This is a genomic window from Sphingorhabdus sp. Alg231-15 (genome assembly GCF_900149705.1).
GTDB lineage: Bacteria > Pseudomonadota > Alphaproteobacteria > Sphingomonadales > Sphingomonadaceae > Parasphingorhabdus.
The window spans coordinates 1,376,847-2,299,592 of sequence record NZ_LT703001.1 but is presented as its reverse complement, the minus strand read 5'-3'; the positions used below and the strand labels follow the sequence as shown (position 1 = coordinate 2,299,592).

894 protein-coding genes, 8 tRNA genes, 1 pseudogene and 2 riboswitches (2 of these 905 running past the window's edge) are annotated in these 922,746 nt (G+C 53.9%); of the genes and pseudogenes, 475 read left to right on the top strand and 428 right to left on the bottom strand.

Features of this window, described 5'->3' with window-relative positions; translation table 11 throughout:
• Positions 1-911, bottom strand: the 5' portion of a protein-coding gene (locus DG177_RS11295) for an NAD+ synthase (RefSeq protein ID WP_108811573.1). It extends 745 nt beyond the left edge of the window; only the first 911 of its 1,656 coding nucleotides appear in the window; its start codon is at positions 909-911; its stop codon lies beyond the left edge, outside the window.
• Positions 912-965: 54 nt separating this feature from the next.
• On the bottom strand, positions 966-1,538 hold the full coding sequence (locus tag DG177_RS11290; protein WP_108811572.1) for a DUF2306 domain-containing protein: 573 nt from the start codon (positions 1,536-1,538) through the stop codon (positions 966-968).
• 173 nt (positions 1,539-1,711) lie between these two features.
• On the opposite strand from DG177_RS11290, the gene DG177_RS11285 reads away from it, so the two are divergent.
• The 10 genes from DG177_RS11285 to DG177_RS11240 all read left to right on the top strand — a co-directional run bounded on the left by DG177_RS11285 (position 1,712) and on the right by DG177_RS11240 (position 11,677).
• Positions 1,712-2,518 carry a LytTR family DNA-binding domain-containing protein gene (locus DG177_RS11285; protein WP_337658750.1) on the top strand — a complete coding sequence of 269 codons (807 nt, stop codon included), beginning with the start codon at positions 1,712-1,714 and terminating at the stop codon, positions 2,516-2,518.
• A 111-nt stretch (positions 2,519-2,629) separates the two neighbouring features.
• Positions 2,630-3,565, top strand: coding sequence for a ribose-phosphate diphosphokinase (locus tag DG177_RS11280; protein ID WP_108811570.1), 936 nt, complete (start codon positions 2,630-2,632; stop codon positions 3,563-3,565).
• 66 nt (positions 3,566-3,631) lie between these two features.
• Complete coding sequence (locus DG177_RS11275) at positions 3,632-4,012, top strand: hypothetical protein (protein ID WP_108811569.1); 381 nt, start codon at positions 3,632-3,634, stop codon at positions 4,010-4,012.
• A 64-nt stretch (positions 4,013-4,076) separates the two neighbouring features.
• Positions 4,077-4,856, top strand: a complete 780-nt coding sequence (hisN, locus tag DG177_RS11270) for a histidinol-phosphatase (protein ID WP_108811568.1) — start codon at positions 4,077-4,079, stop codon at positions 4,854-4,856.
• Positions 4,844-5,752, top strand: coding sequence for a helix-turn-helix domain-containing protein (locus tag DG177_RS11265; protein WP_108811567.1), 909 nt, complete (start codon positions 4,844-4,846; stop codon positions 5,750-5,752). Before hisN ends, DG177_RS11265 begins: the two co-directional genes overlap by 13 nt.
• 146 nt (positions 5,753-5,898) lie before the next feature.
• Positions 5,899-6,099, top strand: coding sequence for a 50S ribosomal protein L35 (gene rpmI, locus DG177_RS11260; RefSeq protein ID WP_108811566.1), 201 nt, complete (start codon positions 5,899-5,901; stop codon positions 6,097-6,099).
• Between the two features lie 47 nt (positions 6,100-6,146).
• A complete protein-coding gene (rplT, locus tag DG177_RS11255; protein WP_108811565.1) occupies positions 6,147-6,509 on the top strand; it encodes a 50S ribosomal protein L20 in 363 nt (120 codons plus the stop codon).
• Positions 6,510-6,620: 111 nt separating this feature from the next.
• Positions 6,621-7,736 carry a phenylalanine--tRNA ligase subunit alpha gene (gene pheS / locus DG177_RS11250; protein WP_108811564.1) on the top strand — a complete coding sequence of 372 codons (1,116 nt, stop codon included), beginning with the start codon at positions 6,621-6,623 and terminating at the stop codon, positions 7,734-7,736.
• Entirely contained in the window at positions 7,733-10,105 is a 2,373-nt protein-coding gene (pheT, locus tag DG177_RS11245; protein ID WP_108811563.1) for a phenylalanine--tRNA ligase subunit beta, read from the top strand. Before pheS ends, pheT begins: the two co-directional genes overlap by 4 nt.
• A gap of 3 nt (positions 10,106-10,108) precedes the next feature.
• Entirely contained in the window at positions 10,109-11,677 is a 1,569-nt protein-coding gene (locus tag DG177_RS11240) for a peptide chain release factor 3 (protein WP_108811562.1), read from the top strand.
• An 18-nt stretch (positions 11,678-11,695) separates the two neighbouring features.
• Here DG177_RS11240 and DG177_RS11235 read toward each other — a convergent pair whose 3' ends face one another.
• From DG177_RS11235 to metX, 4 genes are all read right to left on the bottom strand, one after another.
• Positions 11,696-12,325: a peroxiredoxin gene (locus DG177_RS11235; protein WP_108811561.1), complete on the bottom strand. Its 630-nt coding sequence runs from the start codon at positions 12,323-12,325 to the stop codon at positions 11,696-11,698.
• Positions 12,326-12,446: 121 nt separating this feature from the next.
• On the bottom strand, positions 12,447-14,240 hold the full coding sequence (locus DG177_RS11230; RefSeq protein ID WP_108811560.1) for an SLC13 family permease: 1,794 nt from the start codon (positions 14,238-14,240) through the stop codon (positions 12,447-12,449).
• A gap of 27 nt (positions 14,241-14,267) precedes the next feature.
• A complete protein-coding gene (gene metW / locus DG177_RS11225; RefSeq protein ID WP_108811559.1) occupies positions 14,268-14,858 on the bottom strand; it encodes a methionine biosynthesis protein MetW in 591 nt (196 codons plus the stop codon).
• Positions 14,855-15,979 (bottom strand): homoserine O-acetyltransferase MetX, encoded by a 1,125-nt coding sequence (gene metX / locus DG177_RS11220; protein ID WP_108811558.1) that lies wholly within the window; start codon positions 15,977-15,979, stop codon positions 14,855-14,857. The genes metW and metX overlap by 4 nt, the downstream gene beginning before the upstream one ends.
• Positions 15,980-16,090: 111 nt before the next feature.
• Here metX and hisC point away from each other — a divergent pair, with 111 nt between their 5' ends.
• From hisC to pgmG, 5 genes are all read left to right on the top strand, one after another.
• Complete coding sequence (gene hisC, locus DG177_RS11215) at positions 16,091-17,188, top strand: histidinol-phosphate transaminase (protein ID WP_108811557.1); 1,098 nt, start codon at positions 16,091-16,093, stop codon at positions 17,186-17,188.
• A complete protein-coding gene (locus tag DG177_RS11210) occupies positions 17,188-18,096 on the top strand; it encodes a prephenate/arogenate dehydrogenase family protein (RefSeq protein ID WP_108811556.1) in 909 nt (302 codons plus the stop codon). Before hisC ends, DG177_RS11210 begins: the two co-directional genes overlap by 1 nt.
• 223 nt (positions 18,097-18,319) lie before the next feature.
• Complete coding sequence (locus DG177_RS11205; RefSeq protein ID WP_108811555.1) at positions 18,320-19,132, top strand: division plane positioning ATPase MipZ; 813 nt, start codon at positions 18,320-18,322, stop codon at positions 19,130-19,132.
• 3 nt (positions 19,133-19,135) lie between these two features.
• Positions 19,136-19,570: a DnaJ domain-containing protein gene (locus DG177_RS11200; RefSeq protein ID WP_108811554.1), complete on the top strand. Its 435-nt coding sequence runs from the start codon at positions 19,136-19,138 to the stop codon at positions 19,568-19,570.
• A 120-nt stretch (positions 19,571-19,690) separates the two neighbouring features.
• On the top strand, positions 19,691-21,100 hold the full coding sequence (gene pgmG / locus DG177_RS11195; RefSeq protein WP_108811553.1) for a phosphoglucomutase/phosphomannomutase PgmG: 1,410 nt from the start codon (positions 19,691-19,693) through the stop codon (positions 21,098-21,100).
• Between the two features lie 79 nt (positions 21,101-21,179).
• Here the strand turns inward: pgmG and DG177_RS11190 are convergent, their stop codons facing one another.
• Positions 21,180-22,328, bottom strand: a complete 1,149-nt coding sequence (locus tag DG177_RS11190) for a sterol desaturase family protein (RefSeq protein WP_108811552.1) — start codon at positions 22,326-22,328, stop codon at positions 21,180-21,182.
• Positions 22,329-22,450: 122 nt separating this feature from the next.
• Positions 22,451-23,062: a WHG domain-containing protein gene (locus DG177_RS11185; protein WP_108811551.1), complete on the bottom strand. Its 612-nt coding sequence runs from the start codon at positions 23,060-23,062 to the stop codon at positions 22,451-22,453.
• A gap of 219 nt (positions 23,063-23,281) precedes the next feature.
• Between DG177_RS11185 and DG177_RS11180 the strand changes: the two genes are divergently transcribed.
• Positions 23,282-24,337 (top strand): VOC family protein, encoded by a 1,056-nt coding sequence (locus tag DG177_RS11180; protein WP_108811550.1) that lies wholly within the window; start codon positions 23,282-23,284, stop codon positions 24,335-24,337.
• Between the two features lie 99 nt (positions 24,338-24,436).
• A complete protein-coding gene (locus tag DG177_RS11175) occupies positions 24,437-24,844 on the top strand; it encodes a DUF1801 domain-containing protein (RefSeq protein ID WP_108811549.1) in 408 nt (135 codons plus the stop codon).
• On the opposite strand, the gene DG177_RS11170 is transcribed toward DG177_RS11175, so the two are convergent.
• Positions 24,807-25,928 (bottom strand): AI-2E family transporter, encoded by a 1,122-nt coding sequence (locus tag DG177_RS11170; RefSeq protein ID WP_108811548.1) that lies wholly within the window; start codon positions 25,926-25,928, stop codon positions 24,807-24,809. The genes DG177_RS11175 and DG177_RS11170 overlap by 38 nt on opposite strands.
• Before the next feature lie 134 nt (positions 25,929-26,062).
• On the opposite strand from DG177_RS11170, the gene DG177_RS11165 reads away from it, so the two are divergent.
• From DG177_RS11165 to DG177_RS11150, 4 genes are read left to right on the top strand one after another with little or no spacing between them, the layout of a single operon-like run.
• Positions 26,063-27,010, top strand: coding sequence for an MBL fold metallo-hydrolase (locus DG177_RS11165; RefSeq protein WP_108811547.1), 948 nt, complete (start codon positions 26,063-26,065; stop codon positions 27,008-27,010).
• A gap of 14 nt (positions 27,011-27,024) precedes the next feature.
• Positions 27,025-29,460, top strand: coding sequence for a ligase-associated DNA damage response DEXH box helicase (locus DG177_RS11160; protein WP_108811546.1), 2,436 nt, complete (start codon positions 27,025-27,027; stop codon positions 29,458-29,460).
• A gap of 60 nt (positions 29,461-29,520) precedes the next feature.
• Positions 29,521-30,504 (top strand): aspartyl protease family protein, encoded by a 984-nt coding sequence (locus tag DG177_RS11155; protein WP_108811545.1) that lies wholly within the window; start codon positions 29,521-29,523, stop codon positions 30,502-30,504.
• A gap of 58 nt (positions 30,505-30,562) precedes the next feature.
• Positions 30,563-31,540, top strand: coding sequence for an aspartyl protease family protein (locus tag DG177_RS11150; RefSeq protein WP_108811544.1), 978 nt, complete (start codon positions 30,563-30,565; stop codon positions 31,538-31,540).
• 2 nt (positions 31,541-31,542) lie between these two features.
• Here DG177_RS11150 and DG177_RS11145 read toward each other — a convergent pair whose 3' ends face one another.
• From DG177_RS11145 to trhO, 3 genes are read right to left on the bottom strand one after another with little or no spacing between them, the layout of a single operon-like run.
• Positions 31,543-31,788, bottom strand: coding sequence for a hypothetical protein (locus tag DG177_RS11145; RefSeq protein WP_108811543.1), 246 nt, complete (start codon positions 31,786-31,788; stop codon positions 31,543-31,545).
• Positions 31,789-31,804: 16 nt separating this feature from the next.
• Positions 31,805-32,443 (bottom strand): glutathione S-transferase N-terminal domain-containing protein, encoded by a 639-nt coding sequence (locus DG177_RS11140; protein WP_108811542.1) that lies wholly within the window; start codon positions 32,441-32,443, stop codon positions 31,805-31,807.
• On the bottom strand, positions 32,440-33,450 hold the full coding sequence (gene trhO / locus DG177_RS11135; protein ID WP_337658748.1) for an oxygen-dependent tRNA uridine(34) hydroxylase TrhO: 1,011 nt from the start codon (positions 33,448-33,450) through the stop codon (positions 32,440-32,442). The genes DG177_RS11140 and trhO overlap by 4 nt, the downstream gene beginning before the upstream one ends.
• A gap of 9 nt (positions 33,451-33,459) precedes the next feature.
• On the opposite strand from trhO, the gene pdeM reads away from it, so the two are divergent.
• Both pdeM and DG177_RS11125 read left to right on the top strand, forming a co-directional pair.
• The gene (pdeM, locus tag DG177_RS11130; RefSeq protein WP_108811541.1) at positions 33,460-34,194 is read left to right on the top strand and encodes a ligase-associated DNA damage response endonuclease PdeM; all 735 of its coding nucleotides are present in this window, start codon (positions 33,460-33,462) and stop codon (positions 34,192-34,194) included.
• A gap of 81 nt (positions 34,195-34,275) precedes the next feature.
• A complete protein-coding gene (locus tag DG177_RS11125; RefSeq protein ID WP_108811540.1) occupies positions 34,276-36,138 on the top strand; it encodes a cation:proton antiporter domain-containing protein in 1,863 nt (620 codons plus the stop codon).
• Positions 36,139-36,140: 2 nt separating this feature from the next.
• Here DG177_RS11125 and DG177_RS11120 read toward each other — a convergent pair whose 3' ends face one another.
• Complete coding sequence (locus DG177_RS11120; RefSeq protein WP_108811539.1) at positions 36,141-36,803, bottom strand: YggS family pyridoxal phosphate-dependent enzyme; 663 nt, start codon at positions 36,801-36,803, stop codon at positions 36,141-36,143.
• Between the two features lie 64 nt (positions 36,804-36,867).
• Here DG177_RS11120 and DG177_RS11115 point away from each other — a divergent pair, with 64 nt between their 5' ends.
• Positions 36,868-37,437, top strand: coding sequence for a thiamine phosphate synthase (locus DG177_RS11115; RefSeq protein WP_337658747.1), 570 nt, complete (start codon positions 36,868-36,870; stop codon positions 37,435-37,437).
• A 4-nt stretch (positions 37,438-37,441) separates the two neighbouring features.
• Here the strand turns inward: DG177_RS11115 and DG177_RS11110 are convergent, their stop codons facing one another.
• Positions 37,442-38,185 carry a hypothetical protein gene (locus DG177_RS11110; RefSeq protein WP_108811537.1) on the bottom strand — a complete coding sequence of 248 codons (744 nt, stop codon included), beginning with the start codon at positions 38,183-38,185 and terminating at the stop codon, positions 37,442-37,444.
• A 428-nt stretch (positions 38,186-38,613) separates the two neighbouring features.
• Between DG177_RS11110 and DG177_RS11105 the strand changes: the two genes are divergently transcribed.
• From DG177_RS11105 to holA, 4 genes are all read left to right on the top strand, one after another.
• On the top strand, positions 38,614-39,030 hold the full coding sequence (locus tag DG177_RS11105; protein ID WP_337659031.1) for a DUF3576 domain-containing protein: 417 nt from the start codon (positions 38,614-38,616) through the stop codon (positions 39,028-39,030).
• A 64-nt stretch (positions 39,031-39,094) separates the two neighbouring features.
• Positions 39,095-41,653 carry a leucine--tRNA ligase gene (gene leuS, locus DG177_RS11100; protein ID WP_108811536.1) on the top strand — a complete coding sequence of 853 codons (2,559 nt, stop codon included), beginning with the start codon at positions 39,095-39,097 and terminating at the stop codon, positions 41,651-41,653.
• Positions 41,650-42,162 (top strand): LPS assembly lipoprotein LptE, encoded by a 513-nt coding sequence (gene lptE / locus DG177_RS11095; protein WP_108811535.1) that lies wholly within the window; start codon positions 41,650-41,652, stop codon positions 42,160-42,162. The genes leuS and lptE overlap by 4 nt, the downstream gene beginning before the upstream one ends.
• Before the next feature lie 38 nt (positions 42,163-42,200).
• A complete protein-coding gene (gene holA, locus DG177_RS11090) occupies positions 42,201-43,229 on the top strand; it encodes a DNA polymerase III subunit delta (protein WP_108811534.1) in 1,029 nt (342 codons plus the stop codon).
• A 5-nt stretch (positions 43,230-43,234) separates the two neighbouring features.
• On the opposite strand, the gene DG177_RS11085 is transcribed toward holA, so the two are convergent.
• Positions 43,235-43,720, bottom strand: coding sequence for a DUF4402 domain-containing protein (locus DG177_RS11085; RefSeq protein WP_337658746.1), 486 nt, complete (start codon positions 43,718-43,720; stop codon positions 43,235-43,237).
• A 235-nt stretch (positions 43,721-43,955) separates the two neighbouring features.
• Between DG177_RS11085 and msrB the strand changes: the two genes are divergently transcribed.
• Both msrB and DG177_RS11075 read left to right on the top strand, forming a co-directional pair.
• On the top strand, positions 43,956-44,354 hold the full coding sequence (msrB, locus tag DG177_RS11080; RefSeq protein ID WP_108811532.1) for a peptide-methionine (R)-S-oxide reductase MsrB: 399 nt from the start codon (positions 43,956-43,958) through the stop codon (positions 44,352-44,354).
• Between the two features lie 111 nt (positions 44,355-44,465).
• Complete coding sequence (locus DG177_RS11075) at positions 44,466-46,568, top strand: PBP1A family penicillin-binding protein (RefSeq protein WP_108811531.1); 2,103 nt, start codon at positions 44,466-44,468, stop codon at positions 46,566-46,568.
• 14 nt (positions 46,569-46,582) lie between these two features.
• On the opposite strand, the gene DG177_RS11070 is transcribed toward DG177_RS11075, so the two are convergent.
• From DG177_RS11070 to DG177_RS11060, 3 genes are read right to left on the bottom strand one after another with little or no spacing between them, the layout of a single operon-like run.
• Positions 46,583-47,344: a M48 family metallopeptidase gene (locus DG177_RS11070; protein ID WP_337658745.1), complete on the bottom strand. Its 762-nt coding sequence runs from the start codon at positions 47,342-47,344 to the stop codon at positions 46,583-46,585.
• Positions 47,313-47,738 carry a YcgN family cysteine cluster protein gene (locus DG177_RS11065; RefSeq protein ID WP_108812934.1) on the bottom strand — a complete coding sequence of 142 codons (426 nt, stop codon included), beginning with the start codon at positions 47,736-47,738 and terminating at the stop codon, positions 47,313-47,315. The genes DG177_RS11070 and DG177_RS11065 overlap by 32 nt, the downstream gene beginning before the upstream one ends.
• Before the next feature lie 8 nt (positions 47,739-47,746).
• Positions 47,747-48,349 (bottom strand): SCO family protein, encoded by a 603-nt coding sequence (locus DG177_RS11060; RefSeq protein ID WP_443216438.1) that lies wholly within the window; start codon positions 48,347-48,349, stop codon positions 47,747-47,749.
• 107 nt (positions 48,350-48,456) lie between these two features.
• On the opposite strand from DG177_RS11060, the gene DG177_RS11055 reads away from it, so the two are divergent.
• Entirely contained in the window at positions 48,457-49,113 is a 657-nt protein-coding gene (locus tag DG177_RS11055; RefSeq protein ID WP_108811528.1) for an ankyrin repeat domain-containing protein, read from the top strand.
• Positions 49,114-49,129: 16 nt separating this feature from the next.
• On the opposite strand, the gene DG177_RS11050 is transcribed toward DG177_RS11055, so the two are convergent.
• From DG177_RS11050 to DG177_RS11000, 11 genes are all read right to left on the bottom strand, one after another.
• Positions 49,130-49,669, bottom strand: coding sequence for an MmcB family DNA repair protein (locus DG177_RS11050; RefSeq protein ID WP_108812933.1), 540 nt, complete (start codon positions 49,667-49,669; stop codon positions 49,130-49,132).
• Between the two features lie 235 nt (positions 49,670-49,904).
• Positions 49,905-50,600 carry a cell wall hydrolase gene (locus DG177_RS11045; RefSeq protein ID WP_108811527.1) on the bottom strand — a complete coding sequence of 232 codons (696 nt, stop codon included), beginning with the start codon at positions 50,598-50,600 and terminating at the stop codon, positions 49,905-49,907.
• 191 nt (positions 50,601-50,791) lie between these two features.
• Positions 50,792-51,127 carry a DUF1491 family protein gene (locus DG177_RS11040; protein ID WP_108811526.1) on the bottom strand — a complete coding sequence of 112 codons (336 nt, stop codon included), beginning with the start codon at positions 51,125-51,127 and terminating at the stop codon, positions 50,792-50,794.
• Between the two features lie 2 nt (positions 51,128-51,129).
• On the bottom strand, positions 51,130-51,603 hold the full coding sequence (locus DG177_RS11035) for a hotdog fold thioesterase (RefSeq protein ID WP_108811525.1): 474 nt from the start codon (positions 51,601-51,603) through the stop codon (positions 51,130-51,132).
• 2 nt (positions 51,604-51,605) lie between these two features.
• Entirely contained in the window at positions 51,606-52,073 is a 468-nt protein-coding gene (locus DG177_RS11030; protein ID WP_108811524.1) for a PTS sugar transporter subunit IIA, read from the bottom strand.
• A 143-nt stretch (positions 52,074-52,216) separates the two neighbouring features.
• The gene (gene hpf / locus DG177_RS11025; protein ID WP_108811523.1) at positions 52,217-52,789 is read right to left on the bottom strand and encodes a ribosome hibernation-promoting factor, HPF/YfiA family; all 573 of its coding nucleotides are present in this window, start codon (positions 52,787-52,789) and stop codon (positions 52,217-52,219) included.
• A gap of 66 nt (positions 52,790-52,855) precedes the next feature.
• Positions 52,856-53,554, bottom strand: coding sequence for a DNA polymerase III subunit epsilon (gene dnaQ, locus DG177_RS11020; RefSeq protein WP_108811522.1), 699 nt, complete (start codon positions 53,552-53,554; stop codon positions 52,856-52,858).
• A gap of 27 nt (positions 53,555-53,581) precedes the next feature.
• Entirely contained in the window at positions 53,582-54,181 is a 600-nt protein-coding gene (gene coaE, locus DG177_RS11015) for a dephospho-CoA kinase (protein WP_108811521.1), read from the bottom strand.
• A complete protein-coding gene (gene aroE, locus DG177_RS11010; RefSeq protein ID WP_108811520.1) occupies positions 54,178-54,996 on the bottom strand; it encodes a shikimate dehydrogenase in 819 nt (272 codons plus the stop codon). Before aroE ends, coaE begins: the two co-directional genes overlap by 4 nt.
• Positions 54,993-55,610 (bottom strand): Maf family protein, encoded by a 618-nt coding sequence (locus DG177_RS11005; RefSeq protein ID WP_108811519.1) that lies wholly within the window; start codon positions 55,608-55,610, stop codon positions 54,993-54,995. The genes aroE and DG177_RS11005 overlap by 4 nt, the downstream gene beginning before the upstream one ends.
• Positions 55,603-56,436, bottom strand: a complete 834-nt coding sequence (locus tag DG177_RS11000; RefSeq protein WP_108811518.1) for a pyruvate, phosphate dikinase/phosphoenolpyruvate synthase regulator — start codon at positions 56,434-56,436, stop codon at positions 55,603-55,605. The genes DG177_RS11005 and DG177_RS11000 overlap by 8 nt, the downstream gene beginning before the upstream one ends.
• A 302-nt stretch (positions 56,437-56,738) precedes the next feature.
• Between DG177_RS11000 and hemE the strand changes: the two genes are divergently transcribed.
• The 5 genes from hemE (at position 56,739) to DG177_RS10975 (ending at position 60,675) form a co-directional block, all read left to right on the top strand.
• Complete coding sequence (gene hemE / locus DG177_RS10995; RefSeq protein WP_108811517.1) at positions 56,739-57,773, top strand: uroporphyrinogen decarboxylase; 1,035 nt, start codon at positions 56,739-56,741, stop codon at positions 57,771-57,773.
• Positions 57,770-58,213 carry a CopD family protein gene (locus DG177_RS10990; protein WP_108811516.1) on the top strand — a complete coding sequence of 148 codons (444 nt, stop codon included), beginning with the start codon at positions 57,770-57,772 and terminating at the stop codon, positions 58,211-58,213. The genes hemE and DG177_RS10990 overlap by 4 nt, the downstream gene beginning before the upstream one ends.
• Before the next feature lie 165 nt (positions 58,214-58,378).
• Complete coding sequence (gene rho, locus DG177_RS10985) at positions 58,379-59,635, top strand: transcription termination factor Rho (RefSeq protein ID WP_108811515.1); 1,257 nt, start codon at positions 58,379-58,381, stop codon at positions 59,633-59,635.
• A gap of 18 nt (positions 59,636-59,653) precedes the next feature.
• Entirely contained in the window at positions 59,654-59,950 is a 297-nt protein-coding gene (locus tag DG177_RS10980) for an antibiotic biosynthesis monooxygenase (protein ID WP_108811514.1), read from the top strand.
• Positions 59,947-60,675 carry a YjbE family putative metal transport protein gene (locus tag DG177_RS10975; protein WP_108811513.1) on the top strand — a complete coding sequence of 243 codons (729 nt, stop codon included), beginning with the start codon at positions 59,947-59,949 and terminating at the stop codon, positions 60,673-60,675. The genes DG177_RS10980 and DG177_RS10975 overlap by 4 nt, the downstream gene beginning before the upstream one ends.
• 18 nt (positions 60,676-60,693) lie before the next feature.
• Here the strand turns inward: DG177_RS10975 and DG177_RS10970 are convergent, their stop codons facing one another.
• Both DG177_RS10970 and DG177_RS10965 read right to left on the bottom strand, forming a co-directional pair.
• The gene (locus DG177_RS10970; RefSeq protein ID WP_108811512.1) at positions 60,694-61,101 is read right to left on the bottom strand and encodes a nuclear transport factor 2 family protein; all 408 of its coding nucleotides are present in this window, start codon (positions 61,099-61,101) and stop codon (positions 60,694-60,696) included.
• Positions 61,098-61,796 carry a dienelactone hydrolase family protein gene (locus DG177_RS10965; RefSeq protein ID WP_108811511.1) on the bottom strand — a complete coding sequence of 233 codons (699 nt, stop codon included), beginning with the start codon at positions 61,794-61,796 and terminating at the stop codon, positions 61,098-61,100. Before DG177_RS10965 ends, DG177_RS10970 begins: the two co-directional genes overlap by 4 nt.
• 136 nt (positions 61,797-61,932) lie before the next feature.
• On the opposite strand from DG177_RS10965, the gene DG177_RS10960 reads away from it, so the two are divergent.
• The 10 genes from DG177_RS10960 to DG177_RS10915 all read left to right on the top strand — a co-directional run bounded on the left by DG177_RS10960 (position 61,933) and on the right by DG177_RS10915 (position 73,502).
• Positions 61,933-62,202 carry a DUF6489 family protein gene (locus DG177_RS10960; RefSeq protein ID WP_108811510.1) on the top strand — a complete coding sequence of 90 codons (270 nt, stop codon included), beginning with the start codon at positions 61,933-61,935 and terminating at the stop codon, positions 62,200-62,202.
• A gap of 19 nt (positions 62,203-62,221) precedes the next feature.
• A complete protein-coding gene (gene mnmE, locus DG177_RS10955) occupies positions 62,222-63,517 on the top strand; it encodes a tRNA uridine-5-carboxymethylaminomethyl(34) synthesis GTPase MnmE (protein WP_108811509.1) in 1,296 nt (431 codons plus the stop codon).
• A gap of 86 nt (positions 63,518-63,603) precedes the next feature.
• Entirely contained in the window at positions 63,604-65,469 is a 1,866-nt protein-coding gene (gene mnmG / locus DG177_RS10950) for a tRNA uridine-5-carboxymethylaminomethyl(34) synthesis enzyme MnmG (RefSeq protein WP_108812932.1), read from the top strand.
• Positions 65,470-65,476: 7 nt separating this feature from the next.
• A complete protein-coding gene (gene rsmG, locus DG177_RS10945) occupies positions 65,477-66,094 on the top strand; it encodes a 16S rRNA (guanine(527)-N(7))-methyltransferase RsmG (protein WP_108811508.1) in 618 nt (205 codons plus the stop codon).
• 42 nt (positions 66,095-66,136) lie between these two features.
• On the top strand, positions 66,137-66,919 hold the full coding sequence (locus DG177_RS10940; RefSeq protein WP_108811507.1) for an AAA family ATPase: 783 nt from the start codon (positions 66,137-66,139) through the stop codon (positions 66,917-66,919).
• On the top strand, positions 66,919-67,878 hold the full coding sequence (locus DG177_RS10935; protein WP_108811506.1) for a ParB/RepB/Spo0J family partition protein: 960 nt from the start codon (positions 66,919-66,921) through the stop codon (positions 67,876-67,878). The genes DG177_RS10940 and DG177_RS10935 overlap by 1 nt, the downstream gene beginning before the upstream one ends.
• A 263-nt stretch (positions 67,879-68,141) precedes the next feature.
• Positions 68,142-68,642, top strand: coding sequence for a DUF4402 domain-containing protein (locus DG177_RS10930; protein ID WP_108811505.1), 501 nt, complete (start codon positions 68,142-68,144; stop codon positions 68,640-68,642).
• 236 nt (positions 68,643-68,878) lie between these two features.
• On the top strand, positions 68,879-69,721 hold the full coding sequence (locus tag DG177_RS10925; protein WP_337658742.1) for a molecular chaperone: 843 nt from the start codon (positions 68,879-68,881) through the stop codon (positions 69,719-69,721).
• Between the two features lie 54 nt (positions 69,722-69,775).
• Positions 69,776-72,535, top strand: coding sequence for a carboxypeptidase-like regulatory domain-containing protein (locus DG177_RS10920; RefSeq protein ID WP_108811504.1), 2,760 nt, complete (start codon positions 69,776-69,778; stop codon positions 72,533-72,535).
• Between the two features lie 76 nt (positions 72,536-72,611).
• Positions 72,612-73,502 carry an alpha/beta fold hydrolase gene (locus tag DG177_RS10915; RefSeq protein ID WP_108811503.1) on the top strand — a complete coding sequence of 297 codons (891 nt, stop codon included), beginning with the start codon at positions 72,612-72,614 and terminating at the stop codon, positions 73,500-73,502.
• A gap of 19 nt (positions 73,503-73,521) precedes the next feature.
• Here DG177_RS10915 and DG177_RS10910 read toward each other — a convergent pair whose 3' ends face one another.
• The gene (locus tag DG177_RS10910) at positions 73,522-74,430 is read right to left on the bottom strand and encodes a diacylglycerol kinase family protein (protein ID WP_108811502.1); all 909 of its coding nucleotides are present in this window, start codon (positions 74,428-74,430) and stop codon (positions 73,522-73,524) included.
• A 92-nt stretch (positions 74,431-74,522) separates the two neighbouring features.
• Here DG177_RS10910 and DG177_RS10905 point away from each other — a divergent pair, with 92 nt between their 5' ends.
• Entirely contained in the window at positions 74,523-75,614 is a 1,092-nt protein-coding gene (locus tag DG177_RS10905) for an NAD(P)/FAD-dependent oxidoreductase (RefSeq protein ID WP_337658741.1), read from the top strand.
• Here the strand turns inward: DG177_RS10905 and DG177_RS10900 are convergent.
• From DG177_RS10900 to DG177_RS10865, 8 genes are all read right to left on the bottom strand, one after another.
• Positions 75,611-77,251, bottom strand: coding sequence for an acyl-CoA synthetase (locus tag DG177_RS10900; RefSeq protein WP_337658740.1), 1,641 nt, complete (start codon positions 77,249-77,251; stop codon positions 75,611-75,613). The genes DG177_RS10905 and DG177_RS10900 overlap by 4 nt on opposite strands.
• Positions 77,252-77,323: 72 nt before the next feature.
• Positions 77,324-78,142: a TIGR03084 family metal-binding protein gene (locus tag DG177_RS10895; RefSeq protein WP_337658739.1), complete on the bottom strand. Its 819-nt coding sequence runs from the start codon at positions 78,140-78,142 to the stop codon at positions 77,324-77,326.
• Positions 78,139-79,296, bottom strand: coding sequence for a CoA transferase (locus tag DG177_RS10890; protein WP_108811499.1), 1,158 nt, complete (start codon positions 79,294-79,296; stop codon positions 78,139-78,141). The genes DG177_RS10895 and DG177_RS10890 overlap by 4 nt, the downstream gene beginning before the upstream one ends.
• Positions 79,297-79,310: 14 nt before the next feature.
• Entirely contained in the window at positions 79,311-80,453 is a 1,143-nt protein-coding gene (locus DG177_RS10885; RefSeq protein WP_108811498.1) for a nitronate monooxygenase, read from the bottom strand.
• Entirely contained in the window at positions 80,453-82,465 is a 2,013-nt protein-coding gene (locus DG177_RS10880; protein ID WP_108811497.1) for an ATP-binding protein, read from the bottom strand. Before DG177_RS10880 ends, DG177_RS10885 begins: the two co-directional genes overlap by 1 nt.
• Positions 82,466-82,475: 10 nt before the next feature.
• A complete protein-coding gene (locus DG177_RS10875; protein WP_337658738.1) occupies positions 82,476-83,297 on the bottom strand; it encodes an enoyl-CoA hydratase/isomerase family protein in 822 nt (273 codons plus the stop codon).
• The gene (locus DG177_RS10870; RefSeq protein ID WP_108811496.1) at positions 83,297-84,919 is read right to left on the bottom strand and encodes a carboxyl transferase domain-containing protein; all 1,623 of its coding nucleotides are present in this window, start codon (positions 84,917-84,919) and stop codon (positions 83,297-83,299) included. The genes DG177_RS10875 and DG177_RS10870 overlap by 1 nt, the downstream gene beginning before the upstream one ends.
• A 2-nt stretch (positions 84,920-84,921) precedes the next feature.
• Positions 84,922-86,754, bottom strand: coding sequence for an acyclic terpene utilization AtuA family protein (locus tag DG177_RS10865; RefSeq protein WP_108811495.1), 1,833 nt, complete (start codon positions 86,752-86,754; stop codon positions 84,922-84,924).
• A gap of 68 nt (positions 86,755-86,822) precedes the next feature.
• Between DG177_RS10865 and DG177_RS10860 the strand changes: the two genes are divergently transcribed.
• Positions 86,823-87,554: a TetR/AcrR family transcriptional regulator gene (locus DG177_RS10860; RefSeq protein WP_337658737.1), complete on the top strand. Its 732-nt coding sequence runs from the start codon at positions 86,823-86,825 to the stop codon at positions 87,552-87,554.
• Between the two features lie 51 nt (positions 87,555-87,605).
• Here the strand turns inward: DG177_RS10860 and DG177_RS10855 are convergent, their stop codons facing one another.
• The 3 genes from DG177_RS10855 to DG177_RS10845 all read right to left on the bottom strand — a co-directional run bounded on the left by DG177_RS10855 (position 87,606) and on the right by DG177_RS10845 (position 92,417).
• The gene (locus DG177_RS10855; RefSeq protein WP_108811493.1) at positions 87,606-89,795 is read right to left on the bottom strand and encodes a 3-hydroxyacyl-CoA dehydrogenase NAD-binding domain-containing protein; all 2,190 of its coding nucleotides are present in this window, start codon (positions 89,793-89,795) and stop codon (positions 87,606-87,608) included.
• A 54-nt stretch (positions 89,796-89,849) separates the two neighbouring features.
• The gene (locus DG177_RS10850; RefSeq protein ID WP_108811492.1) at positions 89,850-91,064 is read right to left on the bottom strand and encodes an acetyl-CoA C-acetyltransferase; all 1,215 of its coding nucleotides are present in this window, start codon (positions 91,062-91,064) and stop codon (positions 89,850-89,852) included.
• A gap of 192 nt (positions 91,065-91,256) precedes the next feature.
• Complete coding sequence (locus DG177_RS10845) at positions 91,257-92,417, bottom strand: acyl-CoA dehydrogenase family protein (protein WP_108811491.1); 1,161 nt, start codon at positions 92,415-92,417, stop codon at positions 91,257-91,259.
• A gap of 197 nt (positions 92,418-92,614) precedes the next feature.
• Between DG177_RS10845 and DG177_RS10840 the strand changes: the two genes are divergently transcribed.
• Complete coding sequence (locus DG177_RS10840; RefSeq protein ID WP_108811490.1) at positions 92,615-93,190, top strand: NAD(P)H-dependent oxidoreductase; 576 nt, start codon at positions 92,615-92,617, stop codon at positions 93,188-93,190.
• An 8-nt stretch (positions 93,191-93,198) separates the two neighbouring features.
• Here the strand turns inward: DG177_RS10840 and DG177_RS10835 are convergent, their stop codons facing one another.
• The 3 genes from DG177_RS10835 to DG177_RS10825 all read right to left on the bottom strand — a co-directional run bounded on the left by DG177_RS10835 (position 93,199) and on the right by DG177_RS10825 (position 95,946).
• Positions 93,199-94,215, bottom strand: a complete 1,017-nt coding sequence (locus tag DG177_RS10835) for an NAD-dependent epimerase/dehydratase family protein (protein ID WP_443216418.1) — start codon at positions 94,213-94,215, stop codon at positions 93,199-93,201.
• Positions 94,216-94,297: 82 nt separating this feature from the next.
• Positions 94,298-95,341, bottom strand: coding sequence for an adenosine deaminase (locus DG177_RS10830; RefSeq protein ID WP_108811489.1), 1,044 nt, complete (start codon positions 95,339-95,341; stop codon positions 94,298-94,300).
• A gap of 2 nt (positions 95,342-95,343) precedes the next feature.
• The gene (locus tag DG177_RS10825) at positions 95,344-95,946 is read right to left on the bottom strand and encodes a phosphoribosyltransferase family protein (protein WP_108811488.1); all 603 of its coding nucleotides are present in this window, start codon (positions 95,944-95,946) and stop codon (positions 95,344-95,346) included.
• Between the two features lie 137 nt (positions 95,947-96,083).
• On the opposite strand from DG177_RS10825, the gene DG177_RS10820 reads away from it, so the two are divergent.
• On the top strand, positions 96,084-96,716 hold the full coding sequence (locus tag DG177_RS10820; RefSeq protein ID WP_108811487.1) for a glutathione S-transferase N-terminal domain-containing protein: 633 nt from the start codon (positions 96,084-96,086) through the stop codon (positions 96,714-96,716).
• Positions 96,717-96,829: 113 nt separating this feature from the next.
• Here the strand turns inward: DG177_RS10820 and DG177_RS10815 are convergent, their stop codons facing one another.
• Entirely contained in the window at positions 96,830-97,642 is an 813-nt protein-coding gene (locus DG177_RS10815) for an amidohydrolase family protein (protein WP_108811486.1), read from the bottom strand.
• A gap of 79 nt (positions 97,643-97,721) precedes the next feature.
• Here DG177_RS10815 and DG177_RS10810 point away from each other — a divergent pair, with 79 nt between their 5' ends.
• The 7 genes from DG177_RS10810 (at position 97,722) to DG177_RS10780 (ending at position 102,219) form a co-directional block, all read left to right on the top strand.
• Complete coding sequence (locus DG177_RS10810; protein ID WP_108811485.1) at positions 97,722-98,150, top strand: MarR family transcriptional regulator; 429 nt, start codon at positions 97,722-97,724, stop codon at positions 98,148-98,150.
• Positions 98,151-98,181: 31 nt separating this feature from the next.
• Complete coding sequence (locus DG177_RS10805) at positions 98,182-98,562, top strand: nuclear transport factor 2 family protein (RefSeq protein WP_108811484.1); 381 nt, start codon at positions 98,182-98,184, stop codon at positions 98,560-98,562.
• Positions 98,563-98,645: 83 nt separating this feature from the next.
• On the top strand, positions 98,646-99,419 hold the full coding sequence (locus DG177_RS10800) for an SDR family NAD(P)-dependent oxidoreductase (RefSeq protein ID WP_108811483.1): 774 nt from the start codon (positions 98,646-98,648) through the stop codon (positions 99,417-99,419).
• A gap of 83 nt (positions 99,420-99,502) precedes the next feature.
• A complete protein-coding gene (locus tag DG177_RS10795) occupies positions 99,503-100,435 on the top strand; it encodes an NmrA family NAD(P)-binding protein (protein WP_108811482.1) in 933 nt (310 codons plus the stop codon).
• A 5-nt stretch (positions 100,436-100,440) separates the two neighbouring features.
• On the top strand, positions 100,441-101,208 hold the full coding sequence (locus DG177_RS10790) for a glucose 1-dehydrogenase (protein ID WP_108811481.1): 768 nt from the start codon (positions 100,441-100,443) through the stop codon (positions 101,206-101,208).
• A 69-nt stretch (positions 101,209-101,277) separates the two neighbouring features.
• Positions 101,278-101,832 (top strand): sigma-70 family RNA polymerase sigma factor, encoded by a 555-nt coding sequence (locus DG177_RS10785; RefSeq protein ID WP_108811480.1) that lies wholly within the window; start codon positions 101,278-101,280, stop codon positions 101,830-101,832.
• Positions 101,833-101,841: 9 nt separating this feature from the next.
• Positions 101,842-102,219: a DUF6768 family protein gene (locus tag DG177_RS10780; RefSeq protein ID WP_108811479.1), complete on the top strand. Its 378-nt coding sequence runs from the start codon at positions 101,842-101,844 to the stop codon at positions 102,217-102,219.
• Positions 102,220-102,225: 6 nt separating this feature from the next.
• Here DG177_RS10780 and DG177_RS10775 read toward each other — a convergent pair whose 3' ends face one another.
• The 4 genes from DG177_RS10775 to DG177_RS10760 all read right to left on the bottom strand — a co-directional run bounded on the left by DG177_RS10775 (position 102,226) and on the right by DG177_RS10760 (position 107,128).
• Positions 102,226-103,236, bottom strand: a complete 1,011-nt coding sequence (locus DG177_RS10775) for a HupE/UreJ family protein (protein WP_108811478.1) — start codon at positions 103,234-103,236, stop codon at positions 102,226-102,228.
• A 1-nt stretch (position 103,237) separates the two neighbouring features.
• On the bottom strand, positions 103,238-104,059 hold the full coding sequence (locus DG177_RS10770) for a peptidyl-prolyl cis-trans isomerase (protein WP_108811477.1): 822 nt from the start codon (positions 104,057-104,059) through the stop codon (positions 103,238-103,240).
• Between the two features lie 48 nt (positions 104,060-104,107).
• On the bottom strand, positions 104,108-106,009 hold the full coding sequence (locus DG177_RS10765; protein WP_108811476.1) for a DUF3604 domain-containing protein: 1,902 nt from the start codon (positions 106,007-106,009) through the stop codon (positions 104,108-104,110).
• A 132-nt stretch (positions 106,010-106,141) separates the two neighbouring features.
• Positions 106,142-107,128 (bottom strand): TauD/TfdA dioxygenase family protein, encoded by a 987-nt coding sequence (locus DG177_RS10760; protein WP_337658736.1) that lies wholly within the window; start codon positions 107,126-107,128, stop codon positions 106,142-106,144.
• 25 nt (positions 107,129-107,153) lie between these two features.
• Between DG177_RS10760 and acs the strand changes: the two genes are divergently transcribed.
• The 12 genes from acs (at position 107,154) to DG177_RS10700 (ending at position 118,813) form a co-directional block, all read left to right on the top strand.
• A complete protein-coding gene (gene acs, locus DG177_RS10755; protein WP_108811475.1) occupies positions 107,154-109,091 on the top strand; it encodes an acetate--CoA ligase in 1,938 nt (645 codons plus the stop codon).
• Between the two features lie 89 nt (positions 109,092-109,180).
• On the top strand, positions 109,181-111,016 hold the full coding sequence (locus tag DG177_RS10750; protein WP_108811474.1) for a DUF885 family protein: 1,836 nt from the start codon (positions 109,181-109,183) through the stop codon (positions 111,014-111,016).
• Between the two features lie 269 nt (positions 111,017-111,285).
• Complete coding sequence (locus tag DG177_RS10745) at positions 111,286-112,128, top strand: DUF6597 domain-containing transcriptional factor (RefSeq protein ID WP_108811473.1); 843 nt, start codon at positions 111,286-111,288, stop codon at positions 112,126-112,128.
• An 80-nt stretch (positions 112,129-112,208) separates the two neighbouring features.
• Positions 112,209-112,667 carry an SUF system Fe-S cluster assembly regulator gene (locus DG177_RS10740; RefSeq protein ID WP_108811472.1) on the top strand — a complete coding sequence of 153 codons (459 nt, stop codon included), beginning with the start codon at positions 112,209-112,211 and terminating at the stop codon, positions 112,665-112,667.
• A gap of 47 nt (positions 112,668-112,714) precedes the next feature.
• Entirely contained in the window at positions 112,715-114,175 is a 1,461-nt protein-coding gene (gene sufB, locus DG177_RS10735) for a Fe-S cluster assembly protein SufB (protein ID WP_108812926.1), read from the top strand.
• 176 nt (positions 114,176-114,351) lie between these two features.
• Entirely contained in the window at positions 114,352-115,095 is a 744-nt protein-coding gene (sufC, locus tag DG177_RS10730) for a Fe-S cluster assembly ATPase SufC (protein WP_108811471.1), read from the top strand.
• The gene (locus DG177_RS10725; RefSeq protein ID WP_108811470.1) at positions 115,092-115,430 is read left to right on the top strand and encodes a hypothetical protein; all 339 of its coding nucleotides are present in this window, start codon (positions 115,092-115,094) and stop codon (positions 115,428-115,430) included. Before sufC ends, DG177_RS10725 begins: the two co-directional genes overlap by 4 nt.
• Positions 115,430-116,188 (top strand): SufD family Fe-S cluster assembly protein, encoded by a 759-nt coding sequence (locus tag DG177_RS10720; RefSeq protein WP_108811469.1) that lies wholly within the window; start codon positions 115,430-115,432, stop codon positions 116,186-116,188. Before DG177_RS10725 ends, DG177_RS10720 begins: the two co-directional genes overlap by 1 nt.
• On the top strand, positions 116,185-117,396 hold the full coding sequence (locus DG177_RS10715) for a SufS family cysteine desulfurase (RefSeq protein WP_443216417.1): 1,212 nt from the start codon (positions 116,185-116,187) through the stop codon (positions 117,394-117,396). The genes DG177_RS10720 and DG177_RS10715 overlap by 4 nt, the downstream gene beginning before the upstream one ends.
• A 9-nt stretch (positions 117,397-117,405) precedes the next feature.
• Complete coding sequence (locus DG177_RS10710; protein WP_108811468.1) at positions 117,406-117,939, top strand: SUF system Fe-S cluster assembly protein; 534 nt, start codon at positions 117,406-117,408, stop codon at positions 117,937-117,939.
• On the top strand, positions 117,936-118,448 hold the full coding sequence (locus DG177_RS10705) for a GNAT family N-acetyltransferase (protein ID WP_108811467.1): 513 nt from the start codon (positions 117,936-117,938) through the stop codon (positions 118,446-118,448). Before DG177_RS10710 ends, DG177_RS10705 begins: the two co-directional genes overlap by 4 nt.
• A gap of 2 nt (positions 118,449-118,450) precedes the next feature.
• Complete coding sequence (locus tag DG177_RS10700; protein ID WP_108811466.1) at positions 118,451-118,813, top strand: iron-sulfur cluster assembly accessory protein; 363 nt, start codon at positions 118,451-118,453, stop codon at positions 118,811-118,813.
• A 46-nt stretch (positions 118,814-118,859) separates the two neighbouring features.
• On the opposite strand, the gene DG177_RS10695 is transcribed toward DG177_RS10700, so the two are convergent.
• The 7 genes from DG177_RS10695 to sucC form a co-directional block, all read right to left on the bottom strand.
• Complete coding sequence (locus tag DG177_RS10695) at positions 118,860-120,014, bottom strand: slipin family protein (RefSeq protein WP_337659030.1); 1,155 nt, start codon at positions 120,012-120,014, stop codon at positions 118,860-118,862.
• 457 nt (positions 120,015-120,471) lie between these two features.
• Positions 120,472-120,545: transfer RNA gene (locus DG177_RS10680), tRNA-Leu, on the bottom strand.
• A gap of 289 nt (positions 120,546-120,834) precedes the next feature.
• The gene (locus tag DG177_RS10675) at positions 120,835-121,848 is read right to left on the bottom strand and encodes a cupin-like domain-containing protein (RefSeq protein WP_108811464.1); all 1,014 of its coding nucleotides are present in this window, start codon (positions 121,846-121,848) and stop codon (positions 120,835-120,837) included.
• 96 nt (positions 121,849-121,944) lie between these two features.
• Complete coding sequence (locus DG177_RS10670; RefSeq protein ID WP_108811463.1) at positions 121,945-122,967, bottom strand: energy transducer TonB; 1,023 nt, start codon at positions 122,965-122,967, stop codon at positions 121,945-121,947.
• Positions 122,968-122,989: 22 nt separating this feature from the next.
• A complete protein-coding gene (locus DG177_RS10665) occupies positions 122,990-123,919 on the bottom strand; it encodes an FAD-binding protein (protein WP_108811462.1) in 930 nt (309 codons plus the stop codon).
• The gene (locus DG177_RS10660) at positions 123,919-124,665 is read right to left on the bottom strand and encodes an electron transfer flavoprotein subunit beta/FixA family protein (protein WP_108811461.1); all 747 of its coding nucleotides are present in this window, start codon (positions 124,663-124,665) and stop codon (positions 123,919-123,921) included. Before DG177_RS10660 ends, DG177_RS10665 begins: the two co-directional genes overlap by 1 nt.
• Before the next feature lie 132 nt (positions 124,666-124,797).
• Positions 124,798-125,997: an ADP-forming succinate--CoA ligase subunit beta gene (gene sucC, locus DG177_RS10655; RefSeq protein ID WP_108811460.1), complete on the bottom strand. Its 1,200-nt coding sequence runs from the start codon at positions 125,995-125,997 to the stop codon at positions 124,798-124,800.
• A 173-nt stretch (positions 125,998-126,170) separates the two neighbouring features.
• On the opposite strand from sucC, the gene DG177_RS10650 reads away from it, so the two are divergent.
• A complete protein-coding gene (locus tag DG177_RS10650) occupies positions 126,171-127,295 on the top strand; it encodes a serine hydrolase (protein ID WP_108811459.1) in 1,125 nt (374 codons plus the stop codon).
• A gap of 15 nt (positions 127,296-127,310) precedes the next feature.
• Here the strand turns inward: DG177_RS10650 and DG177_RS10645 are convergent, their stop codons facing one another.
• Genes DG177_RS10645 through DG177_RS10635 form a run of 3 tightly spaced genes read right to left on the bottom strand, consistent with a single transcriptional unit; the run spans position 127,311 to position 130,155 of the window.
• Positions 127,311-127,628 (bottom strand): hypothetical protein, encoded by a 318-nt coding sequence (locus tag DG177_RS10645; protein WP_108811458.1) that lies wholly within the window; start codon positions 127,626-127,628, stop codon positions 127,311-127,313.
• Entirely contained in the window at positions 127,625-128,158 is a 534-nt protein-coding gene (ppa, locus tag DG177_RS10640) for an inorganic diphosphatase (protein ID WP_108811457.1), read from the bottom strand. Before ppa ends, DG177_RS10645 begins: the two co-directional genes overlap by 4 nt.
• Before the next feature lie 14 nt (positions 128,159-128,172).
• Positions 128,173-130,155, bottom strand: a complete 1,983-nt coding sequence (locus tag DG177_RS10635) for a M61 family metallopeptidase (RefSeq protein WP_108811456.1) — start codon at positions 130,153-130,155, stop codon at positions 128,173-128,175.
• A gap of 164 nt (positions 130,156-130,319) precedes the next feature.
• On the opposite strand from DG177_RS10635, the gene hisS reads away from it, so the two are divergent.
• From hisS to DG177_RS10615, 4 genes are all read left to right on the top strand, one after another.
• Positions 130,320-131,651 carry a histidine--tRNA ligase gene (gene hisS, locus DG177_RS10630; protein WP_108811455.1) on the top strand — a complete coding sequence of 444 codons (1,332 nt, stop codon included), beginning with the start codon at positions 130,320-130,322 and terminating at the stop codon, positions 131,649-131,651.
• Complete coding sequence (prfA, locus tag DG177_RS10625) at positions 131,648-132,724, top strand: peptide chain release factor 1 (RefSeq protein WP_108811454.1); 1,077 nt, start codon at positions 131,648-131,650, stop codon at positions 132,722-132,724. Before hisS ends, prfA begins: the two co-directional genes overlap by 4 nt.
• A gap of 1 nt (position 132,725) precedes the next feature.
• The gene (gene prmC, locus DG177_RS10620; RefSeq protein WP_337658735.1) at positions 132,726-133,565 is read left to right on the top strand and encodes a peptide chain release factor N(5)-glutamine methyltransferase; all 840 of its coding nucleotides are present in this window, start codon (positions 132,726-132,728) and stop codon (positions 133,563-133,565) included.
• A 239-nt stretch (positions 133,566-133,804) separates the two neighbouring features.
• A complete protein-coding gene (locus tag DG177_RS10615) occupies positions 133,805-134,491 on the top strand; it encodes a DUF4167 domain-containing protein (protein WP_443216437.1) in 687 nt (228 codons plus the stop codon).
• A 1-nt stretch (position 134,492) separates the two neighbouring features.
• Here the strand turns inward: DG177_RS10615 and ygfZ are convergent, their stop codons facing one another.
• Positions 134,493-135,242, bottom strand: coding sequence for a CAF17-like 4Fe-4S cluster assembly/insertion protein YgfZ (gene ygfZ, locus DG177_RS10610; RefSeq protein WP_108811451.1), 750 nt, complete (start codon positions 135,240-135,242; stop codon positions 134,493-134,495).
• A 44-nt stretch (positions 135,243-135,286) separates the two neighbouring features.
• Between ygfZ and pyrC the strand changes: the two genes are divergently transcribed.
• Entirely contained in the window at positions 135,287-136,333 is a 1,047-nt protein-coding gene (gene pyrC / locus DG177_RS10605) for a dihydroorotase (protein WP_108811450.1), read from the top strand.
• 6 nt (positions 136,334-136,339) lie between these two features.
• Here the strand turns inward: pyrC and rarD are convergent, their stop codons facing one another.
• Together rarD and DG177_RS10595 are read right to left on the bottom strand one after the other, a co-directional pair.
• Positions 136,340-137,257 carry an EamA family transporter RarD gene (gene rarD, locus DG177_RS10600; protein WP_108811449.1) on the bottom strand — a complete coding sequence of 306 codons (918 nt, stop codon included), beginning with the start codon at positions 137,255-137,257 and terminating at the stop codon, positions 136,340-136,342.
• Positions 137,258-137,488: 231 nt separating this feature from the next.
• Positions 137,489-137,710 carry a hypothetical protein gene (locus DG177_RS10595; protein ID WP_108811448.1) on the bottom strand — a complete coding sequence of 74 codons (222 nt, stop codon included), beginning with the start codon at positions 137,708-137,710 and terminating at the stop codon, positions 137,489-137,491.
• A gap of 89 nt (positions 137,711-137,799) precedes the next feature.
• Here DG177_RS10595 and DG177_RS10590 point away from each other — a divergent pair, with 89 nt between their 5' ends.
• The 3 genes from DG177_RS10590 to DG177_RS10580 all read left to right on the top strand — a co-directional run bounded on the left by DG177_RS10590 (position 137,800) and on the right by DG177_RS10580 (position 139,686).
• Positions 137,800-138,351 carry a GNAT family N-acetyltransferase gene (locus DG177_RS10590; RefSeq protein ID WP_108811447.1) on the top strand — a complete coding sequence of 184 codons (552 nt, stop codon included), beginning with the start codon at positions 137,800-137,802 and terminating at the stop codon, positions 138,349-138,351.
• Between the two features lie 25 nt (positions 138,352-138,376).
• Positions 138,377-138,814 (top strand): DUF1330 domain-containing protein, encoded by a 438-nt coding sequence (locus DG177_RS10585; RefSeq protein WP_108811446.1) that lies wholly within the window; start codon positions 138,377-138,379, stop codon positions 138,812-138,814.
• Positions 138,815-138,927: 113 nt separating this feature from the next.
• The gene (locus DG177_RS10580) at positions 138,928-139,686 is read left to right on the top strand and encodes a hypothetical protein (RefSeq protein WP_108811445.1); all 759 of its coding nucleotides are present in this window, start codon (positions 138,928-138,930) and stop codon (positions 139,684-139,686) included.
• 93 nt (positions 139,687-139,779) lie between these two features.
• Here DG177_RS10580 and DG177_RS10575 read toward each other — a convergent pair whose 3' ends face one another.
• The 6 genes from DG177_RS10575 to DG177_RS10550 form a co-directional block, all read right to left on the bottom strand.
• Entirely contained in the window at positions 139,780-140,550 is a 771-nt protein-coding gene (locus DG177_RS10575) for an SDR family oxidoreductase (RefSeq protein ID WP_108811444.1), read from the bottom strand.
• Between the two features lie 22 nt (positions 140,551-140,572).
• Entirely contained in the window at positions 140,573-141,820 is a 1,248-nt protein-coding gene (locus tag DG177_RS10570) for a cytochrome P450 (protein WP_108811443.1), read from the bottom strand.
• Positions 141,821-141,841: 21 nt separating this feature from the next.
• The gene (locus DG177_RS10565; protein ID WP_108811442.1) at positions 141,842-142,183 is read right to left on the bottom strand and encodes an antibiotic biosynthesis monooxygenase; all 342 of its coding nucleotides are present in this window, start codon (positions 142,181-142,183) and stop codon (positions 141,842-141,844) included.
• 14 nt (positions 142,184-142,197) lie between these two features.
• A complete protein-coding gene (locus DG177_RS10560; protein ID WP_108811441.1) occupies positions 142,198-142,608 on the bottom strand; it encodes a nuclear transport factor 2 family protein in 411 nt (136 codons plus the stop codon).
• A gap of 86 nt (positions 142,609-142,694) precedes the next feature.
• Positions 142,695-143,978, bottom strand: a complete 1,284-nt coding sequence (gene murA / locus DG177_RS10555) for a UDP-N-acetylglucosamine 1-carboxyvinyltransferase (protein WP_108811440.1) — start codon at positions 143,976-143,978, stop codon at positions 142,695-142,697.
• Positions 143,979-144,055: 77 nt separating this feature from the next.
• A complete protein-coding gene (locus tag DG177_RS10550) occupies positions 144,056-144,898 on the bottom strand; it encodes a class II aldolase/adducin family protein (RefSeq protein WP_108811439.1) in 843 nt (280 codons plus the stop codon).
• 175 nt (positions 144,899-145,073) lie between these two features.
• Here DG177_RS10550 and DG177_RS10545 point away from each other — a divergent pair, with 175 nt between their 5' ends.
• Positions 145,074-145,688, top strand: coding sequence for a GNAT family N-acetyltransferase (locus DG177_RS10545; RefSeq protein ID WP_108811438.1), 615 nt, complete (start codon positions 145,074-145,076; stop codon positions 145,686-145,688).
• 115 nt (positions 145,689-145,803) lie between these two features.
• Complete coding sequence (locus DG177_RS10540) at positions 145,804-147,408, top strand: AbgT family transporter (RefSeq protein ID WP_108811437.1); 1,605 nt, start codon at positions 145,804-145,806, stop codon at positions 147,406-147,408.
• On the opposite strand, the gene DG177_RS10535 is transcribed toward DG177_RS10540, so the two are convergent.
• Positions 147,394-149,508, bottom strand: coding sequence for a prolyl oligopeptidase family serine peptidase (locus DG177_RS10535; protein ID WP_108811436.1), 2,115 nt, complete (start codon positions 149,506-149,508; stop codon positions 147,394-147,396). The two genes, DG177_RS10540 and DG177_RS10535, sit on opposite strands and share 15 nt — an antisense overlap.
• Positions 149,509-149,656: 148 nt before the next feature.
• Between DG177_RS10535 and DG177_RS10530 the strand changes: the two genes are divergently transcribed.
• Entirely contained in the window at positions 149,657-150,160 is a 504-nt protein-coding gene (locus DG177_RS10530; protein ID WP_108811435.1) for an AsnC family transcriptional regulator, read from the top strand.
• Positions 150,161-150,174: 14 nt separating this feature from the next.
• Here DG177_RS10530 and trpS read toward each other — a convergent pair whose 3' ends face one another.
• The 3 genes from trpS to secB all read right to left on the bottom strand — a co-directional run bounded on the left by trpS (position 150,175) and on the right by secB (position 153,339).
• Positions 150,175-151,170, bottom strand: a complete 996-nt coding sequence (gene trpS, locus DG177_RS10525) for a tryptophan--tRNA ligase (RefSeq protein ID WP_108811434.1) — start codon at positions 151,168-151,170, stop codon at positions 150,175-150,177.
• A 3-nt stretch (positions 151,171-151,173) separates the two neighbouring features.
• A complete protein-coding gene (murJ, locus tag DG177_RS10520) occupies positions 151,174-152,763 on the bottom strand; it encodes a murein biosynthesis integral membrane protein MurJ (RefSeq protein ID WP_108811433.1) in 1,590 nt (529 codons plus the stop codon).
• Between the two features lie 63 nt (positions 152,764-152,826).
• Positions 152,827-153,339, bottom strand: a complete 513-nt coding sequence (gene secB, locus DG177_RS10515; RefSeq protein ID WP_108811432.1) for a protein-export chaperone SecB — start codon at positions 153,337-153,339, stop codon at positions 152,827-152,829.
• Positions 153,340-153,636: 297 nt separating this feature from the next.
• Between secB and DG177_RS10510 the strand changes: the two genes are divergently transcribed.
• From DG177_RS10510 to DG177_RS10500, 3 genes are read left to right on the top strand one after another with little or no spacing between them, the layout of a single operon-like run.
• The gene (locus tag DG177_RS10510) at positions 153,637-154,326 is read left to right on the top strand and encodes a Tim44/TimA family putative adaptor protein (protein WP_337658734.1); all 690 of its coding nucleotides are present in this window, start codon (positions 153,637-153,639) and stop codon (positions 154,324-154,326) included.
• Positions 154,327-154,345: 19 nt separating this feature from the next.
• Positions 154,346-155,659, top strand: a complete 1,314-nt coding sequence (gene mltA, locus DG177_RS10505; protein ID WP_443216436.1) for a murein transglycosylase A — start codon at positions 154,346-154,348, stop codon at positions 155,657-155,659.
• Between the two features lie 5 nt (positions 155,660-155,664).
• Positions 155,665-156,225: a Smr/MutS family protein gene (locus DG177_RS10500; RefSeq protein WP_108811430.1), complete on the top strand. Its 561-nt coding sequence runs from the start codon at positions 155,665-155,667 to the stop codon at positions 156,223-156,225.
• Positions 156,226-156,262: 37 nt separating this feature from the next.
• On the opposite strand, the gene dapE is transcribed toward DG177_RS10500, so the two are convergent.
• The 9 genes from dapE to DG177_RS10455 form a co-directional block, all read right to left on the bottom strand.
• On the bottom strand, positions 156,263-157,405 hold the full coding sequence (gene dapE / locus DG177_RS10495; protein ID WP_108811429.1) for a succinyl-diaminopimelate desuccinylase: 1,143 nt from the start codon (positions 157,403-157,405) through the stop codon (positions 156,263-156,265).
• An 8-nt stretch (positions 157,406-157,413) separates the two neighbouring features.
• A complete protein-coding gene (locus DG177_RS10490; protein WP_108811428.1) occupies positions 157,414-158,085 on the bottom strand; it encodes a glutathione S-transferase N-terminal domain-containing protein in 672 nt (223 codons plus the stop codon).
• Between the two features lie 118 nt (positions 158,086-158,203).
• Entirely contained in the window at positions 158,204-158,827 is a 624-nt protein-coding gene (yihA, locus tag DG177_RS10485) for a ribosome biogenesis GTP-binding protein YihA/YsxC (protein WP_108811427.1), read from the bottom strand.
• 112 nt (positions 158,828-158,939) lie between these two features.
• On the bottom strand, positions 158,940-160,775 hold the full coding sequence (gene yidC / locus DG177_RS10480) for a membrane protein insertase YidC (RefSeq protein WP_108811426.1): 1,836 nt from the start codon (positions 160,773-160,775) through the stop codon (positions 158,940-158,942).
• Between the two features lie 91 nt (positions 160,776-160,866).
• Positions 160,867-161,079: a membrane protein insertion efficiency factor YidD gene (yidD, locus tag DG177_RS10475; protein ID WP_108811425.1), complete on the bottom strand. Its 213-nt coding sequence runs from the start codon at positions 161,077-161,079 to the stop codon at positions 160,867-160,869.
• A gap of 6 nt (positions 161,080-161,085) precedes the next feature.
• Positions 161,086-161,487, bottom strand: coding sequence for a ribonuclease P protein component (rnpA, locus tag DG177_RS10470; protein WP_337658732.1), 402 nt, complete (start codon positions 161,485-161,487; stop codon positions 161,086-161,088).
• Positions 161,488-161,529: 42 nt separating this feature from the next.
• Positions 161,530-161,664, bottom strand: a complete 135-nt coding sequence (rpmH, locus tag DG177_RS10465) for a 50S ribosomal protein L34 (protein ID WP_082788408.1) — start codon at positions 161,662-161,664, stop codon at positions 161,530-161,532.
• A gap of 141 nt (positions 161,665-161,805) precedes the next feature.
• Complete coding sequence (locus tag DG177_RS10460; protein ID WP_337658731.1) at positions 161,806-162,165, bottom strand: hypothetical protein; 360 nt, start codon at positions 162,163-162,165, stop codon at positions 161,806-161,808.
• Between the two features lie 129 nt (positions 162,166-162,294).
• Complete coding sequence (locus DG177_RS10455) at positions 162,295-163,035, bottom strand: hypothetical protein (protein WP_108811423.1); 741 nt, start codon at positions 163,033-163,035, stop codon at positions 162,295-162,297.
• Between the two features lie 207 nt (positions 163,036-163,242).
• On the opposite strand from DG177_RS10455, the gene DG177_RS10450 reads away from it, so the two are divergent.
• Entirely contained in the window at positions 163,243-164,751 is a 1,509-nt protein-coding gene (locus tag DG177_RS10450) for a YifB family Mg chelatase-like AAA ATPase (protein WP_108811422.1), read from the top strand.
• A 48-nt stretch (positions 164,752-164,799) separates the two neighbouring features.
• Here the strand turns inward: DG177_RS10450 and DG177_RS10445 are convergent, their stop codons facing one another.
• On the bottom strand, positions 164,800-165,222 hold the full coding sequence (locus tag DG177_RS10445) for a bactofilin family protein (RefSeq protein WP_337658730.1): 423 nt from the start codon (positions 165,220-165,222) through the stop codon (positions 164,800-164,802).
• The gene (locus DG177_RS10440) at positions 165,215-166,408 is read right to left on the bottom strand and encodes a peptidoglycan DD-metalloendopeptidase family protein (protein ID WP_108811420.1); all 1,194 of its coding nucleotides are present in this window, start codon (positions 166,406-166,408) and stop codon (positions 165,215-165,217) included. Before DG177_RS10440 ends, DG177_RS10445 begins: the two co-directional genes overlap by 8 nt.
• Before the next feature lie 254 nt (positions 166,409-166,662).
• Between DG177_RS10440 and DG177_RS10435 the strand changes: the two genes are divergently transcribed.
• The 10 genes from DG177_RS10435 (at position 166,663) to DG177_RS10390 (ending at position 174,294) form a co-directional block, all read left to right on the top strand.
• Complete coding sequence (locus DG177_RS10435) at positions 166,663-167,916, top strand: glutamate-5-semialdehyde dehydrogenase (RefSeq protein ID WP_108811419.1); 1,254 nt, start codon at positions 166,663-166,665, stop codon at positions 167,914-167,916.
• A complete protein-coding gene (locus tag DG177_RS10430) occupies positions 167,916-168,359 on the top strand; it encodes a hypothetical protein (protein ID WP_108811418.1) in 444 nt (147 codons plus the stop codon). The genes DG177_RS10435 and DG177_RS10430 overlap by 1 nt, the downstream gene beginning before the upstream one ends.
• Entirely contained in the window at positions 168,356-168,988 is a 633-nt protein-coding gene (locus tag DG177_RS10425; protein ID WP_108811417.1) for a nicotinate-nucleotide adenylyltransferase, read from the top strand. The genes DG177_RS10430 and DG177_RS10425 overlap by 4 nt, the downstream gene beginning before the upstream one ends.
• A 104-nt stretch (positions 168,989-169,092) precedes the next feature.
• Entirely contained in the window at positions 169,093-169,419 is a 327-nt protein-coding gene (gene rsfS, locus DG177_RS10420) for a ribosome silencing factor (protein ID WP_108812921.1), read from the top strand.
• A 20-nt stretch (positions 169,420-169,439) separates the two neighbouring features.
• The gene (locus tag DG177_RS10415) at positions 169,440-169,862 is read left to right on the top strand and encodes a 23S rRNA (pseudouridine(1915)-N(3))-methyltransferase RlmH (protein WP_108811416.1); all 423 of its coding nucleotides are present in this window, start codon (positions 169,440-169,442) and stop codon (positions 169,860-169,862) included.
• Positions 169,863-169,865: 3 nt separating this feature from the next.
• Positions 169,866-171,062: a peptidoglycan DD-metalloendopeptidase family protein gene (locus DG177_RS10410; RefSeq protein WP_108811415.1), complete on the top strand. Its 1,197-nt coding sequence runs from the start codon at positions 169,866-169,868 to the stop codon at positions 171,060-171,062.
• A gap of 132 nt (positions 171,063-171,194) precedes the next feature.
• The gene (locus DG177_RS10405; RefSeq protein ID WP_108811414.1) at positions 171,195-172,559 is read left to right on the top strand and encodes a S41 family peptidase; all 1,365 of its coding nucleotides are present in this window, start codon (positions 171,195-171,197) and stop codon (positions 172,557-172,559) included.
• A 10-nt stretch (positions 172,560-172,569) separates the two neighbouring features.
• A complete protein-coding gene (locus DG177_RS10400; protein WP_108811413.1) occupies positions 172,570-173,055 on the top strand; it encodes a disulfide bond formation protein B in 486 nt (161 codons plus the stop codon).
• Positions 173,048-173,587, top strand: coding sequence for a demethoxyubiquinone hydroxylase family protein (locus DG177_RS10395; protein WP_337658729.1), 540 nt, complete (start codon positions 173,048-173,050; stop codon positions 173,585-173,587). Before DG177_RS10400 ends, DG177_RS10395 begins: the two co-directional genes overlap by 8 nt.
• Before the next feature lie 53 nt (positions 173,588-173,640).
• Positions 173,641-174,294 carry a hypothetical protein gene (locus DG177_RS10390; protein ID WP_337658728.1) on the top strand — a complete coding sequence of 218 codons (654 nt, stop codon included), beginning with the start codon at positions 173,641-173,643 and terminating at the stop codon, positions 174,292-174,294.
• A gap of 11 nt (positions 174,295-174,305) precedes the next feature.
• Here the strand turns inward: DG177_RS10390 and DG177_RS10385 are convergent, their stop codons facing one another.
• From DG177_RS10385 to DG177_RS10360, 6 genes are all read right to left on the bottom strand, one after another.
• The gene (locus DG177_RS10385) at positions 174,306-174,773 is read right to left on the bottom strand and encodes a hypothetical protein (protein ID WP_108811412.1); all 468 of its coding nucleotides are present in this window, start codon (positions 174,771-174,773) and stop codon (positions 174,306-174,308) included.
• 1 nt (position 174,774) lies between these two features.
• Complete coding sequence (locus tag DG177_RS10380; RefSeq protein WP_108811411.1) at positions 174,775-176,568, bottom strand: DUF885 family protein; 1,794 nt, start codon at positions 176,566-176,568, stop codon at positions 174,775-174,777.
• Between the two features lie 81 nt (positions 176,569-176,649).
• The gene (locus tag DG177_RS10375) at positions 176,650-178,176 is read right to left on the bottom strand and encodes a PH domain-containing protein (protein WP_108811410.1); all 1,527 of its coding nucleotides are present in this window, start codon (positions 178,174-178,176) and stop codon (positions 176,650-176,652) included.
• Complete coding sequence (locus DG177_RS10370) at positions 178,173-178,709, bottom strand: PH domain-containing protein (RefSeq protein WP_337658727.1); 537 nt, start codon at positions 178,707-178,709, stop codon at positions 178,173-178,175. The genes DG177_RS10375 and DG177_RS10370 overlap by 4 nt, the downstream gene beginning before the upstream one ends.
• A gap of 117 nt (positions 178,710-178,826) precedes the next feature.
• Entirely contained in the window at positions 178,827-179,831 is a 1,005-nt protein-coding gene (locus tag DG177_RS10365; RefSeq protein WP_108811409.1) for a nitronate monooxygenase, read from the bottom strand.
• Between the two features lie 3 nt (positions 179,832-179,834).
• A complete protein-coding gene (locus tag DG177_RS10360) occupies positions 179,835-181,100 on the bottom strand; it encodes an aspartate kinase (protein WP_108811408.1) in 1,266 nt (421 codons plus the stop codon).
• Between the two features lie 71 nt (positions 181,101-181,171).
• Between DG177_RS10360 and ubiG the strand changes: the two genes are divergently transcribed.
• The 3 genes from ubiG to DG177_RS10345 are packed head-to-tail and all read left to right on the top strand — an operon-like array spanning position 181,172 to position 182,992.
• Positions 181,172-181,933: a bifunctional 2-polyprenyl-6-hydroxyphenol methylase/3-demethylubiquinol 3-O-methyltransferase UbiG gene (gene ubiG, locus DG177_RS10355; RefSeq protein ID WP_108811407.1), complete on the top strand. Its 762-nt coding sequence runs from the start codon at positions 181,172-181,174 to the stop codon at positions 181,931-181,933.
• On the top strand, positions 181,930-182,394 hold the full coding sequence (locus DG177_RS10350) for a GNAT family N-acetyltransferase (RefSeq protein ID WP_337658726.1): 465 nt from the start codon (positions 181,930-181,932) through the stop codon (positions 182,392-182,394). The genes ubiG and DG177_RS10350 overlap by 4 nt, the downstream gene beginning before the upstream one ends.
• A 1-nt stretch (position 182,395) precedes the next feature.
• A complete protein-coding gene (locus DG177_RS10345; RefSeq protein WP_108811405.1) occupies positions 182,396-182,992 on the top strand; it encodes a YdeI/OmpD-associated family protein in 597 nt (198 codons plus the stop codon).
• 16 nt (positions 182,993-183,008) lie between these two features.
• Here the strand turns inward: DG177_RS10345 and DG177_RS10340 are convergent, their stop codons facing one another.
• The 8 genes from DG177_RS10340 to DG177_RS10305 form a co-directional block, all read right to left on the bottom strand.
• On the bottom strand, positions 183,009-183,395 hold the full coding sequence (locus DG177_RS10340) for a DUF3224 domain-containing protein (RefSeq protein ID WP_108812918.1): 387 nt from the start codon (positions 183,393-183,395) through the stop codon (positions 183,009-183,011).
• 77 nt (positions 183,396-183,472) lie between these two features.
• Positions 183,473-184,144, bottom strand: a complete 672-nt coding sequence (locus tag DG177_RS10335; RefSeq protein WP_108811404.1) for a glutathione S-transferase N-terminal domain-containing protein — start codon at positions 184,142-184,144, stop codon at positions 183,473-183,475.
• Positions 184,145-184,244: 100 nt separating this feature from the next.
• Positions 184,245-184,682, bottom strand: a complete 438-nt coding sequence (locus DG177_RS10330) for a hypothetical protein (RefSeq protein WP_108811403.1) — start codon at positions 184,680-184,682, stop codon at positions 184,245-184,247.
• Positions 184,683-184,808: 126 nt separating this feature from the next.
• Positions 184,809-185,144 (bottom strand): VOC family protein, encoded by a 336-nt coding sequence (locus tag DG177_RS10325; RefSeq protein ID WP_108811402.1) that lies wholly within the window; start codon positions 185,142-185,144, stop codon positions 184,809-184,811.
• A gap of 171 nt (positions 185,145-185,315) precedes the next feature.
• Positions 185,316-185,840 (bottom strand): GNAT family N-acetyltransferase, encoded by a 525-nt coding sequence (locus DG177_RS10320; RefSeq protein WP_337658725.1) that lies wholly within the window; start codon positions 185,838-185,840, stop codon positions 185,316-185,318.
• 10 nt (positions 185,841-185,850) lie between these two features.
• On the bottom strand, positions 185,851-190,374 hold the full coding sequence (gene gltB / locus DG177_RS10315; protein WP_108811401.1) for a glutamate synthase large subunit: 4,524 nt from the start codon (positions 190,372-190,374) through the stop codon (positions 185,851-185,853).
• Positions 190,375-190,421: 47 nt separating this feature from the next.
• Positions 190,422-191,309 carry a DUF2059 domain-containing protein gene (locus DG177_RS10310; protein WP_108811400.1) on the bottom strand — a complete coding sequence of 296 codons (888 nt, stop codon included), beginning with the start codon at positions 191,307-191,309 and terminating at the stop codon, positions 190,422-190,424.
• A 34-nt stretch (positions 191,310-191,343) separates the two neighbouring features.
• On the bottom strand, positions 191,344-192,771 hold the full coding sequence (locus tag DG177_RS10305) for an FAD-dependent oxidoreductase (protein ID WP_108812916.1): 1,428 nt from the start codon (positions 192,769-192,771) through the stop codon (positions 191,344-191,346).
• 301 nt (positions 192,772-193,072) lie between these two features.
• On the opposite strand from DG177_RS10305, the gene DG177_RS10300 reads away from it, so the two are divergent.
• A complete protein-coding gene (locus tag DG177_RS10300; RefSeq protein ID WP_108811399.1) occupies positions 193,073-193,867 on the top strand; it encodes an undecaprenyl-diphosphate phosphatase in 795 nt (264 codons plus the stop codon).
• Between the two features lie 12 nt (positions 193,868-193,879).
• Here DG177_RS10300 and DG177_RS10295 read toward each other — a convergent pair whose 3' ends face one another.
• Positions 193,880-194,827, bottom strand: coding sequence for an NAD-dependent epimerase/dehydratase family protein (locus DG177_RS10295; protein WP_108811398.1), 948 nt, complete (start codon positions 194,825-194,827; stop codon positions 193,880-193,882).
• Between the two features lie 423 nt (positions 194,828-195,250).
• Here DG177_RS10295 and DG177_RS10290 point away from each other — a divergent pair, with 423 nt between their 5' ends.
• The 8 genes from DG177_RS10290 (at position 195,251) to DG177_RS10255 (ending at position 218,874) form a co-directional block, all read left to right on the top strand.
• Positions 195,251-209,695 carry an Ig-like domain-containing protein gene (locus DG177_RS10290; RefSeq protein ID WP_108811397.1) on the top strand — a complete coding sequence of 4,815 codons (14,445 nt, stop codon included), beginning with the start codon at positions 195,251-195,253 and terminating at the stop codon, positions 209,693-209,695.
• Positions 209,696-209,730: 35 nt separating this feature from the next.
• Positions 209,731-211,218: a TolC family protein gene (locus tag DG177_RS10285; protein ID WP_337658724.1), complete on the top strand. Its 1,488-nt coding sequence runs from the start codon at positions 209,731-209,733 to the stop codon at positions 211,216-211,218.
• Positions 211,219-211,241: 23 nt separating this feature from the next.
• Entirely contained in the window at positions 211,242-212,216 is a 975-nt protein-coding gene (locus DG177_RS10280; protein ID WP_108811395.1) for an efflux RND transporter periplasmic adaptor subunit, read from the top strand.
• Entirely contained in the window at positions 212,197-213,591 is a 1,395-nt protein-coding gene (locus DG177_RS10275; protein ID WP_108811394.1) for an HlyD family efflux transporter periplasmic adaptor subunit, read from the top strand. Before DG177_RS10280 ends, DG177_RS10275 begins: the two co-directional genes overlap by 20 nt.
• Positions 213,588-215,738, top strand: coding sequence for an HlyD family efflux transporter periplasmic adaptor subunit (locus tag DG177_RS10270; protein ID WP_108811393.1), 2,151 nt, complete (start codon positions 213,588-213,590; stop codon positions 215,736-215,738). The genes DG177_RS10275 and DG177_RS10270 overlap by 4 nt, the downstream gene beginning before the upstream one ends.
• Positions 215,739-215,834: 96 nt before the next feature.
• Positions 215,835-217,370 carry a WS/DGAT/MGAT family O-acyltransferase gene (locus DG177_RS10265; protein ID WP_337658723.1) on the top strand — a complete coding sequence of 512 codons (1,536 nt, stop codon included), beginning with the start codon at positions 215,835-215,837 and terminating at the stop codon, positions 217,368-217,370.
• Positions 217,371-217,475: 105 nt separating this feature from the next.
• Positions 217,476-218,390, top strand: a complete 915-nt coding sequence (locus DG177_RS10260; RefSeq protein ID WP_108811391.1) for an SDR family NAD(P)-dependent oxidoreductase — start codon at positions 217,476-217,478, stop codon at positions 218,388-218,390.
• Between the two features lie 25 nt (positions 218,391-218,415).
• Entirely contained in the window at positions 218,416-218,874 is a 459-nt protein-coding gene (locus DG177_RS10255; RefSeq protein ID WP_108811390.1) for a MaoC/PaaZ C-terminal domain-containing protein, read from the top strand.
• Positions 218,875-218,939: 65 nt separating this feature from the next.
• On the opposite strand, the gene DG177_RS10250 is transcribed toward DG177_RS10255, so the two are convergent.
• Together DG177_RS10250 and DG177_RS10245 are read right to left on the bottom strand one after the other, a co-directional pair.
• A complete protein-coding gene (locus tag DG177_RS10250; RefSeq protein WP_108811389.1) occupies positions 218,940-219,395 on the bottom strand; it encodes a hypothetical protein in 456 nt (151 codons plus the stop codon).
• Positions 219,392-219,730, bottom strand: coding sequence for a helix-turn-helix domain-containing protein (locus DG177_RS10245; RefSeq protein WP_108811388.1), 339 nt, complete (start codon positions 219,728-219,730; stop codon positions 219,392-219,394). The genes DG177_RS10250 and DG177_RS10245 overlap by 4 nt, the downstream gene beginning before the upstream one ends.
• 133 nt (positions 219,731-219,863) lie before the next feature.
• Between DG177_RS10245 and DG177_RS10240 the strand changes: the two genes are divergently transcribed.
• From DG177_RS10240 to DG177_RS10225, 4 genes are all read left to right on the top strand, one after another.
• Positions 219,864-220,658, top strand: a complete 795-nt coding sequence (locus DG177_RS10240) for a hypothetical protein (RefSeq protein ID WP_108811387.1) — start codon at positions 219,864-219,866, stop codon at positions 220,656-220,658.
• Positions 220,659-220,688: 30 nt separating this feature from the next.
• Positions 220,689-220,931, top strand: coding sequence for a hypothetical protein (locus DG177_RS10235; RefSeq protein ID WP_108811386.1), 243 nt, complete (start codon positions 220,689-220,691; stop codon positions 220,929-220,931).
• Positions 220,932-221,047: 116 nt separating this feature from the next.
• Positions 221,048-221,932, top strand: a complete 885-nt coding sequence (locus tag DG177_RS10230) for an alpha/beta fold hydrolase (RefSeq protein ID WP_108811385.1) — start codon at positions 221,048-221,050, stop codon at positions 221,930-221,932.
• Entirely contained in the window at positions 221,929-222,759 is an 831-nt protein-coding gene (locus DG177_RS10225) for an NTP transferase domain-containing protein (RefSeq protein WP_108811384.1), read from the top strand. The genes DG177_RS10230 and DG177_RS10225 overlap by 4 nt, the downstream gene beginning before the upstream one ends.
• Here DG177_RS10225 and DG177_RS10220 read toward each other — a convergent pair.
• A complete protein-coding gene (locus DG177_RS10220; RefSeq protein ID WP_337658722.1) occupies positions 222,756-224,087 on the bottom strand; it encodes a lipopolysaccharide biosynthesis protein in 1,332 nt (443 codons plus the stop codon). The two genes, DG177_RS10225 and DG177_RS10220, sit on opposite strands and share 4 nt — an antisense overlap.
• A 119-nt stretch (positions 224,088-224,206) precedes the next feature.
• Between DG177_RS10220 and DG177_RS10215 the strand changes: the two genes are divergently transcribed.
• A complete protein-coding gene (locus tag DG177_RS10215) occupies positions 224,207-224,953 on the top strand; it encodes a sugar phosphate nucleotidyltransferase (protein ID WP_108811382.1) in 747 nt (248 codons plus the stop codon).
• Here the strand turns inward: DG177_RS10215 and DG177_RS10210 are convergent.
• Together DG177_RS10210 and DG177_RS10205 are read right to left on the bottom strand one after the other, a co-directional pair.
• Positions 224,950-225,381, bottom strand: coding sequence for an HIT domain-containing protein (locus DG177_RS10210; protein WP_108812915.1), 432 nt, complete (start codon positions 225,379-225,381; stop codon positions 224,950-224,952). The two genes, DG177_RS10215 and DG177_RS10210, sit on opposite strands and share 4 nt — an antisense overlap.
• 7 nt (positions 225,382-225,388) lie before the next feature.
• Positions 225,389-226,486 (bottom strand): CDP-alcohol phosphatidyltransferase family protein, encoded by a 1,098-nt coding sequence (locus DG177_RS10205; protein WP_108811381.1) that lies wholly within the window; start codon positions 226,484-226,486, stop codon positions 225,389-225,391.
• A gap of 302 nt (positions 226,487-226,788) precedes the next feature.
• Here DG177_RS10205 and DG177_RS10200 point away from each other — a divergent pair, with 302 nt between their 5' ends.
• From DG177_RS10200 to zapE, 3 genes are read left to right on the top strand one after another with little or no spacing between them, the layout of a single operon-like run.
• Positions 226,789-227,571, top strand: coding sequence for a succinate dehydrogenase iron-sulfur subunit (locus DG177_RS10200; protein ID WP_108811380.1), 783 nt, complete (start codon positions 226,789-226,791; stop codon positions 227,569-227,571).
• 21 nt (positions 227,572-227,592) lie between these two features.
• Positions 227,593-228,120: a hotdog domain-containing protein gene (locus tag DG177_RS10195; protein ID WP_108812914.1), complete on the top strand. Its 528-nt coding sequence runs from the start codon at positions 227,593-227,595 to the stop codon at positions 228,118-228,120.
• Positions 228,117-229,238, top strand: coding sequence for a cell division protein ZapE (zapE, locus tag DG177_RS10190; protein ID WP_108811379.1), 1,122 nt, complete (start codon positions 228,117-228,119; stop codon positions 229,236-229,238). Before DG177_RS10195 ends, zapE begins: the two co-directional genes overlap by 4 nt.
• Before the next feature lies 1 nt (position 229,239).
• Here the strand turns inward: zapE and DG177_RS10185 are convergent, their stop codons facing one another.
• Together DG177_RS10185 and DG177_RS10180 are read right to left on the bottom strand one after the other, a co-directional pair.
• Positions 229,240-230,292, bottom strand: coding sequence for a phosphotransferase (locus DG177_RS10185; protein WP_108811378.1), 1,053 nt, complete (start codon positions 230,290-230,292; stop codon positions 229,240-229,242).
• A complete protein-coding gene (locus tag DG177_RS10180; protein WP_108811377.1) occupies positions 230,289-231,401 on the bottom strand; it encodes a hypothetical protein in 1,113 nt (370 codons plus the stop codon). Before DG177_RS10180 ends, DG177_RS10185 begins: the two co-directional genes overlap by 4 nt.
• Before the next feature lie 608 nt (positions 231,402-232,009).
• On the opposite strand from DG177_RS10180, the gene mdh reads away from it, so the two are divergent.
• The 9 genes from mdh to DG177_RS10135 all read left to right on the top strand — a co-directional run bounded on the left by mdh (position 232,010) and on the right by DG177_RS10135 (position 242,688).
• Complete coding sequence (gene mdh, locus DG177_RS10175) at positions 232,010-232,972, top strand: malate dehydrogenase (RefSeq protein WP_108811376.1); 963 nt, start codon at positions 232,010-232,012, stop codon at positions 232,970-232,972.
• A 5-nt stretch (positions 232,973-232,977) separates the two neighbouring features.
• On the top strand, positions 232,978-233,484 hold the full coding sequence (locus tag DG177_RS10170) for a hypothetical protein (RefSeq protein ID WP_337658721.1): 507 nt from the start codon (positions 232,978-232,980) through the stop codon (positions 233,482-233,484).
• On the top strand, positions 233,481-234,371 hold the full coding sequence (sucD, locus tag DG177_RS10165; protein WP_108811375.1) for a succinate--CoA ligase subunit alpha: 891 nt from the start codon (positions 233,481-233,483) through the stop codon (positions 234,369-234,371). The genes DG177_RS10170 and sucD overlap by 4 nt, the downstream gene beginning before the upstream one ends.
• A 54-nt stretch (positions 234,372-234,425) precedes the next feature.
• Positions 234,426-237,215 carry a 2-oxoglutarate dehydrogenase E1 component gene (locus DG177_RS10160; protein ID WP_108811374.1) on the top strand — a complete coding sequence of 930 codons (2,790 nt, stop codon included), beginning with the start codon at positions 234,426-234,428 and terminating at the stop codon, positions 237,213-237,215.
• Positions 237,216-237,257: 42 nt separating this feature from the next.
• Positions 237,258-238,490 carry a 2-oxoglutarate dehydrogenase complex dihydrolipoyllysine-residue succinyltransferase gene (odhB, locus tag DG177_RS10155; RefSeq protein ID WP_108811373.1) on the top strand — a complete coding sequence of 411 codons (1,233 nt, stop codon included), beginning with the start codon at positions 237,258-237,260 and terminating at the stop codon, positions 238,488-238,490.
• A gap of 93 nt (positions 238,491-238,583) precedes the next feature.
• On the top strand, positions 238,584-239,993 hold the full coding sequence (gene lpdA / locus DG177_RS10150; protein WP_108811372.1) for a dihydrolipoyl dehydrogenase: 1,410 nt from the start codon (positions 238,584-238,586) through the stop codon (positions 239,991-239,993).
• A gap of 50 nt (positions 239,994-240,043) precedes the next feature.
• Positions 240,044-241,378, top strand: coding sequence for an amidase family protein (locus DG177_RS10145; RefSeq protein ID WP_108811371.1), 1,335 nt, complete (start codon positions 240,044-240,046; stop codon positions 241,376-241,378).
• Positions 241,379-241,381: 3 nt separating this feature from the next.
• A complete protein-coding gene (locus DG177_RS10140) occupies positions 241,382-242,059 on the top strand; it encodes a PepSY domain-containing protein (RefSeq protein WP_108811370.1) in 678 nt (225 codons plus the stop codon).
• Positions 242,056-242,688: a TRIC cation channel family protein gene (locus DG177_RS10135; protein WP_108811369.1), complete on the top strand. Its 633-nt coding sequence runs from the start codon at positions 242,056-242,058 to the stop codon at positions 242,686-242,688. Before DG177_RS10140 ends, DG177_RS10135 begins: the two co-directional genes overlap by 4 nt.
• On the opposite strand, the gene sppA is transcribed toward DG177_RS10135, so the two are convergent.
• From sppA to DG177_RS10100, 7 genes are all read right to left on the bottom strand, one after another.
• Entirely contained in the window at positions 242,661-244,562 is a 1,902-nt protein-coding gene (gene sppA, locus DG177_RS10130) for a signal peptide peptidase SppA (protein WP_337658720.1), read from the bottom strand. The two genes, DG177_RS10135 and sppA, sit on opposite strands and share 28 nt — an antisense overlap.
• Positions 244,563-244,628: 66 nt before the next feature.
• A complete protein-coding gene (locus tag DG177_RS10125; RefSeq protein WP_108811367.1) occupies positions 244,629-245,270 on the bottom strand; it encodes an NrsF family protein in 642 nt (213 codons plus the stop codon).
• Position 245,271: 1 nt separating this feature from the next.
• On the bottom strand, positions 245,272-245,796 hold the full coding sequence (locus DG177_RS10120; protein ID WP_108811366.1) for a sigma-70 family RNA polymerase sigma factor: 525 nt from the start codon (positions 245,794-245,796) through the stop codon (positions 245,272-245,274).
• 21 nt (positions 245,797-245,817) lie between these two features.
• A complete protein-coding gene (locus tag DG177_RS10115) occupies positions 245,818-246,258 on the bottom strand; it encodes a DoxX family membrane protein (protein WP_108811365.1) in 441 nt (146 codons plus the stop codon).
• 13 nt (positions 246,259-246,271) lie between these two features.
• A complete protein-coding gene (locus DG177_RS10110) occupies positions 246,272-246,994 on the bottom strand; it encodes an HvfC/BufC family peptide modification chaperone (protein WP_337658719.1) in 723 nt (240 codons plus the stop codon).
• Complete coding sequence (gene bufB / locus DG177_RS10105; protein WP_337658718.1) at positions 246,978-247,850, bottom strand: MNIO family bufferin maturase; 873 nt, start codon at positions 247,848-247,850, stop codon at positions 246,978-246,980. The genes DG177_RS10110 and bufB overlap by 17 nt, the downstream gene beginning before the upstream one ends.
• A 104-nt stretch (positions 247,851-247,954) precedes the next feature.
• The gene (locus DG177_RS10100) at positions 247,955-248,251 is read right to left on the bottom strand and encodes a BufA1 family periplasmic bufferin-type metallophore (RefSeq protein WP_108811362.1); all 297 of its coding nucleotides are present in this window, start codon (positions 248,249-248,251) and stop codon (positions 247,955-247,957) included.
• A 340-nt stretch (positions 248,252-248,591) separates the two neighbouring features.
• On the opposite strand from DG177_RS10100, the gene groES reads away from it, so the two are divergent.
• The 6 genes from groES to DG177_RS10070 all read left to right on the top strand — a co-directional run bounded on the left by groES (position 248,592) and on the right by DG177_RS10070 (position 256,152).
• Positions 248,592-248,879 (top strand): co-chaperone GroES, encoded by a 288-nt coding sequence (gene groES, locus DG177_RS10095; protein WP_108812913.1) that lies wholly within the window; start codon positions 248,592-248,594, stop codon positions 248,877-248,879.
• 50 nt (positions 248,880-248,929) lie between these two features.
• Positions 248,930-250,585: a chaperonin GroEL gene (groL, locus tag DG177_RS10090; RefSeq protein ID WP_108811361.1), complete on the top strand. Its 1,656-nt coding sequence runs from the start codon at positions 248,930-248,932 to the stop codon at positions 250,583-250,585.
• A 163-nt stretch (positions 250,586-250,748) separates the two neighbouring features.
• Positions 250,749-252,614, top strand: coding sequence for a DUF885 family protein (locus tag DG177_RS10085; RefSeq protein WP_108811360.1), 1,866 nt, complete (start codon positions 250,749-250,751; stop codon positions 252,612-252,614).
• Positions 252,615-252,620: 6 nt separating this feature from the next.
• Positions 252,621-253,997: an L-serine ammonia-lyase gene (locus DG177_RS10080; RefSeq protein ID WP_108811359.1), complete on the top strand. Its 1,377-nt coding sequence runs from the start codon at positions 252,621-252,623 to the stop codon at positions 253,995-253,997.
• A gap of 27 nt (positions 253,998-254,024) precedes the next feature.
• The gene (locus DG177_RS10075; RefSeq protein ID WP_108811358.1) at positions 254,025-255,119 is read left to right on the top strand and encodes an MBL fold metallo-hydrolase; all 1,095 of its coding nucleotides are present in this window, start codon (positions 254,025-254,027) and stop codon (positions 255,117-255,119) included.
• 28 nt (positions 255,120-255,147) lie between these two features.
• Positions 255,148-256,152: a zinc-binding dehydrogenase gene (locus tag DG177_RS10070; RefSeq protein WP_108811357.1), complete on the top strand. Its 1,005-nt coding sequence runs from the start codon at positions 255,148-255,150 to the stop codon at positions 256,150-256,152.
• On the opposite strand, the gene DG177_RS10065 is transcribed toward DG177_RS10070, so the two are convergent.
• The 6 genes from DG177_RS10065 to DG177_RS10040 all read right to left on the bottom strand — a co-directional run bounded on the left by DG177_RS10065 (position 256,142) and on the right by DG177_RS10040 (position 262,547).
• A complete protein-coding gene (locus DG177_RS10065; protein ID WP_108811356.1) occupies positions 256,142-257,287 on the bottom strand; it encodes an MFS transporter in 1,146 nt (381 codons plus the stop codon). The two genes, DG177_RS10070 and DG177_RS10065, sit on opposite strands and share 11 nt — an antisense overlap.
• 153 nt (positions 257,288-257,440) lie before the next feature.
• Positions 257,441-258,136, bottom strand: coding sequence for a DJ-1/PfpI family protein (locus DG177_RS10060; RefSeq protein ID WP_108811355.1), 696 nt, complete (start codon positions 258,134-258,136; stop codon positions 257,441-257,443).
• Positions 258,137-258,156: 20 nt separating this feature from the next.
• Positions 258,157-258,253: riboswitch (ZMP/ZTP riboswitch) on the bottom strand.
• Between the two features lie 37 nt (positions 258,254-258,290).
• Positions 258,291-259,544, bottom strand: a complete 1,254-nt coding sequence (locus DG177_RS10055; RefSeq protein ID WP_108811354.1) for an ABC transporter permease — start codon at positions 259,542-259,544, stop codon at positions 258,291-258,293.
• The gene (locus tag DG177_RS10050) at positions 259,541-260,245 is read right to left on the bottom strand and encodes an ATP-binding cassette domain-containing protein (protein ID WP_108811353.1); all 705 of its coding nucleotides are present in this window, start codon (positions 260,243-260,245) and stop codon (positions 259,541-259,543) included. Before DG177_RS10050 ends, DG177_RS10055 begins: the two co-directional genes overlap by 4 nt.
• 3 nt (positions 260,246-260,248) lie before the next feature.
• Positions 260,249-261,538, bottom strand: a complete 1,290-nt coding sequence (locus DG177_RS10045; RefSeq protein ID WP_108811352.1) for an efflux RND transporter periplasmic adaptor subunit — start codon at positions 261,536-261,538, stop codon at positions 260,249-260,251.
• Positions 261,539-261,614: 76 nt separating this feature from the next.
• Positions 261,615-262,547, bottom strand: a complete 933-nt coding sequence (locus DG177_RS10040) for a Gfo/Idh/MocA family oxidoreductase (RefSeq protein WP_108811351.1) — start codon at positions 262,545-262,547, stop codon at positions 261,615-261,617.
• Between the two features lie 112 nt (positions 262,548-262,659).
• On the opposite strand from DG177_RS10040, the gene DG177_RS10035 reads away from it, so the two are divergent.
• The 4 genes from DG177_RS10035 to DG177_RS10020 all read left to right on the top strand — a co-directional run bounded on the left by DG177_RS10035 (position 262,660) and on the right by DG177_RS10020 (position 267,088).
• On the top strand, positions 262,660-264,483 hold the full coding sequence (locus DG177_RS10035; protein WP_337658717.1) for an IlvD/Edd family dehydratase: 1,824 nt from the start codon (positions 262,660-262,662) through the stop codon (positions 264,481-264,483).
• A 4-nt stretch (positions 264,484-264,487) separates the two neighbouring features.
• A complete protein-coding gene (locus DG177_RS10030) occupies positions 264,488-265,390 on the top strand; it encodes a 2-dehydro-3-deoxygalactonokinase (protein ID WP_337658716.1) in 903 nt (300 codons plus the stop codon).
• A complete protein-coding gene (locus DG177_RS10025; protein ID WP_108811349.1) occupies positions 265,387-266,280 on the top strand; it encodes an SMP-30/gluconolactonase/LRE family protein in 894 nt (297 codons plus the stop codon). The genes DG177_RS10030 and DG177_RS10025 overlap by 4 nt, the downstream gene beginning before the upstream one ends.
• A 115-nt stretch (positions 266,281-266,395) precedes the next feature.
• Positions 266,396-267,088 carry a FadR/GntR family transcriptional regulator gene (locus tag DG177_RS10020; RefSeq protein ID WP_337658715.1) on the top strand — a complete coding sequence of 231 codons (693 nt, stop codon included), beginning with the start codon at positions 266,396-266,398 and terminating at the stop codon, positions 267,086-267,088.
• On the opposite strand, the gene DG177_RS10015 is transcribed toward DG177_RS10020, so the two are convergent.
• The gene (locus DG177_RS10015; protein WP_108811347.1) at positions 267,089-267,718 is read right to left on the bottom strand and encodes a 2-dehydro-3-deoxy-6-phosphogalactonate aldolase; all 630 of its coding nucleotides are present in this window, start codon (positions 267,716-267,718) and stop codon (positions 267,089-267,091) included.
• 28 nt (positions 267,719-267,746) lie between these two features.
• Complete coding sequence (locus DG177_RS10010; protein WP_108811346.1) at positions 267,747-269,270, bottom strand: sodium:solute symporter family transporter; 1,524 nt, start codon at positions 269,268-269,270, stop codon at positions 267,747-267,749.
• Between the two features lie 114 nt (positions 269,271-269,384).
• Here DG177_RS10010 and DG177_RS10005 point away from each other — a divergent pair, with 114 nt between their 5' ends.
• Positions 269,385-271,535, top strand: a complete 2,151-nt coding sequence (locus tag DG177_RS10005; RefSeq protein WP_337658714.1) for an alpha-galactosidase — start codon at positions 269,385-269,387, stop codon at positions 271,533-271,535.
• Between the two features lie 118 nt (positions 271,536-271,653).
• Here the strand turns inward: DG177_RS10005 and DG177_RS10000 are convergent, their stop codons facing one another.
• The 4 genes from DG177_RS10000 to DG177_RS09985 all read right to left on the bottom strand — a co-directional run bounded on the left by DG177_RS10000 (position 271,654) and on the right by DG177_RS09985 (position 277,113).
• A complete protein-coding gene (locus DG177_RS10000) occupies positions 271,654-274,671 on the bottom strand; it encodes a TonB-dependent receptor domain-containing protein (RefSeq protein WP_108811344.1) in 3,018 nt (1,005 codons plus the stop codon).
• A 473-nt stretch (positions 274,672-275,144) separates the two neighbouring features.
• A complete protein-coding gene (locus DG177_RS09995; protein WP_108811343.1) occupies positions 275,145-275,549 on the bottom strand; it encodes a MucR family transcriptional regulator in 405 nt (134 codons plus the stop codon).
• Positions 275,550-275,770: 221 nt separating this feature from the next.
• Positions 275,771-276,406 (bottom strand): 3-oxoacid CoA-transferase subunit B, encoded by a 636-nt coding sequence (locus DG177_RS09990; protein WP_108811342.1) that lies wholly within the window; start codon positions 276,404-276,406, stop codon positions 275,771-275,773.
• The gene (locus tag DG177_RS09985; protein ID WP_108811341.1) at positions 276,403-277,113 is read right to left on the bottom strand and encodes a 3-oxoacid CoA-transferase subunit A; all 711 of its coding nucleotides are present in this window, start codon (positions 277,111-277,113) and stop codon (positions 276,403-276,405) included. The genes DG177_RS09990 and DG177_RS09985 overlap by 4 nt, the downstream gene beginning before the upstream one ends.
• A 102-nt stretch (positions 277,114-277,215) precedes the next feature.
• Here DG177_RS09985 and DG177_RS09980 point away from each other — a divergent pair, with 102 nt between their 5' ends.
• Entirely contained in the window at positions 277,216-278,313 is a 1,098-nt protein-coding gene (locus DG177_RS09980; protein ID WP_337658713.1) for an esterase-like activity of phytase family protein, read from the top strand.
• Between the two features lie 18 nt (positions 278,314-278,331).
• On the opposite strand, the gene rpmB is transcribed toward DG177_RS09980, so the two are convergent.
• The gene (gene rpmB, locus DG177_RS09975) at positions 278,332-278,619 is read right to left on the bottom strand and encodes a 50S ribosomal protein L28 (RefSeq protein WP_108811339.1); all 288 of its coding nucleotides are present in this window, start codon (positions 278,617-278,619) and stop codon (positions 278,332-278,334) included.
• Between the two features lie 54 nt (positions 278,620-278,673).
• Entirely contained in the window at positions 278,674-278,808 is a 135-nt protein-coding gene (locus DG177_RS17725) for a hypothetical protein (protein ID WP_337658711.1), read from the bottom strand.
• Between DG177_RS17725 and tadA the strand changes: the two genes are divergently transcribed.
• Complete coding sequence (gene tadA, locus DG177_RS09970; RefSeq protein WP_108811338.1) at positions 278,809-279,267, top strand: tRNA adenosine(34) deaminase TadA; 459 nt, start codon at positions 278,809-278,811, stop codon at positions 279,265-279,267.
• A 12-nt stretch (positions 279,268-279,279) separates the two neighbouring features.
• Here the strand turns inward: tadA and DG177_RS09965 are convergent, their stop codons facing one another.
• Positions 279,280-280,080: a LytTR family transcriptional regulator DNA-binding domain-containing protein gene (locus DG177_RS09965; RefSeq protein WP_108811337.1), complete on the bottom strand. Its 801-nt coding sequence runs from the start codon at positions 280,078-280,080 to the stop codon at positions 279,280-279,282.
• Positions 280,077-281,306 (bottom strand): histidine kinase, encoded by a 1,230-nt coding sequence (locus tag DG177_RS09960; RefSeq protein WP_108811336.1) that lies wholly within the window; start codon positions 281,304-281,306, stop codon positions 280,077-280,079. Before DG177_RS09960 ends, DG177_RS09965 begins: the two co-directional genes overlap by 4 nt.
• A 97-nt stretch (positions 281,307-281,403) precedes the next feature.
• Here DG177_RS09960 and DG177_RS09955 point away from each other — a divergent pair, with 97 nt between their 5' ends.
• Positions 281,404-281,985: an HD domain-containing protein gene (locus DG177_RS09955; protein WP_108811335.1), complete on the top strand. Its 582-nt coding sequence runs from the start codon at positions 281,404-281,406 to the stop codon at positions 281,983-281,985.
• Between the two features lie 41 nt (positions 281,986-282,026).
• Here DG177_RS09955 and DG177_RS09950 read toward each other — a convergent pair whose 3' ends face one another.
• Positions 282,027-282,575 carry a winged helix-turn-helix transcriptional regulator gene (locus DG177_RS09950; protein WP_108811334.1) on the bottom strand — a complete coding sequence of 183 codons (549 nt, stop codon included), beginning with the start codon at positions 282,573-282,575 and terminating at the stop codon, positions 282,027-282,029.
• Between the two features lie 183 nt (positions 282,576-282,758).
• On the opposite strand from DG177_RS09950, the gene DG177_RS09945 reads away from it, so the two are divergent.
• The 4 genes from DG177_RS09945 (at position 282,759) to rplL (ending at position 286,694) form a co-directional block, all read left to right on the top strand.
• The gene (locus DG177_RS09945; protein WP_337658710.1) at positions 282,759-283,127 is read left to right on the top strand and encodes a CC_3452 family protein; all 369 of its coding nucleotides are present in this window, start codon (positions 282,759-282,761) and stop codon (positions 283,125-283,127) included.
• Positions 283,128-283,286: 159 nt separating this feature from the next.
• Positions 283,287-285,377, top strand: coding sequence for a RelA/SpoT family protein (locus DG177_RS09940; RefSeq protein WP_108811332.1), 2,091 nt, complete (start codon positions 283,287-283,289; stop codon positions 285,375-285,377).
• A 386-nt stretch (positions 285,378-285,763) separates the two neighbouring features.
• Complete coding sequence (rplJ, locus tag DG177_RS09935; protein ID WP_108811331.1) at positions 285,764-286,276, top strand: 50S ribosomal protein L10; 513 nt, start codon at positions 285,764-285,766, stop codon at positions 286,274-286,276.
• Between the two features lie 43 nt (positions 286,277-286,319).
• Positions 286,320-286,694, top strand: coding sequence for a 50S ribosomal protein L7/L12 (gene rplL / locus DG177_RS09930; RefSeq protein WP_108811330.1), 375 nt, complete (start codon positions 286,320-286,322; stop codon positions 286,692-286,694).
• Positions 286,695-286,733: 39 nt separating this feature from the next.
• On the opposite strand, the gene DG177_RS09925 is transcribed toward rplL, so the two are convergent.
• From DG177_RS09925 to DG177_RS09915, 3 genes are read right to left on the bottom strand one after another with little or no spacing between them, the layout of a single operon-like run.
• On the bottom strand, positions 286,734-287,702 hold the full coding sequence (locus tag DG177_RS09925; RefSeq protein WP_108811329.1) for a S41 family peptidase: 969 nt from the start codon (positions 287,700-287,702) through the stop codon (positions 286,734-286,736).
• Positions 287,699-288,196, bottom strand: coding sequence for a MarR family transcriptional regulator (locus DG177_RS09920; RefSeq protein WP_108811328.1), 498 nt, complete (start codon positions 288,194-288,196; stop codon positions 287,699-287,701). The genes DG177_RS09925 and DG177_RS09920 overlap by 4 nt, the downstream gene beginning before the upstream one ends.
• A gap of 31 nt (positions 288,197-288,227) precedes the next feature.
• Positions 288,228-288,767 (bottom strand): acyloxyacyl hydrolase, encoded by a 540-nt coding sequence (locus DG177_RS09915; protein WP_337658709.1) that lies wholly within the window; start codon positions 288,765-288,767, stop codon positions 288,228-288,230.
• A gap of 347 nt (positions 288,768-289,114) precedes the next feature.
• Here DG177_RS09915 and DG177_RS09910 point away from each other — a divergent pair, with 347 nt between their 5' ends.
• The 3 genes from DG177_RS09910 (at position 289,115) to DG177_RS09900 (ending at position 292,669) form a co-directional block, all read left to right on the top strand.
• Positions 289,115-291,523: an EAL domain-containing protein gene (locus DG177_RS09910; protein WP_108811326.1), complete on the top strand. Its 2,409-nt coding sequence runs from the start codon at positions 289,115-289,117 to the stop codon at positions 291,521-291,523.
• A 73-nt stretch (positions 291,524-291,596) separates the two neighbouring features.
• The gene (locus DG177_RS09905) at positions 291,597-291,812 is read left to right on the top strand and encodes a hypothetical protein (protein WP_108811325.1); all 216 of its coding nucleotides are present in this window, start codon (positions 291,597-291,599) and stop codon (positions 291,810-291,812) included.
• A complete protein-coding gene (locus DG177_RS09900; RefSeq protein WP_337658708.1) occupies positions 291,809-292,669 on the top strand; it encodes a fatty acid desaturase in 861 nt (286 codons plus the stop codon). Before DG177_RS09905 ends, DG177_RS09900 begins: the two co-directional genes overlap by 4 nt.
• A 10-nt stretch (positions 292,670-292,679) precedes the next feature.
• Here the strand turns inward: DG177_RS09900 and DG177_RS09895 are convergent, their stop codons facing one another.
• Complete coding sequence (locus tag DG177_RS09895) at positions 292,680-293,396, bottom strand: SDR family NAD(P)-dependent oxidoreductase (RefSeq protein WP_108811323.1); 717 nt, start codon at positions 293,394-293,396, stop codon at positions 292,680-292,682.
• Between the two features lie 69 nt (positions 293,397-293,465).
• Positions 293,466-293,987: a hypothetical protein gene (locus DG177_RS09890; RefSeq protein ID WP_108811322.1), complete on the bottom strand. Its 522-nt coding sequence runs from the start codon at positions 293,985-293,987 to the stop codon at positions 293,466-293,468.
• Positions 293,988-294,149: 162 nt separating this feature from the next.
• Between DG177_RS09890 and DG177_RS09885 the strand changes: the two genes are divergently transcribed.
• Positions 294,150-294,584: a GFA family protein gene (locus tag DG177_RS09885; protein ID WP_108811321.1), complete on the top strand. Its 435-nt coding sequence runs from the start codon at positions 294,150-294,152 to the stop codon at positions 294,582-294,584.
• Between the two features lie 3 nt (positions 294,585-294,587).
• Here the strand turns inward: DG177_RS09885 and DG177_RS09880 are convergent, their stop codons facing one another.
• Positions 294,588-296,030, bottom strand: a complete 1,443-nt coding sequence (locus tag DG177_RS09880; RefSeq protein WP_108811320.1) for an 8'-apo-carotenoid 13,14-cleaving dioxygenase — start codon at positions 296,028-296,030, stop codon at positions 294,588-294,590.
• A 13-nt stretch (positions 296,031-296,043) separates the two neighbouring features.
• Entirely contained in the window at positions 296,044-296,412 is a 369-nt protein-coding gene (locus tag DG177_RS09875; protein WP_108811319.1) for a hypothetical protein, read from the bottom strand.
• Between the two features lie 50 nt (positions 296,413-296,462).
• Between DG177_RS09875 and DG177_RS09870 the strand changes: the two genes are divergently transcribed.
• On the top strand, positions 296,463-297,092 hold the full coding sequence (locus DG177_RS09870; RefSeq protein ID WP_108812911.1) for a WHG domain-containing protein: 630 nt from the start codon (positions 296,463-296,465) through the stop codon (positions 297,090-297,092).
• Positions 297,093-297,095: 3 nt separating this feature from the next.
• On the opposite strand, the gene DG177_RS09865 is transcribed toward DG177_RS09870, so the two are convergent.
• From DG177_RS09865 to DG177_RS09855, 3 genes are read right to left on the bottom strand one after another with little or no spacing between them, the layout of a single operon-like run.
• Positions 297,096-297,809, bottom strand: coding sequence for a DUF4386 family protein (locus DG177_RS09865; protein WP_108811318.1), 714 nt, complete (start codon positions 297,807-297,809; stop codon positions 297,096-297,098).
• Between the two features lie 33 nt (positions 297,810-297,842).
• On the bottom strand, positions 297,843-298,064 hold the full coding sequence (locus DG177_RS09860; RefSeq protein WP_108811317.1) for a helix-turn-helix domain-containing protein: 222 nt from the start codon (positions 298,062-298,064) through the stop codon (positions 297,843-297,845).
• Positions 298,064-298,630: a DUF2975 domain-containing protein gene (locus tag DG177_RS09855; RefSeq protein WP_108811316.1), complete on the bottom strand. Its 567-nt coding sequence runs from the start codon at positions 298,628-298,630 to the stop codon at positions 298,064-298,066. Before DG177_RS09855 ends, DG177_RS09860 begins: the two co-directional genes overlap by 1 nt.
• Before the next feature lie 149 nt (positions 298,631-298,779).
• Here DG177_RS09855 and DG177_RS09850 point away from each other — a divergent pair, with 149 nt between their 5' ends.
• The 4 genes from DG177_RS09850 (at position 298,780) to DG177_RS09835 (ending at position 309,507) form a co-directional block, all read left to right on the top strand.
• The gene (locus DG177_RS09850; RefSeq protein ID WP_108811315.1) at positions 298,780-299,481 is read left to right on the top strand and encodes a DUF2306 domain-containing protein; all 702 of its coding nucleotides are present in this window, start codon (positions 298,780-298,782) and stop codon (positions 299,479-299,481) included.
• Between the two features lie 255 nt (positions 299,482-299,736).
• On the top strand, positions 299,737-304,131 hold the full coding sequence (gene rpoB, locus DG177_RS09845) for a DNA-directed RNA polymerase subunit beta (protein ID WP_108811314.1): 4,395 nt from the start codon (positions 299,737-299,739) through the stop codon (positions 304,129-304,131).
• Between the two features lie 65 nt (positions 304,132-304,196).
• Positions 304,197-308,489 carry a DNA-directed RNA polymerase subunit beta' gene (rpoC, locus tag DG177_RS09840; RefSeq protein WP_108811313.1) on the top strand — a complete coding sequence of 1,431 codons (4,293 nt, stop codon included), beginning with the start codon at positions 304,197-304,199 and terminating at the stop codon, positions 308,487-308,489.
• 214 nt (positions 308,490-308,703) lie between these two features.
• Entirely contained in the window at positions 308,704-309,507 is an 804-nt protein-coding gene (locus DG177_RS09835) for a PEPxxWA-CTERM sorting domain-containing protein (RefSeq protein ID WP_108811312.1), read from the top strand.
• Between the two features lie 68 nt (positions 309,508-309,575).
• Here the strand turns inward: DG177_RS09835 and wrbA are convergent, their stop codons facing one another.
• The gene (gene wrbA, locus DG177_RS09830; RefSeq protein WP_108811311.1) at positions 309,576-310,175 is read right to left on the bottom strand and encodes an NAD(P)H:quinone oxidoreductase; all 600 of its coding nucleotides are present in this window, start codon (positions 310,173-310,175) and stop codon (positions 309,576-309,578) included.
• 77 nt (positions 310,176-310,252) lie between these two features.
• Positions 310,253-310,969 (bottom strand): pirin family protein, encoded by a 717-nt coding sequence (locus tag DG177_RS09825; RefSeq protein WP_108811310.1) that lies wholly within the window; start codon positions 310,967-310,969, stop codon positions 310,253-310,255.
• Between the two features lie 146 nt (positions 310,970-311,115).
• On the opposite strand from DG177_RS09825, the gene DG177_RS09820 reads away from it, so the two are divergent.
• The 3 genes from DG177_RS09820 (at position 311,116) to DG177_RS09810 (ending at position 313,919) form a co-directional block, all read left to right on the top strand.
• A complete protein-coding gene (locus DG177_RS09820; RefSeq protein WP_108811309.1) occupies positions 311,116-312,006 on the top strand; it encodes a LysR substrate-binding domain-containing protein in 891 nt (296 codons plus the stop codon).
• Between the two features lie 191 nt (positions 312,007-312,197).
• Positions 312,198-312,878, top strand: a complete 681-nt coding sequence (locus tag DG177_RS09815) for a LysE family transporter (RefSeq protein ID WP_108811308.1) — start codon at positions 312,198-312,200, stop codon at positions 312,876-312,878.
• A gap of 9 nt (positions 312,879-312,887) precedes the next feature.
• Complete coding sequence (locus DG177_RS09810; RefSeq protein WP_337658707.1) at positions 312,888-313,919, top strand: M48 family metallopeptidase; 1,032 nt, start codon at positions 312,888-312,890, stop codon at positions 313,917-313,919.
• Between the two features lie 13 nt (positions 313,920-313,932).
• Here the strand turns inward: DG177_RS09810 and DG177_RS09805 are convergent, their stop codons facing one another.
• The 7 genes from DG177_RS09805 to DG177_RS09775 all read right to left on the bottom strand — a co-directional run bounded on the left by DG177_RS09805 (position 313,933) and on the right by DG177_RS09775 (position 321,822).
• Complete coding sequence (locus DG177_RS09805) at positions 313,933-314,202, bottom strand: DUF6726 family protein (RefSeq protein WP_108811306.1); 270 nt, start codon at positions 314,200-314,202, stop codon at positions 313,933-313,935.
• Between the two features lie 76 nt (positions 314,203-314,278).
• Entirely contained in the window at positions 314,279-315,154 is an 876-nt protein-coding gene (locus DG177_RS09800) for a UTP--glucose-1-phosphate uridylyltransferase (RefSeq protein WP_337659029.1), read from the bottom strand.
• 4 nt (positions 315,155-315,158) lie between these two features.
• Positions 315,159-315,686: a peptide-methionine (S)-S-oxide reductase MsrA gene (gene msrA / locus DG177_RS09795; RefSeq protein WP_108811304.1), complete on the bottom strand. Its 528-nt coding sequence runs from the start codon at positions 315,684-315,686 to the stop codon at positions 315,159-315,161.
• Between the two features lie 15 nt (positions 315,687-315,701).
• The gene (locus DG177_RS09790; protein ID WP_108811303.1) at positions 315,702-318,785 is read right to left on the bottom strand and encodes an efflux RND transporter permease subunit; all 3,084 of its coding nucleotides are present in this window, start codon (positions 318,783-318,785) and stop codon (positions 315,702-315,704) included.
• Positions 318,786-318,820: 35 nt separating this feature from the next.
• On the bottom strand, positions 318,821-319,888 hold the full coding sequence (locus tag DG177_RS09785) for an efflux RND transporter periplasmic adaptor subunit (RefSeq protein ID WP_108811302.1): 1,068 nt from the start codon (positions 319,886-319,888) through the stop codon (positions 318,821-318,823).
• A gap of 141 nt (positions 319,889-320,029) precedes the next feature.
• Positions 320,030-320,752 carry an aquaporin Z gene (aqpZ, locus tag DG177_RS09780; RefSeq protein ID WP_108811301.1) on the bottom strand — a complete coding sequence of 241 codons (723 nt, stop codon included), beginning with the start codon at positions 320,750-320,752 and terminating at the stop codon, positions 320,030-320,032.
• Positions 320,753-320,862: 110 nt separating this feature from the next.
• On the bottom strand, positions 320,863-321,822 hold the full coding sequence (locus tag DG177_RS09775) for an L-threonylcarbamoyladenylate synthase (RefSeq protein WP_108811300.1): 960 nt from the start codon (positions 321,820-321,822) through the stop codon (positions 320,863-320,865).
• Positions 321,823-321,874: 52 nt separating this feature from the next.
• Here DG177_RS09775 and DG177_RS09770 point away from each other — a divergent pair, with 52 nt between their 5' ends.
• A complete protein-coding gene (locus DG177_RS09770; RefSeq protein ID WP_108811299.1) occupies positions 321,875-323,626 on the top strand; it encodes an acyl-CoA dehydrogenase family protein in 1,752 nt (583 codons plus the stop codon).
• A 1-nt stretch (position 323,627) separates the two neighbouring features.
• A complete protein-coding gene (locus tag DG177_RS09765) occupies positions 323,628-324,470 on the top strand; it encodes an ATP-binding protein (RefSeq protein ID WP_337658706.1) in 843 nt (280 codons plus the stop codon).
• Position 324,471: 1 nt separating this feature from the next.
• On the opposite strand, the gene DG177_RS09760 is transcribed toward DG177_RS09765, so the two are convergent.
• Together DG177_RS09760 and DG177_RS17875 are read right to left on the bottom strand one after the other, a co-directional pair.
• A complete protein-coding gene (locus DG177_RS09760; RefSeq protein ID WP_108812909.1) occupies positions 324,472-325,827 on the bottom strand; it encodes a DUF7133 domain-containing protein in 1,356 nt (451 codons plus the stop codon).
• Positions 325,828-325,899: 72 nt separating this feature from the next.
• A complete protein-coding gene (locus tag DG177_RS17875) occupies positions 325,900-326,217 on the bottom strand; it encodes a hypothetical protein (protein ID WP_443216416.1) in 318 nt (105 codons plus the stop codon).
• A 73-nt stretch (positions 326,218-326,290) separates the two neighbouring features.
• On the opposite strand from DG177_RS17875, the gene DG177_RS09750 reads away from it, so the two are divergent.
• On the top strand, positions 326,291-326,500 hold the full coding sequence (locus DG177_RS09750) for a hypothetical protein (RefSeq protein WP_108811297.1): 210 nt from the start codon (positions 326,291-326,293) through the stop codon (positions 326,498-326,500).
• 22 nt (positions 326,501-326,522) lie between these two features.
• On the opposite strand, the gene DG177_RS09745 is transcribed toward DG177_RS09750, so the two are convergent.
• The 5 genes from DG177_RS09745 to DG177_RS09725 all read right to left on the bottom strand — a co-directional run bounded on the left by DG177_RS09745 (position 326,523) and on the right by DG177_RS09725 (position 331,710).
• Positions 326,523-327,230, bottom strand: a complete 708-nt coding sequence (locus DG177_RS09745) for a GIN domain-containing protein (RefSeq protein WP_337658705.1) — start codon at positions 327,228-327,230, stop codon at positions 326,523-326,525.
• On the bottom strand, positions 327,227-327,850 hold the full coding sequence (locus DG177_RS09740) for a methyltransferase domain-containing protein (RefSeq protein WP_108811295.1): 624 nt from the start codon (positions 327,848-327,850) through the stop codon (positions 327,227-327,229). The genes DG177_RS09745 and DG177_RS09740 overlap by 4 nt, the downstream gene beginning before the upstream one ends.
• Positions 327,851-328,169: 319 nt before the next feature.
• On the bottom strand, positions 328,170-328,907 hold the full coding sequence (locus DG177_RS09735; protein ID WP_108811294.1) for a GIN domain-containing protein: 738 nt from the start codon (positions 328,905-328,907) through the stop codon (positions 328,170-328,172).
• Between the two features lie 108 nt (positions 328,908-329,015).
• Positions 329,016-329,849, bottom strand: coding sequence for a universal stress protein (locus tag DG177_RS09730; RefSeq protein WP_108811293.1), 834 nt, complete (start codon positions 329,847-329,849; stop codon positions 329,016-329,018).
• Between the two features lie 136 nt (positions 329,850-329,985).
• Positions 329,986-331,710, bottom strand: a complete 1,725-nt coding sequence (locus DG177_RS09725; protein ID WP_108811292.1) for a cation:proton antiporter domain-containing protein — start codon at positions 331,708-331,710, stop codon at positions 329,986-329,988.
• 216 nt (positions 331,711-331,926) lie between these two features.
• Between DG177_RS09725 and DG177_RS09720 the strand changes: the two genes are divergently transcribed.
• Together DG177_RS09720 and DG177_RS09715 are read left to right on the top strand one after the other, a co-directional pair.
• A complete protein-coding gene (locus DG177_RS09720; protein ID WP_108811291.1) occupies positions 331,927-332,697 on the top strand; it encodes a VOC family protein in 771 nt (256 codons plus the stop codon).
• A 109-nt stretch (positions 332,698-332,806) separates the two neighbouring features.
• Entirely contained in the window at positions 332,807-333,502 is a 696-nt protein-coding gene (locus tag DG177_RS09715) for an endonuclease/exonuclease/phosphatase family protein (protein ID WP_108811290.1), read from the top strand.
• Positions 333,503-333,534: 32 nt separating this feature from the next.
• On the opposite strand, the gene DG177_RS09710 is transcribed toward DG177_RS09715, so the two are convergent.
• Positions 333,535-334,176 (bottom strand): TetR/AcrR family transcriptional regulator, encoded by a 642-nt coding sequence (locus DG177_RS09710; protein ID WP_337658704.1) that lies wholly within the window; start codon positions 334,174-334,176, stop codon positions 333,535-333,537.
• 120 nt (positions 334,177-334,296) lie between these two features.
• On the opposite strand from DG177_RS09710, the gene DG177_RS09705 reads away from it, so the two are divergent.
• The 3 genes from DG177_RS09705 to DG177_RS09695 are packed head-to-tail and all read left to right on the top strand — an operon-like array spanning position 334,297 to position 340,432.
• On the top strand, positions 334,297-335,811 hold the full coding sequence (locus DG177_RS09705; RefSeq protein WP_443216415.1) for an efflux transporter outer membrane subunit: 1,515 nt from the start codon (positions 334,297-334,299) through the stop codon (positions 335,809-335,811).
• The gene (locus DG177_RS09700; RefSeq protein ID WP_108811288.1) at positions 335,811-337,190 is read left to right on the top strand and encodes an HlyD family efflux transporter periplasmic adaptor subunit; all 1,380 of its coding nucleotides are present in this window, start codon (positions 335,811-335,813) and stop codon (positions 337,188-337,190) included. The genes DG177_RS09705 and DG177_RS09700 overlap by 1 nt, the downstream gene beginning before the upstream one ends.
• The gene (locus DG177_RS09695; RefSeq protein WP_108811287.1) at positions 337,187-340,432 is read left to right on the top strand and encodes an efflux RND transporter permease subunit; all 3,246 of its coding nucleotides are present in this window, start codon (positions 337,187-337,189) and stop codon (positions 340,430-340,432) included. The genes DG177_RS09700 and DG177_RS09695 overlap by 4 nt, the downstream gene beginning before the upstream one ends.
• Before the next feature lie 22 nt (positions 340,433-340,454).
• On the opposite strand, the gene DG177_RS09690 is transcribed toward DG177_RS09695, so the two are convergent.
• Positions 340,455-341,252, bottom strand: coding sequence for a thioesterase family protein (locus DG177_RS09690; protein WP_337658702.1), 798 nt, complete (start codon positions 341,250-341,252; stop codon positions 340,455-340,457).
• A gap of 136 nt (positions 341,253-341,388) precedes the next feature.
• On the opposite strand from DG177_RS09690, the gene DG177_RS09685 reads away from it, so the two are divergent.
• Together DG177_RS09685 and DG177_RS09680 are read left to right on the top strand one after the other, a co-directional pair.
• Positions 341,389-341,688: an integration host factor subunit alpha gene (locus DG177_RS09685; RefSeq protein ID WP_108811285.1), complete on the top strand. Its 300-nt coding sequence runs from the start codon at positions 341,389-341,391 to the stop codon at positions 341,686-341,688.
• A 21-nt stretch (positions 341,689-341,709) separates the two neighbouring features.
• A complete protein-coding gene (locus DG177_RS09680) occupies positions 341,710-342,093 on the top strand; it encodes a MerR family transcriptional regulator (RefSeq protein WP_108811284.1) in 384 nt (127 codons plus the stop codon).
• A 43-nt stretch (positions 342,094-342,136) separates the two neighbouring features.
• On the opposite strand, the gene DG177_RS09675 is transcribed toward DG177_RS09680, so the two are convergent.
• The 8 genes from DG177_RS09675 to DG177_RS09640 form a co-directional block, all read right to left on the bottom strand.
• Complete coding sequence (locus DG177_RS09675) at positions 342,137-343,276, bottom strand: kynureninase/PvdN C-terminal domain-containing protein (RefSeq protein WP_337658701.1); 1,140 nt, start codon at positions 343,274-343,276, stop codon at positions 342,137-342,139.
• Complete coding sequence (locus tag DG177_RS09670; protein WP_108811282.1) at positions 343,273-344,070, bottom strand: tryptophan 2,3-dioxygenase family protein; 798 nt, start codon at positions 344,068-344,070, stop codon at positions 343,273-343,275. Before DG177_RS09670 ends, DG177_RS09675 begins: the two co-directional genes overlap by 4 nt.
• Positions 344,071-344,224: 154 nt before the next feature.
• Positions 344,225-344,719, bottom strand: a complete 495-nt coding sequence (locus DG177_RS09665) for a hypothetical protein (protein WP_108811281.1) — start codon at positions 344,717-344,719, stop codon at positions 344,225-344,227.
• 141 nt (positions 344,720-344,860) lie between these two features.
• Complete coding sequence (locus DG177_RS09660; protein ID WP_108811280.1) at positions 344,861-345,316, bottom strand: GNAT family N-acetyltransferase; 456 nt, start codon at positions 345,314-345,316, stop codon at positions 344,861-344,863.
• 67 nt (positions 345,317-345,383) lie between these two features.
• Entirely contained in the window at positions 345,384-345,926 is a 543-nt protein-coding gene (locus tag DG177_RS09655) for a histidine phosphatase family protein (RefSeq protein WP_108811279.1), read from the bottom strand.
• Positions 345,923-348,706: a helicase C-terminal domain-containing protein gene (locus DG177_RS09650; protein ID WP_108811278.1), complete on the bottom strand. Its 2,784-nt coding sequence runs from the start codon at positions 348,704-348,706 to the stop codon at positions 345,923-345,925. The genes DG177_RS09655 and DG177_RS09650 overlap by 4 nt, the downstream gene beginning before the upstream one ends.
• Positions 348,703-349,863, bottom strand: coding sequence for a hypothetical protein (locus DG177_RS09645; RefSeq protein ID WP_108811277.1), 1,161 nt, complete (start codon positions 349,861-349,863; stop codon positions 348,703-348,705). The genes DG177_RS09650 and DG177_RS09645 overlap by 4 nt, the downstream gene beginning before the upstream one ends.
• Positions 349,864-349,878: 15 nt before the next feature.
• Positions 349,879-350,445 (bottom strand): NnrU family protein, encoded by a 567-nt coding sequence (locus DG177_RS09640; protein ID WP_108811276.1) that lies wholly within the window; start codon positions 350,443-350,445, stop codon positions 349,879-349,881.
• 112 nt (positions 350,446-350,557) lie between these two features.
• On the opposite strand from DG177_RS09640, the gene DG177_RS09635 reads away from it, so the two are divergent.
• Genes DG177_RS09635 through DG177_RS09625 form a run of 3 tightly spaced genes read left to right on the top strand, consistent with a single transcriptional unit; the run spans position 350,558 to position 353,117 of the window.
• Positions 350,558-352,141, top strand: coding sequence for a lysine--tRNA ligase (locus DG177_RS09635; RefSeq protein WP_108812907.1), 1,584 nt, complete (start codon positions 350,558-350,560; stop codon positions 352,139-352,141).
• Positions 352,138-352,638, top strand: a complete 501-nt coding sequence (locus DG177_RS09630) for a DUF3291 domain-containing protein (protein WP_108811275.1) — start codon at positions 352,138-352,140, stop codon at positions 352,636-352,638. The genes DG177_RS09635 and DG177_RS09630 overlap by 4 nt, the downstream gene beginning before the upstream one ends.
• On the top strand, positions 352,638-353,117 hold the full coding sequence (locus DG177_RS09625; RefSeq protein WP_108812906.1) for an asparaginase domain-containing protein: 480 nt from the start codon (positions 352,638-352,640) through the stop codon (positions 353,115-353,117). Before DG177_RS09630 ends, DG177_RS09625 begins: the two co-directional genes overlap by 1 nt.
• Here the strand turns inward: DG177_RS09625 and DG177_RS09620 are convergent.
• Positions 353,104-354,060 (bottom strand): YeeE/YedE thiosulfate transporter family protein, encoded by a 957-nt coding sequence (locus DG177_RS09620; RefSeq protein WP_108811274.1) that lies wholly within the window; start codon positions 354,058-354,060, stop codon positions 353,104-353,106. The two genes, DG177_RS09625 and DG177_RS09620, sit on opposite strands and share 14 nt — an antisense overlap.
• Positions 354,061-354,615, bottom strand: coding sequence for a TetR family transcriptional regulator (locus DG177_RS09615; protein ID WP_108811273.1), 555 nt, complete (start codon positions 354,613-354,615; stop codon positions 354,061-354,063).
• A 95-nt stretch (positions 354,616-354,710) separates the two neighbouring features.
• Here DG177_RS09615 and DG177_RS09610 point away from each other — a divergent pair, with 95 nt between their 5' ends.
• Positions 354,711-355,331: a glutathione S-transferase N-terminal domain-containing protein gene (locus DG177_RS09610; RefSeq protein WP_108811272.1), complete on the top strand. Its 621-nt coding sequence runs from the start codon at positions 354,711-354,713 to the stop codon at positions 355,329-355,331.
• Between the two features lie 14 nt (positions 355,332-355,345).
• Positions 355,346-356,026 carry a cupin domain-containing protein gene (locus DG177_RS09605; protein WP_108811271.1) on the top strand — a complete coding sequence of 227 codons (681 nt, stop codon included), beginning with the start codon at positions 355,346-355,348 and terminating at the stop codon, positions 356,024-356,026.
• On the opposite strand, the gene DG177_RS09600 is transcribed toward DG177_RS09605, so the two are convergent.
• The 3 genes from DG177_RS09600 to argE all read right to left on the bottom strand — a co-directional run bounded on the left by DG177_RS09600 (position 356,023) and on the right by argE (position 359,219).
• Positions 356,023-357,084 (bottom strand): fatty acid desaturase, encoded by a 1,062-nt coding sequence (locus tag DG177_RS09600; RefSeq protein ID WP_108811270.1) that lies wholly within the window; start codon positions 357,082-357,084, stop codon positions 356,023-356,025. The genes DG177_RS09605 and DG177_RS09600 overlap by 4 nt on opposite strands.
• 160 nt (positions 357,085-357,244) lie before the next feature.
• Positions 357,245-358,051 (bottom strand): SDR family NAD(P)-dependent oxidoreductase, encoded by an 807-nt coding sequence (locus DG177_RS09595; RefSeq protein WP_108811269.1) that lies wholly within the window; start codon positions 358,049-358,051, stop codon positions 357,245-357,247.
• Positions 358,052-358,055: 4 nt separating this feature from the next.
• Positions 358,056-359,219, bottom strand: coding sequence for an acetylornithine deacetylase (gene argE / locus DG177_RS09590; RefSeq protein WP_108811268.1), 1,164 nt, complete (start codon positions 359,217-359,219; stop codon positions 358,056-358,058).
• A gap of 197 nt (positions 359,220-359,416) precedes the next feature.
• On the opposite strand from argE, the gene DG177_RS09585 reads away from it, so the two are divergent.
• Positions 359,417-359,809, top strand: a complete 393-nt coding sequence (locus tag DG177_RS09585; RefSeq protein WP_337658700.1) for a GAF domain-containing protein — start codon at positions 359,417-359,419, stop codon at positions 359,807-359,809.
• A gap of 60 nt (positions 359,810-359,869) precedes the next feature.
• On the opposite strand, the gene DG177_RS09580 is transcribed toward DG177_RS09585, so the two are convergent.
• The gene (locus tag DG177_RS09580; protein ID WP_108811266.1) at positions 359,870-360,163 is read right to left on the bottom strand and encodes a hypothetical protein; all 294 of its coding nucleotides are present in this window, start codon (positions 360,161-360,163) and stop codon (positions 359,870-359,872) included.
• Positions 360,164-360,545: 382 nt separating this feature from the next.
• Between DG177_RS09580 and DG177_RS09575 the strand changes: the two genes are divergently transcribed.
• Both DG177_RS09575 and DG177_RS09570 read left to right on the top strand, forming a co-directional pair.
• Complete coding sequence (locus tag DG177_RS09575; protein ID WP_337658699.1) at positions 360,546-361,709, top strand: Acg family FMN-binding oxidoreductase; 1,164 nt, start codon at positions 360,546-360,548, stop codon at positions 361,707-361,709.
• An 8-nt stretch (positions 361,710-361,717) separates the two neighbouring features.
• Positions 361,718-362,191 carry a MarR family winged helix-turn-helix transcriptional regulator gene (locus tag DG177_RS09570; protein ID WP_337658698.1) on the top strand — a complete coding sequence of 158 codons (474 nt, stop codon included), beginning with the start codon at positions 361,718-361,720 and terminating at the stop codon, positions 362,189-362,191.
• A gap of 12 nt (positions 362,192-362,203) precedes the next feature.
• On the opposite strand, the gene DG177_RS09565 is transcribed toward DG177_RS09570, so the two are convergent.
• Together DG177_RS09565 and DG177_RS09560 are read right to left on the bottom strand one after the other, a co-directional pair.
• Entirely contained in the window at positions 362,204-363,718 is a 1,515-nt protein-coding gene (locus DG177_RS09565; RefSeq protein ID WP_108811263.1) for a hypothetical protein, read from the bottom strand.
• A gap of 101 nt (positions 363,719-363,819) precedes the next feature.
• Positions 363,820-364,725, bottom strand: a complete 906-nt coding sequence (locus tag DG177_RS09560) for a LysR substrate-binding domain-containing protein (protein ID WP_108811262.1) — start codon at positions 364,723-364,725, stop codon at positions 363,820-363,822.
• A gap of 137 nt (positions 364,726-364,862) precedes the next feature.
• Here DG177_RS09560 and DG177_RS09555 point away from each other — a divergent pair, with 137 nt between their 5' ends.
• Positions 364,863-365,534 (top strand): hydrolase, encoded by a 672-nt coding sequence (locus tag DG177_RS09555; RefSeq protein WP_337658697.1) that lies wholly within the window; start codon positions 364,863-364,865, stop codon positions 365,532-365,534.
• 88 nt (positions 365,535-365,622) lie between these two features.
• Here DG177_RS09555 and DG177_RS09550 read toward each other — a convergent pair whose 3' ends face one another.
• From DG177_RS09550 to aroQ, 7 genes are all read right to left on the bottom strand, one after another.
• Complete coding sequence (locus DG177_RS09550; protein ID WP_337658696.1) at positions 365,623-367,470, bottom strand: DUF885 domain-containing protein; 1,848 nt, start codon at positions 367,468-367,470, stop codon at positions 365,623-365,625.
• 150 nt (positions 367,471-367,620) lie between these two features.
• Positions 367,621-368,325 (bottom strand): 2OG-Fe(II) oxygenase, encoded by a 705-nt coding sequence (locus tag DG177_RS09545; protein ID WP_108811259.1) that lies wholly within the window; start codon positions 368,323-368,325, stop codon positions 367,621-367,623.
• A gap of 5 nt (positions 368,326-368,330) precedes the next feature.
• Positions 368,331-369,626 carry an amidohydrolase family protein gene (locus DG177_RS09540; protein WP_108811258.1) on the bottom strand — a complete coding sequence of 432 codons (1,296 nt, stop codon included), beginning with the start codon at positions 369,624-369,626 and terminating at the stop codon, positions 368,331-368,333.
• A gap of 131 nt (positions 369,627-369,757) precedes the next feature.
• Complete coding sequence (locus tag DG177_RS09535) at positions 369,758-370,951, bottom strand: RcnB family protein (RefSeq protein ID WP_108811257.1); 1,194 nt, start codon at positions 370,949-370,951, stop codon at positions 369,758-369,760.
• A gap of 146 nt (positions 370,952-371,097) precedes the next feature.
• A complete protein-coding gene (accC, locus tag DG177_RS09530; RefSeq protein WP_108811256.1) occupies positions 371,098-372,450 on the bottom strand; it encodes an acetyl-CoA carboxylase biotin carboxylase subunit in 1,353 nt (450 codons plus the stop codon).
• A 14-nt stretch (positions 372,451-372,464) separates the two neighbouring features.
• On the bottom strand, positions 372,465-372,953 hold the full coding sequence (accB, locus tag DG177_RS09525; protein WP_337658695.1) for an acetyl-CoA carboxylase biotin carboxyl carrier protein: 489 nt from the start codon (positions 372,951-372,953) through the stop codon (positions 372,465-372,467).
• 33 nt (positions 372,954-372,986) lie between these two features.
• Positions 372,987-373,439, bottom strand: coding sequence for a type II 3-dehydroquinate dehydratase (gene aroQ / locus DG177_RS09520; RefSeq protein ID WP_108811255.1), 453 nt, complete (start codon positions 373,437-373,439; stop codon positions 372,987-372,989).
• Between the two features lie 112 nt (positions 373,440-373,551).
• On the opposite strand from aroQ, the gene thiS reads away from it, so the two are divergent.
• A complete protein-coding gene (gene thiS / locus DG177_RS09515) occupies positions 373,552-374,550 on the top strand; it encodes a sulfur carrier protein ThiS (protein ID WP_337658694.1) in 999 nt (332 codons plus the stop codon).
• A 378-nt stretch (positions 374,551-374,928) separates the two neighbouring features.
• Entirely contained in the window at positions 374,929-375,285 is a 357-nt protein-coding gene (locus DG177_RS09510; protein WP_108811253.1) for a UrcA family protein, read from the top strand.
• 173 nt (positions 375,286-375,458) lie between these two features.
• On the opposite strand, the gene DG177_RS09505 is transcribed toward DG177_RS09510, so the two are convergent.
• Positions 375,459-376,238, bottom strand: a complete 780-nt coding sequence (locus DG177_RS09505; RefSeq protein WP_108811252.1) for a response regulator — start codon at positions 376,236-376,238, stop codon at positions 375,459-375,461.
• A 2-nt stretch (positions 376,239-376,240) separates the two neighbouring features.
• Complete coding sequence (locus DG177_RS09500; protein WP_108811251.1) at positions 376,241-377,368, bottom strand: histidine kinase; 1,128 nt, start codon at positions 377,366-377,368, stop codon at positions 376,241-376,243.
• Between the two features lie 251 nt (positions 377,369-377,619).
• Between DG177_RS09500 and DG177_RS09495 the strand changes: the two genes are divergently transcribed.
• Complete coding sequence (locus DG177_RS09495) at positions 377,620-378,171, top strand: hypothetical protein (RefSeq protein WP_108811250.1); 552 nt, start codon at positions 377,620-377,622, stop codon at positions 378,169-378,171.
• Positions 378,172-378,313: 142 nt separating this feature from the next.
• Positions 378,314-379,279 (top strand): hypothetical protein, encoded by a 966-nt coding sequence (locus tag DG177_RS09490; RefSeq protein WP_108811249.1) that lies wholly within the window; start codon positions 378,314-378,316, stop codon positions 379,277-379,279.
• On the opposite strand, the gene DG177_RS09485 is transcribed toward DG177_RS09490, so the two are convergent.
• Complete coding sequence (locus tag DG177_RS09485; RefSeq protein WP_337659027.1) at positions 379,276-380,190, bottom strand: metal-dependent hydrolase; 915 nt, start codon at positions 380,188-380,190, stop codon at positions 379,276-379,278. The two genes, DG177_RS09490 and DG177_RS09485, sit on opposite strands and share 4 nt — an antisense overlap.
• 116 nt (positions 380,191-380,306) lie before the next feature.
• Here DG177_RS09485 and DG177_RS09480 point away from each other — a divergent pair, with 116 nt between their 5' ends.
• Positions 380,307-380,858, top strand: a complete 552-nt coding sequence (locus tag DG177_RS09480) for a TetR/AcrR family transcriptional regulator (RefSeq protein WP_443216414.1) — start codon at positions 380,307-380,309, stop codon at positions 380,856-380,858.
• Positions 380,859-380,913: 55 nt separating this feature from the next.
• On the opposite strand, the gene DG177_RS09475 is transcribed toward DG177_RS09480, so the two are convergent.
• Positions 380,914-381,336: a VOC family protein gene (locus DG177_RS09475; RefSeq protein ID WP_108812904.1), complete on the bottom strand. Its 423-nt coding sequence runs from the start codon at positions 381,334-381,336 to the stop codon at positions 380,914-380,916.
• Complete coding sequence (locus DG177_RS09470; protein WP_337658692.1) at positions 381,332-382,036, bottom strand: hypothetical protein; 705 nt, start codon at positions 382,034-382,036, stop codon at positions 381,332-381,334. The genes DG177_RS09475 and DG177_RS09470 overlap by 5 nt, the downstream gene beginning before the upstream one ends.
• Before the next feature lie 224 nt (positions 382,037-382,260).
• On the opposite strand from DG177_RS09470, the gene lnt reads away from it, so the two are divergent.
• The 4 genes from lnt to DG177_RS09450 all read left to right on the top strand — a co-directional run bounded on the left by lnt (position 382,261) and on the right by DG177_RS09450 (position 387,045).
• Complete coding sequence (gene lnt / locus DG177_RS09465; RefSeq protein ID WP_108811245.1) at positions 382,261-383,889, top strand: apolipoprotein N-acyltransferase; 1,629 nt, start codon at positions 382,261-382,263, stop codon at positions 383,887-383,889.
• Between the two features lie 68 nt (positions 383,890-383,957).
• The gene (metK, locus tag DG177_RS09460; RefSeq protein ID WP_108811244.1) at positions 383,958-385,169 is read left to right on the top strand and encodes a methionine adenosyltransferase; all 1,212 of its coding nucleotides are present in this window, start codon (positions 383,958-383,960) and stop codon (positions 385,167-385,169) included.
• A 28-nt stretch (positions 385,170-385,197) separates the two neighbouring features.
• On the top strand, positions 385,198-385,893 hold the full coding sequence (locus tag DG177_RS09455) for a tRNA (guanine(46)-N(7))-methyltransferase TrmB (RefSeq protein ID WP_108811243.1): 696 nt from the start codon (positions 385,198-385,200) through the stop codon (positions 385,891-385,893).
• Between the two features lie 189 nt (positions 385,894-386,082).
• Positions 386,083-387,045 (top strand): metal-dependent hydrolase, encoded by a 963-nt coding sequence (locus DG177_RS09450; RefSeq protein ID WP_108811242.1) that lies wholly within the window; start codon positions 386,083-386,085, stop codon positions 387,043-387,045.
• 5 nt (positions 387,046-387,050) lie between these two features.
• Here the strand turns inward: DG177_RS09450 and DG177_RS09445 are convergent, their stop codons facing one another.
• From DG177_RS09445 to rplU, 3 genes are all read right to left on the bottom strand, one after another.
• Complete coding sequence (locus tag DG177_RS09445) at positions 387,051-387,602, bottom strand: GNAT family N-acetyltransferase (protein ID WP_108811241.1); 552 nt, start codon at positions 387,600-387,602, stop codon at positions 387,051-387,053.
• Between the two features lie 219 nt (positions 387,603-387,821).
• Positions 387,822-388,091, bottom strand: a complete 270-nt coding sequence (gene rpmA / locus DG177_RS09440) for a 50S ribosomal protein L27 (protein ID WP_108811240.1) — start codon at positions 388,089-388,091, stop codon at positions 387,822-387,824.
• A 3-nt stretch (positions 388,092-388,094) separates the two neighbouring features.
• Positions 388,095-388,628: a 50S ribosomal protein L21 gene (gene rplU, locus DG177_RS09435; RefSeq protein ID WP_108811239.1), complete on the bottom strand. Its 534-nt coding sequence runs from the start codon at positions 388,626-388,628 to the stop codon at positions 388,095-388,097.
• Positions 388,629-388,821: 193 nt separating this feature from the next.
• On the opposite strand from rplU, the gene DG177_RS09430 reads away from it, so the two are divergent.
• A complete protein-coding gene (locus DG177_RS09430; RefSeq protein ID WP_337658691.1) occupies positions 388,822-389,376 on the top strand; it encodes a hypothetical protein in 555 nt (184 codons plus the stop codon).
• Positions 389,377-389,382: 6 nt separating this feature from the next.
• Here the strand turns inward: DG177_RS09430 and DG177_RS09425 are convergent, their stop codons facing one another.
• From DG177_RS09425 to hemB, 4 genes are read right to left on the bottom strand one after another with little or no spacing between them, the layout of a single operon-like run.
• A complete protein-coding gene (locus tag DG177_RS09425) occupies positions 389,383-389,940 on the bottom strand; it encodes a gamma carbonic anhydrase family protein (protein WP_108811237.1) in 558 nt (185 codons plus the stop codon).
• A complete protein-coding gene (locus tag DG177_RS09420) occupies positions 389,937-390,482 on the bottom strand; it encodes a GNAT family N-acetyltransferase (protein WP_108811236.1) in 546 nt (181 codons plus the stop codon). Before DG177_RS09420 ends, DG177_RS09425 begins: the two co-directional genes overlap by 4 nt.
• A gap of 15 nt (positions 390,483-390,497) precedes the next feature.
• A complete protein-coding gene (locus DG177_RS09415) occupies positions 390,498-391,055 on the bottom strand; it encodes a GNAT family N-acetyltransferase (protein ID WP_108811235.1) in 558 nt (185 codons plus the stop codon).
• The gene (hemB, locus tag DG177_RS09410; RefSeq protein ID WP_108811234.1) at positions 391,048-392,049 is read right to left on the bottom strand and encodes a porphobilinogen synthase; all 1,002 of its coding nucleotides are present in this window, start codon (positions 392,047-392,049) and stop codon (positions 391,048-391,050) included. Before hemB ends, DG177_RS09415 begins: the two co-directional genes overlap by 8 nt.
• Before the next feature lie 201 nt (positions 392,050-392,250).
• Between hemB and DG177_RS09400 the strand changes: the two genes are divergently transcribed.
• The gene (locus tag DG177_RS09400) at positions 392,251-392,568 is read left to right on the top strand and encodes a hypothetical protein (RefSeq protein ID WP_108811232.1); all 318 of its coding nucleotides are present in this window, start codon (positions 392,251-392,253) and stop codon (positions 392,566-392,568) included.
• A gap of 11 nt (positions 392,569-392,579) precedes the next feature.
• Here the strand turns inward: DG177_RS09400 and DG177_RS09395 are convergent, their stop codons facing one another.
• On the bottom strand, positions 392,580-394,154 hold the full coding sequence (locus tag DG177_RS09395; protein ID WP_443216435.1) for a M23 family metallopeptidase: 1,575 nt from the start codon (positions 394,152-394,154) through the stop codon (positions 392,580-392,582).
• Positions 394,155-394,380: 226 nt separating this feature from the next.
• On the opposite strand from DG177_RS09395, the gene DG177_RS09390 reads away from it, so the two are divergent.
• The 13 genes from DG177_RS09390 to DG177_RS09330 all read left to right on the top strand — a co-directional run bounded on the left by DG177_RS09390 (position 394,381) and on the right by DG177_RS09330 (position 411,240).
• The gene (locus tag DG177_RS09390; RefSeq protein ID WP_108811230.1) at positions 394,381-397,137 is read left to right on the top strand and encodes a helicase-related protein; all 2,757 of its coding nucleotides are present in this window, start codon (positions 394,381-394,383) and stop codon (positions 397,135-397,137) included.
• Between the two features lie 9 nt (positions 397,138-397,146).
• Positions 397,147-397,449, top strand: a complete 303-nt coding sequence (locus DG177_RS09385) for an RNA-binding S4 domain-containing protein (RefSeq protein WP_337658689.1) — start codon at positions 397,147-397,149, stop codon at positions 397,447-397,449.
• A gap of 101 nt (positions 397,450-397,550) precedes the next feature.
• Positions 397,551-397,889, top strand: coding sequence for a ferredoxin FdxA (gene fdxA, locus DG177_RS09380; RefSeq protein ID WP_108811229.1), 339 nt, complete (start codon positions 397,551-397,553; stop codon positions 397,887-397,889).
• A gap of 422 nt (positions 397,890-398,311) precedes the next feature.
• Entirely contained in the window at positions 398,312-398,842 is a 531-nt protein-coding gene (locus DG177_RS09375; protein ID WP_108811228.1) for a CarD family transcriptional regulator, read from the top strand.
• Positions 398,843-399,022: 180 nt separating this feature from the next.
• A riboswitch (cobalamin riboswitch) is annotated at positions 399,023-399,222 on the top strand.
• A gap of 134 nt (positions 399,223-399,356) precedes the next feature.
• Positions 399,357-401,261 carry a TonB-dependent receptor plug domain-containing protein gene (locus DG177_RS09370; protein WP_337658688.1) on the top strand — a complete coding sequence of 635 codons (1,905 nt, stop codon included), beginning with the start codon at positions 399,357-399,359 and terminating at the stop codon, positions 401,259-401,261.
• The gene (locus DG177_RS09365) at positions 401,194-402,183 is read left to right on the top strand and encodes an ABC transporter substrate-binding protein (protein ID WP_337658687.1); all 990 of its coding nucleotides are present in this window, start codon (positions 401,194-401,196) and stop codon (positions 402,181-402,183) included. The genes DG177_RS09370 and DG177_RS09365 overlap by 68 nt, the downstream gene beginning before the upstream one ends.
• Positions 402,180-403,148, top strand: coding sequence for an iron chelate uptake ABC transporter family permease subunit (locus DG177_RS09360; protein WP_108811227.1), 969 nt, complete (start codon positions 402,180-402,182; stop codon positions 403,146-403,148). Before DG177_RS09365 ends, DG177_RS09360 begins: the two co-directional genes overlap by 4 nt.
• Positions 403,148-403,921 carry an ABC transporter ATP-binding protein gene (locus DG177_RS09355; RefSeq protein ID WP_337658686.1) on the top strand — a complete coding sequence of 258 codons (774 nt, stop codon included), beginning with the start codon at positions 403,148-403,150 and terminating at the stop codon, positions 403,919-403,921. The genes DG177_RS09360 and DG177_RS09355 overlap by 1 nt, the downstream gene beginning before the upstream one ends.
• Positions 403,922-404,174: 253 nt before the next feature.
• Positions 404,175-406,427, top strand: coding sequence for a TonB-dependent hemoglobin/transferrin/lactoferrin family receptor (locus DG177_RS09350; RefSeq protein WP_108811225.1), 2,253 nt, complete (start codon positions 404,175-404,177; stop codon positions 406,425-406,427).
• Between the two features lie 42 nt (positions 406,428-406,469).
• On the top strand, positions 406,470-407,468 hold the full coding sequence (locus tag DG177_RS09345; protein ID WP_108811224.1) for a DUF6607 family protein: 999 nt from the start codon (positions 406,470-406,472) through the stop codon (positions 407,466-407,468).
• 63 nt (positions 407,469-407,531) lie between these two features.
• Positions 407,532-408,578 (top strand): extracellular solute-binding protein, encoded by a 1,047-nt coding sequence (locus tag DG177_RS09340; RefSeq protein WP_108811223.1) that lies wholly within the window; start codon positions 407,532-407,534, stop codon positions 408,576-408,578.
• Positions 408,569-410,206: an ABC transporter permease subunit gene (locus DG177_RS09335; protein ID WP_108811222.1), complete on the top strand. Its 1,638-nt coding sequence runs from the start codon at positions 408,569-408,571 to the stop codon at positions 410,204-410,206. The genes DG177_RS09340 and DG177_RS09335 overlap by 10 nt, the downstream gene beginning before the upstream one ends.
• Complete coding sequence (locus tag DG177_RS09330) at positions 410,203-411,240, top strand: ATP-binding cassette domain-containing protein (protein ID WP_108811221.1); 1,038 nt, start codon at positions 410,203-410,205, stop codon at positions 411,238-411,240. The genes DG177_RS09335 and DG177_RS09330 overlap by 4 nt, the downstream gene beginning before the upstream one ends.
• Positions 411,241-411,269: 29 nt before the next feature.
• On the opposite strand, the gene DG177_RS09325 is transcribed toward DG177_RS09330, so the two are convergent.
• The 7 genes from DG177_RS09325 to dapB form a co-directional block, all read right to left on the bottom strand.
• Positions 411,270-414,572: an error-prone DNA polymerase gene (locus DG177_RS09325; protein ID WP_108811220.1), complete on the bottom strand. Its 3,303-nt coding sequence runs from the start codon at positions 414,570-414,572 to the stop codon at positions 411,270-411,272.
• Positions 414,572-416,044: a Y-family DNA polymerase gene (locus DG177_RS09320; protein ID WP_337658685.1), complete on the bottom strand. Its 1,473-nt coding sequence runs from the start codon at positions 416,042-416,044 to the stop codon at positions 414,572-414,574. The genes DG177_RS09325 and DG177_RS09320 overlap by 1 nt, the downstream gene beginning before the upstream one ends.
• Complete coding sequence (locus DG177_RS09315) at positions 416,010-416,636, bottom strand: ImuA family protein (RefSeq protein WP_337658684.1); 627 nt, start codon at positions 416,634-416,636, stop codon at positions 416,010-416,012. Before DG177_RS09315 ends, DG177_RS09320 begins: the two co-directional genes overlap by 35 nt.
• 275 nt (positions 416,637-416,911) lie before the next feature.
• Positions 416,912-416,988: transfer RNA gene (locus tag DG177_RS09310), tRNA-Arg, on the bottom strand.
• An 80-nt stretch (positions 416,989-417,068) separates the two neighbouring features.
• Positions 417,069-417,485, bottom strand: a complete 417-nt coding sequence (locus DG177_RS09305; RefSeq protein ID WP_108811218.1) for a hypothetical protein — start codon at positions 417,483-417,485, stop codon at positions 417,069-417,071.
• A 109-nt stretch (positions 417,486-417,594) separates the two neighbouring features.
• The gene (nth, locus tag DG177_RS09300; RefSeq protein WP_108811217.1) at positions 417,595-418,233 is read right to left on the bottom strand and encodes an endonuclease III; all 639 of its coding nucleotides are present in this window, start codon (positions 418,231-418,233) and stop codon (positions 417,595-417,597) included.
• Positions 418,234-418,243: 10 nt separating this feature from the next.
• Positions 418,244-418,978, bottom strand: coding sequence for a 4-hydroxy-tetrahydrodipicolinate reductase (dapB, locus tag DG177_RS09295; protein WP_108811216.1), 735 nt, complete (start codon positions 418,976-418,978; stop codon positions 418,244-418,246).
• Between the two features lie 53 nt (positions 418,979-419,031).
• Here dapB and DG177_RS09290 point away from each other — a divergent pair, with 53 nt between their 5' ends.
• Both DG177_RS09290 and DG177_RS09285 read left to right on the top strand, forming a co-directional pair.
• Entirely contained in the window at positions 419,032-419,736 is a 705-nt protein-coding gene (locus DG177_RS09290) for a Sir2 family NAD-dependent protein deacetylase (protein WP_108811215.1), read from the top strand.
• A complete protein-coding gene (locus DG177_RS09285; RefSeq protein ID WP_108811214.1) occupies positions 419,729-420,076 on the top strand; it encodes a GFA family protein in 348 nt (115 codons plus the stop codon). The genes DG177_RS09290 and DG177_RS09285 overlap by 8 nt, the downstream gene beginning before the upstream one ends.
• 9 nt (positions 420,077-420,085) lie before the next feature.
• Here DG177_RS09285 and DG177_RS09280 read toward each other — a convergent pair whose 3' ends face one another.
• The 7 genes from DG177_RS09280 to DG177_RS09250 form a co-directional block, all read right to left on the bottom strand.
• The gene (locus tag DG177_RS09280; protein WP_108811213.1) at positions 420,086-420,496 is read right to left on the bottom strand and encodes an MAPEG family protein; all 411 of its coding nucleotides are present in this window, start codon (positions 420,494-420,496) and stop codon (positions 420,086-420,088) included.
• 69 nt (positions 420,497-420,565) lie between these two features.
• Complete coding sequence (locus DG177_RS09275) at positions 420,566-421,348, bottom strand: molybdopterin-synthase adenylyltransferase MoeB (protein WP_108811212.1); 783 nt, start codon at positions 421,346-421,348, stop codon at positions 420,566-420,568.
• Positions 421,345-421,749: a hypothetical protein gene (locus DG177_RS09270; protein ID WP_108811211.1), complete on the bottom strand. Its 405-nt coding sequence runs from the start codon at positions 421,747-421,749 to the stop codon at positions 421,345-421,347. The genes DG177_RS09275 and DG177_RS09270 overlap by 4 nt, the downstream gene beginning before the upstream one ends.
• Positions 421,750-421,784: 35 nt before the next feature.
• Entirely contained in the window at positions 421,785-422,231 is a 447-nt protein-coding gene (dut, locus tag DG177_RS09265) for a dUTP diphosphatase (RefSeq protein WP_108811210.1), read from the bottom strand.
• Between the two features lie 7 nt (positions 422,232-422,238).
• Entirely contained in the window at positions 422,239-423,510 is a 1,272-nt protein-coding gene (locus DG177_RS09260; RefSeq protein WP_108811209.1) for a phosphopantothenoylcysteine decarboxylase domain-containing protein, read from the bottom strand.
• Entirely contained in the window at positions 423,507-425,072 is a 1,566-nt protein-coding gene (ubiB, locus tag DG177_RS09255; protein ID WP_108811208.1) for a 2-polyprenylphenol 6-hydroxylase, read from the bottom strand. The genes DG177_RS09260 and ubiB overlap by 4 nt, the downstream gene beginning before the upstream one ends.
• A 13-nt stretch (positions 425,073-425,085) precedes the next feature.
• Entirely contained in the window at positions 425,086-425,823 is a 738-nt protein-coding gene (locus DG177_RS09250; protein WP_108812899.1) for a ubiquinone/menaquinone biosynthesis methyltransferase, read from the bottom strand.
• Positions 425,824-425,971: 148 nt separating this feature from the next.
• Here DG177_RS09250 and mutM point away from each other — a divergent pair, with 148 nt between their 5' ends.
• A complete protein-coding gene (gene mutM, locus DG177_RS09245; protein WP_108812898.1) occupies positions 425,972-426,784 on the top strand; it encodes a bifunctional DNA-formamidopyrimidine glycosylase/DNA-(apurinic or apyrimidinic site) lyase in 813 nt (270 codons plus the stop codon).
• 127 nt (positions 426,785-426,911) lie between these two features.
• Positions 426,912-427,175 carry a 30S ribosomal protein S20 gene (gene rpsT / locus DG177_RS09240; protein WP_108811207.1) on the top strand — a complete coding sequence of 88 codons (264 nt, stop codon included), beginning with the start codon at positions 426,912-426,914 and terminating at the stop codon, positions 427,173-427,175.
• Between the two features lie 77 nt (positions 427,176-427,252).
• On the opposite strand, the gene DG177_RS09235 is transcribed toward rpsT, so the two are convergent.
• A complete protein-coding gene (locus DG177_RS09235; protein WP_108811206.1) occupies positions 427,253-428,254 on the bottom strand; it encodes a hypothetical protein in 1,002 nt (333 codons plus the stop codon).
• Positions 428,255-428,525: 271 nt separating this feature from the next.
• On the opposite strand from DG177_RS09235, the gene DG177_RS09230 reads away from it, so the two are divergent.
• On the top strand, positions 428,526-429,221 hold the full coding sequence (locus DG177_RS09230) for a DUF4136 domain-containing protein (protein WP_337658683.1): 696 nt from the start codon (positions 428,526-428,528) through the stop codon (positions 429,219-429,221).
• Between the two features lie 49 nt (positions 429,222-429,270).
• On the opposite strand, the gene dnaA is transcribed toward DG177_RS09230, so the two are convergent.
• The gene (dnaA, locus tag DG177_RS09225; RefSeq protein WP_337658682.1) at positions 429,271-430,770 is read right to left on the bottom strand and encodes a chromosomal replication initiator protein DnaA; all 1,500 of its coding nucleotides are present in this window, start codon (positions 430,768-430,770) and stop codon (positions 429,271-429,273) included.
• A 476-nt stretch (positions 430,771-431,246) separates the two neighbouring features.
• On the opposite strand from dnaA, the gene DG177_RS09220 reads away from it, so the two are divergent.
• Positions 431,247-431,322, top strand: a tRNA-Val gene (locus tag DG177_RS09220).
• Between the two features lie 294 nt (positions 431,323-431,616).
• On the opposite strand, the gene DG177_RS09215 is transcribed toward DG177_RS09220, so the two are convergent.
• Positions 431,617-432,225 carry a TlpA family protein disulfide reductase gene (locus DG177_RS09215; protein WP_337658681.1) on the bottom strand — a complete coding sequence of 203 codons (609 nt, stop codon included), beginning with the start codon at positions 432,223-432,225 and terminating at the stop codon, positions 431,617-431,619.
• A gap of 31 nt (positions 432,226-432,256) precedes the next feature.
• On the opposite strand from DG177_RS09215, the gene argH reads away from it, so the two are divergent.
• The 7 genes from argH to DG177_RS09180 all read left to right on the top strand — a co-directional run bounded on the left by argH (position 432,257) and on the right by DG177_RS09180 (position 438,732).
• Positions 432,257-433,627, top strand: a complete 1,371-nt coding sequence (gene argH, locus DG177_RS09210) for an argininosuccinate lyase (RefSeq protein WP_108811205.1) — start codon at positions 432,257-432,259, stop codon at positions 433,625-433,627.
• A complete protein-coding gene (lptM, locus tag DG177_RS09205; protein WP_108811204.1) occupies positions 433,624-433,872 on the top strand; it encodes an LPS translocon maturation chaperone LptM in 249 nt (82 codons plus the stop codon). Before argH ends, lptM begins: the two co-directional genes overlap by 4 nt.
• Positions 433,873-433,914: 42 nt before the next feature.
• Positions 433,915-435,174 carry a diaminopimelate decarboxylase gene (gene lysA, locus DG177_RS09200; protein ID WP_108811203.1) on the top strand — a complete coding sequence of 420 codons (1,260 nt, stop codon included), beginning with the start codon at positions 433,915-433,917 and terminating at the stop codon, positions 435,172-435,174.
• A gap of 3 nt (positions 435,175-435,177) precedes the next feature.
• Positions 435,178-435,948, top strand: a complete 771-nt coding sequence (locus DG177_RS09195) for an NAD(P)-dependent oxidoreductase (protein WP_108811202.1) — start codon at positions 435,178-435,180, stop codon at positions 435,946-435,948.
• Positions 435,949-436,014: 66 nt separating this feature from the next.
• On the top strand, positions 436,015-436,497 hold the full coding sequence (locus DG177_RS09190; protein ID WP_108811201.1) for a DUF2721 domain-containing protein: 483 nt from the start codon (positions 436,015-436,017) through the stop codon (positions 436,495-436,497).
• 84 nt (positions 436,498-436,581) lie between these two features.
• A complete protein-coding gene (locus DG177_RS09185; protein WP_108811200.1) occupies positions 436,582-437,754 on the top strand; it encodes an acetyl-CoA C-acyltransferase in 1,173 nt (390 codons plus the stop codon).
• Between the two features lie 48 nt (positions 437,755-437,802).
• The gene (locus tag DG177_RS09180) at positions 437,803-438,732 is read left to right on the top strand and encodes an acyl-CoA thioesterase (protein WP_337658680.1); all 930 of its coding nucleotides are present in this window, start codon (positions 437,803-437,805) and stop codon (positions 438,730-438,732) included.
• Between the two features lie 3 nt (positions 438,733-438,735).
• Here the strand turns inward: DG177_RS09180 and DG177_RS09175 are convergent, their stop codons facing one another.
• The gene (locus tag DG177_RS09175; RefSeq protein WP_443216413.1) at positions 438,736-440,478 is read right to left on the bottom strand and encodes a class I adenylate-forming enzyme family protein; all 1,743 of its coding nucleotides are present in this window, start codon (positions 440,476-440,478) and stop codon (positions 438,736-438,738) included.
• A 29-nt stretch (positions 440,479-440,507) separates the two neighbouring features.
• Positions 440,508-442,544 carry a 3-hydroxyacyl-CoA dehydrogenase NAD-binding domain-containing protein gene (locus DG177_RS09170; protein ID WP_108811199.1) on the bottom strand — a complete coding sequence of 679 codons (2,037 nt, stop codon included), beginning with the start codon at positions 442,542-442,544 and terminating at the stop codon, positions 440,508-440,510.
• A 380-nt stretch (positions 442,545-442,924) separates the two neighbouring features.
• Here DG177_RS09170 and DG177_RS09165 point away from each other — a divergent pair, with 380 nt between their 5' ends.
• The 3 genes from DG177_RS09165 (at position 442,925) to DG177_RS09155 (ending at position 447,788) form a co-directional block, all read left to right on the top strand.
• Positions 442,925-443,653: a hypothetical protein gene (locus DG177_RS09165; protein ID WP_108811198.1), complete on the top strand. Its 729-nt coding sequence runs from the start codon at positions 442,925-442,927 to the stop codon at positions 443,651-443,653.
• Positions 443,654-443,914: 261 nt separating this feature from the next.
• Complete coding sequence (locus DG177_RS09160) at positions 443,915-446,485, top strand: DUF3857 domain-containing transglutaminase family protein (RefSeq protein ID WP_337658679.1); 2,571 nt, start codon at positions 443,915-443,917, stop codon at positions 446,483-446,485.
• Positions 446,486-446,633: 148 nt separating this feature from the next.
• On the top strand, positions 446,634-447,788 hold the full coding sequence (locus tag DG177_RS09155) for a GGDEF domain-containing protein (protein ID WP_337658678.1): 1,155 nt from the start codon (positions 446,634-446,636) through the stop codon (positions 447,786-447,788).
• Between the two features lie 94 nt (positions 447,789-447,882).
• Here DG177_RS09155 and DG177_RS09150 read toward each other — a convergent pair whose 3' ends face one another.
• Genes DG177_RS09150 through DG177_RS09130 form a run of 5 tightly spaced genes read right to left on the bottom strand, consistent with a single transcriptional unit; the run spans position 447,883 to position 451,674 of the window.
• On the bottom strand, positions 447,883-448,578 hold the full coding sequence (locus tag DG177_RS09150; protein WP_108811195.1) for an amino acid racemase: 696 nt from the start codon (positions 448,576-448,578) through the stop codon (positions 447,883-447,885).
• Between the two features lie 48 nt (positions 448,579-448,626).
• Positions 448,627-450,048 carry an NAD(P)(+) transhydrogenase (Re/Si-specific) subunit beta gene (locus DG177_RS09145; RefSeq protein WP_108812892.1) on the bottom strand — a complete coding sequence of 474 codons (1,422 nt, stop codon included), beginning with the start codon at positions 450,046-450,048 and terminating at the stop codon, positions 448,627-448,629.
• Positions 450,049-450,098: 50 nt separating this feature from the next.
• Positions 450,099-450,395: an NAD(P) transhydrogenase subunit alpha gene (locus DG177_RS09140; RefSeq protein ID WP_066743604.1), complete on the bottom strand. Its 297-nt coding sequence runs from the start codon at positions 450,393-450,395 to the stop codon at positions 450,099-450,101.
• Positions 450,396-450,405: 10 nt separating this feature from the next.
• Positions 450,406-451,536: a Re/Si-specific NAD(P)(+) transhydrogenase subunit alpha gene (locus DG177_RS09135; RefSeq protein WP_108811194.1), complete on the bottom strand. Its 1,131-nt coding sequence runs from the start codon at positions 451,534-451,536 to the stop codon at positions 450,406-450,408.
• 12 nt (positions 451,537-451,548) lie between these two features.
• Positions 451,549-451,674 carry an aa3-type cytochrome c oxidase subunit IV gene (locus tag DG177_RS09130; protein WP_108811193.1) on the bottom strand — a complete coding sequence of 42 codons (126 nt, stop codon included), beginning with the start codon at positions 451,672-451,674 and terminating at the stop codon, positions 451,549-451,551.
• A 179-nt stretch (positions 451,675-451,853) separates the two neighbouring features.
• Here DG177_RS09130 and DG177_RS09125 point away from each other — a divergent pair, with 179 nt between their 5' ends.
• Together DG177_RS09125 and DG177_RS09120 are read left to right on the top strand one after the other, a co-directional pair.
• A complete protein-coding gene (locus DG177_RS09125) occupies positions 451,854-453,281 on the top strand; it encodes a sigma 54-interacting transcriptional regulator (protein ID WP_108811192.1) in 1,428 nt (475 codons plus the stop codon).
• A 46-nt stretch (positions 453,282-453,327) separates the two neighbouring features.
• Entirely contained in the window at positions 453,328-453,933 is a 606-nt protein-coding gene (locus tag DG177_RS09120) for a hypothetical protein (protein ID WP_337658677.1), read from the top strand.
• Positions 453,934-453,971: 38 nt separating this feature from the next.
• Here the strand turns inward: DG177_RS09120 and DG177_RS09115 are convergent, their stop codons facing one another.
• Positions 453,972-455,327 (bottom strand): DEAD/DEAH box helicase, encoded by a 1,356-nt coding sequence (locus DG177_RS09115; RefSeq protein WP_108811190.1) that lies wholly within the window; start codon positions 455,325-455,327, stop codon positions 453,972-453,974.
• A gap of 128 nt (positions 455,328-455,455) precedes the next feature.
• On the bottom strand, positions 455,456-455,950 hold the full coding sequence (locus DG177_RS09110) for a hypothetical protein (protein WP_108811189.1): 495 nt from the start codon (positions 455,948-455,950) through the stop codon (positions 455,456-455,458).
• A gap of 148 nt (positions 455,951-456,098) precedes the next feature.
• Between DG177_RS09110 and DG177_RS09105 the strand changes: the two genes are divergently transcribed.
• Both DG177_RS09105 and DG177_RS09100 read left to right on the top strand, forming a co-directional pair.
• Positions 456,099-457,550, top strand: a complete 1,452-nt coding sequence (locus DG177_RS09105) for an FAD-binding oxidoreductase (protein ID WP_337658676.1) — start codon at positions 456,099-456,101, stop codon at positions 457,548-457,550.
• A gap of 48 nt (positions 457,551-457,598) precedes the next feature.
• The gene (locus DG177_RS09100) at positions 457,599-458,378 is read left to right on the top strand and encodes a SapC family protein (protein WP_108811187.1); all 780 of its coding nucleotides are present in this window, start codon (positions 457,599-457,601) and stop codon (positions 458,376-458,378) included.
• A 369-nt stretch (positions 458,379-458,747) separates the two neighbouring features.
• On the opposite strand, the gene DG177_RS09095 is transcribed toward DG177_RS09100, so the two are convergent.
• On the bottom strand, positions 458,748-459,641 hold the full coding sequence (locus tag DG177_RS09095; RefSeq protein ID WP_108811186.1) for an N-formylglutamate amidohydrolase: 894 nt from the start codon (positions 459,639-459,641) through the stop codon (positions 458,748-458,750).
• Between the two features lie 142 nt (positions 459,642-459,783).
• Here DG177_RS09095 and DG177_RS09090 point away from each other — a divergent pair, with 142 nt between their 5' ends.
• Together DG177_RS09090 and DG177_RS09085 are read left to right on the top strand one after the other, a co-directional pair.
• A complete protein-coding gene (locus DG177_RS09090; protein ID WP_108811185.1) occupies positions 459,784-460,161 on the top strand; it encodes a response regulator in 378 nt (125 codons plus the stop codon).
• Positions 460,162-460,204: 43 nt separating this feature from the next.
• Positions 460,205-460,279 (top strand) — tRNA-Val (locus DG177_RS09085).
• A 35-nt stretch (positions 460,280-460,314) separates the two neighbouring features.
• Here the strand turns inward: DG177_RS09085 and DG177_RS09080 are convergent.
• The 4 genes from DG177_RS09080 to rpmF all read right to left on the bottom strand — a co-directional run bounded on the left by DG177_RS09080 (position 460,315) and on the right by rpmF (position 463,767).
• A complete protein-coding gene (locus DG177_RS09080) occupies positions 460,315-461,355 on the bottom strand; it encodes a helix-turn-helix domain-containing protein (RefSeq protein WP_108811184.1) in 1,041 nt (346 codons plus the stop codon).
• 153 nt (positions 461,356-461,508) lie between these two features.
• On the bottom strand, positions 461,509-462,480 hold the full coding sequence (locus DG177_RS09075) for a beta-ketoacyl-ACP synthase 3 (protein ID WP_108811183.1): 972 nt from the start codon (positions 462,478-462,480) through the stop codon (positions 461,509-461,511).
• Positions 462,477-463,520, bottom strand: a complete 1,044-nt coding sequence (gene plsX, locus DG177_RS09070) for a phosphate acyltransferase PlsX (RefSeq protein WP_108811182.1) — start codon at positions 463,518-463,520, stop codon at positions 462,477-462,479. The genes DG177_RS09075 and plsX overlap by 4 nt, the downstream gene beginning before the upstream one ends.
• Positions 463,521-463,587: 67 nt before the next feature.
• Positions 463,588-463,767, bottom strand: a complete 180-nt coding sequence (rpmF, locus tag DG177_RS09065; RefSeq protein WP_108811181.1) for a 50S ribosomal protein L32 — start codon at positions 463,765-463,767, stop codon at positions 463,588-463,590.
• A 216-nt stretch (positions 463,768-463,983) separates the two neighbouring features.
• Here rpmF and DG177_RS09060 point away from each other — a divergent pair, with 216 nt between their 5' ends.
• On the top strand, positions 463,984-464,415 hold the full coding sequence (locus DG177_RS09060; RefSeq protein WP_108811180.1) for an MAPEG family protein: 432 nt from the start codon (positions 463,984-463,986) through the stop codon (positions 464,413-464,415).
• Positions 464,416-464,427: 12 nt separating this feature from the next.
• Here the strand turns inward: DG177_RS09060 and DG177_RS09055 are convergent, their stop codons facing one another.
• Positions 464,428-464,880 carry a hypothetical protein gene (locus DG177_RS09055; RefSeq protein WP_108811179.1) on the bottom strand — a complete coding sequence of 151 codons (453 nt, stop codon included), beginning with the start codon at positions 464,878-464,880 and terminating at the stop codon, positions 464,428-464,430.
• Positions 464,881-465,001: 121 nt separating this feature from the next.
• Here DG177_RS09055 and DG177_RS09050 point away from each other — a divergent pair, with 121 nt between their 5' ends.
• Positions 465,002-466,204 (top strand): PQQ-dependent sugar dehydrogenase, encoded by a 1,203-nt coding sequence (locus DG177_RS09050; protein ID WP_337658675.1) that lies wholly within the window; start codon positions 465,002-465,004, stop codon positions 466,202-466,204.
• Here the strand turns inward: DG177_RS09050 and DG177_RS09045 are convergent.
• Positions 466,201-466,863, bottom strand: a complete 663-nt coding sequence (locus tag DG177_RS09045; RefSeq protein ID WP_108811178.1) for an MBL fold metallo-hydrolase — start codon at positions 466,861-466,863, stop codon at positions 466,201-466,203. The two genes, DG177_RS09050 and DG177_RS09045, sit on opposite strands and share 4 nt — an antisense overlap.
• A 70-nt stretch (positions 466,864-466,933) precedes the next feature.
• Positions 466,934-467,611: a S24 family peptidase gene (locus DG177_RS09040; RefSeq protein ID WP_337658674.1), complete on the bottom strand. Its 678-nt coding sequence runs from the start codon at positions 467,609-467,611 to the stop codon at positions 466,934-466,936.
• 330 nt (positions 467,612-467,941) lie between these two features.
• Between DG177_RS09040 and DG177_RS09030 the strand changes: the two genes are divergently transcribed.
• Positions 467,942-468,298 (top strand): hypothetical protein, encoded by a 357-nt coding sequence (locus DG177_RS09030; protein WP_108811176.1) that lies wholly within the window; start codon positions 467,942-467,944, stop codon positions 468,296-468,298.
• A gap of 21 nt (positions 468,299-468,319) precedes the next feature.
• Here DG177_RS09030 and DG177_RS09025 read toward each other — a convergent pair whose 3' ends face one another.
• Positions 468,320-469,390, bottom strand: coding sequence for a hypothetical protein (locus tag DG177_RS09025; protein ID WP_108811175.1), 1,071 nt, complete (start codon positions 469,388-469,390; stop codon positions 468,320-468,322).
• Complete coding sequence (locus DG177_RS09020) at positions 469,374-470,606, bottom strand: TIGR04063 family PEP-CTERM/XrtA system glycosyltransferase (protein ID WP_108811174.1); 1,233 nt, start codon at positions 470,604-470,606, stop codon at positions 469,374-469,376. Before DG177_RS09020 ends, DG177_RS09025 begins: the two co-directional genes overlap by 17 nt.
• A gap of 109 nt (positions 470,607-470,715) precedes the next feature.
• Between DG177_RS09020 and DG177_RS17715 the strand changes: the two genes are divergently transcribed.
• The 5 genes from DG177_RS17715 to DG177_RS08995 all read left to right on the top strand — a co-directional run bounded on the left by DG177_RS17715 (position 470,716) and on the right by DG177_RS08995 (position 475,712).
• Positions 470,716-470,886, top strand: coding sequence for a hypothetical protein (locus tag DG177_RS17715; RefSeq protein WP_337658673.1), 171 nt, complete (start codon positions 470,716-470,718; stop codon positions 470,884-470,886).
• Positions 470,879-472,273: a putative O-glycosylation ligase, exosortase A system-associated gene (locus tag DG177_RS09010; RefSeq protein ID WP_108811172.1), complete on the top strand. Its 1,395-nt coding sequence runs from the start codon at positions 470,879-470,881 to the stop codon at positions 472,271-472,273. Before DG177_RS17715 ends, DG177_RS09010 begins: the two co-directional genes overlap by 8 nt.
• 67 nt (positions 472,274-472,340) lie before the next feature.
• On the top strand, positions 472,341-473,324 hold the full coding sequence (gene dgcA / locus DG177_RS09005; RefSeq protein WP_108811171.1) for an N-acetyl-D-Glu racemase DgcA: 984 nt from the start codon (positions 472,341-472,343) through the stop codon (positions 473,322-473,324).
• Between the two features lie 184 nt (positions 473,325-473,508).
• Positions 473,509-474,699, top strand: coding sequence for a parallel beta-helix domain-containing protein (locus DG177_RS09000; RefSeq protein WP_108811170.1), 1,191 nt, complete (start codon positions 473,509-473,511; stop codon positions 474,697-474,699).
• Positions 474,699-475,712 (top strand): SO2930 family diheme c-type cytochrome, encoded by a 1,014-nt coding sequence (locus DG177_RS08995; RefSeq protein WP_108811169.1) that lies wholly within the window; start codon positions 474,699-474,701, stop codon positions 475,710-475,712. The genes DG177_RS09000 and DG177_RS08995 overlap by 1 nt, the downstream gene beginning before the upstream one ends.
• Positions 475,713-475,721: 9 nt before the next feature.
• Here the strand turns inward: DG177_RS08995 and DG177_RS08990 are convergent, their stop codons facing one another.
• The gene (locus tag DG177_RS08990; RefSeq protein ID WP_108811168.1) at positions 475,722-476,141 is read right to left on the bottom strand and encodes a DUF2147 domain-containing protein; all 420 of its coding nucleotides are present in this window, start codon (positions 476,139-476,141) and stop codon (positions 475,722-475,724) included.
• A 24-nt stretch (positions 476,142-476,165) separates the two neighbouring features.
• The gene (locus DG177_RS08985) at positions 476,166-477,455 is read right to left on the bottom strand and encodes a Bcr/CflA family efflux MFS transporter (RefSeq protein ID WP_108811167.1); all 1,290 of its coding nucleotides are present in this window, start codon (positions 477,453-477,455) and stop codon (positions 476,166-476,168) included.
• 63 nt (positions 477,456-477,518) lie between these two features.
• Here DG177_RS08985 and DG177_RS08980 point away from each other — a divergent pair, with 63 nt between their 5' ends.
• Both DG177_RS08980 and dinB read left to right on the top strand, forming a co-directional pair.
• Entirely contained in the window at positions 477,519-479,102 is a 1,584-nt protein-coding gene (locus DG177_RS08980) for a hypothetical protein (RefSeq protein ID WP_337658672.1), read from the top strand.
• Positions 479,099-480,208, top strand: a complete 1,110-nt coding sequence (gene dinB / locus DG177_RS08975) for a DNA polymerase IV (RefSeq protein WP_108811165.1) — start codon at positions 479,099-479,101, stop codon at positions 480,206-480,208. Before DG177_RS08980 ends, dinB begins: the two co-directional genes overlap by 4 nt.
• Here dinB and DG177_RS08970 read toward each other — a convergent pair whose 3' ends face one another.
• The 4 genes from DG177_RS08970 to DG177_RS08955 all read right to left on the bottom strand — a co-directional run bounded on the left by DG177_RS08970 (position 480,209) and on the right by DG177_RS08955 (position 486,572).
• Positions 480,209-482,554, bottom strand: a complete 2,346-nt coding sequence (locus DG177_RS08970; protein WP_108811164.1) for a TonB-dependent receptor domain-containing protein — start codon at positions 482,552-482,554, stop codon at positions 480,209-480,211.
• A 192-nt stretch (positions 482,555-482,746) separates the two neighbouring features.
• Positions 482,747-484,120 (bottom strand): glutamate--cysteine ligase, encoded by a 1,374-nt coding sequence (locus tag DG177_RS08965; protein WP_108811163.1) that lies wholly within the window; start codon positions 484,118-484,120, stop codon positions 482,747-482,749.
• A 75-nt stretch (positions 484,121-484,195) separates the two neighbouring features.
• Positions 484,196-484,777 (bottom strand): VTT domain-containing protein, encoded by a 582-nt coding sequence (locus DG177_RS08960; protein WP_108811162.1) that lies wholly within the window; start codon positions 484,775-484,777, stop codon positions 484,196-484,198.
• 223 nt (positions 484,778-485,000) lie between these two features.
• Entirely contained in the window at positions 485,001-486,572 is a 1,572-nt protein-coding gene (locus DG177_RS08955; protein ID WP_108811161.1) for an amino acid carrier protein, read from the bottom strand.
• Between the two features lie 186 nt (positions 486,573-486,758).
• Between DG177_RS08955 and DG177_RS08950 the strand changes: the two genes are divergently transcribed.
• The 3 genes from DG177_RS08950 to DG177_RS08940 all read left to right on the top strand — a co-directional run bounded on the left by DG177_RS08950 (position 486,759) and on the right by DG177_RS08940 (position 490,406).
• Positions 486,759-487,838, top strand: a complete 1,080-nt coding sequence (locus tag DG177_RS08950) for a DUF2855 family protein (RefSeq protein ID WP_108812889.1) — start codon at positions 486,759-486,761, stop codon at positions 487,836-487,838.
• Between the two features lie 76 nt (positions 487,839-487,914).
• The gene (locus DG177_RS08945; RefSeq protein ID WP_108811160.1) at positions 487,915-489,702 is read left to right on the top strand and encodes a patatin-like phospholipase family protein; all 1,788 of its coding nucleotides are present in this window, start codon (positions 487,915-487,917) and stop codon (positions 489,700-489,702) included.
• Between the two features lie 38 nt (positions 489,703-489,740).
• Positions 489,741-490,406 carry a DUF6151 family protein gene (locus tag DG177_RS08940; RefSeq protein WP_337658671.1) on the top strand — a complete coding sequence of 222 codons (666 nt, stop codon included), beginning with the start codon at positions 489,741-489,743 and terminating at the stop codon, positions 490,404-490,406.
• 148 nt (positions 490,407-490,554) lie between these two features.
• Here DG177_RS08940 and DG177_RS08935 read toward each other — a convergent pair whose 3' ends face one another.
• Positions 490,555-492,027 (bottom strand): alpha/beta fold hydrolase, encoded by a 1,473-nt coding sequence (locus tag DG177_RS08935; protein WP_108811158.1) that lies wholly within the window; start codon positions 492,025-492,027, stop codon positions 490,555-490,557.
• A 331-nt stretch (positions 492,028-492,358) separates the two neighbouring features.
• On the opposite strand from DG177_RS08935, the gene DG177_RS08930 reads away from it, so the two are divergent.
• The 20 genes from DG177_RS08930 to DG177_RS08835 all read left to right on the top strand — a co-directional run bounded on the left by DG177_RS08930 (position 492,359) and on the right by DG177_RS08835 (position 508,842).
• Positions 492,359-492,904: a hypothetical protein gene (locus DG177_RS08930; protein ID WP_108811157.1), complete on the top strand. Its 546-nt coding sequence runs from the start codon at positions 492,359-492,361 to the stop codon at positions 492,902-492,904.
• Complete coding sequence (locus DG177_RS08925; protein ID WP_108811156.1) at positions 492,894-494,360, top strand: phage terminase large subunit family protein; 1,467 nt, start codon at positions 492,894-492,896, stop codon at positions 494,358-494,360. Before DG177_RS08930 ends, DG177_RS08925 begins: the two co-directional genes overlap by 11 nt.
• 84 nt (positions 494,361-494,444) lie before the next feature.
• Positions 494,445-495,584, top strand: a complete 1,140-nt coding sequence (locus tag DG177_RS08920; RefSeq protein ID WP_108811155.1) for a phage portal protein — start codon at positions 494,445-494,447, stop codon at positions 495,582-495,584.
• Between the two features lie 299 nt (positions 495,585-495,883).
• Complete coding sequence (locus DG177_RS08915; RefSeq protein WP_108811154.1) at positions 495,884-496,192, top strand: DUF6127 family protein; 309 nt, start codon at positions 495,884-495,886, stop codon at positions 496,190-496,192.
• Positions 496,189-496,590 (top strand): HK97 family phage prohead protease, encoded by a 402-nt coding sequence (locus DG177_RS08910; protein ID WP_337658670.1) that lies wholly within the window; start codon positions 496,189-496,191, stop codon positions 496,588-496,590. Before DG177_RS08915 ends, DG177_RS08910 begins: the two co-directional genes overlap by 4 nt.
• 34 nt (positions 496,591-496,624) lie before the next feature.
• Positions 496,625-497,833: a phage major capsid protein gene (locus DG177_RS08905; RefSeq protein WP_108811152.1), complete on the top strand. Its 1,209-nt coding sequence runs from the start codon at positions 496,625-496,627 to the stop codon at positions 497,831-497,833.
• A gap of 107 nt (positions 497,834-497,940) precedes the next feature.
• Positions 497,941-498,486 carry a head-tail connector protein gene (locus DG177_RS08900; protein ID WP_337658669.1) on the top strand — a complete coding sequence of 182 codons (546 nt, stop codon included), beginning with the start codon at positions 497,941-497,943 and terminating at the stop codon, positions 498,484-498,486.
• Positions 498,483-498,830, top strand: coding sequence for a phage head completion protein (locus tag DG177_RS08895; protein ID WP_108811150.1), 348 nt, complete (start codon positions 498,483-498,485; stop codon positions 498,828-498,830). The genes DG177_RS08900 and DG177_RS08895 overlap by 4 nt, the downstream gene beginning before the upstream one ends.
• On the top strand, positions 498,827-499,045 hold the full coding sequence (locus DG177_RS08890; protein WP_108811149.1) for a hypothetical protein: 219 nt from the start codon (positions 498,827-498,829) through the stop codon (positions 499,043-499,045). Before DG177_RS08895 ends, DG177_RS08890 begins: the two co-directional genes overlap by 4 nt.
• A complete protein-coding gene (locus tag DG177_RS08885) occupies positions 499,042-499,449 on the top strand; it encodes a DUF3168 domain-containing protein (RefSeq protein WP_337658668.1) in 408 nt (135 codons plus the stop codon). Before DG177_RS08890 ends, DG177_RS08885 begins: the two co-directional genes overlap by 4 nt.
• A 261-nt stretch (positions 499,450-499,710) precedes the next feature.
• Positions 499,711-500,118: a phage tail tube protein gene (locus DG177_RS08880; RefSeq protein ID WP_108811148.1), complete on the top strand. Its 408-nt coding sequence runs from the start codon at positions 499,711-499,713 to the stop codon at positions 500,116-500,118.
• The gene (locus DG177_RS08875; protein WP_108811147.1) at positions 500,111-500,425 is read left to right on the top strand and encodes a GTA-gp10 family protein; all 315 of its coding nucleotides are present in this window, start codon (positions 500,111-500,113) and stop codon (positions 500,423-500,425) included. Before DG177_RS08880 ends, DG177_RS08875 begins: the two co-directional genes overlap by 8 nt.
• 7 nt (positions 500,426-500,432) lie before the next feature.
• A complete protein-coding gene (locus tag DG177_RS08870; protein ID WP_108811146.1) occupies positions 500,433-500,645 on the top strand; it encodes a phage tail assembly chaperone in 213 nt (70 codons plus the stop codon).
• Positions 500,638-501,228, top strand: a complete 591-nt coding sequence (locus tag DG177_RS08865) for a tail tape measure protein (protein WP_108811145.1) — start codon at positions 500,638-500,640, stop codon at positions 501,226-501,228. Before DG177_RS08870 ends, DG177_RS08865 begins: the two co-directional genes overlap by 8 nt.
• Before the next feature lie 3 nt (positions 501,229-501,231).
• Entirely contained in the window at positions 501,232-503,595 is a 2,364-nt protein-coding gene (locus DG177_RS08860) for a phage distal tail protein, Rcc01695 family (protein WP_108811144.1), read from the top strand.
• Positions 503,592-504,410, top strand: coding sequence for a baseplate hub domain-containing protein (locus DG177_RS08855; protein ID WP_108811143.1), 819 nt, complete (start codon positions 503,592-503,594; stop codon positions 504,408-504,410). The genes DG177_RS08860 and DG177_RS08855 overlap by 4 nt, the downstream gene beginning before the upstream one ends.
• Entirely contained in the window at positions 504,410-504,844 is a 435-nt protein-coding gene (locus DG177_RS08850; RefSeq protein ID WP_337658666.1) for a peptidoglycan endopeptidase, read from the top strand. The genes DG177_RS08855 and DG177_RS08850 overlap by 1 nt, the downstream gene beginning before the upstream one ends.
• A complete protein-coding gene (locus DG177_RS08845) occupies positions 504,845-507,043 on the top strand; it encodes a GTA baseplate fiber-binding domain-containing protein (RefSeq protein WP_108811142.1) in 2,199 nt (732 codons plus the stop codon). It begins immediately after the preceding gene.
• Between the two features lie 57 nt (positions 507,044-507,100).
• Positions 507,101-507,553, top strand: a complete 453-nt coding sequence (locus tag DG177_RS08840; protein WP_108811141.1) for a DUF2793 domain-containing protein — start codon at positions 507,101-507,103, stop codon at positions 507,551-507,553.
• 182 nt (positions 507,554-507,735) lie between these two features.
• Positions 507,736-508,842 carry an OmpA family protein gene (locus tag DG177_RS08835; RefSeq protein WP_108811140.1) on the top strand — a complete coding sequence of 369 codons (1,107 nt, stop codon included), beginning with the start codon at positions 507,736-507,738 and terminating at the stop codon, positions 508,840-508,842.
• A gap of 320 nt (positions 508,843-509,162) precedes the next feature.
• Here the strand turns inward: DG177_RS08835 and purQ are convergent, their stop codons facing one another.
• The 6 genes from purQ to DG177_RS08805 all read right to left on the bottom strand — a co-directional run bounded on the left by purQ (position 509,163) and on the right by DG177_RS08805 (position 514,866).
• A complete protein-coding gene (purQ, locus tag DG177_RS08830; protein WP_108811139.1) occupies positions 509,163-509,819 on the bottom strand; it encodes a phosphoribosylformylglycinamidine synthase subunit PurQ in 657 nt (218 codons plus the stop codon).
• 2 nt (positions 509,820-509,821) lie between these two features.
• The gene (purS, locus tag DG177_RS08825) at positions 509,822-510,076 is read right to left on the bottom strand and encodes a phosphoribosylformylglycinamidine synthase subunit PurS (protein ID WP_108811138.1); all 255 of its coding nucleotides are present in this window, start codon (positions 510,074-510,076) and stop codon (positions 509,822-509,824) included.
• Between the two features lie 117 nt (positions 510,077-510,193).
• Complete coding sequence (locus DG177_RS08820) at positions 510,194-511,633, bottom strand: surface lipoprotein assembly modifier (RefSeq protein ID WP_108811137.1); 1,440 nt, start codon at positions 511,631-511,633, stop codon at positions 510,194-510,196.
• Between the two features lie 9 nt (positions 511,634-511,642).
• A complete protein-coding gene (locus DG177_RS08815) occupies positions 511,643-512,884 on the bottom strand; it encodes a hypothetical protein (protein ID WP_108811136.1) in 1,242 nt (413 codons plus the stop codon).
• Positions 512,885-513,038: 154 nt separating this feature from the next.
• Positions 513,039-513,818 (bottom strand): phosphoribosylaminoimidazolesuccinocarboxamide synthase, encoded by a 780-nt coding sequence (purC, locus tag DG177_RS08810; protein ID WP_108811135.1) that lies wholly within the window; start codon positions 513,816-513,818, stop codon positions 513,039-513,041.
• 121 nt (positions 513,819-513,939) lie between these two features.
• Positions 513,940-514,866 carry a DUF4349 domain-containing protein gene (locus DG177_RS08805; protein WP_108811134.1) on the bottom strand — a complete coding sequence of 309 codons (927 nt, stop codon included), beginning with the start codon at positions 514,864-514,866 and terminating at the stop codon, positions 513,940-513,942.
• 103 nt (positions 514,867-514,969) lie between these two features.
• Here DG177_RS08805 and DG177_RS08800 point away from each other — a divergent pair, with 103 nt between their 5' ends.
• The 3 genes from DG177_RS08800 to DG177_RS08790 all read left to right on the top strand — a co-directional run bounded on the left by DG177_RS08800 (position 514,970) and on the right by DG177_RS08790 (position 518,722).
• On the top strand, positions 514,970-515,434 hold the full coding sequence (locus DG177_RS08800) for a hypothetical protein (RefSeq protein ID WP_108811133.1): 465 nt from the start codon (positions 514,970-514,972) through the stop codon (positions 515,432-515,434).
• Between the two features lie 81 nt (positions 515,435-515,515).
• Entirely contained in the window at positions 515,516-517,789 is a 2,274-nt protein-coding gene (gene parC / locus DG177_RS08795; RefSeq protein WP_108811132.1) for a DNA topoisomerase IV subunit A, read from the top strand.
• 219 nt (positions 517,790-518,008) lie between these two features.
• Positions 518,009-518,722: a PEPxxWA-CTERM sorting domain-containing protein gene (locus DG177_RS08790; RefSeq protein ID WP_337658665.1), complete on the top strand. Its 714-nt coding sequence runs from the start codon at positions 518,009-518,011 to the stop codon at positions 518,720-518,722.
• A gap of 114 nt (positions 518,723-518,836) precedes the next feature.
• Here the strand turns inward: DG177_RS08790 and DG177_RS08785 are convergent, their stop codons facing one another.
• From DG177_RS08785 to DG177_RS08765, 5 genes are all read right to left on the bottom strand, one after another.
• Complete coding sequence (locus tag DG177_RS08785; RefSeq protein ID WP_337658664.1) at positions 518,837-519,676, bottom strand: SDR family NAD(P)-dependent oxidoreductase; 840 nt, start codon at positions 519,674-519,676, stop codon at positions 518,837-518,839.
• Positions 519,677-519,766: 90 nt separating this feature from the next.
• Positions 519,767-520,981 (bottom strand): CCA tRNA nucleotidyltransferase, encoded by a 1,215-nt coding sequence (locus DG177_RS08780; protein ID WP_108811129.1) that lies wholly within the window; start codon positions 520,979-520,981, stop codon positions 519,767-519,769.
• The gene (locus DG177_RS08775; protein ID WP_108811128.1) at positions 520,978-521,589 is read right to left on the bottom strand and encodes a CoA pyrophosphatase; all 612 of its coding nucleotides are present in this window, start codon (positions 521,587-521,589) and stop codon (positions 520,978-520,980) included. Before DG177_RS08775 ends, DG177_RS08780 begins: the two co-directional genes overlap by 4 nt.
• Positions 521,586-522,152, bottom strand: coding sequence for a DUF1285 domain-containing protein (locus DG177_RS08770; protein WP_108811127.1), 567 nt, complete (start codon positions 522,150-522,152; stop codon positions 521,586-521,588). The genes DG177_RS08775 and DG177_RS08770 overlap by 4 nt, the downstream gene beginning before the upstream one ends.
• 40 nt (positions 522,153-522,192) lie before the next feature.
• On the bottom strand, positions 522,193-522,717 hold the full coding sequence (locus DG177_RS08765) for a GNAT family N-acetyltransferase (RefSeq protein WP_108811126.1): 525 nt from the start codon (positions 522,715-522,717) through the stop codon (positions 522,193-522,195).
• A 157-nt stretch (positions 522,718-522,874) separates the two neighbouring features.
• Here DG177_RS08765 and DG177_RS08760 point away from each other — a divergent pair, with 157 nt between their 5' ends.
• A complete protein-coding gene (locus tag DG177_RS08760) occupies positions 522,875-523,741 on the top strand; it encodes a DUF1499 domain-containing protein (RefSeq protein WP_337658663.1) in 867 nt (288 codons plus the stop codon).
• A 7-nt stretch (positions 523,742-523,748) separates the two neighbouring features.
• Here DG177_RS08760 and DG177_RS08755 read toward each other — a convergent pair whose 3' ends face one another.
• Positions 523,749-524,936, bottom strand: a complete 1,188-nt coding sequence (locus DG177_RS08755; RefSeq protein WP_108811124.1) for a PQQ-dependent sugar dehydrogenase — start codon at positions 524,934-524,936, stop codon at positions 523,749-523,751.
• 156 nt (positions 524,937-525,092) lie between these two features.
• Between DG177_RS08755 and DG177_RS08750 the strand changes: the two genes are divergently transcribed.
• The 5 genes from DG177_RS08750 to DG177_RS08730 all read left to right on the top strand — a co-directional run bounded on the left by DG177_RS08750 (position 525,093) and on the right by DG177_RS08730 (position 530,965).
• On the top strand, positions 525,093-526,427 hold the full coding sequence (locus tag DG177_RS08750) for an isoprenylcysteine carboxylmethyltransferase family protein (RefSeq protein ID WP_108811123.1): 1,335 nt from the start codon (positions 525,093-525,095) through the stop codon (positions 526,425-526,427).
• A gap of 50 nt (positions 526,428-526,477) precedes the next feature.
• Positions 526,478-527,053, top strand: coding sequence for a DNA-3-methyladenine glycosylase I (locus tag DG177_RS08745; protein WP_108811122.1), 576 nt, complete (start codon positions 526,478-526,480; stop codon positions 527,051-527,053).
• Between the two features lie 72 nt (positions 527,054-527,125).
• On the top strand, positions 527,126-528,340 hold the full coding sequence (locus DG177_RS08740) for an FAD-binding domain-containing protein (protein WP_108811121.1): 1,215 nt from the start codon (positions 527,126-527,128) through the stop codon (positions 528,338-528,340).
• Positions 528,340-528,519 carry a hypothetical protein gene (locus tag DG177_RS08735; protein ID WP_108811120.1) on the top strand — a complete coding sequence of 60 codons (180 nt, stop codon included), beginning with the start codon at positions 528,340-528,342 and terminating at the stop codon, positions 528,517-528,519. The genes DG177_RS08740 and DG177_RS08735 overlap by 1 nt, the downstream gene beginning before the upstream one ends.
• Before the next feature lie 94 nt (positions 528,520-528,613).
• Complete coding sequence (locus DG177_RS08730; RefSeq protein ID WP_108811119.1) at positions 528,614-530,965, top strand: EAL domain-containing protein; 2,352 nt, start codon at positions 528,614-528,616, stop codon at positions 530,963-530,965.
• Between the two features lie 2 nt (positions 530,966-530,967).
• Here DG177_RS08730 and DG177_RS08725 read toward each other — a convergent pair whose 3' ends face one another.
• Positions 530,968-531,711 (bottom strand): helix-turn-helix transcriptional regulator, encoded by a 744-nt coding sequence (locus DG177_RS08725; RefSeq protein ID WP_337658662.1) that lies wholly within the window; start codon positions 531,709-531,711, stop codon positions 530,968-530,970.
• 189 nt (positions 531,712-531,900) lie between these two features.
• Here DG177_RS08725 and DG177_RS08720 point away from each other — a divergent pair, with 189 nt between their 5' ends.
• The 5 genes from DG177_RS08720 to DG177_RS08700 all read left to right on the top strand — a co-directional run bounded on the left by DG177_RS08720 (position 531,901) and on the right by DG177_RS08700 (position 536,445).
• Entirely contained in the window at positions 531,901-532,410 is a 510-nt protein-coding gene (locus DG177_RS08720) for a helix-turn-helix domain-containing protein (protein ID WP_108811117.1), read from the top strand.
• Positions 532,411-532,548: 138 nt separating this feature from the next.
• Positions 532,549-533,550 carry a beta-eliminating lyase-related protein gene (locus tag DG177_RS08715; RefSeq protein WP_108811116.1) on the top strand — a complete coding sequence of 334 codons (1,002 nt, stop codon included), beginning with the start codon at positions 532,549-532,551 and terminating at the stop codon, positions 533,548-533,550.
• Positions 533,547-534,485: an EamA family transporter gene (locus DG177_RS08710; protein WP_108811115.1), complete on the top strand. Its 939-nt coding sequence runs from the start codon at positions 533,547-533,549 to the stop codon at positions 534,483-534,485. Before DG177_RS08715 ends, DG177_RS08710 begins: the two co-directional genes overlap by 4 nt.
• A gap of 190 nt (positions 534,486-534,675) precedes the next feature.
• Positions 534,676-535,458, top strand: coding sequence for an enoyl-CoA hydratase-related protein (locus DG177_RS08705; RefSeq protein WP_108811114.1), 783 nt, complete (start codon positions 534,676-534,678; stop codon positions 535,456-535,458).
• Positions 535,459-535,539: 81 nt separating this feature from the next.
• The gene (locus DG177_RS08700; RefSeq protein ID WP_108811113.1) at positions 535,540-536,445 is read left to right on the top strand and encodes an alpha/beta hydrolase fold domain-containing protein; all 906 of its coding nucleotides are present in this window, start codon (positions 535,540-535,542) and stop codon (positions 536,443-536,445) included.
• A gap of 156 nt (positions 536,446-536,601) precedes the next feature.
• Here DG177_RS08700 and DG177_RS08695 read toward each other — a convergent pair whose 3' ends face one another.
• A complete protein-coding gene (locus DG177_RS08695; protein WP_108811112.1) occupies positions 536,602-537,276 on the bottom strand; it encodes an NAD(P)H-dependent oxidoreductase in 675 nt (224 codons plus the stop codon).
• A gap of 190 nt (positions 537,277-537,466) precedes the next feature.
• On the opposite strand from DG177_RS08695, the gene DG177_RS08690 reads away from it, so the two are divergent.
• A complete protein-coding gene (locus DG177_RS08690) occupies positions 537,467-538,348 on the top strand; it encodes a LysR substrate-binding domain-containing protein (RefSeq protein WP_108811111.1) in 882 nt (293 codons plus the stop codon).
• Between the two features lie 264 nt (positions 538,349-538,612).
• On the opposite strand, the gene DG177_RS08685 is transcribed toward DG177_RS08690, so the two are convergent.
• Entirely contained in the window at positions 538,613-540,124 is a 1,512-nt protein-coding gene (locus DG177_RS08685) for a LytTR family transcriptional regulator DNA-binding domain-containing protein (RefSeq protein ID WP_108811110.1), read from the bottom strand.
• A gap of 138 nt (positions 540,125-540,262) precedes the next feature.
• Between DG177_RS08685 and DG177_RS08680 the strand changes: the two genes are divergently transcribed.
• Entirely contained in the window at positions 540,263-541,741 is a 1,479-nt protein-coding gene (locus tag DG177_RS08680) for an alpha/beta fold hydrolase (protein WP_108811109.1), read from the top strand.
• 143 nt (positions 541,742-541,884) lie between these two features.
• On the opposite strand, the gene DG177_RS08675 is transcribed toward DG177_RS08680, so the two are convergent.
• The 4 genes from DG177_RS08675 to DG177_RS08660 form a co-directional block, all read right to left on the bottom strand.
• Positions 541,885-542,181, bottom strand: a complete 297-nt coding sequence (locus DG177_RS08675; RefSeq protein WP_108811108.1) for a hypothetical protein — start codon at positions 542,179-542,181, stop codon at positions 541,885-541,887.
• Positions 542,182-542,270: 89 nt separating this feature from the next.
• A complete protein-coding gene (locus DG177_RS08670) occupies positions 542,271-542,846 on the bottom strand; it encodes a hypothetical protein (protein WP_108811107.1) in 576 nt (191 codons plus the stop codon).
• A gap of 98 nt (positions 542,847-542,944) precedes the next feature.
• On the bottom strand, positions 542,945-544,045 hold the full coding sequence (locus DG177_RS08665) for a hypothetical protein (RefSeq protein ID WP_108811106.1): 1,101 nt from the start codon (positions 544,043-544,045) through the stop codon (positions 542,945-542,947).
• Positions 544,042-544,632 (bottom strand): sigma-70 family RNA polymerase sigma factor, encoded by a 591-nt coding sequence (locus tag DG177_RS08660; protein ID WP_337658661.1) that lies wholly within the window; start codon positions 544,630-544,632, stop codon positions 544,042-544,044. Before DG177_RS08660 ends, DG177_RS08665 begins: the two co-directional genes overlap by 4 nt.
• A 138-nt stretch (positions 544,633-544,770) precedes the next feature.
• Between DG177_RS08660 and DG177_RS08655 the strand changes: the two genes are divergently transcribed.
• Positions 544,771-545,637: an autotransporter domain-containing protein gene (locus tag DG177_RS08655; protein ID WP_337658660.1), complete on the top strand. Its 867-nt coding sequence runs from the start codon at positions 544,771-544,773 to the stop codon at positions 545,635-545,637.
• Positions 545,638-545,706: 69 nt separating this feature from the next.
• On the opposite strand, the gene DG177_RS08650 is transcribed toward DG177_RS08655, so the two are convergent.
• The 3 genes from DG177_RS08650 to DG177_RS08640 all read right to left on the bottom strand — a co-directional run bounded on the left by DG177_RS08650 (position 545,707) and on the right by DG177_RS08640 (position 548,748).
• Positions 545,707-546,489 carry a DUF2189 domain-containing protein gene (locus DG177_RS08650; RefSeq protein ID WP_108811103.1) on the bottom strand — a complete coding sequence of 261 codons (783 nt, stop codon included), beginning with the start codon at positions 546,487-546,489 and terminating at the stop codon, positions 545,707-545,709.
• A 153-nt stretch (positions 546,490-546,642) separates the two neighbouring features.
• A complete protein-coding gene (locus tag DG177_RS08645; protein ID WP_108811102.1) occupies positions 546,643-547,437 on the bottom strand; it encodes an SDR family oxidoreductase in 795 nt (264 codons plus the stop codon).
• A gap of 3 nt (positions 547,438-547,440) precedes the next feature.
• Positions 547,441-548,748 (bottom strand): M48 family metallopeptidase, encoded by a 1,308-nt coding sequence (locus DG177_RS08640; protein ID WP_337658659.1) that lies wholly within the window; start codon positions 548,746-548,748, stop codon positions 547,441-547,443.
• Between the two features lie 107 nt (positions 548,749-548,855).
• On the opposite strand from DG177_RS08640, the gene pepN reads away from it, so the two are divergent.
• From pepN to DG177_RS08620, 4 genes are read left to right on the top strand one after another with little or no spacing between them, the layout of a single operon-like run.
• Entirely contained in the window at positions 548,856-551,468 is a 2,613-nt protein-coding gene (pepN, locus tag DG177_RS08635) for an aminopeptidase N (protein WP_108811101.1), read from the top strand.
• Complete coding sequence (pgeF, locus tag DG177_RS08630) at positions 551,461-552,243, top strand: peptidoglycan editing factor PgeF (RefSeq protein WP_443216411.1); 783 nt, start codon at positions 551,461-551,463, stop codon at positions 552,241-552,243. Before pepN ends, pgeF begins: the two co-directional genes overlap by 8 nt.
• A gap of 40 nt (positions 552,244-552,283) precedes the next feature.
• The gene (locus tag DG177_RS08625; RefSeq protein ID WP_108811099.1) at positions 552,284-553,690 is read left to right on the top strand and encodes a DASS family sodium-coupled anion symporter; all 1,407 of its coding nucleotides are present in this window, start codon (positions 552,284-552,286) and stop codon (positions 553,688-553,690) included.
• Positions 553,691-553,739: 49 nt separating this feature from the next.
• Positions 553,740-555,062, top strand: a complete 1,323-nt coding sequence (locus DG177_RS08620; RefSeq protein ID WP_108811098.1) for a cystathionine gamma-synthase family protein — start codon at positions 553,740-553,742, stop codon at positions 555,060-555,062.
• A 33-nt stretch (positions 555,063-555,095) separates the two neighbouring features.
• On the opposite strand, the gene DG177_RS08615 is transcribed toward DG177_RS08620, so the two are convergent.
• Positions 555,096-555,767, bottom strand: a complete 672-nt coding sequence (locus tag DG177_RS08615; protein ID WP_337658658.1) for an HAD family hydrolase — start codon at positions 555,765-555,767, stop codon at positions 555,096-555,098.
• Between the two features lie 115 nt (positions 555,768-555,882).
• Here DG177_RS08615 and DG177_RS08610 point away from each other — a divergent pair, with 115 nt between their 5' ends.
• From DG177_RS08610 to DG177_RS08595, 4 genes are all read left to right on the top strand, one after another.
• Complete coding sequence (locus tag DG177_RS08610) at positions 555,883-556,995, top strand: MlaE family lipid ABC transporter permease subunit (protein ID WP_108812884.1); 1,113 nt, start codon at positions 555,883-555,885, stop codon at positions 556,993-556,995.
• On the top strand, positions 556,977-557,780 hold the full coding sequence (locus DG177_RS08605; RefSeq protein ID WP_108811097.1) for an ATP-binding cassette domain-containing protein: 804 nt from the start codon (positions 556,977-556,979) through the stop codon (positions 557,778-557,780). Before DG177_RS08610 ends, DG177_RS08605 begins: the two co-directional genes overlap by 19 nt.
• Before the next feature lie 64 nt (positions 557,781-557,844).
• A complete protein-coding gene (locus DG177_RS08600; RefSeq protein ID WP_108811096.1) occupies positions 557,845-558,792 on the top strand; it encodes an MlaD family protein in 948 nt (315 codons plus the stop codon).
• A 12-nt stretch (positions 558,793-558,804) separates the two neighbouring features.
• The gene (locus tag DG177_RS08595; protein ID WP_337658657.1) at positions 558,805-559,419 is read left to right on the top strand and encodes an ABC-type transport auxiliary lipoprotein family protein; all 615 of its coding nucleotides are present in this window, start codon (positions 558,805-558,807) and stop codon (positions 559,417-559,419) included.
• A gap of 18 nt (positions 559,420-559,437) precedes the next feature.
• On the opposite strand, the gene DG177_RS08590 is transcribed toward DG177_RS08595, so the two are convergent.
• Both DG177_RS08590 and lgt read right to left on the bottom strand, forming a co-directional pair.
• Complete coding sequence (locus DG177_RS08590) at positions 559,438-560,502, bottom strand: class I SAM-dependent methyltransferase (RefSeq protein WP_337658656.1); 1,065 nt, start codon at positions 560,500-560,502, stop codon at positions 559,438-559,440.
• Complete coding sequence (lgt, locus tag DG177_RS08585; RefSeq protein WP_337658655.1) at positions 560,495-561,397, bottom strand: prolipoprotein diacylglyceryl transferase; 903 nt, start codon at positions 561,395-561,397, stop codon at positions 560,495-560,497. Before lgt ends, DG177_RS08590 begins: the two co-directional genes overlap by 8 nt.
• A gap of 63 nt (positions 561,398-561,460) precedes the next feature.
• Here lgt and DG177_RS08580 point away from each other — a divergent pair, with 63 nt between their 5' ends.
• Entirely contained in the window at positions 561,461-563,167 is a 1,707-nt protein-coding gene (locus tag DG177_RS08580; RefSeq protein ID WP_108811095.1) for an AMP-binding protein, read from the top strand.
• Positions 563,164-565,947, top strand: a complete 2,784-nt coding sequence (locus DG177_RS08575; RefSeq protein ID WP_108811094.1) for a [protein-PII] uridylyltransferase — start codon at positions 563,164-563,166, stop codon at positions 565,945-565,947. The genes DG177_RS08580 and DG177_RS08575 overlap by 4 nt, the downstream gene beginning before the upstream one ends.
• Here DG177_RS08575 and DG177_RS08570 read toward each other — a convergent pair.
• On the bottom strand, positions 565,944-566,486 hold the full coding sequence (locus tag DG177_RS08570) for a YceD family protein (RefSeq protein ID WP_108811093.1): 543 nt from the start codon (positions 566,484-566,486) through the stop codon (positions 565,944-565,946). The genes DG177_RS08575 and DG177_RS08570 overlap by 4 nt on opposite strands.
• Positions 566,483-567,010 (bottom strand): ubiquinol-cytochrome C chaperone family protein, encoded by a 528-nt coding sequence (locus DG177_RS08565; RefSeq protein WP_108811092.1) that lies wholly within the window; start codon positions 567,008-567,010, stop codon positions 566,483-566,485. Before DG177_RS08565 ends, DG177_RS08570 begins: the two co-directional genes overlap by 4 nt.
• A 198-nt stretch (positions 567,011-567,208) precedes the next feature.
• Between DG177_RS08565 and DG177_RS08560 the strand changes: the two genes are divergently transcribed.
• A complete protein-coding gene (locus tag DG177_RS08560) occupies positions 567,209-567,691 on the top strand; it encodes an outer membrane protein assembly factor BamE (RefSeq protein ID WP_337658654.1) in 483 nt (160 codons plus the stop codon).
• A 16-nt stretch (positions 567,692-567,707) separates the two neighbouring features.
• Here the strand turns inward: DG177_RS08560 and DG177_RS08555 are convergent, their stop codons facing one another.
• The gene (locus DG177_RS08555; RefSeq protein ID WP_108811091.1) at positions 567,708-569,978 is read right to left on the bottom strand and encodes a phosphate acyltransferase; all 2,271 of its coding nucleotides are present in this window, start codon (positions 569,976-569,978) and stop codon (positions 567,708-567,710) included.
• A 278-nt stretch (positions 569,979-570,256) separates the two neighbouring features.
• Between DG177_RS08555 and mutS the strand changes: the two genes are divergently transcribed.
• The 7 genes from mutS to DG177_RS08520 all read left to right on the top strand — a co-directional run bounded on the left by mutS (position 570,257) and on the right by DG177_RS08520 (position 577,039).
• Positions 570,257-572,839 (top strand): DNA mismatch repair protein MutS, encoded by a 2,583-nt coding sequence (gene mutS / locus DG177_RS08550; RefSeq protein ID WP_108812879.1) that lies wholly within the window; start codon positions 570,257-570,259, stop codon positions 572,837-572,839.
• Position 572,840: 1 nt separating this feature from the next.
• Positions 572,841-573,419 (top strand): redoxin domain-containing protein, encoded by a 579-nt coding sequence (locus DG177_RS08545; RefSeq protein WP_108811090.1) that lies wholly within the window; start codon positions 572,841-572,843, stop codon positions 573,417-573,419.
• A gap of 42 nt (positions 573,420-573,461) precedes the next feature.
• Positions 573,462-574,391, top strand: a complete 930-nt coding sequence (gene argB / locus DG177_RS08540; RefSeq protein WP_108811089.1) for an acetylglutamate kinase — start codon at positions 573,462-573,464, stop codon at positions 574,389-574,391.
• Positions 574,392-574,500: 109 nt separating this feature from the next.
• On the top strand, positions 574,501-574,803 hold the full coding sequence (locus tag DG177_RS08535; RefSeq protein ID WP_108811088.1) for a YggT family protein: 303 nt from the start codon (positions 574,501-574,503) through the stop codon (positions 574,801-574,803).
• Positions 574,800-575,702: a bifunctional methylenetetrahydrofolate dehydrogenase/methenyltetrahydrofolate cyclohydrolase FolD gene (gene folD, locus DG177_RS08530; RefSeq protein ID WP_108811087.1), complete on the top strand. Its 903-nt coding sequence runs from the start codon at positions 574,800-574,802 to the stop codon at positions 575,700-575,702. The genes DG177_RS08535 and folD overlap by 4 nt, the downstream gene beginning before the upstream one ends.
• A gap of 3 nt (positions 575,703-575,705) precedes the next feature.
• Positions 575,706-576,425: a hypothetical protein gene (locus DG177_RS08525; protein ID WP_108811086.1), complete on the top strand. Its 720-nt coding sequence runs from the start codon at positions 575,706-575,708 to the stop codon at positions 576,423-576,425.
• Positions 576,422-577,039: a MarC family protein gene (locus DG177_RS08520; RefSeq protein ID WP_108811085.1), complete on the top strand. Its 618-nt coding sequence runs from the start codon at positions 576,422-576,424 to the stop codon at positions 577,037-577,039. Before DG177_RS08525 ends, DG177_RS08520 begins: the two co-directional genes overlap by 4 nt.
• Positions 577,040-577,042: 3 nt before the next feature.
• Here the strand turns inward: DG177_RS08520 and DG177_RS08515 are convergent, their stop codons facing one another.
• The 3 genes from DG177_RS08515 to DG177_RS08505 are packed head-to-tail and all read right to left on the bottom strand — an operon-like array spanning position 577,043 to position 578,759.
• On the bottom strand, positions 577,043-577,228 hold the full coding sequence (locus tag DG177_RS08515; RefSeq protein WP_108811084.1) for a Trm112 family protein: 186 nt from the start codon (positions 577,226-577,228) through the stop codon (positions 577,043-577,045).
• Positions 577,225-577,845, bottom strand: coding sequence for an LON peptidase substrate-binding domain-containing protein (locus DG177_RS08510; protein WP_108811083.1), 621 nt, complete (start codon positions 577,843-577,845; stop codon positions 577,225-577,227). The genes DG177_RS08515 and DG177_RS08510 overlap by 4 nt, the downstream gene beginning before the upstream one ends.
• Before the next feature lie 2 nt (positions 577,846-577,847).
• On the bottom strand, positions 577,848-578,759 hold the full coding sequence (locus DG177_RS08505) for a tetratricopeptide repeat protein (protein WP_108811082.1): 912 nt from the start codon (positions 578,757-578,759) through the stop codon (positions 577,848-577,850).
• 244 nt (positions 578,760-579,003) lie between these two features.
• On the opposite strand from DG177_RS08505, the gene DG177_RS08500 reads away from it, so the two are divergent.
• Together DG177_RS08500 and DG177_RS08495 are read left to right on the top strand one after the other, a co-directional pair.
• Positions 579,004-579,078: transfer RNA gene (locus tag DG177_RS08500), tRNA-Gly, on the top strand.
• Positions 579,079-579,237: 159 nt separating this feature from the next.
• The gene (locus DG177_RS08495; protein ID WP_108811081.1) at positions 579,238-579,918 is read left to right on the top strand and encodes a crotonase/enoyl-CoA hydratase family protein; all 681 of its coding nucleotides are present in this window, start codon (positions 579,238-579,240) and stop codon (positions 579,916-579,918) included.
• 17 nt (positions 579,919-579,935) lie between these two features.
• Here the strand turns inward: DG177_RS08495 and DG177_RS08490 are convergent, their stop codons facing one another.
• From DG177_RS08490 to DG177_RS08475, 4 genes are all read right to left on the bottom strand, one after another.
• Complete coding sequence (locus tag DG177_RS08490) at positions 579,936-580,310, bottom strand: VOC family protein (protein ID WP_108811080.1); 375 nt, start codon at positions 580,308-580,310, stop codon at positions 579,936-579,938.
• 30 nt (positions 580,311-580,340) lie between these two features.
• Entirely contained in the window at positions 580,341-580,871 is a 531-nt protein-coding gene (locus tag DG177_RS08485) for a DUF4199 family protein (RefSeq protein ID WP_108811079.1), read from the bottom strand.
• A 120-nt stretch (positions 580,872-580,991) separates the two neighbouring features.
• Complete coding sequence (locus DG177_RS08480; protein WP_108811078.1) at positions 580,992-581,417, bottom strand: LuxR C-terminal-related transcriptional regulator; 426 nt, start codon at positions 581,415-581,417, stop codon at positions 580,992-580,994.
• A gap of 33 nt (positions 581,418-581,450) precedes the next feature.
• Positions 581,451-582,491 carry an alcohol dehydrogenase catalytic domain-containing protein gene (locus DG177_RS08475; protein ID WP_108811077.1) on the bottom strand — a complete coding sequence of 347 codons (1,041 nt, stop codon included), beginning with the start codon at positions 582,489-582,491 and terminating at the stop codon, positions 581,451-581,453.
• A gap of 111 nt (positions 582,492-582,602) precedes the next feature.
• Here DG177_RS08475 and DG177_RS08470 point away from each other — a divergent pair, with 111 nt between their 5' ends.
• Positions 582,603-583,481 carry a LysR substrate-binding domain-containing protein gene (locus DG177_RS08470; RefSeq protein ID WP_108811076.1) on the top strand — a complete coding sequence of 293 codons (879 nt, stop codon included), beginning with the start codon at positions 582,603-582,605 and terminating at the stop codon, positions 583,479-583,481.
• Here DG177_RS08470 and DG177_RS08465 read toward each other — a convergent pair.
• Positions 583,478-586,135, bottom strand: a complete 2,658-nt coding sequence (locus DG177_RS08465; protein WP_108811075.1) for a DUF2339 domain-containing protein — start codon at positions 586,133-586,135, stop codon at positions 583,478-583,480. The genes DG177_RS08470 and DG177_RS08465 overlap by 4 nt on opposite strands.
• Positions 586,136-586,139: 4 nt before the next feature.
• Positions 586,140-588,092 (bottom strand): S9 family peptidase, encoded by a 1,953-nt coding sequence (locus DG177_RS08460; RefSeq protein WP_337658653.1) that lies wholly within the window; start codon positions 588,090-588,092, stop codon positions 586,140-586,142.
• Between the two features lie 72 nt (positions 588,093-588,164).
• Here DG177_RS08460 and pabB point away from each other — a divergent pair, with 72 nt between their 5' ends.
• The 6 genes from pabB to msrA (DG177_RS08435) all read left to right on the top strand — a co-directional run bounded on the left by pabB (position 588,165) and on the right by msrA (DG177_RS08435) (position 594,417).
• Positions 588,165-589,955 (top strand): aminodeoxychorismate synthase component I, encoded by a 1,791-nt coding sequence (pabB, locus tag DG177_RS08455; protein WP_337658652.1) that lies wholly within the window; start codon positions 588,165-588,167, stop codon positions 589,953-589,955.
• 34 nt (positions 589,956-589,989) lie between these two features.
• Positions 589,990-591,264, top strand: a complete 1,275-nt coding sequence (locus tag DG177_RS08450; RefSeq protein WP_108811074.1) for an O-acetylhomoserine aminocarboxypropyltransferase — start codon at positions 589,990-589,992, stop codon at positions 591,262-591,264.
• Positions 591,264-591,566: a PhnA domain-containing protein gene (locus DG177_RS08445; protein WP_108811073.1), complete on the top strand. Its 303-nt coding sequence runs from the start codon at positions 591,264-591,266 to the stop codon at positions 591,564-591,566. The genes DG177_RS08450 and DG177_RS08445 overlap by 1 nt, the downstream gene beginning before the upstream one ends.
• Before the next feature lie 288 nt (positions 591,567-591,854).
• Positions 591,855-593,057 carry an aminotransferase class I/II-fold pyridoxal phosphate-dependent enzyme gene (locus tag DG177_RS08440; protein ID WP_108811072.1) on the top strand — a complete coding sequence of 401 codons (1,203 nt, stop codon included), beginning with the start codon at positions 591,855-591,857 and terminating at the stop codon, positions 593,055-593,057.
• A gap of 436 nt (positions 593,058-593,493) precedes the next feature.
• A complete protein-coding gene (locus tag DG177_RS17710; RefSeq protein ID WP_337658651.1) occupies positions 593,494-593,649 on the top strand; it encodes a hypothetical protein in 156 nt (51 codons plus the stop codon).
• Between the two features lie 27 nt (positions 593,650-593,676).
• Positions 593,677-594,417 carry a peptide-methionine (S)-S-oxide reductase MsrA gene (gene msrA, locus DG177_RS08435; protein WP_108811071.1) on the top strand — a complete coding sequence of 247 codons (741 nt, stop codon included), beginning with the start codon at positions 593,677-593,679 and terminating at the stop codon, positions 594,415-594,417.
• Between the two features lie 211 nt (positions 594,418-594,628).
• On the opposite strand, the gene infC is transcribed toward msrA (DG177_RS08435), so the two are convergent.
• From infC to thrS, 3 genes are all read right to left on the bottom strand, one after another.
• Positions 594,629-595,168: a translation initiation factor IF-3 gene (infC, locus tag DG177_RS08430; RefSeq protein WP_108811070.1), complete on the bottom strand. Its 540-nt coding sequence runs from the start codon at positions 595,166-595,168 to the stop codon at positions 594,629-594,631.
• Positions 595,169-595,277: 109 nt separating this feature from the next.
• A complete protein-coding gene (gene copM / locus DG177_RS08425) occupies positions 595,278-595,754 on the bottom strand; it encodes a CopM family metallochaperone (protein WP_108811069.1) in 477 nt (158 codons plus the stop codon).
• Positions 595,751-597,757, bottom strand: coding sequence for a threonine--tRNA ligase (gene thrS, locus DG177_RS08420; RefSeq protein WP_108811068.1), 2,007 nt, complete (start codon positions 597,755-597,757; stop codon positions 595,751-595,753). Before thrS ends, copM begins: the two co-directional genes overlap by 4 nt.
• 206 nt (positions 597,758-597,963) lie before the next feature.
• Here thrS and DG177_RS08415 point away from each other — a divergent pair, with 206 nt between their 5' ends.
• The 8 genes from DG177_RS08415 (at position 597,964) to DG177_RS08380 (ending at position 602,889) form a co-directional block, all read left to right on the top strand.
• Positions 597,964-598,512: a hypothetical protein gene (locus DG177_RS08415; RefSeq protein WP_337658650.1), complete on the top strand. Its 549-nt coding sequence runs from the start codon at positions 597,964-597,966 to the stop codon at positions 598,510-598,512.
• Positions 598,509-598,949, top strand: a complete 441-nt coding sequence (locus DG177_RS08410) for a hypothetical protein (protein WP_108811066.1) — start codon at positions 598,509-598,511, stop codon at positions 598,947-598,949. Before DG177_RS08415 ends, DG177_RS08410 begins: the two co-directional genes overlap by 4 nt.
• A 94-nt stretch (positions 598,950-599,043) precedes the next feature.
• Positions 599,044-599,235 carry a helix-turn-helix domain-containing protein gene (locus tag DG177_RS08405; protein WP_108811065.1) on the top strand — a complete coding sequence of 64 codons (192 nt, stop codon included), beginning with the start codon at positions 599,044-599,046 and terminating at the stop codon, positions 599,233-599,235.
• Between the two features lie 22 nt (positions 599,236-599,257).
• On the top strand, positions 599,258-600,214 hold the full coding sequence (locus DG177_RS08400; RefSeq protein ID WP_337658649.1) for an alpha/beta fold hydrolase: 957 nt from the start codon (positions 599,258-599,260) through the stop codon (positions 600,212-600,214).
• A gap of 38 nt (positions 600,215-600,252) precedes the next feature.
• Positions 600,253-600,606: a hypothetical protein gene (locus tag DG177_RS08395; protein ID WP_108811064.1), complete on the top strand. Its 354-nt coding sequence runs from the start codon at positions 600,253-600,255 to the stop codon at positions 600,604-600,606.
• Positions 600,607-600,665: 59 nt separating this feature from the next.
• Complete coding sequence (locus tag DG177_RS08390) at positions 600,666-601,412, top strand: alpha/beta hydrolase (protein WP_443216410.1); 747 nt, start codon at positions 600,666-600,668, stop codon at positions 601,410-601,412.
• A 195-nt stretch (positions 601,413-601,607) separates the two neighbouring features.
• The gene (locus DG177_RS08385) at positions 601,608-602,303 is read left to right on the top strand and encodes a tetratricopeptide repeat protein (protein WP_337658648.1); all 696 of its coding nucleotides are present in this window, start codon (positions 601,608-601,610) and stop codon (positions 602,301-602,303) included.
• 79 nt (positions 602,304-602,382) lie between these two features.
• Positions 602,383-602,889 (top strand): DUF3617 family protein, encoded by a 507-nt coding sequence (locus DG177_RS08380; RefSeq protein WP_108811062.1) that lies wholly within the window; start codon positions 602,383-602,385, stop codon positions 602,887-602,889.
• An 8-nt stretch (positions 602,890-602,897) separates the two neighbouring features.
• On the opposite strand, the gene DG177_RS08375 is transcribed toward DG177_RS08380, so the two are convergent.
• The 4 genes from DG177_RS08375 to DG177_RS08360 all read right to left on the bottom strand — a co-directional run bounded on the left by DG177_RS08375 (position 602,898) and on the right by DG177_RS08360 (position 607,472).
• Positions 602,898-604,526 (bottom strand): DUF4166 domain-containing protein, encoded by a 1,629-nt coding sequence (locus DG177_RS08375; RefSeq protein ID WP_337658647.1) that lies wholly within the window; start codon positions 604,524-604,526, stop codon positions 602,898-602,900.
• Positions 604,523-604,951 carry a DCC1-like thiol-disulfide oxidoreductase family protein gene (locus DG177_RS08370; protein WP_108812873.1) on the bottom strand — a complete coding sequence of 143 codons (429 nt, stop codon included), beginning with the start codon at positions 604,949-604,951 and terminating at the stop codon, positions 604,523-604,525. Before DG177_RS08370 ends, DG177_RS08375 begins: the two co-directional genes overlap by 4 nt.
• A 38-nt stretch (positions 604,952-604,989) precedes the next feature.
• Positions 604,990-606,516, bottom strand: a complete 1,527-nt coding sequence (locus DG177_RS08365) for a hypothetical protein (RefSeq protein WP_108811061.1) — start codon at positions 606,514-606,516, stop codon at positions 604,990-604,992.
• A 182-nt stretch (positions 606,517-606,698) separates the two neighbouring features.
• Positions 606,699-607,472 (bottom strand): hypothetical protein, encoded by a 774-nt coding sequence (locus DG177_RS08360; RefSeq protein ID WP_108811060.1) that lies wholly within the window; start codon positions 607,470-607,472, stop codon positions 606,699-606,701.
• Between the two features lie 109 nt (positions 607,473-607,581).
• On the opposite strand from DG177_RS08360, the gene DG177_RS08355 reads away from it, so the two are divergent.
• The 3 genes from DG177_RS08355 to DG177_RS08345 all read left to right on the top strand — a co-directional run bounded on the left by DG177_RS08355 (position 607,582) and on the right by DG177_RS08345 (position 610,747).
• Entirely contained in the window at positions 607,582-608,469 is an 888-nt protein-coding gene (locus DG177_RS08355) for a LysR substrate-binding domain-containing protein (RefSeq protein WP_108811059.1), read from the top strand.
• A 288-nt stretch (positions 608,470-608,757) separates the two neighbouring features.
• The gene (locus DG177_RS08350; protein WP_337658645.1) at positions 608,758-609,852 is read left to right on the top strand and encodes an acyltransferase family protein; all 1,095 of its coding nucleotides are present in this window, start codon (positions 608,758-608,760) and stop codon (positions 609,850-609,852) included.
• A 94-nt stretch (positions 609,853-609,946) separates the two neighbouring features.
• Positions 609,947-610,747 (top strand): SGNH/GDSL hydrolase family protein, encoded by an 801-nt coding sequence (locus DG177_RS08345; protein WP_337658644.1) that lies wholly within the window; start codon positions 609,947-609,949, stop codon positions 610,745-610,747.
• 473 nt (positions 610,748-611,220) lie between these two features.
• Here DG177_RS08345 and DG177_RS08340 read toward each other — a convergent pair whose 3' ends face one another.
• Entirely contained in the window at positions 611,221-611,808 is a 588-nt protein-coding gene (locus DG177_RS08340) for a hypothetical protein (protein ID WP_337658643.1), read from the bottom strand.
• Positions 611,809-611,833: 25 nt separating this feature from the next.
• Between DG177_RS08340 and DG177_RS08335 the strand changes: the two genes are divergently transcribed.
• The 6 genes from DG177_RS08335 (at position 611,834) to DG177_RS08310 (ending at position 616,526) form a co-directional block, all read left to right on the top strand.
• The gene (locus tag DG177_RS08335) at positions 611,834-612,634 is read left to right on the top strand and encodes a TlyA family rRNA (cytidine-2'-O)-methyltransferase (protein ID WP_108811055.1); all 801 of its coding nucleotides are present in this window, start codon (positions 611,834-611,836) and stop codon (positions 612,632-612,634) included.
• Positions 612,635-612,695: 61 nt separating this feature from the next.
• Positions 612,696-613,862, top strand: coding sequence for a mechanosensitive ion channel domain-containing protein (locus DG177_RS08330; protein WP_108811054.1), 1,167 nt, complete (start codon positions 612,696-612,698; stop codon positions 613,860-613,862).
• Positions 613,863-613,973: 111 nt separating this feature from the next.
• Positions 613,974-615,152 carry an acetyl-CoA C-acyltransferase gene (locus DG177_RS08325; RefSeq protein ID WP_108811053.1) on the top strand — a complete coding sequence of 393 codons (1,179 nt, stop codon included), beginning with the start codon at positions 613,974-613,976 and terminating at the stop codon, positions 615,150-615,152.
• 142 nt (positions 615,153-615,294) lie between these two features.
• The gene (locus DG177_RS08320; protein WP_108811052.1) at positions 615,295-615,654 is read left to right on the top strand and encodes a DCC1-like thiol-disulfide oxidoreductase family protein; all 360 of its coding nucleotides are present in this window, start codon (positions 615,295-615,297) and stop codon (positions 615,652-615,654) included.
• Positions 615,655-615,656: 2 nt separating this feature from the next.
• A complete protein-coding gene (locus DG177_RS08315) occupies positions 615,657-616,145 on the top strand; it encodes a DUF427 domain-containing protein (RefSeq protein WP_443216434.1) in 489 nt (162 codons plus the stop codon).
• A gap of 87 nt (positions 616,146-616,232) precedes the next feature.
• The gene (locus DG177_RS08310) at positions 616,233-616,526 is read left to right on the top strand and encodes an antibiotic biosynthesis monooxygenase (RefSeq protein WP_108811050.1); all 294 of its coding nucleotides are present in this window, start codon (positions 616,233-616,235) and stop codon (positions 616,524-616,526) included.
• A 169-nt stretch (positions 616,527-616,695) separates the two neighbouring features.
• On the opposite strand, the gene DG177_RS08305 is transcribed toward DG177_RS08310, so the two are convergent.
• Positions 616,696-617,430 (bottom strand): SIMPL domain-containing protein, encoded by a 735-nt coding sequence (locus DG177_RS08305; protein WP_108811049.1) that lies wholly within the window; start codon positions 617,428-617,430, stop codon positions 616,696-616,698.
• A 111-nt stretch (positions 617,431-617,541) separates the two neighbouring features.
• On the opposite strand from DG177_RS08305, the gene DG177_RS08300 reads away from it, so the two are divergent.
• A complete protein-coding gene (locus tag DG177_RS08300) occupies positions 617,542-617,982 on the top strand; it encodes a VOC family protein (protein WP_108811048.1) in 441 nt (146 codons plus the stop codon).
• Between the two features lie 13 nt (positions 617,983-617,995).
• On the opposite strand, the gene DG177_RS08295 is transcribed toward DG177_RS08300, so the two are convergent.
• Positions 617,996-619,738 (bottom strand): diguanylate cyclase, encoded by a 1,743-nt coding sequence (locus tag DG177_RS08295; RefSeq protein ID WP_108811047.1) that lies wholly within the window; start codon positions 619,736-619,738, stop codon positions 617,996-617,998.
• A gap of 112 nt (positions 619,739-619,850) precedes the next feature.
• Here DG177_RS08295 and gloB point away from each other — a divergent pair, with 112 nt between their 5' ends.
• Both gloB and DG177_RS08285 read left to right on the top strand, forming a co-directional pair.
• Positions 619,851-620,573: a hydroxyacylglutathione hydrolase gene (gene gloB, locus DG177_RS08290; protein ID WP_108811046.1), complete on the top strand. Its 723-nt coding sequence runs from the start codon at positions 619,851-619,853 to the stop codon at positions 620,571-620,573.
• Between the two features lie 73 nt (positions 620,574-620,646).
• The gene (locus DG177_RS08285) at positions 620,647-621,063 is read left to right on the top strand and encodes a hypothetical protein (protein WP_108811045.1); all 417 of its coding nucleotides are present in this window, start codon (positions 620,647-620,649) and stop codon (positions 621,061-621,063) included.
• Between the two features lie 22 nt (positions 621,064-621,085).
• On the opposite strand, the gene DG177_RS08280 is transcribed toward DG177_RS08285, so the two are convergent.
• The 3 genes from DG177_RS08280 to DG177_RS08270 all read right to left on the bottom strand — a co-directional run bounded on the left by DG177_RS08280 (position 621,086) and on the right by DG177_RS08270 (position 625,814).
• Positions 621,086-622,843 carry an AMP-binding protein gene (locus tag DG177_RS08280; RefSeq protein ID WP_108812872.1) on the bottom strand — a complete coding sequence of 586 codons (1,758 nt, stop codon included), beginning with the start codon at positions 622,841-622,843 and terminating at the stop codon, positions 621,086-621,088.
• 182 nt (positions 622,844-623,025) lie between these two features.
• Positions 623,026-624,774 carry a gamma-glutamyltransferase gene (ggt, locus tag DG177_RS08275; protein ID WP_337658642.1) on the bottom strand — a complete coding sequence of 583 codons (1,749 nt, stop codon included), beginning with the start codon at positions 624,772-624,774 and terminating at the stop codon, positions 623,026-623,028.
• Positions 624,771-625,814 carry a quinone-dependent dihydroorotate dehydrogenase gene (locus DG177_RS08270; protein WP_108812870.1) on the bottom strand — a complete coding sequence of 348 codons (1,044 nt, stop codon included), beginning with the start codon at positions 625,812-625,814 and terminating at the stop codon, positions 624,771-624,773. The genes ggt and DG177_RS08270 overlap by 4 nt, the downstream gene beginning before the upstream one ends.
• A 134-nt stretch (positions 625,815-625,948) precedes the next feature.
• Here DG177_RS08270 and DG177_RS08265 point away from each other — a divergent pair, with 134 nt between their 5' ends.
• The 6 genes from DG177_RS08265 (at position 625,949) to DG177_RS08240 (ending at position 632,029) form a co-directional block, all read left to right on the top strand.
• Positions 625,949-627,112 (top strand): acyl-CoA dehydrogenase family protein, encoded by a 1,164-nt coding sequence (locus tag DG177_RS08265; protein WP_108812869.1) that lies wholly within the window; start codon positions 625,949-625,951, stop codon positions 627,110-627,112.
• The gene (locus DG177_RS08260; RefSeq protein ID WP_108811044.1) at positions 627,112-628,074 is read left to right on the top strand and encodes an NAD-dependent epimerase/dehydratase family protein; all 963 of its coding nucleotides are present in this window, start codon (positions 627,112-627,114) and stop codon (positions 628,072-628,074) included. The genes DG177_RS08265 and DG177_RS08260 overlap by 1 nt, the downstream gene beginning before the upstream one ends.
• The gene (locus DG177_RS08255) at positions 628,071-628,757 is read left to right on the top strand and encodes a glutathione S-transferase N-terminal domain-containing protein (RefSeq protein WP_108811043.1); all 687 of its coding nucleotides are present in this window, start codon (positions 628,071-628,073) and stop codon (positions 628,755-628,757) included. The genes DG177_RS08260 and DG177_RS08255 overlap by 4 nt, the downstream gene beginning before the upstream one ends.
• A 123-nt stretch (positions 628,758-628,880) precedes the next feature.
• On the top strand, positions 628,881-630,368 hold the full coding sequence (locus tag DG177_RS08250; RefSeq protein ID WP_108811042.1) for a SulP family inorganic anion transporter: 1,488 nt from the start codon (positions 628,881-628,883) through the stop codon (positions 630,366-630,368).
• A gap of 126 nt (positions 630,369-630,494) precedes the next feature.
• A complete protein-coding gene (locus tag DG177_RS08245) occupies positions 630,495-631,127 on the top strand; it encodes a glutathione S-transferase N-terminal domain-containing protein (protein WP_108811041.1) in 633 nt (210 codons plus the stop codon).
• Positions 631,127-632,029, top strand: coding sequence for an EamA family transporter (locus tag DG177_RS08240; RefSeq protein WP_108811040.1), 903 nt, complete (start codon positions 631,127-631,129; stop codon positions 632,027-632,029). The genes DG177_RS08245 and DG177_RS08240 overlap by 1 nt, the downstream gene beginning before the upstream one ends.
• Here DG177_RS08240 and DG177_RS08235 read toward each other — a convergent pair.
• Positions 632,004-632,525 (bottom strand): sterol desaturase family protein, encoded by a 522-nt coding sequence (locus DG177_RS08235; protein ID WP_337658641.1) that lies wholly within the window; start codon positions 632,523-632,525, stop codon positions 632,004-632,006. The genes DG177_RS08240 and DG177_RS08235 overlap by 26 nt on opposite strands.
• A gap of 112 nt (positions 632,526-632,637) precedes the next feature.
• Here DG177_RS08235 and leuC point away from each other — a divergent pair, with 112 nt between their 5' ends.
• The 17 genes from leuC to DG177_RS08145 all read left to right on the top strand — a co-directional run bounded on the left by leuC (position 632,638) and on the right by DG177_RS08145 (position 646,661).
• The gene (leuC, locus tag DG177_RS08230; RefSeq protein ID WP_108812867.1) at positions 632,638-634,068 is read left to right on the top strand and encodes a 3-isopropylmalate dehydratase large subunit; all 1,431 of its coding nucleotides are present in this window, start codon (positions 632,638-632,640) and stop codon (positions 634,066-634,068) included.
• A 9-nt stretch (positions 634,069-634,077) separates the two neighbouring features.
• Positions 634,078-634,311 carry a hypothetical protein gene (locus DG177_RS08225; RefSeq protein WP_108811039.1) on the top strand — a complete coding sequence of 78 codons (234 nt, stop codon included), beginning with the start codon at positions 634,078-634,080 and terminating at the stop codon, positions 634,309-634,311.
• Positions 634,308-634,901 carry a 3-isopropylmalate dehydratase small subunit gene (gene leuD, locus DG177_RS08220; RefSeq protein ID WP_108811038.1) on the top strand — a complete coding sequence of 198 codons (594 nt, stop codon included), beginning with the start codon at positions 634,308-634,310 and terminating at the stop codon, positions 634,899-634,901. Before DG177_RS08225 ends, leuD begins: the two co-directional genes overlap by 4 nt.
• 37 nt (positions 634,902-634,938) lie before the next feature.
• Positions 634,939-635,940 carry a zinc-binding dehydrogenase gene (locus DG177_RS08215; RefSeq protein WP_108811037.1) on the top strand — a complete coding sequence of 334 codons (1,002 nt, stop codon included), beginning with the start codon at positions 634,939-634,941 and terminating at the stop codon, positions 635,938-635,940.
• 89 nt (positions 635,941-636,029) lie between these two features.
• On the top strand, positions 636,030-636,356 hold the full coding sequence (locus DG177_RS08210) for an ATPase inhibitor subunit zeta (RefSeq protein WP_108811036.1): 327 nt from the start codon (positions 636,030-636,032) through the stop codon (positions 636,354-636,356).
• Between the two features lie 11 nt (positions 636,357-636,367).
• Positions 636,368-636,601 (top strand): BolA/IbaG family iron-sulfur metabolism protein, encoded by a 234-nt coding sequence (locus tag DG177_RS08205; protein ID WP_108811035.1) that lies wholly within the window; start codon positions 636,368-636,370, stop codon positions 636,599-636,601.
• Positions 636,602-636,639: 38 nt separating this feature from the next.
• Positions 636,640-636,975, top strand: a complete 336-nt coding sequence (gene grxD / locus DG177_RS08200; RefSeq protein ID WP_108811034.1) for a Grx4 family monothiol glutaredoxin — start codon at positions 636,640-636,642, stop codon at positions 636,973-636,975.
• Between the two features lie 444 nt (positions 636,976-637,419).
• Positions 637,420-637,788, top strand: a complete 369-nt coding sequence (locus DG177_RS08195; RefSeq protein WP_108811033.1) for a BlaI/MecI/CopY family transcriptional regulator — start codon at positions 637,420-637,422, stop codon at positions 637,786-637,788.
• The gene (locus tag DG177_RS08190; RefSeq protein WP_108811032.1) at positions 637,785-639,944 is read left to right on the top strand and encodes a M56 family metallopeptidase; all 2,160 of its coding nucleotides are present in this window, start codon (positions 637,785-637,787) and stop codon (positions 639,942-639,944) included. Before DG177_RS08195 ends, DG177_RS08190 begins: the two co-directional genes overlap by 4 nt.
• Positions 639,945-640,058: 114 nt before the next feature.
• On the top strand, positions 640,059-640,937 hold the full coding sequence (locus DG177_RS08185) for an MBL fold metallo-hydrolase (protein ID WP_108811031.1): 879 nt from the start codon (positions 640,059-640,061) through the stop codon (positions 640,935-640,937).
• On the top strand, positions 640,934-641,635 hold the full coding sequence (locus tag DG177_RS08180; protein WP_337658640.1) for a DUF4230 domain-containing protein: 702 nt from the start codon (positions 640,934-640,936) through the stop codon (positions 641,633-641,635). Before DG177_RS08185 ends, DG177_RS08180 begins: the two co-directional genes overlap by 4 nt.
• Positions 641,635-642,723 (top strand): kelch repeat-containing protein, encoded by a 1,089-nt coding sequence (locus DG177_RS08175; RefSeq protein WP_108811030.1) that lies wholly within the window; start codon positions 641,635-641,637, stop codon positions 642,721-642,723. The genes DG177_RS08180 and DG177_RS08175 overlap by 1 nt, the downstream gene beginning before the upstream one ends.
• 54 nt (positions 642,724-642,777) lie before the next feature.
• The gene (gene nadA, locus DG177_RS08170; RefSeq protein WP_108811029.1) at positions 642,778-643,791 is read left to right on the top strand and encodes a quinolinate synthase NadA; all 1,014 of its coding nucleotides are present in this window, start codon (positions 642,778-642,780) and stop codon (positions 643,789-643,791) included.
• Between the two features lie 335 nt (positions 643,792-644,126).
• Positions 644,127-644,975: a carboxylating nicotinate-nucleotide diphosphorylase gene (gene nadC, locus DG177_RS08160; RefSeq protein ID WP_108811027.1), complete on the top strand. Its 849-nt coding sequence runs from the start codon at positions 644,127-644,129 to the stop codon at positions 644,973-644,975.
• 35 nt (positions 644,976-645,010) lie between these two features.
• The gene (locus DG177_RS08155) at positions 645,011-645,436 is read left to right on the top strand and encodes a hypothetical protein (RefSeq protein WP_108811026.1); all 426 of its coding nucleotides are present in this window, start codon (positions 645,011-645,013) and stop codon (positions 645,434-645,436) included.
• Between the two features lie 33 nt (positions 645,437-645,469).
• Positions 645,470-645,931: a hypothetical protein gene (locus tag DG177_RS08150; protein ID WP_108811025.1), complete on the top strand. Its 462-nt coding sequence runs from the start codon at positions 645,470-645,472 to the stop codon at positions 645,929-645,931.
• 37 nt (positions 645,932-645,968) lie between these two features.
• Entirely contained in the window at positions 645,969-646,661 is a 693-nt protein-coding gene (locus DG177_RS08145; protein WP_108811024.1) for a ribonuclease T2 family protein, read from the top strand.
• Positions 646,662-646,663: 2 nt separating this feature from the next.
• Here DG177_RS08145 and DG177_RS08140 read toward each other — a convergent pair whose 3' ends face one another.
• Positions 646,664-646,993 carry a winged helix-turn-helix transcriptional regulator gene (locus DG177_RS08140; RefSeq protein ID WP_108811023.1) on the bottom strand — a complete coding sequence of 110 codons (330 nt, stop codon included), beginning with the start codon at positions 646,991-646,993 and terminating at the stop codon, positions 646,664-646,666.
• A gap of 73 nt (positions 646,994-647,066) precedes the next feature.
• Here DG177_RS08140 and DG177_RS08135 point away from each other — a divergent pair, with 73 nt between their 5' ends.
• Entirely contained in the window at positions 647,067-647,615 is a 549-nt protein-coding gene (locus tag DG177_RS08135) for a carboxymuconolactone decarboxylase family protein (RefSeq protein WP_108811022.1), read from the top strand.
• Here the strand turns inward: DG177_RS08135 and DG177_RS08130 are convergent.
• Genes DG177_RS08130 through DG177_RS08120 form a run of 3 tightly spaced genes read right to left on the bottom strand, consistent with a single transcriptional unit; the run spans position 647,612 to position 651,125 of the window.
• Positions 647,612-648,034, bottom strand: a complete 423-nt coding sequence (locus DG177_RS08130; RefSeq protein WP_108811021.1) for a DUF4112 domain-containing protein — start codon at positions 648,032-648,034, stop codon at positions 647,612-647,614. The genes DG177_RS08135 and DG177_RS08130 overlap by 4 nt on opposite strands.
• A gap of 32 nt (positions 648,035-648,066) precedes the next feature.
• Positions 648,067-649,584, bottom strand: a complete 1,518-nt coding sequence (locus DG177_RS08125; protein WP_108811020.1) for an ABC transporter substrate-binding protein — start codon at positions 649,582-649,584, stop codon at positions 648,067-648,069.
• Entirely contained in the window at positions 649,581-651,125 is a 1,545-nt protein-coding gene (locus DG177_RS08120) for an ABC transporter substrate-binding protein (RefSeq protein ID WP_108811019.1), read from the bottom strand. The genes DG177_RS08125 and DG177_RS08120 overlap by 4 nt, the downstream gene beginning before the upstream one ends.
• Before the next feature lie 93 nt (positions 651,126-651,218).
• Here DG177_RS08120 and DG177_RS08115 point away from each other — a divergent pair, with 93 nt between their 5' ends.
• A complete protein-coding gene (locus DG177_RS08115; protein ID WP_108811018.1) occupies positions 651,219-652,403 on the top strand; it encodes an acyl-CoA dehydrogenase family protein in 1,185 nt (394 codons plus the stop codon).
• Positions 652,404-652,534: 131 nt separating this feature from the next.
• On the opposite strand, the gene DG177_RS08110 is transcribed toward DG177_RS08115, so the two are convergent.
• The 6 genes from DG177_RS08110 to aroA all read right to left on the bottom strand — a co-directional run bounded on the left by DG177_RS08110 (position 652,535) and on the right by aroA (position 657,495).
• A tRNA-Leu gene (locus DG177_RS08110) sits at positions 652,535-652,621 on the bottom strand.
• 140 nt (positions 652,622-652,761) lie between these two features.
• Positions 652,762-653,043 carry an integration host factor subunit beta gene (locus DG177_RS08105; RefSeq protein ID WP_108811017.1) on the bottom strand — a complete coding sequence of 94 codons (282 nt, stop codon included), beginning with the start codon at positions 653,041-653,043 and terminating at the stop codon, positions 652,762-652,764.
• 273 nt (positions 653,044-653,316) lie between these two features.
• Positions 653,317-655,020 carry a 30S ribosomal protein S1 gene (rpsA, locus tag DG177_RS08100; protein ID WP_108811016.1) on the bottom strand — a complete coding sequence of 568 codons (1,704 nt, stop codon included), beginning with the start codon at positions 655,018-655,020 and terminating at the stop codon, positions 653,317-653,319.
• Between the two features lie 206 nt (positions 655,021-655,226).
• Positions 655,227-655,871: a (d)CMP kinase gene (gene cmk, locus DG177_RS08090; protein ID WP_108811014.1), complete on the bottom strand. Its 645-nt coding sequence runs from the start codon at positions 655,869-655,871 to the stop codon at positions 655,227-655,229.
• Positions 655,868-656,128 (bottom strand): CBU_0592 family membrane protein, encoded by a 261-nt coding sequence (locus DG177_RS08085; RefSeq protein ID WP_108811013.1) that lies wholly within the window; start codon positions 656,126-656,128, stop codon positions 655,868-655,870. Before DG177_RS08085 ends, cmk begins: the two co-directional genes overlap by 4 nt.
• A complete protein-coding gene (gene aroA / locus DG177_RS08080) occupies positions 656,128-657,495 on the bottom strand; it encodes a 3-phosphoshikimate 1-carboxyvinyltransferase (RefSeq protein ID WP_108811012.1) in 1,368 nt (455 codons plus the stop codon). Before aroA ends, DG177_RS08085 begins: the two co-directional genes overlap by 1 nt.
• A 181-nt stretch (positions 657,496-657,676) precedes the next feature.
• Between aroA and DG177_RS08075 the strand changes: the two genes are divergently transcribed.
• The 6 genes from DG177_RS08075 to DG177_RS08050 all read left to right on the top strand — a co-directional run bounded on the left by DG177_RS08075 (position 657,677) and on the right by DG177_RS08050 (position 662,287).
• Entirely contained in the window at positions 657,677-658,003 is a 327-nt protein-coding gene (locus DG177_RS08075; protein WP_108812865.1) for a TIGR02300 family protein, read from the top strand.
• Between the two features lie 69 nt (positions 658,004-658,072).
• Positions 658,073-658,148, top strand: a tRNA-Ala gene (locus tag DG177_RS08070).
• A gap of 126 nt (positions 658,149-658,274) precedes the next feature.
• A complete protein-coding gene (locus DG177_RS08065) occupies positions 658,275-658,517 on the top strand; it encodes a GIY-YIG nuclease family protein (RefSeq protein ID WP_108811011.1) in 243 nt (80 codons plus the stop codon).
• Between the two features lie 3 nt (positions 658,518-658,520).
• Positions 658,521-659,705 carry an aminoacetone oxidase family FAD-binding enzyme gene (locus tag DG177_RS08060; RefSeq protein WP_108811010.1) on the top strand — a complete coding sequence of 395 codons (1,185 nt, stop codon included), beginning with the start codon at positions 658,521-658,523 and terminating at the stop codon, positions 659,703-659,705.
• Positions 659,706-659,783: 78 nt separating this feature from the next.
• Positions 659,784-661,811 (top strand): DEAD/DEAH box helicase, encoded by a 2,028-nt coding sequence (locus DG177_RS08055; RefSeq protein WP_108811009.1) that lies wholly within the window; start codon positions 659,784-659,786, stop codon positions 661,809-661,811.
• 20 nt (positions 661,812-661,831) lie between these two features.
• Positions 661,832-662,287: a YaiI/YqxD family protein gene (locus tag DG177_RS08050; RefSeq protein ID WP_108812864.1), complete on the top strand. Its 456-nt coding sequence runs from the start codon at positions 661,832-661,834 to the stop codon at positions 662,285-662,287.
• Here DG177_RS08050 and DG177_RS08045 read toward each other — a convergent pair.
• Positions 662,284-664,362 carry a DUF11 domain-containing protein gene (locus DG177_RS08045; protein WP_337658639.1) on the bottom strand — a complete coding sequence of 693 codons (2,079 nt, stop codon included), beginning with the start codon at positions 664,360-664,362 and terminating at the stop codon, positions 662,284-662,286. The two genes, DG177_RS08050 and DG177_RS08045, sit on opposite strands and share 4 nt — an antisense overlap.
• A 194-nt stretch (positions 664,363-664,556) precedes the next feature.
• Positions 664,557-665,315: a 16S rRNA (uracil(1498)-N(3))-methyltransferase gene (locus DG177_RS08040; RefSeq protein ID WP_108811007.1), complete on the bottom strand. Its 759-nt coding sequence runs from the start codon at positions 665,313-665,315 to the stop codon at positions 664,557-664,559.
• A gap of 109 nt (positions 665,316-665,424) precedes the next feature.
• Here DG177_RS08040 and ubiA point away from each other — a divergent pair, with 109 nt between their 5' ends.
• From ubiA to DG177_RS08020, 4 genes are all read left to right on the top strand, one after another.
• The gene (gene ubiA, locus DG177_RS08035; RefSeq protein ID WP_108811006.1) at positions 665,425-666,342 is read left to right on the top strand and encodes a 4-hydroxybenzoate octaprenyltransferase; all 918 of its coding nucleotides are present in this window, start codon (positions 665,425-665,427) and stop codon (positions 666,340-666,342) included.
• A gap of 104 nt (positions 666,343-666,446) precedes the next feature.
• The gene (locus tag DG177_RS08030; RefSeq protein WP_108811005.1) at positions 666,447-667,466 is read left to right on the top strand and encodes an aldo/keto reductase; all 1,020 of its coding nucleotides are present in this window, start codon (positions 666,447-666,449) and stop codon (positions 667,464-667,466) included.
• A 32-nt stretch (positions 667,467-667,498) separates the two neighbouring features.
• Positions 667,499-668,434: a nitronate monooxygenase gene (locus DG177_RS08025; protein ID WP_108811004.1), complete on the top strand. Its 936-nt coding sequence runs from the start codon at positions 667,499-667,501 to the stop codon at positions 668,432-668,434.
• Positions 668,435-668,465: 31 nt separating this feature from the next.
• Positions 668,466-669,596, top strand: coding sequence for an NADH oxidase (locus DG177_RS08020; RefSeq protein ID WP_108811003.1), 1,131 nt, complete (start codon positions 668,466-668,468; stop codon positions 669,594-669,596).
• Between the two features lie 57 nt (positions 669,597-669,653).
• On the opposite strand, the gene DG177_RS08015 is transcribed toward DG177_RS08020, so the two are convergent.
• The 3 genes from DG177_RS08015 to DG177_RS08005 all read right to left on the bottom strand — a co-directional run bounded on the left by DG177_RS08015 (position 669,654) and on the right by DG177_RS08005 (position 671,126).
• Positions 669,654-670,268 carry a pyridoxamine 5'-phosphate oxidase family protein gene (locus DG177_RS08015; protein WP_108811002.1) on the bottom strand — a complete coding sequence of 205 codons (615 nt, stop codon included), beginning with the start codon at positions 670,266-670,268 and terminating at the stop codon, positions 669,654-669,656.
• Positions 670,269-670,347: 79 nt separating this feature from the next.
• Positions 670,348-670,728 carry a VOC family protein gene (locus DG177_RS08010; protein WP_108811001.1) on the bottom strand — a complete coding sequence of 127 codons (381 nt, stop codon included), beginning with the start codon at positions 670,726-670,728 and terminating at the stop codon, positions 670,348-670,350.
• A complete protein-coding gene (locus tag DG177_RS08005; RefSeq protein ID WP_108812863.1) occupies positions 670,725-671,126 on the bottom strand; it encodes a VOC family protein in 402 nt (133 codons plus the stop codon). Before DG177_RS08005 ends, DG177_RS08010 begins: the two co-directional genes overlap by 4 nt.
• A 116-nt stretch (positions 671,127-671,242) precedes the next feature.
• Here DG177_RS08005 and soxR point away from each other — a divergent pair, with 116 nt between their 5' ends.
• Both soxR and DG177_RS07995 read left to right on the top strand, forming a co-directional pair.
• Complete coding sequence (soxR, locus tag DG177_RS08000; protein ID WP_108812862.1) at positions 671,243-671,686, top strand: redox-sensitive transcriptional activator SoxR; 444 nt, start codon at positions 671,243-671,245, stop codon at positions 671,684-671,686.
• Between the two features lie 254 nt (positions 671,687-671,940).
• A complete protein-coding gene (locus tag DG177_RS07995) occupies positions 671,941-673,236 on the top strand; it encodes a serine hydrolase (RefSeq protein ID WP_108811000.1) in 1,296 nt (431 codons plus the stop codon).
• Positions 673,237-673,273: 37 nt separating this feature from the next.
• Here DG177_RS07995 and smc read toward each other — a convergent pair whose 3' ends face one another.
• The 4 genes from smc to DG177_RS07975 all read right to left on the bottom strand — a co-directional run bounded on the left by smc (position 673,274) and on the right by DG177_RS07975 (position 678,934).
• Entirely contained in the window at positions 673,274-676,711 is a 3,438-nt protein-coding gene (gene smc / locus DG177_RS07990; RefSeq protein WP_108810999.1) for a chromosome segregation protein SMC, read from the bottom strand.
• A 68-nt stretch (positions 676,712-676,779) separates the two neighbouring features.
• Positions 676,780-677,523, bottom strand: coding sequence for a thioredoxin domain-containing protein (locus tag DG177_RS07985; RefSeq protein WP_108810998.1), 744 nt, complete (start codon positions 677,521-677,523; stop codon positions 676,780-676,782).
• A gap of 35 nt (positions 677,524-677,558) precedes the next feature.
• Positions 677,559-678,266, bottom strand: coding sequence for a thioredoxin domain-containing protein (locus DG177_RS07980; RefSeq protein ID WP_108810997.1), 708 nt, complete (start codon positions 678,264-678,266; stop codon positions 677,559-677,561).
• Positions 678,263-678,934, bottom strand: a complete 672-nt coding sequence (locus tag DG177_RS07975) for a DciA family protein (protein ID WP_108810996.1) — start codon at positions 678,932-678,934, stop codon at positions 678,263-678,265. The genes DG177_RS07980 and DG177_RS07975 overlap by 4 nt, the downstream gene beginning before the upstream one ends.
• A 27-nt stretch (positions 678,935-678,961) precedes the next feature.
• Between DG177_RS07975 and DG177_RS07970 the strand changes: the two genes are divergently transcribed.
• From DG177_RS07970 to DG177_RS07945, 6 genes are all read left to right on the top strand, one after another.
• Positions 678,962-680,062, top strand: a complete 1,101-nt coding sequence (locus tag DG177_RS07970) for an NUDIX domain-containing protein (protein WP_108810995.1) — start codon at positions 678,962-678,964, stop codon at positions 680,060-680,062.
• Between the two features lie 10 nt (positions 680,063-680,072).
• A complete protein-coding gene (locus DG177_RS07965) occupies positions 680,073-681,413 on the top strand; it encodes a serine hydrolase (protein WP_108810994.1) in 1,341 nt (446 codons plus the stop codon).
• The gene (gene nudC, locus DG177_RS07960) at positions 681,410-682,342 is read left to right on the top strand and encodes an NAD(+) diphosphatase (RefSeq protein ID WP_337658638.1); all 933 of its coding nucleotides are present in this window, start codon (positions 681,410-681,412) and stop codon (positions 682,340-682,342) included. The genes DG177_RS07965 and nudC overlap by 4 nt, the downstream gene beginning before the upstream one ends.
• 188 nt (positions 682,343-682,530) lie before the next feature.
• Positions 682,531-683,502: a DJ-1/PfpI family protein gene (locus DG177_RS07955; RefSeq protein ID WP_108810993.1), complete on the top strand. Its 972-nt coding sequence runs from the start codon at positions 682,531-682,533 to the stop codon at positions 683,500-683,502.
• Positions 683,499-684,593, top strand: a complete 1,095-nt coding sequence (locus tag DG177_RS07950) for a hypothetical protein (protein WP_337658637.1) — start codon at positions 683,499-683,501, stop codon at positions 684,591-684,593. Before DG177_RS07955 ends, DG177_RS07950 begins: the two co-directional genes overlap by 4 nt.
• A 186-nt stretch (positions 684,594-684,779) precedes the next feature.
• Positions 684,780-685,376, top strand: a complete 597-nt coding sequence (locus tag DG177_RS07945) for a hypothetical protein (RefSeq protein WP_108810991.1) — start codon at positions 684,780-684,782, stop codon at positions 685,374-685,376.
• A gap of 163 nt (positions 685,377-685,539) precedes the next feature.
• On the opposite strand, the gene DG177_RS07940 is transcribed toward DG177_RS07945, so the two are convergent.
• Both DG177_RS07940 and DG177_RS07935 read right to left on the bottom strand, forming a co-directional pair.
• Positions 685,540-687,651: a bromoperoxidase gene (locus tag DG177_RS07940; RefSeq protein ID WP_108810990.1), complete on the bottom strand. Its 2,112-nt coding sequence runs from the start codon at positions 687,649-687,651 to the stop codon at positions 685,540-685,542.
• A gap of 285 nt (positions 687,652-687,936) precedes the next feature.
• Entirely contained in the window at positions 687,937-688,350 is a 414-nt protein-coding gene (locus DG177_RS07935) for a DUF1489 family protein (protein ID WP_108810989.1), read from the bottom strand.
• Positions 688,351-688,515: 165 nt separating this feature from the next.
• Between DG177_RS07935 and DG177_RS07930 the strand changes: the two genes are divergently transcribed.
• Positions 688,516-688,956 (top strand): hypothetical protein, encoded by a 441-nt coding sequence (locus tag DG177_RS07930; RefSeq protein WP_108810988.1) that lies wholly within the window; start codon positions 688,516-688,518, stop codon positions 688,954-688,956.
• 4 nt (positions 688,957-688,960) lie between these two features.
• On the opposite strand, the gene DG177_RS07925 is transcribed toward DG177_RS07930, so the two are convergent.
• Together DG177_RS07925 and mgtE are read right to left on the bottom strand one after the other, a co-directional pair.
• Positions 688,961-689,473: a GNAT family N-acetyltransferase gene (locus tag DG177_RS07925; RefSeq protein ID WP_108810987.1), complete on the bottom strand. Its 513-nt coding sequence runs from the start codon at positions 689,471-689,473 to the stop codon at positions 688,961-688,963.
• Positions 689,474-689,482: 9 nt separating this feature from the next.
• A complete protein-coding gene (gene mgtE, locus DG177_RS07920; RefSeq protein WP_108810986.1) occupies positions 689,483-690,892 on the bottom strand; it encodes a magnesium transporter in 1,410 nt (469 codons plus the stop codon).
• Positions 690,893-691,070: 178 nt separating this feature from the next.
• On the opposite strand from mgtE, the gene DG177_RS07915 reads away from it, so the two are divergent.
• From DG177_RS07915 to DG177_RS07900, 4 genes are read left to right on the top strand one after another with little or no spacing between them, the layout of a single operon-like run.
• On the top strand, positions 691,071-691,520 hold the full coding sequence (locus DG177_RS07915) for a peptidylprolyl isomerase (RefSeq protein ID WP_108810985.1): 450 nt from the start codon (positions 691,071-691,073) through the stop codon (positions 691,518-691,520).
• 18 nt (positions 691,521-691,538) lie between these two features.
• Positions 691,539-691,970, top strand: coding sequence for a hypothetical protein (locus DG177_RS07910; protein WP_108810984.1), 432 nt, complete (start codon positions 691,539-691,541; stop codon positions 691,968-691,970).
• A gap of 22 nt (positions 691,971-691,992) precedes the next feature.
• Entirely contained in the window at positions 691,993-692,889 is an 897-nt protein-coding gene (gene yghU, locus DG177_RS07905; protein ID WP_108812860.1) for a glutathione-dependent disulfide-bond oxidoreductase, read from the top strand.
• Positions 692,889-693,452, top strand: coding sequence for a carboxymuconolactone decarboxylase family protein (locus DG177_RS07900; protein WP_108810983.1), 564 nt, complete (start codon positions 692,889-692,891; stop codon positions 693,450-693,452). The genes yghU and DG177_RS07900 overlap by 1 nt, the downstream gene beginning before the upstream one ends.
• 5 nt (positions 693,453-693,457) lie before the next feature.
• On the opposite strand, the gene DG177_RS07895 is transcribed toward DG177_RS07900, so the two are convergent.
• A complete protein-coding gene (locus tag DG177_RS07895) occupies positions 693,458-694,291 on the bottom strand; it encodes an LD-carboxypeptidase (RefSeq protein WP_337658636.1) in 834 nt (277 codons plus the stop codon).
• Positions 694,292-694,347: 56 nt separating this feature from the next.
• Between DG177_RS07895 and DG177_RS07890 the strand changes: the two genes are divergently transcribed.
• Positions 694,348-695,742, top strand: coding sequence for a glutamate ligase domain-containing protein (locus DG177_RS07890; RefSeq protein WP_108810981.1), 1,395 nt, complete (start codon positions 694,348-694,350; stop codon positions 695,740-695,742).
• A 92-nt stretch (positions 695,743-695,834) separates the two neighbouring features.
• Here the strand turns inward: DG177_RS07890 and DG177_RS07885 are convergent, their stop codons facing one another.
• Together DG177_RS07885 and DG177_RS07880 are read right to left on the bottom strand one after the other, a co-directional pair.
• A complete protein-coding gene (locus tag DG177_RS07885) occupies positions 695,835-696,092 on the bottom strand; it encodes a hypothetical protein (protein WP_108810980.1) in 258 nt (85 codons plus the stop codon).
• 176 nt (positions 696,093-696,268) lie between these two features.
• Positions 696,269-697,147 (bottom strand): LysR substrate-binding domain-containing protein, encoded by an 879-nt coding sequence (locus DG177_RS07880; RefSeq protein WP_108812859.1) that lies wholly within the window; start codon positions 697,145-697,147, stop codon positions 696,269-696,271.
• Between the two features lie 353 nt (positions 697,148-697,500).
• On the opposite strand from DG177_RS07880, the gene DG177_RS07875 reads away from it, so the two are divergent.
• Positions 697,501-699,837 carry a CDC48 family AAA ATPase gene (locus DG177_RS07875; protein WP_108810979.1) on the top strand — a complete coding sequence of 779 codons (2,337 nt, stop codon included), beginning with the start codon at positions 697,501-697,503 and terminating at the stop codon, positions 699,835-699,837.
• 13 nt (positions 699,838-699,850) lie between these two features.
• Here the strand turns inward: DG177_RS07875 and DG177_RS07870 are convergent, their stop codons facing one another.
• Positions 699,851-701,209, bottom strand: coding sequence for an MFS transporter (locus DG177_RS07870; protein ID WP_337658635.1), 1,359 nt, complete (start codon positions 701,207-701,209; stop codon positions 699,851-699,853).
• 6 nt (positions 701,210-701,215) lie between these two features.
• On the bottom strand, positions 701,216-701,581 hold the full coding sequence (locus tag DG177_RS07865) for an antibiotic biosynthesis monooxygenase (RefSeq protein WP_108810978.1): 366 nt from the start codon (positions 701,579-701,581) through the stop codon (positions 701,216-701,218).
• 104 nt (positions 701,582-701,685) lie between these two features.
• Between DG177_RS07865 and DG177_RS07860 the strand changes: the two genes are divergently transcribed.
• The 3 genes from DG177_RS07860 (at position 701,686) to DG177_RS07850 (ending at position 705,706) form a co-directional block, all read left to right on the top strand.
• On the top strand, positions 701,686-702,312 hold the full coding sequence (locus DG177_RS07860) for a methyltransferase domain-containing protein (protein WP_108810977.1): 627 nt from the start codon (positions 701,686-701,688) through the stop codon (positions 702,310-702,312).
• A 143-nt stretch (positions 702,313-702,455) separates the two neighbouring features.
• Positions 702,456-705,371 (top strand): insulinase family protein, encoded by a 2,916-nt coding sequence (locus DG177_RS07855; protein WP_108810976.1) that lies wholly within the window; start codon positions 702,456-702,458, stop codon positions 705,369-705,371.
• A gap of 38 nt (positions 705,372-705,409) precedes the next feature.
• Positions 705,410-705,706: a hypothetical protein gene (locus tag DG177_RS07850; protein WP_108810975.1), complete on the top strand. Its 297-nt coding sequence runs from the start codon at positions 705,410-705,412 to the stop codon at positions 705,704-705,706.
• 73 nt (positions 705,707-705,779) lie between these two features.
• On the opposite strand, the gene pal is transcribed toward DG177_RS07850, so the two are convergent.
• From pal to DG177_RS07775, 15 genes are all read right to left on the bottom strand, one after another.
• Positions 705,780-706,289, bottom strand: a complete 510-nt coding sequence (gene pal / locus DG177_RS07845; RefSeq protein ID WP_108810974.1) for a peptidoglycan-associated lipoprotein Pal — start codon at positions 706,287-706,289, stop codon at positions 705,780-705,782.
• Positions 706,290-706,380: 91 nt separating this feature from the next.
• On the bottom strand, positions 706,381-707,721 hold the full coding sequence (gene tolB, locus DG177_RS07840; protein ID WP_108810973.1) for a Tol-Pal system beta propeller repeat protein TolB: 1,341 nt from the start codon (positions 707,719-707,721) through the stop codon (positions 706,381-706,383).
• 22 nt (positions 707,722-707,743) lie between these two features.
• Positions 707,744-708,490 (bottom strand): cell envelope biogenesis protein TolA, encoded by a 747-nt coding sequence (locus tag DG177_RS07835; RefSeq protein ID WP_108810972.1) that lies wholly within the window; start codon positions 708,488-708,490, stop codon positions 707,744-707,746.
• 21 nt (positions 708,491-708,511) lie between these two features.
• On the bottom strand, positions 708,512-708,952 hold the full coding sequence (gene tolR, locus DG177_RS07830; RefSeq protein WP_108810971.1) for a protein TolR: 441 nt from the start codon (positions 708,950-708,952) through the stop codon (positions 708,512-708,514).
• Between the two features lie 3 nt (positions 708,953-708,955).
• Positions 708,956-709,654 (bottom strand): protein TolQ, encoded by a 699-nt coding sequence (gene tolQ, locus DG177_RS07825; protein ID WP_108810970.1) that lies wholly within the window; start codon positions 709,652-709,654, stop codon positions 708,956-708,958.
• A 12-nt stretch (positions 709,655-709,666) separates the two neighbouring features.
• A complete protein-coding gene (locus tag DG177_RS07820; protein ID WP_108810969.1) occupies positions 709,667-710,155 on the bottom strand; it encodes a YbgC/FadM family acyl-CoA thioesterase in 489 nt (162 codons plus the stop codon).
• Between the two features lie 94 nt (positions 710,156-710,249).
• The gene (locus DG177_RS07815) at positions 710,250-710,750 is read right to left on the bottom strand and encodes an SRPBCC domain-containing protein (RefSeq protein ID WP_108810968.1); all 501 of its coding nucleotides are present in this window, start codon (positions 710,748-710,750) and stop codon (positions 710,250-710,252) included.
• Complete coding sequence (locus tag DG177_RS07810) at positions 710,743-711,081, bottom strand: helix-turn-helix domain-containing protein (RefSeq protein ID WP_108810967.1); 339 nt, start codon at positions 711,079-711,081, stop codon at positions 710,743-710,745. The genes DG177_RS07815 and DG177_RS07810 overlap by 8 nt, the downstream gene beginning before the upstream one ends.
• Before the next feature lie 292 nt (positions 711,082-711,373).
• Positions 711,374-711,967, bottom strand: coding sequence for a hypothetical protein (locus DG177_RS07805; protein WP_108810966.1), 594 nt, complete (start codon positions 711,965-711,967; stop codon positions 711,374-711,376).
• Positions 711,964-712,311 carry a TraR/DksA C4-type zinc finger protein gene (locus DG177_RS07800; protein ID WP_108810965.1) on the bottom strand — a complete coding sequence of 116 codons (348 nt, stop codon included), beginning with the start codon at positions 712,309-712,311 and terminating at the stop codon, positions 711,964-711,966. The genes DG177_RS07805 and DG177_RS07800 overlap by 4 nt, the downstream gene beginning before the upstream one ends.
• Before the next feature lie 5 nt (positions 712,312-712,316).
• On the bottom strand, positions 712,317-713,654 hold the full coding sequence (locus DG177_RS07795) for an amidohydrolase (protein WP_337658634.1): 1,338 nt from the start codon (positions 713,652-713,654) through the stop codon (positions 712,317-712,319).
• A gap of 28 nt (positions 713,655-713,682) precedes the next feature.
• Positions 713,683-714,075 (bottom strand): VOC family protein, encoded by a 393-nt coding sequence (locus DG177_RS07790; protein ID WP_108810963.1) that lies wholly within the window; start codon positions 714,073-714,075, stop codon positions 713,683-713,685.
• 4 nt (positions 714,076-714,079) lie between these two features.
• Positions 714,080-714,463 carry a VOC family protein gene (locus DG177_RS07785; RefSeq protein ID WP_108810962.1) on the bottom strand — a complete coding sequence of 128 codons (384 nt, stop codon included), beginning with the start codon at positions 714,461-714,463 and terminating at the stop codon, positions 714,080-714,082.
• Positions 714,464-714,526: 63 nt separating this feature from the next.
• Positions 714,527-715,648, bottom strand: a complete 1,122-nt coding sequence (locus tag DG177_RS07780) for a serine hydrolase (RefSeq protein WP_108810961.1) — start codon at positions 715,646-715,648, stop codon at positions 714,527-714,529.
• Between the two features lie 67 nt (positions 715,649-715,715).
• Positions 715,716-716,255: a DUF3617 domain-containing protein gene (locus DG177_RS07775; protein WP_337658633.1), complete on the bottom strand. Its 540-nt coding sequence runs from the start codon at positions 716,253-716,255 to the stop codon at positions 715,716-715,718.
• A gap of 152 nt (positions 716,256-716,407) precedes the next feature.
• Here DG177_RS07775 and uvrB point away from each other — a divergent pair, with 152 nt between their 5' ends.
• The 3 genes from uvrB (at position 716,408) to DG177_RS07760 (ending at position 720,247) form a co-directional block, all read left to right on the top strand.
• Positions 716,408-718,585: an excinuclease ABC subunit UvrB gene (gene uvrB / locus DG177_RS07770; protein WP_108810959.1), complete on the top strand. Its 2,178-nt coding sequence runs from the start codon at positions 716,408-716,410 to the stop codon at positions 718,583-718,585.
• A 141-nt stretch (positions 718,586-718,726) separates the two neighbouring features.
• Complete coding sequence (locus tag DG177_RS07765; protein WP_108810958.1) at positions 718,727-719,527, top strand: class I SAM-dependent methyltransferase; 801 nt, start codon at positions 718,727-718,729, stop codon at positions 719,525-719,527.
• Between the two features lie 327 nt (positions 719,528-719,854).
• Entirely contained in the window at positions 719,855-720,247 is a 393-nt protein-coding gene (locus DG177_RS07760; RefSeq protein WP_337658632.1) for a hypothetical protein, read from the top strand.
• 254 nt (positions 720,248-720,501) lie between these two features.
• Here the strand turns inward: DG177_RS07760 and DG177_RS07755 are convergent, their stop codons facing one another.
• Both DG177_RS07755 and DG177_RS07750 read right to left on the bottom strand, forming a co-directional pair.
• Entirely contained in the window at positions 720,502-721,122 is a 621-nt protein-coding gene (locus DG177_RS07755; protein WP_337658631.1) for a redoxin domain-containing protein, read from the bottom strand.
• A 16-nt stretch (positions 721,123-721,138) separates the two neighbouring features.
• Positions 721,139-723,310, bottom strand: a complete 2,172-nt coding sequence (locus DG177_RS07750; RefSeq protein ID WP_108810956.1) for a protein-disulfide reductase DsbD domain-containing protein — start codon at positions 723,308-723,310, stop codon at positions 721,139-721,141.
• Positions 723,311-723,388: 78 nt separating this feature from the next.
• Here DG177_RS07750 and DG177_RS07745 point away from each other — a divergent pair, with 78 nt between their 5' ends.
• Positions 723,389-725,089 carry an alkaline phosphatase family protein gene (locus DG177_RS07745; RefSeq protein WP_337658630.1) on the top strand — a complete coding sequence of 567 codons (1,701 nt, stop codon included), beginning with the start codon at positions 723,389-723,391 and terminating at the stop codon, positions 725,087-725,089.
• A 7-nt stretch (positions 725,090-725,096) separates the two neighbouring features.
• On the opposite strand, the gene DG177_RS07740 is transcribed toward DG177_RS07745, so the two are convergent.
• The gene (locus tag DG177_RS07740) at positions 725,097-726,041 is read right to left on the bottom strand and encodes a right-handed parallel beta-helix repeat-containing protein (protein WP_108812855.1); all 945 of its coding nucleotides are present in this window, start codon (positions 726,039-726,041) and stop codon (positions 725,097-725,099) included.
• A 275-nt stretch (positions 726,042-726,316) separates the two neighbouring features.
• On the opposite strand from DG177_RS07740, the gene DG177_RS07735 reads away from it, so the two are divergent.
• On the top strand, positions 726,317-726,952 hold the full coding sequence (locus DG177_RS07735) for a PEPxxWA-CTERM sorting domain-containing protein (RefSeq protein WP_337658629.1): 636 nt from the start codon (positions 726,317-726,319) through the stop codon (positions 726,950-726,952).
• A gap of 48 nt (positions 726,953-727,000) precedes the next feature.
• Here DG177_RS07735 and metH read toward each other — a convergent pair whose 3' ends face one another.
• Genes metH through DG177_RS07715 form a run of 4 tightly spaced genes read right to left on the bottom strand, consistent with a single transcriptional unit; the run spans position 727,001 to position 732,692 of the window.
• Entirely contained in the window at positions 727,001-729,631 is a 2,631-nt protein-coding gene (gene metH / locus DG177_RS07730; protein WP_108810955.1) for a methionine synthase, read from the bottom strand.
• A 36-nt stretch (positions 729,632-729,667) separates the two neighbouring features.
• Positions 729,668-730,714, bottom strand: a complete 1,047-nt coding sequence (locus DG177_RS07725) for a homocysteine S-methyltransferase family protein (protein ID WP_108812853.1) — start codon at positions 730,712-730,714, stop codon at positions 729,668-729,670.
• Entirely contained in the window at positions 730,714-731,670 is a 957-nt protein-coding gene (gene metF, locus DG177_RS07720) for a methylenetetrahydrofolate reductase (protein ID WP_108810954.1), read from the bottom strand. Before metF ends, DG177_RS07725 begins: the two co-directional genes overlap by 1 nt.
• A complete protein-coding gene (locus DG177_RS07715; RefSeq protein ID WP_108810953.1) occupies positions 731,667-732,692 on the bottom strand; it encodes a metalloregulator ArsR/SmtB family transcription factor in 1,026 nt (341 codons plus the stop codon). The genes metF and DG177_RS07715 overlap by 4 nt, the downstream gene beginning before the upstream one ends.
• Before the next feature lie 233 nt (positions 732,693-732,925).
• On the opposite strand from DG177_RS07715, the gene DG177_RS07710 reads away from it, so the two are divergent.
• Complete coding sequence (locus DG177_RS07710) at positions 732,926-733,297, top strand: hypothetical protein (RefSeq protein ID WP_108810952.1); 372 nt, start codon at positions 732,926-732,928, stop codon at positions 733,295-733,297.
• A gap of 112 nt (positions 733,298-733,409) precedes the next feature.
• Entirely contained in the window at positions 733,410-733,601 is a 192-nt protein-coding gene (locus tag DG177_RS07705) for a hypothetical protein (protein WP_108810951.1), read from the top strand.
• A gap of 8 nt (positions 733,602-733,609) precedes the next feature.
• Here DG177_RS07705 and bla read toward each other — a convergent pair whose 3' ends face one another.
• On the bottom strand, positions 733,610-734,713 hold the full coding sequence (gene bla, locus DG177_RS07700; protein WP_108810950.1) for a class A beta-lactamase: 1,104 nt from the start codon (positions 734,711-734,713) through the stop codon (positions 733,610-733,612).
• Between the two features lie 157 nt (positions 734,714-734,870).
• Positions 734,871-736,097, bottom strand: a complete 1,227-nt coding sequence (locus DG177_RS07695; protein WP_108810949.1) for a phospholipase D-like domain-containing protein — start codon at positions 736,095-736,097, stop codon at positions 734,871-734,873.
• Between the two features lie 145 nt (positions 736,098-736,242).
• On the opposite strand from DG177_RS07695, the gene rpoZ reads away from it, so the two are divergent.
• Positions 736,243-736,590, top strand: a complete 348-nt coding sequence (gene rpoZ, locus DG177_RS07690; RefSeq protein ID WP_108810948.1) for a DNA-directed RNA polymerase subunit omega — start codon at positions 736,243-736,245, stop codon at positions 736,588-736,590.
• A gap of 12 nt (positions 736,591-736,602) precedes the next feature.
• Here rpoZ and DG177_RS07685 read toward each other — a convergent pair whose 3' ends face one another.
• The 9 genes from DG177_RS07685 to DG177_RS07645 all read right to left on the bottom strand — a co-directional run bounded on the left by DG177_RS07685 (position 736,603) and on the right by DG177_RS07645 (position 746,925).
• A complete protein-coding gene (locus DG177_RS07685; RefSeq protein WP_108810947.1) occupies positions 736,603-737,469 on the bottom strand; it encodes a sterol desaturase family protein in 867 nt (288 codons plus the stop codon).
• Positions 737,470-737,596: 127 nt separating this feature from the next.
• Positions 737,597-737,968 (bottom strand): hypothetical protein, encoded by a 372-nt coding sequence (locus DG177_RS07680; protein ID WP_337658628.1) that lies wholly within the window; start codon positions 737,966-737,968, stop codon positions 737,597-737,599.
• 89 nt (positions 737,969-738,057) lie between these two features.
• Positions 738,058-740,010, bottom strand: a complete 1,953-nt coding sequence (gene ftsH, locus DG177_RS07675; protein WP_108810945.1) for an ATP-dependent zinc metalloprotease FtsH — start codon at positions 740,008-740,010, stop codon at positions 738,058-738,060.
• A 157-nt stretch (positions 740,011-740,167) separates the two neighbouring features.
• Positions 740,168-741,115: a tRNA lysidine(34) synthetase TilS gene (gene tilS, locus DG177_RS07670; RefSeq protein WP_108810944.1), complete on the bottom strand. Its 948-nt coding sequence runs from the start codon at positions 741,113-741,115 to the stop codon at positions 740,168-740,170.
• Between the two features lie 25 nt (positions 741,116-741,140).
• Positions 741,141-742,031, bottom strand: coding sequence for a hypothetical protein (locus tag DG177_RS07665; protein WP_108810943.1), 891 nt, complete (start codon positions 742,029-742,031; stop codon positions 741,141-741,143).
• Positions 742,032-742,133: 102 nt separating this feature from the next.
• Positions 742,134-743,012 carry a RodZ domain-containing protein gene (locus DG177_RS07660; protein WP_108810942.1) on the bottom strand — a complete coding sequence of 293 codons (879 nt, stop codon included), beginning with the start codon at positions 743,010-743,012 and terminating at the stop codon, positions 742,134-742,136.
• 187 nt (positions 743,013-743,199) lie between these two features.
• Positions 743,200-745,482 carry a phosphoenolpyruvate--protein phosphotransferase gene (ptsP, locus tag DG177_RS07655; protein WP_108810941.1) on the bottom strand — a complete coding sequence of 761 codons (2,283 nt, stop codon included), beginning with the start codon at positions 745,480-745,482 and terminating at the stop codon, positions 743,200-743,202.
• Positions 745,483-745,585: 103 nt separating this feature from the next.
• Positions 745,586-746,605 (bottom strand): zinc-binding dehydrogenase, encoded by a 1,020-nt coding sequence (locus tag DG177_RS07650; protein ID WP_108810940.1) that lies wholly within the window; start codon positions 746,603-746,605, stop codon positions 745,586-745,588.
• Positions 746,606-746,766: 161 nt separating this feature from the next.
• Positions 746,767-746,925 (bottom strand): DUF465 domain-containing protein, encoded by a 159-nt coding sequence (locus DG177_RS07645; RefSeq protein WP_108810939.1) that lies wholly within the window; start codon positions 746,923-746,925, stop codon positions 746,767-746,769.
• Between the two features lie 189 nt (positions 746,926-747,114).
• On the opposite strand from DG177_RS07645, the gene DG177_RS07640 reads away from it, so the two are divergent.
• Together DG177_RS07640 and DG177_RS07635 are read left to right on the top strand one after the other, a co-directional pair.
• The gene (locus tag DG177_RS07640) at positions 747,115-747,318 is read left to right on the top strand and encodes a YdcH family protein (RefSeq protein ID WP_443216409.1); all 204 of its coding nucleotides are present in this window, start codon (positions 747,115-747,117) and stop codon (positions 747,316-747,318) included.
• 158 nt (positions 747,319-747,476) lie between these two features.
• Positions 747,477-747,932 (top strand): DUF1465 family protein, encoded by a 456-nt coding sequence (locus DG177_RS07635; RefSeq protein ID WP_108810938.1) that lies wholly within the window; start codon positions 747,477-747,479, stop codon positions 747,930-747,932.
• 18 nt (positions 747,933-747,950) lie between these two features.
• Here the strand turns inward: DG177_RS07635 and DG177_RS07630 are convergent, their stop codons facing one another.
• Positions 747,951-749,048, bottom strand: coding sequence for an oxidoreductase (locus DG177_RS07630; RefSeq protein ID WP_108810937.1), 1,098 nt, complete (start codon positions 749,046-749,048; stop codon positions 747,951-747,953).
• Between the two features lie 140 nt (positions 749,049-749,188).
• Here DG177_RS07630 and DG177_RS07625 point away from each other — a divergent pair, with 140 nt between their 5' ends.
• The 14 genes from DG177_RS07625 (at position 749,189) to DG177_RS07560 (ending at position 761,672) form a co-directional block, all read left to right on the top strand.
• On the top strand, positions 749,189-749,866 hold the full coding sequence (locus DG177_RS07625) for a COQ9 family protein (RefSeq protein ID WP_108810936.1): 678 nt from the start codon (positions 749,189-749,191) through the stop codon (positions 749,864-749,866).
• Between the two features lie 126 nt (positions 749,867-749,992).
• On the top strand, positions 749,993-750,259 hold the full coding sequence (locus DG177_RS07620; RefSeq protein ID WP_337658627.1) for a FeoA family protein: 267 nt from the start codon (positions 749,993-749,995) through the stop codon (positions 750,257-750,259).
• Between the two features lie 3 nt (positions 750,260-750,262).
• Positions 750,263-752,122, top strand: a complete 1,860-nt coding sequence (gene feoB / locus DG177_RS07615; protein WP_108810935.1) for a FeoB small GTPase domain-containing protein — start codon at positions 750,263-750,265, stop codon at positions 752,120-752,122.
• A gap of 50 nt (positions 752,123-752,172) precedes the next feature.
• Positions 752,173-752,700 carry a single-stranded DNA-binding protein gene (gene ssb, locus DG177_RS07610; RefSeq protein ID WP_108810934.1) on the top strand — a complete coding sequence of 176 codons (528 nt, stop codon included), beginning with the start codon at positions 752,173-752,175 and terminating at the stop codon, positions 752,698-752,700.
• 117 nt (positions 752,701-752,817) lie between these two features.
• A complete protein-coding gene (locus DG177_RS07605; RefSeq protein ID WP_337658626.1) occupies positions 752,818-753,525 on the top strand; it encodes a Crp/Fnr family transcriptional regulator in 708 nt (235 codons plus the stop codon).
• Positions 753,526-753,683: 158 nt separating this feature from the next.
• The gene (ccoN, locus tag DG177_RS07600; protein WP_108810933.1) at positions 753,684-755,354 is read left to right on the top strand and encodes a cytochrome-c oxidase, cbb3-type subunit I; all 1,671 of its coding nucleotides are present in this window, start codon (positions 753,684-753,686) and stop codon (positions 755,352-755,354) included.
• Positions 755,355-755,367: 13 nt separating this feature from the next.
• On the top strand, positions 755,368-756,102 hold the full coding sequence (gene ccoO / locus DG177_RS07595; protein ID WP_108810932.1) for a cytochrome-c oxidase, cbb3-type subunit II: 735 nt from the start codon (positions 755,368-755,370) through the stop codon (positions 756,100-756,102).
• The gene (locus DG177_RS07590) at positions 756,099-756,260 is read left to right on the top strand and encodes a CcoQ/FixQ family Cbb3-type cytochrome c oxidase assembly chaperone (protein WP_108810931.1); all 162 of its coding nucleotides are present in this window, start codon (positions 756,099-756,101) and stop codon (positions 756,258-756,260) included. Before ccoO ends, DG177_RS07590 begins: the two co-directional genes overlap by 4 nt.
• The gene (gene ccoP, locus DG177_RS07585) at positions 756,253-757,194 is read left to right on the top strand and encodes a cytochrome-c oxidase, cbb3-type subunit III (RefSeq protein WP_108810930.1); all 942 of its coding nucleotides are present in this window, start codon (positions 756,253-756,255) and stop codon (positions 757,192-757,194) included. Before DG177_RS07590 ends, ccoP begins: the two co-directional genes overlap by 8 nt.
• Positions 757,181-758,638, top strand: a complete 1,458-nt coding sequence (ccoG, locus tag DG177_RS07580; protein ID WP_108810929.1) for a cytochrome c oxidase accessory protein CcoG — start codon at positions 757,181-757,183, stop codon at positions 758,636-758,638. Before ccoP ends, ccoG begins: the two co-directional genes overlap by 14 nt.
• Positions 758,635-759,111: a FixH family protein gene (locus DG177_RS07575; RefSeq protein WP_108810928.1), complete on the top strand. Its 477-nt coding sequence runs from the start codon at positions 758,635-758,637 to the stop codon at positions 759,109-759,111. Before ccoG ends, DG177_RS07575 begins: the two co-directional genes overlap by 4 nt.
• The gene (locus tag DG177_RS07570; RefSeq protein WP_108810927.1) at positions 759,108-761,240 is read left to right on the top strand and encodes a copper-translocating P-type ATPase; all 2,133 of its coding nucleotides are present in this window, start codon (positions 759,108-759,110) and stop codon (positions 761,238-761,240) included. Before DG177_RS07575 ends, DG177_RS07570 begins: the two co-directional genes overlap by 4 nt.
• Positions 761,237-761,437: a cbb3-type cytochrome oxidase assembly protein CcoS gene (gene ccoS / locus DG177_RS07565; protein WP_108810926.1), complete on the top strand. Its 201-nt coding sequence runs from the start codon at positions 761,237-761,239 to the stop codon at positions 761,435-761,437. The genes DG177_RS07570 and ccoS overlap by 4 nt, the downstream gene beginning before the upstream one ends.
• Positions 761,421-761,672 (top strand): hypothetical protein, encoded by a 252-nt coding sequence (locus DG177_RS07560; protein ID WP_337658625.1) that lies wholly within the window; start codon positions 761,421-761,423, stop codon positions 761,670-761,672. Before ccoS ends, DG177_RS07560 begins: the two co-directional genes overlap by 17 nt.
• A 107-nt stretch (positions 761,673-761,779) precedes the next feature.
• On the opposite strand, the gene DG177_RS07555 is transcribed toward DG177_RS07560, so the two are convergent.
• The 6 genes from DG177_RS07555 to DG177_RS07530 all read right to left on the bottom strand — a co-directional run bounded on the left by DG177_RS07555 (position 761,780) and on the right by DG177_RS07530 (position 768,383).
• On the bottom strand, positions 761,780-762,592 hold the full coding sequence (locus DG177_RS07555) for a universal stress protein (RefSeq protein ID WP_108810924.1): 813 nt from the start codon (positions 762,590-762,592) through the stop codon (positions 761,780-761,782).
• 122 nt (positions 762,593-762,714) lie between these two features.
• Entirely contained in the window at positions 762,715-763,221 is a 507-nt protein-coding gene (locus DG177_RS07550; RefSeq protein ID WP_108810923.1) for a L,D-transpeptidase family protein, read from the bottom strand.
• Positions 763,218-764,294, bottom strand: coding sequence for a GTP cyclohydrolase II (gene ribA / locus DG177_RS07545; RefSeq protein WP_108810922.1), 1,077 nt, complete (start codon positions 764,292-764,294; stop codon positions 763,218-763,220). The genes DG177_RS07550 and ribA overlap by 4 nt, the downstream gene beginning before the upstream one ends.
• A complete protein-coding gene (gene xth, locus DG177_RS07540) occupies positions 764,295-765,089 on the bottom strand; it encodes an exodeoxyribonuclease III (protein ID WP_108810921.1) in 795 nt (264 codons plus the stop codon). It abuts the gene before it with no gap.
• A gap of 289 nt (positions 765,090-765,378) precedes the next feature.
• Entirely contained in the window at positions 765,379-766,008 is a 630-nt protein-coding gene (locus tag DG177_RS07535) for an outer-membrane lipoprotein carrier protein LolA (protein ID WP_108810920.1), read from the bottom strand.
• 71 nt (positions 766,009-766,079) lie between these two features.
• Positions 766,080-768,383, bottom strand: coding sequence for a DNA translocase FtsK 4TM domain-containing protein (locus tag DG177_RS07530; protein WP_108810919.1), 2,304 nt, complete (start codon positions 768,381-768,383; stop codon positions 766,080-766,082).
• Between the two features lie 197 nt (positions 768,384-768,580).
• On the opposite strand from DG177_RS07530, the gene DG177_RS07525 reads away from it, so the two are divergent.
• Complete coding sequence (locus DG177_RS07525; protein WP_108812849.1) at positions 768,581-769,813, top strand: FAD-dependent oxidoreductase; 1,233 nt, start codon at positions 768,581-768,583, stop codon at positions 769,811-769,813.
• 5 nt (positions 769,814-769,818) lie between these two features.
• On the opposite strand, the gene DG177_RS07520 is transcribed toward DG177_RS07525, so the two are convergent.
• Together DG177_RS07520 and DG177_RS07515 are read right to left on the bottom strand one after the other, a co-directional pair.
• Complete coding sequence (locus DG177_RS07520; RefSeq protein ID WP_108810918.1) at positions 769,819-770,586, bottom strand: SDR family oxidoreductase; 768 nt, start codon at positions 770,584-770,586, stop codon at positions 769,819-769,821.
• A 78-nt stretch (positions 770,587-770,664) separates the two neighbouring features.
• On the bottom strand, positions 770,665-771,339 hold the full coding sequence (locus DG177_RS07515) for an OmpA family protein (protein WP_108810917.1): 675 nt from the start codon (positions 771,337-771,339) through the stop codon (positions 770,665-770,667).
• Positions 771,340-771,521: 182 nt separating this feature from the next.
• On the opposite strand from DG177_RS07515, the gene DG177_RS07510 reads away from it, so the two are divergent.
• Together DG177_RS07510 and DG177_RS07505 are read left to right on the top strand one after the other, a co-directional pair.
• Positions 771,522-772,829 carry a CNNM domain-containing protein gene (locus tag DG177_RS07510; RefSeq protein WP_108810916.1) on the top strand — a complete coding sequence of 436 codons (1,308 nt, stop codon included), beginning with the start codon at positions 771,522-771,524 and terminating at the stop codon, positions 772,827-772,829.
• 139 nt (positions 772,830-772,968) lie between these two features.
• The gene (locus DG177_RS07505; RefSeq protein ID WP_108810915.1) at positions 772,969-774,306 is read left to right on the top strand and encodes an alpha/beta hydrolase; all 1,338 of its coding nucleotides are present in this window, start codon (positions 772,969-772,971) and stop codon (positions 774,304-774,306) included.
• Positions 774,307-774,379: 73 nt separating this feature from the next.
• Here the strand turns inward: DG177_RS07505 and DG177_RS17705 are convergent, their stop codons facing one another.
• From DG177_RS17705 to purD, 6 genes are all read right to left on the bottom strand, one after another.
• Positions 774,380-775,045 (bottom strand): hypothetical protein, encoded by a 666-nt coding sequence (locus tag DG177_RS17705; RefSeq protein WP_337658624.1) that lies wholly within the window; start codon positions 775,043-775,045, stop codon positions 774,380-774,382.
• A gap of 191 nt (positions 775,046-775,236) precedes the next feature.
• Entirely contained in the window at positions 775,237-776,004 is a 768-nt protein-coding gene (locus tag DG177_RS07490) for an OmpA family protein (protein ID WP_108810913.1), read from the bottom strand.
• Positions 776,005-776,214: 210 nt separating this feature from the next.
• Entirely contained in the window at positions 776,215-778,002 is a 1,788-nt protein-coding gene (locus DG177_RS07485) for a vWA domain-containing protein (protein ID WP_337658623.1), read from the bottom strand.
• A 122-nt stretch (positions 778,003-778,124) separates the two neighbouring features.
• A complete protein-coding gene (locus DG177_RS07480; RefSeq protein WP_337658622.1) occupies positions 778,125-778,901 on the bottom strand; it encodes a M48 family metalloprotease in 777 nt (258 codons plus the stop codon).
• A 155-nt stretch (positions 778,902-779,056) separates the two neighbouring features.
• Positions 779,057-779,887 (bottom strand): SDR family oxidoreductase, encoded by an 831-nt coding sequence (locus DG177_RS07475; RefSeq protein WP_337658621.1) that lies wholly within the window; start codon positions 779,885-779,887, stop codon positions 779,057-779,059.
• Positions 779,888-779,955: 68 nt separating this feature from the next.
• Positions 779,956-781,236: a phosphoribosylamine--glycine ligase gene (gene purD, locus DG177_RS07470; protein ID WP_108810912.1), complete on the bottom strand. Its 1,281-nt coding sequence runs from the start codon at positions 781,234-781,236 to the stop codon at positions 779,956-779,958.
• Here purD and xseA point away from each other — a divergent pair.
• The 3 genes from xseA to DG177_RS07455 all read left to right on the top strand — a co-directional run bounded on the left by xseA (position 781,235) and on the right by DG177_RS07455 (position 783,925).
• The gene (gene xseA / locus DG177_RS07465) at positions 781,235-782,725 is read left to right on the top strand and encodes an exodeoxyribonuclease VII large subunit (RefSeq protein WP_108810911.1); all 1,491 of its coding nucleotides are present in this window, start codon (positions 781,235-781,237) and stop codon (positions 782,723-782,725) included. The two genes, purD and xseA, sit on opposite strands and share 2 nt — an antisense overlap.
• A 91-nt stretch (positions 782,726-782,816) precedes the next feature.
• Positions 782,817-783,026, top strand: a complete 210-nt coding sequence (locus tag DG177_RS07460; protein ID WP_108810910.1) for a DUF2093 domain-containing protein — start codon at positions 782,817-782,819, stop codon at positions 783,024-783,026.
• Between the two features lie 68 nt (positions 783,027-783,094).
• On the top strand, positions 783,095-783,925 hold the full coding sequence (locus DG177_RS07455; protein ID WP_443216433.1) for a M23 family metallopeptidase: 831 nt from the start codon (positions 783,095-783,097) through the stop codon (positions 783,923-783,925).
• Between the two features lie 23 nt (positions 783,926-783,948).
• Here DG177_RS07455 and DG177_RS07450 read toward each other — a convergent pair whose 3' ends face one another.
• Positions 783,949-784,512 (bottom strand): hypothetical protein, encoded by a 564-nt coding sequence (locus DG177_RS07450; RefSeq protein WP_108810909.1) that lies wholly within the window; start codon positions 784,510-784,512, stop codon positions 783,949-783,951.
• Between the two features lie 399 nt (positions 784,513-784,911).
• Between DG177_RS07450 and DG177_RS07445 the strand changes: the two genes are divergently transcribed.
• The 3 genes from DG177_RS07445 to DG177_RS07435 all read left to right on the top strand — a co-directional run bounded on the left by DG177_RS07445 (position 784,912) and on the right by DG177_RS07435 (position 788,796).
• Positions 784,912-787,929 carry a TonB-dependent receptor domain-containing protein gene (locus DG177_RS07445; protein WP_108810908.1) on the top strand — a complete coding sequence of 1,006 codons (3,018 nt, stop codon included), beginning with the start codon at positions 784,912-784,914 and terminating at the stop codon, positions 787,927-787,929.
• A 130-nt stretch (positions 787,930-788,059) separates the two neighbouring features.
• Positions 788,060-788,437 (top strand): hypothetical protein, encoded by a 378-nt coding sequence (locus tag DG177_RS07440; protein WP_337658619.1) that lies wholly within the window; start codon positions 788,060-788,062, stop codon positions 788,435-788,437.
• A 47-nt stretch (positions 788,438-788,484) separates the two neighbouring features.
• Positions 788,485-788,796 carry a hypothetical protein gene (locus DG177_RS07435; protein ID WP_108810906.1) on the top strand — a complete coding sequence of 104 codons (312 nt, stop codon included), beginning with the start codon at positions 788,485-788,487 and terminating at the stop codon, positions 788,794-788,796.
• A 10-nt stretch (positions 788,797-788,806) separates the two neighbouring features.
• Here the strand turns inward: DG177_RS07435 and DG177_RS07430 are convergent, their stop codons facing one another.
• The 3 genes from DG177_RS07430 to DG177_RS07420 all read right to left on the bottom strand — a co-directional run bounded on the left by DG177_RS07430 (position 788,807) and on the right by DG177_RS07420 (position 794,158).
• Entirely contained in the window at positions 788,807-789,820 is a 1,014-nt protein-coding gene (locus DG177_RS07430) for a hypothetical protein (protein WP_337658618.1), read from the bottom strand.
• A gap of 67 nt (positions 789,821-789,887) precedes the next feature.
• Entirely contained in the window at positions 789,888-792,485 is a 2,598-nt protein-coding gene (gene clpB, locus DG177_RS07425) for an ATP-dependent chaperone ClpB (protein WP_108810904.1), read from the bottom strand.
• An 89-nt stretch (positions 792,486-792,574) separates the two neighbouring features.
• Positions 792,575-794,158, bottom strand: a complete 1,584-nt coding sequence (locus DG177_RS07420) for a leucyl aminopeptidase (RefSeq protein ID WP_108810903.1) — start codon at positions 794,156-794,158, stop codon at positions 792,575-792,577.
• Positions 794,159-794,272: 114 nt separating this feature from the next.
• On the opposite strand from DG177_RS07420, the gene DG177_RS07415 reads away from it, so the two are divergent.
• The 3 genes from DG177_RS07415 (at position 794,273) to DG177_RS07405 (ending at position 798,829) form a co-directional block, all read left to right on the top strand.
• Positions 794,273-796,453 carry an acylase gene (locus DG177_RS07415; protein WP_337658617.1) on the top strand — a complete coding sequence of 727 codons (2,181 nt, stop codon included), beginning with the start codon at positions 794,273-794,275 and terminating at the stop codon, positions 796,451-796,453.
• A 266-nt stretch (positions 796,454-796,719) separates the two neighbouring features.
• Positions 796,720-797,799 carry a Gfo/Idh/MocA family oxidoreductase gene (locus tag DG177_RS07410; protein ID WP_108810902.1) on the top strand — a complete coding sequence of 360 codons (1,080 nt, stop codon included), beginning with the start codon at positions 796,720-796,722 and terminating at the stop codon, positions 797,797-797,799.
• A gap of 100 nt (positions 797,800-797,899) precedes the next feature.
• The gene (locus tag DG177_RS07405) at positions 797,900-798,829 is read left to right on the top strand and encodes a TauD/TfdA family dioxygenase (protein WP_337658616.1); all 930 of its coding nucleotides are present in this window, start codon (positions 797,900-797,902) and stop codon (positions 798,827-798,829) included.
• On the opposite strand, the gene DG177_RS07400 is transcribed toward DG177_RS07405, so the two are convergent.
• From DG177_RS07400 to DG177_RS07390, 3 genes are all read right to left on the bottom strand, one after another.
• The gene (locus DG177_RS07400; RefSeq protein ID WP_337658615.1) at positions 798,822-800,546 is read right to left on the bottom strand and encodes a solute:sodium symporter family transporter; all 1,725 of its coding nucleotides are present in this window, start codon (positions 800,544-800,546) and stop codon (positions 798,822-798,824) included. The genes DG177_RS07405 and DG177_RS07400 overlap by 8 nt on opposite strands.
• A gap of 64 nt (positions 800,547-800,610) precedes the next feature.
• Complete coding sequence (gene nadB / locus DG177_RS07395) at positions 800,611-802,227, bottom strand: L-aspartate oxidase (RefSeq protein WP_108810900.1); 1,617 nt, start codon at positions 802,225-802,227, stop codon at positions 800,611-800,613.
• A complete protein-coding gene (locus DG177_RS07390) occupies positions 802,224-803,159 on the bottom strand; it encodes an ATP-binding cassette domain-containing protein (RefSeq protein ID WP_108810899.1) in 936 nt (311 codons plus the stop codon). The genes nadB and DG177_RS07390 overlap by 4 nt, the downstream gene beginning before the upstream one ends.
• Positions 803,160-803,295: 136 nt before the next feature.
• On the opposite strand from DG177_RS07390, the gene DG177_RS07385 reads away from it, so the two are divergent.
• The 18 genes from DG177_RS07385 (at position 803,296) to DG177_RS17700 (ending at position 819,234) form a co-directional block, all read left to right on the top strand.
• Positions 803,296-803,844, top strand: coding sequence for a DUF4402 domain-containing protein (locus tag DG177_RS07385; RefSeq protein ID WP_337658614.1), 549 nt, complete (start codon positions 803,296-803,298; stop codon positions 803,842-803,844).
• 80 nt (positions 803,845-803,924) lie between these two features.
• Positions 803,925-804,473 (top strand): DUF4402 domain-containing protein, encoded by a 549-nt coding sequence (locus DG177_RS07380; protein WP_108810897.1) that lies wholly within the window; start codon positions 803,925-803,927, stop codon positions 804,471-804,473.
• A 79-nt stretch (positions 804,474-804,552) separates the two neighbouring features.
• A complete protein-coding gene (locus tag DG177_RS07375) occupies positions 804,553-804,765 on the top strand; it encodes a zinc-finger domain-containing protein (RefSeq protein ID WP_108810896.1) in 213 nt (70 codons plus the stop codon).
• A gap of 49 nt (positions 804,766-804,814) precedes the next feature.
• Positions 804,815-806,245: a metalloprotease TldD gene (gene tldD / locus DG177_RS07370; RefSeq protein ID WP_108810895.1), complete on the top strand. Its 1,431-nt coding sequence runs from the start codon at positions 804,815-804,817 to the stop codon at positions 806,243-806,245.
• Positions 806,245-806,790, top strand: a complete 546-nt coding sequence (locus DG177_RS07365; RefSeq protein ID WP_108810894.1) for a DUF924 family protein — start codon at positions 806,245-806,247, stop codon at positions 806,788-806,790. Before tldD ends, DG177_RS07365 begins: the two co-directional genes overlap by 1 nt.
• Positions 806,791-806,826: 36 nt before the next feature.
• Complete coding sequence (locus DG177_RS07360) at positions 806,827-807,297, top strand: CPBP family glutamic-type intramembrane protease (protein ID WP_337658613.1); 471 nt, start codon at positions 806,827-806,829, stop codon at positions 807,295-807,297.
• A gap of 15 nt (positions 807,298-807,312) precedes the next feature.
• A complete protein-coding gene (locus tag DG177_RS07355; RefSeq protein ID WP_108810892.1) occupies positions 807,313-807,873 on the top strand; it encodes a pyridoxamine 5'-phosphate oxidase family protein in 561 nt (186 codons plus the stop codon).
• A gap of 2 nt (positions 807,874-807,875) precedes the next feature.
• Positions 807,876-808,088: a putative signal transducing protein gene (locus DG177_RS07350; RefSeq protein ID WP_108810891.1), complete on the top strand. Its 213-nt coding sequence runs from the start codon at positions 807,876-807,878 to the stop codon at positions 808,086-808,088.
• Positions 808,085-808,903, top strand: a complete 819-nt coding sequence (locus DG177_RS07345) for a patatin-like phospholipase family protein (RefSeq protein ID WP_108810890.1) — start codon at positions 808,085-808,087, stop codon at positions 808,901-808,903. The genes DG177_RS07350 and DG177_RS07345 overlap by 4 nt, the downstream gene beginning before the upstream one ends.
• A gap of 141 nt (positions 808,904-809,044) precedes the next feature.
• Positions 809,045-809,383 carry a P-II family nitrogen regulator gene (locus DG177_RS07340; protein WP_108810889.1) on the top strand — a complete coding sequence of 113 codons (339 nt, stop codon included), beginning with the start codon at positions 809,045-809,047 and terminating at the stop codon, positions 809,381-809,383.
• Positions 809,384-809,399: 16 nt separating this feature from the next.
• Entirely contained in the window at positions 809,400-810,734 is a 1,335-nt protein-coding gene (locus tag DG177_RS07335) for an ammonium transporter (protein WP_108810888.1), read from the top strand.
• A gap of 363 nt (positions 810,735-811,097) precedes the next feature.
• Positions 811,098-813,431, top strand: a complete 2,334-nt coding sequence (locus DG177_RS07330; protein WP_108812842.1) for a TonB-dependent receptor domain-containing protein — start codon at positions 811,098-811,100, stop codon at positions 813,429-813,431.
• 161 nt (positions 813,432-813,592) lie between these two features.
• Complete coding sequence (locus DG177_RS07325; protein WP_108810887.1) at positions 813,593-814,600, top strand: AraC family transcriptional regulator ligand-binding domain-containing protein; 1,008 nt, start codon at positions 813,593-813,595, stop codon at positions 814,598-814,600.
• Between the two features lie 102 nt (positions 814,601-814,702).
• Complete coding sequence (locus tag DG177_RS07320) at positions 814,703-815,548, top strand: NAD(P)H-binding protein (protein ID WP_108810886.1); 846 nt, start codon at positions 814,703-814,705, stop codon at positions 815,546-815,548.
• A gap of 87 nt (positions 815,549-815,635) precedes the next feature.
• Entirely contained in the window at positions 815,636-816,139 is a 504-nt protein-coding gene (locus DG177_RS07315; protein ID WP_337658611.1) for an anthrone oxygenase family protein, read from the top strand.
• A gap of 44 nt (positions 816,140-816,183) precedes the next feature.
• The gene (locus tag DG177_RS07310) at positions 816,184-817,473 is read left to right on the top strand and encodes a serine hydrolase (protein ID WP_108810884.1); all 1,290 of its coding nucleotides are present in this window, start codon (positions 816,184-816,186) and stop codon (positions 817,471-817,473) included.
• A gap of 444 nt (positions 817,474-817,917) precedes the next feature.
• Positions 817,918-818,463 (top strand): hypothetical protein, encoded by a 546-nt coding sequence (locus DG177_RS07305; protein WP_108810883.1) that lies wholly within the window; start codon positions 817,918-817,920, stop codon positions 818,461-818,463.
• A 111-nt stretch (positions 818,464-818,574) separates the two neighbouring features.
• Entirely contained in the window at positions 818,575-819,234 is a 660-nt protein-coding gene (locus DG177_RS17700; RefSeq protein WP_337658610.1) for a hypothetical protein, read from the top strand.
• 3 nt (positions 819,235-819,237) lie between these two features.
• Here the strand turns inward: DG177_RS17700 and DG177_RS07295 are convergent, their stop codons facing one another.
• The 6 genes from DG177_RS07295 to DG177_RS07270 all read right to left on the bottom strand — a co-directional run bounded on the left by DG177_RS07295 (position 819,238) and on the right by DG177_RS07270 (position 825,917).
• Entirely contained in the window at positions 819,238-820,032 is a 795-nt protein-coding gene (locus tag DG177_RS07295; RefSeq protein ID WP_108810882.1) for an SDR family oxidoreductase, read from the bottom strand.
• Positions 820,033-820,056: 24 nt separating this feature from the next.
• Positions 820,057-821,118: a phosphotransferase family protein gene (locus tag DG177_RS07290; RefSeq protein ID WP_337658609.1), complete on the bottom strand. Its 1,062-nt coding sequence runs from the start codon at positions 821,116-821,118 to the stop codon at positions 820,057-820,059.
• 19 nt (positions 821,119-821,137) lie between these two features.
• Positions 821,138-822,223, bottom strand: coding sequence for a zinc-binding dehydrogenase (locus DG177_RS07285; RefSeq protein ID WP_108810881.1), 1,086 nt, complete (start codon positions 822,221-822,223; stop codon positions 821,138-821,140).
• A 15-nt stretch (positions 822,224-822,238) separates the two neighbouring features.
• Positions 822,239-823,540: an acyl-CoA dehydrogenase family protein gene (locus DG177_RS07280; protein WP_108810880.1), complete on the bottom strand. Its 1,302-nt coding sequence runs from the start codon at positions 823,538-823,540 to the stop codon at positions 822,239-822,241.
• A 113-nt stretch (positions 823,541-823,653) separates the two neighbouring features.
• A complete protein-coding gene (locus DG177_RS07275; protein WP_337658608.1) occupies positions 823,654-825,084 on the bottom strand; it encodes an MFS transporter in 1,431 nt (476 codons plus the stop codon).
• The gene (locus DG177_RS07270) at positions 825,081-825,917 is read right to left on the bottom strand and encodes a glucose 1-dehydrogenase (protein WP_108812840.1); all 837 of its coding nucleotides are present in this window, start codon (positions 825,915-825,917) and stop codon (positions 825,081-825,083) included. Before DG177_RS07270 ends, DG177_RS07275 begins: the two co-directional genes overlap by 4 nt.
• 220 nt (positions 825,918-826,137) lie before the next feature.
• Here DG177_RS07270 and DG177_RS07265 point away from each other — a divergent pair, with 220 nt between their 5' ends.
• From DG177_RS07265 to DG177_RS17695, 6 genes are all read left to right on the top strand, one after another.
• Positions 826,138-827,331 (top strand): acyl-CoA dehydrogenase family protein, encoded by a 1,194-nt coding sequence (locus DG177_RS07265; protein ID WP_108810878.1) that lies wholly within the window; start codon positions 826,138-826,140, stop codon positions 827,329-827,331.
• Between the two features lie 42 nt (positions 827,332-827,373).
• Positions 827,374-828,510, top strand: coding sequence for an acyl-CoA dehydrogenase family protein (locus tag DG177_RS07260; RefSeq protein WP_108810877.1), 1,137 nt, complete (start codon positions 827,374-827,376; stop codon positions 828,508-828,510).
• A 13-nt stretch (positions 828,511-828,523) separates the two neighbouring features.
• Entirely contained in the window at positions 828,524-829,315 is a 792-nt protein-coding gene (locus DG177_RS07255; protein ID WP_108812839.1) for an SDR family oxidoreductase, read from the top strand.
• A gap of 80 nt (positions 829,316-829,395) precedes the next feature.
• Entirely contained in the window at positions 829,396-829,929 is a 534-nt protein-coding gene (locus DG177_RS07250) for a hypothetical protein (RefSeq protein ID WP_108810876.1), read from the top strand.
• A gap of 115 nt (positions 829,930-830,044) precedes the next feature.
• Positions 830,045-830,731 (top strand): DUF4197 domain-containing protein, encoded by a 687-nt coding sequence (locus tag DG177_RS07245; RefSeq protein WP_337658607.1) that lies wholly within the window; start codon positions 830,045-830,047, stop codon positions 830,729-830,731.
• 445 nt (positions 830,732-831,176) lie between these two features.
• The gene (locus DG177_RS17695; RefSeq protein WP_337658606.1) at positions 831,177-831,458 is read left to right on the top strand and encodes a hypothetical protein; all 282 of its coding nucleotides are present in this window, start codon (positions 831,177-831,179) and stop codon (positions 831,456-831,458) included.
• 133 nt (positions 831,459-831,591) lie between these two features.
• Here DG177_RS17695 and DG177_RS17690 read toward each other — a convergent pair whose 3' ends face one another.
• Positions 831,592-831,744 (bottom strand): hypothetical protein, encoded by a 153-nt coding sequence (locus DG177_RS17690; protein ID WP_337658605.1) that lies wholly within the window; start codon positions 831,742-831,744, stop codon positions 831,592-831,594.
• Between the two features lie 48 nt (positions 831,745-831,792).
• On the opposite strand from DG177_RS17690, the gene DG177_RS07235 reads away from it, so the two are divergent.
• Positions 831,793-832,728: an SDR family oxidoreductase gene (locus tag DG177_RS07235; RefSeq protein WP_337658604.1), complete on the top strand. Its 936-nt coding sequence runs from the start codon at positions 831,793-831,795 to the stop codon at positions 832,726-832,728.
• A gap of 21 nt (positions 832,729-832,749) precedes the next feature.
• Here DG177_RS07235 and DG177_RS07230 read toward each other — a convergent pair whose 3' ends face one another.
• From DG177_RS07230 to DG177_RS07215, 5 genes are all read right to left on the bottom strand, one after another.
• Positions 832,750-833,340, bottom strand: coding sequence for a DUF1353 domain-containing protein (locus DG177_RS07230; RefSeq protein WP_108810874.1), 591 nt, complete (start codon positions 833,338-833,340; stop codon positions 832,750-832,752).
• Positions 833,341-833,895: 555 nt separating this feature from the next.
• Positions 833,896-834,036 (bottom strand): hypothetical protein, encoded by a 141-nt coding sequence (locus DG177_RS17685; RefSeq protein ID WP_337658603.1) that lies wholly within the window; start codon positions 834,034-834,036, stop codon positions 833,896-833,898.
• 272 nt (positions 834,037-834,308) lie between these two features.
• On the bottom strand, positions 834,309-834,689 hold the full coding sequence (locus DG177_RS07225; RefSeq protein WP_108810873.1) for a DUF1304 family protein: 381 nt from the start codon (positions 834,687-834,689) through the stop codon (positions 834,309-834,311).
• Between the two features lie 216 nt (positions 834,690-834,905).
• Complete coding sequence (locus tag DG177_RS07220) at positions 834,906-835,523, bottom strand: DUF1826 domain-containing protein (RefSeq protein WP_108810872.1); 618 nt, start codon at positions 835,521-835,523, stop codon at positions 834,906-834,908.
• Entirely contained in the window at positions 835,520-836,755 is a 1,236-nt protein-coding gene (locus DG177_RS07215; RefSeq protein WP_337658602.1) for a GTP-binding protein, read from the bottom strand. Before DG177_RS07215 ends, DG177_RS07220 begins: the two co-directional genes overlap by 4 nt.
• On the opposite strand from DG177_RS07215, the gene DG177_RS07210 reads away from it, so the two are divergent.
• From DG177_RS07210 to DG177_RS07180, 6 genes are all read left to right on the top strand, one after another.
• Positions 836,736-837,233 (top strand): MerC domain-containing protein, encoded by a 498-nt coding sequence (locus tag DG177_RS07210; protein WP_337658601.1) that lies wholly within the window; start codon positions 836,736-836,738, stop codon positions 837,231-837,233. The genes DG177_RS07215 and DG177_RS07210 overlap by 20 nt on opposite strands.
• A gap of 456 nt (positions 837,234-837,689) precedes the next feature.
• Positions 837,690-838,031, top strand: a complete 342-nt coding sequence (locus DG177_RS07200; protein WP_108810868.1) for a hypothetical protein — start codon at positions 837,690-837,692, stop codon at positions 838,029-838,031.
• Positions 838,032-838,035: 4 nt separating this feature from the next.
• Positions 838,036-838,689, top strand: a complete 654-nt coding sequence (locus DG177_RS07195; protein WP_108810867.1) for an ATP-binding cassette domain-containing protein — start codon at positions 838,036-838,038, stop codon at positions 838,687-838,689.
• Positions 838,690-838,692: 3 nt separating this feature from the next.
• Positions 838,693-839,958, top strand: a complete 1,266-nt coding sequence (locus tag DG177_RS07190) for an ABC transporter permease (protein WP_108810866.1) — start codon at positions 838,693-838,695, stop codon at positions 839,956-839,958.
• An 8-nt stretch (positions 839,959-839,966) separates the two neighbouring features.
• Positions 839,967-840,470, top strand: a complete 504-nt coding sequence (locus tag DG177_RS07185; RefSeq protein WP_337658600.1) for a DUF3299 domain-containing protein — start codon at positions 839,967-839,969, stop codon at positions 840,468-840,470.
• Between the two features lie 348 nt (positions 840,471-840,818).
• Positions 840,819-841,691, top strand: coding sequence for an S-methyl-5'-thioadenosine phosphorylase (locus DG177_RS07180; protein WP_108810865.1), 873 nt, complete (start codon positions 840,819-840,821; stop codon positions 841,689-841,691).
• On the opposite strand, the gene DG177_RS07175 is transcribed toward DG177_RS07180, so the two are convergent.
• The 6 genes from DG177_RS07175 to DG177_RS07150 form a co-directional block, all read right to left on the bottom strand.
• Positions 841,688-842,647: a radical SAM protein gene (locus DG177_RS07175; RefSeq protein WP_337658599.1), complete on the bottom strand. Its 960-nt coding sequence runs from the start codon at positions 842,645-842,647 to the stop codon at positions 841,688-841,690. The genes DG177_RS07180 and DG177_RS07175 overlap by 4 nt on opposite strands.
• Positions 842,648-842,739: 92 nt before the next feature.
• Complete coding sequence (locus DG177_RS07170) at positions 842,740-843,468, bottom strand: glycosyltransferase (protein WP_108810863.1); 729 nt, start codon at positions 843,466-843,468, stop codon at positions 842,740-842,742.
• Positions 843,465-844,049 carry a TIGR04282 family arsenosugar biosynthesis glycosyltransferase gene (locus DG177_RS07165; protein WP_108810862.1) on the bottom strand — a complete coding sequence of 195 codons (585 nt, stop codon included), beginning with the start codon at positions 844,047-844,049 and terminating at the stop codon, positions 843,465-843,467. Before DG177_RS07165 ends, DG177_RS07170 begins: the two co-directional genes overlap by 4 nt.
• A 146-nt stretch (positions 844,050-844,195) precedes the next feature.
• On the bottom strand, positions 844,196-845,470 hold the full coding sequence (locus tag DG177_RS07160; RefSeq protein WP_108810861.1) for an MFS transporter: 1,275 nt from the start codon (positions 845,468-845,470) through the stop codon (positions 844,196-844,198).
• The gene (locus tag DG177_RS07155) at positions 845,471-846,376 is read right to left on the bottom strand and encodes an alpha/beta fold hydrolase (RefSeq protein WP_337658598.1); all 906 of its coding nucleotides are present in this window, start codon (positions 846,374-846,376) and stop codon (positions 845,471-845,473) included.
• 11 nt (positions 846,377-846,387) lie between these two features.
• Positions 846,388-848,727: a TonB-dependent receptor domain-containing protein gene (locus tag DG177_RS07150; RefSeq protein ID WP_108810860.1), complete on the bottom strand. Its 2,340-nt coding sequence runs from the start codon at positions 848,725-848,727 to the stop codon at positions 846,388-846,390.
• Between the two features lie 126 nt (positions 848,728-848,853).
• Here DG177_RS07150 and DG177_RS07145 point away from each other — a divergent pair, with 126 nt between their 5' ends.
• Positions 848,854-849,480: a TetR family transcriptional regulator gene (locus tag DG177_RS07145; RefSeq protein ID WP_108810859.1), complete on the top strand. Its 627-nt coding sequence runs from the start codon at positions 848,854-848,856 to the stop codon at positions 849,478-849,480.
• A 38-nt stretch (positions 849,481-849,518) separates the two neighbouring features.
• On the opposite strand, the gene DG177_RS07140 is transcribed toward DG177_RS07145, so the two are convergent.
• Entirely contained in the window at positions 849,519-850,910 is a 1,392-nt protein-coding gene (locus DG177_RS07140; RefSeq protein WP_337658597.1) for an alpha/beta fold hydrolase, read from the bottom strand.
• Between the two features lie 216 nt (positions 850,911-851,126).
• On the opposite strand from DG177_RS07140, the gene DG177_RS07135 reads away from it, so the two are divergent.
• A complete protein-coding gene (locus DG177_RS07135; RefSeq protein WP_108810858.1) occupies positions 851,127-851,501 on the top strand; it encodes a UrcA family protein in 375 nt (124 codons plus the stop codon).
• Between the two features lie 160 nt (positions 851,502-851,661).
• Positions 851,662-851,919, top strand: coding sequence for a LuxR C-terminal-related transcriptional regulator (locus DG177_RS07130; protein WP_108810857.1), 258 nt, complete (start codon positions 851,662-851,664; stop codon positions 851,917-851,919).
• A 31-nt stretch (positions 851,920-851,950) separates the two neighbouring features.
• Here the strand turns inward: DG177_RS07130 and DG177_RS07125 are convergent, their stop codons facing one another.
• The 4 genes from DG177_RS07125 to DG177_RS07110 all read right to left on the bottom strand — a co-directional run bounded on the left by DG177_RS07125 (position 851,951) and on the right by DG177_RS07110 (position 856,594).
• The gene (locus tag DG177_RS07125) at positions 851,951-852,817 is read right to left on the bottom strand and encodes a DUF1295 domain-containing protein (protein ID WP_337658596.1); all 867 of its coding nucleotides are present in this window, start codon (positions 852,815-852,817) and stop codon (positions 851,951-851,953) included.
• A gap of 2 nt (positions 852,818-852,819) precedes the next feature.
• The gene (locus tag DG177_RS07120; protein ID WP_108810856.1) at positions 852,820-854,049 is read right to left on the bottom strand and encodes an acetyl-CoA acetyltransferase; all 1,230 of its coding nucleotides are present in this window, start codon (positions 854,047-854,049) and stop codon (positions 852,820-852,822) included.
• A gap of 11 nt (positions 854,050-854,060) precedes the next feature.
• Positions 854,061-855,557: a carotenoid oxygenase family protein gene (locus tag DG177_RS07115; protein WP_337658595.1), complete on the bottom strand. Its 1,497-nt coding sequence runs from the start codon at positions 855,555-855,557 to the stop codon at positions 854,061-854,063.
• Positions 855,558-855,640: 83 nt separating this feature from the next.
• Positions 855,641-856,594 carry a winged helix-turn-helix transcriptional regulator gene (locus DG177_RS07110; RefSeq protein WP_108810855.1) on the bottom strand — a complete coding sequence of 318 codons (954 nt, stop codon included), beginning with the start codon at positions 856,592-856,594 and terminating at the stop codon, positions 855,641-855,643.
• 107 nt (positions 856,595-856,701) lie between these two features.
• On the opposite strand from DG177_RS07110, the gene DG177_RS07105 reads away from it, so the two are divergent.
• Both DG177_RS07105 and DG177_RS07100 read left to right on the top strand, forming a co-directional pair.
• On the top strand, positions 856,702-857,883 hold the full coding sequence (locus tag DG177_RS07105; protein WP_108810854.1) for an FAD-dependent monooxygenase: 1,182 nt from the start codon (positions 856,702-856,704) through the stop codon (positions 857,881-857,883).
• 81 nt (positions 857,884-857,964) lie between these two features.
• Positions 857,965-858,375: a hypothetical protein gene (locus tag DG177_RS07100; protein WP_337658594.1), complete on the top strand. Its 411-nt coding sequence runs from the start codon at positions 857,965-857,967 to the stop codon at positions 858,373-858,375.
• A gap of 54 nt (positions 858,376-858,429) precedes the next feature.
• On the opposite strand, the gene DG177_RS07095 is transcribed toward DG177_RS07100, so the two are convergent.
• From DG177_RS07095 to DG177_RS07080, 4 genes are read right to left on the bottom strand one after another with little or no spacing between them, the layout of a single operon-like run.
• A complete protein-coding gene (locus DG177_RS07095) occupies positions 858,430-859,854 on the bottom strand; it encodes a TolC family protein (protein ID WP_337658593.1) in 1,425 nt (474 codons plus the stop codon).
• The gene (locus DG177_RS07090; RefSeq protein ID WP_337658592.1) at positions 859,851-860,879 is read right to left on the bottom strand and encodes an efflux RND transporter periplasmic adaptor subunit; all 1,029 of its coding nucleotides are present in this window, start codon (positions 860,877-860,879) and stop codon (positions 859,851-859,853) included. Before DG177_RS07090 ends, DG177_RS07095 begins: the two co-directional genes overlap by 4 nt.
• Positions 860,880-860,915: 36 nt before the next feature.
• The gene (locus DG177_RS07085; protein ID WP_108810852.1) at positions 860,916-861,623 is read right to left on the bottom strand and encodes an ATP-binding cassette domain-containing protein; all 708 of its coding nucleotides are present in this window, start codon (positions 861,621-861,623) and stop codon (positions 860,916-860,918) included.
• Positions 861,620-862,759, bottom strand: a complete 1,140-nt coding sequence (locus tag DG177_RS07080) for an FtsX-like permease family protein (RefSeq protein WP_108810851.1) — start codon at positions 862,757-862,759, stop codon at positions 861,620-861,622. Before DG177_RS07080 ends, DG177_RS07085 begins: the two co-directional genes overlap by 4 nt.
• Before the next feature lie 90 nt (positions 862,760-862,849).
• Between DG177_RS07080 and DG177_RS07075 the strand changes: the two genes are divergently transcribed.
• From DG177_RS07075 to DG177_RS07055, 5 genes are all read left to right on the top strand, one after another.
• Positions 862,850-863,518, top strand: a complete 669-nt coding sequence (locus DG177_RS07075; RefSeq protein WP_108810850.1) for a TetR/AcrR family transcriptional regulator C-terminal domain-containing protein — start codon at positions 862,850-862,852, stop codon at positions 863,516-863,518.
• Between the two features lie 93 nt (positions 863,519-863,611).
• The gene (locus DG177_RS07070; protein ID WP_108810849.1) at positions 863,612-865,315 is read left to right on the top strand and encodes an AMP-binding protein; all 1,704 of its coding nucleotides are present in this window, start codon (positions 863,612-863,614) and stop codon (positions 865,313-865,315) included.
• 77 nt (positions 865,316-865,392) lie between these two features.
• Positions 865,393-866,034, top strand: coding sequence for a glutathione S-transferase N-terminal domain-containing protein (locus DG177_RS07065; protein ID WP_108810848.1), 642 nt, complete (start codon positions 865,393-865,395; stop codon positions 866,032-866,034).
• 189 nt (positions 866,035-866,223) lie between these two features.
• Positions 866,224-866,835, top strand: coding sequence for a DUF6445 family protein (locus tag DG177_RS07060; RefSeq protein WP_108810847.1), 612 nt, complete (start codon positions 866,224-866,226; stop codon positions 866,833-866,835).
• Positions 866,836-866,868: 33 nt separating this feature from the next.
• Positions 866,869-867,819: an MBL fold metallo-hydrolase gene (locus tag DG177_RS07055; protein ID WP_108810846.1), complete on the top strand. Its 951-nt coding sequence runs from the start codon at positions 866,869-866,871 to the stop codon at positions 867,817-867,819.
• Between the two features lie 8 nt (positions 867,820-867,827).
• Here DG177_RS07055 and DG177_RS07050 read toward each other — a convergent pair whose 3' ends face one another.
• Positions 867,828-870,182 carry a patatin-like protein gene (locus tag DG177_RS07050; protein ID WP_108810845.1) on the bottom strand — a complete coding sequence of 785 codons (2,355 nt, stop codon included), beginning with the start codon at positions 870,180-870,182 and terminating at the stop codon, positions 867,828-867,830.
• A 104-nt stretch (positions 870,183-870,286) separates the two neighbouring features.
• Between DG177_RS07050 and radA the strand changes: the two genes are divergently transcribed.
• From radA to DG177_RS07030, 4 genes are read left to right on the top strand one after another with little or no spacing between them, the layout of a single operon-like run.
• Positions 870,287-871,651 carry a DNA repair protein RadA gene (gene radA, locus DG177_RS07045; RefSeq protein WP_108810844.1) on the top strand — a complete coding sequence of 455 codons (1,365 nt, stop codon included), beginning with the start codon at positions 870,287-870,289 and terminating at the stop codon, positions 871,649-871,651.
• 9 nt (positions 871,652-871,660) lie between these two features.
• The gene (locus DG177_RS07040; RefSeq protein ID WP_108810843.1) at positions 871,661-872,173 is read left to right on the top strand and encodes a CvpA family protein; all 513 of its coding nucleotides are present in this window, start codon (positions 871,661-871,663) and stop codon (positions 872,171-872,173) included.
• Entirely contained in the window at positions 872,170-872,610 is a 441-nt protein-coding gene (locus DG177_RS07035; protein ID WP_108810842.1) for an iron-sulfur cluster assembly scaffold protein, read from the top strand. Before DG177_RS07040 ends, DG177_RS07035 begins: the two co-directional genes overlap by 4 nt.
• A gap of 24 nt (positions 872,611-872,634) precedes the next feature.
• Positions 872,635-874,386 carry a monovalent cation:proton antiporter-2 (CPA2) family protein gene (locus DG177_RS07030; protein WP_337658591.1) on the top strand — a complete coding sequence of 584 codons (1,752 nt, stop codon included), beginning with the start codon at positions 872,635-872,637 and terminating at the stop codon, positions 874,384-874,386.
• 9 nt (positions 874,387-874,395) lie between these two features.
• Here DG177_RS07030 and aroB read toward each other — a convergent pair whose 3' ends face one another.
• The gene (aroB, locus tag DG177_RS07025) at positions 874,396-875,496 is read right to left on the bottom strand and encodes a 3-dehydroquinate synthase (RefSeq protein ID WP_108810840.1); all 1,101 of its coding nucleotides are present in this window, start codon (positions 875,494-875,496) and stop codon (positions 874,396-874,398) included.
• Entirely contained in the window at positions 875,493-876,056 is a 564-nt protein-coding gene (locus DG177_RS07020) for a shikimate kinase (RefSeq protein ID WP_337658590.1), read from the bottom strand. The genes aroB and DG177_RS07020 overlap by 4 nt, the downstream gene beginning before the upstream one ends.
• Positions 876,057-876,299: 243 nt before the next feature.
• Here DG177_RS07020 and DG177_RS07015 point away from each other — a divergent pair, with 243 nt between their 5' ends.
• The 4 genes from DG177_RS07015 to DG177_RS07000 all read left to right on the top strand — a co-directional run bounded on the left by DG177_RS07015 (position 876,300) and on the right by DG177_RS07000 (position 881,733).
• Positions 876,300-878,162, top strand: coding sequence for a hypothetical protein (locus DG177_RS07015; protein ID WP_108810838.1), 1,863 nt, complete (start codon positions 876,300-876,302; stop codon positions 878,160-878,162).
• A 59-nt stretch (positions 878,163-878,221) separates the two neighbouring features.
• Positions 878,222-879,118 carry a tyrosine recombinase gene (locus DG177_RS07010; protein WP_108810837.1) on the top strand — a complete coding sequence of 299 codons (897 nt, stop codon included), beginning with the start codon at positions 878,222-878,224 and terminating at the stop codon, positions 879,116-879,118.
• A 31-nt stretch (positions 879,119-879,149) separates the two neighbouring features.
• Complete coding sequence (locus DG177_RS07005) at positions 879,150-880,097, top strand: acetyl-CoA carboxylase carboxyltransferase subunit alpha (RefSeq protein WP_108810836.1); 948 nt, start codon at positions 879,150-879,152, stop codon at positions 880,095-880,097.
• A gap of 124 nt (positions 880,098-880,221) precedes the next feature.
• The gene (locus tag DG177_RS07000) at positions 880,222-881,733 is read left to right on the top strand and encodes a M48 family metalloprotease (protein ID WP_337658589.1); all 1,512 of its coding nucleotides are present in this window, start codon (positions 880,222-880,224) and stop codon (positions 881,731-881,733) included.
• Positions 881,734-881,813: 80 nt separating this feature from the next.
• Here DG177_RS07000 and DG177_RS06995 read toward each other — a convergent pair whose 3' ends face one another.
• Positions 881,814-881,978, bottom strand: coding sequence for a Flp family type IVb pilin (locus tag DG177_RS06995; protein ID WP_108810835.1), 165 nt, complete (start codon positions 881,976-881,978; stop codon positions 881,814-881,816).
• 114 nt (positions 881,979-882,092) lie between these two features.
• The gene (locus tag DG177_RS06990) at positions 882,093-882,263 is read right to left on the bottom strand and encodes a Flp family type IVb pilin (protein WP_108810834.1); all 171 of its coding nucleotides are present in this window, start codon (positions 882,261-882,263) and stop codon (positions 882,093-882,095) included.
• Positions 882,264-882,358: 95 nt separating this feature from the next.
• Between DG177_RS06990 and DG177_RS06985 the strand changes: the two genes are divergently transcribed.
• Positions 882,359-882,769 (top strand): (deoxy)nucleoside triphosphate pyrophosphohydrolase, encoded by a 411-nt coding sequence (locus DG177_RS06985; RefSeq protein WP_337658588.1) that lies wholly within the window; start codon positions 882,359-882,361, stop codon positions 882,767-882,769.
• 6 nt (positions 882,770-882,775) lie between these two features.
• Here DG177_RS06985 and DG177_RS06980 read toward each other — a convergent pair whose 3' ends face one another.
• Entirely contained in the window at positions 882,776-883,642 is an 867-nt protein-coding gene (locus tag DG177_RS06980) for a methyltransferase domain-containing protein (protein ID WP_108810833.1), read from the bottom strand.
• A gap of 40 nt (positions 883,643-883,682) precedes the next feature.
• Here DG177_RS06980 and DG177_RS17680 point away from each other — a divergent pair.
• The 6 genes and pseudogenes from DG177_RS17680 to DG177_RS06955 all read left to right on the top strand — a co-directional run.
• A pseudogene (locus DG177_RS17680) lies at positions 883,683-883,880 on the top strand (double zinc ribbon domain-containing protein); the annotation flags it as partial.
• Between the two features lie 45 nt (positions 883,881-883,925).
• Positions 883,926-884,423 (top strand): ComF family protein, encoded by a 498-nt coding sequence (locus tag DG177_RS06975; RefSeq protein ID WP_337659046.1) that lies wholly within the window; start codon positions 883,926-883,928, stop codon positions 884,421-884,423.
• A 56-nt stretch (positions 884,424-884,479) separates the two neighbouring features.
• Positions 884,480-884,737: a glutaredoxin 3 gene (gene grxC, locus DG177_RS06970; protein WP_108810831.1), complete on the top strand. Its 258-nt coding sequence runs from the start codon at positions 884,480-884,482 to the stop codon at positions 884,735-884,737.
• Positions 884,738-885,574: a carbon-nitrogen hydrolase family protein gene (locus DG177_RS06965; protein ID WP_337658587.1), complete on the top strand. Its 837-nt coding sequence runs from the start codon at positions 884,738-884,740 to the stop codon at positions 885,572-885,574.
• A 16-nt stretch (positions 885,575-885,590) separates the two neighbouring features.
• Positions 885,591-886,097 (top strand): DUF1178 family protein, encoded by a 507-nt coding sequence (locus DG177_RS06960; protein WP_108810830.1) that lies wholly within the window; start codon positions 885,591-885,593, stop codon positions 886,095-886,097.
• Between the two features lie 38 nt (positions 886,098-886,135).
• Positions 886,136-886,212 (top strand) — tRNA-Arg (locus tag DG177_RS06955).
• A 20-nt stretch (positions 886,213-886,232) separates the two neighbouring features.
• Here the strand turns inward: DG177_RS06955 and DG177_RS06950 are convergent.
• The 4 genes from DG177_RS06950 to DG177_RS06935 all read right to left on the bottom strand — a co-directional run bounded on the left by DG177_RS06950 (position 886,233) and on the right by DG177_RS06935 (position 888,450).
• Positions 886,233-886,859 (bottom strand): DUF6969 family protein, encoded by a 627-nt coding sequence (locus DG177_RS06950; protein ID WP_337658586.1) that lies wholly within the window; start codon positions 886,857-886,859, stop codon positions 886,233-886,235.
• Positions 886,856-887,134: a hypothetical protein gene (locus DG177_RS06945; RefSeq protein ID WP_337658585.1), complete on the bottom strand. Its 279-nt coding sequence runs from the start codon at positions 887,132-887,134 to the stop codon at positions 886,856-886,858. Before DG177_RS06945 ends, DG177_RS06950 begins: the two co-directional genes overlap by 4 nt.
• Before the next feature lie 219 nt (positions 887,135-887,353).
• Positions 887,354-887,767: a 3TM-type holin gene (locus tag DG177_RS06940; protein WP_108810828.1), complete on the bottom strand. Its 414-nt coding sequence runs from the start codon at positions 887,765-887,767 to the stop codon at positions 887,354-887,356.
• Positions 887,768-887,910: 143 nt separating this feature from the next.
• Positions 887,911-888,450, bottom strand: a complete 540-nt coding sequence (locus tag DG177_RS06935; protein WP_108812825.1) for a glycosyl hydrolase 108 family protein — start codon at positions 888,448-888,450, stop codon at positions 887,911-887,913.
• A gap of 203 nt (positions 888,451-888,653) precedes the next feature.
• On the opposite strand from DG177_RS06935, the gene DG177_RS06930 reads away from it, so the two are divergent.
• Together DG177_RS06930 and DG177_RS06925 are read left to right on the top strand one after the other, a co-directional pair.
• Positions 888,654-889,772, top strand: coding sequence for an acyl-CoA dehydrogenase family protein (locus tag DG177_RS06930; RefSeq protein WP_108810827.1), 1,119 nt, complete (start codon positions 888,654-888,656; stop codon positions 889,770-889,772).
• A 28-nt stretch (positions 889,773-889,800) separates the two neighbouring features.
• Positions 889,801-890,994: an acyl-CoA dehydrogenase family protein gene (locus DG177_RS06925; RefSeq protein WP_108810826.1), complete on the top strand. Its 1,194-nt coding sequence runs from the start codon at positions 889,801-889,803 to the stop codon at positions 890,992-890,994.
• On the opposite strand, the gene DG177_RS06920 is transcribed toward DG177_RS06925, so the two are convergent.
• Genes DG177_RS06920 through DG177_RS06900 form a run of 5 tightly spaced genes read right to left on the bottom strand, consistent with a single transcriptional unit; the run spans position 890,991 to position 895,638 of the window.
• Positions 890,991-891,992 carry an MsnO8 family LLM class oxidoreductase gene (locus DG177_RS06920; RefSeq protein ID WP_108810825.1) on the bottom strand — a complete coding sequence of 334 codons (1,002 nt, stop codon included), beginning with the start codon at positions 891,990-891,992 and terminating at the stop codon, positions 890,991-890,993. The genes DG177_RS06925 and DG177_RS06920 overlap by 4 nt on opposite strands.
• Positions 891,993-891,995: 3 nt before the next feature.
• Positions 891,996-892,733: a type II secretion system protein N gene (gene gspN, locus DG177_RS06915; RefSeq protein WP_108810824.1), complete on the bottom strand. Its 738-nt coding sequence runs from the start codon at positions 892,731-892,733 to the stop codon at positions 891,996-891,998.
• A gap of 17 nt (positions 892,734-892,750) precedes the next feature.
• Entirely contained in the window at positions 892,751-893,242 is a 492-nt protein-coding gene (locus DG177_RS06910) for a thioredoxin family protein (RefSeq protein ID WP_108810823.1), read from the bottom strand.
• Position 893,243: 1 nt separating this feature from the next.
• A complete protein-coding gene (locus DG177_RS06905) occupies positions 893,244-894,653 on the bottom strand; it encodes an NAD(P)-binding protein (protein WP_108810822.1) in 1,410 nt (469 codons plus the stop codon).
• Positions 894,654-894,711: 58 nt separating this feature from the next.
• On the bottom strand, positions 894,712-895,638 hold the full coding sequence (locus tag DG177_RS06900) for a hypothetical protein (RefSeq protein ID WP_108810821.1): 927 nt from the start codon (positions 895,636-895,638) through the stop codon (positions 894,712-894,714).
• A gap of 135 nt (positions 895,639-895,773) precedes the next feature.
• On the opposite strand from DG177_RS06900, the gene DG177_RS06895 reads away from it, so the two are divergent.
• A complete protein-coding gene (locus DG177_RS06895) occupies positions 895,774-896,283 on the top strand; it encodes an RrF2 family transcriptional regulator (RefSeq protein ID WP_337658584.1) in 510 nt (169 codons plus the stop codon).
• A 4-nt stretch (positions 896,284-896,287) separates the two neighbouring features.
• Here the strand turns inward: DG177_RS06895 and DG177_RS06890 are convergent, their stop codons facing one another.
• The gene (locus tag DG177_RS06890; RefSeq protein WP_108810820.1) at positions 896,288-896,581 is read right to left on the bottom strand and encodes an antibiotic biosynthesis monooxygenase; all 294 of its coding nucleotides are present in this window, start codon (positions 896,579-896,581) and stop codon (positions 896,288-896,290) included.
• Positions 896,582-896,722: 141 nt separating this feature from the next.
• On the opposite strand from DG177_RS06890, the gene DG177_RS06885 reads away from it, so the two are divergent.
• The gene (locus tag DG177_RS06885; protein WP_108810819.1) at positions 896,723-897,475 is read left to right on the top strand and encodes a methyltransferase domain-containing protein; all 753 of its coding nucleotides are present in this window, start codon (positions 896,723-896,725) and stop codon (positions 897,473-897,475) included.
• Positions 897,476-897,500: 25 nt separating this feature from the next.
• Here DG177_RS06885 and ispG read toward each other — a convergent pair whose 3' ends face one another.
• Positions 897,501-898,637 carry a flavodoxin-dependent (E)-4-hydroxy-3-methylbut-2-enyl-diphosphate synthase gene (gene ispG, locus DG177_RS06880; RefSeq protein WP_108810818.1) on the bottom strand — a complete coding sequence of 379 codons (1,137 nt, stop codon included), beginning with the start codon at positions 898,635-898,637 and terminating at the stop codon, positions 897,501-897,503.
• 116 nt (positions 898,638-898,753) lie between these two features.
• Here ispG and DG177_RS06875 point away from each other — a divergent pair, with 116 nt between their 5' ends.
• Both DG177_RS06875 and DG177_RS06870 read left to right on the top strand, forming a co-directional pair.
• Positions 898,754-899,419: an SDR family NAD(P)-dependent oxidoreductase gene (locus DG177_RS06875; protein ID WP_108810817.1), complete on the top strand. Its 666-nt coding sequence runs from the start codon at positions 898,754-898,756 to the stop codon at positions 899,417-899,419.
• 80 nt (positions 899,420-899,499) lie between these two features.
• Positions 899,500-900,603 (top strand): isoaspartyl peptidase/L-asparaginase, encoded by a 1,104-nt coding sequence (locus DG177_RS06870; RefSeq protein ID WP_108810816.1) that lies wholly within the window; start codon positions 899,500-899,502, stop codon positions 900,601-900,603.
• Positions 900,604-900,618: 15 nt separating this feature from the next.
• Here DG177_RS06870 and DG177_RS06865 read toward each other — a convergent pair whose 3' ends face one another.
• Positions 900,619-901,854: a hypothetical protein gene (locus DG177_RS06865; protein WP_108810815.1), complete on the bottom strand. Its 1,236-nt coding sequence runs from the start codon at positions 901,852-901,854 to the stop codon at positions 900,619-900,621.
• Positions 901,855-901,978: 124 nt separating this feature from the next.
• Between DG177_RS06865 and DG177_RS06860 the strand changes: the two genes are divergently transcribed.
• Positions 901,979-903,502, top strand: a complete 1,524-nt coding sequence (locus DG177_RS06860; protein WP_108810814.1) for a carboxyl transferase domain-containing protein — start codon at positions 901,979-901,981, stop codon at positions 903,500-903,502.
• Positions 903,503-903,511: 9 nt separating this feature from the next.
• On the opposite strand, the gene DG177_RS06855 is transcribed toward DG177_RS06860, so the two are convergent.
• The 3 genes from DG177_RS06855 to DG177_RS06845 all read right to left on the bottom strand — a co-directional run bounded on the left by DG177_RS06855 (position 903,512) and on the right by DG177_RS06845 (position 907,949).
• Positions 903,512-905,320: an ABC transporter transmembrane domain-containing protein gene (locus DG177_RS06855; RefSeq protein ID WP_108810813.1), complete on the bottom strand. Its 1,809-nt coding sequence runs from the start codon at positions 905,318-905,320 to the stop codon at positions 903,512-903,514.
• Positions 905,321-905,373: 53 nt separating this feature from the next.
• Positions 905,374-907,470, bottom strand: coding sequence for a TonB-dependent receptor plug domain-containing protein (locus DG177_RS06850; protein WP_337658583.1), 2,097 nt, complete (start codon positions 907,468-907,470; stop codon positions 905,374-905,376).
• A gap of 170 nt (positions 907,471-907,640) precedes the next feature.
• Positions 907,641-907,949: a hypothetical protein gene (locus DG177_RS06845; RefSeq protein ID WP_108810811.1), complete on the bottom strand. Its 309-nt coding sequence runs from the start codon at positions 907,947-907,949 to the stop codon at positions 907,641-907,643.
• 62 nt (positions 907,950-908,011) lie between these two features.
• On the opposite strand from DG177_RS06845, the gene DG177_RS06840 reads away from it, so the two are divergent.
• Together DG177_RS06840 and DG177_RS06835 are read left to right on the top strand one after the other, a co-directional pair.
• Positions 908,012-908,824 (top strand): SDR family NAD(P)-dependent oxidoreductase, encoded by an 813-nt coding sequence (locus DG177_RS06840; RefSeq protein ID WP_108810810.1) that lies wholly within the window; start codon positions 908,012-908,014, stop codon positions 908,822-908,824.
• Positions 908,824-909,423 (top strand): GNAT family N-acetyltransferase, encoded by a 600-nt coding sequence (locus tag DG177_RS06835; protein WP_108810809.1) that lies wholly within the window; start codon positions 908,824-908,826, stop codon positions 909,421-909,423. Before DG177_RS06840 ends, DG177_RS06835 begins: the two co-directional genes overlap by 1 nt.
• Before the next feature lie 33 nt (positions 909,424-909,456).
• Here DG177_RS06835 and DG177_RS06830 read toward each other — a convergent pair whose 3' ends face one another.
• The 4 genes from DG177_RS06830 to DG177_RS06815 form a co-directional block, all read right to left on the bottom strand.
• On the bottom strand, positions 909,457-910,374 hold the full coding sequence (locus DG177_RS06830; RefSeq protein ID WP_443216408.1) for a DMT family transporter: 918 nt from the start codon (positions 910,372-910,374) through the stop codon (positions 909,457-909,459).
• Entirely contained in the window at positions 910,371-910,862 is a 492-nt protein-coding gene (locus DG177_RS06825) for a hypothetical protein (RefSeq protein WP_108810807.1), read from the bottom strand. Before DG177_RS06825 ends, DG177_RS06830 begins: the two co-directional genes overlap by 4 nt.
• 13 nt (positions 910,863-910,875) lie before the next feature.
• Positions 910,876-912,399, bottom strand: a complete 1,524-nt coding sequence (locus tag DG177_RS06820) for a FumA C-terminus/TtdB family hydratase beta subunit (protein WP_108810806.1) — start codon at positions 912,397-912,399, stop codon at positions 910,876-910,878.
• A gap of 103 nt (positions 912,400-912,502) precedes the next feature.
• Complete coding sequence (locus DG177_RS06815) at positions 912,503-913,537, bottom strand: rod shape-determining protein MreB (RefSeq protein ID WP_108810805.1); 1,035 nt, start codon at positions 913,535-913,537, stop codon at positions 912,503-912,505.
• Positions 913,538-913,735: 198 nt separating this feature from the next.
• Between DG177_RS06815 and DG177_RS06810 the strand changes: the two genes are divergently transcribed.
• The 3 genes from DG177_RS06810 (at position 913,736) to DG177_RS06800 (ending at position 918,565) form a co-directional block, all read left to right on the top strand.
• Positions 913,736-914,692, top strand: coding sequence for an NAD-dependent epimerase/dehydratase family protein (locus DG177_RS06810; RefSeq protein WP_108810804.1), 957 nt, complete (start codon positions 913,736-913,738; stop codon positions 914,690-914,692).
• A gap of 580 nt (positions 914,693-915,272) precedes the next feature.
• Positions 915,273-917,336 carry a ribonucleoside-diphosphate reductase subunit alpha gene (locus DG177_RS06805; protein WP_337658582.1) on the top strand — a complete coding sequence of 688 codons (2,064 nt, stop codon included), beginning with the start codon at positions 915,273-915,275 and terminating at the stop codon, positions 917,334-917,336.
• A 170-nt stretch (positions 917,337-917,506) separates the two neighbouring features.
• Positions 917,507-918,565 (top strand): ribonucleotide-diphosphate reductase subunit beta, encoded by a 1,059-nt coding sequence (locus tag DG177_RS06800; protein ID WP_108810802.1) that lies wholly within the window; start codon positions 917,507-917,509, stop codon positions 918,563-918,565.
• Positions 918,566-918,571: 6 nt separating this feature from the next.
• On the opposite strand, the gene DG177_RS06795 is transcribed toward DG177_RS06800, so the two are convergent.
• From DG177_RS06795 to DG177_RS06780, 4 genes are all read right to left on the bottom strand, one after another.
• A complete protein-coding gene (locus DG177_RS06795; protein ID WP_108810801.1) occupies positions 918,572-919,267 on the bottom strand; it encodes a hypothetical protein in 696 nt (231 codons plus the stop codon).
• A gap of 128 nt (positions 919,268-919,395) precedes the next feature.
• A complete protein-coding gene (locus DG177_RS06790) occupies positions 919,396-919,854 on the bottom strand; it encodes a hypothetical protein (protein ID WP_108810800.1) in 459 nt (152 codons plus the stop codon).
• Positions 919,855-919,979: 125 nt separating this feature from the next.
• A complete protein-coding gene (locus DG177_RS06785; protein WP_108810799.1) occupies positions 919,980-920,816 on the bottom strand; it encodes a hypothetical protein in 837 nt (278 codons plus the stop codon).
• Between the two features lie 204 nt (positions 920,817-921,020).
• Positions 921,021-921,611 carry a PEPxxWA-CTERM sorting domain-containing protein gene (locus DG177_RS06780; RefSeq protein ID WP_108810798.1) on the bottom strand — a complete coding sequence of 197 codons (591 nt, stop codon included), beginning with the start codon at positions 921,609-921,611 and terminating at the stop codon, positions 921,021-921,023.
• Between the two features lie 226 nt (positions 921,612-921,837).
• Between DG177_RS06780 and DG177_RS06775 the strand changes: the two genes are divergently transcribed.
• Positions 921,838-922,365, top strand: coding sequence for a hypothetical protein (locus DG177_RS06775; RefSeq protein WP_108810797.1), 528 nt, complete (start codon positions 921,838-921,840; stop codon positions 922,363-922,365).
• A protein-coding gene (locus tag DG177_RS06770) for a hypothetical protein (protein WP_337658581.1) crosses the window boundary here: on the top strand, positions 922,362-922,746 show its 5' portion. It continues 23 nt past the right edge of the window; the window shows 385 of its 408 coding nt (coding positions 1-385); its start codon is at positions 922,362-922,364; its stop codon lies off the right edge, out of view. The genes DG177_RS06775 and DG177_RS06770 overlap by 4 nt, the downstream gene beginning before the upstream one ends.

Here is a 922,746-nt window from a genome sequence, read left to right as displayed (position 1 = left end):
GCCACCGCTGCCGACAGCGCACTGTCAATGCCTCCAGACAGACCCAAAATGACGCCAGGAAAGTGGTTGGCATTAACATAGTCGCGTAAGCCAACTATCATTGCGTTGTAGATATCGGCCGGATGATCATCGAGCTGGTGAACTTCGCCTGGTGCACAAGTCCAGCTTTCCCCGTCGTTTGACCAGTGGGTATCAACGATCGCCTCATCCCAATCGGGAAGCTGATGCATCACACTGGCGTCACCATTGAGGACAAAGCTCGCTCCGTCAAAGACAACTTCATCCTGGCCGCCAATCCGGTTCAAGAATAGCAACGGTAGCCGTGTCTCGCGCACTCGCTGCGTCGCTACTTGGCCTAGCCGCCGGTCGTCTTTCTCAATTTCATAGGGGCTGCCATGAACGGAAATCAGCATTTCCGTGCCCTGTGATTTCAGATGTTCACAGACTGTCGGAAACCAGACATCCTCACAAATAGGCAGGCCAATTTTACAACCGCGAAAGTCTATCGGTTCGGGCAGTGGCCCAGATGTGAATAGACGCTTCTCGTCAAATGTCCCGTAGTTGGGAAGCTCTACCTTATAGCGCACGTCTTTTATCTGGCCACCTTCAAGCAGAGCGATACCGTTATAGAGATTGCCATTTTTTCGAAAAATTGAACCCACCAGCATTGCTGCCGTGCTGTCGTTCGTTGCCTCTGCCAAGCGCTGTAATTCGGTTTCCGCACGCTCCACCACGGCGGGCTTCAATACCAGATCTTCAGGTGGATAACCAATGAGTTGCAGCTCCGGAAAGACAATCAGATCGCTATCCGGCTTCGACTGATAGACGGATATCATCGCGTCGGCATTGCCACGCAAATCGCCAACCGCCTGGTTCATCTGGGCTAGGGTAATAGTAAGCTTCACTGTCATGCCGCTCTGATAGAAACCCGCGCTGCATGGAGCAAATGAATTGTTACAAATGATTTATCCGAAAACAAGCGATCCCATGACACGCCCCGGAATGAATGCAAACAGACCCGCGATCAGCAGACCGATATATGGTCCCTGCATCGCGCGGTAATGCTCTTGAACATTGCCACGCCGGATCTGCCAGATACCATAGGGAATGGAAAACAGGGTCACGACCGAAAAAATATGGATGAAGCTAAATCCACTTCCCCCGATCCCATGGCCGGGCCGGCCAATCCAAAAGCTCGCAATGGCAGTAGTAACCATGAGCAAACCCCAGATGCGACCAAGGTGTTTGTGAAGCTGATCGCCCTTTTGGCGCCACAGAACATAAGCGCCCAGAGGAAGGGCCGGAATCACCGTCGACAAATGGATGATGACCGGCAAGCTTATTGAACGGCCGCTTTGTGCCGGCTGTGAGGATCCAGAAACAAAGCCGCCGGACAAGGATGACAAAGCCATTGCCACCAAGGTCGCCAATATAGTCGCACCAACCATCAGAATGATATTCTGCGGTGTAAGGCCCTGCTGCTTCACAGTTTGGGCCGTAGTTTTCTTTGATTTTTCTGTTGTCTTGGGATTTGTCATGATCTCGTCCTTGCTCGTTCGCTTTGTTGCGAGCGAAACTGGCGAAGCTTGTTTTTATTTCCAGCTTGCTTACGCCGGTGGTTGTCCCTTATTCGTGAAAGGCTCTAAAAACGTGCGATCTGCCCATTCACGAAGCGTCAATGGGCCGGTGGAATGGTGGTTTGGGAACTAATATGAGCGGCAATATCAGAAAAATCTCGATGAAATGGATTGCCGTTGAATTGCTGGTCATAGCGCTCATCGGTCTGGTCTTCGGTTTCCTTGGTCCTTTTGGCACATATGCCATGCCGGCGGCGCTGCGCCTTGCTTATTGGGTTGGCTTTATCGTCATCGGCTACGCTATTTTCCGGCCGATTTCGATCAGTGCTGGATGGCTAAGGGAAAGAATTGTCATGCCGTTTTGGGCGGCGGAATTAATGGCCACCGCAATTGCCGCCCTACCTCTTACCTTCCTGATTGGATTTGCCATCTCAGGCATGCGTTATGATCCGTCATTTTTGGGCGATCGCTTTCTGATCCTCTACCTGCAATGCGCGGTGATCGGTTTCGGCATCTTCTTGTTCATGCGATTGCTCTTTGGGCCAGACGGAACGGAAAAGGAAAGCGAGCCGCTTCCGGATAGGAAGCCATCCACAATTAAGCCTGAATCTGTCAAGATTGAACCGGTACAGACCAAATTGCATGACCGCTTGCCCCCAGGCTTCTCTGAAGCAATTATCGCTCTGGGAGTGGAAGATCATTATGTCCGCGTCCACAGCGCCGAACGCGCGGAAATGCTGTTGATGCGTCTGAGCGATGCTATTGGTGAAATGGAGCCGCTGGAAGGCATGCAAATCCATCGGAGTTGGTGGGTGGCACGTGATGCGATTACAGGGACAAAGCGCGAAGGACGGAATCTCCGATTAACGCTATTCGGCGGCCTGGAAGTTCCTGTTTCGCGTGCCTATGTCACCAAACTGAAACATTCTGGCTGGATTTAACCGAAAGGCACTTTCGATTTGCGACGCACCTGTTAAACGGGGCCTCGAAACATTCACATAGGGTCCGCGATTCCGATGCAATGGCTGGCCTGCTCGAGGGGAAGCCAATCAATGAAACTCATGTCCGGCAACAGCAATTTGTCGCTCGCCCAATCCGTAGCTGACTATCTGGATATCAAGCTGACAGATGCCAGTGTGAAGCGCTTTGCTGATGACGAGATTTTTGTCGAAATCCATGAAAACGTGCGCGGTGAAGACGTGTTTATCATGCAATCGACCAGCTTCCCGGCCAACGATAATCTGATGGAGTTGCTGATTGGCATAGATGCGCTGCGTCGGGCCTCTGCCAAGCGCATCACCGCAGTCATCCCCTATTTCGGCTATGCCCGCCAAGACCGAAAGCCGGGCCCAAGGACGCCAATATCGGCCAAGCTGGTTGCCAACCTGATCACCGAGGCTGGCGCTGACCGCGTGCTTTCGGTTGATCTGCACGCCGGCCAAATTCAGGGCTTTTTCGATATTCCAACCGATAATCTTTACGGTGCACCGGTAATGTCCGCCGATATTCAGGCGCGTTTTGCCGGTCACGAGCTAATGGTTGTGTCACCCGATGTTGGCGGCGTGGTTCGCGCCCGCGCGCTTGCCAAACGGCTGGACAACGCGCCGCTGGCGATTGTCGATAAACGCCGCGAACGGGCTGGTGAATCGGAAGTCATGAACATCATCGGCGATGTGTCCGGGCGTTTTTGTATATTGATCGATGATATTGTCGATTCAGGCGGAACCCTTTGCAATGCCGCCCAAGCGCTGAAAGACAAAGGGGCCACCGAGGTTGTGGCTTATTGTACGCACGGGGTTCTTTCCGGTGGAGCTGTGGCACGGGTCAATGACAGTGCGCTAAAGGAGTTGGTGATCACCGATTCCATTGGCGCAACCGAAGCGGTCAAAGAATCAGATCGTGTACGCCACCTGACGATTGCACCTCTGTTAGGTGAAGCAATCAAGCGTATTGCCGATGAAAGCTCAGTTTCCAGCCTGTGGGACTGATCTGAATTCCGGTTTCAAGAATCTTCTGGAGGAGGGAGAGTCGGTGTGCCAAGTCTAGAAACATTGATGAAGTATCGCGTCCATATTGCGATTCTCGCGATCGTGATTTCGGTCGTCGCCTGGATCACCGAGTTGGCAGGCTGGGTTTATATCTGCCCATATTGCCGGGCGCAAAGAACCGTAATCGGACTATTGGGGCTCCTTCTTTTGGCTAACCCACAACATTGGCTAAATCGCTGGATATCGTCGGTACTTGCTGTCTTGGGGCTGGTCGTTGCAGCCATGCAGCATTTCAATGGCTGGAAAAAGATCATGGCGGGTGAGTTTTCCTGGGGCGAATATTGGTATGCAAATTCCTGGGTACTGTCCGGCTGCGCCCTGTTTATCATCACCGGTTTGATCCTTTTCCTGTGGGCGTGGCGACCTGCTGAGCCGGATTCATCGTGATCCGCCTTATATATTTCAAGGAGCGGCGCTGGCCAAAGGGCCTTTTTGCTGTCAATTAAGGAATATGACGCCGAAAGATATCACACTCGCCGAAAAACTTGCCAATGCCGCCGGGGAAGCCATTCGCCCGCTATTTAGGGCCAAATTTGATCAAGAATCGAAAAGCGATTCCACACCGGTAACCGAAGCAGACCGCGCTGCTGAAGCTGCGATGCGCAAGATTATTGAAACCGAATGCCCGGAAGATGGTATTATCGGTGAAGAATATGGCACGATCAATGAAGGCGCGTCTCGCCAATGGGTTCTCGATCCGATTGACGGCACCACCAGTTTCATCGCGGGACGGCCAATTTTCGGAACGCTGATCGCGCTGATGCAGGATGGCTGGCCGGTTATCGGCATCATTGATCAACCAATCGCGCGGGAGCGCTGGGTTGGTGTAGTGGGCCGACCGACCACCTTCAATGGAGCTGTCGCCAAATCGGCCCGTTGTCGTGAATTGAAAGACGCAGTGCTCGCCACCACGACGCCGCATCAATTTGACGAGCATGATTCGGAGCATTTCATGAGCCTCGCCAGTAAAGTCGCGCCGCGTAAGATTATCTATGGCGGCGATTGTTATAATTACGGACTAGTGGCGAGCGGGCATGTTGATGTTGTTTGTGAAGCAGGTCTAATGTTGCACGATTTTGCCGCACTGGCCCCAATCATTGATGGTGCTGGCGGGATGATGTGCGACTGGAGCGGCGAACCGCTGCATGCAGAGACAGACGGTCGTGTTCTGGCAATTGGCGACCAGGCTCGGGTCGATGATGTTCTGGAGGCCATTGCATGCAACCATTAGAACCGGTCAGCAAGACGCGGTTCGTTCTGCCGCCGCCGCCGCTACAGCGCTATCTGACCACCTATTATTTTACGGATATAGAGAGCCCGGATGGTTCGGAGATATCTGATTTGATGCTGCCGCAATGGGCGAGCATTCGTTATATCTATCGCGGCAGTGTGAAAATGACGATTCCAGATCAGAAGCCACAGGATTCGCCTCTGGCGGCAATGACCGGCCCGACTAGCTTGGCAGCACCCATCTCAGCAAAAAAGGCCAATATAGCGGCATTCGGCCTATTGCCGCTGGGTTGGTATAAATTTGTCAGCCAGCCCGCATCGCGTTGGGCCAATAAAGTGGTAGATGTCAAAACCGCTCACAAATTCGAACTTTTTGAGCAAATCTGGGATGCTATCCGAAATTTGGATAGCGAAGCGGAAATGGTTGATGCCTCCAATCATATACTGCTCGAAGCCCTGCAACCAGTAGATCCGGAAGAAGAACGGATTGAAGCAGCGCATTTGGCGTTAACCGACCCTGCTATTGATAGTGTGGCAGCGCTGAGTGAGCGTCTGGACATGGACACAAAACAACTCAGTCGTTTTTCGAATCGGGTTTTCGGCTTTCTTCCCAAACTGCTGCTGAGGCGACAAAGGTTTGTGCGCACATTGGGTCAGGCCTTGATGAATCCCACCCAAAGCTGGAGCGAGTGCGTGGATCTGAACTATTATGACCAGGCCCATTTCAATCGCGATTTCAAACGGTTTATGGGGCTAACCCCCCGACAATATATGGCACAGCCACACCCGATTCTGGGGATTGGCGCAATGGAACGGACCAAGGCATTGGGCCGACCATTGCAAGCCATGGACAGGCCCCTCGACCCCAATGGTTCTGACAACAGCAACGCCGCATAGGTCCAGGCGGCAAAAAGCCATGCCCATTTTGCATTATTTCTTGCATTTCGGGCGAATCTAGCTATTGCCGCCCTTCCGATGTGACGCACTGGCCAGTGTTGGGCTGCCACATGTGTCCGTAACGGTAACTTCTAGAGGAGACCAAAATGCCCAAGTTGAAGACCAAAAGTGGTGTGAAGAAACGCTTCAAAATCACCGCAACGGGTAAGGTAAAGCACGGCGTAGCCGGCAAACGCCACCGTTTGATGAGCCATAACAGCAAATATATCCGTCAGCAGCGCGGCACCAAGAAATTGTGTGATGCCGATGCTCGGACAGTCAAGAAATGGGCACCTTACGGGCTTTAAGAGCACCGAAGTTTCCATCGCTTCATAAGAATTCAAGGATATAGAAAATGGCACGTGTAAAACGGGGTACGACCACTCGTACAAAACATAAAAGATTACTGGATCAGGCAAAAGGCTATTATGGCCGCCGCAAAAACACCATCCGCGTTGCGCGGCAGGCTGTCGAGAAGGCGGGCCAATATGCCTATCGCGATCGTAAAGTTAAGAAACGCGCTTTCCGTGCGATCTGGATTCAGCGTATCAACGCTGCGGTCCGTGCAGAAGGCATGACTTACGGCACATTCATTCACGGCACCAAGCTGGCCGGCATTGAACTTGACCGTAAAGTTATGGCTGATCTTGCGATGAATGAGCCTGCAGTGTTTAGCGGCCTCATCAAACAGGCGCAGGATGCTCTAGCGAAAGCTTAAGCAATTCCATAAATTTCAAAAAGCGCCGGGGAGCAATCTCGCGGCGCTTTTTTATTGGGTTTTTCACCGCAGCCTGCTTTAGACGGTCAGCAGGGAAAATAGGGTAAAGTCATGAGTGACATCGAAGCAGTTAAAGAGAATTATCTCGGACAGATAGAAGCGGCCAACGATGGTGATGCTTTGGAAGCCATCCGCGTTGCAGCGCTTGGCAAAAAGGGCGAGATTTCGCTGCTGCTGAAAACGCTTGGGAAGATGACCCCGGAAGAACGTCAGAGCGAAGGCCCAAAAATCAACGGTGCCCGTCAGGCCGTGGCCAATGCGATTGCCGCGCGCAAGGACAGCATCGAAACCGAAGCGTTGAACGCACGGCTCGCCACCGAAAAACTCGACATGACATTGCCGCCACCAAGCGTGCCAAAGGGCAGCATTCATCCGGTTTCGCAAGTCATGGACGAACTGGCCGAGATATTCGCCGATCTTGGTTTCTCTGTCGCTACCGGACCTGAAATCGAAGATGACTGGCATAATTTCACCGCGCTCAACATCCCGGAAACTCATCCGGCGCGCGCAATGCATGATACATTCTATTTCCCGCAAACGGATGACAGCGGTATGCCGAAATTGCTGCGCACCCATACCTCACCTGTACAAATCCGGACGATGATGGATGTGGCGAAGCAGACCGATGGCGCTGGCGAACCGATTTACATTATCGCACCGGGCCGCACCTATCGCTCCGACAGTGATGCCACCCACACACCGATGTTCCATCAGGTTGAAGGCCTGGTGATTGATAAAGGCATCCATATGGGGCATCTCAAATGGACGCTGGAAACCTTTGTTCGTGCGTTTTTCGAACGCGATGATATCGAACTGCGCCTGCGCCCAAGCTATTTCCCATTCACCGAACCTTCCGCGGAAGTCGATGTCGGCTTCTCAGTTGAAAAAGGCCGGCGGATTATCGGCGGTGACGCGCGCAGCAATGAAGGTGGCTGGATGGAAATCCTAGGCTCCGGCATGGTACATCCCAATGTCATACGCAATTGCGGACTCGACCCCGATGTCTGGCAGGGCTTTGCCTTTGGCTGCGGCATCGACCGGCTCGCCATGCTCAAATATGGCATGGACGATTTGCGGGCATTTTTCGATGGCGACCTGCGCTGGATGGAACATTATGGATTTGACGCGCTCGACGTTCCGACATTGAGTGGAGGAGTGGGCGCATGAAATTCTCGCTAAGCTGGCTCAAAGCCCATCTCGATACCGATGCAAGCCTCACTGAAATAACGGAAAAACTGACGGCCGTCGGCCTGGAAGTCGAGGGTTTGGAAAATCCTGCCGATGCCCTGCGCCCGTTCCGCGTAGCGAAGGTTGTAGAAGCCGGGCCGCATCCCAATGCGGACAAACTGCAGCTGCTCAAGGTCGATGATGGCTCAGATGAGCCATGGCAGGTCGTTTGCGGCGCGCCCAATGCCCGCAAAGACATGGTTGGCGTATTCGGCCCTCCCGGTACCTATATTCCCGGCAGTGATTTCACGCTGAAGCCTGCGAAAATCCGCGATGTCGAAAGTTTCGGCATGATGTGCAGCGCCCGGGAACTAGAGCTGGGCGAGGATCATGATGGTATCATCGAACTGCCTGCTGATGCAGCTTCAGCGGTCGGCACCAGCTATGCTGACTATGCCGAGCTGGATGACCCGGTCATTGATGCTGCGGTTCTACCCAACCGGCAGGATTGCATGGGCGTGCGCGGCATTGCACGCGATCTGGCGGCGGCGGGCCTCGGTACGCTGAAGCCCCTGACCATCGATACGATCACACGAAACGGCGCTGGTCCTGATGTACGCACGGATGACCCAGAGGGCTGTCCGGCTTTCTATGGTTGCACCGTGACCGGACTTGCCAATGGCACATCTCCGGAATGGATGCAGGCGCGCCTGAAATCCGCAGGCCAAAAGCCAATAAACGCGCTGGTTGATATTACCAACTATGTGATGCTCGATCACGGCCGGCCGCTGCACGTTTATGACGCCGCGAAGCTCAACGGCGGGCTTGTCGCCCGTAAAGCCAGGGCAGGTGAAAAACTTACCGCGCTGAACGACAAGGAATATGTACTCGACGAGAGCATGACGGTCATCGCCGACGACAATGGTGCGCATGATATTGGCGGCATCATGGGCGGCTCGGATACTGGGTCGGAAGAAACAACCACGGAAGTCTTGATCGAATGCGCCTATTTCGACCCAGCCTCCATTGCGAAAACCGGTCAGAAACTGATGCTAACCAGCGATGCGCGACAGCGTTTTGAACGCGGCGTCGATCCGGCCTTTCTGGATGACGGTATTGATATCGCAACCGCCCTGGTGCTCCATCTTTGCGGCGGTAGCGCGAGCGAAGTGACGCGGGCCGGTACGCCGCCGACCGATATGTCTACGATCAGCTATGATCCTGCAAAGAGTGCTCTATTGGGTGGCATCGATGTTGCGCCAGAAAAGCAGAAATCCATATTGGAAGCCTTAGGATTCACTGTGGATGAAAGTTGGCATGTGACGCCCCCAACTTGGCGTCGTGACGTCGCAGGTTGGCAGGACCTGGTTGAAGAAGTGGTGCGGATTGAGGGACTGGACAATGTTCCTTCCACGCCGCTGCCGCGCAAGGCAGGCGTTGCCAAACCCACGGCATCGCCGGAGCAGCTGGCCGAACGCAAGGCGCGACGGGCTGCAGCAGCTCGCGGACTCAACGAAACCGTGACCTGGAGCTTTATTTCCGACAAAGAAGCGGCACCCTTTGGCGGCGGCACCTGGTCCCTTGCCAATCCGATTAGCGAAGAGCTGAAGGTGATGCGGCCCTCGCTACTGCCTGGTTTGATCGCCGCGGCCCAGCGCAATGCTGATCGCGGTGCGTCGTCTATTCGCTTGTTCGAAGTGGGTCGCCGCTATCTCGAATCCACCGAGCATCAGACCATTGGTCTCGTGCTAGCTGGCGAAAATCGAGTGCGGAGCTGGCAATCCGGTGGCGCAACAAAATATGATGCCTTCGATGCCAAGGCCGAAGTGCTTGCGATTTTAGAAGCTGCTGGCGCTCCTACGAGCAAGCTGATGGATTTCGCCGAAGCAGGCGATCACTATCATCCGGGGCAATCCGGCACGCTGCGACTGGGGCCCAAGAAGATATTGGCCGCCTATGGTGTTCTGCACCCGTCGGTGACGAAGGCCATGGGTCTGAAAGGCACTGCCGTGGCCGCAGAGATTTTCCTCGATGCCATCCCAGTGAAGAAAGCCAAAGACCACATGCGCGAGGCCTTTGCACCACCAGCACTGCAGGCGGTGACCCGTGATTTCGCTTTCATCGTTGACGCGGACCTGCCTGCGAGCGATCTGGTTCGAGCCATCAAAGGCGCGGACAAAAAACTGATCACTGGCGCACGATTGTTCGATTTGTTCGAAGGCGCAAGCTTGGGTGAAGGCAAGAAATCGCTGGCCGTGGAGATCACTCTGCAGCCTATCGAAGCGACGCTGACCGAAGAGGATTTGAAATCCGTTTCGGACAAGGTGGTCGCGGCTGCCGCGAAATTGGGTGCGGAATTGAGGGGTTAGAATATGACCCAAACTAACCCACGCCGCACATTCGCGATAATCTCTCACCCCGATGCGGGTAAGACAACGCTGACCGAGAAGCTGCTGCTGAAAGGCGGCGCGATTCACTTGGCGGGCGAGGTCAAGGCGCGCGGGGATAACCGGCGGGCGCGGTCCGACTGGATGAAGATCGAGCAACAGCGCGGGATTTCCGTGACCAGCTCGGTGATGACCTTTGAGCGGAACGGCATCACCTTCAACCTGCTCGACACACCGGGCCATGAGGATTTTTCGGAAGATACCTATCGTACGCTCACTGCAGTCGATAGCGCGATCATGGTGATTGACGCAGCCAGCGGTATCGAGGCGCAGACGCTGAAACTGTTCGAAGTCTGCCGCCTGCGCAGTGTGCCGATTATCACCTTCGTCAACAAGGTCGACCGGGAGGGTCGTGATCCGTTCGAGCTGCTCGACGAAGTGGCTGACAAGCTCGCGCTGGACGTTTGCCCGATGAGCTGGCCGACCGGTATGGGCGGACAGTTTGAGGGTATTTATGACCTTAATCGCAACCAGCTGCACCAACCGGATGGCGACAGCAAAAATTATGATGGCCAGGTTCAGCAGTTTGATGGATTGGACGATCCCAAACTCGCCGATGTACTGAGCGACGAAGCGCTGGAGCGGCTGACCAGTGAGGGCGAACTGGCGCAAGGCGGCTATAGCAGCTTTGACCTTGAAGCTTATCAAAATGGCGATCTCACACCGGTTTTCTTCGGCTCTGCGCTGAAACAATTTGGCGTCGAAGAACTAATCGAAGCGATTGCCGATTATGCGCCTAGCCCCCGGCCACAGCCAGCTGAACCAGCACCGATCACGCCCGACAGCAAGGACGTCACCGGCTTTATTTTCAAGATTCAGGCAAATATGGATCCGCAGCACCGCGATCGCATTGCCTTCATGCGGCTGTGCTCCGGTGAGTTCAAGCGTGGAATGAAACTGACGCCCAGCGCCTTAGGCAAACCCATTGCCATCCACAGCCCGATCTTATTCTTCGCGCAGGACCGCGAAATTGCCGACACCGCACAGCCCGGCGATATTATCGGCATCCCCAACCACGGGACACTGCGTGTGGGCGACACATTGTCCGAGAAAAATCAGGTGCGGATTACTGGGCTGCCAAACTTTGCGCCGGAAATCTTGCGCCGTGTGATCCTGAAAGATCCGACGCAGACCAAGAAATTGCGCAAAGCACTGGATGATTTGTCGGAAGAAGGCGTCGTACAGGTTTTCTATCCAGAAATTGGCGCTAACTGGATTATCGGCGTGGTCGGGCAATTACAGCTCGAAGTGTTGGTGAGCCGCCTGTCCGCAGAATATAAGGTCGAGGCCGGCCTCGAACCGGCGCCATTTGAAACCGCGCGCTGGATTAGCGGCGCGGACGAAGTGTTGAGCGCTTTCGCCAATATCAACCAGACCAGCCTCGCCAAAGACCGCGACGATAATCTGGTGTTCCTCGCCAAATCAGGCTGGGATGTGAATTATCAAGAAGAGCGCAACCCGGAAATCAAGTTCAGCGCGACGCGGGAGCGGTAAGGCAGCCTCAAAAGACAGTCACGAGACTTCGGTCAACCGCAGATAGGGACGCTGTTCGTCCCACCCTTGGGGAAACATTTTCTCCGCTTCGTCTTTGTCGATCGACGGCGGAATAATGACCTTGTCGCCCGAGCGCCAGTCAGCCGGTGTCGCGATGTTCTTCTTATCCGATAGCTGCAGCGCATCGATTACCCGCAAAATCTCGTCAAAATTGCGCCCGATGGTCATGGGATAGGTCATGATTAGGCGGATTTTCTTTTCCGGATCAATGATGAACACGGATCGCACGGCTTCTGTGTGGCTCTCACCCGGATGAATCATATCGTAGAGCTTGGATATTTTGCAATCCGGATCGGCAAGGATCGGGAATCGGACATTGGTATGCTGCGTGGCATTCACATCGTGGATCCAGTCCCAATGCTCTTCAACAATATCCGTTGAAAGGCCCAACGGCTTGACATTACGCGCCGCAAAATCGTCAGCGAGCTGAGCAGTTCTACCCATCTCGGTTGTACAAACTGGTGTGAAATCAGCCGGATGGCTGAAGAAAAACACCCAATCATCTTCTGCCCATTTGTGCAGATCAATTTCGCCAACTGTACTATCGGCTATAAAATTAGGCGCGATATCGCCTATGTGGAGTGACATGATCATTTCCTTTGCTTGGACGCGTGCAAGACGGATCCGTGTTTCAGGAACGGAAAATGAGTATGACGGTGCATAGTCGCAATCAGGGATAGTACATAACGACACCCAAGGATGCCGAAATTCAGAAAATATAGTAGATTGCGAAACAGGCCGCCAAACCTACGCCGATATTGAGCGGCAAGCCAATTCGGACAAAATCTGAAAAGCGGTAATTGCCCGCCGTATACACCAAAGTGTTCGTCTGATAGCCGACCGGCGTGGCAAAGCTGGCGGAAGCACCGAACATCACCGCAACCAGTAGACTGCGAACATCCACCCCCGTTTGCTCGGCTATGCCAATAACCAGCGGCGTCATTATGACCGCAACCGCATTATTCGTCGCGGTTTCGGTGAGCAGGGAGGTCAGCGAATATATCGCGATAATCAGCCATAGCGGTGAAATCATGTTGAGCAGCGGCAGCAGCGTGTCGACAATCAACTGCACCGTGCCGGCATTTTCCAATCCCTTGCCCACCGCCAGCATGGCAAAGATCAAAACTAACACATTGCCATCAATCGCGCCCCATGCCTCTTCACTGTCAATACATTTGGTCAGCAAAACCACGGCTACACCTAGCATCGCCAGCGCAGCAATGGGCATCACGCCCAAGGCCGCCGCGATTATGATGATCGCGAGGGTGAGGATAGCAACTGGCGCCCGTCGTCGCCGATAGGAACGTGCCTCCGGTTCCTGTAAGTGCACCAGATCGGCATTTTCCTGTAACGTACTGATGGAGATATCATCGGTCTGCACAAGCAAGCTATCGCCATGCCGGATACGCGCATCAGACAGTGTTGGCCCGGCTATATGGCGCGGCCGCGAAAGACCGAGCACGCGAGCAGGAACCCGCGACAAAAAAGGCAGGCTGGGCAAGGATTTGCCGACAGACCGATGGGACGGTCCGATGACCAGTTCAACCAAGCGTGTATGTTCGTCTCCCAGCGGTGTGACCGGCTGCTTGACGCCAGCATAGCCCAATGAAATCCCTTCAATTTCGGCGAGAGACAGCAATTCTTCCTGAGTCACTGCGGCAACCAGTGTCTCTCCACCTTCCAAAATATGGTCGGAAAATTCGAACCGATCGATATCGCGCCCGATACGGCGCCCAATAATGTCTACCCCGGAATGGGTGAACGCACTGATGCTGGAAATTTGCTTGCCGACAAAATCGCTGCTGTCCCTGATCCGGATGTCGGTCAGATAATAGGATTCTGGCATCTGGTCTGACAGGCTTTCACTGTCCCGCTTCGGCAGGAACAGCGGCCCCAATATGGCGATCATGACAATGCCTGTCGCTGCGGCAATCAAGCCGACCTGGGTTATTTCAAACAAGCCAAAGGCCGCTTGCCCGTTTTCCTGTGCAACACCGTCCACAAGCAGATTGGTCGACGTGCCGAGCAAGGTCAGGCTACCGCCCAAGATGGATATGTAAGACAGTGGAATAAGAAGCTTGCTTGCCGCAATGCCGGAGACCTTGGCGATCTTGCGCATTATCGGGATCAAGATAATGACCACCGGTGTATTGTTGACGAAAGCGGAAGAGGCAAAGGTACCGCCAAGGAATCCGCCGATCGCCATGAAGGGCCGGTTTTCGGCTTTACGGGCAGCAAAGCCGGCCAGCGCCTCAATCACCCCAGTGCGAACCAGCGCGCCGGACAGAATGAACATCGCGCCAATGGTCAATGGCGCGGGATTTGAAAATACCGAAAGCATATCATTACTGCTGAGCAGGCCGAGCACCATCATCAGGGCAGCAGCTACAACGGCTGTCACTGCAGGCGGACGGCGTTCACCAACAAAAGCGGTAAATAGAGCAAATAATATTGCCAATCCGACATAGGGCTTTGCGATATCCCAGTAAGTGACCCAATCCAAATTTCGCTCCTAACTATGGGTTGCTGCTTAACGCTTTAACAAAAACACTGCATGTTCCGCGAGCAGATTGGCCATGCCGCGAGTGGTTTGTTTATCGCCGCTGAGAAACCATTGCCCCTCTTGCACGAGCCTACCATCGCGCACCAGCGCCCGAAAATCATCAATAGTGACATGGTGGATATTGGGCGTATCAAACCAGGTTTGCGGCAATAGGCGCGTCACCGGCATACGGCCGCCGAACAACAGCGACATCCGTACGCGCCAGTGGGCGAAATTGGGGAAGCTGACAAAGGCCTGCTTACCTATGCGCAGCAATTCATCAACGATCTGATCAGGTCGGTGGGTAGTCTGCAGCGTTTGGCTGAGGATCGCATAGTCGAAACTGCCATCCGGATAGGCAGACAGATCGGTGTCGGCATCCCCTTGCACAACCGACAGGCCTTTACTCACCGCGCTCGCGACATTGGCCGGATCAATCTCCAAACCGCGTGCATCGACCTGCTTTTGATCGCGTAAGGCCGCCATCAATGCGCCGTCGCCGCATCCAATGTCGAGAATGCGCGCGTTGGCGCTGACATTGTCAGCGATAATCTGCAAATCGGGGCGGAGTTTGGTCATAGATCTTCCCCCGCCTTCAAAAAGCCGTCGACAATCCGGTTCATTTCAGGGTTTTCGAGCAGGAAGCTGTCATGACCAAAGGCACTGGACAGTTCGACAAAGCTTGCTGCTGCACCGGCCGCATTCAAGGCATGAACTATGGTCCGGGATTCACTGGTCGGATAGAGCCAATCGGTATCAAAGCTGATCAAACAAAAGCGTGTTTGGGATCCCTTGAACGCCTGGGCCAATGTTCCGCCATGAGCTTCGGCCAGATCAAAATAATCCATCGCCCGAGTGATATAAAGATAGCTGTTGGCGTCAAAACGATCGACAAAGCTGATTCCCTGATGGCGCAAATAGCTTTCCACCTGAAAATCCGCATCAAAGCCGAATGTCTTGCTGTCCCGATCTTGTAGCCTGCGGCCAAATTTTTCGGTCAGACCTGCTTCCGACAGATAAGTGATGTGCGCAGCCATACGTGCCACTGCAAGGCCGCTGCTCGGCGGATCATCATCGGCATAATAGGCCCCTCCGCGCCAGCGCGGGTCAGCCATGATCGCTTGTCGGCCGACCTCGTGAAAGGCAATATTCTGAGCGCTATGGCGGGCCGCAGAAGCGATAATCACCGCCGATCTGACTCGCTCAGGGTAGAGCGCAGTCCAGCTTATCGCCTGCATTCCGCCCATTGAACCGCCGATGACGGCATGAAGGCGCTCTATGCCCAGATGGTCGAGAAGCAATGCCTGCGCACGCACCATGTCCGCGATGGTCAGCACTGGAAAGTCCATCCCCCAGGGCTTTTCGGTTGCCGGATTTATTGTTGCAGGCCCAGACGAACCCATGCAGCTGCCAATCACATTAGCGCAAACAACAAAATGCCGGTCAGTGTCGACTGGCTTGCCCGGTCCAACCATGCGGGTCCACCAGCCACCCTTGCCGGTGACCGGATGGGTCGAAGCGACATATTGATCGCCGGTCAGCGCATGGCAGATCAGGATCGCATTGCTCGCAGCGGCATTGAGCGTGCCATAGGTTTCATAAGCAAGATCCACAGGCGCAAGCTGGGCTCCGCTGTCCAATGGCAGCGGCCCCAGCAGGCGAACATTCCTGTTCAGGCCGAACCGATCATCCTCATTCATTGGCGTAGCATTATCAGGCAGGCGCAGACTAGCAAGCGTTTATAGGTGCTTAGCATAGCAGTTATGAACACTGTTGTTGATCGTTCTGGATAGCGCGGGTAAGGCCGGACCATGACCAAACCAGAGCCCAAATCATACATATCGGCGATTCACGCCTACACACCCGGCAAGGCCAAAGCCGATGATGGGCGCGTCCTCGTCAAGCTTTCCGCCAATGAAAATCCTCTTGGCTGTAGCGCGGATGCCAGTGCAGCGTTAGCAGCACAGGCGGGCAATGTTGCACGCTATCCCGATCCGGCCAGTCATGCCCTGCGGAATACGCTAGCGGACACCTATGGGGTGGAAGCGGACCGGATCGTCTGCGGAACCGGGTCTGATGAACTTTTGAATCTGGTTGCTGCCGGTTATGCTGGCGTCGGTGACGAGATTATCCATGTCAACTACGGGTTCATGGTTTACGAGATTGCCACGCGCAAGGTTGGCGCAGAAGTGGTGATGGCACCCGACAATGATTACGGCACTGACGTGGACGGGTTGCTGGCGCTGGTGACGGATAAAACGCGCGTTATCTATCTGGCCAATCCCAACAACCCGACCGGCACTCTCACGTCTGACAGTGAGATCAAACGCCTCCACGCAGGCCTACCGGAAGATGTCGTGCTGGTGCTGGATCAGGCTTATGGAGAATATCTCGATAATGACGGTTCCGCCAGTTTCGAACTGGCGCGCCAGCATTGCAATGTCTTGATCACACGGACTTTCTCGAAAATCTATGGGCTCGCCGCTGAACGTATTGGCTGGGCCTATGGTCAGCCGCATCTTATCGACACGCTTAATCGGATCCGCGGACCTTTTAATGTGACAAGCGCTGGCCAGGCTGCGGCCATCGCAGCTTTGGCCGATCAGAATTTCGTTATCCAAAGCCGGGAGCATAATGCCAAAGAGCGCGAATGGATGGTCGGCGAGATAGCCGCCTTATCCAATCACGGACTGCGCGCCATTCCATCCGCCGCCAATTTCATATTGGTGCTGTTTGATGGAACGGTGAGCGCAGAAATAGCGGACCGGAAATTGGTGGATGCTGGCTACGTCGTTCGCAGATTGCCGGCTCAGGGACTCGGCCATGCGCTGCGGATCACCATTGGAACGGAAGACGAAAATCGCGGGTTTATGGACGCACTAAGGTCAATATTGGAAACCAGCGCCTGATGCTGCCTTTCGCGAATATCACGATTATTGGCCTGGGACTGATCGGCTCTTCCATCGCCCATGGCGTGAAAGCCAGCATGCCGTCCGCGCGGGTCACCGGTTTTGACGCCGACGCCGCCGTTCGCGCCCGGGTGCAGGAGCTCGGCTTTTGCGATGATGTTGCGGACAGCGCCGGTGCAGCTGTGATCGATGCCGATCTTGTACTGCTTTGCGTGCCGGTTGGGGCCATGGCGTCAATTGCTTCAGAAATGGCAGAAGACCTGCCCAAAGAAGCGGTCATCAGCGATGTTGGATCGTCCAAAGGCAATGTTATTGCTTCACTGCAAGCTGCCTTGCCGGATGCGCGGATCATCCCGGCTCATCCGGTCGCGGGCACTGAACATAGCGGGCCAGATGCCGGTTTTGCCACCCTGTTCCACGACCGTTGGTGTATATTGACGCCGCCAGAAGATGCCGAGAAAGGCGATATCGAACGCGTGCGTGCCTTCTGGGAAAAACTGGGTGCAAATATCGAGATTATGGATGCAAAGCATCATGACCTTGTGCTTGCCGTGACCAGCCATTTACCGCATCTGATCGCCTATACGATAGTTGGCACTGCATCGGATCTGGAAGATGTCACGCGCAGCGAAGTGATCAAATATTCAGCTGGTGGCTTTCGTGACTTCACTCGCATCGCGGCCTCCGATCCCACCATGTGGCGTGATGTGTTCATGTCGAACAAGGACGCTGTGCTGGAAATGCTACAACGCTTTTCTGAAGATCTCACCGCTCTGCAACGCGCCATCCGCTGGGACAAGGGCGACGAGCTATTTGACCTATTCACAAAAACCCGGGCCATCCGCCGCCGGATTATTGAAGAAGGTCAGGATGATGCCGCACCCGATTTCGGCCGGAGTCATGAATAGTATGCAGCAGATATTTTTCATGGTTTGGAAGCGGTTATCAAACGCCATGATATAACCGACAAACCTTCTGTTTCTTCTCAATGCTATTCGTAAGTTTTTGTCACGGGTCCTTTTATTCAAAGGCCGTTTAGGGTAGCAAACTTTCAGGGGCAGCGATGTTTGGAGCACTATCCTGCGCCGAGAATTTGGTTTCTCTGACCAGAATAGGGGTATATTCAACCAAGTGACCGACAGCAAAGCGCATCATATAGTTTTTGCCAATGAAAAAGGCGGAACCGGCAAGTCCACCACCGCCGTTCATGTGGCTGTTGCGCTTGCTTATCAGGGGCATAAGGTCGCGGTCATCGATCTCGATCCGCGCCAGCGCACCCTATATCGCTATCTAGAAAACCGCAAAGCGACGATGGACAGGCTGGATATTGAAATTCCGCAGCCCTATTTTGAAGTATTCGAACATGACAATCTTGCCCGGCTTGAACAGCTGGTTGAGCGGATGAGTCACGGCGTTGACTATCTGCTATATGATACTCCCGGCCGGGATGATAAATTTGCTCGCTTTGTCGCGACCCGCGCCAATACCTTGGTGACCCCAATTAATGACAGCTTCGTCGATTTTGATCTGATCGGACAAGTGGATCCCGAGACTTTCAAGGTCCGTAAACTCAGCTTTTATGCCGAACTTATCTGGGAGGCTCGTAAAGCCCGGGCCAAGGCGGACGGCACAACGATTGACTGGGTGGTGCTGCGCAATCGCACCCAACATGTCGAAGCGCATAATATGCAACGGGTTATCTCTGCTTTGACGGAGCTATCCCAGCGCGTGGGTTTTCGCGTGATCCCAGGACTAAGCGAACGGGTTATTTATCGTGAGCTCTTTCCCGCAGGCCTGACAATGCTCGACAAGCAACATCTTGGACGACTTGCCACCAGCCATATTGCTGCACGACAGGAATTGCGTGAGTTGATCAAACATCTGGCGCTGCCCCAACCAGAGGGCGAACGGCCAAGCTTTGGCAAACCCCAACTGGTCGCCTGATCCATGACGTTCATGCTGGTCCTCAGCGCTTCGGTCATCGCGGCCCTGATCCTGTCCGGCCGAGCAAAGACTATGAACACCAATGACTGGTTGGCCGTGGTGGTTGCTTTGCTGGGTGTCAATTTGTTTCGCGGCGGTAACTGGATCATGGGCAGCGGGCTCGTTATTGCGGCAGCAGCATGGAGCGGGTCCAAGCTTTTAGCCGATCTAAAGACTGACAAGTCTGAGCAACGCAAACCCCGTGATTTCGAACTGGACCGGGCAAGATCACTTTTGGGTGTGCCTGACGAGGCCGATCAGGCAACGATCAACAACGCCTGGCGTGCATGCCTTAGCGAACATCATCCCGACCGCGGTGGTGACGAGCAAATAGCCCGTCAAATCAACAGGGCGCGGGACATATTGCTCGAGGAACTGCAAACCATCAATCACCGTTAAGCCGACCCGCTGGCGCGATGCGAAAACCATATGGGGCTAGCTTTTGCACCAAGGTCTTTATATTATTGCATACGCAAGGCTTCCCTTCAAAACCCACCCTCCATTAAGGAAAAATCATTCATGACCGCACGCACTTCCCATCAGTTTGATCCGTCCAGTTTGCGGGAATATGATATTCGCGGGATCATCGGTGAAACACTGGGCAATGATGATGCCTACGCGATCGGCCGGGGCTTTGGTACATTGATCGCACGGGCCGGGGGCACGGCAGTCGTTACCGGCTATGATGGCCGGACCAGTTCTCCAACGCTCGAAGATGCGCTTATCGAAGGGCTAAATGATGCTGGTGTCAATGCCGTTTCGATTGGCATGGGGCCAACACCAATGCTATATTATGCGGAATGCGTGCTGGAACAGGTGCAGGGCGGAATCGAGATCACCGGTAGCCATAATCCCGCCAACTATAATGGCTTTAAAATGGTATTTCAGGGACGCCCGTTTTTCGGTGCGGATATTCAAAAACTCGGCGCGATGGCAGCGAACGGCGACTGGGACAAGCCCGCCGATGATGCAGTGGGTAGTATTGAGCGCATCGACATTATCGATGAATATGTGGCGCGACTGACCCAGAACTTCACCGGAGACGCGATGAAAATTGGCTGGGATGCAGGCAATGGCGCTGCGGGTCCGGTGATCGAAAAACTCACTGCAAACCTGCCGGGCGAGCATCATCTGCTATACACCGATGTCGATGGCAGTTTTCCCAATCACCATCCTGATCCTACCGAAGAGAAAAATCTGGCCGACCTGAAAAAACTTGTCGCGGAGAAAAAGCTCGATTTCGGCGTGGCCTTTGACGGCGATGGTGATCGTATCGGCGCGATTGATGGGGAAGGGCGCGTAATATGGGGCGATCAGCTGCTACAAATCTATGCCGAAGACGTGCTGAGGTCGGAGCCCGGTGCGACGATTATTGCGGATGTAAAGGCTTCGCAGGCGCTTTATGACAGGATCGCAGCTTTGGGCGGCGAGCCACTCATGTGGAAAACCGGACACAGCTTGATCAAGTCGAAAATGAAGGAAGTATCGTCACCGCTTGCGGGCGAAATGAGCGGTCATGTCTTTTTCAAACATGACTATTACGGTTTTGATGATGCGCCTTATGCGGCCGTTCGTCTGATTCAGGCAGCGGCCAATATTGGCAAAAGTGTTACCCAGCTGCGTAGCGATATGGTTGAAATGATAAATACGCCGGAAATGCGCTTTCAGGTCGATGAAAGTCGCAAGTTTACTGTGATTGAAGAAATTTTGGAACGGCTTGCGGCCGATGGCGCTGACGTCAACAATACCGATGGTGCGCGAGTGAACACTGAAGACGGCTGGTGGCTGCTGAGGGCATCCAATACCCAGGATGTGCTGGTTGCGCGCGCTGAGGCGAAGTCGGAAGAAGGACTTGTGCGGCTAATGGCGCAGATCGATGCGCAACTGGCATTGTCCGGTTTGGAACGGGGCGAGACTGTCGGGCATTAGCGGCCGCAATAGCTGCTTCATCCCAAAGCGGACATATTGCCGAACCAGCGCGTCATTCATTGGTCCAGATTGGGTCCTTCTATTTTTCATTATCCTGCTCTTGGATGTTTTGCGGACCAAATATTTTTTGATCCGACACGAATGGCGCGATCAGCAGTCCGGCCATGGTCATGGGATAGTTGGGGGATGTGCCAATTCCGATCTTATCATGTGGGCGTTCGCCCTTCACCTTGTGAAAGGTGCCGAACAGGATATCCCACACGATAAATTCACCGCCATAATTGGAATCGCCAACGGCTTTATCGGGATAGTGATGATAGCGGTGATTATCGCCGATCGAGAAAATATATTCCCAAAAACCAAGCTTCAGATCGATATTGCTATGCTGGAAAATCCCGATGCTGAGCTGCATCAGTATTGCAACCATTATGATCTCTGCAGAAGGCTGCAGGAGCGCATAGGGGATTGCAAAGAGCAGGGCCTGGCCGACAACCTCAATGGGGTGGCTGCGAATACCGTTGAGCCAGTATAAGCGCTTGACCGAATGATGGGCAGCATGAAACCGCCACAGAAAGGGAACTTCATGCAGTGCGCGATGTAGCCAGTAACGGAAGAAGTCTTTGATCAATATGAACAGGAAGACTTGGACAACGCCCGGCAAGTTTGTCGGCCACAGATTATGTCCGTAGGGTTCCAACAGTTCGACAAGGCTTACCAGAAACAGAACCTGAATTAGATATTTGGCAAAGCCGTTCCAGAAAGCGCCGGAAATGAACATCATGATATCGACCGATGTATCATTGCCACCTTCCAGCCAGTTTCGACTGAAGGGCATCAAACGCTCCAGCGGTGCGAAAATGCTGCCGATGATCACCGGAATAAGTGCCAACGTTAAAAGCGAGTCAAATGTCACTCCGTTTTTTGCAAACTCAAAGCCTATGATGAGCGATATGATCAGGGTCGCGGGAAAGATCGTGTGCGACAAGACACGCCGTAAAAATGTTCCTTCGAGTTTGTAAGAAGCGGCATCAAGATGCTTCAGTGCCCAATTCATAGGTCTGGCAATGATATAGGAACCAGCTGATTCGATAATGTTCAGCGGCATCCCCGCCCATTTCTCAATCAAACGTGCAAAGGGTGCGCGCGCAGGCAGTTCCTTGTTTTTAAACGGTTTCTCTTCTGAAAATCGATTGGTTTGGTCTTGAGGAAAAGGTTTGGTGGCCGACATTTTGTCTCTCGCACGTTCGGATTTACAGGGACGTATCTATAAAGTGAACATGTTCATTATATCCCTTCGAGTCACGTGTCAATGTGGCCAGACATCAAGAACGCACAGTCAGAAAATCGGATTCACTCATTTTTGTCGATCAGCGCCATGATCGATTTGATCATTGCATCGGCAATCTGCTCGGGTGGATCAAAGGCAATACGTTCAATATTGATCGGCAAGGCGAGTGCGCCATGCAAAGCGGCCCATAGCAGTTGGGCAAGCATCTTCGGATCACCGTCAATAATAGCACCGGTTTCCTGGCCTTCGGCAATTGCAGACGTAAGAAACTGGAAATATGGCTCCTCTTCCAATGCTGTCTGATCCGGTATCGGCCGGGAATCGGGGCGTACATAAAGAAATGCTCCTCGAAAGACACGATGCTTCTCTCGGGCAAATTCTACATAGGCGCAAAGCAACGCATGGATTCTGGCGGTGGGGTCATCAATCGACTCAGCAATGTCTGACATTTGCGCACGCAATTCGTTGACCGGTTCCTCCCAGAGGGAGCGCCCGAGATCCGAGATGTCTTCAAAATATTTATAGATGGTGCCAACGGATACTTCGGCCTGCTTTGCAACCGCCCGGATAGTGATTTTTTCAGGATTACCTTGTCGCACCAACATGGCCGCAGCAGACCTGATGCGCTCGCGCGTTTCGCGCCGCTGTTCGGGAGTAATAACCGGCCTTGGCATCAAGCATCCTCTATATATCTGATATCACCAGCTGATTCTGGTTCCTGCGGCCACATAGCATATCGAATGGTCAGATGATCTCAAAATGCGGTTGACATTAGTGGCTTCACATAAATAATATGAACACGTTCACTTTATATGTTCCACGCGGCGTCATCAACCCGTTATGACGCAGATTCATAACCCGCAATTAATATTCTATTTTCGGAGAAGTCCCCGATGCGCTTTCTTCTTTTTCCTCTACTCTTCCTATTGGGCGGCTGTTCGTTTCTGGTCTTTGGCGAAGCATCGGAAAGACCTGAAGACGCTGTCATTCGAGGGATCAACTATGTCAGCGTGACGGTCAATGACCTTGATCAGGCTACGAAACTATATGGAAATACCGTGAAGCTGAAAATGGTCGATGAGCGCGAGATGGATCAGATCCCTGGATCTGCATCTTTATTGGGAAGAGAGAATTTTATTGCAAAATCGCGATTGATGCGAAGCAACAATGCACAGCTTCGCTTTGTTCAATTTGAGAATGCCGATGCTTCCCGCGAAACATATCCGAAGGTTGAAGTATATGGGCCAGGCATTGCTCATGTCGCATTTCAGGTAAACAAGGAAACGAAAGCCTATTCACGGTTTCTGAAAGCTGGTGCCAAACCGGTCAATGGAACTCCAAATATGACGACCCTCAACCCGGAAAATCCTGTCGAATATGCTTATGCCCGCGACGCCAATCGGACAATGTACGAATTTGAACATGTGGATATCAGCAAGCTGGATCGCGCAGAGCCTCCCAAATATGATTATCGTATTCGGCATGTTGCACTCGCAACTCCTGATTTTGACCGCATTGTGAAATTTTACTCGATATTGCTGGAACAAGAGGAGCCGCGCCGGCTGGGCCGGTTTATCAATCTTCAGGGTGAAAATTTTGACAGCGTATCCGGGCTGCCAAACACCAAGCTCAAAATGGCGTTTTTTCAAGTGAGAAATATGGAACTCGAAATCGCGCAATATACAAGTCATCCGACCACCTTGCCCAAAAAGCCGAGGCCATTGGATGCACCGGGTTTTGCCATGATCGTATTCGATGTTGAGGATCTTGCAGCCGCGAGAGAAAAACTGATTACCGCCGGCGGATCGATCGTTAGCGAAGCGCTGCCAATGGATGGAGGGCAGATGTTGATCGCCCGGGATGTTGATGGAAACTTATTGGGCTTTCAGAAGGTGGATTCATCGTCGGTGTTCTCCTCTCAGAACTTTGATGGAGATGGCACCTCTTAACGCAGTCTCGGCATTCTTCTGGCATTGGCTAAAGTCATAACTTTGCGATATCAGGAGATCGCTGGATGTAACTCGAGGCTGGCCCCACAGGATGACGCCATGAACGCTAAACTGCCGTCACAGACCCAATCTGTTTTGGATGACCATCCAAAAGCCATGGCTGATCGACTGGTGCGGTTACGGGCGTTGATACTCGAAACTGCCGCCGGAAATCGCGCCGTCGGCCCGCTGGAAGAAACACTGAAATGGGGTCAGCCAGCCTTTCTAACCTCCACCACAAAGTCCGGCACGACCATCCGCATCAACCGCCACAAGAATTCAGACGATCACTATGCACTATACGTCCATTGTCAGACCGATCTGGTCGAGCGATACAAGCAGCTATATGGCAACATTTTGAAATTTGAAGGCACGCGAGCGGTTGTTTTTGATGTTGGTCAAGAGATCCCGACTAAGGCCGTGAAACATATTATTGCGATGGCTTTGACTTATCATTTGCGACCCTGACCTTGGCCAGACGTTCTCTCTCGGCTTTATTCATCTCGGCAAAAATTCGCCAGACTGCAATGAACAACGCAGCAAGAAGCGGGCCGATAACAATACCGTTGAAACCAAATAGCTGCAGTCCGCCCAGGGTCGAAATCAGTACGACGTAATCCGGCATCCGTGTGTCGCGACCGACCAATATGGGCCGGACAATATTATCGATCAGGCTGATGATGAATATGCCCGACAGAATTAGAACGACACCTTGCCAGATCGATCCTGTGACGAGCAGATAAATGGCGACCGGTACCCAGACAAAACCAGTGCCGATTGCGGGGATAAGCGACAATATCGCCATCGATACAGCCCAGAGCAAAGCCCCGCGGATATCTAGCGCCCAGAATATCAGGCCGCCAATTGTTCCCTGAAGCAACGCCACAACAAAACTGCCCTTTATCGTTGCAAGAATTACGACAAAAAACTTGTCGATCAGAATGGCGCTTTTGCTTTCCGATAACGGTACAATATTCTCAATTTGCGCTGCCAGGCCGCGCCCGTCACGTAACAGGAAGAAAGTCAGATAGAGCATCACGCCCAGTGCGAGCAGAAATCGAAATGCGCCCTGACCAAAGCTCAAGGCCTGCGCAATCAGAAATTCGAGGCTGCTGCCAATGGCTTCTTCAATCTGCGGCCGCACCGTTGCCAGATCGCCATAGCCATACGCAGCAAGCTGGTTTTGCGCCCAGACTGGCAAACTATTCTGAAAAGCAACAAAGGCACCACCAAAATCAATTTCGCCCGCCTGGATGCTGGCGTAAGCGCTCGTCGCCTCTTGCACCAAGGCCATGCCGAGCAGAATGGCAGGTACGATAACCAACATTATGACGAGAATCACGGTCAGGAAGGCTGCGAGATTAGCCCGCGGAAAAAGCCAGCTCGCAATTTTTTGATAGACCGGCTGAAACAAGACTGCGACCACAACGCCCCAGACAATAGCACCGAAAAACGGTTCTATCAGCATCGCAAACGCAAGTGAAATAATCACCAGTAGCGCCAGCACGAAAAGCCGTTCTATTCCAAAATGAGGGCGCTCTGATTCATCCATATTTTTCGGCTAGATCAATATAATAATTTGAGTTTTTATACAATAAGGCCTGAAGCCAGTTCTCAATTCAGTCCTCTATTCAAATCGTCTGAAAGCTGTCAGAACAAAATAATAGCAGCAAAGCGAGAGGTAACATGGACAATATTCCCTTCCAGAAAGGTCTGTATGAAACCGGTAACGGTATTTTTGCCTATTTGCAGCCGGATGGCGGATGGGGCTGGTCCAATGCCGGTTTGATTACCGATGGCGATCAATCCTTGCTGGTCGACACATTGTTCGATGCCAGCCTAACCCGCGATATGCTGGCGACCATGGCCGATGCGGCAGGCGTTGGCGCTGATGATATTGGTACCATAGTTAACACCCACGCAAACGGGGATCACACGCATGGCAATGGTTGCTGCCAGCATGCCGAAGTCATTGCCTCAGAAGCCAGCGCCAAGGAGATGGACGAACTGCCGGCCCCCGCTTTGGCCGCAATCATGGCGCAAGCAAAGGATATGGGCCCGACTGGGCAGTATCTGGTTGATATTTTCGGCAGCTTTGACTTCACCGATGTCGCCGAAAAGCACCCGACCAAAACGTTCAGCGGCGAATATAGCGTGATGGTTGGCAACAAGCAGGTTGATCTGGTTGAAGTTGGCCCCGCCCATACAGCCGGAGATGTCTTGGTCCATGTGCCCGATGACAAAACGGTTTTTACCGGTGACATTCTCTTTATCGAAGGCACACCGATTATGTGGGCCGGCCCTGTTTCGAACTGGATCGCCGCATGCGATTATATTATTGACCTCAAACCCGACACGATTGTTCCAGGCCACGGTCCTATCACCGATGAAGCCGGTGTTCGACGCGTGCAGGACTATTTGCATTATATCGATGATGAGGCGCGCAAACGTTATGAGGCCGGTTTGTCGGTGCGCGATGCCGCGCATGATATAAAACTGGGTGATTTTTCAAGCTGGGGAGATAGTGAACGGATCGCGGTCAATGTTTCGACGCTTTACCGTGAATATGCTGGCGATACGACACCGCCCGATGTCACGCAATTATTCGGGTTGATGGCGGAACTGAGAAAATAGCCTACAGTGCCCCGGTGAAACAGCCGAAACTTCCCCAACCGCTTCAAGACTGGTTCGCCTCTCGCGGATGGACCGTGCGGCGTCACCAGATCGAGATGCTGCATGCCGCGAGGGCGGGACAACATGCCTTGCTCACCGCGCCAACCGGAGCGGGCAAAACTCTAGCAGGCTTTTTGCCCAGCCTGGTCGATTTGATTGACCAACCTGATTTTGACGGACTGCATACGCTCTATATCTCTCCGCTCAAGGCGCTGGCCGTCGATGTCCAGCGCAACCTGTTGACACCCATTGACGAAATGGGCTTGCCTATCAAAGTCGAAACGCGCAGCGGTGATACGCCAGCCAATCGCAAAGCACGCCAGCGGGTGAAGCCGCCGCAAATATTGCTGACCACGCCGGAATCGCTCAATCTACTCTTGAGTCAAGAGGACAGCTTTGCACTTTTTGCCAAGCTGAAGCACGTCATCGTCGATGAAGTGCATGCCTTTGCGTCCGGCAAGCGCGGGGACTTGCTTTCGCTATCCTTAGCCAGACTGCAAAGGATTGCTCCGGACATGCGCCGCGCCGCCTTATCGGCGACTGTGGCTGATCCCGACGATTTTCGCGCATGGCTGGCGCCCTATGGCGATATCAATGCGGTCACTCATGTGTTGGGCGAAGAGGGTGCGCCTGCTGATATCGCAATCATGATCCCCGAAACGCCACAGGGCGAGAAGATCCGTGTGCCATGGGCGGGCCATGCCGGTGTCTATGCCGTCCCGCAGGTGATGGAACAGATCAAAGCCAACCGAATGACACTGGTCTTCACCAATACGCGTTTTCTGGCCGAGTTTATATTCCAGAAATTATGGGAGATAAACGAGGACACACTGCCAATCGGAGTACATCACGGCAGCCTCTCCAAAGAAGCCCGGCGCAAAGTCGAAAATGCTATGGCGTCGGGAAAGATGCGCGCGCTGGTCTGTACAGCCTCCCTGGACCTTGGTGTCGATTGGGGCGACATTGATTGCGTCATCCAAATGGGTGCGCCCAAGGGTAGTTCACGATTGCTTCAGCGCATTGGCCGCGCCAATCACCGGCTGGATGTCTCGTCCAAGGCGTTGCTGGTACCCGGCAACCGCTTTGAATATCTCGAAGCGCAGGCTGCGCTGGATGCGGTCAACGAAGGAAAGCGTGACGGTGAGCCGTTCCGCCCCGGCGGGCTCGATGTCCTCGCGCAGCATGTCATGACCTGTGCCTGCGCAGCCCCGTTTCAGGAAGACGATCTGCTCGATGAACTACAATCGTCCCTGCCTTTCAGCACGCTCGACAAGGAGACATTTGACCGCGTGCTCGGCTTTACGCGAGACGGCGGCTATGCGCTTAAAGCCTATGACAAGTTCAAGCGGTTGCGGCGCGATGCCAAAGGCATCTGGCATCTTGTTCACCCGCGCTTTGCCACTCAACACCGGATGAATGCAGGAATCATTGTTGATGCCGCAATGATGACCGTTCGGTTCAAAAATGGCCGCAATCTCGGCAAGGTGGAAGAGAGTTTCGCGGCGATTCTCAGCACCGGCGACACGTTTTTCTTTGCCGGCATGAGTCTCGAACTGATCAAATTGGACAGCTCGGATGTCATTGTCCGTGCAACCAAAAAAGCGGCCATGATCCCGAGTTATATGGGCCTGCGGCTACCCCTCACCACACATTTGTCCGACCGGGTGAGGGGGTTCCTAACGGATCGGGCGGGGTGGGCGCGTTTCCCCGATGATGTACGCGAATGGCTGGAGATGCAGGACCATCGCTCGCAATTGCCCGAACCAGGGCAGCTTTTGGTCGAGACATTCCCGCATAAAGGCCTGCATTATATGACGGCCTATAGTTTCGAGGGGTGGAATGCGCATCAGTCGCTGGGCATGCTGCTCACACGGCGGATGGAAACAAGGGGACTGAAACCCATTGGCTTTGTTGCCAATGACTATGCATTGGCCTGCTGGAGCGTCGAACCGGTGACCGATCCCGCGGCGCTGTTTAGCGCCGACATTTTGGAAGACGAGTTTTTCGACTGGATCGAAGGCAGTTATCTGCTCAAACGCGCCTTTCGGGAGGTGGCGGTGATCAGTGGGCTCGTCGACCGCCAACATCCCGGTAAGCGCAAAACCGGGAAGCAGGTGACTTTTTCCACTGATCTAATTTTTGACGTGTTGCGCAAGTACGAGCCAGATCATTTGCTGATGCAGGCCGCCTGGGCCGATGCCCGTGCAAGGATGACAGACGTTGCGCGATTGGGAGACCTTTTGGACAGGGCGGCGGGCTCAATGGTCCATGTCGAACTCGATCGAGTCAGTCCATTAGCGGTACCTGTGTTGGTCATGATCGGCCGCGAACATGTCGCACAAGGTGCGACCGATGACGCACTGCTCATCGAAGCGGAAAGTCTGATTCAAGAGGCGATGCGCGGCGATTGAACTGACCCATCGTGCCCGTAAAATTTGTCGCAGGGTGGAAATTGGAGTATCTACACAAATATGAGTATATTTTCCTCCATAAGTGCAGCCTTGCCTCTGATGTTCTCGTTGCAAGTCGCTGAACCCGGAACCGCCTTGCCGGAAGCAGCGGCCGCCATTCCCGAAATCATAGAGCCGGAAGCAATATTAGCCGACCGTTTGCCCGATCAGTTCATCAAACCTGATGCCGAGCAAATCGCGATTGCCGAAGATCGGATGGCGCGCATGACCGTTCCGGTCAGTATCGAAGGAAGCGGTCCATTCAAGTTCATTATCGATACCGCGGCACAACGCACAATATTATCCAAAGAAGTGGCGGGCAGCCTAACCCTGGAACTGGAAGACGAGGTCAACATCATTGCTTTGGCGGGAAGCACGGTGGTGCAAACCGTCTATGTGCCGGAGCTGACATTGGGCAGCCGCAGCTATGGCGGCCTGGTCGCGCCAACATTCCGATCAACCAATATTGGCGCCGACGGTGTTTTGGGTCTCGATAGTCTGCAGGGACAGCGCATACTCTTTGACTTTATCACCAGCGCCATTTCTGTTGAGGACACATCGATAAAACGCAAAGCGCGTTCGCGCCGCGAAATTGTTGTTACCGCGCGGCGACGTTCAGGCCAGCTGATTTTCACCAATGCCGAAATCTCTGGAATCAAGGTCAGCGTGATTATTGATACAGGCGGTGAGCTCTCCATCGGGAATAAGGCATTGCAACGCCGCTTGCGAATGAAGCGTTCGGCTCTGCAACAGATCAATCTGCTGGACGTGACCGGCCGGTCCGTCGCCGCTGACTATGGTGTAGCCAGTGAGCTACATATCGGTCGTGCGCGTTTCGGGGTCATTCCAATCGCCTTTGCCGATATCGCGCCCTTTGCGGCGCTTAACCTTGATAAAAAACCCGCGATGTTCTTGGGCATGGACGCGCTGCGCAAATTTGATCGGATGGCAATCGACTTCGCCAACCGCAAAATATACTTCCTGCTCCCCAAAGACGCGACGTGAACGGATTTTCCGCAAAACCATCAAAGGGCAGGATAGAATAATATTATAGTAGGAGAGTATGATGCCTCTTTTTTCCACTGGCCTAATACCCGCCATAGCTGCGTCTGCGCTGGCTTTGGCCTATCCTGTTCCGATGGGGCAATCGGTCGAGCCCGGCAGCCTGACAAAGCCGGACAATGAAATTATCGCCATCGATGAAGACCGTGCGCAGCGGATGACCGTTCCCGTCAGTATCGAAGGCCGCGGGCCGTTTTCCTTTGTGATTGATACCGGAGCAGAACGCACCGTTCTCTCTCGCAAGATTGCCACCAGGCTCGCCCTAGATGCCGAAGAACCAGCTGAATTGATCAGCATCGCCGGCAGCAGCATGGTTGATATGGTCTATGTGCCTGAACTCACCTTGGGCAAGAAAAGCTATGACAGCCTGATTGCGCCGGTCCTGCTTGCCCGCCATATTGGCGCAGATGGCATATTGGGTCTCGATGGCCTGCAAGATCAGCGGATATTGTTCGACTTCATCAACAATCAAATCTCCATCGAAGACGCGGCTGAACCCCGGCCGATGACCTCGCGCCGGGAAATTATCGTCACTGCACGGCGCAAATCGGGACAGCTAATCTTCACCGAAGCCACGATTTCCGGGCTCAAAGTCAATGTGATCGTTGATACCGGCGCGCAGGTTTCGATTGCCAATATGGTCTTGAAAAAGCGGCTGATAAAGCGTGCGAAAGAGTTGGGCGAAGAAAATAGCCTGATTGCTGTGACCGGTCAGACATTGGGTGTGGAGTTTGGCAAAGCTAGGGATTTTCGTATTGGCCGTGCGAAATTCGCCAGCTTGCCAGTGGCTTTCGCCGATGCACCGCCGTTTGAGCGACTGGGAATGGATAAGAAACCAGCGCTATTGCTAGGAATGGACGTGCTGCGGAAATTTGATCAGGTCGCAATTGATTTCAAAAAGCGGAAGATCCATTTTCTGTTGCCGAAAGGTACAAAACGCTATTTCGAGCGACCAAAAGACAGCCGCATCAGCTCGTAAAGCTATTCGCCGCTCGCATCTTCGCTGTTTTCAGCCTCCGCGCTACTTTCCAGTGCGCGCTGCTCTGCTTCCAGTTCTTCGAGCGCAGCATCCGCCTCTTCTTCCGTCAGTGAATCACTAATCTCGGGCTGTGGCGGCATTTCCGCTTCAATAGGCACCTCTTCATCAAGTACGGGTGCATCAGCTTCGTCACTGCAAGCCGACATCAGGCACAAGATGGGGGCGGTTACGACTAGAGCGGTTTTCATTGCAGCGTCCTCAGTTCTATCCCGCAAACACAGGTTCGATATCGCCCGTTTTCCACTGCGGATATTTTTTCATCGCGTTGGCAAACAGATCCGAACCCAAATGCGCGGCGAGCCATGTTTGTAAACCGGGCAATGATTGCGCGTCAAACCAGTTGCGGTCATTATTGGCAAATTGACGGATGAACGGAAAAATCGCAAAATCCGCTAGCCGGGGCTGCTTTCCCAGCAACTGACCCTCAGCGGCAAGCGGTTTTTCCAGCTTCTCGAGAAAGGTCAGACCGGCGGATCGATGCGCTATTGGGTCGACATTATCATAGCGTGTGGGATATTTATATCGGTCGAGATTATCTTTAAAATCGCTGTCCGCTTCGGCGATCAAATCGGCACCGGCATCCGCATCTTCCAGCCAGCCTGCCGGATCGCTCCTGTCCAATGCCCAATGCATGATTGCCAGACTTTCATCGATGATCGTCCCGTCATCCTGGACTAGCACTGGCACCGTCGCCTTGGGCGAGGCTGCAATCATTTCATCCGGCTTGTCGCGCAGTACCACTTCTCTTAGGCGTACCGGAGTCAAGCTGGTCATCAGCGCCATACGCGCGCGCATCGCATAAGGGCAACGCCGGAAGCTGTAGAGGATCGGCTTGTCAGTCATGCTGTTCCCAGATGCTGACGGCCTTCTTGTGCCGCTTTTTCCACCTGCCGCTGCCGTTCACGATAGCGTTCCCGTTGCTCATCGGTGCGATTGTCATAACAATGGGGACAGGCTTCCCCCGGGACATATTTCTCTGAGTCACGTTCCTCAGCGTTTAACGGCATCCGGCACGCATGGCATTGATCATAGTCGCTTTCTTTCAGACCATGGCCAACGGCCACGCGTTGATCAAACAGGAAGCAATCGCCATTCCACTGGCTGGTTTCTTCCGGCACATTCTCAAGATATTTGAGTATTCCACCTTTCAGATGATGGACATCATCAAAGCCCTGTGCCTTCACATAGGCAGTGGCTTTTTCACACCGTATTCCGCCGGTGCAGAACATCGCAATCTTTGGCTGCTTTTCGGACTTTTCCTGCAGTTGCTTGGAAAATTCATCAAACCACGCCGGAAAATCGCGAAATGTCTCTGTATCGGGGTTTATCGCGCCTTCAAAACTGCCAATCGCCACTTCATAGGCGTTGCGCGTGTCGATCACGACCGTATCAGGATCTGCAATCATGCTATTCCAGTCCAATGGGTCGACATAGTCGCCTTTTGCCCGTGCAGCATCAATGCCATCCACACCCATGGTTACGATTTCTTTCTTCAGCCGCACTTTCATGCGCAGAAACGGCATGGCCTCGGCGTTGGAATATTTGACCTCCAGTCCGGCAAATTGCGGCAGGTCTCGTAGAAAAGCAATTGCCGTCTCAATGCCGTCAGTTGCGCCCGCGATGGTTCCGTTAATCCCCTCTGGCGCGAGCAGGATCGTGCCTTTCAGCCCATTGGCTTCACATGCCGCCAGGATTTCCGGCTTCAGCGCCGCCGGATCATCTACAACTGCAAAATGATAGAGTGCCGCTACTTTGTATGAAAAATTTGATTCCGTCATGGCGCGCATATAGTCGCGCGCTGCGGGAATTTCCAACCCTTCCCGCTTGCACGCAGGTTCAGATAATCGCATAGCATAAAAATGGTTCCCCTTTCGTTCGCCAATCACCTGTTTCATGTGGTCGCCCCGGCGGCGCTCTACTGGCCAGCAGAAAAGGCTTTGCTGGTGGCGGATTTACATCTTGAAAAAGCTAGTTTTTATGCACGCCAGGGACAGATGCTGCCGCCCTATGACAGCCGCGCAACCCTGGATGAACTGGCCGGCTTGATCGCCGAAACAGCAGCGGAAAAAATCTTTTGCCTCGGCGATAATTACCATGACGATGAAGGTGAGGCGCGGTTGGAAAGCGATGCTGCAGAGTTGCTCACTAAACTCACTCAACGCACCCAATGGATATGGATCAGCGGCAATCATGACCGCGATGTCAGCGGCCTGTGGGGTGGCGAAGTGATGACCGAATGGACCGGCAACGGCCTTGCGCTGCGCCACGAAGCAGCAGCTGAGACCAGCTTGCCCGAAATTTCTGGCCATTTTCATCCCAAATTGCGGGTGCCCGTCCGCGGACGGCATGTGTCTCGGCGTTGTTTCGTTCGCAGCGAGAAACATTTGATCATGCCGGCCTTTGGAGCGCTCACAGGAGGATTGGCCGCGCATCATCCCGAAATTGAAAAAGCGGTGGCCGGACCAGCGGAGGCACTCATCGCGCTAAAAGAAAAACTGGTGCGGTTCGATCTTGGATTCCCGCCGACACCATGCAAGTCACAGCCTGAGCCAATTTCGAAAAAGCAACTCATCTTGCCGCTGTCTACTGAATGATCGACAGGCTATTGCGTCTAGAGCTCAGCCTGCAGCATATGACTTTTTGCATAAACCTTAAAGAAACGGCATAGATTACAAATGATTATTGTTGATTCGCTAATGGTGAAAATTGCGCTGATTGGCCTTTTGGGTATCGGCGCACAATGGGTGGCCTGGCGCACCGGCCGGCCAGCCATCGCCCTGATGCTGATTGTTGGCATCATCGCTGGCCCAATATTGGGGATTATTGATCCCGAACGGGACTTTGGTGCACTGCAGGAACCGATAATCAAGCTGGCCGTCGCGGTCATTCTGTTTGAGGGCGGATTAAGTCTGAATTTCCGAGAGCTTCGCCAGGCCGGCGGTGCTGTGACCATGATGGTGTTGATCGCTGGTCCAATAGCATGGGTGCTGGGAACCGCAGCCGCTCATTATGGTGCTGGTCTATCCTGGGAGATTTCGGCGCTGCTAGGTGGTATCATGATCGTCACCGGACCGACAGTGATTGGTCCAATGCTGCGCACTTTGCGCGTACCATCGCGCGTGCGCAACGTGCTGAAATGGGAAGGTATCGTCAATGATCCGATCGGCGCGCTGCTCGCAGTCGGGATCTATGCCTATATCACCTATGAAGGGCCCAACGCGAATATCGCATCGATCAGTATGGATGTGCTGGCGGCCAGTTTTCTCGCTGGCCTGATCGGTACAGCATTGGGATTTGCGATTACCTGGCTGTTCCCTAGAGGACATGTTCCGGAATATCTGAAAGCCCCGTTTTTGCTGATCACGGTCATCGGCGGCTTCGTCGTTGCCGACCTTATCATGCACGAAACCGGCCTGATCACGGTGACGGTCATGGGCGTGGTGCTGGCTAACCGTCATATTTATTCAAGTCAGGCACTCCACCGGTTTAAGGAAGATCTTGCGGTGCTGCTCATTTCCGGTGTCTTCATCATCCTGTCTGCAACACTTGACTATGAAACCGTCATGCAATTCCGCCCGCAATTTATTATCTTCCTGATCCTGTTGTTGTTCGTTGTGCGCCCGGTTTCGGTTCTTGTCGCGTTAATGTTCAGTTCGTTGCCGTGGCGCGAACGGCTGTTTATTGCCTGGATTGCACCGCGCGGTATTGTTGCCGTTGCGATTACCGGTCTGTTCGCGATCCGTTTGGTCGACTATGGTTTCCCTGGCGCAGAAGCCCTCGTACCGCTTAGCTTTGCGGTCGTCATTGCGACCATATTTGCACATGGTTTTTCCGCGGGCTGGGTTGCCGAGCGTCTGGGGATCAATGAAGGCAAGGGTGAAGGCATATTGATCGTTGGTGCAACCCGTTGGGCCGTCGCACTTGGCAAAATCCTCAAATCTCTGAATATTGAAGTTCTTATGGCGGATACCAGCCCCTTCGCTCTGCGCCGCGCCCGACATGAAGACCTTAACACCCATCAGGGCGATATATTGGACGAGGCTCATAATGATCATATCGAGCTGGGTGAGTTTCAACATATGATCGTAGCGACCGACAATGATAGTCATAATCAGCTGATCACTGCAGACCTCGGGCCTGAAATGGGCTTTGATCAGATTAGCCGACTTTCCAATGACAGCCGCGACAAGTCAAAGAGCAAAGTTGGCCACGGCAGAATTTTGTTTGAATCGGGTGCCGACTTCAATAGCCTGCTTGACCGTGAGCGCGACGGTTGGCGGTTCAGCAAAACCAACATTACCGAAATTTTTTCTGCCGAAGAATATCGCAAGAATCTTGATCCGGGTGAAGAGCCGTTAGCGGTGTTGAAAGAGGACCGACGCCTGCTATTCTTTGCAACCGATGCGCGGCCCATCATTGAAGAAGGTGATGTGGTGATCAGCTTTGTCGCCCCGGATACACCTGAAGAGCGCAAAGCAGATCGTGCTGCAAAAGAGGCTGAAAAAAATGGTGAGGTCAAAAGTAAAGCCCCGCAATAGGTTCAGACCCTCTTCCCGAAAAGGGCAGTGCCCACGCGGACATGCGTTGCACCAAGCTTGATTGCAGTTTCAAAGTCTCCGGACATACCCATGCTGAGACCATCCAAACCATGGTCCTTGGCAAGCTTTGCCAGTAGAGCGAAATGGGGCGCCGGGTTCACCACCGATGGCGGTACACACATCAAGCCCGCTACTTCTATACCCGCAGCCTGTGCAGATTCGAGTAAATCAGAAACATCGCCAATCGCACAGCCGCCTTTCTGCGGTTCTTCTCCGATATTCACCTGAAGAAAACATGGAATCCGGCGATCCTGTTTGTTCATCGCCTTTGCCAGCGCCTTCACCAAAGAGGGTCGATCAAGCGAATGGATCACATCAAAAAGCTGCACAGCCTCGTCTGCCTTATTGGATTGCAGCTGACCGACCAGATGGACTTTCACCCCATCAAAAGCCTCGCGAAGTTCGGGCCATTTCGCTGCGGCCTCTTGCACCCGGTTTTCACCGAAGAGCCGGTGGCCCGCCTCTAGCAGAGGCCGTATCTCATCCGCAGACCGAGTTTTTGATATCGCGATCAGGTCGATATCATCTTCCTCACGTTGAGCCAGACCGGCAGCCTTGGCTATTTTTTCCTGAATTGCTCTCAGGCTCTCACTGCTATCCGTCATGGTGCGATTTTCCGCCTCAAAATTCCCAATTGGTTCTTGGCCGCCTATATGGCAGGTGATGAGCATGCACCAGCCCTGGTTTTCTGATATCTATCCACAAATCTGGCCACAAATCTGGTTGATGACCGACACACGCAATGACCCCGTGCTGGAACGGTCTATTGCCGCATTGCCGCGTGGTAGCGGAATTGTCTTTCGCCACTATCATCTTGATCCCGGCGACCGGTATCAGCGATTTCAATCGATAAAGTCCATCGCTAAACGGCACGAACACTTGTTATTGCTTGCTGGTTCACCGGCATTGGCACGACAATGGGGCGCGGACGGCGTACATGGTCGGCAGTGGAAGCGGCATGAAACAATGGGCCTATTGCACAGCGCGCCAATTCACAATGCCAGAGAAATAGCGACTGCCAATCATCATGGCGCAGACCTGCTGTTTCTCTCGCCCACTTTTGCAACGCGATCCCATCCCGGGCAAAAACCATTGAATCGCCTGCAATTGCGGCGACTGATTAAATTGTGCAAAAAACCGGTGATCCTGATGGGTGGAATGAATGCGCAAAGGTTTCAACAACAAGCAGCAATGGGAGCCCATGGCTGGGCCGCCATTGATGGGTTAAGCAGAAGCTAGAATATCAGAAGCGGAACTGCGTTCCTACATAGACAGCTTGGCTGTCTTGACGGGAATCGGTTAGCGGCGCCATCCGATCGCGTTCATTTTTCAAGCGAACACCAGCTGTCACATCAAGATTGCGCGTCACCGAATAGCTTCCGCCCAGATCAAGAGAGTAATCTTTCTCGCTTGCCCGCAGAGCGCCTGGTGACGCACCGATAGGAGTTTTCGCATCTATAGATAGACGTGGATTGAAGCGGCTTTTCTTGCCGGTATTATCATCATCGCTATCAACGCCCGCACCAATCTCGGACAGATCCGGCAGGTTATCACCCAGCTTTTTGACCGGAATCGCAAAGCTCTTCAGGCCCTTGGCCGTGCCTAGGCTAAATGATGTTGGTGTGATCTTCGTGGGCGTAAGCACTCCCGCGCCGGGCGCGGCGGCTACAATATTCTCACGAATCGAAATGGCATTGCTCGAAGCATCTTGTCGCACCACAACGGTCACAGCGCGATCACCGCTCGTATTGCCTCCCGCTGGGGTAAATTTAAACTGGGTCTTGCCACCCAAGACACTGCGTTTGAAGCTTGCTGCCAGCTCTGGATCAGCACCAGCCGTCGTAAACGCACTGACCGTGCTCAATGAACGCAACGATACTGCGTTAGTCTGTTCCGACAATACACGCGCCAGTGCAGGAGTCATGGCAAGACCAGAAGCTGCGAGTCCCGCAGCTAACCAACCAAAAAGATTGCCATTTTTCTTCATGACGACGGTATTTTCCCCTTGTTGACTCAAATCTATACCAAATAATTTGGCAATAGACGAGTCAACTTGCTGATTTTGTCCGATTTTCTTGAACTAGACATTTTCTGTTGCAGATCGGTTACGGTTTCACATTCATCTGGTCAGCGTTTAGCGGCGCCAAGCTGAACCGAAGATTATCGAAACCTTCATCACAACCCAACTGTCGTCGACTAAGCCAAGGCTCATTCAACTGCTATTCACCCACAGCTTCGCATGAGCGAAATGTTGCGCTTTGGCTTGCCCCTTGCGGCAAAGCAATTATAGAGAGCGTTGAAATCAGATTTACCGGTACGCGGCGCATTTTTAAACAGGAGCGCGTCAAACTGCCAATGAGGAGCTTGTTCATGTCCCGCCTTTCTTTATCCACCGCTAAAATGCGTCCTCTGGTAATGGGCTTTTCGGCCGTGGCTTTGATAACCGGCCTCTCCGCCTGCGCCAGCAATGACCGGCCAAGAGCCGATCTCGCGGCATCGCAAGTGACAACCATTGGCGTGAACAGCTATTTGTGGCGCGCCACGCTCGATAGCCTATCGTTCATGCCGCTGACCCAGACCGACAGCAATGGCGGCGTGATCCTGACGGATTGGTATGTGAATCCGCAAAATCCATCGGAGCGGATGAAACTGAACATCTCGATCCTCGATCAGGATCTGCGCGCAGATGCATTGCGTGTTGGGGCATCACGACAGGTACGCAATGGCGGCACCTGGGTTGACGCACCAGTAAAAGCGGCGACCACGCAGAAGCTGGAACAGATTATCCTGACCAAAGCGCGCGATTTGCGGCGCGGGGCCCTGACCAATTGATCGGGACCACCCACTAATCTAATGATGAGCCTGATCAAGCGGGCTGAATATTTGTAGGACCAGCATGACCGATCAGCGTTTTAACCCTTTATCGGCGGACAAACGCTGGCAAACCCGTTGGGCCGAGACCGGCGTTTTCGAAGCCGATAACAGCTCACCAAAACCGCGCAGCTTCGTGCTGGAAATGTTTCCCTATCCATCTGGCCGCATTCACATGGGCCATGTCCGCAATTATACAATGGGCGACGTGCTGGCCCGTTTCCGGCGGATGCAGGGCTTTGAGGTGCTCCATCCCATGGGCTGGGATGCCTTTGGTATGCCGGCCGAAAATGCTGCGATGGAAAAGAAAGTCCATCCCGGCGAATGGACTCGCGCCAATATCGCGGCGATGCGCGACCAGATAAAGCGGCTCGGCTTTGCACTCGACTGGAGCCGGGAGCTGGCCACCTGCGAACCTGATTATTACGGGCAGGAACAAGCGCTGTTTATCGACATGTTCGAAGGTGGGCTCGTCTATCGCAAAGAGTCTGCTGTGAACTGGGATCCGGTTGATATGACCGTACTTGCAAACGAGCAAGTGATTGACGGAAAGGGTTGGCGTTCCGGTGCTCCAGTAGAAAAACGCAAGCTCAGCCAATGGTTTTTGAAAATCACCGATTTTGCGGAAGAACTGCTCAGCGGTCTGGATGATCTGAAAGGCTGGCCGGAGAAAGTCCGCACGATGCAGGAAAACTGGATCGGCAAATCGCAAGGCCTGCAATTCCATTTCACACTGGCCGAGAAGCAGCAGGACATTGAAACCATTGAGGTTTTCTCGACTCGTCCGGACACGATTTTCGGCGCGAGCTTTGTTGCTCTGTCTGCCGATCATCCGCTTGCCCAGCAACTGGCGCAAGATAGTGAAGCGCTCGCGGCCTTTTGCGAAGAGTGCAAGAAAAGCGGGACGACAGCGGCCGAGCTCGAAACGATGGAGAAAAAGGGCTTTGATACCGGCCTGAAAGTCACTCACCCGCTCGATCCGTCATGGGAATTGCCCGTTTTTGTCGCGAATTTCGTTCTGATGGATTATGGTACTGGCGCCGTTTTCGGCGTGCCGGCCCATGATCAACGCGACCTTGATTTCGCGCGCAAATACGCGCTGCCCGTCACACGCGTAGTAGCTGCCGAAGGCGACGAAGACGCGCCCATCCATGATGAATCCTATACTGGCCCCGGCAAGTTGGTGAACAGCCGGATGCTTGACGGTATGGATATTGAAACCGCGCAGAAAGCGGTCATCGACAGAGCCGAATCCGAAGGTTGGGGGAAAGCTCAGACAACATGGAGGCTGCGCGACTGGGGCGTTTCACGCCAGCGTTACTGGGGCACACCGATACCGATCATCCACTGTGAAGATTGCGGCGCGGTTCCTGTTCCGAAGGATCAGTTGCCGGTCACATTACCTGATGATGTCAACTTTGATATTCCCGGCAATCCGCTGGAGCGCCACGCAACTTGGAAACATGTCGAATGTCCACAATGCGGCAAGGCGGCGCGACGTGAGACCGATACGCTTGATACATTTACCAACTCCAGCTGGTACTTCCTGCGTTTTGCCAGCCAGCCGGATGACCAGCCTTTTGACGCCGAGACGGTCAAAAAATGGATGCCGGTGTCACAATATATTGGCGGCATCGAACATGCGATCCTGCACCTTCTCTATGCGCGTTTCTGGACCCGGGCACTCGCCTCCATCGGCAAGCTTGATTTTGCTGAGCCGTTTGAAAGCCTCTTCACACAGGGCATGGTGACACACGAAACCTATTTCGAAACGGTTCAGAACGAAGATACGGGTGCAGATCAGATTGTTTATTACAGCCCCGATGAAGTCGATCATCGCGAGGGCGGCGTGTTTAAATCATCTGGCGGTGCCCCGATCCAGATCGGTCGCATTGAAAAAATGTCCAAGTCGAAGAAAAACGTCGTCGATCCTGATCCGATTATCGATCAATATGGCGCGGATGCAGTGCGTTTCTTCATGTTGTCCGACAGCCCGCCCGAGCGTGATTTACCGTGGTCTGAAGCGGGAATCGAAGGCAGTTGGCGATTCGTTCAGCGGCTTTGGCGGCTGTTTGTTGCGGTCGCTGATCAGCCCGATCCTGTTGGCAACGAAGACAAGGCGCTTAAACGCAAGCTGCATCAGACCATTGCCGGAGTCGCTGAAGATGTTGACGCTTTGTCCTTCAACAAGGCGGTCGCAAAAGTCTTTGAGCTGGTCAATATGATCGAAAAAGCGACGCCTTCAAAGGATCGCCATGACGCCATAAAATCGCTCGCCCGGATCGTAGCACCAATGGTGCCGCATATCGCTGAAGAGGCTTGGGCGCTGTTCGGGGAAAGCGATCTGGTCGCCAATGCGCCATGGCCAAAAGTTGACGAAAGCCTGTTGGTCGAGGACGAAGTCACAATCGCTATCCAAGTGCGCGGCAAGCTACGCGACACGATTACCGCGGCCAAGGGTTGCGAGAAGTCAGCGCTGGAGGAGCTTGCGCTTGGCTCTGAGAAAGTGCAGCGTACGATTGATGGAGCAGAAATTAAAAAGGTGATCGTCGTGCCAGACCGACTGGTCAATATCGTTATATGACGCGGATGCAGTCCATCTCTGTGCTTATCGCAGCAAGTGCAATGTTGGCGTCTTGTGGACTACAACCGCTATATTCCGGAGGGTCCAACGGAGTGGTGGCAACGCAGTTGGGCGATGTCGAAATCGAACCGATTAAGGGCAAAGCCGGCTGGTTGATGCGTAATGCGCTGAACGATCAACTATCCACTTTTGAAGGCAGTGAGGCCAGATATCGGCTGATTGTCGAGCTCGACGACAAAATTGCCGGATTCGGTGTACGCAGTAATGACCGCATTACGCGTGAACGCCGCACTCTAAGAGCGCGTTATCAATTGGTGCGTCTATCCGATAGCAAAGTTGTACTGGACGCCACTGCAGGCTCCGATGCCGGTATCGATGTCGTGTCCTCAGAATATGCCACGATCGCTGCCGAGGAAACCGCGTTGGAAAATCTGTCGACCCGCGTTGCCGACCAGATTGTCAAACGGCTCTCGCTCTTTGCTCGCGAACAGCAAAGCAGCAGCAACTGATGAGAGCGGCATGAAGGCAAAGCTGTGAAAGCAAGATCGTGAAAGTCAAAGACAAGGATATTGTGCAACGCTTTCACGCGGCCCCCGATACGATACGATTGGCCGTCTTATGCGGCCCTAATGCAACCCGCTGCCAGGCGCTAGCCAATGAACTGGCAGCACCGCTCGCAAAGTCGGCGGAGAGAGTAGATCTGACGATTGCCGACCTGACCGAAAGTCCGGCCCGGCTGAATGACGAGGCCACATCAGCATCGCTGTTCGGAGATAAAAGATTCATCATGGTCCGCCTCAACAGCGGCGAAGCGGTTCGCGCCACCGCGGCAATAGAGACTTTCTTGGAGAGCGATACCAAGGGAGACCCAGTTTTCATCGTCGCTGCAGGCATGGCGGATAAGACTGCCTTGGCCAAAAAAATTACCGCCGCGCCTGACGCCCTGATTGCCACCTGCTATGAAACCACACAGGGCGACGCTGTGGCCGCCATCACCAGCATGGCACGAGACGAGGGGGTCAGAATGTCCCGTGACATGGCCGCCGCCATTGCCGCGCTGACCAGCAACGATCTTGTTCTGGCCAAGCTGGAAGTCGAGAAAATTGCGCTTTATCTCGATGCGACACCGGACAACCCGCGGGAAACCGACGCGGACCTGTTGGCGCTGCTCGGCGCAGAAAATGACGAGGAAGATCTCGGTTTGCTGATCAATGCGGCGGTTGGCGGTGATACCCGAAAACTGACCCAGGAATTGGCTGCCGTGAGCCCCACCGGATTCAGCGAGGTTGGCCTGATTCGGCTGATGTTGCACCATCTGACCAAGCTCGCCGAGTTACGCACCAAGGTTGATCAGGGATCCAATATCGGCAAACTGGTAAATCATCCCAGTGTATTCTGGAAGGATCGCGACAATTATGCGCGGCAACTGAACATTTGGTCATCTGCTCATATTGCGCGGCTGATTGAACGTATTTTGGCGCTTGAAATTGCGCTCAAGAGCAGCGGCCAGCCGGAACAGGTGCTGGTAGAACAGGAATTGCTGACCATCGCCAGAAAAGCAGCGCGTTTGCGCTAATAATGCTATTCGTAATCTGCGGTGATGGCGATCCGGCCGCGAAATTGGCCGCTGGCATTGCCAGTAACCCGCAATCGGCCGCCAAAGGAAAAGGTCAACCGCCCATCACGGTCGAGTCGCGCCTGCGCCGGTAAGTCTGTATCCAGCTTGACGAGTTCTGCAGTAGATCCGTTAGGCGCGCTGAGAACAATTCGCTCCGGCAGTCCCACTCGAACCAGTCGGCCAGGTTCACCGGTTAAACGGCCCTGCCCGTGAAGCGATAGTCCGCCAAGATCGGTTATAGCACCACTAACCCTGCGCTGTCCGGATTGCGGATCGAGCTCCACTTCTCCACCTGCGCGATTGAGCAAGGCCAATCGCGAGAAATCAAGATTTGCGATGATCTGGATGTTAAGCGGTGTTTCGGTTCCTGTGTTGCCAGCTGCTGCAGATTCCGTCGGCTCGGCTGCGCATAAGCGGCACTGAGCCATTGCGCTATGTGGCTGAAACATAATCCAACCCAGCATAAGCACCGGAATCCAGAAAACTGGTTTCAATTTCGCATCTATCATCACCACAACTGTATTTTGGAGCAAAGGCCTGAAAAAATGGTTAATTTTCTATGATCGCTAGCAGTGTTTCAGCGGTAACAGCCTTTCTCACCTCCCTTTCTTAGCCGCCATAAACATTGTGGCCTTCGCCTAGGGATAGCTTGACGCCAGTCCTTTTCCTCCCCATTTTGAAAATATGGAAAAAATAACACTGAGCGCTCAGGAATGGCGCGATAAACTCTCCCCGGAACAATATCATGTCCTGCGCGAAGCCGGAACCGAGCGAGCCTTCACCGGCAAACTCAATGCTGAAAAGCGCGATGGTGAGTTTTTTTGCGCGGGATGTGGCAGCAAATTATTCGATGCGACAACCAAATTTGACAGCGGTTGCGGCTGGCCGAGCTTTACCGAGCCGACAGAATCTGAAGCGGTTACCGAAATCGAAGATCTCAGCCACGGCATGCGCCGCATTGAAGTCCGCTGCACCAGCTGTGACGGGCATTTAGGCCATGTTTTTCCTGATGGTCCGGCAGAAAACGGACTGCGCTATTGCATGAACAGCGCAGCGCTCGATTTTGAGCCAAAAGAGGCTTAAAGCGCCGTTCGCAGACTTTTCACAGATTTTACTGTCGGTCATCGTTCAGCATGCAGTAAGACGGTAACACGCTAAGAACGCACATAGTGAGCGTATAGTGAATGGGATAATATGGCGCGGGGCAAAAAACGCAAAAAACAATCGGGACCATTTCGCAAATGGTTCTCGCGGGTCGTAAAAACCGGGCTCGTTGTCGGCCTGCTCGGCTTCATCGCCTTGGTGGTCGCCGTCATGGTTATTCGATCCTCTTTGCCAGGATTTGAAGACCTGAAATCGTCGCCCAATGGCCAGATGATCCGCGTCCTTGATGTCAACGGACGGGAACTTTTCTCCATGGGACCCAGCTATGGGCAATGGCTCGATTATGATGAGATTCCGCAAGTCATGATCGACGCGATGGTTGCCGTAGAGGACCGGCGTTACGAGAGTCATCTGGGTGTTGATCCGATTGGTATTGCCCGATCTGTGAAGGTCCGTCTGGAACGCGGGCGCTGGGCGCAGGGCGGTTCAACCATCACGCAGCAGCTGGCCCGTAATATTTTCCTTAACAACAGCCGCACATTCGGGCGGAAGGGGCGCGAGATCCTGTTGGCGCTCGCTATGGAACGGAAGTTTTCGAAGGAACAGATACTCGAACTCTATCTCAACAAGGTGTATTATGGCGGCGGAGCTTACGGAATTGACGCGGCCTCCCGGCGGTTCTTTGCCCATAGTGCCGCCGATCTGAACCTGGCTGAAGCGGCAATTATCGCTGGATTGGTTAAGGCTCCGTCGCGCTATTCACCGACCGCTGACGCACAAGCCGCGATCGACCGGGCAACCGTTGTGCTGCGTGTCATGCAGGATGCCGGCGCGATAACGGCTGCGCAAGCCGCCGAGACCAAACCGACAGCCGTCGAGCTGGCGCCAGAACCCCGCCAAAACAGTGTGCGCTATTTTACCGATTGGGCTCTGCCGCAACTGGACCTGTTGATCGATGAAACGATTGAACCGATTGAAGTCTGGACAACCCTGGATCTCGGTATGCAGCGCGCGGCGACCAATGCGATCCAAACCGGCTCGCCTGCTGGAACACAAGGTGCTTTGGTGGCAATCGACCGCGATGGTGCCGTTCGGGCCATGGTCGGTGGGACCGACTATGTGACTTCCAACTATAACCGCGCAACCCAGGCCGTGCGCCAGCCGGGATCTGCCTGGAAGCTGTTTGTCTATCTGGCCGCCCTAGAGGCCGGTTATACTCCCAATGATATTGTCACCGATGAACCGATTAAAATCGGCAACTGGACCCCACGCAATAGCGGTGGTCGCTATGCCGGTGACATCAGTGTGCGTTCAGCATTCGCCTATTCGAAGAATACGGTCGCAGCCGCCATTGGCAATGATATTGGAACTTCTACGATCGCCAACATGGCCCGCCGATTCGGAGTTACGACACCCATTGATACCAACCCATCGATGGTGCTCGGCACGTCGGATGTTCGGTTGCTCGATATGACCCGGGCCTTTGCATCGGTAAATGCAAAAGGGATCGCGATCACGCCCTATGCGATCACCAAAGTCAGCACGATGAAAGGCGATGTGCTTTATCAGAGCAAATTTGATGGTAGCCGCGTGCTTGTGGACCCGTGGGTTGCTGCCGGTATTACCGATCTGATGCAGACTGCTGTCAATGCCGGTACTGGCCGCGCCGCGCAAATCGGACGCCCTGTCGCTGGTAAAACCGGGACGACCAGCAGCAACAAAGATGGTTGGTTTCTGGGCTTTTCTAGCGGCCTGACCACCGGTGTCTGGATGGGACGGGATGATGCCAAGCCAGTGCGCGGTCTGCAAGGCGGGCGGGCACCAGCAGCAGCTTTTGCGGCGTTTATGAAAGTGGCAGTCGCTAAGCGGAAGGTCGAGAAATTCGATACTGAACTGATCTTGCCAGACTGGCAATTGGAGCCAGATGAAGAAGAGCTATATGGCGCACCCGAAGACGGCATATATGTCGACGAAAATGGTATGCCCATAGAGACTGGTCAGGGGCTCGAATATGATTTGGAAGGTGGTCAGGCCGAGGATGGTCCACCACAGCTGGATCAGGATTGGATCGACTCCGTTCTGGGTCGCGGCGAAGACGAGACCGAACAGGCTGAACAGAGAGAAGACGACGACCCGCCGGCTGACCGGCCTAATGATCCGGTTTCGATCTTACCTGAACCAGCAGAAGAATAGCGACGATCCGCTTGTTATCGAACAGGCGCTCCGATCAAGTGCAAGGCCGATCCATGCTGTTTGAGCCAGCGGTCAGCTTCTCGGCGTTCACCGTCAAAAATCTGATCGAGTAAAGCGTAAAATGCCGGACTGTGATCCATGTGACGCAAATGGGCAACTTCATGGGCAACAACCGACCGGCGCACTATCGGAGGTGCCATAACCAGCCGCCAGCTCAACCGAATCGCTTTGCGTCCGGAACAGCTTCCCCAGCGTCGCCGGGCGTCACCCACCGACAGAGTCGGCAATTCGGTTTCGGCCCGCTCACAATAAAAGGCCAGATCATCGGCATAAATATCGCGAACCTGATCTTTCATCCAACTGATGATCCGTGCTTCAATCCTGTTTTCAGGACCGCCAACGCGGATTTCGCCACCTATTCTCTTTGGCTTGCGATTGAATTCGGTTGACCATCTTATGACATGGCTCTCGCCAGCAAAGGCAATTTCAGCACCATCGACAATCGGTACCGGTGGCAAAGCGTCTGCAAAACGGGCGGCCAACCAGTCTGATTTGGATTGCGCAAACCGCAAAGCCTGCGCGGTACTTGCATAGCGCGGCATCGTCAGACGAACCTCGCCTTTGACTGTATCGGCAGAAACCGCAATCGAACGCGCCTGCGTCAACTTGCGAACGCGCAAAGGATAAAACCGTCCCTCCAGCTCAATCTCCAATGCGTCCTGCTCAGCAGGAACCGGATGGGATTTAGAGCGGTTTATCGAGAATATGCTGTTCAATCGGCCCAGCTTCCACCTCCGTAATAACCTTGCCGCGAATAGAGTTTCCGGTTTCGTGAATTGTCTCGCGATCTCCCGAAACCAGATAGTGCCATTCCGGCAGAGATTGGCCCCTTGCACGCATCTTGTACGCGCAACTATCAGGAAGCCAGGTAAATTGATCGAGCTTGCTACGCGTCAGCCTGACACAATCGGGTACAAAATAGCGGCGGCGGCGATAATCGCTGCAACGAGCGCTTTGGGTATCAAGCAGCTTGCACGCAATATTGGTCATATAAATTTGACCGTCATCTTCATCTTCAGCCTTCAGTAAGCAGCATTTACCGCAACCGTCACACAAGGCCTCCCATTGTGCGCGATCCAAGCTATCGAGCGGCTTATCCCAAAATGGAATATCCTTATCTATCGCATCCACCGCTGAATTTCATCTGCGATTTGCTGCGGCGTGCCATCATAAGGCAGCAAAGCTACCGGCTCGCCATCAGGACCGAAAAAATAGCCTTGGCGGCTATGGTCAATGAGATACTCGCTTGATCCCGGCACATCCCGCTTATCATAGATGATAAGATATTTTTTTGCGACATCAGCAATTTCTTCAGCGGTTCCGGTAAGGCCTATCAGACGGGGGTGAAAGGCGGCGACATATTGTTTTAGCTGCTCGGGTCCATCCCGTTCGGGGTCAATCGAAATGAAAACTGGCTGGATCTTTTCGGCTAGGCTTGGGTCGTTTTTCTCCGCCAGGGCCAGGCCCTGCATTAATGCCATCAGATCCACAGGGCAGACATCAGGGCAATAAGTGAAGCCAAAGTAGATGATTCGATATTTGCCGGCAAAGTCGCTGTCCGACACTTTCTCCCCATCCTGATTGGTCAGCGTAAAGCTGCCACCAATATCAGCACCAGTAAGCGGCGCTTCGGTTTCAACATTGCTTTGAGAAGCCGGGTTGCAGGCGGCAAGAACCGACATTAGAAGCGTAGCGGAAAAAACAGATAGAAATTTGTTCATCATGCGGCCAGACATGGTCTGCTAATGATCAATATTCAACCGGTAATTGATGGATTCTATAGCGACACGCCAATAGAGGCCATAAAATGTAAATAGGGCACAATATTATGCTTTGGGGCAGGCTTCCAATTCCACGGGTCAATAGAAAGAGCAGCGTCATCCGTTTTTTTGCGGCGCTTCTGGCGGTTTTTTCGCTAAGCATTCCAGGCATAGCCAGCGCCCAGTTTTCCAGCAGCTATAATTTCCTGAAAGCAGTGAAAGACCGTGATGGAACAGAGGCGACCAAGTTCCTCAATCAGCCTGGCACCGTGATCGTCAATACCAGAGACGTGACCAGCGGCGAGACCGCTTTGCATATCGTTGTTGCCCGGCGCGATGCGACCTGGACAAATTTTTTGTTGCAAAAGGGTGCGAATCCCAATCTGCGCGACAAGCAAGGCACAACGCCGCTAATGCTTGCTACACAATTGCGGTTTGTCGAAGGTGCCAGGATATTGCTGGCTAAGAAAGCGAATGTAAACCAGACTAATAATCGCGGCGAAACCGCCCTGATCAGGGCAGTGCAGTTGCGTGACTCCGAAATGACTCGCTTGTTGCTGAAAAATGGTGCGAATCCGGACCGGGCCGATACGCTGGCGGGGCTTTCCGCTCGCGACTATGCGACTCGTGATCGTCGGGCCGCTTCCATTCTGAGTGAAATTGAAAAAGCGGATAGCCAGAAAAAACCCGAATCCAGCGGCCGCTTTTTTGGTCCCGAGGGTTAAGGCCTACCGGCGCTATTCAGTAATATTCCCGGGCCTCCGGATCGATCCAGCCATGAACCACCGATAGCCGTTGCATCGAGCGACGCGCCAGCCGCATTGTTTCAGTTTTTCGCCGTGCAGGAGCCAGTGCATGAGTGGCGGCAGAGCGGACCATTTCCGCGTCATAAGCATCCGCAACGATCAATCCGGCGCGTTCAGGCATGAAGTCTGGCCGGTCAAGCGGCGATGCATCAAAATCATTCGGTAAGGCCCAGTAGAAGCGGTCGCAATAATCAAGATATTCGGTCCACTTGTTATCACCCAGCAAATCACCGCGTGCGACCTTGATTTCGACAATCACAATCTGTCCTTTGGCATCGACACCCATCAGATCTGCGCGCCGTTTATTGGGCAGGCTAACCTCGGAAAGGACCATGATATCGTGGCGCGAAAATAAGCGTGCAACGCCGCGCGCGACCGCTGCTGCTCCGGTCAGGGGGGGCTGATGGTCCTCGATCGAATCCGGTTTGGGAGCCAGGGGGACAGCGGATAAGGGCGAATCGCTATGTTCTATCATCATTACAAATGCCTAGAACATAAATAGAACAAAATAAAGATACTTATCTTTTTCGGCCAGATTTGCGAGTGCTCCGGTATCTTAGTAACAGGCTTTTGGCGAAGGTCGCTTAGGGCTATGAACCAGGCACTCCGAAAGTTTGCCCAGATCTTACAACTGACAGCAGCAGAAAAATAAAGGCCCCCAGAAGGGAGCCTTTATCACATCAAAATTAGTCCATCTCAGCGGATCGGAATCAGCGATAGAAAATGTGATTGTCTATCGTCGCCATCCGCTTCAACCGCCAGCCGGGCGAAACGTAGCGCGCATGGAAGAACAAGGCACCTTCTACAGGGCTTTTCCAACCGTCATTTACCGCGATTTTTGCAATCGCTACCGCGTTGCGCCAATGGCGATGACCTTTATCGATGCGCGGCATTTTTCCGTTGCGAATGAAGGAAAATTGTTTGCGCTGATAAACAACACCACAAAGGCTGTCGGGGAAACGCGATGAGGCCGCACGGGCCATGACAACACGCGCAACCGCCAATTGACCAGGAAGAGTTTCACCCTTGGATTCAAAATAGACGGTTCCGGCAAGACATTGCATTTCCTTGCTCAATGAACCTTCAATCGACTGCTGGTCGACCAGCTGGCGCAGCGAACTGGCATTTACATTGTTATATTCGGCAGCCGCAGCTTGCTGTTCGTTAGCAAGCCGGTCTGCTTCGATAACGTCCTCGGGAATTGTCGAAACAACTTCCTGCTGTTCGCCAAAAATTACGGGAGCCGATTCATCGGCGGATTCCAGCATATCCGGATCAACAACGATCTCGGTTTCTGGTGTATCATCGGTCGCTTCCAATGCGAATGATACATCGGTCACTGCAAGTGCGGCGGCCGTAGAAAATGCAAGCGAAAGCACGCTTGCAGCTTTAAATATTTTGCTCATAAACCTGTTATTTTATGCGGCGAGTCCAGTACGGATCAAATCCATGAAAATAAGCCTAAAAACCAACCAACGGCTTATCCCTGTTCCCTCCGTCTGCATGTTTATTCCGCGCCCAAATGGACAATCCCTCGGAACAACCTTTGCTTCAAAGTTGGTCGCGAAATAGTGTGCAGTGCAACAAAGTCAAGAATTCAGGTTATTTCAGCGATGAGCCGTTCCGCATCCGGGATGTCCAGTTCAATTAACCATAGATCGGGATCAAAACTGCTCCGGCGCTTCAGATATCCATCTAATTCTTGTTTATTTTCAGTACTTTGTGGCCATATAACCTGCCAGGTCGATGGCCCATCAAGACTTGGCATTTTCTCCAGAAGCCGCGGATCTTTACCCTTTTCGATACATAAAATCAGGATCGCACCGGAGATCCGGTCTCCTTTTTGCAGGACGGCTCCAAAACCGCCATTCTGATTCACTTTGCGCAGCAATGACTGCACGGTCATTTCCGCAGACAGGCGCGGTTCGATCATATCTACTGCTTATATCCGGGTAACGAAGCTAACGGGATGTGCGATCGCATGAATGTGCCGGTTCCCCGGGCAATTTCCTCGCCCTCTTGGTCGATAAGCCGCGAATCCGCGACAAAAACCCGTCTTTTTCCGCTCACCCATCGCCCTTCGGCCGTTACCGTGCTGGATTTTAGTGGTCGGGTGAACAGTACATTAAACGCTGTGGTCAACAAGAAACGGTCGGAAACCAGACTATTGGCTGCATAAAATGCGGCATCATCGAGCATTTTGAAGTAACTGGTTCCATGCACGGCACCCGCCGCATGATAATGCCGTTCATCTACATCAAAGGTGATGCGGGCAATTCCGCGCTCGGTTATCTCGAGATCGGACTTGAACAGCTGATTGATCGGCGCTGCCTTATAAAGCCGTTCCAAGGCCTGAAAATGTTCATGGGATCCATTCGGTTCCGGCGCTGAATCATTCCCCCCAGCCATTATCAAGCCGCTCGCTGGTCCTGCTGTCCGGTGAGCAACACAAAAAGTGCATCCTCTGAAGCGGCACCGCGCAATTTGGTCAAAGTAGCCTCATCGCGCAAGAAGCGTGAGATTTCAGCCAGTGCTTTCAAATGATCTGCACTGCCCTGGTCGGGTGACAGCAGACCAAAGACCAGATCAACGTCCTGGCCATCATGTGCATCAAAACTGATCGGCTGTGCCAGACGGATGAAAAGTCCAACACACTCGTCCAGCTCCTTGATTCTGGCATGCGGAATCGCAACGGATCCGCCAAAGCCCGTAGATCCAAGTGATTCACGGTCCTGAAGACGCTGAAGCACTACATCACCATCCAGCCCGTAAGACTGGGCTGCCTTTTTTGCTAAAGTCGCAAAAACTTCTTGCTTGGACATCGCGGTCGCACTGGCTGCTACGGCTGCGGAGTCAATATGAACTGACAAATATTCCATTTTATCCTCAAAGGCCTATGGGCCTGCACTGTTACTACGCAAAGCATCTTAGCGGGCTCATCGCCTTCAACAGATGCTGCTGATCACAATCATTTTGCCGCCAAAAATCTGACGATTCGGGGGATTCAAAAGCGAAAAAGGCGCTATTTCTGCGGTTCGACCCAGCCGATAGTGCCATCCGAGCGGCGGTAAACCATATTATGCGATCCAGTTCCAGCATTTTTAAATAATAGCGCGCTGGTATTACGCAAATCCATCATCATCACCGCATCCGAGACGCTTGCTTCCGGAATATCGGTGCTGGTTTCAGCGATAATGGCCGGGGCTTCGGAATTTGTTTCCACCTCAATCTCGTCATCACCCGCGTCGAAAACACGATAAGCGGCTTCTTCTTGTTTTGCAGCATATTGCGCCTGAACATGATGATCGTTCAACCGACGCATATAGCGGCGCAACTGTTTTTCGATCTTGTCAGCCGCTTGTTCAAAGGCCTGGTGGGCATCACCCGCCCGCGCTTCAGATTTCAGCATCAGACCCGTCATAATGTGCGATACAATGTCGCATTGAAAGTGATTATGAGGCGCTTTGCCAAAGGTTGCCTGCGCGGAAATCGCCTTTGGGAAATATTTGTCGGCTATCGCATTCATTCGATCGTCAACATGGCCTTGGAGCGCATCGCCGGTGTCCACCTGATGTCCTGAAACACGAATTTCCATATTCTTTCTCCATTATGGTTGCGCAATATTCTTATAGTTATTCTGCTGGACCTTTGAATTGGTCCGTCAAGTATCAGCCCAGAGCGGGTCTTTTATCCCTTCCATAAAGGCCGCGTGCCTTGCCAATTCTTCCGCGCTGGCACTGTGCGGGCGCGGCGCAATAAATTGCCGGCGTAGTGCAGCTTCCTTTTGGCCCGGTTGCCGGACTGCCGTTTCAGACGATGGCTTATCATCAGCCAAACTGAGACCGATCTGCCGGCCCCCAGTCAACTCGATATATAGCTGTGTCAGCAATTCCGCATCAAGCAAGGCACCATGTTTGACGCGGTGACTGCGATCAATGCCGTAACGGCTGCAAAGAGCATCAAGCGAAAGTTTTGCCCCGGGATGCTTAACCTTTGCAATGGCCAAAGTATCGACCATACGAAATTGCGAGATCGGTTTTTTGCCACATAGCACCAGTTCAGCATTAAGGAAGTTAAAGTCAAACTGCGCATTATGCGCGACGAGCTTGGCTTCACCGAGAAACTCCAGAAGTTCTTCGGCACCATCGGCAAAGAGCTTTTTATCAGACAGAAATATGTCGGAAAGACCGTGGACTTCTTCTGCCGCCTTCGGCATCGAGCGCTGCGGATTATAATAGCAGTGAAAACTCTCGCCGGTTTCGACCCGGTCGATCATTTCAATACAGCCTATTTCAACCATCCGGTCGCCACTTTGCGGGTCGAATCCGGTGGTTTCTGTGTCGAAAATTATTTCCCGCATATGACCAATATCGGACTCAAATTCCGGTTACGCAAGTGATGCTTTCAATTTTTCTATAGTATTTCGTACCTGTACCCGCGTTTCGTCCAATGGCTGAGATGTATTGATCACAAAATCGGCGCGTTTGCGCTTTTCTTCATCCGGCATTTGCAAGGACTTAATCTTCTCAAACTTGTCCGGTGTCATGCCGGGACGGCGTAAAACCCGATTGCGCTGATCCTCTTCGGTTGCCGATACGACGATCACCTGATCCACCCCGTCAGCACCGGATTTTTCGAATAGAAGCGGAATGTCGAAGAGAATCATCGGCACATTCTCATTCTGTGCGAGAAATTCCATTCGCATCGCGCCGACCGCAGGGTGAATCAACTCTTCGAGCTGTTTTAACGCATCAGGATCACCAAGCACAGCGGAACCAAGTTTCTGCCGATCGACCCCTTTCTCGTTGGTCGTACCGGGAAACAGAACTTCAATTTCTCCAACCAGCGCACCGCCAGGACCCTGCAAAATATGGACGGCCGCATCAGCATCAAAAACCGGAACACCGTCATCCACAAACATCTGCGCAACCGTCGATTTGCCCATGCCAATGGATCCGGTCAGCCCGATGATCATCGGACCCGTCATGCGAGGAGCAGCTTTCTCAATTCGTCGTCATGCTCGAGCGGAGGCGACTGGCCGAAGAATATCTCAAAGGCGACTGCGGCTTGGCCGATCAACATCGCCAATCCGTCAATCGTTTCGAGATTGCGCGCTGAAGCTGCCTGTAACAATTTCGTTTTGATAGGCGCATAAACCAGATCATAGACGATCACATCATCGGGCAGGTGATCCAGATTGACCACAAGTTCATCCTGGCCTTTCATACCCAGCGCACTGGCATTTACGAACAATCGCGCCGGCGGAAAGGCAGATCCATGCTCCAGCGCTTGTCCTTTAAGCCCAAAACGAGCGAGCAGAGCAGAAGCCTTGAGGACATTGCGATTGATAATGGTAACCGAACCTACCTCAATGCGTGACAATGCAAATAAAACCGCCTGCGCAGCTCCACCGGCGCCGACGACAACAACGTCCTGACCGGCAAGCGGGACATCGGCAATGGGGGCAAAAAAACCGCCAGCATCCGTATTGGTACCAAAAAGATCGCCGTTCTCAGCACGAGCGACCGTGTTCATCGCCCCAATTGACGCGCGCACCCCGCCTGGGTCGGATACATGGTCCATCACCGCCAGTTTATGAGGAATGGTGACATTGCAGCCCTGCCAATCAGGATCCTTCCGGCGCGCAGCAATATAATCTGCCAGTTCGTCCGGTTTCACGTGGAACAGTCGATAATCCGCTTTGATACCAAGCTTTTCGAGCCAGAATTTATGGATTATCGGCGATTTGCTTTGCGCAATCGGGTCACCAATCACTTCAGCATAAGGGAGATTGTCGGTCATGACGGCATAACACCTCTGACCCGCAAATAGTCAAGCAAATGCAGCAATGGCAGCCCCATGATCGTAAACTGGCTTCCTTTGATATCAGAGAAAAGCTGTGCTCCCCGACCTTCAATCTCATAACAACCGACACAATGGCGTATATTGTCCCATTCGGCATCGACATAGGTATCGATAAAGGCTTCGCTCAATGATCGCATGGTCAAAGTCGCTATGTCGATATGGCGCCAGACCGGTGATCCCTGATCTGCAATCACAGCGGCGCTGAACAATTTATGTTTCTTGCCGGAGAGCAGCCGCAAATGGGCTTTGGCTTCTTGCCGATTAGTTGGCTTGTCGAGCATCGCGCCATCTTCGAGAGCTAGTATCTGGTCCCCGCCAAGAACCAGAGCCGGACCAATGCGGCGAGACAAGCGAACCGCCTTGGCTTCCGCCAACGCATCGGCAAGGTTGCGCGCCGTTACGCCATCAGCCCGCAAGCCCTCTTTCAACGCTTCTTCATCGACATTGGGCGCGAGAGATTCGATATTCACACCCGCTGCCTCCAGCATGGCGCGGCGGGCTTTGCTCTTGGATGCCAATATTAGTACCGGTTCAACCAGAGCATCACTCATCTGCAGCGTCCTGTTTTTCAGTGTGGTGCTCATTGTAAAAGTTGATGATTGCTGCTGCGGATTCCTCGATCGAACGCCGCGTCACGTCGATTGTCGGCCACCCATTATCGGCGAACATCCGGCGTGCATATTGGGTTTCGGCTTTCACCTTTTCCTCATCCACATAGTCGGTTTCTGGCGCCTGATTGAGAGACAAAAGCCGATTGCGGCGCACTTGCACCAACCGGCTTGCTCCAGCGACTAGCCCTACGACCAGCGGGTTTTTCAAATGGAAAAGCGCATCAGGCGGCGGCGATTCCGGAACAATCGGAATATTCGCCGTCTTGTAACCACGATTGGCGAGATAGATGGATGTCGGCGTTTTGGAGGTGCGGGAAACACCGGCCAGAATAATATCCGCCTCTTCCCAGTTTTCCCATCCGATACCGTCATCATGGGCGATAGTGAACTGGATCGCCTCGACCCGGGCAAAATAGGCGGCATCCAGTATATGTTGGCGACCTGGCCGCGCTTTGGCTTCCTGACCCAGCATGTTGGAAAGTGCGTCGGTGACCGTATCAAGCGCAGGCACGACCGGCAGGCCCAAATGGCGGCATTCGCGCTCCAGTCGCCCGCGAATATCGCTGTTCACCAGGGTAAAAATGACCAAACCCGGATTGTTGGCCACCTCAACCAGAATCCGGTTCAAATGGGTTTCCGACCGCACCATTGGCCAGAAATGCTTGATGATTTCCACGCCATCAAATTGTGCCAGCGCCGCTTTTGCGATATTCTCGAGCGTCTCTCCGGTGGAGTCGGATAGCATGTGCAAATGGAGTCTGTTCATGCCCGCAACCCTGTGATTTCATTGTGGATAAAGCAAGGGATGAATGCGGGATTTTTAGCCTTCCGGATTTCATCCCCATCATCCTGATTTCTATCCACAAGCGATCAAGTTTTGCAATTTTCGTCCACAGATTGTGGATAACGGGAATGAAATTCGGGAATCGGTAAAAATTTCGTTAACAGCTGACTGTCAATCTGTTTGTAATCTCGGTAGAGCAACGTTACCGCCTCTTTCCACGCTCTATCATCATCAACAAGATTCTATAAATATACTATATTATTATATGGGATGACCCTTTTCTTATGTCTCACGGCACCGACTCTCCGAAAACGCTCCTCAACACTCTGCATGGCAGGAAACAGACTCAGACTCCGGTCTGGCTGATGCGCCAGGCAGGACGCTATTTGCCCGAATATCGTGCATTACGCGCGCAAAAGGGCGGTTTTCTTGAACTTTGTTATGATGCCGAGGCTGCCGCTGAAGTCACGATACAGCCAATCAAGCGTTTTGGCTTTGACGGTGCAATCCTGTTTTCCGACATATTGATCGTGCCTCATGCCATGGGTCAGAAACTCTGGTTTGAGACAGGTGAAGGACCCCGGCTGGCACCTAGGTTGGTCGACGCGGCTTTATCGTCTCTTGAGGCCGCTCCGGAGCATTTTGAGGCTATTTATGCCACCGTGCGAAGCGTGGCAAAGCAGCTGGACGATAAAACGACCTTCATGGGCTTTGCCGGCAGCCCCTGGACCGTGGCAACCTATATGGTGAATGGGCAAGGCAGCAAGGATCAGGCTGTTGCCCGGCGCTATGCTTATCAGGACGAGGCGGCTTTTTCAGAGCTGATCGATGCAATTATCGAAAATACCGTCGCATATCTGCTCGGTCAGGTGGCCGCGGGTGTTGATGCGGTGCAGCTATTCGATAGCTGGGCCGGATCGCTATCTCCTGCGCAGTTTGAAAAATGGGTGATCGCGCCCAATGCCCAAATCATATCGCGGTTAAAGGCCGTTCATCCTGACCTGCCCATTATCGGTTTTCCGAAAGGCGCCGGGGCCAAACTTGCTGCTTATGCCAATGAAACCGGCGCCAATGCGATTGGTCTGGATGAAACTGTCGACCCTGTCTGGGCGCATGAAATCCTGCCAGCTGATTTACCATTGCAAGGTAATCTCGACCCTCTCGCCCTGATTGCGGGCGGTGAAGCGCTGGAAAAATCGGTGAAACATATCCTTCAAGTCTTTGAAGACCGCCCGCATATTTTCAACCTGGGTCACGGCATTTTGCCCGACACACCCATTGAACATGTTGAAAAGCTGCTTACACTCGTTCGGCAATGAATGAATATCTGACCATGCTCTATCTCTGGTTAAAATCCGCTCATATCATTTTTGTCATCTTCTGGATGGCTGGCTTGTTCATGATGCCACGCTTTTTTGTCTATCATCAGGAATCTGCGGTGGGATCCGAAGAGGATTCCAAATGGATCGAGCGTGAAGGCAAATTACGCAAAATCATCCTCAATCCATCCCTGATCATCACCTGGGTTCTGGGCCTGTTGCTCGCTTATAATATCGATGCATTTGGCCAGGGCTGGTTCCACGGGAAATTACTTATTGTCCTGCTGCTCTCCGGCTATCATGGGTGGATGATGGGTTATGCAAAGAAACTGGCGCGTGGCGAACGGACCATGACGGATAAAAAGCTGCGGTTGGTGAACGAAGTGCCTGGCATTACCGCTGCAGTGATTGTGATTTTGGTGATTGTAAAACCGTTCTGATCCGGTCTGACCGTTTTGGTCCCAGCTTTTGTTGACAGCCACAGGGCAAAGGCGTAATTGACGCCCAAAGCCCGTCCGGGCGACCTTTCATGTGAAAATTTGACGGCGCACACGCTGCACACATGCAAATATAAATAACTTCCTATTTTATCTGGATAAACTTCCATGCACTTAAAAGAATTAAAAGAAAAATCGCCTGCTGGTCTCGTCTCAATGGCGGAAGAACTGGGCGTTGAAAGCGCATCCACATTGCGCAAACAGGACCTGATGTTCGCGATATTGAAAGAACTCGCGGATCAGGACGAACTGATCATGGGGCTAGGCACGATTGAAGTGCTGCCCGACGGATTTGGCTTTTTGCGTTCACCGGACGCCAATTATCTCGCCGGTCCTGACGATATTTATGTCTCACCCAATCAGGTTCGCAAGTTCGGACTGCGGACGGGTGATACGGTTGAAGGCGAAATCCGAGCACCGCGCGACGGTGAGCGTTATTTTGCGCTGACCAAGTTGACAGCAATCAACTTTGATGAACCCGATGCGGTCCGTCACCGCGTCAATTTTGACAATCTCACGCCGCTTTATCCGGATGAGAAGCTGACGCTCGACAGTCTTGATCCCACGGTCAAAGACAAATCCGCTCGCGTCATCGACATTATCTCGCCGCAAGGTAAAGGCCAGCGCGCCCTGATCGTGGCGCCGCCGCGGACCGGTAAAACCGTCCTGCTGCAGAATATCGCCAAGGCGATTACCGACAATCATCCGGAAGTCTATCTGCTCGTTCTGCTGATTGACGAACGGCCGGAAGAAGTCACCGACATGCAGCGCTCGGTGAAGGGCGAAGTGATCAGCTCCACTTTTGATGAACCCGCGACACGCCACGTGCAAGTTGCTGAAATGGTTATTGAAAAGGCTAAACGTCTGGTCGAGCACAAGCATGATGTTGTCATTCTGCTCGACTCAATTACGCGTCTTGGCCGTGCCTATAATACGGTCGTGCCAAGCTCCGGTAAGGTGCTCACAGGTGGTGTCGACGCCAATGCGCTGCAGCGTCCGAAACGCTTTTTTGGCGCCGCGCGTAATATTGAGGAAGGCGGCTCGCTTTCCATCATCGCAACCGCGCTGATCGATACCGGCAGCCGGATGGACGAGGTCATCTTTGAAGAATTTAAAGGCACCGGTAACTCCGAAATCGTGCTGGATCGCAAAGTTGCCGATAAGCGGATCTTCCCAGCACTGGATGTTGGCAAATCCGGTACACGTAAGGAAGAATTGCTGGTCGAAGATGACAAGCTCAAGAAAATGTGGGTGCTGCGCCGCATCCTCATGCAAATGGGTACGATCGACGCGATGGAATTCCTGCTCGACAAGATGAAGGATTCAAAAGCGAACGACGATTTCTTCGACAGCATGAATCAGTAAGTTTGCGGGGATACCGCAATGATTATCGAACAGGCTTTGCTGCAGGTCAAAGCGGGTCAATCCGACCAGTTTGTTGCAGCAATGCGAAAAGCAAAATCGCTCATCTCGGTGCAATCAGGCTTTCAATCGATTGAAGTTCGTCCTTCTGTGGACAGTCTAGATCTATATCTGTTGCTAGTTAAATGGGACAATGTTGAATCCCATCGTGATGGATTCCGCCAATCACCGGAATATAAGGAATGGCGCGCCTTGCTTCATGATTTCTATGATCCTATGCCCAGTGTAACATATTTCGGGGAAACAATTTTTTCATGATCGATCTGCTGACGATTTTGGCTGTGGCTGCACCTGGTGGTCTAGGATCACCTGCAGAAATCTGGGCTGCGATTGTCCATGATTTTTCCAACATGGGGTCACCAGAAGCAATGGCCGCCTTTGGCCAGGTCATTCTTATCGATCTTGTTTTTGCCGCCGATAATGCGATTGTTGTCGGTGCACTGGCGGGCGGATTGCCTGCAGATCAGCGCCGCAAAGTCATCATGCTGGGTATCGGGGCAGCTTTGGTTCTGCGCATTATTTTTGCGCTGATCGTCGTGCAATTATTGCAAATTGTCGGGCTGGTCTTTGCTGGCGGATTGCTTCTGCTCTGGGTTGCCTGGAATTTTTATCGCGAGATTTTCCATGAAGGAGAATCGCCGGGTTCGCCAGAGATAGCCGGTGATGAACATAGCGGCGTAAAGGCTCGAAGAAGCTTTTGGGCTGCGGCTTGGGCGGTAATGGCCGCCGACGTATCAATGAGCCTCGATAATGTCCTCGGCGTCGCCGGGGCCGCGCGCGAACATCCCGGTATCTTGGTTGTCGGCTTGCTCTTGTCGGTCGCGCTGATGGGGCTCGCGGCGAACGTCATCGCCAAATATATCGAGCGCTATAAATGGATAGCCTATCTCGGCCTGGCGGTTATCGTCTATGTCGCTGGAAAAATGATCTATTCCGGTCTGGTTGGTGATGAACAAACGATCGGAATTTTGACTCTTTTCTGATTTGGAAAATTGCGGAAATCAGGCTGATTTCTTCATTTTTTCCAGCATTTTACCCATTTCATCCCAGACTTTATTGATCGCCTGCAAGGGTCGGACCATGACCTTGAAATCCTGAATCTTGCCGTCGTCATTCCAGCTGATAATGTCGACGCCATTGACCTGAATATCATCCAGTTCGAGCTGAAATTCCAGCATGGCCATATTGGCACCATCATCGACTATCTCTCGCACATAGCGGAAACTGTCATTGCCAAGAACATTATCAGCCGCCAGCAAATAGGCCATGACAATCGGCTTTCCAGCCTGCGGCGTGTGCACAACAGGGGAGTGGAATACCGCATCGTCAGCAAGCTGCGCGCCAAGCGCGGCCTCGCTCTTGTCGGCCATACGCGCATGCCATGCTTTCAGGTTATCCCGTGTGCTCATCCCAAATACTCCTTGAAAAATTCTGCGGTCCGGCTGTCTGCCAATGTTGCCGCTGTTTCATCGCGACGTGCACCAAACTCAGCAGCAAAGCCGTGATCCAGCCCCGCATAGTCATGCAAGGTGACTCGGGGATGATCATTCAGTCCTTCGTGCATCGCAGCTTGGGCATCGGCAGGCACAAAACCATCGGCTGTCGGGATATGCAGCATCACCTCATGCGCAATCGCGTTCTTCTCGCCAAGCAGTCCATCAATACCGACGCCATAATAACCAACAGAGGCATTAATATCGGTTCGCGCTGCGGTCATGAAGGCCAATCTACCACCAAGACAATAACCAACGCAGCCGACTTTTCCGCCAATTACAGCGTCGCGAGCGAAGTGAATCGCGGCTTCGATGTCTCTGATGCCCTGATCCTGATCAAATTTACCCATCAGATCGAGGGCGACTTGAAATTCTTCCTCAACATCGGCGTCCAGATTGGTAGCTTCGTTGACTCGCCAGAACAGGTCTGGCGCAATGGCCATATAACCGGCCTTGGCCCAGCTATCGCATTTCGCCTTGATACCCTTATTCACGCCGAAAATTTCCTGAATCACAATGATCGCAGCGGTTGCGATTCCTTCCGGAGCAGCAACATAACAAGGAAATTCTCCATCTCCGCTCAACGTCTTAATCGGCTTCATCTCACCCATTTTTTGCGCTCCTTTGCATCATGACTTGATTAATGGTGCACAATATCCCCATATCCTGTTGTGGCAAGGTGGAAGATCATCTGTTGCGGTGAGGGAGGGAACTTCGCTTCAACCACAAGGATAAGAGGAAGCATTTATGAAAGTAACCGTAGAACTGGATTGTACACCGGAAGAAGCGCGGAAACTGATGGGTTTGCCGGATGTTGGCAAACTCAACGAAACCTACGTGAAAGAATTGTCCAAATTCCTCCAGGGCGCGAGCTCGGTTGAGCAGCTTCAGAATTTCACCAAGATCATTACCCCGATGGGTGAGGCTGGCATCAAGATGTTTTCCTCCTTTCTCGGTGGCGCTATGGGGGCCGGATCTAGTGGCGGAAAATCATCTTCTAGCAAGAAAAAAGATTAGATATCAAATAGATAGATAAATGTCAGCGGTTGACACCATCTTTGCTCTGTCCAGTGGGCAACCGCCGGCAGCCATCGGTATCATCCGGATCAGCGGTGAAAAGGCTGCGGATGCCTTGCGCATTTTAAGCGGCTCCGTGCCGGATGAACGCCGCGCCAGCCTGGCCAAGTTAACTGATCCGGCAAGCGGAGATTTGCTCGATACGGCTTTGATATTGTGGTTTCCAGGGCCCAATAGTGCGAGCGGCGAAGATCTTGCCGAAATTCATTGCCATGGCGGCCGGGCGGTTGTTCGCGCTCTGGAAGCTGTGCTTGAAAAAATGGACGGTTTGCGCCGAGCGGAACCCGGTGAATTTACCCGCCGGGCCTTCACCCATGGTCGAATGGATCTGGCGGAAGCAGAAGGATTGTCCGATCTGCTCTTTGCCGAAACGGAGTTGCAACGGCGCTCGGCGATCCAGGCAGCAGGTGGGGCGCTTTCCAGAAAGGTGGAGGCGTGGCAGAATAGCATCTTGCGCCTTTCTGCAATGGTCGAAGCAGAGCTCGACTTTTCCGACGAGGACGATGTGACGCCCGCGCAGCTGGACGTGGTGCAGTCCGCATCGCGGGATTTGGCTCAAGAGATGCGCGCTATGCTGGATCGCCCGCGCGCGGAGAAATTGCGCGAAGGGGTGAGGGTCGTTTTGGGCGGCCCGCCAAATAGCGGCAAATCAACTTTGCTCAATGCGCTTGTCGAAAGAGAGGCTGCGATTGTCTCTCCCATTGCTGGAACAACGCGCGACGTGATCGAGGTGCCGATAGCGATTAAAGGCATACCGTTTCTGTTCATTGATACAGCCGGCGTTCGTGACGAAGGGGCGGAAGAAATCGAACGGATAGGGATTGACCGGGCCCATCGGCAATTTGATGTGGCGGATTTGATATTATGGCTTGGTCCGGAAGGGGAGGGCCCGAAAGCATCCAACCTGGTCGAAATAGCATCGCGCCAGGATCATCCCGAATATCAGGCGAAATCTCCAGAAGTCTTGTGCGTGTCTCCGAAGACCGGTGCGGGCATGGATGATCTTGTGAAGCTGCTGGTGGATCGCGCGAAAGACATTGTTCCGCATGGCGATGAGATCAGCGTCAACAAACGGCAGGCCGATCATCTTTCGGAAGCGCGGATGAATCTCGACCAGATATCCGATGTGCAGGATTATTTGATCATCGCGGAGCAACTCCGGCTGGCCCGCGCCGCGCTCGATGCGCTGACTGGACGGGCGAGCACAGAGGATATGCTCGACAGCCTTTTTGGTAAATTCTGCATCGGAAAATAGACTGTTTCACGTGGAACATGTTCTGGCCTCACTCCGGTGAGCGAGATCATTTTGACCTGAAACCCGCCTTCCGCTATGGGCGCAGCATGAATCGAAATTTTGAACTGATCGTCGTAGGAGGCGGGCATGCAGGCTGTGAAGCAGCCGCCGTGGCCGCGCGCATGGGCGTGCGTACGGCATTGGTCAGTTTTACCAAGGACAGCATCGGCGCGATGTCCTGCAATCCGGCCATTGGTGGCCTGGGCAAAGGCCATCTCGTGCGGGAAGTGGATGCTTTTGACGGGTTGATCGGACGCGCCGCCGATGCCGCGGCAATCCACTATCGTATGTTGAACCTGTCCAAGGGTGCAGCGGTGCAGGGCCCTCGGGTCCAAGCAGATCGCAAGCTCTATAAAGCCGCCATCCACCGGATGCTGGATGCGCAGGACAATCTGTCGATAGTGGAAGGCGAGGTAGCGTCGCTGATCTTTGACGGTCAGACGGTCAGCGGGATCTGTTTGGCAGATCAAAGCGAGATCAGGGCATCGGCTGTCATATTGGCGACTGGGACCTTTCTGAACGGCAAGCTGTTCCGCGGCGAAGAAACCGTTGCTGGCGGACGGACGGGCGAGGCGAGCGCGGTTTCACTGGGCCAGCAGATTCGCGATGCCGGCCTTCCTATTGCAAGACTGAAAACCGGAACTCCGCCGCGTTTGGATGGCAGAACGATTGATTGGGCCGCATTGCCCGAGCAGCCATCGGATGATGATGGTTGGTCCATGTCCCCGCTTTCGTCGCGAAGAGACGTGCCGCAAATATTCTGCGCGGTCAGTCGGACGAGTGTCGCAACGCATGACATAATCCGCGATAATCTTGACCGTTCACCGCTATTCAGCGGCGCCATTGATGCGCAGGGGCCACGCTATTGCCCATCGATTGAAGACAAGATCCACCGCTTTGCTGACCGGGATTCCCATCAGGTATTCCTGGAGCCGGAAGGTCTGGATACAAATCTGGTCTATCCCAATGGTATCAGCACTTCTCTACCTGCTGATGTTCAGGAAGCCTTTGTCCGCACCATGGATGGCCTTCCGAACGCCGAAATATTGGTGCCCGGCTATGCGGTGGAATATGATCATATTGATCCGCGCGCCTTGGATCGATCCTTAAAGGTTCGCGAGCTTGAAGGACTTTATTGTGCCGGACAGATCAATGGCACCACCGGATATGAAGAAGCCGCAGCGCAAGGGCTGATCGCCGGTATCGGGGCGGCCTGTGCGATTCAGGATAAGGATGCGCCGCAACTGGATCGCGGAACCAGCTACATGGCCGTGATGATCGATGACCTCGTACTGCAAGGCGTTACTGAACCCTATCGCATGCTTACTGCACGGGCAGAATATCGGCTGCGTTTGCGGGCCGATAATGCAACGACACGTTTAAGCCCAGTTGCCGAAGCTATTGGTTGCCTTGGTGCTGAACGGCAAAGCTGGTTCAATGCACGGCAATCACAACGCACCGCGATAATGGCGGAACTGGGTGCGGTGCATGGATGCGAAGCCATCGCAGATCAGGGCCTTGAAGTGCGCCGTGACGGAACAAAGCAGTCCTTGTTTGAATGGCTGCGTTTTCCCAACATCTCCATCGATGCACTCGGCGGCCTGGGAATATCCATTGATCAAGCCGACCCCGTGCTGTTGGCCGAGGTGGAAGAAGATGCGCGCTATGCGCCCTATCTGCAGCGCCAGGAATCGGAACTGAAAGACTTGCGAGCCAATGAGCAGATTTCTCTGGGTGATGATCTCGACTATGCAGAGATAGCGGGCTTATCGAATGAGATGGTTGAGAGGCTGAACGGAGCCAGGCCTGAGACACTGGCGGCCGCTTCGCGGGTTCGCGGCATCACACCGGCTGCGCTGGCAGCAATTCTTGTGCATGCGCGTCGCCGGGATGCGAAGAATCTAGCGGCATGATGATCATATGACGGAGCAAGAAGCGCAGGATTGGTTGCGCGCAAATTTCGATGTTTCACGTGAAACATGGGAAAGGCTGGAGGGGTTTCTGGCTTTGCTGGCCGACGAAATGCAGCGGCAGAATCTGATTTCGAAATCCAGTGCCGACCATGTCTGGGACCGACATGTCGTCGACAGCGCGCAACTGCTTTTGCATGCGCCGCGAGGAGAGGGTGAAAAGATCTGGATGGACCTCGGCACTGGTGCCGGCTTTCCCGGGATCATCATAGCGATATTGGGTGACTATAATGTCCAGATGGTTGAGTCGCGATCTCGACGGATCGCGTTTCTGGAATCTGTCGTGACAGAGCTGGGCCTTACCGAAAAAGCCTTGGTTTTTGGAGACCGTTTAGAGAATGTCGAGAGCCATCCTGTCGATGTTATCAGCGCAAGAGCATTTGCACCGTTGCAAAAACTATTGTCACTTTCTCACCGGTTTTCCACAGAAAAGACGGTTTGGCTCTTACCTAAAGGCAAAAATGCGGTAAGGGAGTTAAAAGGCCTGTCGCCAAAACGGCAAAAAATGTTCCACGTGGAACAAAGTTTGACGGACCCGGAAGCGGGAATATTGGTGGGATTGGGCTGAAAACGTTATTTTATATCAGCTTAGCGAAGGGTTCTGCGTAAAATGGTCCGGATAGCGATAGCAAATCAAAAAGGCGGCGTCGGCAAAACGACCACAGCTATAAATATGGCTACCGCTCTTGCTGCGAGTGGATGGAAAGTGTTGTTGATCGATCTTGATCCGCAAGGCAATGCCTCGACGGGGCTTGGGTTAAACCAGGCAGAGCGCACGCACAGCAGCTATGACCTGCTGATCTCGGACACACCATTGGCAGATTGCGTGATCAATACGCCGGTTCCCGGGCTTGATATTGTCCCGGCAGTCGTGGATCTTTCTGGTGCAGAAGTCGAACTGGTTGAGTTTGAAGAGCGCACCCATCGCTTGAAAAAGGCGCTGGACGCCGGTGATGATGGCCAATGGGATATCTGTCTGATTGACTGCCCACCTTCATTGGGTCTGTTGACGCTTAACGCCATGGTTGCGGTAGAATCTCTACTGGTGCCGTTGCAATGCGAGTTTTTTGCCCTCGAAGGGCTGAGCCAGCTCTTGCAGACGGTCGAGCGTATCAGGGCGCGATTCAATCGCGCCTTATCGGTCATGGGTGTGGTGCTCACCATGTATGATCGCCGCAACAAACTGACAGAGCAGGTGTCTGACGACGTACGGGCCTGTCTTGGTAATGTCGTTTTTGACACCGTAATTCCCAGAAATGTAAGGCTTTCAGAGGCACCAAGCCATGGTCTTCCAGCGTTGATCTACGATCATCGTTGCAGTGGGTCGGAGGCCTATATCAATCTGGCGCGGGAATTGATTTCCCGGCTGCCAGAACGGAAGGTGGCAGCGTGATGGCGAAAGAAGAGGAAACTCCATTGCCCAAAAAAGCAGCGATCAAGAAGGCCACTGGCTTGGGCAGGGGGCTAAACTCGCTATTCGGCGAAATTCAACGAGAAGAACCGCTCATCCAGGCACCGGAAGCCGAGATAGATGATGAGACACCGGAGGCTCGTACCGATGGGCTGCGCTCCATAGCTATTTCCGATGTCCGTCCGAATCCGGATCAGCCGCGGCAGACTTTTGATAATGAAGCGCTAGATGAGCTGTCAGACAGCATGAAGCTCCGCGGTGTGATTCAGCCGATTGTGGTTCGCCCTCACGGCAAGAATTTTCAGATTGTTGCCGGTGAACGCCGCTGGCGCGCGGCGCAACGGGCACGATTGCACCGTATTCCGGCGATTGTTCGCAGCTTGAATGATGCAGAAACGCTTGAGATCGCTATTGTTGAGAATGTTCAGCGCCGTGACTTGAATGCAGTTGAAGAAGCCGAAGCCTATGTGAGGCTGAAAGATGATTTCGGGCATAGCCAAGCGAAACTGGCGGAACTTGTCGGCAAATCGCGGAGTCATATCGCGAATCTTATGCGCCTTCTGGAGCTACCCGAATCGGTTCGAGCGCTTGTGGGCGAAGAAAAGCTGACAATGGGTCATGCTCGAGCGCTTATTAATGCGCCTGAATCAGCTGAGTTGGCCAAACAGGTGGTCAAACAAGGACTTTCTGTTCGCGATACGGAGAAGCTAGTGCGCAAAGCATTAGGAGGGCCGCGCCGCAAGAGCAGGCTGCCGATAGCGGGTGAGAGCGAAAGCGACGCCGATATTCGCGCGGTTGAAAGCCATTTGGGTGATTTGCTCGGCCTGAAGGTTAAGATTCAATCGAAGGGCCAAACCGGTTCTGGTTCGATGACAATTGACTATAGCAATCTGGATCAGCTGGACTTGATTTGCCAGCGTCTTACCGGAGAACATATATAAATTGTCCGGGATTCTGGCTCAATTCATCTTCGGATGGCCGGATTCGAAATATTTCATTTTGTAACAACTCTGCATAAAACCCATATTTTACAGCAGTTTAAAGCGTTCACAATGCTTTAACCATGACTGGCAGCAAAGATTTATCCTTTGTGGTCGATAAGCAATCTCGAATGTTGGCGTATAGCGACATCTAACCAGTGGGTTTGGTCAGATGCACCGTAGGCGCCCTTTCGTATAGTAGTGAAATATAGGGACCAGAAAATATGTCTAAGTTTATCAAAGCCGCTGTGGCTTCTTCCGTACTTGCCGCTTCAGTAATGGGCGCAAACGCTGCTCACGCTGCAACCGCAACTGCTGACGCACGTGCAAATATCCTCGAAGAACTGACCGTTACCAAAGATGCCGGCACGGATCTTGATTTCGGTACGATCGTTACAACCGGAACCGCTGAAACCGTTACCGTTGGTACTGATGGTGTTCGTGCCGCTTGTACCGCTGTTGTTTGTTCAGGTGCTTCCGATGCAGCTGACTTCTCAGTAACCGGTTCTGCTTCTGAAGCTGTTACACTGACCGTACCTGGCTCAGTTACCTTGACCGGACCTGGCGGCGCAATCATGAACGCTAACCTGAACTCATCCGCGCTTACCGCGTTGGACGCTTCGGGTAACGGTGCTTTCTCTGTAGGTGGTGCGCTTGACGTTGCTGCTACTCAGGCTGATGGCGCTTATGTCGGTACCTTCACGGTAACCGTTGACTATCCTTGATTTTTTCACCGTCCTGTTCGCAGGGCAATGATTAATGAGATATCAGAAGCCCGTCCGCGACCTTGGTTGCGGGCGGGTTCTTTTTTGGGTCGACCACCTTCCAGGCGAGAACCCTCCATGCGTATATAATTGATGTGGTTAGCGCTTTGGTAACCCTCTTTCGGCATAGTGATGGGTGTGGGGATATGCGCGGGAAACCGTCTGTCCGGACGACCAGTATTTAACCGGAGAAAAAGATGACAATCAGGGGTCTGAGACGACTGAGTAAAACATGTGTTGGTTTGGGATTGGCTGCTGCTGCGCTTATCCTCCCGCAAATGCCAGCACAGGCTGCAGGAGATCTTCTGGTTGCTCCCACGCGAATCATCCTCGATGGTCAACGTGGTACAGAGATTATTCTGAATAATATAGGCGCAGAAACAGCCACTTATCGGATTTCCATGGAGCTTCGCCGGATGACGGCAGAAGGCCGTTTAACGGATGTCAGCCCTGAAGAAGCTAATGAGCTTGAGCGCGCTGCAAAAGAGATGATCCGCTATGCACCGCGCCGCGTGACTTTGCCACCGAATCAGCCGCAAGCGATTCGTCTTGGCGTTAGGGCGCCTAAAGACCTGCCAGATGGCGAATATCGCGTACATCTTCTGTTCCGGGCCGTTCCCAAAGCGATATCGGTTGTCGATCAAGTGCAGCAGGAAGATGGCTTCTCCATAGCACTGACTCCCATCTATGGTGTAACCATTCCGGTTATTATTCGCCAAGGTGAATTGAAGGCTACTGCCGCTATTGCCAATGCGCGTATCGAACAAGGCGAAGAAGGTCCGGCGTTTGTCTTTGATCTGAGCCGCACCGGAAATCGTTCCACATATGGTGAGATCCGGGTGAAGAAGCAGGGCCAGAATGAACCGTTGTTGTTGGTCCGCGGTGTCGCCGTCTATCCGGAGATAAGTCAACGGAAAGTATCCCTACAGGTACCAGCCGAAGTGGTTGCCCAGTTGAAGGGGCCGCTTTCCATAGAATATTACGAACCGAGAAATATCGGCGGTGGATTAATCACCAAGACCGATTTGGTTCTCAGATAGTATAGGTATTACAACAATTTAGGCTGACGTCAGACCGCTATGCAGCCGAAATAAATGATGAAACAGCAACTCTCCATATACTATCAGCGGTTAAAGTCGCTGGTATCAGCCGCAGGGGTCACCATGATCCCGGCGGCTTTGCTGTTTCTTCTGACACCGTTCATGGCATCGGCCGCCCATGCCCAGAGCAGCTGGACGGCCAATGATGATGACGCGCTGCTTTTCGATTTGCGGTCGGGTAAATATCGCCTGGGCGATGGTGTAAGGGGTTATCAGACCGACAAGGGCATTTGCGCCGACTTCGCCGATGTGATCATGGCCTTTGATGTACCTATTAGGTTGGACAAAAAGTCGCGCCGCGCAACTGGCTGGGTATTTGCAGAACGCGAAACACTAATCGTTGAGCGTGACAGTGACACGGTACAAAAGGTGAACAGCACCAAAAAACTGTCGCCTGGCGAGATTTACGATACGCCGGAAGGCTGGTGTGTCGATGTCAAAACGCTTTCAAATTGGTTTGATATCGAATTACGGCCTGATTTGTCCAACGCGCTGCTAATCGTTGAAACAGAACGGAAATTGCCATTTCAAAAGGCTTTGGAACGTAAGGAACGGGCCGCAAAAATTCGGCCTCGGCGGAATTTTGACCTTTCGAGCCTGCCACAATCGACCGAGCCCTATAAATTCTGGCGAACACCATCGGTTGATGCGGTGGTTTCAGCTGGCGGCCTGCGCGATAAGCGGTCCGGGCAGGAACTGGACGTGCGCTACGAGCTATTTGCCTCTGGTGAGGTGGGTAAGGCGTCTTTCGATGCCCGTTTATCGTCTGATGACAAGGGTGTGCCCGAAAGTCTGCGGCTCAGAGCCTATCGCACCGATCCCAAAGGGGAACTTCTGGGCCCGCTAAAGGCGACTCATGTCGCTGTTGGCGATGTCTCGACCTTTTCTACTCCGCTCGTGTCGCAAAGTGCGGCCGGACGGGGTGCGATCATCACCAATCGGCCAGTGGATCGGCCCGATAATTTTGACCGGACAAGCTTTCGTGGTGAATTGCCAGCTGGCTGGGACGCCGAACTGTATCGCAATGGCCAATTGCTGGCTTTTGCAGAAAACCGGTCCGATGGCCGCTATGAATTTATCGACGTTCCGCTGCTCTATGGTCAGAATCGCTTTGAAGTTGTGCTTTATGGCCCGCAAGGCCAGATCCGCCGAGACAGCAAGTCCGTTCCGGTGGGGCTGGATTCGATCCCGCCACGCAAAACCTATTATTGGGCCGGTGGACAAGAGGCTGGAAAAGACCTGATCAGCTTCAACGCCCTGGAAAACCTTCAGCAGGCCGGTTGGCGCGGCGGATTTGGCGTGGAACGCGGGCTCAATGCCAAAACATCGGTGGCCGCTTCCCTGTTCAGCCTGCAGCTGGACGGACAGCGGCGCAACTATATCGAAGGATCGGTCCGCCGCGCTGTCGGACCGACCTTGGTCGAGCTTTCGGCCTCGTCCGCCTTTGATCAAGGTACGGCATTCCGCGCCCAATTGCTTGGCGAACTGGGCAATAGCTTCATCACCGCCGAAACCATATGGGCACAGGGTGGTTTCCGGTCAGACCGCATCGAACAAAACGTGAACGGAAAGCACAGCCTCTCGGTGGATCACAACTTCAAGCTAGGCAGTAAGATCCTACCTTTTCATATCGATGCGCAATATGAAACGCGCACGGATGGCCGGTCTTCGCTGGATGTTACCAGCAGAGCATCGTTGAATTTGCGACGATTTTCGCTGACCGGCGAGTTGAAATGGGAAAAACAGTTTACCGATATCGGAAGCATCCCTGATCGGATCGAAGCGCGATTGCTCGCCAACGGGCGGATTGCCGGCGTGCGGCTGCGCGGCGAAGCGACCTATCGGCTTGCTCCGGAAAAACGTTTCGAAAGGGTTAATTTCACCGGCGAATGGCGCGCTGGCGATCGTGCGGATTGGCGCGCGGAGCTTGGCTATGATGTTGGTCTGGATCGCGGCCGTGCCGCCCTCGGGATCATCCGCCGGTTTGATAAATTCTCGCTGACGGCCAGCGCGGAGGCAGCAACTGATGGCTCAGTGGCGGCGGGATTGAATCTCGCATTCAGTTTCGGCCCGGATCCGCGTAACGGAAAATTCCGCTTCTCGAACAACAAGCTTGCCAATAGCGGTCAGGCGCTGGCCATTGTTTATCGCGACAAAAACCGAGATGGAAAGCGACAACCCGATGAAGAGCTGGTCGAAAATGTCGAACTGACCGCCGGGCAGTCGACTGCGCTGACGCCGACGGATGCCGGAGGGCGGTCGATTATCGATAATCTGCAACCGTTCCGGCCTGTTCTGATTGGTATTGATGCCGGAAGCTTGCCAGACCCGTATGTCCAGCCTGCAATTCCCGGCGTTGTCATAACGCCTCGACCCGGCATTGCCGCCACGGTTGAACTGCCGCTGGTCAGCGCCGGCGAAGTGGAAGGCACTTTGATGCGCGAAGGTGGTGCAATCCTGGCCGGGGTCGGGCTGGAACTATTGGATGTTGAAGGGCGCGTCACCCATAGTACACAAAGCGAATTTGATGGCTTCTTCCTGTTTGAAGGTGTGCCTTACGGTGCCTATCAGCTCCGGATTCAGGCGCTGTCCGCACAGGCCATCGAGGTTACGCCGGTTCTCAACATTCGCGCAATGGTGGATGATGATAATCAGGTCGCCAAGCTTGGTGCGGTTGTCGCGCAGTCTGGTGCGGTGATGGCAAATCTGGGCGGTGTTCCAACCGGCGCACCCGGCGGCGCGCCTGAACCCTGATCCTGTCTTGTGCGTTTGGGCGGTTCTGCTAAGCTTTCGGGCTATTTGAACATATCACATAAATCAGGATCAAAGCATGCAAGTCACCGCCAACGGTATCAATATTGAAGTGGAAGATCATGGCAATGCTGGTGATCCGGCGATCCTTCTCATCATGGGATATGGGACGCAGCTCATTGCCTGGCCAATGGATTTCGTGAATGGATTGGTGGAATCGGGTTTCCGGGTTGTCGCTTTTGACAATCGTGACGTTGGCCTCTCCTACAAATGCGATGGCGTATCGGCACCTGGCCCGATTCGGCAGATGTTCACCAAACGGTTTTTCCCCAGCCAGAATCTGGCACCCTATAATCTCAGCGATATGGCCAAAGATGCCATTGGCGTATTGGATGCGCTTGAAATTGAAAAAGCGCATATTGTCGGCGCATCAATGGGCGGCATGATCGGACAATTGGTGGCTGCGGATCACGAAGACCGCGTTATGTCCCTGACCCCGATTATGTCTTCAACCAACGCACCTGGACTGCCCGGAGCTGATCCATTGGTCCGCAAGGGATTGATTCAATCTGCCCGCGCCAAAGCCTCGACCCTGGAGGAAGCCCTAACTGTGGGCATGGCCTTTTCCTCCATCATTGCATCGGAAGAGGGGCGAGCGAGAGAAGAAGAACGCCGCGCGCTCATGAAAATTGCGCTGGAACGCAGCTTTTATCCCGCTGGCCGGCAGCGACAAATGGCGGCGATTATTGAGACCGGTAATTTGCGGCCCAAAGCGCAAGCGATATCGGTTCCGACCATGGTTATTCATGGAACGGCCGACCCACTTATCCCCCATCCTTGCGGCGAAGATATTGCCGCCAATGTCAATAATGCCCGGCTTGAGCTGGTAGACGGCATGGGTCACGATCTGCCTCCGAGCAAATTGCCGATCATGGTCGAAATGATTGCGGAGCATTGCAGCGCCGCGTGACCATTTATAACCCGCGGCTCTAGTCGTCTAGCGGCAGGCAATATTCCATCTCATGATCCGTCATCATGATCTGATGCGGAGCAACCTCCATACTATCTCCATCCTCTTGAAAAAATTGATTATTTATCAACTGCGCTGCAGCCTGGATGGTCAGGGATCGAGCGCGAAGGGGCCGAGCAAAGGAAAGGTTTTCGGGATCTCTACCGCGCGCGATGGAGAGCATGAAACGGATGAAATGCCAACGGCTGGCTCGCGACAATGCAATGAGATGAAAATGATCATCACCCATGCCGGCTTCCGGTGTCAGGGTCCAAGGTCCGGCAAAATATCGCCCCTTGGCTATGTAAAAGGCTTCGCATGTCAGATTATGTTCTGATCCGTCCACTGTCGTAACATCCAGCGTAAATTGTTGGCGCGGCCAGCGCATAAAGAGTTTGGCAAAGGACCACGCATAGGCGGTACGACCAATTTTCTTCTTGAGTTCGGGGGAATGATTGGCAACCGCGACCCCATCGGGTCCGGCGCTGAGGCAGGCGGCGAAAGGTCCGTGATTGCTGCGTGCGACCGGTTCCTTTAACCGCGCCTCCGATCCCGCGAGATAGCCACGCATCACTTCACTGGCAAATTGCTCCGGCTCTGAGGCATAGCCAATTTCGCGCGCCACCAAATTCACGGTGCCAGCGGGGAAAATACAAATCGGTGTTTTCAATCCGCTATTCTGCATGGCGGCGATTACCAGGCGTAGTGTACCATCACCACCGGAGACGCAGATAAGGTCGCTATCCCTGGCCAGCTCCATACTGCCATCAATTTCCGTGATACCCTTGACCACCTTGGCACCACAGGCTTCAAAGGCCTGCGCAAGCACGCCGAGGCGCAATTCATGATGGGTGCCAGATGCTGGATTGTGGATTAGTTGAACATGCATTGATCGGACATGGCGATATATTTCCTGCGGCGTCAATGGTGAAGCGGGAATAGTCTTGTCTATCGCCGGAAAACCAATCTATGAATCACGCCATGACCAAAAAAATCACAATCATTGGTGGCGGTTACGCCGGAACGATGTTGGCCAGGGAGCTGGATCAGCATGCGGATATCAGCTTGATCGAACCGCGCGAAAAATGGGTGCATAATGTCGCGATGATCCGGGCGATGGCACGGCCGGAGTTGCTCGACGAAATCGTAATCTCCTATGAAGGCCTGCTGAAAAAGGGTAAAATTGTCCGTGGCCGCGTGGCTTCGATTGATGGCAATGATGCGATACTGGAAGATGGAACGGCAATTTCCGGAGACATGATCATCATCGCCACGGGGTCGACTTATGCGGCGCCATTTAAAATGCAGGGCGATGATGAAGCGAGCTTTCTGGCTAAAGCGAAGCGGGTGATCACGCAAATCGACAAGGCCAAAAATATCGCGATCGTTGGCGCTGGTGCAGTGGGCAGCGAGCTTGCTGGCGAACTGGCATTTGCGCGGCCAGAGAAAAATATCACACTGATTGCGGCCGATGATAGTCTGTTCCCCGGCTATCCAATCAAGCTCGGCCGATCGATGCAGCGCCAATTGGGCGAACTCGGTGTGAAGGTTCGCTTGGGCGAGCGGATCAAGAAATTGAAACAGACGGATGGGCCGTTTGTTCCAACCAAAAACAAGATAAAATTATCCGATGGTTTCCCGATTGATGCCGATCTGGTGATTCCGGTCATTGGTGCAAGGCCGGTGGCGGACCTATTGCAGAAACTGGCAGATGTGACCTTTGATGATCAGGGCCGCGCAAAGGTGGACGGCTGGCTCCGGCCCACAGCCAATCCCGATCTGTTTGTCGTAGGCGATATTGCCAGCACCGGTGATACGATGACGATTGTCGGGTTGACGCGTCAGGTGGGTTGGCTGAAAAAAGCCATTAAGGCACATCTGCGCGGTAAACCGATTGCGGATATGAAGCCTTATAAACCGTGGCCCAAGCCATTGATATTATTGCCCTTGGGACCAGATAAAGGCGCCAGCGCGCTGCCTTTTGGCGTGACCGGTCCGTTTCTAACCTCTGCGATCAAAGGCAAAAAACTGTTTATCCCGCGCTATCATCGGGAATTTGACTGGCAGCCCTAAGCGGCGACCAGATCGAGCATTTCCAGTGCCAGATTTTTGGCGTCCTTGTAGCCGGGTTTGCCATTGGCCGCCCGCGGCACATCATCGACGACAAGAAACGCGCGCGGCGTTTTATAGTCGGCGAGTATGCCATGAACATGATCATAAAGGGCCGTCTCATCCAGGGCTTGCCCATTGGCCAGTGAGAGCACCGCCGTCACTTTCTCGCCAAAGCGATCATCTGGCACGCCAACGACCAGACAGTCATAAACACTGTCATGGGTCTTGAGCGCTTCCTCCACCTCTTCAGGGAAGATCTTCTCGCCGCCGCTATTGATGCAGACCGAACCACGGCCCAGCAAGGTGACACTGCCATCGGCTTCAACCGTCGCGAAATCACCGGGGATCGAATAGCGCACGCCGTCAAAGGTCTTGAACGTTTCGGCGCTCTTTTTCTCATCTTTATAATAGCCGATCGGAACCATCCCGCCATTGCAGATCATGCCGATCTCGCCGGAACCCGGCTGAATCTCTTTTCCGTCTTCGGTCAGGATCTTGGTCGTGTCGGCCATATCAAAGCTTGCGGTTTTGACAATCTGGCTGTTCTCGCGAGTCATGACAGATGCCCCCATGCTGCCTTCGGTCGAACCCATGCTGTCGACAATTACCATTTCAATATGGTCGAGCAGGCCTTGTTTGACTTCGGAAGACCACATCACGCCGGATGATCCCATCATCTGCACCGATTCCAGGTCATAGGGATTGCCGGCTTCCTTTGCTTCGTTAAGCGCGGCCAGCATCGGTTTGGCAAATACGTCACCAACAATCGTAAGGTCGGTGACTTTCTCATCATCCGCCAGTTTCCAAAGGCCATGCGGATCAAAATTCCTGTTGTTGAACAGGATGACGCAGCCGCCCAAGGCGTGTGGGATCATCGCGCCAATCCACATGCCGGTGCCGTGCATGATCGGGCAAGCGGGGATGGCGCGGCTGGTAGCGCCAGCTGCATGGAGCGCCTGAACCAATGGGCCAAATCCTGCGGCGCCTTCGGGCAGAGCCATTTCCCGCATCTCAAAGCCCTTGGTGAACAAGGCGCTGGAAAATGTCTGATGGTCATACATCACGCCTTTCGGCATGCCGGTGGTCCCGCCTGTATAGAGCATATAAAGATCCTCGCCGGAGCGCGGGATGATCGGCATCGGATCAGCAGCGTTCAAGGCGGTTTCATAATCGACAGCGCCGTCGAGATGCTCGCCGGAACCATCGTCAATTTCCAGGAAAAGCTTCACATGTTCCAGTTGATCTTTGATGGCCGCGACACGAGGGGCGAATTGGGCGTGATATACCAAGGCTTCGCTATCACTGTTGTTGATGACATGAGTCAGCTCTGCTTCGAGATATCGATAATTGACATTCACTGGACAAATACGCGCTTTGAAGGCGGCAAATTGCGCTTCCATATATTCGGCACAATTATAGGCGTAGATGGAGAGTTTCGCGCCGGGCTTCAGGCCGTGATCGGTGTAGACCTGAGCGAGCCGCGCTGCGCGCTGTTCATATTCTGACCAGTTATAGCGCTTGGCGCCTTCCACAATTGCAGGTTTATCAGGAATTGCCTGGGCAATATTTTCCCAGATATCGGCCATTTGCCAGCTCATCGAATCTCTCCTTTTTCTTTTGAACATAGCCGGAAAAGGGCCCAATTCAATAGATAGACCCGATAGATATATTCACCCTGTCTTGATAGAACGGGCTCCTGGCGCTGGCGGGGTTTCCGCACCACCAGCAAAACATTGGGCAATGGCCATCCACCGGGTTGCGTTTGGACCGGTCACTTTTAAGCCCGTGTCAGCAATATTGCGAGACTGAGTGACTACTTGGCAAAACTCCTCAGCCAAACCCTCGATGCGCTCGTCTTTGCTTTCATCGCCATAGTCCCAAGTCGCACCGGATGGAGCGGTCAGTTTCAGATAAGGTACTGGCTGCGGGGCTTCTTCGCTATTCACTTTGAACGTCCAGCCATAGGTGTTGAGGCCGATCATCACGATATTGCGGATGCGGTCTGCATTTTCGCGTTTGAGGCCGAGCACATCATAAATGGCCTGCGCATGCGACCAGTTTTCCATCAAGCGCGCAGTAATTGACGAGCGTACGCTCATGGACGGGCCCGCCCACTCCACCCGCATCGCTGGATCAGCAGCGCCAAATTCGGGCGCCATTTTCTGATAGAAGTCGCGCCAGGTTTTGACGAGATCCGCGCCGGATAGATTATCGAGATAGTCTGCCTCAAAAAAGCGCATCGACGTCTGGCCCTTTTTTGCGTTCTCTTTCATCGCGGCCATCGCCTCTTTGAAAAAGGCGTGGAATTTTTCCGGTTCTGCCAGCGACCAATAAGCGGCCATGTTCCAGATATGCAGATGGCGGAGGATCGCATTAATTGTCCAGTTCTTGAAGCCGGTTTCCTGCTCCATCTCTTCGTCGGAAAGATTTTGGACGAGCGCATATATCGCTTCACTTTCGTCCAGAAAATCCTGTGCCTGATCCATCATGATTTCATTCCCATTTCCTGCAATATCTGTTCGCTATGTTCGCCAAGCGCTGGGCTTGGCCCTGTGGCTGGCAGTTTCTGGCCATTTATATGTACTGGTGAAGCGGCATTGTGGATCGTGCCAAGCAGCGGATGGTCTTGTTCCTCAAACGCTTCTATTGCCAAAATCTGAGCATGCGATTTCACATGATCAAGCGTCAGACAGGGCGCGGCCGGTACATCGCCCTTCGTCAGACCAGCGATCATTGTTTCGGTATCATGGCGCGGCGGCTCGCTAGAAACAATCTGCGCGAGCTCGGCCATATGCATGCTGCGATTTTCAAGGCCCTGATATTTTTCTTCAGACTTTAAATCTTCGCGGCCGACCATTTCGAACACGACTTGCCAATGCGCGTCGCTCATCGCGGCATAGGCAATCGCGCCATCGGTGGTGCGCAGTGGCATCTGATAATAGTCCGCAAAGGGTGCGGCATGGATCGCATCTTCATCCATCAAAGTCAGATGCATACCGCCGTCGGGCCAGAGAAAGGCAATGCAGCTGGCGAGCATGGACAGATCAATATGCTGTCCCTCGCCAGTCCGCTCGCGGGCAAATAATGCCGCGGTGATGGCCTGCGCGGCGGTATAGGCGGTAAGCTTGTCGCAGAGCAAAGTCTTCACATAGGCAAAACCATCAGGATGGCCCTGCGTCCCCATGAAACCCGCCATGGCCTGCATGACATGATCATAGGCGGGACGCTCCGCCATCGGACCCTCGCGGCCAAAGCCGGTAATGGCGCAATAGATTAAAGCCGGTTTTTCGGCGCGCAGACTTTCGCTGTCGAGGCCAAGGCGCTGCATCACGCCGGGGCGATAATTGTGGATCACAATATCGGCATCGAGACAAAGCTTGCGAGCGGTGGCAACGCCCTCTTTGCTTTTCAGGTCCAGCGTGATCGAGCGCTTGGCGCGATTGCAATTGTTGAACAGACCGGAGATGCTGTCTTTCCGACTGCCGAGCCAGCGCATCGGATCACCAATGCCGGGGGGCTCCACCTTGATGACGTCTGCCCCTTGCTGCGCAAACATCATAGTGGCGAGGGACGCGGTGATCATCGTTGAAAATTCAACGACCTTAATCCCGGCCAGCGGCTGCCGTGCTGTCACCTCTACCATATTGTCTCCCGGGTTTATTCTTCCAGATTGGCGGCGAGCCTTTCATAGGCGGCGATAAAATCTTCCTTGAAACCCTGCACAACCTGCGCTGTCGACATCGGTTGGTTCATTAGTCCCACGCCCTGTCCGACCCAATAGGTGGCGAGATCTTTCGCGCCCTGATTGTCGCCTTGGCTCAGTTTGTCGATAGACCGGAGCGGTGGTTCTGCAACTAATGATTGTAACGGCATAGCTAGCGGCGTGGGTGCATCTTCTGCTTCCCAAGCATCGGTCCATGGAGAGCGCAATTGCCGCGACGGCTTGCCGGTACGAGACCGAGCCCGAACCGTATCACGCGACGTCGCGCTGAGCATTTTTTCCTTCACGACGGGATTGGTTTCAGCCTCTGCCGTGGTCAGCCAGACTGATCCGCACCATACGCCGCTTGCGCCCATGGCCATGGCGGCGGCCATTTGGGATCCAGTGGCGATACCGCCCGCTGCCAGCACAGGTGTATCATCGCCCATATCGCGCAAGGCATTACAGACTTCGGGGATCAATACCATGGTGGCGACATCTCCAGTATGGCCGCCTGCTTCGCCGCCTACCGCGATCAGGATATCGACACCCACAGCGACCTGGCTCATCGCATGTTCTTTGGTGCCAATCAGGGCTGCGACCGGCACGCCATGCTGGCGGCCCATATCGGTCATAACCTGTGGTGGGATGCCCAACGCATTGGCAATCAGCTTGATCGGATGGCGAAAAGCAACTTCCAACAGCGCTCCCGCATTACCACCACGCAGATTGTCAGCGCCCACGGCATGTTCCCGGCGCAGCTCTTCCAGGTCGCCGGGATCGACGCCATGACGCGCCATTATGTCTTTGGAAAATTGCTTATGTTCGTCCGGAACCATCGCCAGCGTGGTGTCGACATCGATTTGCTCGCCTTTGCCCTCGACCTTATTCGGGACAATGATGTCGAGGCCGTAAGGCTTGCCATCGACATGGGCGTCGATCCAGCTCAGCTCCTCTTCCAGCGTTTCGGGTGTGCAGTTGACGCCGCCGAAAACCCCCATGCCGCCTGCTCTCGAAACGGCAGCAACAACGTCCCGGCAATGGCTGAAAGCGACCAGCGGAAATTCGATTCCCAGCATGTCGCAAATCGGATTTTTCATTATGCGTCGTCCTCTTCATCGGCCTCATCGGCGGCAATTTCCATGATCAGATCATCGGCCGCAATCTGATTCCCTGCTGCAGCCGCAACCGTTTCAACCGTGCCGTCAATCTCTGCCAATATCTCATGCTGCATCTTCATCGCCTCGAGCACCGCCAGCTTGTCGCCTTTTGCCACAGCCGCGCCCTGCTCGACGAGTATCTCAAGTAATAGTCCGTGCATCGGTGCAACGACAGTGCCGCCGCCTGCCATATCTTCCATGGCGCTGAGCCCGGTCATGTCGGTGACCGACAGCGAGCGGTTCGGTAAAGCAAGATGCAGGTGGCGGCCATCGGCATGGAAAATCGCCTCGACCGTTCGGCCATCGACGCGCAGTTTCGCAGTTTCTCCCGTGATCGAGAGCAGTTCCGCCTGCGCTTCCTGTCCTGCGCCTTCCACATGATAATGGCCGGGCTGGCGGACATGGACGTGGATGATACCGTCCGTCTCGGTTGCCTCAGCCAGTTTTGCATATTGGGTAACGGTCGTCAGGTCCGCCGTGCTTGACCAATCCAGCATTTCCGGATTGACGTTGAGCGCCAGTTTATGGGCCGCAGTTTGGCGCAATTTATGTTGCAGTACCGCAGCAATCGCAAAAGTGGTGAAGTCATGCGCACCGAGATCAACACCTTCTTCGCCATAATTTTCGGCGATGAAAGCGGTGGTCGCCTGGCCATCGATAAAAGCCTGCCTGCCGAGCGCGTCAATCAGGAAGTCACGATTGGTTTTCGGACCGAAAAGGGCGGTTTCGGCTAGTGCTCCGACCATCTGCCGTCGGGCATCTTCGCGGGTCGCTCCATAGGTGATGATCTTCGCGACCATGCTGTCGTAAAAAGGCGAAACCTCGCCGCCCGTGGCAATGCCGCTATCAACACGGGCATGGGCGGAAGGATACCATAGATCGATATGGCCGGTGCTGGGCAGGAAATCATCAGATGGGTCTTCCGCGTAGAGCCGGACTTCCATTGCGTGGCCAGTCAACGTGATATCCTCTTGGCTGAGCCCCAGTTTGTCGCCTTGCGCGACTTTGAGTTGCAGTGCGACGAGATCAAGTCCGGTAATTTCTTCGGTCACGGGATGCTCGACTTGCAGGCGCGTATTCATCTCGAGGAAATAGAAGCTACCGGACTGATCGAGGAGAAATTCGACCGTACCGGCGCCGCGATAATCAACCGCACGGGCAGCTTCTACCGCTGCTGCGCCCATTTCGACGCGCAGCTCTTCAGTCATCACCGGGCAGGGCGCTTCTTCGATTACCTTCTGATGGCGCCGCTGAACCGAGCAATCGCGCTCGCCGAGATGGATCGTGGTGCCATGGCTATCGGCAAAAACCTGAATCTCGACATGACGCGGTTTGATGATCGCTTTTTCAAGGATCAGTTCTCCGTTTCCGAATGCATTTTCCGCCTCTGATCGCGCGAGTTTAATCGCATTGGGAACTTCACTTTGATCATGGACCAGGCGCATGCCACGGCCACCGCCACCCGCGGCGGCCTTGACCATCAAGGGCACACCGATTTTTTCGGCTTCTGCAATCAGGGTCGTGTCGGATTGATCGTCATCCTGATAGCCCGGGACGCAAGGGACGCCGGCCTCAATCATCGCGCGCTTCGAACGCGCCTTGTCACCCATCACATCGATGGCTTTTTCCGGTGGCCCGACAAAGATGATATCGGCATCAGCGCAGGCTTGCGAGAAAGCAGCATTTTCAGACAAGAATCCATAGCCGGGATGCACGGCATCGGCGCCGCTATCTTTCGCGGCTTCAATGATCTTGTCGATCAGCAGATAAGATTCGTTGACCGGCGCGGGCCCGATACGCACCGCGTCATCCGCCATGCGGACATGGGGGGCATCGGCATCGGCATCAGAATAGACGGCAACGGTTCTGATCCCCTGGGCTTTCGCCGTGCGCATGACCCGGCAAGCAATTTCGCCGCGATTGGCAACAAGGAGGGTGGATATTTGTGTCATCTCTGGTTCCTTATTCCGGCTTCACGACCCAATTGGGTTTGCGCTTTTCAAAGAAGGAGGCGACGCCCTCTTTGGCTTCGTCGCTCACCATGCGGTCGGCAAAATTCTCTGCGGCCAGGCGGATTACCTCGTCGCGAGGTTTGCTAGCAATCTGGCCAAGCAATTCTTTGGTCGCTGCGACCGCTCCTGGCGCGGCACCGAGCACCTGTTTTCTCAACTGCATTTCAATCGCTTCCAGACCCGGCACATCATCGGCGATAAAATCGGCAAAGCCCAGTTCATGCGCTTGTGTTCCGTCAAAACGCGCAGCGGTCAGCATCAACCGGCGACCGGTAGCATATCCGAGCTTTTGAATAACAAAGGGCGATATTTGTGCCGGGGTCACCCCGATGGCAGTTTCGGTCATCGCAAAGCGCGCACCGGATTCGCAAATCACGACATCGGCACAACAGGATAGACCGAAGCCGCCAGCCATGGCCGCGCCTTCGATCAGCACGATGACCACTTGCGGTGCGGTGTTGACCAGGTCGAATATTTCGGCCGCCCCCATCGACATAGTTATGGTGGCGTTGCGGTCGCCACTGGCTTGAAAATTCTCTTTAAAATTTTTGAGATCAGCTCCAGCGCAAAAGACACCTCCGCGCCCGCGCAAGGTTATGCCCCTCACGGTCCGGTCTTCACGAACGCCTTTTAAAACAGAGGCTAACTCTGCCACCAAGGCGTCGCTCAGGGCATTGCGATTATCCGGCTGGTTAAACCAGATGGTCAGCCAGCCCTGTTTGAGGTCGAGCTCCAGTGTTTCGGTTTCGGGAAGATTGGTCATATGTGTCATCAGATTCTGGCCACTCCGAAAGCATTGGGGTGCAGCGTGCGGCTCTTGGCCTCGAAAATCGTTTCCAGAGCAAAGCCGAGCACCTTGCGCGTGTCCCGTGGATCGATCACGCCGTTGTCGAGCACACGACCAGAGGTGAAGAAAGCGCTTTCCTGCGCTTCGAAAATATCCCTGATGCGCTGGTTCTGTTTGGCAATGGCTTCTTCGTCGGGTTCCACGCCTTTGCGCTGTGCCTGCACTTTTGCGACATGACTCATTGTATTGGCTGCGGAAGCGCCGGCCATCACACCGGTTTTTGCATTGGGCCACGAGAATAGAAAATCCGGTTCAAAGGCGACGCCGCTCATTCCATAATTGCCCGCACCAAAGCTGGCACCGATATAGAGGGATAGTTTTGGCACGCGCACGTTGGAAACGGCCTGGATCATCTTGCTGCCCAGCTTGATCATGCCCTTATGTTCGGATTCCGTTCCAACAATATAGCCGGTTGTGTTGTTCAAGAAGATGATCGGCAGTTCGGACTGGTCACAAAGCTGGAAGAAGTGGGTTGCCTTTGCTGCAGCTTCGGGATCGAAAGGACCATTATTGCCGATCAGCCCGACTGCATGGCCCATGATGCTCGCCTGCATACAGACGGTGCCGGGGCCATAGCGGCTTTTAAATTCCTCAAAGTCGGATCCATCAACAATCCGCGCCGCGACTTCGCGGACGTCATAGGGAATGGTGTAATCGGTCGGTACGATGCCAGCGATCTCATCAATGTCGTAAACCGGCTCTGCATAGTCATTTTGCCGGATTGGCGCGGTATTCTTGTTCCAGTCAATTCGCCCCATCGTGTCGCGGGCAATCTCGATACCATGAGCATCATCATCCGCGAGATATTCAACGGTGCCGGTGGTACTGGCATGCATTTCCGTGCCGCCGAGTTCGCGATCATCGGCTACTTCGCCGGTGGCCGCATGGACCAAAGCCGCGCCCCCCAATGCTGCCATGCCATTGTCGCGCACGCCGATGACATAGTCGGACATGCCCGGCATATAGGCGCCACCTGCGGTTGACGGGCCGTGCAGTACGACCATGGTCGGGATTCCTGCGGCGCTCAGCCAGGCAAGATTGCGGAACAACATTCCGCCATGCGCCCACAGCTCGACCTTATATTCCATCAAGTTTGCGCCAGCGCTTTCCACCAGATGGATGAAGGGCAACTTCAATTCCTGCGCCATTTTCTGGGCGCCCTTGCTGGCGTCCCAACCGCCGGTCGTCGCGGCACCGGCGCGAATGCCGCTATCATCAACCCAGATCATGCAGCGCACGCCTTTGACAAAGCCAATGCCGAGAATGACGCTGCCGCCAGGAATACTGGTGTCGGGATTGCCATCTTCGACGAGATAATTGGCCATATTATAGAGCCGCAAAAACGGCATGCCGGGATCGAGCAATCGCGTCAGCCGTTCATGTGGCGTGAGCTGACCGCGTTTCTCAAATGTCGGCCGGCGTTTCTCGGATGCCGCCACGGCACGCTGCTCCAGGGTGCGCAAATGATCGATCAGCGCCAGCATATCCTTGCGGTTTTCGGCAAAGCTTTCGGAGCTGGTGGAAATTTTCGATTTAAACTGGGGCATGGTCAAAGCGCCTTAGCCAAAGAGGATTGGAGAGATTGCGGTATGGAGATGGGCGTTGCGAGCAGGATCTGGGCATAGCTCTTACCCTGCGGATCATTGCGCATCGATGCAACCCCGCCGCCGCCAAGAATGTCATGAAGCAGGAAGTTGATCGCGCCAGTGCCGGGCATATAGAAACGCTCGACGCTGTCCGGTGCTTCGGGTTTCGCAAGGAAATGAGCAAAGCGTTCGCGCACCCTATCTTCGCTGAGCGCGGCCCAGATATAAGGTGCATAGCTCTTATTGCGCGGCATGATGCCGATATTGGATTTGTCACCCTTGTCCCCGGAGCGGCCCCAAGCCAGGTCAATCAGTGGCACCTCTATCATTGGCGCAACATTGTCAGCCAGTGCAGGAGGGGCAGGGCGTTGGACGGTCGCTGGGTCAAAAGCTGTTCCACCGGCATTGCCAAATTCTTGCGAGTCATCGTCTATCTTTACCGAAATCGAAATTTCGGACTTCGGTACCAGTAGTGAAAATAACCGCACCACCGGAGTGGGCTTGGGCCGCCCGCCTGCAAATAAAGCCAGTCCCGGCGGTGTCGCGAGACCCATGCCGGTTGCTTCCTTGAGGATGAGCATCGCCGCTTTCGGATCACGATGTTTGACACCGATTTTCAGAACCACTTCTCGGGCTTCGGCGGCCTGCTCGAAAGCCCCAAAATGGCTGTCATCGCCTAATGTCTCAATCAGCACCTCATCAAAATCGCCGGCATTGGAGGCACGCAATTTGGCACGTGTCCGTTTTAGTGCATTGTCCGCGAAACTTTCCGCTTTTCTTTTGGCATCCATGCCGATGAAGAAAAATGGCGCGACCATCTTCCAACCATCAGAATAAGTGGCGCAGGTCTTGTAAGTGTCGGGCGCAGCATGGCCAATGGCACCGGAAACCGATACGCGATCATCACCAAGCTGCTCCAAAGTCACCGCGCTGAAATCACAGACGACGTCCGGCAGCATATAGGCTTGTGGATCGCCAATTTCATAGAGCATCTGCTCGCCGACCGTGCCGAGATTGACGATTCCGCCAGTGCCTTCCGGCTTGGTCGCGATGAAGCGGCCGTCTCCCGCAATTTCCGCAATCGGATAGCCGGCATTGTCCATGCTGTCCGCCACGCTTTCCCAATCGGTGAAATTGCCGCCGGTTGCTTGCGGTCCGCATTCCAAAATATGGCCGGCCAGACTGGCCCCGGCCAGTTGGTCCAGATCATCCGCACCCCAGCCAAATTCATGGATGCAGGCGCCGAGCGTCACGGCGCTATCAACGCAGCGGCCGGTGATCACGATATCTGCGCCCTGATCGAGAGCAGCGGCAATGGGGAACGCGCCAAGATAAGCATTGATGCTGGCGATATTTTCTGGGTCAGGAAACTGCTCGCCTGTAAACATTTCACGGCCGTCTGCAAATTCGGCCGCACGGGATGTGAGGTCATCGCCGGTGACAACGGCCACTTTCAGATCAAGCCCGGCCTCTGCAATCACCGCGCGTACCGCTGCCGCACAGGCCAGCGGATTGGTCCCACCGGCATTAGAGATCAGCTTGACGCCCTGTCTGGCAACAGCGCCAATATGGGGTTTGATCACGGCAGAGACGAAATCGGTCGCATAGCCCATATCCGGATTTTTCGCCCGCGCCCGCGCCATGATCGACATGGTAATTTCCGCGAGATAGTCGAAGACAATATAGTCAAGACCGCGGCCACTCTCCGCCGCTTCCAAAAGCTGCGGCACCGCCATGTCGGACTCGCCCCAAAAACCGCTGGCTCCGCCAATCCGGATGATCTTGTCATTTGACACATCGAGTCTCCTATGGTTATTTGAATAGCATTCGGTATTTTCGAGTCAAGCTCAATAAGGACAGAATTTTGGCAACCAAAGCGGTCAATTTGGAAACCCAGCGCGCGAAGCTGGAGCGCAAGGAAAGGGCGATTTTAGATGCCGCCCGCGCTGTTTTCATTGAGCATGGCTTTGATGGTGCGCGCGTATCGGAGATTGCCCGCCGTGCCAGTATCGGCGAAGGCACGATCTACAGCTATTATGAATCCAAGGCGGAATTGATGCTGGCGGTACTGCAACAATTCTGGGATGGCCTGACTTTGGAGGCAGAAGCGGTCATGGCGTCAACCAAGGCGGAAGGTTTTTTTGATCGTTTACAATCGCTTGCGCAATATCATCTGAACACGGTGATAGTGAATGCGGACTTCATCAACCTTACCTTTGCCCTCCGCCGTAACAATAGCGAAGTGAGTGTGTCACGGGATCATCTGCGCCATTACGTGGCGGTTTTTGATAGCCTGTTCCGGCGCGGCCAAGATCGCGGTGAGCTTCGGCAGGATGCGGTGCTGTGGCAGGCGCGTGATGTGTTTTATGGTACGCTGGAATATAGCGCGCGGTCGATAGAGATGACGATGGAAAGTGATCGCAATGTGAGGCATCAAAAGCCCGTAGTCGATCAGATGATAGCATTATTCCGTTCGCATTATGGTGTGCAGCATCAGGCGGACGAACTTGATCATTCAACTATGGACCATCTGTCATCGAAGCTGGATCGGCTGTCCGAAAAATTTGATGGCCTCGATAAACGGCTTTCGCGATAGGCAAAAAAAGAGCCCCCGAAGGAGCTCTTTCTTTTCTTATTTCGATTTGGCTTAAGCCGCTTTGTAAAAGCTCTCACCCGCATCCGCCTTTTCACGGAAACTCATCGGCGGCTTGAACCGTTCGCCATATTTCTGGGCGAGCATGTCAGCGGTGCGAACGAAATTATCGACGCCGATCGTGTCGATATGGCTCATCGGCCCGCCGGTCCATGGTGCAAAGCCCCAGCCAAAGATCGCACCGAGATCAGCAGACTGCGGATCGGATACAACGCCTTCGTCGAAACATTGCGCGGTGGCAATCAGCTGAATGTACATCAAACGCTGTTTGACTTCCTCAACCGTTGGCTGGTTTTCAGCGAGCGGGAAATGCTCTTTCAGGCCAGGCCACAGTTTCTTGGATCCATCATCGGAATATTCATAGAAACCGCCACCAAAGCGACGTCCGCGACGGTCAATCTTCTTGACCATCAGTTCCATCAAATCCTCTGTCCCGCTAGGAACGTAGGCATCGCCCATTTCTTCCTTGGTTGACGTCATGATGTCGTAGCCCAGTTGCAGGGTGGTTTCATCGACAATCGCCAGCGGACCAATCGGCATGCCCATGGATATCGCGGCATTTTCGATCAGCGCCGGGTTGACGCCTTCCGCTACCATCATGGTAGCTTCATTGGCATAAGGTGGGAAGACGCGGTTGGTATAGAAACCGCGGACATCTTTCACGACAATCGGTGTTTTGCGAATGCGCGCGTTATAGTCGAGCGCGACAGCCAGAGCCTTGTCGCCGGTTTCTTCACCCGGGATGATTTCGAGCAGTGGCATTTTCTCAACCGGTGAGAAAAAGTGCATGCCGATAAACTGATCTGGCCGCTCGCTGTTTTTGGCAAGACCCGTGATCGGAAGCGTCGAGGTGTTGGATGCAAAGACCACATCCTTACCGATTACCGCTTCTGTCTTCTTGATCACATCGGCTTTCACGTCAGGGCGTTCAAACACCGCTTCGATGATCAGGTCGACATCTTTCAGATCATCATAATTATCGGTCGGTGTGATGCGTGCCATGAATGCATCAGCTTTTTCCTGAGTCATCTTGCCGCGCTTCACGCCTTTGTCGACAATCTTCTGACTGTAGTCGATTGCCTTTTGCGCTTCTTCCATATTGCGGTCGAGGACGATGACATTCATTCCGCCTTTGGCCGTCACATGGGTAATACCGGAGCCCATCAGGCCGGCGCCGAGGACGCCGACAGTCTTGAGTTCGGTTGCTGGCACGCCTTCGGGACGCATGGCGCCTTTATCCGCAGCCTGTTTGTTCACGAACAAGGTTCGGATCATGTTCTTGGCTTGCGGGCCGGCGAGCAGCTTGGTGAAATATTTGCTTTCCACTTTCAACGCGGTGTCGATCGGCAGCATAGAACCTTCATAAAGACAGGACAGGATCGCCTTGACCGCTTCATAATTGCCCTTGCTCTGTTTCAGCGCCATCGCGGACGAGCCGAGGTAAAGCGGCACAGCGCGTGGGTCCATGGAACCGGCGCCACCAGGGAATTTCCAACCCTTCTTGTCCCAAGGTGCAGAAGCTTTCGGATTGGCTTTGACCCACTCTTTGGCTTTGGCGACAACGTCTTCCGCAGGGACAACTTCATCGACAATTTTCTGCGCGAGCGCGGCTTGCGGGTTCATTGGCTGACCCATCATGATCGCCATGCCAGCGGCTTGCAGACCAGCCAGACGGGGCAGACGCTGGGTTCCGCCGCCACCGGGCAGCAAGCCAACTTGTACTTCGGGAAGGCCGAGTTGTAGTTTCGGATGATCGGCACACACACGGTAATGGCAGGCCAGCGCCAGTTCCAGACCACCGCCGAGAGCAAGGCCGTTAAGTGCGCAAGCAACTGGTTTGGCGTGAGCCTTGCCTTTCAGCAAGTCCTTGGCGCTGTTGCCGCCGGTTTCCATCTTGCGCAGGATGGCATTCAATCCCCAGGCTTGCTCAAACGCTTCTTTCATCGTTTCGGCTTTGGAAGAGCCGAGCATGTTAAGATCGGCACCGGCGAGGAAGCCGGATTTCTTGCCAGAGGTGATCACGGCACCTTTGATGTCGTCATTGGCAATCAGCTCTTCGACGAATTTCGGGAAGTCAGCCATCAGGCCTTCGTTCCAAACGTTCATCGATTGGCCGGGAAGATCGATGGTGACGAGGGCAATGCCATCGCTGTCAATATCGACGGTGAGTGTTTCGTAAGTCATGAATTTTGTCCTGCTAAATATGGGATTGGAGTGGTTGGAGTCGCCTTCGGCGCTTTAGTTCACTCGCTCAATGATGGTGGCAATGCCCATGCCGCCGCCGATGCACAGCGTCGACAAAGCGGTCTGCTTGTTGGAGCGTTCCAGCTCGTCCAGGACCGTGCCGAGGATCATCGCGCCCGTTGCGCCCAAAGGATGGCCCATGGCAATCGCGCCGCCGTTCACGTTCATGTCGCTATGATCAACATTCATCGCATCCATGAAGCGAAGAACTACCGCAGCAAAAGCTTCGTTCAGTTCCCACACATCAATGTCGCTGGCATCCATGCCTGCGCGCTTCAGTGCTTTTTGAGCAGCGAATTCAGGGCCGGTGAGCATGATCGTTGGCTCTGATCCAATCGCGGCCATGGACACAATCCGTGCTCGTGGTTTCAGGCCGTATTTCGTACCTGCCTCTTCATTACCGATCAGCACCGCAGCGGCACCATCGACGATACCGGAGCTGTTGCCGGCATGGTGGACGTGGTTCATCTTCTCAACATCGGGATGCTTGAGGATCGCGACATCGTTAAAGCCGGGCATCTGCTCACCCATCATCTGGAAAGCGGGATTGAGCGAACCCAAAGATTGCATGTCTGTTTCCGGACGCATCAGTTCGTCATGGTCGAGCACAGTTTCGCCAATCACATCCTTGATGGCGAGGATGGATTTGTCGAAACGTTTCTCTTCCCAGCTTTTCGCTGCGCGTTTTTGGCTTTCTACGGCATAGGCGTCGACATCATCGCGGCTATAGCCATATTTGGTGGCGATCAGATCGGCAGAAATACCCTGCGGTACAAAATATTCCTGAAAGACCAGCGTCGGGTCAGCCATTCCGCCCAGTCCGTCGCTGCCCATCGGAATGCGGGACATGGACTCAACGCCGCCGCCAACGGCCAGATCGGCTTCGCCGGATTTAATCTTGCCGGCTGCGATGTTCACTGCTTCTAGGCCAGAACCGCAGAAACGGTTGACCTGAATCGCGGATGTAGTGTCAGCATAACCGGCTTTAAGTGCGGCCATACGGCTGATCACGGCGCCTTGCTCACCCACGGGAGAGACACAGCCATAAGCAATATCTTCCACTTCATGGCCGTCCAGCTCGTTGCGGTCGTTCACCGAAGCGAGCACCTGAGATGCAAGATCAAGAGCAGTGATTTCGTGCAAGCTGCCGTCGCTGCGGCCTTTGCCACGCGGGCTGCGCACTGAGTCATAAATATAGGCTTCGGTCATGCGATCTTCCTTATTTTGATAGATTCTGGGCTATTTAAGTGCATAGTTAATGTTGCGCTGCAGCACAGTCAAGCAGTTTACGTAAACGTCAATCGAGAAATGGGGGCGACTCGCCTTGCTTTTCTTCTGCTGTCAGTCAGTCTAACCGGGCCTATAGCCGATTCAAGCCAGAACCTTATTCAAGCCCGAATCCTACTCAAGAATGCTTTGATACTTCTGACTGAACACATCGCGTCCAACAATATAGCGCATGATCTCGCTGCTTCCGGCATAGATCCGGCTCATCCGCGCATCGGTGAAAATGCGGCTGATCTCATATTCCTTCATATAACCCGCGCCGCCATGCAGTTGCAGCCCCAGGTCAGCCATTTCCCATTCGATCTCGCTGCCCAGCATTTTGCCTTTGGCCGCGATATTGGCATTAAGACCGCCTTGATTGTGCACCTCTACACAGTGGTCGATATAGACCTGCAGCATATCGATCTTGGCATCCATTTCGGCCATCTTGAACTGGGTGTTCTGCATGTCGCTCAGCTTCTTGCCAAATACGTCGCGCTCCATCACAAACTCACGCGTAACATCAAAGGCCCGGCGCGCTGATGCGCCATAGCCGACCATGCCGATCAACCGCTCTTCTGCCAGGCCCTCCATCAGATGGATAAAGCCCTTGCCCGGTGTTCCGAGTTGGTTCTCTTTTGGAATTTTGACATTGTTGAAGAACAGCTCCGCCGTATCCTGCGCATGCAGTCCAATTTTCTCCAGATTCTGGCCGCGCTCAAAACCTTCCATGCCGCGCTCGACGATTAGCAATACCATCGCATGCTTGTCGTCGACGCCCGCGATTTTAGCCGCGACAATGACCACATCCGCGTTGATACCGTTGGAGATGTAGGTCTTGGAGCCGTTCAGCACCCAATGATCGCCATTATCCGTTGCGGTTGTCTTCATTCCCGAGAGATCACTGCCAGCGCCGGGTTCAGTCATCGCCACCGCCAATATGGTCTCACCGCTGACGCATTTGGGCAGGAATCGCTCGCGCTGTTCTTCGTTGCCGATATTCTTGAAATAGGGCCCGACCAAGCGGCTATGCAGAGTGTTATACCATTCGGCGCAGCCCGCCCGTGTGGTTTCTTCAATGATAATCTGCTCATAGCGGAAATCATCATCGCCCATGCCGCCATATTTCTCATCCGGCCAGATCATCAGGAAGCCCTGATCACCTGCTTTCTTGAATATGTCTCGGTCTACAATGCCGGCTTCGCGGAATTCATCCATCCGTGGCGCAACCTCATCGGCCAGAAAGCGGCGATAGGCATCACGAAACATATGCTGTTCTTCGGTAAACTTACGCATGGGAGAAAACCTTCGAAATTATCTGACAAGTGCGAATATGATCGGCGCCAATATAGTAGTTATGCGCGATATCGAATCACCTTTAACCGGTCAATTAAAACATGGCTTGTGCCAGCGCTACAACCTGTTCTTTTGACCATGATCTCCCGCCATAGTTGACCGTTGCAATTATTTGAAAAGACTTGTTAAGAGTGTCCATGGCGAAAAATGAAGACAAACCCTTTATCCTGGGCCTCGGTGGAACGACCAATCCGCACAGCTCAACAGAACAGGCATTGGCGATTGCACTCAAGACGGCGTCGGATGCCGGTGCCGAAACGAAGCTCTTCGGATCAGCCAAGCTTTGTGCCTTGCCACATTATCGCTCTGATCCGGCGGGATTGAACGAGACCGGAGAGGCGCTTGTTGAAGCCGTCCGACGCGCCGACGGGATCATATTGGCTAGCCCTGGTTATCATGGCACCATATCTGGCCTGGTCAAAAATGCTGTCGACTATATTGAGGAAACGGCCGGAGATGCGCGGGTCTATCTGGATGGCTTGCCGGTTGGACTAATCGTCACTGCTTATGGTTGGCAAGCAACCGGTTCAACTCTGGCGGCGATGCGATCAATAGTGCACGCGCTGCGCGGTTGGCCCACGCCATTGGGTGTGGGGATCAACGCATCGGGCGGGATTTTCAAGGACGGTGTCTGTGCAGATGAAGCGGTAAATGAGCAACTCCGTCTCGTCGCGCAACAGGTCATGCGAGGTTCTCACCGGCGGCAATATTGACCCACTGATTATTCCGGCGGTAGATTACCATAAAAGTCGCGATACCAGCTGACAAATCGTTTTAGTCCGTCTTCCAGCATGACCTCTGGTTCGTAACCGGTCAGCGCATGCAGTTTCGACACATCGGCATAGGTCGCGGTAACGTCTCCGGGCTGCATCGGGCGCATGATTTTCTCCGCTTTCATGCCCAGCGCCTGTTCCAGCGCTTCGATCATGTCCATAAGACCAATCGGCCGGCTGTCTCCGATGTTCAATACCCGGTGTTCACCAGCGGCCGGGGGATTGTCCAACGCCCCCAATATGCCGTCAACAATGTCATCAATATAAGTGAAGTCCCGGGCCATTTTACCCTCGCCATAAACTTCAATAGGCTCGCCCGCGAGAATCTTTTTGGTGAAACCGAAATAGGCCATATCCGGCCGACCCCATGGCCCGTAAACGGTGAAAAACCGCAACCCGGTTTGCGGAAAGCCATATAGCTTTGCATAGGATGCGCTCATCAATTCGCAGGAGCGTTTGGTTGCAGCATAAAGCGACACCGGATCAACAGCGGGCGCTTCCTCGACAAAACCTTCGCCGCCCATCGGCTTGTCACCATAGACAGAACTAGATGATGCATAGACCAAATGCTCAAAATCCGGTGCATGACGGCTGGCTTCCAGCAAGCTCAAATGCCCTTCCAGATTTGATTTTTGATAAGCAAACGGATTGTCGATGCTATAGCGCACGCCAGCCTGCGCCGCGAGATGGATGATACGCTTTACGCCATTGTCTCGTACCAATGTGCTGACGCCTTCCGCATCTGAGACATCGAGTTCCGCAAACGCAAACCGTTCCAATGTCTGCAAATTAGCCAGGCGCGCGGCTTTCAGCCCGGGATCATAATAGTCATTCAGATTATCGATGCCAATCACGCTCTCGCCGCGGTCGATCAGCCTGTGGGAAACCGCATGGCCAATGAAGCCCGCAGCGCCAGTAACCAATATGGTGTCAGATCGAGGCGATTGATCATCCATTTGGTTCATAATATCATTCCTCGGTCACGTGAGAGCATTATCTGGCGCAGTAACAGCAAAAAGCCAAGATTTCCAATGGACTGGCTTCGGTTCAACCCGTTTTTCGGTCAAATGCCAATACATAATCGTCAATGCGCTGGAGCGATTGTGCGACGGTATTCTCACTAAGAAATGATCCACGAAAGCTATTTTTCGCCAATGTGATGATATCATCCTTATCAAGATCCAAAGCTACAGCCGTGGCTTCGTAATTATCATTGAGATAGCCGCCAAAATAGGAAGGATCATCCGAATTCATGGTTGCGCAGAGGCCAAGATCGAGCATTTTTTTCAGCGGATGATCTTCCAGCTTGTCAACCACGCACAGAGAGAGGTTGGACAGGGGGCAGACCGTCAAGGCCATCTGACTGTCACGCAGCTTTGCGATCAACCCATCATCCTCCAACGACCGGTTGCCATGATCCATTCGATCTATCTTCAGCAGGTCGAGCGCCTCCCAGATATATTCCGGTGGCCCTTCTTCTCCCGCATGAGCGACGGTTTTGAGGTCCAGCATCTTCGCTTTGGCAAAAACTTTCGAAAATTTGGATGGCGGGTGACCCAATTCCGAAGAATCAAGGCCAACCCCGGCTATTCGGTCGAGATAGGGTGTTGCCTCTTCAAGCGTTGCAAAGGCATCATCTTCGCTCAGATGGCGAAGGAAGCACATGATCAGCTTCGATGTAATGCCCAGATGCGCCTCAGCATCACTCAATGCCCGCAATATTCCGTCAATCGCGGTTGAAAAAGCTATCCCGCGCTCGGTATGTCCCTGCGGATCAAAAAATATCTCGGCGTGAATAGCATTGTCGGCGTGGATTCGCTTGAAATAGGCCATGGTCAGGTCGTAGAAATCCTGCTCGGTGCGCAGGACATTCATCCCCTGATAATAGATATCCAGAAAATCTTGCAGATTGGAAAAAGCATAAGCTTTTCTAACCTCTTCGGCCGAGGCAAAGGGAATATCAATATCGTTACGCTGGGCCAGCGCAAACATCATTTCGGGTTCAAGCGAGCCTTCGATATGTAAGTGCAATTCGGCCTTGGGAATATCTGCTATAAAAGCCTGGCGCTGTTCCGGAGATGTAAAAGACATATCTAGCTCTTTATGATGATGGGATTGGGGATGTCTTCCTCATCAAAAATGATCGAAGCATCAGATTTGTTGGCGCAAATTTCTTCTTTGGTCAGCCCGTCCAGTTCATGGGGGAAAATCAGCCAATCTTCAGTTTCATGAATGAAGAAATCGGGTTGCAAGGCGGTCTTGTTGCGCGACGGCTTGCTATAGACAGTGGCAACCCGAACGTCCTTGGGCATATTATGGCGGCATCTTTCGCTGAGTTCCTTGAGGAAAGCTTCGATGCTTCGGCCGCTGTCAAACACATCGTCCACAATGAGCAGATTATCTTCGGGATTGAGCGTATCCACCAGATAGCCGAGCGCAAAAACCCGAACGGACCGTTCCTGTTTATCAATCCCGGAATAAGAGGAAGTTCTAATCGCGATATGGTCGGTCGAGACACCGTGAAATTCCAATATTTCTTGCACCGCAATGCCAACCGGCGCGCCGCCCCGCCAGATTCCAACTATATGAGTCGGAGAAAAATCGCTCTTCAATATCTGCATGCCCAATCGAAAGCTGTCCGACAATAAGGCGTCTGCGGTGATGTAGGTTTTTGCGATAGGTGTTTCTAGCGTCATATTGATCACATTCTCCGGCAGCCTTGGACAACGCCACCGCGAATAAATCCTAGGATATTATCGCATTAGCATTATGCAGGGAGATAAGTAGCCGCTGTTTCAAACATGTTAAACCCATATTTCCCGGAGAGCCAAAAATGACATTGATCGTCCACCATCTCAACAATAGCCGGTCGCAGCGGATATTATGGCTGCTTGAAGAAATTGGCCGCCCCTATGAAATTCGCCATCATCAACGCGATGCTGTTACCAATCAGGCACCGCCGAGTCTGACCGCGCTGCACCCTCTCGGCAAGTCGCCGATGATTGAGGATGACGGACGGATGATCATCGAATCCGGCGCCATTGTTGAGCATATCTGCGCGCATCATGGAGGCGACCAATATGTACCGGAGCGCGGGACGGACGATTACATCCGCCATCTTGAGCTTATACATTTTGCCGAGGGATCGGCGATGACACCGATTTTGCTGAACCTCTATGTCGGCCGGTTGGAAGAAGCTGGCGCGCCGCTGATGCCGCGGATCAATGAACAGCTGACCAGCCATTTCGACTTTATGGAAAATGAACTCAGTCCGTCCGGCCATTTCCTCGGTGATAAACTGAGTGCCGCTGATTTCATGCTGAGCTTTCCCGCCGAGGTAGCGATTGCTCAAGGTCGTGCAAAAACGCATCCCAAGCTGGCCGCATTTGTTAAGTGGCTGCAAGCCCGCCCGGCCTATCAGCGAGGCCTTGAAAAAGGCGGAGAATATAGTTTTGTCGCGGGCTGAGATTTCCGCTCTCGCTGTGCAGTAGAAGATGGTGCCATAGACACAACGTCGGATACGGACAGCATTCGCAAGTCTTTGAATCTCTAGTCCGCAGCTATCGCAGAACTTAGCGGCTAGAGATTGAAGGCCCGGCTGGCATTGCCAAACAGAAAGGCGTCCTCCTGTTCTGGTGTAAGGTCTAGCTGATCCAAGTGATGCAGACATTGCTGTGGAGACAACATCGGCCAGTTTGTTCCAAACATCACCCGCTTGGATCCGATTCCCTTCATGTAGTTCACAAAGTCGGTCGGAAGACGGTGAACGGCATATGCTGATGTGTCGACATGGAAATTGGGAAACTTGATGGTTAGGGAAATCAGTTCGTCAATCCACGGAAACCCGACATGGCCGGCTACAACGACCAGTTCTGGAAAGTCCAGCAGGACATCTTCGAGATAAGGGATGGGACGACCTGTTTCTGAGCGCAGCAGAGGTCCGGTGTGCCCGATTTGCGTGCAAAACGGGACGCCAAGATCGACACAGGCGGCATAAACCGGATAGTATCGGCGATCATTGGGCGGAAGATCCCAGAGCCAGGGAACCACACGTACGCCGACAAATTTTTCTCCATCCACCCATTTGCGAATTTCCCGGACCGCCTGCATCGGATTGCTGAGGTCAACTGTTGCAAGCCCGCGGAATCGATCTGGCGCGCTATCGATTTGATCATTCACTTCTTCATTGCTGATCAGTGACCCTTGCGGACCATGCCATGCCGACAACAGGGAAATATCTACCGCCACCGCATCCATCGCCTGCAAAGTTGATTGCGTGGTGGGTGTCAAGGGATCGCCTGCCTGACCTGTCCATCTCAACAAGGTTTCCAGCCAGGGGGCTTTGGCCATGCGCTCGGTTGTCATCTGCGACCAGACATCTATCGCGCCCATTTCAATCTCCTCTTGTAATAATACTACACATATGTAGTAATTGCATATCAATAGGATTGTCAATATCGAAGGACCTTGCATGTCGGCGTCGGAACATCGTCTCTATTTCATGCTGCAGCGCGTTGCGCATCGCTTGAAAAAAAGTACAGACGCTGCGCTCAAGCAAACGGCGGGACTGACGACGGCGCAAGCAGCTGCGTTATCCATCATTGCCAAGAACGGACCCGTGACCCAGCGCTTTGTGGCGGACAAGCTTTCTCAACGGGAAAGTGCAGTCATGACTATGGCAAACCGTCTATTGGCTGCTGACTATATTAGCAGAAAGCGATCAGCCTCCGACGGCAGGGCTTGGGAACTGGCGGTTACGCCAAAAGGATCGACTGCGCTTAGCGATATCAGCGCTCCATTTGGCGAGATTAATGCGCTTATCGATGAAAGTCTCTCGACCGACGAGATTAAAAAATTGGCAGGGAGCCTCGGAAAGATACTGGCCGCTCTCGATGAATAGCGAAAATTTGGAATGAGAGGAGAGAAATGCAATGCCCAGCCGCAAGCGTGTTGAACAATTTGTAGATGCCGTTGTCCATGGTGACCACGCCAAGGCAATTGAAGATTTTTATCATGCCGACGCCTCTATGCAGGAAAATCTGGCGCCACCGCGCCGTAGCCGAGAAAATCTCGTCGCGCATGAGAAGCGAGCGCTTGCCAATCTTCAGGAGATGAAGACTCATCCCCCGGAAACGATACTGGTCGATGGCGATAATGTGGTGATCGTCTGGACGTTCGATGCCACCGATAAAAATGGTGTGACGCGCCGGCTACATGAAATCACACACCAGATCTGGTCTGCCGACCACATCTTGCAAGAGCGCTTCGTCTATGACAGCGCAACCGCCTGGCAGATTGTCGAAAAGGATTGATCACAAAAGATAATCACAGCCTGTCTATTTGAGAAACCTTCGCCTAACGTCCTTCAAAATAGATTGAACAGGACATTATATTCATGAATCTCAAAGACAAAATCATCGTGATCACGGGTGCTGCGAGCGGCATTGGCGCAGCGATGGCGCGGCGCTTCTCAGAAGTGGGCGCGAAGCATGTCATATGTGCAGACCGGGATCTGGCCGGTGCACAGACAGTAGCAGCGGACATTGGCGGAACGGCAATACAGACCGATGTCTCTTCCGAGGCCGACATTGCGTCCCTGATCGAGACCGTGGAGAATGACATCGGCCCCATCGACCTTTTTGTCTCCAACGCTGGCATCATCATGGAAGGCGGTGTCGAAGTCGCTGACGACGGCTGGCAGAAAATATGGGATATTAACGTCCTCGCGCACATACGTGCTGCCCGCATTTTGGTTCCAAAAATGTTGGCGCGTGGTGGTGGGTACATCTTGAGCACGGCCTCTGCGGCTGGGCTTCTGGCCCAAATCGGTTCTGCTCCCTATTCGGTTACCAAACATGCGGCCGTCAGTTTTGCTGAGTGGCTGGCAATAACCCATGGCGACGATGGACTGAAGGTCTCGGTACTGTGTCCGCAAGGCGTAGCAACTGCGATGACGGCGGATATTGACACCTCGACCGTGGCGAAAGACGGCATGCTGTCCGCCGAAGCGGTGGCGCAGATCACGCTGGAAGCCATTGAAGAAGAACGCTTCTTGATAATGCCGCACCCGCAAGTGGCTGACTATATCAAGCAAAAGGGCAGCGATCCGGAGCGTTGGATTACCGGTATGCAGCGCTGGCAGAAGATGCTGAACGAGCAAGCCTCCTAACAAAAATGCCCTGATAAAATGGAGCATTGGGCACTAGTGCCTGTGCGATTAGCCTCCTTTCCAAATATAAAGGAGGATTCGAGATGGCATTGGTATCAGTGGTCGGCGCAACCGGGCGTCAAGGTTTGGCACAAATCAGGCAGTTGGGCGCAACGGGCCACAAGGTGCGGGCATTGTCCCGCAGCGAAACCCCTGATCTGGGCGGCAGCAATGTTGCCGATGAAGCGCGGATTTTCGATCTTTATGATGAGGATACCTGGGTACCGGCTTTTGAAGGTTCTGACGCGGTATTCTATACCCATCCGCTGCAAGCGAGGGAAGATCGGGCAACGCTGACCGGGCGGGTTGCTGAAGCGGTTCAAAAAGCGGGCGGAAAGCGCTTTATCTGGAACACTTCGAGCTGGATCCCGGAGCGCCCGGGCGATCCATTTACATATGGCAATAACACAATCGCGGTAAACTCGATCTTCCGCTCGGGTGTGCCGGCGACGGTATTCGGATCAGTCCTTTTCATGGACAATCTCCTGACCAACTGGGCGCGGCCGTTCATCGTCGACGAAAGCCGATATGTCTATCCGCATGAGGCGCATCTGGAAGCCAACTGGATCAGTCTGGATGATGTCGGCAAATGTATGGTCGCCGCTATGGACCGCCCTGACTTTGAAGGATCATGGCTGAACATCGGCGGACCGCAACGCATCAAACCGCCGCAGGTGGCCGAGATATTGTCGAAAGTTTTCGGCCGTGAGATCAAATATGATCCTTGCACACCGACAGAATTTGGTGACCTGCTAGTCGGCGCATTCGGTGACGACGTTCCGGAAGAAAATCGTGAAACCATGTCTGCCGGCATTGCTGCCTTCTACGAATATAACAACAAGGCAGAGACCAAGCCATTCTGGGTCAATACCGATTTCGTGCAACAACGCCTGCCCGAGGTAGAGTTTGAAACGCTCGAACAATGGGCCGCGCGGCAGGACTGGTCGGATAGCGCCCACAGACCGCCAGCAGGCTGAAGTAAATGACCAAACGATTGGAAGGCAAGGTAGCGCTGGTCACAGGCGGCGCGTCTCGGCCGGGCATTGGTGCTGCCATCGCGGAGCGGCTGGCCGAAGAAGATGCGATCATTGTGCTCAGCGATGTCGATCATCCCGGCGTTGAAGAAACCGCATCGTTGATCCGCGAAAAAGGAGGCATTGTAACGGCAGTCAAGCAGGATGTTACATCGCAGCAGGATTGGGAAAAAGTGACGGCGGCTGTACTGGCCGAGCATGGACGACTGGATGTGCTGGTCAATAATGCCGGTATCCTGGATGTTGCTGCCATTCACAGTGACAATGCCATACCCGCGCTTCGTCGGCAGTTTGAAGTGAATGTCGAAGGCAGCTTCATGGGAACGCAAGCGGCTGTTGCGGCAATGCGTCAATCCGGTGGAGGATCGATTATCAATCTGTCTTCGGTTGCCGGACTGGTCGGTTTTCGCGGCAGCGCCAGCTATGCTGCATCAAAAGGTGCCGTGAAGCTGTTCAGCAAATCGGTGGCGCTGGAAGTGGCGGCAGAGAATATTCGGGTCAATACCGTTCACCCGGGCATCATCCGCACCAATATGCAAAGCGCTGGTGCAGATACAAATTCGGATAATTACCAAGCGATAGAGGCAGCGATCCCGGCGGGCAGGTTGGGCGAGCCGAGAGACATTGCGAATTGCGTATTATTTCTAGCATCGGATGAATCGACCTATGTAACCGGTGCCGAATTTGTTGTCGACGGTGGTTATACAGCGCAATAGCGCAAAAAATTTTCGCTCAGTTGAACCTTTTGGCGCTTTGCTCCGACTATAGGAGTAAAGGCCATTGGGATGTCTATGCGCTACAGCGATACCGATCGAATTTATGACGAGTTGTTGCTGACCCGGATTCAGGCCGGAGATCGGCGTGCGGGCGAGCGATTGGCAGCGCGATGGCATCCCCGTTTGATGCGGACAGCCTATCGGCTATTGCGCGATGAAGAACAGGCGCGGGTCGCCGTGCAGGAAGCATGGAGCGGTATTTGCAGAGGCTGGATCGGCCTTCGTGATCCATCACGGTTTCCCGCCTGGGCCTATAAGATATTACATCGCAAATGCGCTGACCGGATTCGTAAGGTTCAGAAGTATCGAGGCACTTACGATAGCGATGTCACTGATGCCGAGATATCGCTGCCACCGTCTGCTGAGAACAGGGTTTCAATCGATCAGGCCTTTGGCCGACTTAGTGACGATCATCGGTTTGTTGCAACGCTCTATTTCAGTGAAGGTTTGACCTTGGCGGAAATCGCGACAGCGACCGGAACGGCTTTGGGCACAGCAAAATCACGCCTTTTCCATGCCCGCCGCCATCTCAAGATGGCATTGAGCGAAGATAGTGACGAATAAGGAGAATATATGATGACAAAATTTGATGACGATCTGGGCGCCAGCCTTAGCGCCGATGACAAGGCCTTTTTGCAAGACCTGGAAAATGGTCGCGGCCTTTTCGACCAGTTGGGCGCAACTTTTCAGGGACCGATGCGTTTCTGGACCTATCTGGCGGGTGTGTACGCCTTTGCCTTCTTCTTGTTGGCTGTTTTCTGTGGGTGGCAGGCCATCGAGGCGCAGGCGTTGCGTGATACTGTCTTGTGGTCGGCTGGCTGCGTGATTGCATTTATTGCGCTTGGTTTGCTGAAAATGTGGTTGTTCGATCGAATGAGCACATTGAGCCTGCTGGGTGAAATGAAGAAAATTCAGTTGCGTTTGGCACAATTGGAGATTGATCGCCGCTAAACTGTATCAAGCGACCATGCGTTCGATGAACCAATAGGTGGCGATGATGCCAATGGCATAAGAGGTTGCTGTCTTGACCGGCTGTAACCATGACCGCTGAAAGTGGCGGATTAATCGGAGGAGCGCAAAGGCGATTGCGACGATGATCAACTGACCAATTTCGACACCCAGATTGAAAGTCAGCAATGCCATCGGGACATCATCCTGTGGCAGTCCGATTTCGGCCAGGGCTCCTGCAAACCCGAACCCGTGCAGCAGCCCGAACAGAAAAGCGACGATCCACGGGAAACGTTCTGACAGGCGGGGTCCGTGGATATCATGATTGCGTTGTGCTTTGACAATCTCGACCGCCAGAAAAACAATCGACAAGGCAATGATCGCTTCAACTGGCTGCGAGGGCAGGGACAGGTAGCCGAGCGTGGAGCCGATTAGGGTTATGCTGTGCGCGATGGTGAAGGCGGTAACTGTTTTTGCAACGAGCCATCCGCCTTTCAGTAAAAGGACAAGTGCCAGGACGAACAGAAGATGGTCAAAGCCGAGTACGATATGCTCGATACCGATGATGGTATAGGTCCACGCGACATTAGCAATTTCATCTTTTTGTGCGATTGTTGCGACGGGGGCCTTGGGTGTTAGTCGAAGGGTTTGTGTTTCCTCGCCAATCGGTGCGATCCTCACCAGAGCATCGGTGGTGCTGAGTTCCAGGCCTTTTAATCCAACAGTCTCACCGGCTATCGACCCCGTGCATTTGAGGGATAGGGTGGTGATGACATTGGTTGCCGCAAATCTCTTTTCCGTTTCACCGATTTGAGCGCAATTGCCGGGCAAAATTATCTCGCCCGATCGGCCCAGCCGCGATCGCTCAGATGCTTTCCACAACAGATGCCAATCGTTTTCAGATTGCTGGGTCAGTTCGACATAGGCTGGACGCAGTTCATCAGCGCTGGCCGGCGAAACAGAGACTAGTGTGCAGATTACAAGCGCCAGAGCAGAGAGACAAAACTTCATGGGCGACATGTCATCGGCGCCCGACAACCGTCACATCATATTGCTCTTGATATCTGTTCAATCTGGCCTTTTCCTGGGTCTCAGTTTGCGCCGCACGCCAGTCATTGGTGACGCGTTGGCGAACATCTTCAAGGCTGGCTGCTTTACCTGGCTTCTTGTCAGTGATCTTGACCAGGTGCAGGCCGAATCCCGATAGGACAGGTCCTTGCCAGCTATCGGTTTCCAGACCGGTCAGGGAACTTGCGAATTTCTCACCAAACTGACGGGATATATCTGCAGTGTCGGCTCCGCGCAGTTGACCGGGTAGCGAAATCGGTCGCCCAGCATCGTCAGGTTGAACTATGCCTTGGTTCAAATCGTCTACCAGCTGGGCGATACGTGCATCATCGCGCATGCCAGGTTGCCCAAGATAAATTTGTTCCAGATCGTAGAGCGAAGACTGCGCATATTTTTTCGGATGTTCATCCAGCCATTTCTGCAAAACCGCATCGGTTGGCTCCGTGGTCAGCATCTCCTCATTGTCGAGGAACCGCATTTTTGTGAACAAGCGGCGACGGATAACGGGATCATTGCGATCAAGTCCAAGTCGCAAGGCCTCGCGATAATAGATTTCTTCCCTGATTTCCCGATCGATCAACCCATCCAGTTCAGACTGAGTGGGTGCGCGCCGGAAATTTTGCACCCAGCCCGCTTTTATCCGCTTGATATCGGTCTCACTGATGGTGATCTCATAATCGGCCGGATCGCGATTCGATCCCGTGGCCCAGAAAAATGCAAAAACCAGCAATGCCCCGCCCAGAAAATGGACCAGAGGCTCTTTCAGCAATTTCATCTCTGCATGATACTCCTGATTTGCCGCGCAGGTCGCGCAACCATATTGTCAACTTGTTGAAGCGCTAGGTGTGTACCAGATCGGCGACGAATAGGCCCGTTCCTGCTGGATTTTTATGACATCGTCCGGCAGTGTGAGGCCGAATTTTAACGCATCATAAACCGGCCATGTTGGCGTTGGTATCTCGAGCACACGCACATAGTAAAATGCATTTTGCTGCGCATCGAAATCGGGATCTTGCCACCATGTGATGAGCTCCGGTGCGCCGATACTATTTTCCCAGGTGCCCTTGGTCAGATCCACAGTATTGCCGACCGTGGTCAGCTTTCCGTCTGCGCCCACCGTGCGGTCATCAGGGCTGCTCCAGCTGACATTGTAGATTTTCTCCTGGGATTCCCCGCTGGCGTCGATCCATCCTTTGACCACCTGAATCCGGTCAAGATTGGCGCTTTCAGGGTCCATCAGAGCAGAAATGAGGAAGCTGGGGACCTTCCCGTCTCCACCCGTGAGATCGCCTCCCATCGGGACGCCCTTGGCATAGCCGGTTTTGACCAGATCACCGGTGTCGCCTTCGGCAAAGTCAAAACCGCCAAAGAAACGCACCTGCATACGCGGACCAGTTGTTGCATAAACTTCGCGGCGCATCATCGCATCAAAAATCGCTTCACGCGTGTTACTGGTTGCCCAGACCGCTGCATAGCCACTCGACAGATAGTGCCAGCCAAACCGGCCTCTGCGTGTGCCCAGATTTTGCGGCGCCATTGCGCGGTCTTTATTGTTGATCTCGTTGCCGCTGTGCTTGCCGTAAAAATTATCCTCGTCGGCTGTGGCCAGCGAGGTATGGCTGTCGGTTGAACCGATCATGCCAAACTTGAATGGATTAGCGCCCATTTTCTGTGTGAATTCCAGGCCGCGCTTCAAGGCTTCACGAGCATAGCTGCCGCCGTAGCTTTCCGGAGGCATATCCTTGCCGCAGCTCAGATTGCATTTGTCCCAGCCGGCATCGCCATAATTGGCAAATTCATCATTGGGAGAGAGGAATGGATGGCTTTCACTGTCGCCCTTAATCTGGGTGACCTCGACAATTGGCTCGCGCAGAGCGCGCGTTTTAATATAGGCTTCATCGATTGGACTGCCGTCCAGCTTGTTCATCGCAAACATGCGGCCGTTCGACACATTGCTGTTATGCGGGATCGCGAGGACTTTTCCGCCCGTGCTTTTTTCATAGGCCGCCATATAGGCCCAAAGCTGTTCCGGATCGCCGGCGTCAAAGCTGGCGAAGGGAAGCATGGTGCTAGTCTTGTCGGCACCGTCACGGAACATAACCACGCGATGCAGATTATCTCCGCCGGGCATGGGCGTATATTCAAAGCCATGAAAAGCGGTAAACTTGCCGGGCTCGTTATACTCATCCAGCGTCTCGCCATGTTCTGTCCACAACGATGTGATCCGATCCGCGGATTCTTCCGGGTCGAAAAGACCTTCGGGCAAGGTTCCAGCAGCTGCGCCGTCGATGAGTTCAGCCGTGACCGCCAGTGAACCTTCGTCGCTTTCGTGCATCATATCATACCAGCGGAGCAAGAAATCATTGCCTAAAAGTGCAATGCGCGGCGCTTCATAAAGCGCCTTGGTCGCACCCACGGCATCGCTATGGTCCGCGATAACCAGAAAGTCGAGAGGGCGGGAGAGCTTGGCCTTTTCGCCCTTGGTTGCAGTCACCTCCTCGCCTTTGGCGAAGCGCAACGCTGCCTCGGCATCGAGCCGGTTGCCAAATCCAAATGCGTCAATACTGTTGTCGGTGTGGAGATGGGTGTCGCCCCAGAATACCTGTTCGGGATATTCGGTGTTGGTGACGTCGGCATCCGAGCCACCGGATCCACCGTCTTGGCTGCATCCTGAAATGGCCAATGCTGCTGAGCAGACCGCGAGTAAAAGTGCTTTGCGCATCATAGTTTCCCTCATCCTGTGGTGGGAAAACTATCGGTCATGGGGTCATCGCGCAAGGGTTACGTGACTAGCCATTTTATCAGACCGATTCCGTAGCGTCATCGCAACGGCACGCCAGGGCAGGCCGGTTTGTCGCTAGTGATCAGCAGAAAAATAAGGCCGATCGCCGGCGATTGTGGCGCGCTCCATGACGCGGCGGGCCGGGAAATAATCGGATGCAGCAAAATGCTGCGACGCGCGGTTGTCCCAAAATGCGATGGCGCCTTTGGTCCATTTGAATCGGCACTGAATCTCGGGATTGGCGGCTGTCGCATAGAGTTTTTTTAGCAGTTCTTGGCTGTCATCTGCATCCATGCCTACAATATGGCTGGTAAAGGCACTGTTGACATAAAGACTTCGCAATCCGGTTTCCGGATGGGTGCGCACCACGGGATGTTCCTGTGGTGGATATTGATCATGCAGCTCTTCCGGTTTTTTGTTGAGGCGCTTGGCGAACACTCTGGCAATATCATGCACCGCCGTCATGCCGGTAATATGTTCGCGGACATCTTGCGGTAGTTTTTCATAAGCGAGGTTCATATTGGCGAATAGCGTATCCCCGCCAACTGGCGGTATTTCGAGAGCGCTCAATACCGATCCCAGCGATGGTTTGGTACGCCAGGTGACATCACTGTGCCACATATTTTCCTGGCCCTTGCTTTTTGCGCCATGTTCAATGCGCAAAATTTCCGGATTGGGTTGATCCTTTGGTGTGGCGGGATGGATTTCCAGGGCCCCAAAACTTTTAGCAAAATGCAGCAGCTGTTCCCGATTGAGATTCTGGTCACGAAAGAAAATGACCTTATTGTCGAGAAGAGTTTGCCGGATGTCAGCGATAATTTCGGCTGACAGGGGTTCAGACAGATTAATGCCGGAGAGTTCTGCACCGATAGCCGGGGTCAACGGATGGATTTCAAAAGCGCTATCAATACCGGATGTTTGTGCTGCGCTTGCCATGCCAACTCCTCCACAGTGCGTTTCATTGTTGGTCTTTGCTAGCATGATTGGCTGTGCAATCGCTACCATTAGATCATATTGCTCAAAATAGCTTTCAAGGGCTTCAGATATCTTGCTAGTGATCACAAAACATTCCGCAGGAGAGCAGATAATGAGCGATATGATTCAGCCTGATCACAAGGCGACCAGCAACACCAATGCGAGCTCGTCTGACTATGAGGCTCTCTACTCTGAAAGCCTGTCGGACCCTGATGGATTTTGGTCCAAGCAGGCGGAGCGTCTGGAATGGACGCAGGTGCCAAGCACGATTTCGAACTGGTCTTACGATCCTGTATCGATCAAGTGGTTTGAAGATGGTGTGCTGAACATTTGTCACAATGCAGTGGATCGGCATGTCGCAGCGGGCCGAGGGGATGTCACGGCGTTGATCTTTGAGCCTGACGATCCTGCTGGCAATAGCCGGAAGCTGACCTATGCCGAACTGCTGGCGGAAGTGGTCAAGATGGCCGGCGCCCTGAAGAAGCTGGGCGTACAGAAAGGCGACCGGGTGACCATTTACATGCCGATGATTGTCGAGGGTGCGGTGGCGATGCTGGCTTGCGCCCGCATTGGTGCGATCCACTCGGTCGTGTTTGGCGGTTTTTCTCCCGAAGCGTTGGCTGGACGCATTGAAGATTGCGAGAGTAAGTTTGTGGTGTGCGCTGATGCGGGGCTGCGTGGAGGCAAGGCTGTGCCCCTGAAGAGCAATGTCGATGCGGCGCTCGAGAAGGATGGCACGGACGTTGATGCGGTGTTGGTGATAAACCATACAGGCAGTGATATCGTGATGAAAGAAGGGCGCGATCACTGGTATCATGAAGTTGCAGCGGATGTGCCCACAACATGTCCGTGCGAACCCATGAATGCGGAAGACCCTCTGTTCATTCTCTATACTTCGGGCTCAACTGGCAAGCCCAAGGGCGTGCTCCATACCACTGGTGGCTATGCAGTCTGGGTGGCCACGACCTTCCACTATGTTTTTGACTATAAGCCGGGTGAGGTCTTCTGGTGTTCAGCCGATATTGGCTGGGTAACCGGACATAGCTACATAGTATATGGTCCACTTATAAATGGCGCGACCGAGGTGATGTTCGAAGGCGTACCCAACTATCCCGATCATGGCCGTTTTTGGCAAGTGGTCGCCAAGCACAAGGTCAATATCTTCTATACTGCGCCAACGGCAATCCGTGCCTTGATGCGCGAAGGCGACGAGCCGGTCAAAGCGCATGACCGTTCTTCCATTCGCTTGCTGGGCACGGTGGGCGAACCGATAAACCCGGAAGCCTGGCGCTGGTATTATGATGTTGTGGGCGAAGCCAAGTCGCCGATTATCGATACCTGGTGGCAGACCGAGACCGGTGGCGTAATGATCACGACATTGCCCGGTGCCCACGGCATGAAGCCGGGCAGTGCCGGCAAGCCGTTCTTTGGTATCCAGCCGCAGTTGGTTGATGGTGAAGGCGCAGTGCTGGATGGGGCGACCGTCGGCAATCTGTGCATCACAGCGAGCTGGCCAGGCCAGGCACGTAGTGTTTACGGAGACCATGATCGCTTCATCCAGACCTATTTTTCGACCTACAAGGGCAAATATTTTACGGGTGATGGCTGTCGGCGAGACGATGATGACTATTACTGGATTACCGGCCGAGTCGATGATGTGATTAATGTCTCCGGCCATCGCATGGGTACGGCAGAAGTGGAAAGTGCGCTGGTCTCGCACCCCAAGGTCGCCGAGGCGGCTGTGGTTGGTTATCCGCACGACATAAAGGGCCAGGGCATATATTGTTATGTGACGCTTAATGTTGGTGAAGAATCCAGCGATGCGTTTGCCGCGGAACTCAGGAACCATGTTCGTACCGAGATTGGTCCCATTGCCACCCCTGACCATCTCCACTTTACGCCCGGCCTTCCTAAAACCCGCTCCGGCAAAATCATGCGGCGCATCTTGCGCAAAATTGCCGAAAATGACTTTGCCAATTTGGGAGATACTTCCACGCTCGCAGATCCGACGGTCGTCGATACGCTTGTTGACGGAAGGATGAACAAATAGGCCTTCGGGACTTTGTAATAAAATTACGTGGATTGTTTACGGCGCGAAAACGACCTGATACCAGTGCGATAACCATAAAGGGAATCGCAATGACCAAATATGTCCTCCTCGCTACCACTGTCATGCTAGCGGCCTGTTCATCGCAAAGTGATACCGTTGCTAGCGCGAGTGCCACTCCTCCGGAAACGCAGGCCCAACAGGTTGATGTTGATAGTGATGTCAATGCGCGCCTGTCTGCTTTTTTCGACGACTATGACCAGATTGAGCTAGCCAACTCGCCAATCTCGAAATCCTTCCGCGGCATCAAGGATGCGGATTATAGCAAGTTGGATGATCCAAGTGATGTCGCCGAGGTTGAGCAATATGAGCGCGGCCAGGAAGCGTTGGTCGTGATGGAAGCGGAATTTGACGAGAGTCGGCTCAACGACGCCAGCAAACTCAGTTATCGGTTGTTTCAAGCCCGAGCCGCGCGCTCGAAAGAAGCATTTCCGTTTCGCCGGAACAGCTATATTTTCGATCAGATGAACGGAGCGCAGAGCCAGATTCCCGCGTTCATGATCAATATACACCGCGTTACCAACAAGGCGGACGCTGAAGCTTATGTGGGCCGGCTAAATGCGTCGGGACCTTTTTTTGAATCGCTGGTCACACAATCGGCAGAGCGCGCAAATGACGGCGTTATCGTTCCGGACTGGGTTTTCCCCTATGTGATCAATGATGCCAAAAATGTCATCAGCGGCGCGCCGTTTGAATCGGGTGAGGATTCCCCCATTTACGCTGATTTGAAAAAGAAAGTGAATGCGCTTTCCATTCCAGATGCCGAGAAAGCAGATCTGATTACAAGAGGCCGTCAGGCGCTGACGGGCAGCCTTGCTCCGGCCTATCAGAAACTCATCGCCGAGATGGAGCGTCAACAGAAAATGGCGGTTGATGGTGATGGTGTCTGGCGGTTCAAGGATGGAAAGGCTTATTATGCCGAGCGTCTGAAAAACTATACGACAACTGATTTGACGGCTGATGAGATTCATCAAATCGGCCTCGACAATGTTGCGCGTATCCACGGCGAAATGCGCAAGATCATGGCTAAGGTTGGTTTTGAAGGGAGTTTGCAGGACTTTTTCACGCATCTCAGAACCAGCGATCAATATTTCCACACCAGCCGGGAAGATTATCTCGCGGAGGCCAATGCCAAGTTGGCGGAGATGGAAAAAGAGTTGCCGAAATTCTTCAATACATTGCCGAAGGCCCCTTTCGTCATCAAACCTGTGGAGGCTTTTCGTGAAAAATCCGCTGGCAAGGCCTTTTATCAGCGACCTGCGCCGGACGGATCACGGCCGGGCACTTATTATGTCAATCTCTATGATTTGAAAGGCATGTCGAAGACCGAGCTGGAGGCGCTGGCTTATCATGAGGCGCTGCCGGGCCACCATTTGCAATTGGCGATTCAGACCGAATTGGGTGATCTCCCTGCATTCCGCAAATTTGGCGGTGTCACAGCTTATTCGGAAGGTTGGGGCCTTTATACCGAGGAGCTCGGCAAGGATATGGGCTTTTACACGGACCCTTATTCCGACTTTGGCCGTCTTGGCATGGAGCTATGGCGCGCTTGTCGTCTGGTGGTTGATACCGGCATCCATGACAAACGCTGGAGCCGCGAAAAAGCGATCAAATATTTGACCGATAACACCCCCAATCCCGAAAGTGATATTCGCAAAGCGATAGAGCGGTATATTGTCTATCCTGGTCAAGCGACGGCCTATATGATCGGCAAGCTCAAAATCATGGAATTGCGCGCCAAATCGCAGAAAGAGCTGGGCGATAAATTTACCATGGGTGATTTCCATGACGTAATTTTGCGCAGCGGCCCGGTTCCCCTGAATATCATGGAAGAGCGGGTCAATAACTGGATTGCCGCATCACGCTGACACATAAATTACTGCGTTATTGGCCGTAACTGTCAACAATCACAAAAAAAATGTCGATTTTGTCCAATCTCGGCAGAGGGTTTTGTGTGCATGGAAATCAAGCGACCCTAAGAATTCTGACTGCGGTGATTCCGCAGAAAGGGCTTCTTTTCCTTAATGGCCTGGCTATTTTATTAGCCAGGCCAGTTTTTTTTCCTATTTTTTTTGGTTATAAGCGTGCAACCAATGGAATGCCGGTTTGCCCCCGAGCCGGTTAAAAGGGGTTCGCTTTGGTCAGTTTGAGATATTTCGCTCCTGCAGAAGATGTTCGGGACCTGGTCTCGGTCTACTATCTTTTTGAAGTTGAGCATCCGAGATTTTCGGACAATGAACGTGCCGCCATTGCACAGTTGCGTTTCCTATTGGAAGGCACAGCCGATCTTGGTTTTGCCAACGGAAAAACCTATCCGGCTAAGGATAGCATGTTGGTCGGCCCATCCACTGGTGCCATGCATTTTGATGTGAAAGGGCCTTTTCGGATGTTTGGCGTCGGCCTTTTGCCCGCGGGCTGGGCAGCGCTGACCAAGAAATCTGCGGCAGATTTCGCTGATAAAGCGGTGCCGGCAGGGAAAATTTTCACCAATGAAATTGACAAAAGCCTGGAACTGTTGCGCGGCTGTGATGATGCGGACGGGATGACCGCCTGGGCCGACCGGATTTTTCGGGATCTGCGGCACCGCGTCAAACCGGAGGTACAGCAATTTACCCATATGGTTGATGATTGGTTGTCATCCGAACCATCTCCTCCGGTCAGCGCGCTGATGGAGCGATCGGATCAGAGCTCCCGACAAGTATTGCGGACAGTCAACAAGCTCTATGGCATGGCACCCAAATATCTTGCGCGTAAGTATCGCGCCTTGCGCGCTGCACGGGCCTATGCCGAACAAAATGAAGATGAACTGCTGGCCCTCGAGGACGCATTTTACGATCAGTCTCACATGATTCGCGAGATAAAGTTTTTTGCGGGCACCACGCCGACCAAGTTGCGGGTGGCCGAAGGGGAAACCGCCAAGCTGATCGACCAGCGCGGCCTGTTAAAAGGGCATATTCCCCCTCTCACTTCTGATACCTAATGCTCGGCAGGAGTTGCATTCCATCATAAATACGACTAAATAAGTCGTATTTAGAGAATCACAGGATTTTGAGACGTTTCATGCGGCTTTCCAGCCTTGCCGACTATGCTGTTGTCATAATGTCCGCTGCCTCGCGGCACTGCGGTGCTGCGCTGTTGGCAGAGGGCAAGATGAACGCATCGACCTTGTCACAGGAAACCGGTGTTCCGTTGCCAACAACGCAAAAACTTGTCAGCCGCCTGTCGGCCGCCGGATTGATCGAATCGACCCGCGGCATCGGCGGTGGGATCAGGCTGGCGCGGCCTCCGGCATCGATCAGCCTTGCCGATATTGTTGAGGCCGTTGAAGGGCCGCTGGCCATTACCTGCTGCACCATTGAAGGCAATCATGACTGCGCGCTGGAAGATAATTGTACGGTTAAGCCGCATTGGGGCGTAGTGAACCAGGCGATCCGCAAAGCACTGGATGATGTGAGCCTGGCAAGCCTTTCGGAATTCCCCGCCACACAGAAAATAAAATCTATGGAACAAGCGTTATGAGCGAAGAAGTGAAAACGGATCTCCAGGAGCAGGACGAGCGCGCGGCAATGAACGCCGAAGCCCAAGCGGCTGTGGACAATGCCAGCAATTATGAATTTGGTTGGTCGTCCGACATCGAGCAGGATTTTGCTCCCAAGGGCCTGAACGAAGATACGGTGCGCTTCATTTCCGACAAGAAAGGCGAGCCGCAATGGATGCTGGACTGGCGCCTCAAGGCTTTTCGCATGTGGGAAACCATGGAAAGTCCGGATTGGGCGAAGCTCGACATCCCGATGATCGATTATCAGGATGCTTATTACTATGCCGAGCCCAAGGCGAAGCCGAAGCTGAACAGCCTCGATGAGGTCGATCCCGAAATCCTGCGCGTGTACGAGAAACTCGGCATTCCAATTGAAGAGCAGAAAGTCCTCGCCGGCGTCGAAGGCGCACGCAAGGTCGCTGTGGATGCCGTATTTGACAGTGTATCGGTGGCGACCACTTTCCGTGAAGAGCTGGAAGAAGCGGGTGTGATCTTCCGTTCCATTTCCGAAGCAATCAAGGAATATCCCGATCTGGTCCGCAAATATCTCGGCAAGGTCGTGCCGATGAAGGATAATTACTTCGCGACGCTCAATTGCGCCGTGTTTAGCGATGGGACCTTTGTTTATATTCCCAAGGGCGTTCGCTGCCCGATGGAGCTTTCCACCTATTTCCGGATCAATGCGGAAAATACCGGCCAGTTTGAGCGCACATTGATCGTCGCCGATGAAGGCAGCTATGTATCATATCTCGAAGGCTGTACCGCGCCGATGCGTGATGAAAACCAGCTGCATGCCGCGGTCGTCGAGCTTGTCGCGATGGATGATGCAGAGATTAAATATAGTACTGTGCAAAACTGGTATCCCGGCGATGAAGACGGCAAGGGCGGGATTTACAATTTTGTGACCAAGCGTGGTCTGTGCCAGGGCAAGAACAGTAAAATCTCCTGGACCCAGGTCGAGACCGGCAGCGCGGTGACCTGGAAATATCCCAGCTGCGTCTTGAACGGTGAAAATAGTGTGGGCGAATTTTACTCGGTCGCTTTGACCAATAACTATCAGCAGGCCGATACCGGCACCAAGATGATCCACAATGGCAAGAACAGCCGTTCAACGATTATCTCGAAGGGTATCAGCGCCGGTAAGTCCGACAACACCTATCGCGGTCTGGTCCGCGTCGGCGCGAATGCAGAAAATGTCCGCAATTTCACGCAATGTGACTCGCTGCTGCTCGGCGACACCTGTGGCGCACATACCGTGCCCTATATCGAGGTAAAAAACCCGACCGCGCAGATAGAGCATGAGGCCACAACCTCCAAGATTAGCGATGACCAGATGTTCTACGCCCAGCAACGCGGGCTGGACGAGGAAGAAGCGGTATCGCTGATCGTCAATGGCTTTGCCAAGGATGTGCTGAAACAATTGCCGATGGAATTTGCGGTGGAAGCGCAGAAGCTGCTGGCGATTTCGCTTGAGGGGTCGGTTGGATAGTGATGACCGAACCTAGCACCAGCGTATATGGTGAAACGCACTCAACCCCCTCGTCCAAAGGTGAAGGACTTATGAAAGCGTGTGTACAATGAGTTGGCCACATATTTTGATTGCTGGATTGGTGCCGATGGTGATCGGATTGACAGCTATGTACCTGAGGAAAAGAAACGGAAAAAATGCTAAAAATTGAAAACCTCCACGCCAATGCAGGCGATACAGAAATCCTCAAAGGGCTTTCGCTCGAACTCAATGCGGGTGAAATCCATGCGATCATGGGCCCCAATGGCGCGGGTAAGTCGACGCTGTCTTATGCGCTGGGAGGACGGCCCGGTTATGAGATCACCTCTGGAAGTGTGAACTTTGACGGACAGGACTTGCTGGAACTCGATCCGCATGAACGTGCTGCAGCGGGCATTTTCCTCGGCTTCCAATATCCGGTTGAAATTCCTGGTGTGTCCAACCTGCAGTTCCTCCGCGAAAGCCTCAACAGCCAGCGCAAGTCGCGCGGTGAGGAACCGCTTTCCGGTGCGGAATTCATCAAGCTGGCCAAGGAAAAGGCCGGCCTGCTGAAAATGGACATGGATATGCTCAAGCGTGCGGTCAATGTCGGCTTTTCCGGAGGCGAAAAGAAGCGCAACGAGATGGTGCAGATGGGGATTATTGATCCCAAGCTCGCGATTCTCGACGAGACGGATAGCGGCCTCGACATTGATGCGCTGCGCGTCGTCGGGTCCGGCATTAACGCGATTATGCGCAAGCCGGACAAGGCGGTCTTGCTGATCACGCACTATCAACGCCTGCTCGATTTGGTGAAGCCGGATTATGTCCATGTGCTTGCAGGTGGCCGGATCGTCAAAACCGGTGGGCCGGAGCTTGCATTGCAGCTCGAAGAAGAAGGCTATGAGGCGGTGGCCGCATGATTTTGACTATTCTCTTGCTGGCAGCAGTGCAACCGGTTGCGCCTTCGGTCGAGGATGAGGCGGCCGAGAATGGGGCGGTCGAGGATGAGATTGTCGTCATTGGACGGCGATTGAACAGTATATCGGCGATGGTTGGCAAAGACCAAAAAGGGCGTTTCACCTGCTCGCTCGACAAGTCTTCCGGCAATGTCAATTTGGATAAACGGCTTTGCAAAACAACTGTGCGCTGCATCCGCGATGGTGCGACGGGCGACAGCGGCATCAAGGCCTGTGTTGAGGCAGAAAAACCCAAGCTAATGGCCAAGCTGCGCCGCGAATTGGAAGGTTCCCGATAATGTCAGCAACACTTCCTCTCCCCACCAAGCGTGATGAAGCCTGGCGCTATGCCGATCTGAAGGCGCTGGAACCGGTCTGGCCAAAGCTGGACGGGCCCGAAAAGGTGACAGTTGCGGATGGCGAAACGGCTTCCCGCCAAATTACCACGCTACCGATTATCGATGATGTCGGAATAGTTGATCTCGACATCAGCATTGGTGACAATGCAACCTTCGCCTTGCATGTGCTGGCCAGTGCCGCCGATTATGGCCGGATTCAGGTCAAAGTCACATTAGGCAAGGGCGCGCATTTTGAATTGGGCGGTGCGATATTGGGCAGCGGAACGCAGACGCTGGAAATTGTCACGGAGACCATTCACGCGGAGCCCAATGCAACCTCCAATCAGGTCGTGCGCTCGGTGCTGGCAGGCAAAGCTACTGGCAGTTTTCTCGGTCGGATCAATGTTGTGCGCGATGCCCAAAAAACGGACGCGGCTCAGTCGGTCAAAGCCATGTTGCTCGACCGCACCGCGACCGCCAATGCCAAGCCAGAGCTGGAGATCTTTGCCGACGATGTGAAATGTGCCCATGGCGCAACCGTTGGTGAACTCGACAAGCAGGCGCTTTTCTATATGGCGTCGCGCGGATTGCCGCCGGAACTGGCCCAGAAATTAATGCTGCAGGCGTTTATCGCCGATGCCTTTGTAAGCATGGAAGACGATGCAGCCCGCGAGGCGATTGAGAGCAAGGCGCTTGAAGCGCTGGAGCGGTTGTCATGAACGAAATGTCTGCCATCAAGACAAGGTATCGCGCCGACTTTCCCGGGATCGCCGGTGATTGGCATTATCTCGACACGGCTGCCACGGCGCAAAAACCGAAGGCGGTGCTTGATGCGATCGCGCGCGCCTATGGTCCGGACTACGCAACCGTCCATCGCGGCGTGTATGAACGCTCGGCCAATATGACGCTTGCTTATGAAGCGGCACGCAAACGGTTGGCCGGTTTCCTGAATGCGGCCAGTGAGAATGAAATTGTCTTCACCAGCGGCGCGACCGACAGCATCAATCTGGTCGCTGAAAGCTGGGGCAATGCGAATGTCGGCAAAGATGACCGGATCATGCTGTCGCAGCTGGAGCATCACAGCAATATCGTGCCGTGGCAATTGCTCGCAGAGCGAGTCGGAGCGCATATCGATGTCGCTCCGCTCACCGACGATGGCCAGGTTGATCTCGATTGGATCGAAGTCAATCTGACCGAGCAGCATAAGCTGGTCGCCTTGGCTCATGTGTCCAATGTATTGGGATCATTGCTCGACGCCAAAAGGGCGGCGGTCATCGCTCATAAAGTCGGCGCAAAACTGTTGCTTGACGGCTGTCAGGCGGCACCGCGATTGCCCGTTGATGTGCAAGATATGGGTTGTGATTTTTATGTCTTTTCCGGGCATAAAATCTATGGCCCAACCGGCATCGGAGCGCTCTGGGCGCCCTATGAGATTCTTGACGCCATGCTCCCATGGAAGGGTGGCGGCTCGATGATTGACCGGGTGAGCTTTGACGGCACCAGCTATGCGTCGCCGCCGGGTCGCTTCGAAGCGGGCACCCCACATATTGCAGGCGTTGTCGGTCTTGATACCGCAATCCAATATGTTGAAGCCATTGGACTGGATGTTATCTCCGCCCACGAAAACGCAACGCTTGCCAGTGCGCGTGAAGCATTGTCGGGAATCAACAGCGTGCGCGTTTTTGGCCCTGAAAAGAGCATGGGCATATTGAGTTTCGCCATAGGAGACGTGCATCCGCATGACGTCGCCACCATATTGGATGAGGGAGGTGTTGCGATTCGTGCGGGTCATCATTGTGCACAGCCGCTGATGGACTATCTCGGTGTGCCGGCAACGGCGCGAGCCAGCTTTGGAATTTACAGCGATGCAGAAGATGTCGCAGCCCTAGTCAAGGGTATCGAACGGGTGAGAAAGATTTTCGGGTAGGGAAAGACAATGAACGAAGAACGCAAAATATTGGTCGAAGAAGTCGACAGCGTCGAAAAGCCGCCTTTGGCAAAGGTCGAAGATGCGGTTGAAGATGCCCCCGCAGAAAAGCCTGCACCGGTTATGGCGCCGTCGCCCTATGAAGCGGAAAGCGATGCCAGCAAACTGAATCGCAAACGCGACTATCTCGAGGGCTTTCTGGCGCAGCAGCCGACCGGCACACCGGCTGGTGAAGCGGGCGGCGATCTCTATGAAGCGGTGGTCGATACCTTGAAGTCGATTTATGACCCTGAGATTCCGGTGAACATCTATGATCTTGGCTTGATCTATGGTGTCGAGATTACCCCAGACAATCACGCCATTGTCACCATGACCCTGACCACGCCGCATTGCCCGGTGGCTGAATCCATGCCCGGTGAAATCGAAATGCAAGTCGGCAGCGTGCCTGGCGTCGGCCATAGCGAAGTGAACCTCGTCTGGGACCCGCCATGGGACCCCCAGAAGATGAGCGACGAAGCGAAGCTCGAACTGGGAATGCTATGACGGCAACGGCAACTCTTTCCAACGCATCAGCGGCCACCGTCATTCGCGCGGACTATGCCGATGCAGATCACGCGGCAGATATTGTCGCGATGCTGCGTGTCTATGCGATGGATCCGATGGGCGGCGGTGCAGATCTGTCCCCGGAAGTGCAGGAAAATCTAGTGCCCGGACTAGCCGCGACACCAGCGGCCTCTTCCTTGCTCGCCTATGTTGGTGGCGAGGTCGCGGGGCTTGCCAATCTGATGACGACATTTTCATCCTTTGGCGCAAAGCCATTGATTAACATTCATGATATAGTGGTGACCAAAGAGCATCGCGGCAGCGGCGTCGGGCGCGCGCTGTTCGCGGAAATTGAAACCATCGCCCAAGAAGCCGGCGCCTGCAAAGTCACTCTGGAAGTGCTGGAAGGCAACGCACCGGCAAAGGCGCTCTACGCGTCATTGGGCTATGGCGACTATGTGCTCGATCCTGAAATGGGCAGAGCATTGTTTTGGCAGAAAAGGCTTTAGATATGACCGATACACAAACCAAAACCAGAGAAATTCCGGCGGCAATCATCCTGACGCCTGCCGCAGAGCAACGCGTCGCCGACCTGATGGCGAAAGCACCGGATGACGTCATCGGCGTGAAACTATCTACTCCGCGCAGAGGTTGTTCAGGCCTCGCTTACTCGGTCGACTATGTTACCGAGGAAGTGAAATTTGACGAGAAGATCGTTACTCCCGGCGGCGTGTTCTATGTCGATGGCCCAAGCGTATTATATCTCGTCGGCTCGACCATGGACTGGCAGGAAGATGATTTCACCGCCGGCTTCGTGTTTAACAACCCCAATAGCAAAGGCGATTGCGGGTGCGGGGAATCGTTCACCGTATAAACGAAAAGGGCGCGATATTGCTACCGCGCCCTTCCTTGGTGGCTGACTAACCGTCCGTCAATTTGACGATATCGTTCATCAAACCGCTGGTGCCGTTGTTGACCGTCAACCGGTCCACTTTTCCGGCAATGCTTTCCAGAGCTTCGAGCTCTTTCAGCCGCAGCATGACCGGGTTATCGGCCATCACCTTTGCGGTGTTCAAAAGCGACCGCGTTGCGTTCGTTTCTTCCCGCCGCTTGATGACGTTAGCTTCTGCCGCTTTCTGCGCAGAAACAACCTGGTTCAAAAGCTCCCGCATTTCACCCGGCAGGATCACGTCCTTCAGGATGATCTCGGATACTTCCAGACCAATGGCCGCCATATCGCTCCGGACTTTCTGAGCCGCTTCGGCGTCAACCGTCACCTGCTTTTCGAGGATCTGGTCGAGCGTCATCGCGCCCAGCGTTTTCCGGAACGCATATTGCAGCGCCCGGTAAAGCGCATCGACAAAGTCCTTGACCTCAGTCACGGCCTTGACCGGATCAACCACCCGGTATTCCGCCGAGATGTTGATCCGCAAAGTGACGCGATCCTTGGTCAATAGCTCCTGACCGGTTACGTCGAGCGGCTGCCGCGTCAGATTAACGATCTTCACGACCACCTTTTGACCAACCATCCAGTAGCCATAGATACCAGGCGTCAATTCACCGGCAATCTGACCATCGACAGTGAGCAAGCCAATCTGGCCTTTGTCCACCTCGATGATCCGGACATTGGAAAGCAGGCTTGCCACGCCGGCTTTCATCAGCCGCTGCAGCAAAGCCGGTGCGATCACTGGATTGGTTTCCAGCGGAACGACCTCTGCTTTCCACGGACCGGCATCGGTCCAGACCGTGAGCTTGCTATCCGGTGAGAGGACGGAATGTACCCGTCCGTCGCATTCTATGACAGCAATCTCGTGCGTTCCGGTCCGGTACTGGGTCAGATGCGCATCCGCCTGATCCGGTGCTTTTTCGAAAAGCGCCTTTTCATAGGCCGAAACAAAAGCGGCACTGTTCAGCGCCATGCGCTCGATGCGCAATTGCTTCCGCCAGTTTGGCAGGACATGCTCGCCCGCTCCCAATATACCGCGTACCTCGCCTTTATAAAGCCAGATCGCCCGTTCGTTTTCATTGATGGTTACCCGTGTGCGGCCCATCAGCTTGTCAATCAAATACAACATAATACTCACTCAAATATCAGCTCACGCCAATCTCCTTCTTCATTTGCCATGGCCGGAATTGGCCATAGACTTGGTCCCGATCAAACAGGCCCCGGATAAGATCCAGGGACCGGTGGCATGCCGCGCGGCGGGCCAAGGCGGAGCGGATATTGCAGCGCGCGGGGCGGATGAGGAGGCGTTCGAAAACATCTCCTATCGACCCCGGCACAGCGCCATCATCACGCATTAGCCGAACCGTTTGGCATGGTGGCAGGCACTTTGACCTTGGCGTTTGGAAATCCGAAGATTCCCGCCCGCCGCAGACGCCGCGCCATTCACATGCCGGTCCCCGAACCCGGTATATTCTCAAACAGCATTATGAGTGCTGGGGTCTTTTTAAGACCAAGAGTGGAACAGGATTCGAACCTGTAACACCGGAATTACAATTTCCGTGCTCTCCCATTGAGCTATCCAAAGGTGCGATGAGACGAGAATCGAACTCGCTCTCCTAGCGCCTGAAGCTAGTGCTCTAACCGTATGAGCTACTCATGCAACCAATCGAGACAAAGCAGCATCCGTACATGCGGGTATCAGAGATACTCCATGCGGGCGGGCTTCATGAAACCCTGACCGTTGACGTCCGCCCCATCCACTGATCGGGGAGCGGGCCGTTAGGACGAGGTCTGAGATTTGACAATGATTTTTTCGGCCAAGAGGTGTTTTTAGCGATGAACAGAAAGATTGGCGCGATAAGTCGTATCAATTGAAACCAATTGCTTCAATCGGAACTCATTGAAATTGGGCGGAGAATCGAACAGCGGTCGTTCTCGCGACGCTATATTTAAAACTCCACCTCACTCGGATAGTCGGTATAGAAATCATTATCCACCGGGAAGTTTGTGAACGACATACCGATCGTGTGGTCGAGCGCTTCGACATGGTGCCACCAACCGACGGGCAGGAAGATCGCTTCGCCCGGGCCGATATCGCATTGCCATAGCTTTGGCGCGGCATCGCCCAGCGCGCGGATTTCTTCCGGCGCGGTCCATTCGCTGAAGCAATGCAGATGGTTGCGCATATGGGCTGTGTCATAGGCGGCGACCATGGTGACACGCTTGCGCCCGGAAATTTGCAAGAGCAGATTATTGGTCAGGTCATGGTGAAACGGCGTGATCGTACCCTTTGGCCCCATCCAGAAAAATCCGTCATTGCCGCCGCTGGCGTTGAGCAGCGAGATATCGCCAACATCCTCCCATAACGGCGCCAGCGCCTGTTTGTTGACCGTGTCATTATAGGCAGTGATGTAGAAATCATTGCTGCTTTCGGTCTGGCGCAGCAGGCCGGTAAATTCGGAAAATTTCACATGGCGCTTGTGGCGGTCCTTGGCCATTTCATAGTCATCACCAGCCAGGCGCTGGCCCTGCAGTTCAACCACCGTATCACCGATTTTGTCGGCCAGATAGTCCAGCGTCCAGCGCTGCATCGCTGGCCAGTGATCGACCAGTCCGGTCAGTTTTACCGGCAGATTGCGATGATGATAGTCGCGGAAGAACTGGTCAGGGTCGATTGTCTGGACGGTGGGAATCTCCGCCCCATCTCCCGCATCAACCCGATGCAGACGGCGATAATTGTCCATTGTCCAATGGCTTTTCTGAAGCCGGTTGCTGACCCGTTTGCCAGCATTGAAAAGCGGATCCTTCATCGCCCGTTCGGCCTCATAAGCGGCGGCTTTTTCGCTATAGCCTGCGGAGACAAAACGCTCCGCAAGCTGCGTCAAAGGCGTTCCATCGAGCAAGGCTTGCGCCAGGACTTCGCGTTTGTCGATTTTGGTTTTGGAGGAATTGGTGGCTGTCATGAAACTGCCATATCAGCGGCAGGTTTCAGAAAAAAGACGGTGGAATTCGCAATAAGCCGTTGAGCCATAGAGGTGACGCCGGGCATGGCCGGAAGATTATCTCGGAATCTGAAATTGCACTGTGCTTTGCCAGTAAGACGCAATCGGGTTCCCCTCTGCATCGAGGGCAGGAAGAAATTGCGCACGCTTCATCAAAGACTTGCATACGGCATCGTCGAAGTCTTTTGGCCGTGTGGTTTTTTGGATATGGCATCCGTTAATTTCTCCAGCGGGACCAATATCAACTCTGAATTGGACTACAGCAGGCTGCCCCCGGCTGAGCATATCCGTTGGATAATCATTAGGGATCACCCAACGGCCGGGATCACTGGCCGGCTGTGCTGTTCTGCTAAGGGTTTTGTGTTTTTCAACGTCTATGCCCCAATTGGTCATCAATTCATCAATGCAAGTGGAAAGGGCAGCAAAGGGTTTGGCCATGGAGCCCAATTCCAATTGCACGGATTGCTTAAGCGGGCGCCCGACTGTGAGATATTTTACGGCTGCTTGTCGTTCTGCGCTAACCGGTTCGACCAGGGGTTCGTAATATCGGCTACCTTGCCTAATCCTCTGTGTTGGAGCTTTGTTGGGCGCTGCGATACCTAATAACCCTTGAAAAACCAGCGCGGGCCTGTCTTCGCCTAAGCTACCAATGAAAAAATGGACATCCTGCTCTTTCTCGGACGGACCAAATTGCAGTTTTGCTGCTCGTTTATCGCTCCGCAATTTGACCGGCTTACCACCCAGGGTGAGGCGGAATCCATCACCTGGACCGAATCTGCTAAAAATTGCCAGCACATTCTTGTCTTCGGAGCCAAATTGACGGAGCAGTCGACAGCTATCATCGTCGTAACTCGCAATCCATTGAGAAGTTGGCTTGAGTATCAGGGGCTGTTTTTGCGCGACCACGGGCTGACTAAATAAAATAATAGCCGTGAAAGCGAAAACAATGAAGTATAATAATCTCGTCATGGTGAGACAATATTCGATGACCGACTTATTGCAATAATTGGTTGATTCATGGGCCAATAAAAAAACCCCAGCGCTTTCACGCCGGGGTCTTAAATTTTCAACCTCGATCAAAGTACCACTTTTATCGAAACGCTTATACCTTCTCCGTCAACTCCGGAACGGCGTTAAACAGATCCGCAACCAGGCCGATATCGGCAATCTGGAAAATCGGTGCGTCTTCGTCTTTGTTGATCGCGACGATTGTTTTGGAATCTTTCATGCCCGCGAGATGCTGGATCGCGCCGGAAATGCCGATGGCGATATAGACCTCTGGTGCGACGATCTTGCCGGTTTGGCCGACCTGATAATCGTTCGGGACATAGCCCGCATCGACCGCAGCACGTGAAGCACCGATGCCGGCACCGAGCTTGTCGGCCAATGGTGTGATCACTTCTTCGAATTTCTCCGAAGAGCCTAGGGCGCGGCCACCGGATACGATGATCTTCGCGCTGGTCAGTTCCGGACGTTCGGACTTGGCAATTTCTTCACTAACGAAGCTGGACAGGCCGGATTCGCCTGCGCCGGTTACGCCCTCAATTGCAGCGGAGCCACCTTCAGCAGCCGCCTTGTCAAAAGCCGTACCGCGCACGGTGATGACTTTCTTCGCGTCGGAAGATTTGACTGTTGCGATGGCGTTGCCCGCGTAAATCGGACGCGTGAACGTGTCTTCGCTTTCGACCGAAAGAATGTCAGAAATCTGCATCACATCGAGCAAAGCAGCGACGCGCGGTGCAATGTTTTTACCGGTCGTGGTGGCGGGCGCGAGGAAAGCATCATGGCTTTCCATCAGGCTAGCGACCAATGGCGCAACATTTTCAGCGAGCTGGTTGGCAAGCGCGGCATCGTCGGCGACATGCACGGTGCTGACACCAGCAACCTTGGCGGCTTGCTCACCAACACTGGCACAGCCGGAGCCGGCAACTAAAGCATGGACTTCGCCCAGTTGCGATGCGGCGGTGACAACAGCCAGCGTCGCGTCTTTCATGTCTGTGTTGTCATGTTCTACGAGTACAAGAGTCTTCATCAGATGGCTCCTACAGCTTTAAGTTTGGCGACCAGCGCATCCACATCTTCAACCTTCTCACCAGCCTGTCGGACAGGGGGTTCGGAGACATTGGTGGTGGTAAGGCGCGGAGAAATATCGACGCCATAATCGGCAGGCGTTTTCTCATCGAGTGGCTTTTTCTTGGCCTTCATGATGTTTGGCAGCGACGCATAGCGTGGCTCATTGAGGCGCAGATCGGTGGTGACCACGGCAGGCAAGCTGAGCTTGACCGTCTGTAGGCCGCCGTCAATTTCACGTTTCACTTCAACGCTGTCGCCATCGACATCCACGGTGTTAGCGAATGTACCTTGGCCCCAACCGAGCAATGCTGCGAGCATTTGTCCGGTCTGGTTGCTGTCATCGTCAATTGCCTGTTTGCCGGTAATCACCAGCTTCGGTGCTTCTTCTTCAACGATCTTGGCGAGGATTTTGGCAACGCCCAATGGCTCGACTTCGTCGTCGGTCATTACCAGGATCGCGCGGTCTGCACCCATGGCGAGAGCCGTGCGTAAGGTTTCCTGCGCTTTTTGCGGGCCAACCGAAACCGCGACGATTTCTTCTGCTTTGCCTGCTTCTTTGAGGCGAATCGCTTCTTCGACAGAAATTTCGTCAAATGGGTTCATCGACATTTTGACATTGGCGAGATCAACGCCGCTGCCGTCGGATTTAACCCGTGGTTTCACATTATAGTCTATCACCCGTTTGACGGGCACCAGGATTTTCATTGCTGTTTCCTTCTTTATAATTCTGAGAACGCTTTAGCTTACGTTCACGTAAACGTCAAATATCTATGTTGCGGCGCAGCATCACCGTTTTCATGGGCCACGACTAGCTGTACTTTGTGCCTAAGCTGCGGTTCAGGCCGCGTCTTTCACTTGCGCAACAATTTTCTTAGCCGCATCGCCCAGGTCGTCAGCGGATACGATCGGCAGACCGCTATTCGCCAGGATTTCCTTACCCTTGGCGACATTGGTGCCTTCCAACCGGACGACCAGGGGAACCGATAGATCGACTTCCTTCGCTGCGGTGACAATGCCTTCAGCGATAATATCGCATTTCATGATGCCGCCGAAAATATTGACCAAAATCCCTTCCACAGCCGGGTCGGCCAGAATGATCTTGAACGCTGCGGTCACTTTTTCTGTGGTCGCGCCGCCGCCGACATCGAGGAAGTTGGCCGGGAACGCGCCGTTGAGCTTGATGATATCCATGGTCGCCATCGCGAGGCCAGCGCCATTGACCATGCAGCCGATATTGCCGTCGAGCTTGATGTAAGCGAGGTCATATTTGGACGCTTCGACTTCTGCCGGATCTTCTTCCGTGACATCGCGCAGTTCCATGAGGTTCGGGTGACGCATCAGAGCGTTGCCGTCAAAGCTCATCTTGGTGTCGAGCACGAGCAGCTGTGCATCGTTGGTTTCCACGAGCGGGTTAATTTCCAGCATCTCGCAGTCCATGTCGGTGAAAGCGGTGTAAAGCTGCTTGCCGAGTTTCTGGGCTTGCTTGTTGAGGTCACCAGACAGGCCGAGAGCAAAAGCCATCGACCGGCCATGATGCGGCATGAAGCCTTGCGCTGGATCAATCGTAATCGTCTTGATCTTTTCGGGCGTGTTATGCGCGACATCTTCAATGTCCATGCCGCCTTCGGTTGAGACAATCATCGCGATGCGGCCGGTTGCACGGTCGACCAGCATGGAAAGATAATATTCTTCCGCGATATCGACGCCGTCGGTGACATAGAGCCGGTTGACCTGTTTGCCTTCGTCGCCCGTCTGAATCGTAACCAGCGTGTTGCCGAGCATTTCAGTGGCGTTATCGCGCACTGCATCGACCGACTTGGAAAGGCGTACGCCGCCGCTTGCATCCGGACCGAGTTCCTTGAACTTGCCCTTGCCGCGTCCGCCCGCGTGAATTTGCGCCTTCACGACATAAAGCGGTCCGGGCAATTTCTCTGCGGCCGCGACGGCTTCGTCAACGGTCAGTGCCGCGTGGCCCGCAGGGATGCCGATGCCATATTTGGCAAGTTGTTCTTTGGCCTGATATTCATGGATGTTCATGGGACGGTGCAGCGCCTTTCTGTATCTTCTGTTAGCGAGTCTTGCGGAGGGCTAAAGCACAGTCAGGGGCCGATTTCTACCCCGATTTATGATATTTGTTGCATCTCTGAACAGCTCTGCAAATATGGGCTAACCGTGATTTTCATTCCCCCCTTGGTGAAAGAGGATATCCCATGACTTGCAAAGGCCTGTTTGGCGGCGTTTTATTGTCACTGTCCATGATCATACTGCCTCTCGGTAATATGGCATTGGCTTCGGAGAAAAACGATATGGATAGCTATGAGGAATTTGGTCCCTTCCTTTCTGATTTTCGCAAGTCGCAATCCATTCGGGCACTGACCGCAGTGATTGTCAAAGATGGTGAGATTGTGTGGGAACAGGCACTGGGAACATCGGATGATGAGCGTGAAGTTCCGACCACTATGGACACTGTTTTTGGTATAGCTTCAGTGACCAAACCCATTGCCGCAACCGCCATATTGGCAGAGGCTGATGCTGGCGGATTATCGCTTGATCTGCCGCTGTCCAATGACCCGCGCTGGCCGGATTTTTGCGAATGGTTTTCGACATCGGGCATTCCGTTTGGTGGAGGCGGCGAAGATAGTGACGGAACGCCTATCGCACCCGTAGACTGCACTCGCAGATTGTCGCTAGCGGACAGTCTCAATATGCGAGTCAATGGGCCCGTCGGATCCGACTTTGTCTATAACCCTATGACCTATGCGCGCATAGATCGGGCCATTGAAGGGGCGGGGGGCAGACCGCTGCGCGCCATTGTGCGGGATCATGTTCTAACTAAGGCGGATATGCAAAATGTCGCTCTAGGCTGGCATGATCCGGACGGTGGTTCCGCGCTTCGCCTCCTGGCGCCGCCTTTTACGGTTCAGGATAATGGCCGCGATATTAAAGCCAGCCACTCGGACGATGATTTTCGGGCGGCAGCGGGAATCAGGGCCAGCGCAAGGCATGTGGCCCAGTTTGATATGGCGCTGGATGCAGGGAAATTGCTTTCACCTGCATGGATGGCGCGCATATTTTCCGCTGAGAAATTGCCGCCGCGCGGAGATTATCGCTGGGGGTGGTTTGCGCAGGACTGGGAGGGCAAACGGCTCTATTGGCATTCCGGTTGGGAACCGGATCGCTATTCCGCCATTTACCTGAAGATTCCTGAGGAAAAGCTCAGTCTTATCGTGCTGGCGAACAACGAAAATCTCTGGTGGGCTAATGCCTTATCAGCCGCAGAAATTCATAGAAGCCCAGTAGTTGCCAAATTCCTGTTAGAGTTTGTCGCTCGATAAACCACTGAAACAGTCTTATTTCACAGCGCAGACCAGGCCAGATGATGTCACCACACCCAGAATTTCGGGATCTTGTAACGCCTTAGTCCGCTTCACAAATTCATTGACGCTGATATCGCTTGGATCACGCTTGCGCAGCTTGTCGAGGCGGCTGAGCTTGTCAATTTGCGCGTAAGACAGGCGGTCCACCATGCGGTCGGCCATACAGCTTGCGATCGGTTTGGACAGTCCGGCGCTCATCAAGCCATTGCGGACCCGGGTTTCCGGGGTCGCGCAAGCGGCCAGACTGGCGATCAGAGCCAATCCAACCGCTAGATGCGTCGTCCGTTTCATTTCTTTGTTTTGGCCAGTTCGATGGCGTCCAGCACTACCTTGCGTGCGTCTTCAGCGTCGCCCCATTTGCCAACCCGGACCCATTTCTCCGGCTCTAGGTCTTTGTAATGGGTGAAGAAATGCTCGATCTGCTGCATGACGATCTCAGGCAGATCGCCGCCTTCGCCAATCGCCCGATAATAAGGGAAAGTGGCATCAATCGGGACGCAGAGCAGCTTTTCGTCGCCGCCATGTTCATCTTCCAGATTGAGAACCGCGATCGGCCGGCATCTGACAACACAGCCCGGCATGAAGGGCGAACGTGCCACCACCAGCGCGTCCAATGGATCGCCATCGGGTGACAAAGTATGCGGAATAAACCCGTAATTGGCGGGGTAGCGCATCGGCGTATGCAGGATACGGTCGACAAACAGTGCGCCGGATGCCTTGTCAAATTCATATTTGACGGGTTCACCGCCAACAGGAACTTCAATGATGACGTTGAGGCTTTCCGGCGGGTTATCGCCGATAGGAATTTGGGTGATGTCCATAGGCTATGGTCCTATTATCTGGTTTTTGGCTTCAAAAGCCGGTCAATGCCCCCTTCAGTCTGGTCACCCTCTCCGGCGGTTTCGTCCGCCGTTATTTTATCGAGGTGCGGATAGCGAAGCCCGCCTGAATAATCGACCAAAAAATTGCTATACTGATCGTCATTCTTTGCAAATATCTCGATTTTATTCATTTGCCCGCGATTTTCCTCAATCGCTTGCGTCAACATTTCGGCGCTATAGGCCTTGCCATTAATCGCGGTGATGGTGAGGCCGGTTTTCAGACCTGCCTTGAATGCCGGGCCATCCCACATTACCGATTTGACCACGCCTTTGTCGCTCATCACCAGGCCGATCGAATGGCTGAGATCAAGTTGTTTGCGGCGTTTGTCATTTGCGCGGATAAAGTCGCTCGGCGTCGCATTGTAGACCAGCTTATAGCCGCCGAGAGTCAACCCGTCCTTCGGCGCTTCTGTTGTTGGCCGATTGACCCGCTCGTCAATGAGGCTGGCCCAGTCATAGGGCTGTACGTTATTCAGCGCCTCGATGACGTCGGTCAGCTGATAGGTGACAACGCCATAGTCGCCATTTTTGCCTTTGAAGAAGGTACGGGCAAAATTTTCGAGCGATCTTTTTCCGCCTGATTCGCGGCGGATTATCCCGTCGACCTCCAGCCAGATGAGCAGGCCTTCATTATAATAATCTTCCTGCCGCTGCCAGCTGCTCCAAGGTTTGGGGCGCCTTGCCGAGATGATTGGATCATGGGTGGTGTCGATCAAAGGGCGCCATTCTCGTCCAACGCGCCGATCCATGCCAGCGGCAATTGCAGCGAAGGCATCAAGCGTGTCCTGCTTCGAAAAAAGTCCCGACCGGGCGCCCAATACATAGCCCCAAAATTGCGTCTGCCCTTCATAGACCCAAAGCAGGTTATCGCGCATGGGCTCGCGAAAATCCGGTGTCCACATTCCTACCGGGCGGCGGTATTTGCCGTTCCAGCTATGGACAATTTCATGCGGCAACAAATTGCGACGGCCTGGGCCATCATTCCATTTGGTGAAATATTCGCGGTTCACCCCGTTCTCAGAGGATCGATGATGCTCAATCCCGATGCTGCCCATTTCCTTGGTCAGCGCGAGCAAGAAATCGTAGCGGTCATAAGGCTGACTGCCAAACAGGGCCTCGGCCTCTCGCACCAATTTGCTGTGCTTGGCGATATGGCTTTTCGCAGGTTTGAGATATTTTCCATCATCGGCAACAATGTTGAGATGCGCGCGGCGACTAAGCCTGTGCGTCTGGAAATGTTTCCCGGCAAAGACGGGGCTGTCGACCAGCGTATCATAGTCGGTTTTCTGATAGGTTACGCGGTTTAGATTGTCGGTTTTCTCCTGCCTCGGCTTGGGCCGCATGGCGCTGGCTGCCCGCCAACCTGCCGGATAAATGGCGGTAGCCTCAACCGGTATCTGACGGACATAATGGCCGGCCGGATAGAGTGATACCTGATGCCAGCGCAGGTTCAGCATGGATGGCGCCATGACGATACGACCCTGATTGCTGGTGGTGGCAGAGGTGAATTGGAACAGGGCTTCAATTTCTGTCACGCCAGGCGGAATATCCACGTGAAATGCATAAACGTCGACATTGTCACGTATCCAGGGCAGCTCTGTTTTACCCGCCAATATGCGCAGCCCGGTCAGCTTTTCAATCTCGCCGCGTGGCGCATGATTCCCGGGCAGCCACTCCGGATATAGCAGAGTGAGACGGGAGGGGCCGGAGACAGGAATAAACTGTTGTACCCTGAACACGCCCTGTTTGTTGTCACGCGCATCAACAATCAGCCGCATGGTGCCAGGGAAGGGAGTATCCTGCGCTTTCGGGATTGTGTCTTCCGGTGCAGTATAGGCCGGCTTGCTCAGCTTATCTGGCATGGCGGCGGAAACGGCGGTGGCAGGCGAGACGAAAGAAAGGGCCAAAACCAGGCCCAAAAATGCAACCAGACGCATACTCACTTTATCCCCTGTCTAATGTCTTGAACTCTGAATGGCGGTTTTTAGCGGCTGCGTCCAGAGGGAGGGGAAGAAAAGCACTGATATTTACAATAGAAAATAAGCCATCTTTCGCTTTTGCGCAGCACCGGCTAAAGCGCGCTCAAGATAAAAGGGCAAATATGGCAAAGATTCAGACGCCGCAACCGGTACGCGGCACCCAGGATATATTTGGCGAAGACCAGGAGCGGTTCCAGCATGTGGTGGAAACGTTTGAGTTTGTGCGGCGACTTTATGGGTTCAAGGGCGTGCAAATGCCGGTGTTCGAACCGACTGCAGTTTTTGCCCGTTCGCTCGGCGAAACTACCGATGTCGTGTCCAAGGAAATGTACAGTTTCGAGGATCGCGGCGGCGATAGCCTGACGCTGCGCCCCGAATTTACCGCCGGTATTTCGCGGGCCTTTCTGACCAATGGTTGGCAGCAACATGCGCCAATGAAGCTTTCCACACACGGCCCCCTGTTCCGTTATGAGCGCCCGCAAAAGGGTCGCTATCGCCAGTTTCACCAGCTGGATGCCGAGATCATCGGTGCAGGCGAAGCGGCGGCAGATGTCGAATTGCTGTGTTTTGCGGACCAGCTTTTGAACGAACTGGGCATATCCGATGGCGTGACCTTACAGCTTAACACTCTGGGCGATGCCGAAAGCCGTGATGCCTGGCGTGACGCTCTGGTCGATCATTTTCGAGCCCATAAGGCGGACTTGTCCAAGGACAGTCAGGACCGTCTGGAACGCAATCCGCTGCGCATCCTCGACAGCAAGGAGCGGCAGGATCGCCCTATTGCCGACAGCGCGCCGGAAATTGACGCGTATCTGTCTGACGAGGCGCAAGAATTTTTCGCGCAGGTGACTGAGGGGCTGGATGCGTGTGGGGTGGCGTGGACCCGCAATAGCCGTCTGGTGCGCGGCCTGGACTATTATCGCCACACCGCATTTGAGTTTGTCACCGACCGACTGGGCGCACAGGGCACAGTGCTGGCTGGCGGCCGTTATGACGGGCTGATTGAATCGCTGGGCGGTCCCGCGACGCCGGCTGTCGGTTGGGCAGCTGGTATTGAGCGGTTGGGTATGTTGCTTGATGATGTTGCGCCTGAACCATTGGAGCTCGCTGTTGTTCCGATGGGAGACGCAGCCACAACCAAAGCTCTGTCGGTAGCAAACGAGCTGCGAAATTTTGATTTTTCGAGTGAGATTTTCGGTAGCGGCAAGTTTAAGAAGCGGATGGCGCGAAGCAATCAGGCTGGAGCGCTGGCTGCCATCATCATTGGTGAAGATGAGCTGGCATCAGGCAAAGTGCAGTTCAAAAATCTGGCCACCGGTGAACAATCCGAATTAACAATGGATGAAGTCATTGAACAAGCCAGGGAGCTCCAATTGGCAAAAGTTTTTGATGACGCAGACTCTAATAGCGAGAGGCTTGATTCGGCGATTGAAGCGTTGGGAGATCTTGATTGACCACCATCACGCCCCAACGGATCGCCCAGATCGAAGCGCGCTTTGCCGAGCTGCAGGCAATGATGGCTTCTGGTAATCTCGACGGTGACAAATTTGTCGAGGTGTCCAAGGAATATGCCGAGATTGAACCGGTGGCTGAAGCTGCGGCCGAGGTCCAGCACCTGCGTGATGAGCAGACGGGTCTCGAAGAAATGCTCGCCGGCGATGATGCCGAGATGAAGGCGATGGCCGCTGATGAGTTCGACGACGTCAAGAAAGCGCTCGAAAAAGCAGAACATGCCTTGGCGCTGAAATTATTACCGCGGGACAGCGCTGATGATCGCCCTGCGATGCTTGAGATTCGTGCTGGCACCGGCGGTGATGAAGCGGCGCTTTTTGCCGGTGATCTCTACCGCATGTATAGCCGCTTTGCCGACGAGCAGGGCTGGAAGGTCGAGCTGATCTCGGCCAACGCGTCTGAAGTGGGCGGGTTCAAGGAAGTGGTCGCCAATATCAATGGCAAGGGCGTGTTTGCGAAACTGAAGTTCGAATCCGGTGTCCATCGGGTGCAGCGCGTGCCCGAAACGGAAAGCGGCGGGCGTATTCACACCTCTGCCGCCACGGTGGCTATTCTGCCGGAACCGGAAGAAGTCGATATCGATATCCGCACCGAAGACCTGCGCATCGATACCTATCGGGCAAGCGGCGCAGGTGGTCAGCACGTTAACAAGACCGACAGCGCGATTCGTATCACCCATCTCCCCACGGGCTTGGTGGTTCAGTGTCAGGATGGCAAATCACAGCATAAGAACAAGGCGCAAGCCATGAAGGTGTTGGCGGCGCGGCTCTACGAGCAGGAACGCGATGCTGTCCAAAGCGAGGAAGCGGAAGCGCGCAAGTCGATGGTCGGCTCTGGCGATCGCTCCGAACGCATCCGCACCTACAACTATCCGCAGGGCCGAGTGACCGATCACCGGATCAACCTGACGCTGCATAAATTGCCCGAAATTGTCGAAGGCGGCGGCCTCGGTGAGATGGTTGATGCCTTGATTGCCGAGGATGAAGCCAGCCGGCTTGCGAATCTGGATGGGTGATATGGCCAAGGCGTTGCGGGAAGCGGCGCAGGCGCTGGAACCGGTTGGTGAAACACCGCGTCTGGATGCGGAATTGCTGATGGCGCATGCGCTTGAAACAGATCGTCAGGACATGTTGCTCAACTTGCCCAAACTCACTGTGCCTAAAAATTTTCAGGCCTTGCTAGAACGCCGTAAGGCGCATGAGCCGGTGGCGCATATCATTGGCGAGCGGGAATTTTGGAGTCTGCCGTTTAAAGTCAGCTCCGACGTGCTGATCCCGCGGCCGGATAGCGAAATTTTAATCGAAACAGCCGTGCAAGTGGGTGCGTCGTATCTGCCCAAAAAAATTCTCGACCTGGGCACTGGCAGCGGCGCATTATTGCTTGCGGCTTTGTCGGAGTTTCCCGAAGCGCAGGGTGTGGGGATGGATGTCAGTGCCGCAGCCCTGGCCGTTGCCCACAATAATGCCGATATTCTTAAGCTCGCAGATAAGGCTAGATTCTTGTTGCTCGACTGGGCGACACCCGGGTGGCAGGAAAGTCTCGGTGGACCTTTTGACCTGATCCTCGCGAATCCGCCATATGTGTCGACCAAGGCTGAATTGTCTCGCGAGGTCGCTGATTTTGAGCCCCATCAAGCACTGTTCGCCGGTGAAGCTGGCATGGATGATTACGAAACCATCATTCCCGCGCTGGACGGGCTATTGTCCGGAAATGGTACAGCGCTGCTGGAGATCGGCTTCGATCAGGCCATTCCTGTCACAAAACTGGCTGAGAAATATGGCTATCGCGTTGAATGCAAAAGGGATTTAGGTGGAAATGACCGGTTGGCCGTCTTGCGGAGGGGAGCCGGCCAATAGAATTTGCTTGGTTTTGGTGTATGAAGGCGCTAAGGATGTTTCAGGCCCAGATGATTTCTGGCAATTTCCCTAAAATCGCTGGCCTACCCCGATATTGATAATATTGCTGATGTCCGGCAAATTTTTATCTTTTTGGGTTGCGGTGGATCATTTTTTCCGCCGCACGGTTACTGCCCTTGTGGCAGTTAAATAACAGGAAAGACCGAGTTTATTAACGGTATAAGGACACCCAGAATTTGATGAATAATCGTCAGGCCGGCGGCCGTCGCCGTGGCCGGAACAACAATAGTAATCGCAATCAGGGCAACCGCGGTGGTGGCGGTGTTGACCGGGACAACCGGATTGACAATCGCGCGCGTGGCAATGCGGCCCAGATGCTCGATAAATACAAAAAAATGGCGCAGGATGCCCAGGTGAATGGCGATCGCGTCAATGCCGAATATTATCATCAATTTGCCGACCATTATTTCCGCGTGAATGCGGATAGCCAGGCGCGCCGTGAAGAGCAGCGACTGGCCCGCGAAGAACAACGCAACCAAAATGCAGATCGCGATGACAGGCCTGATCAGGACGATGGCGACCGTCAGGATCGCAATCCACGTGGCCGCCAACAACGCGACCGGGGTGCGAAACCGGATAATGCGCAGGATACAGCTGCTCCGGCCGGCCAAGAAGATGGGCAGACTGACGCTCCAGCGGAGAAAAAACCGGTCCGTGCGCGCCGCCCGCGTAAGCCGGCCGCTGAAGTCGCCGAAACCAACGGCGAATCAAACGGCCTGGACGCTAGCGCGCTGCCGCCTGCCATCTCGATAAAATCCGATGATGGTGCGGATGGTGAAGCGGAGAAGAAGCCTGTTCGCAAACGGCGTACGGTCAAAGCCAAGGCGGCAGAAACCGAAACCGCACAAGAAGGCGACGCAGCCTAACTCAGTCCGGTTTATCTGCCAAGGCAGCCTTTAACCAGTCCGGCAGTGCAAAGCCCGTGATGTCGTCGACCCGGCGATGCTCGACGGACAGGCCTAGATCCGGATAGGCCACACGCTGGCGTTTTTCGTCCGCCTGATCCAGTGGAGCGACGACCAGCCTGCGATTGACCTTTTGCCGATAATTCATCCGTGCGGTGTTTTCCTGTCCGACATAACAGCCCTTGGAAAAGCTGACACCGTTCAGTTCGGTGGCGTTGCATTCCAACCATAATATTTTGTCGCTGCCCAATTCTGCTAGGCCTTCAGTCACGCCCAGCGAGAGGCGATGGGATTTATAGGTACCATCGGCACTTTCGCCACTCTGGCTTTCTTCTAACCAGCGATAACCGATGGCAGAAAGTCGAGGGTCAGCTGGTTTTCCGCTGGCATCGCCGGACCAGTGCACCGTCAGATCATCGATAATCTCAATGGCGATCTTCCGGCGCAGGCGATAGAGTTTCAGACGTTTGGTCAGGGCTTCGGCCTGTTCCTGTTCGCAATCGATCAAGATGTCCTCGCCATCCGCCCACAGGAAAAAGTCGAACAGCACTTTGCCTTGTGCTGTCAGCAAGGCGGCCCATTGCGGCGTGGTGGGCTGGACAGCTTGCATATCCTGCGTGATCAGTCCTTGGAGAAATTCACGGCAGTCTTCCTTGTCATCGGAAGCGGATATGCGGATCAGTCCGCGCTGATTAAGTCTGGTTTCGGTCATGCAGATTAGGTAGGGACGCTCAGCGTCAAAAGAAAGCCCGAACCATGAATCAATCTCCCGACCAGATCACGATCAGACAGCCAGATGACTGGCATGTCCATCTGCGTGATGGTGATATGCTGCGTTCGGTGGCGAGCTATACGGCGCGGCAATTTGCCCGCGCCATCGTTATGCCCAACCTTTCGCCGCCGGTCACCAATATGGCTGCTGCGCAAGCCTATCGGGAACGCATATTGGCAGCAGTCCAAGAGAGTTCTGGCTTTACACCGCTTATGACCTGCTATCTGACCGACACTGCGGATGCTCAGGATATGGCGCAGGGATTCGAAAATGGCGTCTTCACCGCTGCTAAACTCTATCCTGCCAACGCAACTACAAATAGCGCTCATGGGGTGACCGATGTTGCCAATATCATGCCAGTGCTCGAGCGGATGCAGGATATTGGCATGCCGCTGTTGATTCACGGCGAAGTCACTGATGCGGATGTCGATGTGTTTGACCGGGAGGCGGTTTTTATCGAACGCACGATGTCGAAAATTGTCGATCACTTTCCGGGACTGAAAATAGTGTTTGAGCATATCACCACCGCTGACGCCGTTGATTTTGTAAATAGCGCCGGTCCCAATGTCGGTGCTACAGTTACACCGCAACATCTTCATATCAACCGCAATGCCATGTTTGAGGGTGGTATCCGGCCGCATGCCTATTGCTTGCCGGTGGCCAAGCGCGAACAACACCGGCTGGCCTTGCGCAAAGCGGCGACATCAGGATCTCCCAAATATTTTCTGGGCACGGACAGTGCGCCGCATGAAATCGATGCTAAGGAATCGGCTTGTGGATGCGCTGGTATCTTCAATGCCCCCTACGCGCTGGAAAGCTATGCCACAGTTTTTGAGGAAGAAGGCGCGCTCGACAAACTTGAAGGCTTTGCATCCACTCATGGCCCGCAATTTTACGGTCTACCGCTCAATGAAGGCACTGTTACGTTGCGACGATCTGCGGTGACGGTGCCAGACACTATCGAAGCAGGTGGGACGACGATCGTGCCCTTTCACGCCGGACAAGAGCTGCGCTGGCAAATTACCGGATAGCAGCAGTCAGGTCGCGGCCGCTTTCTTGCTCGCACTGCCGAAAATTGCGTCGACGGAGAATATCGCAAGGCTGGTCCAGATCAAAATGAAGCAGATGATATGCGATGTTGTGAGTGTCTCGCGATAGAGCAAGGTCCCGATGAGAAATTGCAGCGTCGGGGCGATATACTGCGTCAGTCCGATCGTACTGAGCTTCATCTTCTTAACCGCTGCGGCAAAGAGCAGCAGCGGCGTCGCTGTGACCATCGCGCCGCCGAGTAGCATTATATCGATGGTCAGCCTGTCACCGAAATGCGTGGTCGTTGTCGGCGCGGTAGTGCCAAAAGTGATCCACGCTATAAACAGCAGGAACGGCAGAAACAGATAGCTTGTTTCCATGGTCAGCCCTACAATCGGACCAACATCGGCGATTTTGCGGACCAGGCCATAGAGCCCCCATGACCCCGCCAGCGCGAGACTGATCCACAGGGTTTGCCAAGCTTCCATCGCAAGAACGGATACGCCAATGGCAGCGATGCCGACGGCGATCCATTGATTGCGGCTCAGCGTTTCCTTGAGGAAGATTTTGCCGAGGAAAACGCTGATCAAAGGGCTGATAAAATAGCCAAGGCTGGCGGCGAGAATATGGTCCGATTGTACCGCCCAGACGTAGACGAGCCAGTTGACGGAAATGAGCAGCGCGGTGCCGAGTAATGGCCCGCGTATTTTCGGTTGTGCCCAAGCGGTACGCAAACCGGGCAGATTTTTACGGAAATAGAGAATGATCAAAAGCAACGGCACCGACCAGATAATACGGTGGGCAACGACTTCGAGCGGAGCAACACTCTCTAAAATTTTGAAGTAAATCGGCATCACACCCCAGATGCAGCACGCGAGAAGTGCCTGTAAGAGCCCCAGTCGGCTAGTGGATGCTTGGCTTGTCATAGCTTCGCGCCTAGGCCCGGGCTGATGGGGTGGCAATATAAATTAGTTTGGGGCGCCGATAATTATGCTGTTCTACAAGATGCCGCTTAGACCATTTTCGGGCCTATGGATCGGAAGGAATCTTTTTGGATGGTTTGGGGTAGGGCTTATTTTATCGTTCAAAAACAATAGGTTAAACGGAATTTGACTCAAATTTCGCGCAAAATTTGTCGCGTTTCGCAGATGTTGGAGTCAGATAATTCCTCCTCCAATCCATAAGCGGAATGCGCAAATGCACATGACGATCAAGCAAAAATACATACCGCTGCTGCGCGAGGAAAGCAGCCCGAACAGCGCGCCAACGCCAGCAATGGGCAAGATTAGCCAATTGGTCCAGCCAAGAAGCGGGACCAGTCCGACAAAAGCCAATATGAGCGCGATACCGCCGATGAGAATAGAAATTAGATTAGCCATAACTGTATTATAGGTATAGTGCACCGGTTTTGCAAGGGTTTGTCTCTCGATAAGCCTATGATAATAGGGGCGCTTGAGGGAGGAAGACCATGGATATCAAAGACATCAGGATTGAAACCGAGCGCCTGATCTTGCGCCCGCCCAATGCCGATGATTTTGCCGCTTGGGCTGCGTTTCAGGCAAATGAAGCGACGATGACTTATCTAGGCGGTGTCAAAAGCCAGGCGGAAAGCTGGCGGGATCTCTGCGCTATGGTCGGTGCTTGGCATGTGCGCGGCTATGCGATGTTCTCGCTGATCCTCAAAGATAGCAATTTATGGATTGGCCGGATTGGCCCCTGGTATCCCGATGGCTGGCCGGGAACGGAAGTCGGCTGGGGCGTGGCACCAGAATATGCTGGCAAAGGCTATGCTCTGGAAGCGGCAGTAGCGAGCATGAACTATGCGGTTGAAACGCTCGGTTGGAGCGATATCTGCCATACCATTGATCCGGAAAATCTGGCGTCGATTAAACTGGCCGAACGGGTTGGCTCGACTAATCGCGGACCGACGAAGCTGCCCGCGCCTTATCAGGATGCGCGGGTTGACGACTGGGGCCAATCACGCGAACAATGGTTAGAGAATAGAAAGCAATTTCAATAAGCCGCGACTTGAGGAGAGGGTGAAAATGGCCGAGGAACGATATCTGGACCCAACGCGGGAGCATTTTGACGCGTTTAAGGCGTTGCCCCGTGATGTGCCGATCAACATGCTCAACTTGCTGCAATTTCACGGAACAGCACAATATCCTGAAGGCCATCCCAATGCTGCGCATGGCTGGAGCGGCGCGCGGGCCTATGAGGAATATGGCAAAACCAGCGGGCCGATTTTCAAACGGGTTGGCGGTACAATCATCTGGCGCGGCAAGATGGAAGCGATGGTTATCGGGCCCGATGACAAGCAATGGGATAGCTCGTTCATCGCACGCTACCCCAATAGTGGAGCGTTTCTGGAGATGGTGACGGATCCCGAATATCAGAAAGCGGTGGTTAACCGGCAGGCGGCTGTCTTGACTTCCAGACTCATCCGATTCGGTGAAATTGATGGTCCAGACGGCTTTGCGTGAAAATCCCGATTTGGGACAGGTGGTTAACGAGAGATTGCCGGTTTAACCACGTTTCCTAACAGAAAATTAACGCTTTTTGGTGCAATTGTCCGTGATATTCAGGAGCTTATTGCATGACAAATATTTCCCGTTCCTTCTTGCTGGCAGCCACGGCATTCACCTTGCCGTTGACCTTGGCAGCCTGTGGTAGCAACGAAGGCAATGAAGCGGAGCTGGCGGAACTGGATGATAACCTGACTGCCGACCCGGCTATGAACGATGCTTTGGAAGACCAGATTCTGGTTGATCCCAACTTGACCGATCAAGCCAACGCCAATGCGATCCGCGGCGCAAATGGCGCAGTTGACGGTAAAGTGCCTCCTGAAGGCGGCAAGGCTTATGCAACGGCTCAATTTGAAGGCAAGATGCTCAGTGCGCCCAAACCGCGTAACATGACGTCGGATGATGAATGTACCAGCTGCGGCGGATCGGAAGGCGTGACATTGGGTGCGAAAGCCGAAGCGCAAAGCGCACAGCGCGGCAAAGGCACCTGTGACCAGAAGCTTAGCTATGACATGGGCTGGGCCAACCGGATGCCACCTGAGTTTCCGGTTTATCCCAAAGCCAATGTTAAGGAAGCAGCCGGCGTTGATGGTGGCCTTTGCGATATTCGCGTGGTGAGTTTCTCGACCGCCAGCCCGATTAAAAATGTCGTGGACTATTATTACACCCAGGCCAAACGCGGCGGCTATAGTGCGGAATATTTGCTGCGCGGTAACGAACATGTTTTGGGCGGAACCCGCGGCAATGATGATGGCGCTTTTGTGATTACGCTCAACAAGCGATCCGGCGGCGGGACGGTGGTTGATATCGTCGCCAATAACGGACGTTAGTCTAGACAGAAAATACCGAAGCCGGATTTTCGCATTTCACATATCCGGCATAGGAAGGGGCGGCTTCGGCGGCCCCTTTTTCATTGGTACAGACTACTCGCGATAGCTACCGCCGCCATCCACGGTAACATCGTTCGCGGTGGTAAAGCTGGCTCCGGAACTGGACAGCCAGATCATCGCATTGGCCACTTCTTCGGCCTGGCCCACACGGTTGATCGGATGATTGGAATTAAAGGCCACGACTGCCTCTTCGTGGGTGCCAGGAAAAGCAGCCAGATATCGCTGGTACATAGGTGTGTCGATGGCGCCCGGGTGGACCGTATTTACCCGCACTTTATTCCCCTGTGCCGCGCAATGCAGCGCCAATGATTTGCTAAGGGCTGTGACGGCACCTTTGCTCGCAGAATAGGCGGCCATGCCTGACCCGGGGCGCATGGCCAGCATCGAACCGACATTGACAATCGAGCCGTCTTCGTCGCTCTCGACTATGGCGGGCAAGGCCGCCCGGCATCCGTAAAAGGTGCCGTTCAGATTAATGTCGATGGTTCTGCTCCAACTGTCCAGATCCACATCATCTACCGCACCGGGCTCTGATATGCCGGCAATATTGAACAGGGTTGTTATCTTGCCGAATTTGTCTTGCGTTGCCTTAACCGCGGCTTGCCATTGATCAAGATCGCGCACGTCCAGTTGGATCGCGTCGGCGCGTTCACCCAAAGCAGCTGCATGGGCTTGCGCTTTTTCGATCTGGATATCGCCGAGCATGACAGAGCCGCCTTCTTCGACAAAACGCCTGGCCGCTGTCCCGCCAATACCTTCCGCACCGCCGGAGATCAGCGCGACTTTTCCGTCCATCATACCCATAGTTTTGGCCCTTTATCTGTTATCAGCGTTTGTCAAAAGTGAGCGGCAGGTTGGTGAGGCCGCGCAGCATCATATTGGGCGGATAGGTAAGTTCCGCACCTTCCTGTATCTGGATATTGTCAATCCGCTCGGCAAATTGCTGGAACGATACGGTCATCTCTTTGCGTGACAGCATGTTGCCAACGCACATGTGGATGCCCTTGCCAAAGGCGAGATGGGTGCGCGCATTTTTGCGGTCGACCTGAAAGCTGTTGGGGTTTTCAAACTGCTTGGGATCGCGATTGGCGGCGTGATAACGCATCATCACCATCGCGCCCTTGGGCAGCATGACCCCGCCCAGTTCCGCATCCCGGTGCATCACTCGCCAGATACCGGAAGACCCGCTCGACATCCGCAATACTTCTTCGACGGCATTGGGGATCAGCGACGGGTCATCCTGAATCTTTTTATACTGATCCGGGTTGGTCGCAAACAGACGCAACCCTTCACCCAATGCAGCCGTTGTGGTTTCATTGCCCGCGACCATCAGCTGCTGAACGATGGAGAGGGATTCTGCATCATCCAGAGGGCGCTCGCCATCTACCTGTGCATTGACTAGATCGGAGAGGATATCGTCTTTCGCCTCTTTGCGACGCGCGTCCATATTGGCTTTCAGCGCATGTTGATATTCGACCACTTCACGTTCGGTCTCCAATTGTCGCTCGCGGGTCATCATGCCTGACAAGCGATCAACAAAGGCATTGGTCCAGCGTTTGATCGTACCGGCATCGGCAACATCCAGCCCCAGCTGCACAGCGATAGTGCGCACCGGCATCGGAATGGCATATTCCTCCATGAATTCGCATTCGCCCTTGTCGACAAATGTATCGATCAACTCATTGGACATGGCCCTTATGCTGTCTTCCAGCTTGTTTACCTTGGGCATGGAGAAGGCGAGATTGACGAGCTTGCGAAACCGTGTGTGTACCGGTTGATCGGCGGTCAGCAGAGTATTGACCTGCGGCCATCCTTCCGCCTGAATCGCTTGGATTTCTTGGTCATTTGCCAGTTCTTCGTCAGATTTTCCGCCTGAAAGAAGGGCCGTAAAATTATTGGAAAAATCATCGAGCCGACCAACCGCTTCAGATATCAGATCATAGTCCAGGACAATATAAGCACCGCTGGCTTCATCCAGAAAGACGGGGCTTTTGGCGCGCTGTTCTTCGTAAAAGTCGAAGGGATCAACCAATATATCTGGCTGGAATAGTGATTTTGAGGCCAGTTCGTTCATGTTCTCATTCCTGTTAGGGGTTCAATCAAAGGCGGGAGTTGGAACGCCTTCTGCGTTATAAACCGGGCCCTCTGCATCCACGCGATATTTGGCACTGACCGCGTTGGTCAGACCGAATTTGCCGATATGGGCCAGCATGCTGGCATAATGGACATCCTGGAAATGTTGCGCGAGGGCCTCTTCGTTTGTCCACTCCTCAAACACTTCGATACGGGCAGGATTATGCATGTCAGCGCACCAACTATAGCATAAACAGCCTTCCTGACTGAGTGCGCCGTCAATATAGGGTTGCGCCTTTTTCAGGCATTCTTCGCGTGTCGCCGGTTCCACATCGATATGCGCTGCGATCAGTATTTTAGCCATGTTTCAAATTTCCCTTAAAGCTTTTGTCCGCCCAGTTGAGCGACGACATTGAATATGCGTTTTTTGTAGAACCACTGGCCATCAATCTTGACGAACTCGTCATCATAGCGGCCACCTGCAATCCGCGGCTCACCCTTTTCGACAAGGATTTCATGGGTTTGATAGCGACCTGTTGCCGTGTCTCCGGTAACTTCCAGACTGCCTGGTATGCCGAGAAAGCTGACGGCATCAAACTGGCTCATCGCGCCATTCCACAGGTTGACGATATTTTCACGCCCGACAACTTCGGTGCCCATGAGCGACCAGACGGCGTCTTCCGTCCAAAGCGCACCCCAGTCATCTGGGTCTGTGCGCAATACTGCATCGCAATAGGCGTCGTGTAGTTCCCGGATCGCCAGCCGGTCTTCTATTGGTCCTGAAAACATGGACTCATCCTCTCCTCTTTATAGGAGAGATTACAGGGTAAAAGCGCCCGACATGCAAGCTGCCATAAGTGCTAGGTAGCGAGTTGTCAGTCGCCGCTGATGCGCTCAATATCCGCGCCGACGGCAGCCAGTTTTTCCTCCAGGCGTTCATAGCCGCGATCCAGATGATAAATCCGCTGCAACTGGGTTTCCCCCTCTGCTGCAAGAGCAGCAATCACCAGACTCATCGAAGCGCGCAGATCGGTGGCCATAACGGGTGCGCCGGTCATTTTATCAACTCCGCGCACGACCGCAGTACGCCCCTTGGTTTCGATATCGGCGCCCATCCGGTTAAGTTCGGGCACATGCATATAGCGGTTTTCGAAGATCGTCTCGGTCAGGACGCTAGCGCCATCAGCCATGCACAGCATCGCCATTAACTGGGCCTGCATATCCGTTGCCAGGCCAGGATAGGGTGCTGTTTCCAGCGTCAGCGGTTTCAGCGTTCCATTGCCCGCAACCTTTATTCCTTTGTTATAGGGTTCGATATGCAATCCGGCCTCGGTCAATGCGGCAAGGGTCGCTTCCATTTCTTCCGCTTTTGCACCGACAAGATCAACCTCTCCGCCGGTAATTCCAACCGCACAAGCATAGCTTCCGGCCTCGATCCGGTCTGCCATGACCCGGTATGTGCAACCATGTAGACGGGAGACACCATGAATGGTGAGGTCGGACGACCCAATGCCTTCAATCTCTGCGCCCATCGCGACCAGCATGTTGCAAAGGTCGACAATTTCCGGTTCCCGGGCTGCGTTTCTGAGGCGGCTTGTGCCTTTGGCCTGGACCGCAGCCATCAAAGCATTTTCGGTGGCTCCAACCGAGACAACCGGAAATGTGAACTCACCTCCGGGAAGGCCACCATCAGGCTGGCGGGCGGTGACGTAACCACTGGTGGTTTCGATTACCGCGCCAAGCGCTTCAATCGCTTTCAAATGTAAGTCGATCGGGCGGTTGCCAATCGCGCAACCACCGGGCAGCGAGACCCGGCATTCTCCTGCGCGGGCGAGCAGAGGGCCGAGTACTAGGATCGAGGCGCGCATCTTGCGAACAATATCATAGGGTGCTTCGGTAGAGGTGATCTTCCCGGCCTTCAGGGTCATAACACGTCCGAAGTCTTCCGGTCGCGCACCTTCAATGGTTGTCGAAACGCCAAGCTGGTTGAGCAAATGCCCGAAACTGTCGACATCAGCGAGCCGCGGCAAATTGCGCAAGGTGACCGGTTCGTCAGTGAGCAGTGCGCAAGGTAACAGCGCCAGAGCACTGTTTTTTGCGCCAGAAATCGGAATTTTGCCAGACAGCTTTTTGCCGCCGCGTATTGAGATAATATCCATCGCGATGGTTTAGCGAAAATGTACCGCTGCGCAAGTCGCAGCGCGTATCATTTCCGTAAAGTTACAAAGCCTGTTGCTTAGTGGTCAAAACCGGGATTGCTGCGATTCAATTTGCGCATCAGACCAGGCCAGACCAGATTGTCACCCAGGCCCGGCATAAAGGCAGGCGCGGTTTGTTGATGGACCCGATTACCCATCTCTTCTGGTTCCTCATGCAAATGCTGTTCACCGCCAACAGCTTGCGCCAGAATTTGTGTCTTGCAGGCATTTTCGAGGAAATACATGCGCAAGAAAGCGAGCGCGCAATTTTTACCCACAGTCAACGTCCCATGATTGCGCAAGATGAGGAGATTCTTGTCACCCACGTCGGCAACTAGGCGCTCGCGTTCATCAAGGTCCAGCGCGATGCCCTCATAGTCATGATAAGCCAGATCATCGTGAACCTGCATTGAAAATTGGGTGTAGCGGCGCAGGCCTTCTTTCTGGACGGAAACCGCAATACCATAAGGCGTGTGGACATGAATCACGCAGCCGGCATCTTCGCGAGCGCTATGCAAAGCACTGTGGATGGTGAACCCGGCAGGATTGATGAAATAGGGCGTGTCCTGTTTGATATTGCCTTCAAGGTCGATCTTGACCAGCGAACTGGCGGTCATCTCGTCAAACATCACTCCATAAGGATTGATCAGAAAACGTTCTTCACCATCCTCATCAGGCAGACGCGCGGAGATGTGAGTGAAGACCAGATCGGTCCAGGCATGCATTGCACATAGCCGATAGGTCGCGGCGAGATCACAACGCAGTTTCCATTCTGCATCAGAGACTTTGCCTTCAAGCCGCTCAATGGTGGTCGGATCGGGAATGTTGAACCCGGCATCAACATTCATTGCACTACCGGTATCCTGTACAGCGGTGGCCATCTTTTTTCTCCTCAAAGAATCGTTTCAATCTGTTGAATTGATAATGGCATAATCGTGGGAGTTTAGGACAGCTTTTTTTGCTTCTGCTCTGGTGCTGCCTAGCGGCAAAGTTTTCAATCCGGCGCAAAATTTGTTAAACGCAATGGCACTTTCCTTCTCCCAGAAAGGGCTATTCATGTCCCAGAAAAGCGATGCCACCCCCGAATTGCCCTGTTCGATTGTGACAGAGCTGCGTTCCGGGATGAAGGTTTGCCTGCGCCCGATTCATCCGTCTGATCAAGGTAAGATTGAGCGCGGAATCATGGAATTATCTGATCGCTCGCGCTATTTGCGCTTCTTCTCCAGCTTTAAAATTGCCCCGCCATCGGTGGTGGAAAAGCTATCGGCCGTAGACGGCTTTGACCATATTGCCTGGGGTGTGGTTAATCTTGATGCGGATGACCACCCGGCCATTGCTGCCGCCCATGCGATCAGGAATAGTGATGATCCGGCTAGAGGGGAGTTTGCCATTGCAGTGCTCGATGACTATCAAAGCAAAGGTGTGTCACGCGTGCTCATCGCTGCCTTGTTCAGCAACTGCCTGGAGCAGGGGCTGCGCGAGCTGGATATTGCGATATTGCGTGAAAACAGAAAAGCCGCCGGCCTGATAGCTGCTCTCGGTGCTGAAATGTTACGAAGCCAAGATGCGATTGCCTATTATCGTCTTGATCTGGAGCGCGCTTTGCATGCTTTGCGGGCGATGGAAAAGCCCAAGGGTTTGCATAATATATGGGCTGTTTTCGACAGTTAAGCCATGTCCGGTTCATCAATAGACGGTATCTATCAATCACCATTATTCTTGACCATTGGCGTGCATGCATGCCTATGAATAGGTCGATATTTCAACGCGGTGGGGATCAGGCTCTATGACAAATGGCGGGACGCAAAGTCTGAACAAGGGTTTTTTCGGCTGGATCGAAAGAACTGGCAACAAGCTTCCTGACCCGGTCTTTCTGTTTTTCTACTTGATTCTCTTTGTTGTCGCATTGTCGGTTGTGGCGGACTTGCTCAGCTGGTCTGCGGTTCATCCGATCGAAGTGGATCCTGAAACCGGCGAACGGACCGTCATTGCGGCCTCTAGCCTGTTCTCTGCTGACAATATCAGGCGGCTATGGGTGGAAATGCCCAAGACTTTTACACATTTCCATCCGCTTGGTTATGTGTTGGTCGTGATGCTGGGTGCCGGTGTCGCGGAGCGGTCAGGCCTTTTCGGCACTGCTATGCGGGCCGGTGTCCGCAACGCACCAACGATATTGCTCACGCCGATCGTGGCGCTGGTGGCTATGCTCGGCAATCTGGCTGCTGATGCCGCCTATGTTGTACTCATCCCGCTTGCCGGTATCATCTTTGCAGCTGCCGGTCGCCATCCGGTGGCGGGAATTGCCGCCGCGTTTGCCGGTGTATCCGGCGGCTTTTCCGCCAATCTGTTCCCGGGTCAGCTCGATGCATTGCTGTTCGGAATTACCCAGGCAGCGGCAGAGACCGTTTTTACTGGATGGGAAGCGAATATAGCCGGCAACTGGTATTTCATCTTTGTGATGACCTTCGTTTTTCTGCCGGTCATCTGGTATGTTACCGACCGGATCATCGAGCCGCGGTTGGGGACTTATAGCGGGTCGATTAACCCGAGCGCCAACAAGCTGGGTGGCGAAGATGTTGCATCTGAAACGCAGGACCGTCCTCTGAATGCGGGCGAGAAGCGCGGATTGCGCTATGCTGGCCTCGCAACACTGGGCGTAATAGCGCTATGGCTGGCGATGACCTTCGGCCCGGGCACCGCACTGATCGATGAAACCGCTTCGGCAGAGGCGCAGTTCACCCCCTTTTATCGATCGCTGGTCGCTGGTTTTTTCCTGCTCTTCCTCCTCGCCGGCTGGGCCTATGGCAAAGGTGTAGGTAATATTGAAAACCATCGTGATCTCGTGAAGATGATGAGCGACAGCATGGCCGATATGGCCTATTTTCTTGTCCTCGCCTTCATGGTTGCCCATTTTGTCGCGATGTTCGGCTGGTCCAATCTTGGTCTGATTACCGCTGTCCATGGCGCGGAATTCCTTCAAAGTCTCGATATGCCCGCGCCGATATTGTTGGCTCTGGTTGTTGTGTTCGTGGCGGTGATGAACCTTTTTGTTGGTTCGGCGAGTGCCAAATGGGCATTGCTTGCGCCAGTATTGGTGCCGATGCTTATGCTGATCGGGGTCAGTGCCGAAACCACGACCGCCGCCTATCGTGTTGGTGATAGCGCGACCAATATCATCACGCCGTTGATGGTCTATTTCCCGCTTATCCTGATTTTCTGCCAGCGCTGGAATAAGGATTTTGGCATAGGCAATCTGACCGCGATGATGCTGCCTTATGCGCTCTGGTTGCTGGGTGCCGGATTGGCACTCATCATGGTTTGGGTGGCATTTGAAATACCACTGGGGCCGTCTTCGCCGGTATTTGCGCCACCGCCATTAGCGGCCAACTAAACCAAGGTCCGGACTGTCCCGATCACCAAAGAGATGCTTGTCAAACCAGCGGGCATTATGCTCCATCGCGGCCATTCGCTCTTTAGGCCGTGAAATAACGTGACCGGTATCCTCATAGATGATCAGTTCGGTTTCGACGCCAGCATCCTTTAGTCCGCGGAAAAATTCCATGCCATTGGCGAAGGGCACACGGTTATCATCGCGACCATGTTGAATCAGTGTCGGTGTGACCGCATTTTTGATCGAACCCATGGCTCCCGTTGCCTTGTAAATTTCCGGATCATCCGAAGGTGTTGCTTTCAGATAGGCGAGCGGACTGGTGGGCTGATCGCTTAGTCCATAATAGGTGGAATAGCTTGTAATCCCTGCGCCCACGGAAAACGCCTTGAAGCGGGTCGTTCGTACGGCAAGGCCAGCAGTCACTGAGCCGCCGGCGCTCCAGCCCATGGCGCCAAGTTTTTCGGGGTCAGCTATCCCGATTTTTATCAAGTGATCGATCCCGGATTCGATGTCCACCGTGTAGCCGATGCCCAAGGAGCGAACGTTCGCTGCCATCAACTCATCGGTATAACTTCCCGAACCACGATAATTGGGCTCAAAGATTGCGGCACCTTTGCGCAGCCAATATTCTGTGGGGTAGATTTCATCCCCCACGCGCCGTGGGCGCGAGGCGACTGATGGGCCCCCATGAGCGACAACCAGCACGGGCATAGGTCCATCCAGCCGGTTTTCCGGAGCTGGTAGGGTCAGCACGCCTTCCAGCTCCAGCCCGTCCGGCGTGGTCCACTGGACCAGGCGCACTTCGGTGTCCGGCCAGTCGGCGATGGCCTGGCTGAATTGGGTGAGGCGCTTTTCATCAGCATATCCGGTCGCGGTCACCTTGCGGGTGTAAATCTCCTTCGCGCGCTCGCCATCCACCGCGCCAAAAGCAACGGTTTTGCCGTCAGTGGTAAAGGAATATCCCTCTACCCGGCCGCGACCAGCGGTCAAATTGGTGACAACTCGCGTATCCAAGTCCATGCGGTACAGATTGCTTTCGACCCGATAGTGCGACATGAAAAATATCGCGTTACCTTGCCAGCCAATAATATTGGCATCATTATATTTGTCGGTCGTATTACTGATCTGTTCGATCTTTCCGCCATCAATCGGAATCAGGCCCATCCAATATTGACGGGTATAATAATAGGGCGGCTCGCCCATATGAAAGGCCACGGTTTTACCATCGGGTGAGACTTTAGGGTCGAGATCCATACCAGGACGGCGAACAATGGGACGTTGCTTGCCGGTCGCGATATTGACGGCGGAAATATCCTGCGTGCCAAGATCATAAGGCGATCCGCTGTTGGCATGATCAAACAGGATTTCCTTGCTATCGGGCGTGAAGGTAAAGCTGCCACCAAAGAAGCTACCAATGGTAAAGGCCGTGCCCCCCGTCAGCCGCCGTAACGGAGCCTCTTTGTCCGCATGTTCGGAGCGATCGGCAACCGGTGCATTGGCACTTTGAGCCTTTGTCAGGTCGAGCAGCCACAGATGATCGCGTCCAGAATAGTCATCGGCAAATGCAAAATTACCGTAAGTCTTTTCGACTTGCGCTTTGGATTTTGCCGCTCGCTCGCTCAGTTTCAAAGCCATGTAGCGGCCATCGGGAGACCAGATATAGGCATTGATTCCGCCCGGCAGAGCCGTGATCTGCCGGACATTGCTGCCGTCCCGGTTCATCAAGAAAAGCTGGGTGCCGATATCGGTATTGGCTTGATAGGAAATCCGTTTTCCATCGGGGGACCAGGCAATGTCGCCGGACGATCCTTTGGGATTGTTGGTCAGCTGAACCGTTTTCCCGTTTTCGGTTAGATGAATTTCCCGATCATAGCGATTTTTCTCCCAGTCCGCGGTCCGGATGGTGAAGGCGACTGCTTTGCCGTCCGGGGATATTGCTGGCGAACCAGGTGTTTCAATGGATGCCATACACTCCAGCACACCATCGCTACATCGGTTCTCAGTGACGGACGGTGACACAATAGTGTCGGCGGCATGAGCGGGCATGGTTGCTTTGGACAGCATGAGGACAGCAATGAACAGGCAAAGGGTACGATTCATTATGAGGACCTTCTGAGTTTGGGGGTATTCAAAAAAGAAACTGAGGGAAGTTGAAGATGAAGTAGATGTGATCTAGCAACGATTTTCTGCTTATTCTCACTTTTTATCGTTATCAATTTGCCGCAAAAATGCGCTAGGAGTTCGTAATATGGCGAATAACGCATCAACAGCAGTTTCCGATCTGGATGATTTTGACCGGCGGATCCTCGATATTGTTCAACGCGACAACCAGCGGACCCATGCCGATATTGGTGAAGCGGTAGGGCTTTCGGCTTCGGCGGTGCGGCGGCGGCTGAAACTCCTCCGCGATACTGGCTTCATCGAAAAGGACGTCGCGCTATTGCGCCTCGGTGAAATGGGCGTACGTTTGGTCGTCCTTGTTTCCTTCCAGAATGAAAGCATTGAGGCCTTTGACGCTTTCGATGAGCAAATCCGCACCACGCCCGAGATTCTGCAAGGCTATCATATCTCAGGTTCGGTCGACTATTGCCTGATAGTGCAGGGTCCGAGTCTGGAATGGTATGAAGATTGGGGAAAACGGGCCTTTATGAGCAATTCTGCCATAAGGCGTTATGACAGCCATGTCGTCTGGTCTTGCAAGAAATTCGAGACTGCGATCCCCCTACGAGATGGGCTGTTACCTATCCGATAGCGGCTCAATCGCTATCAGTCTCTTAGCAACCCCAACGCAGCATAAGCTTTATCCACCGTCGGTTGGGCCAAGGCCTGAGCGCGTTCCGCTCCATCGCGCAAGATCGTGTCAATCGTGCTTTCATCTTTACGTAACTCTTCATACCGCTCCCGGATCGGGGCGAGTTTTGCTACGGCAAGATCGGCCAGAGCTGGTTTAAACGCCCCAAAACCTTCTCCGGTATGCTGGTCGAGCACTGCTTGTGGACTGCTGTCTTCAAGTGCCGCATAGATGCCAACCAGATTTTTGGCCTCCGGACGTCCGTCCAGATCCTCCAGTTTGCCAGGCAGGGGCTCGGCATCGGTGCGGGCCTTCTTGATTTTCTTGGCGATTGTATCGTCATCGTCGGTCATGTTGATGCGGCTCAAATCAGACGGATCCGATTTCGACATTTTGGCCGCGCCGTCGCGCAAGGACATGATCCGCGCTGCGGTCGCACCGATAAACGGCTCCGGCAAGGTGAAAACGTCTGCGGTAGTATCATTGTTGAACTTTGCTGCAATGTCGCGCGCCAGCTCGAGATGCTGTTTCTGATCTTCGCCTACCGGCACATGGGTGGCTTGATAGATCAGGACATCGGCAGCCTGTAGCACAGGATAGCCGTACAGGCCCAGCGAGCTGCGCTGTTTATGCTTGCCGGATTTCTCTTTGAACTGCGTCATCCGGTCGAGCCAGCCCATTGGCGTGTTGCAAATCAGGAGCCAGGCCAGTTCGGCATGCTGGGGTACCCGAGCCTGATTGAACAATATTGACTTTTGTGTGTCGACCCCAGCTGCGATGAGGGCCGCCGTCATGTCGCGGCAATTGGATGACAATTCTGCCGGATCATTGGGTACGGTAATCGCATGCAAGTCGGCGAGAAAGAACAGGCATTCGGATTCCTGCTGCAGTTTCACCCAATTTTTAATCGCACCCAGATAATTACCAAGATGGAGATTACCTGTGGGCTGTATGCCCGAAACTGTACGCATGACTTACGATCCTTCTTGCCCAGCCTCTTCGGCTGTATTCTTCCTAGTTAACAGAGCGATTTTGTCGCGGTCCACTGCGCCGGTCACCCATGCGAGCACCGCATAGACAAGACCGCCGACGCTGACCAGTACCGTAATTGATCCAATACGCTGCCAGACATTCCCGTCATAAAGGCCTTCGCCCAGCGGTACCGCATATATAAGAACCGCGGCCATACCAGCCGCTGACAGGATGATCCGGAAGATCCGCAACAGTAGAGACAGTTCAATCCGGTAATGGCCGCGTCTGTGCAGCATGGTGTAGAGCATTACGCAATTTGACCAGGCCGCCAACGCTCCGGCCAGTGCCAGCCCGTAAATTCCATATATGGGGATGAGAATGATGTTGAGTGTGACGTTAATGAGGAGGGAAATGCCCGCCGTATACACCGGCGTTCTTGTATCCTTCCGTGCAAAAAACCCAGGGATGAGAACCTTGACCAGAACATAGGCTGGCAGGCCGATTACCAATGCCGCCACCACACTGGCCGTTGTCGCACCATCGCTCGCCTCGAAATTTCCGCCGACATAGAAGGATGTCACCAGCGGTCCTGCGGCAAAGAACAAGGCCATTGCGGCCGGGATGGTCAGGAGCATGGCAAGCTCTATGGCATTGCTTTGCAAGCGCTGTGCACCGCCTTGATCATTCTTGGCAATGAAGCGGGAGAGCGCCGGTAAGATGGCGGTCCCCAATGCAATGCCGATTATGCCTAACGGCAGTTGGTTGAGACGGTCACCCATGGCGAGATAGACGAAGCTGCCCTCTGGCAGACGGCCTAGAAAGAACAGGTCGATGAAGCGGCTAATCTGATAAATACCTGCGCCAAAAATGGCCGGGAGTATCAGGATACCAAGCTCCTTTACATCAGCCGTAAATTTTGGCTTCCGGATGGCAAAAGAGAAACCCGCTTTGCGCGCCCAGTAATAGAGCCAGAGCATTTGCAGCAGGCCGGATATCGATACAGCGAAGGCAAGATAGTAAGCGGTACGGCGAGGGTCAGCCCCCCCGTCGATCCACAATGCAATCAGCAGTGCGGTAATCTTGCAGATATTAAGCATGATCGGCGCTGCGGCCGCAGCGGCGAAGCGGCTGACGCTGTTCAGGATCGCCGCGAAAAGCGTCGTGATACTGATCAGCCCAAGATAGGGAAAGGTTATGCGGGCCAATGCGATGGAAAAGTTGTTGGTTCGGCCGCCTTCACCAAAATCATCGATAAACCATATGATCGCGGGCATGGCCAACATCATAATGGCTGAAAATATTAGCAAGATCGGGACAAAGACCGACAGAACATCAATCGCAAAATTTTGCGCGGCAGAGCGCTGTTCGTCTTCTTCCATCTTGCGGTTGAACAATGGCACAAAAGCGGCTGAGAAGGCGCCTTCGGCGAATAGCCGGCGGAAGATATTGGGCAGCTGAAACGCGAGCTGCCAGGCGTCAGCCGCGGCGCCCGCGCCGAGCACGCGCGCAAGCATGATGTCGCGCACAAAACCGAAGATTCGACTGACCATGGTCAGTCCGGCAATGGTTCCGGTAGACTTTAACAGGTTCAACGGTTCGCCCCAAAGCGAACGCGCTGCATATTCATGCCTCGAAAGGCGTTATAGTTGGGATGTTTAGGCGTTACCAACCGGTTGTTCTCCGGACTGCATCGCGGCCTGCTGTTCACGCTGCTGCATATAGAGCGCCGTGAAATCAATCGGCTCAAGCATTAGCGGCTGGAAACCGGCGTCCCGCACGGCATCTGAAATAATTGCCCTGGCAAAGGGGAAGAGCAACCGTGGTGCTTCGGCAAACAGAAACGGATGGGCTTGCTCCTCGGTAACATTACGCAAACCGAAGAGGCCGCTATAAAGCAGCTCGACCTGGAAGGCGATGCCTTGATCGGCCTTGGCGACAACGTCGATCTTCAGCTCGACTTCATGGACTTCGTCTGAGACCGGTTTGGATCCAATGTTAAACTGTACATCGATCTGCGGCTGGGTTTCCCACTGATAGACGTCCGGTGCATTAGGGTTTTCAACCGAAAGATCTTTTACATATTGCGAGATTACGCCAATTTGTGGCTGGTTATCTGCGCCGTTGGCTGCTGGATCCGCTGTTGTGATATTGTCATTTTCGTCAGCCATGTGGCTCATCCTTTCGGGAAATTTCATATAATTGACTCAGAAGGCATCATCATGCCCCGTTTGCAGCGCGCCTAGCAGGGGATTGGGGACAGAGCAATGCCTCAAATAGGTCCGTCCTTGAGGCAGATAAGTGTCTGACATAAGTAACAATCCGTAAGGCCATATTCACAAACTTACGGCTAAACTGGGCGTTATTCGCTTCCTGAAGCCGATAATAGCCTGTGAAAGACGCGAAAGCCATTTGAAACTGGCGCTCTTCCCGCCTATGTAGGATGGAATTGAGATATTGGAGATATCGTGACTATCGAGATTGTTCTGTTAGCGATGGTGGCTGCCTTTTTGGGTCTGCGCCTCTATTCCGTTTTGGGAAAACGCACCGGCCACGAGCAGGAGCATACCCCGCGAAACATAGAGAATGGCTTGGATAAGCGGGTTCAGGACCGGCCGATGGGCGAGGACAAACAGGATAGTCCTATCCCCGATATCGTTCCGGCTTCCCCTGCTCCAGCGGCACCGCCGACGATGATCTATGACACTGCAGCCGAATCGGGCATGCGCGCGATCATCAATGCGGATCGCAATTTTGACGCGGGCCGTTTCGTAGAAGGCGCAAAAGCGGCCTATGGGATGATATTGGAAGCATTCTGGACTGGTGACCGCGAGCAGTTGAAAGAGCTGTGTGACGACGACGTGTATGAAAGCTTTGTCGAAGCCATTGAAGCGCGCGAGAAAAATGGCGAGATTCTGGAAAACCGTCTGGTGCGGATCGAAGAAGCACGGATTGCCGATGCCGACTATGACCGTCGGATGGCGCGGATCACGGTGCGCTTTGATGCCGACATTGCTGCTGTGGTCAAAGATAAGGACGGCAAGCTGATCGGCGGATCGCTAAGCGATGCTGTCGAGACCCATGATGTCTGGACCTTCATGCGCGATCTTTCCAGTGCTAATCCAAACTGGATTCTCGACGAGACCGATGAAGCATAGGGCTTTCGCGGAGCAAAGCATCAAAATCATGAAAATCGGGGGATTGTTGGGCGCGATGGCGCTAGTCAGCGCATGTTCGCTATCTATTATACCCGAAGGTACCGCCCGCAGCGCACCGCCTGAAGAAGGTGAATGGACTGCGGGTGATGTCCCGACTTCTCAGCCGACACGTCCCCCCGCACGACAAACTCCGGTCAGGCAAACGGCGGGAACCGTTGAAGCGATTCCCGCTGACCGAGTCACGCCCATTTCTGATGACGCTACAAGAGCAACCGGAGCCGGCATTGCTCTGGGCCCCGACATCGCATCTCTCAACTTGCGATCGGGTAAGGCAAGCGCAGCGCTGCAATCCTTTCGGGCCAGTTGTTCTTCCTTAGTGCGCCGCACCGATAATAGCGGCCTGAGTCAGGGTGAAGATTGGCGGCAATCCTGTGATGCGGCCAGGGATTGGCGAGATGGAGACGCGCGCCGTTTCTTTGAAAGCTATTTTGAAGCGGTACAGGTCGGTGATGGCAAAGCTTTTGCTACCGGTTATTTTGAACCGCAGATTCAAGGATCGCGTGTGCGCAGCAATGGCAGTCAGGTGCCGATATACAAGCGGCCATCCAATTTGCTGGATGTCGACCTTGGCCAATTTTCCGATGATCTGAAAGACAAGCGTATCCGCGGCAAGGTCGATGGAACCAGACTGGTTCCCTTTGAGGAGCGGGCGCAAATTGACGATGGCGCCTTGCAGGGCAAGGGCCTTGAGCTGGCTTGGGCGTCTGACTATATCGAATTTTTCTTCCTGCAAATTCAAGGTTCTGGCCGCGTTGCCATGCCCGACGGTTCGGTGATGCGGATCGGCTATGATGGACAGAATGGTCGCGACTATACCGGCATCGGACGGGTGATGCGCGAGCGCGGATTGCTCGCCGATGGCAAGACCAATATGCAAGGCATAGTCGAATGGCTGCGCGCCAATCCCGAAGAGGGTCGCAGGATCATGCGGGAGAATAAGAGCTATATTTTCTTCCGTGAACTGACTGGTGACGGGCCGCTGGGAGCGATGGGTCACCCGGTTGTGGGCCGGACGTCGGTCGCCACCGATCCCAAATTTGTGCCCCTCGGTGCGCCGGTTTTCCTCGATATGGAGCATAATATCGCTGACGGCCTTTGGATCGCCCAGGATACCGGCGGCGCAATCAAGGGGTCGAATCGGATCGATACTTTTTGGGGGGCAGGAGAAGAGGCAGCCCAGATTGCTGGTGGAATGTCATCGCGTGGACAGGCACTAGTCTTCCTGCCCAAAGGCAGTGTCGCCAAGCTGCTCCAACGCCAGCAAGGCAATTAGGCCCGATGTCTGACCGGCCCCTAACCGCCGGTGAAAAGGCGCTGTGGCAGAAAGTCATCGAGACGGTAGAGCCGCTGGACCAGGCGCGTATAAGCCGCGTGAAAGCTCTACCTGTGGCAAAGAAACTGCCAGAAGTGCGCGGGCCAATTACAGCAGAAACGTTTGGCGGAGCATCCACCAAAGCAGTTCCACTCAGGGATCAAGTTGCCATTCCCGAAAAAGCGGGATTGGATGGCCATTGGGACCGCCGCCTGAACAAAGGTGTAGTCCAGCCTGACGTAACCATTGATCTGCACGGATACACCTTGTCATCTGCGCACGGACGGCTGGATAGTGCCCTGGAATTGAGCATCGCTGCGGGTCATCGTGCGATATTGCTGATCACTGGCAAGGCGCGCAGCGAGGAGCAGCGACGGCGTGAAGGTGGTCGCGGTGCCATCCGGGCAGCGATTTCCGACTGGCTGGCAGCATCTCGCCACGCCTCGCATATAGCGGCCGTCAGACGTGCCCATCCCCGCCATGGCGGGGCCGGAGCGCTTTACATTATTTTGCGGCGTCGGCGATAAACCGACATCAAATTACCGAGTCGACGGTGACAATGTTCTAGGTGAGTGCCCGTTCCACAACCAAAGCGTATATTTGCGCCAACTGATCCAAATCATCCAACGCCACCGCTTCATCCAGCTTGTGCATCGTCGCATTGCATAGGCCAAACTCGACCACTGGAACTATTTTCGATAGGAAACGCGCATCCGATGTTCCGCCAGTGGTCGATAGTTCCGGTTCCACCCCGGTGACTTCGGTAATCGCCTCGGCAATCAGCCCGGACAATTCTCCCGGAGGCGTCAGAAATGGTTCGCCGGAGATGATAGGGCTGAGTTCGCCGCCATGGCGCTCGACAATTTCGTGGACCAGCGCGCTCAGACTATCGCCGCTATGCTGATCATTAAACCGGATCGACAGCCGTCCCTCGGCCTTGGCCGGAATGACATTATGCGCCGGATTGCCAACATGCAGATCGGTAAACTCGATATTGCTTGGCTGAAACCAGTCGGTGCCTTCATCAAGCCGGACCGCGTCAATTTCGCTAAGGATCTTGCCCAGCTTAGTGATCGGATTGTCGGCAAGATGCGGATAAGCGACATGGCCCTGAGTACCATTGACGGTAATCCACATATTGACTGATCCGCGCCGGCCGATTTTCATCATATCGCCAAGCCGATTCACCGATGTGGGTTCACCCACCAGACAAAGATCAGGCGTAATGCCGCGCTCCGCCATCAGGTCCATCAACGCGACGGTGCCAAAACGCGCAGGGCCTTCTTCGTCACCGGTGATGATCAAGCTGATCGTTCCCAGATCGCGGGGCAGACCATGCAATGCGCTGACAAAGGATGCGATGCTGCCTTTCATATCTACCGCCCCGCGTCCGTGAAGCAGATCGCCCCTCACTTCCGGAATAAACGGATCGCTGCTCCATCCTTCGCCGGGTGGAACAACGTCGAGATGACCGGCAAATGCAAAATGGTGCGATCCTTCTCGGCCTTTGCGGATCGCGAAGAGATTCTCGACCGCACCGCCTAGTCCTTCATCTTCGGGCCCGTCGCCAGCGATAAAACGGGATATCTCAAAACCAAGTGGTTCCAGCATCGCTTCCATTTCGTCGAACACCGGCCCAGTAGCAGGGGTTATACTTGCACAGGCAATCAGCCGCTTGGCCAGTTCAAGGGCGCTGTTTTCGCTCATGATAGGGCTCAGCCTTGCGCCGCTTCTGGCGTATCGAAATGTTCGATCACCCAGGGTTCTTCCTCAGCGGCCTCCATCCATTCCACCATCCAGTCATGACCCAACATGGTGTCCATGTAGGATGTTGCAAAGCCGGGAACCTGAATGCCGTAAGTCAGGAAGCGCGATACGATTGGGGCGTACATGATATCGACAGCGCCAAAAGTGCCGAACAAAAACGGGCCGCCGCGACCAAAGCGCGCCCGCGCCTGGGCCCATAGCTGCATGATGCGGGCAGCGTCCTGAATAACCTCTTGTGTAAACTGCAGGCCTTCAAAGCGCTTGCGCGTGTTCATTGGGCATTGTTTGCGCAGCGCCATGAAACCGCTGTGCATCTCAGCGGCCATGGAACGGGCCATGCCGCGGGCGGTTTCGTCTTTTGGCCAGAAGCGATCGCGATGGGTTTTGTCGGCGAGCCAATCGATAATCGCCAGACTGTCCCAGATCACGCTTTCGCCATCCCAAAGTATCGGAACCTTGCCTCCTGAAGGGGCAAAATTTTCGCCGGTTCGCATGTCATCCCAATCCTCACCATAGAGCGGCACGGTGAGCTCCTCGAAGGAGAGCCCCGATTGTTTGCAGGCGAGCCATCCACGCATGGACCAGCTGGAATAGGCTTTGTTTCCGATTATCAGTTTCATGTTCAGCCTTCAATTATAGCGTCATCCCAGCGAAAGTTGGGATCTTCCTGAGAATAGCGCCTCAGCTTAGGGGATTCCAGCTTTCGCTGGAATGACGACAAAAGGCAAGAGACCGGTGTTAAATCTGGACGGCTTCGAGAACCGCCATGCGCAGCTCGTCAATGCCCTGCTTTTTTTCCGAAGAGGTGACGATCAGATCAGGATGCGCGGCAGGATGTTTTTTTGCCTCGGCCATGACCTTTGCTTTGGTTGCTTCCAGCGCGGCTGTCTTTACCTTGTCCGCCTTGGTCATGACGATCCGGTAGCTGACAGCTGCCTTGTCGAGCATCTCGAGCACATCCTCATCGGTATTCTTGATCCCGTGACGGCTGTCGATCAGCACAAAAGTGCGCTTGAGCACTTGTCGCCCACGCAGATAATCATTGATCAGGTAACGCCATTTCTGGACCACCTTGGGCGGTGCCTTGGCAAAACCATAGCCGGGCATATCGCATATTCGGAAAATCAGCGGATCGCCTATATCGAAGAAGTTCAGTTCCTGGGTCCGGCCAGGCGTATTGGACGTCCGCGCGAGCCCGTTCCGGCCGGTCAGCGCATTGATTAGCGATGACTTGCCGACATTGGATCGACCCGCAAAGGCAATTTCCGGAACTGTCGGGTCCGGCAAAAACTGCAACTGCGGTGCCGATTTCAGGAAAGAAATTGGCCCGGAAAATAATTTGGGATGCAGTGGTTCGGTCATAGATTAGTGCTCGTCATGCTGAACTTGATTCAGCATCCTGGATATTGGTCATGACGCCCACTCGGGATCCTGAATCAAGTTCAGAATGACGAACCCAAAGGGCTTGTCGCGCCTAGTTTGTTTCAGCAGCTTTTTCTTCTGCCGCTTTTTTCGCCTTTTCTTCTGCATCCTTGGCCATTTGCTCTTTCAGCTGCGGGTGGCGCGAATAGAGCCATTTTTGCTGAGCAATGGTAAGAATATTGGATACCGTCCAGTAAAGCTGCAGTCCGGCGGCAAAGGGTGCCATAATGAACACCAAGATCCACGGCATGATGCTGAAAATCTGTTGCTGCATTGGATCCATTTGCTGCGGGTTCAGCTTGAACTGATAGTGCATGGTGATGCCCATCAGGATCGGCAGGATGCCGACGGCGAGGAAGCTGGGTGGATCAAATGGGATCAGGCCGAAAAGATTGACCGGCGTCAACGGATCTGGCGCAGACAGGTCCTTGATCCATAGCGTGAAGGGCTGATGCCGCATTTCGATCGAAAGCATCAGTACTTTATAAAGCGCAAAGAAGATCGGGATTTGAAGGAAGATGGGCAGGCAACCGGCGAGCGGATTGACTTTTTCATCCTTGTACAGCTTCATGATTTCTTGCTGCTGCTTTTGCTTGTCTTCCTTATATTTTTCCTGAATCTTCTTCATCTTCGGCTGCACGGCGCGCATTTGAGCCATGGAGGCAAATTGTTTTTGCGCTATCGGGAACATGATTCCACGCACAACAAAGGTCATCAGGATGATAGCAACGCCAAAGTTGCCGGAAAATTCAAACAGCCAGTTGAGCAGATAGAAAAGCGGCTTTTCAAACCAGTAAAACCAGCCCCAGTCGACTGCACGGTCGAGCAGGGTAATATTATACTGTTCTTTATACGTGTCGAGCAGCGCCGTTTCCTTGGCTCCCGCGAACAGGCGGGTCGTGGTCGTTAGGACCTTGCCCGGGGCAATGATTTGCGCATTTTCGCGCGCGACCTGTGCCTGATAGACGTCGCCGCTCCCGGCGCGAAACTTGGCTTCCACTTTTGCATTGCTGACGGGAATGAGCGCGCCGAGCCAATATTTGTCGGTAAATCCGACCCAACCATTGGTGGCATTGCCAGAAATGCCGCTCGCCCCGGCTTCATCAACATCGTCATAATCGGTGTCAAAATTTGCCGCTCCGTCAAAGACACCCATGGGGCCGATATGGATGGTCCAGCTATCAGCCTCGCCAGGTGCCACATTATCAAGATCACGAACGCGGCTAAGGATACCAAAGGGATTGAGAGCAATTGCGTTTTCACCGCGATTGGTGGCGCTTTGTTCGGCGGTGATCAGGTAGTTTTCATCGATCGAAAATGTGATCGAAAATGTCTGGCCGGTCTCGTTGGTCCAGCTGAGCGTCACTGGTGTGTCGGGTGTCAGTTTTTCCTGATCAGCGGTCCAGACCGTTTTGTCATCCGGTAATGTAACGCCATCGCCAGCCCAACCAAAGCGACTGAAATAGGCGTCCTTTGTACCGGACGGGGAGAATAGGCGCACGGGCGGGCTGTCCTTGTCCAGTTCCGTTGTGTGATCGGTCAGGGTCAGATCATCAAACCGTGCACCCTGCAAATTGATTGAGCCTCTGAGGCGCGGTGTTTCAATCGCAACACGCGGATTTTCGGCCAGAACGACGGGAAGCTGACGGATTGTACCGGCGGCAGCGTCGGCTCCGATGGTAGTGGTGCCGGGCGTGGTTGAAACAGCGGGTGTGGCACCATCAGACTGCGCGGTTCCTTGTGCGCCTGCAGCGGCCTGTTCAGATTGTTCGACCGCTTCGTTCTTATTCACCATATCCGGGAAAAATGTTTCCATCAGGACCGGCCAGCCAAACAGAATGATGCCGGTAAGCAAGACCGCCATGATGATATTACGCTTGTCGTCCACTATTTTTCCTAAACTCTGGTCTTAAAGATCGATTTTACACCAAATAAGACTGGTGCCTGTCCTATTCAATTGGCCCTATCCAATACTGGGTTCAGGGAACCGGGTCATAACCAGAGCCCCCCCACGGATGACAGCGCAATAGCCGTTTCATTCCCAACCAGCTACCCCTAATTGCACCGTGTTTTTCGATCGCTTCAATCGCATAGGCCGAGCAGGTGGGGCTATAGCGGCAGGTCGGCGGCAAAATGCGGGACGGCCCCCATTGCCAGCAGCGTACAAAGAAGATGAATACGGCTTTCAACATGCCCCTTTATAGCTTTTTTGCGAGATGTTTCAGCGCTTTTTCGAGATCTGATTTCATCACGGTGAAATCCCGTTCCCCATCTTGTTTGCGGCCAATCATTATATGATCTGCACCTCCGATGCCGTATTGTGGGAGCAATTCAGCGAGCAGTGCCCGAAACCGGCGCTTCATTCGGTTGCGGGCCACCGCATTACCAATCTTCTTGGTCACGGTTATACCGTAGCGAATGGATTCCGGCACCACCGGATGATCTTCAGGACGTCTATATGCGAGCAGAACGAAGCTCGGCGTCACGAATCGCTTGCCGCGATTCGCGGCAAGAAAATCCGGACGCTTGCGAATCACCTCGATAGGGGAACCCGGCTGCGCTCGATCAGAGCCTGCCGAAGGATTGTTGCGGACGGTCACTGTTCACCCTTAGACAAGCTGAGGGTGAATGCTGTGCGTGGTTTAGGCAGAGAGCTTCTTGCGGCCACGCGAACGGCGGGCAGCCAACACTTTGCGGCCTCCGACTGTTGCTTTGCGGGCGCGGAAACCATGGCGCCGTTTGCGGACCAGGCGGCTCGGTTGAAATGTGCGCTTCATCGCGTTTATCCTACGTCTAAAATTTCGATAAAAAAGGCCGCTAAAAGCTGCGGCCACCTTGTTGAGGGTGCGGATAAGTGTGCAGGCGCAGAAAGTCAAGCATTAGCCAGAGGCGCAGACAAAAAAAGTGGCGCAGAAAGCTCAGCTTTCTGACTTGGTTTTAACCTTACCAAATATCGGCAGTTCAAACTCATCGGGCAGCGTCTTGTGCCGTTTCCGGCGCATCGCCCAGTCTGTCCATTGGCCATATTTAGGAAAACGCCGTTTGAAATCGGCATAGCGCTTCTTCGCCCAACGTGAATTTTGCAGTACCAGAGCGAGTCCCAAAGGAAACATGATGATAAAACCGGGGCCGGGAATAGCGCCGACAATGGGCGAAAGCAGCATTAGCGCAAAGCCGAGTATCGAGAGCGCGAAGCGCGATCCCGACCTATATCTCCAACGTTTCTTTCTCTGTTTCTCGTCCATATCCACTTTCATGCGTCTTATGTGATGCATCATAACACTGCTCGCAAGCCGCGCTGTCGAAGAAATCACGCTGCTCGTCGATTATCGTTCTAATTTATGCATATAGCATGAATGGAAGACGGAGCAGAATCGCTGCACCCGCATTTTGTCTTGGATATGTGGCTAGTGTACCAGCTGAAAGCGTGCAAGATCCGTACGGGACAGTTTAAGTTGCCCCGCAAAAGGCACACTGTTGGTCAGCGCATAAAAGGCGCGCGCCTTGTCGGCTGGAACACCCATTTCCTTATAATAGCTTAGATATTCGTCATGAACCGGGTCATTGGGTGGATAGTCATTGGCTTCTCTTCCGTCTTCATCCATCCAGCTGTGGACGACAAATTCTGCGCCTTTATCGGCAGTGTGCCGAACACCAGCGAGAAAAAGTTCAACGGCACCTGAGCGTACCGAGCCACGCGAAGGCACATGAGTACTGATTCCTGCGCGCCTTATCTGTCGCGCGAGATTGAGATTGGCTTCTTCATCAATCGATCCGTCACAGTCGATCATCTCGATCCGTTTGATACCCGGATAATGTTGCAGCATTTCCTGAAACAAGGCGGGCGAATAGCTGTCAACAGTACCGGACATTTCGACTGTATCAGCCGAGATGACGCGAAACGGGCCATAGCTTGCCTCGGCAGGAGCGGACGTCCAGCCGGTCTGGTGCTCCGGTTCCACGATTTCGTAGGTGAACGTCTCGACGGTCTCGATGACCGTATAGCCGGAATCAGCGGCTTGGGCCTTTTCGACGGGAAGCAGAAAGAGAGCAAAAAAGGCAAATAGCGTAACCCAGAGACTGAGCCCCAGATTGTCGTCTAGCCCCTGACCTTGGTCGAACCGATTCACATCAGTTGTTTGATCCATACCACTTTCCATCGGCCGCTTTTGTCAAAAAGCATTTGATAAATAGTAGGGACGGTTGGTTTGCAGAAAGTTAACCAAGAATAAGCGCAAAATTCCGTCGATCTCGACTTGCGTTGACGGTTCCGGCCAAGCCGCGCTTCCCGCTCGACTCTTGTGATTCGTCTTGTCACTGTCACGAGCGATAGCAAGCACATAGGGCAGGTTGAGATGGTAGCACTGGTTTCCACCGTGGCCTATCTGGGTTTGGAAGCGCGCGGGGTTGAGGTGCAATGTCAGGTCGCACCAGGCATTCCGGCCTTCAATATTGTGGGATTGCCAGACAAAGCTGTGGCGGAAAGTCGCGAGCGGGTGCGCGCCGCGATCGCAGCGCTCGGGCTTTCCCTCCCACCCAAACGGATCACGATCAATCTGTCGCCTGCGGATTTACCCAAAGAGGGTTCACATTATGATCTGCCCGTTGCCTTGGCCCTGCTCGGGGCGATGGGTATTATCGATGCGGAGACCTTGGGCAGCTATGTCGTGGTAGGGGAATTGTCACTCGACGGGCGGCTGGCGGCGACGCCCGGAGTGTTGCTCGCAGCCCTGCACGCGTCCGGCGAGAATTCAGGGTTGATTTGCCCCGCCTTGCAAGGACCAGAGGCGGCCTGGGCTGGCGATGTCGAGATTTTGGCACCGCATGATCTTCTAGCATTGCTCAATCACTTCAAGGGCCAGTCCGTGCTGACCCCTCCCGAAGCAGGCACTGCGCCAGAGCCGGAGCGCGGCCCGAATTTGAAAGACGTAAAGGGTCAGGAAACCGCCAAGCGCGCATTGGAGATTGCGGCGGCGGGTGGGCATAATTTGTTAATGAACGGTCCGCCGGGGTCGGGAAAATCACTACTCGCATCTTGTTTGCCTGGCATCTTGCCACCTCTATCCCCTGCCGAAGCTTTGGAAGTATCTATGGTTGCCAGTGTGGCAGGGACATTGGAGGGCGGTCAGATGAGTCGAGCCCGACCATTCAGGCACCCGCATCACTCCGCTTCGATGGCCGCCTTGGTTGGTGGTGGTTTGAAAGTCCGTCCAGGAGAGGTCAGTCTGGCGCATTTGGGCGTGTTGTTTCTCGATGAACTGCCGGAATTTCAACGGGCTGTGCTCGATTCGCTACGTCAGCCCCTGGAAACTGGAGAGGTTAGCGTCGCGCGTGCCAATGCGCATGTCACCTTTCCGGCGCGCGTGCAAATGGTGGCGGCCATGAATCCGTGCCGTTGCGGCCATCTGGGTGATGCAACCCTTGCCTGTTCCCGCGCACCAAGATGTGCAGCTGACTATCAGGCCAAGGTCTCCGGACCTCTTCTCGACCGAATTGATTTGCATATTGAGGTTGAGGCTTTGTCGGCAGCCGATCTGACGATGCCGGCCCCCGCTGAAGGGTCGGACTTGGTTGCCGCGAGAGTGGCAGCGGCTCGGGCCTCGCAGAGCAAGCGCTATGCCGACCTCGATTGCCGCACCAATTGCGAGATTGCTGGCGATGCTTTGGACACATATGCCGCGCCCGATGAGGCTGGTCAGAAATTACTGGCTCAGGCCGCCGAAGCGATGCGACTATCCGCTCGGGGTTATACGCGCGTCCTGCGCGTATCCCGAACCATAGCGGATCTGGCCGGAGTCGAGCAGGTTGGGCGCCTTCATGTGGCAGAAGCACTCAGTTATCGCCGGCAGACACCGCGTAACTAAACCTGCGCTGGCAGAGCCGGCATTGCATTTGTAAGAAAGAACCGCCGTTTAAGCGGCCTTGTCGTCCGAGGTCAGTTCCAGTGGCGGCGATTTTTTCGCCATATCGACGGTTGTCTTGGCCAGGTTTGGAGACTTGGCGCTCTTATGCTTGAACTTGCCGTCAACATGACCGCCCTGTTCAATTGTGACATTTTCATAAGACACGTCGCCACCGATTCGCGCGCTGGAGCTGATCACAAGATCGCCGGCTTCAATCGAGCCTTCCACAGCGCCCGACAGGCTGGCATTTTGTGCAACAATGGCACCCTGGATTTTGCTCGATGGGCCCTGAACGAGAGACAGGCATCTGATGTCGCCGATCACTTCGCCATCAATATGCAGGTCGACTTTCGCCTCGATATTGCCGGTAATGACAATGCCGTCTCCGATAATGGAGAAGCTGGATCCGTTACTTGCACTGCTTCTAGCCACGGCTGGAGCCTGACTTTTTGGCACGCTTCTTTGGTGCGTTTGTTCGCTGTCTTGCGACGGCTTGGACTTTGAGAACATCTGTATTCGCCTCCAGAAATGGTCTTGGGTTTACCGCTTGGCCATTCAGCCGCACTTCGAAATGAAGATGTGTGCCAGTTGAACGTCCGGTGCTGCCCATTGCCCCCACTTGTAATCCTTGTTTCACTTTTTGACCAGTGGCCACATGAATTTTGGAAAGATGTGCATAGCGTGTCATCAGGCCATTGCCATGGGTAATTTCCACTGTTTTGCCATAGCCCGACTTCCAACCTGCATGGGTAATTTTGCCGCTGGCTGCGGATAAAATCGGCTGACCATGCGGTCCTTTGAAATCAATGCCGCTATGCATCGCGCCGCCGCCGGTGAATGGATCGCGGCGATAGCCATAACCACTTGACATCATGGTGATATCTGCCGGCATGGCTGATGGTATGGTGAGCAACGTACGCTCTAGTTGATCCATCCGCACCAAAGCGTTGTTTAAACGTTCCAGGGTGGGGTGGAGTTCTTTCTCGTCATCGTCGAAAAACGGGATAAGCGGACCACCGACTGCCGCACCGGATGTTTTAGAGAGGGTTTCGGGGTTGAGCCCGAATTTGCGAATCGCGGCTTCGGCATCGGCCGTGCGCTTCATCGCCGCGCGGGTCAGTTTCCGGGCAAATGCGATCTGCCGAGCTTCCACCTTTGCCAGAAACGCAGCTTCCGGAAATGCGGCACTGATCTTGTCCGTATTCTCGGAAAGTTGCTTGTCAGTATCAGCAGCATCCGTTGCTATCGGTGCATTGCCGCCAAAATGCTCCTTGAACATGTTATCGAGTATGTCCTGACGCTGGCTGAGATCACTCGCTACCCCGTCAATCGATTCTTTATACGCTGCAACTCGGCTCTGGCTGCTGTTCACAGCCGCTTCTTTCTCCGCCAATGCCATTCGTTCGCTGGTTACAGTCAGTTGATTGACCGTCATCGCAAGAGTGACAATCAACCAAAGGCTGATAATTCCGGCAACGGTAATAGCGACGCGTTTCTGCAATTGTCCTGAAATGGTAAGGAACCGAACCTGTCCGTTAGCGCGCATGAAAAATTCGCGATCTGTGAACATATGATCCAATCGGGCGAAAAGCCCTTCCTTGGTTTTGTGATTGTGCATGACCCGTATACTCTTACTAATCCCCGAAGCCGCGCTAGCAGAGGGTTGTTAACGGCGCGAATCGTGTGGATGCGACTCGTGACGAGTCGAAAGAGGTATGCGGTGAGCTGCAAAATTAATGTAAAATTAACCGACGGTAGCGGGTTTTTTCGATTCGTTTGTGCGATTTGTCACTTCCTCAAACTTTAATTTTGACGTCAGTTCGACTTCGATTTTTGCTTATATCAAAGCATAAGCCATGCTAGCAGGCGCGCATGACTGATCATCAGCAAATCATGTCCGATATGGGCCGACGTGCGCGTACTGCTTTTGCAGCCTTGTCTGGCGTCACTAGCGAACACAAAGCAAAGGCTTTGATGGCGGCGGCGGCAGAACTGCGCCACCGCCAGTCTGCGATTCTCACTGCCAACGCCAAAGATATGGACCGAGGCCGCTCTAATGAGCTCAGCGACGCCATGCTCGACCGGTTGATGATTGATGCACAGAGGCTTGACGTCATTGCGTCTGCGGTGGAGCAAGTCGCGGCCCTGCCGGACCCGGTCGGTGCGATAATTGACCAGAATGAGCGGCCTAACGGCTTGATCATGGAGCGAGTACGGGTACCGCTTGGCGTCATTGGTATCATTTATGAAAGCCGGCCCAATGTGACGGCAGATGCCGCGGCCTTGGGATTACGATCGGGCAATGCCGTCATCTTGCGCGGTGGATCAGAGGCGATTGAAAGCAATCGCGCTATTCATGAGGCAATGATTGCCGGAGTCGCTTCTGCAGGACTGCCGGAAGATGCGATCCAGCTGGTTCAGACGACCGATCGTGCGGCCGTCGGGGCAATGCTGAAAGCCTCTGGCCTGATCGACATCATCATTCCACGTGGAGGCAAGTCGCTTGTCGCAAGAGTACAGGAAGAGGCTCGGGTTCCGGTCCTCGCGCATCTTGATGGTATTTGTCACACCTTTATCGGCAAGGCGGCAAATCAGGACAAAGCCATTGCAATCGCGGTCAATGCGAAGATGCGGCGCACTGGCGTATGCGGGGCAATGGAAACGCTACTGATTGATCAGGACTATCCTGCCCCAGGGCCTATGCTCCGGGCCCTGATCGATGCCGGTTGTGAAGTGCGCGGCGATGATGCGATCATGGAGCTTGATCCCAGAACGGTTTCAGCCGAATCCGAAGATTGGGACACCGAATATCTTGCCCCTATTGTATCGGTTCGGATGGTCGGTGGAGTGGATGAGGCGCTTGCCCATATTGCCGAACATGGATCCCATCATACGGATGTTGTGGTGACTGAGGACGAAGCTGTTGCCAATCAGTTTATCCAGCGCACCGACAGCGCAATTGTGATGTGGAATGCCTCCAGCCAGTTTGCTGACGGCGGCGAATTTGGTCTTGGCGCGGAAATCGGAATTTCCACTGGCCGTCTGCATGCACGCGGTCCCGTCGCGCTGGAGGGATTGACCACCTATAAATGGGTCGTGCGCGGAACCGGGCAGATCCGGCCTTAATGTTGGCGACGGTGGATCTCGGTCAAAAACTGCTCGTTGTCGGCGGGATATTGAGCCTGCTTGCTAGCATCCTGCATATTGGCGTCATCATTGGCGGACCCGACTGGTATCGTTTTTTCGGAGCCGGCGAAGACATGGCGAGAATGGCTGAAAAGGGCCTATTTTATCCTGCGCTCATAACGATCGGGATCGCGTGCGTTTTGGCGATCTGGAGTTGGTTTGCCTTCGCTGGAGCAGGGCTGGTCTGGAAACCGCCGCTGCTGCGGACCGGCCTGGTCGCCATAAGCGCAGTCTATTTGGCGCGCGGGCTGATAGTGTTACCAATGGCGATATTTGCTCCTGAAAAGATCAATGGTTTCGCGATCTGGAGTTCACTGATTGTCCTGATCTATGGTCTTTTCTACGCCGCAGGCACTTGGAAGTCCTGGCCCACATTATCATGAAAACCACAGGCCTTTTGGGTGGATCCTTTAACCCTGCGCATGGCGCGCATCGCTCGATCAGTCTGTTTGCGATGCAGGAATTGGCGCTGGATGAGCTGTGGTGGCTGGTGTCGCCGGGCAATCCGCTGAAAGAGGGTTCCAAGGATATGGCGCCACTTGGTGCCCGTCTGGCTTCGGCCCGAAAAATGGCGCGGCGCAGTGCAATTCGACCCACTGCTATCGAACAAACATTGGGAACCCGATATACATATGACACGTTGCGAGCGCTGATCAGGCGCTATCCGAAACGGCAATTTATCTGGATCATGGGAGCGGACAATCTCGCACAATTTCATCGCTGGAAAGACTGGCGAAAAATCGCTCGATTATTGCCGATTGCAGTTATCGCCCGGCCCGGCTATGATGATGATGCTTTTGCGGCACCCGCAATGGCATGGCTCCGGCGCTCTGTCCGGCCCGGGAGCCAGCGGATGAACTGGACTAATTGGAGTACGCCAGCGCTGGCATTTTTGCGCTATCGTCCCGACCCACGCTCGGCCACCGCGATCCGGATGGCCCGGCCCCATTGGCACAAACAATATGCAAATCGCTGCGTTCGCGACGCAGTGACACGTAAACTGCTTTGCTAGACAGATTGATAGGATTTGAATTGACGAAACCGAAAACCAAAGCGCTGAAACCGGCTAATTCCAAGGAAGGGAAGGCTGAATCAGACGCCCTTTATGCGCTCGTGATGAAATCGCTCGATGATGATCAGGCACAGGATATTGTGTCTATTCCGCTCGAAGGAAAAAGCAATATTGCCGATCATATGGTCATCGCTGAAGGGCGTTCGACCCGGCAGGTCGCATCCATGGCGCAAAAGCTAGCTGAACGCGTTAAACAATCAGGCGGGGAAGCGCGAATTGAAGGACTGGCCAATGCCGACTGGGTGTTGATCGATGCGGGTGACGTGATCATCCATCTTTTCCGCCCCGAAGTGCGTAGCTTCTATAATCTCGAACGCATGTGGGCGGTTGGCGAAGAGGACGCGTCCGAGGCCGAGGCGGCAGGCGCCTGATAATCGCGGTTTTTTCGGCTATGAGGCTCCATATCGTCGCTCGCGGGAAAATCGGCCGCAGTCCTGAACAGGAAATGGTCGAGCGTTACGTCAAGCGGATCGGCTGGGAAGTGAAGTTGAGCGAATTGCCAGAACAAGGCGGAAAAACGCCCAAAGTCATGGATCAGACCAAAATTATCGCCCTCGACGAAACCGGGGAAACCTGGACCAGCAAAGCGTTTGCCAACATTCTCAATGGCTGGCGAGACAATGGCGTGCGTGAGGCGCGCTTCCTGATCGGCGCTGCCGATGGTCTGACCAGTGAAGAACGCAGCAGTGCCGACCATCTCTTTTCCTTTGGCAAAGCGACATGGCCACATCTGATGGTACGTGCGATGCTCGCTGAGCAACTGTTCCGAGCAACCGCCATTATTGCCAACCATCCCTATCACAGGGAAGGCTAGATCATGGCACGCGAGCTTTTCCTTCTCACTGGCTTGGCCATTCTGGGTGCTTTTTTTGCGGTGGCGCTGCCCGCGCAAACCCCGGGACTTTCCCTGGCAGAAGAACAGCGCGCCCTGGTCTCTGCACGCGAGCAATCCGACAAAGCGCGGCAACGCAGCGATGCTTTGCGCCGTCAGGCCGAGGCGGCGACCAATGAAGCAGACCGGATCGGGAGCGAGGCCGCGTCTTTGGCTGCCCGCATTCAAGCCGCCGAGGCCGATATCCGGGCTGCGCGGTCGCGCATCGCAATTGTCGGACGATTGCAAGAGCGTCAGCGTGCTCGGTTGGCGGAGAAACAAGGACCAGTGGTGCGTTTAACTGCCGCCTTGCAGATGATGACGCGCAAGCCGACGGCGTTGGCGCTGGTTGAACCGCGGTCACTGGATGAGCTTATCTACATTCGCTCGATCATGGCAACGGTGGTTCCTGAAATCGAACAGCGTACAGCAAGCTTGCGTAGCGAAGTCGAACAGGGCGAAAAACTGCGGGCCCAATCCGCCCGGGCAATCGCCTCCCTCAATGAAAGCCAGAAACAATTGGACCAACGGCGCAAACGGCTAGCGGGCCTGGAAGCCAATGAACGTGTCGAGGCGCAGCAGTTTTCAGATGATGCCGGTCTGGAGCAGGACCGCGCGTTGGCCTTGGGCGAGGAGGCGAGAGATATACTCGACCTGATGGATCAGATACGAGAAAGCGGCGCGGTGCGTGAATCTCTATCCATCTTGGATGGTCCGCTATTGCGTCCCAGTCAAAATGGAGACGGACCTGCTCGCAATCCCAGCCGTAAAAGCAATGTTGCCAATGCTTACCGTCTGCCGGTCATCGGGGACATTGTCACCGGATTGGGTGAGATATCCGATAGCGGCTATCGCTCACGCGGATTGACCATTGCTGTGGAACCGGATGCGCAGATTGTCGCTCCGGCCGCTGGCCGGATCGCTTTTGCCGGGCGCTATCGTGGCTATGGCAATATCCTGATTATCGAGCATGATGCCGCTTGGACCAGCCTGATCACCAATTTGGCAACAACAACCGCAGAGGTTGGCGATAGGGTGGTGCAGGGCGCGCCTGTCGGTCGTTCGGGTGCCGATGACCCCAATGTAACCGTCGAATTGCGACGCAATGGCCGGCCGATTGACATTGCCGCCTTGGTGGGTTGATCGGACCTCAAAAATCCGGTTCGAAAAATGACGTTCGTCGATAATCAACGTCATATTTGGTTAAGGTGCTTGGCTTTAAACCCGATTCAGGCCTATATTTATGGCATATTTAGACTTACAGGACATTTTTCGATGAAAAAGCCCGTTTTACAGGCAACAGCCCTTGTTTTGACCGTGGCGCTTTTGCCCGCAACCACCTCTGCTATTTCTGCTGTTGATGCGAATACTTATCGCGAGATGGAACAGTTTATGAGCGTGTTTGACCGCGTGCGTACGGACTATGTCGACCAAGTCGATGATGCGGATTTGATCAAGGGTGCGATTAACGGGATGCTGGGCAGTCTTGATCCCCACAGCAGCTTTTTGGACGCTCGTGATTTTGAAAATCTGCGGACCCAAACCGATGGCAATTATGGCGGTCTGGGTCTGTCGGTGACCATGGAAGATGGCGCTGTGAAGGTGATTGCACCGTTTAAGGACACCCCGGCAGACAAGGCGGGCGTCAAGGCCGGTGACTATATTACCCATATCGATGGTTCGCTGATTTATGGCGGCTCGCTCGATGAAGCCGTCGAGGAAATGCGCGGTAAGCCGGGTTCGCCGATTAAGCTGACCATCGTCCGCCCTGGCCGCGACAAACCTTTTGATGTGTCAATGAATCGTGCTGTTATTGATCTCAAGCCGGTAAACTGGGAAGTGAAAGACAAGGTCGGCGTGATCAGCATCACCAGCTTCTCAAATGACACCGGTGCAGATGTTGCGGCGGCCATTGTTGGTATTGACAAGGCGCTTGGAAAAAAGCCGCTGGGCTATGTTCTTGATATGCGCTCCAATCCCGGCGGTCTGCTGGATGAGGCGGTGAACGTGTCGGATGTATTCCTCTCTCGCGGAGAGATTGTGTCACAACGCGGCCGCGGCAAGTCCGACATTGAACGCTATTTTGCGAAAAGTGGTGATGCCGCCAAGGGCCTTCCCGTGATTGTCCTCATCGACGCAGGGTCCGCTTCGGCCTCCGAAATTGTTGCGGGTGCCTTGCAGGACCATCATCGTGGACTGGTGATGGGTGAGCGTAGCTTTGGCAAAGGATCGGTGCAGACATTGCTGCCGCTATCCAACACCTCGGCCTTACGCCTGACCACGGCGCGCTACTACACCCCGTCCGGGAAATCAGTTCAGGAAGGCGGTATCGAGCCTGACATCATGGTACCGCAGCTCTCTGATCCTGATTACAAGACCCGTCCACGGTTCCGCGAATCAGATCTGCGCAAGCATCTCATCAACGAAGTGAAGCTGGAAGATGATGTTCTGGAAGAAGATGCCAAGGATGATCCGCGTTTTACGGAAACGGCGGAAGGCCTGAAAGAAAAGGGCATTGAGGATTTCCAACTGCACTATGCCCTGCAGACAATTGGGCGTTTGGGCCCCGAAGGCCTGAAAGTAGCGATGAATAAAGCTGCGGCCAAGAAATCGGCAAAACCGGCAACCGCCAAAAACTAGGAAGCCGGTTATGGCCCTTTCCCGAACAGCCCTTTGGCTGTCCCTGATCATTCCCGCGGCCTTGCTCGGCGGAGCTTTGGTCAGCGAATATGTATTTGGTCTTTATCCGTGCGAAATGTGTATGTGGCAGCGCTGGCCGCATCTGGCCGCCATCATCTTTGCGCTGGGTGCGCTTGTCTTGCGTCATCTCAGATGGTCAAAATTTCTGGTCCTTGACGCGGCTTTGGCAATATTGATCAGCGGTTTGATTGGCGGTTTCCACGCCGGTGTTGAATATGGTTGGTGGGAAGGGATTACATCCTGCGCGACCACAGTATCAGGTGGCGGCGATATGCTGGACACCATTATGAATGCGCCGCTGGTCCGTTGTGATGTCGCGCCTTGGACGCTCTTCGGCATTTCTCTGGCTGGATATAATTTTCTCTTGTCTGTCGGTGGAGCAATCCTCATCTTCATTCTGATGGCAGCTGGCCGAAAGGATGAGCGCAATGACTGAAAAGACACTGGGAAAAGCAAAACCGGATATTGCCTCGATGATTCGGGTGAATCAGGCCGGTGAATATGGTGCGGCGCAAATCTACAAGGGTCAGCTTGCGGTCATGGGCGATGATGCGCCTGACAGTAGTGCGATTCATCATATGGCAGAACAGGAGCAGCGGCATCTGGATACGTTTGACCGGATGATCGCGGAACGCAATGTCCGGCCGACAATATTGCAACCCTTCTGGAAAGCGGCGGGCTATGCGCTCGGTGCGGGAACGGCGATTATGGGGCCACGCGCTGCGATGGCTTGTACCGCAGCGGTCGAGACAGAAATCGACCTGCATTATCAGGAACAGATGGAGCAGCTAGAATCGCAAAACGAGCCTGAGCTGCTCGGTAAGATTGCGGAGTTTCGCGAAGAGGAACTTGAGCATAAACAAACAGCAATTGAATCGGGTGCCGAAGAAACGCCCGGCTATCCGGTACTGAGCGCAGCCATTCGATTGGGATGCAAGGTTGCGATCGGGCTTTCCAAACGAATCTGATGGGATTATTGCCCTTCAGCACGGGTTCATTGAGTTTCTGGCAAAGGAATAGCATGATAAAAACAGCTTTTTTCTCCGTACCTCTGTTGCTTGCAGGTGGTATCATAGCATCGCCAGCCATGGCTCAGGACGCAGCTGGAGACCGTGTGAACCAACTCGTGATCTATGGCGATGACCCCTGTCCACAAAGCTCGGACGGTGAGATCGTGGTTTGCGCGCGCAAGGATGAATCCGAACGCTACCGGATACCCGAAACGCTGCGGGACAATCCTAATGATGCAAAAAATGAAGCATGGTCACAGCGCGTGCGAGCCTATGAATATGTCGGTAAAGACGGCACGCAGAGCTGTTCACCCTCCGGCGCAGGCGGTTTTACCGGCTGCACGCAGCAACTATTGCGTCAGGCCTATGCTGAGAAAGGGCAGGATGATACGGTAAACTGGGGCCGGTTGATCGAGGAAGAACGCCAGAAGCGGTTGGCGCGTATCGACGAGGAAGCGGAGGCGGTCGAAGAACGTCTGCGCGAAATTGAAGCACAGCGCGAAGCCCGTGAAGCGGGCGCGGCTGAGGCGCGTGCACGTCTGGAAGCACAGGATGCAGAGGCGTTAAAGGATCAAGAAGCCGAGACGAGAGCTGACAATGATCTGGCGGTGCCGCCGGCTGCTGATGAAACACCACCGCCCGCTCCTGTGGATGATGAAGGCTAATGGTTAGTCCGTCAGTCTTTAGCGGCTGGACTTTCTAGGGACTTTGCCAAGTCTGCCATAAATTGAGCTGCAATCGGCTCTTCCAGTTTATCGTTAAAGTTGAATGCAGTCAGGTTCCAACCATCTTTGGCCCGGTAGAATTTAAGCTCCAAGGACATAGCGTATTGTTCTTGAAAGACGATATAGCTTTGCTCAACATACCGGTTTGAAGCGTAGCGCGAACCGACCAGCTCCCATCCCTCGACTTCTCCATAGCTAGAGAAAAGCGTGTTGAGCGTATTGATTAGATTGGTTTTCTCGGCAGGCCCCGTTGATATCAGAGGCGCCTTGGCCAAAAGGTTTTCCACAACATTTGTTGCATCACCAGCCTTAAGGTCTACCAATACAGAATTGGCTATGCTCTCAGGAGTAGCCTGCGCAAAAGAAGGCGCAGCGATAGCAAGACTGGCGATCGCCAGTGTAGTACGAAGAATGTTCATCCTATTTCTTCCCTTCAATCCAACGATTGACCTGCGCTTCCAATATATCAAGCGGCACTGCGCCTTGCCCCAGCACGACATCATGAAATTCGCGCAAGTCAAATTTTGTGCCTAGGGTTTCCGTTGCCTTGGTGCGCAGTTCGCGGATTTTGAGTTCGCCCATCTTATAAGCCAGTGCCTGTCCGGGCCAGCTGATGTAGCGGTTTACTTCTGCCTCGATATTGGCTTCGCTAAGCGCTGTATTGTCGGTCATGAAGTCAATCGCCCGCTGCTTGCTCCAACCCTTGGAGTGAATGCCGGTATCGACCACCAGGCGGGTGGCGCGCCACATTTCATAGGACAAGCGGCCCATATCCTTGGCGGGCGTGTCATAAAGGCCCATTTCAATGCCGAGGCGCTCGGAATAGAGGCCCCATCCCTCGACAAAAGCGGTGAAAAATGCCCCATATTTGCGAAAGTCAGGCATATCGAGTTCTTGTTGCAGTGCGATTTGCATATGATGGCCGGGGACGGCTTCATGGACACTGAGCGCGGGAATCTCCCAGAATGGCCGCTGGTCCAGCTTGGATGTGTTGACATAGTAGAAACCGGCAATGCCCACATCGGGCGACCCTGGATTATAATAGGCTGTTGTGGTGCCTTCCGCTGTTTCTGCTGGTATCTCTTTGATGCCATAGGGCAATCGCGCGAGCTTACCGATGATCGACGGCATTTTTCCATCAATCAGTTTGGTCACTCGTGCAACTTTTTCCATCAGCTCTTCAGGTGTCTTGGCATAATATTTGGGATTGGTCCGCAGGTCTTCTATGAACGCCTCGCGCGTTTCGAAACCAGCCTTTTTGGCAACTTCCACCATCTCGGCGCGGATGCGGGCAACTTCCGACAAGCCGATATTGTGAATCTCGTCTGCAGATTTTTCGGTGGTCGTCATCTGGCGGATGCGGAAGTCGTAATATTTATCGCCGCCAGGTTGGGCCGACACGCCGGGTGCCTTGGCGCAATTGGGTGCATATTCTTTCGTATACCAGTCGAGATGCTCTTTCAGCGACGGATTAATATGCGTGGCAATAGCCTTGGCAGCATCAGCGGCAAGGCCGTCGAAAACGGCCTGGTCAATTCCGTCGGGCTTGGTTCGCCTGAAGGGTTCAAAGAAGCGAGATTCTTTCGGATCGTCCTTGATTAGCCCCGATATGCTGGTCTCATAACCAACCATCGAAACACAAGGTTGCACATAGCCGCCCTGAAGGGCTTGGTTGGCCACCGCGATGGATTGCGCATGGACGTTGCTATATTGTGCCAATCGATTGATATATGTCCGATAATCAGCTGCATTACGGAACGGCAGATTATTCTGCATGCTAGCAAAACTTTGATGCCAGCCACCCCGGTTGGTGAAGTTGATTGCACGCTGGCCATAGGTGCTGGCCTCAACCTGCTCGGCAAGGCTGCGGCGCAGGATGCCGTAGTTGGTCCTGTCATCTTCGGACAGGCTGTTCTGGTCTATCCGATCCAGTTCCGAAAGCCATTGCCTGGCTTTTTCTACCCGCTCGTCTTCAGCTTCCAGGCTGCGATTGCTGACACGGCCTTTCGGATCATCCACACCGAGTGATGATGCAAATTCGGGATATTGCTCCAGATTATAGGCCCAAAAGGCATCAATAATTTGGTGCAGTGCAGCCGACTTGTGCGCAACATTATGTTCGGCACTATCCCGTTCGCTGGATTGCGCCGCAACGGGCATGGTGAAGGCTAGCGCCGTCAAGGAGACCAATGTTGTAAGATGTGCACGTATCATGCCGACTTCCCCAGAAAATATCATTGGATACCATCGTGAATATTCGGCGCTTCCTGTCAAGCGCCATTGTTGATCGTCAGGTCAAATAAGCTGTTCGCGCAGGGCCATGGCGCTGACCATCGGAATGTCATTAATCTTGAGCGGGGCTATCGATGATCCACCGGCAATACCCACGGTAACAGTCGCCAGATCCAGGGGATGGTCCAGTGGTGACTGGCCGACGTCGACAGTTTGAATCTTGCGGATTGGCAAAATCGTCAGCTTGCGCCGCCACCAGCCTGAGCGCACGAACAATTGCGTCTTCGTCAGCGCATATTGATGATGTTTCCAGTTCAACACCAATATTGTGATGATCGGTATCGCAAGTAAGATCAGGGTGTAAAAGGCTGGCTGCACAAACAGACCAACCCCAATGCTGACGGCCCCCAATATGATGGCTAGAATGACCGCATCCCGCCACCAGAGCGCGGAGCTGACTCTTTGAAAGACCAGATCCGGCGGCACATTGGCGATATTTGTTTCGGCTAAGATAGGATCAACTTCCCCCATTTGCGCACAGGGTGCTGCACTATGGTCGCTCTCGCCGCTGCCATCGCTGGCGAGCGACTGGAATTTCAGATGATACCAGCCAAAGCGCTGCCGGACCGGACCGGTTCTCAGTATGGCGGCCTGGACCCGATGGATCGGCATGACCATGTCGGTCAGCGTGAACAGCCCGCGCCGCCGCCGGAAGCCAGGCTGTCCGCGATCAACGCGATCCAAACGGAAGCCATATTCGCGGATGAACGTACGGATGATGCCGCTGCCCAAGCCCACCGCAATCAAAGAAACCAAGGCTCCAACAGCGCCAGCAATCTGTGCGCTAAAGCTTAGTCCGTTGACGACATCCTGCTCCGACAATTGCTTGGCCCAGTACCAGGGATTGAAAAAATCGTCCGGCAACAGGAAATCGAGATTTTGGGCGATGGCCGCCAATATCGCGAGTAGAACGAAGGAAAAATTGAACAAGCCGGCGATGAAAATTCGGCGATTGTCCATCGCAAATAGCGGCGTGCTCTCTTCTGCCTCAGCATCAAGAGGTCCATCTTCCGCTTGCTCTGCCGCACTGGCTGAAATGCCGGATTTATAGTCACGGAGCCTGTTGCGCATTGCCTCGGCATCGACCAGTGCCAATGCATCCAGTTTGCCATCCTCACCGCCTCCTGCGCCGGTTTCCAGCTTTACAGTGGCGAGTCCCAATATCCGGCTGATCAGTTTTTGCTCCAGACTGACATCCTGAATCCGGTCAAACGGAATGGAGCGGTTATTGCGGCTGATCAGACCACTTTTTATCCGAATTTCCTTCGGCCCGACATGATAGGTGAAGCGTGACCAGATCAGCGCGGTTATCCCGATGATGATGGCCAGTAAGGCGAGAGCCGCGAGGCTGGCATAGAGGATATTCTGATCAAAAACACTGAAATAGAGCACGCCGATTGCAATCAAATTCTGGCCGATAGCGGCAACAGATTTCAGGATGATGCTGAGCGGATGCAGATGTCGAAAAGATGTGGATTCATCCGTTTCCGGTTCCATCGGTTCTGCGGCTGTTACGGGGAGGTCACTCATATCATGTCTTGGCGGATATGGCCCTTGATAATGTCACGCATGGTTTCGGCATCGGGCGTGCTGAGGCCGGGCAACGTGACGATACTATTATGCGTTCCGGCGGTGTGCACGATCAGGGTCGACAGCCCGAACATTCGCTGAAACGGCCCTTGCGCAACATCGATATGCTGAATGCGATTAAACGGAACAATTGTATCGGTGCGCCACATGAAGCCGCGCAAGACCCTTAGCTGCTCATCCCCCATGTCATAGCCCCAGCGGCGATAGATGCGGCCGGGCAGCATTGCGAAAAGGAATAGCGCGATGGCAGCGACTGGCCCGATGATCGCTCCGGTTGCTAGTGGCAGTTCGTTGCGGATTGCAAATTCGACGATGATCGCAATGATTGTCATAATGCCAACAGTGATCGCAACATTCAGACGGATCAGCGATTTTTGCGGGGGATGGAGCGGTGTCAGACCCTGATTATAAGCTCTTGCCTGGTCCTGCTCCATTTCGGCGAAAGGGTCGGGGGTGCTAACGGTTTCTGTCATGGAACGACTATGGCGAAGCTGTGTTATTTAGGCAAGACGGATAGGCTTGTGCTCGACACTTGATGCAGAACTTCGGAAGCTGAAACCCAGCACCGCTCGCTCTGAGCGCGCTAAATTTTACCGAGCCAGTGCCGTTTCCGCTTCTTCCGTCAGCGCCTTGATAATATCCGCGACGCTTTCCTCCGCCTTGACCATACCAACCGATTGCCCGGCCATGACGCTCCCGTTTTCGACATCACCGTCAATCACCGCCTTGCGTAATGCGCCAGCCCAAAAATGTTCGATCTGCAATTGCGCCTCGCCCATTTCAATGTCTCCCGCATCGAGCAGCTTTGCCACTTCAATCTGTTTGCGGGTAAATTCTTCGGTGCCTTTGTTTTTCAGCGCGCGCACAGGAATGACAGGCAGGCGAGGGTCTACTTGCACGCTGGTCACGGCATCACGGGCATTACCGCGCATGAACGCTTTCTTGAAATCGGGATGGGCGATGGATTCATGGGCGCAGACAAAGCGCGTGCCCAGTTGAACGCCGCTGGCACCCATTTCGAGATAGGCGCCAATCATATCACCGGTACCAATACCGCCAGCAACAAAGACCGGCAGTTGATCGGCAATTTCGGGCAGGATTTCCTGTGCGAGGACTGAGGTCGAAACCGGTCCGATATGTCCACCCGCTTCCATGCCCTCAATAACAATGGCGTCCACACCGGAGCGGATGAATTTCTTTGCCAGCGCCATCGCCGGAGCAAAGCAGATCACCTTTGCGCCGATTTCCTTGATCGCTTCAAGGCTGCCCTTGGGCGGCAGACCGCCAGCGAGCACGACATGGCTGACGTCATGATTGCCGCAGACTTCGATAAGCTTCATCAGATCGGGATGCATGGTGATCAGGTTGACGCCAAACGGTTTGCTTGTGCGCTTCTTGGTTTCGGCAATTTCTGTATCCAGCAATTCCGGCGTCATCGCGCCGCAGGCAATGACGCCAAAGCCGCCAGCATTGGAAATGGCGCTAACCAGATTGCGTTCGGATACCCAGCTCATCGCGCCGCACATGATCGCGGTTTCGCTGCCAAGCAGGTCGGTGCCGCGTTTCATCAACGCGGAGAGTTTGGATTGAGTCATAAGTTAAGCTGCATCCTCTGCATCCAGGCCATAAGCGGTGTGAAGCACCCTGAGCGCCAGTTCGGTATAATCTTCCTCGATCAAAACACTGACCTTAATCTCCGATGTTGTAATCGCCTGAATATTGACGCCGCGATCGGCCAGTGACTTGAACATGGTCGAGGCGACACCGGCATGGCTTTTCATGCCAACGCCGACGACCGAGATTTTCGCGACATTCGTATCCGAGATCAGCCGGTTATAGCCGATGCTTTCCTTGGCTGTTTCAAGCACTTGCATGGTCCGGTCGAGGTCGCTGGTCGGCGCAGTGAAGGTCACATCGGTTTCGCCTTTTTCGCGGCCGACATTCTGAATGATCATATCGACATTGATCGCGGCTTCGGCCAGCGGTTCAAATATATTGGCCACGGCACCAGGTTTATCTGGCACGCGGGTCAGGGTGATTTTGGATTCATTCTTGTCATGGGCAATGCCGGTGATCAGTTGACGCTCCATATCCTCTTTCTCCATTTCACTTTCGCTGACGATCATCGTTCCCGGCAGATCATCAGCACTTGGTGCGCCATCTTCGGTGAAGGATGACAATACCTGAATGCGCACATTTTCTTTCATTGCCAGACCAACCGAGCGGGTTTGCAACACTTTCGCTCCGACGCTTGCCAGCTCCAGCATTTCTTCAAAAGTTACCGTTTTCAGTTTACGTGCGCGGGTTACAATGCGCGGGTCGGTCGTGTAAACGCCGTCCACGTCTGTATAGATATCGCAACGATCGGCCTTGACCGCTGCGGCAATTGCGACAGCACTGGTATCGGAACCGCCGCGGCCAAGCGTGGTGATCCGGCCATCCTGGCTAATGCCCTGAAAGCCCGGAATGATAGCAATTTCACCGCTTTGCATGGAGGCAGTCAGGTCATCCGCGTCAATGGTTTCAATCCGCGCCTTGCTGTGTGACTCGATCGTGCGGATCGGCATTTGCCAGCCCAGCCAGCTGCGCGCCTTCGCACCCAGCGATTGCAAAGCGATGGCCAGCAGACCCGATGTCACCTGTTCGCCACTTGCCACCACCACATCATATTCGGCAGCATCATATAGCGAGCTGGCTTCGCGGCAGAAATTGACCAGCCGGTCGGTATCGCCAGCCATTGCCGAAACAACCACCGCGACTTCATGACCGGCGTCGGATTGCTGTTTCACAATCTGTGCAACCCGTCGGATACGTTCAATCCCCGCCATGGACGTGCCGCCAAATTTCATCACTATGCGTGCCATGATGCCTGTTATCTGTCTTTCTGTTGAAAAAGGGTCTGAACGAGACGCGCGGGCTGTGATAAAGAGACGTTATGACAAACGCAAGCACCAGCAAGAGTTCGGTTTCAGGCGCAACCAAAAGCACGATAAACCCAGAAGAAGCGGCGCATTTTGGCGCTTTAGCGGCCGACTGGTGGGACCCGGACGGATCGTCCGCCATGCTCCATCGGCTCAATCCGGTGCGGCTCGGCTATATCCGGGAGGCAATCGACCTGCATTTCGGCACAGAGGCAAGCAATCTGAGACCTTTGGCGGGCAAGCGCGTGCTGGATGTTGGCTGCGGTGCTGGACTGGTTTGCGAACCTTTGGCCCGGATGGGTGCATCAGTGATCGGGCTGGATGCAGCGCCGGAAAATATTGCTGCGGCCAAAGCGCACGCGGAACCCCAGCGGCTCGATATTGACTATCGCAATATCGGGATCGAGACTTTCGGCGAAAGCGGGTTTGATTTGGTAACCTCGCTTGAGGTCATCGAACATGTAGATGATCCGGATATGTTTGTGGCCGGACTGGCAAATGCGCTGACGCCGGATGGCTTGATGATAGTCTCCACGCCCAATCGCACCGCGATGTCGAAACTGATGCTCGTCGATCTGGCGGAAATGACCGGGCGCATTCCCAAGGGGACGCATCATCATGATCAGTTTTTTACTCCGGGCGAGCTCGAGGAGTTACTGGGACAGGCTGGCCTGCAGGTAATTGACACGACCGGCCTGTCCTATAGCCCTTCGCATGGGTTCGCCTTGTCCGACAATCTGGCGCTCAATTATCTAATGACGGTGAAATGGCGATGAGCGCTTCCGTTCGACCCTATCTCACGACCGATAAAGAGGCCTGCCTCGCTTTGTTTGACAGCAACGTACCGCGTTATTTTGATTCAAGTGAACGCACCGGCTTTGCCGATTTTCTGGATGGACCGAACGGCGATTATTTTGTGATTGAGCCTGGCGATGAAATCTGCGGGTGCGGTGGTTTTGCTGCGGGAGATCGTGGGCAGGCGCATTTTACCTGGGGCATGGTGGATAATGATCGTCATGGTTCTGGACTTGGCCGAATGCTCGCGGAATATCGCCTGCATGCAATTGAATCATCAGGTCAGTTTCAGGAGGTCGAGCTGTTCACGACACCTCAAATTGTGCCGTTCTTCGCAAAATTTGGTTTTGCAAAAGAAGGCGTCGAGAAAGATGGCTTTGCGCCAAATATGGACAAGGTGCAGATGATCAAAAAACTGAACCTCACGACGCAGGGCCCTTAGGATGGCAAACCGGGATGGGCGCATTGATGACTATATTGATGAGGCACAGGAATTTGCCAGACCGATATTGTTGCATCTTCGCGCATTGGTGCATCAAGCCCGGCCGGATATCGAAGAGGCGATGAAGTGGAGCATGCCGTTTTTCACATTGGGCGGCAAGAACCTATGCAACATGGCCGCTTTCAAAGAACATACTGCATTTGGTTTCTGGGAAAGTCTGGGGGTTGAAACGCCCAAGTCCGGAGAGGCCATGGGTCATTTTGGACGCATAGAGTCCCTAGAGGATTTGCCAGCGGATCAGGAATTGATTGAGATGATCATCTCGGTTGCAAAACGGCTGGAGGCGGCCGGTGTGCCGAAAGCTAAAGTTGCCAGATCAAAGTCGGTGAAAGTTCCCACGGTGCCTGACGATTTGGCCGATGCGATGACAAGCAATTTGGCGGCGCAAAAATGTTATGATGATTTTGCGCCTGGACAAAAGCGCGACTATATTGAGTGGATAACCGAAGCCAAGCGGGAAGACACGCGGCAGCGTCGGATCGCCCAAGCCGTTGAATGGATGGCCGAAGGCAAGGATCGCCACTGGAAATATCGTTAGGATTGTCGGCGAATAGTCAGCCTTCCGGCAAACTATAGTCAATCGTGTAGCTATGATTTCCATCGACATTTTGGATGTCCATGGTTCCGCTTATCCCACTAAGTGCGCCGGTTCCGCTATCGGGCACGATAATGATAGTCAGATCCTGACTATCTTTGGTCATGGTTCCACGATGGGTAACGATGAAACTGCCCTGTTTGCCGTTGAGCGAGCCCGTGATGGTTTCCAATGCGACATAGACACGTGCGCCGGTGGCTTCATTGCCGCCAGCCATCATCTGGCCAGTGCTGGTTCCTACAAAGTCACCGGTGAAGCTTTTGGTCAAAGCCATACGGGCCGGGCTCTCGCCTTCGCCTGATACTGGTTTCAACTCGACTTCAAACGCGCCACTGGCTTTTATCATTGTTGCATCCTTTGCGATTGCCGGACTTGAAAGGCACAAGACCGCTGACATGGCAATCAGGTGCCGTCCGAGTGGCATTAAAAGTCCACCTTCTCATAGTGAGCCGGAGGGCTGATGACTTCCATGCGTTCCGACAATAGTGGCCGGAAAGAGGGCCGCGATTTGAACATCGCATACCAGGCTTTGGTTTGTTGATGCCCGGCCCAGTCTATCCCGCCGAGATAATCCGCGACCGATATTTGTGCTGCTGCGGTCAAGTCAGCCAGACTCATGGTCGCGCCAGCGAGCCAGCTGCGATGGTCGATTAGATAATCGATATAATCGAGATGCACATTGGCCCGCCGCATGGCTTCGCGCAGCACCTTGGCATCAGGTGGCTGACGATGAACAATGCGCTTGTGCATGCGTTCATAAAGCAGCGGTGCGGTTACATCTCCGTAAAATTGCTCGTCGAACCAGGCAACGAGCCGGCGGATCTCGGCCCGGTTGGTGGCGGTTCCGTTGATCATCGGCGTCTTTTCGACCGTTTCTTCAATATATTCGCAGATTGCGACGCTATCGATGAGAATAATGTCCCGCTGATCATGCCGCATGACCGGTGTGCGGCCTGCCGGGTTCATATCGAGAAACTGGTCACGCTGTTCCCATGGCGATTCGCGGACGAGCTCATAGCCGACCGATTTTTCGCCCATAAGCAGGCGAACTTTGCGCGAAAACGGACAAAGAGGAAATTGGAATAACTGCCACATATTGTTGCTGTTAATCGGGTTTGTGTCGTGGGGGAAGGGGCTTGATGCGTTAAACCGTCAATAGACGGTCAGCTGACATGAAATGGGCTAGCGCGAGGCCCTATTCGACATCCTCCATTCGGCGTTTCATTCTTTCACCCATGGCTTTGAGCTGGGGAAGCAATGCGCCAAATTCGCTCGCCATGATACCCATCATGGCTGTGCCTTTCCGCATCTTGTCTTCCATCTCTGCATTGAAATTGGGATTGTCGCGTGCGGCGAGATCACCCAATGTCGCGTCAGGATCGATGCGGGAAAATGCCTCTTGGTCATCCATGCCTTCGGGCACGGCTTTCTCCATCGCAGCCGCAAATTGGCCGATAGGGAGGTCCATCATCGCGGTCATGAAGCCAGACATTACCGACACCATATTGTCCTGAAACGCTGGATCATTGAACTTCTCAATCATTTCTGATTCAGATGCCTGATCTTGGGCGGAGGCCGGTGCGGCAAGACTCAGCGATACTGCTAAAAGGGGAAGGGCAAGAAAATGTCGCATAAGAGCCTCCTGGATAATTATCGTTAGACTCCGTCTAACAGCCTGCATCTGAGCCAAAGCTGAACCCAGGGGGATCCAATGGACGGCCAATGTAAACAGTTGTAACTCCGCAAAAAGCTAGCAGGTTCAACCCGGTTTATAGATGGCCAGACGGTTCCCGGAAGGATCAAGACATTCAAAACGTCGGCCACCGGGATAGGCAAAAATCTCTTGAACAATTTTGCCGCCGGCCGCTTTCACCTGCGCCAGCGCCGCTTCCAAATCATCACTTTCAAATGTCGGCATCGGCGCGGCAGGCTCTTCACCGGTCGCCAGCCCAATTTGCACCGGCCCGCCTTCGACTGCGGCATATTCGGGACCATAATCGGTAAAGGCAAAGCCAAAGGCCTTTTCGTAAAAGGCCTTGCTCGCACCGAGATTGGTTGCTTTCATTTCCATATAATTGGGCGTGATTTTGGGCATGACGTGGGTTCCTCTTGATGGAGAAGCAGATTTCGGTGTGCAGGAGACAAGGCCGGTAAGCCCAAGCAGGCCTATCCCCGCCACTACATCGCGCCGATCTGTCATCAATCAAGCATAGCAGAAGACAAGATCAAAACAAGAACATAGGGGTGGGGCTTGCAATGTTTTGGGTTAGTCAAATCTCGGGTGGTCGCTACGCCGCTCCAAAGATATCACGTCGCGCCATTGGCCAGCCAAAGAACCAAAGCCCATTTTACCGATCCGGTTCCGACGACCCAAGACTTTGAAACCCGCCTTTTTATGCAGGCTTATGCTTGCTTCATTCTCAGGAAAAATCCCTGCGGTCAGTGTCCATATGCCTTGCTCTTCGGAAGCAGAGATGATCGCCTGCAGAAGCGCCAGGCCAATCCCCATGCCCTTGAACTTTGTACTGATATAGACGCTTTCTTCAGCAACTCCCGCGTAGACGCAGCGTGATGAGGTGGGACTTAACGCCGCCCAACCTGCCAGCTCTGTGTTTACAAAAGCACCGAGACGGGGCGTTTGCAGATGACTCTCGTTCCACTGATCCCAGCTGGGAGCTCGCTCTTGAAATGTTGCGTGACCGGTATCCATGCCTTGCTGATAGATATCGAGGATATCATCAGCATTAGCTGCTGTGAGGTTTTCAACAACAAAATCTGATACAGGCATCATTTCAGACTATTTACTCCGCCGCAACGACAGCATCCCCATCTGATAGCGGATGATCCAACCGATCGACCATTTCCTTTGGACAAACCTGCCAGAAGCGAGTCCGCCAGCGATCCCAGTCGCGCAAAATTGTCTCGGACCAATTGCTGTCCGTGGTCCGATGATGCGCTTCGATCAGGGATTTGAGATGCTGTTCCCAATAGTCACTGTCGAGCCGCTGCCAGATGATGCTTTCGGGATTGGCGTGCTTTTCGAAGTCGCGGTCGAGATCGAGGATGAAGGCCATGCCCCCGGTCATGCCCGCACCGAAATTATTGCCAACCGCACCAAGGATCACGGCATTGCCGCCGGTCATGTACTCACAGCCATTGGCGCCGCAGCCTTCGACGACAACATCAGCGCCGGAATTGCGGACAGCAAACCGCTCGCCGGCCTGACCGGCCGCAAAAAGCTGGCCGGAGGTCGCGCCATAAAGCACGGTGTTCCCGATAATCGTATTGTCCTTTGAATCCAGTGGGGAGCTGACCATCGGACGAACGACAATCTTGCCGCCAGACAGGCCTTTGCCGACATAGTCATTGGCATCGCCAAAGACTTCCAGGGTGATACCCTGGCACAGGAACGCACCCAGAGATTGCCCGGCACTGCCGCGCAGACGGACATGGACATGATCCTCGTTTAGCGCGGTCATGCCATATCTGGCCGTAACCTCTGCCGAGAATCTCGTGCCAACCGCACGGTGAGTATTGCGCACCGTATAAGTGAGCTGCATCTTTTCACGCCGTTCAAATACCGGCTGCGCATCCGCGATCATCTGTGCATCGAGACTGTCCGGCACTTCATTGCGATGGGTAGGCAGGTTGAACGTACGCTCGGTATCGGGCGCGTCCACTTTCGCAAGGATCGGGTTCAGGTCGAGATCATCAAGATGCTCGGCCCCGCGGCTAACCTGACGCAGCAATTCGGTGCGGCCGATGACTTCCTCGAGCGACCGGTAGCCAAGGCGTGCCAGTATCTCGCGCACTTCTTCGGCCATATAGGTCATCAGATTGATTACTTTTTCCGGTGTGCCGGTAAACTTCTCGCGCAGTTTTTCATCCTGCACACAGACGCCGACCGGACAGGTATTGCTGTGGCATTGCCGGACCATGATGCAGCCCATGGCGACGAGGCTCAGCGTTCCAAGACCAAATTCCTCCGCGCCCAGAATTGCGGCGATCACAATATCGCGTCCGGTTTTCAGGCCGCCGTCGGTGCGCAATTTCACGCGGTGCCGCAGACCGTTGAGGGTTAGCACCTGGTTGGCTTCGGTCAGGCCCATTTCCCAAGGCGTGCCGGCAAATTTGATACTCGTTTGCGGCGATGCGCCGGTCCCGCCGGTATTACCGGAAATCAGAATGACATCAGCATGGGCCTTGGCAACGCCCGCTGCGATTGTCCCGATGCCGGCAGCAGATACCAGCTTGACGCAAACCCGCGCTTTTGGATTGATTTGCTTGAGATCATAGATCAGCTGGGCGAGATCTTCGATCGAATAGATGTCATGATGCGGTGGAGGGCTGATCAGCGTGACACCCGGTGTCGAATGACGCAGCTTGGCGATAAATTCGGTGACCTTGAATCCTGGCAATTGGCCGCCTTCTCCAGGCTTGGCACCCTGCGCCACCTTGATCTCAACCTCTTCACAGGCACCCAGATATTCCGCTGTTACACCAAAGCGGCCTGACGCGACTTGCTTGATCGGACTGGAGGCATTGTCGCCATTCTCAAATGGCGTATAGCGGCGTTTCTCTTCCCCGCCTTCTCCGGATACGGATTTCGCACCGATACGGTTCATCGCAATAGCAAGCGTTTCATGGGCTTCCGGGCTGAGCGCGCCAAGAGACATTCCGGGTGTGTTGAAACGTTTGCGAATTTCGGTAATCGCCTCAACCTCATCGATCGGAATTGGTTCCGGCGCGTAGTTAAATTCCATCAGGTCGCGCAGATAAACCGGTTCCAGTTCACGAACACCTTGCGAAAACTGCAGGTAGGAAGAGTAGCTGTCATGCGCCACCGCGCTTTGCAGCAAGTGCATCAGATGGGCGCTATAGGCATGGGCTTCGCCGCCATCGCGCTGCTTGTAGAATCCGCCTACCGGCAGGCGCACCACGGCCGCCTCAAAAGCGGCCTCATGTTTTTCCTGCGCATTGATAAACAGCGATGCATAGCCTTCGCCGGATATTTTCGTCGGCATGCCGGGGAACAGGTCATTGCACAACGCGCGCGACAGACCCACGGCTTCAAAATTATAACCGCCGCGATAACTGGAAATTACCGCAATGCCCATTTTCGACATGATCTTCAGCAAGCCTTCGTCGACAGCCTTTTTGTGGCGGGCGATGCACTCGTCGAGCGTCAGCCCGTCAAACAGTCCGCGCGCATGACGGTCTGCAATGGCCGCTTCAGACAGATAGGCATTGACCGTGGTCGCACCGACACCGATGAGAACGGCATAGCAATGGGTATCGAGACATTCGGCAGCCCGTACATTGACCGAAGCATAAGCGCGCAGACCTTTGCGCACCAGATGGGTGTGCACAGCGGCGGTTGCGATAACCATTGAAATGGCCATATTGTCTTCATCAATATTGTCGTCCGTCAGGAAAATCTCAGTCTTTCCCTGACGCACGGCCTGTTCGGCTTCATCACGAATCCGTGCCAGTGCATCGCGCAGTGTAATCGCGCCTCCGGTTGTTGACATGGTGCAATCAATCACCGCGACGGCGTCACCGAAACTGTCTTTCAGCCGTTCCCAGGCACCACAGCTCAAAACCGGACTGTCGAGCACCAGAACATTTTCGTTCTGGCTGTCCTTCTCCAATATGTTGGCAAGATTTGAAAAACGCGTGCGCAGGCTCATCACATGGCGCTCGCGCAAGCTGTCGATCGGCGGGTTGGTAACTTGCGAAAAATTCTGCCGAAAAAAATGACTGACTTGGCGCGGTTTCAGACTGATCACCGCAAGCGGTGTGTCGTCACCCATGGAACCGATAGCTTCTTTGGCATCTTCAACCATCGGCGCAAGGATGACTTCCATATCCTCAAGCGTATGGCCGGCAGCAGTCTGGCGGCGGATGAGTTCTTCCTTGGAGAAATTCATACCTGCATTGGCCGGTGCCGGGGGCAGGTCATCCATGGTCTGAAAACCCTTCACCAGCTCGGCATAAGGTTCTTCGGACGCGATTTGATCCTTGATGGCCTTGTCAGTGAAGACAATACCTTCATCCAGATCGACCGCGATCATCTGGCCCGGGCCAAGGCGACCCTTGTCGATAATCTGGCTTTCGGGGACGACAACCATACCGGTTTCCGATCCAATGATCAGCAGATTATCAGAAGTTTTATTGTAGCGCAGTGGTCGCAGCGCATTGCGATCCACTCCAGCCACTGCCCATCGGCCATCGGTCATGGCCAGCGCCGCTGGACCATCCCATGGCTCCATGACACTTGCCATATATTCATACATGGCTTTGTGATTAGCGGGCATCTCCGCTTCATTCTGCCAAGCTTCGGGAACGAGCATCAACTTTGCCGTCGGTGCATCGCGGCCAGAGCGGCAGATGGTTTCAAACACCGCATCCAGCGCAGCAGTATCTGAAGCGCCAGCAGGGATCACGGGCTTGATATCTTCGGAATGATCACCAAAAGCGAGGCTCGCCATTTTGATCTCGTGACTTTTCATCCAGTTTTTATTGCCCCGGATCGTGTTGACTTCACCATTATGGGCAAGCGTCCGGAACGGCTGGGCCAGCCACCATTGGGGGAATGTATTGGTCGAATAGCGCTGATGGAAGATCGCAACGCGACTTTCAAAACGCTCGTCGGTCAGGTCCGGATAAAAGACGGACAATGATTCCGCGAGGAACAGACCCTTATAGATGATCGAGCGACAGGACAGGCTGCAGACATAGAAATCGTGAATTTGTGCCGCTACCACCTTCTTCTCGATCCGACGGCGAATGAGATAGAGGTTTTTTTCAAACTCCTGTGCACTCTGGCGATCCGGCAGCGGACCGGCGATCATGATCTGCTCAATCTCCGGACGGGTATTTTGCGCCTTCACACCGATGACGGACACGTCGACGGGCACTTGCCGCCAGCCATAAATCTTGTAACCCGCTTCGATAATCTCGGCTTCAACAATTGTCCGGCAGGTTTCCTGTGCACTGAGGTCCGTGCGCGGCAGGAAAATCATGCCCACGGCCAGTCGGTTAGGCATGACTTTATGGCCGCTATCGGCAATCGCATCGTCAAAGAAACGCTCGGGCAAATCAACATGCAACCCGGCCCCGTCACCAGTCATGCCATCGGCATCTACCGCTCCGCGATGCCAAACCGCTTTCAATGCATCAATTGCCGAGGATACGACCCGCCGTGACGGTTTGCCATCGGTTGCCGCAACCAGACCGACACCGCAGGCATCGGACTCAAATTCGGGCCGATACATGCCGGTTTCGGCAAGGCGTTTGTGCTCGGGCGTTGGGTAGTATGTCATTATTTTTTCACTTCAGTTAAGGGAAACAACCGGAACGACGTCGCGGTCTATTTCTTTTCAGCCATTTTTGCCTTGGCATTTTTTTGCGCCTGTTCCAGCGCCTCATAATATTTTTCAAACGCGGTATCGGAATCGGTACTGAGTTTGTTGACCAGTTCCCGATCTTCAGCCGACCAGTTATCGGGGTCTTCCCAATTTGTTCCATCGTCAGAATTTTCGCTGCTTTCGATAATATTCTCGACAGAGCCGAAAGGGTCGTTCCCGGTCACCTTTACGGATGGCAGATGGGCGGTGGCTTCCTCGACCTTCTTCATAATCTCGGGCATCGCCTGCATCATCTCTGGGACCATGGTCATCATCGATTGCATCATTTCCGGATCGACAAAGACCATCATATAGTCCCGTGCGAAGGCGCTGCCGGTATCGGTGGCGAAAAATCCGTTCATTTCGGTGAGTTGGCCGACGGAAAATTTGCGGGCATATATGTTAGTCAGCGCTCCGCGAACCGCTGGCTCCATACCGATCATCAGGTCTACCATTTCGTCCATGATCACCTTGGTCGAGATTTGCGTCCGCTCTTGGTAGTGCGGGTCCATTTCGGTTGCCATCTCGGCCAGTGTCTTGTCACCTAGTCCATCCGGGATATCACCGCGAGAGACACCGCCAGCGCCGGCCAGATCACCCATGCGCATATTGCCCATACTAGCCATCATTTGACTCATCATCTGGTCCATCGTGCCCTTCATCATCCGCTCGTAGGTGCCGAGAGGAAAGAGATAGTCGACGGTTTTCTTAGCGGCTTCCAAACGCACCGGATCGATAGGCTGTGCTTCGGTTTCAGCGGCAGCTGTCGTTGCATCCGTATCTTGTGCGGCGGCAGGAACACTGAAGGCCAAGGCGAATGAACTCACGGTAATCGCAAAGAAATTTTTCATTATGTACTCCGAACTGAGTGATCAAAAGAGGGGATTAAGCGGCCTGTTTCTCCGCCTTTGCTTTTTCACGCAAAAATTTGTGCATATGCTCGGTCACATCGCGACCGTCCCGGATACCCCATACCACAAGGCTTGCTCCGCGAACAATATCTCCCGCCGCGAAAACACCGTCGAGATTGGTCATCATGCTCTTGTGATCGACTCGCAAAGTACCCCAGCGGGTCACGCTGAGATCGGGGCAGTCGAACAGGCTGGGCAGCTCTTCGGCGTCAAAGCCCAGGGCCTTGATTACCAGATCGGCCTCCAGCGTAAAATCACTGTCGGGCTGTACCTCTGGCGCGCGGCGGCCGCTCGCATCGGGCGCACCCAGACGCATCTTGGTCGCTTTCACGGCTGTCGCATGGTTGGTGCCTTCCACCGCCTTCGGTGCGGAGAGCCACACAAATTCCACGCCTTCCTCTTCGGCATTTTTCACTTCATTCTGGGATCCGGGCATGTTGCTGCGGTCACGGCGATAGAGGCATTTTACCGATTTTGCGCCTTGCCGCACCGAGGTGCGGACGCAGTCCATGGCGGTATCACCGCCACCGATGACAACGACATTTTTGCCTTCAGCGTTGAAGCGGCCATTGTCAAAATCCGGGACATCATCGCCAAAGCTTTTGCGGTTGGAGGCCGTAAGAAAAGCCAGCGCTTCCTCAACGCCCGGCGCGCCGACACCTGGCATTTTAATTTCGCGGGCTTTGTACACGCCAGTGGCGATCAATATGGCGTCATGCTTGTCGCGCAGTTTATCCAAGGTGGCGTCCTTGCCGACTTCAAAATTCTCATGGAAATGAATTCCACCATCCTTCAACCGCTGAATCCGCCGCATGATGACATCCTTTTCCAGCTTGAAGCCGGGAATACCATATGTCAGCAACCCACCGGCGCGGTCATGGCGATCATATATATGAACGTCATAGCCAGCGACGCGCAAATATTCGCCAGCGGTCAGGCCCGCCGGACCGGCGCCGATAATACCAACGGACTGGCCACGCGATTTTCCAGCGACTAGCGGTTCAACCCAACCTTCTTCCCAGGCGGTGTCGGTTATATATTTCTCCACCGCGCCAATGGTTACGGCACCGTGACCGGAAAACTCGATCACGCAATTGCCTTCGCATAATCGATCCTGTGGGCAGATCCGTCCGCAAATCTCTGGCATAGTTGATGTCAGATTCGACATTTCATAGGCTTCACGCACCCGGCCTTCAGCGGTCAGACGCAGCCAGTCCGGAATGTGATTGTGCAACGGACAGTGGGTCGAACAATAAGGCACACCGCATTGCGAGCAGCGAGCGGCCTGTTCCGCAGCCTTTTCTGGTGCATAACGGTCGGCAATCTCCTGAAAATCCTCGGAACGAAGGGTTGGTTCACGCTTTTCGGGATAAGTTTGTCCTGTATTGACAAATTTCAACATGTCTAATTTTTTCGTGCCTTTTGGCATGCAGGTTGCTCGTTTCTTGTATTTTTCGATTAAGGTGAGCCAGCCGTCGTGAGCGGGCGTTGGGCTGGCGATAGTCGAAAAGCTGAGCAGAGTCACGAAAAAATGCATATATAAGGCAGCAATACTGACCTATATAACATGTTTCGCTAATTTTAGCGCCCATTCTCCGGCAAAGGATATTGATAAAAGTCTCATACCGGACCTAAAATCATCAACGACAAAACGAGATGGCGCCCCTATAAGTGCATTTCCTTCAGTCGATCCGGATCCCATCATGACATTCATTCAAATGCTGCTCCTCGCCGTAGTGCAAGGCGTTACCGAATTTTTGCCAATTTCGTCGTCCGGACATCTTATATTGCTCCCTGTTTTTACTGGCTATGCTGATCAGGGGCCGATGATAGACATTGCAGTTCATGTTGGTTCCCTGCTTGCGATCATCACTTATTTTTTCAAGGATGTGGTTGCGCTTGGCAGGGGCGGTTTTGCCACAATAGGTATTGGCAAGGCGGATGCTGAAAGGCGTTTGCTCTGGTGGATCGTCATCGGAACAATTCCCGCTGTAGTCGTCGGGCTCTTTCTGAAAACCGGCGGCTATCTAGAAGGCTTCCGCAGCACAACACTGGTTGGCATCAACCTGATTATCTACGGGGTGCTTCTTGGTGTTGCTGACCGGATTGGGCGGCAGGTGAAATCTTTTGAAGACATGACGCTAAAGGATGGGCTTATCGTTGGTCTTGCCCAGGCCCTGGCGTTGATTCCGGGTACCAGTCGATCAGGCGTCACGATGACCGCAGCCCGGTTTTTGGGTTACAGCCGCGTCGAATCAGCGCGCTTTTCTTTCCTGCTGTCAATTCCAGCCGTTGCTGGAGCTGGCATCTTGATAGTGCCGGACTTGCTGGAAGCTAGCGGCGAGCTGCTCAAGGAGGCACTGATCACCGGAGCGCTAACCTTCGTTGCTGCCTTTGCAACGATGACATTTCTGATGCAATTCCTGCGGAAGGCATCGATGATGGTGTTTGTTGTCTACCGCGTTGCGATGGGTGCCGCACTGCTTATCTGGTTCTAGAACTGGTCTGAACTAACTCGCTTTTGCGCGGGCACCGAACCGACCATGAGCAATATATTTTTCCATCCATCCACGCGCGACGGAGGCCAGCGGTGTCGGTGTAACACCAAATGCCTCTAGCCCAGCATGGCCATCGGAAACGACATTGTCCTTTTGCAGCATCCTATACTGATCGGATGTAATCGGGGCGCCTGGCAAAAAGCCGGTGCAGGTTGCCATGATTTTCGCCGCAAAATCTGGAATTTCGACAAATCCGCGATCACGTTTCGTCATCTTTGCGATCCGCCGATTCAGATCACCCATGCTAATAATCTCTGGGCCACCCAGCTCAAATATCTGGCCCGCATATTGTTCCGGACTTTCAATGGACTTCGCTACAGCCTGCGCAATGTCACCCACAAAGATTGGCTGAAAATTGGTGCCGCCGCCAATAATTGGTACGATCGGCATCATTTTGATCATGCTGGCAAAGCGGTTGATAAACTGATCCTCACGGCCAAACACGATCGACGGCCGCATCACGATGGCGTTCGGAAAGGCGGTCAGCACGGCTTCCTCTGCTTCACCCTTGCTGCGGCCATAGCGGGACGGTGAATCTGTATCCGCTCCGATAGCGGACATCTGAACCAGCGTACCGCATCCTTCCAAAGAAGCTGCTTCGGCGATATTGCGGGCTCCGGTTACATGTACTGTTTCAAAATCTCCATCCAATATGCCCACCAGATTAATGACCGCATCACAACCATGTACAGCGCGGAGAACACTCTGCTTTTTGGTGACGTCGGCGCTTGCAAACTGGGTTTGCCCCAGATTGCCCAGCGGCTTGATATGCATGGCATTTTTGGGATCTCGTTCGGCTATCCGGACCCGGGCTCCGTGCGATAAAAGCTGCTGCGCAATATAACGGCCCAGAAAACCGCCACCGCCAAAAATGCAAATCAATTGTCCGTCGAGTGCCATAGTCAAATGTCCGTTTCCCATGCGAAGTTATGTGTCGTTCTCGCCGCTCGCCTTTGCATGACCGGCGCACAGCGCGCAATATCCAAATCCACTTTATTCATGAACAGTCCATAGCATATTCACGGCCGAATTTCGCTGCCGCTTAGCGATTTCGGCGACGTGCTGGCGAATGGCAGGCAATACATGGCACTAAATATGGTCAAGGCGCTACTTTTAACCGCTATGTTCGCAAATTGCCTTCTGACGACAGTAGATTTTACAAATCCGCCGAATTTAGCGGCTTTTCGGGCTTGCGACGCCTTATACATATCTGTTAACCACCTCTACTAATAAATAGTCTTTGGGGCATCGGCTATTTGTTTAGTTTCAAGTCGTTACAGGCACGGTCGCAGAATATTTTAAGTGTCTTTATTGGAGAGTTAGATGGCCCAGCAACCGAGAAATGCTCAGACTCATCTAATTGCACTTGAGCCACGCATGATGTTTGACGGTGCTGCTGTTGTCACGGCGGCAGTGACCATATCTTCTGCAGATGTGCTCGAAGGCGGTATGTCGACCACCGGCATATTTGGCATGGAAAACAAGGCTCTGTCAGCAGGTGCCGTCCCGAATATCGGCTTGGCACCGCCAATGGCTGCAGGTCAGGATACGGGTAGTTTTGCTCCTGGTTCATCGGACAGGGCCACGGTCAATCTGCCATTGCCGAGCGAATTCGCTAATTTTTCCAACGATGCCATTGGCTCAACAACTGACAATAACAGCATGGCCTGGGCGTCGCTCGGTATTGTCGAGGGTGCAGGTCAACCACTGGAGACTGCAGCAATTGCGATCGCCGCTGGCGATACAAACGAAGCGCAATCTTCCACTGCACTAGTTTTGTCCGCTCCTGTAAACACCGATCCGGTCTTGAAGCCACTCGATCCTTCGGATCATGGATCTGATGTAAGCAGCAATGATATTGTAACGGAGCAGGTGGTTGCAAAAGAGGCGCTTGGCTCTCAAGCCATAGCCAGTTTTGGGCAGCAAGGCGCGCAGGCAATTGCTGGCTCGACTGAAGCCGGAGCGTTTGTTGAAACGGCCTTTTCTCAGGACGCATTGCAGCCAGAAAATCTTGCAGTTTTTGCCAGAGAGCCCGGTGTTCGCCCGGTTGATTTTCGGGATTATTTTATCATTGATGACAATGATTCCCGATCTGCGATTATGCCACAATGGCTCGGATACTCGCCATTTAGCGCGGATAGTTTGGCAGAAGATCTGGTGGTTGAGCAAACGGCGACACAGGCTGCGCAAGACTATATTTTCATCGATACCAATGTGGAAAATTATCAGGAGCTCGCCGAGACGTGGGCGGGCAAGGGTATAATTGTTTTCATTGACGGCGATCGCGACGGGATCGACCAGATCATGACGGCGCTGGCCGGGGCCAGTGACATTGGTGCCATCCATATTGTCAGCCATGGTGATGAAGGCGTGTTCTGGCTCGGCACAACCCAGATTGACAGCGCTGCGGTATCCGGCGCGCTGGCATCCTCACTGGCATCCATTGGCGCAAAGCTGTCTGTGGATGGCGACATATTAATCTACGGCTGTGATGTCGGTGCGGACGAAGCCGGCCAGCAGCTGATGGATGCACTGGCGGCAGCAACCGGAGCGGATATAGCAGCTTCGATTGACGATACTGGCAGCATATTGCGCGGCGGTGACTGGACGCTGGAAAACCGGCTGGGCAGCGTCGAGGCGACTTCGCTGGTGGCGCGCGATTGGGATGGATTGTTGGCGACCACAGCCATATCAATTCAATCCGGTAGTCCGACCGTGCGCGACGGCAATGGCAACATTGTGCCCAGCAATACACGCGTTGGGGAAAATGCAACCGCGACATGGACCGATGCTGGTACCTTTAACGGGCAGCAATTTAGTCTGCGCGCTACGATTGTTTCCATTACTGACAGTGACAATATAGCGTTCAATACGTCAGGCGATGACCCAGGTTTTCTGCTAAGGGCCTTTGGCACACGCACCACTGCCACAGCTGAAATTCGCTGGGACATTTTTAACACCAATAGCGGCGCACCCATTGATATTGATGTCTCCTTTACGGTTGCAGATATTGATGGTCGTAGCGGCGACCCCAGAAGTCGCGAGTGGGTGACGGTTGATACGGATACCTTGTCGTCTTTCCAAAATGCCGGACCATCGGATATCGAGTTTGATACCAGTATTCCCGGGGAGGTCACGGCATCCGGGACCCAAGATGAAGGTGGCGATCCCAGTTCCGCGGCGCGATTCAACTGGTTGGATACGAGCAGTTTCGCGATCACCTACAATCTAAATCCCAACGCCGCCAGTGCGGCTGGCTTCAGTCATGATGGCGATCTGGATTTTGATCTCGGCACGGGCGGTACAACTGTTTCGATTCCACGGTTGGACCTTGACCGCAACGACAGCACAGCGAGCGGTTCGGGTTATCAGGGCACCTATGTTGAAAACAGCAATAGTGTAGGCATTGTTGATCGCGATGTTCGGATCACCAATCCTGACGGTCAAGTGCAAAGCGCGAGCATTACACTGACCAATGCGCAGGCTGGCGACCGTCTGTTGGTCAATGGCTCGGATGCTGCATCGGGCACGGTGAGAGGCATTAGCTACACACGCACCGATAGCGGTGTGGAGTTGACGGGAGCAGATAGCGCGAATGACTATCGCAGAGCGCTGCGGGCGATCACCTTTGAAAACACCACGGAACGGCCATCCGAGGTGGATCGGAATATTGAAATCAGCTTCGCCAATGCGGCACTGAGTTCGAACGTGGCCGTCTCCACGATAAGTGTGGTCGAGATTAATGACCCGCCGACGGCGGTTGATGATGTGACGCAAACGACTCCCGAAGACACACCAATTAATAATATCGATGTGCTGTCCAATGATTTTGACGGAGATGGTGATACGCTGTCGGTTGTGTCAGCGAGTGCACCCAATGGAACGGTGGTGATTAATGGCGATGGCACATTAAATTATACTCCGAATAGCGGATTTTCTGGCACCGATACGGTTACCTACATAATCAGTGATGGGCGGGGCGGCACATCAACCGCAACCTTCGATGTGACAGTAGCGGCGGTCAATGATCCTCCGGTACCGGTAGGCAGCCTGCCGCCACAAAGCAATATCGATGCCGCCCAGGGAATATTTGTTGGCACGTCACAGGGTTTTAATGATCCGGATAATCCAAATTCAGAGCTGACATATTCGGCAACCGGTCTGCCGCCCGGCCTGTCGATAGATCCCGACAGCGGTGCCATCACAGGTACGATCGACAATAGCGCCAGTCAGGGTGGCACGGGTGGCATCTATAACATCGTTGTAACGGCCACCGATCCCGATGGCCTGTCCGCCAACCAGAACTTTGCCTGGACGATTACCAATCCGCCGCCACAAGCCAATAATGATGGCGGGTCGACCAATGAAGATACGCCGATCACCGTCAATGTACTCGCCAATGATCAGGATCCTGACGGCGATGATCTAACGGTTATTTCCGCAAGTGCGTCCAATGGCACCGTGGTGATCAATGCTGATGGGACGCTGACCTACACGCCCAATGCCGATTTCAATGGCAATGACCAGATTACTTATACGATCAGCGATGGCGAAGGCGGAACCGATTCTGCTGTTTTTGATATAACTGTCGTTGCAGTGAATGACGGACCAATTGCAGTCGGCTCGTTGCCACCGCAGACCAATGTGGATGCTGACAGCGGAGTAAGTGTTGCGACGGCTAGCGGCTTCAACGATATCGATGGTCCATCAATCAGCTATAGTGCCACAGGACTACCGCCCGGACTCTCGATTGATTCTGGCACAGGTGAGATAACCGGCACGATCGACAATAGCGCCAGCCAAGGTGGTACCAATGGCGTCTATATGGTCACCGTCACAGCCACGGATTTTCAAGGCACGCCTGCGACCCAGACTTTTGCATGGACCGTCACCAATCCCGGACCAACAGCGGCCAATGATACGGCGTCTACCGATGAGGACACAGCCGTTAACATCAATGTCCTGGGCAATGACAATGACCCCGATGGCGATGATCTGGCGGTCATCTCTGTCAGCTCAGTAAACGGTTCAGTGTTTGTCAATCCCGATGGCACACTCCTCTATATTCCCAATCCCGGCTTTAGTGGCACCGATACGATAACCTACACGATCAGCGATGGCGAAGGCGGCACATCCACGGCAACCGTCGATGTGACTGTAGCTGCGGTCAATGATGCACCTGAACCGGTTGGTGCCTTGCCGCCCCAGACCAACGTTGATGCCGATAGCGGGATCAGCCTGGAAACAGCAGGCGGCTTTACCGACAGTGATGATCCAGTTCTGACTTATAGTGTGTCTGGTCTTCCGGCGGGCCTGAGCATTGATTCCGACACCGGTGAAATAACCGGAACCATTGATCGCTCGGCCAGCCAGGGCGGCTCCAACGGTGTTTATTCTGTAACCGTAACAGCGACAGATCCGGGCGGGTTGAGCGCCGAGCAGACATTCAGCTGGACGGTGACCAACCCAGCTCCATTCGCGGCGGATGACACCGCCACGACCAATGAAGACACGCCGGCGCTGATCGACGTGCTGCCCAATGACAGTGATCCGGATGGGGATCCGATCACCCTTATCGCAGCTGCGGCTTCGGTCGGGCAGGCGACTATAGTCGGCAATCAGGTCAACTATGTTCCGCCCGCCAATTTCAACGGCACGGCGACCATCACCTATACCATTAGCGACGGTGAGGGTGGCACGGCAACGGCGACGATTGAAGTCACCGTCACACCGGTCAATGACGCACCAGTTGGTACAGCGCTTCCACCGCAGAATACCGAAGATGGGGCAACCATTGCGGTTCCGGTTGCGGATAATTTCTCTGATATTGATGGCGATATGCTGACCTATGCGGCGGCGGATCTGCCGCCTGGCCTATCCATTGATCCGGATAGCGGTGTTATATCTGGCACGATCGACAATTCGGCCAGCCAGACGAATGGCGGCACTTATACAGCGACCATCACCGTTTCTGACGGCAATGGCGGCACGACGACGCAGGAAATAGTCTTCAATGTCAGCAATCCCGGCCCGGTGGCGGTTGACGATAGCGCGTCGACCGATGAAGACACGCCGGTCATTATCTCACCTCTGGTCAACGACAGTGATCCCGATGGCGACGATTTGACGATCACTTCTGTCAGTGTGCTCAACGGCAGCGTGTTCGTGAATGGTGATGGCACGATAACCTATATTCCCAATCCGGGGTTTAATGGCACGGATACCATCACTTACGAGATTTCTGACGGTGAGGGTGGTACTGCGACCGCCGAGATCACTGTTACCGTTGCTGATGTTAACGACACTCCCGTCCTTAGTGGCAGCATTGGCGACCAGACCAATCTTGACAGTCAAGATATCAGTTTGCCGGTTGCAGGCGCGTTTAGTGATCCTGACGGTGATATGTTAAATTACACGGCCATCGGCTTGCCCGCGGGGCTGACTATTGACCCTGATACGGGAGTAATTTCCGGCACGATTGACCGCAGTGCCAGCCAGGTCAACGGCGGCGTCTATGCAATTACCGTAACCGCCGATGATGGCCGCGGCGGAAGCGTTTCGACAAGCTTTGAATGGACAGTCACCAATCCGGCGCCAGTCGCAACCAATGATAGCGTGACCACCGATGAGGATACGGCAGTCAACGTAGCGGTGCTAACCAATGATGTGGACACTGATGGGGATCCACTGACCATTACCGAGGCAGAAGCTGGCAATGGCACCGTCACAATCAACCCTGATGGCACGCTGGCCTATAAGCCAGATGCCAATTTCAATGGCGAAGATACAATCGTCTACACGATCAGCGACGGGGAAGGCGGTTTCTCAACAGCAACCGTCACGGTAACGGTCACGCCGGTCAATGATGGTCCGACCACGGTCGGACTTGCCAATCAAAATGGTGAGGATGGCGCCGATGTTTCCATCCCAACGGCACAGGGCTTTGATGATATTGATGGCGATGACCTGACCTTCACCGCTTCCGGTTTGCCGCCGGTGCTATCGATTGATCCGGATACCGGTCTGATCACAGGTACGCTTGCTTCCGACAGTTCGGTCAACGGTCCATTTGTTGTGACGGTCACTGCGACTGATCCCTCGGGTGAATCCGTGTCGACCACTTTCGTCTATTCGATCCAGAATGTACCCCCAATAGCAGTCGATGATATGGCGACCACGCCCGAAGACACGCCGGTCACCGTTGCAGTGTTGACGAATGACAGCGATCCTGACGGTGATCCGCTCATGATCACCGCCGCAAGCAGTCAAGATGGCACGGTGGTGGTCAACGCGGATGGTACGCTGACCTTCACCCCGGCAGAGAATTTCAATGGCGAAGCGCTGGTTACCTATACGGTATCCGATGGCCAGGGGGGCGTTGCCACGGCGACCCTGACTGTGGACGTGGTTGCGGTAAATGATGCGCCGGAATCCTTGCCCATCCCGGACATCACCAATGAAGACAACCAGTCGGTTTCAGTCGATACCAGCAGCTTCTTCAGCGATCTGGACGGCGATATATTGACCTTCGAAGTTACCGGTCTGCCGGCTGGCCTCAGTATTGATCCGGCGACCGGCATCATCAGCGGCACGATTGATCGTGATGCTAGCCAGCCAAATGGCGGCGTTTATTCGGTCACCGTGACAGGCACCGATCCTGATGGCCTGACCACCAGCCAGACCTTCACCTGGACGGTTACTAACCCGGCGCCAACTGCAGTCAATGACAGCGCGACAACAAACGAAGACACGCCGGTTGATATTACGGTGCTGACCAATGACACGGACCCCGATGGTGATCCGCTAACGGTGACGATGGCAACCGCATTGAACGGCACTGTGACGGTCAACCCTGACGGCACTCTGACCTATGTACCGGATGCTGACTTTAACGGAAATGATACGATCACCTATGTGATCAGCGACGGCAATGGCGGCACGTCTACTGCAGCAGTGGACGTCACTGTCAATGCGGTCAATGATCCGCCAGTGGCTGTAGACGATGTTGCGACCACCAATGAAGACACGCCGGTTGTTATCGGTGTGCTGGGCAATGATACAGATATTGATGGTGACGCGTTGACGGTTACCGATGCGACATCACCGGATGGTAGCGTGGTGATTAATCCGGACGGCACGATTACCTTTACGCCCAATCCGAATTTCAACGGTCCGACGACGATTACCTATACCATCAGCGATGGCAATGGCGGTACATCAACCGCAACCGTTGCAGTGACGGTCGATGCGGTCAACGATCCGCCAGTGGCTGTAGACGATGTTGCGACCACTGACGAAGACACGCCGGTGGATATCGCGGTGCTTGCCAATGATACGGATGTCGATGGTGATCCGCTGACGGTTACGGCGGCCGATGCGCCCAATGGCACAGTGACGATCAATCCGGATGGCACTGTAACCTATGTTCCCGATCCGGATTTCAATGGCACGGATACAATCACCTATACGATCAGCGATGGTCAGGGCGGCTTCTCCACCGCTACCGTTGAAGTAACAGTCAATGCGGTGAATGACGCACCGGTTGCTACACCCATTGCACCACAAAATGACAATGATGCGGATGTGATCGATGTTTCGGTGGCGAGCAATTTCACCGATGTGGACGGTGATGCGCTGACCTTCAGCGCCACAGGTCTGCCGCCCGGTCTGTCGATTGATGCGGACGGCAATATTACAGGTACGATTGACCCGGATGCCTCTCAGGGCGGCCCGGGTTCTGACGGCATTTACAGTGTGACCGTCACAGCGGATGACGGCAATGGCGGCACTGTGGACCAGACCTTTATCTGGGAGGTGAATAACCCGGCGCCTTTGGCTGCGGATGATGCAGCGGCGACGGATGAAGATACGCCAGTGATTATCGATGTACTGACCAATGATGATGATCCCGATGGCGATGCGCTAAGCGTTACGTCGGCGACCGCATCCAATGGTCTGGTGACGATCAATCCGGACGGTACAATCACTTACTCACCCAACCCAGATTTCAACGGCACCGATACGATCACCTACACGATCAGCGACGGCGAAGGTGGAACCTCGACGGCTACGGTCGAAGTCACCGTGGCTCCCGTCAACGATGGGCCGGTCGTGGATAGTCCGCTGCCTAATGTTGCCGGCGTTGACGGAGAGGCGGCCGCTATTCCAACTGCCGGTAATTTCAGTGATGTCGACGGTGATATATTGACCTTTACCGCTGCTGGCCTGCCAACGGGGCTGAGCATTGATCCCGATACTGGCCTGATCACCGGCACGATTGATAATCAGGCCAGTCAGGTCAACGGTGGCGTTTATACCGTCACGGTCACGGCTGATGACGGCAATGGCGGCATGGTCTCTACGACCTTTACCTACACTGTGACCAACCCTGCACCAACCGCGACCAATGATACCGCGACCACCGATGAAGATACGCCGGTGATCATCAATGTGTTGGCCAACGACAATGATCCCGATGGTGATGATCTAACGGTTACAGTGGCGAGTGCACCCAATGGCACGGTCGTGATCAATCCTGATGGTACGATCACCTATACGCCCGATCAGGATTTCAACGGCACCGACACGATCACCTATACAATCAGCGATGGCAATGGCGGCACCTCCACTGCGACCGTTGAAGTCACGGTAGCGCCCGTCAATGACGCGCCGGAAGTTGATATTCCGATTGCGAATCTGAACAACGAAGATGCCGATGTCATCTCGGTCGATATTAGCGACAAGTTCAGCGATCTTGATGGCGATACGCTGACCTTTACCGCGACCGGCCTGCCTGCTGGCCTGTCGATTGATGCTAATGGTGTCATCACGGGAACCATCGATCCGGATGCCAGTCAGGTGAATGGCGGCGTCTATACTGTGACGATCACCGCGGATGACGGCAATGGCGGTACCGTCGACGGTAGCTTCACCTGGACGATCACCAATCCGGCTCCGACGGCTGTCAACGATACCGCGACCACCGATGAAGACACCCCGAGCGCACCGATTGCGGTGCTGGCCAATGACAATGATCCTGATGGTGATACCCTGACCGTCGTCAGCGCAACAGCGCCTAATGGCACGGTGGTGATCAACCCGGATGGCACTTTGGTCTATACACCTGCCGAAAATTTCAACGGCACCGATATCATCACCTATCAGATTAGCGACGGCAATGGCGGCACTTCGACCGCAACTGTTGAAGTGACGGTGACGCCAGTGAATGACGCACCGACAGCGGACCCGCCGCTCAACAACCAGACCAATGACGATGCCGATATTGTCTCGGTCGATGTCAGCGGCAGTTTTGAAGATCTTGATGGCGACACACTGACCTTTACCGCGACCGGCCTGCCTGCCGGCCTTTCGATCGACACCAATGGTGTCATCACAGGGACGATTGACCCCGATGCCAGCCAGCTCAATGGCGGTGTTTATACTGTCACCGTTACTGCCGATGATGGCAATGGCGGTACCGTTGATTCGATATTCACCTGGACCGTGAACAATCCGCCGCCGGTTGCGGCCAACGACACGGCAACCACGGCAGAAGACACATCGGTTAACATTCCTGTTCTGACCAATGATAGCGATCCTGATGGTGATATGCTGACCGTCATTTCAGCCGATAGCAGCAATGGCGTTATTGTGATCGAAGCAGATGGCACCTTGACCTATCAGCCTGATCCGAACTTCAATGGCACGGACACGATTGTCTACACGATCAGTGACGGCAACGGTGGTACCGCCACTGCAACGGTCGAAGTAACGGTGACGCCCGTCAATGATGCTCCGGAAACCATTGGCCTGCCCGACCTGTTTGACTCGAATAATGAAGCCATCACGGTCCCGTTGGGATCGGCCTTTAGCGATGTTGATGATGCGACGCTGACCTATAATGTTACCGGATTGCCGACGGGACTGACCTTTGATCCGGCTACCGGTGAAGTAACAGGGACAACCGGTGCAACGGCCTCTTCGGATGTTACGGACGGTGAATATACCGTGACCGTGACTGCAACTGATGCGGCGGGACTGAATGTCAGCACGACCTTTACCTGGACAATCACCAACGAACCGCCCCGGGCGATTAATGACAATTTTGTCGGCACGGAAGACACGCTGATCAATCTCGATGTCCTCGCCAATGATATCGATCCCGATGGCGACCCAATGACGCCGATCGTGATTGTTTCGGCCGATGCTACCAACGGGACTGCGGTCATACTGGCAGATGGTACGATCGATTTTACGCCTGACCCCGATTTCAATGGTACAGCGACTGTCACCTATACGATTGAGGATGCAAACGGCGAATTTGCCACGGCAGTTGCCACCATCGTCATTGATCCGGTCAATGATGCACCGGATGCCACGATCATTCCGGATCGCGACAGTGAGGATGGCGATGTTGTCAGCGCCGATTTCGGGCCACTGTTCAGCGATCCCGAAGGCGGCGTGCTGACCTTCTCAGCTAATAACCTGCCAGATGGCTTGTCGATCGATACCAATGGTCTGATCACCGGCACGATTGATGCAGATGCCAGTCAGGTCAATGGTGGCGTCTATCAAGTGGAAATTACCGCAACCGATGATGGCGGGTTGGAGACAATACAGAGCTTTATCTGGACAATCACCAATCCCGGACCAACTGCAAATACGGATACGGCTGCGACGACCGAAGATACGGCCACCGGACCCATCGATGTGCTCGCCAATGACAATGATCCTGATGGCGATGCGCTGACAGTTACAACCGCTACCGCACCCAATGGCACGGTCGTGATTAATGCCGATGGCACTTTAACCTACACGCCGGATGCTAATTTCAACGGCACGGACACCATCACCTATGTCATTGACGACGGCCAGGGCGGCAGCTCGACATCGACGGTGACGGTGACCGTTGGTGCCGAAAATGACGCACCGACCGTGACGCCGCTGGCCGCGCTCGGCAATGCCGATGCGGATGTCATCGCAATTGATGTCAGTGGCAGCTTTGATGATCTCGACGGAGATATGCTGACCTTCTCCGAGACCGGGCTTCCACCCGGACTGTCGATTGACGCAGCGGGTAATATCACAGGTACGATTGATCCTTCGGCTTCTCAAGGCGGACCAAATGGCGACGGTATCTACTCGGTCACTATCACGGCCGATGATGGTAATGGCGGAACAGTGTCGAGCACCTTCAGTTGGACTGTCACTAACCCTCCACCCGTGGCCAATGATGACGGTCCGATTGCGGTGACCGAAGACACGCCGCTGGATATCGATGTTCTTGGCAATGATACGGATCCTGATGGCGATATGTTGATCGTGACTCTGGCTACCGCCGGCAATGGTGAGGTAACGATCAATCCGGATGGGACTTTGAACTATGTGCCTGATCCGGACTATAATGGCCCCGATACGATCACCTACACAATTAGCGACGGCAATGGCGGCACGTCCACGGCAACCGTGGAAATAAACGTCGGCGCGGTTAATGACGAACCAGTGGCGAGCCCAATTACACCGCGCAATGATGTGGATAGTGCAATGGTTTCGGTTTCGGTCGCTGCCAATTTCTCCGATGTCGACGGTGATACGCTGACCTTTACTGCCAGCGGCCTGCCGGCAGGTCTATCGATCGATACTGATGGCCTGATCACGGGCACGATTGACAGCGGCGCGAGCCAGGTGAATGGCGGGGTCTATACGGTTACGGTCACAGCCGATGACGGCAATGGCGGGACGGTCGATTCCACCTTCACCTGGACGATCACCAATCCGCCTCCTGTGGCCGTGAATGACAGCGCATCAACATCCGAAGACTTGCCTGTGAATATTCCGGTGCTCGCCAATGACAACGACCCCGATGGTGATATGCTGACGGTGACCACGGCCAACGCGGCCAATGGCACTGTGGTCATCCAGGCCGATGGCACGATTGACTATACCCCCAATCAGGATTTCAACGGCACGGACACGATTACCTACACGATCAGTGACGGTAATGGTGGGACAGCCACTGCTACGGTGACGGTCACAGTCGGCGCCGTCAACGATCCGCCAGTAGCGGTCGATGATAGCACAGTGACCGATGAAGAGGTGCCGGTTACGATTCCTGTGCTGGCCAATGACAGCGATGTGGACGGTGACCCGCTGACTGTCACCAGCGCGAGCGCACCTAGTGGCACGGTCGTGATCAATGCCGACGGCACCGTGACCTATACGCCCGATCCAGACTTTAATGGCAACGATACAATCACATATGTGATCAGCGATGGACAGGGCGGCACCGCAACAGCCACTGTCGATGTGACTGTTAATCCGATCAACGACGCACCAGTTGCTGTAGATGATGTCGCGACGACGCCAGAAGATACGCCGATCACGCTCAATGTGCTCAGCAACGACAGTGATGTCGATGGCGATCCGCTGATTGTAACGGGTGCGACATCGCCTGATGGCCAGGTGACGATCAATCCCGATGGCACGGTGACCTTCACACCCGATCCGGATTTCAATGGCACGACAACTGTCACCTATACAATCAGTGACGGCAACGGTGGCACCGCGACCGCAACCGTGACGCTGACGGTTGATCCAGTGAACGATCCGCCGGTTGCAACGCCGGATGTTGCCCAGACCGATGAAGACACGCCAGTGACTGTTTCCGTTCTCGATAATGATACGGATGCCGACGGCGATCCATTGACCGTTACTGCGGCCAGCGCACCTAACGGCACGGTCGTGATCAATGCTGATGGCACGGTGACCTATACGCCGGACGAGAATTTCAACGGCACCGACACGATTACCTACACCGTTTCTGATGGCAATGGCGGCTTTGCAACGACAACCGCAACGGTCACGGTCAATCCGGTCAATGATGTGCCAGTTGCAAATGATGACACGGTTTCGACACCGGAAGATGCGCCGGTCACGATACCTGTACTGGGCAATGATACGGATGCCGATGGCGATCCTTTGACGGTAACCGACGCGACGTCACCAAACGGCACGGTGGTTATCAATCCTGATGGTACGATCACCTTTACACCCGATCCGGATTTCAATGGTCCGACGACGATCACCTATACCATCAGCGACGGCAATGGCGGAACCTCCACCGCAACCGTGACGGTTGATGTCACCCCGGTCAACGATGCGCCTGTGGTGACGCCTGATGTTGCTGCTACGCCGGAAGACACGCCGGTCACGCTCTCGCCGCTCGATAATGCGAGTGACGTTGATGGTGATCCGCTGATCATTTCCAGCGCCACAGCTCCCAATGGCACGGTGACGATCAATCCCGACGGAACGATCACTTACACACCGGATCCGAATTTCAACGGTACGGATGTGATCACCTATCAGGTCAGTGACGGCAATGGCGGTTTCACCACTGCGACAATTACTGTCACCGTAAGTCCGGTCAACGATCCGCCGGTTGCGGCCAATGATATTGCTGATACCGATGAAGAACGGCCTGTGGTCATTCCGGTGCTTGCCAATGATGTTGATCTGGATGGTGATCCGCTGACGATAACCAATGTCAGCGCGGCCAACGGTACGGTAACGATCAATCCGGATGGCACCATCACTTACACACCGAATATCGACTTTTTTGGCACAGATACAATTACTTACACGATCAGCGACGGCAATGGTGGCACCTCGACGGCGACCGTTGCGGTCACCGTCCGCAACACCAATGAAGTGCCGGTTGACGGTAATGAGGAAGTCTTCGGCATCGGCGGCGCAGAAACGATTATCGATGTGCTTGCCAATGGAAGTGACCCGGATGGTGATCCGCTGAGCGTATTCACCGCCAAGGTTGATGTCGGCACCGTGGTGATCAATCCGGACGGCACGATTTCGCATTTCGCAGATCCCGAGTTTCAGGGTGTGGCGACTATCACCTATATTGTCAGCGACGGGCAGGGCGGCTTCGTTGAATCCACAGCGACTGTCATAGTCACACAGGCCAATGCCAATGTGAACGAGTTGCTCGGCAATCCAGGAATCGGTTATCCTGATAGCGAACGGCTCAATACAACATTGGACCCGGTTACCGAATTTATCACAACACCGCTGATTATCGATGACATGGTGAATAGTTTCCGCTCACTCAACAATACGCCTGACCTTGGCGGTGATCGGCCGCTTCTAACAGCGGTCAACGGATTGCGCTCGCTGAATGGAATGGGTGAGCTGGATGTCGATGGCAATCCGATTGATGATGTTGTCAATCAGCTCGACAAGATCCGGGATTTGCGCTTTGGCGCCGACCGCCTGTTTGATCCACGCTTCGGAGATTTCCTGGTCGAAGGCCTGACCGGCTTCTCGGTGCGTCAGCTATCCACTGGCAGCGATCAAGTGATGATTGAATCGGTCGTCCGTGATCGGGTCATCTATATGGAAGTCCGTGACATCGGTGCCGACAGCGATCCGCGTATTGTCGAATATCAGCTGCGCGCGCGCGACGGCAGCCCGCTGCCCGGCTGGATCCGCATGGATGCTCGCGGCCTCGCGATTATCGAACGGCCAGTGGACGCGGAAACCGTTCGCCTGATCGTACGGGCGATCCGCGCGGATGGCCAAGTCGTTGAAATTCCGGTTATTGTCCAAGGGGCGACCGGGGAAATCCAGATTGATGAGAAGCGCACGCTTTCTCAGAACATGAACGGTGCTGCGCCCCTGGGCAGTGCCATGGCAATGGCAGACGCCAGTGTCGCAGATGAAACAGCGCAGCTTCTGGCTGCGTTCAATAGCTAGATGGGCAAGGCCTAGATGGGAAACAGACTATGCACATGAAACACACCCTGAGTATTTCGGCATTGGCCTTACTGGCTGGCTGTGCGGTGAATCCCAAACCGCTTACACCAACGCAGATCGACACCACCGCGCGCGAAAATATCCTCGCGGTTGATGCCGATCAGGAACCTGTGACCGCTCCGATCAACCTTTATGAGGCGATGGCCCGGGCACTCAAATATAATCTCGACTATAAGGTCGAGCTGATGGAAGAGGCGCTCAAGACCCGTGAGCTCAACCTGTCGCGCTATGACATGTTGCCGCAACTGGTCGCCAATGCGGGCTATGCTGGACGGAATAATTTCTCCGGTGCCAGTTCACTATCGCTGATCACCCGGCGCCAATCGCTGGAGCCGTCAACCTCGGCAGAGCGGGATATTTTCACCGGCGATCTGTCGCTGAGCTGGGACGTGCTCGACTTTGGCTTGTCCTATGTCCGGTCCCAACAGAAAGCGGATGAGTTTCTGATTTCGCAGGAACGCCGGCGCAAGGTTGCAAACCGGATCATTGAAGATGTCCGCACCTCCTATTGGCGCGCGGTGAGTGCCGAGCGTCTGTTGACCAAGCTGAAAGAACTGGAAGGCAATGTCAGCACCACGCTCGACAATAGTGAACGGCTTGCAGAACGCCGCCTTTCAGCGCCGCTGACCGCGCTCACTTATCAGCGCGAGCTGGTCCAGATACAGGCGGAAATCCGAAAGTTGCAGCGCGAACTGGTAGTGGCCAAGGCGCAGTTGGCCGCCCTGATGAACCTGCGTCCTGGCACCAATTTCTCCCTTGTCTTGCCAGATCGCACCGAAAATTTGCCGGCGGTGAAATATTCGGGCGAGGATATGATGATGACCGCGCTGAAAAACCGCGCCGAGCTGCGCGAAGTCAGCTATCGTCAGCGGATCAACAGTAAGGAACTGGATGCCGCGTTGCTTTCAGCCCTGCCAAGTTTCCGGGGCATATTGGGCGTGAATGTCGATTCCAACGATTTCCTGTTCAACAATAACTGGTTCCAATATGGTGCGCAGGCGAGCTGGAATGTGCTTAACCTGTTCAAGCTTGGTCCGAAGAAAAAGGCAGTGCGGGCGCAGGATGATCTGCTCCGGCAACGGGAACTGGCGCTGACCATGGCAGTGATGACACAGGTCCACGTATCGCGGGCGCGCTTTGGCCATTTGCAGGAAGAATTGCAAACCGCCGAACACCAGCACCGGGTGCAGGACAAGATCCTCTATCAGATCCGCGCGGGCCACAAGGCAGGCGCGATGAGCCAGCAAACCTTGCTGCGCGAGGAAATGAACACTCTCGTGGCAGAGGTGAAATATGATATAGCCTATGCCGAGGCGCAAAATGCCTATGCCAATCTTTTTGCGTCTATGGGCATAGATGATTTCGCGCCGGATCTGACAGGCCGTGAGGATGTCAGCACATTGACGGCATCCCTGACCAGTTTGTGGCAGGAACGCGAAGCGGCAATGAAACTGGATCAATAGCCAAGTAACAGAAAGCATATTTGATGAGTGAAGCACCCGAGGACGACGCCTCGGACACCGGGGAAAAATCAAAGGCTCCATGGCTTTGGGGCGGCGGTATTGCGATTGCTGCAGCAATCGGCATTGGCCTTGCTACGAGTGGCGATGGCCCAAATTGGTCGAGCAACGAAGCGGCCTTGAGTGCCACGGAAGAGAAACCAACTGAAACGGCTGAGGCAGAGGTTCAGAAACCGGAACCCAAGCCGGACCCTGATGTTCGCGGGGTCATCAAGCCCAAGCAAGAATCGACCATAGCGTCGCGGATGACTGCGCGGATCACCTCCATGCCCTTTGGCAAGGGGCGCAGTTTCCGCAAGGGCGCATTGCTAGCGCAATTTGATTGTTCGGCCATTCGGGCAGAGCTAAAGGCTGCGCAGGCGGCGGCCAATGCCTATAATGTCACTTACCAGACCAATGTCGAACTCGATCAATATGAAGCAATTGGCAAGAATGAAGTCGCCGTTGCAAAAGCCAATCTCGGTAAAGCCAATGCAGAGGCCAATGCGATTAAGGCCAACTTGACGGATTGTGCCGTCTATGCGCCTTTTTCCGGCACGGTTGTTGAAGAGATTGCCCATCGCGGCGAGATTGCCGCCAGCGGTCAGCCGCTGTTGACCATTCAGAGCGGCGGCGATCTTGAGGTCGAGCTGATCGTTCCAAGCAACTGGCTGACCTGGCTGCGCCCGGGCGCCGATTTCACCTTCACGATTGATGAAACCGGTGCAGATGTGACGGGCCAGATTTCGCGGCTGGGTGCGTCAGTTGATCCGGTGAGCAAGACTATCCGTGTCACTGGCAACGTCGACAAAACCGAGAGCCTGGTCTTGCCGGGGATGAGCGGCTCTGGCGTGTTTGTGAAGCCGTCGGATAAGCCAGCGCAAAGCGCAGCGGAAAAAACATCAGCCGGTACCCAGAGTAAATCAGAAGCAGCAAAAGCCGATGGCCGTCAGCCCTCCTGATTCCGACCCTGCACCGATTGCGATATTGCCCGTTGCTGCGGGGGCGGCACCGCTGTCCGGTGATGCCAATATGCTCGCCAGCCTGCTGCAATTTGAAGCGGAGGTGCGTCGCCAGCCGGGTGTGGCTGAACTGCACTATCATGTCGCCAATGAAATGCGCCGCATTCTGCCCTATGAGCAGATGTTTATCGCGCGTCAGCCGCGTATCGGTGATGATTTTCATATCGTCTGCGCCTCCAGTATATCATCGGTCGATCGCAACGCACCGCTGATTCAGGCGATAGAGAAACTGATCGCCAAGTTGGCGAAAAATGACGGGCTGGAACGGCCACATGATTTCACTCTCGGCGCGATGAGCGAAGACCCAGCGCTGGCCGAATATCCTTATGGTGAATGCCGCTGGCAGCCTTTGCTAGACAGCGAGGAAAAGGTGTTTGGCGGACTATTGGTTATGCGAGAAACGCCGTTTCGTGAAGGCGAAGGCTATCGGCTGACACGGCTTTCCGAGACTGTTTCGCATAGCTGGCGGGCGCTAACCGGCGACAAGCCGGTCAAGCGCATTGGCCGCTTTGGGCGCAAAGAGAAGATCGGTATATTGATCGCTCTGCTGGTGATCGCGCTCTTCCCGGTTCGCATGACAGCATTGGCCCCCGTAGAAGTTGTGGCTGCGCGTCCGTTCATGGTTGCAGCGCCGTTTTCCGGTGTCATTTCGCGTATCCATGTGGCCCCGAATGCGGCGGTCGAGGAAGGCGCGTTGCTGGTGTCTTTTGATGATGTGAAGCTATCCAATGAATTGAAACTCGCGCAGGAAAAACTGGCTGTGGCCAAGGCGCGGGTGGACCGGTCCACCAGTACGGCCTTTGGCAAGGATGACGAGACCCGCGAGATTGCTACCCTTCGCGCGGAGTATGAACTGGCGCAAGCCGATTATAATTTTGCCAATGATGTCATGGGACTGTCTCAGGTCAAGGCCCCGCGCGGGGGCATGGCGATTTACAGCGACCGCCGCGACTGGGAAGGGCGCGCGGTCAATGTCGGCGATCCGATATTGCAGGTGGCTGATCCCGGGCAGATCGCGCTGCGCATCGATTTGCCCGCAGCCGAACAGATGGCCCTGGACCGCGGATCACGTGTGAAAGTCTGGCTGGATGCACAGCCGCTCTGGGCGATTGAGGGCAAGGTTGAACATGCCAGCTATCAGGCGCGACAGACCGCGGAAGGCATATTGGCTTTCGCTGTTACGGCGAAGCCAACATCCGGCAATCCGCGTATTGGCTCGCGCGGCACGGCCAAGCTTTATGGCGAGTGGGTGCCGCTTATCTATGCGTTGCTCAAGCGTCCGATAGCGAGCTTTAGACAAACAATCGGACTATGACTGCCGCTGCACCAGCGGAGCCGGAACGGCCCCTATTGCCGCCACTTAGGCAAGAGTTGCGGATTGAACCGGGCGCGGCTCTGGTTACCGGCGCACCAAGCTGGACTCTGTTTGATCCGGTGCGGCATCTGTTTTTTCAATTGGGCAAAATTGAATATCGCATTCTCTCCCGCTGGGCATCCGGTGATCTGGCCAAGGTCAATGATGACCTTGTCGCGGAAGGATTGGACGAAGAAGAAATCAATACGGCCTTTGGTCAGGTCGTCGATTTTTCCCTGTCCAACAGCCTCACCGTAGCGCCAATGGGCGACACTGTCGCAAGCTTTACGGAACAGCGGAAAACGGCCAAAAAGGCCTGGTGGAAATGGATGCTGGATAACTATCTTTTCATCCGCATTCCGATCGTCAAACCGGCGGCCTTTCTGGAACGGACGATAGATAAAGTCGCGCCGCTATGGTCCTATCCGGCCTTGACCTTCTTTGCCTTGCTGGCGCTTACCGGCCTGTTTCTTGTGTCGCGCCAGTGGGATAGCTTCCTCGCCTCCTTCCTCTATTTTTTCAGCTGGCAGGGCCTGATCGCTTATGGTCTTGGACTGTTTGTCATCAAGATCCTCCATGAACTCGGCCATGCTTATACTGCGACGCGCTTTGGCTGCCGTGTGCCGAGCATGGGGGTCAGTTTTCTGGTGATGATGCCGGTCCTCTACACAGACACATCCGGTGCATGGCGGCTGACTTCGCGCAAACAGCGGCTGATGATCGATTGCGCTGGTGTCACGGTCGAGTTGATGATTGCGGGGCTTGCGACCATGGCCTGGGTGCTGCTGCCCGATGGTATGCTTCGCAGTGTTGCGTTCATTCTCGCCACCACCAGCTGGGTGATGAGTCTGGCGATCAACCTTAATCCGTTCATGCGCTTTGATGGTTATTATGTCCTCTCCGACTGGCTGGGCGTTCCCAATCTGCAACCACGCGCTTTTGCCCTGGGCCGCTGGCGGCTGCGTGAGCTGCTCTTCGCCTTGGGCGATGAAGCACCCGAACAGGTGCCGGACAGATTGCGCCGCGGGATGATTGTCTACGCGTGGATGACGTGGATCTATCGCCTGTTCCTGTTCATCGGTATCGCGCTGCTGGTCTATACGCTGTTTTTCAAACTGCTCGGTGTGATTCTGTTCGTCGTTGAAATCGCGGTTTTCATTGCCCGTCCTGTCTTCTCGGAATTCAAGGTCTGGGCCAGCATGAAAGATCGGATATTGGCGACGTCGCGGACCCGCCTGTTGCTGATCGGAAGCGGTATAGCGCTGCTGCTCTGCTTGTTGCCGCTTGACCGGCATATCAGCGCGCCAGCGGTACTGACACCGATTGGCGCATCTCCGATTGTCGCGGGTGATCCTGGTAAGGTTGAAAAGCTGTTTGTCGAGAATGGTCAAAGGGTTGCGGCGGGCGAGCCGCTGCTTCAACTTTCTGCCCCGGAGCTGGAGCAGTCGATTGCGTCGACGAAGGTCAAAATCGCCAATCTGCAACTGCAATTTGGCCGCGGGGCGGCGGATGAGATTGACCTGTCCAATCGCATGGTTCTTGAACGGGAGCTCAAGCAAGAGCAAGATCAGCTCAGCGGTCTTGAGCTGCGTAGCGAGCGCCTGATACTGCGCGCGCCGATTGCAGGGATCGTCACCGACTTGTCACCGGATATTCACAGCGGGCGTTGGCTCGGTGGGGCGGAGGCTATTGCCTATATCGTCACATCCGATGACTATGATATTCAGGCCTATGTCAGTGAAGACGATATCTGGCGTATTTCCAAAGATGCGCGTGGCCGCTTTGTTCCGGATGATCCGGTGCAGGCATCTCGGGCAGCCAAGCTGGTAGAGAAATCGACCAATGCGGTAGAGAGAATTGATCAGCCGATACTGGCCTCGGTCAATGGCGGACCAATTGCTTCGGATAAGGACGAGAATATCTTGCGGCCCCGTTCGGCGCTTTACCGTGTCCGTCTGATCGCTTCGAAAAAGGTATATAAGGATGGCGCTGCTTTACAGCTCACCCCGGGCAGCGTGGAAATCGCGGCAACCGGCCGATCGGTTGCGGGCGGTTTGCTCGACAAAGTAACGCGCCTGTTTAGAAGCGAGGCCTCTTTAAGCAACTAGTCGCGCCTCGTGCTTCTCCCGCTCCGTTTAACTGATTCGCTTCTTTAACCAATCTGATTTATGCTTGCCTCAATAAGAATCACGAGGGGTATGGACATGGAACAACTAGGTGCGCTCGATGCGATGTTTGCCTATACGGAAACACGCAATACACCGATGCATATCGGCCAGCTGCTCATCTATGATCCCTCTACCGCACCCGGCGGTAAAGTCGGGTTCAAGGATATATTACACTATATTGAAGGTCGGCTCGATGGCGCGCGGATATTCCGTCAGAAACTTGTGCGTGTGCCGCTGGACCTTGATCATCCCTATTGGATTGAGGACGAGAATTTCGATCTCGAATATCATGTGCGTCATATTGCCTTGCCACAACCCGGTGACTGGCGTCAGCTTTGCATTCAGGCGGCACGGATTTATGCGCGGCCTTTGGACATGGATCGCCCGCTGTGGGAGTTTACGGTCATTGAAGGCCTCGACAATGTCGAAGGCATCCCCAAGGGCAGCTTTGCGGTGATGCACAAATTCCACCATGCTGCTGTGGATGGGCAATCGGGGCTGCAGATGACTTTGGCGCTGCACGACCTTGACGCCAAAATGAAACCGCGAAAATGGGACAAGCAATGGCGCGCCGAGCCCAAGCCGAATGACCTTGGCCTGTTGATGCGGGCGCAGGTTAATAATATCGCCAATCCGGTGCGCGGCCTCCAGACGCTTGGTAAGCTGCTTCCCGTGCCGAAGCGGATGTTTGATTTCGCAAGAGAGAATAAGCAGCAGAAAGATGCAGCGACCGGCATTCCCAAGACGCGCTTTGGTGACAGGTTGACACCGCACCGCGTGTTTGACGGAAAGATATTCCCACTCGCTGATATCAAGACTATCCGTTCCGCATTTCCCGGTGTGACGGTTAATGATGTAATGCTGACGGTGGTCGGCGGGACCATGCGCGCCTATCTTGAAAGCAAGGGCGAGCTGCCGGATAACACTTTGAAGGCTGGCGCGCCGATTTCAGTTCGTGATGACAATGGTGAAGCGGCTGGCGGGAATCAGGTATCGATGATGACCGTTGGTCTCGGCACGCATATTGCCGATCCGGCGAAGCGGCTGGAGTTCGTGGCGAAGGAAACGAATCGTTCCAAGCATATGGTTGAAGCGGTCGGTGCGCGGACCTTGATGGAGTTGAGCGGCGCAATGCCGGCGGGCCTGACGGCCGCTACCACGAAACTTGCCGCACGCATGGGCCTGGGTCAGACTGTCGCACCGCAGATGAACACGGTTGTGACGAATGTGCCGGGTCCACCGGTTTCGATGTATTTTGCCGGTGCCGAACTGAAGCGCAGCTTTGGCATGGGTCTGCCAACCGATGGCATGGGCGTTTTTCATATCGTCACCAGCTATCACGGAGAGATCATGCTGACGATAACGGCTGATCGCGAGATGCTGCCGGATCCTGCCACTTATGTTGATTTTGCTGAGAAAAGCCTCAAGGCGCTGCTGGCGGCGGCGAAGAAAGCAGGCGCAGCAGCGGCCAAAAAAACCAAGCCGAAAAAGGCAGCAGCAAAAAAACCGAAAAAACGTATGACCACGCCTTCCGCTACGGCAGGCAAGGGTCGCAGGAAGACTGCAAAATAGTCGGACCGGGAATCTAGACGCCTTAGCTTGACTCACTTGGCTTGATTGCGCATCCATCGGCGCAAACAATCCCATTCATATGAGAAAGCGAGAGGCGAAACTCCCATGAGCACAGTAGAATTTAATGATCGCGTAGCCATAGTCACCGGTGCCGGTGCTGGCCTTGGCAAGCAGCATGCGATGGAATTGGCGCGGCGCGGCGTAAAGGTTGTCGTCAACGATTTTGGTGGCGCACGCGATGGCACCGGCGGTTCGGCAACCGTAGCGGAGCAGGTTGTCGCAGAGATTGAAGCTGAAGGCGGCGAAGCGATGGCAGCAGGCTGCAGTGTGACTGATATGCCAGCGGTTGAGAAAATGGTTGCCGATGCGATTGCGAAATGGGGCCATGTCGATATTCTCGTCAATAATGCTGGCGTCTTGCGCGATAAGAGCTTTCACAAGATGGGCATGGAAGATTTCCAGTTTGTCATGGATGTGCATCTTACCGGAAGCGCCAATTGTACGAAGGCGGTATGGGATCATATGCGCGAGCGCCAATATGGCCGGATCGTGATGACGACCTCGTCGACAGGACTTTACGGGAATTTCGGGCAGGTCAATTACGGCGCCGCGAAACTTGCGCTGGTCGGCATGATGAACAGCCTGCACCAGGAAGGCGCGGGCAAGGGCATTCATACCAATTGTATCTCGCCGGTTGCCGCGACCCGCATGACCGAAGACATCATGCCGGAAGAAGCCCTGAAATTGCTGGTTCCCGAGGCGGTGACGCCGGCGGTGGTCTATCTGTGCAGCGATGGCGCGCCATCCAAGACGATATTGACGGCCGGTGCCGGTGGTTTTGCTGCCGCAAAAATCCTTGAGACCGAGGGTATCTGGCTTCCTGAAGCGGATCGCAATGCTGAATCCATTGCCGCAAATATCGATCAGATTCTCGATGAAACCGGTATGCAAGAATATGCCAATGGCGGCGGACAGGGCGGCAAATTTTTCCGCCGGATGCAGGAAGTGATGAAGGGCTAAAAGAACCCCAATTAGGAGAAAGAACATGCCAATAATCAAACCCGAAGAACTGGAATCCTGGAAAGGCAAAGAAGTCGGTGTATCCGAATGGTTTGAAGCCAGTCAGGACCGGATCAACAAATTTGCCGATTGCACGGAAGATCACCAGTTCATCCATATTGACGAAGAAAAGGCCAAGGCCACGCCTTTTGGTGGCACGATCGCCCACGGTCTGCTGACTCTCTCGTTGATGCCAGCCATGTCCTACGGCTGCACCCTGGGTCTTGAAGGTACGGTCATGGGCATCAACTATGGCTATGACAAGGTCCGCTTCCTCAACCCGGTTCGTGCCGGATCAAAGGTCCGCGCCCGCCATGTGCTGTTTGATGCGGTGGAAAAACAGCCGGGTCGCTGGCTGATGACCTATGATGTCACAGTGGAAATTGACGGCATCGAAACGCCAGCCTTGATTGCCCGATCACTGGCAATGATCGTGGTTGGTTAGACGCAAATCATATTGGTTTCACAAGGGGCTCCGGACTGGTTTCGGGGCCCTTTCTTGTTTGTGCGCTATTTTTCCGCAAACGCTTTCAAGCCATCCCCGAGCAAGGTTTTCCAGCCGCCTTCAGCACTTTTGGCTGACGCCTCGGTCACATTGCCTAACAGGGCATCCGAAACAATCAGCGCGCTGCCATCGTTGCGGTCTTCAACCGCCAGTTTCAACATAGAGGTCGTCGGCCCACCCCAGTCTGGGGCCATATAGCCAACCAGATAAAGCGCCTGTTCCGGCGAGACCATCTGTACCCGATACCATTCCAAACTGCTGCCATCCGCTGTGCTTTCGATCAACTGGCCACCCGTTCGCGGATCTAATGTCACTTTTGAATCTTCGCCCAGCGCCCGAAAATCATGCATCCACCATGCGTCAGTCTCATTTACCATCAACGCCCAGATATCGGCAGCGCTGCGCTTGATTGGCAATTCAAATTGATATTTGATGATCTTTGCATCGGTTACGTCGTTCATGTTTCCGTCTCCCGTTCGGCGATTTGCTTCAGTTTTGCAGTCGATGATTTCATGCCATCAATATGTTTCAGCACCCAGCTATTGCAGACCGACTTGATGGGTTTTGGATTAAGGTAATTCCAGCGTATGCGGCCTTCTCGGCGTACATCGATAATCTTCCCCTCCGTCAGGATATCGATATGCTTGAGGACGCCAGTGCGCCCGATATCGGGGAACAGATCAACCAGCTCGCCAGTTTGTTTAGGGCCCGTCGACAGCGCCTCAACGATTAATCGTCGTCGCCCATCGCTAAGCGCTTTCCAGATCAGGTCGTCATGGGAAAATTGATATGTCACTATTTAGTGACATATAGATGGACAGGTATCCTGTCAACCGCGACACGATGGTAAGGCCCCCTATTCTCCTCTTTCCTACAATGTACCAGATAGGTTATATCTATGTGTTTCTCTGACATGAAGGACCATAGCTATGACCGAACAGCCTGCTCACGACAGTTTCACCGATATCCCTGCTGCTGAGGAGCTGGCGCGGCCCCGGGCGCGCCATGATGGCTGGTCGCCGGACCGGCAGGTGGTGTTTCTGGAAGCTTTGGCAAGGACCGGCAATGTCCGGGCGGCAGCGCGCTATGCGGGATTGTCTCGGGAGAGTGCTTACAAGCTGCGTAGGCGGCCGGATGCACGGGCCTTTGCCCGGGCGTGGGATGCGGCGATCATCCATGCCCGGGATATCTTTCAGGATGAGCTGATGGACAAGGGGCTTAATGGCTGGAGCGAAGCGGTCTGGCACCAGGGCGAAGAAGTGGGAACAAGGGAACGCTGGAGCGCGCCTCTGTTTCTGGCAGCGCTTGCCCGGCTCGACAAGATGGCCGACCGGATTGATCTGGCAGGCAAGCCGGCACAGGTGGCGGCCGAGAGATTTGATGATCTGCTGGACGGCATCGGCAAGGGCGAGGATTGTGCAGCGCTGGTCGACGAGATTGATGCATCGGGTGAGACAGTAGGTGCAAGCAGCGGCGCGCTGTCCAACGCGCAGATCATGAAGGCCCTGGAGCTGCAGCATGGCCGCGAGAAGATCCAGGCCATGGCGCCGGAGGATATTAATGTCTCTGATCTCGACATAGCTGAGTGCGAGGAGTGGGACGATCTTGACTGGGAGCGCGCTGATCGCAGCGGGTTCCTGGAACGCAGCGGCTTTTATGAGCAGGGCGAGAGTGAGGTGGAAGCGGAAGGGACGCAGGAAGGGGCGGAAGCGCAGGGTGTGTGAATTGTGTGAACTTTGAGAGGGGATGAGTCTTTGTTAGACCTCAAGCGCCGGGCGCGGGCATCCGCCCGCTTGGCTACGCGCCATAAGGCGCGGCGGCCAGTCGGCCTTGCCTCGCTGCGCTCGGACGATGGTCTCAAGGGTGTGCTCATAGGTCATGCTCTCGAGGTCGCGCCGATCCGACGCGAAGCGGAGGCAAGCGCGACCGCGCGCCCGAGCTTATGCGAGGAAAGCCAAGCGGGCGGATGCCCGCGCCCGGCGACTGAGGTTATATAAAATCTCCCGCCCGGCGCCTGAGGTGAATATTAAAAACTCCTCTCCGCTCTCCCGCAACATTGCCAGCGCCTCATCCGCTGGTTAAAGCGCTGAGAATAAATAGAAGGTCTTGTTTAATGAAATGGCTTATCACTTTCGGGATCGTGGCGATTGCGGTTGCTGGCTTTGCCTATTGGTTTTTCTCACAACCCGGTCCGCGTCAACTCGACATGGTCAACAATATCATTCCCGGCGATGGGGATGCCAAACTGCTGGTCGGCGGACAGGTTTATGATGAAGAGCTTGGCCTTGGCCTGAATATCTGGGTGCCGACCAAGGCTTCCGATAAGCCCTTGCCCGTCGTGGTGTTTATCTATGGCGGCGGCTGGCGGGCGGGGTCGAAAGATGAATATGCCTTTGCCGGCCGGGCACTGGCGCATCGTGGTTACATGACCGTGCTGGCCGACTACCGACTTTATCCCGATACCAAATTCCCGGGATTTCTCGAAGATAGCGCCAAGGCCGTCGCCTGGGTCCATGACAATATTGCGGACCATGGCGGCGATCCGCAGCGGATATTCCTGTCCGGCCAGTCGGCTGGCGCGTATAACGTCACAATGCTGGCGCTGGACCGCCAGTGGCTGGGGCGTTTGGGCAAGACACCGGATTTGATCAAAGGTGTGGCTGCTTTGGCCGGGCCTTATGATTTTTATCCATTCGACAGCGAGACAACAAAGAACAGCTTTGGCTCCTATCATGTCCCCGAAATGACACAGCCAGTCAATTTTGTCCGCGCCGATGCGCCGCCACTTTGGCTCTCGACCGGCGTGGATGACACTCAGGTACGGCCCCGAAATAGCCAGATATTAAGCGACAAGATCCTCGAGGCAGGCGGCGATGCCGAATATGTGGAATATCAGGACATGGATCATCTGGAAATCATGATGGCAATCTCCAAGCCCTTTCGAAATAAGGGCCCGGTGCTCGATGATATGATTGCCTTTTTCGAAAGCCGTCCATGACGGCCGATAATAATAGAGACGGTGCATCTTCTTCAACCGCTGACGCACTTGTTCTTGCGGGAAGTCGTCCCGGTGGCGATCCGATGGCGGACAGCCGGGGCATCGCGGTAAAAGCGCTGATCCCGATCGCAGGCAAAGCCATGCTTGCGCATGTCACCGACGCTTTGCTGGATCATCAGGCTATCGGCGATGTACATGTTCTGGCGCAGGATTTTTCGCCCTTTTGGACCGATGCCGATACCAGCGAACTGGAAAACCACCCTCGCGTGATTGCGCAAACCAGTGGCTCGACCATCGCGACATCACTCGACACGGTTCTGGATCAGGATGACGCCCGTTTTCCGGTGCTGATTACCACAGCAGACAATGTGCTGCTCAACGCGCCGATGCTAGATGACTTCCTGAGCGCGGCCGAAGATACCGATATTGCTATTGCGCTTGTTGAAAAGCAGGTGCTGCTGCACCGCTATCCCGCATCGCAGCGGACCTGGTTGAAATTGCGCGGCGGCCATTATAGCGGGGCGAACCTCTTCTATTTCGGTTCCCCGAAGGCGCGCGAGATATTGCGCTATTGGGCCGAGGTTGAGCAGGATCGTAAAAAGGGCTGGAAGATTTTGACAATATTCGGGCCGTGGCTTTTGTTTCTGGCGCTGACCAGGGTGCTTACTGTTGATCAACTGGTGGCGCGGGTTGGCAAGAAGCTAGGCCTGACCATAAAGATCATACCGATGGCCCAGGCAGAGGCTTGCATTGACGTTGACAAGGATAGCGACCTTGAAATGGTTGAAAAGATACTCGCCGCGCGGAAGGAAGCGGCTAGAGCCTAGCCTTTGGCCAGATTGCGTCGTGCTGCGACGCCAAAAAGAACAAGTCGTACGATAGCCGCGACCAGCATCGCACCCGCGGCACCCCGCGCGCCATAGAATTGCAGGCCGAGGAGCAGCATGGTGATGAACAAGATGGCAATAGCGGCCTGCAATATCAAGGCGGTACGAGCCCCGCTGCCTGACAATAATGTCGGCTCATAAATGGCACCGGCAAGATCGACTGAAGCCGCTGCGGCTAGCAGAATCAGCAAGGGATAAGCCGGTAAGAACTCCGGTCCGGACATGTAGAAAAGGGCGGGTTGGCCGATGACCACCACAATCAGGATGACGGTACCGCCGGTGATGAAGAGCATCCGGCTGGCCTTGCGAAACAGCACCTTCATGGCCTCTGCACCTTGTTGCGCACGCATCAGATTGACTTCGGCGAATATCGCACGCGACAGGAGTACGGATATTTTGGTCATTGCGACACTGAGCTGGCTGGCGAGCCGATACAGACCGGCTGCGGTTGGGCCGACAAAATAGCCGACGATCAACAGAGAAATATTCTGGGACAGTCCGGCGAGGGTGGAACCGAGATTGGATATCAGCAGGAACTCGCCAATCCCGCGGTTCTCCCGCACCGCCCGTTTCACGCGCAACAGATTTCGAGGGGCCATGATGTCGCGGCTATTCCACGCTGCAAACAGCCAATAGCCAATGGCATGAATGACTTCCGACAGAGCCCAGACCGCGAGAAAGTTGATCAGACTGGGGTCGGTAAACCAGACAATCAATGTGCCGATCAGGCGAATTGTCGGAATAATCGCCTCGGCATAGGCTGCGAGATCAAACCGGTTCTCCACCCGCAATATGCCGGTGGGCGTTGATTTGATGGACAGCAGCATCACCAGGGCAAAGATCAGAGCATTTTGTGCCAGCTCCTGATCCCAACCGAAAAACGGGGCCAGCCAGCCAACGGCAAAATAGGCCAAGATGCACCCCGCGACTGCTCCGGCAATGTCGAGCAAGGTGCACAGCCCGACCAGCCGCCCGAATTGCCGTCGGTTTTCCTCCCCCTTGATATTGCGCGCACCAAAGCGGATGACGACTTGCCAAGTCTGAAAGGTAACGATCAGGGCGATGGCCTGCGCAGTTCCGGTAATCAGCGCAAACTGTCCAAAGCCAGCCACGCCCAGCGTACGGGTGAGGATAGCGAGATAGAAGAGGCTTAAGACGCCCCCAAAACCCTTACCGCCAAGCAGCCATCCGGTATTGGTGATAATCCGCTTGATCCCGGTTTTTTCCGGTTTGGCATTTGCTGGTTCGATCGCCACTTCCTCAGCCATGGTCAAACAAGCATCCGAAGACATATCTGCAACCGGTTGTTACAGGATTGAGCTTTGATGGCCATCGTTCTAAGTGTCTCCCCACACCATCCCTATCCCGATAAAGGCCAATTGCCAACATGATCGACAAAGTAATAATCCTGAGTGCAGGTCAAGGCTCGCGGTTGCTGCCGCTGACCGCCGAACGCCCCAAATGCCTGATCGATTTTTCGGGCAAGAGCCTGATCGCATGGCAGATCGAAATGCTGGCTGCAGGTGGGGTGCGTGAATTTCATGTCGTGACCGGCTTTATGACAGATATGGTTGAAGCGGAGCTTGAGGATCTGAAGCAGGTGGGCACCGACATAACAATCCACTTTAATCCGTTTTTCAAGGTTGCTGATAATCTTGGCAGCTGCTGGATTGTGCGCGATGTAATGGATGGAGATTTCATGATCCTGAACGGCGATACGCTGATTTCACCCGAGATTATTGCCACTGCCCAGAAAACCGAGAACTGGCCGATTACGGTGACCGTCGATATTAAAGACCATTATGATAGCGATGATATGAAAGTATCGCTGAGCGGCGACCGGCTGACGGCAATCGGAAAGACATTGACCGCCGAACAAAGCGACGCGGAATCGATCGGCTTTCTGGCATTTCGTGGAGAAGGCGGTGCTATGTTTCGGGAAAAAGTTCGCGACGTCATGCGCACGCCGGCAGGTGTGGAGAACTGGTATCTCAAGATTATTGACACGCTGGCTCCCAGCGAAAAAGTCGGCACCGTGTCTATCCAGGGTCATGATTGGGCCGAGGTCGATTTTCTCAACGATGTCGAAGCGGCAACCGCTCTTACAGATCAGTGGTTGGCCAAATCCGGCTAGTCCGGAAAGCTTGATTTGATCCAGGTTGCCATTCCAGAGATTTGATCGTCCGATAATTTGACTGCATCGCCAAGCGCTGGAGGGCCAGGCCACGCCTTGTCCTCAAAATCCTGACCCATCCATTCACGCGCTCCCTCATAGCGCGGGATGAGATGAAAATGGACGTGCGGGTCGACCATCATCAGCATCAGCCAGTTGAGCTTCTTATGGGAAACCAGCGCTTGCAGAGCTGATGACACATCCGCTGTTACAGATTTCAATTCAGCGAAATGATCGTCAGACAGATCACCAAAATCGGTTGCATCCGACTTGGCTGCAACAACCAGTGAACCGAGAGTTACCTGAGCGGGGCGCAGCAAAACGACCCAATGATGATAGCCCTTCACCAACGTCGCGGGATATCCGAACTTCTTGATGGTATCGTTGATCATCAGCCTATCCTTGCTCTTGTTCCAGCCATGATACAATCTGACCACCTCGCATTTTCACCAACCAGGCCTGCATCAGCTGCACCAAATGGACCGCCAGCGAAATCAAAGTCCACCAAGCCACTGCAATCAGACCGATGTCGGGGCGACCAAAAACCATAGAGACAAATAACAGCACCATATTGGGATTGCGCCTTGCGGTGATCAGACGGAACCATGAATCCATCGGTCTCCAGACATGGATATGCTGACCAAAAGCGCGGATGAATATCCCCTCGATGATCCGTTGCAGGACATAGCCGCCCAGAATGACGATCAGCGCCAGACGAAGTTGATCTTCCGGCAAGGCCAATCCAACCGCACCAAGCCCTATCGCCCATGCCACCCACCAGAAAGGCGGATGGACCAGATCAAGCCCGTGATCAAAAATATTTCCCCAAAAGGATGATGTTATGGTGCAGCGGGCAAGCTTGCCATCAACGGTGTCCAGAACCATGAATACAAAACCTGCGGCCATACCTGACCAGAAATAACCGTAATAGAACAAGAAGGTCGCGGCGATACAGCCGATCGCACCGATGCCGGTGACCATGTTTGGCGTCATCCCGATTCGGGCGGCAAAGCGAGTGAGTATCAATGCAAGTTCCGGCCAAAGATATTTGGTGAGAATGTCGGTGACCCCTTTATAGGCCCCAAAATAGCTTTGCCGCTCGATATCCTTCACCGTCGCCGGTGTGAGTTCGCGCGCAAAAGGTGTCTCCAGCTTGCGCAGTGCATGATTGTGAATGCGCGGTCCGTCGCGATATTCCATCACCCGCGCGTCAGTAGGTATGCGCTTTGCAGCAAGCTCTTCCGCTTCTATCTCGTTTCTCAGATGTGCTAGTATTGGAACGCCGCCAATAGTCAGGACGCTTCCCGGATTGTCATGAACGTAGCTTATCCATTGCGGATCAAAAACATAAGCCAAGTTTATCCATAGGCTGCCGCTGATATTCCCCTGCAGTTTCTCAACCAAGCGGCGACCCCGTTCCGCATTGGTCATTCCCCATATCAGCGTGTCATTTTCGCCATGCAGCAAAAGAGTCACACCGTTTTTGGTCTGCATATGTTTTTTCCTGTCGTAATTTAGGTGATGTGGTCTTTTTGAGCAAATAGCAGAGATTTGATTATGTTAGCAGACAATTTGGGTATTTTAGAATCGAAAAAGAGGCAAATCGTGCAAATAGCGAGGGCATAGGCGCTTATCAAAATGACCAGCACAAAAGGTTTCGTTGGTTTTTAGAGGCCTAGGGACGGTTTGGCCACCTATTTCAGGCATTGAGTTTGTCGGAAAACTGGCTATTAATGGCGCCTCACAATCGATTACTAACGCGACACCTACTATTTCGCCAACGCAAGAGAATATTGATGGCAACCTTTACGCTCCCGAAAAACAGTAAAATCCGGAAAACCGGTGAAGTGCACGAAGCGCTGAGTGGTGGGAAGGCCCGTGCGTTTAAGGTCTATCGTTATGACCCTGATAGCGGTGAAAACCCGCGCTATGATACCTTCAAGATCGATACCGAGGATTGCGGACCGATGGTCCTGGATGCGCTGATCAAGATGAAAAGCGAGCAGGATTCAACACTGACCTTCCGTCGGTCCTGCCGTGAAGGCATCTGCGGGTCCTGTGCGATGAATATCGATGGCAAAAATGGCCTCGCCTGCACCACGGCGATTGAAGATTGTGGCAAGGAAGTGAAGATCACGCCTTTGCCTCATATGGAAGTAATCAAGGATCTGGTCCCGGATTTCACGCATTTCTATGCGCAATATGCGTCGATCCAGCCTTGGCTTAAGACGGTAACGCCGACGCCTTCCGGCAAAGAGCGGCTGCAATCTCCTGAAGACCGTGCCAAGCTCGATGGCCTCTACGAATGTATCCTGTGCGCCTGCTGCCAAACCAGCTGCCCGAGCTATTGGTGGAATTCCGACAAGTTTCTTGGCCCCGCTATTCTGCTTCAGGCCTATCGCTGGTTGGCCGATAGTCGTGACGAAATGACCGGAGAACGGCTTGATGAACTGGAAGATCCATTCCGCCTTTATCGCTGCCACACGATCATGAACTGCGCCAATGCGTGCCCTAAAGGCTTGTCGCCGGCAAAAGCAATTGCCGAGATCAAGAAGATGACGGCGGCCCGGGAAGTTTGATAATTGGCTGGCGAGAAGCTGATGGCTGACGCCGAGCCTGAATTTTTTACCAGCGATCCGCACCCTGATCATCCAGGTTGGTACCATTGGAAATTGCGCGATCCGGAATGCTATAACAGCTTTCTCGGACCGATGATTGTCCGGCGCGGCGGCGATGGTATTGCTGAAAATATTGCCCGCGTCCGCATGTTCCCGGAACGACAGCATCGCAATCTCGGCGACGTGGTTCACGGCGGCACGATGATGGGCTTTATCGATTGCGCTCTGTTCGCAGCCATGCGGGTGCTGGAAATCGGGCCCTCCGGATTTGCCGTGACACTCGAATTGCAAACTCACTTTATCGGTGCGGCGCGCCTCGGTGAGCCGCTCGAAGCGCAGGTGGAAATAGCCCGTGAAACGGGGCGCTTCCTGTTTCTTCGTGGACTGGTCGTTCAGGGTGATGGTCAAGAAAATATGGCGTCTTACACGGCCATCGTGAAGAAGGCACCTGCCGCAAAACCGCCGCAAAAAACCGCGCAAAAAACCGTGCAAAAACCGGCTTCGCAATGACCGACTTTTACGCGCGCTACAAAGCGTTGATCGCAAATGGCGAACTCAAATCTGATGCCGATCAGAACGCCTGTGCACAGCGACTCGCGCAATTGCAGCAAGAGCTCGAAGCGGTTCCACCACGCGGTAGCGTGCTGTGGCGAATGTTCTCGAAAAAGCCGACGCCGCCGCGCGGCATCTATATGTGGGGCGGCGTCGGGCGCGGCAAGTCGATGCTGATGGATCTGTTTTACGACAGTCTTCAGATTAATCGCAAGAAACGCGCGCATTTTCATGAGTTCATGCTCGATGTCCACGCGCGCCTGAATGAAGAGCGCAAGAAGGAGCAGGGTGATCCGATCCTTCCGGTTGTCGAGGCACTGGCAGGTGAGGCGCGTTTCCTCGCCTTTGATGAAATGGTGGTGAACAATAGCGCTGATGCGATGATCATGTCCCGGCTGTTCACCGGTTTGGTTGACGCTGGCGTTACATTGATTGCGACGTCCAATCGGCCGCCGGTTGATTTGTACAAGGACGGCCTCAATCGCGAGCATTTCCTGCCGTTTATCGATCTGCTCGAGAATCAGCTGGATGTCATCTCGCTAAACGGCCCGACGGACTATCGCCGCGAACGATTGGGCGGTGTCGATTTGTGGCATGTGCCCAATGGTGATGCAGCGACCAAAGCGTTGAGCGAAGCGTTTTTCCGGCTGACCGATTATCCGCCGGAAGACCGCGCTCATGTTCCTTCCGAGGAGCTGGCTGTGCAAGGAGCCCGGTCGATGCATGTGCCCAAAGCGTTGAAAGGCGTCGGTGTTTTCTCCTTCAAACGGTTGTGTGCAGAGGCGCGGGGAGCACCGGATTACCTCGCCATTGCGCGTCATTTTCACAGTGTCATCATCGTCGGTATCCCGATTCTTTCCAAAGAGAACCGCAATGAAGCGGCACGCTTTGTCACCCTGATCGACGCGCTCTACGAATATCGCGTCAAGCTATTGGCAAGCGCCGATGCCGAGCCTGATTCGCTTTATCCCGAGGGCGACGGGTCATTCGAATTTGTCCGCACCGCCTCCCGGCTGGTCGAGATGCAGTCAGACGACTACCTCGCTCTCGGCCATGGCACCGGTGAAGCGCCCTGATCTAAAGCAGGCTCAAACTGTCGAGATCGAGCGCCATTTGCGCGGGACGTTCGGCCATTACCGCAAACATCTCATCGCCGCGTTCGGTCTGTTCGACATGGATCGAGGCGTTGATTGCCATGATGAAACCGGAAAAGGCATGGCGACGATAGTCCTGCCAGAACAGGTCATGATCCTGCTCAATCCCATTTGATGATAGGCAAGATAGATAGTCGGAAATCAGCTTCTGCTCCACTGATGCCCGCTCTTGCGGATCCGCGAAACTGGTCCCGATCAGATAGGCAATATCGTTTGCGCCATTGCCTAATGTTGCGGTTTGCCAATCCACCAAAATGGCGCGCGCACCGCCCTCATCGAACAAAATATTGTCGAGCCGCATGTCGCTGTGCGTGATGCAGGGACGCCCAGGTTCGCGTTCAAGATAGTTACCAAATTTCGCGATCAGTTCCGCGCCCATATCCAATATATCGGCGCTTAATCTGCTCGCGAAACGCTTGCGAAATTCGGGATAGATAGCGGGCAACGCCTGCCGCATATAGTCGCCATTGCCTTGACCGTGGAGCAACCAGCTATATTGCTCCAGCGTTCCGGTTTCAGGCTGAAAACTGTGCAGCGCGGCGGCCTCACCGATCGCGGATTGTACCTGTGTCTGCGTTGCACCAGCCAGCTGATCGCCTTGCCGCGCCGGCGCCATATCTTCGAGCATCAGGACAAATTGTGTCTCGTCCTCGCCAATTGCGGCATGATAGCAACCCGGGCAGCCAACACCGGATTGTCCGGCAACATCCCGGTACCAGCCCACCTCCATATCATAGAGATGGAAGATCGCCGCTGCCCCGCGGCTGACTGGGTCGGCACTTGGACATTTGGCGACAAAGCTGGTGGGATAGTCGCCCTCCTGCCAGTCACAAATGAAGCGGAAACTGTCACATACCTGTCCGGTACCCACCGGCTTGTGGGTCATCGATTGCAGCGATCCAGACGGCGCACCAAACACGTCCTCAACCCAGCGCGGATCAAATTCTTCCGGGCGGAGCGGGAATGCGGCGCTCATGGTGCGGGGTGCAGCAGGTCGGTAAGCCCGCTGGTCTTGTGGGGGCCGACAAATAATTGTTCAACAATGCCGATACCGTCATGACGATCATCGCCACTCGTCAGCACTGCATCGCTGAGCGCCTGAATATGGATGTAGAGCATGTCATGATCCGGCACATTGGCGAGATCGATTGCGTCATAGGCGGTTTCCAGCGGCCCGTGGTCCATCCCATGACCCCATTCCGGATGCATATAGCCAAGGCCGGACATATAGAAAGTTCGCGTCGCATCACCGGCGCGCGGGGTGATGGACAGCGCGCCGTCTGCCGTTTCCAGGTCCAGCTGCTTCACCCGCCGTGTCCCGCTATGATAGCTGATATCAAAACTGCCGGGTTCAAACTCCTGGCGTTTGTCGGCGATTGCATCAACGACACCGCGACGGTTCCAGGGCAATCCGTCGCCATCATCATTGCTGTGAAAGAAACAGGCATGATTAGCGAAGTTGAGCGGCGTCCAGAGCCACCAGAATTGCGGTAATGCTCCGGCTGGTGGCGGTTGGGATTCCGGTGAGCCCACTGGGCGGATGCCCCAGCTGCGATCCCGTGTGCCGCGGTGTGTTTCCGGTGAAAGTATCAGTTCTTGGTCACCGATATGCAATGTCCCGGACCAGCCACCATTTTGGGTCAGGCGGGTATAGTCCATGACCATGCGCGGTCCCTCGCGGCGAATGAAGCGTGGCTCCTCAATCGGCCTATGGCGGGCGGTGAAGCGGATATCAGCCGTGATTGGGCAACCGGTTTCTTTGGAATTTTCGCTGACGATGATCCGCAACTCTTGCAGCGGTTCGACAATCTCTATGGTGATCGGACCGACGCTGAGCTCGAGTCGTTCACTGCCCATGCGTTTGGAGGCGCGCAGATTATGCTGCTGACCGTCGATCGACACGCAAAAGGCGGCATCCATGATATCGAGCTGCGGATAGACGCCCAGAGCAGCGGCAAAAAAGATACTGCCATCGGCGCTGTAGCCATTGAAGAAATAGCGGTCATAGAAATTCCGGTTGTCGCCGGACACCGCCATCGGCTCCGGCGTCTGGTGCAGCGGATAATCGTCGCCTTTGCTCAGCATGGGCTTATTCTCTCCTGATTTCTTTTTCGACATCATGCCGCGCGGTACCGGTCTTGGCAAAGCAAAAGATGCGGGGGCAGGGGTGAAGTTGACAATGTGAACAGGGCTCTATTGGGCTGCTCCGAAGCGGTTGGGCTTGGCCAAAGTTCACACGGTTCACAGGGTGTTGGAGTGCGATGTTTGGCATCTGATGTCGCGCGAAGGCGCGGAGAAGCGAAGGTTTGCCATTGTCCTGGAGTCTTCGACCATCCGTCATCCCAAAGTTCACACAGTTCGCAGTCGATTGATGCAATAGTTTCGACCTTTTCGGGCAACGCAAAATGGATATCGCATATCGGATCATTCCTCTTCAAAAAGCCGGGAGATAAGGCGGGTATTTTATCATAGACAGAGCCGTGTAGGAAAGCGCAGATCACCTTCTGATCCGCATTCTCAACATGTTTGCCTTGCGGTGATCTTCTGGCAACTCTCACCCCGCTATTGCTATTGCAAACCAGTTGCAAAGAAAGCCCGTAAATTGGTGCGTTCTGCGGTTGAAATTGCCTGTGGATAAGCCTAATCCATCGGGCACGTCTTTCTACGACTCTGATTTCAGGAGAATTTTTCCAATGGCCCGTAACAAAATTGCGCTGATTGGCGCTGGCATGATTGGTGGCACGCTTGCCCATCTCGCTGCTTCCAAGGAAATGGGCGATGTCGTCCTGTTTGATATTGCAGAGGGCATGCCCGCTGGTAAAGCGCTCGACCTCAGTCAGGCTGCGCCAGTTGACGGGTTCGACTCCAATCTCAAAGGCACGAATGACTATGCCGATATTGCGGGCGCCGATGTCATCATCGTGACCGCCGGTGTTCCGCGCAAACCCGGCATGAGCCGCGACGATCTGCTTGGTATCAACCTGAAGGTCATGAAAGCGGTTGGCGACGGCATCAAGGCCCATGCACCGGATGCTTTTGTTATTTGCATCACCAACCCGCTCGACGCGATGGTTTGGGCATTGCGCGAATTTTCCGGTCTGCCGCATAACAAGGTTGTCGGCATGGCTGGCGTTCTAGACAGCGCGCGCTTCCGTCACTTCCTCGCTGAAGAGTTTGAAGTATCGGTGGAAGATGTCACCGCCTTCGTTCTTGGCGGCCATGGCGATACGATGGTGCCGGTGCCGGCATACTCAACGGTTGCCGGTATCCCTATCCCTGATCTCATCAAAATGGGCTGGACCACACAGGAAAATATCGACGCAATCGTGAAGCGTACCCGCGGCGGCGGCGGAGAGATTGTCGGCCTGCTTGGCAATGGCTCGGCTTATTATGCGCCAGCGACCAGCGCGATCATGATGGCGGAAAGCTACCTCAAGGATAAGCGCCGCGTGCTGCCTGCCGCAGCCCATCTCACCGGCCAATATGGTGTTGATGATCTCTATGTCGGCGTGCCGTGCATCATCGGCAAAGACGGTGTCGAAAAGGTCATCGAGATTGAACTGAGCGAAGAAGCGCAGGGCAATTTCAACGTGTCGGTCGACGCGGTGAAGGAATTGCTGGAAGCGTGTAAGGGGCTGGATTCGAGTCTGGCTTAATTCACATGAGCTATGATCTGATGGTGTTTGAAGAAACAGTCGCCCCTCGCGAGCGCGGCGATTTTCTTGAATGGTTTCAGGCTCAGACTGAGTGGCCTGAGTCTCATAACTATTCTGATCCCGTTGTGACCAGTCCATGTCTTCAAGAATGGTATGCTGCAATTACTGCAGAATATCCCAATATGAATGGTCCAGATATTTCGGACGATGATTTGAGTAATGCAAAGCTATCAGACTACAGCATCGGCAAGGATGTAATTTATGCAGCATTTGCGTGGTCTGAGGCTGAGGAAGCATATCCGTTGGTCCGTCAGCTAGCGGTGAAACACAAAGTGGGGTTTTACGATGTTAGCGGAGATGAGGGCGACGGCGAAATATACTTTCCTAGCGACCAATTGAGAGATCCATCAGGAGGAGCTTGGAGACAGATATCTTCGGAATTCCAAGTGTCCCAACAGTCGAATGATACAGTTAAGGGAAGTTTTTTCGACTTCTTTAGGAGAAAAAAATGAGCATTTTAATCGACAAGAACACCAAAGTTATCACCCAAGGCATGACCGGTAATACCGGCACGTTCCATACCGAACAGGCGCTGGCTTATGGCACGCAAATGGTCGCTGGTGTTACACCGGGCAAGGGCGGAACCACCCATATTGGCCTGCCAAACTATGACACGGTCGCCGAAGCCAAAGACGCGACCGGTGCGACTGCCTCTGTGGTTTATGTGCCGCCGCCATTTGCAGCGGACTCGATCCTTGAAGCCATTGATGCCGAGATTGAACTGATTGTTGCGATTACCGAAGGTGTTCCGGTGCTCGACATGGTGCGGGTGAAACGGGCGCTGCAAGGCTCCAAGTCGCGGCTCATCGGCCCTAACTGCCCCGGCGTTTTGACCCCTGACGAATGCAAGATTGGCATCATGCCCGGCAGCATCTTCAAGAAGGGCTCAGTTGGCGTGGTCTCACGTTCCGGTACGCTCACCTATGAGGCGGTGCATCAGACCACGGCGGTTGGCCTGGGCCAGACCACAGCGGTCGGCATTGGCGGTGATCCGGTCAACGGCACCAACTTTATCGACGTGCTCGAGCTGTTCCTCGCCGATGACGATACTAAGTCGATCATCATGATCGGTGAAATCGGTGGCAGCGCGGAAGAAGAAGCGGCGCAATTTATCGCGGACGAAGCCAAAAAGGGCCGCAGCAAGCCGATGGTCGGCTTTATCGCTGGTCTGACGGCACCTCCGGGTCGCCGCATGGGCCATGCTGGCGCGATTGTCTCCGGCGGCCAGGGCGGTGCGGAAGACAAAATCGCGGCGATGGAAGCGGCCGGCATTCGCGTGTCGCCAAGCCCGTCAGAGCTGGGCATCACATTGGATGCGATGCTGAAAGAAACGGTCTGAAGATAGTCTAGTGCCCCTGCGCAGGCAGGGGCCGCCCTCCCCAAGGAACTTATCATGGGATTAGAAGGTCAGGAATTTAACGGTTCACCGGAAACGGAAGAAGGTCCGAGCTGGCAAAAGAAACATTGGCCGATTGATGACGCTGATGAGCTGAACAGCGCGCTCGACCCCACGCAAATGGGTGTCGAGATCAAGGCCGCTGCGGCGAAATCCGGCAAGTCCATGTCCGACGCCGAAGTGGCTTTGGCGGCGGAAAAATCGATCCGCGCGATGATGCTGATCCGCACCTATCGGGTGCGCGGACATCTTGGTGCCAATCTGGATCCGCTTGGCCTGTCCAAGCTGGAGGAGCCGGCTGACCTGACTCCTGAATTTCATGGCTTCAAGGCGGATGAGCTGGACAAGCCCGTCTATCTGGGCGGTGTATTGGGTTTCGAAACCGCGTCGATCAAGGAAATTGAGGCGGTATTGCGGGCCAATTATTGCGGCTCGGTTGGCCTTGAATATATGCATATTGCTGACACCGTGGAGCGGCGCTTTCTGCAGGACCGGATGGAGGGCAAGGACGCTGCCATTCAGTTTACGCCGGAGGGAAAGAAAGCGATCCTCAACAAGGTGATTGAGGGCGAGGAATATGAAAATTTCCTCGGCAAGAAATATGTCGGGACCAAGCGTTTCGGTCTTGATGGCGGCGAATCGATGCTGCCGGCGCTCGAGAATATTATCAAAAATGGCGGCGCGGCTGGCGTACGCGATATTGTCTATGGCATGGCCCATCGCGGACGGCTGAACATTCTCGCCAATGTGATGGCCAAGCCTTACAAGGTGATCTTCCATGAGTTTCACGGCGGCTCGGCCAACCCGGATGAAGTGGGTGGCTCTGGCGATGTGAAATATCATCTGGGCACCTCAACCGATCGCGAATTTGATGGCATTAATGTCCATATGTCGCTGGTCCCCAATCCCTCGCATCTCGAAGCGGTGGATCCGGTGGTGCTCGGCAAGGTTCGCGCGCAGCAAGTGGCGCGCGATGATCTCACCAAGCATGAGCAGGTCTTGCCCGTACTGATCCACGGCGATGCGGCCTTTGCGGGACAAGGCATTGTCTGGGAATGTCTCGGTTTTTCGGGTATCCGCGGTTACAATACCGGCGGCTGCATCCATTTCGTGATCAACAATCAGATCGGCTTCACCACGAGTCCGCAATTTGCGCGCAGTTCGCCTTATCCATCAGACGTGGCCAAAGGTGTGCAGGCACCGATTTTCCATGTGAATGGCGATGACCCCGAAGCAGTGACCTTTGCCTGCAAGATCGCGATCGAGTTCCGTCAGCGCTTTGGCCGCGATATTGTGATCGACATGTGGTGCTATCGCCGCTTTGGTCATAATGAAGGCGATGAACCCAGTTTCACTCAGCCGATCATGTATGCCGCGATCAAAAAGCATCCCAAGGTGAGCAAGCTTTATGAGCAGCGGCTGGTGGAAGAAGGTGTGATCGACGCGGACTGGGGTACGAGCACACGCAAGGCGTTTGCCGAACATCTCGAAGGCGAATTCAAGGCTGCGGATGATTATGAGCCGGACAAAGCCGACTGGTTTGGCGGCCGCTGGCAGGGGCTTCATGTTCCCGCTGATCCCGAAACAGCAAGGCGCAACGTGGAAACGGCGATTGATGCCAAATTGTTCGAGAGTCTGGGACGGACACTGACCACCGTTCCCGACGGGCACAAGATTCACAAAACATTGGGCCGCGTCCTCGATGCCAAGGCCAAGATGTTCCAATCCGGTGAAAATTTCGACTGGGCGACCGGCGAGGCGCTGGCTTATGGTTCGCTGGTTGCTGAAGGTTATAATGTCCGCCTGTCCGGTCAGGATAGCGGACGCGGGACCTTCTCTCAGCGTCATGCCGTGTGGGTCGATCAGGACACTGAAGAGAAATATGTGCCGCTGAGCACCGTTCCCCATGGCCGGTTTGAAGTGCTGGATAGCCCGCTGTCCGAATATGGCGTGCTCGGCTTTGAATATGGCTATTCTGGTGCGGACCCGAAAACTCTGGTGTTGTGGGAAGCGCAATTTGGTGATTTTGCCAATGGCGCGCAGATCATGATCGACCAGTTTATCGCCTCCGGCGAGGCCAAATGGCTCCGCGCCAACGGCCTCGTGATGCTTCTGCCGCATGGCTATGAAGGGCAGGGGCCAGAGCATAGTTCGGCCCGGTTGGAGCGCTTCCTGCAACTCTGCGCGCAGGATAATATCCAGGTCGCGAACATCACGACACCGGCCAATTATTTCCACGTGCTGCGCCGCCAGATGCTGCGCAGTTTCCGCAAGCCACTGGTCATCATGACGCCCAAGTCGCTGCTGCGCCACAAAATGGCAGTGTCGAGCGCCGAGGAGTTTCAGGGCGACCATCATTTCATGCGGATCAAGTCGGACACCAATCCGCCCGCGGACAAAGATATCAAGCGGCTGGTGTTGTGTTCTGGCAAGGTTGCCTATGACCTGATCGAAGCGCGTGACTCCGCCAAAGATAAGAATACCTCGATTGTCCGGATTGAGCAACTTTACCCCTTCCCGGCCGAACCACTGGTGGTGCGCCTGAAACGGATGACAAATCTCGAGACTCTCGTCTGGGCACAGGAAGAGCCGAAAAATAACGGCAGCTGGGATTTCGTCAGGCCTTATCTGGAAGATTGTCTGGAGCAGGCGAAAGTGGGACCGACTGATCCGGTCTATGCCGGGCGCGTGGCATGTGCTTCACCGGCAACGGGGCTAGCCTCGCGGCATAAAGAACAACAGGAAAAGCTGGTTGCCGAAGCCTTGGGCCATTCGGTAAAAAAGTGATTATGAGCGGAAAATTCCGCCGATGAAAGTGAGCATAAGACTATGGCAACAGATGTAAAAGTCCCCGTATTGGGCGAATCGATCACCGAAGCGACACTGGGCGAATGGCTCAAGCAACCCGGTGATGCAGTTGATGCGGATGAGCCCATTGCGAGCCTGGAAACCGACAAGGTGACACTGGAAGTACCGGCACCTGAAGCCGGCACATTGGGCGAGCATCTGGTTGCGGTGGGTGACACGGTCGAAGTCGGAGCGATCATCGCAAAGATTGAAGCGGGCAGTGGAGCCGCGTCATCGGCGGCAAAAGCCGCTCCGGCACCGGCAGCGACCAAGGCGGAGCCTGCGGCAGAAGAAGATACCGCATCCTCGATTACCTTGTCGCCTGCGGTCCGGCGTCTGGTGCTCGAACATGGCGTGGATCCCAGCAAGATCAAGGGCACTGGCAAAGATGGCCGGCTGACCAAGGATGATGTCGAGCAATTTGTGAAAACCGGCGCGCCCCCGCCACTGGTTGAGAAAGGCACGGCTACCGGTGCGGAAGCTCCGACCCCTGCGCCAGCAGCCAGCGGCACGCGCAATGAAGAACGCGTCCGGATGACCCGCTTGCGTCAGACCGTCGCCAAGCGCCTTAAGGAGGCACAGGATACGGCGGCCTTGCTGACGACCTTCAACGATGTCGACATGACCGCGGTGATGGAAACGCGCAGCAAATATAAGGAGCTATTTGCCAAGAAACATGGCGTGAAGCTGGGCTTCATGGGTTTCTTTGCGAAAGCCGCTTGCCTTGCATTGAAAGATGTTCCGTCGGTCAACGCGCAGATTGATGGTGATGAAATTGTCTATCACGATTATGTCGATATTTCGGTTGCGGTGAGCGCGCCCAACGGCCTCGTGGTGCCAGTGATCCGCAATGCCGAGGCGATGAGCTTTGCCGATGTCGAGAACACCATCGGTGATTTTGGCAAACGCGCCAAGGACGGCACGCTGACCATGGCCGACATGAAGGGCGGCACGTTCACGATTTCCAATGGCGGTGTCTTCGGCTCGCTCATGTCGACCCCGATTATCAACCCGCCGCAATCAGCGGTGCTCGGCCTCCACCGGATCGAACAACGTCCCGTGGTAATGCCGGACGGATCAATTGAAGCCCGCCCGATGATGTATTTGGCGCTGAGCTATGATCACCGCCTGATCGATGGTCGCGAGGCGGTGACTTTCCTGGTGCGGATCAAGGAAGCAATTGAAGACCCGACCCGGCTTTTGATTGATTTGTAACCTAGGTAACAACCCTAACTCGTCACGCTGAATCTGTTTTAGCATCTACAAAGATCCCCAATAGATTTGGGATGACGAACCAAGAGGCAGAATATGGCTAACAGTGAATATGACTATGATGTTCTGGTAATCGGCTCCGGCCCCGGCGGTTATGTCGCGGCTATTCGCGCCGCGCAGCTCGGCTTGAAAACCGCTTGCGTCGAAAGCCGCGAGACATTGGGCGGCACTTGCCTCAATGTTGGTTGCATCCCCTCCAAGGCGATGCTGCACGCTTCCGAACTTTATCATGAGGCCCATTCGGGGGCACTCGAAAAATTCGGTATCAAGCTGACTGGCGCGAAGCTTGATCTCAAACAGATGCACGCGGAGAAGTCCAAGGCGGTTGAAGAGCTCACCGGCGGGATTGAATTTCTGTTCAAGAAGAACAAGGTTGAATGGCTAAAAGGGCGCGGCGCATTTGAAAGTGCGAACAGCGTGAAGATCGGCGACAAGACGGTCACCGCGAAAAATATCATCATCGCGACGGGCTCTTCGGTCACTCCGCTGCCCGGCGTGGACATTGACAATAGCAAGCATGTCGTCGTCGACAGCACCGGCGCGCTCGAACTGCCGAAAGTGCCAAACCATCTGGTTGTCATTGGCGGCGGTGTAATTGGTCTGGAACTGGGCAGCGTCTGGCTGCGGCTTGGCGCCAAGGTCACGGTTGTCGAATATCTCGACAAGATCCTGCCCGGAATGGATGGCGATATCCGCAAGGATGCCGCGCGCATCTTCAAGAAACAGGGTTTTGATATCAAGACTGGCACCAAGGTAACCGGTGTGACCGTCAAGGGTAAGAAAGCGACTCTGACCGTCGAGCCGGCCAAAGGCGGTGATGCCGAAACCATTGAAGCCGATGCGGTGCTGGTCGCCATTGGTCGCAAACCCAATACCGATGGTCTGGCGCTTGAAAAGGCAGGACTGGAAACCAACAAACATGGCCAGATTGAAGTCGGTCATGATTTTCAGACCGCGGTGAAAGGTGTTTATGCGATCGGTGATGTCACCCCCGGACCGATGCTTGCGCACAAGGCCGAGGATGAGGGCATTGCGGCAGCGGAATTTGTCGCCGGTCAGCAGGGTATTGTGAATCATGACCTGATCCCGGGCGTCGTCTATACCTATCCGGAAATTGCCAGCATTGGTAAGACCGAGGAAGAGGTTAAGGAAAGCGGCGTGGCTTACAAGGTCGGCAAGTTTCCGTTTGCCGGTAACAGCCGGGCAAAGACCAATCGCGATACCGATGGTTATGTGAAAGTGATCGCGGACGCGGAAACCGACCGTGTGCTGGGCGCGCATATCATTTCTTCGCTCGCGGGAACGCTTGTCGCGCAAGTCACACAGGCGATGGAATTCGGCACAACAAGTGAAGATATTGCCTATACTTGTCACGCACACCCGACGCATAGCGAAGCGATAAAAGAAGCGGCGATGGCGGTGCAGGGCAAACCGATTCATATGTGATTTGACGACAGCATTATTACCAGCGCATATTCTGTAGCGGAGAGAAATATATGACAATCCCTTCCCTTACAGATCAACCGAGTGCGAAAGCTGTGGCAGCCGATATTGCCGCAGGAAAATTATCGGCGGTTGAAGCGACCGACGCCGCCATCGATCGGATAGAATCGCTGGACGGGCCGATAAACGCTGTGGTCGTGCGCGACTTCGAGCGCGCCCGGCAATCTGCCCGCGATGCCGATGCGCGGTTGGCAAAAGGTGACCAAAGCCCGTTGCTCGGCGTTCCGATGACGGTCAAGGAAAGCTTCAACATCGCTGGACTGCCAACCAGTTGGGGCATGGAAGCGGCGGCCGGTAATATTGCCGATGCAGATGCTTTGGTTGTCCAACGCCTCAAAGCCGCAGGCGCGGTCATCCTTGGAAAAACCAACGTGCCGCCCATGCTTGCCGATATGTTTTCCGAGAACCCTATCTATGGGCGCACCAGCAACCCCCATGATCTGGGTCGCTCGCCCGGCGGATCGTCCGGTGGCGGAGCCGCTGCTGTGGCCAGCGGGATGGTGGCACTGGAATATGGATCGGACATTGGCGGTTCGATCCGCGTCCCGGCCCATTATTGCGGTATCTGGGGGCACAAACCAACCTATGGCGTGGTAAGCGGCGAAGGCCATTTCATGCCCGGTTTCAAGGAGGGTGCTTTTCGCCCGCTTTCGGTCGTAGGACCTCTGGCCCGCAACGCTGATGACCTGGAGCTTTTGTTCGATGTGACGCTGGATCGACCACTTCCCAAACAGCTGAAATCCTTGGCTGATATGCGCATATTGCTGCTGACAGACCATCCCTGTGTGACCATGGGCGAGGGTATGCGGCAATGCATGGAGGCCGTCGTCGACCGGTTAGAGGATGGCGGGGCAGAGGTTGCGCGCGCTACGAAATTACTGCCGGATCTCGAACAGCAGCATCGTGATTATCTGCATATGCTCAACACCATCATGATGGCCGGAGCACCGCGGCCGGATGGCACAGTGGTGACGGCGGCCGATTGGTTCGCGTTGCTGGATGCCCAGGCCCGTAACCAGCGGCGTTGGCGAGATTTTTTTGCGGAATATGATTATGTGATTGCACCGCCTTCGAGCATGCCAGCCTTTCCCCATGATATCAGGCCGATGAAGGACCGAACCTTGTCGATTGACGGTGTGGATCACCCTGCTGCTGAACAACTCGCCTGGTCTGGACTGGTAACATTCCCGGGCTTGCCAGCGACCGTCCTGCCGATCGGTCAAGTTGACGGTCTGCCCGTTGGAATGCAGGTCATTGCTGATCGCTATCAGGATCATAGCGCCATAGCCGGTGCGCGCCAGATCGGCGCGTTACTGACCAGCGAATAGCCCATGCACGGGAAATTTTATCGTTGGCATATTTGGCTGGGCTGGCTGATCGGTGTGCCGATCATATTGTGGACCGCATCTGGCCTGTTGATGGTGTCGCAGCCTATCGAAACCGTGCGTGGCAATCACTTGCGCGCGGCTCTGCCAGCGCTCCAACCCATCATGCCGGTGGCCCCGGTTCTTGAGGGCCGGCAGGCCCAGAATCTGACCTTGCAGCAAAATGCGCAGGGGCCGTTCTGGGTGATCACCTATGCCGATGGCGGCAAAAGGCGTGCCGATGCGGCGACAGGAAAATTGCTACCACCCATCGCTGCTGCAGATGCCAGCGCGCTGGCCATAGCGGCGCGTTCGGATGATAGTGCAATCACTTCGGTGCAGCGTTTCGCGGCGGATCAGTCGCCGTCAGATCTACGGCGGGATCGCCCGTCCTGGCAGGTGATTTTCGAAGACGATGCGCGGTTCTATATCGATGCCGATACAGGGGAATTGCTTGCGGTCCGCACCCAGTTCTGGCGTGTCTTTGATTTCATGTGGGGTCTCCACATCATGGATCTCCAAACCCGTGAAGATACCAGCCACCCAATATTGATCGGATTTGCCGCATTAGCGCTGTTCGGTTCGATTTTGGGTTTTGTCATGCTGTTCACCCGTGGTTCCCGCACAAGAAGGAAAGGCGATTGAATAGCGCGATCCTCTATAACGCGCTGGGCTGGCTCGACCTGTTTGGTATCGCTGTTTTTGCCATATCCGGGGCTCTGGTTGCGGCGCGCAATGGACAGACTTTGGTGACATTTGCGTTTTTTGCTTTGGTCACTGGTGTCGGCGGCGGAACCGTGCGGGACTTGCTAATTGGTGCGCCGGTTTTCTGGGTGCAGGATAGCCGCGTGCCGATCCTTTGCCTCGCCATTGCGTTGATTATCTGGATTACGCCTGTGCGGATATGGCGACCGGCGGCGGTGGACTGGTTTGATGCCATTGGACTCGCGGCCTATTCTGTTTTTGGTGCCGCCAAGGCAATGCAACTGGGCATTGATCCGGTACCCGCAGCGATCATGGGCATCATCACCGCGAGTGTCGGCGGTGTCATCCGCGATCTGGTCGCAGGAGAGCCGTCCATCATTATCCGACCAGAGCTATATGTGACTGCCGGCGCCTTGTCGGCCTTCGCATTTGTCGGACTGGTCCAAACCGGCATGCCGGGAACAACCGCCGCGTTGATCGCGTTCGTTGCCGGTTTTGCCTTGCGCGCTTTGGCTATTGTCAAAGGGTTGTCGTTGCCATCCTATCGCGGTGCCGGGGATAGCGAATAGCTACGCAGCAGATCGAACAGGTTAGGCATTGTGCCCCGGGTTTGAGGTTGACGCCCCAGTCCGCCACATTCCAGGCACAGTGCCTGCACATCTTCGCGCGCCATTAATCCGCGAGCGGTGTATAGCGCATCGGCAAGGACCACCTTTTGCTGGCGTGCAACCCAACCGACCACGCCGGTTACCGGTGCCTGTTCGGTTTCACCAAAGGGCGTGCCGCCGAGCGGCAACCATTTGAACGTTGGTGTCGCTTCCAGATATTTCGCATGATAGTCGCCTTCTTCCAGATCGGCGCGTTTCGCCGCCTCGGCCAGCGCTTCAGTCATGCCGCCAAAACTGTCGACCAGCCCCAGTTGCCGGGCAGTGCCGCCGTCCCAGACGCGCCCCTGACCAATGGTATCAACCTCTGCGTTGGTTTTGCCGCGTGCCTTTCCGACGAGGCTGAGGAAATCTTCATAGCTATGTTCCACCCCGGATTGCAGGACGGTATCGAGATCTTCGCTGAAACCACCAACAAAGTCCGGTTCGCCAGACAGAGGTGTGGTTTGCACGCCATCAGCGGTAACACCCCATTTGCCTAAAGCTTTTTCAAAACTGGGCAAGACGGCGAAGACGCCAATGGACCCGGTAATTGTATCTGGCTCGGCCATGATATGATCACCTGCCGCGGCGATCCAATAGCCGCCGCTGGCTGCGACATCGCCCATCGAAATAACAATCGGGATCTCGGCCTTTTTGATGTCAGCAAGGGCGAGGCGGATTTCTTCGCTGGCGAAGGCAGAGCCGCCAGGAGAATTGACCCGTACGACCAGCGCCTTGATCTGATTGTCTTCCAGGGCCTTGTAGATCTGTTCAGCGATACGGCCGCTCGCAGCAATACCAGGGCCAGCCTTGCCGCTTACGATTTCTCCGGCAACGGTGATGACACCAATGGCTTCACCACTGCTCCCTTCAGGATTAGCAGCGACATAGTTGTCATAGGCGATCGTCTTGAAGCTATCGGGTGAGGGCTTTGTATCTTCACCTACTTTGGTGGCGACATAGCGACCAAAGGCAACCCGGTCGCCAATTTTATCGACCAGTTTCTGCTCGACAGCGATTTTGGTATAGTCTCCACCGGCAGTTTTAATGAATGTTGCTGGATCGTCGGCATAGGGCTCAATCACAGCTTGTGGACGCGCCTTTTTGACTTCCGTTAGCCAGCTGTCCCAGAGCACGGAATAAAGCGCTTCCGATGCTTCCTTGGCTTCTGGCGACTGATTATCGCGCATATAGGGTTCAACGGCGCTCTTATAGGTACCGACGCGATAGATATTGGCAGTGATGCCAAGCTGGTCGATCAGATTTTTGTAGTAGAGCCGGTTGCCGCCGGGACCGGCAAAGACAATGCCGCCCATCGGATCCATCCAGATTTCATCGGCGTGTGCCGCAAGCTGATAGCTATCGTCGCTGTAGAAATTGGCATAGGCATAAATTGGCTTATCCGCCTGTTTAACCTGCGCCAGCGCCTCGCCCACTGCGTTAAGGCTGGTTTGTCCGGCGCCCATGAAAGTGCTGAGATCAAGAACCACGGCTTTCACCCGGTCATCCTCGGCCGCGGCATCAATTGCACGGACCACATCCCGCAACCGATATTCGCGAACCGTATTTTCATTATTGGTGAACATTGCGGTGAAATCCTGCTGAGCAGGCTGTTCGACAATTACGCCTTTCAGGTCGAGCAGCAGTGCGCCGTCACTAATCGCTGCGACATTGGGTCGGGCCGAAAGAGCCGCGTAAAGCACTGCAAAAAACAGCAACATCGCGATCAGCACCAAAGCGTCTTTGATCGCTACCAGAAATTTCCAAGCTGCACGGGCAAACTGCATTGTCGTCATTCTCCACAAAAAAGGCGGCTGATCATTGCTGACCGCCGCCTTTAATATGGTTATGCGTTTGGGAAATTACCAGCGGATAAGACGTGGTACGATAATCCGACCCACTATGGCACTGACCAGTACCGGCAGGGTGAACCACAATCCGATATAGTAAATGTCATTAAACGGGCAGAAAATATTATAAGCCGCCGCTCCCAAAGCGCCGGATGCAATGCCGACCAGCCAGCCAGCACGTTCCGGTGAAGTTGGTGCACCTTGACGCAGCCATGTGGTGAGGCCACCGCCGATGACCAGCGCAGACATCATGCTGACCGTCAGGCAGCGGAGACCTTCAGCCGGCCGTAAAGCTTCTACTGGCGGCATATTGATGGCGCTCATAATCGCTGCCGTCAGCGGGAACAATGCTGCCGTAACCAGCGCCCAAATCCATCCGCGATTTAAATTGCCAACACCAGGCCGGGCCATATTGGCTGCAGCAAAGGCGGTTGCAATACCAAGCATCAAGAGCACGCCACTGCGCAGAAAGAACATCTGATGGGCCATCCCCATCGCCAGATCACCGCGCACGCCCAGAAAGAAGGCCACACTGGAAGAGACAGCCAACATCAGGATCGCAGCCACTGCCATACCGCCCGAAGGCTTCAGGGTACGGACCGGGGCAAGATCATCGACCAGGTCATCGATCAGACTATTTGCTACTTCACTCATTTCATTCACTCTCGATAAGGGCGCTCATTTTCTTAAGCCCCCGATGGATATTTACTTTCACCAGTGATTCCGACTGGCCGGTTTTTGCCGCGGCTTCGGCAATGCTTAGTCCTTCAATCTTTACCATGGCGATAACATCGGCCTGTTTATCCGGGATCATACCCAGCAAACGTTCCAGACTCACCTTGGCGGTTACATCCTCATCTTGTGGATCAGCAACCAGTTCCTCGTTCAACTCGCCATGTTCGTGGCGATAAATTTTGCGGAGGCCATCGATCCAACGATAACGCCCGATTGCTGCGAGCCAGGGCAGAAACGCCTTGGTTGGATCATAGCTGGCCCGTTTTTTGTGCAGCGAGATCAGCGTTTCCTGTACCAGATCATCGACTTCCGCCGGATTGATCTTGCGCGCATAATAGCGTCTTAGCCATTTTTCGCACTCGGTCAGCAGGCTGGCATAGCATTGCTTGTCCCCGCCCTGCGCCTTGACCATTAAGTGGCGCAATGTTTCTTCATTGGCGATCATGCCTGCTCTCCGCTTACCAGCTTAGCCCAGTTTCCCGCCAACCAGTTTGTCGAGGGAGAATAGACCGCCGCCACGTGTAATCAGGACCAGTGCCAAAGCAACCCAGATAATATGCACAGACCACCAAGCTTCAGGATAGACGAAAAACTGGATGACCAAGGTCATTACAAGCAGTCCGGCAGCGCCAAAACGGGTTGCAAGGCCCAACACCAGCAATATCGGGAAGAAATGCTCGGCATAGGTTGCGATCAAACCGGTAATTTCCGGAAATGGCATGCCATATTCATCGCGAAACAGATCGACGGTCAGCTCTTTCATTGTCAGAAAACTGCCATCCTCGACTTTGGTACGTGCCGAGCGCCAGAAGATTCCGGCCAGCGCTACGCGGGCAAAGAGCAATGCAATTGCCTCAGGAACTGCGCCGCTTACCAGGTTAATCGCTTTTTTAATCAGGTTCATCATGTTCGTTACCCCATCAAATTTTTATCATTACGCCTGCCTGGATCATTTTTATAAGTCGTTCCATTGCAGTGTCTTCACCACCCAGTTCGATGGCCGAAGCCAAAAGGTTACCCATTGTTGAAATATTTGCAATTTTTTCTGCAATTTCATGCTCTAACTGGGTTAGCGGGTGGAATAATACTTCGGCTTCCGGGCGTGCTATCATCAACGAATCGGGCGTTTCATCGCCCAATTCCGCAAGTTCGGGAGACAGCGCACCGGTGAGGTTGATCAGCCGCATCGCTGGATGCGCACCGATGCGGAGACCAAGCAGGCTTGCTTCATCCAGTGTCGCGATATCATTCAGTGCCAGTGGCGGCGCTTCGCTGCTGTGATAGCTTTTGATCCAGGCCCATTCTATCCGGGCCAGATCGACTTCCGTTTCGCTGAAGCCACGTTTCGCCAGAAATTCTGCAAAACCTGACGCGATACTGTTCATGTCGCAGGTCAGGATATGATCTTGCTCAATATAATCCCGAGAAATGGCATGGAAAGGCTCATGACCCATATGCTCATGCAATTTGGGATAAGCATTTTCCAGCGCAACGAGCCGCGCATGGGATACGGTATTGGCGTGGGCCTTAAGACCCATAAGCGCTCTATCCGCACTCTCGCTGAACAGATCATCGGGAAAATGCGCCGGGCCTTTTTGCAGACACGCAATGAAGCGCGACTGACCTTCAGCGAGCGAGGGCATGTTGATTCTCGTCCAAGACATGGCTGCCGAGCACCGTTTCAACCTTTGCGACCTCGGCCATCAGTACATCATATGCGGGAATATCGGTATCCCACTCGATCAATGTCGGTTTGGGACCGGCGCGTGTGATGAAGCGTTCATAAAGCCGCCAGGTGATATCGCTGACAATTGACCCGTGATCATCGATCAGCAAAGGGCCGCTTTCATGGTCTTCACGGGCATGGCCAGCGAGATGCATCTCGCCGACAATATCGGGATTTATCGCATCGACATAGGCCTCCATGTCGAGCCCGACATTGGTGGCGGTGACCTCGACATTGTTGATGTCGAACAGCAATCCGCAGCCCGCCTGATTGCAAAGCGCCGTGATAAAATCGGTCTCACTCATCTCATCGTCACGGTAGCTGAGATAACGCGACGGGTTTTCGATCAGCATGGGGCGTTTCAGCCGGTCCTGTACCTTGCCGATCTGCGCGGCAAAGTGATCCAGCGCTTCTTTGGTGTAGGGAATGGGGAGCAGATCAGGATAGCGGTCATGGGCGTTGCCGCTCCAGCTGAGATGGTCGGATACCATGGCTGGCTGGTAACGGTCACATAGAGACGCAATCTTATCGAGATCATATGCATTGAGACCGTCAGCTGAGCCGAGGGAGAGTCCAACGCTGTGAAAGCTCAAAGGATAGTCTTCGGCGATGGCGGTCAGCCAACGATGGAGCGGACCACCATCACCGAAGTAATTCTGCGGATGCACCTCGACCCATCCGGGTTTTTTTGATCCGACTTCCTCAGACAATACATCATTATAATGTACTGACTTCAGACCTATGCCACCTGATGGAGGGAGGGAGCGTGACATAGACGTTTTCATAACGGACAGATCAAAATTTGAGGTGTGAGCTTTGGTAACATCCGCAAAACCTAGCGTAAAACAGAGTTTTGCGCCAGAGACTTGCAGAAGGCTTAGCCTCTCTGCGCTACCGGCTTCTTGTTGCCTTTTTTGGCGGTCAACGAACCACCGGCCTTAACGCAGGCACCTTTGGCGGTATATTTCCAGGCATTGCCTTGATAATCGGCGGTTGATGTACCGGCACAGCTGGTGCCTGGTCCTGCGGCACAGTCATTCTTGCCTTTCAGCGCGATGCCGAAACATTTCTCTTTGGCGCCCGCCGCAACAGCGGTGGTTGGAGAAATGGCAATGGTTGCAGCGGCGGCGAGGGCAGCGGCAGCAGCTGTTGCTTTGATCATGGAGTTAGACATGGGGTTTTCCTCTCTTGGAATTGGGATAATAGGGGTGAACCTGTCTTGCAGGCTCATTGATAGTTTCGCGGGATCGGTCCGGATGGTTACAATTGTTTTCTCATGACCATGAAAAATCTCCGTCTGATTTCTGAAAACGGCATTTTTCTGATGGATACAGCCGAAAAAAGAATCGGAATTTTTTTGCAGCAAAGCCTTGACGATCGCTGAGAATAGCCCATATGAGCGTCGTTAGCACTCGACTCAAAGGAGTGCTAATCCTCCATTGAATATATCTTGATGGCCCGGGCTAAAGGAGCGGGGCCGCAGGAAAGTAAATTTGGATAAGAAAGGCAAACTTATGAAATTTCGTCCACTACATGATCGTGTACTGGTTAGCCGCGTTGAAGCGGACACGAAAACCGCTGGCGGTATCATCATTCCAGACAGCGCTCAGGAAAAACCATCCGAAGGTAAAGTTGTTGCTGTTGGCAATGGTTTGAAAGACGACAATGGCAAGTCAACACCGCTCGACGTCAAAAAAGGCGACAAGATCCTGTTCGGCAAATGGTCCGGCACGGAAGTCACCGTTGAAGGCAAAGACCTGATCATCATGAAAGAAAGCGATATCCTCGGCATCGTCGAATAATCGCATTTCATTCCACTAAACATTCATTCTCATAAGCAGAGGAAAATAACATGGCTGCTAAAGACGTAAAATTTGGTCGCGACGCACGCGAACGCATCCTGAACGGTGTCGACATTCTTGCTGACGCTGTAAAAGTAACCCTCGGTCCTAAAGGCCGTAACGTGGTTCTCGACAAAAGCTTCGGCGCACCGCGCATCACCAAGGACGGTGTATCGGTTGCCAAGGAAATCGAACTGAAAGACAAGTTCGAAAATATGGGCGCCCAGATGCTTCGCGAAGTCGCATCGAAAACCAATGATGTTGCTGGCGACGGCACCACCACAGCGACTGTTTTGGCTCAAGCGATCGTTCGCGAAGGCATGAAATCGGTATCCGCTGGCATGAACCCAATGGATCTGAAGCGCGGCATCGATCAGGCTGTTGATAAGGTTGTTGCTGATCTGCAAAAACGTTCCAAAAACGTAAAAGGCTCCGGCGAAATCTCTCAGGTTGGCGTTATCTCTGCCAATGGCGACGTAGAAGTTGGCCAGAAAATCGCAGAAGCGATGGAAAAAGTCGGCAAAGAAGGCGTTATCACGGTTGAAGAAGCCAAAGGCCTCGACTTTGAACTCGACGTTGTTGAAGGCATGCAGTTTGACCGCGGTTACCTGTCTCCTTACTTCATCACCAACCCGGACAAGATGATTGCAGACCTCGAAAACCCGTACATCCTGATCCACGAGAAAAAGCTGACCAACTTGCAGCCAATGCTCCCAATCCTGGAAGCTGTTGTGCAAGCCGGACGTCCGCTTTTGATCATTGCCGAAGATATTGAAGGCGAAGCGCTGGCTACTCTGGTGGTCAACAAACTGCGCGGCGGTCTGAAAATCGCAGCAGTGAAAGCCCCTGGTTTCGGTGATCGCCGTAAAGCGATGCTCGAAGATATCGCGATCCTCACCAAAGGTGAAATGATCTCCGAAGATCTTGGCATCAAGCTGGAAAGCGTTACGCTTGGCATGCTCGGTGAAGCGAAAAATGTCACCATCGACAAAGACAACACCACCATTGTGGACGGTGCTGGCAAGTCGAAAGACATTAAGGCTCGCGTCGAAGCGATCCGTGCGCAGATCGAAAACACCACATCCGACTATGACAAAGAAAAACTGCAAGAGCGTCTGGCGAAACTCGCTGGCGGTGTTGCCGTGATCAAAGTCGGCGGTGCGACCGAAGTTGAAGTGAAAGAGAAGAAAGACCGTGTTGACGATGCATTGCACGCAACCCGCGCTGCTGTTGAAGAAGGTATCGTCCCTGGCGGCGGAACCGCGCTTCTTTATGCAACGGCTTCTCTGAAAGGTCTCGAAGGCCATAATGACGACCAGACCCGCGGCATCGACATTGTTCGTAAAGCGCTTCAGTCTCCAGTTCGTCAGATTGCTGAAAATGCTGGATTTGACGGCGCGGTTGTCGCTGGCAAATTGCTCGATCAGAAAGATAAGAACTACGGCTTTAACGCGTTCAGCGATAAATACGAAGATCTCGTCAAATCTGGTGTGATCGATCCAACCAAAGTTGTCCGCGCTGCTCTGCAGGACGCTAGCTCGGTTGCCGGTCTCTTGATCACCACCGAAGCGGCTGTTTCTGACTCTCCGGACGACAGCGCTGGCGGCGCACCTGCTATGCCTGACATGGGCGGCATGGGCGGCGGCATGGGCGGCATGGGCTTCTAAACCCAAACGCTCAGCTCACGCTGAAAAATACGAGGGGCTGGAAGGAAACTTCCGGCCCCTTTTTTGATTTAGGTAGTCGTTCAACTTATCCGTAATGTTTTCAAACATCGCGGACTGTGCCATGCAGTTGCGAATGTAACTTCTTGCACAGGGATCAGACCGCATGACCAAGTTTTTCACGCTCCTATTGGCTTCCACAACATTGGCGGGTTGCGCGGCGACAGCGCAGTCAGTGCAAACCCAATCGTCAGCTCCGCCAGCTCCGGTGGTTGCAGATGCGATGGAAACCGAGACGGACCGTCTCAACATCTGGTTTGACAATAAGTTCGAAGAGCAGCTGGCTTTCAGTCCAATCCGTCAGACCCTGTTGGGCCGCCGGACGGCTTATGACCAGATTGACGATTACTCCGTCGAAGCTGCAGACCGTCAGTTGACGTGGATGCGAAATGCCACGGCAGAGATGAAGCGAGACTTTGATTATGACAAGTTATCGCCGGATGCGAAAATATCGTGGGACATGTGGCTTTTCCGGCTAGAGCAGTTTGAAGCGGGCGTGCCGTTTCGCCAAAATGGCTATGTGCTGCACCAATTTAATGGCCAGCAAAGTTTCTTTCCCACCTTTTTGATCAACCAGCATCGCGTCGCAAGCGAGTCTGACATGGTTGCTTTCATTGAGCGCCTCAAAGGCAGTGCGCGAGCACTCGACCAGTTGCTTGCACGAGCACAAGCCAATGCCGGGTCTGGCACTCGGCCGCCCCGTTTTGCTTATGAAGGGGTGATCGAGCAGTCCGAGAAAATCACAACCGGTGCGCCATTTGATACCGGCAGCCCGTCAGCTCTATGGGAGGCAACTGAGGGCAAATTGGCCGCGCTGGTGAAAGCGGGCACGATTACGCAGGACCGGTCGGATGAGCTGAAAGAGCAAGCGCGCGCGGCGCTGACAGGATCGTTGAAGCCGGCCTATCAGCGGATCATTGCCTGGTTCAAGCAGGATTTGCCCAACACAAAAGAAGCGCCTTTTGGTGTTTCCGAACTGCCCAATGGCGAAGCTTTCTATGATTACCGCCTCGCCAATCAGACGACGACCGATCTGACGGCGGAGGCGATTCACAATATTGGCCTTTCGGAAGTCGCGCGTATTCGCAGCGAGATGGAAGCGATCAAGGACAAGGTGAAGTTTGATGGCGACCTGCAAGCCTTCTTCACCTTCCTGCGCGAAGATGACCAATTCTATTTCTCCGAAGATGACAAGGGCGCGCAGGACTATATTGATACCGCCGAAAAGCATTTGGCGTTCATCAAAACACGCTTGCCCGACTTTTTCGGAACCCTGCCGAAAGCCGATTTGGTGGTGAAGCGGGTGGAGCCTTTCCGCGAACAAGACGGCGCGGCCCAGCATTACCGGCCGGGCACACCGGACGGGACACGCCCCGGAACCTATTATGCGCATCTGTCTGACATGCGTGCGATGCCGATCCACAGCCTGGAGGTGATCGCCTATCATGAAGGCAATCCCGGCCACCATATGCAAAGCTCGATTGCGCAGGAACTCACGGGCATTCCGAAATTCCGCGCGCAGGGCGGCTATATTCCGGCCTTTGGCGAAGGATGGGCGCTCTATTCCGAGCTATTGTCGAAAGAAATGGGTGCTTATGAAGACCCCTATTCCGATTTTGGCCGACTGACGACGGAAATCTGGCGCGCGATCCGACTTGTGGTCGATACCGGCCTGCATACCAAGGGTTGGAGCGAGGAAAAAGTGGTCGAATATTTCCTCGCCAATTCGCCGATTCCGGAAACAGCGGTGCGTAGCGAAGTCCGCCGTTATCTGGTGATGCCAGCGCAAGCCACGAGCTATAAGATCGGGATGCTGAAAATTCAGGAACTGCGCGCCAAGGCGAAAAAAGAGCTTGGCGATGATTTCGACATCAGAGGTTTCCATGACACAGTGCTCGGCGGTGGTTCGGTGCCTTTGAGCATATTGGAGACGATGGTTGACCAATGGATAGCTGCGACGAAAAAGTCTTAACAGGCCATGGTTGCTAGCACATTTGAGCTGTTCAAAATTGGTGTCGGACCGTCCAGTTCTCACACTATGGGACCGATGTCAGCGGCGGCCAATTTTGTGGCGCGGCTGGCCGATCAGTCGCTGCTCGGTCAAGTCACGCGTGTTGAAACGAAATTGTTCGGTTCACTTGCCCTAACCGGTAAAGGCCACGCGACTGACCGTGCGATCTTGTTGGGCCTGTCCGGACAGGTGCCGGATAATATCGAACCGGATGCCGCCGATGCTCTGGTCGACCAGATCAGATCGCGGGCGCGGATCAGCCTTGATGGCAAGCAGGATATCGGCTTTGATGAAGAGGTTGATGTAATTTTTGATCAACGTAAGCGCCTGGATTTTCACTCTAACGCAATGCGCTTCACGGTCTTCAAGGATGGGGAGGAACTGGCGAGCCGTGTCTATTATTCGGTCGGTGGTGGCGCGATATTGGATGAGGATCAGATTGGAGCGAATGATCCCGAAAACGGTCTGTGGGACGTGCCGCATCCTTTCTGTTCAGGCGCCGATCTCCTCGATATCGCCAAGACCAAAGGCCTGTGCATCGCGGACATCATGCGCAACAACGAACGCGCCGCCAAATCCGACGAAGAGATCAGCGCGGGCATCCGGGAGATTGCCGATGCGATGTCACAATGTATTGATCGCGGCATCCGGTCCGAAGGGATCTTGCCCGGAGGCCTGAAAGTGAAACGCCGGGCGCCCCTGATCCATGCTCGCTTGATGGAGCGGCAAGAACGGGCGCTGTCTGATCCGCTGACCGTCCTCGACTGGGTGAATCTTTGGGCTCTGGCCGTGAATGAGGAAAATGCCGCTGGCGGCAAAGTGGTTACCGCACCGACCAATGGGGCAGCAGGTATCGTGCCGTCTGTGCTCCGTTTTTACGAGCGCTTTTCCCCGAAGGCAGATGTTGAAGGTATCGAAAAGTTTCTGCTGACCGCCGCAGCCATCGGGTCGTTGTTCAAGGAAAATGCGTCCATTTCAGGGGCTGAAGTGGGTTGTCAGGGCGAGGTTGGCGTCGCCTGTTCGATGGCAGCGGCTGGCCTGACAGCGGCATGGGGTGGCACGCCCTTACAGGTCGAGAATGCGGCCGAGATCGGTATGGAGCATAATCTCGGACTGACGTGCGATCCGGTCGCTGGGTTGGTGCAAGTGCCGTGTATCGAACGCAATGCTGTCGGCGCTGTCAAAGCGATCGAAGCGGCCCGCCTTGCGATCATGGGCGACGGTACGCACCGGGTGAGCCTGGACGAAGTGATCGAAACAATGCGCAAAACCGGTTTGGATATGAGCGAGCGTTACAAGGAAACATCGCAGGGCGGTCTCGCAGTCAATCTGGTGGAATGTTAAGATCATCAAACCCGACCGGAGGAATGGATGAGCAAATCAAAATTTTCCAGCAGACGTTTGATCCTGGGCCTGGTGATCGGCGTCGGCGTCCTTGCCAGTGCCACATGGCTTTTGCGCCCGGAAATAGGTTCGCGGCTTTTTGCCAATGCCATGGAAGCCGCGGCTACCCGCGATGTGATTGGCGATCTGCCCGACGGTATGCATCTGGCTTTATGTGGGACCGGATCGCCACTGCCAGACCCTAGCCGCGCTGGCCCCTGTTCCGCCGTGATCATCGATGGCAAGCTTTTCATTGTAGATATAGGCGGTGGAGCGGTGCGTCGATTGGGAGAAATGGGACTCAGTCCAGGTCAGGTTGAAGCATTGCTTCTGACCCATTTTCACAGTGACCATATTGACGGGATGGGTGAACTTTTGCTGCAGCGCTGGGCGGGCGGCGGCCATGACGAGCCTTTGCCGGTTATTGCTCCTGAAGGCGTAACGCCGATCGTCGAAGGGATAAACATCGCTTATGCTGCCGATGCCCGCTACCGCGTGGCGCATCATGGCGAAGATATCATGCCACCATCCGGAATCGGAGGGGTTGCGCGGCCCTTTACTCTACCGACGGACGGGGCCGAGCAGATTGTCTATGATCAGGATGGCCTGAAAATCATAGCTTTCGCGGTCAATCATGAACCGGTGGTGCCGGCTGTCGGCTATCGCTTTGACTATAAAGGCCGGTCCATCGTGTTCAGCGGCGATACCACCCGAAGCACGACGATTGAAAAAGTCTGCGATGGCTGTGATGTATTGGTGCATGAAGTGCTGAACGCCGAGATGGTTGCGATTGTCGAGGCGGCGATGAAGAAAGCGGGACGACCAAGGATTGAAAAGATCATGGCTGATATTCCCGATTATCATGCCACACCAGCCGAGGTCGCGGAATCAGCGAAGGCTGCCAAAGCCAAGATGCTGGTCTTCTCCCATATCGTTCCAGCGGTGCCGATAGGTTTTCTGGAGCCCTATTATCTGAAAGATGTGACCACTGGCTTCGGCGGGAAAATGGTGATGGGCAAGGATGGTATGCTGTTCATTCTCCCTGCCAATACAGATAATATCGAGCGCCGGGATTTGCTCTAGACTGGTCCCTGAAAAGGGGAGGCAGGCAATGACGACAAATCGTTTCTGGCAATTGAACAAACGGCCTGAGGGTGACGATGTCGCGAGCGCATTGTCATTGGAAAGTGAACCGATGCCGGAACTGGCTAAGGGCCAAGTGCTGGTCAAGGCCGCATATCTCTCGATGGATGCAGGCACCCGCATGTGGATGACGGAACGGCAAGACAGCTATCAGCCACCGTTAGAACTGGGCACAAAAATGGTCGGTCTTGTGCTCGGGCATATTGCGGCGTCACGCCATGACGGATTTGCCGAGGGTGATCTTGTTCGCGGTTTTGGCCAGTGGGCTGAACATGCCGTGATCGAACCAGAACTGGCCGGACTGGTCAAATTGGATGACTCCATAGGCGATATCAAACAGTATTTTGGTGTGCTTGGCTTTAACGGCTGGACGGCCCTATGGGGTTTGCAGGAAACGGCTGGGGTGCAGGCCGGTCATAATGTTCTGATTTCTGCCGCCGCAGGGGCAACAGGTGTGCTGGCTTGTCAGATTGCGACAATATTGGGCGCAAATGTTTATGGTCTCGCAGGCGGGCCGGATAAATGCCGTTGGCTGGAGAGTGAGCTCGGGATCACCCAGGCAATTGACTATAAAAATGATGACATCGCTGCCGAGCTGGCAAAGGTCGATGGCGGGATTAATGCCTATTTCGACAATGTCGGCGGCCCGATATTGGACGATGTACTGCCCAATATGGCACTCTATGGTCGCGTCGCTTTATGTGGATTGCTCGCTCAATATAAAGGCGACGGGCGCGGGCAGGGTCCAGAGCATTTTGACCAGATTCTGATGAAGCGGCTGCGGATCGAAGGCTTTTTCTCACCCGATTTCATGGACCAGGGTGAACGATTGACCGCGCAGCTCAAGACGTGGCTGGATCAAGAGCTGATCGACACGCCGTTTGATGTGACGGAAGGTATTGAGAATGTGCTGGCCGCTTATGGCAAGCTTTTCACTGGCGGCAATATCGGCAAGGTATTGGTCAAGCTTTAGGCCGCATCCGTAAACCCCAGAGCGAGAAGCCCATGATCAGGGTCGCAAAGACCAGTGATATCCCGACAATCGCATCCCAACCGCCCCAGGCATAGGCGGCCGTGCCCAGCCAGCTCGACAAGCCGCCGCCGGTAAACATGATCACGATATAGATCGTCATCAATCGGGTACGGATCTCCGGTGCTCGGCCGAACAGGATTGTGCGATTTGCGACATCCATCGATGCGCCGCCGAAATTGCTGAACAGGATCGGGAGGATCAATATCCACAGGCTTTGACCAGCAAATATAAGCAGGACCGCGCCGATCATCTGGGCGATGGCAAAAAGCATACGGGCTTTTTCAGCGCCAATCCGGTCTGCCAATCGTCCCGACCACGGTGCGATGAAGACATTGGTGCCCGCGAGCAGCGCAAGATAGCCGACAACATCTACGCCATAGCCCATTTGTGGGCTAGTGATGTGCAGGCCTATGCCGAGCCAAAGAGCGAGGAAAAAGCCAAAGGATAAAGCTTGCAGCAATCCCGCAAGTAGCACGTCCGGCATGGTTTTGATGATCGGCCAGAGCGAAGCGATTAGCGCGCCATAGCTCTCTTGCGGCTCGCTGTCATCGCGGAGCTTTTCATCTTTCTCCATGATGAGTGGCAAGATAACGAGCAGCAAAAGAGTGAGCGCTGTCCCCACCCAATAGGCTGATCGCCAGCCAAAATAGTGACCCAACACGCCAGCTCCCGCTCGGCTGCCGAGCAGGCCGACGGTAATCCCAGCCGTCATGATGCCGGTAACATGTCCGATACGATCTGGACGCACCCGTTTGGTAACATAGGCGGGCAGCAAATAGGGCGTGATGGTCGCAAAACCGAGCAGAGAGGATGCCGCAACGAAGAGACGGAAATCCTGTGCCGTGGCCATGGCAAGCAGCGCCAGAAACTGACCCGCGACAAAGGTGGTAACGAGCTTGCGATTGTTGATGCGGTCACCGAGTGGCAAGAGCAGCAATATACCAAAAGCCAGGGCAATCTGATTCAGCGCAGGTACCAACCCGAGCAGGGTACCGCTCACGCCAAAATCATCACCCACGGGCGCAATAAGCGGATGGATATAATAGCCATTGGCCACAGCAACGGCGCAAGCCATGGAAAAGAGAAACAGTTTCGTTTCGCTAATCCGGCGGGGCGCAGTTTTGGTAGAGGGCTTCGCAGCGTCGGTCAGTTTTTTGGCTTTCTATCATGGGCCAGGAAGGGCTTGCGATGCCCATGACGAAAGCGGAGCCCCAAGTCCTCTATTTGTTTAGCTAGCGTCGATCACCTTTTGCAACTCTTTCAGGACATCGCCATAGTTGCGATCGTTCAGCAACTGGACCAGCTTGGGATCGGCGACGCTAGGATTACCGCTGTTAAACGGCGGATGAGGGTCATATTCCAGCCCCAGTTGAACTGCCTCCGCAAACTGTTGTCCCGAAATCTCGGCAATGATGGTTAGGGCGAAATCAATTCCCGAAGTCACCCCGCCGGCGGTAATGACATTGCCATCTTTGACAACGCGTGCCGGCTCATAAGTTGCGCCGAGTTTTTCAAGCAAGGACGTATAGGCCCAATGGCTGGTTGCGCGCTTGCCATCAAGCAATCCCGCCGCACCCAATGCCAGCGATCCGGTACAAACAGAGGTGATATATTGCGCCTTGTCTGCCTGATCGCGCAGGAATTGCAGTGTCTCTGCATCCTGCATGACATCGCGTGTGCCAAAGCCGCCAGGGACGCAGAGAAGGTTGGCTTGTGGACAATCGGCCAGGCTCGTATTTGGCAGCATTGCAAAGCCGCTGTCTGTCTGAATGGGCTGCAGCGCTTTTGCAGCCGTATGCACGACAGCGCCTGGCATGCGCGCCAGAAACTGCGCTGGTCCGGTAAAGTCTAGCTGCGTGATACCATCGAACAACAAAAAGACGATGTGGAAGGGTGCGGGTTTATTTTGGGGCGTATCGGTCATGCGCAGGTCTCCTTTAGTTCAAGAAATGCCCAGGCGCGCGACTGAAATCTGCATCAATAGAAATGCGTCCGCTCCCCGGTGGTAATCCACCCGATCTCGCCAGTTGCGGATGTCGTTCTCATATCATTTCTGTGCCGCCAAAGGCAATCTGCTTTTACTCTGTGCGCAACGCTTCGATCGGCGACAGGCGCGACGCACGGACGGCGGGGTAACCGCCGAACAGCAAGCCGATAAACGCGGAAAAGACAATTGCGCCAATGCCGACCCCAACGCCGATAGGAACCGGGAAATCCGCATAGACGGTAAGCGCCGTGCCCCCGGCAATAGCGAGGATCAGCCCCATTGCGCCGCCAATCACACAGAGCACAGCTGCCTCAACCAGAAACTGGTTGCGGATATCGCTGCGTTTGGCGCCGAGAGCCATGCGCAATCCGATTTCACGGGTGCGTTCCGTGACACTGACGAGCATGATATTCATGATGCCAATCCCGCCGACCAAGAGTGAGATGGAAGCAATTGCAACAAGGACAATCTGGAAAATACCGGTAACCTGGGCGGATTCTTTCATGAATTCCTCGGTCGTGCGGATAGTGAAAGGGTTGATATCCTTGCCGCGCACACGGTAGCGTTCGCGCAGCAATTTTGTCATCTCGCGTTTGGCTTCTGGCAGCGATACACCGTCCTGAAAACCGACAAACAGCAGTTGCAAGTCATCAGGCCCTGCTAACGAGTCCCCGGAAAAGCGTTGCCGCATCGTACTGATCGGCATCAGCGCGATATCGTCATTATCATTGCCAAAGCTTGACCCCTTGGACTCGGTAACGCCGATGACAGTAAACGGCGCGCGGTTGATGCGAATAGTCTCGCCAATCGGATCAAAATCGCCGAATAATTTTCGTGCGACCGTGGGCCCGAGTACGACGACACGTGCGGCAGAGCGAACATCGGCTTCGCTAATGAAGCGGCCGTTCTCGGCGACAAGATTGGAGACTTTACCATAGCCCGGGGTCGTCCCGACCGCGTTGGTCGAAGCATTGCGTCCGGCGACGATCAGTTGAATGTTCGAGCGCAGTTGCGGAGCGATGTCGTCAATTCCGCCAATCTGTTTTTCGATCGCACGCGCATCGCGCATTGTAAGGCGACCGCGATCAAAGGAGCGCCGTCCACCTTCGCCGGTATCCGGTTGCGGGAATATCAATGCCATATTGGACCCCAGCGCATTGATCGACTGCATCACCGATACCTGTGCGCCCGATCCGACGGCGACGGCCAGTGTCACTGCAAATACGCCGATCATAACCCCTAATGTGGTCAGTATCGATCGCATTAAATTGGTCCGCAGTGCCGTCATCGCAATGGCCACATTGACCAGCCAGCCAGATAGTTTTTGCGCCAGATTGCTCATCATGCGCCAGCCTTCCGGCGCTTCTTGATCGTGATATCCTCAATCACCTTGCCGTCACGAAATTCAATCCGCCGTTTGGCATGATCGGCAATTTCCGCTTCATGGGTGACAACAATGATCGTGATTCCCTGTTCATTCAGCGTCTGAAAAATCTGCATGATGTCTTCGGAGGTCTTGCTATCGAGCGCACCCGTGGGTTCGTCGGCAAGCAGGATGACGGGATCGGTTACCAGTGCGCGAGCAATTGCCACGCGCTGTTGCTGCCCGCCGGAAAGTTTTGCGGGGCTGTGATCCAGCCTGTCGCCAAGTCCCATTTCTTCAAGTTTCGCTTTTGCTTTGTCCCGGCGTGCCTCGTTGCCCAGGCCTGCATAGATGAGCGGCACCGCAACATTGTCGAGCGCGGTTGTACGGGCCAGCAGATTAAACTGTTGAAATACGAACCCGATTTTCTGATTGCGTAGCTCGGCCAGTGCGTCGCTATCCCGGTCACTGGTGGCAATACCATCAATGCGAACAATTCCTGATGTTGGTATATCCAGGCAACCAATCATGTTCATGAAGGTTGATTTGCCTGACCCACTGGCTCCCATGATCGCGACATATTCGCCGCGATCTATCGACAGGGAAACGCCGTCAACAGCGCGGACGGTTTCTCCGCCCAGTTCATAGTTTTTTACCAGATCCTGTGTTTCAACAAGGGCCATCTGCTAGCTGTCCTCGTCAGTGAGATCGTCCTCATCCTCATCTTCATTCTCAAGGTTCTTCGAGCGAACCAGGACTTTTTCTTCTTCTTTCACGCCCTTGAGTATCTCGACAAAGTCCTCGCCAGCCAGGCCAGTTGTGACGGTCCGGCGAACCGGCTCATAGGGGTCGTCGCTCGCCATCCAGATTTCGGTGGTGCGTTTTTTACCCGATTTCTTTGCGTTGGCGGCATCGCTGCCCTTGTTCTCATCCTTGTCCTTTTCAGGCCGGTCTTCTTTACGCGGACGAAAGCGGATGGCCGGTGCCGGGACGCGCAATACGTTTGTTTTGGTACCAGTTACAATTTCAACATTGGCAGTCATCCCGGTGAGCAATTTGCCTTGCTTATTGTCAACATCAAGGATCACGAGATAGCTGACGACATTCTGTTCTTCGGTGGCTGATTTGCGGATCTGGCCCACTTTCGCAACAAATGTATCATCAGGGTAGCTATCCACGGTAAAGCGGACCAGCTGGTCCACCCGGACTTGCCCGATATCCGCTTCATCGACTGAGGCTTCGACTTGCATCCGGCTGGTATCGGCAGCGATTTCAAACAGGTTGGGCGTTTGGAAACTGGCGGCCACGGTCGTTCCAGGCTCAACCAGCTTGTTGATCACTACACCGCTAGTGGGTGCGATGATTCGCGTGCGGTCGAGATCAAGCTGGGCAGAGGATAGTTCTGCCTCACTTTGCGCAATTTGTGCGCGCCCGCTTTGTGCCTGTGCTTTTGCGGTGCTCAGCGACGCTCTGGCATTGGCCAGCGCATTGCGGGCCTGATCGATCCCCGCCTTGGACACAAAGCCTTTGTCCGCAAGTTGCTGTTGCCGCTCATATTCACTGCTTTGCACTTCATAATCTGTTTGCGCCCGGATAATCGAGGCTTCGGCCTGTGCCAGTGTCGCGCGTGCCGAGGCCACTTGCGCCCTGGCTTGTGTGACGCGCGCTTCGATCCGGGTGGGATCGATCCGCGCGAGCACTTGTCCCGCCGTCACGGGAGAGTTGAAGTCGACAAAGACGTCGGTGACTTGCCCGGAAATTTCCGATCCGACATTGATTGTGTTGAGTGCCCTCAATTTCCCGCTGGCTGACACGATACGGGCTACGTCACCGCGGGATACGGGTTCGGTGACATATTCATAACTCGCCGGTGAGGGAACAATGATCTTGTACAGAATTGCGATGACGACAAGGGCGATAAGACCAGAGACGTAAGGATGAAGACGCATCCATGAAAATGCTTGTTTGATAATCACTTCACCTCTGTCTTAGTTAACTAAGTCACTATGACAGGTCGCTTCGTCATACGCAATAACCGGTTCACAGGAAAAATCAGTCGGGAAAGGGCGCGACCGAATGGCGGCGACCGATCATCAAGGCATCAGCGGTTAGTTTGAGAGGCGCAAGATCCACATTGGACTGTCCAGTTCTGACCAGATTTACAAACTCCTCGTAGATTAGCCGATATTCCTCATTCGCATGCTGTTTCACGATCACCTGATCATCAATTTTAAGCAAGCTGCCACCGCGCTCCAGACTGAGCGAATGCGCATTGGTCTTTACGGTCATCGTCCAGATTTCATCATCTGTTGTTCGAAAATCAAAATGGGCGCTGGCTTCTTCGGCAAAGCTGCCGGAAAACTTGATATCAGCGGCAATCGGTGCCTGATGGTTTTCCGCTACAAACAGGCTGGCCTCGTGGACATGAAAGTCCATGGGCAATATCTTGGTAGCAATGGACAGGGCATTGATGCCCGGATCAAAGACTCCAAATCCGCCCGCCTCCCAAATCCACGTCTGTCCGGGATGCCATTTGCGCACATTTTCGCACCAGTGAATCGCAAAGGAGATTATTTCTTGATTGGCCAGAAGAGCAGCGGCCTTATCGACGGCTTCATTATATTGTGCATGCCATGTCGCAAACAGGGTCAGGCCGGTTGATTCTGCATAGTCGGAGAGATGTTCCACTTCCGTCAGTGTCGCGCCGGGCGGCTTTTCAAGCAGGACATGCCAACCCCTGCTTAACGCGTCCCGGGCGATTTTGGTGCGGCCCTTGGGCGGCGTACAAAGGGCGATGGCATCCACGGCAACAGCGCTATCGGCCAGTTCTTTCAGTGAAGCAAAGACCGGAACACCCTCCGGGGATTCGCTACGACTGCTGACAATGGCGACCAGCTCAGCACCATCAGTCTTCGCTATGGCCGGGACATGCTGGTCTTTGGCGATTTTGCCATAGCCCATGATCGCGATGCGCAAATTGGTCATACTCTCTCGTCCCCGGCCTGTCCCAACTTAAAATCACCTTTCTAGGCGGTAACGCGCATGACCTGTCACTGTAAACTGTCTTGAAAGCCGACGGCCGCTTGGGACATTCGGCTTGCATAAATCATATCAATATGATCATGTGAATGACCGTCTGGCGCAGCTTTTGTCAAGCTTTGCTGACGACATAGCAATCGTGATGGGAAAACAGGTGACCGACAAAAAGGCACGCAGAAGCGCCGCTGTTTATGGCAAGCGTGACAGGGATGGCTTCATTCACCGTAGCTGGATGAAAAGCCAGGGGCTTCCCGACGACAGTTTTGATGGCCGGCCGATTATCGGCCTGTGCAACACATGGTCAGAACTGACACCCTGCAACGCGCATCTACGCATCTTGGCGGAACATGTGAAACGCGGCGTCTGGCAAGCGGGCGGTGTACCAGTGGAATTTCCGGTATCGTCATTGGGCGAAACCCAGATGCGACCTACGGCAATGTTGTTTCGCAATTTGCTGGCTATGGATGTCGAAGAGGCATTGCGCGGCTACGCTATGGACGGGGTGGTTCTGCTTGGCGGCTGTGACAAGACAACGCCGGGTCAATTGATGGGAGCGGCATCGGTCGATCTGCCCGCTATTGTTGTTTCTTCCGGCCCAATGCTGAGCGGCAAGTTTCGCGGTGAGACCATCGGATCGGGCACAGACGTCTGGCGTCTGAGCGAAGCGGCACGAGCAGGCGAAATCAGTGAAGAGACATTTTTCAGTGCGGAAGCGGCCATGTCGCGCAGTGCTGGCGTGTGTAACACTATGGGCACGGCGTCGACAATTGGCAGTCTGAGTGAAGCATTGGGTGTCGCTCTGCCCGGCAACGCTTCCATCCCTGCCGTAGACGCCCGCCGCCGAACGATGGCCCATGAAGCCGGACGACGGATCGTGGCGCTGGTCGAGGAAGACAAGCCGCTGTCGACTTTTTTGAGCCGGGCGGCTTTTGAAAATGCGATATTGGTCCATGCAGCCGTTGGTGGCTCGACCAATGCTGTTGTCCATCTACTGGCGCTTGCAGGACGCTGCGGCGTGGATCTGCAGTTGGAGGATTTTGACCGGTTCTCGCGGGACGTGCCCTTGCTCGCTAATCTTTTGCCTTCCGGCGAATATCTGATGGAAGATTTTGACTATGCGGGCGGAATGCCCGCAATCATGAACCGTATTGCCGATCGTTTGCGCGGGACGGCTCCGACGGTTGGTGGCCAGATGATTGGTGAGGTCGCCGCGTCAGGGGAGTGTTTCAATGATGCTGTCATTCGTCCGCTCGATACCCCTGTGCAAAGTTCATCAGGTACCTGGGTGTTACGGGGCAACCTGTGCCCGGGCGGCGCGATCATCAAGCCAAACGCTGCTACGCCTGAGCTGCTGACACATGAAGGACCTGCCGTGGTCTTTGAATCGATCGAGGATTTCAAGGCGAGGGTCGATGATCCCGACCTCGAAATCACGGAGGATTCGGTGATGGTGCTGAAACAGTGCGGACCCAAAGGCTATCCGGGCATGCCGGAAGTCGGCAATATGCCCCTGCCCAAGAAACTGCTTCAGGCCGGCGTGCGCGATATGGTGCGCTTATCGGATGCTCGGATGAGCGGAACAGCTTATGGCACGGTGGTCCTGCATATATCGCCTGAATCCCATCTCGGTGGTCCGCTGGCCGTTGTGCAAAATGGCGACCGGATCAAACTCGACGGTCCGGCGCGATCGCTGACCTTGCTGGTTGACGATGCTGAGCTTGAAAAACGCAAAGCAGAACTGTCGGCTCCAATGGCGCCGCCAAACAGCGAGCGCGGCTATGTCCATCTCCATGTGAATCATGTCGAACAAGCGGACAAAGGCTGCGATCTTGATTTTCTGGTTGGTAAAAGCGGCGCCACCGTCACGCGTGAATCGCACTAAAGTCATGACAAAGCCTGCCTTTATCGCGATTGACTGGGGCACCAGCAATGCGCGTTTCGTGCTGGCTGACAAAATGGGTGTGCGGCTTGATGAAACGCATGGTCCGGGCATCGCGAAAATGGGTAATGCGGATGCGATTGAGGCGACCTGTTTTAAAGCTATTGGTGACTGGATCGGACGGGGCACGTCACTGCCGGTGCTCATGGCGGGAATGGTCGGATCCAACATTGGCTGGCGTGAAGCCGCTTATGTCGAAACTCCGGCTTCAGTTGAGGCGGTACTGTCCGCTGCATTACGGTTTGAAGCTCGGGGCGCAAGATTTGCGATCCTGCCCGGTGTAAAGACCAATCGTCTAGGCGATGGCCTGCCTGATCTAATGCGCGGTGAGGAAACGCAGATTATGGGTGCGGCGGAGGACGGCTTGATATGTCTGCCGGGCACGCACTCGAAATGGGTACAGCGTTCAGGCGGGACGATAGAGACATTTCATACCGCGCAAACGGGAGAACTGCTTGAGCTGATCGGGAAGCAGAGCATATTGCTGAACCCAAGAAGAGCACCAGCGGCGGTTGTTGGACGAGCGTTTACGGATGGGGTGAAGGTGGCGCTTACCAATGCTTTGGGACTGGAGTCTTTGCTCTTCACGGTACGTAGCAGGCAAGTTGCGGGTGACCTACCCGATACAGAAGCTGATTCTTATCTGACTGGGCTTTTGGTCGGAGCCGAGATTCGCTCTGCATTGGCGATATATAATGATGTTGAAAACGTGCAGCTGATCGGGTCGCCGGGCCTGACTACACTCTATGCCGCCGCACTCGATAGGGCTGGCAAAAGTTCAATTCAGATAGACGGTCAGTCTGCCAGTCTGGCAGGTCTCACCAAAGCCTATCAGGAGATATTTGCATGACCATGGATATCTCGCCGACAAAAATATTCGACGTCAAGAACCGGCTGGGAGAATGTGTGCTATGGGATGGACGACAGTCCGCCATATTATGGACGGATATTGAATCATCCCGGTTCTGGACCTGGCATTTTTCCGACGCAGAACCACAGAGTTTCCTGTTGCCCGAAAGACTGGGCAGTTTTGCCCTTACGGATATGATCGGTACCTATCTGGGAGCTTTTGAGAGCGGCTTTGCGATTTTCACGCCGTCTGAAGACGTGTTTCAGCTCATCGCTCCCGTATCTGCGGACCACAAACATCTGCGGATGAATGACGGTCGCGTGGACCGGCAGGGTCGATTTTGGGCAGCCACCATGGCCGAACAAGATCCGACCGGAGAGGAGCCCTGGGGCACCTTGTGGCGTCATGATGGGGGTGATCAGGTTTTCCCCACGCTATCGGGCTTCAAGATCCCCAATAGCCTGTGCTGGAGCCGGGACGGCGAGACGATGTATTTCGCGGATTCGCCGCAAAATACCATTTGGCGCTATGCGTTTGACCCGGACAAGGGGCCGATTGGTGATCCTGTCATATTCGCCAAGACCGACAAAGGCGTACATCCTGACGGCAGCTGCATCGACAGCGAGGATCATCTATGGAACGCGCAATGGGGTGCTGGCGAGGTTGTGCGATATCGACCGGATGGCAGCATAGAGCGGCGGCTGGAACTTCCGGTAAGTCAACCCAGTTGCGTTGCGTTTGGCGGTCCGAATCTTGACATGCTGTTCGTGACAACTGCGCGCGTTGATTTGAGTGAGGAGCAGCTTTCAGACCAGCCACTAGCGGGTGCCCTTTTTGCGTACCAGACTGATATGAAAGGGATTCCCGAGGTGGTCTGCCGCTCGGTATGACCGGGGCCACGTGTATCGAAATTACAGATGATACTTGCAACGCACCCATCGCGTCCGCAAAGATACTCTTCAGGAGCGAGGGAATTATACTGTGGCACGAACGCCAAGAGGAAATTTGACTGATCATGTGGCCACTTCGCTAGGCCGGTCGATTGTTTCTGGCGAATATGAGCCGGGTTCGGTCTTCCAGATCAACGACCTTTGCAGGTCGTTTGATGCCAGCCGCACGGTCATGCGTGAAGCTGTGAAAGCGCTGACCGCCAAAGGTCTCGTAACCTCTCGTGCGAGTGTCGGCAGCATTGTCCAGAAGGAAGAAAGCTGGAACTTGTCTGATCCGGATGTGTTGGACTGGTTTCTGCATGTAAAGGGCAATACCGTGCCCTTGATCCGGGAGTTTATGGAGTTTCGGCTGGCGATCGAGCCCATGGCGGCGATGCTTGCAGCTGAACTTGGTGATCAGGCGGCCATAGCGAAAATAGACATGGCACTGGACCGGATGAAAGCGGCAAAAAATGGCGAAGATGATGCGCTGGCTGCCGATATCGAGTTTCATGTCGCGATATTGCACGCCAGCGGCAACCGCTTTTATGTGAACATGCGGCATACAGTTGACGTAGCGCTGAATATTTCCATCCGTGTGACTAACCGGTCAAAGGGCGTTGCCTTGGCGAGCGTGGCTGATCATGCGAAAATTGCCGACGCGATCAGGGACGGAGACGGAGAAGCTGCAAAAGCATATATGACAAACCTGATCATGGAAGCGCAGCAACTCTTGCAAGGCAAAATTCCCGCTCTCGAAAATATCTAGTCAGGACAGAAGCTGCGCAAAGGCCTTTGCCTTGGCGCTTACTGCAGCGGCGCTGTCACCAGCTCGGTAGATTGACCCGCCGATGCCAAACCCGGTAGCGCCTGCCTGGCGATAAGCCGGTAAATTTTCCGTGGTAACGCCTCCGACCACAAGCATTCTCGCCTCCGAAGGCAACACAGCGCGCATGGCCTTCACTCCGGCAGGCGGCACCAATTCTCCCGGGAATAGCTTGATCGCGTGGGCTCCCGCGTCCAACGCATCAAAGGCTTCACTCGGTGTCAGACAGCCTGGCGTGGAAAGCATGCCGCCTGCCACTGCGGCTTTGATGACATCTGGCCGCATATTGGGTGAAACAATCAACTGACTGCCGGCATCCTTGCACCGAGTGACATCAGCAGCATTTAAAACGGTACCGGCACCGACAATGGCTCTTCCGGCGAAACAACGCGCCATGATCCCGATCGATGAAAACGGATCAGGCGAGTTGAGCGGCACCTCCAATATGGTGATACCAGCGGCAATAATCGCTTCGCCAATGGCCTCAATCTCATCCGGCTGCACCCCACGCAATATGGCAACCACGGGCATGGCCGAAAGCTGTTTGTCAAACGAGTCTATCAATTCAGTCATGCACATACCTCATCGGGGGGCGGAAATATCAGGCCGCTTCGGCTGCCCGCTGCGCTTTGCCTTCAGTGCTAAAGATAAAGACGGCCCGGTTTCCGAAAATCAGCCGGTTTACGGTGAGTGCGAATAGCACCGACGTCACCAGCACCACAACCATGACATCAATATAATGCAACCACGGCACTCCGATATGTTGATAGAATGTCTCGCCCTCGTAAATCAGGCCGGGCTTATACAAGACAAAATTGTGGAAGGCATAAAGCGCAAAACCCCATAACAGACCGGCTATCGCGGCGCGGGCATCGACGTGGCGGAATAGCAATCCGACGATGAAGGTCGACAGGATTGGCATGGATAGCAATCCGTTCAATTCCTGCAGCAAATTGATGATACTCTCTGCGCTGGCAAATAGCGGAACCAGCGCGATGGCGATAAGCGACGCTGCAACTCCGACAATGCGGTTGAGTCGTCCCGGGTTGGCGCCTGGGTTGATATATTGCTGGTGGAAATCAATTGTATAGAGCGTCGTGGTGGCATTGAGCACAGCCGAAAATGTTGTGAGCACGGCCGCAGCGATCATCGCGGCAAACAACCCGCTCGTCCAGCTCGGTAAGACCTGTGCGACAAGCATGCCATAAGCCCGATCACCGACATCGCCGAAGAGCTTGTACGCGACCACGCCGGGCACCACGACAATTGCCGGAATGATCAAGAACCGGATTGCCGCCGCGGCCATGACGCCTTTCTGGGCTTCACGGACTGTTGGAGCAGCCAGTGCCTTTTGCGTGATGTTCTGATTGGTGCTCCAGTAGAAAATCTGGATGAACAGCATGCCGGTGAACAGCGTATGGAAAGGAATGGGCGAGTCATTAGACCCGATCATCGTAATACGCTCTGGCGGCACATCGGTGACAATATCGAAATTGACGGCTTGGAGCGCAAGAAAGACAACGACCAGCGCCAACCCCAATATGCCGACACCGCTATAGGTGTCGAGCACAGCCACCGCGCGCAGACCGCCCAATATGGCATAAGCAGCACCAACGGTTGCGAAAACCGCGGCGATCAGAATAAGGGAAATATTCACACCGAATAGCGACTGCATGAACAATGCACCGCTATAGATGACGGCAGGCAGGTAAATGACGACATTGCCGATAAGAAACAGCGCGGAAATCGTGGTACGGATGTTGCGCTTCTTATAGCGTTTTTCCAGCAGTTCGGTGACGGTTGTACAATTATTGCGATAGTAGATCGGCACAAACACAAAGGCCAGAATGGACAGTCCGACGATAGCGGAAAGCTCCCACCAGGCGAGCAGCAGCATTTGATTGCCATTCATACCGACAAGCTGATCGGTGGACAGGTTGGTCAAGGTGATCGCGCCAGCGATAAAGAACCAGCTTAGACCTCCGCCTGCCAGAAAGACATCTTTGGCAGACCCATCCTCACCAGCCGCTTTGCCGCGCACTTTCAGATAGGTAAGCAGTCCGATGAGGACCATGAGCCCGACAAAAACACCGATCTGGACCGCCGACACACCCCCGCTATTCATACGCAAACTCTCCCGTTTCATACTATTAATAGTATTTTTCGGCTGTGCATGCCAGAACGGTTTTTCTTTTTGCAAAATATAAAATTCGATTACGAACTTGTCATGTCTGGAGAAATGCAAATCGACAATCGCATGGAGACAATCCGCTTTGATGCCGGAGAAATGTCCTTCATTCTCTGCTGCGCCAATGGAGAGCCGCCTTTCATCCTTTACTGGGGACCGCGCCTTGCTCCTGACCTATCCGTTGAACAGGTTTCTTTGCTCTCCACGAGGCAAAGCGCCCACGGCATAGAAGATGTCAATATTCAGCCATCTTTGGCGATGGAGCCCGGAATCGGCTATACTGGGCCAAGCGGCTTTTCTGCCCATCGAGAAGGACAGGACTGGGGTAGCCGGTTCGTTGTGCAGAACGTCAAACGGGATCCGCAATCCTGTCGGATAAGCTGCCATGATCATCGCACCGGTATCGCTCTCGATTATGATATTGTGGTCGATAGCGACAATGGTTTGCTGACATTCTCATCTTCCATCACCAATCAGCAAGATCGCCCGCTTGATCTGGTCGATATGGCAACAATCTGCTTACCGATACCCGCGCATATAACGGACATTATAGGATTTTCCGGCCGCTGGGCGCGTGAGTTTCAGATGGAAAGGGTCAGTCGTTTTTCTGGTTCCTATATGCGGGAGAACCGGCGTGGCCGCACTTCCCATGACTGTTTTCCTGGGCTGATCTTGTGCGAAGAAAATAGCGATGAACAGTCAGGGGAAGCTTATGGTCTGCACTTGGCATGGAGTGGGAATAGTCGCCTGCGTGTCGACAGCAATGGCGACGGCCGGGTTTTCGCATCCATGGGTGCGTTGCTGTTCCCTGGCGAAATCCGGTTGGCTCCGGGTGAGAGCTACCATAGCCCGCAGCTGGTCGGAGCCTATACCTGTTCAGGGCTTTCATCGCTGAGCCAGCATTATCATGATCACGTGCGCAACAATTTGCTACGCCAATCGACACGATTTCGCGTGCGGCCAGTGCATTATAACAGCTGGGAAGCCGTCTATTTCGACCATGATCAGGATCGATTAAAGGCTTTGGCTTCGCGCGCTGCAGATGTCGGCGTGGAGCGTTTTGTTCTTGATGACGGATGGTTTGGTGGGCGCCGTAACGATGCGGCGGGCCTTGGCGACTGGCATGTTTCGGATGCGGTTTATCCTGATGGGCTGAAACCCCTGATTGATCACGTCACCGGTTTGGGCATGGAAATGGGTATCTGGTTTGAACCGGAAATGATCAACGCCGACAGCGATCTGTATCGCGCTCATCCGGACTGGATTTTGGGTCTGGATGGTGTTGAACAGGTGCCGTTTCGAAACCAGTATGCACTCGATATTTCCAGACCGGAAGTATCTGATCATCTGTTCGGGCGGATCAGCGCAATACTGACTGACCATGATATCGGCTATGTCAAATGGGACATGAACCGGGACCTCAATCATCCCGGTGGTCAACAGGGCATTGCCAAAGCTTACGCGCATGTACAGGCACTTTGGGCGCTGATTGATCGCTTGCGTAGCGCACATCCTGACGTCGAGTTTGAAAGCTGTGCTTCGGGCGGCGGGCGTGCCGATTTTGGGATGTTGGCACGAACCGACCGAGTATGGACTTCTGACAGCAATGACGCACTTGATCGTCAGATCATTCAGCGCGGTGCATCCCATTTCTTGCCGCTCAAAGTGATGGGCGCCCATGTTGGTCCGCGCCATTGTCATATCACAGGGCGCACATTGTCGATGGCCATGCGCGCAGGCACCGCGTTGATGGGCCATATGGGGTTGGAGCTGAATTTGCTGGACGAACCTCCGGAAGAGCTGGAAGAGTTGAAGGCCGCTATCGCGCTTTACAAAAATCACCGAAACCTTTTGCATGACGGCGATTTTGGCCGGATGGACAGTCCCGACTATCTCAATATCATGGGTGTCGTGGCGAAGGACAAGGGCGAGGCGCTCTATTCCGTCGCCTATTTGACTGGACAAGTCCCAGCACTGCCAGGCCGGTTCCGGTTTTCCGGATTAGACCCGGAAGCAAACTACAGGATCCGGCAAATCTGGCCCGAAGACTGGTACAGCGAGAAATCTCCATCCGTCATTGACGCTTTGGATCTGGCCGGCGCGGGTATGAGTTTTTCCGGCGCTGTTCTGAGTCAGGTTGGAATGCAACTGCCGGTCGCGCCACCGGAAACGGTTTTGCTCTTTTATCTGAGCGCGGACTAGAACTTCATTCCAGATTTGGGTGGCAGATTTGGGTGGCAGATTTGGGTGATAGCGGTAAATGGCAAAAAAGAAGGCCGCGATTACGCGGCCTTCCTGTTTGTCGATCTAGTCGGATTGATCAGAAGCGCATCCGGACACCCGTATAATAACGCCGACCGAATATGTCATAGACGTCTGCAGCAGTGTCAGAGCCAGTGACATTAAATGGCGCAGAAGTTGGAATTAGGGGCGCATCATTGTCGAGCAAGTTATCTACACCAAAGTAGAATTCGAACTCCTCTGATACTTTATAGTTCAACTGGCTGTCCAAGTAGAATTGAGCATCCACAGCATCACCACAATCCACACAGAACTGATCGTCTGTCACGGCAGAGCTAATGTAAGTTCCGGTAAACCCAATGCGGAATGGCCCTTCTGAATAACCCAGATTTGCAGTGAAGCGATCTTGGGAGGTTCCGATTTCGCCTGCCGACGGATCGACCGGTTGATCATCCCGCTGCCGGAAGTCATTATTGAACACATGAGTATAGGCAATCTTGGCGCTCAACCTCCCGTCAATGCCCAGAGCGTCCAGACCAGTATTATATGAAGCCGTTACATCAATACCTTCTGTTCTCAAGCTCGCACCATTGAGCTGTTGAGCATCAACGAATTCGATTGAACCTGCGCTATTTGTCGATGTCTGATTTGCACGCCGTGTAATGAACGAGCATGATACCGCATCAGCGTTGTTAAAGCACTGGTCCAGGGTAAATGCCCGTCCTGGAGCGGCAATCACATTGCTCACATCGATATTATAATAGTCGACCGTGATTGTGAGATTGCGAAGGGCGTCAATAGAACGCGGATTGATCACTGCACCAACGGTCCAGCTATCTGCCTTTTCTTCTTCCAGATCAGGGTTGGACAGGTTGAAGCCACTTATGCCTTGGATATCCGCCTGGACCAGCTGGAATTCGCCGCCATTTGCCGCAATATTTGCATTTACCCCTGCAAAAGCCCGGCAAGCTGTTGCCAAAGCGCTGGTTTCAGTTGCCGTAACACCACCATTCGGGCCGGTACCGCTATTTGCACAAGGATCTTGCAAGCCAGGTGGAAATGTCTGTCCAGCGCCTGCAAACAGCTCGTCGATATTAGGCGCCCGCACAGCACGTGAATAGGTACCGCGCAATCGAATGTCTTCGATCGGTTGCCATGTCAGCGTACCATTGTAGCTTACGACAGTTCCTACTGTGGAATAATCGGCAACACGGATAGCACCACCTGCCTCTAGCAACTCAAAGCCTGGCGTATTGGCAAGGATCGGCACTTTGACTTCAAGATAGCCCTCGAGAACGTCAAACTCACCGAAAGAGTCGCCCAGCTTGTTGCCGCCGTTTAAGCCAGCATTGGTTAGGGCGTCATTGTCTTCTTCACTTTCTTCACGGCGATATTCTACGCCTGCCGCAATGCCGAGCGGACCAGCTGGCAACTCGAAAAGAGAGCCGTAAATATTACCCTGAACAACTTGTTGAGTGATCTTGGTTTGAAAGGTTGCTTGCGCGTCAATAAAGGCGATCGCGTCCTGTGAAATGTTACCTTCGCCAAATATATTGATCGGCACACAACCACTAGCCCGAGCATCAGCGTTGATACAGATAGCCTCGGTTACATCACCGTCGCCATCGATATCATCAATATCAGCTTGAGCGGCTAACGCTTGCTGAAAACTCTGGATGTTGACTTGTCCGCTAGACGTTTGATTCTCAGAAGTCTGACCAAAATTATAGCTCACGTCCCAATTGAACTTATCGTCAAATATTGCGCCATCAAAGCCGACAACAAAACGATAGAAATCGCGGGTCGTATCACCTGATCGCGGACCAAACTCGGTCAAACGACGTTGAAACCCGATGTCTCTCAGGCCATCACCATCGGTATCTTGAGCAGCTGCAACAATATCTGCTGGAACCAATGGGTTGACCAATATTGCACCATTAACATCATTCTCAATTGGCATACGACCGGTCCCCGGGAAAATTCCGGTGCTACCGCCCGATTGCAAAGCAAAGGGTTCGATAATGCGTGATGATTCGGTGCGGCTATACGTTCCTTCAAAAAACAGATTTACGTGGTCCGAAATTTCGTAGCTGCCAACAGTCGCGAATAGATATCGTTCGACTGGAACAGCTAGTGTACGGAAATTTTGGCGATTAAACCCATTCGGTCCAACCCCACCTGCACATGTCGTACCATTGGTTGTAAAGCAGGGCTGAAGATTACCATTTGGATCGAAGGTGAAATCATCGCCTACACCCGGAGTTCCCGCGACATCGAATCTGCCTTGCGGGGGGAAGCTAGAGAAAAATGGTTCCAGTTCTTCGTTTACATCACCGCCGAAGAAAATATTCGAAATGGCATCAACCTCAGTATTCGAACGCTCACGTGACAACAATCCGTCTTCATTGGAATAGCCAAAGTGAACCATCACGTTACCGCGACCATCCGCGACATTTGTCCCAAAGGTCAAATTGGCTTGATAACGCAAATCATCACTGCGCTCGGTTAGTCCGATTTGGCCATTGGCTTCTATGCCTTCAAAATCCTTTTTGTAGACAAAATTGACAACGCCAGCGACGGCATCTGAACCATATAACGAAGATGCACCGCCCGTCAGAATGTCTACGCGCTCAAGAAACTGTGTTGGAATGACGTTAAGGTCAACAATTGACGTGCCGGGAATCCCAGCAACGACACGGCGACCATTGACCAACACCAGTGTTCGGTTTGACCCAAGGTCACGAAGGTCGACTGACGCTACACCGGTACCGGATGTTAGAAATGCCGAGTTCGTCCGGCTGAGCGCAGGTGTACCGAAGGCGGGATTTTCTAAGAGCAGTTCTTGAACATTTGTAACGCCAGAGTCGTCAATCGCGGCGTCATCCAGGATTTGCAAAGGTGCAGCAGATTCAACAGTGGGTGAAGCGATGCGCGAACCGGTTACGACAATGAGATCGCCGCTTTCTTCTGATTCTTGTCCGGATTCTGCTGCTTGTTGATCTTGTGCTTTCGCTGTTGTGGCGGAGATTGCTAGCGCCATAATTGCAGCCGATGCAAAAGACTGGCGTAGGGTTTTGGCTTTAAAATTGGATCTCATTTTGGATTCCCCTGTTTGGTTACAGGGGCAACCAATAATATTAGGGGCTATTCAGCAATAAAATAAGGCATGAATCTCTATATTAGAAAATACATGAAGTTTTGACGCAACGGTGACTTTACAGATTTGTAAAACAAAAAAATGAAATTGAAAATATCATCTATCTATTTGGTTTTTAAGGAGATAATGATCCAATATGATCAACGCTGGGCGAGCTTTGGATATCTGGCCTCACGGTTGATGACTTTTTGCTATTTTAAGGCGTGCTTATCGGCTGACGTTAAAGACGTCATTGAGACTCCGGCGGCAAGGGTATGATGGGCTGATCGAGAAAGACACGGTCCCACAACAGACCAATGCTGATGGCCATGTATCACCAATTCAGGGTGATCCATGGCCATAATCCGGATTTCAGATAGCGCTCATATTCGCTCGAGCAGCAATTATCTTGGCGAGAAAGCGGGCTTAGGCAGTTACTTGCGACCCAAACCGATTTTTGTTGCCAATCCGCTGCGCACCTTGGAATAGTTTGAAGATACCATTGGATAATCGGCTGGAAGTCCCCATTTCGCGCGATACTCTTCCGGTGTCATATTGTATCGTGTCATCAGGTGGCGTTTCAGCATTTTGAACTTTTTGCCATCTTCCAAACAAACAATATGGTCCGGTTTGATCGACTCTTCGATGGGTACAGCTGGTTCCTGTTTGGTCATTGTCGATGTTGGCTTCCCGGCCAGTTCAGACATAGCGCTGTGAACGCTGTTAATCAGCAGCGGTAAGTCAGAAACTGCGACACTATTGTTGTTCACGTGCGCAACGACGATCTGTGACGTTAATGCAATAAGCGTTTCGTCCATTCTATTATCTTCTTCAGACATATTCGGCCCCCCGACCTATATTTTATTCAATTATTTCAACACCTTCGATATGTAATCGAATTACATCCATTTCGGATATAAAATTGTGATGTGCTTCCTGTCTCAATAAATCAAGCATTGTTTCACTATTGACGGAGGCGGAGGATTAACAACTGCCGATTCTGCTATATTTCAAGCATGGGGCCATCGGTAAAAATGAAATATTACAAGAGGGATTGCGATCAAGTCAGGTAAAAACCAGTTGTCTTCTCTGCAACTTCCTCAGCTGACACACCGGGAGCCAGTTCGATGAGCTTAAATGGTGACTCGTGATCTGAACGGTGGAACACACAAAGATCAGTAATGATCATATCGACTACATTGGTTCCGGTGAGCGGTAATGTGCACGCAGGGATAAATTTGGGACTGCCATCCTTGGCGCAATGATCCATGACTACGATGATCTTTTTGACACCAGCAACCAGATCCATGGCTCCGCCCATGCCCTTGATCATCTTGCCGGGAATCATCCAGTTGGCAATATCCCCATTTTCGGCAACTTCCATCGCACCTAAAACGGTCAAATCAATATGCCCGCCGCGGATCATGGCAAAACTGTCAGCGCTACCGAAATAGCTTGAGGAAGGAAGTTCGCTGATCGTTTGCTTGCCGGCATTGATCAGGTCTGCATCGATTTCATCCTCATAGGGAAAAGGACCAATGCCCAGCATGCCGTTCTCGCTCTGCAGCGTAACTTCCACACCATCCGGAATATGATTGGCGACCAGTGTCGGAATGCCGATGCCCAGATTGACATAATAGCCGTCTTGCAGCTCTTGCGCAGCACGCGCTGCCATTTGATTGCGATCCCAGCTCATGACGCGTCTCCCCGTTCGCGAGTCATGCGAAACTCTATCTTCTTGTCATAGGGTGAGCCGTCGATCAGCCTTTTGACATAAATACTGGGTAGGTGGATCGCGTCGGGATCCAGTTCGCCAACCTCAACAATTTCTTCTACTTCAGCGACGCAAATCTTCCCTGCGGTGGCCATCGGCGCATTGAAATTCCGCGCGGTCTTGCGAAATATTAGATTGCCCGCTCTGTCGGCCTTCCATCCTTTGATCAGACACAGGTCCGCATATATCCCACGTTCCAGTATATAGTCTTCCCCGTCGAAATTCTTCACTTCCTTGCCTTCTGCAACCTGAGTGCCCACGCCCGTTTTGGTATAAAAACCCGGTATTCCAGCGCCGCCAGCCCGGCAGCGTTCGGCCAGTGTTCCCTGGGGACAGAATTCCACTTCCAGCTCTCCAGACAAATATTGCCGTTCAAACTCCTTGTTTTCTCCCACATATGAGGAGATCATTTTCTTCACCTGTTTCGAGCGAAGCAACTTGCCGAGCCCCTCATTATCGATTCCAGCATTGTTCGAGGCGATTGTCAGATCCTTGACCTCGGCGACCTGAAGCGCATCAATCAAGCGCTCGGGAATACCGCACAGTCCAAATCCTCCGACGCACAAATGCATACCGTCAAACAAGAGCCCGTCCAGAGCTGTAGTCGCGTCAGGATAAATCGTCTTCATATGGAGCCTTTCAGAATGACATTGGTGGTTCCTAGCGCACCTTTTTGGCAACCGTCCAGAATAGAATATATTTGCGCTAGATTATCGGTTATGGGCGCTTTCGTGACCCGATTATTTGCATGCCTTTCGTTGTTTTTCTTCCTGGTTCCGGTGACCTATATTCACGGCTCGCCCCCGGTGAAGAACAACAGCCAATATATCCGGTTGCAATCGATCAGTTTTGATTCGCAAGATCCAAATCGCAAAAAATCCGGTAGATTGGAGTTTCTGGCGGGCTGGAAGCTCACAAGTGACAATGCTGATTTTGGCGGCATATCATCGATGCTGGTTCTTCCGGACAGCCGGTTTTTTATGTTGAGTGATGCGGGTGTTCTCATAGGCTTCACATTGGATGAAAAAGAAGGCTTGGCTAAACGGCCATTTATTGCGCCGCTGCCCGATGGTCCGCCGGTAGAAAACGGATTTGCAAAGAAGAATTGGGATGCAGAGTCCCTGGCTCACAATCCGCAGACCGGCCAATATTGGGTTGGTTATGAGCGCTATCACGGGATCTGGCGCTATGGCCCTTCTTTTGCGCGCAAGGAAGCAGAGCAACAAGTCAAAGAGATGCAAAGCTGGCCGCAAAATGGTGGAGCAGAGGCAATGCTTCGGCTGCCGGGATCGGAAGACTCAAAGGATCGTTTTCTGGTTTTTTCTGAATCTGCCGACTATAGCAAAGGTGGTTATCAGGCGTTGATTTTTGAGGGTGATCCGGCGGAATCGGATGTGAAGCCAGCACTATTTGGTTATCGCCCACCCAAGGGATATGAATTGACTGATGCGACTTTGTTGCCTGATGGCCGTGCGCTGTTATTGCATCGCCGCTTCACGCCGCTTGAGGGTGTTTCCGCTATTGTTTCGATCGGTGATCTATCGGAGATCAAGGCTGGTAAGCTGTGGACGTCACAACGGATAGCTTCACTGAAACCGCCTTTAAAGGTCGACAATATGGAAGCGTTGAGCGTGACGGTCGAAGGTGATGAGACGATCATCTGGATCGCATCGGACGATAATTTCAATGCGATTCAGGAAACGATATTGATGAAGTTCCGGTTGGCCAAGGGCAAGCAAAAGAAGAAGGGCAAGGACGGTCGTACAGCGCCTGCACCTCCAAAAGCAAAAGCCGAGGCTCGCCCCGGCTTTTCATCAATTCCAAATTAAATACTATTCAATAGTAAGTTAAGCAGCAGCCTGCTTTTTGGCGATTTCTTTTTTGATGCGGCGTACGCGCAAGCTCAACTTGTCGTCGGATGTTTTCAGCAGCCAGTTATCCAGCCCGCCAACATGCTCGACTGATCGCAGACCATGGGTCGATACCCGAAGTTTTATGCCTTTGCCGAGTGCGTCGGACAACAGCGTCACATTTTGCAGGTTGGGCAAAAAGGTTTTCTTGGTCCGGTTTTTGGCGTGCGATACGTTATTACCTACCAGCCGAGTCTTACCTGTCAGTTCGCAAATCCGCGACATCTTGCTTGTCCAATTTCTTGTTAATGAGTGATTCCCGTAGGAAAGACAGCGCACCTAACCGCAAAAGGTCAGTCCGTCAAGCGTTGCGCCAAGATTTTCCGCCCTGTCGAGGCCTGATTGCGTCGGCAATCTATCTACGGCAAGCGGGTTCATCTGGTCATTGCCATTGCTACGCGCTAATCGCTGCATATGACGACCGATCCATTCCAATCCTATATGCCGCAAGCACTGGCATTGGCCAGGCAGGCGGCGGACTCGGGTGAGGTTCCAGTCGGGGCCGTTATTGTCCGCCAAGGAGAAATAGTCGGGCAAGGCTACAACCTGACGCGTACCAACAATGATCCCAGTGCTCACGCAGAAATTGCAGCGATTCGCCAGGCTTGCAGTGCATTAAACACCGATCGGCTCGAAGATTGTGATCTCTGGGTGACGCTCGAACCCTGCACAATGTGTGCCGGTGCCATTGCCCATGCCAGAATCAGGCGCCTCTATTACGGTGCGTCTGATCCCAAGGGCGGGGCAGTGGAGAGCGGCGTAAATTTTTTTGCCGCTTCCACCTGCCACCATGCACCCGAGGTCTATGCGGGATTCGAAGAATCCGAATCCGCATCTTTACTGAAGGGTTTTTTCAAAAATCGCCGCGACTAAAAGACCGTGCGCTTAGTGCACAAACCGTGCAACGACATCGCGGTAACTGCGGCTGACCTTCACCTGCGCACCTGATCCCAGAATCAGAAAACATTCGCCATTGGTATGGGGTTTTACCTCGCGTACCTGACCGAGATTAACGATCGTCGAACGATGGACGCGCTGAAAATTGCGAGGATCCAGGCGCTTTTCAAGGTCCTTCATTGTTTCACGCAGGATCAGCGAATTGTCGGCGGTATAAATGCACATATAGTCGCCTGCCGCGTCAATCCGTTCAATCGTATCAACATCGACGCGGAAAATCTGGCCGCGATCCTTGACGTTGATCAGCTTTTCATAGCGGCTGGCTGCAGCAGGTTCTTCTGCATTTTCCAGATCGGCCATAGCAGCGGGAGCCACTTCGCTGAGGACAGTTTTCAGCTTTTCAATTTCTTCTGCACCGCGTTTTTCCGTGAGCCGGTTTCGCACCCGTTCCAGCGCATCGGCCAGACGATCCGGTTCGACCGGTTTGACAAGATAATCAACAGCCTCTGCCTCGAAGGCGCGGACAGCATGATCGGCATAAGCGGTAACGAAAATGAACAGGGGTGGTTCGATTTCCATAATGCCCTGAACAACAGAAAAACCGTCAAAGCCGGGCATCTGAATGTCGAGGAAAACAAGATCGGGCTTCAGCGTCTTGATTTTGCGAATGGCTTCGCGCCCATTGTTGCAAGTATCGATAACTTCGATATCTTCGAATTTCTCGAGACGGATTTGAAGACCCTGAATGGCCAGTTTTTCGTCGTCGACTAATATCGTCTTTATCGTCATGGATTCATATCCTTTTGGTGCGATGAAGCCATAGCGGGGGCGGTGACGAGACCCCCATGGCTTGTATCGGATGCATGCTCCCCAAATATTGCTTCGTTTCTGATCTGGCCGGTTGTCGCATTGTCTTGCGCAGCCTCTTTCTCAATCTGTTCTCTGGTCTCAAATGGCAATGCAATGATCACAGAAAAGCCGCCTCCTGTTGAAGATTTGATCTCAAACGCATGCGCTTCTCCATAAGCTTGGTTTAATCGCTCCTGAATATTTCCCAAACCCACGCCCGTGGAATGATTATTTTTAGGGATTGGACCATTTTTTCCAGGACCGGTATCCGCAACTATTATGCGGACCTTATCATTTTCAAGTCGAGCCGATACCGAGATATCCGCACCTTCTTCCATCGGAGTGACTGCATATTTGATCGCATTCTCCACCAGAGGTTGCAACAACAGGGACGGCAACAGCGCGTCGCGGACTGCCGGATCAATGTCAAAGCTGGGTCGCAACCGGTCCTCAAAGCGCATTTTTTCAATGTCGAGATAAAGGTGCAGCGTTTCAACCTCTTGGGCCAAAGTCACACGGCTGTGCACTTCGTTGACCAATGTATGCCGTAAAAAGGAGGACAGGCGGGACAACATCGCATTTGCCGGTTCAGTCTGTTTCAGCAGTACGAGTGTGGAGATGCTGTTAAGCGTATTGAACAGAAAATGCGGGTTGAGCTGGTAACGCAGCATTGCGAGCTGGGCCCTGGTGGCTTGCGTTTCGAGCCGCAAAAGCTGATCATTCTGTTCTTCGACCCGCAAAAAGAAATTAATTGCGTAATAGAGCGCCGACCATGCCCCAAGCAACATACTGCCGAGGAACAGGGCGCCAAGAAATAATGTACCAAAGGCAGTTTCCGAAGTCGGGTTCTGGATGCGGAAAACCCACGCATCGACAAAAGCATAGAGCGATGCTGCTACTGCTAACGCAACGGCGGTCACGCCCCATGTCACCAGAGGTTTGCGGTTGATCAGGTTGCGATAGATAACCGACAGCAATAGCGAGATCGAATAACCGGTTATCGTACCGATAATTGCAGGCACCAGAAAGCTGAGCGGCAAGCCATTGGAAATACCCGACAATCCGCGCAGCGCGAGCACCGCGGCCCAGCCGGCGGATTGCAGGTTCCAGAATGCGCGGTTTTTATTGCCAAAAAAGGGCTGGGGGCGGATTTCGATAACGGCCATATGTCCTATCTATAGCGCGGCATTGCCGTTTGGGAAAGAATCGCATAAACTTGTTGGATAAAGAGCATTTTCAAGATGCATGAAAAAGGAGAGAGTCATGGGCGGTCCCAACGAAGTCAGAGCAAAATTCCCTTCGATGGAGGAAGGCACCAAAGAAGACTGGGACATTATTGGCGGCCATTACATGCCCTTTGCCAGCAAAGTAGCAGACCGCGTCCTTGATCATTTGCGGTTGCTGGACGGCGACTATGGCGGATTTCCGGTCGACCGGCTGGAACATAGTTTGCAAACCGCAACCCGCGCGCACCGCGATGGCCGGCCGGATGACTATGTCGTGATGGCTTTGCTGCACGACATTGGGGATACTTTGGGCACGTTTAACCACCCTGATGTTGCCGCTGCGATCCTGAAACCCTTTGTCAGCGAAAAACTGCATTGGATTACAGAGAAACACGGAATTTTTCAGGGCTATTATTTTTTCCACCATCTCGGACAGGACCGCGATATGCGTGAACAGTTCCGTGGACATGAGCATTTTGAAGATTGTGCGGAATTTTGTGAAAAATATGACCAGTCGGCGTTTGACGCCAATTATGAAAGCGCACCGCTGGAATTTTTCGAACCGATTGTCCGCAAGGTTATGGCACGGCCAATTAACAGCATTTATGTCAACGAATAGGCCATAAACAGACGTCTGGAGCTAACGTAACGATCTGGCGTTCAAGCCGCAGAGGGTTCGCCAATTTCCTTGAGAGGGCGAACAACCATATCGGCGCGATCTGCCGAACCACTATGGTCGGCGGCATGGCTTTTAAGCTCAGCCTCATCAATCCAGCATAGATCATCCAGGCCGAGAACGCGGTCATCATGGGCGCGGATGGAAATCTGGCTGATTGGCCGACGGTCTTTGGCATCGGCCAGCACCGGATTGGATCGCACGCCGGTTTCCCATTTTTCGCCCCACTGGCGAATGGCAACGATCACACTGAGCAGGTCTGCGCCCTTGTCGGTCAGGCGATATTCGACTTTGCGCTTATCATGATCACAGGGGCGGCGGGACATAATGCCTGCCTCGACCAGTCGGGTCAGGCGGTTTGCCAATATATTCCGCGCGATACCTATCTCACTGAGAAAGTCTTCAAAATGGCGAACGCCATTAAATGAGGCACGCAAGATCATGAAGCACCAGCGCTCGCCAATGACTTCCAGAGAGATGGGCAGTGAGCAGCCGTTTCCGAGTTCCGCAAGATTTTCGGTTAATTTGTCCATATCGCACCCTAGCCCAGTTTTGGATAATCCCAAAAAAAAATATAAGTTTTTAGTTGCAACTTAAAACCTAATAAACTAAGTACTGATTCGCAACCTAAATTGCAAGCCGATTTTTCCTCACTTTTCCTCCCCGGGATATTTCGGCGCAACAAAAGGGAATTGCTGAATCGAAAGGAATTTGAAATGCTTATCTCCCAAACCCCATTGCGCCATATGGCCATGCTGTTTGTCGCCATTCTGACAACCACACTTATTTTTACCGCTAGCGCGGCTAATGCGCGCAGCAAGCAGGTGGCCTATACGGCCGAGCTGCAACAGCCCGTCGAGGCTACGCGCCATATTATCAGAGGTACGGTGATGCACTGCGCCGGCACCGAGTGCAAAGGGGCTAAAAGCAGCTCATCGGTCAAGACCGTCTGCGCTCGTTTGTCCCGCAAAGTCGGCCCTTTGGCATCTTTCACCTATAAAGGCGAAGCTGTTGATGCTGAGGCGCTTGCCAAGTGCAACGGAGACAAAAATGGCGCGAAGCAGCGGATCGCCAACCGCCAGTAAACAAGACTTCACAACCGGCCACTCAATCCCGTTATGGCCATGAAAATGGCTCGGCCGGTTACACTCAAGCGTTGAAGCGATGCCCTCCACCCTCGAAGGCTTTCGCTTCAACGCTATTTTTTTGTTGCTCCTTCGCGGAAAGCCAGACAGTTTGAGGGTGTGTTGAGGCAATATGAACTTGTTGAGCGGGTGCGCAGCTATGACCCGGAGGCGGATGAGGATCTGATCAACCGCGCCTATGTCTTCTCCGTTCAGAAGCATGGCAGCCAGAAACGCGCTAGCGGCGACCCTTATTTCAGTCACCCGATCGAAGTGGCCGGGCTGATGACGGATCTTAAGCTGGATCAGCAAACCATCGTCACGGCCTTATTGCATGATACCGTTGAAGATACGCTGACCACAGTTGAAGAAATTGAAAAACTCTTCGGAACTGATATCGGCCGGCTCGTCGATGGCGTAACCAAATTATCCAAGATCGAAGCCCAGACGGACAATGAACGTGCGGCAGAGAATCTGAGAAAATTCCTGCTCGCCATGTCCGACGATATCCGGGTGCTTTTGGTCAAACTTGCTGACCGGCTGCACAATATGCGCACGCTTCATTTCATCAAAAATGAAGAGAAGCGCCGCCGGATTGCGCATGAGACTATGGATATTTACGCTCCGCTCGCTGAACGGATCGGCATGTACGAATATATGCGCGAGATGCAGCTATTGGCATTCAGTCATCTCGAACCAGAGGCTTATGAGACGATAACCGGCCGGCTTAACGCAATCAAAGAGGGTGACGAAGGACAGGTCCATAAAATAGCCCGGTCGCTGGAAAAGGCCCTTGCTGCAGGAGGATTGGCGGCGCAGGTGAGTGGCCGGGAAAAACATCCCTATTCAATCTGGCGCAAGATGCAGGAGCGTCACGTCAGTTTTGAGCAGCTGACGGATATCATGGCGTTTCGGGTGATAACTGACAACAGCGCGGAATGTTATCGGGCCTTGGGCATCTTGCACCAAAAATGGAAAACCGTCCCGGGGCGGTTCAAGGATTATATCTCGACGCCCAAGCGCAATGGCTATCAGTCGCTGCACACGACCATCATGCATGGCAATAACATGCGCGTGGAAATCCAGATCCGTTCGACCCGCATGCACCGCGACAATGAATATGGGTTGGCGGCACACTGGGCCTATAAACAGGGCGGGGGGCCGGACGGACAAGCAGGCTGGATTCGCGATCTTATTGAAATTCTTGACCATGCCGAGGATGCGGAGGAGCTGCTCGAGAACACCAAGCTGGCCATGTATCAAGATCGGATCTTTGCGTTCACGCCCAAGGGCGCGTTGCTGCAGATGCCAAGAGGATCAACGACGGTCGACTTTGCGTATGCGGTGCATACGGATCTCGGCAATCAGGCCGTCGGAGCCAAGGTCAATGGTCGCCACGTGCCGCTGCGCACGCAGCTGACCAATGGCGATGTTGTCGAAATCCTGAAATCCAATGGACAGGAGCCGCAGCCAGGCTGGCTGTCGTTTGTTATTACAGGGAAGGCGCGCGCAGCCATTCGGCGATTCGTCCGCCATAAGGAACGCGACGAGATTGTTGAAATTGGTACCAAGCTGTATGATGAGATTGTCGAGCGTCTACCCGGCAAAATTGGCAAAAAGGCCCTGAAGGCAGCGCTGAAACGACTTGACCTGGAAGATGATGACGCATTGATGATCGCCATTGGCACGCGGGAACTCAGCGACCGAGAAGTCATGGAAGCGCTGATGCCCGGCAGCGTCAACGACAATGATGACGACCGCGAATGGCCAGAACAGGACCGTGCTATCTCGATCAAGGGGCTAACCCCTGGTGTGGCGTTCAATCTTGCGGAATGCTGTCATCCCGTACCGGGCGACCGGATCGTCGGCCTGCGCCGCAGCGGCGCGAATGTCGAGGTGCATGCGATTGATTGCATGAAGCTGGCTGACGGGGTCGATGCGGACTGGGTTGATCTCAGCTGGGGCACCGAAACCGACGGTGCCGCTGCGAGGTTAATGGTGGTGCTTCATAACAAACCCGGCACGCTGGCCGAGATGGCTGGCATATTCGGCTTTCATAATGCCAATATTCTGCGGTTGCGCATGACCAACCGGGATGCGCCTTTCCACACGTTCGAAGTTGATCTCGAAGTGCATAATGTCCACCACCTAATGCGCATATTGTCGGCGCTGAGGGCTTCGGAAGCTGTGGCGCAGGCAGAGCGGTTGTAAGATTTCAGGGGCGGTAGCGGATTTTTATCGCAAAAGTGGACATTAGCGGCGATACGCTTCTCTTGACATAATTCTCCATCTCGCTATTGCGCTCTCACAAATTGTGCTTCTGACAAGGAATCGCAATTTCCGTCCGAGACAGCCGGTGAAGGCAATTTGGCCTTCTTAATTTCCAGCCTAGACGGGGATCAGTTTTTTCGCGAGGAAACTCGCGGGTTTGCAGTTAGCGTTTTCCAACGCGGCCAAGCAACCAAAACCCCCCTTCGGATTATACAGAACTGACTTCGGTTGGTTCTTTCGCTCGTCATTCTGGTTTGCACTGGGGTGGCGTTATTGAAGAAAGCGGATTGCGCTTCAAAAACGCAATCCACGTGAAGGAGCAAAATATGGATCGTGGTCAAAAGACCGAAGCCGTTTCTGCGCTAAACGCGACTTTCAAGGAAGCCGGGGTTGTTGTGGTGACACGCAATCTGGGTCTTACCGTGGCTGAGTCCACGGAACTCCGTGGAAAGATGCGCGAAGCCGGAGCAAGCTTCAAAGTCTCTAAAAACCGCCTTGCCAAGCGGGCTCTGGAAGGAACCGACTATGCCCCGATAGCAGATATGCTGTCAGGCCCGGTCGCACTTGCCACATCGGATGATCCGGTGGCGGCTGCAAAAATTGCAGTCGAATTTGCAAAATCCAATGATCTTCTTGAGATCGTTGGCGGCGCAATGGGTGATACCCTTCTCGACGAAGCAGGCGTTAAATCTCTGGCTTCCATGCCTTCTCTTGATGAACTTCGCGGTACGATTGTTGGTCTGCTTGTCGCACCACAAACGAAAATCGCGCGGGTTGTCAAAGAACCAGCTGGAGCCCTTGCACGCGTAGTCGGCGCTTATGCCGCTTCGGGTGAATAATTTTTACCGAAATAATTGATTAGAAATTTGGAGTATATTGAAAATGGCTGATATTGCTAAATTGGTTGAAGAACTGTCTAAACTGACCGTTATGGAAGCGGCTGAACTGTCCAAAGCTCTTGAAGAAGAGTGGGGCGTATCTGCTGCTGCTGCTGTTGCCGTAGCTGGCCCAGCTGCTGGTGGCGGCGAAGCTGCTGCAGAAGAGAAAGACGAATTTGACGTCATTCTGACCGGCGACGGCGGCAAGAAAATCCAGGTGATTAAAGAAGTTCGTGCGATCACCGCTCTTGGCCTGACCGATGCGAAAGCACTTGTCGAAGGCGCGCCTAAAGCAATTAAAGAAGGCGTTAACAAAGCTGAAGCTGAAGAGATCAAAACCAAGATCGAAGCTGCTGGCGGTACGGTTGAACTCAAGTAATGAGTTCAATGCAATAAGCCGTTCGGTTTATTGACAAGATCAAGGGGCGGTTTCCGTTTTGGAAGCCGCCCTTTTTGATTCCAGTTGGGCGGTAATCCATTTTTGCGCAGCTTCAATTGCGTCTTCCTTTGACGTTTGAAAATCGGGAATCACGCCGGTGCCTTCCCAATTGCCGCCAGTATGGGGGCTATAGGGTCTCGTCTCTGGAATGACGATCTGCCAACCACCGGTCAGGGGCACGGCATCCCCCAGCATATGCGCCCCGCCGCCGCTAGGGGAACCAAAGACAACTGCTCGACCTTGTGCCTGCAGCGAATAAGCGACGGCCTCGGGTGCAGAAAAAGTCGTCTTGTCGACAAGGATAGCGAGCGGTCGGTCGCTCCCATATCGCGGCCATTGCAGCGCCGGTTCTTTCATATCCGGCTTCTTGCCATCACGGGTTTCGTGGTGCAGCGGAATTGTCGATCCCGATGCCATGAATGTCCATTGCACTGGCCACTCGGTTTCCGGAGATCCGCCGGGGTTATTGCGCAAGTCAAGTATCAGGCCATCGCTGCTACTCGCCAGTTCAAAAGCCGACGCCATAGCTTTTCTGGCTACAGAAAATTCGAAAAAGTCAGTGAGATGTAGATAGGAGATATTGCCGCTCATGCGCTCCACTTGTTTGACACCAAAACCCCTGGCTCGCGCGCCATCTCTCCACTCTTCCAGCCAGTCATCTTCGCCTGCCCGAGAGGATTTCGGAGCATATTCGACGAAGACGTGACCATCGTTCAAGATGGTTCGCAATTGCTCCGTCATTTGCTTAGCAAACGCTTCGCTATCGTTACAATTCTGGCTAAATGCGCCCTGTTGCAGTTTGCTCCTGACCGCCACTGCCGAGCGTTTGGCTGCTTCGGCGAGGACATATTTTTGTTCAATCGCCTCTGCCATTTGGGTGATCGCATCATGTTCATCAGTGCAATCTGCCGGCATCGGTTGCATTGCCAATAATATCGCGGTTATCATGTGTTTGATCCTCCTTCAGAAAACGCTATTTCAATACGATCTGCGAAGCTCAACCGGTCCAGCGCATCATCCAAGGCATCAAGCTGATGGAGAAAATCAGGAGCCGCTTCTGCAAGCAGCTCGGTGGCGGCCTGGTCCACTAAACGGGATATTGCGGAAACCTGTTCGAGCTTTTCCGCCCCTGCGGATGTTAGATGCAATATTTTGCTGCGTGCATCGCTGGGATCAGCCTGGCGCTCAAGCAAACCAGATTTTTCCATGGCGCGAACAACCTGAACCATAGCGACATGGCTTTGGCCAAGCCTCTTGGTGGCATCGCGGCTGTTCATCGGGCCATGATCCTTAAGTAGCATGCCAAGTGCAAACCAGCGCTGTTCAAAGCCGAGCTCGCGGCGGTAGACTTCGGTTACATTGCTGTTCAGCCGTTCAAACAGTCGCCTGATGCGGGTGCCGAGCGTCTTAATTCCTGAATCGCGAAGATAATCATTTTCCATATATGTAAGTTGTTACATATATTTTGAGATGTCAAGGCAGTTTTATCACCAGCCGTACCCCGATAATATCCAGGCCGGGATTTTGTCCGTCGTTGAACAGCTGCGCGTGGCTGACATGTACCCAGCTCGCTTCGAGATCGATACGTTCCGATAATCGCACGCCAATCGCCAGTTCCGGTTCGAACAGGATGCGTGAACCCAACTGGGTTTGCGAGCCATCAGGTGCAAAGCGCAAAGATGGTCCGTCATGAATAGCGAGACCGATTCCCGGTCTAAGATAGAATGTATCACCAATTTTCCAGCTGAGACCAGCAGCGACCAGACTGGTGTCGCCAGCGCTGTTGATAGAAGCAAAAATGTACGGCGATGGTGCACCTATGGCGGCCAGCGCGTCGATTCGTTTGCCGCGATAACCAATCTGGAAATCAACGCCTTCTTCATCGATCTGCATCGACAGAGGGGTGTCGACTTCATGCGCAGCAACGCCAACAAATATCTCCTGTGCGGCGGCAGTCTGCGTCGCTGCGAGCCCGACAAAAGCGGTTAAAACCAATATATACAAATGCTTCATAGATACGGCCCCCGATGCCGATTGCCGCCCGATTTTCAGACCGCTGACCCAGGCTATAGAATTCGTCTGGCACATAGGAAAGCATGGTTGCGTTCCAGTCTCCTATTGGGTCAGATGGATCCGGATATCTTAACGGCTTGTCGATCAGAGGCGAGGCAGCGCAGAGGGAAAAACAGAAGCGTCTTTCGGGAAACTGCCTTCGTTACGGGCATTCAAAATAACAAATGAACGTAGACGACCAGCTATAACCAATTAATGTACAATGATTTTCACTACCATTAACGTTATGCAAACCCTCTCGACTTACTGTCACCACGTTTTGTAACATTGAGTAAAACGGGGCGCATATGGGAGAGACAATCACACTGCAGCGATTGCTGGAGATGCAGAGAAAGGTTTGGAATTTCAAGATCAGTTCAGATCATGAAACCACCGAGCTGGTTGCGCGTGAACAGATCAAGTCCTTTGGACAGATATCGCGAATCGGAGCGTTAATAGCGTTGCCTCTGACCATCTATGCGATGGTCCTGCTCTTTACCCATGCTGAGGTGGAGTTTATCGCGACGGCCTGTTTCTATGTCGCCATTGCTGCCTTCATGAGTATTCGTAATTTTATGCGTCAGGCGGCATTGGACCCTGATACAGCCGATTATAAAGAAACCATCAGGAACATCCGCACCGAAAGTATTATCAGCAGCATTGGTTTTTCCTGCGTTCTGGCCATTCCGGTGGCCTTCGGCCAGATCCCGTACAGCCTTGATATTGCAATACTTGCGATGGGCGGTCTGGTGGTTGGCGGGTTTGTTTTTGGCAGTGTCCCGCGCGCGCAGACCTATAATCTGTCAATCACCACAATATGTTATGCCGGTGCATTCGTCGCAGCAAAGGGGTCTGGCGGAATAAGCACAGCGATATTGCTGATCTTTTTCGCGCTCTGCATCGACTATATCTACCGCATGTTCTTCTTCAACTTTGTCCAGCGTCATTTGCATGCAGCCAAACAAAAGGATGCAGCGGAAACGGTTCGGCTGTTGCTCCACGATTATGCCGAACAAAGTTCAGATTGGTTGTGGGAAGTGGATGGTGAACATTTGATCGTCAATCCTTCGGCTCGCTTTGCCACTGCTGTGGATATGGAAATAAGCGATTTGCGGAACTTGCCGCTGGTTGATCTATTTGAAGATTCCATGGAGCGAAACCAGCTTGCCCAGTCTCTGGCTTCTGGAAATGCTTTTCGGGATATCCATGTCCCCATCAAACTTGATGGGGAAGAATGCTGGTGGAGGCTGTCTGGTCGGCGCATCAAGACGGCGGACGGAGAAAGCCAGCATATTCGGGGTGTTGCGGCTGATATTACTAGCGCCAAAAGAGCCGAAGCGCGGGTCGCTCATCTGGCGCATTTTGACAGCCTGACGGATCTGCCGAATCGCACTCTGTTCAATCAGTCGTTGCAACGTTCGATCGCGCGGATGAAGAATGACCAGAAGCTGGCGGTTCTGTATCTCGATCTTGATCATTTCAAAACAATCAACGACACATTGGGCCATGGTGCGGGGGATCTTGTTCTTAAGGCCGTCGCCAATCGGTTAGAGAATAATATTGGCATCGAAGATGTTGTCGCACGTCTGGGCGGTGATGAATTTGCGATCTCGTTGCGCAATGTGGGCACGCATAAAGATGTCATGCAGGTCGCAGCAAATATCATCGATAAAATCTCCGAACCGGTGATGGTTGAAGGACAGCCGGTTGCAACGGGCGTCAGCATTGGGATTGCGCTAGCACCCGATTGCGGCAATGGCGGGGAAGAGTTGATCAAACATGCAGATATCGCGCTCTATCACGCAAAGGAAAATGGCCGTGGTTGCGCTTCGGTGTTTGAAAGATCGATGCATGAGGCGGTACAGGACCGGCGCAATATTGAAATAGATCTGCGCGCTGCGCTGAAGCGCAATGAACTCGAGCTCTATTACCAACCACTGGTCAATATCGATACTAACGAGACAATCGGTTATGAAGCTTTGCTTCGCTGGCATCATAGCGAGAAAGGCATGATCATGCCGGATGTTTTCATTCCGGTGGCAGAGGATACCGGGCTGATTGTTCAGCTCGGCGAATGGGTTGTCCGATCGGCTTTGTACGAGGTAGCCAAATGGCCAGATCATCTTAGCGTCGCGGTTAATCTGTCCCCGGCGCAGATGCGTAGTCCCAATCTTATACCAACGATTGTCAACGCGTTGGCAGCAACCGGTGTGGCACCGCATCGGCTGGAGCTCGAGATCACCGAGTCCGTGTTGATGAACGACAATCAGTCCAATGTAGAATTGCTGCATAAAATCCGCTCCTTGGGTGTGCGGATTGCGCTGGATGATTTCGGTACCGGCTATAGTTCGCTCAACTATCTGCGAAGCTTTCCGTTTGACAAGATCAAGATTGACCGTTGCTTTGTCGAGGAAGTGGATAGCCGCGAAGATTGCCGGGCAATTATTCGTGCGGTTACCGGTCTGGCTTCCAGCCTCGGCATGGTCACGACCGCCGAAGGGGTTGAGCGAAGCGATCAGTTAAATCAACTCAAAGAAGAAGGATGTGTGCAGGTGCAGGGCTATTTGTTTAGCAAAGCGATGCCCGCTGCAAATGTGGAAGGCCGGGTTGATGATCAGTCCTTAGCCGATTCAGAAATGGCTGAAATTGGCCAACAAAATGCTGAACCCGAACCGGTTGAAGTACCCAGGAAAATCCGGCGAAGAAAGACAGGCTGATCGTAGAAAAGCAACTAGGGCTACTGACAACACTGTAAATAGTTGATTATTCGGCGATGCTGCGATAACATTCGTGCCTGAAAAGGACGGCATCGTGCAATTTGTTCTGAAAAACATCCTTCATTTCATGCCGCTGATTTTTGGCGTCGGGTTTCTGGGCCCATTGCTAGCCCAAATCATGCTAATATCTGGTTGGCAGGCCCCGCTGGGCCTTTCACCATTGACCTTGGGTTTGATCATCGGCGGCGCATGGGGTGCTTTCGCGCAATTCAAAGGTCGCTGGATATGAGCGCTGTCCTTGCCGAACAAGATCTGCGCAAACAGGAGCTAGCCATTGCCCGCAAATATGCTGATCGCTTGCCTTGGGAAGCAGTAGCATGGGGATTGGGCAATTTGGTGGTCTGGCTGTCGCTTTGGCCGTTGGTCTTCTTGGGTGTCATGCCGCTGTGGCTGGGGTTCATTATTGCGACGTTCAACGTGATGCTCTGTTATCTGCCGTCTCATGAGGCGCAGCATGACATTATCGGGCGCAAGGGGACGAAGTGGCGATGGTTAAACGAACTGGTCGGCCATGTGTCGACCATTCCGCTGGTCCTGCCCTATCGTGTGGCCAAGCTAACCCATATTCAACATCATCTGCATGCTAATGACCCGGAACTTGACCCTGATATCAGTAGTAAAGCTCTGGGACCGAGGCATGCCATCTGGAAGTCCATTCAGAACCGCCAACCAGGTGCCGAGGGCGGATTCAATAAATATGGCGATGTTCTGCGGGATATTGGTCGGCCGGATGCGTTGCTTGATGGTGCGCTTTTTCAAATCATCCATTTCGGGATATTGATCGTGCTCGCTTGGTCGGGCTATGCGCTGGAGGCGGCTTTGCTGTGGTGGCTGCCCCGACAGATCGGGCTGACCTATATCCAGTTTTTCTTGAGCTGGGCGCCCCATCATCCGGCGAACAAGACTGGCCGCTATCGCGATACACGTGCTTTCAAAAGCACTTGGGGCAATATCGGATCGATGGGCATGCAATATCATATTGTGCATCACCTCCATCCCTATATCCCGCTGACTGACACACCACGCGCTTATCGTGAAATGCGGGACATATTGGAACAGCGTGGTTGCCGGCTGGAGGGAATCTAGCCGCTCATGTTCAGGCTTGTCCGGTTGGACGGATCATCAATTCTCCGACGCAAACTGACGGCGGCTGACTCAGTACATAGGCCACGCTATCGGCAAGATTTTCCGGCTCGAGAAACTCGAAATCAAACACGCCGCCCATCATTTCGAGGACCGATTGATCCTTGATGCTGGTGCCCAGCTCGGTCTTCACACCGCCGGGAAATATGGTCGTAACGCGGACACCGTGTGCGGTCATTTCCTTGCGAAGCGTATCGCTCATCGATCGCACGCCGGACTTGGTCGCGGAATAGACAGCACTGGAGGGAAAGGTCTCCAGCGCCGCGATCGAAGAAATGATGATGATATGTCCGTCCTTACGTTCAACCATCTGCGGCAGCACTGCATTTATGCCATAAAGAACACCGCGCAGATTGACATCGATCATCCGATCCCAGTCTTCGACATCGCCTTTTTCAATCAGCGATACCGGCATGATTCCAGCGTTGCTGACCAGCGCATCCACCTGACCGAACCTTTCAATCGTTGCCGCAGCCAGTGCGTCCTGATCTTCCCGGCTACTGACATCCGTTGCATGAAACGCGGCTTGTTCTCCCAGCTCTTCGACAATGGATTGCAAGCGGTCGGTCCGCCGGGCAGCGAGCATGACATTATAGCCGGACTGCACCAATTTGCGGGCAGTGGCTTCGCCAATGCCGCTGGACGCACCTGTTACTATCACCGTTCTCATGCCCGTCTCCTTTTGTTGCCGGACAAGGAGTGTCAACGACTGTCAGGCGCCGAGCAATCGCTGTTTTTGTTAGGCAGAGAGGATTCCGATCCCGAGAATATGATCGAGATAAATCACGGCATCGCGGATATCGAAGATGAACGAGAATAGGATGACTGCGGTGATCAGGCCTGTCCAAAGCGCATAGAAAGACCGCTCTGTCAAAAACGGTCGGTTCTTAAGCAGCAGGAAAAGTGCCGGTGACCAGAAGATCAGATGTACCAGCGCAACCAGCCCCGATAGTTTGACAATTCCCATGGCCGGAATGCCAAATCGGCTGATGAGGATGGCTGTTATGAAACCGCCAACGACCCAGCGCGCTTCCACGCGCTTCCAGACAAATAGCAAGCCGAGCGCAAAACTGGCGAGCATGATCATCAGCCAGACCTGCACCCATTGCGGTGCATTGGCCTGCCCTTCTGCGTTCCAGACTTCCAAGGCTGTATGGCCGGGTTGATAGTCTGCGGCTGCTTGAGCGGCGGTGCCAAATACCAAGCTGAGGCCCAAGAGCAGCCAAAGGCGTAGGTGGTTTTTCTTGTTGAAGGTGATCATAGCAAATTCCCGACATTCTGCTCCATCACAGAAACGTCTCAAGCCTGCGATGCGGCAAGTCAAGTATTGTACTGAGTTGGTCAACAGATCTCTCGGTTCTTATTGCCAATCCGTTGTGATATGACTTCAACTCCGATTTTAGGACAGGACTGACATCAAATCATGACCGATAAATTGACCGGCAGTTGCCTCTGTGGCGGCGTATCATTTTCGATCAGCGGCCCACCCGGCCCGATTGGACAATGCCATTGTTCGAAATGCCGAAAAGTGTCGGGTACGAATGGCAATGCGGTCTTCCACGCGACCCGCGATAATTTCGCATGGGAAAGAGGGGAAGATCTGATTTCTACTTTCTTTGTCCCGGATGGGAATGGCTGGCATTCGGTTTTTTGTAAAACATGTGGCAGCCCGCTCCCATTGGACGGGCAGAAAAGCAATCTATTCTTCGTGCCGGCCGGCCTGCTCGACAACGACCCAGGCCATCGCGGCTATGCCGCCCATATCTTTGTCGGATCCAAAGCGCCCTGGGAGGAAGTAACCGATGAAGCGCCGCAATTCTCTGAAGGCTTTGGTTCCGCCAGAATCGAGAAGGACTAGAGCCTAGGCCGCGGTGATCCAGTTGCCATGAAATCCGGGAGGAATACGGTGCGGGACATGGATTACTGCCTGTGGTTCACCAGTAATGTCATTGGCTTTCAGGATTTGCAGCTCGGTCGTCTCATTGTTCATGTCGATGACCAGGCCGATCAGCCAGCCGTCATCTTCGCCCGCATCGGGTGATCGCGGCACAAAGATAAATTCGCCTGGATGACGGTTGTCACCAAAGTGACGGACGGCGGTTTCGCCGGTTCTCAGATCATGTTTGAATAGCTCGTTACCTGCCATGTCGAGCTGATCCGGTTCGCCGGCGAGGGCGATGCTGTAAATATAGCGATAGTCGCTGGTGGTGAGCCGTTCGTCATAGCGCGGGAATTCCTGTGCGCGGTCATTCAGGATTTTGCGGTCTACCTTTTTACTCACCGGATCAACGGTCCAGCGTTCGAGTCGTGACCATTCGCCGCCAGGACCAAAGGTGGTGCGGGCATAGGTACTTTCATGGACCACAACATCGACGACGACTTTGCCATCCTCAGTCTCAAACGCATTGGCCGGATGATAGACATAGCAGGGCTCGACGTCGCACCAGATCGTATCCGCACCAGAGCCATTTCGCGGGCACAGGCCGACGCGGGCTTTGTGCTCGGGATTCCAGTCATAGGGGAACGCATAGCCGGCCAGCATGCGCTTCATTGAAAAAGTCGCGGGCAGATCAAAGACCAGCACATGGTTCTCGGTAATCTGGCAATCGTGGATGGATGGACCCTGTTTAACCGGGATAGGTTCTTCCCGCTTCACCTTGCCATCCGGCCCAAGAACCACATGCCAGACCGTGTCCATGACCGGTGCATCATAGCAGACAGCGTGCATCTCACCGGTTTTGGGATCGAAATGCGGATGGGCGGAAAAAGCGTTCTGCAAGCTGCCATCGAACGGATTGTGAGCAACCGTTTCAAGATCGTCGGTTAACTCCACCGGAAAGCCGCCGGCTTCGACAATTGCAAAGGTCTTGCCGCCAATTTCCACGATATTGGTATTGGCTGTATCGGTGCGCGGTTTGCGGGTGCCGGGTTTGCGATCTTCGTCCAGCGCATCACTCACGGCGTTGGAACGGATCCAGCGATTGCGATACCATTCGGCTTTTCCGTTCGTGATACGGATACCATGGGCCATACCGTCTCCAACAAACCAATGGTAGCTGGCCTCATCGGGCGCGGTTACCGGGTTAGGGCCAATCCGCAAATAGCGTCCGTCAAGCTGGGCCGGAATTTCTCCGTCGACCGGTAATTCGGCCAGGGTCAATTCTTCGCTCATTGGCTTATGAATTCCAGTTAGATACGGATGTCCGCCTTCCGGTGCTTTCATCCGCTTGCGATTGAAATTCGCCACTGCACCCATCACAGGGGTAACAGCAGAGCGGATGGTATTTTCAATAACGCTGGCCATGATCAAATCCTTCTTAGTTAAACCAGATGTCAGCAGCGGTCATTCCCGCTGCGAGAAATAATAATATGCCGCCAGGATGCGGACGCCGAAGGGCGGCAAAATTTCCAATCCCGGACATGGTGAAGATCAGGATCGCGAGATATCCGATCAGATCGCCGCCGCCCTGAAGCCGGTTCAGCAGAACCACGATGCCTAGGCTGGCCCAAACCAGCGAGTGGAGCTGGAACATTGCCCAAGTTAGATGGCGCATGGTTGGCGCAGCCAATAGCCCGTCTGTTGGTTCTGCAAACAGCGGCTTTAGCACCGCCCGCTCGCCAAGGATGTAATGGGCTGCCGCGACTGTGACAGCGATGATAGCCGTGGCAATTGCAAAAATCAGCATTGGTGCAAACTCCCCTTGGCTTAACGACTCCAAATGTTTATGGTGTTAACATGAACGTTAAAGGTAACAGTGTCAACATTAAAGAAGCTTCCAAGAAAACGCCAAAGGATTCTGGCGCCTATCACCATGGCGACTTGCGTGCAGCGGCGATTGCGGCGGGCATGGAAAAATTCGATAGGCAGAATCACCCTGATCTCGGCCTTCGCGCGCTGGCCCGCGAATTGGGAGTCTCGGCGACGGCCCTTTACCGGCATTTTCCGAACAAGGACGCATTACTTGATGCATTGGCGCTTGAGGCGTTGAACCAGCTTGGGGCGCATCAGGCCCAAGCAGCGCAATCCGTAGGCGGCGGTCGGGAAGGGTTCGGGGAAATGGGGGTCACCTATGTTCGCTGGGCCGTCGAGCATCCGGCATTAGTACGTCTGATCTATGACCGGGTCGGAAAAGTAGATCTCGCTGCGGGCAATCCAACCAAAATGGGAGAGGCCTTCTATCAATTGCGGGCCGGTATTGCCGCGACCATGTCGGAAGATATCTCACCGGAACATCGCGCAACGGCGACGCTGCATGCCTGGTCGCTGGTCCATGGACTGGCAATGTTAATACTCGACGGTCAGGTGGAATATGACCCGGATATGATCCGTAAAGTTGTGACCATTACGGACTTTGGGTTGGAATAGCGGCTAGGCGGAGCGAACGCCTTTGATCGTCAGATAGAGCGCGGTTGCAAGCAGGGCGATAAGATTTGATGCCATGAAGCTTATCGTAACACCACTATGTCCGATGATTGGAACAAAGTCGCGCATAGTGATAGCTGTGGACACAAATAGAGAAGCAAACAGGCCCCAACCGGCAATCAGTTTTGGAATCAAACCGGATTTCAGGAAGAGATAGAAAAAGCCCGCTTTGGATGCGCTCGATAGCACCAAGGCGAGGTGAAAGGATGTATAGTCAGAAGTGGCCTGCATGCCGGTCAGTAGCAATCGCTGCGATTCACTGGCCATCTGTGCATAAGCTAGATCACCGGCTATCTCGGCCGCATTCATATTAAAGACGGCACCCAACAGAGCTAGAATAGCTGCGGCAATGCTGACGATCAAACTCCACCCCGCGAGCAATTGTCCGGCTGGGCGCAAAAGCAGAAATAGCCCGACACCAACTGCGGCTTCCAGACCAAACATCACGAGCGCGATATAGGATTTGGCGCGCAATTGTGTTTCGGCTTCCAGCATATTTTGCGCGGTTGCGACAACATCCGCCGACAGGTTGATATCGATGCCCTGAGCGACAGTCAGTGCAGCCGCCATCCCGACGAAGATCGTTGCCAATAGCGACCCGCCTACAATGCGCGCCAGTGAATGAGGGTCCGATGGTGAGAGATTAGCTGAAGTAGTCATGTCAAGGTGTATTGTTATAATAATACACTAATGTCAACTGCCATCGCTCTGGCCATCATCATAATGCAATATGTCGCCAGGCTGACATTTGAGTTCTCGGCAGATGGCATCCAAGGTGCTGAACCGGATTGCTTTTGCCTTGCCGGTTTTCAGGATCGACAGATTGGCGATGGTAATATCCACTCGCTCAGCCAGCTCGGTCAGCGTCATGCGCTGGTCGTGCAGCAGATCGTCGAGCTTGACCTGGACGGACATCAGATGGTCCCATCCAGCTCATCGCGCATATCCGCGCCACGGTCAAAGACCCGGGCCAGAACGATCAGCAGCAGCACCAGCAATATGCCGGAAAGCGAGATTCCAAATTCGCCAGAGACGACCATCCGCTCGCCCTCTTTTACTTCGCCGAGCAAGCTGATGATAACCCCGATCAACGCGCCTAGCACCCCGGTCAGGATCTGGATCACGAATATGGCAATACCCATGCCGCGTAGGCGCATGCCATTGGTCCGGTTGAACGGATCACCCTCGCGGACGGAAGCCAGGACTTTGCGCAGTCGATCGATAGTGAAATAACTGAGCAGCATGATCAACAGCATCACGAATACAAAGCCGGCTGACACCCAAAGTACCGCAGTCGGCGGCACATCTACAAATTGCTCTCCAACTTCTGCCAATATCTCTTGCCCGAAAATCGCCATGACCGGCAATGACAGGACTAGGATTACAGATGCGAAGATCACCGCCATGCGAAAAAAGCCGAGTAGCAGGCGGGCCGACTTAAGGACGATGTCTTCCTCCCCCTTGGCCGCGATATGTGTCATGATAGTCTCCAGTGATTATTGAATTACGATATATGTTTCGTTGCTTATCAATATACATTTATCGATAAACGTCAATAGTTTTATTGCTTTTCAATAAAATCGACCATATAGGTATATTCGTTCCGAACCTTTGAACGAGGATATTTTCAATGACGCTTATCATGTTTCTCCATATCAGCATGGGCACGATCGCGGTTCTCGCTGGCGCTGCCGCGTTACTTGTTCGCAAAGGTTCGCGCGTACATCGCGGTGTCGGCAATGTTTTTTTGGTAACCATGACAATCATGTCCGCCGCTGGGATCTATCTTGCCATCGTCCTTCCGATGGCCATCTCTGTCTTGGTCGGGGTTTTTACTATCTATCTTGTCGTCACCTCCTGGTTGGCTGCCCGGCAAAAAGATGAATCGATTATCTGGCAGCATTATGTTGCGCTTGCTGTTGCATTGGGCGTTACTGCTGGTGGACTGTTTTTCGGACTGGAAGCGCAAAATAGCCCAGACGGGTTGAAGGATGGATTGCCAGCCTTCCCGCACTATTTTTTTGGAGGTCTGGCCCTCCTGGCTGCACTGGGCGACGCGGTGATGATTGCCCGGCGAGGTATTTCTGGGAAAAAGCGCATCGCCCGTCATTTGTGGCGCATGTGCTTTGCCTATTTCATTGCTGCCGGTTCCTTGTTTACCGGCCCTGGAGCAACTGCTTTCCCCGAACAAATCCGAGAAACCGGTCTGTTGTCGGCTCCGGAGCCAATTATATTGGCAATCATGCTCTTTTGGATCGTGCGCGTGTTGGCGACCAGATGGTATGAAGGGAAGCCCAGTTCTGCTGCAGAAATGCCAACGTCCACCTCTTGACCGCTATCCAACATCTCCCTATATGAGCGGCTCACCACAGATTTCGAGACAGGGCGTGCAGTTGCGCGGCGCGCCAGAAGAAATGAGATCTGAACGGTTTTCAGGACGCTATGAGCTGCGACTCTTCTGCCCAAGAAAATGGGTTTGAGAGGCCGTGGCTTTTTGTTCTGGAGCGCCCCACAAAATTTGGTTTTCCACTGGCTAAGCGCTTCATAAGTTGCGCAAATCCGGTGATGGCGAGAAGGCAAAAAATACATGGCGACGAAAGCATCTTCGGTAAAGACAACAGCTCTCACACCGACCCGCAAAAAACGTATCCGCAAAATCTTTGGCGACATTCATGAAGTCATCGATATGCCGAATCTGATCGAGGTTCAGCGCGAATCATATGAGCAGTTCCTGCGCTCTGATCCGTCGATCGATTATGTTTCCGGTCTGGAAAAAACGCTGCGCAGCGTTTTCCCGATCCGCGATTTTGCTGGCACCGCCGAAATGGATTTCGTCAACTACCAGCTCGAAGATCCCAAATATAATGTTGAAGAATGTCGTCAGCGCGGCATCACCTATGCAGCACCAATGAAAGTGACGCTGCGTCTGATCGTCTTTGAAGTTGATCCGGAAACAGAAGCGCGCTCCGTTCTCGATATTAAGGAACAAGACGTATACATGGGCGACATGCCTTTGATGACCAAGAACGGCACGTTCGTCATCAATGGTACCGAGCGTGTTATTGTCAGCCAGATGCACCGTTCGCCCGGTGTGTTGTTTGACCATGACCGTGGCAAAACCCACAGCTCTGGTAAGTTCCTGTTCGCCGCTCGCGTTATTCCTTACCGTGGTTCGTGGCTCGACTTTGAATTTGATGCGAAAGACATCGTCAACGTTCGCATCGACCGTAAGCGTAAACTGCCTGTGACCGCACTGCTGCGTTCGCTGGGTGATGCGACCATCGAAGTGAAAGAGAAGAAGCCGCCGTTTAAGGTCGGCGAAATGGTGCGGGTTGCTGGTATGAAGCAGCCTGCCGAGATCACCGAGATTGAAGGCAACCGAATTACGATCAAGGAGCCCATGGGTGCGATCGAAATTCAGGGCAAGATTGAAGATGAAGGCCGTACCAAGAGTGCGGAAATCACCGGCATTCTGAAGCAGGGCTATTCCGAAGAAGATATTCTCAACGAATTTTACGGGCGGATCACCTACAAGCGTGCGAAAGACGGCTGGACCATCCCATTCGTCACTGAGCAATGGCGCGGCCAGAAACCGACCTTTGATATTGTTGATGCTGATAGCGGTGAAGTTGTATTTGCCAGCGGCAACAAGATTACGCCTCGTAGCGCCAATAAGGCCGAAAAAGATGGCATGAAAAATGTTGTCATTCCGACCGAAGAAATTTTTGGCCGTTACAGTGCCTTTGATCTGATCAACGAAAAAACCGGTGAGATTTATATCGAAGCTGGTGACGAAGTAACGGTTGAGAATCTAGAGAAGCTAGACGGTGCGGGCATTGACCAGCTTGAGCTGCTCGACATTGATCACGTGACAACCGGTCCATGGATCCGCAACACGCTGAAAGTCGATAAAGCTGAAGATCGTGATGGAGCGCTGTCCGACATCTACCGTGTCATGCGTCCTGGCGAACCACCAACCCGCGAAACGGCAGAAGCTTTGTTTGAAGGCTTGTTCTTCGATCCAGAGCGCTATGACCTGTCCGCCGTTGGCCGTGTCAAACTCAACATGCGCCTCGATCTTGATGCGCCTGATGATTATACGGTTCTTCGCAAGGAAGACATATTGGCCGTCGTCAAAACCCTCGTCGATCTGAAAGACGGCAAGGGCGAAGTTGATGATATTGATAACCTTGGAAACCGGCGAGTGCGTTCGGTTGGCGAGCTTCTCGAAAACCAATATCGTGTTGGTCTGTTGCGCATGGAGCGTGCGGTTAAAGAGCGTATGTCCAGTGTTGACGTATCCACTGTGATGCCGAACGATCTGATCAACGCGAAACCAGCTGTTGCCACAGTGCGTGAGTTCTTTGGTAGCTCGCAGCTTTCCCAGTTTATGGATCAGACCAACCCACTCAGTGAAGTCACCCACAAACGCCGCGTATCGGCGCTTGGGCCTGGCGGCCTGACGCGTGAGCGTGCTGGCTTCGAAGTCCGTGACGTTCACCCAACTCACTATGGCCGTATCTGTCCAATTGAAACGCCTGAGGGTCCGAATATTGGTCTCATCAACTCACTGGCATCGTTCAGCCGAGTGAACAAATATGGCTTTATCGAAACACCTTATCGTCAGATCAAGGACGGCAAGGTCACCGATGAAGTTGTCTATCTCTCCGCGATGGAAGAGCAGAAGCATACAGTGGCTCAGGCCAATGCTGATCTCAATGCAGATGGCAGCTTTGTAGAAGAGCTGGTGTCCGCGCGTGAAGCCGGTGAGTTTCTGATCGCACCACGTGATCACATCACCCTGATGGACGTTTCGCCGAAACAGCTTGTGTCTGTTGCTGCCTCGCTCATCCCGTTCCTGGAAAACGATGACGCTAACCGCGCCCTGATGGGATCGAACATGCAACGTCAGGCTGTGCCGCTTGTGAAAGCAGAGGCACCGTTTGTCGGAACTGGTATGGAAGAAACCGTGGCCCGCGATTCCGGTGCTGCGATTGCGGCCCGCCGCGGCGGTATTGTGGATCAGGTCGATGCGACCCGCATCGTGATCCGCGCCCAAGGCGATGTCGAAGCAGGCAAGTCCGGCGTCGACATCTATACCCTCCAGAAGTTCCAGCGTTCCAACCAGAACACCTGCATCAACCAGCGTCCGCTGGTGAAAGTGGGCGATCTTGTTCAGGAAGGCGATACGCTGGCTGATGGCCCATCGACTGATATGGGGGAATTGGCTCTGGGTAAAAACAGCCTCGTCGCCTTCATGCCCTGGAATGGCTATAACTACGAAGATAGTATTCTCATCTCCGAGCGTATCGTGAAAGACGATGTCTTCACTTCGATCCATATCGAAGAATTTGAAGTCATGGCCCGTGATACGAAACTTGGTCCTGAAGATATTACCCGCGATATTCCGAATGTCGGTGAGGAAGCGCTGCGCAACCTCGACGAAGCCGGTATTGTTTATATCGGTGCTGAAATCGAACCGGGCGATATTCTTGTCGGCAAGATCACGCCTAAGGGTGAGTCGCCAATGACGCCGGAAGAGAAGCTTCTTCGCGCGATCTTTGGTGAGAAAGCTTCGGATGTGCGTGACACGTCCCTGCGTCTGCCTCCGGGTGTAGCGGGTACGGTTGTTGAGGTTCGTGTGTTTAACCGCCACGGCATCGACAAGGACGAGCGTGCTCTGGCGATTGAACGCGAAGAAATTTCGCGCTTCACGAAAGACCGCGATGACGAACGCGCCATTTTGAACCGTGCAACCTTCAACGCATTGAAAGACATGCTGATCGGTCAGACGGCAACGTCCGCACCGAAACCAATGAAGAAGGGCGCAGAGATTACCGCAGAAGGCCTGTCCGAACTGGACAATGCCGACTGGTGGAAAATCGCTGTGAAGGATGACAAGGTTCAATCCGACTTTGAAGCGACCCGCGGTCAATATGACGAAGCGATCAAGGAAATTAACGAACGTTTCGAAGATCGCCGTGAGAAGCTGGAGCGTGGTGACGAACTGTCCCCCGGCGTCCTGAAAATGGTCAAAGTCTTTGTCGCTGTGAAACGCAAGTTGCAGCCCGGTGACAAAATGGCTGGCCGTCACGGAAACAAGGGGGTTATCTCCCGCATTCTTCCACAAGAAGATATGCCGTTCCTGGAAGACGGAACGCCGGTTGATATCGTGCTGAACCCCTTGGGTGTGCCATCACGTATGAACGTCGGTCAGATTTTCGAAACCCATCTGGGCTGGGCCGCACGTGGTCTGGGCGAGCAGGTAACCAATGCTCTGGAAGAATGGAAACTGGCTAATCCCGATCCGCAGGCGGCAGCGCCACCTGATGCGGTGAAAGAGCGGCTCAAGACCATTTACGGCGAGCAATATCACGAAGATATTGATGCCCGTGAGCCATCCGAGATTGTCGAGATGGTTGGTCACTTGCGCAATGGTGTTCCGATGGGAACGCCAGTGTTTGATGGCGCGCATGAAAGCGATGTTTCCGACATGCTGGAGCTTGCTGGTCTCGACCGTAGCGGTCAGGTCAACCTGTTTGACGGACGGACCGGAGACAAGTTCGACCGTAAGGTGACCGTGGGCTATATCTATATGCTCAAACTGCATCACCTGGTTGATGACAAGATCCACGCTCGTTCGATCGGACCTTATTCTCTCGTCACGCAACAGCCACTGGGCGGTAAAGCTCAGTTCGGCGGACAGCGCTTCGGGGAAATGGAAGTCTGGGCGTTGCAGGCATATGGTGCGGCTTACACGTTGCAGGAAATGCTGACGGTCAAATCGGATGATGTGATCGGACGGACCAAGGTTTACGAAGCGATCGTCAAAGGCGACGATACTTTCGAAGCCGGTGTGCCTGAAAGCTTTAACGTTCTGGTCAAGGAAATGCGTTCGCTTGGTCTCAATGTCGAACTCTCCAGCTTCGGTGACGAAGATGAAGACGGTGATGATGACGGCGTAGCGATTGCGGCGGAGTGAGGATCTAAAACTCACTCCCGTCTCTAGCATTTCAATTTTGGGCCTAGGCCCCGAAGGAAGAAAAAATGAACCAAGTAACAAATTTCGCAAATCCGATCGCAAAGCCGGAAACATTTGACCAGATTCAAATCGGTCTTGCTTCACCTGAGCGCATCCGCAGCTGGTCATTCGGTGAAATCAAAAAACCGGAAACGATTAACTACCGGACGTTTAAGCCAGAGCGTGATGGTCTATTCTGTGCGCGTATCTTTGGTCCCGTAAAGGATTACGAATGCCTGTGCGGTAAATATAAGCGCATGAAATATAAAGGCATTGTCTGTGAGAAATGCGGTGTCGAAGTCACGGTAACCAAAGTCCGCCGGGAACGCATGGGTCATATCGATCTGGCCGCTCCCGTCGCGCATATCTGGTTCCTGAAATCCCTGCCTAGCCGCATCGGCCTCTTGCTTGACATGCAGCTTAAGCAGCTAGAGCGCGTGCTCTATTTTGAGAGCTATGTGGTTATCGAGCCCGGCCTGACAGCCTTGGAGAAATTCCAGCTGCTGACCGAAGACGAGATGCTCGAAGCACAGGATGAATATGGCGAAGACGCCTTCTCCGCCGGCATTGGCGCAGAAGCCGTCAAGATCATGTTGCAGGACCTCGATCTGGAGCGTGAAAAAGAAGACCTGATGGAAGAGCTGGCGACGACCAAGTCGACGCTGAAGCCCAAGAAGATCATCAAACGCCTGAAGGTTGTCGAAAGCTTCATCGAATCCGGCAACAAACCGGAATGGATGATCCTTGAAATCATTCCTGTGATTCCGCCCGAGCTGCGCCCACTGGTGCCGCTTGATGGTGGCCGTTTCGCGACGTCCGATCTCAACGATCTTTATCGCCGCGTGATCAACCGGAACAATCGCTTGAAACGCCTGATGGAACTGCGCGCGCCGGACATCATTGTCCGCAACGAGAAGCGCATGTTGCAGGAATCTGTCGATGCGCTGTTCGACAATGGTCGTCGTGGTCGTACCATTACCGGTGCGAACAAGCGTCCGCTGAAATCTCTGTCCGACATGCTGAAAGGCAAGCAGGGCCGTTTCCGTCAGAACCTTCTCGGTAAACGCGTCGACTATTCCGGTCGTTCGGTTATCGTGACCGGTCCTGAGCTGAAATTGCATCAGTGCGGTCTGCCGAAGAAAATGGCTTTGGAATTGTTCAAGCCGTTTATCTATGCGCGCCTTGATGCCAAGGGCCTTTCGATGACGCTCAAACAGGCCAAGAAATGGGTCGAAAAAGAGCGCAAGGAAGTCTGGGACATTTTGGAAGAAGTGATCCGCGAACATCCCGTGATGCTGAACCGCGCACCAACGCTTCACCGTTTGGGCATTCAGGCATTTGAGCCGGTACTGATCGAAGGTAAAGCCATTCAGCTTCACCCATTGGTCTGTTCCGCGTTTAACGCCGACTTTGACGGTGACCAAATGGCTGTTCACGTTCCACTGAGCCTTGAGGCGCAGCTGGAAGCCCGTGTCTTGATGATGTCGACCAACAACATCCTGTCACCAGCCAATGGTAAGCCGATTATCGTACCTTCACAGGATATGGTTCTCGGCATCTATTACCTCACCATGGATCGCAAAGGCGAGCCGGGCGAGGGCATGATGCTGGCTGATATGGCCGAAGTGCATCAGGCACTGGAAATCGGTGCGGTGACCTTGCACTCGAAAATCCACACTCGGGTTCCGCAGACTGATGAAGATGGTAACCCCATCCTCAAGCGGTTCGAAACCACACCGGGTCGTCTGCTGATTGCCGAATGTCTGCCGAAATCACATAAAGTTCCGTTCGACATTGTGAACCGCTTGCTGACCAAGAAAGAGGTTGGTGACGTGATTGACCAAGTTTATCGCCACACCGGTCAGAAAGACACGGTTCTGTTCGCGGATGCGATCATGGATCTTGGTTTCCGCCACGCGTGTAAGGCCGGTATTTCCTTCGGTAAGGATGACATGATCATTCCGGACTCGAAAGATGCGACGGTTGAAGAGACCCGCGCTCTGGTTGCTGATTATGAGCAGCAATATCAGGACGGTTTGATCACGCAGCAGGAAAAATATAACAAAGTGATCGACGCCTGGAGCCGTTGTGGTGATCAGGTGGCGAACGCCATGATGGACGAACTGGCGGCAACGCCAGAGGACGAGCATGGCCGCGAGCGTCAGATTAACGCCATCTACATGATGAGCCACTCTGGTGCCCGTGGTAGCCCAGCCCAGATGAAGCAGCTTGGCGGTATGCGCGGACTGATGGCCAAACCTTCTGGCGAGATTATTGAGACACCAATTATCTCGAACTTTAAAGAAGGCCTGACGGTTCTCGAATATTTCAACTCGACCCACGGTGCACGTAAAGGTCTGGCCGATACTGCTCTGAAAACCGCTAACTCCGGTTATCTGACGCGGCGTCTGGTTGACGTTTCACAAGACTGTACGATTGTTGAAAATGATTGCGGCACCGAAAATGCACTGGAGATGAAAGCTATCGTCCAGGGTGGTTCGGTCATCGCGTCGCTTGGCGAGCGTATCTTGGGCCGGACCATGGCTGAAGATATTGTCGACAGCAAAGACGACAGTGTTGTGATCAAAGCCGGCACATTGCTGGACGAAGCAGCCATCAAGGTGATCGAAGATCTCGGTATTCAATCCGCGCGTATTCGTTCTCCACTGGTCTGCGAATCCAAAATGGGTGTCTGCGGCACTTGCTATGGTCGTGATCTTGCTCGTGGTACACCAGTGAATATTGGTGAAGCCGTTGGTGTTATTGCGGCACAGTCCATCGGTGAGCCAGGCACGCAGCTAACCATGCGGACCTTCCATATCGGTGGTGCAGCGCAGCTGAACGAGCAATCCAATCTGGAGGCGGTCGCTGAAGGTAAGGTTGAATATCGCGACATGCCAGTGATCGAAGACAAGAACGGACGGTTCCTGTCGCTCGCTCGCTCTGGTGAAATTGCGGTTATCGATGATGAAGGGCGTGAGCGTAGTGCTGACAAACTTCCATATGGTACCAGCCTGCTGGTCAAGGATGGCCAGAAGGTCAAGCTGGGCGATCGTCTGGCTGAATGGGATCCATTCACCATGCCGATGATCACCGAGAAGCCTGGTGTTATCAAGTATCAGGATGTCATCGAAGGCAAAACTATGACCGAGCAGACCGATGAAGCGACCGGTATCGCACAGCGTGTGATCACCGAATATCGTGCATCGGGCCGCGGCGCTAACAAAGAGGATCTGCGTCCACGCTTGACCCTGCTTGATAGCGACAGCGGCGAAGCTGGCCGGTATATGCTTGCCAATGGCGCTACGCTCTCTGTGACCGACGGTCAGGAAGTGGTTGCTGGTGACGTGATTGCGCGTGTTTCTCGCGAAGCTGCGAAGACCCGCGACATTACCGGTGGTCTGCCACGTGTTGCCGAGCTGTTCGAAGCACGTATTCCGAAGGATAACTCGATCATAGCGAAGGTATCTGGCCGCGTTGAATATCTGCGCGACTATAAAGCCAAGCGTAAGATTGCGATTGTTCCCGAGGAAGGCGAACCAGTAGAATATCTGGTGCCGAAGACGAAAGTCATCGATGTTCAGGAAGGCGATCATGTTAAGAAAGGCGATAACCTGGTTTCCGGTTCGCCTGACCCGCATGATATTCTTGAAGTCTTGGGTGTGGAAGCGCTGGCTGAATATCTGGTTGCAGAGATTCAGGAAGTCTATCGACTGCAGGGCGTGAAAATCAACGATAAGCATATCGAGACGATTGTTCGTCAGATGTTGCAGAAAGTTGAGATCACCAATGGCGGCGATACAACACTTCTTCCTGGTGAACAGGTCGATCTTGAAGAGATGCTGGAATATAATGCCAAGCTGACCAAAAAGCAGGTTCCTGCCGAAGGTAAGCCGGTTCTATTGGGTATCACCAAGGCGAGCCTGCAGACACGTTCATTCATTTCTGCAGCTTCTTTCCAGGAAACCACCCGGGTGCTGACCCAGGCGGCTGTCGAAGGGAAGAAGGACTCGCTCATCGGTCTGAAAGAAAACGTCATCGTTGGACGTTTGATCCCGGCCGGTACGGGTGCAGGCATGAACCGGGCACGGATTGCGGCGACTGGCCGTGACGCCGCGCTCCGGGCTCAGCAGCAGAAAATCGCGGATGCCATGGCAGCTGCCGATGATCTGAAAGCCGAGGAGGCCGCAGCGGCTGCCCCAGCGGCTGAAGAAGCACCGGTTGCAGAAGAAGCGCCCGCAGCAGACGTGATGGTGGAAGACGCCCCTGTGGCCGACGCACCAGAAGTTGCTCCTGAAGCGGGAGAAGAGGAAGCATAGCTTTCCCGCTCATAGTTGAACAATAAAACCCCGCCGGAGCATGTCTTCGGCGGGGTTTTTTTGTATATGAATGCATGATTCAGTGTCCCAGCCTGGCGCAATTCTGATTTTACAGAATTGCGCATTGATAAAGCTTCGGAAAGTTATTAATAGATTATTAGGGTTTGCAATAATTGGGATACCTCGAGTCTCCCGCCTGTATTGGGGTATTAATATGAAAAAGATTTTATTGACTGCGGTTTCGGTGGTTGCGTTTAGCACCTCTGCAAATGCCGCGACTGTTTTTGGCGTTTTTGGTAGCGCAGCTTCTGATGCGCAGGCTGCGGCACAGGCGCAGGGCAACACTGCGAGCATATTGGGTTCGTTGGACGCCGTAAGTCTGGCAGGTATTCAAGTGCTTTGGGTGCTCAATGGTAGCAATAACAGCCAGACCGCGGCGTTGCTTGGTAACGCTGCTTTAGGCTCTTTCGTAAGCAATGGCGGCATCTTTCTCTATCATGATCGTAACGTAACGGATGCAGCATCCGGCCTGGGTCAAGTCGGTGGCGGCGCCATCAGCTTTACCAGAGACCTCAGCTCAAATATTGATGTTGAGAATGCGGTAAATCCCTTCACGACTGGTCCTGGTGGAACAATTGACGACACCACGCTTGACGGCGGGAATAGCTCCAATCATGGATATGCTTCTTTGGGCTCCCTGCCTGCAGGTGCGACCGCTTTCCTGAATAACGGAACGGCTGGCAATGTTGTTGATTTCAGCTATTCATTCGGTTCCGGTGCCGTGCACTATTCTTCCATTCCGCTCGATTTCTATATTGATGGCGGCGGAAGCAACGGTGACAGTTTCCGCAATATCTACACACCAAATGTCTTGGCTCAAGTGTCCTCATTGGCAGGCGCTGTGCCTGAGCCTGCGACATGGGCGTTCATGATCTTTGGCTTTGGTGCCATTGGCGGTGCCCTAAGATCAAATGGGCGTCGTCAACGCAAGGCCAATGTGAAAGTTAGCTACGCTTAAGCGCACTGTTTTTACGAAGATACAAAACCCCGCTGGTGCCGATCCAGCGGGGTTTTTTGTTTCAAATATCAGGCAATCAGCTTGGCCGCTGTTCTCGCGACCTTCGCGCCAAGATATTTCGCTCCGCCGAGATCACTATCATGCGGCGTTCGGCTGCCATCGCCGCCAGCGACGGTCGATGCGCCATAGGGAGAGCCGCCGACAATTTCATCAGCATTCATTTGTCCGGCAAAACCATAGTCCAGACCGACAATAGTCATACCGTGATGGAGCAGGTTGCTGAGGATTGAATATTGCGTCGTTTCCTGTCCTCCATGCTGGCTACCTGTCGACGTAAAAGAAGCGCCGACCTTGCCGACAAGCGCGCCTTTCATCCATAATCCGCCCGTGCGATCCCAGAAGGACGCCATCTGGCTCGATAGCCGGCCAAAGCGGGTGGGGGATCCGACGATAATGCCGTCATAGTCAGCCAGGCTATCCGGCTCGATCACCGGATGTTCTTCGTTGGCGCTGAAACCCGATGCCTGTGCCACGTCCAGTGGTGCGGTTTCAGGTACACGTCCGATGGTTACGTCTGCGGCGGCATCCCGTGCACCATCGGCAATGGCCTGAGCCAGACTGTCAACATGACCATAAGACGAGTAGTATAAGACGAGTATTTTTGCCATTTCCATTCTCCTTTCAGGGGTTAAATGAAGGGGCGCTCAAGGTTCAGGGGTATATGAGCGCCCCTCCTTCGCGGGTGTCAGTTATTCGTTTCAAAGGCCTCGACGAAAACCAGTTCGGCATCATTCAAGGCTTCGATTTCCAGCGTGGAGACCTCGCGGATTGCCAGGGCATCACGGGCTGCAATCTCTTCGGCATTGACCCGTAATGCACCAGCGGAGGCGACCAGGTAGACATGGGCACCCTGTGGGATGTCATGCTGGATAACCGTGCCGGGTTTCAGGGTCGCGCCATAAAGCCGTGCATCAGCCCGGATCATCAGGGCACCGCTGTCGACGTCCTCGTCAAAGCCGCTGGCCAGTATTTCCAGCTGTCCAGCACGATCACCCTTAGGAAAGGTTTTTGCATCCCAGCGCGGATCACCGCCCGATGCGCGGGGTTCGATCCAGATCTGGAACAGACGGGTCTGTTCATCCTCCAGATTATATTCGCTATGGGTCACGCCCGTCCCGGCGCTCATCACTTGCACATCACCCGCTCCAGTGTGGCCTTCATTGCCGAGAGAGTCGCGATGGGTGATCGAACCTTCTCGAACATAGGTGATGATTTCCATGTTTTCGTGCGGATGCATTGGAAAACCGGTCTGGCTAGCGATTTCGTCATCATTCCAGACGCGGATCGGGCCAAAGCCCATCCGGGCCGGATCCCAATAGCGCCCAAAGGAAAAATGATGCCGGGCTTGCAACCAATCGTGATCAATGTGGGCCAGGTCTGCAAATGTGCGTTTCTCAATCATAGTCATTCTCCTATTCTCTCACGTCTAAGCTATCCTTATCGGGAAGCATTTCCGTGTTGCTTGCATAAGAAATAGGGAGATCTTATTGTTTCTTAAATATCAAATATAGAAATTGATTGTTTCCAGAATATCTATAATAAAATACTATGATCCTTCCTGACTTTGAAGCCTGGGCGATATTTGCAGCGGCGGCTCGGCTTGGCAGTTTTACTGCCGTGGCCCATGAGCTGGCTATTTCCAAACCAACGGTATCGAAGGCAATCACCCGCCTGGAGGAATCGCTTGGCACGGTGCTGTTCCATCGAACCTCACGAAAAATATCCCTTTCTACTGCGGGGACAGCGCTGCTTCCTTATGCACAGGCGATTGCCGCTGATGGAGAGGCGGCGATGGAAGCTGCTCGCGATACCGCTCATTTGCTGCGCGGCCAGATACGACTGGCCGCACCTTTAAGCTTTGGCTTGTCCCATCTCGCGCCGATCATCGCCGATTTCATGTGTGAATATCCAGAGATACTGGTTGATGTGCAGCTGAGCGATGCCCGGGTCGACTTGATTGAAGAGGGATTCGATCTCGCCATTCGCATTGCCGACCTGCCCGATAGCAGCTTGCGCGCCATTCGCCTGCGCGACATGCGGGCCTATTTCATTGCCGCACCAGACTATCTGGAGCGCCGCAGTACCCCGACAAGGCCAGAGCAGCTCGCCGAGCATGATTGCTTTCTCTATTCCAACGAAGCCACGCCGGAAATGTGGCATATGAACGGACCCCAGGGGGAAAAAATATCGGTTCGGCCCCAGTGCCGTTTTCGTAGCAACAATGGCGATATCATGTTGCCTGCGCTGATAGCAGGTCGCGGCATTGGGTATCTGCCGGACTTTCTCTGTCAGGACGCGATTGACCGTGGTGCCTTGCAGGTCCTCCTACCGGAATGGCGGTTTGGCGCGATGGCACTGAACCTTGTAATGCCACCATCGCCCCATCGCCCGGCACGCGTGGATGCGCTAATCAGCTATCTGAAGAAGCATCTTCGCTGATCAAAACCGCACCGGTAAAATCTTCTGTCCTACATCAGGTGGTTTCTATATGGTTTCATACATAACAGGAAAGCGATGGTCGGCAGCATGGGCACATTCCACCGCCGGAAAAAAGGGGCAATGACTTTTGTGCGATTCTGTGTCGAAACCGTATAAACTCGTTCATATTAAGCCCAGCGAACCTGTCTGATATGCCGCTCGAGACCCTATTGCTTTTCCTGATTACCGACCTGACCTTCTGTTTCACGCCGGGGCCGGCGACCATGGTGACGGTTAGCCATGCCCTGCCTGCGGGGCGACAAGGCGGTATGCGCGGTGCGCTCGGACCGATTGTCGGGATTAACGTGGGGAATTTCATCTGGTACGCGCTGACCGCCTTTGGTCTGATCGCGATGATTCAAGCGTTCCCATCGGCCTATGCTGTCTTGCGTTGGCTAGGCGTGGCCTATCTGGCTTGGCTGGGCATCGCCATGCTCCGCGGTGCGAGCCAGAATCTCAGTGGATCTGCAGCCACCGCTGAGGGGTTTAAACGCGGATTTCTGAGCGGTCTGGCTGTGCATATGTCCAACCCTAAAGCGCTTTTCTTCTACACCGTGATCATCCCACCTTTCGTTGATCCGACCGGCAATTTGTGGGTGCAATTCGGCATATTGGCAGGACTGACCATATTGACCGAAACTGCGGGTCTGACCTTCTACGCCGCGCTGGCATCCAGAGCACGCAGCCTGGGCAGTGCCGACCGGGTGCAAGATATTTTCAAATATGTAGCGGCTGCCGTCCTGATTTGTGTGGCGCTCGTGATGGCCTTCCTCAATCTTGAAGAGGCAGGCGCTGATCTGGCGTTCAACGGCGTGAAAGGCGGGTTCGGGTAGATGAGGCATATGTTGCGTTTTTTATGCCTTCTTTCTGTCTTCACTCTGGTCGCGCAACCGGAGTCAGGCACTGCACAGTCAGTGGAAGGCCAGGCAATCGATTCTCAAGCCGTGCAGGCGCTTCAATCCTTGCAGCGGCTTGACCAGCGCATGCATGCCACCGGCTATCGGTTGGTCGCGGCCAACGCAGAATTTTGCAAGGAGACGGTTCCGCATCTCGGCATCCTGCTGCATGATCTGCAACAATATGGCGACCAAGATACCGCTCGCATTGCCCTCGGCTTTTCAAGCCCGATCGCCATTAATGCCGTTGCACCCGATAGCCCGGCTGCCGTTGCGGAACTGGCAGTCGGTGATGGCCTGACCGCCATTGACGGGATAGCGGTGCAGGATATTGCTGCAGACACCGAAAAACTGAGCAATGAAAAGCCGGAATATCGGCAGATTGCGGCCGTGAAGGCGAAGCTGATAGAGGCGGCTGTCGACGGTGAGGCGGTACTGACGATTCAGCGCGGTGGCATTAGCCAACAAGTCATCCTCGCACCCAGAACGACATGTCCCAGCCAGTTTCAAATCCGGGTGAGCACGAAGCGCGAAGCATCCGCTGACGGAAAAATAGTCAGCATTTCATCGACGCTTGCTGAATATGTGCGCAGTGATGACGAACTCGCCGCGATTGCGGCCCATGAACTGGCCCATAACCTGTTGAAACATCGCGAGCGTCTGAATGCGCAAAAGGTCAATCGCGGTTTTTTCGGCCAGTTCGGCAAAAGTGCAAAAAGGATCAAGGCCGCAGAGATAGAGGCGGATCGGCTATCAGTCTGGCTGATGGCCAATGCCGGTTATGATCCGCAGGCTGCGATCCGGTTCTGGACTCGCTATGGCAAGCAGCATGGCAAGGGCATTTTTTCCGCATCTACCCATTATCGCTGGAAGAAACGCGTGAAATTATTTGATGAGGAAATAGCAAAAATGAAGCAAATGGAGCCGGTTGCAGGCAAGTTTGCACCGCCCTTGCTCGCGGCGAACGCGGCCAAGTAGCCGCTGGTCCGGTTTAATCGTCTTTATAGGCGCGCTTGCATTCTTTACGCTCTTCCTTGGTCTCCGCTTGGTCAAGGCAGGCATCCCGTTCCCGCTTGCGTTCTGCGAGCACCTTGCGACCAAGATCTTCCTCCCTCTCAGACTCGGTCTGGGTAGAGGCATCCACTGCAGTTTCGACAACCGTGCCTGCGGCCTTGAACGGAGCCGTAACGATTTTGCTGGCGACGCAGCCGCTCAGCATGGTGAGGGCAAGCGATGATATGAATATCGATGATAGGCGCATGGATGATCTCCTCGGTCGACCCCTTGCGCTCTGCTGAATGAAGACCGGCTGAACAATGGGGCCAGACTTTACAAGCTTATGACTTTGCCAGCAATTTTTCGGCGACAATGCGGATGTCATCGCCAATTTCCGGATGCGCCAACGCCAGTGCCAGATTGGCTTCAACATAGCCGGCCTTCGATCCGCAATCATACCGGGCGCCATCAAAGGTCATGCCGTGAAAGGGCTGTTTGCCGATCATTTGCGCCATGGCATCGGTCAGCTGGATTTCGCCTCCGGCGCCCGCTTCCTGTGTTTCCAATATCCGCATCACTTCGGGCTGCAAGATATAGCGGCCCGGCAGGATCAAATTGGATGGCGCCGTGCCTGCGGCTGGTTTCTCGACTAGGCCTTTGACTTCGGTGATCGGACCATCGCGATAGCCGGGATCAATCACCCCATAGGAGGGAGTATCCTCAATTGGGATTTCCAGAGCACAGACGATATTGCCGCCCAGCTTGTCATAAGCATCGACCATCTGCTTCATGCAACCAGGGCTACCAACCATGAATTCATCAGGCAGGAAGATAGCAAACGGCTCGTCTCCGATAATATCGCGCGCGCACCAAATTGCGTGACCCAGCCCGAGCGGTTCCTGTTGTCGGACAAAGACGCTGTTGCCGGGTGTCAGGCGCGTTCCATTGAGCACTGAGCCATTCTTGCCTCGGTCGTCCATAGTGCGTTCCAGCTCATAGGCGAGATCAAAATGATCTTCGATCATTCCCTTGCCGCGCCCATTGACGAAGATCATCTGCTCGATCCCGGCTTCCAGCGCTTCATCTACTGCATATTGCAGCAGCGGACGGTCAACGATCGGGAAGAGTTCCTTCGGCATGACCTTGGTCGCAGGCAGGAAGCGCGTACCCATGCCGGCGACAGGGAAAACAGCTTTTTTGATCGGTTTCATGGAAATGGCTTTAATCCTTCAATTTGTCCGCAAAACTGGTTCGTAACTTCTGCAATTTCGGAGGGATAGTCGCCACGCAATAAGGATTACCGCGTCCTTCGTCCGCCCAATATTGCTGATGATAATCCTCTGCCACATACCAGGTTGCCGGCCCTTCTATCGTGGTTACAACGGGTTCCGAACGCTCTGCGCCCGCCCGTTCTATGCCCGCGACAGCCGCAGCGCGCTGATCATCATCCAAAGGGAAGATAGCCGATCTATACTGCGTTCCGATGTCATTGCCCTGCCGGTTCAGCTGGGTCGGATCATGGGTCGCAAAGAAAATATCGAGCAGGTCGTCATAGCTCACCTCTTCAGGATCAAATCCGATTTTGATTCCTTCTGCATGACCGGTCGTGCCGGAACAGACCTGCCGATAAGTGGGATTGGCATTCTCCCCGCCAATATAGCCGCTTTCGACGCTGTGCACACCAGCAATGTCATTGAACACCGCTTCTGTGCACCAGAAACAGCCGCCGGCAAAAATCGCTTCCTGCATTGTCACAAACTCCTTTTAGGCGGGCGCTACTTGGTCGGGAGCAGGGGTGCCACCATTTTTCTTTTCCTCATCACGCCGCGCGATAAGCAAATACATAGCTGGGGTCACAACGCGGGAAAGCAAGGTCGAGCTTATCAAGCCGCCGATAATAATGATCGCAACCGGTGCGTAAAGTGTTCCGCCCAGCAAGGCCAAAGGCAATAAACCACCAATTGCGGTAACGGATGTCAATAAGACTGGCAAAAACCGGACCTCACCGGCTTTTTCAATAGCTTCCCGCAAAGGCATCCCTCGTTCGCGCAACTGGGCGGTAAAGTCGACGAGCAGAATGGAGTTTTTTATCTCTATGCCAATCAAAGCAATAAAGCCGATTACACCCATGAAACTAAGCGCATCGCCAGTCAGATATTGGGCAATTAATCCGCCAAATGTGCCCAACGGAATAACACCTGCAACCACGACTGTCTCTCTGAAGCGACCAAATTCAGCAACCAGAATCGCCATAATGAAAAGAATGGCTGTGAAGACAATCGGTCCCAGATCGCCGAATGTGTCACCAATAGACTCGCTTTCCCCGCCAACGGAGAAAGAATAGCCCTCTGGAAAATCAATTTTTTGAATTTCCTTTACTGCATCATTGGTTACGATGGATGCTACTTCATTATATTCGAGCTGCGCTGTAACCGTAACGGATCGCTCCAACTGGCGGCGTTGGATTTGCGGAGGCACGTTGGTCAGCTTTGGATTGGTGACTTGGGACAATGCGACTGGATCACCGCCGCGTGTGGCTAGGTAAATATCATCCAAGACAGAAACTGGTTGCGTTCCATTTAACGGCAAGCGAACCGTTACCGGATAATTATCGCCTTCTTCATCTCGAAAAGTCGCTGCGCGTTCGCCGCTTATCGCCAATTGAATAGCCCTGCGTGCCTCGCCTGGCGGGATATTAAGCAGTGCCGCCTTTCTCTCGTCCAATCCGATATCAAGATCGATTTTATCTGTCCTGATCGGGTTATCAATGTCTCTCGCGCCGCTTGTGTCGCGCAAGATATCCTCAACCTGCCCGGCCAGGTCTTTCAAGACATCCAGCTGTGGCCCCGATATCTCAATGGCCACTGGCGCTTCAATCGGCGGGCCATTTTGAAAGGGTTCCAATTTTATGCGGGCGCCCGCGATAGCATCAAATTTTGTTCGCAAGCGTTCGATCAATTCCGGCCCGTCATCTGCATCCCATTCATCGAGCACCGCCAGCACTTCACCATAGTTGGTGCGTTCGGCACTGACAAAAATATTGTAAAAGACCTGCGGGTTTCCGGCACCGATATTCTCGGCCCGGACTTTGATCGATGGTTCAGCCTCCATGATTTTTGCGACCTGACTGACAACCTGATCAGTTTGATTCAAGCTGCTGCCCTGTTCGGTTTCCACCGAAACCCGGAAATAAGGGGAATCCGAATTTGGGAAAAGCGAGAAACCCATTAAGGGGACAAGTGCAAAGGCCGATATGCATAGCATCATGGCAAGAAACACAGTCCGCCGCGGCGCACCCAAAGCGATATGCAAGAGCGGGCTGTAGAAGGTTTGGATTCTGTCGTTCAACCAACGCAAAAGGGCATTGCCCTCTGGATTTTCGTCCCGGCGTAACATTCGGCTAGCCAGAAACGGGATTAAGGATAGTGAAATGACCAGCGATGCCGCGACGGTCATCATAATCGCGAGATAAAAAGAACGGGTATACGAGCCGGCTCCACCTGGCAGGAAGAGAAGCGGCGCAAAAGCGAAGATAAGAACGAAAGTGGATCCGATAACAGCGCCGCGGATCTCCAAAGTGGCTTCGATGGCTGCCTGCGTTCGCGTTTTTCCCATCCGCAAATGGCGTGCGATATTCTCTGTAACGACAATAGAGTCATCGACCAACAGGCCCAATGAGACAATGAAACCGGCGATGGAAAGCTGGCTAAGATTATAACCCATTGCATAGAGAACGAGCAGACCTGATGCCAATGACAATGGAATCGAAATCATCACCATTGCCGATGCGCGCCGACCAAGCGGTAATAAGGTAAAAATCACCAACCCGACGGCAATTGCAAAATCGCGTGTCAATTCATTCAACCGGCGCGTGACGTCGCGGCTCTGATCAAATTGTAGTGCCAGCTTAATATCCGGAGGCAAGGTAGCCCGCTGATAGGTCAGTTCTGTGTCTAATTCTTTCCTCAGCCGGGTTACATCAACGCCGTCCTTTTGGGTTGCGGTTACAATTACTGCCCGTTTGCCATTATGCCGTGTGCGGTAAATTTGCTCCGCCGCGCCCCATTTGACGGTTGCTACATCCTGAACGGTCAGCAATGCGCCTTCCGCTGCGCGGAGCGGCAAATTTCGAATGGTTTCCAGGCTGCGAAAAGCGCCACCCGCTTTGACATTGAGTCGTCGATTACCACTTTGCACGGCTCCACCGGGAAGCTCTATCCCGCCTTGTTTCAAAGCATCGGCAACCGCGCTCGCAGGGACTTGCAGCTCTGACAAGCGCGCTGAATCAATCTCGACGCTGATTTCTGGTTGCGGCAGACCAAATATCCTCGCTTCGCGGACGCCGGGATAGCGGGTTAGATTATCAACGAGATCGTCGGCATATTTGTCCAGCCTTCGCCAAGATGCGGTTTCACTGACCAGTGCGAGTTGCAACACTGCAGCTTCGGTGGTGCGAACCTTTCGAAATTCCAGACGTTGGAGATTTTGGGGCAATGTCTCACGAATGGCATTAACTTCCCGGACAACATCGTCAAAATAGCCCTCTACATCCCCCGTCCAATCGGTAAATTCGACTGTGATTGTGCTGCCACCATCGGTGCTGTTGGAGCGGACTTCCTTTATATCATCCAGGCTTTGCACAGCCTCCTCGATCGGCTTGGCGACGGTCTCTTCCATATCCTGTGCATCCGCACCGGGTAGGATCGCGATGATGCTGACAACCGGAATGGGAAAATGGGGATCAACGGCCCTCGTAATATTCGACAGGGCGCTGATGCCCAAAACTACGAGCAGCGAGAACAGGATAAGGGACAGCTGCCAACGCTCTATGACGAATTTAGCGAGCATCTATGGAATTCTCACCAAAGGATATCGGGTCCAATTCATTTTTTCGTTCTGATCGGCTTGATGACGTTGCCATCGCGCAATTTTTCGACACCGCGCGCAACCACAACATCACCTTCTGCCAATCCTGAGGTTATTTCCAGATTGTTGTCGGTCAATTTTCCGATGGCCACATTGCGCGCTTTGACTCGTTTCTTCTCGTCGACAATATAGACAAGACCTTCACCCGAGCGGACTCCAAATATTGCAGTTGCCGGAACGGCGACAGATCCATCACTATCGCGCGACACTTCAATATCAACGGTTCCCAACTGACCGGAGCGCAGCCGCTCATTGGCAGGTAGCAGAAAGCTGATCTCGAAGGTTCCGGTCTGTTCGTCTGCCCGACCGTCCTTTTCGCTAACCACAGCCTCGATGGGCTTGTCTGAAACCGCAGATATCGCGACATTGGCGCGCATGCCCACCCGAACACGGGATGCGTCCGCATCGGTCAACGGGACTTTCAAGACAAAGCCTTTGTCTGTTTCACCGAGGACCAGAACGGTTGTACCGGCGTTCACAATCTGCCCAGCATCGATATTTCTGCTGAGGATGATGCCATTGCTCGGTGCATGAATATGGGACGTTCTACTAGCAAAACTGCTCGCGTTGACACGCGCCTTGGCCGCCCGCATCGCGGCTTCGGCTTGCTCCAGGCGCGCTTTGGTGACCCAGCCATCGGCGAAGAGAGATTTGATCCTTTGAAAATCCGCTTCTGTCCGGTCCAGCTCTGCCTGTGCGGATTCCAGGTCGGCGGATACGGTGCTGTTATCCAGCGCTGCCAGCGTGGCACCGCGTTTTACTCGGTCGCCTTCTTCATAGCGTACCGATGCAACTTGTCCGGATGTCGTAAACCCTAATTCTGTCTCCCTGCGAAGACGTACCGTACCTGCGGCGGTGATGGTTTCATTCTGGCTAGCAGCCTGGACAGTGATCGTCGCTGCGGGGATGGGGTCTCGGTCTTTCGGTTGTTCCTCTGCCTCGGTTCCACTGCAACCGAACAGCAAGGCCGTTGCCATCAGGGCCAGCGACTTTTGACACAAATATTTTTGACTACGCCCCGCCATATATACCTATCTTGTCCCCTCCCGACGCTCCTTCATAAGTCGCGAAACGGCCCTGACAAACAGAAAATTGCGATTTGCAACGAAAAGGGCCGGAACATCAGACCGGCCCTTTGGCTTTTTCATTATATGTTGATGAGAATATTAGTCTTTCGTGCCACCAACATTCTGGCCGTCACCGCCAACAAATTTATACGTAATGCCAGCCAACACCGCACCGATGATGGGCGCGACCCAGAATATCCAAAGCTGAGACAAAGCGATACCGCCTTCGATCAGTGCGGGACCAGTGCTTCGCGCCGGATTAACGGACGTGTTGGTTACTGGAATACTGATGAGATGGATCAATGTTAGACCCAGGCCAATGGCCAATGGTGCAAAGCCTGCTGGTGCCCGGCCATCCGTTGCGCCCAATATGATCATAAGGAAAAAGAAGGTCAGCAATATCTCAATCGCAATACCGGCTCCCATTGCATATCCGCCGGGTGATTTTTCGCCGACACCGTTGGCCGCCAAGCCATTGACCGCGACATCATAGTCGGCATTGCCAGTCGCGATTAAATAAAGCGCCGCAGCTGCCGCCACAGCTCCTACAAGCTGCGCAATAATATAAACCGGGATTTCTTGTGCTGGAAAGCGACCGCCGGCCCATAGGCCTATAGTAACAGCCGGATTCAGGTGGCATCCGCTAATATGTCCGATCGCATAGGCCATGGTGACTACGGTTAGACCAAAGGCCAACGAGACACCCAACAGGCCGATACCGACATCGGGAAACGCAGCTGCGATAACTGCACTGCCGCACCCGCCAAAAACAAGCCAAAATGTACCGAGAAACTCTGCCAGTGATTTTTGTACTGCCGTCATATTCTTGACCTCCCCAAGAAATGTTCACAGCCTCTATTGAGCTGCGCAGTGGTTATTTAGCGCAATTCTGTGATTTCGTCTAATTTCGGGCGGTAAACCTATGTAAAAGGTCAGGCTTTTTGGGCTGCGCGTTGCAATCGGTCATTGATGGCTACCCCAATGCCGGTTTTTGGGATGGGGGCGATCGCAATGTGCGGCATATCGCTGGAATCAGCGATATGCAGGGCAGCAAATAGAATGCTTGCGGCTTCGGCCAAGTCACCGCTGACAGACAGGTTGATATTGCCCCCTATGTCCCCAAAACCGATATGATAGTCATCCGGTTCTGGCTGCGTTGCATTAAGGCGCACAGGCTTAGTGGGAGCATAGTGGCTGGCAAGCTGTCCCGGTGCTTCAATCGTTTCGCCCTGTTTATCAATCGCCCGTTTTCCGGTACTTTTCTCCAGTTGTTCTGTCGTTATCGGACCGGGACGCAAAATCTGATAATCGTCGCCTCTGATCGCGACAATGGTGGATTCGATTCCACTTTCACAAGCTCCACCGTCCAAAATCATCGGTACAGCATTGCCTAAACTATGTTCGACATGTTGAGGCTTTGTCGGGCTGATGCCGCCGCTTTTATTGGCCGATGGTGCCGCCAGAAAAAGCCCTGTCGTTGCGAGCAACTTTTGCATCAAGTGATGTGCCGGACAGCGCAAGGCGATGGTTTCGAGGCCAGCCGTCACTGCGGGCGTGACGGGGCAGTCAGCTGTTTTGGGTACAACTAATGTTAACGGCCCGGGCCAGAATTCCTTGGCCAACCTGTCTGCGAGATCGTTGAGCAAGCCCAATTTCCCCGCGGCTTGGATGCTCGGCACATGGACGATCAATGGGTTGAAATCGGGCCGTCCTTTGGTCCGGTAAATCTCCGCTATTGCGCTGGCATTGGTCGAATCGGCAGCCAGACCATAGACAGTTTCGGTCGGCACAGCGACCAGCCCGCCGGACTGCAGCCGTTCAGCTGCGGCCAATATCGCCTGCTTGCCGTAACGTCGTGCATTATCGTCAATATGATCATTTGAGCCGGACATGATAGGGCGCTATAGCCCAGCGAGATTTCAAGCAATAGCGGATACCAATTAGATGAGCTTTACAGCGCCCAGCAGAGAACAGAATTTCATCCTGAAACATATTGCCGACGTCGGTGCGCTCGCCCAGCACGAACGCTTCGCCGGTGCCAGTGAAGACATGGTTGAAGCGATTGTTGAGGGTATTGGGCAGTTCGCAGTGGGTGAATTTGCACCGATTAACCGCACCGGTGATACGGTGGGAGCGAAATGGAATAATGGCAGTGTAACCATGCCGGCCGGCTTTAAAGAAGCTTATGGCCAGTTTGTCGAGGGCGGCTGGGCATCAATTGATGGTCCAGAAGAATTTGGAGGGCAAGGTCTGCCTTATTCTCTGTCAGCTCTTATCCTTGAGACTTGCGGCGCGGCCAATTTCGCCTTCACGCTTTGCCCGATGCTGAGCTTTGGTGCGGTTGAGGCAATTCATGCGCATGGCAGCGATGAGCAGAAAACCACTTATCTCGAAAAAATGATCTCCGGCGAATGGACCGGAACGATGAACCTGACCGAACCGCAGGCGGGCTCCGATGTCGGCGCATTGCGATCCACTGCAGAGCCGATCACCGAGGGCGAGCATGCCGGGAAGTACAAGATCAAGGGCCAGAAGATTTACATCACCTTTGGCGAGCATGACCTGACCGACAATATTGTGCATTTGGTGTTGGCCCGTACGCCCGGCGCACCGGAAGGAACGCGCGGCATCTCTTTGTTCATCGTTCCGAAATTCCATCTGGATGCAGAGGGTAACAGCGCAGCGCCCAATGATGTGACCTGTGTATCAATCGAGCACAAGCTGGGCATTCACGCGTCGCCTACCTGTGTCATGGCTTATGGCGAGAATGACGAGTGTATCGGCGAGATGATTGGCGGTGAATTTGGCGGAATGAAAGCCATGTTCACGATGATGAACAATGCGCGCATCAATGTTGGCTCGCAAGGTGTGCAGATTGCCGAACGGGCCACCCAGCAAGCTATCCAATATGCACATGACCGTGTTCAATCGGCCCGTGCCGGCAGCGGCAGTAAGGACTCGGTTGCGATTATCGAGCATCCGGATGTGCGCCGGATGATCTTGCGCAGTAAGGCCCTGACACAGGCGGCGCGCGCGCTGCTCTATTATGCCACTGCTCATGTGGACGGGGCGACTTTGGGCATAGACGGCGCGAAATCACGAGCGGAAATCCTGACTCCTTTGATCAAGGGCTATGGCACGGACATTGGCAATGAAGTGGCTTCTATCGGTGTGCAAGTCCATGGCGGCATGGGCTTTGTTGAAGAAACCGGAGCCGCCCAGCATTTCCGCGATGCCCGGATCGCGCCGATCTATGAGGGCACCAACGGTATTCAGGCGGCGGACCTTGTTGGCCGGAAACTTGGTCTTGATGGCGGTGAGGCGATGTTGATGCTGATTGCTGATATCAAGGCTGAAGCGAAAGACGAAGAGGCCCTGATGACACTGGCCCTGATGGTTGAAGACATCGCCAAATGGATGGCCAGTGGTGACGCCTCGATCGATGACCGGCTTGCTGGAAGCTATCCATTCATGACCATGCTGGCGACGGCGACATGCGGCATGTTGATGAAAAAGCAGCAGCGCATTGCCGAGGTGGAGCTGGCCGATGGCAATGATCCGTTTTTGAAGTCGAAACTGGTGACGACCCGCTATTATCTTGACCATCTGGTTCCCGAAGCCATCGGTTTGAAAGCCGCAGCAATGGACGGCGCCGACATATTATATCGCCTCGATAGCGAGGAATTGGTCGCCTGATATGACGGATGGGGAGGGCAGTCTGAATATTGGCGCGGCGCTCCAGCGGATTGCCGATGCCTTGGATCGTTTGTCTCCCTTACCGTCAAGCTCTGCCGATATTAGCTCCGGTCCTGCGTTTCATTGGACGGGTGAAGCCATTCAGGTGATCGAAAATTTTGCTCCGATCGGGCTGGATTTGTTGACCGGGATTGATGATCAAAAAGCACGGCTGCTGGAAAACAGCAAACGGCTTGCGAGCGGTTTCGCCGCGCATGATGTCTTGTTATGGGGATCGCGCGGGATGGGCAAGTCTGCTCTCGCCAAGTCAGTGATCCGCGAAATGCATGAGACGAGGGCAAACATCGCGATGGTCGAGGCGAGTGCCGATATGCTCGAAACTTTGCCCAATCTGTTTGCGATCCTGGGCAAGGTCGATCGGGCGTTTGTGCTGTTCATTGATGATATCGGTTTCGAAGAAGGAAGCGCTGCTCCGCGCCTGTTGCGGTCGATGCTGGAGGGCGGCGCGGCGGCGCGGCCGAACAATCTACGCCTCTATGTGACATCGAACCGTCGGCATATTGTTCCGCGGCACATGGCGGAGCAGGACGATCCGATCAATCCGCGCGACGTGATCGATGACAAGCTGGCGCTTTCGGATCGCTTTGGTTTGCGGCTGGGTTTCCATGCTGCTTCGCAAGAAGATTATCTGGCCATGATCAGCCGCTATACAGAAGTGCATGCACTCGAATTTGACAGCGAAGATGCCCTTCTATGGGCTAAGCAGCGGGGCAGTCGATCAGGCCGGGTTGCCTGGCAATATGTTGTCGAGCTCGCTGGGCGTGCCGGCAAACCAATCGGGTAGCCTATTCCGCTTCGGCGCTCGGTTTTGTCGCACCAGGTTTTGAAACCCGCCAGATAATACCGCCGACATCATCACTCACCAGTAGAGCGCCGGTCTGGTCAAACTCCACCATCGTGGGCCGACCGCGGGCCTTTTCGTCATCATCAATAAAGCCGCTCAGTACCATTTGCGGTTTGCCCTGCGGTTTGCCTTTATCGTCAAAGTCCACATAGACAACATCATAGCCGGACAGCGGTTTCCGGTTCCAAGAACCATGTCTTGCAACAACGGCACCGCTGTCAAACGACGCGCCTAAAGCTTCGCCATTGGAAAAGGCCAATCCGAGAGGTGCGACATGGGCACCAAGGCCATAGTCCGGACGCCGCTCATATTGACGGTGGTCGAGATTTTTCGGCTCAACGCGCGGGTCAACATGACCGCGCCAGAAATGCCAAGGCCAGCCATAATGAGAAGCAAATACCACTTCGGTCAGATAGTCGGGCACCATGTCGCTGCCGAGCATATCCCGTTCATTGACAACGGTCCAAAGTTTGCCCGAAACCGGTTCATAGGCCAGACCGACCGGATTGCGCAGGCCATCGGAGTAAACAATCTTGTCATTGGTCGCCAGTTCAACACGAAGAACAGCGGCACGCTCATTCTCGGTATCCATTCCGTTCTCGCCGATATTGCTGTTCGATCCAACAGCGATAAACAGATATTTGCCATCAGGGCTGGCGACCAGATTGCGGGTCCAATGATTATTCGGTGCCTTGGCATTGAGATTCGCCACCTTGCGACCCTCGCTAGTGATTTTCGTATCGCCGACGGTATAAGGATAGGCCACCACGTCATTGGTATTCGCGACATAAAGCGTGTCCTCAACCAATACCATGCCAAACGGCGAATTGAGATTTTCAAGCAGGGCAAATTTCTCGTCTACTTTGCCATCAGCATCGCTGTCACGCAGCAAGCTGATGCGGTTGGCTGAGGGCGTTCCGGCACCTGCCTTGCCCATCAGGTTCCGCATGATCCAGCCTTCAATACCTTTATTAGTGCGTGGCGGGCTGTTGGTTTCAGCAACCAATATGTCGCCATTGGGCAAGCGAAGCATGGAACGCGGATGATCCAACCCTTCGGCAAAACGCTCTACGGTAAGGCCTTCGGCAGCCACCGGACCTTCGCCCGGCTTCCAGGGATCGGCTTCGGCTATATTGATGGTTGGAAAATTCTCTTTGCGCACGTTTGTGATCTGCGGTTGCACGCCTGTAGTCGCTTCCAATGGCAAACGGGCTGTATCGCCGCGCGTGAGATAATAGCCAGCGCCAATCGCGATCAGGATGATCAGTATCGTTATATTGCGGATATGTTTTAGCATGTGCCAACAATAGGAAGCACGGCGTCCGATGACAAGCATGCTGTCAGTATCACCGCTCGCGCAGAGTTGATTCTAACGATCAAAATACCAGACCGCCACGGCGATTGCAGCACCGCTTGCTAACCCCGCCAGAAATCCGATGGACGGCTGTCCGAGAAATCCACCAATAATGGCGCCAGCGATACATCCCGCCGCAATGAAAAAACCACCGGCGCTTTTGTTTGAACCACTTTGCGGGTCGGAGCCTTCTGCCATCACGAGTTCCCTTCGATAATCCGTTTCACGCGACAATATGGCGGCCCCATGCCATGCTTGGCGGTGAATGGCCAGAACAGTCTCGTTACCGAAAAGTAAGCTTTTGTTCACCATTGCCTTTGACGGAATTTCCATTCCTGATCGCTACTACCTGTAGTTGCACAACGCGGCGCTAGAAGCCCGTTTTCAATAAGCACAGGAGCCTGTTTTGCAACTACCCGTATTTATAGACTCCACCAATTTCTCCGATGCCGAGCACTTGATCACCAATTTCGGTGAAGAAGCCGGATTGGAAGCCGCGAACCGGGCGGACAAAAGTCGGTCTGTCGGCAATCATCTGCACTATTGCAAATGGCGCCAGGTTGAACGGCTATGCGTATTGCTATCTATCGATCAATCAATCGGAACTGTGCACTAAGCAGTTGTTCACAAACGAATAGTCAGCGTTTTGGGTCGCAGATAATCTGTGCGGATCCGCCGGATTTCACACTGCAATTGGGGCGACCATCAATCTGGATTATTCCGGTACCGCTATTGGAAATATTGGCTTCCTTTTCAACAAAGACGTGGCTGCTGGCCGGTCCGCGCTGGACAAGGTTCAATGTCTCGAGCGTTAGCTGTGATCCGTCAAATATGCTGGATCCCAGTAATTCGAGCCGGCCTTTTTTCGCTTCACCGGCTATGACAATTTGCCCGCCGCCGTTCATCGTAACGTTGAGCGTATCTCCTTCGACATCATTAATCGTCAGCACGCCAAATCCAGTCAATCTGGCGCGGGGATCACGGCCTCCCAATTTGTCGAGGGATACAGTGCCGGATCCCGAATGGGTTATCGTTTTGACAACATAAGTGCTGAGCGTAACCGTGACAGGTTCTTCTGCCGAGAAACGGCTATTATCCCCGCTAAAGGGTTTGACTGAAACAATCAGCTGCCCGCCGTTTTTGCGCAGCAAGACACGATCCAATACTTCCCGGTTTTCGGCTTCCGCACTGGCAGATACGCCGCGATCAGTGGTGATGAATACATTGACGCTGCCGAGAATTCGGATGTCTTCAAAACTGGAGATAGAAAAATTGCGTTCTGCCGCCTTTGCCGGGGTGACGATTGCGACAAAGCTGAGCAACAAAAAGACATAGAGATTTTTCATAACGGCCTTGCTTCTCCAAATTCCATCCAGCCCAGCCATCTGGGCGTTTTAGGGGCATAGTGCCCGCCTGCATCCTCTAGCGCAAAACCCTCTACCGCGAACAGTTTCGAGACTGGGCGATGCAAATGACAGCCACCGGCAATATGTTTCCATACAGGTTCGATTCGCTGCTGCCATTTTTCCGGGCCTTTGTCCGGCGCGCGTCCATGTTCGAGGAACAGGATTTTGCCGCCGGGTTTCAACACCCTGCGCATTTCTTTCAGGACTTGTTTACCTTCCTGTACTGAACAAAGAGTAAAGGTGGTCAACACGGTATCGAAACTGTCGTCGGCAAAGGGCATGGCTTCACCGACGCCGTCCAATATGTCCATGTCAAAGCCAAGCGTTTTGGCTTCTTGCCGGGTATAGTCGAGCAGTTCGGCGGACGGATCGAGTCCAGTCAGTTTGTCGACTTTCGATCGATCATAAAATTGCAGGTTGATACCGCCGCCGCAGCCGAGTTCGAGCACCTCACCGTTAGCCTTCGGGACGATTTCGCTGCGATCTTTCATCACTGCGGGCTGTGAACAGGCAAATTTGATTAGCCGGGGAACGGCGTGTTTTTCCCAGAAATTAGGCATGGATCGTTACTCCGCAAAATTGTCGCACGCGATTATATCTTCCGGACTGCGATAGCATTCCAAAGTTCACACAATTCACACGCCCTTTTTGGAATAGGGGAAGACCTTCAAAGTCCACACATGTCACATGGTCTTTTACGCGGACGAGCGGCGGTGCCGCTTCCGATGTCTGGATATTCTGATATCTGCGCTGAGGTTGCTGCCCTGTCATCAATACCCCCTCCCGAAAAGTAAGGATGACAGGTTAGCAGAAGGCGCTGACTGTAGGAAAGTGAAATCAGCCGCCCAATATTGGACTGTGGAATCCGGCTGCCAGGACTTATCCGCAGTTAACCTTGCCGGATCCCGGTGTCTTGCTCGTGCATTCAGCTTTGCCGTGGACTCTGATATCGCCAGAGCCTGCGACTTTGGCGTCGACAGTGCCGTCCGAAGACATGGTCACATCGCCGCTGCCTGCAATTTTAATGGTCGCTGTGTCTGCTTTCAATGCCTTGGCATCGACATCGCCTGAGCCAGCTATAGATATTTTTGCCGAATCAGCGGTGCCAGCCATTTCTATATTGCCGGAACCGGCAATCTTGGTGCTAAGCGTCTGAGTGGCCATTTCCGCCACGGCGACATTACCAGACCCGGCAACACTGATAGCTGCACTGTCACTGTCCATCTTATCAACCTGCATATCGCCCGATCCAGCGAGCTTGGCGCTTTTCAGAGACGGGGCACTTACATAGATAGTCACGCGATCAGAACCGCCGCTCCAGATACCTTTGCCTTCCCGACCAATTTTCAATTGGCTGCCGCTGAGCTTGTAGCGCAGCTGTTCCACTGCATCGGCATCGCCTTCTGCCCGGATCGCAAATTCCGAACCGGTGGTGAAGACAACATTATCTGGGCCAGCCAGCGTAACGCCATCAAATTCTCCAGGATCGGTATCTGTCGAGCTTATGGTTTTGCCGTCAGCAAAACTGCTCATGCCAGCATTGCCAACAGCCTCGGCAATAGAACCCTCGCACGCTGTAAGCGCGAGCAGGGGAACGGCGAACAAAAGTTTTTTCATGAAATCCCTCCAATGTGTATTGCAATAGTAATACAGCAAGGTGCGCTTGATGGCAAGAGCCTAGTGGAAGGAAAAACCTCTGCCTTTCATCATGTTATCGCTATCGGGTTATTTCGGCGGTTGGCGTACGGCCAGTATATCGCAAGGCAGATACGTGATCAGCGCACGGGCCATGCTACCCATCATATTGGCTCGGAATCCGCCGGTTCCATGAGTACCGATCACGCCGAGATCGGTGTGGCGATTGTTCAATGCCTGCTGGACGACGCTACATGTATCTCCATATTCCACGCTATAGGTCAGCTTCTTGCGGATTTCCGCTGATATTTTACGATTTTCGATAAATTTCGCGATCTGCAAATGCTGTTCGGTCCTGAATTCTTCGGTGGCCGTTTCGGAATGCAGAAAGCCTTCAAACGGGACATGAAAAGCGTTGATGATATGCACCTGCAGTTCGGGGAACAGGGCGCAGCCCCGTTCAATCGCATAGCCTGACGGCGGTGAAAAGTCGCTCGCCGCAACCAGTCGCTCATAAAATGTGGTCGCGCGGTTTTTTGCAATCAGCACAGGTAGCGGGCTGTGATGGATGATCCGCTCCAGCTGTGTGCCCATAACGAGATCGCCAAGCCTGCCTATGCGTGCGACGCCAGCGACGATCAGCGCCGCCTTGTGGGCTTCGGCATGCTCGATAATCTGGCTCACCACATCGCCGCGCTCGATGATAATGTCAGCTTCGATGTCATAGCTGTCGAGATCCAGTTCGATTTCTGTCATCGCCGCATCCACTGCAGCACTGTCGTGTCGCCCTTTTTCGAGCACATGAAACACGACCAGCTTGGCGTTTCTGGCCTTTGCCAGCTGGATCGCACGATCCATTGGTCGGTCCCCGCGTGCGGTGAGGTCGGTGGTGAGGAATATCGTCTGGTCAGATTGATTTGACATGGGGGATAAGTCTTTCAAAAGATTGCAATATGTAAAGTACTGTAAATCTCAGTATCATGGGCACAGGCAGATTGTTAAATCGATTGATGACGCGCCTTTTCATAGGGCCCGTCTATTCGATCATGATGTTCCGCGACTATTCCTGCGTCTTGTCAGTCTGCCAGGTCCGCTGGTCATCAACGATCGCGCGAGCGGCTTCTTCCGGAAATCCGATATTGGTCAGCAGTTGTTCGCATAGCTCCAGACTGGCTTCGACCGTTTCTGGCACAGCGCTTCTTGCGCCGCTGGCCCGCAGACTTTCGGCATGGCTGACATCGCAGGCGCGTGCAATTATCGGGACGTGCGGCCAGTCCTGATGCACCGCCTTGATCACATGTTCTGCAGATTCTGGCGCATCCATGGTGGTCGCAAAGGCGGCTGCCCCTTCTATGCCAAGATGCTTGAGCAGATCCGTCTGGCTGGCATCGCCAAAATAGACCGCCGCGCCTTTGGCGCGTTCGGCAGCGACCAGATCGGGATCGCTATCGATTGCGACATAGGGAATACGCTGTTCCTCGAGCAACTGTGCAAGCAAACGGCCAACCCGGCCAAAGCCGCCTATGATTACGGGATGTTCGTCGTCCACATTCGCCTTGATATCGCCGTTGTCGGCGCTGTTCCTCCGCAAAATCTCTCCAACCCGTCGTCCTGCTATTGCGAGTAGCGGAGTGAGAAACATGGTAACGATGACAACCAGCAACATGAATTGCGCGGTATCTGGGTCAAGCAAGGTAAAGGACAGAGCGGCGGCGATTACGACAAAGGCAAATTCCCCGCCCTGACTCATTAAAATTGCCGTCTCTGCCGCGACATCTTTGGGCAGACGAAAGGCGCGGGCGAGGGCGAATAATATGATACCCTTGATCAACAGCAGACCCAGTGCGGATAGCAATACCCATTGGATATCGGCCCAGACCGCAAGAATATCGAGGCTCATCCCGACCGAGATGAAGAATAGGCCGAGCAAGAGACCTTTAAACGGCTCAATATCGCTGGCGATCTGATGACGATATTCGGTACCGGCGAACAGCAGTCCGGCGAGAAACGCGCCGAGCGCCATGGACAGGCCAGCCAGGGCAGTGAGTGCTGCGGTAATGAGCACCAGCAATATTACGGCCGCCATAAAGACTTCACGGCTGCCAGTGCCGCCAACAAAGCGCAGGAATGGGCGCACGGCAATGCGGCCAACGAGGAAAATCAGCGCAATCACCAGCCCGGCCTCGCCAATGGCTTTGAGTGCTGCAATGGCAAGCGAACCTTCGACCTCGGCACCGGCAATGCCGACGAAAAACAATATCGGCACAACAGCAAGATCCTGAAGTAAAAGCACCCCGAAACTCGCGCGGCCGGCCGGCATACTGAGCCGCCGCGTCTCGGTAAGCAATTGCATCACCAGCGCCGTGGAAGAGAGCGCTAGACACAGACCGAATATTGTCGAAGCGACAAGAGAATTGCCAAAGAGATAGGCGATCACGCCAATGATCAGAGCGCTGATCGTGACCTGCGCGGTGCCAAAGCCGAAGACAAGACGCCGCATGCCCCATAATTGCGCGATCGACAGTTCCAGACCGATGGTAAAGAGTAGAAAGATGACCCCCAGCTCGGCAAAGCGGCGGACGCCTTCTACATCGGCGATAACCATCAGCTCCAGTACTGGCGTTTCACCAACCAGCCGACCGACACCGTATGGCCCAATGACCAGGCCGACAAACAGAAAGCCCAGCACAGCACTGATCCCAGCTTTGCGAACCAACGGCACGACCAGTCCGGCGGCGACCAGGAAGATGATGGTTTCCCGAAGATAGGGTATTTCAGGATGCACGGTCAGGCCTTGGGTAAGATGCTAAGGGATCTGTATGGGCGGATGGTATGCGCCATTTCCCGTCGTTTCAAGAATATTGCTGCCGTTCTGGCAAAGTTGATAAGCAGGGTATCTATCAGCGGATTTCATCCATGAGATTGATCTGAATCAACGGCTCGAAAACCGGTATGTGCAATGTCTTGCGTGGGGCATGAGGCATTGAGAAAGGAGCAAGCCATGGTGCAACCATCAACCACTGGTCAGGTTGTGTGGCATGACCTGCTGACCACCAATGTCGGCGCGGCGCGCAAATTTTATGCGGAATTACTGGGATGGACCTATGAAGTGGAACATGCCGAGAAATTTGTCTGGAAATCCGGTGAGGCCGATTATCCGCTCATTCTCGATCATGGCGAAGCGCATGGTGGATTCATCGCGATCGAACCGGATCAGCAATCCCATTGGCTGGCCTTTGTTGCCGTTGACAATGTCGATGATGCTGCGAAACGCTGCGAAAAACTGGGCGGAACGATCGAAAGAACAGCCTTTGATATTCCTGGTGTGGGACGAAGCGCAGTTATTCGCGATCCGCAAGGTGCACTAATCTGCCCATTTGTCGCCAGCCACGACTATCCTGCACCAACCGGGCTATTCACTTGGGACAATCTGCTTGCGCCGGATATCCAAGGCGTAAAGCAATTTTATGAAGGTCTCTTTCCATGGTCTCCCACAGAGACGGAGGCAGAAGATATGAGCCATAGCGTCAATTTCACAGCGCCTGATGACCAACTAGTGACGGGCGCATCGGTGATTCCGGAGGCTTTGGATATAAAGGCGCAATGGGTGCCCTATATGACCACCGCGAATGTTGATGCGTCGGTTGAGAAAGCAGGATCGCTGGGTGCACAGATAGTCATGGCACCGCAGACCAAATCAGGCTTTGGCCGGTTTGCTTTGTTGCGCGATCCGACTGGCGCGCTGTTTGCGTTGCTGAAAACCGAGAGCTGACCAGTTGGACTCTTTTGGGCCAGATTATGTTTGCATGATCTGCGCTTGGTCGTAATCTGATTGCAGCTTAACTAAACGGACTCGGCGCAGGATTATTGCAGACTCTTCGATGCTAAAGGTTGCCAGTTATAATATCCACAAGGCCATAGGCACCGACCGGCGGCGTAATCCGGGACGGACCATTGACGTGCTCAATGAGCTGGATGCAGATATCGTCACCTTGCAGGAAGCGGACCGCCGCTTTGGTGCGCGGGCCGCAGCCATTCCATCCTTGCTACTCGAACAATATAGCGATTACCGCGCTATCCCGCTGGATGTGCAGACGGATTCAATGGGCTGGCATGGCAATGCGATATTGGCGCACAAGTCGGCCCGCATAGTGGCCCATGACATTTTGCATATCCCTTATCTTGAGCCGCGCGGTGCGGTGATGGCGCAGATCGAAATAGGCGGCTTTGATCTCTCGATCTTTGGCATGCATCTGGATTTGTCCGGCCTCTGGCGCCGTCGTCAGGCTGCTGCGATCATTAAACTGGCGAAACATTATGGTCTGGATCGATCAACCATATTAATGGGTGATCTGAATGAATGGAGCGCTGCACGCGGTTGTCTGAACGACTTCGGCCGCAGTTATAATCTGGTCGAATGCGGCCGTAGTTTCCATTCTCGCGGACCGATCGCAAAGCTTGACCGGATCATGCATTGTGATCGCTTGGAATCAACCGACAGCGGCGTGCATGACAGTGCAGCGGCGCGCAAAGCTTCGGACCATTTGCCGGTTTGGGCGTACATGCAGGCGGCTTAGTCTTTGCGATGTTCCCAGGATCACCGTGGCAATTACGGTTGATGGACTAGCATCCAGGCATCAACCGCGCGTTTGGCGCGTTTTTCCTTGTCCGCAGCGGTCATCTTGATTTTATGCCCATAGCGCAGGAGTAAATCCATGCGGCCCATCACCAACCCGGCAAACATCTCTGCTGACGCTTCCAAATCATCACTTTGAATTTCACCCTTTTCAACCGAAGCGCGCAGGAGTGCTTTAAGGCCTTCGGCCATTCTGAGCGGCCCGTTTTCCAGAAACATCTGGCCGATCGCCGGATCACGTGTCACTTCCGCAGCCAATATGCGTTCCATCCGAACCCTGTCTTCCCGCATCAGAAAGTCGAGCATGCCGCGCGCGGCATGCAAGAGAATCTCGCGCAGGCCTTTCTCTGCGAGATTCTCCGGCACGAAATTTTCGCGCATCTGGGCAGATTCCGTGCGAACGACTTGTACAAACAGATTTTCCTTGTCTTTGAACCAGCTGTAAACCGTGACTTTGGAGACCTGCGCGCGCGCCGCTATCGCTTCGATTGTGGCGGCGGAGAAACCGTTGGCGAAAAATTCCACACGCGCCGCTGCCAGTATTTCGGCAATTTTGCGCTGGCTCGCCGGTCTATCGGTAAGCGCATGTGTCTGATTCTTTTCCGTATTTGTCACGGCAATCCCCTGATAAGGACTCTACTCTATCAAATTGAACGCTATCGTACAAATAAAACGTTGACGTTCATTTTCTTCGGTGGCAGTTTAGCAGCGCTTGGTAGAGTCCAGGTCGTTGTAATGGTGCCCCCAATTGTGACCAGAAGTCTTTTCAGAATAACATTGTCCTCAAGTGCAGTTGCGATGCTGTTGAGTGGCTGCGCGAGCATGGCGCCCGAATCACAGGCGCCGGAAATTGCCGCAGGCGTTCCCCAGCAATATAGCAAGACCGATGCGAATGGCGCTTATGAACCGGCGCAATGGTGGACCTCTTTTCAGGATCCGGTTCTCAATGCACTGCTGGACGAAGCGCTGGCGGAAAATCTTGATCTGGCCGAGGCGGCGGCACGATTGCGCGCGGCAGAAGCCCAGGCCCGCGTTTCCAAAAGCGGTCTATTCCCTCAGATCAACGCCGATCTGGGTAGCAGCTATTCGGATACACCAACCGCTGGAACGGGCTTTGGCGCTGGCGGCGGCGGGTCGCGTTTCCAGGTGGAAAGCTACACTTCCGGTCTGGGCTTTTCCTATGAAGTCGATCTTTGGGGCCGGTTGCGCGATGATGCCCGGGCAGCGCGAGCGGATGCGGTTGCCGCCGCCGCAGATTTGCAGGCCGCGCGTCTCGCGGTGATGGCGGAGACGATCACCAGCTATTTCGATATTGTGGATGCCCGTGATCAGATCGCTTTGACCACCAAGATCATCGATGTGCTGGGTGACCGGGTCGAACAGACCGAAAATCGCTATCGTCGCGGTTTGGCGTCGTCATTCGAACTCTATCAAGTGCGGCAGGATTTCCGAAATATACAGGCCGGATTGCCGCAGCGCGAGAGCCAGCTGACGGCAACCGAAGGACAATTAGCGGTGCTGGTTGGCCGCTATTCCGGCAATATGGACGAATTTCTCGCAAAGAAACTTTCACCACAGTTGATATTTACCTCCATTCCTTCCGGCTTACCAATTAATCTGCTGGCACAGCGACCGGATATATATGCCGAAGGCCAGCGGTTGGAAGCCAGACGATTCAATCTCGGCGCCCGCAAAGCCGAGCGCTTTCCATCGATCAGCCTTTCCGCTGGCACGGGAACGCAGGCGGGCAGTCCGTCGGGCCTGTTGGATATATTCGATAAATGGGTGTTCAACCTTGGTGCCAATTTGACTGCTCCGTTGTTCCAAGGGGGCAGAATCAGAGCCAATATCGATGTTGCCGATGCGCAATATTCACAACAAGCGGCGGTCTATGCTCGTACCGTTCTCACCGCCTATCAGGAAGTTGGTGCGGCGATTGAACGCTATGAGGAAGAACGACAGCGCTATCGCTTTCTTTTCTCGCAACTCGACGAAGCGACGGCTGCCGCCGAATTGCAATCGCGGCGTTTTGCAACCGGTGTCGGCAGTTATGTCGACTATCTTGATGCCTTGCGGGCGCAATATCAGGTGCAATCGGCGCTATCTTCGGCGGCCCGAGACGTCGCCCTAGCACGATTGGCAGTGCACCGGGCGCTTGGTGGCGGCTGGAACGAAAAAGTGCCGACTATACCTGCCGTTGATGGTGAAAATTCCGTCGTCAGCACGTCAGAAACTGAAGGAGACAAATAGTGCACCGTCAACGTGTTATCGGCGGACTGATCTTGCTTGCAGCTATTGCAATTGCGGCACTTTTGATCTTTTTGCGACCCGAGCCAGCTGAAAAACCGGAGGAAGAAAATATTCCGCTGGTGCAGGCGGCGCCGTTGGAAATTCGCTCCGGCAATTTAATGGTTCAGGGATCTGGTACTGTCCGTGCGCGCGAAGAACTGACTCTCTCCGCCGAAGTTGCCGGTAAGCTCGTCTATGTTAATCCCGGCCTTAGAGAAGGCCAAAGAGTCAGCCGCGGCGCAACCCTGTTTCGCATTGATACATCGGACTATCGTAACGCTGTACAAACTGCGCAGGCTGATGTCGCTTCGCAAAATGTTGCGCTCATGGAAGCACGTGAGGAAGTGGCTCTGGCCAAGGCCGAGCTTGAACGCTTTCAGCAACGCGGAGCAAGCAGCAGCGCCTATGCCAGTGTCGATGATAGCGACTATGCGGCACGGATTTTGCCACCGGCCGAACTGGCGAAGAGTCAGGGGACCAATGGCCAAGCGAGGAGCGCAGCACCGACCAACGGTTTGGCGACACGCGAGCCACAATTGCAATCTGCGCGGGCCGGGCTGAGGCGTGCCAAGGCACAGTTGGCTGATGCGCAAACCGCATTGAAGCGAACCACCGTCCGGGCACCTTTTTCCGGTGTGGTACGGTCTGAGGATATTGCGGTGGGCAGCTATGTGGCACCCGGTCAGTCGCTCGGTTCGATGGTTGGCACCGCCGATTTTGAAGCGGTCATCCCTCTGTCGGAAAGCGAAGCCGCCTTGATACCGGCGCTCTGGCGACCAGGCAGCACTCGTATCGAGGCCTCGGTTTTTTCCAACTATGGCGGGACACGCTATCGCTGGCAGGCCTTTGTTGATCGCGCCAATAGTGTGCTCAATCCGCAGACCCGGACGATTGATGTGTTCCTGCGTATTCCCAACCCCTTGCGCGGAGCAGCGCCAGCAGCGGTTCAGAAAGAGGGTCAGAAATCAGCCGGCGCATCGGGAGCGCCCCCGCTATTTGTTGGTAGCTTCGTTGACGCGGAAATCACCGGACGGGCGCTCGATCAATATGCGGTCGTGCCACTGGCGGCGCTGAGACCCGGCAATCAGATATGGCTCGTACGGGAAGGCAAATTGCGCATCGTAAACGTCGATATCATTCAGCGAACGGACACCCAAGCGCTTGTTTCCACCGCCGGTCTCGGCGCAAAACCAGTGGTGATCTTGAGCGCTCTGAAAACACCGACAAATGGTCAGCGCGTCCGGGTTGCCGAAGCGAGAAAAGAAGCGGCGGCGAATGCCAAGCCGGCCCCCAAAAAGGCCAAGGTGACCAAAAAGGCCAAGGCGGATAAAGCGCCATGAACGTACCGGCCGATCCATCCGGAACGCCCCCATCGGGACCGGAGATACCGAGCAAAGCGGTGATGGAGCAGCGCGGTGTTGTCGCCTTCATGGCCCGCAACGGCGTCGCCGCCAATCTTCTGATGCTGTTCTTTTTGATTGCCGGCATCGCGTCTTTCGGCACGATTGTGCAGGAAGTCTTTCCTGAAAACAGCCTCGACACAGTACAGGTAAGCGTCGCCTATCCGGGCGCGACACCGGATGAAGTCGAAGAGTCGATTGTCCAGAAAATCGAGGAAGCCGTGGAAGCGGTCGATGGCGTCAAGAAAGTGACGGCGAGCGCCAATGAAGGATCGGGTTCCGTTTCCGTGCAACTGGAACTGGGTACCGATATTGATCGGGCACTGGATGATGTCAAAGCGGAAATTGACCAGATCCAGACCTTCCCCGACGAAGCGGAAGAGCCGGATGTGAGAGAGCTGACAACGCGGCAGAGCGTGGTCCGGATTGCCATTTTCGGCGATGTGTCGGAAAACGCTTTAAAGGAAGTCGCTTACCGGTTGGAAGACTCGCTGGCAGCGCTGGATGAAGTGTCTTTCGTCGATACGAGCTCGATCCGCGATTATGAGTTATCTATAGAAGTCCCGCAAAACACGCTTCAGGCCTTGGGTCTGTCGCTCAATGATATTTCGCGAACCGTCGCGGCGAGTAGCCTTGATAGTCCGGCAGGCTCTATTGACACCGACAATGAAGAAGTACGTGTCCGCACCATCGGTCAGAATTATGATCAGCAGAATTTCGAAGATATTGTGCTGGTCAGCAACCAAGATGGCGCGCTGATCCGGCTGGGTCAGGTGGCGGATGTCAAAGACGGATTTGAGGATTCGGATCTGATCTCCCTGTATAATGGCAAACCGGTAGCCTTTGTCGAAGTCTTCCGGACCAGCGACGAACGCGTGCTGGATGTCGCGGAAGCGGTGCGCCTCTATCTCGAAGAAGATTTCAAGTCGACCCTTCCGGAAGGCGTATCCTATGCCATCTGGAGTGATGATTCCGAGTTGCTGGACGACCGGTTGAGCCTGCTGCTGAAAAACGCTGCCATCGGCCTCGTCCTCGTCTTGCTGGCTCTTACCCTGTTTCTCGATATTCGTCTTGCGGCATGGACGGCGGTCGGGATCGGTGTGACCTTTGTCGGAGCGATTTTCCTGCTCGATCTGGCAGGATCCAGTATCAACATGTTTTCGCTTTTCGGGTTCATTCTCGCGCTAGGACTGGTGGTTGATGACGCCATTGTTGTGGGCGAGAACGTCTATGCCCAGCGGGAGAGCGGGCGCACTGGGCTCGGTGCATCGGTTTCCGGAGCGCGCCGCGTTACGATGCCGGTTATTTTTGCGGTTCTGACGACGATTGCAGCCTTTTCATCGATATTTGCCGTTGGCGGCGTAATCGGCAAGCTGATTGCAGATATCCCGCTGGTTGTTGTGTGCGTTTTGATCTTGTCCTTGATCGAATCCCTATTGATTCTGCCAAATCATCTCAGTCATCTGCCGCCGCCTGGTGCACCGCATACCAATCCAATCACCCTCTTTTTCGAGCGTGTGCAGGGTAAGGTGAATGAATATTACCAGGCGTTTGTCGATGGTCCGTTAGATCGCGCGCTGCACTTCGCTATCCGCATGCCATTTGTCATTCTTGCCGGCGCAGTGGCTCTGTTAATCGTCTTTGGCTCGTTAATCCCTGCCGGTATTATCAAGGTCGGTTTCTTTCCTTCGGTCGAGGCCGATGTCGTGACGGCGAGCCTGGAAATGCCCGCAGGCTCAACAATTGAGCAAACGGAAAAAATCGCGTTGCTGATCGAAGAAGGTGGACGCAAAGCCTTCGCTGACTATCAATCGGGACGGCCCGAAGATGAAGAGTCGCCATTGCGTGGGATATTTACGAGAATCGGTCAGGCAGCGCCCAGCGGTGGCCCGGAACCCAATGGCGGAAATACGTCATCCAGCCTCGCCAGCGTGCAGTTCAGCTTCATCCCCGGGGACCAGCGCGATCTCGAAGCGAAGGCATTCGAAAATGCATGGCGCGAAGAGGTCGGGCTTATAGTCGAAGCGCGTTCACTCGTGTTTGCATCAGAACTGATCTCGGTCGGCGCGCCAGTCAATGTTCAGTTGTCCGACCCTGACCCCGCTATTGTTGAAGCCGCTGCCGATAAACTGATGGTTGAGCTCAACCGTTTTGCCGGACTGTTTGACATTGAGACGGACCAGGACGCAGGACTGCAGGAAATTCAGCTGCGTCTCAAACCGGAAGCCCGGACCCTTGGCGTCACGCTGCAGGATGTCGCCTCGCAAGTCCGTGCCGCCTTTTTTGGAAGCGAAGCGCTGCGTGTGCAGCGCGGGCGTGAAGATGTGCGGGTCTATATCCGCTTGCCGGAAGCAGAGCGCAATTCCGTCGCTGATGTCGAACGTTTCCGAGTGCGTGTTCCGGGCGGCGAAGTGGCTTTGGGCACTCTGGCAGAGGTGTCGTTCGGCCAGGCTCCTTCGATTATCCGCCGAACCGATGGCCGCCGGGTGACAACGGTAACGGCCGATCTCGATGATGAAGTCGTCACCGGTGAGGAAATTGCTAATGCGCTCAACAATGACATCATGCCGCGCCTGCAGGCGGATTATCCGCAATTGCTTTACACAATGGGCGGTGAACAGGAAGAGCAAGCGGAGTCGTTTGACGCGTTTTTCCCCGCCTTGACCTTCTCATTTCTGGCGATCTACGCATTATTGGCAATCCCCTTCCGTTCCTATCTTCAGCCTCTTATCATTATGGCAGTGATCCCATTCGGCATAATAGGTGCGCTGATCGGCCATATGTTGCTCGATATTCAGCTGGTTATTCTGAGTGTATTCGGGATTACGGCTTTGGCCGGCGTCATCATCAACGGATCGCTGGTCATGATTGATTTTATCAACGAGAATCTCCGAGATGGTATGCCAATTGAAGACGCGATCATGAAGGGTGCAAAATCACGGTTTCGGCCGATCATGCTCACATCCTTGACCACGTTTCTGGGCGTCGCTCCGATTACCTTCGAAACCAGTCTGCAGGCTCAATTTCTAGTGCCTATGGCGGCAAGCCTTGGCTTTGGTGTATTGTTCGGAACGGTGATACTGCAATTGCTGATCCCCGCGCTGGCGGTTCTGGAGTTTCGCGGTAAACAGCGCGTGAAAAGATGGTGGGCGGCGCGCCGAGAAACCCCAGCGACGGCCTGAATCAGGTTAGAAACGTCTGGCTTCAGGCGTAATAGGCGACGCTTTGCATTCCGGTTGCAATCAATTGCTGATCGCTGTTCCAGATACTCATGAACTGGCTACTGGCGCCATGGTCGGCATGATGAGTCTGGGAGTCGATCAGCCACCAGCCATCGGTAGTCGCCGGATGATCTGCGATAATATTGATTTGCCAGTTCATCGAGCTGACCATGGCGTTCTTGTCGAGCAGGCCCATTATCGAAGGAGGCAGGCTATCACCCATGCACAATATCTCTGCAACCGGATCAAGATATTCCCGGTCTTTGAGCCGCATCCAACGGGTCAGGCGATTGGTTTTGATGCTGGTGTCGATCCGCTTGCCGACAAATTCCATTTTTGACGTGAAAAATTGCGGCGGGCCGCTGTGCAGTTCTTCTTCGTTGGGCAGAGGCGGGAAGTCTGGAGGCGTCATGTCATGGCTCTGGATTGCAGTTTCCCGTTCGCTTGCAAAAATGAAATTGCAGTGCAGTCCAAGCCCCTTGTCACCGAATAATTCCGACTGGACAAAGGCCGTGCTACGACCGCGGCGGAGCATTTTTGTTTCGGCGGTAAGCGCGCCAAATAATGGTCCGGTAAAAGCGATCTGTGCCGAACGCAGCCCTGGCAAGCTATCTTCGATATGACTGGCCGCATGATAAGCGAGTGCCGTTGACACGCCGCCAAAGGCTGTCCGGCCCTGGGTCCAGCCCTCTGGTAAGGTGATCGGATTGGCCTCTCCTCCCTTCCCGCATTGGTTGAGTAGTTCGGCTAAGGTTACCGTTTTGTCGGCATTTTTGGTCATCTGATCGGTCATCATTGCGGCTTATCGCGAGAAATGAACGAAATCCACTAATAGATTGCAGCCGCGATTTACATATTTCGCAACTTGGACTATAGGAAGGGAAGGATTTTCAATCTCTTACTAGGAGATATTTCATATGAGTTACAGCAGCACTCTCACCCGGGCCGATCTTTCTGACACGATGAATCGCCAAGTTGGCCTATCTCGCGCCGATAGCGCCGTGATGGTGGAATCCATTCTCGATCACATGATCAAGGCCTTGATTGATGGTGAAAATGTGAAAATCTCGGGTTTTGGGACCTTCGTTTTGCGTGACAAGGGCGAGCGGACCGGTCGCAACCCGAAAACCGGCGTTGAAGTTCCGATTGCACCGCGGCGGGTTTTGACCTTCCGTGCCAGCCAGACGATGCGCGACCGTATCATTGCGGCCGGGTAATCTGAAAGGTCGAGTAAGAGTATGACCAAAGACAGTGGCGCATTCCGGACAATAGGAGAGCTTTCCAAAGAGCTTAACATCAAGCCGCATATCCTGCGCTATTGGGAAGACCAATTCGGAATGCTCCAACCGTTGAAGCGTGCCGGTTCGCGGCGCCATTACCGTCCTGAAGATGTCGAGATGGTCAAGACCATCAATCGCCTGCTCAATGAAGAGGGCTATACGATCAAAGGTGCGCGCAAGTTTTTGACGTCTCGCAAGAATAAACCAACGGCTCCCGCGACTGAGAAAGTCACTGCTGCTGCGATACCAATGGCAGCAAAGGCCAGTGAAGATACCGGCTTGATGCTGAAGGAACTGAAGACGATCCGTGATCGGTTGTCGAGTGCACTAAGCCAAGCGTAACAGACTCGATCGCTAGGGTCTCATCGAACAAAAAAGGCCAGCTTCAGGCCGAAAGTCGTGTGCATTGCGATCCCCGCAATATTTCGCTCAGCCGATCAACATCTTCGATGTCATGATAGAGTCCAAAACCGATCCGCAATACATCGCCGCGTACATCTGTAACCACTTTCCTTTCGGCAAGCGCCTGATGTAGCCTGGCAGCATTTGCACTTTGGAAGGCCAGAAACCGCGCGTGCGGATTCCCATCTATCGGGTTGAGCAAACGCATCCCGGATAAAGGGCTATCGTTCAGAAAGTGACGCTGAAGTTCAGCGATATGGTCTGAAATCTTATCAGTCGTCAGACCAGCTTCCGCAAGCATCGCCTGTACGGCATTGAAGCGATAAAGCCCCGATGGATCAAAAGTGCTACCAAGAAACCGCCGTCCGTCGGGTGCGTAACCCACTTTCCCGGGCGACAATGCGAGATCTTCGAAAGCTGCATACCATCCGGTCACCGTCGGTCGTGGCGCAAATCCTGGCGGTGCGTGCAAGAAGCAGACACCCTCACCGGCCATCGCATATTTATAACCTCCAGCCATGTAGAACAATCGATCCGCAACGTCTGAGAGATCGGTATCCAGAGCCATGAAGCCATGATAGCCGTCGATGACTGTCCAGGGGCCTTCGGGCCGCGAAAGCGCGGCGAGTCGATCAAGGGCGCTTATGACTTTTCCGGAATTGAATAGCACATGGCTTGCGAATATCAGGTCATAGCTGCCGGATTGGGCCTTATCGATCAGGCTATCGGCAGCAACAGCATCAACGACCACTGTTCCATCCTCTGCCCAACGTTCCATCTGCCGGCGAAAGCTGTGAAATTCACCATCGGTGGTCAGAACACGAACCGGACGGGTTGGAATGGCCGAGACTATCCGGACAAGAAAATCATGGGTATTCGGCGCAAAGGCAACGGTCTGCGCGTCGGGAAGCTTGAGTTCGGATGCAACATGTCTCTGCGCTTCGGCCCAGACTGGACCCATTATCTTGTCCCATTTGTGATCCGCGAGATGCATGGCATCTTCGCAGGCCTTCATATGACCTTCAAAACTAGCATCGGGCCAAAGATGATGACTATGTGCCGCGAAGTGAAGCCGGTCGGGATCGGCCGACAGCGCTTTGGAAAAAAGATGTTTCCAGCTCACAATGCCGTGCGCAGGGACCAGAGTTCGGGAAAGGCACGTTTGGGCAAAGTGGACTGGAGGTAAGAAACGCCGGCGGTACCACCTGTTCCCATTTTTCCGCCGATAATCCGTTCAACCGTCAGCACATGCTTGTGCCGCCAGGTGGCCATGGCATCATCGAGATCAACCAGCTTTTCGCCAAGCTGATAAAGCTCCCAATAGCGTTCCGGATCGCGATAAACCTCGAGAAAGGCTGCTTCAACATCGGCGGACGGGATGTGGGATTTGCTGAAATCGCGGTCAAGCAACTCTTCCGGAATGGCAAAACCGGCTCTGGCCAGCGCCGCAATCGCATGGTCCCACAGGCTGGGGCCCTCCAGTGCGGATTGCATTGCGGCTTGTGCATCTGGCCGATCCTCCTGATATTTCAGGAATGCCTTATCCTTCAGACCAAGCAGATATTCGACCGTTCTGAACTGATCGGACTGAAAGCCCGAACTGCTTCCCAGGACATGGCGAAACCGGCTGTAGTCGCTTGGCGTCATCGTGGACAGCACGTCCCAGCTGAGGGTCATGACAGCCTGTATCCGGCTAACCCGAGCCAGCGCCTTGTAAGCGGGCACCAACGCATCACCGGAAATTTGCGCAATCGCCAGATGCAATTCACGAATAATCTGTTTCAGCCAAAGCTCTTTGGTCTGATGGATGATGATGAACAACATTTCATCGTCCAGATCAGACTGAGGATGTTGCGCTGAAAGGAGCGTATCCAGGCTAAGATAGCGCGCGTAGGTTACGTCATTCTGTTGGGTCATATCGAAACTTAACCCTGGTGGAGTACAAAGGGAAGGGATTCGATTTCGTTGTCGGACCGCAATCTGTTTGCTCGGCCTGAAAGTTTCAGAAACTCGCGCAGCCTCGAAGGCCGGACATTTGCCTATTCACGAACGGTCGATCGAAAATATATTGCTACTGCCCATATTTCAAAAGCAATGACAATGTCCAAACAAGGCCGTCCTGGCTCCATCCTGTGACATCTTCAATCAACCACCCGCGATCCGCATCATATTTCCAAAAGTAGGATATTCGTGTTGGGTCATCGAAATTGTCAAACTGAGCAACGATGATTTCCCTTTTCGGATCGTCCGGGGAAAGGGCCGTTACAGCGACTCTTTTGATTTGCAAATTGGTTATCTTGGCGTCCTGGCCATTGACCATCCAATCAAAATCCAGATGTCCGATTCCGGTGCCATTGATCGAACCGCGAGCTTGATCGTCTGACAAAAGGTCTCCCAGTTCCGCAGACATCGGCATTGGGATATCGACAATTTCTGCATTATCATCGCCGGCTTCTGGTTCTGCATATAGCTGTTGAACAACTTCCAGTGGTACGACCCGGTCGTCAGCATGTGCTGGAAGCGCCCAGAATCCCAAAAGCAAAATAGCAGTTTTCAGCAATCGCATGCTCGGAGAATAGTATCTGTTCCATTTTGGTCAACCTCCGACAAGCCCGTCCCCCAAGGGCGAGTGAGCAAGCGGGCTTTGATAAATTGGATCAAGCTGAAACCGATTTTGGAGCTAGTCGTTTTGATTTCGAATCGTGACTCACAATATGTGCACGTATCGCGGTAGGATCCTATCCGGTACGGAACCAGATTCAGCTTGTCCGTCTCTCTTGCATCCCATCCGTTCGTAAAATGGGGCGGCATCTGGGTCTGCCTCCACGATCAATATCTTGGCTCCCAAATCGCGGGCTGTGGCCAGCGACCAGTCGTACAGTTGCTTTCCTATCCCTTGGCCAATCCGATCAGTATCGATAAAAAGTTTTTCCAGATAGCATCCGGTCGGGCCATTCGAAACCTGTGCAATGCCCGCCAAACCGCTCCGATCCTCAGCCGCAATGACCTTGTCGTCAGTTAGGTCTGCTTCTGTTAGCGTGAGTTCTTCTCGGCACGAGGCCATGAATGCCTCGTCGTAACCCCAATAGGCTTTGGACCGGAGGCATAATTCTGAAGCTGCCGATAACTCAGTCGAGCCTAATGAACGAAGAATCAGGGTCATGCCAAAATGTATATCAGACCTGAAAACGAATGTCTGTCTTTGTATCCAAGTCCGACTTCACTACCCGCTAATTATAGTCAGGTCCCAATTCCGGATCGAGATCGCGGGGGCGGGTGAATCGGTTCAGTGTCGCGCAGCTGTCTGCAATGTCGGACCAATTGCCGATATCCAGGCTGAGCTCGGCCAAGGCAGCCGTTGGATATTTCACTTCTACCGCTCCACGCGCTTCTGAAGACCCGTCATCGGGAACCAGATCAAAGATCAGGTCTTCCAGACCTGGATTGTGTCCGACCATCAGCACATGTTCGGCATCCGCATTGGCGCTGCGCAACACATCCATCAATGTGACCGACGATGCCAGATAGATTTTCCGATCCCATTTTGGTTCGAAAGACAGGCCGCTCGCCGGTTCGACATGTTCCAATGTTTCGATAACCCGAACAGCCGGGGAAGCGAGGATTTGATCAAAGGACATCGCATTGCGCTTGATAAATTTGCCTATGATCGCGGCGGCGCGCTTGCCCTTGTCATTTAGCGGACGATCGAAATCTCTGGCTACGGGGTCATCCCAGCTGGATTTGGCGTGCCGTAAAAGTGTCAGTCTTTTCATATACCGCCCGATTTATCCCCTGGAATATCCGTTTGCCCAGCGTCATGCCCGAAAGATATGTCAGGGGAAAGACTGGATTGCACAGTTTTGGTTTTAGCCGCTTTTATTTCTGCCAATGCCTGTGCGAGCGGCATGCGTTCAACTGGCGTGCCCTCCGGAAAAGCGGTCAGCAGGCGAGACGGGAAAGCGGATGACAGGATAACGAAATGCCCATGATCATCGGCACGCCGAATGATCCGGCCAAAGGCCTGGGCTAGCCGGGCGCGGATGATGCGGTCGTCATAGGCGCTGCCGCCACCGGCCAAGCGTCGGGCCTTGTGCAGGATATCCGGGCGCGGCCATGGAACAGATTCCATGACGACAAGCCTCAGGCTGCGGCCGGGGACGTCTACGCCATCGCGCAAGGCATCGGTGCCGAGCAGGCTGGCCTTGGGATCATCACGAAAAATATCCACCAGCGTGCCCGTATCGATGGGATCAACATGCTGCGCGTAGATCGGCAAGCCACTTTGCGCCATGCGATCGGCAATACGGGCATAGACGGTACGTAGCCGCCGGATTGCTGTGAACAGGCCCAATGTTCCGCCGCCTGATGCTTCGATCAGTTGCGCATAGGCACCAGCCAGCCCAGCCATATCACCGCGCTTCACATCGGTGACGATGATGACCTTGGCCTGCTCTGCATAATTGAACGGGCTGGGCACTTCAAATTCTTGTACCGCCTGGTCGAGATGTACCGCGCCACTGCGCGCGCGGGCTGTCTCCCAGTCGCCGCCGCCTTTCAGCGTAGCCGATGTGATCATCAAGCCATGGGCGGGTTTGGTAACGACCTCGGTTACGGGAATGGTCGGGTCAAGCCAGTGACGGCAGATGCCGATATCATATTCGCGGCCCTCAAACCGGTCGATCATCAACCAGTCGACAAAATCGGGATCGGCCGGACCGCCAATGCGTGACAACAAGGCGAGCCAGCCGGACAAAGTGTCGCAGCGCCAGCCGAGACTCGATAGGGCTCCTTCCATACGGGCACGTGCAGGTCCGTCCATCCAGTCCGGGCCTTCCTCGATCAGATGCTCGATCCGCTGGCCAAGGCGAACCAGGGGCTTGAGTAAAGCATCAATCGCTTCCGCGGCATTGGCGACCGCGTCGATCATCGGACCTTCCACATCGGTAAGCTCAGTTTCGAGACCATAGCCAGCATCCGCGCTCTGGCTCTCGTCGCGAGCGAACACCATATGGCGCACCTCGCCGAGCAGCGCTTCGACCGGTCCGAAGGGTTCGCTTTCGGACAAGCGCTGAAGCCAACCGTCGCTCGGCAGGGCTTCTGCGGCATGGCAGGCGCTTTCAATCGCGCGGCCGCCCTCGTCATCATAGGAAGCGAGATCAGCAAGCCGCGCGGCAAGGCCCCGGCGGCGCCCGCGATTCTTGCTTTCCGGGCCGATCACCCAGCGGCGTATCTCGATCGATTCCTGTCCGGAAAGGCGCGCGGCGAACATGGAATCCGCGGCATCGAAAAGATGATGGCCTTCATCGAAAATCAGCCGCGTGGGTGCGTTCTGCTGTTCCCTTCCGCGCGCTGCATTGACCATCACCAGCGCGTGATTGGCGATCACAATATCGGCTTGCTGGCTGGCCCGTGCGGCTTTTTCGATGAAACATTTGCGGTAGTGGGGACAGCCTGCATAGACGCATTCCCCGCGCCGGTCGGTCAAGGCCGTCGACCCGTTGCGCCGGAACAAGGTTGTCAGCCAGCCGGGCAAGTCGCCACCGACCATATCGCCGTCCTTGCTATAGGCTGCCCAGCGCGCAACCAGATGGGCGAGTATCGCTGCCCGCCCGGCAAAACCGCCTTGCAAAGCATCTTCCAGATTGAGCAGGCAGAGATAATTTTCGCGACCTTTGCGGACGACGACTTTTTTGCGGAAGATATCCTCGTCCGGATAGATACGCCGGGTTTCCCGGTCGAGTTGCCGTTGCAAGGCCTTGGTGAATGTCGAAATCCAGACAGCGCCGCCCGCTTCCGCTGACCAAAGCGATGCCGGTGCAAGATAGCCCAAAGTCTTGCCGATGCCGGTACCTGCCTCGGCCAGCAGCATATTCGGCGCGCCCTTCACGCGGCGGGGATTAAAAATTTTGGCAACCGCCGCAGCATAGCTTTTCTGACCTTCGCGGTCCTCCGACCCTTGTCCAGTCAGAGAGCCAAGCTGGGTCAGCGTATCCCTTTCATCCATAGTCACCGCGCGCGGGGCAGGACGAGGGGTTTCTTCTTCCCATTCCTCGAGCTTCGAAAACAGCCAGCGCTCGGTCTTGTGAGGTTTGTCGAGACGTTTGGATATTTCGCCTGCCCATGGCCAACGCAAGCGGTAGAGGGCTTGCGCGCTGCTCCAGGCGCCTTCGCGTTCTGCCCAATGCGGTGCTTGTAGTCCTGCCAATAAATGATCTGCAGCCAAGCGGTACAGTCCAGCAATTTCCGCTTCCTGTTCGACCGGCTCCAGCCCCAGTGTTTTGGCGAGACCGGCTGGTGTGGGCACCACAAATTGAGCCGGGTGAATGAAGGCGAACAGCTCAAGCAGGTCGAGACCGGAAAGATCGGGATAGCCCAATCTTTGACCCATAAGCGGCGCGTTGAGCAGAATATGCGGTGTTTCGGCTACACAGCCAATGGCCTCGCCCTTGCCAATCGCACGGGATACACCATCGCTGCCGCATATCCAGATGCCACTGTGACTGGCATGCAGCGATGGATAGGGGAGATTTTTAAGGAGAGACGAATTGGTCATAAACGGGCCATTTTCTGTATAGCGATCAACGCCTCGTTCGCGTTCTTCACTCCCGTAAGATCGATATTGTTGTACAGCATTTCGGAACTACCATTATCCGACGTACATGTCTCCACCATGATCCAACCGCCGAACCTGCCTTCTTTAACAAGAGTAGCATCGGAAACTATGTCATTTCTTATCGCGCGATATATTTCTTTTCTAAATGGGCGTGTTGTTATGATCCGTTGATTGGTGATCATCGTTCTACCAAAAATACTTGCGACAAGATCATGAAAGCCCTTGCGAATTTCTATCCAGGCCCCGAGCAGTGGGAACCCAAGCAGGAATATGGGCAATAGAGAGAAAAGCACAGACGTCGGAAACCAAAATGCTGGTTTCTCGCCATCATATGTCCAGACATGAATGACCCAAAATACAAAAGAAGAAAATACGGCTCCAAATAGACCAAATATCATAATATGGGACCGCTGAATTGCACCCAGACCGAGCCGCTCCGACCAGTAGACTGTTTCTCCCGGAGCAAGCATTTCCGATTCATAATCATGTTCAAAAATAGTAAGTGATGGATCTATTTCCAGTGGAACTTGGCTATGTGACAATGCTGACCTGATTAGGGAAGGATCAAAAATTCCTACTGTATCAAGTGTCTTGTTTTCACCTTGCTTGTTGATATCCGAGAGGTTGAAAATAAGCTGCTGACGCCCCTTTGTTAGCGGGACCGCTTCGACCAATAGGACATCTTTCAGAGACCAAGCGATTTTTTTATTTCCCAAATCATGTACCAAAAAGCTTTTGCTAATCTGCAATTTTGAACTTCTCGATACCCGGATATCATGAGCTAGCTTAAGCAGTATCCATATCGGTATAAGAATAAAGCATAAGGGCAGAATAGTCTCGGATAGTTCTGCTAGCTGTATTTCGCGACCAGACAGAATGGTGGCCAAGCTCTTTGTGCTATCCGATCCATAGATCAGGAAATACATTCCTGCTGTTATGAAAAGCAGCACAAAGGCCACAACGAACATCAGCGAAAGCCATAAATTTCGAGGCCGATAGGCTTGTTCCCAAAGGATAGCTTCTTGGTTCAGCCTCAAGGTTCGTTCTTGTAGCAACCTATCATTTGGCAGAGAGGGATAAGAGCGGTTTTTGAACATATTGCCCGATGTAAATCAGCCCACTAGCGCGACGCCGGTATAGAAACGATGCGCTCCGAATAAGACAGCGTAGAGCACCAGCGCGATCACCATGCCCATCACCTCACGGCCAACCGTTGCCGTCTCTGTTGGTTTGACCCAAACACCCTCGTTGCGGGAAACCGTGAAAATCGAGATTAGTGCCCATAGGCCGAGACCGCCAAAAAGTACGACTGAACGGCTGTCACCGTTTGCGATCAAATGGCCGGCGGCCCAGACCAGCATGCCGGTCAGCATCGGATGGCGTATGAACTGTTTGATCTGGGATTTGCCCTGCGCTGCGCCGAACAGGAAAATCGAAAAGACCATCAACAGCATATTGAGATGCCGGCCCCAGGTTGGCGGATCATAGACAAATTCATATTGAGCCGTGCGCCAGCCATAGATCATCAAGGCTATCGCAGCGACAATCAACAACGCCACAAGTCCTTGATGCGGGCCTTCTCCTATTTTCGTCCGAATGTTGGTTCTCAGGCCCGGAGCGACCGATTTGACAAGATGAACGATGCTCCAAAGCAACACGCCCGCGATCAATGCACCCATTTGAAATCTCCTGCTTTTGTGCTGTTCTAACTTGCTATAGACGGTAATGCTACTATTGGCGCAGAACCAAGAAAAATAAACGACCTAATTGATTGAACAGGACTATCTCATCGTGACCGACTATCGTGAAGCAGCACAGCAATCCAAAGCATGGCCTTTTGAAGAAGCCCGCAAATTGCTCAAACGCTATCGTGGTGAGCGCGGTGCGCCTGCGCCCAAGCCCGGTGGCGAGCCAATGTTGTTTGAAACCGGATATGGGCCATCCGGCCTGCCGCATATCGGTACGTTCAACGAAGTGTTGCGCACCACCATGGTCCGGCGCGCTTATGAGGTATTGACCGGCAACTCGACGCGGTTGATTGCCTTTTCCGATGATATGGACGGCTTTCGCAAAGTGCCGACCAATGTGCCCAATCAGGATATGCTAGCCGAGCATCTGCATAAGCCGCTGACACAGGTGCCGAACCCGTTTGACACAGAGTATGATAGTTTTGCGGCGCATAATAACGCAATGCTGCGCGCATTTCTTGATCGCTTTGGCTTTGACTATGAGTTTATGTCGTCAACCGAGCAATATACATCCGGTGCCTTTGACGAGACGCTGAAACTGGTGCTCGCGCGCAACCAGCAAATTCTCGACATCATGCTACCCACGCTCGGCAAGGAACGGCAGGCAACCTATTCACCCATCTTGCCGATCAGTCCGAAAACTGGCCATGTTCTGCAGGTCCCAGTCGAGATTGTCGATGCTGAGGCGGGCATTGTTCGGTTTGAAGATGACGGCCAGATGATTGAACATAACGCTCTCACCGGCGGCGCCAAACTGCAGTGGAAAGTCGACTGGGCGATGCGTTGGGTTGCTCTGGGCGTTGATTATGAAATGTACGGCAAGGATTTGACGGACAGCGGTGTGCAATCCGGCAAGATTGCCAAGGTGCTAGGCGCCCGCAAGCCTGACGGCCTGATCTATGAAATGTTTCTGGATGAAAAAGGCGAGAAGATTTCCAAATCGAAAGGCAATGGTCTGAGCCTGGAGGAATGGCTGCGCTATGGCTCCGAAAACAGCCTTGCTTTCTATATCTTCCGCGAACCCAAATCAGCCAAGCAGCTGCATATGGGTGTGATCCCAAAAGCTGTGGACGAGTATTTTCAGTTTCGCGCGAACTGGCATGAGCAGGCCCCTGACAAGCAATTGGGTAACGCTGTGCACCATGTCCACGGTGGAGATGTACCGTCCGATACAATTCCGGTGACTTTCGGGTTGCTGCTCAATCTGGTGGGTGTGATGGGCGACGCGGACCGAGAACAGATTTGGGGCTATTTGCGTCAATATGCGCCGGATGCGACGCCGGAGAAATATCCTGATCTGGATGAGTTGATCGGTAATGCGATGGCTTATCACAAGGATTTCATCGCGCCGACATTGCGGCGGCGGAAACCGGAAGGCGTCGAATTGGCCGCGCTGGAGCGGCTGGACAGCGAACTGGATGCGTTGCCTGACGATGCAGCGGCCGAGGACATCCAGACGATTGTCTATACAATCGGCAAAGAGGGCGGCTTCGACAATCTGCGTGACTGGTTCAAAGCGCTTTACGAGACCTTGCTGGGCAGCTCGCAAGGCCCGCGCATGGGCAGTTTCATCGCGCTCTATGGTGTCGACAATACACGCAAGCTGATCGCGGAGGCGCTGTCATGAATAGCGACATAAGAGGATATCATCTCGCACAGATTAATATCCTGCGTTTCAAACGGGAGAAAGATCATCCGGCCAATGGCGACTTTATGGATGCTCTTGACCCGGTAAACGCACTGGCGGACGAAGCGCCCGGATTTGTCTGGCGGTTGGTGGGTGAGGGCAATGATGCCGTCGATATTGATCCGGTTCCGGACGATCCGCGTCTGGCTGTGAACATGTCGGTTTGGGAAGATGTCCAGTCGCTCGGGGATTTTGTTTACAAAAATTCGGAACATCTTGCGATCATGCGCCGCCGCAAAGAATGGGCTGAGCATATTGATGTTTATCAAGCCTTATGGTGGATTCCGATCGGTCATATTCCTTCGGTGGAAGAAGGTTTGGGGAAAATCGACCTGCTAGAGCAGCATGGAGTGTCAGCCGACGCCTTCACTTTCCGCCAGCCGTTTGACGCGCCGGACGGAACGCCTGCTATTCCTGTTCTGGATGAATGCGCCTGATGATCGATATTTTCACAACTGGCGGAACGATCGACAAGATTTATTTCGATGCACTGTCGGAATATCATATCGGTCCGACTCCTTTACCCGACATATTGATGGAAAATAATGTCTATGTTCCGCACCGGGTGACGCAACTGATGCGCAAGGATAGTCTCGAGCTTACCGACGATGATCGGAAGGCAATTTATGACGCAGTGGCAGCCAGCGATGCGGACAAAATTCTCGTGACGCATGGCACTGATACGATGGTGCAGACCGGAATGGTCCTGGCGGATATAAAGAATAAAACCATCGTATTGACGGGTGCCATGCAGCCGGCAACCTTACGCAATAGCGATGCTGAATTTAATGTCGGCTTTGCACTGGCCGCTACCCAGACATTGCCACATGGCGTCTATATCGCGATGAACGGCGAAGTATTCGATCCTGCGATTACCAAGAAGGATCGCGACGCGCACCGTTTCATTCGCGCATAGGTTTCTGCAACCACGGGCTCCGGGCGATGGCTTTTGTGACATAGGGCATGGCCAACAGCATGGCCGCAATGGTTGCGATCATCACCAGATAAGCGACGGCACCATAAAAGGTGAGACCGGGCGCGGTCCACATCAGTAATACATCATTGCCACCCGGCACGGTTGCAGCACCAATACCCATCAGAAACCCGCCAGCCAGATTTGCAGCGGCCAGCTTCCACGTCCCGAATTGCGGATGGAATTTATTTTTCAACCAGCTGCTGAAAACTGCTCCAGCAAACAAAGCGATGACCGCAAGCTCGACCGTCATGCCGACGGACAGGCCCTGGCCAGCGATCAGACTATTGAGCACCGCCGCATAGGACCATTCCGGGCGCGTGCCATAGATAAGCGCGGCAGTGACACCGATCGTGAGCAAGGCGAGCATCGCCATGTTGCGTTTGACGATGATTAGCCAGAGACTGAGCAAAGATAGGGATGCAAAACCGAGCAGCACGGCCTGCTTGACGATACTGTCTTCGATTGCGGTTCGTCCGATCGCCACCACCGGGCCAAAGGGGTTAAGCGTCTCGACACGCAACAATAACATGGCGAGTGCCAGACCGACAAAGGTCAAGATATAGCTGAACTTGCCTGCCCCAATATAACCAACTGTGCCAACAAAACAGCCGCGATTAATGAGCGCCCCCACCCCCATGATTGCCGCGCCGAAAAACAGCTGCCAGCCAATTTCGATGTCGACAGGAATATGGGCCCGTCCGGAATATTGCAGAAGCAGAAACAATACCAGCCCAGCCCAGGATGCAACGATAAGCAAGCCGAACAACCAGTCCATCTTACCATCATCTATCCAGCGCATCGTAGCTGCAACGGTACAAGTTGCTGCCCGAACCAACGCAAAGCCAAGCAGAAAAGCCAAGGGAATGATCAGGAAGGCCGTCACCTAAATATCACTCTTTCCAGCTACATTCTCTGCAACCTCATCAAGATAGCGCGCATCACCCATAGCGACCGACAGGATCATTGCTCCTTGCAAGGCGGAAATAATATGAGGGGCGTTGAGATTTGAGGACGGCTCCGTTTCGGCCAGAGCTGTTTCTGTCCATGTCATAAGCCGCGTGAAATAGCTGTTCACCGCCTCTTGTACAGCAAGAGGTAACTGCGGACTAACCGATCCCAGGACCGCGCACAGGCAGCTGCTTTCACCTTCAGCATAGGCCGCTTGATAGGCGTTCACCAAGCGGGCGAGGCGATTTTTTACGGTATCGCTTGGTGCGTCTGGTGCACCCAGACTATCCAGCAAGTTTTCAGTATATCGTTCGACCACAGCCTTGCCGAGATCTTCCTTGTGCGGGAAATGATAGTGTACCGACGCACTTTTCATATCGAGCGCAGCAGCAATGTCGCGAAAGCTAAGCCCCGCAAAGCCGCCTTGGCGATAGCCGCGTTCGGCAATATCCAATATCTGTTCGCGCTTGCTAATCGTGCATGCTCCCACCTGTTTCGTTTACCTATCACAAGATAGGGGTTGATCAAGTGTGATTCCAGTGATACCTACCTATCGATAGGTAATTAGCAAGAAAGGCCCTGACCATGAAGATTTATGATTTTGAAGGTTTCCCCAATCCGGCGCGTGTTCGCATTGCGCTGAAAGAAAAAGGCTTGTTCGATCAAGTTGAATTCATCTCCATCAATGTACCCGAAGGCGAACATCGGAGACCTGAATTTGTGAAGAAGAATCCATCAGCGGCCGTGCCAGTGCTGGAACTGGACGACGGGACGACCATCTCGGAATGCAGTGCGATCACGGAATATATCGATAATCTGACCGATGAGCAGGAGCTGACCGGAAAAACGCCGAAAGAGCGCGGGGTGATCGCGATGATGCAGCGCCGCGCCGAGGCGGGATTGCTCGACGCGGTCGGCACCTATTTTCATCATGCTACGCCCGGACTGGGGGAAGCGATAGAAATCTATCAGTGCGCGGAATGGGGCAACCATCAAAAGGAACGGGCTGTCTCGACCATGTACTACCTTGATGGTGTGCTGGCTGAGCAAGCTTATCTTGCCGGCGATACGTTCTCGGTCGCCGACATTACGGCCTTTGCCGGTCTTGGTTTTGCCGATTTTGCTGGCGTCGAAACCCCTGCGGATTGTAAAAATCTTGCGCAGTGGCGCGCAAAGGTGGAAGCTCGTCCGAGCATTGCCGGTTGAATGGAGACTCGCAAATGAGAATCAACGCCGATTTCAATAAACCCGTGGTTCTTCGGCCCGAGGATATGCACTGGGTGCCTTCTCCCTTGGCAGGCGTCGAGCGCAAAATGCTGGACCGGGTAGGCGGTGAGGTCGCGCGCGCGACGTCATTGGTGCGCTATGCCCCTGGCAGCTATTTTGATCCGCACGTCCATAGCGGCGGTGAGGAATTTCTGGTTGTCGACGGCATATTCTCTGACGAGCATGGTAATTTTCCGGCGGGCACTTATGTGCGCAATCCGATCGGGACCAGTCACAAGCCGCATAGTCAGGACGGCTGTGTCATATTGGTGAAACTCCATCAATTTGACCAGGCAGATACTGCGCATTTTTCGCTCGATATCAACGCGCTGGAATTTGAAGACGGTGGTGCGCCCGGTGTGGATTTTGCCTGGTTACATCACTTTGAAGGAGAGGATGTAAAGATCGTAAGATGGGCGCCGGGCAGCAGCTATCCCGAGCATGTCCATGAAGGCGGTAGTGAAACCTACATACTGGAAGGCAGCCTGTCAGACGAACATGGTGATTATCCTACTGGCACATGGGATCGCACACCGCCGGGATGGATGCACACACCCTATAGTGAAGAGGGATGTCTGGCCTGGACAAAAACCGGCCATCTGACAGCTGAAAAACTTGGGAAATTTTCCGCCTAGGCTGTGGCGGGCCGGGTCACCTGTTTCAAAACATCCCGATATCCGCTCGCGATCGTCATTCGCTTGTCCAGGCCTGCCGCCAACAATAATGCGTGCGCCTTAGGCAGGTTATAGCACGGCACGCCCATGAACAGGTGATGCTCGCTATGATAGTTCACCCAATAGGGCGCGACCGTCGTGCGCTCAAGCAGGTTCGCATAAGTGGTTCGGGCGTGGGTGAACGGATCCCCGCTTCCCGTAGTGGTGCAGGCATGTTCGGCAATATTGCGAATACGCAAGACCAGCTGAAAGGTCGTGGCAAGTGCGATAATCCAAATAAGAAACGGAATGACCCCCAATGTGAGGAGGCTGACCGCCAGAACAATTAACTGGATCAGAATAAAGCGCCCGACCGTCCTTGTGGTGCGCATTGCTCCGTCCAAATCCGTTACCGGAGCTGAAACACCTGCGGCACCACCACGATTAAATGCCGTGCCGGCAGACGTGTCCCTCTTGCCATTGCCCTTGGCCGAGGGCGATCCCCGCAGCATTGCCTTCAGACCAAGCCACGCCGCTATCATCTGGCCGCTGCGCTGTTTCAAGAAAGTCTGCCCAGTCAAATCGCGAATAGCTTTGCGCTTCATGCTGGCTGGTGTCGTGGGAAACGGTTTTGACAACCCAAGATCAGGATCTTCCGGCTGTTGCGTATATTTGTGATGGGTCAGGTGATAGGCTCTGTAGCTGTGGAGGTCGCTTCCAGTCGCTGCGCCAGTCAGCCATTGTCCGACAAAATTGTTAATCTTACGATTGGGATGAAGCAGACCATGCGCGCCTTCGTGCATCAAGATTGAGAGACCCAATTGGCGCCCGCCGACAATAGCGACGGCAAAGGGGAAAGCGATGAGGCCCGCTAGCCAGTGCCAATCCCATAACAAGGCCGTACCCGCCAATATAGCCGCAATCGTCAACCAGCCATGCAGGGTCAACCAAAGGCCTCGCGAGGGTGATACACACGTCAAGCGCCCCCATTCATCGCGGGAAAAAACATCAGTAGGTCGGGCGGCTTTAACAACTGTCATGATCGCTATAATAGGCTAATTTCCGCCAAAAAGCCATCATTTTGCATGACCTGCAACAACCCAAGCATTCCGTACCGTAAATCGGCGTTGCAGGTCTTATCTGATGATCATTGGTGATTGGTCTTAGCGGCTACCATTCAACCTTTTGGCCGCTTGAACGCTAAAGTTCGACCAGACCATTTTCGATCGCATCGATCCGCTGACGCATAGCGGCGCCGGTGTCGCCATTATCTGTTGCGCAAACCAATGTACCGCCGCCTGCCGCCATCACCCGTTCAATATCGGGCCACATGGCATCGGGTGTTTTTGCATCCCGCCACATGCCGGCAATTTTCGGGTCCATCCGCCGCTCTCCGCCAAAACGCTCTGGTCGGGCCTTCGCACCATCCCAGATTTCGGTGTTGAGCAGGCCCGGGCATAATATTGTGGTTTCAATATCCTTGGCAGACAGCTCGCCGCGTAGCGCCTCGGCCACTGCCATGGTGCCGTGTTTGGTTGCGGCATAGAGCGGAAAGTCGCCCTCGGGCGCGCGCAGCGCTGCGGTCGAGGCGGTAATCCCAACATGGCGCGGATCGCCTTGCAGCAGGGGGACAAAGCATTGTGCCGTCCAGATCGCGCCGAGGATATTAACATCATAGGCCCAGCGCACCTGATCGGGCTTGCCTTCCAGGATCGATGCTCCAACGCCCACGCCTGCGTTGATCCAAAGCATCGCCAGATCGCTATAGTCCCGCGCGAACTGGTCAGCCGCCTCTGCGACAGCGGCACGGTCACTTATATCGAAAGCCATTGCAAAGGCGTTGCTGCCTATATTTTTCGCGACCTCTGCTGCGGCGTCTTCACGGATGTCCTGAACACAAACCGTCACACCCGCTTCTGCCAGTTTCAACGCGAGCATCTTGCCAATGCCATCACCGGCTCCGGTCACCAGAGCGGTGCGTCCGGCATAGCGAGACAATTTGCCCATTCCTTTACTCCTGTTGCAGTTCTTCTGCCAATCTTAGCATAAAGTCAGCGCCGCGCGAGAATTGATCGATGCTGATATATTCATTGGGCTGATGAGCCTGTTCAATCGATCCGGGTCCGCAAACCACGGTTGGAAAACCGGCCTGCTGAAACTGGCCCGCTTCGGCGGCATAGGAAACGACCCCGGCGGGCATATTGTCACCGGTAAGTTTGCGGACAAAGGCTTCTGCTTCCCGGGAACCCGATTGATCCAGTGGGGGAGCGTTGGACAGCTGTTCCACGCGGACGCCAGTGCCGGGAAAAGCTTCTTTCAGCTGCGCGTCGATGGCGGCTGCTTTTGCCTTGAATGGTTGCAAAATCATATCGGGGTCGACATCAGGAGGGCAGCGCAGATCAAAAACAAAATGCGCGCGACGGGCTAATATGTTGGCTGCAGTGCCGCCTTCCATCTTGCCGATCGTCAGCGTGGCATGTGGCGGTGTGAACGGAGAGTCGGTGTCGGCTTTCTCCCACAATTGCCGAGCCAGATCGGCAAGGTCATGCATCAGTTCGATTGCCACCATGTTCGCGGAAACGCCTAGATGAGTAAGGCTGCTATGTGCTTCATGACCCAGTATTTCCACTTCATGGACGCAGATGCCCTTGTGACCCGTGACAACCTTCATCATCGTCGGTTCGCCGATAATTGCCAGAGCAGGTTGCGGCAGGGTCGCGGCAATTTCCTCGATCATCGCCGGTGCGCCGAGACAGCCAACTTCCTCGTCATAGCTGATGGCCAGATGCACAGGACGCTTGCCTTGCTTCAGCATTGGGACGGCGGCGAGCGCGAGCGCTATGAAGCCTTTCATGTCGCATGTGCCACGCCCGTGTAGCAAGCCATCCTGCTCGGTCACGACAAACGGGTCGGTGGACCAATCCTGTCCATCCACCGGCACGACATCGCTATGACCGGATAATATGATGCCGCCTTCGACATCGGGACCTACAGTTGCGTAAAGATTGGCTTTGGATCCGTCGGCATTGCTGACGCGAGTCGAGCGAATCCCGTGTCCTGACAAATAGGTCTCGACCCAGCTGATCAATTCAAGATTGCTATTTCGGGACGTCGTATCGATGGAAATAAGCGAATCGAGGGTCGATAAAGCCGGTTCAAGTAACAGATTTGTCATAGCAATTACATAAACCTAGCATGAACAGAATGGAATCAGTTTAAAAAAAGCTTTATCTTTCAGCAGTTTTACAGCAAGTTACACAGACCTGTTTGGAGAGTTGAGGGAATCTGGTTAGGGCGACTTACCGGATGGTTAACCAAATGTTTAAAAAAAATTTTGTAAACCGGTCTGAGATCAAAGGTTCCAAATCGCTTATGAACAGAGACAATTCCGTAGAACAGGACCTGGACCTGCTGGCTGGACTGGCTGCGAAATTGCTCGCGACGCCAATAGCAACGATTACTCTGTACGATCATGATACTGAAAACGAATGTGCCACTACACGTAAAGTTTCGCATACTGCCGTGGCTTGCGATGCCGGATGGGCAGCCAACAATCCGGATATAGATATTGCACAATTGGGTAGTCCTCGAAGTGCGATGACTCAGCATCTGGGGCTTTATGCATCTGTCCCGCTGCGCAATGGCGATGGATCGACTATTGGCATGGTTGCTTGTGCTGATGACGAGGCACGGGATTTGACCGACAATGAATTGGGTGTTTTGAAGCATATCACGGCGCTAGCATCCGCCGTCATTCATGCTTAAAAATATTAACGCTGTCATTTAACAGATTCAGAATGGTGAAGAAGCGACGCTGACCTGATTTCAGGCGTCAATTTCCGATGATTGCAAGGCGGCTTTGCCGCGTGCGGTGATCATCGAGTCAAGAAACCGGGGTCCGGATCCCGATCCGGTCAAAAATGCCTCATAGAGGATCATGCCATTATCGCTAAGTGTTTGGACAGTGTCGACAAACAGCGCAGGATTGCTGCCTTTATCCTCTGACTCGATCACATCGGGAGTCATCGTAGCCGAGGACGGCCAGGCTTGGTTAAGCGATCCGAGAACATAGCGTTCTGTATCGGACAAGGTCGCTTCGGGGGAGTAAGCAGGTGTCATTTTCTATCGCAGACCAGATCAAATTAAGTATGCCCCACTCGCTTTGATTGCGTTAACCTTTATTAAACTAAAAAGTTAAAAAAGTGTTAACAGCGGGTTATCACTCGTTTGACTTTTTAGTCCATTTCTAGTGCTCTCACTATGCCGAAAAGCTAGGTTAAACCTGGCTCTTAAGGCTTTCGGCGCCTTATAATTTTTTGCTGCTATTTGGATAGCGAAGACGGTTGTTCTGCCCTTAACGCCAGACGAGTTGAATCAACAAACCGGATGTCTGAGTGATCCTTGCACGGGAAATTACCCACTTTTGTGCAGCAGAACATATTTGACATTTTTTGATATTAACATAGATATCTATATATTAGACAAGTATGGAGATTCGAATATGGTTTCACGAAGAAAAGTTCTGGTGACCGGGAGTGCATGGCTTGTGCTGCTGGGTGGCGGTCTCGGAGCATATGTTGGAACACGCTCAATTGCCAAGGCGCAGGAGCCATGGAAACGGGCTGCAACGGGTTTCGAAGATCCACGGCTTGACGCGCTGGCTTACGCTATCTTGGCGCCCAATCCACATAATCGCCAACCATGGCAGGTTCGTCTTCAAGGCGATGACGGCTTTACGGTCTATTGCGATCTGGAAAAACGCCTGCAGCATACTGACCCGCCCAATCGTCAGATTACGATTGGCTTTGGAACATTTCTTGAACTGTTCCGCCAGGCCGCCGCAGAAAAAGGATATCGTGCGGAAATCACCCCTTTCCCCGAAGGCGAGCCCGAACCGGTTCTCGATCGCCGCCCTATTGCGTCTGTAAAGCTTATCAGGGAACAATCGGTTCCACGCGATCCGCTATTCGGAACGATATTGAAGCGCCGCAGTACCAAGGAAGCCTTTGCTCCCCGCAGCGTTGACAAAGAGACATTTGCCAAGCTGCAGGCCATGGCATTTTCCGGGCAGCCAGAATTATCGTCATCACTTGCAACGACGAGCGATGCCGAGCGCGTTGCCAAATTGCGGGAACTCAACTGGAAGGCGTGGTCGGTAGAATATGATGTTGCGCGTACCCAAAAAGAGAGTGTCGATTTGATGCGGATCGGTGCGGCCGAGGTAAATGCCAATCCGGATGGCATTGATATGAGTGGACCAATGATGGAAGCGATGCGGCTGAGCGGCGTGGTCTCGCGCGAGGCGCTCGCGACCAAGGGGTCAACCGCTTATGAGTCCGGCATTTCCATGTATAAGGAGATACTGGATAGTACCAGCAGCTTCGGCTGGTTGATCTCGCCAGACAATAGCCGAACGACACAATTGCAGTCTGGTGCTGCTTGGGTTCGGATTAATCAGGCCGCTTCAGCCTTGGGGCTGGCCATGCATCCAGTCAGCCAGATATTGCAGGAATTTCCCGAAATGGCCGATCTTTACGATGAATATCATGATTATCTAGCTGTGGCGGCGCCGGCAAGGGTTCAGGGTTTCTTTCGCTTCGGCTATGCTCCTAACCCGGAAGCCTCACCCAGATGGCCGGTAGAATCACTCATCCTGAACGTCTAAAGGGAGTTATGACCAAAGATGCAGAAGCCAAGCCGGCAGGACTGGAAGGCGATCCGATTGAATTTGCAGTGATGACCGAAATAGGAATCATCAACCAGCTTGCTGATAACCTGTTCCAGGCGCATTTGCCCAAAGGTATGACCGTGGCGCAATTTTCGGTGCTCAACCATCTTCTGCGACTGAATGTCCGGGAAACCATCAGTGAGCTTGCCAGTGCCATGCAAGTCGCTCAGCCGACCATGTCATCAACCGTTCGCAAGCTGGAAGACAAGGGGCTGGTGGAATTGATCCACGAACCCGATGATCGCCGGATCAGACGGGTCGCCGTAACAGCGGCTGGAGCGCAGCTCAGAAATGATGCAGTGGCAGCGCTCGCACCCATGGCGAAGATACTGCGCCAAAATATTCCCGAAACAGACTGGCAGGCGATTTTGCCGCATTTAAACCGTATCAGGGTGTTTCTGGATCGCTTGCGAAGCTGACCTTGTTTCCACTCAGGAACCGACAGCCGTCTCTTTATCGTTTTTTGCTTCCAATGCCTTGGCTTCGGCCTCTTTCAGCAAAGCTTGTGCGCGTTCCGTCAAATTTGTCTGATGCGGGCTATGGGCAAGCGGACCGAGCGTATGGGCGGCCCAGTCATATTTCTTCTGCAAAATAAACTCGTTGGCCATCATCCAGCGTAATCCATTGTCATAAGGCGCCAGGTCCAATGCATGGGCAAGGCCATCTATAGCGATCATCGGCGGATCCATGCCCTGTTCCCGGTAGCTGCGATAAAATTGAATTAGTGGAATGGGATGATCATTTTCGATTTTGTTCAGCTTCACAAATTGTCGGCGCATTTTCTTCCATGCGGCGGCTTCGTCTTCTGCATCAGGAGCCAGTCGAGCCAACGCATAGCCTTTCTGGATATGTGCGTTGATCTCTTTAGGGTTTAGCACCAATGCACGGTCCGCTGCAGCGATTGCTTCGGCATTGTTTCCAGCATCATATTCTGCTTCGGCCAAGGCAGCGAGGACAGCGGGGTCATTTGGATGCTCCGCAGCAACTATCCTTGCTTCCAGCACGATCTCTGATGCTTGTTCGGTGTTCACGCCGCGTTTGGAACGGATCAGCAGGGGCATGATGTCTTCTTCGCCAGCGCGCAGCCTGCGTACATTAATCTTACCTGTTTTCAGAAGGTCTCCGGGAATATGATATGTCGTGATTTTGCGTTGTCGAAGGTAACGGTTGAGGTCTTTGTCCAACTGATCGAGATCGCCAAATGCACCTTTGGCTGCAGCCATTTCGTCTGCGCTCTGCGCAAGACGAGCAACATATTCTGACAGCTGCCCTTTTCGGTCCGGTGAGAAATGGAGCATATGATAGAGCGCCCAACTCTGCCCGTAAAAGGAATCATATCCTTTTGACTTTTTCTCGGCATATGCTTTGGTATCGAGGAGCAGCTCTATGGGTACGTCCTTGGCTAGTGCCAGTTCATAGGCGCGGCCCTTTGAGGAAAGACCGACGCTAACGCTTCCGTCTCCACCGAATTTGGCGGTGCCATAAAATTCCGCAAATCCCTCGTTAAGCCAGCGCGGATAGGTTCGAGCAGCTGATGCCATCAGGAAATGATGGGCATATTCGTGGAGCAGGATTAGCTCGGATTGCGACATCTCCGTACGCGAACTCTTGACCTTCGCTACAATTGCCAACGAGCCGCCAGCGCGCGGAATATAGAAGCCGCCGATATTCTTGACGTCCCCGCCATGAAGAGCGCGCACATCGCCAAGATTTTTTACGACATAGATGGTGACCCGATTGGACGGGCTGGGTTTTGTTGTCGGTCTATTGAACAGCAAGCGCATGGTGTCATGATAACGCTCCAGTCGGTCGGCAAATTTACGAACGGCCTTTTCACTCTGATTGGAATAGACGATGAAATGGTCGCTGCTGGCTTCATGCCAAGCCGCCTGAGCTGGCGCCACGAGCATCAATGAAAAAATGGCCAGAAGAAGAGAACGAAACATGTAATATTGCCCCTATATTGTATATTACACTAATCGGGGGTGGCTATACGGGCAACAGAGACTTTTGAATATCAATCGATTCATTCGAAAATCTTCCCGCCTCAACGGCCGAGGCCTGCAAGCTCCCTTCCCATAAAATCGATGAAGGCGCGCGCATGAGGCGCGATCAGTCTGCGAGAGGGAAAAGCGATGGAAACGGGTACTGAACGCGCATAATAGGCCGGGAGTATCCGTTGAAGGGATGGCGGTTCCGTCGATCGGTCCACCAATATATCCGGCAAAACTGCGATCATCGTCTCCGACTTTGCAAGTGCCATCAGTAGCCATGGGTTCATCGCGATCAATCGCGGTTTCAGATCGATCGTGTGATTTTCGCCTGCCTGATCAGTCAGGATCAATGATGGTGCGCTGCGCATACCGTGATGGAGAAGCGCTAGCGGTTTGTCGGCAAGCGTCCCGATATCCTCAATCGGTCCGAGACTGCGAAGCGTGCTGTCCGAAGCATAGAGGCTAGCCGTCACCATGCCAATATTCTTAGAGATCAGGCTTTGGTCCTGCGACGGTCCAACACGCAGGCCGACATCGAAGCCTTCGGCAATGAAGTCGACAGCTCTGTCGGAAAGATCAATGCTGAGATTGACCTCTGGATAGGTTTGAAGGAACGATCCGATGGCTGGTGCCAGCAAAGCCTGGCCCAAAATTGTCGGAGCGGTAACTTTCAAATCTCCTGCTATGCGTTCGGAGGTGCGCGCCAGTATTGTTTCTACGCTCTGCGCTTCCTCCACCATACGCCGGGCATGGTCCAAGATTGCCAGAACGGCCTCGGTCGTATTCACTGACCGGCTGCTCCGCGTAAAAAGTTTTACACCGGCTCGCTCCTCCATCTTCTGTAAGCGCCGACTGAAAGAGGCTGCCGGCATATGTAATGATGCCGCCGCTGCCTTGAAGTTGAGGTGACGTTCAAGGGCGATCAATACTTGCGCATCGATGATTTCTGCAATGATCATACCGGTTTCAACAATGCTGCGATCTGAAGCTGTTCATGGATTTCCCGCTGTCTGAGGGTCAATATTCCACAGTGGATATAGGGCTTTAACACCCAATAACCAGTGTTGATCAATTCATGAAATGGAGAATATTCATAATGACCCTTCCAACTTCCGAACTCACACCCGACAATTGTGCCTTTCTCATGATTGATCATCAAGTCGGGTTATTCCAGTTCCTGACCTCGATGGAGCCGCTGCACCTGAAGAATAACATTCTTGGTCATGCAAAGACAGCAAAGGCATTTGATATCCCGGTCATTATGGGGACGAGCTGGCCGCTTGGACCCAATGGCCCGACAATGCCGGAGCTGGTCGAAGTGTTTCCGGATGTCGAAATTATAGATCGACCCTTTGTGAACTTCTGGAATGACGAATCCTCGCGAAAAGCGGTTCAAGCAACTGGGCGCAAGAAGCTCGTCATCTCCGGTCTCGCTACCGAAGTCTGTGCAGCATTCCCTGCGATTTCGGCGCTGCGTGAAGGCTATGAAGTCTATGTTGTGATCGACGCTTGCGCCGATTTCAATAAAGAGATTACCGAGATTACAACCCAGCGACTCGCTGCTGCGGGGGCCATAGTAACAACTTGGGTGGCGGTGCTTGCAGAGTTATGTGCCAATACCCAGGTCAACGGCGCCCATATTGGCACGCTTCTCGCCCACCACATGCCGCAATATTATGCTGCGATGAACAATTTTCTCGCGACCGCCGAGCATGCTGACGAAGTCGCCAAAGGGGTAGGACTTACCGGCCATCCACCAATTCAATAAAGACCAGCAGATACGCAAAGGCGCTCGACAGCAATTGCTAAGCTGTCGAGCGCCTAAAAATTATAAAGCCCAAGAGACAGGCGAGGCTTTAGCTCTGGGTAACGATCCAGTCGTCGATTTTCTTCTCCAGCACGGTCATAGGCAAAGAGCCGGTGTTCAGTACTTGATCATGAAACTCGCGTGGATCGAATTTGTCACCGAGACTGTCCTGCGCTTTTTTCTTCAGCCGCTGAATGGTCAGAGCGCCGATTTTGTAGGCGAGTGCCTGTGACGGGATCGCAATATAGCGTTCGACTTCGGCGGTCGCATCGGTTTTACCCATGCTGCTATTGTCCAGCATGTACTGGATGGCCTGTTCGCGCGTCCATTTCTTGCTGTGCAGGCCGGTATCAACCACCAGCCGCATGGCGCGGAGCATTTCGTCGTCGAGATGGCCGAAACGCTGGTAGGGATCATCGAACATTCCCATCGGAAAGCCCAGCTTCTCGGAATAAAGCGCCCAGCCTTCGACAAAGGCAGTATTACCGCCAAAGCGCATGAACTTGGGTAAAGCCTCATTTTCCTGTGCCAGCGAAATCTGGAAATGGTGACCGGGTGCGCCTTCATGAAGGTAGAGCGTGGTCATGCCGGATGTATTGCGGGACGGCAGATCATAGGCGTTGAAATAGAATACGCCGGGACGCGAACCGTCCGGGGTGCCGCTCTGGTAAGAACCGCCGGCCTGAAACTTTTCAATCGACTCATCATAAGGGCGGATCTCAAGAGGAGATTTTGGCAGCACCTTGAATTGGGTCGCGATCACCTTGTCGACTTCCTTGCCAAGATCATAATAGCCCTGCGTCAAAGCCTCACGGGATTCCGGGTGAAATTTCGGGTCGGTGCGCAAGTGAGTGAAAAATTCGGACAAGGTGCCCTTGAAACCGACTTCGTCTTTAATCGCTTCCATTTCAGTCTTGATCCGGGCGACTTCGCTAACGCCAAGTTTATGGATATAGTCGGCTTCCAGTGGCAGCGTTGTCGTGCCCTCGATGAGATGTTTGTACATCACGTCGCCGCCTTTCATGTAAGACAGGCCAACGCCTTCGCGGGCGACCGGCAGATATTCGTTTTTCAGGAAATCATGCATGGTCTGATAAGAGGCGAATATCTTCGTGGTCATCGCTTCATATTCAGCGGTCAAGCGGGTTTTGTCCGCTTCGCTGAAATCTTCCGGAAATGCTTTGGTAGGCGCCATGAACGGACTGTTTTCGAGGCCCAGTCCAATTTGTGTGGCGAGCTGCTCGACCACATTGCCAACAGTCAGCTTGGTTTCCACCACGCCGCTGTCCATGCCCTGACGGAACCGGCCAACCGAACGGTCGATTAGCGTGATAAACTCGGCATGCCGTTTCAGATTGTCTTCGTAATTTTTGACCGTCTTGAACGGTGCCGCACCCTTGCCGGACGCAAAGGTTGGGTAGAAAGTGTGAAAGCCGCTAAAATGATTGAGCGGGCGGACAACGGTCAGGTCCATAATCTCTTTGGACATGCCTTTGATCGCCTGTTTCTTGTTCCGCATGAAAACGTCATAGGCAATCTTGTCGGTGACACTCAGTTTGCTGCGGTCAATCGCCGTCAACGCGGCCAGCTCCTTTTCTTCTGCAGCCAGTTCGGCAGCGAAATATTCGTCGCTGATATAGTCACCCAGACGATCGGCATAGCGCTCGTCACCTCGGAACAGGCCACCAATAGGATTGCGCCGTAAACTGTCTTCATCACTCTGTGCGAAAAGCTGCTTTAACTTTTCACTCTCTGTGGTCGCGCGCACGGTTTTCTTTTGGGTGGTATCCTCTTGTGCTGCCGCTGTGCTGGCGATGGATACGTTGTGGGCGTGGGCGGCCGAGGTGGCGGCCAGCAGACTCGCACCCGCAAGGAGAACAAGAGACTTTTTGATCATGATATTTCCCTAATTTTAAAAGCTGTTATGCACGGCTAACACGCCTTGGTTTCACCTGCAACGATTGCCGATGTCGTTGGTCGAAAGGAGTCGGTCGTTGATCTTCGATTCTGTGTCGGTCGTTGCCCAACCTCGTGCAGTCAAGTGTGCTTACTGTTTCCAGCGCCCTTTCCAACGATTGAGGCGAAACCACTTGGTGATGATGTATTTTGTACCTTTGACGACTGGCGTTCCGGCATGCAGTGTATTGAGATTGGGCCGACCATCCAGTCCCATATTGTTCCACACCAGCAGCATGCCCTTCCGCGGCTCAACCTGATAGTCGAGCTGAGGGAAAGCGGTGGCCCCGCCTTCTTCCGGTTCATTTAGATACGCCATGGCGGTCCAGCTGCGCTGCCCTCCGTTTGTCGCTTCAACCTTGGTCCAATAGTCTTCGGTCTCGTGAAAGAAATCGTGATGATCCTTAAACTCCTGACCAACCTCGTAGCGTTGCCCTTGCAGGACCTCGCTATGCGAATTTTCCAGTCCCATGAGGTCGCAGATGGATTGCTCGATGCGCTGGATGTCCTTGTCATGCGCGCTGACATTGCAGCTATAGCTTGTCCGATAACCATCGCGCTCTGTTCCGGTATAGAGGCTGGAGGGAACGGCTTGGTCATCGATCATGTCGATCAATAACGCACAATCCTTGTCGGTCAGAAAATTCTGACACACGAACAGCTGTGCATACGGGCTTTCCAGCCACTGGACATGAGGATGGGCATTGAGCCGATCAGTAACGGACCGAGTGATCTCGGCCAGTCGCTTGGGGCTGTTGTTGCGGGTTGCTTTAGTCTTGATGGCAGGCGCGTTCATAGGTCTTAGTCAATCACCCGGCCGCGAACCATGACCCAGTCGATATTTTCCAGCACGGTGACATCCTCAAGCGGATTGCCATCAAAGGCAATAAGATCAGCCGAATAGCCAGTAGCAAGACGGCCGATTTGCTCTTCCATGCCAAGCACCTTGGCGGCTAAGGTCGTTGCGCTTATCACCGCTTCACGGGGTGTCAGGCCATGGCGGACCATTAGCGCAAACTCTTCCGCGTTACGGCCATGACCAAATACGCCGGCGTCGGTCCCAAAGGCGACGGGAACACCCATGTCTTTCGCCATGGTAACGGCCTTGCCAACGCTGCCCAATGTCTCTCGAATCTTGTTCTCGACAACGGGCGTATAAATGCCTTTGCCCAATCCCTCGCTCACGCCCTGGAATGCCATCAGGGTGGGGACGAGTGCAGAGCCATTGGCTTTCATCGCTTTGAGCGCGGCTTCATCGGCAAAAGTGCCATGATCAATGGTGTCGATACCGGCCCGCGCTGCCGCTTCAATTCCGCGCGCACCGTGTGCGTGCGCCATGACTTTCAGGCCAAGCGAATGTGCCGTATCCGCAATGGATGTCATTTCCGCATCGGTAAAATGTGCTTCCAGGCCTCGACCTTGTTGGGAGAGCACGCCGCCGGTTGCGGTAATCTTGATAATGTCCGATCCCGCGCGAGAGGCTTTGCGTACCTTCTCCGCGCACTGTATCGGGCCAGTACAGCTATAGCCGCTAGCCAGTGCATCGTTAATATCTTCCTTGAAACCGGTCGTATCGCCATGACCGCCGACAATCGCGAGGGCGGGACCCGCGGCGATAATCCGTGGCCCAGGAATGACCCCCTCAGCGGTCCCTTTGCGGAGCGAGAAGGCGGAATATTGCGAAGAACCTGCTTCGCGAACGGTTGTGAAGCCGGCTTTGGCTGTAACCAGAGCATTTTTTGCACCAACCACTACGCCCCATTCGGCCGGTTCCGTGGCCTGTTTCCAGAAATCTCCGCCAGGATCGCCGGTCAAGTGGACGTGTAGGTCAATGAGGCCGGGCATGACGGTTTTGTCAGACATATCGACAATGGTGACGTGCTTTTCCGGTGCGGAAGGCACCACAGACCCCGAGGCAATATCGATAATTTTCCCGCCACTGACGGTGATCGTTGCCGGACCGGAAGCACCTTTGGCCGGATCGGCGATCAGATTGCCGACTTTGATGATGGTGACCGGTGTCATCGGTTTCTCTTCCGCTGCCACTGCTGGAGCTGCAATACCCAGTGCCGCAATTGCAATTAGATGCCGGATCATATCTCAATCGTCCCCTATAGATGTTTTTACCTGTGTGCGACGAGCGGCAGGGTGTTTCAAGGGAAATATGGATCAAGGCCCGCAATCATCTCTGATTACGGGCCTTGCCTAAGGATTCCGGTTTTTCTGACTTAGTAGAAGAAATCGTAAATCACATCGACCACACGCCCGTCATAGGTGTCTACCAGCAACACGTCGTCATAATAACGGACCCAGCGGTAGCCACCATAGGCCGGCGGCAGACGGTAACGCCAAGGGTCGTTGATCCAATAGCGTGATCCGAAGAAGGCTGATCCGAGATAGATACCGATATTCCAGCGCCGGTAGTTATGCCCGCGATAGGGTGCATAATAGCGACCTGCCCGATAGTAGTTACGGTTGTATTTGCGGTAGTTCCGCCAGTTATAGCGACGGTCGTTCCGCCAGCTGCGATTCCACTTGCGATAGTCACGCCGTGCATCGCGATATCCTTTGCGATAACCCCGACGGTCATTGCGGTAGCCATAGCGGCGTCCGTCCCGATAACGCCGATCAACGCGGCCATTATTGTTCCGGTCAAAGCGCCGGTCTATCCGGCCGTCGCGGTTCCGGTCAAAGCGCCGGTCCACACGACCATCCCGGTTGCGGTCTCCGCGCGCAGCGGCCCGACGGTTTTCACGATAACGCCGATCTATGCGGCCATCCCGGTTGCGATCGACACGGCGGTCTACCCGGCCATTATTATTGCGGTCGAACCTGCGATCGATGCGGCCGTCGCGGTTCCGGTCAAAGCGCCTGTCGACACGACCATCCCGGTTGCGATCGCCGCGCCTGATAGCACGCCGTTCTGCACGGTTGCCATTGCGCCGGGTAGCATCCCGTCTTGCTTGGCGATTAGACCGACCAACATCGGCTCTGCTGCGGCTGCTAGAAAAATCACGATCGACATTGCCATTTTGCTGACGAACGGTGCGGCGCTGCTGCCGCCGTTCGGCGCGATCGCCCGCGGTCATCACGTTCGTTCTTCCGCGATTATTACGATTTTCGGCGCGTGTGGCTCTACGGGCTTCGCGATTTCCATTGCCTCGATTGGCGCGTCTCGCCTCGCGATTGCCGCGATTGGCTCGACGTGTTTCACGATTGCCACCACGATTGCCACGATTGGCGCGGCGCTCACCGCGGCCATCACGTTGCAGAGCGGCGCTGCCGGTGAGGTTATTGTCAAAAACTATGGGAGCGACGGCTCGCGTGTTCTGATTGAGATTGGGGGCGAGGTCTGCGGCGGACGCTGTCGCAGGCGTCAACATGGTGGCTGCCATCAAGCCGGTTATATAAAATAGTCGCATAGGTTACTCCTCACTATGCGACTCCGTTTGCCGCATCTGTGGAACAAGTCATAGCTTGTTAACCCTGTCAGATAGCTGAACTCGGCTGTAATATTCAGGAAAGAATCGACTTATATGAACAGAAAATAGTCTGTTGCGACGGAAAACTAGTCTTTCTCATCCTTCTCGAGCCACTCTTCGAGCCATTTGATGGTATATTCGCCGGACTGAAAACCTTCATCATAAACCAGCTTTTGATGCAGCGGGATGGTTGTTTCGACGCCTTCAACGACAAATTCGTCGAGCGCGCGGGCCAGTCGCATCATGCAGCCATCACGGGTTCTGCCATAAACGATCAGTTTGGCGATCATGCTGTCATAATAAGGCGGGATCGAATATCCGGCGTACAGCCCGCTATCGACGCGGACATGCATGCCGCCAGGTGCGTGATAGCTCACTACCTTGCCGGGTGAGGGTGCGAATGTTTTTGGATTTTCGGCGTTGATCCGGCACTCGATCGCATGGCCTTTGAATTCCAGCTCTTCCTGTTTGACCGAAAGGTCGCGACCATCGGCAATGCGAATCTGTTCGCGGACCAGATCAAATCCGGTAATCATCTCGGTCACCGGATGCTCAACCTGCAGGCGAGTGTTCATCTCGATGAAGTAGAACTCGCCATTTTCGTATAGAAACTCGATTGTGCCAGCGCCGCGATATCCCATGCCCTTCATGGCATCGACACAGACCTTGCCCATCTCTTCGCGCTGATCTTCACTGATCACGGGGGAAGGTGCTTCTTCGAGCACTTTCTGGTGGCGGCGTTGTAAAGAGCAATCGCGCTCGCCGAGATGAATGGCATTGCCGCGGCCATCGCCAAAGACCTGAAATTCGATATGGCGCGGATCGCCGAGATATTTTTCAATATAGACAGTTGCGTCACCAAAGGCCGCCTTGGCTTCCGTGCCGGCCTGTTGCATCTGGGTTTCCAGCTCGGATTCGCTATTCACGACTTTCATGCCGCGTCCGCCGCCGCCAGAGGCTGCCTTGATGATCACCGGATAGCCAACCTCAGCTGCCACCTGTTTGGCCACTTCAATGTCGCTTACCGCGCCATCGGAACCCGGCACGAGTGGAATGCCGAGATCGCCAGCGGTCTTTTTGGCAGCGACTTTGTCGCCCATGACCTTGATATGTTCAGGCTTCGGGCCAATCCATTTAATGTCATGCGCTTCGACCACTTCGGCAAAATGCGCGTTTTCCGACAGAAATCCATAGCCGGGGTGGATCGCATCTGCGCCGCTGATTTCGGCTGCCGAGATAATCGCAGGAATGCTGAGATAGCTATCGGTCGCCGAAGGTGGTCCGATGCAGATGGCTTCGTGCGCTAGCCGGACATGCATTGCGTCTTCATCAGCGGTGCTGTGGACGGCGACGGTGTCGATGCCGAGTTCACGGGCCGCGCGCAAGATGCGAAGCGCGATTTCGCCGCGATTGGCGATCAGGATTTTGTTGATGGTCATGCGCCGCGTCTCATCTATGCAATCACAACGAGCGGCTGGTCGAATTCGACCGGCTGGCCGTTTTCAACCAATATCGCTTTGACTGTGCCAGCGCTTTCCGCAGCAATTGGGTTCATCACCTTCATCGCTTCCACGATCAGCAATGTATCGCCCACGGCGACTTTGTCACCGACACTTACAAAATCACCTGCATCGGGATCAGGTGCCAGATAGGCGGTGCCGACCATCGGGGATTTTTGAGCACCGGCATGATCATCCGCTGGTGCTGCTGATGAAGCTGCTTCTGTAGCAGGTGCAGCGGCGGGTGCTGGCATGGGAGCTGGTGCAGCTACTGCATGAACTGGTGCAGGCGCTCCGCCACCACCACGAGAAACCCGGATTTTCCGGTCACCATCTTCGACTTCAATCTCGCTGAGGCCAGCGCCATCCAATATCCCGGCAAGCTCCCGGACCACATCGAGATCCACATTCATATTGCCATTACTGTCTTTTTTTGCGGCCATTTCTGGTTCCCATAATGAAGTTGAAATTATGTTCTAAAATTTTTGCGCGGCGTCGAGCGCCAACTGATAACCCAAAGCACCAAAGCCGCAAATCGTTCCTTTTGCAACCGGTGCAATCAAACTCTTGTGGCGAAATTCCTCGCGTGCGGCCGGATTGGATAAATGCACCTCAATCACCGGCACGTCTATCGCCTTGATAGCGTCATGAAGCGCAATGGATGTGTGAGTCAGCGCACCGGCATTCAGGATCACCGCCTGCGCTTCATCAGCGGCGGCTTCGTGCAGCCAGTCGACCAGATGCCCTTCATGATTGCTCTGGCGGATATCGACATCAAGGCCCAGGCCATGGGACTGATCCTCAAGTTGCCCTGCAATATCATCAAGCGTATCGGCTCCATAGATTTCCGGTTCCCGTATTCCCAGAAGGTTGAGGTTGGGGCCGTTCAGGACAAAGACGGTCTTGTTGGTGCTTTTTCCCTCTGACAATATATTGTCCCCTATATGGCGCTTTTGGTTGCGGCACTGCTTAGCTGTTTATATGGCCTCTTTATAGGGCTCGATTCCGAAAAGCGAGATCAAACACATGGAAACATTGGTAATGCCGGAAATTTCAATTCAGCTGAATGGCGATAGCAAGCGTATAGCAGGCGGCATGTCTGTCGCCGATCTGGTGCGGTCGCTGGATCTCGAACCCGAGAAGGTTGCCGTGGAACGCAACCGCGAAATCGTTACCCGCTCGACATTGGCTGATGTCACAGTCGAAGATGGTGATCAGTTGGAGATTGTCCATTTTGTTGGCGGCGGCGATCATGCGTCAGAGATTGGTGCCAATGATGGCTGGAGCGTTGCCGGTCAAAATTTCAATTCCCGCCTGATTGTCGGGACCGGCAAATATAAGGATTTTGAAGAAAATGCCGCTGCGGTCGAAGCTGCGGGCGCAGAGATTGTCACCGTGGCGGTGCGGCGGGTGAATGTGATGGATCGCAATCAACCGATGCTGACCGATTTTATCGATCCCAAGCAAGTAACCTATCTGCCCAATACTGCTGGCTGTTTTAATGCCGACGACGCGATCCGCACTTTGCGGCTGGCGCGTGAGGCAGGTGGCTGGGATCTGGTAAAGCTGGAAGTGCTGGGCGAAGCGAAGACGCTGTACCCCAATATGCGTGAGACATTGGAAGCGACCGAAGTGCTAGCCAAGGAAGGCTTCAAACCGATGGTCTATTGCGTGGATGATCCCATCGCTGCGAAACAGCTGGAGGATGTAGGCGCGGTTGCGATCATGCCCTTGGGCGCGCCTATTGGATCGGGGCTTGGTATTCAGAACCGCGTCACCATCCGTTTGATTGTTGAGGGTGCCAGCGTGCCCGTGCTGGTCGATGCCGGCGTCGGCACCGCCAGTGATGCAGCGGTGGCAATGGAACTGGGCTGCGATGGCGTGCTGATGAACACGGCGATTGCCGAAGCCAAGGAGCCCGTGCGGATGGCCCGCGCGATGAAGCTTGCCGTGGAAGCCGGCCGCGAAGCCTATCTGTCCGGCCGGATGGGGCGGCGGATGTATGCGGATCCATCCAGTCCGCTTTCCGGACTAATCTAAGAAATCAGCTGATTCGTTCGAATCAAGGCTGATTTAGCGCCATAATACACCCCGATTCGGTGTCATCCGTAACCAATTGAATAGTAACAAAAGTTACATTGTTTTACTTTGATCGACGTTCTGATGTCGTTGGTCGAAGCTTTTTGCTGTTCGCCGACCAAAATGGCCGTTTATAGAAGTTGAGATGCTCGCCGCCCGGCCTTCCCCTATCTAAGAATACGAGGCGGGAGCAGCAACACAGTCTCATGGCTCTTCCCCGAGCTGGTCGAAACATACTGCTCCTGCCGTCATACCCCCTCCTGCTTTGAGCGGGATCATCAGGGCGAAGCCGGCCCCCAATTTTCCGGCTCGCCCCAAATATTGTTGAGGAGTGAACACATGAAACATTCAATTTTAAGCAAAGGTCTTTTTGCTGCCGCCGCGATTGCTGTAACCGCAACCGGATTTTCGGCCAGCGCCAGCGCACAGAACCGGACGATCACATCAGTGGCAGTGAGCTATTCTGACCTTGATCTGACGAGCGAGGATGGCCAGGAAACACTGGATGGCCGCATCAGAGGTGCCGTCCGCAAAGTCTGCGGTAGCTATGATTCCAAAAGTCTTCGCGACATGGCTGATCATGGCGGCTGCGTCAAAGAAGCTAAATTGTCGGCCAAGCGCGCCAAAGTGTCGCTGATCGCCAGGGCCGAAGCGGGTACGCTCGGCAACGGCGCAATGGTAGTTGGTGGTCGCTAAGATCAACGTGAAAAACAACGCAAGAGCCGCGAACCCCAATTAAGCGGCCCTCTATTTGGCCAAACTACCTGATAACCCCGGTGCCCTTACACCGGGGTTTATTTTTGTCTGTCTGCCTGTGAATGGTGTTAACGTGAACGGCCGTGACCGTGCGTAAGCCCAGACGAACGAATTTACCGTCCTGCCAGTTTTTTCGCTTCTGCCAGATGAGTCCGGCCGATTCGGATTTCGGTGCCGCATTTCAAGCACGCTATCCAGATCCCACCGCCATCGTGCCGCAGGCCGCCAATCCAGTCGCGCCGAACCAGATGAGACCGATGCAGACGGATGAAATGTTCGGGATTGAGTCGCTCTTCAAGGCCGGTAATCGTCTGGTGCAGCAGATAGCTGGTGCCACCATGATCGCTGTCCGCTTCGCCGCCAACATGCAGTCGCATATAGTCTCTTTCGGCCTCGACCCGATTGATTTCAGAAGCAGCAATCCGGCGCAATTCCGATTTATAGGGTACCCAGAATTCCTCTGCCCACGGAGATTTACTGTTGGCTAGTGGCACTTGTTCGGTTTTGCGTTCGAGTACCCGGGAAATGGCAAGTGAAAGTCTGTCTGTCTCGACCGGCTTCAGGACATAATCGATCGCGGCGACACCAAAAGCTTCTACGGCAAATTTATCAAAGGCGGTTACAAAGATAATCGCGGGCGGATTGCTTAGATCCGAAAGGTTCTTGGCAACTTCCAGTCCGTCCATGCCCGGCATCGCAATATCGAGCAGCAGCAAATCGGGCTGCAACTGCTCGGTCAGGCGGATAGCCGCTTCCCCGTCACTGGCTGTGCCGACCAGGTTGATATGCTTCTGGCGCGCACATAAAAGTTGCAGCCGTTCAATTGCCAGTGGCTCGTCATCAACAATCAATGTGTTGAGCTGTACAAGAGCAGGGGCCGTATCGTCCGCCATATTCAGATATCCGCTAACAGAGGCATGGTTAGTTCCGCAACAAATCCGCCGGTTTCGGGTCGGTGGGTTTGTAGCTTGGCCTGAGTGCCAAATCTAGTCTCTAACCGGTCACGGACATTGGCCAGGCCTATGCCATTATTCTGGTCGCTGGCTTTGTTTTGCGATTTGGTTTCACCGTCATCGGCAACGGTCAGTTTCAGAAAATCCCCCTCAGCTGATGCGCTGATGGCGATGGTCACCGGCCGCTTGCTATGGGCCACGCCATGCTTGATCGCATTTTCCACCAGCGGTTGCAGGATCAGACCAGGTACCAGCACGTCATCCAATTCCGCCGGAATATGCGTCTCCGTTTTCAAACGCTTGGGAAAGCGTACGGCTTCAATATCGAGATAGAGATTTTGCAGATGCACTTCTTCCGACAGAGCGACATCTTCGAGCGGATCTCCAGAGAGGCTGGTGCGATAGAATTTTGACAGGTTGAGGATCATTTCCTCGGCTTCTTCGGGCTGGCTGCGCATGACCAAGGTGCTGAGGCTGTTAAGTGTGTTGAACAGGAAGTGCGGATTGACCTGATAGCGCAAGCTGCGCAGTTCGGCGTCCTGCGCTGCCTGGGCAAAACGAGCCGCCTTGCGTTCCACGGTACGGACTTCCGAGGCATAGCTGAGTGTCAGGTATAACGACGCCCAGCTGATCATGAAGAAGAACCGCGAGATGCTGTCTTCAACAATCACCTTAAGCGCAAAATTCTCCTGCTCCATATATTTGCGCATCTCCTCCATATTCTTTTCATCGAAAAGGCTTTGGGGATCGTAGACATTGAACATGTAAAAGTTGAAAGCGGCGATCGCGATTGCGCAGGGGATGGCTCCTGCAAAAGCAGTAATGATTCGGGTGGAAAGTGCCTTTTCCTCAAAAAGCCGCAGCAGCCGATATAGCATATAGGTGATGGCGATACCCAGAATGGTCACGAAGACCCGGCGCACGGCCAGTTCTTCCTGCGCCGGCCAGTCTCCGACCGCGGCTCGCAAAGTAATGATGACCACATAAAATAACCAAAAACCGAGGATCGACAGGATTGCGACCTGTTGACCAACCGATGGTTTGTGATTTCCGATGTCGAATTTTCTCATTAGACGCCTAATTTCTCATTGGCTGACAGCTTAGGATAAAATGGTATCAATTGTCTCTATCGGAATCGTGTCCGGTCGAAACAGGGTTGCCGTTGGTCGAAACTTTCGGTTGCGGCCGTGTAATTTCCACGATTTTTGAACCTCTTGGGAACAAATTTCCGCCAAATCCTACTATGATTAATCAAATCCTAACCATGTTTTGGTCAAGTGACGTTCGTGGGGACAGACACTGTTCCAGAGTAGGAGTTACGATGACCAAAGCCATGCAACCGGTACCAGGCGCAATGACCCTGTCGGAAATGAAAGAATTTGCGAGCTTTGGTTCGGCGACCCAACGCTATATCCGGCGCTCGCTTGATGTCGGGCTGGAACGCTCCGATGCGATCGAAACCTGGTCACGTGATGCGGTCGAGGAAGCCGGTATCAAGGTACAGATGAAACTCTACAAGCGGCTCGCCGATATTCGTAAAACCATTCCGCAAGACTGTGCGGTCGACGGCATCGAAAAATTCATGCCGGCCTTGATGACATTATCGGCCTATGATCTGGGGCAAGGGCGGATCAATTGCTTTTCCGCCTACCGTTTTCTCTATGAACGGCTGCTCGGTCCTGATGCACGGCCATGGTTGCCCGGTAGTTTCTGTGCCGCTGCCTCCCTGCCACATTTGCATCCGAAGACCCGCAAGGGCCTGTTGCAGTCGATCAGCGAAGCGGCAGCCACGGCACCGGGTTGGTCTACCCGTGAGCCCAGCTTCTTCCCTGAATGGGTCGAGAAGGTGGATATGAACAAGGCGGCACATTAAGCCGGCTCTCTCAGATATTGGTTTGCTGGTTTTTCTAACAGCAATCGGCGGAAAATAAGAGTTTCTGCCGGAACAGCCTTGCGCTTGTCGGACGTCTCCATGATAGTCAGCTGTAGTCGACACAAGGAAAGCTGACATAAAGATGCGTCCCTACCGAAAACTGATTGTGGCATGGCTATGCCTGTTTTTTGCTTTCCCGGCGCTGGCCGGTGAACCAGTGTTCCCGGGCGGCGGTGCGGTTGGTCTTGAGCCACCCGGAGCCATGACAGCCGCGGACAGTTTCGCAGGATTTCGGGATAGTGCAGAAGGGGCCTCGATATTGATCGCGGAATTTCCAGTGGAAGCCTATGCGGAAATCGCGCCTCAGTTTACTGCTGAAACGCTGGCAGCGCGTATGAAGGTCACCAAGCCGGTCGAGAAGCTTACATTGACTGGTGATGTCGAAGCCGTTCTGGCAACAGGTCTGCAGACTCAGGCGGGTATTGAATATCGCAAATGGGTGATGATCGCGCGCAATAGCGACAGCACCGCAATGGTGACCGTGCAGATACCATCGGCCAGCAAAGCCTATCCCGATGCCGAGGTGGAAGCGGCGCTGCAATCCGTTCGCTTCCAACCGCGCGGGTCATTAGAAGACGAAATTGCGCGATTGCCGTTCGCTATCGGTGATCGGGCTGATTTCCGGGCCGTACGTACCCTGGCGGGAAGCGGCATGATCCTGACCGATGGCCCCAAGGACGTGGTGGCTGATGGGTCACAACCCATTGTCATCATCGCTTCCAGTCTTGGCAACAATCCTGCGATTAGCGCACTAAGCGAAGAGCAGCGTGAGCAATTGGCGCTCAAGGCCATCCAGGGTCTGAACTTCACGGATTTCCGGGCTGAGACCACAGAGGTTGAAGAGGATGGTGATGTCGTGATTTCCGGCAGCGGCACGAATAGTGGCGGACAGCAAATGATGCTCCGCCAGATCATGCGTTTCGGTGGGGGCGGCCATGTCCGCACGGTGTGTATCTTTACCACTGAACAGAATATCGCGGCACGCTGTGATCAGGTGGGTCAGGCGGTGTCTTTGAAGGCTAGCGCAGAAAGAGTAAGTGCGGATTAAGTCGTGGCAGTTTGCACGTTGTCCAGCAGGGCGGCTTCAAATTCGCTTTCGGCCAGGTCGATGAGATGCCGATCATCTTCGTTCCATGGATGAAAGCCAGGTAGGAAGAATTTGATCCACGGCAAAATGACCTTCCGCGCCACGCCGGGCGTGAATAGCAGGAAGCCGAGCAGCTTCATCTTGGTGCGCAAGCCGGCAAAGCCATCCTGTGCGAGCAGATCGAGCGAATCCCGGTAGCGATTGGTCCAGAAATTGCGCGTGATGATGAGCATCATCAGCGATTTGACTTTCCAGCGCTGCCATCGCGACCAGTCGCGGGTCGCATAGAGCCAAGTGTCATAGGCCACACCCTTATGCTCGATTTCCTCAAGCGCATGCCAGCGCCACAGATCGGCGGTTTCCTTGTCGGCATTCTCAAAATGCTTCGGATTGGCGATGAATTGCTGCGCCATGATTGCTGTGAAATGTTCGAGGATCATCGTCGCCGCGAGATTGGCGATCGCAGGCCGTCCCTTCGTCAATTCAAGCGACTCGGCAATCCGCTTTTCGATTTTGTCGGTATCATAACCGGATTCTTCTACGCGGCGGTTAAGTGCGACATGTTCGCGGGTATGTATGATTTCCTGCTTTACGAAGGCGCGAATTTCTTTCTGGAGCTTCTCCGGTGTGACATCGCGAAAAGCTTTCACACTTTCGATAAAAAACGCTTCCCCGCGTGGGAAGGTAAGGGATAGCGAATTGTAAAAAGCCGTGGCAACGGGATCGTCATTTAGCCACCATCGACCCGGTTGTTCTTCGGTATCGCGGCCAAAGCGGCGATCACGCGGTGTTATCACGTGATCTTTCGGTGTCGGAGTTTCAATTGTTTCCGGTTCAGCTTGCGCGCTGCCCAGCTTGTTCATAAGGGGCATGTTCATAAGGGGTCGCTTTTGCATAAAATGCGGTTTAAATTAGATTTTAGATATTAGGGTTACTTACAAAGATGTCAATAGCTAAACGACGCCTCTCGCCTCAGGAAAGCCGCAGTATGGCCTTGGCCGCTGCCCGTGACCTGTTGATTGAAACCGGACCGCAGGCGGTGACGCTGAAGGCAGTTGCGTCCAGGATTGGCCGGACGCACGCTAATTTGCTGCACCATTTCGGGTCCGCATCGGGCTTGCAAAAGTCACTCGCGCAATATCTGACGGATCAGGTTTGTGGGTCTATCGCAGAGGCGGTACTGAAATCGCGGACGGGTGAGGGCAGTGTGCGGGATATTGTCGATCTGACCTTTGATGCATTTGACAAGCAGGGGGCAGGGGCTTTGTCTTCGTGGATGTTGCTAACCGGCAATGAAGATGCGCTGGACCCGATTGTCGATGCAATTCACGCACTTGTCGACGAGGTTGGTGAAGGTGGTCACGAAGACCGCGAGATGCATGAGGACACGCTGACGCTGGTCCTGATGGCATTGGGAGATGCGCTGATCGGAGAGCGGCTTGCCGGTTCGCTCGATCTGCCGAGGCATAGTGCCCGTGACCTTGCCGAGCGGCATCTGGAACATGCACTGGACCGCTGGAAGCAGGAACACGGAGCCTGAAGCGGCGGCCCTTCGGGAACAGGTCCTGCTATTGAACGAGGATTAGTGCGTTAGTTCAGGCGGTGGCAAACAGCGCATCATCATTGGCAAAGGCTTTGAATTCCAGTGCATTGCCGCTGGGATCACAGAAAAACATCGTTGCCTGCTCACCCGTTTCACCGCGAAAGCGGATGGTCGGTGCGATTACGAATTTTGTCCCATGCTGCTTTAATCGCTCTGCCAGGGCTTCCCATTGAGCCATGGTCAGCACCACGCCGAAATGGGGCACGGGCACATTTTCGCCGTCTACCGCGTTGGTCGTTGCGTCTGGCTTTGCATTGGTATCGAGATGGGTCACTATCTGATGACCGTAAAGGTTGAAATCAATCCACTGATCACTGCTTCTGCCTTCTTCGCAGCCCAGCAATTCGCCGTAGAAATGACGGGCGGCCAACAGATCATTGACGGGAAAGGCGAGGTGAAAGGGGCGAAGTTCAATGTTCAAAATTCTGCTCCTTTTTCTTGGGCGCGGCCAGCGCAAAACAATGGTCAATATCCAGCTCGGACTGGTTTTTCCGCCGCACGCTCATGTCTTCACGAATCTGCGTCAGAATGACATCGCTTTCATTACCACTTTTGCCTTGCCCCCGCATGGTTTCGCGGGCCCGGCTGTCGAGAACAAAGGCCAAGGTCTTCAAATCCTGAGCCATTTTGGACAGCTTTTCCCGTCGGTAGACTTCCTCATAAGCGAGCTGCATCATCACCGCGCACTGATTCAGAGTGGGTTTCGGCTTTGCGGGTAGTTCGGTATCCAAAAGCGGCAGACATCGGGCCATTTCTTCGGCAACGACTTCCTGTGGCCCGGCAACATTTTTAACCTTGGCCTGTTGGTCCACAACCGCAGTCAGAATCGCGTCGCGCACTTGTTCACGCGACCGACCTGTCTCTACCATGACCCGCTCGCCGACCTGACCAGCATAGGTCCGGCCACGTTCCGTGAGCAAGGGATAGGAAAGCGCGCTCTCTATCCCGCGCTCCTGTTCCGATGCGACGATCGCAAAAGCAGCAACACAGGAAAGGTCCCGTTTGTGAATATCGGTCAGAGCGGTTGCTTCTGGCTTGTCATCGGCTGGTGTGGGTTGCGCTAGCGCCAGCAATATCAACATGATTTTTTCCATGCCGATCCTATAGCGGGGCATGATGGTTTGCGGCAAACAACAATTGCCAAATAACGCTTTCCTGCAGTCCAGCCAGAATGGAAATCAGCAATTACATCCTGTGAAATCGCTATCTGCTGGTCTGCACGAATGTCCCAGATAGCTAAATTGCGACGTTGTTTTAGAGTGATTCTGGTCCGAAACTGTATAATCTTACGCAGATATTATATGTTCAAAAAATTCGGATAGTCGGTAGTTGGCAATTAATGTTTGAACCTGTCCTTCGAAAACGGCACAAACCGACGGTGCAAATTCTTATTGACCTGCTCCGCAAATATCCATTCTGGCTGTCGCTAATTGCTGGCACGCTTTCGGCAACCGGATTTGCGCCATTGGGCCTGTGGCCAATCAGCCTGCTCGCGCTGGCTTTATGGATCGCGATTATTGATAGCGTCGAGAGTCGAAAGGCGGCTTTCTTTTCCGGTTGGCTATTTGGTCTCGGACATTTTGTTGTCGGGCTCAACTGGATCGCCAAAGCCTTTACCTTTCAGGCGGCGATGCCCGAATGGCTGGGCTATATCGCGGTGGTCCTGCTGTCGCTCTACCTGGCTGTCTATCCCGCATTAGCAGCACTTGGCGCCTGGTTGCTCGGAAAGGGGCGACCGATTATATTCGTCCTTGCCCTTGCTGGTTTCTGGATCATTACCGAATGGCTGCGCAGCTGGGTCTTTAGCGGATTTATCTGGAACCCGCTGGGCGTGATCGCGGTCGATGGCAGATATGCCTTAAGTGCCCGGTCCATTGGGACCTATGGCCTTTCCGGTGTGGTCATTGGCATCGCTGGTCTTGTGGGTTCAGCGGTAGGCGGAATAATCGCCCTAAAATGGCGGATCATTGTGCGCAGAATCTTTGATCTGGCCATTGTCGCCCTGGGTGCTGCAACTTTGGCTATGATCGGCAGCGGAGCTGATCGCGCGCCTTCTCTCGAGCAGCCCAATATCACGGTGGTCCAGCCCAATATTGGACAACAGGACAAGTGGCAGGCCGGTTATGAAGAACAAAACCTCGCCAAATTGGCCGGGCTCACCAGACGCGAAGATAATGAACCACGCATTCTTTTCTGGCCGGAAGCTGCGATTCCAGATTATCTCGAAACCGGCTATCCTCAGCGCTATTATTATGGCCGCCAGCCACCAATGGTGCGCGCGCAGCTCGCCAGCTTGATGAAGCCCGGCGACGTACTGGTGCTCGGTGCGCTGAAGCTGGAATTTGACGATACGGCACCGCCGGATGGAAGGCGGGCTATTGGTGCCCGCAATAGTGTGTTTGCAATGGATTCAGATCGCGAATTGCTTGGCCGCTACGACAAAAGCCATTTGGTTCCTTACGGTGAATATCTCCCGATGCGGCCGCTTCTCTCCGCTATTGGTCTGTCGCGGCTGGCGCCAGGAGATTTTGATTTCTGGCCGGGTCCGGGGCCGCGCTCCTTGGAACTGGGCCGCTTTGGTAAAGCTGGACTGCAGGTCTGCTATGAAATCATCTTTTCCGGCCAGGTCGTGCATCAAGAGGACCGACCCGATTTCATCTTCAATCCATCTAACGATGCTTGGTTCGGTGCATGGGGGCCGCCGCAACATCTCGCTCAGGCGCGCTTGCGAGCGGTTGAAGAAGGGTTGCCGGTCATTCGCTCGACGCCCACCGGAATTTCCGCTGTGATAACCAGTAAGGGCGAAGTGGTTGAAAGCATCCCGATGGGGCAGGCGGGCCGGATTGATACCAAATTGCCCCCACCGGAAAACCCCACATTGTTCGCGCGATATGGAAATATCCTGTCGCTGGGATTTGCGCTGATTTTGCTCATCTGCGCCATTGCCATCCGGCTTCGCGCGCGTTAAGGAGCGCATATAAACCTTTCTTTATATCCGAACTCCGCGCCCCCCGGCGGCAAATACTAGGAAAAGCCATGCGTTCTGAATTTATCTTTACCTCTGAATCTGTATCCGAAGGCCATCCGGACAAAGTATCCGACCAGATTTCGGATGCGATTGTTGATCTGTTTCTGTCCAAAGATCCCGAAGCGCGGGTTGCGTGTGAAACCCTGACGACGACCGATAGGGTCATTCTTGCGGGCGAAGTACGCGGCAAGGGCATGATCGATACCGATGGTAACTGGGCGCCGGGCGCACAGGAAGAAATCCAGACGGTTGTCCGCGAGACAGTCAGGAAAATCGGCTATGAACAGGACGGCTTTCACTGGCAAAACCTGACTTTTGAGAATCACCTTCACCCGCAATCCGCCCATATTGCACAGGGCGTCGATGAAAGCGGCAATAAGGATGAAGGCGCCGGCGACCAGGGCATCATGTTCGGCTATGCCAGCGATGAAACACCAGACCTGATGCCAGCAACGCTGCAATATTCGCATCAGATATTGAAGCAGATGGCAGCAGATCGCCACAGCGGCAAAGCACCGTTTCTAGAGCCTGATAGCAAGAGTCAGGTGACGTTGCGCTATGTCAACGAAGTGCCGGTTGAAGCGACCGCGCTGGTTGTTTCCACCCAGCATGCGCCCGGCTATTACAAGGATAGCGACAATCCTGCACTGTACGAAGAACTGCGCGAATATGTCATGGGCGTGTTCCATTCCGTGCTGCCAGATGGCTTTATTACCGACAACACCGTCATTCACGTTAATCCTACTGGCCGCTTTGAAATTGGTGGACCGGACGGTGATGCGGGTCTGACAGGGCGCAAAATCATTGTCGATACCTATGGTGGTGCCAGCCCGCATGGCGGCGGCGCTTTCTCTGGCAAAGACCCAACTAAAGTCGATCGGTCTGCGGCCTATATCACCCGTTACCTCGCGAAAAACATCGTTGCTGCCGGTCTCGCCAAACGCTGTGCGATCCAGTTGTCTTACGCCATTGGCGTCGCGGAACCCTTGTCGATCAATGTCGATTTGCATGGCACCGGAACAGTGAGTGAAGAGAAGCTGGAAGAAATACTGCCGAAACTGGTCCGGTTGACGCCAAAAGGCATTCGCACTCATCTTGGCCTCAATAAGCCGATATACAGCCCGACCGCGGCCTATGGGCATTTCGGACGCAAGGCTAATGGCGACCTTTTCACTTGGGAAAAGACCGACTTGGTGGATGCTCTAAAAGCGGCTTTTTAAATCGCATCAGGGCTGCTAACGGCGCTGGATGACTAGCAAGCAGAATCAGGATCCAACAACCATCCGTCAGCTTTATGGGCGGAGGCAAGGCCATGCGCTCCGCGAAGGGCAGGTCGAACTGGTGGAAAAACTGCTACCGCAAATCAGTGTCCCGACGGAGGGGCCGGTTTCCTCACCGGTCCTATTTGGTGATGATCGGCCACTACATTTCGAGATTGGTTTTGGTGCTGGCGAGCATATGGCAGCGCGGGCCGATATGCTGCCCGCTCATGGTTTCATCGGTTGCGAGCCCTATCTGAATGGTGTTGTTGGTGCGTTGCAGCATGTTCGTGAGGGAGTTTTGCCCAATATCCGACTGCATATGGGCAATGCGCTGGATGTATTGGAACGGATTCCAGATGGCAGCTTGAGTTTTGTCTATTTGCTGCATCCCGATCCCTGGCCCAAGGCGCGGCACGCAAAACGGCGGTTTATGAACCATGGCCCGGTTGATCTGATCGCAGCCAAGCTGAAGTCCGGTGGCGAATTTCGTTTCGGCACTGATCATCCTGTCTATCTGGAATGGGCGATGATGATCATGAACCAGCGCAACGAGTTTAACTGGCTCTGCGATGGTCCAGAAAGCTGGACGAATCGTCCGGGCGGATGGCCTGAAACGCGCTATGAAGCCAAAGCCCGGCGGCAGGGGCACGAAGTCTGGTATTTTCGCTATCAGCGCAAATGAGACTTTAGCGCTGTTCGGCGTTAACGTCGTTTTACTGCAATCTATATTTGAATCGCCTTGTAAACAGCCAGTTAACCGTGAATTTATTCGCCGCCGTAGGTATTTTGTTAACCCTCCCAATCTATAAATTGCTTAACCAAAAAGACTGGTCGCACAGCTATTGGATTTTCTAGGAGGCCACACATAGGAATGGGCGGCATTTCATCACAAACTGAAGTGGCAGATGCTGCACCCGCAATCGTGGGCAGCGCAACCCCGGCTGACCTGAACATTCAATCCCGCAACCGGCACTTTGCCAACGCGGCGATGGAGCGTCGGCACTGGGTTGGTGGTGATCCGTACGCGACCGCCTTTTTTAATGCCTTGTCGATCACCTTTCCAAAGGGTGAGACCTTTTTCATGAAGGTGCTCAAGCAATATCGCGACGAAGTACCTGAAAAACTTGCCAGAGAAATTCGCGGCTTTGTCCAACAAGAGGCCGTGCACAGCCGCGAGCATTTGTTTTTTAACAAGCATATTGAAGAATCAGATTTTGATATTTCAAGGCTGGAACAGACGTTGAGCGATGTCATCGACAATATCGCCAGCAAGCCGCTAATCATGCAGCTGGTTGCGACAACCTGTCTGGAACATCTGACCGCTATCATGGCGGCTGAATTTATTGCCAATCCCAAGCATTTTCAGGATGCCGACGAAGAGCAGCGCAAAATGTGGCTTTGGCATGCCTCTGAAGAGGTAGAGCACAAGGGTGTCGCCTACGATACCTGGCTGTACGCGACCAGAGACTGGAGCCGGGCAAAGCGCTGGGCAACCAAGTCACTGTTCATGGCCCGCATTTCACTCGGCTTCGCCAAGAACCGCACAAAAGGGATTTTTGATCTTTTGCGGCAAGACGGTATTTCCGGTCCGCGTGCATGGTTTGGCTTTCTTCATTATGCACTGATCGGTCCTGCTCCATTCCGGCGGACCCTATTGCCATGGTTCCACTTTTTCCTGCCCGGCTTTCACCCCTGGAACAAAGATGACCGCGGGCTGATACAGCTGGCCGAAAGCGAATATGAGGCTGCGATCATGGATCCGCCCGAGCAGGACGACAATATTGCCACTTTAGGCAAACATGAACCGAAGAAACCCCTAAACAAGGTGGCGTAACTGGCTCACGCCGCTAGCGGTCGGACGACGTCGCCTTCCATGTCGCATTCCAGAGACAGTTGAAATTCAACCGCAGCAACCGAGCTATTGCGCCCCTTGCTAAACCTAGGTGCCGTACGACCCGTGCGCCGGAAACCCAACTTAGTGAGGACATTTCCCGAAGCCGGATTATCGACGAAATGACTTGCGACAATCTCGCGGTGACCAAGGGCTTTGGCCGTCTGTAGAGCAGCGTGGCCTGCTTCTGTAGCATAGCCGAGACCCCAATGGTCACGACCAATCCAATAACCCAGCTCGACGCTGCCATCGGCCATCACATCGATACCGCAAGTCCCGACCAGGCAGGGGGATCCTGCCGTGCGCCGGTAGATCAACCAGCGCGGGCTTTTGGGGTCATGTGGCAGCGACAGGAAATGATCCGCATCATCGCGGTCATAAGGCCATGGCGCGCTGGCCAGATTGCGGACAATCGCTTCGTCATTAATCGCGTGGAACAGCGCATCGGCATCTTCGGGCCAACCTGGTCTCAACAATAGTCTTGGCGTTCTAGCAAACATCGGGACTCTCCATTTTTTGGCTAACTTGGCCAAAGTCAAATTTAACCGTCCCTGCTTTGATTTGACCGGCCCCTACTATGGGCGGATGACAAGGCAGTGACATTTTCGACAGGGAGAGACAAAAAAAGGGAGAGGGGGTGACCCTCTCCCTTGAATTTGGAAGTTCTTTCGAACCATCCGGGTCATCCCTCAAAGGACAACCCGTTATCGATTGTCCGGTTATTCGGCGGCTTCCGCCATGGCATCGACTGACACATATTTGCGGCCAAGCTTGCCTTTGTGGAATTCCACTTTGCCATCAATGAGCGCAAATAGGGTGTGGTCTTTGCCCATACCGACATTGCGACCCGGATGGGTCTTGGTTCCGCGTTGGCGGATAATAATATTGCCAGCCACAACAGCTTCGCTGCCATATTTTTTGACGCCTAAACGGCGGCCTTCTGAATCACGGCCGTTGCGGGACGAGCCGCCTGCTTTCTTATGTGCCATGGTTTAGTCCTTTTTCTTCGCAGCCGGCTTTTTAGCGGCTGGTTTCTTTGCTGGAGCTTTTTTGGCTGCAGCTGGTTTGGCTTCTGTTTTAGCAGCAGCTTTTTTAGCGGCCGGTTTAGCAGCAGCTTTCTTTGCTGGAGCCGCCTTCTTTGCTGGCGCTGCTTTTTTCTCAGCAGCCGGCTTTTCGTCAGCTGGCTTGGCAGCGGCTTTTTTAGGAGCAGCTTTCTTCGCAGCTTTCGCAGCACCAATGGCGCTAATCTTCAGCACAGTATGCTGCTGACGATGGCCATTTTTTCGGCGATAGTTATGCCGACGGCGCTTCTTGAAGATAATGACCTTCTCGCCTTTTTCCTGCGCAACAATTTCGGCAGCCACGGTCAGACCTTTGACGTCTTTCATCTCACCGCCGTCACCGGCCAGCAATACGTCATCAAGAGTGACCGAATCACCAGCTTCTCCAGCTAGTTTTTCGACTGCGATTATATCTCCTGCGGCAACACGATATTGTTTACCGCCGGTGCGCACTATAGCGAACATGGCATTTTTCCGTTTCAATCTTGTGGTTCCAGCGCGCAAGCAAGGAAACGCGAGTCTCTCGGCTCACGCTGGAAAGATTGCGCAGCTACTAGATGGACATGGCTGTGTCAACCGGTATTGGCCGATTTTCAGGCAAGATTTTGCTGTCTTCTTATGCCACTATGACGGCACCGCTATCGCAACATAAAGGCCATTGCCGCATCAAAGGCCTCAGCGTAAAGATGATTTCATGAGATTACCTGTATTTTTGATGCCACTTCTTGGCTTGTCATTGTCCGCTTGTGTCATGCAACAAGGAGACTTTCCGTCGCTTGCGAAACGGCCATACGAGGATAAACCTGCGATTCCTGATATGGATACAGCGACAGCAGATCCAATGGAGGCCTTGCCGTCCGCACTGAGAAATGCGGTTGATGCAGCCGTCCAAGAAAGCAACACGGCGCATCAAGCCTTTTTGCAGAACCTTCCTAAGGTGCAGAAAAGCGTATCTGCAGCGCGCGGTGCTGCACCCTCCAGCGAATCATGGGTGGTGGCGCAAATGGAGCTGTCGTCACTGGAAATGAATCGCAGTCCGTCGGTATCTGCGCTGGCAGATCTCGATTCGCTTTTCATGAAGCGGTTGGATCAGGAATTTACCGGTGAACAAAAAGGGGCAGCTGGTCTTATTGCCAGATCACGGGAAAAAATCGAGGCTCAGGTTGTTTCCCAGCAACGAGAGATAGAGCAGTTGAAATCAGCTATGCGCTGATCCGGGTTATTTTTGAGCAGCTTCTACCGCTGCTTTATGGACTTTGGCGTTCTCGACATAATGGGCAACACCCATCCGCATGCCGGCAATGGCCGGTTCGGTCAGTTCGCGCATATATTTGGCTGGTGATCCTGCCCAAAGCTGTCCGGTCGGTATTCGCTTGTTGGGCGTCAATGTCGCGCCAGCGGCCAACATCGCGTCGCCTTCAATCACACAGCCATCCATGACCGTGGTGCTGAGACCAACAAAAGCCCGGTCTTCCAGTGTCGCACCGTGTAACATGACCATATGACCGACCAACGCATCCTCGCCAATGATTGTCGGATGGCCGTTGGGCGTGACCGGTGTAGCGCTGTCACAGTGGATGGTCGTGCCGTCCTGAATATTGCTGCGCGCGCCAATTTTAATGAAATTCACATCGGCACGGATCACACAATTATACCAGATGCTAGCTTCTGGCCCGATCTCTACATCGCCAATGATTTTGCAGCCCGGCGCAATGAAAGCCGATTCGTGGATCTTTGGTGTTTTACCGTTAAACGGCAGGATAAGAGGATCAGTCATTTAGAGGTTTCCTTACAGTAGGTGACGTGCCGCACCAGATCGCTTTTGGGGTCAACTTTCGGATGGTCGAAATCAAGCTCTGGGAAATGTTTCATGTTCAAGCGTTCCATGACCGCTCGGCTGCGATGATTATGTTCGCTGGTGATGGCCCAAACTTGCTCATCCGGGAATGTTGCAGCGGCCCATTCACAGCATTTCTGGGCTGCCTCGGTTACGTAACCATTACCCCATTGCGCAAAGGCCATTCTCCAACCGATTTCCAGTTTGTCATATACTGGCGTTTCTTCACCACCTCTTATGATGCCGCACCATCCGATCAATTTTTTGTCCGCTTTTGTTTCCAACGCCCAGTAACAATGACCATGCTCTTTCTGATAATCTTGCAGCCAAGCGATGAGGTCGGCAACTTGCTGGCGTGTCATGATAGGGCCAAGCGTTTTTCTTACTTTGGGATCGCTGTTGATTGCGTGGAAGATATCGAGATCATTCTCCCGCCATCCACGCATGACCAAACGGTTTGTTTCCAATTGAAATTCAGCCATGGAGAAGCGACTCAGTCATGCTTCAGGTTTCCAGTCCTTGGCTTCAATTCGGTAGACTATCGTGGGGTTCAGATCCTCACCATAGTTGGGATCATGAAAGTCCAGTTCCGGTCGATGGGTCATGCCGAGCCGTTTCATCAGGCCCCATGATGGCTCATTACCGGGAACCGTGAGGGCAACAACAAAGGGAGCTTCATGGCGTGTAAAAGCGGCGTCCATAGTCGCCGCTGCAGCTTCCCTGGCATAGCCCTGGCCCCAGACATCCTCGCGCAGCCGCCAACCGATTTCGAAGGCACCGGTTAATTTGGCTTGCGGTGCATTGACTCGTTTCAATCCACAGAAACCCAATAAGGCATCATCGGATTTGCGTTCAACAATCCAGAAGGTATGGCCAAAATCTCGGTCATAGCCCCTGATTCTTTCAACTGCTTCCAGAAACTTCTCGCGGGTTTGAACACCGCCGAGCCAGCGCGTGACTTTGGGCGTGTTGAGATATGTCATGAACGGATCAATATCTTCGTCCCGCCAACCACGCAGGCGCAACCGTTCGGTTTCCAATATGATGTCACTCATGGAGAAGCCGTGCCGCATCGGCGGCGAAATAGGTGAGGATGCCAGAACAGCCGGCGCGTTTGAACGCGATCAACTTTTCCATCATCAAGGCATCGCGGTCGCCGACGCCTGCTTCTGCACCGGCGCTGACCAGGGCATATTCACCCGACACCTGATAAGCAAATACCGGCACGTTAAACTCTGTCCTCGCGCGATAAATTATATCGAGATAGGCCAGGCCGGGTTTGACCATTACGCTATCTGCACCTTCGGCAATATCGAGGGCGATTTCCCGCATCGCTTCATCGCTATTGGCGGCATCCATCTGGTAGCTTTTCTTATCCCCTTTCAGGGTGCCGCTCGAACCTACGGCATCGCGGAACGGTCCATAAAAGGCGCTGGCATATTTGGCGGCATAGGCCATGATCTGGACATTATGATGATGTGCTAGTTCCAGCGTGTCGCGAATAGCACCGACCCGTCCATCCATCATGTCGGACGGCGCAATAATATCTGCCCCGGCATTCGCCTGATTAAGGGCTTGCTTGGTCAACATATCGAGAGTTCGGTCATTCTCGACATAGCCATTGGCATCAATCAGCCCGTCTTGGCCATGGGTTGTATAGGGGTCGAGCGCGACGTCGGTGAGCACGCCAATATCGTCTCCCAACGCATCCTTTACCGCTTTTGTGGCACGGCACATGAGATTGTCGATATTGAGCGCTTCCGCACCGTCCTCGCTGCGCTTTTCGGCCGGCGTGTTCGGGAATAGGGCAATGCAAGGAATTCCCAGATCACGTGCCTCTTTCGCTCGCTCGACAACAAGGTCCACCGACCATCGTGAAACACCGGGGAGCGAGGTGATCGGTTCCTCAACATTGCTGCCCTGAGAAATGAACAGGGGCCAGATCAGATCTGCCGGCGTCAGGACATTTTCCCTTACCATGGCTCTGCTCCATGCAGAAACACGAGTGCGGCGCAGGCGGGTGCGTGGAAAAGCGGGGCTTTGGGTCATGGAGCTTAATATAGAGCGACGACACGCAAGGGCAATTGAAATAGCATCTTGAACAGCTTGCGGCGAAGGATTGCTTCTTTTACATCCATCTCAAGAATTGTGAAGCGTGGACGAAGATGGGCAAAGCCCTCAGATTTTCTCCATCCGGTTCGCTCTTCGTCGACATTGCCTTGTCTCACTATGAATAAAAAGGAATGCCTCATGTCTCACCGGTTTCAATGCGTTGTCCCGGCCGTTCTGGCGGTCACTCTTATCTTGTCTGGATGCGGCAATGCAGATGATGAAAACAGCCTGACGGGCGCCTTTAACAAAAGCTTCGATGAAAGCTGGACGACCGAATTTTTAGCAGGCTGCGTTACTGAATCCACCAAGGCCGGCGCGACGGAAGAGGCCGCTACACCAATATGCAATTGCCTGGGTGAAGAGCTGGATAAATCGTTGGATGGTCTTGGCGAGAAAATGAACCCGCCACAAGCGAAGTTGGATGCAGCCACCGAGATTTGCCTCGGAGACATTTAGAACCGGGCCGACTAGCTGATCGAAGCTTTGGCCAGCCGATTGATTTCTCGCTGTTGCTTGGGTGCGTTTGATGCGCTTTTCAAACTTCCCAATGCTGCGCCAGGCGTGACTTTTTTCAGGCGCTGCAATTCACCTTTGAAACGGCGCAGTTCCTTGCCGCTCAATTCCGAGCGTTGAACAAATTTGACCGAGTTGGGATTGATCGTGCGGCCATTGCGATAGAGTTCATAGTGGAGATGCGGTCCGGTCGATAACCCTGTTGAACCAATATAGCCGATAATCTGGCCCTTGCGGACGCTGCGGCCATTGCTCACCGCGATGCGGCTCATATGAGCGTAGCCGGAAGCAAGACCGCCGCCATGTTTGATCTTCACAAATTTGCCGTAGCCGCCTTTGCGGCCAGCAAATGTCACCTTGCCATCGGTCACCGCATAAATCGGGGCGCCATAGCCGCCGCCAAAATCTAGACCGCTGTGCATGCGCTTATAGCGCAGGATCGGATGCCGGCGCATGCCATAGCCCGAAGTCTTGCGGCCGCGCGTTGGACGGACCAGTTCGCCACTGGATTGGCCAACGCCGGAAGCTTCGAACCAGTTTGCCCGACCGCCGCTGGTCCATTTCAGCATCTGTGCTTTCGATTTGCCACCGCGATCGAGGCCAGCATAAAGCAGCTCACCAACTTCGACCTCGCCGGTTTCAGCGCGGCGATAACCCAATATGATATCAAACTCGTCCGTGGATCGAATATCACGCGATACTGACATTTTCTTGCCAATCACCCGGAGATATTTTTGGACAGCTTCGGTCGGAGCGCCAGCCGCACGGGCAGAGCGGTAGAGGCTCGAACCAACCACGCCTTTGATGCGCAGAGGAGTGTCGTCGACCATGATCGGTTTGCGGTTGAGCTTTAGCGCACCATCGCTACGAACCACTTCCAGATTTAGGTCAAAGCGAGCACGAAACGCCAGTTGGTCTAGCGGTCTAGGCTGGTTTTTCGCCGGACGGCGGCCGAGGGTCACATCAATTTTGGTGCCCGGCTTAATTTCGCCCAAAGAAACAGCGCCAGAAACCATCTCGGTCACGTCGCTTGCTTCCTGGTTGGCCACTCCGGCCCGTTGCAATACCCGGCGCAGGCTATCGCCACGGCCCAAGGTTGCTACCAGCTCGATGGATGGACGTTCAGGGCTCTGTGCGAGCGGTCGCACGGCGTCGGTGGCGGCCATCCGGATACCGGTGTCGCCTCCATAAGCAAGCGGGGCAATGGTCTGAGATCGTGCCTGATCGGCGCGGGCGCCGGTTAGCGCCGCACTTTGATGGCCTCTGATAGGGCCAAAATCCGGTAAGCAAGAGATAGCGACACCGCAAAGCAGAACCAAAGTGGCGAGGCCGCGCAGCCAGGTGAAGCTTCCGATATCCTGGCCAAGATCAGGGACCCAGTCGGTCTGGGCCAGCCTTTCTTGCCAATCCTCAATCCTGCTGGACCAAGCCTCGGGCACAGCAAATACCGGCGCGGGCGGTTCTGCTGCAATGGCGGCAGCCCCATTTCCCTGATCGGCAAGCATGTCGATACTCTTGAACAAATGCACCCCTTGGCGACGCTGTCTTATCAACGCAAAGACAGTATTCCATCGCAATGTTGTTTCTGTCTCTGTGAAGGAACAAGGTTAATGTCAATTTAAGATCCGGCCTTGAACGCGAGCTATGCGGTAAAACGTGTAAAATCGCCGATATCCGGCCAGATACCCAAGAATCTTACTGAATCTGAACTGAAATTGCTTGCCAGTTTGGTGAAGATACGGTGAGATAGCGCCAATGCCTGACTTCTCCCAGTCTTCCGTTATTGCCGTTCTTGGCCCTACCAACACCGGTAAAACCCATTTGGCGGTCGAGCGGATGTGTGCCCATTCCAGTGGCATGATCGGCTTTCCGCTGCGGTTACTGGCGCGTGAGGTTTATGATCGTGTCGTCGCCCTAAAGGGCGTTAACCGGGTCGCTTTGGTAACCGGCGAGGAAAAAATCATCCCCAAGGATGCACGCTGGTTCCTCTGTACGGCTGAAGCTATGCCGGTCAATCGCGATTTCAGCTTTGTCGCAATCGATGAGGCGCAGCTCGGCATCAACCCGGAGCGCGGGCATATATTTACCGACCGGATGCTGAATATCCGCGGCCGGGACGAAACAATGATTTTGGGATCTGACAGCTTGCGGCCGCTGATTGAAAAACTCGTTCCCGAAGCAGAGATTGTCAGCCGTCCGCGTTTTTCGACACTCAGCTATGCAGGGCCGCGCAAATTATCCCGGTTGCCTCGTCGATCCGCCATTGTCGCATTTTCTCTGGAGGACGTTTACGCGATTGCTGAGATGCTGCGCCGCCAACATGGCGGAGCGGCAATTGTGATGGGCTCACTCTCCCCGCAAACCCGTAATGCACAGGTCAAAATGTACCAGGACGGCGAGGTTGATTATCTTGTCGCAACCGATGCAATTGGGATGGGTCTTAATCTCGATGTGTCCCATGTCGCATTTGCAGCCTTGAAAAAATTTGATGGACGCCGCCGCCGTCGTTTGACGCTTGCGGAAATAGGCCAGATTGCTGGTCGGGCAGGCCGCCATCAAAAGGATGGCAGTTTCGGCATATTGTCGGGATTGGCCTCTTCGGACGAGCTGGAGCCGGAAGAAATCGAACGATTGGAAGACCATAGTTTTCCAATGTTGGAGTGGCTCTATTGGCGCAATGCTGAACCGGATCTGGAAAGCGTGACCAGCCTGATAGCATCGCTTGAGGACAAGCCGAGGGACCGGCTGTTGCAGGCCGCTCCTGAAGCCGTTGATCTAGCGGTATTGAAGCGGCTGGCGCAGGATCCCAATATCAGGCGTCTCGCCGTCGGACGCGATAATGTACGTTTGCTCTGGGAGGCCGCCTGTATTCCCGATTTTCGGAAAGTGGGCGCCGATCATCAGGCACGGTTTATCGCCTCGCTTTGGCCCTATCTGGCGCAAGGAAATGGTCGTATTCCGCATGCCCGGATGGCACAGGAAATCACCCGGTTGGAAAATGTTCAAGGCGATATCTCGACGCTTGCTGCCCGGATTTCTGCGGCCCGCAGCTGGAGTTATATTGCCCAAAAAACGCATTGGGTTGAACAAGCGGACCTGATGGTCGAACGCACCCGTCAACTCGAGCGGCGACTGAGCGATGCTATGCATGTTCAACTGACCCAAAGATTTGTCGACAAGCGCACTCGCGTTTTGATGCGCGGTTTGCTGAAGGGTGCGTTGCCGCAAGACGTTGCATTGGAAGCCGACGGTGCGGTATTGGTTGACGGGCTGGAAATTGGGACGCTGAAGGGCTTTCAATTTGTCGTGCCTTCGGATAGCCGGAGGGAAGACCGCAAGATGCTGCTTGCTGCAGCGGAAAGATATTTGGGACCGATTATGACTGATAAAGCTGATGCGCTCGCTAAAGCTCCTGACAGTGAATTAACGCTAGCCGCGAATGACGCCGGGCAGCCAGTAATCTATTGGCAAGGCGCGCAGCTTGCTGTGCTTATCAAGGGTAAAAACCTTTTAAACCCGGAGATTAATTTTGATCGAGCACTGAAGGATATCGCGCCAGAGAATGGCAAAAAAGCCGAGGCGCGGATCAAGCAATGGGTTGAAGCGATGAAGGCGAAGCATTTGGAAGGGCTCGTCAAAATTGATGTGCTTGCCAATGATGAGAATACACCTGCTTCGGTGCGTGCGCTTTTTGCCCAGATTGTCGAAGCAGGCGGTATCATCGCACGCCGACAAATCGATCAGGCTGTGCGTGCGCTTGACAATGATATGCGCGGGGTTGCCCGGCGCGGAGGGTTGGTTTTCGGAGCGCTTGACATTTTTCATCATGCGCTGATGAAGCCGGGCGCTGTGCTGTGGCGCACGGCCCTGTTTGCCGCGCTCGATGAACAATCAATGATTGCACTCCCTGGCGATAATGCTGTTCATTTGAAGGAATGGACATTCGCAGCGCCCGATCATGCGAGCCGACTGGGCTTTCGCAAAATTGGCGGTGAATATGTCCGGGTCGACATGGCCGAACGGCTGGTAAAGCAAGCGCATGAGGCGCGGCAAGCTGGTCCCGTTTTTGCTATTGATCCTGCGCTTGCAACTTCGCTGGGCTTGTCAACATCGGTACATGATGCGCTGCTTGATATGGCTGGATTCGAAAAAACCGATGATAAGCCGCAAAATGTGGAGCTGAAAAAAACCGAAGATACCGCGGCGGCCGCGCCGGACTCAACCGAGCCGGAAATGTCTGGCGAACCATCGAGTGATGACGCACCATCGACATCTGATCCATCAGAAACGACAGATCAGCTTGCCGTGCCCGAGACGCCGTCAGTCTATTGGCGGTGGAAGGGTATGGGAAAGGCACGGTCCGGGAAGCCAAATAAAAACCACGGCAAGAAGCCGCGCGGCAAGCGCCCCGGTAAGCCCGCCTCCGGATCGCGCAAGGCCGAGCCGGTTTTGGCCACTGCAGGCGGCGCTTTTGCCGAACTGGCTGCTCTCAAGGAGGCAATGAAAAAATAGGATGCTGCTTTGAAGAATAAAAAGGTCGCTAAACCGGACTCTGACCCTTTGGCGCTCAGGATCGATAAGCTGCTTTGGTTTCTTCGTTTTGCCGGCAACCGGACAATGGCAAAAAAACTTGCCAGCAAAGGACATGTCCGCCTGAATGGTCGGCGTGTAGATCGTGCTCATATGATGGTCCGGCAAGGGGACATCTTAACTATTCCGCAAGGCCGAGAGGTGCATGTCATACGCATATCGATGTTGCCGCTCAGGCGCGGCAGCGCTCCGGATGCACAAAGCTGTTTTGAACGGCTGCGCACTGGTGAATGAAATAGGACCGAAAACCAACTGTTGACGTTGCCAATTTTGCACAATAGCAGGGATGAGATGACCGCACAAAAGGCGGCTCTTTAGATGGAGTAGACGACCCGATGACTTATGTTGTTACCGACGCATGTATCAAATGCAAATATATGGACTGCGTTGAAGTCTGCCCCGTTGACTGTTTTTATGAAGGCGACAATATGCTCGTCATCAATCCCAGCGAATGCATCGATTGCGGTGTATGTGAGCCGGAATGTCCTGCTGAAGCAATTTTGCCCGATACCGAAGATGGTCTGGAAAAATGGCTGGAAGTGAATACGAAATATTCGGAAAGCTGGCCTAATATCACCGTCAGCCGCGAGCCACCTGCCGATGCCGATGAATTCAAGGGCGTGGAAGGCAAGTTTGAGGCCCATTTCTCGGAAAAACCCGGCCAAGGTGATTAAGAGAGTCTTTTAGGACCTCAAGCGCGGGGCGGCGACATCCGTCGCCTTGGCTATCGCGCCATAAGGCGCGGCGGCCGGTCGGCCTTGCCTCACTACGTTCGGACGACGAACTAGAGGATCATGCTCTCAAAGTCGCGCTGAACCGACGCGAAGCGGAGGCAAGCGCGACTGCGCGCCCGAGCTTATGCGAGGGAAGCCAAGCGGGCGGATGCCCGCGCCCGGCGCTTGAGGTCCTAAAAGTTGTGCGGTGCAACGATAAATTGCTTTTTTGTGACGAATCTGTTAACAATGGTGTTGGTAAGCGGCTGGGCACGGGGGGTGTTCGGTCGTTATGTATATGAACAAAAGGGTTTTTTCGTCGGGGTTTTTGAGAAATTTGATCGAAATCATCCTTCTTTTCCATAGAGAAAGAAAGGCTTTTTATGGCTGCGAATACGCTGTCCTTTGATGTGGGCGATTATGTTGTTTATCCAAAACACGGTGTGGGCCGTGTGATTGAGCTGCAAAATGAAGAAATTGCAGGTATGCAACTGGAACTATATGTTCTGCGCTTCGAAAAAGAACGCATGACATTGCGTGTACCAATGAACAAGGCAGAAGGCGTTGGCATGCGCAAGCTGTCTTCTGACAAAACGCTGAAAGAGGCGCTTGAAACACTGAAAGACAAGCCCAAGGTCAAACGCTCCATGTGGTCGCGCCGCGCGCAGGAATATGAAGCGAAGATCAATTCCGGCGATCTTGTCTCAATTGCTGAAGTGACCCGCGATCTGTTTCGTGCTGATGATCAGCCAGAGCAGAGCTATTCCGAACGTCAGATATTCGAAGCGGCGTCCAGCCGTCTGGCTCGCGAATTGGCTGCGATGGAGGAAACCGACGAGCCAACCGCTCTGGCGAAAATCCTGGAAATCCTGAATATTGCAGCACCGCAATATTACGAGGTAAAGGAAGACTGATCCGACAAGATCAGAATTTGATACCTATCACCAAAGGGCCGTCTCAGAAATGGGGCGGCCTTTTTCATGGGTTTGGTTGACGCTCCCCAATATCTGGTTTTGCTGAGAAACCGGCTATTTCGCTGTTTGTCTTCGGCCCTGCGCACCAAATTTTCCTTGCTCCGCAAATTGAAGCTCCCTAGACAGCCGTTTGCTAAAGGTTCCCGGAGACGGGATTAAAAGGGAATTCGGAAGGGAAGTCATTTCTTGATCCGAAGCTGCCCCCGCAACTGTGATTGGTGAGCCGGTCTGTCAAATCCCACTGGACGTTATGTCTGGGAAGGGGACGGACCAAGCGATGATCCAAGAGCCAGGAGACCTGCCGGTAGCTGTCGTTCTATCATGCGGACGGGGTGTGCCATATGATCGAGGATTTCCTCGCGTGGCGACGATTACTATCGGGCCCCGCATGTGGAACTTCCATAGGCGTTAAATATGCGTGGCCTTTTTGAATGATTGTCAAAAAGGAAATATCGTGCGTTATCAAAAACTAAAATCAACTTCTGCAATTGCCACTGTGGCGTTGTTGCTCTCACCGCCCGCTTTTGCTGAAACAGCTGGAGCGTCCTCTGGCGAGGATGTCATTGTCGTCACGGCCGGACGGTCTGAACAGGCAATTTCACAAACCGGACAAAGCATATCCGTTCTTGATCAGGACCGGATCGAACAGCTTCAGAGTGTCACTGTCACCGATCTGCTTCGCATCGTGCCGGGTGTTACCATCAACAGCAATGGCGGCGTCGGGACGGTCAGTGCGGTTAATATTCGCGGGGGCAATTCCAGTCAGACCGTGGCCTTGATTGATGGCGTTAAAATCAACGATCCGGCGTCTCCAGGTGGCGGCTTTGACTTCGGAAATTTGCTGACCGGGAATATCTCCCGCATCGAAGTGTTGCGCGGTTCGCAATCGGTGATCTGGGGTAGTCAGGCGATTGGTGGTGTGGTCAATATCATTACCCGTGAACCTACCGAGGAACTCGAAATCAATGCGCGCGGCGAGTATGGATCGCGTGACACGGCGCAGCTGGTGGGCAATATCTCGGGTGCTGTTGGACCGGTCGCGGCCACCTTTGGTGCAGGCTATTTTACGACCGACGGATTCTCTGCCTTCAATACCGAGCGCGGCGGCGTTGAGCGTGATGGCTATCGAAATTTCGGCGCAAATGGTAAGGTAAAAATCACCTTCAACGACGAAATTTCAGTCGATCTGCGCGGTTACTATTCCGATGGCAAAACCGATATCGATGGATTTACACCAACTTTTCAATTTGGTGATACGCCCGAAACTAGCGAGACAGACGAATTTGTGGGCTATGCCGGATTGAATGTCGCGTTGTTCGATGGCCGGTTTAGAAATCGATTTGCGTTCGCTTACACAAATGTTCGGCGTGATAATTTCAATCTCGATTTTCAGACATTTGAATCTCGCGGCGAGAATGAACGGGTTGAATATCAAGGCATTCTCGACATTTCCGAGATGTTCGGAGCGACCTTTGGTGCGGAAGCGGAAAGATCAAGCTTTAGCGCCACCAGCTTTGGTTCTGTGACACCCGAACAGGATGCGACTTTGACCAGCTTCTATGGGCAATTGCGCATAACCCCTCTGGATGGTCTGACCGCTAGTGCCGGCCTGCGTTATGACGATCATAATAGTTTTGGCGGCGAAACGACTTTCGCTGGTGATGTGGTTTACAGCCCTAATGAGGGCGACACGACCTTTCGTGCCAGCTATGGAGAGGGCTTTATCGTACCATCCCTGTTCCAGCTGTTCAGCGATTTTGGTAACGCGGTTTTGCAACCGGAAACCTCGAAGAGTTGGGATGCCGGTATCACTCAGCTCTTGGTCGATGGCAAGCTGGAGCTGAGCGCAACCATATTTCGGCGCAACAGCAGGAACCTGATCGACTTTATCAGCTGCCCGATCCAAGCCGGTATTTGTAACGACCGGCCCTTCGGCACTTACGACAATGTCGGACGGGCACGAGCACAAGGTGTTGAATTGGGTGTGACTATACGGCCAGTTGAAGAACTGACGATTGCGACCAACTACAGCCTGATAGATGCCGAGAACCGCGACACCAACCGGCCATTGGCACGGCGCCCGCGGCATAGCGTCAACACATCGGTGGACTATGATTGGTCCTTTGGTCTGCAAACCGGCGCGACGATTGCGCATGTCAGTTCCAATCTCGATAATGCGTTCACCACCGTCCCGACACCGGGCTATGTGCTTGTCGATCTGCGTGCCGCCATGCCGATCACTGACAATATAGAGATTTACGGTCGGGTCGAAAATCTGTTTGATGAGGAATATGAAACGATATTCCAGTTCGGTACAGCCGGTCGCTCGGCCTTTGCCGGTGTCAGGCTGCGTTACTGACATGAAGCAAGCAGCCGCCAGGTCTTCCTATCTAGTCATGCGAGCCATGGCTGGAGGATGTCTGGCGGCTGCTGCACTTATGTTCTGGCCCTCAACTCTGGCGGATGCCGAAGTGATCGCTCGGGGTGCCAAAGTGGCCTTGCCCGAACAGCCGAAACGGATTGTCTCGATCAACCCGTGCGCCGATGCCTTGCTCATGCAATTGGCAGAGGCTCGGAATATCAGGGCCATCAGCCATTATTCACATGACAAGCGAGCGACTTCTATTCCGTTGACACAGGCGTTGAAGTTCAAGGCGACGTCCGGCACGGCCGAAGAAATTATCGCAATGCGTCCCGATCTGGTGGTGGCAAGTTCTATTGTCGCGCCGCAAACGGAACGCGCCCTGGACCGGCTCGGCATTGCGTTGATCAAACTGTCCATTCCGCAAAGCGTGGCAGAGAGTCAGCAGCAAATTGCCGAGCTAGCCACCATAGTCGGTTCCCCTGATCGCGGCATGCAACTGAACCAGCGGATTTCAGCAGCATTCGAAAAGGCAAAGCCGCAAGACAACAGGCCTGTTCCGGCCCTGATCTGGCGCAGCGGAGGGCTGGTGCCAGGTGGTGGGACTTTACCTGACGAGTTGCTGCGCCGCACTGGTTTTGAAAACCGGAGCCATACATACGGGCTAAAACAATGGGACATCCTGCCTCTGGAGCATCTTGTTGCCCGGCCGCCACGCCTGTTATTCTCGGATGCCGGTGGTGGCAAAGAGGCGCGTTCGCGGGATCGGATGCTGTCTCATCCGGTATTGAAACGCCTTTCCCACCGGATCACCATATCGGATTATCCCGCGCGTTTGCTCAACTGCGCGGGGCCGACGCTAATCGAAGCGGTGGCCGTTTTGTCTGCCGCACGGCGCAAGCTTGGACCGCCCTCATGACTGGCTTGCGGCTCAATATCTTGCTTTTTGTCAGCCTTGTCCTGGCGATCATCTTGTCGTTGGCGGCTGGCAAAGTCTGGGTTGATCCTTCCGCTTGGTGGGGCGATGATCTTGGCGCCCTGATCATCATGGAACTGCGCCTGCCGCGCACTTTGTTGGGCGCGGCTATCGGTGCCGCCCTCGGCATGGCAGGTGCCACCATGCAAGGATATTTGCGCAATCCGCTTGCCGATCCCGGAGTTTTCGGTGTTTCAAGCTCCGCAGCACTGGGTGCGGTATCCTCCCTCTATTTCGGATATGCGGCTGCGGCGTGGTTGTTACCGGCCTTTGCCATGGCCGGTGCGGGTATAGGCATGGCGCTACTGGCTCTGCTGGCTGGGCGATCAGGCAGCTTGATCCTGTTCACGTTGGCCGGTGTTATTCTCTCCAGTCTTGCCGGCTCTCTGACATCATTGATGATCAGCCTGGCGCCAACCCCTTTTGCGACCACCGAGATCGTTACCTGGCTGATGGGCGCGCTGACAGATCGCAGCTGGGATGATGTCAAGTTGGCGGTACCCATTATCGCCTTGGGTATGCTGTTTTTGTTGGCCACCGGTCGGTCGCTGGATGCCCTTACTTTAGGTGAAGATGCAGCGCGATCGATGGGCGTCAATGTGCCGCGCCTACAATGGCTCGCCATCATTGGTGTCGGATTGACCGTCGGAGCATCGGTTGCGGCGGCGGGGATTATCGGCTTTGTCGGCCTGATTGTTCCGCATCTGGTGCGCCCCCTTGCCGGTCATCGGCCCTCAGCCGTATTGCTGCCATCGGCTCTTGCTGGGGCTCTGTTGCTCGTCTTGGCCGACAGTCTTGTGCGGATCTTGCCGACGGTCAGTGAATTGCGTCTGGGTATTGCGATGGCGCTTATTGGCGCACCCTTTTTCATGGCTCTGCTCTTCAAGATGCGCAGGGAGTTGGCCTGATGACCCTAAGCTTTCAAAACCTGTCTCTGGTCTTGCGCGAGCGAACCATCTTGAATGACATTAGCGGCCTGTTCCAATTGGGTCGCGTCACGGTCATACTGGGAGCAAACGGGGCGGGGAAAAGTAGCCTTTTGTCATGTCTGTCCGGTTTGCGGGACCCGCAAAGGGGGGCGATAACGCTGGACGAAAGGCCACTTGTCTCGGTGGATAGCAAGGAGCGCGGACGGCTAATCGGTCTGTTGCCTCAGCAGCCAGATATCCACTGGAACATCGATGTCAAAACACTGGTTGGACTGGGTCGCCTGCCTCACTCCGGCGGTTGGGGGATGAGCAGTGCTGACCATCAGGCCATAGAGAAGGCGATGGTTGCAACAGATTGCGAAGGTCTTGCCAATCGCAAGGCAATGCGCTTGTCTGGCGGGGAACAGGGTCGGGTGCTGCTGGCGCGTGTATTGGCGGGAGAGCCAAAATGGTTGCTCGCAGACGAGCCATTGGCGAGTCTGGATCCCGCCCATCAATTTGATGTTTTGGAACGCCTCAAAAACTATGCTGCGGCCGGGAACGGCGTTATTGTCGTTTTGCATGACCTGACCCAGACCGCTCGATTTGCCGATGATGTCATGGTTATGAAAGATGGTGCGATCATCGCTGCCGGACCGGGTGACCAGGTGATGACGGCGCCGATCATGGCACAGGCTTACGGTGTTGAAGTCCAGATCGGCACCAGCGATGCGGGCGATCCTCTGGTGGTCCCGGTGCGCCGCCTTCCATAATCTAAACGGTCACTACCCAAACATATCGAATCTCTTGCCAATCATACCGAATCTTTTGGTTGAACGGTTGGCTGCCGCACTCTGCTCACTCGCAATATCTGCGCGCACCAGATCCGTCTTTTTCGCCGTAACCGTGGCACGTTACTTGCCTTGAATCCTTAAAATTCACTTTCCGTTTGACAGTTCCATATGGCGCAACCTAGATAGTAATGCGAATCATTTGCATTATCAATACGAGTTGAGGGAACTCTCTATGAAATCACTACTGTGCTGGCGCAAGCCGGTCCTGACTTCGAGTCTGCTTGCGCTTTGCATGTCACAAACGGCCTATGCGGCCGACGAAGTTGACGAGTCCTTCGACGAAGAAGAAGGCATTACCGTTACGGCAACACGGGCACCAATTGCGATTGAGGACGCTCCCGTGACCGTAACCGTGATTGATGGTGAGCGCATCGCAGATGAACTGGCGACCGATGTTCGTGATATCATCCGCTTTGAACCCGGAATCTCGGTACGCCGCGCGCCCGCTCGCTTCGGGGCAGCTCTTGGAACCACGGGACGGGCCGGAAATGAAGATTTCAATATCCGCGGTATTGGCGGTAACCGTGTTCTTATTCAGGTTGATGGTATTCGGTCTCCACAGGGTTTCAGCTTTGGCGCGCAGGATGTCGGGCGCGGTAATGCGACGGATATCGGTCTGATCAAATCCGTGGAAATCCTTCGCGGCCCCGCCTCGGCCCTATATGGCAGTGATGGTCTGTCCGGCGCGGTGAGCTTTACAACCTCCGATCCGGTTGATTTCATACAGGATGGCAATAATGTCGGCGGCTTCGCACGCGCTCAATTCAGCTCCGCTGACAATGAATTTTCCGAAACCGTTGCTATTGCTGGTCAGCTTGGAAATCTTTCGGCGATGCTTGCTTATTCCCGGCGTGATTTCGAAGAGCTGGATAATCAGGGCACGGTTGATTCCGAAGGGGCTTTGCGAACAACACCCAATCCCCAGGACGGAGAGTCTAACGCCTTCTTGGGAAAGCTGGTCTTCAACAGCGGCGATCACCGTGTCCGCCTGACCGGTGAATATTTGGAACGCGAGATTTTCTCTGACATACTCTCTGGACGGGGACCTGTTTTTCTGTTTCCGGGACCGCCAAGCTGGATCGTCGATGACTTGACTGCCGAAGATACAACGGAGCGGGTACGCGCCTCTCTTGATTGGACCTATGACGCCGGTGATGATGCCGCTGGTCTGATCAACTACGCGCATGTTGCCGCCTATTGGCAAGATGGAGAGGATGTCCAATTTTCGGATGAGGACAGATCGCCAACCGGTGCTCAGCCACGTCCGGATCGAGAGCGGCTGAACAGTTTCGAAAACCGGGTCTATGGTGTTGCTGCCGACTTCCGAACCAACTTTACGACCGGACCGATTACGCACACGCTGACCTATGGCGGTGATTACAATATCACCCGGCAGGAAGGCCTGCGGGATGGCGTGGAACCACCCTTTGGTGAAACATTCCCATCGCGTGCATTTCCGGTGACCGATTTTTCATTAGGCGGTTTGTTTGTTGGCAATGCGATGGAATTTGGTGACGGCACCTTCACTCTTTATCCCGCATTACGATTTGATTTCTATGATCTCGACCCGGAAGACGATCCGCTGTTGCCTAATTTTGTGCCAATCGGGCAAGACGGGTCAAAATTCTCCCCTAAGATTGGCGCGGTTTTAAAGCTGGGTAACGATGTTCGGCTATTTGGCAACTATGCACGCGGGTTTCGTGCTCCGACGCCCAGCCAGGCAAACAATTTTTTTGAGAATCTTGCTTTTGGATATACTTCCGCACCCAATCCCGATCTGAAACCGGAAACCAGCGAGAGCATCGAAGCGGGAATTCGTTACAATGCTGATGGCTTTGACCTCGGCCTGACAGCCTTCACCGCAAATTATGACGACTTCATTAGTCAGGAAGTCGTTTCCGGCTCATTCTCCCCTGCTGACCCGGCAGTGTTCCAGTTCGTCAATCTTAATAATGTCGACGTCCGCGGTATCGAGGCCCGCGCTTCCTACAAGGCTGCGAATGGTTTTCGCGCCCGGTTTGCAATTGCCTTTGCCGATGGAACCGTAGAAGCGCCAGATTCGACTGACATCTCATTGTCTACGATCGATCCGCTAAATGCCATATTGGGACTGGGCTATCGTGATCCGAACAATCGGTTCGGCGGCGAGGTGATCCTGTCCTACAATGCCCGTAAAGAAGCAAACGAGACTATTGGCATATGCACGGATGCATGTTTTCGGCCAGGTGAGTCAGCAATATTCGATGCGACAGCATTTTATCGGATTACCGAAAATGTCACGGTTCGTGCGGGTATCTTCAATATTACCGATAAAAAATATGCGCTGTGGAGCGACGTGAGAGGACTCGCGGCATCTTCCGATATCACGGACGCATTTACCCAGCCCGGACGCAACGCCAGCATTTCGATCAGCGCCAGTTTCTAGAAATCGCAGAGCACACACACAGAGAGATACAGGAGATCCACGATGAAACTTAGATATTATGCAGGTCTTTTGGCCTTCGCCATCACGCCAACCCAAGCATGGGCAATGCAGCCCGGTTCCAGTGAGACAATACCGATCAAAAAGGCTGCTTTTGAGAAAGACCGCGCCGATATTCTTGCCATGGCCGGGAATTACAAAGTGCGGTTCGATATGCAGGAAACCACCGCCTGGCAAAAAGGCTATGAACCGCTCGATCGCAAGATATCGGGTGGCAATGAAGTGGTGAAGGTAATCGAAGATACAGGTACAAAAATCATTCTTCAGCATTTGCTGGTCGTCGATATGGGTGACGGCAAGGACTTTATCGTCAAGCATTGGCGCCAGGACTGGGAATATGAACCGGAAAAGATACTGGTCTACTCCGATCGCAACCGCTGGAAACTGCAACCGGTGCCGACGGACCAGCGGGCCGGTAAATGGTCGCAGACCGTCTATCAGGTCGACGACAGTCCACGCTATGCCGGACTTGGCGCCTGGGAGACCGAAGCTGGCGTCAGGCGGTGGAGTTCCAACTGGACGTGGCGTCCGCTGGCCCGGCGCGATGCGGTGCGGAATACGGTCTATGACCGCTATTTTGCGATCAACCGCCATTCCCCGAAACCCGGCGGTTGGATCCACTTTCAGGATAACACGAAAATGGGACTGGTTGATGGCAAGCTCCAACCCATTGTTCAGGAATATGTGCTCAATAGCTACACCAAATTTGACGATTATAACGTCAAGGCAGCCGATGATTACTGGGCCAAGACCAAGGATTACTGGACGGCGGTACGCGCCTCATGGGATCAGGCCTTTGCTTCTCATCGCGGCGTGACAGTCGAAGAAGAAGCGCAGACTGGTACGGTTATCAGCGGCGAATTGCTCAGCATGGGGACGAAAATTGCGGATGGCGAGATGGATACGAAAAGCGCCACCGAGAAAGCCCGCAGCCTGATTGTCAATGCAACGAAGCCCGGTGCGGTGAGAACCGCGCAAAAATGAAAATAAATCTTGCAATTGCCAGCAAGTTTGGGGACATCGATCCCACTGTTTAAGGAACAATATATGCGATTTGGTATCTTCGGTTTGATTATTGCGGCACTGACCCTGTCCGCATGCGATGGCGGACCGTCTAGCGATGGCGCTGGGTCCGGTGACGATGAAGGAAAAATGCTGATCGTTTTTTCTTCGCGTCATTACGATTCTGATTATGCTTTGTACAAAGCCTTTGAAGAAGAGACCGGCATTGAAGTCCGCACAATTGAAGCCGACGGCGATTTGCTTGTCGAGCGTCTCAAGGCAGATGGCGAGCGCAGCCCGGCTGACGTGATTGTCACGGTCGATGCAGGCCGGCTCTGGCGAGCAGAGCAGGAAGCGCTTTTCGCGCCCCTAGAGTCAGAGAACCTCAATGAAACGGTTCCGGCCGCGATGCGTCATCCTGATGGCTTGTGGTATGGATTGGCCAAACGTGCCCGCGTCATTGTCTATGCCAAGGACCGGGTTAATGCGGATCAGCTCACCGGTTACGAAACGCTCGCCGACCCTGCTTTCAAAGGCAAGGTCTGCGCCCGTTCTTCCGGTAACATCTACAACATCTCCTTGCTTGCAGCGCTTGTCGATCGCTGGGGAACCGAAAAGGCTCAGTCCTGGGCGAGCGGCGTGGCGAGCAATTTTGCCCGTGATCCGCTGGGCGGCGATACTGATCAGATCAAGGCTGTGGCCGCTGGCGAATGTGACATTGCCCTGGTGAATCACTATTATTTTGCGCGCCTGATGAACGATGATGACGACAAGAAAATCGTCGAGAATCTTGCCGTATACTGGCCGAACAGTGAAGCGGGTGTCCATGTCAACGTATCGGGAGCTGGCGTCGCGAAACACGCGCCCAACCCCGACCTGGCCCGGCGCTTCATTGAATTTGCAATGACCCCGAAAGCGCAGCGCTTTTTTGCCGAACTGACCAACGAATATCCGGCGGTTCCATCGGTTGAATATGAAAATGCCGCGCTCGAAACACTGGGTGAATTTGAAGAAGATCCGATCAGCCTGTCAAAGCTGGGTGAGAATCAGGCGGAAGCACAACGGTTGTTTGACCGAGCCGGTTGGCCCTGACCCATCATTTGAACGCAATCGGGCATCATAACAAGCAAAGGTGGCGCGGGATCGGTCCCGCGCCATTTGGCGTTTTTGCGGCTTTGGTCTGCACGCTGCCGGTTGTGGCGCTGATCCCGATGGCGCTGACTGGCGGTGGTTCTCATATGGGCCATCTAATCGACACCCAGCTGGCCAGCTATGTCAGCAATTCTGCTGCGCTCGTTGTGATTACCGTCATCGGCACGATCTTGCTGGGGGTGCCAACCGCCTGGCTAACGACACGTTATGATTTTCCGGGCCGCAAACTGTTGCTGGTCGCGCTGCCTCTGTCTCTGGCGATGCCAAGCTATGTTTCTGCTTATGCCTGGATGTCGATGACCGCTGTTGGCGGGCCCGTCCATGACGCCACTGGTGGATTGTTCCCGACGGTTAGTGGTCTTTTGGGCGCTGGATTTATCTTCTCCATATCCTTTTATCCCTACACATATCTGCTGGCGCGACAGGCCTTTGAGAGCAACGGCACCAACAGTTTCGAAGCCGCGCGCACATTGGGCGCAGGGCCATGGCAAGCGTTCAGGAAAGTCACTCTGCCGCTCGCTCGTCCTGCAATTATGGCAGGCACCGCGCTAGTGGTCATGGAAACGCTCGCAGATTATGGCACTGTGGATTTCCTCGGCACACCAACCTTCACGGTTGGAATTTTGCGGTCATGGATTTCCTTTGGCGACCCAGAAGCTGCTGCGCGCCTGGCGCTCATATTGCTGATTGTCACATTATTCATTTTTGGTAGCGAAAGACTGGTTCGCCGCCGGTCTCGGGTCGCAGAGCTAGGTGGCCGCAACCGTCCGCAACACCGGGTTGCACTGTCACGTCCGGTTGCACTGTTCGTCTGCCTGTGCTGCGCCATCCCGGTTCTGCTCGGTTTGGTCGCTCCGGGCTTGCATCTCCTGACCCTGGCGTTGGAAACACAGCCGGTGCGTTCCCCCATTGATGCCTTTTGGGGCACGATAACCGTCGCCTCGCTATCCGCGCTCGTCGCTGCGTTTCTCGGACTGGGCGCTGCCTACGCGGCCCGCACGGGTGGATGGTTTGCCCAAGCCTCAGTTCGCGCTGCGCATGCCGGCTATGCGGTACCCGGTGCAGTGGCGGCTCTTGGTGTAATCGTCATTCTGGCCGCTATGCAGGATTTACTCGACAGCGTTTCACCCCTTGCTGCACCAAACATTGCGGGCGGGGGGCTGGTCGCATTGCTGTTCGCCTATCAGGCGCGATTTGCGGCTGCGGCTATAGGACCTTGCGAAAGTGCGCTGGTCCGGATTACGCCTAGCATGGATCAGGCGGCTCGCTCGCTTGGCGCCAATCGCTGGGCAGTCATCGGGCGCATCCATGTTCCGCTTGCTTTCAGCGGCATTGCAACAGCAGCATTACTCGTGTTTGTGGAAGTCATGAAGGAATTGCCCGCGACAATGATATTGCGACCGTTGGATTTTGAGACACTTGCGGTGAGTGCGCATCACTATGCGTCTGATGAGCGGCTGGCACAGGCAGCCTTGCCGTCCCTGATGCTGGTCGGATTGGGCCTGCCGATCATGATCTTGGTGAGTTGGCTGGTGTCGCGGCGGCAAGCAGAAAGCAGCGCACCATGACCGATGTTGTAATGAAGGCGCGTGCGCTGACAAAATCCTGGCGGGGTCGGCGCGTACTCGATTCTGTCGACATGGATCTCAAGCGCGGGACGATTACGGCGGTCCTCGGTCCGTCGGGAGCAGGCAAGTCAACATTGCTGCGCGTTTTTGCCGGCCTTGAGGACGTCGATGCCGGTATCGTGACAAGTCCGGACCAAAAGCTGACCGAAGGCCAGGTGATCATTCCACCAGAGCAGCGTAGTGTCGGACTGGTATTTCAGGATTTCTCGCTTTTTCCGCATTTGACGGCGCTTGATAATGTCATGTTCGGCTTGCGTAGCGGCACGGCCGCGACGCGCCGCGAAACAGCAATGGACCGGCTGGCAGCGGTACAGATGGATGACAAGGCCAAGGCTTATCCGCACACATTGTCTGGCGGCGAGCAACAGCGGGTAGCGTTGGCCCGCGCGCTCGCTCCCGAGCCAGAGATCGTGCTTCTTGATGAGGCTTTTTCTGGTCTTGATTCCCGGCTGCGCGCGGATTTGCGCGACATGGCGGTGCGCGAACTGAAGAAATCCGGGGCTGCGGTTCTGGTGGTTACTCATGATGCGGAAGAAGCGCTTTTCATGGCGGATGAGCTGGCCTTGATGGTCGACGGCGCTGTGATCCAGTCTGGCAAACCTTCAGAAGTCTATCTGAAGCCGCAGTCGTTGACCGGTGCGCGCTTGCTTGGTGAAGTGAATGAATGGTCAGGCCCGGTTGCGGAGGGTGTTCTTCACACGCCATTTGGCGCGGTAAAGGCGGATGGATTTGCCGATGGTACGGATGCAACGCTTTTGGTGCGACCCGAGGGCGTGGTCTTGGAACAAAAGCCAGACGGACCTTTTGCGATTGTGCAGTCCCATCCACTGGGTGCGACCAATGCGGTCAGGGTCAGGGCATCATCCGGCGAATGCTGGGAGGCAAGAGCGCCCGCTTCTTCGCCTTTGGACCCCGCAAAAGCAGTGACCGTTACGCTGGACCCGGTGCTGACAACCATTGTGCAGGCGGAATAGCTGGCTACGCATGATCAGTGCAAATGACGCTAGTGAAAATCCCGTGATTTGGGAATGATGCGGACGTCTCTGGGGTGGCGATGAACACTATGGGGCAGGGGCTTGCGTACTTCATCTGCACGGGCCAGCGGCACATCCATGATATCATTGGACAGTCTTTGCAGTGCATCACTCCGGTCCGTCAGATGATCTGACACAACATGGATGACATCGGAGTCGCGCTGGATGATGCCGCGTATGTCTATCAACCGCGACTGCATGATGGCTTTGCGATATTCCTCCATCACATTCGGCCAGATCACCAGATTGGCGACACCGGTTTCATCTTCCAATGTGATGAAACACACGCCCTTGGCACTGCCCGGGCGCTGCCGGATCAAGACGAGGCCAGCAAGCGATACGCGTTGTCCGTTACGCATATGTTTGAGATCATCGCAGCTGGTATAGCCCTGGCGTGACATGCTTCGTCGTAAAAAGGCCATCGGATGGGCTTTAAGCGACAAGCGCAGGGTCTGGTAGTCGGCGACAACATGTTCGCACAGGGGCATCTGGGGCAAAGTGAAATCAATATCCGGACCTTCGTCGCGTTGATTATTGAACAGCGGCAAATCAGGTGCATCGCGCAATGCCCGGCTGTTCCAAAGTGCCTGGCGGCGATCCAGTCCGATCGACCGAAACGCATCAGCCGCGGCCAGCTTGCGCATGCTCCCGCTGTCCACATGCGCACGGGTCTTGACGTCCTGCATGTCCGTAAAGGGAGTGTGGCGAGGCTGTACGATGCGCTTCGCGACGGTCATGGCTATGCCGTCTACCTGTCGTAACCCAAGGCGGACGGCAAATATGCCCGGCGTAACCGGCTCCAGACTATTGTCCCAATCGCTATAATTTACGTCTGGCGGGCGCACTGCGACACCATGTTCTTTGGCATCGCGGACAATCTGTGCTGGTGCATAAAAACCCATAGGCTGGGAGTTCAGCAATGCGGTGCAGAAAACATCCGGGTAATGGCATTTGATCCAGCTCGAAATATAGACCAGCAGCGCAAAGCTGGCGGCATGGCTTTCGGGAAATCCATATTCCCCAAATCCTTTGATTTGATCGAAGCATCGCTGGGAGAATTCGGGATCATAGCCGCGCTCGACCATCCGTCCGACCATTTTGTCCTGCAGCGTTTCAATTGTCCCGCGCGATCGAAATGTCGCCATCGCCTTACGCAGCTCGTTCGCTTCAGCCGGACTGAACTTGGCGGCATCAATGGCGATTTTCATTGCCTGTTCCTGAAATATCGGCACGCCCAAGGTCCGGTGGAGGATATTCTTCAACTCATCAGGATCATATTGGGGGCCGGGGGACGGGTATATGATGCTTTCTTTCCCTGTACGTCTGCGCAGAAATGGATGGACCATATCGCCTTGAATTGGCCCCGGTCTGACAATCGCGACCTGAATGACCAGATCGTAAAATTCCCTTGGTTTCAGGCGTGGAAGCATGTTCATCTGGGCCCGGCTTTCGACCTGGAATGTCCCGACACTGTCCCCTTTACACAGCATATCATAAACGGCGATGTCATCTTGCGGAACGGTAGCCAGGTCAAATCGTTTGCCATGATGGGCTGCGATCAGGTCAAACGCCTTGCGGATACAGGTCAGCATCCCCAGTGCCAGGACATCGACTTTGAGGATACGCAGCTCATCAATATCGTCCTTGTCCCATTCGATGAAACTGCGGTCCTTCATCGCACCATTGCCGATGGGGATCGTGCGCGTCAGCGGGGTCTCCGTCAAAATGAAACCACCGACATGCTGTGAGAGATGGCGCGGCATCCCGATCATCTGGTCGGCCAGTTTGATCGTGCGGGCGATTAATGGATCGCGCAGATCCAGTCCGGCCTCAATCGCCTCCTTTGTCCCGACCTCACGGCCCCAACTGCCCCAGATGGTTTTGGCCAATGCCGTTGTGACATCCGGCGACAGACCCATGACCTTGCCAACTTCACGCACGGCCATGCGGGGGCGGTAGTGGATAACCGTTGCGCAAAGGCCGGCGCGGTCGCGACCGTATTTTTCATAGATATGCTGAATGACCTCTTCGCGGCGTTCATGTTCGAAATCGACGTCTATATCAGGTGGTTCGACACGTTCTTCGCTGATGAAACGTTCGAAAAGCAGATCATTTTTGCTGGGATCAACGGCAGTGATCCCCAAGACATAGCACACGGCCGAATTTGCCGCAGACCCGCGTCCCTGACACAATATGGGTGGGCTCACTTCATGACGGGCAAATTGGATGATGTCATGGATGGTCAGGAAATATTGCGCGATGTCGAGTTTCTCGATCAGTGCGAGTTCTTTTTCCAGAGTCATCTGTACCTTGTGCGGTGTCCCGTCCGGATAGCGGTCTTTGACCCCTTTCCAGGTCAACTCAGTCAGATATTCCTGTGGTGTGCGCCCTGCCGGGATTGTTTCTTGCGGATATTCGTAGGACAGCTGCCGCAGATCGAAGGTGCAGGCATCTGCCACATCGCGGGTCGCGCGGATGGCATGCGGCCATTCGGCAAACAGAGTCACCATCTGGTCCGGTGATTTCAAATGCCGCTCTGCGTTGGCATCAAGCATGAATCCAGCCTGGGTGATTGTGGTTTTATGCAGAATACATGTCAGGATATCCTGTAAAGGCCGGCGGTCAGGGGCATGATAATGGACATCATTGGTCGCAAGAATGGATAGGCCATTATCTTGCGCCACACGGTCCAGAAAGTTGATCCTTGCGCGATCATTGCTGCGGTAGAGATAGCTGACTGCGATGTGACGCAGGCTCGGTAAAACGCGGACCAGATCGGGCAAGCCGGCAGCAAAATATTCCATATTGTCGCCCGGTATCGCAATGAGTTGCACATTTTCTGCATGAGCGACCAGATCATCCAGTGAGATGTCGCAGGCGCCTTTTGCCTGCCATTCTCCTTCCGCATTGTGCATCTTGCCTTTGGACAGGAGCATGCACAGGTGTCCGTAAGCCTCTCTGTCACGAGGGTAGGCCAGAAACTCTTCACCGCCGATGAGCCGCAGGCGGCATCCGATGACAGGGCGTATATGTGCTTTCAGCGCTTCTGCATGAAGCCTTACGACGCCCGCCATGCTGTTGAGATCAGCAACGCCAAGAGCATCATAGCCCTGCTGCCATGCTGTCGAGACAAGATCGACAGCATCAGACGCTCCCCGCAGAAATGAAAAGCATGTCGTTACGCCCAGCTCGACATAAGGCGCAGCGGCGTTTCGCGTCAGGCCTTCTGCATCCAAGGTGCGCCTTGGACGTTGGTTGTCCATCTCGGGCATCAGGCAAACATCCCGTGCACGAACCAGCGCGGATCGCCACCGCGTCCATCATCATGCAGTCCTTCGCGATAGAGCCACAGACGTTTGCCGGACTGGTCCTCGATCTTGTAATAATCACGCAACCGTGTGCCCGCGCGGTCTGTCCACCATTCCGGGGCAATCCGTTCGGGGCCTGTATGGCGGACAACTTTATGGGTCTGTCTGCGCCATATAAACTGTGCGGGCGGACCTTCCGGCACAGCATAGACCACCCGCACCTCCTCTGGCAGTGACAGCAGCCGGATGGGGCGCTCTTCAGCGACGAGAGAGGTTCTGGACAATGGTTCATCATGCAGCGCGGCTGTTCTGATTTCTGCACGTTCCGGGATGTGACTTTCGTGCAGGACCGGCCGCCTGACAGCATGGGGGCCAAATTTCGCAGTGAGACGATCAATCAGGTGCGGCAAGGCAAGGTCATCCTCGGCCTTTCCGTCCAATTGATTCTGCACGCACGCAACGGGTTCCACTACGCTGGCTTCCAAGGTGATGAGATCAAAGCCAAAGCCAGGATTTATCCGTTCAAGCTTGTCATCAAAAAGCCGCTGCAAATGCCGGGCATCACGGGTCGGTGCAGATGTGGCTGCGGCAATGGTGCTGATCTCGCCGTCCGTCCGGTATACCGTCAGATGCAAGCGGCGACAGCCAAGATCCCGGCGCGTCAGCTGTACACATAAATCGACGCATAGGCCGGGCAAATGGTGGGTTGGATCCTGGATAGGGTCTGCCAGACGCACTTGCGCCTTGACCTTCGGCAGGGCTTCCACACTGGCCACGGGTTCCGCAAGATGCCCCATGGCCTGATCGAGGCGGAGCAACGGATTGCCATCCAGTGTGGCCCGTACAAATCGCCGTGTAAGGGAAAGGCGCGGTACCTTTGCCAAGGCCCCGATCGTCTTGAGCCCAAGGCGGTGCAGCAAGATCAGTGTCTCGGCATCAAGGCGCAAACCACTCACCGGCAAAGGCGCCAGCATCTCTGATATTTCGTCTTTCGGACAGATCGTCTTCACTTGACCATATCGGGCCAAAGCCCATGCCGCTCCCCATGTCGGTGCTATGGCAAGCCGCGTTGTCATTCCCAGCAAAGACAGGCGGGCCTCGATCTCGTCCAGCATCTGCGCTTCGCCGCCCCAAAGATGATCCGCGCCGGTGGTTTCCAGAATAAGACCATCCTTGCCATCCACGACAGTCCACGGGCACCAGCGACGGGCCCAGAGCATCAGCCGTTTCAGTGCCAGTATATCCCCTGCAATATCGGCATATTCAACACGCAGGTCAGAGCAGACCGCCTTGACGTCAACAAGCTTGGCACCTTCGGCTATGTTCGCAAGTCGTGCCGCCTGGTTTGTAGCATAGATGATGGCGCCATGCTGGGCTTCGGCGGCCAAAATGGTCGCGGCATCAGCGGGCGGTTTTTCTCCGCTCCGTTCCATCATCCTGGACCAGCGCTCCATCGCGAAATGGGGCAGAAAAATTGATATTATCCGCCGCCCGGTCATAGCTCGCCACCCATGTGCCAGGCGCTTGCGTGCGTGAGCGGAACAGCTCGACCTGCCAGCGCGGATCGCCGGGCGCTTGCGAGTCGTGGATATGGGGATGCGATGGCACAGAGGCGATGCGCCACCTGTTCCGCGCCGCGCTCAGATCGGGCGAGGCACCCCGGCGGATCAGCCAGCACGGAACCTTGTGACGCTCCGCTCTGAGTGCCAGCCGTTTGGTTGCCGTGAAGGTCAATGCGCGCGGATCGCCCCACAATTCTGCGACAATGGCGCCCAGAGACTGGCAGCGCAAGCCTTCTTCGGCAGCCCATAGAACATCGACAGGACGGTTCAGGTCGACCTGAATCATCGACCGGCCGGGCAAAGCAGGCAAATAAGGATGTCCGGATTCCATTTGTGACTGGCGGTCCTGAATCCAGAGAATCGCTCCGGATATGCGCCGCAATTCGGACAAGATAAATCCGACAGCTCCCGCATCGGACGCCGTGGCAGGAAATGCCTCCGACAGCATGTTTCCGCCACTTTTCACGGGTGCCCCCACCCGTTTTAAAGGCAATCTTGTAACGTTTCCAGTTTCGCACTGCACAGAGAATCCTAACTTATGTTCTCTATATGTTCTAATATGATTCGTATATTTTGCAACTGGAAGAGAAATAATATCCGCTAATTGCAGATGGATCGCCGCATATTCCAATGTCGGTTTCGCTCCGCAAAGCAGGGGCCAAGCGATGTCAGGCAACACCCGCAACGACAGTGTCATGATGGGAAGATTAAGCCAAAAGTACCGAGCAAACAGCCATGAAATGGCGCACCCGAGAGGATTCGAACCTCTGACCTCTGCCTTCGGAGGGCAGCGCTCTATCCAGCTGAGCTACGGGTGCTTGGTATCAGATACCGACAGAGCGCTTAGCAGCGGGCAGGCCGCTTTGCCAATCACTAATTTTGCAGAAACGGCGCTAACTTAGCTTTCGTTCTTTTCCGCCTTTTCGCGTTTGGTCTTGGTGATTTCCTGAAACCGTCCCAAACCACAAGCGCCGCGTGTGTCTATGCGTCCTGCCGTACTATCCAGCACACGGATAATATCGACATTGCACAACCGGTTGGTTGACGTGCGGTAGGAAAAGGCTTCTTCAAAGCGCAGGCCGCTGCATTTGTTCGGCAGATTGTTGCGATAAATGTCGCCGTTGCGCATTTTGAAGTCGATCGTCTTATCATCAATAACATCGGTTGAACGGATCTGTGACCGGTTGATGCAGCTTTTCGGCTCGCCGACTTTTTCGATAATATATTTATCGTCTTTCGAGCGTTTTTCGCCAGCATAGGCGACGCCAGTCGTCGCGATGGCGGCACCGATCAGGGCCGGAACTAACAGTTTCATAAGATCTCTCCTAATATTCAAAATTGACCCATCTCGAAAAAAATACGCCTCTTAGGGTTTCTGAAAGCTGAACGGCGATCCGAGCCTTTGGCGGGTCAGGGCGTTTGTATCAGGGAGCAGGTGTTTTCTTTTTGAACCGGCACAGGTCGGCGACCGGACAGCGCCAGCATTCCGGTTTGCGCGCCTTGCAGATATAGCGGCCGTGCAGGATCAACCAGTGATGGGCGTGGACACGAAACGGGCCGGGTGTTTGTTTCTCGAGCTTTTTCTCGACCGCCAATACGGTTTTTCCCGGTGCCAGTCCGGTGCGGTTTCCGACCCGGAAAATATGTGTATCGACGGCAAAGGTTTCCGCTCCAAAGGCGCAATTCATAACAACATTCGCGGTCTTTCTGCCCACACCAGGCAGCTTGGTCAGCTCATCGCGATCCGCGGGAACATCTCCATCATAATCGGAGATCAGCAATTCAGACAGAGCGATGACGTTCTTTGCCTTGGTATTATAAAGCCCGATAGTCTTGATATGCTCTTTCAGGCCATCAAGGCCGAGATCGACCATCTGTTGCGGCGTTTTAACTTGCTGGAAAAGCAGCCGTGTCGCCTTGTTCACGCCAATATCGGTGGATTGGGCGGACAGCGCTACGGCAACAACCAGCTGATAGACATTGCCGAAATTCAATTCTGTTTCGGGCGATGGATTGTCGGCTGCCAGCCGCGAATAAAATTCGAAAATATCGTCCTTTTTCATGTGCGTACACTCATTTCAGGCCGAGCATATCGGTCATGTCGTAGCGGCCTGGTTGCTGCTGGGTCAGCCATAGCGCTGCCTTGACCGCGCCGCGTGCAAAAATCATCCGGTTTTCGGCGCGGTGGCCCAATTCGATGCGTTCTTCATCCGTGGCCAAAATAACCTGATGGTCGCCGGCCACCGATCCGCCGCGCAGTGATGCAAAGCCGATCGCGCCTTTTTCCCGTGCGCCGGTCTGTCCATCCCGCCCGCGCTCGCTGCTGTCCTCGAGACGGATTCCGCGCCCCTGTGCAGCGGCTTCGCCCAACAAAATGGCGGTGCCGGACGGCGCATCGACTTTATGCCGGTGGTGCATTTCAACAATTTCAATATCCCAGTCATCACCAAGGCGCGCCGCGGCTTCCTTTACCAGCGCCGCCAGCATGTTCACGCCCAGCGATGTGTTGCCGGTCTGCAGTACCGGAATAGTCTTTGCGGCGGCATCGATCGACAAATGATGGGCGGGTTCAAGTCCGGTGGTGCCGACGAGCAGCGGCTTGCCGGCTTCGGCGCATGAATCGAGCCGCTGACTCAGCTCATCTGGCATGGAAAAATCAACCAGCACGTCGCTCTTGGCAAGCAATTCGGCAAAATCATCGTCCTGATCCACGCCGCCTGCATGGTGCAGTTCCTGCTGTTCGCCAATAGCGTTGACCAGCGCGTGACCCATGCGGCCTTTGCTTCCGATTATCCCGATTGATGTCATGTTTCCCTATCCCCAGGCTTGCATTATTGGGCTGAAGCTGCTGGCATAGCGTTATGCGCGAAATAAACAATATTGTCATTCTAACCGGTGCGGGGATTAGCGCGGAAAGCGGCGTTGCAACCTTTCGCGGGCCTGATGGTCTGTGGGAAGGGCACCGGGTGGAGGATGTCGCGACGCCAGAAGCATTTCAGCGGGACCCGGCACTGGTTCAGAAATTTTATGATGAACGACGCGGCACTTTGCAGACCGTCCATCCCAATGCGGCGCATAAGGCGCTGGCCAGACTGGATGCGAGATGGGGTGGCGATCTTTTGGTGGTGACACAAAATGTCGATGACCTGCATGACCGGGCCGGATCACAGCGGCTGGTTCACATGCATGGCGAGCTTTTGAGCGGATTATGTCTGGCCTGTGGCGAGCGCTCTGCGGTGACCGAAAATCTGTCCAGCGGCCCGGCCTGTCCCCATTGTGAACAGATCGCGCTGCGGCCCGATATCGTCTGGTTTGGCGAAATGCCCTATCAGATGGAGCGGATCGAGCTGGCTTTGGCGCAGTGCGATTTGTTCGTTTCCATCGGTACCTCTGGTGCGGTCTATCCGGCGGCCGGGTTTGTCCGGTCAGCGCAGCATTACGGGGCCAAGACGCTGGAGATGAATCTGGATCCGTCTGACGGCAGCCTCTATTTCGATGAAAGCCGCATGGGCAAGGCCGGAGATCTGGTCCCCGCATGGGTTGAGGATATATTGACCAATGAGTGAGATGAAGGGCCAATGCCATTGCGGCGCAGTGCAGATCACGGTTCCGGCACCACCCGAAGAGACATTGCAGTGCAATTGTTCCTTGTGCCGGAAAACGGGTTGGCGAGGCGGTTACTGGAATCCGGATGTTGTGACTATCGATGCGCAGCCGGAAATGCTGAACAGCTATGTGCAGGGCGACAAGATGATCACTTTGTGGAATTGCAAGCATTGCGGATCGCATACCCATTGGACACCGCGCACGGCACCGCCGGATCGCATGGCGGTGAATATGCGCATATTTGATCCGGTTGACTGGCAGCACTTGCCCGTGCGGGAAGTGGATGGGGCCAGTCTTTAGATCGGCATGCTAGTTTAGCAGATTAACCGTCACAAAAAGATAGATCACCCAAAGTGCCATTGCGAGGATGGACAATGTGGAACATGTAACGCCGAGCTGGCGAAACCGGACCGTCTTGTCGGCAAAATGTTGATACATGCCATATATATGGATCATCCGTCCGATCAGAAACAGCGCCGCCAATCCGGTCAGAGTCCAGTGGTGGGCGTTGGTCATTTCGAGCAAGGCGAGCAGCAAGATCGCTATCGGCGCATTTTCGACCAGGTTGGAATGACAACCGCGCACCATGTCCATTTTCGGATCGCTGCCGGTGCCGAAACTGGTCTCGGTGCGCAGCCTTTGACCGATGACCTTAAATATCAGAAATATCATCAGCAAGGCGCAGATGGCGGCGGTTAAGGCGGTTACTGGTAATGTCATATACTTGTCTCCCCTGTTGTCAGCGACAATTGCGCAATATCGGGAGAAAGGCAATTGGCTGCCCCGCTACTAGCTCTCTGCAGGTTCTCCGCAGCTTTTGCATTCGGGGTCCTTGGGCAGATTGAGACTGCGCATCGAAGGCTTGAGGCCGTCGAACAGTTGCAGCTTGCCCGCTGGATCATCACCAAAGCCAGTAACCACGCGGATCGCTTCCATGGCGGCAAAGCTACCCATCAGTCCCACCATGGCCCCGAGCACGCCAACTTCCGAACAATTGTCGCAATTATCCGGATCGAGTGCATCGCCGACAAAGCAGCGATAGCAGGGCTTGTCTGTTTCCCAGCCGCGAAAAACACCAAGCTGCCCCTGAAACTGGCCGATCGCCGCCGATACCAGCGGAACTTGGTGCGCAAGCGAATAGTCAGATACGAGCAGCCGGGTCTGATAATTGTCCGAACCATCGAGGATCACGTCAAATTGCGCAAAAAATGCTGCAGCATCGCCGGAAAAATGCTGCGCGGTAAGCCTTTGATTAACCACGTTTATTGTGACATCCGGGTTGATCCCCTGCGCGGCCCTTTTGGCAACATCAACTTTCGGTTTTCCAACATCATCCGTCGAAAAAAGAACCTGTCGCTGAAGGTTGGACAAGGACACGACATCATCATCAACTATCGTCAGTGCACCGATTCCGGCGGCTGCCAGATATTGGATCGCCGGACAGCCAATACCACCGGCACCAATGATTAGCGCATGGGCATCAAGAATTTTCTTCTGACCAATGCCACCAATATCTCTCAGGACGATATGGCGCGCATATCGATCAAGCTGGTCGTCGGTTAGCGCGCTCATTCAGGCCAGCGAAAATGCATCGCTGTTTTATACCAGGTGTTCTTTCTGCCATTTGATATCGGGCCGGCTTTGCTGCCATATTTGTTGAGATGTTTGACCATATAGGTTTCCAATTCCCGGCATCCGCTTTCCACCGGAACAACTTTGGCTAGCTTGCCATTAGGAGTGACCAATATTGCCGCTTCGATCCTGGCATGAACCCATTGCTCAGCGGTCGGCAGTTTGCATTTTGCTTTCTTGGCTGCACGTTCCGCTGCCAGTTCATGACGCGCCGCATAGTAGATTGGCTTGGTAAATTGCGCCGTTTCCAAAGCGGAATAATCCGTTGGCATGGCAGAGGCAATATCACCATTTTGCGTAGTGGTGCTGGCGAGAGCCATGGCAAGAAGAAGGTCAATCATAGGTCATTCCTTTCTAAGAGCTTTCCAATTCGAATTTATATACCGGTGGAACCAAAACCACCAGAACCTCGTGTAGTTTTATCTAAATCAGCTACTTCCACGAGATTTCCGCGTTGCACAGGCGCCACAATAATCTGAGCAATTCGGTCGCCACGCTTGATGACAAAGTCCTCTTCGCCAAGGTTGGCAAGGATCACCTTTATCTCGCCGCGGTAGTCGCTGTCGATCGTTCCGGGTGTATTGAGCACGGAAATCCCCTGCTTCAGCGCCAAACCAGATCGTGGGCGCACCTGCACTTCATAGCCTTCCGGAATGGCGAAAGCGAAACCGGTGCCGACCAGACCACGCTTTCCAGGTGCTATAGAAGTCGCTTCGGCTGCGCGGACGTCCATGCCAGCAGAGCCGCTGGTCTCGTAACCTGGCAAGGGCAAGTCGCCAGCCCCATCCAGCCGTTTCACGGCTATCTCAATCGGTTCAAACATTCGTCCCTCAAATTTCTTCAATGATTTTGCTGACCAGACGCCGGGCGACTTCTGGTTTGGGAAGGCGTTCCCAGATTTCGGTACCGTCAGAGGTTACAATATGCACACTGTTTTCTGCGCCTCCCATGACGTCACCGGAAACATCATTAGCAACAATCCAGTCGCAACCCTTCTTGGCCAGCTTCGCACGGGCATGCTCTTCGATTTTTTCGGTTTCGGCGGCAAAGCCTATCAGCAAATCTGGACGGTTCTCGTGCTTTGCGAGGCCCGCCAATATATCTGGATTCTCAACCAGCGTAAGCGGCGTGGGTTCATCGCCCTTTTGCTTCTTAATTTTCTGATCCGCACGTGCGTCTGCCCGCCAGTCGGCGACGGCGGCTACCATGATCGCAACATCGGAAGGCAAAGCGTCGTGCACGGCTGCTTTCATTTCCAAGGCTGTTTCCACATCGACTCGCATTACGCCCGCTGGGGTTGGCAGGTGAACCGGCCCGGCCACCAAAGTCACCTGCGCGCCGGCTGAGGCCGCGGCTGCAGCAATGGCAAAACCCTGACGGCCAGACGATCGGTTGGCAATATAGCGCACCGGATCAATCGGTTCACGCGTTGGGCCAGCGGTAACGAGCACATGTTTTCCATGGAGCGGCCGATGCTGGTCGGGCGCAAAAGCCGGCTGACCTTCCAGTGGATTGCGACCGAGTTCATTTTCACCGATGAGGGCAGCTGGTTCAGCATCGCCGTCGAGATGGCGGATGATTTCGGTCATTACCGCAGGCGGCTCGGGCAAGCGGCCCGGTCCGAATTCGCCGCAAGCCATGTCCCCTTCGTCGGGCGGCATGACAATGACACCGTCGGTGCGGAGTTGTTCGATATTGCGCTGCGTCGCCGGATGATCCCACATGCGCACGTTCATCGCCGGCACGGCGAGCACCTGCGTATCGGTGGCAAGAAGCAGGGTGGTGGCAAGATCATCGGCAATACCGCCAGCCATTTTGGCCATCAAATTAGCTGTTGCCGGACAGACGACGACCAAGTCCGCCTCGCGGGACAATTGGATATGACCCATTTCGGTCTCGTCTTTCAGCGACCAGAGCGTTGTGTGCACTTCATTTTCGGAAAGTGCCGCTAGAGTCATGGGTGTAACAAATTGCGCGCCTGATTCGGTGAGAACACAGCGCACCGTCATGCCAGCCTTCTTGATAAGCCTGATCAGTTCACTGGCCTTATAGGCGGCAATACCGCCACCAATAATCAGCAGGATATGTCTGGATTTTGTCATAGCCAGTTTTGTCCCCACATCCATAGCGCTCCAGCGCCTGCCGATGCGGCTATAACAGCTGTCAGGGCATAACGCCAAAATCCGCCATTTTGGCCTGGTTTGCGACGTTCCCAGATTAGCTCCACATCGGCCACGGGCGGTGGCGGCGGAGCACCGCCTTGACGCGGAAGCTGCTGATCGAGCCGGCGGACAATGTCAGGCAGCATCAATAATGTATCCATATCCGAATTGATCCGGTCGGCAATCGCTGCCTCTGGTCCCAATTCGCCGCGGATCCAGTTTTTCACATAAGGCCCGCTGGTATCCCACATATTGATGCCAGGATTAAGGTCGGTGGCAATGCCTTCGACCATTACCATGGTTTTTTGCAGCAGCAGCAGATGCGGCTGGGTTTCCATGTCGAAATCGCGTGTAATCGCAAACAGGCCGTCGAGCATATCGCCGACAGAAAGCTCGCTGACCGGTTTGCCGCGCATCGGCTCACCAACCGCGCGCAAAGCTGTCGCAAAATCTTCCATATTGTGATGATCGGGCACATATTGTGCCTCGAAATGGATTTCTGCCACGCGCTTGTAATTGCCGGTCGTAAGGCCATAGAGAATCTCGGCCAACCAGAAGCGCGCTTTGCGATTGATGCGGCCCATGATGCCAAAGTCGATGGCAACGATTGTCCCATCTGCTTTCACGAACAAATTGCCTTGATGCATATCGGCGTGGAAGTAACCGGCCTCGATGGCCTGTTTCAGAAAGGTGTGGACCAGCCGGTTGGCAATGTCGTTGAGATCATGGCCCGCGCTTATCAGGTCATCTCGGCGCGATATTTTGATACCGTCAACCCAGTCTAGCGTGAGCACGCGCCCCGATGTCCGGTCCCAGTCTATTGCTGGAATCTCAAACTGCTCCACATTGGCCATATGCTCAGTGAGTTCGGATGCCGATGCTGCTTCCCGGCGGAGGTCAAGTTCGCGCATGGTCCAGCGACGGAAATTGGCAATAACCAGCTGTGGACGCAGCCGTTTGGCCTCGCCGCCAAAGGCTTCAAGATGGGCCGCCGCCCATTCATAGGTTTCAATATCGGCGGTGAATTTCTTGATAATGCCAGGGCGCAGCACTTTCACCGCAACGTCCTTGCCTTCAATGGTGGTCGCACGGTGGACCTGGGCGATGGACGCCGCGCCGACAGGTTCCGGGTCGATATGGCTGTAGAGCGCACTAATAGGCTTGCCGAGGCTTGCCTCGATTTCTTCCGCGATTTTTTCAAAGGCAACCGGCGGCAAATTGTCCTGCAACTGCAGCAAGTCACGGGCCGCTTCTTCGCCAATAATGTCGGGGCGCGTTGCCAGTGTCTGGCCAAGCTTGATCGCGGCAGGGCCAATGGCTTGCAATGCGGCGGAATAATTTGGCGTCTTCGGCTGGATTGTACCTAGCCGCGCAATCCGAAACAGCCGGCGCACTTGCGGGGGCGTCGTCTTATGCTTTTCTATGTCGCGTAGTGCACCATGTTTGGCCAGCGTGCGGCCCCATTTGAGCAAACGAAAGATATGGGTTCGGGATGATGTCATGTCAGATAGGTGCTCAGGCTTTCCAGCCGCTATGGATGGCAACCAAACCGCCCATCATCGGTTCAACCTTGGTCTGTGCGAAGCCCGCATCCTCAATCATGCCGCGAAATGTCTCCATCGCTGGAAACCGGTCAATAGATTCGGCCAGATAGCGATAGCTGTCTTCATCATCTGCCACGGCTTTGCCGATTTTTGGCAAAACTCTATGCGAGTAGAAATCATAGACCTTGTCAAAACCGGGCCACAGCGTCTTGGAAAATTCCATGCAGTAAAAGCGTCCGCCATAGCGCAAGACACGATGTGCCTCTGCCAACGCCTTTTCGATATGCGTGACGTTGCGAATACCAAAGACAATCGTATAGGCGTCGAAATGGGCATCAGGGAAGTTTAGCTCTTCCGCATTCTGCTCGCTCCAGACCAGTCGGCCTTCTCCTTTTTTGATCGCGCGGTCGAGCCCTTCGGAGAGCATATCTGGGTTGATATCGGCCACCGTTATATTGGCTCCGCTGTCGACCATACGAAACGCAATATCACCGGTGCCGCCGGCCATATCGAGAATTTCCTCGCCTGCGCGTGGCTTCACCCGACGAACAAAGCGATCCTTCCACAGGCGATGGGTGCCCGCGCTCATCGCATCGTTCATCACATCATATTTGCTCGCGACGCTGGAAAAGACCTGGCCGACGCGGCCGACTTTTTCGTCTTCATCCACCTCTTCATAGCCGAAGGAGACTGTCTTGGTTTCAATCATAAAATTGGCTGCTCGTATCTTTGGAATCGGCCCCTTAGAATCTGTCCAGGAGCTATTTTCAGTGACAAGCATTAGACGACGCTTGGCAGCACTGCAATCACCCTGTAGCTGCTGGACAGAGCGAAATTGCGAAATTTTGAGGGGCATGATGCCGGAATTACCAGAAGTTGAGACCACCGTCGCCGGTTTACGGCCGGTATTGGAGGGCAAAAGACTAACTCTGGTGGAGCCACGCCGGGCCGATTTGCGCCGTCCTATCCCGATCGACCTGCGCCAGCGGATGACGGGGGCCAGGGTGACGCAACTGGCGCGCCGTGCCAAATATGGACTGATCGAGACGGATCGTGGAGACGTGATGATCTTTCATCTAGGTATGTCGGGACGATGGCGGATTGACCCGGCGGAACTGGAAAAACATGATCACCTGGTTCTGGAAACCGAGGAGGACAGGCGGCTGGTGCTTAACGACCCGCGGCGCTTTGGTTCGCTGGATCTGGTTCGAGCAGACGAAATAGAGCAATATGGACCGTTCGCTGCAATGGGGCCGGAGCCTTTGGGAGACGATTTCACCGGTTCCTATCTCAAGGCCGTGACCAAGGATCGCAAGGCGCCGATCAAACAATTGCTGCTCGATCAGCGCAATGTTGCTGGGTTGGGCAATATATATGTGTGTGAGGCGCTACATATGGCAGGAATTTCGCCAAGCCGGATGGGTGGCGGTATCTCAAAGCCGCGCTATGAAAAATTGGTCGTGGCAATCAAACAGGTGCTGGCGGCCGCCATTGCTGCAGGTGGATCATCCTTGCGCGATTTTGTTCAGCCAGACGGGGAACTGGGTTATTTTGCCAAGGAATGGCTTGTTTATGGCCGCGAAGGAGAGGATTGTGCCTGCGGTGCCCCGGTCCTGCGCAAAGTCGATAGCGGCCGATCCACCTTTTACTGCCGGAAATGCCAACGCTAACATGCATCTGTGCCGGTTTGACTAAGCTATTGACGGGAATCATCTAGGAAGCTAATGACCGCCGACTTGAGCCGAGGTTGCATATGCGATTGTCGGCTACCCAGCATTTCAGTTTTGAGGAAATTTCATGGCTAATACGCCGCAAGCAAAGAAACGTATCCGTCGCAACGAGCGCCGCACGGTCATCAACAAGAACCGCGTGAGCCAGATTCGCACGAAGATTAAATCCGTTGAAGCAGCTTTGGAAGCTGGCGACAAAGCCGCTGCAACCACTGCTCTTGCTGCCGTTCAGCCAGAACTGGCTCGCGGCGTTGCACGCGGTGTGTTTCACAAAAACACTGCATCACGGAAATTCAGCCGCCTGACAAAACGGGTTGCTGCGCTGGGATAAGCGGTTCCGGCTGCGGCCGGATAGACTGATGAAAAGAATCACCCGTCCGGTTTCTGGCGGGTTTTCTTTTGCTCGAATCAAATAAGCATCAATCCGCTGCGGCGAATCATGGCAAAAAAACCGACCATTCCAGCGGCGGTTTCGTCGCTCATCTCAATAAATATGCGACGACCATCCTGTCGATCCGCTTTGCGGACAAATATTTTCTCTCCGGTCATGCTCTTGATCCAGCGCAAAGCGGTCGTCGGCGGAACGTTCGCTGCTATACACAGGCTGGATACCGACACTTTAGTGCCTTCGAGTTGTGCAGCCATCAGATCGAGCAGCATGTCCCAAGCGGGATCGGCAAAAAGTTCGGTATTAAAATACTCGTCACGCAATCGCCGGGCCTTGATCAGGCCACGCACTTCCGCGGCAGATATCTGGTGTCCCTGGCGACTAGGAACTTCATTGCTTGTATCGTCCAACGGATGTTCTGGCGATGGCATCGGTTTGAAACTGACCGGCGAGTCTGCAACATCTGTCTCCGTTGCGGGAGACGAGCTATCGATCAGGGATTGTTCCTCGCCAGATTCTTCTGTCGCTGATAATCGGACCAGCGCCTTGGCAATCCGCTCGACATCGATTGAGATGTTCTTGAGATCCGAGAGATCAATTTCGTCCCGGTCAGCGAAGAGACTGCTAATGGGTTGCTTGGTCCGATGTTCGAGGGAAACAAACAGTTCCGCGACGCTGTCGCTCAGCAAATGTTCGACATTGGGATAGGCGACCGCCGCTAACGTGAAGTCGAGCAGATCCAGATCAGTGCGAATGAGCAGGGGCAGGCTTGCAGTTTCACAGAAGTTCTCAACCTTGCCCAAAGCCGTTTCCTGGACTTTGTTCCACTCTGTAATATGAATGACGATGGCAGCGATACCGGATGTTTGGTCGAGATTGTCCGCTGTGAAATCCATGGCCAGCGGCATACATTGCCCACCGAGCAATTCGATTGCCTGAATATAGAGGGCACGAAGCTTCGGGTCATCGGATATAAGGACTATCTGCCCGCCCCAAAGGTCATCGCTGGTGACTTCATCCATGGCGAAATAACTCTTTCATACTATCCGCTAGAAATATTCTACGATGGTCTAACATCCTGCTTGCTTGCGTCAAAATAATATCGTTGCGTTCGTCAAATGATCTAAAAAATACAATCTGCTTTAATGAATTTGTGGAGAATAGAATTACGGAGGATCAAGAAATTTCGTCTAAAAAGTACAAAACCGTCGGTGAGTCGAATTATATAGTCGTTCAATGGTGGTTCAGTATGATATCAGTAAGATGTTCACCAGATGGCGGGCAATGGAAGGAATGATGATGACAGTGTCCAAATTTACCGGGCCCAAGAATTTGAAATTGACAATTTTCGCGCCTCTCGCTGTTCTGGCACTCGGCGCATGTGCGAGCCCGTTTCGTGCAGACGTCCAACGGTTTGAAGCGCTACCGCCAGCGCAGGGCCAAAGCTTTGCCGTCGTTGCGTCTGATCCGGAATTGTCCGGTGGAATCGAGTTTTCTCAATATGCGGCACTAGTGGAGCAGCGGATGGCCGACCTCGGTTATCAACGCAGCGATGATCCGGCAGCGGCGCAGCTCATTGTAAGCATGGACTATGACGTCGACACTGGGCGTGAAAAAGTGGTTGCCGATTATGATCCATTTTTCGCCACCGGTTTCTATGGTCGGCGCGGCGGATTTTACGGCCGCAATCGTTTTTACGGCCGCCATCGCTATCGCTATGGTTTCCACGATCCGTTCCTGTTTGGGGGCCATGGCTTCTCGGGCTATGGCGGAGTTCGGAGCTTTACGGTTTTTACCACTGAGCTGGATTTGAAGATTGACCGACAAGCCGATGGCGAGCGCCTTTTTGAGGGCAAGGCAGAGGCGAGATCACGATCCAAGAATCTGACTTATCTGGTGCCCAATCTGGTCGAGGCGATGTTTACCGACTTCCCTGGCAATAGCGGGGAACGGGTCCGAATCTCTGTGGCGCCGGAAAAGAAACAATAGCCAGCAATAGTCTTCGCAATGCGATGATTTAAACGCCCGGTCTGTTCGGTCAGCTTTCCAGCTGACGGAGCAGCATCCGGACGTCATTGTCCATTTCTGTATCTTCACCGCGCAATTGCTCGACGAGTTTGACAGCATGGATGACTGTGCTGTGATCCCGGCCACCGAACTTGCGACCGATTTCAGGATAGCTGCGCGGTGTCATAACCTTGGCCAGATACATTGCCACCTGACGCGGCCGTGCAACGGCTCTGGCACGGCGTTTGGATGACATCTCGTTCCGGTCGAGTCGATAATATTCACAGACCGTGCGTTGGATTTCGTCAATTGTGATCCGGCGGCGACACGCGCTCAATATATCTGATAATTGTTCTTCGGCCAGCTCTCTGGTGATCGGCCGTCCTGTAAGCTGGGCATAGGCCAGCAGCTTGTTCAGGCCGCCTTCCAGTTCACGCAGATTGCGGCTAATTGTCCGGGCAAGAAATTCGATCACATCTTCCGGCACATCCTGATGTGGCATGCTGGCAATGCGGTGCTGCAGAATGTCGCGGCGCAGCTCGAGGCCTGCGGACTGGATGTCTGCAACCAGTCCCATGGACAAGCGTGACAATAATCGCTGATCTACGCCGTCCAGTGCCTGTGGTGGCCGGTCGGCGGCAACAACAACACGCTTGCCGCGGCTGATGAGGGAATCAACCGTATGAAGAAATTCTTCCTGCGTGGAGTTTTTACCGACGATGAACTGGATGTCATCGATCATCAAAAGGTCGGCCTCTCGCAGTGCGGCCTTGAACTCCATGGCCTCATTGCGACGCATCGCCGAAACAAATTCGATCATGAACCGTTCAGCCGACATATAGATAATGCGCGCATCGGGAAATTCGCTGCGATAAGCATGGCCAATGGCATGCATCAAATGGGTTTTGCCCTGACCGGTTGAAGATTGCAGATACAGCGGACTGAACAGTGGCTTCTCCGGAGATGCCATGCGTTGCGCTGCGTTGAGCGCCAGAACATTGCTATTCCCGGCAATAAATTCGTCAAAGGTCATGCGCGGATCGAGGTCGAGCCGGAATTTTCCGGATGGCGCGTCAGTAATATCTTCGCGCGCGCTATTATTGGTTTGTTTGACCTGTGCTATTCGCGCGGTGCCCGCTTTGGCGGCGAAGGTGATGGTTTTGACATCTGGATAATGGTTTTTCCAGACCAGAGTGAGCCGATCAGCATATCGTTCGCGCACCCAGTTCGCAGCAAATTCGGAAGGCAGGATGAGTTGCAGCTCACCATTGGAAGAATCGAATCGCGATAGCCTGATTGGCTTAATCCACTGGCCAAAAATCTGGGCGCCAAGGTCTCGGCGCAACCCGGAACAGATTGTCCGCCATGTGTTTTCCAGTTGAGAAACAAGCTCGTCCCGATTTTCTGTACTGTGATTTTCCACGGTGACCGCTGTTGCCTCAATAGCTGAATTGATCCCCGCCTTGCCCGATTCTTGTACCACTAACATCCCCCGAATTATCTCCACCCGCGTCATTGCGGGACCGCTCATCAGCCCGAAATTTCCTGAACTTTCCAATCGGTTCACAGCCAAAGGAACCGCAAGGTACAGAAAACCTTATGTTGAAAACCCGTTTTCAACGCTATTTTTTCAATGTCATAGAGGCCCGAATTTTCGAATCCGTAACCACCAGCCGATGTCTCTTAGTAAGCGCGTCGCAGCGAGTCGGACAAGGCTGTCGACGTAAAAAAAATGAAATAATTAGATTGACAGCGGCAACCTGTCGAAAAATCGATTATTCTGGTTATCTAATTGATTTAAAAAGAATAATTTCTGTGGATAGTCGGGCACTAGCTGCGAATCGCGGAGAGAGCTAAGGTTTTGCAGCTTGTTACAATTTCGAGTGCAGCAATGACCATTAAACCGCTGGTATTCTGTAATTTTGAAAAACTCTGCGCGAAGATGCTTGCCAAAGCCGTTATGATTTGGCAATGGCCCCAAACACTTCATGGGGCTGACCTATGTAAGGGCGATTAGCTCAGTTGGTAGAGCGCTTCGTTTACACCGAAGATGTCGGCAGTTCGAGCCTGTCATCGCCCACCATATTCTATTTAACCTCAAGCGCCGGGCGCGGGCATCCGCCCGCTTGGCTTTCCTCACATAAGCTCGGGCGCGCAGTCGCGCTTGCCTCCACTTCGCGTCGGATCAGCGCGACCTCAACGGTATAACCGAAGCGCACATCTTGTTGAGCATCGTCCGAGCGCAGCGAGGCAAGGCTGACCGGCCGCCGCGCCTTGCGGCGCGATAGCTAAGCGGGCGAATGCCCGCGCCCGGCGCTTGAGGGAATCAACAAAAACTCCCGCCGGGCGCTTAGGGTGAAACAAAAACCCCTTCACTTCATCCCTCAGCCAGCGTCTCTTCCATCAACATAGCTGCGCGTGCGCCGTCCCAGTCCATGGCACCGATCACACGCCACACCTCTTTGCCTTGCGCGTCATATAGGACGGTAGTCGGCATCAGGCCGGATCCGAATCCGAAGCTCAGTCCATTTTCCTGATCGGTATAGGCCTCCAGCTCATCAAATCCTGCTTCGGCAAAAAAGGGATCGACTTTCTCTGCGCCCTGAATGTCTTGTGAGACCACCAATACCTGCAACCGGTCTTTCTCACGCGCGGCCAGTTCGTCGAGCATAGGCATTTCAACCACGCACGGTGCGCACCATGTCGCCCAGATGTTGACCAGCACAGGCTTGCCAGTGAAATCGGAAAGACGCACAACATTGCCATTGGGGTCTTTGAACGGCGTATCAACCATCGAACTGCCACGCAGCGAAATATCAAGCTTTCCGACGAGACCGCTATCGCTTTCGATGGTCTGTTCTTGTGTTTGGGAGCCATCATTCCCTTGCTCCGCTTCGCCAGATTGCTTATCGCCTGATGGCATGTCACAAGCGGCAAGCATCGCCGGTAAGCTAAGAAACAGGAATATTCGCATCACTAATCGCACATCAGATTCCAACAGCCAGAGTTCAAACGCGATGTGGGGCGGCCGGTTCGCGGATGGCCCTTCATCAATCATGCGCGAGATAAACGCGTCTATCCCGTTCGACAAGAAATTATGGCGCCAGGATATTCGCGCGTCACTTGCGCATGTCGCTATGCTGGCCAAGCAAGATATTGTCGAGGCGGAAGATGCCACCCTGATAATTGATGGCCTCAATCAAATTGCCCAGGAATATGAAGCAAACGGCGTACCCGAGAACCTGGATCTCGAAGATATCCATATGACGATCGAAGCACGGCTGACCGAGATTATCGGCCCTGTTGCCGGACGGCTGCACACGGCGCGTTCGCGCAATGACCAGGTGGCGACATCTTTCCGCCTTTGGGTCCGCGATGCAGAAGAGCAGGTCTCTGCTGGCTTGTGGAATTTGCGGGAGGCTCTGATTGCGCGAGCCAAGGAGCAAGCCGATACGATCATGCCCGGCTTTACCCATTTGCAAGTCGCTCAGCCGATTACGATGGGCCATCATCTGCTTGCTTACTATGAAATGTTTGCCCGCGATAGCAGCCGGTTTTGGGCGGCCACGCAACGGTTGGATGAATGTCCGCTCGGCGCAGCGGCGCTGGCCGGAACCGGCTTTCCAAATGACCGGCAAATGACTTCCGAAACTCTGGATTTCGCAGGCGCGACCCATAATTCGATGGACAGCGTCTCTGACCGAGACTTTGCGCTCGATTATCTGATGGCCGCCGCCCAGACGGCGTTGCATTTGTCCCGGCTCGCGGAAGAGATTATCGTCTGGGCCTCGCAGCCATTTGGCTTTGTGAAGCTGTCCGATCAATGGTCCACAGGCAGCTCGATCATGCCGCAGAAACGCAATCCAGACGCGGCGGAGCTGGTGCGCGGCCATGCCGGACGGATTGTCGGCTGTCTGAATGCCTTGATGATGACCATGAAGGGTTTGCCGTTGGCATATTCCAAAGATATGCAGGATGATAAACCACCGGTATTCGAAGCACATGATCTGCTCGCGCTCTCGCTTGCGGCGATGACCGGCATTGTCGAGAGTGTAACCTTTGTCCCTGAAAAAATGCGCGCGGCGGCAGATACCGGTTTTTCTACGGCAACCGATCTTGCCGATTGGCTGGTACGGGCGGTCAACATACCTTTTCGTGAAGCCCATCACATCACCGGCGCTGCGGTCAAACTTTGCGAGGAACGAGGATGTGATCTGTCAGACTTGGCAGCCGAAGACTTGACCGCGATTGATCCGCGGATTGCCGGCCATGATGTGCCCGATCTGAGTGTTGAAGGTTCTGTTGCCAGCCGGACCAGCTATGGCGGAACGGCCCCAGAGCAGGTAAGACAGCGGATCGCAGAACTGGAACAGACGAATCGCTTATGAAAACATCCTGTAAAATAGTAGCCCTTGCATCGCTTGTCATATTGTCCGCTTGCGGCAATCGCGGTGCGCTGGAGCCGCCCAACGGTCAGTCGCTGCCGCAAGCTGTTTATGGCGAAGCTGAAAGGCCAACCGGCGAAGAGCTGATCACGCCATCGACCCAGGCGCAGCCCGAACGCAGTGATGAATTGCTCCGCCGGTCCGAGAAACGGCAGGATGACAAATTCGATCTGCCGCCAACTGGCTAAATCCGCCCTGACACTGTTTCCCAATTCCGAAAGCCCCGTTTGATGGATCATTTTCAACTCAGAGATGGCGTGCTGCATGCCGAAGATGTAGCGCTCCCCGATATTGCTGCGCAGGTCGGCACACCGGTCTACGTCTATTCTCGCGCAACGCTCGAACGTCATGCGCGTGTGTTTCGGGAAGGATTGAAAGATGCGGGCAAGATCCACCTGGCTTTTGCGGTAAAATCCAACCCCAATCTGGCTGTTCTGCGCATTCTTGCCAATCAGGGCTATGGTGCCGATGTCGTGTCCGGCGGGGAGCTGGAGCGGGCACTCGCGGCAGGGATGAAAGCCGAGGATATTGTCTTTTCCGGCGTTGGCAAAAGCCGCGCGGAACTTACCCTCGGCCTTGACAAGGGCATCGGCCAGTTCAATCTGGAATCGGAAGAAGAAGGGCAGATGCTGTCTGAAATTGCTGCCGCCAGAGGGGAACGGGCACCGGCCACCTTGCGGGTCAATCCCGATGTTGACGCTGGCACGCATGCGAAAATTTCCACTGGGAAAGCGGAAAATAAATTCGGTGTCGCCATTGATGTCGCGCCCGATATTTTTGCGCGACTGTCCGAATTGCCCGGTCTCAATCTCCGCGGTGTGGCGGTTCATATCGGTAGCCAGTTGCAAAAGCTGGATCCGCTGGAAAAATGCTATGCACGTATGGGGCAGCTCGTTCAGGATTTGCGCGATGCCGGACATAATATCACCCATGTCGATCTTGGCGGCGGTCTTGGCGTGCCATACAAGCCAGAGGAAAATCCACCAAGCCCGGCTGACTACGGCGCGATGGTCGCGCGGGTCACCAAGGGCTGGGAAGTTACCTTGATGTTCGAACCGGGTCGCGTGATCGCTGGCAATAGCGGAGTGATGATGACTCAGGTCATCCGGATCAAGCCGGGTGTGAACAGCGATTTTGTGATTGTCGATGCGGCGATGAACGACTTGATGCGGCCCGCCATCTACGATGCGTGGCATCATTTTGAAGCGGTCCAGCCCAGCGGGAAGACAATGACCGCATCCATTGTTGGTCCGATTTGCGAGAGCAGCGATATTTTTGCAAAAGAACGCGAAGTGGACCGGGTGAAAACAGACGATCTCGGTATTTTCCGCACCGCTGGCGCTTATGGAGCAACCATGGCCAACACCTATAATAGCCGTCCGCTCGTACCCGAGGTACTTGTCGACGGCGACCAATATGCGGTGGTCGCCGAACGCATCGAACCGGCAACGATCATGGCGGCGGAACATGTGCCGGACTGGCTGAAATAGCCGATGGATCAGCTTCCCATTTTCGTAACGCTGAGAGGACGCAAGGTCATCTTGCTCGGCAGCGGGGAAATGGCGGATGCCAAACGGCGCCTTTATGAGCGAGCAGGCGCAGACATTACGGATGATGAGCAGGCCGATGCCGCCCTTGCCGTTGTGGCGCTGGAAGATGACGACGCGGCGGCAGCCGCAGTCGAGCGGCTCAAGGCACGCGGTCTGCTGGTCAATGCCGTAGATCGCTCGGCAATGTGTGATTACACCACACCAGCAATTGTCGACCGTGAGCCTGTGCTCATCGCCATCGGTACCGGCGGAGCTTCGGCGGGCCTCGCCAAAGCGGTACGGCAAAGACTGGAACAATTGCTGCCAGCAAGACTGGGACAGCTCGCCACTGGTCTTTTTGCAGCGCGCAAACGGATCAAGCATCTCTGGCCAGACGGAGCCGATCGCCGCCGCGCAATTGATGCGGCGCTAAACCCCGGCGGACCACTCGATCCCTTTGTTGACCAAGATGGTGCGGCGATTGACGGCTGGCTCGAGGATCCGGCGACAGGCAACCGGACCGGGTTGATTGAAATGAACCTGCACAGTGCCGATCCTGATGACCTGACCATCAAACAGGCGCGGCTTTTGGGACAAGCCGATATTATATATGCGGACAGCAGCATAGCGGAAGACGTATTGGTTCGTGCGCGTGCGGATGCTGAACGCTTTGATCTGGATAAACTTGATGCGGCACAGATCACAGGTCTGACATTGGTGATACGCCGTAACTGAACGAAACAGGGACTAAACGAAATAGAGACTAAACGAGACAGGGACTAAACGAGATAGGGGATCGGCATGACATTATCATTGAGCCAAGGCGAAATCATCGCAGTGCTGCAAACGGCACTGGCTCCAGCGTTTCTCCTGGTAGCGGTTGGTGGCATGCTTAGCCTGTTTGCTGGGCGGCTGGCGCGGATTATCGACCGGTCGCGGATCTTGCAGGATCTTTTTGGGGAAACCGAAGGGTATGAGCATCAATGTGTTGTTGATGAACTGCATGATCTTCAGCTGCGGATAAAAATCGTCAACAGCGCTATCTATCTCAGCGTGATCAGCGCGATTGTCGCTTGTGTGCTGATTGGGTTGCTCTTTGTGATGGGATTGACCGGTTTCGATTTATCCGGCGTGATAGCCGGTGCGTTCATCCTTGCGATGAGCCTGCTTTCTATTGCGCTGATCCAGTTTTTGCGGGAAGTCCGCATTGGTGTCCGGGATTTCATGATCCGCGAGGAATATCTGGAGAAGACCGAGGAGCGGGTCAAGCGGCGCGCATCTTGACACGGCCTCAAATAGACTTAGGCCAAATAATCACAACAGATCCAATCAAAGCGCCGCCTTTGATCACCAAATGGAGAATATATCATGCGTGAAGCTGTCGTCGTATCCTATGCCCGCACCGGGCTTGCCAAAGCAGGCCGCGGTGGCTTCAATATCACACCGCCAATGACGATGGCGGCCCATGCCATCAAACATGCGGTCGCCAAATCAGGCGTCGAAAGTGACTTTGTTGACGATAGCCTGATGGGCAATGTCGCACATGCAGCCCCCAATATCGGGCGTAATGCAGCACTGCTCGCTGGGCTCCCCAAAACAACGGCGGGAGCGACGATCAACCGTTTCTGCTCATCTGGCATGCAGGCCATTGCCATGGCGGCGAACCATATTCGCGGCGATGGTGCGGATTGTGTTGTTGCTGGCGGAGTCGAGAGCATTTCGATGCAAGGGCAGCGCGCTCCGGAAGGCAGCATCGATAACGAAATCCTGAAAATTGCGCCTGATATCTTCATGCCGATGATTGACACTGCAGATATTGTAGCGGAGCGCTACAACGTGAGCCGGGAGTATCAGGACGAATATTCCCTGCAATCACAGCAGCGTATGGCCAAAGCTCAGGAAGCCGGGCTATTCGCCGATGAAATCGCGCCCATGCAGACGAAGATGAAAGTCGTCGACAAGGAAACCAAGGAAGAAAGCATCGTCGACTATACGGTTGACCGGGACGAGTGTAATCGCCCGACAACAACTCTGGAAGGCCTGGCCAAATTGCCACCGGTCATGGGTGAGGGGAAATATATTACGGCTGGCAATGCCAGCCAGCTATCCGATGGTGCCGCTGCGGTCCTGCTGATGGAAGCCAAAGAAGCTGAACGGCGGGGGTTGGAACCTCTGGGTCGTTTCGTGTCATGGGCAGTGGCCGGTTGTGAGCCGGATGAAATGGGTATCGGCCCGGTCTTCGCTGTTCCCAAGCTACTCGAACGGCAGGGTCTGACCGTCGATGATATCGATATTTGGGAACTCAACGAAGCCTTCGCGAGCCAGTGTCTCTACAGCCGCGATCGACTGGGCATTGATCCCGAAAAATATAACGTCAATGGCGGTTCTATCTCTATCGGTCATCCTTTCGGAATGACCGGCGCACGCTGTGCTGGACATTTGTTGCAGGAAGGCCGGCGGCGCGGTGCAAAATGGGGCGTTGTCACCATGTGCATCGGAGGCGGTCAGGGCGGCGCCGGATTGTTTGAGATATATTCCTGATCCTTCCGGACAGTCGGCATCAGCAACAGTTAAGGAATAGAAGCAGTTTTGAATCAACTAACGGACGAACAAGTCGAGCGCCGGTTGTCGGAGGCTTTGGCGCATCGCTCTTCGGTGCCCGCTGAAAAGCTGATAGCCGGGTTGCTCCGCACATTTAATCTTACAGCAGATGGTGCTGATGAGTTTGTATATCCCGCGCTCGCGTCAACCGCACGCGAACGAATTTTTGGTGGACAGGTGATCGCGCAAGCGATTGTTGCGGCAGACCGTACGGTGGATGAGGAAAAGACCATACATTCGCTGCATTCCTATTTTCTGCGCGCTGGCGATGAGACAAAACCGCTTCATTTTCGAGTGCACCGCGACTTTGATGGGCGCAGCATCTCGAACCGCCGGGTCGTTGTCCGGCAAAATGAAAAGGTCATATTCAACCTGACTGCTTCGTTTCAAAAACCAGCAGACGGGCTCCAACATCAGGTTCCGATGCCGGATGTATTACCGCCCGAAAAATGCATGAGTATGATGGAGCAAATTGCCCGTAACCCGCAGGTATCGGATAAGCATATCCACCGGATGAGCATGCCACGTCCCTTTGACGTGCGAAGCTTTCGCCCGGAAGGCAAAAGTGAACCCGCGCGCCAGTATCAATGGTTCAAGACCGTTGCGCCTCTACCAGATGATCCACTGACGCATCGGGCAACCTTGGCCTTCGCATCCGATATGGGATTGCTCTCTACCTCGATGATCCCGCACGGACTGCACTGGACCACACCCGGATTATTCTCGACCAGCCTTGATCACGCGATGTGGTTCCATGATGATTTCAGGATCGATCAATGGATCTGCTATGTGATGGACAGCGACTGGACCGGCGGCACGCGCGGCCTTAATCGCGGTTCGCTTTACACACAGGATGGCAAGCTGGTTGCATCGGCCGTACAGGAAGGCCTTATCCGCGTCACACCGAAAAACGACTGAAGTTTAAAATAGTGACTTCAGATCGCGTTTCAGTATCTTGCCATTGGCGTTGCGCGGCAGGCTGTCCTCGCTGAACAGCACTTTCACCGGTACCTTGAAATTTGCCAGCCGCTCACGCACCCATGATTGCAGTTCTGCTTCATTAGCGGATCGGCCCTGAACAAGATGTACGACTGCTGCGGGTTCCTCGCCGAGCGTCTTATGTTCAATACCAATCAATGCGGCATCCATCACCGCAGGATGATCATAGAGGACATTCTCGACCTCGGAGGAGTAGATATTTTCCCCGCCGCGGATGATCATGTCTTTCGCGCGGTCGACAATATGGCAGAAACCTTCATCGTCCAGACGTGCCAGATCGCCGGTCCGGACCCAGCCATTGACGAAGGTTTCGGCCGTTGCATCCGGTCGATTCCAATAGCCTTTCACGACCATCGGCCCGCGCGCCCAAAGCTCGCCAACCTCGCCAATCGGTAATTCATGGGCACCATCCTCACTCATGACTTTGAGGTCCGCCGCAGCGACCGGCGGGCCGCAACTGGTCGGGCGATTGAGATAATCCTCGGCGCTGTGGGATGTCACCGTCGCCATGGTCTCGGTCATGCCCCAACCATTGCCGGGCAGGGCGCCAAAGACCTCGTAGATTTTTCGCGCCAGTTCCGGTGCAGACGGCGCGCCACCATAGCTGATGGCATCGATGGAACTCAGATCATATTTTTCACGGTCCGGATGCTCGATCAATTGCCAGGCAATGAACGGCACGCCGCCGGTTGCATTGACCTTTTCCCGTTCGATAATCTCCATCGCCCGCACCGTGTCCCATTTGTGCAGGAACACCATTTTATGCCCACCGTGCACGGTCGGCATCATGATGGCGGAACAAGCGGTGCAATGGAACATCGGCACTACTGTTAAACCAACCCGAATCGAGGGTTCTGGCAATTCATTGCCCCGGCGCAAGGCCGCCGCCGCGCCCGAATAGCCCACCGAAATAGCATTGGTGGTCAGGTTGCGATGCGTACCGAGCGCGCCCTTGGGCTGGCCGGTTGTGCCGCTTGTATAGAAAATCGTCGCCGGATCATCCGGTGCCATGTCTACCGCTGGCAGGTCTTGATCGGGAAGATCGGCATAATCATTGGGCCGCCCAATAATCTCTTCCAGTGCCTGCGCAGGATCAGCCAATGCGCTCTGGCTACGTGCCACAATGGCATGTTTCAGATCCGGTAACTGGCTCAAATGCGGGGAAATCCGGTCCCAACGCTCTGCATCACAGAGCAGCACGCTGGTTTCAGAATTAGCCAATCCAAAAACCAGCTCCTGATCCGTCCACCATGCGTTGAGCGGCACAACAATCGCACCGATTGACGCCGCCGCGAAGAAAATCACTGGCCATTCCGGCAGATTGCGCATGGCGAGCGAGACCCGATCACCTTTTGACACACCAATATTCTGAAGCTCCAGAGCGAGAGCTGCCACTGCCCGATACCAGCTCGCATAGGTGACGCGTTCATCTTCAAATATCAGAAACTCGCTCTCGCCATGGCCGCGCGCATGTTCCGCCATCGCCGCGAGTGTAGGATGCGCGTTCTTCCACACGCGGGTGGGCACACCATCAATATCGACCGTCTCCATTTCAAACGGCTGACCTGGTGCACACAGCAAGGCGTCCACGTCTTTGCGTGTTCGCACGGGCCATCCAGCGGGCGGTGTCCACTTTTCCAGTGGATCTATAGCTTCAGCTGACAAATAATCTCTCCTGATCGATAGACGCGACCCTATCCGTTAAACTTCCCGCCTGCAGCGGCTTTTTCTTCCAACAGCTTGGCAATGGGCAGGCCATGTTTTTTCAAGCCCGCAACCACGTTGTCGAGCCCGACTGTATCCGACCAGAACATCGGACCACCGGTATAAAGCGGCCAGCCATACCCATTGATCCACACGACATCGACATCACTCGCGCGCTGGGCCATGCCCTCTTCGAGGATTTTCGCGCCCTCGTTGACCATCGGATAGAGCAGGCGCTCGCGGATTTCGTCTTTCGAAATGTCGCGCTGTTCCTTGCCCGCTTTCGATGCGAATTCGGCAATAATCTGTTTGACTTCATCAGAAGGCGTACGTTGCCGCGCCTCATTATAATCATAAAAGCCTTTGCCGACTTTCTGTCCCCAACGGCCAGCGGCACATAAGGCGTCGCGCAATGTTTCGATACGCTCCGGATCACGGTGCCAACCGATATCAACCCCGGCGAGGTCAGACATTTGAAACGGCCCCATCGGAAAGCCGAAATCCAGCAATACGTCATCCACGTCCCAGTAGTTGGCGCCTTCCATGATCATGATATTCGCCTGTTCCTGACGCGGGCTGAGCATCCGGTTGCCGATAAAGCCAGGGCAGACGCCTGAGACGGCTGCAACCTTGCCGATTTTCTTCGACAGCTTCATCGCGGTCATCAGCACGTCATCGGCGGTCTTCTCACCGCGCACGATTTCGAGCAGTTTCATGATATTGGCGGGCGAGAAAAAGTGCAAGCCGAGCACATATTCGGGCCGTTTCGTCACCGCCGCGATTTCGTCTATGTTCAGATAGCTTGTATTGCTGGCGAGGATCGCACCCTGTTTCACAATGCCATCCAGCTTTGTGAAGACCTCCTTCTTGACATCCATATTCTCAAACACGGCCTCGATCACCAGATCGCAATCGGCGAGATCATCATAGGACAGGCTAGGCGTCAAAATGCTCATCGCACTTTCAACCTGCTCCTCGGTCATCCGTCCACGTTTTGCGGTGTTCTCGTAATTTTTGCGGATGACACCGACGCCGCGGTCCAGCGCTTCCTCTTTCAGTTCGACAATGGTCACCGGAATGCCAGCGGACAGAAAGTTCATGCCAATGCCGCCGCCCATGGTGCCTGCGCCCAATATCCCGACTTTCTTGATTGGGATCAGGTCAATTTTAGGATCAATGCCGTCAATTTTATTGGCCGCACGTTCAGCGAAGAAATAATGACGCATGGCAGCCGACTGGGTGCCGGTCATCAGCTTCATAAACAGCTCGCCTTCTTTCTTGACGCCATCGGCATAAGAAAGTTCGCCTGCTGCTTTCACCGCCTGAATACCGGCTTCCGGAGCATCGAACCCTCGGATCTTGCGGCCGTTTTTCTGACGGAATTCGTCAAATATGGCCGGGTTCTTGATGCCATCTTCATTGGCGGTGCCCTCGGACGAGCGCGGCGGTGCCTTGCCGATCTGTTCGCGCGCAAAGGCTATCGCATCATCAGCTAGACTGTCCTCGCTGACGATCTGGTTAACCAAGCCGATGGCATGGGCCTTTTTGGCTGAAATAGGGTTGCCGATCACCACCATCGGCAAAGCGGCTTCTGCCCCGACCACGCGCGGCAAGCGCTGGGTGCCGGCAGCTCCGGGGATCAGGCCCAGCTTGACCTCTGGCAGACCCATTTTTGCTGATGGCACTGCGACCCGGTAATGACAAGCCAAGGCAACTTCACAGCCTCCGCCCAATGCGGTTCCGTGGATCGCTGCGACAACCGGCTTGTCACTAGCCTCTAGACGATCAATTGCTTCGCCCAGATTGGGCCCCTGCATCGGTTTGCCAAATTCGGTAATATCCGCACCGGCAAAAAACGTCCGTCCGTCACAGCGTATGACCACCGCTTCAACCTCATCGTCGGACAGCGCTTCGTTTATACCATCGACGAGCCCTTGGCGTACCGCCGCACCAAGCGCATTGACCGGCGGGTTGTTCGAGATGATGACCAATATATTCTGATGTTTTTCGGTGGTGACGACAGACATTTTTTTCTCCTGCAAGGTCATATTTGAACGCCAAAGACATGCGGCGCGACGTGAAGACATAGCTCGAAATTCGGGCAGGCGATTCGAATATCACAAAGAATAAGGATATGAAATCAGGCTTTTGCTATCGATCCGATCCTGACGGTATTCGGCACGTCCCGCTGCGCGTGATTCAGTCGGGACAGCGTGCGCAATTTTCGGCTCGGCAAGGACAATCCGATCAGGTTGATTGGCACGCATCATGATGGTGAAGGGATCCAAAAAGGGATAAAGTAATCTAACTTGCAAAATGGATGTTTTGGAAGTTGTACACATCTGTAAAGCTGGTTAGCAAAGCCAGTACAGCATCACAGTTCGTCGATGCTAAGAAGGGGGAATACATGAAAACACTTTTTGCAGGTGTGGCTATTGCCGCATTGACTATCACGCCTGTGTCCGCACAGCTTGCGGATGATACACAAGCCGTCGCTCCGGTGGCTCCGGTCATTGTCAGTCCGGAGCAAACAGCTCCTGAGCCTGTCGAATTGAAACCGCTGATCCTGAAAAGCGGGACGCCTTTAAAACTGGCAGTGGCTAAAGAAGTGAACAGCAGCACGCATGATGCGGGTGATATGTTCGGGCTAACCGTGTTGGAGGATGTTCGGGTCGGTGACACGGTCGTCATACCAAGCGGCACCCCAGCTTCGGCCGAGATAACCTGGCGGACCGGCAAAGGGGCTTTTGGAAAGTCCGGCAAGCTGGAATTTTCCATGCGCTCTGTCGAACTTGATGGTCAAAGCATTCCCATTACCGGCAACTTCCGGCAGGAAGGCGAGGGCAATACGGTTGCAACTGGGGTTGGCGTTTTGGCTATAGGTGTTTTCGCCGGATTTATTACCGGTAAACGCGCCCGGCTTCCCATGGGCCGGGAACTGTTGTCTCAGGTTGCCCAACCATTGGAATTTTCGCCTGATGGCAGCTTGTCGCCATCTTTTGATTCCGAAAGCGCGATGGCCGCTGCGCTGGCAGACACGCCTCTCGGACAATGTAAAGCGGAAGCCGAGACGATCTCCAAGCCGAAGAAGCGGCAAAAAGCGCTCAAGAAATGCTATAAAAAACGCATGGAATAGTTTGCAGGGTGCCGCACCGGGATTGGCGCGGCACCCGCATTTTCTCGACGTCACTAGAGAGCAATCGAGAGATATTTGCAGTCCGATTTAGGTATAACGGTGGGCTCGTCCGTAAAGACATCATTTTCTTTTTTGACAGATTTGGCGAACGACTTTTAGCACGGTAAACGTTCTGCTTGCGGCACAAACTTAGCTCAGTCGAACTGTTAAAACTGAAAACGAAAAGAGCGAAGGTTGTAAGGTAATTCGGGGGGTATTGTAGTGGTTAGTTGGCATTCTTACCAGCAGGACAAATTGCGTTTGTTTTGTTTTGTAATGTTTACGGTCTTCCTATCAGTATTTCTAATCGGTCCAACTAGCGCAAAGAAAAACTTAGAAATATCTTATCAATCTCTCCCCAATTGGGTTCTGGATGCTTCTGTTCCTGACACTAATGAAAAGCGAATACGAGCGGTCAGTGACGGAATTTATCACCTGATAGATGATACACAAATCAGGATCGGGGCGCGAGGAGCTGACTATTTTCTCAGGACTACACAAAAGATCATTGATCGCAGTGGATTAGAAGATGCCTCCCAGATCCAACTCACATTTGATCCTGAAATAGACAATCTAGTGTTGCACAGAGTAGCCGTCTGGCGTGATGGAAATATGATTGATCAAACGGCGACTGCGTCGGTCGAAGTCATGCGCCGTGAAAGCGAGCTTGAAGAAGGGATTATAACAGGACAGCGCACAGCGCACTTGAGATTGGACGATGTTCGAGTCGGTGATGTTACAGATATTGCCTGGAGTCTTAATGAAAAAAGTAGTTATTGGCCGGGGCATTTTTTTGGCAAATATGCTCTGGGCTGGTCGGTTCCGGTTGCTATGACTCGCCTTCGCGTGGTCATGCCTAGAACGCTGGAACTAAATACCAAGCTATCAAATGGAGCGCCAAACCACGAAGAAACCCTTGAGAATGGAGCAAGAGTTCTTACCTGGGCTACAATTGATCCCGACCCGATACCCTCGGAGAAAGACACTCCAAAATGGCGCAAGCATTGGCCAGCTGTACAACTCTCAACAATGTCAGATTGGTCTTCAGTCGTCAGTTGGGCGCTACCATTCTATGATGTTGATTCGTCTCTTCCTTCAGACCTAGCCGCTAAAGTTGATGCTATTGCGGCGAGCTCTGCTGATCCCAAGACTCGAGCGACAAAGGCATTGTGGCTTGTGCAGGATTCCGTACGATATACTAGCCTTTCCATTGGTGTCGGCGGTTATCGTCCCCGAACACCTGCTGTCACATGGAAAAGCGGTTTTGGTGACTGTAAAGACAAGACAACGCTCTTGATTGCTGTTCTGCTTAGACTTGGAATTGAAGCAGTGCCGGCCTTGACCGACACTGACACTGGCCGAGGCCTGATCGATTTACAACCCAGAGCGGATGCATTTGATCATGTCATCGTGCGAGCCGACGGTCTGGGAAAGCCGATATGGCTCGATCCAACTGGATCGCATGAAGGCGGAGTTATTCCGTATATCGCAGATCAAACCTACGGATTTGCCTTGCCACTGGTCGCTGGTCAAACCCAACTGCAGGAAATTCCCGCACCCACGCCAGATAAACCGACAATAGACGTTGTCGAATCCCATATCCGTTCAGACAACGGCGTAGAGATTGCTATTCACACTACTTATAGGGACGACGAGGCAAATATAAAACGCGCGAGTATCGCCGATAGTTCACTGTCATCCCTCGAAAAAAATGAGATTGAATATTATCAAGACCTTTTCCCAGGCGTGAAACAAAGAGGTGAATTGATTGTCAGCGATAACCGCGATCAAAATATACTTGCAATAGAACAGAACTATTTTTTACCGGCGACTGCACCAGATTACCAAGACACCATAACTTCATATCAAATCAACGCATGGACTTTGGGTGATCTCTTTGACACGCCTGACGCTGCGGAGCGTAAAACGGCCCTCGCTCTTCCTAACCAGATTAATCGGCGGCATGTTTTCAAGTTGACAACTCCAGGGATGAGGCCGGAGTTGCCCGATGCTGAAACGATTTCGAGCAATGCTTTTGACTTCAATAGAGTTAGCACGCGAAACGGGGACAATGCCATAATTGAAATGAGTTTGGTTGGAAAAACAACCATTTTGGAGGCCGTGGATGTCGCTGGCTATCGCAATGATACAGAAAGGCTGACCAATCTATCGTATGAATTTATCGATCTTGACGACCAGTTTGGATTCGTCGGATCAGAGCTCTTCTTGATCATTGTAGGGCTGGCGCTGGTTGGAGGAATAGTTTCGCTGACATTGGCGGTGCAATCGTTGAAAAGCGCCGAGGCTATCGGAACCGTTTCCGGGTCATTTAGGCCAATGAGCATTTCCAAGTTTTTGGTGATGAGCATTTCGACCTTTGGGGTATATCTTTTCTATTGGTTCTGGCGATGTTGGCGTCGACATCAGCAAACAGAAGGCGTTGCTATAAGTCCTTTCTGGAGAGCATTTTTCAGCATATTTTGGGTATTTGAGCTGTTCAAGGCCGCGCGTTCAAAAGCTGAGTTGCAAAAACCACTGTGGTTAGGAGTCATTGTCAGCATCGGCTACTTCCTGACTTCCTTGACTTCTGCGATTGTAGAACAATTCGATGTTCAGTTCGGGATCAGTTCAATAGCGGCCATAATGGGGATAGTGGTGCTTATACCAGTGGTTCAACAAATAAACTCAGCCAATGATCGAGAGCTAGTGATCGAAAGTGGTCGGTATAACAAACGGGACTGGTTAGCGGTGTTTTGCTGCTTGCCGTTTTCCATAGTTTTGTTCGTTGTTTGACCATCATAGATTGATAGAATTGATTACAGTGCTTCAAACACCTACTTCCGATCTGATCCAGTACAGCCACAGCTAACCCTTAATTCTGGAGCGGTTCGACCGTTCCCAGACGTATATGATAGAACCAAATCTAGTTTTTCGCGGCTTGATGATCGTCATTCTTGTGCTGTTTGCGAGTGTATTTGCGATCATTTATTTGCGGGATTCAAAGCAACGCATGGCCGGTTGGCTTGCCTTGGCCTATATCGCTGGCCTCGCCGCGTTTTTGATGGATATCAGTCGCGCGATTCTAGACCCGGTGATATCCGACATCATCGCAAAAACATTGTTCTGGTGCTTCAGCATTGCCATGGTTCTGGGTCTTTTTGATCGCTATAAATCCAGCTACCCGTCTCGGAGAATAGGCGGAATTGTAGGCATTGGGTTTGTCCTGTTGCTCTGGTTCAGTTTTGTTCAAACAGATGTCATCATGCGATCGGTGTTCTCGTCCGTTACGGCAGGATTGATTCTGATGTGCGCGTTACCGCTGCTTTGGAAGAACCGAAGTGGCGCTCTTGAGAATATCATGTTCGTCATAGTTGCCGCGTTGTGCTCGATGTACTTTCTACGCCCCTATATCGTTTATGATGTCTTGGACGCCGCTCATACGGTGGCAGACTATCAACATTCCACCTTTGCAATCCTGCTGCATGCAACCAGTGCATTTTGCGGTCTGGCCTGCGGTGTCGTCATGCTGATTGTTGTTGGGCATGATACTATTGAAAAGCTCCAAAGGGCGGCGACAATCGATCCGCTTACCGGAATCATGAACCGGCGCGGATTGGATCAATATATAATCAAGGAACTTTCGGAAGAAAGTGCGGCTGATCGAGCGATCATGATTATCGATCTAGATCTGTTTAAAAGGGTAAATGACAATTTCGGGCATGAAACTGGCGACAAAATATTGATACGTGCCGCAACAATCCTGCAAAGGGTCACTGGAACACTGGGCAAAGTTGCCCGAATTGGCGGTGAGGAGTTTGTCGTCATTTTGGATGGACCGAGTTCAGCGGATCGCTTGGTGGTGGCTCAACATCTCAGATTGTCCGTTGGTATGCTTGCGCACCCGGAAATTGGCGATTCCGAAAGAGTCACAGCCAGCTTTGGCATATCTATTATTGCTGAAGACGAGAGCTTTGCCATGGCATTAAGGCGGGCGGATCGAGCCCTTTATGAAGCCAAAGCCGATGGCCGCAATTGCGTGGCGGAAGCGTCCAATGACAATATGATTAGCAAAATCAGATATATGGAGCGGTATTAGCTACACATAACTTGCGTGTGGTCATTGCCTTGGAAACGGATAAAGCAGCTAAACAGATATATCAGGGCCGCCATGCCAAGCCAGCGCTGTGCGATTATTTCTCCGTCAAGATCCAGTCGACGGCGGCATCGGCATGGATTTCGGTGCTGTTATAAATTGGCAGAATATTGGCCTTGGTATCGATGATCAGATCAAGTTCAGTGCTGCCTAGCACAACGGCTTCGACTTCCTGTTTGGCGATATTGGTGATGAAGGTTTTCAATGTTCGCTCCGAATCGCGCTTCACTTGGTTGAACATCAGTTCCTCGTAGATGATCCGTTCAATCTCCTCGACCCGGTCTTCGTTCGGCGGGGTTAGGGTAATGCCCTTGCCGACCAGCCGTTTGCGGTAGAAGCCCTCGGTCATCACATTGCGTGTACCCAGCAAGGTTGCGGTCTTGATCCCGTCCGCAATCATCTTGTCACCAACGCAATCGGCAATATGAAGAATTGGCACACCGACTTCAGGCGCAACCTGTTCGTAGATTTTGTGCATGGCGTTGGAGCAGATCAGTATCGCAGTGGCGCCCGATGCTTCCAGACGTTTGGCCGAGCGGGTCATCAGTCCTGCCGCCGCATCCCAGTCATCGTCCGACTGTAGACGCGCATAGTCATTGAAATTGACGCTTTCGATCAGCAGATGCGCACTCGCAAACCCGCCCAGCTTACGCTGTACTTCACCGTTGATCCGGCGATAATAGCTCTCGGTCGAGACCCAGGACATCCCGCCAATCAGACCTAATTTACGCATTGATTATATCCCTGATAAAGTGAGCCGCTCTACAGGAATCGGATCATCCTAAAGCGATTTGACGATATCCTCGCACATTTTCTTCGCATCGGACAACAGCATCATGGTCTGATCCATGTAAAATACTTCATTGTCGACGCCGGCATAGCCGACTCCGCCCATCGAGCGCTTGATGAAGAAGATCGTCTTGGCTTTGTCGACATCGAAAACCGGCATGCCGTAAATCGGTGATCCCTTATCGGTTTTGGCCGCCGGATTGACCACGTCATTGGCGCCGATGACAAAAGCGACATCGGCTTGCGCAAACTCGCTATTGATATCTTCCAGCTCGAACACCTCGTCATAAGGCACATTGGCTTCGGCGAGCAGCACATTCATATGGCCCGGCATCCGTCCCGCCACAGGGTGGATGGCATATTTGACGCTGACGCCTTCTTCTTTGAGCATATCACCCATTTCCCGCAAAGCATGCTGAGCCTGTGCCACCGCCATGCCGTAACCAGGCACGATGATGACATTTTCCGCTTGCTTCATCATATATGCCGCGTCTTCGGCGCTGCCGCGTTTCCATGGCCGATCGATCTTCTCTGCCCCTTCTGATGGCCCACTGTCGGCACCGAAGCCGCCAGCGATGACGCTGATGAAGCTGCGGTTCATAGCCTTACACATGATGTAAGAGAGGATCGCACCAGAGGAACCGACCAGCGCACCGGTAATGATCATGGCAGTGTTACCCAGCGTAAAGCCCATGGCCGCTGCTGCCCAACCGGAATAGCTGTTCAGCATCGACACCACGACCGGCATATCCGCGCCGCCAATGGGGATGATCAGCAGGAAGCCGATAACAAAGGCCAGCGCGACAATGATCCAAAAGACCATCGCTGTCTCGACAGTTGGCAGGACCGCGAAATAGGCGGTCAGGCCGATGATACCCGCGAGCACGCCGAGATTGATGACATGGCGGCCGGGCAGCATGATCGGCGCTCCGGACATATTGCCGTTGAGTTTCAGGAAAGCGATAACCGAACCAGAGAAGGTAATCGCGCCAATGGCAACGCCCAAGCCCAGTTCGATCCGGCTGACGACCAGTATCTCGCCCGCTGAGTCGAGAATATTGAACGCCCCGGGATTGAGATAGGCGGCAATACCGACCAGCACCGCTGCCATACCAACAAGACTGTGAAAAGCCGCAACAAGCTGCGGCATATCGGTCATGGGAATACGTCGGGCAATGATGAAACCAATCGCGCCACCAATGGCTATCGCAACACCGATTTCTGGCAAGCTGGCAATGTCATGGGTGACCAGTGTTGTGACCACGGCGATCAGCATGCCGATCATGCCAAAACGATTGCCGCGTCGACTGGATTCCGGCGAGGACAGACCGCGCAGAGCGAGAATGAACAGGACGCCAGAGATTAGATAGGCCACGGCGACCCATGGATTAACCGCTTCGCCCGATGCCGCCATCGCTGGCGTCGCGAAAAATAGCGCCGCTGCGCCCCCCAATAATGCGCGCATTATTTGCGCTCCTTTTTCTTGTACATTGCGAGCATCCGCTCGGTCACGGCAAAGCCGCCAAATATGTTCACGCTGGCCAGAACAACACCCACCAGCCCCAGCCATTTCGCGGTCTGACCACCATCAGCCTGCGATCCCGCAGCAGCCGCTATCAAGGCCCCGACAATGATCACCGAGCTAATCGCATTGGTCACCGCCATAAGCGGCGTATGAAGCGCCGGCGTCACTGACCAGACCACATAATAGCCCACAAAACAGGCCATCACGAAAATTGAGAGAATTGATATAAAGTCCATTTTTTTGCCCTTAGCTCGCCAGAAGGCGCTCGTTCACAACTTTGCCGTCTTTGGTCAGACGGATGCCAATCGTCACTTCATCATCATCCGGAAGGACGGGCCGCTTGGCCTCTTCATCCCAATAGGCGCTGAGGAAATTATAGAGGTTGCGGGCAAACAATGCGGAGCTATCCGCAGCCAAGGTCGAGGGCATATTGTTCGCACCGTAAATCTTTACGCCATGCTTTTCTACAACCTTGCCGGCGACAGCGCCCTCGACATTACCGCCTTGTTCTGCGGCCAGATCGACAATCACGCTGCCGGCACGCATCGTGGCAATCTGGGCGTCACTGATCAGTCGCGGTGCCGGGCGTCCCGGGATTAACGCGGTGGTGATCACGATGTCCTGTTTGGCGATATGCTTGGATACCAGTTCAGCCTGCGCCTTTTGATATTCCTCGCTCATTTCGGTGGCATAGCCGCCGGTGCCTTCGCCTTCGATGCCTGCGACATCTTCGACAAAAATAGGTTTGGCGCCAAGCGATTGAATTTGTTCCTTGGTTGCAGCCCGTACATCGGTTGCTGAAACCTGTGCGCCCAGCCGACGCGCCGTCGCAATGGCCTGCAGACCGGCGACACCGACACCCATGACAAAGCATTTTGCCGCCGACACCGTGCCAGCAGCGGTCATCATCATCGGAAAAGCACGGCCATAATGGGAACCGGCTTCGATCACTGCTTTGTAACCGGACAAGTTCGATTGTGAGGACAAGATATCCATCGACTGCGCGCGGGTGATCCGCGGCATGAATTCCATAGCCAGAGCATCAATGCCCAGCGCGGCATATTCATCAACTCGCGCCCGCTCCCCAAATGGGTTGAGGCTGGCCACCAGCCATGCGCCCTTTCTCATACCCTTCAGCGATTTTGGTTCCGGACCCTGCACGCCCAGCACAATATCGGCATCTTTCAACACCGCCGCGCGCGTGCCAATGCTGGCCCCTTGTGCTTCATAGTCCGCATCCGCAATCGATGCAGACAGACCAGCCCCTTCTTCCACCGCCATGGTGGCGCCCAGTGCCGTGAACTTCTTTACCGTTTCCGGGGAAGCACTAACCCGCTGCTCACCGTCGGCGAGTTCTTTCAATACCGCAATTTTCAAGGATTATTCCAATCAGCTGACAATGAGGATGATGACCAATATCGTAACCAGAGCTGTGATGATCGATCCGATCTTCAGCCAGGACAAAAAGCGGCCGTAATTCTCTTCTGCCGATTTCATATTGTTATCAGAAGCCATGGTTCCTCCAAATATTCGAATAAAGATTGTCGCTGCTCTAACCATATATATCGTATCGCTCAAGGCCCCGCGGCGTGATTTATCCTAATAAGAGTGATAGAAAATATCAGCCCTTCTTAATCCGGTCTTTACCCCTCGTTGCTACATTATTGGTTCATTCTGGCACATATGGGATAAAAATGGCTCAAAACGGCACAAAATTGCTGATGTTAATCGACGATGAGCCGGCACAATGCCGGTTGATCTCCGCCCTTGCATCGCGGGCCGGCTATCGCACCATCTTTGCGCGTGACGCCGAAACCGCGATCGCGACATTGGGTACACAAGATGGCATGATGCTTGATGCGATCATTCTTGATCATTGGGTGCCAGGCCCAGAAGCCACCGAACTGATTGCCGAACTCAAATCCCGTCGACCGGCCCTGCCAATCTTGATGCTTACTGCCGTTGGTTCAGTGACCGAAGCCGTAAATGCGGTTCGGGCTGGTGCAACCGATTATCTCATCAAGCCCGTGGCGCCGGAGCAGATGCTGCAAGCGCTCACAACGGCGGTTGAAAGCTCAAAGGAGGTTGGTGAATTACAGCCGCTGACCGAAAAAATTTCTGCACCACTGGAGTTTGAAGAAATTGTTGGTGCAGCTCCTGCCTTTCGTGCGGCCTTGGCTATTGCCGCCAAAGCGGCGCGGGCCCGGGTTCCTGTCCTGATTGAGGGCGAAGGCGGTGTTGGCAAAGAAGTGATTGCCGACGCCATTCACGCTGCGAGTCCGCGTTCCAAACTGCCCATGCTGAAAATCAACTGTGGTGCGATTACGGGAAATTTGCTCGATTCGATTCTCTTCGGTCATGAAAAAGGTGCGTTTACTGGCGCATTTGACCGGAAAATTGGTTTGCTGCAGCAAGCCGAAGGCGGGACAATCTTCCTCGATGAGGTGGACCGGATACCAGCCGAGACTCAAGTTCGCCTGCTGCGCTTCCTGAAAACATCAGAAATTCAGCCTTTGGGCAGCCCGAACAGCTTTCAGATTGATGTACGGATCATTGCGGCCACAAACCGTACTCTTGATCAGGAGGTCAAAAAGGAACGGTTCCGCGAAGATCTCTATTACCGGATGAATGTCGTTCAATTGACTATTCCACCTTTGCGTGATCGCACCGGTGACATACCGGCACTGGCGCGTCATTTTCTGTCGCGCCTTGCGCTCCAGCCCGGTCTGCGCAGCCTTGGTATTACTGATGAAGCGCTCAACCTGCTGCGCAGTTATCAATGGCCAGGCAATGTCCGTCAGTTGCAAAGCGTTTTGTTCAGAGCGGCTGTAATGTGTGACCGCGATGCACTGACCTGCGATGAGTTTCCTCAGATCGCTTCCTTTGTAGCGGAATCTGGAGATGAGCATCACCATGTGGCCAGTAGCCCCGAAGGTATTGGAATCACGCTATATAGTGAAGACGGTAACCTTCGACCGCTTGAAGAGATTGAAGCCGATGTCATTCGCTTGGCAATCGGCCATTATCGCGGCCGGATGACAGAGGTCGCGCGCCGGCTCGGCATTGGCCGTTCGACTCTTTACCGCAAACTGGCAGATCTGGGAATCGATAACGCGGCCTGATCTTCCCAGTTGATGTTTAGGGCTTCACTCCCTAAGTCTACCATCTATGACAAACATGCGACCTTCATTCTCGATTTCTGCAGCTCTTTCTGCTGTTCTGATTCTTTCTTCCTGCGGCAAACAAGAGGCCGTTGGTGACGTGCCGTCGAGTGAAGAACTGGCCGAGCAAGCAGATGCTGCCAGTAAGGCTATTCGCGACGAAGAGGCTGCGGCCAATGCAGACGGCGACGCACCGGTTATAGATAGCGCCGAGATGACCAGCTACGCCAATGCTCTTCGGGGATTTTCGATCATGGTTCCGAAAGATTGGGCAGCTGATGAAACGGCCAGCGACGACAATGGCCGTGTGTTTGACGACGCGCAATCAAAGGCAAAGCTTACTGCTGGCTGGATCGAAAATCGGGAAGATGCTGATCTTGCCGCAGCTGTAACCGAGCTTGAAAATGCCGGTGAAGCTATGACCGGTGACTATGTGAACGAAAATGAATATCGGGCATCCGGTCTTATTGAAGAAGGCACCAAAACTGCGCAACGCATCCTTCGCAAACCAGATGGAACAATGATCAAAGCGGCAATCACCTACCCGGTGGATAGCGCCGAAACCATTGATCCACTGGCAAAGCAGATTTTGGATAGTCTGACACTGCAATAGCCACCATCTGGTCAGTCCATTGATGAATGGACTTATTGCTAGCGGTCTAGTTTTGCATCGAGGAACCCTGGAACTGGGCCATTCCAGCCATCATCACCTTCATTGACTTTGTCTTCAGTCGGGCTTTGTTTTCTTAATTTGGCATCTTTCTTCGCGGTTTTTTCCGGACGCTTTTGAGCGGCCATCTGTTGGTCATCAGAAGGTTGCTTTTTGGGCTTGTGGCTCTTTGGCTTGTCAGCAATCGGTTTTTTGCTGCCCTGCTTTTTCTCAGGCTTGACCGACTTGCTGTCCCGCACTGGAAGTTTCATGCCGGTAAGTTTTTGAATGCTATCAACATGTTCATCATCACGATTGGTGACAAATGTAATAGCAACACCAGTCGCACCCGCCCGGCCCGTACGACCGATCCGGTGGATATAGTCATCGGGATGCCAGGGAATGTCGTAATTCACCACATGACTGACGCCCTTGATGTCCAGCCCCCGGGCTGCGACATCGGAGGCGCACAAGATATTGATCTCGCCGGATTTAAAGCGGTCGAGCTCTGCAAGGCGAGAGCTTTGGTCCATATCGCCATGAATCTGCCCAGCATCAAAACCATCCTTGCGCATTTGCTGGCAAAGATCGCGCACTTCGGTTTTGCGGTTGCAAAAGATAATCGCGGTATCGACACCCTCATTGTCTAATATGCCATAGAGTAGTTTGCGCTTTGCCTTAGGCGCGACATGGATAATTGATTGGTCAATAGATGTGTTGGCAGTTGCTGGCCGCGATACCTCAACAGATTTCGGATTGTTGAGAAACTGATCAGACAGTTTCTTGATTGGCGGCGGCATCGTAGCGGAGAACAACATGGTCTGCCGGGTTGTCGGCAGTTTTGAACAGATCTGCTCGATATCCGGAATGAAGCCCATATCAAGCATGCGATCTGCTTCGTCGATCACGAGCAGTTCACAGCCGGACATCAAGATGCGGCCACGCTCAAAAAGATCCATCAACCGGCCCGGTGTTGCGATCAATACATCGACACCTTTTTCCAGTGCCTTGATCTGATCGCCCATTGATACACCGCCGATCAAAAGCGCCATGCTCAAATTATGATTCTTGCCATATTTCTCAAAATTCTCAGCGACTTGAGCCGCCAGTTCCCGTGTCGGTTCCAGAATTAGGGAGCGCGGCATTCTGGCCCTGGAGCGCCCATGCGCCAGAATGTCGATCATGGGCAAGACAAAGCTTGCCGTCTTACCGGTTCCGGTCTGTGCAATGCCGATAATGTCCTTCATCATCAGCACGGGAGGTATGGCCTGCGCCTGAATGGGCGTGGGCTCATCATAGCCGGCATCTGCTACGGCTTTCAACAATTCATCAGAGAGGCCGAGGTCGGCGAATTTCATAGTGTTTCCGGAAAATTACGGTGCATTTACGCACAATCAACAAGCTTGTAAAAGCTTTACCGGGGGATGGTGCGAAACGCCGCTTTTGTCAAGCTATCTGGAACTATCAGATCGTTAGACGGGAATAGTCACTCCGGAACCAAAAGTCGAAATCTGTCAATCTCGCATTTGGAGCCTGTCCGGGAATGTAAAACATCCCTGTCGGTGCAGATTTTGCCGTCACTCGATTTTTCCATGTAGAATCCGGAATAGAAGCTACGCGCCTGGCATTTTTTTTTCAGGCGCGCGCGGATTTGTTTGCGGTCCCTAGTCACCAGATCCAGATACCGTTCCCCAAATCTCTGGACTCCCAATATGCTTCGCATCGGAAGGCATTTGCCAATTTTCTTTTGCTTATAAGTTGTTGGCCGAGATGAACGGGCAATATCCGCCATCGCTGAAGCCATTAACGGTCGGCGACGTGGTACCCGGATAATGACCCGTTTTTCGATCCGCACTTGTGCAAATCGTTGTCCAGCGGGGGCAACAAAAAAACCCTCGGTCTTGTCGGGAATACCGGTTTCGGGCAGCTCTGAGGCGACCGGTGCCGCCAACAGCAATGATGCATAGAGTGTAAGACTCACCGAAAACCCCTAGTTATCATCATCATGCCTATAACGGTGCAGATTGAACAATTGATGAACTATCTTTTCTACTCATTTCTTGGCCTTTGGTAGCAATGCCGCTATATTCTGGAAAGTCCCTTAAATTCTGGAGCATATGATGTCGGAAATGGCCGATTGGTTAAAGAGCATGGCTGAAATTGTCGGGCCAAAGGGTTTTACCAGCGCGCCTGACGATATGGAACCTTGGCTGACTGATTGGCGTGGTCGCTATACTGGAAAGGCGCTTGCCCTCCTTTCACCAGCCAGCACCAAGGAAGTTTCAGAAATAGTCAAAGTCGCTCATGCCCATGCGATTTCGCTCGTTCCTCAGGGTGGTAATAGCGGAATGGTCGGAGGTGCTACACCTAATCCAGAAGGCGAATCTGTTCTGCTCTCGCTGCGCCGAATGAACCGAATCCGCGAGATCGCATCTGGAGATCAACTGGCGGTCTGCGATGCCGGCGTCATCCTCCAGAATTTTCACGAGGCACTAGACGAGCATGGCCAACGTTTCCCACTGACGCTGGGCGGCAAGGGATCGGCGACCATTGGCGGCCTTGTATCAACCAATGCCGGTGGCACTCAGGTTTTGCGGCACGGCACGATGCGGGCACTGGTTGCTGGGCTGGAAGCGGTATTGCCTGATGGTAGCATCTATAATGGATTGTCGGCGCTCAAAAAAGACAATCGTGGTTATGATCTTAAACAGCTGCTTATTGGTGGAGAGGGAACGCTGGGTATCGTGACTGGCGCGACGCTCAAAACGGTTCCGGCTTTGATTGACCGCTGTGTAGCTTGGGCTGGCGTGGCTTCTCCGCAAGCGGCCCACCAGCTGTTCAAGTTTCTTTGCTCCCGTGAAAATCAATCATTGGAAGGCTTTGAAATCATTCCGAGGACCTGCCTGGACTCGGTGTTAAAACATATTCCTGATACGCGCCCGCCATTGGAACAGGGGGCGCCATGGAATGTCTTGGTTGAATTTGTGCGCGACCAACCCGGTGCGGCTGATCCACGTGAAGTGGTTGAATCATTGCTAACCGAGGCGATTGAAAAAGATCTTATTAGCGACGCTGCGATTGCTGAGAACGAAAACCACGCCGAGGCATTCTGGAAAATCCGTGATTCGATTTCTGAAGCAGAACGAACTGATGGTCCGGCGCTGCAACATGATATCAGTGTACCGGTGGCGCAAATGGCAGATTTTATAACTGAGGCCGGTGCGCAGATTGAAACCGCATTCTCGGGCACAAAAGTAGCGGCTTTTGGCCATATGGGAGACGGCAATGTCCATTTTCATGTGAAGGCACCTGACGACGTGACCACCGGCCCTGAAGGGGTGAAATGGATGCTGCAGTCTTCTCAGACAGTTTCACCAATGGTTCATGATCTCGTCGTGGCAACAGGTGGTTCTATTTCTGCCGAACATGGCATAGGTCAATCTAAGCGCGACGAGCTGGCGCGCCTTTCCGGCGATGCTCGGACTTTGACGCTGCGCGCAATAAAGCAAGCGATTGATCCGCAAAATATAATGAATCCGGGCAAACTAGTTCCGCTTGCGTCTGCAACGCCAGCCTCTTAAAGCAGCCCCAACAGACAAGTTTACAGTAATCTATTTTGGAGAAAAATTATGGCCAGCGCGCCGCAAGCTCAAGCTCTTCCTATGTTCTACAAGGATTTGGTTCCGCTCAATTCTAAAGAACATGGAGGCTGGAAAGTCAAAGGGCTGGATGATGCGTCCTTTATGCAAGAACAGCACGCGATTCCCTTGACAGTTGATGAGTTTTCCAATGCCGCCCGCAACTATCCCATTGTCTTCTCAGTGGGTGAAAATAGCGTTCCTCTGATCTTGATGGGGCTGAACGAAGGTGTGAACACGTTCATGGGTGAAGATGGCCGTTTCAACCAACCTGCCTACGTTCCTGCTTATGTGCGCCGCTATCCATTCATGCTCGCAAAATTGCGGCCTGATGCCGACGAGCTATCGCTCTGCTTTGATCCTACAACAGGAGCCATCGGAGATTATAAAGATGGCGAGGCGCTTTTTGACAAAGACCAGCCTAGCGAAAAGACCAAGAGTATCCTGGAGTTTTGTGAACAATTTGAACAGGCTGGTCAACGTACTGGCCAGTTTGTCGAGGAACTGAAGAAACTGGATCTGTTGATGGATGGTGAAGTTGCTATCCAGCAGACCGGCGTTGAAAAGCCGTTCGTCTATCGCGGTTTTCAGATGGTCAATGAGGAAAAGCTTCGGGACATGCGCGGCGATGAACTGCGCAAAATTAACCAGAACGGCATGTTGCCTCTAATCTATGCGCATCTTTTCTCGCTCCAGATCATGCGTGAGGTCTTCGCGAAGCAAGTTGAAGCAGGTAAGGTGCCCCAGGTAACTGAGGCTCCAACTGTCTAAATGGCGCTATCAGGCCTTTGAGAATATTTGTGATCCAGTGAAGTAAACTATCGTTTTATTAGGCGCTTCACTGGATCATTGGATTTATAAGATCCTTTTTTCGAAAGCATCAACTGGTCCCTGAGGACTTGATCGGGTCCAATTATCTCACTTCTATTTGGGGTGGCTTTCCCGATAACACAGAATCGGACCAATAATTTCGTGATTGGGTCTTGCAACTCGTTGCACAAGAGACCACATTACGAGTCGTACAGGTTCACATCCCCCGATTGGATCTGTACCGGCATTCTTTGAATGCCACCTCCCTGAACCTTGGCCACCTCGCCGTAATGGCGGGGTGGTTTTTTTTAGCTTTGCTATAACTGTCGTTTACTCGGCGGCAGTGAGCAGAAACTGCTTGTCTATCTGTCCGGCCAATCGTGAAGCCAGATTAGCAATGTGGCCGGCCATCTCCGGTAACCGGCAACCGGGTTCCTGCAGTGATTCATCCAGATAATAGCGGCGGCTGACTTCCAACTGCAGGGCATGAATATCTTTCTCGACCTTGCTGTGGCGCTCCAAAATATATCCGCCGGCGTAAGGATGGTTTAGCCGTGCCTGGACTCCAGATTGCTGAAAGAAGGACATGGAAAGCTCTGAGTAGCGTGAGCCCGCACTGCGACCAAATCGATCGCCGATAACGATATCGGCATTTCCTTGATCTTCATCCAATGGCGGCATGCTGTGCAGATCCAATAAAATGGCACAGCCGAATTTAAGGCGCATCCGCTCTAATATTCCGGCAATGCTGTCATGATAGGGTTCATGACAGCTATTCAGACGGTGATCTATGTCTTTCCATTGCCACTTTTTCCTCCACAAGCTGCCAACACCGTGCAAGCGGCTGGGCACGACGCCCAGACCTCCGCGAACCTTCCTGCTGGGTGCAGGTACTTGAGATGTGGTCAAATCAACGATCATATCAGCATCAATTTCTGATCGATTGCGGTTCAAATCTACCCATGCCCGAGGCCGGTGAGCAATAATTGCCGGAAAACCGCAAGCGATAGCCGTGCTGGCGAGGCGATCGGCATACCGATCTTCCAACCGCAAAAGATGCGCCGCAGATACGGCTAGATTCTCCATTATTTGATCGGGATATACTCGCCCTGCATGCGGGACGCTGATCAGGAGCGGAAATTGCAGGTTGTTGATATTATAGGAGGAAAAAGGACCACCGAGAGCCTCAATATCGCTCAAACTATCGATATTTTGATTGGTCATTATGTTCTCACTCGTTCCTTTTCCCAATATCGCATAAAAAGAGCTCACAGAACCAAAATATTAAGAGATTTGCTCCTATAGTTAAGTTTAGGCATAAACGCTTTAGTTTTTGAAGACTATAACGACAGGGAATGGCCCGAAAATGATAAGAATTCTTCTTGCGGAAGATGAACAGGCTATGCGTGAACATCTGACGCGCGCGTTGCAAAAATCTAATTATGATGTCGTCGCGGTCGATCGCGGGACAGCAGCTTTGCCCTATCTCGAAGCAGAGAAATTTGATCTATTGCTGACCGATATTGTCATGCCAGAGATGGATGGTATCGAGTTGGCTCAGCATTGCGCCAAAGTATCTCCTGATACGCAAGTCATGTTCATTACAGGATTTTCTGGTGTGACCTTGCGTGCCGGTGAATCGGTACCGAAGGCAAAAATTCTCTCAAAGCCGTTCCATTTGAAGGATCTCGTTCTTGAAGTGCAACGGCTATTTGAACCAGATAGTATCGGTGAACTGAATTAAGTCTTGCACCCTGTCTAGGGGGTAGCTAGACGGCCTGCAGCGTGGGCGTATAGCTCAGTGGTAGAGCACTTCGTTGACATCGAAGGGGTCGGGAGTTCAACTCTCTCTACGCCCACCATTTTTCTTAATCATGTATCAGAAAATGCACCATAGTCAGGCAGCGAGCGCGATATGCGCTGCGAGATCTCGGCTGGGTGAACGACCATGCCACGCCGTATATGCCCGGGTGAAGGCACTCAATTCACTATAACCCAATTTGGTCGCAATTTCCGAAAGGGAACGTGTGCCTTCAAGGAAATAGAGCTGACAGGTATCGCGGCGTACTTGTTCCAATATCTGCCGGAAGGAGGCACCTTCCGCAACGAGCTTGCGCCGTAGAGTTCGTTCGGCCATTCCGAAGGTGGCCGCAGCCGCGTCAAGACCGAGTCCTGATTTGTCTAGCAAATGAAACAGGTAATTATAGCTCAGTTTAGCCAATGGAACCGATTTTTCCCCATTAATCTGAAACTGGGCGAACTGTTGTCCTGCAGTCCGCACAACCGCCGCATTGCGGAAAGGATTGGGCAGATCGACAAGGCTCTGATGAAATTCCAGACAGGTATCTGGTTGATTGAAAAAACATGATAATTTGGGTGCACGATATTCTGTACTGATCAAACTGTCGTAGTTTTTCCCTCCCCTGTTGCGGAAACATGCAGCCTTAATCACCGGGGGTCCGCCCCGCGTTATCGTCTGAGCAACATGACACAGGATTGAAAAAACCACAGCAACCAGTTCGTCGGCCGCATCTGATTCGCGATCCCAGGTCAAACGGCATTGATGACCAAGCTCCTGCCAATTGAGAAGCGGTCTATGCATACCGAAATCAAGTGCCGCTGCAGCAGCCTGCAGTACATCTCTCAAAGTTGGTCCAAACATTGCTGCATGACTAAAATCTGAGAAACCGGAGGGCATCATTTCCCTGCCAATATCGGACAATATGGTATCGCTGCCAAGTTCCTGAGCTGTCGTGTGACACAAGACACTGACGGCGTTGCTCCCAAATCTCGTTCGCGGATCACGCAGTTCTGATTCGGCAAGGCCCAATGCTTCCAGCAGAACAGGTTTCCGCGCACCAATCTCCAGGCAACTGCGAAAGAGTCGATTGAGAAACTGTGATGAAACACTTATATTGTCGTAACTTGTTTGCCCCATCGATACAGCTAGGGCCAGGATATCTGTAAGCTCAATGCTCTTTCGACCAAAATGTAAATTTGACGATCAACAAGTCATCTGCTGCCCATTTGGACCGCATTGATCGCGTCGATACGAAGGCTCAGGTAGCTCTATCCTGATCCATAATGACCTTCAGTATCGAATGACGCTTGCGCCCCAGGTGAAACCGCCGCCCATCGCTTCAAGTACCAGCAGATCATCCGGTTTTATGCGGCCATCACGAACAGCAGCATCAAGCGCCAAAGGCACCGACGCCGCCGACGTATTTGCATGCTGATCCACTGTCTTGATTACCTTTTCAGGCGCTAGGTTTAGTTTTTTGGCAGTCGCATCCAATATACGGGCGTTGGCTTGATGCGGCACAACCCAGTCAACATCATCCATTTGTTCACCGGCGGCATCCAATGCCTCGGTCAATACTGATGACAGATTGACAACGGCGTGACGAAACACTTCTCGTCCCTTCATACGAAGCTTTCCAACCGTTCCTGTCGTACCCGCACCCCCATCTACATAAAGTAACTGGTTATGCTCGCCATCTGCATGAAGTCGCGTCGACAGCACCCCTTTTTCTGTTTCTTCGCCAGAAAGAATGATCGCACCTGCGCCATCACCAAATAATACGCAGGTCGCTCGGTCTTCCCAGTCCAGGATTCGACTGAATGTTTCCGCGCCGATAACGATCGCATTTTGTGCGCTGCCAGCGCGTATCATGCTCTCTGCAACGGACAACGCATAGAGAAAGCCCGAGCAGACCGCCGCAACATCAAAGGCAACGCATCCGTTGCAGCCCAGTTCATGTTGCACGATCGTTGCGGTTGCGGGAAAGGTCTGGTCTGGCGTTGCAGTGGCCAATACGATCAAATCAATATCATCAGCAGACAGTCCCGATATGTCGAGTGCTTGCCGTGCCGCGGCTGTCGCCAGACTTGACGTTGTTTCATCATCCTCTGCGATATGGCGAAATTTTATACCGGTGCGTTCAACAATCCATGCGTCGGTGGTATCGACTTTTTCTGCGAGTTCAGCGTTTGACACTTTCGTCCGCGGCAGGGCCGAGCCGGTCCCCTTAATGACCGCGCGGCGGGCGGTCGCGCCACTCATTTGCCAGCTAACTCCACTGGAGGTAAACTGCTGATCTTATTCAGATCTTCGCTAATGCGTTCCAAAATGCTGTCCTCTACCAACCTTGCGGCAACTTCTACCGCATTGGCTACGCCTTTTTCATCGGCACTTCCATGGCTTTTTACCACGACACCGTTCAGGCCCAGGAAAACCGCTCCATTGTGATTGTTGGGATCGAGATGTTCTTTCAGCAATTCTGTCGCCGGTCGAGAAATCAGAAAGCCGATCTTGGAGCGCAAAGAGCTTAGGAAACTGCGTTTCAACAGATCGGTGACGAAGCGTGCAGTGCCCTCAAGCGCCTTTAGCGCAATATTGCCTGAGAAGCCGTCTGTCACGATTACATCAACTTCGCCGGTTGATATCTTGTCCGCTTCCGTGAAGCCTTGAAAGTTCATTGCCAGGCCATCAGCATTTTTCAATGCTTCGGCAGCGACTTGCAATGTTCCTGTACCCTTACCGTCTTCTGTTCCGATATTCAGCAGCTTCACCTTTGGCTTTTCAAAGCCATGCATGATCCGGCTATAGGCTGCACCCATTACGGAAAATTGGACCAGATTGCGGCTGTCGCACTCGGCATTGGCGCCAAGATCCAGCATCACGACGTCGCTGTCTTTCATGGTTGGCAGCAAAGCCGCCAGGGCCGGACGATCAATGCCCGGCATGGTACGTAGCGCAAGTTTCGAGATTGCCATCAGGGCACCCGTATTGCCGGCGCTCACCGCAGCACTTACTTCGCCTGATTTAACTGCGCCGACTGCCATGCCCATTGATGTCTTTTTGGAGCCGCGTAGCGCCTGGCTGGGTTTCGCATCACCGGAAACGACATCTTCAGCGTGTAATATTTCGGAAGCGGCGCTAAGATTGGGATGGCTTTTCAGCGCTTCCTTGATCTCGTTTTCATCACCGACAAACAGGAATTGAAAACCTTCGTGCCGATGCCGGGCTAGAGCAGCGCCGGCAACCATCACGCGCGCGCCGACATCGCCGCCCATCGCGTCAATTGCGATTCGCGGCCTCATCCCCACCGGTTATTCCCCTTGATTAAATGCGTGATGGCGTGACGATAGTCGACCAAAGTCCGAAAGACTAAAGGTCGACTGCCATTACTTCACGGCCATTATAGAAGCCGCAAGCCCCACACATATGGTGAGGGCGCTTCAGTTCACCGCAATTGGAACATTCTTGATAGGCTTCGACTTTCAAAGCATCATGAGAACGGCGCATTCCGCGCTTGGACGGCGTAGTTTTTCGTTTAGGGACAGCCATTGCTAAGCCTGTTCGTTAAATTTCAAATTTCATATATGTGTATAATAAGCCAAACGCCGCTTTTGAGCAAGCTTACCTCTATATATCTACAGAGAATCACCGACTCATGCGTAAGCGAATTACACGCGAAGGGGCGCGTATAACGATTTTCCCGTGCGTTGCAAGCATTGTGCTTCTATAGGCAGGGGATAAATTCAAAAGCTTTTTGGGGGAACGATGATTTTACCGATTACACTTACCATTGCCGGAGCCGCAGCGATGGTCAATATCTGGTTAATGATCCGTGTCGGACAGGTCCGCACATCAGAGAAAGTCAGCGTTGGTGATGGAGGAAATGAAAAGGTTATTCGCCGGATGCGTGCCCATGCCAATTATGGCGAAAGCTTGCCGATCATTTTGATTCTGATTGCGGTTATCGAGCTTGCGACCGGTTCCCATACATGGCTGTGGATTGTTGGCGGCCTCTATATGCTCGGCCGAATTGCCCATGGTGTCGGAATGGATGGCGGAAAACTGGGCAAAGGCCGCACAGTTGGAACTATACTGACACTGCTTATCACGCTTGGTCTTGGCGCCTATGCCATTGCGATTCCCTACTTTAGTGCGACAGACGCAAGTACGTCACCGGTGACGGTTCAAGCAGGCTAGCCCACCGTTCGACTAAGCGCTTGCGCCTGAGGAATGTGTTTGGTTTGCGACCAGGAAACGCCCGAAAATCCATCCGCCAAGTCCGCCCGCAGCCATTTGCGACAGAAAGCCGAGTGTTGAACGCGCGCCGCTGATCGGAACGGTTTGAAACATCATATACATTAGCCCCAATGCGGCGCCAATTGCCGCTGCTCCAGCAATTGGATAGGCAATATTTGCCAGATTGGGGAGCAGCCGCTTTAGGAGAGCTGCAATAGCAAATGCGATCAAAAAGCTAAGGGCAATGATCACAAAATATAATAGCATATTGGATATATCGAATAAGGTCATGTTAAGCCGATCGCCCCATGTCACGGGAACGCCATGCGCATTCATCACAAATTGAGAATTGACCGTTGTTCCCACAATATAGGTGATCAATGCTCCTCCGAATAGTCCGAGAATAAAGCGTAAAAAACCGGCCATAGTGATAACTCCAGAAGAACATCGAACCTAGCTTCTTTGGCAGGCTGATCAAGCGTAAATGCTTGTAGACAAAAGCCTGGACATGATTGAAAGTCGTAACATCAAGTTCCGGGGATACAAAATGCGCAGCAATTCAATCATTCTTTCGATACTGGTGTCCTGCCTGATGATATCCTGTGCCGATCAGGGGGCATCTTCCTCCGGTGTCAAAACCAGCGAATTGGCTGGCAAGGCCGACCCTGCGCCAATAAACTATGAAATTCAGACCGTCGCAGATGGCCTTGATCATCCCTGGTCTCTCGCCTTTCTTCCCAATGGAGACATGCTGGTGACCGAACGTACCGGCAAACTGAAGCGTGTCGGCAAAAATGGGAAGACTGATCTGGTTCACGATTTTACAACTGGCGAACCGCATCCAACAGTACACTTTGGCGACGGCATGCAGGCCGGGCTGTTCGACGTTGTTCTGCATCCGCAGTTCGAGTCCAATAGTCAGGTCTACATTTCCTATGCCGCGCACCAAGGGGACCAGAATAGTTTGCTGCTGATGCGGTTTAGATATGATGACGGCGCCGCGCCGCGTCTTTCGGAGGGAAAACAGCTATTTGCCGCTTCACCGGCTCGTGTGCAGGGGAATCATTATGGTGCCCGTATTCAGTTTTTGAGCGATGGCACATTGTTGATGCCGGTCGGGGACGCATTCCATTTTCGCGAAAAAGCCCAACAGCTCGACACGCATTTCGGCAAAATTGTCCGCCTGAACGACGACGGTTCGGTGCCAGCAGACAATCCATTTGTGGATAGGGAAGGGGCTTTACCGGAAATCTGGAGCTATGGTCACCGCAATCCGCAAGGAATCATTCTGGCTGCTGATGGGCGGGTTTTCGCCCATGAGCATGGACCTGCTGGCGGTGATGAGATTAACGAGATCAAGCCCGGAGTAAATTATGGATGGCCGACGGTTTCGTATGGGTTAGACTATTCTGGTGGTCGCATATCGCCGTTTGAAGCGCGTAATGGTACGGAGCAATCGCTGGTCCACTTTACGCCTTCAATAGCCCCTTCCGGGTTCGCACAATATTCCGGAGAAGCTTTTCCGGACTGGCAGGATGATCTGTTTCTTTCTGCTCTGGTTCTAAAGCATGTGCGCCATGTCGAGATGGAAGCCGACGGCTCTCTGGGAAAGCAGACGGAACTTTTTGGTGAATTGGGAGCGCGATTCCGTGACGTGCGAACCGGACCGGACGGTTATTTATATCTTCTGACCGAAGATAAATCCGGGCCCGTCAGTAAAATTCTGCGCGTCGTTCCCAAACGGCCTTAGCGCGCCGCCAAAACATCATCCGCCACAAAGGCATTGGTTTTGCGCTCATAGCCAAATTGGCTGGTCGGCCCGTGGCCGGGAATGAAGGTTACATCATCGCCAAGCGGCCAGAGTTTTTGAGTAATGGCGTCGATCAAGTCCTGATGGTTGCCGCGCGGGAAATCAGTGCGGCCAATGGATCCCTGAAAAATAACATCTCCAACCACCGCGAGCTTGGAAGGCTGATGATAGAAAATAACGTGACCGGGCGTATGTCCCGGGCAATGAATGACATCCAGGATGAGATCACCAACCGTCACTTGATCGCCGTCATTTAACCAGCGATCAGGTTTAAAGCTTTTGGCCTCCATTCCATAACGCGCGCCATCACCATCCAGTTGCTCGATCCAGAACAGATCGTCCTTGTGCGGCCCTTCGATTGGCAAGCCGAGTTCTTCGGCAAGCATCCCGGCTTGGCCGCAATGATCGAGATGGCCGTGGGTGATGATGATTTTTTCCAGGTCAACACCATGTTCGGCGACCGCTGCCTTGAGCCGGCCCAAGTCTCCGCCTGGGTCACTGAGTGCAGCCTTGTTTGTCTTGGTACACCACAAGAGGGTGCAATTTTGCTGGAGCGGTGTGACCGGAATAATCACGGCCTTTAAAGGAGCTTCTGTCATGCACAGCTATTTGGCGGGGCGGCCAGCAAGTTGCAAGGCCTGATAGTGTTAAGTGGCTGAGAGTGACCGTCTATAGCCGCCGACCGGTCCAAACCACGCGCCCAATGATATTGACCTCTCGCGGTTCGACATCGCCCCAGTTGGGATAGCGATCATTGTCGCTGCGAATCGATAACTTGCCTGACGGTCGAAGCGCCAGCCGCTTTACCAGCAGAACATCGTCCATCCGCAGCACGTAGATGCCATCGCGCAAAGGCCGTTCAGCAGCACTGTGGTCGACCATGATATCGTCGCCATCACACAAGGTCGGGTCCATTGAATCGCCATCGACAGAGATTAGCGACAAGTTGGCCGGATCAGGGCCAAGCTGTTTCAGCCATTTCGCGCCAAAGGCCATATTGTCTTGAATGGCGTCATCGTCCGCCAACGATCCGGGGCCGGCAGACGCTTCGACTTGCAGTTGCTTGATTCGAACGAGATTATGGCTGGCAATGCTGGCTGAGCTGCCACCTGGCATCTGACCCGTGCCGCCCAGCACTTGCTCGTCGACCGCATAAAACTCCGCCAGCTTTCGCCGATCATTTTCATCGAGTTTCTTGGGTGTACCACGCTTTATATACTGCTGAATATAGGCGGGGTTTTTGCCCAGCATCCGGGACAATGATGAAAAATCGTCACCATTTTTCCGGATCAACTGTTCCAGATTACTGCGTGGATCTCCCTCCGCCATTGGTATCGCTTGGGCCATATAACGGATTTAGCCTCAATGACCGGAATTGGCAATAGGAAAAATCCTAGACATGTAGGAAATTACATTTCAAATAGGAAAATGCCTATTTTGGACGAGTCGTCAGCCGAAATCTTGTCCGCAGACTGCTTAAACTGAACGGAGATCAAGCAATGTATCTTATAAGGAAAATCGAGGTTTTCATGCGCGAATCGGGCATGGCATCGACGAAATTCGGACGCCTAGCGGTCCGCGATCCACGCTTTGTGGACGACTTGCGCAATGGCAGGCAACCAGGGAGCAAAATTTCAAAACGTACGGAACATTTCATAAACAAATGGAGAAATGATCATGCGGGCTGAAACCGTTGAGAGAGAGAAACCAAAGGATCGCAGCCATAGGGATCCGGGATCGAGAATAGTTGAACAGCTGCAAAAGCTGTTCGGTGCGGATTATGAGGTGACGATGGTGCGAGAGCGACCATGGGCCAGTATCACCTTCTCCGGCACCCGGCATATTCTAGTTGTTAAACTGGCTGTGCTCGGGGAGATGCCCGGGATCGGTTCAGCTTGCAATCAGTTGCCCGACTATGAGTTTAATCTGCCCGGCCAATTTGTCGCTGACATTCTAGTTCACAGCGAAAGCACCAGCGACCAACAGATCACGATCGAGTTGCTCACCATCAATGATCCAGTGGACAACGGGTAGCAGGTCGTTGATGAAACCCGATTAACGCTGTGCAGTCATTTTTTCGAGAGTCCCGAGTGCCGCTTTCAGTGCGGCATCCATATCGGCCTGTTGAGCCGCTTGCACCTGTTCGGCGGTTCTCTCAACTTCCTTGAGGGGCGGATGTGCAATAGCAGGCGCTTCTCCATGCATCTCAGAGGCCGGTGCTGTTTCGGGTGGTTCTACGGTCTCTGCATTCGCCATCATAGCATCAGTAGTTCGGCTAAACGCATCCAATTGTTTTAAGCGGTTCAAGCCGGACTCAAGCCGATCAGCCAGTTCCGCGATCGTAAGATCTGACAGATCTTGTGCTGCTACTGGCATATCAGGCGATACTGGCATCGCGGGTTCCTGCCGGACAGGTGCTGTTTCATGAGCCGCTTCAGAAGCTGGCGGTGTGAACGGTGTAATTGAAGGCATCACAGCATCTGACATCTCATCCGCTTGCGCCTCTTGAGTTTCCGCGTCTGGAACCTCTGAAGCAGCAGTGTCTTCAAAGGGTTGAATGGCTTCGGCAACTGGCGACATTTCGTCCGTTTCCGCAAATAAAGGCGGACGCTCTGGTGCAGCGGATTCGCTGTCGACTTTGCGCAATTGCGGCAAGTCAGCAAGATCCATAACTCTGGCTTTGTCCTTTTTCGGCTTCTTCAGAAATTTTGTCAGCGATTTGGCATCGAATTTAGGCAGACTGAAGCGACTCTTTTTCGCCTTAGCTTCCTCTTCCAGGTCCAGTTCGATCGGACTGGCAGCATTAATTTGTTCTCGAAGTGCAACGCCCATGTCAGAGCTCCCTTTGCGATTTAGAAATAAGTAAATTGTTGATGCGGATACCATCCCCGCCAGAATAGCGATGAGGCCGCGCGCCGTGTTGCCCAGTGGCGGTGCCGCGGCGGGCACGATTTCCGAAAGCCCTGTCGCGCCGATAATGTTTTCCAGATAAATATGCGGGAGCGTGACAATAACCAGCGCGGCGCCAAATCCGGCGGCTACCGAAAGGACTGGGTCCTTAAACCGTGCTATATTGCGATCCGTCTGTTCCACCATGTTCTCCGCCATATCAGGCTGCTCGCTCATAGGATTTATGTGCAATCAGCCTTTGGTAAACAGGTTTGTAACGCAAAATGTTTGACGACCAGTTACGATCCGCTTCAACAAATTTCTTTGCTGCTTCAATGGTTTGTGGCCATTCGGCGCGATTTTTCAGCAAATCAGCCAATTTTTGCGCCGTTTTTTCCGGAGATCCTGCCGGAAATAATGTGCCGGTGAGGCCGTCCTTTATCAGCTCGCGATGACCACCAATATCGGATGCCGCGACAATCCGGCCCTGAGCCATGGCTTCCAGAGGCTTCAGTGGCGTGACCAATTCGGTGAGCCGCATTGATTTGCGGGGATAGACCATGACGTCCATAAGGCCGTAATAACGCTCCACTTCATCGTGTGGCACGCGTCCGGTAAAGCTGATCGCGGATGTCGCAGCAGAGGCCGTGACTTGTTTTTTCAACTGCTTTTCCATGGGCCCCCCGCCAACCAGCAAGAGATGCGCGTCCGGGCACAGTTCTAGAAGATGCGGCATCGCGGCGATCAGGTCATCCAACCCTTCATAGTCGTAAAAGCTGCCGATGAAGCCGAGTACGGACTTGCCGGTCAGGTTCAATTGATCTCTAAGTTTTTCGTCGGGCGCTGGCGGCTTTCCGAACAAGCTCATATCGACGCCATTGGGCGAAACGGTGATTTTTTCTTTCGCAACGCCCCGGGCGATTAGATCGGACTTCAGGCCTTCGCAAATGACGGCAACGGCATCTGCTCCGGCAACAACATGATTTTCAAGCTGCCGCGTTAGCCAATAGCGCGGACTGCCTTCTCGGCCAGTGCCATTTCCGACCGCCGCATCTTCCCAGAAAGCGCGAATTTCATAAAGCAGCGGCAGTCCGGTCTTTTGAGCGACCCTCAGCGCGGCCAGCCCATTGAGCGCCGGGGAATGTGCATGCAAGACGTCGGGTCGCCATTCTTGCACCACTTCGGCAATGCGGTCGGCAAGGACCGAAACTTCTCGCCATTCGCGAACCGGTGATGGACCGCTCACATCGCTCAACGTGCGGAAAAAATTCAAACCGTCGACCTGTTCCAGTGGTTCGGCCGCTTCATAGCCATGCTGATCTTGCCGAACGCCGGTTACGCCAGCAACCTGCAGGCCACTGGCTATTTGCGCCTTCATGATGGCTCGTGTGCGAAAGCAATATCCGCTGTGCAACGGCAGGCTGTGATCCAATATGTGCAAAATCCGCGTCATGGCACAAGTCGTTGCCAGAAAAGGATTAACGTCCCGTCAACCCAAAGCCTGTATCGCACCCAGATGTATATATGAATCTGATGCGTTAGTTGAGGCTGCCAAACTCCATATGATCGATAATTTTTCCATCGCTCTGACCCATGGATTGCTGCTGATCGCGGTATGGCGCCTGATTCACCGGCCCGACCTGGATTTCGAGGATCCACCCGAACCGGATGCAGAGCCTGACGGCTTTCACATGCCCACGAGTCAATCGCTCAAAGGTCAATCTGATGCGTGATCTGGTTTTTGTCGCCTATTTGCTTGCTCTACTGTTTCTGGCGTTTAAGCGGCCGTTTATTTTCACGCTTGTCTACGCCTATATCGACATTGTTGCGCCTCAGCGGCTAAGCTATTTTCTGCTCAATTCCATACCCCTATCGCTGATCGTTTTCGGCATGGCGTTCTTGGGTTATATGGTCGCCGACGACAAGAAAGACAGCCGCTTTTCCGTGCGACAAGGGGCGATGGTGCTGTTGTTGCTCTATTGCGGCTACACGACATTTCAGGGGGCGTTACCCGAAGATGCGATGGAAAAATGGGACTGGGTCTGGAAAGCCTTGGTTTTTGCTATATTTCTGCCGCTAACGTTGAGGACGAAGCTCCGGATCGAGGCGCTGACCTTGTTCATGGTATTGTGCGCTGGCACGCTGATCATAACCGGCGGTATCAAGACATTGGGATCCGGTGGTGGTTATGGGGCGCTGGTGCTGCTGATCGACGATAATGCCGGACTGTATGAAGGCTCGATCATCTCTATGGTGGCGATTGCGATCATCCCGTTGATGCTTTGGTTGTCGAAACATGGCACGATCTTTCCGCCCGACTGGCGGGTTAAATATTTTACCATGGCACTCATCTTCGCGGCTTTGCTGATCCCGATCGGCACCCAGGCGCGGACCGGTCTGGTGTGCATTGCTGTGCTGGCAGTGCTGCAGTTGCGCTTTGTCAAATACCGCTTTCTCTATGCCGGTCTTGCGGTGACCATCGGCCTGATGGCCATCCCGTTTCTACCGCAAAGCTTCTCCGATCGGATGGGCACGATCCAGAACTACAAGGCTGATGAGTCGGCCTCGACCCGCATCGCGGTTTGGGAGTGGACCATCGAATATGCCAATGCCAATCCGATGGGCGGTGGGTTTAACGTCTATCGGCTGAACAAGCTGCGTTATGAACTGGCTCCGGATAAGAAGGATGACCAGCCGGAGCCGGAATATGAATACGAGCTGGAGGATGAGGGACCGATCGAAGTAATTGATGAAGCCCGCGCCTTCCACAGCAGCTATTTTGAGATGCTCGGTGAACAGGGCTATCCTGGCCTTGCCCTGTGGCTGTTCATCCATCTCGGTGGGATCTGGCGGATGGAAGTGCTCCGTCGGCGCTATCGCAAGACCACCAAAGAAGGTGAGATGTGGGTCGCTCCGCTGGCCATCGCGTTAGGTAATGCCCATATTATCTACATGGTCGGATCACTGTTTGTCGGCGTCGCGTTTCAGCCCTTTGTCTATATGCTGGTCGCGCTGCAAATCGGCCTCGACACCTATATGAGCCGCCGCGCACAAGAGGCGAAATGGAGCCCGATTTCGGGACATCTGCCAACCCGTACATGGTCGCAAGCCGCCTCCTGATCCGCGGCCCCTGTTTCCAGGACCACAAAGCAGATGACAGACGCGCATAGTCCGCTACGATCATCGGATGACATCTCCTGCTGTTCCGCTTTCTGTCTCCGCAACTGCTGAACGCTGGCCAGTCAATGGCTCGTTCGTCATCAGCCGGGGGGCCAAGACTCATGTCGATGTTGTTGTCTGCACGGTCAGCGACGGGACCCATAGCGGTACAGCAGAAGCCACGCCGATCTACTATGAGGGTGAAACCGCACAAAACTGTGTTGCCACCATCGAGGCCTTTGCCAGCGCCCATGAGGTTTTTGACCATCAGATGTTGCTCGATCAGGTGCCGAGGGGAGCCGCCCGCAACGCGCTCGACTGTGCGCTGTGGGACCTTGAATGCCGGCAGCATGACCGGCCACTGTGGCGCCATGCTTCTTTGCCCGAACCCAAGCCGCTGATTTCTGCCTTCACCATTTCCCTGGCCGATCCCGCCAAGATGGAAGTCGATGCTCGCGCCGCAGCCGATACCCACAACCTGCTCAAGCTCAAACTATCCGGCAGCAACGACCATGAGCGGGTAGCTGCCGTCCATCGCGGTGCGCCCGCAGCGCGGCTGATTGTCGACGCCAACGAGAGCTGGGATGATCTCGATATCGCCCACGAAGCGGCCACGCTTGCGCAATGGGGTGTTGAGCTGATCGAACAACCTGTGAGTACCGGAAGGGATGCGCTGCTTGCCGACGTCCGTTCGCCGGTCCCGCTCTGCGCCGATGAAAGCTGTCACACCAGCGCGGATATTCCCAAGCTCGCGCGTTATTATCAGGCGGTCAATATCAAGCTCGACAAGGCCGGTGGTCTTAGTGAAGCGATCAATATTGCCGATGCGGCAGAGCAGGCCGGACTGGAACTGATGGTCGGTTGTATGCTCTCGACATCTCTCGCCATCCGCCCGGCCTTTGCGCTGGCCCAGCGCGCCCGATGGGTAGATCTTGATGGTCCGTTGCTTCTGGCCAGGGATCGGAAAGAGGCCATGCATTTTTCAGATGGTAAGGTCAGCCTTGCTGGATAAGGCCGACTTTATCCGTCATATGATTGCCTATCTGTGTCCCAGGACCCTGCCTGAAGGCTGACCGTATTGCAGCAAAAGCAAAGACAACGGACTGCAGCCGGCGCGTGCTATTACTGACAGTATTGTCAATGTTCTTGGCAAGGGATCAAAATTGCGTCATTATCCGTGCAATTGGGAGAGAAATATGATCCGGACCTTACTTGTCGCCACCGCTTTGTGCTGCGCTATGCCAGCGCTGGCCAAAACCATTACTGTCGAAGCCGGCGCGGATGCGCAGGAAAAGCTGCAGGAAGCGCTTATTCTCGCTGAGCCGGGTGATATTGTCGAACTGGGAGCAGGAACATTTATCCTTACTGACGGCCTGTCACTCGATGTCGATCAAGTGACCGTTCGTGGTCAGGGGATGGACAAGAGCATCCTTAGCTTTGCGGGACAATTGGGTGCAGGTGAAGGCCTGCTGGTCACCTCTGACGATGTTGTCCTCAGAGACTTTGCGGTCGAAGACAGCAAGGGCGACGGGATTAAATCGAAAGGCGCAGACCGGATCGTCTATCATGCCATTCGCGTTGAATGGACCGGTGGGCCCAAGGCCAGCAACGGCGCTTATGGCATTTATCCGGTCGAGGCCAGCGACATATTGGTGCAGGACAGCGTAGTGCGCGGAGCCTCTGATGCCGGTATTTATGTCGGCCAGTCCAAGAATATCATTGTCCGTCGCAACACCGCGATAGAGAATGTCGCGGGGATCGAGATCGAAAACAGCTTTGATGCGGAAGTCACCGAAAATTTGGTGACCGAAAATACCGGCGGCATATTGGTTTTCGACTTGCCCAACCTTCCGCAAATGGGCGGACATAATGTGCTGGTCGCGCGCAACGCGATCATCAACAATAATACCGATAATTTTGCGCCCGAAGGCAATATTGTCGCCAGCGTCCCTGCTGGGACGGGCGTGATGGTAATGGCCAATCGCAATGTGCAGGTCGTCGAAAATGCGATGATCAACAACGGCACGAGTAACGTTATGGTGGTGGCCTATACGCAGAGTTTTAATGATCCCAATTATGATCCGACTCCGCGCGATGTCTATATCGCTGATAATGTCTATGGCCGCGCCGGATTTGCTCCGGATTTTGAAGGTGGTCAGCAACTGGCCGCGGCTTTCGGTGGCGCGCTGCCTGGGGTTTTCTATGATGGGCTTGGAAAGGGCCTGATTGTCAATGACACCGTATCGGTGCTCAATCTCGGGCTGACGAAAGTGGGGCAGTCGCCCACAGAAGCCAAGCCATCGCTCCATGAACAAAAAGGCAAAGGCGAAACCGTGGCCCTATCGCCCATCGTCCTGCCCGCATCGATGGAGGCTGCACTCAAATAATGCGCACCTTGATCGCCGCTATTTCTATTTGCGTTGCCGGTTTCGCGGTCAGCGCGGCGCCCATTGCGCCGGTGGCCGATACGGCGATCACAGCAAAGGGCATGCCCAAAAAACTGTCGGACTTCGGCTTTTTTACCGATGCCGCTGGCTGGAAACCCAATAAGGGGGTCGAGCTCTATCAGCTCAACAGCGCCCTGTTCACCGACTATGCCGAGAAATATCGTTATATCTATATACCCGCGGGGCAGCAGGCCGTAGCGGATGGCGATGGCCTGCTTCAATTTCCAGTCGGTTCAGCACTGATAAAAAGTTTCGGCTATGAAATCGACGGAAAAGATCGGCTGCTGGAAACACGGGTTCTGTTGCACCGCGCCGACGGCTGGATTGCCTTGCCCTATGTCTGGAATGCCGAGCAGACCGAGGCGACACTGAAGGTTGCAGGAAAACGGATTCCGGTGCGCTTCACCGATCCATCGGGCAAACAGCGAGACATTAGCTACGCGGTTCCGAACAAGAACCAGTGCAAGGAATGCCATTCGTTGTCCGGTGCGGTGATGCCGATTGGCCCGAAGTCGCGCAACCTGTCGCATGATACACTCGACATGCTGCTGAGTAATGCGATGCTGGAGCAAAAATCCGGCTCTCATCCACCAGTGGTTGACTATGACGACGACGCCATGCCACTGGAAAGCCGCGCGCGCGCCTATCTCGATATTAACTGCGCCCATTGCCACAACCGGCAAGGTTCGGCCAGCAATAGCGGTCTGTTTCTGACCTATGAGGAAGAATCGCCGGTCCATCTGGGTGTCGGCAAACGCCCGGTTGCTGCCGGACGCGGCAGCGGCGGTTTCGAATTCGCGATTGCGCCGGGCAATCCGAACGAGAGCATCATGATGCATCGCCTCAAAAGTCTGGAGCCCGGTGTAGCGATGCCGGAAGTCGGCCGTTCGTTAGTGCATGCAGAAGGCGCTGCCTTGCTCAGCGAATGGATTGCGAAGATGGAGAAGGATTAAACTCTTCTCCTATTTCGCGCGGGTCCAGTTCTGGCCTTGGCAGAAAAAGGCAATGCAGCCCTTCATTTTCAGCTTTGTCGGCGAAAGCAGTTCTACTTCAGAGCGATAGGTTTTCCCCGTCTTGGGATCGTAAACCTTTCCGCGCCAGATTTTGCCATCCGGTTTGAATCCGGTCAAAATCGCAGCGCCCAGCAGTTTCCGGTTACGTAGCTTCTTGTTCGGATTCTCGGTATCTTTCTGATTGACGCCATTGGGGGGTGTCACCAGATATTTGTGAATGCGTCCGCAGACCGTATTGCCGCATTTGCTGATTTTGATAATCGCATCGCGGTCCTGCGTTACCCAACTGCCGTTAATCGAATCCGCGGCCAGCGCCGGCGAAGCGATCAAAAAACTGCCAGCAATGGCGATTGTCTGAAGGTTTTTCATAGTTTCGGTCCACCCCGATTGAATTTATGACGTCTTTGTTTGCGTAGATAATGTTTCCTGGCTTGCCGCTGTCTGAACGCGCCGGAATAATTTCCCGTTTTCCGCCCACAGGATAAACAAAAATGAAGCGACCCCGCAAAAGAAAAATCCAGTGACCAGCGGCAAGGTAGTGCCATCAAATTGCAAGCCAATGGCACCGCCAATCGCAGCGGATATCAAGGTACGGGTGAAGTTCTGAAATGATGATGCGACCCCTGCGCTTTTGCCGAAAGGCTGCATCGCGATGGAACTGAAATTTGCACCGGTGAAGCCGACCATGCCCATCGAGGCCGCCAGCAATAGAACAAATATCGGCAAATTCAACCAGCCCGCCAGCGTGACGCCCAGATGGATGATCGCGACAAAGATGAAAAACAGTAATGCTGCCTGCGAAACCCTTCGCGCGCCAAAGCGCATGACAATCCGCGAGTTGATAAAATTACACAAGGCCATCGCCATAGCGTTGACGGCAAAGATGAATACGAACAGATCAGCCGCGTCGAAAGTCTTGAAAAATATCTGCTGCGCCGATGCGATAAACGCAAAAAGCGGTGCCATCATAAGGCCGCTGGCAAAGACATGGCCGACCGCGTTGCGATGGGTTACCACGCCGCCCCAGGTCTGCGCCACCGAAGCGGTGTTGATCATGATCTTGTTTTCGGGATGCAAGGTTTCGGGGAGGCGCACCATCACCCATAGAAGGACCAGCATGCCAAAGCCGGACAATACGATGAAAATCGTTCGCCAAGGCGCAAAAACCAGCACCAGTTGACCGATCATCGGGGCGAGCACGGGCACGGCCATGAACACCATCATGATGGTCGACATCATCCGCGCCATCGCATCACCTTCATAGCGGTCCCTGATGATGCTGTTGGCCAGTACGCCCATGGCTGATGCAGCAAGGCCCTGGATGAACCGCGCGAGCAGCATCAGATCATAGTTATCGCTGATCGCGCAGAGCAGTCCAAACAGGATGTATACGCCGGTCGTGACCAGCAAAACCGGTTTGCGGCCATACCGGTCGGCGAGCGAGCCGTAGAGGATCGACCCTATGGCCATGCCGTAAATGTAAGACGTGATGGTCCATTGCCGGTCATTCTCACTGGCCAGTCCGAAATCATCGGAGATCAAGCCCAGTGCCGGCAGCATGATGTCAATTGCCAGCGCGTTCAGCGACATCAGGCTGGCCATCATGATGATCAGCTCGGTACGTCCCAGGGGAAATGGAAGCTCTTTCGTATTCACTGGCGGGCTATGGCAACTATTATTCATCGTGGCTATAGGTGAAAATGCTATGATCGCTGGCCGACATACGAACAGGGAGTTTTCGGGATCGTGAAAAACGGGAAGTTGTGGCTTTGGGGTATGTTGATGGTGTTGCCTTTCATGGCAACTCCGGCCGCTGCTCAGTTACCAACGCCGCCGATTCCCGGTTGCCAATATGCCTATGGGAATATCTATGGCAGCGTTAATGGTGCCGCCGTAGGCCAAGCGATGAAAACCTATGACGGCACGAAGATCGCGTCGCCCGAACAGCTCGCGGGCTATTCCAAGGTCGCTGGTGACAAGACCATCTTGATCGAAGGCGGCAATTTTTCGGGTTGGGATTTCACTGGTGTCGAACTGTCCAATATCTGTTTCGTGGAGAGCGATCTCAGACGATCAGATTGGACCGGGGTAAAGGCGCCCGGCGTTGGTTTCATTAAATCAAATTTGGATGCAGCCGGAATGATCGGCGCGAGAATGCAGGATATCCTGATCCGCAGCAGCGTTTTTTCGCGTGTCGATGCCAAAGCTGTAGACTGGAGCAGCGGCAAATTAGATGGCGGCTGGGATGGTGACGTCGAGGGGCTGAATATCGATGGCGCCAACTTAACGGGTTTCAAATTTGATTGCGGGATTACGGTTATCGATGGCTGCCCGATTGCGCGGAACGGCATCAGTGCGCAGGTGACGAATCTCGCTTTCGTCGATATCAGCAGCTTTGGTTTTTACGACGCTAACGTGACCGGTGCGATATTGAACCAAACCGTCATCAGTCCGCGTCAGTTAACCGCTTTCAAGGATGCCAACAATATGGGGGCAGTGTTTCTGGCTGGCGGCGATGAAAAGGTCATGGTTCTACCAGAAACCTGGGCGGTATTGATGGCCTCAGCATTAGCGGCAGAGGATAACGATGCGCCGTCCTTTGATTGCGGCAAAGCCAGAACGGATATCGAGAACGAGATTTGCGGTGAATATAACAGCAGCATGCGTTTCTATGACCGGCAAGTCGCCACGCTTTACAAAGAAGTGCTCAAACGGGATCGCAGCGTGAAGGCCAGTCAGAAAGCTTGGCTAAAGCAGCGAAACGCTTGCGGATTTGAACAATATCCGACCGACTGCCTGCGCGCGTCCTATGACCAGCGTGTTGGCCAGCTGATCGGGCTTTTGGGAGAAGCGGATTGGCTGAAACCCGGAGAAGAAGCGTTGTTTCTGGAAGATGTCCTGCCGCTGACCGATGATATCAAGCAATCCTCTAGCTATGGCCAGCTGGTTCCGATCTTGGCGGGAGAAGCGCGCGCGAGCCTGTTGGTCAAACGGAGCATGGATGGCGGTCTGGAAGCTTTTGGAGATGCGATTGGTGCCAATGCCCATATATGCGGGCTAGGCGTCAAGGGCCTGCGCTTTGACCGAGCCACTGGCTGGTACAGCATAGCGCAAGAAAAAGATGGCGTGACCCGCAACTTTCCCGTGTTGCGCTATCATGACGGGCGCGTGGAAGTTTATAAAAGCGGTCAATTGCGCGGCGATGAAGATAGCCCAATGATGAACTATGTCAGTTGCGGCGCGCGGGCGAGCTTTCCGCCCATGATCCGGATGGCGGTTCCTGAAGCGGTGATCGAGCGATACCGTGAGGCTGCCGAAACCGAACGATGACGGAACAGCTCGGCATCCGCAAAATCATCCATATCGATATGGATGCGTTTTTTGCCAGTGTTGAACAGCGCGATCATCCCGAACTGCAAGGCAAGCCGGTTGCGGTGGGCGGTTCGGCAGCGCGTGGTGTGGTTGCTGCAGCGAGCTATGAAGCACGGCAATTTGGTGTGCGCTCGGCCATGCCGTCGGTAACCGCAAAACGGCGTTGTCCCGATCTGATTTTCGTCAAGCATCGCTTTGACGTCTATCGGCAGGTATCACAACAGATCCGGGCAATTTTCCGCAGCCATAGCGATCTGGTTGAACCATTATCGCTCGACGAGGCCTATATTGATGTGACGCAAGACAAGATGGGGGTCGGCAACGCCACCCGCATTGCAGAAATGATACGTGCGGAGATCAAGAAACAAACCCAGCTAACGGCCAGTGCCGGTGTGAGTTATAACAAGTTTATCGCCAAAATAGCCTCGGACCAGAACAAGCCGGACGGAATTTGCGTGATCAAGCCTCATCAGGGAGCGAATTTTGTCGCTCAACTGCCGGTACGGCGGTTCTTTGGTGTTGGCCCCAAAACCGCCGAGCGCATGGCCAAGCTCGATATTCACACCGGCGCGGATTTGCGCGCGCAGTCGGAGGAGTTTCTTCGTCAGCATTTTGGCAAGTCGGCGGGCTATCTATTCCGCGCCTCTCGCGGCGTGGACCACCGCGAGGTCAAACCAAATCGCATCCGCAAGTCTGTTGGTGGCGAACGCACCTATGGCAAAGATCTGGTCAGTGACACAGATCTCGAAGAAGCGATCGAGAAGATTATCGACATTGTCTGGAATAGCATCGAGAAGTCTGGATCGCGCGGGCGGACGGTGACGCTGAAAGCGAAATATGCCGATTTCCGGCAGATCACCCGATCCAAATCACTAGATCGCAATGTCGAAGGCAAGACTGAATTTGCCGATATCGGTAGGGAGTTGCTAGCGAGCATCATGCCGGTGGAAAATGGCGTGCGGCTGCTGGGCCTGACGCTGGCGAATCTCGAAGGTGTTGAAGAGGCGGACAAGATATCCGCCTCTCACAACGATGATACCGAGCAATCGGCGTTTAACTTCTGATCAGAATTTGAACCCGGCTTCAATGCCCCAGATACGCGGTTCGTTAACGAAGCCGGTCAGGTTGTTAAAGTCGATTCCACCCACCGCTGACTCGTCGTTGGTGATGTTGCGAACAAAGCCGGCAACATCAAAGCTGTCGGTCTGATAGCCGATGCGCAGGCCGCCCTCGAGCTGGCCACCATCCTGAAACTCAACCGATTCGTAGAGGAAGAAGTTGATTTTCGAGCGGTAGGACCAATCGGTAAAGGCATAGACTTCGCCAGCGCCGACAGGAATGGAGTAGCGTGCTGTCCAGTTGGCAATCCAGCGCGGGCTCTGTGGCAGGCTGTTGCCGTCGATGCTAACAATTGCCGCCGAAAAGGGTGCTGCTGGTGTGACGATCGGATCCAATATGGTGCAGAGCGACACATCCGGGAAGGTGTCGACCCGGGTTGCACCGCAAGCAGCTGTTGTCAGACCATCATCCTGAATCTCGGTGTTATTGTAGCTGAGGCTCGCGCTGAGCAGCAATTCCGGGATTGGTTTGAATTCCGTGTCGAGTTCAAAACCATAGCCGCGGACATTGTCGGCATTGATCAGGCGATTGGCGTTAATGCCGCCGCCTACAGCCGTGAGCTGTGCATCATTCAGATTATAGAGAAAGCCATTGAGATTGATCCGCCCGCGGCCATCCAGCACGGTGGCTTTGACGCCTGCCTCATAGGATTGGATGGTTTCGGAATCGCCAATCGTCACACCATCTTCCAATGGCGTTGCAGTTGCTGGGGGAAACAGGATCCGGCCTTGTATGCTCGGCGCGCGATAGCCTCTGGCGACGCGAGCATAGAGGTTGATATCATCACTGGCAGCGTAGGTTATGCTGGCATCCCAGGTCACATTGTCATCGCTAACCGAGCGGGTAACGGTGCCGAGCGGGTTTTGCAGGAAGGTCGGGAACTGCGTATCCCGAGACCGCACCACGCTATAGTCACGTTCGTCATCATTATAGCGTAATCCGCCGGAAATGCTCAGCTGATCGGTAACATCAAAAGTCACGGCACCAAATATGCCAAAGGCTTCACTCGACTGACGTTGGCGCACGAAAATATTAATCCCGCCGGGCGCGTTCAAAGGATCGCCGAGCGTCGAATAATTTTCGCTGTCAATTCTGAGCTGTTCGTCAAAGTAAAAGAAACCGGCCTGATAGTTAAACGGGCCGTCACCATTGCTTTCCAGACGCACTTCCTGCGTGAACTGGGTCAGGAACGGAACGCTGTCGCGGGTTTCAGCGGTAAAGGGAATGTCGCCCGGGCCAAATAGCGCAGGCGGCAGGAAATTGGCACCAAAACCGCCGTCGACATCGCCGACTGATGTCGCGTCGCCGCCCCACAGGCTGGTGACCGAGATTAGCGATACCGGTCCGAAATCATAGCTATAGCGTGCTGCGATATTGTAGGTTTCGACATCCTGCTCATTCTGGCCGTCGGTCGCGACTTCATCACGCTCGAAGTCGGCGTTCAGGCCGGATTGTCCGCGGGTAAAGACATTGGCGCGGAATACGCGCGCCGTGCCTTCAAGATCGCGATACTGACCGGTGATCAGCAATTCCTGCTCATCGCTAGGTGTAAACAACAGCTGGCCGCGAACAGCAAATTCGTCATAGCCTTCAAAGGTGTTATTCTCAGGTGCGGACGGGTTAGTATTGTCCACCCAATCGTCCTGTCGCTGATAGAGCGCCGAGATGCGCGCCGAGAGGACATTGTCGATCAACGGCACGGTTACAGCGCCCTCCGCATTGACCGCGTTGAACCGGCCATAGCTGATACGGCCATAGCCGTTCACATCATTTGTCGGCTTGACCGAGTCAAATTTCACGATGCCAGCCGGGGTGTTCCGGCCGAACAATGTGCCTTGCGGCCCGCGCAAAACCTCGACACGTTCAAGATCGAAAATCGGAAAGCCTTTGAGGATCGGATTTTCCAGAACCACATCATCATAAACAAGGCTGACTGGCTGGGCTGCGTTGAAATCGAAATCGGTGTTGCCGAGGCCACGAATATAAAAGCGGGGGAAGGTGCGTCCGAAAGAGGATTCAACCACCAGGCTCGGTACGCGGGAAGATAGAGCGCGAACATCCTGACCACCAGCGCCAATGGCCGCGAGCTTATCATCGCTGAGGGTCGAGATGGAGAGCGGCACATCCTGCAAATTTTCTTCGCGCCGTTGTGCGGTCACAACAATGGTACCGAGCTGATCATCGTCCGCGCCGGCTTCCTCCTGTGCGAAAACGGGCTGTGACAGGCCGCCCGCGAGCAAAGCTCCGGCAAGGGCGAAACGTGAAATGGCAGATACGGATATGCGACGCATGACGATAATCTCCGGCAATGGCGTTGGTAATGGACTCGGAGAGCTTCCCTGTTCTCCGTGCCGCAACCCCTGACCATCATGGCCGCAACGGTCAAGTTTATGGGGGTGTAAAGGGGCGGGATCGTGCGGAATCCGGCACAACTGTTGCAATTGCGTTACAAATCATTGCTGATTGTTAGATGGCCGTGCTTATCAAAAGCTCATTTCATCATAGATGTGGGATAAATCGCCATTCCAGTCACCGTTATAGCGATCAAGCAGCTGAGCCGCTGGCGATTTACCCTTTGCAACGACTTCGCGCAGGGGATCGAGAAAGCCGCTTTCGTTATCGCCGCTCGTGTTGAGGCGGCCGCGAGCGGTCAGGCCAGCGGAGGCGATATCGAGAATTTCGCCAGCCAGATCGAGTAATTTGCCGCCATTTGGCAGTGGTGCATCCAGCCCTTGTTTCGGTACCGCGTTGCGCAGCGCTTCACGCTCTTCCATGCTCCAGCCCTTCACTCGATCCCATGCGGCATCGAGGGCGGTCTGATCATAGAGCAGGCCAACCCAGAAAGCGGGCAGGGCGCAGATCCGGTTCCACGGTCCGCCATCGGCACCGCGCATTTCGAGGAAACTTTTCAACCGTACTTCTGGAAAAGCGGTGGAAAGATGATCGTTCCAGTCGTCCATGGTGGGTTTTTCGCCTGGCAGCACTGATAGCTCGCCTTTCAGGAAATCCCGGAAACTGAGGCCTGCCGCATTGATATATTTTCCGTCGCGAAAAACGAAATACATCGGCACGTCGAGCATATATTCGGCATAGCGTTCATAGCCAAAACCCTCTTCAAACACGAAGGGTAGCATGCCGGTGCGATGCGGGTCAGTGTCTGACCAGATATGGCTGCGGAAGCTTTCAAAGCCATTGGGCTGATTTTCGGTAAAGGGCGAATTGGCGAACAGCGCGGTGGCAAGAGGCTGTAGCGCCAGACCGACACGGAATTTCTGGGCCATGTCCGCTTCGCTGGCATAGTCGAGATTGACCTGAATGGTGCAGGTGCGCAGCATCATGTCGAGGCCAAGATTGCCAACGGTCGGCATGTGATTGAGCATGATGCCATAGCGGCCCTTCGGCATGATCGGCAGCTCTGCGCGGGTCTTGTCCGGCCACATGCCCATGCCGAGGAAACCCTTGCCGGTTTTCTCGCCAATCGCTTTCACTTGCTGCAAATGGCGACCGGTTTCATTGCAGGTCTCGTGGAGATTTTCGAGCGGCGCGCCCGAAAGTTCCAATTGCCCAGCTGGCTCTAAGCTGACGGTGCCATCATCACCCGCCATGGCAATGACTTTGCCGTTTTCCTCCACCGGCTTCCAGCCAAATTCCTGCAGCGCGAGGAGAAGATCCTTGATTCCGCCGGGTTCGTCATAGCTGGGAGCGTGATGATCGGTGGTGCAATAAACAAATTTTTCATGCTCGGTGCCGATGCGCCATTGTTCTTTCGGCTTTTCCCCGCCTTGCATGGGCGCGATAAGCTGGCTGACATCCTCGATCACAGGATCGTTGCTGTTTGAAACTTGTCTTGTGCTCATCGCTCAGCTTTAGGAAATGATTTGGCGCTATGCTACTGAAAAAAAGCTGTTCCGCCTGAAACTAATTCTTGGGCGTCACAGCAACCACTTCACCGCAACAAAGCCGCCGACGAATAATATGCCGCCGAGCGTGGTGGCCAGCGCGAAGTTCTTGTCGATCCAGTCTTTCATGGGCGCGCCGAACTTGGCGAGAAGAACCGCGACGAGAAAGAACCGTGCTGAACGCGCAATAATCGCAGCAAAGATCAGGACATAAAGCGGCATGGCGGTGCTACCAGCGGCTATAGTGATCACCTTGAAGGGAAGCGGCGTGAACCCGGCGAGCAGGACAACGATCCAGCCTTGCTCGTTAAAATTCTCTGCAAACACATCGAATTTGTCGGCCAGTCCATAGAAATCGAGTATCGCAATACCAATGGTTTCAAACAGGAAGAAACCGATAGCATAGCCCAGCAGCGCGCCGAGCACTGATGAAACCGTACAGATAAACGCATACCAATAGGCGCGTTTCGGTTTCGCCAAGCACATGGGCGCGAGCATGACATCGGGCGGAATTGGAAAGAAACTCGACTCTGCAAAGCTGATTCCTGCAAGCCATTTTGTCGCTTGTGGATGGCCGGCTTTTTCGAGCATCCAGTCATATAGTTTTTTGAGCATTATTTATTAGACCTCAGGCGCCGGGCGCGGGCATCCGCGCCCTTGGCTTTCTTCGCATAAGCTCGGGCGCGCGGTCGCGCTTGCCTCGCTCCGCTCGGAGACCATTTTTGAAGTTACCGCCAAACCGAAGCGCAGCTTCGGCAAGGCCGACCGGCCGCCGCGCCTTATGGCGCGTAGCCAAGGGCGCGGATGCGCCCGCCCGGCGCTTGAGGGAATAAATAAATTAATGCCCCGCTGCTCCTGAAACTTCCTCTTGCAGCTCTTTCGGTGTCTCACGGCCATGATCGGTGCCCGCCGTGCGATTACCTTTGGCCAGCGCAAAGACCACGCCGGATAGGGCCAGAAGGGCGACGATATTTGGCAGCGTCATTACCGCATTCGAAATATCGCCCAGGCGCCAGACAAGTTGCAACGGTGCGAAAGAACCGAAGAAGATCACCACGCACCAAAGCACGCGCCAGACAAAGTGCAGCTTCTTTTCGCCGCTAAGGCTCGAACCGGGCAGCAGGTCATAGAGATAAGTGATCGCGCGCTCGCCATAATAGCTCCAAGTGAGCAAGGTGGTGAACACGAATAGGATCAACGCGACAGAGACGATCAATGTCCCGATAGGAATGCTGAACAGTTCAAACGGGAAGGCCGCTCCGTAGGCACCCGATGTCATCGCAAAGCCATTGAGGTCGGACTGCCAAGCATGTTCTACCGCTGTTTTGACGCCATTGGCATCGGTCACGGTAAAGTCGCCCGCAACGGTTAGCATGACCAATGCGGTCATCGTGCAAATGACGATTGTATCGATAAACGTACCCATCATTGCAAAGCGGCCTTGAGCCGCCGGGTCATTGGTTTGTGCCACAGCATGGGCAATCGGGGTGGAACCCTGACCTGCCTCGTTGGAGAACAGTCCGCGTGCCACACCAGCACGAATGGCAATCATGATCATCGCACCGAGGAAGCCACCTGCGGCAGCGTCATAACCAAATGCGCCTGCAAAGATGCGGGAAAAGGTTTCTGGAAGATAGGGCAGGTTAATCATCAAGGCGACAAAAGCCATGATCAGATAAGCGCCTGCCATCCAAGGGACGATCGTTTCAGCAACTTTACCGATGGATTTGATGCCCCCGATAATGACGGCAAAGACAGCGATCGCAGCAATAGCGCCGCCAATCCACTCTTCAACACCAAAAAGCTCGTTGGCGCTGTCACCCAGACTATTGGCTTGAATGCCGTTGCCAGTAACCAAGGCGGAAAAGAGAGCGCCAATGCAGAAAAGCACCGCCAGCCAGGTCCATTTGGGGCCAAGGCCGATGCTGATATAAGTCATCGGCCCGCCGCGATAGGTGCCATCCTCTGCCTGCTCGCGGAAACGTACCGCCAGTGATCCTTCGGCAAAGGCAAGCGCCATGCCGAACAGGGCGGTGACCCACATCCAGAATATGGCACCGGGGCCGCCTAGCGTAATGGCAGTCGCAACGCCCGCCAGATTACCGGTTCCAACTTGCCCGGAAAGCGCGGTAGACAACGCAGCAAATGGTGATATCTCACCTGCACCCTTACTCTCCGATTTCTTGAAAAGACCAGCGAGGGCCGGGAACAGGCGACGCAATGGATAGCCACGCAGACCGATCATGAAATAGATACCAGCCCCTAGCAAGATGATGACCATCGGCGGTATCGGCTGGCCAGCAATGGCAAGGACGGGTTCCCCGTTCCAGCTCCCGCCCCAGATAAAGTCCGATACATTAGTGACTGGCTGAATAGCCGCTTCAAACCCGGAAACTGGCGCTGTACTCACTCAAATTCTCCCCGTTTCGCATGCTTTTGATGCTGAAATCTGCTCTGTAATTTAATTACAATCGCAACAGGATTAGCAGTCCCGCGCTTTTTGGCAAATGCTTTTGCCAAACCGGTGTGAAAGCCTATGATAAAGTTAGAAAATCAAAACCAATATCATGATTCTTTGACAGATGGAGCAGCGCACATGAGTGACCAGACAAGCAGCCTTTGGGTGAAAAAGGCGGATCTTCCAAAAAGCGAATGGCATGCCGGACCTGCCCCAACGCTTGGCGAGGGTCAGATTTTGCTCGAGATCGAGAAATATGCGCTGACAGCGAACAACATCACTTATGCTGCGGTGGGTGATGGCTTTGGGTACTGGAACTTTTTTCCGACCGGTGATGAAGACTGGGGTATTGTGCCGGTCTGGGGCTTTGCCAAAGTGGTCGCTTCGCAAAATGCCGACATTGCGGTTGGCGAGCGGGTTTATGGCTATCTGCCCATGGCCAGCCATCTTGTGGTGTCGCCAGGCAATGTGACCGACGCGGGATTTGTTGATCATGCCGAACATCGGCAGGGCCTCGCGATCATTTATAATCAATATCACCGTCTCGGCACGGATGAAGGACAGATGGAAGAGGAGCGCGCGCTTTACCAACCTTTGTTCACGACCAGCTTCCTGATCGAAGATATGATGCGCAAGTCCGATTGGTTTGGTGCCGAAGCCGTGCTGCTCACCAGCGCATCATCCAAAACAGCCCTGGGACTGGCGATGGTTGCCAAAAATCTGAGTCCCAATATCAAACGTATTGGCCTGACTTCTGCAGGTAACAAGGCGTTTGTTGAGGAAACCGGGCTTTATGATGAAGTGCTAAGCTACGATGATCTGCCAAACGCGGATGCATCGCAAAACATTGTGTCGGTCGACTTTGCTGGCAACAGCGCGCTGCTCTCTGCGATCCATGGCCATTGGGACAGTAATCTGAAATTCAGTTCCATGGTCGGCGCCACCCATTTTGAGGAGCGTAAGGGTACTGGCGAGCTGAAGGGGCCTGAGCCTGTGCTGTTCTTTGCCCCGACCGCCGCTGAAACGTTGATGAAAGAAGTCGGACCCGCGACCTTCCGAGCCAAGGTCGACGAGCAATTTGCCGCCTTTGTTGCCGGGGTTGCTAACCATCTGTCGGTTGAACATCTCTCCGGACAGGATGCTTTGCAAAGTGCTTATCTTGAGATGCTGGCGAACCAGGTCGCGCCCAATCGCGGGTTGATCTGTGTGCTGGGTTGAGATTGAAAAAGCGTTGATTATCAACAAAGAACGGCGGATAATAGTCTGAACAGGGTCGCGCCTGTTAGGGGACGACATGACTGAAACACCGGTTTCCGGCCCAAATCTGGCCCGCCACGCGCTATTTGATGGCGTGTCGGTGGCGGCGCTTGATGCGCTGGAATCGGTTTCTACACTAAAGCCCGTGTCGGGCGGCGAGAATCTTGTCATGCAGGGTGACGACGCCGATGCGCTCTATTTTGTCGAGTCCGGTCGGTTCCGCGTAGTGGTCAACAAGGCCCATATTGTCGCTCATATCGAAGCCGGGGAGGCGGTGGGTGAGCTGGCCTTTTTTGCCGGTGGAAAACGCACAGCAGATGTCATCGCGACGCGCGATTCGGTTGTGCTGGAAGTATCGCGCAAGGCGTTTGACGATATCGCTTGTGACCATCCCGAACTGACTCAGGCGATGCTGAAACTGGTATCGGAACGGCTCGCGGTCGCCACCGCGCGTACAGCATCGGTGTCGACCGGGACACCGCGTGTCATCGCTTTGCTGCCCGCCGGAACCAGCCAATTGCCTGATGGATTGCTGTCGCGACTGGCGGCGGCCTTTGAAGGGGTTGTGAAGGCCGAGACGCCGGTCATTGCGGTGGACCAGGGAACCAGTGAGGCCTCCGACGGCGCGGCCTATCAGGCGTGGCTGGCGGAACAGGAGGCAAAGGGCGCCTATGTCCTGATCGATGGTAGCGGGTCGAACGAATGGAGTGAGCAAGTTTGCCGCAATGCGGATGCACTAGTGATGGTGGGGCGTCCGGGCAGGGCAGAGCCGGAACCCAATGCGATGGAGCAAAGTGCAATGCGCTGGATTGCAGCGTCGCAACGCACTCTGCTGCTGGTGCGGGAAAAGTCCGACAAGGCGATCAGCAAGAGTGCGGTTTGGATAGACCCGCGCGAACCGAAGCTGCACCATCATGTCGGGCTCGACAACGATGCCGATTTCGCCAAGGTCGCGCGCTTTCTAACCGGCCGTGCGATCGGGCTGGTGCTTGCCGGCGGCGGCGCGCTTGGCTGTGCACATCTGGGCGTGGTGCAGGCGCTGAGAGCGGCCAATATCCCGATCGACTTTATCGGCGGAGCCAGTGCCGGCGCGGCGATGGGCGGCGCGATAGCCCGCGGGATGACCGTCGAAGAAACGCTCGACCAGATGGAAGCCATGTTTATCAAGGCCAAGGCGATGCGGCGTCTGACTCTGCCGCTCTATTCGCTGCTCGATCCGACCGTGTTCGATGCGGAGCTGCGAGAGCGCTACGGGACCAAGGATATTGCCGACCAGCCGATTAATTTTTTTGGTGTTTCAACCAATCTGTCAACCAACGGCCTGCATATCCATCGCCGCGGGCCGCTGTGGGAATGTGTTCGCGCATCGGGTTCGCTGCCGACCATATTGCCACCCTTTATCGATGGTGATGGCAATATCCTGGTTGATGGCGGCGTGCTCGACAATGTTCCGGTCAAGGTCATGCATGGCCTGAAAACGGGCCCCAATATCGTGGTGTCATTGGGCGACCCCGATGAGATCTGGCGGACCGATGTGGAATATGAGGATATCCGCGGCCGTTGGACCTTGATGAAAGACGTGTTGCTGCGCAAAAAACGGGAAGCGGAATTTCCCTCTATTGTCGAGATAATGTCGCGCTCCATGGTGGTGGCGAGCCGGATGGCGTCCAAGGAAATGCTCGGCGATGAGGATATCCTGGTTAATCCGCCAATCATCCCCGATATGCAAATACTCGACTGGCATTTGGGCCGTGAATTGGCAGAAATGGCTGCAGAATATATTACCAGCCAGGTGATCGAGAGCGCCGGGTTGAAACATCTATAGGCAGGCAAGCCGCGAACCGGTTGCGCCCTTAAGCAGGAATGAAGCGTATGACCCCCTCCGCCAATCCCCCGCAAGCCCTCGCATTTCAATGCCAATGCGGCGCCATTCAAGGTGCCGTGCAGGAATCGGCACCACCAACCGGCCGGCGACTGGTCTGCCACTGCAATGACTGCCAGGCCTTTGCCCATTATCTCGGCAGGGAAAAGCAGATGCTGGATGACCATGCCGGCACCCATGTCTATCAAATGGATAGCTCGAAATTTGAGATTGCCAAAGGGCAAGACAAGCTTGCTTGTGTCACCGTCACGGGTGGACCGCTATTGCGCTGGTATTGCACCGATTGCCGCACGCCAATTGCCAACACGCTGAGTTCCACGCGCTTCGCCTTTCTGTCGTTGATTCTGTCTGGCTTTGACGCCGGGCAAACGGACAGGATTCTGGGGCCGGATGTCGAACATGTTGCGATCGCATCGGGGGTTGGCGATCTGGGCAAGGTCAAAACCGCCAGCATGCCCGGCATGCTTTGGAATTTGCTGGTCCGCACGATCAAGGCGCGGCTCCATCCAGAGCTCAGAAAGTCGCCGCTGTTTGACCATGACACCGGCAAGCCGCTGGCGATGCCGATCAAGCTAGAAACCGCCGAACGACTGGCGATTGACGAGAAGGCAGACATTTATCGCGAGGTTTTGGCCGAGGCGCAATAGGCGATTGTGCCGTTCAATATCGGCTCGAGGCCGGAAGGACCCGTTTGGTGCTTTCGCTCAATAGGGTTTCTTTCAACCCGACTTTGGTGTCCGCCATGGGCGCAAAAACGGGCATTGTAACTACCGACCTAGTTACTGCGCCATAACGTCAATTTAGTCGGAATGCCGGAGGTCGCAGGGAATTGGGGCAATCCATATTGAGGTTTTCTGAATTTCCCGCCTCGACAAATTCGCTGAGAAACTGGGTAAAGCATTCCGCATTATTCATTTGGCTGATGCTATGCGCCATATGCGGAATCGAGACGTGAACACTGTTCTCGAAATGTTGGGCAATAGTCTCGCCATATTCCGGAGCAGTAACCGGATCTTGTTTTCCAGTAACGATAAGAGCGGGCACGGAAAAGCGCTTTGGCTTTATCGGATGGCTTGGGTTTAATGGTAGGTCCCAAGCCTCACATGCATCCATATAGTCTCGTGCAATGTAGGTGCCAACAAACGTGTTTTTGGCAGATTCTTCAGCTTTACCAATATCAAGTCGGCCGGTTTCTTCTGGGCACACCACTGAGAAATAATGTCCTTCCGGTTCAGAGGGAGGAGCGGAGGTGGGAACGGCCAAATCCACAAATGGTGCGAAGTTACCGTTTGCAGCATGTTTCAAGACAAAGGGAAGCTGACGCGCCTCGGATGTCCTCAGAAGCGCTATCCATATCGATTCAGCAAAGACATCACGTGACAGTTGCCGGGTAACAACCTTTCCGGAATGAGGGTCGGTAAATTCGACCGCTTCAGGTTGTGTTTCAAGTTTTGCGAGTACCATCTGCAAATCACCAGCAACATCTGGAAAACGGGCATTGCAGGCTTCGTCATTGCGGCAATCTTCGACCAAGCGGTCGAAGGCTTGCTGTCCAAATTTCGCATAATCTCGCGGACGTTCGAAATTGAGAATGGAAGGTGCAATCAGACTGATACTCCGGATACTTTCCGGATATTTGTGGAGATAGGTGAGCATGAAACGCGACCCATATGACCAGCCACCAACATCCCATTTCCGGTAACCGAGCCAGCGACGAATATCCTCGAAATCCTCAATCGCATTCAAGGTCGAATATTGTTTGAGGTCCACTCGCTTGGCAAGTTCCTCCCGACAGGCACTCACCTTTTCCGGAGGATAGTAGCGTTCGAGAATTCTCGGCACCTTAAGTGCTTCGCAATAGAGCGGACCGGATTGATGCAAGCCACGCGGATCAATCAACACAATGTCGCGCGTTTGTCTGAACGACTCTAGAAAACCACCTTTTGCGAACAAATGGGCGCTCCCCACCATGGAAAAGCGAGGTCCGCCTTGATGTTCTATCCAGGCAGAATCCGTCGTCGGTTTTTCCCGCGCTGGCACCACGACGATCTTTATCGGAATCCTGCGCCCAGACTTGGTTTCGCGGTTTTCGAATACAATGTGAACGCCGCACAGAAGTGGCTCGTCCACATTGTCAATTTCACAAATTTCCAAAGGAAGGCGCTTGGATGCCTCATACGCAGGAGCAGGCATGGCATCGGCGTTAACTGACCAACCACCGAATATCACCGTACCTAGCAGGAATATCATCAGTATATCGATCTTCATGGTGTTCTCCGATATTGATATTCGGAAAACCGTGACTATCACAGTGACTGAACGACGACAAATATGGCTTCTTCATCGGGAGCCAATTCTAATGTCCGCTTTCAGAATGAAGCAGCCACTAATCATTCGATCAATAAATCAGACAAATAACCATATAGGTAAAAAGCGGTTGACATTGTCACGCTGTTTAGGTACATATCAGGAACATCGAGAAATTGTGATTCGGGCCTTGCGGCTCTGAGGCATGCCGGCCCAATCGGGCTGAATCTGTTTCAGAGCAACGGCCCTTTTTAATGCCCGCGCCATTGGCGATCCGGGCATGAGGATAGATATGGCTGAAACAAATGAAGACCCAAATAACTACCCTGATCCCCGCGCTGACCATAAGGCGGCAAAGCGGCAAGCCTTTCTGGAGCATCTGGCGATCACCTCCAGCATCAAGGAATCGGCGGCGGTCGCCGGTATCGCCAATGGCACATTATATTTCTGGAGAGAGCGTATCCCCGATTTTGGCGCGGCCTGGTTAAAGGCGCTGGCGGCAGGTTATGAGCTGCTGGAAATGGAGATGCTCGAACGCGCCCGGCAGGGCGTTGAGCGCAAGATCTATTATCATGGCAAACATGTTGGCACCGTGCGCGACTATGATCACAAGACAGCGTTGCAACTTCTGCGTCTGCATAAGGAAACGGTGGCGCTGGTTCGCGCTGCACAGGCCGAAGTGGCGGCTGAAGCGGAGCCGGTGCGCGACACGCTGGATGAGAAGCTGAAAAAGATCAACGTGCGCCTGCGCGCCTTTCAGGCCGAAAAACGGCGTAAAAAAGCGGCCGCACGAATGCTTGATCCGGACAAAAGCAACGGTGCAGTTCATGGATCGTGATCTACTAAAGGCAGCCGAAATTGGCGCACTGGAGGACGACGACCGTGCGCTTTACCTCGGCCTGATGGACCGGGAAACCTGCCAGCAATATGAGGCCAGCTGGCACTATTGGGCGCGCAACGAACAATTACCACCTGCTGGCGACTGGACCGTGTGGATGATTATGGCCGGGCGCGGTTTTGGCAAGACCCGTGCCGGTGCGGAATGGGTCCGTGAAATTGCAGAGAGTGACGGCAGCGCGCGCTTTGCTCTGGTTGGTGCGAATCTTGGCGAGGCGCGGATGGTAATGGTTGAGGGAGAGAGCGGCCTATTGTCGATCGCTCCAACGAAAAACCGCCCGCTTTGGGAGCCGTCGTTAAAGCGACTGCGCTGGTCAAATGGTGCCGAGGCTTATCTCTATTCGGCGGCGGAGCCGGAAGGCCTGCGCGGGCCACAGCATAGTCATTCATGGTGCGACGAGATTGCCAAATGGACCAACAATGCCGGGCAGGCGCAAGCGGCCTGGGATAATCTGAAAATGGGTTTGCGGCTTGGCGACGCGCCCAAAATTACTGCGACGACGACGCCAAGGCCGGTACCGCTGGTGCGGGCGCTGGTCAAGGACAGCGGTACTGTGACTACGCGCGGCAGTACTGAGGACAATGTCGCAAATCTGCCCTCGGCATTCATCCAGGTGATGGAGGCTGACTATGGCGGCACGCGATTGGGGCGGCAGGAGCTGAATGGCGAACTGATCGAGGAGTTGGAAGGCGCTTTGTGGACGCGGGCGATGCTGGAGGAATGCCGGGTGCGGCAAGATGAAGAAACTCCGGACCATCGCCAAATTCGTCATGCTGAACTTGATTCAGCATCCAGAGTGTCAAGCAGAGAGGTCTGTGATCATCGTGAGGGTGACGTGAGCTACACTGGATCCCGGATCAAGTCCGGGATGACGGAGGGGATGACGACAGACTGGACGAGAATAGTCATTGGCGTCGATCCACCCGCCTCCAGCAGCGGAGATGCCTGCGGGATCATTGTTGCTGCCCTGCGTACAGATAATAAAGCCGTCATTCTCGCCGACCAAAGCGTCGAGAAGGCCAGTCCCGAAACATGGGCAAGAGCAGTAGCAGATGCGGCCCGAAACTGGGGTGCTGACCGTGTGATTGCTGAAGCCAATCAGGGCGGAGAGATGGTCAAATCAGTCTTGCAAGCTGCGGATATCTCTTTGCCGATCCGGCTCGTACGCGCCTCACGCGGCAAGGTCGCCCGGGCTGAACCGGTTGCGGCACTCTATGAAGCGGGGCGGGTGCTCCATATGGGTGCGTTTTCTCGCTTGGAGGACGAGTTGTGTGGGTTGTTGGTCGGTGGCGGTTATGATGGACCGGGCCGCTCACCTGATCGCGCTGACGCGCTGGTCTATGCGTTGACGGAATTGATGCTGCTGCGGCGGCGAGAACCGCGGGTGCGGGTTTAGGAAGTGAAGGATTGTTTATTGGAGTTCAGGCGCCCGGCGCCTGAGGTAAAAAAAGCAACTATACAAAAATACAAAGGAACAACCATGAGCATTTGGGACAGTCTGGCCCTCGCCTTCAAGGGCGGGGGTGAACGAACACGGCCGCCTTTGGGGCGCAGTTATATCGGCTCCTATGGAGGCGCTTTCTTTTCGGGAGAAGCGCCCTTTTCATATGAGGGACGTGTGCGCGAAGCCTATGTCGAAAATGCGGTGGCTCAGCGCGCGGTGCGGATTGTTGCTGAAGGGGTTGGTGGTGCGCCGCTCTCTCCGATGGACGATACGCTCGCGATGCTTGTCAATGCGACCAGCGCCGGCCAGTCTCTTCTCGAAACCGTTGCCGCGCATCTGTTGCTGCATGGTAATGCCTATGTGCAGGTGATGTGCGGAATCGACGAGCAGCCTGCTGAGCTGTTTGCTCTGCGGCCCGATCGGATCACGATCGAGCCGGATGAAAAGGGCTGGCCGATTGCCTATGTCTATCGCGCAGGCGAGCACCAGACCCGCATTGCCGCACTGGATGACAGGGGGCGGCCTGCGATTATTCATATCAAGGCTTTTCACCCGACCGATGATCATTATGGCCTTGGCTGTCTCGGTGCAGCGGCAAAGGCAGTGGCGGTGCACAATGCGGCGGCGCAGTGGAACAGGGCCTTGCTCGAGAATGCGGCGCGGCCATCAGGAGCGCTGGTCTTTGATCCCGGACCGGATGGATCGGCGCTGACGTCGGATCAGTTTGATCGGCTCAAGGCCGAGATGGAGGCGAGCTTTGCCGGGTCCGGAAATGCCGGAAAGCCGATGCTGCTCGAAGGCGGCTTGAAATGGGAACGCATGAGCATGACCCCTGCGGACATGGATTTTGTGGCTTTGAAAGCGGCCGCGGCAAGAGAAATCGCGCTGGCCTTTGGTGTGCCGCCCATGCTCCTCGGGCTGCCCGGCGACAATAGTTATGCCAATTACCGTGAAGCCAATCGGGCGCTGTGGCGGCTGACGATATTACCGCTGGCTGGGAAGATTCTGGACGGTCTGTCTGCAGCGTTAGGGGATTGGTTTGAAGATATGTCACTGGCCGTGGACCGCGATCAAATACCCGCACTGTCGGAGGATCGCGAACGATTGTGGCAGCAAGTGAGCGAAGCGGATTTCCTGGCACCCGAAGAGAAACGGGCAATGTTGGGGATCGAGTAGTCTGTTTAGTTATGTGGGTTTTTATTCACCTCAAGCGCCGGGCGCGGGCATCCGCCCGCTTGGCTATCGCGCCATAAGGCGCGGCGGCCGGTCGGCCTTGCCTCACTACGTTCGGACGACGAACTAAAGGATCATGCTCTCAAAGTCGCGCTGAACCGACGCGAAGCGGAGGCAAGCGCGACTGCGCGCCCGAGCTTATGCGAGGAAAGCCAAGCGGGCGGATGCCCGCGCCCGGCGCTTGAGGTTCAACAAAATCCCCGCGCCCGGCGCCTGAGGTCTAACAAAAAAGGAATCACAGAATGCAAAACGAAGAAATGCTCGCTCGCCTGGTGGCGCAGGCGGAAGGCGATGGCGCTGACCTGATCACGCTCCGCGCGATTGTCGAGGAAGCGACCGACAGCGGTGCGGAGCGCGTGCTCGACCGGCTCGGTTTGGCCGATCACAAGGCACCGGATGATCTTGACGAGCTACGCGAATTGCTCCGCGCCTGGCGCGATGCCAAGGCGAGTGCATGGAAAGCGGCGATTACGTGGGTTATTCGCGCTATGCTGGCGCTGCTTCTGATCGGTATCGCCATGCGGTTCGGGTTCGGAAGCCTGATTACGTGAGCGCCATCCGCTTTGCTGGCTATGCCGCTATCTTTAATCGTATCGACAAAGGCGGGGACATTATTCGGCCGGGTGCCTTTGGGTCACTGGCTGACGGGCTGTCGCTGCCCCTGCTCTGGCAGCACCGACAGGAGAACCGCATCGGCAGCATCAGCTATGCCCGCGAAGATCAGCGTGGCCTGCGCGTCATCGGAACCCTGTCGACCGCGACACGGGTCGGGCGAGAGGTCGCGGCAATGTTGGCGGGCAGGACGGTTGAAGGTCTTAGCTTTGGTTATCGTGTGGAGCAATCGGCTGGACGACGACCGCGGATCCTGCACCATCTCGATGTTGCCGAAATCTCGCTTGTTACCTGCCCAATGCAGCCGCTGGCGCAGGTGCACCTCATCATGTGCTGAGGACAAACTCAATTACTTACCAGAAAGGAATATCATGGACTTTTCCAATACCCCCCTTGAAACAAAAGCAGAGCCGCTGGAGGCCTCGTTTGACGCCATTTTGCAGGCGGAAGAAAACGGCAATCACGACAATAACGACAATAACGGAAAGGCGATTACCGATCTGCGCAGCGATATCGACGGTCTGAAAAGCCAGATGTCAGAGATCTCCAAGGCATCGGCGCGACCTGCTTTGGCCGCGAATGAGGACGGTGCGAAGGGCATGATGTCTTCCAACGCCGCTCGCGATTTCACAGCAAAATATCTCCGCCGGGGCGATCATAGCGGGGTTGAGCTCAAAAGCTTTTCCGGCGCATCCGGCCCCGAAGGTGGTTTTGCCGTGCCACAGGAAATTGATGCGCTGATCGGCCGAACGCTGAAGGACATTTCGCCCATTCGAGCGATTGCGACGGTGGTGCAGACTGGCAGCGCGGGATATCGCAAGCTCGTCACCGATGGTGGCACCCCTTCCGGTTGGGTTAGCGAAACCGCTGGACGGCCAGAAACCGACACACCCAATTTCAACGAAATCGCACCGCCGACCGGAGAGCTTTATGCCAATCCAGCGGCGTCGCAGGCGATGCTGGATGACGCGGCCTTTGATGTTGAGGCGTGGCTCGCGGATGAAATTGCTCGCGAATTTGCGCAGGCGGAGGGGGCAGCATTTGTTGGCGGCTCCGGGGTTAATCAGCCGCGCGGTTTCCTCAATGCGCCAGTGACCGAGGAGCTAGATGATGCTCGCGCCTTCGGGACGCTGCAATATATTCCATCGGGTGCGGCTGGTGACTTTGCCGGAAGCGATGGCGAGGATGCGCTTGTTGATCTGGTTCACGCGTTGAAACCGGCGTACCGGCAAGGCGCGAGCTTTGTGATGAACAGCGCGACCTTGGCTCAGATCCGCAAGTTCAAAACCGCCGATGGCGCGTTCCTGTGGCAGGCGTCACTGGCTTCGGGTCAGCCGGATATGCTACTCGGCTATCCAGTGGTTGAGGCAGAAGATATGCCGGATGTGGCGGCCGACAGCCTGTCGATCGCTTTCGGCAATTTCCGCGCGGGCTATCTCATCGCGGAGCGCAGCGCGACCAGCATCTTACGCGATCCGTTCACCAACAAACCCTTTGTCCATTTCTACGCGACCAAGCGCGTCGGTGGGCAGTTGATGAACAGCGAAGCGATCAAGCTGATGCAATTCAGCGCGACCTAGCTACTCCCCACAGTTGTGCCCAGGCGCGACGATACGCGCCCCTGTCCGGGGTCTTCTCCTACCCCGGCACGGGCGCCCCTTATCCTGTTAGAAAGGACACCCCACCCGTGAGTTTTCCTCCTGATGACATGCTTCCTGTACCGATAGAGTTGATCGATGAAGTTAGAGGTTTTCTGCGCCTCGATCATGTCGAAGATGATGAGGCGATTGCCCAGCTATTGCGCAGCGCCGCGCGTCTATGCGAAAATTTTATTGGTCAGAGACTGATTGCCCGCTCGGTTTGCGACCGGATGCCAGTGCGAACGGAATGGCAGAAACTGAAAAAGCAACCGGTGCAGGCGATCACGCTGGTCGAAGCTGTCGGGCCTGATGGCGCGCTGACATCTTTGCCATTGAATGATTATGCCCTTGATATCGACAGTGATGGCGTTGGCTGGGTCAAATTGCTTCCCGCCAACATGGTCGCGCGCATTGCCGTCACTTATGACGCTGGCCTGGCCACAGACTGGGCGCATGTGCCCACCACATTGCGCCAGGGTGTCGTTCGGCTGGCTGGCTATCTCTATACGCACCGTGACCGCATGGATGCTGGCGGCCCTCCAAGCGCGGTGACCGCCCTTTGGCGACCTCATCGCCGGATGCGTGTGGCATGAGCGGGTCCAGAACTGACGGGTCGGAATTTAGCGGTTTGCTGCGTGAACTGATTCACATTGAACGGCAGTCTTCTGAGCGCGATGCCGCCGGATCAGCGATAGATCAAAACGATCCCATTGGCGATTTCCGGGCGTCGGCAGAACCGTTGGGTTCCGGTGATGAAGTGGTTGCTGGCAGCCGCTCCGCGTTGCCGCGCTGGCGCTTCACCTTGCGCCAGACCAATGCCATTCGACCCGGTGACATGCTGACCTGGAGTGACCGCGAGATGGTTGTCCAGTCGGTCGCCGCCGATCACCGGTTCATTCCAAGAACCTTCCTGCAAGCCGAGGAGAAACGGGTGTGAAGAAGTTGAAACACAAAGCCGAGAAAGCAGCAAGCGCAGCGACGCAAAAGATCAAGACAGATATCAAAATGGCGCTTGTCGAAGAACTGTCAAACAATCTGTCCATAGAAGAAACGAACGACGGCGTGGCGATTTCGGGTTCCGGTCTCGGCTCAGAGATTGTCTGCAATCATGGTCTGCGCGACGTCGCTTTTCTGATGCGCGGTGTCCGGTGACGGGCGCTGTCGAAATCGTGCAGCAAAGCCTGATCGCGGCGCTGAACGCGCATGTGCCTTTGATGGCGGAAGTTGATGCTATTTATGATGGCCCTCCACCTCGGGCGCGCTTTCCGTATATTGCGCTCACAACCGGCGCCGCGCTGGACTGGAGCTTTAAGGGTGGAGTGGGTCGTGAGCTTAGTCTGGCACTAACCATCCATGACGACGGGCTAAGCGCTGCGCGCCTCCACCAGATAATGGCTCTGGTGGAGGAGGCTCTGGAAGACCGTCTGGCCGATCCGGAAGGCTGGCAGATAGTGACATTTGATTTCCGCCGCTCGCGGGTCTTGCGCAATGCCGTAAGCCCATGGAGCGGTCTGATCGAATATCGCGCGCGGGTTTTGAAAGGGGTTCAGATTTAACCTCAAGCGCCGGGCGCGGGCATCCGCCTGCTTGGCTTTCCTCGCATAAGCTCGGGCGCGCAGTCGCGCTTGCCTCCACTTCGCGTCGGTCTGGTGACAGACTTGAGTAGACAAACCTAAAGATCATCGTCCGAGCGAAGCGAGGCAAGGCCAACCGGCCGCCGCGCCTTATGGCGCGATAGCCAAGCAGGCGGATGCCCGCGCCCGGCGCTTGAGGAAATAATAAAAAATCCACCAACACAAACAAAAAGGAACCAAATCATGGCAGCAGAAAAAGGGAGCGCTTTTCTCCTGAGAATTGGCGATGGGGCGGACCCGATAGGCTATTCCACCATCGCCGGTCTGCGGACCACGCAATTGTCGGTCAATGGCGAACCGGTGACGATTACCAATAAGGACAGCGGTGGCTGGCGCGAGCTTTTGTCCGGCGCAGGGATACGGTCCGTATCGGTATCAGGCGCCGGTGTGTTTACGGGCTCGGATGCCGAATTGCGTATGAAAAACCACGCGCTGGAAGGAATGATCGACGCTTATGAGCTGAGCTTTGAAGGCGGCGACAGCATGCGCGGTAATTTCCTCGTCACCCGGCTGGATTACAGCGGTGATTATAATGGCGAGCGCAGCTACACGCTGAACCTCGAAAGCTCTGGTGCGGTGTCCCATGTCTGATCGCGCCAATTCGCTCCGCGGCGAAGCGGAATTGATGATCAATGGCCAGCGGCTGGTTCTGCGGCCCAGCTTTGCAGCTCTAGTCGCAGCGGAAGAGGAACTGGGGTCGTTATTTGATCTGGTTGAAAGGGCCGCGAATGGCCGGCTCATGCTGGCGGAAATCGCGGGCCTATTCTGGCACGTGATCAAGGACCGTTCGGAGGATCTGACTCGAGAGCATTTCGGTGAAGCAATGCTGCTGCTGGGCCTAACCGGCGTCACGCCTCCGTTGAAGATTCTGCTCAAACAGATATTGCAAGGACGGTAGGTGCTGCATGACCAAAGACTTCCGCGCCTCGGCAGCTCATTGTGCTGGGATTGTCCCCACAGTCCTTGGGTGGACGCCGGACCAATATTGGAGCGCGACACCCGCTGAATTGACCGCAATCCTGTATGTAGTTTCCGCCGCATCTCCGGGCAGTCAGACCGCTGAGCCGCTCAGCCGAACCCAACTCGAAAAGCTGAAAGAAACCTTTAGTTATGGATGAAGAAATCGAACGCCTTGTCATTGCTGTGCGGGCCGATACCGCCGGATTTGCGAAAGATGTGGCTGCCATGAGCCGCCAGCTTGATGGTCCGCTTGCCAGCGGTATGGAGCGCGCCGGCTCTGCTCTCGAAACCAGTTTGAGCCGGGCCATCCGGAGCGGATCGCTGGGTTTTGAAGGCTTGAAAGACGTAGCTCTGTCGGTCTTGGCGGATATTGCCAATGCAGCAATCAATAGCGGTATCGGCAACCTGTTTGGTGCCAATTCCAGTGGCGGCTCCGGCGGGGGCTTGCTGGGGATCGGGACTTCAATCCTCGGCGCTGCGGTTGGTGCACCGGGACGAGCGACTGGCGGACCGGTGACCGGTGGCCATGCTTATTTGGTCGGGGAGCAGGGGCCAGAGCTTTTTGTGCCGACTGCAGCGGGCCGGATAGAGCGCAGTGGCGGAATGGCCGCCGCGCCGAATATCCAGCTCACCATCAATATATCAGACAACGGGCAAGGCAGCGCGCCCGACCAGATACGTCGTTCCGGTCGTCAGGTGGCGCGCGCAGTGCGCAATGCGCTAGCCCATCGGGACGGATAAGCCATGGGTTTTTGGCTAGCGAAGGAGCGCACAGCGCAACAGACCAATTTTATCCAGCGCTTTGATCCGCGTTTCTGGACCGTCAATTTTCCGCGCCCAATGATGGCGTCGGTTGTGACGACCGCAGCGGATGCGCTGCGGGTTGATACGACCTTTTATAATTCGGACGATCTCGCAGGGCTGATCTGGGAGAGCGAGGATATACTCGACCACCCGTTACTGGCTTATGAGACAAGCCGCGATTATGCCCGGCTCAGCCTGCGTTTTCACTGGCGCTCATCCGGGATCATGCCACTAGATCAGGTGAACGGGCCAACCTTGACCATTGAGGGTCGCGATGCGCTGGGTCAGGCAAAGGCGTGGTACGTGCGGCTTTGGAACTATGCCAGCGGTACACCGACCGACGCTGATATCAATCTGGAATTTTCCAGCCTTGATGGCGGATTTCTGCTGCCCGGGGAAGCTGATCCGGTGCAGCCCGAAGATATTGACCGGCTGTTTATCTCGATTATTCCGCCAGACTATGATGGTGCGGGTTCACGCTATGCCGCGCCGCAAATTGGCTGGGTGGAGATGAGCGCCATCACCGCCGATGGTGGTGGCGCGGTGCTCGAAATTGGCGACATTATGGTGCCGGAAAATGGCCTATCGATGGCTACCGGCTATGATGATAGTTTTAACCAGACACCCGAACGCTTGCTGCGTTCGATCCGTGCACTCGGCTATCGCGGATCGATCAATCACTATGTCGGCATGAGCCACTATTTCCGGCTCGAATCAAATGGTGAAGATCTATATGTTAGCCAGTCCGAGCCGCAGGCAGATGAAGAATTTTCCACAATCAATCAGCCCTGTGCGGTCTGGCATCGCGATTTTGTCACCCGTGCGGAGGCGATGGATTTCACGGTCATTTTCTCGCTTTCCTACGAATTGTTTGATGTCCATTGCCGGGCGAGCTGGAAACAGCGCGCCGAAAATGGTGATCCGGCGCTGACCGGCTGGGTCCCACCTTCGACTTTGCTGTCGCCAGCCGAGCCAGCCGCCATGGGCTATTTGCAGGCTGTCGCGCGGGCATTCACCGCGATTGCACGGGACGCTGGAGCGTCGATTAAGTTTCAGGTCGGTGAGCCATGGTGGTGGGTCATGCCGGATGACGGGCGGATTTGTCTTTATGATGCGGCGGCACAATCGGAATTTGGCGATGCGCTGGTCAGCATCCCGGACATTCGCGGTGCGAAAACGGTAGCTCAGAATGCGATGCTGGACCAGGCCGGAGCGATTCTGGCGCAGTCTACGGCAGACCTTATAGCAGCGGTTCGAGACGAAGCGCTTGGCGCTCCGGTTGAAGCACTATTGCTCGCCTATCTGCCAACCATTTTGGACGATGCCGCACCCGAAGCAAAGCGCGCCAACCTGCCTGTTGGCTGGGCCAGTCCGGCTTTCGATATTCTGCAGCTTGAGGATTATGACTGGGTGATTGCGGGCGATCAGTCCGCGACCCGGCGCGGCATTGATCTGGCTACGGAGCGGCTCGGCTATCCGATGACGCAGCAGCATTATCTTGCCGGCTTTGTGCTCACCGCCGACGCCGGTTTTGTCTGGACCAATATGGTTGATGCAGTTGCCGCCGCAGAGATGCGGGGCACACCGGGGATCTTTATCTGGGCGCTGCCGCAAGTGGCGCGCGATGGATTTACCTATTTTCAGGAACTGGAGGATGATGTGAACGCCTTTGATGACGTGCAATTTCCGCTTTCGATCGGACGCGGCGCAACGGTTTCTCCGCGCTTTTCAACTGATGTTGTGACGACCCTCTCCGGCCATGAAAAGCGCAATAGCGACTGGGCTGATGCGCGGCTGGAATTTGATGCCGGGCCGGGTATACGCTCCGAAGAAGAATTGCGCAGTTTGATCGCCTTTTTTCGTGCCCGGCGTGGCGCAGCGAAAGCGTTTCGGTTTAGCGACCCCTATGATCATAGCAGCAATGCCATGATCGATCCGCCGACAATGATGGATCAGAATATCGGCATTGGTGATGGCGAACAGACTCGGTTTCAACTGACCAAAAGCTATGGCTTGGACGCCGCCGCCGAGGACAGCGAGGCGCAGCAGCGTCTGATCACCCGACCGCAACCGTCATCTCTGCTCGTTGCTGTTGATGGCTTGATCGCCAGCAACTGGTCGCTTGGCATGTTGGGCGAAGTGGTTTTTGACAGTCCGCCAGCGGCAAATAGCAATGTTACCGCCGGTTTCCTGTTCGACGTGCCTGTCCGCTTTGCCGAGGATCGACTGGAGGTTAGCGCCCGCACATTCATGGCTGGTGAGATTCCGGATATCCATCTGATCGAAGTGCGGGAAGGATCATGAGTCTGGCATGGCTGGATCAGCCGCTGACAACCAGCTGCTATGCGTGGCGGCTCGAGCGGGCAGATGGTGTCACCATCGGATTTGTGTCCCATGACCAAGATCTGATGATCGACCACGTGCGCTACCGCGCAGCGCCCGGAATGGTGCCCTCGACTATTGCGCTGTCCGACAGTCTGCAGTTGGACAGCGTCGATATCGAAGGCGTGATGACCAGCGCGGCGATTGCCGAACCAGACTTGATCGCGGGCCGCTGGAACGGCGCGCAGCTGCACATATATCTGGTCAACTGGGAAAGCCCGGAGGACGAACCGCTTCATCTTATCAGTGGCGAATTTGGTGAGATTACGAGATCCGGTGACGCTTTTAGAGTGGAGGTGCTTGGCGGGACTTCTTGTCTCGATGAAGCGATTGCGCCGTTGACTTCACCAACTTGCCGCGCCCGATTGGGTGACCGCGCCTGCAAGATCAGTCTTGCTGAGCATCAGGCCGAGATGACGCTTACTCAGATAACAGAGCCGCGGCTGGAATTTGCTGATCTTCAAGGGCTGGCCGCCGACTATATCTTCGGCGAATTGCGTTGGTTGAGCGGTGAAAATTGCGGGCTGCGATTTGCTATTATCAGCGGTGACGGCGACGCGATCCGGTTGGCTGATCAACCAACCCGGCCTGTGTTTGTTGGCGATAAAGCACTGCTTACAAGCGGCTGCGACAAGAATTTTGTCACCTGCCGGGACCGCTTTCAAAACAGTATCAATTTTCGCGGCGAGCCTTACTTGCCTGGTAATGACCTGCTCACGCGCTACCCCGGAGCATAATGATGACATCTGATGACCTGGAAACAGACCGTTCGGCGATGATCGCCGAGGTGGCGTTGGAATTATGTGGCACCAAATTCCGACTCCACGGACGGAATGCTGAGCATGGACTTGACTGTGTAGGGCTGGCTGCCCGGTGTTTAAGTGCCACGGATTTGGTCTGCGATGTGCCCAACGGATATTCCATACGCGGTGGGTCTGCCGAGCAAATCTCGGAGGTGATGATTCTCGCCGGGTTTTTGGCTCTTCCGTCTGGTGAACCGCTACGGGAGGGCGATATTGCATTGGTCCGACCAAGTCCGGTGCAATGGCATCTGATGGTCAGAACCCACTGTGGCTTCGTTCACGCTCATGCCGGCCTCGGCAAAGTGGTGCTTACCCCCGGTGAGGCGCAATGGCCGATTGAAACAGTCTTTAGAATTGGGGAATATTAGATGGCGACCTTGGTTTTGACAGCCGTCGGCACCGCCGTGGGTGGGCCGATAGGCGGAGCTCTCGGTGCTGTGTTAGGGCAGCAGATCGACCAGAATATCCTATTCAAACCCAGCGGACGGGAAGGTCACCGGCTGCAGGAACTGGCCGTGCAAACTTCCAGCTATGGTACGCAAATCCCGCGCATCTACGGCACAATGCGGGTCGCCGGGACAGTGATCTGGGCGACCGATCTGAAGGAAACCCGCGAATCAAGTGGCGGCGGCAAGGGGCGTCCGAGCAGTGCCACTTACAGCTACTCCGCCAGTCTCGCGGTTGCGCTCTCGAGCCGGAATATCAGTGAAATCGGCCGTATCTGGGCCGATGGAAAAATCTTTCGCGGCAGCGCTGGTGATTTCAAAACCGAAGCCGGATTTCGCTTTTTTCAGGGACATGAGGATCAGGCCGTCGATGGATTAATGGCCAGCGCCGAAGCCAACGGCGGAACTCCAGCCCATCGCGGGATCGCGCTAGCAGTCTTTGAGGATATGGATCTGACAGACTATGGCAATCGCATTCCCTCCCTGACCTTTGAGGTTATTGCCGACGATGGCTCGGTCAGTCTGGGCAAGATTATCAACGATATTTCAGGCGATAAGATCACAGCATCTATCGATGAGCAACTTCATGGCTTCGCTGCCGCCGGTGAAGATCGACGGGAGGCGGTGACCATAATTAGCGATAGTTTCTCATTATCCTTTCCTTCCGTTTCAGGTGCGCTATGCGCGAAATCACGGCAGCCTGAAATTGATACGGAGATAGTGTCACTGCGCGGTTTGATCGTGTCGAACCACAATGGCCGCCCGGTCGAGCGACCGGAAACAATCACGGTTTCCGAAGCAAAAATCCCACGGCAACATGCGCTGCGCTATTATGAACCTGAGCGTGACTATCAATCAGGCCTGCAAAATGCGTTTCGCCCGGGGACTAGCCGAGCGATCCTCAATCAGGATTTCCCCGCCGCGCTGGCTTCAACGCAAGCAAAAAATATCGCTCAAAAGAGATTATGGTCGCTCTATCAGGAGCGCAGCAGCACGCAGCTGCATGTTTTATGCGCGTCGCCTTCCCTGAAACCCGGTACGTTTGTCAGTTGGAATGATAGCGGTGATATCTGGCTGGTGCGAAACTGGGAGCTGAACAGAGGCAACATCAGTCTTGTTTTGTCAAAAGCAGGAGATGTTTTACCAAACGTGGACGGCCCAACAGACAATGGTCGTCCGGTGCAGGAGCTTGACGCGTTGGCAGGCATGACGAGATTGGCGTTGGTTGATCTGCCATTTGCTCTTGATGCACCGATGCAGGTTTCTGATGTTCCCAGACTATATGCCGCTGCTACGGGTGACTTGGGCTGGCGAAATGCGGAGCTATTGGCAGGTGATACAGAGGACGTGACCTTTGATCCCATCGGTCAGGTAACAGCGCCAGCTAGAATAGGCACTGCTTTGGAACCGCTGAACAGCAGTGGTCTGCATATCATTGACCGACAGAACGAATTGCTGGTGCAGATGCATAATCGCAATATGCATTTAGACCATGCGGATCAGGGACGACTTTTGATTGGGCAAAATATCGCGTCTATTGGCCAAGAGATTATCCAATTTGGATCTGCTGAACCAATTGGCGATAACCGTTATATCTTGTCTCACCTTTATCGAGGACTGGGCGGGACAGAGAGGGAAATCGATCGGCATGGTGCAAATGAAGATTTCATACTGTTAAGCGGCGCTGACCTGGCAGAAATTGATCCGCGATATTTTACCCCTTTTCTACCCGTAACCATATCTGCGCTCGGTAGAGACGATCAATTCCCTGTGCCGATGTCGATTCAGGAGCCGGGCCGTGCGCTGAAACCTTGGTCCCCCGTGCATCCAAGACATTATTTTGGTCAGGACGGTGATCTCCATATCTCGTGGGTAAGGCGATCCCGCGCTGGTTTGTTATGGCCAGATAGTATCGAAATACCTCTGGCTGAAGAAGCCGAGAAATATCGATTCAGTATCAACGGTCAAACCATTGCGGAGCCTTCAGATCCAGAGGTGATTCTCTCTGCAACACAGGTTCAATCCTACCGAGATTTGGATGTGTCATTTTTGGCGCTGGAGGTTCGGCAAATCGGCCAACATAATATCTCGGACCCATTGCTGTTCGTTATCGAGATATAGCACTCCTGAACGGAGGCTTCTTCATCGCTCTTCCCCCTATCACGCAAAGGAATAAATATGTCAGCATTTGAAACTCCGCGCTTTCAACTACCCTTACTTGCAGTTGGGCAGGCGCATAAAGAGCTATATCATAATGATGCTTTGATATTACTTGATTTTTTGTCCCACCCCGTCGTTCACGCCATCGCTAACGATCCGCAATTATTGGTTCCTGAGCCGGGTGATTGTTGGTTGATCGGACTTGATGCTGTCGCAGAATGGGAGGGGAGGTCCAATCAAATCGCGGGTTGGTCTTCAGCCGGTTGGCACTTCATTAACCCACAGGAATCAATGCGAATTATTGTCGCAAGCGATCAAGTTACCACAATGTACATCGCGGGAGCTTGGTCTTCTGCAGCGTCCATAGAAGAACCAACAGGCGGCATGACAATCGACTCAGAAGCGCGAGCTGCGATTGATTCGATTCTGGAAACGCTAAGAACAATGAAAATTTTACCTCAAATCAACTAGATTTGTTCTTATTTTGTCAGCAATTCGACCTACTTGCAGCACCTTAGATGCGATTTTTTAGGTTAAATCACGAAAATGGCGACATTTTCGCAACAGTTACGCAATTTGTCGGCTTGCACTGCCACAGGGGACGGGTTACAAAGCGCCGTGAATTCAGAACCTAAATGAGAAGGGGAATATAAATGCGGAAGCTTGCCATAGGATTGGCGCTTGCCTCCACGGCGCTCGCTTCACCTGCCCTGGCCCGTGATGGCCAATGGTATGTGGGCGTAGAAGGCGGCGCGATGCTGGTTGAAGATATTTCAGCAGATATCGGTACAAATGAGAACGCAGCAGAGGTTGATCACGACACGGGTTATGACTTCGACGGTATTGTCGGTTATGATTTCGGTGGTTTCCGTCTGGAAACAGAAGTGGCTTATAAATCAGCTGCCGCTGAACGACTTCAAATTGGTGCACCAGGTATTCCATCCACTGCCGGTGGCGGCGGTGCGTTTGCCGGCGTTACAGACATTAACGGTGAAGTTAATGCGTTGAGCTTCATGCTGAACGGTTTGCTTGACTTTGGCGACGATGACGGCATCCAAGGCTTTGTCGGCGGCGGTGTTGGTGTAGCTCGTACAGAGGTTACCAATATTTTCGCTGGTCCTTATCTTGATGATTCGGACACAGGTTTCGCTTGGCAGGCAATTGCGGGTATCCGCGCGCCATTGAGCGATAGCTGGGACGTAGGGATTAAATATCGTTTCTTCAATGCCGACAATATTGATCTTGTCGACCAGGTAGGCAACGATGTCAGCACCCGTCTGCGGACTCATTCTGTCCTGGGTAGCTTGATCTACAACTTTGGTGGCGAGCCAGATGCTCCACCACCACCACCGCCTCCACCACCACCACCACCGCCTCCACCACCACCGCCGCCTCCACCGGCTGCTGTGTGTGCACCTGGACCGTACATCGTGTTCTTTGACTGGGATCAGTCAGACATTACACCAGAAGCGGCTACAGTTCTGGACAATGCGGTTACTGCATATGGTGATTGTGGTTCGGCTCAGGTTATGTTGGCGGGTCACGCTGATAAATCTGGTTCAGCGAGCTATAACGTTGGTCTGTCCCAACGTCGTAACGCTTCGGTTCGGGCTTATCTCGAATCACGCGGCATCGGCGGCGGAGCGATCTCCAGCGAAGCCTTTGGTGAATCGCGTCCTCGCGTAGAAACCGCAGATGGCGTTCGTGAGCCACAGAACCGGCGTGTTGAAGTTATGTATGGTCCTGGTTCAGGTAACTAATAACTTCCAATATCGATTTAGTGAAAAGGGCTGGTCTTCGGACCGGCCCTTTTTTTGTCCATCGCGAATGGTGGTAAGTTACGGCTACAGTTACCGAAATCATGGTTGGAAACGAAGTCTGCACGATTTGGAGGGTCTGCCTGACTGCGACTCCGGGTTCAGGACAACCGCATCTAGGACCCTACCCGCGTCACAATTAGCTGGTGATTGACCGGTGAATCCTGATCATCAGATTTAGTATGCGGATTATTGACACTTCAGAGCGATTGATGGATTTATCAATGCTGACCGTCGATGCCTCTAAAACCAGATTGTCTCGCTCAACTCACGAGACTTTCAAACAAGCGTAGACCGTCAGTTCCGCCATGTTTGCTGTCAATTGCTCGTTCCGGATGCGGCATCATTCCCAGAACGTTTCCATTTGCGTTCAAAACACCGGCAATATCGCGCGCCGATCCATTGATACTAGCGGCATATCGGAAAGCAACGCGGTCTTCTTCCTCAAGACGATCCAACGTTGCGTCATCGGCAAAATAATTTCCATCATGATGGGCTACTGGAATGCTGATCGATTCGTCTTTCGCATAGGCAGATGTGAACATGGAACTGGCATGGTCGACTGTAAGGGCCGCATCCTTGCATATAAACTCGATCTTCTCATTGCGCATCAGCGCGCCGGGCAAGAGTCCGATTTCTGTCAATATCTGAAAACCATTGCAGATACCCAGCACTTTGACCCCTTTGTTGGCGGCTTGTACAACCGAATCAATGATGTTGGATCGCGAGGCCATCGCTCCAGAACGAAGATAATCGCCATAGGAAAATCCGCCTGGGATCGCGACAATATCCAAATTGTCCGGTAGATCACTATCACCGTGCCAGACCATATGTGGCTTTTTTCCCGTGACGGTTTCCAATGCAACAGCCATATCGCGGTCGCAATTGGATCCAGGGAAGACGAGAACAGCGGAATTCATTCTCAGGCTTCTTCTGTTGTCTTGGTAGCCAGCTTTTCGATCTCGAAATTTTCGATCACGGTGTTGGCCAGCAACTTCTCGCACATTTTTTCAATATCGGCATCTACCATGTTATCATCGACATCCAGCTCGATCAGCTTGCCTGCACGCACATCATTCACACCCTTGAAATCTAGGCTTTCAAGAGCGTTGTGAATAGCTTTTCCTTGGGGGTCGAGGACACCGTTTTTCAGTGTCACATAAATTCTGATCTTCATGGAACTCGCTCTTCAATGACCGTGATAAGGTTTTATTGCCTATAGCGTGGTCACTGAAAGGAGCAAGAGGTGGTTACCAGATAGAGAGATAGAATAGCGCTGGTTTTGGGTTTTCGGTCAGAAAAATTTCGCGAATTTGAAATTCACCCTATGGCGATTCATACGATACAAGTCGTAGTTACTGTCCACTCGCGAATAATTATAGTCAATCGATGGTGAGAACCCGAGCACTTTAATCTGCCGACTGCCAATGTAAGCGCGCGCAAAACTGCGCCAGTCTTTCCGCTTGTCCGTTGAATAGAATATCAAAGGTTCGTCAAAAGTAGATCGGCTGACGCTTCCCGAGATGCCGGCGTTCAGCCCTAGAGGCAATTCACCACCAATGCCAAGATTCAAACCGTAGTTGCTGCTGGAATAGCCGTCCGAATTGAGCAGATCCCTCCGGGCAAAAACGCTTGCGGATGCGATCAGTGTTTTTCCGATCAAATGTTCGTAGGTTGCATTGGCGCCCAACTGCCAACCGCTGAAGCTGTCGCTGAGTTTCGAATCTGTGCGCCGGCCATCGAGTTCTATACCAACCCGTTGTCCTTGACTTAGGGCTGTCTGGAACCCCAGGCGCGCACCATATTCGCGGGTAGCCAATCTGCCACCAAACCAGCGTTGCTGGCCTACTGCCTGTACAGAAACACTTGCATAACGCGCGATCCTGAATTCCGGACCGACGGCAATTTGCCCGACTATATCATCAGCGGCTTTGCCCTGATAGTTTATCACTTTGCTATCAGCGTCGAACAGGAAAGCGAGCTTATCGCTGGCTTTCAACCGCACACCACCAGAGAAGCCGGCAATTTGTCCAATCCCGGATTTTCGCCGTGCACTCTCGTCCAGTTCCAGTTCTCCGCGTGCATCGCCGAGAACAGGGAAAATGGCACCAAAGTTGACATCGATGGTTTCGGCATTGGTGGCACCATTGATGTTTGTATCGGGTGCAAAACCAAAATCAAAACTGAAGCGCCAGACCCGTTGATCTCTCAGAATACTGCGAGTGTTACGGATGGTGCGGGCAATTTCATCGGGAAGATTTTCATCATTTTGCGCGAGACGAAAATGATAATCTGCGCTGGCTTCTTTGCCGCTTAACAAATAGGTGCGTGCCAATTCCAAACGGATCCGCGTTTGACCGGGATTTTCATCTAGGATCGATCGAAACGTCTTGATCGCTTTTTTCAGGTCCCCAGTTTCAACCGCAATATAGCCAGCAAGAAACTGCTGCTGCATCCTCAGATCAGGGACTTGCCCCAAAGCTTCTACCAGAGGCAGAGCCCGGTCATATTTCTTAGCTCGCACCAAGGCTTCTGCCTTGGCCAGCAATTGTGCTGGCGTGATCTGAAACTGGCAGTTGCCTGCTGTGTTGCATTTGGGTGTTGGCGAAATGGCAGCTGTTTCAGCAGCTCCTTCGCCGCCGTCATCTGCGGCTGCGGCTGGAGCTATCGGTAAAAGAGCTGCAATTCCCCCGCCGACAAGCAGAATTTTTGCGGCAGTGACCGGCAATTTCATGTCCGGCTCCTAGTTTCCTCGGCCGACAAAGGTTCCCAAAATATCGATCCGTTCATCCGGAGTACCACCGACAATGCGATAGCCGGCACCCAGTTCTTCACCATTAGGTCCGTAGAATGAGCCATCGATGCTGGATCCGGCGATATTCAGGTCCAGGCGAGCACCGCCAGGATTGACGAACCAGGCCTCGCTGAACTGGCCAAGAAAACCACCCGCTGCGACCAGGTCGATCTGACCTGCCCCGTTAGCGCGGAACTGCGCATTCTCAAATACGCTCAACTGTCGGCTCGTGCCATCAAACAAAGGCGCGCCGACCGTGCCGTCCAACGACAATGCAAAGGTGTTTGCACCGAAATCGACATTGGTGGTCGCGTTGCCCGCAATCCATTGAAAATATGTATCAAGGTTACCGGTTGCATCAGGGCTGTCATTGAAAACCATCGATGCGAGCATGGCTCCGGTAAAGGTTCCGGTGCCGCTGGTTGGGACTTGGTCATTTGGCGTAAGTTCGCCATAAGCCAAGGCACCGCGTTCGAACGTATTGGACTGCGTCAATATGGTGGAGGTCGTGCCATCCGGATTGTCAATATCAGACTGAACCAAACCTGCGGTGTTGCGCAAATAGCCAGCGAAGGTCACATATTGCGTTTCGGTTCCCGGCGTTTGGTAGAAGAAAGTGGTGATGTCATAGCTACCGGCTTCACCTGGATTGATGAGATCGAAAATAAACTCGCCACCTGGCCGCCGTACGATATTATTCGCCGAGCCGGATTCGAGATAGTTAATCTCTTGCAGGCCGAAAGCAGCGGACTCCAGATTAGGTGTACCAAATTGTGGTTCGATTGCACCGCCAAAGTCTGTGCGGTGGATAGGATCCTGAAAGCGGCTGGCACCGGTTGTTCCGGCCAGACCGTTGCTAAAACTCACATTAAAAATCGCATCGCGCGGGCTATATTCAATGGTGAGATTTGAATTGCGAACAGTCTTTGCATCGCCCTGATACAATTGAGCGCCTTGCCCAGCGCCGGGTGTGCCAGCGTCGACAACCTGGTACTGGTAGCTATGCGTACTGCCGACCGCCGTGTAGGTTTTGGGTTCCGTAGGATTAACAAATGTATGGGTTTCGCCGCTGCCATCGCCGCCGCCGGCGCCACCTGATCCGGTTGGTGCAGCACTACCTGCAGATTGGGGCCCTGCTCCGCCGCATGCGGCAAGCATTGTTGTACTGGCTAACAAAATCAAAAGGCGCATCGGAAAAATTCCTCACATGAGTTCCACATGAGGGCGGTGCTATCAGTCTAATGGTTAAATTCGCGTAAACCATCGTCGCTATTTTGGGTCAATTGCACGCCCCCTGAGGAGCTAAATGCATCGGATCACCTAACAATAAGCCGAAAAACTATGGTTACTTTCCGCGCTTTTTCCGTTCACTATCCAGATCGAGCACTTCGGAGAGGCCGCCTTCCGGGAATAGGCCCATGCGCCGGGCAACTTCTTGATATGCCTCGGCTTCACCGCCAAGATCGCGGCGGAAACGGTCCTTGTCGAGCTTTTCATTGGTGTCGATGTCCCAAAGGCGGCATCCGTCTGGACTGATTTCGTCTGCCAGGATTATCCGCGAAAAATCACCGTCAAATAGCCGGCCAAATTCAAGCTTGAAATCGACCAGTTTTATCCCGATTCCAGCGAACATACCGGCCATGAAGTCGTTAATGCGGATCGCCATGGCTGAAATATCCTGCATTTCTTCCTGTGTCGCCCAGCCAAAACAGGCAATATGTTCTTCAGCAACAAGCGGATCGCCCAGCGCATCGTCCTTGTAGCAATATTCCAGAAGTGTGTGCGGCAAAGGGGTACCTTCTTCGATGCCGAGACGCTTGCTCAGGGAACCGGCAGCGACATTGCGGACGATAACTTCAATCGGGACAATTTCGACCTGTTTCACAAGTTGCTCCCGCATATTCAGGCGGCGAATGAAATGGCTGGGAATACCGATATGGCCGAGAAGCGTAAAAATATGTTCACTGACTCGGTTGTTAATCACGCCCTTGCCGTTGATCGTTCCCTTTTTCTCGGCATTAAATGCGGTTGCATCGTCCTTGAAATATTGGATGATCGTACCGGGCTCCGGTCCTTCATAAAGGATTTTGGCCTTGCCTTCATAAATTTGGCGACGACGGGACATAATGGATTCCTACTCACAGGAAGAAGCATCAAAAACCAAGCCCCGATTGCGCGAATCAAGCGGACTCGGACAAATCGGGGCAACGATTTCTTTCTATAAGCCAAAGCAGATGGTCGTGCAATCAATCCTCTTCGGCTGCGGATGGTTCAATTGCGCGACCCCAAAAAGTGCGGTCCGTGGCTTTAAACCGCCGTCGGAGATAGATGACGAGCGCGAGCAGCAATATCCAGGGGAAGACTATGGCGACTAAGGTAACCAGAGCAGCAACTGAATATCCTAGGGTAGCGGCAATGTCGCCAAAGGCCTCACGTATCGGTTGAGAGAAGCCGCCTGACCCTGGCGCGCTGGACTGATAGTTGATAATGACTGTGCTATAGGCCACGCGCCCACGCATTTCTTTCAGCCAGCTGCGTGCTCGATCAATTTCTTCGTTCACGTCAGTGACGGCGCGTTCCGCCTCAACAAGTTCTGCCACGGTCCCCTTGCGGGTCCGCAGCAATTCGGTGAGGCGTTCCGACAACAGCTCGCGGCTCCGTAACCGGGCTTCTGTATCGACGATTTTCTTGGACAGGTCTTCACCAGTGATCGAAGCTGCGATTTGGCTACCGCCACTCTCATCAATCGCCGCAGCCAGTTGTTCGCCAAACGCACGCGCTTTCGGGGCAGCTACTTCGAGATGTAGTCGGCCGTTGGCATATTCCGCTTCACCGCCACTATTGGACATGTTGAGGACTCTGCAGCCATTGTCGGCAAGCTGATTGCACAAACCAATATGCTTTTGCTGAGCTGTTGGAATTTCAGATGACGGAAGCCGGAAGCCATAATCATAGCTATAAGCGATCTGTGGTCGGCTGACGGGAATTTCGCCAGTGTCTTGTTCTTTGGGGGAAGTCATTGACGCCATTGCGGCTTCGCGGGCGATTCCAGCATCTGATCCGGCGGCCTCTGATTCAGCGAGATCAAATTCAGAGGCTGTCTGATCCACGCCACTGCATGCGGCCAGACTCAAAATAGCGATGGTTGTGAATAGGGTCTTGCGCATTCGCATATATCTTCTCCAATGTGAGGGGCGCAGGGATCAGGTGATACTATGAACATAATCAATGGAAAAGTGTTTATTTTAAGCGCAGAAGCGCTGGAAAGAGCAGGTTGTGACCAAATATGCTACGATAGATGAAGTGATGAAAACACTTTATGATTGCATATCCGGTCCGCCGGGTGGGCAAGACTGGACACGCGATCGCGAGATTTATCATCCCAAAGCGCTGATCAATCGCACGCGTATTGTGGACGGCGAGCCGGCGATTTTTTCCTTCACTTATGACGAGTTTGTTGAGGCCACTATTCCGCTGCTCGCAGGACAGTCCTTCTACGAGATAGAAATTGGTCGCAAGACGGATCTGTTCGGGCAGATTGCTCATGTCTATTCGAGCTATGAAGCGCGAGAGACACCGGATCATCCAGAAATCCAGTTTCGCGGAGTAAATATGGTGCATTTGTGGAATGATGGCACCAATAGTGCCGGGCGTCCAAATGGAAGATGGTGGATCATGGCGATGATCTGGGACAATGAGCGCGAAGGTGTGGATTTGCCAAAAGCGTGGCTCGGCACCTAATTCCCTTACTTGAGGAGAGAGGAATAGCTAGCACCACTTTCCCACTACACAGGGTGAATCGACCCTGCTATCGCGTTGTCCATGAGTGATGTAACCGATGCGCCTGGCGCTGAACCCGAAGATGAATTTGATGCCATAGTGGACGCGCCCTTTGATGCGGCGCTGTCCGAGCGTTACCTGATTTATGCGATGTCGACCATTACCGCACGATCGCTTCCTGATCTGCGTGACGGCCTTAAGCCTGTGCACCGGCGGCTCTTATGGGCAATGCGACTGCTGAAACTCGACCCAGCACAAGGCTATAAGAAATGTGCTCGCGTTGTCGGCGATGTTATCGGTAAATATCACCCGCATGGTGACCAGTCTGTCTATGACGCGATGGTCCGTCTCGCGCAGAGTTTTGCGATGCGTTATCCGCTTGTCGACGGACAGGGGAATTTCGGCAATATCGATGGCGATAATGCAGCGGCCTATCGGTATACCGAAGCACGCCTGACCCGAACGGCGATTGAACTGATGCACGGGCTCGATGAAGGCACTGTTGATTTCAAACCCACCTATAATGGCGAAGATGAAGAGCCGGAAATCATGCCGGGCCTATTCCCCAACCTGCTCGCCAATGGTGCCAGCGGTATTGCCGTGGGCATGGCGACCAGCATCCCGTCGCATAATGTTGCCGAGATTATCGACGCCGCGACCTTGCTGATCGATAGCCCCAAGGCCGAACATGCCGAGATCATGGCAATTATCAAAGGGCCTGATCTCGCCACCGGCGGCACACTCGTTGACCCGAAATCGGTTATCGATGCTGCCTATGAAAGCGGACGCGGAGCGATGCGTGTACGGGCGAAGTGGGAAAAGGAAGACGCCGAAGGCCGCGGTGCGTGGCAGATTGTCGTCACTGAAATTCCCTACCAGGTGCAAAAGGGCAAGTTGATCGAGCAGATTGCCCAGATAATAGCGGACAAGAAGCTTCCTATCCTTGCCGATATTCGTGACGAGTCAGATGAAGAAGTTCGCATTGTTTTGGAACCCAAAAGCCGCGCGGTGGACCCCGATGATCTGATGAACGCCTTGTTCCGGATGAGCGATCTGGAAAACCGTTTTTCGCTCAACATGAATGTGCTCGATAAGGACCGCACGCCCAAAGTCATGGGTATTACCGAAGTTCTGCAACATTGGATTGTCCATCAGATCGAAGTACTGGTGCGCCGTTCGCGGCACCGCATGGACAAGATTGATGCGCGGCTTGAGCTGCTCGAAGGCTATATAATCGCCTATCTCAATCTCGACCGTGTGATCGAGATTATCCGCAATAATGACGAACCCAAACCGATGCTGATGGAGGAGTTCAAGCTTACCGATCGTCAGGCAGAGGCGATTCTCAACATGCGGCTGCGGAGCTTGCGCAAGCTCGAAGAAATGGAGCTACGGACCGAGCGAGACAAGCTGCTCGAAGAACGCGAGGGGCTTGCGAAACTGATCGACAGCCCGGCGCGGCAGAAGACAAGGCTGAAAAAAGACCTTGCAGCGATGCGAAAGCTCTATGCCGAAGACACGGAGCTAGGTGCCCGCCGCACGATGCTCGAAGAAGCGGCCCCTGCGCGCGAAATTTCGCTTGAAGCGTTTATCGAGAAAGAGCCGGTGACCGTGATCATGTCGCAGCGTGGCTGGATTAAGGCGATGAAGGGGCATGCCGATCTGTCCAAACCGGAAGCCTTCAAATTCAAGGAAGGTGACGGCCCCAAATTCGCATTCCACGCACAGACAACGGACAAGCTGCTCATGTGCTGTAACAATGGGCGCTTTTATACATTGGGAGCAGACAAGCTGCCCGGTGCGCGTGGGTTTGGTGAACCGGTGGGGTCCATGGTTGATCTTGAAGCCGGGGCCGAGCCGATTGCAATGATGGTTGCCGACATGAAGGCAAAATTGCTCATCGCTTCAACTTGGGGCCGGGGCTTTGTCACCAATATTTCAGAAGTCGTGGCCGAGACCAAAAAAGGTCGCCAGGTCGTGAACCTGAAAGGCGATGCGAAATTGCTCGTCGTGCGACCGGTCACGGAAGAGGCGGACCATGTCGCCGCCATTGGTGAGAATCGCAAGCTGGTTGTCTTCGCACTTTCCGAAATGCCGGAAATGGCCAAAGGGCAGGGCGTTATGCTGCAACGCTACAAGGATGGCGGCCTATCGGACGCGACGGTGTTCAAGCTGGAAGAAGGCCTGAGTTGGGCAATGGGCGGCGACTCCGGTCGGACCCGTACGGAGCATGATTTGACCATGTGGCGGGTTGCGCGTGGAGCGGCGGGAAGACTGCCGCCGACGGGCTTTCCGAAGAGCGGGAAATTTGACTAAGGGATTAAGGTCGCTGGAATAATGTGATTAACCTTGCGCGGTCGCGTCCTATTCTGAAACAAGAATGTAAAAGGTTAACAAATCCTTGCCAAAAATTTGACTTTTCAGTGGTTTTCCGGCCAATTGTTAGACAACGAACGGTCGTGAGGGGTCGCGAGCGATTCGATATCGTTATATTTGAACGATTTAGCGTCAGTCATGCTGACGATAAGGGGTATTATGAGAAAATTATTAGCAGCGCTGACCTTGTCGGCAGCAACCATCGCACCGGCGCATGCTGGCGTGGTCTTTTCAGATAATTTTGACGGTGAAAATGGCGGAAATTCAGCCCTGAACTATACTGGCTATGCTAATTTCAATTCGACCGGTGGCGGCGCAACCGATGTTGTTAAGGATGGCGACTTTGGAATTGCTTGTTCCGGATCTTGTGTTGATCTCGACGGTTCACCTGGACCGGGAGAACTGACCAGCATTAACAGTTTCGCATTCAATGCGGGTGATTTTGTACGGCTTTCCTTCGATATGGGCGGCAGTCAGCGGCGATCTGGATCTGACGGTTTTTTCGTCGGATTTGACTATGGCTCATCTATCATGGTCGATGATTATGGTATCAACTTTAGTGGCACTGATCAGATTGTGATCCCGTCGACAAATACCTCCAACATCACTACTTCTTCGGGTATCGCTTTTGATGCGCCGTTCTTTACCCGGTCGATTTTCTTCACCGCTGGAGAAGCTGGATCATTGAATTTCAGATTTGGATCCAACAGTGCCGATAATGTTGGTCCGTTGCTTGACAATGTTGTGCTTGAAATCGGTTCGCCAGTTCCCGAGCCAGCGACATGGGCGATGATGATCTTTGGCTTCGGCCTGGTCGGTGGCGCGATGCGTCGTAACCGCAAGGCTACGGCGGCTAAACCGGCGCTAGCCTAAGGGTCTGTGACCGGACATAACCGGATCATAAGGTTGAAATTGAAAAGGGCTTCCCGGCACCAACGGGAAGCCCTTTTTTGATTGTGCTATGTTGCACGGTCCCGCCAGTTTGTCTTAGCCTTCGGCCTTCTTCTGAAACGCCGGAAAATCCGCGCAAGCATCATAGTCTGCCTTGATCATTGCATAGCGCTGATCAATCGCGCCTGCAAATTCAGGATGGGTGAAGATGTATAGCCGATCTGCCTCGACACATTGCGCTGTCCATTCTGCGACGTCGGCTGGATCAAGCCCGCCATCAATCACAGTGGCCATGGCCTGAAATTGCGGGTCGCTCTCATCACTTCCGCCTGTGGGCTTGTCCAGGGCACTGCGGTGAATGTTGGTTTTCACCCATGCCGGACACAGGACGCTGACGCCGATATTGCTGGGCGCCAGCTCCAGTTTCAAGGCTTCGGAATATCCGACGACCGCGAATTTAGTGGCGTGATAAGGTCCCATTCCGGGCCCAGCGCCATGGCCGGCCATCGACGCGGTGTTGATGAAATAGCCGCCTTCGCCATGGCTTTGAATCAGCGGCGTGAATATCTCTACACCATGGGCGACACCGATCAGATTAATGTCGACGATCCAGCGCCAGTCCTTCATCGCAATTTCACCCGGTACGCCGCCCAACGCAACGCCTGCATTATTTACAACAATATGGACTTTGCCGAACTGGTCGATAGTTGCAGCGGCGGCGGCACGCATTTGCTGTTCATCGGCAACATCGCATACAACCGTACCGACTTGGACGCCCTTGGCTGATAGCATTGCAGCAGCCTCGTCGAGCTTGGATTGATCAAGATCGGCCAGCATTATTTTCGCACCACGTGAACCGAGAGTTTCCGCAATGGCAAAACCGATGCCGCCAGCCCCGCCCGTGATGAAAGCCACGGATTCATTGTCTATTTTCATCGATTTTTCCTCTAAATTGGTCGCGAAGGTTGTGCCGTTTCTCGGGAGCATATTGGCTGTTGTGATGGACTACAGATTGCACCCTAAGATTCAAGGGTTCAAGATCATCTCCTGTGCCACCGCGCGGACATGCGCTTCGTTTGGGAAGCCCTCCATAATCCATTGGGCTTCAACCCGCTTCAAAGTTTCCGCGACGACCGGACCTGGCTCCAGACCCATCGCGATGAGATCACCGCCGGTGATTGGAAAGGCTGGTTTTTCCCAATCGATCAGCTTGGCAAGACAGGCTTTGAGTTCATCATCCGCCGCGAAAAGCAAAGCGATATCTTGGGCGGTGTCCGCGCCGAGATGATAGGCGAGAGCAGGAATATCCTGGACGCTTGGCGACGGTGCCGCTAAGCGCTCGGATACCGCACGGCGCATTTTTTTCGAAAACTTCAGACCCGTGACGATCTTTACCGCCTTGTCCAGATCCTTGGGTAACAGGCCGACCAGGCGTCGAATCGGATCAGGGGATATCTGGTGCGCTTCTTCGCGCAGTATGAGTGATGCCAATATCTGTCCGGCATTCGGGTCAATTTCGGCAACAATATTGGTAAAAATATCGGCCTGTACCATCTCTTGCACGGCATAGACCGGGTCAGCTGCGTTGAGCAGCTTCATCAGCTCATCTGCGACCCGTTCGCGGGACAATTTGGCAAGCTCCGGTGCAGCTTTCCGGCACGCATCAAAGGTGTCCTGATCGACATCATGCTGTCCCAGCCGTGCCAGAAAACGGAAATAGCGCATGATCCTCAAATGATCTTCGGCGATCCTCTGTTGGGCAGATCCGATAAAACGGATATGGTGGGCTTCTAGATCTTCAAGTCCACCGAAATAGTCATGAATCTCAAGTGTTTCAGGATCGGCAAATAGCGCGTTGATTGTAAAGTCTCTCCGCGCAGCATCCTCTTTCCAGTCATCGCTATAAGCTACCGTGGCCCGTCGGCCATCGGTTGAAACATCGCGGCGCAAGGTCGTGATCTCGACTGATCCATCTTCAGTGACAGCAGTCACGGTGCCGTGATCAATGCCGGTTGGGATCACCTTGACACCGGCCGTCTCTAGCCGCGCCATAACATCGTCGGGCTTCATGATTGTGGCAAGATCAATATCCTTTACCGGCTCACCCAGGAGAGTATCTCGCACTGCGCCGCCGACAAAGCGGGTCGCGCTTTTGGCACCATCCAGAATGGTGATCAGGTCTTTCAGCGATTGCCGCTGATGCCACGCGGCTGCGGGTAATTTTTGAGGAACCTGCTTCATGGCAGCCAATCCAGCCGCTTTGACAGGTTGACCAATATTCCAGCAGTAATCCCCCAAATACGGCGATTTTGCCAGTTGATTTGATAATATTGGCGGCGATCCCCGCGCCATTCCCCGACATGTTTGCTCTGGTTTTTGGGATCAAGAACAAATTCAAGCGGTGCTTCGAACCAGTCATCTACCTCTTCGGGACAGGGAATAAGCGGCAGGTCAGGAGGGATCACACCCAATATGGGCTGGATATTATAGCCGCTGCCCGAATGGTAACGGTCGGTCGACCCGATAATATCGACCTTGGACGGGTCTAGCTGCACTTCCTCTTCGGCTTCCCGCAATGCGGCATGGACGGCATCTTTGTCGTCCGGATCGATTTTTCCCCCAGGAAAGGCAACCTGTCCGGGATGATTGCGCATGTGATCCGGCCGCTGGACCAGAATTACACCAGGGTTGGGGCGATCGGTAATGGCGATCAGCACGGCTGCGTTGCGCAGGCTGTTGAGATCTTTGATGAAATCGCGTTCGTCGGAAAGCGCATGATCCAGATCATTGGCATGACCATTGTCCAGCGCCTGCGAAAGTCTGGTTCTGAGATCGAGACGACCAGTCATGCTGTACGATCAATCGGGAAAAAGGCGCCATTGCTCCATAGGCCAAAGGGATCAAGACCGTCGGCGAGCGCCTGTTCCGCCAGTTCGTAGTAGACCGGGCGTGCCAATACAGCTTCCAACCCACCACGCACCAGCAAGTAGGGCTGCGGAGCCTCGGCAGAGGCCGGGAACCGCAAGGGATGGTCGGCATCGGCAACAACCAAATGGTCAGTGTTGAGACGGAATGCCAATTTCCGTTCCTTGCCTTGCCCTTCGCTTTCCATCTCGACCGCCACAAATGGCGCATCTTCCACTTCGATACTCAGTTTTTGATAGGGTGTGACCAAAGCATAGCCGAGATCCGGTTCGCGGCGAAGCAATGTTGAAAAAGCCCGCACCATGGCCGGTCGATTGATTGGTGATCCTTGATGCACCCAGCTGCCATCTGCGTTGATCCGCATTTCGCTGTCGCCTGTTTCTTCCGGCTGCCAGTCTTCCACCGGCGGCAGTTTCTGTGCTTCTGCCAGTTCAGCGATGGCGGAAAGGGACAGAGAGGCCAGTTCTGGTGGTGGTGCATAGGGCATGGCTATGGCCTATTGCGGCAAGCCGCTTTTGTAAACGGGTTCAGTTGCTTGCAGGACGGATCCAGGGTCCGAGCTTGCCCTGTGCAGGCAATGGAGCGTCTTTTGGCGCGCGTACCAGCAGGCGTTCCGGATCCCATGGCCCGGGCAGTTTCCAACCACCGGTTCGCTCAGGCGAAAAACCGAAAAAGCGATCATAATATGCCGGATCGCCAATCATCACCATTGGCAGGCTTTCGTCCTTGTGAAGTTCTTTGAGCAAGCCCGTCATCAGCGCCTGACCAATGCCTTCGCCTTGGCAATCTGGATAAACCGCAACAGGTCCGACCATGATCATCGGATGCATTTTGCCAGTTTCATCGGTGAGCGCTACCGGCCAGCATTGCAAAGATCCGAGCAATTCATTCTCGGCGGTGTCCACGGCAGCGACGCTCAACCCTTCAAGCATCTCTGCGCCTTCACGCACCTTATAGGCCGTTCGCTCCGTGCGCCGCTTTCCAAAAGCTGCATCAAGCAGGTCTTCGACAAGCGTCGGATCGACTTCGGCAAGGGGAATGATGGTCGTCAAATGCAGGTCCAATATTGTGGAGAGACTTCGAAAGAGGCGCGTTTAACGCCATTATGCTGTTCTGTCGAGCAACACGGTTGCAGAAAGAAAACCGGCGATACAGTGTGATTGCACTATGGCCTTCCCGCGTATAAAAGATTGCAACCAAAGGGGAGTTATGCACGTGAATAGTGACCAGGATCAACAACCACAGACAGAACAGCCCGTGGCCGACACCACCGGAACGGCAACCGGGAAACTGGCAACATTGCGTAAAGACCCTAAGGGCTGGACTGTGTTTGCGCTCGCTATCGGAGCCGTCATTGTGTTTTTTGGAGCAGCCTTTGGGTCCGGCATCGGCCTGTGGGGCTGGCAATCCGGTCTTGCTGCTTTGCCATGGACCGGTCTGGTTGCCGTAATTGCACTTGTGATTGCTATTGTGGGGATCATACTGGATCGCCGCAATGACCGCAAGACGCGCTGGCCATTGCTGGGGCTTGGCACGATCGTTTCGCTAGGTTTTGTAGGTTATCTGGCAAGCTACGCCATGACTATCGGGTCGCTTCCAGCAATCCATGACATCACCACCGATCTGGCCGATCCACCCCAGTTTTCCGCTCTGACTTTGCGCGCAGACAACTGGGACAATATTCCCGGCGCTGATGATGGAGAGATGCGCGGTATGAACCCGCGTCAACGCTGGGCGACCCTGCACCAGGACGCTTATCCCGACATCCGTTCGGTTCGTATCGATCAGCCTGTTGCTGACGTCATTGAAAAGGCCAAGCGTTTAGCCGAAGACCGTGGCTGGACAGTCGTTAGTGTTGATCCGGCTTCGGGCCATCTGGAAGCGACAGCTACAATCTCTCTATTTCGCTTCAAGGACGATGTCGTCATCCGGGCTCGCGCTGCCGAAAATGGCGCAGCCAGCATCATTGATATGCGTTCGGTATCACGGGTTGGTGTCCACGATCTTGGCGCGAATGCCAAACGGGTGCGTCAGTTTCTTAGCGATCTGTCTGGAACAACAACCGCGGCTTCTTGATCGGGTGCTATTTGGGGGGTGTCAGCTTTAACAGTCTGCCACCTTCTCCGTCTTCCAACACCCAAAGGGCGCCATCTGGTCCCTGTTCAACTTCCCGTATCCGCTTGTCCATCGCAAACCGTTCAGCCTCTTTCGCGTCTTCTCCCTCGAAAGAGACGCGGATAATGGCTTCGCTTGCCAGGCCGCCAATAAAAGCGCTGCCTTTCCATGCTGGGAAAAGATCGGCGGAATAGATAATCATCCCGGATGGCGCAATGGTCGGAACCCAGGCGACTTTCGGTGCAGCGAATTCCGGTCGCGTATCGTGGTTCGGAATTTTCTTGCCATCATAGTGGTCGCCTTCCGAGACAATCGGATAGCCGTAATTGGCTTTGGCCTCGACGAGGTTCAGCTCGTCACCATCCTTTGGTCCCATTTCCTGGTTCCAGAGCCTGCCCTCGCTATCAAAGGCCATGCCAAGAATGTTGCGGTGGCCCAAGGACCAGATTTCCGGCAGTGCGCCTTCCTGACCTACAAACGGATTATCCTCCGGCACGCTGCCGTCCGGGTAAAGCCGGACAATCTTGCCAAGGTTGCCGGTCATATCCTGCGAAGGATCAAATTTCTGGCGCTCGCCAGATCCGATGAAGAGATATTTGCCGTCTGGCGAAAATACCATGCGATGGGAATAATGTCCGCGCCCGGTCACTTTCGGATTCTGGGTCCAGATGGTTTTCAGATTGGAAAGCTCCGGCGCTTCGGCCTCGACACCCGGTTCATTCGGCGCCAGAGAAATATCTGCATGAGCGACCACTGCACCTCTTGTATTGTCTTCACCAGCTTCTACCCAACTGAGGTAGATGCGGCCGCTGGTCGCAAAATCTGGTGCCAGAATAACGTCGCCAAAGCCCCCCTGACCGCCATAATCCACCTCTGGCACATTGCCGATCTCGGTTTCCGTGCCGTCCTGATTGACAAGCAAAAGCCTGCCTTTCTTTTCGGTAACCAGCATCCGTCCATCCGGCAGAAAAGTCATCGCCCAGGGCTCGTCAAAGCTGGCCACTTCAGTTTTGTCAAAAGGCTTGCGATCAACTGGCGAGATATCGGCAAAAGCTTGCGTTTCCTCTGCGCCGCCCTGCGTGGCCAATGCGTCATCACCATTGCCGCAGGCAATAAGAACGACAGATAATCCGGTAGCGAGCGTAAGATTTCTCATTTTTTTTCCCATGATCATTTTATGCGTTGATCCAATAAGTTGCTGTTGCCGATTTTTTCAAAAATATAACGGATTAGTTTGATAATTCATAGAATATTCGCGCCTGACAGCTGATGTTCACGGGTTACTTACCATTTCTGATTAAAGCGCTGATCTATGTTCGCACGAAAATCAGGCATAGCTGATCCGCGTCCGCAATCTGCGGTGTCCAGCGGTGTGGGCGTGGCAGGTTTGGTTGGATTGGGGGCATGGATCATCATTGCCCGTCAATATGGTATGGATGGCCCCTATTCCGCTCTTGTTGCTTGTGCGGCCTGCGGTGTCCCGATGGTGATCTGGTCACTGCTATATGACAAGGTCCATTTGCGTGCATCTACCGGAATTGACTGGAAAAACCCGAAGCCGTTCAAACAGACATTCGATATTAGCGTTGCAAAGCTCGCCGGCCTTTGGGCGACATGGGCGATTATCGCGCTGATCTATTGCGTCGGCCGTTGGTACTGGACCGGCCAATATCAGTTTTCGATGGATATGATGGAAACTGCAGCTCCCTTCGTAGTTGGGCTTTCCATACCCTATGTGATGTGGATGGATCGCAGATTTGTTGAACCGCGTGATGGTGCATGGCATTTCGGACAGTTTCTGATGGGCGCCGGTAGCAAGAAACACGGCGGTGAATATGAACGGGAGGAGATTTTCCATCACTTGCGCGCCTGGGCGGTCAAGGGGTTCTTCCTGGCTTTCATGATTTCAATCGTTCCGGGTGGTTTTGGCGATCTTGTCCGCCTCGATATAGCGCAAGTCATCAACAATCCTGTGGCAATAGCTCATTGGCTGATTATCGCGATGTTTGTTGTCGATGTGCAGTTTGCCACCGTTGGCTATTTGCTGACCATGAAGCCGCTTGATGCGCATATTCGCACCGCCAATCCCTATCTTGCTGGCTGGGTCGCGGCCTTGATATGCTATCCGCCTTTCATCCTGATGGATGGCCCGCTCAACTATCATGTCAACACGGCGGACTGGGCCTATTGGCTGGAAGGGCATGATATCATTCTGGCAATCTGGGGAGCGATCTTGGTCGTGCTTACGGCGATTTATGCATGGGCCACCGTTGCCTTTGGTCTGCGTTTCTCGAACCTCACGCATCGCGGTATCCTGACTCACGGTCCTTATCGGTTTACCAAACATCCGGCCTATGTCGCGAAGAACCTGTACTGGTGGTTGGCTACTATGCCGTTTCTGGTCACATCTGGAAGCCTGACAGATATGGTTCGCAACACGGTCATCATCGCGGCGGTTAGCGGCGTATATTATTGGCGTGCGAAAACAGAGGAAAAACATCTGCTTAGCGACCCGGCCTATAAGGAATATGCCGAATGGATGGACCGCAACGCGCCTATCCCGCGCGCCATTAATTGGGTGAAAGTGAAAATTGGCTGGTGGCGGCCAAGCGGCAAGACGGAACCAGAAATCCAGCCTGCGGAATAGCAACAACAATGGGGCTTCCAAAAGATCGAAGACGACCATAAGCTGAGCTCATGACAATATTGGGCACAGATGGAAAACAGCGTTGCTTTGGCGGTCAAGCGGGCAAGGAATTCTATGGCATCTATCATGACGAGGAATGGGGTATTCCAGAGCATGATGATCAGAAACTGTTTGAAAACCTGATCCTTGAAGGCGCTCAGGCCGGCCTGAGCTGGGAAACCGTACTCCGAAAACGCGATGGTTATCGCCGCGCTTTTCACGGCTTCGATATTGCGCGTGTAGCGGCAATGCCTGATGACGAACTGGAATCCCTGCGAAGCGATGAAGGGATTATCCGCAACAAGCTGAAAATCTATTCCACCCGTAAAAATGCTCTGGTTTTTCTAGATATGCAGCGGGAATTTGGGAGCTTTGATAACTGGCTCTGGAGTCATGTGGATGGCAATCCCATCGTCAACCGTCCCAATGACATGTCGGAAATGCTGGCCACATCCCCGATTAGCGATGCGATCTCGAAAGATCTGAAGAAGCGCGGGATGAGTTTTGTCGGAAGCACGATCATCTATGCCTATATGCAGGCCATCGGCATGGTCGATGATCATGCGGCGGACTGCTGGCAAGCCTGATAGCCATTATCTTCAAGACTTCGCCTGATCTGCACAGTTGGCAAGTGGCACCATTGCTGCGATAGGGCAGCAATGTCACACCCCCAAGCTACAAGAGCCGCAGCATTGTCCCGGCTCGCCGATTTTACCGCCAATATGGGCCATAACTATGCGCATAAACGCAATTTTGATTATGGGCCGGATACGGATACACAGCAGGATAAGTGGCGCGACAATGTTTCCCGGTTGTCGCCCTATATCCGACACAAGTTGCTGACCGAACAGGAGGTGATCACTTCTGCGGTCAAAGCCCATGGCGCACAACATGCTGACAAGTTTATCGCGGAAGTCCTGTGGCGCGCCTATTTCAAAGGCTGGCTGGAACAAAGGCCAGAAGTCTGGGCGGACTATGTGACAAACCGGGATGCCAAGTTCAAACAGCTAAAGGCGCAGGGCGGTCTGCGCAAAATCTATGAACAGGCGACCGAAGGGCGTACCGGCATTGATGCGTTTGATCATTGGACCAAGGAGCTTGTCGAGACCGGTTATTTCCATAACCATGCACGCATGTGGTTTGCCAGCATCTGGATTTTCACCCTGAAACTGCCTTGGGAACTGGGTGCAGATTTTTTCTTGCAACATCTGATTGATGGCGACGCCGCGTCTAACACATTGTCTTGGCGTTGGGTTGGCGGACTGCATACCAAGGGCAAAACCTATCTCGCGACCAAAGAGAATATAGCGCAATTTACCGATAAGCGCTTCGCACCTGTAGGTCTGGCTGCGAAAGCAGTCCCGCTGGAAGAAGACAAGAATTACAAGTTGCGGCCATTGAAAATACCGCTAGCACCGCCAGCTGCCGCGGCTTTTGCGCTTTTGGTACATGAAGAGGATTGTCACCCCGAAAGCCTTATATTGCTCCAGAAACCATCGCTGATCATTGGTGTGAGCGGATCGGAAGGAAAGAGCCCGAAAGGAGTTTCGGATAAGGTAAGCGCCTTTTCAAAAGGTGCGGTGACCGATGCGATGGCCCGCGCTGCTGATCATTTTGGGTGTGATACAGTAATTTGGAACAAGGGCGAGAAACTGCGAGATATTCTGGCTAAAGCCAGGCTGGAACGTCTGTTGTCGCCATGGTTGCCGGTTGGTGCTCTCAAAGACGCAATCGGCAAGGAAGTTAGCGGTAACAGCGCGCGATGGGTGATGCGAGACTATGATGCGGCTATTTGGCCGCTGGCCACCAAAGGGTTTTTTCCGGTCAAGAAAAAGGCACCTGATGCGCTGCGTGCCATAGGGATGGAGTTATAATGAAAGAGCATTTTGAACGCCATAAACAACCATGGAATAGTGAAGAGATTCAAAAACTACATGCATTCGCGAAAAAGGGCATGACCCTGAAAGCAATCTCCAAGGCCCTGACGCGCAGTGAGGAATCGATCAAAAAACGCGCCAAGGCTGACAAGCTTAAAATCGCCAAGAAACGCTAATGAAGATTCAGGCTTCCCTGTAAATATATGTAAAATAGGGAAAATAATAGAATATTTACGATTAGCCGTTACCGCCCCAAGAGTGGGGAATAAAATGACGACTAGTAACGGAATCGGGGAGCTGGGGCGATCCGATCAGGACCTGATTTTGCGGGAACAGCTTACCGAACATGGTAAGTCTGTGCGCGTTACCGTATTCGCCAATATCGTCAACGCTGCGATCCTTTCGATCCTGTTCTTTGATCAGGTGCCGCTGGCCATGCATGTCCTTTGGTACGGGATGTTTATCTATCTTTCCACCACCCGGCTGTATCTGGCTAAGCGGACCAAAATGGCGGACCTTTCCCGCGAGACTATGCTGGAATTGAAAAGACGCATTACGTTCAATGCGGCTGGTTATGCTCATATGTGGGGTGCTGGTGTGGCCTGTCTTCTGCCGATTGCTACGCCCAATCAATTGATGTTGCTGGCGATTATCGGGGCCGGTAAAATGAGTACCGCGGTCGTATCATTCCGACATATTCCGGAAGCATCGCGTGCCTGGACTATCATCATGCATATCGGCCTCACTGCCGGTTTGCTCTATCTCGGCGGGATTGAAAGCTATGCAGCCATCGCGTTACTGACAATGTTTGCGGCGGTGCTGTATGTCAATTGTGGCAATATCTTCGAGAATTTTGCCAATCAACTATCAGCGAAGCAGGAGATTCAGAGATCGGCAGAGACAGTAAAATTGCTCCTCAATGATTTCGAAGAACAGTCTTCCAGTTGGTTATTCTCTTTAGATGCGGAGGGACGATTGGTGGATGTTTGTGAACGTTTTGCCGAAGCGGCCCAACATCCGCGTGAAACCATGGACGGAATGAATATCACTACGCTGATTGACGACAAGGATCAGTGCGCGCGTCTTGCCGATCATGTTCGCAATGGCCGCTCCTTTCGGGACCTTACAGTATCCGTTGATGTTGGCGGAAAACAGCAGTGGTGGACGATTACTGCTCGCGCAACAGCAGCGGCACAGGATGACGAAAATATCGCAATGCGGGGTGTCATTGAAGATATCACCGTACAAAAAAATGCGGAAGCTAAAGTCAGTTACATGGCGCATTTTGACGGGCTTACCGATTTGCCCAATCGGCGGCTATTTACCGAAACGTTGAACCGCACAATTCATCGCGCCAAACCAAATGATGCAGTCGCCTTGGTCTTTTTCGATCTGGACCATTTCAAGGCGATTAATGATACGTTGGGACACCCGATTGGAGACAAGCTTCTGCAGTTGATCGCTCGGAGACTTGAACAGCTGGCTAGGCCGGGCGATCTTTTGGCGCGCATCGGTGGCGATGAGTTTGCATTGTTGCTAACCGGCGCAAGAGCGCAAAGCGTTAGCGAAGTTGCCGAGGCCATTGTCGAGCAGGTTGGCAATCCATTCATGGTTGATGATCATAATGTTGTGACCGGAGTGAGTGTCGGCGTGGCCGCATGGGCCTCGGAAATGTCTGATGCCAACCAGCTGCTGAAATATGCCGATCTTGCACTTTATTCCGCCAAAGGTTCAGGACGAAACCGAGTGGCCTTTTTCGAAAAAGGCATGGATATCGCGGCGGAAGCACGCCGGAATCTTGAACTCGATTTGCGTGGTTCATTGGGCCGGGATGAAATGCGGTTGCATTATCAACCCTTGGTTGATCTGAAGACACAACAGAAAATTGGTTACGAGGCCTTGCTACGATGGGAGCATCCGAACCGCGGTGTTGTCATGCCGGATGATTTCATCGGGGTGGCAGAAGAAACGGGAATGATCGTTCAATTGGGTGAATGGGTCATTCGCAAAGCCCTCGATGATGCTTCGACTTGGGATGAAAGACTGACAGTCGCAATCAATCTGTCACCCACGCAAATGCGCAGCGCCAGCCTGGTATCTACCATCGTTAACGCGCTGGCACATTCGGGTGTCGATCCGGCCCGATTGGAGTTGGAAATTACGGAAAGCATCCTGATGCAGGATAGCGAGGCCAATATTCGAACTCTGCATACTCTGCGTGATTTGGGAATTCGCATTTCTTTGGATGATTTCGGGACCGGATATAGCTCTCTGAACTATCTTCGCAGTTTTCCGTTCGATAAAATCAAGATTGATCGCTGCTTTGTTAGTGAAATTGACACCCGTGAAGACTGCCGCGCGATTATTCGCTCGGTTATTAGTTTGGCGCAGAATCTGGGAATGACCACCACGGCTGAAGGTGTAGAGCGCGAAGATCAGGTGGATGAGCTGCGTATGGAAGGCTGCGATCAGGTGCAGGGTTTCTTGTACGGCAAGGCGGAGGCAATGAACGAATATACTGATCTGCGATCCAATGATTCATCGCTCCCCAATGTTGAGACAATCTACCTACCAGCGGCTGAGGTTCCTTTGGCACAGGATCTCAAACGCAGGAAAGGTTGAGATTAGAGTCGCAAGATTCCCAGTTCTAATGCTCTAATGGAAGCACCAATGCGGTCGCTAACATCCAACTTGGCAAAAACCCGGCGGACGTAAGTGTCAGCAGTTGCTCCACCGATATTCAGATCTGACGCAATGGCTCTGTTTGATCGCCCATTGGCGATGAGTTGAATGACCTGACTTTCGCGTTCGGACAATTGAACGGTGTTTTTATCTTTGTGTTCCAATATATTACAAATTCTGACATGTGCAGCTGATGACAGAGCGGCAATGGTGGCAATCTTCTGGCTATCCTGAAGCATATCAGCCTGTTCGAATGTGAAGGCCGAATAGGCATTACGTCCCTTGGGGCCGAACAAGGGAATGCCAATTCCATCTCGTAGTCCATGAGCATCAAGCTGTTGCACGAAAGCCTGTTCTTGTGCGTTCAAGCGCCGGAATATAATTGCACCCTGCCAGAGCATGGGCTCACCGCGCTGCATGATTATATCCGGGATTGGATCATGTTTGCGAAAATCGGCTTGCTCATACAAAGTTAGCCATTCGCGAGAAAAGCCTTTGGCAACCAGGTGGATCGCCCGATCAGTCTGAGAGCGCAGCTTTGGGGTTAGGTGATAGCTGAACCGGTCTGCACCCAGGTCAGTACAGATTTTCTCCATCAGCCTCAGTATATCTGGAACATTTCCAAGTCGCGCAATTTCGGACAGAATTTCTTCTACCTGAATATTGTGCTGACCTGGAACAAACATAGAAGCGATTCCCCCAAAATATCGCGACCGCCAACAAGATGGGCCATAATGCAGAAATTTACAACCTGTCCCCCGATTGCGTGACAGTATCATTCGAAACCAACATTATTACGACCAACCTATCGCTAGTTGACGCCGTTAACATGGGCCGTCGATTCAATCCCTTGGCGGTGAATTGGAGTCAGGAATATGATCGATCAAACAGCTGATCAATTGTCATTATTGACAGAAATAAAACAAAAACTTGAAGAAATGGAACGCAATAGCTGGGCGCGGAACATCGAGAAGCTGGATATCGGTAAGGTTGCCATGGATCTGCGCAAAGCAAGAAGAGAGCTGTTTCCGGACGGTTATTTTATGGGCGGGAATTGGGATATTTTGCTGGCGCTTGATCATGCTGGCCGAACAGGGCGGAAGATGCAGCTCGCGGACATTGCTCGGGAAAGCCAAATTTCCGAGAATTTGGTTCGGCGATATGTTGATGTACTGATGACTGACGGGTTCGTTTATCAGGAGGACGATACATCTGATCATCACAAGGCCTATATTATCCTGACAAGCAAGGGGATGGACCGGATGAAGCAACTTTTTGCGGATATCCAGACCAAGATTGCACGATTGGCCGGATTGTTCGACACTGCCCAGCCCGATGTCGCGAATGATGATGCGGTGAATAGCTCAACTGGTGAAGCAGGCTGAACCTAGGTGTGAATTGAAATGATCTTCTGCGCCGGGTTCTCCCAGTCGAGCTGACATTGCCAGTGAACCTGAACCTGTCCCTGGCGCTCATGTAATCATCATCTTGACGCGGCGGCGACTTCACAGCATGGCCTTGGGATGCGATTTTTCTCAGACAATGCAGCTTCTGTCCATCCCAAGGTTATGGCGGCTTTGGCTGACGCCAATAGGCAGGATACTGCTTATGATGGCGATGCGCTGAGCGCTCGGTTAAGTGGCGCCTTCTCGGATCTGTTCGAAACCGATGTCGAAGCGATGTGGGTAGCAACAGGAACCGCGGCCAACGCGCTGGCGCTAGCGGGCATGTGTCAGCCGCATCAGGGCGTAATATGTCACACCGAGGCGCATATCGAGCAGGATGAAGCGGGAGCGCCCGGATTTTATACTGGCGGGGCGAAGCTGATGCTGATGGATGGCGAAGGTGCCAAAGTTGCCGCGCAGACGATTGATGAGCATTGCGCGGCGATCCGTGATGACGTCCATCAGGTGCAGCCGGCGGCGGTATCCCTGACCAACGCTTCGGAATATGGACTGATCTACCGGCCAGACGAGGTCGCAGCGGTCGCGGAAGTTTGCAAACAGCGCAAGCTGGGCTTGCACATGGATGGCGCCCGTTTCGCCAACGCGATTGCAACTCTCGGCTGCCGCCCCGCCGAAGTCACCTGGAAAGCGGGCGTCGACGTGCTCAGCTTCGGCTTTGTCAAAAATGGCGGCATGGGCGCAGAAGCGCTGGTTTTCTTTGACAAGAACCTCGCCCGCGAAACCCATTATCGCCGCAAGCGTGCTGGCCATCTGCAATCCAAGGGTCGCTATCTTGCCGCACAGATCCTGGCGATGCTCGACGGCGATCTCTGGCTCACCAATGCCCGCGCCGCCAATGGTGGTGCGCAGATCATCGCAGAGGCGGCCAGTGATCGCTTGCTCTATCCGGTCGAAGCCAACGAGATATTCATCACATTGTCCGCCAGCGAAGCGGAAAGCCTGCGCAGCGCAGGTTTCGACTTCTATGACTGGGGAGAAGGACAGGCACGGCTGGTCACCAGCTGGAACCAGAGCGCGGAGGATATCCGACCGCTCGCTGAGGCCATCAAGGCCTTATGACCGCGAGCGAGAGCGGCGAGCCCAGTTTACTCACGCCGCGCATATTAATCCCGTTCCTGCTTGTATCCCTGATCTGGGGCTCGACCTGGCTGGTGATCAAGGATCAGATTTCCGATGTCCCGCCCAGCTGGTCGGTCAGCTACCGGTTCCTGATCGCGTCAGCGGCCATGTTTGTCCTGGTTGGATATAAGCGCCTGCCCTTCCGGTTGGGACGCGCAGGCCAGGTCTGGGCCATTCTGATCGGCGTCGCGCAATTCTCCTTCAACTTTAATTTCGTCTATAATGCAGAGCTTTACATCACCTCCGGCCTGGTCGCGGTGCTGTTTGCGCTGCTGATGGTGCCCAATGCGATATTGGGCCGGATCTTTCTCGGCCAGCGGATTAACGGCGCTTTCATGGCCGGTTCCGCGATTGCGGCTGTCGGCATCGCGATGCTTTTCTGGCATGAATATAAGAGCTCGCCAGCGACGCTGACCGAGGTTTTCCTTGGCGTGACGCTGACCATCGGCGGCATATTGTCCGCCTCTATCGCCAACGTGATGCAGGCACTGCCCCGGCTCAAAAGCTATCCGATCCTGACCTTGCTGGCATGGGCGATGTTCTGGGGCGCGGCGATCAACATAATCCTGTCATGGATAACGGTCGGCCCGCCGGTCATTGAAATGCGCGCGGCCTATCTCGGCGGCATCGTCTATCTGGCGATTGTCGGATCAGTCATTACCTTCCCGCTCTATTTCGCCCTGCTCCGCGAGATCGGCGCTGGAAAAGCCGCCTATTCCAGCGTGCTGGTCCCGGTTGTGGCGATGATACTTTCGACCCTGTTCGAAGATTATGCCTGGACCGCGCTGCCGGCCAGCGGCGCATTATTGGCGATGGCCGGCCTGCTGGTCGCACTGCGCGCGCGCAAACCGAAGGCGCCAAAGCCAGCGGATTGATTTCGCGGGGTGGGCTGGGTGTTTGCTTTGGGCGCAAAAGCGGACATTGAGCATGAGCCCGAGAAAAATCCGACCGATCGTCACTGTCATCGATGACGCGATTATTGTCTCTTATCGCTGACCGCATGACACAACATCGCAACATATGTAGAGATCCTGATAAGGTAGATAACAATTGTGGGGATAATTTATGGACAAGCACGAAGATGTCATTGTCACATATGAAAAAGAAATCGTAAAAATTAGATTCAATCGCCCGAAGCAACTTAACGCATTGAATGAAAGCATACGATCCGTCACCGCCTCGACGCTAAACGAATTGATGGAGAGACCGGATATTCGATTGCTGGTTTTTAGTGGCGAAGGAAAATCGTTTTGTTCGGGCGCTGATTTAAAGACAACTTCCTATCCCAAAATTGAGGGCGACTGGTCGACGCGGCGCAATCTTACTGCGACATGGCAGCGATTGCTAGAACAGCTGGATCGTATTCCCCAAGTGAGCATAGCGAGTATTCAGGGTCATGTGATAGGCGGAGGTGCCCTGCTAGCAACCGCCTGCGACTTCAGAATCGTTACCAAGGATACAATCTTTAGAATACCCGAGCTTGCGCTTGGAATCCCCAACGTATGGAACGGCACTCCGCTTCTCGCTCGTGAGGTCGGTCTGCCGGTCACGCGAGATTGGGTTATGACCGCAAGAAAAGTATATGCTGATGAGCTGATGCGCACTCATTGGGCGCAGCGTTGCGCTGAAGAAGGTGATCTTGGTCAAGCGACTGAAACATTGATTGCAGAGCTCTTGCAGATGCCTGCGGCACCGCTAGCATTAACACGAGGGATGACTTCAAGCCTTGGTAGAGCGAAATCGGGCATGCAACTCGGATGGGCTGATGCTGACTTGCAGCAATGGTCGTTGAACGAGGATGAATATCATGCTGCATTTGAAAGCTACCTTGGTTCGATGCCTAAATAACCGGCCAAGACCTGCGGGATAAATCGAACATAAGCTGGCATCGTTAATTGCATTCTCGGAGTAGTTGCGCTTAGGTGTCCCATGATCTCATTGCGCGCTCGCATCGTTAATCGTCTGTTGCCGTTGACTGGCACAAAAACCTTTTTTTCCAATCCGTCCGAAGTACAGGCAAAGATAGAGAAACTTCGTCAAAAAGGTCCGGACTTGCCTTCGAAACGATTCAAACGAAAGTTTGAAGTGTTGGAAGAGCAGGTTGATGGATATCGAGTTTTCACGATTGCTCCAAGAGCAGGTGGCCGCAAAAGCGATCACCATGTCCTTTACTTACATGGCGGAGGATATGTGATGGACATATCTTGGGCCCACTGGAATTTTATTGGACGGCTTGTTGATGCAACAGGGGCAAGCGTGACTGCCCCTATTTACCCGCTTGCGCCGGAGCAGAAATGTGAAAAGCTCATCCCCCAAATGCAGGGACTGTTTGGACAGCTCGCGGAGAAACATGGGGCAGCGAATATGACCGTGATGGGAGATAGCGCTGGTGGCGGTCTGTCTTTGGCTGTTGCTCATTCACTGCGCGATAATGGACACTCTCAACCCGCTCGCTTGATTCTGCTGTCGCCTTGGCTCGATGTTACCGCAACGCACCCCGATCAACCGGAAATAGAAAAACGCGATCCAATGATCTCCATATCCGGGTTGAGAAAATTTGGAGAGTTATACGCAGGTCATTTAGACGCGAAAGACCCACGGGTTAGTCCATTGTTCGGGTCGCATAAAGGGCTACCACCCATGCAGATATTCACCGGATCGGCAGATGTATTATTGCCTGATGCACAAAGATTTCGAACTGCCTTGGAACGCGTGGACGGAAATTTTGAATATCATGAATATTCCAAAATGTTTCATGTCTGGATGTTGATCCCAATTCCCGAAGGTAAAAAGGTGATGGGGCAAGTTTCCAGTTTTATATTGCAGACAAGCTAACGTCCGCTATCGGGATAAAGCAGCCGGAACGCTAATGTCTGCTTTGGGCGCAAAAGCGGACGTTAGAAAACCGACAGCCGATGTTCAGCTTACGCCCCACTTCAGGTCATTTCCCGGACCGCCTGTCGGCAATCAATCATGCAATAGGTTCGGTGCTCATGCCGCTGCCTTACTATTCTCGGCGTCTTCGTCATTCTTTCCGATTAGTTTTTCGACCAACAGTTCGACTGCTGCAGAGGCGCGCTTACGCGATGTTTCGAATCGACCATCGCCGAATTCCTGATATTCGATCCCGATATGGTGAAATTCCTCCACTCCCAGATATTTCGAGGCGGTCCGCACATGCGGTGTAAGGTGGTCACGGCCTTCGTTGTGCTCGCCCGGGCCGAAGCCGAACTCGCCCCATGAAGTGAGCAGAACGAGAATTTTGCCAGAGAGGACTGGTTTGAGCGGTGCGTCCCCACGTGCAAGGTCGAAGGTAAAGGTCTTGTCAATCCTGACGACCTGATCAAACCACGCTTTGAGCGCGGCTGGCATTCCATAATTGTACATCGGCGCAGCTAGGACGATCATTTGCGCCTCGCTCACTTCGGCAATGAGTTCGTCGGAAAGGGCGACAAGCCGTTCCTGCTCTGGCGAGCGTGTCTTGGCAAAGGCGGCGGCAATCCAATCCTCAGATATGATGGGCGGCGGGTTGCGACCAACGTCGCGCTGAACGATATCGGCATGCGGTCGCCGGGACATCCAGTTGTCGGTGAATGTGTCCGCCAGGGTGCGAGTAAGAGACCGTGAGGTCCGCGCGCTGGCGTCGATACGAAGCAGTTTGGTCATTTCGTGTTTTCCTTGATTTACAGAGGACCGCCATGCGGTCTCTATGGATGAACAGATTTTTCTCTCGGCTTGATCCAGGCCGACGCCGGAATCGCATAGACTATTTACTGATGTATCTATCTTAAACCGGATCGACAAAAGGTAAGGTTTCAGGTATGAATGAATATAATTCATTTATAGGAGTCGCTCCTTGAACAGTTTGTCGATCTCGCTTCCTGCGCTCCGATCCTTCGACGCGGCAGCCCGGACGGGCAGTTTCAAGGATGCAGCGAGTGAATTGGGCGTCACGCCGACAGCGGTCTCGCACCAAATCCGTACGCTCGAGGACCAATTGGGTGTTGCGCTGTTTGTCAGGCAGATTCGCAAGACCGTCCTTACACGCGAAGGAAGCCGGCTCGCCGGTGCCACTTCAAGGGGCTTTCGCGAAATCTACGGCGCTCTCGAAGAGATGCGGGACGTGTCATCGCGCCTCACGATCGCAACGACACCTGCCTTCGCGGCGCTATGGCTGGTCCCTCGCCTGGCAGATTTCGAAGCCAAACACCCGGCCACCAGTGTCCATATCGAGACTTCTACCCAGACGTTGGATCTCGAGCGTGACAGGCGGGTCGATGTGGCCATCCGTTATGGGACCGGCGAGTATCCCGGGCTGGAGGCCTTCTCTTTCGCAGAGGAGACATTCGGCGTTTTCGCCAATCCAGAGTGGCTGCAGGCGGGCACGCGGATAGAGGATGCGGTCTTGATCGAAACGCGATGGCGCTCGCGTTCCCTGAGGCCGATTGGCTGGAACGACTGGCTTGGCGCACATCGGCTTGACCCCACAAAGTTCACGCGGCGCCGGAGCTTCGATCAGGAGCAGCATTCGCTTCAGGCGGCATTGGCAGGGCAGGGCCTGGTTCTTGCGAGCAGCCTGCTAGCAGGGGACATGCTCAAACGAGGCTGGCTCGAGGAATACTGTCCCGAAAAGCGGATTCCGGGCCTGCGCTACACAGCGGTTTCGCGGTTTGGTCAATCGGAGAGGCAAAAGGTGCGTCAATTCTTGGATTGGCTCAAGGAGGAAGCAGACGCGTAATCCTCACAAATGCGAACACAGGGTAAGCTTGATGGCTAAAGAGTCGGCGCAGATATCTTGGCATTTGATCACAAGTGCGGGATTGCGAACTGAACCAGCTACACCTCGCCCACTGTGCAATCTGCTTTATCCCGAGCTTAAGCCACGACTAGCTATTCGTCGCTTTCTAATGTCCGCTTTCGGGATATTGCGGCCACAAGCTAACGTCCGCTATGGGCGCAAGAGCAGACATAAGGCCCTATCCTCGTAATTGCTGCCGTACGGTCAGCCCAATGCCTTGCGAACCGCTGGCATGGTTCTGCGGCTAACGGATAACTGGGATCCGTCAACAAGGGTTAGCCGTCCAGTTCCAGTCACATCACGGATCAAGGTTTGAACGAAAGCGGTGTTAACGAGATAGGACCGGTGCACGCGAATGAAAATAGTGGGTAAAAGCTCCTCCATTTCAGAAAGCGTAGCTGTGTGCAGAATTTCGCGTCCATCGATCAGCACAATTTCTGTATAACCGCTGGCACCTTTGCAATATTTGATCTGAACTGCAGAAATACGCTCCATTCTACCGGCACTTTTTACGCTGATTTCTGTTGCTTGCTCCCTTTCCTTGGCCTGTTCCAAGGCCAATTCCAGTCTGTTTGCACGGGCTTCCTCTATCCTGCGTTCATCTGCTTCTCTTGCATGGGCCAACGCCTGTTCAACAAAAAGAAACAGTAACAGAGCGGCAACCAGATAGAAGAAGATGGTGTCGAGAAAGAGATAGGGAAAAAGACCAATTGCAGCAACAAACGCCAGCAAAGCGCAGAAATATACGAACGCCCGAGGCTGACCTTTGTAGCTTGCATATCCAGCCACAATGAGACTGGCTACCAACGGCAACAGCATCACGGATAAAGTCTTGTCATCAAATCCCGAGTTAAGAATTGCCGCCAGCACACTCACTCCGGTGACAAAGATCATCGACAGCAGAATGTTCTTTTGCATGAATGTTGAGAAAACATGGAATGCCACGGTCAATCCGAAACCGGCTGAGAACACCGTAATCGCGAGCAATCGCCAGTCATGCATCGGGTAGGAATAGGTTACCAAGCCTCTGAGGATTTCTGAAAATAGCTGGAGTGAGGCAAAGGTGCATATCAGGCTCAATAGCAAAGACTTCTTCCTTGATAGTCCCCGGATTCCGGCAATTCCGAAATAGACAGCACCGACGATGAACAGGCCCAAGGTGATGATCGAGGGCCAATAATGGCGCAGCAGCTGGTCAGAAGCATTCCCCGCCGGACCGATAGCAATCATATGGATTGGACTCGCAAGATTGATGATCCCATGATGGGCAGAAGCGAGAAACACGACAGAGTTGCGGCCTTCTCTAAAGCTGTTCTGGGAAGGGTAGAGTGTTGCATCCATCAGGCCGGGTTGCTCGGTTGCTGCGTCAATTCCCGGTTTGCCGTTCTGACCAACGAATCTACCGTTGAGGTAGAAGGCACTCGCCATCTTGCCGGAAACAAACAAAGCCAAGGGTTCTCCGACAGGACCAGACGTCTCATTGAGCGTGAGATTTGCCTTCACCCAGATTAGGTTTTCTTGTGGGTCAATTGCAGATGCCTTGGCTGCGTAGCAGCCTGGTGATGAAAAATTCGGTATTTTCTCCAGATCACCACTGGATGCCGGACAAATTTTCACCTCGTCTCGATCAATCCAGGTCACCGCCATGGCTGGACTGTAGACGGCTAGCATCAAGAAAATGAAACAGTGAGCAAGCGTGATCGAGCGGTTGAACATATGATTGCCATAGAAGGATTTGACGCTACCGGGAACGACCGTTTGACAGAAATAACCTACCGTTGGTGCCCATTTGCCCGGACTGGCTCGCTTTGTAGCCTAATATCGGATCATCGAAACAACATAGAGGTCGTTCGAATGAACCTGAATATCATATATGCTTCATTGTTTGCGCTATCCCTGACTGATCCTGCAGCTGCGGCGGTTCAAACGGATCACCTGGACGAACAGGAAAAGGAGATTGTTTTTGAAGCTGCTTCGGGTGAAGCCACCGAGGCATTTGAGGGGCATTTCACGGTCCCAGAGAACCGCGCCAATCCGGACAGCAGAACTCTGACGTTACGCTATGTCCGGTTCCCCGCTACCGGCAGCAATCCGGGCTCTCCAATTGTATATCTGGCGGGAGGCCCCGGAGGGTCTGGCATCAGGACCGCCCGCGTACGCCGCTTTGCCTTGTTCATGGCGTTGCGTGAATTTGGTGACGTCATCGCACTGGATCAGCGGGGCACGGGCGCCTCTACTGACATGCCGAAATGCAGTTCTTCTCAGTCATCGGGTGGAACAGCCCCTGTTTTGGACGAGGATTACCGGAAAAGGCAGGTTGCAGCTTTGAAGGAATGCTTGGCATTCTGGACGGACAAAGGAATTGACGTCAGGGGATATAATACCGTCCAAAATGTCGCTGACCTGAGCGACCTGCGCCAGCATCTTGGCGTATCACAACTTACACTCTGGGGCATATCCTACGGATCGCATCTTGCTCTGGCTGCGGCGAGGCAGATGGAAGGTGAAATCGACAAAATCGTGATTGCGAGCGCTGAAGGTCTTGATCAAACCATAAAACTGCCCGCCCGCACAGACCGCTATTTTGAACGCGTGCAGCAGGCAATTGATCGGCAGCCTGAGGCGAAAGCCGAAATACTAGACATCAAGGCTCTGATGCGTCGGGTCCATGCCAAGCTGGAACAGGCTCCTGTCATGATTGATTATGTGGATCGAGATGGTGTGGAGCAAAAGCACCTATGGCAAAGACGAAATATGCAAAGTGCGGCGTCGGGTATGATTTCCGATCCCCTCCCACTCAGCCTGTTGCTGCAGCTCTACAGAGAGGTTGATCAAGGCGAATATGGGCTTCTGAAAAAGATCGCACCCAGAATGCTGGGTAGTGATGACAAGATTGCCTTCTGGCCGATGTCGGTGCTGATGGACATCGCATCGGGCACGAGCGCGGACCGACGAGCACTGATTAAGATGCAAGCGAAAACCTCCTTGCTGGCCACTTATCTCAACCAGCCGCTGGAGTTGGAGAATGTCGAACCGACATTAGTCCTGGGAGAAGAGTTTCGGAGACCGCCCATATCGGATATCCCACTATTATTGCTCAGCGGGACACTGGACGGACGGACCTATATCGAGAGCCAGCATGAAGCGGTCCGGGGCTTTGCGAACCGACAGCTGGTCACGGTTAAGGATGCCGGACACAATCTGTTCATGTCTCCGCCAGAGGTCACCCTTACAATTCAGGAATTCATGCGCGGTGAAGATGTTGATGGTAGAGTCATAGTATCAGAACTGCCCGATTTGATGACCGCCGGAAACCGTCTTCTCCGGCAGTAGAGACTCCGTGATCAGCAAAAAAGGGCATGACTTTCGCCATGCCCTTCATTGGCTTCAAGCGCAGATTCTGGTTTCACACTTGAAGCATATGGGACCAGTAACGGGCGGTGGTCCCATCGGGGGCTCTGGGTTCAGGGCAGGGATTATTGGGACGCATTCCAGCGGCGGCGCAGCTTCTGCTTGTAGGCTTTCACTTTATGACGAACGACTTTTGGCCGTGCACCGTTATTTACAGCGTTTTTGGCCCGGGCGTTGATTTTGCGGTTAATGGCTTTCCAATTGGGTCCGTTCGGTCCGGCGTCGGGGCGTACGGCAATTGGCCGGACCGGTGCATTGGTAACGGCATCCGGAGCGGGACTTGCTGCAACGGATTGCTGCTGAGCAAGCGCAGGCGCTGGTATCACCAGGGCTGCAATGATCATCATATGGGATTGTTTCATAGCCTCTCTCCTGTTTTCAACTGGGAAATGAAACTGCGGCTGGCCGATTGAGTGATAGGATAGTGCCAGCCGCAGTCGCTTTCGTCGATCTAGCGATCGCGGCGAAATCTGCGTGGTTTTGGATTTTTGACCCGAAGCGGCTTCACTCTTTTCTTTGGCCGAAAACTTGGGTCGCGGGTCACCTGTGTGTTGCGAACGATCTTGCCGTCGACGCGCGAAGCATTGTCCAGGCGATCATAGACGACATCGCCATTTCTGCTCACCGTCCGGCCGCGTTCCCGGCTGTTTTCGCCGCGTGTGCCATAAGCGGAATAGTCATATTGATCACCGCGGCGATTATAGCCGGAACCGCTGGCTTCAAAGCCGTTTTCCGTCCGGTCGCGCTGATAATCGAAGCCGCGTGATCGGCCTTTGAAGTCGGTCTGCTGACCACTGGCCGTCCAGCCCGTTTCGGTGCGTGTGCGATTATAGTCATGACTTGCGGTTGCGCCATCCGATTTGCGGGTGACATCGCCGTCAACGACAACCGTGCCAGCGCCGTCACGGGTGATGGTTTTGGTGCCGCTGATCCGGTTGTTGTCCACCGTTACCGTTTTGCTGCCCTGTGCCAGCGCTGGGCCGCCAATCAGCAATGCGGCCAATGGGTATAACATAATCTTTTTCATCTTACTCTCCATACTCAATTCAGTCGCAGCTTCTTTGCCGCTCCTGACTGTTCAACGCAGGAGGATGAAAAACCCTTCAAAAATTTTTGTGATCTGCCCTAATTGCGGCGGCGGCGTATCTGCGCGCGACGATCTCTGAGGTTCGGACGCGGTTTGGCCGTCTTGCGAAGCTGCTTGGCACGCTCGCGCATGCGCGCCCGTTCGGCTGGCGTGGCCTGCTGATAGCGGTCGCGAAACTGTTCCAACCGCTGGCGCCCAACTGGTACCGCCGCCATCGGCGTCGTTGATGCGGCTGAATCTTCGACCATGCCATCATCAGCAGCGATTTCCGGCATTTCGACAGGTACGGCTGCATCTATCGTTCCAGATGTCTCGCTTTCGACCTCCAAGGGCGCGAGCGATGATGGTTCGGATGGCGCGGCCGTTTCCTCTGCCATAATTCCGGCCAGCCTCTCTTTGGCAATGGACTGCCGTTCGGGCGGCAAAGTCTCAATCCGCTCAAGCAGTTTTTCCTTTTGTGCCGGTGTCGCATTCTGGATTTTTTCGCGTATCCGCTGACTTCGCTCGGTCTTCCGACTGGCTTGCCGTTCTGTTCGCACCTGTTTGACCGCCGAACGCAATTCTTCGGGCGTGGCTTTGCCGGAGCGTATCAGTTTTCTGGACGCCGCCCGCAGCAGAACCGCTTTTTGTCGCGGACGCAGCTGCTTGAAGCGCGGGGCATCAGTCACGCGTTCCAGCATATTTTGTGCGTTTTTCTGACCTTCAGAGAGTTGTTCTTCGCCAGCAATCGCTTCTGTATCCAGACCTTGCCCGGCGGTGTCCGATGAGCCTGGATCTGCTTTGCGAACGATAGGAACGGCTGCAGGTTCTGGCTCAGCGACAATGTCCAGAGTTCGGGCGATGTCAGAAATGACCGGAACCTCGACGGGCTCACCCAAAAGCCCCATCGCGGCGGCTGTTGCCGACATCAGCCCGACGGTAGCGACCGAACCAATCCAGCGTCCCGCGCGGCGCCAGGGATTTGCGGAGGAGCGGTGACGCGGCGTGGAATCGATGTGGGCTGCCGGTTTGGCAGTGGCCTCTGCTTCCACTCGGGCAACCAGACGGTCAGCAAAGCCGCTGGGCAGAGCAGGCACGTCAAATTGATCGAGGGCCGCGCGCATGGCTGGGGAGAAGGCATTGGTCGATGCGTTGCTCATAGACAGATCCTTCCGGCATCATCCTTGACCACGCCCTTACCTTCGACACAGTCTTTCAATATCCCGCGCGCACGGTAGAGCAGAGATTCAAAAGCCTTGATGTTCATTTCCAGATTGTCCGCAGCAAGCTGATTGGAAAGCTGCTCATAATAAGTGAGAATAATCGATGCCCGCTGCCGTTCGGGAAGCCCGCTTATGCATTCGATGACCGCTTGTTTCACTTCATCACTTTCTATTGCTGCATCGGCCAACGGTGTTTCGTCGGCGCGATCGGGGGGCTCGTCATTGCTCTGGCGGCGCGCTTTGCGCAGCCTGTCGATACACAGGTTGGTTCCAACCCGGCTGAGCCAGGCTGCAATGCCCGGCCCACCTTCCACCCAGCGATCCGCATGGTTCCACAGGCGCAGCAGCGCTTCTTGCGCAATATCTTCCGCTTCAACCGGATCCGCGAGCATACGGCAACCAATGCGAAACGGAATTTCGCCATAGCGCTCGGCAACGCTGCGCAATGCATCGGATTCGCGTGCGCGAAGCCCGCGCATAAGCGCGTCGTCATCCTGACCATCTATCGCTCTTGCCGTCTCCAAATATCCACTCCGCGTTTGCGGCTTTTCGCCCCCGAACATCTATAATACGCTGCAAATCTTAAAACCCTTCGAATTTTTTTGAAGGGTTTTGTGCGGCGCTGCGTTTTCTCATCATAGTTGCATGTTTTTAGGGGGAATATGATGAGGAATTTTTATCTGGCCTTGCTGGCCTGTGCGGCTTCGACGCCTGCTTACGCCGCAGAGGATGCGCAGGATAAGCATTGGGAAATAGGGGTTTCAGCCGGAACAGCTTTGATCGGCGATGGTGAGGACCAATCCTATATCGCTGGAACGATCACACGCGAAATTGGCGATGCCTATATCGGCATTTCGGCAAGTTTCACCGATCCGAGTGAGACCCAGGGACTTTTGCGAACGGTTCCGGCGCGGACCCAGCAGATAACCGTCATCGGCGGCATTGGTCTCAATGCGGTCAGCATTGACGGCCGTATCTCGTTGGGGCGCCGCAAATTTGATACCGAAAGCCTGGGGAATGATGGCAATGCCGTTCTGGTTGATAGCAGTGGCGAAATTTTCGGCGCCGGACTGTCACTGACCTATGACATTCTGGTTGGTGAAAATGGATTTTTCTCGCCATCGGTATCAGCAGATTATGACAGTGTCGATATTGGCCGCTTGGCAACCACGCCCGGCGGCAGATTGCTGACAGTCGAAGAGCGTGAAGACGGCGTCAGCGGTGCTTTGGCCTTCAGCTACGTCCATCTTTTTGGAGAGGCAGCGGCCCATAGTGCAGGTCCCTATGTTGCAATTGTGGCGAGCAGCAACAGTACGGTATTCTCACCCGGAACCGGCGGCGAAAGAATGGCGCAGCTTGCGGCGATCCGCAATGCACCGGGACAAGGTGACGTCTGGATGGAAGTTGGTGGATCGGCCTCTGTCGGGCTTTCAGATACTTTGCGGCTCAGCCTTTCCGCTACTCAGACCCTAGGATTTATCGGGCCGGAAGCGACATCGCTTGGTGCCGGACTGAGCATCCGTTTCTGACCGATCGTCAGAACGATCGGAAACATCCTAATTTTAAAAAATTCCAAGCGTGATAGCGTCGTTTCGCCGTTATGATCCGGGTTCGCCGACCGCACGCCGATAGAGGTGCCATGTCGCGTGCCCAAGTACCGGCAGCACAACGAGAAGCCCGAGAAATAGCGGAAGCATCGCAACAAAAAGGGCACTCGCAATCATGACCGCCCAGGCCAGAAGAACGAATTTGTTGGACCGCACCGTCGCCAGGCTGACAATGATGGCCGTTATGAAATCAACTTCGCGATCAACCAGCATCGGCAGGCTAACGACGGTGATCGCATAAAAGGCGAGCGCCATCAGGGCACCGACAATCGTTCCGACAAACAACATCATGATACCGGGGGCGGTCTGAAACAGCGCCAACGACTCCAATCCAATGCCGGATTCCGCCATGAAAATAGCAAAAATGCCATGGGCAACCATGAGCCAGAATGCAAAAGCGACAAACAGGATCACGCCCATGCTCAATATCTGTTCGTCGCCGCGTCCGCGTAGCGCTCCGAGCACCGCTCGCCAACTCATTGGCAGGCCAGCTTCCCGGCGGCGGCTCACTTCATAAAGCCCGACCGCAATGAAGGGCGCAAGAAGCGGAAACCCTGCTGCAGCGGGAACCAGCCAGGCGATCTCGCCGCGAACAAAAAGTGCGAAATAGAGAAACATGCCGGTGATCACATAGATTGCCGCGAAGAACAGCCCGAATACCGGATAAGCCTTGAAATCACGCCAGCCTGCCGCAATTGCGGCACGAAGGTCACTTATCTTGAGATCGCTGGCGACCGATGCTGGCGCGATCTGCGCTTGTTGGCCCATGCTCATGGCATATCCTCCCGCTGGAAGTGTTAACCCATAATGCAATAAATGATGCGATTTTTCAAGTTTTACAGGTGCCCGCTCAAGGAGCAGAGGCCTTATTTTGCCCGCCAAACAGAGGGCCATTATTCAATCTTCTGGAAAAGAAACCGAGCAATTCTATAGTCCAGTCATGCCAGCCTTATAGTCAGGATAGAGCGGTTCCCATCCCAGCAGCCGTTTGGCCTTGCCGTTGGCAACCCTCCGGTTTTCTTCATAGAAACCAAGCGCGGACGGAGAAAGATCCGCCTCCTCCAGCGACAAAAGAGGCGGTGGTTCCATGCCCACCAATCGCGCTGCGTGCGCAATGACTTCATGTTGGGGTGCGGGCAGATCGTCAGCGATATTATAAACGCCAGCTGGCCCGTCAAAGGATGCGATCACGGCAGCAATGATATCGTCCACATGGATGCGGCTGAACACCTGTCCCGGCACATCAACGCGCTTTGCCTTGCCCTGCTGAACCCGGGTGACCGGGTTGCGGTCCGGACCATAGATGCCGGGCAGGCGCAGCACCCGCACGTCGTCGCGCAGGGTTTGCCAGCGCTTGTCGGCTTCGCTGCGCGCCTTGCGTCGTCCCGATCCTATTGGTGCACTTTCATCAACCCATGCACCGCCGACATCGCCATAAACACCCGTCGACGATAGATAGCCCGTCCATTGCACGCCTGCTGCTCTGATCGCTTCACCATAGCTTTCCAGCACTGGCTCGGTGCCGTCGCGGGCCGGCGGGACCGAAGACAGGATATGCGTGGCTTGGTCAATCGCACCAAGCACTGCGGCCTGATCGTCAAAGGCCAGTGCACCTTCCACCGCCGTGCGCCGAGTGCCGGTTACTTGCCAGCCCTGACCGCGCAAATGCTCAGCAAGGCGCTGCGCCGTATATCCGAGGCCGAAAATCAGCATATCCGGCATAGTCTATTCTTCTTTCAATGTGCCCGGCCGAACAATCACGGGGTTTTCGGTATTCTGTGCTTTCCATTCCATCGCCATACGCACGCGGGTCGCGCCCGACGGATGATCGAAAAACAGCATTTCTTCCGTCGATCCCGGTTCGATTTTGCGATATTCGGAAAGCCGCATCGCGACTTTGGCAAAACCGTCCGGTTCCTTCGCAGCATTGAGGCCGAACAGATCGGCATCGCTTTCGTTGACCCGGATCAGCGTATTGAGCGCCGGGGTTGCCGCCAGAAAATAGACTGTCAGCAACATTCCAAACAGGGGCAATGCCGCTGGATCGGACATGTTTCTAACGCCCCATTTGTCGCCATGACGCGCGATTAGCCTGGGCGCGATGCGCGCAATCAAAAACAGACCAACCGCCATGATCAGGCCGATTATGAAGATTGACCGCCATGTATGGCCAAGAACATAATGGCCCAGCTCATGGCCCATGACCGCCGCGACTTCTTCCGGATCAGTACGCTCGAGAAGATTGTCATTCAGAGAGATGCGAATAGTCGGCCCGACGCCGGAAACATTGGCTGATATCCGCTTGTGCTGCTTCGACTGGTTGAAGACATAAATATTTTCAGTCGGCACATCATGTTCTGCGGCCATCGCCACAATGCGATCACGCAGCGGGCCGGGTTCCATTTCGGTATAATCGTTGAACAGGGGCGATATGAATACGGGACCAAGCAGCAGGCCGATGAACAGAAATATCGAGATGACACCAGTGCCCCAGATCCACCATGTTTTTGGTGCGCGGCGGATGACCGCGAAAATGGCCATGACCAGCAGGGGAAAAACGATCAGGGATATGAGAAGCCCTATGGCTTGTTCGCCAGCCCATTCACCAAAGCTTTGGCTCATCAGATCATATTGTTTTTCCCGGAAAAAATCGGTGTAAATGACCCATGGCAAGGTCAAAAGAAAACTCGCAAGCAGATAAGGTATGGAAGTCAGCCATGTGACCGCCCACAAGCGTTTCATTTTGCGCTCGGCCCAAGCGCGAAACCCGGATGACAGGCGCGATTTCAACAGGAAGAAATCCGCCAGAAAAGTGATCAGAGCTCCCCACAGGATGAGCCAGTAACCGCCTTCAAAATAGCTATTCGACTTTTCCAGTTCCGCACCTTGCAGGGTGTCAATATAGGCGCGTGTTGCTGCCTCCACATCAAATCCGCCCGCCGCAGCCTGCGCCATCGCCGGAATGGACAGCGCGCATAGCACCAATAGAGCTTTCCCGATGACGGGCCGAATAGGTGATTTTGAAAATTGCACCAAGCTGTCTCCTCCCAGAATACCCGGCTTGACTGTATTATAATTCCAATACGGTCAAGTTGGATATTTTGATTGTCGTAATCTGCTGCCGGTCATAAAGCATAGTCATGCCAGATATTCAAAAGACCGATGCAGCCATGCCTGCGACCCAGCCCGCCATCATCCGCCGTGAAGACTATCGTCCGCCGGCCTGGTTCATTCCAACGATCGCGCTCGATTTTCAGCTGGGTCTGGATCACACGGTTGTGCATGCGCTGCTTGACGTGCGGCGGTCGAAATCGGCAAAATATCAAGAGCCGCTCTTGCTCGACGGCGATGGTTTAATCCCGACGGCGGTCAAGGTGGATGGCGCGACGTGGACTGATTGGCAGTTGATTGACGGTAATTTGCAATTGCCGCTGACCGGCACAGCACATGAGGTGGAAATTACGGTCGAGCTGGATCCATCCACCAACACCCAGCTGATGGGTCTCTATGCCTCGCAAGGCATGTTGTGCACCCAGTGCGAGGCGGAAGGCTTTCGCCGGATCACTTTTTTCCCCGATCGCCCCGATATCCTGAGTCGCTATTCCGTGCGAATGGAGGGGGATAAGAAGACCTTTCCCGTCCTGCTGTGCAATGGCGACAAGGTGGCTGAAGGCGAGGGCAATAATGGTCGTCACTGGGCGCAGTGGAACGACCCCTGGCCCAAGCCGAGCTATTTATTTGCTCTGGTCGCTGGTGATCTGGTTGCCAATTCTGACAGCTTTACCACCCGTTCGGGCAAGCCAGTAGAACTGAATATTTGGGTCCGCGACGGCGATTTGCCGCGCACCGGCCACGCCATGCAGGCGCTGAAAGACTCGATGCGCTGGGACGAAGAAGTTTATGGCCGTGAATATGATCTCGGGCTGTTCAACATTGTCGCGGTGAGCGATTTCAACATGGGCGCGATGGAGAATAAGGGGCTGAATATCTTCAACTCGCGCTACATATTGGCCGATCCTGAAGTGGCGACCGATGCAGATTATGATGGGATTGAGGGCGTCGTTGCCCATGAATATTTTCACAATTGGTCAGGCAACCGGGTTACCTGCCGCGACTGGTTTCAACTGAGCCTGAAAGAGGGCTTCACCGTTTATCGCGACCAGAGCTTTTCCGCCGATATGGGATCAACCGCGCTGAAGCGGATTGAAGATGTACGCATTTTAAGGGCCGCGCAATTCCCGGAAGATGCCGGACCGTTAGCGCATCCGATCCGTCCGGAAAGCTATCAGGAAATTTCGAACTTCTACACCGCCACCGTCTATAACAAGGGTGCAGAAGTGATCCGGATGATGGCAACTCTATTGGGCGCCGAGAGGTTTCGCAAAGGCACCGACCTTTATTTCGACCGTCATGATGGAGAAGCCGCGACATGTGAAGATTTTGTCGCTGCGATGGAAGATGGCGGGGAGATTGACCTTGCCCAGTTCCGCGGCTGGTACCAGACTCCCGGAACGCCCTGCGTGTCAGCAAGACTAAGCCATGATCCGCAAACAGGCACCGCAACCCTGGGTTTGCAGCAGATATTGGGCGCAAGCGGCGCCGCGCCAAAGCCATCCGAACTGGTCATCCCGCTGAAAGTTGCGTTGCTTGATCCCGAAACCGGTCAGCATGAAGGCGAGCAGCTTATCACGCTTGATCAGGCGGAGCAGAGTTTCACTTTTGAAGGACAGAAGGACCATCCCATCCTCTCGATCAATCGCGGCTTTTCTGCACCGATTGTTTTGGAAAGCAGCCGTACGCCCGACGAGTTGGCGTTTTTGTCGTCGCATGACGATGACCCGTTTGCGCGGTTTGAGGCCATGCAGCAGCTGATGACCAGCTATCTGGTTGCAAAAGTGACCGGCGCGCCTGCCGATCGCGATATCATTCTGCAAGCCATCGGCGCCGTGCTCGCCGATGAGGATATTGACCGGGCGTTTTTAGCTGAGCTGCTTCAGCTCCCAAGTGAAGCGTTTCTGGGCGATCAGATGGTCGCAGTCGATCCGCAGGCAATTCATGATGCACGCGAGAAACTGCGCGGTAAAATTGCGGTGCAGTTTGAGCGCAAGTTCCGGCGGCTCTACAAGCAGTGCGTGCCAGGCGAATTCTCGCTCGACGCGCAAGCCCGAGCAGACCGGAAGCTGCGCAATGTTACTCTGGGCTATATCGCGGCGTCGCAGGTTGAGGATGCTGCCGAAATGGCCTTTGAACAATTTCGACAAGCCAATAACATGACCGCGATGCAGGGTGCTCTGGGAGTGCTGTCTCATATGGACGACGACGAGCGAGCTTGGGCGTTTGAGGAATTCTTCAAGCGATTCAAGGATAATGCGTTGGTCCTCGACAAATGGTTCACATTGCAGGCGATGTCGCAGCGTTCGGATACCGTGAAGCGCATCGAACGTCTCGCAAATCACCCGGACTTCACGCTGTCCAACCCCAATCGGGTGCGTGCACTTTATGCCGGGTTCACCAATAATCAGGTTCGCTTCCATGATCCGTCTGGCAAAGGCTATCAGATGATTGCGGATATGGTGATTGCGCTGGATCGGCAGAATCCGCAAACCGCCGCGCGCTTCATTCCGCCACTGGGACGCTGGCGCCGGTTTGAACCAGGCCGCTCGGAATTGATGCGGCTGGCACTTGAGAAAATTGGTGCAACGCCAGAATTGTCGAAGGATGTGTCCGAACAGGTGGGCAAGAGCCTTGCCTGAGCAAGGCTCTTCAGCGGCAGATGTCACGACATCGCCGCTGCTCGAAGGCGCAGCCCACGGCTTTTTGGGCCGCGCTGGGGGACGGTCGACTGGCATATATGCGGGCCTGAACGTTGGCCTTGGCAGCGACGATGATCGCAGCGTCATTCTCGAAAATCGTCAGCGCGCCAAAACAGCAGTGTTGCCGGATAGCGAACTGGTGACGCTGCATCAGATACACAGCGCCGATGTGGTCATGGTGACGGAACCCTTCGCGCTTGATGCGCGGCCGCATGTTGATGCAATGGTGACAGACAAGCCCGGCTTGCTTCTCGGCATATTGACCGCGGATTGCGTGCCGGTGCTCTTTTATGACCCCGTTGCGCAAGTAGTAGGCGCGGCCCATGCGGGTTGGAAAGGTGCGATTGGCGGGGTGACCGACAACACGATCGCGGCGATGGAAAAACTGGGCGCCTCTCGGAACAGCATCGCTTGTGCGATCGGCCCGTGCATCGCGCAGGACAGTTATGAAGTCGATGCAGGATTTCAGAAACATTTTGTTGAGGACGATCCCGACAATTCGCGATATTTCAGCACCGGCCAGCCTGATCATTTCCAGTTTGATATTGAATCCTATGTAGCGAATCGCCTGACCAAGGCCGGCATTGTCAGAATCGATAAACTCGGTCTGGATACCTATGCACATGAGGATCGTTATTTCAGCTATCGGCGCAGTTGCCATCGCGGTGAAGCTGGCTATGGTCGGCAGATATCGTTGATCGGCTTGAAGGCCTAGTTTTACCCTTGCGCAGACAGGGGCACGAGGGGAAGAGGACATGAATGCCCAGCGCGTGGGACTTTTTGCTGGCTTGACGGTATTCGTCGTGATGCTTCTGTCTCCTGCACCGGCGGCGATGAGTCCGGCCGCCTGGCATGTCGCTGCGCTTACCATTCTTATGGCGACATGGTGGATGACCCAGGCAGTACCGCTCACGGCAACCGCCTTGCTGCCCTTTCTCGCCCTGCCAGTCATGGACGTTATGGATGTGCGGGAAACCGCCAGTCAATATTATTCACCGATATTATTTCTGATCCTCGGCGGGGCGTTTCTCGCGCTGGCAATTGAGCGGGTTGGCCTGCACCGGCGGCTCGCGCTCGCAATTGTCAGCCTGTCGGGCAAGAGCGCGTGGGGCATATTAATCGCCTTCATGCTCGCGACAGCTCTCCTGAGCATGCTCATCTCCAACACGTCTTCGACGCTGATCATGATACCCATTGCGGTGGCCGTGCTGGTGGCTGGCGGAGTGAAGGATGGCGAGACAGAAGGATTTGCCGGTGCCTTGATCATGGGCGTGGCCTTTGCCGCTTCAATCGGAGGTTTAGGCACATTGGTGGGCAGTCCGACCAATGCGATTGCCGCCGGTCTGATCAACAAGACTCTGGGCATGGAAATTGATTTCTTGAGCTGGCTGCTTTTCGGCCTGCCGATCGTGATCCTTGGCCTGCCGGTCTGCGCGGCGATTCTGATCACGGTTCAGAAAGTGGGTAAGGACAGTTTTGACGGCGCCGGTGCAAGGGCCGCGATCGGGTCAGCCGGCCCGTGGAGCCTTCCGGAAAAACGGGTGGTCCCAGTGGTTGCCTTTGTTGTACTCGGATGGCTGTTCCTGCCCCAGATAAAAGCGGTGCTCCCGGCAGGCGCAGTACATGATGGCAGCATCGCGATACTGGGCGGCTTGCTGTTGTTCATCCTGCCTGACGGTACCGGGCGAAAATTGCTCAACTGGGATGAAGCGGATCGTGCACCATGGGGGGTGATCATGATGTTCGGCGGCGGCCTAGCGCTGGCGGCTGGCATTATTGAATCCGGCTTGGCCGACTGGCTCGGGCTGGCGCTGGAGCCGCTCAAGAACGTCCCGGTCATTATCATTGCTATAGCGCTGGTTGCGCTGGTCATTCTGGTCACCGAATTTGCGTCTAATGTCGCCACAGCCAGCGGGATCATGCCGGTGGTCGCCAGCCTTATTCTTGCCACCGGAGTTGATCCGGTATTGCTTGCGATGCCGGCGGCGATGGCGGCAAGCTGGGGTTTCATGTTGCCGTCCGGCACGGGTCCCAATGCCATTGCCTGGTCAACCAATCATATTGAATTGCCGAAAATGCTGAAATCTGGACTGGTTCTCGATATTGCCGGAATACCGATCATCATCGGCTGTATCTGGATGGTTTCATTTGTAATCAGTTGAGTTTTGCGGCATGGCTCTGGCAAGATAGTTTATCCTGGAGAGAGAGAAAATGTCCGATCAAAATGATGATGCTGTTCCGGTAACACCGCGCCGGATGCCGAAAGCGCCGATTGAGGAAATTGGCGGACGCAAGCTCAAGCCATCGACGCTGATGATGGGCCATGGCTATGATCCGGTCCTTTCCGAAGGCTCGCTCAAACCACCAATTTTTCTCACCTCAACCTTCGCATTTGAAGATGCGGCGGCCGGCAAACGCCACTTTGAAGGCATAACTGGCAAGCGTCCGGGTGGTGCCGATGGTCTGGTCTATTCGCGCTTCAACGGCCCGAACCAGGAAATTCTCGAAGACCGCCTGAGCATATGGGATGAAGCGGAAGATGCGCTTGTTTTTTCCAGCGGTATGTCGGCCATTGCAACCGTGCTGCTTACCAATGTAAATCAGGGCGATGTCGTGGTGCATAGCGGACCGCTTTATGCGGCTACCGAAACCCTGATTAACAAGATTTTGGGCCGCTTTGGCGTAACCTTTCTGGATTTTCCGGCGGGCGCTAGTCCGGATGAGGTTTCCGCGCTGCTCGAACAGGCCAAAACCCAAGCGGCGGAAAATGGCGGCAAGGTTGCGATTATCTATCTCGAAAGTCCGGCCAACCCAACCAACGCGCTTGTTGATATTGAAGGCGTTACCAATGCCCGTAACACGGTATTCGGGGAAGACGGCGCACCGCCGATCGCCATCGACAATACCTTCCTTGGACCATTGTGGCAGCAGCCGCTGAAACATGGTGCGGACATTGTTATTTACAGTCTCACCAAATATGTCGGCGGACATAGTGACCTTGTGGCCGGCGGTGTATTGGGCTCCAAGGCGCATATGGACCCGATCCGGGCGATCCGGAACACGATCGGGACAATCTGCGACCCCAATACCGCGTGGATGTTGATGCGCAGTCTTGAGACGCTGGAATTGCGCATGACCCGTGCTGGCGAAAATGCTGAAAAAGTCTGCGCCTTTCTGCGAGATCACCCCAAGGTTGAAGGGCTTGGTTATCTGGGTTTCATTTCCGATGCTTCCCAGCAGGATATTTACGACCGGCATTGCAGCGGCGCAGGCTCCACCTTCTCAGTGTTCATCAAGGGCGGCGAGGCCCAGGCTTTCGCCTTCCTCGATGCGTTAAAAATCGCGAAACTGGCGGTGAGTCTGGGCGGAACAGAGACTCTGGCAAGCCTGCCAGCGGCAATGACCCATTTGTCGGTGCCTGATGATCGCCGGGCGGCGCTTGGCATTACCGACAATCTGGTGCGGATTTCCATCGGTGTCGAAGATCCGGATGATCTGATCGCTGACTTTGAGCAGGCCCTGAAAACGGTCTGACGGGTGTTCCTCTCCCCCCAAGGGGGACGGGAATCAGTTCCAATCCAATATTTTCCAGCCGCGTTTCTTGGCCAGATGGCGAAGCGGCGCGCTAGGCGTCGTGGCAATCGCTTCATCGGCATATTCGAGCATCGGTGCATCGCTGACATGATCGGAATAGGCCCGGATATGAACAGCCTCGCGCGCTAGCCCCTGCTCGTCGAGAAACGCCTTGATCCGGTCCAGTTTGGCAACATCATAGCAATTTTCTCCGACAATCTCAGGCAGCACCTGTCCTTGTTCATCGATTCTCAGCCGAGTTGCGATCACTTCATCAAAGCCCAAACGTGTGGCGATGGCGTTGACATATAGCTCGTAAGAAGCGGTGGCGAGAACCAGCTTTCTGCCTTCGGCGCGGTCGGCCTCGACCTGCGCAATGGCCTTGGCATAGCTGTTCGCTTGCATCACCTTGTCAGCATAGCGTTCGATATGAGGGTCGAGTGTCGTGACACGCGGTTTGCTTCCCAACAACAGGCGCTGATTATAGGTTTTCAGGTTCTTTCGGCTGATCAGTTTGAGGCCGTAACCGATGAATCCAAATGGCAGGAGTGGCAGGAATAAAAGACGCCAGGGCGCGCGCGCGAAAACCATGTGGAACAGGAATGGCGTATAGGTTCCCCGCACGGTGATTGTCCTATCCATATCATATATAGCAATTTTTGTCATCGCACCCCAAATTCCAGTTTGCGGCCCTATTAGCAGCACTGTTGAAAATGCACCAAATAAATGACTTGTTATAATGGCTTGAGCTTTCAACGATTTTCGGTCACCAATGGCGGTGATGACAGTGCCAGGTGACTTTGTCGAAGAGATGATGGAAGATGGAGTGATGGCACTTCGTTTCTCCGGCGATCTGTCTATGGCGACTGTTGAGGATCTGCCGGAACGGCTGAGCAGCTATGATGGTGATGCGCAGAAAATTGATCTGTCCGATGTCGGTTATGTCGACACGGTAGGAGCCTGGCTAATCTACCGGACTGCGCGCGATATCAGGGTTGAGATTGTGGGCGCTGATCCGGCTGTGGATCAGCTTATCCGGACTGTGGGCGGGGTTGACCCACCGACCGATGTTCGCCCCGACCCACCCAATCCGATATTGCGGATATTGAATGATGTCGGGGAATCAACCACGATTGCGATTACAACCTTTGCCGGTCTGGTCGGTTTCTTTGGTGCCGTTGTGGGATCGGCTCTTTCCCTGATGCTGCACCCTGGACGGATCAGATGGAATGCCGTCATTCAACGGTTTGACGTGGTCGGCGTTCGTGCTCTGGGCATTGTCGGCCTGATGAGTTTCCTGATTGGTTTGGTGATTGCGCAGCAGGGCGCCGTGCAGCTGCGACAATTTGGCGCAGAAGTATTCACGGTTAATCTGGTTGGCCGTTTGACCCTGCGGGAGCTGGGCGTATTGATGACGGCCATCATGGTTGCCGGCCGGTCGGGCTCGGCCTTTGCGGCGCAAATCGGCACCATGAAGCTGACTGAAGAAATTGATGCGATGCGCACGATTGGCGTGTCGCCGATTGAAGCGCTGGTCTTGCCACGAGTATTTGCGGCGGTGATCATGCTACCCTTGCTGGGTTTCTATGCCTCGGTTGTCGCGATTATCGGCGGCGGGGTGCTGAGTTGGGTCGCGCTCGATATCCCGCCCGCAACATTCTTTACCCGAATCCGTGAAGTGGTCCCGATTACCGATGTCTATGTCGGGCTTGTCAAAGCACCGGTCTTTGGTGCGATCATTGCCATTTCTGGTTGTTATCAAGGGATGCAGGTCAAGGGGAATGCCGAACAAGTCGGCTTCCGAACAACCGCTGCCGTGGTCCAGGCCATCTTCATGGTAATTGTGCTGGATGCCTTTTTTGCGGTCTTTTTTACATGGATTGGATGGTCCTGATGGAAGAAGAACAGCCGATCATCTGCGTCCGGGGTTTGCACAACCAATTTGGCGATCAGGTGATTCACCACGAACTCAACCTTGATGTCGGTCGCGGCGAGATTCTGGGTGTTGTCGGCGGATCGGGAACCGGGAAATCCGTGCTGATGCGCTCGATTATCGGTTTGCAAAAACCTCAGCATGGCGAAATCGAGGTATTTGGCGAGCATCTGCTTGGCCGACCGGAAGCGGAGACGGTCGATATCCGAAAGCGTTGGGGCGTGTTGTTTCAAGGGGGCGCCCTGTTTTCAACGCTCACGGTGGCGGAAAATGTCATGGTCCCGATCCGTGAATTCTATCCCGATATGGATCGCAAATTTCGTCAGGAAGTAGCGAAATATAAAGTTGGCCTGTCCGGGCTGCCTCCCGAAGCGGGGCCCAAATATCCATCCGAGCTATCCGGCGGCATGAAAAAACGGGCCGGTGTGGCACGTGCGCTGGCGCTGGACCCTGAGCTTCTGTTCTTGGACGAACCCACGGCGGGCCTTGATCCAATCGGCGCGGCGGCTTTTGACAATCTGATCAAGGAATTACAGCAAACGCTCGGCTTAACCGTTTTTCTGATCACGCATGATCTTGATACATTGCATGCCATTTGTGACAGAGTTGCAGTCCTGGCCGACCAGCAAGTGATCGCGGTCGGGACAATTCCGGAACTCCTGGCTCTCGATCACCCGTGGATACAGGAATATTTCAACGGTCCGCGCGGGCGAATGGCGGCTCCACAAGAAGCGAGCGGGGCTTGAAAATGTGGTCTAAATACAGAGATTTGTTGCAGGTGCCGGTACGGCTGGCCATAAAGGTGAAATAATGGAGACACGGTCCAATCATATTCTTGTCGGTGTAGTCACCCTGACCTTGCTTGCTCTGGTGGCCGCATTCCTTGTCTGGATTGTCCGCTTCGGCGATGGCGCTCAAAAGGAATATGATATCTTCTTTGCCCAGTCGGTGGGCGGCCTTGCAAAGGGGACCGGGGTAACATTTGCAGGTGTCCCCTCCGGTCAGGTTCTGGATGTCGAGCTGTGGAAAAAAGACCCGGATTTTGTGCGCGTGCGCATTGCGGTGAGTGAGGAAACTCCGATCTTGCAAGGGACAACGGCTACCATACAAAGCATCAGCTTCACCGCTCCCCCCAATATTCAACTGGATGGCGCGGTAAAGGGTGCGCCGCCGATCGAAGAATTGGGTCCGGAAGGCGTGCCTGTTATTCCAACGAAACCCGGTGCTTTGGGCGAACTGCTCAACAGCGCGCCGCTGGTTGTTGAACGACTGGCGACGCTGACCGACCGGCTGACCTTGCTATTATCGGACAAGAACCAGGAATCGATCGAAGGCATTTTGAACAATACCGAGCGGCTGACTGGCAGTCTGGCGCAACAAGCACCCAATCTCGAAGCGCTGATGGCGGAATCATCAATTGCGATCCGCAATGCAGGGCAAACCGCTGAAAAACTCTCTGCCGTTGCCGACAATACCAATGCGCTTTTGAGCAAGAATGGCGAGCCGCTGGCGAAAAACCTCACCAAAACTCTCGCCGCTGCCGAAAAGAGCATGGCGGCATTGAGTGTCGTGCTGGATGACGCCCGCCCGGGCGTGCAGCAGCTGGGAACCAAGACAATTCCGGAAGTGGATCAACTGGTTCAGGACATGCAGGCGCTCACGAAATCACTGACATCGGTGACCGAACGGCTGGATCAAGGTGGGGCAGGCTCTTTGCTGTCCGCACCGGCACTGCCAGATTATGAACCAGGCAAGTAGAGGGACATCTCAATGGAACGGCAGGGATTCATGATGAAATGGCACAAGACAAGATCCTTGGGGCTGTTGGCTGGCCTTGGTCTGCTGAGCGCATGCGTCAGCTTTGGCGGTGCGGAACCACCGCCTTTTCTATTGTCGCTGACGCCTGAAACACAGGTTGATGCAGGTGCCGTACGGGCCGGGCCGCGTGCTGGCGCTCTGGTGGTCCAGTTGCCGTCCACGCCGCAAAAACTGAATAATCTGCGCGTACCGGTTCAGACCAGTACCACTGCGATCGCTTATCTGAAAGAAGCGACCTGGGTCGACAAGCCCGCCCGGCTTTTCCAGGGACTGCTCACTGAAACAATCGCTGCCAAAAATAATCGCCTGGTTCTGACTTCGGTTCAGGCGCAGGGGAAAGCCGACACTTATCTGTCCGGCGAGCTGGTCAATTTCGGCCTGGATGGGCCCAGCCTGACCGTCACGGTCACCTATGATGCAGTGAAAATACGCGACGGTAAACCGGTTGAGAAACGCCGTTTTGAGGCGAGTGAGAATGTGTTTGCCGCAGAGGCGGGTCCGGTCGGAGAGGCACTTAACAGCGCTGCAAATAAAGTCGTATTGGAAGTCGCCGACTGGGTCGGTTGATCATCACATTATCGCGGCTCAACTATCGCCGTAAACAAAGCCTTCCGGTTGCGGCCAATCCATTGATGTCGCTGCCATGACGCGGAATAGTCTTCCCATCTCATCCACATGAGTCAGCCGGTGATGCGCGGCGCGGATATTATTGGCCTTTTTCGGTACTAGCTCGGCCAGTCTTCTGGCGCGTTGATCAATGCCCAAGGCTTTCAACCATTGCCCTTGCTCCACAGGACCATGAACAGACAATAGGCGTGTTTTGGCGATATTGCCGAGACTATGGAAATCGACGTGCGCGGTCAGGTCTGACGTTCCAGGACTGTCGAACGGGCTGATCGGCATGTGATCCTTGACGGCTTGCAGCGTGCTGCCGGTACCGGGGCGATCGTAGCCATAGTCTATTACCAGCAAGGCGCCCCCTTGCTTGGCAATCCGGTGCGACAGGTCGCCGAAAATATGAGTACTGGCGGGAGAGCTTTCCAATATGGTTCCGTTGGGCAAGCCCGCGGAGGATTTGGAAATCTGATTATCAATTGTTTGTGTTCCCGGAATCGCGATAAATTTATTCCGTTCCCGCGCGACCATATGACGGCGCCATCCTGCCTGGGTCGCGACATGTTGCTCCACTGGAAGGGCATCGAAAAATTCATTGGCAACGATGAGTAACGGGGCATCGGTGGGCAGGCTGTCGATTGTCTCATGCCAGGCGGCACTTTTGTGAAGCTTCGCCTGTTTGGCTTTTAGCACCGGGCTGGTTTCGACAAAATGAGCTTGAGGATTACAATCAAATTTGGACATGGCCCGCAGCGCATCGGATGCCAGAGTACCTCGGCCTGGTCCCAGTTCAACATAATGGACATGATCCGGGCGCTCTTTGCGGAGCCATAAGTCGGCCAACCAGATACCGACCAGCTCTCCGAACATCTGGCTCATCTCCGGCGCGGTGACGAAATCACCATCCTCGCCAATCGGATCTTTCGCGGCGTAATAGGCGGTATTTGCGATAGCCATATATTCGCTGAGCGGTACCGGACCGTCACGGTCGATTTTCTCAGCGAGAAGATGCGCCGCCGACTTGATTTCAGGCAATGCTCTGGTCTCCGGCGGTGGGCTCTACCCGGACGCGGCGGCCTTTGGATGTGAACACCAGATAGACGCCAAGGAGCAGCATCGGCACCGTCAGGGTTTGTCCCATGGTCAGGCCCCAGCTGAGATTCTCGAGACCCTGATCCGGTTGGCGGAAAAATTCGACGGTAAACCGGCTGAGGCCATAAACCAGCAGGCCAGTCCCGACCAACTTACCGGGATGATAGCGCGCATCGGTTTTCCAGAAGAGCAGGGAAGTAATGATGAAATAGAGAAGGCCTTCGAGACCCGCTTCATAAAGCTGACTGGGGTGTCGCGGAACATCACCGCCCATTGGGAAGATAATCGCCCAAGGCACTTCGGTAGCCCGGCCCCAAAGCTCGCCATTGACGAAATTGGCGAGGCGGCCAAATAGCAGGCCGAAGGGTATAACACAGGCGATATAGTCACAGATGCGCAGGAAGCTGAGTTTTTCTTTGCGCGATATGTACCAGATCGCCAGCACTACGCCGAGAACACCACCATGGAGCGACATGCCGCCATTCCAGACTTGCAAGATCTCAATCGGGTTTTGCAGAATTTCCGGCTTGTAAAAAAATACATAGCCCAGTCGTCCACCCAGAATGATTCCGAGCGTCGCGTAAAAGATCATGTCATCGGCATGGCGCCGGGCCAGCGGTGCGCCGGGTTCCTTGATCAGTTTCGTAAGATACCAATAACCGATTAAAATACCGGCGAGATAGGCGAGCGAATACCATTTCAGCTGAAAAAAGCCGAGGTCAAGTGCGTTGGGAGACAGTCCCAATTCCTCAAATTGCGTAAATTGCGCCGCACTTGCAAGAATAATATCAATCAACTCTTTTCCCCGTTCGCTTTCATCGTCATATAGCAAGGGCATATAACGGGAAATTCTCCGATACCAAGAGAGAAACCCAAATAGACTTTGTGGGAGAAATTTGAAATGCCATCGCCATTAGACGCTATGATCGACGAAACATTGGGCGTCATGACACAGCCGGGACAGCTTCTGGAGCTCTCCACGGTCAATAAATACGGCGTCGATATGCCGATGTTTAAAAATGCGCCGAGCAATGTTTCGGACTTTTTCGCTTTTTTCTGCATGCAGCATGCCGACAAGGAATTTCTCGTCGATGGTGATATCCGACTGACTTTTAAGGAAACTTATGCCGTTGCCCGCGTTTTGGCTGGCGGACTGGTCGCTGGACATGGCGTCAAGAAGGGCGACCGTATCGGGATCGCTGCCCGCAACTCCGCCAACTGGATCATCCTCGACATGGCGATCACCATGGCGGGCGGTGTCTCCACCAAATTAAATGGTTGGTGGCAAGGCGATGAACTGGCCGATGGTATCGAAGATGTCAGTTGCTCGATTGTTTTCGCCGATCCACAGCGCGCAGCGCGCTTGACCGAATCGGGTCGTGACCATGGCGCAGAGGTTGTTTTGTTTGATCATGATGTTGCGCCGCTTGAAGGATTGAAGGCCTGCCTGGCAAATGGCGGTGATGCGGAGACCCCGCTGCCGCAAATGGGGCCAGAGGATAATGCGACCATATTGTTCACCTCAGGTTCGACCGGTCGATCCAAGGGCGCCTATGCCGAGCATCGCTCTGTCGTTCAGGGTGCGATGAGTTTTGTCGGTGCCTTTGCGGTGATGGCAAACCTGATGGAAAAAGCGGGCACCTTGCCCGATATCCAGCCGACCGCTCTGGTTGCGGTTCCGCTGTTTCACGTCACAGCTTCGGTGCCGCTGGTATTGGTAAGCTACGCGATTGGCCGCAAGCTGGTGATGCAGAAAAAATGGGATGCCGAAGAGGCCATGCGTCTGATCGAGAAGGAAAAAGTGACCTATTTTGTTGGCGTTCCACTGATGAGTATGGAGATATACGCGCATCCCAAGGTCAATGACTATGATCTGAGCACCTGTGTTTCCATGGCCGCTGGCGGTGCGCCGCGTCCAGTCGAGCATGTCAAACGGATCAAGGAAGGCATGGGCAAGGGCTTTCCGCTCATTGGTTATGGTCTCACCGAGACTAATGGTGTTGGCTGTTCCAATCAGAATGAAAATTATCTCGCCAAGCCTGACAGTACGGGCCGTGCGACGCCGCCTATCGTTGAAGTTGGCATATTGGATGATGACGGCAATAAAGTACCACAAGGTGAGCGCGCAGAGGTCTGCATCCGTTCGTCCGCTAATTTCACCGGCTATTGGAACAATGACCAGGCCACCAAGGACGCCTTTACCGATGACGGCTTTTTCCGCACCGGGGATATCGGCTATCTGGACGAGGATGGTTATCTGTTTATCGTCGACCGCAAGAAAGAGATTATCATTCGCGGCGGCGAGAATATTAGCTGTCAGGAAGTGGAAGCTGCCATATATAGCCACACTTCGATAGCAGAAGCCTGTATTTTCGGCGTTGATGATGAGCGCTTCGGTGAAGTTCCGGCTCTGGTCTATCATGTGAAAGATGGCGAAGCACTGCCGCAGGACGAGCTACTGGAATTTTTGAAAGACAAGCTCGCACCGTTTAAAATGCCGGTGCATATCTGGCAATATGAGGATCCGCTGCCCAAATTGGGAACGGCAAAAATCGCTAAAATCGTGTTGGCCAAGAAGCACCGGGAAATGCTGGCCGCTTCGGGATGAATGTTCGCGCCAATATACCCAGGCCGGCAACTGATCCGGGAAAGCGGATTGTAAGGCAGCGGGATATTGTCGATCGCCGTAAATTGTCCGAGGCGATTGAGGCGCTGATCACCGAACATGGGATAACCAAAGCCCGTCCCAAAATATTGCCGTTGCTGCAACAGGCCCTCGCCGATGGTCGGGCAGAGATTAGTCGGCGATTGATCGAAAAGCCTTCTGCGGGCCACGAAGCGGCGGCGGCGCAGTCATTCCTGATCGACCAGCTCGTACGGATCATTCATGATATCGCGGTGGGGCACCAATATCCGGTGAACAATCCCTCATCGGGTGAGCGGATTGCGGTGATGGCGGTTGGCGGCTACGGACGCAGCGAAATGGCGCCCCATAGTGATGTGGACATTGCCTTTCTGACACCACACAAACAGACCAGCTGGACCGAGCAAGCGATTGAAGCGATGCTGTACTGGCTTTGGGACCTGGGTTTGAAAGTCGGGCAAAGCAGCCGTTCGATCGATGAGATGGTCCGCATGGCCAACGAGGATCTCAGTATCCGCACTGCCTTGCTCGAGGGGCGTTATGTCTGGGGTGATACCGGTGTCTATGAGGAATCCAAGGCCCGGTTTTTTGCCGATGTCGTATCCGGAACCGACCGGACCTTTGTATCGGAAAAGCTGGCTGAACGTGATGCGCGCCATGTTCGCATGGGCGACAGCCGTTATGTGGTTGAACCGAATGTCAAGGAAGGCAAAGGCGGCTTGCGTGACCTGCAGACGCTCTATTGGATCGGTAAATACATACATCGGGTCGCGTCCGCAGAAGAGCTGGTCGATGTTGGGCTGTTGACCACGGCGGAGTTTAAACGGTTTCGCAAAGCCGCGAATTTCCTCTGGGCGGTGCGTTGTCATATGCATGATATGACCGGTCGCGCTGAAGATCGGCTGACATTTGATCTGCAGACCGGCGTTGCACAGCGCATGCGATTTGCCGACCGACCTGGTAAATCGGCGGTTGAACGGTTCATGCAATATTATTTCCTGAACGCCAAAGTGGTTGGCAATCTGACCGGCGTATTTCTCGCCCATCTCGATGAAACCCACAATGCAGGCGTCAGGCGGTTCATCCCTAATATCACGCGGCGACCCAAGAAGCTCAAAGGATTTACGCTGGACCGCGGGCGGTTGGCGCTTCCTGATGAAAGTTTCTTCGAAGAAGACCCGGTTCGTCTGATCGAGATTTTCCAGCTTGCGGATAAACACGAGCTGGAAATTCATCCACTGGCCATGCGCGCTGCGCGCCGTGATGCGAAACTGATCACAAACAAGATCCGCAAGGATCGCCGCGCAAACAAGCTTTTCCTGGATGTGCTCTGTTCGCCGCGTGACCCCGAACTGGTATTGCGCTGGATGAATGAAGCTTCGATTTTCGGGCGTTTCATTCCCGATTTCGGCCGGGTAGTCGCGCAGATGCAATTTGACATGTATCATCATTATACAGTGGACGAGCACAGTATAAGAGCGATCGGACTGCTGGCACGGATTGGCAGCGGTGATCTGGTCGATGATCATCCCAATTCCACCGAAACGATCAAGAAACTGAAAAATCGGCGCGTGCTGTTTGTCGCGACGTTGCTGCATGACATCGCCAAGGGGCGAGGCGGGGATCACAGCATATTGGGTGCCGAAGTGGCGATGAAATTATGCCCGCGTCTGGGTCTTGAACCCTATGAAACAGAGCTGGTTGCCTGGTTGGTGCGGCACCATCTTTTGATGTCCGCAATGGCGTTCAAACGCGATCTGTCAGATTTCAAAACCATTCAGGATTTTGTCAGTCAGGTCAAAAGTATCGAGCGGTTGCGTTTGCTAACCGTGCTGACCGTGGTTGATATTCGCGCCGTGGGCCCGGGGGTATGGAACAGTTGGAAAAGGCAGCTGCTGACCGATCTGTTCCAGGCCGCTGAGGAAATGTTGTTGCTTGGCCACAAACAGCGCGGTCGCAAGGAACGTATAGCCCAGAAAAAGGCAGTATTGGCAGAAAGCCTGGATATCCCGAAAGCACAATTTGCGAAGCTCGCAAAGCGTTTGACCGACCCTTACTGGATCGCTGAACCGGATGATATTATCGCTCATAACGCCCGTCTGATGATGCGTGCCGGCGATGATAACCTAGCCATATCGGCAGATGCCTATCCCGAACGCGGCGCGACTTTGGTGACCATCTATGCTGCCGATCATCCCGGACTCTTTTATCGCATTGCCGGCGGTATTCATGTCGCAGGCGGCAATATTATTGATGCTCGCATTCACACCACCCGTGATGGCATGGCGTTGGACAATTTTCTGGTGCAGGACCAGCATGGCCAGCCCTTCGCTGAAGATGCTCAACTTGCTCGCCTCAAGCAGGCCGTAGAGGATGCGCTGGCCAATCGTTCCAAACTGGCAACGAAGCTGGAAGCCCGCCCGCTTGCCCATTCGCGGGCTGGAGCGTTCAATATCGTGCCCAATGCGATGGTCGATAATGACGCATCCAATCGTTTCACCGTGATCGAAGTAACGGCGCAGGACCGACCCGCTTTGCTCAACGAACTGGCTCATGCGTTGTTCGAGTCAAAAGTCACCGTGCACAGCGCCCATATTGCGACCTATGGCGAGCGTGCGGTTGATACGTTCTACATTACCGACCTGCTGGGCGGGAAGATTGAGAGCAAGGCCCGTCTGAACGGCTTGAAAAAGAAACTGACCAATGCGGCGACACAGAAGGAAGCCGAAAAGACCGCTGCTTAACCAAGCTTGTCCTTTAGCGCTGACAATGCGCCAAAGGGGCCAGCCTCCTCTTCGCTTTTCAAACCCTTTTTCTGCGCTGTCTGATCCGCATCAGGGCCGCGGGGATAGGGGTCGAGGGCGAGATATAAAGTTTGCGCAATGGCTTCACCCAGATCAATTTGGGCTGATTCATATTCGATGACATCGCAATCTTCCGCTGCCAGTTCGATTTCTTCTTCACTCGGCGGGATATCGGTTTTCTCGACGAAGATAATATCAAAGGCTTCGTCCACCCGGACAGGGAAAGGCTGGCCGCTGATGGCGCATGTCTGATGCAGATCGGATTGGATATGACCGGTTAATCTGATCTCATGCTCTTTGGCTTCAAGGCGGTAGTCCGCAGCGATTGTCTCTATCGATGGCAGGTCAAACCGCTTCGCCAAGGCATGCCGTTGATCTTCATCCGCCATAATCTTGTCGGCCAGTGGGATGCCGCCAATGTCGGACAGTTTTATGATCCGGGAAAGTTCCGGTGGGGGCAAGGGCGTTGATGCGTTCATGAGGCTACCTTTGCAATATTTCCGGCAATGACCTGGTCGATACCAGTCTGGTCAAGCTGATCGTAAAAGTTGGCAAGATGTCTGGCTGTGAAATCAAGTTCTTCGGATGCTGGCGCATCGCCGCGATACAGATTTCGAACAAGCGCTTCACCAAGATCAGCATCACCTGTCAGTGCGTCCCGGTAGGCGCCCAACCGGCCGCCCAGCGCGCTCATCATCTCGCCAACCCGCTTGCCGACAATCAAATCGCCAATACCAATCTGGCGGAGCTGCCCCTCCATATCAGTGACAAATAACTCCGTGAGCCACGCTATTTCCTGTTTCGCCTCTTCGGTCTGATCGAGACGGATCAGTACGGCGCAAAGAATAGCGGCAATCATGTCAAAGCGCCCGTCTAGCGTATCGGGCACAGCACCTTTTTCATACCAACCGGGAAACCGCCCTTCGGAAATCACGGCATTATAGAGCGGTTGCATGACCAGATTGGGGTCTTTGCGCCCGAATAGACTGTTCAAGAATGACATTTATTGTGACCCCGATTTTCGACGCGAAACAATAGGCACGTGCCCATGTGTGTTAAGACTACATACAGGGGATATTGATATTTGTATCGCGAGATGCAATGGGCCTTATAACAAGTGGCAGGGAAACCGCTACAAGGATCAAAACCGTCCTGATCGTGCCCCGCACCATCACGGTGGTTGTTTTGGAGAAGTGAGTTAATGCGTAGCCAATTGAAAATGCAATTCGTATTGACCGGGTTGGTCGCTGGCGGCCTGCTGGTATCCGGCTGTTCGCAGGTTCGTGGCCATCAGGGTTATATTGTCGACCCGGTGCTGACCAATGCCATCATGGCCGGGGTTGATAATCGGCAATCGGTCGAGGCTTCCCTTGGGCGCCCCACATTTACCGGGCAATTTGAAGAGAATGTCTGGTATTATGTATCGCGCGAAACAAAGCAGCTGGCATTTAACTCGCCCAGTGCAAGAGATCAGATGGTGATGCGCGTGACCTTTGACGAGGCAGGCAATGTCTCTGCTGTTGATCGCACCGGACTGGAACTGGTCGCGAATATCAATCCAAACGGCGATTCAACGCCTACGCTCGGCCGCGAACGCTCTTTCTTTGAAGAACTGTTCGGCAATATCGGTGCCGTCGGTGCACCCGGTGCACAAGGGGCGAGTAACGACCCGACACGCCCCTGATTACCGGTCGCTATTGCTATTTGGCAATACCACTAGCCGCCAGCACGGACAAAGTGACGAGCTCAGATGCAGTCGAAGCCATCGTCGCAATCTGCACAGACTTGTCCAGACCGACCAGCATCGGTCCGATCACCGCATCACCACCCAATTCTCGAAGTAGCTTTGCCGAGAGATTGGCCGATTGTAGACCCGGCATGACCAGCACATTGGCCGAGCCGGATAGCCGGTTAAACGGATAGTTTGCCATTAATTTCGGATTGAGTGCGACGTCCGGTGCCATTTCACCTTCATATTCAAAAGCGACCCGGCGGCTATCAAGTACCGCGACGGCTTCCCGGATATTTTCCAGCCAACGCCCGGCCGGATTGCCGAATGTTGAATAGCTGAGGAAGGCAACGCGTGGTTCATGGCCCATCTTCCGCGCAACAGCGGCAGTTTGTTCAGCAATATCGGCCAGTTCTTCCGCACTGGGTCGCTCGTTAACTGTGGTGTCCGCCATGAAGACGGTATGGCTTTGTCCAACCATGACATGAATTCCAAAGGCGGTCCGGCCTTTCTCCACATCAATGACTTTGGCGACATCCTTGAATGTTTGGGAATAGGGGCGGGTGACGCCAGTGATCATCGCCTCGCCCTGATCCATGGCAAGCAAGGCCGAGCCAAATATATTGCGGTCCTGATTGACCATGCGTTTTATGTCGCGCTTCATATGGCCCTTCCGATGCAAACGCTCATAAAGCATGTTGACCATCTCGGGGACGAGCGGACTGTTGCGCGAGTTGTGGATTTCGAACCGGTCGGGATCGCTGACGCCAAGCTCTTTGAGCTTTTCGCGCACTCGATCATCCCGGCCGACCAGCACCGGTGTACCATAGCCGCCATCCTGAAACTGGATGGCTGCGCGCAGCACAACATCTTCTTCGGCTTCGGCAAAAATCACGCGTTTCGGCGCCAAACGGGAGGTTTCGTAGGCCTGCGTCAAGACCGATGTGGTTGGATTGAGCCGCGCCTTGAGGCTTTGACGATAGGCATCAAGATCCTCAATCGGTTTCTGCGCAACACCGCTGTCCATTGCAGCCTTGGCCACCGCGGCGGAGACCACATCCATTAGACGCGGATCAAAGGGCGCGGGAATGATATAGTCCACACCAAAGGTCGGAGCTTGCCCGCCATAGGCTGCTGCGACTTCTTCTGGCACTTGTTCGCGCGCCAGTTCGGCAATTGCATTGGCCGCTGCGACTTTCATTTCGTCGTTGATCCGAGTGGCCCGGACATCCAGTGCGCCCCGGAAAATAAACGGGAAGCCGAGGACATTATTGACCTGGTTGGGATAATCCGACCGTCCGGTGGCAACAATCGCATCGGGACGGGCGGCCTTGGCATCTGGCGGAGTGATTTCAGGGTCTGGATTGGCCATCGCAAAGATAATCGGCTTATCGGCCATGTCCCTGACCATTTCGGGTTTCAGAGCGCCAGCGGCAGAAAGACCGAGGAATACGTCAGCCCCTTTCAAGGCTTCAGTAAGATCGCGCGCATCGGTGTCAATCGCGTGCGCGGATTTCCACTGGTCGACATTATCGCGACCGCGATAGATGACACCACTGCGATCACACATGGTGAGATTGTCATGCGGAACGCCCATCGCCTTGATCAGCGCTGCACAGGCAATGGCGGCGGCACCGGCACCGTTGACCACAACTTTGATGTCCTTGACCTCGCGATTGGTCAGCAGGCAAGCGTTAATAATTCCGGCAGCAGCAATAATGGCGGTGCCATGCTGATCATCGTGAAAGACCGGAATATTCATCCGGTCGCGCAGGGTTTGTTCGATAATGAAACAGGCCGGCGCGCCGATATCTTCCAGATTGATGCCACCAAAGCTGGGTTCCATCAGTTCAACCGCATTGATAAACGCCTCGGTATCTTCCGTGTCGAGTTCGAGATCGATCGAGTCGACATCAGCAAAGCGTTTGAACAGGACCGCCTTGCCTTCCATCACCGGCTTGGAGGCAAGTGCACCAAGATTGCCAAGGCCCAGAATGGCGGTGCCGTTGGATATCACCGCGACCAGATTGCCTTTGGCGGTATAATCATAGGCCGTGGCAGGATCTTCGGCGATGGCGCGGACCGGGACGGCAACGCCGGGCGAATAGGCGAGACTCAGATCGCGCTGTGTCGCCATCGGCTTGGACGCGATAATTTCAATTTTTCCGGGTCTTCCATGGGAATGAAATAAGAGGGCTTCGCGTTCAGAAAATTCTACGTTGCTTTTGTTCTCGTCGGCCAAATTATATCTCCGTGATTCAGGTCCGGCCTCTTGTGCCCGCCCCCCTGCTGCGCGTCCCGCTACGTGCCTACTCCGAATGATAGCGATTGGGCAAGACTTGGTATATTGCTGATTTCGAATAACTCTGTTCAATTAAAGAAATCGCGCTCTTTTCCCGAACCGGACTCTTCGCTATCGCAGAAGGGATGGCAACACAGACTCAACAGAAATCGGGATCAAAAGGCGCAAAGCCGGCTAAGTCTAAATCGAAGGCTGCGGTGCCGGCAAAGCTAACCCCGATGATGGAGCAATATTTTGCGCTCAAGGAAAAAGCGCAGGATTGTTTGCTGTTTTACCGGATGGGCGATTTTTTCGAGCTGTTCTTTGAAGATGCCAAGCTGGCCTCGGCGGCGCTTGATATTGCGCTGACAACACGCGGGAAAAACGCCGGAGAGTCGATACCGATGTGCGGTGTGCCCGTCCATGCAGCGGAAAGCTATCTTGCGAAGCTGATCCGCGCCGGTTTCAAAGTGGCAATTGCCGAGCAGACCGAGACGCCTGCGGAGGCCAAGGCGCGCGGAGGATATAAGGCATTGGTCGCGCGGGATATTATTCGCTTTGTTACGGCCGGGACGTTGACAGAGGACACGCTGCTCGATGCCCGGTCGGATAATATGCTGGTTTCCATCGCCGAGGTGCAGGGGCAGATTGGCATTGCCGCTAGTGACATCTCGACCGGAGATTTTGAGCTGTTGCAGATCTCCGAGCATGCCCTGACTGCGGAATTGTCGCGGATCGCGCCGTCCGAGATAATCTGCAGTCCGTCATTGGCAGCGCGGCTCGAAGCTGCAACCGAATGGCCCAAAGAGGATTTTGACAGTCAGAAAGCCGAGCGCAGGCTGAAGGCGCTGTTCGGGGTTTCCACGCTAGACGGCTATGGCGATTTTTCCCGTAGCGAGCTCGCGGCAGCAGGCGGACTGATCGCCTATGTCGAGCATGCCGCGCAAGGCGACACGCCGTTTCTGAAGCCACCGGTGCAGCGTCATGCAGGCGAATATCTGCTGATTGATGGCGCAACCCGAGCGAGTCTTGAGATTGAACGGACAATGGCGGGTGAGCGCAAGGGGAGTTTGCTCGACAATATCGACCGCACGGTAACGCCGGGTGGCGCGCGTCTGCTCGGCCGTGATCTGGCTGCACCGCTATTTGACGAAGCGAAGATCAACCAGCGTCTGGGCGTGGTGCAATGGTTTCACGATGCTCCTGCGATTCGCGATATGGTGCGCGACGCGCTCAAGGCTATGCCGGATGTCAGTCGCGCTTTGGGCCGGGTTTCGGCGGGACGCGGCAGCCCTCGGGACATCGGCCAGATACGCGATGGCCTGAATGGCGCGCGACATCTGCGCGAGCGTCTGGCGCTCGATATGGCACTACCCGATCTCATGGACGCCCTGCTGCCAGCGCTTGATGGCCATGCTGCGATGGTCGATCTGCTGGAACGGGCCTTGGTCGAATCGCCGCCTACAGACATGACTAATGGCGGCTATATTGCTGCTGGTTATGATCCGGCATTGGACGAATTGCGCAGTGCCGGATCCGACGGTCGCAAGGCGATTGCGACTCTCGAAGGACGCTACCGTGAGGCGACCGGGATCAATACACTGAAGATCAAGCACAATGCCGTGCTTGGCTATTTTATCGAGGTCCCGGCGCGCCATGGCGATAGCCTGATGGCCGAAGATTCTGGTTTCACCCATCGCCAGACTTTGGCGGGCGTGGTGCGGTTCAATTCGACCGAGCTTCACGAAGAAGCGGTACGGGTAACGCAGGCAGGCGCTCATGCATTGGCTGCTGAAGCCGCACATTTTGAAGAACTGGTCGACAAGGTTTTGCAGCGCCAGGATGCAATTGCGATCAGTGCGGACGCGCTGGCGCGGATTGACGTGGCCTCCGCATTGGCTGAACGGGCGGTTGAAGGGCAATGGTGCCGTCCCGAATTTGCCGATGGCAATGTGCTCGATATCAAGGCGGGCCGCCATCCGGTGGTCGAGGCGGCACTCAGTGCGTCCGGTGATCCGTTTGTCGCCAATGATTGCGCCTTGTCCAACGATGAACGTCTCTGGCTGGTTTCGGGTCCGAATATGGGCGGTAAATCGACATTCCTGCGGCAGAATGCGTTGATCGTGATCCTGGCGCAGGCGGGCGGCTTCGTGCCTGCTGCCTCAGCTAGCCTCAGCCTGGTTGATCGTCTGTTCAGCCGCGTCGGTGCGTCTGACAATCTTGCGCAGGGACGCTCCACGTTCATGGTCGAGATGGTCGAAACCGCGACGATCCTCAGTCAGGCGACGGACAAGAGCTTTGTCATTCTGGATGAAGTGGGCCGGGGCACCTCAACCTATGATGGTCTTGCGCTGGCATGGGCGGTGGTCGAGGCGGTGCATGAAACCAATCAGTGCCGCTGTCTGTTTGCCACCCATTATCATGAACTGACTCGCTTGGCTGACCGGCTTGATGCTATGTCATTACACCATGTCCGGGCGCGGGAGTGGAAGGGCGATCTTGTGCTGCTCCATGAACTCGCCAAGGGCCCGGCGGATCGCAGCTATGGTCTGGCCGTCGCAAAGCTGGCGGGTATTCCCAAACCGGTTCTGAAACGCGCGAAATCGGTGCTTGATAAGCTGGAGGCAGGAAAAGCGGAGACCGGCGGACTTGCTGCCGGACTGGGCGACCTGCCTTTATTTGCGGCTAGTCTTGCGGACGAGGAAACAGAAACCGATATGCTAAGAGACGCGCTGAAGGAGCTCGACATCGATGCCTTGAGCCCGCGTGATGCGCTCGACAGGCTTTATGCGCTAAAATCGTTGCTGGAACAGGAAGAATAGAATGAATCGCTGGATCATTATCGCTATGGCTGCGTTGCTGCTGGCAGGTGGTATTTATGTCTACAGCGCGCGTAGCGCCAATGCCGAAGCGCTGGAGGTTGGTGCCGCTGCCCCCGACTTTGAAACCACCGGCGCACTGGCAGGAAAACCATTCAAGATAAGCCTGTCCGACAAGCTGCAAAACGGTCCGGTCGTGCTCTATTTCTTTCCTCAGGCCTTTACCGAAGGCTGCACCATCGAAGCCAATATGTTTGCCGAAGCAACCGCTGATTTTGAAGCGGCTGGGGCGACAGTCATTGGCATGTCCGGCGATGATATGGAAACGCTGACCAAATTCTCGGTTGAGGAATGCCGCGATAAATTTGCGGTGGCGCGCGCTGATGACAAGGTGATGGATGGCTATCAGGTTCGTATGGAACCGACATTGGCGCTGACCAACAGAACTAGCTATGTAATTGATCAGAATAGTAAAATTGCGATGGTACACAGCGCGCAAGACCCCCGGAGCCATGTGGAAATGACGCTCGAAAAGGTGAAGCAGTTGGAGCGGGCGAAGATTGCTGCGCCGCCTGAAAATTGATAAACATGTTGCAATTGGCGTGAAGCTGGATTGAAAGACAGCATGACCGAAGAAGCAAATAATCACGCGCCCGATCCTGCGATGCTGGCCAAGGCTGAAACGCTCACCGAGGCCTTGCCCTATTTGCAGCGCTATGCGGGCAAGACTTTTGTCGTCAAATATGGTGGCCACGCGATGGGCGATCCCGCGCTGGCACGCAATTTTGCCGAGGATGTGGTGCTGTTGAAAGCCGTCGGTATCAACCCGGTCGTTGTCCATGGCGGCGGTCCGCAAATTGGTGCGATGCTGGAACGGGTTGGCGTTGAAAGCGAGTTTGTCGACGGGCTGCGAGTCACGACCAAGGAAACCGCCGAGATTGCCGAGATGGTTTTGTCTGGCGCGATCAACAAGGAGCTGGTGAGCTGGATAGAAAGAGCCGGTGGCAGCGCGATTGGCATATCCGGCAAGGATGGCGGTTTTGTAAAAGCCGCCAAGCTACGCCGCACTGCGCGCGATCCAGACAGTAATATCGAACGGATTATTGATCTCGGCTTTGTCGGCGAACCAAAGCGAGTCGATCGGAGCGTCGTGGATACCATTTCGACCGCAGGCATGATTCCGGTCATCGCTCCGATTGGGGTAGGCGAGGATGGCCATACCTATAACATCAACGCCGACACCATGGCCGGTGCTGTTGCCGCCGCCCTCAGAGCCTCGCGTCTGTTTCTGTTAACCGATGTCGCCGGTGTGTTGGACAAGAAGGGCGAGCTGCTAACCGACCTCTTCCCCGGCGAAATCAAACGACTCAAGGAAGATGGCACGATATCAGGTGGCATGATTCCCAAGCTGGAAACCTGCGTTAATGCGGTGATGAAGGGTGTCGATGCCGCAGTTGTGCTGGATGGCCGTGTGCCGCATGCCATGTTGCTGGAAATCTTCACCAGCAAGGGTGCTGGTACCCTGATCCGCGATGATTTTGAAACGGTTGATTAATTGCCGAACTGTATTATATTATTGATACACTAATTTGATGGCATAGATTGCTTGGCATTGTGCGCCACTATCGTTTAATGGCCATCATGAGATAAAAAGGTTTCGGTTCATGTTTTTCGCCCTGTTTCAGATTATCGGCATTTTGTTGAATGTCGCTATTACCGTCATCATTGTGCAAGCGATTATGAGTTGGCTACTCGCATTTAACGTAATCAACCTGCAAAATGACATTGTGCGAGCGATCTGGACTACATTGGATGCGCTGACAGCTCCGATTTACCGGCCTGTCCGTCGAATCATGCCCGACTTCGGATCGATTGATCTGACGCCGATGGTCGTGATTATCGGCATCATTATCTTGCAGGATGCCATTCTTCCTCCGCTCGGTGCGGCGCTCATTCCTGTTTTATGACCAAGAACGGGGCGACGATAATCGACGGCAAAGCCTATGCCGCAAGCCTTCGCGAACGCATCAAGGCCGAAGTTCCGAAATTTCAAGAACAAACAGGCCGGGCGCCAGGGCTTGCCGTGGTGCTTGTCGGCGATGACGCTGCCAGCCAGGTCTATGTCGCATCCAAGCACAAAGCGACCGTGGCCGCCGGTATGGAAAGCTTTGAGCACTGTCTGTCCGCTGATACGGCGCAGGCAGACCTGATCGCATTGGTTGAAAAACTGAACGCTGACGATGCTGTTGATGGCATATTGGTGCAGCTGCCGCTACCGGACCATCTGGATGAAAAAGCTGTCGTTATGGCGATTGATCCGGACAAGGATGTCGATGGCTTGCATGTCATCAATGCCGGGCGGCTGGCCAATGGTGAGGAAGCGCTGACGCCTTGCACACCGCTTGGCAGTTTGATGCTGCTCAAGGATCAGCTTGGTGATCTGTCAGGACTAAACGCCGTCGTCGTGGGTCGGTCGATATTGGTTGGCAAGCCGATGGCACAATTGCTGCTCGCTGAAAATTGTACCGTGACCATGGCGCACAGCCGGACGCGTGATTTACCCGATGTCGTCCGCCGCGCAGATATCGTGGTTGCCGCCGTTGGCCGCGCCGAGATGGTCAAGGGCGACTGGTTGAAAGACGGTGCGGTGGTGATTGATGTCGGTATCAACAGGCTCGCCCCCGAAGCGGGCAAGGAAAAAGGCCGATTGGTCGGTGATGTTGCCACGGCCGAAGCGATGGATCATGTTCAAGCGATCACGCCTGTTCCGGGAGGGGTTGGGCCGATGACTATTGCTGTGCTATTGCGTAACACATTGGTTGCCGCATCCGCGCGTGCAGGCCTTTCTAAGCCCGAAGGACTTTAATCCATGAAACAGCTATTTGCGGCGTTGGGAATAGCATTGTTGTTGGCAAGCTGTGCCAGTAACGGCCGGCCAAATGACCGTGAGCGGTTTTTGCGAGCCGCCGGTAAACCTGTCGCCAATCCCAGCGATATCGTCAAGGCGGAGCTGGCCTTTGCCCGACTGGCCCGAGAAAAAGGTCAATGGACAGCGTTTCGCGAAACCGCCGCCGCTGACGCGATCATGTTCACGCCAGAGCTTGTGAGTGCGCAAGTGTGGCTGAAAGGCAAGGCGGATCCAACGCGCGCAACCGAATGGCAGGCGCACAAGATTTTCATGTCCTGCGATGGCAGCATGGGCGTCGCGACGGGAGCCTGGCAAGGTGCCAGCGGTGGTAACGGCTATTTCACGACCATTTGGGAGAAGCAGGACGCCCAAAACCGGCGTCAGCGCGGCAAAGAAGTCGAGTGGAAATGGGTATTTGACCATGGCGTGCCATTGGACAAACCTTTGGCAGAACCGGATTTTGTCACCACCAGAGTTGCGAGCTGTTCGAAAGATACGATTGCCGATGTCGGGGCGGTTGAGGCAGGCGAGAAGAACAAGATCGGTTCTTCGATTGACGGTACATTATTCTGGAGCGCGGAGAGTTCCGCCGATCAGTCCCGCTCGCTGGTAGTTCGCCTGTGGAATGGCTCCAAATGGGAAGATGTCGTGTTTGACGACGTGGCAGCGCCGTCTCAATGACCGAGCTTTTTGTTTCCGCCTTCATCACCTTTTTCGTAGTGATTGATCCGCCCGGCTGTGCGCCTATTTATGCCAGTCTGACGGGCGATGCCACGGCCAAACAGCGCCGCAACATGGCGATCCGCGCCATTGTGGTCGCAGCGATTATCCTCGCGGTTTTTGCGGCCTTTGGCGAGCAATTGCTGAGCGCGCTGGGGATCAGCCTTGACAGTTTCCGCATCGCCGGCGGGATCATGCTGTTCATCATCGCATTGGAAATGGTGTTTGAAAAACGCACCCAGCGCCGCGAAGATCGGGCGCAGGATATTATTGATAAGCCGGAAATCGAGGATGTCTCGATTTTTCCGATGGCGATGCCAATGATTGCCGGACCCGGGTCAATTGCCGCGGTGATGCTGCTGATGGCGCGGCATGAAGGTCTCGAAAGCACGTTCGTGATTCTAGGCGCTTTGGGCGCGGTTTTGCTGCTGACGCTCGCTGGGCTGCTTCTCGCCGGGCCAATGATGCGGATATTGGGTCATAAAGTGGAGCAGGTCATTACCCGCGTACTTGGCGTGTTGCTTGGCGCGCTCGCGGTTCAATTTGTGGTGGACGGGCTCAAGGCGAGCTTTTGAATCCTATAATCTGCGGGCTTCTTCGATCAGCATTACCGGTATACCGCGCTTGATCGGATAGGCTACGCCAGCCGCATCGCTAATCAGCTCCTGTGCGTCGGCGTCATAGACCAGCGGTTTTCGCGTCGCAGGGCAGACCAATATGTCCAGTAATGTGACGTCAAACTTACCGGTCGGCTGGTTGCTCATTGCAGGGTAACCCGGCCCTCATCACCATCCTGCCGTCCAAAAAATTCCAGCAGCTGTATGATCAGTTCAGCGCGATTGGACAATCCGTCGACTTCGAGCAAGGCCTGTTTTGACGCGGCGTCAAAAGGAGCAATCTGGGCAATGCCGTTGACGAAGGACATATCATCGAGCCGTCCGATGCTGTCCCAGTCGACCTGATAGCCCTGCAGATCAGCAAATTTGCGCGATTCAATTTCCAGTGCAGCCCGTTCGGCACTGGCGAGTACCTCGTCCAGTTCCGCATTTTCTTCGATTTTCGCCAGCACTTGGCGAAAAGCCGTGGACGCATCTAGCTCCTCAATCACCTTGAACCGCGAAACGCCTTCCAGCACGATATTGAACCGACCATCATCCATCGCTTCAATGTCGATAATCTTGCCAACACAGCCGATGTCGAACAGTTGCGGCACATCTCCATCCGTTTTCGGCTGGATCATTCCGATTTGCCGATCCCGGGCCATCGCGTCGTTAATCAGTGCGCGGTAACGCTCTTCAAATATGTGCAGCGGCAGATGCATGCCGGGGAACAGCAATGCGCCGGCCAGGGGAAATATGGAGATGCGTTTGCTATCCGTCATATCTATCCGAACAATATCGCAGAAAGCTTGCGCCGTGTTGCTGAAACCCATTCGTCTTCAAGGCCGACCACTTCGAACAACGACAGCAGTTTTGCTCGCGCTGCCCCTTCATTCCATTCCTTGTCGGCTTCAATAATTGTCAATAGATGCTCTGCAGCGCCATCATGGTCGCCTGATGCTATCATTGCGCTGGCGAGATCAAAGCGCGCCTGATGATCGCCGGGATTGGCATCAACGGCAGATTGCAAGGCTGCCGCCGCGCTGTCATCCGGTTTGTCCTTTGCCAATGCGAGGGCAGATCCAGCACGTTCAATCGCAGGATCACTGGCCATGGCTTCGGGAACTCCGGCGAGAGCCGCTTCGGCTTCAGGCAGGTGGCCTGCCAGCACCATCGCGCGAATCAATCCGCCGACCGCTTCGGCATTATCAGGTGCCATATCAACGATTTGGGCAAAGATGCCTGCCGCCCGTTCGCCATCGCCCTGACCGAGCACGTCTTCACCCATGGCCAGCAGCGGAGCGATGTCTTGTTTCGGTTCTCCACCTCCTGCGCCAACCGGAAGCTGTTCCAGCAGCTGATCGAGAATCTGTCCCAACTGGCTCTCGGTCCGTGCAGACGTCAGGTCGGCGACCGGTTTGCCTTGAAATATCGCATAAACAGTGGGAATCGACTGGACCTGAAACTGTGATGCGATGAATTTATTTTCATCGACATTGACCTTTGCCAGCATCACGCCCTTGTCGGCATAATTGGCGGCGACCTTCTCAAGCACGGGGGTCAGCGCCTTGCACGGTCCGCACCATTCTGCCCAGAAATCCAGGATCACCAGTTTGTCCATGCTAGGCGCGACTACGGCTTGCTGAAACTCTTCAACCGCCTTTTGTTCGTCTACTGTTAAACCTGCTGTCGCCAATTGCTGCTCCTGTACCTTAATATTTCGATGCCATTCTCTCGAGCCGTTTCCGGCGGGAATCGCGTCCGGTTTTCTTATATATCCGGGCTTTATGTGGGGATGGACCAGACAAAGCCAAGCATATTTTTACTTTTCATGGCCCAGGATTGAAAAATGGGGCTTGCCGGACCCCATAACGCATGCTAACCGCGCGCCTCAACTGCTGATGACGATAGCAAATAACCCGATGTCACAGCGGCGCCGAGCGGGCGTAGCTCAGGGGTAGAGCACAACCTTGCCAAGGTTGGGGTCGAGAGTTCGAATCTCTTCGCCCGCTCCAGATTTTTTCGAAATTCTGAAATTGTGATGCCGTTACGGCACGGCTGGGTCTCGTCAAAATTGTCGCCAGACCTGCGGAAATGCTAGTAGTTTTGCGGTTGACCCTGAGGGTTTAAGTGATTTAATCGAACAGTTAAATTTACTGTTCAGGAGAAACAACATGAGCGTGACGGTCGATAAACATGGCGATGTCGCTTTGATCACCATGGATGATGGCAAGGCCAATGCGGTCAATTTTGATTTGATGCTGGCGCTCAATGATGCGCTTGATAAAGCCGAATCTGATGCCAAGGCGATTGTTCTGGCCGGGCGAGAGGGGCGTTTCTCTGGCGGCTTTGATTTGAAAGCGATGGCGAATTTCAAACCTGAAGATGCCGCGCGATTGCTGGACCGGGCCAGTGAACTGTTGTTGCGCCTTTATGGTGGTCCTTTGCCGGTGGTTGGCGCCTGTGCGGGCCATGCTATTGCGATGGGTACATTTCTGCTTCTCGCCTGTGATACACGCGTCGGGGCAGAAGGGGATTTCAAACTTGGTGCCAATGAATCAGCGACGGGCATGAAATTGCCAGTCTTTGCGCTCGAACTGGCGCGGGATCGGTTAAGCCCGCATCACTTGACCAGAGCCATGGTGCAGGCCTTTATCTATGACCCGAAGGGTGCCGTGGAGGCGGGCTATCTTGATATGCTGACTGCGCCGGAAAAGGTGGTTGAACAATCATTGGCAATTGCCGGACAGCTCACATCATTGTCGACCCGTGCCTATGCCTATCAAAAGGCCGCACTGCGCAAACCCACTCTCGATGCGATCAGGGCGAGTATCGGCAATCATCCCAACCTTTAGGGGCTGCCGATCACGTCCTAACCAATATGCTGGTCGACCAGGATCGGATTGCCATCGGGATCTACTATGGTGAAGCTGGCAGGGCCTTCACCATCCGGATCCGCCTCGGTGGCAAATTCCACGCCCTTGGCTTTCAGTTCCTTTTGCAGGTCGCGAATATCGGTATAGTCATCCAGCGTCTCCGCATTGCTATCCCATCCTGGATTGAAGGTCAGGATATTGTCCGGAAACATATCCTGAAACAGGCCAATCACCGTGTCGCCATTTTTCAGGATCAACCAGTTCTGGCTCTTATCGCCGCCAAATTTGGTAAAGCCGAGCTTCTCGTAGAAGGCCTCGGAGGTGTTTAAATCCTTGACGGACAGGCTGATCGAAAAGGTACCGAGTTGCATATATATTCCTTTCACGGTTTGGGTGAGAATCTAGGCCTTTGCAGGCAATAATTTCGGGTTACGGAGCAAGATTGCGGAAATGAGAGAGATGATCAGGCCAACTGGAAAAATCTCGACGAAGGTCATTGGCAAGCGGATATAGGGCTTGGCGTAGTTGACCTTTAACTGCTCCGCTTCCGCAATCACCTTGTCCAGCGCAGCGCCGGTTACACCCTCGGCCTTCTTCGCTTCGATCAGGCCAGCTGTATATTCGTTGATGAAGGCAAAATCTGTGCTGAGCAAATACATCTCCCAGACAAAAACGTAGATCGCACCTGCTATCGCTGAAATGGCGAGACCAAGACCGAAGCCGGGAAGAAACTTGATCACACCGCCGAGATGCAGATCGCGGTAGCGCTTGATCCCGACAAAAATCATCGACAGGGCCACCAGCATGATCAGATATCCGAAATATTCGGAGGCGTAGAAGCCCTGACCATTGCTCGAAATGATGCCAAGCAGCATCGACAATATGACAATCGTTCCCGATAGAACGCCATAGACAACCGAAATTCTTAACATGATCAACACTCCCCCTCGGTGAGACCGACAGAGCGGCCTTGATGGAGTATAGTCTAAACGCAAAAACCTCGCTCTGGAAATCACCCTGATGGGTGATTTTGCGAATTTCACCCTCTGGCACTACGGAATGAGATGCAGTGATCGCGCCTTTTCTATAGCCAGCATGCGCCGGTCCACGGCCAGTTTTTCAAACAAATGGGCCACATGGGTCTTGATTGTATTGGGCGAAATACCAAGGGTACGTGCCATTTCCTTATTGGATTGCCCCTGCGCCATGGCTTCGAGTACTTCCAGCTCCCGGTTTGAAATGCCAAGAGATTTTAGGGCCGGACCATTGCGTTCAAAGGCTTTGGCCTTTTCCTTGGCCGTCAATCGATGTCCAACCCATATTCCCAAAGATACGAACAAAGTTGCCAGCACGACGATGTACAGCTCGGTTGAAATGCTCTGCATGAAAAACCGGTATTCCAGCCACTGCAGCGCAAAAGCCGCCAAGCCCAAAATCAGGGCATAGATCAGGATGATGCTGAAACCCGGCCGTGTCATGCTGATCTTTGATCAGCGATAAGCCGTGCTGCGTCAATCCCTTTCAAAAACGATCTTGATATCCGGATCCATCATGGCATCTGCTGCCTGAGAAAAGGGCACAGAACGGGTGATCACCTCATCCGGCGTAATGCTGCCGCAATGGGCGCAGTCGAGCAGATGGTCGATTTCCGCACGGGCATGAACGCGGCTGATCGTGTAGGTGATCCCTTTCATATACATGGAGCGCAGCGGAATATTGGTCTGATTGCTCATGCCCGCTGACACGCCGCTGCAAATTCCACAGGGCTGTGTGGATCGCAGCGCAAAGACAAGGGCATCGGGCAGGCCGGCTGCCTCAACGACAATCGGGAATTCCTCGGTTGCTCGCAAGTCTGGGCCATATTGGGTCTGGATAGCCTCTGCGCCCAGTGCCTTGGCCTTGGCCAGCCGGTCGGCATCATAGTCACGATAGACGATCCGGCCTGCCCCGAGCGCGCGGGCCGCTTGAACGGAGAACAAGCCAACGCTCTGCGCTAGGCCGCCGACGATTAATATGTCTGCCCCCGGCCGCTGTGCCAGTGGCTCTGCCACGGTACGATAGCCATCGCCCGCATTGTCAGAGATCGCCGCCGCGCTAGTGATTGAAACATTGTCCGGAATTTTCACCAGCATTGCGTCAGCAAAAGGCACGTTGACGAGATCGCTCAATCCGCCACCCCATTTTCGATCACCTGTGGGCGCGAAACCATAAGCCGCAAAAGGCTCGACCGTGGTGCAGGCATTGGTCCAGCCCCGCCGGCAATTGTCACACGAACCACAATTTATCTGAAACGGCACGATTACGCGATCTCCGGGAACAAAGCCTGTTACGCCATCGCCAATCTCGACCACCTCACCGGCAATTTCATGACCAAAGGCAAATGGCCCTTTCATCGGATACATGCCGCTGGCCATATACAGATCCAGATCGCAGCGGGTAACGGCAAGCGGCCGGACAATAGCTTCGCCAGCATTTTCGATGGTTGCTGCCGGAACCTCGTGCCATTCAAACTGCTTGGGTTTGATGAAAGTGAGTTGCTGCATACTGGTCATGATGATGTTCCTTTTGCGCTGATGATCGGGTAAATTGGCAGCGCGCGGAATGACAAATATGAATAATAGTTTTTCATTTATGTAAATCTGTAGCCGGTATATAGGCGTTTCATGTCTATCGATTGGGATACAGTGCGCTGCTTCATCGAAGTGGCTGAGAAACGGTCGCTGATGGCGGCGGCTGCCGCACTGGATATGTCCAACGCCACTTTAGGACGCAAAATTGATGCGCTGGAGGTAGCGGTAGGACTGCAACTGCTTCTGCGCGGCCCCAGCGGAGTCACACTAACCGAAGAGGGTGAGGAATTGCTCGGGCTGGCCAAAGCCGGCGGTGATCATCTGTTCCAGATGGAGCGGCTAGCATTTTCGCTGCAATCGGGCCGGCGGGCGCTTCCGATCCGGATATCGGCGACCGAAATAATGGTATCTGCGATACTCGCACCAAATTTGCCAAATTTATTGGCGCAACATCCTGGGCTGATTGTCGATTTGACCATGTCCACAGAACTGGCGGATCTTAATCGGCGTGAGGCGGATATTGCTATCCGGCTGATGCGACCCAAAAGTGAAGGTTTGATTGCCCGACGCCTCCCAGAAATCACCTCTTGCTTATATGTCTCACCGGACTATCTGAAGGGGCGCTCGCCCGACGCCCTCAACCTGTATGAAGAAAAACTGGTCGGTTTGAACGATAAATTTGGCGATATACCGGAATTGCGCTGGATGAAGAAACTAGGATTGCCGCAGTCTTTATCGGCGCAAACCAGTAGTGTTTACGCCTTGCTTGAAATGGCAAAATCCGGCGCGGCCATTGCCATGCTTCCCGATTTTCTCGCCCGGCGTCATGGACTGGTCGCGATTGCATCACCGCCGACTCCGCCACGAAAGCCGTGGATTGTCTTTCACCGTGACAACCGGCGCAATCCCCAGATCAAGGCGGTAGGGGCGTGGATCACCAAATGCTGTCGTGACAGCTTTGGCCTAGACTAAACCGCCGGTTCTTCGTCTTCGCCGGCCCGCATGACCTTGCCATATATCCAGCCAATCCCGATAAGCGCGATACCCAAACCGAGGAATGACAGGATGCGTAAGACGCCTTCCAATTGCGCGGCATCGATCAGGAAAACCTTGAACGTCACCAGGGTCAGCAACAGCAATCCGGCAATTCGTAGCAGCGCATTGGTGGTCTGTATCCCGCGCGCCAACCAGGCAATGGCCAGGACAAGTAATCCCGCACTATACAGATAGGTTTCGGTAGAGGTGAACGGCGGGCTGGCGATATCGGTGCCATGGACCGCCTGACGCACAGTGACCATCACCGCAGCAATAGCAGCAAGGAGGCTGGCAATCTCCAGCGGTCGCATCAGCTTCGGCATCGCCGTCGCTATTATTTCCATTCTTGCATAGAGCCAGAGCCATAGCATCGCTGCCGCAAAGTGGAGCGTTCCCAAATTGGCAATTGGTGCGGGACCCATGGCCTGCTTGACGGCAGTCGGGCTGAGCAGCAGGATATCGAAATAGACGAAGCGGGCGAGCGCCAGTCCGGCCAACGCAATGCCCAAGGATTTCATCGGTGTCGCCAGCTTCTCGCCCCACTGCTGTCGGAGTATTAGCCATCCGGAAAGTGCGAGCAAATGAGTGAAGACGGCCCGCTCGGCAAAACCATAGGCCACAAAATCTTGAATTGGACCGATGGCAAGCGGCTGTTTGAGCAGTAAATAGATGAAGCTCCCCGTGCCGATCAGTCCGATGCCTGCGATGATTTTGGCGACGATCTTGCCAAAATTATCGCGAAAGAAATAGGTTATGCCGACAATGGCCAGGGCAGGTAGCAGCAGTTCGATGGCCGCAGGGCCGATCTCTGGCAAGTAGCTGAAGAGATCGGTTTCGCCGACGAGCGATCCGAATAGGGCTTCAATCAAACCAAAACCCTCGACCAGCATGATCAGGCCGCCAATGCCGATCGCGATGGCCGATTGCACGATGACCGACTTGCGGCCAATGAAGCGTGCCCAGAAGGCCAGCGCCGCAGCCACCATGATTGCGACCAGGGCGCCCAGACTTTGCGGTGTCCATATCCAAAGAGCAAGGGCAACCAATATTGCGGTCAGGCCGCTCGCCATTGGTGGCGGCAGAACGGCTGCATCTGTGCGCGTCCGCCAAGCCATCAGCCCGGTGGTGACGGCGGTCAACAGGCATGCCGCCGCCCAACTATTCTGGCTCCAGCCCAGATCACCCAAACCATAGACCAGAAGCAACATGGCGGTCGGAGCAGCGAGGCCGATCAGGGCCCATATCCAGCCGTCCTTTTCACGCAGAGCAAATACATGTCCGGCAGCACCGAAAAGAACAGCCAGACCGACAGCTGCGTATAGCTGCAAGGGCTCGGCGCCGGTATCGGCGAAGGCGGTGGCCACCATCGCCAGAGATAGGCCAAGCGCACCGGCAACGGCGGGCGTTAGGCCTTTATCGCGCCATGCGAGAGCGATGGAGAAAATGGCGAGAACCGCAAAGAACAGCCAGCTGATCAGCGAGAATTCTATCAGCGGCGCCAGAGTGACCAGCTGCAACAGGCCAACGCCTAGCGGGATAGCCTGCATAACCGGTTTGGGAATGCCGAAGCTGGTGCCAGTGCGCGATAGGGTCAATACGCCGCCAATAGCCAACAACACGATAAATGCGCCGACAAAGGGTACGTCGCCACTGAGGTCCATGAACAAGAGTGCCGTCGTCCAGATCACGCTACCACCAGTGGCGAGCAGTGCCAGCCAGGCCCAGCCGCGATGGATCGCCAGGCCAAACAAGCCTGCGGTAAATACGCCGAGATAGATGAGTAACGGCGCAACCGATTCCGGGCCCAATCCCGCGACATAGGGGGCTGCAAAACCGCCGAGCAAGCCCATGATCGCTGTTGGTGGTCCGTGACGCTGCGACAGGACAAAAGCCAATATGGTGACGGCAATGACACCGCCAAGCGCGGTATAGAGGCCAAGCAGACCATAGAGTTCGCTCGCCATGTACAGCGTTGCATAGAGTACCGCGATACCGGCGCCAGCAATACTGTGGCCAATGCGCACGTCATCGGTGAATATCTTGCCGAATTTCGGAATTTTGTAGCCAAATTCGCTCAGACCGATGAGCAATAGGCCGAACAGGGCTGCTGTGATGCAGCGCGCTGCCGGGCCGAACAAGCCGGCTTCGATCGAAAAGCGAACAAGGAAAAATCCTGCAAATATGAGAGCGATGCCGCCTATCCAGATTGGCAGCTTGCCACCAATCAGGTCTTCAAATCTCTTCGCGGCGCTCGGGCGGGGTTGTGGTGGCTCTGTGCTGGCCGGAGATGCCGGAGGTGGCGGTGAAGTGGGCGCATAGACACGTCGAGATGGTTGCTTCGGCGCTGGTGTGGCAATTTTTTCAGGTTTTTCCGCTGCCTTGGCTGCCCGCGCTACAGGTGCCTCAGGCACGGGCTCGGGTGCAGCCGGATTGGCAGGTTCTGCGGCATTCGTCTGTTCGTCTGCGACCGCAACCTGCCGTTCCTGATTCTCGAGGATCTCAATGCGTTTGCGCAGCGAAGCGATGACATTGCGTGTATCAAATACCAGAACCAGCAGGAGGATAATTCCTGAAATAGCTAGTATTTCCATACATTTAATCTCCGTTCAGCAGATATTTCTGCCAGAATAGCAGCGATGCCCAGAACTGATAGTCCGCATTTGCTTTTTTGCGAAATCCGTGTCCTTCATTGTTCGCAAGCAGATGCCAGGCGGGGCGATCATTGGCCCGCACCGCTGCTACAATCTGATCCGCTTCGCTGGCGGGAACGCGCGGATCATTGGCGCCGGTGACGACCATCAACGGAATTTTGATCTCATTGGCGCGCCGCAATGGACTGATTTCTTCTAGCTTAGCCCGCAATTCCGGTATGCGCTCGTCACCATATTCCACCCGGCGCAAATTGCGGCGATAAGGTTGGGTATTTTCGAGGAAGGTGACAAAATTGGAAATGCCGACAACTTCAAGACCTGCTTTTAACGTGTTTCCATATCGCAGCATGGAGGCTAACGTCATATAGCCGCCATAGCTGCCGCCGGTTACTGCAATGCGCCGCCGGTTAATCTGACTATCCTTGCGCAGATGGGACAGGAAGGCGCCGATGTCTTTCACGCTGTCTTCGCGGCGAAACGGTCCGTTGTCGAGTGCAACAAACCGTTTGCCGAAGCCGGTGGAACCGCGGACATTGGGATAGAAAATGGCAACGCCGAGTTCGTTGATCAGATAATTGTTGCGGCCCAGAAAACGGGGCGTCGCCTGACCCTCTGGCCCGCCGTGGATATTGATGATCAGCGGGCGCTTGCCTATATGCTTTTTCGGGTCCGGCCGGTAAAGGAAACCGGACATTTTTTCGCCATCAAAGCTGGTTATTTCGACAAGCTCTGGCATGACATTATTCTTTGCATCGAGTCCGCCGGTTTCGCTCCTGGTCCAGCGTGTGATTTTCAGTGTTTCAGGGTCGATACTATAGCTGTCGCTGCCGGTCTGGTTGGCATTGAGGGTGAAGCCCAATTCCCCCCAAGGCGCGAATTTCAGGCTGCCGATGACACCAGCAGGCAGGCTTGAAACGGTACGCACAGCACCTGATTGCATGTCATAGATTTTCAGGATGGACTGACCCGCCTGATTGACTTCATAGGCTATCCAGCGACCATCCTTGCTGATGTCAAAATCGGATACATCCCAAATTTTTTCATCGATGACAGGTTCAAACATGGCCGTTTCAATGTTGACCGTGCCAAGTCTTTGGACATCGCTACCGTCATCAGAAGCGGCCCATAGCCGTCCGTCCGGTGCAAATTGCAAACCGTTATAAGCGACCGGCGCGCTACTGTTGGTCAATTTGCGGGACGTTCCGTTGGCAATGTCTATCAAATAAAGTTGGTTGTCGGTTATCGAGACATAGTTGAACACCAGCAGATGTTTGTCATCTGGGGAAAAATCAATTGGGAACCAGCCACCGCCGGTAGACGCGACCAGCATCGTGGCGCTATCGGGTTTGGCCGGATTCATCAGATAAATGTCATTATAGAGGCCAGTGCGCTTGTTCGATCCAAAGGCTAGCAAATTTCCCTTGTTAGACCATGGGCCAAGACTGTGGCGGCTCTTTCCGTCGGTCAGCATTTTCGCGACACCGTCTTCCAGCTTGAAAATCTGGTTCACTTCATTGCCACCGGTATCTTTTTGAAACAGCAGAAAAGATCCATCGGGCGCATAGCTGGCGGAGCGGACAGGTTCATCGGTAAAGGTCAGCTGCTCGCGCTCGCGGCGTGGTTCGGCGACCCGGTGCAGCTGACTGGTATCGGCAAAGCGTGTGCGCACGATCATGGCTTTTGTTTTGGGGTCCCAATCGACAAAGCCGGCGGTGCGAAATTCCATATAGGGACGGGTCTTTTCAACAATCGCCATCGGAATGTCCGGGACCTGGTCCGCAACCAGCGCTGCAGGTTTGGCGGCAATGGCGTCAGTGGTTTTGTCGGCGGCGAGAGCGGACGGAACGAAGAGTTGCATTGACGCAGCGACCAACGCGCCGAAAAATAAATTGCGCATCTGGCGCCTTTCCCTGTTTCGTTTTGTTTATGCTTATGGACGAACGGCATGAAAAGCAATTAGGGGAGGGGAATGATCGCTGATAGTGGCCCCATGATATTGCTTGACGATGCCCGTGCGGACGGCAGTGCGGCCCCTGCGCGTCTCTACAAGGACCCGGTCGAGATAATCACAGCACGAACGCGCGATGATTTGGAGCCGGCGTTGGACAGGCTCGCCACAGCCCAAGAGCGCGGGCTGCATGCGGCGGGATATATGTCTTATGAAGCGGGAATGGCATTGGAGGATCGGCTGGTCGGCCACCTTCCAGATAACCGACCTTGCCCCTTGGCGTGGTTTGGGTTGTTCAAGGATTATAGTCTTTTCGAACCGGATCAGGTGCTTGAGCAATTGCCCGATCCCCAAGGCGCTTGGTTAGGGAAAATACAACCTAGCATGACGCGAAAAGATTATGATCGGGCCTTCGCCAAAGTGCAGGATTACATTCATGCCGGCGATATTTATCAGGCCAATCTAACCTTCCGGTCCTATGCAGCCTATGCCGGACATCCATTAGCACTATATGCCGCTATTCGCGACCGCGCGAAGGCTGGTTATGGCGGCGTGGTGTTTGATGGCCGAAACTGGATGCTGTCCTTTTCCCCCGAACTGTTCTTCGCAATGAAAGAGGGACGGATTACCGCCAAGCCGATGAAAGGCACAGCCGCCCGGGTTACTGATGAAAAAGCCGATGCCGCTGTTCGCGAAGTGCTACAAAGTGATCCCAAGCAGCGCGCCGAAAATCTGATGATCGTCGATCTGCTACGCAATGATCTGTCACGAGTTGCACAGCCGGGAAGCGTACAAGTGCCTGAGCTGTTTCATATCGAGAGCTATCCGACAATCCACCAGATGACATCGACTGTGACCGCGCAGCTGACTGAGGGGCGCACCGTGGTGGACCTGTTGCGCCAGATATATCCGTGCGGATCTATTACCGGTGCCCCTAAAATCCGGGCGATGGAGATTATTGACGAGCTGGAATCAGAACAGAGAGGTATCTATTGCGGCTCTATTGGCCGGATTGATGCGAGCGGTGACACGGCATTTAATGTCGCGATCCGGACTTTCTTTCTGGGCGAGGGGCAGGAAACTCTTTCCATCGGCTTGGGCTCTGGCATAGTAGCCGACTCTGTTGGGGGCGACGAGTGGCAAGAATGTCTTGCCAAAGGGAGATTTGCAGCTTTGGACGATGGCGTGCGACAGGTGTCAGGCGATAGCATTCCCGTTGATTTGATCGAGACAATGGCGTTCGATCCGGAATCCGGCATAGTCCGGCTTGAGGCGCATCTCGAACGGATGAAGGCCAGTGCTGCTGCACTGGAATTTGAATTTGACCGGCATGCAGCGCGCAACACGATACAGGCAATCACCTTTCATCAAGACAAGCCCGCCAAGGTTCGGTTGATGCTGTCGCGTTCCGGGGCCATTGCCATAGAGCTGCAACCGATGCCGGAAGCGCTCAGCGAACCGGTACCGATCCAATTGGTGCCGATGACAGCAGACCCGCAGGATTATCGTCTGCATCACAAGACAAGCGACCGCAGTCTCTACGCAGCGCCAGGTGTCGATGGTGCAGCCCATCCGATCTTTCATGATGTTGAGGGCTATCTGACCGAAGGTGCGATCTGGAATCTGTTTGTCGAGTGCGATGGCAAGCTGTTGACACCGCCGCTTTCACGGGGATTGCTGCCGGGCATTTTGCGCGCAGAGCTATTGGCCAGCGGCGATGCGATCGAAGCCGATTTGCAGGCTGGAGATTTAGACAGCGGACTATATGTCGGAAATAGCCTAAGAGGTCTGGTGAAGGCCAAGCTCGTTTAAAAACTTCAAATCAAATATTTTTGCGGAGATTCTCATGACCGATCATCTGGAAACCATGGCTGTGCACGCCGGAACCGAACCGGACCCCACCACCAATGCACGGATCACGCCGATTTATCAGACCGCGTCCTATGTTTTCGATGATGTCGATCATGCAGCCGACCTGTTCAATCTCGATGCGGTGGGTAATATTTACACACGCATCATGAACCCGACCAATGGTGCGCTTGAGGGTAAGATTGCCGCGATGGAGGGTGGCGCGGCAGCGTTGGCAGTGGCGTCCGGCCACGCGGCACAGTTGCTGATTTTCCATGTGCTGATGGACCCTGGCGCACATATTGTCGCAGCGAAAAAGCTCTATGGCGGCTCGCTTAACCAGCTTGGGCATAGCGTCAAGAAATTCGGTTGGAATGTTACCTTTGTCGATGCCGACATATTGGATGAGGTCAAAGGCGCGATTACCGATGAGACGCGCTGTGTCTTTATCGAAAGCCTCGCCAATCCGGGTGGTGTGGTGCAGGATATTGCGGGCATTGCCGATATTGCCCATGCGGCCGGCATCCCTCTCATTGCCGACAATACCATGGCCTCGCCAGCGCTTTGCCGTCCAATCGAACATGGCGCAGATATTGTTGTGGAAAGCGGCACGAAATTTCTTGGTGGCCATGGTAACAGCATTGCTGGCCTGATCGTGGACAGTGGTAAGTTTGACTGGACCAAAAGCGAGAAATTCGCCTTTCTGAATCAGCCCAATCCGTCTTATCACGGCAAGGTGTTTACCGAGGCCTTTGGTCCGGTTGCTTTCATTTTGGCGGCACGAGCATTGTCCCTGCGTGATCTCGGGCCGGCCCTGGCGCCGTTTAACGCGTTTCAGGTCTTGACCGGTATGGAAACACTCACGCTGCGGATGGAGCGGCACTGCGACAATGCGCTGGCTCTGGCGCAATGGTTGCAAGGCCGTGACGAGGTGAGCTGGGTATCCTATGCTGGTTTGCCCGACAGTGAGTATCACGCACTGGCGCAGAAATATCTCGGTGGCAAAGGCGGAGCGGTTTTCACCTTTGGTCTGAAAGGCGGATATGACGCGGGAACTAAGCTGGTTTCTGCGGTGAAGATGTTCAGCCATCTCGCCAATATCGGCGATACCCGTTCGCTCATCATTCACCCGGCCTCGACCACGCATAGTCAATTGTCGGGTGATGAGCTGATTGCCGCTGGTGCTGGTCCGGATGTCGTGCGCGTCTCCGTTGGTATTGAACATATCGACGATATCATTGCGGACTTGAGTCAGGCGCTTGATTCCCTGTGATGGCAGGAGGTGACGGCGACTATGTCTATGACGAAGAAAGCGGCGAGTGGCTGAGCCCTGAAGAGGCAGCAGCCAAAGCCGAGGGACCGGATGTTGTTGACGCGGTTGGCAATGTCCTGGCCGATGGTGATGCGGTAACGCTAACCAAGGACCTGAAGGTCAAAGGGGCAGGGCAGACGCTCAAACGTGGTACGCTGATCAGATCCATTCGTTTGACCGGCGATGCGCAGGAAATTGATTGTAAGCATGAGGGGATTAAGGGGCTCGTCCTGCGTGCGGAATTTGTAAAAAAGCGCAGCTGATCCGTTCAGCCTTTCCTACAGGTGCCTGTCTCTGGTAAGTTCGGATAGTGATGAAACCGATCCTGGCCTTTTCGGGTGTTGCCTCTCCCTGTTTGGACGGCGCGACTTGCCGCTCCAGACATTCCACTTACCCGAATTTCATCCTCGTTATGCGTATCATTTGTATAATTTCTCGATGGGAGCCGAATTAAAACCATATTAAAATGATGGAACGGGCAATCTCTCTGTTGCAGCAGGCTCTCATTGATATTAGGCATCCCCCGCAAGCCTTCCAGATAGGACCACCCCATGACCAAACTTTCCCAAGCCCTCGGCAGAATTCAACCCTCCGCGACCATGGCCATGTCTGGCCGGGTTACCGAACTCAAGGCACAGGGCATTGATATTATTGGCCTGTCCGCCGGTGAGCCGGATTTTGATACGCCAGATTTCGTCAAGGAAGCCGCGATCAAGGCGATCCGGGATGGGGACACCAACTATACCACTGTCGATGGAACAGTGGCGGTGAAAGAGGCAGTGGCCGCCAAATTCCTGCGTGACAATGATTTAACCTATACGCCATCCCAGATTTCGGTGAATAATGGCGGCAAGCATACTTTGTTCAATGCGCTGGTCGCTACGTTGGACGCGGGCGATGAAGTTATCATTCCTGCGCCATATTGGGTGAGCTATCCCGATATCGTGAATTTTGCGGGTGGCAAGCCAGTAATCATCGAGGCGGGTGCGGATCAGAATTACAAGATCACACCGGACCAGCTGAGCGCTGCGATTACGCCTAAAACCAAATGGCTGATCCTGAACTCGCCATCCAATCCGACCGGCGCTGCCTATAGCGGTGAAGAGTTGAAGGCGCTGGGCGAAGCCTTGTTGCCGCACCAGCAAGTAATGGTGATGACCGACGATATGTATGAACATATCTGGTATGCCGATTTTCCGTTCACCACGATCGCGCAGGTCTGTCCCGAACTTTACGACCGCACGTTGACGGTCAATGGCTGTTCCAAGGCTTACGCAATGACCGGCTGGCGGATCGGCTTTTCCGGCGGTCCGGAATGGCTGATCGCGGCCATGCGAAAATTGCAGTCGCAATCGACGTCCAACCCCAGCTCTATTTCGCAAGCAGCGACAGTGGCGGCGCTCAATGGTCCGCAGGATTTTCTGGCAGACCGGAACGCCGCTTTCCTGAAGCGTCGGGATCTGGTTGTGTCGATGCTGAATGATACGCCGGGTCTGCATTGTCCGACGCCGGAAGGTGCTTTTTATGTCTATCCTGATGCCAGTGAGCTGATAGGTAAGACAACACCAAAAGGTGCAACGATAGAGAATGATCAGGACCTGATCGGTTATTTTCTCGATGAGGCAAAGGTGGCCGCGGTCCATGGCGCAGCCTTTGGTTTGTCTCCTGCTTTCCGGGTGAGCTACGCGACATCGGAAGAGATATTGCGGGAAGCGTGCACGCGGATTCAAAGGGCCTGTGCGGCGTTGAAATAGAGGGAGTCTTTGTTAGACCGAGCTCTTATTTATTCCCTCAGGCGCCGGGCGGGCGCATCTGCGCCCTTGGCTTTCCTCGCATAAGCTCGGGCGCGCAGTCGCGCTTGCCGACGCGATGCGTCGGATCAGCGCGACCTTGACCGAACCGTCCAAGAGCGCACCTTTATTGAGCATCGTCCGAGCGTAGCGAGGCAAGGCCGACCGGCCGCCGCGCCTTATGGCGCGTAGCCAAGGGCGCGGATGCGCCCGCCCGGCGCCTGAGGGAATAATAAAAATCCCCGCGCTCCGCGCTGAGGTTAGATAAACAATTCCTTCACCCGCTGAAACTGAATGTCGCCCTGTGATGATGTTCACAACGGGGAAAGCAATCCTATATTACAACTGTAACCAATTCAGAGGTCGCTCCGAACAGGGGGGTAACCACAAGGATAATGACATGCCGAGTTTTTTGAAATCAGATTTGACCTACAGCCTCAGCGGCGGCTTCTTGTTGGGTGCGCTGGCGTTGTTTTTCATGCAGCCGAATGATGAGCAGCAAGATTATAGTCAAACTGCGTCATCCGCTGTCAGCAGTATTGATGCGGTAAGCTAGGTCAAATCAGAATACGGGGCGTTTGATATGAGTAAGCTATTTCCCAAATTTGCCATTGCCGGTGCCAGCCTGGCGACTTTCGGTGTTCTTTGGACCAGTATCAACGCGTCACCCAATGACCAACAGCAAACCGCCGCAAGCCTGTTTGTCGGCGAAGCCCATGCGGCTGAAAAAGCAACAATTATTCCAGCCCCGCGCATCAATGCAGCGGAAAAAGGCAAGCGCGCTGTAGCGATTTTCGCTGGTGGCTGCTTCTGGGGCGTGGAAGGCGTGTTTGAACATACCAAAGGTGTAATCAGCGCCGCATCCGGCTATCATGGTGGCACCAAGCGCAGTGCAAACTACAAGCTGGTTAGCGCCGGCCTGACCAATCATGCCGAGGCGGTTCGGGTGGTCTATGACCCCAGCGTCGTTAGCTATGGCGAATTGATGCAGGTTTTCTTTTCGGTGGTGGCTGATCCCACGACATTAAATGCGCAAGGTCCCGATCGCGGAAAACATTACCGCAGCGCGCTAATCCCAACAAATAATGCCCAGGCAAGGGCAGCCCGAGCCTACCTTTATCAGCTTGGTAAAGGCAAATATTGGAAACGACCGATCGTGACCAAGGTCGAAGCCTATAAGGCCTTTTACCCGGCGGAAACCTATCATCAAGATTTCATGCAGAAAAACCCCCGTCAGGGCTACATCGTACGCTGGGACAAGCCCAAGGTTGCGAACCTCAAGCGGCATTTCCCGAAACAATATCGCGCCAAGCCCGTAAGCTGAAAGCAGCAAGTGGAAGTCGCGCAGAAAGTTGCGCTCGATTAACCCAGCGTTAGCTATGCCATGTTATTCAGGTGCAAGAATCGCACGACAGAACGGGTAAGTCCATGGTATCGCAAAGTTTCGAGTTTGCTATCGCGCTGGCTTCCATAGTCGTAGGTGTAGCTTTTATCTGGGTTGCGCATAAGCATCCCAATTAATCGGCATCACAAGACTATTTGGGGCACAGCACCATAAGCATTTGACGGCCTTCCAATTTCGGATAGGCTTCGACCTTGGCGTTTTCTTTTGTGTCTTCCTGCACCCGCTGCAGCAATTGCATGCCGAGTTGCTGGTGTGACATTTCACGACCGCGGAAACGCAATGTGACCTTGACCTTGTCGCCATTGTCGATGAACTTGTTCACATTGCGCATCTTCACCTGATAATCATGATCGTCGATATTCGGACGCATCTTGATCTCTTTGACATCCTGGACCTTCTGAGTCTTGCGCGCTGCGTTGGCCTTTTTCTGGGCCTCATATTTGAATTTGCCGACGTCGAGAAATTTTGCGACTGGCGGCGAGGCATTCGGAGACACTTCCACGAGGTCGAGGCCAACATCCTTGGCCCGCTCGATCGCTTCGCCAGTGTTCATGACGCCGAGGTTCTCGCCCTTGTCGTCAATGACCCGAACAGTGTCGGAAATGATCAGATTGTTGAAACGCGGACCGCCTTTGACGGGCGGTGTGGGACGGCGTGGTGGTGCAGCTATGTTAAATACTCCTCAAACTGTGAACGAAGCGGCCAATAGCGGGAAATCGCAAGGGTCGCAAATTGTTATGCATATTTAGTGTCTGCCAAGCGCAGGATCAATGGCAAGGTCAACTCTCTGGATCGGCTGGCGTCACTTGCGGAATATCGGCAACTTTGCCGGTATTTTCCAGAGATTTGGGCAATAGTGACTTCCGTTTTGGCAAGGCATCCCGCTTTTTCAGCCATTCTTGCATCTGCGCAATTTCTTTGCGCTGACTGTCAATAATCTGTTGCGCCAACGCTTTGGTTTCGGGATCTTTGCCATGCTCCAGAACAATTTCGGCCATTTCCACGGCGCCTTGGTGATGCGGGATCATCCCCTGCATGAAGGCAATGTCAGGATCGGCATGCACTGTGGCCATATTTTCATGCATCTTCGCATTGGCACGGATATAGGCGTTAACCGCCTCGCTATTCTTGTCGCTAGCCTTGCTATGATGGGGCATGGCGGCAGTTTCCACCTTTGGACCACTCTCGTCAACAGGGTTGCATCCGACCAAGGTGACCGCGGCCACCGTCAGCAAAGCTATCATACCCCTTCTCATGCATCTTCTCCTTTTAGGTCCGGTGCCAGCGCTTCGTCTTGGAGCATCGCAACTGCCTCATCGATCGTCAGGAATAATTGCTCTTTCTGGCCTAGTTTACGCAAAGCCACCTTGCCTTCTTCGGCTTCACGCATGCCGACGACCAGTATATTCGGTACTTTCGCCAGCGAATGTTCCCGCACCTTATAGTTGATCTTCTCGTTGCGTAAATCCGGAGAAACCCTGATCCCAGCAGCTTTCAGTTTTTCGGTGACTTCTATCGCATAATCATTGGCATCAGTGACAATCGTGGCGACAACCGCCTGGGTTGGTGCAAGCCAAAGCGGCATCTTGCCTGAATAATGCTCGATCAATATGCCGATAAAGCGCTCATAAGAACCGAATATGGCTCTGTGAAGCATGACCGGGCGATGTCGCGCACCATCCTCGGCGATATAGCTCGCATCCAGACGCTCCGGCAAAACGCGGTCCGACTGGATCGTACCAACCTGCCACGTGCGGCCAATGGCATCGGTCAGATGCCATTCCAGCTTGGGTGCATAAAAGGCGCCTTCACCAGGCAGTTCTTCCCAGCCATATTCTTCGGTCGCCATGCCGGCAGCATGAACAGCTTCACGCAATTCTGATTCCGCCTGATCCCATATCTCATCGGAGCCGAACCGCTCTTCAGGGCGCAGGGCGAGTTTGATAGCATAGCCTTCAAAGCCCATTTCTTTGTAGATGCGGTCTGCCAGTTCACAGAATTTCTTGACCTCGTCGACAATCTGATCCTCACGGCAGAAGATATGCGCGTCATCCTGAGTAAACTGCCGCACCCGCATAAGCCCATGTAATGCGCCATGCGGCTCGTTGCGATGGCAACAGCCATTTTCGTAGATACGCAATGGCAGATCCCGGTAGCTCTTGATGCCTTGCTTGAAGATCAGCACATGGGCCGGGCAGTTCATCGGTTTGATCGCCATCATGTCCGCATCGGAAGATACGAGGGGGGCGTCGTCATCTACACTTGGAATTTCGTCGGGTACCACGAACATATTTTCACGATATTTGCCCCAGTGGCCTGATTGCTCCCATTGACGCGCGTCCATGATCTGCGGCGTTTTGACTTCATTATAGCCACCATCATCGACCGCCCGCCGCATATAGGCTTCCAGTTCGCGCCAGATCATATAGCCCTTGGGATGCCAGAATATGCTGCCCATCGCTTCTGCTTGGATATGGAACAGGTCCATCTCCTGGCCAAGCTTTCGGTGGTCGCGTTTGGCGGCTTCTTCTAGCCGTACGAGATGGGCCTTGAGCTGTTTCTTGTTAAGCCATCCGGTGCCGTAAATGCGGCTGAGCTGCGGATTGCGCTGATCACCGCGCCAATAGGCGCCAGAGACGCGCATCAGTTTAAACGCCTGCGGATCCAGCTTACCGGTTGAGGCAAGATGCGGGCCGCGGCACATATCCATCCAGTCATCGCCGGACCAATAGACGCTTATCTCATCACCTTCAGGGAGTTCGGCAGCCCATTCAGCCTTGAATTTTTCGCCGTCTTTTTCCCACAGCGCAATCAGATCGTTGCGTTCCCAGACTTCTCGACGCAACGGCTTGTCAGCGTTGATGATCCGCCGCATTTCTTCCTCGATTTTGGGCAAGTCATCATCGGTAAACGGATCGCCAGCTGGCGCGAAGTCATAGTAAAAACCATCGTCCGTGGAGGGACCAAAGGTAATTTGCGTTCCGGGATAGAGCTTTTGTACTGCCTCGGCGAGCACATGAGCATAATCGTGCCGCGCAAGTTCAAGCGCTTCATCTTCGTCCCGTGACGTGATCAAAGCCAGTTCGGTGTCGACGTCCAGCGGCCGCATGATGTCGCGAATCTCACCATCGATACGCGCCGCTAATGCGGCCTTTGCGAGGCCGGGACCAATATCGGCGGCAATCTGGGCGGGTGTAGTGCCCGATGCCACTTCACGCGCACTGCCGTCGGGAAGGGTGATTTTGATCATATTGGTCATCGGGTTTCAATCTCTAAAGTTCACACAGTTCTCACCAAAGAACGCCAGAAAACGGCGATCCATGGATTTTTATTGCCTTAGTCCATGGTCCCACCAAGTCAACCGCTGCGAGCATAGAGCGCTTACGTTATGTAGGAAAGCCTCATTGTCACTATGTCATGCATACTTGACATTTTTTCGAATCGCCTTCATAAAGTCAAGGTAACATGACATTATGTCAACTGAACTTGAAGGAGTATCGTGATGAGACTGAAGCGAATTACATGCAGCCGGGCAGCCCTAAACGCAGATATTGCCATGTGGGCAAGCTTCTCTATCCTGTTTCTGGCGATGTTCCGGTGAGTGAACCATCAACCCGTAATATTTGGCAGAGAATCCATAGCGCAATCAAGCCGGATTGGGCCTTCGCACTTGTTTTGCCCACCAGTGTTATGATGCTGGTGGCCGAAAACCTTAAACCGGAACCGGTTATTCCGGTTGATCCGCTGATGAAAATTCTGGCCTTGTCTGGTTTGACATTGATCATCGCCTTTGTTGCCACCTATGCAGCCGCTATGGACCGGCGGAAAGTCGAAGATTATTTTTTCCAGCTCATGATCAACGGCGCCATTGTCGGAATTATCACCACGCTATTCGTCAACTTTGTTTGGGATCTGCTTTACGGGTCACTTATGGGTGACGATGTTATTGCAGTCATGTTGGCCAGCTGGAGTCTGGGATATTTCTTCTATCGGATAAGGGGGTTGAACTCATGAGCGGTCACAAAGAACAGGTGCCGAAGAGGGGTTTTTGGCAAGGTCTTCACCGATCGATCAAGCCAGACTGGATGTTTGGTTTCGTGACGCTGATAGGGGTAGGTCTGACCGTGGCTTCCTTTGTTGATCCGGAGCAAATCAAAGTCGCAGAGGTTAGTCTTTGGGTAAGGCTGGGCGCGATGCTTCCTTTGCTATTGGTGCTGTCTTACTGCGCTACATTAATGGCAGCACTCGATCGACGATGGACCGAAGAATATCATTTTCAGCTGATGGCTAATGGCGCCATAATCGGGGTAATCACGGCAGTTTTTGCCAATATGATCTGGCTGCTTTTTGTTGATACGCTGGGGTCGCTTACTCCCAATAACCTCATCGGAATGATATTGATTGGCTGGGGTCTCGGCTATTTTTTCTACCGTTTCCGGGGGTTAGGCTAATGAATAGAAACGATGAGCAAGTAGAGTTGCAAAGGTTCGGTGTCATCAGGCTGGTGACATTTGGAATAGCTGGCGGCATTGTCCGGTGGCGGGCATGAAGAACAGATTGAAAGTCCTGCGGGCCGAACGGGACTGGTCACAGGCGGATTTGGCCGAAAGACTGTCGGTCTCACGCCAGAGCGTCAACGCGATTGAGACAGGTAAATATGATCCGTCCCTGCCGCTTGCCTTCAAGCTAGCAGCGTTGTTTGATTTGGCGATTGAAGAAATTTTTCAGCTGGATTGATGGAGTGAAGGGGAAGCCGACAATGAACCTAAAAGCTTTAATCAGTGCGGCGCTGTTGACTATGTTCACGATGCCCGCCTGCACAACCGTGAATCAAGACGTGCCAGTTGCTCCGACCGCTGCTCGCGGCGAGCGCGTTGATTTGCCGGACGGGGGGCAATTGCTCGGCGGCCGGCATTTTACGGTTCTGGTCGAAGGACAGGGGCGCGATGTGGTTCTGATCCCGGGGCTGTCTACCCCGCGCTCCGTTTGGGATGCCACCCGCCGCCAGTTGAAGGGCCGTTATCGGCTGCATATCATTCAGATACGTGGCTTTGGTGATGCGCCGATAGCCGAACGGAATGGGCCGTTGCTGGAGCCATTTATCCGCGAACTTACCGACTATGTTGATGACGAGATTGTCGACAGCAACAATCGTCAGAAGGCGCTGGTAATCGGACACTCACTGGGCGGACTGGCGGCGATGAAAATGGCTGCGGTCTATCCGCAGGGAATCGAGAAGGCGATGATCATCGACAGCCTGCCGTTTTTCGGCTTGCTGTTCAGTCCCGACATGACGGTCGAAGCCCTGCAGCCTCAGGCCGCAACGATGCGCGATGCGCTGATCGCACGCGGTAGCAATGAAGCCGATGAACAGACGCTGCAACGTATGGCGCAATCAGAAACCGGCCGACAGCAGGTGTCGGCTTGGGCGCGCAGCGCGGACGTCGCCACAACGGCTCAGCTCTCCTATGATTTGATGACCACCGATGTTCGGCCTTTGTTGCCAGAGATAAAAATACCTATAACAATGCTCTATCCCGTGGATGCGGATATCATGCCCGAACCAAGGATCACATTGATGTACAAGGCCGCCTTCGCCGGTGCCAGGACGGTGATGTTCGAAAGGGTTGAAGAGAGCAGACATTTCATAATGCTAGATCAGCCAGAGGCCTTTGCTGCTGCAGTGGAGCAATTTTTGGGATCATCCAAGCGGTAACGATATGTAAACCGTGTTCTGCTATTGGCGGGACCGCTATGAGCAACTCGACCCCTGTCTGGCACCGTGATGCCAAGGGCGCACGCAAACGTCACGTGCGGATCGAAACTATTGGTAACACCTTTCTGTTTTTCGAAAATCAGTGGCGCAGCGAAGCCTATTATTTTGGCGACCTCGTCTATCGCGGACTAACCGGAGGTTCGCATGTTTTCGGACTGGACGACGGGATCAAGTCTCGTCCGAACTGGGAAATGGGCTTTACTGGTGATCCGCCTACAGAACTGATGAAATTATTGCCAAAAATCAGGCAACCTATGCTGAGCGGTGTGGGTATGCTGATCATTGCGTTTCTTTGTCTCGGGATTGTTTATTTCGGCTCTCCACACGTTTGAGTTGATGTCATTCCTGCTCCTGCGTAGGCAGGGTCACGGAACATTAACGGAAGACATGAATGGAAGACGATATTCTTTACATGCAGCGCCCTGGTGGTGCTGATCTGGCTTATTGCTATCGTGCCGCCAAAGACGGTGTGAAGGGCAGTACGCTTGTTTTTCTGCCCGGCTATATGTCGGATATGGAGGGTGGCAAGGCGCTGGCTCTGGATCAATGGGCTGCCGAAACCGGCCGCGCGATGTTGCGCCTGGATTATGCAGGATGCGGCGCCAGCGGCGGCGAATTTGAAGAGCAGAGCCTGATCGACTGGCGTGACGATGTGCTGTTCCTGATCGAGAAAGTGACATCGGGTTCGATAACTTTGGTGGGTTCTTCCATGGGCGGCTGGCTGATGCTGCTTGTCGCGCTTGCCCGGCCTATGCGGGTGAAGGCGATGATCGGTATCGCTGCGGCGCCCGATTTTACCGACTGGGGCTTCACACAAGAACAGAAAATGACGATCCTGCGCGAAGGCAAGCTTGAAGAGCATAGCGAATATAGCGATGATCCCTATGTGACGACAAATGTCTTCTGGCAGTCGGGCGAAGCCAATCGGATGCTTCACAAGGAGATCACCTTTGATGGCGCGGTGCGACTGCTTCACGGGCAGGAAGATGCCGATGTGCCATGGGCTTATGCTTTGGAAATCGCCAAGAAAATGCGTTCAGCCGATGTGCAGGTGCATTTGGTAAAGGACGGCGATCACCGCTTGTCACGCGATCAGGATATTGCCCTGCTGATTGATGTGGTTTCGCGGCTGGATTAATTGGGCAATTGGCGGACCAGTTGGTGGTGAAACTGATCTGTCATTGCGATGGATCGTCATAAAACGCCCTTTGATGATTATTGGGCCAACGGATTTTAATGCATGCTCAGTTCTCTTGTTCTTCTTTTTGCTCAATCGGCCAATCCCTTTGGCTCACCCGCTCCGCCGACGATAAATCCCTCCGCGCCGATGACTATGACGGAAGTTCGCTTCAACGAATGTGTCGATCTGGCCGTTGACGATCCGGTGAGCGCGGTTGTTGAAGCGAATAAATGGCGGATTGAAGGTGGCGGCTTTCTCGCCCGGCATTGTTTGGGTTTCGCTTATGCCGAGCAGTTTAACTGGGCCGCTGCCACAAAGACATTTGCAGAAGCGGCACAGGAAGCGGAGATTGCCAAATATCCGCGTGTCGCCAATTTCTGGGCTCAGGCCGGCAATGCCGCACTGGCGGGAAATCTGCCTGAAAAGGCTCTCGAATATCTCAATGCTGCTCTTGTACAAGGTAGTCTGGTCGGACTGGAGAAGGGGGAAGTGCACCTGGATCGCGCTCGGGCCCATGTCGCGCTGAATGACTATACCGCTGCGAAAGCGGAATTTCTATTGGTCCACAAACTGGCGCCGCAGGATCCACTGGGCTGGCTTTTATCAGCTACACTCGCGCGGCGGATGGGTGATCTGCCGCAGGCGAAAGCCGATATCCAGGTCGCCGCCAAACTAGCCGCGCGTGACCCGGCGGTCGCGCTGGAAGCGGGTAATATTGCTTATGAAGCAGGCGATATGGTTGAAGCCAAAGCCAATTGGGAAAAGGCGGTCCAGATTGATGCGGAAAGCCGGTCAGCCAAGGTTGCAAAGAAATATCTCGCGCAGCTGGTCACAAGCGTTAGCGAATAAGGGATTACGCCCCGGGGGGCTTTTCAATTCAGCCGACGATGGATAGAACCGCATAAGAAACAACAGAAAGCATTCTTCCATGACCAACAAATTTCTTCTGCCGCTCTTGTCGGCTCCTCTCATGCTGGCGGCATGCGGTAGTGATGGAGATGGCAGTCCGACGGCTGGCCAATACAAGCAAACGGTCAAGATTACCGAACTCGATTTTCCAGGCATGACTGAAGACGCGCGGAAAAATACGATCACTCAAATGGAACGGGCCGCTGGTGGCGGTACGGGCGGCCTTTTTTGCATGCAGGGTGATGACAATGGATCCCAGTGGAAAGAAGCTGCCAAGCAGATGTCCGGCGCGCTAGGCGGTCAATGCGAAACCATCAAGGACGAAGGGTCCGCAACCACTATTGATCTGGAGATGACCTGCAAAGGCACTGGCAAGGGTGACATTAATATCAAAATGAGCGGTCAGGCTAATCCCGAAGGCTATGATAGTGAAATGGCATTCGACATCAAAGACCCGGACAGCGATGAAACGGCCAAATTGGCAATGAGTATCGGTGCAGTGCGGCAAGGCGATTGCCCGGGATAAGGACTGTTTCAGCGGGGCTCCAGCCAACCGCGATAATGGACCATTAAACCGACTAGCGGCAGAGTGATGGGTACATCAAAGTGAAAGCGTCCGCTTTCTTCCCATTCGCTTGCCTCTGATCTCGGAGCCAGAAACAAGGGCAAGGGCAGAAACCCGAATTTCCAGCCCGTCATCACCATCGTCAGGCTGCCATCCGTGACAGGAAGAGCGAACTGGAATTGAAGCAGACCGAAATTCTCTGTGAGATAGCGCCCTGATTTTCGCAGGTGGCTGGCAAATATTTTACCCGAAAAACTGCGTGTCCAGCGCTCCCCTTTGTCATCGATTTTTATGTGAACTTGCAAATCATGTTTGCCGACAGTGGGGAAACCGAAAATCGTCGCAATCGATCGCGCTATAGGGTTTTTACCGCGTGTAACTTCGGCTTCGCCGCGAAAGCCGCCATCGCGCATAACCGTGTGCAATTGTTGCAAGCTGCCCGGCAATTGTTCGAAATCGCTTCCCATTACCCTTTGATAAAGCGAAGGGACGGTTTCCCGGGTGATGGTCTCATGGGCGATGGCATAACGATCAAAGAGCGGCTGAAATTCGGAAAGCGTTAGCAGCTGACTGGCCTCATAGGCGCCCGCTTTCAGTTGCCCACACAATATCTTTTCTGACAAGATCACAGCGGCAAATGTTGGAATTTGGGGGCCATCTCCCTTTTGAGCAATCAGCGTCCAGCTGTTGCGGCTGGGCTTACTCTCCATATGACCAAATAGCTCAACTTTCATTCCCGAAACGTCAGAACCCAAAGCGCGTGTGACATTCTGTAATGAAAGAAGGAATTTCGCAGCCGGTTCGAGCGATCTTATCCATCCCCATCGAACTGGCCAGCTTGCTATCCACAGGCCCCGGTTTTGGAAGGCCAGCTCAGTGCCAGCGCGAAAGCTGACCGCGGGCATATTCTCAAATTGACGCGGCACAAGCTCCAGGTCGGGAACATCTGCTAGTGCCACCAGTCGCTTTCCAATACCGGGAGTGTCATTCACCTCGAAGTCGATAGAACGGATATCTTGCCAACCATAAACTGTATCCCAACGACCCGCCTGACGAACTTGTATTGGCTTTCCCACATAGCTGAGGATAGCATTGCTGACAGACGACCCGACAGTGGCCTTGTTTGAGGCGCTGATCGCCATTTCGATCGCTTCAACATGTTCTGTTTCGGAAGCTAAGTGACGGATCACTGCACCGGATAGGGCCGGCACGCTGGATGCTCCGGAAATGACAGGAACACCAGCAGCGATTGCCGCATCATCGAGTTTGCCGATACCGCATACAAAGGCCCGCCCATCTGCAAGATCCAGATAGGGTATAGCGGCCGCAATAGAATGCTCGGCCACCCGGTAGCTGCTCCCTTGAAATGGCCCGGCAGCATCAATGATCAGGTCAGGTTGATGCTGTATGATCGCTTCTCGGATGTTGCCATTGCGATCCATCTGGACAGCCTGCCCATTTTCGATCTTCTCGCAGAATTTCTCGGCCTTAAGCTGGCTCCGCCCGGCCACCAGAATGTGGTGACCGCGTTCAGCGAGTAAGTCGGACAAACGCCCGCCAAAACCGCCATATCCGCCCAATATCATGATTTTTTTCACAACATGCGATCTCGATATTCTGGTGTTGGCAACCAACAGCTGTCCCGTTTTCCAAATATGCGATACCGGTTGCGTGCAACGAACAGATAGATCGGATCGCGCAGAAATTTGGGAATGATCCTTGCAACGATTGCCAGCTTCCAAGGCCAGCCAAGATCCGCATAGATTGCAAGAACAGCATCGCTGTTCCGCAGCAGTTTGTCTTTATAAACCAGTATCAACGTTTCGGGATTGGTCGGATCAATGTCGTGCTTTCGGTAAAGCGCGCTGCCATAATTGCCTTGCATCGCGGCCAGCATAAAATGCCTCCGACGATCATATTTCAGGATGAATTGCGCGTTGGCTGAGCATAATATGCATTCAGCATCGAAAACGACAATCTTCTGATCATCGAGTGATATGGACTGTTCGCTATTCTCTGACATTCCGGCTTTTATTGCTGGAACACTGGAAAACATCAATGTTACCGCATCACATATTTCAAACGCTTATTCTGATCCGGTTCGAGCAAGTGGATGTCCCAGCGTTGGCGTCGTGACCGTTGCCGCTCGAGGCGTTGGGCCATCAGTACATTTTTTCCATCTGTGCGCAGGTTGATCATGCCATAATTGGCGACGCTGCGTTCTATGGTTTTGAGCGCATCCTGTATCGCCGTTTCCGCTTTGGCTCTGGCGGCCCTGGTAGAGCCGGGATCCTCGATAATTGCCTCGTTGGTGCGCAAGGTGGACCGCAGCTCGTTGCGGACGATATCGGGATGCTTGATGATTTCCTTGCTTGATCGGGCCAGTTCCGTGCTGAAGATCAGTGGCCGTGTACCGCGACCATATTTGCCGATGACCCCCAGTGTGTCGGGCCGTGGATGGCTATGCGGTTCATCGTCACCGCTGGATACCACAGTGGCAATCGGATTGACGGCTCGCATGAAGGTGGAAGAGAAATCGGCGCTGCCATGATGACAAGCCTTGCTGATATCCGCTTCAAAAAACGGGCGGGCGGCTTCAACCATGTCAATTGAGGCTTCCACATTTGCTGGAGGATGTTTCAGTCCGGTGTAATGCTCGAGCAGATAGTCTTGTGACCGTTCGTTGAGATCGCCGCCAAGTTGAATTTTGACATCACCGATGGCGATTTGCAGGATCACACTATGGCCATTTTTGCTTTTGCCTTTGCTGCCGAAACTTGGAAGTCCTTGCTTGCCATTAGACAATGTTGTCGGAACCGGACCAAGCAGTCTGATCGTCATGCCGCGATTGTCGGTTGGTGCGAAGCCGGGCAGATAGATGGGGTCGTTGCTGTCCTCGCTGGCCAGAACGCCCGCGATATCATTGACCCGCCCGCTGGTTTCAGCGGTGTGAAGCAGGTTGGGATATAATCGCTTGCCGCGTTTTGTCGGGGAATCGGTGATAGACTTCAGTTGATCGCGCGTCTCAATGATGCCTGTAAAGTGCTTGCGGGAGGCGCCCGCAGGCTTCTCGGTCTTTCCCAATGTGCTTTTTCCGGCGGTAATCTGCTCAACCAGACCGTTGTGGAAAATGCTGCCAATCTTGACCTTGCTATGTTCGAATAACGGCTTGAAGCCAAAATAGTGATCTTTATCCGGATGACTGATCACCATATTCTCAAATTTAAAGGACCGTGTGAACCGTCCGAACCGCCAGCGTAGAAAGCGATACATATTATCTTCGACGCCGGCATCAACGACCATCGCCTTGTCATCCGGAGTCTGAATATGCGCGCCGTCGCCTTGGCCCACATCAACAAAATTGACTTCCAGGATGCGATTGCTTTGCAAATTTTCCTGACGCACCCAACCGGTACGACCGCGTGACCGGATTTGGAACCAGGGGCCTTTTATATCTTCAATCCTGGCCCAATCGCCCCAAAGAAGCTGGTTTATCGGATCTTTGCCCTTTAACTGCGCCGCGGAACCCTTCGTTTTCCACTGGACGGCAAAAGGATAGGATATGAAGGCTTGGTCACCTGTCTGCACGGTTTTCTCCTCCGTTTAAAACGGTTAGTCGATGACCCGTGGTTTTAACTGACCTTGTTGCAGGTCAGATGCTTGTTGACAGACGCCGGTCTGCAGAGGACCAAACTAGCAAAATTTTTCAACTTGTAAACGTCGCCCCAGCCCGGCTGGCTCCGCATTGATCCGATATGTGATCGCGCGACCTAGTCTGATTTCTTGACGGTCGTCATTCGGTAAAACTCGACCTTGCTCGTCCCCGATCCGAAATAGCGTGAATTCGCCTTATATTCCGCGCTTCCGCGAACTTTGGTAAAGCCGTCCAGCGTATCCCACTCTACAAAAGTCAACTGGCCCGGTGCACCATTGGTGATGCTATTGGCTTCATATTGGGGGTTGTGCATTTTATAGATGAAACGCCCTCCGGCGGCCGCAACAGCAGGTTCAATGCCTTTGAGATAGCGCTGGTAATCGCCCGGATTTTCGGGATTCAGCCAGGCCACAACCAACGTATAGCTCTTGCTCGGATCAAATGTGAGGTTGAGATCGCTCTTCAGCTCCGCGCTATATATCTTCAGCTCTTCCCAGATTTGCGGCCGCGACGCCTTGATCGCCGGCCATTCGGGAGCATTTGAAAGACCTCTTTCGGCTGCTGCATCGGGGTAGGAGTAGAAAATAAGCCCTGATGGTTGATAGTCGCTGATAATCACATCATCCATCGCCAAAACTGCTTCGCGCTGCAGGCCAAATCGCGCGCCAAGCATAAAGGCTTTTTTATAATATTCCTGTCGAGCAGCGGCTTCATCCGGTTTTGCCTGTGGCAGGATGATAGAGAGAACTTGCCCTTTTTTCAGCGTCAGGCTCTCCATTGTGACAACAGATTTCGGCGATGCCTCTTGCGTGGATTGACTGCAAGCCGGCGTGAAGGTGAAGGCCGCGCTTAGCGACATAATGACGGCGACTGTCCGGATCGATAACATATTAGAGACTCCAATATCGGATGTTTTGTTGCGTTCTCGCACCGTATAACGATCGATTGGCGTAAAATATGGATTTATTTTTCCAGTATTTGGTGCAATAACGCACCAAATGGCGAATTGGGATGATTATCGACTGATATTAGCTTTGTCTCGCTCGGGTACTGTCCGAGGGGCGGCGACACTGCTGGGAGTCACCCATTCGACTGTCTCGCGGCGGCTCAGCGTCATTAATCAGCGACATGGTGGCATCGTGTTTGAACGGGTCACAGGCGGCTATCAAACCACGGAACTCGGCAAGCGGATGGTCGATGCGGCGCATAGGATGGAAGAAATTGACCTGTCCGCTGATCGCCAGCAGCGCGCGATCGAAACCGAGCTGTCCGGACCCGTCACCTTGTCCTTGCCAGATGCACTGGCCGAACATCTGTTGCTCGATCCGATAGGCGAATTCTGTCAACGCCATCCCAAGATCGATCTGACAATTTATAGTTCATACCAGTTTGCCGATCTTGACAGGTCAGAAGCCGATATTGTTGTGCGCGGTGTTGATGCTCCACCTGACCATTATGTTGGGCGGCGCCTGTTTCCCTATATGCTGTGCCACTATAGCCGCGCAGACTATCTAGTAAAAACAGCACCGGAGGACCGCCGCTGGATCGCCGGCTCCTATAAGGGGGGCAGGCCGGATTGGATAAGCGCTTCCTCCTTCCCCGATGCGCCGATAATATTGGCGCTCGACGATATCGATCTGCGTCACAAAGCGGCCTTGTCGGGTCTGGGCATGATCCGAACCGCTTGTTACATTGCCGATCCCAACCCCGCTTTCATTCGATTGCCGGAAGCAAAACCAGAGGCGGCACAGGATTTTTGGGTTTTAACCCACCCGGACCTGAAAGATACACCGCGGATCAAGGCGCTGATGCGCCACATTATCGGGGTGATGATGGATAATAAGGGCCTGTTGCAGGGCCGACCTGCTGGATCAACTGCTGATTGATAAGTTCTGCATCCTGGTGCGCCCAATGCGAAACGGATAGGCCAATGCGAAACGGTTGGGAAAGCGCCGTTCGTTGACATTTCTACGTCAGAATGCCTATTGAAGGCGGGTCTTATCACATTATTTCAATAATTTGATATATTGGCCGGGGGGCTTATGATTGCAGTATATTTAGGGCTTTCTGTTTCGGAATGCCTTCGGTGCTAGTTCGGCTAGGCACTGCGCACTTGCCGTTGCGCAATTGGAATGGCGCTATTGGTGATCGAGCCCGTTACGCTTGCAGCCGCTATGAGTAATAGCGCGGGCGCCATGAAGCACATCCCTGCACTGGATGGTCTTCGGGCCTTTGCGGTTCTTATTGTCATGATATCCCATGGCGGCTTCGGTCATATCGTTCCGGGTGGCTTCGGGGTTACGATCTTTTTCTTTCTGAGTGGCTATCTGATCACGACATTGCTCCGCCGGGAGTTTGAGAAAAGCGATAAAATCGATTACAAAGGATTTTACTTTCGCAGGATCGTGCGGATATTTCCGCCGATGTATGTCGCGATCCTGTTTGCGGTGATTTTATCCCTCCTATCCTTGCAGCCCGAAGCGATAAAATATGAAAATCTCTATTGGGACTTCCTTTTTCTAAGCAATTATTCGCCGGGCTTTGATGGGAATAGCGGGATTAGAATACCGCTCTGGTCGCTCGATGTGGAGGAACATTTTTATATGATTTTTCCGCTATTCTACTTCATGGTTGCGTCGAAACTATCAAGCCGGAATGTTGCATTATCATGCGCAGCGATATGTTTGATTGTCTTGTTAGTCAGGATCGCCAACGTGGCCGTTCTCGATGACTTCAGCAATAATTATTACTGGTCTCACACGCGCATCGATTCCATAGTTTTTGGGTGTTGTCTGGCGCTCTGGAACAATCCGAATGCTGACGGTCCCGACTATTTTAAAAGTCCCTGGTTCAGTTTGATCATGGCCGGGGTCCTGATCTTGGCAGGTTTTGTGATCCGGGATCCGGTTTTTCGAGAGACACTGCGTTATTCAATCCAGGGTGTCGGACTTTTTTTCCTGTTCAATTTCATCATCCGGGATAACAGCATCATCAAGCAGATTCTAGGCTCGGGCATGATGCGTTTCGTCGCATTACTATCCTATAGTCTATATCTTATACACTTGCCGATATACATCGCAATCAACATGCTCATGCCGGAATATCCTGCTATGGTTCGGCTAGCCATTGGCACCGCACTTTCGTTCGCAGTTGCTTACGCAATCTACATATTTGTGGAACGACCGCTTGCACAATGGCGCAGAAAGACGGAAGCGAAATGGCAAATGACCAAAAGGGAAGCAAATCTTGAAACCGGATCAGCAGGATAAAAGCTTGGAATTGGTTTCCTGAATGGACGCATTCATCTATTTTTAACCATGAATATCATAATTCTCACGAATGTACGTTTTTCAAGGTAGCTCTATGGCACAGAAGAAGGCAGTTCACTTCCTTGCTATCATGCTTGTGGCTTTCGCGCTGCCAACCAGTCTGTATGGCGCGCGCGGTGAAACTACTGCCACCAAAACTCTCCCGGTAGAGCGGTCTTCGGTTTCAGTACCCCGATCAAAACCAACTCCAGCTGCATTGCCCAATGTCAGGCAGAATCCGACCCAAGGTATCGCAACAAACAGGAAGCCTGTCATTGTGGCTGAGGGTGATAGTATATCCAAATATTGGGGCGGCAATTATACGGGTATTTTTAAAAGGTCGCGCCCTGACATTGAATTTCATGGACTGGCTAAAGGTGGCTCGACGATAAAGTCGATAACTGCGCGGCGAGATGCCGTTATGGCGTTGAACCCACATGTTGTATCGGTATTTGTTGGCGCCAATGACCTTGGTAAATATGATGATCCATCGAAATTTGCCAATGCTCTTTTCGCCTATGCGGAACCCTTAAAGGCTGCCGGGATCAAAGTCGTTTTTGCCACCAATTTGGCGAGAAATGTTCCGACCTCACCGGCCTTTAACTTCAAACATAATCGTAATCGCAAAGAAGTTTCCAGATTGTTGCGGCAGGCAGTCGGCACCAAAATTGACGCCGTGGTCGATTTCGCTGCTGATCCGACCATGGGAACAGATGCCGCAACAGGAAATCGAACTCTATTTTCCGACGGCCTGCACCCCACAGATTCAACCCATGGTGTGGGCGAAGGCGGCCAACGAAAACTGGCGCGTATCTACACGCCGGTCATGAATGCGGTGATCGACAATCTGCCTTAATGTAATGGATCGGGCGGAAGCGGCTTTGATTTCTGCCTGACCTTGTTATCCCTATGTAGCAAAGAGAAATGAAAAGAGGCTGTCGATCTCTGGGATCAACAGCCTCTAGGCATGGGTCAGCGGTTGGAAGTGCCGCTGCCGGGTTGCCTGATTATTGCCGTCTGTTTTTATTCACAAAACCGGAATCCACTTTTGTGAAACAGACTTCTAAATCAGAGTTGCTCCCCGAACGGATTTTTCCGACCCCTGTGCTGAACCATGAGACATCGGACCACCTCCTTTCGCTTGTTGATAAGATACGAACTGTTGCATTGAAAATCTCCGCTTGTTCGACGATTCGAATGTGAATCATTCGCCGGATGCGAACAAGACTTGAATTATTTTTATTTGCTGTCAGAATCCGGCGTTCCGTCCAAAACCAGCCCTATCGCACCAGTGTAACCGCTCGGCTGAAACCTGTTCACTGTGCAAGTCTAGCGGCGGCAGTCCTCGACGACACGGATAAACTCGGGCCAGATCGGAATGGCGAGTGACCTCAATCCGGTTGTTTCAACCGCAAACCGGCCACGACTAAACGCAATCCGATCCATCATGTAATCTGTCACCGGCAAAGCGATGGCCGCATAATCAAGCGGGCCACCGCTATTGCGGGCTGGATAGGATTGCATGCCCGAGCTAGCGCGTAACCTCATTTGTGCTCCGGTGTCCGGCACGACGCCCTCACGAGACAGGAACAATTGATTTCGGCCTTGATCACAGCGAATGATAAACGTCGCTTCCATGTTGGGCGGACCGAATAACGCGATCGAACCGCGATCATCAGAGCGGTAAACCCAATCGCCCGTTGCAAGAGGCCACTCCGTCCAATTTCCGCTCATCGGTTCTGGCGGCGGTACGGGTGCCGGTACCGGCGCAGGCGTTGGTGCAGGAGTGGGGGTTGGCGCAGGCGTTTCTGCGGGAGCAGGTGCTGGTGCTGGCACGACACCAGAACAACCGGCTGCTAACAATATGGCGGAAAAGGCAAAAGTGATTCTCATAATATCGAATATGGTCAAAAGCATATGCTTCGGCTAGTCCCATTTTGATATGGCACAAAATGAAACGCGCCCGGCGAAAACCGCTCCACCCGCTGCAGCGGGTCAAGCAAAACCTCAAAAATTGCGGATTGACCAAATATTGGTTGATCGTGGTCTTGCAGAAAGCCGTGCCAAGGCACAGGCCTATATCATGGCCGGGTTGGTGACCGTCGGTGATCAGAAGGTGGATAAGCCAGGTCAGAAATATATCAATGATATTGATGTCGATCTAAAAGGCAAAGACCATCCCTGGGTTTCGCGCGGAGGTATCAAGCTGGATCATGCGCTCGATCATTTCCGTCTGGATGTGACCAATCTGACCGCTATCGATGTTGGCAGTAGTACAGGTGGGTTTACGGATGTCCTGCTTAGTCGCGGCGCCAAGAAGGTCTATGCGGTGGATAGCGGTACCAACCAGCTTGCTTGGAAACTTCGCCAGGATGACCGGGTGATCGTGCACGAGCAAACCAGCGCTCGAATATTGACAGCCGACCATATCCCCGAACCGATGGATCTGATTGTTTGCGATGCCAGTTTTATCTCGCTAACCAAAGTGCTCGAAAAGCCAATGGAATTCGCTGGACCCGGCGCTCAGCTGATAGCGTTGATCAAACCGCAATTTGAAGCGGAGCGCGGTGACGTTGGTAAAGGCGGTGTCGTCCGCGATGCAACCATACATGATCAGGTGTGCCGGAAAGTCAGTGACTGGCTGACTTCACAAGATTGGGTGGTTCGCGGCATATCGCAAAGCCCAATTACTGGGCCCAAAGGCAATGTCGAATTTCTGATCCTTGCCGACAGGCCGCAATAATGGCGCGTATTGGGATCAGGCAGCTTGCCAATGGCGGCGGCGGCGATTAGCGCAGCTGGATATGGCAAATTCTATAGACAATACGCCCGCACCGTTCGAAATTGACGAAAGTCTTACGATGATGCGCCTATTTGATGACAGCATGGCGTGGTTGAGCAATAACTATACCGAATTGATCGTAACGATTGCAATTGGCACGCTCATTTTCTTCGTGCTCGGTGCCATAAAACGATATGCTGCGCGTCAAGTACGCAATAATGAAGGCTTGATCGGTTATCGCGCCATCATCACACAGGCTATCGCCCGGACCAGCAAGTTTTTTATGTTCATGGTCTCGGCACAGATCGTGGTCACCTATTCGAATGCACCGAGCGAGATTGTGCGGACTGTCGGATTTCTGTTCACTATCTCGATCGTTGTCCAGGTCGCGATCTGGCTACGCGAGTTGATCCTCGGCTTTTTTACACGCAAACTGTCCGCTGATCCGAACCAAAGCGATACCTTGCAAAGTGCGATGTCGTTGATCCGTGTGCTGGTCACCTGTGTGATATTTGCGATCGCGACCATTGTCATTCTTGACAATCTCGGCGTGGATGTGACGGGCCTGGTCGCCGGTCTTGGTGTTGGGGGTATTGCCATCGGTCTCGCAGCGCAGGGGATATTTTCCGACCTGTTTGCAGCCTTGTCGATCATCTTCGACAAGCCGTTTCGACGCGGTGAATATATCAGCTATGATAATACCACCGGCAGGATTGAGGAAATAGGGCTGAAAAGCACCCGGCTGCGGGCGGTGACTGGCGAAGAAATTATCATTTCCAATACAAATTTGCTCGACAAGGAAATCACCAACCTGACGCAATTGGGTCGTCGCAGAACGCGCTATGGTTTGGGGGTTGTCTATCAGACTGAGCCAGACGCTGCGCGGCGTATTCCCGACCTTCTGAAACAGATTGTGGAAGACAATGACGCCAAGTTTATCCGATCCGGCTTTGTCGGCTTTGGCGACAGCTCGATCAATTTCGAGCTGGATTTTGATATCATGAGCAGCGACTATGAAGTGGTTTATGAAGGTCGCCACAAAATCGGCTTGGCTATCCTTCAGAAGTTTAACGAGGAGGGCCTGGAATTTGCCTATCCGACACAGACCAGCTTTACCTCCGCGCCCGACGGTAAGATGATCATGCCCTATCCCGAAGGTGGATTTCCGGTTCATATCCAGGATAGCTAGCTTGCCGTAGCGTCAGGACCAGTAGCGAAGAAAAACCTTGTTAATTGGCCGATTAAGAGAGAATATACGCGCCAAATTCGACTCAAAAATCTCATAATAAAGGATCATATCATGCGTGACGCAGTCATCGTTTCCACCGCTCGGACCCCCATCGGACGCGCTTATAAAGGCGCTTTCAACGCGACGGCTGGTCCAACTCTCGGCAGCTATGCAGCCAAAGCAGCTGTTGAACGCGCCGGCATTGATCCTGCTACGGTAGAAGACGTCGTTTGGGGCAGCGCGCTGCAACAAGGTTCGCAAGGCGGAAATCTTGGACGGAATGTGGCGTTGCGTTCAGGCTTCCCGATCGAAGTTCCTGGCATGACACTGGATCGCCAGTGCTCTTCCGGTTTGATGGCGATTGCGACGGCCTCCAAGCAGGTGACGATCGACCGTATGGATGTTGTTGTTGGTGGCGGACAGGATTCCATCTCGACCGTGCAAACACCAGAAATGCGCATGGCACCGGATAAGGCCCTGGTCGCTATGCATGATGATATCTACATGCCGATGCTGCAAACTGCCGAAGTGGTTGGCGAACGCTATGGCATTTCCCGCGAAGCTTGCGACGAATATGCGCTGAAATCCCAGCAACGGACTGCCGCAGCGCAGGAAGCGGGCAAGTTTGACGACGAGATTGTCGAGGTTACCGTCACCATGGGTGTGCAGGACAAGGAAACCAAAGAGATTTCCATGCATGAAATCACGCTCAACAAAGATGAAGGCAATCGTCCTTCAACCACGCTGGAAGGGCTGCAAAGCCTAGGCCCCGTTCTCGGCCCAGATAAGATTATCACGGCCGGGAATGCATCACAGCTTTCCGACGGAAGCTCTGCGAGTGTGGTGATGGAAGCCAGTGCCGCAGAGAAGGCGGGCCTTAACCCGCTTGGCCGCTATGTCGGTATGGCAGTGGCCGGCACCAAGCCGGATGAAATGGGTATTGGTCCAGTTTTCGCAATCCCCAAATTGCTCGAAAAATTTGACCTGAAAATGGATGATATCGGCCTTTGGGAACTGAACGAAGCCTTTGCCGTGCAGGTGCTTTATTGCCAGCAGAAACTGGGCATTCCTGACGAGCTGTTGAACGTCAATGGTGGCTCGATCTCCATTGGTCACCCCTATGGTATGACCGGCGCACGTTGCACTGGCCACGCACTGATCGAAGGCAAGCGTCGCGGCGCAAAATATGCTGTGGTCACCATGTGTATTGGTGGTGGGCAGGGCGCAGCCGGTCTGTTTGAAATACTCTAGACGCCGTAATATAGAGAAAAAGGCTCTCTTGCCCGATCGGCAAGGGGGCCTTTTTTTGGTCTGCGGGATTGCTGCACCATCGGCTGCGATACCGAACAAGGTACAGCCAGACAGTGATATGACTACGCACTAATGTCGCCGCATGGTTGAGGTTACTATCTGGTATGATGGCGCTTGTCTGCTATGTCTGCGTGAAATTGCGTTGATGCAGCGACTTGATCGGCAGGGCGCGATTGATTTTGTCAATGTTGCAGACCCTGCCACGCGCTGCCCGATCGCCCGCGACCGGTTGCTGGAACGATTTCACGCGCGGGAAAACGGCCAGATGCTCTCAGGTGCGGCGGCATTCGCAGCGATGTGGCGTGCAATTCCTTTGCTCAGGCCCCTCGGTCTGCTCGCACAGAACCATATTTTTTTGAGCCTATTGGAAGTGTTATATCTGCGCTTTCTGGCCGTCCGCCCTGCGTTTCAAAGATTATTTCAAAAGGGGAGAGCCATTTGAACATTCCGCCTGATCCTATCACCCCCGGTCAAGAAAGTGTCTGGGACTATCCTCGCCCCGCAATTGCAGAACCAAACACCCATCATCTGCAAATCATCCATAAGGGCGTTGAAATTGCCAATACGCGGGCTGGATATCGGACATTGGAAACGAGCCATCCACCGACCTATTATTTTCCTCCGGAAGACGTGACATGGACCCATTTGTCCGGGAACCTGCATCGCTCGCTTTGTGAGTGGAAGGGCCAGGCCAGCTATCTCGATGCAACAATTGACGGCGATTGTCTGCAAGCTGCGGCCTGGACCTATCGGGAACCTACAGATTCGTTCGCAATGATCCGTAACCATGTCGCTTTCTATCCAGAGCCTTTCGATCAGTGCCTGGTGGATGGTGAAACCGTGACGCCGCAGCCCGGCGGTTTTTATGGGGGATGGGTCACCTCACATGTCGCGGGCCCATTTAAGGGAATACCTGGCAGCCGTTTCTGGTGAACGTCCACTTAAAGGTTGCGCAGCGCTCAATGCTCGGCAACAGTTGTTCTGAGAGAAGAAACATATTTTGGGACAAAGGATTCGAACATGGCAGCAGTAGGACTAGTGGCGACATTAACCGTAGCAGAAGGTAAGAATGCTGATTTCGAAGCAGCGTTTTCAGAACTTATGGCTGCTGTCCGCGAGAATGAACCAGGCAATGAATTTTATTCGGTTTTCCAATGCAAGGACAATCCACAGCAGTATAAAGTACTGGAGCGTTATGTTGATCAGGCGGCTCTGGATGCGCATGGCAAATCGGAACATTTCCGTGCGAGCGGCCCCAAGCTGGCGCCCTGCATGGCAGCGGCACCTGTTCTTGAACATCTTGACGGTATCTAATAGCTGATCAGGGCACGGTGGGTGCAAGCCTCCACCTGTCCGGTTGGCTATGCGTAAATCATCAACCTGGAGTTGCTCTGGGTGGCCTCGCCTCGGATGATCGCTAATGCGGCAAAAGAGGCGAGACCGGTATCAAGATATCTAGGATCGCAGTGTCTTGGTTTTCGATTTAGTCGAGATAAAAATTGACCGTCGTCACAACCCTTACTTTCTTATACGGCGTGTCCGTGACGCCATAGCCGCCGCCATCGCCATCCCGTGAGTTGATCGAGAAATATCCTTGGGTCGCGGATTTGATTCCACCAACATCAGTGCCGCTATCCTCGGCAAACTGCTCTGCCGATTTACGAGCGTCCTTAGTCGCTTCGGCAACCATTTCCGGCTTGATTTCATCAAGTTTGGTGAATGTATAGCTCATGCCTGAACCGTCTTCGAGAACTACCCCCCGACGGACCAAGTCAAATTGCCGGGCGACGGCCGCTTGGGCTTTTTCAATATCATCGGTGCGCAGCGATAGCCGCTGACGGATGGTGTAGCGGGGGATTCCGTTGCTGCTATACTGGTTCACATTTGCACCTGTCGGCTTCAGTGCATCTGCTTCAAAACCGAGCTCGGTAAAAAATTTGCCAATTGCCGCTGTATCCCGATCCATATCGGCCTGTGCTTCCGCCAGATTGGTGCTTTGTGCGCTATAGGCGATGGTCCAGGTTGCGAGATCGGCGGTGACTTCGCGCTCAGCCAGTCCGCGCACCGTCACGCTGCGATCGGCCATTTTTGAGCGTAGCAAACCGTCACCTAGTAGATAACCGCCAGCGATCAGACCGATGGTCAGTAATCCTGCGCTAGCTAGTAATACGTTGTTCTTCTTGTCTAGAAATTTGCTGTCTTTAACATTATCAGTCATTGCTCTTTCCCTTTCGTTCCAAGCGTTTTAAACTGTCTGTAAGATCGCTGTTCGGCTTTGCGATAGCTGCGATGAACCGTTTCTGAACAGCGATGAACGGAGTTTACCCATATGCCGATTCAATATTTACATACGATGCTGCGCGTCACAGACCCGGATGCTACGGTTAAATTTTTCAATCTCCTCGGCCTTGAAGAGGTGCGACGATATGATAGCGAAAAAGGCCGCTTCTCGCTTATCTTTCTCGCTGCGCCGGGCCAAAAAGACGTCGCAGAGGTTGAGCTGACCCACAATTGGCCGGCCGAAGATGGCAGTGGTGAAGACTATGACGGCGGCCGGAATTTCGGTCATCTCGCTTACCGCGTCGAGAATATTTACGAGCTTTGCAAAACACTGATGGATGCAGGTGTGACGATCAACCGACCGCCGCGTGATGGGCACATGGCCTTTGTTCGGACGCCCGACAATATCTCGGTCGAGCTCTTGCAGGCCGGTGATAATCTGCCGGTACAGGAACCATGGGCGAGCATGGAAAATATCGGTGAATGGTAGGGCTTTTTGCCAGCTAGGCTAAAGCAGCCCCTGAATCAGGTTTGGCCGCGAGCTTCGACAGATCAAAGCTGACGACCTGATTTCGACCGTTATTCTTGGCATCATACAGGCGTCTGTCAGCTTTTGCCATGACCGCGCGGAGAGAAGCGCGTTTTGGAATAGATGCAACGCCGACGGAAAAGGTCACAGGCTGTTTGATTTCTGGGACATTGGCATGGACGGATCGAATCAGAACCTGGCAAATCTCTGACAGTTCTGAGGTCGGATTGCCTTTTCGACTACCCCTTTCGTCGGGCTGGATAAGCAAAGCAAATTCCTCACCACCAATCCGCGAAGAAAAATGACGGGTGGCGTTTAGTTCCCGGCCGACGACACGCAGAACTTCATCCCCAATCTCGTGACCATATTGATCATTGACCTGTTTGAAAAAGTCGATGTCGAGAATGGCGAGGTGGCTATATCTGCGCTCAGTCAGATTCTGCTTGAACGCTTTTTCAAAAGCACGGCGGTTGCCGATGGCGGTCAGGCCGTCGGTTTCTGCTAGCAATGTCAATTCTACCTGTTCACGCAGTGTGTGCTCGTGCTTGAGACGGAGCCGCATGATCCGGTTGGCAACGCCAAAGGCGAGGATGATCGTTTCGAGAACCAGCGCAAAATAGAGACCATAGTCAAGTTCCGGAATGCCCAGATATAGGTCCATACCGCGAGCGATACGATCGGCACTGAATGCGATGATCGGTGTCCACGCAGCAATCTGGAACCAGATGGCCTTGCTGCCTCGCCGTAACGCATGACCCATCGTGTAAAGAACGACGAACAAATAAGGGACGAACGAGGCATGATAATAGTTGCGGATATTATTGTCATAACCGTCGGAGCTTTGAAAAATATAGGCGGTCACAAAGACAGGCAGCACCGCAGAAATCAGTAATATTGGACGGAGCCAGCTTGCGATCTTACCCGGTTCGACAAACCGATCGAGGAAGAACCCGCTGGCGGCAATACAAAGGGCGAGAGTCCAGTAGTTGAGAAGGAACTTCGTCATCAGGTCCGTCTCAGGGAAGACCAGAAAGATTAATCCGGACGAGCTGAACGTATAGACCACCGTGCCAGCAATCATGATGCTGTGCCACAGCATGAAACTGTAACGCAGCGCACCATAGAAAAACGCGTTGTAGAAAAAAGGCATGATTGCCATGCCGCACAGCAGAGCGAACATGGCAGAAAGGGGCAGCTTCAGATCGTCCCAGGTTTTTTTGGACTTAAGCTCCATCAATGTGATGGAACTGGCTACACGCGGATTGTCCAGCGACACGAAAACACTTGCGATCTGGCTTCGAATAGTGGGGTCTTCTGATCCCGGAATCGGCAATCCATAATGCCCTTTCGGCCTCCAGCTTTCGACAACTTGCCGCTCGGTAAAATAGGCGGACATGATGGTGCCGTCGGTCAGCAACGAGTGAACAGATATCGAACTGAGTCCGTTATTATCACCCTGTATTTCCACTGTACCAGGAGGAATTGTATCTGCCTTGAAGGGGAATTTCGCCCATAGCTTTGTTCCGACGAAATCAAACTTGCTGTCTGTGCAATTAAATTTGTCGCTCTCAGCAATGACCTGGGAAATATTGCCTTCCGGACCAGTTCCAAATGTGCAGAGGTCGTCTGCCAGTCGCACCGCAGATGCGCTTGCGCCGGAAACAGGCAGCATCAGGCAAAAGCCGAGCAATGCCAGAAATATGGCCAATAAGCGCAATGCGCGATCCTTCCCAACGCTTCCCTTGACTAAGTCTATGTGTCTTAAGGTAAAATGGTTATTTTGCCGTTAACCCTCGACAGCGCCTGGACAGCATCGTAAATTGCCGAACATGCTTGAAATCATTCGAATTCCCGTCTTGTCCGATAACTATGTCTGGTTAGTCCATGAACCGGCATCACAGGAGACCATGGTCGTCGACCCTGCCGTGGCCGAACCGGTGCTCGCAGAAGCGGATAAACGCGGCTGGAAAATCACCCAGATTTGGAACACCCACTGGCATCCCGATCATACAGGCGGCAACGCCGCGATAAAGGAAGCCACCGGTTGCCACATTACCGGGCCAGAAGCAGAGCAGGCGCGGATCCCAACGCTCGATACCATGGTCAAGGAAGGAGATCATGTTCGGCTGGGGGAGGTTGTGGCTGAAGTTATCGATGTTCCAGCGCATACCGCGGGACATATAGCGTTCCACATTGCGGATGAAAAAGTTGTCTTTGTCGGGGATACCCTGTTCGCTATGGGCTGTGGCCGCCTATTTGAAGGTACAGCTGCGCAAATGTATGATAATATGCAAAAACTTTCCAAGTTGCCGGGTGAAACAAAGGTCTATTGCGCCCATGAATATACCCAGGCCAATGGCGAATATGCCTTGGTAGCCGAACCGGAAAATCAGGCGCTGAAAGACCGCATGCAGGCGGTTTTGGCCGCACGGGCCAAGGGAGAGGCGACGGTGCCAACGACCATCGCTCTGGAAGCAGCGACAAACCCATTCATGCGAGCGGCTTCCGCAGCGCAATTGGCAGAACGGCGGACTGCCAAAGACAATTTTTAGGCCTTGATTTCGTTTTTTATCAAATTCATGATATCATGTAACTTTGATGGGGGAACATCGAAGGAGACTCGCCATGCGCAAGATTATTTTCGCATTACCATTGGCACTGATGCTAGCTGCCCCGGCAGCCAATAGCGGCACCGCTGAGGTAAAGCTCAGTGAAAAAGAGCAAACCAAGTTCGACAAGAAAATTGCCGGACGCGAAGCCGGTAAACCAGTAAGTTGTATCAATCGGATCGACCAAAAGAACATGACGGTGATCGGCGATAAATATCTGATTTACGGTCGCAGTGGTAATCCCAAAACCATCTATGTGAACGAGCCCTATGGCGGATGCCGGGATGTGGATCGCAATACCCTGATAACGGTCCGGTCCTCGACGCAGCTTTGCCGCGGCGAGATTGCTCAGGTCCAAAGTCGGCCATCTGGCGCATTTATCGACAGCTGTTCGTTCAGTTCGTTCGTACCCTACACCAAAACCGGTGGCTAACCGCTCCTGACAATGGTCGCGATTACTTCTTGTAAAGCGCGTTCATCCGTTCCTGATAGCGTTCCCGAATGACATGACGCCGGATTTTCATGCTTGGCGTCAGTTCTTCATTTTCGATCGCAAAGGGTTCGTCGGCAAATTCAAACCGGCGAACCTTTTCGGTCACCGTCAAATTCTTGTTCACCCGATCAACGGCTTTACTCACCGCTGACTTGAAGGCTGGATTAGCCTGTAGTTTCAGGAAGTCATAAGCCATGCCCTCCTGCCGCGACCATTCCAGGGCCCATTCGGGATCTGGCACAACAAGCCCGACCATATAGGGACGCTTGTCTCCAACAATCATCGCTTGCAAGATTTCCGGCTGCAAGGTCAGCATGCCTTCCAGCTTCTGAGGCGCCACATTTTCACCCTTGTCGTTGACGATTAGATCTTTCTTGCGATCCGTAATTGCGACCCGTCCTGCTTCGTCAATCAGACCAATATCTCCGGTATGCAGCCAGCCATCTATGATCACACGATCGGTTTCCGCCTGATTGCGCCAGTAGCCCTTCATGACGAGTTCGCCGCGGACCAATATCTCGCCATCGTCGGCAATCTTGACTTCTGTGTCGATCATCGGCGGGCCGACTGTATCCATTTTTAGACCAGTGCGCGGCCGGTTACAGGAAATGATCGGACCGGATTCGGTCTGGCCATAGCCTTGCAGCAATGTCAGTCCTAGTGATTGAAAAAATACGCCGATATCGGGGTTAAGAGGCGCACCGCCCGATACCATCGCCTTGATCCGTCCACCAAAGCGTTTTTGCACTTTGGGACGGAGCGTTTTGTTCAGGAAAATGTCCATCGGCTTGTCGCGCTTGCGTTTTTTGCCGCTGGCCACCCGTTCGCCCATCGCCAATGCCTTGCCGAGCAGATAATTAGGCATCTTGCCCTGCTTTTCGACCGTTTTGATAAGCCGCTGACGCAAAACCTCAAACAAGCGTGGAACCACCACCATTATGGTCGGCCGGACTTCCTCGATATTGGAGGCGAGCTTTTCTAGCCCTTCCGAATAGTAAATTTCCGCACCCAGACCGATGGGGAAAAACTGTCCGGCGCTATGTTCATACGCATGGCTTAGCGGCAGGAACGACAAGAAAACCTCTTCATCCCAACCAAAATCACTTTCGATGACTTCTGCTGGCCCTTTGACATTATGCAAGATTGCGCCATGTGGTTGCATGACGCCGCGGGGCTGTCCACCGGTCCCGCTGGTATAGATGATACAGGCAACATCATCCCGCTTCATGTCCTCAGCCTGGGCGCTTATCTCAACCACATCTTCATCGGTGCCTTGGATCAAGTCATTCCATTGGTGAATGGCAAAATCGCCTGACTGCCCGATCCGCAGATCTGACATGCCAATCACAATATCGGCTTCTGCCGATTTCATAACGGAAGGGATCAGATTTTGCGCAAGTTTCTGATTGGATACAATCACCGCCTTTGCGCCGCTATTGTCCAATATATGCTGATGATCCTGCGGTGTGTTCGTAGTGTAGGTCGGAACGGTAATGCATTTCGCGGCCATGATCGCCAGATCGGCAATACACCATTGTGGGCAATTGTCGGCGACCAGCATGACGCGATCGCCCGGCTTCAGACCGAGTTTCTTGAAGGACTTGGCCAGCGCTGCGACTTGTCGGGCCGCATCTGCCCAACTGGTTGCGCGCCATTCCCCGTCAATTTTGGCGCTCAGAAAGGGCTTATCGCCGCCTTCACTTGCGCGTTCAAAAAACATAGAAACAAGGTTGGAAAACCCGTCAAATTCAAGATAGCGGTTCTTAGATTTTTTTGCCGACACTTTATTCACCCTCTCGCGCAGCCACCCCTTTGAAGGCCAGGCCCCTGTTGTGACTACAGGCTAGCGTGGATAAAAGTTTCGGGCAATGATTTCCAACCCCGAAATGGGAATTGTCTCCATCAAGGTAGCTCGCTAACCGCTTCACCGGTGCTGCGCGGATCAACGGCACCAACCCAGCCCTTGTCGGTTTTTTGAGCACCGGCAAGCTTTGAAGGGAGGTTGCTCGTCACCACAGTGTGGCCAAGACGGGCCAGATCATCTTGCAGCGCAATCAGGTCGCTGTCATTTTCAATCAATAGTCCCGATCCGCCGAAGTAGATATTGGGCATCGCCATCGCATCCTTTAGCGGCAATCCATAATCCAGCACGCCGATCAGCGTTTTGGCGACATGCATGATTATCCGCTTGCCACCTGCGGAACCCAAAGCAAGAACAGGCTTTCCATTGGAATCGTAGACGATCGTGGGCGACATGGAGGAAAGAGGACGTTTGCCCGCTTGCACTCGATTTGCGACTGGCGCACCGTCTTTTTCCGGAGCGAAGGTAAAGTCCGTGAGCTCGTTATTGAGCACCATGCCGCGGGCGAGCAATTGACTGCCGAATGGGCCTTCGACGGTGGATGTCATATTTGCAATATTGCCTTCGCCATCAACTGCTGTGAAATGGGTTGTCCCAGCCACTTCCGATGAAATAGCAGCCGTGCGGGGCAAGGCACCGGGAGGATTGCCGGCAGGATAGGTGTCGATCCCCGGAAACTGAGGCCGTGCGCGTTGTAGTGCGATCATTTGGGAGCGCTTGGAAAGATATTGCTTGTCGATCAAGCCAGCGACAGGGACCGAGACAAAATCCTGATCCGCCAGATATTTTTCACGGTCCGCATAGGCCAGCCGCATGGCTTCACCAACAACATGCCATGCACGCGCTGGTTCCTTTTCATAGAGCATACCCATGTCAAATCGTTCAATTGAGCCGAGTATCTGAAGAACCGTTGTCGCTCCGGATGAGGGCGGGCCCATGCCGCAAATACGATATTCGCGATAGGTGGAGCAGATTGGTTGTCTTAAAATTGCGCTGTAATTGTCAAAATCCTGCTGTGTCAGAACCGAAGGATTTTGCGGTGCTTTACCGACCGCTGCCGAAATCGCGGCCACTGTCTTGCCAGTGTAAAAAGCATCCGCACCGCCAGCTTGCAGTTCGCGGAGCAATTGGCCGAGTTCAGGGTTTTTTATTATCGTTCCTCGCGGAGCAGGCTCTCCATTGCGCCAGTACAGCTTTTGCATGTCGGGGAATTTTACCCAAAGTCTTTCGAGCCGTTTCATCCAGTCATATTGTGGAGGACTGACGGCATAACCCTCTTCGGCCAGTTTGATGGCGGGTTCAAACAATTTCGCCCATGGCAGTTTGCCCCATTTTTTTTGGGCTAGTTCCATCAGCCGCATATTACCCGGTACGCCCACTGACTTCCCGCCTGGTGCGGCATCACGCCAACCTAGGGGTTTACCATCTTCGCCCAAAAAGCGATCCGAAGCAGCCGCTGCCGGCGCCATTTCGCGTCCGTCAATAGTTTCCATCCAGCCGCTTTTCCCATCATGATGCAGCAGAAAGCCGCCGCCGCCAATGCCGCTCGATTGGGGTTCGACGACGGTCAGTGCCAGCATCATCGCCATCGCAGCGTCGGTTGCAGAGCCACCGGCTTGCAGCATTTCAAATCCGGCCTTGGTAGCTTCGGGATGGGCTGATGCCGCGGTGCCAGCATTTTGGGCGCTGGCAGGAACCGCAAGCGGGGTGACCAGGAAAAAAGCGAGTAAAGTCAGGAGTTTTTTCATGGAGCCAAGTTTTATGGATGGCTTGTCTTTTTGGCAAATCATTTGTCGTCTGCTCCTACAGCATCTGAAACCGATGCATATCCGTCGCGATTCAATAGCCGTGCCAGTCCGCAGCTCATCGCACGGGCCATGGTCGGGCCTTCATATATCATAGCGGTGTAAAGCTGAATGAGCGAGGCTCCGGCCCGAATGCGCTGATAGGCGTCTTCCGCATTGGCGATACCACCAACCCCGATAAGCGGGATTTTGCCGCCGCTGGCTTTGCGAAAATCCTTAAGCCGTTGCAGCGCCAGGTCTTTCAGCGGCGCGCCAGACAGACCGCCGGTTTCATCCTGATTGGTCGAATGCAGATTGGGGCGCGTAATAGTGGTATTTGAAACGATAAGCGCATCAATCTTCTGCTTCATGGTGACATCTACTATATCATCAATGTCCGCCGGTTCGAGATCAGGGGCGACTTTCAGGAAAACCGGTACTTTGTGATCACCACGGGCCTGCATGACGGCGGCGAGCAGTTCTTCCAATGCGGCTTTGTCTTGCAACGCGCGTAAGCCCGGTGTGTTAGGCGAGGAAATATTGACCGTCAGATAGTCTGCGCGTGGTGCCATATTCTCGACGCCGATGACATAGTCGGCAATCCGGTCATCGCTATCCTTATTGGCGCCAATATTGATGCCCAGAACGCCTTTGCCCATACGTCTTCGCATTCGTTTCAGGCGCGGTGCCGCTTTTTCCTGCCCTTCATTGTTAAACCCCAACCGGTTTATGACCGCCTTGTCCTTGGGCAACCGGAATATGCGCGGTTTGGGATTGCCTGGCTGTGCGCGCGGCGTCAGCGTCCCGACTTCGGCATAGCCAAAGCCCATACGGATCAGCGCGTCAGGCACTTCACCATTTTTGTCGAAACCGGGTGCCATGCCGATGGGATTGGGAAAATCGAGACCGGCGACCGTGGTGGCCAGAACCGGGTCGGATTTGGGCGCTGGTCCCAAGGGCAGGGCTTTTAGTCCGGCAATGGTGAGGCCGTGGGCCTTCTCCGCTTCGAGTGCGAAAATAAATGGGCGGGCAAGATCATAGAGCATGGCCGCGCCTATGGCATTGCTGGACAGGATCGGCAATCCTCTGCGCGCCAAGTTGAGCTGGAAAAAATTGGCGTTAATTTTGGTCGCAGTCGCAACCAAATATGATATGCGCTTCCCAGAAAGTTGAGGACGATATGATTGCTACCCCTGATTTTGATTTCCAACTTGGTGAAATGGCCGACCAGATCCGTGATACTACGCGGCGCTTTGCCGACGAGAAAATCATGCCATTGGCCCAGAAAATGGACCGTGAAGACTGGTTTCCGCGTGAGCTTTGGGAGCAGATGGGAGAGCTTGGCCTGCATGGCGTGACCGTTGAGGAGGAAGATGGTGGGCTTGGTCTCGGTTATCTGGAACATGCTATAGCGGTTGAAGAAGTAAGCAGGGGCAGCGCGGCGCTGGGACTATCCTATGGCGCGCATAGCAATCTGTGCGTCAACCAGATCCGCCGCTGGGCATCACCGGAGCAAAAAGCGAAATATTTGCCAAAGCTGATTTCCGGAGAACATGTCGGTTCACTCGCCATGTCCGAAGCCGGTGCCGGGTCGGATGTCGTGAGTATGAAATTGAAAGCAGAAGCCGTGCAGGGCGGCTATATATTGAATGGCACCAAATTCTGGATCACCAACTCAACCGATGCGGACACTCTGGTGGTCTATGGTAAAACCCGGCCCGATGCAGGGTCTGGCGGCATCACAGCTTTCCTGATTGAAAAGGGCATGAAGGGTTTTTCCATCGGCCAGAAAATCGAGAAAGTCGGGATGAAGGGCAGCCCGACAGCGGAGCTGGTATTTGACGATTGCGAAGTGCCGGAAGAAAACGTGATGGGACCGATTAATGGCGGCGTGGGCGTGCTTATGTCTGGTCTCGACTATGAGCGCGCGGTGCTGGCTGCAATCCCTTTGGGATTGATGCAAGCCTGTCTCGATACGGTCATACCTTATGTCCGTGAGCGTAAACAGTTTGGCAAGCCGATTGGCACGTTTCAGCTGATGCAAGGCAAGATTGCCGATATGTATGTCCGGCTCAACAGCGCGCGCTCTTACGTTTATGCAGTAAACAAGGCATGTGACGCCGGTCAGACAACGCGTTTTGATGCCGCCGGTGCTGTCATGTATGCGTCCGAAAGCAGCGTCCGTGTTGCTGAAGAATCGGTCCAGGCGCTAGGCGGGGCCGGCTACACGACCGACTGGCCGGTTGAGCGTTATTGGCGCGATTCCAAATTGCTGGACATTGGCGCAGGAACCAATGAAATTCGCCGCATGCTGATTGGCCGCGAATTAATTGGTGGCGCCTGATGAAGCTGCTGCTCACCGGCTCATCGGGTTGGTTGGGCAGGTTTCTGGCACCGAGGCTTGAAGCGATCGGTCACCAAGTAACCGGTCTGGATGTTGCGGCCGGGGACCACACCGCTATCGTTGGCTCGGTGGCTGATCGGGCGTTGATCGACAAGACTTTCGACGACCATGGCATTGAGGCTGTCATCCATGCAGGCGCACTGCACAAACCCGATATTGTCCGTTATCCCAGCAGCGCCTTTGTCGATGTGAATGTCACTGGCACGCTGAACCTTCTGGAAGCCGCGGTACAGGCTGGTCATGACCGGTTTGTCTTCACCTCAACAACCTCTCTGATGATTTCCGAAGCCGTGCGTGCCGGCCGTGCCGGCGGGGCTGAACAGGCCTTTTGGCTGGATGAAGAATTCGGCCCTCTGAAACCGCGCAATATCTATGGTGTCACGAAGATATCGGCAGAGCATCTGTGCCGTCTCTATCACAAGCTGCACGGAATTAGCGTCGCGGTTTTGCGCACGGGCCGTTTCTTTCCCGAAGACGATGATACGCTTGAGATACCAAGCGGCCCCAATCTGAAAGCCAATGAATTACTGAACCGGCGATTGACTGTCGAGGATGCCGCTGACGCTCATATTGCCGCGTTGGATCGCATTGCTGACTTGGGTTTCGAGACGTTTGTTTTATCAGCGGCAACGCCGTTTACCCGAGAAGATTGCAAACAGCTTCTCGAGGACGCACCATCGGTGATCGCGCGTTGCTTTCCCGAAGCCAAAGCCTTGTATGAGGAAAAAGGCTGGGTGTTGCCGGATCATATTGATCGTGTTTACGATGCCGGGAAAGCGGAGAAACTTTTGGGTTTTCGGGGCAAGACCAGCTTCGCCAGCATTTTGGAAGCTCTGGCAGAAGATCGCCCGATGCCCTTTCATCATGATCCCAGTTATCTCTCTCCAAAGGAGGCTATATGACCTACACGCTGATTACCGCAAACCGGAACTATTCAAGCTGGTCGCTACGCCCGTGGATGTTGATGAAGGCGCTGGATATCCCGTTCAAAGACGAGATCATCTATTTTGAAGAAGACAATTATGAGCGGTTTCGGGCCTTTGCTCCCAATGCCCAGGTGCCCTGTTTGAAGGACGATGATCGCACGATTTGGGATTCGCTCGCGATCATGGAATATCTCGCGGAGCGGAACGAGGGTGTCTGGCCAGAGGATGAAAAGGCACGGACTTGGGCGCGTTGTGCGGCAGCGGAAATGCATGGCGGTTTCGCGCCGCTACGCAATATCTGCCCGATGAATATTGGAATCCGGGCGGAGCTACATGACATCGAGACGCCGCTTCAACGCAATGTGAGCCGGATCGGCGAGCTATTTGCCGAAGGTTTGAACAGCTTTGGCGGACCCTGGCTAGCGGGCGACAAGTTTACCGCCGTGGATGCCTTTTATGCGCCGGTGGCCTACCGCGTGCGGACATTTGATCTCGATATTGGATCGAAAGGCAGGGCATGGGTGGATAATATCATTGCCCATCCCGCCATGCAGGCTTGGGAGACCGAAGCACTTGCCGAGCCGCATCGCGAAATTGGTCATGAAGAAGAGATTGCTGCGGTGGCCAGAGTGACCGAAGATTTCCGGACACCTGTTTGATCTGGAACAGATGCAAAGAGTGGTGCTTCGCTTGACGGTGGCAAGCCAATAGGCCATGGCCGCGCTCAGCAATGGTGCGTTGCAACAATCTAATCTGACATCTCAATCGGTGGGGACCGAATCATGGCAATACACAGCGACTTCAAACGCGACTGGCTTTCCAATCCGAAAACCGAGTTTCTGGCTGGTTTGGTTGTTGCGCTTGCGTTGATCCCTGAGGCTATTGGCTTTGCCATTATTGCCGGAGTTGATCCGCGTGTTGGTCTCTATGCCAGTTTCTCGATCGCCGTAATTATCTCGATGATTGGCGGCCGACCGGGAATGATCAGCGCCGCGACAGCGGCAGTGGCCGTATTGGTCGTTCCGCTGGTGCGCGATCATGGGGTCGAATATCTGTTCGCAGCAACCATATTAATGGGCATTTTTCAAGCCATCGCGGCGTTGCTCAGACTGGACCTGTTGATGCGCTTTGTCTCGCGGTCGGTCATTACCGGATTTGTGAACGCGCTCGCCATCCTTATCTTCATGGCGCAGCTCCCGCAACTGACCGGTGAAGCCTTTACTTGGCAGACCTATGCGATGGTCGCGGCCGGTCTGGCGATCATCTACGGCTTGCCGAAGCTCACCAGCTGGGTGCCGTCACCCTTGGCCGCAATCATCGTGCTGGCGGCGGTCAGCATCTATTTCAGGGTCGATGTATCAACCGTTGGCGATATGGGGGAGTTGCCTGACAGCTTGCCATGGATCCACATTCCGCAAATTCCGATCACCTGGGAAACATTGCAGATTATTGCGCCTTATTCATTGGCGATGGCGGCGGTTGGCTTACTGGAATCTCTGCTCACGGCCTCGATTGTCGATGATATGACCGAGACCCGCAGTGACAAGAAACGGGAAACCTATGGTCAGGGCATTGCCAATTTCGTAACCGGTTTTATCGGCGGCATGGGCGGCTGTGCGATGATCGGTCAATCGGTAATCAATATTAAATCGGGCGGGCGCAGGCGCCTTTCAACCTTTGTAGCAGGTGTGATGCTGTTGGTACTTATCGTTGGTCTTGGGCCACTGGTCGCACAAATCCCGATGCCAGCTTTGGTCGCGGTGATGATCTTTGTTTCCATCAGCACCTTCCGTTGGAAGAGCTTTACGGAAATCACCCACCACCCGTGGCCATCCAATTTCGTTATGATCGCCACTGTGGTGATGGTTGTCGCAACCCATGATCTGTCCATTGGTGTTCTGACCGGCGTCTTGCTCTCTGGTATCTTCTTCGCATGGAAAGTGCGTCAGCTCGTCACTATTCAGGATTTCGTGGAAGTCACTACCCACCGTTATGTCTTTGGTGGCCAGATATTCTTTGGCTCGGTCGATATGCTCTATGAAGCGATGGAGTTTAACGAAGAAGGTATTGATACTGTGATTATCGATGTTCACGATGCGCACTTCTGGGATATCTCGGCGACCGGCATGCTCGACAAGATTGTCGAACGCCTGCAAAATGAAGGCAAGACGGTTGAGCTTATTGGCCTGAATGAAGCCAGCGCGACATTGGTTGAGAAATATAGTGATAATGACCGGCCGTTTGAAAGCCTGGGCGTGGTTGGACACTAGGCATCCGGAACAGATCGCGTTGTAGGCTGTTTGGCATGAGCAATCATTGTTTTTGTTGTTTGTGCTTTTGACTGCATCTAGGCTCCGGCCCAGCGAAACTGTTCGAACCCCACAGGAGCCAAAGCCATGATCATATTGCACCATCTAGAATATAGTCGTTCAACGCGTATCATCTGGTTGCTGGAAGAACTCGGTATCGACTATGAGATGGTTCGGCATCAACGTCATCCCGAGACCATGCGCGCACAAGCCGATCTGGCGGCTATCCATCCGCTCGCCAAGGCACCGACCGTTATCATCGACGATCATCTGATGATGGAATCAGGGGCGGTGATTGAATATATATTGGAGCAATATGGAGACGGTAAGCTGGCGCCGGGACCGGGGGCCAAGGACAGGGCTGAGTATCTGGAATGGTTGCATTTCGCCGAAGGTACATTGGCCAATCCAGTAATCGTGCAGATGCTCGCGCCGCGTTTCGGTGGATTAGGTGAAGGCTATGCGCCGTTTGTCGAGGGCGAGGTCGTCAAGCTGCTCGACTATGTGGAGCACCATATCGATAATCGTGAATTTCTGGTCGGCGACAGTTTCACCGGCGCTGACATTAATATCATGTATGTAATCGAACTCGCCATGGCCGCTGGTATGCTCGCCAATCGGCCAGCGACGATGGACTATGGCAAACGGATGATGGCCCGGGCGGGCTATAAAAAGGCAATTGAATTGGGCGGACCGGTCGTACCTACGCTTGCGGGTTAGTGTCTGCTGCTGATCAACGGTCAGGCCCTGTTGGCGGACGTTCGCTAACCGCGCTTTTGCTAGTTCTGACGTTATGTGCATTTGCTGGCAACAGTCTGCTGAATCGCGCGGCGTTGGCTGAGAATACCATCGATTGGGCGAGTTTCACCGCGATCCGCATCGTTTCGGGCGCGCTTTTGCTGGGGCTGCTATTTGGATGGCGTCATGGTCGTGCGGTGTTGCCACGCCGCGATACGATCGTTCCAGCGGTTGCTCTATTCTTATATGCTGTCAGCTTCTCATTTGCTTATGTATCGCTGGATGCTGCAATTGGCGCCCTGATCCTGTTTCCAGCTGGGCAATTGAGCCTGCAGATGATTGGCATAGTGCGTGGTATCTATCCAACGGCTATCCAATGGGCGGGGCTGTTGTTGGCCATTGCTGGACTTGCTGTATTTCTGGCACCAGGGGACACGGCGCCGCCACTGGCTGGTGGTCTGATCATGGCGCTGGCCGGCATTTCCTGGGGTTTTTATAGCTGGGCCGGAAAAGGCGCAGCGCGGCCCGCTCTCGCCACAGCGCGGAATTTTGTCGGGGCGGCGGTGCTGTGCCTGTTGCTCATTCCTGTGTTGGGTAGCGGCGAACATGTTCAGCCAACCGGTGTCATGTTGGCGATAATCTCCGGCACTATCACATCGGGACTGGGCTATATTACCTGGTATGCCGTTCTGCCGCGATTGTCGGTTAGTACCGCCGCCGCCTCACAGCTTTCAGTACCGGCGATTGCCGCGCTGGGCGGGGTGCTGCTGCTTGGCGAAATACTGACGACACGGTTTTTCATCGGTAGCGCGATGATTTTTGCAGGGATTGGATTGACTATGATCAAATGGAGCGGGTTTAAGCCGCGCCAACAGAGTCTCTGACCACGGCTTCTCCCGTCTCGCGCTGGGCTCTCAATTCCGCCTTCAACTTGGCGGGATCCCGGGCAAAGACGAAGCCAAAGCTAACACCGCCTTCCTTGCCGACAGTTGCATGGTGCAGCTTATGGGCTTGCACCAGACGCTTGGCATAGCCGCGCTTAGGAACATATTTGAAATAGCGCTGATGCACCAACCCGTCGTGGATCAGGGTGTATATGATGCCATATATCAATATACCTAGCCCAATCCATGTGCCCGGTTCCCAGGCGGAATTGCCCATGATCATCGGACTGCCAACGACAAACATGGAAATGCTCATCACTGCTCCGGCAATGCCATAGAGGTCGTTTTTCTCCAGCACCTTATCATGTGGCTCGTGATGATCGCGGTGCCAATTCCAGCCGAAGCCATGCATGATATATTTGTGCGCGCCCCATGCGACAAATTCCATCGCGATGACGGAAGCAACTATGGTGGCTATGATAGCAAAAATGGTCATCTGGTGAAGATACGCCTTTCTGATGGTCTTTTGAAGTCACTTCTCGCTTGCACGGGCAATTGATCTGGGTAAACGAAACACCATATTGCATTAGAGGATGGTGAAACCCCGGATGAACAAAGCAAAGACCCTGTACGAGAAAATCTGGGATGCCCATGTCGTGGATCAGCGCGATGACGGCACGGCGCTGATCTATATTGACCGGCATCTCGTGCATGAGGTGACCAGTCCGCAGGCTTTTGAAGGACTCCGTAAGGCCGATCGCAAGGTTCGTCGCCCCGATCTGACACTGGCTGTTCCCGATCATAACCTGCCGACGACACCGCGTGTCGATGCCAATGGTAACAAGATACCAATTGCCGATCCGCAAAGTGCAGCACAGCTCGAAGCTCTGGAAGCCAATGCGCCAGCTTTCGGAATCAAATATATCGGTGCGAGTGACAAAGAACAGGGGATTGTTCATGTTATCGGGCCGGAACAGGGCTTTACACTGCCTGGCACCACGCTGGTCTGCGGAGACAGCCATACAGCCGCACATGGTGCGCTGGGCGCGCTCGCCTTTGGCATTGGCACCAGCGAAGTCGAGCATGTCCTGGCCACACAGACACTGCAGCTATCCCGGTCCAAATCAATGGAAATTCGGGTTGAGGGACTACTCGGTCCCGGCATCAGTCCTAAAGACCTGATCCTGCACATCATCGGCGTCATTGGTGCAGCGGGTGGTACCGGCCATGTCGTGGAATATCGTGGCGAGGTGTTTGAGAAAATGTCGATCGAAGGCCGGTTGACCGTATCGAACATGTCAATCGAGGCTGGCGCGCGTGCTGGCCTGATCGCGCCTGATGAAACAACCTTTGCCTATCTTAAAGACCGTCCGATGGCGCCCAAGGGAGCGGACTGGGATGCGGCTGTTGCCTATTGGAAAAACTTGCGTACCGACGATGGTGCGGTTTTCGACAAGACCGTGATAATTGACGCAGCCGACGTTGCACCAACGGTGACCTGGGGCACGAGTCCTGAAGATGTCCTGCCGGTAACTGGTCAGGTTCCGGCTCCAGAGAGTTTTGCCGACCCGTCCAAGCAGGATGCAGCGCGCAAGTCATTGGAATATATGGGGCTTTCGGCGGGACAGCCGCTGTCGGATGTTTCGGTCGAAAACATCTTTATTGGCAGTTGCACCAACAGCCGGATTGAGGATTTACGAGCAGCAGCCAAGGTTCTCGAAGGCCGCAAAAAGGCAGATGGTGTGAAATGGGCGATTGTGGTGCCCGGATCCGGCCTCGTTAAAGCACAGGCAGAAGCGGAAGGTCTGGATGCGATCTTCAAGGCTTCCGGTTTTGAATGGCGAGAACCGGGCTGTTCTGCCTGTCTTGGGATGAATCCCGACAAAGTCCCACCGGGAGAACGCTGCGCCTCGACGTCCAATCGCAATTTCGTTGGTCGCCAAGGGCCTGGTGCCAGAACCCATTTAATGTCTCCTGCAATGGCAGCTGCGGCTGCGGTTGCCGGCAAACTTACAGATGTTCGCGAACTGATAGGATAAGGCTTAGATATGGCAGACGATAAGAAGAAACCTGAAGATGACGGCGCAAACGAAAAGAAAAGCAAATGGTCAACCGGTGCCAAGGTGGGTGCTGCCGTTGGTTCGGCAGCCGTTGCCGCAGCCCTGATCTATGCCGGTCGACACAAAATGCGCAAGCTGGATGAGTTCAAGGCCTCTGAGCCAAAACCCGGCACACGTTATGAGAATGAGCCGGTGGATGGTTCTGAAGAGGATGAAGAATGAAACCGGTCCGTTCGGTTGAAGGGCGCGCCATTCCCTTTGGTCAGAAAAATGTCGATACCGATGTGATCATTGCGGCCGAATGGCTCAAAACCATATCCCGGGAAGGTCTGGGCGAGGGCGCGTTTGAATCGATCCGAGCCAAAGAGGGCAATGTTTTCGACGATCCTGAATATGCAGGAGCCTCAGTCTTGATCGCGGGTGATAATTTTGGATGCGGCTCCAGCCGTGAGCATGCCGCATGGGCGCTCGACGACATGGGTATAAAGGCGATTATCGCGCCGAGCTTTTCTGATATTTTTTCCAGCAATGCATTTAAAAATGGCCTGCTCGCTATCCCCTTGCCGCAAGAAGCCATTGACCGTTTGATGGAGGTCGCCAAAACCGATCCGATAACTATCGATATGGAAAGTATGAGTGTAACCACACCGTTTCAGGATCGCTTTACCTTCGAGATGGATCCTTTCCGGCACCAATGCTTGATGGACGGGCTTGATGAAATTGACCTGACAATGTCAAAATCCGATGCCATAGAAGCGCATGAGGCAAGGGTCGATTCTGCACATGCTTGGCATAAGCCAGTCATAGCTTGAACGCGCTCGAGAATTATTAAGGGAAGAGGAAGAAATAATGAAAGCACTAATGTCCACGAAAGTCGGTGGTCCAGATAGTCTTGAGATGCTCGAGGTTGAAAGTCCGGCAGCTGGCAAGGGTCAGGTGGTCATTGATGTGAAGGCATGTTCGATCAACTATCCCGATGTGCTCATCATTCAGGACATGTATCAATTCAAGCCACCCCGGCCTTTTGCGCCCGGTGGTGAAGTGTCAGGTGTCATCGCGGAAATTGGCGAAGGCGTAACTGGCTTGAAGGTCGGTGATCGTGTCGCCTCGACCACTGGCCATGGTGGTCTCGTGGAGCAAGTTGCTGTTGATCATAACAGCGTGTTTAAAATCCCCGATACGGTCAGCTTTGAAGATGCCTCCGCGCTTATCCTGACCTATGGAACATCCATTCATGCCTTGGTTGATCGCGGCCATATCAAGGAAGGCGACACGCTTTTGGTGCTTGGTGCATCTGGCGGGGTCGGCATCGCTGCGGTTGAGCTGGGCAAAGCCTTTGGCGCACGCGTCGTTGCTGCTGTTTCGTCCGAAGAAAAAGCCGAATTTGCAAAAGCTGCTGGTGCCGACGAAACGGTAGTCTATGGCCGCGCTCCTTTTGACAAGGATCAGTCGAAAGCTCTGGCCGCACAGTTCAAAGCAGCCGTCGGCCCGAATGGCGCGGATGTCATTTATGATGCGGTTGGCGGTGACTATAGCGAGCCCGCTGTTCGATCTATCGCGTGGGAAGGTCGTTTTCTTGTTGTTGGTTTCCCTGCGGGCATCGCCAAATTGCCACTGAACCTCACTCTGCTCAAATCCTGTGATGTTTGCGGTGTATTCTGGGGCGCTTATGCAATGCGCGATCCAGCAGGCAACCGGTCCCATATCAACCGGCTGTTCAAGCTGTGGGGGCAAGGCATGATCCAGCCGCGCGTTTCAGAAGTTTTCGACTTTGCCGATGCCGGAAAAGCGATCCAGAAAATGGCAGATCGCGGCGCTATTGGTAAGCTTGTTGTGAAAGTTGCAGACTGATCAACACAGGCCTCTTGTCGCCAATGCGGCCAATGCCTATTTCTATTCAACATCATCCAGTGATGGACAAACGCTAGTTAGGGAAAATTATGGCCGGTTTTGAAGATCGTGAAAAAGCATTTGAAACGAAATTCGCGCGCGATGAGGAAATGCAATTCAAGATCACAGCCCGGCGAAACCGGCTTCTCGGTGAGTGGGCTGCGGAGAAAATGAGCCTGACTGCAGAGGAAACTGATGCCTATGCCAAAGCGGTTGTACAGGCGGACTTTGAAGAAGCGGGTGACGAAGATGTCATTCGCAAGCTGCTGGGTGATCTGACTTCGGCAGGCGTTGAAATTGACGATGCCGGTATCCGTACGGTGCTGACCGACAAAATGGTGGAAGCGCGCCGCCAGTTTATTGAAGAAGCTGAGTAGGACGATCTGCAATGCCGATGGCGAGTGATGACATTAAAGCGATGATCCTGGAGGCCTTTCCGGATGCGGTTGTCGAGATTCAGGATTTGGCTGGTGACGGCGACCATTATGCGGCCAAAGTAATAGCCCCGGCATTTGCCGGTATGAACCGGGTTAAACAACATCAGGCCGTTTATGCGGCTTTAAAAGGTAAAATGGGCGGAGAGCTGCACGCGTTGCAGCTGACCACTGGAGTACCAGAATAAACGTGAGTTCGGAGCGGAACTTGCAAAGGAGAATGAAGATGAGCGACGCAGTAAATGCAAAAATTGACACGATGGTCACATCCAATGACGTTGTGCTTTTCATGAAGGGCACACCCTTGTTCCCGCAATGCGGCTTTTCCAGCAAAGCCGTTGCGATTCTTGAACATCTTGGTGTCGGTTTTGAATCTGTGGACGTACTGCAGGACATGGAAGTGCGCCAGGGAATCAAGGAATTTTCCGACTGGCCAACCATTCCGCAACTTTATGTCAAAGGCGAGTTTGTCGGCGGTAGTGACATCATGATGGAAATGTATGAAGCCGGTGAACTGGGTGAGCTGATGGCCGAGAAAAAGGTCGCGCCAGCAGCAAGCTAGGCGACGCCTGATAGATTGCCGCCACGAGGCGACTTTCACCACTGGAATCAAGAACGGCCCGGATTAGGAGATCCGGGCCGTTTCTATTTGGGTATAGTGGTTGTTTAAATTTTTAATGAGAGGGGACGGCGGAGACCAGTACGCTGTCCCCCTCATTTGCGTTTCATGGGTGTGAAACATAGGAACACACATTACTATGCACCGCATATGCCAGTTTTTGCGATGCTTTATTTTTCAAACAGTTACATGGTTTCAACTGTGTTAACTTGTTCGTGATTGTAAATTTTTTCGACAATGGTGCCCGCTATCTTTCCTTTTTTCGCCAGGCGGAACGACCCTCCACTCGTCGCATATGTAAAATACTGGATTTACATTTGTAGTCGATGAAACTACAGTTGTAGTCACTAAGAATTCTCGCCTGGTTGAATTTGGGAGAAATTGGCTATGGTTGAACGTATCAGTGACGCCGAACATGAGATTATGGAGGTGCTTTGGCAAAAGGCGCCACTCACCGCTACAGAAGTGGCTGATCGGGTCGCCGACGCTAAAGGCTGGTCGCTGCAAACGGTGAAGACCCTGCTGTCTCGCCTCGCTGCCAAAGCCGTAATCGGTGCAGAGCGCGATGGCCGCCGGTTTCAATATTCTCCACTGGTTGAACGCGATACTTATCTGGCTAGCATTTCACGGAAATTTGTTGATCGTCTTTTCGGAGGGAGGGTCACCCCATTGGTTGCACATCTGGCGGAGGCAGATGAGTTAAGCGATGAAGATATAAGGGAAATCGAAGAGCTTTTAAGGGAGTTGAAGGGATGACCGACTGGATGATGGACACAATGGTGTCGATGACGTTGCTCATGGCACTCGTGCTGATAATTCGCAAACCAGTAAGCCATTTCTTTGGCGCACATATTGCCTATCTCCTGTGGGCGCTACCGCTCGCTAGACTGTTCATGCCGACGTTAACGTTGCAAGCACCGCCGCCGGTCGATAGTGCGGCAACGGCAACGCCCTTGCTTTCTGAAATAGCAATGGTTGTTCCTGCTGAAACAGCAGCCGTCAGCGCTTTTGCGTCGATTGATTGGATGACGATAGCTTTGGTCGTCTGGCTCGGCGGAGCCGGCATGCTGTTCATCAGCAAATTGGCTGCCTATTTTCAGTTTCGCGAGGATATCGTGTCCGACGGCCGGCTGGTCGGTCGCCATGGGCGGATTAAAATTCTTGAAACCGCTGCGGTTGGTGGACCGCTGGCCTTTGGACTTTTTGAAAAATATATTGCTGTTCCGACAAATTTCTTTCGAGACTATGCACCGCGAGAGCGGGAACTCGCGCTGAAGCATGAAATTGCTCACCATGAGTCCGGTGATCTTGCTGCCAATTTTATCGGTCTTCTGATCCTTTCCCTGCACTGGTTTAATCCGGTAGCATGGTATGCCTGGATCGCTTTTCGTCAGGATCAGGAAACAGCATGCGATGCACGCATTTTGCAAAAGGCCGGACGCAATCTGCGGGCGGTATATGGCCGGACGATCGCGAAATCTGTGTCCGGACATAAATTGGGTCTAGCCAGTCCGCTGAACCAGAAAAACAAGATCAAGAGCCGGTTAAAAATGCTCGGCCAGAAAGAGAAATCCACTTTTCGCAAACGGATGGGTGCCTTGATGGTGGGAGCGAGTACCGTTGTGGCGCTGCCACTGACCGCGACCGTTACTTATGCAGTGGAAGCCGAAGCGCATCCGCATGACGATGGTGTGGTGACGAATGATGAAAATATTGCCGTTGATGCGGGACGCCAGAATGAAGATGTGAAGATACGCACAAAAAGCACCAGCGTCGATGTTGGGCGTAACGGCGTTGTTGTCGCGGAAAAAAATTCGAGCGGCTATAAATACACCGTTCAAAATAGCGATGGCAGTTTTGAATTTCAGTCACAGCGGAAGCTGAAAGACAAGGAAATTGCCAAAAAACTTCGGAAAATAAAGACTTCGAAGAAAAAATCAGACACGTCCTGGGCGCCTGCCGCTCCAGTTCCACCCGTGCCACCGGTAGCGCCGGTTGCGCCTCACGATTTTGAGTTTACGGCACATGATAAATCTGATGGGACAACCACGATCACGATGCTCAACGGTGAAAAAGATTGGGCAAAAGTGCGCGCCAGCGGAAACGAACATGTTCACCGGATTAAATATAACGGTCGCACGATCGTGCTTCGGACCAATAAACGCCTCAGCAAAAAAGAGGTGAAGGAAATGGTCAGGGAAGCCGAGGAATCACGTCTTGAGGCGGAAGAAGCCGCGCGTGAAGCCAAGGCTGACCATAAGGAAATGCGGCGCGAACTTGCCGAAGCAGCACGCGAGCTAAGACAGGCAGAGCTGGAATGGCAAAGGGAGTGGCGACAGGAAAGTAAAGAGGCAGCGCGCGAGAAGCGCGCAGCCAAGCGGGAGGTTGAGCGCGCGCTGCGAGAAGCGCAGCGCGATGTCCGCGAGGCACAACTCGAAGCGGCAAGAGAAGCTCGGGAAGCTGAAAGAGAAGCCCGGGAGGCGCTGCGTGAAGCCGAGCAAGAGGCTCGCGAAGCAAAAAGTGTGGCCGCAAGGGTTTGGGATGTCACCCAAATTGCTTTCAAACCCAATTTCAGGTCAGCTGTGAGCAGTTCCAGTCGCTCGCATAGTTCCAGTCGCTCTCACAGTTCAAAAAGTTCGCATAGCGCCAGTCGTTCAAACGCTGACTGTTCTGCCATGAACAAGAAGATCGCTTTCGCCGGACAAGGCACAACGCATGACCGAGCATGGGCTAGCGTTGTCGGCTGCACGGACAAAAATTATAGAATTACATTGCAAGTGACGTTGAAAAAGCTGGAAAAAACGCGCGCCAAGGTCGCTGCTTGCAACAAGGATGATGCCAAGCAAAAGTTGAAAATTGAGGCATATGATCGCGATATCAAAAGTCTCAAGGCTCAGCTTTCCATGACCTGAAACCTTTCAAAACCTATCGTCACAAGATCGGGAGCGGACCTTTTTGCGGTTCGCTCCCGATTTTGTAGTGATATTGGTGGTTGTTTTATGGCCTGAATATGCCACATCTTGTTCATGAATGCAGATTTTGACCCGAGCAAATTTCCAACCGGTCTAGCTGAGCAGCTGGAACCGCTGGTCGTACGGGTGCTTGCGGGCAATCCGAGTCCTTATACTTATACCGGCACACAGACTTACGTCGTCGGGAACAAAAGCGACCGAGCGGTGATTGACCCAGGTCCAGCGATTGATGATCATATTGATGCGATTATGGCAGCCGTTGGCGATGCCAGGATCAGCGCGATTATGTGCACCCATACCCACCGCGATCACAGTCCGGCGGCAGCTCCTTTGGCAGCGCGCACGGGTGCTGCGATCATCGGCTGTGCACCGCTGGTCCTCGCTGATGATGGTCCGCGCGCTGACGAGAGTTTTGACAAAAGCTACTCTCCCGACCGGGTGCTGGTGGACGGAGAAACCCTCTCTGGTGACGGCTGGACCATGGAAGCGGTAGCCACGCCCGGACACACATCCAATCATCTCTGTCTCGCAGTGCAGGAATCCGGCGCGCTTTTTACCGGTGATCATGTCATGGCCTGGTCGACCAGCGTCATTGTCCCACCGGATGGCGATATGGCGGACTATATGGCCAGCCTGCAAAAAATATATGAGCGCGACGACAAGGTCTATTATCCGGCTCATGGCAAAAAGGTCGACAAACCGCGACAACTGGTGCGCGGCATGATGGGCCACCGTAAACAGCGAGAGCGTCAGATACTCAAATTGCTTGAAGACGGCCCATCGGTGATTCCCGACATGGTGACACAGATGTACAAGGGCCTTGATCCGCGATTAAAGGGCGCGGCTGGTCAATCCGTACGTGCGCATCTGATCGACTTGCAGAATCGTAAGATGGTTGCCGTGGACGACGATATCTGGAAAATGTCCCCGTGAATCGCCGTTTCGCCATTCCTCTGGCGATCATGGCGGGTGTGTTGGCGATCCTCGGCGCCTTGTCATGGCTGCTGCTGTCAAAGCTTGAAACCGGCTTCACGCCCGATCCGGTTTCGATTGCTAGCGCGAGTCTCGACGGTCTGCGCGAGCAGAATCGGCTGACGGTTTTCTCGGCCAGCTATAATGCTACGGTCACGACCACGGTGAACCGCTTGGGCCTTTCGGCCCGCAAGACGCTGATCATGCCGGGATCGGTGCGCTATGAAGTTGATCTGGCCAAGCTGGATGCCGAAAACGTCCGCTGGGATGAAACGACCAATACCCTGTCGGTGGAAATGCCACCGATTGAGATTGCGCGGCCAGAGGTGCAGATTGACCGCATCCAAAGCTATGATGATGGCGGAATTTTGATGGCGCTGACCGATGCCGAAAAGACGCTGGATCAGGCCAATCGCAAAAAGGGTGTGGCGGAACTGGCCAAGCAAGCCGAAAATCCGTTACAGGTGCGATTAGCGCGCGATGCCGCACGGCGGGCGGTGGAGAGCAGCTTCGTGCTACCACTGCGTGCTGCCGGACTGGATGCAAAAGTGGATGCCTTTTTTGATTTTGAGCGGGGTGCGGCTAATACAGATCGCTGGGATGTATCCCGGTCGATCCGGGACGTGCTTGCAGACAAAGATAAACAGGGGACGGAGTGATGAATTTTTGCAGAAAGGCCACCGTTTTGTGTATGGCTCTGATCGTAAGCGCTTGTGGGCAAGGGCCTTCCGAACCACGAGCAACACAACCGTTTTCATCGGCGGCCGAATTTGAACTGCCTATCCCGATCAGCAACAATGCAGTGGCGGCGGCCGAGGGGCCTGATGGGCCGACACTGTATAGTTTCAATGGTCTGAAATCGGGTAAAAGCTGGAAGGATGCCAGCAATGCTGCTTTCGCCTGTATTATCAGCATTAAGGATTGCGAAGAAATTGCCTCTGTACCTGTAAATGAGGGCCGATTGGCCAGTTCAGCGGTGACAGTGGCAGACACAATCTATCTGTTTGGCGGCTATACCGTGGCAGAGGATGGTGACGAAGTATCCACGCCTGAAGTCTTTGCCTTTGATCCCCAGACGCAGGAATATAAACGCCTTGCCGATATGCCGACGCCGGTCGATGATATGGTGGTACTTCCCTATCGCGGGCGGTATATCTATCTGGTTTCCGGCTGGCATGATGAGGGCAATGTCAGTCTGGTTCAGCTCTATGACACGCAATCTGACAGTTGGAGCATGGCGACCGAATTTCCCGGCAAGCCGGTATTTGGTCATGCGGGCGGATTGGCAAATAACAGCATGATTATCACCGATGGTGTCGCAGTTGCCGGACTGGTCGATGGCAAGCGCAAATTTGTCGCGGCCCCCTTTTCTTGGCGCGGTGATATCGACCCGGACGATCCCACAAAGATCACCTGGCGTGCGATCGATGCGCATCCCGGCGGACCGCAATATCGAATGGCGGCCATGGGCGACAATGATCGCGGCCTGATCCTGTTTGCCGGTGGTGGTGGCAATCCGTATAACTATGATGGCATCGGCTATGACGGTATGCCTGCCAACCCGACGGATCGAATATTTGGCTATGATCTGAAGATGGATCAGTGGACAGAACTGGGCAAATTGGCCGAACCCAGCATGGACCATCGCGCTCTCGTAAAGTCGGGTAATGATCACTATATCATTGGAGGAATGGAAGCGGACCAAGCCGTGACAGCACGGATCATGAAATTCCGCATCGATGATTGATCTTCGCCGCTGCCTCGTGGCATAGCGGCGGTAAGTTACTTAAAGGAAAAGACAATGGACGCACGTGGCGGAATTGGCGGCAGCTTGGCCGGAGTGGATGTGATCGAGGAAATTCATCGCCTGCGCAAAGAGCGTAACGCGATCATCCTGGCGCATTATTACCAGAAACCAGAGATACAGGATATTGCCGATTTTGTCGGTGACAGCCTCGAACTCTCGCGCAAGGCGGCGGAAACCGATGCCGACGTGATTGCCTTTTGTGGCGTGAAGTTCATGGCAGAAACGGCGAAAATCCTTTCGCCAGAGAAGATTGTAGTGCTGCCCGACATGGATGCGGGATGCAGTCTCGAAGACAGTTGTCCGCCGGATAAGTTCAAAGCGTTTCGCGACGAACATCCCGACCATATCGCACTGACCTATATTAACTGCTCAGCCGAGGTGAAGGCGCTGTCCGACATTATCGTCACGAGCTCGTCTGCCGAACATATTCTCTCGCAAATTCCAAAGGATCAGAAGATCATCTTTGGCCCGGACAAACATCTTGGTGGTTATATTGCCAAGAAGACCGGACGCGACATGCTGCTGTGGCCCGGTGTCTGTATCGTCCATGAGGCGTTTAGCGAGACCGAGCTGCTGAAGCTGCAAACCCAGCATCCTGATGCGCCGGTGGCCGCGCATCCCGAATGTCCGGCCTATATATTGGACCATGCGGATATGGTCGGCTCGACCAGCGCAATCCTGAAATATGCCAAGGAATTTGAAGGCGATACGATCATCATCGCAACCGAGCCGCATATCATCCACCAGATGGAAAAAGCGGTGCCGGAAAAGAATTTCATCGGCGCGCCCGGCGCTGACGGCAACTGCAATTGCAATATCTGCCCCTATATGGCGCTCAACACGATGGAGAAACTCTATGTCGCGCTGCGCGATCTGGAGCCGCGCATCGAGATGGACGAGAAACTGCGGCTGCAGGCTCGCAAATCGATCGACAAGATGATGGAAATGGCCAGCGCAACAGTTGGGCAGGGTGATCTGGGGCCGTCTGATCTGGCGCATGAAGATTAGAAGCTTCGGTGCCTAAGTTTATGGTTCTGATCCAGGGTACTAACATACCTAACACTGATGGCCGTTCAGGATTCTACACGACCCGTTTTGTAAGGACATTGAATGCAGAAAGTGCTGAGTCCGAAGCTGTAAGTGAGATCAACGGCGAGATCAAAAGGCATCACAGTCTCGAAAGTCTTCAGAAATCAGATGCGCGGATGCACCTAAGAGAAGTGAAGCAAATTCCATTTTTTCCACGAAAGCGTGGAGGAGGGTTTTGCTGGTATGACCAAGATGATCACGATGCTGGTCAATCTGCGCTCGATCTCGAGCTGGAAGCGTATTGGAGCTAACAAATGACCTTCACCCTAGACCGCTTTGACCTTGATGCTTTCGTTGCTTCCACCCTAGCTGAAGATCTCGGTCCCACTGGTCGCGATGTCACCTCGGAGGCTGTGATCCCTGAAGATGCCATCTTCACCGGTGTGATGGACAGTCGCCACAATGCCGTCATCGCGGGGCTGCCAATTGCTGAAGCGTTTTTCCAGTCGCTCGATCCGGATGTAGAGATTGAAATCCTCGCGCAGGAAGGCGAAGCGGTGGAAGCCGGCACCGATATCATGCGCCTGAAGGGCAAGGGCCGCGCTATGCTCACCGCAGAGCGCAGCGCGTTGAATACGGTGCAGCATCTCACCGGCATTGCCAGCATGACCAATGAATATGTGCGCAGGATTGTTGGCACGGGTTGTACCCTGCTCGATACACGCAAGACGATCCCGGGCCTGCGCGTGCTGGAAAAATACGCTACCCGTATGGGCGGCGCGCAAAACCACCGTATGGGACTGTGGGATGCCGCGATGATCAAGGATAATCACGTGGCGGTCGCCGGTGATATCAGCGAAGCGGTGAAGCGCGCGGTTGATGCGGATATCGAACGGATTATCGTCGAAGTCGACCGGGTTGATCAGATCGAACCCGCACTGGCAGCAGGGGCGACGCATTTGTTGCTCGACAATATGGACCCGGCCACCTTGCGCGGGGCCGTGACCCTGATCGGCGGACGTGTGGTGACCGAAGCATCCGGCGGCGTGACGCTGGAAACGATTTTCGACAAGGCTGATACCGGCGTCGATTTCATCTCCGTTGGCCGCTTGACACAATCGGCCCCCGCGGCAGATATCGGCTTGGACTTCGCGCAGGTCTGAGTTAGCTTGGGTATAAGTTTTTGAGGGAGGCAAGCATGCGGCCAAATTCTATCATTCAATTTGAACGCTTTTATCTGGGGGCGCTGGCCATTGGCCTGGTCGGCAATGTTGTCAACTGGAGCAAAGCGGTGGAGCTGGTGCAGACGGACCCCGCTATTGGTGCGATGGGGACTGGCGTGTTGATTGGATCCATTGTCTTCGGTCTGGCGATTTCGCTTTTGCTCTGGTTTTTCGCGGCGCGTAGGGGCGCCGCAGTGGCCAAATGGTTCATCGTGTTTTTCTTTGTCATCGGTTTGGCTAGCGTACCTTTCTCACTCGGTCAGCTGAGCGGACCGGCTATCGTGACATCTCTACTCAGCATCCTCCTCCAAGGTGCCGCTGTTTATATGCTGTTCCGGCCCGACGCAAAAAAATGGTTTGCGGGTGAAAAAGTGGTTGATCTGGAAAAAACCTTTGAGTGAGATGAACCATCCGAGGTCAACCTTTCTGCCGGCATGATAACTCGACGCCCGAAATCGATCCTATGGTTTGAACGCTTTTTTATCGCGTCGTTTCTCCTCTCGGCAGTGCAAGCCGCTCTTAACTGGATTGAAAATCTCTCCGGCGAGGAATCTAGTCTCACAGGATGGACGACTCTCGTGATCGGGCAGATGCTGGCCACGATCATCGCTTTTTCAATAGATATCGGACTTTGGTTCTTTATTGCGCGGCGAGCGAGCAACGTTGCAAAATGGCTATTGGTAGCCAAAACTTCGCTGGCGTTCGTCGCTATAATATGGGTTTTGCCATCACTGATACAAAACAGCATTGTGACCATCATTGCATCCACTCTGTTCACTCAGGCACTCGTTCTGCTGTCGGTTGGTTTTTTGTTTCGACAAGAAGCCCGAAGTTGGTTTCATGTAGCTGGTGGTGCCCAGTTAGATCATGCTGAGTTGGCAGAAAGGTTTCGTTGAAGTGAGGCAATTAGCTAGATCTTTTGGATGGTTCTGCATGGCCCTTTCGGCAGTTCTTGTTACACCGATTGCTCACGCCCAATCTTATCAATGCCGCGCGCCATCCTTGGTCGATCCTGCGGCACCTGCGCGCAAACCTGCTGATGAGCCGCGGCGGGTCACACCAATATCCGGTTATACGCTGGCGATGAGCTGGTCCCCGGAGTTCTGCCGTCTGCGTAAGGATGACAGGCGGCATAAAGGCCAATGTAGCGGTGATGATGGCAGCTTCGGCTTTATCCTCCATGGCTTGTGGCCGGATGCGCAGGGGACCAGCTATCCACGATGGTGCAAGGCGACCAAAGCGCTGCCACCAGCGGTGGTCAAACGCAATTTTTGCATGATACCCACGCCGCGTCTGATGGCGCGGCAATGGGCCAAGCACGGCAGTTGCATGGCACAGCGACCGGAAACCTATTTCCGGATCTCCAGGATCATGTTTGATGCGGTAGAATTTCCCAATATGGACCGGTTATCTCGAAAGCCGCTCACCGCCGGTGCGCTGCGCAATAGCTTTGCCGCGGCAAATGACGGCTTGGGTCCGGAGATGATGCGGCTCAAGATCAACCGGCGCGGCTGGCTGGAAGAAGTGCGGCTTTGTCTGGGAAAAAGTTTCCGGCCACGGCGCTGCCCCCGAACGATGCAGAAGGTGAAGGATAACACGCCAGTCAAGATCTGGCGCGGAGCCTAATTCTACTCTTTATCAAGCTGGTCGGACCATTTGCGCGACCAACTATCGAGCGCTGTCATTTGTCCGCCAAGCTCTTCTCCAAGCGGGGTATATTGATATCCACCGGTACCATGATCGATAATTGCCAGAGCTCTCAATTCGCGCAAACGACTGTTGAGCGTGGTGGGTGAGATGTCACCACATTGTCTCTGCAAGTCTCGAAAAGTCATTGGGCGGTCTCTTAACTCCCACATGATGCGCAAAGTCCAGCGCTTGCCGAGTATGTCCAGCAACACCATGATCGGTCGACCGGTTGTGGAACCTCTTGCTTTATCGATGTTTTTCACTGGCATTATGAACCTTTCTTGACGCTACAAATAATGTAGCGTAACTTATACTACATTATTTGTAGCACGGAGATTCGCGATGAGCAATGTTCTGAAACCCCTGACACCACCCTATGATCCAGCAATCGCAGAGGTGCTCGCCGGATATCCGCAGCAGGATGGCTATATTCTAAGTCTGTTTCGAACCTTTGCGAACAGCATCCGGTTTCTGACCAAGGCGGTGCCCAACCTGCTGGACAAGGATAGCCCGCTGCCGCTTCGCGAGCGAGAGATTGTCATCTTACGGACTACGGCCAAGCTGGATTCCGAATATGAGTGGGGTGTCCATGTTGCGATTTTCGCTCAAGCTGCAGGGTTGAGTGACGCGCAAATTGCTGCAACACGAAATGGCTCGGCTGATGACGCCGTCTGGAACGACACAGAAAGCTTGCTCATTCGCTGCGTCGATGATTTGTGTGATCGGGGAACTATCACGAATGCCCAGCTAGCGGATTTCCAGATGCTATGGTCATTGGACGCACAGCTTGAGATCATGGCTCTTTGTGGCACTTATCATACCGTCAGTTTCGTCGCTAATAGCACGCGTCTAGCCAATGAGAGTTTCGGCAAACCGTTTCCTGGGCGCTAACCCTCTAATGTTCGCGTACCAGGGTGATGTTTGTCGAGATGCTTGCGAATAATCCGCAAATTGCGGCTGTTCGAGCGCCAAAGAAAGTCGAAAACGTCGCCGGCCAAGGGGATCGCACCCAAAGCGGTATCAATACCGACATTGGTTGCCATGCGGGTGAGTTGCCACTTGGACATCCCCAGATTGCGGGCTTCCCATACAATATACGCGCCCATGGCCGCAGTGACAATATCACCGACAACCGGAATCAGGCCGACAAGGGCATCCAACCCAATAGGTTTGTTGATGCCGGGCACAACAAAAGCGCGCTCAAGCACTTTTTCCATGGCTTCGACGCGGTTGCGCACAGATTGTGGATCGCGGCTGACATCGGGCAGTTGTTCGGCCAGTCGTTTCAACTGTTCTTCCGAAATCGCCATATACCCTCCCGACACACATTATACTCTGATAATCAGGATATAGGGATTCCAACCAGCGGATTCAATGGATGCCAGGCCCGAGGGTTGACGGCAAAGCCGCGCTGACCGGGCCTGCTGATCGACCAACGTACAGGAACGGCCAACGGAATATAGTTGTAATGCTGGACCAGAATGACCTCGGTCTCCGCATAGAGTCTGGCCTTGATTTCCAGATTGGTTGCCGCATTGGCTTCCTGAATTTTCGCATCGGCGTCATTCAAGCAAACCGGTGTTTGATCGCAGGTCAGGCGAGACAAAAACCATTGTGCGCTGTCATAAGGCGCAATTTCATCAATGAGCCGGACGTCTGCATCTTCATTTAGTGAAACCTGACGGGCGTCGAGACCGACGCGGCGCAGATCGGACTGAATCCGCAGGAATAGTATATCCGCACCGGCGGCATCGGGAACGGCAATGGCCAATGGAACGACGGGGCCTTCCAGTGCTACCCAGCGCCGCACATGTTCCCGCGCAAATTGCTGTCGGTCCTGCATGGTCATGCTGGACCAGTCTGGTCGCGCATTGATACCAGAGACATTCAAAGCATCTGGAATGATCTTCTGGCGGCTTTGCCAAGCTGTTACCTTGGGGAAAGAGGTCAACAGTGCCGGGCGATCAATAGCCATCGACAATATTTCCCGATTGTCAGGCAAAGACCAGAAACCGTTCGCTCTCACAAATATAAGCCCGAACAATCCGGCAACCGGATCCGGCTTTATATCATCGCTATTCACGCCTGCCTCATCAACCAGCGGAAGATGGTGAAACTGCCCGTTCAAGACGAGGTCGGTAAAGCCAGCGGTGTAGCGAGCAACCGCTTTTGCTGGACTTTCACTGTTCAAAATAACCCGGCGAGGATCGTCGGTTGGTTCCCTGTCTTGGGCTTCTTCGTCTCCCTCTTCATCTTCGGCATCGGATATAATCTGATTGAAAACGCCCAGTGTATACGCACGATCACTATCCACTTCGCTCATCGGACCGGCCCCTTGACCGGCCCGGAATAAGCCCATTTCCGGTTGCGCCATGAGTTGCAGGAAATTGGGGTGCGGCGATTTCAACCGGACTTCAATCACTCGGCCCGTCATCGAGATGATCTCGTCGATTACTTCCAGATCTCTTCCCAATCGGCTTGGACGGAGTTCGGTAATTCGTTCGCTCAGCAATGACGCGATTCGCTCTGCGGTGACCTGGCGCCCGTCATTCCAGGTCGCCTCGTTAAGCCGGAATATATAACTGAGGCCGTCATCCGTAACGATCCAGCGCGCCGCGAGGGCTGGAACGACACGTCCCCTTTCATCAAAGCCGACCAGCCCTCTCGCTATCGCGGCTCGCGCGGTGGCGGAAGCGTAATTGAGCTCGATTCCGACTGGTTTTATGAGAGGGGTTCCATCATCAATAACCGTGACGCGTGCGCGATCTTCATCTCCCGTCATGCCGCAGGAGGCAAGAGATAGCGATGCAGCAACGGTGAAAACAAACCGTTTGATATCAAGGCCAGAAGGATGGATCATTTTGTGCTTATACGCAGAGTACGGCTGGGATGCACATTGGAAATATTATCTTTCCACCCCTCGATGCGTTTGCTGACGAGGGAACGGGTTACGTAGAAGTAAAGCGGCAGGATTGGCATATCATTGACCAGTATCTGATCGGCCCGGCGCATCAAGACATTGCGCTGGTCGGGATCTGCAGTGGCAATGGCTTGCGCCACAATCACATCATAGGGCGAATTGTCATAACCTGAGTAATTGCCAGCACCATTAGCCGATTGATGGACGGTCAGAAAATTTTCGGCGACCGGTAAGTCGGCAATCCAGCCCGATCGTGCGAGGGCAAAATCATGTTGCCTTAGCGCGGCGAAATGGAGGGCCGCCTCGCTATTAAACAAGCTGGCCTGGACATTGAGGGGTTTCCACATCGTGGCAAGCGCAACTGACACCCGTCGATGCTCGGCTGAGCTGTTGAAACGAATTTCAAATTGCAGTGGATTGGCTGGACCATAGCCGGCTTCCGCCAGCAATTCCCGCGCAGCGGTCAAGCGCCTTTCGCGCGACCAGCTTGCCCAGATCGGTTTTGTGGCAATCCCGCCGATCAGTTCTGGCGGCAAAAGGCCCCAGGATGGGACATTGCCGACGCCGATAACCTTTTCTGCGATCCAGGCGCGCTCCACGGCCATCGACAATGCAATACGAATCCGTACATCATCAAATGGCGGTCGACGGGTGTTGAATGCGTAATAATAGCTACCGAGATAGGGGACGCTATGGGCCAGCCCGGGGTGATTTTTTTTGAGCCATTTATGGCGGCTGGCCGGATAGTCGGCCGCGATATCTGCACCGCCAGCCAGAAACAAACGCATTGCGGATAGACTATTGTCCATCGGCTTCCAGATGATGCTAGCCGTCGGCGCCGGGCTGTCGTGCCATGCTGGATTGCGCGCCAATCGGGCATGGTCGTTGAGCTGCCATGTCGTCAATTGATATGGGCCGCTTGTCACCATCGGCCGCTCACCAGTCCATATGTCTCCGGATTGTTCGATGCGATGGAGCGGTAAGGCAGCCATGGCCGGATGTGCCAGCAACACTGGCAGTGCCGGGCCGGGCGAGTTCAATGTGACAATGATCGTCTGCGCACCGTCCGCGGTAACGGACAAAATATTGTCGAACAGCGCTTTTGTCGGGGATGCTGTTTCGGGCGCTTGCAGGCGCGCCCATAGTCGGGGGAAAATTGCCGCGTCAAAGGGAAAATCATCGGAGAAGCGCAGCCCTTTACGGAGTGTGAAAGTCCACCGCAATCCATCCTCGGAAACCTTCCAGCTTTCGGCCAGTCCTGGTTCGGCAACCCCACTGGCGTCGAGCCGAGTTAATCCTTCAAATTGATCGGCGGCAACACGCAGGGAAGAGAGATCGGATATTTTTTGGGGATCAAGACCTTTAATCTCGGAATCGGACAGACGCACAATTTGATCAGGTCCGGGCATCGTGTCCGTGTTATGCTGTTCACCACAACCGGCAAGCAGGAGCATTAGACCAACAAGAGCGAGTAAGCGCATAAAATCATTTGTATATGTTTTTGCTGGATCGACAAATAGTAACTCCTATGTTGGCCTTCATTGGATAGCGCCGAAAAATTGGGAGATTCGCGAATGACCGGCTTGCAATATGATATTGGCGCGATTGGTGACGGTACCGGGGCCGCGATCATGGCGCTTCTGCCAGAAATTGCGGACCGTGCAGGCGAAACAGAACTGGCCCGCCATTTGCCTGCTGACCTTGCAAGGAAAATGGCTGCTGCCGGGGTTTTTAATCTTTCGAAACCTTCCGCTCTGGGTGGCTTGGAATTACCGCCCTTCGAATTCATGCAACTGATAGAAACCATTTCGGAAGCCGATGCGAGCACTGGCTGGTGCGCGATGATCGCGGTGACTTCTACATTGGGGGCCGCCTATATGGGTGAGAAAGCGGCCAAAGAGATTTTTGGTCCAGATGATGTGATCACCGGCGGTGTTTTTGCTCCTATGGGCAAGGCAGAGGATAAGGGTGACCATTATATATTGTCTGGGCAGTGGCAGTGGGGATCCGGGTCAGCCAATTGCAGCTGGCTCGGCGGTGGCGCGTTGATTTTCAGGGATGGCGAACTGCTGAAGTTCGATAATGGTGCGCCCTATCACCGGATGCTGTTCTTTCCGGCGGGCGAAGTCGAGTTCATCGATAGCTGGCACGTTTCCGGCATGAAAGGCACGGGATCCGGTGATTTCAGTGTCGAAAAAATCAAAATTCCCAAAGAGCGCAGCGTATCCTTTGTAGCTGATCGTCCTCGTGATAGCGGCGCGCTTTACAAATTCCCGCTTTTTGGTTTGCTTGCTCTAGGCGTCTCTTCAGTTGCCCTGGGCAACGCACGCGCGGCACTAGAGGAAATCAAACAGGTGGCCATCCATAAAAAAACACCTGGTGGCGGCCGCAGCATGGCCCAGCGCGCCACTATTCAAGCCGAAATCGCGCGCGCCACAGCCCAGCTGGGTGGTGCGTTCAGCTTTCTTGAGGACGCGATCGGTAAGGCATGGCATGAAGCGCAAGGCAAAGGTGATATTTCACCGGAGGCCCGTGCAAATTTGAGGCTGGCTTGTGCCCATGCGACCGAAACATCGGCCGATATCTGCAAAATAGCATATACTCTGGGCGGCGGTGGGGCTGTCTATGCCAGCAACAGCCTGCAACGCCGTTTCCGCGATGCCCATGTCGCAACCCAGCATATCGCGACCGCACCAGCGGTGTTTGAGCTAGCCGGGCGGATATTGCTGGATCAGCCCGTTGATATGGCGATGTTGTGACGGATTGGACGGCTTTTATTTTTTGAACGGTTATTGCCCATTACCGGTGCAATCGGTGTAGCAATCGTCTTCCACAAGGTTCGAGAGTGCGGGGCTCGGCCAATATACGAATTGGCTTTGATCAGAAAAACTGGTGCGGACGGCGGGACTCGAACCCGCACACCCATTTCGGATAGCAGATTTTAAGTCTGCTGCGTCTACCATTTCGCCACGTCCGCACCGGTAGAACCAACATATGTTGGAATATGCGACAAGCATCATTGCACGCATCAGGTCAAGTGCGGAGATAAGCTATTGTGAAGTTTTTTGTTGGCCCGTCCGGTATTTGACAGTTTCGGCCGGTTTCGCGCAGTTCGGCTCAGTTTTTGTTGAGCTGTTCGCGAATTTCTTTGCCGGGTTTGAAATAAGGAACGCGCTTTGCGGGCACTTCAACCGATTCACCGGTGCGCGGATTTCGGCCAATGCGCGGTTTACGTTGCCGGGTTGAGAAAGCTCCAAAGCCGCGCAATTCAACACGTCCACCTTCGGCCAGTTTCTGGCTTATCTGATTGAAAAACAAGTCAACTATCTTCTCAATCTCGTCTGGCTTCAGGTCAGGATTTTCTTCGGCCAGTTTTTCAAGCAGTTCAGAACGTATCATAGGTGTGCCTTTCCGATTGTGGGGCAACCACGGAATTTAAGCTGTTCGCTGCCTGCCAACAGAGTTGGTCGGCTTAGCGATTATGATAGGATAGTGACAGAAAATTTGCATGTTTTCAATGGGCTTTGGATTTTACATTGCAATACGTCTTGAACTGGGACGGGTTGACCGCATCCAAACTGGCGCATGAAACGGACTGGATAAAGAAAAAGCCCGCCTCGTTTTGCGAGAGCGGGCTTTTTCTTGAAATCTGGTCGGGCAATGTCCGGACGTTTAGTCGTCTTTTTTCTTGAGCGCTTCGCCAAGAATATCGCCAAGGCTGGCACCGGAATCGGTGGAACCAAACTGCTCGACAGCCTGTTTCTCTTCGGCCAACTGATGGGCTTTGATCGAGAAATTCGGCTTCTTGGAACGATCGAAGCCGGTAACCATCGCATCGACCTTCTGGCCAACCTGGAAACGATCAGGACGCTGCTCGTCACGGTCACGACCAAGGTCGGTCCGTTTGATGAAGCCGGTGGCACCGTCGTCGCCAACCTGCACTTCAAGACCGCCATCGCGAACTTCAAGCACGGTAACGGTGGTAACCGAACCTTTCTTGAGCCCGCCAGTGTCGGTTCCGCCAACTGCAGGTGCACCTTTTTCAAGCTGCTTCATGCCCAGTGAGATGCGCTCTTTCTCAACATCAATGTCGAGAACGATCGCTTTGACTTGCTCGCCCTTGTGGTGGAGGTTGAGCGCGTCTTCGCCGGAAATGCCCCATGCGATGTCAGACATGTGAACCATGCCGTCCACGTCGCCTTCAAGGCCGATGAACAGACCGAATTCGGTCGCGTTCTTAACTTCGCCTTCAACCGTGCTGCCAACAGGATGCGTATCCGCAAAGTCGGTCCATGGGTTGGACTGAGCCTGTTTGAGGCCCAGCGAAATGCGGCGTTTCTCGGTATCGACTTCCAGAACGATGACATCGACTTCCTGAGAGGTGGAGACGATTTTGCCAGGATGGACGTTTTTCTTGGTCCAGCTCATTTCGGAAACGTGGACAAGGCCTTCAATACCAGCTTCCAGTTCAACAAACGCACCATATTCGGTGATGTTGGTGACGGAACCAGACAATTTCGTGCCAACGGCATATTTTTCGGAAGCGGCTTCCCATGGATCGCTTTCGAGCTGTTTCATGCCCAAGGAAATACGCTGCGTATCTTTGTTGATCTTGATGATCTGAACTTTCAGCGTGTCACCGATATTGATCATTTCATTCGGGTGATTGACCCGTTTGTAGCTGAGGTCCGTGACGTGGAGCAGGCCATCAATGCCGCCCAGGTCAACAAACGCACCATAATCTGTGATATTTTTGACCACACCTTCGGTAACTTGACCTTCAGCCAGCGATTCGATCAGACCCGAACGCTGTTCTGCGCGCGTTTCTTCGAGGATCGCGCGGCGAGAAACAACGATGTTGCCACGCTTGCGGTCCATTTTCAGGATTTGGAAAGGCTGTGAAATGTCCATAAGTGGAGTCACGTCACGCACGGGGCGGACATCAACCTGACTGCCGGGCAGGAAGGCTACGGCGCCGTCAAGATCGACGGTGAAGCCGCCTTTGACGCGTCCGAAGATAATACCGTCAACGCGGTTGCCTTCGTCATATTCTTTTTCAAGCTTGTCCCAGGAAGCTTCGCGGCGGGCGCGGTCGCGGGACAGCATGGCTTCGCCGTTCACATTTTCGATACGGTCGACATAAACTTCGACTTCATCACCAACGTTGAGTTCGGCTTTTTGACCGGGAGCAGCGAATTCGCGCAGCGCCACACGGCCTTCTGATTTCAATCCTACATCGATGACAGCCATGTCATTTTCGATGCCGACAACGGTGCCTTTGACCACGCGGCCTTCAAAGCCTTGATCTTCACCGCCAATTGATTCGTTTAATAGTGCCGCGAAATCGTCGCGACTGGGAAATGCCGTAGAGGCCATATAAGAGTTCCTTAATAGTCATTTTTTCGGGCCAAGCGGTTGGTTCCGCTGGTCTTGGACCAAAACATGATTGCCACCGCATGTGACAGCCATATCCCCCAGAAAACTACCATAATCTGGAGACACAAAGGGGAAGCCGAAACAGAAAAAGCTGCGCCATAGCCGGAGCGGCGATAAACCGTTCCGTCTGGCACATCATCTTTTTGCTATGCCGGATCTTTGTCGCGCCGGCGGCTTATCTTCGCGTCCACCAAGGCAATTGCCTGTTGAACGGCGTCGCCTATAGTCAAATCGGTCGTATCAAGCAAGTCCGCATCTTCCGCGGGCTTGAGCGGTGCGGTGATGCGACTGCGGTCGCGTTCGTCCCGTTTCAGGATATCGGCGAGGATATCATCAAAGTTCACCTTCTCTCCGCGGCGTTTCATTTCTTCGAAACGACGGACCGCGCGGGCCTCGGATGAAGCCGTTACAAACAGCTTCACATCGGCATCGGGAGCGATGATTGTACCGATATCACGACCATCCAGGACCGCGCCCGCCGGTTGATAGGCAAAATCCTTCTGGCGCTTGTCCAGCGCCCGGCGTACTTCCGGATGGACCGAAACACGGCTCGCGAGGCCACCGACGGCCTCACTGCGCAAGCCCGGCTCATTGAGCAACGCACCATCAAATATGCAGGCCTTAAGCGCATGCTCCGGGTTATCAGCGTTTCCGCGCTGTTCCCGCAAAGTCCAGCCGACCGCGCGATAAAGTAGGCCGGTGTCAAGAAAGGGCAGGGCAAAATGCTTCGCCAGCTCTTTGGAGATCGTGCCTTTACCCGAGGCAGTGGGGCCATCGACAGCGATGATCATGGCCTCTGCCCCGCGTGCCCCTGATAGGCTTTCCATAGACCGCCCAAGGCGATACCGATCCAGACAATTTCGAGCAGTAACGATGCAAGGTTGAAATGCACCATCAATGACAGTGTGAGCAGAAGCGCTCCGATCAGGTTCGTGCCGTTATAAATGAAAGGGTTCACGCTTCGGGCATAGACATTGTAAGCATATGCCGAAACAATCAATATACTGCCCAATATGCCGATCACGTTGGCGGAGAAATCATCCAGCATCAGGATGCCAGCGTCTTCATGAGGTCAGCAAAGCCAGGAAAACTTGTTTCAACAGGGGCGATATCATCTATCGTCAGTCCTGAAGCAGTCGCCAGACCCGCCACGGCAAAGCTCATTGCGATCCGGTGGTCAAGAGCCGTCTCGATCGCAGGCATGTTGGTACCGCCGGGCAATGGTGCACCTCCGCTACCGATGATCGCTAGCCCGTCTTCTTTTTCCGCAAGCTCGACACCAATGATGCGCAGACCCTCTGCCATTTGTTTCAGGCGATCGGATTCCTTGACGCGCAGTTCATGCAGGCCGCTAGTCGTCGTTGTTCCTTCTGCCAGCGCTGCGGCGATAAACAGGATCGGAAATTCATCAATCATGCTGGGCGCGATATCCGCCGGAACATTAATACCGTTCAGCTTGCTATGTTTTACATGAATATCAGCAACCGGCTCGCCGCCAACGGTGCGCTTTTTCTTGAAGCTGATATCGCCGCCCATCTGCTGCAATATGGTGAACAAGCCAGCGCGGGTCGGATTGATGCCGACATTCTCGACCACAATATCTGATCCGGGAACCAGCAATGCGGCCACGACCGGAAAAGCCGCAGAGGAAGGATCTCCGGGGACCTTGATCTTTTGCGGTGATAGTTCGGCCTCACCGGCAAGCGTAATAATCCGGTTGCTATCCTTGTCCATTTCCACCGTCAGATCAGCGCCAAAGCCTTTCAACATGGTTTCGCTGTGATCGCGGGTCGGAACCGGTTCGATCACGCGCGTAACACCTGGCATATTCAAACCGGCGAGCAGGATCGCCGATTTGACCTGTGCGGATGCTACCGGCAGGCGATATTCCAACGGAACTGCCGGGCACAGGCCGCGGACGGTAAGCGGCAAACACGCTTTGCCATCCGAAGACATCCGTGCGGTGAATTCTGCACCCATCGCAGAGAGCGGTTCAATCACGCGGCCCATTGGTCGCTTGGAAAGGCTGGCGTCACCGGTGAAGGTCACACTGATATCATGAGAAGCGACCAGCCCCATAAGCAGTCGCACCGAGGTTCCGCTATTGCCAAGGTCAATGGCGGTTTCGGGCTGCATTAACCCACCAACGCCGACACCGTGCACCGTCCAGACGTCACCCTTTTTTTCGATCGTGGCGCCCATGGCGCGCAACGCGGCGGCGGTGGCCAGAACATCCTCACCCTCCAGCAAGCCGGTAATTTGGCTCTTGCCGATGGCGAGGGCAGAGAGAATCAGTGAGCGGTGGGAAATGGATTTATCGCCCGGCACCATGATTTGGCCGGTCAAAGGGCCACTGGGCTTGAATGAAGCCGGTTTGGCCACCATTATCGTCTGATCTGTCGGTTTGCTGGTCATTTATGGGCTTTATAATGCAGTCGCACGCGCTTGTTTCGCGGTTGATTCGTTTCAGGATGTGAAACGGCTTTTGACAGCGCGGCTCAGCTATGGCAAGGCGCGGCCCGATTGATTGATCGAATCCGTAATTCTTCGGAGCGGTCATTATATATTACTGACAAATAAGGATTTGGAACCAGCCATGGTGAAGCCAGAATGGGGCACGAAGAGAACATGCCCAAAATGCGGAACACGTTTTTACGACTTGGGCAAAGAAGACCCGGTCAATTGCATCGAATGTGGTGAGACATGGACGCCGGAACCAAGCTTGAAATCCAAACAGCCAATGCCGTTTGAAGAAGCGCCCAAGAAAGACGCGAAGAAAGGAGATGAAGTCGCGGATGATGATCTGGATATCAACATTGACGACGATGAGCCTTCGCCAGATAATGAAGTCGACCTGGGCGGCGATGACGATCTGGGGGTCACCAAAGGCAAAGGTGACGACGACGATAACGCCGAAACTTGATTTTGATACGTGCAGGCTCCATTTGGGGCTTGCAATAAGCGGCGCGCTTGGATTAAACGCGCCGCATAAGGGGCCTTAGCTCAGCTGGGAGAGCGCTTCGCTGGCAGCGAAGAGGTCAGCGGTTCGATCCCGCTAGGCTCCACCAACCTTCGCTCGCTGCGCGAGCTTCGGCTGGCAGGCCAATCTTTTGTTACCTAACATTGTTGAGTTATTTGCTTTTGCGAGCCAAGGTTGCCCGCCGTAGCCTTGGCGAAGGAGGGCCTTACCTGCGATGCATTACGTTTATATTCTCCAAAGCGTTGAGCATCCAGACCAGCATTACACTGGTCTGACCGACAATGTGACCGGTCGGTTGAAAGAGCATAATTCCGGAAAATCGAAACATACGGCAAAATACAAACCCTGGAAGATCATCTCTTCCCATTATTTCGAGAATGAAGATACCGCATTGGCGTCTGAAAAATATCTGAAATCCGGATCAGGGCGAGCCTTTTCGCAGAAGAGATTGCGTTAGTTGATGACCAATTCCCCAACCTCCTATGACGCGATCATCCTCGGTGCCGGTGGCGCTGGATTGATGTGTGCGGCTGTCGCCGGTCAACGGGGCCGCAAGGTGCTGCTGATCGATCATGCCGATCAGCCGGGCAAGAAAATCCTTATCTCCGGCGGCGGGCGTTGTAATTTCACCAATATTGATACTGCACCGGACCGTTATCTTTCTGCCAACATGCATTTCGCCAAGTCGGCGCTGAGCCGCTACACGGCGCAGGATTTCATCGCACTGGTGAACGGTTATGACATTGCCTGGCATGAAAAGACCCTTGGCCAGCTATTTTGTGATGGTTCGGCCAAGCAAATTGTCGCGATGCTGATGGATGAATGTCCGGCCGAGACGGTAACCGTCTCGCTCGGGCAATCGATCACTGATATCCGCCATGGCGATGGCACCTATCAAGTCGACTATGGCAATCAGTCGGCGACCTCGCCGTCCCTGGTAATTGCAACCGGCGGACCCTCAATTCCAAAAATGGGTGCCACCAGTTTCGCTTACGACATTGCGCGGCAATTCGGCCTGAAAGTCGTTGAGCCTCGCCCTGCGTTGGTACCGCTCACCCTTGGCGGAGAAGAAACCCTGTTCCGTTCACTGTCTGGCGTATCGGCGCCGATTATTGCCCGTTGCGGCAAGACTGCGTTTCGTGAAGCGGCGTTGTTCACCCATAAAGGTCTGTCCGGTCCGGCAATTTTGCAAATATCCTCCTACTGGCGGCACGGCGAACCTGTGAACGTTGATTTCTTGCCAGATCTAAAGCCCGACTGGTTGACGCAATTGAAACGGGAAAAACCACGTATTTCGCTTGGCAAGGCGGTCAATGATCATTTGCCAGCTCGCCTCTCTGAAACCCTTTTGGACCGGATCGCCCTGTCCGGAGATCTGGGCAATCTCGCTGACCGCAAACTCGATGAAGCATCCCGGCGATTGTCCAATTGGCGCTTCATGCCCAATGGCACCGAAGGCTATGCGAAGGCGGAAGTCACCGCCGGCGGTATCAGTACGGCGGATTTATCCTCGAAAAATATGGAAGCTAGGCAAATGCCGGGACTCTATGCTATTGGCGAGGCCGTTGATGTCACCGGCTGGCTCGGTGGCTATAATTTTCAATGGGCTTGGGCGAGCGGCTGGGCCGCTGCGCAAACTCTTTAGACAAACGATATAGTATCACCGACCGCAGGCGATTGGCATTTCCGCGCGGCTTTCAATCTTTGCCACGGACATTTGAATATGCCTTTCTCCTCAGTATCTCCGCTTCTTGCCGAAGCGCTTGCAAACCGCGAATATGCGAAACCAACGGCAGTGCAGGCTGCAGTGCTCGAACCGGAAACCGAAGGTCGCGACCTTATTGTTTCTGCCCAAACAGGTTCCGGAAAGACGGTTGCCTTTGGCCTAGCCATGGCACCGCAGCTTTTGGATGACAATGGACGGTTCCCGTTTCTGGTAGAGCCGCTCGCTTTGGTGATTGCACCGACGCGCGAATTGGCTTTGCAGGTCAGCCGCGAGCTCAAATGGCTTTATGAGCCTGCCGGTGTGCAGATTGCGACCTGTGTTGGCGGGATGGATGCTTCCAAGGAACGTCGGACGCTGCGGCGCGGTGCCCATGTTATTGTTGGGACACCGGGCCGTTTGCGGGACCATCTTGAACGCGGCGCGCTCGACCTAAGTAAGCTGCGCGCAGCAGTGCTCGATGAAGCCGATGAGATGCTCGACATGGGTTTTCGCGAGGATCTTGAAGAAATACTCGACGCGACCGCAGAAGACCGCCGAACTTTGCTATTTTCGGCAACTATACCAAAGCCGATTATCAATCTTGCCAAGCGTTATCAAAATGACGCGATGCGCATTTCTACCGTCGGCGAGGATCGCGGCCATGGTGATATTGCCTATCAGGCGATTACGGTCGCACCAGCTGATACGGAAAATGCGGTGGTGAACCTGTTGCGTTTTCATGAAGCGGAATCGGCAATGCTCTTTTGTGGCACGCGGGAAGCTGTGCGCCGTCTTCATACCAGTTTGGTCGATCGTGGTTTCAGTGCCGTGGCGCTATCTGGCGAACATACGCAGGCAGAACGTAACCAGGCGATGCAGGCGCTGCGTAGCAAGCGAGCCCGCGTTTGTGTTGCAACCGATGTCGCGGCTCGTGGCCTTGATCTGCCAACGCTTAGCTTAGTAATTCATGTCGAAATTCCCCGTGATGCAGAGACATTGCAGCATCGTTCCGGACGGACGGGCCGTGCCGGTAAAAAAGGTACAGCGGTTATCATCGTACCTTATCAGCGGCGTAAACGCGTTGAATCCATGTTGCGCGGTGCGAAAATTAACGCCGAATGGAAAGATGCACCGACAAGGGCAGATATCCGGAAAAATGATGCCGAGCGTCTGATCGAAACCTTGCTTCAGCCGGTTGAAATTGACGAGGATGATCTCGAACTGGCCAAACGCTTGATGGCGGAAAAAACGGCGGAAGAAATCGCAGCGATGTTGGTGCAATCCCATCGCGCAAAAATGCCTGCGCCGGAACAGATGCTGGACCGAGGCGCCCAGTCACAACCTGCACCTGGGGGACCGCGACCGGGATTTGAAGATACCGTCTGGTTCAAGATGAATGTTGGCCATAATCAACGTGCCGATGCGCGCTGGATTTTACCGGTGCTGTGCCGCCGAGGCCATATTACGAAGAATGAAATCGGTGCGATCCGGATTAACGGCGACGATACACTGTTCGAGATTCCTCGCCGGGTGGTTGATAAATTTACCAAAGCGATTGCGGAGAAACGCGAAACTGGTGGTGACGATACAGATGATATCAATATCACCCAGTTTGAAGGGACACCGCGCGAAGCAGCCAAGCGCAATCGCAAAGGCGGGCGCCGTGACAATGCCGGTGGCGGCCGGGACTACAGCAATGCCAGCAAAAAATTCGGTGGCAAGAAGTTTGGAGCGAAGAAATTCGGCGACCGCAAAGGTGCCGGAAAATCTGGGGGCGGAAAACCAGAAGGCCGGGATTTTGGCGGCAAAAAGAAATATGGCAATAAGTCTGATGATGGCGGTAAGCCCTATGTAAAGCGCAAAACTGCCGGTGACCGAGAAAGCGGTAGCGAAGGCGGCAACAAACGTGAATTTGGTGATGGTTTCAAAAAGAAATCTGATTTCAAGGGTGATCGTAAACCCGGTTCCAAGGGCGATTTCGGCGGCAAAAAGAAAAAACCCCATCGCGGAAAGCGGCCGTTTAAGGGTAAGGGTGGAAGCGACTAAGCCAATCTATGACTGACGCTATCCAGATATTTGTCGATGCCGATGCATGTCCAGTAAAGGATGAGATTTACAAGGTCGTCTACCGCCTTGAAGTACCGGTGGTCATTGTAAGCAACAGTCATTTCCGCGTACCGCAGCATCCGTTGGTCAGCCGTGTGGTGGTAAGTGACGCGTTTGATGCCGCTGATGACTATATTGCGGAGCGTGCATCGGAAAAAACGGTGGTGATCACGTCGGATATTTTGCTGGCTGATCGCTGCGTCAAGGCTGGATCAGTGGTTATTGCTTCCAATGGAAAGCCGTTTACCGCTGATTCCATTGGAGCCGCTGTAGCAACGAGGGCGATCATGGCCGACTTGCGCGCCGGTATGGGCACAGAGAATATCGGCGGTCCGCCGCCATTCACCAAAGCTGATCGGTCAAAATTTCTGTCGTCTCTGGATGAGGCGCTGATGCGTCTAAAGCGTGGCGCTTAGTCTACGGTAACCTGAAATGTCAGGGCATAGCCCTCTGCGGGCCCCAGGCTGGCTGCAGTTGCAGTAAGAACCGCTCCGCTGATTGATGCACCAAAGGGATCATTCTCGTCAGCACCACTATTGTCATCGTCTTCAGCGGTTGCCGCTGAACCACAGTTGCTCCCGCTTTGCATCGACGCCGCAGTATAGGTTAAATTTCCCGGGATCGTATCGGTTGCACTTATCGACGAAGCGGTGGCGCTACCGGCATTGGAGATCAATATGCAATATTGAATGGTTGCACCGGGAATGGATTTCGGGTCGGTGGTGCCGTTGACGGGGTCGCTGATTACGCTGCTGATCTTGGTAACGCTCAATGTTGTTGTCGGATTGCAGAGGTTAATGTCGTGAATGGATATCGCCTGACCGTCGGGATTGGCAGGTGCCGTGCTGGCGTTGCCATATTCAATCGTGATCGTGTCAACGGGTGACGAAAATGTGACGACGACATTACCATTGGCTGAATCTGAATTGGACCCACCGTCACCAATAGCAACATTTCCCACGACATAATTGACCACACCATTGGTTAATGTCGGCATCACCGCAGCGCCGTCAAAACTGCCGGTAACGGTCAATTTGTCGGCAAAATCATTGGCGGCAAAGTCAATGTCAAAAACGGTGAATTGCGCGCTGGGAACCGCGGTTGGCAAGGTGATCACTGTTGTCGCAACCTGTGTACGGTTATCAAATTGCAGGTTCTGGTAGAGCGATTGTTCAGTGGTCGCCAATCCGCCCGTATTATTATTGTTATCTTCCGGGGATCCATCATCATAAGTACCGCCCGTATTACTGAGCGCGAAATTTATGGTCCCAATATTGGTTACAGCATAGCTATTATTCAATGTGCCGGATGTCCAGGTGACACCGGCTGCGTTCCAATCGAACAGGGTCTGATTGGCGATCGGACAAATAGAATTGAAATTCGGTGGGGTGCCGGCGGTTCGTGTGCCCTGCACTGTGAAGCTGGCGCTATCATCATCATCCTCATTGGTGCTGCCATTACCGGGTGTACTATCCGTATCGAAATTGGTCTGCGAAAAAACCTCTGCGAAATTGGTAATCGTTACGCCGGCTGGTGCTGTCACCGTTCCGGTAATCGAGATCGATAGGGTTTGTCCCGAAGCAATATTGGGGACTGTCCATAAATTCGTGCCGGTGGAGTACGACCCAAAGCCGGTAGCACCGGTAAAGCTGAAGCCGGCTGGCAGTATATCTTGAACCAGTACGTTGGTCTCTGCGACTGGCCCATTATTAGTCAGATTGAGGGTATAGTTGATTGTGCTTCCGTTTACCGGCGTTGTGTTGCTCACGGATTTAGAAAGCGACAGGTCGGAGATGGGCGTCCCGGCCGCTTGAAAAGTGAAGTCGGATAAGCCGATATACTGAGCGGGTCCCGATGGGTCGCCAGGCTCATCTTGTCCGAAATGATAGGTAATACGAACACGCTGCACCGAGATCGCACCAAAATCGACTGAGATATTGCCGTTGGTGCCAAATTGATTGCCTGCTGATCCGGTCCCATGGAAGCCTTGTACACCAGATAAGGTCGTTGTTCCGACGACGCTTCCCAGAGAGAATGTTGCCGGTACGCTGCGGATATTCAACCAAGTACCACTGCCGGTATCATATTCGATCGTTACGCCATCATGGCGTGGGCTGGTTGCACGGTCGACATGATCTACGACAAAGGCTAAATTGGTCACATTGGCATCAAACGTATAGATGGTCTCGAAACGATCATCCGGATCGAATGTATCATTATCCATTGTGTAAAGCAGTGTGCCGGTTTGCGATCCAATGGTCCCATTGAAATAATTGACCATCTCGGTGCCGTAATTGTTGGTAAACGGACCACCGTCGGTAATTTGCTGATGCGTAATCGTAACTGTCCGCGGACCAGCTGTTACCGATGCTCCTGATGGCACGCCCTGAAAGCTGCCGAGTCCCAAATTGGTCCAATCGGCGGTAAAGGTCTGGGCCATCGCGTTGGTTGGACTGAACAGTAAGAAGAGTGCCGCAAGGGCGCACGCCACTGATTGCGCCGCCTTGAGGCGGAGGCCAGATCGATCAGATCCCAGATGTAAAAACCCCAAATTCATCGTGCGGCATTAGACAAATAGCCTAAATATTTAGTAAAAATTTCATCCAACAAATGCGGTTAACGAGATTTTACAATCACTGGAATTGGCTACTAAATTTATGATTTAGAACAGTTTAAAAATACTGATCAACCCCAATCGCCACGCCCGGCCATCCACAGGCTTATCGCAGCAATAGCGGCTGTTTCGGCACGCAAAATCCGGGGCCCGAGTGAGATCGGCACAGATTGGGGCAGGGCGCGGATCGCTGCATTTTCGGCATCAGAAAAACCACCTTCGGGACCAATTAATATGGCCGCGGGGCCGCCATTTGCGACCAGGGCCTTGCGAAAACTACCCTCGCCGCTTTCATGGATACGTTCGTCGGCAAAAAACAGATGGCGATCCGCTGGCCAATTTTGGAGTAACGCATCCAATCTAATCAGCCTGTCCAGCATAGGTAGAGCGGTGCGCTCGCATTGTTCAGCCGCTTCGATCATATGTGCCCGTAATTTGTCCGGTTTGATCTGCACATTCTGAGTTCGTTCGGTCTGCACCGGGATCATTTTTGCAATGCCCAGTTCGGTGGCTTTTTCAGCAATCCAGTTATAACGGTCCTTTTTGATCGGGGCAGCAATCAACCAGAGGTCGGGTGCAATATCTCGCTCTCGCGTTTTTCCATCAATAAGTAAGATGAGATCGCGTTTGCCGAGCATCGTGACATGCGCCAGATATTCACCTGTTCGATTGTCGAAAAATTTCACTGGCTGACCCTGTTGAATCCGCATGACCTTCAACAAATAATGCGCATGGTTGCCATCCAGTCGGATTTCGGCGCCCTCGCTGAGTTCGGTATCAACATAAAGACGCGGGGCGCTATGCGGCGGGTAAGCAGGTTTGGCGGGCATATATAATTTGGTCCGTTAGTGATCAGCCTGTCGAACAACGGTTTTCGACCGATTTTCTCCGATGAAAAACGCCCTTCGACAAGTTCAGGACTAACGGTATAGAGCCCATATGTCATCCGATCTTCATCCCAATGTCCCTGACACCGAATATCGCGGTTTGATCGGCCTGTTGCCGGCCGTTGCCCGCCCTTATGCGGTGCTTGCCCGTCTTGATCGCCCGATTGGCTGGTGGCTGCTCTTCTGGCCTTGCGCCTGGGGTGTCGCATTGGCTGGTGGTGCGGTGCAGCGTTGGGATTTGCTGCTCTGGTTGCTCTTGGGTTCTATTGCGATGCGCGGCGCGGGCTGCGTTTATAATGATATTGTTGACCGAGACCTCGATAAAAAGGTTGAGCGTACCCGCTCACGGCCTTTGGCCAGTGGAGTTGTATCGCCAAAAGCAGCCTGGATATGGCTGGGAATTTTATGTCTGATCGGATTGGCAACATGGCTTCAACTCAATCTGACGGCCAAACTCATCGCGCTCGCCAGCCTCGCCTTGGTAGCCGGCTATCCCTTTATGAAGCGGATCACTTGGTGGCCACAGGCCTGGCTTGGTATGGTTTTTTCATGGGGTGCGTTGGTTGGATGGTTGGCGATAGAAGCCGGTTTTTCATGGGCGATGCTGTTGCTCTATGCTGGATCAATATTCTGGGTGATCGGATTTGACACGGTTTACGCCCTGCAGGATCGAGAGGATGATGCGTTGGTGGGTATCCGGTCAAGCGCGCTCAGGCTTGGCGATAATGTGCGTTTTGGTGTGCTGGTTTTCTATTGTCTGGCGCTGGCCTGTTGGGCCGGTGCATTCTGGATCGTGCGACCGCAGGCTTTGGGTCTGGTTGCACTGACACCGCTGGCACTCCATTTATTGTGGCAAGTGAGCACATTGAATAGCCGCGACGGCGACGATGCGCTGGCCAAATTCCGATCCAATCGGTTTGCCGGTTTCCTTATGTTTCTTGCCTGTCTGGTGCTCGGGCAGGCAGGCTAGAGCAAATCTCTTTCCGATTTCGTTACATTGCCTCTTGCAACCTATGCAGATTCTGGCATCTTTAACTGCATAGTTAAAAGCACCAACCATCCCGGAGAGCCTGAATGAAACGACGCCGTCTCGGCAAAAGCGCCTTGCATGTTTCTGATATATGCATGGGCACGATGACATTTGGCACTGGCGCTGATGAAGCCATGTCGCATAAGATCATGGATCAATCGCTGGATGCTGGGATCAATTTTTTCGATACCGCTGAAATTTACCCTGTGCCGCCAAAGCTCGAATATGCCGGGCGTACAGAAGAAATTGTTGGCCGCTGGTTGAAAGATAAAGACCGCGATTCGATTATATTGGCAACAAAAGTGGCTGGTCCCAGCGGTGGTTGGTTTCAAGCTGCCGTGCGTCAGGGCAACACCGCACTCGACCGCCACAATATCGTCAAGGCGCTGGATGACAGCCTCAAGCGTCTCGGGACAGACTATATTGATCTGTACCAGACCCACTGGCCAGATCATGGCACCGCCTATGACGAGACTATGGAAGTGCTCGACGATCAAATCCGCGCGGGTAAAATTCGGGCTATTGGATGTTCCAATGAAACCAGTTGGGGATTGATGAAATCGCTTGAAGCATCTGAGCGCCTCGGCGTCACCCGCTACTGCACGATCCAGAATAATTTCAGCATGAACAATCGCCGTTTCGAAGATGAACTGGCGCAGGTCTGCAAAAAGGAAGGTGTCAGTCTGATCCCTTATTCGCCGCTTGCAGGCGGTGTTTTGTCTGGCAAATATAATGATGGAGCAAAGCCGGAGGGCGCACGTTTCTCGGCTTATCTTGCGATGGAAGGCAAGCGACAGTTTAAAATGGCGCAACGCTTTGTGAACGAGAAAAGTATCGCATCGACCGAGCGGTTTATGGGCATCGCCGAAGAAGCAGGGATTGCCCCGGTTACTCTCGCAACCGCGTGGTCCAAGCAACATGATTTTGTCGCTTCCACGATTGTTGGCGCAACGCACACGGACCAGTTGCCTGACATTTTTGCTGCGAGTGAACTGGTGCTCGGTGATGAGGTTATGAAGGCGGTCGACAAAGTGACGAAAGACATTCTCTATCCGATGGGCTGATGGGGCCAAGCTAATCAACGAAAGATAAATCTATGAACCGTTTTCTCCAGCATACCGGCGCGAAATATCCGATTGTGCAGGCCCCGATGGGCTGGATTGCCCGCTCACAACTGGCGTCTGCCGTTTGCAATGCAGGTGGTTTGGGTATTATCGAGACATCATCCGGTGAAACGGAAAATTGCTTGGCGGAAATCGCCAAGATGAGCGATCTGACTGATGCGCCTTTTGGCGTGAACCTGCCGATTATGTTTCTGAAAGATCCGGCGATTCTGGACCATATTTGCGGTTCGGGTGTGAAGTTTGTGACGACGTCTGCCGGGAGCCCAGCCAAATTTATCGGGCCGCTGAAAGAAGCCGGGATTACCGTCTATCATGCCGTGCCAACGGTTGATGCCGCGATGAAATGCGTGGAGGCTGGCATTGACGGTCTGGTGGTTGAAGGGGCAGAAGGTGGCGGTTTCAAGAATCCCGAAGAAGTGTCCACTCTGGTCCTGCTTCAGGCGATCCGTCGTCAATCCGACATTCCGATGGTCGCAGCCGGCGGTATTGCGGATGGCAAGGGTATGGCAGCGGCCTTCGCGCTGGGAGCTGAGGCGGTCCAGATGGGGACGCGTTTCGTATCCAGTGCGGAAAGCCCGGTGCATCACAACTATAAACAGGCGATATTGGATGCGAAGGAAACTGGCACCTATGTCCTGAACAAGAAAGCCACGCCCTGCATTCGCGCTTTGAAGACCGAGCGCACAGCGAAAATCTATGAAGACGGCCTGATGCCGCCCGATACGTTCAAGGGCATATTGGACGTCTATTTTGGCGGCGATATGGAGGCCGCCGTCGGCCTTGCTGGACAATCATCCGGTTTGATTGACGAAGTGAAAACTGCCAAACAGATTATCGACGAAACGGTGAAAGAGTTTTTCACCATTACTGAGCGTATGAGCGCCCTGAACGCATCCAAAAGTTTTTAAACCCAACCCTATATAGATAAGGAAATCCCAAATGAGCATCGACAACGCAAAGCAACTATTCACCACGGTAACCGATGATGGAAAACTCGTTCTATCGATTGAGCCTTATGCCGTGCCAGACTTGGAAGACCATCAAGTGGTTGTGGAGATGGAAGCAGTGCCGATTAATCCATCGGATCTCGGCTTGCTGCTCAGCCCAGCACAAATGGATACGGTGCGCTCCGAAACGGTGGACGGGCATCCAGCACTTGTTGCTGATGTCGATCCCGCAATGATGCGTATTTTCGCAGGCCGTAAAGGCAAAAAACTTCCCGCAGGTAACGAAGGCGCGGGCAAGGTTGTCGCCGCCGGTGCATCAGACGCAGCACAGGCATTGCTTGGCAAAACTGTCACCATTGTCGGCGGCGAAATGTATCGCACCCACCGGGTGATGCCAGCGATGATGTGTGTCCCGCTCCCCGAAGGCGCAGCGGCCAAAGAAGGCGCGTCGCTGTTCGTCAATCCGATGACTGCGCAGGGTTTTATCAACACGATGAAAGCCGAAGGCCATGAAGGTCTGGTGCATACGGCTGCAGCGTCCAATCTTGGGCAGATGCTGGCGAAACTTTGTGTGAAAGATAACATCCCCTTGGTCGCCATTGTCCGGTCGGATGCGCAGAAGAAAATCCTCACTGATCTCGGCGTCACCCATGTGCTGGACAGCAGCAAAGATGACTTCATGCCGAGCCTGGTCGATGCGTTGGCTGAAACCGGTGCAACTTTAGGCTTTGATGCCATTGGTGGCGGGAAGCTCGCGAGCTATATCCTCACAGCGATGGAACAGGCGGCTGCCAAACGCGGGGCAGAGTTCAGCGTCTATGGGTCTACCGTGCACAAGCAAGTCTATATCTATGGCCGCCTCGATACCGGTGAAACCATTTTAGGCGGCGGACTGGGTCTCTATTGGGGCGTTGGCGGTTGGCTGCTCACCCCGCATCTCGAGCAGGTCGGCATGGAGCGCATGATGGAAATGCGCATGTACTCGGTCGAAGAGCGCAACGGCATATTCAACAGTGAATATTCAAGCGAGATTTCGCTGCTGGATATGATCAATCCGGAAATTGCCAAAGGCTATGAGAAGAAGGCGACCGGCGAGAAGGTGCTGGTGAATCCTAGCCTCTAAGAAAACTCACGACACTTAAACTCGTCATCCTGAACTAGATTTGGGATGACGAGGATGTTATCTTAGCTTTTCGCGCAGTTCCTCATTCTCCGCCGTCAAGCGAGCGATCTCATCCTGCAGCGGCTTGGCAGCAAGATCGACCATATCTTTCGTGAAGCGCGGGACGATATGTTGCGGGCAGTTCCAGTCGTAGGATTCCAGCGTGAGGGTCATCAACCGCTCGGGCTCACCCGGATAGTCTGTATCGATGATTCTCTCAGCCAGCTGCGGGTTCTCGTCCAGCTTATGCACTGTCATATGCGCGAGCAATTTCAATCGCTTGCGCCGCGGATAGTCGACCATGAACAAGGCTACCCGGTCATCGGCCTTCACGTTGCCAAGGCTGATGTACTGCCTATTCCCTTGAAAATCGGCAAAGCCCAGCGTCTTGTCATCCAGCACCTTCAGAAAGCCAGGCGGACCACCGCGATGTTGAACATAGGGCCAGCCATTTTCTGAAACGCTGGCCATGTAAAAGCTGTCGCGAGCGGAAATAAAGGCTGCCGCGCGTTCGTCAAAATAATCAAAGCGGCGGTCGCCGGGAAAGTCTTCCCACTGTTCGCGTGCGCCATTTTCAGACTGGGCTTCGCGAACGCTATCCGTCGTCAGCATATCGAGAAATTTATAAGCCATGATTTGTCTCCACGGCCCGGTTCGGGCCGCCACCGTGAAAGGTTACGCGCTGGCGGCCCGGATGGGAAGGTCTCCCCGATCAAGCGTAGCTAACTATCTCAAACTCAATGCCGTTCCAGTCGAAAAAATAGAATCGTCGGCCGGGATCATAGTCATCATGGCCGAAAGGTTCCAATCCCGCCGCGACAACCTTTGCTTCGACAGAATCCAGATCATCAACCATCATCGCGACATGATTCATCGGTTCGCCTTTGCGAAATTTGGGATCGGCAGCCTGCACATCTTTATTGGAATAGAGCGCGAGATACTGATCATCACTCCCCACGTGGATCGTGTGGCCACCCAACATTGATGGCCCCTCCCACCGGATATGCCACCCAAACAGGTCGCGCATCAGGTCGGCGGACCGCTGCGGGTCGCTCACTGTCATGTTCACATGTTCCAGAATTGCATTTGTCATTTTTCATTTCCTTTTCCTTGGTTGTTGTTTGAAATTCGCCATGGGGGGAAACGGCGATTGTCGCCGCCGTAAAAGAGGCACAAGGCGTTGCCAGCTGGATCGCGCAGACGCGCCTCGCGCCAGCCCCAGTTTTGATCCGTGGGTTGGGTATCAAACACGATACCTTTCGCCTCCAGAGCCAAAACGTCCGCATCGAGAGTGTCGGTTTCGAAATAAATCATCCCACTCGGCTCGGAGACTTGATCCACAGCATGAATGGAAAAAGTCTCACCGGTATCCGTCTCAAAACGTGCATAGCGGGGCGGGGCATCGACAATCTGCACTAGGCCCAGCGTTTGAAAAAATCGGACGGAACTGTCATAATCGAGACATCCGACGGTCACCTGGTTCAGTTTCATATTCTCTGTACCTCGCATAAATATAGGCTTTTACTGGAACATTTCCGTCCCTACTTGCGATTCGTACAACCTCAAGTTAAGTTGAGGTCAAGCTAATTATTTGGATGGATGCGTTCATGCCTGACAATAAGTCATTGACCATTGGTGCGCTGGCGGCGCGGACCGGCCTGTCTGTCTCCGCAATCCGTTTTTACGAGGACAAGGGACTGGTCGAACCGTTTCGCTCCAGCGGTGGCCAGCGGCGGTTTTTGCGTTCGGATATCAGACGCCTGTCTTTCGTCCTTATCGCGCAGCAGCTGGGACTGAGTATCAGCGAGATTGAGCGGCAATTGTCTCGACTGCCGCACGGCCGCACGCCAACACAGGCCGACTGGACCCGGATTAGCAAAGCGATGCGCAAGGTGATTGACGCACGGATCGTGGAACTCGAACGGACGCGGGAGCGGCTAGACGGGTGCATTGGTTGCGGTTGTCTGAGCCTGAAGAAATGCCAGCTCTACAATCCGGAAGACCGGGTGGGATTGAAAGGGCCGGGACCGCGATTGGTTCTTGGGGATTGATGGATATTGTTAGTCTTTCCAATGTCCGCCGCATCCCGAAAGCGGACATTGTGCTGGTTTATCTATGAGCTATCACGGTCTTTTCTATAGTTGGAACTGCCTCAGACTACACTCTTATCGTAACCACCCACACCACATAGAATCTTGTATTATTCACCTGGATTGCTCTACGCTGAAAGTCAGCTAGTCTAGATGCCGGGCTCTAACCGCCAGGTTCTTGTTTGAAGGCTGGATCACCAATTTGGGGTTATTCAATGGGAAGATATCTGGCACCGCTGTTCGGGCTTGCGGCCATATTACTTGTTGGCTGGTATGGCTATCGCGCCTTCGTTCAGGAAGAAATCCCACTTCCGCTTGCAGAAACCGCCGAAGCAGCGTCTCAGGATCGATTGCCAACTGAGCCCAGCGACTGGCAGGGCAAGATTGACTATCTCAGCCTCGATCGACGCATCGCAGCACTCGCCGCACGTCCTGAAATGGCAGGGTTGGCTGTCGCAATTGTCGAAGATGGTGAGATTCGCTTTGTGCAAACCTATGGCGTAACCGACAAACGCAGCGGTGAGCAGGTAACGCCGCAGACGGTTTTCCGCTGGGCCTCGGTATCAAAAGGCGTGGCAGGTTCACTCGCGGCAAAACTATCGGAAGAAGATGGGCTTGATCTGGACGCTACACTGAACCGCTGGCAGACGTCGCTCATGCTTCCCGGAGAAGCTATGTCACGGATAACGCTGGCTCAGCTTATGTCGCACCAGACTGGACTCACGAAAAATGCATATGACCGCAAACTCGAGGATGGCGAAAGCCCGGGGCTGCTCCGTAAACAACTAGGAACTGCGCCGCTACAGTGCATACCCGGCACCTGCCATAGCTATCAGAATATTGCATTTGATACCGCCAGCGAGATTTTGGGACAGGCGGCGGGTACCATGTATGACGACGCTGCCAAGACGCAATTATTTGAACCGCTGGGTATGGAGAGTGCGCAGTTCGGTATGATCGGTCTAACCGGCGCTGACAGCTGGGCGCGACCGCATCACGGTGATGAAGTACGAACCCTTGTGGAATCATATTGGCGTCTCCCCGCTGCAGCCGGTGTTAATAGCAATATTGTGGATATGGCGCGCTGGCTTCGTGCGCAGTTGGGCGCAAATGAGGACGTTCTTTCGGGCATGACCCTGGAACGGGCTCATAGTCCGCTGGTCGAAACCGGAAGGGTTTATGGCGGCGATCTCGCCCGTGCCCTGAATGAGCCATCCTACGGACTGGGTTGGCGCAATTTTACCTATGAGGGTCGGCGATTGATCGGACATAGTGGAGCGGTGGATGGATATCGCGCGACGATTATATTTGATCCTGCGGCCCGCACAGGCGTGGCTGCGATGTGGAACAGCGGGTGGGGGGCACCCTTTAAGATACCGTTTGCCGCACTTGATAGCTATTATGGCAAGTCCGCAAATGACCAATCTGCAAAGGACTGGCTCGACTTGTCCGATTTGCCACTTCCCGAACCTTTACCACCCTCGTTTTCCGACAACCAGCCTGTTTCCTAGTGTCCCCTTTGCACCCTTAGCAGACACTGCTCCGCATTCACTCCGCGGCCAGCAATTCTTCCGCAGCATCCAGATCCACGGAAACCAGTTGCGAAATTCCGCGTTCGATCATCGTCACACCGAACAATCGGTGCATCCGACTCATCGTCACTGCATTGTGGGTCACGATCAAATAGCGTGTGTTAGTCTCTGCAACCATCTTGTCGAGCAAGTCGCAAAAGCGCTCAATATTCGCATCATCCAGCGGGGCATCAACCTCGTCGAGTACGCAGATCGGAGCCGGATTGGTCAGGAACAAGCCAAAGATCAGCGCAACCGCGGTCAATGCCTGTTCGCCGCCAGAAAGCAGAGTCAAAGATGTCAGCTTCTTACCTGGTGGTTGTGCCATGATCTCAAGGCCGGCTTCCAGTGGATCATCGCTATCGACCAGTTCAAGATGCGCTTTGCCGCCGTCAAACAAGGTTGTGAAAAGCCGCTGGAAATGCTGATCTACTTCTTCAAACGCTGCGAGTAGCCGTTGCCGCCCTTCGCGGTTGAGGCTGCCTATCGAACCGCGCAGCTGATTGATCGCCTCGTTCAGCTCTTCGCTTTCCTTGGTGGATTTTTCCCATTCGGTCTCGAGCTCTTCCAGTTCATCAGCAGCAACCAGATTGACCGGGCCGATGCGTTCGCGGCTGAGCGTCAGCCGTTCCAGTTCTGCTGACTCCAGAGTGGCATCACCAACCGTCGCTTCATCAAACTCACACTTTTCGGACAGCATTTGCGGCGGACATTCAAATTTCTCGCCTGAAATCCGACCCATCTCAACCCGGCGCAGGTCCTGATTCTCTGCGCGAGCTTTCGCTCCGGCCCGTTCTTCGCGTGCCTGACTCAGTGCCTCGCTCGTTGTATTAAGTCGGTCTTCGTGATCGCGCTGTGCCAATTCGGCCGTTTGCTGCGCGCCATCCTTTTCAGCGACCACAGCATTGAGGGCATCCTGCTGCTCCTGCAGCTTCGCCACTTCTACTTCAATGACACGCGGACGGTCCGCCAGTTTCTCCACCTCGGCTTCAATCGCCGCACCGCGCTTGCTCATCTCGGCCATCCGGGTGGCGGCTTCGCTGGAGCGATCTTGCCAGGATTTAATCTGTGCAGCAGCAACCGCCTTCTGCTCTTTCACCTGCGCGAGCTTTTGGTCCAGCCCGGACAATGCAGCTTGCGAGGACATGACTTGCTGCCGTGCCGCATCGCGCTGATCCTGCAGGGCCGCGCGTGCGCTTTCCTGTGCTGCGCCGTCTGGCTGGCTGGTGCGTTCCTTCTGTGCCAACTCCAGGTCGGCCAGTGCCGCTGCGGCTTCCTCTCTGAGAGCCGTTTCCCGTTCCGACAGGCTGGCCGTGCGTTTTTGCAGCCAACTCAAGGCTTCTTCAGCCTGATCCGCCTCGCGCAATGCCTGGCGCAACACATCCTCTGCCTCGCGACGGGCTAAACGTGCGTCTGCAAGCTGTTGCTCCGCTTTGGCAATCGCTTCCTGCTCGTCATGCAAAGCGGTTTCCGCCGCGGCAACTTTTCCTTCAGCCGGGCCCAGCACGCCGGTCAATTCCGTCAAGCGGTTGGCCCGCACCAACCGTTCTGCACTGGCATTGCCATCATCGCGAGCGACAAACCCATCCCAGCGGCGCAAAGCTCCTGCTTTGGTGACCAGTCTTTGACCAACCGCCAGGGATTGACCTTGATCATCATCCCCGACAAAAATTTGTGACAGCCGACTGTGGAGTTCCTGCGGCGCTTCGACATGGTCGAGCAATGTTTCGGTGCCGCTTGGAGCTTTCCCGGAAACGGGAGCACTGCCGCCGCCCCAGAAACGGTCGCCATCTTCACCAACCGAGGCCAGTAAATCGTCACCTAAAGCCGCTGCCAAAGCGCGCTCGAAGCCGGGCTTTGCGGTGATCTGATCGATTGCTTTATGATCGCTTTCGCCCTTGGAAAGTTCTCGTTCCAAAGCGCTATGCTCGGATTTTAGACCCGCCAGTTCGGCTTTCAACGAGGCAAGGGCGGACTCCGCCAGATCGCGCGCTTCGCTGGCCGCCAGCCGCTCTTCTTCCCGTTCAGCAATCTGCGATCCGCTGTGATCCGCCTGTTTCTGGGCGGCTTCCCGCGCAGCAATAGCATCGGCAAGGGTGGTTTTCAATTCTCCCTCATCGCCCATTTCAGCGCGCTCTTCTGCCAGCCGCTCGAGCTCTATGGCGAGACGATCCTGCCGGGCCTGCGCAGCATCCAAGGCCGCATCGGCCACCTTGATCTCAGCCTGAATCCGTGCCTCCTCGGCGACGGCTTTCGCCAATTCCACTTCACTATCGCTCGCAGCGCGTTCTGCCTTTTCTGCCCGTTTCTCAAGCTCGGGGCGCTCCGCTTCCAACTGGGCGAGCTCAATTGTGAGCCTTTTGTCATCCTCTTCCAGACGAGACAGGGCCTCCATTGCGTCGCGGGTCAGTTGATCCTCGCGTGCATTGTCATCCTTGATCCGCTGCGCCTGTGCCTGGAGGTCCAGCAATCGTGATTTCAGATTGTCGCGCTCATTGGTCAGTGAGAGGAGACGATGGCTAGATTCGCTGGCTTCCTCGCGTGCTCTGGTGAGATCCGCGCGTAATATGCCCAGCGTCCTGGCACTTTCATTTTGTGCCTTCACGGCGGACTGCTGAGCATTTTGTGCGGCGTTGACCTTGGCTTCCGCTGCCTCGGCTTCGGCCTTTGCAGCATCAGCTGCTGCCGCTGCTTCCTTCCAGCGCGCAAAGATCAGGCGCGCTTCAACAGTCGTAATCTGGCCGCTGAGCTTTTTATAGCGTTCTGCCTGTTTCGCTTGGCGCCGCAAGGCCGAGGCCCGCTGTTCCATATCGCCAAGAATATCGTCGAGCCGGGCGAGATTTTTCTCGGCTGCCCGTAGTTTTTGCTCGGCATCTTTCCGACGTACATGCAGCCCGGCAATACCGGCTGCTTCTTCCAGCATTTCACGTCGGTCGGTTGGTTTGGAAGAGATCACATTGCTGATCTTCCCCTGACTGACCAAAGCGGGACTATGTGCTCCGGTTGCGGCATCGGCAAAGATCAGCGCAACGTCCTTGGCACGGACATCGGTGCCATTAGCGCGATATGCACTGCCGGCGCCGCGTTCGATGCGCCGGACAATTTCGAGTTCGCTGTCATTGTCGCCGACATGGAGTGAAGAAACGTCATCGGTTTCCCGCTCGGCATGCAAGGCGACCTCGGCAAATTGCCGTTCCGGACGATCCTGCGTTCCGGCGAAAATTACATCTTCCATCCCGCCTCCGCGCATGGATTTGGGAGAGTTTTCGCCCATAACCCAACGGATCGCTTCAAGCAGGTTCGACTTGCCGCAACCGTTGGGGCCGACCACGCCGGTCAGCCCTTTTTCGATCCGCAGCTCGGTGGGGTCGACAAAGCTCTTGAAGCCCGAAAGTTTGAGCTTCTTTATTTGCACGCAGGTTGCCCCGCTTGGCCGTTATCTCTCACTCGCATTGCTCGCTTCCCCCAAGCGACAGCAGGCGCTTACCGCGCGCCTGCTTCTTTCAGTTTCGTTTCCACCATATTCCAGCTCGTGCCTTCGATTTTCTGACCGTTGATCAGGAAAGTTGGTGTCCCTTGAACATCGAAATCTTGCACAGCTGCCTGCGTGTCGGCCATGAGCTTTTCAGCCGTCGCTTCTTCGCTAAGGCAGGCTCTGGCTTGATCTGAAGAAATGCCGAGCTGTTGAAAATAGCTTATCAGGTCAAGCTCTTCGGCCAGTTTTACGAACCGCTCATTCGGCTCTGATTGCAAAATGCCGTTATAAGTGGCTTCTCCCATGCCTTGCGCTTTTTCGAACATTGGGCCCTGATTACTCAACGCCTGTTTGGTCAGCGCGAAATAGGGTCCCTCGCCGCTACAGCGAGACAATATGGCGGCCGTCAGGTCCAGTGGATCGCGGACAAAATTCCGGATCTCAAAACTGACCCGGCCGGACTCAACATAATCGTCGCGGATGCTGGTAAATGCTTCTTCACCGAAAGTGGCGCAAACCCCGCAAGTAATCGACATATATTCGACCAGCTTAATCGGCGCATCGGGATTGCCCATCACATAACCGCCAGCTTCGGTCTGGACGACAGTGGTCGACCATTTCTGACCTTCGGGTGCTGCCACGGTTTCAATAGCCTCGCCTGACGTCGCTCCGCCTTCCGTTTCAGCTGCGCCACCGCAGCCGGTGAGCGCCAAAGCCAGAGCAATGGGAGCGAGATAAAGTGATTTAGACATAGATGTTTTCCTGTTATTCCAAATAGTAATCATATTCATTCTGGCAAAGCCACCAAGGTGGGGCGCAGGCGTGCCCAGTTGTGGACATTGTCGATCGGCTCGTTGTTGAGCGTAAAGCTCGGCGTGCCGGTGAGTTTCAATGTTCCGGTCGCATATTTGGTCATCGCCAAAATCTTGTCCTGCGTCGCCTGATCAGCCAGACAGGCATTAATCTGTTTTGCAGAATAGCCACGTTTCTTCATCAACCCATAAAAGTCGGCCGCTTTTGCGATTTTTTGCAAGCGTTCAGGAACCGTGCCTTCGTTCAACGATTGCATGACCTCAGGAGAAGCAGACTGGAAGGTTTGCATCCAGCTCGCCTGAGAGGTCAGTATCGCCCGATGATTACCGAAAAATGCAGTACGCCCTCCGCATCGGGCTAGCATTGCTGCGGTCAGGTCAATCGGGTTGAGAACCAGATTGCGAACCTCGAAACTGACATGGCCTTTCTGGACGAAGCCCGATTTGAGCGGACCGTGCGATTCCGCTTCAAAATTCGCGCAATGACTGCAGGTATAGCTCATATATTCAGCTAGTCTGTGCTTGGCCAAGGGATTACCCATCACATGGCCACCCTTGTCGGACATCGTGACGCGCTCAGTCCAATCGGTTTGCGCTGTCTGCGATTGAGCAGGGACCGGCGCAGTAAAAATAATTGCTGCTCCCAATGCCGCCGAAGCAAGATACGCGCTTCCAAACTTCATGTGTCGTCCTTTTTCTTTTCGGGCTTTCGCCTCTCGCCTCCGCCAATTTTACCCAAGATGGTAATTGGCTTTGGTTCCTCTATTTGCGGAGCGCCTTCCGACTTGGCAATAGCTGTTGCCAGTGATTCCAACACCCTGTTCAATTCCGGGTCACCAATATCGCGCAGGCTGTCACCCAATTCTATCGGTGCGGGTTTCAGCGACGGCGGCGGCGCGACCCGTTTTTCTCTAGGTTTTTCAAGGTCTTTAGAGGAGTTTACTGGCCCTTGCCTGAATCGTACCTGACTGATTGCTCCATAGCCGAAAAAGCGGTTCACACGCTCGATAATCTCGGGTGTAATATGTTGCATCAAAGTGGAATGGGCCCCGGAAACAAGCAAATGGAGGGTTCCACCCTCTTTTTCACCGCGCGGAAAGCGGATTGATTCGGGGAGAGAGACACCAGCATAGCGATCCCCGACTATTTCCGGCCAGCGGCTTACTACTGAACTTTGTATGAAACCGTAGCGACGAAAGGCAGCCCGGCCGATTTCGGGCATCAGGTCGGAGATACTGCGCGCCTCACCACCGCGTGGCCGTTGATATTTGTGAAATTTACGGCCCGCAGAGGATCGTCCTGCGCTCTTGCGCTTTGGCTTCTCACCGTCTGGACTATTTTCCTTCGCCATAACGCCTCATCATGGCATAGGCACCCTATGGGCGTCGACAGAATAACCGGTGAAACGCAGGATATCACCGCCAAAATCAGTGCACATTATGTGGATAACGCGCGAAACTTACCTTGGCGTGTGCCGCCCAAGCTGTCCGCGAGGGGTACTCTACCCGATCCCTATCATGTCTGGATGTCGGAAGTGATGCTGCAACAGACCACAGTAGCAGCTGTGATTGCCTATTTTCAGAAGTTCACCCGGCGATGGCCCACAGTTGCAGATTTAGCGGCGGCAGACGAAGCAGATGTCCTCGCGGCCTGGGCAGGGCTCGGCTATTATGCAAGGGCTCGAAACTTGCATAAATGCGCACGCCATGTGGCCGATAATCTCGGCGGTGTTTTTCCTTCTGAGGAATCCGAGTTGCTCCAGTTGCCGGGCGTCGGTGCTTATACTGCTGCCGCGATCGCCGCGATCGCCTTTGGCAAGCGCGCTGTGGTGGTGGATGCTAATATCGAGCGGCTGGTCGCCCGGATTTTTCAGATCGATATCCCTCTGCCTGCGGGCAAGACAGACATTCGCGTTGGAATGGATGGTTTGACGCCGCAAAATGGTGCGGGAGATTTTGCACAGGCCTGTATGGATATTGGGGCAAGCATTTGTAGTGCCAAAGCACCAAAATGCGAAATTTGTCCCGTACAGAGCCATTGCGCCGCCTATGGCGACGGTGATCAGGTACGCTATCCGGTCAAGCCGCCGAAAAAGGCCAAACCGCTTCGCAAGGCGCGGTTTTTCTGGATTGAGCAGGATGAGAAGCTGTTGCTGGTTACGCGCCCTTCAAAAGGAATGCTGGGCTCGATGCGTGCCTTGCCGGACGACAATTGGGCGGCAGGGACAGACGGTCATGGACAATCGCCGCTGGATGGCAACTGGCGAATTCATGAGAATATCGTTCAGCATAGCTTCACGCATTTTTCGCTTGAGGTCGATTTGGCGGTTTATCAAAGCGATAAAATCGTTATTAACAAGGGTGATAATAAAAAAACGAGACTGGATGATGCGCTCTGGTGGCCAATTTCTGGGATTGAGGATGCAGGCCTGCCGACCTTATACGCAAAAGCAGTGCGCTGGGCAGTGAAACATAGATGAAGGATCACATATGACGACGGACAAAAACAGTAATTCTAGCTTTAGTCGGCGTTCGGTTCTTGGGGCGATCGGCGCCAGTGCATTTCTGGCCGGTGCACCAACCGCTGCCTTTGCGCGGTCGATGGTGCAGCCTGCTTCTCCGTTTCCCGGGCTGACCAAGATTATCAATGATTATGTGGCTGAGAAGAAAGTGGCCGGTATGCTAGCCGCAATCGGCATGGGGCAGGATGATCCCATGGTAATTGCCGCTGGCACCCATAAGTTAGGCGGCGAGAAGGCCGTCGACATGAACACGCTGTGGCGGCTCTATTCACAGACCAAGCCGGTTACAGGTATGGCGATCATGATGTTGATTGAGGATGGCCAGCTAAAGCTCGACCAGCCGCTTGCTGACATTCTGCCTGAATTTGCCGACATGCGCGTATTACAGAATCCTGAGGGTTCGCTCGACGAGACGGTAGCAGCGCGAACGCAAATCACCATTCGCCATTTGCTGACCCATACCGCAGGTCTGGGTTATACGATCATCAGCAAGGGGCCAATCCAGAAAGCCTATTTCGCCAAGGGCATCACCCCGGGCGTGGTCAGCCGGACGCCGCTTCCCGGCACGGAGCCAGGTCCGCCAACGCCTGACATTGCGACCTTCTCGAAAAACCTGGCTTCCCTGCCGCTGGTCTATGAACCCGGTACGAAATGGAGCTACTCAGTGAGTATCGACCTGCTCGGTTATGTGGTCCAGGTGGCCTCGGGCATGCCATTGGAAGAGTTTTTGCAGAAACGCATGTTTGATCCGTTGGGCATGAAGGACACGTTCTTCCAGCTGCCCGCCGACAGAGTCGCCGATTTTACTGACAACTACGCTCCGTTCGGCGGTAGTCTGCTCCCGATTGATCCTGCTGCGAACAGCATCTATCTCGACAAGCCTGCCTTTGCCTTTGGCGGTGCAGGTCTGGTCGGCTCGGCCGCAGATTATGACAAGTTTCTCGCGATGTTACTTGGCTTCGGCACCTTAAAGGGCACAGCGATCATGCAGCCAGAAACGGCCAAGCTTGGCATGTCCAACCTGTTGCCCCAAGGCGCTGATATGAAAGGCACATGGGTTGCCAATCATGGCTATGGTGCTGGTGGTCGTGCAGGCCTCGGTACGACGGCAAGTCCAGCAGGGACCTTTGGATGGGGCGGTGCTGCGGGTACCTCTGCCTTTGTTGATACCGGCAACGGCTTCCGTGCAGGTGGCTATACCCAATATATGCCGTCCAACACCTATCCGTTCCAGTCGGATTTCCCAAAATATGTCTATGCGGATTTGATGCAGCAAATGTCAGCGGGTGGCGGTAAGACCAGCCCATGAGCAATACCGTCAGTCCGATCATGACGAGCGACCTCAGTGCGATCATCCCGACTTTTGCTGGCGGAACGATAGACCGAGCAGATCAGGTCCGGGTCAATCCGGAGCGGTTGAAAGAGGCCATGATGCGGCCCAATGCGCGGTTGCTAAAGCTCGACGGACTGAGTCCGGTTTTTGATGCGACGGGCGATCTCGCCTGGGGCCCATTGTACGAAGCATCACCGGACAATGATTTGTTGTTGCTCGGCATAGACGGCGATACGCCGTGCTTTGCAGAGTTAAATGGAGCGGGCAGCGCAATGCCCACTGCAGACCCGCGTCTTTGGCAATCACTGGGTATCTTGCCGCCCGAGCAGGCCGCTATTTACGCAACCGCACGCAGTCTGGTCGACTGGCATGCACGGCACAGGTTTTGCGCCAATTGCGGTCAGCCAACGGAGTCTCGCAAAGGCGGCTGGGCGCGGCAATGCGACAAGGAAAAACAAGGCTGTGGCGCAGAGCATTTCCCGCGCACCGATCCCGTCGCGATCATGCTGGCGGAATGCGAAGGCAAAATTCTCCTCGGCCGACAACCCCGCTTTCCGCCCAAACGCTTTTCCGCGTTGGCCGGCTTTATCGAGCCCGGTGAAAGCATCGAAGGCGGCGTAGCGCGCGAATTGTGGGAAGAAGCCGGTATCAAGGTCCGCAATGTCCGCTACATTGCTAGCCAGCCATGGCCCTTTCCATCGTCACTGATGATGGCTTGTACCAGCGTGACCGACGACCCGACATTGACGCTGGACGAAGAAGAAATCGAAGAAGCCCAATGGTTCTCACTCGATGAAGTCAAAGCCGCAATGAATGGCGATCCCGATGCACCGTTCATAGCGCCACCGCCCTTTGCGATTGCCTATAATCTGCTTAAGAATTGGGTGGATGAGCAGGAGGGTTGATGGCTCTTTGGCCCGTTGGAGCTTTCGATGAATGTTAATGTCCGCTTTGGGGCGCATAAGGAAACATTACAAAAACAGAAGCTGCCGGTCGGCTGATGATCCATGAGCAGGCGCTGCGCGGCAAGGGTGGCTGAATTGGTATAATAAATGTCATTTGAGACATCGTCGACATTCGATAAGTTGTCCTTATGGAAAAACCGAAACGCGTAGCAATAGTCTTGTTCGAGGGTGTCAACGCACTGGACGTCTCAGGTCCGGCAGAGGCATTTGCGACCACAAGAGACTGCTCTGGCGAGGCAGCTTACGCCATCGAGACATGGGGCCTCGATGCTGTAGAATTTCAAACGGAATCCGGGCTTAAGCTTGTGGCGGACGGCTTGCTGCCAGAGGGAGAGCCCTGTGACATTTTGATTATTCCAGGGGGACGAGGGGCGCGTTTACAAGAGACGGTCGAAGCACTAGCGACGTGGCTCAAAGATAACGCACAAAGCTGCGAAAGGGTCGTCTCGGTCTGTACCGGCGCTTACCCTCTCGCCCACTCGGGGCTCGTTGATGAATTGACGCTCACCACGCATTGGGCTCACGAAGCGGACCTGCAAGCCCGTTACCCAGATGTTTCGGTTCAAGCAGATCAGCTTTTCCTGAATGATGAGAAATACTATTCTTCAGGCGGTGTCGCGTCCGGGATCGACCTTGCTCTTGAGATTATCCGTGAGGATTTCGGTCACGAGGCTGCGATGGACGTAGCGCGTGAAATGGTTGTTTTCCTGCGACGTGATGGAGGGCAATCACAGTTCTCAAAGCTCCTTCAATTACAGTCGCAGACCGACGATCCGATTCAAAAAGCCTGTCGCTGGGCTGCTGCCAATCTTGATGCCGACCTCAGCAATGAAATCCTTGCCGCGAAAGCCCGGCTGAGCGTCCGCCAATTCACCAGAAAATTCATCGAAGCCATCGGTGAGCCACCGGCGACGCATATCAACCGCATGAGGATCGAAGCGGCAAAATCAGCCCTTTCTCAAAGAGCCAACGTCGCTCAAACCGCTCACGCAGTTGGCTTTGGCAGCACCGACGGATTTCGTAAATCATTTGAAAAGCTCACCGGGATCACTCCGACCCAGTTCCAGGCAAGGTTCGGTCAAGCTGAGGATCACTCGTGACTATTCTATCTCGCCGCGCCGTCCTTGGATCGGGCCTTGCCTTAGGGGCCTGCTCGGTAATCGGCTCAGACTACACAAAGGCTGGCACTTATGAATGCCCACCTTGCGGGTGTTCGATGGATGACGTTGTGTTTGCAGCACCAGGTCGGTGCCCCGATTGTGACATGGTTTTGCGTCCTGCGAGCGATCCAGACTTGGGCACTGCACCCGCCGAGCTTGTTGAGGGAGCAGGTCATTTTACCCTCACAGGCAGCACAGGCAAACTATTTACCGTCCACTATTTTAAGCCTGCAAGTTTCACCGCTGCCTCACCGATCCTGCTTATAATACCCGGTGCAGGCAGGAATAGCGCCGAATATCGCAATGCATGGCTAGAGGCTGCGGAAGGGTCAGGCGCGTTGATTTTTTCGCTTGGATATCCCGAAGAAACGTATGATTTCGCTGCTTACAATATGGGAGGATTAGTCAGTGACCTCGCGTTCAGTGATCCAGTAATCAAACAGACTTCCGGGCAGGCTCGAACTATATCGCTCGGCGACAACGATATTTCGTTCAAGCTCAACCCTGATCGCCAAACATGGTTGTTTAACGATTTCGATCTTGCCTTCGACCATATTGTTGAGGCCACCGAGTCGCATCAGGGTTGCTATGATATTTTCGGCCATTCTGCGGGCGGCCAAATCCTTCATCGTATGGCTTTATTCCAGCAATCCACGAAAGCGAACAGGATCATTGCCGCAAATGCAGGATTCTACACGCTGCCAACTTTCGACCAACCGCTCCCAACTGGCCTAGGCGGCACGATTATTGAGCAAGCTGACCTTTCTCGGGCGTTCGACAAAAAGCTAATCGTGATGATCGGACAAAATGACAATGGGGACGCAGTTGGTGGAACGCTTCTAAAAACCCCGCTTGTGAATCGACAAGGGCAAGGGCGCTTCCAACGCGGGCAGTTCTTCTATTCCGCCGCTGTTGAAGCAGCTGAACGGTTAGATGTGCCTCTGAATTGGGAGTTGGTTCGCGTTCCCAGAGTCGGCCACGAGTTCGAGGCAATGTCCTCAGCAGCTGCAGAGCTGCTGGATATAAACTGACTACTTCGCTTTCGCGAAGAACTGGTCTCCACCCCCTGGTTCCAGTCGCCCAACAAAGGTAGAATGAAACATCCGTTTTTGAGATATTGCAGACAGCCACTTCGACTGCTTCGCCACAAGCCGCTTTCCTACAATGTACCATATAGGTTATATATGCTAACCATGATCACCAAATATGGAGCTAATATGACCGAATTCCCTCATCTGCCTGACGAGCAATCCCTGCCTGAACCGACATTGCGGCCGCAGCATAATGGTTGGACAAAGGCCAAGATGCGCGCGTTTCTGGAGGCGCTCGCAGCATCCGGGTCGGTAACGGCAGCAGCGGCGACCGTCTATATGTCGCGCGACAGTGCCTATAAGCTGCGCGCGCGGCTTGCGGGGACGCCATTTGATCTGGCGTGGGAGGCCGCGCTGGAAAATGCCATCCGGCAGGTCACCCATGAAGCGATCGACCGTGCGATCAATGGCGTCGCGCAGCCGATCTTTTGGAAAGGCGAGCAAATTGGCGAGAAGCGCATATTCAATGAAAATCTGACCAAGTTCATCATGTGCAATCCTTCCCGCATCGGCCGCAATCCGGTGGCGCGGGAATTTGCTCTGACTAAGTGGGACTCGATTCTCGACCGGGTGGAACATGGTCCCATTGACTGGAAAGAGGAAGAGAGCGAGGAAGATCCGGAATGCGCAGCAATGGCCCGGGACTATATCAAGGAAAGCAGCGAATATGCCGCGGGCTGGATGTGGGAGCTGAGTTCCAGCGCCCCGCGCGCAATGCCTTGATTTTCAGCAGTTTTTCCGGTGGTATTTCCTATATGCGCTTTTGGTGGTTCTGTGTCGAAACTGTATAAACTCAACGCCGCAAACCACCCCGGATAAGCCCCAAAAGAAAGCAGGCCGAATCGCTCCGGCCTGCTCCCCTGTTATTCTGCGAACGTGACGACATTCACAGAATCATCTGTTCCCCAGGCACGTGGCGGAGCCACCATTCCTGATTGGAAATCTGTTTGCCGTCGCGATCAATGATGGTCAGCGTTGGCGCCGCGTCGGCCTGTCCGTTGATCGAAATGAAATCGCCATCAAAGCTGGTGAAGGTCGTTTCCATCGGGTCACCATAGGTCGGAGCCTGTTCCAGCAAGATACCGACCGCGACTCGCTCGCCCATGCGCAGGCTGTCATAATAGTCGGAGTAATAATGGACACCGGCCATGTTCCGGCCGATCGAGATATTCGCCGCCAGTTTGTCGAGCTCGCCTTGAATGGTCAGCGTGCCCGTGAACTTGCTGTCCTGCACCAGACGATTGCCGTTGCCATTGGGGACATAGACAATCGGCGTGCCATCCGGCTCAACCAGAGGCCGCTCGACGCCGCTGTCATTGCCTTCGAACATCTCGAAAAATGCTTTGACCATTGTCACACAGCCGCCCGCCACGGTGGCATGACCAGCCCCATAGGCCGGGTGCATGGGCGAGCCTTCGGGGAAGGCCATCGGCAGCAGCAAGTTGCAGTCATCAAAGTTGCTGAACGGCGTCGAGCCGCCAGCGCAGTCGGTGAGGCGCATATCGTTCATCGCCGTCTCGTTCTGCGCCTCGTTATGGGCAATCAGGGCGGCTTTCAGTGCATCCGGCAATTCACTGTGCATATGCTCAAACGCGACTTGGGCATCGCCGAGCTTGTCCGCATCGCCGCATTCAACGAGCGCCATGCGTCCCCCCATCAGCTCGGGACGCGCCCGGCGATGATAGTTGAACTTCTCACGCCGCACCGCTTTCAGGCAGCGAGTGGCAACTTCGGTGACCAACGATAAAATATGTGGTCCACCAAAAGTGGCGAAGGCCGTCCGTCTTGCCGAACCGGTGTTGCTGTCGCGGAAACCGGGTTCAGGAAAGCCTTTGGAAGCCGGGACACCCATAGCGTCAATGATCAGGACGGCATTGAGATAGGCTTCATATAGTGCATCAAAATGAACATAGGTCGCGAGATCGCGGGGGGTCGTAATGAACCGGCGTTTCTCCTCGAACAGGTTCGCACTTCTGAAGTCAGCACCATTTTGCACATCCCGCCAGGTCGGCCAGTCTGTCATATGATCGAGACAGCTTTTATGGACGGTCGTCCGCTGGTCGATTGACAGGCTACCATAGCGGATAAACCCGTCTTGCAGGTCGTAGCCTGCGTCTTTGCCGGGGAAGCTCGCGGCTCCGCCGCCAGGGCCGGCCAGACCGGTATTGCCAACCAGCATGAACTGCGAAACATAAGGCCCGGTAAGCGCACCCTTGGTCGAGCCGCGGAAGACTGTTTCAGTGGTCAAGGGAGCAGCAACCGGATTGCTGTCATCCTGCGTGCGAGCAAAACGGCGATTGCGTTCGAAGTTGTTGAGCCCGTTTGCATCGACATAAGGTGGTGTGGACGATGCCACGCCGGTGCCGCTGAAAAAGGGCATGCTGTTAAGCGCATCGACGACTTGAGCGGAGGTCAGCTGCGCATCGCTATCGATGCCACTGTCACATAATCGCACGGCGCTGTCGCCTGCGCAAATGCTGGTAAACGGCACATCCCGCAGGATCGCAAGTCCGTATACCTCTGCCATCTCAGCTGCTTTTTCTGACGAACCAACGCGTGGAGCGGGGGCCATGCCGACACTATCGGCATCTGGTCCCTGCAATTCATAAACATGACCAGCGCGCGGGCTTTCCCATCCGCGCCACTGCGGAATCTGGCTGTTCACCGTACACTGAAAAGTGGGCTCATTTGCCTCTGCCGCACGGTCTGTTGCATCGTTCACATGGTTTTCGAACAGGTTCGTGTCATCGCTGTTTATTGCCTCGACAAATGTGCGATAATCGTCGCCAAAAGAGAGTATACCAAATTCATCATGATGCAGTCCTTTGGTAAAATTGGTGGGGAATTTGGAACCGGCATAATCCAGTTCCTCGGCATTATTGCGGGACGCGGCATGCGGCCGGGTACGTGATATTTCCGCTGCCAGTTCACGCAGTTCTTTAGCTTTGCGGGCTCGTTCGGTGCCGTTGGGGCAGGGTACGCTATGGGGTAGTTTCATTTTACATCTCCTTAGTTCAAGAAAATGCGACCTGAGGCAGCGTCCGGTTTCTCTGGGGGAGGATCGCTGCTTCTGAAGAGGAGATACAGCTAAGACATTCCCGCCAGATTGGAAAAAATGGACATGCAAGTCTTTGCAAAATAGGCGTTTTTATCCTATTTGATGGTTAAGTGAATGAGATTATTGTGAATATTTTTCGCGGACAGTTGCTGCGTGAAAATCATTAGGCTATTGATATTACGCTGAAATTTTATTGGCCGATTTGTCTATTCGGAGTGTTGAATGTCACACCAGTCCGAGTTTTGACAATTCACCGAGCATTTCGGCGGGCATTTCGTCTGCACCTTCGGCACCTTCGCCCAAATCAGGCGGTGTGTCTTTCTCCTCGAGATAGCGCCAGCCTTGATGCGCGCGGCGGGGTATCGTCTGAACAGCAATAAGCTTTGGTTCCAGTCGAATCCATTGACGGCCTTCGCCATTTTCCTGAAAGCCGATAATCGGGCTACGGCCGACAATTTTTTTGCTGTGGATCCAGTAGAGCGAACCTCCGACCATCTCTGCATGCCGTTTTGGCAAATAGCGCGTGGTGAGACGCGCTTCGCCATGTGTTGCTTCATTGCCGATATGTGATTCCAGCCATGCGCGTAATGTCGCGGGGCTTTCACTGCGAAAAGCGATTTTTGTCATGTTGAGCGGCATGCTGCTTATGTGTGGTGACCGGCCGGATTAGTCAAGCGAGACGGATCGATATTGGTTTCTCAAAGTGTCGAACACACAACTCATCGCATCACCAATATTTTATATTGCAAATGATTATCAATAGCATAATATCCTGCCCACGAGTCAAAAAGAGGAGAATGTCAAATGGAACCATGGTCGGGGAAATTGGGAACCGGAAATATCGCAAAGCTAATAACGCCGTTGCCCGATCTAATGTCGCTTGGCAGAGCGGAGGCACAGACGATCGTAGCGCTACGGGTCGCTGTGATGAGTCAGAAATGCTTTCGCGACGCTCGTCCCTATCTGCAAGAACGTTTGGGCAGCGAACTGGCCGTCAGCCGCTTTTTAATTATGGTTGAGGCCATTGGTAGCGCGTGGCCGGAAAGCGTCAAAATTGGTCGCGCCTGCTGTCCGCACACGATGCCGGACGAGATATTGTTGCTCAATATGCTGCGCTTCGCTGTCCAAGGTAATCGTCCCTCTTTCGACGCGCTTATTTGCGAAATGATCGATCCTTGTAGCCGTGACCGAATTTACCTTGATATGACCAATTTTGCGGTGGCGTACGGCACCCAACCGAATTGATCGCCTATGGATTGATCCGTTCAAACATCAGAACGTCGCTGTCCTTATATCTGCTTAGTCCTGTTTCCTGATATCCCAATTTTGCGGCTAGCCGGATGGAAGGGATGTTTTCAGGACTAATGATGCAAACAGTTTTACCGGGATTGAATGTCTTGTGCAGCCAGCTATGTGCGGCGGTCATCGCTTCAAAGGCATAGCCCTTGCCCTGGCCGGCGGCTGAGAATATCCATGCCGCTTCGTGAAAAGGGTCAAAATCCGGACCCAGTCCGCGGCGGAAATCGCCGAAACCGGCATCCCCGATGTAACGATCGGTTCCCTTCTCAATGACCGCCAGCAATCCGTAGCCCAACAATTCCCATCGTCCAAAATGGGCGAGGAAACGCAGCCAGGATTCGTCGTCTGAAGATGGCTCACGTCCGATATATCGCATCACATCCGGATCCTGCGACATGGCTTTGAAAGCGCCAAAATCACTGGCGACATGGGGGCGGAGTAAAAGTCGCTCAGTTTCAATCATATCCGTGCTCTAAAAACTAACCATTCCACTTGCGACAGCAAGGCTGAGAAACGCCAAAAACCCCATCGTATCGGTAATCATGGTCACGAAGACCGAGGAGGCCAACGCCGGATCCTGATCCATTCTTTCGAGCATGACAGGGACAAATATTCCGGCAAATCCGGCGATGACGATATTGATCAACATCGCGGCTGCAATCACACCGCCAAGCATCGGATTGGCAAATATCAATCCGGTTCCGATGCCGATCAGAACCGCAATGGTCCCACCGTTGAGAATAGCGATGCGGAACTCACGCGCAATGATCCTGCGGGTGTTGGACCGGGTCAGTTCATTCATTGCGAGGGCGCGCACAGAGACAGCCATGGTTTGCGTGCCTGCATTGCCGCCAATTGAAGCTACAATCGGCATCAGGATGGCCAGTGCGACCATCTGTTCAATGGCGCCGCCGAATATCGAGATCACGAAACTTGCTACCATCGCTGTGGCAAGGTTTGCGATCAGCCATCTTACACGGGATTTGTAACTGTCGCGAATGGGTTCGTTAATATCGCCTTCGCCGGCACCGGAGAGTAGCAACACGTCTTCGCTGGCCTCATCTTCGACAATGTGGAGGATGTCATCCACCGTAACCATACCTATGAGCCGGCCGTCCTCATTGACTACCGCTGCCGAAATCAGGTTGTATTTCTGGAAACGCAGGGCGACTTCTTCCTGATCCATATCGACCGGAATCAACGTCTGTTCGCGCTTCATGATATCGGCAACAGCAATGTCGCGGGGCACCCGCAATATCCAGCTCAACTGACACGTTCCAACTGGCCTGTGCGATGGGTCGACTACATAAACTTCCCAAAATTCAGTGGTCAAATCACGATGTTCGCGGAGATAGTCGATCAGCTGCCCGACATTCATATGCTCGGGAACGGCAACCAGATCACGCTGCATGATCCGACCAGCTGATTCTTCAGGATAGGTCAGCGCGCTTTCAATAACCGCACGGTCTTCGTCGTCCAGTTCGGCGAGGACCGCCTGTTGTTCATTCTCCTCAAGATCCTCGATGATTGCGACAGCATCATCGGTTTCAAGCTGCTCCGCAAAATCCGCAATCTGACCTGGCTCGAGGATCTCGATCAGATCTTCGCGAACATGCTCGTTCATCTCTGACAGCACATCTGCACTAACCAGATCGCCAAGCGCTTCGGCTAGCGGCGCGCGCTCGTCTTCATCGATTAATTCGAACAGGTCGGCAATGTCCGCATTATGCAGCGGGTTGACCAGTTCCTGGGCAAGATTGGCATCGCCTTCATCAACCGCTTCGGAAACCGAGCGAACGAATTTATCGGTCAGACGGTTATCTTCATCCAGGCGGGGCGGTGCAACGTCATCCGTTTCGGGAGCGTCTGTCAACTCGGTCATGTCGATGCTCCTCTTATCCGGTGTTTGGCGTCACATGCAGCGGGTTTGTAATAGCTGTGCCGCTATAATTGCAATCTTTTGTGACATTTATCGAAAGCAGCGGGTGATTTTTGTGAATAGCGCCCCTATATGCAGGGCCAGTCAAATTAACACCGAACAAAATTATAAGGAATGTTCCATGGCGCATGAAAAAATGACCCTCCACCTCAATACTGGCGACGTTGAAATCAAACTGCGCCCTGATCTGGCCCCTGGTCATGTCGAGCGGATTACCGAACTAGCCTCTGAAGGCTTTTATGACGGCGTCGTTTTTCACCGTGTGATTGACGGATTTATGGCACAGGGTGGCGATCCTACCGGAACCGGCATGTCAGGCTCTGACAAACCTGATATTCCAGCCGAATTTAGCGATGCACCTCATAGCCGCGGTGTTTGCTCCATGGCCCGGACGATGGATCCAAACAGCGCCAACAGCCAGTTCTTCATTTGCTTGGATGACGCCGGTTTCCTCGATGGCCAATATACTGTCTGGGGCGAAGTGACAAACGGCATGGATGCCGTTGACGCCCTGCCCAAGGGCGAGCCACCGGCAGAGCCTGGCTCAATCAAAAGCGTGACCCTCGGCTAAGCGCTCGACGAAATAACTGTGAAAAAAAGTGCGTTCTCCGGCCTTGTACTAGCCAGCATCCTGCTGGTTTCCTGTGCGGCCGGAGACGGCGAAGCAGATGGTGACGAAAGCAACGCGCTGTTGCCAGTGGTTATAGATCCGGCCGCGGCCAAAACCGGATATCTTGCCGAAATGCAGGGCAGTTGGGTGTCGGATGAGAATCCCCAAGATACTATTTTGATTGAGGGCAGCAGCTTTCAAACTCTGCATCAAGACAGTCCGAAAGATGATGTGCCGATCATCTTCGTCGACAGTTGCAAGACGCAGGTTCCTGATATGACAGGAAAAGCTTTCATTTTGCGCGGCAAAGAAAAACAAACCTGCTATCTGCTCTATTCCGTGTCAGAAGAAAAATTGAGCTACATTGATGGCACCCGCGGGAGAACATCGCGTTTCACCCGGAAAGAATAACTGACCAATGGAGATAAGCACCATGACCGACAATTCCGTTGAATATACCCCACCAAAAGTCTGGACATGGGACAGTGAAAGTGGCGGGCGTTTTGCCAATATCAACCGCCCGATTGCCGGTTCTACCCATGACAAGGAATTGCCGGTCGGCAAGCATCCTTTCCAGCTATACTCGTTGGGCACACCCAATGGTGTGAAGGTCACAATCATGTTCGAAGAGCTTTTGGAAGCAGGCATTTCGGCCGCAGAATATGATGCATGGCTAGTGAATATCGGAGATGGCGCGCAATTTGGCAGCGGCTTTGTCGATATCAATCCGAACAGCAAGATTCCGGCGCTTCTCGATCACAGTACTACACCGCCAACCCGGCTTTTTGAATCCGGTTCCATGCTGGTTTATCTCGCCGAAAAGTTTGAAAAGTTCCTGCCAACCGATTCTGCCAAGCGTACGGAAGCGATGAATTGGCTGTTCTGGCAAATGGGTAGCGCGCCTTTCCTAGGCGGCGGTTTTGGGCATTTTTATGCCTATGCGCCTGAGAAATATGAATATCCGATCAACCGCTATGCGATGGAAGTGAAGCGGCAGATGGACGTGCTGGATCGCCATCTCGCGGACAATGAATATTTTGCCGGTGACGAATATAGTATCGCTGATATGGCGATCTTCCCTTGGTATGGCGGGTTGGCGCGCGGTGTTCTTTATGAAGCCGGTGAATTCCTGTCTGTGCAGGACTATAAAAACGTGCAGCGCTGGACAGCGCAGCTGGGTGATCGTCCGGCTGTCAAACGCGGAATGATGGTCAATCGGCCTTACGGAGAACCGGAAACGCAATTGCACGAACGCCATGATGCCAGCGATTTTGAAACCAACACGCAGGACAAGAGAATCGCGCGCGGAGAGGTTGAGGCACCGGAATAATGCGTCTGAATAAGCCGCGTATCGCTCCGCTATCCGATGCGGATATGGACGATGAGCAAAAGGCGATGCTGGGCGAGCGTTTCCAGCAAGGCCCGGTACTCAATATATTCCGGACACTGGCCCGCGCACCAAAGGCGTTCAAGGCTTTCATGTGGTGGGGCGGCTATATGCTGTCGCGTCACAACAGCCTGCCTGAGCGCGAGCGGGAAATGATTATCCTGCGGACCGGGTTTAACTGGAAATCCGGCTATGAATGGGCGCAGCATGTCCGCATCGGCAAGGATTGCGGGATAACCGATGAAGAGATTGAACGGATCAAGCAGGGACCCGGCGCGCCGGGCTGGACGTCCTTGGAAGCCGCGATGTTGCGGGCGACCGATGAGCTGACCAGTGACAGCTTTATATCCGATGCGACCTGGGTTGAGCTTTCAGAGCTCACCGAAAAACAGCGGATGGATCTGGTCATGACGGTTGGCCAATATACCCAGGTTTCGATGATGCTGAACAGCTACGGCGTTCAGCTGGATGAGGGATTGGAACTGGACCCTGATCTGAGGGCATAAAGAAGTCAGGTCGGGATTGTGCCGAACGGAACAACCTTATTCTCCACATCATGGCCGATATCGGCCCTGCCCAGATACGGAATCGCGTAGCGATCACATAAGCGCTGGACAATGTCTTCGGCTTCTTCGCCGAACGGACGATTATTCTCCGGCACTTCACTGACTCGGCCAAGACGGATGCCTTCCAGACCTTTGTCCGCAAGATATGTGGTGACGTTGAACAGAGCGCGGTCGAAAGCATAAAGATATTCCGCGATCTCCTCGATCATCAGGACATGGCCTTCCAGATCTGGCAGCAATGGTGTGCCGACCATCATCGCCAAGGTCATCAGGTTGAACGCAGCATATTTCTGACCAGCCTCAGCATGCGGTTCCAGCGCCTGTTTATCCCAGTGAACCAGCCAATCCAGTCCGCGCTGAACAGCGACCATGCCGCCATCGCGGCGCATGTCGACCGGCATCGGACCGTGGGCCTGTGTACCAATTCCAGCTTTGTAAAGCGCACCTAGCAAATTGCCGCCATCACTATAGCCCATATAGTGTTTGCCTTGCGCCGCTGGGCCGAGTTGGGTCAGAATGTCATCAGCAATCCGCGCTGCGCCATAGCCGCCACGGGCAAACCAGATAGCGTCGACAGATGGGTCATTTGCCAACGACAGAAAAGCTGAGGATCGCAGGTCGTCCTTTCCTGCAAAATGTCCTTCTATGGCAAAACATTGATCGTGAAAAACCAGTTGAGCTGCGGGATGGCTTTGATTGGTGAGGGCGGTAAGCTGCTCGGCTTCTTCTCTATATAAAGGCGTTGACGGCGCACAAATGCCGATCCTGACCTGTCCCACGATATTTTTACCCCAATATAATTGCCAAAAAGCTGTCGAGGCCATAGCGGGGGTTTATGAGTAAAGACAAATCCTATTATTTTTGCGGCATTGGTGGATCAGGCATGTTGCCGCTGGCAATGATTGTGCGGGAAAGCGGTGCTGAAGTTGCCGGTTCGGATCGAGCGCTCGATCAAGGCCGGCTGGCGGCCAAGTTCGAATGGCTGAAAGCGAAGGGTATCGGCCTGTTTGCGCAGGACGGCAGTGGGCTTAACTCGGGCGATCAGATATTGATCGCATCGGCGGCCATTGAAGACACTGTGCCAGATGTTGCCAAAGCCAATAGCCTGGGCTGTGCCCGGATGACCCGGGCAGAGTTGCTGGCAGAGCAGTTTAATGGCTCGCCGCGGAATATTGCGATTGGCGGTACGAGCGGAAAGTCGACGGTTACGGGTATGATCGGCTGGATATTGACCGAGGCTGGCTTGGACCCGACGATCATGAACGGCGCGGTAATGAAAAACTTTGTGGCGGATGATGCGCCTTTCGCCAGCTCTCGGGTTGGCGATGGCGACATCATGGTGAGTGAAGTTGACGAAAGCGACGGATCGATTGCTTTGTTTGATCCTGAAATCGCTGTGCTGAACAATGTCAGCCTGGACCACAAGAGCCTTGAAGAGCTACGCCAGTTATTCGGTGATTTTGCGGGAAAGGCCAGGCATTGCATCTGGAACCGGGATGATGCCGAAACTGCTGCACTGATCCAAGGGCTTGATCTGCGTGATGCCATCAGCTTCGGTTTTTCAGAAGGTGCTGATTTTCAGGCCTCGGATATTGAGGAAGCGCCGATCAGCAGCTGCTTCACACTAACCGCCGGCGAGAAAAATTTCCCCGTCACGATGCAAGTGCCGGGACGTCACAATATTGCCAATGCACTGGCGGCCATAGCAGCGGCATTCGCTGTTGGCGTGCCAGTGGCCGACAGTGTCTCCGCTATCGCGTCATTTAACGGTCTTGCGCGGCGCTTCGATGTCGTTGGCTCAGCAAATGGCATAAGTGTGATTGATGATTTTGGTCATAATCCCGACAAGATTGCAGCCACGCTAAAAACCATGAAAGCATTTCCTGGCCGGATCATCGCATTTTTTCAGCCCCATGGTTTTGGTCCTATCCATAAAATGGGTGCTGAACTGGCGGAGGTATTTGTCAACATTCTGGGCGATGATGACCGTGTTGTCCTTTGTGATCCGGTTTACTTTGGTGGCACCGTTGATCGCAGCATTGGCAGTGAATTTATCACGGACGCTGTCACAGCAGCTGGTGGCAGCGCTGATCACATTGCAGATCGTGAAGCTTGCGCTACGCACATTGCTGAAACTGCGAGGCCGGGTGATCGCATTGTGATCATGGGAGCTCGCGATGATACGCTGAGCCTGTTTGCATCAGACATTTTGGCAAGACTGTCCGCTTAGCAACGGCGTATCTCAATGCAAATCAGGCCCTGAAGAGGGCCTGATCTTGAGTATTTATCGCGGGTATGAAGTGAAATCAGCTTTCACTTCTGTCAGGGGCTTGTTGGATTATCGTCGTCGTCATCATCATTATTTATTATCGTTAGCGTAATAAAACCGACAGCAATGGCACCGGCCAGTACGGCTATGATGGTATCGCTACCACCTCCTAGATTACTGGCTTGTTCCTGAGTCGCGGAAACACGCTCCACACTCGCGCTGGTCGCAGGAGCGACCGCCTGCGATTGCGCCAGAACAGGCGCTGTCGAAAGAGATAGAGCTGATAATGCAGCTAAAGTTTTAAAACGCATGTATTTTCTCCAATATTTCGCTCGGAATATTCTTCCATGATTACTCACAGAAGTTTCCCGAATATTTGGTTTTTACGACAATAATTGTCGATTCATGCGTGACGATTCCTATCGTCTACCATAAAAACAAATAAATGTCATGGAGGTCCAACAGCCAAACAGGCACGGTTGGTCGCTTAAAGCCCTGCTTTTACAACCCAATCGTGGAAAATTCGCACGGCTCGATTCTTCTTGTCCCGTTTGCGGCAGACGAACCAGTAAGAATAGGGGCTATCAATATCATAGTCGAACAACCGTGCGAGACGCGGGTCATTGGCGTCGGAAAAGTGGCCGCCATGCATGATGGCAACACCAAGTCCCTGTGCTGCGGCTTCCAGCATCAATGGACCGCTATTCATTTGATCGACGCTGGCAGGATTGAGATCAGGCAAGCCAACAGCCTCTTTCCAGCGATCAAAGGCTTTGATCATATCGCTATGGATAAGAATATTGTGCGCTGTTAAGTCTTCCGGCGTCTTTATTGCATTGGGCCCATTGACAAGGTCCGTTGCAGCAATGGCGTAAATCTTGTTGCTGTCCAGCTTTACAGAATAGAGATTGGGATCAACATGATCAGCAATGATGATTGCTGCATCAATAACATCACCCAGCATATTTTCTGCGTGGGTGGAGGTATCAACATCAATATGAAGGTTTGGATAGAGTTTTCTAAGTTCCGGCAAGCGGGGCAACAGGCGCGTCGCTCCAAAGAGTGGAAGTACACCTAAACGAAGCCGCAAATCGCTGCCTGTGACGGTCATTTGTTCTACTGCTTCGCCGATCGTTTCCAAGGCAGGAGCAACGGCATCAAGCAGCGACTGGCCATCTTCGTTGAGGACCATTGCTTGGTTGCGCCGTTCAAATAATGGCTTTCCAATATGGTCTTCCAGCGATTTGATTCTGCGGCTCAGCGCGGGAGCAGATAGCGCGAGTTCAGCGGCTGCAGCCTTGGAAGAGCCAAGTCTTGCAACACGGATAAAGGCTTCCAAGGCACGTAGGGGAGGGAGACGTCGCATGGTTTTTGCAATATCGGAGCTAAATGAGAATTGTGCAACGCAAAATTGCATTTAAATTGAATAGATTGGCTAAATCTCGTCGCTGACAGAAATAGTATGTTGCGTAAAATGCAACCAACAATGTTCTTTTCGCACTTGCAACATAAACGATTCTCGCCCAAATAGAACTCGCCTTTCAGGCATCCTCTCCTAAAAACTTTTATAGGCCGGTCCTTCGGGACTGGCCTTTTTTTTGCCTGAAATACGGCTCTCCTTGTCCTGCTGGGTGGATTCCGGGCAAATTCAGAGTCGCAAATTGCCGGATGCCTCCCTATCTTGTTGGAAACAATAGAAGCGGCAGGAGTCTATCCCCCATGTCTGATCCCAAATCCGAATCCCCGTCCGACCCTGAATCCGAATCTCAAATGATAAAGCTGCAAGTTGCCAATGCGCGGCCAGAAGATAGCGGTCGCGGGCTTGCGCGCCTGTCGCGTGATAATCTGAGCAAATTGGGTTTGATGGAGGGTGATGTTGTCGAGATATGCGGCAAGCAGGCAACGCCCGCTCGAGCAGTTCTGCCCTATCCGGAGGATGAAGGGCTAGATTTTGTCCGCCTTGATGGATTGCAACGCGCCAATGCCGGCGTAGGTTCCGGTGATTTTGTCGAAATTCGCAAGGTAGAGTCCAAGGCGGCCAAGAAAGTTATCTTTGCACCAGCGCAGAAAGATCTGCGCCTGCATGGTAGCGGCGCTGGCCTGAAACGCAGCTTCATGGGTAGGCCTCTAAATGCGGGCGATTTTGTCGCGACTCATGGCCAGCAGCAGGTCGATCGTAGCGACATGCCGCCGCAATTGCAGCAGATGCTGGCCGCTCCGGCTTTTTCGCTGACCCAGATCCGACTTATGGTCGTTTCGACCGCTCCGAAGGGCTTTGTGCATATTGATGAGAATACTGAAGTCGAACTGCGCCCGGAATATGAAGAATCGACCGAGCACCGCCGGGCTGATGTCACCTATGATGATATTGGCGGGTTGCATGAAACTATCGATCAGCTGCGCGAGATGGTCGAGCTGCCGCTCCGCTATCCACAACTATTTACCCGCCTTGGCGTTGATCCGCCACGAGGGGTGCTGCTCCACGGTCCTCCGGGTACGGGCAAGACCCGCTTGGCACGCGCCGTCGCAAATGAAAGCGACGCCGAATTTTTCCTGATCAACGGTCCTGAAATCATGGGATCGGCTTATGGCGAATCCGAGAAAAAACTCCGTGAAGTTTTTGAAGCGGCGACCAAGGCGGCACCATCGATCCTGTTCATTGACGAGATTGACTCCATCGCACCTAAGCGAGGTGAAGTGCAGGGTGAGACAGAGAAGCGTCTGGTCGCTCAATTGCTGACATTGATGGACGGTCTGGAATCACGCCTCAATCTGGTGGTCATCGCGGCGACCAATCGTCCCGAGGCCATTGATGAGGCGCTGCGCCGACCGGGCCGATTTGATCGCGAGATCATCGTTGGTGTTCCTGATCTGCGCGGCCGTAAAGAAATATTGGGAATCCACACCCGCGGTATGCCTTTGGAATCGGCGGTAGACCTTCAGGAGCTGGCTCGCACAACATATGGTTTTGTCGGCGCCGATCTTGCGGCTTTGACGCGTGAGGCTGCGATTGAAGCGGTTCGGCGGATCATGCCGAAACTTGATCTGGAATCTGAAACCGTGCCACCGGAAGTTCTTGAGGAGCTGGTGGTGCGCCGCGATGATTTTGTCGAGGCGCTGAAACGCGTTCAACCTTCTGCCATGCGTGAAGTGATGGTGCAGGCACCGGATGTGCGCTGGGAAGATATTGGCGGTCTGGATGACGCGCAGATGCGATTGAAGGAAGGCATTGAATTGCCGATGAAGAGCCCGGAGGCCTTCGCCAAATTGGGTATTCGGCCGGCCAAGGGATTTCTGCTTTATGGACCGCCTGGAACGGGCAAGACATTGCTCGCCAAGGCTGTAGCGCGGGAAGCGGAGGCCAATTTCATCGCGACCAAATCCAGTGATTTGCTTTCCAAATGGTATGGCGAGAGTGAGCAGCAGATTGCGCGCCTCTTTGCGCGAGCGCGACAAGTCGCGCCGACGGTATTGTTTATTGACGAGATTGACAGTCTGGTCCCGGCGCGTGGTCGCGGGATGGGCGAGCCGCAAGTGACTGAACGCGTGGTCAACACGATATTGGCTGAAATGGACGGGCTGGAGGAAATGCAGTCGGTTATCCTGATCGGCGCAACAAACCGCCCCGGTCTGGTCGATCCGGCGCTGTTACGCCCCGGCCGATTTGATGAGCTGGTCTATGTTCCGGTACCCGAAAAAGAGGGGCGCCGCCGGATCCTTGCCATCCACACCGCGAAGATGCCAATCGACAAGGATGTCGATCTTGATGATATTGCGCGGCGCGCAGAACGCTATTCGGGTGCCGATCTGGAAGATCTGGTACGCCGGGCAGGGCTCTATGCCTTGCGCGAACATGGCGGATTGGTCGAGAAGGTCTCGATGAAGCATTTTGAGCGCGCGCTGAAAGACAGTCGGGCCTCGGTAACGCCAGAGATGGAGGAAGAATATTCCAAAATGGAAGCGCAACTCAAGCAAAATGCGATGCGCGCCGAGCCAATTGGTTTCGTCGCTCCCGGTATGTTAACGCCGGTCAACGACAGCAAGCACGAGTTTTAACGTTGCAGATTGCCTATTGGTGCAGGTTGGTGTTCTCATCCAACTTGAGCGTTTTGACACCCCAGCCGAAAATGAACAGGCACATGGTTACTGCGATCCAGAACGGCAACGCGCTGACATAGGTATAAAGCAACACACCCAGCGCCGGTGAGGCGATGAAGGCCATGCCGTTCACAGATGCAACAATGCCTGCGACTCCATTTTGTTCGGATCGGTCAACGGCTAGCGAGGCACCGGCGGTGAAGCCCGGGCGGAAAAGGCCAAAGCCGAGCGAGCTGACCGCGAATCCGATAATGATGCCGTAAAGATCGCCTGACACGCCGATGATCAGACAACCGACCCCTGCCAGCAACATGCCCCACAATACCGAGGATCGCGGTCCCATCTGTAACAGGGGGATCAATCCCCATTGCGCCAATAACGTCGCAGCCGCGCCGGACATCAACACGATACCGGTCATTTCAATCGCGGTTGTTGGGTCGTCTCTAAGACCCAGCCGATCGAGGACCAGAAAGCCGATGACACCCAAGATGATGGCGTGGGCGTTGCCACCCATTATGCCGGTGATCAGCCACGGTTTGATGCGCTGGTCACCCCAGCGCAGTCGTGGCGGCAAGCTATCGGGGGCTGGCGTGCCTGTTGGCTGGTCGTCATGGCCATCATCTTTCAGGCTGCCCGAAGATGGTGCGGCACTATAGGGTTCCGAGGTCACGACACCGCGCGCTTCAAAGCCGGGATCATCATTGGGCAGCTTGAGAGCCAGTGCAATCATCACTAATATCCCTATGAACGCAAAGGCGAACATTGGGCTCGACAAGCCCAAGACAGGCAGGATCAGCAAAGGTGCAATGGCTGGACCGACAATCGTGCCGAGACCAAAGGATGAAGCAATCAGCGACAGCGCTTTCGTGCGATCTGCGCGTGGGGTACGCGCTGCGACATAGGCCTGAACCGCAGGTGGAGCGGCGGACCCTAACCCGCCATAAAGGCTTCGGAATATCGCGAATAATATAAAGGTCCAAAGCGCGCTATACCATCCCAGCAGACCCAGGAATAGCGCCAGACCAGCCAAGGCCATCGATGCCGTAAAGCCAATCATGCCCAGTCGCATCAACGCTTTGCGACCGCGATGATCGGACAGACGGGCCCATTTGGGCGCGGTATAGACCCATAGCAGGGCCGACCAGCTAAATGCAGCGCTGACCCAGAAGTCAGGAATTTCCAGTTGGGTTCCGATGGTTGGCAATATCGATTGCATCGCCGTGTTGCCCGAAGCCGTGACAAGCATCACCGCAAACAGTACCGTCATGCGGGTGCTGTCTATCTGTTTGTGCTTTTTCGTAGCAAGGGGCGGAACGGAAGAATCAGCCATAGGCTCCTATGGCATCCTCTTTTTGCGGTTCCCAGATTTTTTCCCGTCATCAGATTTGTCCCAGTCATAGCTGCGCTCAACCTGGGCGACGTGGAGGGTGTAACTCTCATACCATTTACCCCGGCCCTGTTCGCGAATGGCGGTGTGAACCGGATGATCGCGCCATGCCTTGGCCGCGGCATCATTTGCCCAATAGCTCACGGTAATGCCCAGGCCATTTTCTGATCGCACGCTATCTTGTCCCAGATAGCCAGATTGTTGCGCGGCGAGATCGCTCATGATGGTTGCCGCAGCGGCATAGGCCTCTTCATCATCCGCAGTGCGCTGAGCGCAAAAGATCACGGCGATACTTCCAGGTGGATGCAAAATCATTTTGCTCTTTTAGTCCTCTCTTCGCCTCGGACAAGCGCGAAGATGTTTGTATGTGTCACTGTTATGGCTTAATAAGACAGCGGGATGATAATAGGAGAGCTTGATTGACCAACAGCCTTGCAAAAACACCATTATGGGCCCGAATCAAGCTACGCGCTGCGCGCACATTTGGCGCATGGGGCGTGTTCTTCAAAGGCTTTCTGAAGCATCCGGTAATGGTCGGTTCCATCATTCCTTCCTCGGCCGTAACTGTCAAAAAGATGCTTGAACCGGTCAACTGGAATGAATGTGAAGTGTTCGTTGAATATGGCCCTGGTATCGGTACGTTCTGTCGGCCGGTGCTGGAGCGCATGAAGCCCGACGCAACGTTGATCGTCATTGATCTTAATCCTGACTTTATCGATTATCTCAGCAAAACCATTCGTGACAGCCGCTTCTATCCGATTCATGGATCAGCAGCCGATGTGCAGCAGATCATCCGGGACCTTGGGCACGAAAAAGCGGACTATATCCTGTCCGGCCTGCCTTTTTCCACCTTGCCCAATCAGCTGGGTCCGAAAATCGCAAAGGAAACCTATAACGCTCTGCGTCCGGGCGGGGCTTTTCTGGTCTATCAGTTCGTGAAACGCGCGCGCGATTTCATGGCACCGCATTTTGACCGGATCGATAATGGTTATTCCATCTGGAACATATTGCCGTGCCATTTGTTCTGGGGCTGGAAAAAGAAATAGATTCTTTACGTAGTATTGTTTGTGCGTGTTGACGTTGGTCGATGCTGATCGACCGTTGATCGAAGATCAAACAGGACTTGCACGACAAGTCCGCATGCTCATAGTAGTTTCAAGATATACAAAATATTGAAGAGGATTTCCGGATGTCACGCTTCTCCCGCACTATTGCGCTTGCGCTTACCTCAACTGCTTTGGCTTTTGCCTCACCTGCTCTGGCCGACGATCACAAGTCCGCCAAGGCTGCACCAGTCAGTGAACTGGTTGACGCTGTCAACATTCCTTACGAGCGGTTTACCCTCGACAATGGACTGAAGGTGTTGGTTCACACCGACCGCAAGGCACCGATTGTGGCGGTTTCGATCTGGTACGGGGTTGGCTCAGCGCATGAACCGAAAGGCAAGACGGGCTATGCCCACTTGTTCGAACATATCATGTTCAATGGCTCCGAAAATGCGCCAGGTGACTATTTTGAGCCACTGCGGCAAATTGGTGCAACGGACCTGAACGGCACGACCTGGCTGGACCGCACCAATTATTTCCAGACAGTACCAAAATCTGCTCTCGACGTTGCGTTGTTTCTCGAAAGCGACCGGATGGGTCATTTGCTTGACGCGGTAACTCAGGAAAAGCTCGACAACCAGATCGGGGTTGTTTCCAACGAGAAACGGCAGGGGGACAACCGGCCCTATGGACTGGTCAGCTATCGCCAGACGGAATTGCTTTTCCCAGACGTGCATCCCTATGGTCACAGTACTATCGGGTCGCTGGAAGATCTTGAGGCTGCTTCGCTGGATGACATGAAGCAGTGGTTTATTGACCATTACGGACCGAATAACGCGATTTTGGTGCTCGCCGGGGATATTGATGCCGCTGCTGCCAAGCCGCTGGTGGAAAAATGGTTTGGTGCCATTCCAAAGGGCAAGCCCATTCCGGTGCTGAATCCGGAATTGCCGACTCTGGACGCACCAGTTTACGATGTAATGAAAGACAAAGTTGCAACCACGCGGATTTATCGCAACTGGGTGGTGCCAGGGCTCAATGATCCCGATTACACACCATTGGATGTCGGTATGACCGTATTGGGCGGGCTCGCCAGCTCGCGGCTCGACAATATCATGGTTCGCGAAGAGAAAAACGCAGTTGCTGTCTCGGCCTTTGTGCTGCCCTTCGTTCACGGCAGTGTGGTGCAGATTCAGGCGGACGTGAAGCCTGGCGAAGACGCCGATATGGTCGCGAAACGGCTGGATGAAATTATCGCTGATTTCATCGCAAACGGTCCGACCGAAGATGAAGTGCAACGGGTCGCGACCCGCGATGCGGCTGCACGAATTGCAGGACTTGAGCAAGTTGGCGGATTTAGCGGCAAAGCTACTGCATTGGCCCAGGGCGAGCTTTATTCCGATGATCCCAAATATTATAAGAAAGAACTGGAACGTCTGGCTTCTGCTACTCCAGCGTCGGTAACCGCAGCAATGAAGAAATGGCTGACACGGCCTGTTGTTGGTATCCGCGTGGTTCCGGGTGAGCGGGAAGCGTATCAGGAAGTGGAATCCGGCAAAGGCGCGCGGACCGGATCGCTGACCAGCCCGGCTTTCTATATGCAGGGCGACGACGATGATGTTCGAACGGTTACCGTTGACCGATCATCTCTCCCGCCCGTGGGAGAAATACCCAATGTTGATTTTCCGGATGTTGAAACCGCAACACTGTCTAACGGGATTAAAGTCTATTTTGCGCAGCGTGACGCGGTTCCGATGACTCGTGTTACCCTGTCATTTGATGCCGGGGCTGCCGCCGATCCGGCAGACAAGATTGGCCTACAAAATTTTACCACGGCGGTGATGGAGGAAGGCACGACCAGCCTGACCTCGGTCCAGATTGCTGAGCAGCAAGAGCGTTTGGGCGCTAATGTGAGCGTTGGCGGCGGGCGCGACCGGACGGATGTCAATCTGAGCGCGGTTAATCCTAATCTTGATGCATCGCTTGACCTGATGGCGGATATTGTCAAAAATCCTGCGTTCAAGACGGATGATATTGAGCGTATGCGGGTCCAGCAGCTAACCGCTATTGACCGCGAAGAGAGCAATCCGCGCAGCATCGCGACCAACGCCTTGCCACCGCTGATATTCGGTGATGCCCATCCATATGGGCGCGGTTTGTCTGGCAATGGCACGAAAGAATCGGTGGCAGCGATCACACGCAATGATCTGGCGAATTTTCATCAAAGCTGGATGCGTCCTGAAAATGCGACCATTTTCGCCGTAGGCCAGATTGATCAGCAAGCCTTGCTCGAAAAGCTCGAAATGCGCTTTGGCCAGTGGAAGCCTGATGGCCAACCGGCAGCCAGCAAAAATTTCGATGCGGCGGTTCCACCGGCTGAAGGCAAGATCGTGGTCATCCATCGTGCCAATAGCCCGCAATCGTTGATTCTGGCGGGACAGGTTCTTCCGTTCAAGGGCACAGATGATTTGTTGACGCTCAACGCCGCCAATGAAGTTCTCGGCGGCAATTTCCTCTCGCGGATCAACATGGATCTGCGTGAGACCAAAGGCTGGAGCTATGGTACGCGCAACTCCATATTGCGCGGGGAACATGATGTTCCTTACATCATGCGGGCACCGGTTCAGACCAATCAGACAGGTCCGGCTGTGGCTGCGATCATGAGTCAGGTGAAGGATTTCCTCGGCGACAATGGCGTCACTCAGGCCGAGCTGGAGCGGACCGTGAACGGCAATGTCCGCCAGCTGCCTGGTCAGTTCGAGCAGTCCCGCCGGGTGTTGGGACAGATGCAGGGTGATGTGATGTTCAAGCGACCGTCAAACTATGCGGAAACCGTTGCTGATCGCTACAAAGCGCTGTCAGCTGATGATCTCAACAAGGCGATGGCTGGTGCTATTGATCCCGACAAGTTTACTTGGGTGATTGTTGGCGACGCGGACAAGATCAAGACACAGTTGGAAGCGCTTGATATGCCGATCGAATATCGCGGCTATGAAGCTGGTAACACCGATGTTAGTAAGGCAGGCAGTTCCAATGATTCGGGTGTTGGCCAAGACTGACCTCCGGCTCAGAGCTAAGATTTAAAAAGGAGAATAATATGTCAATTGATGGTTCATATGATTGCGTAACCAAATCCCCGATGGGTGACCAAGCCTCTGTCGTGACGATTGTCACAAATGGCGATACGTTCACTGGCACCAACGAAGGCGCAATGGGGTCCATGGAACTGGAAGACGGCAAGGTAGACGGGAATACCCTGACATGGGTCATGAACATGACCGTACCAATGCCAATGAAATTGGAAGGCACGGCGACCATCGATGGCGATGCATTGACCGGTTCTGTCAATGCAGGTGCATTTGGTGAAATGGCAATGACCGGCACACGGAAATAAGCCATTGTCCAAGACATGAAAAAGGCCGCTGCCCAGTCGGGTTAGCGGCCTTTTCTATGTCTGTTTTCAGCGATTACTGAACAACAACGCTCACGGCACGGCGGTTTTGTGCCCATGCGGCTTCATTGGAACCCAACGCTTCTGGACGTTCTTTACCATAGCTGACCGTGGTCATCCGGGTGGGGCTGACCCCAAGGGATGCGAGATAGTTCTTCGCGGCATTGGCGCGGCGTTCGCCCAGCGCAAGGTTGTAATCGCGAGTGCCTCGCTCATCGGCATGGCCTTCAATGGTGATCCGCGCATTGGGATGCTGGGCCAGCCATTGGGCCTGACTCTGCAGGACGACCTGATCCTGTGAATCGACATTATAGCGATCAGTATCAAACAAGATCCGATCCGACATTGTATTAGCCAGGAAATCGCCCTGTGACCCCGGAGCATAGCCAGGACCAGCAGGCGGCGGCGGTGTCGTCGGCTCGCTTGTGCCAGCTGGTGCTGGTGGCAATTCTTCTGGCGCCTTTTTAGCGCAACCAGCCAGTATCAAGCTGGAGGTAATCAGGAGGGGGGTCGCATATTTTAACATATTTCTGCTCCTAGTCTTATTTGCCCTTGGGGGTAGTTATAACCGTTTTTCAGCTACTTGTCTCACTTTACTTGGAATTTTGTCGAACTTCTCAAGGTAGTAAAGGCCCCCATGCGGGATCTGAGCCGTCAACAGGGGTGGGCAATCGCCGTTCATTTCGGCCTGTCAGGTCAACCTGCCAAATGCCGGTTTTGCCGTTACCGCGAGAGGTTCTGAAAAACTGGATGATCCGGCCATTGGGCGCCCAGGTCGGGGCCTCGTCCTGCCAGCTATTGGTTAGCAAGCGTTGCCCGCCACCACTGGGGGTCATGACACCAACCCGGAAATTACCGGCAATTCTGGTGAAGGCGATCAGGTCACCGCGTGGACTCCACTCCGGCGTCGCAAAGCGTCCGCCGCCAAAGCTGATCCGCCGCTCATTGCCACCATTGGCACCCATGACATAAAGTTGCTGGCTGCCCGAACGGTCGCTTTCAAATACGATCCGGCTTCCATCAGGCGAAAAGCTGCCGCCAATGTCGATGCCAGGTGAGAAGGTTAGACGCTTGGATTCACCACCCTGCGAGGATACCTTGTAGATATCGGTGTTGCCGGCAATGGCCATTGAATAGAGTATCCACTTGCCATCGGGCGACCAGCGCGGTGCAAAGGTCGGATTGGTGCTCTGTGTAATCAGTTTCTGACGACCTGTTCCTATTTCATAAACATAGATACGGGGATTGCCGTCCAGGAAGCTGAGATAGACGATCCGCTTATAATCAGGTGAGAAGCGCGGGGTGAGGGCGGTCGCCTGGCCATTGGTGATGAACCGGTGGTTGGCGCCGTCACTGTCCATGATCGCCAGTCTTTTGCGGCGATTATCCTTGGGACCGGTTTCAGCAATATAGGCGATCCGGCTATCAAAAAAGGGTGATTCACCGGTCAGACGCGAATAGATGCTGTCGGCACATTTATGGGCTGCCCGTCGCCAATCCCGCGGTGCAACGACAAAGCCTTGCCGGGTCAGCTCGGTTTGCAATGCCACGTCATAAAGATAGCAACCGACGGTAAGCTTGCCATCACCATTGGTCCGCACAAAGCCCTGAATCAGGGCCGACGCATTGGTGCCATTCCAATAGGGAAATTGCGGTGATGTCACTTCGGCGAAGCTGATACCGCGAACCTGATTGCGACCTAAAGGTTTGAACAATCCGCTGGAACGCAGGTTGCTGACAATGACATCGCTGATCTTGTTGCCTAGTTCAGCCGTTGTACCAGCGGGCGTTTCCTGACTTCGCGGTGTGGGCAGGCCAGGCACAGCGATGGTCAATTCATCGGCGCCGACATTGTCGACATCTACAGTTAACTGGGCCTGCGCTGGCATGGCTAGCCCTGCCATGACCGTAAGGGCCATGAACCATGAACTGATGTGTTTAGCGGCTGTAATAGCCATATTACTCTCCTTCATTCCGAGCCTATATACCGAGGTATAGAACAGGTTCGATTACCTGCCACTCGCTATAGTATTTCTCGGGAAATGTTGTGTAGGGCGCGGCCAGTTTTACCGCCGCGATAGCGCGCTCTTTGTGAATAGCGGCTTGGGATCGATTGCCGGGCGTGATACCGCTTGTCGTGGCGCTCGGTGTGCCGACAATATTGCCGCTACGGTCTAGCCGCGCGGTGACCTTCGTCCGCAATTTTTCGGCATCAGCCCCGGTTGGCGGCTTCCATTGACGTTTGAGCTGTCGATAGAGTTCCTGTTGCAAGGACGCGACCGCTCTGGCTGAGGCCTTTTCGCCGGTAACATTCTGGTTGCGGCTAACCGACGACTGATCGGTGACACCTTTCAGGAAATCTTTGCCAAGACGAGATCCCTTTGGTTTCGGTTTATCCTTCGGCTTGGGTTTAGGCTTCGCAACTGGCTTTTGGCGTTGCGGTGTAGGTTTTATATCGGGAGCTGGTGTAAGTTCCGCGGGTTCCGGTTCACTTAAATCCGCCGGATCAGGATCACCCAATTCCGGGGCGACACTCGTTGCTGGTGGAATCAATGCAGGATTGGGCGAAGCGCTTTCCAGGCCGACTTCATCAGCGATCATGACTTCGATGGCTTTGGGCTTATAGGCTTCATCCGGCTGGGACAGCAAACTCAGCGAAAGCACGCCGAACAGGGCAATATGCCCGCCAGCAGCGACGCCTAAGCCAATTTTTTCAGCTCTTTCCATAACAGCCTGCAATACCTAATTTCACTCAGATGAACCTGTTGTGACTAATGACACCCGGTTCAGGCCCGCGCGATTAAGCTCACCCATAACCCCCATGATCAGACCGTAATCCAGTGTTTTGTCGCCGCGCAGCATGATCTGCCGAGGGTCTTCAGGGCTCTGATTTGCGGCAATTTCGTTTAAACGCGTTGCGAGAGCATTTCGGCTCATTTCGTCATCATCCAGATAAATCCGGCCGTCCTGGTCAATCGAAATCTGCACCGGTTCCTGGTCCTGCTCCAGCGCATTGGCCCGGCTTTCCGGTAGGTCCACCGGTACGCCTGCAACAAGCAGCGGGGCGGTGACCATGAAAATGATCAGCAGCACCAGCATGACATCAACAAACGGTGTGACGTTAATCTCAGACATCGGCGCGCGACCGCGAACGCGGCGGCCATTACCAGGGGCGAGGTTCATTGCCATCGCCTATTCTCCCAATTCCAGCTCGCGACTCAATGTCGCGTGAAAGCCGTCGGCAAAGCGGCCCATGCGGGCTTCCAGCTTGTTGAGCCGGTGTGAGAAGCGGTTATAGGCGATCACCGCAGGGATAGCGGCAAACAGGCCGATGGCGGTGGCAAACAACGCTTCAGCTATACCCGGCGCCACCACTGCGAGGGAGCTATTCTGTTCGGCAGCAATAGCCGAAAAACTGCGCATAATGCCCCAGACGGTGCCGAACAGGCCGACAAAGGGCGCTACGCTACCGACCGTGGCGAGGAAGTTTAATCGATCTGCAAGCCGATCAACCTCATGGGCGATGGTTGCGTTCATCGCAGTCGCCAAGCGTTGCCGCGTGCCATCCCGGTCAATCGGGCCGCGTGCGGTCGACCGCCGCCATTCGCGCATGCCAGAGGCCAGAACCTTGGCCATCGGGAGGTTCGACTTGCCATTATTCTCAAAAAATTTGTCAACATCGTCGGTTTTGGAGAAAGACTGTTCAAACCGTTCCGATTTCTTGGCAACCCGGCCTATTTTCATCGCAAAGCTGACAATGATGGTCCATGTCCAGACGCTGGCGAGCAGCAAGCCGATCATCACTGCTTTAACAATGATATCCGCCTGTATAAACAAGGCAAAAGGCGAAAATTCGCCGGATACGGCTTGGATGGGGAGACTGTCTAGCAAGGCTGTGTCCTCTTATTTTCTTTCAATATCATCGTCGGAACGGTCAATGACAGCCGCAAAGGCTTTCGTCCATGCCTCAGGCTGTCGCCTAGGCCGCCCTGCGGGCGTAAGGAAGGCTGCCTGAACGCTGGCTGACGCTATTTTTTCGTCTCCGCGCATGATGATCTGTTCGATGTGTACGCTGGCTTTGCGCAATTTGCTGACATGACTAATGACGAGCAGATTATCCTGAAATTTGGCTGGCGCAATATATTTGATGTGCATATCGACCACGGCATAGGCGCCATCATCGGCTTCAAACGCGGCGCGCTGGTCCATGCCCAACTGATGCAGCATGTCGGATCGCGCTCGTTCCATAAATTTCAGGTAGTTGGCGTGATACACAATGCCCGAAAAGTCCGTGTCTTCATAATAGACACGGCAGGCATAATAATGATGATAATCGCGAAACTCGCCTTCATGCGGCCTGATATCCGCCGGAAGATTGCTGATGGCATCCATCTTCAGGACATTAGTCGCCGGTTTTCAAAGGGGAAAGTGCTTATGGTTCCGTTCAGCGTAAAATTGAGTCTATTTGACGGCTAACCATCGGAAATCATTTCCAATCCTCTTCTGACATAGCTTTTCCGGTTTCCATCATGCTCTTGAGGTTGCTCAGAACGGCAGACCAACCCTCACGAACGCCAATGTCCATCGAAGAACCAGGTTCCAATTCGCTATGGGTTACAGTGAGTTTCGTATCAGGGCCCAGCGCAATTAATTCATAAGTCACACGCGACAGCTTGGCTGGTTGATCCGCTTCGGCTGCGAATGCCCAGCTCCAGACCATCTTATGTGGCGGATCAATTTCGATAATCTGACCTCTGACATCAACCTTGCCGCTGCTGCTGCCAACATGTTCCCAGCGTGATCCCTGTTTCCAGTCGGATTCATTATAATGCCCCCAATAGGCCTTGGTCATTTCGCGGTCGATCAGGCCGTTCCAGACTTTTTCCGCACTGGCGGCGATATAGATTGTGTAGACGAAATCCGGCGCGCATGGCTCTCCGGTCGAGGCACGGGTGGGGATGGTTTCAATGATGGAGGTGTCAGGCACGGCGTTTCTCCTGTTTTGGCTTTTGGTCTTCTTCTATTTGATCCTTGAAATCGGTTAGTGCGGCAATCCGGGCATCTTCAAACTTGCCGACCCAGCGGTGAACAATATCGCCGAGCGGAACGGGGTTGAGATAATGGAGTTTGGTCCGGCCCTGCCAATGGACGGAGACCAGATTGGCTTTCTGCAAAATCCCGAGATGCTTCGCCACGCCCTGACGGGACATAGGGAAGCCTTGGCAAAGGTCATTAAGGCTCTGCCCACCTTTTTCAAACAGGCGGTCGAGAAGCAGGCGGCGCGACTCATCGGCAAGGGCGTGGAACACATCAGTCATGTTTGTAATTATGCAACCATATAGTTGCATGTCAAGATATTTGTTCCGCGAGGTAGATGCCCACGCCGGATTCAGCGGTCACAGGCTTTCCTACATTGCCCGGAAAAGCTATACTTACTGCTGCTCTTTCTCAGTTTTGAATATCAGTCCTACACATTACCATCTTCGGCAAACCTCTCCACGAAAGGGGGTGTAATATGTGTGAACTTTGGCTGCGAATGACGTCGTGAAAACAGCTCAAAGGACCCTATAATAAACGCAGCACGCGAGATAGATTCCTTTGGGTCAGTCTTTAATGCTTTTCGAGGGGCTTGCGCCATTTGGCATAGAGCCGAATGATTAGTGCTACGAACAACAAGCCGGAACCAACAATGCCGACATGATTTAGTTCCGGATCGGTCAGTCGTCCGAGATAGGTAAAAACATAGATAAACCAGATATAATGGATTCCAAAAACATGAAGCCGTTTCCAGTTTTTGCCCAAAAGTTTCATTGACCAGTTGTTGGACGTCAATGCCATTACATAGATCATGAAATAGGCAAGTCCGCCGCCTAATATCGTAATTAAATCTGGCGGGGTTTTCGCGATGACCAGATAATAGATCAGTGCCGCCAGATGCACGCTATGTGTCCATGCAAAGGCCAGTCCCCATTGTCGCCTCCGCCGCATCAGGATTTTGGTTAGGTCATTTTTGGACAGTTGGAAAAGTGTCGAGGCGAGGTAGGCGGTCAGAAATACAGGCACACCCACTCGCGACGTCCAGCGTGCAGAAAGCTGTGCGCCTTGGATATGCTCTGTTCCCGTGATGAAGCCCGCTCCAACCGCACCGATGCTGAGAAGCAGGCCGATAAGAAGCGGTGTCCAACGAGATGCCAATAAACTCATGACGCGCAACCTATGCATAGCGCCGCAGCCGGATCAATCTCGAGGCGCTTGTAGGCAATGGGATCGCCGCATTCGGCACACCATCCATATTCGCACTCCTCGATACGTTTCAGCGCGATGTCGATCCGCGCCAGATCATTGACCCGCCGACGCGCCTCAGCCTGTGCCATTTCCTGCTGCTGCATGGCGTCCATCCGCGACAGGCGGCCGACGCTTTGCTGGTCAAGCTCTACCGTATCGCTCCAACCCGCTGCTTCTTCATCCAGCGCTTTGAGTTCTGTCTGGCGTTCGAGCAAAAGACTTTTCAAGGCCGCGATCTGGATGTCAGAAAGATCGTCTGCCATCGACGTTACTCGGTTTTTGGGGCAAGCAAATCCAACGCGGCGGCGGTCATGGCTTCGGTTCCTAGCGTCACCGACTCTCGCGGTGCGACCTTGAAGAAGGGCGAGTGATGGGATGGCACTGGTGCGCCGCCAGCATCTTCACGGTCAAAGTCCACCTGCGGCGTACCGCCAACGCTAAAATACACGCCCGGGACATCGGTATTGGGGGCAACAAAATAGGCAAAATCCTCTGCGCCCATGCCTTCGCGCGGCTGATCGTCAAAGACATCTGCTCCGAAACGCTCTGAAAACAGGCCTCTGATCCGCCGTGACAATGTCGCATCATTATAAGTGGCCGGTGTCCGCTCATGGGAGATCTTGACCTCTGGCAGCTTATCCTCGGGCAGGCCATTCATCCGCCCGACATTTTCGGCGATACGCTTGATGCCCTCGAGCAATTTCTCACGGGTCTCCTGATCATCCGACCGGACGGTAAGTTGCATGGTCGCTTTATCGGAAATGATGTTGTGCTTAAACCCGCTGTTAAACGCACCGACCGTCACGACGGCGGGTTTCAGAGGCGCAATTTCCCGGCTGACGATGGTTTGCAGGTTCATGATGATTTGCGCGCCCATCACAATCGGGTCCTTGCCTCGATGCGGTGATGCGCCATGCGCGCCGACCCCGTGCACGGTAATGTCGACACTGTCGGACGAGGAATAGGTGATGCCTTCCTTAAGTGCCATCTTACCGGTCGGCGTGTCAGCCGAAACGTGAAAAGCCATCGCAAAATCCGGCTTGGGAAAACGGCTGTAAAGGCCATCGTCCATCATCAGTTTCGCGCCGCCAATGCGCTCTTCGGCAGGCTGCGCGATCAAGACAATTGTACCACGCCACTGGTCTTTCATTGCCGACAAACGCCGTGCTGTGCCGATCAGCGAAGTAATATGCACGTCATGACCGCAAGCGTGCATGACCGGCTTTTCCTCGCCATCAATACTGACCTGGGTGACGGTGGACATATAGTCCAGCCCGCTATCCTCAACGAGTGGCAGGCCGTCCATATCGGCGCGCAGCATCAGTGTCGGGCCTTCACCATTTTTCATGACCGCGACGACACCAGTGCCACCGACTTTCTCTGTGACATCCCATCCCACCGCGCGCCACTCCTTGGCAATGATGCCGGCGGTGCGGACTTCCTTGTAGGAGAGTTCGGGGTTGCGATGAAAATCCACAAACAAAGCTTCGAGCTTGGCGTCATAATCCGCAGCAACAGCCTTTGCGAGATCGCTCGATTGGGCAGCCGCCGGCACGCCAGATAGAAGAACGCCGCCTGCTACCAGACCCAGAATCAGATGTTTCAAGATATTTCTCCCCGTGAAGTTTCTCTCCTTATGCAGGCCCAACTCGGAAAGCGCAAAGCTTGTTGCCATCCGGATCACGGAAATAGGCTGCATAGAAAGCCTGTGGACCTTCGTCGCCACGAACACCGGGGGCTCCTTCATCACTGCCGCCAAGCTCAATGGCTTTGCTATAGAAGCTGTCGATCTGGGAACGTTCTTCGAAAGGAATGGCGAGCATGTTGCCATTGCCCGGGACAGCCGCTTGACCATTATAGGGCTGGGTGATGGCCAGAGACGGAGCGCCCATTTCTGCGCCGTAGAGAGTGAAGCCACCTTCTTCGAGTTCCATCAATCGTTTTGCTCCAATTTCGCCAAGCAGCACATCATAAAAATCGCGGGCTTTCTCAACATTGTTGGTACCCAAAGTTGCATATCCAATCATGATCTCAACCTCCCATATTCATTTTGCAGACGCACAGCTTGTTGCCATCAAGATCGCGAAAATAGGCCCCATAAAAGACATCGGGCGCGCGCCATCCTGGTTCGCCTTCATCAACCGCACCCAGCTCCAGTGCCTTCGCATGCAGAGCATCAATCTGGTCCGTGTCATCAAAGGACAGAGCGACCATGGTGCCATTGCCGAAACAGGCTTCATTGCCGTCATAAGGATTGGTGATGCAGATCATCGGTTGTCCGGGCTTCTTGCCGTAAAACTGACCACCAAGCGGTGTCTGAAACAGCTTTTTGATATCGGTGCTTTCGAAAAGCTTGTCGTAAAACGCAACGGCTTTGTCTTTGTCGTTCGTGCCGAGCATGGTGTAAGCGATCATCTGTATTTCTCCTGATTGAGAACCGATTGAGGGTTTGTTGATTCGGTTTCGGAGTGAAACCTATCACTCACAGAAATAGATGCAATGACCTGACGGGTCATTTTCCGGAACCTGCGTCCGATAGAAAGCGGTGCCCTGTCCACGCACCGGATTGATCCACAGGCCGGATTTGAGAGAATAGGCTTCACCGCTATGGCCAAAGCGCATTTCTCCATCGCGAAAGGGATCGTCCCTGCAGGATGCCGGGCGCCCCGGAGCAGCGAGTATATGGACCGCCAGTCCATAAGCGCAGAAATAGCCATCTTCGCTCTCGCCATTGGTGCCATCATATTGCCAGGCGGGGCTGATCATTGTGGTAATGCTCTGAGTGCTGAGAAAGCTGCCATCGTTCCGCAGAAATATTTGACCGACCTTTGCAAGATCCTTGGCGGAGATGCGTAAACCGCCCTGAGGACTGAAAATCGAGCCGGTAACCCCCAGCTGATAGGATTGCAGATCACAGTTGCCCTTGCGGGTGGGAACAACGGAACAGGCTTCCCGGACACCGCGCAGATCATCCCGGGCAACATCGCCATTGGTTCGATAAAGCGTAACGGCAGCGGCAATTTTTTTGTCGCTGCACATTGTCCAGTTGAAACAGGCATCAAGTGCGAGTGGATCAAACAGCTCATCCTTCATAATCTGGTCAAACCGCTTGCCGGTGGCGGCCTCCATCACCGCAGCAACGACCGGAAAATTAAGATTGGCATAAGCGAAATACCGGCTTGGCTGATGATCATTGTCCCATGCCTTCGGGTCTTGCAGCTCGTCTTGTAGCCGCGCGTCCATTGGCAGCGCATAATTGATACCGTCACGCAAACCGGATTGATGGGAAAGCAACTGCTGCAAAGTGATCGGCACATCCGGGTAGCCGGGATGCCGCAAGGACCATCCCAGATAATCAGAAATGTCGCGATCCAGCTGCAACAGGCCTTGCTCGGTCAAACGCATGACACCGAGGCTCACAAAGAGCTTAGAAATCGACGCGATGCGAACTGGGTCATCAGGCATCAGCGCGCGGCCCGTCGTGCGATTGGACAGGCCCTGAATAGCGACTACGGATTCATCATCCGCGTTGAAATCGACCTTTACCGCTGCCGGCGGTCCGGCCCTCAATATGGGTTGAGCAGAAGCTGGTCCGGACATCCCAAAAAAAACGGAGCAATAGCACAGGGCCTTTGCTCCGTTTTTGAGTATGTTGAAAAACAACGGTCTAGCCTGCTGGGCAGCTACCAACCCGTTTGCCGTTATTCTTGGCAGTGATATTCATTTGCATGCCGCCAGCGCCACCATCCATGGTCATAGTCATTTCATAGCTGCTGGGACCATATTGGCCCTTCATGGCCATGTTCATCTCGCCAGGTGCGCCGACATTGGAGCATGACATCTCAGAATCAATTGCGCCGCCGCTCATATCAAATTTCTTGATCTTGCAGTCGGTCTGTTCCTGAGCGGCAAAAAATTCAGCGCCCGGGTTTTTTGCCTGCTCTTCGGTGATGCAGGTTTTCGATACTGTCTTCTGGCCTTTCATGCCATCAACCATCCCGGCAGGGGCACCTTCAGGCAGGCCTTCGATTTGCACATCGACAATCTCAACCGTGTTTTCCCATTCGCCGGGTTCCAGGGTGACTTCATTCATTTCCTTGGCAACTTCGTCTGCGGTGATTTCACCATCACCATCGGCATCTGCGCCATTGCTCGAACAGCCCGCGATTAACGCCACGGCGGCCGCCGATAAAAATATCTTCTTCACTTGGATTTCCCTCATCTATTTACTGAACCCTGATTTGCCATAACCGGATTGATCAGCGTTGTAAATTTGGGAAGTGTAACATCGTTAACAGTCCCATATGCAGGAACATATTGGGGGATGACAATGGACCCGTTTTGTTCCATATCGCTTGCATGGTAAAACTGGTCATCAGAGAGGGTTTGGCGGAACCTGAAACGGACGAGAATTTCATTCCCCATAAACCCGTGCGTCCCGACAAGTCCGAAGGCGGTAAAGCCTTTGAACTGGTTAGCGATTTTGAACCGTCCGGCGACCAGCCCGAGGCGATTCTGGAGCTGGTGGGAGGTATAAAGGGTGACGAATTGGACCAGGTACTGCTCGGCGTAACCGGGTCTGGCAAGACTTTCACAATGGCCAAGATTATCGAGCAAACCCAGCGTCCTGCGCTGATTTTAGCACCCAATAAGATTCTCGCTGCACAGCTTTACGGGGAGTTTAAAAGCTTTTTCCCCAATAATGCCGTCGAATATTTCGTCAGCTATTATGACTATTATCAGCCGGAAGCCTATGTCGCGCGGTCAGATACCTATATTGAGAAAGAAAGCTCGGTAAACGAAGCGATTGACAGGATGCGCCACAGTGCGACCCGGTCGCTGCTGGAGCGGGATGATGTGATTATCGTCGCGTCAGTATCCTGTCTCTATGGTATTGGCTCGGTCGAAACCTATTCGGCGATGATCTTTGATCTCAAAAAAGAGCAAGCCGTGGATCAGCGTGATATCATCCGCAAGCTCGTGTCGCTTCAATATAAACGCAATGATCAGGCTTTTGCGCGTGGCAATTTCCGGGTGCGCGGCGACAATCTGGAAATTTTTCCGTCGCATTATGAGGACATGGCGTGGCGGATTTCCTTCTTTGGCGACGAGATTGAGGAGATTGTCGAATTTGATCCGCTGACGGGCAAGAAAGGGGCAAGCCTCAATCAGGTTCGGATTTTCGCCAATTCCCACTATGTGACGCCGGGGCCGACGATGAAACAGGCGATGGAAGCGATCAAGCTGGAACTCGGCGTGCGGCTTAAGGAGCTGGAGGTTGAGGGCAAGCTGCTGGAGCATCAGCGGCTGGAGCAACGCACAAATTTCGATCTGGAAATGATCGCGGCAACCGGCAGTTGCGCCGGTATCGAGAATTATTCCCGCTTTCTCACCGGCCGATTGCCCGGCGAACCACCACCGACGTTATTTGAGTATCTGCCTGACAATGCTTTGCTGTTTGTTGATGAGAGTCACCAGACGGTGCCGCAAATTGGTGCGATGTCCAAAGGCGATCACCGGCGCAAGATAACGCTTGCCGAATATGGCTTCCGGCTGCCGAGCTGTATCGACAACCGTCCCTTGCGGTTCAATGAATGGGACGCGATGCGGCCGCAGACCGTTAGCGTATCGGCGACACCCGGGTCATGGGAAATGGAGCAGACCGGCGGCGTATTTGCCGAACAGGTGATCCGCCCGACGGGACTGATTGACCCGCCGGTCGAGATAAAACCGGTTGAGGATCAGGTCGATGATCTGATCAATGAGTGCAAAAAGGTGGCGCAGCAAGGCTATCGCACCTTGGTCACGACATTGACCAAACGCATGGCGGAGGATTTGACCGAGTTCATGCATGAGGCGGGTTTGAAGGTTCGCTATATGCACAGCGATGTCGAAACTTTGGAGCGGATCGAACTGATCCGGGATTTGCGGCTTGGCGTTTATGATGTGCTGGTCGGGATCAACCTGCTCCGGGAAGGACTCGATATTCCCGAATGCGGACTGGTGGCGATACTGGACGCCGACAAGGAAGGCTTCCTGCGCTCTGAAACATCGCTGATCCAGACCATCGGCCGCGCGGCGCGTAATGTGGAGGGTCGGGTGATCCTCTATGCGGACCGGATCACAGGCTCGATGGAGCGGGCGCTGAATGAAACCGGACGGCGGCGGGAAAAGCAGGAGGCTTATAACCAGCTGCACGGGATCACGCCGACAACGATCAAGAAGAATATCGGTGATATTGTTGCTCATGTAGCGAGCAAGGACCAAGTCACCGTGCCGATTGATGACGAGACCGAGCATCTTGTCGGGCATAACCTGCGCAGCCATATTGAAAGCCTTGAAAAACGGATGCGTGATGCCGCGGCTGATCTTGAGTTTGAGGAAGCAGGACGGTTGCGCGATGAGATCCGCAAGCTCGAGGCTGATGAACTGGGATTACCTGCCGACCTGCAATTGGCCAAGCCGAAAGGCCGCGCTACCGAAGGCAAGCCGGGCACGCGCAAAATGCGATACGGCAAAACGCAGCGAAAATTCTAAGTAGCCGCTGCTTGGGTGACGAGCGGTGCTGGATCACTATTCTCGACCAACGACACTCGCTGATAGATCAACGACCAGTAATCAGCTTGAACAGCAAGCGGGCAAGGTTCATTCTGCGGCTATAGCAATCTGGGGAGAGATATGATGCAAGCAACTATACTTATGGCCTTAGCGAGTTCCGCTCTAGCATTTGGCGCGACCGCTTATGATGATCAGACATCCACCATTGCAATACAGGCGACTGGACAAAACGCGCCTGACCTGGCCGCAGCTGTTGCAGCGGCCGGACGGGATGAAGCTGATGTAAAACTGGATACCAGCCGTAAACCTTCTGAAACATTGGCTTTCATGGGTCTCGAAGCCGGTGATGCCGTCCTCGATATTTTTGCCGGTGGTGGCTATTATAGCGAACTCATGGGTGCAGCAGTTGGAGCAAACGGGTCCGTAACTGCGGTAAACCCGCCACAATTTGTATCGAGTGACGCGGCGAAAGCGAAATGGACGGGAATTACCACCCGGCAAACCGGCGTGTCCCTGGTGCCATCGCAATTGGGCGATTTTACACCAGAGCCGGACAGTTACGATTTCGCGATGATGCACCTCATCTACCATGATCTCTATTGGGAAAGCGAAAGATTCAAAATCCCGCGGATGGACCCTGCGGCATTTCTGACCAAGCTTTATGCGGGCATGAAACCAGGCGGTATTGTCGCTGTGATTGATCATGTTGGCAGCGCCGGAGACACAAGAACCGTCGTGGAGAAGACTCACCGGATCGATCCTGCCACGACCAAGGCTGATTTTGAAAAAGCCGGTTTTGTGCTGGAAGCGGAAAGCGATATGTTCGCCAACCCTGGAGACGATCTGGAGAAAAACGTCTTCGATCCATCGGTACGCGGAAAAACCAACCGCTTTGCGATGAAGTTTCGCAAGCCTGCCTGAACGCTTCCGCGAACGCCGGATTGGCGGTGCAATAGATCAGCAATAGACAATCAGGGCGAATCGATTCGCCCTGATTTTTGTGCAGCGCAGCATTTTTTGAACTACCCAATTGGCCTTTGCCGATTAAATTGCACATAATTGTAATATAATTTCAAAGTGTTACGAACAGTTACAATAGTTTACAAGACGGTTCATGCTCTGTTGGGCTAAAGAGTCCTACATAAGTTGCGTAGTTACGAGCTGACACGAAAAGTGAAAGATCGGCCAGAATGATGAGCCGCGGTCAGCATCTCGGTTTTGGACAGAGAGGTTCTTATGGAGCTTGTTGTGAACAACGATGAACAGATGAGAGCGGGCAAGGTTACCGCGCAGGCACAGTATAGCCGCGTGAATGCTGCCGAATTCGACTCTGCCGAACTGCGGGCTGGTCCAACTTTGGGCCAGGGCCTTTACCTGATTGTTTCGGGTCCAACACCAAGGCCAGATGCGAATATAAAGTTACTTCCGGTACTGGGCGATCCTGCGCCTGAATATCGGCAAATCGAGTTAGCGTGGGAAGCGCGCGCGGCAAATGATCATGACGTTTCAATAGACCGGGGTGGGTCTCTTGGGGCGGAACGTTATGAAAAATCAATGCCGCTTTCTGGCCTGTCAGGTACGAAGGGCATTGAACTTGTTGGCGCCAATGGCACCAAAAAGTTTAACCTGACGGGTCACTAGTTTGGCCGGCGGCGGCTTAGGGTCGCTTGCCGTCGGAACAAAGGCGGAGGACAGGTTTGTGTTGTGTATTAAACCTGTCCTCCGATCCTTTGATGATGTTTTGGAAATGCTGATTAGAGTTTAGGTCCGGCTATCCGTATTACGGGGGCTTTCAGGGGGTTTGTAAGCCGCCGGACTTTTGGGGGAGTAGGGCTGGCGCGCTGGTTGTGTATCGCGCGACGGCCCTACTTTTCTCTATATATCAACTGACCGCATCAGCTCCCATATTTGACGGAACAGCCATAGGGTCGCGACTGGGCGATGCTGACATTTTTGCCCGCCTTTATTTCCTTCAAAGCAGCGGTAACGTGATTGCGGGCGCCTTTGATATCGGCTTTGTTCGCCGTGGGCTTGTCATCAATACCACCTTGATAAACCAGCGTTCCAGACCCATCGACAATATACATGTGCGGTGTTGTCTTGGCAGCATAAGCCTTACCCACCACACCTTTGACATCGAGCAGATAATGGTCTGCGTTCAGGCCTTGCTCCTTGACGAGCTTTTGCGCCTCTGGTCCTTTCATATGCCCCTGTTTGCCCGCGGCACCACTGTTGATGGTGAGCCAGATGGCTCCCTGTTTGCGGGCGGCAGCCTGGGTAGCCTGCATATTGCCGCTATCATAATGTTTCATGACAAATGGACAGCCGGGATTGTGCCATTCGATGACCACGGTCTTGCCTCGGAAGCTGGACAGCTGAACGGTTTTTCCATGCATATCGGTTAGTTTGAAATCCTGGGCGATTGCACCATTTTTCTGTGCGGCGGCCAAGGGCATGGCCATGCCGACGGCGGCCACTGTGGTTATGGAAGTGATGGCAGATTTATAAAACATCATGATTTCCTTTTTTTGATCAATCAGCGTTGGCGGTTTGCAAGGGCTGTGTGACCAAGTCTGTCAACGTGCCGACGGTCAAAATTTGCGGCAATATGACAGGATCCTCGCCCGGCGCATAGTAGAGATAAAGCGGAACACCAGCACGGCCATGTTTCTCAAGGAACTTGCTGATCACCGGATCGGGGCGAGTCCAGTCCCCCATCAACACAGCGACATTGGCTGCGGCAAAGGCGTCGGCGGTTTCCTGACGCTGTACCGCTGCGGCCTCATTGGCTTTGCAGGTAATGCACCAGTCGGCTGTGAAATAGGCGAAAACCGGTTGATTGGACGCACGTAATTCGGTCAATCTAGCCTCGCTAAACGGTTCACTCGGCAAAGTGGCGGAGGACGCTGTCGCCACCCGTTGACTGTCCATAGCTTCATCGCTGGGCAAGAACATCACGCCGCCGATAATGGCCGCGATAATCGCTCCGCTGGTAAGAAACCCGCCTGATTGTCCTTTCAGTTGCTTGCCGCCGAACCACCAGAGGATCAACACCACAAGCAGCAGGAAGATCAGCGATAGCGCCAGTGCATCTTCGCCAATTTGCCTTCCCAGCAACCAGATAAGACCGATCGAAGTCAGGAACATCGGGATCGCCATGGCTTTGCGGAAGCTGTCCAGCCAAGCGCCCGGTTTTGGCAAGCGGTTGCGGATTGCCGGTACGAAGGCGATGAGCAGGAAGGGTAAGGCCAGCCCGACGCCAAGACCAGCAAAGATGATCAAGGCCGCGATGGGCGGCAAGATGATTGTTGCGCCCAGCGCAGCGGCCATGAAGGGTCCGGTGCAGGGGGTTGCAACGAAGGCTGCCAGAGCACCAGTCCAGAAGGAACCGGCGGCCCCATCCTTGTCGGCCAGTTTGTTGCCGAAATTGACATTGGGTAGTTCGAACAGGCCGGCGAGGTTAAATCCGATAGCAGTGACCAGGGCCAGTAGCCCGAATATGATCCGCGGATCCTGCAACTGGAACGCCCAACCGACTGCTGCTCCGCTCGCCCGCAGAGCCAGCAACAACGCGCCCAAGGCCGTTGCAACCACGACAACACCGGCGGTATAGGCCAGCGCGTCTCGCCGCACGATGCCTTGATCGCCGCCGGCTTTGGCAAGGCTGATCGCTTTCAGACTGAGGATAGGGAATACGCAAGGCATCAGATTGAGCAGCAGGCCGCCGACAACAGCGCCGCCCAATGCGATCAACAGCAGAGACGTTTTAGACTGGTCGCCACCACCGAGAAAATTTCCGTCATCTCCTCCGTTGCCGATTGGAACGCCGGACATTGTGACATCGCCAGCAGACGCTTTCAGCGAAAGACCCATGCTCGGACCGATTTTGAGCACGCCGGAGATGGCTTGCAGTGCATCACCGCGCGCAGCGGTTTCGATGATCAGCCTATCGCCGTCACGATTGATCTTTTGTGGTGCACCATAATCTACAATCCCATCTTCCTTGATAAAGAAATAGGGCTTTTCAACGTCGAGATTGGCGGGAAAAGGGATGGATAAGCGGAACAGGTCATCCTTGACGATGAAGGTTGCAGCACTGCCAAGCTGGCGCGGCAGAGCGTCGCGATAGTCATTAAACGCATTGTCGAGCGACACCGCAGCATCCGGGCCAACAACCTGCAAGTTGATTGATAGTTCATCTTGTTCGGGTACACAGACTTCATCGGTACAGGCCAGCCATTCGGATTTGACAGAGATTGGCAGCGGTCCCGGCTTGACCCTTTCTGAAACGACCAGATTGACAAGGACGGCATAGTCGCCCTTGTAAATATAGTTCATGATCCCGGAAATCAGTAGCGTGTCGGGCACCGGATATTGCGCTTTGCCAGCAGTCACGCCATCGGGGAGATTCCAGTCAAAACTCATGCCGATTCCGGCATCACCGGGATTTTCCCAATATCCGTGCCAGGTCGGTTTGGGAGTCATGACAAAGGCCAGCGTGACGCTTTGCCCCGCCTGTACCTGCTGCGATTCCGCGACCAGTGTGGCTGGCACGTTGAGCTCACGCTTGTTGAGGTCAACCTGCGCGCGGGCCGGACTCAGGCCGAGCAATGTCGTAAACAAAAGCGCCGCAAGCACTGTCTGAACGATTGTCCGGATATTCTGCGCTGACCAGATAGTCTGCGAAGAGCAATTAGATGTCATAAAAACTCACCATTTCGTATTTATCTAGGCTAATAGCGGCTCACTGGCCATAGCGGCTTTATATCATGGGGGTTATTCGTGCGCTTCATCAAATTTGTTACAAGTTTCATGGCTTTTACTGCAATTTCCAGCGCCGCCAATGCCGAACATCACAGCGAAGCGCAATCTGGTAAACCGAAGCTGGTTGTCGCCATCTCGGTCGACCAGTTTTCTGCCGATCTGTTCAGCGAATATCGCAGCACATTTGTCGGTGGTTTAAAGCGGCTTTCCAATGGTGCGGTATTCCCAGCAGGATATCAGGGCCATGCCGCGACCGAAACCTGTCCTGGCCATGCCACGATAATGACCGGTGTTCACCCCGGACGAGCAGGGATCATCGCCAATAACTGGATAGACTTGAGCGTGAAACGCGACGACAAGACCATCTATTGCGCAGAAGATCCGCGGATCGAGGGCACAAGCTTTGGAAGCATCACGGCTGCGACGCAGGGCGATTATGTCGCGTCAGCATGGCATTTGCTAGTTCCGACATTGGGAGAGCGCCTTAAGAAAGTCTCGTCAGGTTCCCGCAATATGGCAGTTTCCGGCAAAGATCGTTCGGCCTTGATGATGGGGGGCAACACGCCCGACATGGTGTTCTGGTGGCGGGGTGAAGGTTTTGAAACCAAGCAAGACGGTTTGTTGTTGCCGGCATTGCCGAAATATAATGCAGAGATAAGAGCGATGTTGGCCAAACCGCGCGCGCCGATCGCGGTCCCCGCCCATTGCGAGATCCGTAACCGTGCGATCCCCGTTGGCGCAGATAGGGTGGTTGGGACCTACCAGTTCCAGCGTCCGGAAAATGGTGCACCCCTATTCCGTGCTTCTCCCGATTTCGATGCGGCCATATTGGCGCTGGCAGAGAAAATGGTGAAGAATGAGCGGCTGGGCACGTTTGATTTTACAGATGTCCTGAGTATCGGTTTGTCTGCGACAGACTATGTCGGGCATGCTTTCGGCACCGGCGGGGTTGAAATGTGTATCAACCTGTCTGAGTTGGACAGGAATCTGGGCAATTTCTTCGATAGTCTGGATAAGATGGATCGCGACTATTTGGTCGTGCTCACGGCCGACCATGGTGGCCATGATTTGCCAGAACGATTGATCAAGCAAAGTGTATCGGAAGCGCAGCGGATTGATCCAAAACTGACCGCCAAAGAAATTGGAGAGCAGGTGAAAACAGAGTTGAATATTGAGATGAACGAACCGCTACTTTATGCAGACAGTCCGCTTGGTGACGTTTACATCAGCAAGACACTGACTGAGGCTCAACGTGATGATGTCAAGTTGGCCGCAATGCGTATCTATTGGGAGCACCCTCAGGTCCACCAAGTAATTGATGGCGAAGTTCTCATGCCAAACACTGAACCTGTTCTTCCCGGATTCCGCGAGTCATCAAGAAGACCGGTCGAAGAATGGACCATGACTGAGCGGGCGCGGGCGTCTTATCACCCTGACCGGTCAGGCGACTTTATCGTGCTGCTGAAAAAATCCGTGACGCCAATCGCAGAAGCCATGCGCGGCTATGTCGCAACCCATGGCAGTCCGTGGGATTATGACCGTCGTGTGCCGATCCTGTTTTGGCGCAAGGGGATGGAGCATTTTGAGCAGCCACTATCCGTGCAAACCGTAGATATTGCACCGACCTTGGCGGCGGCTATCGGTCTTGAGGTGCCAGAAGGCGAATTTGATGGCCGCTGTTTGGATCTGGATGGCGGGCCGGAAGATAGCTGCCAGTAAGCGGGCTCTACCGCCGTTCGTAGCGGGTTAGTCCCCGGCCCAGGCTGTTATTCGCAATCCGCATCTGGTCTCCGCTCCAGTCGGCGACAAACCAAGTGTTGCGCTCGACACCCTGAGCGAGAGAAGCGCTGTTCGAATGGATATTCAGACCCGCAGAGCTGTGCTTCTTGCCCTCGGCCGCAACCGCAACGAAAGCGCTCCAGTTTTCCTTATTCTGGCCCTGCACAAAGACATTGCCGCTGATCACGCCGGATGCGCCTGCGGGCAGGTCGATCATATAGTTGGTCGAGCGTCCCTGCGTGTCGTCAAAACTGCTGTTGGTCACCGTGATGCGCGGTGCGCGGCTTTTGACATAATGGCCACCGCTGCCTTTTTCAAAGCGGCTATTGGTCACGCTGAGCGAGCCATAATCGCCAATATAGATGCTGTGTGCACAGGAAAGCCCGCGGTCGCAGCGGCCCAGTCTTTGGAATGTCGAACGGTCAATGACAATGCTGCCACTGGCATCATCGGCGGTGAGCAGACCCTGTTCGCTGTTGCGGAACAGCGCGTTGGTGATTGTCAGGTTGCCGCGTTCCAACCGAATGCCGGCGCCATTGCCGTCGGGTACGCGCTGGTTCTGAAAAATGATACCATCCACCACGGCCGACTGGCCGCGCAACACCAATGATGCTTTGCCTTCGCAAATCCCACCATCGAGAATGGTTTGTCCCGCAATGGCTGCGCGATAGGTAATCTGGCCTGCGGTCTGGACCGCACAATCCCCATAAGCGCCCGGTGCGATAACGATAGTCCCGCGACGCGCGCCTATCGCTTCGACCGCATCGGACAGGCTGTAGAAACCCTGTCCGTTCTCCGCAACCGTAAAGGGTGCACTATCTTGAGCCTGCACCACCGCACTATTGGCGAGGGCCAAAACGCCTGCAATCAAAGTCGGGACCGAAAATTTCACGTTCGAAGCTCCTGAAAAACCGGGGAAATATAGCTTTTCAATATCGGTTTCACCAAACCAACACAATATCCCGAATGACCCTGTCCCAAATATATGCACATAATGAGGCACGGGTTAATTTTTGCGCCGCCAAAGAGATTTGATCCCGACCGCAACAGGAGTACCGAAACGGGACAGTTGTGATCCAGGTCATAGTTTTACGGTTACCAATTTGTTAAAGGCCGAGTCGGGTCGCATTGTTACGCGGGCACAGCGCTCGCCGAGGGAATTTTACAATGCAAAAACTATTGATCACCGCTGCTGCTTTTGGTGCTCTGGCAACTGCCGGACCGGCAAATGCCGCGATTGTCATGGGTGAGCTAACCGGCGGAAGCGCGTTCAACAATGGCGGTATGTTTGAACAGCTTAACCCTGCTCCTGGTTTCACTGTTGGCAATAATCATCAACAATCAAATAATCTATTTGCTTTTGACGAGCAGCAAGCTGTGACTCTGTTATCCGCAGTTGGTGGTCTGGCGGCAGGGACCGTTGTGAACAGCCACTACGTCTTTTTTGATCCCGGCCCAAGTCGCCGCGCTATCGGCTATGTGGATTTTGATGGTGATATATTGGGCGTGCTGACGGGCAAAGGGGCCATGGATATGACCGATATGCTGCTGGGCAATGCCAATGTGAACTATGTCAGTGTCAATCTGCGCGGACTGGAAGCTGCTGACAGTTTTAACACGGTCGGCAATCGGTTGAATGTTAATTTCAAGGCATCGGCACCGGGCGACTATGTCCGCGTTCTGACGGCAGTCCCGGCAGTTCCGGAGCCTGCAACCTGGGCCATGATGATTGGCGGCTTTGGTTTGGTTGGCGGGGCAATGCGCCGTCGTCGCAAGCTGGCTCCAAAAGTCAGCTTCGCCTAGACATCGTAAATTGCTGAATACAAAAGCCGGTCTCGAAAGAGGTCGGCTTTATTCGTTTAAATTGGGCCTCAGCCATTGCCGCGCCCGATCAAGCGAGATATCGCGCCGCTCAGCGTAATCCTCTACCTGGTCCTCACTTATGCGCGCCACGCCGAAGTAGTCGGCTTGCGGGTGACCGAAATAAAAGCCGGAAACAGCGGCCGTTGGGGTCATGGCAAAGCTGCTGGTAAGCTCAATGCCGGTATGTTCGGTCGCGCTCAGCATATCGAATAATATCGGTTTCAGGCTGTGGTCCGGACAGGCGGGATAGCCGGGCGCAGGCCGGATACCCTGATATTGTTCCTGGATCAGCGCCTTATTGTCGAGCTTCTCATCTTCCGCATAGCCCCAAAGGTCTTTGCGGACATGTTCGTGCATCCGTTCGGCAAAGGCCTCCGCCAGCCGATCGGCCAGTGCCTTGATCAGGATGCTGTTATAATCATCCTTGTCTGCCTCAAACCGTGCAACATGTTCGTCAATGCCGTGCCCTGCCGTAACCGCAAAGCCGCCCATCCAGTCATCCGATGTATCAATAAAGTCTGCGAGGCAATTGTTCGATTTGCCTGACCGTTTGCTGACTTGTTGGCGCAGCATCGGCAGGGCGATTTCCTCATTGTCCGGTGCAACCTTGATGTCGTCGCCATCACGCCGTGCCCGCCACAATCCAGCGACGCCCTTGGCGGTTAGCCATTTTTCCGCGATAATTTTATCAAGCATGGCCTGCGCATCTTTATACAGGTCACTAGCGCTTTCGCCGACCACTTCATCGGTCAGGATCGCAGGGTAGGTTCCGGCCAGTTCCCAAGCGCGGAAAAACGGTGTCCAATCAATATAGTCACGCAGCTCCGCAAGGTCCCAGTCTTCATAAACATGCAGGCCAGGTTTTTTCGGAGCAGGTGCTTTTTGGCTCATATCAAGCGCAGCACCATTGGCGCGGGCTTGTTCCAGCGACGCGAGCTTCTTAGCGGTTTTGCCAGCGCGAGCGATACGCACTTGCTCATAATCTTCGCGGGTGTTGGCGATAAAACCCTCAGCCTGCGTGTCGCTGACCAGTTGCGAGGCAACACCGACGGCGCGGCTGGCGTCGAGCACATAGACGGTCGGGCCGGAATAAGCAGGTTCGATGCGCAGCGCGGTGTGAGTTTTGGAAGTTGTCGCCCCGCCAATGAGCAACGGCATCGTCATCTTGGCACGCTCCATCTCTTCGGAGACGGTGACCATTTCGTCGAGTGATGGCGTGATCAGGCCGGATAATCCGATCATGTCTGCGTCGTTTTCGTTGGCGGCCTTCAAGATGTCGGTCCACGGGACCATGACGCCGAGATCGATCACCTCAAAGCCGTTACATTGCAGTACGACACCGACGATATTTTTGCCGATATCATGCACGTCGCCCTTGACCGTCGCCATGATGATCTTGCCTTTGCCCTTGGCGCCTTCTTCTTTTTCCTCTTCGATAAAGGGAAAGAGATGGGCAACGGCCTTTTTCATCACGCGCGCGGATTTGACCACTTGTGGCAGGAACATTTTTCCAGAACCGAATAGATCACCGACCACGTTCATGCCGTCCATCAGAGGGCCTTCGATGACCTCAATGGGCCGCCCACCCGCATCCCTGACGGAAACGCGCATTTCTTCGGTATCTTCGATAATATGGGCATCAATGCCTTTGACCAGCGCATGTTCTAGCCGTTTGACGACATCATAGCCGCGCCATTCAGCAGCAGCTTTCTCCGCCGCTTTGTCGGTACCGCGGAATTTTTCGGCCAGCGTGATTAGCCGGTCCGTCGCATCACCGCCCTCTTTGGGTTCGCGATCCAGAATCACATCTTCGCAATGCTCGCGCAGGACGGGATCGATATCATCATAGATATCCAGCTGGCCAGCATTGACAATCGCCATGTCGAGCCCGGCGGGTATGGCGTGATAGAGAAAGACGCTGTGCATCGCCCGGCGCACCGGTTCGTTGCCGCGAAAGCTGAAAGACAGGTTCGACAGGCCGCCAGAAAAATGGACATGTGGACAGCGCGCCTTGATTTCGCCGACCGCTTCGATGAAATCCAGTCCGTACCGACGATGCTCGTCTATCCCGGTCGCCACCGCGAATACATTGGGATCGAAAATAATATCTTCCGGCGGAAAGCCGATACCGGTCAGTAATTTATAAGCACGCTCGCAAATCTCGACCTTGCGCTCTTTGGTATCCGCTTGCCCGGTTTCGTCAAACGCCATGACGACAACGGCTGCGCCATAGGCCATGCACTTGCGGGCATGGGCGAGGAATTCATCTTCGCCTTCCTTCATCGAGATCGAATTGACAATCGGTTTGCCCGACACACATTTCAGGCCCGCTTCGATGACCGACCATTTGGAGCTGTCGATCATCACCGGCACGCGGGCGATATCGGGTTCTGCCGCGATCAGCTTGAGGAAGGTTGTCATGGCATGTTCAGCGTCGAGCAGACCTTCATCCATGTTCACGTCGATAATCTGCGCGCCATTTTCAACCTGTTGGCGTGCGACTTCCACTGCGGCTTCATAATCATCATTCAGGATGAGTTTTTTGAACCGCGCGGAACCGGTAACATTGGTGCGTTCGCCGATATTGACGAATTGCGCGGAGGATGGGGCTGTGGTCATTTACGGATGTTTCTTTTGATTGTACCGATGATTGGATCAGGCGGCCATCGTGAAGGGCTCAAGGCCGGACAGGCGGGTTTGGACCGCTGGTGAAGCCGCTGCGCGAGGCCTGGCGCTCTCGACGGCCTTGGCAATTGCGTCAATATGTTCCGGCGTCGTGCCGCAGCAGCCGCCGACAATATTGACCAGGCCATCGTCCAGCCACTCGCCAATCAGCGCGGCGGTTTGATCCGGCAACTCATCATATTCGCCCAGTTCGTTGGGCAGGCCGGCATTGGGATAAGCCATGATCAGTGTATCAACTTCCTTCGCCAACATTGCGAGATGCGGACGCAGCTGGTCAGCGCCGAAGGAACAATTGAGACCAATGGTCAGCGGTTTCAGATGGCGCACTGCGTGCCAGAAAGCCTCGACCGTGTGACCGGAAAGATTGCGACCAGACAGATCAGTGAGGGTCATGGAGATCATTAACGGCACATCGCGGCCACTGGCCTCTCCCGCTTCTTGTGCCGCCATACCGGCACATTTGGCGTTGAGTGTATCGAATATTGTCTCGATCAACAGAAAATCAACGCCGCCTTCTATCAAGGCATCGCATTGCTCGCGATACACGCCTTTGAGATAGTCAAAATCAATCTCACGAAATCCAGGGTCGTTGACGTCCGGCGAAAGCGACAGCGTCTTGTTGGTTGGGCCGATGGAACCGGCCACAAAGCGTTTCTTGCCATCCTTCGCTTCGGCCTTGTCACAGGCCCGTCGTGCGATTTCGGCGGATTTGATGTTGATATCCTTGACCAGATGTTCGCAGCCATAATCGGCCTGACTGATCTCGGTTGAACTGAATGTATTGGTTTCTACAATATCCGCACCCGCTTCCAGATAGGCGGTATGAATGCCTTCGATAATATCTGGCCGGGTCAGGCTGAGCAGATCATTATTGCCTTTCTGATCATCGGTAAGCTCCAGCGTTCCGCGATAATCGCGCTCGCCAAGACCGTGATTCTGGATCGCGGTGCCATAACCACCGTCAAAGACCAATATGCGGTCCGCCGCCAGAGCACGGAGCTGTTCGCCGGGACCCATCATGCCGCTTTCTCCTGCGCGGTGCCGGAGGGGCGTTTGCCGAGCAAGTGGCAGATTGCATAGCTGAGCTCTGCGCGGTTGAGCGTGTAGAAATGGAACTGCCGGACGCCGCCGGCATATAGTTTGCGGCACAATTCCGCAGCGACGGTTGCCGCGATGAGCTGGCGGGCGGACGGGTGGTCATCCAGGCCTTCGAACAAATCATTCATCCACACAGGGATTTCGGCACCGCACATACCCGCAAACTTTCGCGTTTGGGCAACATTCGATACGGGCAAGATACCCGGCACCAGTTCGGCATCAATCCCGGCCGCACCGGCCGCATCGCGGAAGCGGAAAAAGGCTTCGGCAGTAAAGAAAAATTGGGAAATTGCACGGCTTGCACCGGCATCCAGCTTGCGCTTCAGATTGTCGAGATCGCTCTGCGGGCAATTGGCCTCCGGATGCGTTTCCGGATAGGCCGCCACCGAAATCTCGAAGGGGGCAATGTCCTTCAACCCTTTGACAAGTTCCGCAGCACTTTTGTAACCTTCTGGATGCGGTTCAAACACCTGTCCTTCCGCGGGCGGGTCTCCGCGCAAGGCAACAATATGACGCACACCGGCTTCCCAATAAGACTGTGCAACTTCTGTAATCTCAGCTTTGCTCGCCCCGACACAGGTCAAATGTGCGGCGGCCGGAATATTTGTTTCCTTGGCAATGCGCGCAACCGTCGCATGTGTCCGTTCCCGCGTTGATCCACCGGCACCATATGTCACCGATACAAAACGCGGATTGAGGGGCTCCAAGGTAACGACACTATCCCATAATGTCTGCTCCATCCTCTCGGTTTTCGGAGGAAAAAACTCAAAGGAAACGTCAGCATCGCCGCTCAACCCGGCAAATAACGGGACGTCAAGCGCCCGCTTTGCTTCTTCCAGTTCATTCAGGCCCAATGGCCGTGGCTGTTCGTTCATAAGGATGCTCTTTTTGGGGACAGGGATTTAGAGGGGGCGATGCCGCTACCGGTCTGAATACGGGATAGTCCTGACTTGCGGCCGACCCATATCTTTACAGTAAGTTCACCGCCGTCCAGCGTCCGGCTTTGCACCATGTCAATGTGGGACGCTGCGAACCAGCTCTTCATGCTATCATCGGAAAACCCAAGTCGCGCATGGGCATGAGCCGTACGCAGCTCTTCGCGATCATGTGATGCAAAATCGGCTATCATTACTGTTCCGCCATCGCCCAACACCCTTGAAACTTCGGTCAGAACGGCCTCGGGATGTTGGGCATAATGCAGAACTTGATGCAGAAGGACACAATCAACCTGACCATCGTCAATTGGCAAATGATTGAAATCACCAAGCCTAAGCTCGGTCTTTCGGGCCAGAGCGGCTTGTTCGGTCTTGTCACTTTCATTGCCCAAAATCTTAGCCCTTGCGAGCCGGAGCATTTCGGGGCTTTTGTCGAGTGCGGTTACTTTTTCGGAATTTGGTCCAAACAGTTCCACCATCCGGCCGGTTCCTGTCCCAATATCCAGCATATGGCCAAGACTTACGTCTTTTAGCAGTGCGAGCATGGCCTGTTCGACATCGTCTTCGGGAAGATGCAACGATCGAATGGCATCCCATTCCTCAGCATGGGCTTCGAAGTAGCGCTCCGCCGTTTCGGCCCTTGCTTGACGAACGAGGGCCAGCTTGGCCTCATCATCAATTGCCTGCTGCGAAGAAACCACATTGTCAGAACGGAAAAGTCGCCGCATAATATCGAGCTCGGCAGATTGTCCCGGACGCAGAAATACCCAGCTACCTTCTTTGCGACGCTCGGCCAGGCCAGCTTCATCCAATATTCTTATGTGACGGGAGATGCGTGGTTGGCTTTGTTCCAATATCTGCGCAAGCTCACCAACGGCAAGCTCCATTTTGAGCAGAAGCAGCATGATTCGTATCCGCGTGGGATCGGCTAGCGCTCGAAATATGTCCAATATGGTGTCCATGAAGGAAAGACATATAAAGAATTCTTTATATGCTGTCAATCTGCTAGATTTGCTGGACTTGAATTAGATTTGTTATGAATTGTGGCGAAAAAAAGTCCAACGTAAGCATAGGCTAAGGATGTTCGCCATTGCTATCCGATTTTCAAGCGTTTATTGAGCGCGGCGCGTCGGCAAATTGAGGGAGTAATTCATTTGTCGCGTAGTTTTTGAGGAAAAAGTAAAGGGTTTACCCAATGAAAAAAGTTACAACATCAATCGCTCTTGCTGCCGCTCTTGGGCTGGCTGCATGTTCCGGTGCTGCTGACAATGCAGAAGCCGGCGCAGAAGAAGCCGTAGAAGGCACGGAAGCAACAGCTGAAGAAGCTGCTGAAGACGCAATGGATGCTGCTGAAGGTTCTGCAGACGCTATGGGCGAAGCTGCTGCTGAAGCAACAGAAGAAGCCGGTGCTGCTGCAGAAGCCGCTGGTGATGCCGCTGAAGAAGCTGCTGACGATGCGACCGACGCTGTTGGCGAAGCTGCAGACACGGCAAAAGACGCCGCTTCAGACGCTGCAAGCAAAATGATCGACAAAGGTGCTGAAGCTGCCAAAAAAGCAGTAGAATAATCCTTTTGACATTCGACGAAAAAAAGGGCCGCCCATTGGGCGGCCCTTTTTTCTGCGCAACGGCTTTTTATCATGCTATCACGGCATCGATTGGCAAGAAAAGGCTGGCTTTATGAAAAAGCGACTTTCTATCTGCATATTCTCATTATCACTGGCAGCTTGCGGGCCGGCACAGAATGATCCTGGACCCGGCGGAGTGACGGTGGGAGAAGCGCAGGCCCTCGATGAAGCGGCCGAGATGCTGGACGAACGAAATATATCTTCGGAAGGCGAACCTGCAGATCAGGTTCGGGCTGCAGAATAGACTAACAATTATCGCTGGTGATAGCGTGCTACGGCGCGGGTAACCGACTGCATCATCCGCATCCGTTCGGGTACAGATGCGGTGGTGTCGCCTAACATGACCGCCACAGCATATCTGCTGCCATCAGGTGCAGTCATGATCCCAACATCATTATAGCCGGTGGCAACCGCCCCCAATACCTGGCCCGTGCCCGTTTTATGCAGAAATTCCCAACCCGCTGGCACGCCTGCTTTTAGACGTTTGGGGCCGCTTCGTGTCCGTTTCAAAATCGACTGTAGCAGACGGGTAGAGTTTTCAGACAACAGATCGCCGCGTGCCAAACGATCCAATGCGTTGACTATAGCGCCAGGGCTAGCACCATCTATCGGATCAGCGAGGTAAGCCGCCAATGCCTGACGACGTCTCTCGAGTGGCAGATTGGCCCTCGCGGTGTAGAATTTACGCCCTTCGGATAGGTTCTGGTTCCACTTGAGTCCCGCAATCTGGCTCTGCATCAACCGTTCACCAGGACCAAATTTGATTTTGCCAAGTCGACTTCGCCTTATGAAATCATTGACGGCATCGGGTCCTCCCGCATGCCGGAGCAGCGCATCATTGGCAGTGTTGTCGCTGAAAGCGAGGGATTTTTCCAGCAGGGTAAAAACACTTTTGACGACACCGCCTTCGCGTTTCACTTCCGCCGCGAGGGGTTGGTAAAAAAGGGTCAGATCATCGGGGCCAATACGTATGGAATCCGACAGTGAGATCCGTCCCTGATCAACCTTGTCCAGAAGTGCCATCGCGACCCATAGTTTGGACACGCTTTGTTGCGGGAAATTTTGATCCTCGCGATGGCCAATGCTCCAGCCATTGTCGATACTCTTGATCGCGATGCCGGTTTTTCCGGGAAAGCTGCGCCATAGATCAGCTATCTCTCGTTCCAGAACAGGATCGGGGCGGTCTTGAGACCTTGTGGGAGTAACGGCAGCTTGGGTTGATTGTGGATTTTCGCTCCGCGATTGCGGTGCCTCTGTTCGTTGATTGGCGGTTACAGGTCGTCCCTTTGATGGGGCGACACAGGCTGTGACAATACTAAACAGAACAGTAATGGTAAGCGCACGAAAATAACTCATAACTATACATCATTCCCTGTTTCGGATGGCACAGCATGCGGTGCATATGCCGTGCCATTAAACATAAGTATCTTCTGTAAGTAACCCGACTCGCCTGAACAGGGCCAAAACCGGTCTTTGCGGTGAACGATTCTCAGTGTGCGACAAACAGCAGTGATTATTTCTTCACTCCGAAGTTCAGCCGCCGAGTAACGGTATAGTCCAGTATGTTCACAACGAAATAGGACAGGGCCCAGCGCAGCCGGTTGAGCAAGCCCTTTCTTGTTTTGTGCAGTTCCTTTGAAATTGGCAGGGCATCTCTGCACATTTCGTCAATGATCAGACGGGCATGATCCGCAAAGGCCTGATCTTCAACCCGGACCATCATCTCCACATTGATGAAAAGGCTACGAATATCGAAATTGGCAGAACCCGCATAAACTGCGTTATCGATGACCACAAATTTGGTATGGAGCCGCTTGCGTTGATATTCATAAATCCGTGCGCCACGCTTCAGCAAATAGCCGTAAAGCAGTCGACTGGCGCCGATAGTTGCAGCATTGTCGGTTTTGCCTGCCAGAATGAGCCGGTTTCTGCCCCCGCGTTTGGACAGTCGCGCAATCCGCCGCAAAAGTCCCTGACCAGGCGAAAAATAGGCGCTGACCAGATCAAGCTGTTTGCCGCGCTCGAGGTCTTTCTTAATTGCCCAGGCCCAGCGGCTAAGGCGATTGCTGGGTCCGCCAAGCAGCCAACGAAATGGGCCATCCCCGGAATCCCAAAGTCGCACCATCTTGCGTAGAGATCGCATGTTGCCATTGTCATTTTTGACCCAGCGCGCCAGCAGTTGATAATAGTCAGTGAGTTTAGCTACTTCCGGGCCATGAATGACAAGTCCCAAATCCTCCCAGCTGGTTTCGTTATCCTCCACATCTTCATCGTCGGAATGTCGATCAAAATACTGATTAGCAATATTGAAACCGCCCACCATCGCCTTGCTATCGTCGGCGATCAGGATTTTTTGATGGTTACGGACGAAATAGCTCGTGGAAAACCTTGGGCTGAACGTAGCGAAGCTTCCGCCCGCTTGTTGCAATGGTTCGAAAAATCTATTTGGCGCGCCATTCGACCCAAAGCTGTCGACCATCAATTCGACAGCAACACCGCGTTTGCAGGCAGCGACCAGAGAATCGAGCACCATCCGTCCGATCTCATCGCCCTCGAACATATAATAAAATAACTTCAACGACCGTTCTGACCGTTCGATAAGATCTATCATTATTTTCAAACGGTCAGCCGGTGCCAGTACAAGTTTCAATCGACTGCCAGCAACATCAAACCAGAGATTATGATCTACCCCTTGAGATTGTTGATCATCTGATCGGGGCTGTGAAGCAGGACTGTCCATTTTTTTTGCATAAATTATTCCCCCTGAACCGACAATTGCTTAAAGTTGCGTGCAGTTCACAATCGATCCAATTTGTTGACAAAAGCGGGTGCAAACCCTAGATGCAGGCCTCTTTTCATGAATTTTAGAGAATCAGGAGCGCCTTATGGCTCGCGTTACCGTTGAAGATTGCGTTGATAAAGTAACCAATCGGTTTGATTTGGTCCTATTTGCTGCACAACGTGCACGCGAAATATCCGGTGGCGCAGAACTCACAATTGATCGCGACCGTGATAAAAATCCGGTGGTTTCATTGCGTGAAATTGCAGAAGAAACGATTAAACCAAAAGATCTCGAGGAAAGCCTCGTTCAGTCGCTGCAGAAAGTGCAGATTGACGATGATGATACGCCAGATGAAATTGGTTCGATCAGCCAGTCTGCCGAGGCGTTGCGCCTGACGGCTGCCGCTCCGCCACGCAGTGCGGGTGTATCAAACGAATATGGCCGCCGCTGATAAGCCGGGGCTTCAATCTGATTTTAAAACCGGGCGGCGCTCTTCGATAGAGTTGCTGCCCGTTTTTGTTTCTGCGCTTCTGTTGCGGGTAAATGGTACCAGCAGGCTCCAGATGAGATTGGCGGGTTTATTGTCCTGATATTCGGATAGACCTATTGTCATGCCATCATGACCTCTTTCCGGTTGCGCGGTATAGGTGCGAAACATTCGATCCCAGATGGTCAGGAAAAAACTGTAATTGCTGTTGGTTTCCCGTGCGATGACTGAGTGATGTACACGGTGCATGTCGGGAGTAACCATGAATAGTCGCAACACCCGATCCAGCCCAAGTGGCAAGCGCACATTGGCATGGTTGAACATGGATGCAGCATTGAGCACGACCTCAAACAGGAAAACGGCGAGCGCCGCTGGTCCGATGAAGACAATGCAAACCAGTTTGTAGGCCATGGACAATATGCTTTCCACTGGGTGGAAGCGGGCACCACTGGTGACATCGAGATCGCGGTCAGCATGATGAACTTTGTGAAAGCGCCACAGGATCGGAATTTTGTGGAACGCGATATGCTGGGCATAAATGAGCATGTCGAGCAAAAGGAAAGCGATAACAATCTCTACCCAAAAGGGAAGCTCGATCAGGGTAAGCAAGCCCCAGTCGCGAAGAGCTGCATAATCGGCCATTCCAACTGCCAATATCGGCATGACCAAACGCAAGGCGACCGTATCGACAATGACCAGAGATATATTAGTGAACCAGCGTGCGCCCTTGGCAAGCACACGCTGTTTGCGCGGCATTGCAATCTCAAGCAGGGCCATGATCAGGAATATACCAGCAAAAGCGCTCAGCCTGATCATTGCTTCATATTGCTCGACGAAGGACATAGGCTTTTGTCGCAGTTAAGAAGGGCAGAAGCAAGGGGAATGGCGGAGGAACTAACACCGGATTTCCGGACCGTTTAGTGCAAGCAGGGCGGTACCTTGCTGCTTTTTTGCCCAACGTTGACGATTGTCAGCAGGGATATTTCTTCTTCATAAAGCCGTGGAATGCGGTTTTCACTTCCATGTCACGCTGAGCCACTGGAATGGTTTTGAGATGGGCGATAAATTCTTTGCCATTCAGTTTGCCTTTGCCCTTTGCTGGAGGGCAGCTAGGAGGCGTTTTTCCGGCTGTGCGTGCGGCTTGGATGTCGTCGCGATAAGCGTTGGTAACCGCCTTCATTTCAATCATGACGGGCTTGCGATGTTTGGAAAACATGGCGCCCATTCCTGCATTCATCAATTTGTCGGCTTTGGGGAGAAACTCGGATACGGGCATGGCCGATGCCGGGACTGCAATCGATAGCGACAAGATGACTGCCAGGCTCCGGATGGATAGCGTCATGAAAAAAGGCCTCCTTCAACATTGAAGAAAGCCTTTTGTCTTTGCTCAACTGAACATCAAGTGAATTATATTTCTAATACACCCTATGTTTAAGCGCCTTGCGGTTTTGGATCGCCAAACGGTCCTTTCCGTTTCTTGCCTGCTTTCGGTATGGACGTACCAATTGTAGGAACCGAAGAGGGCTTGACCACATCACCATCGGGGCGCTCGAACTTTCCATTTTCGACCAGCGAGTCAATTTCGTCACCGGACAGAGTTTCATATTCAAGCAGCGCGTTGGCCAGCAAGTGTAGCTGGTCTTCATGTTTGGTCAGCACATCCTTCGCCCGATCATAGCCTGCATCGACAATACCACGAATCTCGCTGTCGATTTTCTTGGCGGTTTCATCTGACATATGGACGCGCTGGGATTGTGAATAGCCAAGGAAGGTCTCGCTCTGTTCCTCTTCATATTGCAACGGACCCATTTCGTCCGACATGCCCCATTGCGTGACCATGTCACGAGCCAACTTGGTTGCATATTGGATGTCGCCTGACGCACCGGAAGATACTTTGTCATAGCCGAAGATGATTTCCTCGGCGACACGGCCGCCCATCGAGACCGCCATATTCGCGTGCATCTTGTCACGGTGATAGCTGTAACTGTCACGCTCTGGCAGACGCATGACCATGCCCAGCGCACGGCCGCGCGGAATGATGGTCGCCTTGTGGATCGGATCAGAGGCAGGCTCGTGTACCGCCACGATCGCGTGACCGGCTTCATGATAAGCGGTCATTTTCTTTTCATCCTCGGTCATCACCATGGATTTGCGCTCTGTACCCATCATGACCTTGTCTTTGGCGGTTTCAAACTCGTCCATCGCCACCAGACGCTTGCCGCGACGGGCAGCCATCAGGGCAGCTTCGTTAACGAGATTCGCAAGGTCAGCACCAGAGAAGCCCGGTGTGCCGCGCGCTATGGTACGAGCATTCACATCGGGTGCCAGAGGTACTTTTTTCATATGCACTTCGAGAATCTTTTCACGGCCTTCAATATCGGGGCGCGGAACGACAACCTGTCGGTCAAAGCGACCAGGACGCAGGAGCGCCGGGTCAAGTACGTCAGGACGGTTGGTCGCCGCGATGATGATGATGCCTTCATTGGCTTCAAAACCATCCATCTCGACAAGAAGCTGGTTCAATGTCTGCTCGCGCTCGTCATTGCCGTTGCCAAGACCGGCACCACGATGGCGGCCGACTGCGTCAATCTCGTCGATGAATACGATACAAGGCGCGCTTTTCTTGGCTTGCTCAAACATGTCGCGAACACGGCTAGCGCCAACCCCGACGAACATTTCCACAAAATCAGAACCGGAAATGGTGAAGAACGGCACACCGGCTTCACCCGCAATGGCCCGCGCCAGCAGGGTTTTACCGGTTCCGGGAGAACCGACAAGCAAAGCGCCTTTTGGTATCTGACCACCGAGTTTCGAAAAGCGGCTAGGGTTTTTCAGAAACTCAACGATTTCCTCAAGCTCTTCACGCGCTTCATCAATACCGGCGACATCTTCGAATGTAACCTTGCCTTGCTTTTCGGTCAGCATCTTGGCCTTGGACTTGCCAAAGCCCATCGCACCGGAACCGCTGCCTTTTTGCATCTGGCGCAAGACAAAGAATGCGATACCGAGAATGAGTAGGAAGGGCAGGGATTGGATCAGCAGATATTGCCAAATGCTTGGGCTTTCTTCGGCCTGACCACTATACTCGACTCCTTTTTCGTCGAGCAGTTTGACCAGACTTGGGTCGTTGCCAACAGGTGTAGTGGCGAACTTGTCGCCGTTGGTCAGCTCACCCGTGATCTTATCGGGTGCAATCGCAACGGTCTTAACACTGCCCTCGGCAACTTTCGCACGGAACGACGAATAGCTGATCGCATCGCCAGAATCCGCACCTGCGCCTGCTCCAAACATGGAAACAGTCAGCAGGAGCGCGACGATGACGCCAGCCCATATGAGCATGCTTTTCATCCACGGATTTTCCTTGGGATCCTGTTCGTCGTTCATGATGCTTTACGTCCTGTGTTGGTGTCGCCGGTGTATTTTTCCGTCGAATCTATCCTTTAAAGATAGGGGTTTTGCTCCGGATGACAATATAAGCGGCAATGTTTTTACGGATCAGTCTGATCGTATATCTTGATTTGTCATCAAAACCTTGAAATATTTAGCTATTGTTCCGTTTTGGCGCAGGAGCAAAGGTCCAGGTTAACCCGCCTTTGCACAATATATTGCCAATGGTCAGCGTCTCACCTTGCGTGAGACCTCTGATCAACGGTTCCAGCTGGCTGCCACGCGGTGATAATGACGGATCGCAGATATGTAGGCATTTCAACAGCAGTCGTCGGACAATTTCGTGCGGAAAATCATATTTGTCGAGCGTACATCCGTCATCTGTTTGCCGGATATGGGTCATTGCCAATTCGTCAACCATCCAATGGATCGCGGTGCGTGCATCGTCCAGCGCCGCTGCGCTCTGACTGGCGAGCCCGACATCAAAGCCGGACAATTTCGACAATACCTCCCGCACCCGGACGCGATCAAAGCTCTGGTCCTTATTGGATGGATCATCAATGGGAGTGATGCCTTGCGCAGTGACGAACTGGATCAACATTTCCTTTGAAAAGGGGAGCAGTGGCCGGATAATATGACCACGTCTGGCGCGGATCGCCGACATGCCGTCGATACCGCTGCCGCGCAATATCCGCATGATCAGTGTTTCGAGCTGGTCATCGGCATGGTGAGCCGTTGCGAGCAGGGCAATGTTTTGGTGTTCCAGCCAGCCATTGAGCAAAGAGTATCGCGCTTTGCGCGCTTCAACCTGAATGCTGCCGCGAATGGGAGTGGAGGGTTTCAGAATCTGGTGGGGAATGTTGCGCGCTGCGCAAAGGCTGGCGACAAATTTGCATTCCTCGTGGGCTTCAGGGCGCAGTCCGTGATCGACCGTGGCAGCGGCGATCCGGCCGGGAAAATTCTCATGAGCCAGGAGCAGAAGCGCAAGGCTATCGGGGCCGCCTGAAACGGCAAGGCCCATTTTGTCATCAGTTTTCTCAAAATCCGGGACAAGCGCCAGCACCGCCTCACGAAAGCGGTTGGCAGGCGCATTGCCCGTCATGCTGTTTTACAGGCTGCTTTGAGGATCAACTGCAATCTGCCGCTGCCTTTCCAGATGCAACGCGGGCGTTCAGGCGGCCCGATGCTGCGCTTGGATAAACGTCTTGTAACTCAGAGAGTACCCGGCATGCATCGGCTTTTTTGTCCAGTTGTACCAAGGCGGTGCTCAGGAAGTACAGGCTGTCAGGCGCCCGTTCGCCGCGTGGCAATTCCTGATAGTTTTCGTAAAGCGCAACCGAAGCCAGCGCTGGTTTGCCATCATCCAGATAGGCACGACCGAGCAGGTTTTTGGCAAAGCTCGCGCGGCGGTGATTGGGATGCTCTTCGGCCGCCTTTTTAAGCTGTGCCTGTGCTTCGGGATAATATTTGGCTGCCCACAACCGATATCCGTAAATGTAGGAATCTTCACCAGCATCGCCAGTGTCGGGCATCACAATCGAAGCCACCCCGCTTACACGCTCAGGATCAGGAGTTGCTGCAGCAGATGCTCCGCTTCCGGTTGCTGTGGCACTGGGATCACCAGACGGGGTGGTCGACAATGCGCCTGGATTGGTACTGACCGGTGGCACTGCTGCTGCCATCTTGTCCTCAATCTGTTGTAATCGGAAGCCATTTTGCTCGACCTGATCGGTGAGCGATGCCAGGCTGCGTTCCAATGTGTCGACCCGTGCGATAAGATCGGATACCGCAGATGTTGTGGTCGACGGCGTCACGGGACTTGCTGCATCTGGCCTGATTTCAGGTTCAAAAAATCTTGAAGAGCCGCCCGGGAATACTTTGCGCTGAACCGCCCGCATTTCACTTTCCAACCGATCGACACGCTTACCAACATTGCTGTCCTGTGCCGCAACCGGGCTGGCAACCAGTAGGCCAGCAGTTAGCGTTGCGCCTAAAGTGGATAATATCACGGACTTCATAGGGAACCTCCAAATAATAGCACCGTGTTAACCATAGATACCTTGGGAAAGTAAATAGATTTACGGTGATTAATCGCGACAACAGGCGTTCGGATGGCGCCGCTATTGCGTGCTGGACTGATTGCCTGCGGCCTCATCACCAGTGCCGGTCGCCGATCCGCCGGGATCGCTGCGTCCAAGCAGCGCGGCAGCGCTGATGCCGACATCCTTGATTGTCCGGTCAGCAGTTCCGAGAGGAGGAACGACCGCACCATCAATTGTGACCGTTAAGGCGTCTGGCCGTCCGGTCAGGATTTGCGGACCCTTGGCATCAGCAGGAACTGAATATTGTTCGCCTGCCGTCATCTCCTTCTCAAATAGCCGCTCGCCATCTTCATCATATATTTTCAACCAGACAGTTTCGGTAGCGGTCAGCACGACTGCGCCGGTCGCAGAAGGTGTTGGGCCAACAGGCTCAATTGTTCCATCCAGACCACTCTCGAGCTCGCCACCACCTTCGACAAATTCTGCGTCAGAACTGCCGTCCATGAAATCACCTGGTTCGAGAAACAGCGTCCGCCAAACCAGAAATCCGACAAGCAAGATGGCGGCGATGCCTGCGGCTGTCCATGCGAGATATTTGGGCGGAATACTGCTGGGATTGGCCGGTGAATAGCCGCTTGTTTCCGGCTCATAGGCGCTGTGCCCCTGATCATCCATTTCTTCGCGGAGTTGGCTGCCAATCGTCACTTCACTCAAACCAACCGTCCGGGCGTAGGATTTTGCGAAACCGATCGCATAAGTGCGACCTGGCAAAGCTGCAAAATCGCCAGATTCTATTGATTCCAGATGGCGCTGTGGAATGCGCGTCGTCTTGGCAATGTCCTCGATACCCAGATTTTTCTGTTCCCGCGCATGGCGCAGCATTTCGCCAACGCTGTGCAGGTTCAGCTCGGCATTATCCTGGTCCAATTCTTCTGCGTCATTCTCTTCGGCCATCATACTCTCCTTCGGCCGGTTCGCGGTGCGACCCCGATTAATACTATCCGCAAGAAGAAGCCACTAGAGCAATGAAAAGTCAATGATTATCACGATCCCTGGGCTTTCCGATGTTTATCCCGCCAAGGACCAGCGCGTACGGCCGATCATGCCGATACAAGTTATTACATCTTCTCCAGACGGGCGGTTATCAGCCCAGGTCTATCGCCTGCTCTTCAGCCCATTGTCGGAAGGCCGCTCTCGGGTCGTTTGGCGGATCAGACAAAATCTCTTGCAGCTGTTCTTGCGCCACGCTCAGATCAAGCGAACGCACCATCGCCTTGATCGGTCCAACCGATGCCGGCGTAATGGATAAACGTCTGATACCCAAACACAGGAGCGCCAAAGCCTCCAACGGGCGCCCGCCCATTTCACCGCATACGCTCAACTCAATACCGAGATCATCGGATTGTCTGGCCACACGGCCAATGAAGCGCAATACAGCGGGGCTCAGCCAATCGAACCGTTCCGCCAATTTTGGGTTGCTGCGATCGGCGGCAAATAGAAACTGGGTGAGATCATTGGTGCCGATTGAGAGGAAATCAAGCCGGGTCGCCATCTGGTCAAGACATTCGGCCAACGCTGGCACTTCCAGCATTGCGCCATAGCGGATCGACAGCGGCAATTGCTTTTTTCGGTTGCGCAGAAATTCGATCTGCTTTTCGAATACCGCTTTGGCTTCATCAAATTCCCAGGGTTCGGCGATCATCGGGAACATCACGTTGAGCTTTCGCCCGGCCGCGGCCTCGATAAGTGCGCGCGCCTGCACTTTCATCAACGCATCCCGTTCCAGCCCGATGCGCAGCGCACGCCAGCCCATCGCCGGATTTTCCTCTTTCACTTCGCTCGCCTGAAAATAGGGGAGTGGTTTGTCTCCGCCAATGTCGACGGTGCGGAAGACTACGGGTTTGTTGCCAGCAGCATCGAGCACATCGCGGTAAAAGCGCAACTGTCCGGCGCGGCCCGGCATATTGGCAGCAACGAGAAACTGAAACTCCGTGCGAAACAGACCGATACCATCGGCACCTGTCAGATTGAGCATCGCCATGTCGTCGCGCAGGCCGGCATTGATGTTCAAGGTGATCCGTGTGCCGTCTTTTGTAACCGATTCCTTATCCTTTAACTCCGTGTAGGCGGCGCGCTTTTTCTGAGTTAGTTCAATCTGGGTCTCAAACGCATCTTCCATCGACGGACTGGGCCGGACAAACAGAGCATTGTCATCGACATTAAGCAGCAGATGATCATTCTCGCGGACGATCTGGCGGACATTCTTCACCTGACCCAGGATCGGGATATCCATCGCGCGGGCGATAATCGTCACATGCGCGGTCAGCGATCCTTCTTCCAGCACCACGCCCTTGAGCCGCCGGCGATCATATTCCAGCAATTCTGCAGGTCCCAGATTGCGGGCGACCAATATCGTGTCCTGCCGCAAGCCCATGGTCGCCGCTGTGCCCATCTGACCAGAGACAATGCGCAGCAGACGGTTAGCCAAATCTTCCAGATCATGCATCCGCTCGGCGAGTAAGGCATCGTCAATCTGGCGCATCCGCATACGGGTATGTTGCTGCACGCGCTCGATCGCGGCTTCTGCGGTCAGGCCGCTATCAATCGCTTCGTTGATCCGGCGGCTCCAGCCCTCGTCATAGGCAAACATCTTGTAGGTTTGCAAAACTTCTTCATGCTCGCCGCCAACGCCAAATTCGGCTTGATTGGTCATATGATCAATCTGATCGCGCATCTTGTCAAAAGCCGAATAGACGCGGTGGCGTTCAGCTTCGGTGTCCTCGGCCACGGTATGCTCAATTTTCACGCGCGGCTGATGGAAGACAGCATATCCACTGGCTTTGCCCTTAACCAGTTGCAGTCCAGCCAACCGGTCTGCGCCGTCATGATGGGCTTGCGGGGCATCGACTGAATCCTCATCAATCAACTCCGCATTGGCGATCAGTTCCGAAAGCACCATGGCGGCAGTCTGAAAGGACTCAATTTCTTCCTCGGAATATTTGCGCGGCTCCATATGTTGAGCACATAAAACGCCAACTGCCTGCTTATTACGAATGATCGGAACGCCGGCAAAGCTGTGGAATTTTTCCTCACCGGTTTCCGGACGATATTGGAAGTCAGGATGGCTGGCCGCCTCATCGAGGTTCAGCGTTTCCACATTTTTGGCGATATAGCCGGTCAACCCTTCACCAAAAGCCAATTTGGTGACATGGACCGCTTCTTGATTCAGGCCGCGTGTAGCATAGAGTTCGAGCACGCCTTCACGCCGCAAATATATCGAACAGACCTCACTACTGACAGCTTCGGCAATGGTTTCCACGACATGATTGAGCTTTGTCTGTGCGTTGCCGGGAGAAGCCATGATCGACCGGAGCCCGGTTAGAATGTTACGAGCGGTTACAGGGCTGGACGTATGTTTGGTGGCCATGATGGTGATCTAGCAGAGATCAGCCAAGGGTGCGATATGCAAAACAGGCTAACGTCGAAAAAGTGCATGTCACCATATGCTTTTTTCCGGAATTAGGCTGACATTAGTCCGGCTCCGGCCCGAGTTGCACCGCAAGCTTACCCAGATTGGCACCTGTAAACAGACGATCCAGTGACGCCGGGGCATTTTCAATCCCTTGCACAACATCCGTCTCGAACTTGATGCGCCCTTCCATCAGCCAGCCGGCCATGGCCTGCGCTCCTTCCGGGAAGCGATCGAAATAATCGAGAATGATGAAGCCGCGTAGAGTGGTGCGCCGCATCAACAGATTAGCGAAATTGGAAGGGCCCAGTGATCCGTCCTTGTCGTTGTAAGTCGAAATCAAACCACAGAGGGGCATGCGAGAGAAGTCGTTCAGTCGTGCGATCACGGCATCCATGATCTCGCCGCCAACATTTTCAAAGTTGATATCAATTCCGTTGGGGCAATGTTTGTCGAGCGCTGCCCCGACGTCCTCCGTCTTGTAATTGATCGCCGCATCAAAGCCTGCTTCTTCGGTAAGCCATTGGCATTTGTCGTCAGAGCCTGCAATGCCGACGACACGGCATCCATGTATCTTTCCGATCTGTCCAACCATGGAACCAACTGCTCCGGCCGCCGCCGAGACCACAAGTGTATCCCCCTCTTTCGGTTTGCCTATGTCAGTCAACCCGAAATAGGCTGTCATCCCAGTTGCGCCCAAGGGGCCCATATAGGCTGTAAGAGGAACACCAGGGATAGCCGGCAGCACATTCGCCATACCACCGGGAATATCATTATAAAGGGCCCATGTGGAAAGACCGGTATTGATCAGCGAGCCAACTGGCACGGCATCAAAATTGCTTTCTTCGACAACTCCAATACCACCACCGCGCATCGGGTCATCAATCGGAACCGGCGGCAGATAGCCGTCCATGTCGCTCATCCAAATCCGATTTGTCGGATCAAGCGAGAGATAGATGGTCCGCACCCGCACCATATCAGGCGCCAGGTCGGCCATTTCTTCCGTGACGAGCTCAAGATCACCGTCCGCAATCTTGCCGACAGGACGCTTGCGTAAATACCATATCTGGTTTGTGGTCATGGGGAATGCCTCTCTGATGCTACTTTTACAGCTTTGTAGAAAGACAAGTGCAAGTCAAGGGCCTGAAAAAATTAGCTTATTTCAAAACTCCATAGCCTCACCATGTGGCGGGTATGTTTTGGCCGCGATGCAGCACATATTTCGTTATTGAAAAAGAGAGGTCAGGCTTCTGCCAGCAATTCGTCTTTCAGCCGCAATTTTTGCTTTTTCAGGTCATGGATTCGAATCGTATCTGGAACCGGGCGGGCCTCTTCTTCGCTGATTTTGCGGTCGAGGGCTTCGTGCTTTCCGCGCAGGGCTGACACATGATTCTGATCCATAATATTCTCCTGATTATTATATAGTTGTTGGTTGAAAGTGGTTGCGGGTGTCCCTTTCATTCTATCGTGCGCTTACCATTAAGCTGCCGACGAACATCATGGTATAATTGTCTTGGTTTCGACATGATCCATGAATAGGGTAAAGATTACAAATTTATTGCAGGCATGCAAGGGGCGAATGGATCCAATATGGCGATAAGCGATCAGGAGTTGCGGCAGCGGCTCGAAATGCTGAAGATTGAACATCGTGATCTGGACGACGCAATCACGGCCTTGATGGAATCCGGTGGCCATGATCAGCTGAGGGCTGCGCGTTTAAAAAAACGGAAATTGCATTTGCGTGACCGGATCATTCAGATCGAGAACCAGTTGATTCCGGATATTATCGCCTAACTATAGAGCTTTCGGGCGGATTGAGCCCGTTAACCGTTTCTATCCATCAATTAACGGGTTGATCTGTGGCGTATCACATTGAAACAGGTGACATATTAACCCTGTGAGGTGCGAAATTTAACTGTCATTTCACCCGAAAATCTTGCTAGAGGAGCGGGATGGTTGAAACCGAAGCATTGATTACGCCCAAATTACTGGATGCGCTCTACACCGAAGCGATGGTGCTTGCGGACGAGGCGCGGTCCTATTTTGAGTCGGGGCGGTTCAGCGAGCAATGCCAGGACGAAGCGACACTATCGGTTTCATTTTCTTGCGAGTCGCTGAAAGTCACAACACGTTTGATGCATTGTATTGCATGGTTGCTGAATCAGCGCGCACTTCATGGTGAAGATCTGACTGACGGAGAAGCGTGGCACCACAGTCGAGAGCTTGGCTATGCCGCAGCTAGTGATGGTCCAATGGTTGAGCTGTTTCCGGAAGAGGCTCGCCAGATTATTGACGCCAGCGAAGAGCTTTTCCAGCGTCTACAGCGCTTGTCGGCGCGGCTGGAATATCAGGAAGTCGTGGAGCCGCCAGTACATGATATGTTCCGGCGGCTTCAAAGTTCGTTCTGATTTTTGCAGGCTTTCGTGTCAGGCTGTTGCTTTGGCCTGTTCCATCGTCGGATAATCCACATAACCTTCCGCACTCTGACTATACCATGATGGCGTAAAGTCGATCGGGTTCAGTTCCGCACCTGCTCGGAAGCGCTCTGGCAGATCGGGATTGGTCATGAAAGTCCGGCCAAAGCTGATTGCGTCGGCTTTGTCGTTTGCTAAAGTCTCTGTCGCATTGTCATAGAAATAGTCGCTGTTCAGTACGAGCGGCTTGCTGAACACTGGACGGATATTCGGGCTGACCGGCGGTACATCGGTATTGCCATATGTACCATGTGCTGGTGGTTCACGCAGTTCCAGAAATGCAATGCCAATGCTGTCGAGTAGTTTGGCAGCTGCCGTAAAGGTTTCTATCGGTGTGGCGTCATCCGCGCCCTGTGAGTCGCCATTGGGAGATAACCGAACGGAAACCCGGTCACTGCCCCAGACATCGACCAGTCGCTGCGTAACTTCGCCCAGCAGTCGGATCCGGTTTTCGATCGATCCGCCATATTGATCGGTCCGGAAATTGGTGCCTGAGCGGATGAACTGATCGATCAGATAGCCATTTGCGCTATGCAATTGTACGCCATCAAAGCCTGCCTTTTTAGCGTTTTCCGCAGCATTGGTATAATCATCGAGCAAGCTGGGGATTTCATCCGCTTCCAGTGGACGCGCTTCGACATATTCGCGCTTTCCCTGATAAGTGCGGACGTTCCCCGGCGCGGTGGTAGCTGATGAAGAAACCGGCTTTTCGCCGCCAAGAAAATCTGGGTGCACGATCCGGCCCATGTGCCAGAGCTGGCAGATGATCCGCCCACCCGCTTGGTGAACCTGCTCAACAACCGGCTTCCATGCTTCGGTCTGTTCATCGTTCCAGATACCAGGCGCGAAGGGTGTGCCAAGACCTTGTTGGCTGATCCCGGTAGCCTCTGAAATGATAAGCCCGGCGCCAGCGCGCTGAGCATAGTATTCGCCCATAATTGGTGTCGGTACATGCTCCATTGTCGAACGGCACCGGGTCAGCGGAGCCATCAACATACGGTTGGGGGCTTCAATCGCACCAAGGGTGATGGGGTCAAATAATGTGCTCATAAATTTGCTCTTTCGCGTTTTTAATTGCTTGATGAATAGCTACTGAGGCCAGTGGTGTTTTGCAATGCAGTGCTTTGAAAATCTTTTCTTTCAGCCTATATCGTATTTATTGGCCTCCGTTGGCGCAAGGAACACAAGACATGCACCCAAAAAAGCGAAAACCATTGCGAGACGACCCGACGCTGGATGAGATGCGGGCTTATCTTGCGCCTCTGTTAGCTTCGCAGGCGGCCTTTGATGGCTGGAATGAAAAGGCGGTTGCCGCTGCTGCCGAGATGACGGGTGTTGATGCCGAGATGGCGGAACTGGCGTTTAACGCAGGCACTGTCGATATGATTGACGCTTGGTTTCAGTCGGTTGACGAAGCCATGGCGGCGAGATTTTCCGATGAAGAATTGGGTGCGATGAAAATCCGGGAACGGATTACGGCTCTGGTAGTGGCCCGACTGGAGCTATTGGAAGCCGATCGCGAAGGATTGCGCCGAGCGCTCGCGATCCTTGCTGCACCGCCCAACCTTCCTATGGCAGCCAAGCTCGGCTGGCGTGCCGCGGATAAGATGTGGCGGCTCGCTGGGGATACTGCAACCGACTATAATCATTATACAAAGCGGACCTTGCTATCTGCTGTCTATGGCAGCACGATCAGTGTCTTTCTTGATGACGAAAGCGATGACTATTCAGAAACCAGGGCATTTCTTGATCGACGCATTGAAAATGTCATGCAGTTTGAAAAGGTGAAAGCCAAGATTACTCGGCCTGCTGGCGATCGGTTCAGCATGGCTCGTTTCATTGGACGGCTGCGTTATCGAGGAGTGTGAGTTGTCGGGCCGGTCCGCGGATCTCTGACAGGTTTACGAGCGAAACAGGGACGTTGACGAACAAAAGACTCGCCACAGCTAATCAATATTGATAATCAATCGCAACTGAGATTGATGAGCCCCTCTATGAACGCACCCGTCACATTAGCGATGACTCTAGACCGCCTTGCGATGCGCCAACGCGCTGAAATTTCGGCCATTGATTGGACCGCTATGTCCGATAATGAAGGCGCGCGGCTTCGTGCTCTGGGCCTGGATGAGGGCGTTAGTGTGGAAAAACTGCACAAAGGTATGTTTGGCTTCAACGATCCCATCGCTTTGAAAGTCGGCCGGATGATGATTGCTATTCGTAAATCTCATGCTTCGGCAATATCGGTGGTTTTGCCTGCTTAGATCATGAGCGAAACGGCGCCCCTAATTGTCCTGGCGGGCAACCCAAATGCGGGCAAAAGCGCCTTGTTCAACGCGCTGACCGGCGCGCGCCAGAAAATCGCCAATTATCCAGGTGTTACTGTCGAACGCAAATCCGGTCATTTCCAATTGGCCAATGGTCGCCCGGTTGAGCTGGTGGACTTGCCTGGCAGTTACAGCCTTGATCCGACCAGCCCAGACGAGGCCGTTACCCGCGGCGTTATCTTTGGTGAGCAGCCGGGAGAGCGCAAACCGGATGCGGTGATTATTGTGCTCGATGCCGCCAATCTCGACAATCACCTGCGTTTCGCACTCGAAATTATCGCGCTGGGCCAACCGGTCGTGATTGCACTCAATATGATGGATTTGGCAGAGCGGGACGGATTGACCCTGGATCCAGCAAAGCTGGAAGCCGCATTGGGAGTGCCGGTTATTCCCACGGTGGCCGTCCGCCGCCGTGGACTTGAAGAATTGTCCGCCGCTATCGATGAGCGGCTGGCGGAAAAATCAGATAAGCGGGACATTGTGGTCTCCAAAGAACATGATGACGGATTGCGCAAACAGGCCAAGATTATCGCCACTCAAACAGTTGTTGCTGAAACTGCCGGTCGACGTTGGTCTGAGCGTGCGGATACCTTGTTCTTACATCCGATAGCGGGTCCGATCATCCTGCTCGCGATTATGTTTGTGATGTTTCAGGCTGTCTTCGCTTGGTCAGAAGCACCCATCGGTTGGATTGAAGGTGCAAGCGAGTGGGCCGCGGCCGCGGTGGAGGCTAATCTGGCTGACGGCTTTTTGCGTGATTTTATTATTGAAGGCGCAATTGGCGGCGTCGGTTCAGTCGTCGTCTTCCTGCCGCAAATATTGATCTTGTTTCTGTTCATCCTAATGCTTGAAGCAAGCGGCTATATGACCCGTGCGGCCTTTATCATGGACCGGCTTATGGCCAGCGTCGGTCTGTCCGGACGCAGCTTCATCCCGCTGTTGTCATCCTTTGCCTGTGCGATCCCCGGGATCATGGCAACGCGCAGTATTGCTGATCCGAAAGATCGATTGACGACCATATTGGTCGCACCACTGATGACCTGCGCTGCGCGGCTGCCGGTTTATGCAATCATCATTGGTGCTTTCATTCCGGCCCGTGACGTGGGCGGCGGGGTTGGCTTGCAAGGTCTGGTTTTATTTGGTCTTTACATATTCGGGATTATCGGCGCGATGCTCGTCGCACTGGTTCTTCGCAGCACAGTTGCGAAAGGCCCGAACAGCGGCTTCCTGATGGAGATGCCGAAATATCAGATACCTCGTATTCGCGACATATTGCTGGGGTTGTGGCAGCGCGCATGGATTTTTCTGCGCCGGGCAGGAACAATCATCTTTGCGGCTACGGTAGTGCTTTGGTTGATGCTGACTTATCCCAAGGTGCCGATTGATAGCCCAGTGAGCCAGGTGGATTATTCCGCGGCTGGTCGGATCGCCAATGTTATCGAACCAGCTGTCGCACCCATCGGCTTTAATCGCGATATTGCACTCGCCTTGATTCCGGCCATGGCGGCTCGCGAGGTGGCGGTAGCCGCTCTGGCGACCACCTATGCGATCGATGCGCCGAATGAGGAAGCCGAAACCAAATCACTGACAGAGCGTCTGCAAAGCCGCTGGTCCCTGCCAACCGCGCTTGCCTTTCTGGCGTGGTTCGTCTTTGCGCCCCAATGTATCTCGACCATTGCCGTGACCCGCCGCGAAACCAATAGCTGGAAATGGCCAATGTTCATGCTCGGCTATCTTTTTGCACTGGCTTATGTCGCTGCGGGCATAACCTATTGGACGGCCATCGCCCTCGGTCTATAGAGCCTCCAGAGACTCGAAAAACATCACATAGATTCCAAGGGGAAATGCAAATGGCTGGCGGCATCAATAAAGTAATTATCGTAGGAAACCTGGGTGCCGACCCTGAAGTGCGTACGTTTAACAACGGCGGTAAAGTCTGCAATCTGCGCATCGCGACATCCGAAAGCTGGAAAGATCGCAATACTGGTGAGCGCAAAGAAAAGACCGAGTGGCACAGCGTCGCGATCTTCTCCGAAGGGCTGGCCGGCGTTGCGGAAAAATATCTGCGTAAGGGCAGCAAAGTCTATATCGAAGGCAAGTTACAAACCCGCAAATGGCAGGATCAGTCCGGCAATGACCGCTATTCGACTGAGATTGTCTTGCAGGGTTTTGATGGCAAGCTGGAAATGCTCGATTCCCGCCAAGGCGGCGGCATGGGCGGCCAAGGCGGCGGCAATGATGGCTGGAGCGGCGGCGGTTCAGGTGGCGGCTCGGGCGGCGGTTCCAATGACGGCTGGGGCAACACTGGCGGTGGGTCTTCCGGCGGTCAAGGTGGTGGCGCGTTTGACAGCGACCTGGATGACGACGTACCATTCTAGAAATTACCAATTAGGTTCACACCGGCGGGGGTGACGGAACTGATAGACAATATCGGTCGTAACAAGCGGGGAAAAGGCTGGGCAAGTGCCCTATTACTCGACGAGGTTTACTGATTCATGATGAACAATTGCGATCAATGTGTTGTCAAAAACAAAGCCATTTGTTCGGCGTTGGACTCAGATGAACTCATTGCGATTAATCGCCTATCCCGAAAAGTTTCGATCAAGGCCGGACAAGCCCTGATTTGGGAAGGCGACGATAGCCTGATCGTCGCGAATGTTGTGGAAGGGGCCTTCAAGCTAACCTCGTCGCTGGAAGATGGTCGAGAGCAGATTATCGGTTTGCTCTACCCGTCAGATTTTGTCGGACGCCCGTTTGGTGACAAGAATGAATATACAGTCACAGCTCTGGCGGATTCGAAAGTCTGTGTTTTCTCACGCGCTGATTTTGACCAGTTTGTCCGCGAACATCCTGACCTTGAACACAAGCTGTTGCAGCGCACCTTAACGGAACTCGATCGTGTCCGTCGGTCGATGCTATTGCTGGGCCGGAAAACAGCAGCCGAGCGGGTCGCCTCTTTCCTGCTTGAAATGTCGGAGCGCTTGGCTGATTCAAGTTGTAGTGTGGTCGGCGGTCAGCTTCAATTATTTGCTTTGCCATTCGGGCGTCAGCAAGTGGCGGATATTTTGGGCCTGACCATTGAAACGGTCAGCCGTCAAATGACGCAACTCAAGAAAAATGATGTGATCGCTTTGCCAGATCACCGCAATGTCCAGATTCTGGATGCTGGCCGATTGCAGGATATTGCGGACGCGGGTGCCTAAGCGTTGATGGAATAGATCAGAGTTTAACGATAGAATTCATGACATTGCGCTGAGATGAGATGCTCGTTGATCTAGATCAATGAGCATCGATACGCGGCCTGCCATGCCCTTTTGTGCTGAAGACGGTTTTTGCAACTGTCGACACAGGGAAGGACATTATGGATACGCTCTTATTGAAGGCTGGCGGCTGGCTGGCTGTGGTATTTATCGCATTCATCGCAATGGTCTTGGCAGCTGACGCTGGCTTTGCCGTGCATATGGCGATTATCGCCTTGGCCGCAGGGATCACCCTTTGGGTGACGATCAACAAGGCCGATTATGGTGCTATTGGACGCGGCATATTAAAGGCTCCCACTGATCCCGGTATTTATGATGACGATCCGATCCGTTGGGGCGTGATCGCGACCATTTTCTGGGGAATTGCGGGTTTGACCGTTGGTCTTGTTATCGCCCTGCAATTGGCGTTTCCGGTGCTTAACCTCAATAATGAGTTCACCACATTCGGTCGTTTGCGACCGCTTCACACATCTGCAGTTATTTTTGCTTTCGGAGGCAACGCGCTGATCGCGACGAGCTATTACGTCGTGCAGCGTACTTGCAGGGCGAGGTTGGCCTTCCCTGGCCTCGCCCGTTTTGTATTCTGGGGATATCAGCTGTTCATTGTGCTGGCCGCCACCGGTTATCTGATGGGTGTTACACAATCCAAGGAATATGCTGAGCCGGAATGGTATGTCGATCTGTGGTTGACCATTGTCTGGCTCTGTTATGCAGCGGTATTCATTGGTACCATTGTGCGCCGGTCGGAACCGCATATCTATGTCGCCAACTGGTTCTATCTTTCCTTCATTCTGACCATTGCGATGCTACATGTTGTCAACGGGCTGTCGATGCCGGTCAGCTTGCTGGGTTCGAAAAGCTATGCTGCTTTTGCCGGGGTCCAGGATGCTCTGACCCAGTGGTGGTATGGTCATAACGCGGTTGGCTTCTTCCTGACAGCCGGTTTCCTTGCCATGATGTACTATTTTGTACCGAAACAGGCAGAGCGTCCGGTTTACAGCTATCGTCTGTCGATCATCCACTTCTGGTCTTTGATCTTTCTCTACATCTGGGCCGGTCCGCACCATCTGCACTATACAGCACTACCCGACTGGGCACAGACGCTGGGCATGGTCTTTTCGGTCGTGCTTTGGATGCCGAGCTGGGGCGGTATGATCAACGGCCTGATGACACTGAACGGGGCATGGGATAAAATCCGCACTGATCCGATTATCCGGATGATGGTTCTGGCACTCGCCTTTTACGGAATGAGCACCTTTGAAGGGCCGATGATGTCGATCAAGGCTGTGAATAGCCTGTCGCACTATACTGACTGGACGGTTGGTCATGTGCATAGCGGTGCGCTCGGCTGGAACGGTATGATCACCTTTGCCTGCCTCTATTATCTCGTCCCGCGCCTGTGGGGCAAGCAACGGTTATATTCGCTGCGCATGGTGAACTGGCACTTCTGGCTCGCGACGCTGGGTATCGTGCTCTACGCCGCATCCATGTGGGTTGCTGGCATCATGCAGGGCCTGATGTGGCGCGAATATGGGGACGATGGCTATCTCGTTTACGCTTTTTCCGAAGTCGTAACCGCAATGCTGCCCATGTATCTCATTCGCGCGACTGGTGGATTGCTCTATCTCGCTGGTGCCATTGTGCTGGTCTACAATGTCTGGATGACGATCGCTGGCAGACAGCGCGATGAAAAACCCATGACCGAAACGCCTCATAACGAGGCACTCGACAAGCCGATTGTGGGCAAACCCGCCGTCGCGCCTGCTGAATAAGGGAGGCAAGAATATGTCCGGTTTTGCTCAAAAGCATAAGAAACTTGAACGCAATGTCACCCTGCTCAGCGTGGCCGCCTTTGTTACCGTTGCGATCGGCGGGATTGTCGAGATTGCGCCACTATTCTGGATCGACAACACCATCGAAAAAGTGGAGGGGATGCGGCCTTATACGCCACTCGAACTCGCTGGGCGTAACATATATATCCGGGAAGGCTGCTACAGCTGTCATAGCCAGATGGTGCGGCCGTTCCGCGATGAAGTGGAGCGCTATGGTCATTACAGCCTCGCTGCAGAAAGCATGTATGATCATCCTTTCCAATGGGGTTCCAAGAGAACCGGTCCCGATCTGGCGCGGGTTGGTGGGCGCTATTCCGACGAATGGCATGTCCAGCACCTGATCGACCCACGGTCGGTGGTGCCGGAATCCATCATGCCGCCCTATGCCTTTCTGGCGGAGAAGGATTTGAATGCGGGCGATATGGTCAAGCATCTCACGGCCCAGCGGCGCGTGGGCGTGCCTTATTCTGCCGAAGCCATAGCCGCCGCCAATGAAGACCTTAAGGCGCAAGCCGATCCTGAAGCGGTGACCACGGATCTGGTCGAGCGCTATCCCAAGGCGCAGGTACGAGACTTTGATGGGGATCCCGACCGGTTGACTGAAATGGATGCGCTGGTGGCCTATTTGCAGATGATCGGCACATTGGTCGATTTCGAAGCGGCTGAAGCGCAAGAGGAGCCGCGATGAACTATGAAGACCTAAGGCATTTTGCGGATAGCTGGGGCCTGTTGTTTCTCGGCATGATATTTCTGACAATGATCGGCTGGACCTTCCGGCCCGGATCAAAACGAAAACATGATGAAGCAGCGCATATGATCTTTGAAGAGGATCACGACGATGGTTGATAAACAGAGAGTAGACGAGGCAACTGGCACCAAGACGGTTGGCCATGAATGGGACGGTATCGAGGAACTCGACACACCGATGCCGCGCTGGTGGCTGTGGACGCTCTATGCAACCATCTTCTGGGCGTTGATCTATGTGGTGCTCTATCCCGCATGGCCAATGGTCAACAGCGCCACAGAAGGTGTTTTGGGCTGGTCCAGTCGCGGCGACTATGAAAAAGCCGTGGCGATGCGGGAGACAGAACTGGAGCCGATCCGGCAAGCGTTGGTCAACACCGATATCCATAAGCTGCCCAATAACCCCGAACTGCTCAACAATGCTATTCAAGGCGGACGCTCGGCCTTCAAGGTACATTGTGTTCAATGTCATGGTTCAGGCGCCGCAGGCTCCAAAGGTTATCCCAATCTGAATGATGATGAATGGCTTTGGGGCGGAGACATGGCGGCCATCGAATATACGCTGGTTCATGGCATTCGAAATCCTGATCATCCCGAAACCCGGTTTTCCCTGATGCCGGCCTTTGGTCGTGACGGGATATTGCAGGCGAACGAGATAGAGGACCTCGTGTCCTACGTCCGCGTGATCAGTGGCCGGGAGAAGCAAAGCGGGTCGGCCACCCGCGGTGCGGGACTTTTCGGAACCAATTGTGCGGTCTGTCATGGCAGCGATGCCAAGGGCGACCGGACACAAGGTGCGCCTGATTTGACCGATGCAATCAATCTCTATGGTCTAGATCGCGCGTCGATCAATGACACAATCACCAATAGCCGCAATGGTGTGATGCCACGCTGGGGCCACCGGCTCGATGCGTCCACGATCCGGATGCTGACCGCCTATGTTCATTCGCTGGGCGGCGGAGAAGACGCACCGGTGGAGCAGGAAGTCGCTTCAGAAGAAGCCGTAACGGAGACTCCGGAAGATGAGCAATCCTGACGAGATACTCGATCCAGAGCTGAAGCTCTACGAGAAGCGTAAAGGCGTCTATCCCAAGGCTGTCGACGGAACATTCCGGCGGCTGAAATGGGTGATCATGGCGGTGACGCTGGGCATCTATTACGTCACTCCATGGATCCGTTGGGACCGCGGACCCTATGCTCCAGATCAGGCGGTACTGGTCGATCTGGCGAACCGTCGGTTCTACATGTTTGGTATCGAAATCTGGCCACATGAATTTTACTATGTCGCCGGAATGTTGGTGATGGCTGGAATCGGACTGTTTCTGGTCACTTCTGCTGTCGGCCGGGCATGGTGCGGCTATTCCTGTCCGCAAACCGTGTGGACCGATCTGTTCCAGCATATTGAACGCGCGATCGACGGTGATCGCAATGCCCAATTCCGTTTGCAGGATGCACCATGGGGTCCAAAGAAAATCGCCAAACGGTTTGGCAAATGGACGGTCTGGCTACTGGTCGCGATGGCCACCGGCGGCGCATGGATATTCTATTTTGCCGATGCCCCGACTCTGGCACGGGACTTTTTCACCGGTGAAGCGGCTTTTGTTGCCTATGCCACGGTCGGTGTGCTGACCGCGACGACATTTATCTTTGGTGGTTTCATGCGCGAACAGGTCTGCATTTACATGTGCCCGTGGCCGCGGATTCAGGCCGCAATGATGGACGAAAAGTCGCTGACGGTAACCTATAAGGACTGGCGCGGAGAGCCGCGTGGCAGCGTCAAGAAAGCCGAAGCCCAGCCCGGCAGTTTTGGAGACTGCATAGACTGCAACCAATGTGTTGCGGTCTGCCCAACTGGCATTGATATTCGCGAAGGGCCGCAAATCGGTTGTATCACCTGCGCCTTGTGTATTGATGCTTGTGACAAGGTCATGGATCAGGTCGGTCGGCCGCGAGGTCTGATCGATTATGTAACCGCCGAAGACGCCGAACTGGAAAAGGCAGGACAGCAGCATACTCCCGTTTTGAAAACGTTGCTTCGTCCGCGAACTCTCCTCTATTTCTCGGTTTGGGGTGCAATAGGCCTAGCGATGCTATTTGCCGTCGGTAATCGCGCACGTATCGATATCAGCGCCAACCACGACCGCAATCCGCTCTATGTCCAGCTTGCCGATGGCGGCGTCCGCAACGCTTATACTGCCAATCTGCGCAATATGGAAAACCGGCCGCGGACGATGGAGATTTCGATGTCGGGATTGGCGCAAGCTGTGCTATGGTCCAACCAAGGATCACGGGAAACGGCCGATCAGACCATCATGGTCGAGGTTCCGGCTGATAGCGTAGGCAGGGTAAGATTGTTCGTTGCAGCTCCAGGGGAGGGGCCTGCAAGGGAAGAATTTACGCTTACTGTCCGGGCCAAAGACGACCGAACAGCACAAGATACGCATGACGTCTTTTTTGAGCGCCCGGAGGCCGACGAATGAAACCCGAATCAGAAAACCCCAAGAGATTCACCGGCTATCATGCCACTGCAATGATAGTTACCTTTTTTGCTGTGGTGGTCTCGGTCAATATGGTGATGGCCCGTTTTGCGGTCTCGACATTTGGCGGCACTGTGGTCGACAACAGCTATGTGGCCAGCCAAAAATATAATCTATGGCTGGAAGAGGCCCGCAAACAGCAGGCATATGGCTGGAAAACATCACGGCTCATTCGTGTACAGGACAAACTGACCATGACAGTGCTGAGTGCCAATGATAGCGCGCTGGAAGACGCTGAAATCACGGCCATAGCGGAACACCCGGTGGGACGCGCTGATCCGGTTCTTTTGCACTTTGTTGAGAATGGTGCGGGGACCTATGTCAGTCGTGACGAGTTGCCCGAAGGCCGCTGGAAGCTTCGGATCACGATAAATCATCGCGGCAATAAGATGGCTCTCGCACAGGAAGTCCTTTGAACGCGGTTACCGATCTTTCCGCCGTCAAGGCCGACAGCGTGGACCATGTCGTTTCGCGATTTGCTGTACCTGCCATCCGCTGTGCCGGTTGTATTTCCAAGATCGAAAATGGCTTGGCGGTCGAACATGACATCCTCTCGGCCCGCGTCAATTTTTCGACCAAACAAGTCGCGGTGTCCCATCTTCCCGATATTGGCGAGGATCGGATCAAGGAGCAGATCGAGAAGCTCGGCTTTGATGCGCAAATATTGGCCGATAATCCATTGGCAGAGGAAAAGGGAGGGACGGATCGGTTGATCCGCGCGCTTGCGGTCGCCGGGTTCGGTATGATGAACATCATGCTGTTGTCCGTCAGTGTCTGGTCCGGTGCAATGGGCGCAACCCGTGATCTGTTTCACTGGATATCGGCGCTGATCGCGATACCGGTCATCCTCTATTCCGGACGACCGTTTTTCAGTTCCGCTTTCATGGCTCTGCGTTACGGCCGGACCAATATGGATGTGCCGATTACCGTTGGCATTATTCTGGCGACGGGACTTAGCGTTTTTGAAACGATGACCAGCGGCGCCCACGCTTATTTCGAGAGTGTCGTCATGCTGATCTTCTTCCTGCTTGCCGGGCGGGTGCTGGATGGGATGATGCGGGACCGGGCCCGTGAGGGGATTTCGGCCTTGCTCAAACAAACCGCCCCTGGCGCCATGATCTTGCAGGAGGACGGTACAACAGAATGGGTGATGGCGAAGGAGTTGCGCCCCAAGATGCGCATGGTTGTCGCAGCTGGCGACAATCTGGCGGCCGACGGAATAATTGAAGATGGTACCAGCAATTTCGATCTTTCTCTGATGACTGGCGAAAGCGAACCGCAGCCGAAAGTCGCCGGTGATATCGTACTGGCCGGTACGTTGAACCTGTCCGCGCCGGTGACAGTGCGCATAACTGCTGCCGGTGAAGATACCAGCCTCTCCGATATTGCGCGGTTGATGGATGAAGCTGGGCAGCAAAGATCCTTTTATGTGCGCGTCGCGGACAAGGCCGCGCGTTTCTATGCACCGGCTGTGCATAGTCTGGCACTACTGGCTTTTATTTTCTGGATGTTTGCCGGTGTTGGCTGGCATCAATCTTTGCTGATTTCAGTCGCGGTGCTGATCATCACCTGTCCTTGTGCCCTGGGCTTGGCGGTTCCGGCTGCGCAGGTTGTGGCATCGGGCGCTCTCTTGCGCAAAGGCGTAATGATCAAGGATGGCAGTGCGCTGGAACGGCTCGCCGAGGCAGATGTTGCTTTGTTTGACAAAACCGGAACTCTGACTTTGGGGCGTCCGGTACCGCTAGATGTTGATCATCTGACCATATCGCAAAAACAGGTCGCGTTGGCGCTGGCACAGGCCAGCAGCCACCCCGTCAGTAAAGGTATACGCGCTGCCTTGGTCGCCGAGAATATAACACCTGCAACATTGGACAATGTAGAGGAAATAGCAGGGAAAGGTATGGCGGCGTCATGGGGCACGGTCAATGTGGCGCTGGGCAAACCGGTAAAGTCAGCGGATCATCTGTCCTGCCAACTGACTGTCGGTGAGGATCATCTCGCCATGGAATTACAGGATGATATTCGCCCCGACACCATGGAAGCGATTGACCGGCTCAGCCGGCTCGGTCTGTCGGCCACAATCATCTCGGGTGACAATGCGGCATCGGTTGCCAAAATTTCGAATGCGATTGGTCTGGATGCGCAGGCTGGTGCCAGTCCGCAAGATAAGCTGCATGCGATTTCGCAGCTGAGTAGTGACGGTCACAAGGTCCTAATGGTCGGTGACGGATTAAATGATGGCCCAGCTTTAGCCGCGGCACATGTGTCGATTGCGCCTGGTTCCGCCAGTGATGTCGGGCAACAGGCTGCCGACGCAGTGTTTACGAGCGATTCCTTCCTGCCGGTTGCGCTTGCTGTTCAAACCGCACAGCGGACAATGCAGATCGTCCGGCAGAATTTTGCACTGGCCATAGGTTATAATATTTTAGCAGTTCCGCTGGCTCTGACCGGGATGGTGACACCCCTGATTGCCGCAATAGCAATGTCGCTCTCTTCTTTGATCGTGGTTGGCAACGCCTTGCGACTCAATGGTGCAGCGAAATGAGCGGGTTGGCGATTCTGATCCCTGTCGCCCTGCTCATGGGATTGGCGGGACTGGCGTTTTTCTTCTGGGCGATGCGCAACGGCCAGTTTGATGATCTGGACGGCGCGGCACAACGGGTGTTGATTGATGACGAAGCACCATCGGGTATTGGCAAAAGCGATGATAATGAAGCGGATGATCATGATGAAAAAGCATAGACCTTTCGGCGCTCTTCCTCTTTCCATTCTTGCTGTTGCAATGTTGGCGGTTACTCCGCTTGCTCCTGCCAGTGGCATGATGAGCCTCTCGGTATGCGGAGCAGATGGTGTGACCAGAACAATCAATGTCCCGCTGGACCGCGAAGGCGATGATCGGGATGATTGTGTCAAAGGTTGTCACGGCTTTTGCTCGCGCAAGCAAATGCAGCAAGATGGTGATGGTCTCGACGAGTAAACCCTTCCGGTAACCAGTGTTACTCGCCGAGAAGGCACGGAAATGTTCAGGTTACTCTCTGTCGAAACTGAATAAACTCAGCGACAAAAAACTAATCGGAAAGTCGGTCAATGCCCCATTAGCAAGGGGATTCTTGTGTCATTAAGCAAGTGCTTGGTCACACCTCCGAAAAGCGTTTCGCGCAAGCGGCTATGGCCATAAGCGCCCATGACCAGAGCTGCGGCATTTTTTTCAACCGCGAAATCTGCAATAATGTCAGAGGCTTCATTGCCCTTGCCTTTGAGCTCATGGAGCACGGTTGAAACGCCATGCCGGGCAAGATAAGTCGACGCGGCAATATGCGGGAAGTCGCCACTATCGTCACCGACGGTCACCAGATGGACGTCACTGGCCATATTGAGCATAGACAGAGACATGCGCACGGCTTTGGCTGCTTCTGCTGACCCGTTCCAGCCCACAACTATTGGGGCCTGACAGTCAAAGGATGTTTTCTCCGTGGGCACAACCAAGATGGCGCAATGGCCGTAGATGGCAACATCTCCCGCAATCGGCAACGGTTCGTCACCCGCATTACGCTTGCCATAGGACTGGCTGACAATCACCAGATCGGCTAGGCGGCTACGTTCGGTCAATAAGGTTGCCGGGTCACCAAGGCCGGTTTGCCAGTCCCAGGACACATCTTCTTCCTTCAGCCGCATTTCGACACGCTCACGATGTGCCCTCTCTGCGGCGTCCATATCTTCAAAATTGATACCAGTTACGAAATCGCCACCCAGCGGTCCAAATGACATCGGTGCAAACTGGGTGGTTGGCTGTACGCAGGTCAGATGCGCGGCGTGACTGCGGGCGATATCCAGAGCGACCTGCAATCGCGAGTCAAAGCCGCTGTCTTCAAACACGTGCAATAATATCGTTTTCATGGCACTTCTCCCGTTGATCCCCGTTTCGACAGGGAGGGATTATTGCTTTACTGACCAGTTCTGGCATTGATCTGGCTCAAAATATCCAGGCGTTATCTCATTTAGCCGGTATCGTGGTTTAATCAGACAATTTCCATCACATCGCCGGGTTCCAGTTTTGGAAGCAGGGCATCCATATCTGAGCGTGTGATTGCCACGCAGCCTTCGGTAGCTCTGTTCTCATAGCAGATATGGAAGAAAATCGCACTGCCCTTGTCTGAAACCGGGGGGTCATCATTGTGACCCAGAGTGATGATGATATCATATAGCGGATCCTCGCGGATCAGGGTTTCGGTGCTAAACGGATGTGGCAAAGATACAGGCTGGTTGTAGGATGGATCAGACGGATCATCTGACCAGCCATCTTGCGCACCGATCCATCGCCAGGGTAGTTTCAACCGGCAATGGGGCGTACTGCGGCCGGGACGGAACAGGACAGTTCGGATCGGCCATTTGCCCCGCGGCGTGTAGCCATCGCCTTCTCGTTTCTGATCAGCCGGGCAAGAGCCGGAACGACCGATGGTGCAGGGGATTACCTGATCTTCAAATTTGAGTGTCCGCGCATTCGCATCAACCCGCAATATACTCAAAGCTTGTGACCCGTGCGGTCCCTCTTGGTGTCGAGATAGAATTCATTGTGCGGATTGGCGGTAATCTTGACCGGCAGGCGGTCAGCAACGGCAATGCCGCAGCCTTCTAGTCCTTCAACCTTTTCCGGATTGTTGGTCATCAATTTGATCTTGCCGATACCAAGCCGTTGCAGCATCTGCGCCGCTATGGAGAAATCCCGTGCATCAATAGCAAAACCAAGCCGCTGATTGGCGTCAACTGTGTCAAATCCTTGATCCTGCAAGGCGTAGGCGCGCAGTTTATTGATCAGCCCGATCCCGCGACCCTCTTGTCGCAGATAAAGCAATACGCCCCAGTTTGCCTCGCTCATCTGGGCGAGGGCGGCATGAAGCTGTGGGCCACAGTCGCATTTTAGGCTGCCCAGGACATCACCGGTCAGGCATTCGCTGTGTAACCGCACGACCGGAGTGGTGTCATCGCGTTCCCCGACGACCAGCGCAATGTGATCGGTGGAGTCCGCTTCGCTGCGAAACCCGTATATATGCGCATTTGTATTGGCGGCGACCGGTAACTTCGCATGAGCACTAATGACCAACGCGTTGGAATCGGCATAAGCTGCAACATCCTCGGTTTGTAGTCGGTCTTCTGCCGGCTCGTCGATGATCAGGAATGCCGGAAGCAATCCCCCATGTCGCGCCAGTTCCATCGCCGCCTTGGCGGCTTCCGGATGACCCAGTTCCTCGCTCCGAAAGGGTCCTTTCATCGGATGTCGCATATCCAGTACCGGATCAACAATCGCGATAATCTCTGCGGAATTAACAGGTCCAGCCAGATTAATCTGAACCGGTAATGCCGGGTCGGCGGAGGCGCGCTGGTTTAACAGTTTCAACGTATCCGCACGGCTAGACGATATGAGAAGTCTGATTTGCGACTGCGCAGACAGATGCTGATCCAGATCGGTCGTTTCGACAGGCAGCAGGTTTAATGCCCCACCATCTGATTCAATCGCTATCGGCCAACCGCGCCGCAAAGCATCAATTGCTCTTGCTGCGCGCCGCGCAGCTTTGGAGTCAAGGGCGACTGGCGCCGTCATTCAAAATTTGAATTCCGTGATCAGCGGGGCGTGATCCGATGGCTTGGTCCAACCGCGAGCGTCCTCATGAACAACATGACTCACGGCTTTGCTTTCCAGTTCCGGGCTGACCCAGACATGATCCAGTCGCCGCCCTTTGTCCGATTCACGCCAGTCGCGAGCACGATAGCTCCACCATGTGTACAGACGTTCAGGATCGGGAATAAACTTACGGCCAATATCGACCCAGTCATGCGCGGCCTGCAATTTGGCCATGATATCGATCTCGACTTGTGTGTGGCTAACCACGTTGATGAGCTGTTTATGGCTCCAGACATCAGACTCGAGCGGCGCCACATTAAAGTCACCCAGCAATATAGTTGGTGTTTCCAAAGCGGCTGACCAGTCTGTCATGCGCTGATAGAAATCCAGTTTTTGACCGAATTTAGGGTTTTGGTCCCGGTCCGGAATCTCTCCGCCGGCCGGAATATAGACATTCTCAATGCGTATACCGTTTTCCAGCCGGGCGCCGACATGGCGGGCTTCGCCATTGGCCTGCCAGTCAAAGCGTTCGTCTTTATGGAGCGGAACGCGGCTGATCATCGCAACGCCATGATGCATTGGCTGTCCGTTCAATACGAGATGATTATAGCCTAATTGCCGGAACGCCCCTTCAGGAAACTGGTCATCGCGAACCTTCGTTTCCTGCAGGCAGAGCACATCCGGCGCTTCTTCCTTCAAAAATCGCTCGACAATTTCGATTCGAGCACGGACGCTGTTAATATTCCAGCTAACGACTTTCAGACTATCACTCATCGCTAAACTCCTAGCCATGATAGCGAAAAAAAGCCAAGCCAAAAGCCACGCAAAATCCTATATTTTTTGATGGTTTAAAGACGAAAAACCCTCACCTCCGGGGGCATTTAGGAGGTGAGGGCTAACTCGCGTTCGTCACGCATAGGATGGTCCGAAGTTTGTATAATCAGGTAACAGGGGGAAAACCTGATCGCCTCATCTCATCCTGTAACCCTTATAGAACCGCGTTTCTGTCGCTTAGATGAACGAAACCTGTCAGCGCTTCCGCTTGTCGAAGCCGCGCCTCCGTTCATCGTCTGCCACGGCGTTTTCTTCGCGGATCGCTCCATTTGAAAGCGTTTTTGGCCACTGGAACCCCAAATTTTTGATCAGAAAGCCGGATTGAAGTCCGATTGTTCTTCGAATCGAGCGATACCCAGCCATCAAGCCGCAAACCTGCAGGCGCGCCCGCTATCTTAGTGAAAACCATGGTAATCACGCCATATTCCGGGCGTTTCGGGTCCCGAACTTCGACGCTCAGCACATCCGGATTGCGAGTCGGGATGATTTTTCCATATTTCGACAAGTCGCGTTCGGGATTAAGCAGCGCGCCCAAGGGACTATTCCTGATCGGCCAGCGCTGAACCTGATTCACGTCATAATCGATCATCGTCAGCGCTTTGCCATCGCCAACAATCAGCAAATTGGCTTCCTTGCCATATTGAAAACGTATCCGGCCAGGCTGCTTTAACGTCAGTTTTCCTGGTAAAAGTTGTCCACTGCGGTCGGTCTGCGTGAAACTGGCAGTCATGGTGGTCATTGCGCGCAAGTGTGCGGAGATCGCATTAATATCATCCGCAGGGCTTTGTTGGGCCGTTGCCGGAATGCTGGCCGTCAGTGCCAAAGGCGCAGCGGCGAGCAGAAAAGCAAATCTCAACATATTGAAAACTCCTGAAAAATTTTCCCGATAACTAGCGCAGAGCGATTGAACATGACCTGAATTGCGGCTTCTTAGATCACTTCACCATTTTGATCGCGCAGCACTTCGCGGCGGCCAATATGGTTGGGCGGGCTGATAAACTGGTCATCTTCCATCCGGTCGATGATCCGCGCTGCTGTGTTATAGCCAATTCTGAGCTGTCGTTGGAGCCAGCTCGTCGATACTTTCTGGCTTTCAAAGACAATCTGGCAAGCCTGAGCATATTGCCGGTCTTCCTTGCTGTCCGACAAGTCTGCACCGTCCAGAGCATAGCTGCCATCTTCGGGTTCCTCGGTCACCGCCTGAATATACTCAGGCGAACCCTGGGCGCGCCAATGATCCGCTATGAGACGTACCTCGTCATCGGAAACAAACGGGCCATGGACGCGGGTCAGCTGCTTGCCGCCTGGCATGTACAGCATGTCACCCTTGCCGAGTAGCTGTTCTGCGCCTTGTTCGCCAAGGATGGTACGGGAATCAATTTTTGACGTGACGTGGAAACTTATTCGCGTGGGCAAGTTCGCCTTGATTACGCCTGTAATAACGTCAACCGACGGGCGCTGGGTGGCCATGATCAAATGGATACCGGCTGCGCGCGCCTTTTGCGCAAGGCGCTGGATGAGGAATTCGACCTCTTTGCCTGCGGTCATCATCAGGTCGGCAAGCTCGTCAACAATGATCACGATCTGAGGCAGCACTTCGTAGTCCAGCTGCTCTTCCTCATAAATAGGGCGCGAGGTTTCAGGGTCATAACCTGTTTGAACCTTTCGACCCAGCGGCTCGCCCTTGGCTTTGGCTGCCTTTACCTTCTCATTATAGTTGGCAAGATTACGTACCGAGATAGACGACATCATCCGATAACGTTCTTCCATTTGCTCGACCGCCCATTTGAGTGCCCGAACCGCCTTGGCGGGCTCGGTTACAACCGGAGACAGAAGGTGCGGGATATCATCATAGGTACTCAATTCGAGCATCTTAGGATCGATCATGATCATCTTGCACTGGTCCGGGGTCAATCGGTAGAGCAGCGATACAATCATACAGTTCAAGCCAACTGACTTACCGGAACCGGTGGTACCAGCGATCAGCAGATGCGGCATCGGCGCGAGATCGGCAATCACTGGATCACCGGAGATATTCTTGCCGAGTATGATTGGAAGCTGCCCGGTTTGATCTTGGAAACTGTCGCTGCCGATCATTTCGTGCAAAACCACGGACTCGCGCTGCGCATTGGGCAGTTCAATGCCCATCACCGTACGACCTGGTATCGCAGCAACACGGGCGGAAAGCGCCGACATATTTCGCGCAATATCTTCGGCAAGTTGAATCACCCGGCTGGCCTTGATGCCCGGTGCGGGTTCCAGCTCGTACATGGTAACCACCGGCCCCGGGCGCACCGCATTGATCGTGCCTTTAACGTGAAAATCGTCAAGCACGGACTCCAGCAGGCGTGCGTTACGCTCCAAACCTGCCTTATCAATTACGTTGTTGGCTTCTTCCGGTCGCGGAGTCAGCAAATCAATTGACGGAAGGGAGTAGGGGCCAAAGAAATCACCCTGTTTACCGCTGGACAGGCTGGCTTTTTTCGGGGGCAAGGCACGGTCACTAATTTCCGGTGGCGGACGGTTATCCGGCTTGACCTCTTTACGAGGTGCCGGCGCTTTCTTTGGTTTTGCAGCAGCATTATTGTCAGGCTCGATGACGAGACCACTATCTTCTTCACTCGATCCGAGTCGCGGCAATTTGAGTTGCGGCATCGAGAAGAGTGGTTTGTCGAGCCGCAGGCTGAAATAGCCGAGCACCAGCCCGCCGGTGACGGTGATTGCCGTTAATACGCCAGATATGATGCCGCTCCAGCTTGTTGAAATGGCATTCAAAACAGCACTGATGCCCTTGGCAGAGAGCATCCCGGCAAGCCCACCCCATCCCGATGGCAGATTAACTTGGCTGTCAGGAAACCAAAGCGACAAGCCAGTGCCGATCAGAAAGGCCGCGATCAGGCACCATAGCAGCTGTTTTTTCCAGTCTGTTTGCGGAATGTCGCGCCACAAGCGATTGGCAAAAACCAATAGAAGCGGCAGAAGCACAACCACCGGCGCGCCGAGCATCGATAGAAGCAGGTCAGAGCTGTAAGAACCAAAGGCACCCATCCAATTATGTTCCACACTGCCCGCTGCGGTGTTCAGGGAAGGATCGCTGGGTGAATAACTCCACAGCGCAAGTATCAGGAAGGCAGTCAAAATACCAAGCGCCACTGCGCCAATCAGTGCCCCACTGCGCAGCAGGCTAACCCGCATAACTTCGCGCCAATTGGCTTCTTTTGCTTTTCCCGCCATAATCTACTCTCGGTACCCGTTTGTTTCCGGGCAAAAGCCCGAACCCATATTAACTATCCTTTCCTTTGCGCGAATCGGTGACTCCGCGTCAAGTTTTGCCGACAAGTTTGTTGTCTATTCTTTGGTCGAACATGCTTTCCTTTCGCCCACGTGAAGCCTATCTTGTGATCACAGAACCGCAAGATAGAGGCTCGTTCATGACCAATTTTGGAAACGAAGGCGATATTGTCATATTGGGCGCTGGTCTGATTGGCCTTACGCAGGCGCTGACCCTTGCCGAACATGGGCTGCGGGTCACGGTCATTGATCGCGCCGAACCTGTTGATTTGCGAGATCCAAAAAGTGATGGCCGGGTGTCATCGATAAACAGCGCGAGCTGGAACATGTTTGAGGCGATTGGACTGTCCGAAAAGCTGGAGCCGCATGGTTGCAATATCGATCGTATTCTCATCAATGACGGCCTAAAACCTGGAAAGCTTGACTTTAAGCCTGACGAAAATGACGGCCCGCTAGGGGTGATGATCGAAAATGCGTTGCTTCAACAGGTGCTATTTGACGCGGCTCAGTCCCATGACCTGATCAACCTGCACATGCCAAAACATGTGCAGCAGGTGGATTATGGTGACCATCAGGTTTCCGTGACTTTAGAGAGCGGAGAGCAATTTGGTGCGCCTTTGCTGATCGCTGCCGATGGCAGAGGGAGTGCGGTTCGCGATGCGGCGGGTATCGTGATGGCGAAATGGCAATATGACCATAGCGCGATTGTCTGTTCCGTCACGCATGAGCAGCCGCATGGGAATACAGCCTATGAGATATTCTATCCTGCAGGACCGTTTGCGGTTCTGCCGATGGGTGACGATGATCGAGGACGGCATCGGTCCGCTATTGTCTGGACGGTGGCGCGCAAAGATGGGCCCGCGCTGGCCAAGATCAATGCACGGGCCTTCCATGCGGAATTGATGAAGAAAACCGGCGGGTTTCTTGGCCAGATGGAATTGCTATCTGACCGCATAACCTATCCGCTCGGTTTTCATCATAGCGCAAGTTTGACATCGGAGCGGCTCGCTCTTGTCGGCGATGCCGGGCACGGGATTCATCCGATTGCCGGGCAAGGGCTCAATCTTGGCCTGCGCGATGTGGCGGCACTGACCGAATGTGTAGTGGATGGCGCAAGAACTGGCCTTGATCTCGCCGATGCACAGATATTGGCACGTTATGATCGCTGGCGGGGGCTCGATAATCTGATGATGTCTGCGGCCACTGATATATTGACGCGGCTTTTTGGATTGCCAGGAGACACGTCCTCCGCGATCCGGCGTTTTGGCATTGGTATCATCCAGCGCATGCCGCCGTTGAAGGACCAGTTCATGGCTGAAGCGCGCGGCGAAAGCGGCGATTTGCCCAAATTACTGATGGGCGATCTTGTTTAGGGTTTTTATCGCGGCCCTTGGCCGTCATCGACCTTGATGATGGTGCCGGTCACACATTCCGATGCAGGGGACAACAGGTATAGCAAACTGCTATCCATTTGATTTGGTTGGCATATGCGTTTGCGTGGGAACTGTTCATAAAAATTTCCCATCCGGCTAGTCATTCCATCGGACATGTCGGTTGCAAAAAGTCCTGGTGCAATCGCGTTGACGTTGATGAAAAATCTCGACCATTCAACTGCCAGCGCTTCGGTTATTCTCGATATTCCGGCCTTGGTGGTGGAATATAGTGCTGCGCCACCGCCGTCATAGTGAGTGGCGGCTATCGAAGAAATATTCACGATCCGCCCCGGTGCCTTCTGTTCGATCAAAGGGCGCGCAAACTCACATGACAATATATAGGCGGCCCGCATATTGGTATCGAGGACATCATCGATCAGTTCGGTCGACATTTTAACAGCACGTGCCGCATCGACAATCCCGGCATTATTGATCAAAATATCAGGTTGTCCCATCGTTGCCGCTACAGCCGGAACAATCGCTTTCAATTGCTCCGCATCGCGCACGTCAAGATCAAAAGCCTGTGCTGTACCTCCATTTTGAGCAATTTCGTCGACCAGCTCGTCAAGCTTTTCCCGTCTTCGAGCGGTGCAGGCTACCTTTGCTCCGCAAGCCGCCAGGACGCTGGCAAAACGGCGGCCCAGGCCAGCAGAAGCACCGGTTACAATCGCGGTGCGTCCGGTCAGGTCAATCGAGAAATTGGGCGTTGTCATTTAGGGGCATCCTTATCCTGTTGTAGGGACAAGGATGCCCGAATGATCATCCGTAAGGCAAGAGGTTAGTGTGCCGACTTACAGATCCTGTTCGCGGATCGGTACAATCTTCAGCTCGACCCGGCGATTGGCAGAGCGGCCTTCTTCGGTGCTGTTGCTTGCGATCGGTTGGCTTTCACCAAAACCGCGGGTTTCGATGCGCGCAAGCTGCACGCCGCTATTGCCCAGATAATAGGCTACAGAAGACGCGCGTCGTTCGGACAGTGACTGGTTATAAGCGTCTGATCCGGTGCTGTCAGTATGGCCATAAACATCGATATAGCTTTTCTCATATTGCGATAGCGTGTTGGCAACGCTTCCCAGAGTTTCCTGAAATTCCGGTTGGATAGCGGCACTGTTGACCGGAAAAGTCACATTGGATGGCATGTTGAGAATCAGATTGTCACCTTCACGGGTCACATCAATACCGGTTCCGGCGGTTTGTTCGCGCAGTTTCTTCTCCTGCTCGTCCATGTAATAGCCGACACCTGCTCCGGCGAGACCGCCAAGCCCCGCTCCGACGATTTTCGCAGTCCGGTCATTGCGACCACCGATAATGTCGCCGAGCAGATAGCCGCCCAGCGCGCCGCCGATGCCGCCAATGGCAGCTTTGGAAAGGACCTGGTTTCCGGTTTCCGGATTGGTCGTGCAACCACTTGCGAGCGTCAGCGCACTTAATGAAAGTGCGGCAATAAATGCTTGTTTGGTACGCATATGTTCGTTCCCTCATAAAGACGTTGCTGGGATAGTTTTATCTTTTGCAACGCGATAGCCGTAATTAACCATAGACAAGATGAACATAAAATTATGAACCGACACTGACAGCAAATTTGATATTTTGTAAAACATGTGGCTATAGAGAATCTTTCGGGCTTATTCCCTTTCTATTGGACAATATGACAGCTTTTCCTTGGTTTGATGTCGCAATCATCGTTATTCTGATTCTGATCAATGGCGTCTTCGCCATGTCAGAGTTGGCGATTGTTTCAGCGCGCAAAGCGCACCTCCATTCCGCTGCCGATCGAGGGAGCAGGGGGGCGAGGATTGCTCTGCGTCTGGCGAGCGACCCCGGCAAGTTTCTTTCAACCGTTCAAATCGGTATTACCCTGATAGGTATTGTCGCGGGTGCCTTTTCCGGCGCAAGTCTGGGCGGCCCGGTGGCGGAGCGCTTGCAAGCTTTGGGGATGGACGCGGATCTTTCGGTAACAGTCGGATTTGCTCTGGTCATAGGTGTGACAACTTATGCGTCTTTGGTCATCGGTGAACTGGTTCCCAAACAATTTGCCCTGCGTTCGGCTGAAAAAATCGCCGTTATCATGGCACCGCCTATGGACCTTCTCGCCCGGCTGGCGGCCCCTCTCGTCTGGTTGCTCGATGGCACCAGTGCGTTGATCTTTCGGATGCTCGGTCTGAAGCGGGATCAGGCGAGCCATGTGACTGCGGAAGAGCTGCAAATGGTCTTTGCCGAGGCCACACGATCGGGCGTGATTGAAGAACATGAGCGAGCGGTGATCGCAGGTGTCGTGCGTATGGCCGATCGGCCGATCCGTGAAGTGATGACGCCGCGCACCGAGGTTGATTGGCTGGATATCAGCGCGACGACCGAAGAGATTCACGCCATGCTGATAGGATCGCCGCATAGCCGATTGCCGGTGGCGGAAGGTTCTGTCGACGAAATTAAAGGTGTTGTGCAGGCCCGTGACATAGCCGCTGTTCAGTTTAGCGGAGAACCCCTTGATTTGCATGAGTTGGTACGTCCACTGGAGAAGGTACCCGACCAGCTAGATGCGCTAGATGCCCTCGATATCTTGCGTGAGGCTGAGGTGCCTATGGTTCTGGTTCATGATGAATATGGCCATTTCGAGGGCATAGTAACCCCCAATGATTTGCTCAGCTCCATTGCCGGTGAATTTGTCTCGGATCAGGATGAGAAAACCCAACGCAGCCTGATTGAGCGCGCAGACGGTAGCTTCCTTGTGTCCGGTGCAATGTCGATGGATGCGCTGGCGGATCGCCTTGGCATCAAACTGCCGGATGATCGGGACTATGCAACGGTTGCCGGCCATGCCTTGAGCCAGCTGCGCCGCCTTCCCGAAGAGGGTGAGAGTTTTGAGGATCAGGGCTGGCTGTTCGAGATTATCGATATGGATGGTCGCAAAATCGATAAGCTAATCGTCCGCGCGTCCAGTCCAGATGCAGACTAAGCCTCTGTCAAAAAAACTGATATCATCGGTTTTCGGAACGAGGTGGGGAACCAGAAACGCTTTGGATCAGAAAGGCTGACACATTGCACCATCTGCGTCTGATCGCCATGCGGTTGTCAAAAACGAAAGGGAATGCCCGATGAAGAAAAGAACAATTGCGGGGACAATTGCAGCCATCATTCTCATAGGCGGTGGCTCGGCCGCCTATGTGGCTTCTCCTACGATCCATGCGGGTCAGGCAGGTGAAGCGCCGGAACTTGGGCGATTGGGCGAGCATAGCATCGGAACAAGTGTCAGAACATTTGCGCTTGAAGATCGCACAAAAATTACAGCCTGGGGCGCAATTTCCGGAAATCTGACCGATGCGAACCGGCAATTGTCAGTGCGGTTCTGGTATCCTGCTACGGCCGGTGACGGGAAAGCAGCCAACTATTCGCATGTCATGCGGTCACCTGGTAAGGAGCCTGTGACCATTTCCGCACAGGGTGTGGCGGTGCCTGATGCCAAAGGAATCACTGATCAGAAATTTCCACTGGTGCTGATGTCTCATGGCTTTGGCGGATGGAGCACGCAGTTTAGCAATCTGGCGGAACAGATTGCGTCGCACGGCTATATTGTTGCTTCGATTGATCATGCCGATATGCCCATTGATGGGGTCACGTCATTCTTGCTGTCCTTTGGTAATGTGCTTGTCGACCGGACTTTGGACCAGCGCCAGATTTTGACGCAGATATTGGCGGACGCATCGTCGGGGTCACAGGCTTATGCTGCGCAAATTGATGCCGATAATGTCGGACTGATTGGTTATTCCATGGGTGGATATGGCGCCATTGCTTCGGCCGGGGCACCCTATGATTATGCGAATGATCCGATGTCGAATATTCCAGAGACTGCCAAAGCGGTAATGGAAGAATCCTCGCAAAAAGCACTGCCGATCAAGTCACTGGTCACATTTGCTCCCTGGGGCGGACAGCCCGATAGCCGGGCATGGACAGCAGAAAGTCTTGGAAAGATTGAAAAGCCGATTCTGGTCGTCACTGGGAACCAGGACGACGTGGTGAACTATGAAGAAGGCGTGAAGTGGCTTTTTGAGAATATGACGGGGTCGGACCGTTATATGCTCGTCTATCGCGAAGCCCGCCACAATATCGTCGGCAATGAATTTGATCTTGATACCGATACCAATTTCACGACTGCAGAATTTCTTAAAGAGCCCGTGTGGCGAAGCGATCGGTTAAACGCCATCAACCAGCATTTTGTGACCGCCTTTCTGGATATGACTTTAAAAGATGACGCATCCAAAGCGGATTATTTGAACGTGCCGAATACAAATTCCAACGATAGCAAGTGGCCGATTGGATTTGGTGAGCAGTTAAACGGCAAAATGGCGGATTCCGAGCAGGCCGATCACTGGAAAGGATTCCAGCGGCGCTGGGCCGTTGGTCTTGAGATGTATCGGCAGGAGAAAAAGCAATAAACGCGTCTTCAGATAGTCCGCCAGAATAAGGTCTGTTGAAGTTACCTCTCGGCCTTCATTCTGGTCGGGGAGACTATAGCTTGCCGTATTTTTTCTCAAAGCCGGTAATATCGTCCTTAGCCAGATATTTCGCTTGATCGATCCATGAATCGCGCGTGATCCGACCACTGAAGCTTTCCAGATATTGATCGACTTCCTGTATCTCGGCCTCTTTCCAAGCGGCAATCTGGTCGAACCGAGTGACACCAAGATTATTCAGCAAACTGTTTAGTTTCGGTCCAACGCCTTTAATCAAGCGCAGGTTATCAGGCTCTCCGACAGCCGGTGCGATCTTGGGCTTGCCCGGCGGTGCGGGTGGCGGAGTGTCGGACACGGCAGGCCGTTTGCGGGGGCGTGCAGCTGAGGCAGCGCCCGGCTTGGCTTTTGCTGCTGCGGTGGCTGCAACTGCAGCAGCGGCTGGTTTGGCCGCCGGTGCAGCTTTTGGTGCCGGTGCTGGTGCGACCTTTGGAGCGGGAGCAGGGGTAGGGGCGGGTGCCGGTGCCGGTGCCGGTTCTGGCGCAACTGGATCGGGTGTTGGAACCACCGCATCACCAGCTTTTTCCAGCAAGCCGTCATCGGCATCAAAATGATCAGACCCATTTTCCCGGCCAGATACGGCCCAGGCCCAGAAAGCCGTGGCGACGCCGATAAGCAACGCGATCAGAAATAGCAGCCAATTTGCAGAAATCAGCGTTATCATTATGTTAAACCCCTATATTCAAATCCAAATATGACAGGCTGAGCCGCGATTGCTACCTTGCCCGTCAATTCCATTCTCATTTTCAATCAAATCTCGTCGCGATTCCGGCCCCAGATGAGCCAGCCAATGCCGAGGCCAATTGCAAAAGTCGTAAGCAGGAGCAACAGATTTTCGACTAATAGTGGCATGCTTCATTCCCCCTGTTGCGATTTCGCATCATTTACTTCTTTTTTATTTCCCGCCTGCACCTTGAATTCAATCCGTCGATTCTGTGCATCTGCTTCTGGGCCCTGCCCGGTAGCTAGCGGTTGTTCAGCGCCGTAGCCGGTTGCGGTTACAAGATTCTCTGGGATACCGCGCTCAATCAGGCCAGCGCGAACACGGTCGGCGCGTTCCTGCGACAGGATCTTGTTGACCTGCGCATTGCCGTTGCCATCGGTATGACCACCCACTGCAATGGCAACGCCGGAGCAGGGTGTGAGTGCCGCCGCTATTTTGTCGAGCAGTTTATTGGAAGCAGGCGATATATAGGCACTACCGGATCGGAAGCTCAGTTTTTCGCCTGAAATTACGGAGTCTACGTTACCCTGACACTTCGTCGCAGCAGGGTCATTTCCATTGCTGGCAGTGTCGGTGCTTGTGTCGGTGCTGCTGTCGGCAACGGATCCTGATACCAGGTCCGTCCCAGCCCAGATTGCACTGCTATCGGTGATTTCTGCAACGGCATCTAGTGCCTTTTGCTTCATCTCATCCGGTACATCACCGTCCAAGACTGCCGTGCGAGACAATGGGTCGCGTGAAAAGGCCACTGTTACGTCGTCCAAACCTTGTGCGGTCAGTTCCGTCTGCGCGGCACTTTCAAGACCTGAGATGAATTTATCACCAGTGGTATAATGTCCGACCAGCGCCAATAGAGCCGTCGCAACCGCACCAGTTAAAATCTTACCCCCAACTTCCATTCCAGAACCCCTTACTCAGTTCGTTTCATCTTTCGTCCATCCCCTAAAATGGAGGATAATTAGGGATGAGTCCAGTTCACCGGGCCGGGCAGATCGCCCAATATCCGACGAGACGAGCTGTAATTGTCCCCATATGAGACAATTACTTAGCAAAGATGGTTAACAGCTTACTGCTTTTCTTGCGAGGTTGGCCGCCAGGCCGAATCAATCTCAACTCTGACTTTGCGCTAAATCACTCAATTTACGGAATTCCTGACGCCAGAAGTTGCCGCCATTTCCGGATAATCTCTGAATATTCCCGTAGTCATAATCGCCAAGATATTTGTCTCCTCGTAACTTCTGTCCGAATGCAGCGACCGCCACGGCAAAGGCCATGTCGCCGCGTGGCGCTTTGGCATTGTTCAGGCTGCCTGCCGCAATCTGGCGCTTTATCAACCGTGATTTGTCACCACCGGGCAGTTTGTAGCGCAACTTGATCTGCGCGATCTCACCGGTGAAATCCGGTTTCCGGTCAACAACACGATTAGCTGGATAGCGGCGTTCAGGAAGCCAACCTGATGATTTTGCTGGCATGATCTCGTAAAGCGCAGTCACCTGGTGGCCAGCGCCGATATCTCCTGCATCTATCTTGTCGTTGGCGAAATCTTCTTCCGCGAGCAGCCGGTTTTCATAACCGATCAGGCGATATTCCTTTACATGCATGGGATTGAATTCGATCTGGATTTTGACGTCCTTGGCGATGGTGAACAAGGTCGAGCTGAGTTCTTCGCCCAGTACCTTCTTTGCCTCCATAGCGCTGTCGATATAGGCATAATTGCCGTTACCAACATTGGCGATACCCTCCATCAACTCGTCCCGAATATTGCCTGTGCCATAGCCGAGCATGGTCAGATTGACGCCTGACTCCCGCTCTTTGGCAACGATTTTTTTCAGTTCGTCAGTATTGGATGTTCCGACATTAAAGTCTCCATCGGTGGCCATGATGATGCGGTTGATGCCGCCTTTGAGAAAGCTTTTTCGGGCGGTGGAATAAGCAAGTTTGAGCGCATCACCTCCAGCTGTCGAACCCCTTGCATAAAGGCAATCCACTGCCTCTTTGACATGATCCTTGTTGGATGTCGGCGCCAGCAACAGACCAACCGTGCCCGAATAGACGACGATGGACACCCGATCATCGCTGCGCAATTCATTCGCCAGCGATGTCAGTGTTGATTTGACGAGCGGCAATTTGTCCTTGCTGCCCATCGAACCGGAAACATCGACAAGAAAAACCAGATTGGCGCGAGGCCGCTCGCTGCTATTGACGTCATAGCCGCGCAGACCGATGCGCAGCAGGCGGCTGGCATCATTCCAAGGTGTGGTGGACAGATCGGTCGACACGCTAAAAGGCGCTTCCCGGCTGGATGGTTCAGGATAATCATAGCGGAAATAGTTGATCAACTCCTCGGTCCGCACCGCAGCTTCGGGCGGCATTTTCCCATCATTCAGGAAACGGCGGACATTGGAATAGCTGCCTGTGTCCACATCCACCGCAAAGGTAGACACCGGTTCATCAGCAACACGCTTAATGCTCGCAACCTCTTCACCGGCATATTTCTCGCGGTCTTGTGGCTGTGGGCGCGGATAGGGATAAGGGTAGGGGCCGGGTACCGTAATCGGTCCGGCAATACGCCGCGCAACACTGGTTGGGCTTCCCTTTTGAAACTGACCAGCGATCGGTGCGGGCGGCGGCGGCGGAGGCGGTGGCGGTGGGAGCGCAGCTGGAGAATTTTGAAGGCGACCCGAGCCCTTTCTTCGTGAGCCTGTGACGATAACCTGATCGCGATCAAAACGAGTAAAAATACTGCAGTTAACCGGATGTGACGGCGGCATTCTAACCAGATCAGGGCGCTTTCCCTGTCGCGACTGGGCCTCAAGCGGAGCCGTGCCTGGTGCGCCTATCAGACCAACCGCCGCAAAGCCGCACAAGATTTTGGAAATACTGGAAAAACGCCGCATGTTCATACCCTCCCGAAATACTCAACCCGGGATAGAAGGTGCCAAAAGCAAGCTGACTGGACTATGAACACATGATATGTTGTTACATAGACCAGTCAGATCAGGCTCTCGTTAGCATGCTCTTAGGCCAGTTGTTTGCGCATCCGTTTCGCGCGGGATTCCGGACTTGGATGTGTCTGCAGCCAAGGCAATCCGCCACCGCCACCGCTCAGTCCAGCAAGCTTATCTAGTGCGGTGACACAAGCCATCGGATCATATTGCTTCTGCCTCATGAAGGCCATGGCATAATCATCCGCTTCTTTCTCATGCTTCTGGCTGTGTTGCGAGCTGATCACATTGCCGAACAACTTACCCAATTTGGAATTGGCGATCGTGCCAACCTTGCCACCAGCAGCATCGGCGACACCAAAGGCGGCTTCTTTCTGCAGGGCACCTTGCATGCGTTTTTTGGTATGACCTTCCTTTACATGGCCAATTTCATGTCCGATCACATAACGGATTTCGTCATCGGTGAATTGATCCATCAGCCCAGCAAAGACCCGGATCGTACCATTGGCCATGGCAAAAGCATTTACGTCACGAACAAGATAGGCTTTGATATCGAGATCAAGCCCATCGTGATTTTTCAAACCTTTGGACAAATTGGCGATGCGTTTGCCATAGGGATCTTTTGGCCCGGCAACCGGATTACGGCTGTCCATATCCGCCGCCATCTGGTCAAAATAGACCGCCATTTCTTCATCATTATAGGACCCGGCCTTGGCGACCTTACCGGCCGCTCCCAAACCCTTTTTCAGGTTAAATTGTGCGTGCAATGGCGCGCTTGCGCTAATTCCGCCAGCCAGCGCGGCAATCACCATGATTTGCCGCCGTGTGAGCAAAGTATCGTCGTTTTTCAAGATTTATCCCTTCCCTAAAAGTGCAAGCCCCTGTTGCCCGGACTATGCAAAAGAGGCCGGCGGCACGCAATGCAATTTGCGACAAAGCCATGTAAATTATCCATTTTCGGGTTCTAAAGGAGCTAGCGTTGGAAGGCCATCGATGAGTTGATTGATCAGAAACCCTGGACCGATCCACCATCCACTTGAATGGATGTTCCGGTGATATAGCTGGCCGCCTCTGATCCCAGGAAAACCGCTAGATTGGCAACCTCCTCCGGTTGGCCAATACGTTGCATCGGAATTTGCGCAGCAATTCCGGCAGCCACCTCTTCAACTGTTTTTCCTGATGCCGCTGATTGCTGTTCCAGGATCTGGGTAACCCGGTCGGTATTGGTGAACCCAGGGCAAACGGTATTTACCAGGATATTGTCGCCTGCGACCTGATTGGCCAGTGTCTTCGCCCAACCCAGTACGGCCATGCGGATGCTGTTGGACAAGGTCAATCCGGGGACAGGCTGTTTCACGCCAGATGATGATATGTTGATAATCCGGCCCCATTTTTGTGCTCGCATATGTGGCAGGACCAGCCGTGTCAGACGGATAACAGACATGAGGGTTAGCTCGACTGCCTTGTTCCAATCTTCATCAGCCAGATCTTCAAAAAGGCCAGGCGGTGGCCCGCCCGCATTGTTGACCAATATGTCGATATGGCCAAATTTCTGGGATACCGATTGAACGACCCGATCAATGTCCTGTGATTTCGAAACATCTCCAGTCAGCGCCAGACAACCAGGCATTTGCGCTGCAGCGGCATCAAGATTGTCCTGCGATCTTCCGCAAATCGCCACCTGGGCGCCGCATTTGTGAAATCCCAGGGCCGTTGCCAATCCGATGCCCTTGCTACCAGCGGTGACAAGCACGATTTTATTTTCAAGATTTAGATCCATAAGGCCAACCTGCCGGAACAAAGCGCCAATGTATAGTCCAGATAGACCTGCCGCCATTGCTGGTTCTGGCCGGCGGTGCGGTCAAAGCAACGATCCCGATCGCCGAGCCGAGATTTGCCAATGGTTTAGTCTTCGCTTTCCCGGGCAACCTCTCGCCAACCAATATCGCGGCGGCAAAAGCCAGTGGCGAAATCAATCTGATCCACAGCAGCATAGGCCTTGGTCTGCGCTTGGGTGGTGTTTTTGCCAAGCGCCGTGACATTTAGCACGCGACCGCCGTTGGCAACCAATTTACCGTCAACCTCTGCGGTCCCGGCATGGAATATCTTTGTGCCTTCGCGTTCTGCACGGGCGAGGTTCTGGATCTTTCCACCTTTTTCAGGCGTACCGGGATAGCCGTTAGCGGCCATGACGACGGTTAAGGCGGTTTGCGGATCAAATTCCGGTGCACTGACCTGGCCCAGTTCCCCTTTCGCTGTGGCCCGCATGATCGCGGCAAGATCAGACTTCAGCCGCAGCATGAGAACCTGGCATTCCGGGTCGCCAAAGCGGGCATTATATTCAATCAATTGCGGACCGGTTTCTGTTAGCATCAGCCCGGCAAAGAGGACCCCACTATAAGGCGTGCCTTCGGCGGCTAGCGTATCGACCGTAGGCTGGATGATTTCGTCCATGACTTGTTTTTGCAGCGCCGTCGTAAGAACTGGTGCTGGGCTATACGCACCCATGCCGCCGGTATTCGGGCCGACATCACCTTCACCGACGCGTTTGTGGTCTTGCGCCGTGCCGAAGGGGATTACGTTTTTGCCGTCGGTAATCGCAAAAAAACTGGCTTCTTCGCCTGTCAGAAATTCCTCGATCACCACTTCAGCACCGGCATCACCAAATCCGCCTTCAAACATCATTGCAATGGCTTTTTCTGCCTGTGCGCGGGTTTCTGCAATGATGACGCCTTTGCCTGCGGCCAGCCCGTCCGCCTTGATAACAACCGGAATTGTGAATTTGTCGAGTGCCGCCAATGCATCCATTGCATTGGTCGTGCGAACATAACCGGCAGTGGGGATGTTGGCACGGGCACAAAGGTCCTTGGTAAAGCCTTTTGATCCTTCAAGCTGTGCTGGCGCTTGGTCTGGACCAAAGACCAATATGCCCGCTGTCCGCAGGCTGTTACCCATCCCATCCACCAAAGGCGCTTCGGGCCCTACAACGACCAAATCTATCTTGTTGCGTCCACAAAATTGGATCACAGCGCTATGATCCAGAATGTCCAGTTTTACGTATTCCGCATGATGAGCAATACCTGGGTTGCCGGGACTGGCATAAAATTTCTCGACAGACGGGGATTGCGCCAGCTTCCATGCCAAGGCATGTTCACGGCCACCGGACCCGAGCAACAGGATATTCATGGACGACTCTCTTTCTCTAGACGCGAAGCTGTTAGCCGAGAGCGGCGCTGGCGACAATGCTGCTCCTCTGTCCGTGTCAGAAATATCTGGCACACTAAAAAGAGTCGTCGAGGATCGCTTTGGTTATGTGCGGATCAAGGGAGAGATTTCCGGCTATAAACGCGCAGCATCCGGACATGTCTATCTTGCACTAAAAGACGATAAGGCGGTGCTTGATGGGGTGATGTGGAAAGGCAATGCGGGACGGCTGCCCTTCCAGCCAGAAGACGGGATTGAGGTTGTCGTTTCCGGCAAACTGACCACTTATCCCGGACGTTCCAAATATCAGGTCGTGATCGACAAGATGGAATTGGCGGGCGAGGGCGCGCTGATGCAGCTTTTTGAAAAGCTGAAGGCTAAATTGCACGCCGAAGGACTATTTGATCAGGACCGCAAACGCGCGATACCGTTTCTGCCCAAAACGATCGGTGTGGTGACGTCGCCGACCGGTTCCGTCATTCGAGACATTTTACACCGGTTGGCAGATCGCTGTCCCAGTCATGTGATCGTCTGGCCGGTATTAGTACAGGGCGAGGGGGCTGCGAAACAGATTGCCGGGGCGATTAACGGTTTTTCAGGCATGCAAAGTGAAGGCGGGATGACCAAGCCCGACCTCGTAATTGTCGCGCGAGGCGGCGGTTCGATCGAAGACCTTTGGAGCTTTAACGAGGAAGAGGTGGTGCGGGCGATTGCGGATTGTTCCGTTCCGCTTATCTCTGCCGTTGGTCATGAAACCGATACTACATTAAGCGATTTTGCTGCCGACCTGCGGGCACCAACGCCGACAGCTGCGGCGGAAATGGCAGTGCCGGTGCGGGCCGAATGGTTGGCATCGCTGAGTGAATCGAAAGCCCGGATGGCACGATCGGTCCAGCGCGGTTTTACCACTGCGCAAGAACGATTGGAGGCACAGCGCCGCTTGATGCCAGCGTTGACCGATTTGCTCCGCCCGCATCAGCAACGTGTAGATGAGCTGTCTGACGGAATGAAATATGCCATGGGACAAAATGTCGCCAAGGCCCGCAGCAGATTTTCGGCTTCAGAAGGCGCATTGCGGCCCGCCATGCTTCGCCAGCGGCTGGATGCGGCGAAAGCCCGGCTGGATCGTCTGGATTTACCAGTGGCGCTGGTCAAACGGCCCCTGGATGATGCGCGCCAGCGGCTCGACAGCCTTTGGCGATTGGCGCAACAAGTGTCGCCCGATGGTCCGCTGAAACGCGGCTATGCGAGAATATCGGGATTGGACGACCAGTTTATTGGCAGCAAGGCAATGGCTGAGCTTGCCAGCGCCGTAAATCTGCATTTCCATGATGGCACGGTGGCGGCGCAAATTACGGACGCGCCGATCGAAACAGCGAAAAAGGCAGCAAAAAAGGCTGAACCAGCCGCCAGGCCAAAACCTGCTAAAGTCAAAAAACCGGTGGATGACAGGCAACAGGATTTGTTCTAGGCGATTTCTTTGTTATGGAAGTGGTAAATATTTATCGGTAAATCACTATTGGTAAATCACCGGTAAATGCTGCGCGGAGTAAGGTTTTCCTATGTTAATGTCCAATCGCAACAAAGTGGCGAAGCTCTATTATATGCCGAACGGGTTTCGACCATTATCCTCTGGTGACCATGTTTTATGTGCGATTACCAGTGAACAGATTCCGCTCGACGAGCTTCGTTATTGGAGTGTCGAGAAACAGGAAGCCTATGCAACGGCGCAGATCTCTGTCCAGGCGCACTTGCCGGAAGAGGAAAAATAATAGTGCCTAAGAAAATCATCATTGGCGGCGGCCTGGCTTTGGTGGGTGTCGCTGCTCTCTCGTTACCCTTGTCATCCTCTCTAGCAAAGGGCGCCGCGGCAGAAGCTGCTGATGCGGCGGAACAATCTGCCTTTCGCAAAGCGGTCAAGTTCGGTTTTACCGGACAGGAAATTCAGGGCGGTGTGATGTTGGGCAATGCTCCGGCAGGAACCCGCAGCATTTCGTTTGACGGGCAACCTGTTCCCGTGGACGAAGATGGCAAATTCATTATCGCTTTTAACCGTGACGCGGGCCAATCGGCACAGATGGTTGCGACGCTTGAAAATGGCGAAACGATTAAGAAATTTTTCAACGTAGCACCACGCAAATGGAAAATTGAACATGTCAATGTCGCTCGTCGCAGTGGCGGGCCGAGTGCTGCGTTCATGGCACGCCGTCGCCCGGAACTGGCACGGATCAACGCGGCGCGTCAGGTGAAAAGCGACAGCAAAGGCTGGCGCCAGACGTTCATTTGGCCTGCCAAGGGCCGAATTTCCGGTATGTTTGGATCACAGCGCGTCTACAAGGGTGAGCCGGGCAGTTATCATAGCGGTGTCGATATTGCCGGTGGCGCGGGCACCTATTTTGTTGCGCCAGCTGACGGGGTTGTGACCCTGGCGGCGGACAAGCCGTTCTCGCTGGAAGGCAAATTGCTGATGATCGATCATGGCATGGGGCTGAACAGTGCTTTTCTGCATGCCTCAAAGATACTCGTCAAAGAAGGTCAGGAAGTAAAACGCGGCGAACCGATCGGCCGTATCGGTGCTACAGGCCGTGCGACCGGACCTCATCTGCACTGGTCGATGAAGTGGAACAAAGCACGCATCGACCCAATCTTGCTGACCGGACCAATGGGCTAGTAGAATAGCCGCCAGCTAAGCTATCAGTTTACGATCCGCTTGACCTTGAAGGCACGGCCATCATTCACCTTGGCCACAAAGCTCCCTAGCGAGCCGCGCTCAACGACAATTGAATCGCCAGCTTTGGGACGCCGAGAAGTGCTCCGCGGTGCCGAAGTTTGTTGCCAGACTGCGCCGTCCTCCAGCTTGAGGGTCCATTTGCCGCTTCGGCCTTTACGGGCCGAGGCAATCGTCCCTTCAACCTGATTGATCTGATCGCCTTCGTCGCCGTCTCCGCTAAATAGCTTGATCCGGGGCAGTGACAGCCCGAACAAACCGCGCCTAGCTTCCCGGACTTGCTCGCGGTCAGCAATCACAACCTGATTGTTGGATTGGGCGGTTTCCAAGGCGGCTACTTTTTCATCAAAACAAGCCAGCCGTTGTTCCGCCTCCAAAATGTTCTTACAAGCGACAAGGTCAGTATATATGGCGGGCGGCGTAGAAACCGCTTCATCCTTTTCCGAAGCGATGGCCGGAACACCGGTAAAAAAAGATGCACATACCAGTGCAGAGGCAAATCTGCGCGTTGCAATTCTTAGACTGTTCATATCTTGCTCCATGCCGAACTTGGCTGTGATTCCAATACCTGTCTCGCATCGGAACTGCTGATTGTGATTGCCCTACCAGATTGGCGGCAAGGTGCAATCGTCTGACATCATGGTAAATGATCGAATTGGTCTTTTCTACGCTAGTGTAAATAAATCCACCGGCTTTAACTGGTTAATTGACCTCGCCTCACCTTATGAAACTGTGGCAAAATAGTTACATTATATACAAAAGCGCGCCGAAAAGCTGAACATGAGCTTTACAGGATTGTGCAATTACGGCATCTGCCAGCCATTCCGATGGAATTTTGCGCGTGTCCAAAGCGTGCGTGATTCGATTGGACAACTACAGAAGCGGGCCATTGGGGGCCCTGCTCCTCCAGAATAAGGGACTGGAATAACATGAAAAAATTTACGAAGCTGATGAGCGGTACAGCACCAGTGGTGCTTGGCCTCGCTATGGTTTCAGCACCTGCCTATGCGCAGGATCAAGATGTACAAGATGCCGATGCAGTTGATGAGGAAGTCATCGTTGTTACCGGTTCTCGTATCAGCAACCCTAACCTTGAGCTTTCCAGCCCAGTTGGCGTTGTAACCTCTGAAGAGCTGGAACTGCGTCAGACCAACGTGGCTGAGCAATTCCTGCGCGAACTGCCTTCAGCAATTCCAAGCATTGGTTCTGCTGTTAACAACGGTAACGGCGGTTCTTCTTTCGTTAACCTTCGCGGTATTGGTTCGGTTCGTAACCTCGTCCTGCTTGACGGACGTCGTTTCGTTCCTGCTGACACAACTGGCCGTGTTGACCTTAACTCCATTCCTCTGGCCGTTATCGAACGTACAGATGTTTTGACCGGTGGTGCAACGACCACATATGGTGCGGACGCAATCTCCGGTGTTGTCAACTTCATCACCAAGCGTGATTTTGCTGGCATTGAGTTGAACCTCAGCGAGCAGCTGACCGAGCAGGGTGACGGCAACGTATTCCGCGCTGACCTTACCATCGGTGCGAACTTCGACGATGGCCGTGGTAACGCTGTATTGAGCGTTGGCTATCAGGATCAGGATGCTGTCTTCCAAGGCGATCGTCCTTTCGGTGAATTCAACGTGAGCTCGTTCTCGGGTAACCCTGGTGGTTCTTCAAACGCTGTTCCTGCGAACATTGTTTTCAACAGCTTGAATGATCCTGTTACAGGTGACCCATTCACGGCTGGTATTCAGGCGCAGATCAATGATGCGGGTACCGATATTATTTCGAATGACCCTACCAATCTGCAAGACAATGGCGAATTCAACCCAACACCATTTAACTTTAACCCGTTCAACATTTTCCAAACACCTTTCGAACGGTTTAATATTTTCGGTGCAGCTCGCTATGAAATCAACGAAAATATCGAGCTTTACTCTCAGGCTGCGTTCTCGAAACAGACCGTTTCGACGATCATTGCTCCTGGTGGATCGTTCTTCAACACCTACACCTTCAACCTCAACAATCCTCTGATCCCAGAAGCGATTGCACAGCGCTTTGGTGCAGGTCTTGGATTGACCGGCGCTGCTTATGATGCAGCACGTAATACGCCAGACGGCCCACTGCTGGCTGACGGTACGGCAAACCCGGACTACACAACTTTCCAAGCTCAGGTTCGTCGTCGTACAGTTGAAGTTGGTACACGTAACTCCGAGTTTACCTCGACGTTGTTCAACATCGTTGTTGGTGCACGCGGCGCGATTACCGACAGCATCAACTATGATGTTTCGGCAACCTATGGTGAGAGTGAGCGTATCCAGCGTCAGAGCGGCTTTGCTCGTCGTGAGCGTGTCGATAACTCCATTCTCGGACTGCCAGACGGCACTTGCGTAAATGGTGGCGGAGACGGCTGTGTTCCAATTAACTTCTTCGGAACACTCGGCAACCTTGGTCCTCAAGCGGCTCAGGATTATGTCTTCAATCTGACTCAGCAAGTGATTACCGGTACATCGATCGCTACCGTAAACGGTACCGTAAGCGGTGATCTTGGCTTTGGTATCTCTGAGACACCAATCCAGTTTGCTGTTGGTGGTGAATATCGTGAGTTCACAGCAACCCGTTTGTCTGACGAAGCTTCGCAGACACCTGGTGCTGTTGTTGGTGGTGGCGGTGCTGCTCCTGACATTAACGGTTCTTACGATGTGTACGATGCGTTTGGTGAAGTTAGCATTCCTGTTTTCGAAGGTGAGTCTTTCGCTGAAAGCCTGACCATCGATCTGGGTGCTCGCTACTCAGACTATTCAACTGCTGGAACCGAGTTTACCTGGAAAGCAGGCGGTAGCTGGGAAGTTATCCCAGGCCTGACCTTCCGTGGTAACTATCAGCGTTCTTCACGCGCACCTAATATCGGTGAGCTGTTTACGCCGGTCTCTACTCAGTTGAGCAACCTTGCAAACGACCCATGTCAGGGTCCAGTAGCACCAACTGGCAACCTCTTGGCTGCTTGTTTGGCTCAGGTTGATCCAGGCAGCCCTGCGGCCGCCCAGATCACTGCGGGTAACGTTGCTCCGCCAGCCGCTGGTCAGATCAACATCACAACTGGTGGTAATCTGAACCTCGGTACGGAAGACGCAACAACCTGGACTGTTGGTGTGGCATTTCAGCCAGACTTCGTTCCTGGTCTGTCGGTAACCATTGATTACTTCAACATATTGGTCACCGATGCGATCTCAGCACCAACGCCTGGTGACTCGATTGCTGCATGTTTCAATGCGCCATCCGGTACGAACCCGTTCTGTTCACAAGAGTTCATCTCTCGTAGCCCGTTCACTGGCGGTCTCGACGGTGACCCGTCAACCACTCCAGGTTTGATCTTGCAACAGAGCAACCTGGGCCGGATCGAAACCGACGGTATCGATCTCAGCATCCGGTATGGCACCGAACTGACCGACAGTATCGATCTGAATATGTCGTTCGACGGTACCTGGACCAACAAGAACCTGTTCCAGGCGACTCCAACGTCCATCAATCGTGAATGTGTTGGTTTCTACTCGGTCAACTGTAACCCTCAGTCAGAGTTTGCGTTCTCGCAGCGTACTTCTTTGACCTTCGAAGAAGACTATACCTTGTCTCTTCGCTGGCGTTACCTGAGTGGTGTTGAGCAAGAGCCACAGGATATTATCGATAATGGCGAAGCCTTCATCGGTGACTCTCCGTTGTTCGGTAATGTTGACTTCACCGAGATCGGAGCGGAACATTATTTCGACCTTACCTTCCAGTGGGATGTAAGCGAAAATGTCTTGTTCACGTTGACGGCTCAGAACCTGTTCGACAACCAGCCAACGGTTGTTGGTTCGAACATTGGTTCGACAGCGTTCAACAGCGGTAACATCTACCCATCAAGCTATGATCCTCTGGGTCGTCGCTATGGCGCTAGCGTGAAATTCAGCTTCTAATCCAAACGGTTAGAATTGAAATGAAGAGGGCGGGCCAATTGGCCCGCCCTTTTTCGTTGCACATAAATGTAAATTTGATACTATTTCTATATTGTGATGCTTGTGGAGGGCGTGGAAGATGATAACTGCTGTGAAAACAGTAAAAGTCGCTATTCTTATTGCGATCACTTCTACTATTAATCCGGCCACTGCTTCGGTTCAGCAAAACCCATTGGTTGATCAACAGGACGAGATCACTCCGTCAGGGTTGACTATTGTGAACCTTCTACCACCAGAACAGCAACAAGAAGCGCTTCAGCCTGAAGCGAATAGCACTCCCGCACAAAAAATCACCAATCGCCGCCATCCTGATTATGTACGTTGCAGGATAGAGCCAGTTGCGAGCTCTCTTATAAAAAAACGGCGGATCTGCATGACCAATCGAGAATGGAAAGTCGCAATTAGGTTGGGCAATAAATATGCGACAGAGTTTGTGGCCGATAGTCAGCCCGGCTTTTTTGTTCCATAAGATGCCAAAAACATCTTCCCCTAATCAAAAAATATAATGGAGTATTTATGAAGATTTTAGTTCGGACACTAGCGATTGCGTCATTTTCAGCGCTTGCAATATCAACCCCTCCCGCCTTTGCTGGCGAGACTGCTACTGTGGAAGATGCAGCAAAGAAAGAAAAACCGAAGAAGATTACTGATCGCAAGCATCCTGAATATGTTCGCTGCCGCTCTGAACCCATCATGGGCACTTTGGCTCGCAAAAGAAGAGTATGCATGACCAATCGGGAATGGGCTGCCTATAATCGTGAAGGCAGCAAACGGTCTCGTGAATTTGTGGATGACAATCAACCAACATTTGCGCCGGGAAATAACTAAACTAAATCAGTCATAGTAATCGGGAGCCAATGCTGAATTCTATTCCTTGGCTCTCGGCTACCGCTTTAGTCCATGTTGCAACCATTTCGATTTCCGCACCGTGGGCCTGCGCAACCTTTAGTTGCTCTTGCTCTCGCACCTTAGCGTCGAAAACTTCGCCGCGTTTAACCTGATCAAGCTTCGAATGACTGGTGAATGCAGGGCCTTGAACAACGTTATCAATCTCTGCCTCGTTCAGTTCCAGTCCGTAGAGGCGGGATAAAGCAGTGATGGTTTCCGGCGACTGCGCCAAGAACGTATCGCTATCCAGCGTCTTAACTCGATCTGGACCAATTTCTTTGATAATCTTGGCGAATAGCGCATGCTGCGACAACCAGCCGATAGCGGCGACTTGTAGATCGGTTAACTGCAACAGTTCGTCATTGGAAAATCCGCCTATAGCATAACCGTCTTTCAGCGTTCCGATCAGCACATCACGCACCCAGATCCGGCCCCACATTTCCTTTTTGGCGATCGATTTGAGGAAGCCCTCGATTGGGGCATAGAGAAGCAGAGCCTTCGCGTCTGGTCTTGATCGCAACATCTCAATCGCCAATGGATTGCAAATATTGGATGGCTTGATAATCACCGCGCGGTCTTCGCCAAAAGGCCGTGATAATAGGGTCAGGCTTTGTTCAATAACTTCGCGTTGTCGGTTTGCATCTGCACCGCGCCGCCGCCACCCTATCATGTCATTGAGCACAACGGGTTCTTTCAACCCCATTGAGACCCCTTCGATATCAAACGCCCGCGCCAGCATGGTGGAACAACAATAGGCAGAATGGAAAATGAAATGGATCGGTGCAGTCGTTGGTGATGCTTGCGCAACCTCTGATCGCGGCACCGCCTGGAACTGATCGACATCTGGCAAATGCTCATCAGTGATAAAGGTGCATTGGCGATGAACATCACGGGGAACCGACAGGAAACGGAACGCATCGTTTGCTTCATCATAGCGATGCGCTAAATATCTGGCATCGCTCAATAACTCGTCTCGTTGCACAGTGCTGATCATGTGTTGTATTTGCCGAACATCGCTGGCGGGTGCAAGATCAACCTTCGATTGCTGTCGCCACCGGCACCATTTCGAGAGCTCCGTCACCTTCGTTAATTTGGACAGTGCTGTTGTCCGGTACATCGCCGCGCAGGATCAAGTCAGCCAGCGGGTCTTGCAGATATTTCTGAATTGCGCGTTTCAGCGGCCTTGCTCCGTAGACAGGATCATAGCCAACCCGCCCGAGCCAGCGCTTCGCGGCATCGGTCAGCTCGAGAACGATCTTGCGATCCTTGAGCAGTTTCTGCACGCGGGCGACCTGTATTTCGACAATCGGTGCCATATGTTCCTCGGCGAGCCGGTGGAACAGGATTATCTCGTCCAGTCGATTAAGAAATTCAGGCCGGAAATGGGCGCGGACAACTTCCATGACTTGTGGCTCGACATCCTTGACCTTCTCATCATCTTTCAGGTTCGCCATATACTGGCTGCCGAGGTTGGAGGTGAGGATGATCAGTGTGTTTGAGAAATCGACCTTGCGGCCCTGACCATCTGTGAGATGTCCGTCGTCGAGGACTTGCAGCAACACATTGAAAACATCGCCATGCGCTTTCTCGACTTCATCAAACAGGATTACCTGATAGGGGCGTCTGCGGACGGCTTCGGTGAGCACGCCGCCTTCTTCATAACCAACATAGCCGGGAGGCGCGCCGATTAACCTTGCGACGCTGTGCTTTTCCATAAATTCGGACATGTCTATGCGAACCATGGCTTGGTCATCATCAAACAAGAAGCCTGCTAAAGCTTTGGTGAGTTCGGTCTTGCCGACACCGGTGGGGCCGAGGAACAGGAAACTGCCGAGCGGACGATTGGGGTCTTGCAACCCAGCGCGGGACCGGCGGACGGCAGAGGAGACTGCTTCGATAGCATCTTTCTGACCAATAACCCGCTTTCCGATCAACTCCTCCATGGCGAGCAGCTTTTCGCGTTCGCCTTCGAGCATTTTGTCGACTGGAATACCGGTCCATCGTGATACGACGGAGGCGATATCCTCGCTCACAACTTCCTCGCGCAACATCGCGCCTTCGGTTGCATCCCCGGCTTCTTCCAGTTTCTTCTCAAGGTTGGGAATGGTGCCGTAGCTTAGCTCACCCGCCTTGGCGAGATCACCGGCGCGTTCTGCCTGCTCCAGCTCCAGACGGGCTGCGTCCAATTCTTCCTTCACATGAGCTTCGGCATGGATTTTGTCTTTTTCACCCTGCCAACGTGTGGTGAGCTCGGTCGATTCCTGTTCCAGTTCCGCGAGTTCTTTTTCAAGGGTTTCGAGACGGCTTTTGGAGGCGTCATCATTTTCTTTGGACAGCGCCTCGCGTTCAATTTTCAATTGAATGATCCGCCGGTCCAGGGTTTCGATTTCCTCTGGTTTGGACTCGACTTCCATCCGGATCCGCGACGCCGCCTCGTCCATGAGATCGATGGCTTTATCGGGCAGAAAGCGATCTGATATATAGCGATGGGACAGGGTGGCGGCGCTTACCAATGCACCGTCGGTAATCCGAACACCGTGGTGCAGTTCATATTTTTCCTTCAGGCCGCGGAGGATCGAGATGGTATCTTCTACCGTCGGTTCGCCGATGACGACAGGCTGGAACCGCCGCTGTAAGGCCGGATCTTTTTCAACATGCTTTTGATATTCATCCAGCGTCGTCGCGCCAATGCAGTGAAGTTCACCGCGTGCCAATGCTGGCTTCAACAGGTTACTGGCATCCATCGAGCCTTCCGATGCGCCCGCTCCGATCAATGTATGCATCTCGTCAATGAACAAGATGATTTCACCATCCGCGCCGCGCACTTCATCGAGCACGCCCTTCAACCGCTCTTCAAATTCCCCGCGATATTTCGCACCGGCTATGAGCGCACCCATATCGAGCGACATCAAGCGGCGATCTTTTAAGCTATCGGGCACGTCGCCATTGGCAATACGCAGCGCTAATCCTTCAGCGATGGCAGTCTTGCCGACGCCGGGTTCGCCGATCAGGACAGGGTTGTTCTTTGTCCGACGCGCGAGAATCTGGATGGTGCGACGGATCTCTTCGTCGCGGCCGATGACCGGATCCATTTTACCTTCGCGTGCCGCTTCGGTGAGGTCGCGCGCAAATTTCTTCATTGCATCATAACGATCTTCGGCAGAGGCCGTGTCGGCTGTGCGTCCGCCGCGCAAATCGTTTATTGCTCCATTCAGGGCATCAGTCGTTACGCCGGCATTGGTCAATGCTTTGCCAGCTGCTGTATCTTTGGACAGTGTCAAGGCAAGTAGCAGACGTTCGACTGTGACAAAGCTATCGCCCGCTTTTTCCGCGATCTGTTCCGCTTGATCCAATACACGTACGGTGTCGTTATTCAGTCCTGGTGTCTGCTGAGCCCCGCTGCCCGATACTGCCGGAATTTTCTCCAATGCTGTATCAATCTCGAGATGCGCTTGTTTGGCATTACCGCCTGCTTTGGCGATGAGGCCGGATGCCATGCCCTGATCGTCTTCGAGCAAAGCCTTGAGCAAATGTGCCGCGGTAATCTGCTGATGGTTCATGCGGATCGCTACGGTCTGAGCGGATTGCAAAAAGCCTTTGGCGCGATCGGTAAATTTCTCGAGATTCATTGTCCCGTTCCCTCGTTCATGGTTCTCAACCGATATGGAGTGATGTTTTTATCACACAAGGGAGCGGGACAAATAATTGTTACAAAAGCCTATTTGGCGGTCCAGTCGCGTGCGAGCTGATCAAGCAAGCGTACGCCAAAGCCAGAGGCCCCCTTGGGCGTCAGTGGCTTTGTGGAGTTATTCCAGTCCACACCAGCAATATCCAGATGGGCCCAGGGTAGTGATTCATCGACAAAATAGCCGATGAAATGCGCCCCGGCACTTGCGCCTGGCGCATCTGTTACACCCGAATTTTTCACATCGGCAATGTCAGAGCGGATGGCTTTGGCATAGGCGGGATGCAGGGGTAGTCGCCATAGACGCTCACCGCTATCCTTGGCGGCTTTCAGCATGCGATCGGCAATCGCGTCTTCGCGTGCAAATAGCCCCGCATATTGATTGCCCACCGCTCGTCCAACCGATCCGGTCAGGGTCGCGACATCTACCAGCGCGAAGGGTTTGTAGCGATCCGCCACATATTGCACTGCGTCGGCGAGCACCAGCCGTCCTTCTGCGTCCGTACTGAGGATCTCAATGGTCTTGCCGCCATAGGTCCTTACTACATCGCCCGGACGCTGGGCATTGGCGCCGGGCATGTTTTCGGCGAGCGCAGCAACTGCCACGACGTTTACTGGAGCACGGCTCTTAGCCAGTGACAATGTTGCGCCCATGACCGCGGCGGCACCCGACATGTCGGCCTTCATTGCCCACATACCCTTGTTGGGCTTGATTGAAATGCCGCCCGTGTCAAAGGTAATCCCCTTGCCAGCCAGTGCTAGCGCCGCGCCGCTTCCGCCTGTGTAGGTGACCACCATCATCCGTGAACCGCGCGGGCTGCCCTGACCGACACCAACAATCGCGCCCATGTTCATTTTGCGCATCGCAGCTTCGTCGAGAATTTCGATGCGAATATTGGGGACGCCTTTGAACTCTGCGCTTACCCGATCAACAAAGCTCTGCGGATAAAGTGCACTGGCTGGTTCGCTTTGCAGGTCACGAGTGAGTTTGACACTGTCAGCAAGATGTTTGTGACGACTATCCCAGAGCGCCTGTGCAGCGGATGCCGCCGTGCCGACAAATGTAACGCGCTGTTTGGCGGGTACAGTTTCGACATCCGTTTGATACCGGTCGAACCGATATTGGCCAAGGTCCAGCCCAAGTGCTGCATCAGCCATTGCGTTGGCATCAGTGGGACCTACCAACGCCAGTTCCGCATCGTCGTCCATTAGCTTTTGCACAGCGCTACCGGCAGCGGATTTCCAGTCTGGCCCTTCATCATCGGACTTGGCCGCGCCGGCCAGCATGATTAGCGGACGACCGCCAATTCCGCGAAGTTTGAGATTGCTTCCGGTTTCTCCCTTGAATTCGGCAGACGCAATGGCCGCTTCCACGGCACCGCGTTCGGCGGCGGAAAGGGCAGGGATATTCGGTAATTCTGCGCTTTCCATCAGGATCACCAGGCCAGCATTGTCAGGCGCTTGTTCGGCAAAGGCAATGGGACGTTCGGCGCTGTTAGGAACCGTGCTGGCCGGAACACCGGAGCCCACAACAGACTGTGCGGATACGGGAACAGCAAATGTGAGCGCTGAAAAAGCGCAGAACAGGGCAAAGTGAGAAGTTTTCAGTTTCGGCATGAACGATCCTTTGTGACTTCGACAAACGGGAGGCTACCCGGTTGACCAATGTCACAACATTGCGCAAGAGCTATCGAAAGGGCAAGGTCGAAGACCATAGAAAAGGGAAATGGAATGAAGGTGATCAAGCGCATCGGTGTGGGATTGTTGATCCTGATTTTGCTGGCTGCCGTGGCACTGGCGGTTTGGGAACCGATGAGCGTAACCGGCGCTTCACCGCCGCCTGACAAGGTCTATGAAGCGCGTATCGTCCGCGACAAATTCGGTGTGCCCCATATTTTTGGCAAGACCGACGCCGATGTCGCCTATGGCGTTGCATATGCCCATGCTGAGGATGATTTCGACACCCTGCAAGAGGTGACCGCGATGACCCGCGGACGGCTTGCGACGCTGAACGGAGCGGATGGCGCACCGATTGATTTTGTTGCGGCGCTGCTTGATGTTGATGGCACGGTGAAGCGCAAATATGACGATCTGCCCGAGGATGTGCGCGCGGTACTGGACGGCTATGCTTCGGGTCTGAACGACTATGCCGAAGAGCATCCGGATGAAGTCAGCTTGTCCAAGCTGTTCCCGGTCAATGGCAGGGATATTGCTGCCGGATTTGCGCTCCGCTCGCCATTTTTCTTTGGACTCAATGGCCCGATACAGGCGTTGACCGAGGGCAAGCCGCTGCGCCGGGAAGGCGGCCCCAGCCTGGCTGTGCCAATCGAAAACCGCACTGTGCATCCGTTGAGCGAAGACAAGATTATAACGCCGGTGGGGCCTGATCCAGACGAAAACGGATCCAATGCTTACGCGATTTCTCCAGAGCGTTCGACGGATGAAAAAACCCGGCTGATTTCCAATTCACATCAGCCTCTGCGCGGCAATGTCGCATGGTATGAACTTGTCGTGCATAGCGAGGAAGGTTGGGATTTTGCCGGCGCCAATTTCCCCGGATCGCCTTTCCCATTTCTGGGGCACAACAAGAATCTGGGTTGGACCAATACGGTCAACCGGCCTGATCTGATCGATATTTACAAACTCACGCTGAACGAAAAGGGCAATGCCTATAAATATGATGATGAATGGCTGCCGCTAGAGAAAAAGCGCGTGTGGCTGAAAATCAAATATGGCCCTTTTGTTATTCCCTATCCACAGATGATTTACCGGTCTGTGCATGGTCCAGTGATCATGAACGGCAATGGCGCTTATGCGATGCGCTATGCGGGTATGGACCAGCTTGATATGCTGACCCAATATTACCGGATTAACAAAGCACAGGATTTTGACGAGTGGCAGGCGGCCATGGCGGGGCAGGGCGTCCCGGCGACCAATTTCATCTATGCTGATGCCAAGGGCAATATTGGTATGTTCTATAACGCCATGTTCCCAGACCGCGCTCCCGGCTTTGACTGGCGAACCGTATTGCCTGGCGACAATTCCAACGCCGTATGGCAGAATACCTTGCCATTCACGCGGGTTCCGGCCCTGATTAACCCGGCTTCGGGCTATGTCATGAACGCGAACAACACGCCCTATGTTGCGGCTGGACCTGGCGATGAACTGAACCCGGAAACCTTTTCTCCGCTGATGGGGATAGAGGACGACCAGACCAACCGGTCACGCCGTTCGATTGAGTTGTTCGAAGCCAATGGTAAGATTGGCGAAGAAGAAATCCGGCGGATCAAATATGACACTGCCTATGTCCAGGCCGGCTATGCCAAGGATTGGCTCGACAAAGTCGCTGCGCTCGACCTGAAAGATGATCCGGAACTTGCTATGGCACAAGCGTTGCTCGCCCAATGGGACTGGGATCTTGATGGCAAGGGGCCTGCCGATGCATTGGCGCTCAAGATGCTGCGTCCGGCAAATAAGGCGCATTATCAACGCGGTGAGGTTCCTGACCCGCGCGAAATTTTGCAGGAGACCGTCGATCATTTGAATACCTATTTTGACCGCATCGATCCGCCGATGCTGGATGTCTTGCGCTTGCGTCAGGGCGATGTCGACCTTCCGATTGATGGAGGCAACGATACCATCCGGGCATCCACCTTGTGGGATGTTGATGACGACGGCCGTCTGTCCGTTCGTCATGGCGATAGCTTCATCATGTTTGTCGAGTGGGACACGGCGGGTGCTGTAGCATCGCGTTCCATTCAACCATTTGGAGCTGCTACCACACGCCCGAACAGTCCGCACTATACGGACCAGATGCAGCTCTTTGTGGATAAAAAACTGAAGCCGGTCTGGTTTGATCCTAAGCAGTTGGAGAAGAACAAGCTCAGCGAGAAAGTGGTCGGAGGGCGCTAATCTGCTGAAGGCATATCGATGCGTACACGGTTGAGCATCTGCAGGAAAAAGGCACGCTACCGAAGCGAAGCAGATGCTTTGTCAGTGGCCCGGCGTGCCGATTTTACGCTCAGACCCTATCTGTGTGACCGGTGCCGGCAGTTTCATTTAACCAGTCGAACCAAGGGCAAGCGGATACCGCGCCCCGCTGACTAAGACTTGTCAGTCGACTGCGGGCACCTCAAACATAGCTTGTTTTTTGCACCGGCACTGGCAATAGCCTGATCATGCAAGAAACACGAAAATACGCGATTATTGGATGTGGCATGATGGGCCGTGAACATATGCGTAACATTGCATTGGTCGACGGTGCGGAATTGGTCGCCATTGCTGATCCGCATGCACCTTCCCAAGAATCTGCCCTGGCGCTTGCTGGTGCGCTGAACCAGTCAATCACCTGCTATGCGCAAGCTGAAGAGATGATGACGGCGCAAAAGCCCGATGCAGTGATCATCGCGGCACCCAATCATACACATTTCGATATCGCGCAGCAGGTAATGGCCCATGATGTTGCGATCTTGCTAGAAAAACCGATGTGCACGACCGTCAGCGATGCGCAAAAACTGCATGCCCTGCAAGGCGATTATGCGCCTTTATTCTGGGTTGGACTGGAATATCGCTACATGCCCCCGGTCACCCGTTTTGTGGAGCGTGTACATAGCGGTGAAACTGGCCCTGTAAAAATGCTTTCCATAAGAGAACACCGTTTCCCGTTTCTGACCAAGGTGGGGGACTGGAACCGGTTTAGCGTCAATACGGGTGGCACCTTGGTGGAAAAATGCTGCCATTTTTTCGATCTGATGTGCCATATTTTGCAGGATGAGCCGGTGCAGATCTATGCCAGCGGAGGACAGGACGTAAATCATCTCGACGAGGTTTATGACGGCGAAAAATCTGACATATTGGACAATGCCTATGTCATTGTGGATTTTGCTGCCGGTGCTCGGGCGACACTCGATCTGTGTATGTTTGCCGAAGGAGCGGAGCAACAGGAAGAAATCTATGCGCTGGGCGGCACCGGCAAGCTTGAGGTAAAAATACCGGCAGCAGAGATAACATGGTCTCCGCGCAGCAAGACGGGCACACTGACCGAATTTGTCGAAACGCCAAAAGCCGCGATGGAAGCCGGTGATCATCACGGTGCTAGCTTCTACCAGATCAGTCATTTCCATTGCGCCCTGGTCGAAGGCGGGGCACCCGCAGTCACGAGTTTTGATGGATTGCGGTCTGTTCAAATGGGTGCCGCTGCTCATCAATCGATCGAAACGGGCCAGCCGGTCAGTCTCGATGTAAAAACAATGCTGTGATCGATATGCAAACCGTGCCACCCATTGGCTCTGAAACCGTCATCGATTCGACCAGTTTAGGAAAATTCTCTTTGATCCAATTTGCAACTGAGGTGCGATTTTGAAACAGCAACATTGGTATGGTCATGACTTTCCGGCACTTGTTGAATCCGACGGTGACTTGGCCGTCTATCTGAAGAGCAACAGAGCCGAGGTCGATCAGCTATTGAAAAATGCTGGTGCCGTCTTGTTTCGCGGATTTGAAGTTGCTTCACCAGAAGGTTTCGACGCAGCCGTTGGAGCTTATGGCGATGACAATTTCGCCTATAAGGAATCGCTATCAAACGCAGTCCGGATAAACGTGACTCCGCGGGTCTTTACGGCCAATGAAGCGCCGCCAGAGACCAGCATCTATCTCCACCACGAAATGGCGCAGACGCCAATCTACCCGTCAAAACTGTTTTTCTATTGCCAGATTGCAGCTGATAAAGGCGGCGCGACACCGTTATGCCGGTCCGATATCCTGCTGGAGAAGCTGGCGACGGAAGAGCCCGAGATTGTTGACGCTTTTGCAGAAAAAGGCGTGCGCTATTCCAGCACGATGCCATTGGAAAACGATGCGGGATCCGGACAGGGGCGTAGTTGGCGCAGTACATTGAATTGCGAAGACAAAGCCGGGGCAGAAGCAAGATTGCAGGCTCTCGGATATGAATGGACATGGGGCGAAGATCAAAGCTTGCGAGCGACTACGCCTGTTCTCAAGGCCGTTCGTCAACTGGATGATGGCCGGCGCGTGTTTTTCAATCAGCTGATTGCCGCCTATCGGGGTTGGTCTGACAGTCGCAATGATGCCTCCAAATCCATCAGCTTTGGCGATGGTACGCCGATTACACCGGATCATATGGCAAGCGGGATCAGACTGGCAGATGAATTGAGCTTTGATCTCAATTGGCAACCGGGTGATGTGGCGTTGATTGATAATTTTGCGGTCATGCATGGTCGCCGGCCCTTTGAAGGCAAGCGCCGGGTGCTGGCCTCGCTTATCAAATAGCGGCCAAGACTCGGTTCTGCCTCCAACCCCAAATCCAGACCGCAATATTCGCGCCAATCAAGATCACGAACAGGCCATAGAATATGGCGTCGAAAGCGCTGTTTGATGCTAATCCGATGGGTGAAAAGAGAATATACAGCGCCACCACACCGGAAAATAATGTGATCGCGAGGGGTTTGGCAAACCGCCACGGTGTAAGGTCAACCTTCTCATTGCGAGAAAACTGCCAAGGATCTTCGCGCGGTTTCCAGAAACCGACGGCCAGCATGATCATGACCTCAATTGCGAATAGGATCGCATATTGATGCAAGAAATGCAGTGTGATCACATCATCGAAGACGAAACGCAGCAATGCATAGGCGGTTACATGAAATAGGATCACTAGCTTTGCGCCCAGTGCCGGAACCCGCCGAGTGAATAGGCCCATGATTACGATGACGACAGTCGGGATATTATAAAATCCGGTGAACACCCGTATCACCTGCCATAGTCCCTGCTCAGCGAAATAGAGCATTGGCGCGACTATGAAGGAGAACAGCGCGATGACGATGCTGGCGATTTTTGCCACGCGCACCAGCTCTGCGTCACTGGCTTTCCCTTTGCGATAAGGCGCATAGACATCGAGGCAGAATAATGTTGCCGCGCTGTTTAGCAGCGAGTTGAATGAACTGAACACGGCGCCCAACAAGACCGCCAGGAAAAACCCGGCCATATAGACGGGTAAAACGTCGCTGATCAGACGTGGATAGGCTTGGTCTATCGAACCGAGACCAGGGCCATAAAGATGAAAGGCAATGACGCCCGGGATCATCATCATGAACGGCACCAGAATCTTGAAGAACCCGGAAAAAAGAACGCCTTTCTGGCCTTCAGCCAAGGACGCTGCGCCAAGGGTCCGCTGGATGACATATTGATTGGTGCACCAGTAGAATAAATTTGCGAACAGCATCCCGGTAAACAGGGTGCCGAAGGGTGTGGGATCATCCGCACCGCCAATCGCGTTCAATTTCTGCGGATGGTCGTTGATCAGCTTGTCGAGGCCGATGCTGAAATCACCGCCACCCAGCGCCACCAGGCCAAGGACCGGAACCAATATGCCAATGATCAGCAACCCGATACCGTTGATCGTATCCGATATCGCAACCGCTCTCAGGCCGCCAAAGACTGCATAGACCGAACCGATCAACCCGATCGCCACCACGGTTGCGACCAGCGATGGGAAATAGTCGAGACCGATCAGTTCGGGCACATCAAATAACTGCATCACGGCTATTGATCCGGAATAGAGCACCGAAGGTATCGTAACCAGTCCATAGCCGAGCATGAACAATATCACCGACATTCTGCGCACGGTGCCATCAAACCGGTCATTGAGAAATTCGGGCAAGGTTGAGAAGGCACCGGCGAGATAGCGTGGCAGAAAGATGAGAGCCATGGCGATGGTGGCAACAGCGGCTGTAACTTCCCACGCCATGCTGGACAGATTATAGCCATATGCAGAACCATTGAGCCCGATGAGCTGTTCTGCCGACAGGTTGGTCAATAGCAGGGATCCGGCAATGAAGACGCTGCTCAGTCCGCGACCGGCGAGGAAATATCCATCCTTGCTGTCAACGCTGCCCCGCGTCTTGATCCAGCTGATCCACGCCACAAGTCCCATGAAGAACAGACAAGAAACGGCGGTGAAGAGAAAATTACTGCCCTGCATGTCAGGCATTTAACAGGTTAGATGTCAGGCAGATAGCAGCAAAATAGAAATTTGGTTGTCGGTGCCTTGGGCCTTATGCGGCGACTGAAGGGTCGAGGACCGTGTCCACTGCGTCCGGCAAAAGCTCAGGATAGTCGGTAATATAGTGTAGGCCCCGGCTTTCCTTGCGCGCGAGGGCGGATTTCACGATCAGATCAGCAACCTCGATCAGGTTGCGCAACTCGATCAGATCCTGGGTGACGCGGAAATGCCCATAATATTCCTCAACCTCTCCGCGCAGCAGATCAATGCGGTGCTGGGCGCGCTCGAGGCGTTTGGTGGTGCGGACGATGCCGACATAATTCCACATGAAGCGGCGGATCTCGGTCCAGGTCTGCTTGATCACAACCTCTTCATCGCTGTCGGTAACGCGGCTTTCGTCCCATGGCCGGATCGCAGGCGGTTCTGGCATGTCATCCCAGTGTGTCGCGATATCCCGGGCGGCGGCATCACCAAATACGAAACATTCGAGCAGGCTGTTCGAGGCGAGGCGGTTGGCACCGTGCAGGCCGCTCTCACTGGCCTCACCGGCGGCATACAGGCCCGGCAGATCAGTGCGGCCATGCAAATCGATCAATATCCCGCCGCAGGTATAATGCTGCGCCGGCACAACCGGTATTGGCTCCTTGGTCATATCAATGCCCAGCCCGATAAGCTTGTCATAAATATTCGGAAAATGATGCTTCACAAATTCCGGATCGCGGTGCGAGATATCCAGATGGACATAATCCAGGCCGAGCCGTTTAATCTCATGGTCATTGGCGCGGGCAACAATATCGCGCGGAGCCAGTTCCATGCGTTTGGGATCAAACCGGTCCATGAACCGCTCGCCGCCTTCATCCACATTGCCGTTCTTGTGGGGTGGCAATTTCAGATGACCGCCTTCGCCGCGGACCGCCTCGGTAATTAGAAAATTTTTGACTTCGAGATTATACAGGCAGGTCGGATGGAACTGCATCATTTCCATATTGGAAACCCGCGCGCCGGCGCGCCAGGCCATGGCAATACCGTCTCCGGTGGCGCCGCGCGGAGCAGTCGAGAAGAGATAGGTCCGGCCCGCGCCGCCGCTCGCCATAATCGTGGCCCGCGACGTCAGCGTTTCCACTCGTCCGGTGGCGTTGTTAAGCGCATAGACGCCCCAGACATTTTTTGCGCCTGTCGGTGTCTCGGCATGCCGGTCAGCGATCAGATCAATCGCCACCATATGCGGCTGCAGCGTGATATTGGGATGAGCCGCTGCGGTTTTCTGTAGTGCTTCCTGAACCGCCCAACCGGTTGCATCGTCGACATGGACGATCCGGCGGTGGCTATGACCACCTTCACGGGTGAGGTGGAGGACTTCCGCTTCCTTGTTGAACGGCACGCCCATCTCTTCCAGCCGTTCAATCGCTGCAGGTGCATTTTCGACAACAAATTCAACGGTTTCCCGCCGATTGAGTCCGGCGCCAGCAACCATGGTATCGTCAATATGATTTTCGAACGTGTCACCGGCATCAAGGACAGCGGCAATGCCGCCCTGCGCCCAGGCTGTCGAACCGCCCGCGAGATCACCTTTGGCGAGGACCAGCACCTTGTGCGTGCGCGCCAAAGTGATTGCAGCACTCAGTCCCGCTGCGCCGGAACCGACGATGATGACATCGAAGTGGCTCACGCGGCTTTGCGGGTCAAATTCAGGAACACGTCTTCCAGGTCCGCTTCGCGTGTCGTGACATCGACAATCTGGTAACCGCGTTTCTGTATCGCCTCCATGACCCCGCCAGCATTGGTGTGATCCTTGTTATAGGTCACGGCAATGGTCCGCGGGCTGACAATGTCGGCTTTCAGGAAAAGATCATCGGCAAAGGTTACTGCATCGGATTCTTCCGAGATATCCCGGTCCAAGGTGAGTTCGACGAGCTTTTCGCGTGCCATGTCGACCAACTCCGGAGTGGTTTTCAGAGCAATCAGCTTACCATGATTGATGATCGCAATCCGGTCGCAGAGATTTTCTGCTTCTTCCAGATAATGGGTTGTCAGGACGATAGTAACCCCTGATTTGTTGAGCTGCTCGACATATTCCCATAGCTGTTGACGCAATTCGATGTCCACACCTGCGGTCGGCTCATCCAATACCAGGATAGGCGGTGAATGGACCATGGCTTTGGCGACCAGCAACCGGCGCTTCATGCCGCCGGATAATGTCCGCGAATAGGCATCGGCCTTGTCTTCCAGATGGACGGCGCGGAGCAGTTCCATGGTTCGGCGTTGCGATTTCTTGATCCCGTAGAGACCAGCGACCACCTCCAGCGATTCTGCTGGCGTAAAAAACGGGTCAAACATGATTTCCTGTGGCACGATACCGATAGATGCCTTGGCATTGCGGTGGTCAGCATCAATGTCAAAGCCCCAGATATTGGCAGAACCGCTGGTTTTGCTAACCATACCGGATAATATATTGATCAGGGTAGATTTGCCGGCACCATTGGGACCCAGAAGCCCGAAAATCTCGCCACGTTTTACGTCAAAAGTCACGTCATTCAGCGCTTTTTTGCCGTCGGCATAAGTTTTGGAAAGATGGTCGATGGATATAGCAGCTTCGGTCATGGCAACCGCATAACCATCTTGTGTCCCACAATCAAAGGCTTTGCACAGCTTATGATACAGAATGTGACAGCGTTTAACGTAATATTAGGCATGATATTAAACATATCTTTGTGGTCTTGCGGTTAGAGATGGCAATGTGGAACAAGTTAGGGACCAGAAACGGGCGTTTAAGCCCGTATTTGCGCGCGCAGCACTTATGCTGCCTGCGCTGGCATGCATTGGCCTAGCACAACCTGTGCAGGCACAGTCTGCCAGCGGTGATGCGACCGTTGTCGTCAACCAGGGCGTCAATATGGTCAAAAATTCCGATCTGCATTTTGGAGATTTTATTGCGGGCACGGTCCGGTCAGTATTTCGGATGAATCCGGCAACCGGCGCGCTTGACCAGCGCAATGGCAATGCCACATCCATTGGTGGCGCGCCAACGGTGGCCTCCTTCACAGCTTTCGGGACGCCCCTGACCACCGTCCGGATCACTGTGGCGGAAAATCGTATAGATATTGTCCGTGATGGCGGCACCGAGACAATGAGAGTGAACCGGTTTCGGTTCGATGGGCCGCGCAACCGGTCTCTCGATGCCAGTGGAGAGGCGGATTATCAGATTGGCGGTCAATTGCGGATCGGTGCCAATCAGGTGAGCGGAACGTATCGCGGGGTGTTTAACGTAACGATTGATTATCAGTAAATGTAGGGTTTAGCGGACCGGTTAATGGGGATTAACCATGAAGCATAGCTGTTGTTTAGATTTTTGTGGGTAGTGAGTGAATGATGAAGACCAGAGACCAGATTATATCGCGGCTGATCGGCTGCCTGTTGATCCTGCTTATAGGAATGACAAGCGCGCCGGCCGCATTTGCGCAAACTGCTGATGCTGACGCCAGAGCTGTGACCATTGGTCCGCTTTCGGTTGTGAATATCGCAGACTTGGAATTCGGGAATATTGTTCCTTCGCCGGCTTCGGGCACGGTCTTTATTGACACCCGTAACGGCAACCGGACAAGCACGGGCGGTGTTACGCTGGCCTCTGGAGCATCGAGCCGCGCCAATTTCATCATCTACGGTGGACCGAACCAGATTGTTGAAATATCCATTCCCGGAACCATGACGGTGACGCACACCAACGGCACCGACAATATGAATATCGACCAGATGGCGATAGGCAATGGTAACAGGAACTTCAGCACCTTTGTGCGCGGTCTTCTGGGGACGCTTGGTATCTATCAGCTGACCGTTGGCGGGCGGCTCAATGTCGGTGCTGATCAAGAGGCCGGTGCCTATACAGGCACGTTTACGATGACGGTTGACTATCTCTAATCATATTGGCTGGAATGACCCGTATAATATCGGTGCGTAATATATTGCGCTGACCAGACACTGTTGCTAATTCGGCGTCATGAACGACATACCTGAAACCGTAAGAACAGCGAAAAAACGCAATGCCTGTGATGGTGCATCCGATATTCCGGGTGGCGCTGCGCTAGGCCATCCTCGCGTTTGGCTGGAAATTGATGAAAAAGGTTATGTCGATTGCGGCTATTGTGATCGCCGTTTCATCCTCATTGGCGGACCGGCTGATGTCACCGCCGAGGCGTCTTCAAGCGAATAATCTGACTTAAGGGGGTGCGCTGCCCCGATTTCGTTTCTATATAAACGGAATGATGAAAAATTTGGACCCTCGCTCGTTTCTGTATCGCCCCGACGGATTGGATCCGGAACGGGCTAAGGCTCTTGTATCGGGAAGCCTTTCCGCCTGTGATGACGGTGAGCTTTATCTGCAATATAGTGCGGTCGAGAGCTTCGGTTTTGATGATGGCCGCCTGAAAACCGCCGACTACAGCACCGATAGCGGCTTCGGCTTGCGCGGTGTGTCTGGCGAGATGACCGGTTTCTCACATAGTAACGAGATTAGCGAAGCGGCAATCAAGCGTGCGGCGCAGACATTGGAGCTGTTAGATCCGGCAAAGGGTGATCCGGCCCCGCCGCCTCGCGGATCAAACCAGCATCTTTACGGCGAAGCCAATCCGCTCGAAGCCATCCCGTTCGCGAAAAAAGTTGCCCTGTGTCAAGAGATTGACGCTGCAGCTCGCGCTCGAGATCCGCGCGTGGCGCAGGTTTCTGTGGGTCTTTCCGGCAGCTGGAGCGTGGTCGAGATCGTCCGTCCCGACGGGTTTGTTGCAACCGATGTGCGACCTCTGGTCCGGCTGAATGTCTCGATAGTGGCGGAACAAAATGGTCGCCGCGAAACCGGCAGCTTTGGCATGGGTGGGCGTTATCTCTACGACCAGCTGTTTGAGGAAGCGCGCTGGAACCGGGCAGTGGATGAGGCATTGAACCAGGCGTTGATCAATCTTGAAAGTGTTGATGCTCCTGCTGGTGAACAGACTGTCCTGCTTGGCCCCGGCTGGCCTGGAATCATTTTGCATGAAGCCATAGGTCACGGCCTTGAAGGCGACTTCAATCGCAAGGGCACAAGCGCCTTTTCCGGCCGGATCGGCGAGCGGGTTGCTGCACCGGGCGTCACAGTTGTGGACGATGGCTCAATCAACGAGCGGCGCGGATCGCTGAGCATTGATGACGAAGGTACACCAACGCAGGAAAATGTCCTGATCGAGGACGGCATATTGAAATGCTATATGCAGGATCGGCTCAATGCGCGCCTGATGGGCGTTCCCGCGACCGGAAATGGTCGCCGTGAAAGCTATGCCCATGCACCGATGCCGCGGATGACCAACACGTTTATGCGCGGTGGCAAGGATGATCCTGATGAATTGATGGGCCGCGTCAAGAACGGTATCTACGCTAAGAGCTTTGGCGGCGGGCAGGTGGATATTGTCTCCGGCAAGTTCGTCTTTTCCTGCACCGAGGCTTACAAGATCGAGAACGGCAAGCTAGGCGCGCCGATCAAGGGCGCGACTCTGATTGGCGACGGGCCGACGGCGCTAACCAAAGTGACGGGTATCGGCAATGACATGGCGCTGGACGAAGGCATCGGTGTGTGCGGCAAGGGCGGCCAATCTGTGCCCGCCGGTGTTGGACAGCCAACCCTGCTGGTCGATGGACTAACCGTTGGGGGCACTGCCGCTTGATGCCTGACAATTGGTCAGGCCAGATTATCCATTACTGGTTCGAGGAGTTAAGCCCAGATGACTGGTTCGGCTCCGGTGATACAATTGACGAGCCCATTACCGAGCGCTTTCAAGAGCTTTGGGAAGAGCAAAGGACGAAGGTTGCAGACGACTTTCTGGCCTCACCGGATATGGCTTTGGCTGCGATCATCCTGTTCGACCAATTTCCGCGCAATATGTTTCGCGATACGGCGGAGGCCTTTGCTACCGATCATTTGGCGCTGCAAATTGCAAGTAAAGCCGTCGACCGGGAATATGACCATCAGCTGACAGACGATCAGCGGATGTTTGTCTATATGCCTTTCATGCATAGCGAGGATCTGGAGGACCAGACCCGTTCACTGGGTCTGTTTACCGCTCTGGGGATTGAGAATAATATCAAATTTGCGAAGGCACATCGTGATGTAATCGTCAAATTTGGTCGCTTTCCCCATCGCAACGACGTGCTAGGTCGCGAAACCCGCGCCGAGGAGCAAGTGGCGATAGATCAAGGTTCGGGCTGGTAAGCTGTGAAAATAGCATTTCGGCAAACCTGGACTGGCTTGAAGATATGGCCAGATGGCAAAAAATGGATCGCAGCCGCGCGCCTCGCCATTCCGTCTTTGGCTGTGATCGCTCTAATCGGATTTCTCGCACAATGGCTGGTGTGGAGTCCGGTTACGGATATTACCGTTTTACTGCTTTCTGCGGCCTTTTTGTTCTTTGTTCCAGCCTTGCTTGAAGAAATTATCTTCCGCGGCGTTCTGCTTTCGTGGCTCACACAGTTCACGCCGCGCTGGGGGGCGTGGCTATCGACTCTGCTATTTGTCGCCTGGCACCCGTTGCAGGCGCTGACTATCGGGCCGCCCTGGGCGGATATGTTTCTGCACCCGACATTCTGGGTCGCCACTTTGATCCTTGGCATCATATTATCACATATCCGTATTGTCTCCCGATCATTATGGCCCGTGATTTTGATCCACTGGTTTGCTGTTCTGATCTGGAAATCTCTGTTAGGAGGACCTTTCTACTGAATAGGAAATGGCACCATGGCTGAATTTTTTGATGCACTGAACGATGATCACACGGCTTTTATCGCGAAGCAGCCGATATTTTTTGTCGCGACGGCAGCGCCGGATGCGCGGATCAACTTGTCGCCGAAAGGCTATGATGTCTTTCGCGTGCTCGGACCGAAGCGCGTGGCCTATCTGGACCTTGCCGGTTCCGGCAACGAAACGCACGCGCATCTTATTGCAGATGGCCGGGTTACGATCATGTTCAACAATTTTGCCAATCCAGCGCTGATCATGCGGCTCTATGGTACCGGAAAGCCGGTCTTGCCGCAGGATGAGGGCTGGGACGAGCTGGCTGCTCATTTTGAGATATTGCCCGGCACGCGCCAGATATTCGATATTGCGGTGGACAATGTGCAAACCAGTTGTGGCTGGGGCGTACCGCAGATGGAATTGACATCAGAGCGCGAAACTCTGGTCAAATATCATCGCCAATCCGATCCCGAAAAATGGATGGAGAAGACGGCGGAGCGTGTGCAGAGCATTGACGGCCTGCCAACCCGTGCGACTGACCGCTATCTGAGTGGAAATGGCTAGCAGTGAGTCTCGTCGAACTGTCTCGCCATATGCATGGTTATGAAGCCGAAATTATCCGCGGCCGGCTCGAAGCTGCGGGCATTGGGGCGGTCTGCTTTGATAGCGGGGTGAATATTGTCGAGGGGGCGGGGATTGCCTTGCCCGCGCGTGTGATGGTGCTCAAGGAAGATCTGGACGAGGCGAAAGCGGTGCTGGCGGAGGACGTTTCACTATGAAACTGTCGCTTGCCTTGGGCGGCGGAGCTGGTCTCGGATGGACCCATATCGGGGTGCTCCGGGCGATCGAGGATTCACCGCTGGAAATCGCTGCGATCTCGGGCACGTCGATTGGCGCTATCACAGGAGCAAGCTTTGCCGCTGGTAAGCTAGACTATCTCGAAGAAACTGCCCGCACCGCCAATTTCCGCACGCTGCTCCGCTTCATGGACCCGCATTTCAAACGCGGAGCGGTCATGGGCGCGCGGACGATCGAGAAAGAGCTGGAGGAACAGCTGGGTAGCCTGACCTTTGACGATCTGTCGATTCCGGTCGCTGCAGTCGCCGCTGACCTGAGAACCGGTGACACGATCATCATGAACAGCGGCAAGCTGGTTCCCGCGATCCGTGCTTCGATGTCCTTGCCGGGTATTTTCAAGCCGGTGGAATATGATGGCCGGTTGCTTGTCGATGGCGGAGCCGCGTTGCCGGTGCCGGTTTCTCCAGCCAGGGAAATGGCACCCGATGCCCTGTGCCTGTCGGTTAATCTCCAGGATGATTTTATCAACCGCGCCGAAATGGCCGGGATCAGCCGGGAAGATGGCAAATATCCCAATAGTATTGCGATTGTGAAAGCTTCTATCGGCTTGTCGCTCCGCAATCTGGGCCGCTATTCCCTCGCTCTCGATCCGCCTGATTTCGCTCTGTCCCCTTTGGTCGGTCACATCGATATGCAGAATTTCACCAAGGCAGATGAGTTGATTGAAATCGGTCGCCGGGAGACCGCTTCACTGATTCCGAACATATTGGAACGATTGGCAAAAGACTCTGCCTAAATTTTAGGCAACTGTATCGACCTGCCCAAAATTTACCCTTTGTTCAAAGATTGATTTTCGCTTTTTTGGCGGGATTCCAGTGACTTGGGATTCTGGCACGCCCTTTGCGATGTAGCCCTCGGTAACAAATAAGGGGGCATAATGAAGTTTATCATTGCCATAATTAAACCATTTAAACTGGATGATGTCCGCGATGCGCTAACCGAAGTTGGCATTGCAGGTATGACCGTGTCCGAAGTTAAAGGCTTCGGGCGTCAAAAGGGTCAGACGGAAGTCTACCGTGGCGCCGAATATACCACCAACATGGTTCCAAAAGTAAAACTGGAAATCGCATGCAGTAGCGAGCTCGCCGCGCAGGCGGTGGAAGCTATTCAGAACACGGCCGGCACAGAATCGATTGGCGATGGAAAGATATTCGTCATGGGTCTGGAAGATGCTGTCCGTATTCGCACCGGCGAAACCGGCGATACCGCGATTTAAACAGGGAAGTCTAATAATGAGAAAAATTCTAACTTTGTCTGCGGGCTTGGTAGCCATGGCGATGGCGTCACCCGCATTGGCGCAGGAAGCGGCGGAAGTCGCCGATCCGAGCGCCAATGTCGCCTATATATTCAATACTTTGCTGTTCCTGATCGGCGGATTTCTGGTCATGTGGATGGCTGCTGGTTTTGCGATGCTCGAGGCTGGGCTGGTACGCTCGAAAAATGTCTCCATGCAGTGCCTGAAAAATATCGGTCTATATTCGCTCGCCGGTATCATGTTCTGGGTCACCGGGTACAATCTGATGTATACAGATGTGACAAGCTGGATCGGAACATTCGGACCTTATGGCATGCAAGCCGTTGGCGAAGCAGATGTTGAAACGGGTTACTCCGTGGCATCTGACTGGTTCTTCCAGATGGTTTTCTGCGCCACGACCGCATCGATTGTTTCGGGCACGGTCGCGGAACGGGTTAAGTTCTGGCCCTTCATGCTTTTTGTCCTCGTCCTGACCGGGTTCATCTATCCTATCACCGGTAGCTGGGAGTGGGGCACAGGTTGGCTCGATCAACGCGGTTTCAGTGACTTTGCCGGTTCGACCCTGGTTCACTCTGTTGGCGGCTGGGCTGCTCTGGCTGGCGCCCTGATCATCGGGCCGCGCCTGGGACGTTATGTGAATGGCAAGATCACGGTGATGCCGGGTTCCAACATTCCCCTTGCGACATTGGGTACGTTCATCCTGTGGCTCGGTTGGTTTGGATTTAACGGTGCGTCGCAGCTTGCCATGGGCACGATTGGCGATGTCAGTGATGTTTCCAAGATTTTCGTGAACACCAATATGGCCGCTGCCGGCGGTGTCGTTACGGCGATCATCCTAACGCAGATCCTCTACAAGAAGATCGATGTCACCATGGCACTTAACGGCGCGCTGGCTGGATTGGTTTCAATCACGGCAGAACCTCTGACGCCGTCGGTTCCGGCTTCGATCCTTATCGGTAGCGTTGGCGGCCTGATCGTAGTGTTCGCAGTTCCACTGCTTGACAAACTGAAAATCGATGATGTTGTCGGTGCCATCCCCGTCCATCTTCTGGCCGGTATCTGGGGCACGTTGATTGTTGCCTGGAATACCCAGTCGGAAGTTGACGGTGTGACCCTGACAGTCGGTCAGCAGCTCGGTGTGCAGGCCTTGGGTGTTGTCGCTATTGGCGCCTTCACCTTTGTCCTCAGTGCCATCGTCTGGACAATCTTGAAATTTACCATTGGTGTTCGGCCTTCTGAGGAAGACGAGCGACTGGGTATGGATATCGCGGAAGTCGGTGTCGAAGCATATCCGGAATTTGCCAAAGGTTAAACAGCTTGGTGCCGGCTCTCTCCTCCCAAAATACTTGAGGCCGGCACCTCACCTTGTTCCTCCTGAGAACAACAACTTTACGGCCGGTGGTGGAAACACCCCGGCCTTTTTTTGTCCAGATCGGATGAATAGGTCCGATATGTGACTAATTCGTCACAAAAATGCCTCCCCTCTCAAAAATGCTAGTGAAAACGAGAGTTTAGCCTTCACTAAAATGTAAAATCCTTTTTTAAGGCGATTGTGAGCAAACAAGCTCTGGTTGTGCATTTGACCAAAAAGGTCATCGCCAACGTCAACAATCACGGAGAGGGTCTAGCTATGAAACGACTACAATTCGCAAGCCTAACGGCATTGTCTTTCGCAATGGCAGCGCAGCCGGCACTAGCCCAAGAGGCCGCGGAAGCGGAAGCCACGGACGATAATATCATCATCGTCACGGCGACGAAGCGCGATGCAAATCTTCAGGACATACCATTTTCAATCAATGCACAGACCGCTGCTGATATTCAGAAAAGCGGTGCGACCACGCTGGAAGATATCTCTCGAAATGTAGCGGGTCTTTCCATACAGAATCTTGGACCCGGCCAGAGCCAGGTTGCCATTCGCGGTGTGTCCGCCGGACAAATCGTGCGCGACCAGCCCGGCGTGAAAGAACAGGTCGGTGTCTATCTTGATGAATCGGTCATTTCATTGTCGTTATTTACACCAGATCTTGATCTGTTCGACCTCAACCGCGTGGAGACATTGCGCGGGCCTCAGGGCACTTTGTTCGGTTCTGGCTCGATTGGCGGTACCATTCGCTACATCACAAACCAGCCTAATTTGAACGAGTTGGAAGCCGTTGCAGAGGGGGACATCAACCTCGTCGACGGCGATGATCTCGGTTATAGTCTGAAAGGCGCAGTCAACGTGCCGCTGATTGATGATAAACTGGCTCTCCGAGCGGTCGGCTACTACACCCAATTTGGTGGTTTTATCGAGGCTTTGGGTGAAGGTGGAGCGTCCGAAGAGGATGTCAATAGCGGCGAGCGCTATGGCGGACGTGTGGCACTGACATTGCAGCCGGTTGAAGGTCTGACCATAACGCCGCGGATAGTTTATCAGGAAATCAAGTCCGATGGCTTCAACCGTCAGGAAGTCTTCAACGTATTTGCCAATCCTTTCACCACGACGCGGCCTGACATTGCGCTTGGCGAACGGCAGCAATATTTGTTGCTCGACGAGTCCTTTGAAGATCAGACGATGATCGCCGACCTGACATTCAATGCGGATCTGGGGACAGTGAACTTCACGGCAGTGACCAGCTATACAGACCGTGAAATTCTGGTCAGCCGCGATGCAAGCGCGCTGACCGGATCGGTATCGATCGATCTTGGTTTTCCTGATGCGGCGGTTTTGCTGCCGTCCAATCTACGGGACACCACCGATCTGTCGCAATATTCCCAAGAGGTCCGGTTCGCGTCCGACAATGCAAGTCGGTTCCAATGGGTTGTCGGCGGATTTTATTCGTCGGTCACGCGTGAATATCGTCAGCGCCTGCCAACACCCGGTTATGATGCGGCTACCGACGCGACATTGGGCGCCGGGACATCGGCTGCTGTGGCCAACGGTTTTGGCGCGGACTCTCCGTTCAACTCGGATCTGGATTATGACATCGAGCAATTTGCCGCTTTTGCAGAAGCCAGTTTCGATCTCACCGACAGTCTGACCATAACGGCTGGTGGCCGCTATTATGACTTTGAAGAAACACGGATGATCACCACTGGCGGTTTGTTTGCCAATGGTGACAGCGGCGTCGTTGACGTGACATCGTCCAATGGTTTCACGCCGCGTCTGTTGGTCAACTATGATATTACCGACGATATTTCGGTAAATGCTCAGGCCTCGCAAGGCTTTCGTCTTGGCGGCGTAAATGATCCGCTGAACATACCTCTATGTTCTCCTCAAGACGCAGCGATATTCGGTTCCTTCCAGGATTATGACGATGAATCGCTTTGGAACTATGAGGTCGGGGTCAAGGCGCAGACCGGCGGTATCACCTTTAACGCGGCAGCATTCTATACCGATATCAGCGATCTGCAGGTCACATTGGATGCAGGCTCCTGTTCTTCACGGATTACCTTCAACGTTCCGGAAGCCCATACGCTTGGTCTTGAATGGGAACTCTCCGCAGAAGTGCTGACCGGACTCGACATCGGATTGTCCGGTTCCATACTCGAAGCGGAATTTGATTCCACGGTTGTCGACGGTGATGGCAATGTTCTGGGCGGGGTGGAAGATGGCAACAGGCTTCCCTCAGTGCCGAGATTCCAGATTTCCGGTGACGCGACCTATAGCTGGCCCATTGGTGGCGGCGAGGCTTTTGTAAATGCATCAGCGCAGCATGTCGGTAACCGCTTTACGCAACCCAGTGATCAGGTTGATAATCCGCGGTCCTTTGTATCGGGACTGCCCTTTGGCGGAGCCACCGGCAATGAGGCAACGGTCATCGATTTGAAACTGCCGTCTTATGAACTGGTCAATCTTAGCGCAGGCGTGAAGTTCGACAATCTGCTGGATGTAACGGTCTATGTGAAGAATGTGTTTGATGAGAACGCGCTGCTGTCTTTTGACCGGGAGCGGGGTGGACGCGCACGTACCGCCTTCCGGGTTGGCCAGCCCAGAACATTTGGCCTGACCGTTCGCAAAGGTTTCTAAACTAGTTGCACAACTAAAGTGGAGGCCGGTCATGGAAACATCACCGGCCTTTTTTGTGGCCGCTTTATCCCGTTTGCGGACGTTAGGATCGCATTGATTAGCTTTTTGCTGTTCAAGATTGTCCTTCCCGCTAACTAGAAAGATATTGTATAGTCGGCCTTATGAGCCAGATTACGTCGCTATATGTGTACAAGGTCGTCGGGCAGGCAAGCGACGGAGTTGAGACGCGGGACTTGGTTGAAGGATTGGGGCTAGCGCCCGATGGCCCGATCGATCCCACTCAGATGGTATCGTCAACGGACTATTATGAGTTCTTCGCCGCATTGGCTGAGCGGGACCCGAACGGCTTTCAATTGCCCTTGCGCATCGGCGGCGCCATGCGCAGTGATGAGTTTGGCGCTTTTGGATTGGCTTGGAAATCCGCGCCGGACCTGCACGGTTCTTATGTTAGATCAGAGCGCTATGGCCGGGTATTGGGTAACGCAGAGACCTACTCGCTTGAACAGAGCGCAGAGGGTGTGTTTTTCAGTCTTCAGAAAGCGGGCGATGGCAATCTTGGTATGCTGCTCTCTAATGAGGCAAGTCTTTCAGCTGTTGTCGCCATCAGCCAGGAAGTCAGCACAGCCCCCTTCATCCCGCAAGCGGTCTTCTTTAAACACAGCCTAAGAGGCGACCCTGCGGAGTACGCCGCCCATTTTGGATGTCCGGTACACTTTGAATCGGGCCGCGACGCTTTGCTGGTTAGCGAAGAGAGTCTGGCCGCTCCCAATAAGCTGGGCGACGAAACTATCGCGAAGTTCTTTGACCACCATTTAGAGCAAGAACTCGCAAGTCTCGCAGACGTGAACAGCTTGGAGAAACGCGTTCGGCTCGCGGTGGCGCAGTTGCTCAGTGAAGGCGTACCGACGCTTTCCCTCATCGCGTCAAAGCTGGGTATGAGCGCTCGAACGCTGCAGAGACGGCTATCAGATCGAGGGCAGTCCTTTCAGAATCTCGTTGATCTGGCCAGGCAGGAACTCGCCCAGCAGCTGCTTCGAGATACGGATTACAGCCTTGCGGAGATTGCATTTTTGACCGGTTTCGCCGAGCAGAGCGGATTCACGCGAGCCTTTAAGCGGTGGGCCGGGCAGACGCCGCGCTCATATCGTTTGGGCGTGGCTGCCAACTGACATTTTGGCGCGAAGTGCCAAAAGACTGGCATCATTGGGCAAGAGCCCAAATCAATCGTTCCTTATTCATCGACTTGCACGAACCAATTAAGGAGCAAGTAAATGAACGCCCACAATCAAAAGGAAAACATCACCCTTGTTCTGGGCGGTACGGGAAAAACAGGCCGACGGGTTGTTGAACGCCTGAAACACAAAGGTCATGCTGTTCGGATCGGATCCCGTTCGGCTCGTCCACCGTTCGATTGGAGCAATGAAACGAGCTGGGAGGCCTGCCTCAAAGATGTGACCGCCGCGTATATCACTTATGTGCCTGATCTGGCCATGCCCGGTGCGACCGATGCAATCCAGGCTTTCGTCAACGAGGCTAAACGGAATGGCATCAAGCGGCTTGTGCTCTTGTCGGGTCGCGGGGAACCGGAAGCGCAAGCCTGTGAACGCATAGTGCAGGAAGCAGATATCGAATGGACAGTCATCAGGGCTGCCTGGTTTAGTCAGAACTTCTCGGAGGGCGCCTTTATCGACATGGTGCTGGACGGCGCGATCACCCTGCCGGGAGGCGACACGCCTGAACCCTATATCGACGCTGATGATATTGCCGATGTCGCTGTTGCGGCACTGACTGAAGCGGGTCATAGCGGGCAAATCTATGAGGTTACTGGGCCAAGGCTTATGACCATGGCGGATGTTGCCGCCGATCTGTCCAAGGCTACTGGACGCCAGATCGACTATATCGATATTCCGCATGAGGCTTTTATTTCAGAGATCGCCAATTCCGGCGCACCGAAAGATGTGGTCTGGATACTGGATTATCTCTTCTCGACCATTCTCGACGGACGAAATGGCCATCTGACCGATGGCGTGGCACGCGCGCTTGGCCGCCCACCTAAGGATTTTGCTGATTATGCGCGAGAGATTGCCGCATCTGGGATCTGGAAAACCGCAGCGTGAACGGGGGTTCTGCCCACCTGTCTCTGACCAACCGGGAAATTCCTCAAACAAGCATCCCTTATGATTCGACCCAAAGGTATTAGAACCATGACCTACGAATGGCCCCTATATTTCTGTCTTTTCCTGGCACTTTGGAGCGCAGTGGTCGGCGGGGTGTTTTCTGCCTTTTCTGAATTCATCATGTCGGGGCTGCTCCGTGCGGAACCGGCTGGTGGAATGGACGCGATGCAGCAGATTAATCGCACCGTCATCAAAACCCAATTTGTTGCCGGGATAATGACCATTCCGGTCTTTTCAATCGCTTTTGGCATCTATTCAGTATTTGTGTTTTCGGGCCCAGCCTTGGTGGTGGTGATATTGGCACCTACGGTGTTTGTCCTGTCAGTCTTGCTGATGACGATGTTTGGCAATGTGCCGATGAACAATAAACTCGACAGCTTGGATCACCGGACCGCTGAGGCGCTCGTTTATTGGCAAGAATATGGACGGGTTTGGACCAGGCTCAATCATTTCCGCTCGCTCGGCAGCATATTGACCGCCGGTCTCTACATCATTGCAGCGGTAACCCTGATCACCAGTGGCCAAGTCTGAAAACGCATCCCAAAGTATATTTGAAAACGAAAGGAACAACGCCAATGACCAGAATTCTGATCACTATTTTGGCCACAGTGCTGGCCATGGCCTTGTGGACGGGAACTGTCTTTATCGGCACCAGCGAAGGATGGTGGAAGACACCGATAACGGATTCCGCAGCCTCCAAAGATTTTGTTGAACCCGTTCGCGATAAAGTCGCTGCCGAACATCGCGGCAATCTAGGGTTCGCTTTGATCGAAAAAGGAAAGGTGATCGACCAATTCTCAGTCTCATCCGGCGAACCTGTCGATGAAAATTCGATTTACCAGGTCGCTTCACTAGGCAAGTGGTTGACGGCCTGGGGCATCATGGTGTTGGTCGAGGATGGTCTGGTTGATCTCGATGCACCCGTTTCGAAATATCTGAAGCGCTGGAATTTACCCGACAGCGGTTTTGATCATTCGGGCGTCACGATTGGCCGACTGCTCAGTCATACCGCCGGTCTCGATGACAGGCTCGGCTATGACGGGTTCGATACGCCCGAGGACGTGCAGACGCTTGAAGCATCTCTCACTCGCGCCGAAGATGCCTCACCAGGCAAGAGCGGTATCGTCAAAGTCGGCGTTGAACCGGGAGCGGAGTGGAAATATTCCGGTGGCGGTTATACCATCCTGCAACTCGTCATCGAGGAGGTCTCAGGCCTGTCATTCGCAGATCATATGAAACAGCGCATATTCGAACCGCTGGGCATGACGCGAACAACATTCGACCATAGCGACGCGATCACATTCGGACTCGCGGAAAACTTCACCACGAACGGCAAGACCGAGCCATTCCGCTGGTATACCGCCCTCGGCGCGACTTCGCTGTTTACATCACCGGCCGACATGGCAAGATTTGTTGCAGTTCAATCACCAGGCGGTGCCCAATCGGTGTTGTCACAAGAGACGCTGGCCGCAATGGCGTCATCTCACGCCACATCGATGGGAGCCGATGTCTGGGGATTGGGCGTAATGCTGTTCGCGCCTAATAATCGGGACGGCTTCATCGTTGGTCATGACGGGAACAATGAACCTGCCATCAATACTGCTGTCCGTTTTGATCCAGCAACTGGCGACGGTATTGTGGTCCTGGAAACGGGCAGTTCGCTGCTCGCAACTGAAATTGCCAGCGAATGGGTATTCTGGAAGACTGGCAATGTCGACAACCTCGCATTTGCAATGGCTCTGGAGAGCATGTTCCGATGGATACTGGCCGGTTGCGCGATCATCCTGCTTATCGGACTGGTCATGGGTTGGCGGCAGTGGCAGAACAGACGTATCCAAACCGGTCTGTTGAATAAAGTCAGTTGAGATTAGCCATTTCGCTTTTGCGCCCAAAGCGGACATTAGATCGGACAAACGCGAATGGCGACAGCTGGGGCGAGAAGCGGTCGTACGCCGTGCGGGTGTCAAATGTCAGATATTCAGCACGCTGCCCCGCAGGCGTTGCATCATATGATTATTCGATCTTGTCCGACGACCTGGAGACAGTCGGCGATATTCCATGAATCGGTGGAGATAAAATTTCAATTCTCGCCCAGATTCATGGGTTCTGAAAATGCACATCTATGTATGCGATATCTATCAATTTCGCGGCTGTACCGCAGAAAATAGCCAAAAATGATGTTCATAAAACTCGCTATAAACCTGAACAACTCCTGACAGGAAGGTTCAGTCTCTACTCAATAGCTGCCCTCTAAAAGGGTTCCACAAGCTCGGAAGATGGTTCTCGGGTAGTTTGAAAGGAAAGTGGAGATGAATACTCTTAAAACAGCATTGGTCGGAACCGCTGCCGCAACTGCGATGGCCGTTTCTGCGACGCCAGCGATGGCCAAGGATTATGACCGGGGCGGCATTAGTGCTGGCGAAGTGATTGCCGGAGCCGTGGTGCTGGGTGGTCTGGCAGCGATTTTGTCATCTGGTAAGAAGGACAAATATAGCACCGGCTATTATGACGATGACTATCGGGATCGGCGCCATCGTGACCGTCGCTATCGTGATGGTCGCTATCGTGACGGTCGTTATGGCTATGGTGATCGCAAGCGTATTCGTCCGCGTCGGGCTGTGAACAAATGTGTTCGGGCTGCGGAACGTAAGGCGAGCTATTATGGTCGGGCCGATGTGACCCAAATCCGCGACGTCAAACGGACTCGCTATGGCTACAAGGTCAAGGGCCGGATCGTGGTGAAAGACGGCTATCGCGGCTATCGTCGCAGCTATGATCGCGGTAAGTTTACCTGCTATGTCGAAGGTCGCCGGGTTTCCGGAGTGCGCCTGAAAGACCTTAATTATCGGCGGTAAGGTTACATGATTTTAGAATATGGTTCAGCCTGGTGACAGGCTGAACCAGCTATTTGTGGTATATGACCGGATTCTGGGGTACATGATCTGGTAGAAATAGGGGTATGGAATATGAGTATTCAAAAGAAATTATCGGCTGTGGTCGCATCGACGGCACTGGTCTTTACCGGTTTTACACCGGCCATGGCAGCGCCGGTCAATCCCGTAGCAGCGCCAGCAAGCCCAATGGATATTGCCGACTTCGGCTGGACCGCAGATAGTGACAAGGTCGAGGGATGGCGCGGATATCGTGGATATCGAGGATATCGCGGCCATAGGGGCTATCGCGGATATCGTCGCCACCGGAACCGGGTCGATGCCGGTGATGTGCTGGCAGGCGTATTGATCATCGGCGGGATCGCCGCCATCGCAAATGCAGCTTCGAAAAACAAACGGGATCGCCGGTATGATGATCGCGATTATCGTTCTGATCGGCGCAGCGATGACCGCCGTTATGACAACCGTCGGGATGATCGTCGCTCGGACAGTCGCGGTGATCGTGGCACGGGTGCGATGGATATAGCGATCAACGTCTGTTCCAACGCCGCCGAACGGCAGGCAGGGGATGATGCCCGGGTTTCAGAGATACAATCGGTTGCCCGTGATGGCGAAGGTTGGCGCGTCGAAGGCCGTTTGAACGCGACATCGCAAACTACGTTCCTGTGCGGGACAACAAATGGCCGCGTCGACTTTGTCCAACTGGGAGACGGTAAGCTCGCTTTCGCGAACTAGCCGCTAAACCGCCGTGCGGCCGAATTCCTGGCGGGTGACAGGGTGCGAGGCGCTTAGTCCTCCGTCCACTGCAATCGCCTGACCATTGACATAGGATGACCGGTCAGACGCCAAGAATAAGGCAACTTCCGCCATCTCAATCGGGTTGGCCCCGCGGCGCAGCGGATTGAGGTAACCAAGCCGGTCCTCTTTGCCTTTTTCCCGCGCTTTATCATAAATAAACTGAGTCATGCCGGTCTCTGTGATACCGGGGCAAATGGCGTTGCAGCGGACATTAGCTGTAGCAAATTGTTGCGCGGCAACTTTGACAAGATTGATAACTCCCGCCTTCGAAGCGGAATAAGCCGGGCCACCTGCTCCAGACCGGATACCGGCGACACTGGCGGTGCAGATGATCGAGCCGCCATGCCCGCTGTCGGCAATAACCTTTCCCGCATATTTGGCCGCCAGAAACGGTCCGATGAGATTAACCCGCAAGACTTCCTGCCACTCGGCAACGCTGCTGTCGAAAATCCCCTCAAAGCCGCCGCCAATACCGGCATTGGCGAAAAACACGTGCAGGTCACCAAATTTCTGCTCCGCCGCATCGACAAGCATTTCAATATCACCTTCCGAACCAGCATCCGCCTTGATCGCGATGATATTGCCATTCGAGCCCTTGGCGGTGTCTTCCACGGCATCGGTAACGTCACTGGCGATCACTTTTGCACCATGCTCGGCAAACAACTGCGCCGAAGCCCTGCCAATACCGCTGCCCGCGCCGGTTACGATGGCTACTTTATCTTGAAGGTCCGCCATGTTTCTGCTCCTGTTTGCCTGATTTCAAGCGCCAGCGCGTTTTGCTGCTTCCCATCCGGCTTGCGCCAATGGTGTTACCCGGTCCGACATTTCAGCCGCAGCTGCGCTGTTTGCAGTACCATCTACTACACGTTTCTGAATGCCCTGCAAAATGGCCGCGATACGGAATAGATTATAAGCAAGATACCAATCCATCGGCGGAAGATCTTCGATACCGGATTTCTCGCAATAGCGGGCGATGGCTTCTTCCCGGGATGGAATACCAAGCGTCTCCAGATCGACACCCTTCAGGCCGCTGCGGCCCTCTGGCTCCATTTCATAAGCCATTAGCCAATAGGCAAAATCAGCAATCGGATCACCGAGCGTAGAGAGTTCCCAATCCAGTACTGCGATGACTTTTGGAGCATCATTCTCAAAGATCATATTGTCGAGACGATAGTCACCATGAACAATACCAAAGCTTTTCTGTTCCGGTATGGTTTTCGTCAGCCATTCGATGAGCTGATCCATTTCTGGAATGGTTTCGAGTTCAGATAATTTATATTGCTGTGTCCAACGGGAAATCTGACGTTCGCAGTAATTTCCAGGCTTGCCGTGCTTTTCCAAGCCTAGCTCTACAGGGTCATAGCTGTGCAGCAAAGCGAGCGTATCGATCATCTCGTGATAGATCGCTCGACGTTCGTCCGGTTCCATGCCCGGCAAAGTGCCGTCCCAAAGGGTTCGGCCGTCGGCCATACCCATGATGTAAAACATTGTTCCAATGACATCATCATCTTCGCACAGGCCATACGGTTTCGCGACGGGAAAGCCCGCCGGATGAAGTCCAGCAATGACCCTGAACTCGCGATCCACGGCATGAGCCGACGGCAGTAATTTACCAAATGGCTTCTTACGCAAGACATAGTCGGTACCCGGCGTCTCAATCTTGTAAGTGGGATTGGACTGGCCACCCTTAAACTTTGTAATCGTCATGGGGCCGGCAAAGCCTTCCACATTGGCCTCCATCCAGTTGGCAAGGCTTACTTCGTCGAGCTTGTCTTTATCGGGCACCGCCATGGTACCAGTCATGTCTTCTTGTGGATTCATGGAAGTTCCCTCTTCCTAACTAGTTGAATGTGATGACGGAGCGCGCCGCATCACCTTTTCTCATTTTCTCAAAGCCATCGTTAATCTGCTCAAGCGGGATGGTTTCGGCAACAATACTATCCAAATCCAGCAATCCGCGCAGATAGAAATCGACGAGACGCGGGATATCCACCGGAAAGCGGTTCTCGCCCATAAGCACGCCTTGTAATTTCTTGCCCGATAGCAGATCCATAGCACTGAGACCCACCTGATGATCCAGGGGCATCATGCCGAGGATTGTTGCTGTCCCACCACGTTTGAGCGATCCGACTGCGAGTTCGCCCGATGCAGGGCGACCGACGGCCTCAATCGCATGATCGACGCCGCCTTTGGTGAGATCCAGAATCTGTGCTGCTGCGTCATCTGCCAGAGCATCAACGGTATCAGTTGCTCCAAGTTTCATCGCAAGATCACGTTTTTCCGGAACAGGGTCGGCCGCAATGATACGGCCAGCCCCAGCAATTTTGGCGGCATTTATTGTTGCTAGTCCGACACCGCCGCAGCCAACTACAGCGACTGTTTCTCCCGGTGTAACAGCGCAGGCGTTAAATATGGTTCCGGCTCCGGTCGTCACCGCACAGCCAATAACAGCGGCTCGATCAAGTGGCATGTCGGGATCAATCCGAGTGCAGGCATGTTCATGGATCAGCATTTGTTCGGCAAAGGCTGATAAATTCAACATCTGCGCAACGGTTGATCCATCAGGCCGAGTAATCCGGGGCGCTTCCCCTTCTGCTCGCCGCGTATCCGCACCGAGGCAAAGAGACATTCGACCGGATACGCAAAATTCGCAATGGCCGCAAAAGGCAGACAAGCAAGAAACGACAGCGTCACCTACCGCAACGGTACGTACTTCGCTGCCGATGGCTTCAACAATACCTGCCGCTTCATGTCCCGGTATGGCCGGCAAGGGATGCGGGTAGCTGCCATCAATGAAATGAAGATCCGAATGGCACAACCCGCAGGCAGCCGTTCGGATCAGCACTTCATGCGGTCCTGGATTAGAGATGGTGACATCTTCGATTTCGAGCGGTTTGCCCGCTTCAACCAGGACTGCAGCTTTCATTGGACCAGCCCTCTCTTATCGCGTGACGGCAAGATCACCGGAAGACAGCTCTTCCTTCATTTTGCTGCCATCAGCGGTTTCGGCATATTTGCCATATTCCATCTTGGCGATCGTCCGATTGTGAACCTCATCCGGACCATCTGCGAGACGCAATGTACGTTGATGCGCATAAGCGCTGGCCAGACCGAAGTCATTGCTAACGCCGCCGCCGCCATGTGCCTGGATGGCATCATCAATGATTTTCAACGCCATTGTTGGTGCCTGCACTTTGATCATTGCAATCTCTGCCTTTGCATATTTGTTGCCGACTTTGTCCATCATATCAGCTGCTTTCAAGCAAAGCAGGCGGCTCATATCGATGTCGATACGGGCCCGTGCGACGCGCTCGTCCCAAACGCTATGCTCGGAAATACGCTTGCCGAATGCGATGCGGGACTGGAGGCGCTTGACCATTTTCTGGAGCGCTTCTTCTGCAACACCGATGGTACGCATGCAGTGATGAATACGGCCAGGTCCAAGGCGGCCCTGTGCGATCTCAAAGCCGCGTCCCTCACCCAAGATGATATTGGATGCCGGAACACGAACATCTTTCATCTCGACTTCCATATGACCATGCGGTGCATCGTCATAACCGAAGACAGGCAGATGGCGGATGATGTTCACGCCTGGTGCGTCAGTTGGCATGAGGATCTGAGATTGCTGCGTGTAGCGGCTGCCCTCAAAGGAGGTTTTGCCCATCACGATAGCGATTTTGCAGCGCGGATCGCCAAGACCAGACGACCACCATTTACGGCCATTGATGACATATTCATCGCCATCGCGAACGATAGCGGTTTCAATATTGGTTGCATCGGATGATGCCACAGCAGGCTCGGTCATCAGGAAGGCCGAGCGAATCTCGCCATTCATCAGCGGACGAAGATACTGCTCTTTCTGTTCTAGCGTGCCATAACGATGAAAGACTTCCATATTGCCAGTATCTGGCGCGGAACAGTTGAACACTTCAGATGAAAAACCAACCCGGCCCATTTCTTCGGCGCAAAGAGCATATTCAAGGTTTGTGAGGCCAGGGCCCTCAAATTCAAAGCTGTCATCGATGTGAGGCAGATTCGGATTGGAGGGCGGCATGAAAAGATTCCATATGCCCTTTTCTTTCGCCTTGGCTTTCTCTTCTTCCACAACCTGCAGGACTTTCCAGCGATCTCCGGATTCGTCTTCAGCCTGATAATCAGCGACGCGCGGGCGCACATGATTCTCGATATGCTCGCGCACCTGATTGCGCCAATATTCCTGCTTTTCCGTGAGATCAAAATCCATGCTTCTATCCTTTTTTGAGAGCTTTTCGATTTAACTATGCAATTAACTTATCAGAGCCGTCACGGCATGGCCACAGGGAAAGGAGCGATTGGGATTGGTTTTTATCCATCTTCCTATTCCGCAGGTGGTGATGCCGCGGTCAGCTTCGCGACGCGATCGCTATGGTCCTTTTCACTCAGTGGGAACAAAGTGTAGGCCCACGTACCAATAAGGCCAATGACAGTAATCATGCTTACGTAAATCAAAGCCAAATTGTCGACAATGGCCGGTTCGACCGAGCCGGGAGCTGCCTGTTCCGGTAGTTGAATGAAGGAGATGATAAGGCCAGAGAGCAAAATACCCATGCCACCAACCATTTTTTGCATGAACCACATGCCGGAAGAAAACAGACCTTCCGTTCGCTTGCCAGCTTCGAATGCATAGGCATCGGCAACGTCTGCCATCATCGACATGGTAAGGATCATCGCTGATATGCTTGAGGCGGTTGCGATCACAAGAAATGTAAAGAGAGTGGGAACCAGTAAGTCGGAACCGGGTACTGGAAATAGATCCAACATCCGCAACCAATAGGGCGCCGTGCCGATCATCAATGCAAATAATGTCAATATCGCGGCCCCTATGGGCTTTCCTGTCCGCTTGGAAATCGGGGTGACCAGGAGAAAGGCCATGATAACGCCGATGAACAATACCGCAGAATAGAGCGTGAACTCAGCCGATCCGAATTCCCACACATGAGTCAACAGATAGGGGGTCATGGCGAATGTGAGCCCCTGGTTGGTGTAGGCAAAGACGCCGGCGAACATCAAAAGCATGAATGGTGAAAAACGGAACGCCGCCAACATTTGATTGAAATCTTCTGCTGTTTCCGGGTGAGCGGCCTCGGATTTATAACCGCTTACTATTCGCTTGTGAGTGCTGATCGCTGACACAATGACGGCGAAGACCATGATGCCAGCGCCCACAATAGCATAGGAAGCATAACCATCTGCATTGAGCAATCCGACCGGATATTTCTCATTCGGAACCAAGAGAAAACCATAGGCGAGGACCATAATCCCGAGGCCGCTGGCCCAACCGAACAACGTCCGAAAGCGCAATATACTCGTACGGTCGTGATAGTCTTTGCTCAGTTCCGGAACCAGAGCCAATGAGGGAACTTCATAGGCTGAAAGAGAAAAGCGCACGAGCATCGCCATCGCTAACAGATAGAAAAACTGGACAGTTCCGCTGGCTTCGGGCGGATGCCACAAAAATAACCAGGCGATAGCAATGGGAACAGCCGATCCATAAAGCCACGGGTGGCGACGCCCAATCGATGTCCGGGTGCGATCGGTCATCTGACCAATGAGCGGATCGACAAAAGCATCCACAAACAGGGCAATTGCAATGGCTAAGCTAACCACGTCGGCGCGCATGCCAACAACCTGGTTGTAATAGTAGAGCAGAAAAACGGCGAAACCGTTATCCTTCACGCCATAAGCTGCGGCACCGAAGCCATAGAGAAGCTTGGTTTTTAACGGGAGTTTTTCAGCTGAATCTGTCAACGCAGGTGCTCCGGTAAAATGGCATCCAGCATACCCGGTGCTTCCGGGTCCCAGCTGGACTGCGTACCAACCAGCAATCCGCCATCGACCAACAAATGTGTGCCAGTAACAAAGCCTGCGGCATCGGATGCAAAATAGGCCACTGTCTCGGCAATATCGTCGGGAACGCCAGGCCGGGAAATGGGTTGAGCACCTGCTGCTGCTTGCCCCAAGACGCTATTGATCTGCTGCGCTTCCTCTTTGTTGGCGCCAACAGTAGCAGCAAAAATATTGGTTTGAATGAAGCCGGGGCAGATCGCATTCACTCGTATCTTATATTGCGCTAGTTCAGCGGCGGACAACTTGGTCAGATGCAAAACACCGGCCTTTGCCGTCGAATAGGCAACGGGGCCAAAGCCGGCCTGAAAGGCGCAGACCGAGGCCGTATTAATGATGGCGCCGCCACCCCGTTTTTTGAGGTGAGGTGCTGCGTGGCGGATACCCATGGCAACGGATTTGAGCAGCAATGCCATGGCAAAGTCCCAGTCGTCTCCGCTTATCTCGTCTATCGCATCACGCGGCCCACCGGCGCCAGCGTTGTTGAAGACAATATCAAGTCCACCGGTCTTCTCTGCAGCGTAATCCATCAGTGCTTTGACGTCCTCTTCCTGGGTGACATCGCATTTCTGGAAATGGAAACTGTCGCCGAGAGTGGACATCATTGCGGAACCTTCATCAGCATCAATATCGCCCATGACCACTTCAGCACCTTCACGCAAAAACAGATCAACGGTCCCGCGACCAATGCCTGATGAGCCTCCCGTTATGACAACGGTTTTGCCTTCAAATCGCATTTTATGGGCTCCTGTTTTTGGGCTGTTTTTCTTTGGAACATAGGCCGAGCCCGAATTGACCGTCAATCGATTCCGGTAATTGATCGGCTTGCCGCTACGGAATCCAGTGCGCCTGTCTATGGTCGATTATTTTTTCGATCTTTGCGCAAGCGGATCATTGAACCTTGGGCCTTATCTATGATAGTCAGATATTAATTGATCAATTAAAGGAATCACCATCATGTCTGATCTTGAAAGCTTCCGCGCAGAGACTGCTGCCTGGTTGGAAGCCAACTGTCCGCCAGAAATGCGCCAGCCTGTTGTCGATGAAAGCGATATTTGCTGGGGCGGGAAAAACCCAACCTTTAAGCCAGGGCAAAAAGAATGGATGGACAAAATGGCGGCCAAGGGCTGGACGGTTCCCGACTGGCCTAAAGAATATGGCGGCGGGGGTCTATCACGCGCTGAAACCAAAATCTTGCTTCAGGAAATGGGTCGGCTGAGGATTCGTTCTCCCTTGTCGAGCTTTGGCATCTGGATGCTTGGCCCCGCATTGCTGCACTTTGGTACCGAAGAACAGAAACTGCATTTTCTGCCGCCGATTGCACGCGGTGAAGTCCGCTGGTGCCAGGGCTATTCGGAGCCTGGGTCCGGATCGGACCTTGCTTCGCTGCAAACCTCGGCGGAAGATAAAGGCGACCATTATCTGATCAACGGTCAGAAAATCTGGACCAGTTACGCTGACAAAGCGGACTGGATTTTCTGTCTGACACGGACCGATAAATCGACCAAGCATAAGGGCATTAGTTTCATGCTGTTCGATATGACGAGCAAAGGTGTGGAGACGAAACCTATCGTCCTGATTTCCGGACAATCTGCATTTTGTGAGACATTTTTCGCGGATGTCGAAGTGCCAAAAACTTATGGCGATAGCGTGTCATCAGTGGTCGGTGAAGTAAACCGCGGCTGGGACGTTGCCAAATATCTGCTGGGACATGAGCGCAGCATGATTTCCGGTGACGGTTCTTCCGGGGCGACGTCGCTCGGCTCCAAATTTGCCGATCAATATGGCCGTGATGAAATGGGTCGGCTGGATGATCCGATGCTTCGGGCTCAGATGGCGGAAATGGATATCGATGTGTTAGCCTTCCGTGCGATGGCAGAACGTTTCGGCGATACTTTCAAAGCCAACCTATGCCATCCTGCACAGCCCAACATGATGAAATATGCCGGGACGGAGATTAACAAGCGTCGCCATGAATTGATCATGTCCGCTGGTGGTAGTGAAGTGTTGGAGTGGGAAAGTGATGCATCCAATGGCGGGCTGACCGCGCGCGGTTGGCTCAGGACCAAAGCAAACAGCATCGAAGGCGGAACCAGCGAAGTTATGCTGAACGTCGTTTCCAAACAGATCTTGCAATTGCCTAACGCTTAAGGGCGTAGGCAGTTAAACAATTATATTAGAGGGACAAAAGCGATGCCGCTTTACTTGAATGACGACCAGAAAATGCTGCAGGACAGCGCAGCAGATTTTATGAAGGGCGAAGGTAACGTCGCTCACTTTCGGGAATTTCGTGACAAAAACTGCAAGGACGGTTTCTCCCACGCGCTTTGGAAACAGTTCGCGGAAATGGGTTTTACGGGCATATTGGTTTCTGAAGATGAAGGCGGGTTGGGCCTTGGTCACACCGAAGCGGGTGTTGTCCTGGAGGAAATTGGCCGCAACCTTACGCCTTCTCCGTTTCTTGCGACAGCAGTTGCAGGTGTCGAGGCTCTGAACGCGGGCGGCAAAACGCTCCGCGACAAATATTTCCCAGGCATCCTTTCTGGCGACAGTGTGCTGGCCTTGGCGATCGACGAGGGCGCAAAACATCGTCCCGATCAAATTGCGATGGCAGCGACCCGCGAAGGTAACGGTTTCAAGCTCGATGGCAAAAAGCAATTTGTAGTGCAGGGTGGTTCGGCGGATACGTTGATCGTGGCGGCGCGGACCAGTGGCAGTTCTGGCGAAGATAAAGGCCTTACGCTTTTTGCCGTTGATACCAACGCTAGCGGATTGTCGAGAGACAGTGTTCGTCTGGTAGATAGCGCAATGGCGGCTCATGTCGAATTTGATGGCGTGGTCGTCGACGCTGATGCGGTTATCGGTGAAGTTGATGAAGGTGGGGCAGTGCTTCAGCGGATGCTCAATGCTGGCCGGGCTGGTTCGGCAGCAGAGACGCTTGGCGTTGGCGCCGGGGCCATGGATATCACCGTTGAGTATATCAAAGGCCGCAAGCAGTTCGATACGATTATCGGATCATTTCAGGCGCTGCAGCACCGGACAGCACATCTTTATAGCGAAATGGAGATCGCTCGGGCGACGGTGTTGAAAGCACAGCAGATGCTCGACGAAGGCTCATCAAAAGCCGAGATGATGGTGTCTGTCGCCAAGGCCAAAGCAGGCAAAGCGACAGCGTTGTCGGTCAAGGAAGGCGTGCAAATGCATGGCGGCGTTGGGATGACCGACGAATATGATATTGGCCTCTATATGAAGCGCGATCGTGCGCTGGCCGAATTTATGGGTGACGCCAACTATCACACCAACCTCGTTGCGGAAATGCACGGCTACTAAAAAGGATTTCATGATGGATTTTAACAAGCTATTTTCGCTTGAAGGCCGCGTTGCGCTGGTGACCGGCGGGCATCGGGGTATCGGTCGGATGATTTCCGAAGGCTTCCTGGCCCAAGGTGCGAAAGTCTACATCTCTGGCCGTAAGGCCGATGCCTGCGCTGCCGCTGCCGCTGAAATGGGTGATAACTGTATTTCTGTTCCTGGCGATGTCAGCACGGTTGAGGGTTGCAAGGCCCTTGCTGCGGAGATTGCCAAGCATGAAGAGAAGCTCGACATATTGATCAACAATGCCGGCGTGGCCTGGGGTGAGGAATATCTCAGCTTCCCAGAATCGGGTTGGGACAAGGTGATGGACACCAATGTCAAAGGGCTGTTCTTCCTAACTCAGGCGCTGCATCCCCAGCTGAAAGCAGCAGCCAGCTTTGATCGGCCGGCAAAAGTTGTCAATATCGCTTCAATCGATGGCTTCAAGGTCAATCCTTGGGAAACCTACAGCTATCAGGCATCGAAAGCAGCGGTGGTTCATCTTACTCGCAAGATGGCTTCCAAGCTGATTTCTGACGACATCATCATGTCCGGCATCGCTCCGGGTGCCTTTGCTTCCAACATGAACAAAGCGGCGCGCGACTATGAAGACGCCGTCGAAAAAGGTATCCCGGCGAAACGCATTGGCCGGCCGGAGGATATGGCTGCGGCAGCTATCTATCTGTCCAGTAGCGCAGGCGACTATGTGGTGGGCACGACCCTGATTGTTGACGGCGGTGTCGTGAATGCGGCCAACCCTGGAGCAACGATTGAGCCCTAACACCATATGGGGCTCAACCATCTACTTGACCTAATCTCTCCATACTGTATTATATTAACAATACAGTATGGAGATTTTCGATGACCAATAAGTTTCTTGTCGCGCTTGCCGCCGTTCCGTTGACCCTGTCCGCTTGCTCTGGCTCTGAGACGGAACAAGGTGATGACGGTTTCGAAATGTCGATTGATGTGGACGGTGAGGGCGGCGACAAAGCTGACAGCATCAAAATCGGCGGTAAAGGTGGAGATAGCAAATTTTCAATCAAGACTGACGGCTTCTCGATGGATGTTGATCTCCCCCAGATTTCCATTGATAGTGACGATTTTGATTTGAACAACGTATCGCTATATCCAGGTTCGAAAGTTACAGGGCTGAATGTGGAAGATAAAGACGGCGAAGGCGGAAAGGTCATTTTGAACTTTGATGCACCAACCAGTACCGCCGATTTGGTATCCTGGTTCGAACAGAAAATGACGGACGAAAACTTCGTTGTTGAAAAGGATGGCAATACGCTTTCTGGCAAAACTGACGAAGGCGATCCGTTTCTGCTTGAACTAACCGAAAAAGGTGCGGACGAAACTAGCGGTAAGCTTGAGTTTTCGGAAACCAACTGATCGAAACCAGCCGGATAGTCGCGGTACAACTATTTACACAATTTGGTGAACCTGTTCAGCTTCTCGCGAAAATGCTATGCTATGGTGAACGGCATAACATAGCAGGAGCGGGATAATGCGGAATACATCCAAGAAACTGAAATTGATTGCAGCAACGACGATGATGGCGGTGCCCTTATCGATGACCCCGCTATTGTCTGCCCCGGCTCATGCGCAATCTGCCGGAGTGAAGGGTCTGTTGGGCAATGCATCCGATGGAGCGCTCGACAAGCTGTCACAGCCGGGCGCCTTTTACGCAGATAAGGCGGTGCGTGTTTTATTGCCGGGTCCGTTGAAGAATGCGACCAAGATCCTGCGTTTTACCAGCAAGGCAGGTTTGACCAAGGACATCACCAAGAACCTGAATGATGCAGCCGGCAAGGCAGCGCTGGAAGCCAAGCCGATATTCCGATCAGCCATCGACAATCTGACTCTGACGGACGGGGTGGGTATCGTCACCGGCGGTGGGACTGGCGGAACTGATTATCTGCGCAAGACCTCGGGCGAGGAGCTCGCGGTGAAGATCCGCCCGCTGGTCGAGAAAGCCTTGGGCGAGGTGGGTGCCTATAAACAGGTCGAAAGCCTTGGTTCTATCTCTGCGCTTTCTTCACTGGGTGGGCTTGACCTTTCCCGTGATGGTTTGACCGACAGTGTGACCGAACAGGCGATGGACGGGATATTCTCCTATATCGGTGCGGAGGAGAGCAAGTTCCGCAAAAACCCATTGAAGAAGGGTAAGAAGCTGCTCGAAGGCATTCTTTAGGCGCGGCCTCGCTCACCTCAATTGATTGCAAAAACTGCAACTAATTAATCTCCGTTTTCAATTGAAACTTAACGGTTTGACGACCATTTCCTGACTATCAGTTAGACAGGAAAAGTGATGTTTGATCGGCGTTTTTAGAAACAGGAGATTGTCCCATGAAAACGCTTTTCAATATAGTAGCCGCCCTGAGTGTTAGCAGCATCATCATGATGACGACCATTCAGGTTTAACGACTACAGATTTTTTCAGTCCCGGTTGCCTCCCCCTCCTCCCGATGGGCACCGAGACTGTTCCGACGGCCCGGCCCTTTCAAGATATCCCCCTATTAGAAAGGCCGGGCCAACGGATTTTTGCCTTGTCCACAATCCGGCCAGTGTTTTTCCACAAGAAAGATCAGCATCTGTGGATAAGTCGCCTTTCAGCATTTGGAGCGACTCGCAAACACGTGTCATATACAATTCATCGGACGGAGTTTGATCCAACCAGCGACAAGTCAGCGATGACCCGTTGGGGCGATTTGAAGCCAGAAGATAATCGAGACGAACATAGTGTTTTTCGCAAGGAAAATAAGATGATCTTTCGATTGATGATTGAAAGAAACCCGAGAAGCAAAGGCGCAAGCCGGAGTGGATCAGATGGACAGCAATCATCGGGTGACTGGACCAATATCGGGTTTAAACCGAAACAGAATTGCGCAAGCGACGATGTGGAAAACCGAAAACCATAACGGTATTGGCCCGGAAACCGGACGCCGGACAAGCGGACGTTGAAATCGCAAGAGGACAGCATCCCCAATCAGGCGCAGTGGGAGCCGTGAACCGAACTTGTTCGGCGACCGGCTCCCATTTTTTTTGCGTGCTCTATTCCGGCCGTAACCTGCAGCGCGGAGCGGCTGTCCCACCTTGATTCGGCTCGCCTTTATCCAGCCCACCTTCACCCAGCCCGCCTTCATCCAGCCCGCCTTGACACGGTTTGTGATGATCCCGTTCTTTTTGATAGGTCCTTTCAACCATATTTTCCTTTCCGCCGCGTAGCTGGTATCGCTTACAGGCTGGAAAGGCATGAAATATGCCGCAACCGCTAATCTAGGACAGGACAATATGGATATTTCAAAACTCATGTTTCGCGAAGCCCTGATGAAGGGTGAACGTATATTGATCACTGGTGGTGGCACCGGCCTGGGCAAGGAAATGGCCGAGGGTTTCCTGAAGCTTGGCGCTGAAGTCCATATTTGTGGTCGCCGCGGCGATGTGTGCAAAGCGACGGCCGAAGAGCTAGTCAAAAAACATGGCGGTACGGTGGTTCCACATCCCTGTGATATCCGTAACGCGGAGATGATCAGCGAAATGAACGACCTGATCTGGTCGCAGCATGGCCCGCTAACCGGGCTGGTCAATAATGCGGCCGGCAATTTCATTTCGCGCACCGAGGATTTATCGGTGCGCGGCTTTGACGCGATTGCCAATATCGTCTTCCACGGTACATTCTATATGACCCATGACATAGGCAAGCGCTGGATCGCGGCTGGTGATCAGGGCAGCGTTCTTTCCATCCTGACCACCTGGGTCTGGAATGGCGGGCCGTTCACGGTCCCGTCGGCCATGTCCAAGGCCGGTATCAACGTCATGACGCAGAGCCTGGCCACCGAATGGGCGCGCTATGGTTTGCGTCTGAACGCCATTGCGCCAGGGGCTTTCCCGACCGAAGGCATGTCCAACCGGCTCGCACCGAGCAAAGGTGATCAGGATAAGATGAGCAGCAGCGTCCCGATGGGCCGTGTCGGCGAGATGGACGAACTGGTGAATCTTGCCGCCTATCTGATGGGGCCGGGATCACAATATCTGACCGGACAGACCATTGCGATCGATGGCGGCGCCTATAACGCAACCGGCGGCAATTTCTCTGCCCTGACCGCATGGGGCGACGAACAATGGCAGGCGGCACGCCAGGCGATTGAGGGCCAGAACAAGAAGGACCGCGCCAAGCGCACGGTGTAATAGCAACGGTAACGGCCTTGGTCATTCGGTGGCGCCCAATTGCTCCTCGATCATGGCCTCGACATCGGTGACGGTCGCGCATTTTTTGGCGAAATCATCGCACATTGCCTCAAACGCCACCGGGTCGGTTTCGCGCCGATGCCAGAGAGTCAGGTCGGGCTGCGCCTCGGGTATTTCCGCCGGCTCCATCTGTTTCAGGCTGCTATAGGCTTCTGGCAACATAGTTTCGGCCAGCTCGGCGTTATAGGCTGCTGCAACGTCCCAGCGCGGCCCGGCATAATAGACTGCAGCATACATGATCCGTGCCTTTGCTCCGCTGACCTTTGAGGTGCGCATTGCTTCGTAGAACATCCGGTGCGTTGCCTTCCATCCCCGCGTGCGGACATCGCAATACCAGTCGTGCACTACGGATGCCTTGCGATACCGGCCGACAAATGGACTGCCGAGGATCGACCAGGCAAATTGCGGTATCGATGCCCCGTTAACCCGCGTCATGGCAGGCACGCTCCACACCAGCTGCGCATCGTCGATAAAGGCAAAGCGATTGAGCAGCGTCATGATCCGCCCATCCTCATCCCATTCAAAGCGTGGCCGTCCGGTATAATGTGCCATGTTCGTCCTTTATGCTGGTTTTTGTTCCGGTTTTTCAGCTATTTTCCTGATCAGTATAACATATTTCCCATTCAGTGATCCTCATCACAATATTGTGAAATATCTTCCGCTACCACAATCAGGCGATGTCGCTTATTTCGCAACATATTGCGGGGGGCGGCGACATCGCACTTCCCTTTGGGATCCCTCATATGGGTAACCTCCGGAAGTCCGATGGTTCTGCGACCCTCCATCGGGCTTCTTGGAAGGGGGGGCTAGTGTCACGATCACCGCGACGTTCTTCCTTTTTCACATAAAATCATCCCCAGTGAGCCTGATCACAGTTATTTTATCCTTTTCCGCGATAACAGGGTTTACGGCGGCTTAAGCTTCACGCGAGGGCACCGTAAATATCGGGAGTCCGGCGGCATCTGCGACCCAGCCGTCGGGCTCTCTCCGATTTCTCCGCTATCCTGAAATCATGTTTTGCTTCGGCCTAGCCGTTGAAAGCCGGTTGATGGCCAAGCCGGTGCGAAGTTGACGATGTGAACCAGTCCCTATGCGTTGTTTTAGATTTTAGGCGGATGTCCGTGAGCGCTGCACAAAGGCCACCGCCGTTCGGATGTTCCCGCAATTGGCGAGCGCCTCGAGATACTTAACGCGCACCTCTGCTGTCCAGCCATCGTGACGCGCAGTGGGCAGGGGATTGTTCGTCACCAATCACCTCCCGCGCGATACTCCCATTGATATTTTTCGGAAATTTTTCATCATATGTCATCATCATCTTCCTTTTCCATCTCCGCTCGCAACTATCATCGGCAGAGGACCACATCGTCGTGATGGGGCTAAATAGGTACGTTAGAAGAAGATCTATAACCTATATGGATATATGTAGGAAAGGAGTCTATATGGGTGGCCCAGCTTATGTGAACCGCCAGTGTGACCTAGCCGTGTGAACCATCCGTATGAACCAGCCGTTTGACGACTGATCAGCTCTTTGCCGAACGTCTCGACAGCAAAAGCAAAATCAATGCCGCAGCGGCGGGGACTGTCTGAACATAGAATATTTTGAAATCAGCCGTGGCCGCACCAAAGACGCCCGCAGTGGCCACGAATAGCAGGAAGCAGACGGCAATATTGATCTTCCATTTTGCATCTTTGATCAACAATGACCATGTCAGCCCGGCCGCAAGAAAGGCGTTGTAAATGCCTTGGTTGGCGGCCAAAACCTTGGTTGGCTCAAACAAGTCGGCAGAAATGGATGTGAATATTTCCGGACCTCTGGTCGTCCATGCGAAAATCTCGAACCAGGCGATATAAAAATGGAGCAACGCAATGAGCGCAACGATAACCAGTCCGGCAATTCTCATGAGATTTCCTCCCTCACCAGACACTTAGCATTCGCGGGTCGGTTGGTCCAGAACAGGGCAGGTTAGCTTTCCCGCGCCGTCGTGCCCGGTTCAACCGCTGACATGTTGCCATTTGTGAAAGCGGCCTTTGCGGGTGATGATATTGAAGGCAATTGCGGCGAATTACCGTTCTAACAAACAGCAGAATTTATTTCTCTTTGGTGATCTGGATTAATGTTAAACAGCCCTACTTCGCTGAACTGGGTTTATAACCAGCATCAGCCGCTCTTCGCCAGTGCCTTCTATCGGCGGGGAGCGATGGATAGCGGGGGTGTCTTGTGACCAGAGACGGCCCTTGAACAGGGCAACATCGCCCGCTCGCATCTGCTGTATATTATGGGGATCACCACAATCACAATCGGCTGCATCATCACCATCTAACCATTGCGTGCCTTGCCCCAAATAGGTGGTGATCAGCCGCGCTGTGACATAATCTGCGTGAAATTTCCTGCAGGCATTTGTGGTGACATGCTCCAGCCGGACTTCGACAAACTCGCTCCGCATCACCTTGGCGAAGCGGTTGGCGAGCGCCAGAACATCTTTGTGCAATATGTTCCGAGCATCGCCTCTTTCATGGCCTGCATCGTCAAGAGCGTCATCTAGGGTGGTCGACAGCTTTTCGACATCTGCGGTAAAACGGACGTCGAATATGCCATCCAGGTTAAGCGCCGACAGTCCGGGTGGTGTTGATCGTTCCCAAATGGCAATTGCTGTGCCTTCGTCCCGGATCGCATTCAGGGCTTCTGCATTGCCCGCAATGAGCGCGATCGAACGCTCTTTTATATCCACGCTCATTCAGCTGACTCCAACATCGGTTGAGGGGCTTCCCATGCAGGGAAGGGATCGGCAAGTGTTGCCCATTGCTCTGGGGTAAAGGCATCAACTTCGACCAGACAGGCGTCGAGCTCGCGGCGGATGCGCGCCTCGTCCATGCTGATACCAATGAACACTAGTTCCTGCCGCCGGTCGCCCCATGTGGGATCCCAGTGGCGCATGACAAAATGTTCAAAGCTGCCGTCATCTGGCCAACGATTTTTCGGCACCGCTGCCCACCAGCGGCCCATGCGAGAGGTGATGGTTTGGCTGCCAGCCACGGCCAGCTCGCCCAGATAGTCGGGGCGAGTGGCAAGCCAGAAATGCCCCTTGGCACGGATAACGCTATCGAGACCGTTTTGGGTCAGGAAATCATAAAAGCGCTTGGGATCGAACGGACGGCGGGCGCGATAGACAAAACTCTCTACGCCATATTCCTCTGTCTCCGGACGGTGGCTGGCATAATCGAACAGCTCTTTTGCCCAAAGTGGATGGGTTTCGGCCTTCTCGTCATCAAACAGTCCGGTGTCGAGAATCTGATCAAGATCGACCTTGGCGTAATCCGCATCGATAATCCGGGCATCTGCATTTAGAGAAGCGACAACCTGTTTTACCACAGCCAGTTGTTCGATAGATACATCGCTCGCCTTGTTGACGATGACAACATCGGCAAATTCAATCTGCTCAACCAACAGGCTTACCAGACGGCGGTCATCACCCTCACCGGCGGTTTCGCCTCTGTCAGCCAGGAAATCATGGCTGGAATAATCATTCATCAGGTTGACCGCATCGACCACAGTGACCATGCAATCGAGCCGGGCAGCATCGCCCAAACATTGTCCTTCCTCGTCACGAAACGAAAAGGTCGCTGCGACCGGCAGTGGTTCGGACACGCCAGTGCTTTCAATGACGAGATAGTCAAAGCGACCTTCCTCAGATAGCTTGCGGACCTCAAGCAGCAAATCATCACGCAGCGTGCAGCAAATGCAACCATTGGTCATTTCAACCAGCGTCTCTTCAGATCGCGACAAAGCCGCCTCTCCGCCGCGCACCAGATCGGCGTCGATATTCACTTCCGACATATCATTCACGATCACCGCAACCCGCTTGCCATCGCGGTTACCAAGAATGTGGTTCAATAGCGTGGTCTTGCCTGCTCCCAGAAAGCCGGAAAGGACGGTCACGGGTAGACGCATGCTGGCATTAAAAATCATAAAACTGAGTCCTTGCGAATCATGTAATGTTGTATCATATCATAAATGTTTAATTTCTAACCGTGAAGCCTGCAAGGAAAATACAAAAGTGACTCCACAACATACGAACCGGCTTGAAACTTCGGCGGTGCTCTTGTCAGGCCTTTGTGTTGTCCATTGCTTAGGCCTTCCGCTGCTTTTGGCTGCCATTCCTGCATTAGCTAACGTCTTGGCATTACCGGAAGCGGTGCATCTTTACATTGTCTTGTTGGCATTGCCTTTGAGCCTGTCGGTCCTTGCATATGGTACCTGCCAACATAAGTCGGTCATCCCACTGGCAGTGGGCGCTGCGGGACTTTTGTCCATGACAGTCGCCCTTACTGCGAAATATCATAACGATGAAATTATCCTGAGCAGTATTGGCGCTATCATTGTCGCATTTGCCCATATCAATAACTGGAAGCGTCGTGCACGATGTGTGGCCGATGGCGGAATTTGAAATTGGAGCGCCGGAAAGCCTTTGTCATAGATGAACAGGTCTGGAAAGTTCTCAACAACAGCACGCGGCCCGTTGGCGCATATCAGATAGCCAATATGACACCCCCGATTGCAACGACACAGGTGTACCGAGCTCTTGAACGCCTTGTCGCTAGCGGCAAGGCAAGACGGATCACGGCGCGAAATGCATTCGTTGCAATATCTCCCAAAACCGATTTGATAGTCATTTGCCGCGAATGTGGTGAGTTTGAGTTGCTTGAATGTCCTGATGCAATTGCAGGACTGGGACGGCATTGCGATAAGCGCAGGTTCCAGATTAGCCAGATTTTTCTTGAAATGACCGGAACCTGCCGGAATTGCCGCCAGTGATAAAGATACTGGATTGGAAATATCGGATCGGCACTATCCAATCAGATTACACTTGGACAATCGTATGAGATGATGTATCATCACATTCATGATCGAACTCAAAAACATCCGTGCAATCGCGATTCTGTCTCTGGCCACAGTGAGCTTTGGCACACCGGTACATGCTTGCAGTTTTCATGGCGAATTTGGCATGCAGCGGTTCAATCCGTTTCAAGCAGTACCCTCTGACAATAGCAGTTCTTGGGGTGCCAGCCTCAACCAACGCAGAAAAATGTCGCCAATGCCGAAAACACCGGCCGCAAATGAACCGCGTGCAGATGAAGAGCCTGCTGAAGAAACGTGGATCGACAGGCAGAAAGCGGATGAACCGCAAAATCTGACATCGGGAAAAACCAGCGATCCGGCTGCTGACAGGGCGATGTTTCACTAAAACCATGTTACTTGAAATCGAGAATCTTCATTATCATGTTAATGAAAAGCCCCTGTTTTCCGGCTTTAACTTCTCCATAGAAGAACAGAATCATCATCTGCTTGTAGGTCCCTCAGGGTCCGGCAAGACAACACTCATCAATCTCATCTGCGGGCTGTTGTCACCGGAAAAAGGTGCGATCAGAGTGGCAGGTCATGATATTGCAGCCATCTCCGAAAGCGGTCGCGATAAAATCCGGCGCGAACATATCGGAATTGTCTTTCAGACGTTACGGTTGGTTTCTGCACTGGATTTGTCAGCCAATCTTTTACTGGCCCAGCGCCTGTCGCGTGGCACCACAGATGCACCCTTGATCGCTGCTCTGCTGGAGAGGTTAGGTCTCACGCACCGCGCCAAAGCGAAACCCCATCAGATGAGTCAAGGCGAAGCGCAGCGGGCAGCAATTGCCAGAGCGTTGGTTGCCCGTCCCCGATTGCTCATTGCCGATGAGCCCACCTCTGCATTGGATGAAACCAATGCCCGGCAGGTTGCAGATCTCTTGCTGGAATGTGCTGCGGACTATGGTGTCACACTGCTGATCGCCACCCACGATGACCGGCTGACTCCACTATTCCCCAATCGGATTGCACTAACCGAACATCTGTTGAGAGCGGCCTGAACCATGTTTGGACTTGCTCTTGCCTATTTGCGCGACCGCAGCCTAACCACTGCACTCAACATCCTGTTACTCGGCATTTCTGTGGCCATGCTGGTCCTTCTGGTGCAATTCGGCAACCAGCTCTCCAACCGTCTGGATCGTGATGCACAAGGTGTTGACCTGGTCGTGGGCGCGAAGGGTTCGCCGCTACAACTCATTCTTTCAAGCATTTTTCACATTGACCAGCCGACCGGCAACATCCCGCTCGACAGCCTTGACATGCTGCGCAGTGACCCAGCGGTGAAAGCGGCAATTCCTCTGGCACTGGGAGATAATTTTGATGGCTATCGGATCATCGGAACCGATGCATCCTATGCGACTTTCTATGGTAGCGAGATCGCACAAGGCAAAATGTTCGAAAAGCCAATGGATGCGGTTTTAGGTGCGGCGGTAGCGAAAACAACCGGTGCGCAGCTTGGACAGCAGTTTATCGGTAGCCATGGCCTTGAAACGGCAGAACAGGACGGGCAAGGGCATGACCACGCGCCCTTCAAAACAGTTGGTATATTGGCCCCGACGGGCACCGTCGTCGACCGCCTTATCCTGACTTCGGTGGAGAGTGTCTGGGACGTTCACGGCATAGAACATGATCATGACAATCAGGAAAAAACCGGACATGACCACGACCACGGCCATGATCATGATACGGATGATCAGGCGCTGTCCGCGCGTGGGGAACTACAACCCGAACTGACCGCCATATTGGTGAGCTATCGTAACGCGGCTGGGGCTATCCGCATTCCCGCCATGATCAACCGCCAGACCGAAATGCAGGCTGCAACGCCAGCGGTGGAAACGGCACGCTTGCTCGACCTATTTGGTGCAGGGATAGAGGGTGCTCGGATCTTCGCTTGGATACTCGCAGCCACAGGCGGCCTTGCGATTTTCATTGCGCTGTTGAACATGGCCCGCGCACGTGAGGGCGACCTTGCGCTCTTGCGGGTGATGGGAGCCAGCAAGTCCCAGGTTTTCGGAACAATATTGCTAGAAGGACTGATAACGGCAGCTGCCGGAGCAACCCTGGGAATTGCCACCGCGCATGTGGCGCTTTTTTTCGCCAGCCGCAGTTTCCAGACGCTCAGTGATCTTGGACTAAGCGCAGCACAGTTTCTCCCGGCTGAACTTGGTATCATCGCTGCCGTATTGCTCATCGGCGTCATTGCCGCACTTATTCCCGCAGCCCGTATTTTCCGCATTAATCTGGCGAATAGCCTCGCCCGAACATCATGAGGTCAACCATGAAAATCCTGCACGCCATAATAATTGCATCAGCACTTTCCCTAACCGCTGCGTCAGCGCCAGCACCAGCGGCCATGCAAGATGGCGGTAAGGCACCGATAAAAGACATCTGGAAACCTGCAGCGACCCCGAAAGGCGGAGTATCATGGGCCGTTCTGGAAGGGACAAAAGAAAAAACGCGAAAAGGCAAGGACGGCTATATCTATTCAAAACCGCTATTTACACCAGCCGTAAAATCACTCGCCGGAAAACGCATCAAGGTAGCAGGATGGATGACGCCATTGGAAAAAGGTGCAAAACAGAAGAGGTTCGTATTGCTGGCTTATCCGCCTGGATGTCCTTTCCATTTTCACGCGATGCCGACCCAGTTTATCGAAGTACTGGCGGACATTCCTTTTCCCACGAACGAGAGAAAGGTGCATATTGTCAGCGGCGTGCTTGAGCTCACGGGCCAAGACGAAAGCGGAATTTTCTACCGTTTGAAAGCCGCCAGTCCGTCATAGGGCCGAACCATCATTGATGATGCCGTACTGGTATTTATACCATCTTTGGCTCAGAAAGCATCCGGTGGGGAGTCCCATACCAGAAGGTTTGCGGACCATCATCTGCAAGGGCGGACAACTCCATGTTGCAAGTGTTGATACAGAGCGATGAAAGTTGCCCTGATAACCCAGGAGCTCAACATAGTCGGTTATTCGAAACCCATTTGATACTCGATTTGGATCCAGTTGGGAGGGCCGCCACAACGCTAATTTCGACCGCTTCTTGGCGAGCGCAATGTTTACACTTGCAGCAAAGATAGCTGCCGGTCATATCCATAGCGGTTTGTTTGAACTGACGGAGCCCCGAATATGAGCGACTGGACATTAGGTATCATCGGGGGGTCTGGGCTGTATCAACTGGACGCTTTAGAGGATGCGCATTGGGTGTCGGTTGATACGCCATGGGGTGCGCCATCTGATGATCTGTTGATCGGGCATATTCAGGGGATCAAATGCGTGTTCTTGCCGCGCCACGGGCGTGGCCATTTCATTGGACCGAGCCAGCTGAATTTCCGGGCCAATATTGATGCGTTGAAGCGTCAGGGCGTGACGGATATTGTCTCTATCTCGGCTGTCGGCTCACTGACTGAAAAAATGGCGCCGGGACATTTTGTTGCGGTGGACCAGTTTATTGACCGCACCTTCGCGCGCGAAAAGAGCTATTTCGGTGATGGCGTGGTGGCTCATGTATCGATGGCGGAGCCCGTCTGTCCGCGGCTTCGTGACAAGGCTGCGATGGCAGCGAGAAATGCTGGTGCCACGGTGCATGATAGTGGGACCTATCTTGCCATGGAGGGGCCGCAATTTTCCAGTAAGGCGGAAAGCAACATGTATCGTGGCTGGGGCGCAGATGTGATCGGAATGACGGCGATGCCAGAGGCGAAACTGGCGCGAGAAGCAGAGCTGCCTTATGCGCTGATCGGAATGGTCACCGACTATGACTGCTGGCGCGACAATGAAACACCTGTGGAGGTTGAAGCGATTATCGCCCAACTCGGCGCCAATGCGGCAACCGCCCGTGCGCTTGTGGAATATCTGGTAAAGGCACTACCGGAGAAGCGTGAGGCAAGTCCCATTGACACTGTCCTCGACACCGCTTTGATAACAGATCCATCTGCATATAAACCCGCGCTGATCGCGAAACTCGATGCGGTTGCCGGCCGGGTCTTGGGTGCTGATTAGGCTGAACAGCTCGCGCCCCCAAGAACGCAAAAGCGGGCGCAATGCGGATGATTTAGCGCCACCGCACGGCTCGCCTCTTCCAGTGTTGCGCCCATATCGAACGCTTTGTCATAGGGCAGCAAGGTGCATGCCGCGACACGAGGCGCAGCTTCGCCTTTTCGTTTTACGACCATACGGCTGGATGCGCACATGATGTTGGCTGGATCAACATCCAGGATGCTCCAGCATGCGTCTGTAATCTCGGCAATGTCAGCTTGGGCATCCATTTCGGGGAACAGCATCAGTTGCGCGGGATCGTCCACGGCAATCGCCCAGCCGTTTGCGGTAAATAACGCACGATATCCTGCACGGGCCTGCACTTCGCTTTCGCCTGATAACTGCCGTCCTGCAACCGCTATCTTGAAGCCGTTCGTGCTGAGCCAATCAATGCCATCCAGCGCCTTGTCCCAGCTATCGGGGCCGCGCTCTGCCTCGTGCGTCGACTGAGTAAAATGATCCAGACTGACACGGAAGGTCAACCGCTCGCGACCGTCCAATGCCAGTAACTCCGATTCAAACCTTCGCATCGGTCGCATGGCATTGGTCAGTATAAGCACCGAGAATCCACGCGACAGACATTCCTGCAATATCGCCATCATATCCTTGTTCATGAATGGCTCGCCACCGGTAAAGGCAATCTCACGTGTGGGCAGATCATTTGCTGCAATCTCGTCGAGAAACGCTTCCACCTCTGCCAATGTGATATACACTAATGCATCATTGGTCGGTGAGCTTTCGATATAGCAATTTTTGCAGGCCAGATTGCACAAGGTTCCGGTGTTGATCCACAAGGTATCAAGGCCGTTCATCGTTACGCTGGCCCGTTTTTCCCCGTTTGCGGTATGCTTGGGGTCCACAAATTTGCGGGAGTCAAGCGGTTGGGCATTAGCGACTGAGAAGGGTGAAATGTCTGTCATAAGTCCTATTCGTAGATATTGGACCATGGTTACACTGCGTACTCCCTTATGGTAACCCCTTGTTACAATGCGAGGAAAGAAGACGAGCGCATCTAGCGAATATCCGGATAGTGATCAGCAAGACGTTCACGCGCGCCCATTGCCCACATCATTCCGACCTTAAGATAGATCCAGTTGGCGCGCCATCGGCCCCATGCTGTAATGCGCCTGTCTGATGTCCAGACCCAGCGCGGTATGATGCGGACTTTGCCAAATCGGGCAAGTTTGATGCAAAGATCGGCTTCTTCCATCACCACGAGGCGCTCATCGCAACCGTCTATGGCGAGAAACTGGTCGCGTCTGAAAAACATGGCATGGTCACCGAATAGCAGCCGAACTCCGCCGAAGAACAGAAGCGGGCGGGCGAATAATGGGATGTACCAGGTTTTGATCCAGTTGTGCAGCGTTGAACCCCAGCGTGTTCCGGCAGGACCAGCAATACGGGGTGTGAAACCGGCCAGGCTTGTTCTGCCATCGGCCATAACCTCACGTATCACGGCAACGGCGTCTGCGGGCAATATGCTGTCCGCATGGAGGATACAGACAAGCTCGCTAGTGGCTTTACGCACGCCGAAATTGATCTGCGCGCCTCGCCCTTTTTTTGGTGCTATCATGACATTGAAGCCCGCAGCGTTTGCCATTTCAACTGAATTGTCGTCGCTGCCACCGTCTATAATCAGCGTCTCATTCGGCTGCGGATCGAGCGATCTGATACCTTCCAGTGTGTCGGGCAAGGCCAATTGCTCGTTGAGCATCGGGACAAGGATGGTAACGCTTTTCATTCGGTCAGCCATGGCCAGCGATCAAGATCGTCCGGGCGATCGCAATCATGCAATTTTTCCAACAGTTCAAACCCGATCTTATGGTGCTGCAAGCGTGCGAGCGTGTCCGGCAGAACATGCTCCGTGCTCCAGCGCATATCCCGGAATAATAATGGATAGGGTTTCGCGCACCCGATCAGATAATAGCCGCCGTCGTCTGCCGGTCCGATTACGACATCGGTTTTTTGCAGCAGATCAATCGCGGTACTGACGTGCTGGGCGGAAAGTTCCGGTGTATCTGAGCCTAAAAAAATGACCGGGGCCGGATCGATGGATGCGAGCAAACGGTCGGTGAGATCACCCTCAACCTGCGGCACATAGGTAAGGTCACTGCCTAACCAGCGTCCAAATGCGTCTTGCTCGCCACCGCTAAAGCGCACTTCAACAGGCTGGTCTACCTGTCTGAGAATTTTCACCGTCCTCTCGGTCAATCGCCGATGCACATTGGCCGCGCCTTCAGCTCCGAGAGCTGGAATTAATCGTGTCTTTGCTGACCCTGCTGTTGGAAAGCGAGTGAAGAGGGCCAGTCGTATTGAATTCATAAGCAGGGCCGGTTCAATACATGCATTTCTTGATCCTTATGATGACAACAGCCTGCTATAAATGTCATTATTCTCAAGAATATCTACAATGAAATGTGTCGTCCCTCGCGAAATCTGGGAATGCAATCCTCAAACAGCTGGATTGATCAGCTATCTTCAACCCATTCCCGTTGTAGCGGCCGCGCGGCGAGAGCCATGAACCCTGCCGCAAAAAGATAGAATATCAGCGAGATCAGCATCGAATAGCGCAAGCCATCTTCGCCATAGATCGGCGTTAGGCTATCAGAGAGCGCGCCGAGGAAAAATATTCCGCCGCCGATGCCGATCAGATTATTGATCAGAAGAAATAGTGCCGAGGCCGTGGCCCGGGTTTCTGCGGTGACGAGATGTTGTACGGCAGACAGAACCGGGCCGAGCCAAATATAAGCAAGCCCTTGCGGAATCAGAAACAGGACAAAGGCGAGGGTGGCGGAGCTGCTGAGGATGCCAGCTGCAAACAGGGGCACAGCAAGCAAAAAAGCAGCGGCTGGCACCAATCCATAGGCGCCCTTATTCTTGCTGCCCAGCCAGTCTCCCAATATGCCGCCGCCAATAACGCCAGCAACGCCGCCAATCAGCAAAACGGATCCGAAAAACAGAGATGTGTCGATAAGGTCGAGGCCAAAGCTGCGCTGCAACAGGCTGGGCAGCCAGAAAGCGATGCCATAGCCAAGCATCGAACTGGAAGCTGCACCAAATGCCAGAAACCAGAAGGCGCGCTTCTTGGCTAGAATCTTGAGGATATCAATAAAGCGCGGTTGCGGCGCTTTGGTTTCCATCATCGCTTGTGGTTTCACCGGATCACGGACAAGAAATTTGAACAACGGCGCAATTAATACACCTGACAGACCAACGACAAGGAAGGCGAGGCGCCAGTCCACAGTCGCGGCTATGTAACCGCCCGCCATTACCCCGGTAGCCGAGCCAATCGGGATGCCGAGCGAATAGATCGATAAGGCTCTCGCCCGTCTTTCGCTGGGGAAATAGTCTGCGATCAACGCATAGGACGGCGCAACGCCGCCGGCCTCACCAACGCCGACGCCGAGACGCGCGAGAAAAATCGACCAGAATCCCTGCGCAAACCCGCAAAGGGCCGTGAATCCGCTCCACACGGCCAGGGAAAGGGTAATGACCCAGCTGCGGTTAGTCTTGTCCGCGATCCAGCCGAGTGGCACGGCTAATGTGGAATAGAGTAGCGCAAAGGCGATGCCACCCAACAGGCCCATTTGTGTGTCGCTGAGTCCGAGGTCGGCCTGAATCGGGCCGGCAAGTATTGCCAATATTTGCCGATCAACAAAGTTGAAAATGTAGACGACCAGCAACATGCCGAGTGCGACATTGGGGGATGTTGCGCGTGCGGCGCTATTGGCGTTGCTCGCCATCTACCGGTCGACGCTCTTTAAGAAACTGGCAATTGCGGAAAGGGCCGCCGGTTCGTCCAGAAGCGGTGCATGGCCGCGGTCTGGAATCTCGACGGCGCTGATTGGCCCTGAATGGCGGTTTTGCATCTCCATCACCGTGCCCGGGGAGATTATGTCTGTCAATGCGCCGTGGATGATGAGCGTGGGCAGGGTGCTTAACTGATCCCAAATCGGCCAGAGATCAGGCGGCACAGCTGTTTGTTGGCTACCAGAAAGACCTACGGAAATAGCCGGATCATAAGCGAACTTTATCCGGCCGTTTGGTAGGAGCTGACAAGTCCGTCGGGCAAAACCGAGCCAGTCCTCGTTGTCAAAGCCGATCATCACTTCGCCATGCACATTGCGGCAATGATCTGCGGCCTGCTGCCAGTTTTCGAAGGGAGGCAGCGCACCGACATAACTCTGGATACGATCCAGACCAGCCTGCTCCACAACCGGGCCGATGTCGTTCAGAATAAGGCTGTCAAAGCGTTCTGATTCCATTCCAGCCATTATCATGGCCATCAGACCGCCCATCGATGTGCCGATCAGGCCGACTTGATCGAGATGCAAGCTATCTATCAGTGCTAACATGTCGACAACATATGTGGCCGGTTCGTAACGCAACGGATCCGGGTCATAATCTGATCGCCCGCGCCCGCGCTGGTCCGGTATGATCAGCCGGTAGTGCCCGGCCAGATGCGTTGCGAGACCTTCGAAATCGGCACTGTTACGGGTCAACCCATGCATCAGCAAAAGCGGCGGTCCGTCGCTCTCGTATATACGCGCGTAAAGCGTTAGTCGGTCATCACCGCTACGATAAAAATGATCCCGATAGGCAGGCGGACCACCCTCTTTGTCATCCGCCTGCGGTAGATTGTCAGCCACGCTCCGCGGGCCTAGAATCTGATTTCACCGGTTACAAATACCCGTCTTGGGTCGCCGAAGAAAGAGGTCAGGGTTCCTTCCAGTCCAAGAGTTGAAACAAATGGTGCACCATTCTGGCCTCCTGCAACAAAATTATAGCCAGCCACCTTGTAGCGTTTGTCGAACAGGTTTTTGCCATGCACACCAATTGAGAACAGGTCGCTGTCATCTGTATAGACCAGGCTGGCATCGACCAGAGAAAAGCCGTCCTGATCGAGGAAGGGATTGGGTGACTCAAACTGGCTGGCATCGCTGCGGAACGATATCGAGCTGATCAGATCCAGCATCCCGCTTGCCACCGGTACGCCCAGATTGAACGACATGCTGCCGGTCCAGTCAGGCGTGTTCTGGAACACCCGTTCGTCGGCAACGTCATTGCCAAGATTGTCGATAAACGTGTTAAAATCGGCATCGAGATAGCCAAGCGACCAACTGACATTGAAACGACTGCCTGGGCCAGCGAAGTCCCTACCGACCAGAGCGCGGCCTTCAAATTCAAAGCCGTTGACGTCAGCACTGGCGGCGTTGGAGGTAATTCCAGCAAAGCTGTCATTGGTGCCGTCCCCATCCGTATCGAAGCCGACAGAGCCGGGTATCTGGACATCAGAATAATCACCCTTGAACAGCGCGAAGCTTACATTCAGGCGATTGTCGAGCAGCGACGCCTTCCAGCCCAGCTCATAACTATCGACCGTTTCCGGATCAAATTGCAGGAAATTGAAAACCTCGTCCGCCGAAACTGTGCCATCCTGATCAAAATCCGGTGTCGCGCTCGTCTGACCGCGCGGATCAAATCCTCCGCCTTTGAAGCCTCGTGAATAAGTGAAGTATATATTGTGGTTTTCATTCGGTTTCCAACTGATCGACGCCCGCGGTGTGAATTCCTTGAATGTGTCGCTGTCCTCGAAATCAGAAGTTACCAATATTGGTACGCCGGCACCACCAAACTGATCGGAAAACCCGTTAATGAACGTGGTTCGCAAGATCCGTGCACTACGTTTATCACTTGTGTAGCGACCACCCACTGAAAGGCTGAGCTGGTCTGAAATGTCATAAGTGAAATCACCGAATATCGACCATGTTTCGGTATCGACATCGCCTAGTGTCTGCGCATTAAGGCCGGGCAAGCCGACAAATGGCAAGGCACCAGTCGTCGCTAGTAATACGTCAAATACGTTGAACGCATTGGCATCCAGATAATAGGCACCCAAAACACCGTTCAGACTGTCACTTTCATACAAAAGCTGGAATTCCTGACTGAACTGATCATTTTCGTAGATGACCGGAACGTCGAGATCTTCAGACGGCAGGCTATCAAAGTCGATATTGGATGAAGACTTGTCCTCGCGGTAAGCGGTGATGCTTTTTAGCGTAATATTGTCCGATACCGGTGCTTCGACGAGCAACGATCCGCCATAGGCCTCGACCAGCTGCTCGGGTACAGTCAAACCGGCTCGCGTATCAAAGACATCATCGAGAACCGGTGCATCGGTCAGCAAGCTGGGGATTAACCGGTGCCCCTGACGCGGATCGCTTTCGTCGCGGATATAGTCGCCGGACAAACGGACGAAAAATCCGTTGTCATCATATTCAATACTTCCGCGCGCCGCCCAGACGTCCTTGTTGTAATTTTCAACACCCGGCTGCACCAGATTGTCGCCAAAGCCGCCGCGGCTGAGCCGTGCGCCGCTCGCACCGATACGCAGGTTATCGGTGATCGGGGTAGAGGCCGTCACGATAAGGTCGGCCTGATCATAGGAACCGTAGGTCCCTTTTACCTTGATCGAAGTGTCGTCGGACAGGCGCCGTGAGACATATTTAATCGCGCCGCCAATGGTGTTCCGGCCATATAATGTACCCTGCGGCCCACGTAGCACTTCGATCCGTTCGACATCATAAATGTCCAGCACGGCGGCTTGCGGTCGGTTGAGGTACACATCATCGACATAGAGACCGACGCCCGCTTCAAACCCGGCAACCGGGTCTTGCTGACCCACGCCGCGGATGAAGGCGGTAAGTGTGGTGTTGGTGCCGCGTGACACTTCCAGAGTCAGGTTAGGCACCTGCTGTCCAATTTCAGTGATTTCCTGCACGCCCGAAGCGGCGAGATCGTCGCCGCTTATGGCAGTGATGGAAAGGGGGACATCGACGAGACGTTCTTCGCGGCGGCGGGCAGTGACAACTATAGTGCCATCGTCCGTGCCCTCGCTGGCCGCATCTGGCTGCTGCGCATGAACGGCTGTCGGAAAGAACAAAGCCGTCGCCAGACCTGATACCAAAGCTGCATAGCTAACGCTGTGTTGAAATCTCATGAGAACCCTTCTCCTGTTATTTTAAGTCTGGCGATTCCAGATCGTTGATTCTCCATTATTGAAACATGAACCATATTTCAACTTCGAAATTTGCCAATCAAGGAAAATGCCGTTAGCCGTGACTTCATGGCCACAGAATATTCCGATCATGTTGAGTCCAAAGACAAGCAGCCGCGCACCGCTCGCGGTCTCAAAACAAAGCGCAAACTGCTGGATGCCGCCGCAATAGAATTTGGTGAGAAAGGCTTTCACGAAGCGTCGATCACTGGAATAACCCAAAGGGCAGGGACCGCTCTGGGAAGTTTCTACACCTATTTTGACTCGAAGGACGAATTGTTCAGCGCACTCGTGAAGGACATGAGTACGCGCGTCAAAAGCCATGCCGCCAGTGCCATGACCGAGTGGCAGGGCGCGTTGGAGCGCGAAAAACTGGCGCTACAGGCTTTCATGACCTTTGCCCGCGACCATAAGGAAATCTATCGCATCATTGATGAGGCCGAATTTGTTGATCCGGATAGCTATCGGTCACATTATGAAGCGACGGCGGCACGGATATTTGAACGGTTGCAAGAGGGTAGCGACGCGGGCGATTTGCGCGATGATCTGGAGGAAGCCCATGCCTGGGCCATAATGGGCATGAATGTTTTCCTGGGCCTGCGCTACGGTATCTGGACCGAAGAGAAATCCGCTTCCGAAGTGGCTGAGATCGCAAACGAAATTTTGACCACTGGTATCGCATCACCCAAGGACTAGGCAGAATGGTGGCTTTTCTGTTTTGCTGCTAGCCGCCTTCATTTTTGACCAGAATTGTGATCCGAAAGAAATTGTCGGACATGGGCTACAAACAGCTCGGAGCTATGTTCCCTTCCGAGGAGAAGATGATTGTCGGTCGGTAATGTCACAAATTCAGCACCGCTAATCCGGCTCGCAATTTCAGCGCCTTCAGAGACCGGCACGCGTTGATCGCCTCTGGCATGCATCACTAGTGTGGGGCATTTAACCGAAGCGAGACGGTGGCGCACATCGATGTCCGCAAATGTTTCCAGAAACCGAGCCGCATTGGCGGGTGATACTGTTTTCCTTTGAAATTCATCAAATGCAACGCGTTCCGCTTCTGTTGCACCGGGGATGAGAGCCCGCGAAAACAGGTTGCGATAGCTAGAATCGTCTCGGCCCCAGCCATTTGCAACCAGCGTGATCAATGCCTCTCTTTCCGCTTTTGAGCCATCATCACCACTGACGCGCCAGCCGGCGGCATAGCCGCCCCATAAGATCAGGTGGCTTACACGGTCGGGGTTTTGCGCGGCATATTCAATCGCAACCGCTGCACCTTGGGATATCCCAAGCAACGGAAATTTTCCGACACCGCTTTCTGAGACCACGCCTTCCAGATCGGTTACAAAAGCTCCAAACCCAAGGTCCGGCACCTCCCAATCAGACATGCCATTGCCGCGCTCGTCATAGCGAATGAGGCAATGATCTCGCGCCAGTTCCTGAAACAGGGGTGACCAGACCTCACTGTCCCAATCCAGTTCGAGATGGTTCAACCAATTGGCGGCCTTCACCAAAGGTGGCCCTGATCCAATGCGTGCCCACGCGATGCGTGTACCGTCCGCCGCATCGGCAAAGCCGATTTTTTGACGCGCCAGATGTAACTGGCCCGGTTCATCGATCGGCGATCCTGCTCTCGCACCCAGATCGGGGAGAAGACGAGTACGCAAGGCTTCCGCATCTTCACGCATTGCCGCGAGCCAGGCTTGATAGTCAGGATGATCCGGTAAATCGAGCCCGGCCAGCAAGGGCTGGTCAAGCACCGCGCGCACGTCGGCAAATTCCTGACCGGCCAACGCCTCATCACGCTGCGCGCGTTCCGCTAAGTTTGTATAGTCGACGGTCGCTGCAACAGGGTCAAACTGAACCCACTCCCGATCGGCCACGATCCGCTCGGCCTCTGGTTCATTGAGCAATCGACGCAGTTTCCAGATAGCAGATCGCAGTGCGCCACGGGGATCATCGGGGCCATCCCAGAACAGATCACATAGTCTTTCGCGATGTTGGGGTTTTCCCGTCAGCACGAGCAGGGCCAGCATCGCCCTGGCCTTGCGCGATGCGGGAAGTTTAACGGCGTCTCCCGCGTGGCGCACAGACAGGCCTCCAAGCACGCCTATTTCCAAGTTTCTCATAGCTATTCTACTCACACGCCCCGCGAGTCATTTTCTATTCACTGGTAGTTGATGGCCGTGGCCACCCCTGTGACCGACCAACAATTTAATGCCGCCGAAGGAAAAAACAACGGAAATGACATGCCGATGAACATGCTGCGTGACACGCAAGCACATCAGAGAGGTGCCGCTTCTCGAAAGCCGTATCAACCCCCTAATGAATAGAAAGAATCTATAATGACACCTCCAAACAGCATGGTAAAGCGACGACGAAGGTCAGATATGACCATCGGTTTTACCTTCCTCGGAACCATGATTTTAGGCGCTGTTGCTTTGGCTATCATGCCATCAACTGCATCCGCAAAAGACGCGATCTATAATAGCGAGTTTGTCCGCCATCATGATCTTGATCTGTCCCGCCAGAAAGATGTTGCCAAGCTGCACCACAGAGTCAGCCGGGCAGCGAAAAACGTCTGTGCAGTGCCCGGAATCGCCGCCGATATTTTACGGCGCGATATCAACGATTGTGTTGATGAAACCAGAGCAAAGACCTTGCAGAATCTTGAGCAAAGACTTCTGACATCGGCTGTGGATGCACGGCGAAATAACTGAATTTAATCTTTCACGACCCTGACGACCCGATGCGGGATGAAACAGCTCTGCTGCTTTTTCCTGCCAACTGGGGCTGCACCCAGGTGTGGCCCCCTTTTTTCAAACCTAACCCCCTTCTGTCGCTAGACCGCGCAGAATTTTCGAAAAGGCAATCCTCATCATGCACCACGCACTGAATCTAAGAAACGACCCGGTACTTACGCGCCGGGAAGCGGAAATCCTCAAATATGTGGCGCTCGGACTATCCGCCAAGGAAGTCGCCCGTCAGGTGGAAATATCACCGCGAACGGTCGACCGGCATATTGAGAATATCAGATTGAAGCTGCGCGCGAAAAACCGGACCCACATGGTTGCTTGTGCGGTCAGGGCCGGTTTTCTGGAGCTCATGGGCGGGGAAGTGCGCGCGATGCAGTTTTAACTCGCATCCGATCACTGCCATCCCTTAAATGTCAGCCTTTTGGCGGTCGCGGGATTACCAGAGGCACCGACGAGACATAGTCCTGATATCCTTTTTCATCGCCCCATTTTTTCTTGGCGTGCGCTTCCAGTTTCGGCACGCCGCTGATCCGGATGATCAGGAATGCAACAAATATCGGGGAGATAATTGTCACCCACTGCCAGCCGCTGAGCACCGGCAGGGATGCGACGGTCACACCGGTCCACAATAATATCTCGCCGAAATAGTTCGGATGGCGCGACCATGCCCATAGGCCGGTGGAAATATACCGTCCCTTATTCTCCGGTACCTTTCGAAACTCGCGCTTCTGTCGGTCAGACACAACCTCGATTGCAAAGCCGGCTATCCATAATCCGATACCGACAAAAGCAAATATATCGAGGGGCAGACGGGTGCTGTTGGTAATGATAACCAGCGCACTCGCCGCCGTCAGCAGCACCCATATCGCTTGCATGCTCCAGGTCAGAAAGAAGCGCGCGGGGGATTTTTTTATTTCATCAAACCGCTGATCACCGCCATCGTCGCGAATACGCAGGAACAGGAATGAACCCAGTCGCAGGGCCCAGACAATCACCATCAAGGCAATGATCATTGAACGGGCATCAAGAGGCGCGGAAAGCACGCCAGCGATGATCATCAGGGACAAATAGGTGAAAGAACCGGTCAGGTCGTAATATTTTTCTGTCTTTGCTGCGTTGGCAGGAATGAATGCCAGCCAGTTGATCCCAAACGCCAATAGTCCGCAAATCAGAAACACGGGGATTGAACCGGCCGTTGCTCCGCCCTGACTGCCAGCCAGCGAGACCAGCCCACCGATAAGGATGGTAACAACTAGGGCGATAAACAATTTCAGGCTCAAGGCTATGCTCCCACGACGAATGCGCAATTGGTTGTGCCAGAGCCTCCCACGTTGAAGGTTCCGACCATATTGGCCCCTTCTACTTGGTAATCGCCTGCATTTCCAGTCACTTGCTTCGTCGCGTCGAGAATCATGCGGACGCCGGTCGCACCCACAGGATGCCCCATGCCGATCAGACCGCCTGACGGATTAACCGGAAGGCTGCCGTCAAATGCGATAACCCCTTGCTCGATCGCCTTCCATGCCTCGCCCGGTGCGGTGATGCCGAAATGCTCGATCGCCATATATTCGGTGACCGAGAAACAGTCGTGGGTCTCGATCGCATCAAGCTGTCCGGGACCGGCAATTCCGGCGCGGCGATAGGCGTCGGTGATTGCCTTACGTGTCCATGGCAGGACATAGTCATCATTGGCGCTATCAACCAATTTCGTCTGCATGAGCATGGGCGCGGTTGTGTGGCCCCATCCCTTGATCTGGGCAAGACTTTCAAGCGGTACGCCATGGGTGTCGGCATATTGCTTTGCACGCGCCTCAGACGCCAGAAAGACGACCGCTGCCCCATCGGAAACTTGGCCGCAATCCTGTCGCCGCATCCATCCTTCGATCACCGGGTTATAGTCATCGTCGGCGGTAAAACTCTTGTCCTCGAACTGCCAGTTGCGGCTTTGGGCATTGGGATTGCGCCGGGCATTGTCGAAATTGGTTTTGGATATCTCCATCAGATGCTCGTGGCGCAGCCCATAGCGGCGATCATATTCTTCGGCGAGATCGGAGAACATGGCAGGCCAGATAAATTTGGCATCCTGTCCTTCTTCGCCGACAAATATAGCCGCGCCGAGATTATCGGCGGCCTGACCCCCGGGGACATTACGCATCAACTCGACTCCGGCGACGCAGGCGAGATCATAGCGACCGCTCTCGATATCGGTCATCGCGCCCAATATCGCCAGTGATCCAGAGGCGCATGCACCTTCGTGGCGTGAGGCCGGCATGCCGGAAAAATCTTTGTGCACATGGCCGAAAAAGCCGCCGAGCATGCCTTGGCCGGTAAACAGTTCCGCGACAAAATTGCCGACATGACCGACTTCGATATCTTTCGGATCCAATCCGGTTTTTTCCAGCGCGGTAAGGACCGTGGTGGCAAAGAGATCAAAGAGAGATTTGTCCTCGCGCGTCCAGTTTTGGGCAAAATCTGTCTGATGACCACCCAATATATAGATATTCTGTGACACGCCTGTCTCCTCTATTTCAGTTCATCAGCATCCGCCCAAACCGCATGGGTGCCGCTGCAAATACGATGGGGCAAGATGATCTGACAAACCGGGCCCGCCTCAATATTCTTGGCATCCAATATCACACATTCTGAACGATCGAGATTCATATCGGTGATGAAGCTGATCAGATAGCCATCATCCTCTGATGTCGCATTTTTGCGCGCAATGAAAGGGGCCTCTGAACCATAGCGGCCTGGGCCGAAGGCATAATGTTGGGTTGCGCCGGTTTCCAGATCATGTTTGATCATGCCGGTGAACAGGAAATAACCATCCTCGCCGGTCACGCTGTAGACATAGCGATGTTTTTTACCGGCATAGGCGGGATTGATGGTCCCGAATTCCACAATCTCGTCATCATATAACCGCTCTTCTTCGGTCTTTCCCGTGCTGAGATTGAACCGCCAGCGGTGCAAATGGGTTTTTAGCGAATGCAGATCGAGATTGGCGCCCATGGCTTGATATTCACCAGGCATCGACTGTAGCGGATCGGGTCGGGGATCTTCCTGAAAATAGCCGTCCATGATCAGTTCGTCACCATCTTCATATGCATTCATGAAATGCAGGACATATGTAGAGTCGGCTTCAAACCATTGGATATCCTCTGGCTTTCCGAAACGCGGAACCACAGCGAAACGGGATTTCATGGTCTTGTCGAAGACCGGGATATAAAATCCGTTATCCAGCATTGCTTGCGGCCAGAACATTGGAAAATCATTGAGGATCGAATAGTTTTTCGAAAAGCACATATCATGCGGCAAGCGCGGTGCAGGCAAATCGACCGGAATATAGTGTTTCAATTTATTGTCAGCGCCAACCACACCATAATGCATATAGGGAGCGTGGGTAGAATAGTTGAAAAACAGCAACTCGCCGGTCGCGGGATCAAGCTTCGGATGCGCTGAGATACCGTCAATCGGTGCCCAGCCCTCAACGCCCAAGGTGTCAAGCGAACAGGGATCGAGCCGATAGCCTTCACCGCATTGCCAGAAGGTTGAGAGGATATTGCCGGCATGGACAACCACATCGGTTGACGAGCTGTCCTTGATATGGCCATGCGCCCCCCAGCCGCTGCGCTCCGATTTCTTCGGATTGCCCATACAGCCTATCCACAGGGACCGGCCTGCCTCTTCCTCCGCTTCGAAAGCGCGAGTGCGAACAAAGCGGTTTTTATAATCCGCCTTGCCACCCGACAGGCGCATCATATGCAGCATGCCGTCGCCGTCAAAGGGGTGATAGCGGCCGATTGCATCATGCACAGGATTTTCGGTATTGCGAATATAGACCCCATCAATATCGGCGGGGATTTCACCGATCACCGTCAGGTCGTCGGCATCATATTCATCGAAATTGGGGGTCCAGGCCCCATTGAGATAGGGGTGGTCATTGGGGGAAAGGGTTGCTTTCACGCGGTTTACGAGTTGAGGCAAGGCCAGTGACTCCGTATTTGGTATGGTTATAGAAGTCACTAAGCTATCCGGTATTGCGTTTCCCGGGTCAAGCGGAAACGGACCCGATCACGGATCATCGTGCTAACCGCTTGTTTGTTAAATCAGTTATTCAGTCCGACGATGGCCACTGATTGCGGATATGCAATTTCCTCGCAGTGGCTACAGGCGATTTCCGGGACGAGCCGTGCGCCGCATGTCGTGTGCGTCAACAGGACCGGGGGACCTTCCGCTGCGCCATAATATTTGTCACCCCACAGCATCAACATCATGATCACGGAATAATAATCGAAGCCCTTTTTGGTGAGAGCATAGTCGTTGCGTACAGGGTTTTCCTGATAGGGGATGGCTTTCAAAACCTCTGATTCTACCAAAGCCTTTAACCGGTCTGACAAAATCGCGGGCGCGGCACCGCTATCGGCCGCGATGGCGTCAAAGCGATTCAAGCCAGTGAACACGGCTCGCATGATCAACGCAGACCAGCGGTCGCCCAATATTTCCACTGATCCGCGCAGCAGCGACGGCTGATCGGATTGGAAGCTGACCTGATTGCGCCGACGGCTATAGTCGGCCGGCATTACACCGATACCGGGTCCTTCGACGAAAGAGACTTCTCGCAAATCAAATGCTTGCTTGCACGAACCGCAGACCGGCACGGGATTGAGGATTGCACCACAGCTTTCATGACGCAATTCGAGATTGCGCCGGATGTCGGCCGTGCCCCATTTGCGTTCCCAGACATATAAGGTCAAAACGGTTGGAAAAAGATCTACCCCTTTTTCGGTCAGTCCATATTGGGGATGTTTTGACGATCCGGGTTCAGCCTTTTTGCGCAAAATGCCGTTGTCAATCAGACGGCTCAACCGATTGGAGAGCAGCGCTTTTTGAATGCCGGTGCGTTGTTTTAGCTGAGTGAACCGAGTTGATCCCATCCAGATCGATTCCAGAATAAGCAAAATGGGTGTGTCGCCCAATATCTCCAGTGCCCGCCAGATGGAGCAGGTTTTGATCATAGCGGGGTCGGGATCGGAGCTAAGGGAAGAAGACATGGATGCCATAAAGAAATTATCTAACAGATTGAGACATAGAATGGGTGCAAAATGTTATCAACTGCGGCTACAGCACTCAGAACGAGTAAACAGGTCAAGACAGCGGACCAGGCGATATGAAAGCGATAATTATAGGCGGCGGAATCGGGGGATTAAATGCCGCGCTATGTTTTCAAAAATTCGGTTGGGATGTCGAGATATATGAACAGGCCCCTGAACTCGGCGAAATTGGGGCGGGTATCCAGATCAGTCCGAACGGGATGAAAGTTTTTCGTGCGCTGGACATTGATAAACAGATTGAAGCCATTGCCTCTCGCCCACGCGCGACGCAATTCAGAATGGGTGAATCGGGCAGGCCGATATTCACTAACCCGATCACGCATTATGAAGACACATTCGGCGCGCCTTACCTACATGTGCACCGTGCGGATTTGATCAACCTTCTCAAGGCAGCGCTAGACGAACGAAAGAGTTCAACGGTGAGAATCGGAGCCACCGTTACAGGCTATGGGCAAGATGATCACAAGGCTTGGGCCGTACTTGCTGACGGTTCAAAAGCCATTGGCGACATCATCGTCGGTGCCGACGGCATCCACTCTGTCATCCGCACGCAGATGCTGGGCGCAGATGAAGCCCGGTTTACAGGGAATACCGCCTGGCGTGCGATCGTGCCGGTCGAGAGACTTGGTCGCAATGCGCCGCTACCTGTTTCCAGTGCTTGGTTTGGCGAAGGCAAGCATGCTGTCACCTATTTGTTGCGCGGCGGTGAACTTGCAAATTTTGTCGGTGTGGTCGAACGCGATGACTGGCAGAGTGAAAGCTGGACCGAAAAGGGAAGTCGCGCCGAAGCACTGGCCGATTTTGAAGGATGGCATCCGACGATCACCACATTGCTGGAGCAGGCTGATGCCCATTATCGCTGGGCGCTTTTTGATCGTGACCCACTGGAACAATGGATTGACGGTCGGGTTGCCCTGCTGGGGGATGCCTGTCATCCGATGCTGCCTTTCATGGCACAGGGGGCCGTACAGGCGATCGAGGATGGTTATGTCCTGGCGCAGCATTTGTCCGAAGAAAAAGACCATCGCGCTGCTCTAAGCGCTTATTTCAGGGCACGGCATGGCCGCACTGCAAAGGTCCAGGCTGCGGCTCGCGCCAATATGGGCCTGTTTCATCAGCGGACGTCGGCGGGGAAACTCAAAACCTACGGGCCAATGTGGCTGGCAAGTAGGATCAAGCCCGATATTGCGGACGAGAGACTCGCGTGGCTCTACGGGCATGATGTAACGGCTGCCTGATATATTCCGCATCGGTTCAGGCATCTGACAGCAAGATGCTGTCAGAACTATGATTGTAAACCGATCGGGAAAGGCAACGCGTTGTTTAAAAGCATATCTTCCCTCCAGCCAATTCTTTTCCTTGTGCTCATTGCTTTCCCCTTTGCCGCTGTGTCGGCCGCACCTGATCAACCGGATACACCGGAAAGATTTTCGGTATTGGTCACATTTGGTGAAGACGAGTGCCCTGAAGCGACAAGTGACGATGAAATTGTGGTTTGTGCCCAAAGACCGGAATCAGAGCGTTATCGCATTCCTGAGGAACTACGAGAAACGGAAGAAGAAGAGCGGGCTATTAGCCACAGCTGGACTTCGACGGTTGCACTGCACGAAGACGCGGCCCGTGCTGGCCGGCCAAATAGCTGCTCAGTTAATGGAACAAACGGTTTCACCGGTTGCCAATCCGCCTTGATGCGGCAGTGGTTTGATGAGCGTCGGGCAAGCGACGATTAATATGTTATCCGCGAAGCCGCTGAGATTCGGTAAAGCCAATGGGTTCGGAAACGCTTAACTGCCGCCCAGAGCCTGCCACAGGGCAACCCGCGCGCGCGAGGCGCGGCCATTGGCAATCGCAACCTGTGTACGGGTGGTGTTGAGCGTGCGGCGGGCGTTTAGAACGTCGCGAAAGTCACTCAGACCATTGCGATAGCGGATGCCAAGCAGATATTCGGCATCCTCTTCCAGTTTTTCCTGCGCGATCAGCGAAACAACTTCTGCGTCAACTGACGCGACCTGTCCATAAGCGGTTTCCGCTTCGCCCAACGCTGTGAAAACTGCACCACGATAGGATGCAAAAGCTTCTCGGGCATTGGCCTTGCTCTGATCGATCTGGGCGTCGACGCGACCAAAGTCGAGCAGGGGGCCAGCAATGCCAGCGCCAAGACTTCCCACCAACGAGTCATTGCTGAACAGATCGCCGAGTGCAAAGCTGAGCAATCCGATCGCACCGGATAAGGTGATTTTAGGGAAACGCTCTGCCGCGGCAGCAGCAATATCGGCATCTGCAGCCGCCAGCCTTGCTTCGGCGGCGGCAACATCAGGTCGGGCGCGGAGCATTGCCGATGGCGAACTCAGCGGCGGCCTGGGAACGCTGGTTTCAGATGGTATGCTTTTCAGGCTTTCCAATATGGTTGCCGTGTCCTTCCCGGTCAGTGTAACCAGCGCGCCGACAATGACCGCGCGCTCGCCGGGCAGGGCGGCCAGCCGGGACCGTGCATCGGCAATCAGGCTTTCTGCTTGTACGGCATCAAGGCCTGGCGCGATACCTGCTCGGGCGCGTAGTTCGGTCAAACGCATCAGGTTCTCGGCAGCGGCCAAATCCTCTTGCAAGACGATGGCTCGGTTTTGCAGTGTACGCCAATCGACAATGTTAGCGGCAATGCTCGACACCAATGCCAGTCGTACGGCGGCTGCATCGGCGGTGGCCGCGTTTATCCGGATTTTAGCTGCGCGCGCGCTGGCACGCAGACCGCCAAAAATATCGATGTCCCAATTGGCTGTAATATTAGCGCCATAGCTGGTCTGGTTGCGGTCAATGGAAATTCCCGGCGGCAGGTTGGTCCCGAAACTGCCGGGATTGCTGCGGGTTCGAGAAATGCTGCCGTCTGCCGCTACTGCTGGCAAGCGGTTGGCATTGGCCCCATCGGCAGCGGCCCTTGCCGCATCGATCCGTGCCAAAGCAGCGGCAAGTGTTGGCGCGTCCTCTTCGGCCGCAGTGCGCAATGCCGTGAATGCCGGGTCGTCGGTTGGCAGCAAATAGTCGAGCGTTTCGCGATCCTGTGCGATGACGTCGGATGCCAGCGCAAAGGCTTCCGGTGTTACCACAGTTGCCGGATCAAGCTCAGCGCTTGTTTTGCCGGTGCCCATAGTAGAGCAACCCGCCAGAGTGAGCGATGCCGCTAGAGTGATTGCGATCTTCACAGGCTCTTTCATTTTGTGTCGTCCGCTTTCTTGGCGCCATTGCGGGCGCCATTTTTCGCTTTGACGAAGGCGTCGACCTGCTGCCCGACAAAAAAGCCCTGGTCGATCGGGATTTGATAGATGAGCTGCAACACGCGAACATCAACCCGTTCGGTGGCGGAATTGGTCAGTGATGTTTTTGGCGTTACCAAAGGCTCTGCTCTCACAAATGTCGCCTTCACCCGCTGGTCGGCCTGACCACGCGGACTGACAATGGCTTCCGCACCCATCACGACCCGGCCTATCTCGTTCTCGTCAATATCAATCCGTATGTGCAAGGGGTTGGTATTGCCGATTTCCATATAAGGATCACCGCCGCCGCCTTGTGGTCCGCCGGGATTGGCATATTCACCAGGCCGGACGTTGACAGACAATATTTCCGCCGCAATCGGCGCCCGGACGGTGAGCCGCCCGAGGTCCGTTGTCGCTCGGGCCCGGGCCGCTTCCGCGCTACGGATATCGGCTTCGGCTTGTCGCAGTTGTGCCCGTGCCGTGCGGACGGCACCGCTGCGATCAATCACTTCCTGCTGCGACACGGCGCGAGGATCTTCGATATTGCTATAAAGCGATGATTGCTGACGCGCCGTGGCAAGCTGTGCCCGTGCGGTTTCCCGGGCAGCGCGGGCCTGTGCTATCGCGGCACTGGCCTCACTGATCTGCGAGCGGATTGCGCGATCATCGATAAGAAATAACGGATCGCCAGCTGCTACCTGATCTCCCGGCGTGACATAGACATTTGTCACTATGCCGGCGAGGCTGGTGCCGATCTCGATCACTTCGCTAGCGGGTTCGACAACACCGGAACCCGCTACGCTTGGTTGATTGCCGAAGGCAGCAGTGGCTTTTGGCGGACTGATCTCAGGCTGTTCTTCGCTACGGTCAGGCTGGCCACTCATCACGACAATGGCGGCAATGATAATGGCGATCACCGCCAATATCGGCAATATGGTACGGACAAAACTGACGCCGCGCAGCCGGTTCATAATAGTCTCTAACACAATATCATCCTTTTGCTTTTCTTGCCGTTGCCGCGATCAATGATCGGGCATCTCTTTGCCATCATGGGTGATCCGGCCGTCTTCCATGACCAGGATACGGTCGGCCAGATCGAAAATACGGTTGTCATGGGTTACGATAATCACGGTGCGTTCAGGTGCGAGGGCAACTTCGCGCAGCAGGTCCATGACCCGCCGACCCGATTTCGCATCCAGTGCAGCTGTCGGTTCGTCACACACCACCAGTCGCGGTTCGTGGACCAGGGCACGAGCAATCGCGACCCTTTGTTGCTGGCCGCCTGACAGTTGCCGCGGCAATTTGTCGGCCTGATCAGCAATATTGAGCTTGTCGAGCATCGCCCGCCCACGTTCTACCGCCTCGTCACGTTTCATACCGGCAGCAACCAGCGGGACAGAGGCGTTCTCAGCGGCCGTCAACGTCGGGATCAGATTATATTGCTGAAAGATAAAGCCGATATTCGACAGCCGGAAACGGACAAGGTCATTGTCGGACAGGCTGTAAATATCTTGCCCGAACACGGAAACCGAACCGTCGGTGGGATATAATATTCCAGCGATAATCGAGATCATCGTGGTCTTGCCGGAACCGGATTCGCCCACCAGATAGGTCAGCTCACCGGACCGGATTTCCGCATCGATACCGTGCAGCACCCGGATCATCTGGCTTCCGGCGCTGAACTCTTTGACAATGCCATTTATAGTGATGGCGGTGCGCGTCTCGATCATCTGAAAACCTCAGCCGGTTCGGTTTTCAAAACGCTGCGCAAGGCCAGCCAGCCGGTGATCAGGATCATCGCAATGACCACCGCAGCAGTCAGTAACGGTATCTCCCATGGCGTATAAAAGCCTTTGAAATCGGGCGAGCTAGAAGCGCCAGAAGAGATAAAGATCGCCGCCAGCAAAATTCCTATGCCATAGCCGACAAGGCCGACCAGCAAGGCCTGCGCAGCGACCATCATGCGAATTTTATTGTTGGTCACGCCAATTGCCTTAAGCGCGCCGAATTGCTTGATATTATCGCGGATGAACAGGCTGAAGGTGAGGCCGACAATCGCGACCCCGACAATGAAGCCTAATGCCACAGTGATTCCGAAATTGACCGGAATACCGGTATTTTCGATAATGAAATCGACGCCGTCGCGGGCAAATTCGTCGCGGGTTCGCGCCTTCAGTCCGGTGGCTTCGGTAATCCGGGTAGCAACCTGTTTGGCGGTAAGGCCTTCCGAAGCATTGGCCAGTACGAAAGACATGCGGTTGCGTGTGCCGGGAACAAAGGCCAGTGCGTTGGAATAGCGGGTGTAGAGAATGACCTGGCTGGTAAAGCTCGGGTCCACATCGACAATCCCGCGAATGACCGCACGCCGGTCATTGAGCTCGAGGCGCACGCCGATGGGATCAAAACCTTCGGGAAACAGCTTGGCGGCGCCAACGCTATCGATGATGACGGCGTCGGGTTCATAAAGCGCCTCGCGGCTTCCCTTCACAAACTTCTTGGGCAACCCGATCAGTGTTGCGTCGTCAACACCGACAACGGTCACGCCCTCCAGATCGCCTTCCGGTGTACGCACGGTGGCACCGGAGCGCAGCATTGGAGAAGCCCACTCTACGCCATTGACCGAGCGGACTTTGTCGAGCGCCGTTGATGGCATTGGCAAGGCAACGTCAGGGGTCCGGCTGACCGGATCCATTACCCAGATATTGGCCGTTGGGATATTGTAGACGGCCGTCGCCCCGCGCTCGATCAGGTTGATGAAAATCGTAAGTTGCTGCGAGATCAGCAGAGCGGAGAAGGCGACACCGAACAGCAGACCGAAGAATTTTTGACGGTCTCCAGTCAACATTCTGATGGCAATCCACGTCATCGAATCAGGCCTTTTGTGATTGGGGTTGAACACAGGAGTAGTAAGAGACATAATGAACGTCAACGTTTTATTATACGGAACCGTTCAATAATGCCTGATAGCAAGACCGCTAAAACCAAACCCCCAAACGTTATCAAGGCGTTGGGCCGTCCTGTCGATACGACCAAAAGTGCAACCATATTGAACGCCGCTCGCCACGAGTTTTTTAATATCGGCTTTGCGCAATCGAGTATCGAATCGATAGCTGCGCGCGCCGGTGTATCGAAGGTAACGGTCTATAATCGCTTCAAAACCAAGGAGGCTCTTTTTGCTGCGGCTGTTGGTAGTGAATGTGCTGTTATGCGGAAGGCCCTGTCCGTTGAAGCGACCTCGGGCGGCACAATCCGGGCGCGGCTAGTGCATTTCGGCATGGAAATGGTCGCCTTTTTGTGGCGCGACGAGATGGTGCGGTTCGAACGGCATCTGGCCGTCGAAGTGGAGCATAATCCGGAAATAGGGCTGCTGTTTTTGGATGCCGGCCCCCGCCGATTGCATCAGGCCTTGTCGCAACTCTTGGACGAAGCGGTGGCCGACGGCGAACTGGAGATTGATGATACGGAACTGGCGGCTGAACATTTGTCCGGAATGGTCAAAGGTTTAGCGGATTTGGAGCGACGGTTCGGCGCCAATGTTTCCATGGCGAAAATACCGGATCCCAAAGCTGCCAAGCGGGTGAATAGCGCGGTGGACCTTTTCCTGAAAAGCTACGGAAAGTCCTGACGGGACCATAGTGGAGCATGGATATGGCGATTGTTCCCCATAACAGCAGAATTACCATTGTCAGCCGTTGAGGGTTCACTTACATGGATGTTAATGACTGAAACCCCCGTAACGCAGCCGCAAAGCGATTCCGCGCCCATCTGGAAGTCACGCTATAATCATCCCGCCGACTGGGATCAGTTCTTTCCACCCTTGTCGATGCCCGGCATGTTTTTCGGTTCGGCTGGCCGGCGTGGTGATGCGAATTTGCTCGATTTCATGGGGCGCAAGTACAGCTATGCAGAGGTTGCTGCCGGTGTCGTGCGTGTCGCCAGAGGGTTGCAGGACCTCGGCGTAAAAAAGGGCGATCGGGTCGGCTTGTTTCTTCCCAACGTACCGCATTATGTCACCGCCTATTATGGCGCGATGGCGATTGGCGCGACGGTGGTAAACTTCTCCCCGCTTTACACTGTGGATGAGCTGAATCATCAGGTGGAGGATAGCGGTACCAAAATTCTGTTCACGCTTTCTGCGAGCGCCGTCTTTCCAACCGCATATCAAGTGCTGCAACAATCCAGCCTCGAACGGCTGGTCGTGGGCAGTGTCGCTGGTGCCTTGCCGGGTGCCAAGGCCCTGTTTTACCGCCTGTTCCGCCGCAAGGAAAATTCACCTCAGCCCGATGATGACCGGATCACGCCCTTTGCCGATCTGACCAATAATGATGGCAAATATATCGCACCCAATATCCATCCCGAAAAGGATATTGCGCTGTTGCAATATACTGGCGGCACAACGGGCGTTCCCAAAGGTGCGATGCTCAGCCACCAGAATCTGACCGCCAATGCGCGACAGATTAACAGCATTGATCCGTTTATTGACGATGACGACCGCCTGATGGGTGTGCTGCCCTTTTTCCATGTCTTCGCCAATAGTGCCGTACTTAACCGGACCGTGCAGAGAGGCGGAGAGATTGTCATGCTGCCGCGCTTTGATGCCAAGCAGACATTGAAGGCCATTACGCGCAACCAGATTACCGCAATGCCCGGTGTGCCGACTATGTATCAGGCGCTGCTGGACCATCCTGATATTGACAAAACCAACTTCTCGTCGCTGAAAGTCTGCGTATCGGGCGGCGCACCGTTGCCGCTCGAGCTGAAGAAAAAATTTGAAGCAAAGACGGGCGCAAAGCTGGTGGAGGGCTATGGCCTGACTGAAAGTTCCGGCGTTGTCAGCGCGAATCCCTATTCCGGTTTGAATAAATCCGGAACGATCGGACAGCCCGTGCCGGGTACTTTGGTGAAGCTGGTCGATAAGGAAGACCCGACCAAGCAGGTCGCTGAAGGCGAACCGGGCGAGCTCATTTTTTCCGGGCCGCAAGTCATGCAGGGATATTGGAACCGGCCCGATGCGGATGACGACGTGTTTGTCGATGGCTTCCTGCGGACCGGCGACGTGGCGGTGATTGACGAGGATGGCTATGTCAAAATTGTCGATCGGCTAAAGGATATGATCGCTGTTGGCGGTTTCAAGGTTTTTCCAAGCCAGGTCGAGGAAGTGCTTTACAAGCATGATGCGGTCAAGGAGGCGCTCGTTATCGGCGTGCCGGACGATTATCGCGGCGAGAGTCCGAAAGCTTTTGTGGCGTTGGAAGAAGGTGCGGATGTCGATGGCGCTGCCCTGAAGGACTGGCTGAATCCCCAGCTTGGCAAACATGAGCGGGTTTCAGATGTCGTGGTGCGAGAGAGTCTGCCCAAGACCATGATCGGCAAACTGGATCGCAAAGCGTTGCGGGCCGAGGAGCTGGATCAAAAGATCTAGATCGTAAAACGGCGCGCCCACGCGTTCTTTTGATCGGTGGTAATGACAGACATGTGTTTTGCCATTAGCGTCAGCATATGGCTCAGCCGACACTCCATATTCGCGGGACAATCATCTCGACTTACAGCCGCATTGTGCAGACGGTGGCGGAAGAAGCCGGGATTAGCTGGACGATTACCGCAACACCGGCAGGCAGTCCGGAAAACAGACAGCGGCATCCGTTTCGTAAAGTGCCGACGGTCGAGATTGACGGGCTCAATCTCTACGAGAGCGTCGCGATTTGCCACTATATTGATAATGCCCATAATGACGGGGCACTGCAACCGGACGATCATGCGGCCCGGGCCGAGATGGATCGCTGGATATCGGTCGCCAATGCCTATTTGTTTCCGGTTGCCGAGCATGGTTTGCTGATGCCGCGACTGGCCCATCGATATTTAAAAACACCCTTGCGATCTGATGTGATTGAGGCGGCCCTGCCGGAAATAGCCGAGCATCTTGGGATCGTGTGTCAACGGGTGGAGGAAGTTCCCTATTTTGCCGGTGATCAATTCTCGCTTGCCGATATTTTTATCTATTGCATATTGCGCCCGGTCCAGATGACATCGGAGGGTGATCATCTGATCGGTCAGCTTTTGCCGCTGCGCCATTGGCTCAATAAAATCGGCAAACGGCCCAGCTTGGTCGCGACCCGCTGGGACACGGAAAAAGACGAGTAAGACCTGTCCTACAGGCCGATGCATATGATAGTAGGACTTATCAGTTTTCGGTTTTTACCTGGTTTGATTAATATTGTTTTTTATCAGTATGATATACAGGAATTTGGGTTTGCAATTCTGAGAGTGAAAACGGCCCAAAGGGCTGTGTTCAGATTGTCAACTTCGTAACGGATTACAGGAGGTTTCGAAATGCTGCCATCACTGTTGATCATTGATGACTTTCTGTCGGATCCGATGGTGGCGCGCAACGCGGCGTTGGCGCTGGACTATGACGCAAAGTTTAAGCGCGGCAATTATCCAGGTCATATATCAACAAAGCCGCTGGACATTCAGGGGCTCAATGAACGGGTTTCCAAGACCATTGGTGTGCCGGTTGAAGCGGCATCCGGTACCAGTCATTGCCATTGCCGGATCACCCTGAAAGGCGACAAGGGACGTAGCGGCGTACATATTGATCCGGCCTTTTATTCCGGCATTCTCTATCTGTCGCTGCCTGAGCAATGCAAAGGTGGCACCGAGTTTTTCCAACACAAGCGCACGGGATTGGAGCGGGTTCCGAGCGATCCTCTGGCGATCACGAAAGCAGGCTATTCGGACATAAATGCGCTGATCGAAGATGTCGTCAACCGGGATACGCTGCACAAGGCTAAATGGGAGCGGACGATGCTGGTGCCGATGCGGTTTAATCGGCTGATCCTGTTCAGTCCCTGGTTGTTCCACAATAGCGGTGCGGCCTTTGGGACATCACCAGAAACCGGACGTCTCGTGCATCTGATGTTCTTTGCCAAAGCAAAAAGATAGGTTACAAGCCTGTAAATTTTAGGAGAAACCCCAATGAAAGCCATATTGACCAAGACACTATCTCTCGCCCTTTTGGCAGTTTCTCCGTTAGCATTGACGGCTTGTGCCGAGACCAACGCACAAGAAGCGGATCGCTTCGCCAAGGTGGAGATAAAGACTGAAAACCTGGGTGATGGTATCGCGGTGCTTTTTGGTGCTGGCGGTAATATTGGTGTTTCCTATGGCCCCGATGGTACGGTGCTGATTGACGACCAGTTTGCGCCACTGACACCAAAGATACAGGCGGCTGTGGCGGCGCTCGGCGCCGATCCGGTCAAATATCTGATCAACACGCATTGGCACTATGATCATACCGGCGGAAACGAGAATTTCGGCAAGGCAGGCGCGCTGATCATGGCGCATGATCATGTGCGGCAACGAATGGCGGGTCAGCAGACCAGCGGCCGCGGTAATGATCCCGCATCGCCCAAAGAGGCGCTGCCGGTGGTGACTTATCATGACGGTTTGAAGCTGCACCTCAACGGTGATGAGGTACACGTAAAGCATATGAAACGCGCACATACCGATGGCGACAGCATTGTGTTTTGGAAAAAGGCCAATGTGCTGCACATGGGCGACCTCTACTTCAACAAAGTGACTTTGCCGTTTATCGACCTTAACAGCGGCGGCAACGCCATGGGAGTTCTGGACGCTGCCGAAGCGGCGCTGACCATGGTGGATGACAATACAAAAATCATTCCCGGCCATGGCCCGATGGCAACCAAAGCGGATCTGATGGGCTATCGCGACATGCTGAAAAGCGTGATCGGTGCGGTGAAACAAGCAAGAGGTGAAGGAAAGTCGCTGGAACAGATTCAGGCGATGAAGCCTGCCGCCAAATGGGACACAAACAAGGACGCCTTCATCAAGGGTGATGCTTTTGTCGAAGCGGTCTATAAGAGCTTGAAAATGCCATCTCATGAAGCAGGCGAACACAAGCATTGATGGCTGCTTCAGGGCGTTGCGCGGTTAATCTCTTTGCGCAGGGAGGTCATTAACGGCCCCGCCTTAGTGAGCCGGTGTTCCTCCTCATCAATGATCGCGCGGAAGAGGGTTTTCTTGAATTCCAGCGTTTTGATGGCATCAGGGCGTTTGGCCTCGGGCAATGTGGAAAGCAGGATATCGATCATCCGCTCGGCGCCGTGGAGCCGGCCCCAGAGATAGTCATTCTCGCGATAGGAGCGGCTGAAAAAGGCTCCAAAGTTATTGAATTCAATGCCTTTTAATGTCGCTGCGACGCCGCCTTGGCGGATCGACTTCGCGTCTTCAGGAGAAATTCGGTCGACCTTGATTGGATCAAATTCATCGAGACCTTCACCCTGTAAAAGGGGCAGGGTGGCGATGTCGTAAAATGGGAAGCCGAGGAAGGCGAGTAACATCGAGCGCTTTTCGGCCTTGGGCAATCCGGCCATCGCTTCGGCAAGCTTGGCGTCGACCAGAGCATCCGCTGCGACGAGATCGCGGGCTGTGGCCAGCCGGTCCAGCATGGCAGAGGGCTGGAGTTCGGCATGCTCGGCCAGTGCAACGAAGTCATCGCCAAGATATTCGATGGTCTCGCGTTCGATATAAAGAGCAAGGCAATCGTAGATGACATCATGCATCTGCTCGATCACGGCATAGTCGTCGGGATGGGCGCTATCGAGATCTTCGGCAAAGCGGCGCGCAAGAAAGCGCAGCCGGCGGATACGATAGCCCAGATCATGTTGACGAAAAAAGTCGGCGGCCAGTTTTGACGGGCCAGCGCCGCCTTTCTTGCCGATATTTTCAAACCCGCGTTGGCGCATTTCGGCCCATAATGTCTCGCGCAGCGCTTGATGGTTATGGACATTTGGTTCTGCTTTTGCCCGCCTCACCGTATGCGCAATATCTTCGAGTACGGTCGCGAGTTTGAGGTGGCCATAGGCGCTGTAGGAGAAGCCAGCGAGCTTGCTTGCCTTATCGCGCGATTTGCGTCGCCAAGCGGCCAGCCGAGCCGCAGTTGGCCGGTCCAGGAACAGGGTTCGTCCAAAAATGGCTTCCACATTCTGCTCGACCTCTGCGCGCAAATTGTCGGTAATCTGCCGCATCTGAATGATCCGGCTTGATCGCCGCGATATGTCATCGAGATTGTCGCGGATCGGCTGTTCCCGAGGGATGTTCGATATCGCACCGAAGATGGTGGAGAAGAAACCGGGCAGGCTTTCATCCTCGGTTTCCTGCGCGGCCTGAAGCCGTTGAAGTGCGCGATCGCTTTTGGCGACATCAAGATCGGGGCGTGGATCAATGTACACGAAGCGGCGATCAACCTCACGCTTGGCCGGCCGGTTTTTCAGCGCTTCGATCGCTTGAGCAAAGGGGGCATTGGCGAGAACAGAGCCGTCAATCAATACGGTATCATCGGCGGTCCCGGCCCGGCTCTGGTTGGGCAAGATACGTTTTAGAAAATTGCGACGATTGGACCAGACATGACCACGATCAGACAATTCACTGTCCAGTTCGGTAACCGTGAATGGTGGAAATGCACCAGGGAAGCTGGCTGTCGCGCGACCGGCGAAGACCAGTTCGGCTGGATCGGCAATATCGCCGCCATTTGATCCGCGCGTCGAAAAGCTGATGGTAATCCGATGCTCCATCTCCAGTGCCTCGGGAGGGCTGTGCAGCTGTAGCTTTTCAGGATGGCCAACAAAGTCCGTGACCGTCACAAATAAATCGAGCGGTTGTCCCGGTGGCAGCAATTTGGGACCTCGCTCAGTCTTTTTCATGGTCGCAAGCGCGTCCAGGATCAGACCGGAGAATATCTTGCCGCCAAAGGGTGGCGCAAACCAGCGCGCGCGAACGAATCGCGAGAGTTTCATTTTTACCTCTTCGCGCGCTTCTTTCGAGACCGTCTGCTCTACGGCACCGCCTTTGCGACCCAGCGCCATCCATGCAATGGGTTCTGCCCAGAATTTCGAAAAGCGTGATAGCGGTCTTGCATCCGGGTCAAGCAGCGTATCGACATCTGCTGTCTCCAGCCACATATCTGTCAAAGGCTCGAGAGATTCACCGGAGATGAGGGCTTGCGAAAGAAATATGCCATTGATCCCACCGGCGCTGGCGCCGGCAATAATATCGGGTAGCACACGCAATTTGACGGTGCTTTCCTGTTCTATCCACTCCAATATATCGTAATAGGTTCCACGGCTGCACTTGTGGTTCTTCTCACCATCATGAAAATCCCTGCTGGCTTTGGCAAGCTTCCAGATTTCCTTGGTGATACCGTGCATGTAGATGGCAAGACTTACGCCGCCATAGCAAATAAGAGCGAGTCTGAGTTCCTTTTGGCGCATCGGCTTAAGAGTGACAGGATGAACGGAATCGCGCAAGCAGGAAAGCGGTTGAAAAAGCCATCAAAAACTATAATGTTCCTTTTTTGTTCTAGTGGAAGTCGGGTATGGCGAAGCCAAAGAAAAAATATGTCTGCCAAAATTGTGGTTCCATTTCGCATCGTTGGCAAGGGCAATGCGTGGATTGCGGGGAATGGAATACGCTTGTCGAGGAAGCAGGGGACACAGTTTTTGCCGCCAAACATAATCTGCAAAGCGGGGGCAGAGAGGTTCGGCTAGTAGGGCTCGATTCTGAGATACAGCTGCCCGAGCGCAAAAAGACCGGTATCGAAGAATTTGATCGTGCAGTTGGCGGCGGACTGGTCGCAGGATCAGCCACTTTAATGGGCGGCGATCCGGGTATCGGAAAATCAACGCTTTTGCTGCAGGTTTCGGCAAAACTGGCGAATGCAGGATGCTCTGTTGCTTATATTTCCGGTGAGGAAGCAGCGGATCAGGTAAGGTTGCGTGCACGGCGGCTCGGGCTTGGAAAGGCACCGGTCAAACTGGCATCAGCAACCTCGGTCCGCGATATTTTGACCACATTGGGTCAGGATGCCCCGGATTTCGTCGTGATCGATTCCATACAAACCATGCACAGCGATCTTATCGAAGGTGCACCCGGAACGGTCAGTCAAGTGAGGGCATCCGCGCAGGAGTTGATCAAATTCGCCAAAGAACATGGCACGATGATCATGCTGGTCGGCCATGTGACCAAGGACGGCAATATTGCCGGTCCGCGAGTATTGGAACATATGGTCGATACCGTGATGAGCTTTGAAGGTGAGCGCAGTCATCAGTACCGGATATTGCGGTCGATCAAGAACCGCTTTGGCGGCACTGATGAAATTGGCGTATTCGCGATGGAGGAGATGGGCCTCGGCGAGGTGCAGAACCCATCTGCGCTGTTCCTGACCGATCGAAACGAAGAGGTGACCGGCGCAACCGTTTTTCCGGCGCTTGAGGGAACGAGGCCCGTTTTGGTCGAAATTCAGGCGCTGACCGTCCGGCTGGCCAGCGGGGCGACTCCCCGCCGTTCTGTTGTTGGTTGGGACAGTTCTCGCCTGGCGATGATATTGGCCGTACTGGAAGCGCGTTGCGGCCTCAGTTTTTCGGGGGCAGAAGTTTATCTCAACGTGGCTGGCGGATATCGGTTGACCGACCCAGCGGCCGACCTTGCCGTCGCGGCCGCCTTGATCTCTGCCCATGCCGAAAAACCGATGCCGAGCGATGCCGTAATTTTTGGAGAGATAGCGCTTTCGGGGGAAATTCGGCCAGTATCCAATACGACACTGCGGTTAAAAGAGGCCTCGAAACTCGGTTTCGGCAGGGCGCTAATCCCAGCCTCCAAGGAAACCGCGCCTGCGGGTGTGAATTGTGTGAACTTTGCGAAGCTTGCCAATCTCGTTGACCATATGCTTGGCCGCGATTAGCTAGTCTTTATGACTGGTCTCGATATTTTCGTTTTATTGCTAATGGGTGGCGCAGCCATTTTTGGTTTCCTGCGCGGATTTGTGCAGGAAACGCTCTCATTAATCGCTTGGGTGATGATCATCTTCGCGGTGCGTTTTTTCCACACGCCCGCGACCGATTTCTTGATTTCGCCTGTTGGTAACGAGGGCGGTGCATCGGTGCTGGCCTTCGGTTCGATCGTGATTGTAACCTATGCTTTAGGGCGCTGGATCGCCAAATCCATCGGCCGTAAATCGCGCAAATCTCTTCTGGGCCCGATTGACCGTGTCCTGGGTTTTGGTTTCGGGATGGTCAAAGGCTTGATTGGTGCCACGCTTGCATATCTGTTGGTCGTGCTAGTTTATGACAGCATCTATGGCGCTGCAGAACCGCGTCCCGAATGGATTGCAGACTCCCGTACCTATCCGCTGCTCAACGCCAGCGGAGACGCTCTGGTCCAGTTCGTTGAGGAGCGGCGCGAAATGGCGGAGATCGCTGAATGAGCGAGGCGCTTTACACACGTGATATCTTGCGACTGGCTGTTTCCATTCCGCATCAGTCCAGACTTGAGAAGCCTGATGGTACGGCGGAAGTGCGATCACGCACCTGTGGCAGTCGCGTAGCTGCCGATATTATGCTGTCTGATGATGGGACCATTGGACAATTGGGAATAGAGGTGAATGCTTGTGCCTTGGGACAGGCATCTGCCGCGATTTTGGCCGCAGAAGCAATTGGCAAATCAGCAGATCAAGTTGTTATGATCAGACATCAGCTTGCTGGTTTTTTGGATGGCGCGGAAGACAGACCTGGAGATTGGCCGAATATGGATCATTTGATGGCAGCCAAGGAACATAAGGGTCGGCATCCCGCAATCCTGTTACCCTATGACGCGATACTTGCGGCATTTGAATCGGCTGCAACCAAGAATGAGGCTGCTTAGAAAATGGAAGGTGCAGAAACACATATGAGCGATCTGCTCTTTGGCGGATTCATCATGTTGGGCGCAGCATTGATACTGGTGCTTTTGTTCCGCAAGTTCGGGATAGGTGCGGTTCTGGGATATCTGATCGCTGGCATAATGATCGGTCCGCAAGGCTTTGGTCTGATCAGCGAAGGCGAAACGATTCTTGAATTTTCGGAGATCGGAATCATCCTGCTGCTGTTTCTGGTGGGGCTGGAATTGGCGCCGGCGCGCCTCATGCGGCTGCGCAATGCCATATTCGGGCTGGGATTAAGTCAGGTTGCCTTCTGTGGATTGGCGCTGTTTCTGCTGATCATGGCGACGACAAATTTTACATTCGGAGCCGCTATTGCGTTGGGTTTGCCGCTCGCCCTGTCGTCAACTGCTCAGGTTCTACCGATGTTGCAGTCCTCGGGCCGGCTCAACACTCCAACGGGTGAAAAAGCATTTTCGATTCTGTTGTTTCAGGATTTGTCGATCATTCCATTGCTGACGATCGTAGCGGTTCTGTCCCGTGCACCGGCAGAGGCCGGGGCACTGCCCGGCTGGTTGACCGCTGTTCTTGGTGTTCTGGCTATTGGCGGATTGATCCTTGCCGGACGATATATCCTGCAGCCTGTCCTGGAACTGATTGGCAGGATCGCCGAACGGGAGTTGTTCATCGTGGCTGGATTGGTCGCTGTATTCGGCAGCGCAGCCTTGATGGAATTGATCGGACTATCTCCGGCTTTGGGCGCCTTTATCGCTGGTGTAATGCTCGCCAATTCCCCTTATCGCCACGAGCTGGAAGCGGATATTGATCCGTTTCGATCTCTGCTTCTGGGTCTGTTCTTCCTTGCTGTCGGCATGATGCTGGACATCGGCGTCATTGCCGAGAACACGGCATTTGTGTTCGGTGCCGCAATGGCTCTGGTGGTGACCAAAATCGTCATCATATTCTCTTTGGGTAAGCTTTTTGGGATGGATACATTGCCTGCTTTGGGCATGGGCATGCTGCTCAGCCAGGGCGGTGAATTTGGATTCGTTCTGTTCGCCGAGGCGGAGCGGGCATTATTGATCCAACCGGAGGCTAGCAGCCTTTTTGGCGCGGTCATTACGATTTCGATGGCGACAACGCCTCTGCTCATACTGATTGTTGAGCGCTTTAATGTTGCTCGAACAGAAGGTGATGTTGATCTTGATGATCCGTCACTGGCGGGTAAGGCGTCGGCGATTGTTGTTGGTCATGGGCGGTTCGGACAGACCGTCGCTCAGATGCTTACCGGCGCGAACATACCTGTGACAATTATCGACATCAAGCCGCAGCAAATCGGCGTCAGTCAGAAATTTGGCCGCAAGGTTTTCTATGGTGATGGAACCCGCGTGGATCTTTTGCGCGGAGCCGGGGCCGATGAATGTGCTGCGATTGTTTTTTGTATGGATGGCAAGGAGTTGAACGCTGAGTCTCTGGACATGATAAAAATGTCTTTCCCCGGCGCAAAACTGTTCGTTCGCGCTTATGACCGCGTGCATTTGCTTGAGGTGAAAAAGGCAGGTCTTGACGGGGTGAAACGGGAGGTGTTTGAATCAGCCATCCATCTCGCTCGTCAAACAATGACTGCTATTGATATCGATGAATCATTGATTGATGAAGTTGACCGCGAATTCCGGCAGCTGGATTGCGATCGCCTTGAAGCGCAGCGCGCGGCAGGGGATATGCTTGCGGGCAAGCATCTTGGCTTCGGAATTACAAGTACCAAGAGGGGAGGGGATTAGGTTCGCGCGCTATCTAGCCTGATCAAGAAACGAAGCTACATCTTCCAAAGCTACATCATCTGCAAGAAATGTCTGGCCAATACCGTTGGCGAGCAGGAAGGGAAGGTTACCGGCCGTCATTTTCTTGTCATGCAACATATGTTGCACTAGCCGCTCGCCCGGAGCATTGACTGAAGCGCTTTTCAGGCCGTGCGGCAGACCGGAGCGTTCCAGATGGCTTTCGACACGAAGCGCATCGGCACCATCACAATGACCACGTCTAGCGGAATAGTGAAAGGCCAACGCCATGCCAGCAGCAACCGCCTCACCATGCACCAGTGCACTGGAATATCCGGTTTCAGCTTCGAGCGCGTGCCCAAAAGTATGGCCAAGGTTTAACAACGCCCGGCGACCACTGAGCTCCTTTTCATCCTCTACGACAATGCCTGCCTTCGCCCGGACACTCTCGGTAATGGCATAGGTTAGAGCAGCTGGGTCACGATTGAGTAGCTCAGCGCCATTATTCTCGCACCAGTCAAAAAAAGATGCGTTATTGATCAGGCCATATTTAACGACTTCGGCATATCCCGCCCGCAATTCGCGATCGGGCAATGTCCCCAGCACCAATGGGTCGATGAGAACATATTCCGGCTGATTGAATCGACCGATAAGATTTTTGCCGGCACGGCTGTTTATGGCCGTCTTGCCACCGACACTGCTGTCTACCTGAGCCAGTAGGCTGGTCGGAATCTGGATAAAATGGCAACCCCGTTTCAGGATGGAGGCCGCGAAACCGGTAAGGTCACCAATAACACCGCCACCCAATGCGATCAGCGTATCCGACCGCTCCGCGCCCTCGTCCAGAAGCCAGTCGGTTAGTTGCTCGAGAACGGTCCAACTCTTGGTCTGTTCGCCCGGGGGGAGGATCTTGCTGACCACTTTGATCCCGGATTTCTGCAAGCCCGTTTCCAGTGGATCGAGCCATTTGGCGGCGACATTGGTGTCGGTTATCAGGAAAACTCTATCGTTCCGGATATGGGGTTTGAGCTTTGCTGCTGCGGCATCCAAAGCCCCGGCTTCAATCAGGATTTCATATCCGTAGCTGGCAAGATCGACGGAAATTCGGTTCATTTACGGAGTGCCTTGATAATATTTTCAACAGTCAGGTCATGAGGCGCATCATTACCGGTGACATGGTGATGTGCCAGCGCATAAACCGGATTTCGCTTGGCGGCCAGATCACGCAATATTGTCTCCGGATCCCCATTTCTAAGCAGGGGTCTGGTATCACGGCGAGAAACACGATTGACCAATATATCAATGTCGGCATCCAGCCATATGGCTGTTGCTTCTGACAATATCAGCTCTCTTGTTTCATCATTCATAAACGCGCCGCCGCCAGTGGCAATGACTTGACGATCCTCTTCCATGAGTCTCGCGATGACCCGTCTTTCGCCATCTCGGAAATAATCCTCGCCGAAACGCTCAAAAATCTCGGCAATTTTTAGATCGGCAGCCTTTTCGATCTCTTCATCGGCATCAACAAAGGGCAAATTCAGTTTTTTTGCCAGTCTTCGCCCAACGGTTGTTTTGCCAACACCCATTAAACCGATCAAAACCAACGGTTTTTCGATCAATATACCAATCTCTTCACCGGATTCTTCGGTGGATCGGTCAAAAGGGTCTTTCATGTTTTTGTCCATTGGGGCAAAGGCTATACAGAGGATGTCATCGAGTGCAAAATGCAATGCGCTTGCATTTGTAAATTTGGTAAGAAGAGAGTTGGTAGAACAAAGATGTCGCGGAGCTTGGTTTTTCTGATTGTCTTTCTGGCTGCTGTCATCGGCGCTATGTTTCTTTTGGCGTCCTTGGATGTGGAACAGGAATTGAAACCGGTTGAAAAGCCAGTCGTTGCCGAGGAATCGAACTAAGCGATGCGGTTTCGCCTAAAACATATTTCACTCGCGACAGCTGGTATTGCCGGCCTTGCTTTGTCATTGCCGGTCTTGGGGCAGAGCTCACCAGAATCGCTTTTGCCACCGGGCTTCGGTGATCCAGCACCTGCGCCAACACCGACACCAACTCCCGCACCACAAGCTACTCCCGCTCCGGGGCCAACTCCCGCCCCAACTACAAGTCGACCGCCATCATCACCGTCTGGTGAATCCACAACCAACGCATCAGGTTCGGTGCCCGGAGTTCCACTCACTCCGCCTTCTTCGATATTGGACTTGAATGAAGACAGTGATCTGGCCGAGTTGGATGACGCGTTGCAACCGCAATATTACTTGGCCCCCGGCGCCCGGCGCTCGATGGTGCAAATAGGCGTTCTGACCGAGCAATCCGGTGGCCTTGGCCCGGATGCATTTGGCGAAGAAGGTGGTCAACATCTCACCAATCTTATCAAGAATCTTAATGGGCCAATAATCTCGCGCTGGGCCTCGATTCTGTTGCGCCGCGCCCTGCTAAGCAAAGTCGACAGTCCAGCAAACGTCAATCCTGCCGATTGGACTGCAGAGCGAGCATGGCGCTTGCTGTTGATGGGTGAAGCTGATGCCGCGCGTGCGTTGGTCTTGAAGGTCGATGGCGGCAATTTCTCACCCCGGCTCTATACTGTTGCCATGCAGGCGCATCTCGCAACCGCAGATCCCGCGGGCATTTGCCCTTATGTTCAAAGTGGCTCTAGAGTCAGTGATGCCCCGACCTGGACAATGTTTGGCCCCATTTGCGCTTCTCTTTCCGGTGAGCAAAGTCGGGCAACCTCACTGTTACGGGCAGCCCGCCGCGAAAAGGCCGCGACTGGAATTGACTATCTGCTTGCTGAAAAAACCGTCGGAGCAGGTTTCGAGGGACGGCGAGCTGTTACAATCAAATGGGACGATATAGAATTTTTCAACAACTGGCGCTTCGGACTGGGATCTGCAACCGGGGTTGAACCGCCAGATCGCCTGTATGAGCAGGCCGGAAGGCATGTTCAAGGTTGGCGCGCCCGGGCACCGATGTTGTCCAGAAACTCACGGATCAAGGCCGCTGATACGGCGGCTGCTATTGGTGTATTGTCAAACAAGGCGATGGTTGATCTCTACGCCGCCGCCTATGATGACCCGGATGCCAGTGATGATTTCAAAGCGCGGGCATCTACCCTGAGACAGGCTTATACCAGCCCAACGGCGACGGGTAGAATTGAAGCCATGCGGTCGCTCTGGAACCGATCCAACGGAGTTTTGACATCCTACTCTGCAAAGATCCTCACGGCTCGCGCGGCGGCGCGCATTCCTGCTTCCCAAGATTTGGCCGATAGCAACGCGGAATTGATCGGATCGATGTTGTCAGCAGGGCTAGACAACAATGCGGCGGAATGGGCCAACGAGGTTGCACCGGGTAGTAATGGCTGGGCTTTGCTAGCCGTGGGCACACCAAATGAATCGGTGGTCGTCAGCTATAGCGGGCTTGATGAGTTTGGTGACAATGATGCGAGCCCGGGTAAGCTGAGGAGCAAGTTTCTGCTTGCGGCCTTGGCTGGTCTAGGGCGCGTGGATGCTGAGGCCCTTCAGGAATTCTCGAACGATGTGGATCTTGATCTAGGTGAAACAAGCAGATGGACTGGCGCCATTAGATCCGCTGCACAACGCGGGCAGAGCGGCACCGTGGCCCTGTTGACCGCTGTTGGTATGCAAGGTCGGGACTGGAATGCGATGTCGCCACTGCACCTTTTCTATATCACGCGTTCGTTAAGCCGTGTCGGGATGGAAGCCGAGGCCCGTATGATAGCTGCCGAAGCGCTGACGAGAACATAGCTTTGCCTTGCCGTGCGTTGCTTCCCAACGGCATCAACTATCGCTATCTCTGACATATTATGAGCAACGACTCTGTTTACATTGACCGGTTTCTTGAGATGATGGCGGCTGAAAGCGGTGCTTCGCCAAATACGCTGTCCGCTTATCGATCGGATCTCGAGCAGGCATCGAGCTTTGCGAAGGGTTTGCTGTCAGAGGCTGATCGCGCGGGTTTGGAGAAAATTGCGAGCGCATGGAGTGAATTGAAGAATAGCAGTGTATCGCGCAAATCTTCTTCTCTTCGCCGCTTTTTCGGTTTTCTGGTTGAGGAAGGATTTCGGGCGGATGATCCATCAGATTCACTTCCGCGACCCGGAGGGCAGCGTTCGCTGCCGAAGATCTTGTCACATGAAGAGGTCGCGAAACTTTTTGAAACGATCGAGGTCCGACTAAATACAAAAAACCCAAAACCCAAAGACGCGCGATTATCAGCTTTGATAGAGCTGCTTTATGGTTCCGGGCTCCGGGCCAGTGAGCTGGTCTCGCTGCCTCGCAAATCAGTGATGATGGATCGTCCCTTTCTAATCATCAGCGGGAAAGGCGGAAAGGAACGACTAGTGCCGATTTCTGACCGGGCGCGTCATGCGGTCAAAAGATGGACTGGCTTTGTCGATGGAGACGAAAAATATCTGTTTCCCTCTCGGACAGGCCATCTGAGCCGCATCCGATTGTTCCAGATTATCAAGGATCTGGCGACGAAATCCGACATCAACCCAACCAAAATAAGTCCGCATGTTCTTAGGCACGCATTTGCCACCCATTTGCTTGAGGGCGGAGCAGATCTCCGCGCGTTGCAGACACTGCTTGGTCATAGTGATATTAGCACGACACAAATCTATACCCATGTGGACAGTGCGCGCCTGGTAGAACTGGTAAATAACCGCCATCCGCTTAGCCGACATGATCTGACGCGTTGACGTTTCTGTCTGGCGGTTCTAACCGAATAAGATGACATCTTTCCTTGATTTTGAAAAACCGATTGCAGCTCTGGAATCGCGGATCATTGAACTCAGAGAGACGGCGGATGAAGGTTCGCTGGATATCGAATCTGAAATTGCGAAATTGCAGGCGAAGTCTGCGAAAATGCTCCGTGATACCTATGCTAATTTGACCCCTTGGCAAAAAACTCAAGTCGCGCGACACCCTGAACGACCACATTTCAAGGATTTCGTAGCAGGACTATTCGATGAATTTATTCCGCTCGGGGGTGATCGCAACTTTGGTGATGATCAGGCGATTATCGGCGGCTTTGCCAAGTTAGACGGTATCCGTATGGTGGTTATTGGTCACGAGAAGGGTGACGATACCGAAAGCCGTTTGCGTCATAATTTTGGTATGGGGAAACCGGAGGGATACCGCAAAGCGATTCGGTTAATGGATATCGCCGACAGGTTCTCTCTGCCGGTTCTGACATTGGTTGATACGTCAGGCGCGTTCCCAGGTGTTTCTGCGGAAGAACGCGGGCAGGCTGAAGCGATTGCGCGTTCCACTGAGAAATGCCTGTCGCTCGGAGTGCCCATGGTGGCGGTGATTGTGGGCGAGGGTGGTTCTGGAGGCGCGGTTGCTCTGGCTGCTGCCGAACGTGTGTTGATGTTGGAACATGCGGTCTATTCTGTGATTTCGCCCGAAGGCTGCGCATCGATATTGTGGCGTACCGGGGACAAAGCTGATGTCGCTGCGGACGCAATGAAAATTACCGCGCAGAACCTCAAGAAACTGGGCGTTGTTGATCGTATTGTGAAAGAGCCAGTTGGCGGAGCTCATCGCGACCAATCGCTTGCAATCGCGACATTGGGTAAGGCGATTGTCGATGAAATCGCGGCTTTGCGTGATAAGGATCGGAAAGAATTACGCACCATGCGCCGCGAGAAGTTTCTCCAGATGGGGACAATATAGCGCTTCAGCAAAGCAGAATCTGCCTGTCTTTTGGCACCATTCGGGTGATAGTAACGCTATTTTACATGGGTGACCCTTCCGCTCGATCCTTCTGTGATATATCTTGTCCAGCAAGGAGAGTGTGATGACCAGAATTTCAGTTAAGTTTCTGTCCACAGCGGCATTGTTTTCGTTAATGGCCTGCGGTGGCTCAAATGCTGACGCAGGTGCGGTTGAATCTGCCAGCGCCGGTCAGTCGGCACGGCAAGGTGAAGTGCGATCGATTTCAGCTGCAGACAAAAAGAAGGGCGCTGAGGCTCATCCGCAGTTGCTGCAGGAATTTGGCGGAAGCTATGACGGTCCGCAAACCGCATATGTCGTTCGGATCGGACAAGATATCGCAGTTCAGTCTGGCCTGGGAGATGCACGTAGTGACTTCACGGTTACTCTGCTCAATAGCCCGGTAAATAATGCTTTCGCGATACCTGGCGGATATGTTTATTTAACCCGGCAACTCATGGCGCTTATGAACGACGAAGCCGAAATGGCAGGCGTTTTGGGGCATGAAGTGGGTCATGTCGCGGCCGAGCATGGCCGAAAGAGGCAGAAAGCGGCCCGGAGAAATAGTATTTTGGGGGCTTTGGGGCAAATCGGAGCAGCCGTTTTGTTGGGCGATTCTGCGTTGGGCAAACTAGGGCAAGAGGTTTTCGGCACCGGCAGCCAGTTGCTTACATTAAAATATTCCAGAAAACAGGAGCATGAGGCCGATGATCTTGGCATCGCGTATCTGGCCTCCGCCGGATATGCGCCACAGGCGCTTTCGACAATGTTGGAGTCGTTGGCAGCGCAATCGGCAATTGATGCTCGTGCGGCGGGCCGAGATGCACGAGGCGTTCCGACATGGGCCAGTACCCATCCGAATCCGGTGCAGCGCGTTTCGAGAGCAGCAAAAAACGCAAGTAAATTGGGTATTAGCGGCGGCAAACGGAATAGGGATGCTTTTCTGAGAAATGTCGACGGTATTCTCTATGGTGATGATCCAAAACAGGGCGTTATTGAAGGAAATGATTTTCTCCACCCTGATCTGAAATTGAAGTTCACGGTGCCGAATGGCTTCTCCATGCAAAATGGGACGAGAGCCGTTACGATTAGGGGATCAGCAGGGCAAGGGCAGTTCTCGACAGGCCCCTATAACGGCAATATGACCACTTATATTGCGTCCGCTTTCAAGGCTGTGTCCGGGAAAGGACAAGCCATTGAATATGGCGATATTCAGCGCACAACCGTCAACGGGCTACCAGTGTCTTATGCAATTGGGCGGGTGAAGAGCAGAAATGGACAGGTCGACGTTACTGTTTTTGCTTATGAGTTTTCGAAAAACAGCGCATTCCACTTCGCAACCCTGGCACCGGCCGGTAAAGGAGCGGTATTTTCGCCCATGTATGACAGCGTAAAAAGACTAACCTCGGCAGAGGCGGCGGCCATCAAGCCGCGGAAGATTGATGTGGTGACGGTCAGAAGAGGAGACACAATCGACAGTCTCTCACGAAAAATGGCTTATACCAGTTACCAGAAGGATCGGTTTTTGGTTCTAAACCGGATGCGGTCCAATGAAAGCCTGCGTGCTGGTCAGAAGGTCAAGTTGGTCATTTATTGATTTGCGGCTGAATACCGCGCACAAAAAAAGACGGCAGCCTTTGCAGGCTGCCGTCCCAAATTTCTAAATTAATCCGAAGATTATCCAGCCATTTCACTTTCAACTTCGTTGAAGGTGTTGCTGAGGGTGTTACCCAGCTGACCCATTGCAACGATAGCTGCAACAGCGATCAGAGCAGCGATCAGGCCATATTCAATAGCCGTTGCGCCTTCTTCGTTCTTAAACATTTTACGTACGAGTTTCATGTCTGGTCTCCTATATTTGACAAACTTCACTTACCCAATCAAACCCGAATTCCGGGTCGATAATGATCACACTAATTCAGAAAACTTTATAAATGTTTAATGACATACGGCCATTTAGGAACTTGCGACTACTTCATCAGCAACTGTGTTCCACATGTTTCCGGTTGAATTTGCCACGCCACTAATCGCCACAATTGCGGTGATCGCGATGAGTGCCAAAATCAAACCATATTCAACGGCCGTCGCCCCCTGTTCCGAACGATATAATTTTTTAAATAGTCCCATTATATCCCTCTCTTCACTTCTAAAGTTCTGCTAAGTTGCGAACGAGCCGTTTTTCACAGAAAGGGATTAACAAAATCCTTACATCGCAAAAAAAAGTGGAAAATAATCCGACATATCTGTTCGTAGTGGCTGCCGCTCTGGTTGACCAAAACCGCAATATTCTGGTGCAGCAGCGCCCTCAGGGCAAGCCAATGGCCGGACTGTGGGAATTTCCCGGAGGTAAGGTCGAGGACGGCGAATCGCCGGAGCAGGCCTTGGTAAGGGAGCTTCAGGAAGAACTCGGTGTGGTGATAGAAACCGGGACATTGGTTCCCGCCGCCTTCGCCAGCGAACCGCTTGATGGCAAACATCTGCTCCTGCTTCTATATACGTGTCATGAATGGACAGGTGAAGTACAGAATCTTGAAGCACATGATATGAAATGGCTTCCGGTGAGTGCGTTAGAAGAGCTTGAAATGCCTCCTGCCGATATACCTCTGGTCGCACAGTTGCGTGCTATATTGTGACCGTGGTCAGTCTTCCGAAGGTTTGTTAAGCACGGTTTTCAGAGACATCTGACCGCTACCGCGACGAGCGGGTGTCGGTTGATCAGGGTGCGGAGCCCAGCCGCATAGATAAACAAGTTCGATTTGCTCGGTTGTTTTGCCTTCGCTGTCCGCTCGATCCTGAAAACCTTGTTTCATCTTCAGATAGACATTGTGAGGCAGCGACCGGACTTTATCTTTTAGAATGTTTGCGGAACCCAGATCCCTGATGTCGCTCACCAATTTATCAATATTGGCATAGCGCAGATACAGGCGGTCGCTATCTACTACAGGTAATGCAAAACCAACCCGCGCCATTAGGTCACCAGCGGTACGGATATCTATTTGTGGATGAACATGGGCAGATATCCGGTCGCCTTCGGCCTCCATCATTACCATCTTCAATGTGGTCAGGCTCTCAGCGCCAATAAGAGAAGCCAGAAAAAGTCCGTCAGGACTCAATACTCGTCGTGCCAGTGCCAACGCGCCTGGCAAATCATTGACGCTGTCCAGCGTGGCAATGTTAATAATCAGATCAAAGCTGTGATCTGCAAATGGCAGACGATCTTCATCACACTGTACCCCTCCAAGCGAATCGGCAAACATCAGGCTCGCGTCGGCGGTCACGATATTGATATTAAGCTTTGTTAGCGCCAATCGGAGATTTGGTCCCGCTTGTCCAATTAACAGGCATTTTTTGAATTCCCGCTTCACCAGAGAAAGTCGATCCAATATTTCCTTGGCCATGATTTCACTGATGAAATCCCGGCCTTGAGATCGACTAAATGCCCGATCACGAAAATGACGCCTTCTGGCGCGATCAAATAATTCTTCGGGGCCGCTTGTGTCATGCATACGGCCTTGTGCCTCTGGTGAGAACGGGCGACAAGAACAAATGGAAATTTTATCCCGGTTGCTCAAAACGATGCTCGATTTTGCGCTTCCGCCGCGATGTCCAATTTGCGGTGCTACCGTGGAATCGGACAATCGCTTTTGTCTGTCATGTTGGCAAAGCCTGGATTTCTTGAATGAACCCTGGTGCTCGTCTTGCGGCAGGCCTTTTGCTTTTGAACAAGGTGAAGGGGCGCAATGCGTTTCCTGCTTAAGAAAACGGCCGAAGCATGATGGTGTTCGGGCTGTGGTTGCCTATGATGACAAAAGCAGCCTGTTACCCATGCGATTGAAATATGGTGCACGTCTTGGATTGGCGGAGCTCATCGCGCAGCAACTGGTTCGATTCTTGGATGATGTTCCATCGGACGCGCTTATAATCCCAGTGCCACTCCATAGGTTGCGTCTATGGTCGCGCGGTTTCAATCAGGCTGTGCTGATCGGTCGCGCTTTGTCAGCACATAGCGGACTTGTCATGCGAACCGATATCTTGATCCGTAAAAAAGCAACTCCGCCGCTGCGTTCGATGTCCGCGAAACAGAGGAGCAATATTGTCAGAAATGCTTTTTCACTGTCACGCGATGGGGAATGCGGACTGAAAGAAAAAGCGGTCGTTCTGGTTGATGATGTTTATACTACTGGCTCGACCGCTAATGCCTGTGCTGAAACATTGAAGAAATCAGGAGTGAGCAGCGTAATGGTTTTCTGTTGGGCAAGGGTGTTGAAGGATGATGAACAGAGTTGAATTTTTTGCTGATCAGGACCATCTGCGTAGATAAGCAACTAGATTGGAAGACTCTTATGGCGAAAGTCGAAATTTATACCAAGTTCACATGTGGATACTGCTTTCGTGCAAAGGCCTTGCTGAACAGCAAGGAGGTTGTTTTTGAAGAAACAGACATCACCATGGGCGGTGCAAAGCGCCAAGAAATGATCCAGCGCGCCGGGGGTAGTACCACGGTGCCGCAGATATTTATCAATGACCAGCATATCGGGGGCTCCGATGATCTCGCTGCTTTGGAAGCAGCTGGTAAGCTGGAAGAGTTGTTGGCGGTCTAATTGCCAAGCCGTATCGCCTTGGCTCAGATGTGCAGCGGCATTGAACCGGTTGCCAACGCCCGAATATTGTGTTCTCATATCGATGAGGCGGCATCTGCGGGCGCAGAGATAATTTTTACGCCGGAAATGACGGGGCTCGTCGATCGCAATCGCAATCGCGCAAAGTCCAGTATTTGTGAAGAGCAGAGCGATCTGGTCCTTGGTGCCGCCCGCGATGCGGCTTCCCGTAACGCTATATGGGTTGCCCTTGGTTCTTTGGCGATTAGTCCGAAGCAGGGCGATACAGGCAAATGGGTAAACCGGTCTTTTCTGATCAATCCTGCAGGTTCAGTTATTGCGCGCTATGACAAGATCCATCTGTTTGACGTGGATCTGGATACCGGTGAAACTTGGCGGGAATCCGTGGCCTATGAAAGCGGAACTCAAGCCGTAACGGCATCTGTAATGGGTGCGTCACTCGGTCTTTCTGTTTGTTATGATCTGCGTTTTCCGGCGCTCTATGCCGCGCTGACCAATGCTGGCGCTGATATTCTATCGATACCAGCAGCGTTTACAGTTCCGACCGGGAAGGCTCATTGGGAGATATTATTGCGCGCGCGCGCTATTGAGGCCGGTGTTTTTGTCGTTGCTGCTGCGCAGTCCGGAGAACATGAAGATGGTAGAGTTACCTACGGTCACTCTATGGTGATCGACCCGTGGGGTGAGATATTGCTGGATATGGGCACAGAAACCGGAGTGGGTATTTGTGATATTGATATGAGCGCCGTCAGTGCCGTGCGGAGCCGCATTCCGGCGATTGCCAATCGTCGGTCATTTGCGGCACCGAAGGACCTGTAATGCCAAGAGTTATGCAATGATAGTATTTGACCTAGTCTGCCGAGATGGCGGCCATCAGTTCGAGGGTTGGTTTGGTTCGTCAACTGACTATGAAAAACAGCTCCAAGCGGGTTTGATCGATTGTCCAAGTTGTGGATGCACTTCCGTCGACAAGGCGGTGATGGCCCCGAATGTCGGCATAAAAGGTAACCAGCGTGCCGGTTCGCAGCCAGTCACAACCAATGCGCAAGAACCCGCATCGGCGGATGAGGTCGGCCAATCGGTGAGCAATCAGGTTGCTGTATCTGCGGAATATCAGGAGTTGATCGGCAAATTGGCGCAGGCGCAAGCTAAGATGCTTGAACAGTCGGAATGGGTAGGCAGTGATTTTCCCGAACAGGCACGGGCTATTCATTATGGGGAAAAAGACATCGTACCGATCCATGGCACAGCGTCGGCAGAAGATGCGGCTGAGCTTGAGGATGAGGGTATTGAGCTTACACAGCTTCCCCTTCCGGTGACACCACCTGAGGAACAAAATTGACTGGTCTATGGCTTAGTCAGAGGCTAGATAACGCGTAGGCGCCCGTAGCTCAGGTGGATAGAGCATCAGATTCCTAATCTGGGGGCCACAGGTTCGAATCCTGTCGGGCGCACCATTTTATTCAATTATCTGCTGTTAGAGATCGAACGCTGTTCGCGACATGATTTCGACGCTCTTATTTTCAAACACCGCGTCGCCGAGTTCAGCTTTCTTTTCAGCCAGCAGCTTGTCGCGCTCTTGCAGTATATCGATGATTGGGTCACGAAAGACTTCGACAGCGGCGGTGAGCCAGTCATTGACCAGTGGATCACCGGGGGCTTTTTTCATGGAGAAAAGCTTGAGCCGCGATGCGATGGCATCTGCGGGCATGAAATATTCGTAGGTCACCCAATAGTTGGTGGTGAACCAGCTCAGCGGCATGCCATCAAGGCCAAAGCTGAGTGCGCCGAAATGCACGACGCCTTGGGTCGGTTTGCCATTGGGTAGTTTCTTGGGTGGTTCGTAGAGTGCGTCTACGCCCTTGAACATGTCCAGCGGTAGAAACATGTGAAAATGGCCATGCTCGCCTTCTTCACGCTCCTCGGGCTTGTGCGCATGGTAGAACCAGCGAGACTTGTTGCCGGGTGCAACACAGTCGCCCTTCGGATAATGTTGGTACTGAACGAAAGGGGCGTCTGCCGGTACCACTCTGGGTACTAGCGAGACGCCCTCTTTAGCTATTTGGCCCGTAAGCTCAAACAGCCTTTCTAATGCATTTGTCAATGCGCTGTACTGATATTACTCAGTAGCGGCACATGCAGCGGCACATGCAGCATCGCCAGCGGCACATGCAGCAGCACAAGCAGCACAACCAGCGGCTTCAGCAGCACAACCAGCGGCGCATGCAGCAGCACAACCAGCGGCACATGCAGCATCACCAGCGGCACATGCAGCACAACCAGCGGCACATGCAGCACATTCAGCGGCACATTCTGCAGCTGCAGCAGCATCTTCAGCTTGCTCAGCACATGCTGAAAGAGCAGGAACTGCAAGAGCAAGACCACCGGCTACTGCCAGCATTTTGCGGAAACTTGTTTCGTTAGACATTAAAATATCCCCTTTGGAATGAACTAGACTTTCCCCTCTATCTGCAAAGATATAGGCATGGCAAGTCTATTTCTAAGTTATGATGGAAAATGGCAGAAAATGTCGCTTTATTGGGCAGTAAATTGGTTAATTGCTCAAAAAAGGGGCGATGAATCGGGCCGATTCTCTCGCTATTTCTCTACGCCACGGATTTTCCCCCATTGCCGGGCAACGGTGTAGCCGAGATAACCAGTGCCAAACAAAGCATAAAGAGGCTCAGGAATGCCGACCAAATAGGCGTTCATCCCACGCGCAATATTATGTGCCGCTTCAGGGTTGATGGCAGCGATCAGGCCCATCGGAATGGACCAGAGCAGCAACAGGTACATAACGTACAGAAAACTTGGCCGAGCGCGACTGGTCCACGGGTCGCGAGATTCGGCCTCAGCCAGTATCGCAGACATCTGGGCACGGATATGCTCCAATTCCTGACTGCCTTCGAGTTTGAGCAGCTCCAGCTTGGCGCGATCACGCCCTTGCTTATCGGGAATGATCTTGTCGATGATTTTGGAAACAGGTCCGATGAGCGTGGAAAGTAAAGTCACGGGATTTATCCTTTCTGATTAGATCACGGATTAAGAGGACAGAATGTGAAAAAGAGGCGGGCTGTGTTTTTTGTTGGGAAGGTCGGGGCAAAAGGATCCCACCAACTAGGGCCAATCTTAAAGCGTTTTTTCGAGAAGACGCCTTACCCGATTCGATTGGCCAACCAGCCGTAAAGAAAAGCCTCATTGGCCGGTCGCTGTTCAGCCAGTTTTATATAGCGTGCACCTTGCAAGGCCTCGACAGCCTTGCGCAAAATGATCTCGCCATCGGCTCCGCGTTTGTCCAAAAACTGCTTCAAGGCATCGAGGGTCTGGGGGCCTATTTTGCGGTCGGTTGTAATATCAACGTAATCCAGGCCATTGCGATTCAGGGCGTTCAGCGCCCTTTGCAAGAAACCCGCTGCAGTGGCGGGCCCCATATTAATGCCAGTGTCGAACAATTCCTCGGCCAGCCGTGGGGCAAGCGCTGCGATTTTATCAAAGGCCGGACGTAACCAGTAGTTGCGCTTATATATGGCAACAGCTTGATCATAGGGAAAGTGGCGCATGTCACCAGCATAGCCGTGACGGCGCGCTACAGTTTCAGTCACGCCCCAGCGCGTTGGGCCACCCCGATCGGCCGGATGGTTGGAGTAATCACCTTCTATGGTGATGGCGTTGTCGATGAGTTTGTCGATATTCATGTCAGGTTCTTTCTCGTCAGGGGTTAAGAGCATGAAATAACCTATTTGGTTATATGTAGGAAAGAACATTTTTCTGCGATGGAATTTAATTGACTGATTAACTCTGTTCGGGCCTATTCGGAACGATGGTTGGCACGATGATTCGCCAGATGTGTTGCGGCGTCTGATCAACGCCAAAATAATAATATTTAGGAGCTGGTAGTTTGAACTTTGATTTCTCTGATGATCAGAAATTCCTGCGCGATGAAGCGCGCAAATTTTTGGAAGCCCAGTGCACCAGCGCTCACGTACGCGCCGTGCTTGATAATGATGCGATGAGCCACAATGACGAAGTTTGGCAAAAAATCATCGAAATGGGCTGGCTTGGGGCCGCCATACCGGAAGAATTTGGCGGGCTTGGTCTAGGCATGCTGGAACTTTGCGTGATTGCAGAGGAGCTGGGCCGCGTGTTGGCGCCGGTGCCGTTCGGGTCGTCTGCCTATTTCTTTGCCGAGGCGGTGAAGCTGGCAGGGACCGAGGAACAGAAAGCGGAATGGCTACCCAAAGTGGCAGACGGCAGTATCGTAGGTTGCCTTGCAACCACCGAAGGTCCCGGTGCATTATCGGCATCATCGGTTCAGACGACTGCCAAGGATGGCAAGCTGACCGGGATCAAGTTGCCAGTGACCGATGGTGATGTTGCAACTCATGCCGCGGTGCTGGCCAAAGAGGGCAGTGGGACTGGCCTTTACGTAGTGGCGCTGGATCAAACCGGGGTATCGCGAAAATCGCTCAAAACCATCGAGCCGACCCGCAGTCATGCTGAGATTAAATTTGATGGCGTATCGGCGACACGCTTGGGGAAAGAGACCGGCAATGGAATGACAGTGCTCGATCAGGTGATGAACCGCGCAGCTGTTTTACTAGCTTTCGAACAATTGGGCGGCGCGTCGCGCTGTCTGGAAATGGCCACCGAATATGCCAAGGAGCGTCAGGCCTTTGGCAGACCCATTGGCGGCAATCAGGCGATCAAACACAAGCTGGCCGATATCTATGTGAAAAACGAAGTGGCGCGCTCCAATGCCTATTATGGCGCCTGGGCGCTCTCAACCGATGCGGCCGAATTGCCGGAAGCGGCGGCAGCGGCGCGGGTTGCTGCGTCGGAAGCATTCTGGTTTGCCAGCAAGGAAAATATCCAGACGCATGGCGGCATGGGCTTTACCTGGGAGGTGGATTGCCACCTCTACTATCGCCGCGCAAAATTGCTGTCCGTGCAGGCCGGCAGCCCGGCAGTCTGGAAAGAAAAGCTGGTTTCCGCACTTGAAGCCAAAAACGCGGCTTAGTCGATAATTCCCTGAGAAGGACGAGAAAATGGATTTTACAGATACAACAGAAGAAGCAGCATTCCGGGCCGAGGCCAATGCGTTTCTGGGTCAACATCTTGAGCCCAAAAAAGCAGCGGCGATCCGCTCTGGACGGCGCGACGATTATTTGCAGCGGGCAAAGGACTGGCAGAAGGTCAAAGCCGAAGGCCAGTTTGCACAGATTACTTGGCCCAAGGAAATTGGCGGGCGCGGCGGCACGCCGATGCAGCAGGTCATTTGGAATCAGGAAGAGTCCAAATTTGATGCTCCAACCGGGCCATTCGCGATCGGTCTTGGCATGTGCGTGCCAACAGTTATCGCTTTCGGTTCTGACGAACATAAAAAACGCTATGTCCAAAAGGCACTGTTCGGTGAAGAAATCTGGTGTCAGCTTTTCTCTGAACCAGCGGCTGGTTCGGATGTTGCCGGGCTGAAAACCAAAGCAGTCAAGGACGGCGATGATTGGGTGATCAATGGCCAGAAGGTCTGGACCTCCGGTGCCCATTATTCCGACTATGGCATTTTGCTGGTTCGCACCGATCCCGATGTGCCCAAGCATAAGGGCCTGACCATGTTCATTGTCGACATGAAACAGGAAGGCGTCGATGTACGCCCGATCCATCAGGCATCAGGCGGCAGCGAGTTTAACGAGGTCTATTTCACCGATGTCCGCATTCCAGATGCTGACCGGCTAGGCGAACCCGGCATGGGCTGGAAAGTCGCTTTGGTCACGTTGATGAATGAACGGCTGGCCGTAGGCGGTTCTCCCGGACCGGATTGGGCGGAGATTATGGACTATGCCCGGTCATCCGGTTCCATGAGTGATCAGGCCTTTCGTGCGAAGCTGGCTGACTGGTATGTCGCGGCGCAGGGCTACAAGCTGACCAAGTTCCGAACCCAGACCGCCTTGTCAAAGGGCGAAACTCCGGGGCCGGAAAATTCCATCGGCAAGGTAATCACCGCGAACCATTTGCAGGACATCTGCAACAGCGCGATCGAGATGCAGGACCATTACGGGATTATCTCTGACAAGGACCATGCACCAGCGGATGCGATTTTTCAGGAAAGCTTCATGTGGGCACCGGGCCTGCGGATTGCTGGCGGCACAGATGAGATCCTGAAAAATATCATCGCCGAACGCGTCCTGGGTCTGCCGCAGGATGTGCGGGTCGATAAGGACAAGCCTTTCTCGGCTTTTTAGGCAGCGATCAGGTCGCGGACTTCGGCGGCCAGACCATAGGACTTTTCGCGTGCGGCTTGGTCGAAGATCGAGCCGCAGACGATCAGTTCATCTGCTTGTGTGCGGTTTAGAAAGGCTCGGACACCATTGAGGACCGCATCTGGCGCACCAACGGCGCTGCCCTGCATAATTTGTGCGAGCATAGACTGGGCTTGAGGCGGCAGGCTTTCGCGATAGCCCTCGATTGGCGGCGGCAATTTACCCGGATTGCCGGTGCGCAATGCGACGAAACTTTGCATCATCGAGGTAGCCAGATGCTCTGCTTCGTCATCCGTGTCAGCCGCGAAAATGTTAAACCCGCACATCGCATAAGGCTCCGCCAATTGCGCCGATGGTTTGAAATCCCGGCGGTAAATAGCCAGAGCTTCGTCCAGCGCTTGTGGCGCGAAATGGGAAGCAAAGGCATAGGGCAGGCCAAGGGCGGCCGCGAGCTGTGCGCCAAATAGGCTGCTGCCCAATATATAGAGCGGTATTTTGGCGCCAGCACCAGGCGTTGCCTGAATGCCGAGCGCTTCATCACCTTCGAGCAGGGCTTGAAGCTCAACGACATCGCGCGGAAACTGGTTGGGATCGGTATTCAAGTTACGCCGCAGCGCCTGAGCGACCCGCTGGTCGGAGCCCGGCGCACGCCCCAGACCGAGATCAATGCGTTCGGGGAATAATGCCTCCAATGTCCCGAATTGCTCGGCGATCACTATCGGTGCATGATTGGGCAGCATGATTCCGCCCGCGCCGATGCGAATGGTTTTCGTGCCCGCGCCGATATGACTAAGCGCCACTGATGTCGCGGCGCTTGCAATCCCGGCCATACCGTGATGCTCTGCCATCCAGAAGCGTTCAAAGCCCAAGGCTTCGCCATGCTGTGCGAGCGCGAGCGAGCGGTCCAGCGCTGTCTTGACATCGGCCCCTTGCGGTACCGGTGAAAGGTCAAGAATAGAGAAGTTCACGGCTTTGTTCATGATTTACCTCTTTTGCCCAAGCTGGCCTGCCACTTTAATGGCATAGCCGCTGGGCACTTTTCGAAAACCCAATGTTGGTAACAACAGCGTCCACGCACGGTCATTCCCATTCAGGAATAGCCGCGCGGTGTAAAAACCATTGCCTTCCAGTTTCATCGTCAAATCTTCCATGCCTGAACCGCTGGAGAGCGGCAGCACGAGCACGCCATCCTCGCAGACAGCATTGCCGAGCAGGCCTCGTTTCAAATCCAGTCCCGGGATATTGGCATCCAGAGAAAGCCGAACCTTCCCGCTGGCTGACTGACAACGGCCACCGGCAAAAGCAACGCTGACATTATCGAGCGCGATACTGGATGCTGGCAGAGGGGCAAGGGTTTGGCCTACGCTCAAAATCGTCGTGGCATTTTCAACCAATAGGGCAGACCCCTGTTTCCCAATCGTGGCTGAGAGCCCGGGATCTCCAGAATTGGCCGGGCGTTCCAGATCCAATTTCACCTTCCCGGTCAGAAGAGGAAAAAATTGCACACCTGCATCCAGGTCGCCCAGTGCAAAAGGTCCCAACTGGGCCTGTTCGATACGCCCGTTCCAGATGCTGCCGCTAATCTCCCGTGCAGAAAATTTGGTATTTTCCAGTCCCGCCATGCTGACCGCCAGCTTGAGCGGCATGAAGACAAACGCCATTAATATCAGCCCGAGGACAATCAATATGTAGATCAAAGCGCGCGGCACCTGCTTTCCCATTCAATCCAGTTCCACTATTATAGCTCAGGCATAAACTGATCAAAATAGGTATAAATGTCTGCTTCATCACGGCTTGCAGCGTTACGCCATGTCGGTGCTGATTCCGGATTGAGCAAGGCGCCGCGCGGAGAGAGAATCAGCACGGTCGGGGTGCCCTTGATCGCGTCAATGCCGAACCGCTGGGCGATATCGATATTGCGATCCCGATATCCAACATCGACATAGACGACTTCATATTTCGCTTTCAACATGGTCGCAAAGCGGGGCTGTTCAAACCAGCCGGCGAGCCCGCGGCTATCGTGACACCAGTTAGCGCCCATAACCAGTATCACGCGTTTGTCCTCCACCACAGCGCGGGCCAGGGCAGCATCGACATTCTCGGATGCCTTGGCGTTCTTTTTATAGGGCTTGGCCTCGGGATGTTCTGCAGCAGCTTCATCTGCCTCTGGGGCGGCGAGAGCAGGCGCCGCATATGCTAGACCTGCAGCAAGGAAAATCTGTTTCAACATATTAGCCACCTGCCTGCGCGATCAGTTTCGGAAGATTGCCCATCGCTGCCATGGCATTGGCACGAAATGCTTCGAGCACGGCAATTTTCTCTTTATCATCCGTACCGACGCCGAAAATCATCTTGCCGAAACCATCGAGCCTGCTCTGCGTGATCCATCCATTGACGACCTTGTCTTGCGACCATTGAAACTGGTTCATCATGTTGACCATCGTCGCGGCTGGATATGTATCAATGCCATCGGGCAGGGGAATGGGTTGCCCCAAGCGGTTTTTTGTCTCGTCATCATCATAGGTGACTTCGAGGAATGCGCTAAGAGCGGCGCTGAAAGCCGGTTGCGGTACGCGGATCATCTGCAGTGTGATCAAGCCATCCTGAAATTGCGGAACCACCGGGCGACGTTCAACCGCGGTGGCGGTGCAGTCAATGTACAGCGTTTCGGCTGGCATTGGATAGTTGCCTTCTTTCAGATGCATGCCGCCCTGATCGATAGTCTCGACATGGCCCATGCGGACGACATTCTTAATCTTCCGCAGAATATCGACTTCACCTTGAGAGATCGTTGCATAGTGGAACATGCTGGGTGTCGCTTCGGGATCAATGCGTAGCATCACACCGCAGGCTTCGAGGCGTAGAAACAGATCATCGGCGGATTCCGCCGCTGCCAGTGCCGCCATCAAATCCCTTTGGCCGCCAATGGTTTCGTGAAAAAATTCCTGACCCGGCTGGGTATTGTTACGATTGAGCAGCCAGCTATCACGCGGGCAGACCCACACGATATCATCCGCATCAGCGCCTGAGCGCAGCAGCCAGACCCCAACATCCATTGCCGTTTTACCCGCGCCGAGGATCACGAATTTCTTGGGTCGCGGTCCTGCACCTTGCCAAAGTTGTGGCAGGCCGTTGGGCGGGATCATCTTTGCGCCGTCCTTCACCTCAAATTTCGGCGTGTGGGTGGATGGCACCGTGGTGCCATAATAAGTGGCATCCACCGTTTTTTTGCGGATTTTAATCTCGCTTTCCTGACCTGACAGCAGCGACACAAATTTGCCGTCCCCGACATAGTCACACATCGGATGATAGTTGACCCGGCCGCTCGGTATAAAGCGCTGGTGCATTACCTTCTCAAAATAGCTGTTCACCTCTGTACCGGTAGCGAGCTCATAATAGCCTTTGTTCAACCCGGTTTTGTCAATCGCACCGCTGCCCAACTCGGTCGAGTTCACGCCATAAAAGGCGGATGGTTGATGCAGCGACACAAAGGGATAGGCGTCGTTCCAGTGACCGCCCGGTTTGCCATGCCGGTCGACAATCGTGATATGCGCATCGCTTTCATCCAGCAATGTATCGGCAAAAGCCATGCCCACGGCACCGCTGCCGATAATTAGATAATCCGTTTCGGCAGTCGCCATGGTGTCTTTCCTTCAGGTCCTTCTTAAAATCCCTAATGATTTCGGACGCGAAGGGCAATCAAACTTCTAGGCGTGTCAGAGAACAAGCAGTCGTAAGACCAAGTCCCCGTTTCATGGCCGGATAAACCCTGACCATCGCCGCGACCATGGCCAGTTCCCGCCGGACTGGGCGCCCGAACTGTTGCTCAATGCGCAGCCCCAGATCATCCGCCTCCGCAGATTGCCGGGCAATGGCCTGAGCGAAATCAAAGGCCAGTTTATGGTCGCCGGACAGCTTGCCCGCCAGCATGGCGTTGACCTCGTCTCTTGGCAAACCTTCCGCCAGCGCGCCTTGCGCAGCGGTGATGGCGCAGGGACCACAATCCTCGACCAGCGTCGCACCAATTCGCGCGGCGGACAGCAGGCCTGCGCTTGCTTCATAACGATGATTGCTGGCGGGCATGAAATGCTTTAATTTCTCCAGCATTTGCCCGGGTGCGCTTGCAATCTCATGCATATAGGCGCTTTCGCCCGGCGACATTCGGTCAACCATGGCCAGGAACAGGCGATCTGGTACGCCCGCTGGTACTATCCGCTGTCGGAAAAACAGTATGGCCAGCGCAGCCAGCACCAGCAGCGGCGGACCGAGTACGCCGGGTGCGTCGGCCCAGAAGATATCTGGTGAACAGATTCCAACCGCAACCTCGTAGATATGCAAAACGCCATGTAGGGAAAGCCACAATGCTCCGGCCAGTGCGCCCAGCCAGCGTATGTGGAGACTTGCACCGGCGTAGAGCAATATGATCCCGCAGGCCGCATAAGCAATCCCGATATCGCGTATGAAATGCTTGTTCGGCGGGCCGGTAGTGATGACGGTGGGGATCGCGGTATACCAGTCGAGTGGACTGATGATCATAAAGAGGCCAAAAAGCAGTGCGAATATTCCAACGGCGATGACCAGCATTTGCGCTAGCCTATCGAGAAAGTCGGGTTTACCGGTTTGCACGAGCGTCTCCTTTGTCTTTTTTAATTCAGATAATAAATATCCGAATTAAAAATTTTGTCAATGTGGATTCGGCAAATTGCCGTCGCCGCGCTATTCGGATATGAAATATCGGAATATTCATGAAGTAGGTAGCATATGCAGATTTCCAAAGGTGTTGAATGGGCGGCGCACGCGGCCGCTTTGCTAAACGGCCTTCCCGCGGGCCGCGGCCTGAAAGCGGAAGCTTTGGCCCGCTATCATGGCGTTCCGGCACCCTATATGGCGAAGCAGCTACAGGCGCTAAGCAAGGCCGGGATCACCAAAACATCACGTGGGGCACATGGCGGTTATCGTCTCGCCAAGCCGGCGGACGAGATATCACTATGGGATATTACCGCAGCAGTCGATGGTGAAGGTCCGGCATTCCGGTGCACTGAAATTCGCCAAAACGGCCCGTGCGGGCTGAAACCCGAAGACTGCAAAGCACCCTGCCAGATTGCGGCTGCCTTCGCGTCTGCTGAGCGGGCTTTTCGAGACAGTCTGGCAGCCGTGTCTTTGGCCGATTTGGCAGGCCAAGTCGTCAATGACTCCCAGCCGGATCACCTGCTCGCGATGATGAACTGGATCAATGACGCGGCGGAACCGCTTAGCGAGAAAAACGCTTAGTTCATCATATAAGCTTGGTCATGGTTTCGAAACGCAATGGTTCGGCCAACCAATTGTCGTAATTATCCATGACCGCTTTTGTATATGGCTTGCCGTGATGCTCTTTCAGAGCGGCTTCATCCTGCCATTCTTCAAACAGGAAGACATGCCCCTGATCGGGATCAGCCAAGACAGTGAACTGAATGCAGCCGGGCTCTGCGCGGGTTTCTTCAACAATGTCCAGGATCGCGTCCTGTGCGTCGGTAAAATATTCGGATTTGGGTGTGATTTTGGCAAAGCCGAAAAGGGTGTTGGTCATAGGATCCAGACTTGATGTTTGATTGGTCCCCCCGCTTTGGCTAATATCTCAACCTATTCCCTTACGCTTGCAAGTCAAAAATCACTTGAACCAGAAACAGATAATGATATGATACAACATATCATATAGGAATAACGATCTATGATCAATCCAAGCAATACTCCGACATCACGATTCTTACGCGATGCCGGTATAGAGCCAGCTATGCGGATTCTGGATATCGGCTGTGCGACTGGCCTGTTAACGCGTGAGTTGGCCGCGTTGGTTGGGAAGAATGGCCATGTCCTGGGGGTTGATAGCAATGATGATCGGCTTGCAGAAGCAAGAGATCAGACCATTGGTTCGAACCACGCCACCATCGACTATGAAAATGTCGACCTGGCCGGAAATCTGCCGGACTGGGAGCCATTCGACGCCATTGTTGGAAGAAGGGTTTTGATGTATCTGCCGGATGCTGCTGAGACAGTGCGGCGATTGTCGGCCTTCCTCAAGCCGGATGGTTTGATGATTTTTCAGGAGCATAGCGCGACCGGCATGCCCTTTGCGGCGGGGCCGATTCCCCAGCATCGACAGGCCCATGACTGGCTGTGGCGCATGATTGCCGCAGAGGATGGAACAATCACGATGGGTCTCGAACTTCCAAAGCTCCTTGAAAAGGCAGCATTGGATATTGCTCACTATAGAGCAGAGGTGATCATGCTGGGTTCCGCGAGTGATCAAGGGATTGAAGATGTCGCCAATTATATGGTGGAGAGGGTGATAGACGCCGGGGTGGCCGACCGAGAATCGATCCGGCCCGGTAGTTTGACCGAGCGTCTTGTCGCAGAGCGTCAGAAAGCCAGTCCGATTGCGTGGGATATGGCTTATCTAATTTGCGGGACCAAGCGGAGTTGACGCTTGGGCATTGAGAACGAACAAATCACTCCGCCGCTTCGACTTGCTCCGTCGCCGCCTCAATCTCAGCTGCCTTGTCTTCGACGAGCTTCACGATATGGTCGACCATATCGCCATCAGCAACATGATGATCGGTGACACCTGACAGGTACACCATATGCTTGCCAGCGCCGCCGCCAGTTATGCCAATATCGGTTTCGCGGGCTTCGCCGGGCCCGTTGACGACACAGCCGAGGACGGAGAGTGACAAGGGCGTGCGGATATGTTGGAGCCGTTCTTCCAGCGTTTGTACCGTTCGGATCACATCAAACCCCTGCCGTGCACAGCTTGGGCAGCTCACAACCCGAACCCCGCGGGTGCGTAGGCCGAGTGCTTTCAGCATCTCATAGCCGACGCGAACTTCCTCTTCCGGCTCGGCCGAAAGGCTGACCCGGATCGTGTCGCCAATGCCGGCCCAGAGCAGATTGCCCATACCGATAGAGCTTTTCACCGTGCCGCCGATCAGGCCGCCTGCTTCGGTAATGCCAAGGTGCAGCGGACAATCGACCGCATCGGCCAGCTGTGAATAAGCGGCAACAGCGAGAAACACATCGGAGGCCTTCACCGCGACCTTATATTCGTGAAAATCATGGTCCTGCAAAAGCTTGATATGGTCGAGCGCGCTTTCGACCAGCGCCTCTGGACAAGGCTCACCATATTTTTCGAGCAGATCTTTCTCCAGGCTACCGGCATTCACCCCGATACGGATGGCACAGCCATTGGCCTTGGCTGCATCGATGACTTCCTTGACCCGATCTGCACTGCCAATATTGCCGGGATTGATCCGCAGACAAGCGGCCCCCGCTTCAGCAGCTTCGATGCCCCGCTTATAATGAAAGTGGATATCCGCCACGATCGGTACGCGGCTGGCACGGACAATCTGTTTCAGCGCTGTCGTACTTTCGACATCAGGACAGGAGACCCGGATGATATCGACCCCGGCATCTTCGCAACGGCGGATTTGGTCAATAGTCGCCTTGGGATCGCTCGTCAGCGTATTGGTCATCGTCTGCACCGTAATGGGTGCATCACCACCGACCGGCACGTCGCCAACCATGATCTGGCGGCTTTTGCGGCGCTCTATATCGCGCCACGGACGCAAGGAGGGGTTATCGGCTGTCATGATGGGAACCTGTCACAATATTGCTCGTTGCATGCTATATAGCGATTTCATCGCGCGGGTGCGAGGGGCGATTGCGTCTGCATCCGAAAAAACACGGTATTGGAAGGGAAAACATCATGGGAACTGTATTGATAACCGGCGCCAATCGCGGCATCGGGCTGGAAATGGCCAAACAATATGCAGACAATGGCTGGGATGTCATCGGCACCGCGCGGGAACCGGAAAAAGCCGAAGAATTGAGCGCCATTGCCAATGCAAAGACAATGCAACTGGACGCGGCGGATGATACCAGTGTTGAGCGCTTTACCAGCGAACTGGGCGACCGGCCTATTGATCTCTATATCCACAACGCAGGCATATATGGTCCGCTGGAATTTGATCGTGACGGCTGGCTGGAGCTGATGAACGTCAATGTCGTCGCACCGGTGAAACTGGCCAACGCTTTGAAAAACAATGTCGCCCAGTCAAATGACAAGAAAATGGTGGTGATTTCGAGCCAGGTCGGCAGCATCGCCGAAAATGAAAGCGGTGATATGATGTATTATCGCTCGAGCAAAGCAGCGGTGAACCAGGCGTGGAAATCGCTGGCCAACCAGTGGAAAGATGAAGGGCTGACGCTGACCATGATGCATCCCGGCTGGGTCCAGACCGATATGGGTGGTCCCCATGCGGACTTGACGGCGGGGGAGAGTGTCAGCGGCATGCGGCAGGTTATAGATAATATTGATCACGCACAGACCGGCGCTTTTCATGACTATAGCGGGCGCGAAATTCCTTGGTAATTCTTCATGATGCTTGAACACGGCTCAATGGTTGCGGCTCTGATAATTGGTGCTAAACCTGTGCTCAAAGGAGCCATATCATGTTCAAGTTCGCAATTGCCGCACCGGTCTTAGCCATGGCCGCGCTGGCCCTCAGCAGTACGGCGATCGCTCAAACGGATGACGATACAAGCTGGTCGATCGCTATTCACGGCGGTGCCGGTACGATTGAGCGGGAAAGGATCACGCCAGAGAAAGATGCGGAAATCCGCGCGGCGCTAAACAAGGCATTGGCCCAAGGTTCCAAAATCCTGAAAGCCGGGGGAAGCGCGATGGACGCCATTACAGCGACGATCACGCTTCTGGAGAATGATCCCAATTTCAACGCTGGAAAAGGCGCGGTTTTCACGTGGGATAAAACCAATGAGTTGGATAGCAGCATAATGGATGGCAGCGACTTGTCTGCGGGCGCGGTGGCTGGAGTCACCACAACAAAAAACCCGATTTTGCTGGCTCGTGCGGTCAAGGACAACAGCCCGCATGTCATGTTGTCTGGCAAAGGCGCCGACCAGTTTAGCCGCGAACAGGGGCTGGAACAGGTGGCACCTGACTATTACGCCACCCCGCGCCGTCTCAAACAGATAGAAGATGTGCTGACCAAGCAGGTCAGCGCCGCAGATGTGGATTATAAATTCGGGACCGTCGGCGCTGTCGCTATGGATAGGAACGGCAATATGGCCGCTGGCACTTCCACCGGCGGCATGACTGGCAAAAGATGGGGGCGCATCGGCGACAGTCCTGTTATCGGTGCGGGTACCTATGCCCGCAACCGCAGCTGTGCGATCTCGGCAACCGGAGCTGGCGAATATTTCATCCGGCTCGGCGTTGCGCATGAAATCTGCACACGTATCTGGACACGCTTTCTGGCGGTGCGGGACGATGTGCAGGCAACGGTGCCCAAAGACAAAGACGGTGTTCCTGAATATTATATCCATGCCAGCGAGTTTGCGCTCCCTCCTGCGGAGGTGCAGAAAATTGCGGATGATGTAATCTCTGAACTGGGGGAAATCGGCGGCACTGGCGGCATCATATTTGCGACACCCTGGGGGCAGGCCGGCTACAGTTTTAACACCCCCGGCATGTACCGTGGTCGCGCGACGAGCGATGGTGATATGAGCGTGTCGATTTACGGGGATGAGGAGTAGAGGAGTAGGCGTTAGCTACTCCCGCATCGGCGTTGCGGCCTTTGCAGCCTTCGTCGTGACAATATAATCAAAGCCCAGCACCACGAATTTGCCGAAGGCCGACAGACTATTAATGCCTTTGCTTTCCAGCTTATGCCGGATCGGATCGAGCGGAATCAGATAGTGACCGGTGTCCCCGATCTGGGTAATGTCAATCTGTGCCGCCTCAAGGATCGGTGTGATAATCTTGTCATCCACCATCTTCACTTGCGTATAGCCTTCGGCTGAGGGGCGCATTGTCAATTGCTCTCCAGCGAGGCCGCTGAACGCAATATGGAGTGATTGCATCCGGTTGGCGGCTGCCAGTCCGGGCAGCAGTGATCCGATGTCGAACATCTTGGTCGGCGTTGTTCCGCGTCCCAGATGATAAGCACCCATCTTCAGCAGGACGCGCGGGGCAGGTTCTTCTGCCTCATGATATTGCTGCAAAAACAAGCGGTGCATCAGGGTGATACGGTCTGCATTATTGGCGAAATAGCGGCCTGCGTTATTATGCTGATAGATGACCGCGCTTCTTGCCAGTGAATCAATGATCGCTTGCGCTTCCGGGGAACCGGCAAACTTGGCACGCAGCTCGGCAAAGGTTGCCGGCGGTGCTGACAACATCAACAGGTTTCTCTGATCAGCGGCGGCGACGGCTGCGAGATCTTTCCGCAGCAGGGTATCCGCAGCTTTGCGGGCGCCAGCATTGGGTGCCATCGCCTTCAGCTCTTCCAACAGGATCGCTGGAGCGCCGATAAATTCCTGATCAATACCCCATAAGTCGACGGTACCTTCGGGTTCAGCAAAATCATTGGCGAGCAGAGCATCTTCGCGGTTGCTGACAAAGGGCAGGGCGATCGGTTTGCCCGCGACCAACGTCGCGACACCGGTCACGCCGTCGGTCCGCAGCGCGTGCTGCACGGCTTTGTTAGACCAGGCGCCGATTTCGACAGCATGATAGGTGCGGCCGTGCTTTTTCATCTCGGCGGCCAGACCGCGACCCAGTTCGGGCGAATCCGCAAAGCCATGATCCTCGCCCAACGCAACAAATTGCGACCTTTCAATCTCAGCGCGCAATATCTCGCCGCCTGGACCAGAGAGCCCATCTGGTCCGAAGGAAACTTCCCAGATTGGAATTTCCGGTGCTGGCGTGGCAGCTTCCTCGGCCACCGCGGGGGTGGTGAGTGCCAGAGCAGCTATTCCGGATAGTGCCGCAAAAAATCTCCGCATATTCTCTCTCCTGCACATCGCTTTGGTGATCTATAACACTAATACAGTCAATGTAAATCCATCTTTAATAGCGTTCGCAAATTCCCGCTTCCCCTCGCTTAATCACTCGGTTAAAACCCGGAGCATGACATGGAAACCGGAAATTGAAGAGCTGCACGAGCGGCAGCGCCTTGCAGAAAAAATGGGCGGGGAAGCGAAAGTTTCTCGCCAACATGGGCGGGGTAAACTCGACGCGCGAGCCCGGATCGCCGGTATTGTCGATGAGGGCAGCTTTCGCGAGATTGGCAAGATTGCCGGGCGCGGGTCATATGATGACAAAGGTGAATTTGAGGATTTTGCACCCAGCAATCTGATCTTTGGTCGGGCGAATATCGAAGGGCGACCGGTCGTTGCCAGCGCCGATGACTTTACCGTCAGAGGGGGCGCGGCTGATGCAGCGCTCCACCGCAAATTTACGCAATGCGAAAAAATGGCCCACACGATGGGCATCCCGATGATCCGCATGATCGATGGCACCGGTGGTGGTGGGTCGGTGAAATCGCTGGAGGACATGGGCTTCACCTATGTGCCCGCAGTGCCTGGCTGGGAAGATATTATCAAAAATCAGGAGACGGTACCTGTGGTCGCGCTGGCGCTCGGGCCAACAGCGGGCATGGGAGCCGCGCGAACGGTTGCGAGCCACTATTCGATCATGGTGCGCGGCCTATCGCAGCTATTTGCCGCCGGTCCGGCTGTCGCCGCGGCGATTGGCGACAATCTGACCAAGGAGGAATTGGGCGGCAGCGAGATTCATACGCGCAATGGCGTGGTTGATGAAGAGGTAGGCAGCGAGGCCGAAGCTTTTGCGACGGCACGCAAGTTTCTTTCTTACCTGCCCAGCAATATCAACCAGCGAGCCGAGCGTGTGGTCACTGGCGACCCGACCAGTCGCCGCGATGAAGCTCTGCTTTCCACTGTCCCGCGTGGCGACAAACAGGTTTATTCCATGCGCAAGATCATGGACTCGGTTTTTGATAAAGGCAGTGTCTTTGAGATGGGCAAACGCTGGGGCAGGGCTGCGATTACTGCCTTTGCCCGGCTGGATGGTTATCCGGTAGCGGTGCTAGCCAACGACCCCAGTTTTCTGGGTGGCAGCTGGGAGGCCAAGTCATCGGAAAAGGTTGAGCGCTTCGCAAAACTCGCTGATCAGTTCCGTCTGCCGGTCGTCCATCTGGTTGACAATCCCGGTTTCATGATCGGCGAAGATGCCGAGCGCACCGGTACGATCCGTTACGGCGTGCAGGCGATGAACGCGGTTTATAAGGCCACGGTGCCGTGGGCGAGTATCATCGTGCGGCGGGCCTATGGGATTGCGGGAAGCGCTATGTCCAATGCCGAAAATTTCCAATATCGCTTCGCCTGGCCGAGTGGTGACTGGGGCTCGCTCCCGATCGCTGGCGGGCTAGAGGTCGCCTACAAAGCGGACATCGAGGCATCCGAAGATCCGGCGGCTCGGCTGGAGGAGATCAAGGCGAAGCTTAATCAAGTGACGTCACCTTTCCGCACAGCAGAACAGTTCAGCGTGGAGGATATTATCGATCCGCGAGAGACCAGGCCGCTGCTTTGTGAATTTGCCGATCTGGCTTGGCGGAAACTGGAGGCCGAATAATATTGTGGGTCAAACTGACTCCAATTGTCGATCCTCAGCCTGACGTTTCCACATATCGGCATAGAGGCCCTTGTTCGCCAGCAATGTGCGATGATTTCCACGCTCGGCGATCCGGCCTTCGTTGAGGACTATAATTTCGTCCGCATGGGTGATGGTCGATAAACGGTGGGCGATGATCAATGTGGTACGCCGTTCCGAAATCTTCGCAAGTGTTGCCTGAATTTCATCTTCGGTGCGGCTGTCGAGCGCGGAGGTGGCCTCGTCGAGGATCAATATAGGTGGATTTTTGAGCAAGGTCCGGGCGATAGCCACGCGCTGTTTCTCACCGCCGGACAGTTTGAGACCGCGCTCGCCCACTTGCGTATCATAGCCATCGGGTAGCTTGGCGATAAAGTCATCCAGCGCCGCGCCACGTGCTGCTTCCTCTATCTCGGCCTGAGTTGCGCCATCGCGGCCGTAGCCGATATTATAACCGATTGTGTCATTGAACAGCACACTGTCCTGCGGCACGATGCCAATGGCACCGCGCAGGCTGTGCTGTGTGACATCGGAAATATTTTGATCGTCGATTAATATGCGGCCGGCCTGCGGATCATAGAAACGGAACAGCATTCGGGCCAGCGTCGATTTGCCGGCGCCTGAGGGACCGACAATGGCCAATGTGCCATCGGGCGGCACTTCAAAGCTCAGGCTATGCAGGATCGCACGATCCTCGTCATAGGAAAATGCGACATCCTGAAACGCTACCTGACCGGCACTGACATTCAGTATTGCGGCATTGGGCTTGTCCTGGATTTCCGGATCTGTATCGATCAACCGGAACATCGCATCCATATCCACCAGACCCTGACGGATGGTGCGGTAAACCATGCCCAACAGGTCCAGCGGCCGGAACAATTGCATCAGGAGTGTGTTGACCAGAACCAGATCGCCGACCGTCAATTGACCCTGGCTCCAGCCGTAGACGCTATAGGCCATGGCACCGATCATCGTCAGATTGGTGATCAGCGACTGGCCGATATTGAGTAAGCCTAATGAGTTTTCTGACTTGACCGCAGCATTGGCCCAGTCCTGCATCGCCTGATTATAACGTGCGCCTTCGCGGGCTTCGGCCGTGAAATATTTCACGGTCTCATAGTTGAGCAGCGCATCGACCGATCGGCCTATCGCTCGGGTATCCATATCATTCATTTCGGCGCGCAGCGCATTGCGCCAATCCGTCACTTTGCGCGTAAAAGTGATGTATATAACCACCATCGCGATCGTAGCCGCGACCAGACCAAAGCCGAACTTGACCTGAAAAATAACCAGTACTGCAATCAGCTCGATTAGCGTCGGTGCGATATTGAACAGGAGGAAATAGAGCATGATATCAATGCTCTTCGTCCCGCGTTCGATGACCTTTGTAATCTCGCCGGTGCGCCGCCCCAGATGAAAGCGTAGTGACAATTGATGCAGATGCGTGAAAACATTAGTTGCCAGTCGCCGTGCTGCTTCCTGTCCGACTTTTTCGAAGGCGATATTACGCATATTATCGAACATAACCTGACCAAATCGGGCCAGACCATAGGCGGCAACCAAAGCCAATAGCACCGTCAGGGTGGCTTCGGTTCCGGCCGTCATCCCGTCAACCACGGCCTTATAGGCAAAGGGCATGGAAAGCACCGCTGCCTTGGCACAGAGTACAAGCACACCCGCGATAATGATGCGTAGCCGCAGACCTGGCGCATCCTTTGGCCACAAATAGGGCAGAAAGCGCTTAAGCGTAGGGATCATCGGCGGGTCGATCTGACCCTTGGTACTGAAATCGGGTGGCATGCCTTGGATGTAAGGATGCCGCTAGCAATTGTCTATGAGCAGTGCTGTGTGTTCTAGAAACTACCGCTAACCGTAAGTCGATAAATGAGACCGAACTTGCGGGTGCGGTCTTCCACGAAACCAATCGGACCGTCACGTCGTCCTCGCGTAAAGGCACCGGTGCCGTCAAGCTGGCCGAAGGCAGTCCGAACAAAGCGTTCCCGGCGGTTAAACAGATTGCCAAGATTAGCGTTTACGGTCAGTCCGAACACATTCTTATGCTCGATAAAAATCCAGGAATAGGGGTCGAGTACATCAAAATCGGCTATCTGATCGAGGCGAATATTGCCGACGTCATCAAAATTCTCGATACCCGCGCCCCAAGCCAAATCCGATCCCGGAATATCGTGACGAAGGGTGATCTCATAGCTGTAGCGGTCATCCTGTCCGATCCGCCGTTTGCGGCCGGTGAGCGGATCGCGCACGCTGCTCTTTACGGCTTCGGCCTCGATATCAATTTTGGCACCGCGCCAGCCGAGGGGGTCTAGCAACAAGGTTGAAACCACTTCCAGGCCATAGCGGTCAGCGCTGTCCAGATTGCCGCGCGCTTCTGTTGTATCCGTAATCGGGACGGTATCGACGATATCGCTTATCTTTTCACCAAATAGCGTCACCGTTGCCGATCCAAAGGAACCGAGCTGTTTGGTCGCCTCAAGCTCCGCGCGCCACTTTTGCGGCGGGACCAGGTCAGGATTGCCGGCATCGATGACGTCATTGGAAACTTCGACCGAGGCAATAAAATCGAAAAAGTCGAGCTGATCGACTTCGCGGGATAATTTGAAGCTGAGATCGAAATCCGCCGCCGGTTTCCACGCAAGGGCTACGGAGCCTTTTGGCCGGACGAAGGATCGCCGCTGATCGCCTTGGCTGATCTCGCTATACTCACCCCCAAGCGCTGCCTGTAAGGTTAGATTGCTTGATAGTGGCCGCCCATATGTTGTTATGAATTCTGCTCTTTTTTCTTCAACCTTGGTATTGCTATTGTCCAGATTACCGCCGGACAGCTCGGCTTCGCTTTCCAGAAAATTATAGGCGCCTTCCAGACTCAGGCCCCAATCCGTACCACCCGCTGTCTTCCAGCCATATTCTGCGCGCAGCACGGATTCACCTTCGTCGACTGTGCGGTTGAAGGCGCTGATCAAGGGAGGTGTAACTCCATCGGTAAAGGTGCGACTGAAAAAGTCTTCGGTTGGGCTGTGTTCCAGTCGCTGCAACCCGATCAGTTTTAGCCGGCCACCGCCCAAAGCGAACTCATAGTCTGCACTGAATTCGGCATTCCACTCTCTTTCGCGGCCGGTAAACAACTCAAATATGTCAGGCTCTCCGGCCTGGGTGCGCAACGTGTCGACCCGTTGGCGGAAATGGTTGAGTCCATATTCACCGGTGATATTGAACACTGATCCAGCCTCACTGGTGCGGCTGTAGGAGGCGTTGATCGACGGCCGGTCACCCCGCACGCGACCAACTTCGTCTCGCTCAAACAGTAGATTGCCCATCCCGTCGGTAATCCGTTCGGGTCCTTGGGCACCGTTACGAAAGGCATCATTTTCGATGGCGATGGTAAAGTCGCCCTTGCCGAGCTTGCCGCTGATCGATGCTTCTCCGGCAAACCAGTTTTCACCTGATCTTCGCCATTGAGGACGCCATTTGAAGTTGCCCGTGATACCGGCGGCATCATCGCTGCTGGTGACCAGATTGAGAACTTGACCGGACAGACCAGATATACTGAGCGTAGCGCCATCGACAATTTCCACGCGGACAACATTGGTGGCCGTGATACGCCCCAGAACCGTGAAGGCATCGTTGTTCTTGCCGGCAATTCGCGCGCCGTTGATCAGAACATTTTCGTCCGCCTGACCAAGCCCGCGCGCTTCGTCGTCGCCAGTATCGATGATAAACCCTGGCACCTGTCTGACAATATCGAGTGCCGTTCGGGGGTTGAATCGTGAAAACTGCACGGCATCATAAATCTGTCGGCCATTTTCGGTCCGCGGCTGCAGGTTGCTGGTGGCGGGGGATTCAGATTGCGCCGATGCTGAAGATGGAAATGCGCAAGTGATGGAAATGGCGCAGACAGCAACACTGAATGATAACCAACTGGTTTTGTTCAAGATAATCCCCCCTTAACGGAATTAAACCGATATGTTTTTCGCTTCGTTCTTGCCCGCCTGCTATGGTCGGTTGGTTGCATGGGATACTGTCTTTCGACAAACTACATCTGTAGTCGGATCAACGACCGCAATGTCAAAATTGTCGATTCAGGTCTATAAACTACTCTATCTTAATGTTTGTTTGAAAAGAGGACATAGGCCCCCGCGCCATTGGCCAGGGTATAGACGCCATAAAAAATAACAGCGCTAAGCATTCCCATATTGGCGAAGATCAGAGCTGCCGCCAGCATCCCGAATTCTATAATATAACTGCCATAGGGGCCAAGAAACTTCGAAAAACTCCCTCGCGCTTCGGTGATCATCGGATGATTGCTCTCCATCATCGCCTTGTGCATGGCGAAATTCCCGATCCCGCAGATAAAGATGATGAAAACATACATAGCCTTTATATAGGAAGTGTTGGTGCTATTGTCAGTCATCTCCGGCGATAATTTGTCATGGTGGTTTTCATGTGACAGTCGCCGGGTTTTGGGAGGATGAAATGGAATTTGCAGGCAAGACAGCTGTCATTACTGGCGGCGCGACCGGAATCGGTTTCGCCCTGGCACGCGAGATCGGAAGGGCAGGTGGCCGGATCATCTTGTTCGAACCACGCGAAAACCGGCTACAGGAAGCGGTCAGTAATTTGGTCGAAGAGGGCATCGACGCGAAATATCAAGTGGGCGATGTCACCAAACCGGAAGATATCGAAGCACTGGCCGACTTTGCATGGGCGGAAAACGGCCGAGCGGATATGTTGATCAACAATGCCGGTATTGGCGGCTCGATGAAATCAGTAATCAAGACCGACCCAGCCGAGGCGCGGCGAATATTCGAAGTCAATTTCTGGGGTATGTGGGCTGGTATTTCCGAATTTGGTCGACGCTTCCTGGCCGAGGAGAAACCTTCCGCGATCTACTCCGTCGCGTCGGAAAACTCGCTGTTCAACGCCTTCCCATTCGGGGGCGGCGCCTATGTGTCAAGCAAGCATGCGATATTCGGCCTGATGGACGTACTGCGCCGGGAAGCGCCCGATTGGCTGACCACCGGGGTCATCATTCCCGGTTGGGTGAAGTCCGAACTGTCCGAAGCCAATCTGACGATATCGGCTGCGATGGACGCTGCAGCTTATGCGAAGATCATCGCACCGCAGATCGCGGCAGGTGAATATTATGTGGTCAGCCACGGCTATAATGTTGTCCGGTTCGACGAGCGTTATGGCGAAATGAAAGAAGCTTTCGACAAATATGCCCCTCGGACCGAGGGCGACGAGGTTTATGATGTGCAGAGATTTTTTGCGGAGATGCAGAGCTGATGGACATAAACCTGCCGGACGGCATCGTCCGCGCCGCTCCGGCCGACTGGCGCCGGTTGGCCGACATCACTGCAGAGGCTTTTGCCGAGGATCCCGTGAACACTTGGATGTTCGACAATCAAAAGGCTATCCGCGCTTCCTTTCGTGTGCTCGCGCGCGAGATATATGCGCGAGATGGATTTTGCCACCTTGCGGGCGACGAGGGGGCAACCATGTGGCTCGGTCCCGATCAAGCGGGCAATATGGGCTTGCTCGCAATGATCCGTTTTGCGGTTGGGCAGTTAATCCACGGCAGTGCCGGTGGTCTCAAGCGAGCCATGGCGGCTGGCGACATCATGGAGAAGCATCACCCCCGCGAGCCTCATTGCTATCTGTTCACCATCGGAACACGGAAAAGCGCGCGCGGCACCGGGCTCGGCAAAGCGCTGTTGGCTCCGGTTCTCAAAGCATGCGATGCCAAAGACATTCCCTGCTATCTGGAAAACAGCAACCCGGACAATCATGGCTTTTACGCCCATCATGGATTTGAGCGGCGAGAGATTTTTGCCTGTGGTGAGGGCGGTCCACCGCTTGAAGCTATGTGGCGCGAACCAAGATAAGCGGAAAATCGGTCGTAACAGGTCGGAACATAGTTAAAGCGTCGAAGCCAGTGCCATGATCACGCCGATGCCGACCAGCAATATGCCCGTCAGTTCGCTGCGGCTCAGCGGTTCCTTCAAATAGAAGCGGCCAAATCCGAGCGTATATAATATCTGTGTCTGGCCCACGATCCCGACCAGAGCAACCGGTGCGTGGGCATAAGCAATGAACCAGCCCGCTGAAGCAGTGGCCGCGAGCACGCCCACTTGCGCCGTGACACGCCAGCGTTTCAGCATCGCGCGAAACTGATCCGGTTCGCGGATGATGACGTAAAGCCCCTGCATCAACGCTTGAAAGCCGAGGACCGCGGTCAGCACGATCAGGCCGGCATAGGTGCGCTCGATATCGGGGATCGCATTGGCCGATTGCTTGATGAAGATGGCGGTCAGCGCGAACAGGAAACCGGCGCTGAGTCCGGTGAGTGCCGCTGGTTGTTTGAGGCCGCGGAGCCATTGCAACAATCCTTTCGCTCCGCCTTCAACCGAAACCGACAGGATGCCGGCGAAGGCGATACCGATGCCCAGCCATGCCAATGGAGCTAGCGTTTCGCCAAGGATCAGCCATCCGAGAAAGGCCACAATCAGTGTTTCGACTTTCATATAGGCAGTCCCGCTGACCAGATTGCGAAAGCCAAAGGACATGATGATGAGATTTGTTGCCACCATCTGAGCGAATCCCGCAGCCCAGGCAAACCACCAGAAAGATGCGTCAAGCGAGGGTAAGGCAACCCGTCCTGTTGCTGCCATATAGCTCGCGAGCATGGCGCAGGCGATGGGCCAGCCAAAAAAGAACCGCGACAGTGCAGCGGCATTGACCGACATTTCGGCACGAATGCGCTGCTGAACCGCCATCCGCCAGGCGAGAAAAAGCGCGGCCATTAACGCGGCGGGTATCCAGATCGGGAAGGTCAAAGAGGCCGCGCGTCCACGGTTTCGGCGAGAAAATCCAATATGTTTTGCGGCGTTCCCGGATCTTCCGGCGGATCATTGCGGGTCTTGTAGGCGGCGAACAGGCCGATGGCGAGCATCACCGCTGGTATCCCTGAGAAGATAAGATTGAACATCATCGGCGCATCATCAATAAACCAGAAAACCAGTGAAAACAGAAAGAACAAACCAACAAATCCATTCCAGAACAGGAAGAACGGCATGGCCTTACCCTGGCGCATCGTGCCTTCGATCAACGTGCCCCCGTCATGCTCACGCATCTTGGCCTTTAGGATCGGCTCTGCGCCAACTTTCAGGCCGCGGCGCCTGTAAGTGAGAAACATTTTGCGTTCTGTTCCATTGCCAAAGACATGATAGCCCTTGCGCTTTTTGCGCCGCTTCATCTCCGCTTTCAGCTTTTTAGCCAGCGGGATTGGGTCCATCGGGGAAAAGAGTTTAATGTCTTCTTTCATATAGAGAGGCCGATCAAACCCCTTCCAGCAAACCCTCTTTCTTGATCTTCTCCTGCCAGACCAAAGGCGCGAGATGGTGGACGCTCTGTCCTTCGGCATCGACCGCGACAGTTACGGGCATGTCCTGCACTTCAAACTCATAAATCGCTTCCATGCCGAGGTCTTCAAAGCCGACGACTTTCGATCCCTTGATCGCGCGGCTGACGAGATAGGCGCTACCGCCTACCGCCATCAGATAGGCGCTTTTATGTTTCTTGATCGAGCCAACTGTATCGAGGCCGCGTTCGGCCTTGCCGACCATCGCGAGCAGGCCTTGTTCCAGCATCATGTCGGTAAACTTGTCCATCCGTGTAGCGGTGGTGGGGCCAGCCGGGCCGACCACTTCCTCACCGACCGGATCAACCGGACCGACATAATAAATAACGCGCCCTTTGAATTCGACCGGAAGTTCTTCGCCCTTGTCGAGCATATCCTTGATCCGTTTATGCGCGGCGTCACGGCCGGTTAGCATCTTGCCGTTAAGCAGCAAGCGGTCGCCATGTTTCCAGCTCGCAACCTCGGCTTCGTCGAGTTGGTCCAGATGTACCCGCCGCGCTTCCGAAGACGGCGCCCAGTTGACGTCTGGCCATTCATCCAGCTTGGGGGCTTCGAGATAGGCAGGGCCGCTACCGTCCAATGTGAAATGCGCATGGCGTGTGGCAGCGCAATTGGGGATCATTGCCACCGGCTTACCAGCCGCGTGACAGGGCCAGTCATTGATTTTAACGTCGAGGATGGTTGATAGACCGCCCAGTCCCTGCGCACCGATGCCCAGCGCGTTGACCTTGTCAAAAATCGTGATGCGCAACTCTTCGATATCATTGCGGGGCCCACGTTCCTTGAGCTGCCCCATATCAATCGGATCCATCAGCGACTGTTTGGCGAGCAGCACAGCGCGTTCTGCCGTGCCGCCAATACCGATACCCAGCATACCTGGTGGGCACCAGCCCGCACCCATTTGTGGCACCATATCGAGCACCCAGTCGACGATATTGTCACTCGGATTCATCATCTTGAATTTTGATTTATTCTCTGATCCGCCGCCTTTAGCTGCAACATCGACGCTCACCTTGTCGCCCGGCACCATTTCGACATGGAGCACCGAGGGCGTGTTGTCCTTGGTATTGCGCCGCGTGAATGCGGGATCGGTGAGGATTGAGGCGCGCAGCTTGTTTTCTGGATGGAGATAGGCCCGGCGTACACCTTCATCGACAATTTCCTGCATCGATTGCGATGTCTCGTCGAGCCGGCAATCCATGCCCCATTTCACAAACACGTTTACGATACCGGTATCCTGGCAAATCGGCCGGTGACCCTCGGCGCACATCCGCGAATTTGTAAGAATCTGTGCAATCGCGTCCTTCGCGGCGGGTGATTTTTCTGCCTCATAGGCTTCGCCGAGCGCCCGGATATAATCCATCGGATGATAGTAAGAGATAAATTGCAGTGCGTCGGCGACACTTTCAATGAGGTCGGCGGTTTTTATCGTGACGGTCATTATGGCTCCGGAAATAGTCTAAGGATGCGATCCGGTTGCCTTTTGGCGGATATGATGAAAGTCGGCAAGTTTTGTATGCATTACCGGCGCTTGTCGAGCCGCATCAGGCCGGGATCAGCACGCCGTCATAAAGCGGATCTTCAAATGCACGTCCGGCACCACTGGCAACACAGGTCAGCGGATCGTCAGCAATCGTGACCGCCAATCCTGTCTGCTCGGCAATATGCTCATCTATCCGTCCGAGCAGTGCGCCGCCTCCGGTCAGGACTATACCCTGATCGACTATATCAGCCGCAAGCTCTGGTGCGGTATTCTCAAGGGCGTTGCGCACGCTGTCGGTAATCTGACCGACCGGTTCCGCAATCGCATAGGCAATTTCGGCTTCCGTGATAATGATCTTGCGCGGCATGCCCTTCACAAGGTCGCGGCCCTTAATATGCATTGTGCGGCCGTTGTCGATCGGACTGACGGCGCTCGCCATTTCATGTTTTATGGTTTCGGCGGTGGATTCGCCAATCGCCAGATTATGCTTGCGACGGATATGGGATGCGATCGCATCGTCGATTTTATCGCCACCCATCCGGCCGGATGTGCTGTATGCGAGGCCCCGTAAAGACAGGACGGCGACTTCCGTCGTACCGCCGCCAATATCGACGACCATCGCGCCAATGGGTTCGGCAACCGGTATACCGGCTCCAATGGCCGCTGCCATCGGTTCCTCGATGAAGAAGATGCGTGATCCGCCGGCGTTGGATGCGGCATCACGAATGGCCCGGCGCTGGACATTGGTTGAGCCGGAGGGAATGCACACTGCAATATCAAATCGTCGCAACAGTCCGGTCTTTTTGCCATGCACTTTCTGAATGAAATGCTTGATCATCTGTTCTGCCACATCCAGATCGGCAATTACCCCGTCTTTGAGCGGTCGAATGACTTTGATATTATCAGGCGTTTTCCCCATCATTAATTTTGCATCGGCACCAACAGCCCGCACTTTGGTTACGCCGTCGTTGGTTTCTAGCGCGACAACCGATGGTTCATTGAGCACAATCCCGCGATCCCGTTGGTAGACGAGCGTATTGGCAGTGCCGAGGTCAATCGCAATATCGTGCGACTGGAGTTTGAAAAAACTACGCATAAATAATGATTTGCTTCTAAAAAGAGAGAGCACATCGCAGATGTGATATGGTTAAGAAGCGATAATGGCTTTGTGCAAATGAACCTATACTGTCTAGTCAGGATGTGCCAAAAATAGGTCTGGTTTTGATGGATTGCGGACTGAATAAATTTGCTCCAGCATGCATAGTGCGCAAATTGGTCATCAGGGAGAGTGTCAATGCGGATATTTATAACCGGAGCCTCGGGATTTGTTGGCGGTGCAGCAACCCGCTCACTGATCGAGGCCGGGCATCAGGTATCTGCCATGTCGCGCAGCGAGTCGTCCGATACCTTGATCCGTGACCTTGGTGCAGAACCGATACGCTGCGATCTTGAAACAGTGACGGCGGAGCATGTTGGTGATGCCGAGATTGTTCTGCATAGCGCCGCCTTTGTGGAAGCCTGGGGGCCAAAGGACGCCTGGCATCGTTACAATGTTCTCGGGACGCAGGCGATGCTGACCGCGGGCCGGGAAGCTGGCGCGCGGCGCTTCATTCATATCGGTACCGAGGCCGCTATCTGTCATGGCCAACATGTGCGGGATGCGGACGAGACAGTTCCGCTCGCACCTGATTCACCTTATCCTTATTGCGCGACCAAGGCGCAGGCAGAGCAGCTTGTCCGGGACGCCAATAGCGACGGAACCTTTGAAACAATCATTTTGCGGCCACGCTTTATCTGGGGCCCTGGCGATACAACATTGCTGCCATTGATCGAGGAAATGGCAAAGAGCGGTAAGTGGATGTGGATTAATGATGGCAAAGCGATGACATCGACCACCCATATTGCCAATCTGGTCCATGCAATAGATCTGGCGCTAACCAAGGGCGGTGGAGGAGAAGCCTATTTCATCCTGGACGAGGGTACGATCAGCGTGAAGGACATGATTGGCAGCATGGCCCAAGCAAGGGGACTCACATTGTCCGATAAATCGATATCTTCCGGACTTGCCGATTTTGTTGGTCGTGCTTCAGAAAAAATATGGCGGATATTGCATTTAAAAAATGATCCACCGCTGACCGCGCACGCCGCGATGGTCATGTCGAGAGACTGCACGCTGAACGGCGATAAGGCGGCCTCTGATCTGGGGTATAAATCGGTTGTGACCAGAGCCGAGGGATTTGCGACTTTGTAACCTGAATTGTCTGATCCGCATCTGGCCCGTTGAAATAATATTTCTCAGTATTGAATCAATCAAACACCATATATGGTGTCACAAATGAGTCATTCACACCTGTGCATGAACTGTGGATATTTTTTTTGTAAAATTTGACCCACCCTATTGCGTTCTAGTGAAGACTTAGAAGGTCCACGCGTCGCTGCGCTGCAGCATGAATCGGCTGTCGACGAAGCGATTCATTTATACGACGAACAGAGTCGTTAAAATGTCATTTACCCTCTTGCATATAATTCTGATTCAGCCACTATAGGTTGTGGTTAAGCCAAGGGGGCATACCAACGTATAGTATTACTCGCCAGTAACACCGACTCGGTGGACGGCTCCCTTTGGCCTAATTCGCAAGAGAATTTTTCGGGTTTTTGGGCAAAATAAAATGCCCACCCAGGCCGTAAAAATGTTATGTTAAACGGCTCGGCCGCAAGAGATTGTCCGAGTCGAACATTACAAGAACAAATGGCCCGGTATTAAACCCACCAGAAAGCTGGCTCTATGGCTGGCAAATATATTGGTTTGGTAGTTTGATTAGGGGGCTTTGATGGATTTTAGAGATAGCCGGGATGATGCCGGGAATAGTGGTAGAGATATGAGTGAGAGTGATATGGGCGCTGAAGTTTTGGATACGCCAAAAGACAAATCCGCAAGCACTGCAAAAGAAGCACCGGTCAAGGAACCAGAAGTCAGCAAAAAAGCTGAATCAGAAGCGGCTGCGACCAAGAAAAATGACGAGAAAGAACTGAAGGCGGAGCGCGACAGCCATAGCGTCGAGAAGCGCCGGTTTAAAATCGTTCAGGATGATGCACGCGATGACCTGCTGACTGATTTTGGCAAGGAAACGCTGAAAGACCGTTATCTGCTCCCGGATGAGAGTTTTCAGGACCTGTTCTCGCGTGTGGCTGATGCCTATGCGGATGATCAAGAGCATGCACAGCGGCTCTATGACTATATTTCCAAGCTCTGGTTCATGCCAGCGACACCTGTGCTGTCCAATGGCGGCACCGGTCGCGGTCTGCCTATCTCTTGTTATCTGAACAGCGTGGATGACAGTCTGGGCGGCATCGTCAACACTTGGAACGAGAATGTCTGGCTTGCTTCCAAAGGCGGCGGCATTGGCACCTATTGGGGCAGCGTTCGTGGTATCGGCGAGCCCGTTGGCCTCAACGGTAAAACATCCGGCATCATTCCGTTCGTGCGGGTGATGGACAGTCTGACCCTGGCGATTTCGCAAGGATCGCTGCGGCGCGGTTCGGCGGCTTGCTATCTTGATATCGACCATCCGGAAATTGAAGAATTTCTTGAAATTAGAAAGCCTTCCGGTGACTTTAACCGAAAAGCTCTCAACCTGCACCATGGTGTATTGTTGACCGACGAATTTATGGAAGCGGTCCGCGATGGTTCAGAGATGGATCTGAAATCACCCAAGACCGGTGAAGTGCGCGGCACGGTTGATGCGCGCTCGCTGTTCCAGAAGCTGGTCGAGACACGTCTGGCCACCGGTGAGCCATATATCATCTTCAACGACACGGTGAACCGGATGATGCCCAAGCATCACCGCGATCTGGGTCTGAAAGTTTCAACATCCAACCTATGTTCCGAGATTACACTGCCGACGGGTCGTGATCATTTGGGTGAGGACAGAACGGCAGTGTGTTGCCTGTCCTCACTCAACCTCGAAACCTGGGATCAGTGGAGCGGTGACAAGGAGTTTATCGAGGATATCATGCGTTTCCTCGACAATGTCCTTCAGGATTATATTGACCGCGCACCGGATGAAATGGCGCGCGCCAAATATAGCGCCAGCCGCGAACGCAGTGTTGGTCTGGGCGTCATGGGCTTCCACAGCTTCTTGCAAGCACGCGGCCTCGGCTTTGAAAGCGCGCTGGCAAAATCGTGGAATATGAAGATCTTCAAGCATGTTTCGGCGAAAGCGTCCGAAGCCAGCATGATGCTCGCGAAGGAACGCGGACCTTGTCCCGATGCGGCGGACCAAGGCGTGATGGAGCGCTTCTCCTGCAAAATGGCGATCGCACCAACCGCGTCAATCTCGATCATCTGCGGCGGGGCGTCGGCTTGTATCGAGCCGATCCCGGCGAATATCTACACGCACAAGACGTTGTCCGGCAGCTTCGTGGTGAAGAACCCGCATCTGGAAAAACTGCTCGCAGAGAAATCGAAGGACAGCACCAATGTCTGGAACTCGATCCTCGAGCAGGGCGGCAGTGTTCAGCATCTCGACTTCCTCAGCCAGGAAGAGAAAGACGCGTACAAGACCAGCTTCGAGATTGACCAGCGCTGGTTGCTCGAACTTGCGGCGGATCGCACGCCCTATATTGATCAGGCGCAGTCGCTGAACCTGTTCATTCCGGCGGACGTTGATAAATGGGACCTGCTGATGCTGCACTTCCGCGCATGGGAGCTGGGCATCAAGTCGCTCTATTATCTGCGTTCGAAATCGATCCAGCGCGCTGGCTTTGCCGGTCAGGAAGAATCGGCCGACAGCGCGGGCGGCGTTGAAGCGGACAACACTCTGGACCCGAAAAAGGTCGAGCTGATGACGACGCAAGGCAGCACCGACTATGACGAGTGTCTCGCCTGCCAATGATTAGGCGACAGTAATTAGGCAGTTTGCCCACTGCCCCCTCCTATTTGCTCCTTTAAGGGAGGGGGCTGTTTTCTCTAAGACTATAAAGGACGCGCGGCCTATGGTGGCCAGATGATATACACCCATATGATGTATATGATGAAAAGTACGAAAGCGGAGTAAGGTAAGAAATGTCACTTTTGGAAGCACGCAAAACATACAAGCCTTTTGAATATCCATGGGCCTATGACTTTTGGAAGCGGCAGCAGCAGATTCACTGGATGCCGGAAGAAGTGCCGTTGGGCGAGGATTGCCGCGACTGGGCACAGAAGCTGACCGACCATGAGCGCAACCTGCTCACGCAGATTTTCCGCTTCTTCACGCAGGCCGATGTCGAGGTGCAGGATTGCTATCACGATAAGTACGGACGCGTGTTCAAGCCGACCGAAGTCAAGATGATGCTCACGGCTTTCTCCAACATGGAAACCGTCCACATCGCCGCTTATTCGCACCTGCTCGACACGATCGGCATGCCGGAAAGCGAGTACTCCATGTTCCTCGAATATGAGGAGATGAAGGACAAGCATGACTATCTCGGCACGTTCGGCGTCGATACCGACGAAGATATTGCCAAGACGCTGGCAATGTTCGGCGGCTTTACCGAAGGCCTGCAGCTGTTCGCCAGCTTCGCGATGCTGATGAACTTCCCGCGCTTCAACAAGATGAAGGGCATGGGACAGATCGTGTCCTGGTCGGTGCGCGATGAATCTTTGCACTGCGAAGGCATTGTCAAAATGTTCCACACGTTCGTCAACGAGCGCGACTGCCTGACCAAAGCGGTCAAGGAAGATATTATCGACTGCTGCCAGAAAACCGTCCGCCTGGAGGACGCGTTTATCGATCTGGCGTTCAGCGACGGTCCGGTGACCGGCATGACCGCGAAAGAAATCAAGCGCTACATCCGCTACATTGCCGACTGGCGTCTGGGCCAGCTGGGCTTTGACCCGATTTACATGATCGAAGACCACCCGCTGCCATGGCTCGCGCCCTTGCTCAACGGTGTCGAGCACGCCAATTTCTTTGAGACTCGCGCCACCGAATATTCCAAAGGCGCAACCCGCGGCAATTGGAACGAAGTATGGGATAGCTTCGACCAACGCAAAGGCGGCAAGATTATCGGTATCGAAGAAACCGATAATGATGACGACGGCGAAGATATGTTTGAGCAAGCGGGGGTTGCTGCGGAGTAGGGGTGCTTAATATCTAATTACGCTAGCCCAATCAGAACGAGTCACTTTGTAGTTTTGTTTGTGCAGGTGATGGATGACGGCTCTCATATGCCGTGCCCCAAAAACAATGCCGACAGATTTTTTGTCATCTTCAGTCTGCTGAATGTGACCGTTTATGATTCCAATGAGATGTTTGTCTCTCCAGTCCAGAATTACTTCTTCCATTTTTTCGACGATCTCATTGTCATCCAGAATTGCGTCATTATGGTCATGGAGGTCAAGACCCATGCTTTTGCCAATGGATTCCCTTGTCCCAAAATACCGTAAATACAGGCCGTAAACAGGAGCGATTATAGGAATAAGAAAGCGCGGGAGAAACGGCAATTCTGCCCACTTTTTCGAGAAGTCACCCGAAGCAACATCTGCATGTCTGATATCTGCGGTTAGATTATCCAATGACATTGTTGATTGGAGCACCAAGCCGAGCTTTTGATTTTTTGTAAAATAGCGGTAGGATGCTGTAAGAAGCGTTCCCGTCTTAGTCCGGACACCTTCCGTCAAGATTACATCGCAGCTCGCAAGCCGTTTCAAGACTTCATCATAGAATGATCGGTCTGCAACATGAACCATCGGAAACAGTGTAAAGCTTGATGATCGCTCAGCATTCTCAAAGCGAAAGATGGCGCTCCGGACCCCAAAGACCGTAGATTCGATGATTTGCATTATAACTCAATAGAGTGCTTTAGCTCGTGTTCAATAGTCTATCGGGTTGGCCAATATTGACTATTATGTACGCTATCCATCACCGCCATTTATCATCCCGCTCTCTGCCATTGGCGCAGCGGGATAAACTAAACCCAAAACCCCCTAACCATCTCCTCCCACCCCACAGGATCAAGCATGATCGTCACCGCGATACTCGCGCTGGCCGTCGCGATGACCAGCCAGAAGCCGGGGCCGTATGCGGTTGTTTTTTGCGGGTCCTCTTTATCAAACCAGATGAAGTAACAGCTTTTCTGGCGCTCTCCGGAGACTTCCCATCTTTTGTGATGGGCGCGGACTTTCTGTTGGCCGGGCGTATCAAATTCTATCCGCATGCTGACCCGTTTGAACCGGATACCGCCGTCATCGGCCTGTTGGCCAAGATGGTCATAATGGCGTTCCATCGCCGAGTAATCACTGCGCACCAGCTGCGCCAGCGCAGGGCTAAAGCGGTGCATGGTGTCGAAGCCGATCCCCACGGAAATCAGCGTCGCAAAAATGGCGGTCGCCAGCAAGATGGTGATAAACCAGTCCATATCGCCGATCATAAAGGATGCCGGTTAAATATGGATTACGGCGGCGGTCCGCCAATTCCGGCGAACCGTTCTTCTGCTGGTTTCCTGTTGAGACGTGATAGGGGGCATCAAAGACACCGCCCCATCATTCCTTCGCCTCAGCGCTTCTTGCGTTTCTTCTTGAACACTTTTTTCTCGACATATTCCGCGAAATCCTTGGCATAGGCGTCGCGCAATTCGATCTGGGCTTTTTCGATATCTTCCTCGGTTTTCGGCGGAAAATATTCCAGCGGGTTTTTCACCTGGCCTTTGCCGACCTTGGTTTGCGTGTCGCCGTCAAATTCGCGGTAGATCCAACCGGTGAACAGGTTGCTGCCGTACATCATCGCCTTGTGATAGAAAATATGCGTGGTGGTCAGTTCGGCATAGCAGGGCGCGGTGGAGTCGGTGAGGCGCTTCTTGGCCTTGATCGTCTTGTTCATTGCCTTGATCTTGGCTTTCAGCTCCGGGTCTTCCTTGGCATCCTCGTTAAACGGCGTTGGTTCCTGCACGATGATTTTATAGCCATCCAGTTTCAGCGTCTCGTTAATGCCCAGCTTGTTCAATTCCTCCATCTGGACTTCAGGGCCCAGATAGTCCTTCATCAGATCCTTGACCGTGGCGACCCGGTTCTTGTGCGCGGCCTGATCCGCAAGCGCACCGACAATGCCGAAGCCGGATAGTAGCCCGGTATTGATGCCGATATAATTTTCGGTCGGCCAGACATGCAGCTCGCAGACCGATCCATCGGCGGCCAGTTTATAGGTTGGCGCGGGCGGCTCCGGCATGGGGGAAACGTCCAATATTTCGTCCCCTGGAACGCTGTCGTCTACCACAATTTCGATGGCCGCGGCCTCTGTGCCTTCGTTAGTGTCCGCGGCCTCTTGGGCCATGGCCGGTGTGGATACGAAACAGGTGGCCGCGGCGATTGCGGTCAGCGTTGAATTCTTGGTCATTTACTTTCCCCTTTATACTGACTCAAAATGCAGCATTTTTACATTGAGCGAGCAAGTGGAACAATGTCACGGAATGTAAATAATGAATGGTTCTAACAGTTTAGGTGCAATCTAGTGGGAAGGGGCTTCCTATAAGCCACCACCCACAAAAAACCCCGCCGGATCGCTCCGGCAGGGTTTGTATGTTTCATCTGTCAGCGCGGATTAAGCGTAGCTGACTTTCACGTTGGCCTTGCGACGACGCAGCGCACCGCCGATTGCACCGAAGCCGAGGATCATGAATGCCCAAGTCGCTGGCTCCGGCACTGCGGTCGAAACATCGATATTGTCAAGATTCACCGACGTGCCATTGGCGGTCAGGATAAAATCGAGTTCATCGATATTGCCGCCAACGCCAGCAATGGTTGTAAAACCGCTAGGAGACAGGCTGCCATTCAAGGAAAAGACGGAGTTTCCGCCGAGAAATCCGTTAACCTGATAATCGCCCGCTGCGCCCTGCGACACAAAGTCGAAAGAATTGAAGTTGAAGATGCCACCGACTACCCGGACCACACCGAAACTGCCGCCGCCAAAGACCGAGCCAACAACCAGGCTAGGGGCAGGGTTACCAAAGATATGTCCTTCAAAGACATCGCCGCCAGCGGTGTCGACGGTGAAACCATCTTCCATATAAGGACCGGTAAAGACATCGCCATTAGAACCGCCTAGATCATCAAACGAAATAACCGCAGCCTGTGCTGGTGCAGCCAAAGCCATAGCTGCAACAGCAGCAGAGCCAAATATCAATTTCTTCATTAAAAATCCCCATAGATCTTGACCAGAAGGCCAAGTTATAACGCCGATTGGCGCGAAGTTTTTGCGAACCCTAACAAACTGTTAACATTTTCCGCAGATGCGAACAACTGATTCGGGGCGATAAAGCTGAGGGTCCCGATTTGGGACATGGGTTCACGGCCATCCGTCATTCGCGTTTCATAAAACCGCTTTCCTACACGCACCGATTTGTGCCTTAATCGGGCGCATGCAAGACCAAAGCCTCCATACCAAACCCGATCCGCGCAGCGCCACTGTGCAGAACCGGCGGATATCGCGCATTCCTGCCTTTACCCCGGCCGAGCTGCGGGTGCGGCTGGATGGGTGGACGCCGGTCCGGCAGGCGGAGTTTATCGGCTATCTTGCCGAAACGCGCTGCGTCCAACAGGCAGCAGCGCGGGTGGGGATGAGCCGCGAGAGTGCCTATCGCCTGCGTAGCAAGCCGGGAGCGGAGGAATTTGTCGCGGCGTGGGATTTCATATTGCAGGGCCCGGCCTCTTCGGACGGAGCGGGCAAGCAAAAGGCAAAGGTCACACTAGAAAAACTGTTTCAGCGCATCCGGGTCGGTCGTTATCGCCCGATGTTGCACGCCGGTCGCTATGTCGGGACGCTGCAACAGCCTTATATTCAGGCGCTTTTGGCCGCCATATCGCGTCTTGACATGGTGGCGTCACCGGAGGACCATTGGGATGATTTCGCGGCGGACCATAGCAGCAAAAAGGGGTCTTCACTGTGAACTTGAATAGCAAATCAATCGCCCGCATCCTCTTCGCGCTCGCCGCGCTTTATGGCATTCTGGTATTGTTGCTCGGCCTGTTCGGCGAAGCGCAGTTCAACACCGCAATGCCGCCAGCCATCACGCATCCTGAATTTTACTATGGTTTTCATGGGGTTGCCCTGGTGTTCCAGATCATCTTCATTCTGATTGCCATCGACCCGGTACGCTATCGCCCGTTGATGCTGGTGGCGGTGCTCGAGAAGCTGGCCTTTTTCGTGCCAGCGCTGTGGCTGTTTAGCAGTGGCCGTCTCGCGGAGGGTGGGCCGTTTTTCGGTGCGATGATCGACGGTGTCTGGGCCGTGCTCTTTCTGCTGGCCTGGATGCTGACGCGGTCGGAGC

Excerpts from the sequence above, each read along its gene's own strand:
- DG177_RS10635 (WP_108811456.1), bottom strand. The coding sequence starts at position 130,155 with ATGCGTCTGGTTGCATTTTTGGGCCTGGTTTTGGCCCTTTCTTTCGTC.
- DG177_RS10085 (WP_108811360.1), top strand. The coding sequence starts at position 250,749 with ATGACCAAGTTTTTCACGCTCCTATTGGCTTCCACAACATTGGCGGGT.
- DG177_RS08915 (WP_108811154.1), top strand. The coding sequence starts at position 495,884 with ATGCAAAACGAAGAAATGCTCGCTCGCCTGGTGGCGCAGGCGGAAGGC.
- DG177_RS09920 (WP_108811328.1), bottom strand. The coding sequence starts at position 288,196 with ATGGAAAATGATTATCTTCGCGATTCAGGAATTAAGACGCTCGGCACC.
- DG177_RS09580 (WP_108811266.1), bottom strand. The coding sequence starts at position 360,163 with ATGACACCTGCTTACTCCCCCGAAGCGACCTTGTCCGATACAGAACGC.
- DG177_RS06885 (WP_108810819.1), top strand. The coding sequence starts at position 896,723 with ATGATCAATCCAAGCAATACTCCGACATCACGATTCTTACGCGATGCC.
- DG177_RS10120 (WP_108811366.1), bottom strand. The coding sequence starts at position 245,796 with ATGATCGCCAATGAAGAAACATTGCGCCACTTAATGGTCAAGGCGCAG.
- DG177_RS10795 (WP_108811482.1), top strand. The coding sequence starts at position 99,503 with ATGGCATTGGTATCAGTGGTCGGCGCAACCGGGCGTCAAGGTTTGGCA.
- DG177_RS08390 (WP_443216410.1), top strand. The coding sequence starts at position 600,666 with ATGGAAGACGATATTCTTTACATGCAGCGCCCTGGTGGTGCTGATCTG.
- DG177_RS08905 (WP_108811152.1), top strand. The coding sequence starts at position 496,625 with ATGGACTTTTCCAATACCCCCCTTGAAACAAAAGCAGAGCCGCTGGAG.
- DG177_RS07285 (WP_108810881.1), bottom strand. The coding sequence starts at position 822,223 with ATGAAAGCTGCAGTCCTGGTTGAAGCGGGCAAACCGCTCGAAATCGAA.
- DG177_RS07485 (WP_337658623.1), bottom strand. The coding sequence starts at position 778,002 with ATGCGGCGTTTTTCCAGTATTTCCAAAATCTTGTGCGGCTTTGCGGCG.
- DG177_RS09885 (WP_108811321.1), top strand. The coding sequence starts at position 294,150 with ATGACCGATAAATTGACCGGCAGTTGCCTCTGTGGCGGCGTATCATTT.
- DG177_RS08925 (WP_108811156.1), top strand. The coding sequence starts at position 492,894 with ATGGATCGTGATCTACTAAAGGCAGCCGAAATTGGCGCACTGGAGGAC.
- DG177_RS10725 (WP_108811470.1), top strand. The coding sequence starts at position 115,092 with ATGATTTTGACTATTCTCTTGCTGGCAGCAGTGCAACCGGTTGCGCCT.
- DG177_RS07260 (WP_108810877.1), top strand. The coding sequence starts at position 827,374 with ATGCCGCTTTACTTGAATGACGACCAGAAAATGCTGCAGGACAGCGCA.
- DG177_RS07070 (WP_108810849.1), top strand. The coding sequence starts at position 863,612 with ATGACTGAAACCCCCGTAACGCAGCCGCAAAGCGATTCCGCGCCCATC.
- DG177_RS09860 (WP_108811317.1), bottom strand. The coding sequence starts at position 298,064 with ATGTCCGTCCAGGTCAAGCTCGACGATCTGCTGCACGACCAGCGCATG.
- DG177_RS08020 (WP_108811003.1), top strand. The coding sequence starts at position 668,466 with ATGAGCATCGACAACGCAAAGCAACTATTCACCACGGTAACCGATGAT.
- DG177_RS07345 (WP_108810890.1), top strand. The coding sequence starts at position 808,085 with ATGAAACTGTCGCTTGCCTTGGGCGGCGGAGCTGGTCTCGGATGGACC.
- DG177_RS08835 (WP_108811140.1), top strand. The coding sequence starts at position 507,736 with ATGCGGAAGCTTGCCATAGGATTGGCGCTTGCCTCCACGGCGCTCGCT.
- DG177_RS10250 (WP_108811389.1), bottom strand. The coding sequence starts at position 219,395 with ATGAACGACGTAACCGATGCAAAGATCATCAAATATCAATTTGAATTG.
- DG177_RS09610 (WP_108811272.1), top strand. The coding sequence starts at position 354,711 with ATGAAGATTTATGATTTTGAAGGTTTCCCCAATCCGGCGCGTGTTCGC.
- DG177_RS11055 (WP_108811528.1), top strand. The coding sequence starts at position 48,457 with ATGCTTTGGGGCAGGCTTCCAATTCCACGGGTCAATAGAAAGAGCAGC.
- DG177_RS08625 (WP_108811099.1), top strand. The coding sequence starts at position 552,284 with ATGAATGCCCAGCGCGTGGGACTTTTTGCTGGCTTGACGGTATTCGTC.
- DG177_RS06920 (WP_108810825.1), bottom strand. The coding sequence starts at position 891,992 with ATGAACAAAGCCGTGAACTTCTCTATTCTTGACCTTTCACCGGTACCG.
- ubiG (WP_108811407.1), top strand. The coding sequence starts at position 181,172 with ATGACAAACGCAAGCACCAGCAAGAGTTCGGTTTCAGGCGCAACCAAA.
- DG177_RS09865 (WP_108811318.1), bottom strand. The coding sequence starts at position 297,809 with ATGACTACTTCAGCTAATCTCTCACCATCGGACCCTCATTCACTGGCG.
- DG177_RS10580 (WP_108811445.1), top strand. The coding sequence starts at position 138,928 with ATGACAAATATTTCCCGTTCCTTCTTGCTGGCAGCCACGGCATTCACC.
- DG177_RS17705 (WP_337658624.1), bottom strand. The coding sequence starts at position 775,045 with ATGATAACGCTGATTTCTGCAAATTGGCTGCTATTTCTGATCGCGTTG.
- DG177_RS08495 (WP_108811081.1), top strand. The coding sequence starts at position 579,238 with ATGAGCGTGACGGTCGATAAACATGGCGATGTCGCTTTGATCACCATG.
- DG177_RS06865 (WP_108810815.1), bottom strand. The coding sequence starts at position 901,854 with ATGCGGAGATTTTTTGCGGCACTATCCGGAATAGCTGCTCTGGCACTC.
- DG177_RS07870 (WP_337658635.1), bottom strand. The coding sequence starts at position 701,209 with ATGGCTGATTCTTCCGTTCCGCCCCTTGCTACGAAAAAGCACAAACAG.
- DG177_RS07290 (WP_337658609.1), bottom strand. The coding sequence starts at position 821,118 with ATGAATCCACAAGAAGACATGACTGGTACCATGGCGGTGCCCGATAAA.
- sucD (WP_108811375.1), top strand. The coding sequence starts at position 233,481 with ATGAGCATTTTAATCGACAAGAACACCAAAGTTATCACCCAAGGCATG.
- DG177_RS09360 (WP_108811227.1), top strand. The coding sequence starts at position 402,180 with ATGACTGGCTTGCGGCTCAATATCTTGCTTTTTGTCAGCCTTGTCCTG.
- DG177_RS08400 (WP_337658649.1), top strand. The coding sequence starts at position 599,258 with ATGAACCTAAAAGCTTTAATCAGTGCGGCGCTGTTGACTATGTTCACG.
- DG177_RS11265 (WP_108811567.1), top strand. The coding sequence starts at position 4,844 with ATGCAACCATTAGAACCGGTCAGCAAGACGCGGTTCGTTCTGCCGCCG.
- DG177_RS08265 (WP_108812869.1), top strand. The coding sequence starts at position 625,949 with ATGATTGCTACCCCTGATTTTGATTTCCAACTTGGTGAAATGGCCGAC.
- DG177_RS10850 (WP_108811492.1), bottom strand. The coding sequence starts at position 91,064 with ATGACCGAAGCCTATATTTATGACTCAGTGCGCAGCCCGCGTGGCAAA.
- DG177_RS07080 (WP_108810851.1), bottom strand. The coding sequence starts at position 862,759 with ATGACGTGGATTGCCATCAGAATGTTGACTGGAGACCGTCAAAAATTC.
- DG177_RS09375 (WP_108811228.1), top strand. The coding sequence starts at position 398,312 with ATGGCTGCGAATACGCTGTCCTTTGATGTGGGCGATTATGTTGTTTAT.
- DG177_RS10310 (WP_108811400.1), bottom strand. The coding sequence starts at position 191,309 with ATGAAAAATTTCTTTGCGATTACCGTGAGTTCATTCGCCTTGGCCTTC.
- DG177_RS06875 (WP_108810817.1), top strand. The coding sequence starts at position 898,754 with ATGGGAACTGTATTGATAACCGGCGCCAATCGCGGCATCGGGCTGGAA.
- DG177_RS10595 (WP_108811448.1), bottom strand. The coding sequence starts at position 137,710 with ATGGCTAATCTAATTTCTATTCTCATCGGCGGTATCGCGCTCATATTG.
- msrA (WP_108811304.1), bottom strand. The coding sequence starts at position 315,686 with ATGCAGGAAGCGATTTTTGCCGGCGGCTGTTTCTGGTGCACAGAAGCG.
- DG177_RS07635 (WP_108810938.1), top strand. The coding sequence starts at position 747,477 with ATGGTTGAAACCGAAGCATTGATTACGCCCAAATTACTGGATGCGCTC.
- wrbA (WP_108811311.1), bottom strand. The coding sequence starts at position 310,175 with ATGGCAAAAATACTCGTCTTATACTACTCGTCTTATGGTCATGTTGAC.
- DG177_RS09400 (WP_108811232.1), top strand. The coding sequence starts at position 392,251 with ATGTCTCACCGGTTTCAATGCGTTGTCCCGGCCGTTCTGGCGGTCACT.
- DG177_RS10345 (WP_108811405.1), top strand. The coding sequence starts at position 182,396 with ATGGCAAACCGGGATGGGCGCATTGATGACTATATTGATGAGGCACAG.
- DG177_RS10295 (WP_108811398.1), bottom strand. The coding sequence starts at position 194,827 with ATGGCACTCGACGGACAATTGATTTGCATTTTTGGCGGTGGCGGTTTT.
- DG177_RS11180 (WP_108811550.1), top strand. The coding sequence starts at position 23,282 with ATGCGCTTTCTTCTTTTTCCTCTACTCTTCCTATTGGGCGGCTGTTCG.
- DG177_RS10545 (WP_108811438.1), top strand. The coding sequence starts at position 145,074 with ATGTCCCAGAAAAGCGATGCCACCCCCGAATTGCCCTGTTCGATTGTG.
- DG177_RS08185 (WP_108811031.1), top strand. The coding sequence starts at position 640,059 with ATGAATGCAGATTTTGACCCGAGCAAATTTCCAACCGGTCTAGCTGAG.
- DG177_RS09080 (WP_108811184.1), bottom strand. The coding sequence starts at position 461,355 with ATGGGGCAAACAAGTTACGACAATATAAGTGTTTCATCACAGTTTCTC.
- DG177_RS07885 (WP_108810980.1), bottom strand. The coding sequence starts at position 696,092 with ATGCGTTTTAAAACTTTAGCTGCATTATCAGCTCTATCTCTTTCGACA.
- DG177_RS09825 (WP_108811310.1), bottom strand. The coding sequence starts at position 310,969 with ATGATTGAGAAACGCACATTTGCAGACCTGGCCCACATTGATCACGAT.
- DG177_RS09480 (WP_443216414.1), top strand. The coding sequence starts at position 380,307 with ATGGCCTTGGCCGCTGCCCGTGACCTGTTGATTGAAACCGGACCGCAG.
- DG177_RS07965 (WP_108810994.1), top strand. The coding sequence starts at position 680,073 with ATGACGACGGACAAAAACAGTAATTCTAGCTTTAGTCGGCGTTCGGTT.
- DG177_RS08460 (WP_337658653.1), bottom strand. The coding sequence starts at position 588,092 with ATGCGCAATTTATTTTTCGGCGCGTTGGTCGCTGCGTCAATGCAACTC.
- gltB (WP_108811401.1), bottom strand. The coding sequence starts at position 190,374 with ATGACATACTACCCAACGCCCGAGCACAAACGCCTTGCCGAAACCGGC.
- DG177_RS09280 (WP_108811213.1), bottom strand. The coding sequence starts at position 420,496 with ATGACATTACCAGTAACCGCCTTAACCGCCGCCATCTGCGCCTTGCTG.
- DG177_RS10430 (WP_108811418.1), top strand. The coding sequence starts at position 167,916 with ATGTTGGCGACGGTGGATCTCGGTCAAAAACTGCTCGTTGTCGGCGGG.
- rpsT (WP_108811207.1), top strand. The coding sequence starts at position 426,912 with ATGGCTAATACGCCGCAAGCAAAGAAACGTATCCGTCGCAACGAGCGC.
- pyrC (WP_108811450.1), top strand. The coding sequence starts at position 135,287 with ATGAATCAATCTCCCGACCAGATCACGATCAGACAGCCAGATGACTGG.
- DG177_RS08895 (WP_108811150.1), top strand. The coding sequence starts at position 498,483 with ATGAGCGGGTCCAGAACTGACGGGTCGGAATTTAGCGGTTTGCTGCGT.
- DG177_RS07365 (WP_108810894.1), top strand. The coding sequence starts at position 806,245 with ATGCCTGACAATTGGTCAGGCCAGATTATCCATTACTGGTTCGAGGAG.
- DG177_RS08815 (WP_108811136.1), bottom strand. The coding sequence starts at position 512,884 with ATGCGCCTTTTGATTTTGTTAGCCAGTACAACAATGCTTGCCGCATGC.
- DG177_RS07200 (WP_108810868.1), top strand. The coding sequence starts at position 837,690 with ATGATCGAACTCAAAAACATCCGTGCAATCGCGATTCTGTCTCTGGCC.
- DG177_RS09420 (WP_108811236.1), bottom strand. The coding sequence starts at position 390,482 with ATGGCTGAATTTCAATTGGAAACAAACCGTTTGGTCATGCGTGGATGG.
- DG177_RS08325 (WP_108811053.1), top strand. The coding sequence starts at position 613,974 with ATGCGTGACGCAGTCATCGTTTCCACCGCTCGGACCCCCATCGGACGC.
- lpdA (WP_108811372.1), top strand. The coding sequence starts at position 238,584 with ATGGCTAACAGTGAATATGACTATGATGTTCTGGTAATCGGCTCCGGC.
- DG177_RS11050 (WP_108812933.1), bottom strand. The coding sequence starts at position 49,669 with ATGATAGAACATAGCGATTCGCCCTTATCCGCTGTCCCCCTGGCTCCC.
- DG177_RS10455 (WP_108811423.1), bottom strand. The coding sequence starts at position 163,035 with ATGGATCAAACAACTGATGTGAATCGGTTCGACCAAGGTCAGGGGCTA.
- DG177_RS10340 (WP_108812918.1), bottom strand. The coding sequence starts at position 183,395 with ATGATAAAAGCCAGTGGCGCGTTTGAAGTCGAGTTGAAACCAGTATCA.
- DG177_RS08215 (WP_108811037.1), top strand. The coding sequence starts at position 634,939 with ATGAAAGCACTAATGTCCACGAAAGTCGGTGGTCCAGATAGTCTTGAG.
- DG177_RS10540 (WP_108811437.1), top strand. The coding sequence starts at position 145,804 with ATGACAAATGGCGGGACGCAAAGTCTGAACAAGGGTTTTTTCGGCTGG.
- mnmE (WP_108811509.1), top strand. The coding sequence starts at position 62,222 with ATGTCAGCGGTTGACACCATCTTTGCTCTGTCCAGTGGGCAACCGCCG.
- prmC (WP_337658735.1), top strand. The coding sequence starts at position 132,726 with ATGGCCAAGGCGTTGCGGGAAGCGGCGCAGGCGCTGGAACCGGTTGGT.
- DG177_RS07375 (WP_108810896.1), top strand. The coding sequence starts at position 804,553 with ATGAACGACATACCTGAAACCGTAAGAACAGCGAAAAAACGCAATGCC.
- lysA (WP_108811203.1), top strand. The coding sequence starts at position 433,915 with ATGGATCATTTTCAACTCAGAGATGGCGTGCTGCATGCCGAAGATGTA.
- DG177_RS09655 (WP_108811279.1), bottom strand. The coding sequence starts at position 345,926 with ATGAAAAGACTGACACTTTTACGGCACGCCAAATCCAGCTGGGATGAC.
- secB (WP_108811432.1), bottom strand. The coding sequence starts at position 153,339 with ATGGCTGACGAAAATGACAATATCACAACAGCGGATCCAGCAGCCAAC.
- soxR (WP_108812862.1), top strand. The coding sequence starts at position 671,243 with ATGCCTGACAATAAGTCATTGACCATTGGTGCGCTGGCGGCGCGGACC.
- hemE (WP_108811517.1), top strand. The coding sequence starts at position 56,739 with ATGTCTCACGGCACCGACTCTCCGAAAACGCTCCTCAACACTCTGCAT.
- DG177_RS09880 (WP_108811320.1), bottom strand. The coding sequence starts at position 296,030 with ATGGCCAGCGTTATTGAAAATACCATCCGCTCTGCTGTTACCCCTGTG.
- DG177_RS06835 (WP_108810809.1), top strand. The coding sequence starts at position 908,824 with ATGGACATAAACCTGCCGGACGGCATCGTCCGCGCCGCTCCGGCCGAC.
- DG177_RS10845 (WP_108811491.1), bottom strand. The coding sequence starts at position 92,417 with ATGCGTAAGTTTACCGAAGAACAGCATATGTTTCGTGATGCCTATCGC.
- DG177_RS11210 (WP_108811556.1), top strand. The coding sequence starts at position 17,188 with ATGCTGCCTTTCGCGAATATCACGATTATTGGCCTGGGACTGATCGGC.
- DG177_RS11060 (WP_443216438.1), bottom strand. The coding sequence starts at position 48,349 with ATGAACAAATTTCTATCTGTTTTTTCCGCTACGCTTCTAATGTCGGTT.
- DG177_RS09450 (WP_108811242.1), top strand. The coding sequence starts at position 386,083 with ATGGGCGGCATTTCATCACAAACTGAAGTGGCAGATGCTGCACCCGCA.
- DG177_RS09345 (WP_108811224.1), top strand. The coding sequence starts at position 406,470 with ATGAAACTTAGATATTATGCAGGTCTTTTGGCCTTCGCCATCACGCCA.
- mnmG (WP_108812932.1), top strand. The coding sequence starts at position 63,604 with ATGAATCGAAATTTTGAACTGATCGTCGTAGGAGGCGGGCATGCAGGC.
- DG177_RS09540 (WP_108811258.1), bottom strand. The coding sequence starts at position 369,626 with ATGATCCGGCATCTAATTGCAATTGCGGCACTGGGTATTGCAGCTCCA.
- DG177_RS09145 (WP_108812892.1), bottom strand. The coding sequence starts at position 450,048 with ATGGCGGCATCGGGCGAAGCGGTTAATCCATGGGTCGCCGTGGCCTAT.
- DG177_RS07955 (WP_108810993.1), top strand. The coding sequence starts at position 682,531 with ATGGAAAAACCGAAACGCGTAGCAATAGTCTTGTTCGAGGGTGTCAAC.
- DG177_RS07915 (WP_108810985.1), top strand. The coding sequence starts at position 691,071 with ATGGCGCATGAAAAAATGACCCTCCACCTCAATACTGGCGACGTTGAA.
- DG177_RS10375 (WP_108811410.1), bottom strand. The coding sequence starts at position 178,176 with ATGAGTGACCTCCCCGTAACAGCCGCAGAACCGATGGAACCGGAAACG.
- mgtE (WP_108810986.1), bottom strand. The coding sequence starts at position 690,892 with ATGACCGAGTTGACAGACGCTCCCGAAACGGATGACGTTGCACCGCCC.
- DG177_RS10260 (WP_108811391.1), top strand. The coding sequence starts at position 217,476 with ATGAGCACAGTAGAATTTAATGATCGCGTAGCCATAGTCACCGGTGCC.
- nadC (WP_108811027.1), top strand. The coding sequence starts at position 644,127 with ATGACCTTCACCCTAGACCGCTTTGACCTTGATGCTTTCGTTGCTTCC.
- DG177_RS07065 (WP_108810848.1), top strand. The coding sequence starts at position 865,393 with ATGGCTCAGCCGACACTCCATATTCGCGGGACAATCATCTCGACTTAC.
- DG177_RS08645 (WP_108811102.1), bottom strand. The coding sequence starts at position 547,437 with ATGCCGGATATGCTGATTTTCGGCCTCGGATATACGGCGCAGCGCCTT.
- DG177_RS08440 (WP_108811072.1), top strand. The coding sequence starts at position 591,855 with ATGACCAAACTTTCCCAAGCCCTCGGCAGAATTCAACCCTCCGCGACC.
- DG177_RS08845 (WP_108811142.1), top strand. The coding sequence starts at position 504,845 with ATGGCGACCTTGGTTTTGACAGCCGTCGGCACCGCCGTGGGTGGGCCG.
- DG177_RS09760 (WP_108812909.1), bottom strand. The coding sequence starts at position 325,827 with ATGCTAAAACATATCCGCAATATAACGATACTGATCATCCTGATCGCG.
- DG177_RS07165 (WP_108810862.1), bottom strand. The coding sequence starts at position 844,049 with ATGAATTCAATACGACTGGCCCTCTTCACTCGCTTTCCAACAGCAGGG.
- DG177_RS10005 (WP_337658714.1), top strand. The coding sequence starts at position 269,385 with ATGCAAATCGACAATCGCATGGAGACAATCCGCTTTGATGCCGGAGAA.
- DG177_RS09075 (WP_108811183.1), bottom strand. The coding sequence starts at position 462,480 with ATGAGTGGCGCGACCGCCCGCCGCGCGGTCATTAAGGGGACCGGCTCG.
- DG177_RS07750 (WP_108810956.1), bottom strand. The coding sequence starts at position 723,310 with ATGACATCTAATTGCTCTTCGCAGACTATCTGGTCAGCGCAGAATATC.
- DG177_RS10585 (WP_108811446.1), top strand. The coding sequence starts at position 138,377 with ATGGCCGAGGAACGATATCTGGACCCAACGCGGGAGCATTTTGACGCG.
- DG177_RS10500 (WP_108811430.1), top strand. The coding sequence starts at position 155,665 with ATGTCTGACCGGCCCCTAACCGCCGGTGAAAAGGCGCTGTGGCAGAAA.
- DG177_RS07875 (WP_108810979.1), top strand. The coding sequence starts at position 697,501 with ATGTCTGATCCCAAATCCGAATCCCCGTCCGACCCTGAATCCGAATCT.
- radA (WP_108810844.1), top strand. The coding sequence starts at position 870,287 with ATGGCGAAGCCAAAGAAAAAATATGTCTGCCAAAATTGTGGTTCCATT.
- DG177_RS10330 (WP_108811403.1), bottom strand. The coding sequence starts at position 184,682 with ATGCGACATTTTCTTGCCCTTCCCCTTTTAGCAGTATCGCTGAGTCTT.
- DG177_RS07195 (WP_108810867.1), top strand. The coding sequence starts at position 838,036 with ATGTTACTTGAAATCGAGAATCTTCATTATCATGTTAATGAAAAGCCC.
- murA (WP_108811440.1), bottom strand. The coding sequence starts at position 143,978 with ATGGATATTATCTCAATACGCGGCGGCAAAAAGCTGTCTGGCAAAATT.
- DG177_RS09455 (WP_108811243.1), top strand. The coding sequence starts at position 385,198 with ATGACTAGCAAGCAGAATCAGGATCCAACAACCATCCGTCAGCTTTAT.
- DG177_RS07095 (WP_337658593.1), bottom strand. The coding sequence starts at position 859,854 with ATGAAAGAGCCTGTGAAGATCGCAATCACTCTAGCGGCATCGCTCACT.
- mdh (WP_108811376.1), top strand. The coding sequence starts at position 232,010 with ATGGCCCGTAACAAAATTGCGCTGATTGGCGCTGGCATGATTGGTGGC.
- DG177_RS07270 (WP_108812840.1), bottom strand. The coding sequence starts at position 825,917 with ATGCGATTTGAAGGCAAAACCGTTGTCATAACGGGAGGCTCATCAGGC.
- DG177_RS09150 (WP_108811195.1), bottom strand. The coding sequence starts at position 448,578 with ATGCGTAAATTAGGTCTGATTGGCGGGATGTCCTGGGTCTCGACCGAG.
- DG177_RS07175 (WP_337658599.1), bottom strand. The coding sequence starts at position 842,647 with ATGACAGACATTTCACCCTTCTCAGTCGCTAATGCCCAACCGCTTGAC.
- DG177_RS10440 (WP_108811420.1), bottom strand. The coding sequence starts at position 166,408 with ATGCACAATCACAAAACCAAGGAAGGGCTTTTCGCCCGATTGGATCAT.
- DG177_RS09785 (WP_108811302.1), bottom strand. The coding sequence starts at position 319,888 with ATGGCGGGGCGTAGTCAAAAATATTTGTGTCAAAAGTCGCTGGCCCTG.
- mutM (WP_108812898.1), top strand. The coding sequence starts at position 425,972 with ATGCCGGAATTACCAGAAGTTGAGACCACCGTCGCCGGTTTACGGCCG.
- metX (WP_108811558.1), bottom strand. The coding sequence starts at position 15,979 with ATGAATGAGGATGATCGGTTCGGCCTGAACAGGAATGTTCGCCTGCTG.
- DG177_RS06905 (WP_108810822.1), bottom strand. The coding sequence starts at position 894,653 with ATGGCGACTGCCGAAACGGATTATCTAATTATCGGCAGCGGTGCCGTG.
- DG177_RS09285 (WP_108811214.1), top strand. The coding sequence starts at position 419,729 with ATGAGTGAGATGAAGGGCCAATGCCATTGCGGCGCAGTGCAGATCACG.
- argH (WP_108811205.1), top strand. The coding sequence starts at position 432,257 with ATGTGGGGCGGCCGGTTCGCGGATGGCCCTTCATCAATCATGCGCGAG.
- DG177_RS08190 (WP_108811032.1), top strand. The coding sequence starts at position 637,785 with ATGACCGACTGGATGATGGACACAATGGTGTCGATGACGTTGCTCATG.
- DG177_RS10395 (WP_337658729.1), top strand. The coding sequence starts at position 173,048 with ATGACTGAAAAGACACTGGGAAAAGCAAAACCGGATATTGCCTCGATG.
- DG177_RS10335 (WP_108811404.1), bottom strand. The coding sequence starts at position 184,144 with ATGTGGCAGTTATTCCAATTTCCTCTTTGTCCGTTTTCGCGCAAAGTT.
- DG177_RS09560 (WP_108811262.1), bottom strand. The coding sequence starts at position 364,725 with ATGATCATTGCAGAAATCATCGATGCGCAAGTATTGATCGCCCTTGAA.
- DG177_RS10325 (WP_108811402.1), bottom strand. The coding sequence starts at position 185,144 with ATGCCCAAAATCACGCCCAATTATATGGAAATGAAAGCAACCAATCTC.
- leuS (WP_108811536.1), top strand. The coding sequence starts at position 39,095 with ATGACCGATCAGCGTTTTAACCCTTTATCGGCGGACAAACGCTGGCAA.
- DG177_RS10265 (WP_337658723.1), top strand. The coding sequence starts at position 215,835 with ATGGAACAACTAGGTGCGCTCGATGCGATGTTTGCCTATACGGAAACA.
- DG177_RS09570 (WP_337658698.1), top strand. The coding sequence starts at position 361,718 with ATGACCAAAGATGCAGAAGCCAAGCCGGCAGGACTGGAAGGCGATCCG.
- DG177_RS08770 (WP_108811127.1), bottom strand. The coding sequence starts at position 522,152 with ATGCCCTATGCACCACCACCAGAACTGGCCTCTCTGTCCCTTTCCGCC.
- DG177_RS09775 (WP_108811300.1), bottom strand. The coding sequence starts at position 321,822 with ATGTCCGGCTCAAATGATCATATTGACGATAATGCACGACGTTACGGC.
- DG177_RS09790 (WP_108811303.1), bottom strand. The coding sequence starts at position 318,785 with ATGCTCGCTAAATTCGTCATAGAGCGTTGGCAGCTGTCCCTTATCCTG.
- DG177_RS09575 (WP_337658699.1), top strand. The coding sequence starts at position 360,546 with ATGGTTTCACGAAGAAAAGTTCTGGTGACCGGGAGTGCATGGCTTGTG.
- DG177_RS10800 (WP_108811483.1), top strand. The coding sequence starts at position 98,646 with ATGAATCTCAAAGACAAAATCATCGTGATCACGGGTGCTGCGAGCGGC.
- rsfS (WP_108812921.1), top strand. The coding sequence starts at position 169,093 with ATGAAATCGCTCGATGATGATCAGGCACAGGATATTGTGTCTATTCCG.
- DG177_RS08105 (WP_108811017.1), bottom strand. The coding sequence starts at position 653,043 with ATGATACGTTCTGAACTGCTTGAAAAACTGGCCGAAGAAAATCCTGAC.
- DG177_RS06995 (WP_108810835.1), bottom strand. The coding sequence starts at position 881,978 with ATGAAACTCGTACGTAAAATGTTTAAGAACGAAGAAGGCGCAACGGCT.
- DG177_RS07000 (WP_337658589.1), top strand. The coding sequence starts at position 880,222 with ATGACCAGAATTTCAGTTAAGTTTCTGTCCACAGCGGCATTGTTTTCG.
- DG177_RS07525 (WP_108812849.1), top strand. The coding sequence starts at position 768,581 with ATGACCAATTTTGGAAACGAAGGCGATATTGTCATATTGGGCGCTGGT.
- DG177_RS07230 (WP_108810874.1), bottom strand. The coding sequence starts at position 833,340 with ATGGCACATTATACCGGACGGCCACGCTTTGAATGGGATGAGGATGGG.
- DG177_RS09490 (WP_108811249.1), top strand. The coding sequence starts at position 378,314 with ATGCGTCCCTACCGAAAACTGATTGTGGCATGGCTATGCCTGTTTTTT.
- DG177_RS10320 (WP_337658725.1), bottom strand. The coding sequence starts at position 185,840 with ATGATGCCTGTATCAGATTTTGTTGTTGAAAACCTCACAGCAGCTAAT.
- DG177_RS08060 (WP_108811010.1), top strand. The coding sequence starts at position 658,521 with ATGACCAATTCCCCAACCTCCTATGACGCGATCATCCTCGGTGCCGGT.
- DG177_RS07715 (WP_108810953.1), bottom strand. The coding sequence starts at position 732,692 with ATGGACACCATATTGGACATATTTCGAGCGCTAGCCGATCCCACGCGG.
- DG177_RS09105 (WP_337658676.1), top strand. The coding sequence starts at position 456,099 with ATGGCCGATTGGTTAAAGAGCATGGCTGAAATTGTCGGGCCAAAGGGT.
- hisN (WP_108811568.1), top strand. The coding sequence starts at position 4,077 with ATGACGCCGAAAGATATCACACTCGCCGAAAAACTTGCCAATGCCGCC.
- DG177_RS09055 (WP_108811179.1), bottom strand. The coding sequence starts at position 464,880 with ATGGCCGGTTTTTTACGCTTTATTCTCGGACTATTCGGAGGAGCATTG.
- thrS (WP_108811068.1), bottom strand. The coding sequence starts at position 597,757 with ATGACCAATATGATCAAAATCACCCTTCCCGACGGCAGTGCGCGTGAA.
- DG177_RS10070 (WP_108811357.1), top strand. The coding sequence starts at position 255,148 with ATGACGACAAATCGTTTCTGGCAATTGAACAAACGGCCTGAGGGTGAC.
- DG177_RS07035 (WP_108810842.1), top strand. The coding sequence starts at position 872,170 with ATGAGCGAGGCGCTTTACACACGTGATATCTTGCGACTGGCTGTTTCC.
- msrB (WP_108811532.1), top strand. The coding sequence starts at position 43,956 with ATGGAAAAAATAACACTGAGCGCTCAGGAATGGCGCGATAAACTCTCC.
- DG177_RS10530 (WP_108811435.1), top strand. The coding sequence starts at position 149,657 with ATGGCGAATAACGCATCAACAGCAGTTTCCGATCTGGATGATTTTGAC.
- DG177_RS07085 (WP_108810852.1), bottom strand. The coding sequence starts at position 861,623 with ATGATCGAGACGCGCACCGCCATCACTATAAATGGCATTGTCAAAGAG.
- pdeM (WP_108811541.1), top strand. The coding sequence starts at position 33,460 with ATGGTTCCCCTTTCGTTCGCCAATCACCTGTTTCATGTGGTCGCCCCG.
- DG177_RS08415 (WP_337658650.1), top strand. The coding sequence starts at position 597,964 with ATGACATTATGTCAACTGAACTTGAAGGAGTATCGTGATGAGACTGAA.
- DG177_RS10115 (WP_108811365.1), bottom strand. The coding sequence starts at position 246,258 with ATGATGAACCTGATTAAAAAAGCGATTAACCTGGTAAGCGGCGCAGTT.
- DG177_RS11075 (WP_108811531.1), top strand. The coding sequence starts at position 44,466 with ATGGCGCGGGGCAAAAAACGCAAAAAACAATCGGGACCATTTCGCAAA.
- DG177_RS06895 (WP_337658584.1), top strand. The coding sequence starts at position 895,774 with ATGCAGATTTCCAAAGGTGTTGAATGGGCGGCGCACGCGGCCGCTTTG.
- yghU (WP_108812860.1), top strand. The coding sequence starts at position 691,993 with ATGACCGACAATTCCGTTGAATATACCCCACCAAAAGTCTGGACATGG.
- metW (WP_108811559.1), bottom strand. The coding sequence starts at position 14,858 with ATGACCAAACTCCGCCCCGATTTGCAGATTATCGCTGACAATGTCAGC.
- DG177_RS08970 (WP_108811164.1), bottom strand. The coding sequence starts at position 482,554 with ATGCGTCGCATATCCGTATCTGCCATTTCACGTTTCGCCCTTGCCGGA.
- DG177_RS10205 (WP_108811381.1), bottom strand. The coding sequence starts at position 226,486 with ATGCAGACCAAAAACGGTGTGACTCTTTTGCTGCATGGCGAAAATGAC.
- DG177_RS07320 (WP_108810886.1), top strand. The coding sequence starts at position 814,703 with ATGAACGCCCACAATCAAAAGGAAAACATCACCCTTGTTCTGGGCGGT.
- bla (WP_108810950.1), bottom strand. The coding sequence starts at position 734,713 with ATGAGTTATTTTCGTGCGCTTACCATTACTGTTCTGTTTAGTATTGTC.
- dnaQ (WP_108811522.1), bottom strand. The coding sequence starts at position 53,554 with ATGCGGGAAATAATTTTCGACACAGAAACCACCGGATTCGACCCGCAA.
- DG177_RS08850 (WP_337658666.1), top strand. The coding sequence starts at position 504,410 with ATGATGACATCTGATGACCTGGAAACAGACCGTTCGGCGATGATCGCC.
- DG177_RS10170 (WP_337658721.1), top strand. The coding sequence starts at position 232,978 with ATGAGCTATGATCTGATGGTGTTTGAAGAAACAGTCGCCCCTCGCGAG.
- DG177_RS09030 (WP_108811176.1), top strand. The coding sequence starts at position 467,942 with ATGCGGGCTGAAACCGTTGAGAGAGAGAAACCAAAGGATCGCAGCCAT.
- DG177_RS09735 (WP_108811294.1), bottom strand. The coding sequence starts at position 328,907 with ATGAAAAAACTTTTGTTCGCCGTTCCCCTGCTCGCGCTTACAGCGTGC.
- DG177_RS10705 (WP_108811467.1), top strand. The coding sequence starts at position 117,936 with ATGACGGCAACGGCAACTCTTTCCAACGCATCAGCGGCCACCGTCATT.
- DG177_RS07660 (WP_108810942.1), bottom strand. The coding sequence starts at position 743,012 with ATGATGGCCGAAGAGAATGACGCAGAAGAATTGGACCAGGATAATGCC.
- DG177_RS07005 (WP_108810836.1), top strand. The coding sequence starts at position 879,150 with ATGACATCTTTCCTTGATTTTGAAAAACCGATTGCAGCTCTGGAATCG.
- DG177_RS08300 (WP_108811048.1), top strand. The coding sequence starts at position 617,542 with ATGCCGATTCAATATTTACATACGATGCTGCGCGTCACAGACCCGGAT.
- rpoZ (WP_108810948.1), top strand. The coding sequence starts at position 736,243 with ATGGCTCGCGTTACCGTTGAAGATTGCGTTGATAAAGTAACCAATCGG.
- DG177_RS09950 (WP_108811334.1), bottom strand. The coding sequence starts at position 282,575 with ATGGACAAATTAACCGAAAATCTTGCGGAACTCGGAAACGGCTGCTCA.
- DG177_RS08620 (WP_108811098.1), top strand. The coding sequence starts at position 553,740 with ATGTCCGATCAAAATGATGATGCTGTTCCGGTAACACCGCGCCGGATG.
- groES (WP_108812913.1), top strand. The coding sequence starts at position 248,592 with ATGAAATTTCGTCCACTACATGATCGTGTACTGGTTAGCCGCGTTGAA.
- DG177_RS08930 (WP_108811157.1), top strand. The coding sequence starts at position 492,359 with ATGGCTGAAACAAATGAAGACCCAAATAACTACCCTGATCCCCGCGCT.
- DG177_RS07590 (WP_108810931.1), top strand. The coding sequence starts at position 756,099 with ATGAACTATGAAGACCTAAGGCATTTTGCGGATAGCTGGGGCCTGTTG.
- DG177_RS09535 (WP_108811257.1), bottom strand. The coding sequence starts at position 370,951 with ATGCGACTATTTTATATAACCGGCTTGATGGCAGCCACCATGTTGACG.
- DG177_RS07685 (WP_108810947.1), bottom strand. The coding sequence starts at position 737,469 with ATGTCCTTCGTCGAGCAATATGAAGCAATGATCAGGCTGAGCGCTTTT.
- DG177_RS09290 (WP_108811215.1), top strand. The coding sequence starts at position 419,032 with ATGCGCGAAATAAACAATATTGTCATTCTAACCGGTGCGGGGATTAGC.
- DG177_RS10550 (WP_108811439.1), bottom strand. The coding sequence starts at position 144,898 with ATGGCCACCGCTGTACAGGATACCGGTAGTGCAATGAATGTTGATGCC.
- DG177_RS07460 (WP_108810910.1), top strand. The coding sequence starts at position 782,817 with ATGTTAATGTCCAATCGCAACAAAGTGGCGAAGCTCTATTATATGCCG.
- DG177_RS08805 (WP_108811134.1), bottom strand. The coding sequence starts at position 514,866 with ATGCGAATGCGCAAGACCCTATTCACAACCATCGCTATTTTGAGTCTG.
- DG177_RS07925 (WP_108810987.1), bottom strand. The coding sequence starts at position 689,473 with ATGATTGAAACTGAGCGACTTTTACTCCGCCCCCATGTCGCCAGTGAT.
- DG177_RS07295 (WP_108810882.1), bottom strand. The coding sequence starts at position 820,032 with ATGGCGGACCTTCAAGATAAAGTAGCCATCGTAACCGGCGCGGGCAGC.
- DG177_RS09185 (WP_108811200.1), top strand. The coding sequence starts at position 436,582 with ATGCGTGAAGCTGTCGTCGTATCCTATGCCCGCACCGGGCTTGCCAAA.
- DG177_RS08385 (WP_337658648.1), top strand. The coding sequence starts at position 601,608 with ATGACGGAAGTTCGCTTCAACGAATGTGTCGATCTGGCCGTTGACGAT.
- DG177_RS06845 (WP_108810811.1), bottom strand. The coding sequence starts at position 907,949 with ATGACTGACAATAGCACCAACACTTCCTATATAAAGGCTATGTATGTT.
- DG177_RS10930 (WP_108811505.1), top strand. The coding sequence starts at position 68,142 with ATGTCTAAGTTTATCAAAGCCGCTGTGGCTTCTTCCGTACTTGCCGCT.
- DG177_RS07630 (WP_108810937.1), bottom strand. The coding sequence starts at position 749,048 with ATGAGCACATTATTTGACCCCATCACCCTTGGTGCGATTGAAGCCCCC.
- DG177_RS09855 (WP_108811316.1), bottom strand. The coding sequence starts at position 298,630 with ATGACACATATCGCGGCCAAGGGGGAGGAAGACATCGTCCTTAAGTCG.
- rplU (WP_108811239.1), bottom strand. The coding sequence starts at position 388,628 with ATGTTCGCTATAGTGCGCACCGGCGGTAAACAATATCGTGTTGCCGCA.
- DG177_RS08655 (WP_337658660.1), top strand. The coding sequence starts at position 544,771 with ATGATGAGGAATTTTTATCTGGCCTTGCTGGCCTGTGCGGCTTCGACG.
- DG177_RS10240 (WP_108811387.1), top strand. The coding sequence starts at position 219,864 with ATGACCGAACAGCCTGCTCACGACAGTTTCACCGATATCCCTGCTGCT.
- DG177_RS08920 (WP_108811155.1), top strand. The coding sequence starts at position 494,445 with ATGAGCATTTGGGACAGTCTGGCCCTCGCCTTCAAGGGCGGGGGTGAA.
- DG177_RS11085 (WP_337658746.1), bottom strand. The coding sequence starts at position 43,720 with ATGTTTCAGCCACATAGCGCAATGGCTCAGTGCCGCTTATGCGCAGCC.
- DG177_RS08945 (WP_108811160.1), top strand. The coding sequence starts at position 487,915 with ATGACTGAAACACCGGTTTCCGGCCCAAATCTGGCCCGCCACGCGCTA.
- DG177_RS10890 (WP_108811499.1), bottom strand. The coding sequence starts at position 79,296 with ATGGTAGAGGTGACAGCACGGCAGCCGCTGGCCGGGATTAAGGTCGTT.
- DG177_RS10830 (WP_108811489.1), bottom strand. The coding sequence starts at position 95,341 with ATGTCTTTTACATCTCCGGAACAGCGCCAGGCTTTTATAGCAGATATT.
- DG177_RS06825 (WP_108810807.1), bottom strand. The coding sequence starts at position 910,862 with ATGAAAGAAGACATTAAACTCTTTTCCCCGATGGACCCAATCCCGCTG.
- DG177_RS07340 (WP_108810889.1), top strand. The coding sequence starts at position 809,045 with ATGAAGTTTATCATTGCCATAATTAAACCATTTAAACTGGATGATGTC.
- DG177_RS08145 (WP_108811024.1), top strand. The coding sequence starts at position 645,969 with ATGGCCCTTTCGGCAGTTCTTGTTACACCGATTGCTCACGCCCAATCT.
- DG177_RS09585 (WP_337658700.1), top strand. The coding sequence starts at position 359,417 with ATGAACAGAGACAATTCCGTAGAACAGGACCTGGACCTGCTGGCTGGA.
- DG177_RS07645 (WP_108810939.1), bottom strand. The coding sequence starts at position 746,925 with ATGGATCAGAATCATGTGTCAGCCCTGCGCGGAAAGCACGAAGCCCTC.
- DG177_RS09960 (WP_108811336.1), bottom strand. The coding sequence starts at position 281,306 with ATGGCCGTTATCGAAATCCGCCCCCAGCCCTTTTTTGGCAATAAAAAC.
- DG177_RS07400 (WP_337658615.1), bottom strand. The coding sequence starts at position 800,546 with ATGCCTGACATGCAGGGCAGTAATTTTCTCTTCACCGCCGTTTCTTGT.
- DG177_RS08780 (WP_108811129.1), bottom strand. The coding sequence starts at position 520,981 with ATGAAGCAGGTTCCTCAAAAATTACCCGCAGCCGCGTGGCATCAGCGG.
- DG177_RS11185 (WP_108811551.1), bottom strand. The coding sequence starts at position 23,062 with ATGCCAAGGCCGGTTATTACTCCCGAACAGCGGCGCGAAACGCGCGAG.
- DG177_RS11170 (WP_108811548.1), bottom strand. The coding sequence starts at position 25,928 with ATGGATGAATCAGAGCGCCCTCATTTTGGAATAGAACGGCTTTTCGTG.
- DG177_RS11190 (WP_108811552.1), bottom strand. The coding sequence starts at position 22,328 with ATGTCGGCCACCAAACCTTTTCCTCAAGACCAAACCAATCGATTTTCA.
- aroE (WP_108811520.1), bottom strand. The coding sequence starts at position 54,996 with ATGACCGACAATCTCCCTTATGCTGAAGTGATTGGTGACCCGATTGCG.
- fdxA (WP_108811229.1), top strand. The coding sequence starts at position 397,551 with ATGACTTATGTTGTTACCGACGCATGTATCAAATGCAAATATATGGAC.
- nudC (WP_337658638.1), top strand. The coding sequence starts at position 681,410 with ATGAGCAATACCGTCAGTCCGATCATGACGAGCGACCTCAGTGCGATC.
- DG177_RS08705 (WP_108811114.1), top strand. The coding sequence starts at position 534,676 with ATGGACAAGCACGAAGATGTCATTGTCACATATGAAAAAGAAATCGTA.
- DG177_RS09330 (WP_108811221.1), top strand. The coding sequence starts at position 410,203 with ATGACCGATGTTGTAATGAAGGCGCGTGCGCTGACAAAATCCTGGCGG.
- parC (WP_108811132.1), top strand. The coding sequence starts at position 515,516 with ATGAGTGATGTAACCGATGCGCCTGGCGCTGAACCCGAAGATGAATTT.
- DG177_RS07410 (WP_108810902.1), top strand. The coding sequence starts at position 796,720 with ATGCAAGAAACACGAAAATACGCGATTATTGGATGTGGCATGATGGGC.
- DG177_RS08245 (WP_108811041.1), top strand. The coding sequence starts at position 630,495 with ATGATCATATTGCACCATCTAGAATATAGTCGTTCAACGCGTATCATC.
- DG177_RS07255 (WP_108812839.1), top strand. The coding sequence starts at position 828,524 with ATGGATTTTAACAAGCTATTTTCGCTTGAAGGCCGCGTTGCGCTGGTG.
- DG177_RS07705 (WP_108810951.1), top strand. The coding sequence starts at position 733,410 with ATGAAAAAGCGACTTTCTATCTGCATATTCTCATTATCACTGGCAGCT.
- DG177_RS09605 (WP_108811271.1), top strand. The coding sequence starts at position 355,346 with ATGAGAATCAACGCCGATTTCAATAAACCCGTGGTTCTTCGGCCCGAG.
- DG177_RS07985 (WP_108810998.1), bottom strand. The coding sequence starts at position 677,523 with ATGTCTAAATCACTTTATCTCGCTCCCATTGCTCTGGCTTTGGCGCTC.
- hpf (WP_108811523.1), bottom strand. The coding sequence starts at position 52,789 with ATGGAAATTCGTGTTTCAGGACATCAGGTGGACACCGGCGATGCGCTC.
- DG177_RS07305 (WP_108810883.1), top strand. The coding sequence starts at position 817,918 with ATGAATACTCTTAAAACAGCATTGGTCGGAACCGCTGCCGCAACTGCG.
- DG177_RS08670 (WP_108811107.1), bottom strand. The coding sequence starts at position 542,846 with ATGAAAAAGATTATGTTATACCCATTGGCCGCATTGCTGATTGGCGGC.
- DG177_RS08745 (WP_108811122.1), top strand. The coding sequence starts at position 526,478 with ATGACAATATTGGGCACAGATGGAAAACAGCGTTGCTTTGGCGGTCAA.
- DG177_RS06925 (WP_108810826.1), top strand. The coding sequence starts at position 889,801 with ATGGATTTTACAGATACAACAGAAGAAGCAGCATTCCGGGCCGAGGCC.
- rpmB (WP_108811339.1), bottom strand. The coding sequence starts at position 278,619 with ATGTCGCGGATTTGCGAACTGACAGGTAAGACTCGGCTGGTAGGTAAT.
- nadA (WP_108811029.1), top strand. The coding sequence starts at position 642,778 with ATGGACGCACGTGGCGGAATTGGCGGCAGCTTGGCCGGAGTGGATGTG.
- DG177_RS10855 (WP_108811493.1), bottom strand. The coding sequence starts at position 89,795 with ATGACTTACGAAACACTCACCGTCGATATTGACAGCGATGGCATTGCC.
- DG177_RS07605 (WP_337658626.1), top strand. The coding sequence starts at position 752,818 with ATGATGAACAATTGCGATCAATGTGTTGTCAAAAACAAAGCCATTTGT.
- DG177_RS10285 (WP_337658724.1), top strand. The coding sequence starts at position 209,731 with ATGAAACACACCCTGAGTATTTCGGCATTGGCCTTACTGGCTGGCTGT.
- DG177_RS08560 (WP_337658654.1), top strand. The coding sequence starts at position 567,209 with ATGCGTAGCCAATTGAAAATGCAATTCGTATTGACCGGGTTGGTCGCT.
- DG177_RS11115 (WP_337658747.1), top strand. The coding sequence starts at position 36,868 with ATGCACCAGCCCTGGTTTTCTGATATCTATCCACAAATCTGGCCACAA.
- sucC (WP_108811460.1), bottom strand. The coding sequence starts at position 125,997 with ATGAACATCCATGAATATCAGGCCAAAGAACAACTTGCCAAATATGGC.
- DG177_RS07515 (WP_108810917.1), bottom strand. The coding sequence starts at position 771,339 with ATGCGTACCAAACAAGCATTTATTGCCGCACTTTCATTAAGTGCGCTG.
- trpS (WP_108811434.1), bottom strand. The coding sequence starts at position 151,170 with ATGCGTACAGTTTCGGGCATACAGCCCACAGGTAATCTCCATCTTGGT.
- DG177_RS07160 (WP_108810861.1), bottom strand. The coding sequence starts at position 845,470 with ATGGCGAGCAACGCCAATAGCGCCGCACGCGCAACATCCCCCAATGTC.
- sufC (WP_108811471.1), top strand. The coding sequence starts at position 114,352 with ATGCTAAAAATTGAAAACCTCCACGCCAATGCAGGCGATACAGAAATC.
- DG177_RS11125 (WP_108811540.1), top strand. The coding sequence starts at position 34,276 with ATGATTATTGTTGATTCGCTAATGGTGAAAATTGCGCTGATTGGCCTT.
- DG177_RS10380 (WP_108811411.1), bottom strand. The coding sequence starts at position 176,568 with ATGATACGTGCACATCTTACAACATTGGTCTCCTTGACGGCGCTAGCC.
- DG177_RS10160 (WP_108811374.1), top strand. The coding sequence starts at position 234,426 with ATGGGATTAGAAGGTCAGGAATTTAACGGTTCACCGGAAACGGAAGAA.
- DG177_RS06890 (WP_108810820.1), bottom strand. The coding sequence starts at position 896,581 with ATGACCAACACCCTTTTCGGCTTTGCCAAAATCACACCCAAATCCGAA.
- DG177_RS07215 (WP_337658602.1), bottom strand. The coding sequence starts at position 836,755 with ATGATTTTTAATGCCAGCATGCGTCTACCCGTGACCGTCCTTTCCGGC.
- DG177_RS10965 (WP_108811511.1), bottom strand. The coding sequence starts at position 61,796 with ATGGGTGAGATGAAGCCGATTAAGACGTTGAGCGGAGATGGAGAATTT.
- folD (WP_108811087.1), top strand. The coding sequence starts at position 574,800 with ATGACCAAGAACGGGGCGACGATAATCGACGGCAAAGCCTATGCCGCA.
- DG177_RS08410 (WP_108811066.1), top strand. The coding sequence starts at position 598,509 with ATGAGCGGTCACAAAGAACAGGTGCCGAAGAGGGGTTTTTGGCAAGGT.
- DG177_RS08935 (WP_108811158.1), bottom strand. The coding sequence starts at position 492,027 with ATGAAGATCGATATACTGATGATATTCCTGCTAGGTACGGTGATATTC.
- DG177_RS07625 (WP_108810936.1), top strand. The coding sequence starts at position 749,189 with ATGCACCCAAAAAAGCGAAAACCATTGCGAGACGACCCGACGCTGGAT.
- DG177_RS09770 (WP_108811299.1), top strand. The coding sequence starts at position 321,875 with ATGAGCTTTACAGCGCCCAGCAGAGAACAGAATTTCATCCTGAAACAT.
- DG177_RS06910 (WP_108810823.1), bottom strand. The coding sequence starts at position 893,242 with ATGTTGAAACAGATTTTCCTTGCTGCAGGTCTAGCATATGCGGCGCCT.
- DG177_RS08960 (WP_108811162.1), bottom strand. The coding sequence starts at position 484,777 with ATGCTCAAAAAACTATATGACTGGATGCTCGAAAAAGCCGGCCATCCA.
- DG177_RS10270 (WP_108811393.1), top strand. The coding sequence starts at position 213,588 with ATGACTGCCGCTGCACCAGCGGAGCCGGAACGGCCCCTATTGCCGCCA.
- DG177_RS09815 (WP_108811308.1), top strand. The coding sequence starts at position 312,198 with ATGCCGCTCGAGACCCTATTGCTTTTCCTGATTACCGACCTGACCTTC.
- DG177_RS10400 (WP_108811413.1), top strand. The coding sequence starts at position 172,570 with ATGGCCCTTTCCCGAACAGCCCTTTGGCTGTCCCTGATCATTCCCGCG.
- DG177_RS08320 (WP_108811052.1), top strand. The coding sequence starts at position 615,295 with ATGGTTGAGGTTACTATCTGGTATGATGGCGCTTGTCTGCTATGTCTG.
- DG177_RS17690 (WP_337658605.1), bottom strand. The coding sequence starts at position 831,744 with ATGGTTGAAAGGACCTATCAAAAAGAACGGGATCATCACAAACCGTGT.
- dapB (WP_108811216.1), bottom strand. The coding sequence starts at position 418,978 with ATGACATCAATCGGGATAATCGGAAGCAAAGGCCGCATGGGTCACGCG.
- cmk (WP_108811014.1), bottom strand. The coding sequence starts at position 655,871 with ATGATCATCGCTGTCGATGGCCCCACTGCCTCGGGTAAAGGCACGATC.
- DG177_RS10895 (WP_337658739.1), bottom strand. The coding sequence starts at position 78,142 with ATGATGGATCAGGCACAGGATTTTCTGGACGAAAGTGAAGCGATATAT.
- DG177_RS07180 (WP_108810865.1), top strand. The coding sequence starts at position 840,819 with ATGAGCGACTGGACATTAGGTATCATCGGGGGGTCTGGGCTGTATCAA.
- DG177_RS10715 (WP_443216417.1), top strand. The coding sequence starts at position 116,185 with ATGAACGAAATGTCTGCCATCAAGACAAGGTATCGCGCCGACTTTCCC.
- DG177_RS07210 (WP_337658601.1), top strand. The coding sequence starts at position 836,736 with ATGCTGGCATTAAAAATCATAAAACTGAGTCCTTGCGAATCATGTAAT.
- ccoG (WP_108810929.1), top strand. The coding sequence starts at position 757,181 with ATGAGCAATCCTGACGAGATACTCGATCCAGAGCTGAAGCTCTACGAG.
- DG177_RS08280 (WP_108812872.1), bottom strand. The coding sequence starts at position 622,843 with ATGTTTTTTGAACGCGCAAGTGAAGGCGGCGATAAGCCCTTTCTGAGC.
- DG177_RS10590 (WP_108811447.1), top strand. The coding sequence starts at position 137,800 with ATGGATATCAAAGACATCAGGATTGAAACCGAGCGCCTGATCTTGCGC.
- DG177_RS07140 (WP_337658597.1), bottom strand. The coding sequence starts at position 850,910 with ATGAGAAACTTGGAAATAGGCGTGCTTGGAGGCCTGTCTGTGCGCCAC.
- DG177_RS07225 (WP_108810873.1), bottom strand. The coding sequence starts at position 834,689 with ATGAGAATTGCCGGACTGGTTATCGTTGCGCTCATTGCGTTGCTCCAT.
- DG177_RS10215 (WP_108811382.1), top strand. The coding sequence starts at position 224,207 with ATGATCGACAAAGTAATAATCCTGAGTGCAGGTCAAGGCTCGCGGTTG.
- DG177_RS08695 (WP_108811112.1), bottom strand. The coding sequence starts at position 537,276 with ATGACCAAACTGCTTCGTATCGACGCCAGCGCGCGGACCTCACGGTCT.
- DG177_RS11155 (WP_108811545.1), top strand. The coding sequence starts at position 29,521 with ATGAGTATATTTTCCTCCATAAGTGCAGCCTTGCCTCTGATGTTCTCG.
- DG177_RS08405 (WP_108811065.1), top strand. The coding sequence starts at position 599,044 with ATGAAGAACAGATTGAAAGTCCTGCGGGCCGAACGGGACTGGTCACAG.
- DG177_RS10275 (WP_108811394.1), top strand. The coding sequence starts at position 212,197 with ATGGCCGTCAGCCCTCCTGATTCCGACCCTGCACCGATTGCGATATTG.
- DG177_RS09835 (WP_108811312.1), top strand. The coding sequence starts at position 308,704 with ATGAAAAAGATTTTATTGACTGCGGTTTCGGTGGTTGCGTTTAGCACC.
- DG177_RS10060 (WP_108811355.1), bottom strand. The coding sequence starts at position 258,136 with ATGACCGATACGCCCCAAAATAAACCCGCACCCTTCCACATCGTCTTT.
- pgmG (WP_108811553.1), top strand. The coding sequence starts at position 19,691 with ATGACCGCACGCACTTCCCATCAGTTTGATCCGTCCAGTTTGCGGGAA.
- DG177_RS09900 (WP_337658708.1), top strand. The coding sequence starts at position 291,809 with ATGAGCGCTGTCCTTGCCGAACAAGATCTGCGCAAACAGGAGCTAGCC.
- aroB (WP_108810840.1), bottom strand. The coding sequence starts at position 875,496 with ATGAACCGAATTTCCGTCGATCTTGCCAGCTACGGATATGAAATCCTG.
- ccoN (WP_108810933.1), top strand. The coding sequence starts at position 753,684 with ATGGATACGCTCTTATTGAAGGCTGGCGGCTGGCTGGCTGTGGTATTT.
- DG177_RS11105 (WP_337659031.1), top strand. The coding sequence starts at position 38,614 with ATGGGCTTTTCGGCCGTGGCTTTGATAACCGGCCTCTCCGCCTGCGCC.
- argE (WP_108811268.1), bottom strand. The coding sequence starts at position 359,219 with ATGACAAATCTGTTACTTGAACCGGCTTTATCGACCCTCGATTCGCTT.
- DG177_RS09765 (WP_337658706.1), top strand. The coding sequence starts at position 323,628 with ATGACGGATGGGGAGGGCAGTCTGAATATTGGCGCGGCGCTCCAGCGG.
- coaE (WP_108811521.1), bottom strand. The coding sequence starts at position 54,181 with ATGACGGGTCCGATGATCATCGGGCTGACCGGATCCATTGGCATGGGC.
- DG177_RS06775 (WP_108810797.1), top strand. The coding sequence starts at position 921,838 with ATGCAAGACCAAAGCCTCCATACCAAACCCGATCCGCGCAGCGCCACT.
- DG177_RS09715 (WP_108811290.1), top strand. The coding sequence starts at position 332,807 with ATGCTAAAGGTTGCCAGTTATAATATCCACAAGGCCATAGGCACCGAC.
- DG177_RS07710 (WP_108810952.1), top strand. The coding sequence starts at position 732,926 with ATGAAAAAAGTTACAACATCAATCGCTCTTGCTGCCGCTCTTGGGCTG.
- DG177_RS07640 (WP_443216409.1), top strand. The coding sequence starts at position 747,115 with ATGGCGATAAGCGATCAGGAGTTGCGGCAGCGGCTCGAAATGCTGAAG.
- DG177_RS10780 (WP_108811479.1), top strand. The coding sequence starts at position 101,842 with ATGATGACAAAATTTGATGACGATCTGGGCGCCAGCCTTAGCGCCGAT.
- DG177_RS10230 (WP_108811385.1), top strand. The coding sequence starts at position 221,048 with ATGAAATGGCTTATCACTTTCGGGATCGTGGCGATTGCGGTTGCTGGC.
- DG177_RS08570 (WP_108811093.1), bottom strand. The coding sequence starts at position 566,486 with ATGAACGCATCAACGCCCTTGCCCCCACCGGAACTTTCCCGGATCATA.
- DG177_RS10010 (WP_108811346.1), bottom strand. The coding sequence starts at position 269,270 with ATGAATAGCGGGGGTGTGTCGGCGGTCCAGATCGGTGTTTTTGTCGGG.
- tolB (WP_108810973.1), bottom strand. The coding sequence starts at position 707,721 with ATGGCTATTACAGCCGCTAAACACATCAGTTCATGGTTCATGGCCCTT.
- DG177_RS08335 (WP_108811055.1), top strand. The coding sequence starts at position 611,834 with ATGGCACAAAATGAAACGCGCCCGGCGAAAACCGCTCCACCCGCTGCA.
- DG177_RS09990 (WP_108811342.1), bottom strand. The coding sequence starts at position 276,406 with ATGAGCTGGGATCGCAATCAAATGGCAGCGCGTGCTGCGCAAGAGCTG.
- xseA (WP_108810911.1), top strand. The coding sequence starts at position 781,235 with ATGGACGACTCTCTTTCTCTAGACGCGAAGCTGTTAGCCGAGAGCGGC.
- DG177_RS10570 (WP_108811443.1), bottom strand. The coding sequence starts at position 141,820 with ATGAACGAACTGGCCTCAAAATCACTATTCCAGCCAGATATATTGGTT.
- DG177_RS10885 (WP_108811498.1), bottom strand. The coding sequence starts at position 80,453 with ATGAAAAATCCGATTTGCGACATGCTGGGAATCGAATTTCCGCTGGTC.
- DG177_RS09365 (WP_337658687.1), top strand. The coding sequence starts at position 401,194 with ATGAAACGATATTCCAGTTCGGTACAGCCGGTCGCTCGGCCTTTGCCG.
- DG177_RS06810 (WP_108810804.1), top strand. The coding sequence starts at position 913,736 with ATGCGGATATTTATAACCGGAGCCTCGGGATTTGTTGGCGGTGCAGCA.
- DG177_RS10560 (WP_108811441.1), bottom strand. The coding sequence starts at position 142,608 with ATGTTTTCAGGACCAATAGAAGACCGGCTGGCGATCCGGGAACTACAC.
- rho (WP_108811515.1), top strand. The coding sequence starts at position 58,379 with ATGCACTTAAAAGAATTAAAAGAAAAATCGCCTGCTGGTCTCGTCTCA.
- DG177_RS09695 (WP_108811287.1), top strand. The coding sequence starts at position 337,187 with ATGAACGTACCGGCCGATCCATCCGGAACGCCCCCATCGGGACCGGAG.
- DG177_RS07265 (WP_108810878.1), top strand. The coding sequence starts at position 826,138 with ATGTCTGATCTTGAAAGCTTCCGCGCAGAGACTGCTGCCTGGTTGGAA.
- DG177_RS07930 (WP_108810988.1), top strand. The coding sequence starts at position 688,516 with ATGGAACCATGGTCGGGGAAATTGGGAACCGGAAATATCGCAAAGCTA.
- DG177_RS10025 (WP_108811349.1), top strand. The coding sequence starts at position 265,387 with ATGACCATGGATATCTCGCCGACAAAAATATTCGACGTCAAGAACCGG.
- DG177_RS09995 (WP_108811343.1), bottom strand. The coding sequence starts at position 275,549 with ATGTCTGAAGAAGATAATAGAATGGACGAAACGCTTATTGCATTAACG.
- DG177_RS07510 (WP_108810916.1), top strand. The coding sequence starts at position 771,522 with ATGACAGCTTTTCCTTGGTTTGATGTCGCAATCATCGTTATTCTGATT.
- rplJ (WP_108811331.1), top strand. The coding sequence starts at position 285,764 with ATGGATCGTGGTCAAAAGACCGAAGCCGTTTCTGCGCTAAACGCGACT.
- DG177_RS09510 (WP_108811253.1), top strand. The coding sequence starts at position 374,929 with ATGAAACATTCAATTTTAAGCAAAGGTCTTTTTGCTGCCGCCGCGATT.
- DG177_RS10645 (WP_108811458.1), bottom strand. The coding sequence starts at position 127,628 with ATGAAACGGACGACGCATCTAGCGGTTGGATTGGCTCTGATCGCCAGT.
- DG177_RS08445 (WP_108811073.1), top strand. The coding sequence starts at position 591,264 with ATGGCAGGAGGTGACGGCGACTATGTCTATGACGAAGAAAGCGGCGAG.
- DG177_RS08545 (WP_108811090.1), top strand. The coding sequence starts at position 572,841 with ATGAATCGCTGGATCATTATCGCTATGGCTGCGTTGCTGCTGGCAGGT.
- DG177_RS09550 (WP_337658696.1), bottom strand. The coding sequence starts at position 367,470 with ATGATCAAAAAGTCTCTTGTTCTCCTTGCGGGTGCGAGTCTGCTGGCC.
- DG177_RS10405 (WP_108811414.1), top strand. The coding sequence starts at position 171,195 with ATGAAAAAGCCCGTTTTACAGGCAACAGCCCTTGTTTTGACCGTGGCG.
- DG177_RS07475 (WP_337658621.1), bottom strand. The coding sequence starts at position 779,887 with ATGGCGGCAGGTCTATCTGGACTATACATTGGCGCTTTGTTCCGGCAG.
- DG177_RS08720 (WP_108811117.1), top strand. The coding sequence starts at position 531,901 with ATGATCGATCAAACAGCTGATCAATTGTCATTATTGACAGAAATAAAA.
- DG177_RS08665 (WP_108811106.1), bottom strand. The coding sequence starts at position 544,045 with ATGAGCAACGCATCGACCAATGCCTTCTCCCCAGCCATGCGCGCGGCC.
- DG177_RS08510 (WP_108811083.1), bottom strand. The coding sequence starts at position 577,845 with ATGACGGATAGCAAACGCATCTCCATATTTCCCCTGGCCGGCGCATTG.
- DG177_RS09670 (WP_108811282.1), bottom strand. The coding sequence starts at position 344,070 with ATGACCCAACAGAATGACGTAACCTACGCGCGCTATCTTAGCCTGGAT.
- DG177_RS08775 (WP_108811128.1), bottom strand. The coding sequence starts at position 521,589 with ATGACTGGTCGTCTCGATCTCAGAACCAGACTTTCGCAGGCGCTGGAC.
- DG177_RS07970 (WP_108810995.1), top strand. The coding sequence starts at position 678,962 with ATGGGCGTCGACAGAATAACCGGTGAAACGCAGGATATCACCGCCAAA.
- DG177_RS11145 (WP_108811543.1), bottom strand. The coding sequence starts at position 31,788 with ATGAAAACCGCTCTAGTCGTAACCGCCCCCATCTTGTGCCTGATGTCG.
- DG177_RS09915 (WP_337658709.1), bottom strand. The coding sequence starts at position 288,767 with ATGAAGCATTTGTATATATTGGTTTTAACCGCTTTTGTCGGGCTCGCA.
- DG177_RS06805 (WP_337658582.1), top strand. The coding sequence starts at position 915,273 with ATGGATTTTAGAGATAGCCGGGATGATGCCGGGAATAGTGGTAGAGAT.
- DG177_RS08115 (WP_108811018.1), top strand. The coding sequence starts at position 651,219 with ATGACCGGCTTGCAATATGATATTGGCGCGATTGGTGACGGTACCGGG.
- DG177_RS09640 (WP_108811276.1), bottom strand. The coding sequence starts at position 350,445 with ATGGGTGCATTGATCGCGGGCGTGTTGCTTTGGAGCATCGTTCATCTT.
- dnaA (WP_337658682.1), bottom strand. The coding sequence starts at position 430,770 with ATGAGCGGTCCCGCAATGACGCGGGTGGAGATAATTCGGGGGATGTTA.
- ppa (WP_108811457.1), bottom strand. The coding sequence starts at position 128,158 with ATGGACATCACCCAAATTCCTATCGGCGATAACCCGCCGGAAAGCCTC.
- metF (WP_108810954.1), bottom strand. The coding sequence starts at position 731,670 with ATGAACGAACAGCCACGGCCATTGGGCCTGAATGAACTGGAAGAAGCA.
- DG177_RS09260 (WP_108811209.1), bottom strand. The coding sequence starts at position 423,510 with ATGACAAAATCCAGACATATCCTGCTGATTATTGGTGGCGGTATTGCC.
- DG177_RS10065 (WP_108811356.1), bottom strand. The coding sequence starts at position 257,287 with ATGGCTTGCGCCGTTGCTGTGGCCAATGGCTATTATATCCATCCGCTT.
- ggt (WP_337658642.1), bottom strand. The coding sequence starts at position 624,774 with ATGATTTGCCAAAAAGACAAGCCATCCATAAAACTTGGCTCCATGAAA.
- DG177_RS09445 (WP_108811241.1), bottom strand. The coding sequence starts at position 387,602 with ATGTTTGCTAGAACGCCAAGACTATTGTTGAGACCAGGTTGGCCCGAA.
- DG177_RS09500 (WP_108811251.1), bottom strand. The coding sequence starts at position 377,368 with ATGAGAAAATTCGACATCGGAAATCACAAACCATCGGTTGGTCAACAG.
- rpmA (WP_108811240.1), bottom strand. The coding sequence starts at position 388,091 with ATGGCACATAAGAAAGCAGGCGGCTCGTCCCGCAACGGCCGTGATTCA.
- DG177_RS07190 (WP_108810866.1), top strand. The coding sequence starts at position 838,693 with ATGTTTGGACTTGCTCTTGCCTATTTGCGCGACCGCAGCCTAACCACT.
- DG177_RS10450 (WP_108811422.1), top strand. The coding sequence starts at position 163,243 with ATGGTAGCACTGGTTTCCACCGTGGCCTATCTGGGTTTGGAAGCGCGC.
- DG177_RS08205 (WP_108811035.1), top strand. The coding sequence starts at position 636,368 with ATGCCGATGGCGAGTGATGACATTAAAGCGATGATCCTGGAGGCCTTT.
- DG177_RS07995 (WP_108811000.1), top strand. The coding sequence starts at position 671,941 with ATGGGAAGATATCTGGCACCGCTGTTCGGGCTTGCGGCCATATTACTT.
- DG177_RS08985 (WP_108811167.1), bottom strand. The coding sequence starts at position 477,455 with ATGAATAATAGTTGCCATAGCCCGCCAGTGAATACGAAAGAGCTTCCA.
- DG177_RS09165 (WP_108811198.1), top strand. The coding sequence starts at position 442,925 with ATGAAAACACTTTTTGCAGGTGTGGCTATTGCCGCATTGACTATCACG.
- DG177_RS08950 (WP_108812889.1), top strand. The coding sequence starts at position 486,759 with ATGAGTGACCAGACAAGCAGCCTTTGGGTGAAAAAGGCGGATCTTCCA.
- DG177_RS08880 (WP_108811148.1), top strand. The coding sequence starts at position 499,711 with ATGGCAGCAGAAAAAGGGAGCGCTTTTCTCCTGAGAATTGGCGATGGG.
- uvrB (WP_108810959.1), top strand. The coding sequence starts at position 716,408 with ATGGTAAAACTGGTCATCAGAGAGGGTTTGGCGGAACCTGAAACGGAC.
- DG177_RS09630 (WP_108811275.1), top strand. The coding sequence starts at position 352,138 with ATGAATAGCGACATAAGAGGATATCATCTCGCACAGATTAATATCCTG.
- mutS (WP_108812879.1), top strand. The coding sequence starts at position 570,257 with ATGATGGAGCAATATTTTGCGCTCAAGGAAAAAGCGCAGGATTGTTTG.
- DG177_RS08350 (WP_337658645.1), top strand. The coding sequence starts at position 608,758 with ATGAGTAATAGCGCGGGCGCCATGAAGCACATCCCTGCACTGGATGGT.
- DG177_RS07620 (WP_337658627.1), top strand. The coding sequence starts at position 749,993 with ATGAACGCACCCGTCACATTAGCGATGACTCTAGACCGCCTTGCGATG.
- aroA (WP_108811012.1), bottom strand. The coding sequence starts at position 657,495 with ATGACCAGCAAACCGACAGATCAGACGATAATGGTGGCCAAACCGGCT.
- DG177_RS09625 (WP_108812906.1), top strand. The coding sequence starts at position 352,638 with ATGATCGATATTTTCACAACTGGCGGAACGATCGACAAGATTTATTTC.
- DG177_RS09340 (WP_108811223.1), top strand. The coding sequence starts at position 407,532 with ATGCGATTTGGTATCTTCGGTTTGATTATTGCGGCACTGACCCTGTCC.
- DG177_RS11140 (WP_108811542.1), bottom strand. The coding sequence starts at position 32,443 with ATGACTGACAAGCCGATCCTCTACAGCTTCCGGCGTTGCCCTTATGCG.
- ispG (WP_108810818.1), bottom strand. The coding sequence starts at position 898,637 with ATGACAGCCGATAACCCCTCCTTGCGTCCGTGGCGCGATATAGAGCGC.
- DG177_RS11275 (WP_108811569.1), top strand. The coding sequence starts at position 3,632 with ATGAAGTATCGCGTCCATATTGCGATTCTCGCGATCGTGATTTCGGTC.
- DG177_RS08255 (WP_108811043.1), top strand. The coding sequence starts at position 628,071 with ATGACCTACACGCTGATTACCGCAAACCGGAACTATTCAAGCTGGTCG.
- DG177_RS10435 (WP_108811419.1), top strand. The coding sequence starts at position 166,663 with ATGACTGATCATCAGCAAATCATGTCCGATATGGGCCGACGTGCGCGT.
- DG177_RS10195 (WP_108812914.1), top strand. The coding sequence starts at position 227,593 with ATGGCTGACGCCGAGCCTGAATTTTTTACCAGCGATCCGCACCCTGAT.
- DG177_RS09645 (WP_108811277.1), bottom strand. The coding sequence starts at position 349,863 with ATGTTCAAAAACCGCTCTTATCCCTCTCTGCCAAATGATAGGTTGCTA.
- tadA (WP_108811338.1), top strand. The coding sequence starts at position 278,809 with ATGACGACCGATCCATTCCAATCCTATATGCCGCAAGCACTGGCATTG.
- DG177_RS10660 (WP_108811461.1), bottom strand. The coding sequence starts at position 124,665 with ATGAAAATCCTGGTGCCCGTCAAACGGGTGATAGACTATAATGTGAAA.
- DG177_RS07695 (WP_108810949.1), bottom strand. The coding sequence starts at position 736,097 with ATGGACAGTCCTGCTTCACAGCCCCGATCAGATGATCAACAATCTCAA.
- DG177_RS10615 (WP_443216437.1), top strand. The coding sequence starts at position 133,805 with ATGAATAATCGTCAGGCCGGCGGCCGTCGCCGTGGCCGGAACAACAAT.
- DG177_RS06840 (WP_108810810.1), top strand. The coding sequence starts at position 908,012 with ATGGAATTTGCAGGCAAGACAGCTGTCATTACTGGCGGCGCGACCGGA.
- DG177_RS09250 (WP_108812899.1), bottom strand. The coding sequence starts at position 425,823 with ATGATTGAAACCAAGACAGTCTCCTTCGGCTATGAAGAGGTGGATGAA.
- DG177_RS07040 (WP_108810843.1), top strand. The coding sequence starts at position 871,661 with ATGACTGGTCTCGATATTTTCGTTTTATTGCTAATGGGTGGCGCAGCC.
- DG177_RS11200 (WP_108811554.1), top strand. The coding sequence starts at position 19,136 with ATGACGTTCATGCTGGTCCTCAGCGCTTCGGTCATCGCGGCCCTGATC.
- DG177_RS10905 (WP_337658741.1), top strand. The coding sequence starts at position 74,523 with ATGACCAAAAAAATCACAATCATTGGTGGCGGTTACGCCGGAACGATG.
- DG177_RS07935 (WP_108810989.1), bottom strand. The coding sequence starts at position 688,350 with ATGCCGCTCAACATGACAAAAATCGCTTTTCGCAGTGAAAGCCCCGCG.
- DG177_RS10775 (WP_108811478.1), bottom strand. The coding sequence starts at position 103,236 with ATGTCGCCCATGAAGTTTTGTCTCTCTGCTCTGGCGCTTGTAATCTGC.
- dut (WP_108811210.1), bottom strand. The coding sequence starts at position 422,231 with ATGTTTGAACCGATTGAGATAGCCGTGAAACGGCTGGATGGGGCTGGC.
- DG177_RS10140 (WP_108811370.1), top strand. The coding sequence starts at position 241,382 with ATGCACGGGAAATTTTATCGTTGGCATATTTGGCTGGGCTGGCTGATC.
- DG177_RS10365 (WP_108811409.1), bottom strand. The coding sequence starts at position 179,831 with ATGACTCAATCCAAACTCTCCGCGTTGATGAAACGCGGCACCGACCTG.
- DG177_RS09660 (WP_108811280.1), bottom strand. The coding sequence starts at position 345,316 with ATGACCCTGATTCTTCGTTCATTAGGCTCGACTGAGTTATCGGCAGCT.
- DG177_RS06960 (WP_108810830.1), top strand. The coding sequence starts at position 885,591 with ATGATAGTATTTGACCTAGTCTGCCGAGATGGCGGCCATCAGTTCGAG.
- DG177_RS10665 (WP_108811462.1), bottom strand. The coding sequence starts at position 123,919 with ATGAAGACTCTTGTACTCGTAGAACATGACAACACAGACATGAAAGAC.
- yihA (WP_108811427.1), bottom strand. The coding sequence starts at position 158,827 with ATGACCGAACCACTGCATCCCAAATTATTTTCCGGGCCAATTTCTTTC.
- hisS (WP_108811455.1), top strand. The coding sequence starts at position 130,320 with ATGGCAAAGATTCAGACGCCGCAACCGGTACGCGGCACCCAGGATATA.
- DG177_RS08085 (WP_108811013.1), bottom strand. The coding sequence starts at position 656,128 with ATGCTGGATGATTTCTCCGCCAACGTGATCGGCATATTGGGCAGTATA.
- DG177_RS07435 (WP_108810906.1), top strand. The coding sequence starts at position 788,485 with ATGAAGATTTTAGTTCGGACACTAGCGATTGCGTCATTTTCAGCGCTT.
- DG177_RS10910 (WP_108811502.1), bottom strand. The coding sequence starts at position 74,430 with ATGCATGTTCAACTAATCCACAATCCAGCATCTGGCACCCATCATGAA.
- rpoB (WP_108811314.1), top strand. The coding sequence starts at position 299,737 with ATGGCGACGAAAGCATCTTCGGTAAAGACAACAGCTCTCACACCGACC.
- DG177_RS08125 (WP_108811020.1), bottom strand. The coding sequence starts at position 649,584 with ATGATCCATCCTTCTGGCCTTGATATCAAACGGTTTGTTTTCACCGTT.
- DG177_RS07535 (WP_108810920.1), bottom strand. The coding sequence starts at position 766,008 with ATGTTGAGATTTGCTTTTCTGCTCGCCGCTGCGCCTTTGGCACTGACG.
- DG177_RS10425 (WP_108811417.1), top strand. The coding sequence starts at position 168,356 with ATGAAAACCACAGGCCTTTTGGGTGGATCCTTTAACCCTGCGCATGGC.
- DG177_RS09170 (WP_108811199.1), bottom strand. The coding sequence starts at position 442,544 with ATGTCTGTCGTCACCACCGAAAAACATCAGAATATATTGGTCATCATC.
- DG177_RS10075 (WP_108811358.1), top strand. The coding sequence starts at position 254,025 with ATGAGCAAATCAAAATTTTCCAGCAGACGTTTGATCCTGGGCCTGGTG.
- DG177_RS08600 (WP_108811096.1), top strand. The coding sequence starts at position 557,845 with ATGGAGACACGGTCCAATCATATTCTTGTCGGTGTAGTCACCCTGACC.
- DG177_RS10900 (WP_337658740.1), bottom strand. The coding sequence starts at position 77,251 with ATGAGCTGGCAAATGGCCGATATCTGGGAAAATATTGCCCAGGCAATT.
- DG177_RS09690 (WP_337658702.1), bottom strand. The coding sequence starts at position 341,252 with ATGACCAAAAATGCCGACAAAACGGTAACCTTAGCCGAACTACTCAAC.
- DG177_RS09740 (WP_108811295.1), bottom strand. The coding sequence starts at position 327,850 with ATGCCTAATTTCTGGGAAAAACACGCCGTTCCCCGGCTAATCAAATTT.
- ccoS (WP_108810926.1), top strand. The coding sequence starts at position 761,237 with ATGAGCGGGTTGGCGATTCTGATCCCTGTCGCCCTGCTCATGGGATTG.
- DG177_RS10185 (WP_108811378.1), bottom strand. The coding sequence starts at position 230,292 with ATGAGCGCCGCATTCCCGCTCCGCCCGGAAGAATTTGATCCGCGCTGG.
- yidD (WP_108811425.1), bottom strand. The coding sequence starts at position 161,079 with ATGTTGAAAGCCGTATTCATCTTCTTTGTACGCTGCTGGCAATGGGGG.
- DG177_RS11040 (WP_108811526.1), bottom strand. The coding sequence starts at position 51,127 with ATGATCGAACCGCGCCTGTCTGCGGAAATGACCGTGCAGTCATTGCTG.
- DG177_RS10875 (WP_337658738.1), bottom strand. The coding sequence starts at position 83,297 with ATGACACATATGACCAATCTTCCCGAAACCGAAACACTGGAGCTCGAC.
- DG177_RS08015 (WP_108811002.1), bottom strand. The coding sequence starts at position 670,268 with ATGGCTTATAAATTTCTCGATATGCTGACGACGGATAGCGTTCGCGAA.
- DG177_RS09390 (WP_108811230.1), top strand. The coding sequence starts at position 394,381 with ATGCCTGACTTCTCCCAGTCTTCCGTTATTGCCGTTCTTGGCCCTACC.
- DG177_RS06935 (WP_108812825.1), bottom strand. The coding sequence starts at position 888,450 with ATGAATATCGACAAACTCATCGACAACGCCATCACCATAGAAGGTGAT.
- DG177_RS10815 (WP_108811486.1), bottom strand. The coding sequence starts at position 97,642 with ATGGGCGCGATAGATGTCTGGTCGCAGATGACAACCGAGCGCATGGCC.
- DG177_RS07055 (WP_108810846.1), top strand. The coding sequence starts at position 866,869 with ATGAAAGCCATATTGACCAAGACACTATCTCTCGCCCTTTTGGCAGTT.
- DG177_RS08725 (WP_337658662.1), bottom strand. The coding sequence starts at position 531,711 with ATGTTTGTTCCAGGTCAGCACAATATTCAGGTAGAAGAAATTCTGTCC.
- plsX (WP_108811182.1), bottom strand. The coding sequence starts at position 463,520 with ATGAGGCCGCGAATCGCAATTGACGCGATGGGCGGCGATGTCGGCGCG.
- ribA (WP_108810922.1), bottom strand. The coding sequence starts at position 764,294 with ATGACGGCGCCAGTCGCCCTTGACTCCAAAGCTGCGCGGCGCGCAGCA.
- DG177_RS10720 (WP_108811469.1), top strand. The coding sequence starts at position 115,430 with ATGTCAGCAACACTTCCTCTCCCCACCAAGCGTGATGAAGCCTGGCGC.
- DG177_RS08270 (WP_108812870.1), bottom strand. The coding sequence starts at position 625,814 with ATGCTCTATGATCTTGCCCGCCCATTTATTTTCGCACTCGAAGCGGAG.
- DG177_RS09100 (WP_108811187.1), top strand. The coding sequence starts at position 457,599 with ATGGCCAGCGCGCCGCAAGCTCAAGCTCTTCCTATGTTCTACAAGGAT.
- rpsA (WP_108811016.1), bottom strand. The coding sequence starts at position 655,020 with ATGGCCTCTACGGCATTTCCCAGTCGCGACGATTTCGCGGCACTATTA.
- DG177_RS09090 (WP_108811185.1), top strand. The coding sequence starts at position 459,784 with ATGATAAGAATTCTTCTTGCGGAAGATGAACAGGCTATGCGTGAACAT.
- DG177_RS08355 (WP_108811059.1), top strand. The coding sequence starts at position 607,582 with ATGGCGAATTGGGATGATTATCGACTGATATTAGCTTTGTCTCGCTCG.
- DG177_RS10935 (WP_108811506.1), top strand. The coding sequence starts at position 66,919 with ATGGCGAAAGAAGAGGAAACTCCATTGCCCAAAAAAGCAGCGATCAAG.
- clpB (WP_108810904.1), bottom strand. The coding sequence starts at position 792,485 with ATGAATCTCGAGAAATTTACCGATCGCGCCAAAGGCTTTTTGCAATCC.
- DG177_RS08750 (WP_108811123.1), top strand. The coding sequence starts at position 525,093 with ATGTTCGCACGAAAATCAGGCATAGCTGATCCGCGTCCGCAATCTGCG.
- DG177_RS08135 (WP_108811022.1), top strand. The coding sequence starts at position 647,067 with ATGAGCAATGTTCTGAAACCCCTGACACCACCCTATGATCCAGCAATC.
- DG177_RS07380 (WP_108810897.1), top strand. The coding sequence starts at position 803,925 with ATGATGAAGACCAGAGACCAGATTATATCGCGGCTGATCGGCTGCCTG.
- DG177_RS10535 (WP_108811436.1), bottom strand. The coding sequence starts at position 149,508 with ATGAATCGTACCCTTTGCCTGTTCATTGCTGTCCTCATGCTGTCCAAA.
- DG177_RS11045 (WP_108811527.1), bottom strand. The coding sequence starts at position 50,600 with ATGAGCAAAATATTTAAAGCTGCAAGCGTGCTTTCGCTTGCATTTTCT.
- ftsH (WP_108810945.1), bottom strand. The coding sequence starts at position 740,010 with ATGAACGACGAACAGGATCCCAAGGAAAATCCGTGGATGAAAAGCATG.
- DG177_RS10350 (WP_337658726.1), top strand. The coding sequence starts at position 181,930 with ATGAGCGCTTCCGTTCGACCCTATCTCACGACCGATAAAGAGGCCTGC.
- DG177_RS10290 (WP_108811397.1), top strand. The coding sequence starts at position 195,251 with ATGGCCCAGCAACCGAGAAATGCTCAGACTCATCTAATTGCACTTGAG.
- ccoO (WP_108810932.1), top strand. The coding sequence starts at position 755,368 with ATGTCCGGTTTTGCTCAAAAGCATAAGAAACTTGAACGCAATGTCACC.
- tilS (WP_108810944.1), bottom strand. The coding sequence starts at position 741,115 with ATGACGGGCAATGCGCCTGCCAACCGCTTTCGTGAGGCGGTGCTGGCG.
- DG177_RS11150 (WP_108811544.1), top strand. The coding sequence starts at position 30,563 with ATGATGCCTCTTTTTTCCACTGGCCTAATACCCGCCATAGCTGCGTCT.
- DG177_RS07755 (WP_337658631.1), bottom strand. The coding sequence starts at position 721,122 with ATGATGTTTTATAAATCTGCCATCACTTCCATAACCACAGTGGCCGCC.
- DG177_RS09125 (WP_108811192.1), top strand. The coding sequence starts at position 451,854 with ATGGCTCAAAACGGCACAAAATTGCTGATGTTAATCGACGATGAGCCG.
- DG177_RS10970 (WP_108811512.1), bottom strand. The coding sequence starts at position 61,101 with ATGAGCACACGGGATAACCTGAAAGCATGGCATGCGCGTATGGCCGAC.
- lptM (WP_108811204.1), top strand. The coding sequence starts at position 433,624 with ATGAAAACATCCTGTAAAATAGTAGCCCTTGCATCGCTTGTCATATTG.
- DG177_RS07735 (WP_337658629.1), top strand. The coding sequence starts at position 726,317 with ATGCAAAAACTATTGATCACCGCTGCTGCTTTTGGTGCTCTGGCAACT.
- DG177_RS07130 (WP_108810857.1), top strand. The coding sequence starts at position 851,662 with ATGCACCACGCACTGAATCTAAGAAACGACCCGGTACTTACGCGCCGG.
- DG177_RS07865 (WP_108810978.1), bottom strand. The coding sequence starts at position 701,581 with ATGATTTTGCATCCACCTGGAAGTATCGCCGTGATCTTTTGCGCTCAG.
- DG177_RS10980 (WP_108811514.1), top strand. The coding sequence starts at position 59,654 with ATGATTATCGAACAGGCTTTGCTGCAGGTCAAAGCGGGTCAATCCGAC.
- rplL (WP_108811330.1), top strand. The coding sequence starts at position 286,320 with ATGGCTGATATTGCTAAATTGGTTGAAGAACTGTCTAAACTGACCGTT.
- rplT (WP_108811565.1), top strand. The coding sequence starts at position 6,147 with ATGGCACGTGTAAAACGGGGTACGACCACTCGTACAAAACATAAAAGA.
- DG177_RS07050 (WP_108810845.1), bottom strand. The coding sequence starts at position 870,182 with ATGCGCCAAAAGGAACTCAGACTCGCTCTTATTTGCTATGGCGGCGTA.
- grxC (WP_108810831.1), top strand. The coding sequence starts at position 884,480 with ATGGCGAAAGTCGAAATTTATACCAAGTTCACATGTGGATACTGCTTT.
- DG177_RS10695 (WP_337659030.1), bottom strand. The coding sequence starts at position 120,014 with ATGTTGTATTTGATTGACAAGCTGATGGGCCGCACACGGGTAACCATC.
- DG177_RS10940 (WP_108811507.1), top strand. The coding sequence starts at position 66,137 with ATGGTCCGGATAGCGATAGCAAATCAAAAAGGCGGCGTCGGCAAAACG.
- DG177_RS07415 (WP_337658617.1), top strand. The coding sequence starts at position 794,273 with ATGAAGGTGATCAAGCGCATCGGTGTGGGATTGTTGATCCTGATTTTG.
- DG177_RS10255 (WP_108811390.1), top strand. The coding sequence starts at position 218,416 with ATGCCAATAATCAAACCCGAAGAACTGGAATCCTGGAAAGGCAAAGAA.
- DG177_RS17700 (WP_337658610.1), top strand. The coding sequence starts at position 818,575 with ATGAGTATTCAAAAGAAATTATCGGCTGTGGTCGCATCGACGGCACTG.
- DG177_RS10840 (WP_108811490.1), top strand. The coding sequence starts at position 92,615 with ATGGCGAAAAATGAAGACAAACCCTTTATCCTGGGCCTCGGTGGAACG.
- DG177_RS10575 (WP_108811444.1), bottom strand. The coding sequence starts at position 140,550 with ATGGGTATGATGGACGGAAAAGTCGCGCTGATCTCCGGCGGTGCGGAA.
- DG177_RS07820 (WP_108810969.1), bottom strand. The coding sequence starts at position 710,155 with ATGGATGCCATCAGCAATCTTCCGGCGGATATCAGGCCGCATGAAGGC.
- DG177_RS07135 (WP_108810858.1), top strand. The coding sequence starts at position 851,127 with ATGACACCTCCAAACAGCATGGTAAAGCGACGACGAAGGTCAGATATG.
- DG177_RS07445 (WP_108810908.1), top strand. The coding sequence starts at position 784,912 with ATGAAAAAATTTACGAAGCTGATGAGCGGTACAGCACCAGTGGTGCTT.
- purS (WP_108811138.1), bottom strand. The coding sequence starts at position 510,076 with ATGAAGATCAGAATTTATGTGACACTGAAAAACGGTGTCCTCGACCCC.
- DG177_RS07790 (WP_108810963.1), bottom strand. The coding sequence starts at position 714,075 with ATGATTGGATATGCAACTTTGGGTACCAACAATGTTGAGAAAGCCCGC.
- DG177_RS06855 (WP_108810813.1), bottom strand. The coding sequence starts at position 905,320 with ATGCCACCCGATTTCAGTACCAAGGGTCAGATCGACCCGCCGATGATC.
- ptsP (WP_108810941.1), bottom strand. The coding sequence starts at position 745,482 with ATGGCCACCAAACATACGTCCAGCCCTGTAACCGCTCGTAACATTCTA.
- DG177_RS10180 (WP_108811377.1), bottom strand. The coding sequence starts at position 231,401 with ATGCTGAGCAAAGGCGACGATTATCCGCTGCACCAGACGCCGGAGCCG.
- DG177_RS08820 (WP_108811137.1), bottom strand. The coding sequence starts at position 511,633 with ATGAAATTGCCGGTCACTGCCGCAAAAATTCTGCTTGTCGGCGGGGGA.
- DG177_RS10825 (WP_108811488.1), bottom strand. The coding sequence starts at position 95,946 with ATGACGCTAGAAACACCTATCGCAAAAACCTACATCACCGCAGACGCC.
- DG177_RS10650 (WP_108811459.1), top strand. The coding sequence starts at position 126,171 with ATGACTTGCAAAGGCCTGTTTGGCGGCGTTTTATTGTCACTGTCCATG.
- DG177_RS07250 (WP_108810876.1), top strand. The coding sequence starts at position 829,396 with ATGACCAATAAGTTTCTTGTCGCGCTTGCCGCCGTTCCGTTGACCCTG.
- DG177_RS07850 (WP_108810975.1), top strand. The coding sequence starts at position 705,410 with ATGTCAATTGATGGTTCATATGATTGCGTAACCAAATCCCCGATGGGT.
- DG177_RS07855 (WP_108810976.1), top strand. The coding sequence starts at position 702,456 with ATGTCACGCTTCTCCCGCACTATTGCGCTTGCGCTTACCTCAACTGCT.
- DG177_RS11005 (WP_108811519.1), bottom strand. The coding sequence starts at position 55,610 with ATGAGTGATGCTCTGGTTGAACCGGTACTAATATTGGCATCCAAGAGC.
- DG177_RS09060 (WP_108811180.1), top strand. The coding sequence starts at position 463,984 with ATGATTTTACCGATTACACTTACCATTGCCGGAGCCGCAGCGATGGTC.
- DG177_RS09350 (WP_108811225.1), top strand. The coding sequence starts at position 404,175 with ATGAAATCACTACTGTGCTGGCGCAAGCCGGTCCTGACTTCGAGTCTG.
- DG177_RS09115 (WP_108811190.1), bottom strand. The coding sequence starts at position 455,327 with ATGAAATTCGCCGACCTCGGCCTCTCTGATGAATTGTTGAAAGCCGTA.
- DG177_RS08075 (WP_108812865.1), top strand. The coding sequence starts at position 657,677 with ATGGTGAAGCCAGAATGGGGCACGAAGAGAACATGCCCAAAATGCGGA.
- DG177_RS10370 (WP_337658727.1), bottom strand. The coding sequence starts at position 178,709 with ATGACAGAAACCGTTAGCACCCCCGACCCTTTCGCCGAAATGGAGCAG.
- DG177_RS07890 (WP_108810981.1), top strand. The coding sequence starts at position 694,348 with ATGAGTAAAGACAAATCCTATTATTTTTGCGGCATTGGTGGATCAGGC.
- DG177_RS10360 (WP_108811408.1), bottom strand. The coding sequence starts at position 181,100 with ATGGCACGCATAGTGATGAAATTTGGCGGCACGTCCATGGCGGGGATT.
- DG177_RS11035 (WP_108811525.1), bottom strand. The coding sequence starts at position 51,603 with ATGGCTGGGGGGAATGATTCAGCGCCGGAACCGAATGGATCCCATGAA.
- DG177_RS09730 (WP_108811293.1), bottom strand. The coding sequence starts at position 329,849 with ATGTCAAATCAATCTGACCAGACGATATTCCTCACCACCGACCTCACC.
- DG177_RS10415 (WP_108811416.1), top strand. The coding sequence starts at position 169,440 with ATGAGGCTCCATATCGTCGCTCGCGGGAAAATCGGCCGCAGTCCTGAA.
- DG177_RS08525 (WP_108811086.1), top strand. The coding sequence starts at position 575,706 with ATGAAACAGCTATTTGCGGCGTTGGGAATAGCATTGTTGTTGGCAAGC.
- DG177_RS09040 (WP_337658674.1), bottom strand. The coding sequence starts at position 467,611 with ATGGCCCAAGCGATACCAATGGCGGAGGGAGATCCACGCAGTAATCTG.
- DG177_RS07555 (WP_108810924.1), bottom strand. The coding sequence starts at position 762,592 with ATGAAAACGATATTATTGCACGTGTTTGAAGACAGCGGCTTTGACTCG.
- DG177_RS07355 (WP_108810892.1), top strand. The coding sequence starts at position 807,313 with ATGGCTGAATTTTTTGATGCACTGAACGATGATCACACGGCTTTTATC.
- DG177_RS09485 (WP_337659027.1), bottom strand. The coding sequence starts at position 380,190 with ATGCCCCTTATGAACAAGCTGGGCAGCGCGCAAGCTGAACCGGAAACA.
- DG177_RS08605 (WP_108811097.1), top strand. The coding sequence starts at position 556,977 with ATGGATTGGATGGTCCTGATGGAAGAAGAACAGCCGATCATCTGCGTC.
- DG177_RS08515 (WP_108811084.1), bottom strand. The coding sequence starts at position 577,228 with ATGAGCAACCAGCCGACCGGTAAGTTTGACGTCACATTACTGGACATA.
- acs (WP_108811475.1), top strand. The coding sequence starts at position 107,154 with ATGAGCGATATGATTCAGCCTGATCACAAGGCGACCAGCAACACCAAT.
- DG177_RS09325 (WP_108811220.1), bottom strand. The coding sequence starts at position 414,572 with ATGCCCGAGATGGACAACCAACGTCCAAGGCGCACCTTGGATGCAGAA.
- DG177_RS10920 (WP_108811504.1), top strand. The coding sequence starts at position 69,776 with ATGATGAAACAGCAACTCTCCATATACTATCAGCGGTTAAAGTCGCTG.
- DG177_RS06780 (WP_108810798.1), bottom strand. The coding sequence starts at position 921,611 with ATGAAGAAATTGATATTTGGCTCTGCTGCTGTTGCAGCTATGGCTTTG.
- DG177_RS08940 (WP_337658671.1), top strand. The coding sequence starts at position 489,741 with ATGAAGCGTATGACCCCCTCCGCCAATCCCCCGCAAGCCCTCGCATTT.
- DG177_RS08565 (WP_108811092.1), bottom strand. The coding sequence starts at position 567,010 with ATGTCATTCTTGAACAGTCTATTCGGGCGCAAAGACCCCAATCTGGTC.
- DG177_RS11030 (WP_108811524.1), bottom strand. The coding sequence starts at position 52,073 with ATGGAATATTTGTCAGTTCATATTGACTCCGCAGCCGTAGCAGCCAGT.
- DG177_RS07975 (WP_108810996.1), bottom strand. The coding sequence starts at position 678,934 with ATGGCGAAGGAAAATAGTCCAGACGGTGAGAAGCCAAAGCGCAAGAGC.
- DG177_RS09985 (WP_108811341.1), bottom strand. The coding sequence starts at position 277,113 with ATGAAGACGATTTATCCTGACGCGACTACAGCTCTGGACGGGCTCTTG.
- DG177_RS07150 (WP_108810860.1), bottom strand. The coding sequence starts at position 848,727 with ATGAGATTTCAACACAGCGTTAGCTATGCAGCTTTGGTATCAGGTCTG.
- pheT (WP_108811563.1), top strand. The coding sequence starts at position 7,733 with ATGAAATTCTCGCTAAGCTGGCTCAAAGCCCATCTCGATACCGATGCA.
- DG177_RS10750 (WP_108811474.1), top strand. The coding sequence starts at position 109,181 with ATGACCAAATATGTCCTCCTCGCTACCACTGTCATGCTAGCGGCCTGT.
- pheS (WP_108811564.1), top strand. The coding sequence starts at position 6,621 with ATGAGTGACATCGAAGCAGTTAAAGAGAATTATCTCGGACAGATAGAA.
- DG177_RS08250 (WP_108811042.1), top strand. The coding sequence starts at position 628,881 with ATGGCAATACACAGCGACTTCAAACGCGACTGGCTTTCCAATCCGAAA.
- DG177_RS11120 (WP_108811539.1), bottom strand. The coding sequence starts at position 36,803 with ATGACGGATAGCAGTGAGAGCCTGAGAGCAATTCAGGAAAAAATAGCC.
- bufB (WP_337658718.1), bottom strand. The coding sequence starts at position 247,850 with ATGTCACGCTCCCTCCCTCCATCAGGTGGCATAGGTCTGAAGTCAGTA.
- DG177_RS06795 (WP_108810801.1), bottom strand. The coding sequence starts at position 919,267 with ATGCAAATCATCGAATCTACGGTCTTTGGGGTCCGGAGCGCCATCTTT.
- DG177_RS10990 (WP_108811516.1), top strand. The coding sequence starts at position 57,770 with ATGAATGAATATCTGACCATGCTCTATCTCTGGTTAAAATCCGCTCAT.
- DG177_RS08875 (WP_108811147.1), top strand. The coding sequence starts at position 500,111 with ATGTCTGATCGCGCCAATTCGCTCCGCGGCGAAGCGGAATTGATGATC.
- DG177_RS09705 (WP_443216415.1), top strand. The coding sequence starts at position 334,297 with ATGGTGCCCCCAATTGTGACCAGAAGTCTTTTCAGAATAACATTGTCC.
- rpmF (WP_108811181.1), bottom strand. The coding sequence starts at position 463,767 with ATGGCTGTCCCTAAACGAAAAACTACGCCGTCCAAGCGCGGAATGCGC.
- DG177_RS10080 (WP_108811359.1), top strand. The coding sequence starts at position 252,621 with ATGGTTGCTAGCACATTTGAGCTGTTCAAAATTGGTGTCGGACCGTCC.
- DG177_RS09565 (WP_108811263.1), bottom strand. The coding sequence starts at position 363,718 with ATGTTTCGTTCTCTTCTTCTGGCCATTTTTTCATTGATGCTCGTGGCG.
- metH (WP_108810955.1), bottom strand. The coding sequence starts at position 729,631 with ATGACCACAGCCCCATCCTCCGCGCAATTCGTCAATATCGGCGAACGC.
- DG177_RS07170 (WP_108810863.1), bottom strand. The coding sequence starts at position 843,468 with ATGAAAAGCGTTACCATCCTTGTCCCGATGCTCAACGAGCAATTGGCC.
- DG177_RS08025 (WP_108811004.1), top strand. The coding sequence starts at position 667,499 with ATGAACCGTTTTCTCCAGCATACCGGCGCGAAATATCCGATTGTGCAG.
- DG177_RS09680 (WP_108811284.1), top strand. The coding sequence starts at position 341,710 with ATGACCAAAGACAGTGGCGCATTCCGGACAATAGGAGAGCTTTCCAAA.
- DG177_RS08855 (WP_108811143.1), top strand. The coding sequence starts at position 503,592 with ATGAGTCTGGCATGGCTGGATCAGCCGCTGACAACCAGCTGCTATGCG.
- DG177_RS09305 (WP_108811218.1), bottom strand. The coding sequence starts at position 417,485 with ATGAAACTGTTAGTTCCGGCCCTGATCGGTGCCGCCATCGCGACGACT.
- DG177_RS10710 (WP_108811468.1), top strand. The coding sequence starts at position 117,406 with ATGAACGAAGAACGCAAAATATTGGTCGAAGAAGTCGACAGCGTCGAA.
- DG177_RS07335 (WP_108810888.1), top strand. The coding sequence starts at position 809,400 with ATGAGAAAAATTCTAACTTTGTCTGCGGGCTTGGTAGCCATGGCGATG.
- grxD (WP_108811034.1), top strand. The coding sequence starts at position 636,640 with ATGAGCGACGCAGTAAATGCAAAAATTGACACGATGGTCACATCCAAT.
- DG177_RS08065 (WP_108811011.1), top strand. The coding sequence starts at position 658,275 with ATGCATTACGTTTATATTCTCCAAAGCGTTGAGCATCCAGACCAGCAT.
- DG177_RS07020 (WP_337658590.1), bottom strand. The coding sequence starts at position 876,056 with ATGAAAGACCCTTTTGACCGATCCACCGAAGAATCCGGTGAAGAGATT.
- DG177_RS09320 (WP_337658685.1), bottom strand. The coding sequence starts at position 416,044 with ATGATGGAACGGAGCGGAGAAAAACCGCCCGCTGATGCCGCGACCATT.
- DG177_RS07765 (WP_108810958.1), top strand. The coding sequence starts at position 718,727 with ATGATGCAAGCAACTATACTTATGGCCTTAGCGAGTTCCGCTCTAGCA.
- copM (WP_108811069.1), bottom strand. The coding sequence starts at position 595,754 with ATGAGAAGGGGTATGATAGCTTTGCTGACGGTGGCCGCGGTCACCTTG.
- DG177_RS10200 (WP_108811380.1), top strand. The coding sequence starts at position 226,789 with ATGGCAACCTTTACGCTCCCGAAAAACAGTAAAATCCGGAAAACCGGT.
- DG177_RS11175 (WP_108811549.1), top strand. The coding sequence starts at position 24,437 with ATGAACGCTAAACTGCCGTCACAGACCCAATCTGTTTTGGATGACCAT.
- DG177_RS08150 (WP_108811025.1), top strand. The coding sequence starts at position 645,470 with ATGATAACTCGACGCCCGAAATCGATCCTATGGTTTGAACGCTTTTTT.
- DG177_RS07560 (WP_337658625.1), top strand. The coding sequence starts at position 761,421 with ATGATGAAAAAGCATAGACCTTTCGGCGCTCTTCCTCTTTCCATTCTT.
- ubiA (WP_108811006.1), top strand. The coding sequence starts at position 665,425 with ATGTCATCCGATCTTCATCCCAATGTCCCTGACACCGAATATCGCGGT.
- DG177_RS08730 (WP_108811119.1), top strand. The coding sequence starts at position 528,614 with ATGACGACTAGTAACGGAATCGGGGAGCTGGGGCGATCCGATCAGGAC.
- DG177_RS10740 (WP_108811472.1), top strand. The coding sequence starts at position 112,209 with ATGCGGCTTTCCAGCCTTGCCGACTATGCTGTTGTCATAATGTCCGCT.
- DG177_RS10055 (WP_108811354.1), bottom strand. The coding sequence starts at position 259,544 with ATGATGAGCAATCTGGCGCAAAAACTATCTGGCTGGCTGGTCAATGTG.
- DG177_RS08310 (WP_108811050.1), top strand. The coding sequence starts at position 616,233 with ATGGCAGCAGTAGGACTAGTGGCGACATTAACCGTAGCAGAAGGTAAG.
- DG177_RS07325 (WP_108810887.1), top strand. The coding sequence starts at position 813,593 with ATGAGCCAGATTACGTCGCTATATGTGTACAAGGTCGTCGGGCAGGCA.
- DG177_RS07185 (WP_337658600.1), top strand. The coding sequence starts at position 839,967 with ATGAAAATCCTGCACGCCATAATAATTGCATCAGCACTTTCCCTAACC.
- DG177_RS07650 (WP_108810940.1), bottom strand. The coding sequence starts at position 746,605 with ATGACCACAAACCAGATATGGTATTTACGCAAGCGTCCTGTCGGCAAG.
- DG177_RS09875 (WP_108811319.1), bottom strand. The coding sequence starts at position 296,412 with ATGCTGATTTTTGCAATTGCCACGGCTATCATCGCTGTCACAGTCGCG.
- DG177_RS09925 (WP_108811329.1), bottom strand. The coding sequence starts at position 287,702 with ATGATAACCGCGATATTATTGGCAATGCAACCGATGCCGGCAGATTGC.
- DG177_RS08345 (WP_337658644.1), top strand. The coding sequence starts at position 609,947 with ATGGCACAGAAGAAGGCAGTTCACTTCCTTGCTATCATGCTTGTGGCT.
- DG177_RS07520 (WP_108810918.1), bottom strand. The coding sequence starts at position 770,586 with ATGACAACGCCCAATTTCTCGATTGACCTGACCGGACGCACCGCGATT.
- hemB (WP_108811234.1), bottom strand. The coding sequence starts at position 392,049 with ATGACCCAAAGCCCCGCTTTTCCACGCACCCGCCTGCGCCGCACTCGT.
- leuD (WP_108811038.1), top strand. The coding sequence starts at position 634,308 with ATGAAACCGGTCCGTTCGGTTGAAGGGCGCGCCATTCCCTTTGGTCAG.
- DG177_RS09000 (WP_108811170.1), top strand. The coding sequence starts at position 473,509 with ATGATCCGGACCTTACTTGTCGCCACCGCTTTGTGCTGCGCTATGCCA.
- DG177_RS09810 (WP_337658707.1), top strand. The coding sequence starts at position 312,888 with ATGTTGCGTTTTTTATGCCTTCTTTCTGTCTTCACTCTGGTCGCGCAA.
- ccoP (WP_108810930.1), top strand. The coding sequence starts at position 756,253 with ATGGTTGATAAACAGAGAGTAGACGAGGCAACTGGCACCAAGACGGTT.
- DG177_RS07310 (WP_108810884.1), top strand. The coding sequence starts at position 816,184 with ATGACCAGAATTCTGATCACTATTTTGGCCACAGTGCTGGCCATGGCC.
- purC (WP_108811135.1), bottom strand. The coding sequence starts at position 513,818 with ATGTCCCGTCGTCGCCAAATTTATGAAGGCAAGGCCAAAATCCTTTAT.
- DG177_RS10000 (WP_108811344.1), bottom strand. The coding sequence starts at position 274,671 with ATGAGATCCAATTTTAAAGCCAAAACCCTACGCCAGTCTTTTGCATCG.
- DG177_RS09010 (WP_108811172.1), top strand. The coding sequence starts at position 470,879 with ATGCGTGATCTGGTTTTTGTCGCCTATTTGCTTGCTCTACTGTTTCTG.
- ssb (WP_108810934.1), top strand. The coding sequence starts at position 752,173 with ATGGCTGGCGGCATCAATAAAGTAATTATCGTAGGAAACCTGGGTGCC.
- DG177_RS08790 (WP_337658665.1), top strand. The coding sequence starts at position 518,009 with ATGAGAAAATTATTAGCAGCGCTGACCTTGTCGGCAGCAACCATCGCA.
- DG177_RS08680 (WP_108811109.1), top strand. The coding sequence starts at position 540,263 with ATGAACCTGAATATCATATATGCTTCATTGTTTGCGCTATCCCTGACT.
- rpmI (WP_108811566.1), top strand. The coding sequence starts at position 5,899 with ATGCCCAAGTTGAAGACCAAAAGTGGTGTGAAGAAACGCTTCAAAATC.
- thiS (WP_337658694.1), top strand. The coding sequence starts at position 373,552 with ATGCCGGAAATTTCAATTCAGCTGAATGGCGATAGCAAGCGTATAGCA.
- DG177_RS08865 (WP_108811145.1), top strand. The coding sequence starts at position 500,638 with ATGGATGAAGAAATCGAACGCCTTGTCATTGCTGTGCGGGCCGATACC.
- DG177_RS08010 (WP_108811001.1), bottom strand. The coding sequence starts at position 670,728 with ATGACAAATGCAATTCTGGAACATGTGAACATGACAGTGAGCGACCCG.
- DG177_RS17715 (WP_337658673.1), top strand. The coding sequence starts at position 470,716 with ATGATCGATAATTTTTCCATCGCTCTGACCCATGGATTGCTGCTGATC.
- DG177_RS07420 (WP_108810903.1), bottom strand. The coding sequence starts at position 794,158 with ATGCCGAAACTGAAAACTTCTCACTTTGCCCTGTTCTGCGCTTTTTCA.
- DG177_RS08330 (WP_108811054.1), top strand. The coding sequence starts at position 612,696 with ATGGCAAATTCTATAGACAATACGCCCGCACCGTTCGAAATTGACGAA.
- DG177_RS06785 (WP_108810799.1), bottom strand. The coding sequence starts at position 920,816 with ATGACCAAGAATTCAACGCTGACCGCAATCGCCGCGGCCACCTGTTTC.
- pal (WP_108810974.1), bottom strand. The coding sequence starts at position 706,289 with ATGTTAAAATATGCGACCCCCCTCCTGATTACCTCCAGCTTGATACTG.
- DG177_RS08480 (WP_108811078.1), bottom strand. The coding sequence starts at position 581,417 with ATGACACGGCCGGGTTTCAGCATCATCCTGATCTATGCCCTGATTTTG.
- DG177_RS08155 (WP_108811026.1), top strand. The coding sequence starts at position 645,011 with ATGCGGCCAAATTCTATCATTCAATTTGAACGCTTTTATCTGGGGGCG.
- DG177_RS07060 (WP_108810847.1), top strand. The coding sequence starts at position 866,224 with ATGCTGCCATCACTGTTGATCATTGATGACTTTCTGTCGGATCCGATG.
- DG177_RS09595 (WP_108811269.1), bottom strand. The coding sequence starts at position 358,051 with ATGGGCAAATTGTCTCGCTATGCCGGACGCACCGCTCTGGTGACCGGA.
- DG177_RS07805 (WP_108810966.1), bottom strand. The coding sequence starts at position 711,967 with ATGAGTTTATTGGCATCTCGTTGGACACCGCTTCTTATCGGCCTGCTT.
- DG177_RS10960 (WP_108811510.1), top strand. The coding sequence starts at position 61,933 with ATGAAAGTAACCGTAGAACTGGATTGTACACCGGAAGAAGCGCGGAAA.
- metK (WP_108811244.1), top strand. The coding sequence starts at position 383,958 with ATGCGTTCTGAATTTATCTTTACCTCTGAATCTGTATCCGAAGGCCAT.
- DG177_RS07145 (WP_108810859.1), top strand. The coding sequence starts at position 848,854 with ATGGCCACAGAATATTCCGATCATGTTGAGTCCAAAGACAAGCAGCCG.
- dapE (WP_108811429.1), bottom strand. The coding sequence starts at position 157,405 with ATGAGCGAAAACAGCGCCCTTGAACTGGCCAAGCGGCTGATTGCCTGT.
- DG177_RS06815 (WP_108810805.1), bottom strand. The coding sequence starts at position 913,537 with ATGCGTAGTTTTTTCAAACTCCAGTCGCACGATATTGCGATTGACCTC.
- DG177_RS07015 (WP_108810838.1), top strand. The coding sequence starts at position 876,300 with ATGCGGTTTCGCCTAAAACATATTTCACTCGCGACAGCTGGTATTGCC.
- DG177_RS08870 (WP_108811146.1), top strand. The coding sequence starts at position 500,433 with ATGACCAAAGACTTCCGCGCCTCGGCAGCTCATTGTGCTGGGATTGTC.
- DG177_RS06790 (WP_108810800.1), bottom strand. The coding sequence starts at position 919,854 with ATGATCGGCGATATGGACTGGTTTATCACCATCTTGCTGGCGACCGCC.
- DG177_RS08700 (WP_108811113.1), top strand. The coding sequence starts at position 535,540 with ATGATCTCATTGCGCGCTCGCATCGTTAATCGTCTGTTGCCGTTGACT.
- DG177_RS10785 (WP_108811480.1), top strand. The coding sequence starts at position 101,278 with ATGTCTATGCGCTACAGCGATACCGATCGAATTTATGACGAGTTGTTG.
- ubiB (WP_108811208.1), bottom strand. The coding sequence starts at position 425,072 with ATGACATCATCCCGAACCCATATCTTTCGTTTGCTCAAATGGGGCCGC.
- dgcA (WP_108811171.1), top strand. The coding sequence starts at position 472,341 with ATGACATCTCCTGCTGTTCCGCTTTCTGTCTCCGCAACTGCTGAACGC.
- rpoC (WP_108811313.1), top strand. The coding sequence starts at position 304,197 with ATGAACCAAGTAACAAATTTCGCAAATCCGATCGCAAAGCCGGAAACA.
- DG177_RS11165 (WP_108811547.1), top strand. The coding sequence starts at position 26,063 with ATGGACAATATTCCCTTCCAGAAAGGTCTGTATGAAACCGGTAACGGT.
- DG177_RS09190 (WP_108811201.1), top strand. The coding sequence starts at position 436,015 with ATGACATTATCATTGAGCCAAGGCGAAATCATCGCAGTGCTGCAAACG.
- DG177_RS08140 (WP_108811023.1), bottom strand. The coding sequence starts at position 646,993 with ATGCCAGTGAAAAACATCGATAAAGCAAGAGGTTCCACAACCGGTCGA.
- DG177_RS10225 (WP_108811384.1), top strand. The coding sequence starts at position 221,929 with ATGACGGCCGATAATAATAGAGACGGTGCATCTTCTTCAACCGCTGAC.
- DG177_RS10390 (WP_337658728.1), top strand. The coding sequence starts at position 173,641 with ATGATAAAAACAGCTTTTTTCTCCGTACCTCTGTTGCTTGCAGGTGGT.
- DG177_RS10040 (WP_108811351.1), bottom strand. The coding sequence starts at position 262,547 with ATGACCAATTTGCGCATCGCGATCATGGGCTATGGCAAAATCGCCAAA.
- DG177_RS09050 (WP_337658675.1), top strand. The coding sequence starts at position 465,002 with ATGCGCAGCAATTCAATCATTCTTTCGATACTGGTGTCCTGCCTGATG.
- DG177_RS10770 (WP_108811477.1), bottom strand. The coding sequence starts at position 104,059 with ATGAAATTGCTGAAAGAGCCTCTGGTCCATTTTCTGGGCGGGGCATTG.
- DG177_RS08485 (WP_108811079.1), bottom strand. The coding sequence starts at position 580,871 with ATGTTAAGAATTTCGGTTGTCTATGGCGTTCTATCGGGAACGATTGTC.
- lgt (WP_337658655.1), bottom strand. The coding sequence starts at position 561,397 with ATGCCCTTGCTATATGACGATGAAAGCGAACGGGGAAAAGAGTTGATT.
- DG177_RS07680 (WP_337658628.1), bottom strand. The coding sequence starts at position 737,968 with ATGACGCTATCCATCCGGAGCCTGGCAGTCATCTTGTCGCTATCGATT.
- DG177_RS09910 (WP_108811326.1), top strand. The coding sequence starts at position 289,115 with ATGGGAGAGACAATCACACTGCAGCGATTGCTGGAGATGCAGAGAAAG.
- DG177_RS08195 (WP_108811033.1), top strand. The coding sequence starts at position 637,420 with ATGGTTGAACGTATCAGTGACGCCGAACATGAGATTATGGAGGTGCTT.
- DG177_RS08465 (WP_108811075.1), bottom strand. The coding sequence starts at position 586,135 with ATGGAAATACTAGCTATTTCAGGAATTATCCTCCTGCTGGTTCTGGTA.
- DG177_RS10280 (WP_108811395.1), top strand. The coding sequence starts at position 211,242 with ATGAGTGAAGCACCCGAGGACGACGCCTCGGACACCGGGGAAAAATCA.
- DG177_RS10820 (WP_108811487.1), top strand. The coding sequence starts at position 96,084 with ATGACATTGATCGTCCACCATCTCAACAATAGCCGGTCGCAGCGGATA.
- DG177_RS10925 (WP_337658742.1), top strand. The coding sequence starts at position 68,879 with ATGACAATCAGGGGTCTGAGACGACTGAGTAAAACATGTGTTGGTTTG.
- tldD (WP_108810895.1), top strand. The coding sequence starts at position 804,815 with ATGATGAAAAATTTGGACCCTCGCTCGTTTCTGTATCGCCCCGACGGA.
- DG177_RS08475 (WP_108811077.1), bottom strand. The coding sequence starts at position 582,491 with ATGACCAGTATGCAGCAACTCACTTTCATCAAACCCAAGCAGTTTGAA.
- DG177_RS08840 (WP_108811141.1), top strand. The coding sequence starts at position 507,101 with ATGTCAGCATTTGAAACTCCGCGCTTTCAACTACCCTTACTTGCAGTT.
- DG177_RS08210 (WP_108811036.1), top strand. The coding sequence starts at position 636,030 with ATGGCCGGTTTTGAAGATCGTGAAAAAGCATTTGAAACGAAATTCGCG.
- DG177_RS07075 (WP_108810850.1), top strand. The coding sequence starts at position 862,850 with ATGCCTGATAGCAAGACCGCTAAAACCAAACCCCCAAACGTTATCAAG.
- purQ (WP_108811139.1), bottom strand. The coding sequence starts at position 509,819 with ATGAATTCCGCTGTTCTCGTCTTCCCTGGATCCAATTGCGACCGCGAT.
- DG177_RS08370 (WP_108812873.1), bottom strand. The coding sequence starts at position 604,951 with ATGTCAGAGAATAGCGAACAGTCCATATCACTCGATGATCAGAAGATT.
- DG177_RS11000 (WP_108811518.1), bottom strand. The coding sequence starts at position 56,436 with ATGAACAGACTCCATTTGCACATGCTATCCGACTCCACCGGAGAGACG.
- DG177_RS08575 (WP_108811094.1), top strand. The coding sequence starts at position 563,164 with ATGAATGTTCGCGCCAATATACCCAGGCCGGCAACTGATCCGGGAAAG.
- DG177_RS09965 (WP_108811337.1), bottom strand. The coding sequence starts at position 280,080 with ATGACGATAAAGACGATATTAGTCGACGACGAAAAACTGGCCATTCAG.
- DG177_RS10030 (WP_337658716.1), top strand. The coding sequence starts at position 264,488 with ATGACAAAGCCTGCCTTTATCGCGATTGACTGGGGCACCAGCAATGCG.
- DG177_RS08395 (WP_108811064.1), top strand. The coding sequence starts at position 600,253 with ATGAGCAACTCGACCCCTGTCTGGCACCGTGATGCCAAGGGCGCACGC.
- DG177_RS08040 (WP_108811007.1), bottom strand. The coding sequence starts at position 665,315 with ATGCCCGCCAAACCTGCTTACCCGCCGCATAGCGCCCCGCGTCTTTAT.
- DG177_RS07780 (WP_108810961.1), bottom strand. The coding sequence starts at position 715,648 with ATGTCCGGACCAGCTTCTGCTCAACCCATATTGAGGGCCGGACCGCCG.
- DG177_RS07110 (WP_108810855.1), bottom strand. The coding sequence starts at position 856,594 with ATGGCATCCATGTCTTCTTCCCTTAGCTCCGATCCCGACCCCGCTATG.
- DG177_RS07530 (WP_108810919.1), bottom strand. The coding sequence starts at position 768,383 with ATGGCGGGAAAAGCAAAAGAAGCCAATTGGCGCGAAGTTATGCGGGTT.
- DG177_RS07330 (WP_108812842.1), top strand. The coding sequence starts at position 811,098 with ATGGCAGCGCAGCCGGCACTAGCCCAAGAGGCCGCGGAAGCGGAAGCC.
- DG177_RS07505 (WP_108810915.1), top strand. The coding sequence starts at position 772,969 with ATGAAGAAAAGAACAATTGCGGGGACAATTGCAGCCATCATTCTCATA.
- DG177_RS09955 (WP_108811335.1), top strand. The coding sequence starts at position 281,404 with ATGGGCGGTCCCAACGAAGTCAGAGCAAAATTCCCTTCGATGGAGGAA.
- msrA (WP_108811071.1), top strand. The coding sequence starts at position 593,677 with ATGAGTAAGCTATTTCCCAAATTTGCCATTGCCGGTGCCAGCCTGGCG.
- DG177_RS08055 (WP_108811009.1), top strand. The coding sequence starts at position 659,784 with ATGCCTTTCTCCTCAGTATCTCCGCTTCTTGCCGAAGCGCTTGCAAAC.
- DG177_RS08995 (WP_108811169.1), top strand. The coding sequence starts at position 474,699 with ATGCGCACCTTGATCGCCGCTATTTCTATTTGCGTTGCCGGTTTCGCG.
- DG177_RS09545 (WP_108811259.1), bottom strand. The coding sequence starts at position 368,325 with ATGAACGCGCCTGCCATCAAGACTAAAGCAACCCGCAACAACAGCCCC.
- trhO (WP_337658748.1), bottom strand. The coding sequence starts at position 33,450 with ATGCGATTATCTGAACCTGCGTGCAAGCGGGAAGGGTTGGAAATTCCC.
- DG177_RS09495 (WP_108811250.1), top strand. The coding sequence starts at position 377,620 with ATGACCAAAGCCATGCAACCGGTACCAGGCGCAATGACCCTGTCGGAA.
- DG177_RS08755 (WP_108811124.1), bottom strand. The coding sequence starts at position 524,936 with ATGAGAAATCTTACGCTCGCTACCGGATTATCTGTCGTTCTTATTGCC.
- DG177_RS10145 (WP_108811371.1), top strand. The coding sequence starts at position 240,044 with ATGACAATCCCTTCCCTTACAGATCAACCGAGTGCGAAAGCTGTGGCA.
- nth (WP_108811217.1), bottom strand. The coding sequence starts at position 418,233 with ATGAAAAAGGACGATATTTTCGAATTTTATTCGCGGCTGGCAGCCGAC.
- DG177_RS08360 (WP_108811060.1), bottom strand. The coding sequence starts at position 607,472 with ATGTTATCGATCCGGACAGTCGCCGTCATTATGTCGCTAAGCGCGGCC.
- DG177_RS08130 (WP_108811021.1), bottom strand. The coding sequence starts at position 648,034 with ATGGCGATTTCGGAAGAACAGTTGAAACGACTGGCCGAACAACTGCCC.
- DG177_RS09600 (WP_108811270.1), bottom strand. The coding sequence starts at position 357,084 with ATGACAGTTGTTAAAGCCGCCCGACCTACTGATGTTTTTTCCCGCGAT.
- DG177_RS10565 (WP_108811442.1), bottom strand. The coding sequence starts at position 142,183 with ATGGCTAAAATACTGATCGCAGCGCATATCGATGTGGAACCGGCGACA.
- DG177_RS09470 (WP_337658692.1), bottom strand. The coding sequence starts at position 382,036 with ATGCCCCGCTATAGGATCGGCATGGAAAAAATCATGTTGATATTGCTG.
- DG177_RS10975 (WP_108811513.1), top strand. The coding sequence starts at position 59,947 with ATGATCGATCTGCTGACGATTTTGGCTGTGGCTGCACCTGGTGGTCTA.
- feoB (WP_108810935.1), top strand. The coding sequence starts at position 750,263 with ATGAGCGAAACGGCGCCCCTAATTGTCCTGGCGGGCAACCCAAATGCG.
- DG177_RS10220 (WP_337658722.1), bottom strand. The coding sequence starts at position 224,087 with ATGGCTGAGGAAGTGGCGATCGAACCAGCAAATGCCAAACCGGAAAAA.
- DG177_RS10915 (WP_108811503.1), top strand. The coding sequence starts at position 72,612 with ATGCAAGTCACCGCCAACGGTATCAATATTGAAGTGGAAGATCATGGC.
- DG177_RS09235 (WP_108811206.1), bottom strand. The coding sequence starts at position 428,254 with ATGGATGAAGTCACCAGCGATGACCTTTGGGGCGGGCAGATAGTCCTT.
- DG177_RS09665 (WP_108811281.1), bottom strand. The coding sequence starts at position 344,719 with ATGCGATTGCTGAAAACTGCTATTTTGCTTTTGGGATTCTGGGCGCTT.
- DG177_RS07315 (WP_337658611.1), top strand. The coding sequence starts at position 815,636 with ATGACCTACGAATGGCCCCTATATTTCTGTCTTTTCCTGGCACTTTGG.
- DG177_RS08535 (WP_108811088.1), top strand. The coding sequence starts at position 574,501 with ATGTTTTTCGCCCTGTTTCAGATTATCGGCATTTTGTTGAATGTCGCT.
- DG177_RS08260 (WP_108811044.1), top strand. The coding sequence starts at position 627,112 with ATGAAGCTGCTGCTCACCGGCTCATCGGGTTGGTTGGGCAGGTTTCTG.
- groL (WP_108811361.1), top strand. The coding sequence starts at position 248,930 with ATGGCTGCTAAAGACGTAAAATTTGGTCGCGACGCACGCGAACGCATC.
- rsmG (WP_108811508.1), top strand. The coding sequence starts at position 65,477 with ATGACGGAGCAAGAAGCGCAGGATTGGTTGCGCGCAAATTTCGATGTT.
- DG177_RS09025 (WP_108811175.1), bottom strand. The coding sequence starts at position 469,390 with ATGAGCGAGCAGCCTGATATGGCGGAGAACATGGTGGAACAGACGGAT.
- DG177_RS09155 (WP_337658678.1), top strand. The coding sequence starts at position 446,634 with ATGATCGTCATTCTTGTGCTGTTTGCGAGTGTATTTGCGATCATTTAT.
- DG177_RS07490 (WP_108810913.1), bottom strand. The coding sequence starts at position 776,004 with ATGGAAGTTGGGGGTAAGATTTTAACTGGTGCGGTTGCGACGGCTCTA.
- lptE (WP_108811535.1), top strand. The coding sequence starts at position 41,650 with ATGACGCGGATGCAGTCCATCTCTGTGCTTATCGCAGCAAGTGCAATG.
- DG177_RS07665 (WP_108810943.1), bottom strand. The coding sequence starts at position 742,031 with ATGAAGTCCGTGATATTATCCACTTTAGGCGCAACGCTAACTGCTGGC.
- lnt (WP_108811245.1), top strand. The coding sequence starts at position 382,261 with ATGTTTGAACCTGTCCTTCGAAAACGGCACAAACCGACGGTGCAAATT.
- DG177_RS07220 (WP_108810872.1), bottom strand. The coding sequence starts at position 835,523 with ATGAGCGTGGATATAAAAGAGCGTTCGATCGCGCTCATTGCGGGCAAT.
- DG177_RS07280 (WP_108810880.1), bottom strand. The coding sequence starts at position 823,540 with ATGGATTTTGATCTCACGGAAAAGCAGGAATATTGGCGCAATCAGGTG.
- DG177_RS17710 (WP_337658651.1), top strand. The coding sequence starts at position 593,494 with ATGCCGAGTTTTTTGAAATCAGATTTGACCTACAGCCTCAGCGGCGGC.
- DG177_RS10700 (WP_108811466.1), top strand. The coding sequence starts at position 118,451 with ATGACCGATACACAAACCAAAACCAGAGAAATTCCGGCGGCAATCATC.
- DG177_RS11285 (WP_337658750.1), top strand. The coding sequence starts at position 1,712 with ATGAGCGGCAATATCAGAAAAATCTCGATGAAATGGATTGCCGTTGAA.
- DG177_RS08450 (WP_108811074.1), top strand. The coding sequence starts at position 589,990 with ATGACCGATCATCTGGAAACCATGGCTGTGCACGCCGGAACCGAACCG.
- pabB (WP_337658652.1), top strand. The coding sequence starts at position 588,165 with ATGATCGCTGATAGTGGCCCCATGATATTGCTTGACGATGCCCGTGCG.
- DG177_RS07725 (WP_108812853.1), bottom strand. The coding sequence starts at position 730,714 with ATGGGTCCCGGCGAACAGCTCCGTGCTCTGGCGGCGGACCGCATATTG.
- DG177_RS08595 (WP_337658657.1), top strand. The coding sequence starts at position 558,805 with ATGGAACGGCAGGGATTCATGATGAAATGGCACAAGACAAGATCCTTG.
- DG177_RS07980 (WP_108810997.1), bottom strand. The coding sequence starts at position 678,266 with ATGAAGTTTGGAAGCGCGTATCTTGCTTCGGCGGCATTGGGAGCAGCA.
- DG177_RS08990 (WP_108811168.1), bottom strand. The coding sequence starts at position 476,141 with ATGAAAAACCTTCAGACAATCGCCATTGCTGGCAGTTTTTTGATCGCT.
- DG177_RS09415 (WP_108811235.1), bottom strand. The coding sequence starts at position 391,055 with ATGAGTGACATCATATTGGAAACCGAACGGTTGCGCCTGCGTGGTTGG.
- DG177_RS07880 (WP_108812859.1), bottom strand. The coding sequence starts at position 697,147 with ATGCGACGTCTCCCTCCCCTACGTGCCTTGGAAGCCTTTATCCGTGTT.
- DG177_RS09095 (WP_108811186.1), bottom strand. The coding sequence starts at position 459,641 with ATGACCAATCAAAATATCGATAGTTTGAGCGATATTGAGGCTCTCGGT.
- DG177_RS07450 (WP_108810909.1), bottom strand. The coding sequence starts at position 784,512 with ATGAACAGTCTAAGAATTGCAACGCGCAGATTTGCCTCTGCACTGGTA.
- ygfZ (WP_108811451.1), bottom strand. The coding sequence starts at position 135,242 with ATGACCGAAACCAGACTTAATCAGCGCGGACTGATCCGCATATCCGCT.
- DG177_RS07235 (WP_337658604.1), top strand. The coding sequence starts at position 831,793 with ATGAAATATGCCGCAACCGCTAATCTAGGACAGGACAATATGGATATT.
- DG177_RS09270 (WP_108811211.1), bottom strand. The coding sequence starts at position 421,749 with ATGATTGACCTTCTTCTTGCCATGGCTCTCGCCAGCACCACTACGCAA.
- DG177_RS09945 (WP_337658710.1), top strand. The coding sequence starts at position 282,759 with ATGCTTATCTCCCAAACCCCATTGCGCCATATGGCCATGCTGTTTGTC.
- DG177_RS09895 (WP_108811323.1), bottom strand. The coding sequence starts at position 293,396 with ATGAGAACGGTGATAGTAACAGGTGCGTCCAGCGGCATTGGCGAAGCC.
- DG177_RS08305 (WP_108811049.1), bottom strand. The coding sequence starts at position 617,430 with ATGACTGATAATGTTAAAGACAGCAAATTTCTAGACAAGAAGAACAAC.
- DG177_RS08715 (WP_108811116.1), top strand. The coding sequence starts at position 532,549 with ATGCGATTTTTCTCAGACAATGCAGCTTCTGTCCATCCCAAGGTTATG.
- DG177_RS06870 (WP_108810816.1), top strand. The coding sequence starts at position 899,500 with ATGTTCAAGTTCGCAATTGCCGCACCGGTCTTAGCCATGGCCGCGCTG.
- DG177_RS10015 (WP_108811347.1), bottom strand. The coding sequence starts at position 267,718 with ATGACTGAATTGATAGACTCGTTTGACAAACAGCTTTCGGCCATGCCC.
- DG177_RS07785 (WP_108810962.1), bottom strand. The coding sequence starts at position 714,463 with ATGATCGCTTACACCATGCTCGGCACGAACGACAAAGACAAAGCCGTT.
- sufB (WP_108812926.1), top strand. The coding sequence starts at position 112,715 with ATGAACGCCGAAGCCCAAGCGGCTGTGGACAATGCCAGCAATTATGAA.
- DG177_RS09275 (WP_108811212.1), bottom strand. The coding sequence starts at position 421,348 with ATGAGCGCGCTAACCGACGACCAGCTTGATCGATATGCGCGCCATATC.
- DG177_RS08760 (WP_337658663.1), top strand. The coding sequence starts at position 522,875 with ATGCACGTGAATAGTGACCAGGATCAACAACCACAGACAGAACAGCCC.
- DG177_RS07575 (WP_108810928.1), top strand. The coding sequence starts at position 758,635 with ATGAAACCCGAATCAGAAAACCCCAAGAGATTCACCGGCTATCATGCC.
- DG177_RS10880 (WP_108811497.1), bottom strand. The coding sequence starts at position 82,465 with ATGACACAAATATCCACCCTCCTTGTTGCCAATCGCGGCGAAATTGCT.
- dinB (WP_108811165.1), top strand. The coding sequence starts at position 479,099 with ATGACGGAACAGCTCGGCATCCGCAAAATCATCCATATCGATATGGAT.
- DG177_RS10460 (WP_337658731.1), bottom strand. The coding sequence starts at position 162,165 with ATGATGCATCACATAAGACGCATGAAAGTGGATATGGACGAGAAACAG.
- DG177_RS09230 (WP_337658683.1), top strand. The coding sequence starts at position 428,526 with ATGATGATGACAGTGTCCAAATTTACCGGGCCCAAGAATTTGAAATTG.
- DG177_RS10125 (WP_108811367.1), bottom strand. The coding sequence starts at position 245,270 with ATGAGTGAAGTAGCAAATAGTCTGATCGATGACCTGGTCGATGATCTT.
- tolR (WP_108810971.1), bottom strand. The coding sequence starts at position 708,952 with ATGGCAATGAACCTCGCCCCTGGTAATGGCCGCCGCGTTCGCGGTCGC.
- DG177_RS07835 (WP_108810972.1), bottom strand. The coding sequence starts at position 708,490 with ATGGAAAGAGCTGAAAAAATTGGCTTAGGCGTCGCTGCTGGCGGGCAT.
- DG177_RS09745 (WP_337658705.1), bottom strand. The coding sequence starts at position 327,230 with ATGAAAAATCTCTATGTCTTTTTGTTGCTCAGCTTTGTCGCAATCGTC.
- DG177_RS08175 (WP_108811030.1), top strand. The coding sequence starts at position 641,635 with ATGAATTTTTGCAGAAAGGCCACCGTTTTGTGTATGGCTCTGATCGTA.
- DG177_RS09555 (WP_337658697.1), top strand. The coding sequence starts at position 364,863 with ATGACCCTTCCAACTTCCGAACTCACACCCGACAATTGTGCCTTTCTC.
- DG177_RS09850 (WP_108811315.1), top strand. The coding sequence starts at position 298,780 with ATGACGCTTATCATGTTTCTCCATATCAGCATGGGCACGATCGCGGTT.
- odhB (WP_108811373.1), top strand. The coding sequence starts at position 237,258 with ATGGCAACAGATGTAAAAGTCCCCGTATTGGGCGAATCGATCACCGAA.
- DG177_RS10110 (WP_337658719.1), bottom strand. The coding sequence starts at position 246,994 with ATGCCCTCGCTCGCTGAAGGTCAGTCGCGCTTCATTGCGTGTCTGCAA.
- DG177_RS06990 (WP_108810834.1), bottom strand. The coding sequence starts at position 882,263 with ATGGGACTATTTAAAAAATTATATCGTTCGGAACAGGGGGCGACGGCC.
- DG177_RS10870 (WP_108811496.1), bottom strand. The coding sequence starts at position 84,919 with ATGCCCCAGTTTAAATCGAAAATTTCCACCAGCTCCGAAAGCTTTGCC.
- DG177_RS10305 (WP_108812916.1), bottom strand. The coding sequence starts at position 192,771 with ATGTTGAAATTTGTCAATACAGGACAAACTTATCCCGAAAAGCGTGAA.
- DG177_RS11290 (WP_108811572.1), bottom strand. The coding sequence starts at position 1,538 with ATGACAAATCCCAAGACAACAGAAAAATCAAAGAAAACTACGGCCCAA.
- DG177_RS09870 (WP_108812911.1), top strand. The coding sequence starts at position 296,463 with ATGAACGTTAAAGGTAACAGTGTCAACATTAAAGAAGCTTCCAAGAAA.
- DG177_RS08120 (WP_108811019.1), bottom strand. The coding sequence starts at position 651,125 with ATGCGCTTACTCGCTCTTGTTGGTCTAATGCTCCTGCTTGCCGGTTGT.
- rarD (WP_108811449.1), bottom strand. The coding sequence starts at position 137,257 with ATGACAAGCCAAGCATCCACTAGCCGACTGGGGCTCTTACAGGCACTT.
- hisC (WP_108811557.1), top strand. The coding sequence starts at position 16,091 with ATGACCAAACCAGAGCCCAAATCATACATATCGGCGATTCACGCCTAC.
- DG177_RS08580 (WP_108811095.1), top strand. The coding sequence starts at position 561,461 with ATGCCATCGCCATTAGACGCTATGATCGACGAAACATTGGGCGTCATG.
- DG177_RS07800 (WP_108810965.1), bottom strand. The coding sequence starts at position 712,311 with ATGGCAGACGATCTTTCTGACATCCAGATCGCGGCCTTGAAAAGTCTT.
- DG177_RS08380 (WP_108811062.1), top strand. The coding sequence starts at position 602,383 with ATGACCAACAAATTTCTTCTGCCGCTCTTGTCGGCTCCTCTCATGCTG.
- DG177_RS10100 (WP_108811362.1), bottom strand. The coding sequence starts at position 248,251 with ATGTCTAACTCCATGATCAAAGCAACAGCTGCTGCCGCTGCCCTCGCC.
- DG177_RS08610 (WP_108812884.1), top strand. The coding sequence starts at position 555,883 with ATGACAGTGCCAGGTGACTTTGTCGAAGAGATGATGGAAGATGGAGTG.
- DG177_RS10805 (WP_108811484.1), top strand. The coding sequence starts at position 98,182 with ATGCCCAGCCGCAAGCGTGTTGAACAATTTGTAGATGCCGTTGTCCAT.
- DG177_RS06860 (WP_108810814.1), top strand. The coding sequence starts at position 901,979 with ATGACATGGAAACCGGAAATTGAAGAGCTGCACGAGCGGCAGCGCCTT.
- DG177_RS10810 (WP_108811485.1), top strand. The coding sequence starts at position 97,722 with ATGTCGGCGTCGGAACATCGTCTCTATTTCATGCTGCAGCGCGTTGCG.
- pepN (WP_108811101.1), top strand. The coding sequence starts at position 548,856 with ATGCCAGATATTCAAAAGACCGATGCAGCCATGCCTGCGACCCAGCCC.
- DG177_RS08285 (WP_108811045.1), top strand. The coding sequence starts at position 620,647 with ATGCGCAAGATTATTTTCGCATTACCATTGGCACTGATGCTAGCTGCC.
- DG177_RS10410 (WP_108811415.1), top strand. The coding sequence starts at position 169,866 with ATGGCACGCGAGCTTTTCCTTCTCACTGGCTTGGCCATTCTGGGTGCT.
- DG177_RS08685 (WP_108811110.1), bottom strand. The coding sequence starts at position 540,124 with ATGTTCAACCGCTCGATCACGCTTGCTCACTGTTTCATTTTCTTGATG.
- DG177_RS08785 (WP_337658664.1), bottom strand. The coding sequence starts at position 519,676 with ATGAAAATAGACAATGAATCCGTGGCTTTCATCACGGGCGGGGCTGGC.
- DG177_RS10835 (WP_443216418.1), bottom strand. The coding sequence starts at position 94,215 with ATGAACCAAATGGATGATCAATCGCCTCGATCTGACACCATATTGGTT.
- DG177_RS06980 (WP_108810833.1), bottom strand. The coding sequence starts at position 883,642 with ATGCATGACACAAGCGGCCCCGAAGAATTATTTGATCGCGCCAGAAGG.
- DG177_RS09130 (WP_108811193.1), bottom strand. The coding sequence starts at position 451,674 with ATGGCTTCTGATAACAATATGAAATCGGCAGAAGAGAATTACGGCCGC.
- DG177_RS09355 (WP_337658686.1), top strand. The coding sequence starts at position 403,148 with ATGACCCTAAGCTTTCAAAACCTGTCTCTGGTCTTGCGCGAGCGAACC.
- rpmH (WP_082788408.1), bottom strand. The coding sequence starts at position 161,664 with ATGAAGCGCACATTTCAACCGAGCCGCCTGGTCCGCAAACGGCGCCAT.
- DG177_RS08520 (WP_108811085.1), top strand. The coding sequence starts at position 576,422 with ATGACCGAGCTTTTTGTTTCCGCCTTCATCACCTTTTTCGTAGTGATT.
- DG177_RS08340 (WP_337658643.1), bottom strand. The coding sequence starts at position 611,808 with ATGCTTTTGACCATATTCGATATTATGAGAATCACTTTTGCCTTTTCC.
- DG177_RS06800 (WP_108810802.1), top strand. The coding sequence starts at position 917,507 with ATGTCACTTTTGGAAGCACGCAAAACATACAAGCCTTTTGAATATCCA.
- DG177_RS08615 (WP_337658658.1), bottom strand. The coding sequence starts at position 555,767 with ATGACAAAAATTGCTATATATGATATGGATAGGACAATCACCGTGCGG.
- DG177_RS09140 (WP_066743604.1), bottom strand. The coding sequence starts at position 450,395 with ATGGACTTTATATCAATTCTCTCAATTTTCGTGATGGCCTGTTTTGTG.
- DG177_RS11235 (WP_108811561.1), bottom strand. The coding sequence starts at position 12,325 with ATGTCACTCCACATAGGCGATATCGCGCCTAATTTTATAGCCGATAGT.
- DG177_RS07010 (WP_108810837.1), top strand. The coding sequence starts at position 878,222 with ATGAGCAACGACTCTGTTTACATTGACCGGTTTCTTGAGATGATGGCG.
- leuC (WP_108812867.1), top strand. The coding sequence starts at position 632,638 with ATGAACAAAGCAAAGACCCTGTACGAGAAAATCTGGGATGCCCATGTC.
- DG177_RS09650 (WP_108811278.1), bottom strand. The coding sequence starts at position 348,706 with ATGACCAATTCGTCTCTCCTTAAAAATCTCCCCTATCCATCGCTGCAT.
- DG177_RS09805 (WP_108811306.1), bottom strand. The coding sequence starts at position 314,202 with ATGCGCCTATCATCGATATTCATATCATCGCTTGCCCTCACCATGCTG.
- DG177_RS08740 (WP_108811121.1), top strand. The coding sequence starts at position 527,126 with ATGTCACACCCCCAAGCTACAAGAGCCGCAGCATTGTCCCGGCTCGCC.
- DG177_RS08650 (WP_108811103.1), bottom strand. The coding sequence starts at position 546,489 with ATGAGCATGGGCCAACAAGCGCAGATCGCGCCAGCATCGGTCGCCAGC.
- DG177_RS09890 (WP_108811322.1), bottom strand. The coding sequence starts at position 293,987 with ATGATCACCTTCAACAAGAAAAACCACCTACGCCTTTGGCTGCTCTTG.
- gloB (WP_108811046.1), top strand. The coding sequence starts at position 619,851 with ATGCTTGAAATCATTCGAATTCCCGTCTTGTCCGATAACTATGTCTGG.
- DG177_RS17875 (WP_443216416.1), bottom strand. The coding sequence starts at position 326,217 with ATGGAAATTCCGTCAAAGGCAATGGTGAACAAAAGCTTACTTTTCGGT.
- DG177_RS09425 (WP_108811237.1), bottom strand. The coding sequence starts at position 389,940 with ATGACTGATCCTCTTATCCTGCCGTTTAACGGTAAAACACCAAAGATC.
- DG177_RS08225 (WP_108811039.1), top strand. The coding sequence starts at position 634,078 with ATGGCAGACGATAAGAAGAAACCTGAAGATGACGGCGCAAACGAAAAG.
- accC (WP_108811256.1), bottom strand. The coding sequence starts at position 372,450 with ATGACCATCAACAAAATCCTGATCGCCAATCGCGGCGAAATCGCGCTT.
- DG177_RS09020 (WP_108811174.1), bottom strand. The coding sequence starts at position 470,606 with ATGACGCGGATTTTGCACATATTGGATCACAGCCTGCCGTTGCACAGC.
- DG177_RS08735 (WP_108811120.1), top strand. The coding sequence starts at position 528,340 with ATGAAAGAGCATTTTGAACGCCATAAACAACCATGGAATAGTGAAGAG.
- zapE (WP_108811379.1), top strand. The coding sequence starts at position 228,117 with ATGACCGACTTTTACGCGCGCTACAAAGCGTTGATCGCAAATGGCGAA.
- DG177_RS11110 (WP_108811537.1), bottom strand. The coding sequence starts at position 38,185 with ATGAAGAAAAATGGCAATCTTTTTGGTTGGTTAGCTGCGGGACTCGCA.
- DG177_RS09820 (WP_108811309.1), top strand. The coding sequence starts at position 311,116 with ATGATCCTTCCTGACTTTGAAGCCTGGGCGATATTTGCAGCGGCGGCT.
- DG177_RS10675 (WP_108811464.1), bottom strand. The coding sequence starts at position 121,848 with ATGACAGCCACCAATTCCTCCAAAACCAAAATCGACAAACGCGAAGTC.
- DG177_RS09120 (WP_337658677.1), top strand. The coding sequence starts at position 453,328 with ATGACAAACATGCGACCTTCATTCTCGATTTCTGCAGCTCTTTCTGCT.
- DG177_RS10490 (WP_108811428.1), bottom strand. The coding sequence starts at position 158,085 with ATGAAACTGATAATCGGAAACAAAGCCTATTCCAGCTGGTCCATGCGT.
- DG177_RS09720 (WP_108811291.1), top strand. The coding sequence starts at position 331,927 with ATGGTGCAACCATCAACCACTGGTCAGGTTGTGTGGCATGACCTGCTG.
- DG177_RS10050 (WP_108811353.1), bottom strand. The coding sequence starts at position 260,245 with ATGGCCCTTGTTGAAACACAGGATCTGGTAAAAAACTATGAACTGGGC.
- DG177_RS08490 (WP_108811080.1), bottom strand. The coding sequence starts at position 580,310 with ATGCAACTCGGTACCTTTTCGATCAGCCTGTCCGTCAAGGATTTAAAC.
- DG177_RS10300 (WP_108811399.1), top strand. The coding sequence starts at position 193,073 with ATGACATTCATTCAAATGCTGCTCCTCGCCGTAGTGCAAGGCGTTACC.
- DG177_RS07390 (WP_108810899.1), bottom strand. The coding sequence starts at position 803,159 with ATGACCGAAGCTGCTATATCCATCGACCATCTTTCCAAAACTTATGCC.
- DG177_RS08860 (WP_108811144.1), top strand. The coding sequence starts at position 501,232 with ATGGGTTTTTGGCTAGCGAAGGAGCGCACAGCGCAACAGACCAATTTT.
- DG177_RS08005 (WP_108812863.1), bottom strand. The coding sequence starts at position 671,126 with ATGAAACTGAACCAGGTGACCGTCGGATGTCTCGATTATGACAGTTCC.
- DG177_RS11240 (WP_108811562.1), top strand. The coding sequence starts at position 10,109 with ATGACCCAAACTAACCCACGCCGCACATTCGCGATAATCTCTCACCCC.
- accB (WP_337658695.1), bottom strand. The coding sequence starts at position 372,953 with ATGGCCGCAAAAAAAGACAGTAATGGCAATATGAATGTGGATCTCGAT.
- DG177_RS10765 (WP_108811476.1), bottom strand. The coding sequence starts at position 106,009 with ATGATGCGCAAAGCACTTTTACTCGCGGTCTGCTCAGCAGCATTGGCC.
- DG177_RS09685 (WP_108811285.1), top strand. The coding sequence starts at position 341,389 with ATGAGTTACAGCAGCACTCTCACCCGGGCCGATCTTTCTGACACGATG.
- DG177_RS07945 (WP_108810991.1), top strand. The coding sequence starts at position 684,780 with ATGACCGAATTCCCTCATCTGCCTGACGAGCAATCCCTGCCTGAACCG.
- DG177_RS07105 (WP_108810854.1), top strand. The coding sequence starts at position 856,702 with ATGAAAGCGATAATTATAGGCGGCGGAATCGGGGGATTAAATGCCGCG.
- DG177_RS07810 (WP_108810967.1), bottom strand. The coding sequence starts at position 711,081 with ATGACTGATGTGTTCCACGCCCTTGCCGATGAGTCGCGCCGCCTGCTT.
- DG177_RS09045 (WP_108811178.1), bottom strand. The coding sequence starts at position 466,863 with ATGACAGAAGCTCCTTTAAAGGCCGTGATTATTCCGGTCACACCGCTC.
- DG177_RS10385 (WP_108811412.1), bottom strand. The coding sequence starts at position 174,773 with ATGAACATTCTTCGTACTACACTGGCGATCGCCAGTCTTGCTATCGCT.
- purD (WP_108810912.1), bottom strand. The coding sequence starts at position 781,236 with ATGAATATCCTGTTGCTCGGGTCCGGTGGCCGTGAACATGCCTTGGCA.
- DG177_RS08030 (WP_108811005.1), top strand. The coding sequence starts at position 666,447 with ATGAAACGACGCCGTCTCGGCAAAAGCGCCTTGCATGTTTCTGATATA.
- aqpZ (WP_108811301.1), bottom strand. The coding sequence starts at position 320,752 with ATGACGGCAGTACAAAAATCACTGGCAGAGTTTCTCGGTACATTTTGG.
- DG177_RS08235 (WP_337658641.1), bottom strand. The coding sequence starts at position 632,525 with ATGACCATTTTTGCTATCATAGCCACCATAGTTGCTTCCGTCATCGCG.
- DG177_RS17725 (WP_337658711.1), bottom strand. The coding sequence starts at position 278,808 with ATGCAGCGATTAGCGCGTAGCAATGGCAATGACCAGATGAACCCGCTT.
- DG177_RS06820 (WP_108810806.1), bottom strand. The coding sequence starts at position 912,399 with ATGACCGTCACGATAAAAACCGCCGACCTCATTGAAAGTGTCGCCGAC.
- xth (WP_108810921.1), bottom strand. The coding sequence starts at position 765,089 with ATGAGTGATAGTCTGAAAGTCGTTAGCTGGAATATTAACAGCGTCCGT.
- DG177_RS07245 (WP_337658607.1), top strand. The coding sequence starts at position 830,045 with ATGCGGAATACATCCAAGAAACTGAAATTGATTGCAGCAACGACGATG.
- DG177_RS10790 (WP_108811481.1), top strand. The coding sequence starts at position 100,441 with ATGACCAAACGATTGGAAGGCAAGGTAGCGCTGGTCACAGGCGGCGCG.
- argB (WP_108811089.1), top strand. The coding sequence starts at position 573,462 with ATGACCGAAGAAGCAAATAATCACGCGCCCGATCCTGCGATGCTGGCC.
- DG177_RS07900 (WP_108810983.1), top strand. The coding sequence starts at position 692,889 with ATGCGTCTGAATAAGCCGCGTATCGCTCCGCTATCCGATGCGGATATG.
- sppA (WP_337658720.1), bottom strand. The coding sequence starts at position 244,562 with ATGACGACAATGCAGTTTGCCCGTGCAGCTTGGAAATTTCTGGTAGCG.
- DG177_RS08710 (WP_108811115.1), top strand. The coding sequence starts at position 533,547 with ATGACCGCGAGCGAGAGCGGCGAGCCCAGTTTACTCACGCCGCGCATA.
- gspN (WP_108810824.1), bottom strand. The coding sequence starts at position 892,733 with ATGGGAAAGCAGGTGCCGCGCGCTTTGATCTACATATTGATTGTCCTC.
- DG177_RS08470 (WP_108811076.1), top strand. The coding sequence starts at position 582,603 with ATGTCTATCGATTGGGATACAGTGCGCTGCTTCATCGAAGTGGCTGAG.
- DG177_RS08675 (WP_108811108.1), bottom strand. The coding sequence starts at position 542,181 with ATGAAACAATCCCATATGATGATCATTGCAGCCCTGGTGATACCAGCG.
- DG177_RS09505 (WP_108811252.1), bottom strand. The coding sequence starts at position 376,238 with ATGGCGGACGATACGGCCCCTGCTCTTGTACAGCTCAACACATTGATT.
- DG177_RS07940 (WP_108810990.1), bottom strand. The coding sequence starts at position 687,651 with ATGAAACTACCCCATAGCGTACCCTGCCCCAACGGCACCGAACGAGCC.
- DG177_RS11280 (WP_108811570.1), top strand. The coding sequence starts at position 2,630 with ATGAAACTCATGTCCGGCAACAGCAATTTGTCGCTCGCCCAATCCGTA.
- DG177_RS09195 (WP_108811202.1), top strand. The coding sequence starts at position 435,178 with ATGGATCAGCTTCCCATTTTCGTAACGCTGAGAGGACGCAAGGTCATC.
- DG177_RS07030 (WP_337658591.1), top strand. The coding sequence starts at position 872,635 with ATGAGCGATCTGCTCTTTGGCGGATTCATCATGTTGGGCGCAGCATTG.
- DG177_RS08965 (WP_108811163.1), bottom strand. The coding sequence starts at position 484,120 with ATGAGCACAAGACAAGTTTCAAACAGCAACGATCCTGTGATCGAGGAT.